The following is a 663690-nucleotide window of genomic DNA, read 5'->3' as shown; positions in this document are numbered from 1 at the left end:
TCATTTTTGACACAGACGAAAGAAAGCGCCTGCGACCGCTATCAGCGGTTTTCCATCCTGCAATCATTGGAGGATCGTCAGAGGAAGGGCGGATCATAGCGCAAAGCGCGACAGAGATCTTCCCTTTCTACACAGTTTTTATCCTTTTTATCCACAGGACATGAACGCGGAAGAAAGTTTACGCTTGTGGTAGAAAAAACCACCTGGGATCGCGCTGAATGATTCAATTTTTCGGACGAGCTCTCGTTTTTGCTTACTAACGCGCCCATTTGATCGCAATAAGATCCTGCGCGATCCTTGCGCTTTAACACAGACCCCGTATAATTCTTCCCCCGGCGTTGTCGCGTCATGCTCAATGCCCGGACTCAGCGGGCTGTAATCCGGGTTTCTGGTACCGCGACAAGCGAAGTAAATTGACTCGGGACTGTACAATTATTACAATCCCGCCTCTTTATTAAAGACACATTGAGGCGTCGGTCTGTTTTTTGGTCCGGAAACGCGTCACCCAGTGAAAATTTTCAAGTTTAGGTAGAAATCGCCATGAAACGCACTTTTCAACCGTCCGTACTGAAGCGCAACCGTTCACACGGCTTCCGTGCTCGTATGGCAACTAAAAATGGTCGTCAGGTTCTGGCACGTCGTCGTGCTAAAGGCCGCTCTCGTCTGACCGTTTCTAAGTAATAAAGCTAACCCTGGTGGGTAAGCTCGCATTTCCCAGGGAGTTACGTTTGTTAACTCCCACTCATTTCACTTTCGTCTTTCAGCAGCCACAACGGGCTGGCACGCCGCAAATTACTATTCTCGGCCGCCTCAACGCGCTGGGGTATCCCCGCATCGGTCTTACTGTCGCGAAAAAACATGTGAAACGCGCCCACGAACGCAACCGGATCAAGCGATTGACCCGCGAAAGCTTTCGTCTGCGTCAGCATGAATTACCGTCGATGGACTTTGTGGTGGTTGCGAAGAAGGGTGTTGCCGATCTCGATAACCGTATGTTGGCGGAAGCGTTGGAGAAATTATGGCGTCGTCACTGTCGCCTGGCGCGCGGTTCCTGATCGTCCTGATACGCGTTTATCAACGCGGCATCAGTCCATTACTGGGGCCACACTGTCGGTTTCATCCGACCTGCTCTCAATACGGAATTGAGGCCTTACGCAGGTTTGGCGTGATAAAAGGCAGTTGGTTGACTTTAAAACGCGTATTAAAATGCCACCCTTTGAACCCGGGTGGTGACGATCCTGTGCCGCCAAAAACCTTTGATACCAGAGAACATTAACGATGGATTCGCAACGCAATCTCTTTCTCATCGCTTTTCTGTTCGTGTCTTTCATGATCTGGCAAGCCTGGCAGACGGACCATGCTCCGAAGCCTTTGCAGACCCAGACCACGCAGAACACAAACAGTGCAGCCGGTGATGCTGCAGGCCAGGGTGTACCGGCCAGCGGCCAGGGTAAAACGATCACCGTTAAGACTGATGTCCTGTCATTAACTATCAACACCCGCGGTGGCGATGTTGACCAGGCACAACTGCTGACTTACCCAGATAAGCTGGGTTCTGATAAGCCGTTCGAGCTGCTGGAAACCACACCGTCGTTTGTTTACCAGGCGCAAAGTGGCTTAACGGGTCGTAATGGTCCGGATAATCCTAATAATGGTGCGCGTCCGCTGTATAACACCGCCCAGGACCATTTCGAACTGGCTGACGGTCAGAGCGAACTGCGTGTGCCGATGACGTTCACCGCTGAAAACGGCGTTGTCTATACCAAGACATTCGTGTTCAAGCGTGGCGACTATGCGGTTAATGTTGACTACAACATCAACAATACCAGCCAGCAACCGCTGGAGTTGTCGATGTTTGGCCAGTTAAAGCAAACCATCGATTTGCCTAAACACCGTGATACCGGCAGCAACAACTTTGCGTTGCACACCTTCCGCGGTACGGCTTACTCCACCAGCGAATCGAAATACGAAAAGATTAAGTTCGATACCATCGCGGATAACGAAAACCTCAATACCAATACCAGCAATGGTTGGGTAGCGATGTTGCAGCAGTATTTTGCCACCGCATGGGTGCCGCGCACCCAGGGCGCGAATACGCTTTACACCAGTAATCTGGGTAATGGCGTTGCCGCCATCGGCTATAAATCCGCGCCGGTAACCGTTGCGCCGGGTGCACAACAGACGCTGGATGCCACGCTGTGGGTTGGCCCGGAAATTCAGGACAAGATGGCTGCCATTGCGCCTCACCTTGACCTGACGGTTGACTACGGTTGGTTATGGTTTATCTCTCAGCCGCTGTTTAAACTGTTGAAGTTCATTCACAGCTTTATCGGTAACTGGGGCTTCTCCATCATCATCATCACGTTCATCGTGCGTGGCATCATGTACCCGCTGACCAAAGCGCAGTACACCTCGATGGCGAAAATGCGCATGCTGCAGCCGAAGATTCAGGCGATGCGTGAGCGTTTAGGTGACGATAAGCAGAAGCAGAGCCAGGAAATGATGGCGCTGTATAAAGCAGAAAAAGTGAATCCGCTGGGTGGCTGTTTGCCGTTGGTGATTCAGATGCCTATCTTCCTTGCCTTGTACTACATGCTGTCCGGCTCGGTAGAACTGCGTCATGCGCCGTTCATTTTATGGATCCACGATCTGTCAGCACAGGATCCGTACTATATTCTGCCGATTCTGATGGGCATCACCATGTTCTTCATTCAGAAGATGTCACCGACCACCGTGACCGATCCGATGCAGCAGAAGATCATGACGTATATGCCTGTGATTTTCACCGTGTTCTTCCTGTGGTTCCCGTCAGGTCTGGTGCTGTACTACATCGTCAGTAACCTGGTGACCATCCTCCAGCAGCAGCTGATTTATCGCGGGCTGGAAAAACGTGGCTTACACAGCCGCGACAAGAAGAAAGCGTAAAGCCGTCGCGGGAGGTCTCCCGCGATAAAAACGGTTATGCTCAGGCGGTCAAAGCGACCGCCTTTGTTTTTTGTAGTGAGAGAGAATTTATGAGCCATAGCGATACCATTGTTGCTCAGGCAACCCCGCCCGGACGCGGCGGCGTTGGCATTTTGCGTATTTCCGGTCCGCGAGCCGCCGAGGTTGCGCAGCAGATATTGGGTAAACTGCCCAAACCGCGTTATGCCGACTATTTATCGTTTAACGATAGTGACGGCAGCGTGCTGGATCAGGGGATCGCGCTATGGTTTCCCGGCCCCCACTCATTCACCGGGGAAGACGTACTGGAATTGCAGGGGCACGGCGGCCCGGTGATTCTGGATCTGCTGCTGAAACGGATTGTGGCGCTGCCGGGTCTGCGCATTGCCCAACCGGGTGAATTCTCTGAGCGTGCCTTTCTGAACGACAAACTCGATTTAGCGCAGGCAGAAGCCATTGCCGATCTGATTGATGCCAGCTCAGAACAGGCGGCACGATCGGCGGTCAACTCACTGCAGGGCGCATTCTCTGTCCGTATTAATCATCTGGTGGAAGCACTGACTCATCTGCGTATCTATGTTGAGGCGGCGATTGATTTCCCCGATGAGGAGATCGATTTTCTGTCTGACGGTAAAATCGAAGGGCAGTTGAATACGGTCATCAGCGATCTTGATGCTGTGCGTGCCGAAGCCAAACAGGGCAGCCTGTTGCGCGAAGGCATGAAGGTTGTCATTGCCGGTCGGCCGAATGCCGGAAAATCCAGCCTGCTGAATGCGCTTGCCGGACGTGAGGCGGCCATCGTGACCGATATCGCCGGTACAACGCGCGATGTACTGCGTGAGCACATTCATATTGACGGTATGCCGTTGCATATCATTGATACCGCCGGGTTACGTGAAGCCAGCGATGAAGTGGAGCGTATTGGTATTGAACGCGCCTGGCACGAAATCGAACAGGCCGACAGAGTGCTGTTTATGGTCGATGGCACCACCACTCACGCGACCGAGCCGGCTGAGATCTGGCCAGATTTTGTCGCACGCTTGCCGCCCCAGTTGCCGATTACCGTGGTGCGTAATAAAGCCGACATCACCGGTGAAACACTGGGCCTGACAGAAGTCGATGGTCATTCGCTTATCAGGCTTTCTGCCAGAACCAGCGAAGGCCTGGACACATTGCGCGACCATCTCAAACAGACCATGGGCTTTGCCGATAATATGGAAGGTGGCTTCCTGGCACGCCGTCGTCATCTGCAGGCACTGGAGCGTGCTGCGACGCATCTGGAACAGGGCAAATCTCAGCTCTTAGGTGCCTGGGCAGGCGAGTTGCTGGCAGAGGAGTTGCGCCTTGCGCAGCAGGCGCTCAGCGAAATTACCGGTGAATTTACCTCGGACGATTTGCTGGGACGCATTTTCTCGAGCTTCTGTATCGGCAAATGATGTACAGCACGTAACCCGTAAGCGGCATGGCAAAAACAGAACGCCGCCGCTCAGGGGATAAATCGTAATGTGTTGCTTATTCGTTATTGTGGCGTAGGTTATTATTGTTAAGGATGCTCTGCCCCGCGTTTTTTGCTGTGCATTGACGGTCAAAAAACGCGATAAGACGGGCCGCAATGCATCCAAAAACCTGAACTCACCGTATAGGTTGAATACTGGATGTCTTCCCTGGAGAGTTATAATGACTACATCGCTTGATGATAACGCGCTGAATACCCTTTTTTACCATGCCCGCACTCACAACCACTGGCAGCAAAAACCCGTGGCCCCGGCCCTGCTGGAGCAACTCTATCAGCTCGTTGCCCTGGCCCCAACTTCTGCAAACTGCTCGCCGGGACGCTTCGTTTTTGTCACCTCCGCGGAGGGGAAAGAAAAGCTGAAACCGGCGCTGGCGTCAGGCAACCTTGAGAAAACCATGAACGCCCCGGTCACCGTTATTATTGCCTGGGACAGCGAGTTTTATCAGCACCTGACGATGCTGTTTCAACATGCCGATGCGCGTAACTGGTTTACCAACACACCGGATTTGGTCAAAGAGACGGCCTTTCGTAACAGTAGCCTGCAGGCAGGATATTTTATTCTGGCAGCGCGCGCGTTGGGGCTGGATGCCGGGCCGATGTCGGGTTTTGATCCGTTAAAAGTGAACGAGGCCTTTTTTGCCGATACCACCTGGCAGGCCAATCTGTTAATTAATTTGGGTTATGGCATCCCGGATAAGCTTCATCCCCGTTTACCCCGTCTGAGCCTTGAGCAGGCGTGCCAGTTCGTCTGATATCCACGAGCGTTACGGTCGTTTCGTAGCGCCCATCCCTGACGGTTTATGCTGCCTGCCGTGCGGGTGTCAGCCTGATGCTTTTCTGAAAAGCGAAGGGTTTACGGCATGCCGAATGCGGCAGCCAGAGAAAGCGCTTATAATCCTGCTGATGATTATCTGACCATTCTCATGGAGCGACAGATGGCTGGTCATTTTGTTCGTTGGGCAGGCAACCCCGGCCAACGGCTCGTTGACATGACAATGACGCAGGACGTTATCGACAGCGTGCGACACGTGGCGGATAAACGTCGCGAGCGCTTTCTGGCGGCGCGCATTATATTGAAGCAGCTCATGCAACGCGTTTATGGCCTTCATCATCTTCCTCCGATAGTTAACTGCCATAACGGCCGCCCGGCCTTCGTGGACCCCGATCTCCCGGACTTTAATATTGCCTACGCAGGGAATACCGTTGGCGTACTGCTGGCTGAAGAGCGCAGTCAGGTTGGGCTGGAGATTGATATCGTGCGGGCGCACAGTCGTCAGACGCAGGAGCAGATGATGCAGGGCTTAAGTTCGGGAGAAATCACCTGGATTAATGCCCAGCAAGACGTGCCTGAGGCGGTGACGCAGATTTGGACGCTACGTCGCAGCGTGATGAAACTCCAGGGGGGAGATGAAACAGGACTGACGTCGCTCCAGCTGTTACCCGGCGCCGGACGCCTGCGTTCAACGCTTCATACCGATCTGCAAATTCTGTGTGATGCCGAGCCCACGCTGGTGTGGTCCTGTGCTTTATCACCTCAGGTACGGCACTTGCACTTATGGGAAATAACCGGCGACGGCCAGTGGTCTGAACTGCGTGATATCACCCTGGACAAGCCGGATGCCGGTACGCAGATGATACGTCTGACGACGCTGAATGGACGCGCGCTGGCCTTATCCTGACCGCTGAGACCAGTCGCCAGCACGCGCAAAGTCGTTTATCGCCGCTTAGTGTCCGTCGATAAACGCGATTTTAAGCACAAACAGTAATGCGACGATCACCACGCAGGGACTGATTTCACGCCAGCGCCCCGTGCCCAGCTTCATCACACAGTAAGCAATAAAGCCCAGCGCGATGCCTTCGGTGATTGAGAAGCTAAAGGGCATCATTGCTGCCGTAACGAACGCGGGGACGGCTTCCGTCAGATCGTCCCATTTCACCCGCGACAGGCTGGCCGTCATCAGTACGCCAACGTAGATCAGCGCGCCTGCTGCGGCATAAGCCGGAACCATGGCCGCCAGCGGCGACAAAAACGTCACCAGCAGGAACAGAAGACCGGTAACCACTGCCATCAGGCCGGTACGACCGCCTACGGCGACGCCAGAGGTACTTTCAATATAGGCCGTAACGGACGAGGTGCCCGCCAGTGCGCCGGTCACAGAACTTATACTGTCGACATACAGCGCCTGCTTCATCCGCGGAAAAGTACCCTTTTCATCGGCGAGTCCGGCTTTATCGGTAACACCAATGAGCGTACCGGACGAGTCAAACAGATTGACCAGCATAAAAGAGAAGATAATGCCGGCCATGCCAACATTAAATGCACCTGTAATATCGACCTGACCGACCACTGAGGTGATGGAAGGGGGCGCAGAGAATACGCCAACAAACTTAACGTCGCCCAGCATCCAGCCAATCGCCGTGGTGACGATCATCGAAATCAGCACGGCGGCGTGAATATTGCGTGACGCCAGAATAGCGATAATAAAGAAACCCAATGCGCCCAGCAGGACATGATGTGAGCTGAGATTACCCACAGTGACCAGCGTATCCGGGTTCGCCACAATGATGCCGGCGTTTTTTAGCCCCATCATCGCAATAAATAACCCAATGCCAGCGGTGATGCCGACGCGCAGGCTGAGCGGAATGTTGGCGATCATCCAGTAGCGGACGCGCAGCAGCGTCAGGATCAACAGTCCCAGCGCCCCCCAAAAGATTGCGCCCATTCCTACCTGCCATGAGTAGCCCATGGCCCCCACGACGACGAAAGCAAAAAAGGCATTGAGGCCCATCGCGGGTGCCAGCGCCACCGGCAGGTTAGCGAACAGGCCCATCAGAATGCTACCGAACGCGGCAATCAGACAGGTGGTCACAAACACCGCCTGGGTATTCATGCCTGCGACACCCAAAATCTGTGGGTTAACAAAGACGATGTAGACCATGGTCAAAAACGTGGTAATGCCTGCGATGACCTCGGTACGAACCGTTGTACCATGTTCCTGCAACTTAAATACGCGCTGAAAAAGGCCGTGTTTGTTCATGCCATTTATCCAGAAGAAAATTTCACCGGCGCGTATCCTGGCGATTTTGCCCCTGCAATACAATGATTTTTCGCAACCGATTGCCATTATCGCAATTCGACAGGGTTACGTTAAAGTGTAAGGGCACCCACATAAAAGGATTGAGTCAGATGTCAGCAGAATGCGTCTTTTTCGATTGCGATGGTACCCTGGTCGACAGTGAAGTACTGTGCACCCGCGCTTATGTCACCACGTTTGCCCGTTACGGTATTACGCTCTCCCTGCAGGAGATGTTTGAAAAGTATAAAGGGGTAAAACTGTATGACATTATCCGCGATGTCGCGGAATCGCACCGGATAACCTTACCGCTGGAGGAGGTTGAACCTGCCTACCGCAGCGAAGTGGCGCGATTATTTGATCTTGAACTGAAGCCGATCGCCGGGGCGAAGGCGCTGGTGGAGCAGATGAAGGTGCCGGTGTGTGTGGTATCCAACGGCACGGTCAAGAAGATGCAGCACTCGCTGGGCTTGACCGGCATGCTGCACTATTTTGCCGATCATCTTTACAGCGGTTACGACATTGGCCACTGGAAACCCGAGCCAGAACTCATGTTTCACGCCGCCCGGCACATGCAGGTCCCTGTTGAACGCTGTATTTTGGTGGATGACTCTGAAGCGGGCGCGCAGGCCGGTATCGCCGCCGGCATGCCGGTGTTCTATTACTGTGCCGATGCACATAACCCGGCGCTTGATCATCCACTGGTCACGGTGTTTACGGATATGGCCGCGTTGCCCGGGCTATGGCGCGCCCGGGGTTGGAATCTGACAACATAGCCCTCAGGTCACCCAGTGCCGTCTGTCTATCCGACTGAGTATCATCGCCAGGAGTAAACTGCCTGCCAGGGTGACTGTGAACACGGCAGGCAGATCCAGCCAGGGCCGCGTCATATCGTCATAGTGATTGGTGCGGATGAAATGAATAAACAGCGCGTGAAAACCGTAAATGGGCAGCGAGTAACGTGAAATCGTCGCTAAACCGGGCAAGGTTCGTTGATTAAAGGCATTTTTGAACACCAGCAGGGCGCTGATAGCCGCAATAAAAACCAGCGGTCCGCAGTAGAGATACCAGGTGTCGTTAAACGCGCCGTTGACGATTAGCGCCCGTTTGGTGCCAAGCATAATGCCGGTCACGCAGGCCAGGAAAGCCACCGCCGCGAGCGCAGTCACGCCGTGCCTGTCTGTTTCCATGGTTCCGATAGCCCGGCCTAACAGCGCGTAGAGCAGGTAGTAAATACTGTCTCCGCTCATATACAGGTTAATCGGCAACCAGTGGAATCGTCCCCATGACTGATCCATGGTATTGGGATTCGCCAGCACCACCAAAACCAACACCAGCAACGCGACGTAGCGCGGTCGTACGCTTTTTACCTGAATCAGTGGCGACAGCAGGTAAATGCCGATCAGCGCGAAGAAAAACCACAGATGGTAAAACACCGGCTTCTGCAGCATTTTTAAAATCGAGCGTCCTTCACCGATGGGCGTCAGCAGGCTGATATAGACCAGCGAGACGGCACTGTAAAACAGCAGGCACCCCACAAGCCGCCATAAATGACGTGGCTGCGCACTGCGCTCCCCAAAGAACAGGTAGCCGGAAATCATAAAAAACAGCGGCACACAGATGCGCGACGTCGAGTTGAACAGGTTGGCAACGTCCCACCAGTGACCTTTTATCGCCATCGGCCCGGCCAGATACCAGGTGGTAGTGTGGATGACGATGACCATCAGGCAGGCAATCGCCCGCAAATTATCTATCCAGTAAATCTTTTGCGACATGGTTTCCTCTGGCGCAGTGCGTCCCGGTGCAAAGCGTAGCCAGTCGCGTCGCAGTCAACAAGCGCGTTGACAGGGATTCAGAACCCTCTGTGCGCAAGATCGCATGAAAAAAGCCAAACGGCACAGGTTAATTTCGCCGTTCAGCGGCGCTTTGGTGCCGAACGGCGTCCTAAAATCTACGTTCGGGGCTGCACGGCAGGATTTCCGGCTGCACATCGCGCGGTCAAAGGGTATACTGTCGCACTCTTTTTTTATCTAGCCGAACCGCGTGCGAACTCATCATGCAAAAGTTTGATACCAAGACCTTTCAGGGCCTGATCCTGACATTGCAAGATTACTGGGCGCGCCAGGGCTGCACCATTGTTCAGCCACTGGACATGGAAGTGGGCGCTGGTACTTCACACCCAATGACCTGCCTGCGTGCACTTGGCCCGGAGCCGATTGCCGCTGCCTATGTGCAGCCGTCCCGCCGTCCTACCGACGGTCGCTACGGCGAAAACCCGAATCGCTTACAGCACTATTACCAGTTTCAGGTGATCATCAAGCCCTCGCCAGACAACATTCAGGAGCTGTACCTTGGGTCGCTGAAAGAGTTGGGTATGGATCCGACTGTGCACGATATTCGCTTTGTCGAAGACAACTGGGAAAACCCGACACTGGGCGCCTGGGGACTCGGCTGGGAAGTGTGGCTGAACGGCATGGAAGTGACGCAGTTTACCTATTTCCAGCAGGTCGGCGGCCTGGAGTGCAAACCGGTGACCGGCGAGATCACATATGGTCTCGAGCGCCTTGCCATGTACATTCAAGGCGTTGACAGCGTTTATGATCTGGTCTGGAGCGACGGTCCGCTAGGCAAAACGACCTACGGCGACGTGTTCCACCAGAACGAAGTCGAGCAGTCTACTTACAACTTCGAATACGCCGATGTGGATTTTCTCTTCACCTGTTTTGAACAGTATGAGAAAGAAGCGCAGCATTTGCTGGCGCTGGAAAAACCGCTGCCACTGCCTGCTTACGAGCGCATCCTGAAAGCCGCGCACAGCTTTAACCTGCTGGACGCGCGTAAAGCGATCTCGGTGACTGAACGTCAGCGCTACATTCTGCGTATTCGCACCCTGACCAAAGCCGTGGCTGAAGCCTATTACGCTTCTCGTGAAGCGCTGGGCTTCCCGATGTGCAATAACAAAAAGTAAGAGGCAGCCATGACTGAGAAAACGTTCCTGGTGGAAATCGGCACCGAAGAGCTGCCACCGAAAGCATTACGTAGCCTGGCGGAAGCCTTTGCGGCGCAGGTTACGGCCGAGCTGGATGCGGCCAATCTGAACCATGGCGAGGTGCTCTGGTTCGCCGCGCCGCGCCGCCTGGCGCTGAAAATCGCGAATCTGAGTGCCGCCCAACCTGACCGTGAAGTTGAAAAGCGCGGGCCTGCAGTAGCCGCAGCGTTTGATGCAGACGGCAACGCGACGAAAGCCGCAGAAGGCTGGGCGCGCGGTAATGGCATTACGGTTGATCAGGCTGAACGCCTGAGCACCGATAAAGGCGAATGGCTGGTTTATCGTGCCCAGGTTAAAGGTGAGGCCGCTCAGGCATTACTGCCGGGAATGATTGCCACGGCCCTGAGCAAACTGCCTGTGCCTAAACTGATGCGCTGGGGTAACAGCGACGTGCAGTTTGTGCGTCCGGTGCACACCGTTACCATGCTGCTCGGTGATGAACTGATCCCCGGTACGATTCTGGGCATTCAGTCAGACCGCGTTATTCGTGGTCATCGCTTTATGGGCGAAAGTGAAATCACGCTCGAGAACGCCGATCAGTATCCGGATGTGCTTGAAAAGCGCGGCCAGGTGATTGCCGACTATCAGGTCCGCAAAGCCATGATCAAAGCCGATGCGGAAGCCGCGGCACGTCGTTTAGGCGGCGTAGCCGACCTGAGTGACAGCCTGCTGGAAGAGGTAACGTCGCTGGTGGAATGGCCGGTTGTATTAACTGCCACCTTTGAGGAAAAATTCCTCAAAGTGCCTTCTGAAGCGCTGGTTTACACCATGAAGGGCGATCAGAAATACTTCCCGGTTTATGACGCCGCTGGCAACCTGCTGCCGAACTTCATTTTTGTGACCAACATTGAGTCCAGCGATCCGCAGCAGATCATTTCAGGTAATGAAAAGGTTGTTCGCCCGCGTCTGGCGGATGCCGAATTTTTCTTTAATACCGACCGCAAAAAACGCCTTGAAGATCATCTGCCACGCCTCGACACCGTGCTGTTCCAGAAAGAGCTGGGTTCGCTGCGTGACAAAACTGACCGCATTCAGGCTCTGGCAGGCTGGGTTGCGGCGCAGATGGGGGCGGATGTGAACCACGCGACGCGCGCAGGCTTGCTGTCGAAGTGTGACCTGATGACCAACATGGTGTTTGAGTTTACCGACACGCAAGGCGTGATGGGCATGCACTATGCGCGTCATGACGGCGAAGCCGAAGATGTTGCCGTGGCGCTGAACGAGCAGTATCAGCCGCGATTTGCGGGGGATGATTTGCCCTCCAGCCCGGTAGCCTGCGCTCTGGCGATCGCCGATAAGATGGACACCCTGGCCGGTATTTTCGGCATTGGTCAACATCCTAAAGGCGATAAAGATCCCTTTGCACTGCGTCGTGCCGCCCTTGGCGTACTGCGCATTATTGTAGAGAAAAATCTGCCGCTCGATCTGCAAACGCTGACGGAAGAAGCCGTACGCCTGTATGGCAGCAAGCTGAGCAATGCCAATGCGGTTAATGACGTCATCGACTTCATGCTGGGGCGCTTCCGCACCTGGTATCAGGAAGAAGGTCACAGCATTGATACATTGCAGGCGGTACTGGCACGTCGTCCGACCCGTCCGGCAGACTTTGATGCACGCATGAAGGCGGTATCACACTTCCGTACGCTGGATGAGGCTGCCGCACTGGCCGCTGCCAACAAGCGCGTCTCTAATATTCTGGCGAAATCGACCGAACCGCTGAATGACAGCGTGCAGGCGTCATTGTTGAAAGAGAACGAAGAAATCCAGCTGGCCACCTTTGTTACCGCCCTGAGCAGCAAACTGCAGCCTTACTTTGCAGAAGGTCGCTATCAGGATGCGTTAATTGAGCTGGCCCAACTGCGTGAAGCGGTAGATAACTTCTTTGACAAAGTCATGGTGAATGCAGAAGACCAGGCGGTGCGGATTAATCGTCTGACGCTGCTGTCGAAACTGCGCGAACTGTTCCTGCAGGTCGCCGATATTTCACTGCTGCAGTAACCCATGCAGAAGCGCTAAAAAAGGGACGAGAAATCGTCCCTTTTTTATTCAGTGTGTCCCGTCCTGAATAGCGTTGACACATTTTCCACTGGTTTTGAGGAGAATGTGATGAAACAGTATGTTAAACGCACTCAGCGGGATTACTCTCTGTCCTTTAAGCTGGCAGTCGTGGAGCAGGTTGAAAAAGGCGAGATGACTTACCGCCAGGCTCAGGAACGCTACGGCATCCAGGGATGTTCCACCGTGCTCATGTGGTTACGTAAATACGGTCATCTGGACTGGCAGTCATCCCGGCAGCGCACCACCCGTGGAGGAAACATGACAAAATCTCTTCCCCTCACACCTGAACAACGAATCAAAGAACTTGAGCAGCAACTGGCTGAATCCGAAGTTAAAGCGCAGTTTTTTGAAGCTGTCGTGAAGGTGATGAACACCGAATTCGGTGCCACACTCACAAAGAAGCAGTTAGCGTCCTTATCGCGAAAGCACAGACACAATCCCTGAAGCTGACTGTCGTCAGGGTCTGCCGGTATTTAAAGATAAGCCGTCAGGCCTGGTATCAGGGATGCCGGCGTGAAATGCTCAGGTCTGAAAAGGCACATCGCATTACTGAGGAAGTCAGACTTATCAGGTTACAGCAGCCCCGACTGGGTACCCGGAAACTGCAGCATATTCTTAACGAGCGGGAAGATGCCGCATTGCATATCGGGCGGGACAGTCTGTTCGCTGTGCTGCGGGAAGCCCGGTTACTGGTTCATCCGGCAAGGGCTTATCATAAAACAACGAACAGCCGTCATCATTTTTACAGGCATCCGAATCTGCTGAAAGCGGGGCCGGAGCAGACGGTTATCTCCGGTCCGGAGCAGGTATGGGTTGCCGACATCACCTGGCTTCCGGTAAGGACAGGTATGGCCTACATCAGTCTGGTAACGGACGCTTTCTCACGATGTCCCGTCCTGAATAGCGTTGAGATATTTTAGATTTTAAAAACAGTCAGTCAGGCCTGAATAGCACCGCTGCTGCGGCAGGTGATTTTATGCCGTCCGTCTTTTGAACGGGCATCCTTTTCACAACAGAGTGCAATAGCAGCGCATTTTTTCTTTCGTCAGCGTCAAGACGGCCATTTTTATCCGCAACCCGTTTCAGCACGCGTTGCGGAGATCACTGCTTGATGAATCAACCTCGCCCGGCGTTATCGGCCAGATAGCTCGCCTTAAAAGGTCCAGGTCACACCGGAAGAGAGCGTCCAGTAATACTGTTGATCCGTCATCGGACTGTCGCGAAGTGCGCCAGTGAGGAAGGTCACTTTGGGTTGCAGATAAATATGCAAAGGCGTAACAGGATGCCAGTCAAATGCCAAAGCAAGCCACGGCGTAACGCCCTGATGGTTCCAGGAAGATAATCCGCTGCGGGCAGATTCCTGTGCGTTCACACCATAGTAATAGCTTGCCTGTTGCTTATTAAGCCAGTCAACGCCGACCTGTGGATAAACATCTAGCTGCATGAAAGAGACCTGTCCCGCCCATGCGACCGTCCCCAGCACTCCCCGGCTTTCATTCAGCGTATCGGCAGACAGTTCGGTTCTGAAGGCACCCACAGGCGTTATTTTCTGGTAGCTAATGCCGCCCATCATGGTGCTGTGGCGAATACGTAACTGCCGCAGCGCCGAATCAGATGACTGACCGGGATCGAATTCGTTATCCAGATACCACCAGCGCGCTTTGAATTGCGTGGTGTCATCCTTGATGAAATACGCACCAACTTCGGTGCCATCAATGTAGACATGATTGTTGTCATAGCCCACATAAGGCAGGCCTGAATATTGGGTTTTGTACTGGTGATAAGGCGTAAAGTTCGCTTCGCCCTGTGCACCCAGGGTCAGCCCCTCAGCCCAGGCGTGCGTGATATTACCGACCAGGAGGCAACACAATGCCGTTCTGAAGAGTGATTGCATGATAGATATTTATCCGGTTTTCGTCTGCCTGAGGCGATGGACTGTCAGGTCTCACAGCCCGTAAAAGGAATGCGCGTAAATAACAACATTCAGCCTGCTTGATGTCGCCTTTTCCCCTGGTTTGCGGCCTGCGCGTGCCGTTCAGGCTCAGGAAAAGGCGATGGCAAAAGATATATCGGACTCGATGCCGCAATGCAAGATATGGCGATACTTATTGTCACGGGGTCATCGTCCGCTTATTTTCGCCATTACGGGTCATTCACGGGCTGCGGTGACTCAACATCAACCTGTTCTCAATCAGTTCTGATTTAAGCGGTCATTACCCTTTCGTTTATTGTGGGAATGTCGTGTTTTTTGTTAAGGTCCCGCTCCGCCAGATAGCCGTTAATTACCGTTACTTTGCCGTGAGTTAATCACGCCTTTTGTTATCTGTAGTAAAGCTGAATAAACGGTGTCTGGCGTAAATAGCCTGTTTTATTTCGAATGAAGAAGGGCTGAATACTATCGGGCTCACAGCATTTTTCTTGAAAGGATCACGCTGTCAGTCGCAGAGAATGAACAGGACGCGCGCGTCTGTATAGAGACTACACGCAGCCTGCCTTGTTATATCAGGACAGTTTTATGAAGAAGATTATTATTTCCACTCTTTTCCTCGCCTTACTGAGTGATGCGGTGCCAGCACTGGCGACGCAAACCCTGTCAGTAGGCTATGCGCAGAGTAAAGTGGAAGATTTTAAAAATATGCCCGGTGTAAATCTGCAATATCGCTATGAGTGGGATTCACCGGTTAGCGTGCTTGCTTCTTTCACCACACTGGAGAACAGTGAAGACAGCAACCGTTCTTTTTTCTCGCTAAATACGTCCGATCATGTCAGCGCAGAATATTATTCTTTGCTGGCGGGCCCGGCATATCGTCTGAATAACATGGTGAGTCTTTACGCGCTTGCGGGTTTTTCCCATACCGCCATGCGCCGTCATTATAACGGTTATGATAATCAGGGAATGCCTCAGCATATTGATTTTTCAGACAGCACTACTGCGTTTGCTTACGGTGCCGGCATTATCATTAATCCGGTTGATTATCTGTCTGTTACGCTAGGTTATGAAGGTTCCCGAACCCGGGTTGAAGATGAGCCGCGCGCAGTTAATGGTATTAACATCGGTGTGGGTTACCGTTTCTGATTACACCTTTAGTTCGACCGCCAGCACTGCAAACCAGCTGTGCATCGCATCATGCGCGAACTGCACCTTATGGTATTCAGAAGACAGGTAATGCAGAAAATGCGCACTGTGTAATCCTTTCGAACAGCCTGTCAGCCCTGCTACCGTCATCAGGGCTGATCATCTGCTTCGCCCATCAGGATGCGGGTGGCGCAGTACGGGCGAAACTTTCGCGCTGAAACAGATTTTCTGCCAGTTTGACTAAGGCCGGGCGTTCAACACACCAGTTTGGCACGACGCGACGAAAATTCAGATAGCCAATCATGCAGCCCGTGGCAATATCTGCCAGGTTAAGCGTGCCATTGTTAATCCATTTTCCTTCCGTCACGTAGCCTTCCAGGCTGTCCAGCCCACGCTGAATCTTCTCGCGATGGCGCAGCAAAACCTCTTCAGACTGCATATCGCCAGGCCGCAACTGCTCACGCACAATCACCAGCGCTGCATCACTGATGCCATCAGCCAGCTTCTCTAACTGACGAACCTTCAGTGACTCAAGTGGGTCACCCGGCAGCAGAGCAGGAACCTGACTGCGCTGTTCCAGGTACTCAGCAATGATGCTGGAATCAAACCAGGTCTGCTGATCCTCAGTGACCAGCGCAGGGACTTTCCCTAACGGATTGTATTGCGGAACATGGCTGTCGTCGCTGTAGGGCGAAGCATTGACGAATTCAAACATCATGCCTTTTTCCAGCATAATGATGGAGATCTTTCGTACAAAAGGGCTGGTATAGCTGCCAATCAGTTTCATTGCGTGACTCCGGTTGAGCGGGGTTTCTTCAGCAAAAAACTATTCACCGGGAAACATAAAGGGATTCAGACTGCTTCGTGCAAAGCCTTCCTGCTCCATGCGGGCATCCAGCACCAATGAGGCGAGATCGTCCGCAACGGGTTCCATTGCCGGGTTCTTCTCCTGATACAACATTTTCAGGTAGCTACCGCAATCACCACAGCTTTCAGCTTTAACCGCCGCATGTTCACTGTCCAGCGACCAGTAGTGAAGATCGCGGGATTGCTCACAGTTGGTGCATTTGCTCCGCACCACGTACCACTCACTTTCGCACAGGTTGCAATGCAGGTAACGCGCCCCTTCATGTGAGCCCATGTGCACCATGCTGGCAACCGGCATGCTGTTGCACACCGGGCAGAACTGGCGCTGGTTGCCCATCTCCCCCTGAGCTTTGCCGGGAATTAAGGCCGCCATTTGCGCCCAGTAGATCGACAGTGCAGCCCAGATAAAAGGTGCTTTGTCACTGCTGACCTGAGCATATTCGCCCGCAAAGAGCGCGCTGGCCATCGTTTCCAGCTCAGTGGCAGAGGCTTTTTCCAGGTTCTCCAGTACCGCCAGTGCCTGGCCGCTCATCTCGGGCTTGAGCTCGGCAATCAGCGAATGCAGCAGGCGGTGCCAGTGTGTGTCCCGCGGTAAGGTATGAATATCCAGTGGCGGCTTAGCTGCCTGATTGCTTTGCACCAGACGCGCGTGCAGATTCATCTGCAGGGGATGGTCGTACAGGACAATTTCCTGTGCCTGTGCTATCACCGCGGCAAAGCGTAAATAATCCCCAAGGGGATTTTTAGCAGCCAGGTCGCGCAGTCGCGCAGCACGACGGCTATATAAATTTTTCAGCCGGGGAAAAAGTAACGGCGGAATCGTCTCCGCTGGGTTTTTTTCGCTCTTCTCCAACTGATCTTGCGGGATAATGCGGATGCTCATAGAAGGCATTTTCCTGTTTTGTTGGCTGATTACGCTACTCACGACACCAGCAAGGATAGGGTTCTCGGTACTCACGCGCGCCATATTGACGTGCGCGCTCTTGCCCGTTTGCTCTTTCTGTTCTCGCAGCTTGTCACGCCAGCTGCTGACATCAAAGCAATCATATTTGTGAGTCAGGAGACCGCGGCACGGCTGGATGCCACGATCCGACCCGACAGGCTGATCATAGCAGCCCAAATCCTGTCCTTCTGTGTGAAATGCATTTTTTCCCTGACTGACTGCGCGTGAACCGGATGATTGAACATCGACTTGCATAACGGATGCCATGCCATCAGGGAGCAATTTCACGCTTTATGCTCTCGGGGTGACATGCGCTTGTTGCCGCCTTTGACCCGGTTCAGAATAGGCACTATTCAGGATAGCGGAATACTATTACCTTTTAATCCATGCGGAATTAGCCAGGATCAGAACAAAGTGAATAAAAACAAAGCGAGATGTGATGCTGGTGTAAGCGAGCTGGATGGTCTGCGTGAAACTCAGGTGTGGCAACGTGACGATTTACACCATTCCCAGGCTGACTGGTTAGCAGAAGAGGTGCCGGTGGCGCTGGTTTACAATGGCATTTCTCACGTCGTGATGATGACGACGCCCAAAGACCTGGAGGCTTTTGCCATCGGTTTTTCTCTCTCAGAGGGCATTATTGACGCCCCGACAGATATTTTTGGTATGGATGTCGTCGCGGGTTGCAGTGGTATTGAGGTGCAGATTGAGCTATCCAGCCGCCGTTTTATGGCGTTGAAGGCGCATCGGCGCGCTCTGGCAGGGCGAACGGGCTGCGGCGTTTGTGGCGTGGAGCAACTGGACCAGATTGGTAAGCCGCTTACGCCGCTGCCATTCACTCAGCGCTTCACGTTAGCGCACCTTGACCGCGCGCTGGGGCAACTGAAGCATTTTCAGCCCGTGGGGCAAAAAACGGGCTGCACTCATGCTGCCGCCTGGATACAGCCTGAAGGTGAGCTTATTCACGGCTGCGAGGATGTGGGCCGTCATGTCGCGCTCGACAAGCTGTTGGGCTATCGCAGTCAGGCCACGTGGGGCGACGGTGCTCTGCTGGTTTCCAGCCGCGCCAGCTATGAAATGGTGCAGAAATCAGCAATGTGTGGCGTTGAAATTCTGTTTGCCGTTTCCGCAGCAACCCGACTGGCCGTAGAGGTTGCAGAACGCTGTAACCTTACCCTGGTGGGGTTCAGTAAGCCGGGCCGTGCAACCATTTACAGCCATCCACAGCGGCTCATATAAATCCTGTTCTGTGCAGATGCGTTGCGCGCAGAACCAATGAGTGCGGCGACACGCGCCTGCTGATCAGCCGCCGCATCGGCCATTTTGCGGGCAGCATAAAACTTAAAATTGCGCAGTCTTTGCATGTTTTTTCAAAACCTTATGTTTAATAGGGCATTGATTACGCTTTTACCGATCATGAATTTAACTATAATGATACGACTGCTTACGCGGCACGTGCCGACATTGTCGTGCTGCTCAAACACTAAATGGAGAGGAAGAACATGAGTTATTCACTGCCATCCCTGCCTTACGCTTACGACGCACTGGAACCGCACTTTGACAAGCAGACGATGGAAATCCATCACACCAAACATCATCAGACCTATGTCAACAACGCCAATGCGGCGCTGGAAGGCACTGAATTTGCTGATCTGCCTGTTGATGAACTGATCACGAAACTGGATCAGCTGCCAGCAGACAAAAAAGGCCCGCTGCGTAATAACGCAGGTGGTCATGCTAACCACAGTCTGTTCTGGAAAGGCCTGAAAACGGGCACAACGCTTCAGGGTGAGCTGAAGGCGGCGATTGAGAAAGATTTTGGTAGCGTTGAAAAATTCCAGGAAGAGTTTGAGAAAGCGGCGGCAACCCGTTTCGGTTCTGGTTGGGCCTGGCTGGTTAAAAAAGGTGACAAACTGGCCGTGGTTTCGACCGCTAACCAGGACAACCCACTGATGGGTGAGGCTATCGCTGGCGTTTCAGGTTATCCGATCATCGGTCTGGATGTGTGGGAACACGCATACTACCTGAAGTACCAAAACAAGCGTCCAGATTACATTAAAGCATTCTGGAACGTGGTTAACTGGGACGAAGCGGCAGCCCGCTTTGCCTCCGCTAAGTAAGCGATAACCACACGAGTCTCAACCGGCAGAATCTGTTCTGCCGGTTTTTTTTCGCCTGAACGTCACGTTTTCTCTCTTCGCCGTTGGCATGATGCCACTACGATTGCCGATTGCCGATTGCCGATTGCCGATTGCCGATTGCCGGTGCAGTTTTCCGTTGCAGGCGGGCTGCCTGCAAATCGCCGCAATAGAAAAGTCCCTTGCGATAAATCAGTTAAACCATTTTTAAACGAAGCGTAAGTTGACCCCGTTAAGTTTTTAACAATTTGAGTCATTAACCTGTCGTTGATGCCGGTCGTTTTATCATCAATGCCACGATCAGACTAATAAGAACTTACACCATGTCCATTTACACTACACACGATCCGGTTGCCGATTCGTATGCCTCTTTATTTTTTCAATTAATCAGCGGAAAGTACGTACCCAATAAAATCTGGCTGAGTCGTCGTTTTCGTCTCAAATTTGCCTTAAGGACGCTGATTGCACCCATTACCACGTTGCGCTATTTACAGCAGCTCTCTGAGTTACCCAGAATTTCGCAATTAATGCGCGTACAGGGTTTATTACCCGCTAAGTTACATCGCCCTTATCTGCACGCCGGAATGCGCGTAGCAGCACGTGCGCAGGCTATTCTTGATCACTACCATTTGCTGAGTAATCTGGAAAACATGTCACTCCGTCAGATCCTGCAAAGCGGTGAAGAGAATGTTCTGGCCAGACTGTCGGGCAAAAATAACGAAGAATTCGTCATTGCCTGTAGTGCGGGCTATTACGATCGCGAGGGGGAAGTCACCTTAGTGCTGCGTTATCAGGATGAAGGCATCGCGTCTCTGACATTTACGATCTTAAATGAGGAAAACGCACGGACTTTATTAATCGGTGGTTTACAGGGGCCGCGTAAAAGCATCAGTAATGATGTTATTCGCGATGCAACCAAAGCGGCGCATGGCTTATTTCCTAAACGCTTACTGATGGAAGTCGTGTTTATTTTAGCGCAGCAATGCGGCGTCCGAAAAATAGCTGCGGTAGGAGATAAGACGCATGTTTTTCGTAGCCTGCGTTATCGCCAGAGTAAAGGGGATAAATTCCATGCCAGCTACAGTGAATTTTGGCTGACGGTTAACGGGCAAGAACGTGCAGATGGCCTCTTTATCCTGCCGCTGACGTTGCCGCGTAAAACACTGGAGGACATTGCCAGCAAGAAGCGTGCAGAGTACCGTCGTCGTTATACGCTGCTGGATTCGCTGGCAGAGCAGGTAGGAACTGCTACTGGCCAGCAAAATAGCGAACAGGCCGCCGCCTGACCCCGATATTAAAAGGCGCTTTTCGCAAATCCGGTCATGACGTCAAGACCCATTTCTCGTCCCAGCGCGGTCATTGGATGTACTACCACCAGGCCGCGCACGCTTTTCTTCAATGCGCCTAAATTTGCCTGCTCTTTTTTGGTAATCGCCCGGCTAAACGGTAGCTTTTGCAGTTTCTGCGCTTCCAGACTCAGTTTAACCTCGCGCTGACTGCGAAGACGCTCGATTTCAGTCACCAGCGTTTCTTTCTCTTTCAGTAGCGCACCCAGCTTTTCAGCATCACCGGATTCAAGCAACTGAGGTTCTTTACGATTCAGGGCGTCCAGTTGATCGCTGAGGCGTTTAATTTCGTTCTTTTCTTGCTCTTTCATGACAACAACTCGTTGAGGAAAACAGGCTAAGGATACACCAAATTTAACGTAGATTCTCGGTGGTTAGCGCGAAAAGGGGAGCCGTCAGGCTCCCGGCAGGATTTAGCTGGCTGACTTCTTAAAAGCCTGTTTCAGGCTGATGCGGGAAATCAGTTCGGTGAGTGACAGGACCATGGTGGAGCGCACCATTTGCAGATAACGCTGCTGCTGCATAGCCTGCAGTGCAGCATCCTCAGCATGTAACGCGGGCACCGGCGGCCAGGCCGCTACGCAGTGTAACTCACCAAACGGCCCCAGGATTTCATCGTCGGTAAAGCGGTAATCGCCTGCATCGTGATTGAGTTCTTCGCGCAGGGCCAGAAGTAACTCGCAGTCTTCATATTCATGCCGGCTAATAACGCCAAGACCATAAATCAGCTTGAGCCGGACAGAGAGTTCCCCTAACGGGCCATCGCCCAGCAACAGGGGCTCCACGGCGTATTTCACCGCGTAGTCATCTTTGCGGAATACTTGCAGTACCAACAAATTGACAGCTTCAGCTAACAGCTCGACGGCGGCGAACAAAAAGCTTCTCACCGAGCGTCCAGCGTTCAGGCGTTCAAGCACCCGGTTTTCAAAAGCCTGCTTCTCTTCCATTATCGCCTGCGTCAATGTAGTGCTGCTGTCGAGGGCCCGTTCATCGCCCCCGATCTGGGTCGCTAACATGGGCCTGTTATGCCATGGCGTGCCAGGCACTCACGGCCTCTTTGATAATTTCACTCTCAGGATCGAGTCCTGAAACCTGCGCCAGGGTCGCCTGTGGGCCTTTTTCTGCCAGTAGCGTAGCCAGCTCCTGCGCCTGGGGATCCTGATCGCTGCGGTAATGCATGGCAGCCGCAATCCCCTGCACCAGGTTCGCGTGTGGCAGACCGTATTCCAGCGTGCCCAGGGTCGGTTTAATCAGGCGATCGCCCGCGCTCAGCTTGCGAAGTGGCTGGCGGCCTACGCGCTCAACGTCGTCTTTCAGATACGGATTTTCAAAGCGACCAAGAATTTTTTGAATATAGGCAGCATGTTTATCCGCTTCAAAACCATAACGCCTGATGAGCACCGCGCCGCTTTCTTCCATCGCACCCTGAACGACAGCACGAATTTTACCATCGAGGATCGCATCGCGAATAGTCTGGTGACCCGCCAACTGCCCCAGGTAGGCCGTAATAGCATGACCGGTATTCAGTGTGAAAAGTTTACGTTCCACAAATGCCATCAGGTTATCTGTCAGTTCCATGCCCGGAATAGTAGGCAGCTCGCCTTTAAACTGGGTTTTATCCACAATCCATTCGCTGAAGGTTTCGACCGTGACTTCCAGCAGATCCTGGCTGCCTGCTTCAGAAGGCGGAACGATACGGTCTACCGCTGAATCCACAAAGCCGACATGTTGTTCAAGCCAGACATGATACTCAAAGGGCAGCGCTTGCAGTACATGTTGTTTTAACTGACTGGTGCCGCGCACCATGTTTTCACAGGCGATAATATTTAACGGCCGAACATTGCCGTTATCACTGCGTTTGGCCAGACCTTTTGCCACGCTGGCAGCAATGCGCTCAAGGATTTGCGGACCAACGGCAGTGGTAACGAGATCGACGTCAGCGACCAGTTCGATAATCTCGTCGCTGGTACTGTTAACGGCGCTAACGCCCTTAACCACTTCAACTTTGGCCTGTTCACCCACGACGTGGACGGGATATTCATGACGTGCATTAAGGGCATCCAGCACTGCCTGATTGACATCTGCAAAAATCAGTTCAATACCGGCATCTGCCAGGAGTTTGCCAATAAAACCGCGACCAATGTTGCCTGCTCCGAAATGTAACGCTTTCATAAAATTGACCCATATCAAATGACGATGGGGCGGGCATGTCCGCCCCAAAAAAGTGGGACGGGCACAACCGCCCCAGGGAAAATGTCGAACCGGATTATGCTACAGCGGGCTTGCCTGATAACAGATCCAGAACATCCTGTACGCTCTCAGTGTGCGCCAGTTTTTCAATGACCTGATCATCATCCAGCGCGTTCGTCAGGCTGGTGATCACCTGAATATGTTCGTTATTGCGGGCAGCAATACCAATCACCAGACGCGCCACTTCATCAGGTTCCTCGCCAAACTGTACGCCGGCAGGATACTGACAGAAAACCACGCCCGTTTTCAGTACACGATCTTTCGCTTCAACGGTACCGTGTGGCACGGCAATCGACTCGCCAAGATAAGTCGGGGTCAGCTTTTCGCGCTCCAGCATGGCATCAATGTATTCAGGTTCTACGTAGCCGCCTTTGACCAACTGCTCACCGGCGAAGCGAATCGCCTGCTCTTTATTGCTGGCACTTAGTCCCAGGAAAACGTTGCTGTGACCGAGCTTAAACAGGTTGGCATGGCTGTTATCGTAGCTGTCACCCAGCGTCTTCTGTACGGCTTCACGGTTGGCTTCACTGCGATTAGCCGCGACCAGGCGCTCTGTCAGCGTGCTGTAGAGCGCACTGTCCAGGAAGTTGTTTAAGGAAATATGCTGAGCATGGGGTGCCTGACGGATAGCCCGCTCAGTTAAATCGCGATGGGTAATCACCAAATCAACATCGCCCGGTAACGCATTAATGGCGCTGTTGGTCACCGAGATATTACTCAGCCCGGCATCATGGACTTTCTTACGCAGCACACCTGCGCCCATTGCACTCGACCCCATGCCCGCATCGCAGGCAACAATGATTTTGCGCACATGGTCCAGGTCAACGCTCATCGCATCACTGGCAACCGGGGCACCTGCCAGACTCTGTCCTTTCGACTGCGCTTTCATGTCGTGCATACGTTGCGTCGCGGCTTCGATATCGTCATCTTCTTTCACTTTGCTCGTTTTCAACAAAATGGCAGAAATAACAAAAGACACGGCAAAAGCAGCAAAGATGGCAGCAATATTGGCGAAGTAAGCGCCTTTTGGCGTCATCGCTAATACCGCTAAAATTGAACCGGGTGAAGCAGGCGAGACCAGGCCACCGTGCAGCACGGTCAAGGTGAATACGCCGGTCATACCGCCCAGGATCACCGCCAGCAGCAGACGCGGTGCCATCAGCACATAAGGGAAGTAGATTTCGTGGATACCGCCAAGGAAGTGGATAATCGCTGCACCGCCAGCAGACTGCTTAGCACTGCCCCGACCAAAGAACATATAGGCCATCAGTACGCCCATACCCGGACCTGGGTTTGCTTCGATCAGGAAGAAAATCGATTTGCCTGCTTCGCTCGCCTGCTGAATACCCAGCGGCGAGAAAATGCCGTGGTTAATCGCATTGTTGAGGAACAGGATTTTTGCGGGTTCAACAAAGATCGACGTCAATGGCAGCAGGTTGTTCTGCACCATCAGGTTAACGCCCGTGGCAAGAATGTGTGACAGGCCTTCAACCAGTGGACCAATCGCCATAAATGCCAGGATGGCTAACAACATACCGATGATACCGGCAGAGAAGTTGTTCACCAGCATTTCAAAGCCGCTTTTGATTTTACCGTCAACCATACGGTCAAAGGATTTAATCGCCCAGCCGCCAAGCGGACCCGCAATCATTGAGCCGAGGAACATTGGCATATCGGCACCGACAATCACGCCCATGGTTGTGATTGCGCCTACGACACCACCGCGATCGCCACCGACTAAACGTCCGCCGGTAAAGCCGATCAGTAATGGCAGCAGGTAGGTGATCATCGGGGCGACCAGCTTCGCCAGCGTTGCGTTAGGAATCCAGCCTGTTGGAATAAACAGCGCGGTGATAATACCCCAGGCGATAAATGCGCCAATATTAGGCATCACCATATTACTCAAAAAGCGACCAAAGCTTTGTACTTTGACCTTTACTGATGAGGACATAAGCCCACCCCTTGTTGAGACGCGCTGCAACAGGAGCGCGCGTTTGTTTTTGTTTAGCCACTACGGCGATAAACCGTCAGTATTACTGTATGCAGGCGGACTTTATCACGCGAATATGGGGCTGCGTAGTACAGGCAGTTTGATGTGATCTTAATCACGTTTATGGTGGGGTGGTAGGGGGATGTTTAGTGATACATATCACAAAAACAGGCTATTTCCGGCCTGGACTGAACAAATTTACACCGCTAACAATGGATTTTAGTGATGCTAATCACATTTATAGCCCGTGGCTTTGTTTGATAAATGAGATATAGATCACAAAGTAATTTGATGAAAAACGGCCCTGATCACACTTTGATCAGGGCCGTTTAAATAAATGATCTTTATTAAATGATGTTCAGATCAGCCAGGCAGAACAGGGGTTACCGAAGCGATGTTTATTGCACATTCCCCTGAACGGCATTTTTAGCCTGCGTCAGCGCCTGCACATTGGCAGATAAGCTGTTCATCAGGTCATTATATTGTGTTGCCTGTTCCTGAGTCGGGAACTGAACGCCACCGTTATTGAAACTGACTCGGGTGCCCTGAGCCTGTAAAAACTCACCGGTTTGCACCGCATCCTGGCTGAGTGCCTGAAGTTTGGGTAACAGCGGGATAAGCTGACTGGCGGGCTGCGAGACGACTTTATCGTAAGCGGTGTCGAAGACTTTCTTCAGATCGTCCGTTTGTTTAAGCGCGGCTTTGCTTTTATCTGCCTGCATTTTGGCGCTTTCCAGCTGCTGCGTGGCTACCGTTAATGCGCTGTTAGCCTGAGCAAGAGAGTCGCGGCGGCTCAGATAGTCTTGCGGCACGTGGATTGCTGAAAGTTCATCCACTACCGGGCGCATGCCCTGATCTACCGCTTTGTTAGCCTGCTGCGAGAAGCCATACAGAATGGCGTAATCCCCTGCGAAAGGACCAAAACTTTGTTTCTGGTTTTCGCTCAGGCTGGGCAGATGCTCGCCGCTACGCATAACGGTATTTTGCAGGAAATCGATAAACGCTTTGCGCTGGTCGCCCTCTTTGTCACCACATGCGGTGAGCTGCAATACGAGAAGCACGCCAGTCAGCAAAATGCCGCCGCGTGCCAGAATACGGGAAATTCCTGAAGCCATGATGTCAACTCCTGTCGGTAAAGCTGGCTGATGTCCGGAAAAGCAGTGGCCTAAAGAATAGAACAAACGTGAACTGCCACACAATGTGAAAGCGCTGTGTAAGGCCATTACCTGCAAGAAAGTTTGCTTGCAGCGGGTTTATAAGGCCATTTGAGACTTCAGTTACCCGAGGCCGGGAGCTGAATGAGGATAACAGCGCCATTACGCCGCGACGAAGACGGGCTGCTGTATGGACTGGCGCGCCAGCATTGACGTGGAGCACCTGCAAACTGAGCCGGAATGGGCCATAAATACATGGTCTGAATAATTAACACCAGCTTAAGTTTTAAAGCGAAGCACGTGCGCGGTGTGGTGCATTACCGTTAAATCTTCATTAACGAGTTGCCCTAAAATTGTTCACTTGCATTAAAGTGGTGCGGGCGGTGCCATGTGCTTGCGTCTGGCATGAACGGCACAAATTATCTTAGCCGCTATAATCGTAACGTCACATTGCCCTCCGAAGATAGTGTTGATCACCCATTCAGCGCGGCTCTTGCTCGCACTATCAGGCCCGGTAAGCGTTTGCTCAGTATCAGTGGGCGGGATCGAAGATGGCTGGCAGTGAACTGCCGCATTTCTTTGTATAAAAAATGAAAGCCTGGCGCATATTTTGCAATCATTATGAGTGACAGGCACGGTTTTCGGTGTGCGTTGAGGCGGAAAAGGTTAGCAAGGACAAAAAAGCGATCTGTACTTTTCATGTACCGCGTGGCAACAAAATCAATGGCTTCAACTGGTTAGGTTGTGTAACCATTTTTCAGAATTGTAAAGTTAAAAAAAATGTTTAATTTGCACTGCAAATTGTCAGGTATCTATCCATAATTAGTCTCCCGGCATTTGTTGCATTGTTTTGACATGTTTAACAGCGATGCAGGTCAGGCTGTGTCCCATAAGGGTTTTCTTACAATAAAAACAAACTCTTAAGGGATGCAGCTTGCTTAATCCGGTTTCTGAGCCTGATTTCAGGTTCTTGTACCTTCTTTCACGTGATTCATAGTGAGTTTTTAAGGAGTTCTCTATGGAATTAAAAGACCCAATGTTTGAATTGCTCAGCAGCCTTGAGCAGATTGTTTTGACACGTGATAACAGCCCTGTGGCGCTGCAAGCTCAGCGTCAACCCGCGATGCCAGAGCCGCAGCGTTTACGCGAAATGGCAGGAATGCAGGTTGACGAGTTTGCCAGGATCATGGGCGTTAGCGTTTCTTCGGTTAAAAGTTGGGAAGCACAGCGTACGCGCCCTTCCGCAACGGCACGGAAATTGATGAAATTACTTCACGCCAATCCTTACCTTGGGCGTCAGTTACTCGATTAAGTCATTAAGTATTAAAGCGTTATCCCGGCTATTGTTGAAGCCGGTCACATGAGTGACCGGCTGTTTAACACCTCTTCCCGCTAACGCTTCCCTTCAAAATAACGCTCAGGCCTGTCGGACAATCAGCTCAACTTGGGTAAAACGTTGAGAACATTGCCAAACCAGCAAACAATAACCACGACACCAAATAAAATAACAAACACAGGAATTACCTTGCCGCCCCAGACGGTGAACGTTTTGTCGGGAAAGCGTTTTCTGGCTTTCAATGCCAGCAGCGCAGGGACAATCACTGCCCATATGGTTGCGCATAATCCCGCACCACCGATGCCGTAGAGAAAGCCGTCAGGGTAGAACACATACAGGATGCTGGGAGGAAGAAAGGTCAGCAGCACCGTTTTAAAGCGTCCTGCATGGGAATTGTCAATGTTGAACAGGTCAGCCAGATAATCGAATAACCCCAGGGTCACGCCAAAGAAAGAGCTTGCTACCGCAAGGTTAGAAAAAACCAACAGGAAGAATTCTATCAGGCTACCGGGATGGGTTCCCATAAAGGATTTCACCAGCACGTCAACATTTCCGCCCGAGGCAATAATCCCCTTAAAGTTTTCACGCGGGATATTTCCCATTGTGCAATACAGCCAGAAAAGGTAAATAAGCAGCGCCAGCAATGAACCCAAAACAATACTTTTAACCAGTTTATCTTTTTTCTTTCCATAACAAATAATCAGGCTGGGAATATTTCCATGGAAACCAAATGAAGCCAGGCAGACAGGTATTGCCATAAATATATAAGGGAAGTAACGGTTGTTTTCACTGATGCCGCGCACATCCCGCAGAAGGGACATATCGACTTTAAAAAATAGTGAACCAAAGACAATCACAAAGGCTAAAATTTTAATACCTAAAAATAGCGAAGTGATTCTGCTGGCGGCCAGTGAACTTATCCATAATACACAGGCAACGAAAACCGCTGTTCCTAAACCAATCAATTCTGACTTTATATTGATACTGGAATGCATCGAAAGCGTTTCGCTGATAATTGCACCGTTAGCGGAGATATAAGCATATGTCAGTATATACAGCACAAAGGCAACGGTAATGCCGCTGATGATATTCCACGTTTTACCCAATAGATCTTTGGTTAACGTGTTGAAACTCGAACCTACGGGATAGTTTAAGTTAGCTTCCAGTAACAATAAACCGGAATGAAGCATTGAAAACCAGGCGATGATTAAGATAAATGCGCCCCAGAAGAACCAGGCACCTGCGAGATCGACAGGGAGTGCAAACATCCCACCCCCGATTACCGTTCCTGCTATAACCATTACGCCCCAGAAGGAGGAATGTTTCTGATCTGTATTGTCTTCCATGGTGTCCTCTCAATACGCTTTTTTACTTTTATCATTTTTATAATTTTTCAGGTTGACCAGCAGAGTGACGGAGCAGCTGTTGCCAGACAGCTGCTCACTGTACAGGTATGACTATTAGATCTCTTTAAGTTTTGCGGTGAAGTGGCGCAAAACTTTAGGCTCATAGGTAAACGCTAAGCCTTTTATGTTCGCTGCATTCTCTTTCACATGCTCAAACGCTTCAATAATGAAGTCCATATGCGTTTGTGTGTAGGTGGCTCGGGGAATGGTTAAACGCAGCAGTTCTGCCGGGCAGGGCAACTGTTCACCGGTTTTCGGATCACGGCCGAGTAAAAACGATCCGATCTCTACTGCCCTGATACCGGCCACTTTATACAGTTCGCAGGCAAGAGCCTGAGCGGGGAAGTGATCCGCCGGTATGTGCGGCAATAATTTTCCAGCATCGACAAAGGCGGCATGACCACCGGCTTGTTGGCAGGTCACGCCAATTGATTCAAGACCATCGACCAGATACTGAATCTGACTGATGCGATAAGCCAGCCAGTCCTGATTCATGCCGTCATACAGGCCAACCGCCAGGCGTTCCATCGCCCCACCTTCTAAGCCACCATAGGTGGGGAAGCCTTCCTGAACCACGCAAAGCGTTCTGCAATCGGTGTACACGTCAAAGAAGCTGTCGTCTTTAAATGAGAGTAAGCCGCCCATCGGTACCATGGCATCTTTTTTGGCCGACATGGCCAGCATGTCAGCATATTTATAGGTTTCTCGGGTGATCGCTTCAATTGTCCAGTTTTTATAGGGTTTTTCCCGTTGCTGGATAAAATAGGCGTTTTCAGCAAAGCGTGCTGAATCCATGACAACGGGAATGTCATATTTTTGTGCAATCTGGTACATGGCTTTTAAATTTGCCAGCGATACAGGCTGTCCACCCGCGGAATTACAGGTAATCGTGGCAACAATGTAGGGCACATTACTCGCCCCCACGTCCTGTATACCCTTTTCCAGACTTTCAAGGTCAAAGTCGCCTTTGAAGTCATGGCGAACCGCCGTATCGAAAGCTTCTTTGATATAAACATTCCTTACGGTACAACCATTTATCTGGCTGTGGCCTTGGGTGGTATCGAAAAAGTAGTTAGAAAAGGCCACCATTTTGTTTCGGTCCAGGCCTTTTTCTTGTTCGCGTTTCTTTATTAAAACCGGGATATAAATTTGTTCTGCACCGCGCCCCTGATGCGTAGGAATCGTATAGGCATAGCCAAAAATCGCTTTTACTGCTTCAGCCAGGGCGTAATAACTGCGGCTGCCACTATAGGATTCATCGCCCCGCATCATCGCAGCCTGCATATTTTGCGTTACGGCACCGGTGCCGCTATCGGTGAGCAAATCGATAAAAACGTCTTCGCTGTCCAGCAGAAATGGATTCATTCCGGCTTTGATAATTGCTGTGTCCCGGTGTTCACGCGTGGTACGTTTGACAGGCTCAATCACCCGAATGCGAAATGGCTCAGGTAAATGTCTAAAATTATTCATAATGATGTCCTTTGATGCAGACATGTCGAAGCCGTGGTTTTTTAACCAAATTAATAAAAACCAGGTCGAATGCTGTTATTACTGTATTTCAGCCGATAAAAGATTGTGACTGCATTACGTGCAACGCTGCGTTTTCAATGCCCTGATCGGCAAATAAACGGACGTCATCGACGAGGCAGTTTTTTTAATGACTGAATGATTGAAAATACACCCGATAAATCACGGCCATATCAGCCGGAACAGAAGGGTGAAGAAAGCAAGGGGACGTTAAGGCAGGTGGTTGACAATGATATTATCAATGTTAAACCATTTTGAAATTACACAGGTGCTGTTTAAGATGATCATAATATTTCAACTCTCATTAAACATAGCGCTACCCTATTATATTTATTGGGTATGTCCAGGGTTACTTTAAATTATCGTGAGTGATATCACAGTAAAATCTCTTTTCGCCATGACGATTATTTATTTATGATATTAAAAATACTGTTTTTTGACAGTTTTCCAGCCAATAAATTACATTTTTTTGGATTCTATCCTTCTTAACATTTCTGTTTTACAGAGACATACTGAGGCAGCGCGAAAGCCTCATGGTTTGCCCTTAGGCGCGAAAGCCGTACCGCGCCCGCCGGCGCGCTTTAAGCCGTATAACCGGCTCCACATTTCCAGGCTAAGGTACGCCGTTGGCATCAATGAATCAGCGCATGGCGAGGATGGCGTTAGCTTAATCCACCGTATTTGGCCGCTTGTTTAACAAACCATTTTTCAGGCACGTTATAGGGCGCATCGGCCAGCTGAGCAATACCACTTTCAATGTTGGCGGAAGCCTGGCGCCAGAGTTCTGCGTTGCCCTGCTTAAGCAATTCAATTTGCACCTTTTTTTCAATCAGATAAACGCGGGCAAAATGGGGATCGAAGCGAACAATAGAGCGCGTATTGTCAATGATGTCAGCCAGCTTGATGGTTTGTGCGTCAGGGCTGGCCTGCGCAGTATGGCGAAAATGGGCCATTTTGCGTTCTGTACGATTCCCTGCACTTTGCGGTGCGGTATTGGTCAGCATTTCAACCAGCATTGCGACATCATTACCGAAGTGATTTTCGATATCGCTAAGTGTCGTCGTCGTATCTTCCACGGTATCGTGTAGCCAGGCCGCAGCCAGCAAGACGGGATTATCCGTAATGCTTCTGACCAGTTCCACAACGGCTGCAGGATGGACGATATAAGGTTCGTCGGTGTATTTACGGCGTTGGCCCGCTGCTGCATGGGCTTGCGTGGCATAGCGTCGCGCCTGTTCTTCCAGAGAATCCTGCATGCACTACCTCGTTTTCATAAATTGCTTGCAATTAACTAGTGCGCTATTTATATTGCGTCCATGAACAGTAATAAAGATGACAAAAAAGTGAAAGCTGCGCCACTGTTGCTCGATCAGCAACTTTGCTTTGCACTGTATTCCGCCAATCTGGCGATGCATAAAGTGTATCGTAAGTTACTTACGCAGATGGATATTACCTATCCGCAATATCTGGTGATGCTGGTATTGTGGCAACAGGATTCACTTACCGTTTCTGAGATTGGTGAACGCCTCTTTCTGGATTCAGCGACATTAACGCCGCTGTTAAAACGTCTGGAAAATGCGGGCTTACTGAATCGCCAGCGCTCCCGTCAGGATGAGCGTCAGGTGGTCGTCAGCTTAACGGATACCGGACGTCTTTTGCGTCAGCAGGCTGAGAGGATTCCCGATGAAATCCAGTGTGCCTCTGATTGCAGTGAGGATGAGATGGCGGCGCTTAAACTGCAGTTGAACCAGTTACGTGACAAACTGATGGTGCCGCGCTAAATTTTTATCTGGATGTATGAAATAAGTCAGACTTCGCAGCTCGACTGCTGACCAATAAGTAGCGAGCGATTAAATAGTACAATGGAGATAAGATATGTCTTTAGAACAAGTGGTTTACCGTGCAAAAGCTAAAGCTACCGGTGGTCGTGATGGTCGTGCAACCTCATCTGACGGCGTTCTGGATGTCAAACTGGGCGTACCAAAAGAGATGGGCGGTGCAGGTGGTGAAGTCACTAACCCAGAGCAGCTTTTTGCAGCGGGCTACTCAGCTTGCTTCCTGGGCGCAATGAAGTTTGTTGCTGGCCGCGACAAAATCGCGATGCCAAAAGACGCATGGATTGAAGGCGAAGTCGGTATTGGTCCAATCCCTAATGGTTTTGGCATTGAGGCGACGCTGAATATTCACCTGCCTGAGATGGACGAAGCAGAAGCACAGAAACTGGTTGATGCTGCTCATATCGTTTGCCCATACTCAAATGCGACACGTAACAACATCGACGTAACGCTGAATATCCTCCGCTAAATGATTAAGGGCCTGAACACCGGCCCTTTTTTCTTTTCACCCACGCTGTTAATTGCCCCTTCTCCAGACTATTTTCTGGCCTAAATGGATGTCACATGCTTAACTGTGCCACTTCGCGTGATGACGTGTAAAAACGTTCAGAATATTCTTCTTTATTTAACCGGCCCGCTTAATTCGCGAACTCTGCCGAAATATGGCAGTCAGATTAACGTTTAGTTAAGCGCTTCGTTCCGGGGAAACACCATTTTTCATGAATTATATAAAATCATTAACACAGCAAAAGCTGTCGCTGTTGCTGGCTCTGTATCTCGGTATCCTGCTGAATTTGCCGATCTTTTACCGCCGTTTTGATGGCTTTCTGACGAAATCAACCGTGACAAACTGGCTGACCGCCTTTACCGAGGTCGTAGCAATTGTGTTACTGACGTTTTTCCTGATGCGACTGTTATCATTGGGCGGAAAGTGGCTGTACCGTGTTCTTGCGACCTTAATTGTATTGATTTCCGTCGCTGCCGGTTATTACATGGCCTTTTTCAATGTGGTCATTGGCTACGGCATTGTGGCATCAGTCATGACGACGGATACCGATCTGTCTAAAGAAGTCGTGGGTTATCACTTTATCCTGTGGATGGTGCTGGTCAGCGCGCTGCCGCTGTTTATGATTTGGCGTAACAACCTCAGCATGACGCTGAATGAGCAACTGCGCACGCCTGGGCAGCGACTAAAACCCGTTTTACTTTTGCTGGCCTGCGTCGCGTTGGTGTGGTTACCCATCCGTTACTTCGACAAGTTGCAAAAAACCAACGAGGAAGTGACCAATATCGACCTGCCGAGCTATGGCGGTATTGTGGCGCACTCTTATTTGCCGTCTAACTGGCTGGCCGCACTGGGTCTGTTTACCTGGACGAAGGTTGACGAGACGCTGGAAAATCACGAACTGTTGGACCCTGCGCAGAAATTTACCTACGTTGCACCGCCGGGGTTAGATGATACCTATGTGGTGTTTGTCATTGGTGAAACCACGCGCTGGGATCACATGGGCATGTTGGGCTATGAGCGCAATACCACACCTAAGCTGTCGAAAGAGAAAAACCTGGTCGCGTTTCGTGGTGAATCTTGTGATACCGCGACCAAACTGTCTTTGCGTTGTATGTTCGTGCGTGAAGGCGGCACCATGGACAACCCTGGCCGTACCCTGAAAGAGCAAAATGTTTTCGCGGTGATGAAAGAGCTGGGCTTTACCTCTGAGCTGTTCGCGATGCAAAGTGAGGTTTGGTTCTACGATAATATCAATGCGAATAACTTCTCCTTCCGCGAGCAAATTGGTTCAGAGCCACGCAATCAGGGTAAATCAGTGGATGATATGCTGCTGGTCCCGGAGTTGCAGGCATCACTCCAGCGCTATCCCAAGGGTAAACACCTGGTGGTTTTGCACACCAAAGGCTCACATTACCTTTACTCGCAACGCTATCCGCGCAGTTTTGCGCGTTATCAGCCTGAATGTATGGGCGTCGATGAAACCTGTAGCAAAGCACAGCTGATTAACGCCTACGATAATTCGGTTCTCTATGTCGACAGTATGCTGGACAGTGTGTTGGATCAGCTGCGTGATAAGAAAGCGATCGTGTTCTATGCGTCTGACCATGGTGAGTCGATCAGCGATAATATGCATCTGCATGGTACACCGCGTGAAATGGCACCGCCGGAGCAGTTCCGTGTTCCCATGATGGTGTGGGCATCGGATAAATATCTGGCTGACCCGACCAACCGCGACAACTTCGAGCGTCTGCAGGCGCAACAGCGCACGGGTAAAACCCATCGTCATGTCGAGTTGTTTGATACGATCATGGGCTGCCTGGGTTATACCTCTCCAGATGGTGGTATTAAGGCGGCCAATAACTGGTGCCAGGCACCCGCCGGGACAACCGCTAAACCGCTGTAGTGGCGTAGCGATGCAGCACGGAACGGGGAAAAATCGCTGACCGCCTGCTTTCCAGGCGATCAGGCGCGAAAGCGCAAAAAGCGGTTGACGCTTCCCAGGGGTAGCAGTAACATGCGCCCCCATCGGCGAGTAGCGCAGCTTGGTAGCGCAACTGGTTTGGGACCAGTGGGTCGGAGGTTCGAATCCTCTCTCGCCGACCACTTTTAAGAAACCTGTCTGAAAAGACAGGTTTTTTTTCGCCTGAATAAAATGAGGATGAGAACCTCCGAAGGAGGTTTGCGCCGAGCGAAGCGAGACAACGTTGCGAATGCAACGGCCCGAAGGGCGCGTCCCGCAGGGGCGCGTAATCCTCTCTCGCCGACCATATTTAAGAAACCTGTCTGAAAAGACAGGTTTTTTTTCGCCTGAATAAAATGAGGATGAGAACCTCCGAAGGCCGTTTGCGCCGGGCGAAGCGAGACAACGTTGCGAATGCAACGGCCCGAAGGGCGCGTCCCGCAGGGGCGCGTAATCCTCTCTCGCCGACCATTTTTAAGAAACCTGTCTGAAAAGACAGGTTTTTTTTCGCCTGAGCAAAATGAGGATGAGAACCTCCGAAGGCCGTTTGCGCCAGGCGAAGCGAGACAACGTTGCGAATGCAACGGCCCGATAGCATGGTTTTTGCCTGCGCGAGCAGCTAATCGGCCTGGCAAACGGCGTTCATCTCAACACAGGCAGGGTGAAAAACGCTTTTCAGGCTTTATTGCCCCGCTCTGCTATTAGAATATCTCATGCCAGATTTTTCCAAAAAACCACTAATTCCTCCTTGAAATCAATTTCACCGACAGACAGCCGTTTTTCGGCTTCATCCCGACACAGGCCTTCTCGCCTGAGGGATGTCAGCGGATCAAAGATAAGTTTTGGTTATGCCCCAAAAAGAATAATTGTTAATTTTTCACTCAAAAATGACAGCATTTTTCGCTAGATGAACGTCATAACGCACGGGTAATCGTTCAGATATCCAACATTTGGCGCTAAATGATGCACGATTTTTTTTAGCGCGAATCACTACTGTCTGCCGCCTCTCACAGCAGAATAGATGGCGAATAAACCCGTCCCGCTATGCAATGTATGGCATAACGTCAGTAAGGGTTTTTTTTATCGTTGCTTGCTATTCCTCACACTCTGTGTAAATAACTAACCGTTGTATTGACGTTCTTTGCAACTGTTGACAAATTGATGCGTCAATAACAGTGCAGATACAGATTTTTCTGATGGGTACTTATCAATCAGCATTATCAAAAGAAAACTATCTCACTCTTATCACACCCGCTGGGTGGACCGCCTGAACCGCATAAAAAAACCAGAGGTCAGGCAATGCACACAACAACACATCACAATGGAGCAAAAGCATGATCAACTCCCTGGCTAAATCCAGGATGCTGAAGGTCGGTCTGAGCCTGATAGCCATGACCATAGCCGCAAGTGTTCAAGCGAAAACCCTGGTTTATTGTTCTGAAGGTTCTCCGGAAGGGTTCAACCCGCAGCTCTTTACCTCTGGTACGACATACGATGCCAGCTCTGTGCCTATCTATAACCGTCTGGTTGAATTCAAAACCGGTACCACCGAACTGGTGCCGGGCCTGGCAGAAAAGTGGGACGTCAGCGCTGACGGCAAAACCTACACCTTCCATTTACGCAATGGCGTGAAATGGCAAACTACTAAAGATTTTAAGCCTACGCGTGAATTCAATGCTGATGACGTGGTGTTCTCTTTCGAGCGCCAGTTAGATAAAAGCAACAAGTACCACAATGTCTCTGGCGGCAGCTATGAGTACTTTGAAGGTATGGATATGCCGAAGCTGATCAGCAAAATCGAAAAAGTGGACGATCACACGGTACGCTTTGTGCTGACGCGCCCTGAAGCGCCTTTCCTGGCCGATCTGGGTATGGATTTCGCTTCCATCCTGTCCAAAGAATATGCCGACAACATGCTGAAGGCCGGTACGCCAGAGAAAGTTGACCTGAACCCTGTCGGTACCGGGCCATTTGTGCTCCAGCAGTACCAGAAAGACTCGCGTATTCTGTATAAAGCTAACCCGGATTTCTGGGGAACCAAGCCAAAAATTGATCGCCTGGTCTTCTCTATCACGCCAGATGCGTCAGTTCGCTATGCCAAGTTGCAGAAAGGCGAATGTCAGATCATGCCGTATCCAAATCCGGCCGATATCGCCAGCATGAAAAAAGACAGCAAAATTAACCTGATGGAACAGCCTGGTCTGAACGTCGGTTACCTGTCATTTAATACCGAGAAAAAACCGCTGGATAACGTGAAAGTGCGTCAGGCGCTGACCATGGCGGTTAACAAGCAAGCCATTATCGATGCGGTATATCAGGGCGCTGGCCAGCCAGCGAAAAACCTGATCCCACCAACAATGTGGGGCTATAACAAGGACGTTAAAGACTATGCTTACGATCCTGAAAAAGCCAAAGCCCTGCTGAAAGAAGCGGGTATGGCGGACGGTTTCTCTATCGATCTGTGGGCAATGCCGGTTCAGCGTCCTTACAACCCGAACGCGCGCCGTATGGCGGAGATGATTCAGTCTGACTGGGCAAAAATTGGCGTGAAAGCCAAAATCGTGACCTATGAGTGGGGCGAGTACCTGAAACGCGCCAAAGCGGGCGAACATCAAACTGTGATGATGGGCTGGACCGGTGATAACGGGGACCCAGATAACTTCTTCGCAACGCTGTTCAGCTGTGCGGCGGCCAAAGATGGTTCGAACTATTCCCGCTGGTGCTATAAGCCGTTTGAAGATTTGATTCAGCCAGCACGTGCAGAATCCGATCACAACAAACGTATTGAGTATTACAAGCAAGCTCAGGTAGTGATGCATGACCAGGCGCCTGCGCTGATCATTGCTCACTCAACCGTTTACGAGCCTGTCAGTAAGAAAGTCACTGGCTATGTCGTCGATCCATTAGGTAAACATCACTTCGATACCGTCGATATTCAGGAATAACCTTTCGGATTATTGCAGTAAGGGCCGGTTTTGCCGGCCCTCAGGCGATCTCCTCCGATCGCCTGTTATCTGCTCTTTTTTTCCGGCTATTTACTTTTACCTAAGAAGCGCTTCTTGCGTCGCGTCCGGCTTTCGTTGGATGCGGTTAATGAGCAATGTTATCTCTGGCCAGGGCCAGGGGAAAACGACTGAGAATTACGCCTATGCTGCAGTTCATACTCCGGCGTCTGGGGCTTGTCATCCCAACGTTCATCGGTATTACATTATTGACCTTCGCGTTTGTTCATATGATTCCGGGCGATCCGGTGCTTATCATGGCGGGCGAGCGCGGTATTTCCCCTGAGCGTCATGCTGAATTGATGGCGATGATGGGGCTCGATCAGCCGCTGTGGAAACAGTATCTGCACTATATCTATGGCGTGCTGCATGGTGATTTAGGCATTTCACTGAAAAGCCGCATTCCCGTCTGGACCGAATTCGTCCCGCGCTTTAAAGCCACGCTTGAGCTGGGGATGTGCGCAATGCTGTTTGCGGTATGCGTCGGGATTCCGGTCGGCGTTATGGCTGCGGTGAAACGTGGCTCGGTGTTTGATCACACCGCCGTCGGTATTTCCCTCACCGGCTACTCCATGCCGATTTTCTGGTGGGGCATCATGCTGATTATGCTGGTTTCGGTGCAGCTCAACCTTACCCCGGTTTCTGGCCGTGTTGCGGATACCGTGTTCCTGGACGACAGCCATCCACTGACCGGTTTCATGCTGATTGATACATTGATCTGGGGTGAGCCTGGCGACTTCAAAGATGCGGTCATGCACATGATTTTACCCGCTATCGTGCTGGGTACGATTCCGCTGGCGGTCATCGTGCGTATGACGCGTTCCTCCATGCTGGAAGTGCTGGGTGAAGATTATATCCGCACGGCGCGTGCGAAAGGCCTGACGCGTATGCGCGTCATTGTCATTCACGCTCTGCGTAATGCGATGTTGCCGGTTGTCACCGTGATTGGCCTGCAGGTCGGCACCTTGCTGGCAGGCGCTATCCTGACCGAAACCATCTTTTCCTGGCCGGGCCTGGGGCGCTGGTTAATCGAAGCGCTGCAACGCCGTGATTATCCGGTCGTGCAGGGCGGTGTGCTGCTGACGGCAATACTGATTATCCTGGTCAATCTGCTGGTTGATCTGCTGTATGGCGTGGTGAATCCGCGCATACGTCATAAGAAATAAGGGGGCATCATGTCTGTTGTTGATCCCGCAAGCGTAAATATTGCACCCAAGCCGATGACCCCGATTCAGGAATTCTGGCACTACTTCAAACGTAATAAAGGTGCGGTAACCGGCCTGGTTTACATCGTGTTAATGCTGTTGATCGCCATCTTTGCGGATGTACTGGCACCGCACGGCCCAGCCGAACAGTTTCGTGATGCTCTGCTGCATCCTCCTGTCTGGCAGGAAGGCGGAAACTGGAGCTACATCCTGGGCACCGACGATGTCGGCCGCGATATTTTATCGCGCCTGATGTATGGCGCGCGCCTGTCGTTACTGGTGGGCTGCATGGTGGTGGTGTTGTCGCTGATTTTTGGCGTCATTTTTGGTTTGCTGGCCGGTTATATCGGCGGGGCGGTTGATGCCACGATTATGCGCCTGGTGGATATTATGCTGGCGTTGCCAAGCCTGCTGTTAGCGCTGGTGCTGGTAGCCATTTTTGGCCCGTCGATCGTCAACGCTTCTATCGCGCTGACGTTTGTCGCGCTGCCCCACTATATCCGTCTGACGCGCGCGGCGGTGCTGGTTGAAGTCAACCGGGACTACGTGACCGCTTCTGGTGTGGCGGGGGCCGGTATGCTGCGCCAGATGTTCGTGAATATTTTACCTAACTGTCTGGCACCGCTGATCGTTCAGGCTTCGTTAGGCTTTTCCAACGCCATTCTCGACATGGCGGCGTTGGGCTTTCTCGGTATGGGTGCGCAGCCGCCAACGCCGGAGTGGGGCACCATGCTCTCCGACGTATTGCAGTATGCGCAAAGTGCCTGGTGGGTGGTGACTTTCCCTGGGTTAGTCATTCTGCTTACCGTGCTGGCATTTAACCTGATGGGCGATGGTTTGCGTGATGCACTCGACCCGAAACTCAAGCAGTAAAGAGGCACCGAGATGGCGTTATTAAATATAGACAAATTGTCGGTGCATTTCGGCGACGAGAAGGCACCGTTCCGGGCAGTCGATCGCATCAGTTATCAGGTTGAGCAGGGCCAGGTCGTGGGCATTGTCGGCGAGTCTGGCTCGGGTAAATCCGTCAGTTCTCTGGCTATCATGGGATTGATTGATTTTCCCGGCAAAGTGATGGCAGAAAAACTCGAATTCAATCAACGGGATTTGCAGCGTATTTCTGAAAAAGAGCGTCGCCAGTTAGTGGGCGCTGAAGTCGCGATGATTTTTCAGGACCCGATGACCAGCCTGAACCCGTGCTACACCGTGGGCTATCAGATTATGGAAGCCATTAAGGTGCATCAGGGCGGTAATAAAAGTACCCGCCGTCAGCGGGCAATCGACTTACTGGATCAAGTGGGCATTCCCGATCCTGCCTCGCGTCTGGATGTTTATCCTCACCAGCTCTCAGGCGGGATGAGCCAGCGCGTAATGATTGCGATGGCGATTGCCTGTCGTCCAAAGCTGCTGATTGCTGATGAACCCACCACCGCGCTGGACGTAACGATTCAGGCGCAGATCATTGAGCTGTTGCTGGATCTGCAACAGCAGGAAAACATGGCGCTGATCCTGATCACGCACGATCTGGCGCTGGTGGCAGAAGCCGCACATCACATTATTGTGATGTACGCCGGGCAGGTTGTGGAGAGCGGCAAAGCGACCGACATTTTTAAAGCACCACGTCATCCTTATACGCAGGCTCTGCTCCGGGCGTTGCCGGAATTCGCGGCGGATAAAGCGCGGCTGGCCTCCTTACCCGGTGTTGTGCCTGGAAAATACGATCGTCCGTTAGGCTGCCTGCTTAATCCACGCTGTCCTTATGCCAACGATCGTTGCCGTAAAGAAGAACCTGAACTGCGGACGATTCCGGGACGTCAGTCCAAATGTCACTATCCGCTGGACGATGCCGGGAGACCAACTTATGAGTCCTGATAATACTAAGCACGAGTATCTGCTACAGGCCATCGACCTGAAAAAACACTATCCGGTGAAGAAAGGATTGTTTGGTCAGGAGCGGCTGGTAAAAGCGCTGGATGGCGTCTCTTTTAATCTGGAACGTGGTAAAACCCTGGCAGTTGTCGGTGAGTCGGGTTGTGGCAAGTCTACGCTGGGCCGTTTACTGACCATGATAGAAACACCGACAGAAGGGCAGCTCTATTGGCACGGCCAGGATTTGTTAAAACACGATCCTCAGGCGCAGAAGCTGCGTCGGCAGAAAATTCAGATCGTGTTTCAGAATCCGTACGGCTCGCTGAATCCGCGCAAAAAAGTCAGTCAGATCCTGGAAGAACCTCTGGTGATTAATACCTCACTCAGCAAAGCGGAACGTCGCGAAAAAACGCTGGAGATGATGGCCAAAGTGGGGCTGAAAACCGAGCATTACGATCGTTATCCGCATATGTTTTCGGGTGGTCAACGTCAGCGTATTGCGATTGCCCGTGGCCTGATGCTTGAGCCAGACGTGCTGATTGCCGATGAGCCGGTTTCAGCACTGGACGTGTCGGTACGTGCACAAGTGCTTAACCTGATGATGGATCTACAGCAAGAGATGGGGCTGTCCTATGTTTTCATCTCTCATGATCTTTCCGTGGTAGAGCATATTGCCGATGAAGTGATGGTGATGTATCTGGGTCGTTGTGTTGAAAAGGGCAGCAAAGAGGCGATTTTTGCCAATCCGCGCCATCCTTACACACAAGCGCTTCTCTCTGCCACGCCGCGACTCAATCCTGACGAGCGCCGCGAACGTATCAAGCTGACCGGCGAACTGCCCAGCCCGCTCAATCCGCCTCCGGGCTGCGCATTTAACGCGCGCTGCCGGCGTCGCTTTGGCACCTGCGTTCAGCTGCAGCCTAAGCTCAAGCAGTACGGTGATCAGCAGATCGCCTGCTTCGCTGTTGATCAGGATGAAAACCAGCTGATTGAATCAGGTGAAACTGCCAGTCAGCCTTAATATACTGGCGGGCGGAATCCTTACGGGTAGAAACGGCCAGGATTCCGCCATCAAGATGCAACGCTTTCATCGTATTACCCGGCCCGATAACATTACGGGCCTTCCCCTTCTGCCCTGTCTGTAAGCGCCCCGATAATGCCTGGTGTTTTGTTCAATGCGACAGCTCATCCAGTGAAAAACACCCTGTGACGTATTCGAATGGGGTCATGCCTGGCGCGCTGCGTTAACGCAACCTTTGCGACAAGCCGAATCATTAGCCTCACTGTCCAGAATAGAGATGCAGCGGGTTGGATTAAATGGTCAAACAAACAGCGTTTTTCTCTGTGCTTTTTCAGACTTTGAGTTCCATTCATTTACGAGAGAATAACCTCTCAATTTTTTTAATTTTCTGATGGAAGAAAAAAAGTCACTGTTCCGAAAAGGCGTAAAAGGCAACGTTTTCAACATTGAACGGTTTTTATCCGGTGATAATTAGCACAGTAATACTTTACCAACCATAATTCGATAACGTAAAAGTCTCTCCAGACGGGCACAAAAAGGCCTGTAAAACCCGAAAGCGAATGAGGTTTTTTTTTACCAGTAAATACAAAAGGTTGTAACAGCAGCTATCCTGATGTTAGCGATCGCTAAGATGTTAATCATTTGTGATGATATTTAACTTAAAGTTGTCTCAACAATTTTTAGTGATATATGTGAAAAGGTACTCATTTATTGCTAAAGAATGGCTATTAGCATTAAGCTTTCTTATTGAATATGTCGGTTTTGTAATCAGAATTATCTCACTGTGTTTAAATTATTATGATATATTCCTGGAAAAATCCTCCCTCTGTTGTAGGCCATGGTCTATGAAAAATTACGACGACTTACAGCGTTTTAAGGAAAAGACAAAAACGCTCGACATCGCCTTTCAGGATATGTCAGGCCAATCGCAGGAAGCGGCGGATAAAAGTAAATGGTCTCTCATTCGTCAACTGGCGTGCGAAGAGACGCAAATGCCTTTCAGTGGTGGCCAACGCATTGATCTGCCACAGCCACAACCGATTCAGGGTGATGAATTCAGCACGACTGCTGTGGCCGCGTTATCTCCGAATGTGACCAAGCCCGCAGCGGCGTCTTCCAGCTCCATCATGAGCAGCCTGAACGGCAATGAACCTCATGTTGAAGTGGTGGTGCCCGTTTCAACCTCCTCCGCTTCATCTCTGTTCCCGGCACCCACAGCGCAATCCGTCTCTGCAGAGGTGCAGAAAACAGCAGAGGCTTCTCCCGTACAGGAGAACGCAATACCGACACCGCCTGTCACGGCGCAGCCGAATCGTGACGCGCCTGCCGAAACGGACAATGGCCGCTTTAGCGGACTGTTCCGCGCGCGCAACAGTGGATCAGAAAATTTACCGAAAGAAACGTTATTAAAACCGCTACTGGAGAAGATTGCCTTATGCCGTTAGTTTGTGTGTGCTCGCCCAAAGGTGGGGTGGGGAAAACTACGTTGGCAGCCAATCTGGCCTGGAGTCTGGCCCGCTCGGGTAGCAAAGTGTTGGCAATCGATTTTGATGTACAGAATGCATTGCGCCTCCATTTTGGCGTGCCGCTGCATGACGGGCGGGGCTTTGTTGCACGTTCTGAGGAACAGGCGGACTGGAGCCAGTCTATTCTGACCACCGGCGGGAATATTTTTGTTCTCCCCTATGGCAATGTCACTGAATCCCAGCGTGAACGGTTTGAAGAGAACCTGGCGAAAGATCCTCACTTTATCAAGCGAGGTCTCGACACCTTACTGAACTATCCGGGTCTGGTCATGGTTGCGGATTTTCCTCCGGGCCCCGGGCCAGCGCTTAAAGCAATCAAGGCATTAGCCGATATGCATTTGGTGGTGATGTTAGCCGATACCGCTTCAGTGTCGTTATTACCCCATATTGAGGAAAATCGCCTGATTGGCCAGCCGCTGAATAGTAAACATGGGCATTATTTTGTTCTGAATCAGTGTGACAATCGTCGAAATATTAATCGTGATGTGACCGCTTTTATTCAGCAACGTCTCGGCGATAATCTTTTGGGCCAGATTCATCGCGATGAAAGCGTGGGCGAAGCCAATGCATCACAGCAGTCTGTTTATGATTTTAGCCCTTCATCCGCCGCTGCCTTTGATATTGAACTGATCGCCAAACGTGTCGCCAGTACGCTGAATATCACTGTAGGTAATGGCGAAGTTCAGGCTCAGATTCACACCAGCAACTACTAAATGTAATGACCTGGCTTGCCAGGTTTAAAAAAACAGCTCTTTTCAGGGTGGGACATGAGTAAAATCGGGTTTTACCTGCTGCTGCTGGTGCTTGCACCTGTTGCCGCGGTGATCATTATCACGCCGATGGATAGCCAAAAGCAGTATATTTTTGGCTTGATCAGCATTGGTATGGTGTTTTTGTTAGGGGTAAGCAAAAGCCGTAAAATAACGGTGGTAATGGTTATTCTGTCCGCCCTGATGTCATCCCGGTATATATGGTGGCGAACGACTGAAACCCTGTATTTTAATTCGGAAATCGAAGCTATTCTTGGCATCGGCTTATATATTGCCGAGCTGTACGTCTGGCTGATTTTAATCCTGGGTTTCCTGCAAACCACATGGCCCTTAAAACGTACTATTGAACCCTTGCCGGAAGACACCAGCTTATGGCCGACGGTTGATGTCTATGTCCCGACCTATAACGAAAGCCTCGACGTCGTGCGTGATACGGTGCTGGCGGCTCAGTGCATCGACTATCCACGCGATAAAATAAAGGTTTACCTGCTTGATGACGGTAAACGCAGAGAATTTGCCGTTTTCGCTGCCGATGTCGGCGTGGGTTATATCACGCGTGACGATAACAGCCATGCTAAAGCCGGTAATCTGAATCACGCGATGAAGATCACCAAAGGTGAGCTGATCTGCGTGTTTGACTGTGACCACGTCGCGACCCGCACTTTCCTGCAGGCCACGGTTGGCCCGTTTCTGACCGATCCTAAGCTGGCTCTGTTGCAGACGCCGCACTACTTTTATTCTCCCGACCCTTTTGAGCGCAATCTGCGTGCGGCTCGCAGTATCCCGAATGAGGGATCGCTGTTTTATGGCCCGGTTCAGCAGGGCAACGACAACTGGAATGCGACTTTCTTCTGTGGTTCCTGTGCTGTGATTCGTCGTTCAGCGCTGGAAGAGATCGGTGGTTTCGCTGTAGAAACGGTCACCGAAGATGCACACACTGCGCTGAAAATGCAGCGTCTGGGCTGGGGCTCGGCGTTTCTGGCGATTCCGCTGGCTGCGGGGCTGGCCACAGAGCGCCTTGGGCTGCATGTGATTCAACGCACCCGCTGGGCACGCGGTATGACGCAGATTTTTCGCGTGGATAACCCATTGTTTGGACGAGGCTTAAAATGGCAGCAGCGGCTGTGTTACCTGAATGCCATGTTGCATTTCCAGTTCGGTCTGCCACGTGTGGCCTTCCTGACCGCACCGCTGGCCTATCTGTTGTTTAATCTGAATATCATCCATTCGTCGGCGTCGCTGATTTTCGCCTACGTTTTGCCGCATCTGATGCTGTCTCTGTACGTTAACTCACGCATGAATGGCCGTTTCCGCTACACCTTCTGGGGCGAAATTTATGAAACGGTGATGTGCTTCCATCTGGTCATCCCGACGCTTATCACGCTGCTTTCACCCAAACATGGGAAATTTAACGTGACGGATAAGGGCGGGGTGCTGGATCAGGGCTTCTTCGATTTCCATATTGTACGTCCACACGTGATTGTCGCCATTCTGCTTAGCATTGGCATTGTCGCGGGTGTTGTACGCGCCACAATGCATGACTATTTTGGCGTTGACCCCTACGTGATTGCGCTCAATGTAGGCTGGGCTGTCTTCAGCTTAATCATTTTAATGGCGGCGATTGCCGTGGCACGCGAAACCAAGCAGGTACGAAAAACGATTCGTATTGAAGTGCAGATTCCGGCCATTATCCATTACGCCAGCGGTATCTCATCCCGCACCATGACCAGCGACCTGTCGATGGGCGGTGCGAATCTGGATGCACCGGATAACCGTCATGAGCAGGATACGATTGAAGAGATCGATCTGTTACTGAAGTCAGGCACCATTACTATCCCGGCGACTAAAATCTCGGGCGATGAAGAAAGCATTCGTCTGAGCTTTGGCGCGATGCCGCTGGCTCGTCGCCGTGAGCTGGTCCGTGTGGTGCTGGCACGTGCTGATGCGTGGATCCAGCCTGAATATAAGCAAGACAACCCGTTAACCTCTCTGGGAACCATCATTCGTACGGTTTTCGAACTGTTTTGGCTGACCTGGATAGATCGTCGTGAGAAACGTAAGAGCGGCCCGGACGTTGCGGCGAAAGAGGACAGCGCAGTATGAGGATCTTGATACAGTCGATGCTGGCGGGTTCTCTGTCGGCAGTGCTGTGGGTCATGCCGGCCTCGGCTGAAACGCCTCTTTCAGAGAGCAGCGTAGTGCCGAATAACAGCGCGGCACCGAATAGCAGTGCTGCGCCGAATAACAGTGCCGCACCGAATAGCAGTGATGCGCCGATTAACAGTGCTGCGCCGAATAACAGTGCCGCACCGAATAGCAGTGATGCGCCGATTAACAGTGCCGCACCGAATAGCAGTGATGCGCCGATTAACAGTGCCGCACCGAATAGCAGTGCTGCACCGATTAACAGTGCCGTACCGAATAACAGTGCTGCACCGAACAACAGTGCCGCCCCGAACAGCAGTGCTGCGCCGAATAACAGCGCGGCACCGGGCAGCGATCCTGCTCTGACTCGCCACACTGACGGTACGACAGGTAACCCGGCGGCACCGGTTGGCAGTACGGGTTTGCCTGAGAACAGTACGGCACCCGCCAGTAGCACCGCGCCCGTTAATGAAGTGACTTCGGGCGCAACCGCCTCGGATACGCCAAAACCGAACGGCGAAGGGGCACCCGCCTCCGTAGAGACATCGTCCGACAGTAGCCGTTCGCCCGTTACCCAGGACAGCAGCGCGTTATCACATGTTCCACCGCCAGCCGGTCTCGATAATGCGGAACCGGGTCTGGAGGCCGCCGCTGGCGCCACGCCTTACAGGCCTGGCGAGGCCGTTACCGCTGTCGGCACGACATCCCTGGCCAGCAGCATGCTCAACCAACCGGTGAGCAGCACGCTGAACGTGGCACAGATGGGACAGCGCCAGGGCATTACGCTGACCGGCGGTCAGCTACAGTCAGGCATTATTTTTACGCTGCCAGGCGATGAGGTGGTGACTAACGCCCGTCTTAATCTGTCACTGCGCGTCTCTCAGGCGCTGGCTGCGCGCAATACCTCACTGCAGTTGATGTTAAACGGACAACCGCTTGGCACGCTGCCGCTGGGGTCGGGTGACAGCGATGAAAGCGATTATCAGCTGGACATTCCGGCGGCGATGATTGTGTCTAACAACAATTTGAGCTTCAAAATTAACGACGCCGATAAGCTGCTGTGTGAAAAAGACAGTGCAGAGCAGTATCAGGTAACCATTCTGCCTAAAACAATGTTGAGCCTTGAGGGCCAGCAGTTAAACATTGGTACCAGCCTGCGTAATTTCCCACGGCCATTTGTCGATCCGCAGCGTATGACCGCAGCGGAGGTGACGTTTGGCTTTACCAGCAATGTCGCGCCAGATGCGGTGACGGCGGCGGTGCTGGTGGCCTCCTGGCTGGGCATCCAGAGTGATTACCGTGGCATTAATTTCCCTGTGGTGCGCGGTAATCTGCCGGAAAAAAACGGCATTCTGTTTGGTCACCCTGGTGACAAGATTGGCACGTTAACCTTTCCTGCCAGCAGTGGCCCATCTTTGCAAATGGTCGATAACCCGGGTAATCCGGTTTATAAGCTCTTGCTGGTCAGTGGTGAGGATGAAAGTCAGCTGCGCCAGGCCGCCAATCGTCTGACCATCCAGCCTCTTACCACTGACGGCAACAGCTTGCAGGTCAAACCGCAATCCATAGCCAGCCGTACGCCTTACGATGCACCGCACTGGATCAACACGGCGCATCCGGTACGACTGAGTGAGCTGTTGCGGAAAGATCAAAGCCTTACGGCGACCGGTATCTGGCACGATGCGATGCGGGTGAATTTCCGGGCAGCACCCGACCTGTTCCTGTGGGATGGCGATTCGGTTCCGCTGTATCTGCACTACCGTTTTCCATCAGAAAACTGGATTGACGAGAAAAACTCGCTGCTTAACGTTACGTTAAACGGCACTTTCCTGCGTAATCTGACGGTCAATAAAGTGGGGTTGCTGGAGAGTGCGTGGCACCGCTTAGGCGGTGATGCGCGTCAGGAGCACTATCAAATCAACCTTGATCCCTATCTGATTTATGGCGACAACCAGCTGGCGCTCTACTTCAATATCAAGCCAAAAGCCGATGCGCCCTGCGGTGTATTGTTGAACAACAACATCAAAAGCCGTATTGAAGACGACTCATGGATTGATTTAAGCCATACGCGGCACTTCAGTATGTTGCCGAATCTCTCATACTTTGTCGGTGCCTCCTTTCCGTTTTCCCGACTTGCTGACTTTTCACAGACCACGCTGCTCCTGCCTGCGAATCCCAGTGATGCGGAGATATCAACACTATTAAATCTGTCCGCCAGAGCCGGCAATGCCACGGGCGTGGCGCTGGCACAAAACCAGGTACTCTTTGGCTTGCCAAATGGGGGCAATAATCTGGCCCGCGTTCAGCAAAGCGACTTACTGGCAGTGAGTACCACAGGCAACAGCGCGTTTAACCAGGCAATGCTGGCAAACTCACCGTATGACGCCAGCGGCAGTGCGATAGGGGTTAAAGAACCCACGACGCTCGAAAAGTTACGCAGCTGGCTGATGGGTGACTGGAATCGTCAACCGCTGGATGCCGATCGCTATTTCTCTTCGAATGAGTCCTGGCGTGGCTTTTTAAGCTATCGCTCAATGTGGAATCCGGATCGCCTGGTGGTGATGGCAGTGGCGACTAGCGATGATCAACTGCTGCGCCTGCATGATGATTTGGGCTCCGCCCGCATTAACGCCGCGGTGCGGGGTGATACCGCGATTATGACTGATGAGAACGGTATCCGGAGCTTCCGGGTAGGTCCGCAGTTCCCCAGCGGTGAAATGCCGTGGTACATGATGGTGGTGTGGTATGCCAACCAGCACTCGGTATTGATGGCGCTGACGGCGCTGTTGCTTTCCGCCGTCGTAGGGAGTGCTGCGTGGGTTATGCTGAAACGACATGCTTCGCGGCGACTACAGCCAAAACACGATCGCGATGCCGGTAAGAAGTAAGGGCCATAATAATGAATAAAAACCAAATCAGTGCCGGTATCTGTCGTGCGTTGTTACTGGGTAGCGCGCTCTCACTGTCTCTGCCGCTGCAGGCGGCGGAGAGCAGCAATCCAGCGTTACAGGCGCTCTTTGATCAGGCGGCTTACTGGCATCAAAAAGCCCATGACGATCTGGCAAAAGCGTCGCTGCAAAAAGTGTTAATGGTTGAGCCGAACAATAGCCAGGCGCTTTATCTGCTGGCGCTCTATTCACAGCAAAGCGGTGACAACGCAGGGGCGATGCAGTATCGCACGCGTCTTAGTCAGGTTTCGCCTGACGATCCGCACCTGTCTGAACTGGATAATGCCCGTCAGTTGCAAACCATTCCTCAGGCGCAGCTCTCTTTGGCTCGCCAGCAGGCAAGAAGCGGGAATATCGCGGCTGCCTTGCAGACCTGGCGTAATACGTTCAGCGGCAATGAACCGCCACCCAGTGTTGCCGCCGAATATTACCTCACCATGGCCGGTGACCGCACGCTGCTGCCGCAGGCTATTGAAGCGTTACGTGCTTTTTCAGCGCAGCATCCGCAGGATACGGGTGCCAAACTGGCGTTGGGTAAGGCGCTGACTTATCAGGACGCTACCCGGCGTGAAGGCATTGACTTGCTAAGTACGCTGGCAAGTGGCAATCAGGATGCCGATCGTTCTCTTCGGCAGGCGCTGTTGTGGCTCGGCCCGCAGACGTCGGACGCGCCGCTCTATCAGACCTGGCAGCAGCGGCACCCCCAGGATAATGCGGTAATGGACTATTACCGTAAAAACGTGGGAGGGGCAGAAAAAGGTGCAGGTTTTAGCGCGCTAAACAGCGGCGACGTGAACAGCGCGCAAAGCAATTTCGGAAAGGTGTTACAGGCCAACCCCCAGGACGCGGATGCGCTTGCCGGAATGGGATATGTGGCACAACGAGAAGGCCGTTACCAGGACGCAGCGGATTATCTGGAGCGTGCGGCGCAACTGGGCGGCGATCAAAGCGCCGATCGCCAGAAGCAGGCAGCCGATGCCCGTTTTTATGCACAGTTAGCCAGCGCCCAGCAAGCATTGAAAAATGGCGACAGTGCACAGGCACTGGCGATCAGCGAACCGCTTACGCATGCAGAAGGCGAGAAGGGCGTGGCGGCGGGCTTATTCCGCGCCGACATTTTGCGCCGCAGTAATCAACCCGACCAGGCGGAGCAGGCTTACCGCGCGATACTGAAAAACGATCCCGATAACCGCAGCGCGCGCGAAGGGTTGTTCTATGTACTGCGCCAGCAGAACCGCAGCGCTGAAGCCAATACGTTACTGGCTTCGCTGCCCGAAAGCGTCAGGCAAAGTGTGGCACCGCGAGGCAGCAGCGTTGACCCGATTCGCCAGCAGGCGAAACGTCAGGTTGCGGCAGGTAATATCAGTGCCGCTATTGCAACACTGCAGCAGGGCATTCAACGTTATCCGCAGGACGGCTGGTTGCGTCTCGACCTGGCGCGTCTTTACCGCCAGCAGGGGAATACCATGCTGGCCGCGGGCGTCATGCAGCCGGTCATGCGCAGTGGTGCCAGCATCACAGAACGCTATGCGGGTGCGATTAACGCCAGTGAAAGCGGTGCCTGGCAGCAGGCAAGTTCGCTGCTGGCGCAGATCCCTTCCAGTGCCCAAACCCGTGATATGCGGGAGCTGGCCCAACGTGTGAATTTCAATCTGCAGATGGCGACGGCCGATCAGTATCTGGCACAAGGATCGAATGCGGCGGCGGCAAACACGTTAAAAGCGCTGGCGGTGAATCCGCCAGATAACCCGGTTGATGCCGGAAACCTGGCGCAGAAGCTGGCGAAAGCGGGCGATATCACCACGGCGGTGGCCGTGGTGCGCGGTAATATGCAGCGCGGTGTTCAGGGTAATGTTGGTGATTATGCTACTCAGGTAGCCGTACTGAATCAGGCCGGCCTGGACAATGAGGCGCAGCGTTTTCTCAGCTTGCCAGAACTGCAGGCACGCAGCACACCAAAACAGCTGGCAGATATACGCGAAGGTTATCTGATTAACGATGTTGATCGGCTACGACAGCAGAAACAGTATGCCGCTGCCTACGATAAACTGGTTGGTGCACTGCAGCGCGATCCGCAAAACCGTGATTTGATGTTTGCCATGGCCCGTCTCTACCAGGACGGCAAAATGAACAAAGACGCGGGCGTGGTTTACGATTACCTGATGACGCAGGATACGCCCTCCCAGGACGCGCGCGTTGGGGCCATCAATGTCGCCCTGGCACAAAACAACGTGCAGCGTGCCAATGAACTGACCCGTGGCCTTACACAGAGCCAGACACCGCAACGTCAGTTGCTGCTGGCTCAGGTCGCCGAGGCCAATGGCGAACATACGCAAGCCATGCGTTATTTGCGCGCTGCACGCGGGCAGATTATTGGTCTGCAAGGCGCACAGGCTGGCGCAACGCCTACCATTGGTGGACTGGCGCTGGCCGACAATCCCTTTATTGACCGCAACACCTCCCCTGTTGGACACACGTCGTCCAGTTATGGCACCGTGCTGCCGTGGCAGGTTGCCCCGGCCTCGGCAGAGGGATCGCAGGATGTCGCCGTTGCCCGTGCCAACACGGTTCCTTCGCAGCAGGCACAGACGTTGCACGACATTGACACCATGATGGAGACCCTGCAGGAGAAAACCGGCACCTGGGCGCAGGGCGCGGTACAGGTCCGCGGGCGTGACGGTGAGTCAGGGCTGAGTCAATTGACGGAAGCGAAAGCACCGTTGACCTTCTCCACCGTGCCGTTTGGCGATGCGCGGTTCAACTTTACGATGACGCCGGTTTCACTCACCGCCGGAAGCGGTGCAGGCGATGCCTGGCGTCGTTTTGGTACGAATGCGTTGGAGCAGGGCAAAGTGGTGGCTGCCGGTATCGCCAAAATTGATGATGTTCCCAATGCCACGACCGATTCGCAAAGCGCATCCGGCGTCGAGCTGAATCTGGCACTCCAGGGCGATAGCTATAAAATCGATCTCGGCAGCACGCCGCTGGGCCAGGATCTCAATACGCTGGTGGGTGGTGTGCAATGGTCGCCGAAACTCACGGATTTCCTGACGCTGATTCTGACCAGTGAGCGCCGTGCGATTACCGACAGTCTGCTGTCTTATGTCGGCACGGAAGATAAATCCAGCGGTAAACGTTGGGGTAACGTCACCAAAAACGGTGGCAATGCATTACTGAGTTATGACAATGGCGATGCCGGTCTGTTTGTCGGGGCAGGGGCTTACAGCTACGTGGGGAATAACGTGGCCAGTAACAACAACCTGCAGGCTAATGCCGGTGTTTATGTCCGTCCCTTCTATGCTGACGATCGTGAACTCAAGGTGGGCATGAGTTTGTCGTGGATGAACTTCTCGAAAAACCTCAGCTACTTTAGCTATGGTCAGGGCGGCTATTTCAGTCCGCAGGATTACGCCTCGATTTCCTTCCCGATCGACTTCTCGCGCACGTTTGACGATCTTAAAGTCAATATTGGCGGTGCCGTGGGCTACCAGAGCTACAGCCAGGATAAGAGTGCGTATTTCCCGGGCGATGCGGGCCGCCAGGCACAGCTGGAAAGGCTGGCCGCCAGGGGCGATGTGAAAAGTGCCTTCTATGACGGCAACAGCAAAAACGGTGTAGGTTATAACCTGCATGCGGGCGCGGATTATAAAATTGATAAAGATGTCACGATTGGCGGGCAGCTGGGTTATGACACCTTTGGTGATTATAACGAGAGCACCGCACAGCTCTATTTCCGTTATCTGTTCGGAGAGAAGTAATGAGTGAAGCATTTGGCGGGGGAACCCACCCGCATCAGCCCGGCTGGTTTGATCTGGTCAGCGTACTGGTCGAAGGGATGATTGCCAACGCCGGTCAGGAGCAGGCAGAGGCTTTTCTGTACAGCATGGGTGAATCGCTGGCGGCGCGCTATCCTTTACCTGAATCGCGTACCGTGCAGGATCTTGAACGCGAGTTTAACCTGCAACTGGCCCGGTTTAACTGGGGATTTGTTCAGTTACAGCCGCAGGAAAATGCCGTGTTAATTAAGCATTATGCATTACCTGCAGGCGACAGCAATCAGCCAGCCGCACACTGGCAGTCGGCATTGGGTGCCATACTGGCGGGATTGTTTTCCGGCTGGTTTCAGGGGCAGGGCGGCAGCAAAGCAGTGCCGGTTGTGCTGGAACTGAACGATGGCAATACCATGCATTTTCGATATCAATAAGGTGCTCTGATGAGAGTTAAGCCAGTGTGGTCAGGTGTTCTGGTTTGTTTTATGGTGATGTTTTTCAATGCCCAGGCAATGGCAAATGGCTGGGATACGTATAAGAGCCGTTTTCTCCAGTCAGACGGACGCATTATTGATACGGCGAATAATAATGTCAGTCATACAGAAGGCCAGGGTTATGGCATGTTGCTGGCGGTAGCTTACAACGACCGTGCAACCTTCGATCGGCTCTGGACATGGACGCGTACCACCCTGCGCAATCCGCAAAACGATCTGTTTTACTGGCGCTATGTCCCCACCGCTCAGGACCCCATCGCGGATAAAAATAATGCTTCCGATGGCGATGTGTTGATTGCATGGGCATTACAACGTGCGGCGCAAAAATGGAATGTGGCCGACTACCAGCAGGCATCAGATCGTATTCAACGTGCGATAGTCAAACTTGATGTGGCGGACTTTGGTGGTTACACCGTGCTGATGCCTGGCGCGCAGGGATTCAATAAAAACAGTTATGTTGTTTTAAATCCCTCTTATTTCTTGTTTGTCGCCTGGCAGGAGTTTGGTCAGCGCAGCCATTTACAGGTCTGGAACAAGCTGATTGACGGTGGGATGACGCTGCTGGGTAAGATGCATTTTGGCAACAGCGATCTTCCACTGGATTGGGTTGCGCTGAATGCGGACGGTTCAGTGGCCCCCGCGGTCGGTTATTCGAACCGCTTTAGTTATGATGCCATCCGCGTACCGCTGAATATCTGGTGGTACGATCCACAAAGTCTGGCGCTGGGCCCTTTCCAGCGTCTCTGGCAGGGTTACGGTCGTATGAATACGCCGGCCTGGTTCGATGTCCTGGCCAATACGGCAGCACCTTACCATCTGGAAGGCGGCTTGCTGGCGGTGCGCGATCTGGTGCTCAATGAAACGGGCTACCTGAGTGACAAACTGGCGCCTGAGCAGAACTACTTTTCTGCCAGCCTGCAGCTACTGACCTGGATGGCTTATCAGGAAAAGCATTGATAACTGTCTGAATCGCAACGGCGGCATCCTTTCGTTATTCGCCACTGAAAGGATGCGGCTGTGGCAAATTTCGCTTTTGCTGTCTCCGCCTTTCTGAATCCTCTGCTTCCGCCGCCTTAAGCCACAAAAAAACGCTGCGATAGGATATACTTGACGCGCTTTTCTTGACGGATATCTACGCTCTTAGCGAGCCGGGAGTAAATTTTTGCGCGTAAGCCGATCACTTACGATAAAACAGATGGCGACGGTTTCTCTCATTGCGACGGTGACCATCAGCATTTTTATCGTTATTCAACTGTTCCATTTTGTGCAGCAGCGCAGGATTGAATACGCCCAGCAAATGGAAAATATCGCGCACACCGTGCGTCAGCCCCTGTCTGATGCCGTATTAAAAGCTGATATCCCTCAGGCCGAACGCATCCTTAACTCACTTAAACCGGCAGGCATTTTGTCGCGTGCGGATGTGGTGTTGCCCAATGCTTTTCAGGCGCTACACGCGAATTTTGAAAACGAAAAACCGGTGCCCAGGCTGGTGGCCCGCCTGTTTGAGCTGCCGGTACAAATCACGCTGCCGCTCTATTCGGTGGAGCATACGGGCTTACCCAAGCCGCTGGCTTATCTGGTGCTGCAGGCCAACTCATCGCGTGTTTATCAGTTTATCCTGAGTACGCTCTCTACGATGATTGTCACCTATCTGCTGCTGGCGCTGATCCTCTCCGTCTCCATTAGCTGGTGCATCAACCGGTTGGTTGTACATCCACTGCGGCGTATTTCACGTGAAATACAGGAATTGCCGCCCCAGTCGATTCTTACGCATAAACTGACGCTGCCGGCGGATCACCGCGACGACGAAATCGGTATGTTGATTCGCAGTTACAACCGCAATCAACATGTACTGGAGTCCATTCATGACGAGATGAGTCGGTTAACAACGCATTTTGACGTCACCGACCTGCCTAACCGGGCGCTGTTTGTGGCGTTGCTGGAACAGTTCATCGGTTATCGACGGCAGGCCTTTAGTGTCATGGTCATCCGTATTGAGACCTTACAGGAAGCGAATGGCGTACTAAGCGATGAGCAGCGCGATACGCTGATGTTGACGCTGGTCGAGAAAATTCGCAGCACCCTTGATGACCACACCGTATTAGCGCAGATCACCACCAGTGATTTTGTCTTGCTGATGAAATCGGCCAACACGCCGTTCCGCGCCCTGCGTCTGGCCCGCAATCTGATGATTCGCCTGAATCAACCTGTAAACCTGCATCAGCTACAGCTGCGGCCTAACGCCAGTATCGGTCTGGCATTAAGCGAAGAGCGCGATACGACGGGCGCCGTTGAGATGCTGGACAGAGCGACCTCGGCAATGATGTCCGCGCGCCGGCTGGGGAAAAATCAGATCCTGTTTTTTGACGCTGCATTGACCGAACGCGCGCAAAAACGGTTGACCCAGGAACACGATATTTTACAAGGCCTGCACGACGACCAGTTTGCCCTCTACCTGCAACCACAGATCGATATGAGGACCGGTAACTTAGCCGGGGCGGAAGCGCTGTTGCGGATGCGTCAGGCTGACGGGAGTTACGGTTTACCCGAGGAGTTTATTGCCAGTGCCGAAGAAATCGGGGTGATTTCTGCTATTGGGCGCTGGGTATTTGAAGAAGCCTGTCGCATTCTGGCGGGCTGGCAGCGCCATGGCATGACGGTGCCGCTAAGCATCAACATTTCAGCCGTACAGTTACGTGATGCCAGCATCGTCAGCCATTTGCAATCGCTGTTGGCGCGCCATTCTATCGCGCCAGGCTCGCTGGTGCTGGAGATGACCGAAACGGCGGAGATCGGCGATGCTGAACAGGCTATTTCCCTGCTACGGATGCTGCAAAAAACCGGTGTTGCTGTCGCGCTTGATGACTTTGGCATGGGGTATTCCAATCTCAACTACCTTCATCAGTTCAAGTCATTACCTGTTAACAAGCTGAAAATGGATCGCAGCTTTGTCGCCGCCTTACCCGAGGATGACACCATGGTTCGCATCGTTGCTGCCATCGCGGATATTATCGACCTGGATGTGATTGCCGAAGGCGTGGAAACCTGCGAGCAACGCGACTGGCTGCTTGCGCGTGGTATCACGATTGGTCAGGGCTATCTCTATTCTGAGGCCGTCCCGCTGGCGCAGTTTAACGAACAATGGATTGGCAAGCCGCCACTGCACGAATAACCCTCTGATTCCTTGATTTTGCAAGAATTTTAGTTACAAAACCCCTTGCTGAAGCGTTTCAGTTCAGAATTACGCTTGTATCATTTCCCCTGACTTTGCAGCCCTGTATTAATCACGTAAACAGAGTGTTATTTTCTGTCAACTGTCTGGTCCGGCCTGCCTTGCCAGCCAGTCACAATAAAAAATCCGACAACATTACCCTATTCGTTAGTGGATACCTGTTTATGAAACTATTTAAAAGCCTTTATTTCCAGGTTCTGGTCGCCATTGCCATTGGTGTACTCATGGGCCATTTCTATCCAGAATTAGGTACCCAAATGAAGCCGTTAGGGGATGGCTTCGTTAAATTGATCAAGATGATCATCGCACCCGTTATTTTCTGTACGGTTGTGACCGGTATCGCCGGAATGGAAAGCATGAAAGCCGTGGGCCGCACGGGTGCGGTTGCGCTGCTCTACTTTGAAATCGTCAGTACCATCGCGCTGATGATTGGTCTGATCGTGGTTAACGTCGTTCAGCCTGGTGTGGGCATGAACGTCGACCCCGCGACGCTGGATGCGAAAGCCGTGGCCATTTATGCCCAGCAGGCCGAGCAGCAGGGCATCGTTGCCTTCTTACTGGATGTGATTCCGGGCAGCGTGATTGGTGCCTTCGCCAGCGGTAATATCCTGCAAGTATTGCTGTTTGCCGTTCTGTTCGGTTTTGCGCTGCATCGTCTGGGCAACACCGGCACCTTAATTTTCAACGTGATCGAAAGCTTCTCCAAAGTTATTTTTGGCATCATCAATATGATCATGCGCCTTGCACCTATTGGGGCATTTGGTGCCATGGCCTTTACCATCGGTAAATATGGCGTCGGTTCACTGGTACAGCTTGGGCAGCTCATTATCTGCTTCTATATCACCTGTATTCTGTTTGTGGTGGTGGTACTGGGGCTGATTGCGCGCGTGTTCGGTGGCTTCAGCATCTTTAAATTCATTGCCTACATTAAAGAAGAGCTGCTGATTGTGCTGGGAACCTCCTCATCAGAATCCGCACTGCCACGTATGCTGGATAAAATGGAACGGCTGGGTTGTAAGAAGTCCGTTGTCGGATTGGTGATTCCAACCGGTTATTCCTTTAACCTGGATGGCACCTCAATCTATCTGACGATGGCGGCCGTCTTTATCGCCCAGGCAACCAATGCCCACATGGATATCTTCCATCAAATCACGCTGTTGGTCGTATTGCTGCTCTCTTCGAAAGGCGCAGCCGGGGTAACGGGCAGTGGCTTTATTGTCCTGGCGGCGACGCTTTCGGCAGTGGGACATTTACCGGTTGCAGGTCTGGCACTGATTTTAGGCATTGACCGCTTTATGTCCGAAGCACGTGCGCTGACCAATCTGGTGGGTAACGGTGTTGCAACGGTGGTCGTGGCAAAATGGGTCGATCAGTTGGATAAAAAACAGCTGGGCGACACGCTGGCGGGCAAAAATAAGGCAAAAAACCCGTCAGAATCGGCGATTTAACGCTTGAATGTGATTTAATCCTCTCAAATGCCCGCTGTCACTTGCCCTGACAGCGGGCATTTGGATAATAAACCCCACTTGTTTTTTTCAACGTTTTTCACTTCGTTGCGTGACATCCCGGTCTTCCTGTGGTCAAACCTGTTGTTAATGATCGGCAGCGCGAATCGGCAATGATCGGTCCGCTTATAAACGCGGCTAAACGTGCCAGTGATAACGATTTTTGAATTGTTTGAGTAGGGGTTCACATGCAGGGCACCAGAATTCGGCTTTTGGTTGGTGGATTAGTGCTGGCAGCGACCAGTTACGGTGTGCCAGCAGAAACGCTGCAACCTGATCCAGCCTGGCAACAGGGAAGACTGGATAACGGATTTAACTGGCAACTGTTGGCAACACCGCAACGGCCAAGCGATCGCATTGAATTGCGTATGGTGGTAAACACCGGCTCACTGGTAGAAAGTGCGCAGCAAACCGGTTTCAGCCATCTTCTGTCACGTCTGGCGATGGTGCATAACACGGCGCTGGATACTAACCAGCAGCGCGCTTTGTGGCAGCAGAGTATCGATCCACAGCGACCTTTACCGCCCGTTATTTCTTCGTATGATTACACGCAATACAACTTAAGCCTGCCTAACAACCGTCCTGAGCTATTGAAAGAAGCCTTGAACTGGCTGGCGGCCACGGCAGGGGATATGGCCATTACCAATCAGGTGGTGGACACAGCCTTGTCCGCTTCTGACCCGGTAAGAACCTGGCCGGCGGATACCCAGGATGTCTGGTGGCGCTATCGGCTGAAAGGGTCGGCATTGTTAGCGCATGACCCGGCTGAAAAACCGCGCGCGCCGGTGGACACCGCGCAGCTGAAAAGTTTTTACCAGCAGTGGTATACGCCAGATGCGATGACACTGTATGTCGTCGGTAACGTAGACAGCCGCAGCCTTTCCGAGCAGATCAACAAAGCGTTCTCACCGCTGGAAGGTAAGCGCAGCACGCCAGCGGCGATGCCTACGCTGTCGCCTTTACCGCACGATCCCGTCAATCTGGTCAGCGGGGGATTAACGCAGGACAGGTTGTCGCTTGTCTGGGATACACCATGGCAGCCCATCCGGGATTCGCAGAACTTACAGCGTTACTGGCGAGGCGATCTGGCGCGTGAAGCCCTGTTCTGGCACGTTCAGCGGGCCATGAGCAACAGGAAAGCACAAGGTGTGCAGGTCGGCTTTGACTGTCGGGTGCTGTACCAGCGCGCGCAGTGTTCCATCAATATGGACACGCGCAATGACAGTCTTGAACAGAACATGAATCTGGTCGCTCGTGAGCTGGCTGCCGTTCGCGATAACGGTTTGCCTCAGGACGAGTTTGATGCCCTGATGGCGCAAAAGCTGCTGGAACTGAATAAGCTTTTCACGACCTATGCCCGCACAGACACTGACGTATTGATCAGCCAGCGCTTACGTTCTCAGCGCAATTCAGTGGTGGATATTGCCCCAGAGCAGTATCAAAAGCTGCGTCAGGATTTCCTTGCTGGCTTAACGCGCGATCAGCTGAATCAGGAGCTGCGTCAGCAACTCAGCCAGGAATTAATGATGGTGTTGATTCAGCCGGAAGGCGAAACCGAAACCAATGTGAAAAGCCTCAAGTCGGGCTGGGATAAGCTCATGACGCCGCCCGCGACAGCGTCTGCACCGGCGACCGGCAGTGATGCCAGCCAGCCGGAGAGCAGCGCCGCAGGTGACGCAGCGCCTCCGGCTTCCTGATCCTTCAGGTTTTTGCCCTGAGCCATTCGGTCACTAACATCGGCCAACTGGCGAGGGGCAAATCCGCTACGCCACGGATACCAAAACCGTGCCCGCCCTTCTGGTAGAAATGCACTTCAACTGGCACATTGTGTTCCCGTAATGCGCTAAAAAATACCATGCTGTTGTTAACGGGGACGGCATCATCATCGGCGGCATGGATCAGCAAGGTCGGCGGTACCTGATTGTGCACCCGCGTTTCAAGAGAGTAAGCATCAATGGCTTTCTGATCGGGCCATGCTCCTAATAAGCGGGTGCGTGCACCTTCATGGGCCAGACCGTCACGCATACTGATGACCGGATAAACCAGCACCATAGCGTCCGGGCGGGGTGAAAAGTTTTCAGCACTGTCCTGAACCGGATAGAGTTTCTCGGCGAAACGCGTACCCAGACTCGCGGTAACGTGACCGCCAGCCGAAAAGCCCATCATGACGATGTACTTACCGTTCAGCCCACGCTGTGCACGTTCACGCAGTACGCGAACGGCGCGCTGTGCATCTGCCAGCGGTGCATCTGGCCCTTCATGATGTCCGTCGTAGGGCAGGCGATAGGTCATCACGGCCAGCGTATAACCCATTGAAGTAAAAAAGGTGGCGAGCGCGCTGCCTTCACGATCGATCATGATGCGTTGATAGCCGCCGCCTGGCGCGACCAGTAACGTAATCCCATTAGATTCCACAGGGTGCCAGATAGCCATTTCCGGGCAGCGCACGCCGGTTGCCACGCGATCGTAGGGTTCGTACTCTTTTGCTGTATCCACTATCTGGGGCTGAGCACGAGAATCGCTGGCACCGGGCGCATCACCATTTGGCCAGATATTAATAATTTCTGTATTCATAGCTGTGTCCTGATGCGAAAGATGTTGTCGTTGTTTTGTTCGCGGCCGTGAAAACAGCATCCTGCTGTCGCTGTTTAAAAGATGGCTTCTTTTAGCCTAATCGTCCAACTTAAAACCGCGCAAACGCCGAGATTCAGACTATACCTGGCATCAGTGATATTGCGCTAACCTGATAATTTTAAAGGAATAAAAAATAATTAAGATTAGCGGTTATTAACGGACGAGAGCGGGATGGCGCAAGAATAAAACGGGATGACTGACTTAAGCTAAATGCAGGGGGTTTCATATTGCCCTGACGGAAACGGCAGACATATTTCCCCCGTTTTTCTTTAAAGAAAGTGATGTGTTCCTGCGCGGCTCGCGTTGTGCAACTGACAAGCCCGGCGCCGCTGAGCCAGAACTGCGGTGCTATAGGCTTGCATCGATCACCAGCCTGTCCCGATCGCCAGATTGCCAGAAGGATGACCAGCCAGTCTCCCAGTCATCGCCCCCAGGATCGCGGAAGTATGTTCCCTGGCCACTTCATGAGGCTTTTAAGGTCTTCCCCCCCTGGGCGATGCGCGGCGATTACGTGGGCATCGCTTCCCGCGGGATAATTGCCCCACGAAACTGAATAACCGTGCTGGCCGTAAGATGACCGCGCAGCGCGGCATCTTTAACAGAAGCACCCACAAGACGTTGTGCCAGATAGCCCGCACTGAACGAATCGCCGGCTGCAGTAGTATCGATTATCTTATCTTTCGCCAGCGTGATTGACGGAACCTCCGTTACTGGCTGGCCTTCAACGGCAATCAGGCAGGATTCTGCTCCGCGCTTGATAACAATCTCGCTCACGCCCGCCTGGCGCGCCCGTGCAATGACATCCTCCACAGGCTGATTGCCCCATAACAGATGCTCATCATCCAACGTCAGGAAAGCAATATCCGTATTTTCAAGCATTTGTTGGTAGGCCTGGCGGGTACTGGCGTTATCTTTCCACAAGCGAGGCCGGTAATTATTGTCAAATATCACCTTGCCCCCGTTCCTGCGGCAGTTTGCAAGCAACTGCATGAGTGCTGCACGGCTCTGATCAGGCAGAATCGCAAGGCTGATACCGCTGAGATACAGATAGTCGTAATGCTCAAGCTGCTGACAAATCGCTTTTGCCTCAGGGCCATCAAGCCAGTATCGTGCCGCCGCATCGCTGCGCCAGTACCAGAACGAGCGTTCGCCTTCTTCATCGGTTTGGATCATGTACAGGCCTGGCATTTTGTTTTCAAGCCGTTGAATCAGTCCGGTATTGACGTTTTCCTGCTGCCAGCTGGCGATCATTTGTGCGCTAAAGGGATCGTTCCCCAGCGCCGTAACGTAATCCACCTTGATAGTGTGTTGATCGACCTGCCGGGCAAGGTAAACAGCGGTATTGAGCGTGTCACCGCCAAAGCCGCGTTTGATGTTGTCACCTTTCTCGGATAGCTCAATCATGCATTCACCCATAATGGCGATGTTTATGTGCGTCATGGTTTCAGGCCTGTCGTTAACGTTTGCTTCAGTCTCGCGTTTGTCAGCGTTGTCGTCAACGTTTTAAAACGCCGTTTTAATTTAATTTATGGTGATGTAAAGCGATAATTAACCCGATAAAGCGGCTTGTTTCGGCGATTGTCGCAATAAAAGAGGCGTAGACTCGTTGCTTCAACGTGGCCCGGTTTTCACTATGTTATCGAAACTTAAGCGATAATTACCGCTGAGCCGCCAGATGAAGGCGCTTACTATCAACCAGGAAAAGACCATGGTTATGGAGAATATTAGTCAATGGCTACCTTCTTCAACTGACATCAATCCCCAGCAGAAAAAACGTCTCTTCTGGCAGCAGTGTCAACGCCGCTATACCTTTCAGCCTATCTATAAAGTCTCAGGGCGACTATTGGCGGTTGAACTGCTGACGGCGGTTACACATCCGTCTGAACCGACGAAAAATCTGTCTCCTGAAGCCTATTTTTCTGCGCTGGAAATCGCGCAACGCCTTGATATTGTGCAGGAGCAGTTAGAGCTGCTCGCCCAGTGGGAATCTTTTTTTGCCTGCAATAACGTCATGGCTTCAGTGAATATTGACGGCCCTTCATTGTCATTAATACAACATCATTTGCCGATTCGTAGTCTGATTACCCGTTTACCCTGGGTGCGCTTTGAACTGACCGAGCATCATGTCTTGCCTCAGGAAGAGATGGTGGCGCAAATGCCCGAGCTGGGACCCTTGTGGCTGGATGATTTTGGCTCAGGTATGGCGAACTTCTCTGCATTAACTGAGCTTAAATACGACTACATCAAGCTGTCACGTGAACTTTTTATTCTGTTACGCGCGTCAGATGAAGGCCAGGTGTTGTTTCCCATGCTGTTGTCGTTGATCAATCGCTATTGCAACGGCGTGATCGTTGAAGGCGTCGAAACGCAACATGAGTGGGAGCAGGTTAAGTCGTCACCCGCGATGGCAGCGCAGGGATACTTTTTTTCACGCCCGGCGCCTTTTTCCGAACTGGAGCATCTGCCTGTACAACTTGATTGATCCCTTCCCGCGCGCTCTCGACTATCTTTAACGGAGACCGTGAAAGAGCAGGGAGGAAGCCTAATGTCACGCGCCGGAAAAACTGTAAGCTGGATTGGCGGGATTTTAGTCGTGCTGATCGTCGTGGTGGTAGTGGTCATTGCAACATTCGACTGGAATCGCCTGAAACCAACAATTAACCAGAAAGTGTCTGCGGAACTTAACCGACCCTTTGCCATTCGTGGTGATTTGGGAATCGCATGGCAGCGTAACCGTGAAGAACCCGGATGGCGTGCCTGGATACCCTGGCCTCATCTGCACGCCGAAGACATTATGCTGGGTAATCCCCCTGATATTCCCGATGTCACTATGGTGCATTTGCAACGTGTCGACGCCACACTTGCGCCGCTGGCATTACTGCATAAAGAGGTTTTTATCCCCTGGATAAAGCTGCAGCAGCCGGACGCACGTCTGATCCAAACCGCGGATAAGAAAAACAACTGGACCTTTACCCTCGCGAACAGCGACAGCAAAGACGACAAGGCGCCGCCATCGGCCTGGTCATTCCGTTTGGATAATATCCTGTTTGATCAGGGGAAAATCCTTTATCGCGATGCCGTTAACAAGGCGGATGTGACGCTTAACGTCAACCCACTGGGTAAGCCTGTGCCTTATTCGCAAATCGCGGGCGGTGACGACAGACAAAAAGGGGCGGGTGATTTTGTCTTTGGCTGGCAGGCAACGGGTAGCTACAACAATGAAAAACTCACGGGTGAGGGCAAGATCGGCGGCATGTTATCCCTGCGTAGCCAGACAACGCCTTTCCCGGTACAGGCAGACGTGCATAATGGCAGTACGCGCGTTCAGTTGACTGGCGGTGTGCAGGACCCACTGAATCTGGGTGGACTGGATGTGCGCCTGCGTTTTTCGGGTGATACGTTGGCGAATCTGTATGGCCTGACCGGCGTTTTATTACCTGATACGCCGCCTTATGAAACCGATGGTCGCCTTATCGCTAAATTTACGGGGAAAGAGGGCGGGGTTTTCCGTTACCAGGGGTTTAATGGTCATATTGGCGACAGCGATATCCACGGTTCCCTGACCTACAGCCAGGGCAAGCCGCGACCAAAACTGGTGGGTGAACTCCGCTCGGATCAATTACGCATGGCGGATTTAGGCCCGCTAATCGGGGTTGATTCTGGTAAGGGCAGCGAGAAAACCGAACTGGCCAAGGCGAAACGCGGTGAAAAAACCACGCAGCCTGCCGATCGTGTCCTGCCTCACGACAAGTTTGATACTAAAAACTGGAACGTCATGGATGCGGATGTGAAGTTTAGCGGCAAACGTATCGAACACAGCAATTCGCTGCCATTAAGCGATCTTTATACCCATTTACAGCTGGATAACGGTAATTTGCTGCTTGATCCGCTACGTTTCGGCATGGCTGGCGGTAACCTCAACAGTACGATTCGGCTGGAAGGCGATCGCTCGCCCATGCGGGGCCGGGCTGATATTCATGCCCGCAAACTTCGTCTGCGCCAGCTGTTTCCCAATGTGCAGGCAATGCAGAACAGCCAGGGACAACTGAACGGTGATGCCAGCTTAACCGGCACCGGTAATTCCGTTGCTGACCTGCTGGCAACCAGTAATGGTCAGTTAAAACTGCTGATGAACGACGGGCTGATCAGCCGCAATCTGATGGAAATCGCGGGATTAAACGTTGGTAATTATCTGGTCGGCAAGCTGTTTGGTGACGATGAGGTCCGTATTAACTGCGCGGCAACCGATCTTAAGCTGCAAAATGGCCTGGCCACCCCAGGACTGTTTGTGTTTGATACGGAAAATGCCGTTATCAACGTGACAGGAACTGCAAACTTTGCCAATGAACGCCTGGATCTTTCTGTTAATCCAGAGAGTAAAGGTATTCGCGTCGTGACCCTACGCTCTCCTTTGTACGTTCGCGGCACGTTCAAAAATCCGGATGCCGGCGTGAAGACCGGTCCCTTACTGGCACGCGGTGCGGCGGCGGTAGCGCTGGGTGCCGTCGTCGGGCCCGCAGCGGCGCTCCTGGCGCTGATTTCGCCCAGTGATACGGACGATAACCAGTGCAGCCGGGTACTGCAGCAAATGAAGAAGAAGTGATCAGTTACGATAGAGCACTTTTATAATGTGGTAACCAAAAGCGGTTTTCACCGGCCCAAAAGGTTGTAACAACGGGCAGGTGAACGCCGCTTTATCAAAGGCCGCGACCATTTTTCCCCGACGGAACTCTCCCAAATCTCCCCCGTTCCGGCCAGAGGGACAGAGAGAATGTTTGCGGGCAAGTTGCTGGAAGTTTTCGCCTTTTTGCAGTTTTTCCAGCAGGGCAGTCGCCTGCGCCTCGTGTTTCACCAGAATATGTAAAGCCGCGGCAGTTTTCGCCATGATGATGTCTCTGTTGTGTATAATCGTCCCCCATTATAAACCTGTCTTTTCAAATCGCAGATGCGTTAACGGCGCATATTCATTGAGTCAGTGCTGACGGGCTACCGCCCTCACTGCGGTTCGAAATCGGTCTTCTATTTCAACAGAGCGATTCCCTATGCGTTTAAACTCCAGCCAACAACGAGCCGTCGAATTTGTTACCGGTCCCTGTCTGGTTCTGGCGGGTGCAGGCTCGGGGAAAACCCGCGTGATCACCAATAAAATCGCGCATCTGATTCGTGAATGTGGCTATCAGGCTCGCCATATTGCTGCCGTCACTTTCACCAATAAAGCCTCGCGCGAAATGAAAGAGCGCGTGGCGCAAACGCTGGGACGCAAAGAGGCACGCGGCCTGATGATCTCCACGTTTCACACGCTGGGGCTGGAGATTATCAAGCGCGAATATGTGGCGCTGGGGATGAAATCCAACTTTTCCCTGTTCGACGATCAGGATCAACTGGCGTTGCTCAAAGATCTGACCAGCGAATGGCTGCAAGAGGATAAGACATTACTGCAGCAGCTGATTTCCACCATTTCTAACTGGAAAAACGATCTGGTCGATCCGCCGAAAGCGGCAGCATTAGCCCGCTCAGAGCGCGATAACCTCTTTGCCCACTGCTATGCACTTTACGATCGGCATCTTAAATCCTGTAACGTGCTGGATTTTGACGACTTAATTCTGTTACCGACGCTTCTGCTACAGCGTAATCAGGACGTCCGCGAGCGCTGGCAACAACGAATTCGTTACCTGTTGGTGGATGAGTACCAGGATACGAACACCAGTCAGTATGAACTGGTCAAGCTGCTGGTCGGTGCCCGGGCGCGTTTCACCGTCGTAGGGGATGACGATCAGTCTATTTACTCCTGGCGCGGTGCGCGCCCGCAAAATCTGGTCCTGCTTAATGAGGATTTCCCGGCGCTGGAAGTGGTTAAGCTTGAGCAAAACTACCGTTCTTCACAACGTATCCTTAAAGCGGCGAATATCCTGATCGCCAATAATCCGCATGTGTTTGAGAAACGTCTGTTTTCTGAACTGGGTCTGGGCAGTGAACTCAAGGTCCTCAGCGCGAACAGCGAAGAGCACGAAGCAGAACGGGTGACGGGCGAACTGATCGCCCATCACTTTATCAATAAAACCCAGTATAAAGATTACGCCATCCTGTACCGCGGTAACCATCAATCCCGCGTGTTTGAAAAATTCTTGATGCAGAACCGCATCCCTTACCGCATTTCCGGCGGGACCTCCTTTTTCTCGCGTCCCGAGATCAAGGACCTGCTGGCATACCTGCGAGTGCTGACGAATCCCGATGATGACAGTGCTTTTTTGCGCATTGTGAATACACCACGGCGCGAAATTGGTCCGGCAACGCTGCAAAAGCTGGGCGAGTGGGCCAATGTACGTAACAAAAGTCTGTTTAATGCCAGTTTTGATGTCGGTCTGGGACAAACGCTGACCGGGCGTGGGCTTGAACATTTACAGCGTTTTACCCATTGGCTCAATGACATTATCCAGCTCAGCGAACGTGAGCCGGTTAATGCCGTGCGTGATTTAATACGCGGCATCGATTACGAAAGCTGGCTGTTTGAAACGTCGGGCAGCCCTAAAGCTGCCGAAATGCGCATGAAAAACGTCAATACCCTGTTTCAGTGGATGACGGAAATGCTGGAAGGTAGCGATCTGGATGAGCCCATGACGCTGGCCCAGGTTGTCACGCGCTTCACGCTGCGCGACATGATGGAACGCGGTGAGAGCGACGAAGAGCTCGATCAGGTGCAGCTCATGACGCTTCACGCCTCTAAAGGGCTGGAGTTTCCCTACGTTTTCCTGGTTGGCATGGAAGAAGGGCTGCTACCGCACCAGAGCAGCATCGATGAAAATAACATTGAGGAAGAACGCCGTCTGGCGTATGTCGGCATCACCCGCGCGCAGAAAGAGCTGACGTTTACCTTATGCCGGGAGCGCCGTCAGTATGGCGAACTGGTTCGTCCCGAGCCCAGCCGCTTTTTGTTGGAACTGCCGCAGGACGATGTGATCTGGGAAACCGAGCGGAAAGTGGTGAGTGCAGAAGAGCGCATGAAAACCGGCCAGAGTCGCGTGGCCGGATTGCGTGCAATGCTGGAAAAGGCGAAAAAGAGCTAATCAGTCGCTGAGCGGATGAGGTAAGCGGGATCAGGAAAGCGTCAAAGACCAGTGGACATAGGACTGATAATGGCTTTCCTGTTCAAGCAGCTCGGCCCGCAGCGGATGGACGTCCAGCCAGCCTGCCGGTAGCGTGACATGCAAGGCTTCATCATCTGCCTGCATACGAACGGCGGGTAAGGTGTCATCACGACGGCGAGTGGAGAAGATAATGGACAGTCGCAGCAGACGACACAAACGCTCGGCCAGACGCGGTGGCAGGGCATTTTGTTGCGTCAGTAGAGCAAGGTCGATGCTGCCACTTTGATTTTGCAGTAAGCAGGCAAGCAGCTTTTTCTGCGCCGGTGTAAAACCCGGAAGGTCGAGATGGCGAACCAGATAGGCCGCGTGCTGCGGGGCCTGACGAAAATCGACACTCAGCCCGATTTCGTGAATCATACAGGCACTAAGCAGTAGCTCCCGACAGCGCTGGTCTAGCTTCCAGCTAACACTCACCTGACGAAAAAAGCTTTCCGCCAGCTGGCGTACCCGGTCGGCCTGACAGACATCAATATTGAAACGGCGCTGCACATTTTGCAGCGTACGGCTGCGAATGTCGCGATCGACAGGCAGATGCAGCATACCGTACACCAGACCTTCGCGAAGCGCGCCACCGGCCAGGGTCATGCTGTCAATGTTGAGTTCCTGGAAGATGGCAATAAGAATGGAAAGCCCACTGGGGAACACTAACGCGCGTTCCAGCGTCAGGCCTTCAATTTCAAGCTCTTCGAGTTTGCCACACTGAATAGCGCGCTGCTTTAACTGTTGCAGCTTGCTCAGGGTGATGCGCTCATCCATGCCCTGGGCCACCATGATTTCCTGGAGGGCCTGAACCGTTCCAGAAGCACCAACGCAAACCTCCCAACTCTGTTTACGCAGTTCTGCTGTAACAGGTTTTAGCATCGCTTTGGCTGCTTCTTCTGCCTGGTCAAAATTTTCTTTAGCCAGGTGGCGATCGCCAAAGAAACGCTCCAGCCAGGTGACACAGCCCATTTGCAGGCTATACAGCACATTGGCATGCGAACCATCGCCAGTGGCTAACTCTGTGCTGCCACCGCCAATGTCTACCACCAGGCGTTGATCAGAACCCCCGGTGGTATGCGCTACGCCCTGATAAATCAGACGCGCTTCTTCTTCGCCACTAATCACATTGATGGCGCAACCCAGAATCTGCTGTGCCTTATCAAGGAATTCCTGCGCATTCGCCGCGATACGCAGCGTGGCGGTTGCGACCACCCGAATCTGATCGGGGGGAATATCCTGAAGCTGTTCAGAGAAAAGCCGCAGACATTGCCAGCCGCGAGCCATGGCGTCGGCGGACAGACAATTCGATTTATCCAGGCCAGCGGCCAGGCGCACCTTGCGTTTGATTTTAGCGATGGTCTGAATACTTCCCGACACTTCGCTGACTACCAGCATGTGAAAGCTGTTAGAACCTAAATCAATGGCAGCATAGAGAGTCGATGCGCTTAGCATGGTCAACTTAACCCGAACGTTTACGGTTGTTATGACGTGGTGCACCGCGGCGGCCGGTGTTGTTGCCTCCACGACGCTGACCGTTGCCTGAACGACTACGCGTCAGACGTTTCGGTGGCGGTAATTCACTTAACAGCGCATCGCTGTTGTACTTGCTCACCGGGATACTGTGACCAATGTACTCTTCAATGCCGGGCAGATTTAACGCGTACTCTTCGCACGCCAGGCTGATAGAGTGACCGCTTGCGCCCGCACGGCCAGTACGGCCAATGCGATGAACATAGTCTTCGCGGTCGTCAGGCAGATCGTAGTTAAACACGTGGGTAACGGCGGGAATATGCAGGCCGCGTGCTGCCACATCAGTTGCCACCAGGATATCAATATCACCTTTCGTGAAGTCATCCAGGATACGTAAACGTTTCTTCTGCGCCACGTCGCCGGTCAGCAACCCGACCCGATGGCCGTCTGCAGCCAGATGGCCCCAGATGTCTTCGCAACGGTGCTTGGTGTTAGCGAAAATGATTGCCCTGTCGGGCCACTCTTCTTCCACCAGCGTCTGCAGCAAGCGCATTTTCTCTTCGTTTGACGGATAGAAAAGCTCTTCTTTGATGCGATGACCGGTTTTTTGTTCAGGCTCAACTTCAACGTATTCGGCACTGTTCATGTGCTCGAATGCCAGTTCACGCACGCGGTAAGAAAGCGTGGCAGAGAAAAGCATGCTCAGGCGTTGGGTCGCGGCAGGCATGCGGCGGAACAACCAACGAATATCTTTTATAAAGCCGAGATCGAACATGCGATCGGCTTCGTCCAGCACCATGACCTGAATGGCACCAAGGTTGACGTGATTCTGCTTGGCATAGTCAATTAAACGGCCGGTGGTGCCCACCAGAATGTCGACACCTTGTTCCAGCACTTTTAACTGTTTGTCGTAGCCATCGCCACCGTAAGCCAGACCTAATTTAAGGCCGGTCGATGCCGCCAGAGGTTCCGCATCGGCGTGAATTTGCACTGCAAGTTCACGTGTCGGTGCCAGAATTAAGGCGCGCGGTTGGTTAACCTGGCGGCCCTCTGGAGCAGGGTGAGAGAGAAGATGATGAAACGTTGACGTTAAAAACGCCATCGTTTTGCCGGTACCGGTTTGCGCCTGACCTGCGACATCACGCCCTGAAAGCGTAAATGGCAGTGCTAACGCCTGGATAGGCGTGCAGTTATAAAACCCTTTAGTATCAAGGGCTTCCACCACCAGAGGGTGCAGGGCGAAGTCGGAAAACTTCTGTTCAGTTAAGTGTGTTTTGCTCATAGTGTGGTAGAATATCAGCTTACTATCGCTTTACGAAAGCGTATCCGATGAAATAAAGTCAACCAACATTGGTTTATATTACGCCAATTCGCCAGGCACAATCTTGTGGAGTAAAACATGAGCAGCGATAAAATCGTTCATCTGACCGATGACAGTTTCGACACCGACGTGCTAAAAGCCGACGGCGTTACACTGGTAGATTTCTGGGCTGAATGGTGTGGTCCTTGTAAAATGATCGCGCCCATCCTTGATGAAGTTGCAGAAGAGTATGATGGCAAACTGACCATCGCTAAGCTGAATATTGACGATAACCCAGGTACTGCGCCGAAATACGGCATCCGCGGTATTCCTACACTGCTGCTGTTTAAAAACGGTGAAGTCGCTGCAACGAAAGTGGGCGCATTGTCCAAAGGTCAATTAAAAGAGTTCCTGAACGCCAACCTGGCGTAATCAGGCAGAACGTCCGGCAGTGGTTAAATTTTTGCCTGCTGCTGGACGTTCGCTTTCAAGCGTGCTAACTTATTTTCACTGCACTATGAACATACCTTGTAGTTAGCATTCAAAGTTTTCTCTTGTTAGACCCTGTCATACTGTACCTACCAGCGGTTTAGCAATCTAACGACTAGCTCTACTCTGACTAAGTCGACCGTCTCCTCGCTCCCAGTCATTATTCAAGACGATGATCGTTGAGAAGAGTTGAAAAAAGTCATTAACAGAACAGGCATGGATTAACTGCCATACCATTCACGACAAACATTTCGAGTATTACCCCGAGTTTAAGAACCCATCAATATGAATCTTACCGAATTAAAGAATACGCCGGTTTCTGAGCTGATTACCCTCGGCGAGAATATGGGGCTGGAAAATCAGGCTCGTATGCGCAAGCAGGACATTATTTTCTCAATCCTGAAGCAGCACGCGAAAAGCGGCGAGGACATCTTCGGTGATGGTGTGCTGGAGATATTGCAGGATGGATTTGGATTCCTCCGCTCTGGAGACAGCTCCTACCTCGCCGGTCCTGATGATATCTACGTTTCTCCCAGCCAAATTCGCCGCTTTAACCTCCGCACTGGTGACACCATCGCCGGCAAAATCCGTCCACCTAAAGAAGGTGAGCGCTACTTTGCCCTGCTGAAAGTTAACGAAGTTAACTACGACAAACCAGAAAACTCGCGTAACAAGATTCTGTTCGAAAACCTCACGCCGCTGCACGCTAACAGTCGTCTGCGTATGGAGCGGGGTAATGGCTCTACTGAAGACTTAACCGCTCGCGTACTGGATCTGGCGTCACCGATTGGTCGTGGCCAGCGTGGTTTGATTGTGGCACCGCCAAAAGCCGGTAAAACGATGCTGCTGCAGAACATCGCGCAAAGCATTGCCTACAACCATCCCGACTGCGTGCTGATGGTACTGCTGATCGATGAACGTCCGGAAGAAGTCACCGAGATGCAACGCCTGGTTAAAGGTGAAGTTATTGCTTCTACCTTCGACGAACCGGCTTCGCGTCACGTTCAGGTGGCCGAGATGGTGATCGAAAAGGCCAAGCGCCTGGTTGAACATAAAAAAGACGTCATCATTTTACTCGACTCCATCACGCGTCTGGCCCGTGCCTACAACACCGTTGTCCCGGCTTCCGGTAAAGTCTTAACCGGTGGTGTGGATGCCAACGCCCTGCATCGTCCTAAGCGTTTCTTCGGTGCGGCACGTAATGTGGAAGAGGGCGGAAGCCTGACCATCATTGCGACGGCCCTGGTGGATACGGGTTCGAAGATGGATGAAGTGATTTACGAAGAGTTTAAAGGTACCGGTAACATGGAACTGCATCTCGCGCGTAAAATTGCTGAAAAACGTGTCTTCCCGGCGATTGATTACAACCGCTCCGGTACACGTAAAGAAGAGCTGTTAACCTCTCAGGAAGAACTGCAGAAAATGTGGATCCTGCGTAAGATCATTCATCCAATGGGTGAAATCGACGCGATGGAGTTCCTGATTAACAAGTTGGCCATGACCAAAACCAACGATGAATTCTTCGACATGATGAAGCGTTCTTGATCCTTTAAGGCGTCATCCAACCATGATGGCGTTTTTTTGCTTTAAATGATCATAAAATAGCCCTGACGCCACGTTCTGACGTGGCGTTTTTCATTTCCGGGCTATAGGATTGAATCCTGGCAAGCGTAATAATAATGACGGTGGAAGTGGTGGACGTTTAACCGTTCGTGCACCTCTTCATGCCGAATTCGGAATCTGGAACAGTGATATGCGCGATCTTTAGCGTATTGTGAGTTCCAGGATGATAGCTGAGAGCGTTTAACGTGAATTTACTCACTATGAGTACTGAGCTTGGTTTAGTTTTTATCTTTTCCTTGGTGTTTCTTTTCCTTGCTCGCAAAGTGGCCGAAAAAATTGGATTGGTAGACAAGCCAAATCTTCGAAAGCGTCACCATGGCGTCATTCCACTCGTTGGCGGAATCTCTGTTTATGCAGGAATCTGTTTCGCCTTCTTCATTACAGATTATTACTTGCCGCACGCTAAGCTTTACCTGGCTTGTGCGGGGGTACTGGTATTCGTTGGTGCGCTTGACGACCGATTCGATATCAGTGTGAAAATTCGGGCGACAGTGCAAGGTATTGTGGCTTTGGTGATGATGTTTTGCGCCAAGCTCTATTTGCTGAGTCTGGGATTTATTATCGGTCCGGTCGAGTTAACAGTTGGTCCCTTTGGTTATGTCTTGACACTTTTTGCAGTCTGGGCAGCTATTAACGCTTTCAATATGGTCGACGGTATTGACGGGCTCCTGGGCGGCCTTTCAACGGTGACGTTTGCAGCAATGGGGATCATCCTTTATCTGGATGGGCAGCACAGCCTCGCAATGTGGTGCTTTGCTATGATAGCTGCCACGATGCCCTATATTTTACTGAACCTTGGTTTCCTGGGGCGGCGTTTCAAAGTGTTTATGGGCGATGCCGGCAGCACGATGATTGGTTTTACGATCATCTGGATTTTGCTGGAAACCACCCAGGGGTTGAGCCATCCCATCACACCGGTCACAGCATTATGGCTGATTGCCATTCCTCTGATGGACATGGTCGCGATTATGTACCGCCGATTGCGTAAAGGAATGAGTCCTTTCTCCGCTGATCGCCAGCATATTCATCATTTGATAATGCGCGCGGGTTTTACTCCTCGTCAGGCTTTCGTATTGATTACCGCTGCTGCTGCTTTGCTTGCAGGAATCGGTGTTTTAGGTGAATACCTTGCCTTTATTCCTGAATGGGTGATGTTGATACTGTTCCTGATAGCCTTCATGGGGTACGGCTATTGTTTGAAACATGCGTGGCGTGTCGCGAGAAAGGTCAGGCGATTTAAACGCCGCCTAAATAATTTTAGTAATACTAAGAAAAATGAACCCTGATAAGACTTAACAAAGGATGACGCTCTGATGCGCGCTAACGTTGTGGAGAACGAACTGGATATTCGCGGCCTGGGCTGTCGCTTATGGCGTGGAAAACGCTGGATAGTCGGCTGTGCGGTGCTGTTTGCATTGATAGCCTGGATAGCGACGTTACTGATGAAACAGGTCTGGAGCACCACCGCGATAACGGGGCGGCCAACGGTGAATATGCTGGGTTCCTACTATTCCCAGCAACAGTTTCTCAATAATCTGGATATGCGCAGTAACGCGCTGACGTTAAATAGCCCGTTACCTACCGTCATGGACGACGTGTATCGGGAGTTCCTGATGCAGCTCTCATCCTGGGATACCCGCCGGGAGTTCTGGCAGCAAACCGATTATTATAAAAGCCGTAAAAGCGGCAACGCCCATAACGATGCTGCCTTGCTGGACGATATGATTGATAACATCCAGTTTACGCCCGCGGATACCGCACGTAATACCTTCGACAGCGTCAAGTTAAAAGCAGAAACTGCCAGTGATGCCAACAATCTACTGCGCCAGTATATTGCCTATGCCAGTGAGCGCGCCGCGCGCCATCTTAATGCTGAGTTAAAAGGCGCGTGGCAAGCGCGTGAGGGTCAACTTAAAGCGCAGGTTAAACGTCAGGAAGATGTCGCTAATGCCGTGTTTCAACGTCGGCAACATCGCCTGGAACAGGCGCTGAAAATTGCCAGCGAACAGGGCATTAACGAAAAGCAGACGCGCGAAGTGAGTGAGAATCTTGCTGACAGCGATCTGTTTTTAATCGGCCAACCGTTATTGCAGGGACAGTTAGAAACCCTGCGCGCCACGGGGCCGAGCTTTGACATAAGTTACGATCAAAATAAAGCGATGCTGACGACACTGGATGCCGGACCCACACTAAACAACAAATTCCAGACTTACCGTTATTTGCGTACGCCGGAAGAGCCGGTTTCACGCGACAGCCCCCGCCGGGTATTTATGATGGTGATGTGGGGCGCGGTAGGTGCACTGGTTGGTGCGGGCGTGGCGCTGGCGCGTCGTCAGCGCCCGATGTCAGATACACAAGATTGAGAGAAACAGTGTGAAAGTTCTGACAGTTTTTGGCACCCGACCTGAAGCCATTAAGATGGCGCCACTCGTGCAAGCGCTGGCGCAGGACCCTGCTTTTGAATCCCGGCTGTGTGTTACCGCTCAGCACCGTGAAATGCTCGATCAGGTACTGAGCTTATTTCAGCTGCAGCCTGACTACGATCTCAATGTTATGCGACCCGAGCAGGGGTTAACGGAAATAACCTGCCGTATTTTGCAAGGGATGCACACCGTTCTACTCGACTTCAAGCCCGACATTGTGCTGGTCCATGGTGATACCACCACCACGCTCGCGGCCAGTCTGGCGGCGTTCTATCAGCAAATTCCCGTGGGTCACGTTGAAGCCGGTTTACGCACGGGCGATCTGGCATCGCCATGGCCGGAAGAAGGTAATCGTAAGCTGACAGGTCATCTGGCCCGTTTGCATTTTACGCCCACACTGCGTTCCCGACAGAACCTGCTTGATGAAAACCTGGCCGACGACAGCATTGTGGTAACCGGCAATACGGTTATTGATGCCCTGCTGTGGGTGCGTGATCGAGTACTGGACGATAACGAGATTAATGCGCAACTGACGGCACGTTATCCGTTTCTTGATGAAAGCAAAAAGCTGGTTCTGGTCACAGGTCATCGCCGTGAAAGTTTTGGTGAGGGTTTTGAACGCATCTGCAGCGCGCTGGCCCAGATTGCGCGCCAGCATCCTCATGCACAAATCGTTTATCCGGTGCATCTCAATCCCAATGTGCATGAACCTGTTAACCGCATTCTGCGCGGTATTGACAATATCGTGCTGATTGAACCGCAGGAGTATTTGCCGTTTGTCTGGTTAATGAACCGCGCCTGGCTGATCCTCACCGATTCTGGCGGTATTCAGGAAGAGGCCCCCTCGCTGGGTAAACCCGTTTTGGTGATGCGCGAAACCACCGAGCGTCCAGAAGCTGTCGACGCGGGAACGGTAAAGCTGGTGGGCACGGATACGGCAAAAATTGTTTCTGAAGTCAGTGCATTACTTAATGATGACGAGGCCTGGCAGACCATGAGCCGCGCCCATAATCCCTATGGGGATGGCAATGCCTGCGGGCGAATTTTACAAGCTTTAAAAGATAACAGAGCCAACTTATGAGTTTTGAAACCATTTCCGTTATTGGACTGGGTTACATTGGGCTGCCAACTGCAGCCGTTTTTGCCTCAAAGGGAAAGAAAGTCGTGGGCGTCGATATTAATGCTCACGCCGTTGATACCATCAACCGGGGTGCTATTCATATTGTCGAACCCGACTTAGATCTGGTGGTTCAGGCTGCGGTCGCGCGTGGTGATTTACGCGCAACGACGCAACCAGAAGCGGCAGATGCCTTTCTGATCGCCGTGCCCACGCCGTTTATGGCGGAACGTCAACCCGACTTACGTTTCGTTCGCGCTGCCGCCGCATCTGTTGCGCCGGTACTGAAAAAAGGCGATCTGGTTATTCTGGAATCGACCTCGCCAGTGGGTAGTACAGAGCAGATGGCCGACTGGCTGGCGGCAGCACGTCCTGATTTGCGTTTTCCACAGCACGGCGATGATCCGGATATTTTCATTGCCTACTGTCCCGAGCGCGTTTTGCCCGGCCAGATCATGGTGGAGTTGATCAGTAACGATCGCGTGATTGGCGGCATGACGCCGGCCTGTTCTGCCCGCGCAAGTGCGTTGTATCGTATTTTTTTACAGGGCGAATGCGTCGAGACAAATGCCCGTACCGCTGAAATGTGCAAGCTGACAGAAAACAGCTTCCGCGATGTGAACATCGCCTTTGCCAATGAGCTGTCACTGATTTGCGCTGCGCAGCAGATTAACGTCTGGGAGCTTATTGCCCTGGCGAACCGCCATCCACGCGTCAATATCCTGCAGCCAGGCCCCGGCGTCGGCGGGCACTGCATCGCCGTTGATCCCTGGTTTATTGTGGCGCAAAACCCTGACTTAGCGCGCCTGATCCGTACCGCCCGCGAAGTGAATGATGCCAAGCCGCACTGGGTACTGGATCAGGTAAAAAAGGCGCTGGCAGATTGCCTGATGCAGACCGGAAAACGTGCCAGCGATCTGACTATTGCCTGCTTCGGGCTGGCGTTTAAACCGAATATTGATGACCTGCGTGAAAGCCCGGCCATGGAAGTGGTGCATCTGATTGCCGACTGGCATCAGGGCCGTACGTGGGTCACTGAGCCGCATATTCAGCAGATCCCCGAGAGTTTAGCGACGCAGGCTACCTTGGTTTCAACGGCGCAGGCGCTGCAAGAGGCTGATATCCTGGTGATGCTGGTTGATCATCATGCGTTCCGCCGTGTTGAAGCTGCGCATATTACTCAGCAATGGGTTGTTGATACGAAAGGTGTCTGGCGCTAAAAGAAGCCTCTGGTCAACAAAGGGTCCGGTTAACTTATGTCTGTCCACGTGAAGGTTAATCCACTTGTATGGGAGAGCCAGTTCTTCGGCATCGACGCCGTAAGGCTGGAAACAGGGGGCGATCTGCCGCTTGAACGCGCACTTCAGCATCCCTGTGCGTTGTTTCAAATTAAAGTGCCTGCCGAACAAACCGAGATCATCGATGCCTTAAATCAGCATCAGTTTCATCTGGTGGAAGGTGAAGTGGATGTGTCGTTGACGATCAAGCGCACCGAACGGCAGACAGGTATTCGCATTGCACGGGAAACACAAATTGCCGCACTACGTGAAGCGGCCTCTGTGGCCTTTCGTCAAAGTCGTTTTCGCACGCCGTGGTTTGCGCCAGAAGACAGCGCGCGTTTCTATGCTCAATGGATCGAAAATGCGGTACGTGGCACCTTCGATCACCAGTGCCTGGTGGCCAGCGACGAGAGCGGCGCGCTGCAGGGCTTTGTCTCGTTGCGTGAAGTAGAAGGCGATGCGCGCATTGGCCTGCTGGCCGTGGTGCCTGAGGCGCAGGGGCAAAGTATCGGTCAGCGCCTGATGCTGGCTGCGGCTGACTGGGGCCGGGCACGCCAGCTAGAGCGCCTGCGGGTTGCGACGCAAATCAGTAATCTTACGGCGATGCGTCTTTATTTACGCAGTGGCGCGCGGCTGGAAAGCACAGCGTACTGGTTTTACAGGAGAGGTCATGATTCCCTTTAATGCGCCCCCGGTCGTGGGAAGCGAAATCGACTATATGCAGTCTGCAATGAGCAGCGGCAAGCTGTGTGGCGATGGCGGTTATACTCGCCGTTGTCAGCAGTGGATGGAGCAGCGCTTCGGTAGTGCGAAAGTATTACTCACGCCTTCCTGTACCGCATCGCTGGAAATGGCGGCACTGTTGATCGACATCCAGCCCGGTGATGAAGTCATCATGCCGAGTTACACCTTTGTTTCGACCGCCAACGCCTTTGTATTGCGTGGCGCGAAAATTGTGTTTGTGGATGTGCGTCCCGATACCATGAACATGGATGAAACCCTGATCGAAGCGGCCATTACGGATAAGACCCGTGCTATCGTGCCGGTCCACTATGCGGGCGTTGCCTGCGAAATGGACGTCATTATGGCACTGGCGGCGCAGTATAAGCTGTTTGTTGTTGAGGATGCTGCCCAGGGGGTGATGTCGCGTTACAAAGGGCGGGCATTGGGCACGATTGGCCATATCGGCTGTTTTAGCTTTCACGAAACCAAGAATTACACCGCCGGCGGCGAAGGTGGCGCGACGCTGATTAATGATGCCAGCCTGGTGGAGCGTGCGGAAATTATTCGCGAAAAAGGCACCAATCGCAGTCAGTTCTTCCGGGGGCAGGTGGATAAATATACCTGGCGCGATATGGGTTCCAGCTATCTGATGGCTGACCTACAGGCGGCTTATCTCTGGGCGCAGCTGGAGTCCTCTGAACGTATTAACCAGCAGCGTTTACGCCTGTGGCAGCGTTACTACGATGCCTTAAAGCCGCTGGCGGAAAAAGGCGAGCTCACGCTGCCGTCGATTCCGGCCGAATGCCAGCATAACGCGCATATGTTCTATATCAAACTGCGCGATCAGCAACATCGTCAGGCGTTGATCAACTGGCTTAAAGAAGCCGAAATCCTGGCCGTATTTCATTATATCCCCTTACACAGCTCACCTGCGGGCCTGCGTTTTTCCCGTTTTGCCGGTGACGACCGTTTTACCACCGCCGAGAGTGAGCGTTTATTACGTTTGCCGCTGTTTTATAACCTGTCGGATAACAATCAGAGTACCGTGATCGGTTCGTTGCTGAGCTTTTTTTCCTGATGTCATTAGCCAAAGCATCGGTATGGACCGCCTCATCAACGCTGGTAAAAATTGTGGCTGGCTTGTTGGTGGTCAAGTTACTGGCCGTCAGTTTTGGCCCGGAAGGCGTGGGCCAGGCGGGTAACTTTCGCCAGTTAATCACCGTACTGGGCGTTCTGGCCGGTGCTGGTATCTTTAACGGCGTCACCACGTATGTTGCGCAATATCAACAGCAACCTCAGCAGCTACGGGCACTCGTCGGAACCGCCTCAACAATGGTGACGGGCTTCTCCACGCTGTTGGCGCTGGTGTTTTTGCTGGCTGCTGCACCTGTCAGCACCGCGCTGTTTGGTCACGATCGCTATCAAAACGTGATACGTATTGTTGCCTTTCTCCAGTTCGGTATCGCGTGGGCAAACCTGCTGCTGGCCTTGATAAAAGGCTACCGTGATGCACGCGGTAATGCGTTGGCCCTGATTTCAGGCAGCCTGACGGGCGTGCTGGGTTACGTGCTGTGTTGGTGGCTGGGAGGCTATGCGGGCGCATTAACCGGTCTGGCGCTGGTGCCGGCACTACTGGTTTTTCCTGCGCTGGTGATAATGAAACGCCGTGTACCGCTTCCGTTACGTTGGCTGCGGCCAACATGGCAGCCGGAAATGGCGCGTCATCTGGCAAAATATACCCTCATGGCGTTGATCACCGCGGTCACACTGCCGGTGGCCTGGGTGATGATGCGAAATCAACTGGCGGCCAGTAATGGCTGGGCTCAGGTTGGTTTGTGGCAGGGCGTAACCAGTATCTCCGACGCTTATCTGCAGTTTATCACCGCAACGTTTAGCGTCTGGCTCTTACCAACGCTTGCCAGGCTAGACAACAAACAGGCTATTGCACGCGAGATCGGGCGGGCGTTACGCTTTGTGTTACCGGCCGTCGCGGTAGCCAGCCTGAGCGTCTGGATTATGCGCGATATTGCTATCAGCCTGCTGTTTTCGGCGGCGTTTCACGACATGCGCGATCTGTTTGTCTGGCAACTGTGCGGCGATGTGTTCAAAGTGGGTGCCTACGTTTTCGGCTATTTGGTCATCGCGAAAGCCTCGTTACGCTTTTACGTGCTGACCGAAATCAGCCAGTTTATTTTGCTGACGCTGTTCTCACGCTGGCTTATTCCGTTACACGGGGCAAGTGGCGCAGCGCAAGCCTATATGTTCACTTACGTTACTTATTTCGCGCTCTGCTGTGGCGCATTTATTGTTTATTGTCGAAAAAAATGACTTTACTTCATGTCCTGGGATCCAACATTCCCCATCACAATCTCACGGTATTACGTTTTTTTAATGACGTGATGAGCACCGAACTGCCTGCTGCAGCGCCGCGTCACTTTATGGTGGTGACGCAGCAGCCTGAAAGCCTGAAAGGTTTTGACGCACTGCACATTGAAACGTTTAGCAGTAAGAAAGCCCTGTCTGACGCAGTGTTACTGCGAGCGAAAAACCGCGAGCAGCGTTTCTTTTGCCATGGACAGTTTAATCCCTGGCTGTGGCTGGCATTGCTGAGTGGCAGGTTACGCCGTTCTCAGCTTTACTGGCATGTCTGGGGCGCGGACCTGTATGAAGATTCGCGTAGCCTGCGGTTTCGTCTGTTCTATTTTCTGCGTCGTATCGCGCAGGGGCGCGTTGCGCACCTGTTTGCCACCCAGGGCGACCTGCACCATTACCAGCAACGCCACAAGTCTGTACCGCATTCTTTGCTTTATTTCCCCACCAAGTTACCCGCTGCAGCGGTCACGCCCCATCCTGACAAGACTTTTACCGTGCTGCTGGGCAATTCTGGTGATGCCAGTAACCGCCATATCGAGGGGCTGAAAGCGATTAAGGCCCAGTTTGGTGAAGATGTTCGCATTGAGGTGCCGCTGGGTTATCCCCCCGGTAACGATGAGTATATCGGGCAGATTCAGCGCGCGGCTGACAGGCTTTATCCTCAGGGGCAGGTAAGGTTATTACGTGACAACCTTGCTTTTGATGACTATCTGGCGCTGTTGGGGCGTTGTCATGTAGGCTATTTTATGTTCGAACGGCAACAGGGCGTGGGAACGTTGTGTTTGTTGATTCAGGCTAATGTGCCTTTTGTCCTGACGCGTAAAAATCCGTTCTGGCGGGATGTTACCGCACAGCAACTTCCTGTCTTGTTCAGTGATGACGTGCTGACGCCGGATCTTGTTGCAGAGGCGCGTCGACAATTATCAGGATGTGATAAACAGAGCATTGCTTTTCTGGCCCCAGGCTATCTGGCAGGCTGGCGAACGGCGTTGCGCCTTTGCGAAGGAGAGCCCTCATGAGTCTTATGGCGTTTAGTGGTCTGTTGATAGTCTATGTACTGTCACTGGTGACCATTGTGACCCTGAATTTACGCGAGCTAAAGCAGGCGCGATTTAACTTTCACCTGTTTTTTACTTTATTGTTTCTGCTGACCTTTTACTTCGGTTTCCCGCTAACCTCTGTTCTGGTGTTTCGGTTTGATACGCAGGTGGTTTCGGCTGATTTTTTACTGCAGGCGCTGCTTTCCGCCACGGCGTTTTATGCTATCTACTTTGTGAGTTACAAAGTGCGCCTCAGGCCGATAGCGGCACCGCCCGCCAGGCCCTGGCTGCGGATGAACCGGGTAGAGACGCATCTGACCTGTGGCTTACTGGCGCTGGTCGCGATTTCTACGGTTACGGTGTTCTTTGCCCATAACGGATTTTTGTTGTTCCGCCTCACGGCCTATAACCAGATTTTTTCCAGCGAAGTGTCTGGCGTGGCGCTGAAGCGATTCTTCTATTTCTTCATCCCGGCGATGTTGATTCCCTATTTCTTACATCCCACACGACGTAACTGGCTGTTGTTTCTTATTGTCACGGTAAGCTTTGGCTTGCTGACGTATGCCCTGGTCGGTGGCACGCGCGCCAATATCATTATCGCCTTTGCGCTGTTTCTGTTTATTGGCATTACGCGTGGCTGGATAACATTGTGGATGTTGGCCGCGGCGGGCGTCATGGCGATTGCCGGGATGTTCTGGCTGGCGTTGCGTCGCTACAACCTGGATGTCATGGGTGATGAGGCTTTTTACACCTTCCTCTACCTGACGCGCGATACGTTTTCGCCATGGGAAAATCTGGCTCTGCTGCTGGAGAATTACCATAAAATAGATTTTCAGGGCTTAGCGCCTATGTGGCGTGATTTCTACGTATTTATCCCATCATGGCTGTGGCCCGATCGTCCCATGGCGGTCCTGAACAGCGCCAACTACTTTACCTGGGATGTGTTGAATAACCATTCCGGTTTGGCCATTTCACCCACCTTAATCGGTTCGTTACTGGTTATGGGCGGCGTCTGGGCGATTGTGCCAGGTGCCGTGGCTGTCGGGTTAATCATCAAGGCCTTTGATACCTTATATCAGCGTGGCCGCGAGGAATCGAATCGTTACACCGGTGCGATTCTGCAGAGTTTTTGTTTTGGTGCGGTGTTCAACATGATTGTGCTGGCGCGAGAAGGGCTGGATGCGTTTGGATCGCGTGTGGTGTTTTTCTGTATTATTTTTGCCGCCTGTTTGGGAATGGCGAAATTGCTTTTCTGGTTACTGGATCATGTCGGCCTGATTCGCAGCCGTAGTGAACGGGCGCTTCATAGCCCATCCTGATTAACCTCTGGTCTTTAAGGGAAGAATTAAAAAGAGATGAGCACGGTTTCCGATACGCCACGCTATGTGATTCGCGGTATTACGCTTTACGCTTTTAACAGCATGACTGCTTTTGTGGATTTCCTGATGCCGCTGTCAGGTATTCGGACAGGAACGCTGGTGGCTATCAATGCGGAAAAGGTACTGAATGCCGAGCAGGATGAGGCGCTGCGCGCTCAAATTGAGCAGGCTGAATTCAAATACCCCGACGGCATCAGCATCGTGCGCTCTGTTCGCAAGAAATATCCTCACGCCTCAGTGCAGCGCATTGCTGGCGCAGACCTGTGGGAAGCCTTGATGGAGCGCGCGGGCCGCAATGGAACGCCGGTGTTCCTGATTGGGGGCCGGCAGGCGGTACTGGATGAAACCTGCGATAAATTACGTCGTCAGTGGAATGTGAATATTGTCGGTGCTCAGGATGGCTATTTTTCGCCTGACGAACGGGACGCCCTGTTTGCCCGCGTTGCGGCGAGTGGAGCCAGGCTGGTGACGGTGGCGCTGGGTTCGCCACGGCAGGAGCGTTTAATGGCCGAGTGTCGGCATCACTGGCCCGATGCGTTATATATGGGCGTAGGCGGCACTTACGACGTGTTTACGGGGCATGTAAAGCGTGCGCCCTTAATCTGGCAGAAGCTTGGACTGGAGTGGCTCTATCGCTTGATTAAGCAACCCAGCCGCATACATAGACAGTTAAAGCTGGTGAAATATTTGCGTTATCACTGGCGTGGTGATCTCTGAGATCGCTGATTAATGCCAGGTTTTTAGCACTTGTGCTGGTGTAAATGCGTTAATTGTCGACGAAATGCACAAAGCGTAATCAAACGCGCTATTTTCTTTAAAAAGCACTAGACAGGATGGGCGCTTATCTCTAGTATGCACATCCGCAACGGCGCTACGCGCCCGTAGCTCAGCTGGATAGAGCGCTGCCCTCCGGAGGCAGAGGTCTCAGGTTCGAATCCTGTCGGGCGCGCCATTTAGTTTGTGCGTAAGAGCTTCGGTGGTTTGAGTACCGCGTTAGTAACAAAGTTTTAAATGCTGTGGGTTTGACTTGCAACATTCAGTACAGTGGTGGCTATAGCTCAGTTGGTAGAGCCCTGGATTGTGATTCCAGTTGTCGTGGGTTCGAGTCCCATTAGCCACCCCAGATTTTGCTGGGATACGCGAAGGTGGCGGAATTGGTAGACGCGCTAGCTTCAGGTGTTAGTGTCTTAACGGACGTGAGGGTTCAAGTCCCTCTCTTCGCACCAGGCAAAACAAAATAAAAAATCGGCGAGTAGCGCAGCTTGGTAGCGCAACTGGTTTGGGACCAGTGGGTCGGAGGTTCGAATCCTCTCTCGCCGACCATTTTAGAAACCTGTCTGAAAAGACAGGTTTTTTTTCGCCTGAATAAAATGAGGATGAGAACCTCCGAAGGAGGTTTGTGCCGAGCGTCAGCGAGACAACGTTGCGAAGGCAACGGCCCGAAGGGCGCGTCCCGCAGGGGCGCGTAATCCTCTCTCGCCGACCATTTTAGAAACCTGTCTGAAAAGACAGGTTTTTTTTCGTCTGTGTAAAATGAGGATGAGAACCTCCGAAGGAGGTTTGCGCCGGGCGAAGCGAGACAACGTTGCGAAGGCAACGGCCCGAAGGGCGCGTCCCGCAGGGGCGCGTAATCCTCTCTCGCCGACCATTTTAGAAACCTGTCTGAAAAGACAGGTTTTTTTTCGTCTGTGTAAAATGAGGATGAGAACCTCCGAAGGAGGTTTGTGCCGAGCGTCTGCGAGACAACGTTGCGAAGGCAACGGCCCGAAGGGCGCGTCCCGCAGGGGCGCGTAATCCTCTCTCGCCGACCATTTTAGAAACCTGTCTGAAAAGACAGGTTTTTTTTCGTCTGAATAAAATGAGGATGGGCACCTCCGAAGGCCGTTTGCGCCGGGCGAAGCGAGACAACGTTGCGAGTGCAACGGCCCAGGGGCGATTGATATCTTATTAATCAGCCCGCCCAGCCCGCTCAGCGACAGGCCTCTCAATGAATCAACCCCCGGATCATGCCATAACACAAACTGTCGCAAAACCGAGACGCTTAACGGGTTGTTTTATAAGTAATTGACAGGTCTTTACTTTGTATGTCGCTTATTTGCGACATCCCTGCCGGGTTTTGTCGTTATAACCCGACGGATATCACAAATCTCAATCAGCCTGATCATTTTTTGATTTTTAAGATTATGATTTTTAAGACAAGATAAAATAAAATCTGCAACTGGCATGAATTATGCAATAATCAGAGTGTAGATGCTCATTCCACCTCTTATGTCTGCTTAGGCTACATAAACCTGGGAATGACGCAGAGCCAATTTTGGGTACCTGTTGTCTGCCTGCCTGTATCGCGAAAGTCTTACAGGGTTATCAGACACCACGTTGAGTCGGGTACCTTTCGGTTGTCAAACCGACCTGATCTTACACCTGCTTATGGCAGGTGTTTTTTTTTGCCTGAAATAACGGATGTAAAAAAACCGGGCTAACCCGGTTTTTTTATGTGATGCGCTAAGGTGCTATCAATCAGGCATCGGGATTGTTTTTCAACGTCAGCAACAGGCCTTCACGGCGCATCTTTGCCGCGTCTTCCGGGCGACGCAGGCGATCGTAAACATCCGCCAGCCAGGCGTAGTCAAATGCGTCAGGGCGCTGAGCCAGCGCCTGCTGAAGTGATTCTGCTGCCTGCTCCCACTCGCCGTGACGCATCAGCAACTGCCCCAGGGTGCTGTGCAGTAAAGGCGTGGCACCATGTTGTTTGATTTGCTGGCGTAAGGCTTTTTCCAGTGCTTCTGGATTGCCGCTCTTGATACGAGGCATCAGCAGTACAAGGCGGTCGTCGTAATGACGCTTCAGCCCATCCAGCAAAATCTCCTGCGCGGTGTCGTGATCGTCACACTCAATCAAATGGTCAATCATCGCCACCTGCAATGCTGTCTCATGACGTGTTTTACGGCTCAGATTGCCCCACCAGCGTTTCAACCCTTCGCTGCCCTGATCGGCCATCGCCTGGTTCATCAGGCCCAGCCAGGCTTGCTGCTGTAGCAGGGTGCGCTGCTCTTCGGTTCCAACCTGTGATTTTTCCATGGCGGGAATAATGTCCAGCAGTGCGCTCCAGGCGTTGGTGCGAACATAAGCCTGCTCAGCCAGACGAAGCACTTCCGGGTGACGTGGCGCCACCTCAAGCAGGCGGTCGATACTATGGCGCGCGGCATGATCTTCATGACGAGCCAACTGAATGCGGGTTCGGGTAATCTCAACCGGAATCACGTCATTGCCTGCCAGTTCAGCCGCGCGTTCAAGATGTTGGTTGGCCCGCATCTCATCGCCACGCTGCTGTGCGGCTTCCGCCGCTAACAGATAGTTAGCCACGGGGACATCAGCATGCTCGGCGTCTTTAGACAGGAGTTTTTCAACCTGCCTGAAATCGCCTTCTGCCAGCTTAAGCAGGGCATTTTGCGTATGGCGCTGGGCACGACGGCGCTTACGACCGGTGAACCAGCCGCGGGTACGCGCCCCGGTACGGAAAAGACGGCGCAGTATCCATTCAACCGCCAGAATCACTAACAGGCTGATAATCAGGATAATGGCCAGGCCCGTTACGCTGGTTTCGACGTTCCAGTTGTCGGTCTGAATCAGCACGTAGCCCTGATGGCCCGCGATCATCGGCCCCAGTACAATGCCGGCAATCAGCAGGACAAAGAGGATAAATACCTTAAGCATGATTAGCCTCCCTGCTGGTTAGCGGCGGCAGAGGGTTGTGCCATCAGGTTACGAACGCGGGTTTGCATCAGCTTATCAAGCAACGGCTGGCTTTCCAGGCTGTCCGGCAGGTCCATATTAATGTTCTGCTGGCTTAATTCATCCAACTGAGCCAGAAACGCTTTCGTCGAGGCATCATTGGTGTCATACCATGCACGTACCCATGCAGAGACGGTTTCGAGCGATTGCTTGTAAATCTCTTCCTGATGGCGCGGCACGGCCTGAGCCGCGATCAGCAGGCGAGAGCGGATGTTCTCGCGCAGGTAAACATCCTGATTCGGTGCCAACAGCGGCTGCGCCGTATTATCGCGGCGGCGGATGGTAATAAAGTCATCCATAAAATTATGCCAGCTTTTCACCAGGTTCTGACGCCATTCACGGATGGAACTGGATAGTTCACCGCTGTCGCTGTCCATGGGCGCTTCATCGCTATCGTTATCCGCCAGACGCAGGTTATCCACACCGTTTGATAACTGGTTAAGTTTCAGAATGATGCCGTCATAATCCACCTGAGAGAGGGAGGAAAGCGTACTGATATCCTGGGTCAATGCACGACGAACGTTCATGACGCTGGGATCGTTCATGTCTGCCAGGCTGGCATCGGCACTTTTCAGCAGCGCCGCAGCGGTAGTCACATCCTGGTCGCTCCACAATTTACGACCGGCCAGCTTCACCAGGTAATCCGCCTGGGCCACTAACCAACTGCGTACGTCGTTACCTGAAATGGACGCCATCTTTTCACGCAACGTTTCCAGCTCTTTCGCCGAAGCAGCCTGCTGCGACTGGGCGGTCTCCAGCGTTTTCTCTGCGGCATTCAACTGCTGAGTGAGTTGCTGTTTGTCGCTGTTCGCCTGTTGCTGCAGCTTTGCCAGCTGGTCGCTCAGATCCTGGTTGGTTTGCGCCTGCCGTTCGGCCTGGTGTTTATCGTTCAGGTATAACCCTGCGCCAATCGCCAGTGCGATGACGATCGCGACTGCACCCAGCACCATGCCGCCGTTATGACGCTTACGCGGTGATTTTTCCTGGGTAGAAGAGGGGCGATCAACCGCTGGAGTGGTTTCTTCAACCACGGCGGAGGTGTCTTTTTGTTCCGTCATATCTGGCACATCCCATTGTTAAGTTCAACATAACGCGCGCAGCAGCGCATCGTTATCGGCACCATCGGCTACCTGAATCGTCTGCCAACCAAGATTGGCGGCCAGGGAAGCCAAACGTTCGCTGACGACAAGCAGTCGGCAGCGGAGCAGCCATTCCTCACGATCGACCTCGGGGAACAGCGAATACAGCTGATGCAACATCTCACCGCTGGTCACAACCAGCGTGTCAATATTACGATCGCGCCAGCGACGGCCTTCAATGGCACCGTCATAGTGTTTTTGGCAACGTTGATAGCACTCCGCATAGGTGACCTGTGCGCCGCGTGCTATTAGTGTTTCTGCCAGCAGCTCGCGCCCCTGGTTTCCTCGCAGGATAAGCGCGTGCTTACCCGCCATTTGCTGCAGTGTCGCCAGTTTTATTAACTCTTCACTGGTTTCGTGCGCATGAGGGTAGGTCACCTGCAAACCACTGATCGTATGAAAAGCCAAAGCGGTACTGCGACCAATTGCATAATAGTCTACGTCGGCGGGCCATGCGTTGATGGCGTGCTGTGCAAAGTGAATAACCTGCTGCGAAAGCAGGAAGACCAGGTCGCCGCGTTTCAGTGTGGCAAGGGCTGCCGGTAACTGCTGCAGATCGTTACCCGGGGCGAATTCAATCAGCGGCAGGCTCCACGCCTGTTTACCCTGAGCGTGCAGGCGTGAGGCCAGCTCAGCCGCTGCGGGTTCCGGGCGTGTCACCAGAATGGTCATACGGGAGGTTGTCCCTGGTAAACGTCGCGCAGAATTTCACGCGCGCCGCTGTTGAGCAACTCGTCTGCCAGCGAAATACCCATCTGTTCTGCCTGATCGCGTGGTCCACGGCGCTCACCGCTCACCACGACGCTACCATCAGGAGCGCCCACCAGGCCGCGAAGCCAGAGTTCGTTACCTTCAAGCACGGCAAAGCTGCCGATGGGAACCTGACAGCCGCCTTCAAGTCGGGTATTCATGGCGCGTTCGGCTTTCACACAGACCGCCGTATCGTCGTGATTCAATGCCTGTAACAATCCAATTAAGGTGCTGTCGTCTAGCCGACATTCAATCCCTACTGCGCCCTGGCCCACGGCCGGCAGAGAAACATCCGCAGGCAGCGGCTGGCGAATGCGATCGGCAAGGCCCAGACGATTCAGCCCGGCGGCGGCAAGAATAATGGCGTCATATTCGCCGGCATCAAGCTTGCTCAAGCGTGTTCCCACATTACCGCGCAGAGAGCGTATCACCAGGTCTGGACGACGAGCGCTAATCTGGCACTGACGCCGTAAGCTGGACGTACCAATAACGGCACCCTGTGGCAGCGCATCTATCGACGCGTAGTGATTGGAGACAAACGCATCGCGCGGGTCATCACGCTGGCAAATGGTGACCAGGCCCAGCCCATCCGGGAACGCCACGGGCACATCTTTCATCGAATGCACGGCCAGATCGGCCCGGTTTTCTAACATCGCCTGCTCAAGCTCTTTAACGAAGAGCCCTTTACCGCCCACTTTTGCCAGCGGTGTATCAAGAATGATGTCGCCCTTTGTCACCATGGGCACCAACTCCACGCGCAGGCCGGGATGGGCACTGAGCAAACGCTGCTGTACATATTGTGCTTGCCACATGGCAAGGGGACTTTGTCGTGTAGCAATTCTGAAAATTTTGTTTAACATGCCGTTAACCATTTAGATCGTTCATCGAATATCCTATCATCGTTGAGGGAATGCTGTCAGTTTCAACGGATTGAAAAGAACCGCCCGTAGATTAAACCTGACATATCAGGCAGTAATCTCAGGCTATGAGCAGAGTGAGCGAAAAGTAGACGAAACCGTGCTAAAATGTCGGTAGCGTAACTTTCTTTACGGTCAATCCGACGAGTGATAGATTGATCACGTTTCCAGCAATTATCTGCACGACACTCAATTAATAAGTAGCAGATAGCGGGAACAGGGTTTTTAACTCCAGGACAACCAGGCGAAACGTCTTGTACCTCTACATTGAGACACTAAAACAGAGACTGGATGCAATTAACCAGCTACGCGTTGACCGCGCTCTGGCTGCCATGGGACCCGCTTTTCAGCGCGTCTACAGTCTGCTTCCGATCTTACTACATTATCAACATCCGCTGATGCCGGGTTACCTTGAAGGTAGCGTTCCCCACGGCATCAACGTCTTCACGCCTGATGAAAACCAGCTGCAACTGCTCGCAGAGTTAACGGGCGAACAGGAACTTTCCCTGGTCGAAGCGCCGAAAGGCGAGTTGCCCATCACCGGTATCTATTCGATGGGGAGCACCTCCTCCGTCGGGCAAAACAGCGTGTCCGATCTGGATATCTGGGTTTGCCATCAATCCTGGCTGGATAACGAAGAACGCCTGAATCTGCAGCGTAAATGTGCGCTGCTGCAAAAATGGTGTGCCTCGCAAGCCATCGAAGTCAGCTTTTTCCTGATTGATGAAAACCGCTTCCGCCACAATGAAAGCGGCAATCTTGGTGGCGAAGATTGCGGTTCTACCCAGCATATTTTGCTGCTGGATGAGTTCTATCGCACGGCGGTGAGAATGGCCGGTAAACGTATTCTGTGGAATATGGTGCCTGGTGAAGAAGAGCATCATTACGATGACTATGTGATGTCGCTCTATGCGAAAGGCGTACTCACCCCGAACGAGTGGCTGGATTTGGGCGGGCTCAGCACGCTGTCAGCCGAAGAGTATTTCGGTGCCAGCCTGTGGCAGCTGTATAAAAGTATCGATTCGCCCTATAAAGCAGTGCTGAAAACGCTGTTGCTGGAAGCCTATAGCTGGGAATACCCGGACACCAAACTGCTGGCAATGGATATCAAACAGCGTTTGCACGACGGGGAGATCGTCTGCTTCGGTCTTGATCCCTACTGTATGATGCTGGAGCGCGTGACGCACTACCTCACCAGCATTGACGATCAGCCCCGCCTCGATTTGGTCCGCCGTTGCTTCTACCTGAAAGTTTGCGAAAAACTGACGACCGAGGAGCACCAGCAGCGCAGTGGCTGGCGCCGTGAGATTCTGTCGCAACTGGTTAAAGCCTGGGGATGGGATGAGGAAAAACTCGCCATTCTGGACAACCGCGCAGAATGGAAAATCGAGCGTGTGCGTGAAGCACACAATGAATTGCTGGATGCGATGATGCAAAGCTATCGCAACCTTATTCGTTTTGCCCGTCGCAACAATTTAAGCGTCAGCGCCAGCCCGCAGGATATCGGCGTGCTGACCCGTAAATTGTACGCCGCTTTTGAAGCGCTGCCCGGCAAGGTGACGCTGGTCAATCCGCAAATTTCTCCCGATCTTTCGGAACCTAACCTGACCTTTATTCATGTGCCACCCGGCCGTGCTAATCGCCCGGGTTGGTATCTGTACAACCAGTCGCCGGATATGAATTCGATCATCAGTCACCAGCCGCTGGAATATAACCGCTATCTTAACAAGCTGGTGGCCTGGGCCTGGTTCAATGGGTTACTGACCAGCAAAACGCGCCTGCACATTAAGGGCAATGAGCTATGCGATTTGGCGCGTCTGCAGGAACTGGTGGACGATGTTTCCAGCCATTTCCCGCTGCGTCTGCCTGCGCCAACGCCTAAGGCGCTTTACAGCCCGTGTGAAATTCGCCATCTGGCCATCATCGTTAACCTTGAGCACGATCCGACCTCGGCGTTTCGTAACCAGGTGGTGCACTTCGATTTCCGCAAGCTTGATGTGTTCAGCTTTGGCCAGCAGCAGCAGTGTTTGATTGGCAGTATCGATCTGCTGTATCGCAACTCATGGAATGAAGTTCGTACACTGCACTTCAGCGGCGAACAGGCGATGATTGAAGGGCTGAAAACGATTCTTGGCAAAATGCATCAGGATGCTTCACCGCCTGACACCGTGGAGGTGTTCTGTTACAGCCAGCATCTCCGTGGATTAATCCGTACCCGCGTGCAGCAGCTGGTGTCAGAATGTATTGAACTGCGTCTTTCCAGTACGCGTCAGGAACCTGGGCGCTTCAAAGCACTGCGCATGGCCGGCCAGACCTGGGGACTGTTCTTTGAACGCATGGGTGTGTCGGTTCAGAAGCTGGAAAATGCCGTTGAGTTTTATGGTGCCATCTCCAACAACAAGCTCCACGGCCTGTCGATTAAGGTTGAGTCGAATCAGACGCCACTGCCGCCTGTGGTCAATGGTTACGCCAGCGAAGGCATCATCCAGTTCTTTTTTGAGGACACCACCGACGATCGGGGTTTCAACATTTATATTCTGGATGAAAGCAACCGTGTTGAGGTGTATCACCACTGCGAAGGCAGTAAAGAAGAGCTGGTGCGTGACGTTAGCCGTTTTTACTCCTCGTCACACGATCGCTTCACTTACGGCTCAAGTTTTATCAATTTTAACCTGCCGCAGTTCTACCAGATCGTGAACACCGGCGAACGTTATCAGGTCATTCCATTCAGAAATCAGGCACTCACCGAACTCTGTGCCTCGCAGCCTGATAACGACAACAACGATTATCAGCCGCGCTATCAGGTGCATTGAGTTCTACAGGCCCGCTGTGACGCTATCTTTAGGGCTTGCCACAACGCTCACGTGATTTGCTGGCATTTCCTGTTGCTTTTCCACCTTCAACTGCGATGATAAGCATCCAGGTCACAGGATATGAAGAGCATAAAGAATGAAGAAAGTGATAAGCCTGTTAGCGATGACAATGGCACTGACAAGCCTTGCAGGCTGTGGATTGAAAGGACCGCTCTACTTCCCACCGCAGGACACGCCAAAACAAACTGCGCCGACGCCAGCATCAACGCAAAAACAGAAAACCGACGCGTCTAAAGCGGATGTGGGTGGTCTGGTGACGGGTGATTCAAGCTCACAAATGAAATAACACTTATGGCGCATCCGGCGGAGCAAAAAATGCAGTTCTCCAAAATGCACGGTCTCGGCAATGATTTTATGGTTGTGGACGCCGTGACGCAAAACGTCTTTTTTTCGCCGGAATTGATCCGCCGGCTGTCCGATCGCCATTTGGGGATTGGTTTCGATCAGTTACTGATTGTTGAACCGCCTTACGATCCCGATCTCGACTTTCACTATCGCATTTTTAACGCTGATGGCAGCGAAGTCGCGCAGTGTGGTAATGGCGCACGCTGCTTTGCCCGTTTTGTTCAGTTAAAAGGGCTAACCAATAAAAGCGATATTCGCGTGAGCACCCAGGCGGGGCGCATGGTGTTAAGCGTTACGCCAGACGATCTGGTGCGCGTGAATATGGGCGAGCCCAATTTCGAACCCCAGCAGGTGCCTTTTCGCGCCAATAAAGCCGAGAATCTTTATCTGCTGCGCGTCGCGGAGCAAACGGTGATGTTCGGTGCCGTCTCTATGGGCAATCCACACTGCGTGATCCAGGTGGAAAGCACGACCACTGCCCAGGTTGAGCTTTTAGGCCCGGTTCTGGAAAGCCATGAACGATTCCCGGAGCGCGTCAACGTTGGCTTTATGGAAATCATTAATCCGGAGCACATCCGGCTGCGCGTCTATGAGCGCGGTGCAGGCGAAACGCAGGCATGCGGCAGTGGTGCCTGCGCAGCGGTGGCCTGTGGTATCCAGCAGGGTATTTTAAGCCAGAAAGTACGCGTTGATTTGCCAGGCGGCTCGTTACATATCGCCTGGAAAGGCGTCGGACAGCCGCTCTATATGACCGGCCCGGCCACACATGTTTACGATGGGTTTATTCACTTATGAAAAATATCGAAGAGCAGGCGGAAAATGCTGTCCTGCTGGACGATCAGGCCGTCAGTGACTATCTGCGACAGCATCCTGACTTCTTTATGCGCAACGCGCGTCAGGTCGAACAGATGGCGGTGCCGCATCCGGTTCGCGGAAGCGTATCGCTGGTGGAATGGCACATGGCGCGCCAGCGCAACCACATTCAGCGGCTGGAAGAAGAGATCACGCTGCTGATGGAGCAGGCCACCGCGAACCAGCAGTTATTCGCGCGACTGCTCTCGCTGCAAAGTCACCTGGCCGCCGCCAGCTCATTGCAGGATATGCTTAATCGCCTGCACCGCTGGGCGCGCGATCTTGGCCTTGCGGGCGCTAATATCCGCCTGTTTAATGACCGGTGGCGGCTGGGCGCGCCGTCTGACTTTGTGCAGCTTGGCCTGGCGCGTCAGGCTTTCGAACCTCTTCGCATTCAGCGCTTCGGTAATGAACAGCACTATCTGGGCAGTATTAATGGCCCGGAGCTGTTGCTGTTGCTGCCGCAGGCAAAAGCCATTGGTTCAGTGGCCATGTCGTTGATGGGTGACGACGGTGAGCTTGGCATCATTATCTTCAGTAGCCGTGACAGCCTGCACTATCAGTCGGGTATGGGAACTCTACTGCTGCAACACCTTTCACAGATGATGCCTGCGTTGCTGGAACGCTGGGTGGAGCGCGCATGAGCAGCGTGTTGCAGGAAACCGTTGACGGCTTTCTGCGCCACCTGAAGGTTGAACGCCAGCTCAGCCCTCTTACCCTGAGCAGCTACGCGCGTCAGCTTGCCGCACTGGTGACGATTGCCGACGAGATGAAAATCAGCGCATGGTCACAGCTCGATCCGGCTATGGTCCGCAGCATGGCCGCCCGCAGCCGGCGCGCAGGTCTGGCCGCCAGTAGTCTGGCGCTGCGTCTGTCCGCATTGCGCAGTTTTCTTGACTGGCAGGTGAGCCAGGACATGCTGCCTGCCAATCCGGCGAAAGGGATCGCCACACCGCGCAATGGCCGCCACCTGCCAAAAAATATCGACGTTGATGATGTCAGCCAGTTGCTGGATATTGACCTTGATGATCCGCTGGCAATACGCGATCGCACCATGCTGGAAGTCATGTATGGCGGGGGATTACGTCTTTCCGAGCTGGTCAATATGGATTGTCGCCATGTCGATCTTGAGGCGGGCGAAGTCTGGGTGACAGGAAAAGGCAGCAAGGAGCGACGCGTGCCGATTGGCCGCACCGCCGTTAGCTGGATTCAGCAGTGGTTGCCGCTGCGTATCGCGTTTAATCCCGCAGATGATGCGCTGTTTCTCTCCAGTCGCGGCTCTCGTATCTCGGCGCGTAATGTGCAAAAGCGTTTTGCAGAGTGGGGGATTAAGCAGGGCCTGACCAGCCACATTCATCCCCATAAGCTGCGTCACTCTTTTGCCACCCACTTGCTGGAGTCGAGCGGCGATCTGCGTGGCGTGCAGGAATTACTGGGCCATGCGAATCTCTCGACCACACAAATTTACACCCATCTTGATTTTCAGCACCTGGCCTCGGTGTATGATGCCGCCCATCCCCGCGCCAAACGAGGAAAGAGTGAATGAAGTTTTATCGCCCTCTGCGTGACATTAAAGCAATCACTTTCGATTTAGATGACACGCTTTATGACAACTATCCTGTGATTCGCAAAACCACAGAAGCATCCCATGCGGCCCTGCAGGCTTTCCATCCGGCACTGCGTCACGTTACGCCTGAAGACGTGGCCGAATCACGTAATCAGCTATGTTTACGTGAACCCGATATCTACCATGATGTGTCTGAATGGCGTCGCCGTTCGGTAGAACATGTTATGTGTCATGCCGGTTTAACGGCAACCGAAGCCGCCAGGGGCGCGGCGCAGGTAATGGATGTGTTTCATCAGTGGCGCAGCCAGGTGGATATGCCGGCTGAAACGCATCACACGCTGAAAGCCCTGGCGAAAAAAGTGCCGCTGGTGGCCATCACCAACGGCAATGCCCAGCCTGAAAAACTCGGTCTGGCAAACTACTTCCAGTTTTCACTGCGGGCAGGACCGGATGGACGCGCCAAGCCGTGGCAGGATATGTATCAGTTGGCTGCGCAACGCCTTGATATCGGCCCAGAATATATTTTGCACGTCGGCGACGATCTCACTACCGATGTGGCTGGCGCGATTCGTTTTGGCATGCAAGCTTGCTGGATTAATCTGCGTAAGGGCAACCTGATGCACATTGATGATGCCCGCCTGCTGCCACACGTTGAAATTTCACAGTTGGCATCACTGACCTCGCTGTTATAATGGCTGTAAATTTATCCAGTCTTATGCTTCGCATTTTCTGACTTATTGGTGCTTATGGACGTTTCTGAACTGCTCGACGGTTTGAATGACAAACAGCGCGATGCCGTTGCGGCCCCGCGCAGTAACCTGCTGGTGCTGGCGGGCGCGGGCAGCGGAAAAACACGCGTTCTGGTGCACCGTATCGCCTGGCTATTGTCGGTAGAAAACTGTTCGCCGTACTCCATTATGGCGGTGACCTTTACCAACAAGGCGGCGGCAGAGATGCGCCACCGTATCGAGCAGCTCATTGGCACCAGCCAGGGCGGAATGTGGATAGGGACGTTTCATGGCCTGGCACACCGTCTGCTGCGTGCTCACCATCTTGACGCGGGTCTGCCGCAGGATTTCCAGATCCTCGACAGTGAAGACCAACTGCGGTTGCTGAAGCGCCTGATCAAAGCGATGAACCTGGATGAGAAGCAGTGGCCTGCGCGCCAGGGCATGTGGTACATCAACGGCAAGAAAGATGAAGGTTTGCGGCCAAAGCATATTGAGAGCTACGGCAATCCGGTAGAACAAACCTGGCTACGGATTTATCAGGCCTATCAGGAAGCCTGCGATCGCGCCGGGCTGGTCGACTTTGCAGAACTGCTGCTGCGGGCGCATGAGCTGTGGCTAAACAAACCCCACATCCTGAATCACTACCGCGAGCGTTTCACTAACATTCTGGTGGATGAGTTTCAGGATACCAACAATATTCAGTATGCCTGGATTCGCATGCTGGCGGGCGACAGCAGCAAAGTGATCATCGTCGGTGATGACGATCAGTCCATTTACGGCTGGCGCGGTGCGCAGGTGGAAAATATCCAGCGCTTTTTGAAGGATTTCCCCGGCGCGGATACCATTCGTCTGGAACAAAACTACCGCTCGACCAACAACATCCTGAAGTCTGCGAATGCCCTGATCGCCAACAACAGCGGTCGACTGGGTAAAGAGCTGTGGACCGACGGCAGCGATGGTGAACCCATTTCTGTCTACTGTGCCTTTAATGAGCTGGATGAATCACGCTTTGTCGTCAACCGCATCAAAGCCTGGATGGAAAACGGCAATGCGCTGGCGGATTGCGCCATCCTGTATCGTAGCAATGCCCAGTCGCGCGTGCTGGAGGAGGCCCTGTTGCAGGCCAGTATGCCGTACCGTATTTATGGCGGTATGCGCTTTTTCGAGCGTCAGGAAATCAAAGATGCGTTGGCCTATCTGCGACTGATGGCTAACCGCAACGACGACGCGGCCTTTGAGCGTGTCGTGAATACGCCAACGCGTGGTGTGGGCGACCGCACGCTGGATGTGGTACGTCAGACGGCACGCGAAAAACAGATGACCTTATGGCAGGCAACGCGTGAGCTGCTCCAGTCGCGCGCCCTTGCCGGCCGCGCGGCCTCAGCGCTGCAGCGCTTTTGTGAGCTGGTGGATTCACTGGCGAGCGAAACCGCGGAGATGCCGCTGCACGTGCAGACCGACAGAGTTATCAAGGACTCTGGCCTGTGGATCATGTACGAGCAGGAAAAGGGTGAAAAGGGCCAGGCCCGTATCGAAAACCTTGAGGAACTGGTGACGGCCACGCGCCAGTTCAGCTACCAGGATGAAGATGAAGATCTGATGCCGCTCCAGGCATTCCTGTCCCATGCGGCCCTCGAAGCCGGGGAAGGGCAGGCGGACAAATGGCAGGACGCGGTCCAACTGATGACGCTGCACTCTGCGAAAGGGCTGGAGTTCAGCCAGGTGTTTATCGTCGGCATGGAAGAGGGCATGTTCCCGAGCCAGATGGCGCTGGATGAAGGGGGTCGACTGGAAGAAGAGCGTCGCCTGGCTTACGTCGGCGTCACGCGCGCGATGATGAAGCTCACGCTGACTTACGCCGAAACCCGCCGTCTCTACGGTAAAGAAGTCTACCATCGGCCCTCGCGTTTTATTGGCGAGCTGCCCGAAGCCTGTATCGAAGAAGTGCGTTTACGCGCCAGTGTAACGCGCCCGGTCAGTCATCAACGCATGGGCACGCCGATGACCAAAAGCGACACGGGATTCTCTCTGGGGCAACGGGTTCGTCACGCCAAGTTTGGTGAAGGCACTATCGTTAATCTGGAGGGCAGCGGTGAACACAGCCGTCTGCAGGTGGCGTTTCAGGGGCAAGGGATCAAGTGGCTGGTGGCAGCCTACGCCAAACTGGAAACCGTCTAGTCGCGTGTTGACGACTTTTTCGTCTCAGCGTAACATGCGCGCACTATTATCATGAGAGGACAATGCCTTGGACACGCCCAGTCGATGCTGGCTCATTAACCTGGTTTTCAGGAATAACATCTAAGGCTATCTCATTACGCTGGTAGCCTTAGCGGTTATCAGCGACCTCCCTTTTTAATCCGTCGCACGAGTCAGCACTGATTTATCCTTTATCCGTGTTCAGGTTCGCGGGTCTGAATTCAGACCGGCCGACAGCGTTGTCCCATAAAGTCTGCAATGGGGAGTCTTGCTATGCTGAGCGCATTTAAACTTGATAACAGCCGCCTGACGCGTCTGGAACTGGAAGATGAAAGCGATAAACTGACCACGTCAGTTTGGGTTGACCTGGTCGAGCCTGAAGAAGGCGAGCGCGATCGCGTGCAATCCGAACTGGGCCAGAGCCTGGCAACGCGCCCTGAACTGGAAGACATTGAAGCCTCGGCGCGTTTCTTCGAAGATGAAGACGGCCTGCACATTCACTCCTTCTTCTTCTTTGAGGATGCCGAAGATCACGCTGGCAACTCAACCGTTGCGTTTACCATCCGTGAAGGGCGTTTATATACGCTGCGCGAACGTGAACTCCCCGCCTTTCGCCTTTACCGTATGCGCGCCCGTAACCAGACACTGATTGATGGCAACGCTTATGAGCTGCTGCTTGATCTGTTCGAGACGAAAATCGAACAGCTGGCAGACGAGATTGAAAACATCTACAGCGCTCTGGAAAAGCTCAGCCGCGTCATCATGGAAGGCCAGCAGGGTGAGGAATACGACCAGGCGTTATCACGATTAGCCGAGCTGGAAGATATCGGCTGGAAGGTGCGTTTGTGTCTGATGGATACGCAGCGTGCACTTAACTTTTTGGTCCGTAAGGCACGTTTACCAGGCAACCAACTTGAGCAGGCGCGTGAAATTCTGCGGGATATCGAGTCGCTGTTGCCACACAATGAGTCGCTGTTCCAGAAGGTAAACTTCCTGATGCAGGCAGCGATGGGCTTTATCAACATTGAGCAGAACCGCATCATCAAGATCTTCTCGGTGGTATCCGTGGTTTTCCTGCCGCCAACGCTGGTGGCATCCAGCTACGGCATGAACTTTGAATTTATGCCTGAACTGAAGTGGAGCTTTGGCTATCCTGGCGCCATTTGCCTGATGATGCTTGCAGGCCTTGCGCCTTATCTCTATTTCAAGCGTAAAAACTGGCTTTAATCATCGGCACGGGCTGTTAATTCGGCCCATTTAGCTGGCCTGTCGCCTTAATTCTGCTAATCTACCCGCTCAATTTTCATAATTGATTGATTTTTTTATGGACTCTCTTTCGTTGCGCTGGCAGTGGCTGCTGCTGTTAGTGTCATCTGTATTACTCGGTGCGATCTTCCAGTATTTTCACGTGCCTGCCGCCCTGCTGCTGGGGCCGATGATCGTTGGCGTGGTCATGGGCCTGTCAGGTGCCACACTGCGTATTAATAAGCGGTTATTCCTGCTGTCGCAGGCGGTACTGGGCTGCATGATTGCGCAGAGCCTCTCACCTTCTATCCTGACGCCGCTGTTACAGGACTGGCCTGTTGTGTTAGCGGTACTGCTGCTGACGCTGGCGGCCAGTGGCCTGTCGGGCTTTTTGCTGGTGCGTTTCAGCCCGCTTCCTGGTCCCACGGGCGCGTGGGGGTCTTCACCGGGCGGTGCCTCAGCGATGGTGGCGATGGCAGGCGAATTCGGTGCCGACGTGCGTTTGGTTGCTTTTATGCAGTATCTGCGTGTGCTGTTTGTCGCGGGCGCGGCGGCCATGGTGGCGCGTATCGGACTGGGCGACGGCGGTCATGCGGGTTCACTGATATGGTTTCCCGCGCTTAACGGCGGTTTTCTGGTAACGATGTGCCTGGTCATCTGCAGCGCCTGGCTGGGGCCATGGCTGCGTATTCCGTCCGGGGCATTACTGATACCGGCACTGATTGGCGCGACGCTGCATTCAACCGGCACGGCAGTGCTGCAGATGCCTGAATGGCTGCTTGCGCTGGCGTACGCCATGATTGGCTGGAGCGTGGGGTTACGCTTTACCCGACCGATTTTCAAACTGGCGTTAAGTACGTTGCCGCAGATGCTGTTGTCAATTTTTGGCCTGATGTTGCTGTGCGGTGGACTGGCCTGGATGTTAACCCGCGTTTTGCATATCGATCTGATGACCGCCTATCTCGCCACCAGTCCGGGTGGACTGGACACGGTGGCGATTATTGCTGCCGGAAGCCGGGTAGATATGGCATTTGTGATGGCGATGCAGACTCTGCGCTTGTTCACCATTCTTCTGACCGGCCCGGCAATGGCGCGCTTTATATCACGCTTTGCGCACACGGCTCCGCGCTGAAAATGCCACGGCATCCAGAATAAAGACCAGCAGCGCCAGCCAGATAAACCCAAAGGTCACCATTTTATCTGGCGTAACCGTTTCGCCATAAAACAGCACCGCCAGCAGGAACATCAGCGTCGGGCCAAGATACTGAAAGAAGCCCACCGTGGACAGGCGCAGTCGGGTGCAGGCAGCCGCGAAGAACATCAGCGGAATGGTGGTGACGATGCCTGCGGCGATCAGCAGCAGGTTCAGGCTCATGGGATTGGCGCTAAGGTGGCTGGTGCTGCTGTCGGCAAAGCCAAACAGGTAGAGTGCGGCCAGCGGAAACAGCCACAGCGTTTCTATCAGCATGCCGCTCTGGGCATCGACCTGAATTTTCTTTCTCATTAAGCCGTAGAACGCAAAGCTGAACGCCAGGCCTAAAGCAATCACCGGCACAGAGCCAAATTGCCACAGTTGCAAAAGCACGCCGAAGGCCGCCAGGGCCACCGCCAGCCACTGCAGACGACGAAAGCGTTCACGCAGAAAAATCATGCCAAACACAACGTTAATCAATGGGTTGATAAAATAGCCCAGGCTCGCCTCCAGCATGTGCTGGTTGTTCACCGCCCAGATAAACAGCAGCCAGTTCCCCCCCACCGTGACCGCCGTGAGTGCCAGTAGCCACACTTTTTTGGGCTGGCGCAGCACGCTCCTGACCTGTCCCCAACTGCGACTCAGTGTGATCAATAACAGCATGAACAGGGCTGACCAGATCACCCTGTGGGTCATGATTTCGGTGGCAGGAACGGCCTTGACTACTTTGAAGTAGGCGGGCGCAATGCCCCAAATGAAATACGCGCCAAGCGCAAAACCTATTCCCTGACGGGTTTGCTGGGTATCCATAACATATCCTGAAAATTCGTCCTGTACCGGAGGGCACTAAGGTGAAGTGGCGTGACAGAGGGCCGCAATATTACCGCAGTCTTCGTTATCTCTGTAGCCAGATAGGGTGATAAAACAGGGTCAGTCTTTATCCGGCTCAAGGGCGCGCTGGCGAGCAAGACAAATGGCCTGATGATTGCTGTCTGCCCACTCAATCAGTTGCTGCATGGGTTTGAGAAATGAACGGCCTAAATCCGTCAGGCTGTACTCAACCCGTGGCGGCACTTCCGGATAGAGCGTCCGCAGGATATAACCGTCCATTTCCAGCCGTTTCAGACTGCGCGACAGGACCTGGCGGGCAACATCCCCGATATGACGGTGAAGCTCATTGAACCGCAGCGTCTGTTCGGCCAGCGCCTCAAGAATCAATAAACTCCATTTATCACCTATCCGGTCAAGTACGTCACGGATGGGACAAGGTTGCTCGTAAGTAAAGGTTGCGGGTAAAGATTTTGGCATCGGTGAGTTCCTGCGCAGCGTCAATAGTCACGTTCACGTGACTGGGTCATCACAACGTGACTTCTTGTTAACCATTTTTGGCGAATGTAACATCCACAACGTGACCAGTCTATTTTTGTGACCTGGTGTGATATCAAAACCTGATGGCGAGTCCGGCTCATCTTTGGCGGCCTGTCAGGACTGACTTTCGGGCGCGTAGCGGTTAGCGCCATAACAAATGCGCAAGGAGAAGAATGATGACCACCTTTCTGAAAAACCTGTTGCTGGCGGTAGGTATCCTGACAGCGGGTGCGGTTTACGCCGCGCAACCCGGCGACAGCCGCGATCTCAAGACGGAAGAGGCTAATCGTGCATTGGTGCTCAACTTCTATGATCAATTTTTTAATCACCATAATGTCGCAGAAGCGGCCCGGGTTGTGGCGGACGATTACCGCCAGCACAATCCCGGATTGCCCAATGGTAAGGCACCGCTTGTTAACTTTTTTTCCGATTTTTTCAGGAAAAACCCGCAGTCAAAAGCGCGCATCGTACGCAGTGCAACGGATGGCGATCTGGTGTGGCTACATGTGCACTCAACCAACGGTAAAAACGATCGTGGCCGGGCCGTGACGGATATTTTCCGGGTTAAAAAAGGAAAAATTGTTGAGCACTGGGATGTGGTTCAGGAGGTGCCTGAAAAATCGGCTAATGCGAATACCCTGTTCTGATGCCCATCTGACGTAGACGTGGGATGCCAGCGCGGCAGCCCCACGTTCCTTTTCCCTGTCAGCCTGTCAGATAAGTTGCCGTGGCGGTCGCCAGGTAGTCACCCTGCTGATTGTGTAATTCAACCCGTGCGACAGAGACTTTATTCCCGGCGCGCAGCAAACGGCTGGTGGCAATAAAACGCTCGCCCCGACCGGGACGCAGATAGTCAACCCGCATATCAATCGTTCCCATACGAGACAGCCGCTGGCGCAGCACCTCCTCGCTAATACTTTCATCACGCGTCAACGCATGACTGACGCACACCATACCTGCTGCCACATCCAGTACGGCGGCGGTCACGCCACCGTGCAGGATCTGCTGAGCGGCATTGCCGACCAGCATGGTTTTGTTCGCAAAACTAATTTCAGCGTAGTCGGCGTCAAGGCGATCCAGTTCCAGGCCGAGAGCCTGATTAAACGGCATGTGATAAATAAAAATTTCACCGACCAGGCGGCGAGCTTCCTGCTGAGTCAATAGCACGGATGACATGGTGTTTAGTCCTGAATAGCTGGCAAATAAACTGTAGATGTTAACAAGTTGTTTATTCTATGCTTCGCTCGACAGGCTTTCCAGTTTAGGAAATCAGCGCTGATGTTCGCTCACATTTGTGTGTAGAATGTCCTGCTTTTTAAGACACCCATTCGCTTTTATGAATACGCAGTTTTCACCGGAGAATCCTATGCGTAAGCATCGCGCCTTGCTGGCGGCAATGTTACTTCCTGCTTTGGCGCAGGCGGACGAAGCCACGATCAAACACGTTCACGACGCACCGCAGGTGAGGGGCAGCATTATTGCCAATCTGCTGGAGCAGCACGACAATCCGTTTGTGCTTTATCCTTACGAAAATAACTATCTGCTGTACACGTACACCAGCGACATCAATAAAGAGGCGATTTCCTCTTATAACTGGGCAAAAAACGCACGCAAAGACGAAGTGAAATTCCAGCTCAGCCTGGCATTTCCGCTATGGCGCGGCATCGTGGGTGATAACTCCGTGTTAGCGGCGTCTTACACGCAGCGCTCATGGTGGCAGGTATCGAATAAAAAAGAGTCGTCACCTTTCCGGGAGACGAACTACGAGCCACAGATTTTCCTAGGCTGGGCGACAGATTACTCTCTCGCTGGCTGGACGCTGCGTGATGTTGAAGTGGGCGTTAATCATCAGTCCAATGGTCGCAGCGATCCGACTTCCCGCAGCTGGAACCGCGTTTATACCCGCCTGATGGCGCAAAACGGTAATTTCCTGGTGGAGGTCAAACCCTGGTTCCGTATTTCTGAAAGCGCCAGTACGGATGATAACCCCGATATTACGAAATACATGGGCTACTATCGTGCCAAAGTGGGTTACGCGATGGGTGACAGCATTTTCAGCGTGGAAGGCAACTATAACTGGAATAGCGGCTATGGCGGCGCTACGCTGGGCTGGAGTTACCCGATTACTACGCACGTGCGTTTCTACACTCAGCTGTTCAGCGGCTATGGCGAATCCCTTATTGACTATAACCACCGTCAGACACGTTTGGGCGTAGGTGTAACGCTTAACGATTTGTTCTAATTAACCATTAAGTCAGGAATACAGTGGCAACCTCGGCAGTTCTTAATCAGGAAGCGTTGGCTAAGCAGGTATTGCAGGATACTTTTGGCTACCAGCAGTTTCGTCCCGGTCAGCAGGCCATTATCAATGAAGCGCTGAGTGGGCGGGATTGTCTGGTGGTGATGCCAACCGGCGGCGGTAAATCACTCTGCTATCAGATCCCGGCGCTGGTGCTCGAGGGGCTGACGCTGGTGGTGTCACCATTAATCTCTCTGATGAAAGATCAGGTAGATCAACTGCTGGCGAACGGCGTGGCCGCAGCCTGTCTGAATTCGACCATGACACGCGAGCAGCAGCAGGCCGTGATGGCGGATTGCCGCAATGGGCGCGTTAAGCTGCTTTATATTGCGCCAGAACGTCTGATGATGGACAACTTCCTTGAAAGCCTGGCGCACTGGCAGCCCTGTATGCTTGCCGTGGATGAGGCGCACTGTATTTCGCAGTGGGGGCACGATTTCCGTCCGGAATATGGCGCGCTGGGTAAGATGCGCCAGCGTTTCCCCGATCTGCCGGTGATGGCCCTGACGGCGACCGCTGACGAAACGACCCGACTTGATATCGTTAACCTGCTTCATATGCAGGACCCACTGATTCAAATCAGTAGCTTTGACCGTCCGAACATTCGTTACACCCTGGTGGAAAAGTTTAAGCCGACCGATCAGTTGCTGCGCTACGTGCAGGATCAGCGGGGTAAGTGCGGCATTATCTACTGTAACAGCCGGGCAAAAGTCGAAGATACGGCAGCGCGTCTGCAAAGCCGTGGCCTGAGCGTCGGGGCATATCATGCCGGTATTGATAGCGCGCAGCGCGCCAGCGTACAGGAAGCATTCCAGCGCGACGATCTGCAAATCGTGGTGGCGACCGTGGCATTTGGGATGGGCATCAACAAGCCGAATGTGCGTTTTGTGGTGCACTTCGATATTCCGCGCAATATAGAATCTTATTATCAGGAAACAGGACGCGCCGGACGTGATGGCCTGCCTGCGGAAGCCATGATGCTCTACGATCCTGCTGATATGGCCTGGCTACGTAAATGCCTTGAAGAGAAGCAGCCCGGCCCGTTACAGGATATTGAACGTCATAAACTGAATGCGATGAATGCGTTTGCCGAAGCGCAGACCTGTCGTCGTTTGGTGCTGCTGAACTACTTTGGTGAAGGACGACAGCAACCCTGCGGAAACTGTGATATTTGCCTCGATCCACCTAAACGCTATGACGGCCTGGTGGAGGCCCAGAAGGCGCTTTCCAGTATTTATCGTGTCGGCCAGCGTTTTGGTATGGGCTACATTGTTGAAGTATTACGCGGTGCCAATAATCACCGCATCCGTGAGCAGGGACACGACAAGCTGCCCGTGTATGGGCTGGGTAAAGAAAACAGCCATGAGCATTGGGTCAGTGTTTTGCGTCAGTTAATTCATCTGGGACTGGTTACGCAAAACATTGCTATGCACTCCGCGCTGCAGCTGACGGAAGCCGCCCGACCGGTATTACGCGGTGAAGTCCCGCTGATGCTGGCGGTGCCAAGACTGATAACCGCCAGACCGAAAAGCAGCGGGTCGGCAAAAGTCTATGGTGGCAACTATGACCGCAAGCTGTTTGCTAAACTGCGCAAGCTGCGTAAAGCGATTGCGGATGAAGAGAATATTCCTCCCTATGTAGTATTCAACGATGCTACGTTGCTGGAGATGGCTGAGCAGATGCCGGTCAGTGCGTCTGAAATGTTGAGCGTGAATGGGGTAGGTCATCGCAAACTGGAACGTTTTGGTAAGCCCTTTTTGCTGATGATTAAAGAACATCTCGATGAAGAGTAAAGAGGCGTTATCATGTTGATCTTGTTCAGTACCATTGCCCTGGTCCATCTTGTTGCGCTGATGAGCCCCGGCCCCGATTTCTTTTTTGTCTCGCAAACCGCCGCCAGTCGTTCGCGCAAAGAAGCCATGTTGGGTGTTTTGGGCATTACGCTGGCCGTTATGGTCTGGGCTGGGGTGGCATTAATGGGCCTGCATCTGATTCTGCAAAAGATGGCCTGGTTACACCAAATCATCATGGTCGGAGGCGGACTTTATCTGTTATGGATGGGATGGCAGTTAATCAGCTCAGCGCGCCAGCGTCATAAGCAGCCCGTCCAGCAGGAACCTGTCGCCGAGCTGCCAAAGAAAGGCAGAAGCTTTATTAAAGGCCTGCTGACCAACTTGTCTAACCCGAAAGCGGTGATCTACTTTGGTAGCGTCTTCTCATTGTTTATCGGTAACGACATGGGCGAGCTGGAACGCTGGGGGCTGTTCGTGCTGATAAGTGTCGAGACTTTTGCGTGGTTTTCTCTGGTCGCCGCTATTTTTTCCCTGCCGTGGATGCGGGATAAATATCAACGTGCTGCCAAGTGGGTGGATGGCGTGGCGGGCGTGCTGTTCGCTGGTTTTGGCATTCACCTGATCCTGTCGCGCTGATAGCCGATTATCGGTCACTTCAGCGCTAATGCAGCCGCCGACAGGGTCACTGTCAGCGGCAGCCTCGGCCCGCTCAGGCGATACGCCTGGCGCTGGCGAGCAGTCCCCCAATCGCGATGAATAAGCCGCCGAAAATGCGGTTCATCAGCTTCATCTGCTTAGGTCCTTTAATCCATCCTGCAATGCGTGTGGCTAACGTGGCATAGCCAATCATAACCACGATATCCACCAGGACGGTTGTTACGCCCAGTACCAGATACTGCAGCATGAGTGGCTGGTGAGGCAGGATAAACTGGGGAAACAGCGCCGCCAGAAACACAATGCTTTTCGGATTGGTCAGGTTCACCATCACCGCCCGTTTGAACAGACGACGACGCGGCATGGCTTTCGACATGGCGTTAAGGTCAATGGCACCCGCAGTGCGCCACTGTTGGATGCCCAGCCAGACCAGATAACCTGCACCAGCCCACTTTAAAATCTCAAACGCCAGCAGCGACTGGGAAAAGAGCGCCCCAAGACCGATCCCCACCAGGGCGATATGCAGTGCAAGACCGACCTGCAAGCCAGAAATAGACGCGACCGCGCCACGATAACCGTGACTGATGCCGGTGCTCATGGTGTTAATGGCACCAGAGCCGGGCGAAAGGCTAAGAATTGTGGTGGTAAGAAGATAGGTCAGCCACCATTCGATGGTCATGGGTTGTACTCCCTGTCGCGTCTGAAGTGTGACACAATACGCCAGAATGATGCGCAGGGCTACGGACATCATGCGGCCGTTCAGACTCTTTTTTTTCGGCAACCAGGAGGGCGGATGAAGCAACACAGAGCAAGCTGGCTGCAACGTGAACAGGCGTTTGCCGCCTTTGCTACCGGCCCATTGCTTGATTTCTGGCACAGCCGTGAAGAGTGTGAATTTACCGGCGTTGAAAATCTGACATTACGTTATGTCCGGTTCATTTCACCGAAACACAAGCGCGTTATTTTGATCGTACCCGGGCGCATTGAGAGCTACGTTAAATACCCCGAGCTGGCTTACGATCTGTTCCACTGCGGATTTGACGTGATCGTGCTCGATCATCGGGGACAGGGACGATCGGATCGCCTGCTGGACGACTCTCATCGTGGACATGTCGTGGAGTTTTCCCACTATGTTGATGATCTCGAAACGCTTTATCTCAAAGAGATTGTAAGCCGTCATTATCAGCAGCGTTATGCGTTAGCCCATTCGATGGGCGGGGCGATTCTGGCCCTGTTTCTGGCGCGTCAGCCTGGTGCGTTCCATGCTGCGGCACTGGTCGCGCCGATGTTTGGCATTGCTTTGCCGTTACCCTCTTTTCTGGCGCATAAAATACTCGACTGGGCGGAAAAAAGGCCTGCCGTGCGCGATGGCTATGCGTTAGGCACGGGGCGCTGGCGGGCGCATCCTTTTGGCATTAATCGCCTGACACACAGCCATGAGCGTTATCGGCGCAGCCTGCGTTTTTATGCGGACGATCCGGCCATTCGTGTTGGCGGGCCCACTTATCACTGGGTTCGGGAAGGCATTTATGCCGGACGTAACATCTTCAGTCAGGTGGATAAAATGACGACCCCGCTGCTGCTGCTGCAGGCCAGCGAAGACAGCGTGGTAGATAACCGCTCACAAGATCTTTTTTGTACCGCCATGGCGGCGGCGGGTCATCCCTGTGAGGGACGCAAACCCCAGATCATTAAAGGTGCGCGCCACGAGATCCTGTTTGAAAAAGACAGCATGCGTGCTGAAGCACTCAATGCGATCGTCGATTTCTTTTTGTCGCATCATTAGTACTCCGTTTACATTACCGGCTACGGCCAACCGACACAGATACCCGAGGTTTTCATGTACCACATTGTTGTGTCCGACCTGGACGGCACACTGCTTTCCCCCGAACATCGCCTCACGCCTGATGCCCGCGAAACTTTGCAACAGCTGGTTGCACAAGGCATTCACTTTATTTTCGCCACGGGCCGCCATCATATTGATGTTGGGCAAATGCGCGACAAGCTGGGTATTCCGGCGTATATGATTACGTCAAACGGCGCGCGCGTGCACAATCCCGCAGGAGAGCTGATTTTTAGCCACAATCTGGATATGGATATTGCCCAGGATCTGTTTGGGCTGCAGTACCATCATCCGGAAGTGCTGACGCACGTTTATCGCGATGATGAGTGGTTTGTCAGCCGTTGCAGCCCGGCAGAGAAAGACTATTTTCGCGAATCCGATTTTCATTATCAGGTTTATGAACCGGGTATATTGCCGACTGACGGCATCAGCAAAGTCTTTTTCACCTGTGAAGAGCCTGAGCATCTGATTCCCATGGAGCTGGCGATTGAAGCGCGCTGGGGCGATCGCGTTAACGTCAGCTTTTCACTGCCGACCTGTCTGGAGGTGATGGCGGGCGGTGTTTCTAAAGGTCATGCACTTGAATCCGTAGCGAAACAGTTAGGCTTTACGCTGAAAGACTGTATTGCCTTTGGTGATGGTATGAACGACGTAGAAATGCTGAGTATGGCAGGCAAGGGCTGCATTATGGCTAACGCGCACCAGCGTCTGAAAGATACCCTGCCGGAGCTGGAAGTGATTGGCAGCAACGCCGAGGATGCGGTGCCGGCAACGCTAAGAAAGTTGTATTTATCGTAGCGCGCCTGCGCAGAAGGCCGGCGAACCGGCCTTCTGACGGTTACGCCAGTTTTTGTTTGTGTTTATGCTCGCTGACCATGGTGAGCAGTAACAAAATCACCGCCAGCACACAGCCCACAATCATCACCAGGAAGCCGCCATCCCAGCCAAAATAGTCCACCGTGTAACCCACAATGGCGCTGGCTGCGACCGAACCGCCCAGATAACCGAACAATCCGGTAAAACCGGCTGCCGTCCCGGCGGCTTTTTTCGGTGCGAGTTCCAGCGCATGTAGCCCTATCAGCATCACCGGACCATAGATCAAAAAGCCAATGATTATCATGCAGGCCATATCTACACCGGGATTTCCTGGCGGATTAAGCCAGTAAACCACCGTCGCGATGGTGACCAGCGTCATAAAGAACACGCCCGTCGCTCCACGGTTTCCGCGAAAGACTTTATCTGACATCCAGCCGCACAACAGCGTGCCGGGAATTCCTGCATATTCATAGAAGAAGTAAGCCCACGATGACTTATCCAGGGTGAAGTGTTTCACCTCTTTGAGATACGTCGGCGACCAGTCCAGAATGCCGTAACGCAGCAGATAAACAAACACGTTCGCCAGGGCGATATACCACAGTAATTTGTTTGGCAGGACATACTTCATGAAGATTTGTTTTGCGGTGAACTCTTCTTCATGGCTCGCGTTGTAATCCGCCGGATAATCGTCTTTATAAGCCTCAATAGGCGGCAGGCCACAGGACTGTGGTGTATCTCGCATCAGCGCAAAGGCCAGGATTGCAATGGCAATCGCGCCGAAGGCGGGCATATAAAGGGCCGCTTTCCAGTCGTTAAACCACGCCATTCCCAGCAAAAACAGCAGGGGCGGAATTCCCCCGCCGACGTTATGCGCACAGTTCCACACCGACACAATACCGCCACGTTCTTTTTGCGACCACCAGTGCACCATGGTGCGTCCGCAGGGCGGCCAGCCCATCCCCTGGAACCAGCCACAGATAAACAGCAAGACAAACATCACCATAATGCTGGAGGTCGCCCAGGGAACAAACCCCATGAACAGCATCACGACAGCGGCCAGAATCAATCCGGCAGGTAAAAAAACGCGGGGATTAGAGCGGTCCGATACCGAACCCATAATGAACTTGGAAAAGCCGTAAGCGATAGAGATGCCCGAAAGCGCAAACCCCAGATCGCCGCGCGAGAAGCCCTGTTCAACCAGATAAGGCATGGCCAGAGCAAAGTTTTTCCTGACCAGATAGTAAGCCGCATAGCCAAAGAAAATACCGATGAAGATCTGCCAACGCAGGCGGCGATAGAGGGGATCGACACGATCCTCTGCCACCTGGGGCTGGTGTGGTGCAGGTTTAAAAATACTTAACATTATGGTGGCCCTCCGGGCGCATTATGGTTTTGATTCCCCAGCAGGTTGGGTCGAAACATAAAAAATGGTGCTCGCGATGCACCATTTCGCGCAGAGAATAGACAGAGACAGTGCCGTTTACTGTGATGAATGACAAATTTGTTACAGTTTTATTACAGTAAAGCGCGAAAATGCCAGGCAGATGCGCTTTTTCACACATTTTTGGCGGCAACAGGCGTGGTGTGGGAAGGATAAAACAGGCAGAGAGAAAAGATAACGCCTGAATGCCTGGTAAGTAACCAGATGTAAACCAGATAAATCAGCTCTGATTCAGGACTTTGTTTACACTGACGCTCTGTTTATTTCGGGGTTGTTACCGTGCTTTTATTGATCGTTACTACCATTCTGTGGGCATTTTCTTTTAGCCTGATCGGTGAGTACCTTGCCGGGCAGGTCGACAGCTGGTTTTCCGTATTGATGCGCCTGGCGCTGGCCGCCATTGTCTTTCTGCCGTTCCTGCGCTGGCGTGGCTACCGGCCTTCAACGCTCTTGCTCTATATGCTGGTCGGGATGCTGCAACTGGGCATTATGTATTTACTGAGTTTTGAAGCCTATTTGTATTTGAGCGTGTCAGAATTCCTGCTGTTTACCGTGATGACGCCGCTCTATGTCACCTTGATCTACGACCTGATAAGTCGAAGGCCTCTGCGCGTCGGATACATTTTCAGTGCCTTGCTGGCCGTTGCGGGCGCGGCGATTATTCGCTACGACAAAGTCAGCGAAAACTTCTGGTTTGGTCTGCTGTTAGTGCAGTTAGCCAATATCTGCTTCGCGGCCGGGATGGTGGGCTATAAGCGTTTGCAGGAAACCCGGCCGATGCCGCAGCACACGGCGTTTTCGTGGTTTTATCTGGGCGCGGTGCTGATAGCTATTATTGCCTGGGCAGCCTGGGGCAATCCCAACAAATTACCCACGACGACGCTGCAGTGGGGAATCCTTGTATGGTTGGGCGTTGCGGCGTCGGGACTGGGTTATTTTATGTGGAACTATGGGGCAACGCAGGTCGATGCCGGCACGTTGGGCATTATGAATAACATGCACGTTCCGGCCGGATTGCTGGTTAACCTTGCGATATGGCAGCAAAAACCGCACTGGCCAAGCTTTATCGCAGGTGCCCTCGTGATTATGGCGTCGCTGTGGGTACATAAGCGCTGGGTAGTCGGTAACAGCGCGAAATAGCCGGGCTGACCTTAGCGGGAAAAAAGATCAGTGGGGGATGAGAAGGCGCGCCGGGCGCCTCGTCAGGCGAGTGATGCCTGATGCGCTAAAGGCTGAACGGCTTATGCTTACTCGTGATGACATATTTCGCGAGCGAGCGAGCGACAGGACACAGCCTCTGCGCCTCAGGCAGGAAAGCAAACGGGCACGGATGTCTGCTTTCCCGACCGGGTGAAATACCATCGAGCTGCGTTTTAAGCGGGTTTGCCTGTGGCGGGCCGATGAATCATCGTCAGCCCTTTAAGGAAATTACGCAGAATCTGGTCACCGCATTCACGGTAATTTTTATGATCCGGTTTGCGGAAGATCGCGCCAATCTCTGCCTGAGAAACCGTAAAATTGGCCTTTTTTAGCACATCAGGAATATCCGTCGTTTTTAAATCAAACGCGATGCGCAGCTTTTTCATGAAGATGTTGTTGTTCATCTTGCGCTCAATGGACGGCGCGGGCGCGTCGTCACTTTTGCCACGGCGATGAAAAATTAAACCGTTAAGGAAATATCCCATCACAACATCGGGGCAGGGACGGAATGCCGCATCCTCATCTTTCTTCAGCCAGCTGGTGATATCAGCCTGAGCAACCTCACATTCAGCCAGCGCAAAAATCGCCACCATTTTGGCATCGTTCAGATCGAGCATATAGCGCACGCTGCGCAGAATATCGTTGTTAGTCATGGTGAGATCTTCTCATGGTAAATCGACAGGCTGCGCATTATAGGGGATTTTGCCTGCTACCGTGCAGCTTTGTCACTCACGCGATAAAACCTTAGCAGGATGCGCGGCGTCCCTGACGAACGGCAGATGCTCGCAGGCATGCTGACGGGCAAAACGCATAAAGGCTTCCAGTACCGGCTGACGCTGTTCCCCGTCGCGCACGGCGGCATAAAGGCGGCTCCATAAGCCGTCACCCAGCGTTTTGGTGATCACCAGTCCCTGTTTTTCAAAGCTTTCTACCACCCAGTGCGGCAGTGCCGCAATTCCCATGCGCGCCGATACCATCTGAATCATTAACAGGGTGTTATCGACGTTCTTAAGTGCAGGGCTGATGCCAGCGGGTTGCAGAAAGTGACGCCAGATATCCAGCCGCTGGCGTTGTACCGGATAAATCATCAGGACTTCATCCGCCAGATCGTCAGGGGAAATATGTTCAACCTGTGCCAGAGGATGATCCGGTGCCAGCACCAGTCGGACTTCGAAATCGAACATCGGAGAATAGAACAAGCCTGAGCGCGGCAGGATATCCGAGGTTAATACAATATCCAGTTCCCCCTGCTGCAGGGCGGGCTGCGGATCAAAGGTCACGCCGGATTTAAAATCCATCACCACCTGGGGCCAGCTCTGGCGAAACTTATCTAATGCCGGCGTAAGCCACTGGATACAGCTGTGACACTCAATCGCCACGCGCAGGGTTGTCTGATGCGGCTCGTGGCAGGCCTGAAGTGCCTGCTGAATCTGCGGCAGTATCTGCTCTGCCAACTGCAATAAAATTTCGCCCTGCGGCGTAAAACGCAATGGCTGACTTTTACGGACAAACAGACGGAATCCCAGCCGCTGTTCCAGATCGCTGAACTGATGTGATAACGCCGACTGTGTCTGATGAAGCTGAGCCGCTGCCGCTGCCAGCGAGCCCGTATTCTGCAGAGCCTGAAGCGTCCGGAGGTGTTTGAATTCGATCATGAGAGTCCTTCACATCGAAACTGAATAATTTGCGCTTGAGGAACATACAGTACCCGCAGAATATAGCGGTGTAAACATCTGGACGGCTAAACATCTTTAGCGACCCGCTAAAGCCGAAGAATTTCTGGAGAATAGTGAATGACTATCCTGAATCATACTCTCGGTTTTCCACGTATTGGCCTGCGTCGTGAGCTGAAAAAAGCACAAGAAAGTTATTGGGCTGGCAACATCACGCAGGAAGAACTTCTGGCGGTGGGTCGCGAACTGCGCGCCCGCCACTGGCAACAACAGAAAGAGGCCGGCGTCGATGTGCTGCCGGTCGGTGATTTTGCCTGGTACGATCACGTTCTGACGACCAGCCTGATGCTGGGCAATGTGCCTGCTCGCCATCAAAACAACGATGGCTCCGTTGATCTGGATACGCTGTTCCGCCTGGGCCGTGGTCGTGCACCGACGGGTGAGCCGGCGGCAGCGGCGGAAATGACCAAATGGTTTAACACCAACTATCACTACATCGTGCCAGAATTCACTCAAGGGCAGTCGTTTTCATTAACCTGGACTCAACTGCTGGATGACGTGGACGAGGCGCTTGCGCTGGGTCATCACATCAAGCCCGTATTGTTAGGCCCGGTAACCTACCTCTGGCTGGGGAAAGTAAAAGGCGTGCCGTTTGATCGTCTGTCACTGCTGAACGACATTCTGCCCGTTTATCAGCAGATCCTGGCCGAACTGAAAAAGCGCAACATAGAGTGGGTACAGATTGATGAGCCCGCCCTGGCGCTGGAACTGCCGCAGGCATGGCGTGATGCGTTTAAACCGACTTACGCTGCATTACAGGGGCATAGCAAACTGCTGCTCACCACCTATTTTGACAGCATCGGTCAGAACCTGGATGTCATCAGGTCACTGCCCGTGCAAGGCCTGCATGTGGATCTGGTGCAGGGCAAAGATGACATTCAGCGGTTGAACCAACAACTGCCCGCAGAGTGGCTGCTGTCTGTCGGTGTCATCAATGGTCGTAACGTCTGGCGTGCCGATCTCAGCCACTGGTTTGAACGCCTGCAGCCGCTGGTGGGCTCACGCAAGCACCTGTGGATTGGTACCTCATGCTCACTGCTGCACAGCCCCATCGATCTCAGCGTAGAAACCCGTCTGGACGATGAAGTGAAAAGCTGGTTTGCCTTTGCGTTGCAAAAATGTCGTGAGCTGTCGCTACTGAGCACGGCGCTTAATCACAACGATCCCGGCTCCCTGGTGGAGTGGAGCGCGCCGGTTCAGGCGCGCGCTCACTCAAGCCGCGTTCACAATGCGGCTGTTGCGCAGCGTCTGGCAAACGTTCAGGCCAAAGATACCGCGCGCGCCAGTGCTTACCCCGAGCGGGCCAGAGCACAGCGCCAGCGTTTCAATCTGCCCGCGTGGCCGACCACTACCATCGGCTCCTTTCCACAAACCCCCGAAATTCGTGGCCTGCGTCTCGACTTCAAAAAAGGCGCAATAGATAGCGCGCATTACCGTACCGGTATTGCCGGGCACATCAAGCAGGCGATTGTTGAACAGGAGCGTCTGGGGCTGGACGTGCTGGTTCATGGCGAGGCCGAACGCAACGATATGGTGGAATACTTCGGCGAGAATCTGGATGGCTTCGTGTTTGCGCAAAATGGTTGGGTACAAAGCTACGGTTCACGTTGTGTTAAACCGCCGGTGATCATTGGTGATGTCAGCCGTCCGGAAGCCATTACCGTCGAGTGGGCGAGGTATGCTCAGTCCCTCACCGATAAGCCGGTAAAAGGCATGTTGACGGGTCCGGTAACGATTCTTTGTTGGTCATTCCCGCGTGAGGATGTGTCACGTGAAACGATCGCCAAACAGATTGCGCTGGCGCTGCGTGATGAAGTTGCCGATCTGGAAACCGCCGGTATTGGCATCATTCAGATTGATGAGCCTGCGCTGCGTGAAGGCTTACCGCTGCATCAGTCAGACTGGGCCGACTATCTGCGCTGGGCAGTAGAAGCGTTTCGGTTAAACGCCGCCGTCGCCAAAGACGACACTCAGATTCACACGCACATGTGTTATTGCGAGTTTAACGACATCATGGCATCCATTGCGGCACTGGATGCAGACGTGATTACCATCGAAACGTCGCGTTCTGATATGGATTTGCTGGATGCATTTAACGCGTTCGAATATCCAAACGAAATCGGGCCCGGTGTTTACGATATTCACTCGCCCAACGTACCCGATGTCGAGTGGATAGAAAATTTGTTACGTAAGGCGGCACAAAGTATTCCAGAAGAACGTCTGTGGGTGAATCCGGACTGCGGCCTGAAAACCCGTGGCTGGCGCGAAACCCGACAGGCACTGGCTAACATGGTTAAAGCGGCAAAAAACCTGCGGGGCGAAACCGCCTGATTTCCTGGTGTTGTGTCAATACGTTGTCAGTATGTTGGGGCGCTTGCGCGCCCCCTTTTTTTGATCACGTCGTGGGTGCAACGCCGTATTGCGTAAACCAGGCTAACATGCGCGCCCAGCCATCGGTTGCCGATTCTGCGTGATAGCTCGGACGATAGTCAGCGTTGAAAGCATGTCCGGCATCGGGATAAACAATAATCTCAGCGTTGGCATTGGCCGCATGCAATGCCTGACGCATCTGCTCGACGCTTTCCAGCGGAATGCCGTCATCCTGACCACCGTATAATCCCAGAACCGGTGCGTTCAGATCGACGGCGATATCGATAGGGTGCTTTTGCTGCTTCATGGTTTTTTCGCCAACCAGACGGCCATACCAGGCCACGGCGGCGCGCAGCTGCGGGTTGTGCGCGGCATAAAGCCAGCTGATGCGTCCGCCCCAGCAGAAGCCGGTAATCCCCATGCGGCGAATATCCCCACCGTTACGGGCAGCCCAGTTCGCTGCGTGATCGAGATCCGCCAGCACCTGACTGTCAGGCACTTTGCTGACCAGCTCTTTAAACAGCGTCGGAATGTCATGGTAGTCATTCGGATCGCCTTCACGGAAGTACAGTTCTGGCGCGACCGCCAGGTAGCCTTCCAGCGCCAGCCGACGACAGATATCGCGGATGTGTTCGTGAACGCCAAAAATTTCCTGTACCACCAGCACCACCGGCAAAGGACCGTCTGCTGACTGCGGTTTCGCATAAAAAGCCGGCAGGTTTTCGCCCTGACTCGGAATAGAGGTTTCCCCCGAATGGATGGTGGGGCTGTCGGTAATAATCGTGGTTGATGCTGTGGGCTGAACTGCCGGAGCAAACGCGCCTGCAGCTGATTTTTGTGTCATATTATCGTCGGTCTTCATCATTCTCTCCGTGCAAGCATAGGCGCAATCACGTAACTATAGCCTGGCCACCTGTGACAGGTTCCAGACAGGGAGTAACAGAGTGGTTAACCAATAAAATTACACTTCTCTTTAACATTCCCGCGATAGCTTCCACATCACCATATGTAGCAATACACAAGGCGATGGATGGATGTGTGATATTGATCACCCTATTTTTCTTAGAAAATGTAACTTTCATTTTCTTAAGTGAATTTAGTCACATATTTACCTCGCCCGGTGACGTAAAGTGGCGTGAAAATTTTCCTTAACCCGGAGTCTGATATGACACAGTCTGACGTTTTCCATCTTGGCCTGACCAAAGCTGATCTGCAGGGGGCGACGCTGGCCATTGTTCCCGGCGATCCTGAGCGCGTAAAAAAGATTGCCGGGCTGATGGAAGATGCACAGCACCTGGCTTCTCATCGTGAATTCACCACCTGGCTGGCTAAGCTGGATGGCAAGCCGGTTGTCGTGTGTTCCACAGGGATTGGCGGGCCTTCGACATCAATTGCCGTCGAGGAGCTGGCGCAGCTTGGCGTGCGTACCTTCCTGCGCGTGGGCACCACGGGGGCGATTCAGCCGCATATCAACGTCGGGGATGTTCTGGTCACAACGGCATCAGTACGCCTGGACGGGGCAAGCCTGCATTTCGCCCCCATGGAATTCCCGGCGGTGGCGGATTTCACCTGTACTACAGCATTGGTGGCGGCCGCAGAAGCCTGTGGTGCCAAAACGCATATCGGTATTACGGCCTCCTCTGACACCTTCTATCCCGGTCAGGAACGTTACGATACCTTTTCCGGTCGCGTCGTTAATCGTTTCCAGGGATCGATGCAGGAGTGGCAGCAGATGGGCGTGCTGAACTACGAGATGGAGTCGGCGACCCTGTTAACCATGTGTGCCAGCCAGGGGCTGAGAGCGGGAATGGTGGCGGGCGTGATCGTCAACCGTACGCAGAAAGAAATTCCGGATGCCGTGACGATGAAGCAGACGGAAAGCGATGCGGTGAAAATCGTGGTAGAAGCCGCGCGCCGTTTACTGTAATCCCCTGTTTTAACAGGCAGGCGAGTGATCAGGCCTGCCTGTCTCATCCCAGACAGATTGTTGCGTCACCGCTTCCAACGCCAGTAAATATATCTGGACATTCATACAGTGCGAATTTACCTTTTCCCTCATTAGTCTGACCAGCGGGGAAAATATGGATCAGCACATCATTATCAGCATCTGCCTGGCGCTTGTCGGCCTTGGTGTGGGCTGGATACTGGCGCAAATGCGCGTCGGCCATCAGTTAGCCAGCTTTTCCACGGAACGCCGCTTGCTCAACGAGGCACAGCAGCGTCAGCAACAGCAAATCGAACAGCTTCAGCAACAGGTGCAGCAGCGCGAGCAGGAGTTGAGGCAGCTTCATGGTTCATTAAGTGGGGCCAGTGAGCGCCTGCAACAGCTTGATTACTGGCGCAACGAGAGTGAACAGCTCACACGTGAACTGCGGAACCAGCTGGAAGTGAACAGCGCCCAGGAAGCGGAACTGCGTGAGGTCACGATTCGCCTGGAAGAAACCCGCTTCGCAGCGGAAGAAAAACAGCGCCTGCTGACAAACAGTGAGCAGCGGCTCAGCGCGCAGTTTGAAAACCTTGCCAACCGAATTTTTGAAAACAGTGGACGTCGGGTCGATGAACAGAATCGACAAAGCCTGAACAGCCTGATAGGGCCGCTCCGGGAACAGCTTGATGGTTTTCGTCGCCAGGTGAATGAAAGCTTTGGCGCGGAAGCCCGTGAGCGGCACACGCTGACCCATGAAATTCGTCAGTTACAGCAGTTAAATGCCCAGATGGCTCAGGAGGCGCTTAACCTCACTAAGGCGCTGAAAGGCGACAACAAAATTCAGGGCAACTGGGGCGAAGTGGTACTGAGTCGGGTACTGGAAGCCTCAGGGCTGCGTGAAGGCTATGAGTATGATATTCAGGTCAGCATGCAGAACGAACAGCAAAGTCGTATGCAGCCTGATGTGATTGTCCGCCTGCCGCAGGGAAAAGATGTGGTTATCGACGCCAAAATGACGCTGGTGGCCTACGAGCGTTATTTTAATGCCGATGATGACGTTGAGCGTGAACAGGCCATTCAGGAGCATGTCAGCGCCCTGCGTGGGCACATTCGTCTACTGGGCCGCAAAGATTATCAACAATTACCCGGTTTACGCTCGCTGGATTATGTGTTGATGTTTATTCCGGTTGAACCGGCCTTCCTGCTGGCTATCGATCGTCAGCCAGAATTAATCAGTGAAGCCCTTCAGCAGAACATCATGCTGGTCAGCCCGACTACGCTGCTGGTGGCCCTGCGGACGATTAACAATCTCTGGCGCTATGAGCATCAGAGTCGTAATGCACAGCGCATTGCAGAGCGGGCCTCCCGGCTGTATGACAAAATGCGGCTGTTTGTTGATGATATGAGCGGGATTGGTCATAGCCTTGATAAGGCGCAGAACAGCTATCGCGAGGCAATGAAAAAGCTGGCAGAAGGGCGAGGCAACCTTATCGCACAGGCGGAAGGCTTTCGCGATCTGGGCGTAGAAGTCAAACGCGCCATTAACCCGCACCTGGTCGAGCAAGCTATGCCTGAAAATGAGCACGACAGCGCGCCAGATGACGAGAACCATCCAGACGAACATCATGAGCAGGTCCGGCACCTCCGCGAATAAGCAGGTCGCCAACGTGCCTGACCTCCATGACTCTGATACACTTCGGTAAGTATTGTTTGTGGAGCAGGTAAAACCGATGGCAGATGAATCACAGCAGGAAACCACCCATTTTGGCTTTCAGACGGTCGCCAAAAGCGAGAAAGCCGACAAAGTCGCGGACGTGTTTCACTCCGTAGCGGCAAAATATGACCTGATGAACGATTTGATGTCGTTTGGCGTCCATCGAGTCTGGAAGCGTTTTACCATTGACAGCAGCGGCGTGCGCCGCGGCCAGCGTGTGCTGGACCTGGCGGGCGGGACAGGCGATTTAACCGCAAAATTCTCGCGCCTGGTGGGCGAAACCGGTCAGGTCGTTTTGGCTGACATTAACAGCTCAATGCTGAAGATGGGCCGGGAAAAGCTGCGCAATCTGGGCGTGGTAGGTAACGTCAGCTATGTGCAGGCTAACGCCGAGGCACTGCCGTTCCCTGATAACTATTTTGACTGCATCACTATCTCTTTCGGCCTGCGTAACGTGACTGAAAAAGAGAAAGCGCTGGCGTCGATGTTCCGCGTGCTGAAGCCGGGTGGACGTTTGCTGGTGCTGGAGTTCTCCAAACCGGTTATCGAACCGCTGAGCAAAGCTTACGATGCCTATTCCTTCCACGTTCTGCCACGTATCGGGCAACTGGTCGCTCAGGACGCGGAAAGCTATCGTTACCTTGCTGAATCCATTCGCATGCATCCCGATCAGGAAACCCTGAAAGCGATGATGAATGACGTAGGATTTGAAAACACCACCTATTTCAATATGACAGGTGGCATCGTGGCGCTTCATCGTGGGTTCAAATTTTAACCATTATGGCGATGACCTTAACACCCGTAATCACTGCCGGTATTGAGACGGCGTTAAACCGCATACTGTATCGTGACCGTGGCCTGAAAAGCGCACGCCAGCGCCTTGTCGGTAAGGTACTGACGTTACGTTTAACTGAGCTATCCTGGCCGCTGGTGCTGGTATTTAGCGAACAGCAGCTGGACGTGCTCAGCGACTGGCAGGACAAGAGTGACTGCACGGTCATTACACAGCTCAAATCCTTGCCAAAATTACGCGATCGCCAGCAGCTTACGACGCTGATTCGCAGCGGTGAGTTACAGGTTGAAGGTGACTTGCAGGTGGTTCAGCACTTTTCTGCGCTAATGGATCTGGCCGAGCTGGACCCCGCTGAATACCTTGCCCCCTGGGTCGGTGACATCGCCGCTCAGGGGATGAGTCAGGGTGCACAGCGTGCATTGCGCTTTTTCAAAGCAGAAACACAACGGCGTCAGGACTACCTTGGTCAGGCATTAACAGAAGAGTGGCGGGTGGCGCCTGGTGCGCTGGAGTTTGCCTGGTTCTCTGAGGAGGTTAGCGCGATGGAACGTTCGCTTGAGGCGCTTGATGCGCGTCTGGCACAGCTGGAGGCGAAATGAGTTTTGGAGAGATCCGCCGGTTATATTTTATTATTAAGGTGTTTTTGACGTACGGCCTTGATGAACTGATTCCACAGATGCGTCTGACGCTTCCACTGCGACTGTGGCGCCGCTGTATTTTCTGGATCCCCAACCAGCACAAGCAAGAACTCCTTGGCGTACGTTTACGTATGGCCATGGAGCAGTTAGGTCCGGTCTGGATCAAGTTTGGGCAGATGCTGTCAACGCGTCGTGATCTGTTTCCGCCGCTGATTGCCGATGAACTTGCGGTCCTGCAGGACCGCGTTGCCCCCTTTGATGGGGTCAAGGCTAAAGCGCAGATCGAAGCCTCAATGGGCGCACCGATTGAATCCTGGTTTGATGATTTCGAGATTATCCCACTGGCTTCGGCCTCTATCGCTCAGGTTCATACGGCAACGCTAAAATCCACAGGTAAAAAAGTCGTCATCAAGGTCATCCGTCCGGATATCCTGCCGGTCATTAAAGCGGACATGAAGCTCATTTACCGCATTGCCCGCTGGGTGCCCCGTCTGCTGCCCGATGGCCGCCGTCTGCGCCCGGTTGAGGTGGTTCGGGATTACGAGAAAACCCTGATTGATGAGTTAAACCTGTTACGCGAAGCGGCCAATGCGATTCAACTGCGACGGAACTTTGAAAACAGCCGCATGCTGTATGTGCCGGAGGTTTACTCAGACTATTGCAGTGAAACCATGATGGTGATGGAACGCATTTATGGCATTCCTATCTCTGATGTGGCAACGCTGGAGCAGCACGGCGTTAACATGAAGCTGTTAGCGGAGCGCGGCGTTCAGGTGTTCTTTACGCAGGTTTTCCGCGACAGTTTCTTCCATGCCGACATGCACCCCGGCAATATCTTTGTCAGCTACGATCATCCTGAAGACCCGCAGTATATTGGTATCGACTGCGGCATTGTCGGATCGCTCAATAAAGAAGATAAGCGCTATCTGGCAGAGAATTTTATTGCCTTCTTCAACCGTGATTACCGCAAAGTCGCGGAGCTGCATGTCGACTCGGGCTGGGTGCCAGCCGACACCAACGTTGAAGATTTCGAGTTTGCCATCCGTACCGTGTGCGAGCCTATTTTTGAGAAACCGCTAGCGGAAATCTCGTTTGGTCACGTGCTGCTGAACCTGTTTAACACAGCGCGTCGCTTTAATATGGAAGTGCAGCCCCAGTTGGTGCTGCTGCAAAAAACCTTACTGTATGTCGAAGGGATTGGTCGCCAGCTCTATCCGCAACTGGACTTATGGAAAACGGCAAAACCGTTCCTGGAGGACTGGATTAAGGATCAGATCGGTATTCCGGCGATTATCCGTGCCGTGAAAGAAAAAGCCCCTTACTGGGCAGAAAAATTGCCAGAGCTGCCAGAGCTGTTTTACGACAGTTTGCGTCAGCATAAGCAGCTACGCCTCAGCGTGGATAAACTCGCGAACGATATAAGTGTCCAACGTACACGTCAGCATCAGGCTCGTTACCTGTTTGGCGTAGGTGCGACACTGCTGATTAGCGGAACAGCGGTGCTCCTCAGCAGGCCTGTATGGGACCTGTTCCCGGCGGCATTAATGGCGGCGGGCTTTGTCAGCTGGTTAATTGGCTGGCGTAAGACAAACTGATTGTCACTTGCGCCAGAAACACGGTAATGTCGCTGATTCGGGCCCGAATAAATACGGGTTTCTGTAGGGCATTACGCCACAGCGTTTAACAAAAAAATCGAGGCTATCTCATGGGCGGTATTAGTATTTGGCAGCTGTTAATTATTGCCGTGATTGTGGTTCTTCTGTTCGGTACCAACAAATTACGTAATCTGGGTTCGGATTTAGGTTCTTCTATCCGTGGTTTTAAGAAAGCCATGGGCGATGAAGACGATAAAAAGGATCAACCGAAAGAGCAGGACGCTGATTTCCATGCCAAAACGCTGGCGGATAAACAGCCAACGTCGGCTCAAAAAGACGAAGTCAAGAACGACAAGCAGGTGTAAACCGTGTTCGATATTGGTTTTGGTGAATTGGTATTGGTATTCGTGATCGGGCTGATCGTTCTTGGCCCGCAACGGCTCCCGCTTGCGGTTAAAACGGTCATGGGCTGGATCAGAGCGATTCGCTCGCTGGCCGCCAACGTTCAAAGTGAGCTGGCGCAAGAGCTGAAGCTGCAGGAGTTGCAGGACAGCCTGAAAAAGGTGGAGGAAGCTGGTCGGGGCACGCTGTCGCCCGAGCTTAAAGAATCCATGGAAGAGCTGCGTAAAACGGCTGACTCAATGAAGCGCTCGGTAAAGCAGAGCATTGATATTGAAAGAGACGAAGACGAAGCCAATACCATTCATTCTCCACAACAGACATCGACCGCTGATACGCTGCACCCGGTTACCCCCGCGACCAGTGAGCATCAGGCGCAGGCACCTGTACAGGCACCACCGGCGACACCTGAACCTGTTGCCTCTCAACCGACTGACAGCCGTGCTGAGCCCGCGCCGGTTCAGTCGTACCCTGCACCTGTACAGTCACCGCCGACGACACCTGAACCTGTTGCTTCTCAACCGACTGCCAGCCGTGCTGAGCCCGCGCCGGTTCAGTCGTATCCTGCGCCTGGGCTCGCCAGTGCACCGGCACAGTCGCCAGCGCGTGTCGATGCACAACCTGCGGTTAAGCCCGAAAGCGCTGCGCCGTCAGCAAGTTCAGTTTCTACTCCTTCTGCAAGTGATGAACGATAATGGCCGTTGAAGATACCCAACCACTTATCAGCCATCTGATTGAGCTGCGTAAGCGTCTGTTGAACTGTATTGGTGCTGTGCTGGTCATCTTTCTGGCCCTGATCTACTTTGCTAACGACATCTACCACGCGGTGGCATCGCCTTTGATTAATCAGATGCCTGCGGGTGCCAGCATGATCGCGACTGATGTCGCGTCACCCTTTTTTACCCCGATTAAGCTGACGATGATCGTGTCGGTGTTTCTTGCCGTGCCGGTTATCCTGTATCAGGTCTGGGCCTTTGTCGCGCCAGCCCTTTATCGTCATGAACGCAAGTTGGTCATGCCGTTACTGTTCTCCAGCACCCTGCTGTTTTACGTTGGCGTGGCGTTTGCCTACTTCATCGTCTTTCCGCTGGCTTTTGGCTTCTTCGCCAAAACGGCTCCGCAGGGCGTGACCATCGCAACAGACATCACCAACTATCTCGATTTCGTGATGACATTGTTTATGGCATTTGGTGTGGCGTTTGAAGTGCCGGTTGCGATTGTGCTGCTCTGCTGGACGGGCATCACTAACCCCGACGATTTAAAAAAGAAACGCCCCTATATTTTGGTTGGTGCGTTTGTTGTTGGGATGTTGCTCACACCGCCAGATGTTTTTTCCCAAACTTTGCTCGCTATTCCGATGTACTGCCTGTTTGAAGTCGGCGTATTCTTCTCACGTTACTATGTGGGGAAAGGCCGTCAGGCAGAGGATGAGGAAGATAACGCCGACTCCTGATGTCAGATCCAGCATCCCGCACAGGCGGGAGAGTCAAGTCAAAAACCGCCGCCAGGCGGTTTTTGTTTATGGTGTTAATGATAAAGAGTGAAAAAAATATGTTTGATATCGGTGTAAACCTGACCAGCACGCAGTTCGCCTCCGATCGGAAAAAGGTGATCTCACGCGCGCGCGAAGCGGGCGTCACCGGCATGTTGATTACCGGCACCAACGCGCTTGAAAGTCAGCAGGCGCAAAAACTGGCAGAGGCCCATCAGGATTATTGCTGGTCAACTGCTGGCGTGCATCCACATCATGCCAGTGAATGGTCAGCGGAGATTGCGAGCACGTTGCGCCGCCTGGCTGAGAAAAAAGAGGTGGTGGCAATAGGTGAATGCGGACTGGATTTCAATCGTAACCTGGCCGCTCACCAGCAGCAGGAGTATGCGTTTGATGCGCAGCTGGCGCTGGCCGCTGAGCTGAATATGCCCGTGTTTCTTCACTGTCGGGAAGCGCATGCGCGTTTTGCCGCCGTGCTTGAACCCTGGTTGCCTAAACTGCCTGCCGCCGTCATTCACTGCTTTACCGGCACGCGTGAAGAGTTAGCGGCCTGCCTGGAAATGGGGCTGTCAGTAGGCATTACGGGTTGGGTATGCGATGAGCGCCGTGGTATCGCGCTGCGTGAGATGTTGCCGCTGATTCCCGCCGATCGATTATTACTGGAAACGGATGCGCCCTATCTGCTGCCACGTGATATGCGCCCCCGTCCTACATCAAGACGGAATGAACCCTGCTTTTTGCCGCATATCCTGCAGCAGGTCGCAATCTGGCGCGGCGAAGATGCCGGGACGCTGGCAAAACAGGTGGATCACAATGCGCGTAAGCTGTTTAGGCTGATCTAAGCTTTGCGGAACTGCCGGTTGTCCACGCTGCGTACGACCTGTTTGTTCAGCAGATTCAACAACAGGATTGAGCGCGCTTCGCCATCCGGCTCTGAAAAAATCGCCCGCAAGCCTTCAAACGTTCCCTCGGTGATGATCACTTCATCACCGTTTTGCGGTGTTTCGGGATCGAGCAGCGTTTGAGGTACGTCGGTTTGTAACGCATCAATAACCACGGCAGGCACGGTAGCCGGCGTCGTACCAAAGCGGACAAAATGGCTGACGCCACGCGTGCTGCTTATGGTTGTGGTATGAATGGCTTCCGGATCAAACTCAATAAACAGATAGTTTGGAAACAGCGGTTCACTGACGGTAGTTCGCTTACCACGCACGATTTTCTCCAGCGCGATCATCGGACTCAGGCAATTTACGTCTTGCCGCTCAAGATGCTCTTTCGCACGCAATAGCTGCCCACGTTTGCAATAGAGTAAATACCAGGATTCCATAACTGCTCCCAATGAATGGACGCTAAGAATAGCAAACCTCCAGCCAGAGTTATAGCGCATTGGGGGTTGGAAAGCGGCGTTGCATGGAAAATAAACTAAGATTGTTCTGAATGGTGAGTACCACCGCATAAAGTGAATAACTGTGAATTATTCGCAACCAACGGGGCAAAAATTATTGCCGCAAGCCGCCTGATTGCCGTCAGTGACAGGTAAGGGAGAGGATGCGGTGCATAAAGCTCAACACATCCCCCACAATCAGCCCTATAATGACCCATTCACTCTGGCCGGAAAGTTGAAGCCGCATGAAATATCAGGATTTAAGAGACTTTATTGCGCTGCTTGAACAGCGTGGTGAACTGAAGCGTATATCGCACGAGATCGACCCCGAACTGGAAATGACGGAAATTGCGGACCGCACCTTACGAGCAGGTGGCCCGGCACTGTTGTTTGAAAACCCAAAGGGTTACGACATGCCCGTCCTGTGCAACCTGTTCGGTACGCCAAAGCGCGTTGCCATGGGAATGGGACAGGAAGAGGTCAGTGCACTGCGTGAGGTGGGTGAACTGCTGGCATTCTTAAAAGAGCCTGAGCCGCCGAAAGGCTTCCGTGACCTGTTCAGCAAAATTCCGCAGTTTAAGCAGGTGCTGAATATGCCCACCAAAAGGTTGCGCAATGCACCCTGCCAGGAAGAGGTTTTCAGCGGCGATGACGTCGATCTGACGCGGATTCCCGTCATGAAATGCTGGCCCGGCGATGCGGCTCCGCTGATTACCTGGGGGCTCACCGTAACCCGCGGTCCGCACAAAGAGCGGCAGAACCTGGGCATCTATCGCCAGCAGGTTATTGGTAAAAACCGCCTTATCATGCGCTGGCTTTCTCATCGCGGCGGCGCCCTTGATTATCTGGAGTGGACCAAAGCCCACCCAGGCGAGCGTTTTCCGGTCTCCGTTGCGCTGGGCGCCGATCCGGCAACCATTCTTGGCGCGGTGACGCCCGTCCCGGACACCTTGTCAGAATATGCCTTTGCGGGTCTGCTGCGGGGTAACAAAACCGAAGTGGTTAAATGCATTTCCAACGATCTGGAAGTGCCTGCCAGCGCGGAAATCGTGCTGGAGGGTTATATTGAACCCGGCGATATGGCCCCAGAAGGTCCTTATGGCGACCACACCGGTTACTATAATGAAGTCGACAGCTTCCCGGTTTTTACCGTTACGCATATTACGCAGCGGCATCAGCCTATTTATCATTCAACCTACACAGGACGTCCGCCAGATGAACCTGCCGTTCTGGGCGTGGCGTTAAATGAAGTGCTGGTGCCTATTCTGGTTAAACAGTTTCCGGAAATCGTCGACTTCTATTTGCCACCGGAAGGATGCTCCTACCGTCTGGCGGTCGTCACGATTAAAAAACAGTATGCCGGTCATGCCAAGCGCGTGATGTTTGGCGTTTGGTCATTTCTTAGGCAGTTCATGTACACCAAATTTGTTATTGTGTGTGACGACGATGTTAATGCCCGGGACTGGAACGACGTTATCTGGGCAATTACTACGCGAATGGACCCGGCGCGCGATACCGTATTGGTGGAAAACACGCCAATCGATTATCTTGATTTTGCGTCACCGGTTTCAGGACTGGGTTCCAAGATGGGCCTGGATGCGACAAATAAATGGCCGGGCGAGACAGAACGAGAGTGGGGCACGCCGATTGTTAAAGATCCGGCAGTCACTGCGCGTATCGACGCTATCTGGGATGACCTCGGTATTTTTGAACAGCCATCACAGCGTTGATGGCGCGCAATAACCATAAAGACGACCCGACAGAGGGAACGCATGACAACGTTAAGCTGTAAAGTAACTTCAGTTGAAGCGATTACCGACACGGTGTATCGCGTTCGTCTGATTCCGGAGGCGTATTTTAGCTTTCGTGCAGGACAGTATCTTATGGTAGTGATGGATGAGCGTGATAAGCGCCCGTTTTCTGTAGCCTCTACGCCAATGGAAACCGAAATCATTGAGCTGCACATCGGGGCGTCGGAGCTCAACCTCTATGCGATGGCCGTGATGGACCGCATCCAGCAAGACGGGCAAATCGTTGTTGATATTCCTCACGGCGATGCATGGTTACGTGAAGAGAGTGACAAGCCCTTGATTTTAATTGCGGGTGGCACGGGCTTTTCCTATGCGCGCTCCATTTTGTTGACGGCACTTTCACAGAAGCCCGACCGTGATATTGCGATCTACTGGGGCGGCCGTGAACTGAAACACCTGTACGATATGGATGAGCTAGACGCGCTGGCTATCAAGCATCCTAATCTCAAGGTGATTCCGGTGGTGGAACAGCCTGAAGCTGGCTGGCAGGGGCGTTCAGGTACCGTATTAACGGCAGTGATGCAGGACTTTACCACCCTGAGTGAGCATGAGATCTATATCGCCGGGCGCTTTGAAATGGCTAAAATTGCCCGCGATCGCTTCTGTTCAGAGCGTGGCGCAGTCGAATCACAGATGTATGGCGATGCTTTTGCCTTTATCTGATCGCACGCAGAAAGAAAAAACCCGCCCCTGACAGGCGGGTCAATCCCATAATAACGTCCCAACGTATCAAACGCGCTCAATCACGGTGGCGATGCCCTGACCCAGGCCAATGCACATTGATGCCAGGCCAAACTGCGCATCGCGGCGTTCCATAATGTTCAGCAACGTCGTACTGATACGTGCGCCTGAGCAGCCCAGCGGATGGCCCAACGCGATAGCACCGCCATTTAAGTTGACCTTCTCATCCAGTTTGTCTGACAGGCCCAAATCCTTAATGCAGGGCAGAACCTGTGCGGCAAAGGCTTCGTTAAGCTCGAAGATGTCAATGTCGTTCACGCTCAGCCCCGCGCGCTTCAAAGCCAGCTTGCTGGCGGGTACCGGACCGTAACCCATGATCGAGGGATCGCAGCCCACCACCGCCATACTTTTAATACGGGCGCGTGGTTTCAGGCCCAGTTCCCGTGCGCGGCTTTCACTCATAATCAGCATGGCGGCTGCCCCATCCGACAGGGCTGAGGATGTGCCTGCAGTGACCGTCCCGGTCACGGGATCAAATGCAGGTCGCAGTGCCGCAAGCCCTTCCAGGCTGGTATCTTCACGGATCACTTCGTCGAAGTCGTAGCGTTTCAGCACGCCGTCGGCGTCGTGGCCGTGTATCGCAACAATTTCATTTGCGAAATCGCCGCGCTGTGTCGCCTGCCAGGCACGTTGATGGGAGCGCAAAGCGAATGCATCCTGCTGCTCGCGACTAATGTGGTGCATGCGCGCCAGCATCTCTGCGGTTAATCCCATCATCCCTGCCGCTTTCGCAACAGTGCGCCCTAAGCCGGGATGAAAATCAACGCCGTGGCTCATGGGGACATGTCCCATGTGTTCGACACCGCCGATCAGACAGGCATGAGCATCACCGACCATAATGGCGCGGGCGGCATCGTGTAACGCCTGCATTGACGAGCCACACAGGCGATTGACTGTCGTAGCCGGGACGACATGCGGGATTTCTGCCAACAGCGCGGCGTTGCGGGCAATATTGAAACCTTGCTCCAGCGTTTGCTGTACGCAGCCCCAGACAACGTCATCCAGCGTTGCTGCATTGACCGCCGGCTGGCGGTTTAGCAGCGCCCGCATAACATGCGCAGACAGGTCTTCAGCACGCACGTGGCGGAAAGCGCCGCCTTTGGAACGACCCATTGGTGTACGCACCGCGTCAATAATGACTACATTTTCCATTTTTATTCCCTCAGGCGCTTCTGAACGCGGCTTCATCAATCGGTTTGACGGCGGGATACCAGCTTTCATGGTGGCGCGCTTTTTCGGACAAAAGGGCCGGTAGCGCATACAGACCGCCCAGTGCCGTATAGCGTTTCGCCTGGTCCACGACGTTACTGTTACCCAGCGTATCGAGATAACGGAAAGCCCCTCCACGGAATGGTGGGAATCCCAGACCATATACCAGCGCCATGTCCGCCTCGGCAGGGGAGGCAATGATTTTCTCTTCAAGGCAGCGGACAACTTCATTCAGCATCGGCAGCATCATGCGGTTCATAATCTCTTCGTCACTAAATATCCGCTTCGGCTGACAGGCAGGTTCAAGCAAGGCATCTACCTCAGCATCAGGCACTTTTTTGGGCTTTCCTTTTTTGTCTTCTTCCCAACGCCAGAAGCCTTTACCGTTTTTCTGACCAAAGCGTTTTGCTTCAAACAGAATATCGATAGCATCGCGATAATCCTTTTTCATTCGCTGTGGGAAACCATCCGCCATCACGCTTTGCGCATGATGTGCTGTATCAATCCCCACCACGTCCAGCAGCCAGGAAGGCCCCATCGGCCAGCCAAACTGCTTTTCCATCACTTTATCGATCTGACGGAAATCCGCGCCGTCTCGTAGCAACATGCCGAAGGCAGCAAAATAAGGGAACAGGACACGGTTAACGAAGAAGCCCGGACAGTCATTGACCACGATGGGGGTTTTGCCCATTTTACTGGCCCATGCCACAACTTTCCCCAGGGTGGCTTCGCTGGTTTTCTCTCCGCGAACCACTTCTACCAGCGGCATACGAGGGACCGGATTAAAGAAGTGCATCCCACAAAAGTTTTCAGGACGTTGCAGCGCCTGGGCCAGCTGGCTGATGGGAATTGTAGAGGTATTCGACGCCAGGATAGCATCGGCACGCATGTGTTTCTCAGTCTCCGCTAACACACTGGCTTTGATCTGCGGGTTTTCCACCACGGCTTCAACCACAACATCGGCCTGATCAAACCCGGAATAATCCAGCGTGGGCTGGATGGTCGCAATGACGGCGGCCAGCTTATTCCCGTCTATCTTGCCTCGTTCCAGTTGTTTGTTCAGAAGCTTACTGGCTTCATTCATGCCCAGGGTAAGCGCCTGCGGATTAATATCCTTCATCTTGACCGGCACGCCTTTCCACGCCGACTGATAGCTGATGCCGCCACCCATAATACCGGCGCCCAGCACGGCTGCCTGTTTGGGCGCCCCGCTTTCACTGCTGCGTTTTTTGGCCAGGCCCTTGATGTACTGATCGTTGAGGAAAATGCCCACGAGCGCGCGGGCCACGTCAGACTGTGCCAGAGGAACAAACGCTGCCGTTTCGAGTTTTAACGCATCGTCACGGCCTAATGCGGCTGCGGCTTCAATCGTCTTAACGGCAGTGATCGGCGCGGGATAATGTTTTCCGGCCGTTTGCATGACCATGCCTTTAGCGATTGTAAAGCTCATTGCGGCCTCGACAGGGCTCAGCTTTAACGGGGCTAATTTAGGGGCGCGACGTGCCCGCCAGCTGCCATCACTGGCTGCCGCTTTAAGCATCGTCAGCGCGGCATCGCGCAGTTTATCAGGGCTGACAACCGCATCCACCAGGCCAAGCTTCAGTGCGGCTAAACCGTCAATGTCTTTACCTGCCGCAATGATTTCCAGCGCGCTGTCAGCGCCTAACAGGCGAGGTAAGCGAACACTGCCGCCAAAGCCTGGCATAATACCCAACCTGGTTTCGGGTAAGCCTAAGCGGGCGGTTGGTGTGGCAACCCGCAAATCGGTTGCTAAAACGCATTCACAGCCACCGCCCAGCGCGTAGCCATCGATCGCGGCGATGGTGGGGACCGGCAAATCTTCCAGGCGATTAAAAATGCTGTTGGCGAAGGTCAGCCATTGGCTCAGCTTTTCCGTTGGCGCATCAAAAAGCGCCAGAAATTCGGTAATGTCAGCACCCACGATAAAGGCGGGTTTGGCTGAACTTAGCAGCACGCCGCGCAGATCGGCATGTTGCTCCAGCACGGCAATCGCTTCACCGAGGCTGGCGACGGTTTGTGTATCCAGCTTATTAACGGAGCCGGGGGCATCAAACACCAGCTCGACGATGCCATCATCCAACTGGTTAAGAGTGAGGTTAGCGCCTTGGTAGAGCATGTACGTCTCCTGAAACCGCGAAAGGTGATCTGGTCATACCAGATGATCGTGAGTTTGGGAGTGATGTTAATATTTTGCAAACAAGTCTTTGTTTATTTGCTAACAAGATCACAGCTGCGCTGAACCCGGCATCCGCATTTCGGCTGTGATAAACTGCGGCTTTTCTGGATACTGGAGAGGCGGCAATGGATTCATTGAAAAGCTTGTATCACGCGCATATCACTACTTTGCAACAACGTGCTCAGCAGGTATTAGCACGTCATAAACTGGATGCAATGCTGATCCATTCTGGCGAGTTGCTCACCGTGTTTCTGGATGATCATACCTATCCGTTTAAGGTTAACCCGCAATTTAAGTCCTGGGTGCCCGTGACACAGGTACCAAACTGTTGGTTGTGGATTGATGGCGTGAACAAACCGAGATTGTGGTTTTATTCGCCCGTGGACTACTGGCACAACGTTGAACCTCTCCCGCACAGTTTCTGGACCGATGACATTGAGATTGTCGGCCTGGCAAACGCGAATGCCATTGGCGATCTCCTTCCTGCCCAGCGTGAAAACGTGGCCTATATTGGCCCGGTGCCCGAACGCGCGGCACAGCTGGGTATCAACGCGGGGAATATCAATCCAAAAGGGGTGATCGATTTCCTGCATTATCACCGCAGTATTAAAACCGACTACGAACTCAGCTGTATGCGTCAGGCGCAAAAAATTGCCGTGGCCGGGCATCGTGCAGCGAAAGAGGCCTTTTCAGCGGGTCTGAGTGAATTCGATATCAATCAGGCTTACCTGACGGCAACCGGGCATCGGGATACCGATGTGCCCTATGGCAATATCATCGCTCTGAATGAACATGCCGCCGTGCTCCACTACACCAAACTGGATCATCAACCGCCAGCTAAACGCTACAGTTTCCTGATTGATGCCGGCGCGGAATATCAAGGTTATGCCGCCGACCTGACGCGCAGTTATGCCGCACAAAGCGGAACGCTGTATGCCAAAATGGTTGAGGCGATGAACGCGGAAGAGCTGGCTTTGATTGCCACGCTGAAAGCGGGCGTGCGCTACACCGATTATCATCTGCAAATGCATCAGCGTATTGCGAAATTGCTGACGACGTTTGATTTGGTCCACGGTATAAGTGAAGAGGCATTGGTCGCCGACGATCTGACGGGCCCTTTTATGCCGCACGGTTTAGGTCATCCGCTGGGTTTGCAGGTGCATGACGTCGCCGGCTTTATGCAGGATGAAAGCGGTACGCACCTTGCTGCACCTGCGCAATATCCTTACCTACGCTGTACCCGGGTGATCCAGCCGGGAATGGTGTTAACCATTGAACCCGGCTTCTATATTATTGATTCGCTGCTGGACCCGTTGCGTGCAGGTAAATTCAGTTCGCATTTTAACTGGCAGGCACTGGATGCGCTTAAGCCTTATGGCGGTATCCGCATTGAGGACAACGTGATTATCCATGCGAACCGCGTCGAAAACATGACGCGCGACCTGCACCTTGCCTGATGGAGGCTTTTGATATTCCTGCTCAGGCGCTGAGCGTCAGTGAAGAGACGATCAAGAAGAGCCGGTTTATTACGCTGCTGGCTCACACCTGTGGCGTGGAAGCGGCGCGTGCTTTTGTCCAGCAGGTAAAGCAGGATCATCCCACTGCCCGTCATCATTGTTGGGCCTGGGTCGCGGGTGCGCCCAACGACTCACAGCAGTTGGGCTTTTCCGATGATGGTGAGCCTTCCGGTACGGCAGGTAAACCCATGCTGGCGCAGTTAATGGGTGCCGATATCGGAGAAATTACCGCAGTGGTTGTGCGTTACTACGGCGGCATCATGTTAGGCACGGGCGGCCTGGTGAAAGCGTATGGCGGCGGCGTTCAGCAAGGATTAAAACAACTGTCGCGTCAGCGGAAAGTGCCGGTAAAGCAGTTTACCCTGCAATGTGATTACGGCCAGTTGAGTGATATTGAGCGTTTGGTGCAACGCTTTGAAGGCAGCATCACAGAAAGTGAGTATCTTGAGCGTATCTTTCTGACACTGGCGCTGCCTTATGGACAAATTGATGGATTCAAGCAAAATCTGTCAGACTTCAGCCGGGGTGCGTTAACGCTTCTTCCGCTTACACCATGATGTTCTTCTCTTTGATTAAAGGAACGGCTTAATGCACTTTCGCGCCATTACCCGCATTGTCGGTCTGTTGGTGATCCTCTTCTCGGTAACGATGATTTTACCCGGCCTGGTTGCGCTGATTTATCGTGACGGTGCCGGACGAGCCTTCAGCCAGACTTTTATGATGGCGTTGGTGATCGGTTCGTTACTGTGGTGGCCGAATCGTAAGAAGAAAACGGAGTTGAAACCCCGGGAAGGCTTCCTGATTGTTGTGCTGTTCTGGACCGTGCTGGGCAGCGTCGGTGCCATGCCGTTTATCTTCGCCGAGCAGCCGCATCTTTCCGTTACGGACGCCTTTTTTGAATCCTTTTCCGGCCTGACCACCACGGGCGCGACCACGCTGGTGGGGCTGGACTCCTTGCCCAAGGCCATCTTGTTTTATCGCCAGATGTTGCAGTGGCTTGGCGGCATGGGGATCATTGTGCTGGCCGTGGCTATCCTGCCGATTCTGGGCGTCGGTGGCATGCAGTTGTATCGTGCTGAAATGCCTGGCCCGTTGAAAGACAACAAAATGCGCCCGCGCATTGCGGAAACGGCCAAGACGCTCTGGCTCATCTATGTGTTACTGACAGTCGCCTGCGCGCTGGCCCTGTGGTTTGCCGGGATGCCTGCCTTTGATGCAATTGGCCACAGTTTTTCTACTATCGCCATTGGCGGTTTTTCAACGCACGATGCCAGTATCGGCTATTTCCAGAGTGGAACGATCAACACCATTGTGGCGGTGTTCCTGCTGATCTCCGGTTGTAACTACGGCCTACACTTCTCATTACTCAGTAACCGCAGCCTGCGGGCTTACTGGCGCGATCCTGAGTTCCGTATGTTTATCGGGGTGCAACTGACGCTGGTGCTGATTTGCACCATCGTCTTGTGGCTCCACAATGTGTATGACAGTGGCTGGCAAACGCTGAACCAGGCCTTTTTCCAGGTCGTATCCATGGCAACCACTGCGGGATTCACCACAGACAGTATTGCGCGCTGGCCGCTGTTTCTACCGGTGTTGCTGTTATGTTCTGCATTTATTGGTGGCTGTGCGGGTTCTACGGGCGGCGGTTTAAAAGTGATTCGTATTCTGCTGCTGTGCAAACAGGGTAATCGTGAACTTAAGCGCCTTGTCCATCCCAATGCGGTCTACACCATTAAACTGGGCAATCGCGCACTGCCGGAACGTATCCTTGAAGCCGTATGGGGATTCTTTTCGGCATACGCGTTGGTGTTCCTGATTAGCATGCTGGCGATTATTGCCACCGGCGTTGATGATTTTTCTGCGTTTGCTGCGGTCGCCGCGACATTAAACAATCTTGGCCCGGGTCTGGGCGTGGTCGCTGATAACTTCACCTCTATGAACGATGTAGCAAAGTGGATTTTGATTTCTACTATGCTGTTTGGTCGCCTTGAGGTATTCACATTGCTGGTGTTATTCACGCCGACCTTCTGGCGAGAATAACTAATAAGGATGCAGATGATGAAAGCGTTAATTCTCTTTTCGACCCGTGATGGTCAAACGCAAAAAATAGCTTCTGCTATCGCAGATGAGATCAAGGGGCAGCAATCTTGCGATGTCATCAATATCCAGGATGCAAAGGCCATTGACTGGCAACAGTACGATCGGGTGTTGATTGGTGCTTCAATCCGCTATGGCCATTTCCAGCCAGTGGTAAGTGAATTTGTGAAGCATAATCTGGCTGCGTTGCAGCAGCGCGTAAGCGGTTTCTTCTCCGTTAACCTGACGGCGCGCAAGCCAGAGAAGCGTACGCCCGAAACGAATGGTTATACCGTCAAGTTCTTAACGCAGTCGCCCTGGCAGCCTGATTGCTGTGCTGTTTTCGCTGGTGCGCTCTATTATCCCCGCTATCGCTGGTTTGACCGGGTCATGATTCAGTTAATAATGCGCATGACCGGGGGGGAAACTGATGCGACGAAAGAAGTGGAATATACCGACTGGCAGCAGGTACAGCGTTTTGCCAGGGATTTTGCACAGTTACCAGGCAAATCGTACTGAAATAACGCGATCTGGCGAAATTTGAGACGAACAGTAATATTTTTGCAATTAACCCTTGTCAGGCCGCGCGAACGCCCTATAATGCGCCTCCATCGACACGGCACAACGGCTTACGGAATGCGGTGTCGGGAGGTTCAGGAAACTGAGCCGCCGGAGAAAAACTTCTGAAAAAGAGGTTGACTCTGAAGGAGGAAAGCGTAATATACGCCACCTCGCGACAGACGGTTAACCCGCTGTTCGCACTGCTCTTTAACAATTTATCAGACAATCTGTGTGGGCACTCGCAGGATTGATATCAGCGTCTCCGGACGTAAAAAATATCAAGTCTCACGAGTGAACACATAATGAAATTCATTATGACGTTTTACAGATGAGCACCGCTGAACTGGTTTCAGCAAATCAAACTTAAATTGAAGAGTTTGATCATGGCTCAGATTGAACGCTGGCGGCAGGCCTAACACATGCAAGTCGGACGGTAGCACAGAGAGCTTGCTCTCGGGTGACGAGTGGCGGACGGGTGAGTAATGTCTGGGGATCTGCCCGATAGAGGGGGATAACCACTGGAAACGGTGGCTAATACCGCATAACGTCGCAAGACCAAAGAGGGGGACCTTCGGGCCTCTCACTATCGGATGAACCCAGATGGGATTAGCTAGTAGGCGGGGTAACGGCCCACCTAGGCGACGATCCCTAGCTGGTCTGAGAGGATGACCAGCCACACTGGAACTGAGACACGGTCCAGACTCCTACGGGAGGCAGCAGTGGGGAATATTGCACAATGGGCGCAAGCCTGATGCAGCCATGCCGCGTGTATGAAGAAGGCCTTCGGGTTGTAAAGTACTTTCAGCGGGGAGGAAGGCATTGTGGTTAATAACCGCAGTGATTGACGTTACCCGCAGAAGAAGCACCGGCTAACTCCGTGCCAGCAGCCGCGGTAATACGGAGGGTGCAAGCGTTAATCGGAATTACTGGGCGTAAAGCGCACGCAGGCGGTCTGTTAAGTCAGATGTGAAATCCCCGGGCTTAACCTGGGAACTGCATTTGAAACTGGCAGGCTTGAGTCTCGTAGAGGGGGGTAGAATTCCAGGTGTAGCGGTGAAATGCGTAGAGATCTGGAGGAATACCGGTGGCGAAGGCGGCCCCCTGGACGAAGACTGACGCTCAGGTGCGAAAGCGTGGGGAGCAAACAGGATTAGATACCCTGGTAGTCCACGCCGTAAACGATGTCGACTTGGAGGTTGTTCCCTTGAGGAGTGGCTTCCGGAGCTAACGCGTTAAGTCGACCGCCTGGGGAGTACGGCCGCAAGGTTAAAACTCAAATGAATTGACGGGGGCCCGCACAAGCGGTGGAGCATGTGGTTTAATTCGATGCAACGCGAAGAACCTTACCTACTCTTGACATCCACGGAATTCGGCAGAGATGCCTTAGTGCCTTCGGGAACCGTGAGACAGGTGCTGCATGGCTGTCGTCAGCTCGTGTTGTGAAATGTTGGGTTAAGTCCCGCAACGAGCGCAACCCTTATCCTTTGTTGCCAGCGATTCGGTCGGGAACTCAAAGGAGACTGCCGGTGATAAACCGGAGGAAGGTGGGGATGACGTCAAGTCATCATGGCCCTTACGAGTAGGGCTACACACGTGCTACAATGGCGCATACAAAGAGAAGCGACCTCGCGAGAGCAAGCGGACCTCATAAAGTGCGTCGTAGTCCGGATCGGAGTCTGCAACTCGACTCCGTGAAGTCGGAATCGCTAGTAATCGTGGATCAGAATGCCACGGTGAATACGTTCCCGGGCCTTGTACACACCGCCCGTCACACCATGGGAGTGGGTTGCAAAAGAAGTAGGTAGCTTAACCTCCGGGAGGGCGCTTACCACTTTGTGATTCATGACTGGGGTGAAGTCGTAACAAGGTAACCGTAGGGGAACCTGCGGTTGGATCACCTCCTTACCTGAAGATACCTTCCCGCGAAGTGCTCACACAGATTGTCTGATAGAAAGTAACGAGCAGAAAAAACCTCTACAGGCTTGTAGCTCAGGTGGTTAGAGCGCACCCCTGATAAGGGTGAGGTCGGTGGTTCAAGTCCACTCAGGCCTACCAAATTCGTCTCATGCTGCGTTATGTTTCCGGCTCGCATAGTTCACTATGCTTCGCGAAAACATGCCTTGCCTGAGCACGAATTACATTTCTCATGAAGTGTACTCGGTTGAGTGGTAGTAGTGGTCTCTGCAGTAACTGTATGGGGCTATAGCTCAGCTGGGAGAGCGCCTGCCTTGCACGCAGGAGGTCAGCGGTTCGATCCCGCTTAGCTCCACCATACTGATATTACTGTATTTCTGAAAAATACTTCAGAGCGTACCGGCAACGGTGTGCTGCGAAGTATTATGCTCTTTAACAATCCGGAACAAGCTGAAAATTTGAAACGACACATGGTCGCATTCTTCCGTAATAAAGAATGATGACGTGTGTTCGAGTCTCTCAAAAGCTTACAGCTTACAAGCTAACTGTTATGCAGTAGCGCGCGAGCAGTGAAGAAAGCAAGGCGCGTCGGCGCGCAGCCAGCGGAACGTACTGAAGTACGTGAGCATGGCGAGCACCGCGCAACGACGCATTCTTTACGCGCAGCCGTTACGGTAATACAGATAAACGCCTGTGGGTTGTGAGGTTAAGCGACTAAGCGTACACGGTGGATGCCCTGGCAGTCAGAGGCGATGAAGGGCGTGCTAATCTGCGAAAAGCGCCGGTAAGGTGATATGAACCGCAACAACCGGCGATACCCGAATGGGGAAACCCAGTGTGATTCGTCACACTATCATGCAGTGAATACATAGCTGTATGAGGCGAACCGGGGGAACTGAAACATCTAAGTACCCCGAGGAAAAGAAATCAACCGAGATTCCCCCAGTAGCGGCGAGCGAACGGGGAGGAGCCCAGAACCATCATCAGCTTGTGCATCAGTGGAAGCGTCTGGAAAGTCGCAGGGTACAGGGTGATACTCCCGTACACAAAGGTGCACAGGTTGTGAGTTCGATGAGTAAGGCGGGACACGTGGTATCCTGTCTGAATATGGGGGGACCATCCTCCAAGGCTAAATACTCCTGACTGACCGATAGTGAACCAGTACCGTGAGGGAAAGGCGAAAAGAACCCCGGCGAGGGGAGTGAAACAGAACCTGAAACCGTGTACGTACAAGCAGTGGGAGCCTTCTTAACGGGGGTGACTGCGTACCTTTTGTATAATGGGTCAGCGACTTATATTCTGTAGCAAGGTTAACCGTATAGGGGAGCCGCAGGGAAACCGAGTCTTAACTGGGCGTTAAGTTGCAGGGTATAGACCCGAAACCCGGTGATCTAGCCATGGGCAGGTTGAAGGTTGGGTAACACTAACTGGAGGACCGAACCGACTAATGTTGAAAAATTAGCGGATGACCTGTGGCTGGGGGTGAAAGGCCAATCAAACCGGGAGATAGCTGGTTCTCCCCGAAAGCTATTTAGGTAGCGCCTCGTGAACTCATCTCCGGGGGTAGAGCACTGTTTCGGCTAGGGGGCCATCCCGGCTTACCAACCCGATGCAAACTGCGAATACCGGAGAATGTTATCACGGGAGACACACGGCGGGTGCTAACGTCCGTCGTGAAGAGGGAAACAACCCAGACCGCCAGCTAAGGTCCCAAAGTCATGGTTAAGTGGGAAACGATGTGGGAAGGCACAGACAGCCAGGATGTTGGCTTAGAAGCAGCCATCATTTAAAGAAAGCGTAATAGCTCACTGGTCGAGTCGGCCTGCGCGGAAGATGTAACGGGGCTAAACCATGCACCGAAGCTGCGGCAGCGACACTATGTGTTGTTGGGTAGGGGAGCGTTCTGTAAGCCGTTGAAGGTGTGCTGTGAGGCATGCTGGAGGTATCAGAAGTGCGAATGCTGACATAAGTAACGATAAACAAGGTGAAAAACCTTGTCGCCGGAAGACCAAGGGTTCCTGTTCAACGTTAATCGGAGCAGGGTGAGTCGACCCCTAAGGCGAGGCCGAAAGGCGTAGTCGATGGGAAACAGGTTAATATTCCTGTACTTGGTGTTACTGCGAAGGGGGGACGGAGAAGGCTATATCAGCCGGGCGACGGTTGTCCCGGTTTAAGCGTGTAGGTGTGTGTTCCAGGCAAATCCGGTTCACTTTACACTGAGGCGTGACGACGAGGCACTACGGTGCTGAAGTGATAAATGCCCTGCTTCCAGGAAAAGTCTCTAAGCATCAGGTAACACAAAATCGTACCCCAAACCGACACAGGTGGTCAGGTAGAGAATACCAAGGCGCTTGAGAGAACTCGGGTGAAGGAACTAGGCAAAATGGTGCCGTAACTTCGGGAGAAGGCACGCTGCCACCAGGTGAAGTCACTTGCTGACGGAGCCGAAGGCAGTCGAAGATACCAGCTGGCTGCAACTGTTTATTAAAAACACAGCACTGTGCAAACACGAAAGTGGACGTATACGGTGTGACGCCTGCCCGGTGCCGGAAGGTTAATTGATGGGGTTAAGCGCAAGCTGAAGCTCTTGATCGAAGCCCCGGTAAACGGCGGCCGTAACTATAACGGTCCTAAGGTAGCGAAATTCCTTGTCGGGTAAGTTCCGACCTGCACGAATGGCGTAATGATGGCCAGGCTGTCTCCACCCGAGACTCAGTGAAATTGAAATCGCTGTGAAGATGCAGTGTACCCGCGGCAAGACGGAAAGACCCCGTGAACCTTTACTACAGCTTGACACTGAACACTGAGCCTTGATGTGTAGGATAGGTGGGAGGCTTTGAAGCGTGGACGCCAGTCTGCGTGGAGCCATCCTTGAAATACCACCCTTTAATGTTTGGTGTTCTAACGTAGGCCCGTAATCCGGGCTGCGGACAGTGTCTGGTGGGTAGTTTGACTGGGGCGGTCTCCTCCTAAAGAGTAACGGAGGAGCACGAAGGTTGGCTAATCCTGGTCGGACATCAGGAGGTTAGTGCAATGGCATAAGCCAGCTTGACTGCGAGAGTGACGGCTCGAGCAGGTGCGAAAGCAGGTCATAGTGATCCGGTGGTTCTGAATGGAAGGGCCATCGCTCAACGGATAAAAGGTACTCCGGGGATAACAGGCTGATACCGCCCAAGAGTTCATATCGACGGCGGTGTTTGGCACCTCGATGTCGGCTCATCACATCCTGGGGCTGAAGTAGGTCCCAAGGGTACGGCTGTTCGCCGTTTAAAGTGGTACGCGAGCTGGGTTTAGAACGTCGTGAGACAGTTCGGTCCCTATCTGCCGTGGGCGCTGGAGAATTGAGGGGGGTTGCTCCTAGTACGAGAGGACCGGAGTGAACGCACCGCTGGTGTCCGGGTTGTCACGCCAGTGGCACTGCCCGGTAGCTAAGTGCGGAAAAGATAAGTGCTGAAAGCATCTAAGCACGAAACTTGCCCCGAGATGAGTTCTCCCTGACCCTTTAAGGGTCCTGAAGGGACGTTGAAGACGACGACGTTGATAGGCCGGGTGTGTAAGCGCAGCGATGCGTTGAGCTTACCGGTACTAATGACCCGTGAGGCTTAACCTTACAACGCCAGAGGCGTTTTGGTTGAGAGACGAATTAAATTTTCAGCATTGTTTACCGGAAAAGCATTTAGTTCTGTTCTGCGGACGAGAGTCCGAAGGATTTTGCGCTGAAGCAAGGCGGCGTGTAAGACGATGTGAAGGAGCATACTGAAGTATGTGACTGAGCAGCGCGCGCACAGCCAACGCAGCAGCAGCGTAAAAGACACAGGACAGAGCACAAAGAATTTGCCTGGCGGCTGTAGCGCGGTGGTCCCACCTGACCCCATGCCGAACTCAGAAGTGAAACGCCGTAGCGCCGATGGTAGTGTGGGGTCTCCCCATGCGAGAGTAGGGAACTGCCAGGCATCAAACAAGTGAAGAAGCCCTGAACGAAAGTTCAGGGCTTTTTTACGTGCGTAACCGGTGAAAAGCGGGTCTTCAAGATCGCTCCTCCTGCTTTATTGCCTTCTGCACATAGCCATTCTTATCCTCATATGTAACACAACCGCAAAATCATCCTGTATTACCCTGCTTGTACCTGCTCAATTCGCTCTGTTCCCGCTGCTATTGAGATTATTCAAGAGCAACAGCATCCCAGAAAGCCATTCACCGCACGCAATTTCCCCCGCATTATCGTTGTGATGCGGTAAACTACGGCCAGATTAACCAGTTAAGGCCGTCTCATGTCCAGTTCGAACACCTCATTAAAAGCCGACAATACGCTGGGGCTTGATGTCAGCGCAAAAACACGCATTGTCGCCGAAACGCCTGAAGCGATACTTTCAGCCTGGCAAATGAGCCAGCACAATCAGCAACCTTTTTTGGTCCTTGGGGAAGGCAGCAACGTGCTGTTCCTTGAAGACTTCGCGGGCATTGTCGTGATCAACCGTATCAAAGGGGTTGAGATCCGCGATGAGAATGAGAGCTGGAAACTGCATGTTGGGGCGGGTGAGAACTGGCATCAACTGGTGAAAACTACGCTGGAGAAAGGGATTTCTGGCCTGGAAAACCTTGCGCTCATTCCTGGAATGGTGGGATCAGCACCTATCCAGAATATTGGCGCTTATGGGGTAGAGTTAAAAGATGTATGTGAGTACGTCGACGTGCTGAATTTGCATACCGGCATCACGCAACGCCTGAGCCGGGAGGCGTGCCAGTTTGGTTACCGTGACAGTATTTTCAAACACCAGTACCAGTCAGGCTATACGATTATTGCCGTCGGTTTCTCATTAAAAAAACACTGGCAGCCCGTCCTCACCTATGGTGATTTAAAAACGCTGAATCCTGCGACGGCAAATGCCTGGGATGTCTTCCATGCGGTCTGCCATATGCGACAGAGTAAATTACCGGATCCGAAAATAACCGGTAACGTGGGCAGTTTTTTTAAAAACCCGGTGATAACAGGCCCCCAGGCCGCTGCGTTGCTGAATGAGTACCCAACGATGCCACATTACCCTCAGCCTACAGGTGATATTAAACTTGCAGCAGGCTGGCTTATCGATCAATGCCAGCTCAAAGGCTACCGGATTGGCGGTGCGGAAGTTCACCAGCAGCAGGCTTTAGTGCTAATCAATGCTGGAAATGCCACACCTGATGACATTGTCGCTCTGGCAAAAAGCGTGCGCGCACACGTAGGTGAAAAATTTAATGTCTGGCTGGAGCCAGAAGTCCGTTTCATTAAGGCACAAGGTGAATGCAACGCTGTAGAGGTAATCTCATGAAGGATCACAGCGTACCATTGAAATTAATCGATATCCTGGCAGATGGCGAATTTCACTCTGGTGAGCAGCTAGGAGAAACGCTTGGCATGAGCCGTGCGGCGATTAATAAGCATATTCAAACGCTGAAAAGTTGGGGCCTTGACGTGTATACCGTGACGGGTAAAGGCTACAGTTTCCCTGCACCGCTTCAGTTACTGAATGAACAAGAGATTCTTGCTCAGCTGTCCCAGCCTGATATTGCAGTCATACCAGTGATTGATTCAACGAATCAGTATTTACTCGAACGCATGAATTCACTGCCCTCAGGATCGGTCTGTGTTGCTGAATATCAGCAAGCAGGGCGAGGACGACGTGGGCGGCACTGGTTTTCGCCTTTTGGTGCCAACCTCTATATGTCTATGTACTGGCGTCTGGAACAGGGACCGGCTGCTGCAATGGGGCTCAGTCTGGTGATTGGTATCATTATGGCAGAGACCCTGCAGTCGCTGGGTGCCCAAGACGTACGGGTGAAATGGCCCAACGATATTTACCTTAATGACAGAAAGTTAGCAGGTATTTTAGTCGAATTAACCGGTAAAACCGGCGATGCCGCTCATATTGTCATTGGTGCCGGAATAAATCTGGCGATGAGAAATGCCGAAGCAGCCCAGATTAATCAGGGCTGGATTAATTTGCAGGAAGCTGGCGTAACCATTAATCGTAACGAGCTTGCGGCAAAACTGATCAATCGCCTGCGTGAAGCATTACCCGTATTTGAGCAGGAGGGCTTAGTCCCCTTTGTCGCGCGCTGGGCTGAACTGGATAACTTCATTAATCGCCCGGTGAAATTACTGATTGGCGAACGAGAAGTGCACGGCATCGCTCGCGGTATTGATAACCAGGGTGGTTTGCGGCTTGAACAAGACGGGATAATTAAATCGTGGGTCGGGGGAGAAATATCGCTTCGACCGCTTTGAGGAATATATAAAGCCTGCTTTTTAGCAGGCTTTATATACCGTTGACTATTTTCTGAGACGCAGCTTTTCTACCGCATGGTTCCCGCTTTTAGTCATAATCAAACTGGCCCTTTCACGTGTAGGAAGAATATTTTCCTTAAGGTTCAACCAGTTAATTTCTTTCCACAACGCGCCGGCAATGTTCACAGCCTCGTCCTCAGGCAACTGAGCATAGTGGTGAAAATAAGAGTTGGGATCGGTAAAAGCGCCCTGACGAAATTTCAGAAAACGATTCACATACCAGCGCTGTAATAGATCTTCTTCCGCATCTACGTAGATTGAAAAATCCACAAAATCAGAGACAAAAACATGATGCGGATCGTGAGGATAATCCATGCCACTCTGCAGCACATTTAATCCTTCCAGAATCAGAATGTCAGGTTGCTTAACCACCTTGTCACCATCCGGAATCACATCATAAATTAAATGGGAATAGACGGGAGCCGTGACCTGGCTGGCCCCTGACTTAAGGTCAGAAACAAATTTAACCAGCCGATGCATATCATAGGATTGAGGAAAGCCTTTTTTCTTCATTAAGCCGCGTTCTTTAAGCACAGCGTTGGGATGAAGAAAACCATCTGTCGTAATGAGCTCAACCTTACGGTGTCCGGGCCAGCGGCTCAGAAGCGCCTGTAAAACACGGGCGGTAGTACTTTTGCCAACCGCGACGCTGCCTGCAATGCTGATGATATAGGGAATTTTTTGCCCATTCGTTCCCAGAAACTGTTCCAGCACGGCCTGGCGGCGGACATTTGAACTGATATAGAAATTAAGTAAACGTGAGAGTGGCAGATAGATTTCTGCCACTTCTTCAATTGAAAGATCTTCATTGATCCCTTTCAATTGGGCGATCTCATCCTCTGACAGCGTCATGGGAACCGAGTCGCGTAATGCCGCCCACTGTTCACGTGTGAACTGTAAATAAGGCGTGGTGAGTGATGTCGTTTTATCCATAAGTATACATTTGACTGCAGATTCAAACCGATCTGTACATTTTGCCGATCACTATCCGGGTAGTGTAGAGAAATGAATTGCCGGTCACAGGGTTATTAACGAGAACAATGGGCTGGAGGGTATCACCAGTATAGCTTTTAAAAGAAGTAAAAAATAAACAGTAAACTGCTTTCGCAAGGCTCACCGCAGATTTTGATAAATCTTCAATGTAGGGGCTTGAAATCTTTAATCGTTATGCTTTTTTATCCTCGTTGAGGCATCAGCCACTTCTTAAGTAAAAATGGCAGTAACCGTCATTACGTCTGGATAGCCATATATTGAGGATATGCCGCACATTGACATCGGGTCTTGTTGACATAATTAGCACCTATGTTGATACCACAGTGCAGTAGTCGTACTCAGCATGCTGTCTGAAAGCTGCACCAGGCACATAAACCATGTGCTGCCACGTCTTCTCTGGCGATAAGACTTCCCCGCTGGAGGTGGTCCCCGCTTCCCCTGTCGCCTGTGAAGCCCTTACAGGCTATCAGAACGCTGCACCGGGCACGTACGCTATGGACTGCCACGTTTTCTCTGGCGTTAAGCGCATTGACGCTGTATATGGTCTCTGCTTCCCCTGTCGCGCTGTACACGCCCCATCAGGCTGTCAGAAAGCTGCACCAGGTACATAAACGATGTGCTGCCACGTCTTACTCTGGCGTCAAGCGCATTCCCGCTGCCTGTGGTCTCTGCTTCCCCTGTCGCGCTGTGCACCCTCATCAGGCTGTATGAAAGCGACACCAGACACATACATCATGGGCTTACAGTTTAAGCCTATCCCCGCTGGGTTGTTGTCTCAGCGGCTCCTGTCACGCCAGTTTGTCCACACAGGCTCTCTGTCAGCTGCCATGATGCGTCAGGCACATGCACAGGAGCTTTCTCTATAACGTTAAGCACATCCTCGCGACTTGTGTCTTGGCATCTCCTGTCGCGCTAAGCATGTTCACACAGGCTTATTATCTGTCACTGTAGGATTACGGGTTGTCTCCCACCTTCCTCTGTCACATCACACTTCCCCGAAGGAGCGGTCTGCATCTCTCCATCTAAGGCGGATCATCATGACAAGCAGTGATCGGTAAGGTTTTTTAGGGGTGCAGCTCGTGCTGAGGCTTGTGTGACCGTACGATTTAAATTGAAGCGCGGTTTAGTCGGTTGAAAACTGAGCAGTTAATACACTTTTTTGCTGAGTAAGCCAAAAAACGTGATGCAGCCGGACAAATAAAGGGGCAATACCCTGCAGGGCGCAAAAAGGCCAGGGCGAGAGTGAAGAGAAATTTTGACCAGTAATTGGGTGTTATTTCTGCAGATCGGGGATAAATTGCGATGCTTTGCACAAATAGTAAGCGATAGAACAAAAACAGTGATTTTTTTGTTGCATCCTTCTGCCGACCTTCCTAGAATGCGCGTCACTTGATGCCGGCTTAGCTCAGTTGGTAGAGCAACTGACTTGTAATCAGTAGGTCACCAGTTCGATTCCGGTAGCCGGCACCATCAAGTAGGTGGGATTCCCGAGCGGCCAAAGGGAGCAGACTGTAAATCTGCCGTCACAGACTTCGAAGGTTCGAATCCTTCTCCCACCACCATCTCAACCCCCGGGTTGAGAAACAGATAAACAACCTGTTTGTCTGGCAGGTGAGTCACTTCTTCTCACCCTGAATTCAGATTGGGTGTAAGCTCAGTCAAAGCCAGTCAGCTCCGCTGACAGGCGAAGAATAATAGGGGACTTCCCCTGTTATTCACAAGCTACAGAAAGAACAGGTAGCCGAGTTCCAGGATGCGGGCATCGTATAATGGCTATTACCTCAGCCTTCCAAGCTGATGATGCGGGTTCGATTCCCGCTGCCCGCTCCAGATGTGCTGATATGGCTCAGTTGGTAGAGCGCACCCTTGGTAAGGGTGAGGTCCCCAGTTCGACTCTGGGTATCAGCACCACTTCCTTTATCTCCCTCCTGATTTTTCTCTGTAACTCCTTGCAGTCAGGCAATGCCTGGTTAATGTGACTATATCTTTGATATATCCGTGTCTTAGAGGGACTAGCGATGGCTAAAGAGCAATTTCAACGTAACAAACTGCACGTAAACGTGGGAACCATCGGTCACGTTGACCACGGTAAAACCACCCTGACTGCAGCTATCACCACCGTTCTGGCTAAAACCAACGGTGGTCAGGCGCGTGCGTTCGACCAGATCGACAGCACCCCGGAAGAAAAAGCACGTGGTATCACCATCAACACTGCACACGTTGAGTATGAAACCCCGTCTCGCCACTATGCGCACGTTGACTGCCCAGGCCACGCCGACTATGTGAAAAACATGATCACCGGTGCTGCGCAGATGGACGGCGCGATCCTGGTTGTTGCTGCGACTGACGGCCCAATGCCGCAGACCCGTGAGCACATCCTGCTGGGTCGTCAGGTAGGCGTTCCTTACATCATCGTGTTCCTGAACAAGTGTGACATGGTTGATGACGAAGAGCTGCTGGAACTGGTTGAAATGGAAGTCCGTGACCTGCTGTCACAGTACGACTTCCCGGGCGACGATACTCCAATCGTTCGCGGTTCAGCTCTGAAAGCGCTGGAAGGCAACCCAGAGTGGGAAGAGAAAATCGTTGAGCTGGCTGGTCACCTGGATAACTACATCCCGGACCCGGTACGTGCAATCGATATGCCATTCCTGCTGCCAATCGAAGACGTATTCTCAATCTCTGGTCGTGGTACCGTTGTGACCGGTCGTGTAGAGCGCGGCATCGTTAAAGTCGGCGACGAAGTTGAAATCGTGGGTATCAAAGATACAGCGAAATCAACCTGTACCGGCGTTGAAATGTTCCGCAAACTGCTGGACCAGGGTCAGGCAGGCGAAAACTGTGGTGTTCTGCTGCGCGGTATCAAGCGTGAAGACATCCAGCGTGGTCAGGTACTGGCTAAGCCGGGCTCAATCAAGCCACACACCAAGTTTGAGTCAGAAGTCTACGTTCTGTCTAAAGACGAAGGTGGCCGCCATACTCCGTTCTTCAAGGGCTACCGTCCACAGTTCTACTTCCGTACCACAGACGTGACCGGTTCAGTAGAGCTGCCAGAAGGCGTTGAGATGGTCATGCCGGGCGACAACATCAAAATGGTTGTTACCCTGATTCACCCAATCGCAATGGACGAAGGTCTGCGCTTCGCAATCCGCGAAGGTGGCCGTACCGTTGGCGCGGGCGTTGTTGCCAAAGTTATCGCTTAATTACCGATAATATTTGACGCAATGCACGTGGAAAGGGCATCATTTGATGCCCTTTTTGTACGCTGTTACATAGAACCTGACTCATCAGTGATTGTGAACCATAATCATTGCTGAGACAGGCTCTGTTATGTGGCGCTGGATACCGAGTTACGCCCCAAAAGCTCATTCGGTTTGGATGCCTCGCAATGCGGGGCAGAATAGTTTCTGAATTATTGTGGCAGGTTGGTTTATGAGTGCGAATACCGAAGCTCAAGGGAGCGGGCGCGGCCTCGAAGCGCTGAAGTGGGTAGTGGTAGTCTTATTACTGCTTGCGGCGATCGTAGGTAACTACCTCTATCGCGATGTGACGCTGCCTTTGCGCGCGTTGGCTGTAGTAGTACTGATTGCGGCAGCAGGCGGCATTGCGCTTTTGACGACGAAAGGCAAAGCAACCGTGGCCTTTGCACGTGAAGCAAGAACCGAAATGCGTAAAGTTATCTGGCCAACCCGCCAGGAAACACTGCATACCACGTTAATCGTTGCCGCGGTTACTGCCGTGATGTCACTGATTTTGTGGGGGCTGGATGGTATTCTGGTCCGTCTGGTATCGTTTATCACTGGCCTGAGGTTCTGAGATGTCTGAAGCTCCAAAGAAACGCTGGTACGTCGTGCAGGCGTTTTCCGGTTTTGAAGGCCGCGTAGCACAGTCGCTGCGTGAGCACATCAAATTGCACAACATGGAAGAGCTGTTTGGCGACGTCATGGTTCCTACAGAAGAAGTTGTTGAGATCCGTGGTGGTCAACGCCGTAAAAGCGAGCGCAAATTCTTCCCCGGCTACGTATTGGTACAGATGGTAATGAATGACGCCAGCTGGCACCTGGTACGCAGCGTTCCGCGCGTTATGGGCTTTATTGGCGGTACATCCGATCGCCCGGCGCCTATTAGCGATAAAGAAGTTGATGCGATTATGAACCGCCTGCAGCAGGTGGGTGATAAGCCGCGTCCAAAAACACTGTTCGAGCCAGGCGAAATGGTACGTGTCAACGATGGTCCATTTGCCGACTTTAACGGTGTGGTAGAAGATGTGGATTATGAGAAGAGTCGTTTGACCGTTTCTGTGTCCATCTTCGGACGTGCAACACCAGTAGAACTCGACTTCGGTCAGGTAGAGAAAGGCTAACCTTTCCCGACTTACAATTTGGCTGTTGCAGCAGGCGCGAAATTTAACTATAATTTCGCGCCTTTTGTTTTTATGCGCTGGCAACAGCGTATAAATCGTTACCACGGGGAGCCTTCTACAGGCGCTATAACCCAATTGAGGAATTATCATGGCTAAGAAAGTACAAGCCTACGTCAAGCTGCAGGTTGCAGCTGGTATGGCGAACCCAAGTCCACCGGTTGGTCCAGCTCTGGGTCAGCAGGGTGTTAACATCATGGAATTCTGTAAAGCGTTTAACGCGAAGACCGAATCTCTGGAAAAAGGTCTGCCAACACCTGTTGTTATCACCGTATACAGCGACCGTTCTTTTACCTTTATTACCAAAACGCCTCCGGCTGCCGTTCTGCTGAAAAAAGCAGCAGGCATCAAGTCAGGTTCTGGTAAGCCGAATAAAGATAAAGTCGGTAAAGTGACTCGTGCTCAGGTACGTGAAATCGCAGAAACTAAAGCTGCGGACATGACGGGTTCCGACGTTGAAGCGATGACTCGCTCAATCGAAGGTACTGCTCGTTCCATGGGCCTGGTTGTAGAGGACTAAGAAATGGCAAAGCTGACCAAGCGCATGAGCGTAATTCGCGACAAAGTTGACGCGACCAAGCAGTACGATATTGCTGAAGCAATCGCTTTACTGAAAGAACTGGCTACCGCTAAGTTCGTAGAAAGCGTTGACGTTGCCGTTAACCTCGGCATCGATGCACGTAAATCTGATCAGAACGTGCGCGGCGCGACTGTTCTGCCACACGGTACTGGTCGTTCAGTACGTGTAGCTGTCTTCACCCAAGGCGCAAACGCTGAAGCTGCTAAAGCAGCTGGCGCTGAGCTGGTAGGTATGGAAGACCTGGCCGATCAGATCAAGAAAGGCGAAATGAATTTTGACGTTGTGATTGCATCTCCAGATGCAATGCGCGTTGTTGGCCAGTTAGGCCAGATTCTGGGTCCACGTGGCCTGATGCCAAACCCGAAAGTGGGTACTGTAACGCCTAACGTTGCTGAAGCGGTTAAGAACGCTAAAGCAGGTCAGGTTCGTTATCGTAACGACAAAAACGGCATCATCCACACTACCATCGGTAAAGTGGACTTCGATGCTGACAAATTGAAAGAAAACCTGGAATCTCTGCTGGTTGCGCTGAAAAAAGCCAAACCTGCTCAGGCGAAAGGCGTGTACATCAAGAAAGTTAGCATCTCTACCACCATGGGCGCGGGCGTTTCCGTTGACCAGGCTGGTCTGACTGCCGTAGCAAACTAATTGCTACTTGAAACGGGCGAAAAATTCACCTAGAATCTTACGCCCGTTGTTCTGCATTCGTGCAGACGTCGAAGTGCGTGATTCAGATTGCGGTAAGACGGTGGCTGAGTCGGCTACCCGGAGCATGGTCAACTGTGCAACGGAAGCGGATAAAGACAGTCGGCGCAATAGCAATTTGAGTGGCGGCACGCGACCCAAATTTTAGGTTGGAGCCAGGCCTTATCCTGGCCTCCGTCCAAGACCGCAGGAGCGGCACATCCTCGGATGTAATGCTTAATACCCTGCGTAGACGGTGACAGAACCAAAAGATATTTTTCTTAACTGGATTCTGCTCACCGTGTAATAGCGCTTATTTTCCTCCGGGCGAGTAAGTGAAGTGAGTTCCGGGGAAATCCTTCCCCGGTCAAATCCAGGAGCTAAAGCTAATGGCATTAAATCTTCAAGACAAACAAGCGATTGTTGCTGAAGTCAGCGAAGTAGCCAAAGGTGCGCTTTCAGCGGTTGTTGCGGATTCTCGTGGCGTTACCGTTGATAAAATGACCGAACTGCGTAAAGCAGGTCGTGAAGCTGGCGTTTACATGCGTGTTGTTCGTAACACCCTGCTGCGCCGCGTCGTTGAAGGTACTCAGTTCGAGTGCCTGAAAGACACGTTTGTTGGTCCGACCCTGATTGCATATTCTATGGAACACCCGGGCGCTGCTGCTCGTCTGTTCAAAGATTTCGCGAAAGCGAATGCAAAATTCGAGGTCAAAGCTGCAGCCTTTGAAGGTGAGCTGATCACGGCGGCCAATATTGACCGTCTGGCAACTCTGCCGACCTACGAAGAAGCACTGGCACGTCTGATGTCGACCATGAAAGAAGCCGCTGCCGGCAAACTGGTTCGCACTCTGGCTGCTGTTCGCGATGCAAAAGAAGCGGCTTAAGGCCTCTCTTTTCTTCGTACTTGCTAACGTATAAACTTTTTCTGATTCTTAGGAACAATTGTTATGTCTATTACTAAAGACCAAATTCTGGAAGCCGTTGCCGCTATGTCCGTAATGGAAGTAGTTGAGCTGGTTTCTGCTATGGAAGAAAAATTCGGCGTTTCTGCTGCTGCTGCTGTAGCTGTTGCTGCTGGCCCAGCTGAAGCTGTTGAAGAGAAAACTGAATTCGACGTCGTTCTGAAAGCTGTTGGCGCGAACAAAGTTGCAGTTATCAAAGCCGTACGTACCGCAACTGGTCTGGGCCTGAAAGAAGCCAAAGATCTGGTTGAAGCAACTGGCGTGATCAAAGAAGGCATCAGCAAAGATGACGCAGCTGCACTTGAAGCTGCTCTGAAAGAAGCTGGCGCTGAAGTTGAAGTTAAGTAAGACAACCCTCGGGTTGCAGTCTGAGTAGTTTCAGACTGATGGCTGGTGGCTTTTTGGTCACCAGCCTTTTTGCGCTCCAGGGCCTCAATGGGGTTTCACACTGTTTGTCCATTGTTGCTCTTCAATATCTTTCTCTATCGACGACTTAATATACTGCTTTCCCGTGCGGGTTCCCTGCCCACGCTGAAGCAATGAAATGATTTAAGCGTGATAGAAAGAGGTATTGCACACACTGCAAAGCAGTAGGTGAATCAAACAAAATCGTGTTGCATGAACTGTCCTGTCAGGACGGACAGCGTGGGTCGACTTGTCAGCTAGCTGAGGAACCCTATGGTTTACTCCTATACCGAGAAAAAACGTATTCGTAAGGATTTTGGTAAACGTCCACAAGTTTTGGACATACCTTATCTCCTTTCCATCCAGCTTGATTCGTTTCAGAAGTTTATCGAGCAAGATCCAGAAGGTCAGTACGGACTGGAAGCTGCATTCCGCTCTGTATTCCCTATCGCGAGCTACAGCGGCAATTCTGAGTTGCAGTATGTCAGCTATCGCTTAGGTGAACCTGTCTTTGACGTGAAAGAGTGTCAGATCCGTGGCGTGACCTACTCGGCACCGCTGCGCGTGAAACTGCGTCTGGTGATCTATGAGCGCGAAGCGCCAGAAGGCACTGTAAAAGACATTAAAGAACAAGAAGTCTACATGGGTGAAATTCCGCTCATGACTGACAACGGTACCTTTGTTATCAACGGTACTGAACGTGTTATCGTTTCTCAGCTGCATCGTAGTCCTGGCGTGTTCTTTGACAGCGATAAGGGTAAAACCCACTCATCGGGTAAAGTGCTGTATAACGCACGTATCATCCCTTACCGTGGTTCATGGCTCGACTTCGAGTTTGACCCGAAAGACAACCTCTTCGTCCGTATTGACCGTCGTCGTAAGCTGCCGGCCAGTATCATTCTGCGCGCACTGCATTACACCACTGCTCAAATCCTCGACGTCTTCTTCGAGAAAGTGGTGTACGAAATCCGTGACAACAAGCTGCAGATGGAACTGGTGCCAGAGCGCCTGCGCGGTGAAACCGCGACTTTCGATATTGAATCGAATGGCACGGTCTACGTTGAGAAAGGGCGTCGCATCACTGCGCGTCATATTCGTCAGCTGGAAAAAGACGCTATCCAACACATCGAAGTGCCTGTTGAATACATCGCGGGCAAAGTGGTTGCTAAAGACTACATCGATGAGAACACCGGTGAGCTGATCGTCGCGGCGAATATGGAACTGTCGCTGGATCTGCTGGCGAAGCTGAGCCAGTCTGGTCACAAGCGCATTGAAACGCTGTTCACCAACGATCTGGATCACGGCCCTTACATCTCCGAGACGCTGCGCGTTGACCCAACCAATGACCGCCTGAGCGCGCTGGTTGAGATCTACCGCATGATGCGTCCTGGTGAGCCGCCAACGCGTGAAGCTGCAGAGAACCTGTTTGAGAACCTGTTCTTCTCTGAAGATCGTTACGATCTTTCTGCAGTCGGCCGCATGAAGTTTAACCGTTCGTTGCTGCGTGATGAAATCGAAGGTTCAGGTATCCTGAGCAAAGAAGACATCATTGAAGTGATGAAAAAACTGATCGACATCCGTAACGGTAAAGGCGAAGTGGACGATATCGACCACCTCGGTAACCGTCGTATTCGTTCAGTCGGTGAAATGGCTGAGAACCAGTTCCGTGTCGGTCTGGTACGTGTTGAGCGTGCAGTGAAAGAGCGTCTTTCTCTGGGCGATCTCGATACGCTGATGCCACAGGACATGATCAACGCCAAGCCAATTTCGGCGGCGGTGAAAGAGTTCTTTGGTTCCAGCCAGCTGTCTCAGTTTATGGATCAGAACAACCCGTTGTCAGAGATTACGCACAAGCGTCGTATCTCTGCTCTCGGCCCGGGTGGTTTAACCCGTGAGCGTGCCGGCTTCGAAGTGCGTGACGTACACCCAACGCACTACGGTCGTGTCTGCCCAATCGAAACCCCTGAAGGTCCGAACATCGGTCTGATCAACTCCTTGTCTGTGTACGCGCAGACGAACGAGTACGGTTTCCTGGAAACGCCTTATCGTCGCGTTATTGACGGTGTGGTTTCCGATGAAATTCATTACCTTTCTGCAATCGAAGAAGGTAACTACGTTATCGCTCAGGCGAACACCAATCTGTCAGAAGAAGGTGCGTTCGTTGATGACCTGGTCACCTGCCGTAGCAAAGGCGAATCAAGTCTGTTCAGCCGCGATCAGGTTGACTACATGGACGTTTCCACCCAGCAGGTGGTTTCTGTCGGTGCGTCACTGATCCCGTTCCTGGAACACGATGACGCCAACCGCGCCCTGATGGGTGCGAACATGCAACGTCAGGCCGTTCCTACTCTGCGTGCTGATAAGCCGCTGGTAGGTACCGGTATGGAGCGTGCTGTAGCCGTTGACTCAGGTGTTACCGCGGTTGCGAAACGTGGCGGTACCGTTCAGTACGTTGATGCATCTCGTATCGTTATCAAAGTAAACGAAGACGAAATGTATCCGGGCGAAGCGGGTATCGACATCTACAACCTGACCAAATACACCCGTTCTAACCAGAACACCTGTATCAACCAGATGCCATGTGTGTCTCTGGGTGAGCCAGTTGAACGTGGTGATGTGCTGGCTGACGGCCCATCCACCGATCTCGGTGAGCTGGCGCTCGGTCAGAACATGCGCGTCGCGTTCATGCCGTGGAATGGTTACAACTTCGAAGACTCCATCTTAGTCTCCGAACGCGTGGTTCAGGAAGATCGCTTCACTACCATCCACATTCAGGAACTGGCATGTGTGTCTCGTGACACCAAGCTGGGGCCAGAAGAGATTACCGCTGATATCCCGAACGTGGGCGAAGCTGCACTCTCTAAACTGGATGAGTCCGGTATTGTTTACATCGGTGCTGAAGTGACCGGCGGTGACATTCTGGTGGGCAAAGTGACGCCGAAAGGCGAAACCCAGCTGACACCAGAAGAAAAACTGTTGCGTGCGATCTTCGGTGAAAAAGCGTCTGACGTTAAAGATTCTTCTCTGCGTGTACCTAACGGTGTTTCCGGTACGGTTATCGACGTTCAGGTCTTCACCCGCGATGGCGTGGAAAAAGACAAACGTGCGCTGGAAATCGAAGAGATGCAGCTGAAGCAGGCTAAGAAAGACCTGTCTGAAGAGCTGCAGATCCTGGAAGCGGGCCTGTTTAGCCGTATCCAGTCTGTTCTGATTTCGGGTGGCGTTGAAGCAGACAAACTGGACAAGCTGCCGCGTGAGCGTTGGCTGGAACTGGGTCTGACTGACGAAGCCAAGCAAAACCAGCTGGAACAGCTGGCCGAGCAGTACGACGAACTGAAGCATGAGTTTGAGAAAAAACTCGAAGGCAAGCGTCGTAAAATCACACAAGGCGATGATCTGGCACCTGGCGTGCTGAAAATCGTTAAGGTTTATCTGGCCGTTAAACGTCAGATCCAGCCTGGTGATAAAATGGCGGGTCGTCACGGTAACAAAGGTGTTATCTCTAAGATCAACCCAATCGAAGACATGCCTTACGATGAGAACGGTACGCCGGTCGATATCGTACTGAACCCGCTGGGCGTACCATCGCGTATGAACATCGGTCAGATCCTTGAGACTCACCTGGGGATGGCAGCGAAAGGTATCGGCGAGAAAATCAACGCGATGCTGAAGAAGCAGGAAGAAGTCGCCAAACTGCGCGAATTCATCCAGCGTGCTTACGATCTGGGCACTGATGTGCGTCAGAAAGTTGACCTGAATACCTTTACTGATGACGAAGTCCTGCGCCTGGCTGAGAACCTGAAAAAAGGTATGCCAATTGCCACGCCGGTGTTTGATGGTGCGAAAGAGAGCGAAATCAAAGAGCTGTTAGAGCTTGGCGGTCTGCCTTCTTCCGGTCAGATTACTCTGTTTGATGGCCGTACGGGCGAGCAGTTCGAACGTCAGGTAACCGTGGGTTATATGTACATGCTGAAACTCAACCACCTGGTTGATGACAAGATGCACGCACGTTCTACCGGTTCCTATAGCCTCGTTACTCAGCAGCCGCTGGGTGGTAAGGCACAGTTCGGTGGTCAGCGCTTCGGTGAGATGGAAGTATGGGCGCTGGAAGCTTATGGTGCTGCGTATACCCTCCAGGAAATGCTTACCGTTAAGTCTGATGACGTTAATGGCCGTACCAAGATGTATAAGAACATCGTGGATGGCAACCATCAGATGGAACCTGGCATGCCTGAATCGTTCAACGTACTGTTGAAAGAGATTCGTTCGCTGGGTATCAACATCGAGCTGGAAGACGAGTAACCCTCAGTAACAGGCCTGGCCTGGAAGCGCAGGGTTAACGCGCTCGCATTTGTACTGGTTATGGGGCGTTCAATTTCGGTTGGACGCCCCTGAGTCTCACTCCGACGGGAGCAAATCCGTGAAAGACTTACTTAAGTTTCTGAAAGCGCAAACTAAAACCGAAGAGTTTGATGCGATCAAAATTGCGCTGGCATCGCCAGACATGATCCGTTCCTGGTCTTTCGGTGAAGTGAAAAAGCCGGAAACCATTAACTATCGTACCTTCAAGCCAGAGCGCGATGGTCTGTTCTGTGCCCGTATCTTTGGGCCGGTAAAAGATTACGAATGCCTGTGCGGTAAGTACAAGCGTCTGAAACACCGTGGTGTGATCTGCGAGAAGTGCGGCGTTGAAGTGACCCAGACTAAAGTGCGTCGTGAGCGCATGGGCCACATTGAGCTGGCTTCACCTACCGCACACATCTGGTTCCTGAAGTCACTGCCTTCGCGTATCGGCCTGCTGCTGGATATGCCACTGCGTGACATCGAACGCGTGCTGTATTTTGAATCTTATGTCGTTATCGAAGGTGGCATGACCAACCTTGAGAAGCGTCAGATTCTGACTGAAGAGCAGTACCTGGATGCGCTGGAAGAATTCGGTGACGAATTTGACGCGAAGATGGGTGCAGAAGCGATTCAGGCACTGCTGAAAAATATGGATCTGGAGCAAGAGTGCGAACAGCTGCGCGAAGAGCTGAACGAAACGAACTCCGAGACCAAACGCAAAAAGCTGACCAAGCGTATTAAGCTGCTGGAAGCGTTCGTTCAGTCTGGTAACAAGCCAGAGTGGATGATCCTGACCGTGCTGCCAGTCCTGCCACCGGATCTGCGTCCGCTGGTACCGCTGGACGGCGGCCGCTTTGCGACATCAGATCTGAACGATCTGTATCGCCGCGTGATCAACCGTAACAACCGTCTGAAACGCCTGCTGGATCTGGCCGCGCCAGATATCATCGTGCGCAACGAAAAACGTATGCTGCAGGAAGCGGTAGATGCCCTGCTGGATAACGGTCGTCGCGGTCGTGCGATCACGGGTTCTAACAAGCGTCCTCTGAAATCTTTGGCTGACATGATCAAAGGTAAGCAGGGTCGTTTCCGTCAGAACCTGCTCGGTAAGCGTGTTGACTACTCTGGTCGTTCTGTTATCACCGTAGGTCCTTACCTGCGTCTGCATCAGTGCGGTCTGCCGAAGAAAATGGCACTGGAGCTGTTCAAACCGTTCATCTACGGCAAGTTGGAACTGCGTGGCCTGGCCACCACCATCAAAGCCGCTAAGAAGATGGTTGAGCGTGAAGAAGCTGTCGTTTGGGATATCCTGGACGAAGTGATCCGCGAACACCCGGTACTGCTGAACCGTGCACCAACCCTGCACCGTTTGGGTATCCAGGCATTTGAGCCCGTCCTGATCGAAGGTAAAGCTATCCAGCTGCACCCGCTGGTTTGTGCGGCTTATAACGCCGACTTCGATGGTGACCAGATGGCTGTTCACGTACCGCTGACGCTGGAAGCCCAGCTGGAAGCGCGTGCGCTGATGATGTCTACCAACAACATCCTGTCACCTGCGAACGGCGAGCCAATCATCGTTCCTTCACAGGACGTTGTACTGGGTCTGTATTACATGACCCGCGACTGTGTTAACGCCAAAGGCGAAGGCATGGTGCTGACCGGTCCGAAAGAAGCTGAACGCGTTTACCGCGCTGGCCTCGCTTCGCTGCACGCTCGCGTTAAAGTGCGTATCACTGAGCACGAGAAAAACGAGCAGGATGAGTGGGTTTCTAAAACCAGCATCATCGACACAACTATTGGTCGCGCCATCCTGTGGATGATCGTGCCAAAAGGTCTGCCTTTCTCCATCGTCAACCAGGCGCTGGGCAAGAAAGCGATCTCCAAGATGCTGAACACCTGTTACCGCATCCTGGGACTGAAACCAACGGTTATCTTTGCTGACCAGACCATGTACACCGGCTTTGCCTATGCGGCACGTTCAGGTGCGTCTGTGGGTATCGACGACATGGTTATCCCAGAGAAGAAAGTGGAAATCATCACCGAAGCGGAAGCAGAAGTGGCTGAAATCCAGGAACAGTTCCAGTCTGGTCTGGTGACCGCGGGTGAACGCTATAACAAAGTGATCGATATCTGGGCTGCGGCCAACGAACGCGTTGCTAAAGCGATGATGGAAAACCTCTCTACCGAACTCGTGATCAACCGCGATGGCGTGGAAGAGCGTCAGGTTTCCTTCAACAGTATCTTTATGATGGCCGACTCCGGTGCGCGTGGTTCTGCTGCACAGATTCGTCAGCTGGCCGGTATGCGTGGTCTGATGGCTAAGCCAGATGGCTCAATCATCGAGACGCCAATTACCGCGAACTTCCGCGAAGGTCTGAACGTACTCCAGTACTTCATCTCGACGCACGGTGCACGTAAAGGTCTGGCGGATACCGCACTCAAAACGGCTAACTCCGGTTATCTGACGCGTCGTCTGGTTGACGTTGCGCAGGATCTGGTTGTCACCGAAGACGACTGTGGTACGCACGAAGGCATCATGATGACGCCAGTCATCGAAGGTGGCGACGTGAAAGAGCCACTGCGTGAGCGTGTTCTGGGTCGTGTGACAGCAGAAGACGTCCTGAAGCCGGGTACTGCTGACATTCTGGTTCCACGTAACACGCTGCTTGATGAGCACTGGTGTGACGTGTTGGAACTGAACTCAGTAGACAGCGTGAAGGTACGTTCGGTTGTAGGTTGTGAAACCGATTTTGGTGTGTGTGCTCATTGCTATGGTCGCGACCTGGCACGTGGTCACATCATCAACAAAGGTGAAGCAATCGGTGTTATCGCGGCACAGTCTATCGGTGAGCCGGGTACACAGCTGACGATGCGTACGTTCCACATCGGTGGTGCGGCATCACGTGCGGCTGCTGAATCCAGCATTCAGGTGAAGAACAAAGGTACGATCAAGCTGACCAATGCCAAGTCGGTAACCAACTCGGCAGGTAAGCTGGTTATCACCTCGCGTAACGTTGAACTGAAAATGATCGACGAATTTGGCCGTACGAAAGAGAGCTATAAAGTTCCTTACGGTGCTGCCATGGCGAAAGGTGATGGTGAGCAGGTTGCAGCGGGCGAAACCGTTGCAAACTGGGACCCGCATACCATGCCGGTTATCACTGAAGTGGGCGGTTTCATTCGCTTCACGGATATGATCGACGGTCAGACCATTACCCGTCAGACTGACGACCTTACCGGTCTGTCATCGCTGGTGGTGCTGGATTCTGCCGAGCGTACCGCGGGTGGTAAAGACCTGCGTCCAGCCCTGAAAATCGTTGATGCTAACGGCAACGATGTCCTGATCCCTGGTACCGATATGCCAGCTCAGTACTTCCTGCCAGGTAAAGCGATTGTACAGTTAGAAGATGGCGTGAAGATTAGCTCGGGTGATACCCTGGCGCGTGTTCCGCAGGAATCTGGCGGTACCAAGGATATTACCGGTGGTCTGCCACGCGTTGCTGACCTGTTCGAAGCGCGTCGTCCGAAAGAGCCAGCTATTCTGGCGGAGATCAGCGGCATCATCTCCTTCGGTAAAGAGACGAAAGGCAAGCGTCGTCTGGTCATTACTCCGCTGGATGGTAGCGATCCGTACGAAGAGATGATTCCGAAATGGCGTCAGCTGAACGTGTTCGAAGGTGAACGTGTTGAGCGCGGTGACGTAGTTTCCGATGGCCCAGAGTCACCACATGACATCCTGCGCTTGCGTGGCGTGCATGCGGTTACCCGTTACATCACTAACGAAGTGCAGGAAGTTTACCGTCTGCAAGGCGTTAAGATTAACGATAAGCACATCGAAGTTATCGTTCGTCAGATGCTGCGTAAAGCGACCATCATGAGCGCGGGCAGTACCGAGTTCCTGGAAGGTGAGCAGGCTGAATTCTCTCGTATCAAGATCTCTAACCGTGAACTTGAAGCGAACGGAAAAGTTGGCGCAACCTTCATGCGTGATCTGCTGGGTATTACCAAAGCGTCACTGGCAACCGAATCGTTCATCTCTGCTGCATCGTTCCAGGAAACCACGCGTGTCCTGACCGAAGCGGCAGTGGCAGGCAAGCGCGACGAACTGCGCGGTCTGAAAGAGAACGTTATCGTGGGACGTCTGATCCCAGCCGGTACGGGTTATGCTTACCATCAGGATCGTATGCGCCGCAAAGCGGCAGGCGAAGTACCGGTAGCACCGCAGGTTACTGCGGATGAAGCCTCTGCAAGCCTGGCTGAATTGCTGAACGCTGGTCTGGGCGGTAAAAACGACGAGTAATCGTCAAACCCCCGATAAAAAACCCTGCTCAGGCAGGGTTTTTTTTATCTTAAATATCATCAGCGGATATCGTTTCGGTCTAGCCCAATGTCTTTTAATTGACAGTCACTGAGCCGGGATAAAATAGCCCGGGTTTCACGCTGACATTGCCAGCGTCTGATGCTGCCCCAGACGAGGCGTAAGAAACGAAACGGTCTTATCGTAAATGGCCTGGCCGCGCGGTTTTCTTCATATCCCATGATCCTGCCCTCAGTTGTTTATCTGAGAAACATTTTCACGCAGAGCGTATTTTCAATACAGATGCACGATAAGCAAATATTTAACATACAGATTGCGCTGCAGGCGAACTGAATGGTAGAAATAATCCCTATCTGTACTGCTTTACGGGGCGGTCAATTTTCACAGGGCATACAATGACGCGATATCAACATTTGGCCATGCTGCTGGAAAAGCGCATTGAGCAGGGGCTGTATCGGAGCGGCGAACGTTTACCTTCAGTGCGGAGTCTGAGTGCTGAGCACGGCGTCAGTATCAGCACGGTGCAGCAGGCGTATTATTTGCTGGAGCAGAAACAGTTAATCGTTCCACAGTCGCGTTCAGGCTACTTTGTTGCGCCCCATAAGGCGATGCCGCCCATCCCGGCACTGACCCGACCGGTGCAACGACCCGTAGAAATAACCCAGTGGGATGCGGTATTTGAACTCCTAAACAGCCGGCTGGAAGACGATATATTGCAGTTGGGCAGCGGCATGCCGGATTTAACACAATCCACCCTGAAACCCCTCTGGAAAGCCTTTAGCCGACAGGCTCAGAAGCAGGAAAGTCACCTGCTGAATTACGATAATCTGTATGGTGTAGCCTGCCTACGGGAGCAGATCGCCCGACTGATGATTGACAGCGGTTGCCAGCTTACCCTTGAAGACATTGTAATAACAACCGGCTGCCATGAAGCACTGTCCGTGTCCGTTCGTGCTGTCTGCCAGCCGGGCGATATCATCGCCGTGGAATCTCCATCCTTTCACGGCATTATGCAGACGCTGCGTGGTTTTGGCATTCGCGCCATTGAGATCCCCACGGATTCGGTGACGGGCATCAGTCTTGAGGCGCTGGAGCTGGCGTTTGATCAGTGGCCAATTAAAGCTGTCGTAGTGGTGCCAAACTGTAATAACCCGCTTGGCTTTATTATGCCCGAGAAGCGCAAGCGCGCCTTGCTGGCCTTAGCGCAACGTTTTGACGCCGCGATTATTGAAGACGATGTGTATGGTGAACTGGCCTGGGAGTACCCGCGACCGTCATCCATTAAATCTTTGGATGAAGATGGGCGCGTGTTGCTGTGCAGTTCATTTTCCAAAACGCTGGCACCGGGTTTACGCGTCGGTTGGGTTGCGCCGGGACGCTACCGCGATCGGGTACTGCATATGAAATATATCGGCACCGGCTCCACCGCGACCCAGCCGCAGCATGCGGTAGCAGAGTTTATTCGTCAGGGGCACTACCAGACCCATTTACGGCGGATGCGTCAGGTTTATCAGCACAACTACGAAACCTTTATTTGCTGGGTCAGGCACTATTTTCCTTGTGGGATCTGCGTTACGCGGCCTCAGGGCGGTTTTCTGATGTGGATTGAACTGCCAGAAGCCTTTGATGCGGTGCAGCTTAATAACACGCTGCGCCAGTCGGGTATTCAGATTGCCGTCGGCTCGCTGTTTTCCGCCTCGGGCAAATATCGTAACTGCCTGCGTCTGAATTACGCGCTGCCCGCCAGTGATAACATCGAACGGGCACTGGCGATAACCGGCAAGGCCGTGGAGCAGGCAATCATAGCCTGCACCCATGATAAATTGATGGAGTCAGTCCCTTATCTCTCTGAACCTGAAGTTGAGAAGCAGGGCCAGAAAGAGGAGGAGGCTGGCCCTGGTCCGGCAATCCCTGCTGGACGCCTGTGACTTTAAAGGGCATTAAAAAACCGCGCCAGCAGCAAGATGAATTGCCGTGCGCGGCTTTCCAGTTTTTATCTACCGATTGCACTGACTACGCGTATTTTTGCGCGATAACGCCAGTTAATGCGCGGTTTCAGGCTCGGCAAGCTGCAGCAGAATACGCGTGGCTTCCTGCCAGTCTTCTGCCTGGGTAATCGCGCTCACCACCGCAATGCTGCCGACGCCGGTGGCTAAGACCTCAGGTGCACGGGCAATGCTGATGCCACCGATCGCGACAGTAGAGATGCCCGCCAGCCGACCCAAATGGCGTTTAAGTTCAGCCAGCCCTTGCGGAGAAGAAGGCATCGCTTTCGTCTGCGTGGGGAAGATGTGCCCCAGTGCAATGTAAGAAGGGCGCAGCGCCAGCGCCCGATCCAGCTCCGCATCGTCATGGGTTGACAGCCCCAGTCGCAAGCCAGCATGCAAAATCTGCTGAAGATTCGCGACGTCTAAATCCTCCTGGCCCAGATGAACGCCATAAGCCTGATGTTTAATCGCCAACTGCCAGTAATCATTGATAAACAGACGTGCCTGATAGCGCTTACCTGCGGCGATAGCCCGAATAATAAAGGGTTCAACCACCTCATCGGGCTGATCCTTGATCCGAAGCTGAAGGGTTCGCACACCGGCGTCTAACAGACGTTCAATCCATTCAACGCTGTCGACAACCGGATACAGCCCTAAGCGTGGTGCGGTGGCGGGAAAGGCGTCCATTTATTCCTCCTTAAGGGCGGTTGCGGGATGATAGATCTCACCGCCGCGCTCACGGAAATTATCTGACATCTTTGCCATCCCCACTTCAATCGCCTGGGCTTCCGCTTCCTGCTTCGCGGCATAGTCGCGTACTTCCTGGGTAATTTTCATTGAGCAAAATTTGGGGCCACACATGGAACAGAAGTGCGCAACCTTGCCTGATTCCTGCGGCAGGGTTTCGTCGTGATAAGCGCGTGCCGTATGGGGGTCCAGCGCAAGATTAAACTGATCTTCCCAGCGAAACTCAAAACGCGCTTTCGACATGGCGTTGTCGCGGATCTGCGCCCCCGGATGGCCTTTTGCCAGATCGGCGGCGTGCGCGGCGATCTTGTAGGTAATCAAACCCTGTTTCACATCGTCTTTATTCGGCAGACCCAGGTGCTCTTTCGGCGTGACATAGCAGAGCATGGCGCAACCGAACCAGCCAATCATTGCCGCACCAATGCCAGAGGTAAAATGATCGTAACCCGGAGCAATATCGGTGGTCAGTGGACCCAGGGTGTAAAACGGCGCTTCATGGCAGTGTTCCAGCTGTTCAGTCATGTTGCGACGGATCATTTGCATGGGAATATGACCGGGGCCTTCAATCATGACCTGTACATCGTATTCCCAGGCGATTTTTGTCAGCTCACCTAAGGTGTGCAGTTCTGCAAACTGCGCGTCGTCATTAGCATCCTGAATTGATCCCGGACGCAGTCCGTCCCCCAGCGACAGCGAAATATCATAAGCAGCACAAATTTCACAGATGTCGCGGAAGTGCTCATAGAGAAAGCTCTCTTTGTGATGCGACAGGCACCACTTCGCCATAATGGACCCACCACGAGAGACGATGCCGGTCAGGCGTTTCGCGGTCATGGGGACATAGCGCAACAGCACGCCAGCATGGATAGTAAAATAATCCACGCCCTGTTCAGCCTGTTCCAGCAAGGTATCGCGGAAGATGTCCCAGTTCAGGTCTTCTGCTACACCGTTAACTTTCTCAAGCGCCTGATAGATCGGGACTGTACCGATCGGCACCGGGCTGTTACGCAAAATCCATTCGCGGGTTTCATGGATGTAGCGCCCTGTAGAGAGATCCATAACGGTATCCGCGCCCCAACGGGTTGACCACACCAGTTTTTCCACCTCTTCCTCAATGGAGGAGGTCACGGCGGAGTTGCCAATATTCGCATTTACCTTCACCAGAAAGTTACGCCCAATGATCATGGGTTCGGATTCAGGATGATTGATATTCGCCGGGATGATGGCGCGTCCGGCTGCCACTTCCTGACGCACAAACTCAGGTGTAATATTTTCCGGCAAATGCGCGCCAAAGCTGTGCCCCGGATGCTGTTGTAACAGCACCTCACCGCGGATGCGTTCCCGGCCCATATTTTCCCGCAGCGCGATAAATTCCATCTCCGGCGTGATAATGCCCTGGCGTGCATAGTGCAACTGGGTCACGCAGCGTCCGACTTTAGCGCGACGCGGCGTTGGCAGGTGTTCAAAACGGAGATGATCCAGCCCGTCATCGGCCAGCCGCTGCTGCGTGTAGGCTGAGCTGATTTGCATCAGATTCTCGCTGTCATTACGTTCTTCAATCCAGCGCGCGCGCAGTTTATCCAGCCCGCGATGAACATCGATGTGTGCAGCCGGATCGCCATAGGCGCCCGCCGTATCATAAATCGGTACGGGCTCATTCTCCTCATAAACAGGCGCGTCTTTACTGCCGCTGATCAGGGTAGGGCTGAGTTGAATTTCCCGCATCGGGACACGAATATCGTCGCGACTGCCGGTGAGCCAGATACGTTTTGAGTTGGGGAAGGCGCTGCCGCCCTGAAGAGAATCAATAAATTCCTGTGCCTGAGCACGTTGTTCGCGACGGGTCGTTTTAGCAGTAGACATAGCAATATTCCAGTAAGTGGGAAGGTTGCTTGTCCGGAGTTCGGAAGGAGTAACGGCACTGCTGGCACCATCCGGTGGCGTACCGTATAAATTTACTCTTGTTCCCTTCGCAGGTTCTAACCTGATCAGGTTCCGCGGATCCCGAATTAACGGTCTCAGCCCAGAGGGCACTCCGACAAGATGTGGTTTTAACGCTTTACGCGACGACGCCTGCGCTGCCTTACCTGTAAAGAACCGATAACGAGAGCAGGACGTGTAGGTAACGTTTCAACCGTAAAACACCGACTACATTAGGCATTACGTTTAAAGCCCACTCAGCATAAGGGGGCTTTTTACTAATCACAAGTCTTTTACAATCGATGAGGTTTTAGGCAGGGCGGGCAATTTCGCTGTCGTTAGCCACGGGCGGGGTAAGGTGGTTATCCCATGCCATCTGAATTAACTTGTCCTCAAGGGTAAAGCGTCCTTCAAGGGCTTCACCCACCTCTGAGAGGGCATTCTGAAAGGTGACATAGTTATCGTCATCAATCGCCTGCTGAAGATGCCCGTCATACAATTGCATCAGTTTTTCGGTGTTGGCTTCCAGCGAGGGATAAATCTGCGTGGCGGCCAGCAACGGGCTGGTGCCGTCCATTTCACCGATCAGGCGTTGGTAAAGACTAAAGTGGCCTGATGACAGGTAATCGACCAGATTATGGCAAAAGTTATCAAGCGCCTGTTCATCCAGACGAGTCAGTGCCTCTTTCTTTGGCTTAATACCGACCAAATGATAATAAGAAACCAATAGCTGGCGGCGAGCGGCCAGCCATGAATCTACCAGTTCATTACTGCCACCTACGCGTTTGGTCAGAACGTCTAACTGGTTGAGCATAGTTAACTCCGTATGAGTTATGCACCTTCATATTTCAGATTAGCGATGCGTCAATTGCGCTTGTTCTCCACGAGCCAGTCGGGGATAAATAAGCGTGCTGTCGTCTTGCAACCAGAATTATTTGGGTATAGTTGTTCATCTACACACTTAACATCGGGACTTCAGCGTGCGGGTTGACGCTAAGGATGACGAAATAAATGCAATGCGAAATTTCAAGCGTAGACGCTGGATGGTGGATTGTCAGCAGTGAACAGAAAATTTGGTTACCGCAAGGGGATCTCCCCCACGGTAATGCGCAACAGTTTGGCCTGACAGGCCATCAGGGACGCGTTATCGGCGAATGGCAGAGTGAGAAAGTCTGGCTGGTTTGCGAAGCACGTTCAGAGGATATGCTGTCGCTGCGGCAGTTGCTTAACGAAGATCCGGCGCTATTTCAGCTGGCGGGGCGCGGTGTACAACTGGCCGAGTTTTATCGCTCTCATCGCTGGTGTGGCTACTGTGGTCATGAGATGCACCCCAGCAAGCGTGAGTTTGCCTGTCTGTGCAGTCACTGTCGTGAACGTTACTATCCACAAATTGCGCCCTGCATTATCGTTGCGATTCGCCGGGGGGACGAGATCCTGCTGGCTAATCATGCGCGCCATCGTAATAACATTTACACTGTGCTGGCCGGGTTTGTTGAGGTCGGTGAAACCATTGAACAGGCTGTCGCGCGTGAGGTGATGGAAGAAAGCAATGTGCGTGTCAGGAATGTTCGCTATGTTACATCGCAACCCTGGCCCTTTCCGCAATCCCTGATGATGGCCTTTATGGCGGAATATGATGGCGGTGAGTTACAGCATGACGGTAAAGAGCTGCTGGATGCCGGATGGTTCCGCTTTGATGCGCTGCCGTTACTTCCTCCGCCCGGTACCGTTGCCCGCCGATTAATTGAAGATACCGTGGCCCTCTGCCGCGCTGAGGCGTGAGAGTGCTACACTACTCGCTTGATACCGAGAGAGTCCTGACATGAGTGAACTGAAGAACGACCGTTATTTGCGCGCCCTGTTACGCCAGCCTGTAGATGTCACCCCAGTATGGATGATGCGGCAAGCCGGGCGTTATTTGCCGGAATATAAAGCGACGCGCGCCCAGGCGGGTGATTTTATGTCGCTATGCAAGAATGCCGAACTGGCCTGCGAAGTCACCCTCCAACCCCTGCGTCGCTTCAAGCTGGATGCGGCAATCCTCTTCAGTGATATTCTCACCATTCCTGATGCCATGGGGTTAGGGCTGTACTTCGAAACGGGTGAAGGCCCGTGTTTCTCTAATCCAGTAACGTGCCGTGCCGATGTCGATCGCCTGCCCGTGCCCGATCCTGAACAGGAACTGGGTTACGTGATGAACGCGGTGCGCACCATCCGTAAAAACCTCAATGGCGAGGTGCCTTTAATTGGCTTCTCAGGTAGCCCGTGGACACTGGCGACCTACATGGTTGAAGGGGGAAGTAGCAAAGCCTTCACCAAAATTAAAAAAATGATGTACGCCGAGCCGTCCACGCTGCACGCCATGCTGGATAAGCTGGCTGACAGCGTCATTCTCTATCTCAATGCCCAGATTCGCGCCGGTGCGCAGTCGGTGATGGTATTTGACACCTGGGGCGGCGTGTTAACCGGGAACGACTATCGTGAGTTCTCGCTTTACTACATGCATAAAATTGTCGACAGCGTGCTACATGAAAACGAAGGTCGTCGCGTGCCGATCACCTTGTTTACCAAAAATGGCGGGCAGTGGCTGGAAGCGATTGCCGAGACGGGCTGTGACGCACTTGGTCTTGACTGGACGATCGATATCAGCGAGGCCCGTCGTCGCGTTGGCCACAAAGTCGCTTTGCAGGGCAACATGGACCCATCCATGCTCTACGCACCGCCCGCGCGAATTGAGCAGGAAGTCGCTACGATCCTGGACGGGTTCGGCAAGGGCGAAGGCCACGTCTTCAATCTTGGGCACGGCATCCATCAGGATGTGCCGCCAGAGCACGCAGGTGTATTTGTTGAGGCGGTGCACCGGCTCTCTCGCCCGTATCATCAGGAGTCTTAATGGATATCGCTGCACTCCGCGCGGAGCAATTACAGCGTGCCGCAGAGGTCGTGCGGCAGGATGATTTTGACGTACTGCCGCCACGCTTTATCGGTGGCGCAGACGTCGGTTTTGAGCAGGAAGGTGCAGTCACGCGTGCTGCGCTGGTCATTCTTGAATACCCGTCCCTGAAGCTGGTGGAGCATCGCATCGCGCGCATTGACACCACCATGCCTTACATTCCCGGTTTCCTTTCTTTCCGTGAGTATCCGGCTCTGTTGGCGGCATGGAACATGCTGGAGCAGAAGCCCGACCTGTTATTTGTCGATGGTCATGGTATTTCACATCCGCGCCGGCTCGGTGTGGCTTCGCATTTTGGGTTGATGGTCGATGTCCCCACTATCGGCGTCGCGAAAAAACGTCTGTGCGGGCGCTTTGAGCCGTTGGATGAAACCCCCGGCAGTCGCCAGCCGTTAGTGGACAAAGGTGAGCAAATTGGCTGGGTATGGCGCAGCAAGGCGCGCTGTAATCCGCTGTTTGTGGCCACCGGGCACCGCGTCAGTCTGGACAGCGCCCTGCAGTGGGTCGAAAAGTGTACACAGGGATACCGTTTACCGGAACCTACCCGCTGGGCGGATGCTGTGGCATCCCAACGCCCCGCATTTCTGCGCTGGCAAAGCGCGCTTTAACACTGTTTGTATGGCGCTTTTGCGTTACACTGCCGCCAGCGAAATGAATAAGAGCTCTGTGTATGTTACAAAACCCTGTGCATCTGCGTCTGACCAAGCTGGAAAGCTGGCAACATCTGACGTTTATGGCTTGCCTGTGCGAGCGCATGTATCCCAACTACGTGGCTTTTTGCCAGCAAACCGAGTTTGCCGATCCTGCCCTTTACCGCCGTATCCTGGACCTGATTTGGGAAACGCTGACGGTAAAAGACGCAAAGATCAATTTTGACAGCCAACTGGAAAAGCTTGAAGCAGCGATTCCCGATGGTGATGCGTTTGAGGTATACGGTGTGTATCCGGCAATTGATGCCTGCGTTGCATTGAGTGAAGTCCTGCACTCGCAGTTAAGCGGTGAAACGCTTGAGCATGCGATTGAAGTCAGTAAGACTTCGATCACCACCGTTGCCATTCTGGAAATGACTCACGAAGGTCGCGAAATGACCGATGAAGAGCTGCGAGAAAATCCGGCTGTCATCGACGAATGGGACCTGCAATGGGAGATTTTTCGCCTGCTCGCGGATTGTGAAGAGCGAGACCTTGAATTGATAAAAGGTCTGCGATCCGACCTGCGTGAGGCGGGAATTAGTAACATCGGTATAAAAATTCAGCAATAAGGCGAGAAAACGTGACTTCAGGCCTTAATTAGCGCGCCTGGAGGCTTCACATCAGCCCCCTGTCTGGTCTACATTTGGGGGGCTGAAAATTGTGGCTATCGGTGCGTGCAGGCTGAAGAGTGCCCGAAGCTGGCTTTTCCCTCGCACTCGTTGCTTAGCAAGCGATAAATACACTTTAAGGATAACTTATGAACAAGACTCAACTGATTGATGTGATCGCAGAAAAAGCTGACCTGTCTAAAACCCAGGCTAAGGCAGCGCTGGAATCTACTCTGGCTGCAATCACCGAGTCTCTGAAAGAGGGTGATGCTGTACAACTGGTTGGTTTTGGTACTTTTAAAGTGAACCACCGCGCTGAGCGTACCGGTCGTAACCCACAGACTGGCAAAGAAATCAAAATCGCTGCGGCAAACGTACCTGCATTCGTGTCTGGTAAAGCTCTGAAAGACGCCGTTAAGTAAGACGTCGCATTGCGGTAACGTTTTAAACAGGGGCGATTTCGCCCCTTTTGTTTAAGGGCCAGCCACCATGACTACGCTGTTCCAGCGATTATCTGCCCTGTTCCTTTCCTCACTGATTATCGGGTGCAGCTCAACCCCCGACATCCCGGCTTTCTCGGCCAGCGGTTACCTTGCCGATCGCGGCAGTGTACGTATCTGGCGCAAAAATACCGATCATCATTCGGTACATATTCGTACGCTGTACAATCCGTTCAACAGTGAAAAAAGTGAAATTACTGATTATCGCTGGCTTGGGGATGACTTAATCAGCGTAGAGCGTCAGGTCAAAGGCGATAAGCCAGACGACGTCACCTTACGCTTTGATCAAAATGGCAGCCTTAATTTCATGCAGCGCCAGCTCGCGACGCGCCGTGAGGCAGTCAGTCCAGATGCAGTGGAGCTTTACAAGTTCGATGCACAACGTATGCGCGAAGTCAGCGATGCGCTGTTAAGTGGTCGTGTGTTCTTGAAACAGGGGCACTGGTCAGGCGGAAGGGCTGTGGAAACCTGTGAGGGCCAGCAGGTGACGCCTGCTTTTGACAGTTATGCCCTGCAGACGCTAACACATTACCGCAGCAATAAGACGGGACCGTTGATGATTTCGTGGCTGGAAGCCCCTGAAGGCGTGCAGCTACTGCGTGTCAGTCAAAAAGATGAGTGTGCAGATGCGCCTGAAGAGGCAGACTTCTGAGACAGTAAAAAGGGGCACTGGGTGCCCCTTCGTTCTTTATTTACGGTCAATTGCACGATAGCCGATATCGCGTCGGCAGAAGCTGCCTTGCCAGGAAATCGGTTTAGCCAGTTCGTAAGCCCGTTTCTGTGCCGCAGCGACATCGTCGCCTAAGGCGGTGACGCACAAAACGCGTCCGCCGTTGGTCAGCACCCGATCGTCTTCAAGGCGAGTCCCAGCGTGGAAAACTTTGCCGTCGGCAACCTCTTCCAGCGGCAGACCGTGAATGTGATCGCCGTTATTGTAGTGACCGGGATAGCCGCCAGCGGCCAGCACCACACCAAGCGATGGACGCGGGTCCCATTGGGAATCCTTCTGGTCTAGCTTTCCGTCGCAGGCCGCCAGACAGAGATCCACCAGATCCGACTGCAGGCGCAGCATGATAGGCTGCGTTTCTGGATCGCCGAAGCGGCAGTTGAATTCGATCACTTTCGGCTGACCCGCCTGATCTATCATCAGCCCGGCATATAAGAAACCAGTATAAACGTTGCCTTCTGCCGCCATGCCGCGCACGGTTGGCCAGATAACCTGATCCATTACGCGCTGGTGGATCGCATCGGTTACAACCGGGGCAGGGGAATACGCGCCCATTCCCCCGGTGTTCGGTCCGGTATCGCCGTCACCCACACGTTTATGATCCTGGCTGGTGGCCATCGGCAACACGTTCTCGCCATCAACCATCACAATAAAGCTGGCTTCTTCGCCGTCCAGGAACTCTTCAATAACAATACGGTGTCCCGCGTCACCAAACGCATTGCCTGCCAGCATATCGTGCACGGCGTCTTCTGCTTCCTGCAGCGTCATTGCCACAATGACACCTTTACCGGCTGCCAGTCCGTCGGCTTTGATGACAATCGGCGCGCCCTTTTCACGAAGATAAGCCAGCGCAGGGGCGACCTCTGTAAAATTCTGGTACTCCGCACTCGGGATGTTATGACGTGCCAGGAAGTCCTTGGTAAAGGCTTTAGATCCTTCCAGTTGCGCGGCGGCCCGGGTCGGGCCAAAGATTTTTAAGCCCACCGCACGGAACGCATCAACGACACCTGACACCAGCGGCGCTTCAGGGCCAACGATGGTGAGATCGATCTGTTCACGCTGGGCGAAGGCCAGTAAGGCAGGAATATCGGTTGGTGCAATGTCGACGTTCTGCAACGCGGGTTCCAGTGCGGTGCCTGCATTGCCCGGTGCAACAAAAACGGTTTCCGCCAGCGGCGACTGTGCAGCCTTCCAGGCCAGTGCGTGTTCACGTCCGCCGTTACCAATGATTAAAATTTTCATAAAACGCTCCACAGAATTAATGGCGGAAGTGACGCATATCGGTAAAGATCATGGCAATGCCATGCTCATCGGCTGCTGCAATGACTTCATCGTCGCGAATAGAACCGCCCGGCTGAATCACACAGCTGACGCCCACGGCAGCAGCGGCATCAATGCCGTCGCGGAACGGGAAGAAAGCATCGGAAGCCATCGCGGACCCTTTCACTTCCAGACCTTCATCACCGGCTTTAATGCCTGCAATTTTGGCTGAGTAGACGCGGCTCATCTGTCCGGCACCAATGCCGATGGTCATGTTGTCTCGTGCATAGACAATCGCGTTAGACTTAACGAATTTGGCTACTTTCCAGCAGAACAGCGCGTCACGCAACTCCTGCTCTGAAGGCTGGCGCTGACTTACCACGCGTAGCTGGCTGGCATCGACCATACCGAGATCGCGATCCTGAACCAGCAAACCTCCGTTCACACGTTTGAAATCAAGGGCGGCGACCCGACCTTGCCATTTACCGCATACCAGAACGCGGACGTTCTGTTTAGCCGCCGTAATTTTCAGCGCAGCTTCCGTTGCCGCAGGGGCGATGATGACTTCAACAAACTGCCGACTGATGATGGCCTTTGCGGTAGCCTCATCCAGCTCGCGGTTAAAGGCAATAATGCCGCCGAAGGCAGAAGTGGGGTCAGTCTGATAAGCGCGCTCGTAAGCCGCCAGAATGGACTCGCCCACAGCGACACCACAAGGGTTAGCATGTTTGACAATAACGCAGGCGGGCTCAACAAACTCTTTCACGCACTCAAGCGCGGCATCGGTATCCGCGATGTTGTTATAAGACAGCGCTTTGCCCTGCACCTGCCTGGCGGTAGCGACTGATGCTTCCTGCACATCTTCTTCTATATAGAAGGCCGCGTCCTGATGGCTGTTCTCTCCATAGCGCATATCCTGCTTTTTAATGAAGTTAAGATTGAGAGTCCGCGGGAAGCGGCCTGCAGGTTGGCTGGTTTCGCCATGATAAGCCGGGACCAGGCTGCCAAAATAGTTGGCGATCATGCTGTCGTACGCGGCGGTATGTTCAAAAGCTTTAATCGCCAGATCGAAACGGGTTTCGAGCGTGAGCGAGTTCTGGTTGGCGTCCAGCTCGGCGATAATGGCCTGGTAGTCGCTGCTCTTAACCACAATCGCTACGTCTTTGTGGTTTTTGGCTGCCGAACGCACCATCGTTGGGCCGCCAATATCAATATTTTCGACAGCGTCTTCCAGTGAACAATCCGGCTTTGCGACGGTTTGGGCAAAGGGATAAAGGTTTACGACCACCATATCGATAGGGCTGATAGCGTGCTGCGCCATTACGGCATCATCTTGCCCACGACGTCCTAAAATACCGCCGTGTACTTTTGGGTGCAGTGTTTTAACGCGTCCATCCATCATTTCCGGGAAACCGGTGTAGTCAGACACTTCGGTGACGGGCAGTCCCGCCTCTGCCAGCAGGCGAGCGGTACCACCTGTGGAGAGCAGCTCAACACCGCGCTGGGAGAGTGCCTGAGCAAATTCGAGGATGCCGGCTTTATCAGAAACACTGAGCAGGGCGCGGCGTAAAGGACGAGGTTGTGGCATGGTGGTTTTATCCCTTGGCTTTGATTCGCGTAAATAAGAGCGTTACATCAAGCTTGCGTGCTCACTTCTCTATATAGAGAAGCAAAAGCGTAAAAACTTCAGGTAACGCCCCGAAAAGGGGCATCCATTGCGTTGCGGGGCATTGTAGCGAAAACGTTTGCGTGATGCTCGTCTAAATTTAACGCTTCCAGGAATGTGGATAACTTTGTGTGTAACTGCGTATAAAGTGGGGCTTTGCTGTGGAATGCAGCGAACGGTCATTTTTATTGAATTTAGCCCTTGTCAGCCTGAGAGAACTCCCTATAATGCGCCTCCATCGACACGGCACAACGGCTTACGGAATGCGGTGTTGAGAGGTTCAGGAAACTGAGCCGCCGGAGAAAAACTTCTGAAAAAGAAGTTGACTCTGAAGGAGGAAAGCGTAATATACGCCACCTCGCGACAGACGGTTAACCCGCTGTTCGCACTGCTCTTTAACAATTTATCAGACAATCTGTGTGGGCACTCGCAGGATTGATATCAGCGTCTCCGGACGCAAAAAATATCAAGTCTCACGAGTGAACACATAATGAAATTCATTATGACGTTTTACAGATGAGCACCGCTGAACTGGTTTCAGCAAATCAAACTTAAATTGAAGAGTTTGATCATGGCTCAGATTGAACGCTGGCGGCAGGCCTAACACATGCAAGTCGGACGGTAGCACAGAGAGCTTGCTCTCGGGTGACGAGTGGCGGACGGGTGAGTAATGTCTGGGGATCTGCCCGATAGAGGGGGATAACCACTGGAAACGGTGGCTAATACCGCATAACGTCGCAAGACCAAAGAGGGGGACCTTCGGGCCTCTCACTATCGGATGAACCCAGATGGGATTAGCTAGTAGGCGGGGTAACGGCCCACCTAGGCGACGATCCCTAGCTGGTCTGAGAGGATGACCAGCCACACTGGAACTGAGACACGGTCCAGACTCCTACGGGAGGCAGCAGTGGGGAATATTGCACAATGGGCGCAAGCCTGATGCAGCCATGCCGCGTGTATGAAGAAGGCCTTCGGGTTGTAAAGTACTTTCAGCGGGGAGGAAGGCATTGTGGTTAATAACCGCAGTGATTGACGTTACCCGCAGAAGAAGCACCGGCTAACTCCGTGCCAGCAGCCGCGGTAATACGGAGGGTGCAAGCGTTAATCGGAATTACTGGGCGTAAAGCGCACGCAGGCGGTCTGTTAAGTCAGATGTGAAATCCCCGGGCTTAACCTGGGAACTGCATTTGAAACTGGCAGGCTTGAGTCTCGTAGAGGGGGGTAGAATTCCAGGTGTAGCGGTGAAATGCGTAGAGATCTGGAGGAATACCGGTGGCGAAGGCGGCCCCCTGGACGAAGACTGACGCTCAGGTGCGAAAGCGTGGGGAGCAAACAGGATTAGATACCCTGGTAGTCCACGCCGTAAACGATGTCGACTTGGAGGTTGTTCCCTTGAGGAGTGGCTTCCGGAGCTAACGCGTTAAGTCGACCGCCTGGGGAGTACGGCCGCAAGGTTAAAACTCAAATGAATTGACGGGGGCCCGCACAAGCGGTGGAGCATGTGGTTTAATTCGATGCAACGCGAAGAACCTTACCTACTCTTGACATCCACGGAATTCGGCAGAGATGCCTTAGTGCCTTCGGGAACCGTGAGACAGGTGCTGCATGGCTGTCGTCAGCTCGTGTTGTGAAATGTTGGGTTAAGTCCCGCAACGAGCGCAACCCTTATCCTTTGTTGCCAGCGATTCGGTCGGGAACTCAAAGGAGACTGCCGGTGATAAACCGGAGGAAGGTGGGGATGACGTCAAGTCATCATGGCCCTTACGAGTAGGGCTACACACGTGCTACAATGGCGCATACAAAGAGAAGCGACCTCGCGAGAGCAAGCGGACCTCATAAAGTGCGTCGTAGTCCGGATCGGAGTCTGCAACTCGACTCCGTGAAGTCGGAATCGCTAGTAATCGTGGATCAGAATGCCACGGTGAATACGTTCCCGGGCCTTGTACACACCGCCCGTCACACCATGGGAGTGGGTTGCAAAAGAAGTAGGTAGCTTAACCTCCGGGAGGGCGCTTACCACTTTGTGATTCATGACTGGGGTGAAGTCGTAACAAGGTAACCGTAGGGGAACCTGCGGTTGGATCACCTCCTTACCTGAAGATACCTTCCCGCGAAGTGCTCACACAGATTGTCTGATAGAAAGATAAAGAAGCAAGACGGCTGCGAAGTCGAGACACGTCCGTGTCCCCTTCGTCTAGCGGTTAGGACTCCGCCCTTTCACGGCGGCAACAGGGGTTCGAATCCCCTAGGGGACGCCACTTGCTTGGTGACAGGTGAAAGGTGTTGCCCACATATCTTAAAGATGACTTACGAGTCGTGTTTAAGATATTGCTCTTTAACAATCCGGAACAAGCTGAAAATTTGAAACGACGCATTGTCGTGTTCCTCCGTAATAAGGAACACAGCACAACGCGTTCGGGTCTCTCAAAAGCTTACAGCTTACAAGCTAACTGTGAAGCCGTTACGGTATTACAGATAAAACGCCTGTGGGTTGTGAGGTTAAGCGACTAAGCGTACACGGTGGATGCCCTGGCAGTCAGAGGCGATGAAGGGCGTGCTAATCTGCGATAAGCGCCGGTAAGGTGATATGAACCGCAATAACCGGCGATACCCGAATGGGGAAACCCAGTGTGACTCGTCACACTATCATGCAGTGAATACATAGCTGCATGAGGCGAACCGGGGGAACTGAAACATCTAAGTACCCCGAGGAAAAGAAATCAACCGAGATTCCCCCAGTAGCGGCGAGCGAACGGGGAGGAGCCCAGAACCATCATCAGCTTGTGCATCAGTGGAAGCGTCTGGAAAGTCGCAGGGTACAGGGTGATACTCCCGTACACAAAGGTGCACAGGTTGTGAGTTCGATGAGTAAGGCGGGACACGTGGTATCCTGTCTGAATATGGGGGGACCATCCTCCAAGGCTAAATACTCCTGACTGACCGATAGTGAACCAGTACCGTGAGGGAAAGGCGAAAAGAACCCCGGCGAGGGGAGTGAAACAGAACCTGAAACCGTGTACGTACAAGCAGTGGGAGCCTTCTTAACGGGGGTGACTGCGTACCTTTTGTATAATGGGTCAGCGACTTATATTCTGTAGCAAGGTTAACCGTATAGGGGAGCCGCAGGGAAACCGAGTCTTAACTGGGCGTTAAGTTGCAGGGTATAGACCCGAAACCCGGTGATCTAGCCATGGGCAGGTTGAAGGTTGGGTAACACTAACTGGAGGACCGAACCGACTAATGTTGAAAAATTAGCGGATGACCTGTGGCTGGGGGTGAAAGGCCAATCAAACCGGGAGATAGCTGGTTCTCCCCGAAAGCTATTTAGGTAGCGCCTCGTGAACTCATCTCCGGGGGTAGAGCACTGTTTCGGCTAGGGGGCCATCCCGGCTTACCAACCCGATGCAAACTGCGAATACCGGAGAATGTTATCACGGGAGACACACGGCGGGTGCTAACGTCCGTCGTGAAGAGGGAAACAACCCAGACCGCCAGCTAAGGTCCCAAAGTCATGGTTAAGTGGGAAACGATGTGGGAAGGCACAGACAGCCAGGATGTTGGCTTAGAAGCAGCCATCATTTAAAGAAAGCGTAATAGCTCACTGGTCGAGTCGGCCTGCGCGGAAGATGTAACGGGGCTAAACCATGCACCGAAGCTGCGGCAGCGACACTATGTGTTGTTGGGTAGGGGAGCGTTCTGTAAGCCGTTGAAGGTGTGCTGTGAGGCATGCTGGAGGTATCAGAAGTGCGAATGCTGACATAAGTAACGATAAACAAGGTGAAAAACCTTGTCGCCGGAAGACCAAGGGTTCCTGTTCAACGTTAATCGGAGCAGGGTGAGTCGACCCCTAAGGCGAGGCCGAAAGGCGTAGTCGATGGGAAACAGGTTAATATTCCTGTACTTGGTGTTACTGCGAAGGGGGGACGGAGAAGGCTATATCAGCCGGGCGACGGTTGTCCCGGTTTAAGCGTGTAGGTGTGTGTTCCAGGCAAATCCGGTTCACTTTACACTGAGGCGTGACGACGAGGCACTACGGTGCTGAAGTGATAAATGCCCTGCTTCCAGGAAAAGCCTCTAAGCATCAGGTAACACAAAATCGTACCCCAAACCGACACAGGTGGTCAGGTAGAGAATACCAAGGCGCTTGAGAGAACTCGGGTGAAGGAACTAGGCAAAATGGTGCCGTAACTTCGGGAGAAGGCACGCTGCCACCAGGTGAAGTCACTTGCTGACGGAGCCGAAGGCAGTCGAAGATACCAGCTGGCTGCAACTGTTTATTAAAAACACAGCACTGTGCAAACACGAAAGTGGACGTATACGGTGTGACGCCTGCCCGGTGCCGGAAGGTTAATTGATGGGGTTAAGCGCAAGCTGAAGCTCTTGATCGAAGCCCCGGTAAACGGCGGCCGTAACTATAACGGTCCTAAGGTAGCGAAATTCCTTGTCGGGTAAGTTCCGACCTGCACGAATGGCGTAATGATGGCCAGGCTGTCTCCACCCGAGACTCAGTGAAATTGAAATCGCTGTGAAGATGCAGTGTACCCGCGGCAAGACGGAAAGACCCCGTGAACCTTTACTACAGCTTGACACTGAACACTGAGCCTTGATGTGTAGGATAGGTGGGAGGCTTTGAAGCGTGGACGCCAGTCTGCGTGGAGCCATCCTTGAAATACCACCCTTTAATGTTTGGTGTTCTAACGTAGGCCCGTTACCCGGGCTGCGGACAGTGTCTGGTGGGTAGTTTGACTGGGGCGGTCTCCTCCTAAAGAGTAACGGAGGAGCACGAAGGTTGGCTAATCCTGGTCGGACATCAGGAGGTTAGTGCAATGGCATAAGCCAGCTTGACTGCGAGAGTGACGGCTCGAGCAGGTGCGAAAGCAGGTCATAGTGATCCGGTGGTTCTGAATGGAAGGGCCATCGCTCAACGGATAAAAGGTACTCCGGGGATAACAGGCTGATACCGCCCAAGAGTTCATATCGACGGCGGTGTTTGGCACCTCGATGTCGGCTCATCACATCCTGGGGCTGAAGTAGGTCCCAAGGGTACGGCTGTTCGCCGTTTAAAGTGGTACGCGAGCTGGGTTTAGAACGTCGTGAGACAGTTCGGTCCCTATCTGCCGTGGGCGCTGGAGAATTGAGGGGGGTTGCTCCTAGTACGAGAGGACCGGAGTGAACGCACCGCTGGTGTCCGGGTTGTCACGCCAGTGGCACTGCCCGGTAGCTAAGTGCGGAAAAGATAAGTGCTGAAAGCATCTAAGCACGAAACTTGCCCCGAGATGAGTTCTCCCTGACCCTTTAAGGGTCCTGAAGGGACGTTGAAGACGACGACGTTGATAGGCCGGGTGTGTAAGCGCAGCGATGCGTTGAGCTTACCGGTACTAATGACCCGTGAGGCTTAACCTTACAACGCCAGAGGCGTTTTGGTTGAGAGACGAATTAAATTTTCAGCATTGTTTACCGGAAAAGCATTTAGTTCTGTTCTGCGGACGAGAGTCCGAAGGATTTTGCGCTGAAGCAAGGCGGCGTGTAAGACGATGTGAAGGAGCATACTGAAGTATGTGACTGAGCAGCGCGCGCACAGCCAACGCAGCAGCAGCGTAAAAGACACAGGACAGAGCACAAAGAATTTGCCTGGCGGCTGTAGCGCGGTGGTCCCACCTGACCCCATGCCGAACTCAGAAGTGAAACGCCGTAGCGCCGATGGTAGTGTGGGGTCTCCCCATGCGAGAGTAGGGAACTGCCAGGCATCAAACAAGTGAAGAAGCCCTGAACGAAAGTTCAGGGCTTTTTTACGTCCGTAACCTGCGGAAAGCGGGGCGTCAGGCCGGTTATGCTGCGCAGCCGGGACTGCGCGAGCGCCGTCCGCGTCATTCAAACCGCCGGGCCGGGATGAAACGGCGAGTGAGAAAGCCGGATGGAATGCCGCACCTGGCGTCATGTACCTGCGGCCCTGACCGAAGACGGCGAACCGCCTGATCATCCGGATACAACAAACGCCGCGAATGCCTGCCCGTACCCTCCAAATTCCCTCTGTGTTTTAGATCCAGCACAGCGCCGCCCTGCATTAACTCGCAACAGCAATAAAGGTCGTGAATGGTTGTCGACTAAACGGCAGGATGAGTAAAGGTCGCCAGCGCTATCCGGCTCAAGCCAGACAGGCTCCAGCTATATTTGCGTTTATTGGCAGATGGGGCTTTTGGAAAGACGCGCTTCAGAACCCTTTCCGATGTTGAAATCTGTGCGGCGGTATTACTGGCAGACTTAATGATAAAATACCTAAAAAAGGCCAGCTGCTTTATAAAACGGATATCCGTTATATAAAAACAGCCGGCCCTTTTGCTTTTTAAGCGCTGGCATTATTTATATAATTCAGCCGTTACATGGGCGTAATTATTCGTGTCTGCACTGATAACTTTAAAATGGTCACCTTGTTGTTTAGCCTGTCGGGCGATTTTAGAAACCGCGCCATCCAGCGTTAATGAGGTGGCAGAGACAGTTTGTGCGAAACAACCAAAAGACATCAGTGAAAAGGCTACAGCAGCCGCAGTTGACGTTACTTTATTGATTTTCATAACATTACCCCTTGATTCCGGTTGATGAAGGAGTCTGTATGGCTCCGTTAAAATCAAGTTAGCAAAATGTATGCAGTCTAAAATTAACGCCGTGTGCTCTAATTAATATCAAGCTGATAGCATTATTGTCAGAGTGTAAAAGAGAATATCAGTGAGTTAAATGTGTAGGGATTTAATACTGAAATAATAGAATTACACAGATGAGGCGTAATTTCCGCCTGACTTTTTTAGTTAATAGGGCGAATAATAAGTAATAGCCCTCCGACGCCAGGCAGATAAAGGCGTTGGCTAAAAACCTCAAAACTCTCCTGCCAGTTTTATGCAACTCACACAACGATTCTGTCTGGCCTTCAATCGTACCGGGTCAAACTGTTATCTGAATTGGATACGAGAATGCCGTTCATCATGATCCTTCCAAGGGCATAAGTATGTCTCAATGTCCGCCGCCAGTATGATCCAGGCAAAAGGCTCAGCCTGGCCCGTAAAATCACTTAGGCTGAACAGGCTTGCTCCTCTCCTACTCTTGCCTCAATCCTCAATCCTCAATCCTCAATCCTCAATCCTCAATCCTCAATCCGCTAATTCCCGATGAGCTTAATGGCCGCAGGCTGAGCCGTTCGCTACTGTTCTATTGCGACACGTGCCAGGCGTTGAGCATCAACAGGCTACCTTGCCGCAGATAAGCGCTATATAATCCATTGCATTACGCTTTGGAGACGCTTCATTGAAAACAATACTGACTCGCCTGGTCCTTGCTGGCCTGCTGACGTTGACCGCCTCAAACAGCTACGCCAGTCGTGTTGTGACCGATCAAATTGGCCGTACCGTCACGATTCCAGACCAGGTTAATCGCGTGGTCGTGCTTCAGCATCAAACGCTCAATCTCCTCGTGCAGTTAAATGCGACAGATAAAATCGTGGGAATTCTCGCTAACTGGAAACAGCAGCTCGGGGACGATTACGCAACCCTGGTGCCTGAACTGACGCATAAAGCGCTGCTAGGTGATTTGACCCACGTGGATTTGGAAAAACTGGTCGCGCTGCATCCACAGGTGGTGTTTGTTACCAACTATGCGCCGAAAGAGATGATTGACCAAATCTCTGCGCTGGGCATTCCGGTGTTGGCAATATCGTTGCGTCACGATGATGCCGGGCAGCAGGGTGAGATTAACCCCAATATGCAAAACGAAGATCAGGCGTACGATCTGGGTATCAAAGAAGGCATTACGCTGATTGGTGAGGTGGTGAACAGGCAGCAACAGGCCAGAGCATTACTTTCAGCGGCATTTGCCGGTCGAAAGATAGTGACTGACCGTCTCAAAAACAGACCTGAACAGCAGCGTGTCCGCGCTTATATGGCCAATCCCGACCTCACTACCTATGGCGCAGGGAAATATACCGGCCTGATGATGGCTCATGCAGGTGCTCTCAACGTTGCAGCCTCGACCATTCAGGGCTTCAGGCAGGTCAGTATGGAACAGGTGGTAGTATGGAACCCGCAGGTGATTTTCGTTCAGCATCGTTATCCACAGGTGGTACAGGAGATTCAGCAAAATCCGCTTTGGCGAACCATTGATGCAGTGAAACATCATCAGGTATGGCTAATGCCTGAGTATGCCAAGGCATGGGGTTATCCGATGCCGGAGGCGATAGGTTTAGGCGAACTGTGGATGGCGAAGAAGCTCTATCCTGATAAATTTCGCGACATTGATATGCAGCAGCAGGCTGATCGCTGGTATCACCGTTTTTACCGGACCTCGTACCATGAAAACGCTACACGTTCTGGCAGCAGGTAGCCTGCGTGATGTGTGGAAGGCGCTAATCGCAGCCTTTAACATCCAGTCCGGCTCAATGGCAGACACGCAGTATGGCCCTGCCGGTTTACTGCGCCAGCGTATTGAGCAGGGTGACGTGTGTGACCTGTTTGTTTCGGCCAATCTGCAGCATCCTGCCAGGTTGCTGTTGCAAGGCCTTGCACAAGATACCGGTCATTTTACAAATAATACGCTCTGCCTGACGGTGAAACGTGATTGTGTCCGAGCCGGGGACGACTGGCTGTCGCTGCTGCTGCGTAATGATTTACGGCTGGCGATCTCAACCCCACATTGTGACCCCTCCGGTGATTATGCCTGGCAGCTGTTCGACAATATTGAACAGCGCCATACCGGTTGCGGCGATTTTCTCAAGCGCAGAGCAATCGCGATGGTGGGGGGCCCGGACAGCTTGCCGGTTCCAGATGGCGAACTGGCGGCAAAGTGGTTAATCGATACAGGACGTGCTGACCTTTTTATCGGCTACGCCAGCTATGCGTCCCGCCTGAACCCTCATTCACAATGCCTTGTCCTGACTATCCCTCCCGATTACAACGTGCAGGCGAAGTATGGCTGGGCCACGCTGTCAGCTGCCGCCAAGCCGCTTGCCGCCTTCCTGCGCTCCGACGAGGCGCAACGTATTTTGCGGCAGCACGGTTTTCTTCCCCTCGGTTTTAAAATGCCTCTTTAATTTCTGTTCGCCTCAAACCCTGTGCTGAAGGGAAGGCCTCCCCGCGCCTTGAAACTTTTTCACCTGTCGATATGCAGGCTCGACATTTAGCGTTTAACTGGTTATCTTTGGCTGTCTGGATGTCTAAACGTATATATGGTTATGAGAGGTGATTAAGCCATGCCAATCAGGGTCCCCGATGAATTACCGGCAGTAAATTTTTTACGTAACGAAAACGTCTTCGTGATGACGTCGTCACGTGCCAGTGTTCAGGAGATCCGTCCGCTTAAAGTGCTGGTTCTTAATCTGATGCCGAAAAAAATTGAGACTGAAAATCAGTTTCTGCGGTTGCTCTCAAACTCTCCGTTACAGATTGATATTCAACTGCTGCGTATCGACAGCCGGGAATCGCGCAATACACCCAGCAATCATCTCAACAATTTCTACTGTAACTTTAACGATATTCAGCACGATAACTACGACGGCTTAATCGTTACAGGTGCGCCGCTCGGGCTGGTCGAATTTAACGATGTCGCGTACTGGCCGCAGATAAAACAGGTTCTGGAATGGGCTAAAAACCATGTCACCTCAACCCTGTTTGTCTGTTGGGCGGTGCAGGCGGCATTAAACATTTTATACGGCATTCCTAAACAAACCCGGCAGACTAAACTGGCAGGCGTCTTTGAACATCAGATACTGCATCCCCACTCGTTACTGACCCGGGGTTTTGATGATAATTTTCTGGCGCCTCATTCCCGTTATGCCGATTTCCCTACCCAGTTAATCACGGATTACACTGACCTCGAATTATTTGCTGAATCGGAACAAACCGGTGCCTACCTTATGGCGAGCAAAGACAAAAGGCTGGCGTTTGTGACCGGGCACCCGGAGTACGATGCACTGACGCTGGCGGGAGAGTTTCAACGCGACTATGAAGCCGGGCTGAATCCTGAAGTACCCTATAACTATTTCCCACAGGATAATCCCCAGCTTACACCGCGCGCCACCTGGCGTAGCCATGGAAACCTGCTGTTTTCAAACTGGCTGAATTATTACGTCTACCAGATTACGCCGTTTGATCTGCGCCATATGAATCCCACGCTGGAATAATTCTTTTTTAGCTACAACTGAACCGTGTTAGCCGCTGGCAGCACGGTTTTTTTTCGTCTGTAAAACGTGAGTGAAAAGTATTACCTGTTAAAAAATAAAATAAATCATTTATTAATCATGATGATAAGTTGTTTATTTATTAAAAATGGAAATAGTTTTTGATTTTAAAATTAAAATGAATATGCTCTGATCCTGTAGCTCAATAATTACCCTATATGCGGATCACCCGTTTTGATCCGCCTGAAAACAGGAGAGAGCAAACATGACAGACTCCGTTATCAACAGTGAATTACTGTTCAGCAAGCCCTTTAATGATGCTGAAAAACAGCTGCTTACCGCAGATGCCATCGCTTTCTTACAGGCGCTGGTGACGCGTTTTGCGCCACAGCGTGAGGCGCTGTTAACCGCACGTCAGGTAAGGCAGAAGCAGTATGATTCCGGCCAGCTACCGAGTTTCGATATGGAAACTGTTTCCATAAGGGATCGTGAATGGGCCATCCGCGGCATCCCGACCGATTTACAGGATCGTCGAGTGGAGATCACCGGCCCGCCCGATCGCAAAATGGTGATTAACGCCCTGAATGCCAACGTAAACGTGTTTATGGCAGATTTTGAGGACTCTCTGGCACCCACCTGGGAAAAACTGATTGATGGGCAGCAAACCCTACGCGAAGCCGTTGCCGGCACGCTGCGTTATACCAGCGATAACGGCAAAATCTATCAGCTACGAGCCGATCCTGCGGTATTGATGTGTCGGGTTCGTGGCCTGCATCTGTCTGAAAAACATGTTAGCTGGCAGGGCAATGCGATTCCCGGCGGTCTGTTTGACTTCGCACTCTACTTTTTTCATAACGTCAAAGCCTTACTGGCAAAAGGCAGTGGCCCCTATTTTTACCTGCCAAAAACCGAGAGCTGGCAGGAGGTAGCGTGGTGGCGGGACATTTTCAGCTTTGCCGAGGATCGTTTTGATCTGGCGCGCGGTACCATCAAAGCCACCGTGTTGATCGAAACGCTACCGGCTGTTTTCCAGATGGATGAGATCCTGTGGAATCTGCGGGATCATATCGTGGGACTGAACTGCGGCCGCTGGGATTATATTTTTAGCTATATCAAAACGCTGCGCGAACATGCGGATCGGGTTCTGCCCGATCGCCAGTCTGTAACCATGGCTCAGCCATTTCTGGATGCTTACTCACGATTACTGATCCGAACCTGTCATCGACGTGGCGCTTTCGCCATGGGCGGCATGTCAGCGCTCATTCCCAGCAAAGACAGCGCGCGAAATGAATGGGTACTGCAGCGCGTTACAGAAGATAAACAGCGTGAAGCCAACAACGGACATGACGGCACCTGGATTGCGCATCCCGGCCTGGCAGACACGGCGATGTCAGTGTTCAACGATGTGCTGGGTGAACGCCCCAATCAGCTCAACATTCTGCGGCAGGATGACCGCCCGATAACGGCTGAACAACTTCTGGCACCCTGTGAAGGCGATCGAACGGAAACGGGCATGCGCGCCAATATTCGGGTGGCGTTGCAGTATCTGGAAGCCTGGATTAGCGGCAATGGTTGTGTCCCCATTGATGGCCTGATGGAAGATGCCGCAACCGCAGAAATTGCCCGTACCTCTATCTGGCAATGGATACGCCACCATAAATCCCTGCAGGATGGACAGCCAGTGACGGCGGAACTGTTTCAGCAGCTACTGAATGATGAGTTGCAAACGTTACAGATGCATCTGGGTGATAAGTCTTTCAGTTCAGGTCGTTATGAGGAAGCGGCGCGCTTGATGGCGCAGATCACAACCCAGGACGAACTGGTTTCTTTTCTTACTCTGCCAGGCTACCGCCTGCTTCCCTGACTCAAGGAGCCGTTGCCATGACACGTACTCAACACATCCAGCAACTCGAAAAATACTGGCAGGACGCGCGCTGGCAGGACATTACCCGCCCCTACAGCGCAGAAGAAGTCGTTAATCTACGCGGTTCGGTTCTGCCAGCCTGCACTCTGGCAGAGCGCGGGGCGGTGAAACTCTGGTCGCTGCTCAACGGTGATGCCAGAAAAGGCTATATCAACAGTCTGGGGGCACTCACAGGCGGTCAGGCGTTGCAACAGGCAAAAGCCGGTATAGAAGCGATATACCTCTCTGGCTGGCAGGTCGCTGCCGATGCCAACGTGGCAGGGCAGATGTATCCCGATCAGTCGCTCTATCCGGTTAACTCTGTGCCTGAGGTGGTCACCCGCATTAACCAGACGTTCCAGCGCGCCGACCAGATTCAGTGGGCCAACGGTATCGAACCGGGGGACAGCCGCTTTGTCGACTATTTCCTGCCCATCGTGGCCGATGCAGAAGCCGGTTTTGGTGGCGTGCTGAATGCGTTTGAGTTGATGAAGTCAATGATCAGCGCAGGCGCGGCGGCCGTGCACTTTGAGGACCAACTGGCGGCCGTGAAGAAATGCGGCCATATGGGCGGAAAGGTGTTGGTGCCAACCCAGGAAGCCGTGCAGAAACTGGTGGCGGCGCGCCTGGCCGCCGATGTGATGGGCGTGCCCACTATTCTGCTGGCGCGCACCGATGCGGATGCCGCCGATCTGATTACCTCTGACTGTGATGAATACGATCGGCCGTTTATCCGCGGCGACCGCACGGCGGAAGGCTTTTTCCGTACCAACGCTGGTATTGAGCAGGCCATCAGCCGGGGGCTGGCTTATGCCCCTTATGCCGATGTCTTGTGGTGCGAAACCGCCACGCCAGATTTGGCAATGGCCCAGCGTTTTGCCGATGCCATCCACGCCCGCTATCCAGGCAAGCTACTGGCTTACAACTGTTCGCCCTCGTTTAACTGGAAAAAGAATCTCGATGATAAAACCATCGCAGCCTTTCAGCAGGCGCTCAGTGACATGGGTTATCGCTTCCAGTTCATTACGCTGGCCGGTATTCACAGCATGTGGTTCAACATGTTCGACCTTGCGCACGCTTACGCCCAGGGCGAAGGCATGCGTCACTATGTGGAAAAAGTACAGCAGCCGGAGTTTGCTGCCCGCGAACGGGGTTACAGCTTCTCCTCGCATCAGCAAGAGGTTGGTACCGGCTATTTCGATCGGGTGACCACTACGATTCAGGGCGGTAAGTCGTCGGTGACGGCCCTGACAGGCTCCACCGAGGAGCACCAGTTTTGAGTTGAGTCTGTGTCTTTCCCGCCCGGTATTAACGGGCGGGCTTTTTCAGGAGGGAATCATGCCGCCACGCGAATCACTGATTGCGCATACCATTCTGCAGGGGTTCGACGCGCAGTATGGCCGTTTTCTCGACATTACTGCGGGCGCACAACAGCGTTTTGAACAGGCCGAATGGCAAGCGGTACAGCAGGCGATGAAGGCGCGTATTCATCTTTATGATCATCACGTAGCTCTGGTCGCCGATCAGCTACGGGCACTGAACGGGGCGGCACACTGGGACGATACATTTTGGCTGGCGATCAAAAGCCATTATGAAACCTTGTTACCCGACTATCCGCGCTATGAAATTGCCGAGAGCTTTTTTAATTCGGTTTACTGCCGGTTGCATGGACATCACGCGCTGCAGCCGGAACGTCTGTTCATTTTCAGCTCACAGCCGGCCTCGGCACCCACGCACTCTGCGCGCCCGCTGGCGCGAACCTATCTGCCACATCAGGGCTGGCAAGTGCTGCTCGATCAGGTACTGCGCGACGTGCCGTTAACGTTGCCATGGCAGGATCGGGAGCGCGATGAAGCGTGGATTTTACGGCATTTGCATGAGCAATTTTCCGCATCACAGTTGGATAATGGCTGGCTGGACGTTTGCAGTGAACTGTTTTTTCGTAATAAAACGGCCTGGATTGTTGCCCGGCTGCATCTGCCAAACGGTATTTTCCCCTGTCTGTTACCGATTCAACGTAGCGATAAGGGCGAGCTGTGGATTGATACTTGCCTGACGGACGTGAACGATGCCAGCATCGTATTTGGCTTTGCCCGCGCCTATTTTATGGTTTACGCCCCGCTACCTGCGGCGCTGGTGGCCTGGCTCAAGCCCATATTGCCAGGGAAAACGCTGGCAGAACGTTATATGGCCATCGGTTGTCAGAAACATGGCAAGACGGAAAGCTACCGGGAATATCTGCAGGCGCTGGCGCAATCCGACGCCGCGTTTGAGATTGCACCGGGCATACGTGGCATGGTGATGCTGGTCTTCACATTACCGGGCTTTGACCGGGTATTTAAAGTCATCAAAGATCGGTTTGCCCCGCAAAAAGAGGTCACCGAAATGCAGGTGAGGGCCTGCTATCAACAGGTCAAAGAGCATGACCGTGTGGGACGCATGGCCGATACACAGGCTTTCGAACAGTTTGCGCTGCCGCTCGCGCGCATTGCGCCGGCGCTGCTGCTGGAGTTCCAACAGACGATTTCCGGGAAACTACGCATCGAAGGCGATCGCCTGATCATCAGTCATCTCTGGCTGGAGCGCCGTATGCAGCCGCTTAATCTCTATCTGGCACAGGCCAGTGAAAGCCAGCGCCAGCATGCCATTGAAGAGTACGGCAATGCGATCAAGCAGCTGGCTGCCGCCAACATTTTCCCCGGCGATATGCTGTTTAAAAACTTTGGTATCACCCGGCATGGGCGCGTCGTGTTTTATGATTATGATGAAATCCGGCCTATGCACGAACTCACTTTTCGCGATGTGCCACAGGCGCGTTATGAAGAAGATGAACTCTGTGCAGAACCCTGGTACAGCGTGGGGCCGGATGACGTTTTCCCTGAAACCTTCCGTTATGCATTATGCAGCGAGCCAGCGACAGGTGCGCTGCTACAAAAGCGGCATCCGGAAATTTTTGAGGCGGGCTGGTGGCGGGCGCAACAGCAGCGTATCGCCCAGGGACATATTGAGGATGTGATGGCCTGGCAACATGCTCAGCGTTTCAGCATCCGTTACGGCAGCGCGTTGCCGCCCGGTGTGCCTGCCGTGACAGGCGTTCAGGCGTCAGTATTTGCCAGCGGCCATGAGTCAAACAGGTAACCATCAAAGTCGAGGTCATCCACATTGGAAAACTCCAGCAGGCGCTGTTTAACATTTTCCAGATGTTGCCACATTGCCCGCTTGGCAGCGCGAGCATCTTTTTTGATGAGTGCAGCAAGAATTTGCCGGTGATCCCCTAACCATGCTTTGCGATAAAGCGTATCACCAAGGTGGCTATGCAATTGAATCCACATGGGATTATTTTCACGCCACTGCCATGACTGACGAAACAGTTCGACCAGCATGCTGTTATGCGTCGCTTCGGCGATGGCAAGATGGAAATGCATGTCACCGCTCTCTGAGTTTTCCAGCGAGCAGGACACCAGTTCGCGCTCTTCTAACAGCAGGGCCTGGCGCATCTTGATGATATCCTGGCGGGTGGCTTGAAGTGCAGCAAACTCGGCGATATTACTTTCCAGCAGCTGCCGTGCCTGGAGCTGCTCAAACGGGCCCGCATCATTGCAAAAGCCGGTGTTCACATTGTTCATGTGCAGCGGCGTTTGAGACTCAACGACATAAATACCCGCACCGCGTCTGACTTCAATCAACCCCTCTATTTCCAGCATAATTAAGGCTTCGCGCACCACGGTCCGGCTGACGTCAAGCCTCTCAGCCATTTCGCGCTCTGGCGGCAAACGCTGACCACAGCGGTAAGGGGTTTCCAGAACAAGCTGCCGAATTTTAGCAGCCACCTGCTGATAGGGCCTCTGTTGAGAGGCAGATTTCATGATGATGCTCCTGTCGGACACGCGCTACCGGCAAAAACTATACCACCTAAATCCTGCGGCAACAGGGTTCTACGCACGACAGGATAAACAGGTCAACCAGATGGGTAGGGGATTTATTCTTTGCGTAACAAGTATTTAAATAATCATTAAAAAGCGGCGCTAACAAGTGCCGCTTTTGAAACATCTTTGTGACGTGCAAGGGGAAACGGTCACTTAAGCATAAAGTCGTATTGTATGCCGGCTTTCACATCCCAGTAATAGAGTGTGTCACCCAGTGCGCTGCCAGGCCGTTTCTCTCTGGCGCGGTCAGCCGCCACATACATGTTGAGTCCTTTGAACGATCCCTCTGTGACGTTGTACATCACGCCGCCCATCAGCCCCAGCCCTTTGATCCTGGTATTGCGCTGCTTGTCTTCATAACCTCGGGTGATCACCGGCCCCAGCATCACACCGAGGTTCTGGTTAAAGAAATATTGCCCGCCAAGCTGAACCGACAGCATGTTTTCTTTATTGCGATCGATACTCAGTGAATCGGGATAACCGATGTCGGTATAAATAATGCGACCATCAATGTCATGTGTCAGTTTACCGATAGCGCCAAACAGGCGCGCATTGTCAAACGAGTAGGTTAAACGACCCGAAACCAGCGCGGTGTCATGATGGTAGCTGAGGGGTTTACTCATTCCCTCAACCTGACCGTAAAACCCCATCAACTCCCATTTCAGCGAGCGATTATCATCAAAGGTGTGGGTTTTTTCGAAAATGCTTTGGATCTGCGTTGAAACATCTGGCTGGTAAGAGGCACCAACCGAATAGCGTGAAGAGGCATCGTGCCAGGAACCGGCCAGATAAGTGCGCGCCCGACGGGGATAATAGTTGCCCGTTGCGGTGTCAATCACCCCTTCATCACGTATACCGGTAGCCGAATCAACATAGTAAAAGGCGCGCTTACGCCACATTGACCACAACGTCAGGTTTTCTGTTGCCTCAAAGCGGGCCAGCACACCTTCAGAAAGGGTCTGTATCGTGCGCGACGAATTATCGGCAATCAATGGGATGCGGTACGGCAAACTACCGTAACCATAGTCAGTCCCAAATCGGCCCAGGGTTAAGTAAAGATTATCAGCCGGTTTAAGTTTGAGTGCGCCGATAGCCACACCAAAACTGTCGTGCCCGTCCAGATAGTAGCGCGTGCTCCAGCCGTCTTTGGCGCCCAGCTTGTAAACATAGTACGCACCTGCGCTAACGCCGATAAAGTCAGCGTAGTAGCGGGTATTCACGTCAATAAGTCCGCCTTGCACCCAGGCGTAAATATCACGCCCCGTGCCAGCACTGGGCTTATCTGCCCGTCTAAAATCATTTTTTAAACGAATTCTTAAACTGTCTTCATTGTCATTAATGGCGGCGGCGTACGGCAGCGCGGGGCAAAGCAGCAACGCGATAGCCATGTAGCGAAAAAAGTGTGTTTTCATAAAGGAACCCATAGCGTATTTATTATTTTTTTCATGACATTCAGGCGAAAGCAGAGTGGGCTGCTATCCGGTTGGATAAGCCATGCGTAACGGGCAACCCACTGCAAAACAGGCCTGGCTGAATTAAGGACGCGCGTTATTCTCCTGCTGCCACACCTGCTCATAGTCATAGCCGGTCAGGGCCTTCACCACGACTTTAGTCTCGGGTGTACAGTCGGCTTTATTCCCGCCCGCCTTCAGACGATCAATTTCTTTCACCAGAACCCGATGTGTTTCGCGGGTGAGCTTAAATTTGAAGGTCATATATAAGCTGATGAGTAATAAACCGCCGGTGCCAAAGACCAGCAGGCCGGTAATCGCATTCAGAGCACTTTCAGGCTGGATTAGCTGGCCTTTAACGAAATTACTGTGTTCCAGTACGGTACCGACCGCCATAATGGCGATGGCGACGGTACTTTTACGCATCAGCGTCATGACACCGGCAAAAACACCTTCACGCCGCTGACGCGTGACCATTTCATCCACATCAGGAATAAAGCTGTAAATATTCCAGGGGATAAAATAAAGTCCCGCGCGACCAAAGCCCAACAGAACAAAGACCAGTGTGGTCAGCCACCATGAAGAAACCGCGCTATGGCCGATATACATCAAAATGAGGTAGCCCAGTACAACAAAAACACACAGATAAGAAATACGCATAGCAAGCGCGGGCCGGATATTCAGCTTGTCCAGCATAAACATAAAAAGCAGCGTTGCGGGAATGGAAACGGAGGTGGCAATCGAAAGGTAGGCGGATGCGTTTGCCGCATCCAGGTTCAGACCATAAACCACGAAATAAACAAAAACCGCAATGAAAATATCCAGTGCCGTGAATGATGAAATATAGATAATCAGGTGCTGTCTGAATATTTTTATCTTGAACGTCGTGGCCAGCTCGATGAACATATTTTTCAGGTGAGCTAAAAGCCCAATACCCGGCCCAGAATTGAGCCGCTCAAACGCTTCGGGATTCATATCTTTTGATTCCCAGGTACAGTACCAGGTGATCAGCACCACAATAAAAAACAGACCTGAAAACAGGATGCCGGTATAGGTAAAGGTCAGCGCTGAATCCTGGCCCAAATACTGGATCATAATGCCCGGTACTGAGGCGGTGAGAAACACACCCACCTGCGAAAACGTCAGACGGACTGCCGCCATCCGGGTTCGCTCACCAAAATCATTGGTCATCTCTGCCGCCAGGGTTTCCCAGGGCACCAGCACCATAGCCACCAGTAACTCGACGGCGAGATAGGTGCCAAGATAGTACCAGTAGCCCATATCACTGACCCAGACCAGCGCATAGATAAACATCATCGGGGCGCTGATCAGCAGAAAGAAGCGGCGTCGACCAAAACGTTTACCCAATCGGGTGCTGCCAAATTTATCGGTGATATAGCCCATTATTGGGCTGAGAATGGCGTCAATGATGCGGGCAATAGCAAAAATCGAGCTCGCCTCCAGCATGGAAAGTCCACAAAACGTCGTATAGAAAAACAGTAGCCATGTACCGATTAGCGCCATGGAACCGCCGCCAAAAATATCGGTAATGCCATAGCCTATTGCGGTGCCCGTCCCCACCTTCCTGCGTGGCGGTATTGTTGTTGTCATCATGGTTTTCCCTTGATTAAATCAGTGTGACAGTCATAAAACATCTTCCGGTGGTTATGCGTTCGTGAAGATGAAGAAATATTTTCTGTTTGGTTTTTAATTAGATAAATAGTTATGTTTAATCGGAGTTTTGTTTAAATGATGATCCTCCTTTGTTGTTTTTATTATTTTCTGATCTGGCTATTTTAAATAAGTAAAGCAAGCTGTGTATTAATGTTTGGTTTATTTTGGTTGACCAGTATTAAGCGCGGTAGAGATAAGAAGTCAGTTTTTTTTTATTGTTTTTCAGTCTGTTTTTATAAAAGTGGTGCGAGGGCATAGTAATCACTCTGCTCTTTTAAAAAAAAGAGGTTGATCACAAATCCCCTGGATGTCCATCAGTTAGACTTAAATTCAATTTTTGGTTGACCAATTAAATAAGTGAGGTGTTTTTTGCGACAGGCGGATGTTATTTAGTGTGTTTATTATTTGGAGTGATTGTTAAGTAGGATGGTTAATAAAATATATATAAAGTGAATTTAATGCGTAATGCAAAGAATGCATAACGATAATGCCTTTCATTTTTCCAATTTATTCAAGGAATCGATAATGCTTTATTTTACATCAGGACTGGTTAAATACTCTGCGAAGCTTGAAGCCGCAATAGATGCGGCTATTGATTATGCAATAGATATACAGCGTGTTGTTGGGTGCACGGTGATGGTGGCAAAAGCGGGCGAATTAATTTATCAGCGGGCGGCAGGGCTGGCTGACCGAGAGCAAAAGAAAAGCATGACGCCGGACGCCATTTTCCGCCTTGCCTCACTGACTAAGCCCATAGTGAGCCTGACGGCAATGCGCCTGATTGAACAAGGCGACATGCGTCTTGATGACGATATTACCCGCTGGCTTCCCGATTTTCGTCCCTGTCTGGAAGACGGTCAGCCTGCGACCATCCTGGTGCGGCACCTTCTGAGCCACACCTCCGGTTTACGCTACCGCTATTCCGCTCCGGCGGATTCTCTTTACCACACGCTGAATGTGTCTGACGGGATCGATTACCAACCGGGATTGACCCTCGAGGAGAATCTGCAGCGCCTTGCAGGCACCCGGTTACAGTTCAGGCCCGGAACCGGCTGGCGTTATTCTTTGGGCATTGATGTCCTGGGCGAAATCATGGTGCGGGCGACGGGAAAAAGCTTACCGGAGCTGGTGAGTCATCACGTAACAACCCCACTCGGGATGAAAGATACGCTGTTTAGCGTCAGGGACAGGGAGCGTTTAACCACGGTGTATACCGACGACAGTCCGGCGCCCACGGCGATGAGTGATAACCAGCGGATACCTTTCGGTGAAGGTGCCGCTATTTTCTGCCCTGATCGTATTCTTAAACCCGACGCCTGGCCCTGCGGTGGGGGTGGCATGGCAGGGACGGCACCAGACTTTATGCAATTGCTGGAAACCCTCCGGCGGCAGGGATCGCCTCTCATCTCACAAGACAGTTTTGACTATATGACGCAGGAACAGGTGGCGGCGAAATATGCGACCCAGGGGCCAGGATGGGGATTTGGCGTGGGATGGGCATTGCTGGTGGACCCTGATGCGGCCAGATCGCCTCAGTCAGCAGGTACGCTCTCGTGGAGTGGTGCTTACGGCCACACCTGGTTCGTCGATCGCAAAAACGAATTGTGCGTGGTCGCCATGACAAACACGACACCGGAAGGGGTCAATGGTCAGTTCCCCATCATGCTGCGCGATGCCGTGTATAAAGGGTTACAGGCGCGGTGACGGGAAGGCGCTGACGGCTGGCGCCTCTTTTTGAGGCGCTGGCCAGCCCGCAGGTTGGCTCGGGTACAGGCTGTTGCTGATAAAGACCGTGGTTTATAACGTATGAGGGCGGCTGCGCCAGTGTTATCGGGCGGTCAGCCGTGACTTAGCGACCACTGTAGGCCAGCGTCACCTGACGCGCTTCACGGATGACCAGCGCACCCAGTTCGGTAATGCGATTGTCAGTCATGCGGGCGATAGGGCCTGAAATCGAAAGTGCAGCGAAAGGTTCGCCATGTTCGTCATAAAGGGGGGCCGCCACACAACGCAAACCGAGGGCATGTTCTTCATCATCGAAAGAAAACCCTCGCGTGCGAATCTGGGCCAGGTTCGTTTTCAGGCTTTGTGGCGACATCAGTGTCTTTGGCGTGTAGTAATGTAAGCCTTTCTGATGCAGCAGCGCGGTGACCTGTTCGTCGCTGAGATGGGCCAGAAAAGCTTTACCGGCTCCCGATGCATGCATCGGCAGTTTACCGCCGATCGGCGCGGACATGCGCATCAGTTGCGTGCACTGCACCTGATCGATAATAACGGCCTGAAAATCGCTAAGATCCAGCACCGCCAGGTTGACTGTTTCACCGGAATGCTCCATCAGCGTGCGTAGCACCGGGTGGACCAAGGCCAGCAGATTCCGGCTCTGCAAAAAACTGCTGCCGATGACAAATGCCTGTGCGCCAATGGTCCAGTAACCCAAATCACCTTCCTGCCGCACGAAACCCTGCTGTTGCATCGTGGTCAGCAAGCGGTGGGTGGTGGAATTAGGCAGGCCCGCCTGCTGTGCCAGTTCAGTCAGGGCTACGCTGCCATGTGAATTGGCGATTAACGCCAACAGCGTTAATCCCCGGGTCAGTGACTGAACCTGACCGCCCACGGGCGCTGATGGGGCAGGGGTGCCACGGGGTTTTTTACCGCGTTTTGCGGGGACAGGCGTTGCCATATTGTCTCTCCTTTTCACATAGTGGAAACCATTTTCGTTTTAATCTCGTCAATTGCAAACGCTGACGCGCTGGTCAGACCTGATAGCGGCTTCTGCTGAAAATCTCAACTAAGGTTACTTTGAGCCATAACGACCTTATGCAAGAATGACTGGCTGGTATTTCACCAGCGGATTGACGTGGATGAGACAACAGTGAGCAATCTAACCGACGCGCTGCATCAGCAACTTGCCCAACGCATTATGCTATTAGACGGTGGCATGGGCACCATGATCCAGAGCTATAAACTGGACGAGCACGATTTTCGTGGCAGCCGTTTTGCTGACTGGCCCTGCGATCTCAAAGGCAATAACGATCTGCTGGTGTTAACGAAGCCAGAGGTGATCCGCGAGATCCATGAAGCGTATCTGGCCGCCGGTGCTGACATTGTGGAAACCAATACCTTTAACGCCACCCCCATTGCGATGGCGGACTACCAGATGGAAGCCCTGTCGGCGGAAATCAACTTCGCGGCCGCGAAGCTGGCACGCGCCAGTGCCGATGCGTGGACGGCGAAAACGCCAGATAAACCGCGCTACGTGGCAGGTGTACTCGGCCCAACTAACCGCACCTGTTCGATCTCACCTGATGTTAACGATCCTGCTTTCCGTAATGTCACCTTTAATCAGTTGGTGGACGCCTACCGTGAATCCACTCGGGCGCTGGTGGAAGGCGGTTGTCACATCATTATGATTGAAACGGTGTTCGATACGCTCAACGCCAAAGCGGCCATCTTTGCGGTCAAAACGGAAATGGAAGCCCTGGGCGTGGCGCTGCCGTTGATGATCTCCGGAACCATCACCGATGCTTCAGGCCGCACGCTTTCCGGACAAACTACCGAAGCCTTTTATAATGCGTTGCGCCACGCTGAGCCCTTATCCTTTGGCCTGAACTGCGCGCTGGGCCCGGATGAATTACGCCAGTATGTCGCCGAACTGTCGCGCATCGCGGAAGGCTATGTCACGGCTCATCCCAATGCCGGTTTGCCCAACGCCTTTGGTGAATACGATCTCGACGCAGACGTAATGGCACAGCAGATTGGCGAATGGGCCAACGCTGGCTTTCTGAATATTATTGGCGGCTGCTGCGGCACGACGCCACAGCACATCGCCGCGATGGCGGCGGCGGTAGAAGGCGTTGCGCCGCGTAAGCGTCCCACGTTGCCGGTTGCCTGCCGACTCTCGGGTCTTGAACCACTGAATATCAGCGCCGGGTCGCTGTTTGTGAACGTGGGCGAACGTACCAACGTTACCGGCTCCGCCAGGTTTAAACGCCTGATAAAAGAAGATAAATACAACGAGGCGCTGGAAGTCGCGTTACAGCAGGTTGAGAGCGGTGCCCAGATTATTGATATCAACATGGATGAGGGAATGCTGGACGCAGAAGTGGCGATGGTGCGTTTCCTCAATCTGATTGCCGGTGAACCCGATATTGCCCGCGTGCCCATTATGATCGACTCCTCAAAATGGGCGGTCATCGAAAAGGGGCTGCAGTGCATACAGGGAAAAGGCATCGTTAACTCTGTCTCAATGAAAGAGGGCGAAGCCGCATTTATCCATCATGCCCGGCTTGTCCGCCGCTACGGGGCTGCCATGGTGGTGATGGCATTTGATGAAGTGGGACAGGCCGATACCCGTGAGCGGAAGATTGAGATCTGCCGTCGCGCCTACCAGATCCTGACGCAACAGGTGGGTTTCCCGCCGGAAGACATCATTTTCGATCCCAATATTTTTGCCGTTGCGACCGGTATTGAAGAGCATAACAACTACGCGATGGATTTTATCGGGGCGTGCGAAGACATCAAGCGCGAGCTGCCTCATGCCATGATCTCGGGCGGTGTGTCTAACGTCTCGTTCTCTTTCCGGGGTAACGATCCGGTACGTGAGGCGATTCACGCGGTATTTCTCTACTACGCCATTCGTAACGGTATGGACATGGGGATCGTTAACGCCGGACAGCTAGCCATTTATGACGACCTGTCCGACGAACTGCGTGAGGCGGTTGAGGACGTGGTGCTTAACCGACGTGCCGACGGCACCGAACGGTTACTGGCGCTGGCGGAAAAATATCGCAGCAGTAAAAGTGACGGTGCGGATGAAAAACAGCAAGCCGAATGGCGTGGCTGGGACGTGGTGAAACGGCTGGAATACTCGCTGGTAAAAGGCATCACGGAATTTATTGAGCTGGACACGGAAGAAGCCCGTCAGCTGGCCGCACGTCCGATTGACGTGATTGAAGGGCCGCTGATGGCCGGTATGAATGTGGTCGGCGATCTGTTTGGTGAAGGCAAAATGTTCCTGCCGCAGGTCGTCAAATCTGCCCGCGTGATGAAGCAGGCCGTCGCCTGGCTGGAACCCTATATTCAGGCCAGTAAAGAAGCCGGGCGCAGTAACGGCAAGATTGTGCTGGCGACGGTAAAAGGTGACGTCCACGACATCGGCAAAAACATCGTTGGCGTGGTGTTACAGTGCAATAACTATGAAATTATCGATCTCGGCGTGATGGTGCCAGGCGAGAAAATCCTGAAAACCGCGCGTGAAGTGAATGCTGACATCATTGGTCTTTCTGGCTTAATTACGCCCTCGCTGGATGAAATGGTCAACATGGCGAAAGAGATGGAGCGTCAGGGCTTCACGCTGCCGTTGTTAATTGGTGGCGCAACCACCTCTAAAGCCCATACGGCGGTGAAAATCGAACAGAACTACAGTGGGCCCACCGTGTATGTGCAAAACGCTTCGCGCACGGTCGGTGTTGTGTCATCCCTGCTCTCCGACACGCTCAGGGATGACTTTGTCGCCCGTACGCGAAAAGAATATGAAACCGTGCGAATTCAACATGCGCGTAAAAAACCCCGCACACCGCCGGTGTCACTCAGCGTGGCGCGCGATAATGCCACGAAAATTGACTGGGAGAGTTATACACCACCGGTGGCGAAGCACAGGGGCGTGAGGCGCGTGGAAGCCGACATTGATGTGCTGCGCAATTACATTGACTGGACGCCGTTCTTTATGACCTGGTCGCTGGCAGGTAAATACCCGCGCATCCTTGAAGATGAGGTAGTGGGCGATGAAGCGAAACGGCTGTTTGCCGATGCCAACGCCATGCTGGATAAGCTGAGTGCAGAAAAGGCGCTGACGCCACGCGGCGTGGTGGGCATATTCCCGGCTAACCGCGTGGGCGACGATATCCATATCTTCACCGATGAGCAGCGCGATACTGTACTGAATGTCAGCCATCATCTGCGGCAGCAAACGGAAAAAACAGATTTTGCCAATTACTGCCTGGCCGATTTCGTGGCACCGAAAACCAGCGGTAAAGCAGATTACCTGGGTGCCTTTGCGGTTACGGGCGGCCTGGAGGAGGATGTGCTGGCCGAGGCTTACGATAAGCAACACGACGACTATAACAAGATTATGGTCAAAGCCATTGCTGACCGCTTAGCCGAAGCCTTCGCAGAATATCTGCACGAACAGGTGCGTAAAACGATTTGGGGGTTTGCCCCCGACGAAAACCTGAGCAATGAGGCACTGATCCGCGAGAATTATCAGGGGATTCGTCCGGCTCCGGGTTATCCCGCCTGCCCGGAACATACCGAGAAAGCGGCTATTTGGGCGCTGCTGGATGTGGAAACCCATACCGGCATGAAACTCACGGAGTCTTTTGCCATGTGGCCCGGTGCTTCGGTGTCAGGCTGGTATTTCAGTCATCCTGACAGCCGCTACTTCGCCGTGGCGCAAATTCAGCGCGATCAGGTTGAAGACTACGCGGCACGCAAAGGCATGTCCGTCAGCGAAGTGGAACGCTGGCTGGCGCCCAACCTGGGTTACGACGCAGACTAAAAAAGCAAGGCAGCCAGAAGGCTGCCTTTTTGTTAGTTAAACCGGGCGTCACGGTCCGAGGTCATATCGTACAACTGGTACTTACGTCCCAGCATCTGACCACCGTCACGTGTGAGCGGCACCCAGTTAATCTGCGCACGGCCACGGGTTGGCGTAACGGTAAACAGATCCATTGGAACAGAGATGTAGAAGCCTTTGGTAAAGTCGCCTTCACCATACTGCTGCGATGACACATTGGTTTTAGTGGCATAAACGCCCACCATTACGCCACTGTCGAAGCGTTTGGACACATCAATGGTGACGCCTTTATCCTTCGCCAGATACTGCCCGACGCTGGCTTTGACCAGGACATCCTGCATAAACCAGGGACGCCAGTAGCCCGTGAGGTTGCCGGTAGGTGCCTCGTAACGGGTGAATCTCATCATGTCATCCCAGTCACGCTGACGCACATAGTTGGCGTCCACCCCAACGGCCCAGTTGCTGTCAACCGGACGATAGAGCACTTCCCCACCTACGCCGCCATACATGGTTTCCAGATAGCCGCCATAAACCTGACCATAGAAGCCATTGCCCAGATAATCCATGTAGTTGGCTTGCAGATCGTTGACGTAAACATTGTTCTCAACGTAGTCGCGAATGTGCGTACGCACACGCGGCAGCGTTGAATCTGCAGGCGCGCCGTTGTAGTTAAACTTGTTGTAGTTATTCGCCACGTTAGCAAACAGGCTACCGCCGACCAGAAAATGATCGGTAAGCCAGTAATCGACATTGCCCATCACGCCGACCTGGTACAGATAGAAACTTTCCGGGCCGCCCACCGACTGGTTCAGTACCGGCGACAGGCTGTAACTCAGGCGCTCTTTACGAATAAACATGCCCTGCTCAGTAGGGGCCGGATCAACAGGATTTTTGCGGACCTGTTGTAACGGCTGCTCATGGCCTAACGGATAACCACCCAGTTCATTGCGCAGGCTGGCAACAGAGGTTTCCGTGGTGACCTGCGGCATATTGTAACGCGACTCCGTCACGTTAATGGTTTCAATACCGTCCGGCAGATTATTCATGATGATACGATTTGCGCGATCCACGCCTTCGCGCGTATCGCGGTATTTGGTTTGCTCGCCCGAGACGTATAACGTGCTGCCCTTGGTCTGAATTTTTGGCCCTGCCAGGCCAGCGTTAGACTTCAGTTCAGACAGCTGGCTACCGGTGACCGTGGTCTCCAGCAGTTTAGGCTGCGGATTCGGCTGGTAAGCAGGCTTCGGACTGTCGATATGATCCTGATGCATATCGTTGAAATTAGTGCGGATGGTAAAGCCGAACATAAAGGTGTTGCCGCGTTCATAGCTGGCATTGATATCTGCCCAGTCCGTCAGGCGATAGATCGCGCCCACGTTGACCTTGCTGCGTTGTGGCAGGCGTCCGGCAAAATCATCCTTGTAATCGTTACCTTCGTATTCCACCTTCAGGCGCAGCGGCTGCCACGGCGTCTGGTATTCGATCCCGCCGAACACGGCGGAAGGGCCATGGAACATCTGCGAGCCGTTGATCGATCCCGCCTGACCGACGCCAGGACGCTGACAGTAGCTGTCGCTGTAGGAACAGAAGGGGTTTTTGACGGTGCCGCTGTTGCCCAGATAGCCCCAGCCCATCCCCAACGTAAAGTCGAAGGGGCCCCAGGCTTTGGTGGCGACCAGATATTCACTGTCAAACAAACCGGTACCGCCCAGATCGCGGGTACCAAATGACACCTCCGGCAGCCAGTAACCTTCCTGCCACAGTCGCAGTTTCAGGTCGAAGGCCTTATCTTTATAGCTTTGATTGCCGCTGAAGCTTTCCACCGCACTGTAACGCCGGGTCCGCACGTCGGTATAACGCACGGTGGTTTCCAGCCAGGGGAACAGCTGTAACGAAGCAGAATAGTAGCGGTACTGGTCATTATCACGGAAATTCAGGCTGAATTCGCCCTCTTTCGCCATACGTGCGGTAGGCACCTGCATCAGGCCCACACCGCCAAAATCAGACTGCGAAGGCGTTACCGGGGCCGCATACATTTCCGCATGGGCCTGGCAGGCGCTTGCCACAGAAACAGCCAACAGGCTGAGAAGATAACGTTTTTTCATCAGTCTGGTATCCGGTGAGTCAGAACAGAAACGAGGCGGCTATTCAGGTCTTCATACGCGCCAGGCAGGCTCCATGACGAAAAGCCCGTCATAATGATGCTGCCGGGTTCGGGTTCGACGTGGCGGTGATTCCAGTAAGCCACGGGCGCTTCCTGCGTCGTACCATCCGGCGCAATCACAATCGCGATGTTGCGTTCTGCACCAGACAGGAGCGGGTGATCGCTCAGGTAATCCCGCACTGATTTACCCGGTTGCCAGCTCACAGCACCGGCCCCCGCGATGGGGCCAAACAGCAGGACGCTGGTGCTGGGCTGGGTCAGATAGAGATCGTAACGGCCTTCCAGGCGGCGGTTATCCATTGGGTGCAGGCGAATCCAGTCGGGGTCCAGTGACGTGAACTGCCGCCCGGTCACCTTGATGCTGCTTAACTGACGTATCACAGCATCAATGGCGGCGGCTTGTCCTCCGCTGCTGTCAGCACGCCAGGCACGTAGCTGCGCCAGTGTCTGCTGATACTGTTGTTGTGCTATTGCCGTCGCGCCGTATTCGGCAATGACGGCGCGACGCCAGTCTGTTTGTGCCATCAGTGCGGGCTGAGTCACCAACTGGGCCAGGTTCTCTACCTGATTGACCTGGACGCTGTTCGTATCATGGGGCGCATGCACGGTGACCTGGCCTGCGGCCTGCGCACCCAGACTGGTGAGCAGGCTCACTCCTGCCAACAATAGTGTTATTTTTTTCATGATTTTGCCGGCTTCAGAATGGTGATATCAACAGGGAAAGTATCGGCAGCCAGCATCTGTCGGGATTGCACCACCTGACCACTGCTGTTGTCGATCCAGAACGTGTTTTGCCACTCGCGGTTAAGGCTGTCGATATGCAGCTGCTCATGCCAGACGCGACAGGCAATGCGGTTTCCCGCAATATTCAGCACCTCATCGTCGCCACGCTCAAAGGTTGAGCTCAGGGTACCGCTATGAACGTTGCCCTGAACGGTCCACTGAACAATCCGCGTCCAGCGCTGGCCATTGCTAATGTGCAGGCCTTTTGCCAGCGGGTCTTGCTGGAGATTGCTGACGCTTGTCAGGTTATCAGGCAAGCCCAGGGTTTTGATCAGTCTGCCGTGTGCGGTGACCAGCATGGACTGATCGCGCGTCACCCACTTTTGCTGACCGTTTTCGTTATAACCCAACACGACAAAAATGCGTGGACCGTCATTGATTCGGGCATACAGGCTGGCATAGGGCAGATTATCAATCTGCTGAGGCGTAACGGTGACGTCATCTGGCCCTTCAATGGCCATCATCACGGTTTGTTCGAGTCCTTTTTGCGTTTGTGTACAGGCCTGCAGCAGCAGGCAAACGAGCAGCAGAGGAAGTTGGCGCACAGTGTGTCCCTGATAAATGATGCCAAAGTAAAAATAACCACACGAAAGTGTGGTTATGTTTAAAGCTCCCGTACCCTTACTCTTTCAGGCCGCCGACGCAGTGGCGTCCTGATGGCGACTCATTAACTTGCGCAAATGAATCGTGATATGCGCGTTCGCAGCCTTGCTACAGCCCGAAGGAGCAGGGTACCCATCAACGTGTGGTGCCCGTTGTGGTTGTGGTTGTTGTACCAGTATTTGCCCCGTCACCACCGCCAGAAGCGGCAACACCGAGTCCTACTAACGCGCCAAGCACGCCGATACCCACAGCGGTAGTCGTACCTGCGGACATAGTGCCCGCTTGTGCGCCCGCTGCAGCACCTGCTTCTTCCGGCGCGGCAAACGCACTGGAAGAGACGGCTACGATGAGTAATGCCAGACCGGCAATCATGCGTTTTTTCATAACAACACCTACATTGAGTGAATGAAGGATTGCTATCCGACAATTCTGCACAACAGAATGAACCGTTGCCGCAAAGTCGAAGGACAGACCCATTACGGGCGCGTCCAGTATAGGGCAACAAAATACCAGAGTTCAGTAACGTAAAAACCTGTCGAAATGCAGGGCAAAAAACGGGCTAAATTAAGTAAATTTAGCGTTAACTTATTTTAAAGCCGTGAGTTTGTCTTAAAAGGCCGAATATTTGTCTGCGAACAGGGAGAAAGCAAAGCGGTTTCTACTTATTTAGTATTGTTTGGTACGGAATAAGAATAATCGGAATTTCCTCACGCATGAATAAATTAAATAGCATTATAAAACAACAGGTAAGAATGTTCTGTGTGCTGATTTAGGTCCATTTTTAATAAGATTGTCATATTCAAACACCAGTCATCTTCAGATTTGCCTCAGCCTATTTTAAGAATTATCCAATCCGTTTGCGGGCTTTTCAGATTAAAAGCGGGTTGCACTCAGCGCCATGCAATGAAAAAGGCGACTAAATAGCCGCCTTTTTGTGCTTGTGGAAATTTAACGCCAGCTCTTGTAGCAATTAATTAAGGCATTAGTGGAGCTGTCATGACTGGTAATATTACTGTCATTTTCCAGCTCTGGCAGAATACGGTTCGCCAGCTGTTTACCCAGTTCAACGCCCCACTGGTCAAAGGTAAAGATATTCAGGATGGCACCCTGGGTGAAGATTTTATGCTCATACAGGGCAATCAGGGCACCCAGGCTAAATGGGGTGATTTCGCGTAACAAAATGGAGTTAGTCGGCCGGTTACCTTCAAAAACCTTAAACGGCACGATGTGCGCCACCGATTCCGCAGATTTGCCGGCATCGGTAAATTCTTTCTGCACCACGTCACGCGATTTACCAAAAGCCAGCGCTTCGGTCTGGGCAAAGAAGTTAGAGAGCAGTTTAGGGTGATGATCGGCAAGCGCATTGTGACTCACTGCCGGTGCGATAAAGTCGCACGGCACCAGTTTGGTTCCCTGATGAATCAACTGGTAGAACGCGTGCTGGCCGTTCGTGCCCGGTTCGCCCCAGATAATCGGGCCTGTCTGGTAGGTGACAGGCTGACCTGCACGGTCAACGTATTTACCGTTCGACTCCATATTTCCCTGCTGGAAATAGGCCGCAAAGCGATGCATATATTGGTCATACGGCAGGATGGCTTCTGTTTCAGCCCCGAAGAAGTTGTTGTACCAGATTCCGATCAACGCCAGCAGTACCGGAATATTCTGTTCTGCGGGCGTCGTTGAGAAGTGCTTGTCCATGGCGTGGGCGCCACTCAGCAACTGCTCAAAATTATCGAAGCCAATGGAGAGGATAATCGACAGGCCGATTGCTGACCACAGTGAATAGCGACCGCCAACCCAGTCCCAGAATTCGAACATGTTGTCCGTATCAATACCAAATTCACCTACCGCTTTGGCGTTGGTGGAAAGCGCTGCGAAGTGCTTGGCAACGTGCTGTTGATCGCCGGCGGTTTTCAGGAACCAGTCACGTGCGCTGTGCGCGTTAGTCATGGTTTCCTGCGTGGTAAAGGTCTTAGAGGCGACCAGGAACAGCGTGGTTTCAGGGCTGAGATCTTTCAGCGTTTCCGCGATGTGCGTGCCGTCAACGTTGGACACAAAATGCATGTTCAGGTGGTTTTTATACGGACGCAGCGCTTCAGTGACCATAAACGGGCCGAGGTCGGAGCCACCGATACCGATGTTAACGACATCCGTGATGGGCTTTCCGGTATAGCCTTTCCAGTCACCGCCGATAATGCGTTCTGAAAAGCCTTTCATTTTTTCCAGCACGGCGTTGACTTCAGGCATCACATCTTTGCCATCAACAATAATCGGCGTATTACTGCGGTTGCGCAGCGCGACGTGCAACACGGCGCGATCCTCAGTGCGGTTAATCTTCTCACCGGAGAACATGGATTTAATCGCACCACTTAAATCGGTTTCTTTTGCCAGTGCCTGAAGCTTATCGAGGGTTTCCTGGGTAATGCGGTTTTTGGAAAAATCCACCAGCATCTGGTCGTCAAAGGTGGCTGAGAATTTAGCAAAACGATCGGCATCCTGGGCAAACAGGTCGGCAATTTTCGCCGTTTTCATCTGTTCATAGTGCTCTTGCAGCGCTTTCCAGGCTGCGGTTTGGGTCGGATTGATATTTTTCATGGCAACACTCTTGTTGATATTAAGAACCGTCATTCCATCGGGGTCGCATCGTACCCGGTTAGCATTTCAGTATGACCACAGTTGCAACTGAAAGGAAAATTTTGTCTGCGCCATAATGGCACGGTAATGAAAACCGTCTGTTTCACGGTGGATAATGCCGCTAAATTTCAGTCTGATCCCATGGGAGAAGGGCTGAAAAGTATGGCGCATTGGCGGCCCGCATACTTTGTGCCGCATCAGAAAGTGGTGGCCTTGCTGAAGCCATTAAGCACTGTAGTCGCTGCGATAAGGCGAAATTTGTTATCCGGTGCGCTCTGCATGAAAAATTGTCCCACGACGGTGATTGACAGCAGGGGCAGAAATCGATAAATCTATGCGCGCTACTTGCGCACCTGTGCGCAAGCCAGAAGAGGCGCGTCGCCCAGGCAGTGTGTTGGAGGAACCGTATCCGGAGATAACACATCAGGGGGAGCGACGCCGAGGTGGTCAACACACGGTGTGTTGCCTGTCGGCTACAGGGGCTGAATCCTCTGGGTTGTCACCAGAAACGTCCACAGTCGGACGTTTTGCAAGGTGGAGCGCTTCTGGGTGACTCGTCTATTCGATCTTGTCTGCCCGTTTCTGCTCTTTCCTTGTGCTTAGGCTGAATTACTGTTTCTCATCCGTCAACGGGTGAGGGCAACGTACCCTGACACGAGGTCATACAATGTCTCTGAATCTGAATGTAGCGAAATTTGGCGGTACCAGCGTTGCCGATTTCGATGCCATGAACCGTAGCGCCGATGTGGTATTGCAGGACAGCAATACCCGGCTGGTGGTGCTCTCTGCCTCTGCGGGCATCACGAATCTGCTGGTCTCCCTTGCAGAAGGTCAGGAGACATCGCAGCGTGCGGCTCAACTTGATGACATCCGCCGCATTCAATATGCCATCATCGATCGCCTGCAACATCCTGACGTTATTCGCGACGAAATCGACCGAATGATCGACAACATCGGCATGCTGTCAGACGCGGCCGCGCTGGCCACCTCTAACGCCTTAACCGACGAACTGGTCAGCCATGGCGAACTGATGTCGACCCTACTGTTCGTCGAGATCCTGCGTGAACGCCAGGTGAATGCTGAATGGTTCGATGTTCGCAAAGTGATGCGCACGAATGACCGTTTTGGCCGTGCTGAGCCGGATGTGGCCGTTCTGGCGGAACAGGTCAGCGCGCAGTTGCAGCCGCGTATTGCGGCGTCATTGGTGGTGACTCAGGGCTTTATCGGCAGCGAAGAAAAAGGGCGCACCACTACGCTCGGTCGCGGCGGCAGTGATTACACGGCGGCCCTGCTGGGTGAGGCGTTAAAAGCGTCGCGCGTGGATATCTGGACTGACGTACCGGGCATCTATACCACTGACCCGCGCGTGGTGCCTGCGGCTAAACGTATTGATGAAATTACCTTTGAGGAAGCGGCAGAAATGGCCACCTTTGGGGCCAAAGTGCTGCATCCTGCAACTCTGCTGCCTGCCGTTCGTAGCGACATCCCGGTGTTTGTCGGCTCCAGCAAAGATCCGGCAGCGGGCGGCACGCGCGTCTGCAATGAGACAGCCAATCCCCCGCTGTTCCGTGCATTGGCCCTGCGTCGCAAGCAAACCCTGGTGACGCTGCACAGCCTGAATATGTTACACACGCCAGGCTTCCTGTCTGAAGTGTTCAATATTCTGGTGCGTCACAACGTGTCAGTGGATCTCATCACCACGTCTGAAGTCAGCGTTGCGTTAACGCTGGATACCACCGGTTCAACCTCAACGGGCGACAATCTGCTGAGCCAGGCGCTGCTGACGGAACTGTCGTCACTGTGTCGCGTCGAGGTGGAAGAAAACCTGGCGCTGGTGGCGATTATCGGCAACGAGCTGTCAAAAGCCTGCGGGGTTGGGAAAGAGGTCTTCGGCGTGCTCGAACCTTTCAACCTGCGGATGATCTGTTACGGTGCCAGCAGCTATAACCTCTGCTTCCTGGTGCCGGGCAATGATGCTGAAAGCGTGGTGCGCACGTTGCATCACAATCTGTTTGAATAAGCGCATCGCCAGGATAAGTTTGAAGCCGGACATTGTCCGGCTTTTTAATGATCAGCTGCTGAACGGCAACGCGTTCTTTCACAGTAATCCCTCACTTGCTTATAAGGATGTCTGTTCATGCTCGCCACCTTAACTCGCTTGTTCCCTCTGTGGGCCGTCCTGTTATCTGCGGCTGCCTACTACTCACCCACGACCTTTCTTGGCATCGGTCCGTGGGTGGTGTATCTGCTGATGCTGATTATGTTTGGCATGGGCGTGACGCTGAATATTGACGATTTTAAACGCGTACTGACGCGCCCGGCGCCGGTAATCGCCGGGACCTTTTTACACTATCTGGTGATGCCACTGGCGGCCTGGGCACTGGCTAAGCTGTTTCATATGCCGCCCGATCTCTCTGCAGGCATGATTCTGGTTGGCAGCGTTGCCAGCGGCACCGCCTCTAACGTGATGATTTATCTGGCTAAGGGCGATGTGGCGCTTTCCGTCACGATCTCTTCCGTGTCGGCGCTGGTAGGCGTGTTTGCCACGCCGTTACTGACGCGCCTTTATGTGGATACGCACATTCAGGTTGATGTCGCGGGGATGTTACTGAGCATCGTGAAGATCGTCGTGATCCCTATCGGGTTAGGCTTGATCATCCATCACACCATGAACAGCGTGGTACGCCGGATCGAGCCTTATCTTCCGGCCTTTTCCATGATCTGTATTCTGTTGATCATCAGCGCCGTGGTGGCGGGCAGCCAGAGCTTTATTGGATCAGTCGGGGCGATGGTGATTGCCGCGGTCATCTTGCACAATGCCATTGGTCTGCTGGGAGGTTACTGGGGCGGGAAACTGTTTGGCTTCGATGAGTCCACCTGCCGCACGCTGGCGCTGGAAGTCGGCATGCAAAACTCCGGACTGGCTGCAACGCTGGGCAAACTCTACTTTTCCCCACTGGCTGCGCTGCCGGGTGCCCTGTTCTCCGTCTGGCATAACCTGTCCGGTTCGCTGCTTGCGGGTTACTGGTCGGGCAAACCGGTCGAGAAAAAAAAGTAACGCTGTGCGGGCGAAACTGACCTCGCGGGGGCCAAACGGCCCCCGCATGTTAATCGTCGTCCCGCTCATCATCAGGCTGCTCCAGCACCGTGTAGGCTACCGCGCTAAACAGCGAGTTCAGCCGCTTCATATCACCCAGCAACCCCAGATGCAGCGAACTGGTTTCAATGCTCTGCACGTTCTGCTGATGCAGGCGGTTAACATGGGAGTGGGAATTGCGGCGTATTTTCAGGCGGAAACGGTGCTTGGCGCGGCGCAGCCGCTTCGCGCTGGTGACGTCGTGTGAGAGAAAAACCGACAGGCTTAGCCGCAGGCTATCAATCAGCTGTTCATGTAGTGCTTCCAGCTCTTTCAGTCCCTCGGGCGAAAAGGTGCGTCGCGCGGCAAGAGACTTGTCAGCCACATCGCCGCTCATGCGCTCGATGATATCGCCTGCCTGTTCCAGGTTCAGCGACATTTCAATGATTTCCCCCCAGCGGCGGGAATCCTGCTCGGATAAGTCCTCTTTGGGCATGCGCGCCAGATAAAGCTTGATGGCGGTATACAGCACATCCACGTCATCATCCAGCCGCCGTACCCTGCGTTCCGCCCGGGCTTCTCCACGCACCACTTGCAGAAACGTATCCAGCATCTGCTCCAGCACATCCCCCATGCGCAACACCTCACGCGCAGCATTGACCAGCGCCAGTGCTGGCGTATCCAGCGCGCTGCTGTCGAGATGCCGGGGCTTCAGCGTCGTCTCGCTTTCGGCATCGTCAGCGATCAGTCGGCAACACAGCCGCGCCATGGCGTCGGCAAACGGCACCATCACCACACAGCGAATCAGGTTGTAGAAGACATGAAAGAAGATCACCAGCTCTTCGTCATTTACCGGCAGCTTATCCAGCCACACTGCCAGCGGATCGACAAAGGGCAGAATAATCACGCAGCCAATCAACTTGAACAGCAGGCTGCCCATCGCCACGCGTTTACCGGCTGCGTTGGAACCACTGCCATTGATGACGGCCAGTAGACCGCTGCCAAGGTTGGCGCCAATCACCAGACACAGCGCTACCTTAAAGGCGATTACGCCGGTTGCGGTGAGCGTGGCCGTAATCAGCACCGCCGCCAGGCTTGAGTAGCTGATAATGGCAAAGACGGCCCCGAGCAGGGCGTCCAGCATCACGTCACCGGTTAAGCTGGAGAACAGTACCTGTACGCCGGATGCCTGAGTGATAGGTTTGGCGGCTTCGACAATCAGTTGCAGTGCCAGCAGGATGAGTCCCAGACCAATGCTGGTGCGGCCGAGCTGTCCGGCCCGGGTTTGCTTGCGGCTGATGAAAAAGACCACGCCGAAAAAGATAAATAGCGGTGAAAGCCAGGAGAGATCAAACGTCAGGATGCGCGCCATAATGGCCGTGCCGACATCCGCCCCCAATATCACCACCAGCGCAGGCGTCAGGCTCACCAGGTTTTGAGCAACGAATGACGTCACCAGTAGCGTGGTGGCATTGCTGCTTTGCACCAGCATGGTGACGCCAACGCCGGCAAGAAACGCCATGGGTTTCTTTTCCACGCTACGGCTGAGTACCCGGCGCAAATCGGCACCATACACGCGCATAATCCCGGAGCGGGTAATATGTGTGCCCCATACCAGAAGCGCAACGGCAGAGAGTAAGTTAAGCAGGGTTAACACGTATAGTCGCTCCTCAACCATCAGGCTTCAGGCGGTGCAGATTGCCAGCCTGATGGAAAGCGCAATCTGAGAACGTGGCTACCGGACGCTGCGCAATTTTTTTCAGTGTTTTAAGCAACCTGCGCAATGTCGACATCGTTAAATGTAGACTACTCTACTGATCTGCATGGACAAATCCAACCCGGCGCACGTCGCTCACCTTCCTGATTGTGCACGCCTGAAACAGGACTGAACGAATATCTACGGCGGAAAGACTGGCTACAGACAAGACGAGGCCGCCCGTTTTGACAGCGCTGAAGGGGAAGACGGTCGCCGTCAGTCCAGGGTGAGGTGCCGCTGCGGCTCATGATGATCCCGCGCGGCGGGAATGTGGAAATCTGTACGTTCTCTGCCCGGTCTTCAGCGCGTTAACGTCAGGACGCTGAACCCGCCAGCAAGGCGCGATGGACCGGCTTATCATGTGTGACGCCGAGCAGCGAACACAGGGTGCCGCAGAGTTCGGTTTGTTGCGGGGCCAGCCCGGCCTTTCGCGAGAAGCCTTCACCAAATACAAACAGGGGAACGGTCGTTTCTTCTGGCAACATGCCACCATGCGAACGGTCATCGTTCATGCCGTGGTCGGCGGTAACCATGACCTGATAGCCTTCCGCCAGCCAGCCTGGCATCCACTGTGACAGATAACCATCTGCCATGCGCGCCCTGTTGCGGTACGCGGTAGAAGAGAGGCCATGCTGATGACCGGCATGATCGATATTCATCGGATGAATCAGCAGGAAGTCCGGGTTGTAACGTAACCGCAGGCTTTCGGCATCTTCAAACAGGTGGGAATCGGGATAGCCGTCGTCGGAGTAAAAGTGCCCAAACTGAACAGGCAGCGTCGGGGCGTCCGTGTGACGATCGCGGGCTGGTTCGAAGGGCGTGCGGTTATACAGTTCGCTTATCCAGTGGTAAGCGGCGGCGGCGGTGGTCAGCCCGGCGTCACGCGCATAGTGAAACACACTGCGTTCGTGGCTCATGCGGTTGACATCGTTATGAATAATCCCGCTTTCCACCGGTGCGACGCCGGTCAGAATGCACTCATATAGCGGACGTGACAACGAAGGCAGCGCACAGGTCAGGCTGTAGTAATGGCCTTTGCCATGGGCACATTCTGCATGCAGGTAGCCCATAGCGTGTTGTGCCACGTGATGACTCAGGCCGTCCAGAATCACCAGAATCGTTTTCATGCTGTTCTCCTTACTGTGGCTTAGGTTGTGCGCGTCGGTACTCTTAACAGGGCACTATTGGGTTGTCTGATGCAGCGTTATTGTTTCGATCATCGTTAAATATTGTTTTTTATCAATAGCTTTTTTGATTGTAAGTACACACAAACTTTTCTGCGAAAACGGAGTGGGTTAAATGCCTTTTCCCGGCCGCATCGCGTCTTATGCGCTGGCGCTTCGGCTGATTAGCTGCCAGTCGATACAGGCAATACCGCTACATAAGGCAGTGAATGCGTAGAGCTGAACGGTGTCGGGCTAAAACCGGGTCTGGATCATTCGGTCGCCAAAACCGAGTCAATGTAGCCCTCACATGTGAAAAAGGGATGACAGGCTTTACCAACAGGTGGATTCAACCAGGTAGTCATAAAGGGATAATCGGCGTCAGGCGTAGCAACAGCCGCAGTTGGCGCGCGATGTGCGTGAAAACATCCATCCTCACCCGCGCTGTTCTTGCTTTATGATTCTGATCTTTCAGGGGTTATGGCGTTCATTAATAAGCATTCCTCATGTCACATTGGGGGGAGGAATGGCAGCGGGTGCGGTAAGCCTGACAGCTATATTGTGATTTAGGTCACACTCACGCATGATAGCGCCAATAAAACCCCATTTAATTTTTGAGGCGTGAGATGAGTGACAAAAACCCGGTAGCACAGAAGATTGCGCGCCTGATGCAGTGGGTACTGAACGCGGGACTGCTGATCCTGGCGGTGATTTTGATGGTGTTTTTGGGCAAAGAGACAGTCCATTTAGCCAATGTCCTGTTTAGCACCGGTGAGCAGGCGTCGTCCTACCTGCTGATTGACGGCATTGTGATTTATTTTCTCTACTTCGAATTTATTGCACTCATCGTGAAGTACTTCCAGTCGGGCTACCATTTCCCTTTACGCTACTTTGTGTACATCGGGATTACCGCCATCATCAGGCTGATCATCGTCGACCATAAAAATCCCATTGATACGTTATGTTATTCCGCGGCTATCCTGTTGCTGGTTATCACCCTGTGGCTGGCAAACAGTAACCGGCTTAAACGCGAGTAACGAAGCCGTCAGCATTCAGGACGGTGTTCCTCGTATCGCTCTGCGCTAAACTACCTCTCTGAAAATTTTTGGGGGAAAGTGCCATGACGCAAGACCCGCTCCGTTTATTACGTTCACTCACTTGGCTGGCGCTGGACGATGCCGCATTTACGCAACCGCTTCGTGACTGGCTGATGGAGGAGGACTCCATGACGCGACGTTTCGAACAGCATTGCCAGAAGGTCAGGGTCGAACCTGTACGCGAAGGCTTTATCGATGCTGACGAATTAGGCGACGAAGGCGCGTTATTACCTGCAGACCAGCGTTTCTGGCTGCGTGAAGTGATTCTCTACGGAGATGAGCAGCCGTGGCTGGCGGGACGCACGCTGGTGCCTGAAAGTACCCTCAACGGCCCGGAAACCATGTTACAGCAACTCGGTACGCGGCCTCTGGGACGTTACCTGTTCTCCTCATCAACGCTTACCCGCGATTTTATTGAGCCTGGCAGCGTCGAAACGCTCTGGGGACGCCGGTCCCGGCTGCGGCTGTCGGGTAAGCCGCTACTGTTAACGGAACTGTTTTTACCGGCATCGCCGGTCTATCGTGATCAAGGTTAAGGGTTTGACCTGTGCAAAACACACAAAAAATGACGAAATGGCAGGCTTACAGCCGCCTGATGCGAATCGATAAACCGATCGGCGCTTTACTGCTGTTGTGGCCAACGCTGTGGGCGCTCTGGCTGGCAAAGATGACCGTCCCACCGCTGCCGACACTGGCGGTGTTTGTCGCGGGTGTCTTTGTGATGCGCGCTGCGGGCTGTGTGATCAATGATTATGCCGACCGTAAGGTAGACGGGCACGTTGAGCGCACCAGGCACCGGCCGCTGGCAAGCGGTGCCGTGACGGCGAAAGAAGCCAAAATGCTGTTTGTGGTGTTGGGGCTGATTGCGTTTGCCCTGGTACTGAGCATGAACCTGATGACCATTATGCTCTCGGTCGTGGGCCTGGCGCTGGCCTGGGTCTATCCGTTTATGAAGCGATATACGCATCTGCCTCAGGTGGTGTTAGGCGCAGCCTTTGGCTGGGCGATCCCCATGGCGTGGGCGGCAGTTAGTGAGTCCTTACCTCTGGTCTGTTGGCTGGTATTCCTGGCAAACATTTGCTGGACGGTGGCCTACGATACGCAATATGCCATGGTTGATCGCGAGGATGACCTGAAGATAGGCGTTAAGTCCACGGCGATACTGTTTGGTCGCTACGACAAATTGATTATTGGTCTGCTGCAGCTGTCTACGTTGGTGTTGATGGCGCTGGTGGGGACGATGCTGGATCTGAACGGCGCGTTTTACTGGACGCTATTACTGGCTGGTGGGTTATTTGTTTATCAGCAAAAGCTGATTGCGCAGCGCGATCGTCAGGCCTGTTTCCGCGCCTTCCTGAATAACAACTATGTGGGACTGGTTCTGTTTCTGGGCGTGCTGATGAATACGCCGCCGTTTTCACAGCTCCTTTAACCGCCCCGACGAGAATCGCGGTCAGTTCGCGAATGTGCGTCAACGCTGCTGAGTGCCTCAGTACCAGCGTGCGAATAAAAAAGGCGACCTTCAGGGTCGCCTTTCTCGTCATCGCGAATCCGCTAATCGTGCGCTACGGCGCTTTCGATGGTCATGCGTACATCGCTGGTGACCAGGTCAGCCAGGATGTGCCAGGTCGCCAGCGTCTGCGCCACGTCGGCATCACCGCTGTCGCTGATATAACCTTCATCACGCAGCGTGAGCACCAGTGAGGAGAACACCGCTTTATCAAAGAACTCCGGCGCATTGATCCCGTGCAACACGCTCAGGCGCTGCGCCAGGGTACGGCTCTCTTTTTCCAGCGTGCCCCGGTTAATGGTGGGCTTGGCGCTAAGAATCGAGAAGGTGATGGCGTAACGCTGCAGCGTCTCACGCACACCGGCGGCCAGCAGTTGAAGCGTACGGTAACGCGCGGTGTTAAACGACAGCAGACCTGCCTCAACGGTAATCAGCCCCTGACGCGTCAGTTCCTGACATAAGTTAGTCAGTAACTGCGGCAGTTGATCATGGCTCCAGCGCAGGAACAGCTCGCTCTTCAGCATGGGATAGATCAGGCTGACCTGACGCAGCAGTTCGGCTTCGCTCAGGTTGCGATGCTGCTGCACAATCGCCGCAATCAGCGACGGCATGACCAGCATATGATGAATGTTATTACGGTAGTAGGTCATCAGTACCGCCTGCTCGCGCGGCAGAATAATGATGTCACCAATACTGTCTTTTTCACTCTCGAATTTGTTCATGCTGAGCGCATGATCCAGCAGGGCTTCGGCAGACATGTCGGGCAAGGTGGCATCCGGCGAGTAGGGCACGTTGCGCAGTAACTGGGTATAGCACTCCAGTTGCTCAACCAACTGCTCGCGGGTCAAAGAGCGCTGACGCGAAGCAAGCAGAGCGGTAACGCACAGGTTCATGGCATTCGCCGCGCCGGCTTCGTTAATACGCACCATGATGGTGGCCGCGATATCGTTCGCCGCCGGGGTCAACCAGCCGGGACGCTGTGCTTCAATGGGATCGATAGCATCGCGCCATTCAGGAACGTGCTTATTCAAATAATTTATCAGCGGTAGCGGCTCGCCAAAGTTCACGTAACCCTGACCGAGATTGCGCAGCTTACGTAAGCCGCGCACCATCTGCATGAAGCCTTCTTTCTCTTTCGTGGCACCGCGAAGCTCTTTCGCATAGGTGCCCACTTCCATGACATGTTCGTAACCGATGTATATAGGCACTAACGTGATAGGGCGCGTGCCGCCGCGTAGCATGGCCTGCAGCGTCATGGACAGCGTGCCGGTTTTCGGATCTAACAGCCGGCCGGTACGTGAACGGCCCCCTTCCACGAAGTACTCCACGGAATAGCCACGGGTAAAGAGTTCACCCAGGTATTCACGGAAGACGGTGGCATAGAGCTTGTTGCCTTTAAAGGTCCGGCGAATAAAGAAGGCACCCAGACGGCGGAAAATCGGCCCGGCAGGCCAGAAGTTCAGGTTAATACCGGCGGCGATGTGCGGCGGGACCAGCCCCTGGTGATACAGCACGTAAGACAGCAACAGGTAATCCATATGGCTGCGGTGGCAGGGCACATAAACAATTTCATGACCGTCCTGAGCCAGCTGGCGAACGCGCTCACCGCCGTTGACGTTGATGCCCTGATAAAGTCGACTCCAGAGCCAACCCATCACGCGATCCGTGACGCGAATCGCTTCGTAGGAGAAGTTGGCGGCAATCTCCTCCATCATTTCAACGGCGTTTTGCTGGGCTTTTTCATGCGAAACCTTCTTGCTGCGGGCTTCGTCTTCTACCGCTTTTTCTATCGCTTTCGATTGCAGCAGGCGATTGAACAAATCCTGACGCGCGGGCAGGCGCGGACCGACCGCTGCCAGACGCTGACGGGCAAAGTGGATACGAGCGACCCGGGCCAGTTTTTGCGCAATTGATTTATCCGTACCGTGTTCAGTCGCCATACGACGCAGGGAAACGGTTGGCGAGAAGCGCACAAAACTGTCGCGACCATGCCAGAGCACAGCAAAGAATTTTTGTACCCCATTTAACAAACGTAAATGAGGCGGATTATCTTCTCCCTGCACTTCCCGGCCGGGTGCGCGGCCGAACATGACGGAAACCGGTAACATCTGGATATCAAGCTCAGGGTTACTGCGGTGCAGATCGAGATACTCGTGGAAGATTTTTACCGACTCGACGCTGGGCACGAAATAGGGAAACACGCGTGGGCCATCGTGGATAAAGACATGACGCGGCAGCAAGGCCCCGTCAATCTCCAGCGGCGAAAGCGGATCGGGCAGCTCGTGCCTGATGCACTGCGCGCGCAAAGTCAGGAGATCGGCCTTTGAATCATAAGGCAGGACATACATAATAGGCCGGGTTGGGTCCAGCCCATGTTCGGATACGGGATCGGCCGGAATGGCCTTACTCTTTACCAGAAACGACAGGGGTAAATTCAGTAATTTATAAAAAAGTATACGCCAACCTGACATAGACAACATGAAGCCTCTTGTTAGCAAAGCGGCGCAAGCTTATCAGAAAGCGCAGCAAAAATCTGTGACAGCGACAATTGTGCGCTGCCCAATATTGACGTCAATCCTTTGAAAAGAGTTCCTTTATTATGACAAATAATGTCACCGGCCTTAACCGAATTGTGAAAGCTGCGGGCTATTCATGGCAAGGTCTTCGTGCTGCCTGGCAGCATGAAGCTGCTTTCCGTCAGGAAGCGGTTACCGCACTGGTAGCGATTATCCTGGCCTGCTGGCTGGATGTCGATAGCGTTTCGCGCATCCTGATGATTGGCTCTGTCGTACTGGTGATTATTGTTGAAGTCCTGAACAGTGCCATAGAAGCGGTGGTAGACCGCACCGGTCAGGAGCGGCATCCTCTTGCTGGACGAGCAAAAGACATGGGCTCCGCCGCCGTTTTCATCGCAATATTACTGGCCCTTTTTGTCTGGGGAACGCTGCTTTGGTCGCATTTGCGATAAGCGTTCCATCTCGCGTCAAATAACTGATTTTGGCCTGAGTTTTGGTTTCCATTTCACCAATACCTGTATATACTCACAGCGACTGTATAAACAACCAGGGGGCGGGATGAAAGCATTAACCAGCAGGCAGCAACAGGTCTACGACTTGATTCGCGACCACATTAATCAAACAGGCATGCCGCCAACGCGTGCAGAAATCGCCGCGCAGCTTGGTTTTCGTTCGCCAAATGCAGCCGAAGAACACCTGAAAGCACTGGCGCGTAAAGGCGTGATTGAAATCGTCTCTGGTGCGTCCCGCGGTATCCGTTTGTTAATGGAAGAAGAGCCATCAGACGGCCTGCCGTTGATTGGTCGCGTCGCCGCCGGTGAGCCATTACTGGCCCAGGAACACATTGAAACGCATTACAAAGTAGATCCTGACATGTTCAAGCCTGCAGCGGATTTCCTGTTGCGCGTGAGCGGAATGTCGATGAAAGATATCGGCATTATGGATGGTGATTTGCTGGCGGTTCACAAAACGCAGGAAGTGCGTAATGGTCAGGTTGTGGTTGCGCGTATTGATGATGAAGTCACGGTAAAACGCTGGAAGAAACAGGGTTCTGTGGTGCATCTCTTACCTGAAAACAACGATTTCGAGCCTATCATTGTTGACACACGTGCCCAGTCTCTCACCGTTGAAGGTCTGGCTGTCGGCATTGTCCGTAACGGTGAGTGGTTGTAAAACCCGTTAAGGTTATTGGCATGCGTCAATCTTAACGTTCTCCAGTCTGCCCTTACTTTGCCGCTGTGGGTTTATCTCTGGCCCCGGCGGTTTATCGCACGGATTCAAGAATGCGCTTTCTGACAGCTACCGATAAAAACCTGTGGCGGTTAGCGCTGCCCATGATCCTGTCAAATATCACGGTTCCTCTGCTCGGTCTGGTCGACACGGCCGTGATCGGCCATCTTGACAGCCCGGTTTATCTGGGTGGTGTGGCTGTCGGTACGACCATCACCAGCTTCATCTTCATGTTGCTGCTTTTTCTGCGTATGAGTACCACGGGCTTAACGGCTCAGGCATTGGGTGCGGGTGATAAGACCGCTCTGGCGCGAGCGCTGACTCAGCCACTGCTCATCGCGCTGGTCGCGGGCCTCTTATTTATCTTCCTTCGCTATCCCGTTACGACGTTAGCCACCCGCTTTATTGGTGGGGACCCCGCGGTATTGGAGCAGGCAGCCCTGTTTATCCATATTCGCTGGCTCAGTGCGCCCGCAACGCTGGCTAATTTAGTCATCCTGGGCTGGCTGCTGGGCGTTCAGTATGCCAGGGCACCGGTCATCTTGCTGGTGGTAGGTAACGTCATTAATATCCTGTTGGATCTCTGGCTCGTGCTGGGTTTGCACTGGGGCGTGGCGGGTGCCGCTAGCGCCACCGCGCTGGCAGAATACGCAACGTTACTGGTCGGTGCGGTGATGGTGTGGCGCGTACTAACGCTGCGGGGTATCACCTTGGAGATGCTCACTCACAGCTGGCGCGGCGACATCCACCGCCTTCTTCGCCTTAATCGCGATATTTTACTGCGCACCTTGCTGTTGCAGCTCTGCTTTGCCTCTCTTACCGTGCTCGGCGCCCGCATTGGCCCTGACGTCGTCGCGGTCAATGCCATCCTGTTAATGTTCATTACGTTCACCGCCTACGCGCTGGATGGGTTTGCCTACGCCGTAGAAGCCTTTGCCGGTGAAGCGCACGGGGCAAAAAACGGCACCCGGCTGCAGCAGGTATGGCTATCTGCCTGTCGTCAGGCGCTGGTGGTGGCGCTGTTTTTCTCACTCGTCTATGCCCTGTTTGGCTATCAGATAGTGGCATTCCTCACCTCTATCCATGCGCTGCAACAGGCCGCTGACCGCTTTTTGATCTGGCAGATTGTCATGCCGCTAATCGGCGTCTGGTGCTATCTGTTGGATGGCATGTTTATTGGTGCGACAAAGGGAAGAGAAATGCGTAACAGCATGGCGGTGGCTGCCTTGGGCTATTTCCTGACGCTCGCTACGGTGCCCCTGCTCGGCAACCATGGTTTGTGGCTGGCGATAGCGGTCTTCCTTGCCCTGCGTGGCTTATCCTTGTGGCTGGTCTGGCGTAAACACTGGCGCAATGGCACCTGGTTCACTGCCTGATCGCTGAACCGGAATTATGACGCAGGATACATATTATTTTCATTTTTTCCGGCAAACCTGAAATTACCTACTACAATTAACTTTGAATGGCGCTGTTAAGTAGCGCTTTATATCGTGATTTTGTTTAACTGCAAAATAAAACGAAACCGAAGGATGACGTGGAGGTCTGCAATGAATAAAGACGAAGCGAGTGGTAACTGGAAACAGTTCAAAGGAAAGATGAAAGAGAAATGGGGCAAGCTGACCGACGATGATATGCAAGTCATTGAAGGTAAACGCGATCAGCTGGTCGGAAAAATTCAGGAACGTTACGGCTACGCGAAAGAAGAAGCGGAGAAAGAAGTAACGGCCTGGGAAGGTTCCAACAAAGATTACCGCTGGTAATCACGCTTTCAGGGACGCTCCTACCCGGGTCGGTACGCTCATGCCGGCCACCGCACAAGGATGTGCACATTAACCCTGTAACCCCAACCCTGTAACCCCAACCCTGTAACCTCAACCCTGTTAACCCCGTTTACCGCGCTTTTTCCCTTCAGTCTGATGGTCGTGATCACAATGTTCATGATGTTCACAGGCCTCAACTTCAGCACAGTTCTCACATAAACCATGAGCTTCAATCACGCTATGGCGTAGCACAAAGTGTGCCTCCTGAGCTAAAGACGCGATGATCTGCTCTGCGCCTTGAGCCTGCTTCTCTGTCACCCCAGCACAGCGATCGCAAACCAGCATAACCGACGTATGCGCAGGCGCTTCGAAGTGATGACACATGACATAACTGTTATTCGATTCAACCCGATGAATAAAACCCTGTTCGAGCAAGAAATCCAGCGCACGATAAACGGTAGGCGGCTTAGCCTGCGGCTCGCTAACCCGCAACTGATCAAGCAGGTCATAAGCACTGATAGAGCCTGGCTGTCCGGCCATCAACCGTAGCACTTCTGCTCGCTGGGTCGTCAGGCGAACACCGCGCTGTAAACACAGCTTCTCAGCCTGGGTCATAATTTGCTCTGGCGTCATGGTTGACATGGCGTTTCTCCGCTAGACAGGTGATGTTATCTTATCACAATAATCGTTATGACGTTGAACCTTGCCGCCAGCCAGACAGCGCCCGCCTACACGCTTCTGTTTCTTCCCTTCCGTTCGCTTATCCTTTGCTGAAAGCTGGCTTCGTACCAGTCTGTTTCAGAATGTTTATAGATATTTTTTACTTTTACTTTACATCTCACTGAGTTAAGAACTAATGTTTAAATGTTCTTAATAAAGTGCTGGCCCAGACTGGATTTGCCTGAAGCATTTTCGGCGGGAACCTCACATATCGGATCGAAAAATAATCAATCCACGGAATTGCGCCACTATTTACTCTGAATTCACAGCAATAAAGCGTTAGCAATCCTCCACAATGGAGCTAACAAACTATTCAGTCGTTAATGTATTAACGGCAATATTTCAGGTGATGATAAGCAAATGGCAAAATTAACCGTTCCACGTTCCGTTCTGGTTTTTCCTGCAGTATTCAATGCCCTGGTTTTTTCATCTTCCGCACTGGCCGCCGGAACCTGGTATGATGCCCGCAACGACGCCATGGGCGGAACGGGCGTGGCGTCCTCAAACTACGGTTCGGCTGTGTTGGCTAACCCGGCGTTAATGACCAAAGCCAGGCCCGACGATAACGTCAGCATTATTATTCCCAGTGCCGGTGTGCAAATCACGGACAAAGACAAGATGGTCGATAAGATCGATACCATCACGGATACGGTAAATCGCTATCAGGATCTGTTCGGCAACGCCACAGGATTTGAGCTGTTACGCCGTATCCCGCAAATCCAGGCTGCCTCCGGCGACTTAGCCAATACGCTCAGGGATTTACGCGGTAATAAAGCCAATGCCACAGCGGGTGCGGCAATCGCCGTAACCATTCCCAATGAAACACTGCCTTTTGCCTTTATCACCAAGGCTTACGGTACGGCGCACGTTCGCGCGAATGTGAAAGAAGGTGACATCGTTATTCTGCAGGGCGTTGCTGATGGCACCTTTGCAGGTATTCCTGGCGGTGCCTTTGGCCTGGCGAACGTTCAAAACCTGCTGGGCTCCAGCGCGAATGGCCTGGCGGCGTTGAATACGGATTACGGTATTTCCGTTGCCCATGAGTTCACGATTGCCGGACAACCTGTCTCAATCGGTATTACGCCAAAACTGCAAAAAACCTGGCTGTATAATTACTCCGCCAGCGTCTATAACTACGACAAAAACGATTTGCGCGACGGTCGTTACCGCAGCACCGAAAGCGGTTTTAACATCGATGCCGGTGTGGCGACGGTCTTCGCCGAAAACTGGACGCTGGGCGTGACCGGACAAAACCTGGTTTCCCGCGATCTGCAAACGAAAGAAGTGAACGGCTATCGCGATACTTACGAAATCCGCCCATTAGTGACGGCGGGCTTAGCATGGGATAAAGGCCCCGTTACCCTGACCGGTGATGTTGATCTGACCGAAACCCACCGCTTTAAATCGCAGGAAAACAGCCAGTACGCTGGCGTAGGTGCGGAATACCGCGTGCTGGAGTGGTTGCAGTTACGTGCCGGTTACCGCGCGGACATGCGTTCTACTGATGAAAACGTGGCCACAGCCGGTTTCGGTGTGTCACCGTTCAACAACTCTGTGCATCTGGATCTGGCTGGCTCAGTGGGCCAAAACAATACCTGGGGTGCAATGGCACAGCTTGGATTTAATTTCTAATCCCTTGCCATTAACGGGCGGGCGATACCTTGTCGTCCGCCCTTATGCTATCCTTGCGCAGAATATCATCACTGTTAACTACCGGATCGACTGCGCTTCATGACCGATACTTTTTCATCCCAACGCTTTTCTGTTGCCCCCATGCTCGACTGGACCGATCGTCACTGTCGCTACTTTCATCGTCAGCTCACTGCGGACACGCTGCTGTATACCGAAATGGTAACGACGGGCGCAATCATTCACGGCAAAGGCGATTATCTGGCATACAGCGAACAGGAGCATCCGGTCGCGTTGCAACTGGGCGGAAGCGATCCCGCAGCCCTGGCACAGTGTGCGGCGCTGGCGGAACAGCGCGGCTACGATGAAGTGAACCTCAATGTGGGTTGCCCGTCAGATCGGGTACAGAATGGTCGCTTTGGTGCCTGCCTGATGGCGGAAGCCGGCCTGGTCGCAGACGGTATCAACGCGATGCGCGATGTGGTGGATATCCCGGTAACGGTTAAAACCCGTATCGGCATTGACGATCAGGACAGCTATGCTTTCCTTACCGACTTTATCGGCACCGTGGCAGAGCGCGGTGGCTGTGACACCTTTATTATCCATGCCCGTAAAGCCTGGCTTTCTGGCCTCAGCCCGAAAGAGAACCGTGAGATCCCGCCGCTGGATTATCCGCGGGTTTACCAGTTAAAGCGCGATTTCCCGCAGTTGACGATTGCGATCAACGGTGGCGTGAAAACGCTGGAAGAGGCAAAAACGCACCTTCAGCATCTGGACGGCGTGATGATGGGCCGTGAAGCCTATCAAAACCCCGGTATCCTGGCGCAGGTGGATCGTGAGTTATTTGGCCGCGATCGTCCTGCGGTCGATCCGGTCGCGGTGGTGCGGGCTATGTATCCTTATATTGAAGCGGAACTCACCAAAGGGACTTACCTTGGCCATGTTACGCGCCATATGTTGGGCCTGTTCCAGGGGATTCCTGGCGCGCGTCAGTGGCGACGTCACCTCAGTGAAAACGCCCACAAGCCCGGTGCCGATGTCCGTGTACTGGAGGCGGCGCTAGCCCTGGTCGCCGACAAAATTCCTCAGGAAGCATAATCCTGCAAAACCAGCCACCCGGCTGGTTTTTTTAACACCAACAGTTGGTTAATTTCATCAATTGTGGGTTTCGTTTTTTCTGCTATTTCTATTAAAATCAAAAAGTTAACCTTTGGCACGTTTCTTGTAATAGTCAGTGTATTGATAACGAGGAGCTCCAAAATGGATATTCTTTTTGTGTTGGGTTTTTTCCTGATGCTGTTACTGACCGGCGTGTCCCTGTTAGGCGTGATTGCTGCCCTGATCGTCGCAACGGTGGTAATGTTTGTAGGTGGCATGCTGGCACTGATTGTGAAGGTTTTGCCCTGGTTAATCCTGGCGGTGGCAGCGGTATGGCTTTATCGCCGCTTTTTTACAGACGAAGAGACGCGCCGACGCAACAGGCTTAAACGCCGCTTTAGCCGGCTGGAAAAAGACGGCTGGTACTAAATGTGTCCGGGATCACAGGGTGTGACATTGCCGGTAAGATAATGGCCGGTGGCCATACTTTTTACTTATGTTTTCTGTCAGGATAAGTCGCGTTGTTTCATAACATATTCATCGCTTCTGACCCTACATCAGTGCGAATGAAAAATAAAAAAAAGGGCTTCCTGCGGGAAGCCCTTTTTATTTCAGGGAATTAACAGGCTGGAGCCATGCGTGGCCCGGCTCTCCAGAGCCTGATGCGCTTTACTGGCCTCTTTAAGGGCAAATTTTTGCTGCTCAGGCACATCGACCTTAATCGCGCCACTGGCCAGCAATGAAAACAGCTCGGCACTGGCCGTTTCCAGTTCCTGACGATTGGTGATGTATCCGAACAGGGAAGGTCGGGTAACGAATAGCGATCCTTTCTTGTTCAAAATACTGAGATCGATATTGGTCACCGGCCCCGAAGCATTACCAAAACTCACCATCAGCCCCTGACGACGCAGACAGTCCAGCGAGGCTTCCCAGGTGGCTTTACCTACCGAGTCATAGACCACGCCAACCTTTTCGCCCCCGGTCAGTTCCATGACGCGCTGAGCAATATCGTCTTGCTGATAATTAATCGTGGCCCAGGCGCCGGCATTTTTTGCCAGCGTTGCTTTTTCGGGGGAGCCGACGGTGCCAATCAGGTGCGCACCCAGCGCTTTCGCCCACTGACAGGCAATCAACCCGACGCCACCGGCAGCCGCATGAAACAGGAAGATTTCATCTGGTTTCACCTTGTAGGTCTGACGTAGCAGATACTGAGTAGTCAGCCCTTTCAGGAAACTGGCGGCCGCCTGCTCAAAGCTAATGGCATCCGGTAACAGCATCAGGCGCTCTTCCGCCACATTATGCTGTTCACTGTAAGCACCCAGTGCCGCCTGGCAATACACCACGCGATCGCCGGGCTTAAACCGTGTCACAGCCGAGCCGACACGCGTCACCACGCCAGCGGCCTCGGTGCCCAGGCCTGACGGGAAGTGACTGGCTGGATAAAGCCCGCTGCGAATGTAGGTATCAATATAGTTGATGCCAATCGCACGATTTTCTACCTGGATTTCATGCTCAGTGGGATCGGCAAGCTCAAAATCGACCCAGCTTAAAACCTCGGGACCGCCGTGTGCGTTGAACTGAATACGCTTTGCCATTCTTACTCCTGTGATTGTTTCATCATGAGGGTGAGGCGCGCCCCTTAACTGAGGTATACTTGCGCGTCCCCACAGAAGATCGGTAATGCATTCACTATGGCAGGAAATAAACCCACCAACAAATCGAACGAAACGCAGGATCGCCAGTTGGAAGGCGTGAAAATGCCCCCGCATTCGCTGGAAGCGGAACAGTCGGTGCTGGGTGGGTTAATGCTGGATAACGAGCGCTGGGACAACGTGTCCGAACGCGTCGTGGCTAATGATTTTTTCAATCGCTCGCACCGTCTGATCTTTTCCGAGATGCAGCGCCTGCTGGAAAACAGCAAGCCGATAGACCTGATCACCCTGTCTGAATCGCTCGAAACGCGCGGCGAACTGGACATGGCAGGTGGCTTCGCTTACCTGGCAGAACTGGCAAAAAATACGCCCAGTGCTGCGAACATCGGTGCCTATGCGGATATCGTGCGCGAACGCGCGGTAGTGCGTGAAATGATCGCCGTGGCAAATCAAATTGCCGATGCCGGTTACGATCCCCAGGGACGCAGCAGTGAAGATCTGCTGGATTTTGCCGAGTCGAACGTATTCAAGATTGCTGAGGCGCGGGCGAATAAAGATGATGGTCCAAAGAATATTGAGCAGATTCTTGAAGCCACCGTTTCACGCATCGAATCGCTGTATCAGACGCCGCATGATGGTGTTACCGGGGTGGATACCGGTTACCAGGACCTGAATAAGAAAACGGCGGGTCTGCAGCGATCAGACCTGATTATTGTGGCCGCCCGTCCGTCGATGGGTAAAACCACCTTTGCCATGAACCTGTGCGAAAACGCCGCCATGCTACAGGACAAACCAGTGCTGATTTTCAGCCTGGAGATGCCCAGCGAACAGATCATGATGCGTATGCTGGCCTCGTTGTCGCGGGTCGATCAGACGCGCATTCGTACCGGTCAGCTCGACGATGAAGACTGGGCGCGCATTTCGGGAACGATGGGGATCTTGCTGGAAAAGAAGAATATGTATATCGATGATTCTTCTGGCCTGACGCCGACCGAAGTGCGTTCTCGCGCGCGGCGTATCTACCGTGAAAACGGTGGACTGAGCATGATCATGATCGACTACCTGCAGTTGATGCGCGTACCTGCCTTGTCGGATAACCGTACCCTGGAGATCGCGGAGATTTCCCGTTCGTTAAAAGCGCTGGCAAAAGAGCTGAATGTGCCCGTGGTGGCCCTGTCCCAGTTGAACCGCTCTCTGGAACAACGTGCCGATAAACGCCCGGTGAACTCGGATCTGCGTGAATCCGGCTCGATCGAGCAGGATGCTGACTTGATCATGTTTATTTATCGCGATGAGGTTTATCACGAAAACAGCGATCTTAAAGGGATTGCCGAGATCATTCTGGGCAAGCAGCGTAACGGCCCCATCGGAACCGTGCGCCTCACCTTTAACGGTCAGTGGTCACGTTTCGATAACTACGCCGGACCGCAATACGACGACGAGTAATCCTGTTATGCGCCGACATGCACGATCTGTGCATGTCGCTTACCACCGTACGAAATAGTGTTGGACAATCCCGCAGATAATCGGGTTATCTGTAGCAAAGCGACACTCCTACGCGATGGAAACAGCATGACTCATGTAGACGATTACGATCTGAAAATCCTCACTCTGTTACAATCCAATGGCCGCCTTACCAATCAGGAACTCAGTGATTTAGTGGGTCTTTCTGCGTCGCAATGCTCACGTCGTCGTATCAATCTTGAACAGGCAAACCTGATTCTTGGCTATCACGCCCGCCTGTCGCCGGACGCGGTAGGTCTTGGCATGGTCGGGTTGATCGAAGTGCGTCTTATCAACCACACCGCTGAGTATGTCGAGAGTTTTCATCAGATGGTGGCGCAGGAAGAGGCCATTGTAGATGCTTATAAAACCACCGGGGATGCCGACTACCTGCTAAAAGTGGCGGTGGCCGATTTAGCCTCACTCAGTGCGTTAATCAGCCAGTTGTTAGCCGGGCACCAAAGCGTTTCCCATGTCAAAACGTCGGTTGTGCTGGGCAGGCTTAAAGAGAATGGTCTGATGATGAGTGCTGAGCCCGCTGTGCGCCAAAAAAGCGCATAATGTGCAAATGTGGTGCGATGAATCGTCAATTTATGCGTTTTTTGTGCGCCACATAAATCGACTATGCACGATTCGCCCTGTCAGAGCCGATGACACAGGCGGACGAAGACAACCGCGTTATCCGCACACGCAGGCTGGCGTAGTTATTGCATCAGTGCGTCATTCCTTCGCACTGAGACAGTATTATGGATAACCTTGTACAACCCGTTGATATTCCCCATTCTCGCCTTGAAGACGCGCTGGCTATTCTGCTCGGCACCTTAATGGTCTCGTTTGGCGTGATCATGCTGAAGCAGGCGGGTGCCCTGACCGGCAGTACGGCAGGCATCGCATTTTTAATCAGCTACCTGTCGCCCGTCTCTTTTGGCAGTGCCTTCTTTCTGATTAACATCCCGTTTTACTGGCTGGCCGTAAAGCGTATGGGCTGGGAATTTACCCTGAAAACCTTCAGTGCCGTGGGCCTGGTGTCACTTTTTACCCACCTGCACCCGTTATTTATGCATTTTTCCACGCTGAATCCTTTTTATGCGGCATTGTTCGGTAACGTCATCATGGGCATTGGGTTTATAGTGTTGTTTCGTCACAAAGCCAGCCTGGGTGGAAGCAATATTCTGGCGCTCTGGTTACAGGACCGTTTCGGCATTCGCGCCGGTAAACTGCAAATGGCAGTGGATACCTGTGTGGTGTTGGCGTCGCTGTTTGTCGTCAGCCTGCCGATGTTGCTTGCGTCTGTCGCCGGCGCAGTGGTGCTTAATTTGATTATCGCAATGAACCATCGTCCCGGGCGTTACAGGGTTTAGTGGCCCTTTTTATTTCAAGACCAACCATGGAGATCTGCACCGTGTTCCAAAACGTTGATGCCTATGCTGGCGACCCTATTTTGTCGCTGATGGAAGCCTTTAAACAGGACCCGCGCGAGCATAAAGTGAACCTGAGTATTGGGCTTTATTACAATGAGCAAGGCATCATTCCTCAGCTACAGGCCGTTGCCGATGCTGAAGAACAGTTGCGTGCCGAGCCGCAGCAGGCTTCTCTCTATCTTCCGATGGAAGGGTTAAGCAGCTACCGCAACGCGATTGCGCCCTTGTTGTTTGGGGCCGGGCATCCGGTACTGAAAGCGGGCCATGTTGCATCCATCCAGACATTAGGCGGTTCGGGTGCGCTCAAAGTGGGTGCGGATTTCCTCAAGCGCTATTTTCCACAGTCAAACGTATGGGTCAGCGATCCGACCTGGGAAAACCATGTCGCCATTTTTAGCGGGGCAGGTTTCGAGGTTAATACCTATCCCTGGTATGACCCGGAAAGCAACGGCGTGCGGTTTGACGCTTTCCTCAGCAAGCTGAAAACATTGCCCAGCCAGAGCATCGTGCTGCTGCATCCGTGCTGTCATAACCCGACCGGTGCTGACCTGACGAATGCCCAGTGGGACGAAACCGTCGCGGTGCTGAAAGCACAGGAACTGATTCCGTTTCTCGACATCGCCTATCAGGGCTTTGGTGCTGGTATGGAAGAAGATGCTTACGCGATGCGTGCGGTTGCCGCGTCGGGCTTGCCTGCGCTGGTCAGCAATTCATTCTCAAAAATTTTCTCGCTCTATGGCGAGCGCGTCGGTGGACTTTCCATCGTGTGCGACAGCGCTGAAGAGTCCAGCCGTGTTCTGGGCCAGTTAAAAGCGACCGTGCGTCGTAACTATTCCAGCCCGCCGAATTTCGGCGCGCAGGTGGTGGCACGCGTGTTAAACGATCCTGCCTTAAAGGCGAACTGGCTGGCAGAAGTGGAAGCGATGCGCCTGCGTATTATCGACATGCGTCAGGCGCTGGTGCAGGTGATGAGTACGGCGTTGCCGGGTAAAAGCGTTGACTACCTGTTAAAGCAGCGCGGGATGTTCAGCTATACCGGCCTGAGCGCGCAGCAGGTGGATCGCCTGCGAGAAGAGTTTGGCGTTTATCTGGTTGGCAGCGGTCGTATGTGCGTGGCGGGCCTCAACAGTAAAAATGTCCATCAGGTAGCAGAAGCCTTTGCTGCGGTAATGTAATTCTCAGCCGTCGCAGGTTCTGGCCGCCAGCATTGTCTGGCGGCTTTTTTATTTTTACGGTTCGGGTTTACCTTTGCGCCACATTCTGCACACTTAAATGGTCTGACAGATTCAGGAAAAAAATGTATGTGGCATCAACAAACCTTGACCTTAAGCGCGAAATCACGCGGTTTTCATCTGGTCACTGACGAAATCGTGCAACAGCTGACAGGTTTACGTGATATCAGGATCGGACTGGTGCATTTGCTGTTGCAACACACTTCAGCCTCACTGACGCTGAATGAAAACTGCGATCCGACGGTACGACGTGATATGGAACAGCACTTTATGCGTCATGTCCCGGAAGACGCACCTTATCAACATGATTATGAAGGCCGTGACGATATGCCCGCGCACATTAAGTCGTCCAGTCTTGGCGTATCGTTGACGTTGCCTGTGCAGCGTGGCCAGCTGGTATTGGGAACCTGGCAGGGTATTTGGTTGGGTGAGCATCGCATTCACGGTGGTGCCCGACGTATCGTTGCCACCCTACAAGGGGAATGATGATGAATAACTCAGAGTTACTGACCTATTGCATGAGCAAACCTGGCGCTGAACAAAGCGTTCACAGCGACTGGAAGGCTACACAGATTAAGAGCAACGGCGTGCTGTTTGCCATGGTTCATGAAGTGAAAGGTCGACCGGCGGTGTCGTTAAAATCCACGCCTGCGCTGGCTGAACTGATGCGGGATGAGCACAGCGATGTGTTCCCCAGTGAACACCTGAATAAATCCCACTGGAACACGCTGTTTCTGGATGGCACGCTAAAAGATTCGCAAATCTACTATCTGGTGGATGCCTCTTTTCAGCAGGCTGACGCCGGACGATAAGGTCCCTCCCCCGAGGCGGGAGAGGGCGAACGGCAGCGTTATGCCGCAGATTCGTTACGCAGCGTATTGATATCAATAACAAAGCGGTATTTTACATCGCTTTTCAGCATACGTTCGTAGGCGTCGTTAATCTGATCCATAGCAATCAGCTCGATATCTGAGGTAATGCCATGCTCGCCACAGAAATCCAGCATTTCCTGGGTTTCAGCGATGCCGCCGATCAGCGAACCGGCAACACTGCGACGTTTAAAGATCAGGTTAAACACCTGCGGTGCCGGGTGATCATGCTCAGGCGCGCCCACCAGGGTCATATTGCCGTCACGCTTCAGCAGGGTGATAAAAGGGTTAAGATCGTGCTGGGCTGCGACGGTGTTCAGGATGAAGTCAAAGCTGTTGGTATGCTGGGCCATCTGGTCGGCATCTTTAGAGATTACGACTTCGTCCGCACCCAGGCGTTTGCCATCTTCGATTTTTGACGGTGAGGTGGTAAACAACACCACATGCGCGCCCATCGCATGTGCAATTTTCACGCCCATGTGACCCAGACCGCCCAGGCCGACGATACCGACTTTTTTACCCGGACCGACGTTCCAGTGACGCAGCGGTGAATAGGTAGTGATACCGGCACACAGCAGCGGTGCAACGCCTGCCAGCTCAAGGTTTTCGGGAATACGCAGCACAAAGCTTTCATCCACAACCATCGAGGTCGAGTAGCCGCCATAGGTAATAGCACCTGTTACGCGATCTTCACCGTTGTAGGTGCCGACAAAACCGTTTTCACAGTACTGCTCCAGCCCTTCCTGGCAGCTTGGACAGCTACGGCAGGAATCCACCATACAGCCGACGCCGACCAGATCGCCCACTTTGTATTTTTGCGTATCCGGGCCAACAGCGGTAACGCGACCGACAATTTCGTGCCCAGGTACCACAGGGAAAATCGTATTTTTCCACTCATTGCGCGCCTGATGTAAGTCAGAGTGACAAACGCCACAGAACAGCACTTCAAGCTGTACGTCATGAGCACGAAGCTCACGCGGTTTGAAATCAAACGGTGCCAGTTTGGATTTTGCATCCTGAGCAGCATACGCATGGGTAATGTTCATGGAGTCTCCAGTTAAGGTGTGTCGTGATTTTTGAATCAACGCCGCAGCATAAAGCGCGCAGCAAGAAGGTGACGCCAGGGGCGTACCAAAGAGGAACGGATTAAGGATAGTCAGGGGATCGAAAAGCGTATATGCCTATACGTGTCTGAATCTTGCCTGATTCTGCATTTATCCGGTTAAACAGAGCAGTTCTGAAAAAAAGCCCGCCAGAGGCGGGCATGACAATTTATTTTTTCAACAAGGGTTTGAGGAAACGCGCGGTATGGGATTTCTCGCACTCCGCCACCGTTTCCGGCGTACCCGACACCAGGATTTCACCGCCGCCGCTGCCGCCTTCTGGCCCCAGGTCGACAATCCAGTCCGCCGTTTTAATCACGTCCAGATTGTGCTCAATCACTACAATGGTGTTGCCTTGATCGCGCAGCTGATGCAGCACTTCCAGCAACTGCTGGATATCAGCAAAGTGTAACCCGGTGGTCGGCTCATCCAGAATATACAGGGTTTGACCGGTACCGCGTTTTGACAGCTCACGCGCCAGTTTCACACGCTGGGCTTCACCGCCGGAGAGTGTCGTTGCCGACTGACCCAGGCGGATATAGGACAAACCCACGTCCATCAGCGTTTGCAGCTTACGCGCCAGCGCCGGTACGGCATCAAAGAACTCGCGTGCCTCTTCGATGGTCATTTCCAGCACTTCGTGAATGCTTTTGCCTTTGTATTTAATCTCCAGCGTTTCACGGTTATAGCGTTTGCCTTTGCACTGATCGCACGGCACATAGATGTCCGGCAAAAAGTGCATCTCAACTTTCAGTACGCCATCACCCTGACAGGCTTCACAGCGTCCGCCACGGACGTTAAAGCTGAACCGGCCAGGATTGTAACCGCGTGAACGGGACTCCGGGACGCCGGCAAACAGCTCACGTACCGGCGTAAAAATACCGGTATAGGTTGCCGGGTTTGAGCGCGGCGTCCGGCCAATAGGGCTCTGATCGATATCGATAACTTTATCGAAATGCTCCAGTCCGACTACCTCACGGTAGGGGGCCGGTTCGGCAATCGTCGCGCCATTCAGGGCGCGCTGTGCAATCGGGAACAGCGTATCGTTGATGAGCGTCGACTTCCCTGAACCGGAGACACCGGTGATGCAGGTAAACAGGCCAACAGGCAGCGTTAACGTCACATCCTTAAGGTTGTTGCCCCGTGCGCCGGTGATTTTCAGCACCTTAGACGGATCGCCTTTCACCCGCGCTTTAGGCAAGGCGATTTCGCGTTTTCCGCTGAGGAACTGACCGGTCAGGGAGGCTTCTTCGGCCATGATCTGGTCGACGGTCCCTTCCGCGACAATCGATCCACCGTGTACCCCTGCGCCGGGACCGATATCAATCACGTGGTCGGCGGCACGAATCGCATCCTCATCATGCTCCACCACAATTACCGTGTTGCCCAGATCGCGCAGGTGAATCAGCGTGCCAAGCAGGCGCTCGTTATCACGCTGATGCAGGCCGATGGAAGGCTCATCCAGCACATACATGACACCGACCAGGCCAGCACCGATCTGACTGGCCAGGCGAATACGTTGTGCTTCACCGCCCGAGAGGGTTTCAGCGGAGCGCGACATCGACAGGTAATTCAGGCCAACGTTGACCAGAAAGCTCAGGCGATCGCCAATCTCTTTCAGCACTTTCTCGGCGATTTTAGCCCGCTGACCACTCAGCTTCAGGTTTTCAAAAAACGACATGGCGTGCCCAATACTCATTTCTGAGATGGTGGGCAGCGTGGTATTTTCCACGTAGACGTGGCGCGCTTCACGCCGCAGACGCGTTCCTTCACAGCTGGTGCAGGCACGATTGCTGATGAACTTCGCCAGCTCTTCACGCACCGCCGATGACTCCGTCTCTTTATAGCGGCGTTCCATATTGTTCAGCACGCCCTCGAACGGATGACGGCGCACCGAGGTATCACCACGGTCATTGATATATTTAAACTCAATGCTCTCTTTACCTGAACCATACAGGATGACGTTACGCACGTTGTCCGGCAGGCTGCTAAAGGGCGCTTCGATATCAAACTTGAGGTGCTCAGCCAGCGAGCGCAGCATCTGGAAGTAATAAAAGTTGCGGCGATCCCAGCCGCGGATTGCGCCACCGGCCAGCGACAACTCCACGTTTTGCACCACGCGATCGGGATCGAAATACTGCTGCACGCCCAGACCATCACAGGTTGGGCAGGCACCGGCAGGGTTGTTGAACGAGAACAGGCGCGGTTCCAGCTCACTCATGCTGTATCCGCAGATCGGGCAGGCAAAGTTAGCGGAGAACAGCAGTTCTTCGGCGGCATCATCGTCCATATCGGCGACAATCGCCGTACCACCAGACAGTTCCAGCGTGGTTTCGAACGACTCGGCAAGGCGCGTCGCTAAGTCATCGCGCACTTTGAAGCGATCGATAACCACTTCAATGGTGTGTTTTTTCTGCAGTTCCAGCTTAGGTGGATCGGAAAGATCGCACACCTCGCCATCGATCCTGGCGCGGATATAGCCCTGCGTAGCCAGGTTCTCCAGCGTTTTGGTATGTTCACCTTTACGATCTTTCACCACCGGTGCCAGCAGCATCAGACGACGGCCTTCAGGCTGCTCAAGAACCTGGTCAACCATCTGGCTGACCGTTTGTGCCGCCAGCGGCACGTCGTGATCCGGGCAGCGAGGTTCACCCACGCGGGCAAACAGCAGGCGCAGGTAATCGTGGATCTCAGTGATCGTTCCCACTGTAGAGCGTGGGTTATGCGAGGTGGACTTTTGCTCAATGGAGATAGCCGGCGACAAACCCTCGATATGATCGACGTCCGGTTTCTCCATCAATGAAAGAAACTGGCGCGCATAAGCAGAGAGCGACTCCACATAGCGGCGCTGACCTTCCGCATACAGCGTATCAAACGCCAGAGATGACTTACCGGACCCTGACAGGCCAGTAACCACAATGAGTTTGTCGCGAGGAATCGTCAGGTTGATGTTTTTCAAATTATGGGTGCGGGCACCACGAACTTCGATCTTATCCATTCACCTTTCCCGGATTAGCAGCACTCACCGCGCCATACGACACGGCCAGAATAAACGCATCATTATGGCACAAAAAATAGACTGAACAAATATCCAGTAGTTTTTTGCTTTTTTAAGGCGGATGATTAAAAATGGAACACCTCTCTAAACTGGGAAACCAGGCGCGGGACGTGTTAGAATTGATCGTTTAGAGTTTACGTAAAAATTCATCGGGAGACAGCAACATGGCCAGTCGTGGCGTTAACAAAGTGATTCTTGTCGGGAATCTGGGTCAGGATCCGGAAGTACGTTACATGCCAAATGGTGGCGCTGTCGCCAACATTACGCTGGCTACCTCGGAAAGCTGGCGTGATAAACAGACCGGTGAAAACAAAGAAATCACCGAATGGCACCGTGTCGTGCTGTTTGGCAAGCTGGCTGAAGTTGCCGGCGAATATCTGCGTAAAGGTTCTCAGGTCTATATTGAAGGCCAGTTGCGCACCCGTAAGTGGCAGGACCAGGGTGGCCAGGAACGTTACACCACGGAAGTGGTGGTGAACGTTGGCGGCACCATGCAAATGTTGGGTGGACGTCAGCAGGGCGGTAACGCGCCAGCAGCAGGCGGCGGTCAGGGCAGTAACAACGGTTGGGGCCAGCCTCAGCAGCCACAGCCGCAGCAGGCGAACAATAACCAGTTCAGTGGCGGCGCGCAGTCTCGTCCTCAGCAGCAGCCAGGCGCACCGGCCAGCAACAACAATGAACCACCAATGGATTTCGACGACGACATTCCGTTCTGATTAAGACATTGCGTCGTTCTTCCGTATTGCAAAAGCCCCTACAGGGGCTTTTTGTTTTTCTGCATGTGTTCTGGCGTGACGCGATTCCCTTCAGCTCAGGTCATGCAGGGCCTTATCCAGCGGCGGGGTCAAAGACAGGTCCTGAAATGCCACGCTCAGGCCAGCGCGTTCTGGTGTGCAGCACATGACACCGACGTTAACGCTGCCTGCCGGGAAAGGGCACAAACGCAGTAACGGCCAGCATTGACCATCGGTTGAATACTGCAGTCTCAGGCTGTCCCCTTTGCGCGTCAACCTGAGCCAGAATGCCCGCGCATCGCCGGGAAAGATGCCCGTGGCCCAGTCAGACTGGCCAAGCGTCAATACGCTGCCGATGGCGGGCGCACCATCATTATATTCAATGCCCGCTTTCAACCAGTGCTGCGCATCGCGCATCAGCATCAGTCCGGCCTGATCGTACAGCGTGGTAAAATCCGCACAAATTTTGACCTGGAAAGTAAAATCCTCCTGCACTTCCGTGGCAAAGATATGCCCGGAAAAACGTTCAAATCCATACCAGGTCTTATGCCAGAAATCCGTTTTTTCATCGGTGACGACCTGCAACGTGCCGTCATGATACCGCCACTGTGCAGGTTCATTGATCCAGGAAAAGGATTCGAACACGGCGCCTCCAAAATGCGTCATAAGTCATAGCCTTACCGTTAAGAGTAGTCAGAGCATAAAGTATAGGCTCAGGTGCCTTTTGGTTGGTCGCCGCTACCGCCATTCAGCCAGCAGGGTTTCGGTATTGACGACGCGCGGCACGTTACCCGGCAGACCAAACCCTGCCCACACTTCATTATGCTGACCAATTAATTGCTCCGCGCTGACGTAAGTGCGGTCGGCGGTGGTGTGCGCATCGGCTGCCACGGTGATGCGATAACCTAAACTCGCGCCCACTTTAATGGTGGTATCAACACAGTAGTCGGTGGCACAGCCACAAATCACGAAGTCGGTAACCGATAAAGTGGTCAGCAGCGACGCCAGGGGCGTTTGCCAGAAGCTGTCGCACGCGGTTTTGGTGATGTAATGCGCATTCTGGGGTTGTTCAATATCAGGTAACAGGGCAAACACATGGCTGCCTTCCGTCATGTTTCCTTCGCGATGCTGAATAAACAGGGTAATGTCAGCCTGTCTGATCAGCCGGTTGATCTGGGCGACTCGCCCTGCGCGATCGAAACGCGGCGATGCAAACACACCATTTTGCATATCAACTACCATTACTACACGCTGCATGATCGTTCCTTGTCAGGATGCCTGTTAGCAGTGTTGCGTATTCAAACGGGGATGACAATCTTTGCCTGTCGTCGTGCTTTGCGGGCAATATAAAAGACGGTGTCGCATATAAAAGGAGAGGTGACGTGGAGGGCATTCCTGCGGTTTTCCCCTGTGAAAAAGATCGCGCGCAGTTTAAGCAATCGCCTGAACTGCCCGGTGTGGAGCTTTATCAGGCACATATCTCTCGTTACGCATTTGAACCACATACGCATGAAGCGTTTGGCATTGGGACGATTGAGGCGGGCGCGCAACGTTTTCGCTATCGCGGTACGCAGTACACCGCACCGGCGCATTCGCTGGTGATGATGAATCCAGATGAGCTGCACACCGGCGAATCGGCCTGCGAAGAGGGCTGGCGTTATCAAATGATTTACATCCAGCCGCAGCTGATGGATGAACTCAGCGGTGACCGCGGCTGGTGGTTTAACGACGCGCTCAGGACGGATATCCGTCTGGCACAACCGCTATCGCAGGTTCTCTCGACGTTGTGGCACGCCGAAACGGCGCTGGCACGTTACAGTTTGTTATCAGAACTGCTGCTTCAATTGCGCCCGCTGGCGCGCATGGCCTCTCCCCGCAAAGCGGAAGCCAGGCATCGCTTCGACAAGGTGCGCGACTACCTGCGTGCGAATCTGGCTGAACCGGTCAGGCTGGAGACGCTGGCAGCCTTAGTCTCATTATCGCCCTGGCATTTTTTACGGGCTTTCCGCGATCGTTTCCACGTGACACCTCAGCAAATGTTAATGGCGTACCGACTGTATGAGGCCAAAGAGAGGCTGGCGCAGGGCGAAGCGATCGCCAGCGTGGCCGCTGCGGTGGGCTTGACCGACCAGGCGCATCTCACGCGCGCCTTTGCTAACCGTTATGGCATTACCCCAGGGCGTTATCAAAAACAGATAATCTCGCGATAGCCTGAGCGCAATTTGCTACAAGCTTTTCTTGCCTGATTTGGTCACACTGATGTTAAAACTCAGACAGGAAAAAACGATGTTGATGGGGATACTGTTTGCCCTTGCCGCGGGCATGATGTGGGGGCTGATTTTTGTCGGACCGATCCTGGTCCCGGATTACCCGGGCACCTTACAGTCGGCGGGACGTTATGTGGCCTTTGGGCTGATAGCCCTGCCGCTGGCCTGGCACGATCGTCATCGACTGCGTCAGCTTACGTCCGCTCACTGGCGGGAAGCCTTGAAGCTGTCGCTGATCGGCAACCTGTTTTATTACGCGTTTCTCGCCAATGCTATCCAGCGAACGGGCGCGCCGGTTTCCACCATGATTATTGGCACCTTACCCATCGTTATCGCCGTCACCGCTAACCTGTGTTACGGCCATCTTGAAGGACGGCTGTCCTGGCGGCGGCTGATCCCGGCATTGATGGTAACAGGAGCCGGCCTCGTCTGTGTCAATGCAGCAGAGTTGCAGTCGCAAGGCGCGTCGCTTGATGGCCGCCGTTATCTGACGGGGATTGGCCTGGCGGTGATGGCAGTCATCTGCTGGACCTGGTATCCGCTGCGTAATGCGCGCTGGTTACGAACCCATCCCCAACTTAAACCCGCCACATGGGCGACAGCCCAGGGATTAGTGACTCTGCCGCTGGCCCTGGTAATGTACGCGTTGGTGAGCGCGCAACTGGCGTGGCAACGGCCCGACTTTGCCCTGCCATTTGGCCCCCGACCGCAGGTGTTCGTCTCATTAATGTTGATCATCGGGCTGCTCTGCTCATGGGTGGGGACCTTATGCTGGAACGCGGCCAGCCAACGCCTACCCACGGTTTTAATGGGGCCGCTCATCGTGTTTGAAATTTTGTTTGGGCTGTTATGGACTTTTGTCTGGTATCAAAGCTGGCCACCGGCCTTAACTTCCGCTGGTATTACTTGTCTGATCCTGGGCGTGATAGGGGCCATGCGGATTAAACCTCAACCCCGGGTGACCGCCATCGATCCCTGATAATAATTACCGCTTGTGATTGATTATTACCAGGGGTGATATTCACGCTTTTTCAGATTATGCCTCACTCAGGATCGGCAAAATAATGCCGAAATCGACCGCTGGCACGGCGGAAATCGGCGGCCAACAGTTAAATGCCACGCACTGTTCCCGGCAAAATGCGATCTCACCCGGCCATTTACCGCCGTGCAAAGCCTTATTTTGAGCAAAAAATAGACAGTTATGTCCGGATTGCGACCACGATTAACCTTCAAAAGGCACTTATCGGGGGGCGATGTGTATCCTGGAGGCGAATTTAACGCCCGAAAACCGGGCTGCCAGGCCGTTTGGTTAAGATAATTCCTTATAAAAAACCCCCTTTTACTCCAGCTATCCCTTATTAAATCGGGATTTCACCACGCTTCGCTTTTATTTAATGTTTAACAATGGGCATCAATAGCACCCCACAAGCGGTATTTGCTGAAGAAAGTGATAAGTAGCAATAAACTATTTTTCTGGGATTATTCTGGGCTTTTTTTACCTTTTTATGCTGTTGGAAATCATTCCGCGATCGGCAAAAAATTTCTCAGGGCCAGCCTGGGCTGAAAAAAACAGCATGTTGGCCTGGATATCATTACCAGCACTGAACATAAAAGCACAGGGGATATAGGTTCTTTTAGGGATGCTAATGAAAAAAAAGAGAGACGCCAATCTCACCGAAATGAGATTGGGCGGATAAAAGTGGCGTAGATAGCGAGACTTTTGCTGTTGTGAATCAATTTTACCGCAAAAAAAGAAGCGTAACCGCCAATCCATTCATTAATTACGGACTGGGCGAAGCGCACCACCATAAATGTCCTGTTAAATGCTCTTCATCTCTTCTGGTAAGAACAAATCGCAGCGATGTGGCCATTAAAAGCCGTCATCTCACTATTAGCGGTTATCAGAACCGGCTGGGTAATGATAAACGCTACGGCTTATATCCAGTAAACGGCAGCTGCGCCGGGTTCCAACATCAAAAGTGCTCTGTAAGAAGTTGACCGCCTGACGTTTGTCATTCGTGGTGAAGAAGTTCTTCAGGACGCTTTGTAGCATTTCCTTATCCGAGTTGAGCGCATGCAGTTCGCGCGTCAGAGACTGAACTTGTTCTTCCAGTTCTTTGATTTTTCTGCCTTCTTCTGAAGATAACCCAGAGAACTTCTTCTTCCAGCTGTAGAAGGTTGCCTCAGAGATGCCAAGCTCCTCACAAATCTCTTTAACTTTAACGCCCGATTCAGAAGCTTTAATGGCATTTGTGATTTGATCTTCGCTATATCGTGACTTTCTCATAAATGCTCTTACCTTTCTTATCAATTAATGGATGAGAATTACTTTATTAACCTTTGGTACTGTATGATTTCATTGAGTGCCGTATTTAAATACGTACGTTAAATTGCGAGGGTTAAATTAAGATATTTAGAATAAATATCATCATGGGATAAATCTTATTTTATTCTGATCGGGATGCCGCGCCTTCCTGGCATGCGGTTTTTGATATAAATTCATCGCATCCCAAAGATAAAAAACGACTGTAAATTTGATATTCAACATTCCTTGACCTGTTTTATTATGGAAGGGTGGTTTTTGGAAACATTATTGATTTCACTTTGAAATCGTTTCCAATTGGCGGTATTCGGGCCAGGTATAATCAGAATTCTCCTGAATTCACTCGATAAAATAAGACCCGATTCTCATTTCCGAGCCGGACTGGCTTGATGTTTATAATTTCGCTTTGAAATTTAAGCGCTTATTACTTCGCCCCAGGGATGGGGATGCGGTAGAGGTAGAGTAATACTAAGGAATAGTTGATGAAATTGAGCGTAATGGCTAATGCCGCCTGGATGATGTCTGAAAAGATTATCTCCGTTTTTGGCGTCATTTTCGTGACGTCTTATGTGGCCAAATCCTTTGGTCCGACCCTATTTGGTCAGATGGCGTTTTCAACGTCATTATTTGCCATGGTGCAAACCATAGCCATATTTGGCACTGAAACTATTTTGTTTAAACGTGTCAGTAAAAATGCGACAAAAGCTTTACGTTTAATGCGCATTGCACGCACGTTGCGTATGGGTTTATTACTTCTTACCTCGGTGCCGGTATTAATTTGGGTTTGGTACAACATGCAGGAAAATTTCCTGGCATTTGCGCTGGCCTCATTTGTGGCGTCTGTTTTTGTCACGCAGGACACCTTTAGCGTCTACAACAACGCGCGTTTAGCTTCAAAGCTCAACGCCGTTGCGAATGCGGCTGGCATGCTGATGAGCTTTGCCCTGAGCTTTATCATTGCCTGGTTACGCCTTAACCCACTGTGGCTAACGCTGTCAGTGGTCACGGTGACGTTAGTGCCCTACGCCATCAAACGCTACGCCTTTTACCAGGCGCATCAGGATCGGCTCCCGCCGCCGGCGACGCGCACGCTGTATTTGCGTTACCTGATGTATGCCGGATTGCCGCTGGCGATTTCCAGCATCTTTATTTCTATACAGGTAAAAGCCGCGCAGATGTTTTTGGCAGGCATCGCGTCTGCACAAGAGCTGGGCTTGTTTGCCGCAGCCAATACCATCGCCGCTTCATGGATTTTTATCCCGGTCGCGCTGATTACCTCGTGCTTCAGCGAAATTTTTCGGGCGCGCGGTGATGAAGCGATCAGGCTGACGGCGCGGCTCAATGGCTACGTGATGGCCGTGTCCCTGCTGATGCTGCTTATCGTTGCGCTGTTTGGCGAACAGATCATCACGGCGTTGTATGGCCCGGCGTTCAGGCAGTCGGGCCAGCTCATCACCCTGCTGTCGATAGCAACCAGCTTTTCGGCACTGGGAACCGTCGCGTATCGCTACATGGTGAAAGAAGGGGGCTTTGATTATTTACTGAAGAAAATCATTTGTCTGGTGATCATCAGCATGCCGCTTTCCTGGTGGCTAATTCAGGACTACGGCATTACGGGAGCCGCATGGAGCGTTTTTCTTTCAGAGCTCCTGTCCCTGACCGTCATGAATTATTTTTTTAAACACGGCGTTATTCAAAAAATCCAGGTTTCCTCACTCAACTACAAAACCTACAAATGAGGTCAAATATGCTCAAGTTAAAACAAGAGCTTAGAAGAAGTTTGCAGTACTTTATCAAGAAGATGCCCTGGACTTATCAGGATCGGATTTATTACTTCCGCAAGTTCAGAAGGCTTCCTAACCTGCATGAGCCAAAGGTCTTCAATGAAAAAGTGCTGTATCGCAAGTTCATCCATGGCGATTATCAGCTGTATGCACGCCTGTCCGACAAGTTTTCGGTGCGTGAATTTATTGCTGAGAAAATCGGTAGTGCGTACCTGATTCCCTTGCTGCACGACACCACCGATCCCACCACGCTCAACAACCTGACGCGCTGGAAGGGAACGGTGATTAAACCAAACCATGCTTCAAACATGGTAGAGATCGTGCTGGAGGAACCGAGTGCCCTTCGCAAGCAGCAAATCATTCATAACTGCTACACGTGGTTAAAAACGGATTTTGCCAGCGAAGCACGCGAGATCCACTATCGCTACATCAAGCCACGCATTTTGGTGGAGCAGTACATTGGTGATGGCAAACAGGCACCGGTTGATTACAAGTTTCACATGTTCAACAAGCGTGATGGCAACTTTGAGTATGTGCTTCAGGTCATTTACAACCGCGGCCAGCCTCAGCTTTCGATGAACTTTTATGTGAACAACCTGAGCGAGGTGTTTCATAAAATTCGTGATACCGGGCTCGACGTCTCAACGGTCATGCCTTCGTTAGAGCAGGCACTGGCGTTAAGCAAAACGCTGGCCAGCGACTTCGACTATGTGCGCGTGGACTGGTATATCCATGACCAACACATTTACTTCGGCGAGCTTACGTTTACGCCAGGCGCAGGCATGGTGACGGGACTGGATAGCGGATTAGATCAGATGATGGGTGACATGTGGATTCAGGATCGTCGCGGAACGCAGAGGCCGGACGTAGAAGTGCAGGATATTGCGATTCCTGTCATGTTGAAGAAAATTTGACGTTACACAGCAATATAAAAAACCCCGCGTTGCGGGGTTTTTTATTGGTCAATCAGGGCATTTGCCAGTTAGCTGGCGCATGACTCATTACGTCAATAAAGACGTCTTTAGAGACGCTGAAAAAATGGTGTACGTTTTCCATACTCAGCGTGATGCCCATCAAGCCCGTCACAAACCAGCACGACATTCCCACGCCAACGCTGCCACAGATAAATGCCATCACGTGATGGCTATCCTGGCGAAGTCGGGTTTTTAACGTGCTGGCAAAGAACATCATTACAGCGCTCAACAATTCCCAGCGCATAACAAGAAAACTGGTGGTTAAGGTAGCCATCAATTTTGACCTCAAAATCGGAGTTTACGCCTGACTGTCTGCGAGCATCACGTCGGCGGAAAAGTCTGTCAGGTCGGGCTCTTTCGTCGGCAACAAATGTCATAATGTGATGTGGATCACACTATAGCATTCGATTTTCCAATTTTGTACAAAATTTGTCTGGTTTTTCAGCAGAAGTGGGTGGCGGGTGCAGGGGAAGGAAACCTGAGAAAAGCGGTGTGCGCCCAGCCAGGCGCACGGTGATATTCAGCTAACCGGACAGCACTCGCCCATGGTGCGCTGGGTAAAGCTGGTCATATTGTCGCTGCAGTCAAAACTCATCAGGCGCGGACGCTGAATCGTCTGGCGGCGCATAGCATGGCGATAAGCCGTGGGCGTTTGGGAAAACTGGCGGCGAAACACCCTGGAGAAGGTCTGCTGCGAGTCATAACCATATTGCATCGCAATATCGAATACCGGGCGCTGAGTTTGCCGCAGCGCTTCTGCGGCCAGAGTCAGACGGCGTTCACGAATATAACCACCCAACGTTTGTTTCGTCACGCTACGGAACATACGTTGCAGATGCCATTTCGAATAGCCTGATTTCGCGGCCACTTCATCAATTGACAGGCTCTTATCCAGGTTTTGGTCAATCCAGTGTGTCAGTGAATGAATGATCTCTTCTTGTATCATGGCCTCATCCTTCTGGTGAATTTCCCCGTGCGTTCATGCTGCCTTTGCGCGCGAGTCGCGATGAAAATCGCGCCCGTTTGCTGGCGAATGACGTCGTGAGGGAGCGTGTCGTTCTGATGGGAAAAGAGTATAATTCCTCAAGTTAACTTGAGGTAAAGTGCCAAATGAAAAAAGATCGCAATTACCCAAAACCGGTGCTGACACCGGGTGAAGTGGCGCGCCGCAGCGGCGTGGCCGTCTCTGCGCTGCATTTTTATGAAAGCAAAGGGCTCATCTTTAGCACCCGCAATAACGGAAATCAGCGACGCTACAGCCGTGATGTTCTGCGACGGGTCGCCATTATTAAAATTGCACAGCGCATTGGGATTCCGCTTGCCAGCGTCAGCGACAGCCTTGAAAACATGCCGGCGGATAAACGTATGTCGGCTCAGGACTGGGGCAATCTGACCCAGCACTGGCGCGACGAACTGGATAAGCGCATCGAAACGCTAACGCGCCTGCGTAACGATTTGGATGGTTGCATTGGCTGTGGATGTTTATCGATGCGTGACTGTCCGCTGCGCAATCCCGGCGATCGGCTGGGGCAGCAGGGTTCGGGCGCGGTACTGCTTGATCCTGAACAGGATGGTGCACTGCATAAGACAAGGTGACGTCTATACTTGCTGCATATTCACTGACAGGGAATCATGATGATCACCGTTCACCATCTTGAACAATCGCGCTCTCACCGGGTGCTGTGGATGCTGGAAGAGCTGGAAGTGCCTTACCAGGTCAAACGCTATCAGCGTGAACCCACGATGCTGGCGCCGGACGCGTTAAAAAAAGTGCATCCGTTAGGAAAGTCGCCGGTTATCACCGATGACAATCGCGTGGTGGCCGAGTCCGGGGCGATCCTTGAGTATCTGGAAGAGAAGTACGACAGCGAAAGGCGGCTGCAGATCACCGACGAAGAGGCACGGCTGCAGGCGCGTTACTGGCTACATTACGCCGAAGGTTCACTGATGCCGCTGCTGGTCATGAAGTTGGTTTTTGGCCGCCTTGGCAGCGCGCCTGTGCCGTGGTTGCTGCGTCCCATCGGTGCGGCGCTCGGCAAAGGCGTTCAGAAAGCCTGGCTGGATAAACAACTTACCTTGCATAAGCAGGTGATTGAAGATCACCTCTCGGTGCATCCGTGGTTTGCCGGTCAGCGTTTCAGCATTGCTGATGTGCAGATGAGCTTTCCGATTCTGGCGCTGAGCCAGCGCGCCGGACTGAAGGATGCCCCCGCCACACAAAAATGGTTAACGACCGTGCAACAGCGTGCGGCCTGGCAACGGGCCATTCAGCAAGGCGGTGAAATTCATCTTTCGGGCTGATCGCGCATTATCCTGTCCTATCGGATGACGCCGCCCGGCGTCATCTTCGTCTGCTTTCTCGATAATGCGGCGTAATCATCACCGCATCCTGACGCACTGAATGTTACACGATAGTATCAAGAGCATCCCCGATGTTATCGACCTGATCTTTATAGCCAGGAATCCTCACAGAGCGGTTGAAAAGCGGCGGGAAAACGCCGGATAATCGGCCCCCTTTAAACGGGGACGTACGACGCCCCGTTCTGTGCGGCTAAGTAAACGTTTGCCTTTTTGTCGGCAGCCTGTTGGCGATGACAGCTTTCAGGGAAGTCAGGGCGGTTACCGCGCGATCCAACAACAAAAATTTTTGAGGCTCAACTATGTCAATTGAATCACGCCCCGCCAGTGGAAAACTGGATGCCTGGTTCGCCATTTCGGCCCGAGGCAGTAGCGTGCGGCAGGAAATTGTCGCCGGGCTGACCACCTTTCTCGCCATGGTTTATTCGGTGATCGTGGTGCCTGGCATGCTCGGTAAAGCGGGGTTTTCACCTTCGGCGGTGTTTGTGGCTACCTGCCTGGTGGCGAGCGTTGGATCGATCATCATGGGGCTGTGGGCCAATTTACCCCTGGCCATTGGCTGTGCCATTTCACTGACGGCTTTTACGGCCTTTAGCCTCGTCCTGGGTCAACACATTAGCGTTCCGGTCGCGCTGGGGGCCGTGTTCCTGATGGGCCTGCTTTTTACCCTGATCTCCACCACCGGGATTCGCGCCTGGATCTTACGTAATCTGCCGATGGGCGTCGCCCACGGCACCGGCATTGGGATTGGCCTGTTTCTGCTGCTGATTGCGGCAGACAACGTTGGGCTGGTCGTCAGAAACCCGGCCTCAGGTTTACCCGTTGCGCTGGGCCATTTTACGTCGTTCCCCGTCATGATGTCTTTGCTGGGGCTGGCTGCGATTTTCGGCCTGGAAAAACGCCGTGTCCCGGGCGGCATTTTACTCACCGTTATTGCGATTTCTGCGCTGGGGCTGGCGTTCGATCCGTCCGTGCGCTGGCTGGGACTGTTTGCCTTGCCCAGCCTGCGTGATGCGCAGGGCGAGTCACTGTTATTCAGTCTCGACATCATGGGCGCTTTGCAGCCTGCGGTCTTGCCCAGCGTGCTGGCGTTAGTGATGACGGCGGTCTTTGATGCCACCGGTACGATCCGCGCGGTGGCGGGCCAGGCTAACCTGCTGGATAAAGACGGGCAAATCATTAACGGCGGCCGGGCGCTGACCACGGATTCCGTCAGTAGCCTGTTTGCCGGCCTTGTGGGTGCCTCACCGGCGGCCGTGTACATCGAGTCTGCCGCCGGGACGGCGGCAGGGGGCAAAACCGGCCTGACGGCCATTGTTGTTGGCCTCCTGTTTTTACTCATTCTGTTTATGTCTCCGCTGGCTTATCTGGTGCCGGCGTACGCTACCGCGCCTGCGTTGATGTACGTTGGCCTGCTGATGCTGAGTAACGTGGCAAAGATCGACTTCGGTGACTTCGTTGATGCCATGTCCGGTCTGCTCACGGCGGTGATCATCGTGCTGACCTGTAACATCGTTACCGGCATCATGATCGGTTTCGCGACCCTGGTGGTGGGCCGTCTGTTTGCGGGTGAGTGGCGCAGGCTAAACGTGGGCACGGTGGTGATCGCCGTCGCGTTAGTCGCTTTTTATGCCGGAGGCTGGGCGATCTGACTGTTCAACCGGACGTGCCGCGGCATGTCCGGAATTATCCGCTTTTTGCTCGTTGAAGCACGCGTAGCTTTTCCCGCCCTCGCCAGTTTGTTTTACACTTTTAACCTAATGTTGATTCGAAGATAACTACCGCCTAAGGAAAGCATGGAAATCTTTTTTACTATTTTGATTATGACGCTGGTGGTCTCGCTCTCCGGGGTGGCTGCCCGTATTCTGCCTTTTCAGATTCCCCTTCCTCTGGTGCAGATCGCCGTCGGTGCGCTGCTGGCCTGGCCGACCTTCGGGCTGCACGTGGATTTCGACCCGGAGCTCTTCCTCGTCTTATTCATTCCGCCGCTGTTATTTGCTGACGGCTGGAAAACACCGGTCAGCGAGTTCCTGCATTACGGGCGGGAAATTCTTGGCCTGGCGCTGGTGCTGGTGCTGATTACCGTTGTCGGTATTGGCTATCTGATTTACTGGACGGTGCCCGGGATTCCCCTGATCCCCGCTTTCGCCCTGGCGGCCGTGCTATCACCTACCGATGCCGTGGCGCTGTCAGGCATTGTCGGCGAAGGCCGTATTCCGAAGAAAATTATGGGAATACTGCAAGGCGAAGCCTTGATGAACGATGCTTCTGGCCTGGTTTCACTGAAATTTGCGGTCGCAGTGGCGATGGGCACCATGGTGTTTAGTTGGGGCGGAGCCAGCGTCGAGTTCCTGAAAGTGGCCGTGGGCGGCCTGATCGCCGGTGTCGCGGTATGCTGGCTCTACGGTAAATCGCTGCGCGTCCTGAACCGCTGGAGCGGCGGGGACGATGCTGCCACACAGATTGTCCTGCTGCTGCTGCTGCCTTTTGCCTCTTATCTGATTGCTGAACACCTGGGCGTTTCCGGGATTTTAGCCGCCGTCGCGGCCGGGATGACCATCACGCGCTCCGGCATTATCCGCCAGGCGCCGCTGACCATGCGACTGCGCGCCAACAGCGTCTGGCACATGCTGGAGTTTGTGTTTAACGGCATGGTGTTCCTGATGCTGGGCCTGCAGTTGCCCTCTATTCTGCAAAACTCGATCGACCAGGCAACAGCCGATCCCAATGTGGATATCTGGATGATTTTCGCGGACATCGTCCTGGTCTACGCGGCGTTAATGGTGGTGCGTTTCGGCTGGTTGTGGATCATGCAGCGTTTCAGCAAACGCTGGTTAAAAAAGAAACCGTTAGTGTTCTCCAGCTACTCGTTGCGTGAACTGCTGATTGCCTCTTTTGCGGGCGTACGCGGTGCCATTACCCTGGCGGGTGTGCTGTCGATTCCCCTGTTCCTGACCAACGGCCATCCTTTCCCGGCGCGTTATGAGCTGGTGTTTATCGCAACCGGCGTGATTCTGTTCTCGCTGCTGGTTGGCGTCATCGTTCTGCCGATGCTGCTGCGCGGTGTAGAGACGATCGACAAAAGCGCCCATCGGCACGAACTGCAGCATGCAAGAGCGGTGATGGCCGGCGTCGCTATCGAGAGTCTGCATAAGATGGAGGCGCGGCTTGAAAAGGAAACCGAAGAAAACATCGACCCTGAGTTACTGAAAGAGGTCAGCCTGCGGGTGATTGGTAATCTGCGGCGTCGCGCGGAAGGGAAAAACGATCTTGAGCATGCGCTGTTTGCCGAAAACCTGGAACGTCGTTTTCGTCTGAACGCGTTACGTGCCGAGCGTGCAGAGGTCTATCACCTGCGTGCGACTCAGCAGATATCAAACGAGACGATGCAAAAACTGTTGCACGATCTGGACCTGCTGGAAGCGCTGCTGATTGAGAAAGAAGAGTAATCTTCTTGTTATGCGCTCCCGTTCGCCCGATAACCTGCGCTCTGCGATTATCGGGCGACCTGGGGCGCTAGACGGAAAGACGCGGCGCATTATCAGGCCAGTGTTCCCGGCAACACGCTATCCAGGCCCGCGCGCTGCGTGACAGGTAGCTGCCTTCACGCCAGATCAGCCCCAGATGCCACTGCAGCTCGGACTCCAGCGGAAGCCACAATAACGACTGCTTATCTAACCGCTGGCAAATGGGCTCCGGCAGTATCGCCAGGCCCATCTCCGCCTGCACCATGGCCGCCAGAAAATCCCATTGCCCGCTGCGTACTGCAATCTCAGGCGTGATCCCCTGACGCTGAAACGCTTTCATCAACTGGCGGTTCAGCGAAAACTCTTCATTAAAGATCAGCAAAGGATGGGAGGCCAAATCGCTCAGGCCAAGCTGCGTGCGCTGCAGCCAGGGTGCCTGACGTGGCAGTAGCACACACAGCGGATGCTGCATAAGCGATAAGGTTTCGAGGGGCAACTCGGCATCAACGGGGAGCGCCGTCAGGGCAATATCCAGCGTGCCCGCCAGCACCGCTTCCTGAACCGTTAAGCCGCCAAACTCAGCAATACTGAGTTCCACACCCGGATAGCGACGGCGAAACGCCGAAACCGATCCGGCGATCTGCATGCCCACCATCGGGGGAATGCCCAGCCGCAGCTTGCCGGTTTTCAGCTGATTGATATCGCCTATCTCGGCCTCAAGCTGATGAAACTCTTGCAGAATAGCCAGCCCGCGCTGATAGACCGCTTGCCCGCTATCCGTCAGGTGCAGACGTCGCCCATCACGAATGAGCAGTGCGCAGTCCAGCTCCTCTTCCAGCTGGCGCACCATTTTGCTGATCGTAGGCTGTGTCACGAACAGCTTCTGTGCAGCACGGGTAAAACTTTGCTGACGTACCACTTCGGTAAAGTAACGCAACGCGCGAACGTCCATAACTATTCCTTTCTGGCATGATTTGAATAATTTTAATTCATTTTTTTCACAGTACCTCGTGATTCTATACTGAGCGCATTAACTTGATGGGAGAAAAATGATGGCACTGGCATTGCGCCGCCTGAACGTCGGCAGGCTGCAACGGCTCAGCTTACCTTTACAGCTGGTGCTGTTTATCTCGTTTTTTATCGCCAGCGAGCAACTGGTGAACTGGCTGCACCTGCCACTGCCTGCCAACATTGTCGGCATGCTGCTGATGTTGATGTTGATTGCGTTACGCATTTTACCGCTGCGCTGGGTGAAAGCCGGTGCAAGCTGGTTGCTGGCAGAGATGCTGCTGTTTTTTATCCCGGCGGTGGTGGCGGTGGTGAATTACGCTGACCTGCTGCAGATGGAAGGCTGGCGGATTTTGGTGGTGATTGCGGTCAGTACGCTACTGGTGCTGGCGGCGACGGCCCTGGTGGTCGATCGCCTGTACCGTTTTGAAGTCACGCGCGCGGCGCGTAAGCAGGGCAATAATGCATAATCTGCTCATCAGTCTGTTATGTGCCGCCGTCACGCTGGTAATTTATTACCTGAATAAACGGCTGTATCGTCGCTGGACAACGCTGTTACTGATGCCGCTGGTCATGACGCCGCTCATTCTGGTGACGCTGCTGTTGCTGACCCATATCAGCTGGCAAAACTATATTGCGGAAAGCCACTGGCTGCTCTGGTTACTCGGCCCCGCGACGTTAGCCTTTGCGGTGCCGGTCTACGAAAATCTGAATGTGATTAAACGCCACTGGTTATCGTTGAGTGCGGGCGTGTTAACCGCCACAACGGTGTCGATATGCAGTTCCGTATGGCTGGCGCGTTTACTGAATTTACCGGAAACCATTCAGCGCAGTCTCGCCGTGCGATCCATTACCACGCCTTTTGCGCTGGCGGCGGCGAAGCCTATGGGCGCGCAGCCCGATCTGGTGGCGCTGTTTGTGGTTGTGACAGGCGTATTTGGCATGGCGGTAGGGGATGTACTGTTCCTGCGCATCGCGATCAAACAGGGCGTGGCGAAAGGCGCTGGGCTGGGTGCCGCCTCGCACGGTGCCGGTACGGCACGCGCCTACCAGTTGGGGCCGCAGGAAGGCGTGGTTTCAAGCCTGGTGATGATGTTGTCTGGCGTCGTCACCGTCATACTGGCTCCGTTTATCGGGCACCTGATGTGGGCGCACTAAGGCAAGCCTGCGCCGGATACGGTTAACCCGGATAACGACTGTTCTTCGCGTAATTCACAGCGACTTGTCCTTTTTGGCACAAAATGACATCTCTTTTTACGTAAAGCTTTCCAAATTTAGTTGTCACCTCATTTCAGACTGCTACCCTTGATGCGGAATTATTTGACCCTTCATGGAGTAGAATCATGTTTAAGCAACTTGTCACTGGAAGCGCTCTGAGCTTCATTATGCTGAGCGGCGCCGCGCAGGCCATCGAAGGCAGCGTTGATGTTGGCGAGCACAGCACCAACCTTAATCTCGGTTTGGGCACGACGTCGCCGGGCCTGTTCCTGAACGGCAACTGGTTGCGTAGCGATCATGACGGCAGCACCTATGGTGCGGGTCTGGGTTACAACGTTGATGTCGGCGATCTGCGACTGGCGCCAACCGCAAAGGCGATTTTTACCCATCCTGAAGACGGGAAAGACGGATTTGCGGTGGCGCTGGGCGGTAGCGCACAGTACAGCTTCAACAGCATGTGGGGTCTGTACGGTCAGTACTATTATGCGCCGGAAGGCCTTACCGATCATCTCGACAGCTACCAGGAAGCGAGCGGTGGTGTGAGCTTCACGCCGATCTCTCTACTGAACCTGCGCGTGGGTTATCAGTATATTGAGCTGAATAACAAAGGCGGCCGTAAAGATAACGTACTCGTTGATGGTCCGTACGTAGGCGCGTCACTGCGCTTCTGATCTCGGCTTGAGAAAAAGGGCAGTGACCTTGCGGTCGCTGCCCTTTTTTATGCTCAGTCAACGCGGTTAGTGCGCTTTGCCTTTCTCAATACCGGCACCGGTCTGGGAGCGAATAAACTGCGCCCGGAAGCGTGATCGCTCTTCTGCACCCTGTTGCGAATGGTCAGTAACAGAAAACAGCCAGGTGCCCACAAAGGCGATGGTGATAGAGAACAGGGCCGGATACTCATAAGGATAAATGGGCGACGCATGTCCCAGCACCTGCACCCAGACGGTTGGGCCAAGAATCATCAGCACTACGGCGGTGATCAGCCCTAACCAGCCACCGACCATTGCGCCGCGCGTGGTCAGTTTTGACCAGTACATGGACAGCAGGATGATCGGGAAGTTACAGCTGGCCGCAATCGAGAATGCCAGCCCGACCATAAAGGCGATGTTCTGCTTTTCGAACAAAATGCCAAGGGCGATAGCCACAACCCCCAACACCAGCACCGTAATTTTTGAAACCCGCAGCTCGTCGCGCTCGCTGGCCTGTCCTTTACGGTAGACGCTGGCGTACAAATCATGAGAAACCGCCGAGGCACCCGCCAGCGTCAGACCGGCAACCACCGCCAGAATGGTGGCGAATGCCACTGCTGAAATAAAGCCCAGGAAGGTGCTGCCACCGACTGCATCCGCCAGGTGCACCGCCGCCATATTGGTACCGCCGATCAGTGCGCCGGAGGCATCTTTGAAGGCCGGATTAGCCCCTACCAGCAGAATGGCACCGAAACCGATAATAAAGGTCAGGAAGTAGAAGTAACCCATAAAACCGGTGGCCCAAAACACGCTTTTACGCGCCTCTTTGGCGTCGGCAACGGTAAAGAAGCGCATCAGGATATGCGGCAATCCCGCTGTGCCGAACATCAGTCCCAGCCCCAGCGACAGGGCGGAAATCGGATCTTTCACCAACCCGCCAGGCTGCATAATGGCTGCGCCTTTCGGATGTACCGCCATCGCCTCGGTAAACAAGGTATTGAAGCTAAACCCGGCGCTTTTCATGACCATAATGGCCATAAACGTGGCACCAAACAGCAGCAGAACGGCTTTGATGATCTGTACCCAGGTGGTCGCCAGCATGCCGCCAAACAGCACGTACATCACCATCAGAATGCCCACCAGGATAACGGCAACGTGATAATTCAGGCCAAACAGGAGCTGGATCAGCTTACCTGCACCGACCATCTGCGCAATCAGGTACAGCGCGACGACGACCAGTGAGCCGCAAGCCGACAAGGTACGAATCGGTTTTTGCTTCAGGCGATAAGAGGCGACATCGGCAAAAGTATAGCGACCCAGATTACGCAAGCGCTCGGCAATCAGGAACAGAATCATCGGCCAGCCTACCAGGAAGCCCAGCGAATAGATTAAGCCATCATAACCCGAGGTATACACCAGGGCCGAAATACCCAGAAAGGAGGCTGCGGACATGAAGTCACCCGCCATGGCCAGGCCATTCTGAAAGCCGGTGATGTTGCCGCCAGCGGTATAGTAATCGCTACGTGAGCGGGTTCGCTTCGACGCCCAGTACGTAATACTTAACGTGGCACCGACGAAAATCACAAACATGACAATCGCCTGATAATTGACGGGCTGTTTCTGCACCGCACCCGTGATGGCATCGGCAGCCAGAGCAGAAAAGGGCAGCAGCGCTGCCAGCATCCACAGCATAAGACGAATCATAGTTTCACCTCGCTGAGGATGGCTTTAGTCAGGCGATCAAACTCGCCATTTGCGCGCCAGACGTAAACGCCTGTGAGTAAAAAAGAGATGACGATCAACCCCACCCCGAGCGGGATGCCGCGCGTCACATTGGTACCGGCATACAGGGGCGTACCCAGCCAGCCAGGGGCAAAAGCAATAAGCAGAATAAAGCCGATATACAGCACCAGCATGATTATCGACAGCAGCAGGGCAAAGGACTGGCGCTTGTGTACCAATTCCTGAAAGCGAGGATTACTTTCAATTTGTTGGTAGATCCTTTCCTGTTCGGGCAGGGCATCATTCATCACATTATCTCCAGAAGCATGCAGGCGTGGACCTCACGCAAGGGCGTGAATTAGTTATATTTTTGTGACTACAGAAACACACTACGTAGGGAAGTGGTGGCGGAAAGCCTGATGCTTTCCGCCGGATGATTACGGCATGGTGATGGACTGTTTCTCTTCAAGTAATTTCTCGACGACGCCAGGATCGGCAAGCGTCGAGGTATCGCCTAAATTACTGGTATCGCCTGCGGCGATTTTGCGCAGGATACGGCGCATAATTTTGCCGGAGCGGGTTTTCGGCAGAGAGTCGGTCCAGTGCAGCACATCGGGTGTGGCAATCGGGCCAATTTCCTTGCGTACCCAGTTACGTACCTCGGTATAAAGCTCAGGTGACGGCTCCTCGCCGTGATTCAGGGTGATATAGGCGTAAATGGCCTGGCCCTTGATGCTGTGCGGGAACCCGACGACAGCCGCTTCGGCGATTTTAGGATGGGAAACCAGCGCTGACTCGATTTCGGCTGTGCCCAGGCGGTGGCCTGACACATTCAGCACATCGTCCACGCGGCCAGTAATCCAGTAATAACCGTCCTCATCCCGTCGCGCACCGTCGCCGCTGAAGTAGGCATTTTTGAAGGTAGAGAAGTAAGTTTGTTCGAAACGATCGTGGTCACCGAACAGCGTGCGGGCCTGACCAGGCCAGGAGTCTGTGATCACCAGGTTACCTTCGCAGGCACCTTCCTGAGGATGGCCTTCGTTATCCACCAGCGCGGGCTGTACGCCGAAGAAAGGCGTGGTCGCGGAACCGGCCTTGAGCAGAGTCGCGCCGGGCAGCGGGGCGATCATAAAGCCCCCGGTTTCGGTCTGCCACCAGGTATCGACTATCGGACATTTGCCGTTGCCAATCTTCTTGTGGTACCACTCCCAGGCTTCCGGGTTAATCGGCTCTCCCACCGATCCCATAATGCGCAGGCTGCTACGATCCGTTCCTTCAATCGCTCTATCGCCTTCTGCCATCAGCGCACGAATAGCCGTGGGGGCAGTATAGAGCAGGGTGACTTTATGCTTATCCACCACCTGCGCCATACGGGCCGGGGTTGGCCAGTTAGGCACGCCTTCAAACATCAGCGTCGTGGCCCCGCAGGCCAGTGGGCCATATAACAGATAACTGTGGCCAGTTACCCAGCCCACATCAGCCGTACACCAGTAAATGTCGTCCTGATGGTAGTCAAAAACAAATTTAAAGGTGGTGGCGGCGTAAACCAGATAGCCGCCGGTGGTGTGCAGCACGCCTTTAGGCTTGCCGGTTGAACCTGAGGTATACAGGATAAACAGCGGATCTTCTGCCTGCATCTCAGCCGCAGAGTGGTTAGTGCTGGCGTTCTGCATCAGCTCATGCCAGTGCTGGTCGCGGCCTTCCACCCAGCCGACATCTTTGCCGGTACGCTGAAAGACCACGACGTTTTTCACGCTGTTTACATTGGGATTTTTTAACGCATCATCCACGTTTTTCTTCAGTGGGATGGAACGGCCAGCACGCACGCCTTCATCGGCCGTCACAATTAATGCGGCACTGGAGTCGATAACACGACCGGCCACGGCTTCGGGTGAAAAGCCGCCAAAGATCACCGAATGTACGGCCCCAATTCGTGCGCAGGCCAGCATAGCGACTGCCGCTTCCGGCACCATGGGCATATAAATCGCGACGACGTCGCCTTTTTTAACGCCGAGCAGTTCCAGCACGTTGGCAAAGCGACAGACATCAGCATGAAGCTGACGAAAGGTAAGGGTTTTGCTTTCGTTGGCATCATCGCCTTCCCAGATGATGGCAGGATGATCGCCTCGGGTGGCCAGATGACGATCCAGACAGTTCGCTGCCAGATTGAGCGTGCCGTCCTCGTACCAACGAATAGAAATATTGCCTGGCGCAAAAGAGGTGTTTTTAACTTTGCTGTAAGGCTTTATCCAGTCAAGGATTTTACCTTGCTCTCCCCAGAACGTTTCTGGGTCGGTAACGGATTGTTGGTACATCGCCTGATACTGTTCGGCAGTAATCAGCGCGTTTGCTGCAATATTTTCTGGAACAGGATAGTTATGATTTTGGCTCATGGCGAATCTCCTTGAAGATGTTAATCATATGTCAATCAATGGTTAAGTGAAGCCCGACAGCCGGTTTTGTTTCTTTTTTGCGCCATAGATCACGCGTTAACCTTGCTGACATAAAAACGTCGTAAACAGAGGAAATAAACGCTAACTCCCTGCGGAGAATGGGGATTTAAGTTGCAACATTTTGTGTATGTTGCTGTTTAAAAAATCAGCAAACGAACCGCACACACATTGAGCATAGTCTGAATAGCTATGCGAAAACTTATCGAAGTATTACTTTTCATAACAGCAAGTTAGGGATTAACGTCTGCGCCAGCATTTTATGCTGACCAGATGGTGAAGTTTTAATCGAAGCCACCAAGGGTTGCATTTACTGCAGTGAAAATGGTACTTATCCGCCCCTGATAATCAGGTATCAACTCAGACCGCGTCTGAAAATGGGTATGGAAATCATCGCATTTAAATGCGGGACGCCGTCTACAAACACCCTCTAATTTACCGGGCTTTTTGCTCACTTCCCTGTGTGTATTGTCTTCTGCACCTTCGCAGTAGAGAGAAACGGGTTTTGACTGAGGAAATTACGCGTTATGAAAGGTTTTAAAATCAGCCTTGCCTGGCAGATTCTGATCGCACTTGTACTTGGCATCATCGTCGGTGCCGTGTTGCATAATCAGCCAGAAGATCGTGAATGGTTAGTCAATAATATTCTCAGCCCGGCGGGCGATATCTTTATTCATCTGATAAAGATGATTGTCGTGCCCATCGTGATTTCATCCCTGATTGTCGGCATTGCAGGTGTCGGGGATGCGAAAAAGCTGGGCCGTATTGGTTTCAAAACGATTTTGTACTTTGAAGTGATTACCACCGTTGCCATTGTTGTCGGTATTACCCTGGCCAACGTGTTTCAGCCCGGCACCGGCATTGATATGTCTACGCTGGCAACGGTGGACATCTCTAAATATGAAGCCACGACCGCCCAGGTGCAGGAAGGCACCCACAGCCTGGTGGCAACCATCCTGTCGCTGATCCCGCAGAACATCTTTGCCTCGATGGCGAAAGGTGAAATGCTGCCGATTATCTTTTTCTCGGTACTGTTTGGCCTGGGCCTTTCCGCTCTGCCGTCAGAACAGCGTGATCCGCTGGTAAACCTGTTCCGTGGCGTGTCAGAAACCATGTTCAAGGTAACGCATATGATCATGCGCTACGCGCCAGTGGGCGTGTTTGCCTTGATTGCCGTCACCATCGCTAACTTTGGTTTCGCCTCACTCTGGCCGCTCGCTAAGCTGGTGCTGCTGGTGTATGTCGCGATCCTGTTCTTCGCCTTTGTGGTGCTGGGGGCGGTGGCGCGTTTCTGTAAGCTACGCATTACGACGCTGATGCGCATTTTAAAAGATGAGCTCATCCTGTCTTACTCGACCTCCAGTTCAGAAACCGTGCTGCCGCGCATCATGGAGAAGATGGAAGCCTATGGCGCGCCCAAAGCGATAACCAGCTTTGTGGTCCCGACCGGTTATTCATTTAACCTCGATGGATCAACGCTGTACCAGAGTATCGCCGCTATTTTTATTGCCCAGCTGTACGGCATTGATCTGTCGCTGACGGACGAAATTATTCTGGTCCTGACGCTGATGGTGACCTCTAAAGGCATCGCGGGTGTGCCCGGCGTATCCTTTGTGGTGCTGTTAGCCACCCTGGGCAGCGTCGGTATCCCGCTGGAAGGGCTGGCGTTTATTGCGGGCGTGGACCGCATTATGGATATGGCCCGTACCGCGCTGAACGTGGTCGGGAACGCGCTGGCCGTGCTGGTGATTGCCCGTTGGGAAAACCAGTTCGATGTAGAACAGGCCAGGGCGTACGAATTACAATTACGGACGCAAACCGCCAGTTAATCGCGGTTTATCACACAAAGGCTCAACGGTGGTTGGGCCTTTTTTTTGCCCCTGTTTTCATTCCCGCTAACGATGAAAGAAAAAAACGTCTGCAAAGGATGAATTATTCATTCGTTGTGTTAAAAATATTCAGAATAAATTATTCCTGTGGAGGACGATCGTGAAAATCGATCTCAGTCAGATGATTACTGAAGGGCGTAATCCAGCCAGCCAGCATATTGATGAAATGAGCACCGAGGCGATGCTGCGGGTGATCAACGATGAAGATAAAAAAGTCGCCCTGGCCGTGGAGGCCATTGTGCCGGCGATTGCGCGCGCGGTGGATGTTATCTGCGCCGCATTCAGCGCGGGTGGCCGTCTGATTTACTGTGGTGCCGGGACCTCCGGGCGGCTGGGAATTCTTGATGCAAGTGAATGCCCACCAACATTCGGAACCCCGCGCGAGCAGGTTATTGGTCTGATTGCCGGGGGACATCAGGCCATTCTACAGGCGGTGGAAAACGCGGAAGACAATGTGGAACAAGGCGCTCAGGATCTAAAAGATATCCAGTTCAGCCGCGACGATGTGCTGGTTGGCATCGCCGCCAGCGGACGGACGCCCTACGTGTTAGGCGCACTGGACTATGCCCGGCAATGCGCTGCTCCCACGGTGGCGCTGACCTGCAATCCCCACAGCAAGATAGCGCAGGTCGCCGATATTGCGCTGACGCCAGTGGTGGGGCCAGAAGTGGTCACGGGTTCATCACGCATGAAGGCCGGGACCGCACAGAAGCTGGTGCTGAATATGCTCACCACAGGGGCGATGATTCGCAGCGGCAAGGTTTACGGCAATTTGATGGTCGATGTTGAGGCCACCAATCAGAAGCTGGTACAGCGTCAGGTGAACATTGTTATGCAGGCCACCGACTGCGATGAAGCCAGCGCCCGCTCGGCGCTGTCGGCCTGTGGCGGGCACTGTAAAACCGCCATTCTGATGGTGCTGGCAGGATTAACTGCCGACGAGGCGATCGCGCTGCTTGCTCAGCACAAAGGCTTTATCCGCCAGGCTTTACAGGATGCGGGAGCACGCTGATGGCAAAAATGACCGATGCACTTCTGCACGCTATCGTGCAGGCGGTTGGCGGGGCGGAAAATATCGCCGTATGCGGCAACTGCATGACCCGTTTACGACTGACGCTGAAACACAACCAGGCCGATATTGCCCGGCTGAAAAGCCTGCCTGGTGTGCTGGGCGTCATCGACAGCGATAATCAGTTACAGATAGTGCTCGGTCCCGGTAAAGCGCAGACGGCGGCAGAACGAATGCGGACAATACTGGCGCAGGCGCCGGGCGAGTCACCGGTTTTGCAGCAGGTCGCCGCGCAACAAAAACAGCAAATAAAAGCCAGACAGACCGGCGCGCTGCAGCAGTTTCTGGCGCGCTTCGCCACCATTTTTACCCCGCTCATCCCAGGGTTTATCGCCGCAGGTTTGCTGCTGGGGTTTGCCACGCTGATTGAGCAAAGTCTTCACCTCAGCACGCCTGGCGATCATCCTGCCTGGTTAATTCAGGGCGTGGCCTATATGAAAGTGTTTGGCAAAGGGCTGTTCACCTTTCTCAGCATTCTGATTGGCTACAACGCGCAAAAAGCCTTTGGCGGCACGGGCGTAAACGGGGCCATCATCGCGTCACTGTTTATTCTGGGCTACGTCCCCGATGCAAAAGTCGGCTACTACAGCGGCATGGACAGCTTTTTTGGCGTGGCGATCGATCCGCGCGGCAATATTATCGGCGTCCTGCTGGCGGCCATGTTTGGCGGCTGGCTGGAAAGACAACTGCGCAAGGTCATCCCGGACAATCTGGATATGATTCTTACGTCGCTGTTGACCTTATTGATCACCGGCGCGCTGACATACTTGCTGATCATGCCGTTAGGCGGCGAGTTGTTTAAGGGCATGTCGTGGCTGTTTATCCATCTCAATAACAATCCGTTTGGTTGCGCACTGCTGGCCGGACTGTTTTTAATTGCCGTGATGTTTGGCATCCATCAGGGCTTTATTCCGGTCTATTTTGCCCTGATGGAAACCCAGGGCTTTAATTCACTGTTCCCGATTCTGGCCATGGCTGGTGCAGGTCAGGTCGGGGCCTCGCTGGCGCTCTGGTGCAAAGCAGAAAAAGGTGCACTGCTGCGTGCCCAGATAAAAGGTGCCATCGTACCGGGCTTACTCGGCGTCGGTGAACCGCTCATATATGGTGTGACGCTGCCGCGCCTTAAACCCTTTATCACGGCCTGCGGCGGTGGGGCCATCGGCGGATTTTTCATTGGCACAGTGGCGTGGCTGGGATTGCCGGTGGGCATGAATACGGTATTTGGCCCCTCTGGGTTGGTCACGCTGCCGTTGATGACCTCCCATCAGGGTATTTTTGCCGGCATGGCGGTTTATCTGGGAGGATTGATCGTCGCCTGGATAAGCGGCTTTTTACTGACGTGGTGGTTCGGTATGCGCAATATCGATCTGAGCTGAACTCATAAGCAGTAAATGATGAAAACCGCATTGGCACGCCTGAAAGTGAATGGATTCGGCGTGCCTTTTAGCGCAAAACCCCAGTAAACCTGTTGTGTGCTAACCAGTAGCGGCAAAGTAAGCTCAGCCGACGTGATGTATCCGATCCCCTAAAAACAGAGAAAGCCGCGATAAAGCGGCTTTTTTAATGCAACAAATTTACGTGTAGCACTAAAGAGTCATTACGCAAGTGCCGAAAACATAAAAAAAGGTAATCTTTACCTTTTAACATTCACTCATTAATGCTTCTGGTGCAAGTCTGACTGGTACTAACAAGGACGCCTATGCGTAACAACCAACCTGTTTCTCAGCGTGAATATGTCTATGACGATCATGCAACGCTGATGTCTACCACCGACCTCAACAGTTATATCACCTATGCCAATGACGCTTTTATTGAGGCCAGTGGATTTTCATCTGATGAGGTAAAAGGGCAGCCGCACAATATGGTGCGCCACCCGGATATGCCGCCAGAGGCGTTTGCAGACATGTGGGCAACCTTAAAACAGGGCGAGCCCTGGACGGCGCTGGTGAAAAACAGACGTAAAAACGGTGACCATTACTGGGTACGGGCGAATGCCATTCCGGTCGTGCGTGATGGCAACGTTCAGGGATATATGTCGGTGCGCACCAAGCCTTCAGCGCAGGAAGTGAAGCAGTGTGAAGCGCTTTATCGCGATTTCCGCGAAGGACGCGCGAAAGGCCGCCAGTTTCATAAAGGGCTGATTGTCCGCAGCGGCTGGCGTCGTCTGGGGTCGATATTGAAAACGCTGCCGCTGCGCTGGCGCATCCGTACCGCCTTACTGGCTGTATTGCCGCTGTCCGTGGCCGGTGTGTGGGCAATGGGCGTCTCGCCGCTGGCGCTGAGCGGATTTGCTGGTGGGATGGCCTGCCTGCTGTTGCTGGTCAGCCTGTGGCTTGAACAGCAGATTTCCCGTCCCATTGAGCGCATGTGTAAGCAGGCGCTGCGGGTGGCAACCGGTGCCAGTCACCAGGTTGAGCAGATGGATCGCATCGACGAAGTGGGCATGACGCTCCGTGCCATTGGACAGCTGGGTTTGATGTTTCGCTGGTTAGTGGATGATGTCAGCGGCCAGGCCATTAATGTGCTGAGTGCCAGTGATGCCATTGCCCGCAGTAATAACGAACTGAGCCGGCGTACCGAACAGGCGGCAGCCAACGTGCAGCAAACGGCCGCGACCATGAACGAAATGACCGCCACGGTGAAAAGCAATACGCAGACCGCCCAGGAAGTGAATTCGCTCTCGGTTAACACCAGCGAAGCTGCCATTAAAGGCGGCGACGTAATGAAAGAAATGATGGGGATGATGGCGGAAATTGCTGACAGCTCACAGCGCATTGCCAGTATTACCAGCGTGATCGACAGCATTGCCTTTCAGACCAATATTCTGGCACTGAACGCCGCAGTCGAAGCTGCCAGAGCGGGCGAGCAGGGTAAAGGATTCGCCGTCGTCGCCGGTGAGGTGCGCAGCCTGGCGCAGCGCAGTGCAAAAGCCGCCAGCGAGATCAAAGCGCTGGTTGAAACCAGTGCCAGCCGGGTCAGTTCAGGCAATGAGCATGCGGGCGCAGCAGGCCATACCATGCAGGACATTGTGCAGCAGGTCCAGAATGTCACTTCCCTGATTGCGCAAATCAGTGCCGCGACCGCCGAACAATCCACCGCGCTGAGTGAAGTGAGCACGGCGGTGGAAGATCTGGATGATATCACCCATCAAAATGCGGCCCGTGTACAGGAAAGCGCGGAAGCCTCGGGTCGCATGACTCACCAGGCTAACCGGCTGGTGGAAGCGATAAGCGTGTTTCGCTAAGAAACGGCTGCCTGCGTGCTCACATACTCGGCACGCAGTGCACCCGGCGACCGTCCGATAATCCGTTTGAACGCGCGGCTAAAAGCGGCCAGCGAACCGTACCCCAAATCGAAGGCTACCGTTTCCAGCGCTTCGCCATGATTGACGATGCGCTTGACGGCCAGTCGCATACGTAATTCGGTCAGGTAGCGCAGCGGCGTCATACCGGTGGCATGAAGAAAGCGTTCGGCAAACACCGAGCGTGAACTTCCGGCTTCGCGCGCCAGACGTTCTACCGTCCAGTTCTCGCCTGGCGAACGGTGCATGGCCGCAATGGCCTGACTCAGGCGCGGATCGCGCATCGCCTGCACCAGCCCGCTACTTTGCCCGCAGCCATTCTCCACCCAGCCACGCACCACCAGCGCAGCGACCACATCCGCCAGACGCGAAAGGATGCCCGCATGGCCCGCATGTCGGGTGCGGGACTCACGTTCCATCGCTTCCAGCATCGGGCGAATCTCCGGATATTGCGACAGCAGCGTACTGACCAGCATGACGTCCGGCATGGTGTTGATTAAAGGCTGCATACCGCCCAGTTCAAACGCCATGCTGGCGCTGAATAACAAGACGCTGTGGTCATCTTCACAGGCATCCGCGGGCGCGGTAATGGCGCAGATGCTGTCGCAGATCGGCTTGCTTGCCAGGGAGTCAATACATTGACAGTCCGCTTCCTCACTGGAAAGCAGGCTGTGCGGTTTACCGTGTGGGATGAGCAGGGCATCGCCACTGTTGAGCGTGAAAAGTGCGCCGGATGCGCCCCGCACCAACAGCGTACCGCGGCCCACGAAATGAAACTGGGCACGTCCCGGCGAGGCGTTAAAGCGCAAGCCAAACGGGGCGCTGACGGCAATACGTTGGTAGTTAACGCCGTACAGGCGCATGCCCATTAGCAACTCACTGGTTAACTCATCGTAACGGCTCATGGCAGAATCCAGACGAATTATCAAAAATAACGGTGTAACCATCATAGATCGTCTTGCTCTTCCCCTCTATGCTCAGCACTACTTTTTTTATCCGGAGAAGCAACATGAGTCTGAACACCGACGTGGCTGATGAAGTTTCCTTATCCACGCGTCCTGCGTGGGGGGCCGTCTTTGCGATGGCGTTTGGCGTGTTTAGCCTGATCACCGCAGAGTTTTTACCGATCAGCCTGCTGACGCCGATAGCGCACAGCCTTAATGTCTCAGAAGGGCTGGCAGGGCAAACCGTTACCGTCACGGCCCTGATTGCACTCTTTACCAGCCTGACCGTAGGCAGCGTGGCAGGACGTATCGATCGCCGGGTGATGATGCTGGCATTCTCACTACTCCTCATCGTCTCGGCATTGATGGTGGCCTTTGCCGCCAATCTGACCGTCATTTTGCTGGCGCGCGTCCTGCTTGGCGTGGCAATCGGCGGTTTTTGGACGCTGTCGACCGCCATTACCATGCGGCTGGTGCCCGCCGATCAGGTGCCGCGCGCCCTCTCCATCGTCTTTAGTGGTATTTCACTGGCGACCATCATAGCGACGCCACTGGGCAGTTATCTGGGTGGGCTGGTCGGCTGGCGCGCTATCTTTCTGTTTACGGCGGGCCTGGGGGCGACTTCTCTGCTGTGGCAGTTTTTCACGCTTCCCGCCATGCCGGTGGAAGGCAACACGCGCAGCGGCGGCGTGCTGTCATTGCTACGGATTAATGTCATGCGCTGGGGAATGCTGGCGGTGATCATCATGTTTACCGCGCACTTTGCTTTTTTCACCTATCTGCGTCCGTTCCTGGAAAGCGTGGCACGCTTGAACCTTAGCCAGCTCTCTCTGGTGCTGCTGGCATTCGGCATCGCCAACTTTTTGGGCACCTATCTGGCTGGTTATCTGGTGACACGCAGTGTGTCACTGACGCTGAGCGGAATGGCCTTGCTGATGGGCATCACAGCCTCACTGTTGGTAGGGTTTGGTCATGTGGGTGGGCTGGTCGCCGTGGGCGTTGCGCTCTGGGGCCTGGCCTTTGGTTCGATGCCGACGGGCTGGTCGACATGGATTTCACGAGCGGTGCCTGACGATGCCGAATCCGGCGGCGGTTTACTGGTGGCGACCATACAGCTGGCCATTACGGTGGGCGCGGCTGCAGGAGGCTGGATGTTCGATTTGCGCGGCGCGGGCGGTGTGTTTCTTGCCAGCAGCGCGCTGATGCTGGTGGCGGCGCTCACGATATATACGCGTGTCAGGCATCACGGTTGAGTAAACCTATGGCAGCAATATATGCTGCCTTTTTATTTTATCCTGGTTTTTTAACCTTTTGTGTTTTAACCAAGCTAAACGTGCTCTTTACTTTCAGTTTTATTGAACAACTTAAGCAAAACCCTCTGCTTTTTTCTGATCAAGATTCGGCCTATTATGTTTTCACACAAGGAAGAACGCCTTAATTAAACTGAAAAAGACCGAGGAATTAATCATGAAAGCTATCAAAACTTTTGCTGCTGTTATCGCCCTTGCCGTACTTCCTGTTGCAGGCTTCGCGCAAACTGTGACCGCGACCGGTTCTACTCTGGACAGCACCGAAGCGAAAATTGCTGCGCAGGCGCAAGAAGCTGGTGCTTCCTATAAAATCACCGAAGCCAACACCAACAACGGCGTACATATGACGGCTGAACTGCTGAAATAATGCTGGAAGTTGTGTGCTGACAGGACGCCTTTGGGCGTCCTGGCGGCGTTTGTGGGTGCATATCCGTCTCCGTCTTATCCTTTCTCATCCTTGTTTCCCTGCCAGACGTTCATCTTTTTAATCACGCAATAATCATTTCAGCCTGCATCAGGCGCTTGCCTGATTTTCAAACACACTAACGCGCTTGCTGCACCGGTAACGGCGGCGACGTCATGCGGGAAACGTTTTGCTGCCAGCAGCAGCAAGGTGATAAACACGCTTACCCCGAACGGTCGCCAACGCGTGAAACGGTAAGGCTGCCGTAGCCCTGTCAGGCGCCAGGGGATGTGAGAGGACATCACCGATTTAGGTGAGGAGAGCGTGACTCAGGTCAGGGGGGAGAAAGGCGAAAACGCATCAGCATCACCCGGAAGGCCGCTAAGACGGCTCCCAGTCTGGCGATCGCTGTCAACGGAAAAGCACGGTTTGTCAGCGTCAAACCGCCGGAATGGTGCACAGGATGCTGAACGCATGATGATTCGCCTGCTGCGCTAATCCGCCGCAAGCGAAGATCTCAGGTTATGACACGTCTTCAGAGGCGTCACGCATCATCTCACCGTGCGGAACGTCATCCAGAATCTGCTCAAAGCTGCGCAGACGTTTATAGATAGACATCAGCTCAACCAATGTTGACCACGAGGTGATGAGGTACTGGAACGAGCTGCGCACCTGATCGAAAACGTTGCTGATTTGGTTTAGCAGACCCAGCGTTATGGTTCCGGCGGCGATTGAGGGAAACAACATAATCAGGCCAAAGACATTGTCTATCTGCAAATAGAACATCCTGGCGATATTGAAATACAGATAATGAAAGTAGAGTCGGAAGTAATTCAACCTGACATTGTCGAAAAGCACTTTTACCGTCGGCGGCGTGGCGCGATCGGCATGGTCTTCACCGTAAACCAGTTCTTTACGATAAGCGGCTTCTACCCGCTGATTACGAAACTCCAGGCCTGGTAACTTTAATCCGACTAATGCTAATAGTCCTGTTCCCAGTACAGACCAGACAACGGCGGCAATGACCAATGCATAAGGTATGGAACCAAGAATCGGTACGCTTTTTACATGATGCGACAGCTGAACCAGTATGGGTAAAAAGGCGATGAGCGTCATGATAGCCTGAATAAAACTGACGCCCCAGCCCTCGAGAGTACCCGCAAAGCGCATGGTATCTTCCTGCACACGCTGGGCTGCGCCTTCAATATGACGTAAGCGCTGCCAGTGATGCATATAGTAATTGTTCATGGCAGTACGCCAGCGAAATACCCAGTGGCTGATGAAGAAGGCATTAATTACGCCAATTGCCACAGCCACCATAACAATGCCTGCTACGCCCACAACTTCAGAATAGAGCTGGCTAATCGGTACTGCGCCTGGTTTTGTTAATGCCTTTTGGATCAGGTCGTAAAAGGGCTGATACCAGGCGTTAATTGCAACACCGACCTGCACCCCAAACCAGGTAACAAAAATAATCAGTGCCGAACCCCATACCGACCAGCGCTGCCAGGGATGGTTATCAACCAGCCGCCAGGCGACCGCGAAGATCGCGACCATCAGCCAGTAATAGGCATAAAACCACAATTCACTCGGTGCAATAAAACGCATCACCGTCGTGGGCAATGGCTGCTTAATTGCCGCCTGAAAAGCAGGCCAAAAATGCCCTGGTAACTCGCTGGCGAAGCCAAACCAGGCAAAAATGGCCAGCAAACTCCAAATGGCGGCCGTGCTGAAAAACAGCCCCGGTCGCGGGAAGAAAGACTTAAACATAGGTACTCCGCTGTTGTGTAATCGCTTTTATAACGTTTAAACGGCTATCTGTCTGTAGCCTGTTGTTTCTGAACATGACATCGACAAAATATATGTTAATGGAATTGTGCTTTTTTGTTTCCTTAAACTAAATGTTTATTGGTAATGGTGTTACACTTGCGCCAACTGTTACCGGTAACAGTTGGTTGTACCCGAAATCCGCAGATAAAAACCACTACAACGCACTCACTTCTCTTTTTCGTACCGCAGTTGATGCGGTGATGAGGCAATGTCATGTCAGACCAGAAAAAGGGTCATTCACGCAGGGATTTTTTGCTGAAGACCATCACCCTGGCGCCCGCAGTGGCGGTAGGCAGTAGCGCATTCGGTGCATTTTCTGCACCCGCTCAGGCGGCCGCACCCGCCGAAACCCCGTCTGCTCGCGATTATCAGCCCACCTGGTTTACCGCCGAAGAATTTGCCTTTATTAAGGCTGCGGTTGCGCGTCTGATTCCTGCCGATGAACGAGGCCCCGGCGCGCTGGAAGCTGGCGTGCCTGAGTTTATCGATCGCCAGATGAATACACCTTATGCCACCGGCGCGAACTGGTATATGCAGGGCCCGTTTAATCCCGACTTACCCAAAGAAATGGGTTATCAACTGCCGCTGGTGCCGCAACAGATTTACCGTCTTGGCCTGGCGGATGCGGACCAGTACAGCAAGCAGCAGCACGCTAAGGTGTTTGCCCAACTCGATGCCGGGCAGCAGGACGCGTTGTTACAAAACATGGAGAGCGGTAAAGCCAACTTCAGTCAGCTGCCCGCCAACGTGTTTTTTTCTTATTTACTTCAGAACACCCGCGAAGGTTTCTTTAGCGATCCCATCCACGGCGGTAATCAGGGCATGGTGGGCTGGAAGCTGATCAACTTCCCTGGCGCACGCGCCGACTTTATGGACTGGGTAGAGCGCGGTGAACGTTATCCGTTCCCGTCGGTGTCAATTCGTGGGGAGAGAAGCTGAGCATGGCGAATGCATTAAACAAAGTCGATGCCGTGATTGTGGGTTTTGGCTGGGCGGGCGCCATTATGGCTAAAGAGCTGACCGAGGCGGGCCTGAACGTGCTGGCGCTGGAGCGCGGCCCGCATCGTGACACCTATCCCGATGGTTCTTACCCACAGTCTATTGATGAACTGACCTACAACGTTCGCAAAAAGCTGTTCCAGGATCTGTCTAAAAGCACCGTTACGATTCGTCACGATGCCTCGCAGACCGCAGTACCTTATCGCCAGCTGGCGGCCTTTTTGCCCGGCACCGGAACCGGTGGCGCAGGCCTGCACTGGTCAGGTGTCCATTTCCGGGTTGATCCCGTAGAGCTGAAGCTGCGTAGCCACTATGAGGCGCGCTACGGCAAAAACTTTATTCCTGAAGGCATGACGATTCAGGACTTTGGCGTCGACTACCAGGAGCTGGAGCCGTTTTTTGATAAAGCTGAAAAAGTGTTTGGCACCTCCGGTAGTGCCTGGAGTATTCAGGGCAAGGTCGTCGGCAAAGACAAAGGCGGTAACCCGTTTGCTCCCGACCGCTCTGACAACTTTCCGCTGCCCGCGCAAAAGCGCACCTGGTCGGCTCAGCTGTTTGCACAGGCCGCCGAGTCCGTAGGTTATCACCCTTACGATCTGCCGTCGGCGAACACCTCTGGCCCCTATACCAACACGTACGGCGCTCAGATGGGGCCATGCAATTTCTGTGGCTACTGCAGCGGTTACGCCTGTTATATGTATTCCAAGGCATCGCCCAATGTGAATATTTTGCCTGCACTGCGTCAGGAGCCAAAGTTTGAGCTGCGCAACAATTCTTACGTGCTGCGCGTCAACCTTACGGAAGATAAGCAGCGCGCGACTGGCGTTACCTATGTGGACGCGCAGGGGCGCGAGCAGGTGCAACCGGCGGATCTGGTCATCCTGTCTGCTTTCCAGTTCCATAACGTCCATTTGATGCTGTTGTCCGGCATCGGCAAACCTTACAACCCGATCACCAACGAAGGCACGGTAGGGCGCAACTTCGCCTATCAGAACCTCTCGACGCTGAAAGCGCTGTTCGATAAAAACACCACCACCAATCCCTTTATTGGGGCGGGCGGGGCCGGTGTCGCCGTGGATGATTTCAATGCCGATAATTTTGATCACGGTCCACACGGGTTTGTCGGCGGGTCGCCGTTCTGGGTGAACCAGGCGGGCACTAAACCGATATCGGGTCTGCCCACGCCAACCGGCACGCCAAACTGGGGCAGTCAGTGGAAAGCCGCCGTTGCTGATACCTACACGCACCATCTTTCGATGGATGCACATGGTGCGCACCAGTCTTACCGCGCGAACTATCTGGACCTGGACCCTAATTACAAAGATGCCTACGGCCAGCCGCTGCTTCGTATGACGTTCGACTGGCAGGACAACGACATCAAGATGGCGCAGTTTATGGTGGGGAAAATGCATAAGATCGCCGAAGCCATGAACCCCAAAATGATCATTGGCGGGGCCAAAAAACCCGGCACGCATTTCGACACCACCGTGTATCAGACCACGCATATCAGCGGCGGGGCGATTATGGGCGAGTCTCCTGAGACCAGCGCGGTCAACCGCTATCTACAAAGCTGGGATGTGCCGAATGTCTTTGTGCCTGGCGCGTCGGCGTTTCCGCAGGGGCTGGGATATAACCCCACCGGTATGGTGGCGGCATTGACCTACTGGTCAGCGAAAGCGATTCGCGAACAGTACCTGAAAAACCCAGGCCCACTGGTGCAGGCATAAGGAATATGGCGATGAAAAACGGCATTTTAGCCCTGATTCTGGGCAGTATTACCTTTGTTGCCCTGGCCGATGAGCCTACTGGCGATCTGATAAAACGCGGCGAGTATCTTGCCCGCGCGGGTGACTGCGTTGCCTGCCACAGCCGTGACGGCGGCAAGCCCTTTGCGGGTGGATTGCCGATGGCGACGCCGATTGGCACTATCTACTCCACCAATATTACGCCGGATAAAGCGACCGGAATTGGTGACTACAGCTACGACGACTTTCAGAAAGCGGTGCGGCACGGCGTGGCAAAAAACGGCGATACGCTTTATCCCGCCATGCCTTATCCCTCTTATGCGGTGGTCAGCGATGAGGACATGAAGGCGCTGTATGCGTACTTCATGCACGGCGTCGCACCTGTCAGTCAGGCCAACAAAGAGAGTGATATTCCCTGGCCGTTGTCCATGCGCTGGCCGCTGGCAATCTGGCGCAGCCTGTTTGCACCGGACGTGAAGGCGTTCCAGCCAGCCGCGCAGGAGGACCCGACGCTGGCGCGTGGCCGTTATCTGGTGGAAGGTCTGGGCCACTGCGGTGCCTGCCATACGCCGCGTAGCGTCACCATGCAGGAAAAAGCATTAAATAACACCGAGGGCACCGATTATCTGGCGGGCAGCAGTGCGCCGGTTGACGGCTGGACGGCGAGCAATCTGCGCGGGGATAACCGCGATGGCCTGGGCCGCTGGAGTGAAGAGGATTTACGCCAGTTCCTGCGCTATGGCCGTAACGATCATACCGCGGCATTTGGCGGCATGGTGGACGTTGTCGATCACAGCCTGCAGCACCTGACGGAGGAAGACATCACGGCGATTGCCCGTTATCTGAAGTCGCTGGGCGCGAAAGATCCGCATCAGGTCACGTTTAGCGCGGATGACGCCGCCGCCAAAGCCCTGTGGAAGGGCGATGACAGCCAGACGGGTGCCGCGACGTATGTGGACAGCTGTGCAGCCTGCCATAAAACCGATGGCAGCGGCTACAAACGGTTTTATCCTGCGCTGCGGGGCAATCCTGTGGTGATGGCGGACGATCCCACCTCGCTGATTCACATCGTGCTGGTCGGGGGGGAATTACGTGGCGTCAACGGCGCGCCTTCGACCATTACCATGCCGGCATTTGGCTGGCGTCTGAACGATCAGCAGGTCGCGGACGTGGTGAACTTTATTCGCCGCAGCTGGGGCAATAATGCCACGGATAACGTGACGGCGAAGCAGGTGGCCGAACTGCGTGAAGACGTCAAAGATCGTCAGGGTAATGCGGACATCAAGGTGTTAGAAGGGAAGTAAGCCGCAGTGTTTCAGCCTTCCCCGCAGGGGGAAGGCTGAATGTTCAGATGTTTTCCAGCCTGATACCGCGCGTCTTCGGACCGAAAAGGCCCACCGACAGCATAACCATCAGCATACTCAGGACGATAAACACGATAACCCCATGTGTTCCCGCATACTGCAAAATCACACCGATTAAAATACTGCTGAACGCGGTCGACAACCGGCTGAATGAGTAGCAGAACCCCACCGCCCGGGCGCGGATGTGCGTGGGGAAAATCTCAGTCTGATAGGCATGATAGCTGCAGGTCAGCCAGGCATTCGAGAAGGTGATCAGGAAACCGCAAATAATCAGCAAGACCGGGTTGGTTTGCAGGGCAAACAGCGTCCCAAACACCACCGTCATCAGCGAAGAGAGAACGATTTGCCATTTGTTTTCAAGCTGGCTGGTAAAGCTGCCACAAATCAGCGATCCAATCGGATAGGCCAGCGTAATAAAAAACGCATACAGCAGGCTGTGGGTGATGGATGTCCCCTGGCCTGACAGCAGCGCCGGCAGCCAGTTACCAAAACCATAAAAACCAATCGCCTGAAAGAAGTTCATCACCACCAGCATGAGCGTGCGCTTACGATAGCGGGATGACCAAATCTCACGAAAACGACTCTTTTCCTGTCGGCTTGCCGCGCCCGTTAACGTCGTCAGCGGCAGGCCTGGGGCGATGCCGCAACGTTTTTCCATTTTTGACATCACCTGATGAGCGTCATCAAGGCGTCCCTGCTGCACCAGCCAGCGCGCGGATTCCGGCAGATTTTTGCGGACAAGCCAGATAACCAGTGAGCAGACCGCACCGGCAATCACCACCCAGCGCCAGCCTTCCAGCCCAAGAATGTTTTGCGGCACCAGCCACCATGACATTAACGCCACGGCGGGCACCGATAAAAACTGAATAAAGAACGAAAAGGCAAACGCCCGGTTACGCAAGTGAGTGGGCACCCATTCACTCAGATAGGTATCGATGGTCACCAGCTCTACGCCCAACCCAATCCCCACTAAAAAGCGGCACAGGATCACCATCTCAGCGCTGTGTTGAAAAGCCATGATCAGTGAGAACACACCGTACCAGGCCAGGGCGCAGATAAAGGTCAGCCGACGGCCAAAGCGATCGGCAAACGGCGTGAGCAGGCTGGCACCGACAAACAGCCCAAGAAAGGTAGCCGAGGCAAATGCCGCCTGATCGGTGATGCCCAGTATTCCGGCGCTGCCCGCATGGAAAATACCGGCTGCCAGCAAGCCCGTACTGATATAACCGGTTTCAAACAGATCGTAGAGTTCAAAGAAGCCTCCCAGCGCCAGGAGCGAGATAAAGCGCCATAAGCCGGCAGAGGAAGGTAGCGCATCAATGCGCTCAGCTAAGCTGGTGTTGGCGGTCGACGATGCCGGCGACGGTGCCATCCCTGTGATGAAGGCGGATGTCATGTAAGGTGAACCTCATATCAGGATGATTGCCATTCCCACTACAGGCCGTGATGTGTTTTGAAATAATTGCCCATTAGCGAGCCGTGAAGCAGCAGAATAATCAATTACCTGATTCTTGCCGACAGGAATAGTGATGAATTTTTAGCAACGCATATTGCAAGGTTGACTGGCACGGCTTTTCAGGCAGACGGCAAGACTGCAGATATCAACGGCGCACGAGCCGGTGAGGGCAAAAAGCGCAGTCAGCAGGTATCTTGACGGGCACAGCGGTAAAGGCAGACGTCAGCCGGGTCATTCAGTGCCTTACCCCGCCCGGCAACACATCTGTTTCCCGCCCTGGCATTATCACCAGAGCGGGAGCCCGTTTTACGCGCCCGACAGGCGGAAAGCAGAAACGGCGTGGGTAAGATGCTGCGCCTGCTCTTCCAGCGAGGCGGCAGCGGCAGCCGATTCCTGGACCAGCGCGGCGTTTTGCTGAGTGACGCCATCCATCTCGGTTACCGCCTTTTCAATCTGGCTGATACCGTGATGCTGCTCATCGGACGCGGTGGATATGTGGTCCATCAGTTCGTTAACCCGGCTGACCGAGGCGATAATGGCATTCATCGCTTCGCCGGTGCGGCTGACCTGATCAGACCCGACGCGTATCGTTGCGACCGATTCGGCAATAAGGCCTTCAATTTCTTTGGCGGCCACGGCGCTGCGCTGCGCGAGATTGCGTACTTCCCCGGCGACCACCGCAAACCCTCGGCCTTGCTCACCGGCGCGCGCCGCTTCGACTGCCGCGTTCAGCGCCAGGATATTGGTCTGAAAGGCAATGCTGTTAATGACGCTGGTAATGTCCTCGATCTTTTTCGAGCTTTCGTTGATTTTTGCCATGGACACGATCACCTGCTGAGAAACGTTCTCGCCGGTTTCCGCATTCTGTACCGCTTCATTGGCCAGACGGCAGGCTTCAAACACGTTGTCCGTGTTCTGTTTAACCGTTGCCCCCAACTGCTCCATACTGGCCGCCGTTTCGGTAAGCGCTGCGGCCTGCTGTTCAGTACGGGACGCCAGATCGATATTTCCGCTGGCAATTTCCTGGGAAGCACAGGACACCGCGTGGGTAGAGTGACGTACCCGGATAATGATGTCCGTCAGGGACGTCCGCATCTGCTCCATTGAACCCATCAGTTGCTGAATCTCGCTCCGTGAGCCGACATTGACCGGCACCGGATGGTCGAGCACGCCTGCCGCAATCTCGCTGCAGTGCGCTTTTGCGTTATTCAGCGGCGATAAGATATAGCGTCTGACAAAGATCAGTATCGCAATGATGATGGCAAGGAATAACAGGCCAAATACCATGAGCAGTGTGATCCCGGATGAAAAGTTGCTTTGGGCATCCGTGTTCAGTTTCTTCGCGTAAGCCTCATGCTGGGCCAGCACCTGGTCCAGGACAATTTCATACTGCCGGTCAAGGCGCACTACGTTGGCGATCTGGTTTTTAAAGCGCGTCTGATCGCGGGCTTCGGCGGCTTCAATTAAAGGCTGAATTCCCTGATTGCGGTAAGCCAAATAGGCCTGGCGATAGCGGTCGGCGTCGGCCTTTTCACCGGGAATACGCGGCGCACTCAGATAAGCCTGGAAGGCCGCATCGGCTTTTGCGGCCACGCTTTTCACGCTGTCCAGCGACGAGGTGGCCTGAGGGCCGTCACTCTCAATCTCCTTCATGTACTCCATCAGGCGTACGCGTAACGTGCGGCTGTGATTGATGGGATCGATAACCGATAGCACCACACGGATTTCTTTATTCACGGCATTCAACGATGCGTTACTGCGAGCCAGTAACCAGATGCTGACCGATATACTGATAAGGAAAAGAATCAACAGGAACGAGAGAACCAGGAGTGAAGATTTTTTTAACGACATTACACAGTCCCGAATAATGAATTAAGAACACAGTTATCGGCATTTGGGTGGTAAATATTTAGCAGGAAGGTACTGAAAGGAATAAAGAATAATGTGTATAAAACATGAGCAAAATAATGAACCAGCTGATTCAATATAATTAAGCGGCGGTCTTTCTTACCGCTTCGCTTATTTAGCGTATGACGTTATTGAATCTGAAAATTTCAGGACCAGCCATGCTGGTGCCTGAAGTAAGAAAAACGGTTTAAGCGGAACAGCTCTGGCGAAGCTCGTTATTCTGGCGAACGGTTTTTTCTTTAACTGACTATAAATAAAGGCTTTATCAGAAGTAATTAATAGTGATTATTGCGAATAAAACAATACCTAAAGGTTATTCAGGACAAACTATTCTTTTTTTCTGGCCCTGTTTTGGTTGTAAAGATATCAGCGAAACACGCTTTTATCTGCCAGGTAAATAATCCGAATGATGAAGATTTTCCTGGTTATCATCGTTATCCCCGACCTGTCGTCTACACTTATCATCTCTGTATAAGAAAGACTTTACTCACCGGTATCGAGGTAATAATGCAAGTATGTCCCTATTTGTTTCTCTATGGTCGCTGTGAAGAAGCGATGGAATTCTATTTGCAGGCAACGGGTGGACAACTGCTGCAAAAAATGACCTTTGGCGATAACCCGGAGCAGGGCGAACAGGTCGGTGATCGGTCCGCACCGCCGCTGCCACCTGAAAAGATTATGCATGCCCATCTGCGTATTGGTCAGGGCGAGCTGATGATGAGTGACGGTAATCCGTACCAGCCACCGGCCTCAGAACATGCGGGCTATGCCGTGAGTCTGGCAACGGACGATGCAGAGCAGGGTAAAGCCTGGTTTGAGAAGCTGTCTGCGGGCGGGAAAGTCACCACGCCGTGGCAGGAAACCTTCTGGTCAAACGGCTTTGCTATGTTTATTGATAAATTCAATATTCCATGGCGCATCAACGTGGTGAAATCCGACGCGTAATGCACGTCAGGAACCCTGAAAAGACGAGAGGCCTTCTTCAGGAAGGCCTCAACGTTTTTTTAGGGTCGTGCCAGCAATCAGAAGTTATAGCCAGCAACCAGGTAGTAACCCCAGCCCGTAGACTTGATTTCAGACGCGCTGTCACCAAATCCTAACTCCTGACCGGCTCCCCACTGACCGCCGTTATGGAAATAACGTGCAACGGCTGAGAAGTGCCAGTGAGCGTAACCCAGCGACAAGATATGGCTGGAGGCGATTGCGTTGCTGGTGCGAATCGGGCCCGACTTATCGCGTAAGTCTGAACCCCAGTCGAAGTTGGTAAAGCCAACATAGCCAAGATTACCGCCCCACAGGGTCGTGATCGGCACAAAGTATTTCACTTTGAAGCGATAGCCATCCCAGCTGTTTTCATTCGCCGCACCGTAGTTTTCCCACTGGTATTTGGCATAGACGTTAAGTGACAGGCCGATATCGCTGTGCGTATCGATGTCTGTGCCCAAACCCATATACCAGGTATTTTGACGGTTAGCGCTGTTACGGCCCATATCGTAGATATAGTTGTTCGCAAAATACCACTCTTTAAACGGACCAAAGGCCAGGCTGGTGCCGGTCAGTTTATCAATCGAGAAACGTGGCTCAATTTCCATGAACAGCGGGGAACCGTGGTCGAAAATGCCGTTAGCATTGCTGTTGCCCGCGCCAAAGAAGTTTGGCAGATCAACGTAGCCGTAAAAATCAAACCAGTCTTTTTTCGCGAAAGCTTCGTATTCCAGATACACATCGTTATTGAACTGTGGTCCGAAACGGGTGTGGTAGCTGCCCACCACGTTGACGCTTTGATGCCACCAGTCGGAAACGTACTGGGGATCGTTTTCTGCAGCCTGCACTGCACCGTTTAAGGAGCCTGCCAGCAGGGCGCCTGCCATTAACGTTTTAAATTTCATTATATTTTGACCACTGGTTTCTTATGCGCAAGACAATCGTTTGCGCGCTGTTTGGAAATCAATCCCAAAGGTTGGGCGGTGAAGTATCTGGGCCGCATTTTTTTAGTTAGCATAGCGTGCCTTTTACAGGGAGATAGAAAATAGCTTTTGATCACATTTGTCAAAATGTGTTGCATAACAATTCATCAATATTGTGACTTGAATCACAATATTGCTGGAGGCGAACGGAACCGGGCAACCGTTTACGTTGTCGGGTTCCGGTTCGAACGACGGGGATTAAGGAAAGGTGACGCGCACCTGAAAACCGCAGCGGTCACCTTGCGGAGTCAGGCAGTTGGACAGGGCAACGTGGATCTGATGTTTCTGCGCAACACTGCGCACAATCGACAAACCTAAACCGCTCCCCTGCGCTTTTACATCGGGTGAGCGGGCAAAACGGTCAAACGCGCGTTCGATAAAGGACTCAGGCATACCTGGGCCGTTATCAACGATATCCACCACGGTTTGCCCCGCCACCCGATGCAGCAGGACATCCACCAGGCTGCCTTCGGGCGTGTGCAACATGGCGTTGCCGATCAGGTTGTCAAACAGGCTCCGCAGCTCTGAACGTCCGGCCTGCAAATGGTAGTGCGTGGTTCCGCTAAAGCCGATATCGATACCGCGCTTATCGGCCACTACCATGAGCTGCTCAATGCTCTCTTTCAGCACATCTTCCAGCGCGATATTTTCCACGCTGGCAACGACGGACTGATCTTCCCAGCGCGACATATTCAGCAACTGGGTGACCAGGTGACGTGTACGGGTGACGCCGGATTCCAGTTGCGCAAACTGGCGGCTGGCCTCGCCAGGCTGAATGTGCTGACGCAGGTTTTCCAGCTGCAGCGTGACCGCCGTGACCGGCGTCCGCAGTTCGTGAGCAGCATCTTCCATAAACTGACGCTGTGAAGACCAGGCGGCACGTAGCTTATCCAGCAGAGAGTTATAGGCGGCGACCAGCGGCTGAATTTCGTCCGGGAGGCTTTCAGGGGAAACGCTGTGTGGGTGATGGGCGTCCTGCGCGGCAATTTCACGCGAGGCAACACGCAAATCCCGGGTGATTTTTCGCACCACCAGCCAGATCACCAGCAACGACAGCGGCATCATTAAAATCAGCGGAATAATGGCTGACAGCGCCCGTCTCACCATCATTTCTTTCATGTAGCTGAGATTGAGCATCACCTGAATGGTTTTTATCTCGCTGCCCGGCTGGCCGGCGCGGGTGTAAATGCGCCATTCGCAGTCGTGGCAACCGCCAATCTGCACATCTTTATAGCCGTTTTCAGCCTGCAGCGGCGCATGCAGTTCAGGCCAGGAGCTGGAGCGTAACTGGCCTTTGGCGTCCCATAACTGAATCACGAAGGCGCTTTTAATCTTGTGTGCGGGCGCAATAAGCGGCATCAGCGGGGGGATTTCGCGGTTCACTGACCAGGCATCGGCCAGCTTGGCTAACTGCTCATCCTTGATGACGCCAACCATCTCACCGTAGCAGCTGAAAAAGTACCAGGCCACGCCGCCAATCATCAGCAAATGAATCACCAGTAACGTACTCAGTAATTTATTACGTAACGATCGCATAAAAATTTTCATATTGCCGGTACCCGCCAACCCAGTCCGCGTACATTGCGGATCACATCATTATCCAGCTTGCGCCGCATCCCGTGGATTAAGACATCCACAGCATTACTGCTGACTTCTTCACCCCAGCCATAAATACGGTTTTCCAACTGCTCGCGTGACAGGATGGCACCGGGCCGTTCCAGCAGCGCATAGAGCAGGGCATATTCACGCGCGGTTAACTGCTCACGTTGCCCTTTGTACAGCACTTCGCGTGTCAGCATATCCAGTTGAACATCACCGCTGCCCAGCAGCGAATCGGCAGAGCCATGATGGCGGCGGGTAATTGCCCGCATTCGGGCCATCACTTCCTGCAGATCAAAAGGCTTCAGCAGATAGTCATCCGCACCGTAATCCAGTCCCTGTACCCGCTGGGCGACCGTATCACGGGCGGTAAGAATTAAAACCGGCGTGGCATCGCCGCGCGCCCGCGCGCGCCGCAGCACCTGCAAACCGTCGTCGCGGGGTAAGCCGAGATCGAGCAGTACGCAGCTGTAGCCGCCTTCGCTCCAGGCGTTTTGCGCGTAAACGCCATCGCGCACCCAGTCGACTGACCAGCCTGCCGCTTCCAGCGCCTGCTGCAGATTTGCGCCGATCATTTCATCATCTTCGACCAACAACACGCGCATGGATGACGTCCCCCGAAAAATGGCAACAGTGTAGCGCTGGATTATTAGCGCAGAATTATTGGCATGGCGAGTGCAGCAAAATGCCGTTACGCGCCCGGTCAGAGGGTGATAATGCACCCTGAAACGGACGATTTTACCGCTTTGCTAATTCTGCGCTAAGTTTTCGCTAATTAAGGGATAAATTTAGCGCGCTAAAGTGTGTTCCCTGCACATCTGCTTTAACCAGGAGAACACCATGAATCAGCGCGAGTTTATTCGTAGTTTGCTGGAATGGATAGAAAGCAATTTAGGACACGATCTGCATCTGGACGAAGTGGCGCGCCGGGCGGGCTATTCCCGTTGGCATCTGCAGCGTTTATTTCGCCAGCACACCGGCTTCTCACTGGCCGAGTATATTCGTCAGCGTCGTTTGACCGAGTCGGCCTTAACGCTGCTCAACAGTAACGAGGCGATTTTACAGGTGGCGATGAGCTATGGGTTTGATACCCAGCAGGCCTATACGCGGACGTTTAAAAACTATTTTATGGTGACGCCAGGCCAGCTGCGCCGCCAGCGCCGGGTGGAGCCCGATCGTTTATTGTTTCCCTATGCCATGGCAAGTTAGTCACTGTATGGACATTCCCATCCGCTAGCCTGTGGGAATGTCCATGCATCGCCAGGGCCCCGCACGCCTTTTCCGCCACTGACGCTGTTAGCCTTCCCGCCGTTGCTTTATTCTTACTGCCAGATGCATGGCGTCATCGCTGTGCCATAACCCGCAGCCGCCGTTCTGGCCCGTAGGAAACCGATGAATAACAGCGATAACCTGATCGCCATGATGTTGTTTGCGCGCGTGGTCGAGCTTAAAAGCTTTACGGAAGCCGCGCGCGTGCTCGGCGTATCGAAGTCCCATATCAGTCGGGAAATCGCCGGGCTGGAACAGCGGTTGGGCATTCGGCTGCTGCAGCGTACCACCCGCAGAATGACGCTGACGGAGCTGGGCCAGGCTTACTATCCGTTTTGTGTACGTATGCTGGATGAACTGCATCAGGCCGAGGATTTTGTGCAACAGGCGCACCAAAATCCCGTCGGGAATGTGCGTTTACAGGCGCCCGTCACCTTTGGCTGCCAGTGTATTGTGCCGCTGCTTAATCGCTTTCTGCGCCGTCATCTGCACATCAATGTCGATCTCAGCCTGACGGATAATAACGACGAGACGATTGGCGACGGGGTGGATGTGGCGATTGTTATTCGCGCCCATGCGCCCCGCCAGGGCAACTTTCGGCTATTAAGCGATATCCACTGGGGGCTGTATGCCGCACCGGTTTATCTGGCTCAGCATCCTGCCATCTCGCATCCCCGTCTGTTACCTCGTCATGATTTATTGATGTTTCACGGCCCGGCGCATACTGCCGCGCTGCCGTTTCGTCGCGACAAGCTGCGCCTGGCGGTGGACGTGCGTAGCCGTTTTCGGGCCAATAACAGCATGGCGCTGCTGAATGCGGCGCTGGCGGGCAACGGGATTGCTTATCTGCCCTCCTACATGGTGCAGGAGGCGCTTACCCAGGGGCAGATTGTTCAGGTTCTGCCTGAGTGGCAGATGGATCGCTTACAAAGTTATCTGCTGATGCATCAGGACATCGCGCCTGCCTCGCCCGTTAGCCTGCTGTGCGACATCCTGATCGACCAACTGGGCGGACGCTGATTGTTGCAGTACAGCAACAAACTATGCCAGTCAGCAAATATCACGCGCCGACTGTTGTTGCCTCGTCACCATTGTTAGCCTGAGTCCCTGAACTCGATGGGGATATCGCATGGAAATGACGTCTGAGGCAACTGCCTTTCGCCACTGGAAACGTAACGTATGGGTTTGCGTCTTTGGCTCTTTTACGACCCTTGTCGCCATGACCTTACTATTACCTTTTTTACCTTTGTATGTGCAACAACTGGGTGTACAGGAACCGGCGGCCATGGCGCGCTGGTCCGGCGTTGCTTATGGTGCCACTTTTCTCAGCGCGGCGTTGACCGCCCCGCTGTGGGGCAGGTTGGGCGATCGCTATGGGCGCAAGCTGATGCTGATCCGGGCGAGCCTGGGAATGGCAGTTGCGATGGCACTGATTGGTATGGTAACCACCGTATGGCAGCTGGTGGCGTTACGTTTACTGGCGGGATTACTCGGCGGCTACTCATCCGGTTCCACCATTCTGATTGCCGCGCAAACGCCTAAATCTCATACCGGATGGGCGTTGGGCATGCTGGCATCCGGCATGATGGCCGGTAACGTGATTGGCCCGTTGCTGGGGGGCGTACTGCCGCCGCTGATCGGTATTCGGGCCACGTTCTGGCTTACCGGTGCGGTCATTTTCGTGGCTTTTCTCGCCACCACGTTTTTACTTAAAGAACCGGCACCGACGCGCAAAGTAGACAGCGCCCGTTCCCAACCGGTCGTAGCCCTTGCCCCCTTTAACCGGACGGTGGTCAGGCTGATGTGGCTCACCGCCATGCTGCTGGTGTTTGCCAACATGTCGATCGAGCCGGTGATTACCTTATATATCGGTCAGTTTTTACATCAGGATCATGCCATCACGCTGATGTCGGGCCTGGTGATGGCTGCGGCGGCACTGGGCAGCATTATTTCGGCGCCTTATACCGGTAAGCTGGCTGACCGCATTGGGCACTGGCGGGTATTACGCGCGGGTCTGCTTGGCTGCGCGCTGTTACTGATCCCTCAGGCTTTTATTACCGATGCCTGGCAACTCCTGCCGCTGCGCTTCCTGATGGGGATCGCGTTAGGCGGTCTGATGCCCTGCATTACCGCTATTATCCGCCACCATGTTCCCGCCACCCAGGTGGGGCGCATGCTCGGCTATTCGACATCGGCGCAGTATATCGGGCAGGTGAGTGGTCCGCTGTTTGGTGGGATCATCGGCGGGGCATGGGGAATGCGGCCCGTGTTTCTGGCGACCTGCGTGGTGATGGGGTTATGCGCCTGGCTGAACCAGCGACAGGCAAAAGGAAAAGGGGCAGGTGGATAGCAGGCATAAAAAAAGGCGGACCGGAGTCCGCCTCTGTTCAGGGGTTAGTTACTTCTGGTCGGGCAGCGCATAGGCAATCACGTAATCGCCCAGCTTGGTACCAAATGAACCATGACCACCGGCAGCAATCACCACGTATTGCTTGCCGTTGACTTCATACGTCATCGGTGTTGCCTGACCACCGGCTGGCAGGCGCGCCTGCCACAGAAGCTCACCGGTATCAGTGCTGTAGGCACGCAGGTAGTTATCCGCGGTTGCGCCAATAAAGAACACTTTACCCGCCGTGGCGACCGGGCCGCCCAGCATTGGCATGCCCATTTTAAATGGCAGCGGCAGCGGCGAGCTGTCACGAACGGTACCAATACGTTGCTTCCAGACCACTTCGTTCGTTTTCAGGTCAACCGCCGAAACATAACCCCAGGCAGGCTGTTTACACGGCAGACCGAACGGTGACAGGAACGGATTCAGTTCAACGCCATAGGGCACGCCGTACTGCGGTTGAATACCGGTTTCAGTACCTGAACCGCCAGAAGCGCCTTCTTGTGGCTCTTCTGGATTACCCGGACCGCGTGGAATCAGCTTCGACACGAACGGCAGCGCCATTGGGTTTGCAATCGCAATCTGACGATGTGGATCAACCGAAATGCCGCCCCACTCAAACATGCCCAGGTTGCCTGGGAAAACCAGGGTGCCCTGTTCAGACGGTGGGGTGAACGGACCTTCATAGCGCAGACGCTTAAAGATCACGCGGCACACCAGCTGGTCATACATTGTCGCGCCCCACATGTCCTTGTCCGTCAGGTTTTGCTTCGGACGGAAGGTCAGTTCAGAGTAAGGCTGAGTCGCGGCTACATGGTCGCCTTTAGCGGCACCCTGGGGTACAGGGGTTTCCGGGGCGGGCACCACGGTTTTACCCGTACGGCGATCCAGAACAAAAATGTTCCCTGTTTTGGCGGGAGCATAGATAACCGGAACCGTTTTACCGTCTTTATCGGTAATGTCGGCCAGCGTCGGCTGCGAGGGCAGATCCATATCCCACAGGTCGTGGTGGACGGTCTGATACGACCAGACCAGCTTACCGGTGGTCGCGTTCAGCGCCAGCACGCTGCTGGCATAACGTTCCTGCTCTGGGGTGCGGTTGCCGCCCCAGATATCGGGCGTAGTCACACCCATTGGCAGGTAAACAATATCCAGCTTCGGATCGTAGACCGCAGGTGCCCATGAGTTAGGTGAATTCATGGTGAACGTATGCTCATCCGCCGGAATCGCATTAGGATCTTTCGCGCCCGGATCGAACACCCACAGCAGCTTACCGGTGTTCACATCAAAGCCACGGATAGCGCCTGAGGGTTCACGGGTCGAGTAGTTGTCGGTGACGGCACCGGCCATCACAATGGTGGTGTCGGTGATAACCGGCGGCGAGGTTGGCTCATACTGGCCTGGCGTAGTGACCGGCTGCTGATGCTGAAGATCCAGCTCACCGTTATTGCCAAAGGCCGGGCAGCGTTCACCGGTGTTCGCGTCCAGCGCAAACAGACGACCATCATTGACAGGCAAATAGATGCGACGTGAACACAGCGCTGGCTGAGTATTGGACGCATCCTTCGCTGCCGGGAACTCGTGATAGGACACACCACGACAGGTCACATGCTGGAAGGTAGGATTGGTTTTCAGGCCGGGATCAAACTTCCATTTTTGCTTACCGGTTGCCGCATCCAGCGCGAACAAAATCTGGTGCGGTGAGCAAAGATAAAGCGTGTCGCGAATCTTGATTGGCGTCACTTCATCGGTGATTTCACCCGGATCGCTAGGTTTTTTCAGATCGCCGGTCTGGAACTGCCAGGCCACCTGCAATTCTTTCACATTGTCATGATTGATCTGCTTGAGCGGCGAGTAGCGCGTACCTTGCTGATCGCGCGCATAAGCCGGCCAGTCAGCATCGGCAATGTTGCTCAGCGGCTGGGCCTGAGGGGCATTATCGGCCGTCGAAGGCACTGCACCATTCACCACTTGCGGGTCATTAAAGACGGCATAGGTGAGCACGGCTGCACTGGCAATCAGGGCGATGCCCATGGCACCCAACGCACCTTTACCTGGGCTATATAAGCTCCGATAGACAAAGGGCAAGACTAACCAGACACCAAAGATCACCAGGACATCGGTACGCGGTGCCAGCGCCCAGAAATCGGTACCGACTTCCCACACGCTCCACACCAGCGTTGCCAGCAGTAAAAGTGCATACACCAGCAGGGCAGCACTGTTACGCCGCCAGAGCAGAAAAGCGGTAAGCAGCATGGCTGCACCGCCAATGATGTAGTACCAGGAACCACCGATCGTGGCTAACCAGATACCACCAATTAACATGAACGCACCCGTTAGCACGGCGAACAGCACCGTTAAAAAACGGACCACGCTAAAGGATGAGGAGTTTTTCCCCATAATGTTGACCTCATTTCGTTGCCATAAAACACAAGAAAACAATCAGATAGATTGTTATCAGTCATAAAGTACAAAAGATGAAAGGTATGCTTATTTCGCTCTTCCGTGACGCTTGATGATCCATATCTGTTAAATGTTATAGCAAAACTGGTATGAGTTTTGATTTTTTTGGCTTAAAGCTCTTAACAAGAGACCTCAGGCAACACTTTAGACGGAGTTAATGGTTCTTGCCGATATGATTCAATAGTACCAGGGGATAAGAAAGGTTAAAGCGTAAAAGGAATGAGATCGCCTGATGCGCGTTGTAATTGCCAGCCACAAATGTTTAATGCCGCGAGTTGTTCTGCTGTTAACGTCGGTTCATATCCCCGCACGATTATCCTGGCACCTTTTCCACGTAGTGATTCAATAAAAAAAGGAAAGGTGAATTTCCGATAGTTGTCATTAAAGAATGTATGACTTAAGACAATTGCAGAAAAAGGAAAGGATTCCACCAAATGACAGTCTGCGCCAGGTGGTGCAAAATCAAAAAGCCAGAAACGATAAGCGTTAGTTAATTCCAGTAATTTTTCCTGATGGGTCTTCAGGTTGCGATAATTAATACCGATACGCACCCGCGCATCCTGCAAATGTAAATAACGCTCGGGGTGATAAATCCATTCTTCTAACTGTGAATCCCAAAGGGGAATAATGATTAATGCTGCTTCAGTCGCAAGGTGGTTGTGTAATGAAATAATGTTGTCATCGTTAAGTATCCATTGCGCAGGCTGCGGGTAGTCAGAATTAGGAAGATGGTAGCAAATACCGGCCACCTGACTCGTGACGTGGTGAATAGGCTCAGTAATATAGGGGTTATATAAGCTATTTTTCATTATCTCATCGAAACTATTTAACGTTTGCTGTGATTTATATTTTTTGCATAACCAGAGGAAAGTCCGGCGATTAATATACGCGATTCTCCTGGCAATACACGTTTTTTATATATTAATCAGCGCTTTTTTCTCACTCGTTATTTAAATTTATATGCACTCTAATGATAACGTTGAATGGTCTTTTCTAACGTGATTACCCGATGGAACTGTTAATTAATCACACAGGATGTTTCTGCTAAAAACCTGTAATAAACGCGACAAGATGACCAGCAGAAACGGCCATTTTTCTGCTTCATTTACCGTTTCGTTTACGGCTTTATCTTATCCTGAGTAAACTTATCAGCAGAGCTGACGGTTTTTTTAATACGCCCCCACGCCGTCATCATCATGAAAAGAAGCCGGTGTAGCGCACCTGATGCAGGGGGAACGGCGGTCATCAAGGTGGAAGGTGGTGTAAAAAGAAGGAATAAAAAAACCGGCCTGAGGCCGGTTTAAGTAAGGTGCCAGTCAGTCGAGCTATGAATAACCTGATGGTCTCGGGGGAGTGAGATATCAGGAGGGAACTAGTGCGTTCCCGTTTTTCCCAGGTTGGCGTCAAAACGTTTCCAGCTTTCGGTCAGATCAACGACGCTGCGGGTTTTACGCGCTTCATCAATCTTAATGGCCGTCAGGCCGGCTTCCAGTGCGTCAACGACGGAGACTTTTAGCGGCGTTCCCTGCTTGATGTGCTTAACGATCTCTTCTGCCATCAAGGCATCGGCACCGTAATGGCCGTCGTAGGCATTGCCGCTGTAGGCGGTTTCCACCTCTTTTTCACCGGTGCGTGCGTTGTGCACGCGAAAATAGTTACGTACAAAATCACCTTCCGCCATGCCGTCAGTGCCTATCACACAGAACCGGCGGAATTCGTCCGGTACGTTAAGGTTGGCGTGAAAAGAGAGCGTTGCGCCACTGGCATATTCAATCAGGGCGGTCTGGTAATCGACAATATCTGCATCGCTGCTAAATACCGCGTCGGTACTCGACCAGCCGCTGGGCTTAGTGTGGTAAATCTCAGACTGCTCGGTTATTGCCCCTTGCGGTGCATGCTGAGGCGTAAAGGATTTGCGTCCGCCAAAGCTGGCCACCCGAACGGGGCGCTCCTGCATTAATCCCTGGTAGAGATCGATGTCGTGACAGCATTTTTCCAGAATATAAGGACCGGCATATTTTTCGAGTCTGCGCCAGTCGCGCTGGAAGAACGCGCCATGATAAGGCTTGATATGTTCTGTCGCTTCAATCGAGGTGATTTCACCCAGGCGACGATCGTCACGTGCAGCCAGCAGGTCGTGATAGAGCGGTGAGTAACGCAGCACCAGTCCAACCAGAATACGGTCTTCACCATATTGCTGAACCAGTTTTGCCATCGCCATCGTTTGTTCTTCGTTAATCACGACAGGCTTTTCAGTAAACACAGTATAGCCTGCTGCCAGCGCCTGTGTGACATGCTCAAGATGCATAAAGTTAGGCGAGCCAACCAGCAGCAAATCAAAGCCACCGTGTTGCAGCAGCGCCTCAACGGAATCGAATGCGTTGCCGGGATCGATACCGAAACTGTGCAGATTCGGCAAACCGGCCGGTGCTGGATCGTAATACCCTACCAGCGAAAATTCGGTATCAGCTTTGTGAAACTCTTTAACAACGTGAGAAAGACGAAAGCCGAGACCAATAATGCCTACTTTCATGGTAAACCCCTGATCCTGAATTCTGACAACGGTGAGTACGCCGCTGACGGGACGTAATGATTGAAAGACTGGCTACCAACTTATTACGACGGAAAAACTAATGTCAATAACGGGTTGTGTGATTTGCGTACGTCTTTTTGTTTATTTCATTGATTTTAAATAATAAATAGTTATTGTTTTTTCCCTATATTTATTTGTTATTGCGATTTAAGTTTTTTTCACCTATCGTTCGCAGATTACAGAATCGAGATGAGTTACGGCGGGAGGAAGCGCGTGCAATCACACTATCTCCTTGGCATTGATGGCGGCGGCACGCAGTGTCGCGCCCGCTTGACCGACAGTCATGGCAACGTGCTGGCGCAGGCCGTTGGCGGCCCCGCCAACGTCTGGTCACAGTTTGATGCTGCTCTGAATTGCGTTGAACAGCTCATTGCCGCAGTGCTGTCTCAGGCGGGGCTGGCTTCACAGGCGCTGACGCAGACCTCGCTGGTGGCAGGGTTAGCGGGAGCGAATGTGGCCTCGGTTAAGGCGCGCCTGACGCAATGGCAGCCCGCCTGCGCGGCATGTCAGGTGGTCAGCGATGTCGAGATCGCCTGTGCCGGTGCGCATGCGGCGGCCCCCGGCGCGGTCTTTATTATCGGCACCGGTAGCCAGGGCGCTGCGTGGGACGGCGAGCACTTCACGCTGCTGGGTGGCTGGGGATTCGCACTGTCCGATCAAGGCTCAGGGGCAGAACTGGGGCGACGGGCGCTACGGCTGGCATTGCTGGCTCATGAAGCGATTATCGACAGCACGGACTTCACCCATAGCCTGATGGCGCAGTTTAACCATAGCCCGGAAACCATGTTGTTGTGGACGCGAGATGCCATGCCTGCCGACTGGGCGCGCGTGGTGCCTGAGATTTTTGCCGCCGCGCAGGCGGACGATCGGCATGCTATTGATTTACTGCGTCAAACGGCCAACGATATTGGCTTAATGGTGAGTCGCCTCTCCGCGATTAGCCAGGGCCGGGTGGCCCTCATGGGTGGCCTGGCGGCACCGATTCAGCCCTGGCTGGCAAGGGATATTCATGCCCGGCTGGTCGCCGCGCAATACGATGCCCTGGACGGGGCATTAATGATGGCACGGTCAAATCTGAGGACTTTATGATCGCTCCAAACGTCACCGCGCGCATTCTGAGACTGATTGTGGAACATGCGCCTGTTAGCCAGTCCGACCTGAAGGTCCGGAGCGGGCTAAGCATGTCGACCGTTTCTCAGGCGACTAATCGCCTGCTGGCGCAGGGAATCGTGCAGGAACTGGGATTGCGCCGGGTGTCGATGGGGCGGCCTAAAACCCTGCTGGGGCTCAATCCTGACCGCGCCAGCGTCATTGGTATTCAGCTTAACGCCGAACGTAACCTGATTGTGATGACAGACCTCAGCGGCAATTTGCTGGGTGAACAGCAGATGCCTTCGGGCGCGATCACGCCACGTCAGTTGGGCGATGCGCTGGCCAAATTTTTACGCGGCGTTGAAGAGAAGCATGTGGGGGCGATCGGCCTGGCCTTATCCGGTTTAGTCGATGCCGAAAACGGCTACTGTATTCGTTCCAAGGTGCTGGACTGGGAGAATGTCCCTATCGCGCAGATGCTGGAAACGCGCTTTTCCCTGCCGGTGTTTATCGAAAATGATGCCAACGCCATGGCGATGGCGACGCTGGTGTTTGGCCAGTTGGGCAACGCACAGTCGGCGGTCATCGCCACCTACGGTAAAGGCATCGGCGCAGGCATTATTCTTAACCGTCGGCTCTATCGCGGGCGGCACGGCAAAGCCGGTGAGATCGGTAACGGTCTGGTCGGTGATGGGTCGCTGCGGCTGCTTGAAGATGTGGCATCGTCCCAGGCTATCTTGCAGCGTGTCTCCCAGGATGACGCGGACGGCCCGTTAACCTTGCGGGCGCTGGATCAGCGGCCAACAGCCGAGGTGCTGACCGCCCTGGAGGAGGCCGGACGTGAACTGGGTATTTCGCTGGCCAACCTGTCGGTGGCGTACGATCCCGATGTGGTGTATCTGGCGATGGAGCCGCATATGGCTTCGCGTATTCTGCTGGACCACATCACCCAGAGTTTTCAGGCTTACCGCCTGAAGCTCACTCCCCATATGACACCGCTACAGTTTCTGACGGAATCAAACCGTATGTGGGCGCTGGGTGCGGCAGGCTTTGCCGTCAATATGCTGCTCGATCTGCTGGCGGCTCAGGCAGACGAAGAACCCGTGACCTGAAGGCGCCGAAGCGCCATCCGGTTTAACGCAGACGCTGTCCCTGCTCATCAAACAGCAGGCAGTGGTCTGCCGACAGTCCCAGCCTGACCTCCACGCCTAAATCCCGCCGTTGTGCCTCGCGCGCCTCGACAACCAACATCTGCTCAATGCCCACATCCAGATAAAGATAATTGGTATGCCCCAGCATTTCGGCAAAGGACAGCGTGCCGCTAAACTGCAGCGCTGGCGGCGTATTAGCGGCAGGCTGCATGTGCTCCGGGCGAATGCCCAGGGTTACGCGCTGGCCTTCACGGCAGGGCGCAGCAATCTTCAGCACCAGTTGCGACATCTTCAGGTCCGGCACACGTAGCTGGACTTCTCCCTGACCGGTGGCGGTGACCTCGGCATGGAGGAAATTCATCTTCGGCGAGCCAATAAAACCGGCCACAAACAGGTTGTCAGGATCGCTGTAGAGGTCTAACGGCGCGCCAACCTGTTCGATTCGCCCTTTACGCAGGACCACGATCCGATCGGCAAGCGTCATCGCCTCTGACTGGTCATGGGTAACATAAATCATGGTGTTGCCCAGCGAGGCGTGCAGGCGGGCAATCTCGATGCGCATTTGCAGACGAAGCTCGGCATCCAGGTTGGAGAGCGGCTCATCAAACAGAAAGATGCGCGGATGGCGGATAATGGCCCGACCAATCGCCACGCGCTGGCGTTGACCACCGGAAAGCGCACGCGGCAGGCGATCCAACAGTTCGGTCAGATGTAACCGCGCCGCGGTGTGTTCGATGGCCTGAGCAATCTCTGCTTTAGACTTTTTCATGACTTCAAGCGGGTAAGCCAGATTGCCACGCACCGTCATATTGGGATAAAGCGCATAAGACTGAAAGACCATGGCGATGCCGCGTTCGGTCGCGGGCTGCTGGGTCATGTCTTTGTCTTCTATCAACAATTTTCCGTCAGTGATTTCTTCCAGCCCGGCGATCATCCGCAGCAGGGTCGATTTACCGCAGCCGGATGGCCCCACGAACACCACAAATTCGCCGCTGTTTATCGTCAGATCGACGCCGTGAATCACATCGATATGGTCATAGGACTTCTTAACATTCTGCAAGCGCAGGCTGGTCATAAACTCCCTCACTCAAAGTAACTGGCCCATATAAATGGCGTTGCTGCGCAGGATGTGGCTGAATCCCATGCGTTGATAAAAAGCGCAAACCTGTTCATTTTGCAGGCTGACGCCAAGATGGACGCCTTTTACGCCGGCTTGCCGCAGCGCAGCCAGTTCATGCGCGATCATCTTGCGGCCCCAGCCGCCCTGTTGTACCGGCGGCAGCAGATTGATATGCAAATGGGCGGGCCACTGCGCCACTAACTGCGCATCGGCACGATCGGGTTGACGAATGCTGTCGAGAATTTTGCTGTCATAAGGGGCGCTGGCTGTGCGATCGCGGTATTTATCCTGAAGCTGAGGCCACCAGTGGTGCTCAAGCTGCGCTTCAAAGGCGCGGGTATCTGGCGCGGCGACGACATAGCCCATCACCTCACCCTCTACCTCCAGCACAAAAGCAAAATCCGGCGCAAAACGGGCATAGGGCACCGCAAAACGCTGCCCGGGATACTCGGGATCGGAATAGTGGTTACGGGCATCCTTACCGGCATTGGCGGTTTCCAGACAGATGCGGTAAAGCGCTGGATAGTCCGACTCGGTGGCCGGACGAATGACACCTTGATTCGCCATCGTCATCTCTCACAGGTCAGTAGTTGAACAACCTCACGGTAATGAAAGCTGACTTAGTTTTCAAGATGGAATAATTACCCTGTTATCCCAAACCGGCATCGGCGTTGGTATTAATGGCTGACCAGACCAGTCTCTGTGGGCTTCTGTGGCGGGCAGTAGCCTGCCTGTCAGGAATTGGCAGGGTAAATAAAAAGTTAAAAATGTGAGCGTCATAGGATTTTCATATTTTTTATCAGCAAGTTATTACGCCACTTTAGGCGTGGTTTATCCTGCTGTCTGGAGGTGAGCGGGCACGGATAATGCGCTAAATCCGCCTTGATTAGCCCGTGCTTATGCTGACTGCAGGCCTTCCATTGTGTTTTTTTGCGCAGGCTCACAACCTGGTAATTCACTCCGTGGGATGTTTGACTTTATTTTTTTATTAAAGTAACTATGAGTGAGAAGGTGATTTATGCGGCTACAGTCTGCAGGATTGCAGACCCTGTGAAGAAAGGATGTCCATCCTGTATTGGAGAAAGTGAGCATGATGTCTGATTCCTCAGTTCGTTCGTTCCGTTTTCGCACCTCGGTTCGTAGCCTGTTGGCGGCGGGCTTGCTGATGGGCAGCGTTGCTCATGCCGACAGCACCGTCACTCTGAATGAGTGGGATATCTACAGTTATCCTCAGCAAACGGCGGCCGTTGACGAAGGCATTAAAGCCTTTTCCCAGCAAAACCCCGGCATCGTCATCAACCGGTCCGTGCACTCCTTTGAAGACACGCGCATTCCGTTGAAGCTGGCCCTGACCGCCGGTGAAGGTCCGCAGATTGCCCAGGTGAATCAGGGCGGCGGCGATATGGGTTCGCTGGTCAAAGACAAACTGCTGTTGCCGCTGGACAGCTATGCAGCCGAATATGGCTGGACCCAAAAATTCCCGGACTCGATTCTCAAACGCAACCGCTGGTCTGACAGTGGCCAGTTTGGTAGTGGCAAGCTGTACGGTGTGGCCAGTCTTGGTGAGATGGTCGGCCTGTACTACAACAAGGCGCTGCTGGATAAAGCCGGTATTGCAGTACCGAAAACCCTGAGCGAACTGGACGCCGCGATGGCAAAACTCAAACAGCAAGGCACTGCGCCGATGATGCTGGGTTTGTTAGACGGCAATATGGGACAGCAGCTGCTCAGTACACTGTGGGAAGCACAAATTGAAAGCAGTGACCGCAAAAAACTGGATGATTTGATTTACGACGTAGGCGGCACTTTCAAAGATGAAAAACTGACGAAAGCCGCCACGATGATGAAAAGCTGGGCTGACAAAGGTTATCTGTTCCCGGGCTATCAGGGCATTGGCCATGATGATGCCGCGACGCTGTTCCAGAACGGCCAGTCTGCGTTCCTGGTCAGTGGAACCTGGTATCTGGGTCAGTTTAAAGACAACAAAGATATCCATTTTGCCGCGATGCCAGCCGGTGACGGCGTTAAACAGCCGTTAATGGTCGGCGGTACCGATTTGGCCTTCTCGATGACCAGCATGGCGAAAAGCAAAGCGCAGCAGGATGCCGCCGCCAAATTTATCAACTATATGGTGTCAGACAGCATGGCAAACCGGTGGCTGAACGTCGGTTTCCTGCCAGCCAGCACCAATAAAAACGCAAAAATTCCGGCGGATAACCCACTGTTGGGCGAAGCCTGGCAAGTGTGGCTGGCGCTCAATGCCTATGATGGCCTGGGCCACTACGTCGACTGGGCAACCCCGACCATGAACGCCGAACTGAATCAAAACGTTCAGCTGTTACTGGCGGGCCGACAGACGGCAGAGCAGATGGTTATTAACTTCGATAACAACTACCAGCGTTATATGAAAACCCTGAAACACTAAGCCGGTCGCCCGGCAGCGAACCTGCCGGGCCTGAATGTCGATCTCACTACGACGAGTACGGTTATGTTGAATCAAAGCAGTTGGCGTAATTTTCTCTATCTTCTTCCCGCAGTGCTGGTTTATGGGCTGTTTCTGCTGTTGCCGCTGCTGGCTTCACTGGGGATCAGCTTTACCGAGTGGGATGGAACCTCCCTGCCGGTTTTCGCGGGCGTCAGTAACTACCTGCGCATGTTCAGCGATCCGGTCTTCTGGATTGCCCTTGGTAATAACGCCATCCTGATGCTGTTTTATACGCTGCTGCCCATCAGCGTGGGGCTGCTGCTGTGCAGCTTTCTGTATGACACGCGTAACAATACCGAACGCAGCGTACTGCGCATCCTGTTCTTCCTGCCCTATATCATGCCGATGGCGGTTCTGGGCGTGGTCTGGCGCTGGCTGTATAACCCGGCCTTTGGCCCCATCGATCAGTTCCTGCGTGCCGTTGGATTGCCGCAGCTGGCGATGTCCTGGCTCGGTGATTTTACCTGGGCACTGCCGGCCGTCGGCATGGTCGCCACCTGGTACTTTTTTGGTTTCTGTCTGGTGCTGTTTATGGCGGGCCTGCAACGCATGGACCCGTCCCTGCTTGAAGCGGCCGATCTGGATGGTTCCTCGCGTCGTCAGAAGTTTATGCGCATTACGCTGCCGGGGCTGCGTCCTGAGTTGCGCATCGCGCTGTTGCTGACGGTGATCGCCAGTCTGAAGGCCTTCGATCTGGTGTATGTCATGACGCAGGGCGGGCCCGGCACATCCACCATGGTGACCAACATCTTTATGTACAAGCAGGGTTTTGATCTGCACTACTTCGGCTATGCCTCATCGGTTGCCGTGTTCAGTATGGTGATTGTGTTAGGGATTAACTACCTGATTCACCTGGCATTGAAGGAACGTTACTGATGAAAAGCACCCCGATCCTTTCCCGTGCGCTGCTCTGGATAGTGGCGCTGATGACCATCATGCCGTTTTTGATGGCGTTTATGACCTCGTTTAAAACCCAGATGGAGCTGTTTCAGGGCGTCTTTCATTTGCCCGCCTCACTGAATGTGAAAAACTACATCACCGCCTGGCAGCAGGGGCACTTTAACGTTTACTTCATGAACTCGGTGCTGGTGGTGTTCCCGGTGGTGCTGTGCAGTATTTTGCTGGGTATTCTGGCCGGATTTGGCTTTGCCCTACTGAAGATTCCCGGCAAAAAAGTGGTGGCGGGTATGCTGGCGCTGGGCATGGTGCTGCCGAGTGAAGCCTTTATTATTCCGCTCTATCATGAACTGCACTGGATGGGGCTGACCAATACCTATCTGGCCCTGATTCTGCCGCAAATCGCACTGTCGCTGCCGTTTACCACGTTGATGATTGCCAGCGCTTTTCAGCAGGTCCCCAAAGAGCTGGTGGAAGCCGCGGTGATGGATGGCGCGCCGCGTGTCAAAATCCTCTGGGGTATTTTAGTCCCGGCGATTTGGCCTACGATCTCGACGCTGGCGCTGCTGCTGTTTATCTGGACGTGGAACGAATTCCTGATTCCGCTGATTCTGGTTAACAAAGATGAGCTGAGAACCCTGCCCATTGGCATGATGTTTTTTCAGAACAAAAACACCATTGATATACCGGTACTGATGGCAGGCGCGATGATCGTCATTATGCCGCTTATCGTGGTCTTCCTGTTTTTCCAGCGTAAGTTTATCAGTGGCGTAACGGAAGGTGCGGTGAAGTAAACCCACCCGGTAATTCCTCTTTAACTAAGGCTGGATGATGCATCTTTCCCTTGCCGACTTTCACCCCGTAGCGGACGGTGAAACCCCGGATACGCGTGTTCTGCAACGGGCGATTGATCAGATTGCTGCGGCTGGCGGTGGGCGACTTACGCTGCCGCCTGGCCGTTATCGCAGCGGCAGTCTGCACCTTCCTTCTGATTTCGACCTGCACCTTGAAGCCGGTGCGGTCCTGATTGCCAGCCGTCATCTGGCTGACTATCAACAGTGCAAAACGCTCAGCTGTGCAGAGAAATCCCACAATGTCCTGCTGTATGCCCTGGGGCAGCGTAACCTGACGGTGAGTGGTAAAGGCCGTATTGAAGGGGACGCCGAAGCGTGGTTTGCGGTGGACCCTGACGAACAGGGCTACCGGGTGCCAAAACCCGACAGGCCGCGCATGATTGTGTTTGAAGATTGCGAGCAGGTTACGCTGAAGGACATCAGCGTTATCCATGCGCCGATGTGGACGGTGCATCTTGTCAGTTGCCGCCATGTGCACATTGACCATTTGACCATCGATAACGCCATGACGCTGCCCAACACCGACGCACTGGATATCGACAGCTGCGAGGCGGTTTTTATCAGCAACAGCTACTTCAGTGCCGCCGATGACGCGATTTGCATCAAAACCACCTTTAAGCCTGCAGGCCTGCGCCGACCGGCCCGACGGATAGCGGTCAGCAACTGTCTGCTACGCAGCGACAGTTGTGCCTTTAAGATTGGTACGGAAACCTGGGACGATATTGAAGACATCACCGTTTCAGGCTGTACCCTGTTTGATTCCAACCGCGGTATCGGCATTGTGTCACGCGATGGTGGGGCGATTCGGCGCGTGCTGTTCAGCGCTATCACGTTTAACTGTCACCATGTTGCCGCCTGCCACTGGGGCAAAGCCGATCCGCTGTTTATCTCGGTGCGCACCCGTGATCCGCTGGTGCCGCCGGGGATCGTTGAACAGGTCCAGTTTACTCATCTCAGCGGTGTGGCAGAGGGGGCGATCAACCTGCATGCGGCGCAGCCCGGCTGGATACGGGATATCACTATCAACCATTTACAGCTGCGACAGGGTGTCGCGCAGGGCGTGCAGGGACAGTACGATGTGCGTCCGCCCTGTAACCCGGATTCCCCGACGGGGATGGGGCTGGATAACGCTTACCGGCTGGATAAAACCACCGGCGACGCTTACGGTGTTGAGCGCTATCCCGGCGGCCTGCCGGGACTGTTTGCACGAGGCGTAGAGAACCTGCAACTGAACAACCTGACGATTCAGCGGCCTGAGCCGCTGCCGTCAGGCTGGCATCCGGACAGCGTTGTGCTGCTGGCAGAATAAGTTACAGCGCAGCCGCGATCGCGGCACCCAACTGCTGCGTGTCGGCGCTGCCACCGAGGTCGCGGGTTAAATGCTCACCGGCGGCCAGGGTACGCTCAATGGCATTCAGCACAGCATCACCGGCCTCTTTGTAGCCGAGATGCTCCAGCATCATGGCACCACACCAAATCTGTCCAATCGGGTTGGCGATATTTTTACCGGCGATATCGGGCGCGGAGCCGTGTACGGGTTCAAACAGGCTGGGGAATTTGCCTTCCGGATTGATATTGGCGGAAGGGGCGATGCCGATGGTGCCGGTACAGGCCGGGCCTAAATCCGACAGGATATCGCCGAACAAATTGCTGGCGACCACCACATCAAACCAGTCGGGATGCAGGACAAAATTGGCGGTAAGAATATCAATATGATACTTATCGACCCGGATGTCGGGATAATGCTCACCCATCGCCTGAACGCGGTTGTCCCAGTACGGCATGGTAATCGCGATACCGTTCGACTTGGTGGCAGACGTCAGGTGTTTTTTGGGCCGCCGCTGGGCAAGCTCGAAGGCAAACTTCAAAATACGATCGACGCCCACGCGGGTCATGACGGTTTCCTGAATGACCACTTCCCGCTCTGTGCCAGGGAACATGGTGCCGCCGACGCTGGAGTACTCACCTTCGGTGTTTTCGCGCACCACATAGAAGTCGATATCGCCCGGTTTACGGTTAGCTAACGGCGCTTTAACGCCGGGCATCAGGCGCACCGGACGCAGGTTAACGTACTGATCAAACTCACGACGGAACTGCAATAGCGATCCCCACAGCGAAACATGATCCGGCACCACATCAGGCCAGCCTACCGCGCCAAAATAGATCGCATCGAACGTTTTCAGCTCAGCAAACCAGTCATCCGGCAACATTTTGCCATGCTGCTGCCAGTAATCGGCGCTGGCATAATCAAACCACTCCCAGCGCAGCGGAATGTTGAATTTTTCGGCCGCCGCGTTCATCACGCGCACGCCTTCTGGCATCACTTCTTTGCCAATACCGTCACCGGGGATCACGGCAATACGATGGATCTTCTCTGTCACAGGGCACCTCTAAGGTTGGTAGGGTTGGCCCGCCGGGTGTCAGTATGCTGTCTTTATGCAGCTTGATTTATAGCCGGGCGTTAGCGCAGTATAACTCTCCACCTGAGGTAAACAATTGGCCTGAAAGTTAATCCCATGTTAAATCAAAGTAGAGAATCACGAACCTCAAGCGACGATTTAGCGTTTTTTCTGCGCGTGGCATCTTTGGACAGTTTAACGGCGGCGGCGCGGGAGCTGGGGCTTTCTCTGGCGGCCGTCAGCAAACGCCTGAGCCTGCTGGAACAGCGGCTCGGTGTCCAGTTGCTGCGCCGCACCACGCGCAAGCTGGAACTGACGCCGGAAGGCCGCCGTTACCTGGAAGGCGCCCGTCCGCTGCTGGAGCAACTGGTGGCGCTGGAAGACGCGGTCAGTGGTGAAACGGCCCAGCTACGCGGCACGCTGAATATCAATGCCTCTTTCGGCTTTGGTCGCCGTCATATCGCGCCCTGCGTTTCTGCCTTTGCTGCCCTGCATCCTCATCTGGCGCTTTCCCTGCAGCTGAGCAGTCAGCCGCTGAATTTTCTTGATGCCCATGTGGATATCGATATTCGCGTCGGCGAACCGCCGGATTCGCGGCTGGTCGCGCGCAAGCTGGTGCAGAACCCACGTGTACTTTGCTGCTCGCCAGCTTACGCAGCAAAACACGGGCTGCCGGACAGCATCCGGGCGCTGGCGCAGCATAACTGCATTTTGCTGAGACAGCATGACAGCGACTTCGCCCTGTGGCGCTTTGTCAGCAATGCAGAGAGCCTGAGCCAGAAAGTGCGCGGAAACCTGGTGACGAACGATGGCGAAGTGGCGATGCGCATGGCGCTGGATGGCCATGGCATTTTGCTGCGCTCGTGGTGGGATGCGAAACACAGCATCGGCGCAGGGGCGTTACTGCACGTGCTGCCGGAATGGCGCTCGCCGGACGGCGATATTTATGCGGTCTGGCAGGCGCAGCGTCAGCAACCGGCCCGCATGATGGCGTTTGTCACCTTTCTGCAGGAAAACCTGCAGCTTGATACCGCATCAACCAACCTGTGATGGTTCGCACAAATCCTCCACGTAAAGCATCATCATTAGTAAAGTATTTTGACGCTTTGTCGATAGCAATCTGAGGTGTCTGCGCCCGTTGCGCCGATCATAATTGCCCGCGTTTCCGTCCGGAGGCGCGGTTTAACCTCTGGTGGAAGCGTAGCATGGATAAAAACCGATCACGCGCGGGGGAGGGCGTTTCGCTCCAGCGTATTGCACAGCAGGCCGATCGGCTGATGGTGGTGCTGTGTTGGATATTGTTGGTGATTTCAGTCATTGTGGGCAGCCTTTATCAGGCAACTCTGCTGGCGGTCATCGTGGGGGCTGGCCTGGCCCTGGTCGCCACGCTGGTGGGATGGCTGGCAAATGGCACGCTGTTTTCACGATTATGGCTGGCCTTCACGCTCATCGGTTTCGCGGGCTTACTGATTCAGCTGGGCCAGGGGGAAACTGAATTTCACTTCTCGGTGTTTGTCTTGTTGTCAGTGCTGCTGGTTTATCGCGACAGCAGACCGCTACTGATGGCCGCCGCGACAGGTGCAGTGCATCATCTGCTGTTCAACTATCTGCAGGAAAACGATCTATTTGGCATCGTGGTCTTTCATCATCCCGGCCTGAATATGGTGTTATTTCACGGGTTGTTCGTGGTGGTACAAACCGCGATGCTGGTGGTGATTGCGCGTCAGATGGCGGCAGACATGCGTTCGGCGAGCGAGGTCGCCCAACTGGCCGCCTGGATCAACCGTGAACCGGGTTGCCTGACGCTGTCGGCGGATACGCAACAGAGTCAAACGCCGTTCGCCAAAACCTTCAGCCAGACGCTGGGCACCATGCGCGGTACGCTAAATCAGGTCAGCCACGGCGTCTCCGCACTGCTGCAGGAATCCGACAGCATGCTGTCGCGCAACGCCGCCCTGTCGCAGCGCACCGACGAGCAGGCGCAGGCGCTGGGCGTTGCCACTGCGGCAATGTCGCAAATCAGCGTCGCCGCCAGTCATACGCGGGATAAAGCGCAAACGGCCTGCGACCTGGCCCGTGAAACCTGTCAGGTTACCCGCCAGGGACAACACAATATTCAGCAGGCAATGGCCTCCATGGCGCAAATTAACGTGGAGTCGGGGCGGGTCAAAACCATCCTTGAGCTGATCGACGGCATCGCGTTCCAGACCAATATCCTGTCCCTGAATGCCTCGGTGGAAGCCGCCCGCGCCGGGCAGGAAGGCCGTGGCTTTGCCGTGGTCGCCAACGAAGTACGCACCCTGGCGCAACGGTGTGAAAATGCCGCCCGTGATATTCGCCAGCTCATGGATATGTCCAGTTCCAGTGCCGAGCAGGGCACCGTACAGGTTGATCAGGCCGCCCAGACCATGCAGGCCATTCTCGTCAGTATCGACAGCCTTTCCCGGCTTGTGAACGAGCTGTCGGAGATGAGCGTGCAGCAGAATCAGAGTATCGAACAGATTCAGCACAGCATTAACAGCATTGACGACAGCGTACATCACAACGTTAAACACGTGACGGAAACGCTTCAGGTGGCACAGCAACAGCGTCAGCAGGCCAGCGCATTACAGCAGGCTATCTCACTGTTCCGTTTTAGTTAAGCGGGGCAGGCAGAAACGCGGTCGTGGGGGCGCGCGGCTGAGGGCACAGGTGCAAACCCGGCCATTGCCGCGCAGAGTGGCGCGGGCGCGTCACTGACGTCGTATTAAGCCGCCGTAAATCAGCAGGCCAGCCAGCTTCACGGGCTGGCCTGCTGGACGACGGCTGTTTTCAGGGCAAACGGTTATTCGACGCCTTTCACCAGCAGAACACGGTAATTAGCGCCTTTCAGGCGGTGCTGTTTCGCCTCCTGATATTCTGGACTGTCATACCAGGCGTGGGCGGCGTCGGTGCTTGGGAATTCAATAATCACCATACCTTCCGCTTCAGGCCCTTCCAGGGTTTCCAGCTCGCCATAAAAGGCTAAAGGCTTGATGGGATGGTTGCCATGGGCCTTACCCGCTTTCTCAGCGTAGATGGCCATTTCATCCTGATTCAGGGTATTGTCACGAATAAATACAACGTAAGCGCTCAACGTGTTTCTCCTCAGGCTTTTTTATCTTGGGTTTGTGTATCAAAGTCCGATGCGTCATGACGCTCGCGCAGCTGATCGGCTGGCTCGCCCATCACACGGTTTACTTTGCGGCCGCGTACAACGGCCGGACGCTGGGCGATCTCTTTGGCCCAGCGCACCACATTTTTGTAGGACTGCAGGTCAAGGAACTCTGCCGCATTGTACTGGTTGTAGAGCACCATGCTGCCGTACCACGGCCAGGTCGCGATATCCGCGATAGTGTAATCATCACCTGCCAGATAACGGTTGTCAGCGAGCTGACGATCCAGCACGTCAAACTGACGCTTCGCTTCCAGCGAGAAGCGGTTGATCGCGTATTCAATCTTTTCCGGTGCGTAGTGATAGAAGTGGCCAAAGCCGCCGCCAAGGTAAGGGGCAGAGCCTTGCAGCCAGAACAGCCAGTTCAGCGTTTCGGTACGTTGAGCCGGATCTCGCGGCAGGAAATAACCATATTTTTCCGCCAGATAGAGCAGGATGTTGCCGGATTCAAATACGCGAATGGGCGGGGTAGCGGAATGATCGCACAGTGCCGGGATTTTGGAGTTGGGGTTGATCTCAACAAAACCGCTGGTGAACTGGTCACCTTCACCAATATTGATTAACCAGGCATCGTACTCTGCATCGTTCACGTTCAGCGCCAGCAACTCTTCCAGCAGAATCGTCACTTTCTGGCCGTTAGGCGTGCCAAGAGAGTAGAGCTGCAACGGATGCTTACCCACTGGCAGGGCTTTTTCATGGGTAGGGCCCGCGGTAGGACGGTTTGTGCTGGCACCATTACCTTTCGCTTCCGGGTCCCACTTCCAGACTTTAGCGGGCTGATAGTGTTGTTCAGACATGATGAGGTTCGCCTTTTTTGTGTTTGGAGTTTTCACGAGTGTAGCAGTTGCCAGCGCGCCGGTTTAACCCTGATGGCGGTGACTTTGTATCGCTTTACTACCGTGCTACAGACAGCTTTACCGCGTTTTGGCGTGCATTTTCCTGGCGCAAATCACATTCATTACGCCCGAGCGTTGCTATGCTAAAACGGTTTAGTAAACTTTTAGCTGCATCTGAGTAGGGAGAATAATATGTCAGCGCGAGTCTGGTGTCTGGGTGACGCCGTGGTGGATCTGCTTCCGGACGGGCCGGGGCATTTAATACAGTGTGCCGGTGGGGCGCCGGCGAATGTGGCGGTCGGGATTGCCCGTTTGCAGGGCAGCAGCGGCTTTATTGGCCGGGTCGGGGACGATCCTTTTGGTCACTTTATGCAACATACGCTGGCGACTGAGCAGGTTGATACCCGCTATATGACGCTCGACAGCGCCCAGCGTACCTCAACGGTGGTGGTGGCGCTGGATCATGAAGGTGAGCGGACTTTTACCTTTATGGTACGGCCCAGCGCAGATCTGTTTCTGGAAGACGGCGATCTCCCCACCTTTCAGCCGGGTGAATGGCTTCACTGCTGCTCGATTGCCCTGGCGGCGGAACCCTCGCGTTCCACCACTTTTTCTGCCATGCAGCAGATAAGTGATGCCGGCGGTTTTGTCAGCTTTGATCCCAATATTCGTCACGATCTGTGGCGTGACGACGTCCAGTTACGGGACTGTGTGAACCGGGCGTTGCAGCTGGCTGATGTGGTCAAGCTGTCTGAGGAAGAGCTGGTGTTTCTGACCCAGGATGCGCCAGGCGATGACAGTATGCAGGCGCTGGCTGAACGCTTTGCGATTCCGCTACTGATGGTTACCCAGGGCAAAGCCGGGGTAAAAGTCTGGCATCAAGGGCAGCATTATCACTATCCCACGCTGCCTGTAGTCAGCGTAGATACCACCGGCGCAGGGGATGCGTTTGTCGCCGGGCTGCTGTGGGGCCTGGCGGAAAAAGGGATGCCGGCCAATGAAGCTGAGCTGGCGGCACGGCTCAGCAGCGCCCAGCAGTGCGGCGCGCTGGCGACCACGGCGAAAGGGGCCATGACTGCGCTGCCTTATCGTCATCAAATTGAAGGATAATTAGTCGATAACACCGCGATTTATGGACGAACCGCCATCGCCCGCATCAGGTCAGCCTGCGGGCGGTGTCCCGGTCAGCGTTAACCGGTCGCGCGACGAGTACATTAACGGGCCAACCATTCCAGGTGGCTATGCAGCCTGTCGCGTCAGGTTGCGGTTAACCAAGCGGCCCTTGCCTGTGCTGAATCACTGGCCGTTGGCGATAGGCAGCGTTAAGGCCGGGATTGCCAGCGCCAGGGTTCGCCCCTTTGCCTGTTGCAGGTCGCCAGGCGCCAACGGCGCAGCGCGACCGGTTTTAACCGCTGTCAGTCTGTTTCCCCGCCCATTTTTGACCGCCCCCGCTTGTGGACGGCCCGTGCAGTCCGGTTCCGCAAGGACAGCGACACGGATCATAAACTTTATCGCCAGTCGCGCTTTGCTGTGAGGCAGTTCACTCATTCGCCCTTCCTTGCTTTACATCCCCATCCCGGCCTCGTAATGTCAGCTTAATGTGAGCGGATAACAATTTTACGCAGGAGACTGCCATGACCCTGGATACACATTCACTAGCGGCCGTACTGGCCCGACGCGACTGGGAAAACCCCGGCGTCACCGAACTGAACCGACTGGACGCCCATCCCCCATTTTACAGCTGGCGCAGCGCGGAAGCGGCGCACGAGAATGCACAATCTGCACAGCGAAAAAGCCTGAGCGGCGAATGGAAATTTGCCTTTTTTCCTGCACCCGAGGCGGTGCCGGACAGCTGGCGCACCCACGACCTGAGCGATGCGGTTACTCTCGCCGTGCCGTCAGTCTGGCAGATGCAGGGCTACGATGTGCCGGTTTATACCAATGTGACCTATCCCATTCCGGTTGATCCGCCGCGCGTTCCGGCTGAAAATCCCACAGGATGTTATTCGCTCACATTTAATGTCGATGCTGACTGGCTGCAAAGCGGGCAAACCCGAATCGTGTTTGACGGCGTGAATTCCGCCTTCTATCTCTGGTGCAACGGACGCTGGGTGGGATACGGCCAGGACAGCCGCTTGCCATCTGAGTTCGATCTGAGCGAGTTTCTGATCGGCGGTGAAAACCGACTGGCCGTTATGGTGTTGCGCTGGAGTGATGGCAGCTACCTGGAAGATCAGGATATGTGGCGCATGAGTGGCATTTTTCGCGATGTCTCCCTGCTGCATAAGCCCGCCAGCCATATCCGCGACCTGCGCATTCGTACCCACTTTAACGACGATTTCAGTCGTGCCCGGCTGGAAGCCGAGGTGCGCGTAGCCGGGGCGCTGGATGACGACTTACGGGTTAGCGTGCAGCTCTTCGCGGCTGACCAACTGACCGGCGAAGCGACCTCGCCACTGGGCAGTGCAATTATTGACGAACGCGGCGCGTGGAACGACCGGGCAACGCTGTGTATCAAGGTCGATAACCCCGCGCTGTGGAGCGCCGAAACCCCGCATCTCTATCGGGCTGTCGTGCAGTTACATCGGGCAGACGGCACGCTGATTGAGGCGGAAGCCTGCGATGTAGGATTCCGTCACGTCAGCATTGAAAACGGCCTGCTGTTGCTGAACGGTCAGCCATTGTTAATCCGCGGCACCAACCGGCATGAACACCATCCTGAACGCGGTCAGGTGATGGATCGCGACACCATGGTGCAGGACATTTTGCTGATGAAGCAAAACAACTTCAACGCGGTGCGTTGCTCCCATTATCCTAACGATCCCTTGTGGTATCGCCTGTGTGACTATTATGGCTTGTACGTAGTCGATGAAGCCAACATCGAAACCCACGGCATGGTGCCGATGAATCGCCTGAGCGACGATCCCACCTGGCTGCCTGCGATGAGCCAGCGCGTCACGCGTATGGTGCAGCGCGATCGTAATCATCCCTGCATTATTATCTGGTCACTGGGCAACGAATCGGGCCACGGCGCGAACCACGATGCGCTGTACCGCTGGCTGAAAAGCGAAGATCCGTCCCGTCCGGTACAGTACGAAGGCGGCGGCGCGAATACGGCGGCCACCGATATTATCTGTCCGATGTATGCGCGGGTCGATCAGGATCAACCTTTCCCGGCCGTGCCGAAATGGTCCATTAAAAAATGGCTGTCTATGCCGGGCGAACAGCGTCCGCTTATTCTCTGCGAATACGCCCATGCTATGGGGAACAGCCTTGGCGGCTATGCAAAATACTGGCAGGCATTTCGTCAGTATCCGCGTCTGCAGGGCGGTTTTGTCTGGGACTGGGTCGATCAGTCATTGATTAAACATGACGATAACGGCGAACCCTGGTCCGCTTACGGCGGCGATTTTGGCGATACGCCCAACGATCGTCAGTTCTGTATGAACGGACTGGTTTTTGCCGATCGTACGCCCCATCCTTCGCTTTATGAAGCCCGTCACGCACAGCAGTTTTTCCAGTTCAGACTGCTACCGGGCAGCGAACGCACGCTGGAAGTGACCAGTGAATACCTGTTCCGTCACAGCGATAATGAAATCCTGCACTGGTCGGTTGCCCAGGACGGCAATCTGCTTGCCTCCGGTGACGTCACGCTGGATATCGCCCCGCAGGGCAGCCAGCAGATCAGGCTACCTGACGTGCCGCTGCCTGCATCCGCAGGCCAGCTCTGGCTGACGGTGCGGGTGGCGCAGCCTCAGCCGACCGCCTGGTCAGAAGCCGGTCATATCAGCGCCTGGCAACAGTGGCCGCTGGACGAAATTCTGAGCATCGCCGTACCCTCTCCGGCGGCGAACGCGCCTCAACTCAGCAGCAGCGAAGCCAGCTACAGCATTGCGGTCAACAACCAGCGCTGGGAATTTTGCCGTCATCAGGGCGCACTGATGCAGTACTGGATTGACGATAAGCCGCAGTTACTGACACCGCTGCTCGACCAGTTCACCCGCGCGCCGCTGGATAACGATATCGGTGTCAGCGAAGTCACCCGCATCGATCCCAATGCCTGGGTAGAGCGCTGGAAAGCGGCGGGCCACTATCAGGCAGAGGTGATGAACCTGCAGTGCAGTGCTGAAACGCTCTCCAGTGCGGTCGTGATCACCACCGCCCATGCCTGGCAGTTCCAGGGCAAAACCCTGTTTATCAGCCGTAAAACCTACCGCATTGATGGATTTGGCGAGATGGCGGTAACGGTCAACGTGGAGGTGGCAAGCGGCACGCCTTATCCGGCCCGCATCGGTATGAGTTGTCAGCTGACCGAGATTGCCGACCGGGTGAACTGGTTAGGCCTGGGGCCGCATGAAAACTACCCGGATCGCCTCACCTCGGCCTGCTTTGATCGTTGGGATTTACCGCTGAGTGAGATGTACACCCCGTATGTCTTCCCCACCGAGAACGGGCTGCGCTGTGGCACGCGAGAACTCAGCTATGGCGCGCATCAGTGGCGCGGCAACTTCCAGTTCAACATCAGTCGCTACAGTCAGAAACAGCTGATGGAAACCAGCCATCGCCACCTGTTACAGCCTGAAGCGGGCACGTGGCTCAACCTTGATGGCTTCCATATGGGCGTCGGCGGAGATGATTCCTGGAGCCCGTCGGTATCACCAGAATTCCTGCTCAGCGCAGGACGTTATAGCTACCAGTTTATCTGGGGGCAGCAAAAATAATGCGCGGGCAGGCTCGCGCCTGCCTGATGCTTGCTTGAGGACGTCCGTTATGTACTATTTAAAAAATTCGAATTTTTGGCTGTTTGGTTTTTTCTTCTTCTTTTACTTTTTCATCATGGGTGCCTATTTCCCGTTCTTCCCTATCTGGTTGCATGATATCAACCACATCAGCAAAGGGGATACCGGCATTATTTTTGCCAGTATTTCGCTGTTTTCTCTGCTGTTTCAGCCGCTGTTTGGCCTGTTGTCCGATAAGCTTGGCCTGCGCAAACACCTGCTGTGGGTGATCACCGGCATGCTGGTGATGTTCGCCCCTTTCTTTATTTACGTTTTTGGCCCGCTGTTGCAGGTGAATATTCTCGCAGGTTCGATTGTTGGCGGTATTTACCTGGGCTTTATCTACAACGCCGGGGCACCGGCAATTGAAGCCTATATTGAGAAAGTCAGTCGCCGCAGCAACTTTGAATTTGGTCGGGCACGTATGTTTGGCTGCGTAGGTTGGGCCTTGTGCGCCTCTATCGTCGGTATCATGTTCACCATCAACAACCAGTTCGTGTTCTGGTTGGGCTCAGGCTGTGCCGTGATTCTGGCGCTGCTGCTGTTCTTCTCCCGTACCAGCACCTCGTCGTCAGCCACGGTGGCCCAGGCGGTTGGCGCGAATCAGTCAGGCTTCAGCCTGAAGCTGGCTCTGGAGCTGTTTAAGCAGCCAAAGCTGTGGTTTTTGTCGCTGTATGTGGTGGGCGTGTCCTGTACATATGATGTGTTTGACCAACAGTTTGCTAACTTCTTCACCTCTTTCTTTGCCTCCGGCGAGCAGGGCACGCGGGTATTTGGCTATGTGACCACCTTAGGCGAATTACTGAATGCCTCGATCATGTTTTTTGCCCCGTTGATCGTCAACCGTATCGGCGGCAAGAACGCCCTGTTACTGGCCGGAACCATTATGTCAGTGCGCATTATTGGTTCCTCCTTTGCCACTAGCGCCGTGGAAGTGGTGATCCTCAAAACGTTGCATATGTTTGAGATTCCCTTCCTGATTGTTGGCTGCTTTAAGTACATCACCAGTCAGTTTGAGGTGCGCTTCTCTGCCACGATTTATCTGGTGTGCTTCTGTTTCTTCAAGCAGTTAGCCATGATTTTCATGTCGGTTCTGGCAGGTAACATGTACGAAAGTATTGGCTTCCACGGTGCCTATCTGGTGCTGGGCTGTATTGCGATGGCCTTTACGTTGATCTCGGTTTTCACCCTCAGTGGGCCGGGGCCCTTGACGCTTTTACGCCGTCAGGCTGCCTGACCTCACTGTCTTAACCTGACCGGATGGGCTCGATGGCGCATCCGGTTGTCTGCTTTCTCACCGCTTTCCCGCCTTCTTTTTCTGCCGCATCGCTTCATTTTGCGAACTGTCTCACATTCATAAAATCGGTTTAGCAAATTACTTTGCCTGAAAATACATCGATGAATATCATCCGCAAACTAAACCGGTTTAGCAAAAAAAACGACATCATTACCGTTACCTTTTCTGGGATGTAAAACGATGAGAAAAAAGGCACTTGCCGTCACCGTTGGTCTGCTATTGAGTTCGGGGCCGGTTCTGGCAGCAGAACCAAGCATGAGCAGTATTGAAGCACGGCTGGCAGCACTGGAGCAGCGGTTACAGGCGGCAGAACAGCGGGCGAATGCGGCAGAAAATCGCGCGGAAGCGGCAGAAAAACAGGCTCAGCAGCTTGCCAGCGCACAGCAAAAGAGCCAGGCCACCGCGACACAGGTTGAACAGCGTACGGCGAAGCTTGAACAGAAAGCGAGTAGTGAAGAGGTTTTTGAATTTCACGGCTATGCCCGCTCTGGGTTGCTGATGAACAGTTCGGCGACGAAAACCCAGGGTGGCCCCACCGTGACGCCTGCGGGGGAAACCGGCGGGCACGTGGGACGTCTGGGTAACGAACCTGATACTTACGTAGAGCTGAATCTGGAACATAAACAAACGCTGGAAAACGGCGCGACCACCCGCTTCAAGGCGATGCTGGCCGACGGTCAGCGTACCTATAACGACTGGACGGCTTCCAGCAGCGACCTCAATCTGCGTCAGGCGTTTGTCGAACTGGGCCAGCTCCCGACCTTCACGGGGGCGTTCAAAGACACAACCGTCTGGGCAGGTAAACGCTTTGACCGGGATAATTTCGATATCCACTGGATCGACTCCGATGTGGTGTTTCTCGCCGGTACCGGGGCGGGTATTTACGACATGAAGTGGAGCGATCAGGCTCACAGTAACCTGTCGCTGTATGGACGTACGTTCGGTGATATTGAGAATAACGATAACACCGCGCAGAACTACATCCTGACCGCCAACAACTTTTACGGCCCGTTCCAGCTGATGCTGAGCGGCATGCGCGCGAAAGACAACGATGACCGACTGGATGTGAACGGCCTTAAAGTCAAAGGCGACGCCGCAAATAGCGGTGTCCATGCGCTGCTGGGGCTGCACAACGACAGCTTCTATGGCCTGCGTGAAGGGTCTGCGAAAACCGCGCTGCTCTACGGTCACGGTTTAGGCGCAGAGGTGAAAGCCATTGGGTCAGACGGGGCGCTGTTACCGGATGCCGATACCTGGCGACTGGCCAGCTACGGCATAACGCCACTGGGCGGCGACTGGCATATCGCGCCAGCGGTGCTGGCACAAAGCAGCAAGGATCGTTACGTCAAGGGCGACAGTTATCAGTGGGCCACCGCCAATATGCGTCTGATTCAGGGGATAACGGAGAACTTTGAAATGCAGTATGAAGCCACCTATCAGTATATGGATTTACGTCCAGAGGGCTTCAACCAGCGCAGTGCGGTCAGTGGTAACTTCTACAAACTGACCGTCGCGCCTACGCTGAAAGCCAGCAACGTAGGGGAATTCCTTAAGCGACCGGAAATTCGCCTCTTTGCCACCTGGATGGACTGGGACCACCGACTGGATAACTATGCGCGCGGCGATGCCTTTGGTAGCAGCGGTTTTGAAGCCGGCGGTGAATGGAACTTTGGCGTACAAATGGAAACCTGGTTCTGACGATCCGGCCCTGCGGGGCCGTTTCTGGCGGGTTGACACCATCACACGATAACACAGAGGTTTTTTATGGATTTTGTACACATCTCCCGTGCATTACTGCCGTTGCTGGGTGGCAAAGAAAATATTGCCAGCGCGGCGCACTGCGCGACCCGGCTCCGGCTGGTGCTGGTCGATGACGCCAAAGCGGACACCAGCGCAATTGGTAAGATCGACGGGGTAAAAGGCTGTTTCCGTAATGCCGGACAGCTACAGGTGATTTTTGGCACCGGGGTGGTCAACAAAGTCTACGCAGCCTTTGTCGCGGAAGCCGGTATCAGCGAATCGAGTAAATCTGAAGCGGCCGACATTGCCGCCCGCAAACTCAACCCGTTCCAGCGGATTGCCCGGTTACTGTCGAATATTTTTGTTCCGATTATTCCGGCGATTGTTGCATCCGGCCTGTTAATGGGCCTGCTGGGGATGGTCAAAACCTATGGTTGGGTTAACCCGGAAAATGCCCTGTATATCATGCTGGATATGTGCAGCTCGGCGGCATTTATTATTCTGCCGATCCTGATTGGCTTTACGGCGGCGCGTGAGTTTGGCGGTAACCCATTTTTGGGGGCCACGCTGGGCGGGATTCTGACCCATCCGGCCTTAACCAATGCCTGGGGCGTGGCGTCCGGTTTCCACACCATGAACTTCTTTGGGATTGAAGTGGCGATGATCGGCTACCAGGGCACGGTGTTTCCGGTGCTGCTGGCCGTGTGGTTTATGAGCCTGCTGGAAAAACAACTGCGGCGCATTATCCCTGACGCGCTCGACCTGATTCTGACCCCGTTCCTGACCGTCATTATTTCTGGCTTTGTGGCGTTGCTGATTATCGGTCCGGCGGGACGCGCGCTGGGTGACGGCATCTCTTTTATACTCAGCACGTTAATTGCCCATGCTGGCTGGCTGGCCGGCTTACTGTTTGGTGGGCTTTACTCAGTGATTGTGATTACCGGCGTGCACCACAGCTTCCATGCCATTGAAGCCGGACTGCTCGGTAATCCCGCTATCGGCGTCAATTTTCTGTTACCCATTTGGGCAATGGCGAACGTTGCCCAGGGTGGCGCGTGTCTGGCGGTGTGGTTTAAAACCAACGATCCTAAGATCAAAGCCATTACCTTACCTTCGGCGTTTTCGGCCTTACTGGGGATCACCGAAGCCGCCATCTTTGGTATCAATCTGCGCTTTATGAAGCCGTTTATCGCCGGATTGATCGGGGGAGCCATCGGCGGTGCCTGGGTGGTGTCCGTTAAGGTCTATATGACCGCGGTCGGGCTGACCGGCTTACCCGGTATGGCGATTGTTCAGGCCAGTTCGCTGCTGAACTACGTTATTGGTATGGTTATCGCCTTTAGTGTCGCCTTTGTGATCGCTTTCCTGCTGAAGTACAAAACGGATTCTGAATAATGGCCCTGAAAAACCTGCTGCCCGCCATGCTTAAGGCGGTAATGAAAGGCCAGCCCAACGCGCGTGAGGACAGCCACTATCCCGGCTGGCACCTGGCACCGGTGACGGGGCTGCTGAACGATCCCAATGGATTTATCCACTTCAACGGACAGTATCATCTGTTCTATCAGTGGAATGCACTGGGCTGCGAGCATAAGCACAAATGTTGGGGCCACTGGCGTTCAGCCGACTTACTGCACTGGGAACACGAGCCGGTCGCGCTGTTGCCCGATGAAGAGTATGACCGCAGTGGATGCTATTCCGGCAGCGCGGTGGACAACAACGGCGAGCTGACCCTGTGTTACACCGGTAACGTCAAATTCGAGGACGGCTCGCGCACCGCCTGGCAATGCCTGGCCGTGCAGAACAGCGAGGGCGGATTCGACAAGCTGGGGCCGGTCATTCCGCTGCCCGAAGGCTACACCGGCCATGTCCGCGATCCTAAAGTCTGGCGGCATGGTGCGCACTGGTACATGGTGCTGGGCGCGCAGGACAGGCAGTTACAGGGCAAAGTCCTGCTGCTGCGTTCCAGCGACCTGCACCACTGGGAAAACCTGGGCGAAATTGCCGGTAGCGGCCTGGGAGGACTCGGCGCGGCAGGCTATATGTGGGAATGTCCCGACCTGTTTACCCTGGGAGCCTCGACGTTTCTGATCTGCTGCCCGCAGGGCATTGCCCGGGAAGAGAAGCGCTACCTGAACACCCATCCCTGCGCATGGCTCAGCGGCACGCTCGACTATGAGCAGGCGCATTACCAGCACGGCGCCTTTAATGAACTGGATGCCGGCTTTGAATTTTATGCCCCGCAGACCACGCTGACCCAGGACGGACGCAGGCTGCTGGTGGGGTGGATGGGCGTACCGGACGGTGAAGAGATGCGCCAGCCGACCGTGGCGTTTGGCTGGATTCATCAGATGACCTGCCTGCGTGAGCTGACGGAGCGGGAAGGCCGACTGTACCAACAGCCGGTCGCGGAGCTGCAGGCGCTGCGGCTGGACGAGCAGCGCTATCACGGCAGTGCGGACTGGGCACCCGAGATAGAGGCCCGGCGTCTTGAGCTGGTGCTGACGTCTGACGGCGATATCATGCTGGACTTTGCCGATACGCTGCGGCTGAGCTGGCATCAGGATGCGCTTTGTCTGGCACGCCGCAGTCTGGAAAACGGCGAATGGCTTTATCGTCACTGGTGCGGCCGCGCACGCAAACTGCATATTCTGTGCGACCACTCCAGCGTAGAGATTTTTATCAACGACGGAGAAGGTGTGATGAGCAGCCGCTACTTCCCGCAGCATCCTGCCCGTTTACACCTGAGCGGCAGCGCAGAAGTCACTGCCTGCTACTGGTCGTTACGATCCTGCATGGTAGAATAAGCCCTTGTTTCCTTAAACGAAGCACCGACGTGAAAAAAACAAAGCGCGTTACCATTAGTGATATCGCTGCGCTGGCCGGGGTGTCAAAAGCCACGGCCAGCCTGGTGCTCAACGGGCGCGGTAAAGAGCTGCGCGTGGCAGAAGAGACGCGCGATCGCGTCATGTCCCTTGCACAACAGCACCATTATTTGCCAAGTATCCACGCCCGACTGCTGCGCGAAAACCGCAGCCATACGTTAGGGCTGGTGGTACCGGAGATCACTAACTACGGTTTCGCCGTTTTTTCTCACGCTCTGGAAAACCTCTGTCGTGAGGCCGGGCTGCAACTGCTGATCTCCTGTACCGATGAAAATGCCAGCCAGGAAACGTTGGTGGTGAACAACCTTGTCTCACGTCAGGTGGATGGGCTGATCGTCGCGTCAAGTCAGCAAAGCGACAGCGATTACCTGAAGCTGAGTGAACAACTGCCGGTGGTGCTGTTTGACCGTCATGTGAATAACAGCAGTTTGCCGCTGGTGATCACCGATTCCATTACGCCGACCGCCGAGCTGGTAGAGCGCCTGGCGCGTGCGCATCCCGATGAGGTGTATTTCCTGGGCGGTCAGCCACGACTTTCGCCGACCAAAGATCGTCTGGCCGGTTTTATGCAGGGGCTGGAGCGCGCCGGTGTGAGTCCACGTCCGGAATGGATTATTCAGGGCAACTATCATCCCAGCAGCGGCTATGAAATGTTTGCCGCCCTGTGTGCCCGTCTTGGCAGACCACCCAAAGCGCTGTTTACCGCCGCCTGTGGCCTGTTGGAAGGGGTACTGCGCTACATGAGTCAGCACCGTCTGCTGGAGAGTGATATTCACATCGCCAGTTTCGACGATCACTACCTGTATGATTCGCTGTCACTGCATATCGATACCGTGGAGCAGAACGTCCCTCGCCTGGCGCAGGAGTGTTTTTCCGTCATTACCCAGATGATTCAGGGGCAGGAACCGGCGGACAAGCAAATTATTTTGCCCGCCAGGCTGCGTTACCGGTCATCTCTGGCGCGTTAACGCCGCTTAGCGACAGGCAGCCAGGTCCGTCATCTGCTGCTTATCAGGCAGGCCAACTATCTGTTGGAGTTTTTGGTCATGATTCAGGTAGTAGATAGCGGGCGTGCCGTTGGCACCCAGCTCCTGCATCAGTGCCTGATTATGCTGAATCTGATCGAACAGCGCCCGTGGGGTGCTGTCCGGGAAGACCGGTTTGGTTTGCCCCTGCGAGCGTTCAAAATCCTGCCAGGCTTTGGCGGGATCGGCTGCCGCCAGAATGGCAGAAGCATAGCGCCCACTTTCAGGTTTAAGAATACCGACGAGCTGCGTTTTGATGCTGAGCGTGTTGTTCTGCACCCACGGCTGCACCTGCTGCCAGAACGTTCGGCAGTAGGGGCAAAACGGATCGGCAAACACCACCACCTGACAGCGGGCTGTGGTGCTGCCTTCATTGATGCCCGGCATGGCCTGAAGCCGCTTCCACATTGCACGCCCGGCGGGCAGGTAAATTTCATCGTTGATGATTTTTTCGCTGAGGTTATTGCCCTGAGCATCGTACATATAGCCCGAAATCGCATGCTGACCGTCTGGCGTCAGGTAAACGGTGACGCCGGTGCCTTGATATTTACCTAACCAGCCCTGAACCCCGCCGGGGGCCGTAAAGGGTTTGATTATTTCCACGCCCTGTTTTTCAATTTGCTGGACGGGCGCTGGCAGCGTAGCCGCCTGGGTCGTGCTGCTAAACAGCACGGCGGAGATCGCTATCCTGAAGGTTTTCATTAATCCCTGTCTTGTGTGAATTCACGTTATGTTGGTGGATGAGCGGTGGTCGAACCACGCAAAAAACAGCATACCTGCCAGCATAGCCATCATGAAGACTGCGCCTTTAAGTACACCGCCGCCGATCAGTACCAGCGCCGGGCCGGGACAGATGCCCGCCAGTCCCCAGCCGATCCCGAACAGGATAGCGCCGATGATAAGCCTTTTATCCAGTGCCCTGTTGGCGGGAAGATGGAAAGTTTCGCCCCATACCGGGCGCTTCCGGCGGGAAGCCAGCCAGAACGTCAGCCGCCCGACGATAATCGCGCCGCACATCACCAGGGCCAGAGACGGGTCCCAGGTGCGGAAAATGTCCAGAAAAGCCAGAACCTTAGCCGGATTCGCCATGCCGCTGACGAGTAAGCCCGTGCCAAATAACAGTCCACTCAGCAGAGAAAATAAAACGGCCATCGTGCCTCCTGGGTTTTACCCGTGACCCATCACGCCAACGGTCAGCATGGCGGTTAACATAAAGACCAGTGTCGCAACCAGTGAGCGCGGCGACAGCCGGGATAATCCACACACGCCGTGACCGCTGGTGCAGCCCGAACCCAGACGCGTTCCCAGCCCTACCAGTAAGCCAGCAAGCACCAGCTGCCCCCACGAGGCGTCAATCTCGATTGACGGCAGGGCGCTGAAACGTTGATACACCAGCGGCGACAGGACCAGCCCCGCGATGAAGGCCAGCCGCCAGGGCTTATCGGATGACCGGCGTTTAAGCAGACCGCCCAGAATGCCGCTGATACCGGCTATGCGGCCACAACATAGCACTAACATGCCCGCCGCCGCGCCAATCAGCAGCCCGCCCGCCAGGCTTTGCCACGGAGTAAAATGGATCAGGTCAATATGCATGACGCTCGACTCCTTATGCCCTGCTTACGTCTTAAGTGAAAAGCGGTTTAACGGGATTTTCAGATAGCGCTCGCCGTCGCTCTCCGGTTCAGGTAACCGTCCGCCGTTGATATTGACCTGCAGCGCCATCAGCATCAGTTCAGGAAGCGGGAGCGTGGCATCACGCTGCTGTCGCCGGGCAATAAACGTGTGTTGATGCTGATTCACAACCCAGGGATTGTTTTCCCGCTGCTGGCGTACCGTGCTTTCAAACTGCACGTCGCGCCCGTCAGGACGATAATCATGCCCGGTAAATAAACGGGTGTCGTCAGGTAACTGCAGGATGCGCTGCAGGCTGTCCCATAATACGGCAGCGCTGCCGCCGGGGAAATCAGCCCGTGCCGTGCCGCTGTCGGGCATAAAGAACGTGTCATGGATAAAGGCACAGTCAGCGATGTGGTAGGTTACCGACGCCAGCGTATGACCGGGAGACAAGATGACCTCGCCACGCAGGTTACCCACATAAAACACATCGCCGTCCTTGAACAAGGTGTCCCAGATTTTATCCGCTGGATTAAGGTCGGGCAGGTGATAGAGTTTTTGCCACAGCCGTTGTACCTCGGCGACCTTTTCGCCAATGCCCGTGGGCGCAGCGGTTTGCTCAGCCAGCCAGGCTGCGGCAGAGAAGTGATCGGCATGAGGATGGGTATCCAGAATCCACGCAACCTGCCAGTTTTTTTGCTGAATGAAATCGAGTAGGCGTTGAGCCTGCTGGGTGGATACCGCGCCTGAGCGGCGATCAAAGTCCAGCACCGGATCGATAATGGCACAGCGTTTGGCCTGCCCGTCAGCGATGACATATTGCAGGCTTCCGCTCTCGGGTTCATAAAAATGATGGACTTCTGCCTGCGGCGGTTTGCGTACTCTGTTGGCATACCAGGTCAGGGCTTTGTCGGCGTCGGCACCGAACTGCTGGCATTGAGCGCGGAATTCGGCCTCATCAATCAGCCCTTCGCGTAAATCGTGCAGCAAAAACAGGCTTACGGAGCGCGCGCCGCTTCGACAGTGGGCAAGGATTTTCCCACCGCGTTCCACCCGGCGATGAAAAGCATCCACATATTCCCAGCTCAGCGTGTCAAACGTGAACGGCATATAGACATAGTCCATGCCCAGTTGCTCAGCCAGCGCTTTCTCCTGTTGATGGTGAAGAAAGGGGCCGTCTTCCTCATCAGGACGATTATTCACCACGAGCTGATAGCCCAACTGATGCAACTGCCGGAAATCCTCTGCAAGCGGGGCATCGGCAAAGGCGATTTGCGCATTAAAATGGCGAATATTCATCAGGTTTTTCCGTTTTTTCAGAGATTTTTAAGCAACATGTAACTGGCCATCACCATGAGCATGGTCGAAAAGACCGCGTTAATCGCGCGCTCATTCTTCTTCAGACGGTTGGCCACCGCCACACCCAGTAAGCCGCCCAGCAGGCCGCCCGCAATCAGATAAGCGGTCATGACCAGCGACACTTTTCCGGCCAGGGCGTAGCTTGCGCTGGTTGAGATCCCCATGGCGAATACCACCATCAGCGACGTCGCTATCGCCTCCACCACGGGAAAACGAAACAACCAGACAAGCACCGGCACCACTAAAAATCCGCCACCGATGCCCATAAATCCGGCCAAGCTGCCCAGCAGCAGCACGCTTCCCCAGACGAGGATGGGGGAAATGTGTTTCTCATGTGCAGGCGCGTCGGGCGAATGACGGTGTTTCCTCAGCATCATCAGCGCCACGGTAAACATCAAAAGCGAAAACGGCAGTAACAGGTATTGCCCACTGACGATTTTCCCCAGTTCGGCGCCGAGCAGCGCGCCGCACACCGCCACGAGCGATATCGTCGTGCCCGTCGCCCATCTGACATTTCCCTTTCGGCCGTGGGCAAAAAGATTGATCAGGGCACTGATTGCCACGGCGATAGCGCTGGTGCCGATGACCCGATGTGTATCGGGGACTTTCACCAGGTACAGCAGCAGCGGCACGCACACGACCGATCCACCCCCGCCGGTCAGCGCCAGAAAAAAGCCCACGGCGATACCTGTTGCGATTAGCAGGCACATCGTGAGGGCAGAAAGATGGGTAAATTCCTGAATGACCATTTTCATTCCTGACGCTATTTTTAAGGTATTAAAGAGGGGCGACAAATAACTGTCAATCTATTATTTCTTTTTGCTATATCATATAGCTAAATATTATAAATGATTTTTTTTATAACTTTAAAGTCTATTGATTCGCTTTATCTCTGTGCCGCAATCCACTACGGTTAAACGAAAGGGAGGCCTGCATGAACGATAAAAATAATCCCCATCATCCTCATCTTGTTGTTATTGGTGGTGGATCAGCTGGAATTGGCGTCATCGCAAGTATTAAGAAACGCATTAAGAACATCAAAATAACCCTCATTGAGCCTAAAAAAGAGCACTATTATCAACCCGCCTGGACGCTGGTCGGCGCAGGATTATTTTCCGCTGAAAAAACCCGCAGACAGATGGATGCGGTTATTCCGGCAGGCGTGAACTGGATTAAGGATGCGGTAACCCAGATATCACCTGAACAGAAATATATTGAAACTGCCTCTGCCCAAAAAATAGATTATGACTACCTGATTATCGCCAGCGGTCTGGTCCTGCGCTGGGACAAAATCAGTGGTCTGAATGAAACCCTGGGCCGCAATGGCGTAACGTCAAACTATCGATACGATCTGGCGAGCTACACCTGGGAACTGGTGCAAAATCTGAAGCAGGGGAAGGCTATTTTTACCCAGCCGGGGATGCCGATAAAATGCGCGGGTGCGCCGCAGAAAGCGCTCTATCTCTCTGCCGATCGCTGGCAGCGTCAGGGTTGTCTGGCGCAGATTGATATTCAATTTTGTCTGGCGGGTCAGGTGGTCTTCGGCGTGCCCGAATTTGTCCCACCGTTAACGGCTTACCTGGAGAAATACCGGGCGCAGGTGAATTTCGGCCATGTCCTTACCGGCGTCGATGGTATGAATAAGCAGGCGATATTTACCGTCACCGATGCTGACGGCAGCACGCGTGACGTTACCCTACCGTTCGATATGCTCCATGTTGTCCCGCCTCAGGCCGCGCCTGAGTTTATCGCCGAAAGCGGTCTGGCGGATGCTGCTGGCTGGTGTGATGTCGATAAAGAGACGCTGCAGCACAGCCGCTGGCCAGATATTTTTGCTTTGGGCGATTGCTGTTCAACACCGAATGCCAAGACGGCCGCCGCCGCCCGTAAACAGATCGTGGTGGTGGCGGAAAACCTGAGACAGGTCATTGACGGAGGTGTGCCTGAAACGCGTTACGATGGCTACGGCTCCTGCCCGCTCACCGTGGAGAAAGGGAAAGTCGTGCTGGCGGAGTTTGGCTATGGCAACCGCCTGCTTCCGACTTTTCCGCTCCATTCAGCCCGACCCAGTCGCGCCGCATGGTGGTTAAAAGCCTGGTTTTTGCCGCGTTTCTATTGGGCTGGCATGTTGCGCGGAATTGAGTGGTTTGCTAAAAGTAAGCCGCTGTAGAGCAAGCCGATCAAGGGCGAATGTATAATGCGCCCTGCGACTGCTGGTCGATAATATAGGTAATCGCTGCCGGAACCACGTGAAAGGTTACTGGCAGCGTGCTGACGTCAATATGTTGCGCATTAAGGCTATTCTGACAGAGTAATAATGTGACGGTCGGTGCCTGCTTAAGGGCGTCAGAAATAATCCTGCCAATAACATCGCTAACCGCGTCGCCATTAAAGACAATGGCAATGTCGCCGTTAAAACCCGCTTCTTTAAGCAGGTTGCCTGCATTAGCAAAAGCATTGTCAATACGGTTTTTATCGGGGACGTGCAAAATTATCTTCATTCTGTGCCTCGGCGGTATTTACCGCAACGGAAAAAGACGTCGATGGCACAGGATAAAACATCAACAGGGACAGATGAATTTGACGATTGAAAGCAAATATGTCGTCGGCGATTCGCGTTAAATAAAAACAGAAACGCTTGTTGTATTATCGCGGTAATAACCGGGGGATTGCTGTATGCGTCTTTCCAACAGGAAAAGGGGCATTGCCCCTTTGTTCAGATTAATTTTTCAGATTTTCAGGGAAATTTGCGGGTAATTCACTTGCGGCACAGGCAATCACGTCTTCGTTATTTTTTCCCGCATCACGCACAAAGGTGATGGTGGCAAACTCATCAATCACTTCTATTGGATAGGTTGGGCCGGCATCGCGGTACTTCGCCATTTCTTCCAGGTGGTCGTTCTGGAAACACACGGTACGCTCAGGATTGTTGATGACCCAGCGCGGGAAGAAGATGGTGCCGTGGAACAGTTTATCGCCCAGGTTAGCAATCAGGCTGACGTTGGTGCCGGTCGGCTCAGTCCAGGAGACTTTATAGATATCTTCACCGACTCTGACAACGTAAACATGCTGATTTTTGACCCAGCGGTTGCCCACCATGCCGCTGTGAATGCGGTAATCGATGGTGTCTTCATTTTTAATATACAGCTCGTAGTTCCAGCCGTTGTCATAGGTATAAACCAGATGTTTACCGATAAAGCCGTCAAGATTGTGTTTGTCAAAGCTGCTCATAATTTGTTCTCCTCTTTGGTTGAACCCAGCTTAACCATTCACTTTATGAATTAAAAACGCTAATTTACGATGAAATTGATTCAGAAATTGGATGTGTTATGCACAAGACGACGCTGGAGCAGTGGAGTTTGCTGGACAAGGTGGTGCGCGAGGGCAGCTTTGCCAGGGCCGCGATGCTCACCAATCGCAGCCAGTCCTCCGTGAGCTATAACCTTGCCATGTTGCAGCAGCGCATTGGCATTACGCTTTTGCATACCGAAGGACGCAAGGCCGTGCTGACGCCCGCAGGGGAATTGCTGCTGGCGCAGGTGCGGCCGTTACTTAAAGCCTTCCATTCGCTGGAGGCGTTTGCAGGCTCAATACGCAGCGGCGTCAGGACAAAGCTGGAACTGGTGGTCGACAGCATCTTTCCGCGTCGTCGCCTGTTTTCCGTCCTTAAGGCGTTTCAGCAATGCCATCCTCACACCCAGATCAACCTTACCGAAGTGCTGGAAACCGACACCGACTACGCCGAGGCCGACGTGATGGTGGTGACCCAGCGCCAGGATATGGCCGGGCGGGGTGAGTGGTTAATGAACGTGGATTTCGTTGCCGTGGCTCACCGTGACCATCCGTTGCACCATCGCAGGGTGACGCTCGACGAAGAACAGCTGGCGCTGTATCCGTTGATTCGTATCGCCGACCGGGAACATTTCACCGTGCAGGATGAGAGCAGTAATGGCGACTACTGGTCGTTTTCGACTATCGAGGCGGCGGTAGAGGCGGTGATGCATCAGGTGGGCTATGGCTGGATTCCGCATGAGCGCATCGAGCAGGAACTGGCGCAGGGAACACTAAAAATATTGCCCTTACAGCATGGCGTCCGTCGCGCCACCACGCTGCATTTACTGATTAAGAAAGACATCCTGAGGCTGGACCCACAAATCGTCACTCTGCTCGATCTGCTGAAAAAGGCTACCCTGACCTGACCGGCCAGCTAAACGGGTCTGCGTTAACGAGCGTGGCCAGATTATGGCCCGTGCCGGTCTGACGGCGACACAGCAAACTGTGACAGCGGTCGAAATGGCTGGGTTTGTGGGCCAGCCTGAACACCACCGCTGCGCATAAACAGCGTCCAGAAATCCCCCAACGCGCCACTCTCGACAGGGCGTTTACTGGGCCCGTTTTTTGGCCCAGTAAGCCATAAAGTTGATCGCTTCACGATCGACGCCGCGTTCACCAATCAGGTGACGGCGTAATAACTTCACCACGGTCGACTCGGCGGCGACCCAGCCGTAAAACTCGCTGTTGCGGGCCTGAGCGCGATCCCACAGTAATTCGCCTTCTGCCTCTTCCTGTACGTCCTGCTGATGACCGCCATCAGGCACCTTAACCCGGGATTTTATCGCCTCGACCAGGCATTCGCCGTGTGAGGCAAAAGCGGGTTTGCGCGGCAACCAGGTGATGTCGGCAAATGCATAAGCCTGTAAACCGACGCAATCCTCCGCATCCGGGACTTCAAAAAACGCCTGCACTCGCGGCGGATTTTTCTGCCGGGACAGTTTTTCCAGGATGCCTTTCGCCGCGGGTAACGCGGTTTCATCGGCAATCAGTAACGCGTTGCGCAGCGCGTCCGGCGGCGTCCATTCATATCCGCCGCTGTCAGATGCATAGGCCGCATTAGGCGCAACGATCACCAGGCTGTCACCCGGCTGGGCGTTGATCGCCCAGGCTGATGCCGGGCCTTCGGTTCCGTGGCTGACAAACTCGATGGTGAGTTCCTGCTGGTCAGGATCGAGATGGCGCAGCGTATAGGTGCGCAACAGGGGACGCTGCTCTTTTGGCAGCGACAGAATGGTCTGATACCACTCACCGTTGTCAGGGAGCGTGGGCATGCTGCCATCTTCGGCAGGCAGCAAAATTTTAATTCGCTGGTCAGGCGCATCAGATTTCATCTGTGCGATGTCGGGGCCGTTAAACACCAGGCTCAGCATAGAGGGAGAAAGATGACGCTTGCGTGCCAGTTTTACGTCAAACAGGCGGTAGCTATGGACTTCAGCCATCGTCGTTCCTTTTAGTTAATAAGCCGATAAGGTGGAGCGGCGGCGTGCGCGCCAGATCAACGCTGACATCGCCATAAACAGCAGGGCAGCAGCGAAGGCGGCACCGATCAGCGCCGTTTCGCCATGCGACTGCGACACCAGTGGCACCAGCAGCGCGCATAATCCGTAGCCTAAGGTATGGCTGGTGGCTATCCAGCCTGCCCCCGCGCCGTCTGCCAGCTTGTCATTTAACAGCAGCTGATAGGCTGGCGTGCCCAGTGCAGCACCAAACGAAAGCAAGGCGCAGCCGGTATAAAACAGCCAGAGCGGCGTGCTCAGCATCATCCCCAGCCCCAGAGACATCAACAGCCCTGCGCTCAGCAACAGCGCAAGCGGCGTCAGTAACTGAGGGCGTAATACCGTGAACTGTGCGCCGAGTGAGGCGATCGCCGCCACGCTCAGAAGCCAGGCTACCTGATGGCTAATCGCGCCGGTATCACCAACAAACTGTCTTGCCAGCGCCGGGGACAGGCCCAACTGCATCAGGCTCACCGTTGCCGCCAGCAGCAGAGCGCACAGCAGATAGGGCAGACACTCGATGCGTAGCCGGGCATTGTTACGCGCCACGGCCGGTTGCGGCGCGTTACCGCGCAAAGGCAGTAACATCATCAGCGCCAGCAACGGCGCAACCACTAACAGTACCAAAGGTGCAAGGGGATGAATCACTAACATTCCGGCGGCACACAGCGGGCCAAACAGCCTGCCACAGCTCAGGCCGGAACTGATGGTGGCCAGGGCCGTCATGCGCTTACCTTCACCGGCCCGGTGCAGCGCCCATACCTGGCACGCCGGCACCATTGCCGACACCATCAGGCCATAAATGACCCGGGCAATAATTAGTATGCCTAATCCAATCGAGGGGCTAATGGACTGCGTGGAAAGAAGCGTACAGCCGATGCCCAGCAGTAAAAAACTGGCGCCATAACCGGCCAGCGACCACAGCACGACCGGTTTACTTCCCACGCGCGCGATCTGTTTTCCCCACCATGGCGAAGAGGGCAAAAACAGCATTGAGCCAAGCGTTAACAGTCCTGCCCAGACCGACAGGCTCAGACTGGTCTGCGCAACCAGCATCGGGATAGCCACCAGCAAACCATTCTGGCCGATGCCCAGCAATCCGGCGCTTATCGCTAAGGGCCAGTTAGATAAGGCTTTTTGCGGCGTCGCGGTCAGTTCAAGAGATGTCACGATGTTGCTAACCCGTATCTTTGTTGTATGTATTTGTAAAATTTATTCCGCCAATTCTAACAATTGTCGTTGATAATGAGAACTGTTATCGGCAGAATTCGCATTATCATAACGCCTGGAAATTGTTTGATAATGATTCAATCAACACACGAGGGAGCCTGGGATGTGGCAGCACAGTGCTTCCTGAATTCCCTGATCCGTGAAACCAAGGACTGGCAACTCAGCCAGGGTGAACCCGCAGAATTAGTGATTCCGTTGGACGATGAGAAGGCCCTACACTTTAAGGTGGCTTACTTTTCTCCCACGCAGCACCACCGTTTTGCTTTCCCGGCCCGACTGGTCACGCATCGCGACAGCCAGCCAGTGGCGTTCGCGACCGTTGCCAGACTGATTGTCGATAAGCTGCAAAACCAGCAACAGCTGCCCGCCGCTGGCTGTGAGGCGTTTTACCAGCGTGTTATGGAAAGTCACGCCCATACCGGTGAGGCAATCGCTGCCCGTCATGACTGGAACGGCCTACGTGAGCAAGCCCTGAACTTTGCCGAGGCCGAGCAGGCACTGCTGGTCGGGCACGCCTTCCATCCGGCACCCAAGTCACACGAACCCTTTACGCAACCGCAGGCCGAACGCTACCTGCCTGATTTTGCGCCACATTTCCCGTTACGCTGGTTCGCGGTGGATAAAGACCACCTGGCGGGCGACAGTCTGCAGCTGACTTTACAGCAGCGCCTGACGCGCTTCGCGGCTGAAAACGCGCCGCAGTTACTGCATGCGCTGACCGATCGGCAGTGGCTGTTCCCGCTCCATCCCTGGCAGGCGGACTATCTGCTCCAGCAGACCTGGTGTCAGCAACTGGTGGAGAAAGGCCTGGTGACTGACCTGGGGGAAGCCGGTGCGCCCTGGCTGCCCACCACGTCATCGCGTTCGCTGTACTGTGCGACCAGCCGGGACATGATCAAGTTTTCCCTGAGCGTGCGGCTGACTAACTCCGTCCGCACCCTGTCGGTGAAAGAGGTCAAACGCGGCATGCGGCTGGCGCGTCTGGCGCAGACCGAACGCTGGCAGGACATGCAGGCGCGTTTCCCGACGTTTCGTGTCATGCAGGAAGATGGTTGGGCCGGACTGCGCGATGCGCAGGGCAGGATCATGGAAGATAGCCTGTTCGCGCTGCGTGAAAACCTGATTGTCGACAGGCCGCAGAGCCAGACCAACGTGCTGGTTTCCCTGACGCAGTCCGCGCCGGACGGCGGCGACTCACTGCTGTCTGCGGCGGTGAAACGCCTGAGCCAGCGTCTGAACATCAGCGAAAAACAGGCCGCCCATGCCTGGGTCGACGCCTACTGTCAGCAGGTGCTGAAACCGCTGTTCACTGCGGAAGCTGATTACGGTCTGGTGCTGTTAGCCCATCAGCAAAATATCCTGGTGGAGATGGCGCAGGATCTGCCGGTTGGCCTGATCTATCGCGACTGCCAGGGCAGCGCCTTTATGCCACATGCCGCAGGCTGGCTGGACGTGATTGGCGAAGTGCAGGCGGAAAACGTCTTTAGCCGCGAACAGCTGCTGCGCTATTTCCCCTACTACCTGTTAGTGAACTCCACCTTTGCCGTGACGGCCGCACTGGGTGCGGCAGGTATGGACAGCGAAGCCCATCTGATGGCACGGGTACGTGACGCGTTAAGCGCGCTACGAAACGAGGTGACGCACACGGACTGTCTTGACTACGTGCTGACAAGCCCGCACTGGAACGTCAAAGGCAATTTCTTCTGCTACCTGCACGATCACAATGAAAACACCATCGTCGATCCCTCGGTGATCTACTTTGACTTCATCAACCCACTGCTGTCTCAGGAGCGCTAAATGTCTCAGGCAAAGATTGTTCATAGTGGCCACGGCCTGCGCTGCGAAAAGTCAGGCAACACGCTGAATCTCGGCTGGGGACAGGACAACAGTGCGGTGCTGCATTTTTCCGGTCCGCTTGCCGAAGGCTGGCTGCGTGACGCGCTGGACCAGATGTTTATCGCGGCCCCGCAGCTTTCCGCCGTGGTGCTGCCCTACGCAGAATGGCGCGAAGAGCCACAGGCGCTGGCGCTGTTTGACGCACTAAAGAGCGATATCGTGCATCGCGATATGTTCTGGCAACTGCCGCTGTGGCTGTCTGCCCCGCGTCAGCAGGCCTCCGGGGAGATGGTGTTTGATGCCGAGCGTGAGATCTATTTTCCCCAGCGCCCGCCGCGCCCCAACGGCGAAGTTTATCGCCGTTACGATCCGCGCGTGCGCCGTACGCTGAGTTTTCGCGTAGCCGATCCTGCCCGGGACGCAGAGGCGTTCACCCGCTGGATGAACGATCCGCGCGTAGATTACTTCTGGGAGCTGAGCGGATCGCTGGCGGTGCAGACCGCCTACCTTGAACGCCAGCTGACCAGCAGTTATGCCTTTCCGCTGATTGGCTGCTTTGATGATGAGCCTTTTAGCTACTTTGAAATCTACTGGGCGGCAGAAGACCGCATCGGACGGCACTACAGCTGGCAGCCGTACGATCGCGGTTTGCATCTGCTGGTGGGTGAGCCGCAGTGGCGCGGCCCGCACTTTGTGCAGAGTTGGCTGCGCGGCATCAGTCACTATCTGCTGCTGGACAACCCACAAACCCAGCGCCTGGTGCTGGAACCCCGTGCCGATAATCAGCGCCTGTTCCGCCATCTGGCACCGGCGGGCTACAGCACCGTGAAAGAGTTTGATTTTCCGCACAAGCGCTCCCGGCTGGTCATGACCCAGCGCGCGCGTTTCTTCGGCGAGGTGGGCCTGTGATGAATCTGCACGCATGGGACGCCGTTAACCGTCAACTGGTCGCGAAAATGCTGGCTGAGCTGGAGTACGAGCAGGTCTTTCAGGCGCAGCCTCAGGGCGAGAACCGTTACTGCATCAGCCTGCCGGGAGCCGAGTGGCACTTCACCGCCGAACGGGGCATCTGGGGCTGGTTGTGGATCGATGCGCAGAGCCTGCGCTGTGCGGAGGAGCCGATACTGGCTCAGACGCTGCTGTATCAGCTGAAGCCGGTGCTGTCGATGAGCGATGCAACGGTGGCGGAACATATGCAGGATCTCTATGCCACATTGCGCGGCGATCTTCAGCTTATGCAGGCACGTCAGGGCCTGGATGCGAACGCGCTCATTGATATGGATGCCGACCGCCTGCAGTGCCTGCTAAGCGGTCATCCTAAGTTTGCCTTCAATAAAGGCCGTCGGGGATGGGGACAAGAGGCGCTGGAGCGCTATGCACCCGAATACCTGAATACCTTCCGCCTGCACTGGCTGGCGGTGAAGCGTGACCATATGGTCTGGCGCTGCGACAGCGCGCTGGATCTCCAGCAGTTGCTACATGCCGCGATGGACAGCGGTGAATATGCGCGTTTCACTCAGGCCTGGCAGGACCAGGGGCTGGACGACAGCTGGCTGCCGTTACCGGTTCATCCCTGGCAGTGGCAGCAAAAAATTGCCCTCGATTTTGTGGCGGATCTGGCGACAGGCAAGATGGTCTCGCTGGGAGAATTTGGCGATCGCTGGCTGGCGCAGCAGTCACTGCGCACGCTGACCAACGCCAGTCGTCAGGGCGGGCTGGATATTAAACTGCCGCTCACCATTTACAACACCTCCTGCTATCGCGGTATTCCGGGCAAATACATCGCCGCAGGCCCGCTGGCATCCCGCTGGCTACAAAACGTCTTTGCCACGGACACGACGCTGCAGCAAAGCGGGGCGGTGATCCTGGGTGAACCTGCCGCCGGTTATGTTTCCCATCAGGCTTACGGCGCGTTGGCCGAAGCACCGTATCGCTACCAGGAAATGCTGGGCGTGATCTGGCGCGAAAACCCCTCACGCTGGCTGCACCCGGACGAAACGCCAATCCTGATGGCAACGCTGATGGAGTGCGATGAGAACCATCAGCCGCTCATCGGGGCTTACATTGCCCGCTCTGGCCTGAGCGCAGAAGCCTGGTTACGCCAGATGTTTCGCGTCTCTGTGGTGCCGCTTTATCACCTGTTGTGCCGTTATGGCGTAGCGCTGATCGCACACGGGCAAAATATTACGCTGGCGATGAAGGACGGTGTGCCTCAGCGCGTGTTGCTGAAAGATTTTCAGGGCGATATGCGGCTGGTGAAGGACGATTTTCCAGAGATGGATTCTCTGCCTCAGGACGTCCGCGATGTGACGGCACGCCTGAGCGCTGACTATTTGATTCATGACTTGCAGACCGGCCATTTTGTCACGGTCCTGCGGTTTATTTCGCCGTTAATGGCGCGCCTTGGCGTACCAGAACGACGCTTTTACCAACTGCTTGCCGCAGTGTTGAGCGACTATATGCAGGACCATCCGCAACTGTCGGCGCGTTTTGCGCTTTTCTCACTCTTCAAGCCACAAATCATTCGTGTAGTGCTGAATCCGGTAAAACTCACCTGGCCCGATCAGGACGGCGGAAGCCGTATGTTGCCCAATTACCTGGAAAATCTGCAAAACCCGCTGTGGCTGGTCACCAAGGACTGAATCATGACAAACACTGTTGATTTTATTGGCGTTGGCATTGGCCCGTTCAACCTGAGTATCGCGGCGCTGGCTCACGAGGCACAAGGGTTCACCAGCCAGTTTTTAGACAGTCGCCCCGATTTTGCCTGGCACCCCGGCATGCTGGTCCCGGACTGCCATATGCAGACCTCGTTCTTAAAAGATCTGGTGTCGGCGGTCGCGCCCACCAGCCCATTCAGCTTTGTGAACTACCTGGTCAAGCGTAAAAAGTTTTACCGCTTTATGACCACCGAATTGCGCACCGTTTCAAGGGATGAGTTTTCCGACTATCTGCGCTGGGCCGCCGAAGGCATGGATAATCTGCGCTTTAATCAGACGGTAGAACGCATCGATTTTGACGACGCGAATAAACGTTTTGTGATTCACAGCAACGGCGGCGAAAGCTATGCCCGCAACATCTGCCTGGGCATTGGCAAGCAGCCCTACCTGCCGCCCTGCGTGAACCGCATCAGCGCCACCTGCTTCCATGCCAGCGAAATGAGCCTGCGCAAGCCCGACCTGCGCGGCAAGCGTGTGGCGGTAATCGGCGGCGGTCAGAGCGGTGCCGATCTGTTCCTCAACGCCTTCCGGGGCGAGTGGGGCGAACCGGCTGAGGTCAGCTGGGTATCACGCCGCAACAATTTCAATGCCCTGGATGAAGCCGCTTTCGCCAACGAATACTTCACCCCAGAGTACGTTTCCAGCTTTGTCGGCCTGAACGAGCCTGCCCGGCAGAAAATGCTGGCTGAACAAAAGATGACCTCGGATGGCATTACGGCTGAGTCTCTGCTGACGATTTATCGCGAGCTGTATCACCGCTTTGAAGTGCAGCGACTGCCGCGCAATGCCCATTTGCTGCCGAGCCGTTCGGTGATTGAACTCAACAGCCATCATCAGGGCTGGCAGCTCCAGTTACAGCATCAGCTCGACCAGGGTTACGACCTGATCGACTGTGATGTCGTGATTTTTGCCACCGGCTATCGCCCGGCGCTGCCGGAACTGCTCTCTCCGCTGATGAGCCGCCTGACCATGAAAGACGAGTGCACGTTCAGCGTGCGTGAGGACTTCACGCTTGAGTGGAACGGGCCAAAAGACAATAACATCTTTGCGGTGAACGCCAGTATGCAGACTCACGGTATTGCTGAACCACAGCTCAGCCTGATGGCCTGGCGCTCCGCCCGTATTCTGAATCGCGCACTGGGACGTGATTTGTTCGATCTCAGCACGCCGCCCGCTCTGATCCAGTGGCGCAGCGTCAGCCGGGAAAAACCGCAGCATGGCGCTGCTTCCACCAAAAACTATACCGAGTCCTTGGGGTAAGTCTTAACCTCGCACGCAGGAACGATGATGAAAGCTAAAAACAAGAATATCTGGCTGCTCAATCCGCTGCTGTTAGCCATGATGGCACCGGCGGTTGCACAGCAAACCAGCGAAAATGAAATGGTCGTTTCGGCCAGTCGTACGCACCGTACGGTGGCTGACATGGCCCAAACCACCTGGGTAATTGAGGGGGCCGAACTGGAGCAGCAAGTCCAGGGCGGCAAAGAGTTTAAAGATGCGCTGGCGCAGCTGGTGCCGGGTCTGGACGTCAGTAGCCAGGGCCGAACCAACTACGGCATGAACATGCGTGGCCGCGCGATTGTGGTGCTGGTGGACGGCGTTCGCCTCAACTCTTCACGCACAGACAGTCGCCAGCTGGATTCGATCGATCCCTTCAACATCGATCACATTGAGGTGATCTCGGGGTCGACTTCCCTGTACGGCGGTGGCAGTACCGGTGGCCTGATCAACATCGTGACCAAGAAAGGCCAGCCGGGCACGCAGTTTGAGTTTGAAACCGGCACCAAAACCGGCTTTAACAGCAGTAAAGATCACGACGAACGCGTGGCGGGCGCTATCTCTGGCGGTAATGACCGCGCCTCAGGACGGCTGTCTGTCGCTTATCAGAAGTTTGGTGGCTGGTATGACGGCAACGGCGATTCGGTTCTGCTGGATAATACCCAGACGGGACTGCAATATTCCGACCGTCTGGATGTGATGGGCACCGGGACGCTGGAAATTGATGACCACCAGCAACTGCAACTGGTAACGCAATACTACAAGAGCCAGGGTGACGATGATTATGGTCTGAATCTGGGCAGAAACTTTTCGGCAGTAACCGGTAACGGTAACGCCTACACCAGTAAAGGGCTGGACTCGGACCGTATTCCCGGCACCGAGCGCCACCTTGTCAGCCTGCAGTACTCCAATACCGATTTCCTCGGTCAGGAGCTGGTGGGGCAGGTTTATTACCGGGACGAGTCACTGACGTTTTATCCGTTCCCAACCGTTTCTGGCGGACGCGTGACCAGTTTCTCCTCCTCAGAGCAGAACACCGATCAATATGGTGGCAAGCTGGCGATAACCAGTAAGCCCGTCGATGGGCTGGCGTTGACCTACGGTGTGGACGCCGATCATGAGCGTTTCAACGCTAACCAGATGTTCTTTGATTTGGGCCAGTCGGCAGCCTCGGGCGGGCTGAACAATCAGAGCATCTACACGACCGGTCGCTATCCGGGTTATGACATTACCAACCTGGCGACCTTCCTGCAGTCCAGCTACGACATTAATGATACCTTCACGCTGAGTGGCGGCGTGCGCTATCAGTACACCGAAAACAAGGTGGATGACTTTGTCGGTTATGCGCAGCAGCAGGCGATTGCCAACGGCACTGCCCGCTCAGCCGATGCGATCCCGGGTGGCTCAACCGATTACGATAATTTCCTGTATAACGCCGGTATCCTGATGCATATCACGGAGCGGCAGCAGGCCTGGTTTAACTTCTCGCAAGGCGTTGAACTGCCGGACCCGGGTAAATATTACGGACGCGGCACCTATGGTCGGGCGGTTAACGGCAATCTTCCGCTGATCAACAGCGTCAACGTGGATGCCAGCAAATTGCAGGGCATCAAAGTCGATTCGTGGGAGCTGGGCTGGCGCTATACCGGTGACAATCTGCGCACGCAGCTCAGCGCCTATTATTCGCTCTCAGACAAGAGTGTTCAGCAGAATCAGGATCTGACCATCAGCGTCGTTGACGATAAGCGTCGGATTTATGGTGTTGAAGGTGCCGTGGATTACTTTATCCCGGATACCAACTGGAGCACCGGTGCGAACTTCAATGTGCTGAAGACCGAGTCGAAAGTGGATGGCAGCTGGCAAAAATATGACGTGAAAGTCGCCAGTCCGTCGAAAGCAACCGCCTATGTTGGCTGGTCGCCCGATCCCTGGAGCCTGAAAGTCCAGAGCACCACCTCGTTTAATCTGAGCGATGATGCGGGCTATAACATTAACGGCTACACCACCGTTGATTTGATTGGCAGCTATGAGTTGCCCGTCGGCAAGCTGAGCTTTAGCGTTGAGAACCTGCTGGATCGCGACTACACCACGGTGTGGGGACAGCGCGCACCGCTGTTTTACAGCCCTACCTATGGTTCACCGTCTCAGTACCAGTACAAAGGCCGCGGTCGCACCTTTGGTCTGAACTACTCCGTGCTGTTCTGATTCCTGCTTCTGTGCCCGGCACCATCCGGGCCTGTTTTTTACATTCTTTCCCCTTTATCACAACAGGTTGCGACACAATAAAGTTAGCTACCTAATGAATTGTGTAATATTTCATCGTCAGATGCCGATAGTAGAAACATCCTCTACACAATGTTTCCTCTACATCAGGTGAATAAAGCTATGACCATTACCCAGAGACTGTTTCTGACCTTCTCGTTGCTTGCTGCCTCACTGGCTGCCTTAGCCGTGGTCGCTATCCTGGTCGTGACCGGCTTTCAGTCACGCTTTGACTATGTTCAGCAAAATACCATTCCGTCGATTATCGACCTGAACAAGCTGGTGGACAGCAGTAACGCCCTGACGGTTATGCTCTACCGCCACCAGAGTGCCACCGATCCCCGTAAGCAGGCACAGTTCGAAAAAGATATTGACTCGACGATCAACGACTTAAAGAAACTTAACCAGTATTACCTGGAACACGATATCTCCAGTACTGAAGATAAGTCGTTAACTGAACAGGCCTTTGGCACGATTAAAATCATCGAAACCAGACTGCCGGCGTTTTTAGCCGGTTCCCGTGCACAAAACGATGCCGTTTCTCTCGGCGCTATTCAGAGCGACAGCGGGGTTGGACAGGGAATACGCGATCTGCTGAAGGGATACCAGAAGCAGCTGGCGCTGAATGTGGCTATCGGTGAGGTGTACAGTAAGGAAAACGGCAAGGTGTATCAGAAAACCCTGTGGGGCATGTCAGGGGGATCGATAGCGATTATCCTGCTGCTCGGCGCGTTTTCGGTTAAGACGATTTTCAGCATCCGTCGTCAGCTTAACGCCATTCGCGCCACCATGGAACACGCCAGTGAGCGGCTTGATCTGACGCTGCGCGCAGACGATGCACGTGGTGACGAGATTGGCTTAACCGCCAGGGCTTACAACCTCCTGGTGAACAATGTGGCGCAGTCGCTGTCATCGGTTGAGCAGGCGTCCCACTCGGTCAGTTCTGCCTCGTCCCAGATTTCAGCCGGTAACGACGATCTCTCTTCCCGCACGGAACAGCAGGCGGCGTCGCTGGAGGAAACGGCGGCCAGCATGTCTGAACTGAGTGAAACCGTACGCCAGACCGCCGAAAACACCCGACTCGCCAGCCAGCTATCCAAAAACGCGCGTGAAATCTCGGAGGACAGCTCAGGCAAAGTCAAAACGATGCTGGGCACCATGACCGATATCAGAAGCAGCTCGGCGAAAATCAACGACATCATTGCATTGATTGAAGGTGTGGCCTTCCAGACGAATATTCTGGCGCTGAATGCGGCGGTTGAAGCGGCCCGGGCGGGTGAGCAGGGGCGCGGTTTTGCCGTAGTAGCCGGTGAGGTGCGTAATCTGGCACAGCGTTCATCTTCTTCTGCCCGTGAGATCAAAGCGTTAATCGAGTCATCGATGCGCTACGTAGCAACCGGTGCCGCGCAGGCTGAAGAAGTCGGACAGAATATGGATCGGATGAACGATGCCGTGCGCCAGGTCAACGATCTGGTGGATGAAATTGCGGTAGCGGCCCAGGAGCAGTCGCAGGGCATTGGTCAGGTGCATGAAGCCGTCAACCAGATGGACAGCGTGACCCAGCAAAACGCCGCACTGGTGGAACAGGCTTCTGCCGCCGCGCGTTCGTTAACCGAACAATCCACTTCGCTGCAACAGCTGGTGGCTGCCTTTACTATCCATTCTGCCCAGGTTGTGATGGATAAGCGTCCACCTGTCGCCGTGACGGCTGCGCCCGTGCTTAAGCGCCCACAGCTTGCGGCAGCCGGTGCCGGTGCGCAGGAAGACAACTGGCAGAGCTTCTGATAGCGAAAAAAACAGTGGCCCGTTAAAAGGCCACTGTTTGCCACAGGCTATGAACTTTTGTGCAGCGTCAGCGGCGTCGATAACCAGCGTGCGACGTGCTTACCTGCCTTAATGGCGGGCTTTTCAATCCAGAAAAACATCACTGACGCCAGCGCCACGCTGATGCTGATGGACAACACAAAGATCATAAAATTATCCGTCCAGGCTTTATCGGCCAGGCTGTTCATCAGCAATATCATGAGCGGGTAATGGATGAGATAGAGCGAATAAGAGATATCACCAAAGAAGATCAGCGCACGGTTATGACCCCTTTCGCTACGGTAACCCAGCATCACCGTGATGCTCATGATCGCCGCGGCCAGCCAGAAACCCCCGTGCAGGCCAAACGGCTGCGGCCCAATCATCAGCGCCGTCGCGAATGCCAGCACCAGCCCGACCTGCAGTATTCTGCGCCCCTGAGGCGTCAGCTCAGGCAGCTTCTGCTTCACGATTAACTCCGCCAGCATCATGCCTAAGATAAACTCCATGCAGATGGTATTGCTGATGAGTTTGATCCACGCCTGCCACCAGTGCGTCACCGCCATATGGGGCGATACCTGGGATGAAAAAGCAAAACTGCCGTTGTAATACAGCTGAAAACCCACGCTGGAGGCGAGAAAAATCAGCGCGCACAAATAGCTACGATAGCGGTAGTTGATGCACATCGCGACGGTGAACACGGCGTAAAACAGGATTTCATAGGACAGCGTCCAGGGCGGACCCAATGCGCTAAACCCAAAGGTCGGGCCGGGACTGCTGTAATCCTGCAGACAGAAATAGAGCGCACAGGACATGTCCTGAAGTGAACGATCGTGATAAACCACCACGAACGAGAGCAGCCAGACCACGAAGAATACCGGCCAGATGCGGAAAAAGCGTTTCACCATGAACGAGGTCGGGGCTTCGTTAAACTGGTGGGTAATAAAGGTCATGATGAAGCCGCTGATAATAAAGAACACGTCCACGCCCAGCGCGCCGGGAATGTGTCGGGTCCAGTGGCCTTCTAACAGCGATGAGTTGTGTGCCAGCACCACGAGTAACGCAGCGAGACCGCGCAGATACTGGATTGAGACGATTTTCATGAGCGTTACAGGCCTGTCGGTTTACTCAATAACGGCGATCGCCTAAGCGAGCCGATTAGGGTTAAGCGTAGGCCGTATTGTAAAAACGACTTAACGATTATCAACCCTCATTTCCAGACGGGATAAAATAATTCACGCGGGTTTCGGTTATTTTGCGGAAGATGTGGCTGATATCGCAGTAGTTTGGCGCACAGGATAAAATGTGCGCCGCAGGGATTTCAGAGGGTTCTTAACTAAAGGTTATGTCTGGCGCCCCGGTCTTGCGCTCAAAAGGGCTGGCGTCGCCGGGCCTGTTCACAGAAGGCGCGTCTGAATATCTCTATCGTCCACATCCAGAGAATATGTCCGAGGGTTTCCGACGCGATTTCCGCGAGCGGCAGGTGCCATAACGCCGGTGCCCAGCCGTTCATCGGCAGTATTACGCCGTGAAACGCCAGCGTGATGACGATGGCGAAAGCGACACCCTGGCCCAGGGTGATCGCCGGGACGATCTCCGCGAGTGCGCAGTAGAGCAGAGCAAAGAAAATCGAGAACAGGTGGTGTACACCGGCAATGCCCCAGTTCACCACGTGATCGGAATAGTGATACACCAGGCTGCTGACGTTGATCCCCATATCATGCAGCATCTCAGCAGGCGGAATCGCCCTGTCAGGCGTTCTGGGTGGAAAGGGATTTTCGGTTCCCCATTTTACAAAACTGGCGACATTGCCGCCGCAAAACCCCGCCCACAGCGCCAGACCATAATGCCGGTCGGCAGGGGATGTCAGATGAAACAACCTGTTCATAGTCAACCGCTCCTGCTGAGTGTGATAAAAAAACGTGAATTACTGACCGTAATAGGCATTCGCCCCATGCTTTCGGAGAAAGTGCTTGTCCAGCAGGGGCTGCTGCATGTGCGTGATACCGGGCGTCAGCTGGCGGGAGAAAATGCCCATATAGGCGATCTCTTCCAGCACCACCGCGTTGTGTACCGCGTTGTCGGCGTCTTTCCCCCAGGCGAATGGCCCGTGAGCGTTAACCAACACGGCGGGGATCGCGACCGGACTGATACCACGCGTGCGGAAGGCTTCGATGATCACTTCACCGGTATTGTGTTCGTAATCGTGGGCGATTTCGGCCTCCGTCATCAGTCGGGTGCAGGGAATCGCGCCGTAGAAATAGTCAGCATGGGTGGTGCCCCAGGCGGGCAGATCCTGACCGGCCTGTGCCCAGATGGTGGCGTGGCGCGAATGGGTGTGCACAATGCCACCAATATCGTCAAAGGCCCGGTAGAGCGCCAGGTGCGTCGCGGTATCCGATGAGGGCTTTTTGCTGCCCTCCACCACCCGTCCGCTCTCCAGTTCCACCACGACGATGTCGTCCACTGTCATACCGTCATAGTCCACGCCGGACGGCTTGATCGCTACCAGGCCCTGGGCGCGATCGACAGCGCTAACGTTGCCCCAGGTAAAGGTCACCAGTTGATGGCGCGGCAGCGCCAGGTTGGCGGCCAGCACCTGCTCTTTCATTGCGGCTATGCTCATACTAAACCTCCTTCCTGCATTTTCTGTTCAATCCAGCGCCGGGCCTGGACGATTTCGGCAACCGGTTCTTCGGCTTTTTCTGTCCACATTTCAATCAGGAACGAGCCGCGATAATTCAGTGCTTTGAGCGTGCGGAACACGCCGACAAAGTCGACGCAGCCTTGACCAAAGGGCACGTCACGAAACTGTCCTGGTGAGCTTGCGGTCACGGGTTGAGTATCTTTCAAATGAATGGCGGCGATGCGGTCAATGCCCAGGGTCAGCTCGGCGGTCACATCGTTGCCCCAGGCGCTGAGATTGCCCACATCCGGATACACGGAAAACCACGGTGAAGCCTGCTGCTGCTCCCAGACTTTCCACTTGCTGATGGCGTTCATAAACTCGGTGTCCATGATCTCAACCGCCAGCATCACCTGGGCCGCGGCGGCGCGCTGCACCGCGCGTGACAGCCCTTCGGCAAAGCGCGCCACGGTGCTTTCATCGTGGGGTTCGTAATACACGTCGTAACCCGCCAGCTGAATCGTGCGGATACCGACGTCCTTTGCCAGCTGGATAGCCCGATCGATCAGATCGTCCGCGCGCTGGCGGATCGCCGGATCGTGACTGCCAAAGGGAAAGCGGCGGTGTCCCGACAGGCACATGGAGGGAATGGTGACGCCGGTTTCAATCGTGGCATTCACCAGCGACAGCCGCTGCTCTTTGCTCCAGTTCAGGCGCGCCAGCCGCGCGTCGGTTTCGTCCACCGACATTTCCACAAAATCAAAACCACAGGCTTTTGCCAGCGCCAGGCGTTCAGGCCAGGTGAGGTTCGCGGGCAGGGCTTTCTCGTAAATACCTAACGGATGCTGGTGTTTCATACGGTTCCCCAAATGCTGGCAATGGCCTGATGGAATTCTGCGGCGCGCTGGATGCCGCTGGCGGGATCGCTGAGGGCGCGTCCGGCGATAAACGCCTTAACGTCAACCTCTTTAAATTGTGAAAGATCCTGAGGCGTAATCCCGCCGGTGATGGAGAGGGCGAAACCCAAATCGGATAAGGCTTTCATGGTATCCAGGTCGTGCTGATTCCACTGCTGACCGCTGGCCTGCGCATCCCGGCCACGGTGATAAATGGCCTGTTTTAGCCCCAGTTGCCGCCATTTTCGCGCATCATCCAGCGTCCAGTTGCCAAACAGTTCAATCTGAATATCGCCCTGGTGCTGCTGTGCCACCTCCAGCGCGCTGGCAAAGGTCGCCAGCGGGGCGGCACAGATGACCGTCATCCAGCTTGCGCCCGCCGTAAAGGCCATGTCTGCAAGCGTGCCGCCGGCATCCGCCACTTTATAGTCAGCCACCAGGGTTTTCTCCGGGTGCTGCTGGCGCAGACGGCGCACGGCTTCGACCCCGCAGCTCAGGCACAGCAGCGTACCAGCCTCAATGATATCCACATGTGGGTGCAGCTGTTGTGCGGTACTCAGCGCCGCCTCCAGCTCGGTATGATCCAGCGCCAGCTGGAGTAAGGGCAGGCTCATAAGGTGGCTCCTTGTGCATCACTCAGGACGCGGATCAGATGCTGATAACGCTGATACTTCTGCTGATAACGGGCATGTCTTGTGCTGTCTGGCTGCCAGGTCACGATATCCGGCGCTAAGGCCTGCTGCGCCTGTTGCAGCGAGGCGTAAGCGCCCGTCCCGGTTAGCGCGACCAGGGCCGCACCCAGACAGCCGCTTTCGCTGATCTGCGGCACTTCTACCGTCAGGCCGCTGGCATCGGCAAACATCTGCATCCAGGGGGCGGATCGCGTGGGACCGCCGCTCAGACGCAGGGCGGTAACCTGAGGAAAGCGTTGCAGAATGCGGTTCAGATGCGTCAGGTGGGAAAACACCACACCTTCGTAGATGGCCTGCACCAGATGGGCGCGGGTGTGACCCGCCTGCAGGCCAAAGAAGCTGCCGTGCAGATCGGCCCCGGCGTTGGTGCCGTACAAAAAAGGCAGAAACAGCAGCGCGTTGCTGGCGGGTTCCAGCGCGGTAACCCACTGGTTTAGCTGGTCGTAATCGCTGATGCCCCACTGTTCACAGAACCATTCCAGGTTGGCCGCCGAGGTCGGGCTGGCTTCATGGATCAGGTACTGGCCCTCAATGGCATAGCGGCCATAAACGTAGGGATAGTCTGTTTCATCACGGATGCAGTCGGTAATGCCGCTGGTTACCGACCAGGTGCCCATCACCGCGTTCAGGCGCGTTGCGTCATTCAGCCCCGCACACAGGGCAGTGGACATCACGTCAAACAGACCGCCGACCACGGGCGTACCGGGCAGCAAACCGCATGCGGCGGCAGCCTGCGAGGTGACATAGCCGGCAATCTGCGTTGACCCAATAATCGGAGGCAGCGCGGGAACGATTTCGCTGATATCCAGCATCTCAGCCAACGCCGGCGACCAGTCGGCGGCCTGCATGTCGTACAGATTGGATTCCGAGATATTGGTTTCTTCACAGGCTAGCTCACCGGTCAGACAGAAACGCAGATAGTCGTGGGCCATCAGCACGCTACCAATCGCGGCATAGCGCTGCGGCTGATGCTGCTTTAGCCAGCGCAGGAGTGAAACCGGATGGCCGGTCCACAGCGTCTGTCGCGTGAGCGGGTAGAGCTGCTGCGGCAGGCCTTCGCGCTGCCACTGCTGGACGAGGCTCAGGGCGCGACGATCGGAGGATAAGATGCCATTCCCCAGCGGATTGCGATCTTTATCCAGCAGAAACAGCCCTTTACCCTGAGCAGAGATGCCTAATCCAGCAACGTCGGCGGCATCCTGACCGCTACTGGTCAGGACCTCGCGAATCACCGCTGCCGCTTGCTGCCAGAGCAGCGTCATATCGCGTTCAGCATAACCCGGCTCTGGCACCAGTATCGGCAGGTTTTGCCGTGCAACGGCCAGCTCGCGGCCCTGCATATCGTACAGCCCGGCTTTAATAAAGGTGCCGCCACAGTCCAGTCCCAGCCAGCGTTTCATACCGCCTCCCGTTTCACAGAATCACAGCGGGCAGGCAGCGTCATGGCCAGCAGCGCCGCCAGCGCCAGCGAAATGGCAAGGCTGTAAACCCCGGCATCTTTGCTGTAGAACGCAATCAGCATGCCGACCATATAAGGCCCGCAGAAGCCGCCAAGGTTGCCCAGCGCGTTGATCAGGCCGCGCGCTCCGCCCGCGACCTCGGCATTGAACAGACGCGGCGGAATACTCCAGAACACGCCCGCCGCAGACTGAATAAAGACGCCACAGCCCACCAGCGCCGCGTAGGACCACCAGATGTGTGCTTTAAGCAATACCGACAGCGCCATGCACAGCGCAAAGCCGGCCAGTGGCAGCGCGACAAACAGCTTGCGCCGGCCGGTTGCATCCGACAGAACAGAGAACAGAAACATGCCGAAGATCGCCCCGACATAGGGCAGGATGGCCAGCATACCGACCTGTTCGACGTTGCCGTGGGTCAGCTCTTTCAGAATGGTGGGCAACCACAGGGTGTAACCGTAAATGCCGGTCTGATAGAAAAAATTGACCAGAATCAGCCGCCACATCACGGGCTCGCGCATGACCCGCAGCAGAGAGGCATTACGCACGTTCTGCCCTTTGATCATCAGCTGCTCGTTGTGCAGGGTGGTGATCAGATACTGCTTTTCAGCCGGAGAAATCCACGTCGCTTCCTGCGGCCGGTTGCTGATGGTAAAATGCCACAGGGCCATGACCACCAGCGATAATGCGCCTTCCACGTAAAACAGCATGCGCCAGTCCCAGGCGGTAATGATCCAGCCGGAGAGCGGGGCGGTAATGATCCCGGCGATCGGCACAAACATGATCACAATGGCATTGGCGCGACCGCGCTCGGCATCCGGGAACCAGTTGCCGATCATCGTCAGCACCACCGGCAACATACCGCCTTCGGCGATCCCTAACGCGAAGCGCAGCGCCAGCAGTTGATACTGACTGGTTGCCATACCGGTCAGCATCGAGATGATCGCCCAGGCCAGCAGTGACCAGCCGATAAAGCGTTTGCCATTGCCATACACGGCCAGCTTGCCGCCCGGCACCTGTAAAAAAAGATAACCAATAAAGAAAATGCCGCCCGCCAGTCCAGCCATCGACGCGCTGATGCCCAGTTCGGCGTCCATGCCGCCCGGCATGGCAAAGGCAATATTGACCCGATCCATATAAGAAATGATGCAGGTGATCAGGATGGGTGGAATGATCCTTAGCCAGCGCAGGGCGGGGATCTTCTCACGATTAACGGCGGTCGATGTCAGACTCATGGCATTCCTCCTTGCCTAAACCAGATCGCGGGTGGGGATCTTGACCACCACTTTGCGAATCGGTCCGGGCTTGCCCACCGCGCAATTTGGGCGGTGAATATCCTGCGGGAAAAACACGGCGAAGGTGCCTGGCAGCATGCGCACCAGGGTTTCTTCCGGCACGTGCTGGTAAAAGATGATGTCGCGCTCGCTGTCGTAAGGCTGATGCACCGTTAAATCCACGGGCTGCGTGGCGACGCCGATGACTTCTTCACCTGCCACCAGATACTGCACATCAATATGCAGGCGATGCGCTTCCGGGTAGTTCTCTTCAGGCGCGGCGGTGTGCAGATCCAGTACCTGCATGGTCCAGCCCGTTTCGCTGTCCTGATAACGTCCCGCAGCCATAATGGTCAGGTCGTGGCGGGCGAGACAGGCGATCGCTTTGGCAATCGCCGGGGGATAGTGACGCGGGTCGGTATTCGCAATATGTCCGGTGATCATGGTTTCCCCCTTACAGCGCCTGAATACGCGCCCAGATGCGATCGTCCACTGGAATACCAAGACGCTGGTTTTCAGCCCGCAACGGCGGAAACTTATCGCCGGGCAGGCGAATGGCCTGCTCGCTGTCGGCGCGTTCAGCGTTGATAATCGATGCCCGGATACGGTCGAGCTTGTGCTGACGGGTTTCACCATCAATGAGCCGGTCGACATCAATCGCGATAAAGACCTGCGAGATGCCGAATTCATCGCCGTTGTCATGTGTCACTTCGGTGACGGAGGCACCGTTGGAGAGCAGGGTGGCCAGCATGTCCAGCACGACCGACAGCGCGGAGCCTTTCCAGTAACCCATAGGTAAGATGCGGCGGTTTTGCTCAAGGGTGGCCGGATCGCGGGTGTAATTGCCTTCATCATCAAATCCGCCATCGACCGGCAGGCTTTTACCGGCCAGACGGTTCACTTCCAGCATGCCGTAGGAGAACATCGACATCGACATATCCACCATGGTGATCGGCTCGCCCGGCACGGCGATGATCAGCGGGTTAGTCCCGATCGCCCCGCTTTTCGCGCCCCAGGGCGGCATCACGGCAATAGAGTTCGTCCAGCAAATGCCCACAAAGCCCTTTTCCGCCGCCTGCCAGCCGTAACTGCCGCCGCGCATCCAGTGATTGGCATTACGCAGCGCCACCAGCCCAATCCCGTGGTCGGATGCCACGGCCATGGCGCGTTCCATCATACTGTGCGCGGTGATGTTGCCGATGGCACGCTGGGCATCCCATTGCTCGATCGCGCCCAGCGACAGGACTTTTTGCGGCTCGGCGTCGGGAACGATATGGCCCGCGTCCAGTTGCTGAATAAAACGTGGGAAGCGGTTTACGCCGTGGGAATACACGCCGTTGAGGCTGGTTTCGGTAAACATATGCGCACAGGCTTCGGCTTTATCCTGGGGCACGTTACGACTCGTGAGTACGCGGAGAAACTCCTCATACAACTGCTGATAGCTGATTCTCATACGACTGATACTCCCAGCGTTGCCGCTTGTTTCATAATGTGGAATGTCATTTCAACTAAATGCTATGGGGAAAAGACAGGGCAGTCAAAGAAATGACTGAAAAATTAATCATTAAAAATCATGTAGTTATATTTATTGCTGGCTTTTGTGATCTCAGGCTTATTTGCCAGATTTTGCCCACAGAGGGGCCGGTCAGCCACAGACGCGCTGACCTGACAGGTCCTTCTTGCCGTTCTGCCTGCGCAGCCGGTTTAGCGCAACGTTACCCGGTAGAGCGAGGTGTTGGCTGTGATATAAAGTTCATGATTATCCGGTCCACCAAGCGTGCAGTTGGATACCGTCTCAGGGATCGGGATTTTGCCTTTACGCGCCCCCTGAGCGTCAAAAATAATCACGCCGTCCGCGCAGCTACAGTAAATGTCCCCGTTGGCATCGACACAAAAGCCGTCGGGAAAGCCCGGCGTGACATCGGCAAAAAATTTCCCCGGCGACAGTTCCCGTCCTTCAACCTGGTAAACCCGGAGCTGATGGCGTCCCAGCGTCGGGAAGTCCACCACCGACATATCGGCCACATAAAGCAGGCTTTCATCGGGTGAGAATGCCAGCCCGTTAGGGCGCTGCAGATCGCTGGCCGCAATACTGAGCTGCCCGCTGACGGGATCAAAACAGTAGAGATAGCAGCCGATGACCTGGCTGGGGGCCAGATAGCCTTCGTGATCGTTAACGATCCCGTAAGGCGGATCGGTAAACCAGATGGTGCCGTCAGAACGGATCGCCAGATCGTTGGGCGAGTTAAAGCGTTTGCCCTCGACTTTGTCGATCAACACGTTGACCGTGCCGTCTGATTCGGTCCGGCTGATAGCCCGGCGGCCATGTTCGCAACTGACGACGCGTCCCTGACTGTCCCGGGCATTGCCGTTGGCATAGTTAGCATGATGACGCCAGATGCTGAGCTCACCGTTGCGCTGCCAGCAGTACATGCGGTTGCCTTTCACATCGCTGAACACCACCGCATCGAGCTGCGGCAGCCATACCGGGCCTTCGGCCCAGATGGCAGGGGAACACAGTTTTTCTACCTGCATGCTGCTGGCCTCCGTTACTTCACGCCCCAGATGGTTTTGTAATGCGCCTGATAACCGTTTTCGGGATCGTAATTGTTCTGCGGCCCGCCATCCCGGCTAATGTTTTCCTGGGTAATTAAGTGCGCGGGCGTCACATAGCCCGAAGGCGGTTGACCGGCGAACGCGCGGTTAAACTCATCCAGCAACTGCCAGCCGTGCAGTTTTAACGGTTCAGCCACGGTGGCGACCTGGCTTTCCCCATTGCGAATGCGCTGGAAGGCCGAGATGGACCCATCACCTGCGGAGATGTTGTAAGGCGCGTTTTTACCGCCTTTGCCTGCGGTTTTCAGCGCCGGTGCCATAAAGTCGAAATAGAGATCGTTGATCGCCAGCGAATACTGCCAACGGTCGCCGTACTTCTGTAACAGGCTGAAGGTCAGCGACGGCATACGATTAGAGGTATCGGCCAGTGGCGTATCAATAAAGTCGATGACCTTACACTCGCTGCATTTTTCAATTTCCTGCTTCATCGCATTGGCCTTATCCAGCGCGATTTTATACAGCGAGTCGGTAAAGATAATGACCTGAGCTTTGCCGCCCGATTTCACCACGGCGTACTGTGCCGCCAGGCGGGCCACCTCGTTTGAGTCCGAGGTAATATTATCCGTAATGCCGTACTGCTTAATCGGCCCCGGGGCGGGTTCCGCATGCCACGCCATCAGCACAATCTTTTGCTGCACGGCTTTTTTGAGCGGCATTTTGGCGACGTTGGGGTTCCAGCCGCCAATAATGATGCCGTCAGGCCGTTGGGCGATAGCCTGATTCAGGGCAGCGAGCTGATCTTTCACCGATCCCGCGCCGTCCAGCGTATCCAGCTTCCATCCGGCGACTTTCGCCGCCTCGCTCAGCCCCTGTTGCACGCCCTGTACGCCGCCGTTTTTCATATCAGAGGCAATAAAAATCAGTTTCTTATTCGCCTGGAGCTTAGGACCTGTGGTGGGGCCGTCCCAGGTGGTGGCGCTGGACGTGGCTTTGGCGACGGCCGCGGTGGCTTGTTCCAGATAGCTGTCTGCATGTGCGGGCAGAGAAGCTACCAGCATGGCAACGAGAGAAAGACCAAATACCGGATTTTTCATAATGAGTTCCCTGGTGTGATGGTTTTTTGCTGTGGGTCAGGTGTGGTCGCTGGCGTGCCCTGACTGCGCACGACGGCTTTTTGGTTCAACATACGGCGACGCTGGGCGTAACCGGCAAGCGTAATCGACAGCAGCAGCGTGGCGCCGTTAAACAAAGGCTCAACCCAGAAGGCCCCGCCAAATTGCTGGATACCGGCGATACCGATAGCCAGAATGGCAATCCCCACCACGGTGCCCCAGACGTTAACCCGTCCCGGACGAATGGTGGTGCTGCCCAGAAAGGCGCCCACTAAGGCAGGCAGCAGGTAATCCATGCCGACGCTGGCCTGGCCGACGCCCTGTTCGGCGGCGATCAGCACGCCGCTAAAGCCGGTAATGACGCTGGAGGCAATAAAGGAGCCAATTACGTATTTATTAACGGCAATCCCGTTGAGTCGGGCCGCTACGGGATTACCGCCCACGGCATACATGCATCTGCCCAACGGCGTATGCTCGGTGACCAGCCATAACACCAGCGCCAGGCCCAGCACATAAAATGCGCCAATCGGGATGCCAACAATTTCCGTGCTGTGCAGGGCACTGAAGGCGTCCGGCAAGTCGCCCACAATTTGTCGTCCGCCGGAGTGCCACAGCGCAATGGCATACAGCACCGTGCCGGAGCCGAGCGTGGCGACAAAGCTGTCAATGTCTGCCAGCGCCACCAGAATACCGTTTAGCAGGCCATACAGCGCTGACAATACCAGCACCGTCAGCACCGCCATCTGCCAGGAAAAACCGTATTCCACCTGCAGCGTAATGGCCAGAATGTGCCACAGTACGATGCCAAAGCCGACGTTCAGGTCGATTTTGCCAACGATCATCGGCAACGTGGCCGCCAGCGCCAGCAGTGCAATTTTTGCCTTACTGGACAGAATCGCCTGCACGGTTAACATCGAGGCAAAAGTGGGGGACAGGACTGAAAACATTAACGCTAACAGCACGCACAACAGCAGTAACCCGTAGCGGGTGAGGATCTGCATCGACCACGGCGCAAAGCCATGCTGGGCAAGGCTGACCCGTTGTTCGAGTGCGGTAGATTTCACCGAGGTTTTAGACATATCGTTTCTCCTGACTGCCTGTTCAGACGGTAGCTAATGGGGCAGCAGAACTGGCTGAGGCCAGCTCCAGTAAACCTGCAAAGGTAACCTGTTCATTTCTCAGTTCACCGACCACCTGGCCCCGGTTAAACACCAGAGCGCGGTTGCAGATATGAGCAATTTCTTCAAGGTCATTGGAAATCACCAGCACCGCCACGCCTTCAGCGAGGGCTTTATTGAGCAGGTGATAAATCTCTTCACGTGCGCCGACGTCCACACCGGCAGTGGGATCTTCAAGAATCAGCAGCGGCGCATTCAGGTGCATCCAGCGTGCCATCACCACTTTCTGTTGGTTGCCGCCGGACAGGGCGCTGATATCCAGGTTCACGTCTTTGGGACGCACATCGAACAGCTGGACTTTCCACCAACTGGCTCCGACCTCAGCGCGGCGACCGTAATGGGACATCAGCCGATGACCGCTGGCGCAAGGATTAATAAACAGGTTCTCGCGCACGCTCATCGACATCACCAGGCTTTCGCCGGTGCGATCGCCCGCCACAAACGAGATGCCTGCGGCCATCGCCTCACGCGGGGAGCGCGGGTGGCAGGGTTGGTCGCGGAAGATAACCTCCCCGCTGGTGGACTGCTTCAGACCAAACAGCATCCGACCAATCTCTTCCTGACCGGCTCCGCGCAGGCCTGCCAGCGCCAGCATCTCGCCGGGTTGCAGGCTGAAAGAGACCGGGCCGACTTCATCGATGCACAGCTTGTCCAGCGACAGCACAGGCGGACGCGCTTCGGGCAGGGCAAGGCGCTGATTGCTTTCCAGCGCCTCGCCCACAATCATTTCGACCAGATCGTGAAGCTGGTAATCTGCCGTTACGCCCTCTGCCACCCGTTTACCGTCACGCATCACGCAAATACGGTCGGCAATCTCAATCACCTCATCCAGGCGATGTGTCACATAAATCATGCCGACGTTGCGGCTTTTCAGGCGTTCGATTACGCCAAACAGATGACGCACGTCATTGGCGGGCAGCGAGGCGGTCGGCTCATCCAGCACCAGCACTTCGGCGTTGACCGCCACGGCACGGGCAATGGCCAGCAGCGATTTCTCGGTGCGCGACAGTTCAAAGACGCGGGCATCGGGGTCCAGCTGAATGCCCACTTCTTCCAGGGCCAAACGCGCTCGCTCACGCACCGCCCGCCAGTTAACCAGACCAAAACGGCGGCTGAATCCCATGACCAGCGCCATATTTTCGGCCACGGTCATCCACTCAATCAGTCCCAGGTCCTGATGAATAAACGCAATGGGTTGGGTGGTGGCGGTTTTTAACGCGGCGGCGGATGCCGTGACGTTGCCCTGAAAGGTAATTTGCCCTTCATCACTGGTGTACACGCCAGCCAGCACTTTGATCAGCGTGGATTTACCTGCGCCGTTTTCCCCCAATAGCGCCACGACTTCGCCGGGGAAAACGTCCAGGCTCACATCGTTAACCGCAGCGTTACCGCCGAAGCGTTTAGTGATATGGCTGAGTGTAAGAACCGGTTTATCCGGATGAGGTTGCATTCCTGCCTCCCGTGACGCCTGGTGAGTATCAGCAGCAAGAGCGGCGACCGCTCGTTGCTAATTTCAATATGTGAAATACTATTCCAAAAAATAGTATTCCTGCCGCCGGGGAAAAGCAAAGAAGCAGGGCGGATATTTATTCATAAGAAACAGTAAGTTAAAATATTGTTTTGAATTTGTGATGAACAACGCACTTCTGCCAGGACGGAACAGACCTGTCCGGCCACACTAAAAAAGCGAAAGATTCCCAGCCGCTATACCATGAGTTAACATCATGCGTTAGCGCGTTCAGGAAGTGAGAAACGGAGAGGATCGGTGGATGGCGGTGAAAGTGGATAAAGCAAAGGAAACGAAGGGCGATAAGCCATTAGGGACACAGAGCCTGTTTCGTGGCCTGCAGTTAATTGAGTTATTGAGTAATTATCCCAACGGTTGCCCGCTGGCCCATCTTGCTGAACTGTCTGGAATGAACAAAAGCACCGTACACCGCCTGCTACAGGGATTGCACAGCAGTGGTTACGTGACGCAGGCACCTTCGCCTGGTAGCTATCGCTTAACCACCAAGTTTATTTCGGTCGGGCAGAAGGCGCTGTCGTCGCTCAATATTATTCACGTCGCCGGGCCACATCTGGAAAAACTGAATCTGGACGTGGGCGAAACCGTGAACTTCTCCAGCCGTGAAGATGACCACGTAGTCCTGATCAACAAGTTAGAACCCACGACCGGCATGATGCGTACCCGTGCCTATATCGGTCAGCATATGCCGCTTTACTGTTCGGCCATGGGAAAAATCTTTCTGGCCTGGGGCAGCGAAGAGTACCTGCTGCAATACTGGCAAAATCATCAGGACAGCATTGAGCAACTGACGAAAAATACCATTACCACGCTGCCTGAGATGCAGCGGGAACTTAACGATATTCTTCAGCAGCGCACCGCGATGGATCGTGAAGAAAATGAACTGGGCGTCACCTGTATTGCCGCGCCGGTGTTTGATATCCAGCAGCGTGTCCCTTATGCGGTATCGGTCTCGCTGCCGACGGCGAAGCTGCAACAGATTGGTGCGAAAAACCTGATGGCGAAGGTGGTTGCCACGGCGCAGGCCATTTCAGAGGAGCTGGGTTGCACCGCCTGAGGACGGCCTTTTCAGGCTGTCGCCAGCCGCAGGTTGTCACCACGGCGTTATGCTTCGTTTTCGGGCAGCGAGCCGTCCCCGGCACCGAGCGCGCGTTGCATCAGCACCGTATCCAGCCAGCGGCCGTGCTTGAACCCCACTGACGTCAACGTACCGATCACGCTGAAACCGGCGGCGCGGTGCAGGGCGATGGAGGCTGCGTTGGCGCTGTCACCCACATTCCCCACCATCTGGCGAAAACCGCGCGTTTCAGCCCAGTCGATAGCATGGGCCAGCAGGCGTTTACCGATGCCTTTTCCCTGAAATGCCGGATCGATATACAGAGAGTCTTCAAGGGTAAACCGGTAGGCATAACGGGGCCGGTAAAAGCCCAGATAGCAGTAACCACAAACCTGTCCTTCACTCACCGCGACGAACCAGGGCAGCCCGGCGGCGCGAAGTTTTTCCAGTCGGCTGGCTATCTCTGCCTCGTCGGGCGGAACGATTTCAAAGCTGCCTGTACCCTGTAAGACGTGGTAGGCGTAAATCTGGTGTATTGCCGGAACATGGCTGTCTTCTGCCAGTATGATTTTTATTTCCCTGTTTCCCTGTCTGTTGCGTCGCAAAAGCGCAGCGGCAGCAGAATAGACATGGCCGCACGCCGCGATCACTAACCGAATCTCTCCCCGGCTTGCTGCACGCAAGCGGTGGGCGCGTCACGCTGCGCACCTCCCCCGGACCCATGGCTCGGTGTGGCAGTGAATATCAAGAAGAATACGCAGGTCAGGCTGACAAATTCCAGCGTCTGTAGGCATCATCAATGGCCTTTTGGCCCTGCAAAAAGCATTTTGGCAGATCGAGGCCCGAGTACAGTGTCTGGTAGCGCCTGCGGTTTGCGGGGGTAATCAACGCGATGTGCTTTATCATTGCCCCTTTCACGCTATCCACCCCGCCCTCAAGCCCGCCCTGGCGGGGGGAACTGGCGTAGCAACGTCTGAAATAACGCAGCAAACTGACGAGCGTGGATACATCAAGAAGAATGTAGCCGGTTGCCCGCGCCAGCCTTGCGTTAAGACATTTGGTGTAGTTGCCGTCCATCACCCAGCAATCCTGATGGATGGCCTGATCATGTAAATGCAAAAACTCAGCCTCATCTCTTGGCTGCCAGTCGGTATGGGGCAGGTGATAAAGTTGATCAAGATGAATGGCAGGCAGGGCGGTTTTACGTGCGAGCGCGCTCGCAAGCGTTGATTTCCCGCTGTTAGACGGCCCCATAATACAGATGCGCGGCCCCAGATTCTCAAGCGTTATTAATGCGCTCATGGCGGCGACCTTCTTTCTGCTGGCCCTGCGGCGGGCGGCTGTGGCGGATTGCACACCGCCAGGCGCGCGGGGCAAAATTCAGGAAGATTATACTGACCCTTCTTTTTCAATCACCAGCACTCTTGCTTCACCCTGCGGATGGGCTACGTGCTCGGTTCCTGTGCTGGCATAAAAAATATCGCCCGTTTCTAAGCGGATTTTCTTTGTTTCTCCCGCTTCCCGATAATGCATGTCTACGCAGCCATCCATGACGGCAAACACTTCCTGACCATCATTGATATGCCATTTATAAGGCTTATCCGTCCAGTGAAGCCGCACGGTGGTGCCCTCAAAATTGGCAATGTCGACGGCACCCCAGGCCTTTTCGGCGGTGAAAGTTTTGCTGATAAACGTTTTCATCTGTTCCCTGCTGGTCTGAACGCATGTGAGGCGAGTTATAGCGCATCAGCCAGGGCGTGACTTGCAAAAAATTGCGGCTATTACGGGCTGGTGTGGTGGGGAAGGCCGAAACGCCCGCACGGGCGAATCTCAGCAAACGCGGCATGCATGAGGTTCATAGCAGGGCTCGCCTGTCGCCGAATGCAGTAAAACATGCCTGTCGGCTGACGTGAATGAGCCGACAGGCATGAGGCGCAAATCAGAAGTTCACGTTAGCGCTGATGCCGCCGACAAAGGCATCTTTCACCTCACTGACGGCGCCCGGCGCAACCACATATTGCAGGTTGGGACGCAGCTGCAACCATTTGGTCAACTGGGCGTTATAGTAAATTTCATAGTTGTACTCCGCACCCTCCTGAACCGGCAGGTAGGTGGGACTGTTGAAGTCGGTCTGACCGCTGGCGTCATTCTGTTGACGCAGCGCACGGGAATAGGCGCTGTTAACATGAATGCGCGCCGCACCGACACCTATTTCATCCCGCGGACGCGCATCAAACGGCCCTTTCCAGGTGAAGCTAATGGACTGGTAGTTATCGGTTTTAGCGGTTTTGTGATCGTTCATGACCGCCTGAACGCTGACGCCCAGGCCGCGGCTGGCATCGCCACCCTGTGCAGTAAGCTGCTGCTGTAACAGCACATAGCCGCCATAAGCATGATCCTTGCTCTGGTAAGCGCCATCTTGCCAGCTACCGTAGTTATCGCCATTCGCGGACGAATAGTAGTAGCCGATGCGATAATTACCCGGCAGATTCTCTGGCCCGAAAGTCGGTTTCCAGCCCAGTTCGACCGGCACCAGATTGCCTTCTGAGTTGTTGGTATCAAGGCGGAAACCGTCGCCGCGATCGTAGTTAGCGCGGTTCTGATTGTAGAAACCGACCTGGAAAAATACCTCAGGGGTAAAGTTAACTTTTACCCGTCCGCCCCACTGGGATACCGGCCAGTTAAACCAGCGATCGCCGCGCCAGTTACCGGCCTGACCGCTGCCGAATGCCAGGTTCTGAAACTTGCTGTCAAAGTTATCGAAGTCTTCCCCGACGGTAACCCGGCCGGCTTTAACATTGACTGTGTTATCGAACAGGCCTTTGCTTAACCAGAACTGCGTCAGTCGCCAGGTCTGACCGCGGCCGTAAACTTCCTGCGTGGAGGAGAGCATCCCGGTGCGGCGATCGGCAACCTGATCGGAGATGTTACGGCCATTACGATCGGTGATGGTCACCTGGAACTGCGTATCCTGCCAGTCGAGGAGCTTTTGCAGATCGAAATTGGCACCGAATGCCCACTGATCGCTGTAACGCATCGACGTATTGGTATCGGCTCCGCCGCCAAGATTCGCCGCGCTTTCCATGGTGTAGTTAACGTCGAATTTGATGCCGTCTTGTTCCAGTTGTGTCCGCGAGCCGTTCCAGTCACCGAACATATAGGGGGAATCATAGCTAAAGGCATCGGCGGCCAGCGCGGAGGCGCTCAGCATCGCAAACATCAGGCTGCCCGCGGCCAGACGAGGCATAAACTGCACTGCTTTTTGAGTATTCATGATCGTTATTCTTGTGTGAATGACAGTAATTGACCGGGCAGAGGATAGTGCTGGTGAAATGTCAGTTTTTGCAAATCCGTGCGTATATAACCTCAAAACAATAAACGATTAACGCAATTGTGACAGGTCTCTCTGAACGAATATGTTTTTAACAGAAAAGGCATTTAATGCGAGGAAGCATAAAAAAAGGGATGCCGTAGCATCCCCTTTGACTCAGGCCTTGCTGGCGCGGGAAAGCTCTTCGATTTCTTGCTTACTTAGCATCAGTTCCGTGGCCTTGACCAGTTCATCGAGCTGTTGCAGTGAGGTGGCGCTGACAATCGGTGCCGTAATGCCTGGACGCGCAATCAGCCAGGCCAGAGCGACCTGCGTGGCTGAAGCATCATGTGAGGCGGCCACGTCTTCTAACGCCTCAACGATGCGCAGGCCGCGTTCATTCAGGTATTTATCTACAATTCCCTGACCGCGCTGACTCTTGGCGGCATCCTGCGGTTTCTTGTATTTACCGCTCAGAAAGCCGCTGGCGAGGGCGTAGTAGTTGATGACGCCAAGATGATTGTCGCGGGCGACCTGCTCCAGCTCACTTTCATAGCCTTCACGATCATAAAGGTTGTATTCCGGTTGCAGGGTTTCATAGCGCGCCAGCCCCTGCTGTTTGCTGATGTCCAGCGCCTCCTGTAACCGCGTTGCGCTGTAATTGGAGGCACCGATGGCCCGCACTTTGCCGGCTTTAATCAGCGCATCGAAGGCATTAAGCGTATCGGCCAGTGGGGTGGAGTCGTCGTCACGGTGTGCCTGGTACAGATCGATCACATCCGTTTGCAGGCGGCGCAGTGAATCCTCCACAGCCTGATGGATATAGTCAGGTTTCAGCCCCTTTTTCTCCGGTGACATTTCGATACCGACTTTGGTTGCCAGGACGATCTTGTCGCGCTTACCGCTTTTTTTCAGCCACTTGCCGATAATGGTTTCTGACTCACCGCCTTGATTGCCGGGCGCCCAGCGCGAATACACGTCTGCGGTATCGATAAAGAACAGACCTTTTTCTACCAGCGCGTCGAGCAGGGAAAACGAGGTTTTCTCGTCAACCGTCCAGCCAAAGACGTTGCCGCCAAAAGTCAGAAGCGGCACGTTAATACCACTGTTGCCGAGCTGGCGGGTTTTAAGCTGCGTCATAGCATTCTCCTTGGTTAAACGAATCAGGTATGCCTTTCAGCTTAGCAAAGGAAAATCCCCGTTATTTAATTCTGGTTATCAACCTGTGCGGCAGGCTAATGCAATGCGCGCGTGAGGCAGTTGATGACACCGCCTTTTTTGCCTGTTTCAGGCAGAGATGATGACGTGTATTCCTGTCACTTTTTTCTTGATGGAACTGAAGACAGGTAACGCGATGACGACCGGTTGGGTGGGCCGCATTGTTATCAGACGGGATCTCAGGCTCATGGCTTTTTTACAGTCTGAAACGCATCTTAACCTCAATGCAAACAATCCCGGCAGACGGCAAGGTGGGTTAAGGCTATAAAAAGTGAGGGCAGGACAACCGTGCCCTTAATGTGATGCATTGGGCATCTGGAGGCGTCGTCGTGCTGCGTAAAACTGCTTTCATGTCGTCAAACCGACGTGGGTTTCTAAAAAACAGCGCCGCGCTCATGCTGGGTGCCGCGCTGCCGCTACCTGTTTTGGCGTCTTCTGCGCCTTTTCCCGCCTTAAAAACCGTTGCCGCCCGCCGTCATCTGCTGTTTGGCTTTGCCGTCAGGCCCGACAGTCTGCAATCCGATGCGCGCTATCGGCAGTTTGTCGCGAGTCAGGCGAGCATTATCGTCCCGGAAAACGCACTAAAATGGATTGCCGTCCATCCCGCGCGCGATCGCTACGATTTCACCGGCCCTGATGCTATCGCCGCCTTTGCCCGCGAGCAGGGGATATTGCTTCGCGGGCACACGTTCTGCTGGCATCGCGCCCTTCCTGGCTGGGTTCAGGATATTGCCGATCCGACCGAACTGGAAAAGGTGCTGAGGCAGCATATTTCCACCGTTGCGGGCCGCTATCGTGGGCAGATACAAAGTTGGGACGTGGCTAACGAAATCATCAATCCCTCCGATGGACAACCCGGCGGATGGCGCAACAGTTTCTGGTATCAGCGGCTTGGTACGCGTTATATGGATATTGCCTGCGAGGCGCTGCATCAGGCCGATCCCCATGCGGTAATCTGCTACAACGATTACGGGCTTGAAAGCGACGATGCCAATGGGCAGCGAAAACGGGCGGCGGTACTGGCGATGCTGCGCGACTTACAGTCCAGACATATTCCGATTGGCGCGCTCGGCATCCAGTCTCATCTCAAAGCCGGTCCCCATCCCGCTTTTGGGCCGGGGCTGGCGGCATTTATTCGCGACGTGAAATCGCTTGGCCTGAAGGTGTACATCACCGAACTGGACGTGGATGACAGCAGCGTGCCGATGGAGCGCCGACCGATGGCGGTTGCCGGTCTGTATAAACGCTATCTTTCGCTGGTTCTGGAGGCGGGCGTTGCCGCTATTTTAACCTGGGGCGTTTGGGACACGCCGCACCGCACGGCTGCGACACCGAAGGCGGGGGACGCGCTGGCGACCGGGCCACTGCTGTTTGGTAAAGACGGCAGCATTAAAGAGGCCAGTTGGGCGGCGCTTCATGTGCTGCGCGAATCACTTCAACACGAGTGACGCGCGTGCGGCTATCCACTGGCGATAACGCAGCGGCGTCATCTCCATCATCTTATGAGAGGCTTAACCGCAGAGCGGAACCTTGCTCTGCGGTTAAGCAATCAGAAGGACTGCCAGTTTTCTGCTGACAGGCCAGCGCTAGTGCTCTCCGCTAAAGGCTTCTTCAGCGATGGCTTACGCAGCACATTCTGACCTGCGGCCGGGGTTCTGCCTGTGTTAAACACCGCTACCGACTGGCGTAACTGCGTTGCCTGATCCTCTAGCGAGGCAGCGGCACTGGCCGACTCTTCAACCAGCGCGGCGTTTTGCTGCGTGACGCCATCCATTTCAGACACCGCTTTACTCACCTGCTCAATGCCGCGCGTTTGCTCGGCCGAGGCGGAGGCAATCTCTGCCATGAGCTGCGTAACGCTGTTAACGGAATTCACAATACTGCCCATCACATCGCCTGCTTCTGAGGCGTGCGTCGAACCACTGTTTACGCGCTGCGTGGACTGGTCAATCAGCGTGCGTATTTCCTGGGCCGCACTGGCGCTGCGACCGGCCAGAGAACGCACTTCACCGGCCACCACAGCAAAACCTCGTCCCTGTTCGCCGGCACGCGCGGCTTCCACTGCGGCGTTAAGCGCCAGGATATTGGTCTGGAAGGCGATGCTGTCAATAATGCCAATAATACTGGCGATCTGTTTTGAGCTTTCACTTATCTGTTCAATGTTGGCAATCACCTTCGCGACGATTTGCCCACCCTGCGAGGCCATTACGGAGGCATCTTTCGCCATGGTGGTTGCCTGCTGAGCATTTTCCGCGTTCAGTTTTACCGTTGAGGTGAGCTGCTCCATGCTGGCTGCGGTTTCCTCAAGGGCTGCCGCCTGTTGTTCGGTACGCGAGGAGAGATCGGTACTGCCGGCAGAAACTTCTGCCGCGCCGGTAAAAATGGACTGCGTGGCATCATCCACAGAGCGGATGGTGACAACCAGCGCACTGCGCATCTCTTCAAGCTGGCGAAGCAGTCTGCCGGTTTCATTTTGACTCTCACAGGCGATTTCCTGGGTCAGGTCACCGGCAGAGATAGCACGCATGTAATCAGTGGCCATGCTCAGCGGTTTCAGCAGCAGGGTTCTCAGACCGCCCCAAACAGTGGCAACGGTGACAAGGGCAATGATCGCGATAATCAGCAACGTCCACAGCATATTGCTGTAGTTGCTATCGTTTTCAGCGGCGATCTGCTTCATTAACTGGTAGTTGGCACTGCGCCATGTCTGATAAGCCTTATCCAGATTATCCTGAGCTTCCTGCGCATCAAGATTCCCGTAACCCTGATAATTATTATTTTTCAGAAAGTCTACTGAGGCGAGCATTGTCTCGTGCATCTTGGTGTAAGCCGCCTCAACATTTTTTGTCACCTCAGCATGCTGACCCGGTAATGCGGGTGCAGTCTTATAAGCCTGGAAATACTCATCAGCTTTATCGGCGGACTGCTTCGCCACCTCCAGCAGTTTGGCAATAGACGCCAGTGATGCGGGATCTTTCTGGTTTTTAAGAAAGCGGATCGCCACGCGACTGATCGTCACGCGCGTCTTGATCAGCGTCTGCACGCTGTCGCTGAGTTGTTGTTGTTGCAGCGTAAGTTGTTCCGTGTGCGAAAAATTGCGACCAGCCTGGCTGACAGAGGAATAGAAAAGAAAGCCCGTAATGGTCAATAGCGCACTAAATAGAAATAACACGGCAACAATACCCGTCGTGATTTTAAGGTTTTTAAGCATTGCAGTAATCCCGGTAAAAGGTGATACAGGTTTATCGGTATTAAAATGATTAGCTTAATAGTGACGCGGTAAATAATGTGATCTATGACAGTAACTAAGAAATAAAAGCGGCTTTTCTGAAAAGAGAAGATGTTCGCGAGCCCTTGGGGGACATCGCCTCAATGATAAAAGGCAGCGTGGCTAAAATGTACCATCAGATACATTATTGTGATCTGACAATAATAAAAAGGTCCACGGGTTGTGCCCATGCGTCGTTATTTTGCACAACAGATGCCTGTATTTTCACGTGAATATAATAACGCTTTGAAATAATAAGAATGAAAACGTGATGGTCGGCGCTTTTCTCTCACTGGCGTTATTCGTGCAAGCGATGCAGAGGTTAGCGGATGTCAGACTTTATGGCGCAGTGGAGGGCGAAAAATATTCTGCAAGGCTGCCGCGAGGGCGAATGCAGTTTATGACAGGCATTAAAAAACCCGCACAAGGCGGGTTTTTTTCACAACGACTTAACTGCTCAGGCTGTTGCCATCATCGCTATCGTAAGCGGTCGTGAGGGCGTCAGTTGTTACAGTGCAACAACATTGCCAGCTGAAGGACCTTTAGGGCCGTTCTCGATTGAGAACTCCACTTTCTGGCCTTCATCTAAAGTTTTAAAATCGCTGCTCTGGATAGCAGAGAAATGTACGAATACATCTTTGCTTCCGTCCTGAGGAGAAATAAAGCCGAAGCCTTTATCAGCGTTAAACCATTTTACTAAACCAGTCATTTTAGTCGACATAGAGGTGTCCTTTTCATTTTTGAGCCACACAAGGTGACGAAGATGGCCTGTTTTGCAGATTTTACTTATTGGGCACTTAGGAGGAGGCTCATGAAGAAGGGCATCTGGGAATGACGCTTGAACTGAGGACTGCTTTACTAAAACTGCTTTCATAAGGTCTGTATTCCAAACCGATGTCGCTACACTATAGCGGTTGAACTTATTAAGCAAGGTTTAATTTTATTTAAGTCATAAAGGCCAGACAGCCGGTTCGAAACCCCGGACAGCTGTTTATCCCGGCCGCCGCCGGTCTGGGGTTTTCGCCTTGCGGTAAGTCGTTACAACCCTTTCTGCGTTTCCTTGCGTTTCTCCCCATCCAGATCAAGAAACAAGAATAGTTATCATTTGTATAATTTGCGTTCTGTTGTTACTGGATCGAATAAGGCTATGCAAATAAAACCACGCACGACCTATCGTATTGGGGGATACCAACATTCCATTCATCCCGCCTGGCGGCAAAAGCTGCTAACCATGGGAATGCTGCCCGGCACGTTGATTGAGGTGGTTCGCGTAGCGCCGTTGGGCGATCCGGTGCAAATCCGTACGCGCCGCGTCAACCTTGCGGTAAGGCAGCGGGATCTGGCTGCCGTGATGCTTGAAGAAATAGACTGATGAAAACCTTGACCCTTGGCCTGATTGGTAATCCCAATACGGGCAAAACCACCTTGTTTAACCAGCTTACCGGCGCGCGGCAGCGAGTAGGGAACTGGGCTGGCGTCACTGTCGAACGTAAAGAAGGGCAGTTTTTTACGGCAACGGCGGATGTGCGGCTGGTTGATCTGCCCGGCACCCGTTCGCTCACCACGCTGTCGGCGGATGGCTCTATTGATGAGAGCATTGCCTGTCGCTACCTGTTCGACGATCGTGCCGACCTGATTGTGAATGTGGTCGACAGCTCGAACCTGGAGAGCCATCTTTTCCTGACGTTTCAACTGCTGGAGCTGGGTGTTCCCTGCATTGTGGCGCTGAATATGCAGGATATTGCGGCCAGCAGACATATCCACATCGATGTCGCCGCGCTCTCAGCCCGGCTGGGCTGCCCGGTCGTTACGCTGACGTCCACGCGTGCCGAAGGACTCGCTCATCTCAAAGCCGCCATTGATGGCTGGCACAAAGCGATAGCGCCACTGCCGGTGGTTTATCCGCCCGCTATTGAGGCAGCGATTTTACGTCTGCGCGCCATGATGCCTGATGATATCCATGTGCAAAAACAGCGCTGGCTGGCGTTACAGCTGCTGGAAGGCGATATCAACAGCCGCCAGGTTTGTCCCGCAGTCGTGCCACATTTGGCCGAGATTGCCCAGGAAGCCGGTGGTGATCCAGCAATGGTCATCGCCGATTGCCGTTATCAGGCTATCAGCGCCCTCTGTGCCGCCGTCAGTAATATTCAGCAGTCAATGCCCGGCGCACTGACCGAAAGGCTGGACAACATCGTGCTCAACCGATGGTCAGGTGTGCCGGTTTTCCTGGGCGTGATGTACCTGATGTTCGTACTGTCGATTAATATCGGTGCCGCACTACAACCGATATTTGACGGCGGCTCGGTGGCGCTGTTTATCCATGGAACGCAATGGCTCGGCTATACCTTTCATTTTCCCGACTGGCTGACCGTGTTTCTGGCGCAGGGAATCGGTGCTGGCATCAATACGGTGCTGCCGATTCTGCCTCAGATAGGGCTGATGTATCTGTTCCTGTCGTTTCTGGAGGACTCCGGTTATATGGCGCGTGCGGCGTTTGTTATCGATCGCCTGATGCAGTCGCTGGGCTTACCCGGTAAATCCTTTGTTCCCTTAATCGTCGGCTTTGGCTGCAATGTCCCCTCTGTGATGGGCGCCCGCACCCTGGATACACCCCGTGAGCGCTTACTCACCGTGCTGATTGCGCCCTTTATGTCCTGCGGCGCTCGCCTGGCGATTTTCGCCGTGTTCGCGGCGACGTTCTTTGGGGCTTACAGCGCCAGCCTGGTCTTTTCCCTGTATGTACTGGGCATTGTTGTTGCCATTGTCACCGGGCTCATCCTGAAAAACACGCTGCTACGCGGCGAGGCTTCTCCGTTTATTATGGAGCTGCCCGTCTACCACCGGCCTCATCTGAAAAGCCTGCTGATCCAGACCTGGCAGCGGCTGAAAATGTTTATCATACGGGCCGGGCGGGTCATTATTCTGGTCAGCATGGTTATCGGGCTGCTGAGCAGCTTTTCGTTTAACGGCTCGACGGTGGACAATATCAACGCGTCTGCGTTGGCTTCTGCCAGCAAGATCGTGACGCCTGCGCTGCGGCCAATCGGTGTCACCCCGGACAACTGGCAGGCTACCGTGGGGCTGGTCACCGGCATTATGGCAAAGGAAGTGGTGGTCGGAACCCTGAACAGTCTCTATGTCGGTGAAGATGTGCAAAGCGGTGACTTCGACCCGCAGCACTTTGATCTGCTGGGCGAACTGGGTGATGCGCTGACCGCAACCGGCGACAGCCTGAAAGCGGCATTTAGCCTCACCGCGCTGGCAAACCCCATTGAAGCCAGCAAAGGAGACAGCGAGATCAGCGCCAGCCAGATGGGCGTGATGAGTGCGAAGTTTGGCAATGGCTTTGCCGCTTACAGCTACCTCATCTTTGTGCTGCTCTATGTCCCTTGCGTGTCGGTTATGGGTGCGATTGCCCGCGAGGCAGGAAGAAACTGGATGCTCTTTTCGTTTTTCTGGGGCTTAAACGTGGCGTATTCCGTTGCCACGCTGTTTTATCAGAGCGTCAGTTTCCACCATCATCCGGGGTTGAGTTCGCTTTGTCTTATCAGCGTGGTGATGGTGAACAGCGTGGTGTTTGTTCTGCTGCGACGGTTTAGCGGGCGCGTAAAGACGGTGCCTTTTACTGGCACGACAACGGCGCGGGGATGTGGCGGCTGCCACACCTGCACCGGGCAACGGCATCGCCGCTAGATTCTTTATATTTGATACCGCCGGATGCCTTGAACCCGCATCGCTGGCGGTTGACCTTATTGACAGGATGACGCGAGGCGATGCGCGCGGGCAAACGCCGGGCGAATATCGCTGTGAACTAAAAACACGCTGAGCGCTTACCGGCCAGCAAAGCCAGGTGGTGTCGGCAATCAGCCTGTATTCACCACAGAGGTAAAATCCGCATTGTTCCCTGGCGTGGTTTTGGGCACCCAGGGCACTGAGCCAGATGCGCGTGGCGAGAAAAATGCTTTCATCATTGTGCGGCTTATGCAGAAAAGCGTATTCCTTATATCAATATCAGGAATCGTTAACACGGAAAGATATCCATAAACTTCGACGCAATAAACTTAAACGTAAATTAAACACAATGGCTTCTTCTGGTTTATATATTTCTTTTTAGTAGACTTTGCGTGTTTTTAGGTAAAGGTATTTTGCAGCCATGAAATCCTTATTATAAGGATATTCTTATTAATGGGCCTGCACTGCGGCATTCCCGCCTTGTGATGATGATAAATACTGCCTGGCGTTCGCGTTTCAACGCTGTTTGCAGAGCCTGCTTATTGCGAAAGCGATCCGCATCTGAGTAGAGTATTCCCCCCTGTTTTCTGTTTATTTTTAAAGGCCATTTTAGCGGCGATGTAAATTACAGAATACTCTTAGTTTATCTGTTAATTTATTGTTTTTATTTAATTTTTACTCGCGATAAAACAGGGTAAACATTTTGATACAAAAATTGACGATGTGCATACATACGACTGATTTAGAGTAGCGAAAAATTTGTACAAATAAAAATTTTTGGGACTAACTGGCACTCTCTTTTGTATTTCACTTTAATAAATATGTCACACCAGAGGTTATATGAATAACGATCAACAAGTCCCTTTAGTGTCATTTATTGTGCCTGTTTATAACGGTGCGGCATTTATTGAACGTTGTGTTGAGAGTATTCTTAAGCAGCCTCAGGCTGAGCGCTGCCAGGTGATTCTGGTGAATGATGGGTCCAGCGATAATTCACTTGAGCTGATGAATAAATACCAGAATTATCCTGGGGTATTGATTATCAATAAGCCCAATGGCGGTGTTTCTTCGGCGCGTAACTGCGGACTGGACGCCGCACGCGGTACATTTATTTCTTTCGTTGACGCTGACGACTTCCTGCCTCCTGCGGTTCTTGATACCTGGCTTACGCTTATGAAGGATGATGTGGTTCTGGCTGTAGGCGAATCACGTACCTTTTCTCATGACGGAAAGCCGCTTTCTGAGGTAACAGAAGCCGATTCTCAGCGCAGTATGTCTGCCGATAAGGCGATAAGTGAACTGTTGTATCACACGCCGAAGCACGGTATCTGTGACAAATTTTTCCGCCGGGAAATCGTGCAACAGCAGCAATTGCACTTTCGTGAAGATATCTTTAACTTTGAAGACCTGCTGTTTGTGATCGGCTATCTGTCCGCCGCGAACCCCGGGCAGGTGGTGTTTAGTCGCCGTGTGGTTTACCACTATGTCGAGTCCAGAAATTCCGCCACACGTTCCGAGCTTAAAGAAAAACACTTTACCTATGTACGTGCTTTTGCCGGGATAAAAATGTTGCTGCTGCGGCCACAGGAACGCTTTTACTACTTTTTATTCCTCAAAGTGACCGCTTCGCATATCTACAAGGCGTTGCACAGTGAGGAGTTCAGCGCTGCGTTTGTTAAACAGTACATCGATCTCTATCGTCAGAACTATCGTGCTTATTGCGCTGCCGGCATCATTCCAAATGCATGGAGCCTGTATTTCACCTTCTTCTTTCTGTCGCCGCGGCTGGTATCCGGGTTGCGCCACGTCGCACAGAATGTGTTGAGGGGCCGGTCGTGAAACAGAAGCTGCAAAACTCGTTGTGGATGATCATTGAGAAACTGGTTGCAGTCTTTGGGCTGATGTTCGTCACGTCCTTCGTGGCGAAATACGTGGGGCCTGTCACCTTTGGCGTCATCGCGATTTCAATGCTGATCTTTCAGTTTATCCAGTCGGTTGCCATGATGGGCTGCGATGTGATTTTGCTGAAGCGTATCGCCCAGAATCACCGCTCGGGCATCCGGCTTATGGTGCCTGCAGTCATATTAGTCTTTGCCATTTACTGTGTGCTGTCGGCGATAGGCATCATCGTGATGCGCGAGGAGATGAATGCGCAGGCCTTTATCTTTATCTGTGCTGCTGCCTTAGCTTGCCTGTTTTCAGCTATCGATCTGATTAACATTTATAACGAGGCGGTTTTAAATGCGAAGCTGAACGTGATCGCTAACCTGACCGGGCTGCTCATCAGTTTAGGCATTCGCTATGGGATTTCTTATTACCAGCTAGCTCCAGAGTTGCTGGCGATTCCCATTGTGCTGGCCACCTTTATTCCTTTCCTGATTAAGATCTGCGTGTTTGGCTGGTATCACCGACGATCTCAGGTGCGGCCGCCGCTTCCTAAGCTGAGCCATATCCGGCGTTACAGCCGCTATATTCTTCAGGCCGGACGGTCACTGGTGCTGTCGGTGATTGCGATTACCATCTATACCCGACTCAACCAGCTCAGCGTCTCATGGTTTTTAGGCCTCAAAGAGGCGGGCATTTTTTCGGTGGCGATGACGCTGTCGGTTGCCTGGGTATTTTTACCCAATGCGCTGTTGGCGTCTTTCTATCCGGCCCTGTTTGCCGAGCGCGATCCTGAGGTGGCTGTGATACGCGCTCAGAAACTGCAGTTACTGGTCATTGCCGTATCCTTAGGAGTTATCCTTGGCATCGCACTGGTGGGGCCCTGGTTTATTGAGCATTTCTACGGTGCCGCTTACACCGAAGCGATAGCCCCGATGGTGTTGTTGAGTATCGGTGCCATGTTTGGTGTGTTAAGCAGCGTGATGGATCGCTTTATCATCAAATACAACGGCTACCGTTATCTGATCAAAAAAACGTTCTGCGTATTGGCGGTTTGCCTGGTAACGACGGTGACATTGGTGCCCATGTTCGGCATCACTGGCGGGGCAATAAGCGTGGTGATCACGGAGTTTATGGCTTTTACCGTCCTTAATTACTTTTTCCGCGGTCAGCCAATGATGAAGATTCATAAAATCTTCATCCAGCCGGGGAAATTATGGTTTCTGATTAACCGCACCCTGTTTTCTGGCCGGTAAGTTAAGTTTTTATGAAAGGTATTATTATTTTTGAGAAATAATACCTTTCATCATATTGAAATATATTCATTGAGATTTACTTTCCCCGTCGATTATCTATAGGCTTCAGATAAATATTATTTTTTATAATCCTGCAAACCTGCGGGAGGCGGACGCATGCCTTTATTATTTAAATCATTATTTTATCTACAGTATTTAATTAAGGATAATGACTGATCTTCGTTGCCGGAATTATACCTGTTTACAGTCAGTTTAATTTAGCGCTTTTATACTGTGATCGTGGATTTATAAATAATTAAAAAGCTCATTTTCTCCGGGGTGAAAAGGAATGAAGGCGACTTTATAACGCCGATTTTCCTCTGCCTGATGATGCCATGATGTATGTTGGTTACGAGGTTTTGAAATGAATGATAAATATTTATTCAGTATAATAATACCGGTTTATAATGCCGAGAAGACGATTATGCGTACCCTGCAGAGCCTTCTCCTTCAGACATTTAAAAATTATGAAATTATTGCAGTTAATGATGGCAGTAAAGATAACTGCGCTGCGATCCTTGATGAGTTCAAACAGTACAATAATTTTAAAGTAATCACACAGAATAATGCAGGCGTCAGCGTCGCGCGTAATAGCGGACTGGAAGCGGCATCGGGCGACTATGTCATTTTTATTGATGCCGATGACTGGGTTGACGATGATTTTCTTGCCATATTTCATCAGCATCTTTCCTCCGGCATTCCACAACCTCTTGATTTGATGGTAGGGAACCTCAAGTGCGATCGCGTGGGCGATCTGTCGACCTACGGCTATTTTGATCAGCAGGGTATTCCCGACGTTCTGGGTGAAATCGAGTTGAGTGATAATATTGGTTATCTTCATAACAAGTGTTACAGAAGAAAAATTATCGATGATTGTGGTATTCGCTTCACGAAAGGCATTTCGATGAGTGAAGATCTCCTGTTTAATCTTAACTATTTCTACTATATCGATAACCTGTTTGTTTTTGACAGTGCCTCCTATCACTATGATGATGTAGAGAACTCGCTTTCAAAGAAACGCGTACTTTATGAAGAGCTGCTGGACCGTAAACGCTACCTTACCGACCTCTATGAAAGGCTGCTGGTGAAGTATAAAAACGGCGATATGACCCGTTTTTCTACAGGAGTAACCAAACGCAAGCTGACGCTGGATATGCAAATCGTGACCGCAATGTACTACACCACGCTGAATATTAATGAGGTTCGTAATAGCATCAAACGTATCAAAGAGAAGCGTTATCCTGAGAATGTCCTGGGGCTGTTAAACAGGAGCGAGAAAGTGAAATATCATGTGATGAACGTGAATGCCAGAGCGGCCTATCTGGTGCTGTATATGCTTTTCAGATTGCGCTTCTTCTGAGGTTTTCACAGACTGAGCCTGGCAGCGTTGACTCACATTTCCGCTTAACGTTTTGACGGGAACCACAGGTATCTGATGAGGGCAGGGATACCTGATGTCGTTTAACCCCGCAGCCTTAATCCCGAACACGTTATGTCCCCGTGCTGCCCGCTGCAGTTTCAGTCGTTGTTATGCCGGTATGCCTGAAAGTCACGCCCCACGTCGCGGCCCGCATTGCGCCAAACAGGGGCGCTTCACTCTTACGGTTAGCCCGTGCTGATTATGCTCGTTACACAAAGCGTTCTTCATGTCAGAGTAACCATAACTCACCAGCCGGGCCCCTTTTTAGCGGGTTAAACGTCAAATATTCCATACCCGGTATATAAAGGGTGACCTGCTGAGTCCTGCTCGTAATTCCCTGCTTACCGACGCTTTTTCGAAATTGTGGAAAATTTTAGAACCGCGACATCTTAGTTGCCATCCATTTAGGCTCAAACGTAAAGGTGATCTGTAGGGAAAGAACAGAAGTCGATATCATTTTGATGATCTTAACTATTTGTATTTTATGATAGTAAATTGCATTGTATCGCCGCACGTTAATTGCCGTACCGCTCTTTTGTTATCGACACAAAGCTTCTACATAGTAAAAGCGTGGGACTTCTGAATTCGTAGTCACAGTTTACAGGGCGAAAATACCCGTAGCTAACGCTGTAGCCATGCCTGTTCGTGTGGTCATCACAGAATAAAAGACGGCCGACAGTGCCTGATATTTAAATGAAATTAAATATCGATTTTGCGATGAGTTCAGAAATAAAAAACCAAGAAATGGAGATTGTCTGGCTTTACTGCGATGTGTTTTATTTATTTTAATGCTTAAAATTAATTTCTAAGATGATAAGTTTATGTCAGTTTTATGTAAATAAATGTTGTTTACATATTTTTAACTCCATGTTAATAAATAGAGTCGAGTTTGGATAAACTTCATGGAGAAGCAGAATGAAAGCTATTTTAGTTGCTGTAACAATGATGTTGTTGCTTGCAGGATGTAGTTCTATGGGGGGCGAAGATAAATTTAGCCGAAGTTATGTAAGCTCACATATCATTCCTAATAAAACTACTGAGGCTGAGGTGCAGGCTCTGTATGGAACGCCAGATAATCAATTTTCTTCATCGAGTGGCGGTTATAGTTGGAGCTTCAATAAAGGTGGTAATCTGAGTACGGCATCCAGTGTCATGGGATATGTTCCAGGCGCAAGTGCGATTTCAGGCGCACTTGGAATGGCCACCTCTGCCAGTAACGCCTCCGATACGATGACAAGAGCATCCGGCAAAATGACTGGCGATACCAGCCATCATGGTTCGAATCTTGAGATTAACTTTAATAAAAACAAAGTAGTAACATCCTGGTATTTGTAATTTTTAAATGAGGTGGTGCATATATATTTGCACCACCTGATGCTTTTTATTTGCATAATCAATACATCATGGTGACTTCGTAAATATTAATTCTGTGGTGGTTATTGTTTTCAACGATATGAAAGAAGGGTGATATTCAATCCTGTTTGGCGACAGATAATTTTTAAATCTATATGGTTGTTTTATCTCCCCTGTCTATGTGATGTTCAGATGGCTATTTCCCGTTATATTCCTGTGATTTTTCATGTTTGTCGTCTCCGGTCTTGAGATGTCCTTGCATCGGGATATACACGAAGCCTGGTGATGGTCACGCCGGTGGAAACCCTCACCCGCTGGGTACAGGCCGCGTGACACAGGCTGTTTGTAGACAGTGGATTCAGTCACTGGCTGGCCTCTTCCAGGGAAACGAGTCGAAAAGGAAGCGGCCTCATTCCTGCTGTAAACGGTTTTGGCGCAAACCTATTAACCTTTGGGAGAGTATCTGCAGGCCACACGCTCTGGGTGACGCTGATTTTCTTTATTCGCGTGATGATCCTGTTTCTCAGTATGCCGCTATTCGGCCTGGTGATTATCACCGGCATGGTTGAGGGGCTGGTCAGGCGCGATCTGCGTCGCTACGGGGCGGGTTACGAATCGAGTTTTGTCTGTCACCACGCCAAACGCTTTATCAAACCGGCGCAGTACGGACCCTGCATGCTGTATCAGGCCTGGCTAACAGCAGTCTGGTCAAATCTGTTTTTGCTGCTCTCTGCGCTGCTGCAGGCTTTTTTTTTATGGCTCAAAAGGGGATTTGTAAGCGTAATATGCAAACCGTGTTTACAGAATCCGGGTTTTAAACACGAGACAAGAGAACTAGTATAAAGCGAAATAATGTTGAAACACCTTAACAGGAGATTTGACTACCAGAGGCTGCAGTGGAAAACACGTTGAGATCTCACTTAATGAAGGTTTTCGACTAAGTTTTTCATAAAATAAATCAGCCTTGTCAGTTCTTATCTCCCCATTTCTACGCAAAAACTGTCCCCAAAGGGGCATGTTCCGGTACTTACCGGTAACAGGCTTCGAAGAAGCTATATATTGCGGAGGAAAAAGTCTCTGGTATGCACTTATATTGTATAACCATGAAAGCCCGCAAACATTTTCAATTTCAGGATGGGATGTCAGTACAAACCGAAACAGTTCCCGCAATTCTGTATATCTCATTTCCCGCTGGCTATAGCTCAATGGTGACTCTTTTTCACCTTCTCGATTTTCGAAATGCATCCTTGCAGTGTTTCCGGACTCATATCCGCATGAAAAACAACCCGAAATAGCTATTACATCTGGTGGCTGCACTTCGGCTCTCGACTTCCAGACTTCATAGGTATATATCGCATTACTAACTGGGGTGCTTTTTAGGCCACCAACGTATTCTAACCACTCCGGGTTATTGGTATCGAAATCCCGTCCAAATCCCAGCCGGATATAAATATTTGTATAATCCATGATTGCAGCACCCAGCGACACGTCTGTGACAGAAGTTACATAAGCAGCAAATTCAAGCTGAATTTTGAAAAAATCCCGTGTGATCAGCATTTAACTGACGACCTCATTTTCTGTCCATTAGCGATTAGATGGAGCTAAAGTTAATTATTGCATGTACATATTACAAGATTATCAAGAATTTAAACTCACTCGCCAAGGCAACAGATCCTTAACACGGTTCCAGCACTGCTCAAAATGTTGGGTATATGTTCTGACACCCAGCTCGTTCAGGAGCGAAGCATCAGAATGTCTTGCTTCTCGCAGTATTAATGTCATTCATTTATCCCAGACTTAACTTTATAGGTCATCGTATCGTTTAGGGGAAAAGCCAGCGTCCGGCTTCAGCCGACTCAATCAGCATTCTGACGGTAAGAGCGGCAGGTTCATGATGGTCGGTACGCATGAATTTAGGCAGTATGGCATTAGGCAGGAAGCGTATGCCCTCGTTAGGAAAGTATTTCCTGAACTCAAAATGGGTCATGTCGACGCCAAACTTCTCTGCGTACTCTTCAATAAAATCAGCGGCCTCTTCAGGCAGCACCATCTGATTCCCTGTACTCAGTGAGACATCATCTGCCATTTCCCAGAAGTATTTTTTAAGCAGGTTTCTGACCTGAACTGAAGTTTCCATGAGCTTAATCCTTTTCACCCGTTATCAGTCGGTAGCGATGTATGACGTTATTCGTAATGATGTAGATGTCACGGGCAGTAATAACGGCACCTACCCAAGGTACCCAGCGACCAACGTAAGCGCCAACGCTCGTCGTGTAGGCCCATCTCCCCCGAATCATGCTACCGATAGTCAGCGTCCTGCGCTTTTTCGCAAATCGTTTTCTGATTAGTTTGCGCATTGATATTGAGAGAGGGCTGGTACCAGTCGTGGACGTCTTCGCATCCAGTTTTCCTGAGACAGGAATAAATGGCAGGCTGGCAAGCATTGAGGCCACGGCGAGAAGATCCGTGATGTTGCTGAAGGTTTTAGTGAACTCGTCAAGAATAAGCCACATCAGCAACTCTTCTTTATCCACACTCATACCATCAAAGTAATACTTCCCGCCCAGCTGTTCGGTCGTGTCCATGCGACATCAGCTCCACCTGTAAGTGCATTGTGTAGTTAATCATCGCCCAGCCGACGCGCTTTTCGCCAGAAACAATCTGCTTTTATTTTCAGAAATTCATCAAGATTTTACTGCTGCCAGGCGTGCGCGGTTGCGTCATTCTCACCCTGATCTGTTACCTGTGAGAGCCGTACATGTGCCGTTGACCTCCTTTCATTACGATGCCTAACAATGCATGTCTCATTATGTCGTTCTCTCTTACAGCGATCCCCATTAATGCATTTCTGGAATTTAGTACGAGTTTACCTACCCCGAACCTGCTTGTTGCTCCTGGCGATCGGGGCATTGCTCATCAGTGCTATCACCGCTCGCCTGCTCCGTGCACCCTTTCGTAGAAATCTCGACAATCACTCCAAACCTGGAAATCAAAACCTTACCATCACCTAAATCGAGTTTACTCACCCACTGAGGCGCAGCTTTAAAAGCCCCAAAACGCAAAAACCCCCGCCGAAGCGAGGGTTTCAAATTTGTGGTGCCCGAACCCGGAATCGAACCAGGGACACGGGGATTTTCAATCCCCTGCTCTACCGACTGAGCTATTCGGGCAACGGGGCGCATTAAACCGTAAAGGCCGCAGGCCGTCAACGGCTTTGATCAAAAAACCACGTAAAACGTGACTGATTGCCTGAATTTCAGTCAAAGACGCAAAAACTCAGGCCAGCGCGCCGTTTTTACGGCAGAGAGCGATGCTCAATACGTCTTCCGCCAGGCGTTTAGCCACATCAACGTCCTGCACATTACGTTTAACCAGCAGTTTGCTCAGGCAGCCTTCGAGGATCAGCTCCATCTGATCGGCAACCATACTGGGATTATCCAGGCCAAGCGAGGTTAAGATGCTATGCGTAAATTGCCATGAGGCGCGCTTCTGCTTTTCTGCCAGCTGATGGATGGGCTGGTCAGGCTGAGGATAAAAACTGCAGGCGGCGATAAACAGGCAGCCTGGAAAGCGGCCCTTGCTGACCTGCTCGTTTAATCCTTCATAGCGAGCCATCAGCTTCTGGTCCGGGCGCAGGGCGTCATTCTGCAAAATGTCATGACGCCACTGTGCAATCTGCTGGGCGTGAAACTGCAATGCATCGTAGAGCAGCGCGTCACGATCGGGCCAGAATTGCTCAAGCTGCGTCAGGCTGAGCTGCATATCATCGGCCAGGATTTTCAGCGATGACGTGGCCGCCAGACCATTTTGCTCAAGTACGTTTAATGCATGGTCGAGTATCTGTTCACGTTGCAAATCGTTTTCCTCTGGTATTCAGGCCTGTTTTGATCAACAGACTGGGTCCTGGTTCCAGTTTTGTTTACTCGCGCAATTTCTGCAAATGCGCACGAAAATCATCTGCCTTCAGGAAGCCGGTGATACGCGATCCCGGAATCTCTTTTCCTTGCGCATCAAAGAACAGAATCGTGGGTAACCCTAGCACGTTCAGGTGCTGCAACAGCGCATTATCGGTGGTTGTGTTCGCCGTGACGTTAGCCTGCAACAGCTGCACATTGTTCAGACTGTCACGAACCGCGCTGTCGCTAAAGGTGTATTTCTCAAACTCTTTACAGGCCACGCACCAGTCCGCATAGAGATCCACCATGGTGATGCGCCCCTGTGCTTGCTGCAGGGCCTGGTCTAGCTGTTCTACGGTTTGAACAGACTGAAAGGGAAGGTGTGCGATGTTTTGCTGCGGTGCGCCGCTGCCGAAAGCCCAGTCCTGCAACGGGCGGGCGCTGATCAGCGCGGCGGCCAGCATAATAATTTGTACCACGTGCCATTTACCGCCGCTGGCGCGTAAGCTGGCACTAAATGCCCACGCAAAGAACGCCACGCCCAGCAGGCTCCACAAACGCATGCCCCACAGATCGCCGAGTATCCGCTCCAACAGGAAGATCGGCAGCGCGAGAATGACAAAGCCAAACCCTTCTTTGATGGTCTGCATCCAGGGGCCGCTTTTGGGGAGGAAGCGATTACCAAACAGCGTCACGGCGATCAGCGGTAATCCCATACCGACAGCATACAGCCACAGGGTGCCAGCGCCGGCCAGTAGATTACCGCTCTGGGCGATATACAGCAGAATGGCGCTGAGTGGCGCGGTGGTGCAGGGCGAACAGATTAAGCCTGCCAGCGCGCCCATCAGGAAAACGCCCGGCAGTGAGCCGCCCTGCTGACGGTTGCTCCACAGTGTCAGGCGGGTTTGTACGCTGGCGGGGAGCTGAAGCGAGAAAAGGCCAAACATCGACAGGGCTAACAGAATAAACAGCACCGATAAGCTGATAAGCACATAAGGATGCTGTAAGGCCGCCTGAAAACGCAGGCCAGCCGCCGCCACGATCACACCCAGCACGGTATAAGTGAGCGCCATCCCCTGCACATAGACCATGGCCAGTGCAAACAGCCTGCCCAGCGAATAGTGACGCTTACCGCCAAGGATGATGCCAGAGATCAGTGGATACATCGGCAATACGCACGGCGTAAAGGCAACGCCGATACCAATCAGAAGCGCCCACAGGGGTGAAAAGGGCAAAGGACTACTGGTGCTTACAGACTTAACGGCTGGCGCACTGGCGGTGGCAGCTACCGGCGAAAGGGGAATGCTGCGGGTTTCGGGTGGATAACAGAAGCCTGCGGCGGCACAGCCTTGATAAGTCACGCTGAGGGTCGCCCCTTGCGCCGCCTGCTGCAGCATGACGGGCACGCTCAGATCCTGGGGATAAATCTCGCTTTTGCCAAAAAATTCGTCTTCATGCGGCTGGCCCGCGGGCAGGGCTAAGGGCGCAATGCGGGCATCATGGGGGACGACCTTGATTTGCTGGCGATAAAGGTAATAGCCGTCTTTGACTTTCCAGTGCAGATTAAGCTGCGAGTCGTGCTGATCGAAATCAAAGGCAAAAGCCTGATCAACGGGCAGAAAGCGGCTGGTGGTATTTGGGGCAAACAGGTCAGCCTGCGCCTGCAGGCAGATAAACAGCGCCAGAACCAGGGTGATTAAGCGAGAGATGCGTGCAGCCATGACAAGTATTCACTGTCTCCATGTTGAACCGGCAGTACCAGCAGCTCTGGTACATCGTAAGGATGCGCGTGCTTGAGCAGGTCGATCAGGGCCTGCTGATGCGCAGTGTCGCATTTGAGTAACATCTGAACTTCGCTGGTCTGCTCCAGTTGGCCCTGCCAGATGTAACAGGAGGTCGCTCCGGGTAAGAGGGTGACGCAGGCGGCTAACCTGGCCTGAAGCGCCTGGGTTGCCAACTGTTGCGCACAGGCCTGATCCGGGGCAGTACAGAGGATGACTACGGCGTTCATCATGAGGAATCTCCTGGAAATAACGCCGATAGTAGCACGTTCACCGCGCCGCTGTGATTACAGCAATAGTCCACCAAAGATAAAGCCACACATGACGGACAAGGTGATAGCCAGCACGCCCGGAATAATAAAGGCATGATTGAACACAAACTTACCGATTCGGGTCGAACCGGTATCATCCATCTCGACAGCGGCCAACAGCGTGGGATAGGTGGGTAAGACAAACAGCGCAGAAACGGCGGCAAAAGAGGCGATAGCCGTCAGCGGTGTCACGCCAAGCGCTAACGCGGCGGGCAGCAGGGCCTTTGCGGTGGCCGCCTGCGAATAGAGCAGCATGGAAGAGAAGAACAGCACCAGCGCCAGCATCCATGGGTAGGTTTTTAGCGTGTCGCCCGCCAGCATTTGAATGTCTGTCAGATGGGCTTTCACAAAGGTATCGCCCAGCCAGGCCACGCCCATCACACAGATACAGGCACTCATGCCGGACTTGAAGGTGCTGGCGCTGAGGATAGCACCGGTATCAATTTTGCAGGTCAGACTGATCAGCGTAGCAATGGTGAGCATAAACACGACGATCGCCTCATTGCGCGGCAGCGGCGGGTTAGCGATCAGGTGGACGCTTTCGCTGGTGACTGTGGCGTAAATCACCACGGCGGCAATACCGACCAGAAAGAGCAGGACCGATTTTTTGGCCCCGGGCTTCGCCTGGTAAACCGTGGCACCGCGCAGCGTCACTTCGCCTTTAGCCAGTCGCGCCTGATAGACCTCATCATCTTTCAGCTCTTTACCCAGGAAGTTGGTCACCAGGGCGGCAAGAAACAGCCCAACCATGGTGGCCGGAATGGCAATCGCCAGCAGCATGATATAGCTCACCCCACGCGGTTCCAGCAGCGTGGCAAAGAACACCACTGCAGCGGAAATGGGGGAGGCGGTAATCGCGACCTGAGAGGCGACAACCGCAATTGATAAAGGCCGGGAAGGGCGGACGCCTTGTTCCTTCGCCACTTCGGCAATGACGGGTAAGGTGGAGAATGCAGTGTGACCGGTGCCAGCCAGCAGAGTCATCATATAGGTCACCAGTGGCGCAAGAAAAGTGACATAACGGGGATGACGGCGCAGTAACCGCTCGGCAAGGCTGACCAGATAATCCATCCCGCCCGCCACCTGCATGGCTGCAATCGCGGCGATGACGGCCATGATAATTTCGATCACATCAAAGGGGATAACCCCCGGCTTCATACCAAAACCCAGCGTCAGGATCAGCACGCCCATGCCGCCGGCAAACCCAATGCCGATACCGCCAAGGCGCGCGCCCAGCCAAATCGCCAGCAAGACGATAAACAGCTCAATCAAGAACATGTGCCACTCCCGAAATTGTGATGAGTCGACGAGCAAACTCATCCTTTTAACAAACAAAAAGGCACATCGTTTTGATTACGATGTGCCTTTTACATCAGTAAGTGCAATTAAGCCTTATTGTTCGTTTTCATCGGTATAACGTTTGGCTTTGTAAACCGGATACATCAGGTTCTGCACGGAGAAAATATCGTCCAGCTCGCTTTCGGTAAGCAAGCCGCGCTCCAGAACCACCTCGCGCACGCTTTTACCGGTTTCGGCGCAAATTTTGCCGACGATGTCGCCATTATGGTGACCAATGTACGGGTTCAGGTAGGTGACAATACCAATGGAGTTAAACACGTAGGCTTCACAGACCGCTTTGTTGGCCGTGATGCCGTTGATGCATTTTTCCAGCAGGTTGTAACAGGCGTTGGTCAGGATGCTGACCGATTCAAACAGCGCCTGGCCAATCACCGGCTCCATCACGTTAAGCTGCAGCTGGCCGGCTTCGGAGGCCATCGTGACCGTTGTATCGTTGCCGATCACCTTAAAGCACACCTGGTTCACCACCTCAGGCACGACCGGATTCACTTTGGCAGGCATGATAGAGGAACCGGCCTGCAGCTCCGGGAGGTTGATTTCATTGAGTCCGGCGCGCGGGCCAGAAGAGAGCAGGCGCAGGTCATTACAGATTTTAGAGAGTTTCACCGCCAGGCGCTTCAGGGACGAGTGCACCATAACGTAGGCACCGCAGTCGGAGGTGGCCTCTATCAGATCTTCCGCTGGCACCACCGCCAGGTTACTGACCTCGGCCAGTTTCTGCACGGCTAACTGTTGGTAGCCATCTGGCGTATTCAGGCGTGTACCGATGGCGGTCGCCCCCAGGTTAACCTCCAGAAGCAGTTCGCCGGTACGCAAAATGCTCTTGGTCTCTTCATTTAGCAGCACGCTAAATGCGTGGAATTCCTGGCCGAGCGTCATAGGAACGGCATCCTGTAACTGCGTTCGGCCCATTTTTAAGATGGTCTGGAATTCGTCAGCTTTACGCTGGAAGCCCTCGGCTAACTGACTGATGCCGTCGAGCAATTTCAACAGGGAGCTGTAAACCGCGATGCGAAAGCCGGTCGGGTAAGCATCATTGGTAGACTGACATTTATTAACGTGATCGTTTGGATTCAGGTACTGGTATTCGCCTTTCTGATGCCCCATCAGCTCCAGGCCAATATTCGCCAGCACCTCATTGGTATTCATATTCACCGAGGTGCCCGCACCGCCCTGATACACATCGACCGGGAACTGGTCCATGCAGCGACCTTTGTCCAGCACTTCATCGCAGGCCTGAATAATGATGTTGGCGATATCCCGCGGCAGGGTTTGTAGCTCTTTGTTAGCCATTGCCGCCGCTTTTTTCACCATCACCATGCCGCGAACAAACTCAGGAATATCGCTGATTTTGCTGTTGCTGATGTAAAAGTTCTCAATCGCACGCAAAGTATGAACGCCATAATAAGCATCCGCCGGAACTTCGCGCATGCCTAACAGGTCTTCTTCGATACGAATGTTGTTCGCCATGATAACCTTCTTGTTGTCACTGCTAACCATCGCAGATGATGTGTTTGTTTTGTGGGGAAGCGCCAGAACCGCTATTTTATCCGTATTCAGGCGGGGGAGCACGATCCTATTCTGACCCAGCCCAAAAGCGCGAACAGAGATCACCTTACTGGCATCGTTACGTTAACAATATGTGAAATCGCTCACAAATTTAACCCTGAAGCAAAAATTTGCCTGATGTGGTTGAAATGGGCGGCCTTAATGACCATCTCTGTATCTTGTCATCATGAATTTACACGCTGCCGGGCGATCAACCGGGCAGCCTGACTCACAGGAGAATCCGGTGCGCTGGTTACCGTTAGTGATCTTTTTCGTACTGGCCTGGATTGAGATCTCGCTTTTCATTCAGGTTGCACACGTCCTCGGCGTGCTGCTCACTATGCTGCTGGTGGTTTTCACCTCATGCATTGGCGTGTCTTTGGTTAAAAACCAGGGCATGAAAAACTTTATGCTGATGCAGGAGAAGCTGGCGCGTAACGAAAGCCCGGCGCAGGAAATGGTGAAAAGCGTTTCGCTGATCATTGCCGGTTTCCTGCTGCTGCTGCCCGGTTTCTTTACCGACCTGCTGGGCTTGCTGCTGTTACTGCCGCCGGTGCAGAAACACCTGACGTTAAAATTGATGCCGCATCTGCGCGTCTGGCGTGGACCCGGCGCAGGCCCGGACAGTGGTTACACGATGGACGGCGAGTTCGAACGCAAAGACAGCGATCGTCTTGAACATCATGATGATCCTAAAGATCGTTAATCTCTGCCTCTCAGGCGCGACCTCAGGTCGCGCTTTTTGTTTGTCTTTTAGCCAGTTCGCCTGGTTTGTCTAAAAAGTCGCCAGTTGTGCCATCAGACTAAAAAAATTTGTGGGTTGCCCCCTTGAAAGTGTCAGGTCGCGGCCCTATCTCTCTGGTCACGAGGCCGGAAGCCACACAGCCCGGTATTCAACCCAAAAATGAATGATTGGACTTCTCAAAGGAGAGCTATCAAATGAAAATTCGTCCATTACACGATCGTGTCATCGTGAAGCGTAAAGAAGTTGAAGCTAAGTCAGCGGGTGGCATTGTGCTGACCGGTTCTGCAGCAGGCAAATCCACTCGTGGTGAAGTTCTGGCTGTGGGCAAAGGCCGTATCCTTGAAAGTGGCGAAGTGAAGCCGCTGGACGTACAAGTTGGTGACGTAGTGATCTTCAGCGAAGGCTACGGTGCCAAAACTGAAAAAATCGACAACGAAGAAGTCCTGATCATCTCTGAAAGCGACATTCTGGCGATTGTTGAAGCGTAAGTTTTACGCGTAATTCACTGAACGAAACGAATTTAAGGGAAATTTGAAATGGCAGCTAAAGACGTAAAATTCGGTAATGACGCACGCGTAAAAATGTTGCGTGGCGTGAACGTACTGGCAGATGCAGTAAAAGTTACCCTGGGCCCGAAAGGCCGTAACGTGGTTCTGGATAAATCTTTTGGTGCACCGACCATCACTAAAGATGGTGTCTCTGTTGCGCGTGAAATCGAGCTGGAAGACAAGTTCGAAAACATGGGCGCACAGATGGTGAAAGAAGTGGCCTCTAAAGCGAACGACGCTGCGGGCGACGGTACCACCACTGCAACCGTTCTGGCGCAGTCCATCATCACCGAAGGCCTGAAAGCCGTTGCGGCGGGCATGAACCCGATGGATCTGAAGCGCGGTATCGACCAGGCGGTTATCGCTGCGGTTGAAGAACTGAAAAAACTGTCTGTGCCTTGCTCAGACTCTAAAGCCATTGCTCAGGTTGGTACCATCTCTGCGAACTCCGATGAAACCGTGGGTACACTGATTGCTCAGGCAATGGAAAAAGTGGGCAAAGAAGGCGTTATCACCGTTGAAGAAGGCACCGGTCTGCAGGACGAGCTGGACGTGGTTGAAGGTATGCAGTTCGATCGCGGCTACCTGTCTCCTTACTTCATCAACAAGCCAGAGACGGGCGCAATTGAGCTGGAATCACCGTTCATCCTGCTGGCTGACAAGAAAATTTCTAACATCCGTGAAATGCTGCCAGTGCTGGAAGCCGTTGCGAAAGCCGGCAAACCTCTGCTGATCATCGCGGAAGACGTCGAAGGCGAAGCGCTGGCGACCCTGGTGGTTAACACCATGCGCGGTATCGTGAAAGTGGCTGCGGTTAAAGCGCCTGGCTTCGGCGACCGTCGTAAAGCCATGCTGCAGGATATCGCTATCCTGACCGGTGGTACCGTTATCTCTGAAGAGATCGGTATGGAACTGGAGAAAGCAGCCCTGGAAGATCTGGGTCAGGCGAAGCGTGTGGTGATCAACAAAGACACCACCACCATCATTGATGGCGTAGGTGAAGAGGCTACTATTCAGGGCCGCGTAACCCAGATTCGTCAGCAGATCGAAGAAGCCACGTCTGACTACGACAAAGAAAAACTGCAGGAGCGCGTCGCGAAACTGGCAGGCGGTGTTGCCGTACTGAAAGTGGGCGCAGCAACTGAAGTTGAAATGAAAGAGAAAAAAGCCCGCGTTGAAGATGCCCTGCACGCAACCCGTGCTGCGGTAGAAGAAGGTGTGGTTGCGGGTGGTGGTGTGGCGCTGGTTCGCGTTGCAGCCCTGCTGACCGAGCTGCGTGGTCAGAACGAAGACCAGAACGTGGGTATCAAAGTTGCGCTGCGCGCAATGGAGTCACCACTGCGTCAAATCGTATCTAACGCCGGCGAAGAGCCTTCTGTTGTAGCAAACAACGTGAAAGCAGGCGACGGTAACTACGGTTATAACGCGCAGACTGAAGAATACGGCAACATGATCGACTTCGGTATTCTGGACCCAACCAAAGTGACTCGCTCTGCTCTGCAGTACGCGGCGTCGGTTGCTGGCCTGATGATCACCACCGAATGTATGGTCACTGACCTGCCGAAAGGCGATGCACCAGACTTAGGTGCAGGCGCTGGCGGTATGGGTGGCATGGGCGGTATGGGCGGCATGATGTAATTGCCCTGACGCTTGCGTCATAAGAACCCCCGATCGGAAACGGTCGGGGGTTTTTCTTTTGCTGAGGAAAAGGTATAAGTAGTGGCGCAACGGTGACGTTGGCACGGATTAGGGCAATGAATGTTCAGAAAAAATGCGTGTTTTTCTGCTACGCTGCCATCCGACACTGATGATAATAAATGGGGATTATAATGCGTATTAACCTCTTGCTCGGTCTTACGGCTGGTGCGTTATTGCTTACAGGCTGCAGCAGCTCTACCGACCTGACTTCTGCTGGTCAGCGCGTCACCTTTACCGACCAGCAACCTGGCAAACAATGTCAGCTTCTGGGTAGCCTGACCGGCTCGCAAAGTAACTGGTTAAGCGGAGCCGGTGGTGAAACCAGCGCACTGCGTGGTGCAGCTAACGACCTGCGTAACCGTGCAGCAGAGATGGGCGGCAATGTCATTTATGGTGCGACCAGCCCGACACAAAATCTGCTGTCAGCCTTTGCGCCACTCGACAGCAAAATGACTGGCCAGGTTTATAAGTGCCCTAACTGATTGTCCGCTGAAATAAGCAGAGTTTTTGAGACGACCGGCCTGCGAGCCGGTCGTTTTTTTATGGCTGATGTGTTGTCGCCGTATTCACGGCCTGTGAGCGCCGGACGCGTGGTCTGTCCGGGCGGCCATGAGCATGGGTGATTGACCGCCCAGGCGACTGCGTTTTTATTCCTGACGAAGCTGTAAATCCAGCGGCGTTTTGCTCGGCTCGCCGCCGATTTCTCGTGCCAGCTTAGGCACCAGATAACCGGAGACTAAGGGCAACAGGCCGCGCATCAGCGCGCGGGCTTCCTCATCGGAAACATAGAAATGCGCCGCGCCCTGCACCTTGTCCAGCACATGCAGGTAGTAGGGCAGAATGCCGGCATTGAACAGCGCATTGCTCAGCGCCGCCAGGGTTTGCGCCTCATCATTCACGCCGCGCAGCAGCACGCTCTGATTAAGCAGCGTAACGCCAGCACGTTTCAGGCGCAGCATGGCATCGCAGAGTGCCTCATCAATCTCACGGGCGTGGTTGATATGGGTTACCATCAATACCTGAAGCCGCGTCTCAGCCAGCATCTGACACAGCGTTGCCGTGATGCGATCCGGGATCACCACCGGCAGTCGGCTGTGAATACGTAGCCGTTTCAGATGCGGGATAGCGGCCAGCGCGTCAATGAGCCAGGCCAGCTCATGATCTTTTGCCATTAAGGGATCGCCGCCGGAAAAGATAATCTCATCCAGTTCCGGATGAGCGGCAATATAATCCAGCGCGGCCTGCCAGTTACGCTTGTTGCCCTGATTATCCTGGTAAGGAAAATGACGGCGAAAGCAGTAACGGCAGTTCACGGCGCAGCCGCCTTTGACCAACAGCAAGGCACGATTGTTATATTTGTGCAGTAATCCCGGCACCACGCTATTTTGTTCATCGAGTGGATCGGTGCTATAACCTGGCGCGTCGATAAACTCCTGACGGCTGGTCAGTACCTGTAGCAGGAGCGGGTCCCGTGCATCGCCTTTTTTCATCCGCTGGATAAAGGCGCGCGGCACGCGCAGCGCAAAAAGTCGGCGTGCGTCACTGCCAGCAGCCAGATCCGGATGATGGTCGAGCGCTAAAAGTTGCAGTAATTCATGAGGATCAGTGACAACATCAGCAAGTTGCTGCAACCAATCTTCTCTGGAAGGGGAATTTAGGGTTACAATGTGTGCCATTTTTTTGGCTATTACCAGTTAATATCTACAGAGGGCCTTTATGGCGACTTATCTTAGCAACGATTTCCGTCCCGGTCTTAAAATCATGTTCGAAGGCGAACCTTATGCCATCGAATCAAGCGAGTTCGTTAAGCCGGGTAAAGGTCAGGCGTTTGCACGTGTAAAAATGCGTCGTCTGCTGACCGGTTCACGCGTTGAAAAAACCTTCAAATCAACGGATTCTGCCGAAGGCGCAGACGTGAAGGATATGACGCTGCAGTATTCTTACAACGACGGTGATTTCTACTACTTCATGCACCCTGAAAGCTTTGAGCAGTATCAGGTTGAAGCAAAAGTGCTGGACGAAGTACAGAAGTGGTTGCAGGACAACGCGGAGTGTATCGTAACCTTATGGAACGATAAACCGATTGCGGTTCAGCCACCAAACTTTGTTGAGGCAGAAGTCATTGAAACCGACCCAGGCCTGAAAGGTGATACCGCAGGTACAGGCGGCAAGCCAGCGACACTGTCAACGGGTGCAGTCATTAAAGTGCCATTGTTCGTGCAGATTGGTGAGGTGGTGAAAGTTGACACCCGCTCTGGCGAATACGTGTCACGCGTAAAATAAACATGAAAGGCGCATTCTCTGATGCGCCTTTTTCTTGAGTGAGTTCACCATGAAAAAACGGGCAAAACTTATCGCGTTGGCGTTGCTTGTCACTTCTGGACTAAGCGCCTGTAACACCTTCCACGGTTTTGGCGAAGATGTTTCTCACTTGGGCGGCGCTATCTCTCGCGCGGCTAAATAACTTATCCACGTTTCCTTTTTCCGCAGCTCAGGCTCGCGGCGTTGCGTAATCAGTCTATGCTTTAAAAGCTGTACTTATAATGCAATCAAAAAGGATATGGATATGTTAAAGAAAAGTATTGTTGCGATTTTCTCTGTGATGATGTTCTCTGCACTGCTTTCTGGCTGCAACACCACGCGCGGCGTTGGCGAAGACGTTGAAGCGGGCGGCCACGCGATTCAGCGCAGTGCGCAGTAAATGAAAAAACCGGTACGAACCTTTTCGTACCGGCTTTCTTTTATCCCTGCTTAACCCAAATCAGCTCATCAACCGGGAAACCGGCCTGGCGTGCCTGCTGCACCAGCTTTTGTTTCACGCCGTCATCCAACTGCGGCGTCCGTGAAAGAATCCACAGGTAGTGGCGGTTAGGGCCGCATACCAGCGCATATCGGTAGTCGGAATCCAGCGCTATCACGTTGTAGCCACCGTAAAATGGACCAAAGAACGAGACCTTCAGCGCCGCACGCTGCTTGTCGCCAGTAAAGTAAGCTTTGCCTACGCTTTCCTGCCAACGCTGTTTTTTGACGTTATAGCCGCGATTAACAACTTTCAGACCGCCATCCTCACGCGGGCTGTAATTTGCCGTGACCTGTTCCAGGCCGCGTTCAAAGCCATGATCCAGCCGGGCGATCTCGTACCACTGACCGAGGTAACGCTGGCTGTCGAAGTTTTCAATGACGGTAACGTTTTTCGGCGGGGTAGTTGAGCAGGCAACAGACAGAAATGCACTTACGCTGGCGACCAATGTTTTCCATGGAGACATAAAAAGATTCCTTTGTGATTTAGCCTGTTAATTATAGAACCCCCGCCGTTTCCTGGACAGGTTTGCGCCACGATTGTTTGCCACCCACATTGCGAGTAGACTTCCCTCCCTTATTTGTATCTGGAGTCATCACCATGAGTGAAACGGCAAGCTGGCAACCTGGCGCTTCCATTGCCAATTTAATTAAACGCGCAGCCATCATTGCTGAAGTACGTCGTTTCTTCGCCGATCGTGGCGTACTGGAAGTCGACACGCCAGCGATGAGTCAGGCCACAATCACTGACATCCATCTGGTGCCCTTCCAGACGCGCTTTGTCGGGCCTGGCATGTCCGAAGGCCGCGACCTCTGGCTGATGACCAGCCCGGAATACCACATGAAACGCCTGCTGGCTGCCGGAAGTGGCCCCATCTATCAAATGGGCCGCAGTTTCCGCAATGAAGAGGCCGGCCGGTATCACAACCCTGAGTTCACCATGCTGGAGTGGTATCGCCCCCACTATGATATGTACCGGTTGATGAATGAAGTTGATGATCTGCTGCAGCAGGTACTGGAGTGTGACAGCGCAGAGTCGCTCTCTTATCAGCAGGCCTTTATTCGCCATCTTGAGCTGGACCCGCTTTCCGCTGACAAAGCGCAGCTGCGCGAAGCGGCGGAAAAACTGGGTGAGGGCGAGCTGGCGAGCCGGGAAGACGATCGCGATACCTTGCTGATGCTGCTGTTTATGCTGGGCGTTGAACCCAAAATTGGCCAGGACAAGCCGTGCTTTATCTATCACTTTCCGGCCAGCCAGGCGGCATTAGCGGAGATCAGCACCGAAGACCATCGGGTGGCTGAACGCTTTGAGGTTTACTACAAAGGTATTGAGCTGGCGAATGGTTTCCGTGAACTCACCGACAGCCGTGAACAGCGTCAGCGCTTTGAACAGGATAACCGTCGGCGTGCGGCGCGCGGTCTGCCGCAACATCCCATTGATACCTACCTGCTGGCCGCGCTGGAACACGGTATGCCGGCCAGTTCTGGCGTCGCTCTGGGTGTGGATCGTTTGATCATGCTGGCACTGAACGCAGAATCGCTGTCTGAGGTGATCGCGTTTCCGGTGGACCGCTGCTAAGTCTTGCCGCCCCAGCCCTGAAAACCGGCGCAGCTGAAAAGCCGCGCCGCGCAGGCAGAACATCTGGAGGGCCAGGATTGCCCTTCACCGCATTGCGCCGGGCGCCGGCTTACCTGACCTACTGACTGTTATCGGGAAACTCCAGAATCGTTACCGGTAGCGTCAGCTTCTTGTCATTGCGCAGCACCTGGACATCAACTACCGATCCGGGGCGAATTTCAGCAACCTGGTCCATGGTTTCCTGTGCCGATATAGCCGGTTTACCGTCTACGCTCAGCAGCACATCATTTGCCTGAATACCGGCTTTCTCAGCAGGCCCGCCGGGGGTAACCACGCTGACGATAATGCCCTGAACCCGATCAAGACTGTTGCCCTGACCGTGTAACGGCGGCACCTCTCGGGCGGTGATCCCGATATAGCCGCGTATCACCCGACCATCGCGGATCAGCTTATCCATGATTTTGGACGCCAGCGGCGTGGGAATAGCAAAACCGATCCCCTCTGGCGTTTCGCCATCGCTGCTTTTATCGAACGTCAGGGTGTTAATGCCCATGAGTTCGCCCAGTGAGTTGATCAGCGCACCGCCTGAATTCCCCTGATTGATGGAGGCATCGGTTTGCAGGAAGTTCTGGCGGCCTGAAGAGCTAAGCCCCACACGGCCTGTCGCACTGATAATGCCTTGGGTAACCGTTTGTCCCAGGTTGTAGGGGTTGCCGATAGCCATCACCACATCGCCAATATGCGCGACGCGTTTGGGATTAATGGGGATAACCGGCAGATTAGAGGCGGTAATTTTCAACACGGCCAAATCGGTCATGGCATCTGAACCGACCAGAGTGGCTTCAAAAAAACGGCCATCCTGCAGGGCGACGATAATCTGATCGGCATTGTTGATGACGTGCTTGTTGGTCAGGATGTAGCCCTTGGTATTCATAATCACGCCCGAACCCAGCGTGGTGATACCGCGGTTGTTGTTCCCATGTGCGCTGCGGTTGTAAACGTTCACAACGGCAGGCACGGCACGCCTCACCCCTTGATTGAAGCCAAAGGGCGTTTCGTCGTTACTGTCATTTTGACTATACAGGGCAGCACTGCCCAAACGCAGTGCGGGCAGCGCCACGAGCAAGATGCCCGCAACAATCAGTCCCAACACCACTGAACGCAAGAGTTTAAGAAACATGGTGTTAAATCACGTCAGGGGAGAACGCTGGGGAGAATAACATGAGAGCGGCGGACACACACGCGCTTGTGTCCGCCGTAATGCGTGGTTTATCTCAATAACAGATAGATACTTTCTTCACCGCGTACCACATTCAGTGCCATCACCGGTGGTTTGGCTTCCAGCACCTTGCGCATTTCGGCAATGTTCTGAACCCGCGTGCGGTTGACACCAATGATAACGTCATCTTTTTGCAGACCAACCTGCTCGGCAGGCGTCCCTTTTTCGATGGCATCAATTTTCACGCCTTTATCGCCGGTCTTGGTCTGACCGTCGCTCAGCGTTGCGCCTTGCAGTGCCGGAGAAAGCAGCTGTGCGCTGGCTGTCGTCTGGGCACTTTGTTCAAGGGTGACATCGACGCTCACCGGTTTCCCTTCACGCAACAGGCCAAGCTTAACTTTCTCGCCCGGTGCCGTTGTGCCGATTTTCACCCGCAGTTCTGCGAAGCTGGTGATCGGTTTGTCGTTGACCGAAACGATGATATCGCCTGACTTGATACCGGCTTTTTGAGCAGCAGACTGCGGCAGCACTTCAGAGACGAATGCGCCACGCTGAGCGTCCACGTTAAACGCCTTGGCGATATCTGCGGTCATCTCAGTGCCTTTAATCCCCAACTGACCCCGTTTCACTTCGCCGTACTTAATCAGCTGCTGTGCCAGGTTCATTGCCATATCGCTGGGAATAGCAAAGCCAATGCCGATATTGCCGCCGCTGGAGGCCAGAATGGCGGTATTAATGCCGATCAGCTCGCCGTTCAGGTTAACCAGTGCGCCACCCGAGTTACCCCGGTTAATGGCGGCGTCGGTCTGAATAAAGTTTTCCAACCCTTCGAGATTCAGGCCACTGCGGCCCAGCGCTGAGATAATCCCTGAGGTTGCCGTCTGACCCAGGCCAAAGGGATTACCAATGGCAACGGCAAAGTCGCCGACTTTGAGTTGATCAGAATCGGCCACTTTTATCTGTGTCAGGTTTTTCGCGCCCTGAATCTGAATCAGGGCAATATCGGTCTGCTCATCGTGACCAATGAGTTTGGCATCATATTCACTGCCGTCGCCGAGCTGAACGTTGATTTTGTCAGCACCATTGACCACGTGATTGTTGGTCAGAACGTAGCCCTTGGCGGCATCGATGATGACACCGGAACCCAGTCCCTCAAAGGGTTGAGGCTGGCCTGGCCCGCCGCCAGGCAACTGGCCGAAGAAGCGTTTCAGCGGCTCGGGGATATCCTGAGCCTGGGCCTGGGAATCAGACTGCGTGCCTTCAACATGCACACTGACCACCGCAGGTAACACTTTTTCCAGCATTGGGGCCAGGCTCGGCAGGGGCTGGCTCTGAATCTGTGCGGGCAGCGTCGCCATCGCGCCGGGCGCAGCGGCAAGACTCATTCCAATACTCAAGGCTAATGCGCTTAACAGTCGTGCTTGTTTTTTCATTGCTACAACGCTCTCGCTGCAAAAAGTGGGGGGAATAAATCAATGAGACAGCCGTTTGTGGCCGGGGTTCGCAAAAACAGCGGGCACAGCGTGGCTGTGCCCGATAAGCTTAGTCGCGGACGGCGCGTTCACCACGCAGTAAACCGGAGGCACCTTCAGAATAATCACGCGGCATCTGCACCGGTGCCTGATCGTTATCGGCTTCTGCTTCGGTCAGTTGCCATGCAAAGGGATTTTTATCCCCAGGCATATTGGGCAGCAGATCGTTGGAACCTTTCGCCATATGCTGATAGAGCTGACGATAATCGCGCGCCATGTTATCCAGCAGCTCTGCGCTTTGCGCAAAGTGATTGGTCAGCTCCTGGCGATAATCTGCCAGCTCGGCCTTGGTCTTATCCAGTTCATACTGCATGCTGCGCTGCTCACGCAGCTTCCGGTTGCCAAAACGCATTGCCACTGCGCCGACAATAATACCTACCACTAAACCAATTAGCCCGTATTCCCAGGTCATAATGACTCCCGTGTTATTTCCGTTGTTCCGTAGGGCGTTGCACCACTTAATATTAATCACTATACCCGTTAATCTTATGGATGTGGAACTCTGGAGCGCCATGCCTTAGTGTAGAGCGGCCTTTTTTTCGACAAACGACGTTTGAATAAGACAAAATTCAGGGACACTGAGAGAACCATGCAAACCTCATCTCCGCTTGCCCGCTACGAGCAGGCGCTATCACAGGGCGATTTCAAGCCCGACGATGTACAACGTGAAGCGATTACCCGCTTAGATGCTATCCAGCAAGGGCTGATCGCGCGTCAGCATAACACCGAACCCGCCTCATCAGGGTTGTTAGGTCGTCTGTCGAAGCTGGTACGAAAAGAGACGTCACACGCCAAAGCGCCCGTTCGTGGCTTGTATATGTGGGGCGGCGTTGGCCGCGGGAAAACCTGGGTAATGGATCTGTTTTTTCAGTCTATTCCTGGTGACCGCAAACTGCGTTTGCACTTCCACCGCTTCATGCTGCGTGTGCATGAAGAACTAACAGAACTGCAGGGGCACAGCGATCCGTTACTCATCATCGCCGACCGCTTCAAGGCTGAAACCGATATTCTCTGTTTTGACGAGTTTTTTGTTTCTGACATCACTGACGCCATGCTGCTGGGTACGCTGATGGAAGCGCTGTTTGCGCGCGGCATCAGTCTGGTCGCAACCTCGAACATCCCGCCTGATAACCTGTATAAAAACGGCTTGCAGCGCGCACGCTTCCTGCCTGCCATTGAGCAGATTAAGCAACACTGTGAGGTGATGAACGTCGATGCGGGTATTGATTACCGTCTGCGTACGCTGACGTCAGCACATTTATGGAAGTTCCCCCTGGCACCTGACACGTACGCTGAGATGGATCGCCTGTTTCAGGCGCTGTCAGGCGAAAAACGCGGTGAAGCGCCGGTGCTGGAAATCAACCATCGTAAAATGGCAACGATGGGCGTAGCGGAAGGGGTGATTGCCATTGATTTCAAAACGCTGTGCGGAGAAGGGCGCAGCCAGCATGATTACATTGAGCTGTCGCGCCGCTTTCACAGCGTCCTGCTGTTTGATGTGCCGGTGATGATCTACAAAACGGAAGATCAGGCGCGGCGTTTTCTGGCGCTGGTCGACGAGTTCTATGAGCGCCATGTCAAACTGGTCGTGGCGGCAGAAACCTCGCTGTTTGAAATTTATCAGGGCTCGCGCCTGAAATTTGAATATCAGCGCTGTTTGTCGCGTCTGCAGGAAATGCAGAGCGAGGAGTACCTGCGGCTGGCGCATTTACCCTGAGATTACGCGTAATAAATGAAAATAGGGTTCGATTTTTGTAATCGACTTCTCTATAATCTTGCGACCCCACGTTACAGCACAGGATTTTTTTCCCAAATCCTCTGCGTTCCGGTAACGCTATCCGAAGGGGTGGCTTGCTGGTCAAAATGGTCGTGTGAGCCTCATTCGTTTACTTAAGCGTTTGGGATTTCACCAACGTGTAACTTAATTTGGGTAAGCTTTTCGATGAAAACTTTTACAGCTAAACCAGAAACCGTCCAACGTGACTGGTATGTTGTTGACGCAACTGGCAAAACCTTGGGTCGCCTGGCGACTGAACTGGCGCGCCGTCTGCGTGGTAAACATAAAGCGGAATACACTCCGCACGTTGATACTGGTGATTACATCATCGTTCTGAACGCTGAAAAAGTTGCTGTCACCGGCAACAAGCGTACTGACAAGATCTACTATCACCACACCGGCCACATCGGTGGTATCAAACAGGCGACCTTTGAAGAGATGATTGCTCGCCGTCCTGAGCGTGTGATTGAGATCGCGGTTAAAGGCATGCTGCCGAAGGGCCCGCTGGGTCGTGCTATGTATCGTAAACTGAAAGTTTACGCAGGCAACGAGCACACCCATGCGGCACAGCAACCGCAAGTTCTTGACATTTAATCGGGATTAAAGGCAATGGCTGAAACTCAAAACTACGGCACTGGTCGCCGCAAAAGCTCTACCGCTCGCGTATTTATTAAGCCGGGTAGCGGTAACATCGTTATTAACCAACGTTCTCTGGAACAGTACTTCGGTCGCGAAACTGCCCGCATGGTAGTTCGTCAGCCGCTTGAGCTGCTGGACCTGGTTGGTAAATTCGATCTGTTCGTCACCGTTAAAGGTGGCGGTATCTCTGGTCAGGCAGGTGCGATCCGTCATGGTATCACCCGCGCTCTGATGGAGTATGATGAGTCACTGCGTGGCGAACTGCGTAAAGCAGGCTTCGTTACCCGTGATGCTCGTCAGGTTGAACGTAAGAAAGTCGGTCTGCGTAAAGCACGTCGTCGTCCTCAGTTCTCCAAACGTTAATTGTTGCTGCTTCGGCAGACACAGTTGGCAAAAAACCCGCTTCGGCGGGTTTTTTATTTTATGCATCAGGTCGCCCTGTCGCATAAAACCACAATACTGTTCGCATTTTGCCCGCAAAAATGCATTCCCCCACCCACAAGCTGCCTAAAATCTGGTAAACTCTGTGTCACTTTGCGCCCGCAAGCTGGCGCGTTATGCGCCTGGCATTTGTCGGGGGTGGTTAGCGCGAATTGCGAGCGAGTTCTATGAGCAGGTGAGTCGCCGTGTGGTTGGCTATTCGCAGTAACTTTTTGTGAACAAACTGGGAGGTTTTCATGGCTGTCGCTGCCAACAAACGTTCGGTAATGACGCTGTTTTCTGGTCCTACTGACATTTTTAGCCATCAGGTACGTATTGTGCTTGCCGAGAAAGGTGTCAGCGTAGAGATCGAGCAGGTCGAAATGGATAACCTGCCGCAGGATCTGATTGACCTCAATCCGTACCGCACCGTGCCGACGCTGGTAGATCGCGAACTGACGCTGTACGAATCACGCATCATCATGGAATATCTGGATGAGCGTTTTCCACACCCACCGTTGATGCCTGTTTACCCCGTCGCGCGTGGCGAAAGCCGTTTGATGATGCACCGTATCGAACAAGACTGGTACAGCCTGATGAGAAAGGTTGAGAACAGCAGTGGTCAGGAAGCTGAAGCGGCGCGTAAGCAGCTGCGTGAAGAGTTACTGGCGATTGCCCCTCTGTTTGGACGGACGCCATTCTTTATGAGCGACGAGTTCAGCCTGGTTGACTGCTATCTGGCACCGCTGCTGTGGCGTTTACCGTCAATGGGTATCGATCTGCTCGGTTCAGGCTCCAAAGAGCTGAAAGGCTATATGAACCGCGTATTTGAGCGTGACTCCTTCCTTGCTTCACTGACTGAAGCTGAACGTGAAATGCGCCTGCAAGCCCGGGGCTGATTTATGGAAATGTCACAACTCACAGCCCGTCGGCCTTATTTACTGCGTGCTTTCTATGACTGGTTACTGGATAACCAGCTCACACCGCATTTGGTCGTCGACATCAATCTGCCTGGTGTTCAGGTGCCACTGGAATATGCACGTGATGGTCAGATTGTATTGAACATTGCGCCGCGTGCCGTCGGTAATCTTGACCTGGGTAACGATGAGGTTTCGTTTAACGCACGTTTTGGTGGCGTTCCGCGTCAGGTAAACGTCCCGATGGCGGCTATACTCGCTATCTACGCGCGTGAAAACGGTGCAGGCACGATGTTTGAACCTGAACCGGCCTATGAAGGCGGGACGCAGGAATTCCCAGAGAATCAGGAAGAAACGGTGATGTCAGTCATTGACGGTGACCGCCCTGATGATGCCAGCGATGATGATCATTCACCCGATGACGATCCGCCGCCACGTGGTGGCCGTCCCGCACTGCGTGTGGTGAAATAACACAGCATGCCCGTCACCTCGACGGGTATTTTTTTGCCTGCCAGATAGCGCGTTTTTGCCTGCCAGAGAGCAGGCATAAAAAAATCCGGGAACACAGGTTACCCGGATTTTTGCTTTCTGCGGCAGGGATTAATAAACGTCGCGCAGGTAGCGTTTCTCTTTCTTCAGCTGATCGATGTAGTCGGCCGCTCGCTCGCTGGACAGCCCGCCAAACTGGCGCACGATTTCATACAGCGCGCTATCGACATCTTTCGCCATGCGTGATGCATCGCCACAGACGTAGAAGTAGCCCCCTTCCTGTAGCCAGGCATAGAGCTCTGCGCCCTGTTCCAGCATCCGGTTCTGCACGTAGATTTTCTTGTCCTGATCGCGCGAGAAGGCCAGATCAAGACGCGTGAGCAAACCGCTCTCCTGCCAGGCTGTGAGCTCTTCGCGATAAATGAAGTCGTGCTCCTGATGCTGATCGCCAAAGAACAGCCAGTTTTTGCCCTGGGCACCTGTCACCTGACGCTCCTGCAAAAACGCACGGAACGGCGCGATGCCCGTACCCGGTCCCACCATAATCAGCGGGGCATTGCCGTTGGCGGGCACACGGAAGGCTTTGTTAGGCGAAATAAAGATCGCGGGCTTTTCACCACGGCGCACGCGCTCTGCCAGGTAGGTTGAGCACACACCGCTACGGTTACGGCCACCGCTGTGATAGCGCACAGAGGCAATGGTCAGGTGCACCTGATTAGGATGCGCTTTTGAGCTGGATGAAATGGAGTAGGCACGGTGCTGCAACGGGCGCAGCAGGGCAACAAACTCTGTCACGCTCAGGCTACGCGTTAGCTCAAGCTGCAGCAGATCCAGCGTATCTTTGCCCCACAGCCAGACGCCCAGGGCATCTTTATCATCATGCTGAAGGACATGGCGCAGCTCCTGGTTGGTGGTATTTTGTCCTACCCACTCAATCAGCTTGCGTGATGGCTCAGAAATTTCAAACTGGTAGGTCAGCAGGTCGCCCAGACTTCGGTCGAAACCCGGCACCGGCGTCTGATAATCGGCGTTTAACTGCGTAAGCAGCAGGTTAACCAGCGACGGTTCGTTGACCGGAATCACGCCAAGCGCGTCACCGGCTTCATACTTGAGACCGCTGTCGCTAAGATCAAACTCGAAGTGGCGAATGTCCTTGGCTGACTGTTCGCTCGACAGGCGCTTGTTGGTGATCAGGGCAGCCGCATAGGGGTTGGATTTGTTGCTGCCAGGAATGACTGGCGCTTCCGGGGCGCTCTCCAGCACCGTGCCGCTGCTGCCTGCGCTGCTGGCAAACTGTGGCATCGTGCTGTTCAGCCATTCATTCGACGGCTCTTCGTAATCAATATCGCAGTCGATACGGTCGACAACGCGTTTTGCACCAAGCTGTTCCAGACGCATATCCAGGAACTTACCTGCCTGGCAGAATCCGTCATAACCGGTATCGCCAATGGCCAGCACGGCGAAGTGCATCTGCTCCAGGCGCGGCGCAGTGCTGGCTGAAATCGCGTCCCAAAACAGCTGGGCGTTGTCGGGCATTTCACCTTCGCCATAGGTTGAGGTGACAATCAGCACGTGGCGCATGGTGGCGAACACGTCGAGATCTACATCGCCTAATGCCTGAACGACGGGCACCAGACCTTTGGCTCGGGCTGATTTCGCCGCTGACTGGGCCAGCGCCTCAGCATTGCCGGTCTGAGAACCATAAAGGATGTGCAGTTGGGTGGTGGCGGCAGCACTGCTGCCCGCCGCTGGCTGCTGTTTATCTTCCAGCACCAACAAACGGGAGTGCAGGCCAGCCAGAAAGCCCGCCAGCCAGTATTTCTGGTCACCATTAAAAGGTGCATCTTCAGGAATATATGGAATTTTCATGGATACCTTTACTCAATCCCGCTCTTGACCGTCATACGTCGCCGTGTCGATGGCAGTCGGTTCCTGCGCGCTCAGCAGCTTGCTGCTGAGCGGATAAGGTTGCCGCTGCGCCCGGTACGACGAATAAATCCGGGTAATCATGATTAAACACAGTTCTGTTCACTGACTCTGCTGTCAGGCCAGTTTACCCACCGCTGCTGCAATTTCAGGTAACGCCGCACGTGCAAACAACTCTTCAAAATCAGGCAGGCGACCGAGGATTTCACGGTTGCAGGCATCCTGATACATGATCCAGCCATAGGTGGCCAGGCTGTCCATCGAGCGGATGTTACGTTGTGTCAGTGCCGCTTTATAATCGGACATGCGTTTTGAACCGATCAGGCTGGCCAACTCGCTGTCACTGTAGTTTTCAATCGCTGCTCGCGCATGGCGTTGCAGTTTACTGATCAGAGAAAAGTCTTCTGTCATCAGCAAATTGCGGACGGCTTTCTCCACGGCAGGGGCCTCAACTGAGGTGCCTTTCGGTAACTTACCTAATGCCAGCTGCTGCGCAAAGCTCAGTACGGTGTAGTTGTTGAGCAAAACAAACATTTCCTGCGTATCGGTCGCTCCGTAGGCCGGCACCGCACCGTCAGCAATGGTTTTGCCTTCACGCCAGGCGGCTTTGAATTTGGCTACCTGATGGGCAGCCAGCGCCGTCGACAGTTCTTCCAGCAAATCCTTACGGGATTTCGCCTTCAGAATTTCACCGCCGTCCTGATAAAGCAGCAGAGAACGTGGCATCACGTAAACAAAGTGCTGACACTCGGTTTCCCAGTGTTCCAGCAGCCAGGCGGCACGCGGAGACTGCGTGGCCGCTAGGTGCCAGTTCAGCATGGTCCAGACCGCCTGCTTATGGATCTGCGCCAGCTCATCCTGGTCAGCAATGGAGCCAAACAGGACCGAATCGCCTGCCGCATGGTTGGCCAGTGAGCCATAGGGATCGTACTGGTAAGCAAAACCGCCGCTCATGCCGTTACCGAAGCCTTTACCAAAAGTGCCCAGGTTTAACACTGCGCCGTTGGTCATATATTCGCAGCAGAAGTCACCAACGCCTTCCACCACGGCAGTCGCACCGGAGTTACGTACCGCGAAGCGGTCGCCCGCCTGGCCCTGAACGAACAGACGGCCGCCGGTTGCGCCAAACAGGGCGAAGTTACCGATCAGAACGTTGCCATCGCTGTCCTGTGCGCCGCCACCGGGTGATAACACCACCAGTTCGCCGCCGCACTGGCCTTTACCGACGCCATCGTTACAGGTGCCACGATGTTTCATCAGCATACCGTCATTGCAGAATGCACCAAAGGACTGACCTGCTGAGCCTGTTGTGGTGATGTTTACCGTTTCAGGTGCCAGGTAGCGACGACCGCGATCGTCCTGCAGCACGGCCGGCATCGCCTGGATCTGTGCCGCCGTCAGGGTGTGATTCAGCATGCGCTCAATATCGATAGCTAACTGACCGCCCACGCTTTTATTGCGGTTGTTAAGCACGACCTCGTGGCCCAACTGCAGCGTTGTTTTGCCCTGTTCCACCAGCTGCTGGCTGAGCTCTTCAACCCAGATGTCATCCAGCTCAAAATCTTTTTCCAGGTAAACCGGCTTGTCGATTTTCAGTTCTGGCACCACGGTGAGCATTGCGCGCAGATCCAGCTTGCCTACTTCCAGCGGGTGATCCATCAGGTGGAGCAGATCGGCGCGACCACGCGCTTCACGCAGGGAGCGCAGGCCCATCCGCGCCAGAATTTCACGCACTTCGTGTGCGACGTTCAGGAAGTACTGTGCGAGCTGACGTGGATCGCCATCAAACGCTTCGGCGTTCGTGGTTAACCCTGCCGGGCATTTGACGTTACAGTTTTTCGCCATCACGCATTTCAGCATCATCAGCGCGGTGGTACCAAACTCAAAGCTGTCGCCGCCCAGCAGCGCGGATTTCACTACATCGCTGCCGGTTTGCTGTGCGCCGGAGCAGCGCAGCAGCACTTTGTCGCGCAGACCGTTTGCACACAGCGCCTGATGGACTTCGGCGATGCCGATTTCCGCTACGCGCCCGGTATATTTCAGGCTGGTCACCGAGGCCGCGCCTGTGCCGCCGGTGTTACCGGCAACATTAATCACGTCAGCACCGGCTTTTGCCACGCCGACGGCAATGGTGCCAATTCCCTCGGAGGACACCAGCTTCACAATGACGCGTACGCGGGCCGCTTTACAGTCGTGAATCAGCTGCGCCAGATCTTCAATTGAGTAAGTATCGTGGTGCGGCGGGGGAGAAACCAGCTCAACGCCCGGCGTGCCGCCACGCGCTGCTGCGATCTCCACGGTCACTTTGGCCGCTGGAAGCTGGCCGCCTTCGCCGGGCTTCGCACCCTGGCCGATTTTGATCTCCAGCTCTTCCAGCATCGGATCGGCAAGGTAAGCCGCCCAGACACCGAAGCGGCCAGAGGCCAGCTGTTTGATGCGTGAGGCACGAATGGTGCCGTGACGCGAGTAGTGTTCGCCGCCTTCACCGCAGTTGCTCATGCCGCCAACCATATTGGTGCCGTGCGCGACCGCTTCATGCGCCGGAGCCACCAGCGCGCCGTGGCTCATTGCGCCAGAGGCGAATGTGCGGGTGATTTCGCATGCGGGTTGAATATCGCTCAGCGGCAGCGACGGCAGCGCGGTAAAGATACGTGACAGATAGTCTGCCGCTTTGCCGCTGGCGGTCACTTTCAGGCCACCGGCGACCACCTCAGCCGTTTCAATTTCGTCATTAAAGCGGGCTTTCAGCGCACGAGACAGGTTAAGCAGGCGCTCGCTCTCCGGCTTCAGCCCGACAATCGCATCGGTCAGACGCAACATAAAGGCGTTCTGGCTGCCTTCAATGGCATCACATACCAGACCGCGCGTGGCAAAGCCGTTGTTGGTCAGCGAGTAGCGACCCAGCTTACGCCGGAATTCGGCTTCACTGTCGATGTGGGTCAGGTCCGCCGGGAAGGCCAAAATATCGCGCAGTGCAGCGGGACGGCGCTTACGCTCTTCATACATCAGGCTGGAGAACTGACGATAATCGGCCGTAATGGCAAAATTATTCATCACGTCATCCGGGATGCGCTCAAAGCTGCTGTCTTTGAATGTCTCTGGCTTGATGCCAAAGGCATTGTCCAGACGGGCCAGCGTCATCAGCCGAATAAAGTTATCCTCTTCACGCACTTTGTCCGCGAAGCGAATCGGTTCTTCAGTCATATCAATAAAGGTGCGAACGGCAATGGTGCCGTAAGAGTGGCCTGCGCCTTCTGCACGCTCTTTAAACAGCCCCAGCAGTGGCACTTCGGATTCGCCCTGAATTTTCAGCGCGCTTTGATGCCAGTCCACCGCCATCTGCGCGATAGTGGCAAAGCCTGCGCCGCCGACGGGCGTTTTGATATTGGGGTAATACTTTCTCAGGACCGGATCGTCCGTATTCAGGAAGTTAGGCTCAAAGAATTCCCCGCTACTGTAGCTCTCTACGGTACACAGGCCGACTTTGCCCATGGTTTTCATCAGAGCTTTTTCAGCGGCTTTGGCGTAGCGTTTAAAGGCTTTATTGCCTTCCTCGCCTTCACCAAATTTTTCCTCAGCGCGCATTTGCACACCAAGCGGATAAACGGCCGATGCGCCAAAGCCCAGCGTGGCAGCAATATGATGGGAAGAGATAATCTGCCCACTCTCTACCACCAGTGAAACGTCAAGACGTAAGCCTTCCTGCACCAGACGCTGGTTAACCGCAGAGATAACCAACAGCATTGGCAGGGCCGCTTGCGTGGAGGAGATATGGCGATCGGTCAGTACCGCGATGCCGCCCTGTGAACGGGCAAAATCCACCACCTGCTGGGCCAGATCGTCAATCGCTTTTTCCAGCGCACTGGCGTTGGCCGTGCGGCTGAGCAGGTCTTTGCCGATTACCGGTTCGTACAGCATGTCAAAGCGGGCATAAGGCGCGACGTTCTGTTCACGCAGCTGTAGCATGTCCAGATGGGTCAGAATCGGCGTAGGCACGATGATCTGGCGGCCTTTACTGCGTCCCAGATGCGGTTTCGCCCCCAGGGCTACGCGCAGCGTCATGCCGTCCGCTTCACGAATGGAGTCCAGCGGCGGGTTAGTCACCTGGGCAAAGCGCTGTGAGAAATAGTGCGCCATGCCGCCTTCATGATCGGACAGGCCGTTGATGGCGTTGCCGTAACCCATCGCCGAGATTTTCTCTGCGCCGGTGTTCAGCATGGGGTCCATCATGAACTTGAAGCTTTCCTGGTTGTAGTAGTAAGCCACGAAGCGCTGATAGGTTTTCAGATCGCCGCGATAGCGCAGGGGAGAGCCCTGTTGTTCCGCGGGAATGACCGGCAACTCTTGCAAATCGACACGCGATTTGCTGACCAATGCGGCATAGTCTTTTTCTGCAGCCAGTTTTTCCAGCGCTTCATGCGTGGTGTAACTGCGCTTTTCGCGATGATCAAAATAGAGCATCCCGCCAGCTTCGATACGACCGCGGCGCAGCACGCTTTCAGGTGGAAACGCGATCTGGCCCGCTTCAGACATGGCGCCAATATACTCTGCCGTTTCAACCGAACGCAGTGGACGCAGCCCCAGGCGATCAAGACGTGCACCAATCACTTCGCCGTTACCAAAGATGAGCGCGGCAGGGCCATCGTTTTTCTCTTCGTACAGCGAAAAATACTCCAGCATGTCGCGGACGGCAGGGGAGAGCGCGGTATCGTTTTCCCAGGCCGGGGGCATCATGGAAACCACGGCGGTGATCAGATCCAGATCGTCTTCCATCAACCGGCTGTGAATACTCTGGTCCAGGCGCGAACTGTCAGACTGACCTTTTGGCCGTACAATCGTTTTGCCACGGGCAGAGGCCAGCGCGGATTCGGCGATACGGTTTTTACGGTCGGTATTCAGCTCACCGTTATGGGCCATCAACCGGAAAGGTTGCGCCATGGTGGTGTGCGGATCGGTATTGGTTGAGAAGCGAGTGTGGAAAAACAGTCCGCGTACCTGATGATCGGGATCGGTCAGATCCTTGAAGTAAGGAATCACTTCATTCGAGTTCAGGCGGGCTTTAAAGACTTGTGTGCGGGATGACAGCGACAGCGGATATAACCCGCCGAACTCGCTTTGGGTAAAGGCCTGCGCCTCAATGGTCAACAGTGCGCGATAGATCTGTTTTTCAAAATCACTTTGGTCACTGATGTCCTGAGGTGCGGCAAAAATCCACTGCACAATAGGAAGCTGAAACTGCACGGCAGCCGGACGTGTCACACTGTTATCCAGCGGCATTTCACGTTTCATGATAACCGGCAGGTTAAAACGGCTTAACGTCTCTTCTACCAAACGTTCGGCATTGGCGCGCAGTTCAACGTCTTTAGGAACGAAAAAGTTACCGACGCCAAAGCGACCGGCTTCCAGCGCCTGACCGGTAATTTTACGGAAGAAATGCAGTGAAAGATCGACGTTAACGCCTGCGCCATCGCCAACGCCCTCAGCAGACATGCCACCGCGGTGCGGCACCGTGCAGAGCGCGCTATGCGCCATACGCAGAATTTCATGGGTCTGCTCGCCGTCCTTACGGGTAATGAAACCTACACCACAGCTGTCACTTCCTGCTGCTGGGTTATATAAGCCATAGGAATCAGGTTTTTTACTGGACATTGAGGGTCTCCTTAAACTGCTCTAGACATTACCTGCATTGTTTCAGGCACTGAGTTCAACTACACAATCTTCCCAGCGCAAATTCTTTCATTTCCGCGCCTGACAGCCTGCGCGGTTGGGTTTTGCGCACTTTTCAGCGTCAGGAGGAGATGCCCCTTGATGCGTAGTGCGTGTTTTTTCCGTTCTCGAAAGGAGATGACTCAAACCATGTGGACGTCATGTTGCATAGATATGCCGTGACGCGTGCCCATCATGAAAGCTTTCAGCGGAATTCCAACTTATCGGGAAAGCGAATCGAGGTCAAATAGCGAGTCTGACACAGTTTAATCTCGCTTTTATGTCGTTAACCGAATGAAATTATTATGTTTTTATGTCTGAAATGTGTCAGTTTTTCACTAAGGTGCAGGGGATGAAATGTGAACTGTATCACTGTGCTGTAGGCGTGAAATCACTTAAGTATGCTGGAGACGAGGTGCTAAACAGCATCAAATGCTGCTGCAGGCAGTGGAAGCGCAGGATGTATCTGTTTTTCTTATAGCAGCAAATTTGAATGAATAAGGGCGGCATGATTAGCAAAATTAATTACGGTAGGTTGCTTAAAACTACGATTTATATGAATGAGTATGCATAAAAAGCAGGAAATCGCGGCAAAGGGACGTTGCCAGGCGAAAAAAGACGAGCAGATAAGGCGCGCCTTTTTGACAGGCGGCCGTACAGATTCATTGAGTTAGCACAATTAGTCAAGGGTTTTAGCGGTAAGGTCATGAACGTCGGCGAAGCAACCGCCTTTTGCACCATTAAAGTGCGTTAGCGCTGCGATCTCACCGGATGCATTGCGACGACCACGACGTAAATACGCTATCATGTGCCTGTTCTCATCCAGGGAGTGTTTATGAAACAGATTCGCCTGCTGGCGCAATATTATGTTGATTTGATGGTTAAGCTTGGCCTGGTACGTTTCTCGCTGTTACTGGCGTCGGCGCTGGTCGTGCTGGCCATGATTGTTCAGATGGCCGTAACCATGGTGCTGCGTGGTCATGTTGAAAGTATCGATATGGTCCGATCGGTCTTTTTTGGTCTGCTCATCACCCCTTGGGCGGTCTACTTTCTTTCTGTCGTCGTGGATCAACTGGAAGAGTCACGCCAGCGCCTGGCACGGCTGGTGGATAAGCTGGAAGAGATGCGTACGCGCGATCTTGAACTGAACCAGCAGATGAAAGAGACCATTTCCCAGCTCAATCAGGAAATCACCGACCGTAAAAAAGCCGAAGAGGCACGTGAGCAGGTGATGGCGAAGCTGCGCGAAGAGGTCGCTCGTCGCGAACAGGCGCAAATCGAACTGGAGCAACAGTCCTCCTTTCTGCGCTCTTTCCTGGATGCGTCACCGGACCTGGTCTTTTATCGCAACATCGACAAACAGTTCTCAGGCTGTAACCGCGCCATGGAACTGTTAACCGGCAAAAGCGAAAAACAGCTGATTGGGCTTACGCCACGCGACATCTATGACAATGACACGGCCACCAAAGTCCTTGAAACCGATGAAAAGGTCTTCCGGCATAACGTGTCACTCACCTATGAACAGTGGTTGCAGTATCCCGATGGGCGTAAAGCCTGTTTTGAGATCCGTAAAGTACCTTATTACGATCGGGTAGGTAAGCGGAGTGGGCTGATGGGCTTCGGACGCGATATAACCGAGCGTAAACGCTACCAGGACGCGTTGGAGAGCGCCAGCAGGGAGAAGACCACCTTTATCTCAACGATCAGCCACGAGCTTCGTACGCCGCTTAACGGCATTGTCGGCCTGAGTCGTATTTTGCTGGATACCGATCTGAATCAGGAGCAGCTCAAGTACCTTAAAACCATTCACGTCTCTGCGATTACCCTGGGCAATATTTTCAATGACGTGATTGAAGTCGATAAGATCGAACGTCGTAAGGTCCAGCTGGATAACCAGCCGGTCGATTTCACCAGTTTCCTTGCCGATCTGGAAAACCTCTCAGGCTTACTGGCCCAGCCGAAAGGGCTGAAGTTTGTGATGGCACCGCAGTTACCGCTGCCGCATAAAATCTCTACCGATGGCACGCGCCTGCGACAGATTCTGTGGAACCTGATTGGCAACGCCGTGAAATTCACCCAGCAGGGAGAGATTGTCGTGCGTGTGGCCTACGAGCAGGATGAAACGCTGCGCTTTGAGGTACAGGATTCCGGGCAGGGGATTCGTCAGGAAGAGCAGGATAAAATTTTTGCTATGTACTATCAGGTCACCGACCAGCATGGCGGCAAGCCGGCGACCGGAACCGGCATCGGTCTGGCGGTTTCACGCCGTCTGGCGCAGGCCATGGGCGGGGATATCAGCGTAAGCAGCGCACCGGGGCAGGGCTCCTGCTTTACGGTGGTGATAAAAGCTCCGCGCATCGCAGAGGAAGTGGAAGATGAGGGCGTGGACGACACGCTGCCGCTGCCGGCCTTACATGTGCTGCTGGTGGAAGATATCGAGCTGAATGTGATTGTGGCCCGCTCGGTGCTGGAAAAACTTGGGTGCAGCGTAGAGGTGGCCATGACCGGGAAGGCGGCGCTGGAGATGTTCGATCCGCTGGAGTTCGATCTGGTGCTGTTAGATATCCAACTGCCGGACATGACCGGAATGGACGTTTCACGCGCCCTGCGCCAGCAACATCCTGATGCAAACCTGCCACCGTTAGTCGCCTTAACGGCCAACGTGCTGAAAGATAAAAAAGAGTATTTTGATGCGGGCATGGACGATGTGCTCAGTAAACCGCTTGCCGTACCGGCGTTAACGGCCATTATCAAAAAGTTTTGGGACTTTCAGCCTGAAAGTGATGGCCTGCCCGTTACGGCGGCGAGCGCCAGTCAATCCGATGCATTACTGGATATCCCGATGCTTGAGCAATACCTTGAGCTGGTGGGGCCGAATCTGATCACGCAAAGTCTGACCATGTTTGAACAGATGATGCCGGGTTACTTGGATGTACTGGATTCTAATCTGATGGCGCGCGACCAAAAAGGCATTGCTGAAGAGGGGCACAAGATCAAAGGCGCAGCGGGATCGGTGGGTCTGCAGCACCTTCAGCAGGTGGCAAAGCAAATTCAAAGCCCTGAGTTACCGGCCTGGTGGGACAATGTGGGCGAATGGGTTGAAGAGCTTAAGCGTGAATGGCGACACGATGTGCAAGTACTGCGCGAGTGGGTGGCTGAAAAACAGCGGTAGTACAAAAAAATGACCCCAGCCGAGGCCGGGGTGCGCTAATACTGCGCCAACACCAGGGAAAAAGACGCTGCTGCTATGCTTAATGTTTTCAATGCAACAGCGGGGTATTGGTTAACACTTGCAACACCTTAGCAAATTCAAATTACCTTGTGACAAGATTCATTAAAATTTGTGATGTTGAACCGCGTTTAAATACAGGAAACATTAATTCGACAACATAGTCAAGCAAGGAATCAATTAAACAGTCACATTGGTTATTTTTTAATCAAAACTTCTGTTTTTTGTACGGGCTTAACCCAAATTTGTTAACAAAACCTGTGTTGCGCGCTGTAACCAAAATTTTTCATCGCTGTTCTGGATTAAAATAGATATAAACTTATGATAATAAAGAATAATGAAGAAATTCGTTCCCGCGGACCCAAAACGTTTCGGAAAACCTGATCTTCCCGCACCATTAAAAGGTTTTACCGATAGAAAACGCTTTATAGTTCGGCGAAAACATAGGGTTAAAACACCGTCTTGTAACAATTAAAACACGAAACATGACGACTGAAAGAACATTTTGTCTCCAGCTAATGGAAACAGTTTGCTGCTCCAACAGAATTATACATAAGTTATATGAAACATTGAGGCGAGGTATTGTCACAAAATGGTATCATCTTTCTGAAAAAGTAGAGCGCACGACAGAGAGGATGGAACCGATTCCTTCTCTGCGGAAGTAATTGAACTCATTCAAACTATTGTTGCATTCTCAATGCATTTTCATTCTCTTGTTATAAACATTGCACATTGTCACCCCGTCTTTTTCGGTAAAGATTTTTATTGCGGGTGGTGATTACGCCTGAAATTAATTAACACAAAAAAAATTTGAGACGATCGTATGAGTAAGCATAAAGGGAATCTGTGGCGGCGTATTAAGCCGCTGGTGATGCGCATTGTATTGATTTGGGTGGGACTGTGGCTGGCGGGCATTTTACTCTTTTCGTTTGCACCGGTGCCATTTTCTGCGGTGATGGCGGAGCGCCAGATAGGTGCCTGGTTTAGGGGCGATTTTGGCTACGTATCCCATTCCGACTGGGTAGGCCGAGAGGAAATCTCGCCCTGGATGAAACTGGCCGTTATTGCTTCAGAAGATCAAAACTTCCCCAACCATTGGGGCTTTGACGTGGCAGCCATCCAGTCCGTTCTGGACGACAGTGACAGCCGGATGCGCGGTGCATCAACCCTGTCGCAGCAAACGGCAAAAAACCTGTTTTTATGGGATGGACGTAGTTGGATTCGTAAAGGGCTGGAAGCGGGATTAACCGTTGGGCTGGAAACGGTGTGGACCAAACGCCGGATCTTAACGGTCTACCTGAATATCGCGGAGTTTGGCAAAGGCACTTTTGGGGTAGAGGCTGCGTCACGCCGCTTCTTTAATAAGCCCGCCAGCCGTTTAACCATGTCAGAAGCGGCATTGCTGGCTGCGGTCTTACCCAATCCACTGCGCTTTCGCGCAGACGCGCCGTCAGGCTATGTTCGTCAACGCCAGCAGTGGATTTTGCGTCAGATGCGTCAGTTGGGTGGAGAAGGCTTTCTGCAGCGCAATCATCTGAACTGACGTTAGTCTTCGTCGAATCCGGCTTCAAACAGCTCAATGACAGCGGCCAGCGCTTCGGTTTCCTGCGGGCCGCTGGCCTCTATCTCAATATGACCGCCTTTGGCGGAGTCCAGCATCAGTAACGCAATAACGCTGCTGGCTTCCGCCTCGGTACCGGTCTCATTGCGTAACAGCACTTCTGCATCGAAACTCTGTACCAGTTCAAACAGCTTCATGGCGGGGCGCGCGTGCATGCCCAGCTTATTTCTGATTTCAACAGTTTGCTTAACGGTCATGATTTACGTTTTTCCAGCGTGCGATGACGAGACTGTACATTTTTACCGCGTGAGCGAAAATAGTCAGCCAGCTGCTCTGCGATATAAACCGAACGGTGCTTACCGCCGGTACAACCGATCGCCACGGTGAGGTAGCTGCGGTTATTGGTCTCCAGCATGGGAAGCCAGAGTTCCAGATAGCTACGCGTCTGATAAATGAAGTTATGGACTTCGGTGTGACGATCGAGGAACGCGGCGACAGGCCGATCCAGGCCCGTCATCGGACGTAGCTTGGGGTCCCAGTGTGGGTTAGGCAAAAAGCGCACGTCAAAGACGTAATCGGCATCGATGGGAATACCATGTTTGAAGCCAAACGACTCAAACACCATCGTCAGCTCACGCTCGCGTTTACCCAGCAAGCGGGTACGCAGCATTTCAGCCAGCTCATGTACCGACATTTCTGAGGTATCAATAATCAGATCGGCACGCGAACGCAGAGGCTCAAGCAGGTCACTTTCTTCATCAATCGCGCTTTCCAGCGACAGATTCTTGCTGGATAACGGATGCAGGCGGCGCGTATCACTGTAACGACGGATCAGCGTGTTGCGATCGGCATCAAGAAACAGCAGCTGCGGTGAAAATGCCGAAGGCAGATTGTTGAGCGCTGTTTCAAAAATCTCAGGAGATTCAGGCATATTACGCACATCAATACTGACCGCCGCAGAGATATTGCGCTCGACCAGTGACTCTGCTAACTGTGGCAACAGTACCACTGGCAGGTTATCAACGCAGTAAAAACCCATGTCTTCCAGCGCGCGGAGCGCCACTGACTTTCCTGAGCCTGACCGACCGCTGACGATCATCAGCACCATGACCTTCTCTCCCGTTTTAAATCCGGTTCAAACCGGTAAATCACGCGCTTTATTGCTCTGTTGGTTCTTCGGTAATAATCGCATACAGCTCTTCATCGCTCTGCGCGGCACGCAGGCGGCGGCAAACCGTTTTATCCGCCAGCCGTTTTGCCACTAACGACAGCGTATGTAGATGGGTTTTACACTGGTCAGCCGGAACCAGCAGCGCAAAAAGGAGATCGACGGGCTGGTTATCCACGGCATCGAAAGCAATGGGTTGCTCCAGGCTGATAAAAACGCCTACGGCCCGTAAGGTATCCTCCTCCAGCTTGCCATGCGGAATGGCAATACCGTTACCGATACCGGTGCTCCCCATACGCTCACGCGTAAGAATCGCTTCAAACAACGTTTGATGCGGCAGGTTGAGCTGCTTAGCGGCCAGTTCGCTGATAATCTCAAGCGCCCGTTTTTTGCTTTGGCAGTGTACGCTACTGCGGGTGCAGTCTGGCGAAAGCACTGTGCTCAATTCCAGTGTTAAATCATTGTTCATTATCGTTTCACTTGCGAGTTCACATAGCCATCGAATCAATACGCAGACATCACGTAGCGACTGAATGGCGCTAGCATAGATGACAAAACGGGGCGGTTAATCCGCCCCATCCTTTCAGCTCTGCGCGCCGGGCGCGCCTGCCAGCGTGAAGGTTAGTGTTTTTTTAGCTTGTCTTTATATTTGGTCAGTTGACGGGCCAACTTGTCAATCAATCCGTCAATCGCCGCATACATATCTTCCGCTTCAGAGGTCGCGTGCAGCTCGCCACCATTGACGTGCAGGGTCGCATCGGCGATTTGCGTCACCTTTTCCACTTTCAGGACAACATACACCTGATTGATATGATCAAAGTAATGTTCCAGTTTGGCAAATTTTGTCGTCAGGAATGCCCGCAAGGGGTCGGTGATTTCAACGTTTTGCCCGGTAAGGTTCAGCTGCATAGGTCTTCCTTCTCATTTCTGTCAAACCAGTTGTTTACGCTGATTTGAAGGCGGTATGGACAAAGACTCGCGATATTTAGCGACGGTTCGACGTGCCACTATTATCCCTTGATCAGATAACATGGAGGTCAGTTTACTGTCACTCAAGGGCTTGGCGGGGTTTTCCGCCGAGATTAATTTTTTCACCAACGCACGAATAGCGGTAGATGACGCTTCTCCGCCACCTTCAGTATTAACATGGCTGGAGAAAAAATACTTCAGTTCAAAAATGCCACGCGGGCTGTGAAGGTATTTTTGCGTGGTAACGCGGGAAATGGTCGATTCATGCATATCCACAGCCTGGGCAATATCGGCCAGCACCATGGGACGCATAAATTCCTCTCCCTGCTCAAAAAAGGCCTGCTGCTGCTCAACGATACAGCGGGAGACTTTTAATAATGTCTCGTTGCGGCTTTCAAGGCTTTTAATCAGCCAGCGGGCTTCCTGCAAGTTGCTGCGGATAAACTGACTGTCGCTGTCGTTACGTCCTGCACCGCCCATGGCGGCGTACTGCTGGTTAATCTTCAGTCGCGGGAGACTGTCGGTGTTGAGCTCAACCGTCCAGCGCGTCGCGACTTTGCGTACCAGCACATCAGGAATAACGTATTCCGGTTCGCCGGTGTTAATCGACTGCCCCGGACGTGGATCGAGCGACTGAATCAGCAGCATCGCCTCTTTCAGCACGTCTTCTTTCAGACGCGTCACGCGCATCAGGCTGCGGAAGTCATGATTAGCAAGAAGATCAAGATGGCTGCTGACGATCAACCGTGCTTCCGCCAGCATAGGCGTTTCGGGCGCATATTGCGACAGCTGCACCAGCAGGCAGTCACGTAAATCGCGCGCGCCAACGCCGACCGGATCAAAACGCTGAATGCGCTTCAACACGGCTTCAACCTCATCCATTTCCAGCTCATCGTTACCGATGCTGTCAAGAATGTCTTCAAGCGAAACGGTAAGGTAACCCGTGTCATCGATGGCATCGACGATGGATGTGGCAATGGCACGATCGTTATCGCTAAAAGGCGTTAACTCCACCTGCCACATCAGGTAGTCCTGAAGAGACTGCGTGGTTTCACCCTGGTAAATCGGCAGTTCATCATCCTGATAATCGGTACCGGTTCCTGAGGGCGTGCCTGCGGTGTAAATCTCATCCCAGGTCGCGTCAAGCGGCAACTCTTCGGGCATATCCTTCTGTTCCAGCGCTTCACGGGTGTCCAGTCCCGCTTCGCCTTCCTGATACTCTTTTGCGTCTATTTCTTCGTGCTGTTCGGTTTGCTCAAGCAGGGGATTACTTTCCAACGCCAGCTGTAACTCTTGCTGAAGTTCAAGCGTAGAAAGCTGCAGCAGACGAATCGCCTGCTGCAGCTGTGGGGTCATTGCCAGTTGTTGGCTGAGCCTGAGTTGCAAACCTTGCTTCATAGACAGGATGGATATTCCCGGGTAAACATCAGTATTAACGACACCTTATCAGAGTCTGAACTCTTCACCCAAATAAACCCGTTTAACTTGCTCATCTGCAAGGACTTCGCTCGGCGTACCGTGTGCAATCAGGTTGCCCTGACTGACGATATAAGCGCGTTCACACACCGCCAGCGTTTCACGCACGTTATGGTCAGTAATCAGCACGCCAAGGCCACTGTCACGCAGGTGTTCAATGATCTTTTTAATGTCGATAACGGAAATGGGATCAACCCCGGCAAACGGCTCATCCAGCAGGATAAATTTCGGATTAGCCGCCAGCGCACGCGCGATCTCAACACGACGGCGTTCACCGCCCGACAGCGATTGCCCCATATTGTCGCGCAGATGCGCAATATGAAACTCTTCCATTAGCTCGTTAGCCCGGTCCTGTCGCTGCTCTTCGGTTAAGTCGTCGCGGATTTGCAGCACCGCCATCAGGTTGTCGTACACGCTCAGGCGACGGAAGATAGAGGCTTCCTGCGGCAGATAGCCGATGCCGCGACGTGCACGCGCATGGAGCGGCAGAATACTGATGTCTTCGTCATCGATGATGATGCGTCCCGCATCACGCGGAACAATGCCTACCACCATGTAAAAGGTGGTGGTTTTACCGGCGCCGTTGGGGCCCAGCAGACCGACGATTTCACCGGATTTTACCTGCAGACTCACGTCTTCAACCACGCGACGGCCTTTATATGCCTTCGCCAGGTTTTCTGCGATTAATGTGGCCATAGTGATCAGTTACTCTTTTTTTCGCTGTTGGTTGACGCGGGCTTATCCTGCAACTGCGAAGGCACCAGCACGGTCGTCACGCGATTGCTCTGGCCCTGGCTGTAAGCCTGCATTTTTTGCTCTTTGACCAGATAGGTGATGCGGTCGCCTTTGATGTTGCTGTCCAGCTGTTGAATATACGCATTGCCGGTCAGCTCAACAAAGTCATTGGCCAGCTCATAATGCAGCTTGGACGCGTGCCCCTGAACCGGTTTGCCATTGTCCTGCATCTGGTAAAAGGTCGCAGGGTTACCGTAAGCATCAACAATAGTTTTCTTACTGTCGCCGCCCGGACGCGTCACCACGACTTTATCAGCGGTAATTTTGATCGAGCCCTGAGTGACAATGACGTTACCGGTGAAGGTCGCCACGTTGCCTTGCAGATCCAGAGCCTGGTTTGCAGAGTCGATATTGACGGGTTTGTCCGAGTCACCGGTCAGCGCCAGAGCAGGCAAGCTGGTTGCAAGCAGCAGGCTGGCCAGTAAAAACTTAATGCTGTTTTTGTTCATTTTGAATTTCATAAGAAGTTTTGACCTTTTCGATTAACTCGGCGTTCTTTGTCCGTAAATTACCGCGCATTCTCATACCGGTAGAGTTAAAACTGCGACCATATAACGTCACCTGATCGTCAGACGCGACGTCCTGAGTGACAAGATTGACCTGAGCATTGTCCGTTTTAATGCGCTCAAGCTCAGAATCCGGAGCCAGAGCATTCAACTCGACATGGCCATAAAGATACAGCATACGGTCTTTGGTAAGCTTTGCTTTATCTGCGCGTATCGTCCAGGTAGGCATTTTATTTTCGTCATAGGTGGTCATGACGGGATTATCGAACCAGCTTATTCCGCTGTCTTCAAAATAGGTCACTTTGTCCGATATCAGTTTATAAGCCAGGCCGCCCTGCGGGTTATAAACCACAGAGTGCGAATTGGCACTGGTGTAGGTTGGCGTTTGATTATTATTCGCTACCGGCGCGCTGCTGTCGCTATCCCGGTTAGTGAAATTCCAGCCAATAAGCACCAGCGCAATCAAGGCCAGACCTAACGTTATCCAACGCCTGCTTTTACTCATACTGATTGCCCTTTGGCATCCTCGAATTTATTTTGCGCCATTAAGATGAGGTCGCACAGTTCCCGAACCGCACCGCGCCCACCGGCTATCCGCGTGACGTAACGCGCGCGCGCCAGCAGTAGCGGATGTGCATCCGCGACTGCCACGCTCAACCCAACTTTTGCCATCACTGGCCAGTCAATCAGATCGTCGCCAATATAGGCCACCTGATCGTCAGAGAGCGACAGTGTATCCAGAAGTTCGCCGTAGGCCAAAAGCTTATCGGATTGCCCCTGATAAAGGTGGCGAATGCCGAGCGTTTTGCAGCGATCTTCCAGCAGTTTGGCCGTGCGGCCGGTAATAATAGCCACTTCGACGTCCGAGGTCAGCAGGCAACGCACGCCATAACCGTCGCGCACGTTAAAGGTTTTAAACTCTTCACCGCTGTTCCCCATGTAAATCAGGCCATCCGACATGACGCCATCGACGTCGCAAATCAGCAGGCGAATTTTACTGGCGCGCGCTATGACATCGCTACTGACCGGGCCGTAACACGTTTCTAAAGTGGCATTTTCCGACTGCATTGTTTCTTCCTGTTTATACGACGCCAGCGCGCAGCATGTCATGCATATGTACCACACCCAGCAAACGGTCGTCATCGGCCACCAGCAGCGAGGTAATGTTTTTGGTTTGCATCAAATTCAGTGCATCCACCGCCAGTACATTGGGCCGTACGCGGATCCCGCCACGGGTCATCACTTCAGCGATGGTGGCGTTTTGAAAATCAATGCCCATATCGAAGATGCGGCGCAGGTCACCATCGGTAAAGATGCCTTCTATCTTCATCAGATCATCCACAATCACCGTCAGGCCGAGATTCTTACGGGTGATTTCCAGCAGGGCATCCCGCAGTGATGCATCGCGTGTGACGTGAGGTAATTCATCCCCGCTGTGCATAATATCGCTAACGTGTAGCAGCAGCTTACGGCCCAGTGCACCACCCGGATGGGACAGCGCAAAGTCCTCTGGCGTGAAGCCACGCGCCTCCAGCAGGGAAACGGCCAGGGCATCGCCCATCACTAAGGTTGCCGTCGTGCTGGTGGTCGGTGCCAGGCCCAGCGGGCAGGCTTCCTGTGGCACTTTGACACACAGGTGAATATCCGCAGCACGGGCCATCGCGCTTTCAGGGCGGCTTGTCATACAGATTAACTTTATTTTCTGGCGTTTCATCACCGGAATCAACGCCAGAATCTCACTGGATTCACCACTGTTAGAAATCGCGATGACAATGTCGTCTTTACCGACCATGCCAAGGTCGCCGTGGCTGGCTTCCGCGGGATGCACAAAGAACGCCGGCGTGCCGGTGCTGGCAAAGGTTGCCGCCATTTTTTTACCGATATGGCCCGATTTGCCCATGCCCATGACCACGACTTTTCCCCGACAGGCATAAATCAGTCTGCAGGCGTCCGTGAATGCCTCGTTGATATATTGATCAAGCTGTTCAAGGCCCTCGCGCTCGATGCGCAATACCGTTTTACCGGCTTTCTGGAAATCAAAATCTACCGTTGGTTGCTGATATGACATGGTGAATCTGTCCTTTTTAGCCGTCTATAAACGCAGGCTGTAGCCACAGCAGCGTTACCCAGACGAAGAAACCACAGAGTAAAAGCGTGCCTGCCGTACGGCCAACCCGGCGGCGACGCAGCAAACAAAGCATGGCGAACAGCACGCTTACACCAAGCATTATCCAGTAATCGCGTGCAAAAGCGTGATAGTCTACGCTGCCGGGATGAATCAGTGCCGGCAGACCCAAAACGATGGCCAGATTATAAATGTTGGCGCCAATCAGGTTGCCGATAGCAATATCATCTTCACCTTTCAGCGCGCCTGCGATAACCGTTGCCAGCTCCGGCAAACTGGTACCTACGGCGATAAGCGTCAGCCCCATCACCAGCTCGCTGACGCCAAAGTAATCGGCAAATACGGTCGCGTTATCGATCACCATGTGCGTCGACATGGGCAGAATAATCAGCGCCACGGCCAGCCAGAGAAAAGCGACGGTATTTCCGCTCTCTTCACGCGGCAGTTCAGCTAATTGTTCACGCGTTAACGTATCGTTATTATCCTTTTCTGCTTTCCGCGCGATGCGGATCGTCACTATCAGATAAATCGCGGCAATAGCGATCAGTGCAATACCGTCCAGACGACTAAGATAGTTATCGAATAACATGATGCCGCTCAGTAATGAGACCAACACCATCAGCGGCAGTTCACGACGTATTAAATTGGAATGGATGCTCAGGGGATGCAACAACGCTGCACCGCCGAGAATCAAAAGAATATTGGTGATGTTCGAGCCAAGCGCGGTGCCCACCGCCAGATCCATCTGTCCCAACTGCGCAGCAGAGAAGGAGAGAATGATCTCCGGGAGTGAGGTGCCGATACTGACGACGGTCATGCCGATGATCAACGGCGGGATGCCAAAGGATCGACAAAGTATTGCAGCACTAAACACCAGACGATCGGCACCATAAGCCAGTAAAAGCAGACCGATAATCAGCAGTGCGGTAGCGACGAACATGAAAAATCCTTGCTTAAAACCCCTGTTGGCTTGCCTTCAGGTTCTTTGTGACAAAACAGGCGCTGATTTTGACCGTCTGATCGACAAAAGTAAATTTTATGACCGTTTTCGCCAAATCTTTGCATTAAGTTTCTGTAAAGCTATCGTGCGTTTAACCTTAACAGGCTACCATCGTACCCTATTGTTTACGCCCGATCCGTAATAGAGGTGATAATGATCCAACAAAAAACGAACCTGGTTGAGGTTCGTGGCGTGAGTTTTTCACGTGGCGATCGCAAAATTTTCGACGATATTTCGCTGACGGTACCAAAAGGTAAAGTGACGGCGATTATGGGACCGTCGGGGATCGGGAAAACGACGTTGCTACGCTTAATTGGCGGGCAACTGCAGCCTGACAGTGGTGAGATCTGGTTTCGGGATGAGAACATTCCGACATTGTCGCGCACAAAGTTGTACGAAGCGCGTAAAAAGATGAGCATGCTGTTTCAGTCAGGTGCGCTGTTTACCGACCTGACAGTGTACGAAAATGTGGCCTGGCCGCTACGCGAACATACCCGGTTACCCGCACCGATCTTACACAGCACCGTGCTGATGAAGCTCGAAGCGGTGGGGCTGCGTGGCGCAGCACAGCTAAAACCGGCGGAGCTGTCTGGCGGAATGGCGCGACGTGTCGCGCTGGCACGCGCGATTGCGCTTGAGCCAGAGCTGATCATGTTTGATGAGCCGTTTGTCGGGCAGGACCCTATTACCATGGGGGTGCTGGTTAAGCTGATTGATGAACTGAATCATGCGCTGGGCCTCACCTGTATTGTGGTATCACATGATGTGCCTGAAGTATTAAGTATTGCCGATTACGCTTACATCGTGGCGGGACAAAAAATTATTGCACAGGGTACGACGCCAGACTTGCGTGCTGACAACGATCCCCGCGTGCGTCAGTTTATCGATGGCATCGCGGATGGACCCGTCCCGTTTCGTTTTCCGGCGGGTGACTATTTGGCCGACTTAACCGGTTCAGGGAGAATCTAAGCTGATGTTGTTAAAAGCACTGGCGTCGTTGGGACGCCGGGGAATAGGAACCTGTGCCAGCTTTGGGCGCGCCGGTTTAATGCTTTTTCATGCGCTGGTGGGTAAGCCTGCGTTCCGCAAACATTTTCCGCTGCTGATCAAACAGCTTTACAGCATCGGCGTACTGTCTCTGGTGATCATTGTGGTCTCCGGCCTGTTTATTGGCATGGTGCTGGGGTTGCAGGGCTATCTGGTGTTAACCACCTATGGCGCAGAAACCAGTCTGGGCATGTTGGTGGCGCTGTCGCTGCTGCGTGAACTGGGGCCGGTTGTGACGGCGCTGCTGTTTGCGGGACGGGCAGGATCGGCATTAACGGCAGAGATTGGACTGATGAAAGCGACCGAACAGCTTTCCAGTATGGAAATGATGGCGGTCGATCCGCTGCGCCGTGTCGTCTCGCCACGCTTTTGGGCGGGCTTTATCAGTATGCCGCTGCTGGCGTTAATTTTTACCGCCGTAGGGATTACCGGCGGTGCGCTGGTTGGCGTGAGCTGGAAAGGCATTGATCCCGGCTTCTTCTGGTCGGCCATGCAAAACGCCGTCGATTTTCGTAGCGACGTAGTCAACTGCATTATTAAAAGCGCTGTGTTTGCCGTTACTGTCACCTGGATTGCGTTGTTTAATGGTTATGATGCGATCCCGACCTCTGAAGGTATTAGCCGCGCCACGACGCGCACCGTGGTGCATGCATCACTGGCGGTGCTCGGATTAGATTTTGTGCTGACAGCACTGATGTTTGGGAATTGATGCGATGCAAAGCAAAAAAAGCGAAATTTGGGTTGGCGTGTTTATGATCATGGCACTGATTGCCGTGCTGTTTCTCTGCCTGCGCGTGGCAGATCTCAAATCTCTGGGGACGGAACCAACCTGGAAACTGTATGCCACCTTCGATAATATCGGCGGCCTGAAAGCCAGTTCGCCGGTGAAAATCGGTGGTGTGGTGATTGGCCGTGTAACGGATATTGATCTTGAACCTAAAACGTTACTGCCGCGCGTTACGATGGCGATCAGTGACAAATACGCCAACCAGATCCCGGATACCAGCTCGCTGGCGATCCGTACTCAGGGTTTACTGGGCGAGCAATTCCTGTCGTTAAATATCGGCTTTGACGATCCCGAACTGGGGTCGTCAATGTTGAACGATGGCGGCACGATACGTGATACCAAGTCGGCGATGGTGCTGGAGGATTTGATTGGCCAGTTCCTGTATAAAAGCGGCGACAACAAAGGCAACAAGCAAACCAGTGACAGTAAGGATGCGCAGGGCGGCGACGTGGCCGCACCGGCAGCAGCAGCTCAACCTTAAATAGAGGGATAACATGATGTTTAAACGTTTTCTGATGATTGCCATGCTGGTGGTCGCGCCCCTGGCTGCGACTGCGGCCGATCAAAGTAATCCTTATAAACTGATGAATGAAGCGGCAAACAAGACGTTTACCCGCCTGAAGAATGAGCAGCCGAAAATCAAGCAGGACCCTAACTATCTGCGTGAGATCGTCCGTCAGGAGCTGCTGCCTTATGTGCAAATCAAGTATGCCGGCGCGTTAGTGCTGGGCCGTTTCTACCGAGATGCCACACCGGCGCAGCGTGAAGCCTACTTTAAGGCGTTTGGTGACTATCTGGCGCAGGCTTATGGCCAGGCGCTGGCGCTTTATCACGGCCAGACTTATCAGATTGAACCTGAGAAGCCGATTGGCAATACGAATATCCTCGCTATCCGCGTAACCATTATCGATCCTCAGGGCCGTCCGCCTGTGCGTCTGGATTTCCAGTGGCGTAAAAACAGCCAGACCGGCAACTGGCAGGCTTTTGATATGATCGCGGAAGGCGTGAGCATGATCACCACCAAACAGAATGAGTGGGGCGATCTGTTACGTACGAAAGGCATTGATGCGCTGACTGCCCAGTTGGAATCTTCAGCGAAACAGCCTATCACCCTGGATCAAAACAAATAATGCAGGCATCACTGCACTGGTCCCGCGAGGCAAATACGCTGCGGCTGGAAGGCGAGCTGGACCATGACACGCTGCTGAGCCTGTGGGAGCAGCGTGAAACGCTGGTTAAGGCGGTCGAATTGATCGATGTCTCCGCCCTGGAAAGGGTGGATTCATCGGGGCTTGCGTTGCTGGTGCATCTGCGGGAGATTGCCTCGCAACAGGGAGGCACGCTGCGCTTTGTTGGCATTGGCGACAAACTGCAGTCATTGATCACCCTTTACAACCTGCAACAAATTATTGTTTCTGCGGATTAAAGCGCCTGAATTCGCCTTTCGCGCAAAAGCCCCGGTCCTGTACAGGGGCTTTTGCGTATTTAAGAATCAGGCACTTTCCTCTACTATGTCAGCCTTATTATTATTAAGTGAAGTTAAGAGCGATGGAAAACAGTGAGATTCAGGCCGTGCTGATGGCAGCGCTGCCCTTAGAAGAAGTTCATGTCATCAGCAATGATGGCAGCCATTTTCAGGTGATCGCCGTGGGCGAGTTGTTTGGTGAGTTAAGCCGCGTTAAGAAGCAGCAGGCTGTGTATGCGCCGCTGATGGAATTTATTGCGGACAACCGCATTCACGCGGTCTCCATCAAAACTTACACGCCTGCTGAGTGGGCACGTGACCGTAAACTTAACGGTTTTTGATTCCCTCCGGGGCCGCTCGATCTGAGCGTGACCGTTTACTAGCCAGTTAATTGAGAACCGTGTTAATGGATAAATTTCGTGTACAAGGCCCCACCCGCTTAAGTGGTGAAGTGACCATTTCCGGCGCGAAGAACGCCGCTCTGCCCATTCTGTTTGCTGCTTTACTGGCTGAAGAGCCGGTCGAGATCACGAATGTGCCAAAGCTGCGTGATATCGACACGACCATGAAGCTGTTGACACAGCTGGGTGCCAAAGTTGAGCGCAACGGTTCTGTACACGTCGATGCCAGCGGCGTAGACGTTTTTTGCGCGCCTTATGAACTGGTAAGAACCATGCGCGCTTCAATCTGGGCGCTGGGTCCGCTGGTGGCGCGTTTTGGTCAGGGCGAAGTGTCACTGCCTGGCGGCTGCGCCATCGGCGCGCGTCCGGTTGACCTGCACATTACGGGCCTGGAGCAGTTAGGTGCAGAGATTAAGCTGGAAGAAGGTTATGTCAAAGCCTCAGTCAATGGCCGCCTGAAAGGCGCGCTGATCGTGATGGATAAAGTCAGCGTGGGCGCGACCGTTACCATCATGAGCGCAGCGACGCTGGCGACCGGCACCACCGTGATTGAGAATGCGGCACGTGAACCTGAAATTGTGGATACGGCTAACTTCCTGAACACGCTGGGTGCAAAAATCAGTGGCGCAGGTACCGATAAAATTACCATCGAGGGCGTTGAGCGCCTGGGTGGCGGCGTTTATCGCGTGCTGCCAGACCGTATTGAAACCGGCACCTTCCTGGTCGCGGCAGCGATTTCCGGTGGCAAGGTTATGTGTCGTAACGCCCAGCCCGATACGCTGGATGCGGTACTCGCTAAGCTGCGCGATGCCGGTGCAGACATTGAAACCGGTGAAGACTGGATCAGCCTGGATATGCACGGCAAACGCCCTAAAGCGGTCAACGTGCGTACGGCTCCCCATCCGGGTTTCCCGACCGATATGCAGGCACAGTTTACGTTGCTGAATCTGGTGGCCGAAGGGACGGGACTTATCACCGAAACCATTTTCGAAAACCGCTTTATGCACATTCCTGAGCTGATTCGTATGGGCGGGCACGCAGAAATTGAGAGCAATACCGCAATCTGTCATGGTGTGGAAACCTTATCAGGGGCACAAGTCATGGCTACGGATCTTCGCGCCTCAGCCAGCCTGGTGCTGGCAGGTTGTATTGCGGAAGGCACTACGCTGGTCGATCGCATTTACCACATTGACCGCGGCTATGAGCACATTGAAGATAAGCTGAAAGCGATGGGCGCGAATATCGAGCGCATCAGCGGCGAATAAGAATAAGTTCGCTGCTTCACGCGGATAAAACCAGCCTTGAAACACGGCTGGTTTTTTTTCATCCTCAGATCGCGTTACGTTAGTTATTGGCTTCGTTATCTGTCGATCGCACACGTTTTTTGCGATCCAGCAAACAATGGGTTTCAGGATCGTAATAACGGCTTGGCCATATCTCGGACGGATGGACATTGATCGCATCGGCAATCAGCCATTCGCCTTTAGGCCAGGGGCGCGAAAGCGCGTTGGCCAGGGTTGATGAGCTTAGTCCTGACTGACGTGAAAGCGCCGCAAGTGTGGTACCGCGTTTACGAAGCGCGGCAATAATATCGGCAGGATGCCAGTCCTCGGTCCTGTTCTGCATAACCTTTTTCTCCTTGTCCTTGTCAGTAAGTCACACGCGAGTGGTGATAACTTATTTAAATACTATCTGGAAATTTATGGGTTTTTATATCAGAGAATTTCCATAAGATTCCAGTAATATTTAGGCAAGCAGACAGAACTGAGCGGCCTGACGCAAAAGGCGCGTAACTCATGCAAGGGCGGAGAAAGGGGGAGAACAACGGAGCCAGGGCGGCTCCGTCAGGGATCAGAAATCGCGTTGTACCGACATGTGCGCCAGTGACTCCAGGGCCGAGCGCCACGGCGTTTCTGGCAGAATCTGCAAGGCTTCAATGGCTTTATCGGCCTCCTGTTCAGCACGCTTACGCGTCCATTCCAGTGAGCCACACTGATTCATGGCTTCCAGAACCGGTGCCAGTAAATGGCGGCCATTACCCTGTTCAATAGCATCACGGATCATTTTCGACTGCTCAGGCGATCCATTGTTCATCGCATGAAGCAGGGGCAGGGTGGGTTTACCTTCGCTGAGATCGTCGCCGGTATTTTTCCCCAGGGTTTCCCCGTCCGCGCTGTAATCCAGTAAATCATCAATTAACTGGAAAGCTGTTCCCAGATAGCGCCCATAATCCTGCAGCGCCTTTTCCTGCGCCGGCGTTGCCTCCGCTAAAATTGCCGATGCCTGAGAGGCCGCTTCAAATAAGCGCGCGGTTTTACTGTAGATCACCCGCATATAGCTCTCTTCCGTGATGTCAGGATCGTTGACGTTCATCAGCTGGAGCACTTCACCTTCAGCGATGACGTTCACCGCTTCAGACATCAGCGCCAGGATGCGCAGCGAACCCATGCTGGTCATCATCTGAAAGGCGCGAGTATAGATAAAATCACCAACCAGCACGCTGGCTGCATTGCCAAATGCAGCGTTCGCGGTGGCCTTACCACGGCGCATATCGGATTCATCCACGACATCGTCATGCAGAAGCGTGGCGGTGTGGATAAATTCGATCAGCGCCGCATTGGTGACGTGTAGATCGCCCTGATAGCCCATGGCGCGCGCTGACAGCACGGCAATCATGGGACGGATGCGTTTACCGCCACCACTGATGATGTAATAGCCCAGCTGGTTGATGAGCGAGACATCTGAATTCAGCTGGTCGAGTATGGTCTGGTTAACGGCAGCCATGTCCTGTGCGGTTAATTCGTTAATCTGTTCTAAGTTCATTCGTCTTTTCAGCTATGACTCGTTTCTCTGCCATGGTAAGCGGTTTTACCCAGCCAGCGTTCAGTAATCTGTTACTGATTGTACTTGAATTTTCAGGTTGAGAAACGTTTGCATTGAGCCTGTGTTTTTTTTCTGCAAGAGTGTGCAAAGTGCTCTTGTCTTCTGTTGGAGTTTTGCGTAGAATTCGCGCCCTATTGTGAATATTTAGCGCGCCGCCTGATGAACTGAAAGGCAAGCGCAGAAGCGGAGTTTTATATGTACGCGGTTTTCCAAAGTGGTGGTAAACAACACCGAGTAAGCGAAGGTCAGACCGTTCGCCTGGAAAAGCTGGACATCGCAACCGGTGAAACCATCGAGTTTGACCAGGTTCTGATGATTGCAAATGGCGAAGACGTGAAAATCGGCGCGCCACTGGTTTCAGGCGGTGTGATCAAGGCAGAAGTTGTTGCTCATGGTCGTGGCGAGAAAATTAAGATTGTTAAGTTTCGTCGTCGTAAGCACTACCGTAAGCAAGCAGGCCATCGCCAGTGGTTCACTGATGTGAAAATCACTGGTATCACGGCGTAAGAGGAGATCTGACAAATGGCACATAAAAAGGCTGGTGGTTCGACTCGAAATGGTCGTGACTCCAATGCAAAACGTCTGGGTGTAAAACGTTTCGGTGGCGAATCTGTCCTGGCAGGTAGCATCATCGTTCGTCAGCGCGGAACCAAATTCCACGCGGGTAACAATGTAGGCTGTGGTCGTGACCACACTCTGTTTGCTACTACAGACGGCAAAGTAAAATTCGAAGTTAAAGGTCCGAACAACCGTAAATATATCAGCATCGTTGCTGAGTAAGGTTGTCGTGACGCAGACGTTTTACGTCTGAACGCACGAATTGAAGGCCCCGCAACTCTTGCGGGGCTTTTTACATTCTGCGACCCATTGCCCGACAGGCGACATCGCCTGAAAGATTGCTGTACACTTTATGTACACGCTGGCGTAAGCCAGTTTTGATTTATCCGCCGCTGGTCACGCAGAAGACCCTGGCGGACCCGTCTGCAGCGTATTGCAGGCGATTGTGTGACGGAGAAAGAAAATGAAGTTTGTTGATGAAGCGACAATTTTGGTCGTCGCAGGTGATGGCGGTAATGGTTGTGTCAGTTTCCGCCGCGAAAAATATATCCCGAGGGGCGGCCCGGACGGTGGTGATGGTGGTGATGGCGGCGACGTATTTTTGGTTGCTGACGAAAACCTCAACACGCTGATCGATTATCGTTTCGAAAAATCTTTCCGCGCTGAGCGTGGGCAGAATGGTCAGAGTCGTGACTGTACCGGTAAGCGTGGTAAAGATATCACCGTTAAAGTACCGGTAGGCACCCGCGTTATCGACCAGGGAACTGGCGAAACACTGGGCGATATGACGCGTCACCAGCAGACGTTGATGGTAGCCAAAGGTGGCTGGCATGGCCTGGGAAATACCCGTTTTAAATCCTCGGTTAACCGCAGTCCGCGTCAAAAAACTATGGGCACGCCCGGTGAGAAACGCGATCTGCAGCTGGAGCTGATGCTGCTGGCTGATGTGGGCATGTTGGGTTTACCTAATGCCGGTAAATCGACCTTTATTCGTGCCGTTTCTGCGGCCAAGCCAAAAGTGGCGGACTATCCCTTTACCACCCTGGTGCCAAGCCTTGGCGTCGTGCGTATGGATAGCGAGCAGAGCTTTGTTATCGCAGATATCCCCGGCCTGATTGAAGGCGCGGCCGAAGGCGCAGGTTTAGGCATTCGCTTCCTGAAGCACCTCGAACGCTGCCGCGTCCTGCTGCACCTGATCGATATTGCTCCCATCGACGAGAGCGATCCGGTTGAAAACGCCCGTATTATTCTGGGTGAGCTGGAAAAATACAGCGATAAGCTGTTTAACAAACCGCGCTGGCTGGTGTTTAACAAAGTCGATCTGATCGACGACGAAGAAGCCCAGGCACGCGCAAAAGCCATTGCCGAGGCGCTGGGCTGGGAAGATAAATACTATCTTATCTCTGCCGCCAGCCGTCAGGGCGTCACTGACCTGTGCTGGGATGTGATGAGCTTTATCAACGCCAACCCGAAAGAAGCTGACGTTGAAGAAAAACAGCCGGAGAAAGTGGAGTTCATGTGGGATGATTACCACAAAGAAGCCATTGAAACGGCAACGGTTGAAGAAGACGAAGAGTGGGATGATGACTGGGATGAGGATGACGACGAAGGCGTCGAAATCATCTACCAGCGCTAAACCTCTTATAACTGCCCCCTTTCCGCCGGAACGGGGGCAGATTTATTTCATCACTCCGCCAGCACCGCCCGCGTAAACCTTGCGCTACAGCCTAATCTATCCTGTTTGTTATGAATCCCAATCTGCCACGGCGGACTGCGTTTACCCACATGCAAATGACGCGCAGCCGGCCGCCTGAAACGGCGCGCTGATGGCTGGTATTCACTTCCCACGCCCGCCACGCGGCTGCTCCTCTGCTGCCAGATAACCTGCCACAGAAGCCCGGGTTGCGGCTAACCTCATCGAGGCTCCGCCATGCAGTTGGTCAACGGGTTGCCGTGTCCGGCAGCGAAAAAAGCCTGTCTTTACTCACTTATTAACTTAAACAAGATTAATGATTTTTCGGCGCGCGTCTGGCGCGGATTGGCGACTGGACGAGTGTTACTTCCGTGAAGATAAAACAGAGTGAAGGGATAATGCGACCACAGCGCCACCTGGAGATAGCAGGGCTACCAATAGCCCGAACGCGTCGGGATGCACCAGGCATGTACGCGTAAACACCCAGTGTCAATCGACAATAAAAAACGCAGCGGATGAATTACCCGCTGCGTTTTATCAGTATGAATCAGTAATTCTTATTAATATCGCGATAAAGTCGGCTTTCAAAACGCACCAGTGGAATACGGCGCGTGCGCTGATCTTCAGGCGGAACCGCGTATCCCGACAGGAACTGCACGAACGCCACACGCGCCCCGCTGGAGGTGGTGATAAAGCCTGCAAGGTTGTAAACACCTTGCAGCGAACCGGTTTTTGCCGACACTTTGCCATCCAGTCCTGCTTCATGCAGGCCGCCACGGTACTGCAGCGTGCCATCGTGTCCGGCCAGCGGCAGCATCGAAATATAGTCCAGTTTGCTGTCGTTCTGTGCAATATATTGCAGGACCTGCATCATGGTGGCGGGGGAGATCAGATCGTGGCGTGACAGGCCCGAACCATCCACCTGGATGCTGTTACCTAAATCAATATTGGCCTTTTCACGCAGGACGCGACGAACCGCGTCTGATCCCGCACGGAAGGTGCCGGGCACGTTGAAGTAATGGTGGCCGATAGTACGAAAAACCGTGTCGGCAATCATATTATCGGACTTCTTCAACATGGTGTGCAGCAGCGTATGCAGCGGGGCCGACTGCGTAGAAGCCAGCACCGTACCCGGCTCGGTCACCTGCGTCTGGCGCAACAGATGGCCGCTGTAATCAATACCAGCAGAACGCAATTCAGCTTTCAGGATCTCGCCTGCCCAGGCTGCGCCATCCTGAACCGCAAAGGCCAAAGGAAGCGGATCGCTGCGCTGACGCATACAGCCGGTTAAGGTGTAGCGGTTCAACTCTCCCGGCACGACGTCCAGCTCGCAGTATTGCCCTTCGCCACTGTTGCGCCCAATCGTGCGTACCTGGCTCAGCATGTGCGCTGGGTAATAGGACGCAATGCGGATAAAGGCATTTTCGCCTGCCTTCTCAGCACTGTAGAGCGAAACCGAGAAGCAGTTTTTATCCACAATGGCTGCGGCAGGCGGTGCACTAAAGCACTGGGTCATGTCGTTCCACGGCCAGCCCGGTGCGGCGTCATGGCTGGCAAACACCGAGGTATCAATGACCAGATTACCTTTGATGTGCGTGATGCCTTGTTTTTTTAACGCCGCGACCATATTACGCAGATCCTGGCGGCCCAGCGTCGGGTCGCCAGCAAACCGGGCAACTAAATCACCATTAAGCGTGCCATCGACCAGCGCGCCTTTGGTTTCAAAGGTCGTTTGAAAACGGTAATCACCGCCCAGTTCCAGTAAAGCCGCCAGGGCGGTAATCACTTTCATGGTACTGGCGGGAAGTGCCATCTGTTTCCCGTGGTAATCAATAATTGGCGTTGATGCGCCCACTTTTTGCACCAGCAAAGCCAGATTGGCACCATCTGGCAGATACTGCATGTATTCATCAACTGGCGCTGCTTGTGCCTGCAGCATAAAAGCACAGGTTAATCCGGTAACAAGTCGTGAAAATCGCATAATCTCGCGGTAACTGACAGGTGAAGGCGACAATACTACGTCCCAGGACGGTGGAAAGTAAACGATGACCCGCAGGGAACTCTGGGTTAAAATACGTATCAAATTGCAAAACCTTTTCTGGCCTGGAACACTTTCCGGGTCAGTATTCTTTTATTTGCAAAACGAGGTCTTGCGCCGCAGAACGCTTTTTTCTGCAGTCACCGGTCAGGATGCACCGTGAAACAGGAATGATGACGAGGAGCTAAAATGAACCAGATTCCGATGACGTTAAGAGGCGCTGAAAGGCTGCGCGAAGAGCTGCATGAGCTGAAAACGGTGAAGCGCCCGCGCATTATTGCCTCCATCGCGGAGGCCCGCGAGCACGGCGATTTGAAAGAGAACGCCGAATACCATGCTGCGCGTGAAGAACAGGGGTTCTGTGAGGGACGCATTCAGGAGATTGAAGCCAAACTCTCCAATGCACAGGTGATTGATGTGACTCAGATGCCGAAAACCGGCCGCGTGATTTTTGGCGCAACGGTCAGCATCCTGAATGTGGACACCGATGAAGCCTTTACTTATCGCATCGTGGGTGATGATGAGGCAGACTTTAAACAAAATCTGATTTCTGTTAACTCGCCGATGGCACGTGGTCTGGTGGGTAAAGAAGCCGATGACGTTGTGATTATCAAAACGCCAGGCGGTGATGTTGAGTACGAAATCCTGAAGGTGGAATACATCTGACAGGGTGCAACTGTCTGAAAAGGGTTGCCGTACAATGTAAAGAAAGGAAAAAGGCCGCGCTGCGGCCTTTTATCCCATGTAAGAGCATGGCACTTTCTTTGCCCACTTAACGTGGCAGAGAAATCTTGCTCTCTTTAGCGGGGCGATACAGCACCAGCATTTTGCCAATAACCTGAACGTTGCTGGCACGGGTCTCACGTACAATGGCTTCAACGATCAACTGCCTGGTTTCACGTTCTTCAGCGGCAATTTTCACCTTGATCAATTCGTGATGTTCCAGCGCTTGTTCAATCTCAGCCAGTACACCTTCGGTCAGGCCATTGCCTCCGAGCATGACAACTGGCTTGAGCGGATGGGCGAGGCCTTTGAGGTGCTGTTTTTGTTTGGTACTTAGATTCATCGTATTATTTACTTACTCGGGGATTGAAAACGGTTCATTCTACCGCCATCTCGGGTATATCGCCAAATCGACGCAGCCTATCGCGTGCAGATTTATCGCTACGATGACGATTTAGTTGGAAATTTTATGACCGGTAAAAAGCGTTCAGCCAGCTCCAGCCGCTGGCTACAGGAACACTTTAGCGATAAATACGTGCTCCAGGCACAGAAAAAAGGGTTGCGTTCGCGCGCCTGGTTTAAACTTGATGAAATACAGCAGGGTGACAAGCTTTTCAAACCCGGTATGACCGTGGTAGATCTGGGTGCTGCACCCGGTGGCTGGTCACAATATGTGGTACAGCAAATAGGGACCAAAGGCCGCGTTATTGCTTGTGATATTCTGCCGATGGACCCTATTGTTGGTGTCGATTTCCTTCAAGGTGATTTTCGTGAAGAATCGGTGATCAAAGCGTTACTTGAACGTGTGGGCGATCAAAAAGTCCAGGTCGTCATGTCTGATATGGCACCGAATATGAGTGGTACACCTGCCGTAGATATTCCCCGGTCGATGTATTTGGTGGAGCTGGCGTTGGAGATGTGTCGTGACATTTTGGCTCCCGGCGGTAGTTTTGTAGTGAAAGTGTTCCAGGGAGATGGCTTTGATGAATACCTGCGGGAAATTCGCTCCCTGTTTACGAAAGTGAAAATACGTAAGCCTGACGCTTCACGTTCACGTTCACGTGAAGTTTATATTGTGGCGACTGGGCTTAAACTGTAACCAACGTAATGGATAACCCGGCATTCCTGCTGCGATTCCATGTGCGAAGGATCTATAGTACCCTACGCTATCTGTTAACACCGTTGTAATATGAGGTTAATCCCTTGAGTGACATGGCGAAAAACCTGATTCTCTGGCTAGTCATCGCGGTCGTGCTGATGTCGGTCTTCCAGAGCTTTGGGCCCAGCGAGTCGAATGGCCGTAGGGTTGATTATTCAACCTTCCTGTCGGAAGTGAACCAGGATCAGGTCCGCGAGGCACGTATTAACGGGCGTGAAATTAACGTTATCAAAAAAGACAGCAATAAATACACCACTTACATTCCTGTCAATGACCCCAAGTTACTCGATAACCTGTTGACCAAGAACGTGAAAGTGGTTGGTGAACCACCGGAAGAACCCAGTCTGCTGGCGTCTATCTTCATCTCATGGTTCCCAATGTTACTGCTGATTGGTGTATGGATTTTCTTCATGCGTCAAATGCAGGGCGGCGGTGGCAAAGGCGCAATGTCCTTTGGTAAAAGCAAAGCCCGCATGCTGACGGAAGATCAGATTAAAACCACTTTTGCTGACGTTGCAGGCTGTGACGAAGCGAAAGAGGAAGTCAGCGAGCTGGTTGAATACCTGCGTGAGCCGAGCCGTTTCCAGAAGCTGGGTGGTAAAATCCCTAAAGGCGTGCTGATGGTTGGCCCGCCGGGTACCGGTAAAACCTTGCTGGCGAAAGCCATTGCGGGTGAAGCGAAAGTGCCCTTCTTTACCATTTCGGGCTCTGACTTTGTTGAAATGTTCGTCGGTGTGGGTGCATCTCGTGTGCGCGACATGTTTGAACAAGCGAAGAAAGCGGCACCCTGCATTATCTTTATCGATGAAATCGATGCTGTCGGTCGTCAGCGTGGCGCCGGTTTAGGTGGCGGTCACGATGAACGTGAGCAGACCCTGAACCAGATGCTGGTTGAGATGGATGGTTTTGAAGGTAACGAAGGCATCATTGTTATTGCCGCAACCAACCGTCCAGACGTTCTCGACCCTGCGCTGCTGCGTCCGGGCCGCTTTGACCGTCAGGTTGTGGTTGGCTTGCCAGACGTTCGTGGTCGTGAGCAGATTTTGAAAGTGCACATGCGCCGTGTGCCGTTAGCAACTGATATCGACGCGGCAATCATCGCTCGCGGTACGCCGGGCTTCTCAGGTGCCGATCTGGCTAACCTGGTAAACGAAGCGGCGCTGTTCGCTGCGCGCAGCAATAAACGTGTAGTGTCGATGGTTGAGTTTGAAAAAGCCAAAGACAAGATCATGATGGGTGCAGAGCGTCGTTCCATGGTGATGACGGAAGCGCAGAAAGAGTCCACGGCTTATCACGAAGCCGGTCACGCCATTATTGGTCGCCTGGTGCCGGAACACGATCCGGTGCACAAAGTGACGATTATCCCGCGTGGTCGTGCATTAGGTGTGACCTTCTTCCTGCCTGAAGGCGACGCAATTAGCGCCAGCCGTCAGAAACTGGAAAGCCAGATTTCAACGCTGTATGGCGGTCGTCTGGCTGAAGAGATTATCTACGGTGTAGAGCATGTCTCAACGGGCGCATCGAACGACATCAAAGTGGCGACCAATCTGGCACGTAACATGGTGACCCAGTGGGGCTTCTCTGAAAAACTGGGTCCATTGCTGTACGCAGAAGAAGAGGGTGAGGTTTTCCTTGGTCGCTCCGTGGCGAAAGCCAAGCATATGTCCGATGAAACCGCCCGTATTATCGACCAGGAAGTGAAACATCTGATCGATACTAACTATCAGCGTGCGCGTCATATCCTGGGTGAAAATCTGGACATCCTTCATGCGATGAAAGACGCGCTGATGAAGTATGAAACCATTGATGCACCGCAGATCGACGACCTGATGGCACGCCGGGAAGTGCGTCCGCCAGCGGGCTGGGAAGATCCCGGCAGCAGCAATTCTGACAGTAATGGCACGCCAAAGGCACCGCGTCCGGTCGATGAACCGCGTACGCCAAACCCAGGCAATACCATGTCAGAACAGTTAGACAAATAAGACGCCACGTCTTTTAATAAAACCCCGGCTGGTCCGGGGTTTTTTACATCTATACATTGCGCCACAAGGAGTTTTTCACCATGAAATTGTTCGCCCGTGATTCCCATCTCGATTTGTCATTTCCACATGTGATGGGCATTCTGAATGTCACGCCGGACTCTTTTTCCGATGGTGGTAAACATAACGCGCTGGTCGACGCGCTCACGCATACCAATGAAATGGTCAATGCCGGCGCAACCATTATTGACGTCGGTGGCGAATCCACGCGTCCCGGCGCGGATGAGGTCAGTGTTGACGAGGAGCTTGAGCGGGTGATCCCGGTGGTCGAAGCGATCGCTCAACGTTTTGAAGTGTGGATTTCGGTCGACACGTCTAAGGCTGAGGTCATCACGGAAGCCGCCAGAGTGGGCGCTCACATTATCAATGATGTTCGCTCTTTATCCGAGCCGGGGGCGCTGGCCGCCGCTGCCGCGACAGGCTTGCCTGTGTGCCTGATGCACATGAAGGGCGAGCCACGAACCATGCAGCAGGCACCGGCTTATCAGAATATCGTCAACGACGTGGATGCGTTCTTCGTCGAGCAACTGGCCCGCTGCGAGGCGGCCGGAATAAAAAAAGAGAATCTGCTGCTCGACCCGGGCTTCGGATTCGGTAAGAATCTCAGCCACAATTATGAGCTGTTGGCCCGCCTCAGCGATTTCCACCATTTTGGTCGGCCATTGCTGGTTGGTATGTCGCGTAAGTCGATGATTGGTCAACTGCTGAACGTGGGGCCAGGTCAGCGTCTGACCGGCAGCCTGGCCTGTGCAGTTATTGCCGCCATGCAGGGGGCACACATTATTCGCGTTCACGATGTGAAAGAAACGGTCGAAGCGATGCGCGTGGTCGAAGCGACACAAAGAGCTAAAGGATGACAGAGCATGAGTAATCGTAAATATTTTGGTACAGATGGGATTCGCGGCAAAGTGGGTGAGTCACCTATCACCCCTGATTTTGTTCTGAAACTTGGCTGGGCCGCAGGGAAAGTTCTGGCACGCCACGGTTCGAAAAAAATTATTATAGGTAAAGACACGCGTATTTCTGGCTATATGCTGGAATCTGCGCTGGAAGCTGGCCTGGCTGCGGCAGGCTTATCTGCTGCGTTTACCGGCCCGATGCCGACGCCTGCCATTGCCTATCTGACCCGAACGTTCCGTGCCGAAGCCGGTATCGTGATTTCAGCGTCCCATAATCCGTTTGATGATAACGGCATTAAGTTCTTCTCTGCCGAAGGCACCAAGTTGCCTGACGATGTGGAAGAAGCGATTGAGCTGGAAATGGAAAAGCCGCTGACCTGTGTTGAATCAGCCCTGCTGGGCCGCGCCAGTCGTATCGTGGATGCCGCCGGACGTTACATTGAATTTTGTAAAGGCACCTTCCCCAGCGAGCTCAGTCTGAATGGCCTGAAAATTGTGGTGGACTGCGCTAACGGCGCAACCTATCACATCGCACCTAACGTACTGCGTGAACTTGGCGCAACGGTGATTGCGATCGGTGTGCAGCCTGACGGCATGAACATCAATAAAGCGTGTGGCGCAACCGATCTGAAAATGCTGCAACAGCGTGTACTGGCTGAGAAAGCAGACATTGGTCTGGCTTACGATGGTGACGGCGATCGCATTATGATGGTTGACCATCTCGGCGAGAAAGTAGATGGCGATCAGATTCTGTATATCATTGCCCGCGAAGGTCTGCGCCAGGGGCAGTTGCGCGGCGGTGTCGTGGGAACGCTGATGAGCAACATGGGGCTGGAACTGGCCCTGAAGCAGCTGGGCATTCCCTTTGTGCGTGCCAAAGTGGGCGACCGCTATGTGCTCGAAAAACTCCAGGAAAAAGGCTGGCGGCTGGGCGCTGAAAACTCAGGCCACGTGATTCTGCTGGATAAAATCGCCACCGGCGACGGCATTGTGGCAAGTTTGCAAGTGCTCACTGCTATGGTACGTAATCATATGAGCCTGCATGACCTGTGCACCGGAATGAAGATGCTGCCTCAGGTACTGGTCAATGTGCGCTTTGCCGGTGAGCACGATCCCCTGGAAAGCGATGCCGTAAAAGCGGTAGCGCAGGACGTAGAAAAAGCGCTGGCTGGAAAAGGGCGCGTGCTGCTGCGTAAATCCGGTACCGAACCCTTAATCCGCGTGATGGTCGAAGGTGAGGATGCCGCCCAGGTGACGGCACTGGCTAACCAGATTGCCGATGCGGTCAAAGCCGTCTGACGCGCGTGACAGGCAGGCGCAGCAGCCTGTTCCTGCCTGTAAAATCATCGCACTGGCGCTTTTTTCTGCAATCAGCCTGTGACAGCTAAATTGCACTTGCAGAGGTATGCGCCATTGGTTAGTATTCACACCCGCTTCTGATGGGTGATGAACACACTCCCCGTCATATTGGTTGAAGCTTTAACTGTGCGGATTACGCGCAAGGAAACAGGTTGATTATGTACGAAGCTCTGTTAGTTGTTTTCCTTATTGTAGCAATTGGCCTTGTGGGTCTTATTATGCTGCAGCAAGGCAAAGGCGCTGATATGGGAGCATCATTTGGTGCAGGCGCGTCTGGCACGCTGTTTGGTTCAAACGGGTCGGGTAACTTTATGACTCGCATGACTGCAGTTCTGGCTACGCTGTTTTTCGTGATCAGCTTGATTCTGGGTAATCTGAACAGCAATAAGATCTCCAAAGGAAGCGAGTGGGAAAACCTCACTGCGCCAGCTCAGTCTCAACAGCAGACTCAGCCAGCTAAACCGGCTACGCCGGGCAATGATATCCCGCACTAATAGCAGTAAAATAGCGTCAAACTAAAGCGGCAGAACAGCGTCGCAGTCAGTGCAGTACCGAGGTGGTGAAATTGGTAGACACGCTACCTTGAGGTGGTAGTGCTCGAAAGGGCTTACGGGTTCAAGTCCCGTCCTCGGTACCAAATCTTAGTATTACTTGCATTTTATGCATGTTCGGCGTAATATTCGCCACGTTTTCGGACGCGGGGTGGAGCAGCCTGGTAGCTCGTCGGGCTCATAACCCGAAGGTCGTCGGTTCAAATCCGGCCCCCGCAACCACTTTCCCTTAGAGTTCTTTTTCAAATATACTGTGTGCATCGACGGGCGCATAAGCAGCGAATTTTGAAAAAAATTCTTTTGGATGGGCGTCCGGGCCGCAATGCGGCATACAGGGTCCAGTGATAAAAAGCCCCGAATATTCGGGGTTTTTTGTTATTAGCGAATCGTAATACTGGGCTATAGGCCCTTTTTTTATGTCTTGGGGGTGGGCTTGTCCACATTAGAGCAAAAATTGACAGAGTTGGTATCTGCTCCGGTAGAAGCGCTCGGCTACGAACTGGTCGGAATTGAATTCGTTCGTGGTCGCACATCAACCCTGCGCATCTATATTGATAGTGAAGATGGCATCAATGTTGACGATTGCGCGGACGTCAGCCACCAGGTGAGTGCGGTGATGGATGTGGAAGATCCCATCACGGTGCCTTACCACCTTGAAGTGTCCTCACCGGGGCTCGATCGTCCTCTGTTCACTGCAGAACATTATGCACGCTTTACCGGCGATGAGGTGAGCCTGGTGCTGCGTATGGCCGTTCAAAACCGCCGTAAATGGCAGGGAATCATCAAGTCTGTTGAGGGTGAGATGATAACGGTAAACGTTGAGGGTAACGACGAGGTGTTCGCGCTGAGTAATATTCAGAAAGCGAACCTGGTCCCCCACTTTTAAAAGTCCGGATTGAGGCCAACCAGGATGAACAAAGAGATCTTAGCTGTTGTAGAAGCCGTTTCTAACGAAAAAGCCCTGCCGCGTGAGAAAATCTTCGAAGCGCTGGAGAGCGCGCTGGCGACTGCGACCAAGAAAAAGTACGAGCAGGAAATTGACGTACGCGTCAGCATCGACCGTAAAAGCGGCGACTTCGATACCTTCCGCCGTTGGGAGATCGTCGATCAGGTTACGCAGCCAACGCGCGAGATCACGCTGGATGCGGCTCGCTACGAAGACGAGTCTCTCAATCTGGGCGAATACGTAGAAGACCAGATTGAATCCGTTACGTTTGACCGTATCACGACCCAGACGGCGAAGCAGGTTATCGTACAAAAAGTACGTGAAGCCGAGCGTGCAATGGTGGTGGATCAGTTCCGCGAGCAGGAAGGCGAAATCATCACCGGTGTGGTGAAGAAAGTGAACCGTGACAACATCTCGCTGGATCTGGGCAACAATGCTGAAGCCGTGATCCTGCGTGAAGACATGCTGCCACGCGAAAACTTTCGCCCAGGCGACCGTATTCGCGGTGTACTGTATGCAGTACGTCCTGAAGCCCGTGGCGCGCAGCTGTTTGTGACGCGTTCTAAACCTGAAATGCTGATCGAACTGTTCCGCATTGAGGTGCCAGAAATTGGCGAAGAAGTGCTTGAAATTAAAGCCGCGGCCCGCGATCCGGGTTCACGTGCAAAAATTGCAGTAAAAACCAACGATAAACGTATCGATCCGGTCGGTGCCTGCGTCGGCATGCGCGGTGCGCGTGTTCAGGCTGTGTCCAGTGAACTGGGCGGCGAGCGTATCGATATCGTGCTGTGGGACGATAACCCAGCACAGTTTGTTATTAACGCCATGGCCCCGGCTGATGTGGCGTCAATCGTGGTTGATGAAGATAACCACACGATGGATATCGCTGTTGAGGCTGGCAATCTGGCCCAGGCGATCGGCCGTAATGGCCAAAACGTGCGTCTGGCTTCACAGCTGAGTGGCTGGGAGCTGAACGTGATGACCGTCGATGATCTGCAGGCTAAGCATCAGGCTGAAGCCCATGCAGCAATCGATATGTTCACGAAGCATCTCGACATCGACGAAGAGTTCGCCACCATTCTGGTGGAAGAGGGCTTCTCAACGTTGGAAGAAATGGCCTATGTGCCTATCAACGAGCTGTTGGAAATTGACGGCCTCGACGAAGAGACCATTGAAGCCCTACGTGAACGAGCAAAAAATGCGTTAACCACCCTGGCACTGGCAAAAGAAGAGAGCCTTGGTAATCAGGAACCCGCTGAAGACCTCTTGAATCTTGAGGGTCTGGATCGTGCACTGGCTTTCCGCCTGGCATCCAAAGGCGTTTGCACGCTGGAAGATCTCGCAGAGCAAGGTGTTGACGATCTGACGGATATTGAAGGGCTGACTGATGAGCAAGCTGGCGCGCTGATTATGGCCGCACGCAATATCTGCTGGTTCGGCGATGACGCGTAATAACAGGAAGGAACAGCATGACAGATGTAACCGTAAAATCGCTGGCAGCAGAAATTCAGACCTCGGTCGATCGCCTGGTACAGCAGTTTGCTGATGCGGGGATCCCAAAGTCTGAAAATGATGCGGTGACCCAGCACGAGAAAGAAACCTTACTGTCTCACCTGAAGCATGGTCAGGCCGGTTCAGGCAAACTGACATTGCAGCGCAAAACGCGTAGCACCTTGAATATTCCTGGCACCGGGGGTAAAAGTAAGTCGGTGCAAATCGAAGTCCGCAAAAAGCGTACGTACGTAAAAGGCGATGCAGAGTCTGAGCAAGCTCAGGCAGAAGCAGAAGCCGAGGCGCAGCGTGAAGCGGAAGAGCAGGCGCAACGCGAGGCCGCTGAACAAGCGCGTCGTGAAGCGGAACAGAAAGCGCAACGTGAAGCCGAAGAGAAAGCCAAGCGCGAAGCCGCTGAAAAGGCTAAGCGTGCAGCAGCGGAAAATGAGAAAGTGACTAATCAACCTACCGACGAAGTGACCAAGGCCGCGCAGTCCGATAAAGCACGTCGTGAAGCCGAAGCCGCCGAACTGAAGCGTAAAGCGGAAGAAGAAGCGCGCCGTAAGCTGGAAGAGGCTGCCCGCCTCGCTGCGGAAGAAGCCCGCCGTTTAGCCGTAGAAAAAGCGGCTGAATGGGAAAAGCCTGAAGAAGAGGACAAGGGCGACTATCACGTCACCACCTCTACGCATGCCCGCCAGGCCGAAGACGAGAACGATCGTCAGGTGGAAGCCGGCCGTGCCCGCACGCGCAGTGCAAAAGCCGCGCGTCCGGTTAAAAAAGGCAACAAACATTCAGAAGCCAAAACTGACCGTGAAGAAGCGCGTGCGCAGGTTCGCGGCGGTAAAGGCGGCAAGCATCGCAAACCAAGCGCACTGCAGCAGGGCTTTAACAAGCCAGCGCAGGCGGTTAACCGTGATGTCATCATTGGCGAAACCATCACCGTTGCCGAACTGGCTAACAAAATGGCCGTCAAAGGTTCACTGGTCATCAAAGCGATGATGAAGATGGGCGCTATGGCGACCATCAATCAGGTTATCGACCAGGAAACCGCCCAGCTGGTTGCCGAAGAAATGGGCCACAAAGTGACCCTTCGTCGTGAAAACGAGCTGGAAGAAGCGGTAATGGACGATCGTGATACCGATGCCGCACAGGAATCTCGTGCGCCGGTCGTGACCATCATGGGCCACGTTGACCACGGTAAAACCTCGCTGCTGGATTATATCCGCTCCACCAAAATCGCCTCTGGCGAAGCGGGCGGTATCACGCAGCACATCGGTGCCTATCACGTCGAAACTGATAACGGCATGGTGACCTTCCTGGATACGCCGGGCCACGCCGCGTTTACCGCAATGCGTGCTCGTGGTGCGCAGGCAACGGATATCGTTATCCTGGTCGTGGCTGCGGACGATGGCGTTATGCCACAGACCGTTGAAGCTATCCAGCACGCCAAAGCGGCGAAAGTGCCGGTGGTGGTTGCAGTCAACAAGTGCGATAAGCCAGAAGCCGATCCAGATCGTGTTAAAAACGAGCTGACTCAGTACGGGATCATCCCGGAAGAGTGGGGCGGCGAAAACATGTTCGTTAACGTCTCTGCGAAAGCCGGTACCGGTATTGACGATCTGTTGAACGCTATCCTGCTGCAGGCAGAAGTACTTGAGCTGACCGCTATCCGTGAAGGTATGGCGAGCGGTGTGGTCATTGAATCGTTCCTCGACAAAGGTCGTGGTCCGGTTGCTACCGTGCTGGTACGCGAAGGTACGTTGAACAAAGGCGACATCGTTCTGTGCGGCTTCGAATACGGCCGTGTCCGTGCGATGCGTGACGAACTGGGTCGTGAAGTAATGGAAGCGGGTCCGTCTATCCCGGTTGAGATCCTTGGCCTGTCAGGTGTACCGGCAGCGGGTGATGAAGCGACCGTGGTTCGTGACGAGAAGAAAGCACGTGAAGTGGCTTTGTATCGTCAGGGCAAATTCCGTGAAGTTAAGCTGGCTCGTCAGCAGAAATCTAAGCTGGAAAACATGTTTGCGAACATGACCGAAGGCGAAGTATCCGAACTGAACATCGTGCTCAAAGCGGACGTTCAGGGTTCTGTGGAAGCGATCTCCGACTCCCTGCTGAAACTCTCCACCGACGAAGTGAAGGTGAAGATTGTGGGTTCAGGCGTAGGTGGAATCACCGAAACCGACGCCACGCTGGCAGCAGCATCCAACGCCATCCTGCTGGGCTTCAACGTCCGTGCTGACGCCTCTGCGCGCCGCGTAGTTGATGCGGAAAGCCTGGATCTGCGTTACTACTCCGTCATCTATAACCTGATTGACGAAGTGAAAGCGGCGATGAGCGGTATGCTGGCACCAGAGTACAAACAGCAGATCATCGGTCTGGCTGAAGTGCGCGACGTGTTCAAATCACCGAAATTTGGTGCCGTGGCAGGTTGTATGGTGACGGAAGGTAACATCAAACGTCACAACCCAATCCGTGTACTGCGCGATAACGTGGTGATTTACGAAGGCGAACTGGAATCACTGCGTCGCTTTAAAGATGACGTCAACGAAGTGCGTAACGGCATGGAGTGTGGTATCGGCGTGAAGAACTATAATGACGTTCGTGTCGGCGATATGATCGAAGTCTTCGAAGTGATTGAAGTTAAACGCACCATCGCTTAAGTCCTGGCGTTGATGATGCAATTTGGGAGGCCGCTGGCCTCCCGAATTATTTGGGAGAAATAAAAAATGGCGAAAGAATTTGGCCGTCCGCAGCGTGTCTCGCAAGAGCTGCAAAAAGAGGTTGCCATGATCCTGCAGCGTGAGATTAAAGATCCACGTCTTGGCATGATGGTCACCGTTTCTGGCGTTGAGGTATCACGTGACCTCGCATACGCCAAAGTGTTTGTCACCTTCCTCAATGATAAAGATGAAGAAGCCGTACAAAATGGCCTGAAAGCGTTAAAAGAAGCCTCGGGTTATATCCGCACGCTGTTGGGTAAAGCCATGCGCCTGCGTATCGTGCCGGAGCTGACCTTCTTCTACGACAACTCGCTGGTTGAAGGCATGCGCATGTCAAACCTCGTCACCAACGTGGTGAAAAAAGACGTTGAGCGTCGTGGTCCTGAGTCCACGGACGATAACGAGGAGGCGTAATGAGTCGTCCTCGTCGTCGCGGTCGCGACGTCCATGGCGTGTTATTGCTGGATAAGCCACAAGGGATGTCATCCAATGATGTCCTGCAAAAGGTAAAGCGTATTTTTAACGCTAACCGTGCAGGACATACCGGGGCGCTTGATCCGCTGGCAACCGGCATGTTGCCTATCTGCCTGGGCGAAGCCACCAAGTTTTCTCAGTATCTGCTGGACTCCGATAAGCGTTATCGCGTGATTGCCCGTCTGGGTGAGCGCACCGATACCTCGGATGCTGACGGTAACTTGGTGCAAACCCGTCCGGTGGACTTTACCCAGGCTGCGCTGGACACGGCGCTGGAGGGTTTTCGCGGTGATATCATGCAGGTGCCTTCGATGTTTTCTGCATTGAAACATCAGGGCAGAAAACTGTATGAATACGCGCGCGAAGGCATCACCATTGAACGTGAGCCGCGTCCGATTACCGTTTATGACCTGCAGTTTATTCGCTGGCAGGGCAATGAGCTGGAACTGGAAATCCACTGTTCCAAAGGCACCTACATCCGTACCATTATTGACGATTTGGGCGAGAAGCTGGGCTGCGGTGCGCACGTCATCATGCTGCGCCGTATGCAGGTGGCACGCTATCCGTTTGAGAGAATGGTGACGCTGGAACAGTTGCAGGCGCTCCAGCACAACGCTAACGAGACGGGTGAGGATCTGGCGCAGCATCTTGATCCGCTGCTTTTGCCAATGGACAGCCCCGCGTCAGATTTCCCGGCGGTAAACGTGTCCTCTGATGTGGCCGCATACTTTAAACAGGGCCAACCGGTTCACGCCAGTCAGGCACCGGCTCAGGGCCTCGTGCGCGTCACCGAAGGTGAAGAGGGCAAATTTATCGGCATGGCAGAAATTGCCGAGGATGGCCGCATTGCTCCCCGACGTTTAGTGGTTGAGTATCAGAATTAAGTTGTGCGCTTTCCGCGTTGGGCATTTGCGTTGCCCTGAAGCGAAGAGTAGAATGGCGCGGCTTTAAAGCGGGATGCTGAATTAGAGATCGGCGCCCATACATTCATTTAACTGGAGTTTATTATGTCTCTAAGCGTAGAAGCTAAAGCAGAGATCGTTGCTAAATATGGTCGTGGTGCTAACGACAGCGGTTCAACCGAAGTTCAGGTTGCCCTGTTGACCGCGCAGATCAGCCATCTGCAGGGTCACTTCTCTGAGCACAAGAAAGACCACCACAGCCGCCGCGGTCTGCTGCGTATGGTATCTCAGCGTCGTAAGCTGCTGGACTACCTGAAGCGTAAAGACGTTGCACGCTACAGCAGCCTGATCGAAAGTCTCGGTCTGCGTCGCTAGTCTTAAAATCGGGTCGTCAGGGATGCCACTCACGTGTGCTAAAAACCCGACTGGCGATCAGATTTGTGCGAGTTTCATGAAAAGGGGGCCTTTATGGCCCCTTTTTTCGAGCAATGCGCAGCAATCCTGAGCAAACTCATGTATTGTTGTTGGGTGTGATCTTTGTTTGCAGAGGTTCGCGCGGCTAATGAGAGGCTTTTACCGCAGGGGCGGTTAAGGGTTGTCATTAGTCGCGAGGATGCAACGAGGATCGGTAATCAATGGCAGGCTCAATATAGCACTGCCCCGATGTTAAGGACTTTGATTTTGCTTAATCCGATCGTACGCAAATTCCAATATGGTCAACATACCGTCACGCTGGAAACCGGCATGATGGCTCGCCAGGCGACTGCCGCTGTTATGGTGAGCATGGACGATACCGCAGTATTTGTCACCGTGGTTGGTCAGAAAAAAGCCAAACCAGGCCAGGACTTTTTCCCACTGACCGTGAACTATCAGGAGCGTACTTACGCTGCTGGTCGTATCCCAGGCAGCTTCTTCCGTCGTGAAGGTCGTCCAAGCGAAGGCGAAACCCTGATTTCACGTCTGATCGACCGTCCTGTGCGTCCACTGTTCCCGGAAGGTTTCGTTAACGAAGTGCAGGTTATCGCCACGGTTGTGTCGGTAAACCCACAGGTTCACCCAGACATCGTTGCCATGATCGGTGCCTCTGCAGCGCTGGCGCTGTCAGGCCTTCCGTTCAACGGCCCAATCGGTGCAGCGCGCGTTGGTTATATCAATGACCAGTACGTACTGAACCCAACCGCGGATGAGCTGAAAACCTCACGCCTGGATCTGGTCGTTGCCGGTACGCAGAATGCCGTTCTGATGGTGGAATCTGAAGCAGAAATCCTGTCTGAAGAACAAATGTTGGGCGCAGTGGTGTTCGGCCACGATCAACAGCAGATTGTGATTGAAAACATCAATTCACTGGTCGCCGAAGCGGGCAAGCCGCGTTGGGACTGGCAGCCAGAGCAGGCGAATACTGCACTGATTTCACGCGTTGCGGCGCTTGCCGAAACACGTATCAGCGATGCGTACCGTATCACTGACAAGCAAGAACGTTATGCTCAGGTTGGCGTCATTAAAGACGAAACCATTGCTGCGTTGCTGGCGGAAGATGAATCACTGGATGCGGCCGAAATCGGCGACATCGTTCACAGCCTGGAAAAGACGGTTGTCCGTACCCGCATTCTGAACGGCGAGCCACGTATCGATGGTCGTGAGAAAGACATGATCCGTGGTCTGGACGTGCGCACCGGCGTGCTGCCGCGTACTCACGGTTCAGCCCTGTTCACCCGTGGTGAAACGCAGGCGCTGGTTACTGCTACCCTGGGTACGACCCGCGATGCGCAGAACCTGGATGAGCTGATGGGCGAACGTACCGACAGCTTCCTGTTCCACTACAACTTCCCTCCGTACTCTGTCGGTGAGACCGGTATGGTAGGTTCGCCTAAGCGTCGTGAAATTGGTCACGGTCGTCTGGCGAAACGCGGCGTGCTGGCTGTGATGCCAAAAGCCGAAGATTTCCCGTATACCGTTCGCGTGGTTTCTGAAATCACCGAATCTAACGGTTCTTCTTCTATGGCCTCGGTCTGTGGTGCCTCTCTGGCGCTGATGGATGCAGGTGTGCCAATCAAGGCATCTGTTGCGGGTATCGCGATGGGCCTGGTAAAAGAAGACGACAAGTTTGTTGTCCTGTCCGACATCCTGGGTGACGAAGACCACCTGGGCGATATGGACTTTAAAGTCGCCGGTAGCCGTGAAGGTATCACCGCGCTGCAGATGGACATTAAAATCGAAGGCATCACCCGCGAAATCATGCAGGTTGCGCTGAACCAGGCCAAAGGTGCACGTCTGCACATTCTGGGCGTCATGGAGCAGGCTATCAGCACCCCGCGTCAGGAAATTTCTGAGTTCGCGCCACGTATTTACACCATCAAGATCAGCTCAGACAAGATCAAAGATGTGATTGGTAAAGGCGGTTCCGTGATCCGTGCGCTGACCGAAGAAACCGGTACAACCATCGAAATCGAAGATGACGGTACCGTGAAAATCGCAGCGACCGACGGTCTGAAAGCGAAAGAAGCTATTCGCCGTATCGAAGAAATCACCGCAGAAATCGAAGTGGGCCGTGTCTATAGCGGTAAAGTCACCCGCATCGTAGACTTCGGTGCCTTCGTCGCTATCGGCGGCGGTAAAGAAGGTCTGGTGCATATTTCTCAAATCGCAGACAAGCGTGTTGAGAAAGTGACTGACTATCTGCAGATGGGTCAGGAAGTGCCGGTTAAGGTGATGGAAGTTGATCGCCAGGGCCGTGTGCGTCTGAGCATCAAAGAAGCGACAGAAACCAAGCCTGAAGCTGTTGCAGCTGAGAGCACACCTGACGCTGAATAAGTCTTTCCTGATTTGCCTCTCCTTGCCTGGCAGGGAGAGGCTTTTGTGTCATCGCGAGGGCGGGAATCCTTGTGCACAGCAGGCGGATAACAGGATGGTTGTCCCAATGTTTGTATTCGGGAGTGGGAAATGAAGCCTTTTTTGCGCTGGTGTTTTGTTGCGACAGCTTTGACGCTGGCAGGATGCAGCAACTCCAATTGGCGTAAGAACGAAGTTCTTGCAGTACCTTTACAGCCCACACTGCAACAGGAAGTGATTCTGGCTCGCATGGAACAAATTCTTGCCAGTCGAGCCCTTACCGATGATGAACGCGCACAGCTGTTATATGAGCGCGGAGTGTTGTATGATAGTTTGGGTCTTAGGGCATTAGCGCGGAACGATTTTTCGCAAGCGCTGTCTATAAGACCAGATATGCCAGAGGTGTTTAACTATCTTGGTATATACTTAACGCAGGCGGGCAACTTTGATGCCGCCTATGAAGCGTTTGATTCTGTACTTGAGCTTGATCCAACTTACAACTATGCGCATTTAAATCGTGGTATCGCCCTCTATTACGGTGGTCGATACAAGTTAGCGCAAGATGATCTGCTGGCGTTTTATCAAGACGATCCTAACGATCCTTTCCGCAGCTTGTGGCTCTACCTTGTCGAAAGCAAGATGGATGCAGACAAAGCGAAAGTGGCGCTCAAGCAGCGTTACGACAAAGCGGTCAAGGACCAATGGGGATGGAATATTGTTGAGTTCTACCTTGGCGACATCAGCGAAGCAACACTGATGGAACGTCTCAAGGCGGACGCAACGGATAACACCTCGCTCGCTGAACATCTCAGTGAAACCAACTTCTATTTAGGTAAGTATTACCTAAGTCTGGGGGAGAAGGACAACGCAGAAGCGTTGTTCAAACTGGCGGTCGCCAACAACGTTAATAACTTTGTTGAACACCGATACGCATTGTTGGAACTGGCGCAACTCGGCCAGGCACAAGACGATTTATCAGAATCTGACCAGCAATAGCTGACGAACTTTTTTGCCTGTAAAACCTGTCAAGTCATCATCTTCAGGGATGAAGGCTTTTCTGTTCGTCAAAACTTCTAATTTGAGCCGGTTCACACTTTTTGATGAAAATGACTGAAAGTTTTCACGACGAGTTATGTAGACTGGCCGCCGCAATCAACGAGGCACGTGTACTACATGACTGATATTCAAACCACTTTTGCTGACCTTGGCCTGAACGCCGAACTCCTTGAATCACTGAATGGCATGGGCTATGTAAAGCCATCCCCAATCCAGGCTGAGTGTATTCCTCACCTGCTGGCGGGCCGTGACGTGTTAGGTATGGCGCAGACCGGGAGTGGTAAAACCGCAGCGTTCTCGCTGCCGCTGTTACATAACATCGACCCAACTGTTAAAGCACCGCAAATTTTGGTGCTGGCACCGACCCGCGAACTGGCGGTGCAGGTTGCTGAAGCTGTTACCGAATTCTCTAAACATATGCGCGGTCTGAACGTGGTTGCCCTTTACGGCGGCCAGCGTTATGACGTGCAGCTGCGCGCACTGCGCCAGGGACCACAGGTTGTCGTGGGTACGCCAGGCCGCCTGCTGGACCACCTGAAACGTGGCACCTTAGATTTGTCTAACCTGCGTGGTCTGGTTCTGGACGAAGCAGATGAAATGTTACGCATGGGCTTCATCGAAGACGTTGAAACTATCATGGCGCAGATCCCAGAAGGTCATCAGACCGCACTGTTCTCTGCCACTATGCCAGAAGCGATTCGTCGTATTACCAAGCGTTTCATGAAAGATCCGCAGGAAGTTCGCATCCAGTCAAGCCTGACAACGCGCCCGGATATCAGCCAGAGCTACTGGACTGCCCACGGCCGTAAAACTGATGCGCTGGTTCGCTTCCTTGAAGCAGAAGACTTTGATGCGGCGATCATTTTCGTGCGTACTAAAAATGCAACGCTGGAAGTCGCTGAAGCGCTGGAGCGTAGCGGTTACAACAGTGCGGCACTGAATGGCGATATGAACCAGGCACTGCGTGAGCAGACGCTGGAGCGCCTGAAAGATGGTCGTCTGGATATCCTGATTGCTACCGACGTTGCGGCCCGTGGCCTGGACGTTGAGCGTATCAGCCTGGTTGTTAACTACGATATTCCGATGGACTCAGAATCATACGTTCACCGTATCGGCCGTACCGGTCGTGCAGGTCGTGCCGGTCGCGCACTGCTCTTCGTAGAGAACCGCGAGCGTCGTCTGCTGCGTAATATCGAACGCACCATGAAGCTGACTATTCCAGAAGTTGAGCTGCCAAATGCAGAACTGCTGGGTCAGCGTCGTCTGGCTAAGTTTGCTGCGAAAGTTCAACAGCAACTGGAAAGCAGCGATCTGGAGCAGTACCGTGCGCTGCTGGCTAAGATGCAGCCTGAAGAAGAGCTGGATATCGAAACCCTGGCTGCGGCTCTGCTGAAAATGGCACAGGGTGAGCGTCCGCTGATCGTTCCTGCTGATGCACCACGTCCAGCGCGTCGTGAATTCCGTGAGCGTGACGATCGTCGTGAGAGCCGTGATTCACGTGAAGCACGTGGCCCACGCGAAAACCGTGAGGGCGGCGACCGTCCACGTCGCGAGCGTCGTGACGTTGGCGATATGCAGCTGTACCGTATTGAAGTGGGCCGTGATGATGGTGTTGAAGTTCGTCATATCGTGGGCGCTATTGCTAACGAAGGCGATATCAGCAGCCGTTACATCGGTAACATCAAACTGTTCGGTACGCACTCTACCATCGAGCTGCCGAAAGGCATGCCTGGCGATGTGCTGCAGCACTTTACCCGTACACGTATTCTGAACAAGCCGATGAATATGCAGTTACTGGGTGATGCTCAGCCGCATGAAGGTGGCCGTGGCGAACGTCGTCCGGGTGCCGGTGCTGGCGAGCGTCGTGGCGGTGCTGCGCGTCCTGAAGGTCAGGGCCCGCGTCGCTTCTCTTCTGAGCGCCGTGAAGGCGGTCGTGATGGTGCACGCCCTTTCAATCGTGAAGGCGGTCGTGGTCCACGTCGTGAAGACAGTGCTGCTGCACCACGTCGTCGTGACGCGTAAGCGAGCTTATTCGGTGTAATAAAAAGGGAAGCCTACGGGCTTCCCTTTTTTTGTCTTGTCGTTGACCCATCACAGGATCACCGCCGCTGGCTACAGGTTGCTGGCAGCTTCCATGGCCAGCTTAAACGAATGCAGGCGCGCTTCGGTGTCGTAAATTTGCCCGTTAACCATCACCTCATTTGCCTGAGTTTCACGCAGCAGTGAAGCCAGACCATGCCGTACCTTATCCACATCGCCAACCAGAGACATGCTCAGCGCCTGCTGCACGCCATACTGTTCTGACGGCGACCACAGGCTGTCCATATTCTGTACCGGTGCAGGCAGCGGACCCGGTTTACCACGACGCAGGTTGATAAATTGCTGCTGCATGGAGGTAAACAGAAAACGCGCTTCACTTTCGGTGTCAGCGGCAACAATGTTTATGCACACCGTGGCGTACGGCTCGGCAAGGCGCGCGGAAGGCTTGAAGTTCTCACGATAGACGTGCAGGGCCTGGAACAGCTGGTCCGGCGCAAAGTGTGAGGCAAAGGCAAACGGCAGTCCCATTTTGGCCGAGAGTTGAGCGCTATAAAGGCTGGAACCTAACAGCCACACCGGAATTTTCATTCCTAAGCCGGGAACCGGCTGCACCGGCGGCTGCGCGCCCGCTTCAGCATCAAACCAGTCGATCAGCTCGGCAACATCGTCCGGGAAGGTATCGGCATGAATGCCCGACAGATGACGACGCAGTGCCAGCATCGTGCGCTGGTCCGAACCCGGTGCACGGCCTAATCCCAGATCGATACGATCGGGATACAGCGAAGCCAGGGTACCAAACTGCTCTGCAATCATCAGCGGTGAGTGATTAGGCAACATAATGCCACCAGAACCCAGACGCAGCGTGGTGGTGTTGGCGGCCAGATAGCCAATCAGCACGGCGGTGGCCGCACTGGCAATGCCAGTCATATTGTGGTGCTCGGCGAGCCAGTAACGTTCAAACCCCAGTTTTTCTGCCTGACGCGCCAACGCGAGTGAATTATGGAAAGCATCACGTGGCGTCGCGCCCTGCGGAACAGGGGCAAGATCCAGAACGGAAAGGCGAACGTTTTTTTTATCAGACATGGGTACTCCAGAGTGTATAGCGCAGGTGTCAGACCCTGCACCATCAAGTATTGCGTAACATCCGCCATATTAAAACTTTTTACACTCTCAGTATGTTGCCTGTATGTGCCTTTCAGTCGGTGGTCAGTAAAACCATCCCCGCCAGCTTGCGCCAGTAGCCGTTACAATCCCGATTTTTCTCCAGATCCAGCGGGGCCTGGCCTTCCTCGTTTTGGCGAAACCGGTCAATAAGACTTAAGGTTTGCGTGTCCTGAGGCGACAGCCGCACGATATCCACCCAGTTGCGCATGCCAACCAGATCGTTCCCCAGGTTATAGCAGTAACCGCTCATGGTCTGGATACCGTTTAAGACGAAGACCTGCTGTTGCTCCTGCGACAGGACCTTGCGTCCGTTAGGGTAATGAATGCAGCAGGTTTCGCAGTCATCTTTGGCGCGATTCTCCGAGCGAGCCGTAAAGCAGCGAGCCGACAGCGCCAGCGGCAGATGGCCATAGCCCAGCACTTCCACCTCGAACTGCTGGCGTATGCCTTTGGTTTCGCACTGCTGTAGCAGTTGCACCAGCCAGTCGCGTGGCATTTCAACCGGCAAACACCAGCGCGTCATTCCCTCTTTCACCAGAAGCTGCAGCGTATCAGCGTTATACACATTCAGCGTGGGGCCAGCGACAAAGGGCAGCTTGCGTTCGGCTGCCATGTTGACGGTGCCAACGTCGTTGGCCTCAATAATAAACTCGCCATTTTCAACATAGCGCTGCAGCTCTTTGAGCTCAGAAGGAGATTGCAGCAAAGCCAGGGTGCTGATAACCACCTGCTTACCACTGGCTGACAGCTCACGCGCCAGGCTCATCCAGGCAGCAAAGGGTGTCGCACGCCGCTTGCTGCAGACCGTTTCCCCAAGATAGATGATATCGGCGCTGCTGCTGGCGGCGAGTTGATAAAAGTGTTCCAGCGTGGCGGTTGGCCAGTACCACAGCACTGGCCCAAGGGCGTATTTCATGGTTTTTCCTTACTGCCAGTCACGATGATAAGCGCCTAACGTGGTTTGCGAGCCCTCAGACAGCGCGCCCAGCGTCTGCATCCACTGCTGCGCCACCTCAAAGTTATCCGGCTCGGCTTTACAACGATCGATCGCCTGACGCCAGACGCGGGCCACATCGGAAACATAGGCAGGGCTGCGCTGGCGCCCCTCGATTTTCACCGAGGCAATGCCTGCCCGTAGCAACTCTGGCAACAGTTCAAGCGTATTCAGACTGGTGGGTTCTTCCAGCACATGGTAGCGCTGGTCGTCGACCTGGTAGCGGCCTTTGCACAGCGTGGGATAGCCCGCGCTTTCCTCCGCGTCATAGCGATCGATCAGCACCTCATTGAGACGTGCCTCCATGCCGGCTGGCGTCTGTTGCCAGCGCACAAACTTCGCGGGTGAGCAGGCACCTTTACTGTTCGGGGATTCACCCGTTAGCCAGGAGGAGAGATAGCAGCGGCCCTCCGCCATGATACACAGGCTGCCAAAGGCAAAGACCTCCAGCGGAACAGGAGTACTGCGCGCCAGCTGTTTTACCTGATGAATCGACAGAACGCGCGGCAGCACCACACGGTGCAAATGAAAATGGCGATGGTAAAAACGAATGGCTTCAAGGTTAGTGGCGGAAGCCTGTACTGACAGATGGCGTTCAACATGTGGATAGCGTGCGGTGGCATATTCCAGCGTCGCCATATCGGCCAGAATCAGCGCGTCCGCGCCGCTGTCAGCCGCCACGTCAATGGCCCGCTGCCAGCGATGCATGCCATCGGGATGTGCAAAGGTATTGATCGCCACGTGCAGCTTACGACGATGCTGATGGAGATAATGTGCCGCCTCAAGCAGCTTCTTATCAGTAAAGTTTAACCCGGCAAAGTGACGCGCATTGGTGTCATCTTTCAGCCCGACATAAACCGCATCGGCACCATTCTCAACGGCGGTTCGTATTGCAGGCAGATTCCCGGCCGGACACAGCAACTCCATACTCAATCCTCTCGACATGCAGATGGAGCACGAGTCTAGTCATGGCGCTTCGGGGAAATGTTGATTTGGGGCAGTGAAACCGTCATTGATGAGATAGCCTGGCATTTTTTTAATCCTTCAGCGGCGGGTTTTATTGATCTCACCAGCGGCGAGAACCGCTGTCTGTGGCAATATAGCTAAAATTTTTTTGACGGGAGTGCAAAGCGTGTTCCAGCGGTTATCTGCCAGTTTAGTGAAAAATGGCCCTAAAATCCTCAGCTTACCTGTAACATTCGCCCCGTTCACGTTGAAGCAGCGGCTCTTGCAACAACTCTTAAACTGGCAATTTCGTCATGTTTTAGCCGAAGGTGAGTTAGACTTCCTTCAGGGACGCTTTTTGGGTATTGAGATTAGCGATGTTAATCTCACGTGGATCACCACGCTGGAAGGCGGTCGACTGAGGGTGTTGCAGAATGCCGAAGCAGATGTCTGGTTCCGGGGCAACGCCAATGATTTGTTGCTGGTAGCAGCACGCAAAGCGGATCCAGATATGCTTTTCTTTCAGCGACGACTGCTGATTGAAGGGGATACGGAACTGGGACTGGAGGTTAAGAACGTAATGGATGCAATTGAACTCGACACCATGCCCAAGGGGTTACGTACCGCCATTCAGCAGATGGCTGCAATCGTGGAGACAACAATGCAACAGGACGCGAAAGCCGCACAGGCACGCGCGGGTGGCTCATGTTAATACGCACAGAAATTGGCGTGGATGCCGCCGGTATCGATGCATTACTGCGACGTTGCTTTCCCACTTCAGCTGAAGCTGAGCTCACTCAGGCCCTGCGCGAAGACGGCCTGTTAACGTTGGGCGTGGTCGCGACTGACGATGAAGGTCAGGTGCTGGGTTATGCCGCGTTTAGCCCGGTCACCATGCAGGGCGAAGATCGCAATTGGGTCGGGCTGGCCCCGCTGGCCGTGGATGAAAGCCTGCGTGGACAGGGCATTGCGAAACAACTGGTTTATGAAGGCCTGGATACGCTGAATGAGTTTGGCTACAGTGCGGTTGTGGTGCTGGGCGACCCCGCACTGTATCACCATCTGGGCTTCGAATCTGCGGCCCGGCACGGTTTGCACTGCCGCTGGCCGGGCAGCGAAGCGGCCTTCCAGGTTTATCGTCTGGCGGACAACGCGTTTGACGGCGCTGAAGGACGTATTGAGTATTCCGCGCCCTTTAATCAGCTGAGCTAAGCCACGCTTCAAGGCGAGTGGGTTGCTCGGCAACCAGCTGCAGTTTTCGTTGACGGGTCAGTTGCTTAACCTGATATTCCAGCACGGAAGCCTGCGCGCGGTCACCCGCTGCGCAGGCATAAACCAGCGTTAACGGGCCTTTACCGCGCAAGGCTCGGGCACCGCGACCCTGCTCATGCTGCCCAAGGCGGCGCGTGACGTCAGTCGTGATGCCGGTATACAGGCTGCCTGCGGCCGTTTGTATCAGGTAAAGTTGCCAGTGCTGACTCATAATCTGTCCCAGAAATGCCTGCCCGGCAGTGTATCGTGCTTCCTTGCGGTGCGCTATCCATCGCCCTTACCGGAGTTGATTGTGTCTGATCTTTCCCATCTTGTTCGTTACCTGAAAAAGCAGCATGTGCTTTCATTATGCTGCTGTGCCGACAACGATTTGTGGTGTGCAAACTGCTACTACGTGTTTGATGAGTCACGCATGGCATTCTGGCTGATGACCGAGCCAGATACACGTCACGGCCTGCTGGCGATAAAACACCACAGCGTAGCGGGCACCATCAATGGACAACCGAAGACGGTATTGCTGATAAAGGGCGTGCAGTATCGTGGTCAGATCAGGCAGCTCAGCGACGAAGAAGCAACGGAAGCGCGCACCGCCTATCAACGGCGTTTTCCGGTTTCGCGCAAGGTCGCCGCGCCCTTATGGGAAATTACGCTGGATGAGCTGAAAATGACGGACAATGCATTGGGATTTGGTAAAAAAATTGTCTGGCAACGTGGGGCGTAAATAAAGCGCCCCCTTCCTGGCGGAAAAGGGCGTAAGGCCGTTACAGCGCCTGCAGAATACGCAGGGATTCACGGTTAAACGCGGGCAGGTCCGCAGGCGTGCGGCTGGTGACCAGTTTGTCACTGTCAACCACCACTTCCTCGTCGCGGAAGTCGGCACCGGCATTGATCAGGTCAATGGCAATGGCTTTTACGCTGGTCATTTTACGACCGCGCACACCATTCGCACTAATCAACAGTTGTGGCCCGTGGCAAATAGCAAAAATGGGTTTGCCGCTGGCCACAAATTCTTTGGTAAAGGCAACAAAGCGATCGTCACCGCGCAATGCATCCGGTGAGTGTCCGCCTGGCAACAGCAGGGCATCAAATTCTGCCGGACTCACTTCGTCGATACTGCGATCGATAGTGACTTCAGCCTCACCCTGTTTGCCTTTCACGGTTTTGCCCGCTTGCTCCTCAATCGTTACCACTTCATAGCCTGCGCGTTTGTAGATCTCGGCTGGCGAGGTAAACTCAGAGTCTTCAAATTCATCGGTGATCAGAACCGCAATTTTGGTGCTCATCTTTACCCTCCTTTAGGCATGTTAGGCGCATACTGCGCTATCCTGATTACCTGTTAAGTCTGGTTGTCGATTCTGAGAACGCAAGCCAGGCGGCTCACATTGGCCAGATTTTGCACGGCTGGCGGCGAAACAGGGAATATTCCGAGATGAATCGTATATTACTGACGGGCGCAACCGGGTTAGTGGGATCGCACCTGCTGCGTTTACTGATCAATGACCCGCGCGTTGATGAAATTATTGCGCCGACTCGCCGTGCGCTGCCGGCAATGGATAAGGTGATCAATCCGGTTGAAGCCGATCTAACCGATGTCCTGCGCCCGCTGGACACACCCTTGACGACGGTATTTTGCTGCCTGGGCACGACCCGCAAACAGGCGGGCAGTAAACAGGCATTTATTCACGTAGATTACACGCTGGTGGTGGATACTGCGTTGAACGGTTTACGTCTGGGCGCCAGACAGATGCTGGTGGTCAGCGCGCACGGCGCAAATCGTCATTCCCCTTTTTTATACAATCGCGTTAAGGGTGAGATGGAAAATGCGTTGCGCCATCAGGACTGGCCGCACCTGACGGTGGTCCGGCCTTCACTGTTGCTGGGTGAGCGAAAAGATAAACGCCGTGGGGAAAGCCTGATGGGCCCGCTGTTCGCCTGCCTGCCAGGCAACTGGCGCGCCGTCTCGGCCCAGGATGTAGCGCGCTGCCTGCATCACCAGGCGTTTGCTGAGGAAAAATCCGGGTTCACGCTGATCGCGTCGGGTGATATCCCGCGTGCGTCAGCGTAAGTACCAGATTTGCTGATTGCGGCTGCCACGCCACAGAAGCGTGGCATCTTTCTCTGCCGCTTCAAACCGCCCGTCAATCATGACGTCTATCCAGGGCAGGATTGCCCGCTGCGCCGGGCTGAGCGTCTGCATCTCATAGCCGGTCCACAACCAGATGTCTTTGCCGGCGCACTCCTGTTTAACCCGTTTCACCAGGCGACGGATATGCGGCACATTGTGGGGATGCAGCGGATCGCCGCCGCTCAGCGATAAACCCTGACGCGGGATGCGCGTATCTTTCAAGTCAGCCAGTAGCTGCTCTTCCATCGCCAGTGTAAAAGGCACGCCAGAATCCAGCCGCCAGGTGCTCTGATTGTAACAGCCACGGCACTGGTGCTCGCAGCCCGAAACAAACAGCGTACAGCGTGTGCCGGGACCGTTAACAATATCGACATCGTAGTAGCGATGGATGCGCATCATCCCAGCTGTCCGCTATCAAGGTGTTTCACCCGACGCTGAACCTCCTGCTGTTTACCGGCGTTGAACGGACGGGCATCCGGGCTTCCCAGGTAACCACACACGCGCCGCGTAACCGAAACCCGCGCAGGATCATGATTGCCACAGTTGGGACAGGTAAAGCCACGGCTGGTGCAGGTAAACTCACCGTTAAAACCGCAGTCGTAGCACTCGTCAATGGGCGTATTAGTGCCGTAGTAAGGCACCCGGTCGTAGCTGTAATCCCAAACGTCTTCCAGCGCTTTCAGGTTGTGCTGCACATTGGGATATTCGCCGTAACAGATAAACCCGCCGTTAGCCAACGAAGGATAGGGCGCTTCAAAATCGATCTTATCGTAAGGATTCACCTTCTTCTCGACGTCCAGATGAAAGCTGTTGGTGTAGTAACCTTTATCGGTAACGCCGTTTACCACCCCGAACTGTGCGGCATCCAGACGGCAGAAACGGTCACACAGGTTTTCACTGGGCGTGCTGTAAAGGCTGAAGCCATAGCCGGTTTCGTCTTTCCAGGCGTCGGTCGCGGCGCGCATCCGTGCCACGATGGCAACGCCTTTGGCACGCAGTGTCGCATCATCGAAAGGATGCTGTTTTGCGCCACTCAGGGCGTTCAGGGTTTCATGCAAACCGATGTAGCCCAGCGACAGCGAGGCGCGACCGTTACGAAAAATCGGGCCAATCTCATCATCGGCATTGAGCCGGACGCCGCAGGCCCCTTCCATATAGAGGATCGGCGCAACGCGGGCTTTGGTTTTTTCCAGCCGGGCGACGCGCGTCATGAGTGCCCGCTTTGCCAGCGCCAGCCGCTCATCCAGCAACGCCCAGAAACGGGTTTCGTCGCCAGCGGCTTCCAGTGCAATGCGCGGTAAATTCAGGCTGATGACACCGATGTTGTTGCGGCCTTCATGAATCTGCTTGCCATTTTCTTCATAAACGCCCAGGAAGCTGCGGCAGCCCATCGGGGTTTTAAAGGAGCCGGTGACCTTAACGACCTGATCGTAATTAAGAATATCGGGATACATGCGCTTGCTGGCACAGGTCAGCGCCAGTTGCTTGATATCATAGTTAATATCGTCCGCACGGCGGTTAATGCCTTCACGAATCGTAAACACCAGTTTAGGAAACACAGCGGTTTTGTGGTTTTTACCCAGCCCAGCCAGGCGGTTACGCAGAATGGCGGTCTGAACCAGCCGTGCTGCCCAACTGGTGCCCAGGCCAAAACCAAAGGTTACAAACGGCGTTTGGCCATTTGCCGTATGTAACGTGTTTACTTCGTATTCCAGCGACTGAAAGGCGTCATAGCACTCTTTTTCAGTGCGCTCGCGGGCATAGGCTTCCGCCTGAGGAATGTGCCAGCTCTGAGCCACGGCAAGGTGCTTAGCGAAGCTCTTTTCCACATAGGGTGCCAACACTTCATCAATGCGATTCAGGGTGGTACCGCCATAAATATGGCTGGCGACCTGAGCAATAATCTGCGCCGTAACGGCCGTTGCGGTGGCAATGGATTTCGGCGGCTCGATCTCGGCATTCCCCATTTTAAAGCCGTTGGTCAGCATGCCTTGCAGATCGATCAGCATGCAGTTAAACATGGGAAAGAAGGGCGAATAGTCGAGATCGTGATAGTGGATCTCGCCGCGCTCATGCGCCTGCACGACATCTCGCGGCAGGATCTGCTGCTGGGCGTAGTGTTTTGCCACGATCCCGGCCAGCAGATCGCGCTGCGTCGGGATCACTTTGCTGTCTTTATTGGCATTTTCATGCAGCAGGGCGGCGTTGGTCTGATCCACCAGACCGCGAATGGCGTGATGCAGCTGGCTGCGGCGTTCGCGCTCTACGTCGCGATCGTGACGATACTCAATATAGGCGCGTGCCAGCTGAGGATAAGGCCCCGCCATCAACGTTTCTTCCACCGCATACTGGATATCACCAATATCCACTTCCTCGCGATCGGCCAGTTGGGTACTGACCCGATCGGCTACTGTGTCGCACCAGGGTGCATCTTCCACATTTGCTGCCCGTGCCGCGGCCGCCACCGCTGCAGCGATACGCTGTGCGTCAAAGCCTACGCGGCATCCGTCGCGCTTCACCACCACCGTTGCCATTTTCTCTCCATTAACTACATATAGGTGTGTTTTTGGATTCTAGGCTCAACATGTAGTAATTGCAGCGAATTAATTGGCTTGTTTTTGACCTGAAGCAAAGAAGCCGTGAACAAGGAGATAAAACCAGCGCCGGAAAAAAAACGGCCCAGGATCGCCTTTCTCTGCGCGCTAATTTGCTTACGCCACAAAATGGCTTAACTCTGTTTATCGTTCTTTTTTGCCATTGACTCGCAGGGAACCGTGCCAGTGTCGTCACGCCGAAAGATGCTGTGCATTGACCTTTTCGTCGCCGCCTTGCGGCAACACCAATGCCCTGACTGAGTCCACAGAACGCAACGGCTGAAAGAGGGTGACGGGAAAAGCACTCTGAGCACGGGGGTGGCGCGCTCCATGTGGGTTGAATGCCGCGCTGAGCGCGCGGCATGGTAAAGGTGAAATCAGGATGAGGTAATCGGGCCACCAACCGAATGGCGACGTACCAGCGTAGGGCTGAACATATTGGTCACTTCGGGCAGCGGCTGTTGATGCGCGAGAGCCAGGGCCAGTTCGGCGGCCTGCTGGGCCATCGTGACAATCGGGTAACGCACGGTGGTTAAACGCGGGCGAACGTAGCGGGAAACCAGCACGTCATCAAAGCCGATCAGTGACATCTCTTCCGGCACCTGCACGCCGTTATCACTCAGCACCGCCAGCGCACCGGCTGCCATGGAGTCGTTGTAGCAGGCCACGGCGGTGAAGTTTTTACCCCGTCCCAACAGTTCGGTCATGGCCTGTTCACCGCCGACTTCGTCCGGTTCGCCCCAGGCGACCAGCCTGTCATTGCAGGGCAGACCATGCTCCTGCAGCGCATCGTAATAACCCTGCAGGCGATCTTCGGCATCGGAAATGGTGTGGGTGGAGCAGATAAAGGCAATATTCTGGTGGCCCAGTTGAATCAGATGGCGCGTGGCGAGCCAGGCACCGTAGCGGTCATCGAGCGCGATACAGCGCTTTTCAAACCCTTTCAGCAGCCGGTTCAGCAACACCATGCCCGGCATTTGCTTCATCAACACTTCCAGCTCGCTGTCGGGGATTTTCTTGGCGTGAACCACCAGCGCAGCGCAGCGATGCCGCATCAGTTGTTCAATCGCCTGGCGCTCTTTTTGCTCATTATGGTAACCGTTACCAATCAGCAAAAAGTTGCCCGTCTGGCCTGCCACCTCATCAACGGCTTTAACCATCGCGCCGAAAAAAGGATCGGAAACATCGCCAACCACCAGCCCCAGGGTTTCGGTTGACTGCTGGGCCAGCGCCCGTGCATTGGCGTTTGGATGATACTGCAGCGATTCCATGGCCTGACTGACAGCCTGACGTGAACTGTCGCTGGCTTTAGGTGAATTATTGATCACGCGGGAAACCGTGGCGACAGAAACACCCGCCAACCGGGCAACATCCTTAATGGTAGCCATGCGTTTACCTGATTTTGGGGAAACGTTTACACATCGCACCAGTGTTACGGAAAAGCGGGCGCACATCAAGACAACAGAATGCCAGCGCTGTCGCAAACAGGGTAAAATCAGACGGTTGGTGATGCCTTCTGCCAGGGGCCTGGCCCATGCTATGCTGCTTATCCCAACACCTGCCAAAGCGATGACCATGAAAATAAAAGTGCCACATCTGGCGCACTGGGGCGCCTTCACTGCGGTAAGCGAAAATGACCGTCTTATCGGCTGTGAACCTTTTTTTGCTGACGCCGATCCCTCGCCGATGCTCAACACCATTCCTGAACTGGTTTATTCAGACAAGCGCATTCGCCAGCCGATGGTGCGTCGCTCATGGCTGAAATCCCGCGAAAACAGCGACCGCACATTGCGCGGACGCGAAGATTTTGTTGCCGTTGACTGGGATACCGCACTGGATCTGGTGGCAGAGGAAAATCGCCGCATTCGCGAACGCTACGGTGCGTCGGGCATTTTTAACGGCTCTTACGGCTGGTCATCGGCAGGACGGGTTAATCATGCGCGTACGCTGGTGCGCCGCTTTTATTTTCAGGGCGGCGGCGGGGTCGATCAGCAAGGCAACTACAGCTGGGGCGCCGCGCAGTTTTTCCTGCCCTACGTGATGGGCACCTACATGCCGCTGACCGGGCGCGTCACCGACTGGCCGCAGGTGGTGGAACATGCGGAAGTGTTTGTCGCCTTTGGTGGGCTGGCGCTGAAAAACGCGCAAATCGCATCCGGCGGCGCAGGCCAGCACAGCCTGAAACCGGCGCTGGAGCAGCTGGCGGCGAAAGGCACGCCGGTGATTAACATCAGCCCGATGCGCGATGACTGTCCTGCGTTCGTCAATGCAGAGTGGATTCCGATCCGGCCCAATACCGATGTGGCGTTGATGCTGGCCCTGGGCTATGAAATTTATCAGCGTGGCGCGACCGACGAGGCGTTTCTTTCCCGTCACTGCACTGGCTGGCCGCAACTGCGTGCCTACCTGCTGGGTGAAAGCGACGGCATCGCCAAAACTGCCGGCTGGGCGAGTAAGATCACCGATATCCCGGCGGATCGCATTGTGCAACTGGCCCAGCAGCTGATCGGCAAACGCAGTTTTATCACCTGCTCCTATTCCGTCCAGCGCGCCCACCGTGGCGAACAGCCTTACTGGATGATGATCGCGCTCTCTTCCATGCTCGGGCAGCCGGGCTTGCCGGGCGCGGGCTTCTCGTTTGGGCACGGCTCAATGAACAGCGTAGGCAATCCGCGTCAGGAAGGCCCCGCGCCGATGATGAGTACCGGGCCGAATCCATCGGGTCTGTCCATTCCGGTGGCGCGCATCAGCGACATGCTGCTTAACCCCGGCCAGCCTTACGGTTTCCAGGGCGACACTCTGCACTATCCGGACATTCATATGGTGCACTGGGCGGGCGGTAATCCGTTCCATCATCATCAACAGCTTAACCGGCTGGTGGAAGGCTGGCAGAAGCCCGATACCGTGGTGGTTCAGGATATTGTCTGGACGGCTGCTGCACAGATGGCCGATATCGTACTGCCCGCGACCACCACGCTGGAGCGCAATGATATCGGCGGTTCATCGCGTGACCGTTTTGTGCTGGCGATGCATCAGGCGATTAAGCCGCAGCATCAGGCGCGCAATGACTTTGATATTTTTGCCGATCTGGCGGAGCGCTTAGGCTATCGCGATACCTTCACCGAAGGGCGCAACGAGATGCAGTGGATAGAACATCTCTACCAGCAATGTGCGGTGGCGCACGGCCGTCGTGGCATTCCTTTCCCTGAGTTCGCTGAGTTCTGGCAGCGTGGCTTTGTGGAGATTCCCGAAGGCGGCAAGCCCTACATCTTTATGGAAGATTTCCGCGGCGATCCCGAGGCCAACCCAATTCAGACCGCGAGCGGTAAAATTGAGCTGTTCTGTCAGACCATCGCGGATTACCAGCTGGAAGATATGGCCGGGCATCCGGAATGGCGTGAGCCTCAGGAATGGCTGGGCGCGGCAGCCAGCCGTGATTATCCGCTTCACATGATCTCCATCCAGCCATCAGACCGGCTACACAGCCAGTTAGACGCGACGGCCAGCGTTCAGGGCAACAAAACCGCCGGGCATGAAACCCTGTATATGCATCCGGCGGATGCGGCGGCGCGTGATATCGAGGACGGCGATGCGATCGAGGTCAGTAATGCGCGCGGTAAAATACTGGCTGGCGTGCGGTTAACGGAAGGGCTGAAGCAGGGCGTGGTGATCATTGCCACCGGCGCGTGGTTTGATCCCGGCTTTGGCAAAGCGTGGCAGCCCTTTGACCGTGCAGGTAACCCGAACGTGTTAACCCTGGATATCGGCACATCATCCCTGACGCAGGGGCCCAATGCCATGAGTTGCCTGGTTGACATTAAAAAACATGCCGTTTGCACAAAAGCGTAAGGATCTCATGGCTGGTTACATTTTGCAGGCATCTGTTGCGTTTCAGTCGTGGCAAAAAAGCCGCACCGCTTGCTACAGTCAGGGTCCCAGAGGTATTGATGGGTGAACATCAATTGATTTTTTCTTGATTACACCGACCTGCGTAGATACGCAGGTTTTTTTTGCCCTGAACAAAATGAACGATAACGAACTGATACACAGTTTTCCTGTGTTTTTGCCAGCGCTTTGATTATAACTGCTGGATTGACCTCTTTTTTTTAAGCGCAGCGGATTGCCATGCCCCGGATTAAAAAATTACTGGGTAAAGACCAGATAAAAGCCCCGTTTAACCCTTTCCGTTTTCGTCTGATCTGCCTCGGCGTATTTACCTGCCTGGCGGTTCTGCTGGCGCGCGTGGCCGATTTGCAGTTTCTTAACCAGCCGATGCTTGAGCATGAGGCCGATCAGCGCTCGCTGCGCACCGTCACCTTGCCCACCAGCCGCGGCACGTTGCTGGATCGCAATGGCGAAGCGCTGGCGCTCAGCGTGCCGTCGCGGGACGTGATCGCCGACCCGCAGCGCGTGCTGGAGAGCAATCCTGATTTTACCAGCGCCAAATGGGCCTATCTGGCGGCGGCGTTGAGTATGCGACCCGAAGAGGTGGCGGCGCAAATCACCGCGAACCCAAAACGTCGTTTCCTCTACCTTGGTCGCAAAGTCGAGCTGGGGATCGCCAAAGACATCAAAGATCTGAAGCTTAAGGGCATCAGTGAAGTTTACGATGACAGCCGTTTTTATCCGATGAGTGAAGCCTCCGCACCGCTGATAGGGATTGTCGGGGCCGATAACACGGGCCTGAACGGGCTGGAAAAAGGCTTCGATAAAGTCCTGCAGGGCCAGCCGGGTAAAGAAGTCTATCGCCAGGATGCGGCGGGCAATATCATCTCGATGATCAGCTATCAGCCGCCCACGCAGCCGCCCACGGTCCAGCTCAGCATCGATAAATTCAGCCAGTACACGCTGTACAGTAAGCTGCGCGATGGCGTGCTGTTAAACAAGGCCGATTCGGGCGCGGCGGTGTTGGTCAAAATTGATACCGGCGAGATTCTGGCAATGGCCTCTTATCCGTCGTTCAATCCCAACAACTATCAGGGGGCAACCCCGGCGCAGATGCGCAATACCGCCATTAACGACAGCTACGAGCCGGGTTCGACGGTAAAACCGCTGGTAGTGATGGAAGGGCTGGAGCGCCACCTGGTGCGGCCGGATTCTGTGCTGGATACCACGCCTTATCGGGTTAACGGCCACCTGATTCGCGACGTCGGCCACTGGCCGCGCCTGACCATGACCGGTATCTTGCAAAAATCGAGCGACATCGGCGTGTCGCATATTGCCCTGGCGATGCCGGCAGAGGCGCTGGTAAACACCTTCTATGCGTTTGGTCTCGGCAAACCGACCGGGTTAGGCTTAACCGGTGAAAGCGTGGGCTACTTCCCGTTGCACCGCACGCGCTGGGCGGATATCGAACGCGCGACCTTCTCCTTTGGCTATGGTTTGCGCGTTACGCCGCTGCAAATTGCCCGGGAATACGCCACGCTGGGCTCCTATGGCGTTTATCGTCCGCTGTCGATCACCAAAGTCACGCCGCCGGTGCTGGGCAAGCAGGTCGCGAACCCGGAAACGGTGAAGGAAGTCGTGCACATGCTGGAAAGTGACGTCTTACCGGGCGGGACCGGCGTTAAGGCGGCAGTGCCGGGCTACCGTCTGGCCACCAAAACCGGTACGGCGGAAAAAATGGGCACCAGCGGGAAGTATGACGGTGGCTATGTCAACTACACCGCCGGGATTGCCCCGGCCAGTCATCCCGAGGTGGCGCTGGTGGTCATGATTAACCATCCGACCGCAGGCGATCACTTCGGCGGCTCCGTTGCTGCGCCGGTGTTCGGTAACATCATGGGGCCGGTGCTCAAGCACATGAATATTGCCCCGGATGCTATCTACAGCAAGCCTGTGGATAGTGGTTCAGATAAATCTTAACCAAATCAAACTGTAAGCGAGGTGTGGATGTTTTTACACCTCGTTTCATTTCGCCGAATTCATTTTCCTTTTTCATCTGTCCCTGTCCCTCACAGAGTGAGAGGATGGAAATCCCAGAGGTATTGATGGGTGTGAAAACGGGCACTGCTCCGGCAAGGCCAATCGTTATTACACCAACCCACGCAGATGCGTGGGTTTTTTTTGCCTGAAGCACAGGCCTGCCTTCGTCTCCGGCATGGTCAGCCATCGTATCCACGCGGCCTTTCTCTGCGCGCTCGCCTTGCTGACAGCAGACTGGTAAGGTTTCTTAACGCAAACCTTACGGTTTGGCGATGGAAAGTCGTAACACAAGTAGCTGATAATCTTTGCTGATGCCGTTTCGATGAATCCTCCTCCTGATGAGGATTCCCTTTTTCCTCAATATCTGAAGAGATCGATGACTACTTACGTCTCCCGTTCCCGTGGTTCCCGCTGGCTGAAATGGCTGCTTCTGCTCATTGTGCTGCTCATTGTCGCCGGCGTGGCCTGGCGTCTGCTGGGCCATAGAGGCGCAGGGGGCAATATGCCCGCCGGTGGTCATGCGCGCCACGCGGGCCCCGGTATGCTGAAGGGCGGTACGACGCTGGTGCACAGCGGCACCGCCAGCACGGCCGATGTGCCGGTCTATCTCAACGCGCCCGGCACGGTTATTCCTAACGCCAGCGTGACGGTCACCAGCCGGGTGGACGGTCAACTGGAAAAGGTTTACTTCACCGAAGGGCAGAAAGTTGAAGCGGGCCAGCTGCTGGCGCAGATCGATCCCCGCAGCTACGAGGCAACGCTGAACCAGTATCAGGGCGAGCTCAGCGAAAACGCGGCATTGCTGAAAAGCGCCGAACTGACGCTGGCGCGCTACCGCAAGCTGGCGGCTCAGGACTCCCTGTCCCGACAGGATTTGGATACGCAAATCGCGACCGTGGGGCAGTATCGTGGTGCGGTTGCCGCCGATCAGGCCCAGATCGCCAGCGCCAGGCTTAACATCGGCTACGCGCGCATCACCGCGCCCGTCAGCGGTCGGGTAGGGCTACGTCAGGTCGATCCGGGCAATATGATTCAGAGCAGCTCAACCACCGGGCTGGTAACCATTACCCAGATGCAGCCTGCCGCCGTCACTTTCAGCGTGCCACAAAGCCATATCCCGACGCTGGTGAAAGCCCTTCATCACGATCAGACGCTGCCCGCCACCGCCTTCGATCAGGATAACCAGCATGTGCTGAGTCAGGGACAGGTGAAATTTATCAGTAATGAGATCGACACGGCGACCGGCACCATTGCACTGAAAGCGATGTTTGCTAACGACGACGAGGCGCTGTACGCCAACCAGTTTGTGAACGTTCGCCTGCAAACCAGCGTGCTGAAAAACGCCACCATCATTCCGGCGCAGGCGTTGCAGCTGAGCAGCGACGGCAGCTTTGTCTTTATCATCAATAAAGACAACACTGTCACCCGGCAGCCGGTCACCGCAGGCCCGGCGTATGGCGAAGCGTGGCAGGCTGTTCTGCAGGGCGTGAAGCCCGGCGACCGCCTGGTTACAGAAGGGATCGATCGCCTGACCAACGGCAGTAAAGTCGCGGTCGCAGACAGCACTCAACCGACCGCACCTGCCGAGGCCCAATGAATCCGTCACGCCTCTTTATCCTGCGACCGGTCGCTACCATCCTGCTGATGGCCGGCGTGCTGATCGCCGGTATTTTTGCCTACCGGTTTCTCTCCACCTCGGCGCTGCCGCAGGTCGATTACCCGACCATCCAGGTGACAACGCTCTATCCCGGCGCGAGTCCGGATGTCATGGCCTCGACGGTGACCTCGCCGCTGGAGCGCCAGCTGGGGCAGATGTCGGGACTCAGCCAGATGACCTCGACCAGCTCCAGCGGATCGTCCATCATCACGCTGAAGTTCAGCCTGGATCTGTCGCTGGACGTGGCCGAACAGGAGGTGCAGGCCGCCATTAACGCAGCCAGTAATCTGCTACCGACCGATCTGCCGAATCCGCCCACCTATAAGAAAGTCAATCCGGCCGACAGCGCGGTGATCACCTTAGCCGCCAGCTCGAACACGCTGCCACTGACGCAGGTTCAGGATCTGGTGAATACGCGCGTGGCACTGAAGCTGTCGCAAATTTCCGGTGTGGGCATGGTGACGCTTGCGGGCGGCCATCAACCGGCGATTCGCGTACAGATGAACCCTCAGGCGCTGGCGGCCCATGGCCTGACGCTGGCAGACGTGAATACGTTAATCAGCAACAGCAATGTCAAAGGTTCCAAAGGCGGATTTGACGGTCGCTATCACTCGGTGACGATCGATGCCAATGACCAGTTGCGCACCGCTGCCGAATACGGCAACCTGATCCTGACCTACCAGAACGGGGCGGCGCTGAGGCTGAAGGATATCGCGCATATAGAACAGGGGCCGGAGAACAGCTTTCAGTCTGCCTGGGCCAACGGCAGCCCGGCTATCGTGATCGGCTTGCAGCGTCAGCCCGGGGCCAACGTTATCCAGGTGGTCGACAGCATCAAGGCGCAGTTGCCGACGCTGCAGGCCGCGCTGCCTGACGGCGTGAAAATGACGGTCCTGTCTGATCGTACCCAGACCATTCGTGCTTCCATCAGCGACGTGCAGTTTGAGCTAATGCTCTCGATTGCGCTGGTGGTGATGGTGACGTTTCTGTTCCTGCGCAACGTGGCAGCGACGCTGATTCCCAGCGTGGCGGTGCCGCTCTCGCTGGTGGGAACCTTTGGCGTCATGTATCTCGCGGGTTTCAGCCTCAATAACCTGTCGCTGATGGCGCTGACCATTGCCACCGGCTTTGTTATCGATGACGCGATTGTGGTGGTCGAGAACATTTCCCGACGGCTGGAAGCGGGCGAGCCACCGATGGAAGCGGCGTTAAAAGGATCGCAGCAGATTGGCTTTACCATTATCTCGCTGACCTTTTCCCTGATTGCGGTGCTGATTCCGCTGCTGTTTATGGGCGATGTCGTAGGACGCCTGTTTCGCGAGTTTGCCATCACGCTGGCGGTGTCCATTCTGGTCTCGATGCTGGTCTCGCTGACCTTAACGCCAATGCTGTGTGCCTACCTGCTGCGCCATATTCCGCCAGAGAAACAGTCCCGCTTTGCGCGCAAAGGTGGCGAGATTTTCGATCGGCTCATTCGCGGCTATGATCGCCTGCTGACCCTGGTGCTGGATCATCAGAAACTGACGCTGCTGGTGGCGCTGGCGACCTTTGCCCTGACCGCGCTGCTGTATATGATTGTCCCGAAGGGCTTTTTTCCGATCCAGGATACCGGGTTGATTCAGGGCGTAACGGTGGCTTCTCAGGACGTTTCCTTTACGGAGATGGCGAAGCGTCAGCAGGCGCTGTCTGCGGTGATCATGCAGAACCCGGCGGTCGAGAGCGTCTCTTCGACAATTGGTATTGATGGCAATAACACCAGCCTGAACAGTGGTCGGTTACAGATCAACCTGAAGCCCTTTGGTCAGCGCGATGACAAAGCCGGTGCGATCATCAAACAGCTCCAGCAGGCAGCAACAGGCGTGGTCGGCATTCAGCTCTACCTGCAACCGGCACAGGATCTGACCGTCAACGATCAGGTCACGCCGAGCCAGTATCAGTTCACCCTTGATGATGCCAACAGCGAAGACCTGGTGACCTGGTCGCCGAAACTGGTGGCGGCCTTGCAGAAACGGCCAGAGTTCAACGGCGTGGTCAGCAACCTGCAGGATCAGGGCCGGGTCGCTTATGTCGAACTGAACCGGGACAAAGCCGCGCGCGTTGGTGTCACCGCCGCGGACGTGGATACCGCGCTCTACAGCGCGTTTGGGCAGCGTCTGGTCTCGACGATCTTTACCCAGTCGAATCAGTATCGCGTGGTGCTGGAAGTCGCACCGCAGTACCAGCAAAGCCCGGCCTCATTTGATGATGTGTTTCTGAAACCCTCTGCCAGCACGAGCAGCAGCGCATCAGGCAGTACGTCCACCAGCACCAGCAGCACGGAGACCACGTCAACTTCGACCGCCAGCAGTCCCACGGCAACAACGACCAGCAGCAGCGGCATGGTCAAACTCACCTCCATCGCCACGATCCACCAGCGGACCGGTTCGCTGATGCATATGCGGCTGAATCAGTTCCCGGCGGTGATGATCTCCTTCAACCTGAGTGACGGCTATTCGCTGGAAGATGCGCAGAACGCCATTAGCGAGGTGACTGCACAGCTGCATCTGCCGTCGGCAGTGACGCTGCGTTATCAAGGGGAAACCTCGGCGTTTCAGAGTGCCACCAGTAACACGTTGTGGCTGATCCTGGCGGCGCTGCTCACGATGTATGTGGTGCTGGGCATTCTGTACGAAAGTTTTATTCATCCGGTGACCATTCTCTCGACGCTGCCCTCGGCGGCGGTCGGCGCGCTGTTAACCCTGCTGCTGGCCAATACGGCGTTCAGCCTGATTGCGCTGATTGGGGTCATTCTGCTGATCGGTATCGTCAAGAAGAACGCCATTATGATGATCGACTTTGCGCTGGAGGCCGAAAATAAGCAGCATCTTTCGCCCCGGGACGCGATTCACCAGGCCTGTTTGTTGCGTTTCCGGCCCATCCTGATGACCACCATGGCGGCGCTGCTGGGCGCGCTGCCGCTGATGCTGGCCTCCGGATCGGGCGCAGAACTGCGCCAACCGTTGGGGCTGGTGATTGTCGGCGGATTGATCGTCAGTCAGGTGCTGACCCTGTTTTCTACCCCGGTCATCTATCTGTGGTTTGACGGCATCGCCCAGCGCGGCAATGCCTGGGTGAAACGCCGACAGCAACAGGCGCGGAGCGGGCAATGAACCTGACCCGGCTGTTTATCTTCCGCCCGGTCACCACGCTGTTGCTGACGATGGCGATCCTGCTGCTCGGCGTGCTGGGCTACCGCCTGTTGCCGGTGGCCCCGCTGCCGCAGGTGGATTTCCCCACCATTATGGTTAACGCCAGCCTGGCCGGTGCCAGCCCGGAAACGATGGCGGCAACCGTTGCCACCCCGCTGGAACGGTCGCTGGGACAGATTGCCGGTATTACCGAGATGACCTCGAACAGTTCACAGGGCACCAGCACCATCATTTTGCAGTTTGAACTTAATCGCGATATCAACGGCGCGGCGCGTGACGTACAGGCGGCGATCAACGCCGCACGCAGCCTGCTGCCGAGCGCGATGGCATCGCTGCCGACCTACCACAAAGCCAACCCGTCGGATGCGCCGATTGTGATGCTGGCGCTGACCTCCGCCACCCGCACGCCGGGGGAACTCTACGATCTGGCCGAAAGCAAAATCGAACAGGCGATGGGGCAGGTCAAAGGCGTGGGTGATGTGTCGCTGATGGGGAGCGCACTGCCCGCGGTGCGCATCGATCTGCAGCCGCGTAAACTCATCCATGCGGGTATTTCGCTTGATACGGTGCGCAGCGCAGTGGCCAACAGCACCAGTAATCTGCCTAAAGGCTCGCTACAGGGCAGCAACCAGTCGTGGATGGTGGACGGCAATGGACAGCTGGACAAGGCAGCCAGCTACCGCAACCTGATTATCAGCAACAAAGACGGCAATGTCGTGCGCCTGGGCGACGTCGCCAGCGTGTACGATTCAGTGGAGGACCGCTATCAGGCGGGCTTCCTCAATGCTCAACCGGCGGTCATGGTGGGCATCAAGCGCCAGGCGGGCGCCAATATGCTGGACACCATTGACGCCATCAAAGCCCAACTGCCAGCCCTGGAAAAAGATCTGCCTGCCGATACCCAGCTTAAGGTGGTGGTGGACCGTTCACCGGGCGTGCGCGCCTCGCTTTACGATACCGAAGAAACGCTGCTGATTGCCGTGCTGTTGGTTATTGCGGTTGTGTTTGTCTTTTTACGCAACCTGCAGGCCGTCATGATTCCGGCCCTGGCGTTGCCGGTCTCGCTGATCGGAACCTGTGCGGTGATGTACCTGCTGGGCTACAGCCTGGATAACCTCTCCCTGATGGCGCTCATCATCTCGACCGGCTTTGTGGTCGATGACGCCATCGTGGTGCTGGAAAACATCACCCGCCATATTGAAGCCGGACATCGCCCGCTGCGAGCGGCACTGCGCGGTGCGCGCGAGGTCAGCTTTACCGTACTGTCGATGACGGTATCGCTGATCGCCGTGTTTATTCCCATCCTGCTGATGGGCAGCCTGCTGGGTCGGCTGTTTCGGGAGTTTGCCATCACCTTGACCGTGTCTCTGCTGATTTCGATGTTTGTTTCGCTGAGCCTGACGCCAATGCTCTGCGCACGGCTGCTGAAGCCGAAACCCAGCGTATATAAGCGCCCACATCCGTTCTATCAGTTGATTGAAAATCAGTTAAACCATGCACTTGCGGCTTACTCACGTGGCCTGAACTGGGTGATGCGCCATCAGAAACTGACCCTGTTCAGCCTGCTGCTTACCGTGCTGCTTAATCTGTTTCTTTATACAGTGGTGCAAAAAGGCTTCTTCCCGGAACAGGATACCGGCCTGCTGATGGGAGCCTTACGGGCGGATCAGAATATTTCGTTTCAGGCGATGAAGCCCAAGATGCTGCAGTTCACCAACATTATTCGGTCCGATCCGGCGGTTGAAAGCGTGATGTCGTCCATGGGCAGCGGGATGTTTGGCTCGCGCAACAACGCCGACTTTTTTGTCCGGCTAAAAGATTTTGATCAGCGTGATGCCACGGCCAGCGAAGTGGCCAACCGGTTAAGTCAGAAAACCAGTAAGATCCCTGGTGCGCAGCTGTTTCTGATGGCGGCGCAGGACCTGCACATCGGCGGACGCAGCGCCAATGCCAGCTACCAGTACAGCCTGCAGGCGGACGACCTTGCGCTGCTGCGCGAATGGACGCCCAAAGTCCAGGCGGCGCTGGCGGCGATTCCGCAGCTCAACAGCGTCGATTCCGACGCGCAAACCGGCGGTCAGGAAGTGATGCTGACTATCGACCGCGACCGGGCGACCCAACTGGGCGTGAATGTGAAGATGCTGGACACCATGCTGAATAACGCCTTCAGCCAGCGCCAGATTGCCACGCTGTACCACACGCTGAATCAGTATCATGTGGTGATGTCGCTGCAGGACAGCGATACCCGCGATCCGGCGATTCTGCAGCAGCTTTACGTGATTAACGATAACGGCGATCGCATTCCGCTGTCGGCCTTTGTCAGCTTCGCGGGCGGCAATGCCCCGCTGACGGTGACACATCAGGGACAGTCTGCTACCAGCACCATCGCCTTTAACCTGAATGACGGCGTGTCGCTGGAGCAGGCGGAGGCGCTGATCAAGCAGGCGATGGCCCGGCTTGGCTTGCCCTCAACGATTCAGGCGGGCTATGCCGGGACGGCGGCCGAGTTTAACCAGTTAACCGCCACAATGCCGTGGCTGATTGTGGCGGCACTGGTGGCGGTCTATATCGTCCTCGGCGTGCTGTATGAGAGCTACATTCACCCGCTGACCATTCTGTCGACCTTGCCCTCGGCGGGCGTCGGCGCGCTGCTGTTACTGTTACTGACGAACACCCAGCTCACGATAATCGCGCTTATCGGCATTATCCTGTTGATTGGTATCGTGAAAAAGAACGCGATTATGATGATCGACTTTGCCATCGATGCCGAGCGGCGGCTGGGCATGTCGCCACAGCAGGCGATTACCCAGGCCTGCCTGATGCGCTTCCGTCCCATAATGATGACCACGCTGGCCGCCTTCTTCGGGGCGCTGCCGCTGGCGTTGGGCAGCGGCGGCGATGCCGACCTACGCAGCCCGCTCGGCATTGCCATCGCAGGGGGATTAGCGCTGAGCCAGCTGCTGACGCTGTTTACCACGCCGGTCATTTATCTGTGGCTCGATCGCCTGAGCCGTGCCACTCAACGTCAATGGCGTCGTCTGCGCCATGCGGAATCCTGAATCATGAAATCACTTATTCCCGCCGTGCTGGTGGTGCTGTTGAGCGGTTGTACTGTCGGCCCTGATTATCAACGCCCGACGATGGCTATGCCGGTTCACTACAAAGAAGCGAAAGGCTGGCAGCAGGCCACGCCGCAGGACGACCAGCACAAAGGCGCATGGTGGACGGTGTATCAGGATGCCACGCTAAGCAGCCTGCTCAGCCAGGTCAGCATCTCTAATCAGAATGTGGCGGAATATGCGGCGCAGTATCGTCAGGCGCAGGCGCTGGCGGCACAGTCTCGTGCAGCGCTGTTTCCCACCTTAGGCTATGACGCCAGCACGACGCGGAGCGGCAGCCACGGCGCTACCGACAGTACGCGCACCACCAGCAGCAGCCATCAGGCGGCACTGAATGCCAGCTGGGAGCTGGATTTATGGGGCAAACTGCGTCGAACGCGGGAAGAAAATCAGGCCAGCGCGCAGGCCAGCGCCGCCGAGCTGGCCAATATTACCCTGAGCGCCCAGGCCGAGTTGGCGGAGGACTACTTCCAGTTGCGCATCATGGACGAAAAAATTGCGCTGTATCAGCAGAGCATTGCCGCTTATCAACGCTATCTGAGGGTGATACAGAACCAGTATCAGGCGGGGACAGAATCGCGCGCCACGGTGGCTCAGGCGCAGCAACAGTTGGAGAGCGCCAGCGCCTCGGCGCAGGATTATCAGTGGCAGCGCGCTCAAATGGAACATGCTATCGCCCTGCTGGTGGGCAAAGCGCCTGCGGATTTCAGCCTGCCTGTGGCAACGCTGATGGCGACGCTGCCCGCGGTTCCCGGCGGCTTACCGTCCGAACTGCTACAGCGTCGCCCGGATATCGCCTACGCCGAGCGTAAAATGGCGGCATCCAATGCGGCGATCGGTGTGGCGGTTGCGGGTTATTACCCCGATCTCACCCTCAGCGCCAGCGGCGGCGTGAGTGCCTCTGCGCTGCATAACCTGTTCGCCTTACCTAACCGCGTCTGGTCGTTGGGGCCAGAGCTAAGCGGCACACTGCTGGACTTCGGCGCGACCTCGGCCAGCGTTGAGCAGGCCCGCGCCGCCTATGATGCCAGCGTAGCGAACTATCGGCAGACGGTGCTGACGGCGATGCAGGACGTTGAAGACCGGCTGGTGGAGCTGAATACCCTGCAGGGCGAAATCGCCGCGCAGCAGCGCGCCACCGCCGCCGCGCAGACCTCGGCCCAGGTCACGCGTAATCAGTATGAGGCCGGGATGATTGACTATCTGGATGTGGCGACAACGGAAAACAGCAGCCTGAGCGCACAACAAAGTTTACTGACGCTAAAAAGCACCCAGTGGGTGAGCAGCGTGGCACTTATCGCAGCGCTGGGCGGCGGCTGGCATACCGCACCCTGAAGGCGGACATCGCGCTGAATTCTGCCAATAATCAGTTGTCGATTCCGCCTAAATCCTGCATCGTGAGTGGCTGTTTTTCATGATGCTAAGGAGCCGGCATGTTATTCACTTTTTTCCGCCTGGTATTTCGCCTGCTGTGGCGGGTGGAATTACGGGGCGATACCGCTGAACTGCATAAGCAGAAAGTGCTGATTACGCCCAATCACACCTCGTTTCTGGATGGGGCGCTGCTGGCGCTGTTTCTGCCCATCAAACCGGTTTTTGCGATCTATTCGTCGATCAGCGATCACTGGTTTTTACGTCTGATCAAACCCTATGCGGATTTCGTCCCGCTTGACCCCATGAAGCCGATGGCGCTGAAGCAGCTGGTGCGGCTCATCGACAGCGGTCGCCCGGTGGTGATTTTCCCCGAGGGCCGCATTACCGTCACCGGATCGCTGATGAAGATCTACAGCGGGGCAGGCTTTGTGGCGGCAAAATCTGGTGCAACCGTGGTGCCGATGCGCATTGAAGGCGCAGAATTTACCCCCTTTGGTCGCCTGGCGGGCGTCTTTAAGCGCCGTTTGTTCCCCCGCATTACCCTGAACATTTTACCCGGCACCCATATTCCAATGCCTGAGGCGAAGCGCGCCCGTGATCGCCGCGTGCTGGCCGGTGAGCACCTGCACCATATTATGATGGAAGCGCGCATGGCCGTGCGCCCGCGGGAAACCCTGTTCGAGGCCTTTCTCAATGCCCGCCAGCGCTACGGCGCCTTTAAACGCTGCATTGAAGACGTAAATTTCAAACCCGACAGCTACACAGGCTTACTGAAAAAAGCCCTGGGCGTTGGCCGTATTCTGGAACGTTACAGCCAGCCCAAAGAATATGTCGGACTGCTGCTGCCCAACGCGACGGTCACGGCGGCGGCAATCCTGGGCGCGTCCCTGCGCGGGCGCGTGCCCGCGATGCTGAATTACACCGCAGGCGTCAGCGGCATGCGCGCGGCGCTCACCGCCTCCCAGGTGAAAACGGTGTTTACATCCCGCCAGTTTCTGGACAAAGGTAACCTGTGGCACCTGCCGCAGGGCCTGACAGAGGTGCAGTGGATCTACCTGGAAGATCTGAAAGAGACCGTGACGCTCAAGGACAAGCTCTGGATACTGGCGCACCTGATTGTGCCGCGCCAGGCCCAGGTGGCGCAGCAGCCTGAAGAGGCGGCGATGGTGCTGTTTACCTCAGGATCGGAAGGCCATCCCAAAGGTGTGGTGCACTCCCACAAAAGCCTGCTGGCCAACGTTGAGCAGATCCGTACCGTGGCGGACTTTACGCCGCGCGACCGCTTTATGTCGGCCTTGCCGCTGTTTCATGCTTTCGGCCTGACCGTGGGGCTGTTCACACCGCTGATGACCGGCGCCCAGGTGTTTCTTTATCCAAGCCCGCTGCACTACCGGATTGTGCCGGAGCTGGTTTACGACCGTAACTGCACTGTGCTGTTTGGCACCTCTACGTTTCTGGGCAACTATGCCCGCTTTGCTCAGCCCTATGACTTTGCGCGCCTGCGCTACGTGGTGGCCGGGGCGGAGAAGCTGCAGGAGAACACGCGCCAGCTGTATATGGACAAGTACGGTATCCGCATTCTGGAAGGTTATGGCGTGACCGAATGCGCACCGGTGGTGGCGATCAACGTACCAATGGCCGCCAAAGCGCATACCGTTGGCCGCATCCTGCCCGGGATGGATTCTCGTCTGATGTCGGTGCCGGGCATTGAAAACGGCGGTCGCCTGCAACTGCGTGGCCCCAATATCATGAAGGGCTATCTGCGGGTCGAAAACCCCGGCGTGCTGGAAACCCCGGCGGCCGATAACGGCGAAGGGCAGATGGAAGCAGGCTGGTACGATACCGGCGATATCGTCAGCTTCGATGATGGCGGCTTCTGCCAGATTCAGGGGCGCGCCAAACGCTTTGCGAAAATAGCTGGCGAGATGGTGTCGCTGGAGGTGGTGGAGCAAATCGCCCTGAAAGCCTCACCGGATAAACAGCATGCTGCCTCGCTACGCCCTGACGGTAATCGTGGTGAAGCATTAGTGCTGTTTACTACCGACAGCGCACTGGCGCGTGACGGCCTGCAAAAAGCCGCCCGCGAGCTGGGAGCCGCCGATCTGGCCGTGCCGCGCGATATCCGCGTCGTAAAAACGTTGCCCTTACTCGGCAGTGGTAAACCTGACTATGTCACCCTGAAAAAAATGGCGGAAGAGGAACAGGCATGATGGTAGAACGTGATGCGCCGTTATTGTCGCGCGGCATGATAGCGGTAATGGTGGCGCAGTTTTTCTCGGCGTTTGGCGATAATGCCCTGCTTTTTGCTACTCTGGCGCTGTTGAAAAACCAGTTCTACCCCGACTGGAGCCAACCGGTCCTGCAGATGCTGTTTGTCGCGACCTATATCCTGCTGGCCCCCTTTGTGGGGCAGATGGCTGACAGTTTTGCCAAAGGCCGGGTGATGATGTTTGCCAACAGCCTGAAGCTGCTGGGCGCGATGATCATCTGCTTTGGTTTTAATCCTTTCCTGGGTTACACCCTGGTGGGGATCGGCGCGGCGGCGTATTCGCCCGCCAAATACGGCATCCTCGTGGAAATTGCCCATGACGAGAAGCTGGTTAAAGCCAACGGACTGATGGAAGCCTCGACCATTGCGGCCATACTGCTGGGTTCTGTGGCGGGCGGCATTCTGGCGGACTGGAATCTGGTTGCCGCGCTGGCGGTCTGCGCCCTGACCTATGCCGTGGCGGTCACTGCAAACCTGTTTATTCCCAAACTGCAGGCTGCACGTCCCGGCCAGAGCTGGAACTTTGCCGCGATGCTGCGCAGTTTTAGCCGCGCGACGCGCGTGCTGTGGAATAACCCCGAAACGCGCTTTTCCCTGCTCGGCACCAGCATGTTCTGGGGCGCTGGCGTCACGCTGCGTTTTCTGCTGGTGCTGTGGGTGCCGGTGGCGCTGGGTATCCAGGATAACAAAACCCCAACCACGCTGAATGCCATGGTGGCGATAGGGATCGTGGTCGGCGCGGCGCTGGCGGCCAGGCTGGTGACGCTGGAAACCGTGCGCCGCTGTATGCCTGCCGGTGTGCTGATTGGGGTGATGGTAGTGATTTTCTCGCTGCAACATACCATGCTGAATGCTTACCTGCTGCTGCTGGTGATTGGCGTACTGGGCGGTTTCTTTGTGGTGCCGCTTAACGCGCTGTTGCAGGAGCGAGGCAAACAGAGCGTCGGCGCTGGCAATGCGATTGCGGTGCAGAACCTGGTTGAAAACACCGCCATGTTGGTGATGCTTGGGCTGTATACCTTAGCCATTCGGACCGGTGCGCCTGCGGTGGCGACCGGCATCGGCTTCGGCGCGCTGTTTGCGCTGGCGATTACCGTACTGTGGCTGTGGCGTCCGTCCTCCCGCTCCTGATGTAACAACGGCAGGGCGCGCTGGCCCTGCCGTTATCTCCCTCTCTTCTTCTTCCTCTTCCTGACGCTGTCGCCAGTGAAACGGTGTCTCTTTTTTAGCGACGTTTTATATTTACTATTCAAAATAATATAGTTTATTTGGTTATTGTTTTTGCTGTTATTTTATTTTAATTACCATAACTTTTTGCAATGAATAATTAATTTAAACTTGAAATCGAATTCAAGGTTAAAAAATTTGAAATAAATATTTATTTATTATTGCCGATTAATTTCTGGCTTCCTTTGAGAATTCACTCGGGGAAAGAAAGGAGCTTGGTTTAATGAATATGACGCAAAGACTCTCTCTGGCTTTTTCACTTCTGGCAGGTTCGTTAATTATTCTAGGGATCGTAACCATTTCACTTCTCTCAGGTTTTCAGGCGAGATTTGAATATGTGCAGGTAAACACGATTGATTCGCTCAAAGTGCTGAATCGGTTGGTAGATGAAAGTAATCGCCTCTCTGTGGCGTTATATCGACATCAGACTGAAGATGAGAGCGGTAAACTGGCCAGCCTTGAAACGGTGATTCAAAAACGCATCGAGGATATTTCGACATTAACGAAATATTATTTCGATAATGATATTACCAATGACGAAGATCGGGCGATGACGGATAAGTCACTCCGGCTGATCGATGCCGTTAAACAAAGTCTGCCAGCGTTTCTCACAGCCTCCCGGTCGCATCAGAATGCACTCAGCCTGGCGTTGTTAAGTGATGGTGAAGGCATTGGCGGCGCTATCAGCCAGCTCAAAAGTAGTTATCGCAATCAGTTCGAGTTCAACAGCAAAATTGGTGAAGCGTTACGTCTGCAAAACCAACATATTTATCAGTTGACCAAATGGGGCATGGTGGCCGGTATCGCACTGGCGATTATCGGCCTGGGCATGTTGACGATTTTAACCATCATGCGCGTCCGTCACAGCCTGAACGCCATTGGCGAGCTGATGGAGCGTGCCAGCACCCATCTTGATCTTTCCCTGAAGGCCGATGACAGCCGACGTGATGAAGTTGGCATCATGGCGCGGTCTTATAATCGTCTGATGGAAAGCATCTCCGCCGCCTTGCATGCGGTCAGCAGCGCTTCACAGTCGGTCAGCAGTGCGTCGGGCCAGATTGCGGCGGGCAATGAGGACCTGTCTGCCCGCACCGAAGAGCAGGCTGCCTCGCTGGAGCAAACCGCGGCCAGCATGACCCAAATCAGCGAAACCGTCAGGCAGACCGCAGACAACACGCGCCAGGCAAGTCACCTTGCAGAAAACACGCGCAACCTCTCCGACACCAGTTCAGCCGCGCTCAATACGATGCTGGAGACAATGCAGGCGATTCGTGACAGCTCGGGTAAGGTGGGGGAGATTATTACCCTGATTGAAGGCATTGCGTTTCAGACCAATATTCTGGCGCTGAACGCGGCGGTCGAAGCGGCCCGCGCAGGGGAACATGGGCGCGGCTTTGCGGTTGTGGCGGGCGAAGTGCGCAATCTGTCGCAGCGGTCCACCACCGCCGCCCGTGAAATCAAAGCGCTGATTCAGACGTCCAATGGGTTGATCGCATCGGGAACGTCCCAGGCGGATAACGTGAATAACAATATGGAGACGATGCGCAGTGCAGTCAGTCAGGTCACCGATCTGGTTAACGAAATCGCCGCCGCGGCCACCGAGCAGAGTCAGGGGATTTCTCAGGTGCATCAGGCGGTTAATCAGATGGACGATGTGACTCAACAGAATGCGGCCCTGGTCGAAGAAGCCTCGGCCGCGTCGCTCTCTTTACAGGAGCAGGCCGATACGCTTGCTGCGCTGGTGCGGAAATTCACGCTCGCAGGTCCGCAGGCGGCGGTAGCTACGCCTCAGCGTAAATCTGCAGCGGTTGCGGCACCCAGACCGGTGCTGGCCCTGGCGACAGGCGGGCAGGATAACTGGGAACGTTTTTAAGAGAACAGGTCTGAAAGCACCGTGAACGGTCGGCGGTGAGAAGGGCAAGTCCTTCGTTTTACGCCAGCCCGGAAGTCGCGTGCGCACCCGGTGCGCACGCTTTTTTATCAACGACGCAGCGCGATCGCTTCAATCTCAATCTTCACGTCTTTTGGCAGACGGGCCACTTCCACGCAGGAACGCGCCGGGAAGGGCGCATTATGCTCGGTAAAAAAGGCTTCGTAGGTGGCGTTTACGGTCGCAAAGTCATTCAGATCTTTCACGAAGACCGTGGTCTTCACGATATCGGCAACCTTCAGGCCCGCCGCTTCCACGATCGCCTTCACGTTTTCCAGCGACTGACGCGCCTGTGCTGAGACGTCTTCGGCGACGTCGCCCGTGGCCGGGTTCACCGGAATCTGACCCGAGGTGATGATCATGCTGCCGAGATCAACGCCCTGCACGTATGGGCCGATAGCCGCTGGGGCTTTTTCCGTACTGATTTCACGAGACATCATTTCTCCTTAGATAAAGGCCGTGGCAGCAAAGGCGCTGCCCGCCATAAAACGCGGTTCATTATAAGCGCGGCAGGGCCGATTAAAAGTGACCCAATACCACATGACGGGCGAACTCTTTCTCACAGTATTTACATTTCAGGTGCACCTCATCGGCGCGATGCTTCACGGCAAAGCTGGAGCACACCGGTTCGCTGCGGCTGATGCAGTTGCTGTTCGGACAGGTCAGCACCCGGTCTATCCGGTCCGGCAACGTGGGCGCGATCTTGGCGACCACTTCATAATCATCAATGCGGTTGACGGTGGCGTGCGGCGCATAAAACGCCAACTGATTGATCTGATCTTCCGTAAGGTAAGTGTTTTCGATCTTAATCAGATCTTTGCGGCCCATCTCACCGGATGGCAGGTTCAGGCCGATGGTGATGCGCTGGTCGGTTTCGGTCAGACGAAACAGCGACAGGAGCTTAAAGCCCACCTGCGCAGGGATATGATCGATAACCGTGCCATTTTTGATGGCTTCGACCTGCAGTTTGTTATCCTGGCTCATACTGTCACTCCTTACAGGGCGGTGTCGCGGTTTAAGACCAGTGCCAGCAAAGCCTGGCGTGCGTAGATGCCGTTACCGGCCTGCTGGAAGTACCAGGCGTACGGCGTGCTGTCCACGTCGGTAGTGATTTCATCAATGCGCGGCAGCGGATGCAGCACCTTCATGTTATCGCGGGCACCGTTCAGGTCTGCCGCGCGTAAAATAAACTGCGCTTTGACGTTGGCATATTCGGATGGATCGAGCCGCTCTTTCTGCACCCGCGTCATGTAGAGAATATCCAGCTCTGGCATCACCTCTTCGAAACTGTCGTGGCGTGACCAGGCAATATTCTGCTCATCCAGCATATCCGTAATATAGGCCGGCATCGCCAGCGCATCCGGGGCGATAAAGAAGAAGCGGTTGCCGTCAAACTTGGCCAGCGCCTGGGTCAGTGAGTGCACGGTGCGACCATATTTCAGATCACCGACCATCGCCACGTTCAGGTTGCTGAGTCGGCCCTGGGTTTCATGGATGGTAAACAGGTCCAGCAGGGTTTGCGTAGGATGCTGGTTTGCCCCGTCTCCGGCATTCAGAATCGGAATGCCATTGGAAAACTCCGTAGCCAGTCGCGCAGCGCCCTCCTGCGGGTGACGCATTACAATGGCATCCACGTAAGTGCTGATCACGGAAATGGTATCGGCCAGGGTTTCCCCTTTTTTGCCCAACGAGGTATTGCTGCCGTCGGCAAAGCCCACTGCGGACGCGCCCAGGCGATGTATCGCGGTTTCAAATGACAGTCGGGTGCGGGTCGAGGCTTCGAAGAAGCAACTGGCTATCACGTTATGCTTCAGCAGTTCCGGCTGAGGGTGGTTTTTTAGCTGCGCAGCGGTGTGCAGCACCAGCTCCAGCTCGTCGCGGCTGAGATCGTTAATTGAAATGATATGCTTGCGATATAGCGGGTTAGCCATAGCTCTCTCCTCTGCGCGGCCGGATAACGGACAAAAAAAAGCCCCTTATACAGGGGCTTTTTTAAGATCGGTTCGATGACGGAAAGAAACAGCGGTGCCGCCTGCATTGAGGCGAGGTAGCGCGTCACATTGTCCACGATGCTGTTGCATGTTTCCTCCGGCAAATTGTGGCGCATTATACGCCATCAGGAATGCGCATCAAGGAAAAATCGCGCAGCAGGTAAACGTTTGCGGTTGCCCGATCAGCGCTGTCCCAGGGTGGCTATCATTACCGCTTTAATGGTGTGCATACGGTTTTCCGCCTGGTCAAAGACGATGCTGTGTGCCGATTCGAAGACGTCATTGCTGACTTCCATTCCATCCTGCAGGCCATACTGTTCCGCCATCTGACGACCCAGCGTGGTCTGATCGTCATGGAATGCCGGTAAGCAGTGCAGGAATTTCACCTGCGGGTTGCCGGTCAGCGCCAGCATTGCACTGTTCACCTGGTAGTTGCGCAGCAGGGCAATGCGTTCTTCCCACACTGCTTTCGCTTCACCCATGGAAACCCAGACATCTGTATAGATGAAATCGGCACCTTTAACGCCTTCGGCGATATCGTCTGTCAGCGTGATTTTGCCGCCGGTCTTCTCTGCAACCTGACGGCATTGTGCCACCAGTCCGGCTTCCGGCCAGCAGCTTTGTGGCGCGACCATACGCAGATCTAAGCCAACCTGCGCGGCGGCTTCCAGCATGCTGTTGCCCATGTTGTTGCGCGCATCACCCACGTACACCAGCGTCATCTCGCTGAGCGGCTTGCCTGGCAGGTGTTCCTGCATGGTCAGCAGATCGGCCAGCAGCTGCGTTGGGTGGAACTCGGTGGTCAGGCCGTTCCAGACCGGTACACCGGCATGTTCAGCCAGGGTTTCGACCAGCGCCTGGCCGTAGCCACGGTACTGAATGCCGTCATACATGCGGCCCAGCACGCGCGCGGTATCTTTCATCGACTCTTTATGGCCAATCTGGCTACCGTTTGGGCCGAGGTAAGTCACGTTTGCACCCTGATCGTATGCGGCAACTTCGAAAGAGCATCGGGTACGGGTCGAGTCTTTTTCGAAGATGAGCGCGATGTTTTTGCCTTTCAGGTATTGGGTTTCACTGGCGGTTTTTTTTGCGCGTTTTAATTCGGCGGACAGGCTCAGCAAATAGTCAATTTCCGCCGGGGTAAAATCCAGCAGCCTGAGGAAATGACGTTGATACAACTGACTCATACAGCACTCCGGTACGGGTTTCATAATGAATTAAAATTCAATCTAACCGTATGAATATGCATTTTCAACCCTGGCGAGAATAATCTTTTATGTTTTGTGTAGTGGCGCGACAGGCAGTATGGGAAAATAATCACTTATTGCCGAACTCAGAGAGGATATCGCCATGGCATTTGAAGCATTGTTGGAAGAGCAGCGTGAAGAGACGCGGCTGATCATCGAAGAACTGTTAGAGGATGGCAGCGATCCCGATGCGCTCTATACCATTGAGCACCATCTCTCCTGTAACAACTTCGACTCACTCGAAAAAGCGGCGGTGGATGCCTTTAAACTGGGCTATGAAGTCACCGAGCCAGAAGAGCTGGAGCTGGAAGACGGCACGACCGTGATGTGCGTGGACATTCTCAGCGAAGGCGCGCTGAAAGCGGAAATCATCGATGCCCAGGTAGAGCAACTGGTAAACCTGGTGGCGAAATACAACGTTGACTACGACGGCTGGGGCACCTATTTCGAAGATCCGAATGCCCCGGATGACGATGAAGACGACGGCGAGGCTATCGACGAAGACGACAACGGCATTCGTCATTAATTAACGCCGGGCGGAGCCTGCTCCGCCTTTTCTGTTCCCCTGTGTTGTCTGACCGTCATGAATTACGCACCCTTACTTGAACCCATACATCAGTTTTTACGCTGCCGCACACCTCAGGCCTGGATTGATGAGGCGCGCAAACCAGAAAACCTGACTCTGCTGCTCACCGATCATCTGGTGTGCGAACTCAAAGCGGCCCAGACCGCGGTGTGGCTGATCCGCAAATACGTTGCTGACAAGCCCAGCGGTGACCAGATTCTGGCCTGGCTGAAGCCTTACGAGAATTTTATCTTTCGTGAGGACGGCGACAGCGATTTTATCAATGCGCATAAAACGCTGACCAAAGCCATTATCGTGCGCAACGAACTGCCGTGGGCTGACGATCTGGTTGAGAAGATGGTGCTGCTGATCAAAGAAGAGCTGCACCACTTTTATCAGGTGTGGGAAATTATGCAGTCGCGTGGGCTGGTTTATCAGAAAATCACCTCAAGCCGTTATGCGAAAGGTCTGCTGCGTGAAGTGACCACCCACGAACCCGATACGCTGGTGGATAAGCTGATTTGCGGTGCCTATATTGAGGCGCGCTCCTGCGAGCGTTTCGCCAGCCTGGCACCTTACCTGGACAGCGAATTAGAGAAGTTCTATATCTCGTTGTTGCGCTCAGAAGCCCGTCATTATCAGGACTATCTGACGCTGGCGGCGCAGATTTCGCCAAAAGATATTACGGCGCGCGTGCGGGCGATTGGTGAGGCAGAGGCGAAGCTCATTGCTGAGCCGGACACGGAACTGCGCTTTCACAGCGGTGTGCCGGCGTTCTGATGAGAGTAAACGGTCTCTATCTATGACCGTTTACTGTTTGTAAATGTAATCAGATAGAATTTATTTATAATAAAAAGATAAATATTAAGTGTTAGTTTAATGCGAATGCGTTACCTCAGATAAATATAATTTGCGTCACTCATCACAGAATGTTTTTTCTGCTCTGATTTTTATTTGCGGAATAAGTATATTGCCCTTGCCGAATTAGGGTTGTTATTTTTCAAGCAAAACCTGATTCATAATTCTTCTCTGCCAGAGAGGATTATGAATCGGGTTTTTTTTCGTCGGGTATAACCCGGAAACAGAATTAGCGACTTTCTTTGAGGCCACTTTTCCTGAAAAGCGTTTAATGGAAGGATTCATAAAATGAGGAGAAAGACCTGTATTTCGCTATTTATCTTGCCCTTTTTGCAGCCACCTGTTGCATGGGCTGAGTCTTCGCAAGCGTTAGCGCTCTCTGACTCCGCTTTCCTGCGCGATTCTCAGTTCAATCTCAGGCTGCGTAATCACTGGAAGTATCTCAAGGAAAATGAAGCACAGCCTGTCACTGTTCATAATGCCTGGGGACAGGCGGCCAGTCTGAATTTTCGTTCCGGCTATCTGTGGGACTGGCTGGGATTTGATGCAACCTATACCCGAGCGATCAGGCTGGCAGCCAGCGACAACTTTGCTACGCGCGGCCTGCTTTACGACAGCGGCGGTAATCAGCGAAAAGCTGATGCGCATGGCTTTAGCAAGTTTGGTCAGCGCTATCTGAAAGTGAAGCTGGGCGACGGGCACGCAGGATTGGAAGGGAAAGCGGGCTGGCAGGCATTAAAAAATACCGGCGTGCTGACCACCACTGACCGCTTATCACGCAATAGTTACTTAGGCTATAGCGGCATGCTGAGCGGACAGAAGGTGCGGCTGGATTTGGCTTACGTGACGAAAACGATCCGACACGACTCGCCAGACAGTCTTGCCCTACAAACGCAGGACAAACGGAAAATTGCTGCGATCTATACGGGCGGCCTGAGCTATAACGGTGAACGCGGACGGTTCACTTATGCATTTGGCGAAGCGGACGCCTACCAGCGTCGCCATGTTATCGAAGCGAGTTACTCCCTTTCTCCGCACTGGCGTTTGTCCTCTCAAGTTTATGGCAGTCAGGGGCTGGAAAATTATAAAAGGATGTCCGCCAGCACAAGATCGTTCGATGATAACGCGTGGCATTATGTTGGTGAAGCTGAATGGATTAACACTGGATGGACACATAAATTCGCTGCCGCCTGGAGCGCCGCGCCCAAACATAATGCGGTGGGATATTATGCGCGCCCGCTGACCAAAAATACCCGTGGTCGTTTTAACTCGCTGACTTCTGCCGGAAAAGATTACACCCGCGATAAAGAACTTGCGCTGGTGTCGCAGACGATGTTTGAAATCTCAAAAGGCGTGTTTAGTGGCATTCAGATTAATTATGGACAGTTTACTTATCGTCATCAGCGTATACGTTCGGGGGAATTTGCGCTCATCAATCGTTTCACTGAACCTCATCCCGCCCTGAAGAATTTATCGATTTTTACATTGTTCGGCTATGGCTGGTCCTACAAAAATAATAAAGAAACACCCGTTTTTAATGCGCAAGGAAGGTATATGCGTTCTCCCAACCTGTCTGCGGAGATTGCGGTTGAGTATAAATTAAACCTGTTTAAATAAGGAAAATACGATGAAAAGAATAGTTAAAGCATTGCTGGTTTTTATGATGGTGGGGACTCTCGCAGGCGAAGCCATCGCCGCCGATGTGACCCTGTTTGTTACGCGGCATGGCAAAACAATGTTTAACACGGTGCAGCGCGCACAGGGCTGGTCCGATACGCCGCTAACCGCTTCTGGGGCGGCGGTAGCGGAGCAGTTAGGGCGAGGACTTCAGCCTCTTACTTTCATCGCAGCCTGGTCCAGTGATGCTGGCAGGGCCAGAGAAACCGCGCAACGTGCTATGAAGTCATGGAAGCGGATTCCCACGCTTAATGAACATAAAGGATTGCGCGAAGTCTGTTTTGGACTTTATGAAGGTGATCTGGATAAGAATATGATTACTGCTGCGGCGCTTCAGGCGGGCTATACCTCTGATGCGGCGATGATGAACGCATTCAGCGCAGGTAAGATTCACATTGACGGGATTATTGATGCTATTCATCGGGCCGAAGCGTCGGGTACAGCCTCACTGCCGGGCATCAACTCCACCGGACAGGCTGAAAGCTATCAGCAGGTGGCAAAACGCATGCTCGAAAGCATGACAGAAATTGCACAGCAGGCTCAGCAGCAGGGCGGTGGTAATGTGCTGGTCGTCAGCCATGGCATGGCGATTACCGCGCTATTGCAAGCCCTTGGCGATACGTCGTTAAAGCAGTCGCTCGAAAATGCGAGCGTTACACGGCTGCGCTACACAGATAGCGGAGAGTTCGTTATTGAATCCGTTAACGACATGCGCTACGTCGAGCGCGGCTTATAGTGCCTTTAGCATTCGCACTTCGCAGTCGACATGGCCGGTGCAGCCCATCGCGCTGTCGATATGCTCAAAGCCCAGTGACTCATAGAGTTTAATCGCCCGTGTCAGGCTGGCGGTGGTTTCGAGATAGCAGCGGCGAAAGCCGTGGCGGCGTGCATGATCCATCGCCCGCAGCGCCAGCTCGCGCGCCAGACCCTGACCGCGCACCGTCGGCAGAAAATACATCTTCTGCAGTTCACAAATGTCAGGTGCGCTGCAGGCGAGAGGCGCAACACCGCCGCCGCCAGCCACCTTGCCCTGATATTCAATAATCCAGTAGGCGCTCTGTTCGGCACTGTACAACTCAAACAGGTGGTCAAGCTGGGGATCGGATACGGTATAGCCCTTGTCTGCCGTAAGGCCGAACTCGGCCGATACGTCGCGAATCACCTGGGCGATGTGCGGATTGTCGGCCGCCGTAATCGGCCGCACCAGGAGGTCAAAACGCGGGTTGGCACTGGTCGTCATCATCTCTTCCGGATTTGTACGAGGTCAAAAAAAAGCCGGGCAAGCCCGGCTTTATGAATAAGCTGTCAGCTACGATGCTTACAATGCCGCAATGACCGCCTGCTGTTCAATCAGTTTTGCTTTTGACTGTTCCATCTCAGCAACGCGCTCGCGCTCTTTGGCGACGACCGCTTCTGGTGCGCGCGAGACAAAGCCTTCGTTCGCCAGCTTGGTCTGGATTTTTTCGATTTCCACATCCAGCTTCAGCAGCTCTTTGGCCAGGCGCTCCAGCTCGGCGGTTTTATCCACCAGATCCGCCATCGGGATCAGCAGCTCTGCGCCTTCGACGATTTTGGTCACCGAAACCGGACCTTTCTCGCCCGCAGGCAGAATGGTCAGGCTTTCCAGCCGCGCCAGGCGTGACAGGAAGTTACGGTTCGCCTCAACGCGGCGCTGGGCAGCAGGGGAGCAGTCACGCAGCAGCACATCCAGCAGCTTGCTGGGCGCGATGTTCATCTCTGCACGAATGTTACGGACGGCGATGATTGCCTGCTTCATCCACTCGATATCGGCCTTAGCTTCAGCATCTTCTTTCGCCGCGTCGTACTGCGGGAACGGCTGCAGCATGATGGTGTCATCGCTGATGTTTTTCAGGCCCTTCACGCGCTGCCAGATGGTTTCCGTGATAAACGGAATAATCGGGTGCGCCAGGCGCAGCAGCGCTTCCAGCACATGGACCAGCGTATGGCGAGTGCCACGCAGTTCTGCTTCGCTGCCGCTGTTCATCACCGGCTTGGTCAGCTCCAGATACCAGTCACAGAACTGGTTCCAGGTGAAGTCATACAGGATGTTCGCCGCAATATCGAAACGATAGCTGTCCAGCGCCTCACGGTAGGCTTTTACCGTATGGTTGAATTCCGTCAGAATCCAACGATCCGCCAGCGACAGCGTCATGTCGCCGCCGTTCTGACCGCAGTCCTGGTCTTCGGTATTCATCAGCACAAAACGGCTGGCATTCCACAGCTTGTTACAGAAGTTGCGATAACCTTCCAGGCGCTTCATGTCCCAGTTGATATCACGCCCGGTCGAGGCCAGCGCCGCCAGCGTAAAGCGCAGGGCATCTGTACCCGATGGCTCGATGCCGTTCGGGAACTGCTTCTCGGTGCGCTTGCGGATTTTTTCCGCCAGCTGAGGCTGCATCATGTTACCGGTGCGTTTTTCCAGCAGTTCTTCCAGTGAAATACCGTCAACCATATCCAGCGGGTCAATCACGTTGCCCTTGGATTTCGACATTTTCTGGCCTTCTTCGTCGCGGATCAAACCGGTCATATACACGGTTTTAAACGGCACCTGCGGCTTGCCGTTTTCATCTTTGATGAAGTGCATGGTCAGCATGATCATGCGGGCAATCCAGAAGAAGATGATGTCGAAGCCACTCACCAGCACGCTGGTCGGGTGGAAGGTGCGCAGGGCTTCGGTGTTTTCCGGCCAGCCCAGCGTTGAGAAAGTCCACAGGCCCGATGAGAACCAGGTGTCCAGCACGTCATCGTCCTGACGCAGCGCGACATCGGCTGCCAGGTTGTTTTCGCTGCGCACCTCGTCTTCTGTGCGGCCCACATAGACGTTGCCGTTATTGTCGTACCAGGCCGGAATACGGTGGCCCCACCACAGCTGACGGGAAATACACCAGTCCTGAATATCACGCATCCAGGAGAAGTACATGTTCTCGTACTGCTTCGGCACGAACTGAATGTCGCCGTTCTCAACGGCTTCCACCGCCACTTTGGCCAGCGGTGCCGTGCGCACGTACCACTGATCGGTCAGCATCGGCTCGATAACAACGCCACCACGGTCACCGTAAGGCACGGTTAAATCGTGAGGTTTGATCTCTTCCAGCAGACTAAGCGCGTCTACCGCCGCCACGATGGCTTTACGTGCGGCAAAGCGCTCCATGTTCTGGAACGCGGCAGGAATCGCGTCGCTGTAAGCGGTGCTGGCTTCGCCGTTGGTATCGTAAACCTGCGCGCTGTCGCGGATATCGCCGTCGAAGGTCAGGATGTTGATCATCGGCAGCTTATGACGACGGCCCACTTCGTAGTCATTGAAGTCGTGCGCCGGGGTGATTTTCACACAGCCGGTGCCTTTTTCCATGTCCGCGTGCTCGTCACCGACGATCGGGATCAGACGATCAACCAGCGGCAGCATCACAAACTTGCCGATCAGATCTTTATAACGTGGATCTTCCGGGTTAACGGCCACGCCGGTATCGCCCAGCAGGGTTTCCGGACGGGTGGTCGCAACGACCAGATAATCTTTACCGTCGGCGGTTTTCACGCCCTCTGCCAGCGGATAGCGGATATGCCACATAGAGCCTTTGCTCTCGCGGTTTTCCACTTCCAGGTCAGAGATGGCGGTACGCAGTTTCGGGTCCCAGTTCACCAGGCGCTTGCCACGGTAAATCAGGTTCTCTTTATACAGGCGCACAAAGACTTCTTTCACCGCATTGGACAGACCGTCGTCCATGGTGAAACGCTCGCGCTCCCAGTCAACCGAGTTGCCCAGACGGCGCATCTGACGGGTAATCGTTCCGCCAGATTCGGCTTTCCACTGCCAGATTTTGTCGATGAACGCATCACGACCGTAATCCTGACGGGTTTTGCCTTCTTCTGCCGCGATCTTGCGCTCAACCACCATTTGGGTGGCGATGCCTGCGTGGTCAGTACCAGCCTGCCACAGGGTATTTTTGCCCTGCATGCGCTGGTAGCGAATCATGGTGTCCATGATCGTTTGCTGGAAGGCGTGACCCATGTGCAAGCTACCGGTGACGTTCGGCGGCGGGATCATGATGCAAAAGCTTTCCTGGCTGGTGTCGCCATTCGGTTTGAAGTAGCCCTGCTTTTCCCAATGCTCGTAAAGCGGCTGCTCAATATCTTGCGGGTTATATGTCTTATCCATTTCTGCTATGTCGTTTGCGGCTGTGGCGGCGTTGCCGTATTCAATTGGAAGCCAACGCTGCGATAGGCTTTATAGCGATCGCGCGCCAGCTGTTTGAGAGCGTCTTCGTAAGGAACGAAGTCTATCACTTCATGGAAAGCAGTAGCAAAATCTGCGAACTGCGGCAGCAGGCTAATCAGCAGGTCGCGTGGCGAATTCCCCCGACGCTGCGGCCATGCCAGCTCTACCGGTGCGCCGTAGCGCGGACCTTCCCCGGCGAGATTGTGGGGCACAAAGGCGTTGGCGGGGCGCTGCCACAGCGCCTCATCAAGGCGAATGGCTTGCTGCTCATCTTCACAGGCGATGAGCACCCGCTTACCGGCCCGCCAGCGTGTTTCCGCCAGATCGCACACCAGCGCTTCAACGGCGGTTAAGCCCTCGCTGGATGCATCGGTTTCCAACACGTAGAAGGTTGCGTTTTTCATCGAATTGCCTGTTTAACGAAAAGAAGGGCGGAGTAAACTCCGCCCCGATGGGGTCGGTTATCCGTACGATTAATCGTCGCCGTTCAGACCGGCACGATTTAACAGGAACTGAGACAGCATCGGTACAGGACGACCGGTGGCACCTTTGGCCTTACCTGACCGCCAGGCGGTACCGGCGATGTCCAGATGTGCCCAGTTATATTTGCGCGCAAAACGGGCCAGGAAGCAAGCTGCGGTAATGGCACCACCCGGACGGCCCCCAATGTTCGCCATATCGGCAAAATTGGATTCCAGCTGTTCCTGATACTCATCGGCCATCGGTAAACGCCAGGCGCGATCGCCGGACTGCTCGGAGGCACCAATCAGCTCATGCGCCAGCGGGTTGTGGTTCGACAGCAGTCCGCTGACGTGATGACCCAGCGCAATAACGCAGGCACCGGTCAGGGTTGCTACATCGATGACGACTTCCGGATCGAAGCGTTCCACGTAGGTCAGCGCATCGCACAGCACCAGGCGGCCTTCAGCATCGGTGTTTAACACTTCAACCGTTTGGCCTGACATGGTGGTCAGCACGTCGCCCGGCCGCATGGATTTACCGTCCGGCATGTTTTCACAGCCCACCAGCACGCCCACCACGTTCAGCGGCAGATTCAGCTCGGCGACCATGCGCATCACGCCATAAACCGAGGCCGCGCCGCACATGTCGTACTTCATCTCATCCATGCTGTCCGCAGGCTTGATGGAGATACCGCCGGAGTCAAACGTCAGCCCTTTGCCGACCAGCACAATCGGACGCGCATCGGTATCCGGGTTGCCTTTGTACTCAATCACCGACATCAGGGATTCATTATGCGATCCGGCACCCACGGCGAGATAGGCGTTCATGCCCAGCTCTTTCATCTGCTGCTCGCCAATCACGCGCGTCGTGATGTTTTTGCTGTAGGCATCAGCCAGCTGACGTGCCTGAGAAGCCAGGTAAGCCGGATTGCAAATATTGGGCGGCATATTGCCAAGATCTTTGGCTGCTTTCACCCCGGCGGCGACCGCCAGCCCGTGTTGAATCGCACGTTCACCGCTGGTTAACTCACGGCGCGTGGGCACGTTAAACACCAGCTTACGCAGTGGACGACGCGGCTCCGCTTTGTTGCTCTTCAACTGGTCGAAGTTATACAGCGCCTCTTTCGAGGTCTCGACGGCCTGGCGCACTTTCCAGTAGGTATTGCGCCCTTTGACGTGCAGTTCGGTCAGGAAGCACACGGCTTCCATCGAGCCGGTGTCATTCAGCGTATTGATGGTTTTCTGAATCACCTGCTTGTACTGGCGCTCATCAAGCTCACGCTCTTTACCGCAGCCAATCAGCAAAATACGCTCTGACAGGATATTCGGCACATGATGCAGCAGCAGCGTCTGACCCACTTTGCCTTCCAGTTCACCGCGGCGCAGCAGGGCGCTGATATAGCCGTCGCTGATTTTATCCAGTTGCTCGGCAATCGGTGACAGACGACGCGGTTCGAAAACACCAACTACAATGCATGCACTGCGCTGTTTTTCCGGACTACCGCTTTTTACACTGAACTCCATGCACTCTCCTGAATCTTAAAGACAACGGCCGCGGCTGCCGCTAGAATGTAGCGCGTTCGTGACCCATTTATTAAGCTAAGCAACATGACAGCGTGCTGCTGGAGGTCATAATGAATCAGGGTGACAAGATGTTGTTTTTTCATCACCCAAACGCGATTACCATACATTTCTAGCGTCGACGACGGCCATTTATGAAGAAAAATGGCTAATAAGCGTTGAAATTAGCGATTTTCCTGCAAAAAGACAAGTTTTCACAGGCGTATTAAGCGTGATCATTATTAGATATCTGGTTCGGGAAACGCTCAAAAGCCAGCTGGCTATCCTGTTTATCCTGTTGTTGATCTTCTTCTGTCAGAAGTTGGTAAGGATTTTAGGGGCCGCGGTGGATGGCGAAGTGCCGACAAACCTTGTTCTGACGCTGTTAGGACTTGGCGTGCCTGAAATGGCGCAACTTATTTTACCCCTAAGCCTGTTTCTGGCGATTTTGATGACGCTCGGGCGGCTGTATACGGAAAGTGAAATTACCGTAATGCACGCCTGCGGCCTGAGCAAGGCGGTGCTGGTCAAGGCGGCGATGGTGCTGATGCTGTTCACCTCGGTGGTGGCAGCGGTGAACGTCATCTGGCTGGGCCCGTGGTCGTCGCGCTATCAGGAACAGGTTACACAAAATGCCAAGGCCAATCCTGGTACTGCGGCACTGGCTGCGGGACAGTTCCAGACGTCCAGCGATGGCAGCGCCGTGCTGTTCCTTGAGAACGTTAAGGGCAATCAGTTTGGTCACGTCTTCCTGGCGCAGCTACGGCCGAAAGGCAATGCCCGACCTTCTGTGGTGCTGGCGGACAGCGGGCACATGGAACAAAAGAAAGACGGTTCACAGGTTGTGACCCTGGACAAAGGGACGCGCTTTGAGGGAACGGCGCTGCTGCGCGATTTCCGTATCACCGATTTCACCAACTACCAGGCCTACGTGGGCTATAAGCAGGCAATACTCGATCCTAACGATGTGGATCAGGCCACCTTCGGCACGCTGTTAGCCAACAAAACGCCAGAGTTTAAAGCCGAGCTCAACTGGCGCCTCACGTTGGTCTTTTCCGTGCTGGTGATGGCGTTGATGGTGGTGCCGCTCAGCGTGGTCAACCCGCGTCAGGGCCGCGTGCTCTCAATGTTGCCTGCGATGCTGCTGTATCTGATTTTCTTCCTGCTGCAGAGTTCGTTGCGCTCAAGCGGTGCCAAAGGCCGCCTTGATCCGGCCATCTGGATGTGGGTGGTGAATCTCAGTTATCTGACGCTGGCGATCTTGCTTAACCTGTGGGATACCGTGCCAATGCGTCGAATTCGTGCGCGCTTTACACGCGGAGGATCGGTCTGATGTTTCGCGTTCTCGATCGCTATATCGGTAAAACGATATTTAATACCATCCTGATGACGCTGTTTATGCTGGTTTCGCTGTCCGGCATTATCAAATTTGTCGATCAGCTGCGTAAAACCGGACAGGGTGCGTACAGCGCTCTGGATGCGGGCTATTACACCTTGCTGAGCGTGCCGAAAGATATTGAAATCTTCTTTCCGATGGCGGCCTTACTGGGGGCGCTGTTAGGTCTGGGTACGCTGGCGCAGCGGAGTGAACTGGTCGTCATGCAGGCAGCGGGCTTTACCCGTATGCAGGTCGCCCTGTCGGTCATGAAGACGGCAATTCCGCTGGTGCTGCTGACCATGGCTATCGGTGAGTTTGTTGCCCCACAGGGCGAGCAGATGGCGCGTAACTTCCGCGCTCAGCAGCTCTACGGTGGTGCGCTGGTGTCAACCCAGAGCGGCCTGTGGGCCAAAGATGGCAACAACTTTATCTATATTGAGCGCGTGAAAGGCGACAATGAAATCGACGGCGTCAGCATTTACAGCTTCAATGATGATCGCCGTTTACAGAGCGTCCGCTATGCTGCGACGGCCAAATGGGATAAAGACAAGAAGCTGTGGGTTCTGTCCCAGGTGGATGAGTCGAATCTGACCGATCCGAAGCAAATTACCGGCTCACAGAGTCTGGGCGGGGAATGGAAAACGAATCTGACGCCAGACAAACTGGGCGTGGTGGCGCTGGACCCGGATGCGCTGTCGATTACCGGCCTCTATGATTACAGTAAATACCTGAAGCAAAGTGGGCAGGAAGCTGGCCGTTATCAGCTCAACATGTGGAGCAAAATCTTCCAGCCGCTGTCCGTGGCGGTCATGATGCTGATGGCGCTGTCGTTTATCTTTGGTCCGCTGCGAAGCGTTTCGATGGGCGTCCGCGTGGTCACCGGTATCAGCTTCGGCTTTCTGTTTTACGTGCTGGATCAGATTTTTGGTCCACTCAGCCTGGTCTACGGCCTGCCGCCCATTTTTGGCGCGATCCTGCCAAGCTTTGCCTTCTTTGCCATCAGTCTGTTTATGCTGATAAAACGGCGCTAAACGCTGAATATCAGAAAGGCCGCGCGATGCGGCCTTTTTTATGGGCGGGCAGACAATAAAACGTTATTTCAGGCTAAGAATGTCTGTCACAGACATAAGGTGCGATGCCCTGTCGCCCTGAACCTGTTTTAGCGACGGGAAGTGCCTGCCAGCGCGGCCTTCAGTTGAGCGCGTGTCATGCGTACGCAATATACTGGCGTCCCGCGTTCGAAACGCCAGCCTTCAGCTAACGGCCCCACATCGACCGGATCGAAGCCAAACGTGTCGTATAACGTAGCGACACGCTTTTTAGCCTGCTCATCATCCCCTGCCAACGGCAGTGCACGTCGGTTCGCATCGCCTGCAGGCAGCCCCTGAACCTCCAGGTCGGTCATCTGAATGGCATTAAACGCTTTTACGACGGTCGCGTCAGGGAACTGCTGGGCCAGTCTTCCGCTAGTGGTTAGCGTACCGTTATCCAGTTCTGCAATCTGTCCATCGCGCTCGGGATAGTAGTTTACCGCATCAATTATTAGCTTATTTTTTAGTCGTGATGATGGAAGCTGTGCCACAGCGTTAAGTGGCACGGCAATCACCACTATGTCGCTAAAGTCCGCCGCTTCCTCTACGGTGCCAGCTTCGCAGCCAATCATAGGTTTCAGGCTAAATAGCGTCTGCGGTCCGCGAGAGTTACTTAACATCACCTGATGGCCTGCCTGGGTTGCCAGTCTGGCGATCGCTCGTCCAACAAACCCTGCACCAATAATGCCGATTTTCATTATGTCGTCCTCCAGTATTGTCGATAGCACTCACGTTAATTAAAAATATTTGGTTGATAAATACGCAGTTAAGAGCAAGATAAACAACAAAAAGGAGGGAATGATGGACAGGCTTACCAGCATGAATGTTTTTGTCAAAGCCGCAGAGACCGGCTCCTTTGCTGCGGCAGCCGAGCAGCTTCGACTCTCACCTCAAATGGTGGCAAAACATATCGCCAGCCTGGAAACGCGACTGGGCACGGTGCTGCTGAACCGCACGACGCGGCGGCAAAGTCTGACGGATGTTGGCCGTAATTATTACGAACGCTGCAAGGTTGTTCTGGCAGAGGCGGAAGAGGCCGACGCGATTGCCATGGAGATGAAAAGCACACCTTCAGGCACACTAAAGGTGAGCGCGCCCCTGACTTTCGGGGCGTTCACTCTGGCACCTTTTATTACCCGTTATCTGGCACGCTATACGGAAATTCAGGTTGACCTGGAACTTAGCGACCGCTTAGTTGAGCCGTTCGAAGAAGGGTACGAAGTAGTGATTCGTATTGGTGAATTAACGGACAGTTCATTAGTTGCATATCCGCTTAAGCCTTATCGGTTGATTGCCTGCGCTTCGCCCACCTATCTGGCACGAATGGGCATGCCCGCAACGCCCGCAGACCTGATGGATCACGTGTGTTTGGTGTATGGCATCTGGTCACCGTCCATGCCTTGTCGTTGGCATTTTCAACGCGCTGGCAGGGTTGAGGAAGTAAAACCACAGGGTCGCTTCCGTTCTAATGACTGGAAGGCGCTGTTGCACGCAGCACTGGAAGGACATGGTGTGACGCTCGGCCCGGCCGATGTGCTGAATGAAGAGATCGAAAAAGGCCGACTTATACAGATTTTGCCTGAATACGATGGACCTGCGCGGCCAATGAATATGTTAATCCCCGCAGGTCGACGTCAGACGGTGAAAATTCGCAGTTTTGTTGATGCCATTAATCAGACATTTGGTCTGCACCGCAGCACAACGGACTGATTCCCGAGGCTATTTTTGGCACGCCAGCAGCGCCTCCACATCTCCCGACACAATCTGCTCAAGGTGCGCAGTAATCCATGCCGGTGATTGGTCCCACCACGCCAGCGACTCCAGTTGGACCACGACCTCTGGCACAAAGCGGGCGCGGACGGGCTTCGCGGGATTACCGCCGACGACCGTGTAGGCTGGCACGTCCGAGGTGACGACGGAACGGGAAGCGATAATCGCGCCGTTACCTACCTTAACGCCGGGCATGATCAGCGCCTCATAGCCTATCCACACATCGTTACCGATCACCGTGTCGCCTTTGTAGGGCAGATCGCCTTCGCCCGGCATCACCTTTTCCCAGCCGTTGCCAAAGATCTGAAACGGGTACGTCGAGATGCCGGACACTTTGTGATTGGCCCCGTTCATTATGAATTGCGCACCTTTGGCAATGGCGCAAAACTTGCCAATAATCAGCTTGTCGCCAATGAAGGGGTAATGGTAAAGCACGTTACGCTCGAAGTTTTCCGCGTCCAGCGGATCGTCATAATAGGTGTAATCACCCACGATGATATTGGGATTGCGAAGGGTGTTCTTGATAAAACACACTTGTGGAAAGCCTGGCAATGGATGAGGATTTGCGGGGGTGGGTCCGTTCATAAAGGCTCCTTTTAGCTGACCTCAGGGTAGCGCTAGCGCGCGACGTTAAGGTGATGCGCTCACGTCTGCGGCGGCGACTTCATCAGCATAACACCCTTTCAGAAGAGTACCTGGTGGTCAGCTTATCCCGTCACAAATCAACGCACCATACAGCGTCTTCGCCTCGGCTAACCGGCTCAGCAGGCAATATTCATCGGTCTGATGCGCCATCGACGGCTCGCCAGGGCCCAGAATTATGCAGGGCGGATTGCCCAGCGCGGGCAACAGCAGAGAAGCATCGGTAAAGTAGGGCACAATCCGCGGCACCAGCGGTGCATCATGCAGTGGCTGGCATCGTTGATAAACCGCCTGAATCCATGCCTGATCGCCTTCACTCAGCACGGCAGGCAGATCCACCAGCGTGGAAACCGTCACACTTTCACCCAGTAAGGTGGTGAGCTGCTGGCGAATGGTGGCGTGCTCAAGATTGGGGGCGCTACGAATATCCACGTCGAACTGCGTGCGGTCAGGCACGGAGTTGATGTTGAGGCCGCCAGAGATGCGCCCGACGTTGATCGTCGGCTGCTTCATTAGTGGATGCGGCGCGCCGGGTGAGAAATGTTGAATTTTACCCAGCGCATCAGCCGCCAGGTAAATGGCATTAATGCCCAGCTCCGGCATCGCGCCGTGGGCGGTTTTCCCCCGGGTTTCACAGCGCAGCCACAGTGCGCCTTTGTGGCCGATAACCGGATAATTCGCGGTAGGTTCGCCCACGATAAGCGCCCCGACCTCGGGCAGCGTGACGTTTTCGATGAGCGCCCGCGCGCCGTCGCAGCCGGTTTCTTCACCGCCGGTGATCAGCAGGACAACGCCCGTACCCTGCCGAATCGCCTGCTGGTGCGTAACGCAGGCCACAGCAAAGGCGGCGACGGCCGCCTTCATATCGCTCGATCCCCGACCGTAGAGCCGATCGCCCGCGATCTCACCAAAAGCATCGTGTTGCCAGTCGGCATTGCCAAGCGGCACCGTATCCAGATGTCCGGTAAACGCCAGTGCAGGTCCGTCTTGCTCGCCGGACATCCGGGCTATCAGGTTACGGCGGCCTTCACCAAAAGTGGACAGCGTGACCTCAAAGCCGTTTTCACCCAGCCAGTCGGCAAAAAACTGCATACAGGCGGCTTCGTTACCCGGCGGATTGATGGTATCAAAGCGAATCAGCTGTAACGCCAGATCCGCCGTGCGGCTGAGGGCCATCAGTGGCGTACCGTTAACCAGTCGAGGCAGTTGATCCACAGCTGGCGATAGCCCTGCCACTGGGAAAACTCCTGCGGCAGCCAGTGGGCCGACATATCGCTGGTCCACACCAGTGAGCGGCCCTGCTGATATTCGCGCACCGCCAGCAGTGGATGATCTGTGCCGGCGACGGTGGCCAGCAGCTTGCCTTCGGGATGCATTTCCACCTCGTTATAGCCAAGCAGCCACGGCCACTCGCCCGGCAAATCGGCAAACACCGCGTGGGATTCCGTCACGCAGGGATAGCAGCCTTCGGGCGTTTCAATCCGGTCGTCCCAGGCCAGGCAGCGCACCGGCAGCACTTTCTCGACCGCCGTATTGCGATAGCGCGCGCCGCCATTGATGCCCTGAAAACTGAAGTAACCGCCAATCATCATCAGGGCACCGCCCGCCGCCACATAATCGTGGATCAGCGTCAGGCGATTCGCCGTGCGTTGGCTCTTCAGCCAGGTATCCGGGTGCAGGAGCAACGTGTTTGCACCGATATCCGACAGAATGATGGCGTCCCACTGTTGCAGCCCCGCCAGGGTCAGCGGAAACGCCGTCGCCGCTGCATGGGCGGGCATATAGGTGATGGCATAATCACTGTCTGCCAGCGCCGCCATAAAGTCGGTCGCGCCGTTGTGCCAGGTGGCAGTCGCAAACTGATCGAAGCCTTTAACGTGTACGGATGTGCTGGTCCAGGATTCGCCGACCAGTAAAATGTTCTTCTGCATTACGCTTCTCCCTTACCCACCAAATACGCGCTGTGGGTTAGCAATCATTAAGGTTTCAAGTTGTTCGCCGCTGACGCCGTGGCGTTTCAGGCGCGGAACAAAATGTTTAAGGATGTAGCCATAGCCGTGGCCGCCGTAGCGGGTGAGCATGGTTTTCAGGAATACGTCCTGGGACAGCAAAATCTGCTCGATAAAGCCGTCATCAATCAGTTCGCGGATAGCGCGGGCGTTCTCTTCGTCGGACGGTGACTGAGCGGACTCATCGGCGTAGTAATAGCTCATGCCGATCATGTCGTATTCCAGAAACGCGCCGCGCTGGGCCAGTTCACGCTGATAGCGCTTGTCGGCAAAGCTGGGGTTCATATGGCACAGCACCACATGACGCAGATCGGCTCCTTCGTGTTCCAGGATATCCAGCACCTTGTGGCCCAGCCGTTCCCAGCCGGGCAGGTGAACTTCAATCGGCACCCGGGTTGCTGCACTGGCGCGGCCTGCTGCCCGCAGGGATTTCTCCTCGCTGGGGGTAAAGCGGCTGGACACGCCGATCTCGCCGATCAACCCGGCGAGTACGTCGGGTTTGTCTTCCCGGCCACCAAGGTCGTAAATCAGCTTGTCAGCCAGCTCCTCGATGCTGAGGGTTTTCACCCACTCCGGGTGCGAAGGTTCCAGGTACAGGCCGGTACTCATGATGATATTCAACCCGGTCAGACGCGCGATGCGCTGCAGGGCTTTCGGGTCGCGTCCGATGCCGATATTGGTCGGATCGACCACCGTTTCACCGCCGAGCGCACGGAATTTCATCAGCTCCTCAATCGCCAAATCCACATCAAACAGCTGACAGTTGTCGCGGCTGATTAACGGGTTGAGTGAGAGCTCGCCCAGGTTTTCCATGCTCACCGGCATGTCAGCCAGGTGGCGATCGCCACAGCAGCAGGGCGGCACCCACTTGCCGGACGCATCCAGCAGAATGTGTTCATGCATCAGCGTGACGCCCATCTCGCTGAGCGGCAGCGGCCCCAGTACCGTCATGACATAACCGCTGTGGATACCAAGCGGCAGAGGGTCCGGATGCCGAAAAATGGAGTGTTTCATCGGCTATCCTTTCGCCGCAGCGCGGGTCGGGTTAAGAATCCGGGTGTTCAGCCAGATCGCCAGCAGAATGATGGTGCCGGTGGCGATCTGGGTATAGAACGGCGAGATATGAGACAGGATCAGGCCATTCTGAATAATGGCGATCGACAGCGCGCCCAGCAGCGTACCAATCACGGTGCCGAAGCCGCCGAACAGGCTGGTACTGCCCAGCACCACGGCCGCAATCACCTGTAACTCGAACCCTTCGCCCTGGTTAGACGAACCGCTGCCCAGACGTGCGGTAATAATCATGCCCGCCAGCGCGGCGGCCATCCCGCTGATGATATACACCTTCATGGTCACGGCTTTGGTGTTAATCCCACTGCGGCGCGCGCCTTCGGCATTTGCCCCAATCGCCGTGACATAACGACCAAAACGCATATGGTTCAGCACGATATGGCCGACAATCAGCACCACAATGCCAATCAGCGCGGGCATCGGCACGCCCAGCACCTTAGCGCGGCCCATCAAGGCAAACAGGCTGTCGGCAGGGATAGGAATGGAGTAACCCTGGGTAATCAGCAGCGCCACGCCGCGCACCACGGCTAAGGTCGCCAGCGTGACGATAAAGGCGGGAATGCCTTCATAGGCGATAAAGAACCCGTTGATGGCACCGACCAGCGCGCCCAGCAGCAGGCCACCCAGCAACACGACCGGCCAGGGCAGTCCCCAGCTATTCAGTGCGATAGCCGACAGTGCACCGACCAGCGCCAGCGTCGATCCCACGGAAAGATCGATCCCGCCGGTGGTGATCACCAGCGTCATGGCCGTGGCCACGATCAGCAAAGGCGCACTCTGGCGAATAATATTGAGCCAGTTGGCACTGCTGAGAAAGTTGCCGGTGATCAGGGAAAACACCACGCAACAGAACACAAAAAACAGCGCGATGCTGACCACGCCAGAGTGGTTGTGCAGCAGGCGACGCGGCAACGAGTGTTGGGCCATACGGGAACCGCTCAGATTCATGATAGTCATCCTGTTACCTCGCTCAGTGCGTCGCCGCAGAGCGGGCGACAAATTTTTCGCCCACGATCAGATTGACGATCTCGCTCAGGTCGGTGTCCGCCACCCGGCGATCTGCCACGTTCGTGCCTTCGTACATCACCATGATCCGGTCGCAGACCAGGAACAGATCCTGTAAGCGATGGGTAATCAGGATCACGCTGACGCCGCGCGCCGACACCCGACGAATCAGTTCCAGCACCGCTTCGACTTCGGCCACGGCCAGCGCCGCAGTGGGTTCATCCATGATCAAGACTTTGGGATCAAAGGCGGCCGCGCGGGCGATGGCGATAGCCTGGCGTTGTCCGCCAGACAGATTGCGCACCAGCAAACGCGTGTCGGGAATGGAGATGCCCAGACCTTTCAGCATTTCCCGCGCATCGGTATGCATTTTTTCCTGATCGAGAAAGGGGATGCCGAGGATCGATTTCATCGGCTCGCGTCCCATAAACAGGTTGCCTGCCACATCGACCGTGTCGCACAGCGACAGATCCTGATAAACCATTTCGATATGGCAACGGCGTGAATCCGCAGGATTACTGAAATGCTGCGGTTCTCCATCAATACGAATCGTGCCGCTGGTGGGCACCACCGCGCCAGACAGCACCTTGGTCAGCGTGGACTTGCCCGCGCCGTTATCGCCCACCAGGCCCAGCACTTCGCCAGGCGCCAGCTGTAAATTGACGCCGCGCAGGGAACGTATCGCGCCGTAGGTTTTGGTGATTTTCACCATCTCTACCCGTGCCGGGGCAGTATGTAATTGCTGCATTCGATAACTCCCATCATCACTCACGGGAAAAGCTGAACGGAGGTAAAAAAGCGTTATCCTGCACGGTTTACGCCCTTGTAAACCGGTTTACCTGCCAGATAAAGCCTTTATGCATAACCTCTGAACAACCGCTGTAACGATATTTGCTTGCCAGATACGCTATTGCAGCATCCGTGCCAGCCTGCAACACAGGCATTACACACGCGGTTTAACCATTTGTTTTTAAACACATTTAAATGTTAATTTCTGGTAAACCGGTTTACTAACTATAACGCTGAGAAATTAAAAAGCTCGTTATTTGCGCTAAAATTGTGCGCTTTTGCGCCATTTTGGGACGCAGTTAGCAAATTTGTATGGAATCACGCGCCACCCATTCCACCGCAAGACGGGTTTCGGCGGGGATATCGGCTTCGTCATTCAGGATGCGCAGCATGATGTTAACCGCGGTCTGGCCCAGTTCCCGGGCGGGCTGGCGAATGGTGGAAATGCGGGGTTGGGTAAAATCTGCATAGGTGGCGTCGTCGAATCCCACCAGCGACAGCGCCTCGGGAGCCCGCAGCCCGCGCGCGCGCAGGCCATCCAGCAAGCCCAGCACCAGATAATCACTGGCGGCAAACACGGCGGTCGGGCGGTGCGTCCGGCTGAACAGATGCTGAAGCGCCTGTTCTCCAAAGGTGCGCTGGTATTCGCCGTACATCACCCACTCGGGGGGAACGTCCAGGCCTGCCTGCTTCATGGCGGTGCAGAAACCCTGATAGCGTTCGCGCACGCTCATCAGTTCATCCGGCCCGCCCACAAACGCGATGTGACGATGACCGGCAGCGATCAGTTTTTCGGTGGCAATACGACCGCCCTGCACGTTATCGGCAAAGACTTTTGGCACCAGGCTGCCGGGAATATCTTCATCCAGCAGCACGATGCGCTGATGGCGGTTAATTTCCTTACGCAGCAGGCCGTTATCCGGGTGGTTGGTGGTAAACAGCAGGCCATCCACCTGGCAGGTATCCAGCCAGCGAATAAACTGGCTTTCTTTGCCGGGATGGTTACGGGTGATACACAGCACCAGGCTGTAGCCGTGGGCCGAGGCGGCTTCTTCGGCGGCATCGGCCAGTTCGGCAAAGAAGGGGTTGGTAATATCGGGCAAGACCAGCCCTAAGGTTTCGCTGCCGCCCTTGCTCAGACGGCGCGCCAGGCTGTTGCCGCGATAATCCAGTTGGCGAATGGCGGCTTCGATACGGTCGATGGTGTCCTGCGGCAGCATAATGCTTTGATTCATATAGCGGGATACGGTCGCTTTCGACAGCCCGGCCAGCGTCGCTACATCGGATAACAGCACCCGTTTTTTACTCATATCCACAGCCATGTTGCCCAGAATCGGCTATCTGTAACACAGTTACGCGCAACGGATACAGTATTTTTGAGCCAGACCCGGCGATAAAATAATCGCTTGACAAAATCTGAGCGGAAGAGAATGGTAGAGTCAGTTTACCGCATTACCCGGGAGTCACTCCCAAACCGGCTTAACCCGTTTCAGGTGTTCACCATAATGGACAGTGAACAGAAATGACGTTATTCAGGTTCAGGCTGAATAAGCCATTCCTACGATATTTGCCCGCCAACAATAATCCCTCTGCATTTCGATGCGGAGATCGACTGGTTATCGCGTATTCCCGACGAGGAATTTTATGATGATGTCATTTAACACCAGAAAATTGCGTTCTGTTGCGCTGGCAACGGGCTTACTGGCAGCGGGTTCTGTTTTTTCTTTGGCTCACGCAGCACCGACTTATGCGCTGGTACAGATTAACCAGCAGGCCCTGTTTTTTAATCAGATGAATAAGGGCGCACAGGAGGCGGCAAAAGCCAGCGGTAAAGAAGTAGTGATTTTTAACGCCAACGATAATCCCGTATCGCAAAACGACGCCATTGAAAATTATATTCAGCAGGGCGTAAAGGGCATTATGGTGGACGCGATTGATGTGAACGGCATCATGCCTGCCATTAAAGAAGCGGCTGCCGCAAAAATTCCGGTGATTGCGATTGATGCGGTATTACCGGCTGGTCCACAGGCGGCACAGGTGGGCGTGGATAATCTGGAAGGCGGTAAGATTATCGGTAAATATTTTGTCGACTATGTGGCAAAAAATATGGGCGGCAAAGCACGGCTGGGGATTGTGGGGGCACTGAATTCTGCGGTCCAAAACCAGCGTCAAAAAGGCTTTGAAGACACCATCAAGAGCAATCCTGGCATCACCGTTGCCGATGTGGTTGACGGTCAGAACGTGCAGGATAACGCGATGACGGCGGCTGAGAACCTGATCACCGGGAACCCGGACTTAACGGCCATTTATGCCACCGGCGAACCGGCCTTACTGGGGGCGATTGCGGCCGTGGAGAACCAGGGACGCCAGAAAGACATCAAGGTGTTCGGCTGGGATCTGACCTCAAAGGCTATCACCGGCATTGATAACGGTTACGTCACGGCGGTGTTGCAGCAGGACCCGAAAAAAATGGGGGAAGAAGCCGTGAAGGCGCTGAACCAGATTACCGCAGGCAAAAGCGTACCCAAAACCATACTGGTACCGGCCACGGTCGTGACCAAAGCTAACGTCGACAGCTACCGCGCGATGTTTAAGTAACCGATGCCTCGCCGCCTGCACGCAGCAGCGCGGCGAGTTCGTTGACGGAGGGGAAGGCGCTTAGCGTGCCACGGCGACTCACCGTTATGGCGGCGGCCTGGCTGGCATGAGTAAGTGCTAACTTATCTGTCTGAACCTGACGGATGAGCGCCGACGCCAGCATCACCGCAAGAAAGGTATCGCCTGCGCCGGTGGTATCCAGCGCCTGAACGTGCTGGGCCGGGCAAAACGTACGCTGGGTGCCCTGAATCAGCCAGGCACCGGCGCTACCGTGAGTAACCACTAACGTTTTTACCGCTTCAGGCTGCAACTGCCGGGCTTCGTGCTGATTCACCACGGCAATATCCACCAGCGGCCAGCAGGCACTAAATCCGGCATGGACTGGCGAAGGATTAAATACGGTGATCAGGCCACGCGATTTCGCCAGCCGGAACAGCGCATGGGTTTTCTCTGGCGAGAAATTGCCCTGTTGTAGCAGCATATCGCCCGGACGAGCCGCCGCCAGATGGCTGACGATCGTGTCGAGGCTCAGCGCCTCGGCGGCCCCGGTACTGGTAATAATGGCGTTGTCACCGTCCGCGCTGTTTAAAATAAGCGAGGTATCGCTAAAGGGGTGAACAGGTTCAGCCGGCAGCAAATAAAGCGGCTCCTGCGTGAGCTGCTGGCGAATCCATATTCCATTACTGTCTTGTCCCGTTGCGGCAATTAAATGGGTTTCAATGCCGCAGCGGGATAACAGAATGGCCTGATTCGCGCCTTTGCCGCCGATATCCTGCGACATTTTATTTCCATGAATGGATGCGCCCTTTAGCGGAATATCGGCAATGGACCAGGTTTCATCGACAGTGATATTTCCGGCCACATACACACGCATAGTGTTTCCCTGAACAGGATGAAGAAAAGATGGTTGCTATATCAGCAGGAAAAAATGATGCAATACAAGCGATATTTTCCCGCCCAAAAGCGGTGATTGGCGTTATTCACTGTGACCCGTTTCCCGGTGCGCCACAATATCGGGGGAAACCGGTCAAGGCGATAATTGAGCGCGCCCTGCGCGATGCGGAAAATTATATTTGCGGCGGCGTTCATGGCCTGATCATTGAAAACCACGGCGATATTCCGTTTTCAAAACCCGAGGATATTGGCCCGGAAACGTCCGCCCTGATGGCGGTCATCACGGAAAAAGTGCGTGAACGTTTCGGTGTGCCATTGGGGATTAACGTATTAGCCAATGCGGCACTGCCGGCCTTTGCCACCGCGCTGGCGGGTGGAGCCGATTTTATCCGCGTTAATCAGTGGGCCAACGCCTACATCGCCAACGAAGGCTTTATAGAAGGCGCTGCCGCCAAAGCCCTGCGCTATCGCAGCCAACTGCGCGCCGAGCATATCCGGGTGTTTGCCGACAGCCATGTCAAACACGGCAGCCATGCAATTGTGGCCGACCGCTCTATCCAGGAGCTGACGCGCGATGTCGACTTCTTTGACGCGGACGCGGTGATCGCCACCGGACAGCGCACCGGCGACAGCGCCACCCTGGACGAGATCGACGACATTCGTGCCGCCACCGCCTTGCCGCTGCTGGTGGGCTCGGGCGTGACGCCAGCCAATGTCTGCCAGATTCTGGGCCGCACCCAGGGCGTGATTGTCGCCAGCGCGCTCAAGGTGGATGGCGTGTGGTGGAACGATGTGGATCTGGAAAGGGTGAAACACTTTATGGCCGTGGCACAGGCGGCGCTGGATAAGGCGTAGTGGCCGTTTAGCGCAACAAAAAACCCCGCTGGTGAGGCGAGGTTTTTTGTTTACATCAGCACGGTTAAGTGCGGTGCACACCATGCAGTATCAACGTTTTGAAATATACGAACAAATCCGCTATAGCGCAAGTGGGTGAGGTTTTATTGTTCGTTCTTCCTTAGCCGTTATGCGGCAGCGCTCGTAATAACGGGTCTTAACGCTTTGTCTATAAAGTTATTTTGTTATGGTTTTCCACGTTGATAGTGATGTGCTCTGAGGCCGCACCGGGTTGTGAAAGCGGCATTCCATGACAGACAAGTCCTGGCTGAAACGGGTGGTGCCGTCAGTGCCTTAACCTCTTGGGGCACATCATGCAGTATCAACCTGATCAGCCTGTCACAGGCAGCGGAAAGGTACGCAGGCTGAAAGTGCTCCTGACCACAGGAGTCAGCGTATGAGATGGATAGAAATCGCACGCGTATTTCTGAAGCTCATGGTTGCGCTACTGCAACTGCTTGAAATTATCGTGAAGACCTTCAGGTAAATCACGTTCAGGCCGCACCTAAGGGAGGTGATATTCACCTCCCTTTAACAATGCGGTTGAAAAGAGGAACAGCGCCGTTGTAACTCAGGCCAGCCAGCCTTTTACCACCGGCAGTACCGCCGGAATCTGCGACAGCAGGTAGAGAATCAGGCCGATGGTGCCACCCACCAGCGTCCCGTTGATGCGGATAAACTGCAGGTCTTTACCGATGTTGAGTTCGATCTGCCGGGACATATCACGGGCATCCCAGCTTTTCACGGTGTCGCTGATATGGCGCGTCAGAAAGCCAGCAAACTCAGGCGCGACGCTGCGGGCGGCGTCTTCCAGATGCTGATTCATGGAGCTGCGCAGCCCTTCATCGGCGGCCAGGGTTTCACCCAGCCACAGCGCCGCCAGACGGACTTTGTCCTGCACTTTTGAATCGTCGCTGCTCAGATCGGCTTTCAGCCAGTTACGCAGATCGCCCCAGAGTTCACCGATATAGCGGTTGAGCGTAGGATCGTCTTTTAACCAGCCTTTGATCACCTCTGCGCGCTCGGCCATCTCGGGATCGTTTTTCAGTTTCTCAATCAAACGATCCACCGCACGGTTAAAACCCAGACGCAGCTCATGGCCCTGATCCAGCGCCACATCGTCCAGCAGGGAATCCACCGCATTGGCCACCAGCTCTGCGCTGTGCTCACCCAGCCATTCGGTCGGCAGCATTTTGGCTTTGATAGGATGTTCACGCTTCAACCAGCGCACCAGCTGGCTGGCGATAAACTCCCGGGTGCTGGGTTTATGCAGCAGACGCAGCAGCTGATCCACCGCCGCATCCAGCAGTTCCTGATGACGGTTGTTTTTCGTCAGGCTTTCCAGCATCAGCGCGCCGCTCTGACTGAGATCGACTTTATCGATCGCCTTGTGCACTGCCCGGCGGATAAAGTGCTGAATCCGGGCGTCATCTGTCAGATCAAGAAAGCCACGCATCACCTGTAACAGATGGCGGCCGATCCGATCCGCATTGCCGGGGGCGCTCAGCCACGAAGCTAACATCTGAGAAGGATCGTGACGGCGGATCAGGTTCAGCAGCGAATCGGTATCCAGAAACTTTTCCTGCACGAAGCGACCAAGATTTTCCCCGATACGATCTTTATTCCGCGGGATGATCGCCGTATGACGGGCGATAAAGGGTACCGGCACGCGCCGAAACAGCGCGACCACCGCAAACCAGTCGGCCAGCGCACCGACCATCGCGGCTTCGGCAATGGCTTTGATGCCGCTAACGTAAAAGTTGGGCGGCAGAAACAGGGTGACCACAAAGGTGGCGGCGGCCAGCAGCAGCAGCGACAGCGCCAGACGTTTCGTCCGTTTTAGTTCGAGTTGTTTATCCATATCCTGATCTTAGCAGCTTGCCTGATAAGTAAGTGAAAAATGCCCGACTGCGCCCGTGCGCCACAGGTCAGAATGGTACTGAATCCTACCCTGTTATTCGGCGAACGCTCCCCGAATCGGACTGTTCCTAAAACTAATCACCGTGAAAATTACCACTCTGATAAACAGTTACGCCAGGGTACATTTCGGGTGCAGTCTCAATACGTTGACGCATCTTATCCATGGAACCAGACCAGGAGAATCACGTGAAAGCAATCGCAACGGCAACCGCAAGTCTGTTGATGTTAATGAGTGGCGTGACCGCGCAGGCGGAAGGGCTCACCACCTCGGCGGATGGTAAAAACCTGACCGTCAGCTTCGGCCAGCCCACCATCAAGCAGGTGCTGCACTACCGTAAAATGTACGACAAAAAACCCTTCCCCGATGCCGAGATTTATTACTACGACAACGGCACCTATAAAATCATCTCGCAGGGCGAAAACCACTACGGCGTTTACGTGATGCAGGGTAAGTTCGATGATGAGACCTTCACCGTGCGCTTTATCTCGCTGCCGTCCACTGACTGGGGCAATAAAACCGCCTTCCACCAGTTAACCTTTGTGCGCGGCGACAAGCAGAACGTGTTTATCCAGAACGCGATTGTGGATACCGGCGAGGCGATCGCCCAGCAGAACGGCACTTACACGCAGGAAAAGAACACCGTGACCAATCCGGTGTCCACCAGCTGGAAACACAAGTAATCGCATGGTGGCGGCCTGGCTGCCACCGACTTTTACCGATGGCGACCGCCTGAGAAGGGCACCGCACAGGGCGCGGCCAGCGTCAGTAACAGGCGCTGGACCATGCTTACCCAGGCGCACAACGAATGCCGCTGGCAGGGTTGCCGACAGACTGGTCCAAAGCGCGCAGATATTTAAAGCCCGCCGCCGTCAGCTCTGAGAATGGGCAAGGCGTCAGGCAGAATTGCCCGCCGCCCTCAGATTGACGTCTGCTCCTTTACTGCTGAACCCCGACTTCTGCACCTCTACTTATCCACCTCTTCAAAATTCAGCAGCGTGACGCCAATACCCTGTTGCGCGTGCGTCACGTTTTTGCGCAGTGCCACCTGCACCTTGCCCTGCAACATCACCACGTAAGGCGAGTTTTGCTGTAACTGCTGTTGCAGGGACACATAATCGGCCCGACGCTGCGCGGCATCGCTTTCTCCGGCGGCTTTGCGGGTCAGGGCGCTCAGTTCGGGAATATCCCAGCCCACGCGCCAGGCCAGGGTTTTGCTGCCGTTGGGTACGTTATAGGCGAAGGTGCTGGCGTTGGTGTTCGGATCGATGTAGTCCGCGCCCCAGTAGGTAAAGATGGATTCGAAGTTGCGGCTGCGCATTTTGCTCCACAGCTCCGATTCCGCCACCGGCTGGATATCCAGATTCACATCGGCTTTGGCAAAGCTCGACTGCAGCGCCTGGGCGATATCGATATAAGGCGGCTGATTCACCACCGACAGCGCGATATGCGCGCCGGGCTTAATGCCGCCTTTGGCTAAGATCGCTTTGGCTTTTTCGACATCGTAGTGGAACGGTGTGGTCTCCAGCGCGCCGTCAAAACCCTGCGGCAGGAAGCTCTGGTGCACGCGGTATTGCCCTTTCAGCAACTGATTCGCCAGGCTGTCGTAGTCCACCAGCCAGCGCGCTGCCTGCCATAAGGCCGGATTGCCCAGCGCAGGCTGCTGCGGGCTTTTGGTATTAAAACCCAGGTAGTAGATCAGACTGGAGGGAAAGGCGGCGATGTGCACGTTGGGATCGCTTTTCAGCGAGGCAAGCTGATCCGGCCCCAACTGGTAAGCCGCATCCACATCGCCCTGCTGGATCAACAGCCGACGGGTGCCCGGATCGGCCACGCCTTTCAGCAGCACCCGTTTCAGGTGCGATTTCTGCGTGCTGTTGGGGTTTGCCTCCAGCACCAGCGCCTGCAGGGGCACAAACTGTTTGATCGCATAGGCCGCGCTGCCCGCCGAGTGGGTTTTCAGCCAGCCATTGCCGAAGTCGTTGTTGGCGGCATGCGACTGCGCCAGCTTGCTGTCAACGATGGAGGAGACGGACGCGGTCAGCAGGTGCAGGGCCAGATCCTGACCGATCTCTGCCGGCCAGCGCAGCTCCACCTGATGGTCGTTGATGACGGTGAACTGCTGGTCGATATTCTCCGGCGTCCAGCCAAATTCCCCTAGGATAAACGAGGGCGCTTTGTTCAGCTTCACCGCGCGGGTTAAGGAGAACACCACATCCTGCGCCGTTAACGGATTACCGCTGGTAAAACGCGCCTGCGGGTTCAGGTCAAACACCAGGCTGTGCGGCGTTTTACCCGGCTGCCAGCGCAGCGCCGCCAGTGGGGACAGTTTTTGCGGGTCCTGATTGTCCGGCTGCAGTAAGGTCTGATAGATATTGCGCAGGCTGCCGGTGCTGACGGTTTCAAAGCTTTCCGCCGGATCGAAACTGATAATGCCGTCCAGCGGCACGGCGACCACGAAGGTATCTTTCGGCGTCGCCGCGTGGGCGGCAGAGGAGAGAGCAAGGGCGGTAAGCAGGAGCAGCGGTTTGCGCATAGCGGTTATCCTTAATGATTGATAACCCTACTTTAACCCGCGCCAGAGCAGGTCAAAATGCCGGTTTGTTCTGAGCTATGCCAGTTTCGTCTTAGCCGATTTGTCTTAGGTGATAAGCCGCCCAACAGCGGGCGGCTCTGGCCGTCAGTGGAAGGTGTGAATGACTTCCAGCACGCCGTTGATGATGAACTGCACGCCCATGCACACCAGCAGAAAGCCCATCAGGCGCGAGATCGCCTCAATGCCGCCTTTGCCCACCAGGCGCATGATCGCCCCCGAACTGCGCAGGGAAATCCATAAAATCACGCTCACCACCAGGAAGGTCAGCACCGGTGCCACGTTGAGTACCCAGGCGGGAAAATCTACCCCGCTACGCACCGTGGAGGCCGATGAGATGATCATCGCGATCGTCCCCGGTCCGGCGGTGCTGGGCATCGCCAGCGGCACAAAGGCGATGTTCACCGGTTCCTGCGCGGTTTCCAGCTCATCGTGCTTGTGTTTGGCTTCAACCGAGTGGCCCACCGGCTTCGCCGGAAACAGCATGCGAAAACCAATAAAGGCCACGATCAGCCCACCCGCGATGCGCAGCCCCGGAATGGAGATGCCGAAGGTGTGCAACACCGCGCTGCCCGCGTACCAGGCCACCATCATGATGGCGAACACATAAATGCTCGCCTGCAGCGCCTGACGGTTGCGCTCCTGAAAACTCATCTCACCGGCCAGGCCCAAAAACAGCGCCACGGTGGTAAGCGGGTTGGCGAGCGGCAGTATCACCACTAAGCCCAACCCGATCGCTTTGATTAACTCCAGCATACCTTAACCCGCTTAATGTTTCGGACGTTCCAGCGCTTCCAGCAGTTCCGGGAAGAAGTCTTGCAGGATCTCCGGCGTCATCAGCTCCGGGTACTGCATCAGGTGCTCGCGGATACGTTCATTCACATCCGGGATCAGGCGCTGTGCAGCATCGCTGGCGCTGATCTTGTGCTTTTTCATGCTGCGAAGCAGGTCGGCGGGCAGGTTGTCTTCGTCTTCGCTGTCTTCCACCATCTCCAACGCATCCAACTCGTCGAACATCTCCATCAGGGCTTCGGTCTGCGGCGTGCGGGATTCATATTCGCGCGGATGTTCCTGCTCCAGATAACGCAGCATGGCGCGCATCGGCGTGCCGTCGGGCGAAGAGGGCGGTTCGGTTGCGAACCAGGTCAGCATTTGGTGGCTGGTAATCTGGTGGACGTGATAGCCCTGATCCACCAGTTCGTCGGCCAGCAGTTCGGCGCTTTCGTTTTCGATCAAACAGATATGCGTGCGGTTAGGATCGTACTCTTCGAGCCACTGGTAGATCTCTTCGATCACGCCGTCGTCGTACTCGAACTTTTTATTGACGAAGCTTCCTTCTGACGCATTAACGCAGGCTGTGATCAGGTCTGGATCGAAGTAAATGGCGATGTTGATACCTTTCATGCGTGCTGTCCTGTTCAAATCAAAACATCACTATAACGCTCAACGCATTAAGAAGGGAAACTTATGGCTAAAGGTGTTGGGATTCAGGGTGATGCATGCGGTAAACAGGGCGGGAATGCGCGGGGAGAATGCCGTGCGGGAAGAGGCGATTGACCTGCCAGCACGTGGCTGGCAGGTGGCGGTCAGGAGATAAAGTTTTTACCCTGTTTCAGCACCACGTCACAGGCTTTGGTTTTCAGCTTCTCGCCCATCGGGGAGTTGCTGAGGCTTTGCAGGTTTAGCTGTTGGCCATTGCCGGTGTTCAGCAGTCCGGCCACGCCCTGGGTGTAATCCGGTTTCTGCTGCTGTGCGGCGGTGGTATCCAGGCCAAGCTTGCTCAGCACCTGGTCCTTCACCGACTGCACGTTGTTTTTCACCACGTTGTGCTCCACGCAGTACTGCATGACGCCGGCGGCGTTGGTCATGCTGTTGGCGCTCATGGCTTTGTCGTTGCTGTTCAGCAGGCTGGTAATGGAGGACATCGACAGCCCGCCGTTCTGCTGACCGGATGCACCGTTATTTTGCTGGCTAAGCTGGTTGGCGGCACTGCTGAGTTGATCCTGCCAGCTTGCGGCTGACGCATTGCCCGCCAGCAGCAGGGCTGCCATGGCGCAGAGGATATGGCGCTTTTTCATTTCGACCTCGGTTTGGTTTTATGCTTCATGCTGTTAAGAGGCGGTGCGGATGAGAAAGTTCCGACGGTATGATGAGGGGAAGGCGGTTTGGGAGGATTCTGGCAGCCCGGAAGGGCGGGTTTGCCGGGTTCCGTGTGTTTTTTCGCCGCTTAGCGCACAACACAGCGGAATTGGGTTGCGTGCTGGGCACGTAACGGTATAATCCCCAACGTTTTCCGCATCCTCTTCAGTGCCGAAGTGGCGAAATCGGTAGACGCAGTTGATTCAAAATCAACCATCGAAAGATGTGCCGGTTCGAGTCCGGCCTTCGGCACCAGTATCCTTTCCATCCCCGTCCGGGGAAGTCCAAAAAACCTTTAAAATCAATATTCGGACTTATTATTTCATCCTGCGTCGTCCGAGCGCATCCGTTGCAATCCAGACATCTGCGGGGGCATAATTGGGGGCATCTCCACTTCGATAAGAAATGTGCCCCCAAAATGAAGCTAAATGCCCGCCAGGTCGACACTGCAAAGCCTAAAGAAAAAAACTATAAAATGGCTGATGGTGGCGGTTTGTACCTTGAGGTCACGGCCAAAGGAGCAAAGTACTGGCGTATGAAGTACCGACGTCCAGCCGATAAAAAAGAGGACCGGCTTGCCTTTGGCGTCTGGCCTACAGTGACGCTTGCTGAGGCACGAGCTAAACGTGATGAAGCTAAAAAGATGTTAAGGCAGGGGATTGACCCCAAAGCTGAGCAGAAAGAAGCCCAGGCTGAGAACGCCGGGGCTTATAATTTCGAAACGATCGCCCGTGAATGGCATGCTAGTAACAAGCGCTGGAGTGATGACCATCGTTCACGGATCCTGCGCTATCTTGAACTGTATATTTTCCCTCATATCGGTTTGGCAGATATTCGTAAACTAAAAACCAGCCAGCTCTTAGCTCCTATTAAGGCCGTCGATGCCAGTGGTAAGCACGACGTCGCTCAGCGTCTTCAGCAGCGTGTTACGGCGATAATGCGCTATGCCGTGCAGAACGATTACATTGAATCGAATCCAGCTGTTGATATGGCCGGAGCACTTTCTACGGTCAAGGCTCGCCATTACCCCGCATTACCCTTCAGCCGTTTCCCTGAATTTCTTGAACGCCTAGGCACATACCGTGGGCGTATCATGACCCGTATTGCTGTAGAGCTTTCATTACTGACTTTCGTCCGTTCCAGTGAGCTGCGTTTTGCCCGTTGGGATGAGTTCGATTTCAAAAGAGCTTTATGGAGAATTCCTGCTCAGCGTAAAGAGATTGAAGGAGTTCGCTACTCCCATCGTGGCATGAAGATGAAAGAGGAGCATCTCGTACCGCTAAGTCGTCAGGTTTTAGCCCTGCTGGAAAAGTTGAAGCAGTTAAGCGGTGACAACGAGAGGCTCTTTCCTGGCGATCACGATCCGAAAAAAGTCATGAGCGAAAACACGGTTAACAATGCTCTGCGCGCTATGGGGTATGACACAAAAACCGAAGTTTGCGGGCATGGCTTCAGGACAATGGCGCGAGGTGCGCTGGGTGAGTCGGGGTTATGGAGTGATGATGCGATAGAGCGGCAGTTGAGCCACTCCGAGCGTAACAATGTTCGTGCCGCCTACATTCATACATCAGAGCACTTAGAAGAGCGGTTGCTTATGGTTCAGTGGTGGGCTGACTTTTTAGATGCCAATAAAACCAAATTCATAATGCCTTATGATTTTGCAAAGGCCATTTAGTTTTTGATTTTTATGCAATTTATTTTGATTTTTTTTTTGAATAAGATTAATCTTGAATACCAGGTGGTAAAATGATAATGATTAGAAAAATTTATTAATTTTTAGCTTTTGAACTGGCGAAATTATGGAAATTTCAAGAAATAAAGTCTGGGAAAGTAAGGAATGGGAGTCTCATGTTAATGATTTGTTGAGAAATAGATATGGCGAAGATAATTATATCCCTATTCCTGACATGCACAACGGTGATGCAGGTATTGAAGGTTATTGCACTATAGGGAACGCATTTCAGTCTTATTGTCCAGATGAAGCCTGCCCTACAGATAAGCTCTATGAAAAGCAAAGAGATAAAATGACTACCGACATTGCAAAATTCATAGAAGATAAGAACGGGTATTTAAGGAAGATTTTACAAAATACAAAAATCAGACGATGGGTGCTAGTTGTTCCAAGGCACATCTCTAAGCATCTCGTTGTTCACGCTGCTAATAAAGAAAGCGAAGTTATAGCCGCACGGTTACCATATGTAGATAATCAAGACTTTAAAGTCTTAATATGGGATCGTGAAACATTAAAAAATGAAGAGAGCGACTTAATAAATCGCGGGATGAGAATTTTGAAGATTGACATACCTGAAGTGTCTTCAGAAGAAATTCAGTTGTTGAAAGAAAGTGATAGCGAATATGTTAATAATATTTCTCGTAAGCTTAGAAAGCTAAAAGATAGTGACACATTAGTTACTAACGCTTCAAATCAGCTGCTTAATAATATTGTTAGTTATAAAAATACCATGACGGATTTAAAAGAAAATTATCCTTCACTACATGAGGAAATTACTAAGGGTATTTTTAATCGAGAGCAAGTGACCTGCTCCCTGTTAATTCATACAGAACGCTGTTAGCAAGGTCTGCAGATCGCTCATACGGGACACTCATAATCACATCTCCTAACCCGATGGAGATTGAACATGACAACATCCCCCCTGGAACAAAAGCCGCATTATCGGCCAGAAACAGCCTCTTCAGATCTCTCATATCTGGGGAATTCTTATCCGTCTTGAGCTGAAAGGAAAAGTTCGTGATCTGGCTCTTTTTAACATGGCTCTGGACCAGGTAAGAAATGAAGAGTGTTCAGTGCATATAGTGGAGGGGATCAGCTATTTTCCGAAGAAAGACTTCCGCGCCGGCTGATTTTACCGCCTTTTCTCCCGGCTTCAACAGCACGCTTCGGGTCATTTTTGAAATTCCCACCACTGTTTTGCCCCCCCTTCCTGCCGGCTTCAGCTGCTCTGGTACTGTCAGCAGCAAAATTACCTGCTCCGCCTCGATTGTCAGCCATGTTTATCACCTTATCTCGCTTCATTATTTATATGAAATAATTTTAAAATGCTAAATTCAATGTTTTAATTTTTAACTTTGGTATTTAACGACGCATAGTCAAATAATAACATCATTTACTATAAGTTATTGTTTTTACATTATGGTTAATTCAAGGGGTAAAGCGCTTCGCTTAAAATAAGGTAGGGGTTATAACCTTATAAATACACTGAAATTAAAATTTTTTCCGATTTTTCATTGAGGATTTATTTGAAAAGAAATTGAATGTAATTTCTTTTTCTAATAGCACTTTGAGATTAATCTTACTAAATTCAATCCGAAAAATAAAAGGAAATACTCAATATTTAAGGGTTGCAATTAAATTTATTATGTGGATTATTTTCAATTTTAGGGGGTGAAATCAGCAGGGTAGGCTTTATGTCGGATTAAATATGCATCTTCAGTAAAGCACTTTTAAGGCTAATTAATGAAACGATTATATTCATTACACTCATTACTTTAAGATGTATAGTATGAGTGTAGTGAGTGACTCTACCGAACTGCAGGGGAGCTGCTTATTCAGCACGTAAATCAGACTCCGGCATATTCCCGCAAGCACACATATCAAAGATATTTCTTAACCTCGCAGTCAGATAGCCAGTACGCCACCACCCAGCAGAGCGGTTCAATAGGTGTGTTGCATGCATTGATTGAGCTCACTGCCAGAAGCGGACGTTGATAATTTCATATTAAGTTGAATTAGCGGGCCGCAGGTCATGCTCTTCTGGCATATGACAGCATGAGCTCGCTCAGTGCTGCCGTGAAATATTGTCAATTTATGATACTAGGGGATGTGGCCTGCTCAACGTTGATTATTACTCTGTGGTTTGCGTAGGCCTGACTACTATTTCGTTCACATCCACATTATCCGGCTGCTCAATAATGTAACTTCCCGCGCGACCAGTATCGTCTGGTTGCAGTGCAATGGCACGGTAGCTTTTCATCACTTCAGCAGCGGTCGGATCGGTGATGTTGTCGGCTGGTTCACTCTTGACAACCCCAGGATGTACACAGTTTACCCGAAGCTGGCTGTTTTACTGACGTAAGCCATCGGAAATAGCACGTACTGCAAACTTCGTAGCGCAATACACTGCTGTGGTTGGTGAAACCGTCAGGGCACTGACAGAGGCAATGTTAATGATATGTCCCTGTGGCGCTCCAGCATCGACGGTAATACCACGGCAACACTATTTTTTTCATGGATGAATAGCAAAGCTTGTTCTCAAAAATGCTGTATAGCATCTATTCCATGAGAAGAAAAAAACCATCTGATCTACAAAAAAGTCAAGGGCCTTCGGGTTATCCAACCTTTGCGGTGCCATAAAAACCAGAAAGTAAGGTTCGTTATCTGGTTATTGAAGCTGATGATGCATTAAAGATATCTGAGTCTAATGTGATTTAAGTTTGGCAGGGCTGCAGCAGCAAACCTGCGCCAAAAGCGGATTCCCAGGTATTAAACCTGATTAATCAATAAGTAGTTGGATCAGATAGTGTGTCAAAACAGAAAAACTCTCTCTTCATTACAAAATGTAATGATTTATTTTTCTTATCAGAATATGCTGCAGTACTGAAATAAGTCAGAAAGGAAGCGATGCTCAAATGAAAATTGTTGGTATTGATAAGGTTCAAAGTATTGGGTTTCCAGGCATTACCTCGAGATTTCTTGAACTTGATAGCGAGCCTAAAGATGAATGGAAACAATACTTTATAAATGTTTGCAATCAAAATAAATCTTCCCGGAAGCGTCCTATCAGGATTGTAGACAACTGGGTTGTAGTGGAATGCGAACTCAGTGAACTTCAAACCCAGATATATGAGATTAACGCTTTGCTTAAGCGGGCTGACGAAGCATATTCTGCATGGCAGAAGCAAATAGCCTCTGAAATCACTGAAAGAGAGCGCAAAGAAGAAGAACGCAAGAAAAATGCCGAGGAAGTGTTCAACAGTCTTAACTTCGATTGAATAGTTATCCTTATAAAAAATATAAGAAAATATATTGCTTCTTCTGAAAATGCAGCATGCTATGCCCATTCACAAATTTAATGCGCGAAATATTTTAGCGGAGTAAGCCTTTTATCTTTATGTAATTTAAAAGATATCCTTCAGTTCTTAAAGAAGTCTCACCCCTGATTGTTTAGAGCGTAGATACTCTCGGAAGCTCTTAAAAACAAGGCATAAATAACCGTCGCGAGCACTTTTTCTTTGACTGTCAGTAAAAAACTGAGGTTTTAAGCAATAATATTTTTCAGAAAAATTATGAAAATGACGCCTTTTTCCTGGAGAAAAATTAAATAATCCTCCCAATTTATCTAACTGCTCACTTGCAGGCAGGTAACAACGAAACAAATCGATTGGAAATTAATCAACTGTGATAGTATGAGTTTCATTCCTCTAGAGGGTAACACCATGTCTCTTCTCGATTACGCAAGGAAGTTCATGAGTGCTCCGTCCACGGTAGTCTGTCCTGCCTGCGGTTTAAGTTCCTCCCAGCCTGCCTCAAAAATTCGCCTGAAACAGGCTATGCTTTGTCCGGGATGTAAATCTCTCTTTGTCTCTCTACCTTAGCACCTGACTTTCAGATCCGCCGATCTTCCCTGTTATGCCGTAAAGACCTCGACCCGCAGCTGATAAATCCCTGATGCCTTACGCCCATCCTGAGAGAACGTTTCTGAACTGATTTCTCAACTGCTCCTGCGCGTTAATGTCGCATGAGAGCAAGACCATGAAAATAAATCCTGGGGCATGGTTTCGCCGCGCCCGTATCATGACAAAAGCGCCTGGGCGCGCATCGTTTTCTTTCAATGACCCTATGGGGGAAAACACCCCGCGCCCTGAGCTCTTCTCAACGCCTCAGCTTGAGCGTTATGGACAAAAGCTGGCGCATACGCATAAATTGTCACCGGACAAGATGCCGTACTACCTGCTCAAACGATTAAGTGATAACGAAGCCGTTATTACACAAAACTGTTACACGCTTAACGCCGGTAAAAAAACCAGCATTATGCCCGCTGGGGAGTGGTTGCTGGACAACTACTACCTGATTGAGGAGCAAATTCGCAACGTCCGCCAGCACTTGCCGACCAGCTTTGGCAAAGGTCTTCCTTCACTCGCGTCTTCGCACCCTTGTCCGCGTATCTATGATATTGCTACCGAGGCGGTTGCGCATGGTGACGGGCGCTGGGACACCGCCAGTCTGACCAGCTACATCGGCGCCTACCAACAGGTCACGCCGCTGACGTTAGGGGAAGTCTGGGCGTTGCCCGGTATGTTGCGTCTGGCGCTGATTGAAAATCTGCGTCGGGTCAGTATTGAGGTGGTTCAGGCTCAGCAGGAACGCAGCCTTGCTGACAGCTGGATAACGCGGATGACTGAATGCGCCGAACATGCGCCAGCTGACCTCATTCTGGTAATCGCCGACATGGCGCGTTCCCGGCCGCCACTGAGCAGTGCCTTTGTCGCAGAAATGGTTCGTCGTCTGCACGGGCAGGGGAATGCGCTGGCATTACCCCTGGGCTGGGTAGAACAACGCCTTGCCGAGCAAGGCCTCACAACCGAGTTGCTGATCCATCGCTTCAACCAACAGCTTGCGGCCAGTCAACTTTCCGTCAGCAACAGTATTGCCGGGTTACGCCTGCTCAATGAAACCAACTGGGCTGATTTCGCCGAGAATATTAGTGTGGTTGAGCAGACGTTACGTCGCGATCCGGCGGGCATATATTCCTGTATGCATTTTGATACCCGCGATCATTATCGCCATGTGATTGAGATTCTGGCCCGGGAAAGTCAGCTCAGTGAGCCCGACGTGGCAAGCCGCATACTGGCGTTGTCAGCAACAACCCAACCGGGCATGCCCTCTCATCACATTGGATATTATCTGATGGGAGAAGGGCGGCGTCAGTTAGATCACCATTTGTCAGTGGCGAGCTCTGGCCTCAAACGCTTACGGCACAGTCTCAACAGATATCCTCTGTTATCCTGGCTTGGGAGCATGAGCCTGTTAACCACGGCGGCCACAGCCGCAATATTGTATGACACAGCGAGTCTGGGCATGGCCTGGTGGTTGTTACTGCTGGCTTTACCTTTGATTGTGGCGTTGAGTCAGCTGGTCAGCGATATACTCAGTGAAGCGACGACCCGCTTTCGGACTCCCCGACCGCTGCCACGAATGGACTTTTCTGACGGGATTCCGGTGACATCCTCCACGCTGGTGGCGATCCCCTGCATGCTGACGAGTCACGCAGGCTTCAGCACACTTCTAACAAGCCTTGAAGTGTGCTGGCTTGGCAACCAGGATGATAACCTCTGTTTCGCGCTTCTTACCGATTTTGCTGACGCTGCGACTGAAAGTACGGATGAACAACGCGCACTGTTCAGTCAGGCGATGTCAGAAATGCACCGGCTTAACCTGCGCTATCCTTGCCGCCTTCAGCGCTTTTATTTGCTCCACCGCTCGCCTGAATGGAATGCATCGCAGGGGATCTGGATGGGTTATGAACGCAAACGGGGCAAGCTGGCGTTGCTGAACAGTTGGTTACGTCATCCAGACACGCAATTTTCCAGCGTTGCGGGCATGCCCGCGAACCGCTTACCCGGACAGATTAAGTATGTCATCACGCTGGACAGTGACACGCTCCTGCCACGTGATACCGCGCATAAGCTGGTCGCAACGATGGCGCATCCGTTGAACAAGCCGGAATACGATCCGCGATGTCAGCGGGTCGTCAAAGGATACGGTATTTTACAACCGGGGCTGGCAGAAGAGATGCCGCGTAACGGTCAGGGGCGCTATGCCGCGATGCGCAGCAGCGTACCGGGTAATAACCCTTATTCCATGATGTCTTCAGATATATATCAGGATCTGTTTGAAGAAGGCTCGTTCGTCGGCAAGGGAATTTACGACGTGGATATTTTTGTCCAGGCCACGGCCAACACCTGCCCGGAAAATCTGGTGCTCAGTCACGATCTTCTGGAAGGATGCTATGCCCGCGCCGGGCTGCTGAGTGAGGTCTTACTCTACGAGCAGTACCCGAACAACTATCTGTCCGACGTCGCACGCCGTACGCGCTGGATCCGTGGCGACTGGCAACTGCTTAACTGGCTTAAGCTGCGGGTCCGAAAAGCAGATGGGACGCGGGATAAAAACCCATTGTCGGCGCTCTCTCGCTGGAAGCTGTTTGATAACCTGCGCCGCAGCCTGGTCGCCCCCGCATTACTGGTGCTGCAGTTCAGCGCGCTGCTGTGGGTGCCGAATCCGGGATACTGGCTGGGCGTTCTGGCCCTGGTCTGGCTGCTGCCTGCTGCGCTCTGTATCCTTATCGATCTTGCCAACAAGCCGCATCGTCGTACTCTGAGGCAACATCTTGTGTTGGTTACGGCGGGGGTACTGAAGCGACTTTCCCGGATCGGACTCAATTTTATTTTATTGCCCCATGAGGCGGGCTATTCGCTGTATGCGATCGCCGTGACGCTCTGGCGCCTTGGCATCAGCCAGCGCAACCTGACGCAATGGTCCAGCCACAGTCCGGACAGCCTTCAGCCCCAACTTTCTGCCTTTCGTTTTTATCGGGTAATGTGGCTGAATGTGGCTTGTGGTGCGGCACTCACGCTCCTGACGCTGTTACTGGCGCCACAATGGCTGACCATAGCCCTGATCATCAGCCTGTCATGGTGCCTGGCACCGCTATTATTGAGTGGACTGAGCCGCCCGCCAGCGCGTAAGGCGTTTCTGCCTGACCCGCAACAGAAACGACTTCTGCGTCAGACCAGCAGAGAAATCTGGGCGTTTTTCGAGACCTTCGCGACGGCACAGGAAAACTGGCTTCCCCCTGACAATTATCAGGAGATCCCTGAGCCAAAAATCGCGCATCGCACGTCACCCACCAATATCGGACTGTCCTTGCTGGCGAACCTCACGGCCTGGGATTTCGGTTATCTCTCTGGCGGGGACCTCCTGCAGCGCATCACGCAGACGCTCGACGCGCTGGATAAGATGGAGCACTACCGGGGACATTTGTATAACTGGTATGACACCCGCACGCTTGCGCCACTCAGCCCGCGTTATGTTTCCAGCGTTGACAGCGGCAACATGGCCGGCCACTTACTGACTTTGCGCGAAGGGCTGTCAGCCATGCGTCATCAGCCCGTTGTCAACGGCGTACGCCTACTGGAGGGGCTGAATGATACTCTGCATGTGCTGGAAAAATACTGGGGCCATAACGCGCCAGCCAGCCTGGGCGTGCTGCGCACGCAGTGCCTTAATGCTGCATCGTTACCTTCAGGGCAGTTGTTAAGCGAACTCGAAAAAATGCAAGTGCACGGCAACGAACTGGCCCGGCTGTCTCAGGAGGAAAGCCGCGTGGTGGTGCGCTGGACGGCGCATCTGGTCAGTCAACTGCAGCAGCTCTGTGATGAATGGACGACGCTGCTTGGCTGGCTACCGGTGACATATCATGCACAGGCCCTGCCTACGCTGAGTGAGCTGGCTGGTGGAATCACCCTTGAGGCTGTTATCGCGCCGACAGCCGTTATGACCCAGGCCCGGCGGCGACTGGCGATTATCAGCGAACTTGAACAACGTCTCTCTGACCATGCGCGAATGGATTTTACGTTTCTGTATAACACGGCGACCAGCATGCTGAGTGTGGGCTACAACTGCGATACCAACACTCTGGATAAAAGCCACTACGATCTTTTGCCTTCAGAAATCCGCCTGACCAGTTTTGTCGCTATTGCGACGAATCAGCTGCCGCTTAAAAGCTGGTATGCACTTGGCCGACTGTTTACCACCATCGATCGTGAAACTGCCCTGATGTCCTGGAGCGGTTCAATGTTTGAATATCTGATGCCGAATCTGGTGATGCCAATCTGGCACGGCAGTCTGCTGGATGAGATGAGCAAATCTGCGGTAATCAGGCAGATAAACTGGGGCAAAGAGCGTGGCGTGCCGTGGGGCGTCTCTGAGTCCGGCTACCATGCGTTTGATGTTCAACATAATTATCAGTATCAGGCATTTGGCGTACCCGGCCTTGGTCTCCGGCGCGGACTTGCCGATGATATGGTGGTAGCCCCTTATGCCACGCTGCTTGCGCTGTTGGTTTCACCGCAAAAGGCCTGCGAAAATCTGCTCAGGCTGCAGGAAAACGGCGCGCGCGGCGAATATGGTTTTTATGAAGCGCTGGACTATACGCCATCGCGGCTGGCAACCGGGCAGCTTTTTTTGGTTGTTCAATCCTGGATGGCGCACCATCAGGGCATGGCTTTCCAGGCGCTGGGGCATCTGCTGCTTGATGCACCTATGGCCGGGCGATTCATGTCGAGTCCCGCGTTCAGATCGGCCAGCCTGCTGTTACAGGAGCGCGTACCTGATGAGGTCGAACTCTACAGCCCGCGTCGTCATTTTGAATCCCATGAGGGAAGAGTTAAGCCTGTGCGCTATGAACCACGAATCTTCACGCATCCGGATACGCCGACCCCCGAAATACAATTATTGTCCAACGGGCATTACCATCTGATGATAACGCCAGGCGGTGGGGGATACAGTCGCTGGAACAACATCGCATTGTCACGCTGGCGCAGCGACAGCACCCGTGATAACTGGGGAACGTTCTGCTATATCCGGGATCCGCTCACTGACGAGGTGTGGAGCAATACCTGTCACCCTCTGGGGGCCAGTGCGGACATCAGCGATGAAATCATCTTTACCGATGCGGGGGCCGAGTTCAGGCGCGTGCTCGGCTCGCTCAGCGTAAAAACCCGGGTTGTGGTCTCACCGGAAGATGACATCGAACTGCGTCGTGTCACCCTGATGCATCGAGGCCGAAGCCCACGGACACTCGAGCTGACGACCTATGCTGAAGTGGTGCTTGCCTCGGACATCAGTGACCAGGCGCACCCGGCGTTCAGCAACCTGTTTATTCAGACTGAAGCCGATCCCAGGCATGATGCCATTTTGTGCCACCGGCGTGCACGCTCGCCGGATGAACAGAGCCCTTACCTGTTTCATATGATGGTGGTGCATGGCGATTGTTCAGAGAACGTTTCATTCGACACCGACAGATCGGGATTCATCGGCCGGGGAAAAAGCCCGGCCAATGCCCAGGCGGTCTGCATGAATGGACCGCTCAGCAACACGTCCGGCGCCGTGCTGGATCCGATACTGTCGATACGCCACGCGATTACGCTCCAGCCCGGACAGCCGGTTACCATTGATATCGTTTTTGGCGTCAGCGAAAACCGTCAGCAAAGCCTCGCGCTGATGGAAAAATACCGCGATCATCCTATCGCCGATCGCGTGTTTGAACTGGCCTGGTCCCACAGTCTGGTTGTGTTACGGCAGATGAATGCCAGCGAAGATGACGCAACTTTGTTCAACCGCCTCGCCAGCGCGGTACTTTATCCCTGTCAGGAACTGCGCGGTGACGAACAGGCCATCAGCCGAAACCGACGTGGTCAGTCGGGCCTGTGGGGTTGGGGGATCTCAGGTGATTTGCCGATTGTGCTGATCAGCCTGACCAGCGAGGAAAAAATTGCTTCTGTCACCACGCTGATTCAGGCACATCGCTACTGGCGACTGAAAGGGCTGGAGGTGGATCTGGTGATTCTTAATAACAGTCCTGGTGGCTACCAGCAGGCGCTGCAGACGCAGATTATGGATTTAATCTATGCCGGTTCTGAAGCCAGCCTGTTAGATAAACCCGGGGGGATTTTTGTCCGTAACGGTGAGCATTTGTCTGCCGAAGACAAGCAGTTGCTGATGAGCGTGGCCTGTCTGAGTCTGGACGATCGCGCTGACGGCATCAATGAACAACTTAACCAGCGTATTCACGCGACAAAAAAACGCGTCAGGCCTTTTGTGCCCTCGGTGACGTCAGAGAGCAATCATCACGCCGACTGGATACCGGAAACTCACCTGTTGCGCCATTTCAACGGATACGGTGGCTTTTCTCAGGATGGTCGCGAGTATCAGATCCTGCTGAGAGAAAACCAACCGACGCCAGCGCCCTGGTCAAACGTGCTGGCAAACGATAACTTTGGCAGCGTGATTTCTGAAGCAGGCCAGGCCTACAGCTGGTTCGAAAATGCGCACGAATACCGCTTAACGCCGTGGGAAAACGATCCGGTGAGTGATCGCAGCGGGGAGGCATTCTATCTGCGTGATGAAGAAAGCGGCGCATGCTGGTCACCCATGACCCTGCCCGTGCGCGGTCAGGGCGATTATCTTACCCGCCACGGTTTTGGTTACAGCGTGTTCGCCCACCGTGAAAATGGGCTGGACAGCGAACTGACAGTCCTGGTGGACGAACAGGCGCCGGTTAAGCTTGCAATACTGAAGCTCAGCAACCATTCGGGCCGTACACGCAAATTGTCTGTCACCGGCTACGTTGAATGGACACTTGGGGCAACGCGCAACCACTCTGCTGCGCATATCATCACGCATTCGCCCGGCCTCGCGGGGGGGAGTGCGGTCATGGCCAATAACTTTTACGGTACTAATGGCGGGGAACGCACCGCCTTTTTCGCCGTTAACGATCCTCAGAGTACGGTCACGGGCGACCGCCGCGAGTTTATCGGGCGTAATGGCTCACTGCGCGCCCCGGCCGCCATGACGCTTCGCAGACTCTCGGGTAAAACGGGAGCCGGGCTTGATCCCTGTGCCGCGCTACAGTCGACAGCCTCCCTTATTGACGGTGACCAGAAAACCTATGTTTTTGTCCTCGGCGTGGCCGATAACCCGGCACAGGCACAGGAAACGCTTGCCCGTTTTCTGCATGAGGATAACGCGCGTCAGGCGCTGAATCAGGTTCACCATTTCTGGCACAACGTGCTCGATAAGGTCGTTGTGCAGACGCCCGACAGCAGCGTTGATTTGCTGGTAAACGGCTGGCTGCTGTACCAGACATTAGCCTGCCGCATCATGGCGCGCAGCGGCTACTATCAGTCCGGTGGGGCATTTGGTTTCCGCGATCAGTTGCAGGATACGCTGGCGCTGAGCCACGTTGCACCAGAGCGACTGCGCAGCCAGATCCTTCTGTGTGCCTCACGGCAGTTTATTGAGGGGGATGTGCAACACTGGTGGCATCCTCCGCAGGGTAATGGCGTGCGAACGCGCTGTTCGGATGACTACCTGTGGCTTCCGCTTGCGGTTTGTCACTATGTGGATACAACGGGAGATACTGGCGTGCTGGCGCAGCAGATTCCCTATCTTGAAGGGCGTCCGCTCAAGCCCGGCGAAGAATCTGTTTATGATACGCCGGTTATCAGCCACCTCGAAGAGACGTTGTGGCAGCACTGCGTAAAAGCGATTGAGCGGGGGCTAAACTTCGGCCAGCACGGCCTGCCGCTAATGGGTGCAGGTGACTGGAATGACGGGATGAATCTGGTCGGTATTGAAGGCAAAGGTGAAAGCGTCTGGCTCGGCTTTTTCCTCTACGATATTTTGCAACGCTTTGCGGCGCTGGCTGAACAGCGCCAGGATGAACGCGTGGCAGCATTGTGCTATTCAGAAGCGCTGAGCCTGCAAAAAAATCTCGAATCTTACGCCTGGGATGGTGCGTGGTATCTTCGCGGCTACTTTGACGATGGTACGCCGCTGGGGACAAGAGCATCGCAGGCGTGCTGGATCGATGCGATTGCACAAAGCTGGTCCGTTTTGTCCGGCGCAGCTGATCCTGTGCGCAGTGCGCAGGCTATGCAGTCACTCGACAGCTATCTGGTGGATAACGATGCTGGATTGATCAAGTTGCTAACGCCACCGTTTGATGGTCATGGTCCTAATCCCGGTTACATACAGGGTTATCTTCCGGGTGTGAGGGAAAACGGCGGGCAGTACACGCATGGCGCCATCTGGGCGGTCATGGCGTTTGCCCGGATGGGACAAAAAGCGCGAGCGTGGCAACTATGGTCAATGATCAATCCGGTAAACCACACGCTGCAGACTGAAGGCGTTAACATCTACAAGGCGGAACCCTATGTGATGAGTGCAGATGTGTACAGCGTTGCACCTCATACCGGCCGAGCCGGGTGGAGCTGGTACACCGGTTCCGCAGGCTGGGCCTACCGTCTGGTGACTGAAGAGTTACTCGGAATAAAACGGCACGGAGAGACGCTGGTTATTCGCACTCACTTACCTAGTGACTGGCCTTCGATCAGCCTGACCTATCAACACGGGGGCAGTCAGTATTACATTAGGATTTTTCGTCACGACGGTGAACCTCGAGTGACTATGGATGGCACGCTCCTGCCGGATGACAGCATTCCTTTGCGGGATGATGGACAAAATCACAGGGTCGATATTTTTCAGCGCTGACCGTCCGCTCTGTGCCAGAAGCGAACCTTGTATCTTTGAACACTGCGATAACTTTTTGAGAATTTTGCAAACGCATTAAAAAGACAATTATCAGAGTGGCCTTTTAACTGTTCTTATTCAGATTACGGTAGCCTCCTGGCGTTCTCCCAGTGTAACGTTTGAATGCCAGAGAAAAAGAGGGAACAGATTTATATCCGATTAATCTTTCTATCTAATTAATACTTAAGTAATTTTTCCTTGTTTAAGCGCATGCCACCTCCATTCGGCATGACGTCAGATAATTCCCGGGCGTTGAACCGGTAAGCTGGTGAAACCGACTGGCCAACGCACTGAGGGACATAGCCGATTTTGCAGAAAGACTTGCCAGCGTCCAGTCTGCAGATGGAGAAGAATGTATCAGTGACAGTGCGGCCCCTATTTTCCTGTCACCGAGCGCATTCAGCTAGGATGCCGGCCCTCAACTTCATCAGGAGCAACGGCATGACAGACTTTAAAGACAGCGGCGAAAATAAACGCGCTCAGCCCCAGAACCTTGAGCAGTTTCTCTGCTTTGCGCTGTACTCGGCTTCGCTGGCCATGACAAAGCTTTACCAGCCGCATCTGAAACCGCTGGGGCTGACCTATCCGCAATATCTGACACTACTGGCACTTTGGGAAAAAGACGGTGTGACGGTGTCCGAGGTAGGGCAGCGCGTGCACCTGGAATCCGGTACGCTCAGCCACCTGCTTAAGCGACTTGAACAGGCCGGTTTCATCAGCCGCACGCGCGACACCGACCATGATGAAAGAAGGGTCATCATCCGTCTGACCGAAGCAGGCCGTGAACTGGAAAGCCGGGCAGCTGGAGTGCCGGCAGCGATGATTTGTGAAATGGGTATTCCCTTTGAGACGCTGGCCAGCCTGCGCGACGGGGTAAAGCAGGTTCAGGAAAAAATCATTCAGGCTCTGGCTTCTCAGTAAAGCCAAAAAGCCTGATGCACTGTCACTGCATCAGGATGTTTAAAGAGTCGTTTTTTTGCATATGCGTCCACCTGACGCGGTGAATTTCAAGGGGTACTTGCCAGGATTGACTTGAAACAGCCGTCTCGCTTTGATAGCAATGTCCTAAAGAAGAGATTTTAAAAATTTAGTCTTCATTTTTAGAGGGAAGATAATGAAAAACGTTGTACTCAACATGCTGGCAAAGATATCTCACATCGATGCCGGCATGAAGCAGTTAACGGCCCGTGTTGAGGCTCAGTCTCTGCTTATAAGTGCGCTTGTTCTGGCTGTGAGTAAAGAGGGGGGTGTAACTGAAATGATCGAAAGCGCGAACAAGGCGATCAACACTGTCATAGACTCTGCTGAATGCGATGACCTGCTGAAGTCTGACGCCGCGCTCCTGCTGAGCGAACTTCAGAGTCTGCTTACCATTTCCAAGGCTGTCGACGAGGCGGATGAAGAAATTAATCATGAAGGTATTGCAGAACTCAAAGGATTATCTAAATCCGTTGATTGAGCATACTTATTCGCTGTTCAGATTGCTGCTATCGCAATTGTTAAGCTGCTGTCAGCAAGCTGGGAATAAATGAGAATCGCATTTCACCGTATAAATCCTTTTTAAAGGATTTATACGGGAAGGTACCTGTCCAAATCAGTCATAGTGGCTTCAGGGACAAGATGCTTAGAACCCGCTCGCAGGATGACAGGTGTTACATCAGAAATGTGTCCAGCCGTCATCCGTTGTTTCAGGTTTATTAATGACAGCCGCCGGAAGGCGTGCCGGAGCGGCAGGGGACACAACTGCAGGTCCGCTCTGACCGCCCAAGCTGAATACCGATACGGCCTGACCTGCCCCCAGGATTAGATACAAAGCTCAGTTAGTAATGTCGGATCCTTCACTCTCAGAATTACCCTTTCTCCAGCTCGCTGCAAATTCAGACGGCGTCTGATAATTCAGCGTGGAGTGCGGGCGACATTCGTTATAATCCTGACGCCATTCGCTGATGGTTTTCCTGGCATGATTGACGTCGCTGAACCAGTGTTCATTCAGGCATTCATCGCGAAAGCGTCCGTTAAAACTCTCAATAAATCCGTTCTGCGTCGGCTTGCCGGGCTGGATAAGTCGCAGCTCCACTCCATGCTCAAAGGCCCACTGATCGAGCGCGCGGCAGGTAAACTCCGGGCCCTGATCGGTTCTTATCGTAGCCGGATAGCCGCGAAACAGCGCAATGCTGTCCAGAATACGCGTGACCTGCACGCCTGAAATCCCGAAGGCAACAGTGACCGTCAGGCATTCCTTTGTGAAGTCATCGACGCAGGTAAGGCACTTGATCCTGCGACCAGTAGCCAGCGCATCCATGACGAAATCCATCGACCAGGTCATGTTGGGCGCCGCCGGGCGGAGCAGCGGCAGACGTTCTGTTGCAAGCCCTTTACGACGACGTCTGCGTTTAACGCCCAGCCCGTTCAGATGATAAAGGCGGTACACGCGCTTGTGATTAACCAGAAGCCCTTCACGGCGCAGTAACTGCCATATGCGGCGGTAGCCAAAACGCCTGCGCTCCAGTGCCAGTTCAGTAATGCGCCCTGATAAATGGGCATCAGCCGCCGGACGCTGAGCGTCATAGCGGCAGGTCGACAGGGACAAACCTGTGAGTCTGCAGGCACGACGTTGCGACAGACCGGTCGCATCACACATCAACACCACGACTTCGCGCTTCTGGTCTGTCGTCAGTACTTTCGCCCAAGAGCCACCTGAAGCGCCTCCTTATCCAGCATGGCCTCGGCGAGCAGCTTCTTGAGTCTGGCGTTCTCTTCCTCAAGCGACTTCAGGCGCTTAACCTCAGGCACCTCCATGCCGCCATACTTCTTACGCCAGGTATAAAACGTGGCGTCGGAAATGGCGTGCTTACGGCAGAGTTCACGGGCAGAAACTCCGGCTTCAGCCTCGCGGAGAATACTGATGATCTGTTCGTCGGAAAAACGCTTCTTCATGGGGATGTCCTCATGTGGCTTATGAAGACATTACTAACATCGCGGTGTATTAATCAACGGGGAGCAGGTCAGACATGTGAAATAGAATTAATACAAAATCCCCTGTGACGTTAAGCCGCACGTACAATGCCCACTCTTGCATTGCCAGAAAATGCCGTTCTGCCTCAGCAGGTAGGCAGGCGGAGCAGCTTCAGGCATTCTTTAAGCGCTGCTTCGATCCACTGATGTTTGCTAAACATCCTTGAAGAATAAGATGGGACAGAATGTAATCGCGCCAGAATGGGCAGGAATGCATCTTTTACTTCTTTCTTCTTGACCGGAGAATCAGTTCTAAAACAGCTGCAATTATGATTGTCAACACGCTGCATAAAAACCAATAATCAGGGACAGCAAAGTAGTAAAAGAAGAAGAGAAACAGAACAGCTAAACATATTCCTAAATAGGTAGCTGTATCTTTAAATAATGTTGCAATGGCCTTTTTCATTTCTTTATCTTGTTGCGTTTTGTTATTGTTAGGAATAAATAGATTAGCGATGAAATTATAAGGGATATAATTAGTAGAAGTATGAATAATGAATCAAAAGACTGTTGGAATCCTAAAAATGAAAGATTTCCTAAAAGTGATATAAATGAGTCGGCATCTCCGAACCTGAAGGTTATCTCAAAAGTTACTGAGGCGATTAAAACAAATAAAACAATAAATAAAAGTGTTTTGATGATATTTTTCTTCAAAAGTTATCACCTCATGATATTATAGATTGCTTGTTTTATTTGGGTTCAGGATACTCGTTAGTTTGCATATCATCAATAATAAAATTCTGAACTATGTCTGAAAAAGATGCAGCAACAGCAGTTGATAAAGCTGTAAACGGGGTTGGTAAGAACGTATTCTGTGTAAATCTATATGCTACGTATCTCATTTTGATCAGAAAACCATCACGGGAAAAGGACGATAATCATGAAGGGTAAAATTTTGTTGGCTTCAGTATCTCTTTTAACCGGATGCCCTGGGCCGGGTGACAGGATGACTGAGCGGGAATCAACGACTGCGATGATCAAAGATAACCAGGTTTGTGTCGTGTCGCCGCTGAAATCAGGAGAACGGATTACCGCTATTCAAATCAACGGCGATAAAAACGATACGCTTCATAAAATCTTTGATGATAAACCTGTTTATGTTGCTAAAGGAGAATGTCTGCCTCTGTTCGGATTTACCTTTACACCGGGTGAACGCTATTCAGTTGCTTATGACGTCATCGATACGAAATCACAATCGCACCTGGTAACAGCTGAATTTTCCACTCAAACTGAAAAAGGCGTCATTAAAATCCTATAACACAATGGTTTAATTATGAAAAACATTAATGTACATGTTCTGGACAGCCTGGTTGCAGTCTATTTTGGGCAAGATTATGATTTGTTTGGAAGTGGTGAGAGCGTTGATGCGCAAATAGACGCATGGATTGCAGATACACCGCCCGCTACACGACATGGCTTGATAGAGGATATTGATCAATTTATCCAGGAATGTGAAAACCTCGAAAAGGATTTTGAAAGCCGTTATGGCAATGAATTTTCGGCCCAATTATGGGATACCACGCCAGCCAATTTCCTGAGCTTATTAAGAGAAAAAGTATATGATTCACTGTCTTGACGGGAACGCCAGGCAATGCTTATCCGGTGCCCATACGATTCTCATTGTTACGTGAGCAAACTTTATTAGTTTTTATATGAATTTTTCCTGGAATAACAAAAAATTATCGTTTAAGTAAAAGGGAAAGAGATTAACTATTCCAGTTAACAGCACTATCACGGCAGGGGGCAGGCTATGTTTTTCAAAAGCTTAATCTTAATGTTTGTGGAGGAAACTATTTTAATAACCTTATATTCATCTTTGATTTTAAACTCCCCCCAGTTACTGAGAGAAAACCTTCCTGTACCAATCTAAATAATGCCTGATTTCCGGCTGTATTTACTCTTTAAAAATTAGTGCCGTTGAAATGCCCCCAGTATTCGATACAACCATCAGTTCGTCATATCAATTTTGTTACTGCCAGATTTCCCGTTTTAACACTGTGTTGGATACTCTGATTGCATCTGATAATTCAGCGTTGAATGTGGGTGATACTTACAATACCAGGCAGGGAATACAAACCAACCTGGTGATAAGTGAGGAATGTGAGGAAGACTGGCTATGCTGTGTGACGATGAGCGAGTCAATCGCTCGGACCGACTAATACGACGTTACTGACCTGTAGAACTCAATGGACGTCCAATCGCCACGCCGCCTATAGTGGCAGCATATTGCACGCAGCAACACCAGGGCATTCTGGCGGCGGTTGAACGATCAACTCATAACTCTCAATTAATCATTAGAACGCCTGACTTTCGTCTGAGAGGATATGACGGAAAAATTATGAGTGCCTTTACTGATGATCTTATAAACATCATCGTCCTGACCATACCGGCTCCCTTTTTTCCAAGAAAGCATTCACACCTTCAACAAGGTCCTTGCTCTCTAGTCGCAATTTTTCTGCAGGATATTGCGCTTGAAAAGCATCTTGTATGTTTTTATCTGCGCTGTCATAGGCAATATTTTTGATTGCTCGTGTAGCAGCAGGTGAACAACGCAATATATCTTCAACTAAATCATTGACGACTTGAGATAATTTTTCCTTGCAAACAACGCGATTGACAATACCGAAGTCAGCTGCTTGTTGAGCATCAATTTTTCTTCCGGTGAGAAGCATCTCCATAGCTAACTTATAAGGCATTTGTCTGGTAAGGCGAAAAATCCCTCCGGCCCCTTGGATTAAACCGAGTTTAGCTTCAGGCAATGCAAAAATCGATTCTTCACTGGCGACAATTAAATCACAGGCAAGTGCCAGTTCAAATCCTCCACCAAAAGCATAGCCATCTACCATGGCAATTATCGGTTTATAAATGTCTGTCCGTTCAGTCAATCGCGGCCAGCCCGCCCGTCCTTTGCTACCCAAACTAGAAAATGGCTCGTCAGTGTCATAACGTGCCTTCAGTTCTTTAAGGTCCTGGCCAACAGAGAAGGACTTGCCGCCAGCCCCTGACAGCACAGCAAGCCATAAATCATCGTCATGGTTAAAATCATCCCATACTTGCCGCAACTGTTGGTGCATTTCAAGATTCATCGCGTTGAGAACTTCAGGGCGGTTGAGTGTGATGTAAGCGACATGCCCTCTTTTTTCATATAAAACTACTGGGTCAACTCTGCTTTTCCCTGTCATTTTTACCTCGTGATGTTGTTATTAACAGCACCAACCGGGCAGCCATGGCCATCCGATTGGTGCTCATAACCTTAACTAATTATGGCACTGGGTGTCTTATGGGAAAATTTTCCGGTTTTTTCTTTCACATCCAGGGCATACATTCTAATGACCTGTTCTCTACAAAATGCTTGCATATAGGTGCGAAATTCACTTAACGGTTCTTTAGCTAACACCAACATGCGTTTATTGGCTGGTACCGCCGGAGCCGTCATCAGCGAGATTGCTTCATCCAGGACCTGATCAAGCTCCTCCGAAGGAACCACCCGATCAAAAATGAATCCAGCATCAGCATCGTTGGCCATAACCTTACGTCCATGCAAGATCACCTGTTTGGCGAAACGTTCACTTGTGGCGGTGGTAAGTCGAAGGTTAGATACACCAGGAATAATACCCTCTTTAGCCGCCGGCAGTGAGACATAGCATCCTTGCTCACCAATCACGTAATCGCAGGCCAGCACCATTTGCATACCTCCTCCGATAGCAAAGGTATCCACGACAGCAATCCATGGTTTAGTAATTCTGGCATTTGACTCATTAGGTGAATTCGTCACACCATGGACCAATTTATTAATACAGCCCATTTCCCTTCCAATTAAAAAATCCGGGTAAGAAATGCCAGAATTATGAAGTTTTTTCAAATTGATACCGGAGCAGAAAACTCTGCGACCAGCATATTTAGGATGATTGACAACCCCGCCACGTAGTACGCCAGTTTTAATTTGTCTGGAGAGGTACACGATGTCTATCGCCGTTTCCAAGTCACGGACAAGATCACCGTCTTCTGCATGCAGCGTATCTCCGTCGATGAAATCTATAACCGCAGCTTCACCTTTCTTTCGTATCTCCAATGCAGTCAGGCGGAGATATCCAATCCGATTAAAATCATCGACCAGGGGCAAAGAAGAAGCTTTTGGTTGCAACATGGTATTTAATAAATACATGCCAGCCTGACTGTCTTGTAACAACTGTGCTAAGAAAAGCGAGAAACAGTAGTCCACAGCAACTTGTTCCGGCGTGCCTGCCGTTAGCGTTCCTACCAGTAACGATGCGGTCAAGTGATAAAGCACCTCAACCCGTTTAGGACGACAGTACTCTTCTGTCCAAAACTGGTACAGCTCAAGAGTATGATGTTTAAAGAAATACGAAACTTCGTCGTTAGCCGCACATTGGGCAATAATTACATCGTCTCTGAGGTCCGCATTGCTAATGCTTTGTAGTATATTTCTTAACGCCACCACCCGCGGCTGTAACGTATTGGGTAATCCATTCATAGTCTGTCCTTAATCGAATCCACATTAAATGCCACGCTGCAGATAAGTTATCCTCGACGCAATGTACGATCGCTGGCCGAAAGAGACAGCCCAATAGTGTCTTCATGTGAGGTATGGCTAGCCTCCAACATCAGTTTGCGGCGTACCCGTATGTCATTAAAAGCATGTGGATTCATACCAGCGACGAAATCTTCGGCAAGCGCTTTTGGCTGTGTACTCGTTCGGTCAAGGAGTCCGCATGCCAATGCCTCTTCGGCGCAAAGCGTATTCCCTAACACAAGCAGTGAACGCACCCAATTAGCAGTCATTTGGTTGGTGAGGCGATGAATCAGCATGCCGGGTAAGGTGATGTCTTTTCCGTTCAAAGCGAAAGTACTGGTGGGTGTCCCTAAACGGAGATCGGCGATAGCAATAAGAGATAGCGCCGCAAGCCCACTCTGGCCATTACAAATGGCGATAATTAGGGCGTTCAGATTTTCAACGCGGCGTAACACTTTTTCCCATTTGTGTAATACATCCACATTTTCCACGCTGGAGCAGAGTCCTTTCGTCGAATCGGCATCAAAGTTGAATAACACCATATTAATTGTAGTATTGCTCTCAACCTCAGCGCACAGCTGGTTAATCTCTTCAATGAGCACACCAGAAATAGCCGAAGACCCAGAAATATTAACAGTTAAATTTTCCATAAATCACCTCAATAATGTTAGATTAGCTTTACCACTGAACCAAGGCCGTCTCAATCGCCGCCCCAGGTCCCATAGTCATAAATACACCGATATCACCGGCAGATGTTATTTTTTCATTTTGGAGTCTTTCCAGGGAGAACAGGAAAGAACCACTGGACAAGTTTCCGAAATCATTTAATACACTACGCGTGTGACGCAGATCGTTTTTAGTCAGGCCTAGATTAATGCAGATCGAATCCAGAACCTTTTTTCCGCCGGAGTGAACTATCCAGTGATCTATTTCGCTGATAGCGAGTTGCCTGTCTGACAGCAATTTATTCACTACTTTTTCAACTTTAGAACCAACGACATAAGGCACATCTTTCGATAGATAGAAACTATTCCGATGTTGTTCATCATTCCAGTCAAATTTCATCATTCCTATAGCAGACGGCTCAGTCAGGCTGCATTTTGCAAGTATTTTTATTGATCCAGAGGGCATAGATGTTTCAGCATTTTCACTGATAACCGCTACTGCGCTAGCACCATCGCCGAATAAACTATTAACCACTGCTGTGGATGTTGTACCATCCTCAATATAGGCTGCAGAACAGATTTCTGTACAAACTACCACCGCCAATTTTCCAGGATTAGCAATTGACCAATTTTTAGCTGCATCTAAGCCATTTAGGCCTGCAGAACATCCCATGCCGACGATATCTATACGATTGCAAAAATCTGAAAGTTCTAATGATTCGCAAAAACGTGCACTTAACGTTGGTACCAGAAATCCGGTCGAGGTAACACAACAAATACATTCAATATCTTCAATGCGCCTGTCAATTTTTTCTAAACACTTGTGGATTGCATTAGCACCAAGTTTTAGTGAATACTCCTCATGACGAGCCAATAGTTCAGCATGAGTTTCCGATTTGGCTGAATTTTCCGGAAAGTGGCCTATAGAGAGGTGTCTTTTACTGATGCCATTATTAAGAAATATAGAGCGAATGCGTCTATCCATAATATTAAGGTTGTCACAAACCTCGCTCTGGGAGTAAAAAAACTCCGGGACATCATGTGCACAGGATAGAATATAGGAATCTACACTATTATTATTAACTATGTCTTTCATTGAAATATCACCATCGTCATACTTTGAATTCTCCATTAAACCCTGTAATGCAAGTTAAAAAACGTGTGCCCATATCAATGGAACACTTAAAATTTAATGTGCAAACTTTTTTAATTTAACAATCTATCTTTCAAAAATTGGCAGATTCTTTTAGTGCCTTCTGCGATCGCTGAGGGAGAGTAATAGCTGAAAGCAAGGCGCATGCCATATATCCTTTGCTTGTTTCCACGTACGTAATAGTTCACAGGCAAAAATGTTACTTGATAAATTTCAGCACATGTAATTAGTGCCGTGATATCGATATGTTGTGGCAAGCGAATATAAACGAAGAAGCCACCGGCCGGGGTTATCCAGGATACCGACGTTGTGTTTAACTCTTGTTCCAAAACATGCAACATCGCATCACGGCGTTTGCGGTATTCATCGCGGATTGGGCGAACCCACTTTTCCAGAGAGTATTGATGCTCTATTAAGAAACCTGCCACTACATGTTGACTCAAAGCACTGCTGCTCAAGCTGGTGTGATCTTTAATATGAAGTAGATTATCAAAAGTGGTACGGCTATGTGAGCTTATAACAAGGTAACCCAGGCGCAGTGATGGACATAATGTTTTTGAAAATGAACCGATGTAATAAACTAATCCTTTATCATCTAGTGTCTTAATAGACTTAGGTTTGATTTCATTGTAATAAAAGCAGGAGTATGTACTATCCTCAATTATTTTAATGCCCCAATGATGACAAACGGAAAGCAGAGATGCTTTCTCATCATTTGACAGATGATAAGTCATTGGATTATTAAAGTCTGGGTTTATATAAATAATCTTTATCTTCTTACCCTGTTCTTGAAATTCCTTTATTAATCCATGTAGTAATTCAAAATTAAATTTGCCATCAGAATCCCTGACATCATCAACGGAAACTTTTATGCAGGGCTTATCAAGGACAGCTACGCAGTCGGTAAAACCAAAGTAGCTAGGTTCAATGATAAGAACATGTTCTTCGTGCTGACGTAACTCATGCAACAAAACTAAATTGTATGCTTCCTGACAGCCATTAGTGATAATAATGTCTTTCTCAGTAGCACTGATACTTTCGTCATTTTTCAGCCATTTGGCTACGTGTGTATTAATCACTCCCTGACTTGGTCCGTAGGTGTAAATATGTTCTAAAATATTCTCATCATCATATTTTAGTTCATTACGTAAAAAATTTTTGTAAACTGACAAATAATGCTCAAGGTCAAGTCTGGCATAAATTTCAGGGTTGGGTCTCCCCAGTGAAAAAGAGTAAGCCTCAGGATATTTCCGGCTAAGTGCACTCACTACAGACAAAATACTCTCTTGGGTTTGCATCAAAAATACATCCATTAGTAAAAAAATGATTGGAATAAACTTTCCACATCATTAAAAATTTTGACACTACAGATAATAAAAACTCTATTGTCTCTCAATTATTTGATAGATTATATCCTGCCGCTGCCAATTCAAAATCTGGTTAAAATCCTTTACCACTTGTTCTTTTTCTTTATGCAATAAATAAACAAACCCTGGCAACCCCTTTGTATCCATCGTCTTTTTAACGTAATTTTTAAAATCCGGTAATCCAAAGAAATTTGAAAAAGAGCTAAGTTTCTCAATCTCATCCTTTCCTGGCATTTCCACTAAGACACCATTTTTTTTGAATAATAGAGAAATTTCAGATACGTATGAATCCATTTTGTACAACTTCCCTACGTATTCATTTATAAATTTTTGAGGTGCAAGATACATATCCGCACACAAGCTGGCCTGAGTGTAGCCAAGGCATGCATTAAATGTCGGTTCATTAATTGAAGCCCCCATTAAACGAGCATTACACTCGATAAGCACAGGCCCATTAGAGGTTAAAATAACTTCATTGTGCGCAGCCCCATAGGCGACACCCAGAGCAGATAAGGTCTCAAAAGTATAATCAATCAGTGAATGTGCATGCTCTTCCTGTGCATCAATCAGGTGCATTCCTTCAAAATTATAAGCACCTTCACGCACACGGCTACGAACTTGCTCCCAAATATCCGTCACATAATGTTGTCCGTTCCAACTTAATGTGTTAACAAAGTATTGGGTTCCCTCAATAAGCTCTTGAATTAATAGCTCTTCATTAACATACCCAAGTAGATTTTCTTTGCCCAGAAGTTTTTCTGCTGCACGTTTCACTTCCTTCTTATCTTCGCATAAGATAACCCCATCGCTGGCCCCGCTGTTTAAGGGTTTAACGATCACAGGGTAACCCTGCTGTTCGGCCCAGTCGATTAGCTCAGATATTGAAGAAGATTTACCCTGCTTGATTGAACGAATATTTTTCTCAGCTAGTTTTTGATGAGTGATATACTTATTTCTACGCCAGTTCGTCGTTTCGGAACTATTTGCTGATTTGATTTTCATGTATGATGCCAGCATATCGGCTAAGGCAATGCCACTATCTGATCCCGCTATAACGTAATCAATATTATAAGGCCGCAGTCGCTCAATAACAGACTCTAATGAACCTGAGTAATTTATTGTTTTGATAAACCCTTCAGTCCGGGTTTTTCGCGAGAAGTCTTGCCAGATATGTATTACATCACAATCACGAGCCATAAATGCATCAGCTAATTCATTACCTGTTGATAAGGCATCAACAATAACAATAGTACTCTTCATCACTCTTTCCTGTCCGAAGTGTTATAATTTCAAGTTAAATCTTCAAGAGATATAACATTATAAAAGTCACATGCCATTTATAAGCCAGGTGATTGCATCATTAGCAATAGCAATAGCAATAGCAATAGCAATAGCAGCGCTTCATTACTTTTTTTATCTTTCATTTTAATAATGCTAAGCTTCTTTGACTTTAAGTAGTAATAATAATGCCAGACACGAAAGTGCCATGGCAGAATAATAGACCTCTTGATGTCCCCAATGCTGGCTAATTAACCCTTGCAGCAATCCAGCAATAACCGCGCCGGTTGCAATACTATTCGTATAAAGTGTGCTGGCGGTACCTGGATTATTGGGCATTAAATCTTGTAAGTAAAGCATGCCCAACGCACCAACAATTCCGATAAATATGGCATTAAGTATTTGAATTGCTATTAATGCCACCTGTGAACTTACACTGGCCATTCCTAAGTAAAACAACGCAGCACACATTGCTGCTAATATCATCATTGGTCTTTTTCCAAATTTTCTAATCACAGGAGAGCAGAACAACATGATCAGAATCTCCAGCCCTGCGGCTCCACCTAATAGCCACCCCGCAAATTCGCTGCTCATGCCGGGTATTTCACTAATATAGACAGGCATGTCAATTAGATACATCGTATCTCCGGCCCACAACATAGCTATGGCAATGAATAATAGCCATGCTTCGATTGAATAAGCGGCTACGGGTTTAGATGAAGAATTATCTTTGCCGGGTGCTTTATGCTGATTTTTATCAATTGGTAATGATGAAAAAACAACGGCTATACCAAGAGAAAAAAGAAATGCGACGAGTAGGTATAAGCTAATAAAACCTGAATGATTGATAATAAAGAAGGCTAAAGGAGGAGCTATAACCCAAGAGATGGAAATCTGAGCACGCATTCTTGTTGTGAATTTGATAACGTCAAAGTTCGCCCCTTCGGAATACTGACGTGCTAATGCGAACAATTGTGGCATGGCCGTTGTAGCCAATGCTGACATCACCACGCCTAATGAGATCAGAATGATATAATCCCGGTTAAATGCGAAAAGCAATGCATTAACAACAGCGATGGAGCAACAAATTAGTATCAAACTACGGCGGTTTCCCCTAGTGTCTGACTTACGGGCAAGAGTCTGGCTGATTCCTATCCCAGCCAGAGCGTTAATTGTATAAAATAATCCCACCATAAATGGAGTTGCGCCTGTTTCACGCGTAAGGAAAAGGCTCACTACAGGCATTTGTAATGCACCAGCCATGCCCAAAACCAAAGCCACTACCATGAATGAAAATCTAACGTACTGATTAACAATCCCTTTTTCCTCACCCAACTCCATTAAATTATCCCTGCGTCTAAAATGGTAAATAGTACTTAACATTAGCAATAACATACGAAACATTTGCGTATCAATAATAACATTAGGTTATCTTATCTGTTTGGTTAATAATTAATCTTTTTGATTGATTTTAATCTGTTTTGCGCGGATTTAATGGTCAGCTCTTCTGTGATAAGCACATGACAGTATTAGCAGTATCCTTATCGCCAACATTTGATCAGCATAGGGAGAAGCATTTTCTGGCGAGCATTCATAATGAATTTTTCATGTTAGAAGCAAGGGGCTTTAAATCTGTGCTCTGAACCTTCCGCTACTTTGATGGTGGCCTGAATTAATTGACGACTACGCTAATGAGTAAAAATTAATGTAATAAAAAATGCTTTTAAGGTTTTATATCTCAAGGGAATCGGTGTTGTTCGCAACAACATGAAAGAAGTGCGGAGGGAAAGAATGCGTCGTAAAATGGCACTTCCAGGGATGTATTACTGGTTTTATTAAAAGGTCCGTAACAAAGGACCATGGGATTACAAACAAGCCGATCCTTATTGGGCAGAGTTTGGTAATTTTAATTTTGGTGCTACTGGTTATGCTGCGGGTATTCCTGAAGAAATCCTTCTCATGGGAGCTGGTTGGGCACAAAGCCGGGCAGGAACGTCAAGAGCTGAATGGGGTAAATGGTACAAAGACACGCCTTACGGAGAGGATCCCAACGATCAATTTTGGATAAGCGAGGGCGTAAAATATGCCATTGAAAACGGCTATTGCATTCTTTGCCTTAAATTCCGCTGAGAATGATCACTCCAAAGATAAACTCATCTCTTCCCAACAGCTTAACGAGCATACATGGCTTTATGTCACGGGTGGTGGAGCAACCGTTGCAGACAGCTATCGGTATTATTTAGCCGGTAAAATCCAGAGTGATATCAGTGCGAATCTGGCGAAACAGGTTCCGTTTCTGGTCGCGACAGGCAGTTCGGCTGCTGTAAGCGTAGAGGGCGATACCATCAGTATCCAATACAGCGGTCGCGTGTATTCATTCAGTAATTCTGTTGTGTATGAATATCAGGGGAAAACGTTCAGGCCGCATCTCGATTTTCAGGCCACTTACTGACCCGTTCTGTTTCCCTTGAGGCTGTCTTCAGGTGTGCCAGAAAAAGTCTGGCACGTTACAGGGCACAAGTTATTCGCCAGACATGCACAAGCCGTTATTGACGGGCGCGCTCAATTATCTGGCTACCCAAATCCACTCGCCCCCACTTCCGCAGGGGCAAGCCCATCAACCCTTACCAGTCAGTCAACCCAATCGCCTTCATCACCCGTTTTCTCATATGCACAGGCAGTGACGCCAGTTCCTCAATCGATCTCACCCGCGTCCCGTTGATCACGTCCCTGGGCTTAAAGCTGATAATGATCCGCCCCCAGGTCACTTTCACATCCAGTTGCACCCCAATGGGAAAACCCGCTGTTTTCAACCAGCAGCCTTTAAGCGTAATCGCCGGAATGCGGCGGTAATCTGGAGTGCGGGTCACATAACCCACGGTCGCATAGCGCTGGGTGTAGTTTGTCTCTTTAGCTTCGTGGTGGCCTGAAATACAATCGCTGGCAGTCATGATTACTATTCTCCTTTAATAGTGATTGTGATCAGCGATGCGGATGTGTTGCCCCACATTCGTATCGCGCTAAATTACCTGATGATTTAATCAGGGAGGCGGAAACGCATCGAGTGTGAAAAGAGAAAACTGCGAAAAGGCACGCAGAAAGATCTCGCTGATTTCAGAGAAGTTCATCGATTTTCGACCTGTATCCAGCTTCCCTCTTCGCCATCTCACAGGCATATGAAAATCCAGGTAGTTCAAGGCAGTTTCATGCGTGGTTGAGGTAGGGCAGGCTGTTAAAACACGCGATTTGAGCCGGTGTCAGGGAAGGGGGCGTTTTCTGTCGCGTAACCAGAACCTACACATTTCCCTGTCATAAAGACGCGTCATTGAAGGATGTGTGCTGCGTTTACAGAAATAGCTGTCTGTGAAGCTGGCACATATAAGCCAGGTTGTAGGGTGGCTGGCTGAACACGATCTCATCCACTGTTATCGCAGTGATCTCTCTTTCAGTCTTTTCAAGCACATCGGTCTCTTCGATATTGAGCTTGTTTTTTAATACAGCGCTACCCGGATAGCAGTAATGGTCATTAGCGGCATCATACTTATCCATAAGCATTACCTCCTGTATTTTTTCAGGACACTTTCCAGCGATGGTTTTTCATTTGAAATATCAATGTCGATACCTTCCAGCTTTGAGCTACCTTTGAATTTTTTTAATTTCGTTTGCTCGTAATGCGCGTAAGGATCAAAAACGCCTGAACAAAAAACAAAAATGAATGAATCAACTTTCTGCTTCAGTTCCGTCCAGCTTTTGGCTTTGACATTGATTGTCAGAATGTCCGACACTTCTTGTTTTGATTGCTTAAAGTCTTCTTTATTACAGGCAGACTCTAATGCCTCTTTGTTTGAAGAGACAATGTTCTTAAGCTTTTTAATTTTAATGAAGAAGGAATCCCAGCCATTAACCTCAAGCTTATTATTCAGTTCTTGTTCAAAGCTGTTCTTAAGCTCGAAGTAAGAGCCAAATTTTCTGAGATCATCTGTTGTCGATGCTTTCAATACTTCGCTTACTTTCATATCGATTAACACCTTCATCACCAATAGGCGGCCTATTATACAATTAGAGCGAGAAGGATGCGCAGAGATTTTGTGAGGCATGGCCCGATACCTGCGCAGCAGAGCATCCACAGGCCCAGCTAACGTAAAGTTTGGCACACGCTCCTCAGCATAAGCCAGTTAACCAGCCTGTCCTGTGTTCAGACATGGCTGCCAGCCACAGGTTTACTGAAAATAAACGCCGTGCCTCAACGTAACGCTTGCAGCCTGTCCACCCTGAGCGGATCACCCAGGTCCGCGCAGAACCAAGGCCCTGAGACAGGGAGGGTTTTGCTCGTGAACACAGCCCTGAGCGTTAACGCCTCATCTCCTTCACGCGACCAGCGCTTTTCTCAGGCTTTTCGTTCTGTGCGACATGCCCAGTGCGCCCCTCACTCACCCAAAACCCACTCCATCCCCACCCACATCAAAAAATTTTAAAAAAAATTATTTTTTACGATCCATTCAGCCTGTTTTTTTCTCAGAAAAATCCCGCGAAGATAAAAATAAAATCGGTGTCAGAAAGGGAAATAAAGTCTGACTTCGGAATAAGGCAGTATCTTATATAAGAAAGATCTGATGGCCTTAATAACATAATAACTCTTTTTAATTAACATGCGGCGTTTTAAGTGTATTGCCTAATTAAAAAACCGCCACTAGAATGCGCCGTGTCCGATAATGACGTTCTGTAACATGTTTATGTAAGACGATCATTACGGTATGCCAGGGTGGCAATTCCCTCGATCACCCTGGCATGGCATAGCATGAAATATGCCATCTGATATCATGCTCATATTACTTAATCGTAATAATAAAATAAGGAAATCACAGATGAAAAAAATCAATATGTCTGAAGCAAGCGCAGTTGTCGGTGGAACAACAACGTGTGTAAACAGCTTTGAGCTGAACCTGGTGGGCGACGCCACGGTATGTAACGCAGTAAAAACCTGTACCGATAAAAATGGTGTGGTGACGAAAACTTTCACCCCAGCCGCTATCATCAACTGCGGAAACGCAGGCTAAGATATCGCTCTTTATCACTAAATAAGAGTAAATTTCAGTAATATTTATTCTTAAAGGCGTTGTGTATTATATACAACGCCTTCCTGATAAATACTGAATGTGCCTTATTGTTGTATTCAGGATCGAAGCCCGCCATGAAAAACAGAATTTCTTACGTGCTGGCCTATACCGTCTTTGTTGCGGTTATTTCAGCAGTGATTACCACCGCCTGGTTCCATATCTTCGTGTTAAATCAAACCAGCAGTGCAGAGCAGCAGGTGCTGACCTCGCTTTCTAGTGAAAAACTGGATAAAAGCCCGATTGCCGACGGCGACGATATTATCGAGATCTTCTCTTACGGCTGCCATTATTGTGAGATCAACGAAAAGAACGTAGACGAGCTGGAAAAACGGATGCCGCCAGGTAAAAAGCTGGTGCGTTTACACCTCAGCCTGGACAGTCAGGCCGGGCTGGCGCGCTATGCCCCGGTGTTCGCCACGCTGGAAGTCATGGGGATTGAAGAAGCCCATCGCCAGAGCGCCTATGATGCGGTGATGAAAGACAAGATTGATTTAAGCGATGCGACTCAGCGTGACGCGTGGCTGGAAAAAAATAAGATTAACGTCGCGGAATATCACAAAGTCAGTCAGTCCGCCGACGTGAAAGCGCGTCTGGATTATATGACGCGCGTTTCGCAGTATTACGATATCAACGCCACGCCGACCTTTATTGTCGCGAAAAAATGGATGGCGATTCAGGATCGTGATTTCCCGGCCTTCTCTGACAAACTGCTCTCTATTTTAGAAACAGGTAAGGCACCGGAGTAATAATGAAATTTTATGCCCTGTGGTGCGCGCTGTTCTGGCGGAACCTCACCGCCAGATGTCAGTGGCTGGCGTATAAGTTCCAGCTGGCTGGCTACAGGGCGCATTGTTTATTATTTCGGTGTTTTCATTACCGTATTATTTTTGCGTTTGCCCACGTCAGGCGTTTTTTAAAATTAATCCCGCGTGATGTGAAATGGCGCGCAGCGGTGGCGGAAGCTAACCGTCAGTGTCTGCTGCAGGATAATAAAAAATTTGATTATATCTGGCTGACCCAGCGGCGAAAGTTGCTGATTGAGGCAGTGACCTACGGGCAGAATCGCCGGTTGTTGCGCGAGCTGGCGGCCTGTTCGGCACAGCTTAACGATGTGGTGGAGCCGCTCCAGCGCGCAGGGCAGCCGGTGCTTCTGGCGCCGCTGCACATGGTCTCGGACGTTCTGACTACGATGGTGGGCGCGGCGGCCTATCCGGGGAAAGCCACGGTGATCACCTCCCGCAGTGCGGATGCGCATTCCGAAGCCGAGCGGCGGCTGGGTGGGTTAGATCTCACCTATTGTTCGATTCATGAAGATAATAAAAATATTGCCGGAAACTTAATGACCTCGGTGATGGCGGCGGCGGAGAATAAACGCAATATTATTTTATTCCCCGACATTACGCCGGACTTCACCCAGTTTGCCAGTAAAGACAAAGCCCAGAAATTACCTTGTCGCTTATTTGATCGTCCGGCCAGTTTACACAGCGGAATTATCCGGTTGGCCAGAATGATGTCCGCGCAGGTGGTGTTTTATCATCTTTATTTTGATAACGGATTAAAAATAAAGGTGCACGATCCGTTAGCAGCCAGAAAACTCAAGGATGATATGCCGCGCATTATCGAGCAAAGCATTCGGGATTATTCGACTGACTGGATGCTGTGGCATTCCCACTCACTGTTTTTTATTAATGACTAAACAGCCATCACAAGAGAAAAGAACAGGGCGTTTTAGGGGTTAAATTATGGAAAATAGTATTCCAAAAATCGTTTATCAGGCGGAAACCAATGAATGTGCGTTGGCCTGTATTGCTATGCTGGCGGAAACCCAGGGAATGGATGTGCCGCTGGACGTGCTGCGCGAACAGTATCCGGCGTCGGCCCACGGCACCGCACTGTCAACCCTGTGCGCCATCCTGTCCGACCTGGGGATTCCGGCGTATCCGGTGGCTTTCGACCTGGATGAGCTGGCAGAACTGCCGTTACCGGCCATTTTGCACTACGGCGCCAGCCATTATGTCCTGCTGGCCTACCGTCAGGGCAGCTATGTGTGCGTGATGAACCCGGCGATTGGCGAGCAACTGTTACCCATCGCCGCTCTGCGATCCGAAATCAGCGGCTATGCGCTGGTGCTGGATAAAGACGCCATCGGCGAAAAGCCCGCCGTGGCAGCCCACAAGCGCACGCGGCGCTTCCGCGCGCTGGACTGCATGAGCCTGAAACAGACGGCAGGGATTCCGGGCATTTACCGCCTGATGCTGCTGGCGTTTCTGGTGTCGCTGACCCTGTTTATCATGCCGGTGATGGTCAGTTCGGCCATCAACAATGTCTTCTCCTCCGGCGGTGAACGCGATTTCCCGTACTTCTACTACCTGCTGGCGTTTGTGGTATCAACCCTGCTGGCCTTTGTCGTGCGCAGCGTCACCGAACGTTTTATCAAACGGTTTGTGGTGATGCAAAGCGTCAGAGGGTTCGCCAGCCTGCTGACCAATACGCTCGCGTACTTTGAAAAACGCAGTCCGGGTGAGATCTACAGTCGCTTCGCCAACTGGCAGATAGCGGCGGCCCAGAAAATCGAGCTGGATAACAGTCTGCGCACAGACTGGATCGTGGGCGTGATTGCGCTGGCGGTGATGTGTTACATCAGCCCGCTGCTTGCCACCATCTCCGCCGTGGGCGTGACCTTAATGGGCCTGGTCAGCGTCTGGGCGATTTTTCGCGATCGCTATTACACCCAGCAGGTGCAGGTGAAAAGCGCGGAGCAAAATGACTTCCTGCTGGAATCGATCCAGGGTTTCGCCACGCTGAAATCGGCGGGCCTGAGCGCCCAGCGTCAGACGGCGTTTGCTGGCTTTGCCGCGTCCCTGTTTGACGTCAGGCAGAAGCAGAAGGTGTACGAACAGGTCAAGAGCAGCCTGTATCAGCTGATTGGCAGCCTGGAGATGGTGTTTTTCATGCTGCTGGCCTTACCGCTGCTGAAAGACAACCACATCTCGCTGGGGGAGTTCTTCGCCTACAGCTTTGTGCGCCAGATTTTTACCGCCTACATCACCCAGATTTTCTTCTCGGTGTTGCAGAAGAACCAGCTGCACGTCATTGATACGCGCGCTGCCGATCTGTTTCCGCAGGCAGAAAAAGACGAGGGCGCCGGGGCGCTCGTACCGCCCGTCCATTTTACCCAGCGGCTCAATTACCGTGCGCTGCAGTTTGCCTACGAGCCGGGCAAGCCGGTGCTCAGCAACGTGTCTCTGGCGTTATGCCGGGGGGAAACACTGGCGATTGTCGGCGAGTCCGGGGCCGGTAAAAGTACGCTGCTGAAAGTGATCACCGGGCTTATCGCGCCCCAGTCCGGCGAAATCCTGGTGGATGGCGAGCCGGTAAGCGCCCGTCAGGCGCAGAAGCTGTTCTTCCTGCAAAGCCAGGGGGACATCCTGTTCAACACCAGCGTCCTGCAAAATATCACGCTGTTCGATCGTCATCACGATGCGCAAAAACAGCTGCGCATTGATGCGTCCCTGCGGGGGCTGAAGCTCACCGGGGTGATTGACAGCCTGCCGGGAAAACAAAACGCGCTGATCCGCGAAAGCCATCCCGCCCTGTCGCTGGGGCAGCGTCAGCGGCTGATGCTGGCGCGTGCCATGTACAGCGACTGTCCGGTGATGGTGCTGGACGAACCCACCGCCAACCTTGACGAACAGACCGCGCTGCAGGTGATGCAAACCCTGATCGACCACTGCCGCGAATACGGCAAAACGCTGATCGCCGTGACGCACAGTGAAACGGCGCTGCCGCTGTTTGACCGCATCTGCGTGCTGAGAAATGAACAGATGCAAGAAGTTCAGGACGCGGCGGAGACAGGCAGGCTGCCTCAGGGGGAACCGGCGTGAGTGCCGTCATAAAAAACCGTCCCGTGCTGAGCGCAACGTTCTCTAAACCCGTTTATCTGCTGGTCGCGCTGCTGCTTATTCTGCTGGCGGGCGGCGCATGGGTGCTGCACAGCATGTTGTCTGACCGCGTTGTGCCGCAGGTCTCGCAGATTATCGATCGCGGTGATATTGAAAAAACCGTGCTGGCCACCGGCATTCTTAAACCCTCTGTGCAGGTGAACGTGGGCGCACAGGTCAACGGCCAGTTAAAAAAGCTCTATGTGCGTGCCGGCGATCGGGTCACCAAAGGGCAGTTGCTGGCGGAAATAGATCCAACACTGCAACAGAGCGAACTGCGAAAATCCGAGGCCGAGCTGGACAGTGCGATGGCGCAGAAACAGGCATCGTTATTCACCTTAACCCAGTACCAGCAGGAGCTGAAACGCCAGCGGCAGATGGATCGTGAAGGATCAGGCACTAAAAGCAACCTGGAGCAGGCGCAGGCCAGAGTGGATACCCAGAAGGCACAGGTCAAAGTGAATGAAGCGCAGATCGTGCAGGCGCAGATGGCGCTGGAAACGGCGAAAGCCAATCTGGGCTATACGCGCATTCTGGCACCGATGGACGGTCAGGTGCTGGGGATCGTCACCAAAGAGGGCCAGACCGTTGTCTCCTCGCAAACCGCGCCGACGATCCTGGTGCTGGCGAACGTGGACACCATGACGGTGCAAACCCGTATTTCAGAAACCGACATCCTGAAAGTCCATCCTGGCCAGCCGCTGTCGTTCTACGTGGTCGCGGACCCGCATCATCGCTATCACAGCGTGATGGGCGCGTTGCAGGACGCGCCTGACGAGGCCTTACAGGATAACAGCCTGCGCGGTCAGCCTCAGCAGTCTTCCGCCGTGTATTACAACGGCGTGTTTAGCGTGCCGAATCCCGACCACCGGCTGCGCACTTCCATGACGGCACAGGTCTTTATCGTCACCGAACAAGCCAAAAACGCATTACGCCTGCCGGTGATGGCGCTGGGTCAGCCGCAGGGTGATGGCCGCTACGCTGTGCAGGTCGTGAAAGGGGAGACAACCGAACAGCGGCTGGTGCGCGTGGGGATCAACGACCGGCAGTTTATTGAAGTGAAAGAGGGCCTGCGTGAAGGCGAACGTGTGGTCACGCAAAACACCGCAGGGGCCGCCAATGGCTAGCGCGCCGGTGATTGAACTCTCTCATATCTCCCGTCGTTTTGGGACGGGCAACGCTGCGGTGACGGTGCTGAAGGACATTTCCCTGCGTGTGCACGCTGGCGAAATGCTGGCGATTGTCGGCGCATCCGGCTCCGGTAAGTCCACGTTGATGAATATTCTGGGGTGCCTGGATAAACCCTCGGAAGGCGAGATGCGCATTATGAATGTGTCCACTCAGGTCGCCACGAGTGACGAGCTGGCACAACTGCGCAGTCAGTATCTGGGGTTTATTTTTCAGCGCTATCACCTGATGCCTTATCTGACCGCCATCGAGAACGTCACGATCCCGGCGCTGTATACCGACATGCCTGTTTCGGCGCGTCAGTCGCGTGCCGAATATCTGCTGGAGCGCCTGGGGCTGGGGCAGCGCATGCACTACCGGCCAGCGCAGCTTTCCGGTGGTCAGCAGCAGCGCGTCAGTATCGCGCGCGCCCTGATGAACGGCGCGCCGGTGATTCTGGCGGATGAACCCACCGGCGCACTCGACAGCGCCAGCGGGCAGGCGCTGATGGGCATTCTGCATGGTCTGCACCAGGCCGGTCATACGCTCATTATCGTGACGCACGACCGCAGCATCGCCGCGCAGTGTCAGCGCATTGTGGAAATCCACGACGGCCAGATCGTCGCCGACCATGCCAACCCGGCGAGCCAACAGGACCAGCCGCAGGGATTACCCACGGTTGCCGCGACCGGACGCACCACCGTCTGGCAAAGCATCAAAGAAGCGGTGCGCATGGCGTGGCGTTCGCTGCTGGGGCATCGCATCCGCGCGTTTCTTTCCATGCTCGGCATCATTATCGGCATCGCCTCTGTGGTGTCCTCGATGGCGGTGGGCGAGGGCGCGCGGCAAAACATTCTGAGCCAGATAAGCCAGTTGGGCACCAGTACCATCGAAATCCAGCCCGGTCTGGGCTGGGATCAGCCGCGCCCGGATTTTGAGCGGTCGCTGACGCTGGAAGACGTGGCGCTGCTGGGCAAACAGCCCTTTACCGACAGCCTGTCGCCGGTGGTGAGCAAAACCGTGCGGGCGATCCGTGGGGGGAAACAGGTGCTGGTATCGCTGCTGGGCGTGAGCAACGGTTTCTTCCGCGTGCAGGGCCTGCATTTTGTTGCCGGCAACCGTTTTACGCCCCGTGACCTCGACGATCGTGAGCCGGTGATCATCATCGATCCCAACGTGCGCAGCACGCTGTTTGCCGACGGGCAGGAACCGCTGGGCGAGATTATCCAGCTTGGCGGGGTGCCGTTCCGGGTCATTGGCGTGGCGGACAAACACGGGCCGAAGTCTGTCGGTGAGCAGCCGGGTGCCTGGATACCTTATACCTCGCTGCTTGAACGCATGTCGGGTGATACGCCGCTGCAGTCCATTACCCTGCGCATTGCTGACGGTTATCCGATTGAAACGGCGCAGCAGCAGATTGAGCAACGGCTGGACTCGGCGCATGGCAAACGCGATTTCTTCACCCTGACCAACGATCAACTGACGAAGACGATCCGCAAAACCTCCGAATCCATGACGCTGCTGATCACGGCGATCGCCGGGATCTCGCTGCTGGTGGGCGGCGTGGGCGTGATGAACATCATGCTGGTATCCGTGACGGAGCGCACCCATGAAATCGGCATTCGTCTCTCTGTCGGAGCGCGTCCGGTGGACATCATGCGCCAGTTCCTGATTGAAGCGATGGTGATTTGTACGCTTGGCGGCCTGACAGGCATTGTCGGATCGGGCATCGCGGGGCTGATTTTTTCTCAGGTTACCCAGGAGTTCCGCATGATTTTCACCTGGCCGCCCATCCTTCTGGCCTGTGGGTTTTCCGCGCTGATCGGGCTGGGCTTTGGCTTTTTCCCGGCGCGTAACGCCGCCCGGCTGCACCCGACCGAGGCGCTGGCACGCGAATGAACAGGCTGACGCGATTCTCCACGGCGCTGATGGCGCTGATGCTGACCGGCTGCGGCCAGGCACTGAAAAGCGACTATCAGCGGCCCCTGCTCTCGGTGCCTGACGCCTGGCGCGTACAGGATACCGGCGAAGGCGTGGCGACATTCACCCCGCACTGGTGGGACAACTTTGGCGATCCGCAGCTGTCGCGGCTTATCGTCGCCGCGCTGCAAAGTAATCACGATTTAGCCCTGGCGGGCATCAAGCTTAAGCAGGCACGGCTGGCGGCGGGCCTGTCCGATCTCACGTTGACGCCTGATTTTTCGGTCAACGCCAGCGCCAGTAACAGTAAGAATTTACGGCGTGATACGGCGTCCGTGGAAAATTACAGCAACACGCTGACGGCGGCGTATGAACTGGATCTGTGGGGAAAACTGGCGCGCACGCGTGAGCAGTCGGACTGGCAGGCCAAAGCCTCAGAACAGGATTTGCGAGCCACCGCCCTGACGTTGATCGGCACGGTGTCCCAGCTCTACTGGCAGATAGCCAGTCTGAATCAGCAAATCGGGAACCTGCAGCGCAGTCTGGACATTGCCCGGGATACGCTGCTGCGGGTGACGTCGCGCTGGAAAGCCGGGGATCTCGGCCAGCTTGATTATCTGCAGGCGCAACAAACGGTGCTGAACCGGGAAAACAGCCTGCACGATCTCAGTCAGCAGCGCGAGGAAAGCCGTAACGCCCTTGCGATTTTACTGAGCCGTCCGCCGGGGCAATATCCGGCAGAGCGCCGTTCGCTGGACAGCGAACAGTCTGTGCCGGTGGCGCAGCGCCTGCCGCTGGAGACGATAGCCAAACGGCCGGATGTGCGGGCCGCCGAGCTGAACCTGCGCGCGGCGCTGGCGGGTTCGGACGTGGCACGGCTGAATTTTTATCCCACGCTGACGCTCAATGCCTCCCTGAATGCCGGGGCGTCGGTGTTCCGGCAGTGGTTCAGCAATCCCGCCAGAACGCTCGGATCGGCGCTCGATCTGCCCTTTATCCAGTGGAATAAGGTGCGACTGACGATTGCACAGTCCGATCTGGAGGTGCAAAGCGCGGCCATTCAGTTCCAGAAAACTGCCTACAGCGCGTTGCAGGACATCGACAACGCGATGTCACAGCGCCTGACCTGGCAGCAGGAAAAACAGCGGCAGCGGGATAACCTCGCACTGAGCCAGCAAAGGCTGACGCTGGTGGAAAGCCAGTATCGTCACGGTGCCGTGGCCTATCAAACGCTGCTGGATGCGCAGAATACGCTGCTGGACAGCGAAAACGCGCTGCTGAACACGCAATACAACTACCTCTATTCCACGATGAAGCTCTGGCTGGCGCTGGGCGGCGGGGAAGACGACACAGTGAATCACTAAGGATGAATCATGCAAATGGACAGTTTACAGGCGGCGAACGCGCCACGTCGGGTGGTGGTCACCGGTTATGGTGCGGTCACGCCATTGGGGATGAATGCCGCTGAAAGCTGGGCGGCCATCATGGACTACAAACCCGGCTATCGCTATTGCGACAAGTCTGCCGCAGGGATCAAATCCCGTTTTTACGGGCTGATCGATGAAGAACCTTCACTCAACGGCGTTCCTGCCGCGATCCGCCGCCGCCTGCCGCGTTTCGCGCGGCTTACCCTGGCCGCCGCGCGGGAAGCCATGCAGATGGCCTTTGGTGATGAAAAGCCCGGGCAGCACTACGATCTGCGCGATTGCGGCGTCATCATGGGCACCGGCTGGGCGGGGCAGGACGAAACCCAGTTGCATTATGAGGACTTCCTGCGCACCGGCGTAGGATCGCCGTTTGGCTGTTTCTTCTCCATGCCCAACGCCGCCACGGCGGCCGTCAGTCTGTTGTGGGCGCTTCGGGGATACCAGAACACGCCGGTGGCCGCCTGTGCGACCGGCACCATCGCCGTGGGCGATGCCTTTGAGCTGATCCGCCAGGGGCGCGCCAACATGATGCTGGCAGGCGCAGGCGAGTCGCTGCGCTCGGATTCGGCGGTATGGAATATTGATGTGCTGGGCGCGCTGGCCAGTGAGCAAACGGCGTTAACCCGCGCCTGCTGCCCGTTTAGCCAGCATCGCAACGGCTTTGTCCTGAGCGAAGGGGCGGCGGTGCTGTGCCTGGAAGCGCGGGAATCCGCCATAGCGCGCGGTGCGACAATACTGGGCGAAATTCTCGGCTACGGCAATTACTCGGACGCCTTCGATTTTACCGCACCGGCTGACGACAAAATTGCCCGGGTTCAGACCATTCGCGGCGCGCTGAACCAGGCCGGTATTGACGCCAGTGCACTGGATTACATCAATGCGCACGGCACCTCGACGCCGCTTAACGATCTCAACGAAACCGAGGCGCTCAAAATGGCGCTGGGTGAGGCGGCGGCTTATGCCACGCCCTGTTCCAGTACCAAATCCTATAGCGGTCATCTGATCGCGGCCGCAGGCAGCTTTGAATCCATTATCTGCCTGCAGGCCTTACAGCATCAGATTATCCCCGCCACCTGCCATCTCGATGCGCCCGATCCGCAGTGCGATCTGGACTATGTGCCCAATAAGCACCGTCCGGCGGCGTTGAACACAACGCTCAACCTGAGTTTTGGCTTCGGCGGCGCGAACGCGGCGCTGGTTATCGGTCGGGGGGAATAAAGCATGTCGGTGCGTTATACGCTGCGTGACGCGGAGCGCTGGGCCGCGTTTTCCGGAGACCGCAATCCGATTCATTTTGATGCCGCCGAGGCGAGACGTCTCGGCCTGGACGGATTATGCGTCCACGGTATGCGCGCGCTGCTGGATGTGAAGGCCGGACTCAGCCAGGCGCTGGAAAAACACACATTGTGGTCGGACGGTCTGCTGTTCACCAGCCGGCTGCGCGATCCCGTGCTGTGTGCCATTCCCTATCAGCTGGCGTTAAACGAAACGCACACCGGTGACCGGGTACAGATCAGCGGCAACCTGGTTAACAGCTATACCCTGCAGAGCAGCATCAGCAGCAAGCTGACCGAGGCGAAACCGCTGGCGTTATCGCCGGTCAGCCAGGCGAAGACCCTGCGTGGGGCGGCGCTGGCGGCACTGTATCGCCAGTTTCAGGCGGTGGAAAATCTCCCTGTCCCGTTATGGAGCTTTTTCGATGCGGTGCTGTTTCGTCAACTGGTGAACGCCCCGGAAACGCTCGACACCGTACACCGTCTTCTGCCCGATCATCACGCGACCTGCCTGGGGGACATATTCAGCCGGGTACAGGTGGTGCAGACCCATCATCAGACCCATTTTTCGCCGTGGCTGCTCCAGACGGCGGGAAACGCGCTGCAATGTGAACCCTTGCATTATGCCATCCAGCCGACGCTGGTCATGGGCGAAAAAGCGGCCGGTCTGGTGTTAGTGACGGGCATTCAGGCATGGCGCATCAATGAGCCGCTGATGACCGTCACAGTGACGTTGAAAACCGGGCCGCTGGCTGAATAACAACACCTCTGAACACTAACTAAAAATTCGACCTGAACATAAGTAAATCATTGAACTAAAGGAATAAAAAATGGCTCAATTTGATGAAGTTTACACCAAGGTATGCGAGATGCTGTGTGATGCAAAAGATCTGGAGATGACCAGTCTCCGGCCGGACATGCCGCTGTATCTGCTGAAACTCGACAGTCTGGATTATGTGGAACTGATGGTGCTGGCGAAGCGAGAGTTTGGCGTCACGATTGAGGCCGAAATGTTCGCCAGTAACGTCAACATGACGCTGAGCGAGTTGTGCGAGTACCTCAGCGAAAAAAGCCAGTAAGCCATGCGTAATCAATGGATCTTAGTCACCGGTGGAAGCCGTGGGATTGGCCGTGCGACGGTATTGCGGCTGGCAAAACAGTGGAATGTGGTGTTCACCTGGTGCAAGGATGAAAGCGCAGCGCGCGAGGTGGAGCTTGCCTGTAAGGCGTTGCCCGGCAGGGTGGAAGGTTATCAATGTGACGGCGGGGATGAGCAGGCGGTGACCCGGCTGGCGACCGATCTGCTGGCGCGCTACGGCGCGCCCTATGCGTTGGTCCACAATGCCGGCATTACCCTTGATGCCCTGCACATTCATCAAACCCCGGCGAACTGGCGTAAGGTGATGGACACCAACCTGAATACTCTTTTCTACTGGAATCATCATCTGCTCGAACCCATGATGATGCAGGGGACAGGCTCGGTGGTGCTGATGTCGTCGGTGACCGGCGTGAAAGGCAACAGCGGGCAAAGCGCCTATGCGGCAAGCAAAGCCGCGATGATTGGGCTGGCGCGCACCTTAGCGGTGGAACTAGGTCGCTTTGGGGTGCGGGTCAACAGTCTGTTGCCTGGCTATATTGACACCCAGATTATGGCCACCATCCCCAACGCCAAACGGGCGGAACTGCGAAAAACTATTCCGCTGAAACGCTTTGGCAAAGTGGATGAAGTGGCGGGTGCCGTCGCCTGGCTGGTCAGTGACGACAGCACCTATATGACCGGTCAAACCCTCATTCTGGATGGCGGTCTTTCTGCCTGATCCCCGGCCTGCTCTCTGCTCTGCTTAAACAGGACGTGACCCGTCCTGTTTTTTTTACTGACGACCACCTGTCAGGCGCGTTCTGCCTCTTTCCTGCTGGCTATCCTTAACCTGTCCCTTCTGCGGCTGATTGCACTCAACGGCACTCAATGCGGCGGGCAAAAGGGGCCTTTCGCCGGGTCAGTCAGCCTTGTCTAAAAAACGTTGCACGGCTCTTATCGAATCCGGCGCGGGATCTGAGATAAATCCTTGTAAATACGTGCGCCTAAATTAAGTCATCCCGGCCAGAAAAGCACAGAAAGGGTGGGCATAAGCCGTTAGTCAGGCGTTTTAGGTCGTGCGGTAACGGCGTTGATGTTAAATAAAACCATTAATCCATAGATTAAATGCTGTGCGAAATTTAAAATGTTAATGTAATTAAATCCCTCGGTTATATCCTCACAGTTTCACGGGGATTAATCCCGCCGTTTTTTTCATTGCCTTCTGTTTGATGTATTGTCTGTTAAGACGTATATTAAAAATACATCCGTAAGTTATTCACGTGTTACGTAAAGGAGGTTTTATAAACAGCCGGGAAAACTGATCGCTATTATTGTACAAAACATCCTTCGCACGCGCTGTATTAAAGCGCGCGTATTGACCCTGTCAGAAAAGCATTTCTGAGTGAATGCCACCGAACGGAATGTTTATCTGAGACCACATGAATATGAAGAGACACTATGAAAAATCGTAAATACCTGACGCCGTCTGAAGTCGAGAAGCTGCTTGAAGCGACCCTGCACGGCAAGCACCCAGAGCGGGATTACTGCCTGATCTGGATGTGTTTCATCCACGGCTGTAGAGTCAGTGAAATCAGCAGCTGGCGACTGTCCGATATCGATATAGAGGGGAATAATATTTATATTCATCGATTAAAAAACGGCTTTTCTACCGTTCATCCGCTTTACCGACGTGAACGTAAATCATTATCGCTGTGGATGAATAAAAGAAATCATTATCGTGGTGCGGAAACAGACTGGTTATTTCTTTCTAACCGAGGCACAAAATTATCCCGGCAACGCATTTACTGGTTAATCCGAAATTATAGTCAGGCGGCAAATCTGACAATTAATGCGCATCCTCATATGTTAAGACATGGCTGTGGTTTTGCGCTGGCTGACCGGGGAATAGATACCCGTTTGATTCAGGATTATTTAGGTCATCGTAATATACAGAACACCGTTATCTATACGGCAAGTAACGCGCAGCGATTCAAAGAAGTGTGGTAAATAAGCTGTAACGAGTTATTACAATGGAGTCATTTTGAACTAAATTGGAGCTTACTTTAGTGAGCTGTTATATTCCTGTCAATACTGTTTGTATTATCGAGTAACATTTTATTTTAATTATTTAAATTTCAAAGTGTTATGTGAAGATTTTCTGTTTAATTACCTCCCTGCACCCCTCGGTTTTTTCTTATCTCTGTGTCACCCCTTTATATTCCGCATTACGTTAGCTTAAAAAATACTATATCTATATCTTTTTAAATCGTTGTTTTTAAGTGTTTTATCCTGAGTTATTCCTGTTTTAAGGTGTAAAAAACCAAAGGAGTCACTTTAGTTCAAAATGAATCGTTTGTCTTTCGGGTAAAACCGTTCGGCGGTTTATTAATTTGAGACGGAGTCTCATGAACTAAATAAAGGAATGACAGATGGTTTTGTCATAACGAATTCGATCGCCGCGTTAAAGGCATATCGATTTTAATTGTTTACAGGATAATTCTCGTGAAAAAAACGCTTATTGCTATTGCTCTGATGGCGACTTCCGCTATTTCTTCTTCTGCTTTCGCTTCTGATGGCGCCGTGAACTTCACCGGAACCATTACCGATGCAGCCTGTACGATTGACACCGCGTCTCAGAACCAGGACGTGTTCCTGGGCAACATCGCACGTACCGCTTTCGCGGGTGCTGGTTCTCTGGCTGCGCCGAAGAAATTCACTCTGGTCCTGACTAACTGCCCTGACACCGTAACGGGTGCAACCGTGCGTTTTGACGGTACCCAGGTTTCTGGCGACAACAGCATTCTGGCCCTGACCGCTGGCGACAGCACAGCAACAGGTGTGGGTGTGCAGATTTCTGACAGCCAGAACCGGGTCGTCCCGCTGTATGAAGACTCTTCGGTTTACCCTCTGGTCAGCACCGGTCCTAACAACCTGGACTTCAGTGCGCGCTACATCTCCGTGGCGGATTCCGTCACCGTGGGTGATGCAAACGCGGTAACCCAGTTCACCGTCGTTTATCAGTAATTTCGCGTTCGTAGTAGCAGATCAGAGGCCGCTGTTGCCTCTGATCTTTTTGAATGTTTCAGGGCAGGTAGGGACACCATGAAGAATTGGCGCAAAACAGCGTTGGCAGTGGTATTAACGACTTTTTGCACGATCGCGCAGGCTGGCGTCGTCGTCGGCGGCACGCGTCTGATCTATGACGGTGCAAACAAAGAGTCATCCATCAATATCAGTAATCCCGACAAAAACGTGTACTTGATCCAGTCATGGGTGGACAGCGGGGATACCGCGCCGGGCGCACAGGCGAATAAAGCCCCGTTTATCGTGACGCCGCCGTTATTCCGTCTGGACGGGAATCAGCAAAACATTTTGCGCGTGGTACGGGCGGGTGGCGATCTGCCAGAGAACAAAGAGTCGCTGTTCTGGCTCAATATCAAATCCATTCCTTCTGTAGAGAAGCGGCAAAACACCCTGCAAATTGCGGTGAAAACGCGTATCAAACTGATTTTCCGTCCGGCTGGTCTGAAAAGCACGCTGGAAGAGGCGGCCAAAACGCTGACCTGGAAACGAGTGGGTAACCAGCTTCAGGTGACGAATCCCTCTCCGCATTACATCACCTTTTTCAACGTCAGGATCAACGGCACTGACGTCAAAAATGCCACCCTGGTCGCCCCTGAGTCCGATGCCATGTTCGATTTGCCGGCCAGCGTCGCCGGCGGATCGCTGACCTGGCAGTTTATCAATGACTATGGCGGTACCAGCAAGGTTCTGACGGGCAGTCTCTGATCTCGTCGTCGGGGGGCGCATTACGCCTGTCGCCTATAAGGAAGTGATGCACGCAGGCGCCAAACTGCGTGATGAGTTGGAACAAACACAATGAAAAAAATAACAAATATTCCTGCGTCAGCCGGTTTCAAACTGTCCTGCCTTGCACAGCTCGTGGCCTGTCAGGTTGCGCTGTTCATCGGCGGAACGGGCGTGGTCAGTGCAGCGGAATACTTCAACCCGGCCTTATTAGAAATCGATAACCCTGTTCAGGGAAAAGCGGATTTATCCATTTTCGAAGACGGCGAATTGCAGCCACCCGGCACCTATCGTGTGGATATTTATCTTAATGGTTCCGAGGTCGATACACAGGATGTCACCTTTACCCTTGCAACGGATGCGTCCGGTAAGCAACGCCTTCAGCCCTGTCTGAGTGGCGAGCAGTTGCGGGAGATGGGCGTAAGAATTGGCATGTTCCCGGATATTCAGGCCACCGATGCCTGCGCCAATTTTACCGAGGCAATAGCGCAATCCTCCGCAATATTCCGTTTTGATCAGCAGCGGCTGGAACTGAGCATTCCGCAGGCGGCGTTAAATTCGCAAGCGCGCGGTTATGTCTCGCCAGCGCTGTGGGACCCGGGCATTCCGGCATTGCTGCTCAATTACAGCTTCAGCGGTGCCAACACCGAAGCGCGGGAAAATGATGCCCGAAACACGAATACCTATTATCTGAACCTGCGTTCCGGCGCAAACCTTGGTGCCTGGCGTCTGCGCAACTATTCAACGTGGAACCGGGACAGCAAAGGTCAAGACAGCTGGAACTCCATCAATACTTACCTGCAACGCGATATCCAGATACTGCGGAGTCAGCTGACGCTGGGCGACAGTAACTCGCCAACGGAAGTGTTTGATACCGTGCCTTTCCGTGGCATTCAACTCGCGTCTGACGACGATATGTTACCAGACAGCAAGAAGGGCTATTCGCCTGTCGTACGCGGCATCGCGCAGAGTAATGCCCAGGTCACCATCCGCCAGAACGGCTATGTGATCTATCAGAGCTATGTTCCTGCCGGGCCGTTTGCCATTTCTGACCTTTATCCAACGGCGGGCAGTGGCGATCTGAATGTGACCATCAAAGAAGCGGACGGCACCGAACGCACCCTGATCGTTCCTTTTGCTTCCGTACCGGTTCTTCAGCGTGAAGGGCACCTGAAATACAGCTTCACCAGCGGTCAGTACCGGTCGTACAACGATGAGGTCGAAAAAACGCCCTTTACGCAGGGCACCGCCATCTATGGTTTGCCGCATGGCGCGACCGTCTACGGCGGGCTGCAGGCTGCGAGTAAATACCAGTCGCTGGCCCTCGGTCTGGGGCAAAATATGGGGCGCATCGGGGCACTCTCTGCTGACGTGACCCAGGCGTGGAGCCGCCAGGAGAATGCCGCGAAAGAAAACGGGCAGTCCTATCGCCTGCGCTACGGTAAGAGCTTCGTTGAAACCGGAACCAACTTCAGCCTTGCCAGTTACCGTTATTCGACGGCGGGATTTTATACCCTGCAGGAAGCGCTCGAAAGTTACGGCAGAGGCAATGACGATAACCGCGATCACAAGAAGAGCCGTGCCGAACTCACGCTCAGCCAGAACTTATGGCAGCAGGGGGGCGCACTCTCGCTGAGCCTGGTGAAAGAAGCCTACTGGAATAACAACCGCTCCAGTGAATCGGCCAGCATCGGCTACAACAACACCTGGAAAGGGATCTCATACGGTGTGAACTACAGCTATAACCGCAACGGCATGGACGGCAATGGCAACCGCACCTATTACACCGACCAGATTATCGCCCTGAACCTCAGTGTGCCATTGAGCAAATGGCTGCCGGGAAGTTATGCCACCTATAACCTGAACAGCAGCAAAAATGGCAATACCTCGCATAACGTGGGCCTCAGCGGGACGGCGTTACGTGACGACAACCTGAATTACAGCCTCAGTCAGGGTTACACCACTCAGGGGCAAGGCGCGAACGGTTACGCCAGTGCCGACTATAAAGGCACTTACGGCGAAATGAACGCCGGTTACGGCTATGACCACAGCCAGCGCCGCATGGATTATGGCCTGCAGGGCGGCATTGTGGTCCATGAAAATGGGGTCACGCTTTCACAGCCCCTGAGCGAAACGCTGGTGTTGGTGAAAGCCCCGGGCGCGAACGATGTGAGCATCGCCAGCAATACCGGGGTAAGAACCGACTGGCGCGGTTATGCCGTCGTACCTTACGCCACCGCCTATCGCCGTAACCAGATTTCGCTTGATACCGCGACCTTGCCGGACAACGTGGATATGACGCTGACCAGTGCGTCGGTCATCCCCACGCGGGGGGCCGTGGTGCGTGCAGACTTCAAGCCAAACGTGGGCCAACGCGTGCTGATGACGCTCACCCGCGCTAACGGCGAGCCGGTGCCGTTTGGCGCAACCGCGGGCATTGATGATGACAAAAAGAGCACTGGCAGCATTGTCGGCGACGGTGGGCAGGTTTATCTGTCGGGCATGCCGGATAGCGGAACGCTGACGGTGAAATGGGGGACTGCGGCGGCACAGACCTGCCGGGTGAGTTATCGCCTGAATGAACAGTCGGCCACCTCGGGGATTCAACTTATTAATGGAGCCTGCCGGTAAGGCGGAACAGGGATATGAACGAACGCATGCAGACCTTTATTCTGGACACGACCTCACACCGCAATTCGTTGCGCCGTTCTTACGGGGGCAAACGCGCAGCCTGGCTTTGCCTGGCGCTGGCGGGCGGCATGTTAAGTGCCCAGGCGCAGGCAAGTGATTGCGCCCCGACAGACGGGACAAAATCGTACAACTTCAATATGTCTTACCTGCTGGCGGACCCGTCACAGAACACCACGGGCAGGGTGATTAACAATGCCTATCAGTGGAATCTCAGCGGGAACTACAACGTGACCTGCTCATGTACCGGCAGCTATACCGGGGCCTACGTCACGGCAAAAGTGCCGGATACCGGGCTGGTCTACAGCGACGGTAATCTCAACTATTACAGCATCAATGAATATCTGGCGGTGGCCAGCGAGGTTTACATCGCCGGCGGTTATGGTGCAAACAGGGCAACACCGTTCACCAGCGTCAGCAACCTGAACAGCGCCACCAACTGCGGCAGGTATCCTTACGCCACCGGCTCACGCGGTTCGATCTCACTGTATTTTCAGCGGCCCTTTGTCGGCGAACAAACCATTCCTCTGACGAAGGTGGTTGATGTTTATCTCGCTTCAGATCCGACAACGCAGTCTGGCGTACCGGTTTCAACCGTCTGGATGAGCGGCACGGTAACCGTGCCGCAATCCTGCGAGATCAATGGCGGGGGCGTGATCACCGTTCCTTTCGGCGACATCATGTCAGGGGATATCGCCACCAAAGGGGAAATGGCGAAAAACTTTACGCCGAAGAACGTCAATTTCAACGTCGCCTGCACCAATATTTCCGAGGGCGTGAAGGTCAGCCTCTCTTTCCAGGGAACGCCAGATGCAAACGATCCGACGCTGCTGTCCACCACCAACCGCGACGTAGGCGTCAGGATTCAGGATACCGCTGGCACAACCATCGTGCCGCTGAGTGGACGCTTGCCGCTGAGGATGGATTACGCCTCGCAGGTCGGCACCTCGGGGATTAACTTATTTCCCGTTAACAGCACAGGTCAGGCACCTGAGACCGGGGATTTTTCGGCGACAGCGACGATTCGCGCCGAAATAGAGTAATTCCGTGATGCAACGCGTAAGGGAAACGAAAATGGTTAAGGAAGCAGCGTTCAGTTTGAGCAACAAAGCAAAAACGCCGGCGTTGATACTGTGGCTGACGGCCGTCATGTTGGCCTCGCCGGTGAGGGCGAATACCCAGCTTAATATTACTGGCAACATCAAAGCCTCGCCTTGTCACATTGACCTGCCAGCCAGCGGATTGAATGTGGATTTAGGCCAGAACATTTTAGCGACATCCCTGGCTGAGGCGGGCGCGTCAACCGACTGGCGACCCTTTTCGATTGTCCTGAGCGAATGCCCGGCATCGACGCGGGAGGCGACGATGACGCTGAACGGCGTGGCGGATGAGGTCGAAAGCACGATGTACGCGAATACAGGCACCGCCTCTCAGGTACAAATCGAGGTGCAAAGCCGTGACGGTGTGCCGCTCGGCAACGCCACGCAAAGGGTACAGCGCGTGGATAACGCCGGTCGTGGCACCACCTTCGAGATGCAGGCGCGCGCCTACAGTGCGCAGGGCAATGCCACGCCAGGAACCATTGTTGGAACCATGCAGGTCACCTTTACTTATCAGTAGTTGAAAGGGCACGAACAGAGAGAGGAAAACCCACACAGCACGTCCATCTTCTGGTCGAGAGGAGGCTGCCGTCAGGGCGCGTTACGAAGAAAACAAGGAGGTAAGATGAACGTCGTCACTCATTTAACACCAGACCCTACTCCATCAGGCACGTCGCCTGCCGGATCAGGGGTACTGATTATGGATGCCTGCCCGGCGACCGCGCTGGGCATAAAGCAGATCCTGGTCGGGTCATGCGGAATAACCGATGCCATCAGCTATGTGCAAAGCCTGGCGGGCATCTCATCGCGCGTGGCCAGCGCGCCGCCAGCGCTACTGATTATGGATATCTGCGGCGAAAAAGAGCGCATGCTGGATGGACTGCGCCTCTTGGGGCAACTGCATGAAACCTGCCCGGCCCTGAAGATCATTATCTGCACGGATTTCAGCGACTACCGGATACTTGAGATGCTTGTCTCCTCGAAAGCGCACGGCATTTTGTTAAAACACGAACCGGCACTCGCGCTGGCGCAGGGTGTCACCCGATGTCTCGCTGGCGAGCGGCAGTGGCTAAGCCCCAAAGTGCAGCAGTTGCTGGCAAAGACCACCCCGAAAAATACCGCGCTGACGGCCAGAGAGCTGGATGTTCTCGCTTACCTGTTTTCCGGCCTGAGCGTTTCCCGGGTGGCGCAGGCGCTTCATCGCGATATCCGAACCATCAGTACCCATAAGCGCAATGCCATGGTGAAGCTGGGTTTTCACAATGACAGTGAACTCTTTGCGCAGGGCACCTGGATGGCGCAAATCGGTCCCGCTACCGGACTTTAAGCGTTCCCTCTGGATGTGTTTCTTAATGGATAAACGGCCGGCAGCCCCGGCCTGCAAGGAGCAACCGCCTGATGAATCAGACCTGCACATCGCCCCGCACCGTGGCGCTAATGGACAGCCATCCTTTAACGCTCGCTGGCCTCTCGACGCTCATTGAGTCTGTCGATACAGACTGTGACATCATCATTCGGGAACCGAGCCTGGGCAAAATGTTCGATGCCCTGATGTACCAGTCCGTGGATATCCTTATCACCGACTTGCAGAGCGCGGAGGAGACGCTCCAGGAAGGCATTGATCTCTTACTGCGCCTGAACGCGCAATTCCCCGACATGAATATCGTGGTGTATACCTCATGCCATGACAGTAACGGACTGCGGACCTTACTGAATCACTACAATATCAGCGTGATCGCACGCGGGGAATCCCTGGTCAATACACAGGAATTCTTCAAACAGGCGTTTGAGCAGAAGCGTGTACTCAGCCCCAAAATCTGCTGTGACCTTGCGCGAATCAATGAAACCCATCACTGCACGCCGTCGAAATTAACGCGCAGCGAACGTGATGTTTTAAGGCACCTTTTTAATGGCATGGATTTGCAACAGATTGCGCGGATGAAGCAGTTAAGTATCAAGACGATTAGCGCCCATAAATGCAATGCGATGCGAAAACTCGATGTCAGGACCGACGCAGAGTTGTTTCTACAGTTAAATACTATGTTTAATCAAGGATTCGATTTCTCATGATCCAACACGCGCATTTGAGCAGCCTGTGTCAATGTGTTCGTAATAAGGCACCGATTATCGTCCTTTCTGATAATTACTGGTTGTATTTCGGTGTCTCACAACTGTACCCGCATTCGAAGGTTATCCACGTCAGGTTTCTTGATGAAGCGCTTTATCGCAAGTTATGGGGTAATGCTGATTCAGTCATATTAATTATTGATAACGATATCTTTATTCAGGGTGAGTGGTTATCGATGCTGGGGATGTTTGAGGTCTGTACGTTCCTGAAAATCATCTGGCTAAAAGGGGATAAAACCGGCGCATTTATTCCCGTCGATCATGCCAAAAGTTTTCTGGTCGAGAAGAAAAAAGCCCTTTTCGAATTTGAGCGTGATTTGAATGACATTTTTTGCGGTCAGGAATTACGGATCGCGAAAAGTCCATGCACAAGTTTAACCAAAAAAGAGCGCTATATGATTAAATACCTGGCCGCCGACCAGGATATTCAGACCATCTCTGAGCGTGCCTGCTTATCCCTGAAGTCAGTCTACCATGTCCGATCAACACTGATGAGCAAGCTTGGCTTCGACAATGCGTATTTCTTTCAGCTTATCCTTTTCAAAAATATCGACATACTCTTTCCCTTTTTTACCAACAGAACGCACGCATTTCATGTCCAGCAGCGTCAGTGAGCCATGAGGCAGGTTGAACCTGTTGAGCCAGAAAAACAGGGTGCTTATTATTCCATGAGGTGACAACCGCACAGAATGGATAAGCGTTTTTCTACTAAAAAGGGAACGCTGAATGTCAGGCTGTCATTTAGCGACTGATCATTTTCCTCATCCTGTGGAACATCAGGTTTAAGATAAATACCAGCATAGATAAATGTATCTGATTGAATGCAGGGCTCAACGAATGCGCCCTTGCACAAGCAAAATGTTCTGGACAAAGTACCCTAGATTAAGTTGCTGTTTTCATGGGTTTTATTTGTCTTAAAATAATGCCGGTTTGATATGAATTATAAATAATCCTAAAAGCGGACGTTATGTTTTAATTTATTATTTTCAGTCTGTTATTGTTAACGTTGTTGGGGTAAATCATTCTTTTATTTTGTCTGTTTTATCATTTTTGCAGTTTAATATTCTGGTTGCTCCGTTTTTTATGGGGTTAAGTTCTTTAATATTCATATTTACGACAACTCCGCTGATTAAATATTACGTTTTTATAAAAACACACTTCCAAATATATTCATCTGTGTGATTTAATCTTTGGCCCATAAGCTTATGACAATACCCGAATTCGGATTCGCTACATCACAACCGATGATGCTTGTATGAATTTACATTGAAATAATTAACGGATGTAACAATTTGCTATGTGTTTTTTATGCGTTTATATCACCTTAAATAGGTAGGTGGATTGAAGGGAAGAAGGCTGTAATTATGTTGGTTATATTCTTATCTACAGTTTTTGTTTGAAATCTTATGGAAGAGTAAAAATAAAAAATGAAAAGAAGAAAATACCTGACGGTGAACGAGGTCGAAAGGTTGATCTCTGCCGTGGGCACCTCAAAAAACAGTGAAAGAAACCAATGCATGTTGCTGATGTGCTTTATACACGGACTCAGAGTCAGTGAGTTGTCGCAACTGAAACTGAGAGATGTGGAGATTTCCAATAAAATCATCTATATATCGAGGTTGAAGAATGGATTTTCAGTCCAGCATCCTTTGCAGCATCGCGAACTGTTAGCGTTAGAGGCCTGGATGCAGAAGCGTTCAAGCTATTTGGGTTCGGATTCTGAATATCTGTTTTTATCGCGACACGGTAAAAAAGTATCCAGGCAGCAGTTATACCGTATTTTCAAGGTGGCCGGTAAAGCCGCAAATATCAACATTGATGTGCATCCGCATATGTTCAGGCATGCATGCGGCTATGCCCTGGCGGATAAGGGATGTGATACGCGACTGATACAGGATTATTTAGGCCACAGGAATATTCAAAACACCGTCATTTACACGGCATCGAATGCTGCCCGTTTTAAATCTGTCGTGTTTTAGCCTGCGGGGGAATGTCTCTTTTAACGACCAGACCTGCGATGAGGAAAAAGACTCACGCCACCTGAGAGGTGGCGTGAGTCCTGATCGCTGGCGTGTTATTGCACCAGCAAAACCTGTCGGCAAGATGCTCCTGTGTCGGCTGGCAGGGGCGAAGTTATCGTGGCTGGTGTCTTCACTCTCCTTTACGCGAAAGTGATGGAGAGAACCTGAGTGCACTGGACTCCAGCGGAGAACGCCAACCCTTTCCTTGCCCCAACGATTTCTTTGCTGCTAAAGGTGAATTAAAGAAAATCTCCCTTGATACACCTTTGCTTAAACGTCTTGGGATGAACATGGCGGATTACTATTACGACGCAGAGTTTCTCTATCAAAAGCGTAAGGAAGACATTCTTAATACAATCTCGCTGGGCCAAATTATTCAGGTCAGATCGACCGGAACGATGATCGGCAATCGCCGCGTCTGGCAGGTTCGTTACCTTACCGGGGCATCCCGGACAGAAAAAACAGTCAGCATTCTGCATAACTACTCAGTATTTAATCAGGATTTCGCCGGTTTTCTTTCAGCCGTTCGGGCAGCCAATCCTGAAGCAGAAGTTGAAAAAATGACACGCTTGCGCCTGTAAACGTTGGAGGCTGCTATTTTCCAGTGAAAACCAAACGAGCCGCACGGGCTGCCTTGGGCGATATTTTTTGTGAGTATTACGGCTGTACGGAGACGGGAGTGAATGTTCTGTCAGATCCTGCTGACATGCTGGACTGCCCTGCGAGCGTGGGACGTCCTTATGACGGTAACCAGGTAAGGATTCTTGATGGCAACAATAACCCGCTCAATGCAGGAGAAAAAGGAAGAGTGGCTATCTCCAGTTATATGCTCATGGATGAGTACCATGACGGAAGTAAACCGTTCATGGTGCTTGAGGGGGAGCGCTACTTTCTGATGGCTGATTACGGCTATCTGGATGATAGCGGCAGGCTGTTTCTTATGAACCGTAACGGTGAAATCCATAGTCAACATGATGTTTACCGCATTGAGGAAAAAATTCGCGCGCTGTCATGTATTAGAGATGTAGCCCTGATCACGATCCAGCTTGAAGGTGTGAATCACATCAAGTGTATTTTCAGCACTGACCAGAATAATAAAGAGAAATTTATCCGCCTGTTTGAAAAAATCCATGAGGAGGCCGTCAAAACGGGAGTCATTAATTTTTCAGCCCACTGTGTTGACGACATCCCTTACAGCCCCAGCGGAAAAGTTCGGTTCAGTGAAATCATACGTATTCTTGATGCGGCATAAACAACCACTATCAGAATTTCTGATACCAGAATAAAAACTCGCGAATAGTTAATACATCGCAAATATGAAAATATAAAAACACTTCCTGCCTAATTTATTCTTAATACATGATGAAGGTGAATAAATGAATGTTTATATTAAAGGGCTGCTCTGCTGCTTCTTAGCCACGGTTTCATGGGGCGCGATGTTTCCTGTTATGACACAAGCGCTAACCAGAATCGATCCGTTTAATTTCACCACGCTCCGTTATGGCATCGCAGGTATTGCTTTCGCGCTCATGCTGATTTTTCGGGAAGGGCGTTCTGCTTTCAGGCTGAAGGGCGAAAAATGGGGACTGGCCTGGCTGTATGGAACGTTGGGATTTGCTGGATTTGGTTTTCTGGTGTTTTTGGGCCAGCATCTTGCAGGGCCAACTGGCGCACTGACCGCATCTATTATGATGGCAACGATGCCAATGTTGGGGCTACTTACTATCTGGGCACTGAAAAAGGTACGTCCACAAGCAAGTACCTTTGGATTTATTCTGCTGTCTTTTAGCGGCGTTGTGCTGGTCATCACCAACGGTAATGTGTCAGCAGTCCTGGACTCCCCAATGAGCGTAACGGCGAATCTGTTACTGATTGGTGGGGCACTCTGCTGGGTTTTGTATACCATCGGTGGAAGCTATTTTCCGGGCTGGAGTCCGCTGCGTTATACCACGCTAACGACGCTGCTGGGCATGACAAGCGTCATCAGCATTGATGTGCTGCTAATGGCTACAGGTAAGATTGCTGTGCCAGATACCGCTGCAATCATCTTTGTGATTCCGCACCTGCTTTACATGGCACTCGTCGCTGGTCTGATGGCTGTTTTGTGCTGGAACATAGGTAACCGGATTATCACCCCTACTAACGGCGTACTCTTTATGGATGTTGTTCCCGTCACCGCCTTTCTTGTGTCAGCACTGAACGGCGTGTTGCCAACGAATATGCAGATGATTGGTGCAGCAATCACCGCCACTGCATTGGTGCTCAACAACCTTAACCAGCGCAAAATGGCACGGCAGGCCGTAAACAACACCATCATGAAAACGTCTGTCGCCCGCCGCTGAGGCTCTTTATGCTCCTCTCCCAGCAAGAGGGGAGCTTTAAGGCCTCACGTTGTTACATGCCAAATATCTCTTACCGTCTCGATCAGCGCAGCCACCACGGGGGAGGTTTCTTTTTCACGGTCCCAGACAAAACAAAGCTGACTCACCGTTTTTTCGCCGGGCCAGATATACAACTCACCACTATCCTGAAGCGTAAGCGCAATATCCTCCCGCATAAGGGTGATACCGACTTCCATACCGACCAACTCAGCGAGCGTTTTTTCCTGATCAGCGATAATAGCAGGCCTTATCTCTATGCCGTGCCTTTGGAGAAAATCCCTGGCTATTGAACTGAAAGAACATTTTTCAGGCGTGGCAATCCATGGAAATTCTCGCAGATCATCCCAGCCAGCCGTCTCAAGTTGTGTTTTCCAGGCGCGGGGGCCAACAATACATAGCGTAATGGGTGAAACCACAATCATGCCTAATCGCTCTTCATGCACGTTGCCAATGATGAAACCCGCGTCCAGTTCACCGGCGAGCAAACTATCAATGATAAGGCCGGAGATATTCTGGCGGATTGTCAGACTGACGTTTTGATGCCGCTGACGCAGTTGGGTCAGAACCTGTGGCAGATTAAGGATCACTGGAACTGAAATCGTTCCGAGCGCACAAGTACCAATCGCATTAAGCGAGCGGGCCTTATTGACAAATTTACTGGCGGCCTCAAGCGCGAGGCGGGCTTCATCCCGCATGATTAAACCAGGTGCGGTTAGCGCCATACCTCGAGGGGTGCGCGTGAACAGTCGAACATTAAATTCTGTTTCGAGTGATTTTATATGGGCGCTTACCGCGGGCTGGCTGAGAAAAAGTAGACTGGCTGCTCTTGTAAGGCTTGCTGTTTCTGCGACGGTCACAAAGGTTCTGAGTTGGTTTAAATCCATTACGCTTCCCGCCTGTTGTCGTTAGATGATGCGTCAGTGTCTGTGACTGACTTAATTTACATTAGAAATTGTTACTTTACGTTAAAATACGAACGGCTATGCATCACTTTCCTGATGATGAAGTGATGGTCTGCTACCCTTTTTGTTCGGCAATAAAATGAACAACGTGCCAGGATTGAACCTGGTGGTGAAAAAGACTTTTTTTTGGGATTAGTAAGAAACAGTTGTCTGGTTTTTCTGTGAAAAATAAATGTAATCCATAGCGTAAAATTGCCAGCGGAAATCTGGGTATTGAAAATGGCAGGGAAAAATTCGTTATTACTTATCGTCTAAAAACTTCTCGTGAATGCCACTCCACGAATTTATCTGATGGATAATGCTGACTGACCTGCGGCAATTTAATCGGTTTACCTGAAAAGTCCCAGAACAGGCGGTCGACAATGCCACCGCCGTTTACGCCCGCGGAAACTACAACGCGCATATTCTCATCCAGCCCAATCGATCCTTTATCAAAGGCTTTATGATGAATGGCGCAGAGTGCCAGCCCGTTAACGACTTCGCAGGGGCCGCCGTACTGTTTCCATTTAATATGCGCGGCTTCTACCGCCACCAGCGCATTATCGTGGCGCATATTGAAGCCACATACCGCACACTGATAGTGATAAGCGCGCAGCACCTGCTGCCGGAAGTGAGGATCGCGCTGTTTCCGCATCTCACTGATGCCAAAACCCAGTTCATCCGCCAGCGCTTCCTGAATGCTTTCGGGAAAATGCGCTTCAAGGATTTGCTGTGCCAGGCTATCGATTAGCCTGCTGTCACTTTTAACCCGTTCATAATGCTCAGCATCAAAGCCACCGGCGACCTGATACCGTTTCAGTTCCCCAGCCGGAGGTTGCTTACTTCCTGTCGATGAGCAGTGCTCTGCATTAACCAGCTCCCAAAAACCGTCACCCTGTAAGCGCCAGAAGGGCATATCAGGACGATACTGACGGCGTTGCGGGCCATAACGTTCTAACAGTGCATGAAGCACAGGCTGAACTTCAGATGCGTAGTCAAAAAACCGGCCATGGCCATGGCGATATTGAGACAGCGCATAGAGCACGAGTAGTGGTTTATGGGGCGCGCGTTGTTCGCCTTTACGCCAGACGGTGATTTGAGAAAGTAATTTTTGCAGGTTGTTGGCTGATGTCATGACGCAGTTTGATAAGGAAATAATTGCGATAATGCTCGCAAATTATCGCTTGATCAATCGATTAGCGACGGGGAAATACAGGGAAAGAAGGCGATGCTAAATAGCGAAACGAAAACCGGCTCCAAGAATCCTCTTCCACCCACATCAACAGGTTATGACAGATGAGGCTGTGCGAAGCCGAATAAAAGCCCCTTAACAGGGCTTCGTTTATCCCAGCGAAATCAAAAAACCACCGCCACCAACCCATAAACCCCCGTACAGATCAGATCACAACGCCGTGCCCGATTGAGGTTTTTCTCTGCGGTTTACGAAGCCAAAATCAGCGTAGACAGGCTAAATATCATCACGCCGGTCAGTGCGCAGGCTGCCATCAGAACATCGCACTGCCACTGCGCTGCGGGTCAGTCCATTCAGGGGAGGGAGCCTTTACCGCTGACCATGCCGTCAGCGGGTTGCAGAATAACGGTGATCACTGCCGAGCGCGAATACGCCTGTAATCGGCAGTGTTTTTACATTCAGACTTTGAATGTCTCTACGGCGAGACGCAGCGTCTGAGCCTGTTCAGAAAGCGACTGTGAGGCGGCTGAAGACTCTTCAACCAACGCAGAGTTGTTCTGCGTTACACCATCCATCTGGCTTACCGCCACGCTCACCTGAGAGATCCCCTGCATCTGCTGATTAAGGTGTGCTATTTTATGCCGTGAGTCTCTCATTCCATGCATCAGTAAACTGAATATTGCCATCAACAATCCGCCAGGTGATTTTTTCATACTGCAAACTGATACTTTCAACGTGGTTCATTTTATCATTACCCGCTAAGCGGACATTAGGCACGCCGCAGTTGACGCCAGTCACTTTTACATTTTCCATAAGGACTGTGTAATAACAAACTTCTTGTCCTGCATCGTTTATGTGATAGAACTTAATTTCTGCGCTTTTTAACGTTTGACCAGTAGCCGCAGCCTTATAAAAGTAAGGTGTAGAACTATCAACATCTTTTTCAATCATCATGGATGAATGCTGACGCGTACCAGTAATTTTCCCGTTAGTGCTATCGACAGGGAGGTTAACGCCATGACCCAGTCCGATGATCTCTATGCTCCCTTCCCGATCCTGAACGTCAACCGATCCTTTAATATCTGCGCCGCCGTCGTCTTTAAGCCACATATAGGGAGGAATTGGCATACTATTTTCTCCTTGTTTTTCTGATTAACATCATTGTTATTAAATAAAAAGCAATACTGATCGTTACGACAGTGAAAAAGTCTATGTAGAAATATGCATCGTAGATTGATTCTGCATTAACATCACCCGTTAAAAATAGGGCTAACTGACTGACAAATTTATGGTCTGCATAGTTCTCGGGATGACCGAGTGAGCGAGCAACAGCGAACGTTATAATCAAAAAAAAGAGGATCTTAACCGCGTTACGGGCAAGCGCTGTAACCATTCGTTACCACCTCAATCCAGCCACGAGCCATGAGATCCCGCATGCAAGGCACCTGAACAGGATCTGTTTTGAGGAGTGCATCTCTTATGCGCGAGTAGTCCGAATTATGTGGAATGGTTAAACATCCCTCTGAGACTTGCCCCGGATGCAGTCTGAATAATCCGCGGTAAACGCCTTCTGTCCATGTTCCGTCATCAATACTCAGGTCATCTTTGTACAAAGCAAACCACTCGTCGCGTCCAAAGGCCGTCCCATGGTAAAATTTATTCCATGTATCCTGAATTTGCGTCTTTATTTTAGAAAATACGCCACCAGAGCCACGTTCTACAATCCAGTATTTACCCAGTGGTAACGGACCATTACTTTTAATGGCTCCACATGCACCGTGATTACGGTAGATACCATTGCCTGAAAAGGCCATGAAAACACCCACCCCATATAAATTAAAAGGCGCATAATCTGCACCATCAAGCGTCAACTTTCCCTGTAATGCCATGATATACCATTCCCTGATGAGGTTTGTGGCTTATCATATAAATGAAAAAATAAGTCATCAACTTTAGCCTTACGATTTTGAATTTATATTCAATTAATGTGGTGTGCATTTTATTTTTCGATTTGCTTTGTTAAGGACTGTCTTTACTGATGAGTTTTATGTGATTTTTATTTTAAATGGATTGGTTTTGTGTTTCTTGGTTTTCATTAATGAATAGTGTGAGTTGTATATCAGGTCAGTGGTTTATAAGAATTGTTTCAGTAAATCATATAATGAGGAGTGAAAACTATTTTTTCAGTAACAAGAGTGTAAATTGAAATTCACTGGCCTTCTGTAAAGGGCGGGTTAATAAGCCAACGGCGATCTTCTTATACAATAAACCGGTGATGGATGAAGGATAGCGCGGATTACGTTTCCGCGAATATAACGAAGGCCTCTGAATGACGTTACCCCACCGCCACCAATGCATAAACCCCCGCACAGATCAGATCACAACGCCGTGCCCGATTGAGGTCTTTCTCTGCGGTTTACGAAGCCAAAATCAGCGCGTACAGGCTACATATCATCACGCCGGTCAGTGCACAGGTTGCCACCACAACATCGCACTGCCACTGCGCTGCGGATCAGTCCATTCAGGGCAGGGAGCCGTTACCGCTGACCATGCCGTCAGCGGGTTGCAGAATAACGGTGATCACTGCCGATCGCGAATACGTCTGTAATCGGCAGTGTTTTTACATTCAGACTTTGAATGTCTCTACGGCGAGACGCAGCGTCTGAGCCTGTTCAGAAAGCGACTGTGAGGCGGCTGAAGACTCTTCAACCAACGCAGAGTTGTTCTGCGTTACACCATCCATCTGGCTTACCGCCACGCTCACCTGAGAGATCCCCTGCATCTGCTCAGCGGACGACAGGGCGATGGTATCCATTGATGTGGCCAGCTCGTCAACCAGATCGATCACTTTAAGAATATTTTGGCCTGTTTCATTCGCCACCGTGACGCCAGATTCCACCTGACTCACTGCCTGCTCAATGAGTGATTTAATGTCTTTTGCCGCCGTGGCACTTCGCTGTGCCAACGTCCTGACTTCCGCTGCCACCACGGCAAATCCACGTCCGCTTTCACCCGCGCGTGCCGCTTCTACTGCCGCGTTAAGCGCCAGAATATTCGTCTGAAATGCAATACTTTCGATGACAGAGGTAATGTCTCTGACCTTAGACGCGCTTTGTGAAATTTCGCCCATGGTGCCTGACATACGGCGGACATCGTTTTCACCATTTTTTACGTGTAAAGCCGTATCCCTCGCGGCGTTGGCCGTCTGTCTGGCCATGGCGCTGTTACTCTGCACGGTGGCCGTCAGCTGTTCCATACTTGCCGCTGTCTGCTGGAGTGCAGCGGCCTGCTCTTCAGTGCGGGAAGCCAGTTCGTTGTTACCCTGTGAGATTTCGTTTGCTGAAAGCGCAACGGAAGCAGAGCCAGACTTAATGTCGGATACCACCCCGCGGAGTCGCGACTGCATACTGGACAAAGAGGCCATCAGGCTCCGGGTGTCATTTTTGCGTAGCTGAACGGCTGAGGTCAAATCCCCCTGAGAAATCGCATAGGCAAGGCGCTGTGCGGTCACAGGCTCACCACCCAGTTCACTCATCAGCTTGCGAATCAAATAGATGCCCGTGGACAGGCCAAAAATGACCGCGACAGCTAACAGTACCAGTAAGATCACGTAAGCCTGTTCCGTCGTTTTACGGTTGGCACTGACGGCGTCATCAGATCGCTGCGTGAGCACCTGACCCATGGCCGTCAGTCCGTCAATCAGGGGATTCTGCGCGGGTCTGACGGTATCCAGAAGAAACTTCACTGTTGCGGCGTTATTTTTGCCCAGCGCCAGTGGAACCGTATTACTGAATGATTCCAGTGCATCTTTTTCACTGCTTTTTATCGCTTCAAACGCTTTTATTTCTTCATTGTTGCCCGACTGGTCAATCATCTGCCCCAGTTGAGTGCTGCTGTCGACAAAGCGGGTCTTTAATTTTCCGAGCCGCGCAGATTGCTCCGCGATGCCTTTTTCATCGGTAAATAACGACAGATTCCTTACTGTAATGGCCATGTCGCGCTGGATAAGCGTCAGGTCTGTGATCAGTTTTGTTTTTTTCATATCTCCCTGAACGATGGATTCAAGGGCATTTTTGGACTGATACAAAGAATGAATGGCAACGACTATGCACAGGGAAAAGAAGACGATTAACGTACCAAAACCCGAGCCGAGCCGTGTTGAGATTTTCATAAATCTTTCCTGAAGAAGGGTGGGGGAGACGACGATCTTTCGGCGCAGACTCGGCAATCTTTATCCCGGCCGTGATAATTAAAATGTAAGCAATCACGACATAAACTTTTACAGGAAAAACCCCTCTCGCGGGTCTGTTAATATTTCTTATTTATAGGTTTATTTATGGCTCGGCCGCGGCAGAAAATGGCAGATTGCGAGTGGAAACCGCGTCGCGCCGGCATCTTGCTGAGCATTCTTTGGGGACAGGCCCAGCGCCGGTCATGAGGTGAGCCAGTTGCGGTAAGGGCTGTCAGGACATAAGCCATGGGTGGCAATGAAACTATGCGGTCAGCGGGCATCGCGTTAATAGTTGCGATAACCTGCTGGCAGAACGCGTTTTCCAACGGCTGAACCGCGAGCGGTGCTCAATCAGAGATCGTCATCTTTTCTGCGGTTTAGGATGAGTGCAGCCTGCGTCATGTCAGCTTCAAGTCGTATCATCAGGTTGTTATCTGCGAAGCTGACGCGCCAGGCAGATCGAATAACCGCCTGTGACAGGGACTTTTTTTAACCCAGCGAAACCAAAAACCCCACCGCCACCAATGCATAAAACCCCGCACAGACCAGATCAAAACCGCGCCGTGCGCGGTTGAGGTACTTCTCTGCCGTACGTGAGGCGAAAATCAGCGCATACAGGCTAAATATCATCACCCCGGTCAGTGCGCAGGTGGCGACCAGAACATAGCTCTGCCACTGTGGCGCGTTGCGCGTCAGTCCTACACTGGTCACGGTGAACCAGGTTAACGCGGCTTTGGGATTGGTCAGGTGCAATCCCAGCCCTTGCAGGTAATAGCCGCGTAAACGCGCGTGGGCCTGGGCAGGACGGGCCGAAAGTTCACCGGGTCGTAAGGCACTGCGCAGCGCTTTTGAGGCCAGCCAGAGCAGATAAGCCGCGCCGAGCAGTTTTAACCAGATGATAAAACCGTGGGAAGAAACCAAAATCGCGGACACGCCAAAGGCGGTTAACAAGCCCCAGCACAGGGAGCCGGATATGACGCCGGTGGCCAGCACCAGACCGGCTGTACGGCCATAGTTCATCGCCGCATTCGCAATGGACAGGTTTCCCGGTCCGGGCGAGGCGGTGCCAATGGTGTAAATCAGTAACGCCGCAAAAAATGAAGACATATCCCACATCCATTCGTCCGACCCGTAACCGTAAGAATGTATTAACATAATTCTGTGAAAAAACACATTACAGCCTGTGTGAGATGGGCTTTTGACGCCAGGCTCAAGCATTAGGTTAATGCATCAGCGTCAGACGCCGGCGGATATCATCCCGCGCTTCCTTATCGGACTCTCACGCCGCCAGCGCTTCTCTTGGATGAGAAAAAAGAGGCATGCCCCGCAGCGCACCTCCACGTCATATCACGCCACAACACTACGGCGATACGGCTAATCCTGCATCCGACGTTCCGGCATCCTTTGGCGCTTTGATCAAGATCCACAGCGCCGCCGCGCCAATCAAATCAAACACCGCCAGCGCAATGAAGAACGGGCCAAAGCCAATTATGCTGACGAACGCGCCGATAAACAGGTTAAAGATCAACTGACCCGACCAGGCACAGGCACCTGCCATCCCCACGGCGGTCGCCACCTCATCCTTTCTGAACAGATCCGCACCCAGCGTCGCGGCCACGGTAGAGAGCAACTGATGCGAGAAACCCCCAATGCTGATCAGCAACACGGCGATATAGGGGTTGTCAACAATGCTGACCAGGCCGATGGTGGTCATCAGCACCGCCCCGAGAGTAAAGGTAATGCGGCGAGAATTAATCAGGCCAATGCCATGGTCGTTCAGAAACTTCGCCACGAACCCGCTGGCAAGGCAGCCCAGATCGGCCATCAGGAAGGGCAGCCAGACGAACATAGCAATCTCCTTCAGGCTGAAGTTCAGGGTTTCCACAAAGAAAATCGGTACCCAGAAGTTGATGGTTCCCCATGCCGGATCGGCCAGAAACCGCGAGATGCCAATGCCCCAGAAATTACGCTGTTTCAGTATGCGTAATGCAGAGGTCTTTTCATTCTTCCCGGTGTGAAGGTGTTTTTCCTGACCGCTTTCAATGTAGGCGCGCTCTTCCGCCGACAGCCGTTTGGCCTCTTTAGGATCGTGATAAAAGATAAACCAGACAAAGGCCGCTACGATAGCCAGGCCGCCGGCAACGACAAATGCAAACTGCCAGCTGTGGAACATAATGCACCAGGCAATCAGCGGCGGGGCCAGCATCGCCCCAAAGGAGGTGCCCATGTTAAATACCCCGGTGGCAATGCCTCGCTCCCTGGCGGGAAACCAGGTGGCCGCGGTTTTCACCCCGGCCGGAATCGCCGAGGCTTCACTAAAGCCCATAATGGCGCGCATACACGCCAGCCCCTGCCAGGAACCGATCAGAGAGTGAGCTAAGGTGGCCAGCCCCCAGACGATGGCGCAGAGAAAGAAGCCCAGCTTCAGGCCGATAGTATCAATTAACCATCCCATCACCGGCTGGCCGACGGTATAAGCCAGCTGAAAGGCGCTCACCACCCAGGAATACTGCTCCTTGGTCATGTCCAGTTCTTTCATCATCGTCGGCGCGGCCACGCCCAACGCCGTGCGGTCGAGGTAATTAATGATCGTAATAAAGCACACCAGTAATATCATGTGCCATCTGTAATAGCGGATTGTTTTCATGATTGTTCCTTTATTGTTACCTTTTCCTCATGCTTTCGCTAAACAGGTAACATGATTGCTTAAATTAGATGTAGGTTAATTAATAGAGTGTTAGTTAATCTCATGATTGCATCTTGTTATTATTGGGTAAGCGATTTTGCAATAAACGCATAATCGAGTGGTGTGATTACGCGCATTGTTTAATATCGTGAAAATAACTTTCGGTAAATAATGTGATCGGCGTAACCGACATGGCTACAGCGACTAAATAGCGAGATGCGAGTTTGGCATCATGTTAACGCTAAGCTGTTCAGCCATAACGCCATGACGAAAGCCTTTTACTGGCGGGCAGAAGGGAAGGTTCCTTACAGGTTGATGGGCTGTTTACATTTTTTTATTTCGCCGGGGTTTAGGCGTTACGTTAATTATCACGATGGGTTTTAAGTCTGATGGTTAATAAAGCCGTCTGTAGTTGTTAACGCGAATAAGGCCGGGGCGTTATATACACATTCAAATGTTATTCTCTTTTGGTAACTTAACCTGCCAGCGCAGGTGTTTTTATGCTTTGCAGAAAATAAAAATTAAGGGCAACGTTCAGCGTTGGTGAACATAATAACCTGCAGGAAGGCGCTTCAACGTTATAAGAGGAATCTTAAAAGGTAGTCGTTTGATGTTGAACAGGGTTTCAGTATTATTTTCAGCTTGTGCCACCTCTAAAGGAAGTGAGATGCAAATCTGTACGATGGACTACGATCGTCTCTCGCCAGACGGAAAAAGGGTTAAGCTTGACTGCTATGGCATCGGTTCATTTGATGTTTTGTCAGGCATCGACCGCTATATCAATAACCCTGACTGTTCAGATATCGAAAAGGCCGCGATCCCGCCGGGCACATACTGGATAGTCGATCGTCCGAAAGGGAGCGTGCTAAACCAACTGCGTGCAGAAGTGATTGATGCTTATCATTTGTACAAAAATCATCATTCCGAATGGTTTGGTTTATACAACACAGAAACCATGAGTGATCATGTTTACGTCAATGGCACACGGCGGGGCAGCTTTCGTCTCCATCCTTTGAACAGCGACGGCACCGGTGTTTCATGGGGCTGCGTAACGCTGTACAGCTCATCGGAGTTTCAAACCCTCAGAAATGCGTTGCTGCGGATACCCAAGATAAAAGTGCCGGGCGGGAAAGACCTGATGGCTTATGGCCGCCTTGATGTGCGCGGCATTCCAGATTTTAGTCAGTGTGGTGTGAGATGAAAATTGCGGTATTCATTATTGTGTTGCTGGCGGCTTTTGTGCTGATCCCGGATAGCTGGATCAACACGTTATTTATGAGCCATATCACCATCGAAGGCGATGGCGAAGAGGCGATGAACAGTTATTCGTTTACGTTCATCGTGGTTAAGTTCGTACTGTCGCTCGTGCTGGCTGTCCTGGCCTCGTGGGGATACCGAAAGCTAAAACGTTAGCCCGCCGCACATGCCTGGCGGGACGCACTTACAGAGGCTTACCGCGGCCAGGCGTTTCCTGAACAGGATGATCTCCATTCAACGCGCGTTTGCGGGTATTTCCCGCCGTTACCGCCCGAAGACAGTTTGTGGCGAATCACACCTGCCGCTTTTCAGCCCTCACACTGCCCGTCTTGATAATGTCGTAGCGGCTTACTCGTTGACTTCCGTTTGCTTCCGTTTTTCCCCGGGTGCTGAGATCTGCATCACTTTCATGCCGCGTGCGCTCCCTTACGCTTAACGGCCAGGCTGGAGGGGCGGAAATGTTTCTGGAAGAACGACGCAATCAGATTTTGCAATGGCTGGACGAACATGAACGCGTCACCGTTAACGGGCTGGCGAGTCAGTGGCGTGTCACGCGGAAAACCAGGCGCAGACAGGGCAAGGTCTGCATTCCGGGTGCATGCCATGTGGACAGCGTCGCCAGGATGGCGCGATTTCCTAAAAGTGGTGAATCGCCGATGGCGCACAGCAGCACCTCTGGGCCAGGCGGCAAGGGGGCCAGGCAGGCGATGGCCGCCAGCCGCGCCGGATCGCGCGTTCATTTGGTTGCCAAAGTCGGCACCGAAGGGTTCAGCCAGTTCGCGTTTGATCACCTTTCGTCATCAGACATTCACTCTTTCCGTTTATACCAGACCGATACCGAACCCACGGGCAGCGCCATCCTCGATGTCTCGCAGGAAAACGGCGAGAACATGATTGCTGCCTGTTCCGGGGCCAGTAAAACCCTGACGGATGCCGGGATTGCCGGGCTAACCCACGCATTCACCGAAGCGGATGTCCTGCTGCTGCCCGATGATCCGCATTTTTACGCTATTCCCGCTTTTCCGGCGCTCAGTGTGGACACCACCGGCGGGGGGGGATGCCTTTACGGCGCGCAGGCCGCCACCTGGGTATCGGCCTTTGCGTCCCAGGCCGTCGCGCGGGAAGGCGCAAGCACTATGCCCAAACGGCATCGGGCTGTCACCCGACTTAATCAACGATAACCCGACGTAACGCAACCGCCGCGCGCTGGCGCTGGCAGGAGAAACCATGAAAAAGATTGAAGGTATTGTCCCGGTCATGCTGACCCCGTTCACCCCGGATGATCAGATCGATTATCCCGGCCTGTCACGCCTGATCGACTGGTATCTGGCGCAGGGCGTGGACGCGCTGTTTGCGGTGTGCCAGTCGAGTGAAATGCAGTTTCTCAGCCTGGAGGAGCGCGTTGCGCTGGCGCGTTTTGTGGTGGAGAAAGTGCAGGGCCGCGTGCCGGTGATTGCCTCCGGCCACATCAGCGATGGGTTAACTGAACAGACTCAGGAGCTGCAGGCGATGGCCGGAACGGGCATTGATGCCCTGGTGCTGGTCACCAATCACCTTGATCCGCAGCATCAGGGAAGTGAGACGTTTTATGCTCACCTCAATCATCTCCTGGCGGCGCTACCGACCGATCTTCCGTTAGGACTCTACGAGTGCCCGGCACCGTATCGTCGCCTGCTCAGCGATGAAGAGTTCAGCTTCTGCGCCAACAGCAATCGCTTTGTGGTGCTGAAAGACGTGAGCTGCGATCTGCCCACGGTACAGCGTCGCGTCAGGCTGGCCGAAGGCACGCCATTGGCGGTAATCAACGCCAACGCGGCCATTGCGTGGCCCGCTATCCAGGCCGGTTCGCGCGGTTTCAGCGGCGTGTTCACTAACTTTCATCCAAACCTGTATGTCTGGCTTTATCACCAGAGCGCACAGCAGCCTGAAAAAGCCCATGAGCTGTCGCTGTTCCTGTCGCTGAGCGCCGTCACCGAAACCCTGGGCTATCCCAAAAACGCCAAAATTTATCATCAGCGCCTGGGCACCTTTACCAGCGAGCACTGCCGCGTCAACCGGGACAACGTGCTGGAGAAATGCTGGGGACTGAGCGTATTGCTTGACCAGATTCGCGAGGGCAGTGCGCTGTGGCAGTCACGCCTTTCATAAAAATCGCTTTACGCTGCTTATGCATCGGTTTACCACAGGGGAAAACACCATGATTGTATGCGATCAACTTGACTGGGCGCGCGAGCGCCATGCGTTTCATCCCATCGTTGACCAGGCGATTCGCTGGATTGCGGCCAACGATTTCAGCCAGATGGAAACGGGAAAATACGATTTGCTGCCTGACAACCAAATGTTCTGCCTGCTGCAGGAAATGGAGACCGAGCCTGCCAGCGCCCGCCGGGCCGAATCCCATTTTCGCTATGTCGATATCCAGTACCTGCTGGCCGGACGTGAAACGATCGGCGTGACGCGTGCCCAGCCGCAGCATGTGATAGCGGAAGACCGTCGGATTGAAAACGATGTCGTGTTTTATCAGGACATCACGGATGAATACAGCATCGCGCTGACGCCAGGGCAGTTTGCGCTGTTCTTTCCCCACGATATTCATCGCCCTGGCTGCGCGTCTCCGCTGGCCCAGCCTGTCCGCAAGGCGGTGATTAAAATTCATCTCGATCTGTTTGCCGTGCAGGCGTTGCCATGAAGCCTTCTGCACCGATGTCAGAGACGACGGTAAGCGAGCAGGGCACGCTGAAAGGGGGACTGCGCTGGGGCATCGTTACGCTGTTACTGCTGGCGGCGATAGTGAATTACCTGGACCGCGCCAACCTCAGCATTGCCAACACCACCATTGCGGCGGAATTTGGCTTTTCCCAGACCGAAATGGGCTTACTGTTGTCGGCGTTTCTCTGGCCCTATGCACTGGCGAACCTGCCTGCGGGCTGGCTGGTGGACAAACTCGGCCCCAAAAAGATGTTCTCCTGGGCGCTGGGGCTGTGGTCGGGTTTTACCGTGCTGACGGCGTTTGCCAACAGCTACAGCTATTTCTATGGTCTGCGTATGCTGCTGGGCGTGTCTGAATCCCCGTTCTTTACCTCGGGGATAAAAATCACCCACCGCTGGTTTGGTGACAGTGAACGCGGGTTGCCCACCGCGATTATCAATACGGGTTCACAAATTGCCAACGCCATTGCGCCGCCCATCCTCACCGTGCTGTTACTGACGTTGGGCTGGCGCGGCATGTTCGTTGCGATCGGTGTGATGGGGCTTCCCCTGCTGCTGGCGTGGTGGAAATTCTATCGCGATCCCGATGCCCGTGAGGATGCGCTGCTGCATGCCGGACAATACAGCGCGGCCACACCGCAAGAGAAAACCGCGGTTCGCTGGCGGTCGCTGTTCCGACACAGCACCACCTGGTTTATGGTGATCGGCAATTTCTCTATTATGTTCACGATTTGGGTTTATCTGACCTGGCTGCCGGGCTATCTGGAAAAATCGCTGGGCTTCAGCCTGAAAGCCACGGGCTGGATTGCCTCTATTCCGTTTCTGGCCGGTATTCTGGGCGTGCTGGTTGGCGGCATGCTCTCGGACAATCTGGTGCGTCGGGGCGTCAAAGCCATCACCGCGCGCAAAGTCCCTGTCGTTTCAGGGGCTGCTCTGGCCGCCTGCTTCGTGGCACCGATTCCGTTCGTCGACAGTACGCCGCTGGCAATTAGTTTGCTGTCCCTCGGCTACTTTTTCTCGCAAATGCCGCAGGGCGCGCTCTGGACGCTGGCCAGCGATATTGCGCCGAAGTCACAGGTTGCCTCGCTGGGGGCGATTCAGAACTTTGGCGGCTTCCTGGGGGCGGCGATGGCGCCCATCGTGACCGGCATTATTCTGGATACCACGGGGAAATTCACCAATGTGTTTCTGCTCGGTGCCGCGCTGCTGATGCTGGGCGCGCTGAGCTATGGCCTGTTTGTGCGTAAGCCGCTGCAGGCAAGCTAACAAGCCCAACCCTGGCGGCCAGCCAGGGTTGCACCAGGTGGCAGCCCACGCTGACGGTTATCGCTGACAGAGTTTACCTACTGTTAACGAGGGCTGACGTGAGATGTACCAGTACGAAACCGTTTAACGCGGTAATCGGCAGAGCAGGGTGCAGATAACGCCGGTTCAGGATGATCGGCGCATCGATTGCCCTTAAAGAAAATGATTCATCCAGACGGGGGCGTTTTCTCCGTCTGTCATCGTTTTTTCTATTCGGGTTAACCTCTTTGCCCGGCGCGTAATTATCGTTTTTCCTCTTTCCGTCAATAAATCGGTTTAATTAAATTCTGTTGAACTAAAAGAGAAAATATAACAACATTGCGGCCGTTTATCATGGCATCAGGCGGTGCACTGCAGGTGGGCGGCCTGAGTCTGGCGGTGTGCACGCCGAAGCCGTTTGCGTTGACGGTTGCAGCGATACAAATACAGGGGAACTGAGCGGTCGCTTTGGCAAAGACGGCGAGCAGTGATCACGCTCTACTCAACGCCAGGTCATCTGACAGGGTTTTGACTTAACGAGAGGGGCGGTGCCTGTGAAAAATAAGCCGCGTTGCCTTAAGCAGAAGCAAGGCGTCAAAGGGCATATTCCGTCTGTTGCCAGAACGCTATAACGCACTGTTGTGTTTTGAAGGCGCGTCAGTCCACTTTGGCAAGGTAACGATCAAGTGTGTCGATCACGCCTTGCTGCTCTTCTGGAATAAGACAAAAGCGAATTTGCCATTCGTGTTGGTCATCAACACTCACAAACAACGAAAGGCCGTCGTGATAAGGCACATAATTGTATCCGAGAAAACGCCATTGCTCGCCTGTGGGGTGGGTGACGCCGTCATAATCCGTAAAAGGGCGGGATACGATGTACCGTTCTCCTTGTTTTAGATGACGATAATTGGGTTTTAAACCATGCGCGGTCCAGTGTCCCTGTTCATAAGGTCCCGTCATCCGCCTGTCTCCTTTTGCCGTTTGAGCGTCAGTAGCCTGGCTGGCGTTATTCATCCTGAATCAATATCGCCAGCCTGTTAATAATGGCGTCGAGCGTCCCATCCGATGCGGATGTATGGAGCAATCCCTCAATATAGCGATCGCCGCGAGTATAAACGGTCACCAGACTCAGGCACTCAGCGACAGACGCGTGCGAAATCCTTTCTTTTTCTCTCAGCGACATATTGTGGGTTATCCACTGGTTCCAGCCAAAACCCGTCAGCATAAGTTGATTTTTTTCGGCGGATAGCGGCATGTTGTTTTCAATATCGTCCTGGCAGTCAGCGATGAAGCGTTTTAGTACGGTATTGTCTTGTCTGATAACCAGGAGATTAGCCCGTTGCACGATGTCATCGTGCCAGGCCAGCCGTGAAAGCCAGGATTTTGGCAGGGCATGGTAACCGTAATACGCACCCGCAAGCTGACCATAAATAGCGGCGACACTGTCCGCGTCATCGCCAAGATTTGCCGCCAGTAACGCCCCTTCCTCAAATGTCTCGCTGTGCCAGAAACACCAGAGAGCGGCTTCCAGTGAGTGAATCACATAGCCAGAACTGCTGATTTCATCACGGGATTTAAGACGGTAGCGACCTTGAATAATGGCTAAGGAGTCCGGATGCAGTGTTTTTATCCATGCGTACTGCGCAGAATGAAACGCGTTGAATAGCCTTGCTTTGGTCGGCGTGTTATCGCTGTTGAGCAGCATGTGGATCAGGCCCGTGATGTACTGGCAGGCCTCAATACATCGCTGTTCTGCATGAGTGGTGGCACTGGCCAGTTTCGTCGCTTCAAAGACCGCAGTGAGAGGGGCGTGATGCATGAATAATGCCACAGGCGCGGTGCGCATCAGGCTGCCGTTGCCCGCACTTCTGGGGTCGGTGCTGCCCGCCAGCGCAATGCCTTCCGCGCTGAATTTTTTTAACGCGAGGGCGACGGTCGTGCCAATATCGAAACAGGTTCCGGTGCAGGAGTTATAACCATAATCGCGCCAGTTGATATAGCGTCGCATTTGATCGGCAGGTACATTTTCGGCCCGTTCGATCAGGCTGTCAGCCAGACACAGCATCATAGACGTGTCATCCGTCCATTGACCGGGTTCAAGCATAAAGGGGCCACCGCCAACCAGGTCGGTTACCACCGGTTTTGCCGGTCTGGGCTGAAATTCAAGGGTGGTACCTAACGCATCGCCCAGCGCCAACCCAACTAATGCGCCTATAGCCCGATTGATTTTATCAGCATTCATCCCTTTGTCCTGATTTACCTCAGCGTCAGCCAGACAGGGCGGCACGCTTCGCGGCTTTTCAAACACGATTTGGCACATTAACGCGAGTTGAAAGCAATGTCGATCAAAGGCTATTGGCGGGCAGGGGGGAGGAAAGCAGGACGGGAAAGGCAGGCGTGGATTTCATTGCCACGCCGAAGCCTGACCTTTAGCGGGGCGGCCCACTGGCAACCCCAACTGAACCGCTAGTGACTTTGCTTACTGTCTTCTTCTTTATGCTTTTTCGCCAGGTAATGCCCCGCCGCGCAGCCCGCCATGGCACCGGCAACCGCATGATGTTTAAGATGGCCCGCCACGCCGCCCACCAGCGCGCCTTTCAGGCAGCCTTCGGCCTGTGCCTGAGAGGCGACCGACATCAAAAGGCCCAGGGTGACCAGCAGAAAGGGAAGTTTACGCATCGATACTCAGTCCTTATAAAGGGGAAGGTGTTAATGCTGCGACGATAACCCTAATGCGAGGCTGGCGGGTGAGAAAATGCGAGTCGTTGCACGATGGTTGCAGAAAAAAGGGCGGGTTTTGCATGCCAGAGCGTGGCGGAATTTTTTGAACCGCATCACACCCTGCATTTTTTGCGAATCCATTTTCTCTCTTCCGGGACAGAAAGATGTAATAACTACCTCGCCATACACAAAACGGAACCCACGATGAAAAAAAACTTAGCCTGTTTTGCATTCCTGGCAGGAAGCCTGCTGACGGGATATGTCCCAGTACTGATTGCCGCACCTATACCGCAAACCCCGGATACAAGTATCCCGGTGAGCCGCTACATTACGGCGCTCAATCCGGATCACTCCATTACCTTCCGTCTCTTTGCGCCTGCCGCGAAGCAGGTTGCCGTGGTGACCGGCGCCACGCCGCTGAGCCAGCAATCGCATGACATGAAAAAGGACAGTGCCGGCATCTGGTCGTGGACCAGCGCGCCGATGAAGCCCAACTTGTATGAATACTATTTCGACGTAGACGGTTTCCGCACGCCGGATACCGGCAGCCGTTTCCCTAAACCGCAGCGCCAGGTGAACACCAGTATGATTCTGGTGCCGGGCAGTATTCTGGATGAGCGCAACGTGCCGCACGGCGATGTGCTGACCCTGACCTATCATTCCACCGCCCTGAAGTCGGAACGTCAGGTGTTTGTCTGGGCGCCGCCGGGTTACAAGGCCGATGATAAACCGCTGCCGGTGCTCTACTTCTATCACGGTTTTGGCGATACCGGGCTGTCCGCCATTTCGCAACTGCGCCTGCCGCAGATCATGGACAACCTGCTGGCAGAGGGCAAAATCAAGCCGATGCTGGTGGTGGTGCCCGATACCGAAACCGACATCGTGCAGGCTATTCCTGAAAACTTCCCGCCTGCGGATCGTCGCAAAGACTTTTATCCCCTCAATGCCGCTGCTGCGGATAAAGAGTTAATGCAGGACATTATCCCGCTGGTGGAAAAACGCTTTACCGTGAGTCGCAAACCGGCTGACCGGGCGATTGCCGGGCTGTCCCAGGGCGGCTATCAGGCGCTGGTGTCAGGCATGACGCACCTGAGCGACTTTGGCTGGCTGGCCAGTTTTAGCGGCGTGACCACCAGTACCGTGCCTAATGAGGTCGTGACGCGTCAGCTGAGCCAGCCGCAGACCGTGAATAAACAGCTGAAAAACTTTACGCTGGTGGTGGGCGATAAAGATATCGTGACAGGCAAAGACATTGCCGGACTCAAAACCGAGCTTGAAAAGCAGGGCGTAACCTTCCATTACACCCAGTATCCGGGCTTAGGGCATGAGATGGATGTCTGGCGACCGGCGTATGTGGAGTTTGTGCAGCAGCTGTTTAAACCCCAGTCGCACTAATCCCGGCTTCAACGCGGACCGCGCACAGGATGAGCAGGACATCCTGTGCGCATTCTCCCCAACGCGGCGGGAACGCTGCGGTTTCGTTGGCGGCGGATGGCGTCATGTCAGTCACGGGGTAAGCGCTTACGCATCACCCGCTGCCCAAACGCATCACTGCCTTCTGCGACCCAACCATTTGCCTGATAAAACCCTTCCGCGTTCGAGCCGGGATCGGTGGTCAGTACGATGGCCTCCGCGCCCTGATCGATAAACCACTGTGTGATAGTGTTCAACAATTGTGTCCCGATGCCCTGTTTTTGATATTCAGGTTTAACAAACAGCCCGCCAATAAGCGGTTCGGGCGCATTGATCCCTAATCCGTAACCGGCATACTCACCGTCCACCTGGCAAATCCAGCTGCCGCCCTGACGAATATCGTCGAGCGCTTGTTCGCGCTGTAAATAGTGGATTTGATGCGCGTGCAGGCGATTTTCCGTTACGGAAAAGCGTATTTCATATATTTCTTTAAGATGATGAGGTTCAAGTTTAGAAAATGAGAGGCGCATGGCAGCTCTGAATGAAAATGACGATGTCAGGTGGTCAAACAGTATCGCCTGAATAACGGCGTTTCAAGGCGTAAAACGTCATGGGGTGTCTCTTTTCTACAAATACCGTTTTTAATCTTGTTTTGTCATTTCGCTGGCATCCTGGCGTCATCGGCCTGCCAGTTTCATCTGTTTTACGCTGGACTTAATGCGGCGATGACCGGCGGCCTGAGCCGTATTACCCCTTTCCCTTGTACTCTGAAAGGAATTAATAAAGGTATCCTGGCTGAGCCTGCATAACCTGACCCCAATACGATCCAGACGTAACTGGAGTTTTTCAGTTTTCGAGTCTTCATTAAATAACAAGGGTTTAACGATCGATTTTTAAAGTTTGATAGGTTTAATCATAGACCAATCCGTTAAAATTCATTTGATTGATAGCTGGCGACGATCAATAATCGATCTACTTTAATGCCGTTAATCAGAGCATGGGAATGGAAATCCAGAATCTTGATAATAACAACCGTGCCTGGCGGTTCATTGCTGAGCCTATTGTAAACCTGAAATCTGAACGTATTGCCGTTGAAGTCTTAACCCGATTTGCCGCACCAGGGACGCCTTTTTTCCATATAAATAACATGCATAAAGAACAGAAAATAAGTCTCTTAAGAGACCAGTTGTTCTTGATTGATAAAAAAAGACATTTCTTTGAAAGTCACCAGTTGCTGTGTTCTGTAAATGTCGATGTAGAGATGGCTTTTGCGCTGCTGGAAGAACGGGATATTTACGAACTCGCCACAGCGCATTCTTTTCTGCGCATTGAAGTATCAGAAGACTTCCCCAATCTGGCGGAGGGGCTGAATAATCCCTTACTGCGAAAGTTATATAATCATTACACCTTATGGCTGGATGATTTTGGCAGTGCCTCTTCCCATTTCCCCTGTTTGCAAAAGGGATTATATGAGGCCGTTAAAATCGATAAGTTTTTTTTCTGGAAGCACCATAACAGCCCGCTCTGGAAAGATACCCTGATGCAAATTAAAGACTATTGTCAGTTTATTATTGTAGAAGGCGTTGAACAGGAAACTTACTTTCAGTTTGCTAAACCCTATGCCGCGGCATTCCAGGGGTACCTGTTTGACGCCATCAATTTTGAGGCATTGGGCTGAACAGCGCGTTTAGCCGTTAACCAGAAACGGCCGCTTCAGCCACATCCAGCGCAATCCCACGCTTCACTACCCGGGCCGCCCGCACGCTGATAGCCTCTCTCGATGCATCCCGGCCCTGCCAAAGTAGGGTGACGTTCCCTCTCTGTCCTCACCCCTTTTTACCGACTTTTCATACCGCTTTCCTGCCCCCCGCTTTGCTGACGCAATATTGCAGCCGCCAACCGGAGGCCAACAGGCTATTCCATTAACGTGTTCAGCTAAATAAAAGGGAAGGGCGGGTAAAAACAGAAAGGATAAATTCGAGCGAACCTTACCGAATGATCCTCTTTTTTTATTACGGGTTTAATTAATTAAAACGAAGTTTATGCGAGAAGTCTCGCAGCGATTTGTTTAATTACACAGGAAGTATGATAATTATTGCGCACTATTATGTTTTTTTGCATATAGCCTGATGAATGTCTGTGTGGATAATGGCTGAATATCAAGACATTCAAAGGATGCTCATGCAATGGACAATAAAAATATCGTTTTTCTTGATTACGCTACCTTTCCCGGGAGTGTGAAGTTAAAAACGATTCATGGCGCGCATAATTTAATCTTGCACGCACGAACCTCACCGGAGCAATGCGCTGAACGCATTGCAAAGGCGGATGTGGTCATTACTAATAAAGTCAAGTTAACGTCAGAGCTGATCGCTCAGGCACCGGATCTTAAATTTATTGCGGTGGCTGCCACAGGTTTTGATGCGATTGATATCGACGCCTGCAAAGCCAGAAATATCCCCGTCGCGAATATTCGGGATTATGCGGTGGATACCGTACCTGAGCACACCTTTGCCTTGCTGTTCGCCCTGCGCCGCAGCATTACGGCCTATCATCAGGCCGTGCAGAAAGGACGCTGGCAGCAGGCAGGCCAGTTCTGTTTTTTCGACTACAGCATTAAAAATCTGGCCGGTTCGACACTGGGCATTATTGGCGATGGCGTACTCGGTAAGCGAGTGGCTGAAATAGCGAAAAGTCTGGGAATGAAGGTGCTTTTTGCTGCGTATAAAGGGGTCAGTAATATGGGGCCGCTTTATACCGATTTTGACGAAGTGTTGAAAACCAGCGACGTCTTATCACTTCATTGTCCGTTATTACCCTCAACGGAAAATATGATTACCGAAAATGAGTTTGCACTCATGAAGCCAGAGGTCCTGCTTATTAATACGGCACGCGGTGGCATCGTCAATGAAGAGGATTTATATCGTGCATTAATGACGCGGCGTATTGCCGGGGCCGCTTTTGATGTGGCAAAACATGAGCCGCCAGATAATGACGCGCCGATCATGAAACTCACGCAACTTCCGAATTTTATCTTAACGCCACATATTTCATGGGCCAGCCAGGAAGCGATTCAGTTATTAGCCGACAAACTCATCGACAATATTAATGCCTGGCTGAGTGGCAAACCAATAAATATCGTTAACCCGTAGTACATAAAACACCAGGAGAATAATTATGTTTTTGGGAAAAGAAATCCGCTTAAAACGACTGCTAAATAAAAAATCAGGACGTCTGCTGGCCATCACCATGGACCATCCTATTACACGCGGGGTTTTACCCGGCATTGGCCCGATAAACGAGGTCATGGGCAAGGTTGTCGCCGGTAAACCCGATGCCATTACGATGCACAAAGGCATCATTGAAAAATCCTTTGCGCCTTATGCCGATTCCGATGTCTCCATCATCATGAAAGCCACCAGTTACTCCATTCCTTATCACGAGGCGTTTGATACGCCCGTTGCGGATGTAGACGAAGCGATTCGCTTTGGGGCAGACGCCATCTCGGTGGGTTGCATTCTGGGTGGGCCGGAACAGGCGAAGCAACTGACCTTTCTGGGGCAGATCACCAAAGCAGCAGGCTCGGCAGGGCTGCCGGTTGTCGCACACATCTATCCCAAAGGGCCAATGGTAGACAACCCCTTCGATGCCAAAAATCTGGCCTACTGCGTCCGCGCCGGTGCTGAACTGGGGGTGGATATCATTAAAACCCTGTGGTCCGGTTCTGCTGACACCTTTAAAGAGGTCGTGGCGTGCTGTCCGGCAATGGTGGCGTTGGCCGGTGGGGACATGGGTAAAGATCTGGTGAGCTTTTTGACCAACACCCGGAAAGCACTGGATATCGGCGTGGGCGGTGTCACCTATGGCCGCTTTGTCTGGCAGCACGACAACCCCACCGCCGTCGTTCGCGCACTGGACGCCATGATTAATGACGATTGCAGCGTAGACGAGGCGATCGCGGTTTACAAACAAGCCGGCGGCAACTAAGTCCGCGACAGCATAAATGAGGAAATCAGTATGAAAGCAGCAGTGCTATTCGAGGCCAATAAACTTGAAGTGATTCACGTTGATGCACCTAAAGCGGCGCAAGGTGAGTTGGTCATGCGTGTTAAATCAGCGGCTATCTGCGGTACAGACAGCCGCATCATAACCGGCAGAAAAACAAAAGGGGTACGTTTTCCTTCGGTTATCGGTCATGAGTTTGCCGGTGAAGTGGTTGATGTCGGGCAGGATGTCACTCACTTTGCGCTCTCGGATCGCATTGCTGTTGATCCTGTTATTCCTTGCCGTTCCTGTCTGTATTGTCGCAGTGGAAAAGAAAACGTCTGTCAGCACCGTCAGGCTATAGGTTACGAGTTTGATGGGGCTTTCGCTGAGTACGTCAAAATACCGGCCATTGCCCTTGAGGCCGGCAATGTTTTCAAACTACCCGACACCGTCTCTTATGATGCCGCCGCGCTGGCAGAGCCTTTAGCCTGCTGTATTAACGGGCAGAAAAACGTGGGTATCCATCTGGGTGATGTGGTGGTCATTATGGGCGCAGGCCCAATAGGGCTGATGCACGTCGCGCTGGCGAAGCTGTCAGGCGCATCGAAAATCATCGTCAGCGATCTCAATGAAAAAAGACGTCAGGTCGCCCTGCAATGCGGGGCCACCCAGGCCGTTGACGCCAGTCAGCAGGACCTGAAGGCCATTGTACTGTCTGAGACGGCCGGGCTGGGGGCAGATGTGGTGATCATGGCTATCGGCATTCCCGCGCTGGTTAATCCGTCGCTGGCATTACTGAGAAAAGGCGGTCGAGCCAATCTGTTTGCCGGTTTCTCAAAAGATGATACGGCCGATATTGATGTCAATCTGATCCACTACAACGAACTGGTGATTACCGGTGCCAGTGCGCTCAGCCGCGAAGGCTATGAAAAGGCCCTTGCGCTTATTTCATCGGGGCAAATAAACGTCGAAGCCTTAATTACGCACCGTTTTAGCTTATCGGAAATAAACGAAGCGCTCCGCCATGCGCAAAATGGCGATGCGGTGAAGATCATTATTCATAACGATTAACGTCAGCCAATGGAGGTCATAGCGATGGAAAAAGCCTTTCTTGGTATTGATGCGGGAAGCAGTGGCGTTAAAGTTTGCGCTTTTAATTTTCACGGAGAGTTGCTGGCTAAGGCCGCACGTGATGTCACCATTATATCGAAAACCGCCTTGAGCCATGAAATAGCCGTTGAGGAATACGGGTTACAGGTTGAAGACGCGATTAGAGAGGTAACGGCGCAAGTAAAGCATATTGTCTCGATTGGCTTCTCCGTCGCTTGTCCAACACTAGTCTTGCTGGATAAACAAGGTAAGCCCGTATGTAACGCGATCACTTATCTGGATGGGCGTTCAGAGGCGTTTATTAACCAAACGCTGGGAGACAAGAAAGAGTATGTCCGTTCATTAACGCATAACAGCCCCGGACCGTCTGCCTGTTGGGTGGGGACGCTGGGCTGGTTGCAGAAAGAGCAGCCGGAGTTAATGAAAAAAGTCCACAACGTCGTGCTGTTAAACGGCTATCTTGCGCTGCAACTCGGTGCGAAGAAAACGGGTATCGATCCCACGCAGGCGGCCTATTCTGGCGCGGTGGTGTTGTCTTCTGCACCAAAATGGTCGAGCGATCTTCTCAGGTTTTGGAAGTTTGACCATAACATCCTGCCGCCAATCTACCAGTGCACGTCAGTCGTGGGGCATATCACTGCAGCCGTCAGTCACAGAACCGGCTTAATGGAAGGCGTGCCTGTTATTCTTGGTTCTGCTGATACCGCGGCGGCGGCCTTTTCTGTAGGGCTTATCGATGGCGGGACGGCCTTTGAGTCGACCGGCACCTCGGGCGTCATCACGTTTTGCCTTGAAACGCCGAACTTCGACAGCCGTTTCATGAATCGTTACCACGTTGTGCCTAATCAGTGGCTGGCCCATGGCGCAATGTCCACCACCGGCGGCACCTTTGGCTGGCTCAATCAGGCCTTGTGGCCAGAAATGCAGGATATCGGCGAACTGGAAAAACTGGCTGCGATGTCTGCGCCTGGCGCTAACGGGTTGATTTATCTTCCTTACCTGGCGGGCGAGCGCAGCCCTTTATGGGACACGCGGGCTTCTGGCGCCTGGGTGGGGTTAAGACTGTCGCACAAACGAAACGATTTAATCCGCGCAGCAATGGAGGGAACCGCTTATGGCATGAAACAGATCCTGGAAATCGCTTATGAAAAGTGGGGCGTCAGGCTTGATGAAATTTTAAGTGTAGGGGGCGGTTCTCGTAATGCGTTATGGACGCAGATAAAGGCAGATATCCTCCATATTGAATATAACCTTGCCCAAACCAGTGATGCAGCAGCATTTGGTGCGGCAATGACAGGCGCAACCGGGGCCGGCTTTTTTTGCGGCATTAACGATCCCGACTTGCCGATATTAAAAACGGAAGAAGCCAGTTTTAAACCCAGTAATGATAAAAAACTGATCGACCTTTATCACAACCATTACCGTATTTACGATTCACTTTACCCGATACTTAAATCAACCATGCATTCATTAGCGAGCAATAAAAACACACTGTAATTTTTTTAAAAATAATAACCAAACAGGAATCGTTATTTATAACGTCTCTTTATTTTTTCTTTTGCAAAAGGGAAAATTATGAAAACCTCTTCTCTGTCACAGGTAAAACCCGCCACGAATTTTCGCTGGGTGGTGCTGGCATTAATCTTTGCTGTTTATGCCGTGAATTATGCAGATCGTTCAAATATAGGTTCGGTATTACCCTTTATTACTGAAGAATTTAATATGACCAATTTCGAAGCAGGTCAAATTGCGAGTATGTTCTTCCTGGGTTATGCCATTTGCCAGATTCCCGCCGGTTTCCTGCTGGCTAAACGCGGTGTGCGTGGGATTGTCACGCTTTCCATCCTCGGTTTCTCGGCCTTTACCTGGTTAATCGGTACAGCGTCTTCGGCGCTTTCTATCAAATGGTTACGGCTCGGTCTGGGGGTTACCGAATCCCCAACGCCGGTCGGGTTAACATCAACCATTAACAACTGGTTTCCACCAAAAGAAAAGGCGACTGCAACAGGGATCTACATCGCATCCACCATGTTTGCGCCTATCCTTGTACCGCCTTTAGTGGTGTGGATCTCTTTAACCTTTGGCTGGCGTTGGGTGTTTTTCCTGTTTGCCATTCCCGGGCTATTACTGGCCGTCATATGGTATTTCCTGGTCAAATCCAGGCCGGAAGAGAGTAAATTTGTTTCTCCCAGTGAGCTGAAATATATCCGTGCGTCTGAAACAGAGTCCGGTGATGAGGTCACTATTGAGAATATTGTGCAACATAGCCGGTTTGCAACGCTGGATAAAATCATCAGGGTAAGGGAAATCAAGCCGCTTGATTCCGCCGCCAGGATTTTCCGGTCGCGCAATGTCTGGGGAAACACCATCGCCTATTTTATGATGGTCAGTATCATGTACGGTATTTTGACCTGGATTCCCTCTTATCTGGTGAATGAGAAAGGCTTCTCATTTGTCAAAATGGGCTTCGTCGCGGCCATGCCGTTCATCGGCGGATTTATTGGCTCTATTTTTGGTGGCTGGATCTCTGACAACATTTTTGGCCGACGTCGTAAGCCCACGATGATTTTCACTGCACTGGCGACCATTCTTATGATGGTGGTGATGATTCACGTGCCGCAGAGTACCGCTATGGTCGCGGGAGCCTTGTTTATGGTGGGGCTGTTACTCAACATTGGCTGGCCTTCATTTACCGCTTATCCAATGGGCGTTGTAGACCGGAAAAACTATCCTATCGCCATTTCACTGGTGAACAGCGGCGGTAATCTGGGCGGCTTTGTATCACCTATGGCAGCGGGTTATTTACTGGATAAAACCGGGCAATTTAGTTCAGTGTTTACGTATTTCGGTATCTGCGCGGTGATTGGTCTGGTGTTGCTGCTGATTATTGATGAGCCGAAGTAAGACTCACCGCCTGATAATGAGAGGCACAGTGACGTCTTTGCACGTCAGCAAAGCAGAACATAACGTTGTGTCAGTCTCTGGCGCGCTGACCGGTTTACCGAATAGCCGGTGTGCGGTATGACAAGGCGGTTATGATGGCGCCGACGGTGTACGGACGCTGGCAAACCGCTTAATTCAGAAAGGCAGCATCGGGCACCGATCGGACACGCGCTGGTCGGTGCGCTTTTCATTTTGCCATTGATAAAAAGCAGCGCGGAGATTTTACCCTTTTCTGGCGCATCTGCGCCGGTGGTCGCCCGGGCAGGGAAAGCGTCTGTGCTGCCACGCACCGCCCTCATTTAATGACTACAAGAACAGCCCCTCTTGTGATTTACGGCAATCGCGCGGGCTGCAACCGAACCAGCGGCGGAAGGCGCGCGAAAAGGCGCTCACTTCAGAGTAACCCAGCAGCAGCGCCATCTCGGAAACAGAAAGATGATGCTGTTTCAGATAATGGGTAGCCATCTCTTTGCGAACGCTGTCGACCAGTGCTGAAAAGCAGGTGCGCTCATCGCGCAAGCGCCGCTGCAACGACCAGGCGGATAAGCCCTGTTTTTCCGCAATGATTTCTAACGACGGCTCTCCGTTCAGCAACTGAAGGTGGATGTCGGTTCGGGTCTGATTCACGGTGTCCTGACGGACGACGGGCGGGCTAAGCCGGCGGATGGCATCCTGCATGACCAGTAGCAGCATAGGATCATGATCCGGCATTTTTCGGTTCAGATCCGCTTTCGCGATGATCATCGAGTTAAAGGGTTGATCGAAGTAAACCGGTGCATCAAACACTTTGCAGTGTTCATGCCAGTGCTCCGGACGCGGATGCTCAAAATGCACTTCGCGCGGTGCCCAGTGGCGACCGGCGGCATGGCGGATCAGGTTGAGGAACATGCCCAGTGTCAGCTCGGCGTCCTGTCGGCGCATCAGGATCACACCATGGCGTACCTGATAGTCCAGTTGCCAGCAGTCGCTGCGTTCTGTCAGCCGGATGCAGGTGTTGTGTTGGTGAAAGGGAAAAGCATTCACCACATTATGCAGGGCCTGTTCCAGCGTGGCGGAACACAATCCGATATAGCCAATCAGCCCCAGGGACTGTGGCCGGAACTGGTGACCGTACTGCAGACCAAAGTTGTCCACGCCAGCCTGGCTTGCGGCTTCCTCCAGCACCCGGCAGTAGCTGACCAAATCCAGACTCAGCGTGGGGCAGGCGAGCGTATCGGGATCGATCCCGCTGATCCCGAAAATGCGATCGACATCGCCGCCCTGTGCATTGATAAATTCGCCTAAGCCCGTTGCGGCGGCGGATAACACACCGCGATGGCCACTGCCTGCACCGGAGATGGCCGTTAAAGCGGCTTCTGGAACTCTGATGGTCATCTTGTTTTCCGCAAAAAGTGAACGTCTTGTTATTCTGCAAAAAACATACCAGCTGGAATATCCGTGATAACAACCGCTTACCCGGTGCGCTTTTATTTTTGCACCGCAATCAGGCACTGCGGCGGTGCGTTAAACGCCAATCGGCAGCGCAGCGCCCTCAAGATACCGATGACACAGCCGCACGGTGTGGCTGGCCCATTGGTGACCCAGGCTGCGCGCCATCTCGGTTTCACGGTGGGAAGCCACCCAGGCGGTAAGCTGGATGCGCCGCTGGATCAGCATGGCCGGGATCATCGCCAGTTCCTGATCGCTGATATGCGCGACCTGTTCATATCCCTTTAACCAGTTTTCTACCCACTGCGGCGCGCTCGGATGATGTTCAACAAAACTGATCGCGGCGGCAAGGTCGTGTAAGTACCAGCCCATGCCGCAATCATCAAAATCGATCACCCGGGTTTCACCTTTATCTACCAGCAGGTTTGTCAGACGCAGGTCGGCATGAATCAGCCCATAGCGCGCGGGTGACTGGCCAAAGTCCATCATCTGGCGGCGCACATGTTCCAGTGTTTCTTCCACTACCGCGTGCTCGGCGGCGGGTAAGCCTGCTACGTCACGCCAGTCTCCCCAATGGCCGGACGGAGAAACCATCGTATGGTGATCCCAGATAATGCGGCGAAATCCCTGCGGCTTTTGCCATTGCCGACTGTGCTGGTGCAGACGGGCAGTGATGGCACCTAACTGGCGAAACGCTGCCGGATCGACGCTGTCGGTCAGCATATCGCCCTCTATCCAGTGGAACAGCACCGCATAGCGTTCGCCACCGTCGGGCAGCGGCAGGATCTGAATGCGTTCACCTTGCCGATCTTCTACAGCGACGGGCACCATAATGTCTGCCGCCTGAAGTGCGTCCAGCCAGAGCAGCTCACTTTCAATATCCTGCTTCGCGTGATAATCGCCGCGGTGAATCCGTAACGCATAGCGGCCCTGTGGCGTGCTGACAGAAAGCGTGGCGTTTTCTGAGCGGCACAGCAGCCTGACCTCTGCCTGCGAACAGGCGGGATAGTTTATTAATGCCCGGTGGGCAAGCTGAAGGATGGTGTCGTTACTCAGCGTGTCATACTGTTTAATGCTCATGTCCGGCTCCCAGGTTTCTGCGTGTGGAGTCAGCATGGCGCTGAACCCTGTCTGCACGCTTGACCTGAAAGCAGAGGAAAATTGACTTTGGCAGGCACCTGGCGGCCTGGCCTGGGGCAAGTTGACCTTAAATCACGGCGTTCTGTTTTCTGCGGTCAAGTTTTTCCCTCCTCACTGTGTCCATCATCTACCCGACAGCTTTTGTGCAGCCTATTTTCCATTAACACAGACGGGGAACGCAGTGATGAAAGAGAAACTGAAACCCACCCTGGGCACCCTGCGACTCTGGGGCATCGCCGTGGGGCTGGTGATATCGGGTGAGTATTTCGGCTGGAGCTACGGCTGGGGCGCAGCAGGCACCCTGGGCTTTCTGGTTACGACATTTTTTGTTGCCGTCATGTATACCTGCTTTATCTTCAGCTTTACTGAACTGACAACGGCCATTCCTCAGGCAGGTGGCCCGTTTGCCTACAGCCGCCGGGCGTTCGGTGACACCGGCGGGCTGATTGCCGGTATCGCTACGCTGATCGAGTTTGTGTTTGCGCCTCCTGCTATTGCGATGGCGATCGGTGCCTATCTCAATGTGCAGTTTCCGGAGATCAATCCAAAGCTTATCGCCGTGTGCGCCTATCTGGTGTTTATGGGGCTGAATATCGTCGGCGTCAGCATCGCTGCCACCTTTGAGTTACTGGTCACGCTGCTTGCCGTGATTGAGCTGCTGGTCTTTATGGGCGTTGTGGCACCCGGCTTTAGTCTGGCGAATTTTGTCGCCCACGGCTGGGCAGGACAAGAAACCTTCTCAGGGGCTTCTGTGTCCGGCATGTTTGCCGCGATTCCCTTTGCCATTTGGTTCTTTCTGGCGATTGAAGGCGTTGCGATGGCGGCAGAAGAGGCAAAAGACCCGCGCCGCACTATTCCTCGCGCCTATATCAGCGGCATTTTAACGCTGGTGGTTTTAGCGATTGGCGTGATGGTGTTTGCGGGCGGTGCAGGCGACTGGCGTACTTTATCGGGCATCAACGATCCGCTGCCGCAGGCGATGAAAATGCTGGTCGGTAATGATTCACGCTGGATGCACATGCTGGTCTGGATTGGCTTATTCGGTCTGATTGCCAGTTTTCACGGCATCATCATGGGCTATTCGCGCCAGTTCTTTGCGCTGGCCCGTGAAGGCTATCTGCCGCCCGCTCTGGCGAAGCTGTCACGGTTTAACACACCGCACCGTGCGATTCTGGCCGGTGGCGTGGTAGGGATTCTGGCCATTTTTTCTGACGGTATCAGCTTTCAGGGGATGAGCCTGACCGCTGCCATGATCACCATGTCGGTGTTTGGTGCGATTGTGATGTACATCATGAGCATGCTGAGCCTGTTTAAGTTGCGTCGCACGGCCCCTGGGCTGGAACGCAGCTACCGCGCGCCGGGTTATCCGGTTATCCCCGCGATCGCCCTGTGCGGCTCGCTGATCTGCCTGGCGGCGATGTTGTGGTTTAACCCAGAGATTGGCGCGCTGTTCCTGGCCTTTATGGTCGTGGGTTACCTCTATTTTCTGACCACCCACTCCCGGCGCGGCACGATCGCGCAAACCTCTGTCGCGGCGGAGATCGACTAACGCAGACAGGCGCTGCCGCGCACTGATGTGCGCCAGCGTCTGCATTGAACCTGAGGAGCAATGATGACGGTACGTTCAACCATTATGGATACCAACAGCTTTCGTGCAGAGAACGCGGAAGCGCTGGCCCCGGCGATTCGCCAGTTAACCGATAAACGCAGTAAGGTGCTGGGTGAGTCGTATCGGCTGTTTTATCGTAATCCTGTGCATCTGGTGCGGGGACAGGGTCAGTATCTCTGGGACCAGGCGGGTAACCAGTACCTGGATATGTATAACAACGTCGCCAGCATCGGCCACTGCCATCCGGCGGTTGTGGAGGCCGTGCATCAGCAGATGATGCGGCTGAATACGCACACGCGCTATCTGCATGAGTCTATCCTGGAATATAGCGAACGAATTCTGGCAACGATGCCAGCGGCCATCGATCGGGCTATGTACATGTGTACGGGTTCCGAGGCGAACGATCTGGCAATACGCATGGCGCACGCCTGGAGCGGCGGCACGGGCATTATCGTTTCGAAAGAGGCCTATCACGGTACCAGTGCGCTGACGTCCGGCGTATCACCGGCACTGGGCAGCGGTCAGCCGCTGTCATCGCATACCCGACTGGTGGCATCGCCCGATTTTTATCGCATTCAGCCCGCCGATCAGGGGGCCTGGTTTGCCCACGAAATTCAGAAACAGATCGATGATATGGCCGCGCACGGTATCAAGTTTGCGGGGTTCCTGGCCGATTCGATTTTCTCTTCTGACGGGGTATTACCCGGCGAGCCTGGCTTTTTAAAGCAGGCGATTGAAGTGGTTCATCAAAACGGCGGGATTTTTATTGCCGATGAGGTTCAACCCGGTTTTGCCCGCACGGGGGAAGCATTCTGGGGATTTGCGCGCCACGGTGTGGTGCCTGATGTGGTAACGACCGGCAAGCCGATGGGTAACGGTATTCCCGTATCCGGTTTGATGGCGAAAGCGCCGGTTATGGCGGCCTTCAGTGATTCGCTGCCGTATTTCAATACGTTTGGCGGCAATCCGGTTTCGATGGCGGCGGCGCATGCGGTGATGGATGTGATTGAGCAGGAGGCACTTCAGGCACACAGCCTGAAAACCGGGCAAGCCTTGTTATCGGCCTTGCAGTCGCTTCAGGATAGTTATGCCTGCATAGGCGACGTGCGCGGCGCAGGCCTGTTTATCGGCTTTGAGCTGGTCACGGACAGAGAAACTAAGCAGCCAGACAAAAGGCTGGCGCTCGATCTGGTTGAGGCGCTGCGCGAGGAATGTGTGCTGACGTCTGTCGCCGGGCCTTACGGCAACGTGCTGAAGATCAGACCGCCGCTCTGTTTCCAGACGGGCGATATCGACTGGGTGGTCAGTGCGATGGATCGCTGCCTGAGAAAACTGCAGGGATAAACCGTCGCCGGGCACAGGATAACAATGTTATTAACTGCCCGGCGTATGGCCCGGCTGGCGGTGATTGATGCACGAAGAAAGCCCGACGCATGCCGGGCTCAGTCAGGTCAGCAAAACGGAATATTGTGTGTTAAATATTGAGGCTTTCAGTCTTATTTTAATTTAACTTAAAGGATTTATGATGAGGTTAATTTAACAGGTGTGTATCTTGTTACGGGTTGAATATTATAATTTTTTGTACTCAGCGTTTGCTAAGGTTTTTTAATCAGGCCCTGGGAAAAGGCCTGAGATCGTTTAATCTGATTAATGTAAACTTCCTGCTTACGACGCGTGCTTGCATTCTGATTCAATTTGCTTGCGCCAGGCACGGTTGTGCAAGCAGTAAGCAATCATGCGATAAAAAATCATGCTGTTAAGACATCTTAAACTCAATGCAATTAAAATGGTTCCAATGATTGAGGCTACCAAATGAGTGGTTTTTATCTCTGCACCGAGTAACATGCCAAATGTGGTATATATAAAAAATAGCACGACTAACACGGTAGTGCTAAAGGCTAAGTAAACATAGCTTTTAAGTGCCCAGTAATGCCCTCTTGCTATCAGAATCATTAAAGGGTTTATGATGATGCAATATATAAAATCTGTGATTATTGTTCCTGTCAAAAAAGCATGTTCTGACCAGTTCATCCAATTTGAAATGCCATGCCAGAGAGAGATTTGAGGAAGAGAAAAACTTATCAATGTCAGCATGACACTTGCTATCAGTGGAAGACCCATAGTATGCCATCCAATCGGCACGTCCATCTCATCTGTCATATCTTCTTTAACTTCTTCTAACTTATTAATATCACCATTTTTTATTTTATTATCAATGGTAAGGCTGACGTTTAATGTCTTTTTTAACTGGCGTAGCATTTTTTATACCTGTAAAGAGAAGTGCTTCGACATTAAGAGTATATTGCTTAAAATTAATCGATTGTAGCATTTAAACAGCCATTATCATTCCCTGTACTAAAGGCATTTTTTTACTTAAAGATTATGGTTTATAAAAAAATAAAGTTGCTTTTTTTATAACTTTGTCTTTAAATTTATAATAAAAACTAATGGGCGATTTTTTATTTTTTGAGATTGCTTGTGCTTTTCCTCTGAATTTCAAGCTGTTTTCGCCATATGCGATTGTGCAAATAGAAGGCATTACTTTTATAAAACATTAGGCTATTTATGCATTTAAATGCAATAAGCATAAAGATAACGCCCAGGCAGGATGATAGAAAAGTTAAAGTCGAGGTGTTTTCACCAAACATGAGCGCCCATAGTGAATGACCAAGATATAAGAGTGCGACTGCGCTGGTGAAATACATAAGAGAGATATAAACTTTAAGCGCCGTGTAATTACCTCTCGCTATCAATGATAAAGATGGAAACATAATTAGACAATAAGGTAGTCCCGTGAGAATAATTCCTCCTAGTAAAGCATAATCAGGCCACCCCATAAAGGAAAATACAGCCTCCCAAATTAACGCCTGAGGCATTGCAAAACTAAGCAGAGTAAGAATGAAACTCACCACTAAAGGTAAACCCATAGTATGAAAACCTATGGGCTTTTCCATTAATTCTTTCATATCGTCTTTAATGTGTTCGAGCTCATCAAGATCGTTTGTTACCATTCTTTTAGTTGTACTTTTGCTAAGTTCTAAATTTTTTTTCAGTTGTATCAGCATAATATACACAATTAATTTGTAGAAAAAGATTGAATCATCCCAATCAAATATTTCCCAGATTGGGAAATAATCTGGGGGTTTTTTATTGTGCCGGTAAGGGCACTGCCAACGAATGCTGAAGAGTTGACGAATGCTGAAGAAAGTTCCCGTTGCAAAGATTTTTGCAATGCTTCTGCAGGGTAACGCTTAGGATATATACCCGCTTTCATTACAGCTTTTATGCCTGCATTAGAGATGCCGGGATTTTGCGAGCGTATTATTTCCTCAGTAATGCGCCGGCGTTCAGACCTGCTTAGTGATTTAAGCCAGTTAATTAAATTTCCTGAAGACGTGGTTGCTTTCATTAACTTATAAGTTTCTATGGTACTTTTTAATCCTGCACCCGCTCCGGCAAGAGAAATAATATCAAGTGCAGTAATCGTTGCCGTATACCATTCCTGAGAGTCAAACCATGTCAACGTTTCTTCTTTATCATTTGCAATTAAAAAAAGCCTTGCTGCGCCTACGAAGCATTGCAAGCCAGTGGCTACTCCGCCTGCTGTAATAACACCGGCAACAATACCAGATGCGCCTGCCGTGATGGGCACCGCTGCCGCTGCTCCTAATGCTAAGACAACTGTAGCAACGGCCGCACCGCATGAAAATGCCGTCGACGTAATTTCAGTTGCAAGCGAGGGCTTACTTAACGTATCTGTTAAGGTCTTCGCCGCCGTTTGCGGAATGACGGTTGGGACCTTAGTAATCACCACATGACTCACACTACTTCGGTTTGGCGAAGCGTAGCGGCGAGAAGGGCGAACAAGCCATTGTTCGCGGCCATCGGAATAGATGATGCCCACCTGACTAAAATCGCGCGTGCAATCCAGACGATTGGCCAGGGCGGTGAAATCAATGTCATCTGCGGACACCAGGCCCATCCGTCGGCCAAGGCCGTAATCCGGAAGGTTATTTGAATAGGATTCTGATAAGGCCATTAGCTCACTCCTTGCTGATGATGACCGGGTTATGAAGCGTCAAGGGTAAAGCGCAGCGGAAACGAATTAATTAGGAATAGTCTTAATGATCCATTAGAGCCATCAATGTGTCGATGTCGCCATCCATGCCAGCCATCCCTCTGTAAGAAGTTTGTGGCTTATCAAGTGATTAACCCTGCTTTACATTTCATGACAATGCAACCTTTTCATGCCGCGACTTATGCGCTGTCAGCCAGGTTATATCCGTTTTATCAACAAAACGTGTAGCACCAAAGCGACATAATTTGTTGCTTTAATGTGGCGGAAAGGTTTAAAACTATCGTGCAGGAATTAATCAAATGCTTGAGTTTTTTTAACCTCTCCTTTTACATTTATTTGGGATAAATAAAATCATGAAAAACAGGGTACTTGTTGCTTTTGCTCTCCTTGCGCTGAGTGGCTGTAGCACGATGTCTTCTAATGACGCCATTCCTCCCCTTCAGACCGAGACAGCAAAAATGCTGGGTCTGAGTTCTTCTGATGAGCTGACCGTAACCAACGTGTCCGCGACAAAACCAGATACGCTGGGATCTCAAATGCTGTCTTATCGTGCAACCACAGATAAAGGCCGTATTTTTGACTGTCAGTCTCAGATGATCCCCGGCATTCTGGGCCAGGAACCGGTCGTCACCGTGCCAAAATGTACGCCAGTTAAAGTACATAACTAAAAACCGTTTCCCTGCCTGTATTTCGGGCAGGGAATCTCCGTTTACCGGTTCGCCTTTCGCAATAAATCAAAGAAACACCCATTCCGTGGTTTCCTGTCTTGAACGCGCGTTTCTTTCAACGGTTGTACCCATTTTAGTGGCACGAACCCGATCTGAATATTTACATTGCAATCGCTCAGCATCAGCGCGTGAGATGTTTTCCCCTTCCCGAGCCGTCTTGCTGCCGCAAAGCACAGACGTTGCGTGAGTGACCAGGCATCCGTTTTGAGATCAACCGTATTGATCCTGATTCAGCGCCTCCGTTAGGCCACCTGCACGAAATCATCATCTTGTTTAACTTTTCTAATGCTTTTATGTCACTCTCTTCCTGATTGTCATCTCACAAGCAGGGCGCTCACCTGCCAGAAACTTATGTGACAGGGGATGATAAATTCGCCATCGCCGTTAGTAGCGCCGTCGCGTGTTTTATTTATAGCAATAAATCTACTCTATGCTTCAGTAGGCATTGGATGTTTGAAGGCGTCCTGACGATATTGCCGGGCCGGTTTTTGATGGGAAACTAATGCATTTGGGGATGAGCGATCAGATCGGGGTTTTGCCTTCATAAAAAATTAACAAAAACCCCGTCATCAGGTGAGCATACGTTTAATAATCCTGCCTGATAATCCCTCACCTGAAATAATTCAGTCGCTCCCGTGATGAAAAGAAGAGAGGGTTCATGAACTTCCGATTCACCATGCTGGCGGCCAACAGACGGTTATTGCCTAACGTCTGGGATGCCGTGGCTTTTCCCCTGATTATCTGCCTGATTGCGATGGTGGCGGTGGGCTTTCATCAAACGCTGATGCCGATAGACAGTTTAAAAACGCAGGCGATCTCGCTCGATCCTTCTAATCTGCCAGAATATGCCATGCGCACCACCTTGCGCATGCTGGTGGCGATGCTGGCTTCACTGGTCTTCAGCCTGATTTACGGCACGCTGGCCGCCAAAAGCCGTCGCGCTGAAAAAGTGTTGGTGCCCATTCTGGATATCCTGCAGTCCGTGCCGGTGCTGGGCTACATCTCCTTTACTGTCACCTTCTTTATTGCGCTCTTTCCGGGGCAGGTGCTGGGCGTTGAGCTGGCGGCCATCTTTGCCCTGTTCACCAGTCAGGCCTGGAATATGACCTTTAGCTTTTATCAGTCGCTACGCACGGTGCCAGCCGACCTGGTTGAAGTGTCGCGCGGCTTCCATCTGACCGGATGGCAGCGTTTCTGGAAGCTGGATGCGCCTTTTGCCGTGCCAGGGCTGGTCTGGAACATGATGATGTCGATGTCAGGCGGCTGGTTCTTTATTGTCGCCTCTGAAGCGATCACTGTGGGCAATAACACCTTTACCTTGCCCGGCGTGGGTGGCTACCTGGCGCAGGCTATTCTGCATAAAGACATTCACGCGGTGGGCTGGGTATTACTGACCATGGTGATTGTGATTCTGGCTTATGATCAGCTGCTGTTCAGGCCGCTGGTCGCCTGGGCGGATAAATTCCGTATGGAAAACACGCGTTCAGGCAATGCACCCACATCATGGGTGCGTGACCTGATGCGCAGGACGCGTCTGATTCACCAAATCTTTACGCCATTACGGCTGCTGCTGTCAGCGCTGGCGCGTATCTCGTGGCGCTGGCCAGCAAGGGGACCGGTACGTGCTGAGAGCCGTACGCAACGCGCCTCGCGGTTGGGTGATATTGTCTGGGGTGCCTTTGTGATCTTACTGACCCTGTATGTGGTTTACCGGGTCATCACTTATGTTCAACTCGGCGTCACGCTCGATGAGGTGAAACACGTCTTTACGCTGGGGCTGATTACCTTATTACGTGTAACGATACTGATCCTGATTTCGTCGCTGGTATGGGTGCCGCTGGGCGTCATGATCGGCCTGCGGCCTGCCCTGGCGGGGAAAATCCAGCCGGTCGCCCAGTTCCTCGCGGCCTTCCCGGCAAACCTGATGTTTCCCGTATTCGTGATTATGATTGTGCATTTCCATCTTAATCCGGACATCTGGCTGTCACCGCTCATCGTGCTGGGCACCCAGTGGTACATTCTGTTCAACGTCGTGGCGGGGACCACGGCGTTTCCCAACGACTATAAAGAGGCCGCAGCGAACTTTCACATCCGCGGCTGGCAATGGTGGCGTCAGGTGATGTTACCCGGCATTTTTCCTTACTACATTACAGGGGCGATTACCGCCTCCGGAGGCGCGTGGAATGCCAGCATCGTGTCTGAATTTGTGCAGTGGGGAAATACTCAGGTCACGGCGCACGGTTTAGGTGCTTATATTGCACAAACAACCGCCGCCGGCGACTTTCCCAAAATCATTCTGGGGATCGCGGTGATGTCGCTGTTTGTCACCCTGTTCAACCGTCTGCTGTGGCGACCACTGTACGTGTACGCCGAATCAAAATTCCGTGCTAATTAAGGGACACCTGATGTTAAACAACCCATCCACACTGAACGCAGACGTGTCGAACAGAAAACCAGAAGGGCGCAAAGCGGTCCTGTCGGTAAAAGGCATTAAGCACGGTTACGATAAAACGCATGGCGAAGTGCTGATCCTCGATGACGTCAATCTCACCCTGCAGGAAGGGGAGATTGTCGCTCTGCTGGGCCGCTCCGGTTCAGGAAAATCGACACTGCTGCGCATCATTTCTGGCCTGATTACGCCGGGTTCCGGTTCAGTCGAGTATCTGGGCAAGCCGCTCAACGGGCCCGCCAAAGGCGTCGCAATGGTGTTTCAGACCTTTGCGCTGTTTCCCTGGTTGACGGTGCTGCAAAACGTGGAAGCTGGCCTTGAGGCGCTGGGCGTGGAAAAAGCGGAACGCAGGAAACGCGCGCTGGCGGCCATCGACCTGATCGGTCTGGACGGTTTTGAAAACGCCTATCCGCGCGAGCTGTCCGGCGGGATGCGCCAGCGTGTCGGCTTTGCGCGCGCGCTGGTGGTCGATCCCACCCTGTTATTGATGGATGAGCCTTTCTCCGCGCTGGACGTATTAACCGCCGAAACGTTACGTACCGATTTACTCGATTTGTGGAACGAAGGCCAGATGCCGATGAAGTCGGTGCTTATCGTCACCCACAACATCGAAGAAGCTGTTTTTATGTGCGACCGTATTCTGGTGCTGTCGTCTAACCCCGGACGTGTGGTCGCGGAAATCAAGGTTCCTTTTGGTCATCCCCGCAATCGCCTGGACCCTGCGTTCCGTCGTCTGGTCGATGATGTGTACACCCAGATGACGGCCAGACCAACCAGCGATAACGTGAAAAAGAGCCTCAGGCTGGGCACACGTCTGCCTCACGTATCGACTAACCTGATGGCCGGCCTGATTGAAACCCTGGCGGCCGCACCTTATCACGGTCGTGCAGACATGCCAGATGTGGCCCGTTCGCTGCATCTGGAGGTGGATGAGCTGTTCCCGATAGCCGAGGTACTGCAGTCGCTGGGCTTTGCCGACGTGCGGGAAGGGGACATTTTTCTGACACCGCCCGCCCGGGTTTTTGCCGAGTCGGATACGCAGCAGCGCAAAATCATGTTTGCCGATCATCTGCTGCGTTATGTACCGCTGGCGGCCTTGATTAAAACCGTACTGGATGAGCGCCCGGGCCATCGTGCGCCGCGCGTGCGCTTTGAGCAGGAGCTGGAAGACTCGCTGGCTGACAGCGCCGCCAAAGAGACCCTGGACAGCGTGATCAACTGGGGCCGCTATGCGGAGATCTTCTCTTATAATGATCAGACCGAATTCTTCAGTCTGGAAGACGTTGAGTTCTGATCCCGTTCGTTCAGTGAAACGTGGCTATTCACGGTTTACACCATCCCGATTTTCAGCGCGGGATGGTGCCTGAAAGATTCTCAAGGTTAATATCCTTCCTGAAGGATGAATAAACGCATTTTAAACTGATCTTATCGCGCAGACATAAATAGTTTATCACTGAATTTAATAATCATAATTAATTACCTGCACGCTAAAAACCAGTCTTTTAACTGGTTGATTGGTATGTTCTTTCTGTCATTGTTTTTCAATTAAATAATTATTGATCAGCATTTAATTCCATTAATACTTATTTTTCCTCTTCCTGCCAATTAAGTGTTGGTAATATATTATTTATTAATATTTTGTGATTTATTTAATATTTGTGAGTTAGGTCGATATTTAAATGATTATAATTAGGTCCTTTTTTAACTACAGGAGTAAGACTATTTTGATGCCCTAATGAAATGAAGGTTTAGACATGAAAGATGACAAGATTTTAATATTGCGTACCTGTGCTAATAATATGGCCGATCACGGCGGAATCATCTGGCCCTTGAGTGGTATCGTGGAGTGTAAATACTGGAAGCCTGTTAAAGGCTTTGAGAACGGGCTGACGGGACTGGCCTGGGGAAAAGGATCGGATTCCCCGTTAAGCCTGCATGCCGATGCCCGGTGGGTTGTCGCTGAAGTCCCTGTCGATGAATGTATCGCGATAGAAACCCATGGCTGGGTTAAATTTCCCCGTGCTGAGGTTCTTCACGTCGGAACGAAAACCAGTGCAATGCAATTTATCCTGCACCATCACGCTGATTATATTGCCAGTACGGAAACGCAGGCCGGATCGGTTATTCCTGATGTCGCTTCAGAAATAAAGGCAGGGGAGCGATCGCTGCCCGTAGTCGATGACATTGATGCAACCATCGAATCAGGCAGCACTCAGCCGACGCAAACAATTGAAATCGGAACCTATGGCAGTACGCTCAGCGGCACGCATCAGAGTCAGCTGATCGCCGGGTATGGCAGTACCGAGACGGCGGGCGATAACAGCACATTAATTGCCGGTTATGGCAGCACCGGTACGGCGGGGGCAGACAGCGCATTAGTCGCAGGCTACGGCAGCACCCAGACCGCCGGGGAAGAGAGTAGTCAGATGGCGGGTTACGGCAGTACGCAGACCGGCCTGAAAGGCAGCGATCTCACCGCCGGTTACGGCAGCACCGGCACGGCGGGGGACGACAGCTCGCTGATCGCCGGTTACGGCAGTACCCAGACGGCAGGGGAAGACAGCTCGCTGACGGCGGGTTACGGCAGCACCCAGACCGCGCAGAAGGGCAGCGATCTCACCGCCGGTTACGGCAGTACCGGTACGGCGGGGTCCGACAGTTCATTGATTGCGGGCTACGGAAGTACCCAGACGGCCGGGGAAGAGAGCAGCCAGACGGCGGGTTACGGCAGCACGCAGACCGCGCAGAAGGGCAGCGATCTCACCGCCGGTTACGGCAGCACCGGTACGGCGGGGGATGACAGCTCATTGATCGCCGGTTACGGCAGTACCCAGACGGCGGGCGAAGACAGCTCGCTGACGGCGGGTTACGGCAGTACGCAGACCGCGCAGAAGGGCAGCGATCTCACCGCCGGTTACGGCAGTACCGGTACGGCGGGGTCCGACAGCTCATTAATCGCGGGCTATGGCAGTACCCAGACGGCCGGGGAAGAGAGCAGCCAGACGGCGGGTTACGGCAGTACGCAGACCGCGCAGAAGGGCAGCGATCTCACCGCCGGTTATGGCAGTACCTCGACTGCCGGTTATGAAAGTTCATTGATCGCGGGCTATGGCAGTACCCAGACTGCGGGTTACAGCAGCACGCTGACGGCGGGTTACGGCAGTACGCAGACCGCGCAGAAAGAAAGCGATCTCATCACCGGTTATGGCAGTACGTCTACAGCCGGGTCCGACAGCTCATTAATCGCGGGCTATGGCAGTACCCAGACCGCCAGCTACAACAGTGTGTTGACGGCGGGCTACGGCAGTACCCAGACGGCACGAGAAGGCAGCGACCTTACCGCCGGTTATGGCAGTACCGGCACGGCGGGGTCAGACAGTTCAATCATTGCGGGCTACGGCAGCACCCAGACAGCCAGCTATAACAGCAGCCTGACGGCGGGATACGGCAGTACGCAGACGGCGCGTGAGCAGAGTGTGCTGACGACGGGCTACGGCAGCACCTCTACGGCAGGTGCCGACAGCTCGCTGATTGCAGGTTATGGCAGCACCCAGACCGCCGGGTACAACAGTATCCTGACAGCCGGTTACGGCAGTACCCAGACGGCGCGAGAAGGCAGCGACCTTACCGCCGGTTATGGCAGTACCGGCACGGCGGGGTCAGACAGTTCAATCATTGCAGGCTACGGCAGTACTCAGACAGCCAGCTATAACAGCAGCCTGACAGCGGGGTACGGCAGTACGCAGACGGCGCGTGAGCAGAGTGTGCTGACGACGGGCTACGGCAGTACTTCTACGGCAGGTGCCGACAGCTCGCTGATTGCAGGCTATGGCAGCACCCAGACCGCCGGGTACAACAGTATCCTGACAGCCGGTTACGGCAGTACCCAGACGGCGCAGGAGGGCAGCGATCTCACCGCCGGTTACGGCAGCACCTCAACCGCCGGGTCCGACAGCTCGCTGATTGCGGGATACGGCAGTACCCAGACCGCCAGCTACAACAGTGTGTTGACGGCGGGCTATGGCAGTACCCAGACGGCGCGAGAAGGCAGTGACCTCACCGCGGGTTATGGCAGTACCGGCACGGCGGGTGCCGACAGTTCAATCATTGCAGGCTACGGCAGCACCCAGACCGCCAGCTATCACAGCAGCCTGACGGCGGGCTATGGCAGTACCCAGACGGCGCGCGAGCAGAGTGTGCTGACGACGGGCTACGGCAGTACCTCAACCGCCGGGGCCGACAGCTCATTAATTGCGGGCTATGGCAGCACCCAGACCGCCGGGTACAACAGCATTCTGACAGCCGGTTACGGCAGTACCCAGACGGCGCAGGAGCGCAGCGATCTGACGACCGGCTACGGCAGCACCTCAACCGCCGGTGCCGACAGCTCATTAATCGCGGGCTACGGCAGCACCCAGACTGCCGGGTACAACAGCATCCTGACCGCCGGTTACGGCAGCACCCAGACGGCGCAGGAGCAGAGCGATCTCACGACCGGCTACGGCAGCACTTCGACGGCGGGTTACGACAGTTCGCTGATTGCGGGCTACGGCAGCACCCAGACCGCGGGCTATCACAGCATTCTGACAGCCGGTTACGGCAGTACCCAGACGGCGCAGGAGCGCAGCGATCTGACGACCGGCTACGGCAGCACCTCAACCGCCGGGGCCGACAGCTCGCTGATTGCGGGCTACGGCAGCACCCAGACTGCCGGGTACAACAGCATCCTGACCGCCGGTTACGGCAGTACCCAGACGGCGCAGGAGCAGAGCGATCTCACGACCGGCTACGGCAGCACCTCGACGGCGGGTTACGACAGCTCGTTAATCGCGGGCTACGGCAGCACCCAGACCGCGGGCTATCACAGCATTCTGACCGCCGGGTACGGCAGCACCCAGACGGCGCAGGAGCGCAGCGATCTGACGACCGGCTACGGCAGCACCTCGACGGCGGGTTACGACAGCTCGCTGATTGCGGGCTACGGCAGCACCCAGACCGCGGGCTACAACAGCATTCTGACGGCGGGCTACGGCAGTACCCAGACGGCGCAGGAGAATAGCGATCTCACGACCGGCTACGGCAGTACCTCGACGGCAGGCTATGAGAGTTCGCTGATTGCCGGTTATGGCAGCACCCAGACAGCCAGTTTTAAAAGTACGCTGATGGCCGGTTACGGGAGTTCGCAGACTGCCCGGGAAGAGAGTTCGTTGACTGCCGGATATGGTAGTACCTCGATGGCCGGTTATGACAGCTCATTGATTGCCGGTTACGGCAGCACCCAGACTGCCGGTTATCAAAGCACGCTGACAGCCGGTTATGGCAGCACGCAAACGGCAGAACACAGCAGCACGCTGACGGCAGGTTACGGCAGTACCTCAACGGCGGGCGCAGACAGCTCCCTGATTGCAGGCTACGGCAGTACGCTGACCAGCGGTATTCGTAGCTTCCTGACGGCGGGCTATGGCAGTACGTTAATCAGCGGGCTTCGCAGCGTACTTACCGCCGGTTACGGAAGCAGCCTGATTTCCGGCAGACGCAGTAGCTTAACGGCGGGATATGGCAGTAATCAGATCGCCAGCCATCGAAGCTCGTTGATTGCTGGCCCGGAAAGTACACAGATCACGGGCAACCGCAGCATGCTGATTGCCGGAAAAGGCAGCTCACAAACGGCGGGTTATCGCAGCACATTAATCTCCGGGGCAGACAGTGTGCAAATGGCTGGAGAGCGCGGCAAGCTGATCGCGGGTGCAGACAGCACCCAAACCGCCGGGGATCGCAGCAAGCTTCTGGCAGGCAACAACAGTTATCTCACCGCAGGCGATCGCAGCAAACTGACCGCAGGCAATGAATGCATACTCATGGCGGGAGATCGAAGCAAGTTGACGGCGGGCATCAACAGCATTCTTACCGCGGGCTGCCGCAGCAAACTGATAGGGAGCAATGGCTCTACGCTGACGGCCGGGGAGAATTCAACCCTGATTTTTCGCTGCTGGGATGGAAAGCGTTACACCAGTGTGGTTGCCAAAACCGGAAAGGGGGGAATAGAAGCGGATATGCCTTACCAGATGGATGAAGACAATAATATCGTGAATAAACCCGAAGAATAATCGTCTTAGCCTGGAGGGATTATTGTGGTGCATAGGGGAAAAGCATGTCAGCGTATTTTACCCAGCACGCAGAATAACCTGAAAAAACAGAGCATCGTTATCCGGCCTGTTATTTATCTTTTTCTGAACACGATAAACCTTCATTGGCCGGCCTGTTTCGGTGGTGCCTGACCCGGCCATTAACAGGAGTGATAAGCAAAAGGCTCAATGCTGAGCCTCTGCAAAAACACATGATTATTCAGGGACGCCAGACGGTGCCGTCCGGGGTGCGGGCCATCGTCCAGCCAGGATTGCCGCCCTCACAGGGGAATTTCGCCGCCAGCGCCTCATTAATATCTATACCCAAACCTGGCTTATCATTAACATAAGCATAGCCCTGCTCAACCTCAGGGCAGCCCGGAAATACCTCACGCAGCGCATCATTCATTGGCGTGTATTCCTGAATGCCGAAGTTGGGTGAGCTCAGATCCAGATGCATATTGGCGCAAACCCCAACCGGTGAAATATCGCCGGGGCTGTGCCAGGCGGTGCGAACCCCATTTAATTCACTGTAAATGGCGATTTTTTTCGCCGGTGTGATACCGCCAATCGAGCTAATGTGGCAGCGGATGTAATCAATCAGTTTATTGTCGATCAACGGCTTCCACTCATTCACATTGACGAACAGCTCGCCCATTGAAATCGGCGTGGAAGATTGCTGGCGCAACATTTTCAGCCACTCGGTATTCTCGGGTGCCACCGGATCTTCAAGGAAGAAAAGCTGATAAGGCTCCAGCGCTTTGGCCATATGAATCGCGTTAATTGGGGTAATACGTTCATGAGCATCATGGAGTAGCTCCACGCTGAAACCCAGCTTATTGCGCAGATGATCAAACAGGCGCGGAATGCTTTTCGCGTAGGCTTCTGGATCAAAATAGATCCCCGGCGCTTTGTTACGTGGCGAGCGCTTGGGTTGAATATTTTTCGCTTTCACCATGCGGGTGGCAATCAGCCTCAGGTCGTCGGTACCTGCACCGCCATACATGCCCATCTGGCAGCGAATATACTGATAACCTTCCTCCATTTTGGCGCGTGCGCTGTCCTCCACTTCGGCTTCATCTGCGCCATCAGTGTGCACATAGAGCGCGATACCGTCGCGACATTTCCCGCCCAGCAGCTCATAAACCGGCAGGCCGGCCTGCTTACCTTTGATATCCCATAGCGCCATATCAATGCCGGAAAGGGCGTTATTCATTACCGGACCGTTACGCCAGTAGCCACTCACGGCGGCGGACTGCCAGATATCTTCGATCCTGGCGGGATCTTTACCAATCAGAAACGGGGCAAGGTACTCGTCAATGGCACTTTGCACGGCATAGATGCGTTGCGTGAAGGTGGCGCAGCCCAAACCATATAACCCTGGCTCATTGGTTTCGATTTTAACCACTACCAGATCGATTCCGCCCGGCGCAGTCAAAATTGTTTTCACGTTGGTGATAAACAGATTACTCACAATAGCTCCTTAATTTTCAGAACATTAGCTGCCACCGTACTCATCGCTGCTGCTCACGGCTCAAAGGTATGTTGTCATACAACATGTTCTTTCTACCACAAAGCTTGCCGATTTCATTTTTGTCCTGCCGTTTTTGTGACAGCGATCGACTGAATCACCTTTCTGTAAATAATCTGTGTTTATATTAATATTATACAATGACTTAGATGGGTTTTTTGTTAAGGCTTTGTGATGCGCGCCTCATAAATACGCATTGTGTATTGATTTAATCTGCTCGTAAATTCACCTTAATAAGATAGTTGTCATACATATTTAAAGGTGAAACATGACTGCAATGTTCGACCTGACCGGTAAAACGGCCTTAATAACCGGTTCCTCCCGGGGGCTGGGTTTTGCCTACGCGGAAGCGCTGGCCGCTGCCGGCGCGCAGGTTATTTTGAACGGTACGCGAGAGGCCGTTCTGACTGACGCCGTGGCACAGCTCGCCGATAAAGGCTTTGGCGTAACCGGAATGGTATTTGATGTCACGAGTGAAAGTGCCATAGAAGAGGCGTTTTCCCGTCTGGACGAGCAGGGGATCGCGGTCGATATCTTAATTAATAACGCCGGGATTCAGTACCGCAAACCCATGCTGGAGCTGGAACTGGAAAACTGGCAAAAGGTGATTGATACCAACCTGACCAGCGCCTTTCTGGTGTCTCGCGCGGCGGCAAAACGCATGATCGCCCGTAATCGTGGCGGAAAAATCATTAATGTCGGCTCGCTGACCAGCCAGGCGGCTCGACCAACCGTCGCACCTTATACCGCCGCCAAGGGCGGCATTAAGATGCTGACCTGCTCAATGGCAGCCGAATGGGCGCAGTTTAATATCCAGACCAATGCGATTGGGCCGGGCTACATCTTAACGGATATGAACAGTGCGCTGGTCAATGATGTCCAGTTCGACAGTTGGGTGAAAAGTAGCAACCCTTCGCAGCGTTGGGGACGACCCGAAGAAGTGGCCGGTACGGCCGTTTTTCTTTCATCGCCTGCCTCAGATTATATCAATGGTCAGATTATTTACGTGGATGGCGGCTGGCTGGCTGTGCTGTAAGCCTCATTGACCCGAGAAGAGGAAAAAGATGTGCATAGCGTAATAACTCATGCCTGTGTGGCAAAGGGCAAAAAAGAGATAGTGGTTGAACAGCGCGAGCTGAAATATTCGGATGATGATGTCGTTGTGAAAGTGGAATGCGGCGGTATCTGCGGCTCTGATATTCACTATTACCACGAAGGGCGCGCTGGATTATCGGTGATCACACAACCGCTGGTGATTGGTCATGAATTTGTAGGGCGCATTTTTCATGCCCCGGCCGCTTCGTCGCTACAGCCGGGGCAAAAAGTCGCGATTAATCCCTCTCAGCCTTGTGGGCGGTGTGAGTATTGTCGGGCAGGTAAGCAGAATGCCTGTGCCACCATGCGGTTTATGGGGAGCGCCCAGTTTACCCCGCACGTGAACGGTGGATTTGCACAGTATGTCGTGGTGCCTGCGCAACAGTGCGTGGCTTACGATGAGCAGGTTCCGTCCAGCGTCATGGCCGTTGCCGAGCCTACTGCGGTAGTGATCCATGCGCTCAATGTGGCAGGCAGCATCGTGGGTAAAAAGGTGCTGGTGATGGGCGCGGGCCCCATAGGCGCATTAGCGATTGCGGCGGCAAGAGCTTCCGGCGCGGCAGAGATTGTGGCGTTTGATCTGAGCGAGCGTTGCCGCCGAATTGCGGTGGAAATGGGGGCTGACGCGGCGGTGGATGCAAGCGATCAGGCCGCCGTTGCCCGCTATGGTGAAAACCGGGGATATTTTGACGTCACGCTGGAAGCCAGCGGCGCAGAAGCGGCGATTGAATCCAGTATTCTGGTGACGCGACCAGGCGGCGTTGTGGTTCAAATAGGCATGGGAAAAAGTCCACTTAATTTTCCTGTGGCACAGATGCTGGTAAAAGAAATAAGTTGGAAAGGCTCCTTCCGCTTTATTGATGAATTTGACGTTGCGGTTAAATGGCTGGAAAAAGGCATTATCGATCCGCGTCCAATTCTCTCCGGTCATTATGACTATCACGATATTGAGGCAGCATTAAATGCGGCCAGTGATAAAACGCAACATTCAAAAGTATTAGTTCAGTTTTCATAAAAGACACTAAAACAAGTCGTCATGACTGTGGCTAAAAAACAGCAGTAATTATCGCGGGTGAAAATAAGCTCACGCTCGCGTGAGCGGCGCTCGCCTGTCATTTAATGGTCTGTTAACGCATCGTCGACCTCAGGGTGAAAGCATGAGTCATTCAAATACCAACACCACCAAACGTAATACGTCTGATCTTGTCAGGGCCTCCGTGTCAGGATGGCTGGGTACAACGTTAGAGTTTATGGATTTCCAGCTCTATTCTCTTGGTGCGGCATTAGTTTTTCATGAAGTGTTTTTTCCCGAACAGTCCGGTGCAATGGCGCTGATTCTGGCAATGGGAACCTACGGTGCCGGTTATATTGCACGAATCGTCGGGGCCGTTTTTTTTGGTAAAATGGGCGACCGCGTTGGCCGTAAAAAAGTCCTGTTTATTACTATCGCCTTAATGGGCGTGAGTACCACCTTAATTGGCGTATTACCGACCTATCAGCAGGTGGGCATTTTAGCGCCCTTACTGCTGGTCGCACTGCGTATTATTCAGGGTTTAGGCGCCGGTGCAGAAATATCAGGTGCCAGCACGATGCTGGCTGAATATGCACCTAAAGGTAAAAAGGGCATTATCGCCTCGCTGGTTGCGATGGGAACCAACTGCGGTACCTTGAGTGCAACGGCAATCTGGGCGGCCATGTTTTTCTTCTTCACCAATGACGACGTGATTGCCTGGGCATGGCGCATTCCTTTCCTGGCCAGTTTCGTGGTGATGGGCTTTGCTATCTGGCTGCGCTTTAACCTGAAAGAAAGCCCGGTGTTTGAAAATGTCGCCCAATCCGCCACCGTTAAGCCCCACGAACAGCCAAGCCAGTCCGTTTTCCCGTTAATGAAGGGCAAAGCCTTCTGGATTGCTACCGGGTTGCGATTTGGTCAGGCGGGTAACTCAGGCATCATTCAGACCTTTCTGGCGGGTTATATGGTCCAGACGCTGTTGTTCAACAAGGCGGTTCCCACTGATGCCATCATGGTGAGTTCGGTCATTGGTTTTCTGTCCATTCCCCTTATCGGCTGGCTGTCAGACCGGATAGGGCGTCGAATTCCCTACCGCATACTGACGCTGGGCTCGATTATTCTGGCTTACCCGATGATTTCGCTGATCGTCGATAAAGCGCAGTCCGTCAGTACCATCATGGTTTGCCTGATCGTGATCCACAACATCGCCGTATTAGGCCAGGCTGCGATTGAAGGGATCACCATGGCGGAGATGTTTGGTTCCAGAAACCGTTTTGCTCAGATGGCTATCTCGAAGGAAATCGGAGGGCTGTTTGCCACCGGATTAGGGCCGCTGCTGGCTGGCATTTTCTGCCAGCTCACGGGCTCATGGTATCCGATTGCGGTCATGTTGATCTGCTATTCCTGTATTGGTCTGGTGGCATCACTGGTTATGCCTGAGGTGGCCGATCGGGATCTTACCGTGGAGGCTGATGCGTCAGGCGGCGTACCTGCGGGTCGTCAGCACATTGCCCCCACGCTCCGGGCAGGAAGCGGCGAGTGATGTCTGGGGCTGGGTGTTAGCGCAGGACTTTGTTGTAACGCATGAGATAGAATGGCGTCATGTAGGACATCATATGAGACAGTGTTGTGAGCATAAAATCCATTCAGAAACAGAACGTCGTTAACGAAGTGTTCGAGCAAATTAAGGCCAGGCTACTGGACGGTAGCTGGTCTGCAGGCACGCGTTTGCCTTCTGAAGCGGAGCTGACGCACTCTTTTAATGTAAGCCGCGTCAGTATCAGGAGTGCGGTCCAACGCCTGCGCGATCTCGGCATTGTGATTACGCGTCAGGGCAGCGGCAGCTATGTGTGTGAAGACTTTTCGCCGCACATGCTCAACAATAACGCCAGACCGTTAATGCATCTGAGCCGGGAAGCGTTTAACGACATGATGGTCTTTCGCCAGACCGTTGAGTTTAAATGTGTTGAGCTGGCCGTGGAACACGCGACGGAAGAGGATATCGGCCTGTTGGAGCACGCGCTCAATAATATGCTCATCAACAAAGGCGATTATAAGAAGTACTCGGAAGCGGATTACGACTTTCATCTGGCGATTATCCGTGCCTCTCATAACAGTGTGTTTTACAACGTGATGAAGTCCATTAAAGATATTTATTACTATTATCTTGAGGAGCTGAATCGCTCACTGGGCATCACGCTTGAAAGCGTTGAAGCACATATCAAAGTGTTTATGGCGATTAAAAACCGTGACGCCTCCTCGGCGGTACAAGTGCTTAACGAGGCGATGAAACATAACGTGGTCGCGATAGAGATGATTAAAAAAGAGGAAGGTCATTAGGACGCACGTTTTTGTGCGGCTAAGGCTATCTCGCTGTCCGTCGGGTGAGGACAGGAAAACAAGATTCACCGGCTGCTTTGTGCTTTTATCTTGTGCTCTGCCTGTCCGTTTATCACCGGCCACGCCACGGTCATTGCGTGACGCGTTCAGGGATGAAGGCGTGCCGATCAGGATGGCAAGGTGTTATTCAGCACGGATCAGCAGAATAAAAAAGGGAGCCAACAGGCTCCCTCGTCGATCAATGCAGACAGCACTGCTTGTATTTTTTACCGCTGCCACAGGGGCAGGGATCGTTCCTGCCCGGCTGTTTTTCCGCCGTTATCGGCTGCTGTATCTGTGGAATGGCTTCTGGCTGTGAGATCCAGTAATCATGAAGCGCCAGCGCGGCAGGGCAAATCGCATCAATGCTGCTTTCCATTTCTTCTGGCGTGAGTGCATCCACCTTTTCCAGGTTCTCTTCGAGACCATGTAAGGCGATAGCGTCCAGTGACGTCTGAAGCGCCGCGGGAAGCGCAGACCAGTCCGTTAATGCCACGCCACGCATGTAGCCGTAGCACCACTCTTCAACCACGGTAAATTCCAGCCCTTCCATTTCGCGTACGCCAAACAGCGGTTCAAACTGTTCCGGAAACTCAGATAAGCGGTCAGCAATGTCATTCATATGCTGAAAGCTGAGTTCCATAAAGCGCGTCATTTCACGCTCATTACTCCATTTAGGAATATGTTTTTCGCCGCCCCAGAGCGCAATTAACCACCGGCTGGGTTCTACCATTGTTGGGCCTGAAAGCACGGCGGTAAGCAGGCCGTCCAGTTCGGAGACGTCAAGAATCGACGCTTCACTGCCGTATTTTTCCAGCATATCTTCGAGCCATTGCAGCTCTTTTTCGCTTAACGGGCCTTCTTTCATGGGTATCTCCGGGCGTATCTGGTGCAGCAGAAAATTTACTGCGTGTAAAAACGCGCAGTGTACACGCTTATTGCGCTAATGGCAGCGTCGTCAGATTGCCCTGAGCGGCAACAGACTCGGCAGAGGCATTACCTCACCCGCTATGTTACTCTCCGCGACCTGCAACGCGCTTTGCTGCACGATCGGGGTTATCTGGCGCTAGCCTGCTTCGTTTCTCTGACGGAGGTTTGTATCAGGCGACAACCTGTTGCCTGAAAAGCATCATCAGAGGCATAAAGATTCGGCTACGTCGTGCCGATATAAGCACCGCGGTATACGCCGGCATGATGCTGATATGAACGTTCGTCAGTGCCTGATAACAACAATAAGATGGGCGCGAGTGAGTGACCAGAAAAGAGTATAAAACCCGGAGGTTATCCGGCCTGTTGAGCGGATGCAGCCGTCTGTTTAAGCGCAGCACTATGCTGATAATCTGTACGCTGTTGTTAGCCGCCTGCGGAACGCTGTCGCAAACCTCTGCGCCGACAGGCGACAGGCTTTATCTGACGCACAGCGACTTCCATGACAACCTGGACGATCTGGTGCGCCATTATATGCAGCGCAAACAGGTGTCCGGCATCAGCATCGCCATTATCCACCATCACAATCCGACCCTGTTTTACAGCGCTGGCGTCACCGATGACGTACATCGCTATCCGATTACGCCTGATACCTTATTTGCGCTCGGCTCACTAAGTAAAGGCGTGACCGCAGAAGTCATTATCGAACAGGTTAACGAAGGCCAACTGCACTGGAGTGACACACTGGCCGATTTACTGCCCTCTGACGTCAGGTTAAGTCAGGATGCACGCCATATCACGTTGTTACAGTTGGTGACCCATACGTCCGGTCTGCCGCGTCAGGATATGGATTTGCCGATGTTTATGCAGTTTATTGGCTATCTGCGTAGCGGTCAGAATTTTTATGGCAACCTGGATAGTGATGCGGTGCTGGAATACCTGGCCGATTTTTCTGCCCCGCGTCAGCGGGTGCCGCAATACTCTAACCTTGGCTATGCGCTGCTGGGCTATATTTTGCGAGAACGGTGCCACAATGATATTGAAACGCTGGCCCACCAACGAATTTTCCGACCCCTGGGAATGAATAACACCGGCTTTGTGCCTGAACGGTTAAGCGGTTTTGCCATGCGCGCGTTAGGTCATGCTGGCGATCAGCCAAAGTTTATCCCGCGCGGTGACCTTACCCCGGACTGGCGTTTCCATCGTAATATGGTCGCGGCTGGCAGCCTTTACAGTAGCGCACGGGACCTGAGCGTCTATCTGCGCGCACATCTCAACGCCGTCGCCGATCCTGCGCTCAACCGGGCTTTTGCAGAGGTCAATAAAGGCGTGTATCAGCAGGGCTCGCAAACGCAGAACATCGCCTGGGTAACAGACAGGCTGGCAGGAAGAAATGTGACTTATCAGGTCGGTTATATTGGTGGTTATTCTGCCTTTATTGGCTTTGACAGGCAGGCTGGCAATGCCATCGTGGTCCTGCAAAACGCGTTTAACTGGAGTAACTATCTTGGTATCACATTGCTGCTTAACCTGGCAGAGAAAGACAGGTAAGGTATAGGTTGGGTCCGGAATGAGTCGTGATTCCTTACACTTACCTTTATGAGTGACGGAACCGCAACCCTGTTTAGATTGTCTTCAGAGTAGTCTACTGTTATTAAAATCAATTCAATGTGGAAATTATTATGCGCAGGACTCAAATTGCTTTTATTTCAGCTGGTTTACTGTTCGGCTCGCTGAGCCTGATTCCCGCGGCCCAGGCTGCGGGTGAAACCACCGATAACGTGCCACCGCCACCGCAGGTTCAGCCAGCCGATCCCGCTGCTCAGCCTGGCGATAACAACGCGCAACCTGGTGCGGGCACCGCCCAGCCTGGCAACGCACCTGCCCAGCCGCAGGCACCGATGAGTTCTGACTCCAATGACGGTATTACCCCAACAACGCCTTCGCAGTCAGCTGGCAATCCGGGTAAGCCGAATTACGATCTCAGCACCATTATCATCGATTATAAAGAGCACAAAATCGGTGATACCGTGCCAGACAAGTATCGGAGCAAGACTTACACCATCACTGAGTGGCAGAAACGCAACTTGCCTGCGCCTCAGCCAGATACGCACTGGGCTTATATCAATGCCAATTACATCCTGATCACCAACGACACCGGTAAGATCGTTATGGGTAAATCTGGCGATATCTTCTTCCGCGGATAATCCTGCGGCGTTATGTCAGCAGGAATCGCTTCAACGGCCTCATTAAGAGGCCGTTTTCTTTTTTCTGTCTGTTTTTTATCTGTGGTGACTTCTCAACCTTTCTGCAACATGGCAACGTATTTTTACTAACCGCACAGAAGGAGGCCAAATGTCACAGCACGTCAATCAGTATGGTCAACCGGTAGGGCAATCGCTGCCTGACTGGCAGCCACGTCCTTTACCTCAGCGTGAGGTGTTTCAGGGGCAGGTTTGCCGTCTGGAACCTTTTAGTGTCGCGGCGCATGCGAATGCGCTCTGGCAGGCCTGGTCGTTAGCCGAAGATGGCCGTGACTGGACCTACCTTTCTGAGGGACCGTTTAATGATGAAGCCGCCTGGTTAGCCCATGCCAGTACAATGGAGGAGAGCCGGGACCCGTTGCATTTCAGCGTCATTGATGTTGAAACCGGTCAGGCCGTCGGTACGTTGTCGCTGATGCGTATCGATGCGGCAAATGGGGCGATGGAAGTAGGATATGTCACCTTTTCCCGCTTGCTAAAGCAGACAAGAATGGCGACCGAAGCGCATTTTCTGTTGATGCGTTACGCCTTTGAGCAACTTGGCTACCGGCGCTATGAGTGGAAATGTGACAGTTGCAATCTGCCCTCACGCCGGGCCGCGCTTCGTTTAGGGTTTCGTTATGAAGGTGAATTTCGTCAGGCGCGGGTTTATAAAGGTCGCACGCGCAATACCTGTTGGTTTTCTGTCATCGACAGTGAATGGCCACACGTCAAAAACGGCCTGACGCGCTGGCTGGCAGAAGCTAACTTTACTCCCGATGGACAGCAGCGTGAAAAGCTGGAAACCTTACGCGGCTAAGGCCTGAGTCGCGGGAAACGTTCAGACAAGCATATATTTCATGGTCGCCATGAGCAGCGTGGTGGTCATGACCATCATCAGGCGCTTGACCCAGCACATATCGTTTTTTAGATTGCCTACGTCCGTTTTGAGTTCAGCGACGTCCGTTTTGAGCTCAGCCACGTCTGTCTTAAGTTCAGCGACGTCCGTCTTGAGCTCAGCCACGTCTGTCTTGAGCTCAGCCACGTCTGTCTTAAGTTCAGCGACGTCTGTCTTGAGTTCAGCCACGTCCTTTTTGAGCTCAGCCACGTCTGTCTTGAGTATAGCAACGTCTGTCTTGAGCTCAGCAACATCCGTCTTGAGTTCAGCCACGTCCTTCTTAAGTTCAGCAACGTCTGTCTTTAGCTCAGCAACGTCTGTCTTGAGTTCATCCACATCTGTCTTGAGTTTAGCAACGTCTGTCTTGAGCTCAGCCACGTCCGTCTTAAGTTCAGCCACGTCTGTCTTAAGTTCAGCAACATCCGTCTTGAGTTCAGCGACGTCGGTTTTGAGTTCAACAATATCCGCCCTGAATACATCGTTATCCGTCTGAAGGACTTCTACACCTTTCGCAACATCGCCTGTTTCGGTTCTGAGGTCGGACTCCGCTTTCTTCAACTGCGTGCTTAACATCATAATATGCTGATTTTGAAACTGAAAAGCCCGCATGACATCGGCTCGCGAAAGGGCATTGTCCTGCTGTAGTTCAGAAAAAATAGCCACCATCGCTTCTGCCTGGCGATCGTTGATGCCTGCTCGTTGTAAACGTTTAAATGCTTTGTGTGTATTCATCATTGCGAGTGTCATTCATGCGTTTTCCCGTTTCATCACACCATGAGCACATCATGTCAGGAGAAGCGGTGTAGTCACAGAAGGGAAAGACTATATTGCGTATTAAATCTTAATATATCAATTAGTTAAACGAGTAGTTTGCATCATTTTGCGGGGCGGTACGCAAAAAATGCGTCATCAGTCTGCCTCTCTTACACAGCCTGTTTAATTGGCTGTGTAAGAGGCTGGCGCTCACTGCTGTGGTTAACGGCGGAGGTGGAGAAGCATCAGGGAACGGGCACAACCTTTAACTCGACCAGACCGATGCCAAGTTTGCGCGGGTCCTGACCGGGGATGTTGTTAAGATTGCTGAGCTGCGGTTCCGGCGGAATAAGGGTTAACCGAGAGCTGCCGTGGGCATTATCAAAACGCAGCGTCTGGGTTGACGTCTGCTCACCCAGCGTTAACCGCTGCTGCGTATCACCCACGCGAACGGTTGTTGGCCTGTGCGCATTCGGACCATAGGCGCGAGCGGTTATCACCAGATCGAATTTAGCGGGCAAGGGGTTAACGAACTCAATCGTCACCGCCGGGGCGAGGTTGGCATTTGACCAGCGTCCCCAGGACTCTGGACGGGAAATGCCGCTGAACTGCTTCACGCTTTCCGGTGCGCCGGGAAGCGCGAACAGAAAGCTGTCGGCGTGATAACGAATCGCATTGTCTTCGAGGCGAAGCTGCGCCACAGCATGCTGATAACTGGCATCGTTCAGTCTATCTGCCGGGAACTGCACCTTGCCTTTCCACTGGGGTTTATCGATGCGCGTGACGGAAGGATGCCCCGCGAGCTGGCCCATCGCCAGGCACCAGTCGCCCGACAGAGCAAGCGCCGGTTGCCAGATACGCGCAATTTTAAAACAGCGATCGACCCAGACAAACTTTTCTGCCGCCGCAAAGTCGGCCAACTGGTAGCGTAAAGGCGCTGAATATTCGCCTTCCGGCAGTGGCTCCACATGCTTATCCGTGACGCGCAACAGGATGGGTAACGTAAAGCTGGTGCCGGAAAAGCTGAACATATTGTTGGTCTGGTCAAGGGTAACGCTGTCGATCATTTTGGGGAAATTCCACAGCTGAATGATATTGGCTTTCCAGCTCAGCACTTTGGTTTTCATATCCTCAAACTGGCTCGATAGCGACACCGCTGACAGGCTGCTGCGTCCCAAACCTATCGCATTATCGCCGCCCAGGATATCCAGCAGCGTCGCGCCGTTATCCAGCGTACTACGCTTCATATCAATCACCTCTGCCTGTGGCTGGTCACCGCGAATCACCATAAAGAGATCGTGACGGGGATGCGTGATCAGGAACGGATGCGCCGTGTTATTCATGGCCAGATGATCCGACGCCACCACAATCACGGTGTGCTTAAACCAGGGTGACGCTTTAATGCGGGCGATTAATCGGGCGATATGTTCCTGCGAGCAGGACACCGCACTGAACGACTGATTTGGCTTGCCCGCATAGCTGTAACTTTTGCGCTGGCAACTCCGGGAAATAAATCCATCGGGATGATGGGTATCCACCGTGAGCGTAAACAGGGCAAAACGTGTCTGCTGACGTGAAAGTGCCTCATAGGTTTCAAACACCTCATCCAGCACGGTATCGTCGTAATAACCCCAGTTATTTCGATAAGCCGGATCGTTGACCTTGTCTTTGAGCTCCTGCGATCCATACATGTGTGCGGGGTCAAAACCGTGAGAGCGCAAAAAGACATCTTTACCCGCAAAGCGCAGGTCCGCGCCCTGGATAAACCAGTTTTCATAACCGGAGTTTTTTAAAATATCCCCCAGGCAAACGTTTTGTGGATAGAAGCTGGAAAGGGAGGCGGAAGCGTTGCCGTCGAAAGGGGCAAAAAGAGGAATACCGCACATTGATGCCACCATGCCCGCAATCGTGTAATCGGTTCCGGGAAGTTGCTCAGTCTGGCTGAAATCGATGCTTTGCTCTTTCTCCCGGCTCAGCTCGGGGGCCAGCCCGGGAAAGGCAATCTGGTCGAAGTAGGTCCGCTCCAGGCTTTCAGCGTAAATATAAACGACGTTTAGCGCAGGCTGTTCAATGCGTTTTTTGGGCACCTTATAAAGGGTGCCAAAGTCAGAGTTTTCGCGCAGTGAGTGCGAGGTAATGAGTGAGCTGACCTGCTGAAAAGCCGGCGTTGTTTGTATCGCGCCGGCGGCACAGGCGAAAGCCAGCAGGCTCCAGCCAAAATGAAAGGGCCGCTCGCGGCGGCGCAGCAGCCATGATAAGGCGCAAAACAGCAAAAACAGGACGGTGATAAGACCAAGAGCAGGCACGACGTATTTACTCAGGCCGGCACCGGTCAGGCTGTTAGTTAAGGTATAAACCACGGCGTCGGTAATGCCATCGCCGGTAAAATAATTGCTGGCAAACAGCGTGGCATTGAGCACCACAAACAGCATCAGTAAGAATAATGTGAGGTAAAACCAGATTCTGTTTCGGCCTGCTTTACAGGAATAAACAGCAATCGCGGTCAGAAAAAGTATAACTGACACGAATTCGGACAACGTCAAATCCTCTTATGAAATGAACATGTCTCTTCTCAAAGGGGACATTTTCATGGATTTTTGGCTCAATCTATAGTGGCTGTCATCTGGCTGCAACCTCTCTGCGCGGATTTGGTAGCGGATTCACATTGCAGGCAAGCAGGCTGTCCCGAAGAGCTGGCGAGCCTGGCGATTTCGGATGAAACTGGCCAGGCTCTGGACGGATCAGGCGCGTTGTTCCAGTGGGGCAGAGAGCCTGGCCGGTGAGGACAGGCTGCTGTGCAGGGCTTCCCCGACCAGGCTGGCCCGATTGTAAAACCGGAGCCGCAGGTTGAAATCGAGGTGCGCGCGATCGCTGTCGCTCAGCCTGATGACCGGTGGTGGCGTAAGCGGGCGCTGCTGGAATAAGACGCAACGCACACATGCCGTGCTGTTGCCGGCGTGCACGCTTTGGTAATACCCGGCGCTGGCTTCCGCTTTACGTAGCAGCGTATTCACACGGCGATGCTCATCCATTGCTAACTGATGGGCCAGCGCCAGCAGTTCTTCACCCGGCTGACGTAAATTTTGTCGTACAGCAGGGAAGTCACTGCGCTTCATCAGCTCCAGCAGGTAGTTTTGTCTTCCGACATATTTTACCGGCGCCAGCTGTTTCAACCATTCCCGGATAAAGGGATTTTGGGCGGGAGCCGCAATAAAACCGGTTTCAATCACCGGCCTGAGCGGATTATCGGTGCACTGCTGACGATAATAACCGACCACATCCATCGGGCGGTCACTTTGCGCCTGATGGACCCAGGTGAGAGCGTCAAACAGCAGAGTATTACAATCGATGCTGATGCCGCCGTAGCGTAACAACAGCTCCAGCCGGATGATGTCGCTTTTCAGGTCCTGCGTGAGATCGGAAGAAACGAACTGCAGATCCGGCAGCCATTGTCCCAGACTCTGAGGCGTGAGCAGATGGATTTCATGATCCGGATTATTGCGGCGAATGTTACTGACGTTAAGCGCCACGGAGGCAGGCACGCGGTCGCCGGGCCAGTACATCCACACTTGTTTGGCAATGGCAGGCAGCGCCTTTGGCACGGACATCAGCACCACGTCCTGTTCCAGTGCCGGATCGTATTCGGGCGCACTCACGGCACGATGTTGTCTCATCGTCCATAGCATGCGACTGGTGAAAGCAAGTTTTTCCCATTGACGCCAGAGGTGATGCAAGGAACGGCGGTGTGAATTCATGTTTCACCTGTTATTTTGATTATTGTGTTTTCGCCAGTCGGCAAATAAAGGGTTAGCTGCTAACCCGTATATAAACTGAGATCAACACAGACATCACACTGTGCTGCACGGTTTTTATTGTCTTTTCCTGGTGGTACTACGGTGGCGGGCCGCGAGGGGTGACACGCACGGACGTGAGCGGCCGCGACCTCTTTATTTAATAGAACATAATTCAACAATCCGCTATTCCTGATAAGAACTTTAGGATAAAACGGAAATAAGCGTCAGCCTGACATAAAAATAAATATTTATTCACGCTAATGTTTTATTCCGCTATGGCAAAATCGACGGAGAACATCGTCCTTAATTTTTTTGTCATAAAACGGATAAACAGTGGACGGATAAGAAACAGAATGCTGAATCGAGATGAAAACAACCATTCAGCACAGTTAACCAATTTGCCGATGCGCACAGCCTGACAGTCATTGTCTACGCTTTAGCTATACAGATAAAAAGGAGATGACATGCCGTTTGAATCTCGAGGATTACTGGCGATTGACAGACAAACCAGACGTGCGCTGTTTCTTGATCCCGATACCTTTGCGGTGAGTCAGGCCGTGGAGGTTGTTCCCACGCGCCTGCACGAGCTGCTGATGCTGGCTCCGTGGGAGAAAGCTTTTCTTCCCCTGTACGGCGACGATATGGGCGGAGAATTGCCGCATCCGGGCCATAAAGTGGCGGTGATTGATTTACGGCAGCGGGCGATCAACGCGTATATCGACCTGTCGCCGTCAAAAGCGCCGCACAGTGGTCAGTTGGGGCGCGACGGCAAAGTGTACCTTTGTTGTGAAAATCCTACGGCGGTGGTGGTGATCGATCCGCAAACGCATCGTGTTGAAAAGACCATTCCTGTTCCGCTTGATAATACTCACCGCCTGACGCTTTCTCCCAGCGGGCGCAAACTGTTTACCGACAATGAGCAGGACGCCACCATAACCGTGGTGGACTTATGTGAGGCGGAAGGACGGGTAATTGATACCATCCTGATGCCCGGCCCGGTTTCGGGTCTTACTGCATCCCCCAAACATCCTTATCTCATCGCCAGCGCAGCCGATGTGCCGCTGCTTTACGTGGTCGATCGTCAAAGCCATCGCATCCGCCAACGGCTGGCGCTTCCCGGCCATCAGCAGCCCTGCCAGAAGGTTCGCTTTAGCCCGGATGGTGACTATTTGATGGCAATCGGGCATCAGGAGCCGATCGTGACGCTTTTTGATGAGTTGCTGAATCCTGTGGGGCAGGTAGCCCTGACTCGTCAGCCGCTGGATGGCTGTTTCAGCCCGGATAAGAAACGGTTACTGATTACCCATGCTGATAACCAGACACTGAGTGTCATTGACCTGGCGCAGAAGACGGTCATAGCGACCACTGATGTGGGCGCGGGCTATGAAACGCTGAGTTACTTTCAAATCGGCTAGATAAAAGGGCGATGGTAAATGGCCGAGCTCCAGTGTCGGCTGCTGGCGTGTTTCTCTGCCTGCCAGCCGCGTTTGCGCAGTTCGCGGGCAATCATTTTGTTCATAATGCCGTGGCCCAGCAGCAGAACGGTGCCCTGCTGCGACAGGACGATCAACCTGTCTGCGGCACGTGAGGCGCGGGCGCGCGCATGCTGTAGCGACTCGGTTTCACCCGCATAGCCACAAAACCACATGGCGCGCAGGATGGCCTGCCAGACAAAGGTCGGCAACTGGAGGCGGTCCGCCCGCAGTAAAGGAATGCCGACTTCACTGAACAGCGCATCAACGTGATGAGGGCGCAGTCCCAGGCGCTCCAGCGAAGAGTGGGCGCGAGGTAAAGGACTGCAGACGACAACCGCCGCTTTGCTGGCGATGTTGATGCTGCGATCCGGCGGCCCGTCGCTGACCAGCGAAAGATCATAGGCTTCGCACCAGTCCGCCAGCCCCTGTGCGCTTAAGCGTCGGGCAAAAGGGTGGTCAGGTTTACCGTGCCGCATCAGGATAATGGTCATAATGGTTTAACGGCTTTCTCCAGTTTACGCGCCAGTCAGGTATAGCTGAGGTTGGATTCTGTGGCAATCGTTGTGTCTGTTGTCATCTGCCAGTCATACCGATGTGCGACAACAGCAGGCGATGAAAGATTCTGACAGCCAGTTTGGCTTAATGTTAAAAGAAAAGTGAACCTGGTACCTGTTTATGCTGTTTTTCTGTGCGTCAGGTCGTGATTAACCAACTGATTTTGCGTTGAAAACGGTATATTAGCGAAACTTGATACTAAAGAAAATCTAACAAATTTTCCGAATAGCTATTGATTTATCTACGCGCGTAGATACACTAGCTTCCAGTGATTGCTCTCGGTGCTCGATGCACGGTAGGCCGATCGAGGAACAAGTTACATTCGCCAGATTTATACGACCGCTGAAATATACAGCGGCGAAGCTCGCGATACTGCGGATTCCAACACCAGGGAATCTTTAACTTTCCTTTCATCATGGTTAGCCAACTGAATATCGCCACCGGGGCGTTCTGCTTGTAGTCAGGGAACCGTCTCTCGGAATGGCATTTATCGAATTGCATATTTTCAAGGGACAGCGTTTATGACGGCACAGCATTCCGTTACGCAGCAGGCATCACAGCCTTCTACCTCCGCCGCAGATGAGCGGTTTAACACCTCAGCCGGCCGCAAAGACTTCTGGCGCGCGACGGTTTCTTGCTGGTTAGGAACGGCAATGGAGTATGCGGATTTCGCACTCTATGGCCTGGCCGCTGGCATTATCTTTGGTGACGTTTTCTTTCCTGAACAAACGCCGACTATGGCGCTGCTGGCCAGTTTTGCGACCTGGTCAGTTGGCTTTATTGCCCGCCCCATTGGTGCCTTATTTTTTGGCTGGCTCGGCGATCGTAAAGGCCGCAAAGTCGTCATGGTGACCACCATTATTCTGATGGGGGCGTCCACAACCTTGATCGGCTTGATTCCCAGCTATGCTTCCATTGGTATCTGGGCGCCTGCCTGTCTGGTTTTGCTACGCTTCAGTCAGGGGTTTGGCGCAGGCGCAGAACTCTCCGGCGGTACTGTTATGCTGGGGGAATATGCCCCGGTTAAGCGTCGTGGTCTGGTGTCTTCGGTGATTGCACTCGGCTCTAACAGCGGTACGCTGCTGGCTTCGCTGGTGTGGTTGCTGGTGGTGCAGATGGACAAACAAAGCCTGCTGGAATGGGGATGGCGTATTCCGTTCCTGAGCAGCGCCGTGATCGCCCTGGTGGCGCTGTGGATTCGCCGTAACCTGCGTGAAACTCCCGTGTTCGAGCGCAAGAAAGCGCAATGGGCTGTTGAGCGCGCTGAGGTTATCGCCGCACAGCAGCCAGGCGTGGATACACGGCCTTTCTTTCAGCGTACCCGCGCGTTCTGGACTATGGTCGGCTTGCGTATTGGCGAAAACGGCCCCTCTTATCTGGCGCAGGGTTTTATCGTCGGGTATGTCGCTAAGGTCTTGATGGTCGATAAATCCGTGCCCACGACGGCGGTGTTTATTGCCTCACTGCTCGGCTTCCTGATTATTCCGCTGGCCGGCTGGCTGTCAGATCGCTTTGGTCGCCGGATCGTTTATCGGGTATTTTGCCTGCTACTGATGATCTATGCCTGGCCTGCCTTTACGCTGCTGGACACCCGAGAGCCGGCGATTGTGATCCCGGTTATCGTGGTGGGCATGGCGCTGGCTTCACTGGGCATCTTTGGCGTACAGGCGGCCTGGGGCGTAGAGCTGTTCGGGGTGAATCACCGTTATACCAAGATGGCCGTCGCGAAAGAGCTGGGCTCAATTATTTCTGGCGGCACCGCACCCCTGGTGGCGGCAGCGATGCTTTCGTACACCGGGCACTGGTGGTCTATCGCGATCTATTTCTCAGTGATGGCTTCCATTGGTTTCCTGACCACCTTTGTGGCACCGGAAACGCGCGGGCGCGATCTGAATCTGCCAGAGGACGCCATCTGAAAAAAATGATGTTACACAGCAGGCGGCAATAGATGAGGAGGGCGAAGTGGCGAAACAGATAAAAACCACTGTGACGCGCAGCGACGTTGCAAAAGCCGCCGGGACATCGGTCGCGGTAGTGAGCTACGTCATTAATAACGGGCCGCGCCCTGTGGCGGACGCAACCCGACAGCGCGTGCTGGCCGCGATTGAACAGACCGGCTATCGTCCCAATGCCGCCGCCCGTGCCCTGGCGTCAGGCAACACCAAAACCTTTGGTCTGGTGGTGCCGAACATCAGTAACCCCTTTGTCGCGTCCATGGCGCATATGTTGCTGCAGGAGTCGCTGAATCACGGTCACGTGATGTTGCTTGGCGATGCAGGCGACGATCGCAAGCGGGAACTGGAGCTGATTCAGGGGCTGCTGAACCGCCAGGTTGACGGCCTGTTTTATAACAGCGTCGATCGCCATCCTTTCATCGATATCATCAAAGCCAGCGGGACACCGCTGGTAATGCTCGATCGGGTTGAAGCCCAGCCGGGCGTCAGCATGCTGCGGGTTGATGAGCGACAAGCGGCTTTTCAGGTGTGCTCACATTTACTGAGCCATGGTTATCAGCAGGTCGGCATGATTAGCGGACCGCTGGATATGCTTAATGCTCAGGATCGTATTCAGGGCTGGCGTGACGCGATGCAGGCACACGATCTGCCGGTTGATGAGTCACGGATTTTCCCTGCGACTTATACCCGTGAGGGCGGTTATCAGGCCGCGCTACGCATGATCCATCACCAACAGGTTCCCCGCGCGCTGTTTGCCAGCAATGAAGGCCAGGCTATTGGCTGTATCCGTGCTTTTAGTCAGCATGGCATTCGCGTGCCGGAGGACGTGGCGCTGGTCTGTTTTAACGGCACAGAACAGTCTGCCTACCATGTCCCGGCCTTAACGACGGTGCGCCAGCCGGTAAAAGATATGGCCCGCTGCGCTATCCATATGTTGAAAGAGTGGAATGGCGAGGCGCGCATCGAAGCGTTTCCGCACCATCTTGAAATTGGTGAATCTTGTGGCTGTCGGCCATCAGGCCAGAGTTTATAAACCAAATAATGAAAAGACTGATTATTGATTGTGATCCGGGGAATGGGATTGCCGGGGCGAATACGGATGACGGCCTGGCACTTTCTCTGGCATTAGCCTCACCAGGGCTGTCGTTAGAGTTAATCACCACCGTTGCAGGGAATACACCGAGCGAAGTGGGTGCTCGCGTCGCCAAAGATTTGGTCGCGCGGTTGGGATCGGCGATTCCTGTGGTGCAGGGTGCCCGTCAGGCATTGCATGAAGATCCTGCTCCCTGGCGTGAGGTGCTGGACAAACGGGTTGAACAGCTTGGCCTGATGTCATTATGGCAGGACGTACCTCAGCCTGCGGCGCTACAGGCGGATGCAATGGATGCCGCGCAGGCGATGGGGCAACTCATCTGTGATAACCCCGGCGAGTTTACCCTGATTGCGATTGGTCCCCTGACCAATGTGGCGTTGGCGATGCAGCGTTTTCCCGCCATGGCGGAATCCGTGGCAGAGATCGTGATTATGGGCGGTGTTTTTGCCCTGGAAGATTACATCAAAGACACTAATTTTGGCATCGATCCTGACGCTGCACATCAGGTATTGCACAGTGGTGCAGCCATTACTCTGGTGCCGATGGATGTCACCACGCAAACCCTGCTGACGCAGGACGATCTGACACGCATCACCCGTCGGGATCATCCGCTGCCGCGCTTTGTGCATGATACCTTGCAGCCCTGGATCGCATATTCGATGCAGACTCGCCACCTGGCCGGATGCTGGATTCATGATGCGCTGGTTGTCGCCTGGCTGCTTAACCAGCGCGTGGCATGGGGAACGGATTACCGCGTCGACATTGAGCTTCGTCCGGGCGCCACGCGCGGTAAAACCTGGCGCTACCGTCAGCCTCTGCGGCTGGACGTTGGGATTCCACCTGACAGCGGCGCGCGGGTGCACGTTCTGCACAGCGTTGACAATGCGCTCCTGCTGTTAATCATTGAGCACGCCTTTAACCAACTCCCCGGCTAACCCACAGGCGATACGTCGCCTGTCCTCTTTCTGTTCCTGTTCTCTCCCTCGTCAGACATGCTTTCTTACAGCCTGATCCACTGCCTGACAATTGCGCGGTACGCTCTCCCCATAAACATGATGTATACATTTGATTAACAATCACATCACTCTCCGACAGCGACCAGGAACGTTATGGACGATGCGCCAGAGTGTCTCAGAGAGGAGACTTCTATGCTTGACTGGACATCGACCCAGCGCAATGTGGCTTTCGCCTGTTTTGCCAGTTGGACGCTGGACGCTTTCGATTTTTTTATTCTGGTGTTTGTACTGAGTAATCTGGCTCAGTACTTCCATAATTCCGTCACCGATGTGTCTGTCGCCATTATGCTGACGCTGGCGGTACGCCCAATTGGCGCGCTGCTGTTTGGGCGGATGGCGGAGAAATATGGTCGCAAGCCCATTTTGATGCTGAATATTGTCTTTTTCTCCCTGTTCGAACTGCTGTCCGCCTGGTCACCCACCTTCGGCGCGTTTCTGGCGTTTCGCATTTTCTATGGTATTGCCATGGGGGGGATTTGGGGCGTGGCGTCATCGCTGGCGATGGAAACCATTCCCGACCGTTCTCGCGGCCTGATGTCGGGCCTTTTCCAGGCGGGTTATCCCTGTGGTTATCTGCTGGCGTCTGTCGTCTTTGGCTTATTCTTTAATGCGGTGGGCTGGCGCGGCATGTTTCTCATCGGTGCCATTCCCATTCTGCTGTTACCTTTTATCTATTTCAAAGTGCCTGAATCGCCCGTCTGGCTGGCGGCGCGTGAGCGCAAAGAGAGCAGTGCGTTGATGCCGATACTGCGTCAGCACTGGAAAATATGCATCTACATGGTGCTGTTGATGGCCTGTTTTAACTTCTTCAGCCACGGCACGCAGGACCTTTATCCGACCTTCCTGAAAGTACAGCACCAGTTTGATGCCCACACCGTGAGTATCATCGCGATCAGCTATAACATCGCAGCCATGCTGGGCGGCATCTTCTTTGGCACGCTGTCAGAACGCATTGGTCGCAAAAAAGCCATTATTATTGCGGCGTTGCTGACGCTGCCGGTGCTGCCGCTGTGGGCATTCTCCACTGGCTCCTGGACCATCGGGCTTGGCGCGTTTTTGATGCAGTTTATGGTACAGGGCGCATGGGGCGTGATACCGACTTACCTGAACGAACTGGTGCCGGGGAATGCAAGAGCGGTATTGCCCGGCTTTGTATATCAGTTGGGCAATCTTATTGCATCAGTCAACGCCACGCTGCAGTCGCGTATTGCTGAAGCCCACGGCGGCAATTATGGGCTTGGCATGGCGATTGTGGCGGGAACCGTGGCGGTGCTGATTTGCGTGTTTGTCGCCTTTGGTCGCGAAACGCGTGGAATAAAAATTTCCGGCGTTACGGCAAAGCAGCCGCATTAATGCGTTTCACAGACGTCCACCCATTTTGCCGCAGTGAGTTCAGCCATCAGTTGCGGCGAAATGCGTACGGCACTGTGAACCGCGCCTGCTGCGGGCAAGACTTCATCAAAGCTTTTTAACGAGATATCACAATAAACGGTCACCGGGTTTTCCAGGCCAAAGGGACAAACCCCGCCCACGGGATGCCCGGTCCAGTTAATCACTTCGTCCACACTTAACATCCGCGCTTTGGCACCCAGAACCGCTTTTAGTTTGCGGTTATCTAACCGCGCATCGCCACGGGTTACCACCAGAATCACCTCATTCTTCACCTTAAGTGACAGGGTTTTGGCAATTTGTCCCGGTGTTACACCGTGAACGCGAGCCGCCATTTCTACCGTTGCCGTACTGTAGGGCATCTCAATGATGTCGATTTCCGGCGCACGCTCGGCAAAAAACTGGCGTACAGACTCCAGGCTCATTTTTATCTCCATGCTAATTGAAGGCGTAAAAATTGCCACAAGCCTGCAAAGGTGTAAACGAGATAGCGAAATAATAGGTAACAGAATGCATAGCGGCGATGAAAGCCAGAAGAACGCAGGGGAAAAAACAGGGTGAGGGGAAAAGGCGGGTGCGTTTTTTTTCAGCGTATTATCGGGAGCGGACGCCGGATAACATCGCTATCCGGCGCGCGTTTTATATGACTTCAGTTGCCGTGGTGCTGGCGATGCCGGGAAGATCTTCCCAGGCCAGAATGGTATTTCGTCCCTGATTTTTCGCCACGTATAATGCACGGTCCGCATTCGCTACCGCCTGGTCAAATTCATTATCGTAAATGGGCGCAATACCGGCACTAATGGTGACGTGGGTAGAAACACGTTCATTAAACAAATGCGGTATTTCCAGGTTCACCACATATTGGCGGATGCGTTCAGCCAGCTTCATGGCGATGGAGGCGTTAACATTGGTCATTAATACTAAAAACTCCTCACCGCCGTAGCGTGTTACCACATCGCGTGAGCGTACGGCATCACGAATGGCAACGGAAACCCGAGCCAGCGCCTGGTCACCCATGGCATGACCATAATTATCGTTGTAAGCCTTAAAATGGTCGATATCCAGCAGCAAGACATAATGACTGCCGGCATGATTATCCAGAATGTTATCAAGGCGATTCTTTAGCCCGCGCCGGTTATATAAGCCGGTTAAAGGATCGAGCATACTGAGATCGCTAAACGACTCTTTTTCTTCATACAGTTGATACATTAAGCGCAGCGTAAAATCTTCCGAGCGGCGGCGCATCAAATGCTGCAGGGAAAAGCCAATCAACGGCAGGGCAATAGTCAATAAAATCAATGGCAAATGCTGTCCATGGTCCAGCAACAGCACGGTTAGCATTGACGGCGTAATGTGCAGGCAGAACGCCACTAAATAATCACTGAGTGCAATGGCGCTGATAAAGAAAACGCACAGCAAACTGACAATCAAAAAAAATCCATCATTAAATAAAACAGAATGATAGCGATCCTGAATATGCCATGCCCACAACCCTCCTAAGATGAGCGCAACGGGATTTAGCAGGGGTAATTTTAGTTTAGTTTTTATTAAACAGGTGCTCAGCATCGTCATGCTAAAGAACGCCACTATCATCACCGGTAACGTGGCCTGTGATTCACTGTTTTCCGCCAAAGGGAGCAGACAAAATAGCGAAACGGATGCGTTTAAAAACAAAAAGAGCATCAGCGACAGGCGGTATTTGCTGTGTTTCAATTCATCATAAGATTCTATTTTCATTATTCATACTCGTGACAGCCCTGAAATAACAAAGCAAAAACCGGCGCATGATTTCGGCCGGTCGACAGACGTTATATTGATGTTATAAAGAATGTAGTCGGTCGCAATTTAGCATTTTCTTGTTTAACTGTCATCTTCCTGCCTGCCTGTAAAAAAACAAGCTGAAAGTTGAGAATGATTATCATATGCTAATGGGAATGGTTATCATATCAACCACTGGCAGAACGGTTCACTGACGGGCAAGGGGGGAAGGCGATGGGCGGTTTAAAACTGGATAGTGCATGGGGAAGCATGCTGGCATGTGCAGCAATACCGGCAATAACATTCTGGCAGCCCAGCTTTGAGCAGTGGCGGGGCGTGATGCTGCTCGCATTGCTGCTGACATTGTTCATGCTGTTTAATCAGCGCATGCGGCACTATGTCTTGCTGCCTTCCTGTCTGGCGCTGGCAGGCGGACTCGCGGCGATAGGCGTAAAATTTACCGGTCTGTAGTTGGGATTTTAAAACGATGATGCAGGGGGGAGAAACAAGGTGGAAACAGCGGTGGAGAGGACAACGTTGGTGCGAAGAGAGGGACTTGAACCCTCACGTCCGTTAAGACACTAACACCTGAAGCTAGCACGTCTACCAATTCCGCCACCTTCGCATCGCGTTGTCTTTTCATATCACCGCAATGGTGCGAAGAGAGGGACTTGAACCCTCACGTCCGTTAAGACACTAACACCTGAAGCTAGCGCGTCTACCAATTCCGCCACCTTCGCGCAGTGCTCGCGATATGAAATTTGTGATTTTGGTGCGAAGAGAGGGACTTGAACCCTCACGTCCGTTAGGACACTAACACCTGAAGCTAGCGCGTCTACCAATTCCGCCACCTTCGCATACCCGCAACACGTTACCGTATTACAACCACGGAGGCGCATTTTAGAGATTTTACTCAATGCGTCAACACATATTTCGCCAGACGGAAACGATCGCTGCAAAAAGCAACGTTTTCAGCCTGGCGAGAGGCAAAAAGGGCGAAAAAGGCAGAAAAAAGGGATTAACGGGTTTTGGCACCGCGTCCGTAAACCGCACGATAAACTTTGAAGCGGCCGGTTTGCGCCAGCACTTCATGATTGCCAAAGGCTTCATCCAGCACCTGGGGATAAGGCAGGAAGGCGTTAGCGACAATGCGCAATTCACCTCCGCTGTTCAGGTGCTTAACGGCGCCACGGATCAGGGTTTGTGCGGCATCCAGGCTGGTCTGTGTGCCTTCATGGAACGGCGGGTTGGAGATAATCATGTCAAAACGCCCGGTGACGTCGGAAAAAACGTTACTGGCAAACACGTCACCTTCCAGACCATTGGCAGCCAGCGTGGCTTTACTCGCTTCGATGGCGGCGGCATGAACATCACACAACCACAAACGCACTTTGGGTGAACGGGCCGGTAATGAGGCGGCCAGCACGCCAGCACCGCAGCCGATATCCAACACTTTGCCTTTGGTATGCGGCGTGAATGTCGAAAGCAGTAAGGCGCTGCCGGCATCCAGGCCATCGCGACTGAAAACGCCGGGTAAGGTATGCACCGTCAGGCCATCCAACTGATAGCTGTTACCAAAGGCCATGGCATCAAAGGCAGGTTGCTTATCCAGGCGGCCATGGTAAAGACCACAGCGGCGTGCGCTGTCGATTTTCTCCAGGGTAGCCCACGTCTCCAGCATGCCTTCCGCACTGCGTACGCCGCTGCGGTTTTCACCGACAACAAAGATATCGCAGCCAACCGGCAGCAACGACAACAGGTTTTGTAACTGAAACTGCACTTCCGGTTTATTCTTGGTCCAGAAGTACACCAGCGTATCGCAGCCCTGAACATCTTCTGCCTGAGCGACCAGTCCATAACGCGCCTGTTCCCCCATGCGGCGGCTCAGGTTTTGCCAGTGATGATATTGCTGAGTGTGCACGCGTGAAGAGGCTGTCTCCAGCTGTGCGGGCAGGTCATCCTGCAGATCGCCAGCAAATAAAACGTGGCGGGCGGTAAATTCATCACTGTGGCGCAGAATGACTTCGCTGGCCGGGGTAAAAGCAGACATGTAGGGCTCCTGTAAGATCTGAGCGGAGATTATAGTGGTTTGTTGGCGCATGTTCGATGGGTTTGCTAGCATAGCGTCGCATTCAGCGAGCAGAGCAGGTATATCATGACGTCCAGGCGCGACTGGCTTTTACAGCAAATGGGGATTACGCAGTATCAACTGCGCCGCCCGCGCGTGCTCCAGGGCGAGATCGCCGTAAGGCTTTTACCCGATACGCAGCTGATTATCGTGGCGGAGAATCCACCAGGTTTGCAGGAGCCTTTCCTGCGCGATGTCCTGCACACGCTCAGTCTGAAACCGACTCAGGTGATGACCGTCACGCCCGACCAGCTGCAAATGCTACCAGAAACCCTGAGCTGTGCGGGCTGGTTACTGGGCGTGGAAAGCGAACAACCCTTTAATGGCGTGGCGTTATCCAGCGCTTCTTTTAATGAACTTCTCAGCAGCGGTGCCGCCCGGCGCGCGCTCTGGCAACAAATGTGTGATCATGACAGCCATTTCTTTCCTCACGCCTGACGCTATTCCCGACGCTTTTGCTATCGAATGCCGTAGCCACGCCTTTCCCTGGCGCGAAGAGACCTTTGCCAGTAACCAGGGCGAACGTTTCCTGAACCTACGGTTAGATGTCGATAACCAGATGGCCGCCTTCGCCATCACCCAGGTGGTGCTGGACGAAGCCTCGCTGTTTAATATTGCGGTCGACCCAGCGTATCAACGGCGTGGCTTCGGTCGGGCGCTGCTGGAGCATGTAATCGAGCAACTGATTGCACGCGATGTGATGACGTTGTGGCTGGAAGTCCGTGCCTCAAACGCCCCTGCGATTGCGCTGTATGAACAGCTGGATTTCAATCAGGTCAGCCGCCGTCCCAACTATTATCCCACCGCCGGTGGCCGTGAAGATGCACTGATCATGGCGCTGACGCTGTAGTCGTTTCTGAGGAGTTTTGATGTTAGATCACTGGGATTGCATTCTGTTTGATGCGGATGACACACTGTTCCACTTTGACGCTTATGCTGGCTTACAACGGCTGTTTGCCGGGTACGATGTGCCGTTTACCGACCAGGATTACCTCGATTACCAGGCGGTAAATAAGCCGTTATGGGTCGATTATCAGAATGGTCAGTTATCGGCGCAGGAGCTGCAAACCCGCCGCTTTGTGAGCTGGGGGCAAAAGCTCAGCGTGGCGCCTGACATCCTGAATAACGGTTTTCTGTCGGCGATGGCTGAAATCTGTATGCCGCTTGAGGGCGCAGTCAGCCTGATGAAGCTGCTACACGGCCGGGTCAACATGGGCATCATCACCAATGGCTTTACCGCGCTTCAGCAGCGTCGCCTGGAACGCACCGGTTTTCTCGACTACTTTTCCGCTTTGGTGGTTTCAGAAGAGGTGGGCGTGCCTAAGCCCGATGCCAGAATCTTTGATTATGCGCTCACGCAGATGGGAAATCCCCAGCGCAATCGGGTATTGATGGTCGGCGATACGCCAGAATCCGATATCCTGGGCGGTATGAATGCGGGACTGAAAACCTGTTGGATCGATCACGGTACGCGCCCACTGCCGGAACCGATTAAACCTGACTGGCGGGTAAACTCATTAACAGAGCTGGAAGCCCTGTTAAAAGCCTGAATGTCACCCGTCACACCCAGCGAATGTCGTCTGCGAAAGGCCCGTAATACGGGCCTTTCGTTTATATTCACGCGCTGCAGGAATCGGTTCACGGCGCAGGGCGTGATGCCCGCCGGGCGTTGACACAGTCGGCTGTGCGACGCGCGCTATCAGGCAGATGGCTTAGCCGCGTCGTCCTTTTTCTCGTCCTCTTCATCATCCTCTTTCACGGGCGTACTGGCCGTGAGCAGGAACGGGGACTGCTGCCAGCGCGTGCGGCGATCGCGCAGCAAGGTACGGCTCAGGATAATGCCAATCGCCAGCGCCAGTAGCATCATCAGGCGCAGAATATTGGTGGTGTTATCCACCTGGCGGGATTCAGTGACCAACACGTGGGTATCCAGGGTGATACGCAGAAAGCCCGTCGGGCCGCTGCCGCCGCTCAGGGGTTGAACGATCTGATGATTGAAGTAGCTTCCCGCCCGTTTGCCATCCAGCGCCAGCCGATCGCGCACATTGATGTTTTCACCGCTGTGCGCCACCAGGCTGCCGTCACCGGCATAGACTGAGGCATCAAGAATACGGCTATTCGCGGTCATCTGATTAAGAATGGCCTCAATCTGACCACGATTATCTTCGCTGTTATCCATGAGCGGTTTCAGGCTGAATGCCACCTGGCGGGTAAGCGTTTGTGCCAGCTCCTCGGCCTGTTCAGAACGGGCCATTTGATGCCCAAGGCTAAACCAGGATGCGCCTTGCATAAGCACCACCAACAGCGCCAGCGAAATCAAAACGATCACCGTGCGATGTAGGCGAAATTTCAGTGCGGTTTTAGCCATTAATTATCCGAGTCACGTCACAACAGAAAGCCTGGATATTATGTTGCCAGAAGCAGCGCAGACAAGGTAGCCTCTTGCGTGGTTTTGTTGTTCCTACAGGAGCCCTGATGTCAAATCATCTTACCTGGTGCGATCTGCCTGCTGATGTCTCTCTCTGGCCGGGGTTGCCCCTTTCATTAAGCGGTGACGAAGTCATGCCGCTGGACTACCGCGCGGGTCGTACCGGCTGGTTACTCTATGGCCGTGGTCTGGATAAACAGCGTCTGACCGACTACCAGCACCGGCTGGGAGCGGCGATGGTTATCGTCAGCGCCTGGAACGTGGACGACTACCAGGTGATTCGCCTGGCGGGTTCCCTGACGCCGTTTGCCAGCAAACTGGCACACGAACTGACGCTGGATGTCGCCCCGCTGGGGAAAATCCCGCATCTGAAAACGCCTGGCCTGCTGGTCATGGACATGGATTCCACCGCGATTCAAATCGAATGTATCGACGAGATTGCCAGGCTGGCCGGCTGCGGCGAGCAGGTGGCTGAAGTCACCGAACGGGCGATGCGCGGCGAGCTGGATTTTACCGCCAGCCTGCGTCAGCGCGTGGCGGCGCTTAAAGATGCCGATGCCAATATTCTGAAGCAGGTGCGCGATGCACTGCCGTTAATGCCAGGCTTAACCACGCTGACTAAAAAATTGCAGGCGCTGGGCTGGCAGGTGGCGATTGCCTCCGGCGGGTTTACCTATTTTGCGGAGTTCCTGCGCGATAAGCTGCACCTGTCGGCTGTTGCGGCTAACGAACTGGAAATCCGTGACGGCAAACTCACCGGTGAAGTGCTGGGCCAGATCGTGGACGCGCAGTACAAAGCCGAGACGTTAAAAAAGCTGGCAAAGCGGTTCGACATTGCGCCAGAACAAACCGTCGCCGTGGGTGACGGGGCGAATGATTTGCCGATGATTAAAGCCTCTGCGCTGGGCATTGCTTACCATGCCAAACCAAAGGTCAATGAGCAAACGGCCGTCACGATTCGTCATGCCGATTTGATGGGGGTGTTTTGCATCCTGACCGGCAGCCTGATTCACGAAGAGCGTTAACTGAGGAGTTGATTTGGCCAAAGCGGCAAAACGCGCATTTGTTTGTAACGAGTGCGGCGCAGATTATCCGCGTTGGCAGGGGCAATGTAGCGCCTGTCACGCCTGGAACACCATCACCGAGGTGCGGATTGCCGCCTCGCCAGCGGCTGCGCGTAATGAGCGGCTCAGCGGCTATGCGGGCCATGCCGGAACCAGCCGGGTGCAAAAGCTGTCGGAAATCAGTCTGGAAGCCTTGCCCCGTTTCTCAACCAGCTTCAAAGAATTTGACCGCGTACTGGGCGGCGGCGTGGTGCCGGGCAGCGCTATTCTGATTGGCGGTAACCCCGGAGCCGGTAAATCCACCCTGTTGCTGCAGGTCATGTGCCGCTTAGCGCAGAGTATGAAAACCCTGTACGTCACCGGTGAAGAGTCATTACAGCAGGTGGCGATGCGCGCCCATCGTCTGGGGTTGCCCACTGACAATCTGAATATGCTGTCGGAAACCAGCATTGAGCAGATCTGCCTGATCGCTGAGCAGGAAGAGCCGCAAATCATGGTCATCGACTCCATCCAGGTGATGCACATGGCGGATATCCAGTCTTCACCCGGCAGTGTGGCACAGGTACGCGAAACCGCTGCTTATCTGACGCGTTTTGCGAAAACCCGCGGCGTGGCGATTATCATGGTGGGCCATGTGACCAAAGATGGTTCGCTGGCCGGGCCGAAGGTGCTTGAGCACTGTATCGACTGTTCGGTACTGCTGGATGGCGATGCCGATTCCCGTTTTCGTACCCTGCGCAGCCACAAGAACCGCTTTGGCGCGGTGAATGAACTGGGTGTTTTTGCCATGACAGAGCAGGGCATGCGTGAGGTGAGTAATCCCTCCGCCATTTTCCTGTCGCGCGGCGAAGAAGTCACCTCTGGCAGTTCGGTCATGGTGTTGTGGGAAGGCACGCGTCCTTTGCTGGTCGAGATTCAGGCGCTGGTGGATCATTCGATGATGGGCAATCCACGCCGGGTTGCCGTCGGGCTTGAGCAGAACCGCCTGGCGATTCTGCTGGCGGTATTGCACCGCCATGGCGGATTGCAAATGGCGGATCAGGATGTGTTCGTTAACGTGGTCGGCGGCGTGAAAGTCACGGAAACCAGTGCCGACCTGGCGCTGATGCTGTCGATGGTCTCCAGCCTGCGCGATCGTCCATTGCCCCAGGATTTGGTTATTTTTGGCGAAGTCGGACTGGCGGGGGAGATTCGCCCGGTGCCCAGCGGTCAGGAACGTATTTCAGAAGCGGCCAAACATGGCTTCAAGCGGGCGATCGTCCCTGCGGGTAACGCACCGAAAAAGCCGATTGAAGGAATGCGCGTCTATAGCGCGAAAAAGCTGGCGGATGCCTTGGCTATTCTTGATGATCTCTAAGCTTTTCCGTATGCCCTTTTGTCGTTATACAAAAGGGCAGGTGAGGGACAAACGTCCTCACGTCTTTGATCATTTCTTGCAGGAGGCACCACATGTCGGCGTTTGATTATTTAAAAACGGCCATTCGCCAGCAGGGCCACACGCTACAACAGGTGGCCGATGCCAGTGGCATGACCAAAGGATATTTAAGCCAACTGCTTAACGCGAAAATTAAAAGCCCCAGCGCCCAAAAGCTGGAAGCCTTGCACCGCTTTCTCGGCCTGGAATTTCCCCGCCGGGATAAAAAAATCGGCGTGATATTTGGTAAGTTTTATCCGCTGCACACTGGCCATATTTATCTGATTCAGCGCGCCTGTAGCCAGGTGGATGAGCTGCATATCATCATGGGCTATGACGAACCGCGCGATCGTGACCTGTTTGAAAACAGCGCCATGTCGCAACAGCCCACGGTCAGCGATCGCCTGCGTTGGTTACTGCAAACCTTCAAATATCAGAAAAACATTCGTATCCATGCTTTCGATGAAGAGGGGATTGAACCCTATCCGCATGGCTGGGATGTGTGGAGCGCGGGGGTGAAAACCTTCCTGGATGAGCAGGGGATTGCGGCTGACTGTATCTATACCAGTGAAGCGCCGGACGCCGAGATGTATCAGCAACATCTGGGCATTCAGACGGTGCTGATCGATCCGAACCGATCCTTTATGAATATCAGCGGCACGCAGATTCGTCAGGACCCCTTCCGTTTTTGGGATTACATCCCCACTGAAGTGAAACCGTTTTTTGTGCGTACCGTGGCCATTCTGGGCGGCGAGTCGAGCGGCAAATCCATGCTGGTGAACAAGCTCGCGAACATCTTCAACACCTCCAGCGCATGGGAATATGGGCGGGATTACGTCTTTTCTCACCTGGGCGGCGATGAGATGGCGCTGCAATATTCTGACTACGATAAAATCGCGCTCGGTCATGCGCAGTACATTGATTTTGCGGTGAAATATGCCAATAAAGTGGCGTTTATCGATACCGATTTCGTCACCACGCAGGCCTTTTGTAAAAAGTATGAAGGGCGCGAGCATCCGTTTGTTCAGGCGATGATTGATGAATACCGTTTCGACCTGGTGATTCTGCTGGAGAATAACGTGCCCTGGGTGGCCGATGGCTTGCGCAGCCTGGGCAGCTCTGTGGATCGCCGTGAGTTCCAGACCATGTTGATATCCATGCTGCGTGAAAACAACATCGACTTCGTCCATGTGCAGGAAGAAGATTATGACACGCGCTTCCTGCGCTGTATTGAGCTGGTGAAAGGTATGCTGGGCGAGCAAAGCGCGCTCTGAGACAATCTGTTTACCGACATAAAGGGCCGGAGGATAGCCGTATCTCTGACCCTTTCTCCTTGTTTTATCTTTATAATAATGGCGATTTTTCCGGCCTGTTGCTGGGAAATAAGGCCTTTCACATCGTCGTGCGCAACCGAATATCGTCCGTAACAAAGTCAAACAAAAAAATTTTTTTTGAATTCTGCGGCAACATTATTACGTATTTAAATACTGATGTTATTTCATTTCTTCTGTGTGTTTATGTTAAATGTAAGTTCAATATTTTTAACTGGTTTATATTAAGGGAATATTCATAAGATATAAATAATGATATACCCGGATGTAACGACATGAAAAAGATAAGTATTGGTAGTGATGCGGTATTTTATCCTGGGAAAAGGGAAATAATCAGTCATAATCAGACGTTGAAGTTGCATTCTTCTGCCTCTTATTGTTTTGAATTACTGATCGCACGTCAGGGTGAAATTGTCGATCATGAGTCCTTTTACCAGTATGCCTGGCGTAGATTTGGCATGGAGGTCAGTGCGAATGCCTTATATCAAAGTATTTCTTTGGTCAGAAAAGCGCTACTGGCATCTGGTATTCGGCAGGATGTGATCAGAACCATTCCGCGCCGCGGCTTTATGCTGTCAAATGCCATTCTGATTGAAGAATCGACAAGCGTGCCTGTAGCGGCTATTCCGGATAATACGCCATTATCAGCAGAGGGACTGGAAACCGTATCTACAGAAGACGCTGGCACGCCAGATTTAAGCCAGGCCAGTGGGCAGGACGTTCCCCAACATATTCCTGAGCCTGCTCTTCAGGTCGATGAGAATATGTCAGAAAAGCCGGTTACCGATGCGCTGCATAATGCATCCGGGGCAGCTTATAATACCGGCTATCCAGAGTCTGCCGCGTTAGCCGTCGGAGAGTTGCCTGCTCAACAGGCCATCTACACACGCAACCTGCTTATGGTTGTGCTGACGGTTATGACGATTGTGATGTGTGGTATGGCCATTGTGACCTTTTCCCTTTACCGGAAGGAGATGGATTTCGTAAAGCGGTTTGATATGAATGGATGCGAAATATACGGTAATGAAAAAGCAGATAACAGTTTAGTGGCCCGCATCGCTATTGATATTCATTCGGGATGCACGGAAAGAAGGAAGATTTATATCACCGCCTTTACCAACGGTGAACGAATCTCCGTATTGCAATGTAAAAACGCAATTTCACTATTCGGTTCGCCTGACTGTGTGTCGTATTATTATATAAGGAGAAAGTGGTGAAGTTGACGTTTTGGATGGCTGTGCTGACGATGGCCGTAGCCGGTGTTGTGATGCTTTTTTTTCGCCAGGATTATATTCATTGCATTGCAAACATCAATTACATAAGAAGCGGTGAAAGATTTTCACTGATCGTTTCTCACGATATGCGCAACGGGCACGGCGTTTTATCCTTAGCGGGACGATTGACCGGCGATAATCAAAAAGTCATCAGCCTGAGTAAAATTATCCGGTTTAATTATCATCGTGATGGCGATCTTTATCTCGCGCAGTCGACATTGATTGAGCCATCCCCGGATAATCAAATGAGTATTGAGCAACAAGAAAAATGGCTTCCGGCGTTTTTTATCACCGTGGGGGCGACATTCCCTTTCGTCATTAAACGGACGGGCATCGATACATGGGTATTTTATTCTGGTCCTGTTCCGCTCTTCATTTGTGAAAAATAAAACGACCAAAAAATAGCCGATAAGCCGTGCAGAGCATAAACGTTGGACCTGTAGTTATCTTATGAAATGTATCTTTTCTGTAACGCAGGGATAACTTTATGCTTTTGATTTTAATAAAATTATATCTTCTTAAGGTCTTGTTCACATAAGGTCAGAACACTTCACATACAGCTTCGCTATTTCGCCCCTTATGATTCACCTGCCAATGAGCATGTTATCAACCTAAATAATAAGAGGGAATCAATGAAAGCCAGGTCTTTATCACGCTGTATGTATATTGCTTTGTGCGGTGTAAGTTTACTTTCTTTTAACACCTTTGCCGCATCGCAAAATACGATTCGCTTTCAGGGTGAAGTCAACGCGCAAACCTGTAACGTTAATATAAACGATGCAACCGGTAGCCCGATTATTCTGCTGCCTACGGTATCGACAGCCTCGTTGAACGCGGCGAAATCCACCGCCGGTAAAACACCCTTTACGATCAATTTAACGGGCTGTGTTGCGCCGGCGGCGGGTACAACCCAGGCAATTAATATCAATCTGGCGGGAAATAATATTTCCTCCACGGGGGATTTATTAAATACCGGCACAGCGACGAACGTCGCACTGCGTTTGCTGGATAGTAGTGACAAAACGATCAATCTGTCAGGTGGCACGGCGACCGTAAACGGCATGTCGCTGGCCAGTGGTAGCACCAGTGCATCACAAAATTTTTCAGTCGAATATTACAGCGACTCTGGAAGCGCTGGAGCGGGTACGGTTTTGAGTAGCGTTCAATATTCTGTTAGCTATCCATAACTATCAGGCCCCCTTTAGCCGAGGGGGCAGGAGAAACCTGTGTTCAAGTCTCTTGTTATTCTGTTTCTGGCTTTATCCGCTCCCCTTTGTCAGGCAAGCGTCGTGCTGAATGGCACCCGGATAATTATTGATGGTGCGAAAAATGAAAAAACCATTCAGTTTACCAATGCGGGCGATCAGCCTGCGCTTATTCAAATTCAGGCGATTAATCCTGACGCGGCGTCCACACTGCCCTTTGTGGCGCTGCCGCAAATTTTCCGCATAGCGCCAGCCGCCGGTCAAACGGTGAAAGTCAAAGTCACCGAGAATAATTTACCGCAGGACAGAGAGTCGCTGTTCTACATGGACTATACAGAAATCCCCTCTGTGAAAAAGGGCGATGAAGATAAAAATAAACTCTATCTGATTATCAAGAACAGGGTAAAAGTCATCGTTCGTCCCAGGCAACTCGATTTCTCTGTGGATAACGTCAGGCAGGCGCTTTCTTATCGTATTCAGGGGCGAGATATTCTCTTCAAAAATGCCTCTCCTTTTTACGCCAATATTCGCTCGTTTTCACTGATTAAGGGAAATAAGACGATTGCCTGGGACGATGCCGTAACGCTCGCGCCGTTTAGTGAAAGCAAGGTCACGCTGCACAGTTCGTCATCCCTGGTGGGATACACCCTTACCGCCCTCCTGATCAACGATTTTGGTGCTGACGAAAAAATAAACCTGAACGAAAAATAGCTGAAATGAATAAAGCCTCCTTATTCTTATTGTTCGCGTTCAGTCTGATCCCTGCCAGGGAAAGTCAGGCAACTGATGCGCAGGATGACTATACGTTTGATCCTTCATTAGTGCGCGAAATGATGCCGGGACAGGTTGCGATGCCGGATGATGCGCAGGATGCCTGGTTTCAGCCGGGTCGTTATGATGTGGAACTTTACCTCAATGGTAAGTTTCAACAATCCACAACCTTGCAGATCGTGCGGGCAGGCGGACCGCTCTCCGTGTGTCTTCCGTCGCCGTTTTATCACGCGTTTGGTGTCAAAGCGCATTATTTGTCTGCCCTGAAGGCGACAGGCTGCGTCCGGCCAGACGCGCTTTTACCCGGCGCCGCCGTTAACGTCAATACCGCCAGCTTACGCGTCGACGTATCCATCCCCCAGGCGATGCTGGTTCAGCGGCCTGTGGGCTATATCGCGCCGGAAAACCTGACGGCTGGCTCGACCATGGCGTTCGTGAATTACAACCTTAACCAGTTCTATTCAGATTACAAAAATGCGCAGCGTTTTGAATCCACCTATCTGGGCATCAACAGTGGTATGAACGTGGGAATGTGGCGTTTTCGTCAGCAGGGAAACCTGACCCATGATGAATGGGGTAATCGCTGGCAAAGTGCCAGAGCCTGGGTGCAGCGGGCGTTGCCTTCGTTGCAAAGTGAGGTTGGGCTGGGGGAGCTTTTTAGTCAGGGCGACTTGTTTAATGCCGTCAGTTTCAACGGCGTGAGTCTGGACTCGGACGACCGTATGCTGCCCGATTCTGTTCGGGGGTACGCCCCGGTCGTGCGTGGCGTAGCAAACAGCAATGCACGCGTGACCGTCTGGCAGGGCAAACAGCGGATCTACCAAACCACCGTGCCGCCGGGGCCGTTTATCATCAACGATCTCAGCCCGGTCAGCTATGGCGGCGATCTCAAGGTTGAGGTTCAGGAGTCTGACGGCAGCCTCCATCAGTTTAGCGTGCCCTATGCGGTGTTACCGCAGTCGCTGCGTCCAGGCCGAACCGACTACAACTTTGCGGCCGGTAAAGTCAGGGATTATAGCCAATACAATACCTTTACAGAGTTAACCGTTAAGCATGGCCTGACAAACGCCATTACCCTTAACGGTGGCGCGCGTCTGGGTGAGCACTATCATGCGGTGCTGGCCGGTGGCGTTTGGGCGTCCGATTTCGGTGCCGTTGGCTTCAACAGCGCCTACTCTGAAGCCGACCTGAACGGCGGCGAGACGACCGAGGGATGGCGCTACGAACTCAGCTACAGTCGTACCTTCCAGCCTACCCAGACCACGCTGACGTTTGCCGGCTATCAGTATTCCACCCAGGGCTATCGGGATCTCAATGATGTTATTGCATTAAATAATGCAGAAACGCCGGGCCGCAACAATATCAGTAGCGAATATATGCAGCGTAATCGCCTGCAGATGACGGTTAACCAGACGCTGGGTGAGTGGGGAAATATCTATATTTCCGGCTCGAAGCAAAATTACTACGACGGTCGTTCACGCAATACGCAGTTTCAGATTGGCTATGGCACCGTGCTGCCAAAAAATATCGCGCTGAATATTTCCCTGTCCCGCCAGTATTCGCGCAGAGCTTACTCAAACGATCCGCGTATGGCCGTGATGTCGCAACATTCAGACGACACTTTTTATAAAGATACCCAGTTTCAGGTCAGCATCTCGGTTCCGTTAGGTTCAGAAGCCACGTCGCCTTATTTAGCGCTGGGGGGAACCCGTGGAAGCCAAAATGGCAGTAACTATAACGCCTCACTCAGCGGAATAAGCGGCGAGAGTGGCACCAGCTACAGCCTGAATATCAATCGTGATCAGCAACAGCGCGATACAACGTTAAGTGGCAGTCTGGGCAAAAAACTCTCAGAAGCCAGTCTGACCGGTACGGCATCCACATCCTCACGGTTTAAGCAGATGTCCGTCAATGCGATGGGCGCGGCGGTGATCCACAGCGGTGGTGTAACGCTGGGCAATTATCTGGGTGACACCTTTGCCCTGGTCGAAGCGAAAGGGGCCAGGAATGCTCGCATTTTGAATAGCCAGGGCACCGAAATCGATCGCTTTGGTTATGCCCTGGTGCCATCGCTCAACCCTTATCACTACAACAGTATTTCGTTGGGGGCCAGCGGCAGCGATAGCCATGTCGAGATTCAGGACAGTGAAAAAATCGTCGCGCCTTATGCCGGTGCGATGGTGAAGGTGACGTTCAGGACCTTACGCGGTTATCCGGTCATGTTAAAGACCCGCACCAATCGCGAGACGACGGTGCCGGTGGGGGCGGATCTGCTCGACGATGCAGGCAACCGGGTGGGGACGTTTGGTCAGGGCGGCAATGCCTGGTTACGCGTCGCGAAAACCCAGGGACAGCTGAAAGCCGTATGGGGAGAGGACGCGAAAGCATCCTGTTTGATTAACTACCACATCCCAAAACCTAAACCCGATGCGGTGATTACCTACGCGGATGCTGTATGTCGTTTTTAAAATGTAAGGTGTTAACGATGAAGTACGTTTTAGCTGTGATGGCATGCTTTCTTTTGGCGGCATGGCTACCCGCTCATGCCACCTGCACGCGGGTGAATCCGGTCGATCAGGGATGTGATGCCTGCGGAGCGTCCCTGAATTTCGGCAATATCGGCTTGATGAATCTACGTTATCAGCCCGCAGGCACCGTGCTGGCCCGCTCGGTATTTCGTGTGGTACCGGCCATCAACAATGCCAATCCGGATCGCGTGTTATATCAATGCGATCTGGCAGATAAAGACCAGCTGTTTGAAGTCTTCGCCACCAATGGCGACAGTAACGTTGGCGGAGCCTGGGACATGGGCGGCGGTTATTTTCAGACTTATTTTCCCTTCACCGCGTTAAAGCTGATTCATGTGCGAAGCGGTAAGCCTTTTACCCGTATCTGGCAAAAAGTGCCGCTGACGCAGTATGACATTCAGGGGAATAAAATCCTGATCCGCGGGCGGGATTTCAGTCCCATCAGCGCCGAATTGATCCGTACCTCTGAAAACAATCGCACGCCGGGTTATTCGTCGTGGGGATGCCCGGCGGCGGCGGCGGACAATTATACCGGCTCGTACAACTGCAATCAGCCGAACGGCTATGTGGTGTTTATGGGGCCGGGGATGGATGTGCCCGAAGCGGGCCAGGACAGCTGGAATCATTTTGAAACCTGGGGGTCCGGACGCTATATGGCTTTCGGTATGAATACCGCGCCGGTGGCCACCCTGACGCAAAACCTCACCCAGGGCTGCCGGGTTGAAAATTACACCGCGAACGTGATTTTCCCCAGTATCAGTATTAATGCCCTCAATGAAGGGCAAACCGCGACGGCCCCGCTCAGCATTACGCTGGCCTGCGCGGCGGGGACAGATAAGATTTCCGGGATAAACTCAGGCCAACTGTCACTGGGATTTCAACCCAGCTACGCCGCGTGGTTGCAGGCACAGCAGTTAGGTCTGACGTCTGGAAGTGGGATTTCCAGCTACCTGGTGTCCGATCACTATGACAGTTTGCCTTCACTGGCGAAAGGCGTGGGGATTCAGCTGAAAACCTCCGGGGGAAGTGCGGTATCGTTTCTGAGCTGGAGCAGTTTTAGCAGCAATGTAGGATGGCGGCCGGTGCTGGAGGACGCGCAGGTTATTAGCAGCGGTCAGCCGAGTGACGAAACGCTGTATCAGCGTAATTTCACAGCCAGTCTTGCAAAGCTTCCTGGACAAACGGTCACGGCGGGCAGTGTTGATGCGACGGCCTCGATCCTCATTCGGCTGCAATAATATGAAAAAGATCCTGCTGCTCGTCATGTGCATCATTACTCACTCCCAGGCCGCGGTTATTCCGCAGCAAAGCCGAATCATCTTTCATCCCGGCGAGGTGCAAGTCCCGCTGTTGTTGGTCAACAGCGGTGAATCTCCTGTCCTGATCCAGACCTGGGTCGACGGCGGCTCACCGGAAACATCGCCCGGCAGTAAAGCCTTTCCTTTTGTCGCGCTCCCCGGGGTTTTTACGCTGAACAAGGATGAAAAAAAACAGATCGCGGTTTTGCGCACCGAGCTGGCCGCACAGCTTCCCACCGATCGGGAATCCCTTTACTGGCTCAATCTTTACGAAATCAGTTCAGTGAAAAAAAGCAGTCTGCGTGCGGGCAACGATAAGATCAGTGTGGCGCTGAACACCCAGCTTAAAGTGATTAATCGCCCGTTTACGGATTCGATGCCTTTTGCGGCACGCGTTAAGGCGGTTACGTTTCAGATCAGGAAAACACAAGGGCAGTTTTTTATTCAGGCCAGCAATCAGAGCCGTTACTTTTTTACCCCAGGGAAGATGACGGCGACGGCGGGCGGAAAAAATTATCCTGTTTACCTGGACGGGGATAAAACGCTGGCACCTTTCGCCAGTAAACGTTATCCCCTGCCTGGTGACTCGCCGCTTTTAGCGACAGGCAACGCTGTGCTTAACTTCACCGCGCTGGACGACCAAGGGAATCCCCAGGCGTTCACGGCCAACCTGAACCTGGCTTCTGGCTCACCGTGAACCCGCCGCGCGCGGGTGGTCGCATTGGCTGCCACCCGTCTGCGTCATCAGTAAACCATGACGACCTTGCCGCGCATATGGCCTTCCAGCACGCGCTGGTGGGCAGCCTCAAGCGTTTCCACACTCAGGCCGTGAAGCGTTTCGTTCAGCGTGCTTTGCAGCTTGCCGTCGTCCAGCAGGTCGGCGACGGCATTCAGGATTTCCCCCTGCTGCGCCATGTCCGGCGTGTTGTACATGCTGCGTGTGTACATAAACTCAAAGTGCAGCGCGGCGCTTTTTAGCTTCAGTTGATCCATCGACAGCGGATGTTCGTTCTCAACAATGGTGCAGATGTGGCCCTGAGGAGCAATAAGCTGGCTCATGGTGTCCCAGTGACCATCGGTATCGTTGAGACAAAAAATATAATCAACCTGCTTAATGCCGTGCTTTTCCAGCTCAGCAGCCATGTCTTTGTAGTTGATCACCAGATCGGCTCCACGATCGCGGCACCACTGGGCGGAATCGTCCCGTGACGCGGTGGCGATCACTTTGGCTTTACTGCGCATTTTCGCCAGAGGAATCGCCAGTGAACCCACGCCGCCTGCACCGCCCACGATCAACAGCGTTTGATCCTCACGCGCCGCAGCCATATCCAGCCGTTCAAACAGGCCTTCCCATGCGGTCAGCGCCGTCAACGGGATAGCCGCAGAAGCAGCCCAGTCGAGTTTTTTCGGTTTATGACCGGTGATACGTGAATCGACCAACTGCTCCGTGCTGTTACTGCCCGGACGAGTAATATCGCCCGCATAGTACACTTCATCGCCCGGCTTAAAGCCGCTGACTTTACTGCCGGTTTCCAGCACGACGCCGCTGGCATCCCAGCCGAGAATACGTGGTACCTGCAAACCATTTTTGATCGCCCCTTTGTGAACTTTGGTATCGACCGGATTGACCGAGGCGGCTTTCACCTGAACGCGCAGGTCATACTCGCCTGGCGTGAGGGTTTCCGGGAAAATTTCAACGAAGTTTTTTGGGTTTTCTGGATCAACAGCAATTGCGCGAACAGACATAATTTCTCTCCTGTAGTGTTCTCTAAAGTGTAGAACCCCGAGGCGATGCTGATAAGATGGACAATAGTTATTACAGTGTTCGTCTGAGGTGAACAATGGCGTTTCGTCAGTGGCAGGATATGGCGCTGTTTGCGTTAGTGGCGGAGTGCGGCAGTTTTACCGCCGCAGCAGAACGGGCAGGCTTACCGAAATCCAGCGTCAGCCAGCGGATTAGCCAGCTTGAACAGCGGCTGGGCATCCGGTTGTTAAACCGCACCACGCGCCAGCTCAACCTGACCTTTGCAGGGGAACGCTATCTGCTGCACTGTCAGGAGATGATGCAGGCCAGCGAGCGCGCCGAACAGGCCATTGCCAGTCTACGGGAAAATCCCAGCGGTCGCCTGCGCATCACCAGTCCGGCGGGCATTGGCGCAACCTTGCTGGCCCGCTGCAACGCTGCGTTTTTACGCCATTATCCTGACGTCACGCTGGATATCTCTGTCTCGGATGATATTCGCGATCTGGTGCAGGACGGCTTTGATCTGGCCTTACGTACTGGTCAGCCGCAGGAGTCGTCCCTGATTGGTCGCCGCGTGGGCTACTGCCAGCGCTCGCTGGTGGCCGCACAAGCTTATCTGGACCAGCATCCGCCGATTACCCATCCCCAACAGTTGGCCGCGCATCGCTGTATTGCGCACCGGGCCTGGAACGAGTGGGTGCTGAAACGCGACGATCAATATCATCGTTGGCTGCTTCCGCCTGCGCACCTTACCGATAATTTACTCTATGCCCGCGAGTCGGCGTTGGGATGTGCCGGCATCACACTGCTACCCCGCTTTTTAACGGACGGCGACAGGGGCGATGCGCGTCTGGTAACGGTGCTGCCGGAATGGGAAATGGAGGGGAATGAACTGTGGCTGGTGTATCCCAGTCGTAAACTGAACTCGCCTGCGCTGATGAAATATATTGAATTTGCTTTGCAGTCGCCGGTGTTCCGCGAATTTTACCGCTGAAGAAAAGAGAAGGGCGGCATCGCTGCCGCCCCACAATTACTTAGTAATACGTTTGTACTTGATACGTTTCGGCTCCAGCGCATCTGCGCCCAGCGTGCGTTTCTTGTACTCTTCGTATTCGGTAAAGTTACCTTCGAAGAATTCGATCTTGCCCTCATCCTGATAATCCAGAATGTGGGTCGCGATACGGTCAAGGAACCAACGGTCATGCGAGATCACCATGGCGCAGCCAGGGAACTCAAGCAGGGCGTTTTCCAGCGCGCGCAGGGTTTCAATGTCCAGGTCGTTGGTGGGCTCATCGAGCAGCAGCATGTTGCCGCCCACCTGCAGCAGTTTTGCCAGATGCAGACGACCACGCTCACCACCGGACAACTCGCCCACGCGTTTGCCCTGATCCACGCCTTTAAAGTTAAAGCGTCCTACATAGGCGCGGCTTGGCATTTCGGTGTTGCCGATACGCATAATGTCCTGACCGCCAGAGACTTCTTCCCATACGGTTTTGGCATTATCCATGCTGTCGCGGAACTGATCGACAGAGGCCAGCTTCACGGTTTCACCCAGCACAATCTCGCCGGAATCCGGTTGTTCCTGACCGGACATCATGCGGAACAGAGTCGACTTACCGGCGCCGTTCGGGCCGATGATGCCGACGATGGCCCCTTTCGGTACAGAGAACGACAGGCCGTCGATCAGTACGCGATCGCCGTAAGATTTACGCAGGTTGCTGACTTCCAGCACCTTGTCACCCAGACGGGCACCCGGCGGAATAAACAGTTCGTTGGTTTCGTTACGTTTCTGGTAGTCGGTGTTGTTCAGTTCTTCAAAGCGAGCCAGACGGGCTTTACCTTTAGACTGCTGGCCTTTTGGCCCTTTGCGCACCCACTCCAGCTCTTTCTCGATAGATTTGCGACGTGCGGCTTCGGAAGAGGCTTCCTGCGCCAGACGGGCATCTTTCTGCTCCAGCCATGAGGAGTAGTTCCCTTCCCACGGAATGCCTTCGCCGCGGTCCAGCTCCAGAATCCAGCCTGCAACGTTATCAAGGAAGTAACGGTCGTGGGTAATCGCCACCACGGTGCCTTCGAAGTCGTGCAGGAAACGCTCCAGCCAGGCGACAGATTCTGCATCCAGGTGGTTCGTCGGTTCGTCCAGCAGCAGCATGTCTGGTTTTTCCAGCAACAGGCGGCACAGGGCGACACGGCGGCGTTCACCACCGGACAGGTTCGCAATTTTTGCGTCCCAGTCTGGCAGTCGCAGGGCGTCGGCGGCGCGTTCCAACTGGGTGTTCAGATTATGGCCGTCATGCGCCTGAATGATCTCTTCCAGCCGTCCCTGCTCGGCAGCCAGCTTATCGAAATCTGCATCTTCTTCGGCGTATAAGGCATACACCTCGTCGAGACGTTTCAGCGCCCCGACCACTTCGGCCAGCGCTTCTTCCACGGACTCGCGCACGGTGTGCTCAAGGTTAAGCTGCGGTTCCTGCGGCAGATAGCCGATTTTAAGACCGGGCTGCGGGCGGGCTTCCCCTTCGATATCTTTATCGATACCGGCCATGATGCGCAGCAGCGTAGATTTACCCGCACCGTTCAGGCCGAGCACGCCAATTTTTGCGCCGGGGAAAAAGCTAAGGGAGATGTTCTTCAGAATATGTCGCTTTGGCGGAACTACTTTGCCGACGCGATGCATGCTATAGACGAATTGAGCCACGTTGTATTGAGCCTCTGGGTCTGTTTGTCGTTTGGATGATGTCGAAGTTTAGCCTTTTTCGCTGCCTATTCACAGCCGATGCGCCGGGATAATTCCGTGCCGGGGCGCAGTTTGGCATAACTGTTTGATTTGTGTCCGCTGTCCGAGCGGGCGGCAAAAGGCCGCTTCCGGTGACGTGCGTATCATGACGAGCATATATAGCGCAGGTGACATGAATCCACCTGAGCGTAGCAGCAGGTCATTGCCAGCGCGCGACAAAACGACGTCAGGGAAGGCGGACGGGAATATGCTGTTGCGTTAACCACTGACTCAGTGCCGGTTCAGGCGCGCTGTCGCTGACCAGTAAATCAAAGCGGGACAGCTCGCCAATGCGCGCAGGCAGGACTTTGCCATATTTGCTGCTGTCGGCGACCAGAATACGCTGGCGGGCGCGCAACATGGCATGGTGCTTCATCGGCAGTTCGTTGAGGTTATAGCAGGTCGCTCCCTGATCTTTATCCACGCCCGCCGCAGAGATAAACGCCAGGGTGGGACAGAGGTCATCCAGAATGGAATGCCCGCCCACGGGCGTGAACAGGGCATTGTCGGCATGAAATTCACCGCCACTCAGGATCACATTGCAGGCCGGTTTCTCTTTTAGCGCCAGAAAGGTATTCATGGCACAGCAGATAGCGGTAAAGGGCAGGGCATCCGGAATCGCATCCACGACATAGGGCAGGGTGGTACCGCAGTCAAAAAACACCGTGTCGTTTTCACTAATCAGGCTGGCAGCAGCCTGAGCGAGTCGCTGCTTTCTGGCTGCATTTTGTCCGTGTTGGTCGGAGATGAAATAGTGCCCGGGATGGTTGCGCGGATCGCTGACGATATAACCGCCCAGCAATACCACGCTTGAGGTCGGTTCACTTAAGTCCCGACGCACGGTCATTTCCGATACGTCCAGCAGCTGTGCCGCATCTTTCAGATGTAATTTATCGGTGCGCTTAAGTGCCAGAGCCAGTTTACGAATGCGTTCGTCGCGGCGGGTTTCCATTGTCATCTCTAAACCTGTATTCCTTGAAGAAGACGTCATACGTCCTGGCCTGTCACATCGCTGGCGCGCCGTTAACCTTACCTGCAACCGCCGCGTTTTTACTCAGCCCATAACAAATTTCAAAAAATTTAAGGCGTTGCAGGCTTTTCAGGCAAGATTTTTATCTTACCCGCAATGCCTTCACCCCGCAAACCCGGGCTGTGGCCACTGAATGCCCGCCTTCGCGCTACAGGTGTTTGTTATAATATTAACATTAAACCCGGGCGAATTCCGGCTTTATCGATCAGTTATGTCACAATATATGTGAAATTTATCACATAATTAACCTCTGTGAATTGTTAGTGTTATTTTTATAACATTTTAGCGGTCTTTTACCGGGGGAAGAATGGACATTGCGGTTATCGGTTCAAACATGGTGGATTTAATCACCTATACCAACAGTTTTCCCAAGCCAGGGGAAACGCTGGAAGCGCCCGATTTTGCAATGGGTTGTGGCGGTAAAGGGGCCAATCAGGCCGTGGCGGCAGCAAAGCTGGGTGGCAAGGTAATGATGGTCAGCAAAGTGGGCGACGACCTGTTTGCGCCCACCACGTTAGCCAATCTGCAACAGCAGGGCGTGGATACACGTTTCGTCACCACCGAGGCCGGTGTCTCCAGCGGTGTGGCCCCCATTTTTGTTGATGACCAATCGCAAAACCGCATCTTGATTATTAAAGGCGCGAATCAACATCTTAAGCCTGCGGACATCGATGCTGCGGCTGAGGCGCTGAAGGGCTGCCGGTTAATCATTCTGCAGCTGGAAATTCCGCTGGAAACCGTTTACTACGCGATCGATTTTGCCCGCCAAAATGCTATCCGCGTCATCCTCAATCCTGCCCCCGCCCTGGCTGAGCTGGATATCGCGTATGCCTGCCAGTGTGACTTTTTTATGCCCAATGAAACAGAGCTGGAAATCCTGACTGGAATGCCGGTGGGGACGGAGGATGAAGTGAGGCGGGCAGGCGCGTCCTTACTAAAACGTGGCCTAAAGAATCTGATCGTGACTCTGGGCAGCCGCGGATCGCTGTGGATGACCGGCGATGACTGTCATCAGGTTGACCCTGTGCCGGTTAAAGCACTGGATACCAGCGGTGCCGGTGATGCGTTTATTGGCTGTTTTGCCTACGAACTGGTGAAAACCGGTGATATCCCTGCCGCCATGGCGAAAGCCTCTGCCTACGCGGCCTGTAGCGTCACGGCACGCGGTACGCAGCGTTCTTATCCTGACTCAACCGCTTTTCAGCGCTTTCTCGACCTTCAATGAGGTACGGCCATGCACCAGAACATTGTTCAGCAAGATGACGGTTATCTAAATAAGACCCCGCTGTTCCAGTTTATTCTGCTTTCCTGTCTGTTCCCGTTGTGGGGCTGTGCGGCAAGCCTGAATGACATTCTGATTACGCAATTTAAAAGTGTGTTCGCCCTGAGCGATTTTGCCAGTGCTCTGGTGCAGAGCGCCTTTTACGGCGGCTATTTTTTGATTGCGATTCCGGCCTCGCTGGTGATCCGCAAAACCAGTTACAAGCTGGCGATTTTAACCGGACTGGCGCTGTATATCGTCGGCTGTATGCTGTTTTACCCCGCCTCGCACATGGCAACCTATACCATGTTTCTGGCAGCGATTTTTGCTATTGCCATTGGGTTAAGCTTCCTGGAAACGGCGGCGAATACCTACAGCTCAATGATTGGTCATCGCCAACATGCCACGCTGCGTCTTAATATCAGCCAGACCTTCTATCCGCTAGGTGCTCTGATGGGCATTGTGTTGGGGAAATATCTGGTATTTCAGGATGGGGAAAGCCTGCAAACACAGATGGCAAACATGACGGCGGAGCAGGCCCACGCGTTCCGCTTATCGATGCTGGAACACACTCTGGAGCCGTATAAATATCTGGTGATGGTACTGGTGGTCGTCATGCTGCTGTTTATGTTCACCCGTTATCCGCGCTGCAAGCCGCAAAGTAACGAAAAAACGTTGCCGACGCTGGGCGAAACCTTCCGCTATCTGGCAAAAAATCGCCATTTTAAACGCGGTATTCTGGCGCAATTTCTGTACGTCGGCATGCAGGTTGCAGTGTGGTCCTTTACCATTCGTCTGGCCCTGACGCTGGGGGCGACCAATGAGCGTGAAGCGTCCAGCTTTATGATTTACAGCTTTATCTGTTTCTTTATTGGCAAGTTTGTCGCCAACATTTTGATGACACGTTTCCGGCCAGAGAAAGTCCTTATCGTCTTTTCTGTTTTAGGCATGATAACGCTGGCCTACGTCATGCTGGTGCCCAATTTCACCGCTGTTTATGCCGCCGTGTTTGTTAGCGTGCTGTTTGGTCCCTGCTGGGCCACGATCTATGCCGGTACGCTCGCAACGGTAGACAGTAAATACACCGAAGTCGCCGGCGCGTTTATTGTGATGTCTATCGTCGGGGCGGCATTTGTGCCCGCCTTGCAGGGCTTTGTTTCCGACCATCTGGGATCGATGCAGCTGGCATTTGGCGTGTCGCTGCTGTGTTTTGCCTGGGTTGGCTTCTATTTTTGGGGCGAACTGCGCCACAAAAAGCAGCCGCGTCATCGCGCAAACCTGGCGGAGGAGGGACTATGAAAACCCGTTTACCGCTGCACCGTGAACAGTTTTCCGCCACGCCCACGTTGCTGCTGGAGAGCGAGGATTTCAGGGTCGAGCTGTTTCGCTATCCTGCGGGCATTGAGGCCATTCGTATTCAAAACCGGCGGGGCACGGTGATTGTGTTGCCCTTTCTGGGCCAGATGGTATGGGATGTGAATTTTGACGGCCGTTCGCTGACCATGGGGCACCGGTTTAAACAGCCGCTGCCGGGCGACACTATCATCGATACGTACGGCTGTTTTGCCTTTCATTCTGGTCTGCTGGCGAATGGCTGCCCTGGCGCGGAAGACTCGCATCCGCTTCACGGCGAAATGGCCTGCGCACGCATGGATTCCGCATGGATAGTGCTGGAGGATGAGCGTCTTTCTGTCGAAGGCGAAACCGAATACATCAAGGGGTTTGGTCACCATTATCTGGCGGCACCGGCGGTACGGCTAAGGGCCGATCAGGCGCGGCTGATGCTGGAGATGACCGTGACAAATCTGGCTGGCGCACCGATGCCGTTGCAATACATGTGTCACATCAACAGCGCGTGGGTTGAGCAAGGGCAGTTTAAGCAGACGATTCCTGACGAGGCGTTTCAGTTGCGCCGTTCTGTTCCGGCACATGTGCGGCCCACTCCTCAGTGGACCGCCTTTACCGACTCCCTGGCCCGCGATCCCACCGCGTTCCGGCAGTTGGATCAACCTGCAATGTACGATCCGGAGATTGTCTTCTTCGCCGATCATCTGGCGCAATACGGTGAGAACGTTCAGTTTGAACTCCATTCCCCGGCCGGTTATGCCCTAATGACCCGCTTTTCCACCGCGCAGTTTCCGCATGCGACGCGCTGGATACTGCATAATGCGGATCAGCAGGTTGCTGCCTACGTACTGCCCGCCACCTGCCGTCCAGAAGGCTTTGCAGCGGCACAACGCGCCGGTACGCTGATGGCGTTGATGCCCGGTGAGCACCGTCATTTCCAGGTTGAAACCGGCGTGCTGTAAATCGCCCAGGCCGACGCGTTATGTGACGAAACGTCAGGTGCTTTTGACGCTTCTGCTGCCACGACAGCGTCGGCGTGAGTCTCTTCTGCATCAGAACGCGTGGGGCAGGCAGGATGATCATCCATGTGGCGAAAGCCCGTGGATAGCGCGTCTTATACCCATCTGCCTGTTCACGTCTTCTACCTGCTCGCCTGTAAGCCATTTAAGCCACCGCAGCCTGTTCTGGCTGGACACACAGCAGATCGCTATCGCCGTTTTATCGTTGAGCATCCCGCTGTTAACCCTGCGTCGGCCTGGTGGAAAACGCGATCCACCTGGCGTTCTAAGGCGGCAGGAAAGTGCGATTCTGCCTAATGCAACCAACATCCCTTATCTTCCTCAGGTCAATTTATGTGACAAAGATCACATAAATTGACATTAGTCATCCTTATGAGAAAACTCGCCATTCCAAATATTGAATGATAATGATTATTATTTATATTGTTATTGTCATTAACAATTGCTCATTTAATACAAATAAACCACATAAAATGTAGTTTTTTAGCTTTTTTGTGAACATAAATTCTCAAAAATTTTGACCTCATGGGTGAGCCGTCTCGGCTAAAGGTTACTGAATCTGAATTGACTCGCGTGGTCTGGCGCAGGCTGCTGCCCTTTTTAAACGGTGGCTGGGCGGCTTACGCCTTTAATAAAGGAACGGGATATGGTGGTACGTAAGCAAAACCCGTCGGTGCCTCACCGACAGCTGTCTGATGCGGTCCTTACTGCTCAGGACTTTATTTTCAATGATGCGCAAATTTCGGCCTGGCATCAGCAAACGCAGGAGGCGCTGACGCTGATCACCCACACCGTTCAGCGCGTTGAGAAACCCTTCAGCGGTATCCTGCCTCACGAGCTGGCGCCGGCTTTTAGCGCCGTCGATCTTGACCAGCCGCTGGGAAATAATGAGGCTGCGCTGGAAGAGTTAGGGTCACTGTATCTGCGTGATGCCGTCTGGTTCCATCACCCCAAATACGTGGCGCACCTTAACTGCCCGGTGGTACTGCCATCGTTGCTGGCGGAGCAAATCATGGCCGCGGTCAACAGCTCCGTGGATACCTGGGATCAGAGCGCGGGCGGAACGCTGATTGAACAGAAGGTTATTGACTGGACGCTGAGCCGCATCGGTCTGCCGGCGAGCGCAGACGGCATCTTTACCAGCGGTGGGACGCAGTCAAACCTGATGGCGATGCTGCTGGCACGCGACAGCTGGTGCGCCGCACATCATCCGGGCCATCTGATCAAACATCAGGGCCTGCCGGCCGATGCCGCCAAATGGCGCGTCCTGACCTCCAGACTGAGCCACTTCAGCATTCAGAAATCGATGGCCATTCTCGGCCTGGGCTACGATGCGGTCATTCCGGTGGATTACGACGACGATTACCGCATGGACAGCGTGCAGCTTGCGCACGAGATTGCGCGTTGCCACGAGCAGGGCCTGATCCCGATTGCCGTCGTCGCCACCAGCGGCACCACCGATTTCGGCAGCATCGATCCGCTGGAAACCATCGCGACACTGTGTCAGCAGCACGGCATCTGGATGCACGTCGACGCGGCGTACGGTTGCGGTCTGTTGGTTTCGGAAGCGCATCGCCAGCGCCTCAACGGCATTGAAAAAGCCGACTCGGTGACGGTGGATTATCACAAGTCGTTCTTCCAGACCGTGAGTTGCGGCGCGTTCTTCGTGCGCGATAAACAGCACCTCAGCCACGTGACGCACCATGCTGATTACCTTAATCCGCTCAGCGCTCAGCAGGAAGGGACGCCAAACCTGGTGAATAAAAGTATTCAGACCACGCGCCGGTTTGACGCGCTGAAAATGTGGCTGACCTTGCGCATCATGGGGCCGGCGAAGCTGGGTGAGGCGTTTGACAGCCTTATTACGCTAACCCAGGCAACCCATCAGTTGCTGAAAGCCCATCCGGTGATTGAGGTCCTGCACGCGCCTGAACTGACCACCCAAATCTTCCGCTTCGTGCCGCGCCCCGGCATGAATCCGGTACAGCTGGACGCCATCAATGCCGGTATCCGCAAGGCCCTGTTCCGTTCCGGTAATGCGGTGATTGCCGGTACCAAAGTGGATGGCCGCCAGTACCTGAAATTTACGCTGCTTAATCCCACCACCTCGCTAGCTGACATGGAAGATGTGATTGCCTTGATCGCCCATTACGGTCGCGAACAGGCACGTGACATGACATTACAGGTGGCTAACCAGTGAGAACGGTGCGATGAACAACAGAATTTATGACTTTATCGGTATTGGTATTGGGCCTTTTAATCTCAGCCTGGCCTGTCTGAGCGAGCCGGTTGAGGGGCTGAACGGCCTCTTTCTGGATCAAAATCCGGGGTTCGACTGGCATACCGGCATGATGCTGGAAAGTGCGCACCTGCAAACGCCGTTTATGGCCGATCTGGTGACGCTGGCCGATCCCACCAATCCTTACAGCCTGCTGAATTACATGAAACAGAAGGGGAAAATTTATTCGTTCTATATCCGCGAAGACTTTTTCCTGATGCGTAAAGAGTACAACCAGTACTGTCAGTGGGCGTGCTCACAGCTGAGTAATTTGCGCTGGAATACGCGGGTAGATTACGTGAGCTACGACGATGCCCAGCAGTGCTACCGTATTCGCGCGGTAGATACGCTCAGCGGGCAACAGCAGGAGTGGCTGACGCGCAAACTGGTACTGGGCACCGGGCCTGCCGCGTGGCTGCCGGAGTGCAGCCGATCGCATCAGTCGCGCTTTACCCATTCCAGCCAGTATCTGGCGGACAAGGCGGAGCTGCAGAAAAAGAGCACCATCACCGTGCTGGGAAGCGGTCAGAGTGCCGCAGAGATCTATTACGACCTGCTGACGGACATCGATCGGTTTGGCTACCAGCTTAACTGGATAACCCGCGCACCGCGCTTCTATCCCCTGGAATACACCAAGCTGACGCTGGAGATGACCTCGCCAGAATGGGTCGACTACTTCCACGCGCTGCCGGGGGAAAAACGTGATGCGCTGAACGCGCGCCACAAAAACCTCTACAAAGGCATCAACAGCACCTTAATCAATGACATCTACGACCTGATGTACGTCAAGCAACTGGATGGCGCGCTGAACGTTAACCTGTTCACCCATTCGGAGCTCACCGGCATGCGCTGGTTGCCGAGCGGGGAGTTTGAACTCGCCCTGCATCAGCAGGAGCAGGATTGTACGTATACGCGCCGCACCCAGGGGCTGGTGATGGCAACGGGTTATCAGTATCGCCCGCCGATGTTTATCGAAGGCATCAGCCAGCGTCTGCGCTGGGACGAGAAGGGCCGTTACGACGTCCAGCGCAACTACAGTATTGACCAGCATAACCAGATCTTCGTGCAGAACGCAGAGCTGCATACGCACGGCTTTGTCACGCCGGATCTCGGCATGGCCTGCTATCGCAACTCGGTGCTCCTGCGTGAACTCACCGGGCGGGAAATTTATCCCGTCGAGCGGCAGATCGCCTTCCAGACCTTCCCGGCCCAATCGGAACATTGATATGTCACAGTCAACGCTTTTCACTGCGGCCCGACCTGCGGGCCAGTTTACCCTCCGTGCCATGCAGCCCGACGACGTGATGCTTATTCACCGCTGGGTCACGCGCGACTACGCCCGTTTCTGGGGCATGCAGGATCACTCGCCTGAACAGGTCGCCGAATTCTATCAACAGCTGACGGCAAAAGATCCCCATGCGGCCTTAATCGGCTGTTGCGATGGCGAACCGGCGTTTCTGATCGAATGCTATCGCGCCAGCGAGGATGAGGTCGGCAGGCATTATCCTGCACAGCCAGACGACTACGGCATGCATATTCTGATCGCGCCCGCCGTTAACCCGGTCAGCCAGTTTAGCTGGCAGGTGTTCAGTACGGTCATGGACTACCTGTTCAGCCGCCCCGAGGTCAACCGCGTGGTGGTCGAGCCGGACGTGCGCAATGACAAAATCCATCGCCTGAATAAACGTGCCGGTTTTCGCTATCAGCACCAGATTGATATGGAACATAAAACCGCCTGGCTGGCCTTCTGCCAGCGCGAAGATTATCAACAGGCTCTACTGCAGGATTCACTGATGAATAACACCACACCGCTGTTGAACGGTTCACACCTTACCGGCAATGACTGGCTGCAAGCCAACCGTTTACTGATTCGCAAAGCGATTGCCGAATTCGCGCACGAAAAATTGATCACGCCTGTCGACATGGGCGCTGGCCGTTATCAACTGGCCGTACCGGGGGGCGAGTCGGCATACGTTTTTTCCGCACAACGCCGGGCGCTTGACCACTGGGAAATCGATCTGGCGTCGCTGGAAAAACAGGAAAACGGCCGCCGTTTACCCTTGGATGCGCTGCAGTTTATTGAGGAGTTTAATGCGCAAATCGGCATTTCTCAGGCGCTGCTGGCGACCTATATGGAGGAGATCAGCAGCACCTTGTGCAGCAGCGTGTTTAAACTGCAGAAGAACAATCCAGACAGCCAGGCGCTGGTAAAGGCGGACTTTCAGACCGTCGAATCCGCGATGACGGAAGGCCATCCCTGCTTTGTCGCCAATAACGGCCGTATCGGTTTTGATGCGCGCGATTATCTGGCTTATGCCCCCGAAGCCGCCACGCCGGTAAATCTGATCTGGGTGGCTGTGCATCGCCGTAATGCCCACTTCTCCAGCATCAGCGAGCTGAGCTATGAGCGCCTGCTGCAGGAAGAGTTAGGACAGTCTGTGCTTGACCAGTTCGCCGCTCAGCTGGCGAGCCAGGGTGTCGTCACGGACGACTATATCCTGATGCCGGTCCATCCCTGGCAGTGGCAGAATAAACTGTTGACGGTGTTTGCCGCGGATATTGCCAGCCAGGACATTATTTATCTGGGGATCGGGGACGATGGCTATCAGGCGCAGCAGTCGATTCGCACCTTTTTCAACCGCAGTCAGCCGGGTAAACGCTATGTGAAAACGGCGCTGTCGGTGCTGAACATGGGCTTTATGCGCGGCCTTTCTCCTTACTATATGGCGACCACGCCCGCGATTAATGAATGGCTGGAAAGGCTGGTGGCAAAGGATGACTGGCTCCGGCGCTGTGATTTCCGCATCCTGCGCGAAGTGGCCGCTGTGGGCTATCACAACCGACACTACGAACGCGCCATTCAAGGCGACTCCGCTTACAAGAAAATGTTTGCGGCCCTGTGGCGCGATAATCCGGTCACTGATCTGCAGCCCAACCAGCGTTTAATGACCATGGCCGCGTTGCTGCATGTCGATCACCATCAGCAGCCGTTACTGCCCGCGCTGATCGCTGATTCCGGCCTGCCTGCGGAACAGTGGATTGGTCGTTACCTGAACTGTTACCTCAGCCCGCTGCTGCACTGCTTCTATCAACACGATCTGGTGTTTATGCCTCATGGCGAAAACCTGATCCTGCTGCTGGAAAACAATGTGCCGGTCAGCGCCTATATGAAGGACATTGGGGAGGAGATCGCGGTGATGAATCCGGATGCCGTTCTGCCTGAAAAGGTGCAGCGACTGGCGGTGGACGTGCCTGAGCACCTTAAACTGCTGTCGATCTTTACCGACGTCTTCGACTGCATCTTCCGCTTTATCAGCGCGATTTTGCATCAGTCGAATACGCTGTCGGAAAGCCAGTTCTGGCAGTTGGTGGCGCAGTGCGTGAAGGACTATCAGCAGGCGCATCCGCAGCTTGCCAGCAAGTTCGCCCGTTACGACATGTTTGCGCCCGAATTTACCCGCTCCTGCCTGAATCGCCTGCAGCTGGCGAATAACCAGCAGATGATTAACCTGTCCGATCCCGCAGAAAACCTCAAGTTTGCCGGCACGCTGGTTAACCCTATTGCCACGTGGCGCTAACTCGTTAGCGGTGTCAGCACGTCGGACAGTATCAGCGCGGTCGCTCAGGCGGCCGCGTTTTTTTATCTTGTTTTGGAAAGTATTCACGATGGCTCTTTTTCAACCTGTCTCGCGCCTCACGCGTCGACATTTACTGTTTCCCTTATCGCTGGTGTTATTTGAATTTGCCACCTATCTGGCGCACGACATGATTCAGCCGGGCATGTTGCGGGTGACGCAGGCGTTTCATGTCGGCCCGGAGTGGGTGTCCACGTCACTGACCGCTTACCTGATGGGCGGCATGGTGTTGCAGTGGCTGTTGGGGCCGCTGTCGGACAAGCTGGGACGCCGCCCGGTCTTGCTGGCGGGCGTCGCGTTTTTCATGCTGACCTGTCTGGCGACCCACTGGGTACAGAGCATGGGGCAGTTTATCTTGCTGCGCTTTCTTCAGGGCATCAGCCTGTGTTTCATCGGCGCGGTCGGTTATGCCGCTATTCAGGAAGCGTTTGACGACGCACTCAGCGTAAAGATGATGGCACTGATGGCTAACGTGGCCCTGCTGGCACCGCTGGCCGGGCCGCTGGCGGGCACGGCGTTTCTTGCCGTCGCAGACTGGCGCACGCTGTTTCTGTTTTTTGCTGCGCTGTCTGCCCTGGCGCTGACGGGGTTGTGGTTGTCGATGCCGGAAACGGCGGGCGACAGAAACACCTCTGTGTCGCTGACGTCGCTGGCAGCGGGCTATTACGCGTTGTTAAAAGAGCGGCAGGTGATAAGCGGTTCGCTGGCCATTGGCCTGGTCACCATTCCCTGTCTGGGCTGGGTCGCCCTTTCTCCGGTGATCCTGATTCACGATCTGGGGCTGAGCCGAATGGAATATGCGCTGCTCCAGTTGCCGGTCTTTGTGGCGATGATTGCCGGAAATCTGACGCTGGGTCGGCTTGCCAGCCGTCTGCCGGTTGAGCAGCCGCTGCGGCTGGGTGCCTGGCCGATTATTACCGGTCTGGCGATAGCCGCTGTCGGCACGCTTATGGATGCGGGCAGCTATGTATGGCTGACGGCGGGCCTGAGCCTTTACGGCTTCGGCACCGGAATGGTGAATGCCGGGCTGTACCGACTGACGCTCTTTTCCAGTCGGGCAGGGAAGGGCAGCGTGGCGGCGATGTTGGGCATGATCAGTATGGTGGTGTTTGCGCTGGGCATTGAGGCGGTCAAAGTGGCGTATTTCAGTGGCGGGATGGCCTGGTTCAGCCTGCTGAATCTGCTGTGCGGCTTGCTGTGGTTGGGACTGGTGCGGTCGTTTCTGCGCGAAAATCTGCGACGACATCGCGTCGTCGCAGTATAGGGTGAGACAGGCGGCAGGGTTTGCCGCCTGTTCGGTAGCGATCAGAAATCGTAGCCGACAGTGGCAACGACGGTCCGTTCTGCGCCCCAGTAGCAGAAACCGGTGCCGTAGCAGGCGGACACATAGTCGCGGTCGGTCAGGTTATTGGCGTTAACCTGCACAAAAGCCCCTTTCAGGCTGCTGTTCCAGGCGCCTAAATCGGCACGTACCGAGGCATCAAACAGCGTGGCAGACGGCAGACGGGTAGTATTTTCATTGTCTGCCCACTGCCGACCAATGTAACGCACGCCTGCACCGATGCTGATCCCGGCGTCGAACTGGTATTTCGCCCACGCGGAAGCCATCGAATCAGGCGTGACGTAAGGCGTATGACCGTTATTACCGTCGATGGAATCTTTAAAGCGCACGTGGTTGAGCGTAAAGCTCGCCAGCGTGCTCAGTCGCGGGGTTAACTGATTATGTGCTTCCAGCTCAAGCCCCTGCGAGTGCACTTTCCCGGCCGGTTCATAATAGGACCCTACCACCACACGATTGCCGACGTCATTTTGGGTCAGATCGTAGATCGCCGCCGAGTAGAGATCGGACGTGCCCACCGGCTGGTATTTAATGCCGGTCTCGTACTGTTCCGAGGTCGTGGGTTTCAGCAGATTGCCATCCTGTCCGGAAAGGGACTGCGGCGTAATGGCCTGGCTGTAGCTGACGTACGGAGAGATACCGTTATCGAATGCATACAGCAGCGCCGCGCGACCGCTCACGTGATCGTCCTGACGACGATACTGCGTATCGCTGCTGTACTGTCTGTTTTCAGAGACGATCCGATCGTAGCGGCCGGAAAGATCCAGATGCCACTTGTCCCATTTCATCTCATCCTGCAGGTACATACCGGTTTGATAGTAGCGGCGCTGCGAGTTCTGGAACACGTAAGCCGGATTCGGTCCCACGGCCTGGCCTGTCAGCGCATTGAGCTGGCTGGCTAAACCACTGGCATCGCGCAAATCGTTGGTGTACTGATGATATTCCGCGCCCAGCACCACCTTATGATCCACCGGGCCCGTATCAAAATCGGCTTCCAGTTGATTATCGATCGCGTACGCCTGCAGTGAGGAACGTGAACCGGAGTAGTAGCGGTTGAGCAGTTCAGACTGAGGGGAATCCCAGCCAGCCTGATAAACCTGATCCAAATCCACATTGGAATGGGAGTAGCTGGCGTTGGAACGGAAGGCCCAGGTTTCGTTAAAGCGGTGAGCGAACTCCGCGCTGTAAATTTGCTCACGACGTTTGAACTGATCCAGCGTGCTGTCGCCGTCATAAAAACCGGTACTGAGCTTACGTCCGTTATGCTCGGTGATGCTGCCGTCACCCGGCACGGCGCTGTGGTAGCCACCGGAAGGATCTTTTTGCAGATAGGCGCGTAACAGCAGTGAGGTATCCTCATCCGGCTGCCACAGCAGCGAGGGTGAAATCGCATATTTTTCTTCGCGGGTATGATCGTACTGCGTATCACTGTTGCGCGTGATGCCGGTCAGACGAAAAGCCCACTGATCGTTAATCGCATTGGTGTAATCAAATGCGGCGCTGTTGGTGTTGTGAGTGCCGGTGGACAGGCGGAAGTGACCAGCGGGGGCATACTGTGGACGCTTAGACGTCTCCATGACTAAGCCACCCGGTACGGTTTGCCCGTACAGGGCGGAAGAAGGCCCTTTGATCACATCAATGCGTTCGAGGAACCAGGGATCAACCTGCAGCACGTTGTAGCTGCCGGGATCGCTCATCAGGCGCAGGCCGTCGAGGAAAATATTATCCACATCGCCGCCGTGGAAACCGCGCAGCGACATCGTATCGTAGCGGGTGGCCGCGCCGGCGAAGTTCGTAAAGGCGCCCGCGGTATAGTTCAGCGCCTGATTCACATCCATTGCGCCCTGATCGTCCATCTGCTGGCGCGTCACCACCGACACCGACTGACCGGTGGTGATCAGCGGGCGATCGGTCTTGGTCGCGCCTTTGCTGACGGTCGCCGTATAGCCTTCTGTTGGGGTTGTCGACGTTTCTTCAGGCTTTGCCGTCACCACCAGCGTGTTGGCGGCAAACGTGACTGCCGGTGTGGCAATGGCGATGGAACACAGCAACGCTAACCGTTTCGGGCCGAAAGGCATTCTCATTGTTTATCCCTTACAAAAGGTAAATACCCTGCTCCTGTCAGAGGAAAGGAGCGTAAATTTTGATTACGATCAGATAATGCGCATTGAATGCAAATGAGAATTATTGCCTTTACTGTTAATGATTACAAGACGTGTTCACCGTTATGGCTGAAGAAATTGCAGGCAGAAGGAAAACGGCGTGGATGGCGGGTGGGCTCAGGTCGATTTCAGCGGGGGGAAATGGCGGCTCGTGCGGCACTCGCCAGGTAAACAAGATGGGCAGGTCAGCAAGCATTTCTGACCTGCTACGTGGCTGTTATCTCAGATCGCGACCAGGCTCCGCACGTTATCCGTTTCCATATCGTCACCCCGACCGCGCTGAATAATTTCGCCGCGTGACATGACCAGGTAGCTGTCGGCTAACTCAGCGGCAAAATCATAGAATTGTTCGACCAGCAGAATCGCCATATCGCCGCGTTGCGCCAACTGACGGATCACCATGCCAATCTCTTTGATCACCGATGGCTGTATCCCTTCGGTGGGCTCGTCGAGGATCAGCAACTGCGGACGGCTTGCCAGCGCGCGTCCAATCGCCAGCTGTTGCTGTTGTCCCCCCGACAGGTCGCCGCCACGACGTGACTTCATGTCGAACAGCACGGGGAAAAGCTGATAAATCTCATCAGGAACCTGTTTCGCCCTGGCAGCGGGAAAGCGTGACAGCCCCATCAGCAGATTCTCCTCGACCGTCAGACGCGGAAAAATTTCGCGTCCCTGTGGGACGTAAGCGATGCCGGACTGCACGCGCTGATGAGGCTTTCGCGCGCCAATCGACTTGTCCTGCCAGCGTACCTCACCCGATTTGGCCGGAATCAACCCCATCAGGCATTTCAGCAGGGTGGTTTTTCCCACGCCGTTGCGGCCCAGCAGGCAGGTGATCTCACCGGTCTTAACCTCAAAGGACAGGCCACGTAGAATATGGCTGCCGCCGTAATATTGATGCAGTTCCGATACCTGTAACATTTAGCGCCCCAAATAAACGTCGATGACCTGCTCATTGGCCTGAACGTCGCGCAGCGACCCTTCCGCCAGCACCTTACCTTGATGCAAAACCGTCACGTGGTCGGCAATGGTTTCCACAAAGCCCATATCGTGCTCAACCACCATCAGTGAGTGTTTCCCTGCCAGACCACGGAACAGCTCGGCGGTATAGTCGGTTTCCGCATCGGTCATGCCCGCGGCGGGCTCATCCAGCAGAAGCAGGTGCGGTTCCTGTACCAGTAGCATGCCGATCTCCAGAAACTGTTTTTGCCCGTGTGACAACAAGCCCGCCTGGCGCTGGCGCGAATCGGTGAGCCGCAGCAGGAGCAGGACCTCGTCAATGCGATCCCGCTGTTCGCTGTTAAGCCGTGCACGCAGGCTGGCCCAGACAGTTTTGCTGGTTTTCAGGGCAAGTTCCAGATTTTCAAACACCGTCAGGGCTTCAAACACCGTGGGCTTCTGAAACTTGCGTCCGATACCACAGCGGGCAATTTCCACAGGTGACTGTGCCGTGAGATCGTGATCCTGATCGTAAATGACCCGGCCTTTATCTGGCCGTGTTTTGCCAGTAATCACGTCCATCAGCGTGGTTTTCCCTGCCCCGTTGGGGCCAATCACGCAGCGCAGTTCACCAACGCCGATCGCTAAGGAAAGATCGGTCAGCGCGCGAAAGCCATCAAAGGAGACGGTGACCTGTTCCAGTTGCAACACCGGATCGCGCTGAACACGATGGCGATCCGAAGGAAACGATTGGGTAAACGGGTGCTCAGTCATGTTTTCTCCGACGCAGCAGGCCAATCACACCACGCGGCAGAAACAGCGTGACCAGGATAAACATCATTCCCAGGAAGAACAGCCAGTATTCTGGAAAGGCGACGGTGAAAACGCTTTTCGCGCCGTTAACAATCGCGGCGCCAAGCAGTGGGCCAATTAAGGTGCCACGCCCGCCCAGTGCGACCCAGATGGCGGCTTCGATGGAGTTGGTCGGGGACATTTCACCGGGGTTGATAATGCCGACCTGCGGCACATAGAGCGCGCCCGCCACACCGCACAACACGGCGGACAGCGTCCAGACAAACAGCTTAAAGCCGCGGGGATCGTAACCGCAGAACATCAGACGGTTTTCCGCGTCGCGAACCGCAGTCAGCACCCGACCAAATTTACTGCGAGCCAGGGCAAAACCCAGGCCCAAACTGACCAACAGCAGCATAACGGTGGCGATAAACAGCCCGATGCGCGTGCCGGTGGCGGTGACGTTAAAGCCGAGCAGGGTGGTGAAACCGGTAAAGCCGTTGTTGCCCCCAAAGCCGGTCTCGTTGCGGAAAAACAGCAGCATACCGGCATAGGTCAGCGCCTGGGTCATGATCGAGAAATAAACCCCTTTGATTTTCGAACGGAAGGCGAAAAAACCAAACACCAGCGCCAGCAGGCCGGGCACCAGCACAATCAGGCACAGCGCCCAGGCAAAATGCTGGGTGCCCGCCCAAAACCACGGCAGGCGATCCCAGGAGAGAAAAGCCATAAAGGCCGGTACGCCGTCGCCCGCCGCCTGACGCATCAGGTACATGCCCATCGCATAACCGCCCAGCGCAAAAAACAGACCGTGCCCCAGAGAGAGTAAACCGGCATAGCCCCAGACCAGATCCAGCGCCACCGCGATGACGGCATAGCACAGGATTTTCCCCACCAGCGTTAAGGTATAGGTCGATATCGCCAACGGATGGGCGGCAGGCAGCAGCGCCAGAAACGGCATCATCAGTAGCATCAGCGTAACCAGTGCGCCAATACACAGCGTCAGGCGCGGGGCCTGGCGAGTCAGACGTAAGGTGATCGGTTGCGTCATTAGTCAGTCACCCTTCCTTTCACCGCAAACAGCCCCTGCGGACGTTTTTGAATAAACAGCACGATCATGACCAGAATCAGGATCTTCCCCAGCACCGCGCCGATTTGCGGCTCCAGCACTTTATTGAGAATGCCCAGCCCCAGCGCCGCCACGACGGTTCCGGCCAGTTGACCGACCCCGCCGAGCACCACCACCAGGAAGGAGTCAATAATGTAGCCCTGACCGAGTTCCGGGCCGACATTACCCAACTGGGACAGGGCCACGCCGCCCAGCCCGGCAATGCCGGAGCCCAGGCCAAAAGCCAGCATGTCCACGCGTCCCGTCGGTACGCCGCAGCAGTCGGCCATGGCCCGATTTTGTGTTACCGCGCGCACGTTCATTCCCAGGCGCGTGCGGTTCAGCAGCAGCCAGGTCAGCATCAGCACAAACACCACGAACAGAATGACCGCGATGCGGTTCCAGGGCAGGACCAGGTTAGGCAGCACTTGCAAACCGCCAGACAGCCAGGTGGGGTTAGCGACCTCGAGGTTCTGCGCGCCAAACAGCATTCGCACCAGCTGAATCAGCATCAGGCTGATGCCCCAGGTGGCGAGCAGCGTTTCCAGCGGGCGGCCATAAAGATGGCGGATAATGGTGCGTTCCAGCGCCATACCGATAGCGGCGGTCATCAAAAAGGCCACCGGCAGCGCCAGCAGCGGATACCAGTCGATGTAGTGCGGCGCGAACTGCTGAAACAGGTTTTGCACCATCCAGGTGGCGTAGGCACCCAGCATCAACATTTCCCCGTGCGCCATATTGATCACCCCCAGCAGACCGTAGGTGATTGCCAGACCCAGCGCGGCAAGCAGCAGTATCGAACCCAGCGATAAGCCGCTAAACGCCTGACCCAGCAGATCGCCCCACATCAGGCGACTTTTGATCTGTTTCAGGCTGTCTGCCGCCGCTTCACGGACGGTTTCATCGGGTTCCGCTGTGGGCTGCGTCAGCCGTTGCAGGCTGGCCTGGGTATTGGGATCGCTGGACTCGCCCAACAGTTTTACCGCCCGCAGCCGAACCATGGGCTGAGAGCTGGTCAGTTGCAGGTTGGCTGCTGCCATTGCCAGCGCGGCGTGCACTTGCGCATCCTTTTCGACGCTCAGGCGCTGCGTAATCAGCGGAAGCAGATCGCTGGCCGCATCATTTTGTAACTGCTGAGCCGCGCTCAGGCGCACGCTGGCATCATTGCTCACCAGTTGATGTGCGGCGAGGGCACTGGCAACCAGCACGCGCAGCCGGTTGTTCATAAACAGTTTTTTCACTTCACCCGTCGGCTGCAGGGCGGCATCCAGCGGCAGCAACCTGCTATCGGTTTTACTGAAGGGATGGCGATCCTGATCCGTGACCACGGTTTCGGCTTTCAGCGCCTGAAGCAGCGGTAGGCGACTGGCATCCGGCGCAGCCGCCCACTGTTGCAGCAATGCCGCCTGCTGGGTTCGGCTGGCCGCAGCGAAGTCGGCTGCCGGTCCGGCGCTGGCAAACAGCGGCAGGAGCAGCAAAAAACTAAAGAAACACAGGCGAAGCGTCATGAGTGAGCCTCATTGAATAAGCGAGCATGGAAAGTCCTTTTTGCCGCCCTTATTCCGGGACAAGGGCGGCACCTGTTTTACTGGGATGTTTTCACAGGGTGGTCGGGTTTTTTGTCATTACCGGGGATATACGGGCTCCAGGGTTGGGCGCGTACCGGTTTGTCGGTCTGCCAGACCACGTTGAACTGACCGTTCTCTTCCACTTCGCCAATCATCACGGGTTTATGCAGATGGTGGTTGGTCTGGTCCATCGTCAGGGTAAAGCCATCCGGCGCTTTAAAGGTCTGACCGGCCATGGCGGCACGCACCTTATCCACATCGGTGGTGCCCGCTTTTTCTACCGCCTGCGCCCACATGTGAATGCCAACGTAGGTGGCTTCCATCGGATCGTTGGTGACAACGCTGTTGGCGTTGGGCAGGTTATGGGCTTTGGCATAAGCACGATAATCGGCGACGAATTTGGCGTTGGTGGGGTTATCCAGCGACTCAAAGTAGTTCCATGCGGCGAGCTGACCGACTAAAGGTTTAGTATCAATCCCCCGGAGTTCTTCTTCGCCCACAGAGAACGCCACTACCGGAATATCGGTGGCTTTG

At 53.4% G+C, this 663690-nt stretch carries 555 protein-coding genes, 19 tRNA genes, 6 rRNA genes, 5 other RNA genes, 4 pseudogenes and 2 riboswitches (1 of these 591 cut by a window edge); of the genes and pseudogenes, 362 read left to right on the top strand and 227 right to left on the bottom strand.

The window, feature by feature from the left end:
* Window positions 1–540 precede the first annotated feature (540 nt).
* The 7 genes from rpmH (at window position 541) to QNH99_RS21330 (ending at window position 6138) form a co-directional block, all read left to right on the top strand.
* Window positions 541–681: a 50S ribosomal protein L34 gene (gene rpmH, locus QNH99_RS21360; protein ID WP_003849659.1), complete on the top strand. Its 141-nt coding sequence runs from the start codon at window positions 541–543 to the stop codon at window positions 679–681.
* 14 nt (window positions 682–695) lie between these two features.
* Window positions 696–1055, top strand: a complete 360-nt coding sequence (gene rnpA / locus QNH99_RS21355; protein WP_013023999.1) for a ribonuclease P protein component — start codon at window positions 696–698, stop codon at window positions 1053–1055.
* The gene (yidD, locus tag QNH99_RS21350) at window positions 1019–1276 is read left to right on the top strand and encodes a membrane protein insertion efficiency factor YidD (protein ID WP_006121380.1); all 258 of its coding nucleotides are present in this window, start codon (window positions 1019–1021) and stop codon (window positions 1274–1276) included. The genes rnpA and yidD overlap by 37 nt, the downstream gene beginning before the upstream one ends.
* Before the next feature lie 2 nt (window positions 1277–1278).
* Window positions 1279–2925 carry a membrane protein insertase YidC gene (yidC, locus tag QNH99_RS21345; protein ID WP_063877831.1) on the top strand — a complete coding sequence of 549 codons (1647 nt, stop codon included), beginning with the start codon at window positions 1279–1281 and terminating at the stop codon, window positions 2923–2925.
* A gap of 89 nt (window positions 2926–3014) precedes the next feature.
* Complete coding sequence (gene mnmE, locus QNH99_RS21340; protein WP_096012580.1) at window positions 3015–4379, top strand: tRNA uridine-5-carboxymethylaminomethyl(34) synthesis GTPase MnmE; 1365 nt, start codon at window positions 3015–3017, stop codon at window positions 4377–4379.
* 241 nt (window positions 4380–4620) lie between these two features.
* On the top strand, window positions 4621–5211 hold the full coding sequence (locus QNH99_RS21335; protein WP_109717927.1) for a malonic semialdehyde reductase: 591 nt from the start codon (window positions 4621–4623) through the stop codon (window positions 5209–5211).
* Window positions 5212–5394: 183 nt separating this feature from the next.
* Window positions 5395–6138, top strand: a complete 744-nt coding sequence (locus QNH99_RS21330) for a 4'-phosphopantetheinyl transferase family protein (protein ID WP_109717961.1) — start codon at window positions 5395–5397, stop codon at window positions 6136–6138.
* 45 nt (window positions 6139–6183) lie between these two features.
* Here the strand turns inward: QNH99_RS21330 and QNH99_RS21325 are convergent, their stop codons facing one another.
* Window positions 6184–7497, bottom strand: a complete 1314-nt coding sequence (locus QNH99_RS21325; RefSeq protein ID WP_145394564.1) for an NCS2 family permease — start codon at window positions 7495–7497, stop codon at window positions 6184–6186.
* 149 nt (window positions 7498–7646) lie between these two features.
* On the opposite strand from QNH99_RS21325, the gene yieH reads away from it, so the two are divergent.
* Window positions 7647–8309: a 6-phosphogluconate phosphatase gene (yieH, locus tag QNH99_RS21320; RefSeq protein WP_241568119.1), complete on the top strand. Its 663-nt coding sequence runs from the start codon at window positions 7647–7649 to the stop codon at window positions 8307–8309.
* Window positions 8310–8312: 3 nt separating this feature from the next.
* On the opposite strand, the gene QNH99_RS21315 is transcribed toward yieH, so the two are convergent.
* Window positions 8313–9308, bottom strand: a complete 996-nt coding sequence (locus tag QNH99_RS21315) for an acyltransferase (RefSeq protein WP_410517168.1) — start codon at window positions 9306–9308, stop codon at window positions 8313–8315.
* A gap of 281 nt (window positions 9309–9589) precedes the next feature.
* Between QNH99_RS21315 and glyQ the strand changes: the two genes are divergently transcribed.
* The 3 genes and pseudogenes from glyQ to QNH99_RS21300 form a co-directional block, all read left to right on the top strand.
* Window positions 9590–10501: a glycine--tRNA ligase subunit alpha gene (gene glyQ / locus QNH99_RS21310; protein WP_031375581.1), complete on the top strand. Its 912-nt coding sequence runs from the start codon at window positions 9590–9592 to the stop codon at window positions 10499–10501.
* 9 nt (window positions 10502–10510) lie between these two features.
* Window positions 10511–12580 (top strand): glycine--tRNA ligase subunit beta, encoded by a 2070-nt coding sequence (gene glyS / locus QNH99_RS21305; protein ID WP_063877837.1) that lies wholly within the window; start codon window positions 10511–10513, stop codon window positions 12578–12580.
* Window positions 12581–12688: 108 nt separating this feature from the next.
* Window positions 12689–13527: pseudogene (locus QNH99_RS21300) on the top strand (IS3 family transposase); the annotation flags it as partial.
* Between the two features lie 266 nt (window positions 13528–13793).
* On the opposite strand, the gene QNH99_RS21295 reads toward QNH99_RS21300, so the two are convergent.
* Window positions 13794–14534, bottom strand: a complete 741-nt coding sequence (locus tag QNH99_RS21295) for a MipA/OmpV family protein (RefSeq protein ID WP_063877838.1) — start codon at window positions 14532–14534, stop codon at window positions 13794–13796.
* Between the two features lie 621 nt (window positions 14535–15155).
* On the opposite strand from QNH99_RS21295, the gene QNH99_RS21290 reads away from it, so the two are divergent.
* Window positions 15156–15716 (top strand): Ail/Lom family outer membrane beta-barrel protein, encoded by a 561-nt coding sequence (locus QNH99_RS21290; RefSeq protein ID WP_410517167.1) that lies wholly within the window; start codon window positions 15156–15158, stop codon window positions 15714–15716.
* Between the two features lie 175 nt (window positions 15717–15891).
* Here the strand turns inward: QNH99_RS21290 and QNH99_RS21285 are convergent, their stop codons facing one another.
* Window positions 15892–16503 (bottom strand): glutathione S-transferase, encoded by a 612-nt coding sequence (locus QNH99_RS21285; RefSeq protein WP_172898141.1) that lies wholly within the window; start codon window positions 16501–16503, stop codon window positions 15892–15894.
* A 39-nt stretch (window positions 16504–16542) separates the two neighbouring features.
* Complete coding sequence (gene fdhE / locus QNH99_RS21280) at window positions 16543–17466, bottom strand: formate dehydrogenase accessory protein FdhE (RefSeq protein ID WP_410517697.1); 924 nt, start codon at window positions 17464–17466, stop codon at window positions 16543–16545.
* A 474-nt stretch (window positions 17467–17940) separates the two neighbouring features.
* On the opposite strand from fdhE, the gene fdhD reads away from it, so the two are divergent.
* The 3 genes from fdhD (at window position 17941) to QNH99_RS21265 (ending at window position 20950) form a co-directional block, all read left to right on the top strand.
* Window positions 17941–18765: a formate dehydrogenase accessory sulfurtransferase FdhD gene (gene fdhD / locus QNH99_RS21275; protein WP_410517166.1), complete on the top strand. Its 825-nt coding sequence runs from the start codon at window positions 17941–17943 to the stop codon at window positions 18763–18765.
* A 263-nt stretch (window positions 18766–19028) separates the two neighbouring features.
* The gene (sodA, locus tag QNH99_RS21270) at window positions 19029–19646 is read left to right on the top strand and encodes a superoxide dismutase [Mn] (RefSeq protein ID WP_006121393.1); all 618 of its coding nucleotides are present in this window, start codon (window positions 19029–19031) and stop codon (window positions 19644–19646) included.
* 341 nt (window positions 19647–19987) lie between these two features.
* Window positions 19988–20950 (top strand): VirK/YbjX family protein, encoded by a 963-nt coding sequence (locus tag QNH99_RS21265; protein ID WP_410517165.1) that lies wholly within the window; start codon window positions 19988–19990, stop codon window positions 20948–20950.
* Between the two features lie 8 nt (window positions 20951–20958).
* Here the strand turns inward: QNH99_RS21265 and QNH99_RS21260 are convergent, their stop codons facing one another.
* The 5 genes from QNH99_RS21260 to QNH99_RS21240 form a co-directional block, all read right to left on the bottom strand.
* A complete protein-coding gene (locus tag QNH99_RS21260) occupies window positions 20959–21321 on the bottom strand; it encodes a YibL family ribosome-associated protein (RefSeq protein WP_063877845.1) in 363 nt (120 codons plus the stop codon).
* 102 nt (window positions 21322–21423) lie between these two features.
* A complete protein-coding gene (locus QNH99_RS21255) occupies window positions 21424–22026 on the bottom strand; it encodes an MltR family transcriptional regulator (protein ID WP_074180985.1) in 603 nt (200 codons plus the stop codon).
* Between the two features lie 7 nt (window positions 22027–22033).
* A complete protein-coding gene (gene mtlD / locus QNH99_RS21250) occupies window positions 22034–23182 on the bottom strand; it encodes a mannitol-1-phosphate 5-dehydrogenase (RefSeq protein ID WP_109717918.1) in 1149 nt (382 codons plus the stop codon).
* A gap of 94 nt (window positions 23183–23276) precedes the next feature.
* Window positions 23277–25211 carry a PTS mannitol transporter subunit IICBA gene (locus QNH99_RS21245; RefSeq protein ID WP_063877848.1) on the bottom strand — a complete coding sequence of 645 codons (1935 nt, stop codon included), beginning with the start codon at window positions 25209–25211 and terminating at the stop codon, window positions 23277–23279.
* 437 nt (window positions 25212–25648) lie between these two features.
* Complete coding sequence (locus QNH99_RS21240) at window positions 25649–26365, bottom strand: DUF3053 domain-containing protein (protein WP_063877849.1); 717 nt, start codon at window positions 26363–26365, stop codon at window positions 25649–25651.
* A gap of 1057 nt (window positions 26366–27422) precedes the next feature.
* On the opposite strand from QNH99_RS21240, the gene QNH99_RS21235 reads away from it, so the two are divergent.
* Window positions 27423–27716 (top strand): HTH-type transcriptional regulator, encoded by a 294-nt coding sequence (locus tag QNH99_RS21235; RefSeq protein ID WP_063877850.1) that lies wholly within the window; start codon window positions 27423–27425, stop codon window positions 27714–27716.
* A gap of 122 nt (window positions 27717–27838) precedes the next feature.
* Here the strand turns inward: QNH99_RS21235 and tnaB are convergent, their stop codons facing one another.
* From tnaB to QNH99_RS21215, 4 genes are all read right to left on the bottom strand, one after another.
* A complete protein-coding gene (gene tnaB, locus QNH99_RS21230) occupies window positions 27839–29086 on the bottom strand; it encodes a low affinity tryptophan permease TnaB (protein ID WP_063877851.1) in 1248 nt (415 codons plus the stop codon).
* A gap of 114 nt (window positions 29087–29200) precedes the next feature.
* Window positions 29201–30616 carry a tryptophanase gene (gene tnaA, locus QNH99_RS21225; RefSeq protein ID WP_410517164.1) on the bottom strand — a complete coding sequence of 472 codons (1416 nt, stop codon included), beginning with the start codon at window positions 30614–30616 and terminating at the stop codon, window positions 29201–29203.
* A gap of 267 nt (window positions 30617–30883) precedes the next feature.
* The gene (tnaC, locus tag QNH99_RS21220) at window positions 30884–30961 is read right to left on the bottom strand and encodes a tryptophanase leader peptide (RefSeq protein WP_074181043.1); all 78 of its coding nucleotides are present in this window, start codon (window positions 30959–30961) and stop codon (window positions 30884–30886) included.
* A gap of 374 nt (window positions 30962–31335) precedes the next feature.
* Window positions 31336–31929 carry an HD domain-containing protein gene (locus QNH99_RS21215; RefSeq protein WP_096012914.1) on the bottom strand — a complete coding sequence of 198 codons (594 nt, stop codon included), beginning with the start codon at window positions 31927–31929 and terminating at the stop codon, window positions 31336–31338.
* A 60-nt stretch (window positions 31930–31989) separates the two neighbouring features.
* Between QNH99_RS21215 and QNH99_RS21210 the strand changes: the two genes are divergently transcribed.
* The 21 genes from QNH99_RS21210 (at window position 31990) to QNH99_RS21110 (ending at window position 60160) form a co-directional block, all read left to right on the top strand.
* Window positions 31990–32454, top strand: a complete 465-nt coding sequence (locus tag QNH99_RS21210; RefSeq protein WP_063877854.1) for a MarR family winged helix-turn-helix transcriptional regulator — start codon at window positions 31990–31992, stop codon at window positions 32452–32454.
* Between the two features lie 94 nt (window positions 32455–32548).
* On the top strand, window positions 32549–32977 hold the full coding sequence (locus QNH99_RS21205; RefSeq protein WP_028725402.1) for an organic hydroperoxide resistance protein: 429 nt from the start codon (window positions 32549–32551) through the stop codon (window positions 32975–32977).
* 250 nt (window positions 32978–33227) lie between these two features.
* The gene (eptB, locus tag QNH99_RS21200) at window positions 33228–34919 is read left to right on the top strand and encodes a kdo(2)-lipid A phosphoethanolamine 7''-transferase (protein WP_063877855.1); all 1692 of its coding nucleotides are present in this window, start codon (window positions 33228–33230) and stop codon (window positions 34917–34919) included.
* A gap of 123 nt (window positions 34920–35042) precedes the next feature.
* A tRNA-Pro gene (locus QNH99_RS21195) sits at window positions 35043–35119 on the top strand.
* A gap of 34 nt (window positions 35120–35153) precedes the next feature.
* Window positions 35154–35283: non-coding RNA, RtT sRNA (locus tag QNH99_RS21190), on the top strand.
* Between the two features lie 34 nt (window positions 35284–35317).
* Window positions 35318–35447, top strand: a non-coding RNA gene (locus QNH99_RS21185) — RtT sRNA.
* Between the two features lie 863 nt (window positions 35448–36310).
* Complete coding sequence (gene dppA, locus QNH99_RS21180) at window positions 36311–37921, top strand: dipeptide ABC transporter periplasmic-binding protein DppA (protein ID WP_063877856.1); 1611 nt, start codon at window positions 36311–36313, stop codon at window positions 37919–37921.
* A 203-nt stretch (window positions 37922–38124) separates the two neighbouring features.
* Complete coding sequence (gene dppB / locus QNH99_RS21175; protein WP_063877857.1) at window positions 38125–39144, top strand: dipeptide ABC transporter permease DppB; 1020 nt, start codon at window positions 38125–38127, stop codon at window positions 39142–39144.
* A 9-nt stretch (window positions 39145–39153) separates the two neighbouring features.
* The gene (gene dppC / locus QNH99_RS21170; RefSeq protein WP_063877858.1) at window positions 39154–40056 is read left to right on the top strand and encodes a dipeptide ABC transporter permease DppC; all 903 of its coding nucleotides are present in this window, start codon (window positions 39154–39156) and stop codon (window positions 40054–40056) included.
* 12 nt (window positions 40057–40068) lie between these two features.
* Entirely contained in the window at window positions 40069–41055 is a 987-nt protein-coding gene (dppD, locus tag QNH99_RS21165; protein ID WP_063877859.1) for a dipeptide ABC transporter ATP-binding protein, read from the top strand.
* Entirely contained in the window at window positions 41045–42073 is a 1029-nt protein-coding gene (dppF, locus tag QNH99_RS21160; RefSeq protein WP_096012917.1) for a dipeptide ABC transporter ATP-binding subunit DppF, read from the top strand. Before dppD ends, dppF begins: the two co-directional genes overlap by 11 nt.
* Window positions 42074–42918: 845 nt before the next feature.
* Window positions 42919–43518, top strand: coding sequence for a cellulose biosynthesis protein BcsO (gene bcsO / locus QNH99_RS21155; protein ID WP_410517696.1), 600 nt, complete (start codon window positions 42919–42921; stop codon window positions 43516–43518).
* Window positions 43509–44312 (top strand): cellulose biosynthesis protein BcsQ, encoded by an 804-nt coding sequence (gene bcsQ / locus QNH99_RS21150; protein WP_063877863.1) that lies wholly within the window; start codon window positions 43509–43511, stop codon window positions 44310–44312. The genes bcsO and bcsQ overlap by 10 nt, the downstream gene beginning before the upstream one ends.
* Before the next feature lie 54 nt (window positions 44313–44366).
* Entirely contained in the window at window positions 44367–46472 is a 2106-nt protein-coding gene (gene bcsA, locus QNH99_RS21145) for a UDP-forming cellulose synthase catalytic subunit (RefSeq protein WP_410517163.1), read from the top strand.
* Window positions 46469–49402 carry a cellulose biosynthesis cyclic di-GMP-binding regulatory protein BcsB gene (gene bcsB / locus QNH99_RS21140; protein WP_410517162.1) on the top strand — a complete coding sequence of 978 codons (2934 nt, stop codon included), beginning with the start codon at window positions 46469–46471 and terminating at the stop codon, window positions 49400–49402. The genes bcsA and bcsB overlap by 4 nt, the downstream gene beginning before the upstream one ends.
* Window positions 49403–49413: 11 nt before the next feature.
* Entirely contained in the window at window positions 49414–53220 is a 3807-nt protein-coding gene (locus QNH99_RS21135) for a cellulose biosynthesis protein BcsC (RefSeq protein ID WP_410517161.1), read from the top strand.
* The gene (bcsD, locus tag QNH99_RS21130) at window positions 53220–53666 is read left to right on the top strand and encodes a cellulose biosynthesis protein BcsD (RefSeq protein WP_063877868.1); all 447 of its coding nucleotides are present in this window, start codon (window positions 53220–53222) and stop codon (window positions 53664–53666) included. The genes QNH99_RS21135 and bcsD overlap by 1 nt, the downstream gene beginning before the upstream one ends.
* Window positions 53667–53675: 9 nt before the next feature.
* Window positions 53676–54683: a glycosyl hydrolase family 8 gene (locus tag QNH99_RS21125; protein ID WP_063877870.1), complete on the top strand. Its 1008-nt coding sequence runs from the start codon at window positions 53676–53678 to the stop codon at window positions 54681–54683.
* Between the two features lie 205 nt (window positions 54684–54888).
* The gene (gene hmsP, locus QNH99_RS21120; protein ID WP_109717906.1) at window positions 54889–56898 is read left to right on the top strand and encodes a biofilm formation regulator HmsP; all 2010 of its coding nucleotides are present in this window, start codon (window positions 54889–54891) and stop codon (window positions 56896–56898) included.
* 218 nt (window positions 56899–57116) lie between these two features.
* The gene (locus QNH99_RS21115) at window positions 57117–58406 is read left to right on the top strand and encodes a dicarboxylate/amino acid:cation symporter (RefSeq protein WP_172823917.1); all 1290 of its coding nucleotides are present in this window, start codon (window positions 57117–57119) and stop codon (window positions 58404–58406) included.
* Between the two features lie 245 nt (window positions 58407–58651).
* Window positions 58652–60160, top strand: a complete 1509-nt coding sequence (locus tag QNH99_RS21110) for a M16 family metallopeptidase (protein WP_410517160.1) — start codon at window positions 58652–58654, stop codon at window positions 60158–60160.
* Between the two features lie 4 nt (window positions 60161–60164).
* Here QNH99_RS21110 and QNH99_RS21105 read toward each other — a convergent pair whose 3' ends face one another.
* A complete protein-coding gene (locus QNH99_RS21105; RefSeq protein WP_063877876.1) occupies window positions 60165–61037 on the bottom strand; it encodes an alpha/beta hydrolase in 873 nt (290 codons plus the stop codon).
* 567 nt (window positions 61038–61604) lie between these two features.
* The gene (locus QNH99_RS21100; RefSeq protein ID WP_283350578.1) at window positions 61605–62537 is read right to left on the bottom strand and encodes a sugar kinase; all 933 of its coding nucleotides are present in this window, start codon (window positions 62535–62537) and stop codon (window positions 61605–61607) included.
* Between the two features lie 268 nt (window positions 62538–62805).
* Between QNH99_RS21100 and pdeH the strand changes: the two genes are divergently transcribed.
* The gene (gene pdeH / locus QNH99_RS21095; protein ID WP_063877878.1) at window positions 62806–63579 is read left to right on the top strand and encodes a cyclic-guanylate-specific phosphodiesterase; all 774 of its coding nucleotides are present in this window, start codon (window positions 62806–62808) and stop codon (window positions 63577–63579) included.
* 63 nt (window positions 63580–63642) lie between these two features.
* Window positions 63643–65700 carry an AsmA family protein gene (locus tag QNH99_RS21090; protein WP_410517159.1) on the top strand — a complete coding sequence of 686 codons (2058 nt, stop codon included), beginning with the start codon at window positions 63643–63645 and terminating at the stop codon, window positions 65698–65700.
* Here QNH99_RS21090 and ppiC read toward each other — a convergent pair whose 3' ends face one another.
* On the bottom strand, window positions 65701–65982 hold the full coding sequence (gene ppiC, locus QNH99_RS21085) for a peptidylprolyl isomerase PpiC (protein WP_063877880.1): 282 nt from the start codon (window positions 65980–65982) through the stop codon (window positions 65701–65703).
* A 157-nt stretch (window positions 65983–66139) separates the two neighbouring features.
* Here ppiC and rep point away from each other — a divergent pair, with 157 nt between their 5' ends.
* On the top strand, window positions 66140–68161 hold the full coding sequence (gene rep, locus QNH99_RS21080) for a DNA helicase Rep (protein WP_063877881.1): 2022 nt from the start codon (window positions 66140–66142) through the stop codon (window positions 68159–68161).
* Window positions 68162–68191: 30 nt separating this feature from the next.
* Here the strand turns inward: rep and gppA are convergent, their stop codons facing one another.
* Both gppA and rhlB read right to left on the bottom strand, forming a co-directional pair.
* Window positions 68192–69676 (bottom strand): guanosine-5'-triphosphate,3'-diphosphate diphosphatase, encoded by a 1485-nt coding sequence (gppA, locus tag QNH99_RS21075; RefSeq protein ID WP_063877882.1) that lies wholly within the window; start codon window positions 69674–69676, stop codon window positions 68192–68194.
* Between the two features lie 7 nt (window positions 69677–69683).
* Window positions 69684–70976 (bottom strand): ATP-dependent RNA helicase RhlB, encoded by a 1293-nt coding sequence (rhlB, locus tag QNH99_RS21070; protein WP_063877883.1) that lies wholly within the window; start codon window positions 70974–70976, stop codon window positions 69684–69686.
* Window positions 70977–71093: 117 nt separating this feature from the next.
* Here rhlB and trxA point away from each other — a divergent pair, with 117 nt between their 5' ends.
* The 19 genes from trxA (at window position 71094) to QNH99_RS20975 (ending at window position 85252) form a co-directional block, all read left to right on the top strand.
* Complete coding sequence (gene trxA, locus QNH99_RS21065) at window positions 71094–71426, top strand: thioredoxin TrxA (RefSeq protein WP_003851963.1); 333 nt, start codon at window positions 71094–71096, stop codon at window positions 71424–71426.
* A gap of 342 nt (window positions 71427–71768) precedes the next feature.
* Complete coding sequence (gene rho, locus QNH99_RS21060) at window positions 71769–73028, top strand: transcription termination factor Rho (RefSeq protein WP_063877884.1); 1260 nt, start codon at window positions 71769–71771, stop codon at window positions 73026–73028.
* 278 nt (window positions 73029–73306) lie between these two features.
* Window positions 73307–74392: a UDP-N-acetylglucosamine--undecaprenyl-phosphate N-acetylglucosaminephosphotransferase gene (wecA, locus tag QNH99_RS21055; RefSeq protein WP_063881071.1), complete on the top strand. Its 1086-nt coding sequence runs from the start codon at window positions 73307–73309 to the stop codon at window positions 74390–74392.
* Window positions 74393–74419: 27 nt separating this feature from the next.
* Window positions 74420–75469, top strand: a complete 1050-nt coding sequence (gene wzzE, locus QNH99_RS21050; RefSeq protein ID WP_063877885.1) for an ECA polysaccharide chain length modulation protein — start codon at window positions 74420–74422, stop codon at window positions 75467–75469.
* Window positions 75470–75479: 10 nt separating this feature from the next.
* Window positions 75480–76610, top strand: coding sequence for a non-hydrolyzing UDP-N-acetylglucosamine 2-epimerase (gene wecB / locus QNH99_RS21045; protein ID WP_096012928.1), 1131 nt, complete (start codon window positions 75480–75482; stop codon window positions 76608–76610).
* The gene (wecC, locus tag QNH99_RS21040) at window positions 76607–77866 is read left to right on the top strand and encodes a UDP-N-acetyl-D-mannosamine dehydrogenase (RefSeq protein WP_256852999.1); all 1260 of its coding nucleotides are present in this window, start codon (window positions 76607–76609) and stop codon (window positions 77864–77866) included. Before wecB ends, wecC begins: the two co-directional genes overlap by 4 nt.
* A 36-nt stretch (window positions 77867–77902) precedes the next feature.
* Window positions 77903–78610, top strand: coding sequence for a dTDP-4-amino-4,6-dideoxy-D-galactose acyltransferase (rffC, locus tag QNH99_RS21035; protein WP_410515864.1), 708 nt, complete (start codon window positions 77903–77905; stop codon window positions 78608–78610).
* Window positions 78597–79727, top strand: a complete 1131-nt coding sequence (rffA, locus tag QNH99_RS21030) for a dTDP-4-amino-4,6-dideoxygalactose transaminase (RefSeq protein WP_283350587.1) — start codon at window positions 78597–78599, stop codon at window positions 79725–79727. Before rffC ends, rffA begins: the two co-directional genes overlap by 14 nt.
* Complete coding sequence (gene wzxE / locus QNH99_RS21025) at window positions 79727–80977, top strand: lipid III flippase WzxE (RefSeq protein ID WP_410515863.1); 1251 nt, start codon at window positions 79727–79729, stop codon at window positions 80975–80977. Before rffA ends, wzxE begins: the two co-directional genes overlap by 1 nt.
* Window positions 80974–82041 carry a TDP-N-acetylfucosamine:lipid II N-acetylfucosaminyltransferase gene (locus tag QNH99_RS21020; RefSeq protein WP_410517158.1) on the top strand — a complete coding sequence of 356 codons (1068 nt, stop codon included), beginning with the start codon at window positions 80974–80976 and terminating at the stop codon, window positions 82039–82041. The genes wzxE and QNH99_RS21020 overlap by 4 nt, the downstream gene beginning before the upstream one ends.
* Window positions 82038–83381, top strand: a complete 1344-nt coding sequence (gene wzyE, locus QNH99_RS21015) for an ECA oligosaccharide polymerase (RefSeq protein WP_063877892.1) — start codon at window positions 82038–82040, stop codon at window positions 83379–83381. Before QNH99_RS21020 ends, wzyE begins: the two co-directional genes overlap by 4 nt.
* A gap of 36 nt (window positions 83382–83417) precedes the next feature.
* Complete coding sequence (gene wecG / locus QNH99_RS21010) at window positions 83418–84158, top strand: lipopolysaccharide N-acetylmannosaminouronosyltransferase (protein WP_241568142.1); 741 nt, start codon at window positions 83418–83420, stop codon at window positions 84156–84158.
* Between the two features lie 158 nt (window positions 84159–84316).
* A tRNA-Arg gene (locus tag QNH99_RS21005) sits at window positions 84317–84393 on the top strand.
* 95 nt (window positions 84394–84488) lie between these two features.
* Window positions 84489–84564, top strand: a tRNA-His gene (locus QNH99_RS21000).
* 16 nt (window positions 84565–84580) lie between these two features.
* Window positions 84581–84667, top strand: a tRNA-Leu gene (locus QNH99_RS20995).
* 20 nt (window positions 84668–84687) lie between these two features.
* Window positions 84688–84764, top strand: a tRNA-Pro gene (locus QNH99_RS20990).
* A 32-nt stretch (window positions 84765–84796) separates the two neighbouring features.
* A non-coding RNA gene (locus tag QNH99_RS20985) (RtT sRNA) lies at window positions 84797–84927 on the top strand.
* Window positions 84928–84960: 33 nt separating this feature from the next.
* Window positions 84961–85089: non-coding RNA, RtT sRNA (locus tag QNH99_RS20980), on the top strand.
* 33 nt (window positions 85090–85122) lie between these two features.
* A non-coding RNA gene (locus QNH99_RS20975) (RtT sRNA) lies at window positions 85123–85252 on the top strand.
* A 706-nt stretch (window positions 85253–85958) separates the two neighbouring features.
* On the opposite strand, the gene hemY is transcribed toward QNH99_RS20975, so the two are convergent.
* Genes hemY through hemC form a run of 4 tightly spaced genes read right to left on the bottom strand, consistent with a single transcriptional unit; the run spans window position 85959 to window position 89982 of the window.
* Complete coding sequence (hemY, locus tag QNH99_RS20970; protein WP_410517157.1) at window positions 85959–87155, bottom strand: protoheme IX biogenesis protein HemY; 1197 nt, start codon at window positions 87153–87155, stop codon at window positions 85959–85961.
* Window positions 87156–87157: 2 nt separating this feature from the next.
* Window positions 87158–88291, bottom strand: coding sequence for a uroporphyrinogen-III C-methyltransferase (gene hemX, locus QNH99_RS20965; protein WP_096012935.1), 1134 nt, complete (start codon window positions 88289–88291; stop codon window positions 87158–87160).
* A 24-nt stretch (window positions 88292–88315) separates the two neighbouring features.
* Window positions 88316–89044, bottom strand: coding sequence for a uroporphyrinogen-III synthase (gene hemD, locus QNH99_RS20960; RefSeq protein ID WP_410517156.1), 729 nt, complete (start codon window positions 89042–89044; stop codon window positions 88316–88318).
* Entirely contained in the window at window positions 89041–89982 is a 942-nt protein-coding gene (hemC, locus tag QNH99_RS20955; RefSeq protein WP_410517155.1) for a hydroxymethylbilane synthase, read from the bottom strand. The genes hemD and hemC overlap by 4 nt, the downstream gene beginning before the upstream one ends.
* Window positions 89983–90293: 311 nt before the next feature.
* Between hemC and QNH99_RS20950 the strand changes: the two genes are divergently transcribed.
* The 10 genes from QNH99_RS20950 to QNH99_RS20905 all read left to right on the top strand — a co-directional run bounded on the left by QNH99_RS20950 (window position 90294) and on the right by QNH99_RS20905 (window position 100980).
* The gene (locus QNH99_RS20950; RefSeq protein ID WP_410517154.1) at window positions 90294–92852 is read left to right on the top strand and encodes a class I adenylate cyclase; all 2559 of its coding nucleotides are present in this window, start codon (window positions 90294–90296) and stop codon (window positions 92850–92852) included.
* 136 nt (window positions 92853–92988) lie between these two features.
* Window positions 92989–93198 carry an LPS translocon maturation chaperone LptM gene (lptM, locus tag QNH99_RS20945; protein ID WP_063877898.1) on the top strand — a complete coding sequence of 70 codons (210 nt, stop codon included), beginning with the start codon at window positions 92989–92991 and terminating at the stop codon, window positions 93196–93198.
* Window positions 93199–93227: 29 nt separating this feature from the next.
* Window positions 93228–94052: a diaminopimelate epimerase gene (gene dapF / locus QNH99_RS20940; protein ID WP_063881073.1), complete on the top strand. Its 825-nt coding sequence runs from the start codon at window positions 93228–93230 to the stop codon at window positions 94050–94052.
* Window positions 94049–94753, top strand: coding sequence for a DUF484 domain-containing protein (locus QNH99_RS20935; protein ID WP_063877899.1), 705 nt, complete (start codon window positions 94049–94051; stop codon window positions 94751–94753). Before dapF ends, QNH99_RS20935 begins: the two co-directional genes overlap by 4 nt.
* The gene (xerC, locus tag QNH99_RS20930; RefSeq protein WP_063877900.1) at window positions 94750–95655 is read left to right on the top strand and encodes a tyrosine recombinase XerC; all 906 of its coding nucleotides are present in this window, start codon (window positions 94750–94752) and stop codon (window positions 95653–95655) included. The genes QNH99_RS20935 and xerC overlap by 4 nt, the downstream gene beginning before the upstream one ends.
* Window positions 95652–96368 carry a 5-amino-6-(5-phospho-D-ribitylamino)uracil phosphatase YigB gene (yigB, locus tag QNH99_RS20925; protein WP_410517153.1) on the top strand — a complete coding sequence of 239 codons (717 nt, stop codon included), beginning with the start codon at window positions 95652–95654 and terminating at the stop codon, window positions 96366–96368. Before xerC ends, yigB begins: the two co-directional genes overlap by 4 nt.
* 54 nt (window positions 96369–96422) lie before the next feature.
* Window positions 96423–98585 (top strand): DNA helicase II, encoded by a 2163-nt coding sequence (gene uvrD, locus QNH99_RS20920; RefSeq protein ID WP_063877902.1) that lies wholly within the window; start codon window positions 96423–96425, stop codon window positions 98583–98585.
* 67 nt (window positions 98586–98652) lie between these two features.
* A complete protein-coding gene (gene ysgD / locus QNH99_RS20915; RefSeq protein ID WP_349887138.1) occupies window positions 98653–98709 on the top strand; it encodes a YsgD/CorL family protein in 57 nt (18 codons plus the stop codon).
* A 167-nt stretch (window positions 98710–98876) separates the two neighbouring features.
* On the top strand, window positions 98877–99830 hold the full coding sequence (gene corA, locus QNH99_RS20910; RefSeq protein ID WP_014606985.1) for a magnesium/cobalt transporter CorA: 954 nt from the start codon (window positions 98877–98879) through the stop codon (window positions 99828–99830).
* A 97-nt stretch (window positions 99831–99927) separates the two neighbouring features.
* Entirely contained in the window at window positions 99928–100980 is a 1053-nt protein-coding gene (locus tag QNH99_RS20905) for an AbrB family transcriptional regulator (RefSeq protein ID WP_283379447.1), read from the top strand.
* Here QNH99_RS20905 and rarD read toward each other — a convergent pair.
* On the bottom strand, window positions 100951–101850 hold the full coding sequence (gene rarD / locus QNH99_RS20900) for an EamA family transporter RarD (protein WP_410517152.1): 900 nt from the start codon (window positions 101848–101850) through the stop codon (window positions 100951–100953). The genes QNH99_RS20905 and rarD overlap by 30 nt on opposite strands.
* Before the next feature lie 120 nt (window positions 101851–101970).
* On the bottom strand, window positions 101971–102348 hold the full coding sequence (locus QNH99_RS20895) for a winged helix-turn-helix transcriptional regulator (RefSeq protein WP_063877905.1): 378 nt from the start codon (window positions 102346–102348) through the stop codon (window positions 101971–101973).
* Between the two features lie 233 nt (window positions 102349–102581).
* On the opposite strand from QNH99_RS20895, the gene QNH99_RS20890 reads away from it, so the two are divergent.
* Window positions 102582–103055, top strand: a complete 474-nt coding sequence (locus QNH99_RS20890) for a nuclear transport factor 2 family protein (RefSeq protein WP_145394590.1) — start codon at window positions 102582–102584, stop codon at window positions 103053–103055.
* A gap of 58 nt (window positions 103056–103113) precedes the next feature.
* On the opposite strand, the gene QNH99_RS20885 is transcribed toward QNH99_RS20890, so the two are convergent.
* Entirely contained in the window at window positions 103114–103584 is a 471-nt protein-coding gene (locus QNH99_RS20885; RefSeq protein WP_241568145.1) for a thioesterase family protein, read from the bottom strand.
* A gap of 190 nt (window positions 103585–103774) precedes the next feature.
* Between QNH99_RS20885 and pldA the strand changes: the two genes are divergently transcribed.
* The 3 genes from pldA to rhtC are packed head-to-tail and all read left to right on the top strand — an operon-like array spanning window position 103775 to window position 107136.
* Window positions 103775–104650 carry a phospholipase A gene (gene pldA, locus QNH99_RS20880; protein WP_109717892.1) on the top strand — a complete coding sequence of 292 codons (876 nt, stop codon included), beginning with the start codon at window positions 103775–103777 and terminating at the stop codon, window positions 104648–104650.
* Between the two features lie 23 nt (window positions 104651–104673).
* Complete coding sequence (gene recQ / locus QNH99_RS20875) at window positions 104674–106500, top strand: ATP-dependent DNA helicase RecQ (RefSeq protein ID WP_063877909.1); 1827 nt, start codon at window positions 104674–104676, stop codon at window positions 106498–106500.
* A 12-nt stretch (window positions 106501–106512) separates the two neighbouring features.
* Window positions 106513–107136, top strand: coding sequence for a threonine export protein RhtC (gene rhtC, locus QNH99_RS20870; RefSeq protein ID WP_096012943.1), 624 nt, complete (start codon window positions 106513–106515; stop codon window positions 107134–107136).
* A 73-nt stretch (window positions 107137–107209) separates the two neighbouring features.
* Here rhtC and rhtB read toward each other — a convergent pair whose 3' ends face one another.
* Window positions 107210–107833 (bottom strand): homoserine/homoserine lactone efflux protein, encoded by a 624-nt coding sequence (gene rhtB, locus QNH99_RS20865; protein ID WP_063877911.1) that lies wholly within the window; start codon window positions 107831–107833, stop codon window positions 107210–107212.
* Between the two features lie 114 nt (window positions 107834–107947).
* On the opposite strand from rhtB, the gene pldB reads away from it, so the two are divergent.
* Together pldB and yigL are read left to right on the top strand one after the other, a co-directional pair.
* Window positions 107948–108940, top strand: coding sequence for a lysophospholipase L2 (pldB, locus tag QNH99_RS20860; RefSeq protein ID WP_410517151.1), 993 nt, complete (start codon window positions 107948–107950; stop codon window positions 108938–108940).
* A 54-nt stretch (window positions 108941–108994) separates the two neighbouring features.
* The gene (gene yigL / locus QNH99_RS20855) at window positions 108995–109795 is read left to right on the top strand and encodes a sugar/pyridoxal phosphate phosphatase YigL (RefSeq protein WP_063877913.1); all 801 of its coding nucleotides are present in this window, start codon (window positions 108995–108997) and stop codon (window positions 109793–109795) included.
* A gap of 40 nt (window positions 109796–109835) precedes the next feature.
* Here yigL and glpT read toward each other — a convergent pair whose 3' ends face one another.
* A complete protein-coding gene (gene glpT, locus QNH99_RS20850) occupies window positions 109836–111176 on the bottom strand; it encodes a glycerol-3-phosphate transporter (protein ID WP_241568148.1) in 1341 nt (446 codons plus the stop codon).
* Window positions 111177–111533: 357 nt separating this feature from the next.
* Here glpT and QNH99_RS20845 point away from each other — a divergent pair, with 357 nt between their 5' ends.
* Complete coding sequence (locus tag QNH99_RS20845) at window positions 111534–112394, top strand: carboxylate/amino acid/amine transporter (protein WP_063877915.1); 861 nt, start codon at window positions 111534–111536, stop codon at window positions 112392–112394.
* Between the two features lie 233 nt (window positions 112395–112627).
* On the opposite strand, the gene QNH99_RS20840 is transcribed toward QNH99_RS20845, so the two are convergent.
* Window positions 112628–113107: a DUF1456 family protein gene (locus tag QNH99_RS20840; RefSeq protein WP_109717889.1), complete on the bottom strand. Its 480-nt coding sequence runs from the start codon at window positions 113105–113107 to the stop codon at window positions 112628–112630.
* A 72-nt stretch (window positions 113108–113179) separates the two neighbouring features.
* Window positions 113180–114109, bottom strand: a complete 930-nt coding sequence (gene metR / locus QNH99_RS20835) for an HTH-type transcriptional regulator MetR (protein WP_063877918.1) — start codon at window positions 114107–114109, stop codon at window positions 113180–113182.
* 138 nt (window positions 114110–114247) lie between these two features.
* Between metR and metE the strand changes: the two genes are divergently transcribed.
* Window positions 114248–116518 (top strand): 5-methyltetrahydropteroyltriglutamate--homocysteine S-methyltransferase, encoded by a 2271-nt coding sequence (gene metE, locus QNH99_RS20830; RefSeq protein WP_410517150.1) that lies wholly within the window; start codon window positions 114248–114250, stop codon window positions 116516–116518.
* A 64-nt stretch (window positions 116519–116582) separates the two neighbouring features.
* Here the strand turns inward: metE and QNH99_RS20825 are convergent, their stop codons facing one another.
* The gene (locus QNH99_RS20825) at window positions 116583–117419 is read right to left on the bottom strand and encodes a dienelactone hydrolase family protein (RefSeq protein WP_109717887.1); all 837 of its coding nucleotides are present in this window, start codon (window positions 117417–117419) and stop codon (window positions 116583–116585) included.
* 303 nt (window positions 117420–117722) lie between these two features.
* On the opposite strand from QNH99_RS20825, the gene udp reads away from it, so the two are divergent.
* The 9 genes from udp to tatD all read left to right on the top strand — a co-directional run bounded on the left by udp (window position 117723) and on the right by tatD (window position 125957).
* The gene (gene udp / locus QNH99_RS20820) at window positions 117723–118484 is read left to right on the top strand and encodes a uridine phosphorylase (RefSeq protein ID WP_063877921.1); all 762 of its coding nucleotides are present in this window, start codon (window positions 117723–117725) and stop codon (window positions 118482–118484) included.
* Between the two features lie 154 nt (window positions 118485–118638).
* Complete coding sequence (rmuC, locus tag QNH99_RS20815; RefSeq protein ID WP_063877922.1) at window positions 118639–120138, top strand: DNA recombination protein RmuC; 1500 nt, start codon at window positions 118639–118641, stop codon at window positions 120136–120138.
* A gap of 76 nt (window positions 120139–120214) precedes the next feature.
* A complete protein-coding gene (gene ubiE, locus QNH99_RS20810; RefSeq protein ID WP_063877923.1) occupies window positions 120215–120973 on the top strand; it encodes a bifunctional demethylmenaquinone methyltransferase/2-methoxy-6-polyprenyl-1,4-benzoquinol methylase UbiE in 759 nt (252 codons plus the stop codon).
* Window positions 120974–120984: 11 nt separating this feature from the next.
* Window positions 120985–121590: a ubiquinone biosynthesis protein UbiJ gene (locus QNH99_RS20805; protein WP_063881074.1), complete on the top strand. Its 606-nt coding sequence runs from the start codon at window positions 120985–120987 to the stop codon at window positions 121588–121590.
* Window positions 121587–123224, top strand: coding sequence for a ubiquinone biosynthesis regulatory protein kinase UbiB (gene ubiB / locus QNH99_RS20800; RefSeq protein ID WP_410517149.1), 1638 nt, complete (start codon window positions 121587–121589; stop codon window positions 123222–123224). The genes QNH99_RS20805 and ubiB overlap by 4 nt, the downstream gene beginning before the upstream one ends.
* 110 nt (window positions 123225–123334) lie before the next feature.
* Complete coding sequence (gene tatA, locus QNH99_RS20795) at window positions 123335–123589, top strand: twin-arginine translocase TatA/TatE family subunit (protein WP_063877925.1); 255 nt, start codon at window positions 123335–123337, stop codon at window positions 123587–123589.
* 3 nt (window positions 123590–123592) lie between these two features.
* On the top strand, window positions 123593–124318 hold the full coding sequence (gene tatB / locus QNH99_RS20790) for a Sec-independent protein translocase protein TatB (RefSeq protein WP_410517148.1): 726 nt from the start codon (window positions 123593–123595) through the stop codon (window positions 124316–124318).
* The gene (tatC, locus tag QNH99_RS20785; protein WP_063877927.1) at window positions 124318–125076 is read left to right on the top strand and encodes a Sec-independent protein translocase subunit TatC; all 759 of its coding nucleotides are present in this window, start codon (window positions 124318–124320) and stop codon (window positions 125074–125076) included. The genes tatB and tatC overlap by 1 nt, the downstream gene beginning before the upstream one ends.
* Before the next feature lie 98 nt (window positions 125077–125174).
* Window positions 125175–125957 (top strand): 3'-5' ssDNA/RNA exonuclease TatD, encoded by a 783-nt coding sequence (gene tatD / locus QNH99_RS20780; RefSeq protein WP_063881075.1) that lies wholly within the window; start codon window positions 125175–125177, stop codon window positions 125955–125957.
* Here the strand turns inward: tatD and rfaH are convergent.
* Window positions 125954–126442, bottom strand: a complete 489-nt coding sequence (gene rfaH, locus QNH99_RS20775; RefSeq protein ID WP_063877928.1) for a transcription/translation regulatory transformer protein RfaH — start codon at window positions 126440–126442, stop codon at window positions 125954–125956. The genes tatD and rfaH overlap by 4 nt on opposite strands.
* Window positions 126443–126744: 302 nt before the next feature.
* Here rfaH and ubiD point away from each other — a divergent pair, with 302 nt between their 5' ends.
* Both ubiD and fre read left to right on the top strand, forming a co-directional pair.
* A complete protein-coding gene (gene ubiD / locus QNH99_RS20770; RefSeq protein WP_096012949.1) occupies window positions 126745–128229 on the top strand; it encodes a 4-hydroxy-3-polyprenylbenzoate decarboxylase in 1485 nt (494 codons plus the stop codon).
* 42 nt (window positions 128230–128271) lie between these two features.
* Window positions 128272–128973: an NAD(P)H-flavin reductase gene (fre, locus tag QNH99_RS20765; RefSeq protein WP_410517147.1), complete on the top strand. Its 702-nt coding sequence runs from the start codon at window positions 128272–128274 to the stop codon at window positions 128971–128973.
* Window positions 128974–129039: 66 nt separating this feature from the next.
* Here the strand turns inward: fre and fadA are convergent, their stop codons facing one another.
* Together fadA and fadB are read right to left on the bottom strand one after the other, a co-directional pair.
* On the bottom strand, window positions 129040–130203 hold the full coding sequence (fadA, locus tag QNH99_RS20760) for an acetyl-CoA C-acyltransferase FadA (RefSeq protein ID WP_109717884.1): 1164 nt from the start codon (window positions 130201–130203) through the stop codon (window positions 129040–129042).
* 10 nt (window positions 130204–130213) lie between these two features.
* On the bottom strand, window positions 130214–132397 hold the full coding sequence (fadB, locus tag QNH99_RS20755; protein ID WP_096012950.1) for a fatty acid oxidation complex subunit alpha FadB: 2184 nt from the start codon (window positions 132395–132397) through the stop codon (window positions 130214–130216).
* A gap of 185 nt (window positions 132398–132582) precedes the next feature.
* Here fadB and pepQ point away from each other — a divergent pair, with 185 nt between their 5' ends.
* From pepQ to birA, 11 genes are all read left to right on the top strand, one after another.
* Window positions 132583–133914, top strand: a complete 1332-nt coding sequence (pepQ, locus tag QNH99_RS20750) for a Xaa-Pro dipeptidase (RefSeq protein WP_109717882.1) — start codon at window positions 132583–132585, stop codon at window positions 133912–133914.
* A complete protein-coding gene (locus QNH99_RS20745) occupies window positions 133914–134531 on the top strand; it encodes an IMPACT family protein (RefSeq protein WP_410517146.1) in 618 nt (205 codons plus the stop codon). Before pepQ ends, QNH99_RS20745 begins: the two co-directional genes overlap by 1 nt.
* 31 nt (window positions 134532–134562) lie before the next feature.
* Complete coding sequence (trkH, locus tag QNH99_RS20740) at window positions 134563–136014, top strand: Trk system potassium transporter TrkH (protein ID WP_063877935.1); 1452 nt, start codon at window positions 134563–134565, stop codon at window positions 136012–136014.
* A gap of 18 nt (window positions 136015–136032) precedes the next feature.
* Window positions 136033–136569, top strand: a complete 537-nt coding sequence (hemG, locus tag QNH99_RS20735; protein WP_063877936.1) for a menaquinone-dependent protoporphyrinogen IX dehydrogenase — start codon at window positions 136033–136035, stop codon at window positions 136567–136569.
* A 407-nt stretch (window positions 136570–136976) separates the two neighbouring features.
* Window positions 136977–138516, top strand: a 16S ribosomal RNA gene (locus tag QNH99_RS20730).
* Window positions 138517–138589: 73 nt separating this feature from the next.
* Window positions 138590–138666: transfer RNA gene (locus tag QNH99_RS20725), tRNA-Ile, on the top strand.
* Between the two features lie 141 nt (window positions 138667–138807).
* Window positions 138808–138883: transfer RNA gene (locus QNH99_RS20720), tRNA-Ala, on the top strand.
* A gap of 346 nt (window positions 138884–139229) precedes the next feature.
* Window positions 139230–142135 (top strand): 23S ribosomal RNA (locus tag QNH99_RS20715).
* A 227-nt stretch (window positions 142136–142362) separates the two neighbouring features.
* Window positions 142363–142478: ribosomal RNA gene (gene rrf, locus QNH99_RS20710) — 5S ribosomal RNA — on the top strand.
* Together the 16S, 23S and 5S rRNA genes with 2 tRNA genes alongside form the textbook arrangement of a ribosomal RNA operon.
* A gap of 318 nt (window positions 142479–142796) precedes the next feature.
* Window positions 142797–143834: a UDP-N-acetylmuramate dehydrogenase gene (murB, locus tag QNH99_RS20705; RefSeq protein WP_109718363.1), complete on the top strand. Its 1038-nt coding sequence runs from the start codon at window positions 142797–142799 to the stop codon at window positions 143832–143834.
* Window positions 143831–144790: a bifunctional biotin--[acetyl-CoA-carboxylase] ligase/biotin operon repressor BirA gene (gene birA, locus QNH99_RS20700; RefSeq protein ID WP_096011184.1), complete on the top strand. Its 960-nt coding sequence runs from the start codon at window positions 143831–143833 to the stop codon at window positions 144788–144790. The genes murB and birA overlap by 4 nt, the downstream gene beginning before the upstream one ends.
* A 45-nt stretch (window positions 144791–144835) precedes the next feature.
* On the opposite strand, the gene coaA is transcribed toward birA, so the two are convergent.
* Entirely contained in the window at window positions 144836–145783 is a 948-nt protein-coding gene (gene coaA / locus QNH99_RS20695) for a type I pantothenate kinase (protein ID WP_063877939.1), read from the bottom strand.
* A gap of 1454 nt (window positions 145784–147237) precedes the next feature.
* Between coaA and QNH99_RS20690 the strand changes: the two genes are divergently transcribed.
* From QNH99_RS20690 to rpoC, 13 genes are all read left to right on the top strand, one after another.
* Window positions 147238–147313 (top strand) — tRNA-Thr (locus QNH99_RS20690).
* 7 nt (window positions 147314–147320) lie between these two features.
* A tRNA-Tyr gene (locus QNH99_RS20685) sits at window positions 147321–147405 on the top strand.
* 193 nt (window positions 147406–147598) lie between these two features.
* Window positions 147599–147673, top strand: a tRNA-Gly gene (locus tag QNH99_RS20680).
* Window positions 147674–147678: 5 nt separating this feature from the next.
* Window positions 147679–147754 (top strand) — tRNA-Thr (locus QNH99_RS20675).
* A 107-nt stretch (window positions 147755–147861) separates the two neighbouring features.
* Window positions 147862–149046 carry an elongation factor Tu gene (gene tuf / locus QNH99_RS20670; protein ID WP_013027471.1) on the top strand — a complete coding sequence of 395 codons (1185 nt, stop codon included), beginning with the start codon at window positions 147862–147864 and terminating at the stop codon, window positions 149044–149046.
* A gap of 229 nt (window positions 149047–149275) precedes the next feature.
* Window positions 149276–149659 carry a preprotein translocase subunit SecE gene (secE, locus tag QNH99_RS20665; RefSeq protein WP_014606967.1) on the top strand — a complete coding sequence of 128 codons (384 nt, stop codon included), beginning with the start codon at window positions 149276–149278 and terminating at the stop codon, window positions 149657–149659.
* Between the two features lies 1 nt (window position 149660).
* Entirely contained in the window at window positions 149661–150206 is a 546-nt protein-coding gene (nusG, locus tag QNH99_RS20660) for a transcription termination/antitermination protein NusG (protein ID WP_003848088.1), read from the top strand.
* Between the two features lie 148 nt (window positions 150207–150354).
* Window positions 150355–150783 (top strand): 50S ribosomal protein L11, encoded by a 429-nt coding sequence (rplK, locus tag QNH99_RS20655; protein ID WP_006121495.1) that lies wholly within the window; start codon window positions 150355–150357, stop codon window positions 150781–150783.
* A gap of 3 nt (window positions 150784–150786) precedes the next feature.
* On the top strand, window positions 150787–151491 hold the full coding sequence (rplA, locus tag QNH99_RS20650) for a 50S ribosomal protein L1 (protein WP_063877940.1): 705 nt from the start codon (window positions 150787–150789) through the stop codon (window positions 151489–151491).
* A gap of 425 nt (window positions 151492–151916) precedes the next feature.
* Entirely contained in the window at window positions 151917–152414 is a 498-nt protein-coding gene (gene rplJ, locus QNH99_RS20645; protein ID WP_003848098.1) for a 50S ribosomal protein L10, read from the top strand.
* A 63-nt stretch (window positions 152415–152477) separates the two neighbouring features.
* Window positions 152478–152840, top strand: coding sequence for a 50S ribosomal protein L7/L12 (rplL, locus tag QNH99_RS20640; protein WP_009092660.1), 363 nt, complete (start codon window positions 152478–152480; stop codon window positions 152838–152840).
* A 330-nt stretch (window positions 152841–153170) separates the two neighbouring features.
* Window positions 153171–157199: a DNA-directed RNA polymerase subunit beta gene (rpoB, locus tag QNH99_RS20635; protein ID WP_063877941.1), complete on the top strand. Its 4029-nt coding sequence runs from the start codon at window positions 153171–153173 to the stop codon at window positions 157197–157199.
* Between the two features lie 118 nt (window positions 157200–157317).
* A complete protein-coding gene (rpoC, locus tag QNH99_RS20630) occupies window positions 157318–161541 on the top strand; it encodes a DNA-directed RNA polymerase subunit beta' (RefSeq protein ID WP_063877942.1) in 4224 nt (1407 codons plus the stop codon).
* Between the two features lie 59 nt (window positions 161542–161600).
* Here the strand turns inward: rpoC and QNH99_RS20625 are convergent, their stop codons facing one another.
* Window positions 161601–161780, bottom strand: a complete 180-nt coding sequence (locus tag QNH99_RS20625) for a DUF1127 domain-containing protein (protein WP_096011318.1) — start codon at window positions 161778–161780, stop codon at window positions 161601–161603.
* Window positions 161781–161954: 174 nt separating this feature from the next.
* Between QNH99_RS20625 and QNH99_RS20620 the strand changes: the two genes are divergently transcribed.
* On the top strand, window positions 161955–163487 hold the full coding sequence (locus QNH99_RS20620) for a PLP-dependent aminotransferase family protein (RefSeq protein WP_410517145.1): 1533 nt from the start codon (window positions 161955–161957) through the stop codon (window positions 163485–163487).
* A 114-nt stretch (window positions 163488–163601) separates the two neighbouring features.
* Here the strand turns inward: QNH99_RS20620 and thiE are convergent, their stop codons facing one another.
* The 3 genes from thiE to QNH99_RS20605 all read right to left on the bottom strand — a co-directional run bounded on the left by thiE (window position 163602) and on the right by QNH99_RS20605 (window position 167028).
* Window positions 163602–164234, bottom strand: a complete 633-nt coding sequence (gene thiE / locus QNH99_RS20615) for a thiamine phosphate synthase (protein ID WP_145395241.1) — start codon at window positions 164232–164234, stop codon at window positions 163602–163604.
* Complete coding sequence (thiC, locus tag QNH99_RS20610; protein WP_410517144.1) at window positions 164235–166157, bottom strand: phosphomethylpyrimidine synthase ThiC; 1923 nt, start codon at window positions 166155–166157, stop codon at window positions 164235–164237.
* An 85-nt stretch (window positions 166158–166242) separates the two neighbouring features.
* A riboswitch (TPP riboswitch) is annotated at window positions 166243–166342 on the bottom strand.
* A gap of 182 nt (window positions 166343–166524) precedes the next feature.
* Window positions 166525–167028, bottom strand: coding sequence for an Rsd/AlgQ family anti-sigma factor (locus QNH99_RS20605; protein WP_063877947.1), 504 nt, complete (start codon window positions 167026–167028; stop codon window positions 166525–166527).
* 197 nt (window positions 167029–167225) lie between these two features.
* Between QNH99_RS20605 and nudC the strand changes: the two genes are divergently transcribed.
* The 6 genes from nudC (at window position 167226) to QNH99_RS20575 (ending at window position 171619) form a co-directional block, all read left to right on the top strand.
* The gene (nudC, locus tag QNH99_RS20600; protein WP_063877948.1) at window positions 167226–167996 is read left to right on the top strand and encodes an NAD(+) diphosphatase; all 771 of its coding nucleotides are present in this window, start codon (window positions 167226–167228) and stop codon (window positions 167994–167996) included.
* A 40-nt stretch (window positions 167997–168036) separates the two neighbouring features.
* Window positions 168037–169107 (top strand): uroporphyrinogen decarboxylase, encoded by a 1071-nt coding sequence (gene hemE, locus QNH99_RS20595; RefSeq protein ID WP_256853780.1) that lies wholly within the window; start codon window positions 168037–168039, stop codon window positions 169105–169107.
* Complete coding sequence (gene nfi / locus QNH99_RS20590; RefSeq protein WP_096011313.1) at window positions 169107–169775, top strand: deoxyribonuclease V; 669 nt, start codon at window positions 169107–169109, stop codon at window positions 169773–169775. The genes hemE and nfi overlap by 1 nt, the downstream gene beginning before the upstream one ends.
* A gap of 62 nt (window positions 169776–169837) precedes the next feature.
* Window positions 169838–170428, top strand: coding sequence for a YjaG family protein (locus QNH99_RS20585; protein ID WP_063877951.1), 591 nt, complete (start codon window positions 169838–169840; stop codon window positions 170426–170428).
* 188 nt (window positions 170429–170616) lie between these two features.
* On the top strand, window positions 170617–170889 hold the full coding sequence (gene hupA, locus QNH99_RS20580; protein ID WP_006121511.1) for a nucleoid-associated protein HU-alpha: 273 nt from the start codon (window positions 170617–170619) through the stop codon (window positions 170887–170889).
* A 67-nt stretch (window positions 170890–170956) separates the two neighbouring features.
* Entirely contained in the window at window positions 170957–171619 is a 663-nt protein-coding gene (locus QNH99_RS20575) for a DUF1481 domain-containing protein (protein ID WP_063877952.1), read from the top strand.
* A gap of 36 nt (window positions 171620–171655) precedes the next feature.
* Here the strand turns inward: QNH99_RS20575 and purD are convergent, their stop codons facing one another.
* Together purD and purH are read right to left on the bottom strand one after the other, a co-directional pair.
* On the bottom strand, window positions 171656–172936 hold the full coding sequence (gene purD / locus QNH99_RS20570) for a phosphoribosylamine--glycine ligase (protein ID WP_410515847.1): 1281 nt from the start codon (window positions 172934–172936) through the stop codon (window positions 171656–171658).
* A 16-nt stretch (window positions 172937–172952) separates the two neighbouring features.
* Window positions 172953–174542 carry a bifunctional phosphoribosylaminoimidazolecarboxamide formyltransferase/IMP cyclohydrolase gene (purH, locus tag QNH99_RS20565; protein WP_109718360.1) on the bottom strand — a complete coding sequence of 530 codons (1590 nt, stop codon included), beginning with the start codon at window positions 174540–174542 and terminating at the stop codon, window positions 172953–172955.
* 631 nt (window positions 174543–175173) lie between these two features.
* Here purH and QNH99_RS20560 point away from each other — a divergent pair.
* From QNH99_RS20560 to rrf (QNH99_RS20545), 4 genes are all read left to right on the top strand, one after another.
* A 16S ribosomal RNA gene (locus QNH99_RS20560) occupies window positions 175174–176713 on the top strand.
* A 90-nt stretch (window positions 176714–176803) separates the two neighbouring features.
* Window positions 176804–176878: transfer RNA gene (locus tag QNH99_RS20555), tRNA-Glu, on the top strand.
* 239 nt (window positions 176879–177117) lie between these two features.
* Window positions 177118–180023, top strand: a 23S ribosomal RNA gene (locus QNH99_RS20550).
* Window positions 180024–180250: 227 nt separating this feature from the next.
* A 5S ribosomal RNA gene (gene rrf, locus QNH99_RS20545) occupies window positions 180251–180366 on the top strand.
* A 610-nt stretch (window positions 180367–180976) separates the two neighbouring features.
* Here the strand turns inward: rrf (QNH99_RS20545) and QNH99_RS20540 are convergent.
* Window positions 180977–181192 carry a DUF1471 domain-containing protein gene (locus QNH99_RS20540; protein WP_096010483.1) on the bottom strand — a complete coding sequence of 72 codons (216 nt, stop codon included), beginning with the start codon at window positions 181190–181192 and terminating at the stop codon, window positions 180977–180979.
* A gap of 724 nt (window positions 181193–181916) precedes the next feature.
* Between QNH99_RS20540 and QNH99_RS20535 the strand changes: the two genes are divergently transcribed.
* From QNH99_RS20535 to aceK, 6 genes are all read left to right on the top strand, one after another.
* Window positions 181917–182987: an ABC transporter substrate-binding protein gene (locus QNH99_RS20535; RefSeq protein ID WP_410517143.1), complete on the top strand. Its 1071-nt coding sequence runs from the start codon at window positions 181917–181919 to the stop codon at window positions 182985–182987.
* Window positions 182956–183693, top strand: a complete 738-nt coding sequence (locus tag QNH99_RS20530) for a substrate-binding domain-containing protein (protein WP_410517142.1) — start codon at window positions 182956–182958, stop codon at window positions 183691–183693. The genes QNH99_RS20535 and QNH99_RS20530 overlap by 32 nt, the downstream gene beginning before the upstream one ends.
* 159 nt (window positions 183694–183852) lie before the next feature.
* Window positions 183853–184782 (top strand): homoserine O-succinyltransferase MetA, encoded by a 930-nt coding sequence (gene metA, locus QNH99_RS20525; protein ID WP_410517141.1) that lies wholly within the window; start codon window positions 183853–183855, stop codon window positions 184780–184782.
* 262 nt (window positions 184783–185044) lie between these two features.
* Window positions 185045–186643 (top strand): malate synthase A, encoded by a 1599-nt coding sequence (aceB, locus tag QNH99_RS20520; protein WP_410517140.1) that lies wholly within the window; start codon window positions 185045–185047, stop codon window positions 186641–186643.
* 17 nt (window positions 186644–186660) lie between these two features.
* Window positions 186661–187962: an isocitrate lyase gene (gene aceA, locus QNH99_RS20515; RefSeq protein ID WP_410515841.1), complete on the top strand. Its 1302-nt coding sequence runs from the start codon at window positions 186661–186663 to the stop codon at window positions 187960–187962.
* 58 nt (window positions 187963–188020) lie between these two features.
* Complete coding sequence (aceK, locus tag QNH99_RS20510; protein WP_410517139.1) at window positions 188021–189820, top strand: bifunctional isocitrate dehydrogenase kinase/phosphatase; 1800 nt, start codon at window positions 188021–188023, stop codon at window positions 189818–189820.
* Here the strand turns inward: aceK and uxuR are convergent.
* The 3 genes from uxuR to QNH99_RS20495 form a co-directional block, all read right to left on the bottom strand.
* Window positions 189778–190548: a Uxu operon transcriptional regulator gene (gene uxuR / locus QNH99_RS20505; RefSeq protein ID WP_145394198.1), complete on the bottom strand. Its 771-nt coding sequence runs from the start codon at window positions 190546–190548 to the stop codon at window positions 189778–189780. The genes aceK and uxuR overlap by 43 nt on opposite strands.
* 209 nt (window positions 190549–190757) lie before the next feature.
* Entirely contained in the window at window positions 190758–192020 is a 1263-nt protein-coding gene (gene uidC, locus QNH99_RS20500) for a glucuronide uptake porin UidC (RefSeq protein ID WP_283378777.1), read from the bottom strand.
* A gap of 123 nt (window positions 192021–192143) precedes the next feature.
* Window positions 192144–193673, bottom strand: coding sequence for an MFS transporter (locus tag QNH99_RS20495; protein WP_096010478.1), 1530 nt, complete (start codon window positions 193671–193673; stop codon window positions 192144–192146).
* 585 nt (window positions 193674–194258) lie between these two features.
* Between QNH99_RS20495 and QNH99_RS20490 the strand changes: the two genes are divergently transcribed.
* Window positions 194259–195437 carry a serine hydrolase domain-containing protein gene (locus tag QNH99_RS20490; RefSeq protein ID WP_063877966.1) on the top strand — a complete coding sequence of 393 codons (1179 nt, stop codon included), beginning with the start codon at window positions 194259–194261 and terminating at the stop codon, window positions 195435–195437.
* A gap of 145 nt (window positions 195438–195582) precedes the next feature.
* Here the strand turns inward: QNH99_RS20490 and iclR are convergent, their stop codons facing one another.
* A complete protein-coding gene (gene iclR, locus QNH99_RS20485; protein ID WP_410517138.1) occupies window positions 195583–196413 on the bottom strand; it encodes a glyoxylate bypass operon transcriptional repressor IclR in 831 nt (276 codons plus the stop codon).
* A gap of 192 nt (window positions 196414–196605) precedes the next feature.
* Between iclR and metH the strand changes: the two genes are divergently transcribed.
* Window positions 196606–200289, top strand: coding sequence for a methionine synthase (metH, locus tag QNH99_RS20480; protein WP_410517137.1), 3684 nt, complete (start codon window positions 196606–196608; stop codon window positions 200287–200289).
* Between the two features lie 32 nt (window positions 200290–200321).
* Here the strand turns inward: metH and QNH99_RS20475 are convergent, their stop codons facing one another.
* From QNH99_RS20475 to pgi, 5 genes are all read right to left on the bottom strand, one after another.
* A complete protein-coding gene (locus tag QNH99_RS20475) occupies window positions 200322–202412 on the bottom strand; it encodes a YjbH domain-containing protein (protein WP_410517136.1) in 2091 nt (696 codons plus the stop codon).
* Window positions 202412–203155: a capsule biosynthesis GfcC family protein gene (locus QNH99_RS20470; RefSeq protein ID WP_410517135.1), complete on the bottom strand. Its 744-nt coding sequence runs from the start codon at window positions 203153–203155 to the stop codon at window positions 202412–202414. Before QNH99_RS20470 ends, QNH99_RS20475 begins: the two co-directional genes overlap by 1 nt.
* Window positions 203152–203799, bottom strand: a complete 648-nt coding sequence (locus QNH99_RS20465; protein ID WP_063877971.1) for a YjbF family lipoprotein — start codon at window positions 203797–203799, stop codon at window positions 203152–203154. The genes QNH99_RS20470 and QNH99_RS20465 overlap by 4 nt, the downstream gene beginning before the upstream one ends.
* A gap of 193 nt (window positions 203800–203992) precedes the next feature.
* A complete protein-coding gene (gene yjbE, locus QNH99_RS20460) occupies window positions 203993–204241 on the bottom strand; it encodes an exopolysaccharide production protein YjbE (protein WP_063881076.1) in 249 nt (82 codons plus the stop codon).
* A gap of 564 nt (window positions 204242–204805) precedes the next feature.
* A complete protein-coding gene (gene pgi, locus QNH99_RS20455; RefSeq protein WP_283349845.1) occupies window positions 204806–206452 on the bottom strand; it encodes a glucose-6-phosphate isomerase in 1647 nt (548 codons plus the stop codon).
* A 399-nt stretch (window positions 206453–206851) separates the two neighbouring features.
* A riboswitch (Lysine riboswitch) is annotated at window positions 206852–207044 on the top strand.
* Between the two features lie 114 nt (window positions 207045–207158).
* Between pgi and lysC the strand changes: the two genes are divergently transcribed.
* A complete protein-coding gene (gene lysC / locus QNH99_RS20450) occupies window positions 207159–208511 on the top strand; it encodes a lysine-sensitive aspartokinase 3 (RefSeq protein ID WP_063877974.1) in 1353 nt (450 codons plus the stop codon).
* Between the two features lie 117 nt (window positions 208512–208628).
* Window positions 208629–209549 carry a ketopantoate/pantoate/pantothenate transporter PanS gene (gene panS, locus QNH99_RS20445; RefSeq protein WP_218994664.1) on the top strand — a complete coding sequence of 307 codons (921 nt, stop codon included), beginning with the start codon at window positions 208629–208631 and terminating at the stop codon, window positions 209547–209549.
* A gap of 49 nt (window positions 209550–209598) precedes the next feature.
* Here the strand turns inward: panS and QNH99_RS20440 are convergent, their stop codons facing one another.
* Window positions 209599–211224: a Na/Pi cotransporter family protein gene (locus QNH99_RS20440; RefSeq protein ID WP_063877976.1), complete on the bottom strand. Its 1626-nt coding sequence runs from the start codon at window positions 211222–211224 to the stop codon at window positions 209599–209601.
* Window positions 211225–211637: 413 nt separating this feature from the next.
* A complete protein-coding gene (locus QNH99_RS20435; protein WP_410517134.1) occupies window positions 211638–212450 on the bottom strand; it encodes an alkaline phosphatase family protein in 813 nt (270 codons plus the stop codon).
* 662 nt (window positions 212451–213112) lie between these two features.
* Here QNH99_RS20435 and psiE point away from each other — a divergent pair.
* From psiE to ubiA, 3 genes are all read left to right on the top strand, one after another.
* On the top strand, window positions 213113–213523 hold the full coding sequence (gene psiE, locus QNH99_RS20430; protein WP_410517133.1) for a phosphate-starvation-inducible protein PsiE: 411 nt from the start codon (window positions 213113–213115) through the stop codon (window positions 213521–213523).
* A gap of 83 nt (window positions 213524–213606) precedes the next feature.
* Complete coding sequence (gene ubiC / locus QNH99_RS20425; protein ID WP_063877979.1) at window positions 213607–214119, top strand: chorismate lyase; 513 nt, start codon at window positions 213607–213609, stop codon at window positions 214117–214119.
* Between the two features lie 11 nt (window positions 214120–214130).
* Window positions 214131–215015 carry a 4-hydroxybenzoate octaprenyltransferase gene (ubiA, locus tag QNH99_RS20420; protein ID WP_410517132.1) on the top strand — a complete coding sequence of 295 codons (885 nt, stop codon included), beginning with the start codon at window positions 214131–214133 and terminating at the stop codon, window positions 215013–215015.
* A 122-nt stretch (window positions 215016–215137) separates the two neighbouring features.
* On the opposite strand, the gene plsB is transcribed toward ubiA, so the two are convergent.
* Complete coding sequence (gene plsB, locus QNH99_RS20415; RefSeq protein ID WP_063877981.1) at window positions 215138–217564, bottom strand: glycerol-3-phosphate 1-O-acyltransferase PlsB; 2427 nt, start codon at window positions 217562–217564, stop codon at window positions 215138–215140.
* Window positions 217565–217692: 128 nt separating this feature from the next.
* Here plsB and QNH99_RS20410 point away from each other — a divergent pair, with 128 nt between their 5' ends.
* From QNH99_RS20410 to QNH99_RS20395, 4 genes are all read left to right on the top strand, one after another.
* The gene (locus QNH99_RS20410) at window positions 217693–218061 is read left to right on the top strand and encodes a diacylglycerol kinase (RefSeq protein WP_063877982.1); all 369 of its coding nucleotides are present in this window, start codon (window positions 217693–217695) and stop codon (window positions 218059–218061) included.
* Window positions 218062–218167: 106 nt separating this feature from the next.
* Window positions 218168–218782 carry a transcriptional repressor LexA gene (gene lexA / locus QNH99_RS20405; RefSeq protein WP_063877983.1) on the top strand — a complete coding sequence of 205 codons (615 nt, stop codon included), beginning with the start codon at window positions 218168–218170 and terminating at the stop codon, window positions 218780–218782.
* A gap of 110 nt (window positions 218783–218892) precedes the next feature.
* A complete protein-coding gene (gene dinF, locus QNH99_RS20400) occupies window positions 218893–220215 on the top strand; it encodes an MATE family efflux transporter DinF (protein WP_063877984.1) in 1323 nt (440 codons plus the stop codon).
* 171 nt (window positions 220216–220386) lie between these two features.
* Window positions 220387–220599, top strand: coding sequence for a CsbD family protein (locus tag QNH99_RS20395; RefSeq protein WP_014606944.1), 213 nt, complete (start codon window positions 220387–220389; stop codon window positions 220597–220599).
* 120 nt (window positions 220600–220719) lie between these two features.
* Here the strand turns inward: QNH99_RS20395 and zur are convergent, their stop codons facing one another.
* The gene (gene zur, locus QNH99_RS20390) at window positions 220720–221241 is read right to left on the bottom strand and encodes a zinc uptake transcriptional repressor Zur (RefSeq protein WP_063877985.1); all 522 of its coding nucleotides are present in this window, start codon (window positions 221239–221241) and stop codon (window positions 220720–220722) included.
* A 438-nt stretch (window positions 221242–221679) separates the two neighbouring features.
* Between zur and traF the strand changes: the two genes are divergently transcribed.
* The 3 genes from traF to pspG all read left to right on the top strand — a co-directional run bounded on the left by traF (window position 221680) and on the right by pspG (window position 224475).
* On the top strand, window positions 221680–222951 hold the full coding sequence (traF, locus tag QNH99_RS20385) for a conjugal transfer protein TraF (protein ID WP_063877986.1): 1272 nt from the start codon (window positions 221680–221682) through the stop codon (window positions 222949–222951).
* Window positions 222952–223050: 99 nt separating this feature from the next.
* Window positions 223051–224046: a tRNA dihydrouridine(20/20a) synthase DusA gene (gene dusA / locus QNH99_RS20380; protein ID WP_109716776.1), complete on the top strand. Its 996-nt coding sequence runs from the start codon at window positions 223051–223053 to the stop codon at window positions 224044–224046.
* 162 nt (window positions 224047–224208) lie between these two features.
* Window positions 224209–224475 carry an envelope stress response protein PspG gene (gene pspG / locus QNH99_RS20375; protein WP_063877988.1) on the top strand — a complete coding sequence of 89 codons (267 nt, stop codon included), beginning with the start codon at window positions 224209–224211 and terminating at the stop codon, window positions 224473–224475.
* 182 nt (window positions 224476–224657) lie between these two features.
* Here the strand turns inward: pspG and QNH99_RS20370 are convergent, their stop codons facing one another.
* On the bottom strand, window positions 224658–225641 hold the full coding sequence (locus QNH99_RS20370; RefSeq protein WP_063877989.1) for a quinone oxidoreductase: 984 nt from the start codon (window positions 225639–225641) through the stop codon (window positions 224658–224660).
* Window positions 225642–225737: 96 nt separating this feature from the next.
* Here QNH99_RS20370 and dnaB point away from each other — a divergent pair, with 96 nt between their 5' ends.
* The 6 genes from dnaB (at window position 225738) to QNH99_RS20340 (ending at window position 230666) form a co-directional block, all read left to right on the top strand.
* Entirely contained in the window at window positions 225738–227144 is a 1407-nt protein-coding gene (gene dnaB / locus QNH99_RS20365) for a replicative DNA helicase (RefSeq protein WP_063877990.1), read from the top strand.
* A 126-nt stretch (window positions 227145–227270) separates the two neighbouring features.
* Complete coding sequence (locus tag QNH99_RS20360) at window positions 227271–227762, top strand: Lrp/AsnC family transcriptional regulator (RefSeq protein ID WP_063877991.1); 492 nt, start codon at window positions 227271–227273, stop codon at window positions 227760–227762.
* Window positions 227763–227947: 185 nt separating this feature from the next.
* Complete coding sequence (locus QNH99_RS20355; RefSeq protein ID WP_410517131.1) at window positions 227948–228562, top strand: YitT family protein; 615 nt, start codon at window positions 227948–227950, stop codon at window positions 228560–228562.
* 41 nt (window positions 228563–228603) lie between these two features.
* Complete coding sequence (locus tag QNH99_RS20350; RefSeq protein ID WP_283378769.1) at window positions 228604–229797, top strand: amino acid aminotransferase; 1194 nt, start codon at window positions 228604–228606, stop codon at window positions 229795–229797.
* 126 nt (window positions 229798–229923) lie between these two features.
* Window positions 229924–230340, top strand: coding sequence for a secondary thiamine-phosphate synthase enzyme YjbQ (locus QNH99_RS20345; protein WP_063877994.1), 417 nt, complete (start codon window positions 229924–229926; stop codon window positions 230338–230340).
* Between the two features lie 2 nt (window positions 230341–230342).
* Complete coding sequence (locus QNH99_RS20340; protein WP_063877995.1) at window positions 230343–230666, top strand: MmcQ/YjbR family DNA-binding protein; 324 nt, start codon at window positions 230343–230345, stop codon at window positions 230664–230666.
* 38 nt (window positions 230667–230704) lie between these two features.
* Here the strand turns inward: QNH99_RS20340 and QNH99_RS20335 are convergent, their stop codons facing one another.
* Together QNH99_RS20335 and uvrA are read right to left on the bottom strand one after the other, a co-directional pair.
* Window positions 230705–231769 (bottom strand): NAD(P)-dependent alcohol dehydrogenase, encoded by a 1065-nt coding sequence (locus QNH99_RS20335; RefSeq protein ID WP_063877996.1) that lies wholly within the window; start codon window positions 231767–231769, stop codon window positions 230705–230707.
* Between the two features lie 226 nt (window positions 231770–231995).
* Window positions 231996–234824 (bottom strand): excinuclease ABC subunit UvrA, encoded by a 2829-nt coding sequence (gene uvrA / locus QNH99_RS20330; protein WP_063877997.1) that lies wholly within the window; start codon window positions 234822–234824, stop codon window positions 231996–231998.
* Window positions 234825–235048: 224 nt separating this feature from the next.
* Between uvrA and ssb1 the strand changes: the two genes are divergently transcribed.
* Complete coding sequence (gene ssb1 / locus QNH99_RS20325) at window positions 235049–235600, top strand: single-stranded DNA-binding protein SSB1 (RefSeq protein ID WP_063877998.1); 552 nt, start codon at window positions 235049–235051, stop codon at window positions 235598–235600.
* 90 nt (window positions 235601–235690) lie between these two features.
* On the opposite strand, the gene QNH99_RS20320 is transcribed toward ssb1, so the two are convergent.
* The gene (locus QNH99_RS20320; RefSeq protein ID WP_145394213.1) at window positions 235691–236284 is read right to left on the bottom strand and encodes a DUF1349 domain-containing protein; all 594 of its coding nucleotides are present in this window, start codon (window positions 236282–236284) and stop codon (window positions 235691–235693) included.
* A gap of 72 nt (window positions 236285–236356) precedes the next feature.
* Entirely contained in the window at window positions 236357–236875 is a 519-nt protein-coding gene (locus QNH99_RS20315; protein ID WP_410517130.1) for an isochorismatase family protein, read from the bottom strand.
* A 125-nt stretch (window positions 236876–237000) separates the two neighbouring features.
* On the opposite strand from QNH99_RS20315, the gene QNH99_RS20310 reads away from it, so the two are divergent.
* Window positions 237001–237828 (top strand): AraC family transcriptional regulator, encoded by an 828-nt coding sequence (locus QNH99_RS20310; RefSeq protein WP_283355335.1) that lies wholly within the window; start codon window positions 237001–237003, stop codon window positions 237826–237828.
* A gap of 76 nt (window positions 237829–237904) precedes the next feature.
* On the top strand, window positions 237905–238864 hold the full coding sequence (locus tag QNH99_RS20305; RefSeq protein WP_410517129.1) for a DMT family transporter: 960 nt from the start codon (window positions 237905–237907) through the stop codon (window positions 238862–238864).
* 912 nt (window positions 238865–239776) lie between these two features.
* On the opposite strand, the gene QNH99_RS20300 is transcribed toward QNH99_RS20305, so the two are convergent.
* A complete protein-coding gene (locus QNH99_RS20300) occupies window positions 239777–240172 on the bottom strand; it encodes a transposase (RefSeq protein WP_063878003.1) in 396 nt (131 codons plus the stop codon).
* Between the two features lie 518 nt (window positions 240173–240690).
* On the opposite strand from QNH99_RS20300, the gene QNH99_RS20295 reads away from it, so the two are divergent.
* Window positions 240691–241947, top strand: a complete 1257-nt coding sequence (locus QNH99_RS20295) for an oligosaccharide flippase family protein (protein ID WP_096010464.1) — start codon at window positions 240691–240693, stop codon at window positions 241945–241947.
* Window positions 241948–241955: 8 nt separating this feature from the next.
* The gene (locus QNH99_RS20290) at window positions 241956–242906 is read left to right on the top strand and encodes an ATP-grasp fold amidoligase family protein (RefSeq protein ID WP_096010463.1); all 951 of its coding nucleotides are present in this window, start codon (window positions 241956–241958) and stop codon (window positions 242904–242906) included.
* Window positions 242907–242958: 52 nt separating this feature from the next.
* Here QNH99_RS20290 and QNH99_RS20285 read toward each other — a convergent pair whose 3' ends face one another.
* The gene (locus tag QNH99_RS20285; RefSeq protein ID WP_063878006.1) at window positions 242959–243240 is read right to left on the bottom strand and encodes a YjcB family protein; all 282 of its coding nucleotides are present in this window, start codon (window positions 243238–243240) and stop codon (window positions 242959–242961) included.
* A 246-nt stretch (window positions 243241–243486) separates the two neighbouring features.
* On the bottom strand, window positions 243487–243912 hold the full coding sequence (gene soxS, locus QNH99_RS20280) for a superoxide response transcriptional regulator SoxS (RefSeq protein WP_063878007.1): 426 nt from the start codon (window positions 243910–243912) through the stop codon (window positions 243487–243489).
* Between the two features lie 164 nt (window positions 243913–244076).
* Between soxS and soxR the strand changes: the two genes are divergently transcribed.
* The 4 genes from soxR (at window position 244077) to QNH99_RS20260 (ending at window position 248773) form a co-directional block, all read left to right on the top strand.
* Window positions 244077–244562: a redox-sensitive transcriptional activator SoxR gene (gene soxR / locus QNH99_RS20275; protein WP_063878008.1), complete on the top strand. Its 486-nt coding sequence runs from the start codon at window positions 244077–244079 to the stop codon at window positions 244560–244562.
* Window positions 244563–244601: 39 nt separating this feature from the next.
* The gene (locus QNH99_RS20270; RefSeq protein ID WP_410517695.1) at window positions 244602–245267 is read left to right on the top strand and encodes a glutathione S-transferase family protein; all 666 of its coding nucleotides are present in this window, start codon (window positions 244602–244604) and stop codon (window positions 245265–245267) included.
* Between the two features lie 359 nt (window positions 245268–245626).
* Window positions 245627–246976: an NCS2 family permease gene (locus QNH99_RS20265; RefSeq protein ID WP_410517128.1), complete on the top strand. Its 1350-nt coding sequence runs from the start codon at window positions 245627–245629 to the stop codon at window positions 246974–246976.
* A 144-nt stretch (window positions 246977–247120) separates the two neighbouring features.
* Entirely contained in the window at window positions 247121–248773 is a 1653-nt protein-coding gene (locus QNH99_RS20260; RefSeq protein ID WP_063878011.1) for a Na+/H+ antiporter, read from the top strand.
* 67 nt (window positions 248774–248840) lie between these two features.
* Here the strand turns inward: QNH99_RS20260 and QNH99_RS20255 are convergent, their stop codons facing one another.
* Entirely contained in the window at window positions 248841–249743 is a 903-nt protein-coding gene (locus tag QNH99_RS20255) for a LysR family transcriptional regulator (protein WP_096010461.1), read from the bottom strand.
* Window positions 249744–249843: 100 nt separating this feature from the next.
* Between QNH99_RS20255 and QNH99_RS20250 the strand changes: the two genes are divergently transcribed.
* The 3 genes from QNH99_RS20250 to QNH99_RS20240 all read left to right on the top strand — a co-directional run bounded on the left by QNH99_RS20250 (window position 249844) and on the right by QNH99_RS20240 (window position 251688).
* Entirely contained in the window at window positions 249844–250269 is a 426-nt protein-coding gene (locus QNH99_RS20250) for a CidA/LrgA family protein (RefSeq protein ID WP_410517694.1), read from the top strand.
* Window positions 250262–250957, top strand: coding sequence for an LrgB family protein (locus tag QNH99_RS20245; protein WP_283355332.1), 696 nt, complete (start codon window positions 250262–250264; stop codon window positions 250955–250957). Before QNH99_RS20250 ends, QNH99_RS20245 begins: the two co-directional genes overlap by 8 nt.
* Before the next feature lie 185 nt (window positions 250958–251142).
* Window positions 251143–251688: a YfaZ family outer membrane protein gene (locus tag QNH99_RS20240; RefSeq protein WP_063878015.1), complete on the top strand. Its 546-nt coding sequence runs from the start codon at window positions 251143–251145 to the stop codon at window positions 251686–251688.
* Window positions 251689–251754: 66 nt separating this feature from the next.
* Here the strand turns inward: QNH99_RS20240 and actP are convergent, their stop codons facing one another.
* The 3 genes from actP to acs form a co-directional block, all read right to left on the bottom strand.
* Window positions 251755–253410: a cation/acetate symporter ActP gene (gene actP / locus QNH99_RS20235; protein ID WP_096010460.1), complete on the bottom strand. Its 1656-nt coding sequence runs from the start codon at window positions 253408–253410 to the stop codon at window positions 251755–251757.
* A complete protein-coding gene (locus QNH99_RS20230; RefSeq protein ID WP_063878016.1) occupies window positions 253407–253736 on the bottom strand; it encodes a DUF485 domain-containing protein in 330 nt (109 codons plus the stop codon). The genes actP and QNH99_RS20230 overlap by 4 nt, the downstream gene beginning before the upstream one ends.
* A 129-nt stretch (window positions 253737–253865) precedes the next feature.
* Entirely contained in the window at window positions 253866–255821 is a 1956-nt protein-coding gene (gene acs / locus QNH99_RS20225; RefSeq protein WP_241567343.1) for an acetate--CoA ligase, read from the bottom strand.
* Window positions 255822–256405: 584 nt separating this feature from the next.
* On the opposite strand from acs, the gene gltP reads away from it, so the two are divergent.
* The 4 genes from gltP to QNH99_RS20205 all read left to right on the top strand — a co-directional run bounded on the left by gltP (window position 256406) and on the right by QNH99_RS20205 (window position 262080).
* On the top strand, window positions 256406–257707 hold the full coding sequence (gltP, locus tag QNH99_RS20220; protein ID WP_063878018.1) for a glutamate/aspartate:proton symporter GltP: 1302 nt from the start codon (window positions 256406–256408) through the stop codon (window positions 257705–257707).
* Window positions 257708–257867: 160 nt separating this feature from the next.
* Window positions 257868–258779, top strand: a complete 912-nt coding sequence (gene murQ, locus QNH99_RS20215; protein WP_410517127.1) for an N-acetylmuramic acid 6-phosphate etherase — start codon at window positions 257868–257870, stop codon at window positions 258777–258779.
* Window positions 258779–260212, top strand: a complete 1434-nt coding sequence (gene murP, locus QNH99_RS20210) for a PTS N-acetylmuramic acid transporter subunit IIBC (protein WP_410517126.1) — start codon at window positions 258779–258781, stop codon at window positions 260210–260212. Before murQ ends, murP begins: the two co-directional genes overlap by 1 nt.
* 323 nt (window positions 260213–260535) lie before the next feature.
* Window positions 260536–262080: a methyl-accepting chemotaxis protein gene (locus tag QNH99_RS20205; protein ID WP_241567345.1), complete on the top strand. Its 1545-nt coding sequence runs from the start codon at window positions 260536–260538 to the stop codon at window positions 262078–262080.
* Here QNH99_RS20205 and QNH99_RS20200 read toward each other — a convergent pair.
* On the bottom strand, window positions 262077–263042 hold the full coding sequence (locus QNH99_RS20200) for an AraC family transcriptional regulator (protein WP_063878021.1): 966 nt from the start codon (window positions 263040–263042) through the stop codon (window positions 262077–262079). The two genes, QNH99_RS20205 and QNH99_RS20200, sit on opposite strands and share 4 nt — an antisense overlap.
* Before the next feature lie 104 nt (window positions 263043–263146).
* Here QNH99_RS20200 and QNH99_RS20195 point away from each other — a divergent pair, with 104 nt between their 5' ends.
* On the top strand, window positions 263147–264334 hold the full coding sequence (locus tag QNH99_RS20195) for an MFS transporter (RefSeq protein ID WP_283349836.1): 1188 nt from the start codon (window positions 263147–263149) through the stop codon (window positions 264332–264334).
* A gap of 214 nt (window positions 264335–264548) precedes the next feature.
* On the top strand, window positions 264549–264758 hold the full coding sequence (locus QNH99_RS20190; RefSeq protein ID WP_096011394.1) for a DUF1471 domain-containing protein: 210 nt from the start codon (window positions 264549–264551) through the stop codon (window positions 264756–264758).
* A 558-nt stretch (window positions 264759–265316) separates the two neighbouring features.
* Here the strand turns inward: QNH99_RS20190 and sbmA are convergent.
* A complete protein-coding gene (sbmA, locus tag QNH99_RS20185; protein ID WP_410517125.1) occupies window positions 265317–266564 on the bottom strand; it encodes a peptide antibiotic transporter SbmA in 1248 nt (415 codons plus the stop codon).
* 273 nt (window positions 266565–266837) lie between these two features.
* Here sbmA and QNH99_RS20180 point away from each other — a divergent pair, with 273 nt between their 5' ends.
* Genes QNH99_RS20180 through QNH99_RS20170 form a run of 3 tightly spaced genes read left to right on the top strand, consistent with a single transcriptional unit; the run spans window position 266838 to window position 270672 of the window.
* The gene (locus QNH99_RS20180) at window positions 266838–267563 is read left to right on the top strand and encodes a gluconate 2-dehydrogenase subunit 3 family protein (protein WP_096011396.1); all 726 of its coding nucleotides are present in this window, start codon (window positions 266838–266840) and stop codon (window positions 267561–267563) included.
* A 2-nt stretch (window positions 267564–267565) separates the two neighbouring features.
* A complete protein-coding gene (locus QNH99_RS20175; RefSeq protein WP_063878026.1) occupies window positions 267566–269350 on the top strand; it encodes a GMC family oxidoreductase in 1785 nt (594 codons plus the stop codon).
* 11 nt (window positions 269351–269361) lie between these two features.
* Complete coding sequence (locus QNH99_RS20170) at window positions 269362–270672, top strand: c-type cytochrome (protein ID WP_410517124.1); 1311 nt, start codon at window positions 269362–269364, stop codon at window positions 270670–270672.
* 43 nt (window positions 270673–270715) lie between these two features.
* Here QNH99_RS20170 and QNH99_RS20165 read toward each other — a convergent pair whose 3' ends face one another.
* Complete coding sequence (locus QNH99_RS20165; protein ID WP_172897555.1) at window positions 270716–272128, bottom strand: MFS transporter; 1413 nt, start codon at window positions 272126–272128, stop codon at window positions 270716–270718.
* 366 nt (window positions 272129–272494) lie between these two features.
* The gene (locus tag QNH99_RS20160; RefSeq protein WP_410517123.1) at window positions 272495–274039 is read right to left on the bottom strand and encodes a methyl-accepting chemotaxis protein; all 1545 of its coding nucleotides are present in this window, start codon (window positions 274037–274039) and stop codon (window positions 272495–272497) included.
* Between the two features lie 564 nt (window positions 274040–274603).
* Between QNH99_RS20160 and yjdN the strand changes: the two genes are divergently transcribed.
* Window positions 274604–275041, top strand: a complete 438-nt coding sequence (yjdN, locus tag QNH99_RS20155; RefSeq protein ID WP_063878030.1) for a VOC family metalloprotein YjdN — start codon at window positions 274604–274606, stop codon at window positions 275039–275041.
* 77 nt (window positions 275042–275118) lie between these two features.
* On the opposite strand, the gene QNH99_RS20150 is transcribed toward yjdN, so the two are convergent.
* The 3 genes from QNH99_RS20150 to QNH99_RS20140 all read right to left on the bottom strand — a co-directional run bounded on the left by QNH99_RS20150 (window position 275119) and on the right by QNH99_RS20140 (window position 278267).
* Complete coding sequence (locus QNH99_RS20150; protein ID WP_063878031.1) at window positions 275119–275985, bottom strand: nucleoside-specific channel-forming protein Tsx; 867 nt, start codon at window positions 275983–275985, stop codon at window positions 275119–275121.
* A 276-nt stretch (window positions 275986–276261) separates the two neighbouring features.
* Window positions 276262–277611, bottom strand: a complete 1350-nt coding sequence (locus QNH99_RS20145) for a sensor histidine kinase (protein ID WP_410517122.1) — start codon at window positions 277609–277611, stop codon at window positions 276262–276264.
* Complete coding sequence (locus QNH99_RS20140) at window positions 277608–278267, bottom strand: response regulator (protein ID WP_063878033.1); 660 nt, start codon at window positions 278265–278267, stop codon at window positions 277608–277610. The genes QNH99_RS20145 and QNH99_RS20140 overlap by 4 nt, the downstream gene beginning before the upstream one ends.
* A gap of 235 nt (window positions 278268–278502) precedes the next feature.
* Here QNH99_RS20140 and QNH99_RS20135 point away from each other — a divergent pair, with 235 nt between their 5' ends.
* The 3 genes from QNH99_RS20135 to QNH99_RS20125 all read left to right on the top strand — a co-directional run bounded on the left by QNH99_RS20135 (window position 278503) and on the right by QNH99_RS20125 (window position 281281).
* A complete protein-coding gene (locus QNH99_RS20135; RefSeq protein WP_014606915.1) occupies window positions 278503–278871 on the top strand; it encodes a helix-turn-helix domain-containing protein in 369 nt (122 codons plus the stop codon).
* 183 nt (window positions 278872–279054) lie between these two features.
* Window positions 279055–279951, top strand: coding sequence for a LysR family transcriptional regulator (locus QNH99_RS20130; RefSeq protein ID WP_063878034.1), 897 nt, complete (start codon window positions 279055–279057; stop codon window positions 279949–279951).
* Window positions 279952–280060: 109 nt separating this feature from the next.
* Entirely contained in the window at window positions 280061–281281 is a 1221-nt protein-coding gene (locus tag QNH99_RS20125; RefSeq protein WP_410517121.1) for an MFS transporter, read from the top strand.
* Window positions 281282–281329: 48 nt separating this feature from the next.
* Here the strand turns inward: QNH99_RS20125 and QNH99_RS20120 are convergent, their stop codons facing one another.
* The 3 genes from QNH99_RS20120 to QNH99_RS20110 all read right to left on the bottom strand — a co-directional run bounded on the left by QNH99_RS20120 (window position 281330) and on the right by QNH99_RS20110 (window position 286316).
* Window positions 281330–283720 (bottom strand): glucose/quinate/shikimate family membrane-bound PQQ-dependent dehydrogenase, encoded by a 2391-nt coding sequence (locus QNH99_RS20120; protein ID WP_410517120.1) that lies wholly within the window; start codon window positions 283718–283720, stop codon window positions 281330–281332.
* 266 nt (window positions 283721–283986) lie between these two features.
* The gene (locus QNH99_RS20115) at window positions 283987–284592 is read right to left on the bottom strand and encodes a hypothetical protein (RefSeq protein WP_145394223.1); all 606 of its coding nucleotides are present in this window, start codon (window positions 284590–284592) and stop codon (window positions 283987–283989) included.
* Between the two features lie 563 nt (window positions 284593–285155).
* Window positions 285156–286316, bottom strand: a complete 1161-nt coding sequence (locus tag QNH99_RS20110; protein WP_063878038.1) for a Gfo/Idh/MocA family protein — start codon at window positions 286314–286316, stop codon at window positions 285156–285158.
* Window positions 286317–286589: 273 nt separating this feature from the next.
* On the opposite strand from QNH99_RS20110, the gene QNH99_RS20105 reads away from it, so the two are divergent.
* Window positions 286590–287465: a BadF/BadG/BcrA/BcrD ATPase family protein gene (locus QNH99_RS20105; RefSeq protein WP_063878039.1), complete on the top strand. Its 876-nt coding sequence runs from the start codon at window positions 286590–286592 to the stop codon at window positions 287463–287465.
* Window positions 287462–288580: an ROK family transcriptional regulator gene (locus QNH99_RS20100; RefSeq protein ID WP_096011404.1), complete on the top strand. Its 1119-nt coding sequence runs from the start codon at window positions 287462–287464 to the stop codon at window positions 288578–288580. The genes QNH99_RS20105 and QNH99_RS20100 overlap by 4 nt, the downstream gene beginning before the upstream one ends.
* Window positions 288581–288602: 22 nt before the next feature.
* Here QNH99_RS20100 and QNH99_RS20095 read toward each other — a convergent pair whose 3' ends face one another.
* On the bottom strand, window positions 288603–289694 hold the full coding sequence (locus tag QNH99_RS20095) for an ABC transporter ATP-binding protein (protein WP_172897552.1): 1092 nt from the start codon (window positions 289692–289694) through the stop codon (window positions 288603–288605).
* 12 nt (window positions 289695–289706) lie between these two features.
* On the bottom strand, window positions 289707–290306 hold the full coding sequence (locus tag QNH99_RS20090; protein ID WP_096011405.1) for a GNAT family N-acetyltransferase: 600 nt from the start codon (window positions 290304–290306) through the stop codon (window positions 289707–289709).
* A gap of 526 nt (window positions 290307–290832) precedes the next feature.
* Between QNH99_RS20090 and QNH99_RS20085 the strand changes: the two genes are divergently transcribed.
* From QNH99_RS20085 to QNH99_RS20070, 4 genes are all read left to right on the top strand, one after another.
* Window positions 290833–292164, top strand: a complete 1332-nt coding sequence (locus tag QNH99_RS20085) for an extracellular solute-binding protein (protein ID WP_096011534.1) — start codon at window positions 290833–290835, stop codon at window positions 292162–292164.
* Window positions 292165–292227: 63 nt separating this feature from the next.
* Window positions 292228–293100 carry a carbohydrate ABC transporter permease gene (locus tag QNH99_RS20080; protein WP_109716749.1) on the top strand — a complete coding sequence of 291 codons (873 nt, stop codon included), beginning with the start codon at window positions 292228–292230 and terminating at the stop codon, window positions 293098–293100.
* Window positions 293100–293915: a carbohydrate ABC transporter permease gene (locus QNH99_RS20075; RefSeq protein WP_410517119.1), complete on the top strand. Its 816-nt coding sequence runs from the start codon at window positions 293100–293102 to the stop codon at window positions 293913–293915. Before QNH99_RS20080 ends, QNH99_RS20075 begins: the two co-directional genes overlap by 1 nt.
* Before the next feature lie 37 nt (window positions 293916–293952).
* Window positions 293953–295284, top strand: a complete 1332-nt coding sequence (locus QNH99_RS20070; protein ID WP_410517693.1) for a glycoside hydrolase family 28 protein — start codon at window positions 293953–293955, stop codon at window positions 295282–295284.
* Window position 295285: 1 nt separating this feature from the next.
* Here the strand turns inward: QNH99_RS20070 and QNH99_RS20065 are convergent, their stop codons facing one another.
* Window positions 295286–296356, bottom strand: a complete 1071-nt coding sequence (locus tag QNH99_RS20065) for a tartrate dehydrogenase (protein ID WP_063878046.1) — start codon at window positions 296354–296356, stop codon at window positions 295286–295288.
* Window positions 296357–296491: 135 nt separating this feature from the next.
* Here QNH99_RS20065 and QNH99_RS20060 point away from each other — a divergent pair, with 135 nt between their 5' ends.
* Window positions 296492–297424: a LysR family transcriptional regulator gene (locus QNH99_RS20060; protein ID WP_109716747.1), complete on the top strand. Its 933-nt coding sequence runs from the start codon at window positions 296492–296494 to the stop codon at window positions 297422–297424.
* 155 nt (window positions 297425–297579) lie between these two features.
* A complete protein-coding gene (locus tag QNH99_RS20055) occupies window positions 297580–299016 on the top strand; it encodes a methyl-accepting chemotaxis protein (protein WP_145394226.1) in 1437 nt (478 codons plus the stop codon).
* A 182-nt stretch (window positions 299017–299198) separates the two neighbouring features.
* On the opposite strand, the gene QNH99_RS20050 is transcribed toward QNH99_RS20055, so the two are convergent.
* Together QNH99_RS20050 and yghU are read right to left on the bottom strand one after the other, a co-directional pair.
* Entirely contained in the window at window positions 299199–299489 is a 291-nt protein-coding gene (locus tag QNH99_RS20050; RefSeq protein WP_109716745.1) for a DUF1330 domain-containing protein, read from the bottom strand.
* Between the two features lie 11 nt (window positions 299490–299500).
* Window positions 299501–300364, bottom strand: coding sequence for a glutathione-dependent disulfide-bond oxidoreductase (gene yghU / locus QNH99_RS20045; RefSeq protein ID WP_063878050.1), 864 nt, complete (start codon window positions 300362–300364; stop codon window positions 299501–299503).
* Window positions 300365–300595: 231 nt separating this feature from the next.
* Between yghU and QNH99_RS20040 the strand changes: the two genes are divergently transcribed.
* Window positions 300596–301513, top strand: coding sequence for an aminoimidazole riboside kinase (locus tag QNH99_RS20040; protein ID WP_063878051.1), 918 nt, complete (start codon window positions 300596–300598; stop codon window positions 301511–301513).
* Window positions 301514–301699: 186 nt separating this feature from the next.
* Here the strand turns inward: QNH99_RS20040 and QNH99_RS20035 are convergent, their stop codons facing one another.
* On the bottom strand, window positions 301700–301951 hold the full coding sequence (locus tag QNH99_RS20035; protein WP_283355323.1) for a hypothetical protein: 252 nt from the start codon (window positions 301949–301951) through the stop codon (window positions 301700–301702).
* Window positions 301952–302037: 86 nt separating this feature from the next.
* Between QNH99_RS20035 and QNH99_RS20030 the strand changes: the two genes are divergently transcribed.
* The 6 genes from QNH99_RS20030 (at window position 302038) to QNH99_RS20005 (ending at window position 312068) form a co-directional block, all read left to right on the top strand.
* Window positions 302038–305124 (top strand): beta-galactosidase, encoded by a 3087-nt coding sequence (locus QNH99_RS20030; RefSeq protein WP_410517118.1) that lies wholly within the window; start codon window positions 302038–302040, stop codon window positions 305122–305124.
* Between the two features lie 49 nt (window positions 305125–305173).
* Complete coding sequence (locus tag QNH99_RS20025; RefSeq protein WP_096011411.1) at window positions 305174–306418, top strand: MFS transporter; 1245 nt, start codon at window positions 305174–305176, stop codon at window positions 306416–306418.
* A gap of 240 nt (window positions 306419–306658) precedes the next feature.
* A complete protein-coding gene (locus QNH99_RS20020; RefSeq protein ID WP_410517117.1) occupies window positions 306659–308176 on the top strand; it encodes a carbohydrate porin in 1518 nt (505 codons plus the stop codon).
* Window positions 308177–308242: 66 nt separating this feature from the next.
* On the top strand, window positions 308243–309613 hold the full coding sequence (locus tag QNH99_RS20015; RefSeq protein ID WP_063878055.1) for a sucrose-specific PTS transporter subunit IIBC: 1371 nt from the start codon (window positions 308243–308245) through the stop codon (window positions 309611–309613).
* A complete protein-coding gene (locus QNH99_RS20010; RefSeq protein WP_256852048.1) occupies window positions 309613–311022 on the top strand; it encodes a sucrose-6-phosphate hydrolase in 1410 nt (469 codons plus the stop codon). The genes QNH99_RS20015 and QNH99_RS20010 overlap by 1 nt, the downstream gene beginning before the upstream one ends.
* A gap of 29 nt (window positions 311023–311051) precedes the next feature.
* Window positions 311052–312068 (top strand): substrate-binding domain-containing protein, encoded by a 1017-nt coding sequence (locus QNH99_RS20005; protein ID WP_063878057.1) that lies wholly within the window; start codon window positions 311052–311054, stop codon window positions 312066–312068.
* A gap of 6 nt (window positions 312069–312074) precedes the next feature.
* Here the strand turns inward: QNH99_RS20005 and dsbG are convergent, their stop codons facing one another.
* From dsbG to QNH99_RS19980, 5 genes are read right to left on the bottom strand one after another with little or no spacing between them, the layout of a single operon-like run.
* Window positions 312075–312827: a thiol:disulfide interchange protein DsbG gene (dsbG, locus tag QNH99_RS20000; protein ID WP_063878058.1), complete on the bottom strand. Its 753-nt coding sequence runs from the start codon at window positions 312825–312827 to the stop codon at window positions 312075–312077.
* Window positions 312828–312848: 21 nt separating this feature from the next.
* The gene (locus QNH99_RS19995; RefSeq protein ID WP_218994683.1) at window positions 312849–313277 is read right to left on the bottom strand and encodes a DUF6691 family protein; all 429 of its coding nucleotides are present in this window, start codon (window positions 313275–313277) and stop codon (window positions 312849–312851) included.
* A 15-nt stretch (window positions 313278–313292) separates the two neighbouring features.
* On the bottom strand, window positions 313293–313718 hold the full coding sequence (locus QNH99_RS19990) for a YeeE/YedE family protein (RefSeq protein WP_218994684.1): 426 nt from the start codon (window positions 313716–313718) through the stop codon (window positions 313293–313295).
* A 24-nt stretch (window positions 313719–313742) separates the two neighbouring features.
* Entirely contained in the window at window positions 313743–315038 is a 1296-nt protein-coding gene (gene blh / locus QNH99_RS19985) for a bifunctional sulfur transferase/dioxygenase Blh (protein ID WP_410517116.1), read from the bottom strand.
* Window positions 315039–315055: 17 nt separating this feature from the next.
* On the bottom strand, window positions 315056–315847 hold the full coding sequence (locus tag QNH99_RS19980) for a sulfite exporter TauE/SafE family protein (RefSeq protein ID WP_410517115.1): 792 nt from the start codon (window positions 315845–315847) through the stop codon (window positions 315056–315058).
* 185 nt (window positions 315848–316032) lie between these two features.
* Here QNH99_RS19980 and QNH99_RS19975 point away from each other — a divergent pair, with 185 nt between their 5' ends.
* Entirely contained in the window at window positions 316033–317268 is a 1236-nt protein-coding gene (locus QNH99_RS19975; protein WP_172897544.1) for an NAD(P)/FAD-dependent oxidoreductase, read from the top strand.
* Window positions 317269–317278: 10 nt separating this feature from the next.
* On the opposite strand, the gene QNH99_RS19970 is transcribed toward QNH99_RS19975, so the two are convergent.
* Window positions 317279–317599 carry a DsrE family protein gene (locus QNH99_RS19970; RefSeq protein ID WP_172897543.1) on the bottom strand — a complete coding sequence of 107 codons (321 nt, stop codon included), beginning with the start codon at window positions 317597–317599 and terminating at the stop codon, window positions 317279–317281.
* A 220-nt stretch (window positions 317600–317819) separates the two neighbouring features.
* Window positions 317820–318329 carry a phenolic acid decarboxylase gene (locus QNH99_RS19965; protein WP_410517114.1) on the bottom strand — a complete coding sequence of 170 codons (510 nt, stop codon included), beginning with the start codon at window positions 318327–318329 and terminating at the stop codon, window positions 317820–317822.
* 98 nt (window positions 318330–318427) lie between these two features.
* On the opposite strand from QNH99_RS19965, the gene QNH99_RS19960 reads away from it, so the two are divergent.
* Window positions 318428–319297, top strand: coding sequence for a LysR family transcriptional regulator (locus QNH99_RS19960; protein WP_410517113.1), 870 nt, complete (start codon window positions 318428–318430; stop codon window positions 319295–319297).
* A 183-nt stretch (window positions 319298–319480) separates the two neighbouring features.
* Here the strand turns inward: QNH99_RS19960 and QNH99_RS19955 are convergent, their stop codons facing one another.
* Both QNH99_RS19955 and QNH99_RS19950 read right to left on the bottom strand, forming a co-directional pair.
* Window positions 319481–320371, bottom strand: a complete 891-nt coding sequence (locus QNH99_RS19955; protein WP_410517112.1) for a siderophore-interacting protein — start codon at window positions 320369–320371, stop codon at window positions 319481–319483.
* Window positions 320372–320386: 15 nt separating this feature from the next.
* A complete protein-coding gene (locus QNH99_RS19950; protein WP_283349816.1) occupies window positions 320387–321598 on the bottom strand; it encodes an MFS transporter in 1212 nt (403 codons plus the stop codon).
* Window positions 321599–321730: 132 nt separating this feature from the next.
* On the opposite strand from QNH99_RS19950, the gene iucA reads away from it, so the two are divergent.
* The 6 genes from iucA (at window position 321731) to QNH99_RS19920 (ending at window position 331539) form a co-directional block, all read left to right on the top strand.
* Window positions 321731–323455 (top strand): aerobactin synthase IucA, encoded by a 1725-nt coding sequence (iucA, locus tag QNH99_RS19945; RefSeq protein WP_410517111.1) that lies wholly within the window; start codon window positions 321731–321733, stop codon window positions 323453–323455.
* The gene (gene iucB / locus QNH99_RS19940) at window positions 323456–324403 is read left to right on the top strand and encodes a N(6)-hydroxylysine O-acetyltransferase (RefSeq protein WP_410517110.1); all 948 of its coding nucleotides are present in this window, start codon (window positions 323456–323458) and stop codon (window positions 324401–324403) included. It begins immediately after the preceding gene.
* Entirely contained in the window at window positions 324403–326136 is a 1734-nt protein-coding gene (gene iucC, locus QNH99_RS19935) for an aerobactin synthase IucC (RefSeq protein ID WP_096011424.1), read from the top strand. The genes iucB and iucC overlap by 1 nt, the downstream gene beginning before the upstream one ends.
* 3 nt (window positions 326137–326139) lie before the next feature.
* Entirely contained in the window at window positions 326140–327474 is a 1335-nt protein-coding gene (iucD, locus tag QNH99_RS19930; protein ID WP_096011425.1) for an NADPH-dependent L-lysine N(6)-monooxygenase, read from the top strand.
* A 27-nt stretch (window positions 327475–327501) separates the two neighbouring features.
* The gene (iutA, locus tag QNH99_RS19925) at window positions 327502–329697 is read left to right on the top strand and encodes a ferric aerobactin receptor IutA (protein ID WP_109716729.1); all 2196 of its coding nucleotides are present in this window, start codon (window positions 327502–327504) and stop codon (window positions 329695–329697) included.
* Between the two features lie 180 nt (window positions 329698–329877).
* Window positions 329878–331539 (top strand): methyl-accepting chemotaxis protein, encoded by a 1662-nt coding sequence (locus tag QNH99_RS19920; protein WP_410517109.1) that lies wholly within the window; start codon window positions 329878–329880, stop codon window positions 331537–331539.
* Between the two features lie 47 nt (window positions 331540–331586).
* Here QNH99_RS19920 and QNH99_RS19915 read toward each other — a convergent pair whose 3' ends face one another.
* From QNH99_RS19915 to QNH99_RS19855, 13 genes are all read right to left on the bottom strand, one after another.
* Window positions 331587–332660: an acyltransferase family protein gene (locus QNH99_RS19915; RefSeq protein ID WP_172897534.1), complete on the bottom strand. Its 1074-nt coding sequence runs from the start codon at window positions 332658–332660 to the stop codon at window positions 331587–331589.
* A gap of 266 nt (window positions 332661–332926) precedes the next feature.
* Entirely contained in the window at window positions 332927–333445 is a 519-nt protein-coding gene (locus QNH99_RS19910; RefSeq protein WP_410517108.1) for a YagU family protein, read from the bottom strand.
* A 39-nt stretch (window positions 333446–333484) separates the two neighbouring features.
* A complete protein-coding gene (gene araD, locus QNH99_RS19905; protein WP_109716726.1) occupies window positions 333485–334183 on the bottom strand; it encodes an L-ribulose-5-phosphate 4-epimerase in 699 nt (232 codons plus the stop codon).
* Entirely contained in the window at window positions 334180–335040 is an 861-nt protein-coding gene (locus QNH99_RS19900; RefSeq protein WP_063878078.1) for an L-ribulose-5-phosphate 3-epimerase, read from the bottom strand. The genes araD and QNH99_RS19900 overlap by 4 nt, the downstream gene beginning before the upstream one ends.
* Window positions 335037–335693 carry a 3-keto-L-gulonate-6-phosphate decarboxylase UlaD gene (gene ulaD / locus QNH99_RS19895; protein ID WP_109716725.1) on the bottom strand — a complete coding sequence of 219 codons (657 nt, stop codon included), beginning with the start codon at window positions 335691–335693 and terminating at the stop codon, window positions 335037–335039. Before ulaD ends, QNH99_RS19900 begins: the two co-directional genes overlap by 4 nt.
* Complete coding sequence (locus QNH99_RS19890) at window positions 335690–337171, bottom strand: FGGY-family carbohydrate kinase (RefSeq protein WP_410517107.1); 1482 nt, start codon at window positions 337169–337171, stop codon at window positions 335690–335692. The genes ulaD and QNH99_RS19890 overlap by 4 nt, the downstream gene beginning before the upstream one ends.
* On the bottom strand, window positions 337168–338463 hold the full coding sequence (locus tag QNH99_RS19885; protein ID WP_410517106.1) for an MFS transporter: 1296 nt from the start codon (window positions 338461–338463) through the stop codon (window positions 337168–337170). The genes QNH99_RS19890 and QNH99_RS19885 overlap by 4 nt, the downstream gene beginning before the upstream one ends.
* Window positions 338464–338478: 15 nt before the next feature.
* A complete protein-coding gene (locus QNH99_RS19880; protein WP_410517105.1) occupies window positions 338479–338946 on the bottom strand; it encodes a YhcH/YjgK/YiaL family protein in 468 nt (155 codons plus the stop codon).
* Between the two features lie 10 nt (window positions 338947–338956).
* The gene (yiaK, locus tag QNH99_RS19875; protein WP_063878083.1) at window positions 338957–339955 is read right to left on the bottom strand and encodes a 3-dehydro-L-gulonate 2-dehydrogenase; all 999 of its coding nucleotides are present in this window, start codon (window positions 339953–339955) and stop codon (window positions 338957–338959) included.
* Window positions 339956–340206: 251 nt separating this feature from the next.
* On the bottom strand, window positions 340207–341037 hold the full coding sequence (locus tag QNH99_RS19870; RefSeq protein WP_063878084.1) for an SMP-30/gluconolactonase/LRE family protein: 831 nt from the start codon (window positions 341035–341037) through the stop codon (window positions 340207–340209).
* Between the two features lie 14 nt (window positions 341038–341051).
* On the bottom strand, window positions 341052–342152 hold the full coding sequence (locus QNH99_RS19865) for a substrate-binding domain-containing protein (RefSeq protein ID WP_063878085.1): 1101 nt from the start codon (window positions 342150–342152) through the stop codon (window positions 341052–341054).
* Window positions 342149–343249: an ABC transporter permease gene (locus QNH99_RS19860; protein WP_063878086.1), complete on the bottom strand. Its 1101-nt coding sequence runs from the start codon at window positions 343247–343249 to the stop codon at window positions 342149–342151. Before QNH99_RS19860 ends, QNH99_RS19865 begins: the two co-directional genes overlap by 4 nt.
* Before the next feature lie 22 nt (window positions 343250–343271).
* On the bottom strand, window positions 343272–344798 hold the full coding sequence (locus QNH99_RS19855; RefSeq protein ID WP_109716723.1) for a sugar ABC transporter ATP-binding protein: 1527 nt from the start codon (window positions 344796–344798) through the stop codon (window positions 343272–343274).
* 319 nt (window positions 344799–345117) lie between these two features.
* On the opposite strand from QNH99_RS19855, the gene QNH99_RS19850 reads away from it, so the two are divergent.
* Window positions 345118–345930 (top strand): IclR family transcriptional regulator, encoded by an 813-nt coding sequence (locus tag QNH99_RS19850; protein WP_063878088.1) that lies wholly within the window; start codon window positions 345118–345120, stop codon window positions 345928–345930.
* A gap of 47 nt (window positions 345931–345977) precedes the next feature.
* Here QNH99_RS19850 and QNH99_RS19845 read toward each other — a convergent pair whose 3' ends face one another.
* From QNH99_RS19845 to QNH99_RS19825, 5 genes are all read right to left on the bottom strand, one after another.
* Complete coding sequence (locus tag QNH99_RS19845; RefSeq protein ID WP_109716722.1) at window positions 345978–346505, bottom strand: GNAT family N-acetyltransferase; 528 nt, start codon at window positions 346503–346505, stop codon at window positions 345978–345980.
* Window positions 346506–346692: 187 nt separating this feature from the next.
* Complete coding sequence (locus QNH99_RS19840; RefSeq protein WP_241567379.1) at window positions 346693–347232, bottom strand: AAA family ATPase; 540 nt, start codon at window positions 347230–347232, stop codon at window positions 346693–346695.
* An 87-nt stretch (window positions 347233–347319) separates the two neighbouring features.
* Window positions 347320–347631, bottom strand: a complete 312-nt coding sequence (locus tag QNH99_RS19835) for a cupin domain-containing protein (RefSeq protein ID WP_096011436.1) — start codon at window positions 347629–347631, stop codon at window positions 347320–347322.
* A gap of 238 nt (window positions 347632–347869) precedes the next feature.
* The gene (locus tag QNH99_RS19830) at window positions 347870–349204 is read right to left on the bottom strand and encodes a carbohydrate porin (RefSeq protein ID WP_218994701.1); all 1335 of its coding nucleotides are present in this window, start codon (window positions 349202–349204) and stop codon (window positions 347870–347872) included.
* A 213-nt stretch (window positions 349205–349417) separates the two neighbouring features.
* Window positions 349418–350380 carry an aldo/keto reductase gene (locus QNH99_RS19825; protein WP_241567380.1) on the bottom strand — a complete coding sequence of 321 codons (963 nt, stop codon included), beginning with the start codon at window positions 350378–350380 and terminating at the stop codon, window positions 349418–349420.
* A gap of 407 nt (window positions 350381–350787) precedes the next feature.
* On the opposite strand from QNH99_RS19825, the gene QNH99_RS19820 reads away from it, so the two are divergent.
* Window positions 350788–351906 carry an endo-1,4-beta-xylanase gene (locus QNH99_RS19820; RefSeq protein ID WP_283355305.1) on the top strand — a complete coding sequence of 373 codons (1119 nt, stop codon included), beginning with the start codon at window positions 350788–350790 and terminating at the stop codon, window positions 351904–351906.
* 101 nt (window positions 351907–352007) lie between these two features.
* Here QNH99_RS19820 and QNH99_RS19815 read toward each other — a convergent pair whose 3' ends face one another.
* Both QNH99_RS19815 and cspA read right to left on the bottom strand, forming a co-directional pair.
* Entirely contained in the window at window positions 352008–353669 is a 1662-nt protein-coding gene (locus QNH99_RS19815) for a methyl-accepting chemotaxis protein (RefSeq protein WP_283355304.1), read from the bottom strand.
* Between the two features lie 565 nt (window positions 353670–354234).
* Entirely contained in the window at window positions 354235–354447 is a 213-nt protein-coding gene (gene cspA / locus QNH99_RS19810; RefSeq protein WP_014606872.1) for a transcription antiterminator/RNA stability regulator CspE, read from the bottom strand.
* A 426-nt stretch (window positions 354448–354873) separates the two neighbouring features.
* Here cspA and feoA point away from each other — a divergent pair, with 426 nt between their 5' ends.
* The 7 genes from feoA to QNH99_RS19775 all read left to right on the top strand — a co-directional run bounded on the left by feoA (window position 354874) and on the right by QNH99_RS19775 (window position 364253).
* Window positions 354874–355098: a ferrous iron transporter A gene (feoA, locus tag QNH99_RS19805; protein WP_063878097.1), complete on the top strand. Its 225-nt coding sequence runs from the start codon at window positions 354874–354876 to the stop codon at window positions 355096–355098.
* Window positions 355098–357419: a Fe(2+) transporter permease subunit FeoB gene (gene feoB / locus QNH99_RS19800; protein ID WP_410517104.1), complete on the top strand. Its 2322-nt coding sequence runs from the start codon at window positions 355098–355100 to the stop codon at window positions 357417–357419. The genes feoA and feoB overlap by 1 nt, the downstream gene beginning before the upstream one ends.
* 879 nt (window positions 357420–358298) lie before the next feature.
* Window positions 358299–359297, top strand: a complete 999-nt coding sequence (locus QNH99_RS19795) for a glycosyltransferase family 2 protein (protein ID WP_109716716.1) — start codon at window positions 358299–358301, stop codon at window positions 359295–359297.
* Window positions 359294–360598: an oligosaccharide flippase family protein gene (locus tag QNH99_RS19790; RefSeq protein ID WP_410517103.1), complete on the top strand. Its 1305-nt coding sequence runs from the start codon at window positions 359294–359296 to the stop codon at window positions 360596–360598. The genes QNH99_RS19795 and QNH99_RS19790 overlap by 4 nt, the downstream gene beginning before the upstream one ends.
* Before the next feature lie 403 nt (window positions 360599–361001).
* Entirely contained in the window at window positions 361002–361997 is a 996-nt protein-coding gene (locus QNH99_RS19785; protein WP_410517102.1) for a glycosyltransferase, read from the top strand.
* A gap of 975 nt (window positions 361998–362972) precedes the next feature.
* On the top strand, window positions 362973–363392 hold the full coding sequence (locus tag QNH99_RS19780) for a hypothetical protein (protein ID WP_096011449.1): 420 nt from the start codon (window positions 362973–362975) through the stop codon (window positions 363390–363392).
* A 357-nt stretch (window positions 363393–363749) separates the two neighbouring features.
* On the top strand, window positions 363750–364253 hold the full coding sequence (locus QNH99_RS19775) for a DUF4400 domain-containing protein (protein ID WP_410517692.1): 504 nt from the start codon (window positions 363750–363752) through the stop codon (window positions 364251–364253).
* Here QNH99_RS19775 and QNH99_RS19770 read toward each other — a convergent pair.
* The 9 genes from QNH99_RS19770 to aspA form a co-directional block, all read right to left on the bottom strand.
* Window positions 364245–364967 (bottom strand): hypothetical protein, encoded by a 723-nt coding sequence (locus tag QNH99_RS19770; protein ID WP_096011450.1) that lies wholly within the window; start codon window positions 364965–364967, stop codon window positions 364245–364247. The genes QNH99_RS19775 and QNH99_RS19770 overlap by 9 nt on opposite strands.
* A gap of 265 nt (window positions 364968–365232) precedes the next feature.
* Window positions 365233–365547: a DUF1493 family protein gene (locus QNH99_RS19765; RefSeq protein ID WP_063878109.1), complete on the bottom strand. Its 315-nt coding sequence runs from the start codon at window positions 365545–365547 to the stop codon at window positions 365233–365235.
* 4 nt (window positions 365548–365551) lie between these two features.
* A complete protein-coding gene (locus QNH99_RS19760; protein ID WP_096011451.1) occupies window positions 365552–365995 on the bottom strand; it encodes an STM2901 family protein in 444 nt (147 codons plus the stop codon).
* A 509-nt stretch (window positions 365996–366504) separates the two neighbouring features.
* Window positions 366505–366580: transfer RNA gene (locus tag QNH99_RS19755), tRNA-Phe, on the bottom strand.
* A 106-nt stretch (window positions 366581–366686) separates the two neighbouring features.
* A complete protein-coding gene (gene dicD / locus QNH99_RS19750) occupies window positions 366687–367265 on the bottom strand; it encodes a division control transcriptional repressor DicD (RefSeq protein WP_063878111.1) in 579 nt (192 codons plus the stop codon).
* Window positions 367266–367329: 64 nt separating this feature from the next.
* The gene (locus QNH99_RS19745) at window positions 367330–369027 is read right to left on the bottom strand and encodes a protein-disulfide reductase DsbD (RefSeq protein ID WP_410517101.1); all 1698 of its coding nucleotides are present in this window, start codon (window positions 369025–369027) and stop codon (window positions 367330–367332) included.
* On the bottom strand, window positions 369003–369317 hold the full coding sequence (gene cutA / locus QNH99_RS19740; RefSeq protein ID WP_172897589.1) for a divalent cation tolerance protein CutA: 315 nt from the start codon (window positions 369315–369317) through the stop codon (window positions 369003–369005). Before cutA ends, QNH99_RS19745 begins: the two co-directional genes overlap by 25 nt.
* A gap of 57 nt (window positions 369318–369374) precedes the next feature.
* Window positions 369375–370676, bottom strand: coding sequence for an anaerobic C4-dicarboxylate transporter (locus tag QNH99_RS19735; RefSeq protein WP_410517100.1), 1302 nt, complete (start codon window positions 370674–370676; stop codon window positions 369375–369377).
* Window positions 370677–370790: 114 nt separating this feature from the next.
* Window positions 370791–372227, bottom strand: a complete 1437-nt coding sequence (gene aspA, locus QNH99_RS19730) for an aspartate ammonia-lyase (protein WP_063881083.1) — start codon at window positions 372225–372227, stop codon at window positions 370791–370793.
* A 322-nt stretch (window positions 372228–372549) separates the two neighbouring features.
* On the opposite strand from aspA, the gene QNH99_RS19725 reads away from it, so the two are divergent.
* The 4 genes from QNH99_RS19725 to QNH99_RS19710 all read left to right on the top strand — a co-directional run bounded on the left by QNH99_RS19725 (window position 372550) and on the right by QNH99_RS19710 (window position 375778).
* Window positions 372550–373011 (top strand): FxsA family protein, encoded by a 462-nt coding sequence (locus QNH99_RS19725; protein WP_096011453.1) that lies wholly within the window; start codon window positions 372550–372552, stop codon window positions 373009–373011.
* A 233-nt stretch (window positions 373012–373244) separates the two neighbouring features.
* Window positions 373245–373538: a co-chaperone GroES gene (locus tag QNH99_RS19720; RefSeq protein ID WP_014606761.1), complete on the top strand. Its 294-nt coding sequence runs from the start codon at window positions 373245–373247 to the stop codon at window positions 373536–373538.
* A gap of 48 nt (window positions 373539–373586) precedes the next feature.
* Window positions 373587–375236 carry a chaperonin GroEL gene (gene groL / locus QNH99_RS19715; protein WP_063878115.1) on the top strand — a complete coding sequence of 550 codons (1650 nt, stop codon included), beginning with the start codon at window positions 373587–373589 and terminating at the stop codon, window positions 375234–375236.
* 191 nt (window positions 375237–375427) lie between these two features.
* On the top strand, window positions 375428–375778 hold the full coding sequence (locus QNH99_RS19710) for a DUF4156 domain-containing protein (RefSeq protein WP_063878116.1): 351 nt from the start codon (window positions 375428–375430) through the stop codon (window positions 375776–375778).
* Between the two features lie 165 nt (window positions 375779–375943).
* Here the strand turns inward: QNH99_RS19710 and epmB are convergent, their stop codons facing one another.
* On the bottom strand, window positions 375944–376972 hold the full coding sequence (gene epmB / locus QNH99_RS19705; protein ID WP_063878117.1) for an EF-P beta-lysylation protein EpmB: 1029 nt from the start codon (window positions 376970–376972) through the stop codon (window positions 375944–375946).
* A gap of 40 nt (window positions 376973–377012) precedes the next feature.
* Between epmB and efp the strand changes: the two genes are divergently transcribed.
* The 3 genes from efp to QNH99_RS19690 all read left to right on the top strand — a co-directional run bounded on the left by efp (window position 377013) and on the right by QNH99_RS19690 (window position 377997).
* Window positions 377013–377579: an elongation factor P gene (efp, locus tag QNH99_RS19700; RefSeq protein ID WP_013024304.1), complete on the top strand. Its 567-nt coding sequence runs from the start codon at window positions 377013–377015 to the stop codon at window positions 377577–377579.
* 49 nt (window positions 377580–377628) lie between these two features.
* Window positions 377629–377760 (top strand): entericidin A/B family lipoprotein, encoded by a 132-nt coding sequence (locus tag QNH99_RS19695; RefSeq protein ID WP_074180990.1) that lies wholly within the window; start codon window positions 377629–377631, stop codon window positions 377758–377760.
* 102 nt (window positions 377761–377862) lie between these two features.
* Window positions 377863–377997: an entericidin A/B family lipoprotein gene (locus tag QNH99_RS19690; RefSeq protein WP_014606758.1), complete on the top strand. Its 135-nt coding sequence runs from the start codon at window positions 377863–377865 to the stop codon at window positions 377995–377997.
* Between the two features lie 40 nt (window positions 377998–378037).
* Here QNH99_RS19690 and QNH99_RS19685 read toward each other — a convergent pair whose 3' ends face one another.
* Window positions 378038–378562 carry a lipocalin family protein gene (locus QNH99_RS19685; RefSeq protein ID WP_096011454.1) on the bottom strand — a complete coding sequence of 175 codons (525 nt, stop codon included), beginning with the start codon at window positions 378560–378562 and terminating at the stop codon, window positions 378038–378040.
* Window positions 378563–378696: 134 nt separating this feature from the next.
* Here QNH99_RS19685 and epmA point away from each other — a divergent pair, with 134 nt between their 5' ends.
* Window positions 378697–379674, top strand: coding sequence for an elongation factor P--(R)-beta-lysine ligase (gene epmA / locus QNH99_RS19680; RefSeq protein ID WP_063878119.1), 978 nt, complete (start codon window positions 378697–378699; stop codon window positions 379672–379674).
* A 118-nt stretch (window positions 379675–379792) separates the two neighbouring features.
* Here the strand turns inward: epmA and degS are convergent, their stop codons facing one another.
* From degS to zapG, 3 genes are all read right to left on the bottom strand, one after another.
* Window positions 379793–380854, bottom strand: a complete 1062-nt coding sequence (gene degS, locus QNH99_RS19675) for an outer membrane-stress sensor serine endopeptidase DegS (RefSeq protein WP_096011456.1) — start codon at window positions 380852–380854, stop codon at window positions 379793–379795.
* 89 nt (window positions 380855–380943) lie between these two features.
* Window positions 380944–382326, bottom strand: a complete 1383-nt coding sequence (gene degQ / locus QNH99_RS19670) for a serine endoprotease DegQ (protein ID WP_096011457.1) — start codon at window positions 382324–382326, stop codon at window positions 380944–380946.
* A 109-nt stretch (window positions 382327–382435) separates the two neighbouring features.
* Entirely contained in the window at window positions 382436–382837 is a 402-nt protein-coding gene (zapG, locus tag QNH99_RS19665) for a Z-ring associated protein ZapG (RefSeq protein WP_063878122.1), read from the bottom strand.
* A 177-nt stretch (window positions 382838–383014) separates the two neighbouring features.
* On the opposite strand from zapG, the gene zapE reads away from it, so the two are divergent.
* From zapE to sspB, 5 genes are all read left to right on the top strand, one after another.
* Window positions 383015–384142, top strand: coding sequence for a cell division protein ZapE (zapE, locus tag QNH99_RS19660; RefSeq protein ID WP_063878123.1), 1128 nt, complete (start codon window positions 383015–383017; stop codon window positions 384140–384142).
* Window positions 384143–384367: 225 nt separating this feature from the next.
* Entirely contained in the window at window positions 384368–384796 is a 429-nt protein-coding gene (gene rplM / locus QNH99_RS19655; protein WP_063878124.1) for a 50S ribosomal protein L13, read from the top strand.
* A gap of 15 nt (window positions 384797–384811) precedes the next feature.
* On the top strand, window positions 384812–385204 hold the full coding sequence (rpsI, locus tag QNH99_RS19650; RefSeq protein WP_063878125.1) for a 30S ribosomal protein S9: 393 nt from the start codon (window positions 384812–384814) through the stop codon (window positions 385202–385204).
* 314 nt (window positions 385205–385518) lie between these two features.
* Window positions 385519–386160, top strand: coding sequence for a stringent starvation protein SspA (gene sspA / locus QNH99_RS19645; RefSeq protein ID WP_013024313.1), 642 nt, complete (start codon window positions 385519–385521; stop codon window positions 386158–386160).
* A 3-nt stretch (window positions 386161–386163) separates the two neighbouring features.
* The gene (gene sspB, locus QNH99_RS19640) at window positions 386164–386649 is read left to right on the top strand and encodes a ClpXP protease specificity-enhancing factor (RefSeq protein WP_063878126.1); all 486 of its coding nucleotides are present in this window, start codon (window positions 386164–386166) and stop codon (window positions 386647–386649) included.
* A 129-nt stretch (window positions 386650–386778) separates the two neighbouring features.
* On the opposite strand, the gene QNH99_RS19635 is transcribed toward sspB, so the two are convergent.
* The 3 genes from QNH99_RS19635 to QNH99_RS19625 all read right to left on the bottom strand — a co-directional run bounded on the left by QNH99_RS19635 (window position 386779) and on the right by QNH99_RS19625 (window position 395107).
* A complete protein-coding gene (locus tag QNH99_RS19635) occupies window positions 386779–388536 on the bottom strand; it encodes a sulfite reductase subunit alpha (RefSeq protein WP_063878127.1) in 1758 nt (585 codons plus the stop codon).
* Between the two features lie 174 nt (window positions 388537–388710).
* Window positions 388711–394242 carry a glutamate synthase-related protein gene (locus QNH99_RS19630; protein WP_410517099.1) on the bottom strand — a complete coding sequence of 1844 codons (5532 nt, stop codon included), beginning with the start codon at window positions 394240–394242 and terminating at the stop codon, window positions 388711–388713.
* 736 nt (window positions 394243–394978) lie between these two features.
* Window positions 394979–395107 carry a hypothetical protein gene (locus tag QNH99_RS19625; protein ID WP_283355295.1) on the bottom strand — a complete coding sequence of 43 codons (129 nt, stop codon included), beginning with the start codon at window positions 395105–395107 and terminating at the stop codon, window positions 394979–394981.
* Between the two features lie 27 nt (window positions 395108–395134).
* Between QNH99_RS19625 and arcB the strand changes: the two are divergent.
* Together arcB and mtgA are read left to right on the top strand one after the other, a co-directional pair.
* A pseudogene (gene arcB, locus QNH99_RS19620) lies at window positions 395135–397554 on the top strand (aerobic respiration two-component sensor histidine kinase ArcB).
* Between the two features lie 797 nt (window positions 397555–398351).
* Window positions 398352–399071 (top strand): monofunctional biosynthetic peptidoglycan transglycosylase, encoded by a 720-nt coding sequence (gene mtgA, locus QNH99_RS19615; RefSeq protein WP_109716702.1) that lies wholly within the window; start codon window positions 398352–398354, stop codon window positions 399069–399071.
* A 2-nt stretch (window positions 399072–399073) separates the two neighbouring features.
* Here the strand turns inward: mtgA and npr are convergent, their stop codons facing one another.
* The 11 genes from npr to QNH99_RS19560 all read right to left on the bottom strand — a co-directional run bounded on the left by npr (window position 399074) and on the right by QNH99_RS19560 (window position 407068).
* On the bottom strand, window positions 399074–399346 hold the full coding sequence (gene npr, locus QNH99_RS19610) for a PTS phosphocarrier protein NPr (protein WP_063878131.1): 273 nt from the start codon (window positions 399344–399346) through the stop codon (window positions 399074–399076).
* Window positions 399343–400197, bottom strand: a complete 855-nt coding sequence (rapZ, locus tag QNH99_RS19605) for an RNase adapter RapZ (RefSeq protein WP_063878132.1) — start codon at window positions 400195–400197, stop codon at window positions 399343–399345. Before rapZ ends, npr begins: the two co-directional genes overlap by 4 nt.
* A 49-nt stretch (window positions 400198–400246) precedes the next feature.
* Window positions 400247–400726, bottom strand: a complete 480-nt coding sequence (gene ptsN / locus QNH99_RS19600; RefSeq protein ID WP_063878133.1) for a PTS IIA-like nitrogen regulatory protein PtsN — start codon at window positions 400724–400726, stop codon at window positions 400247–400249.
* Between the two features lie 152 nt (window positions 400727–400878).
* On the bottom strand, window positions 400879–401166 hold the full coding sequence (gene hpf / locus QNH99_RS19595; RefSeq protein WP_063878134.1) for a ribosome hibernation promoting factor: 288 nt from the start codon (window positions 401164–401166) through the stop codon (window positions 400879–400881).
* Window positions 401167–401187: 21 nt separating this feature from the next.
* Entirely contained in the window at window positions 401188–402624 is a 1437-nt protein-coding gene (rpoN, locus tag QNH99_RS19590; RefSeq protein ID WP_096011459.1) for an RNA polymerase factor sigma-54, read from the bottom strand.
* A 48-nt stretch (window positions 402625–402672) separates the two neighbouring features.
* A complete protein-coding gene (gene lptB / locus QNH99_RS19585) occupies window positions 402673–403398 on the bottom strand; it encodes an LPS export ABC transporter ATP-binding protein (RefSeq protein WP_063878136.1) in 726 nt (241 codons plus the stop codon).
* 5 nt (window positions 403399–403403) lie between these two features.
* On the bottom strand, window positions 403404–403958 hold the full coding sequence (lptA, locus tag QNH99_RS19580; protein WP_109716701.1) for a lipopolysaccharide ABC transporter substrate-binding protein LptA: 555 nt from the start codon (window positions 403956–403958) through the stop codon (window positions 403404–403406).
* Window positions 403927–404508: an LPS export ABC transporter periplasmic protein LptC gene (gene lptC, locus QNH99_RS19575; RefSeq protein ID WP_063878138.1), complete on the bottom strand. Its 582-nt coding sequence runs from the start codon at window positions 404506–404508 to the stop codon at window positions 403927–403929. Before lptC ends, lptA begins: the two co-directional genes overlap by 32 nt.
* On the bottom strand, window positions 404505–405071 hold the full coding sequence (kdsC, locus tag QNH99_RS19570; RefSeq protein WP_410517098.1) for a 3-deoxy-manno-octulosonate-8-phosphatase KdsC: 567 nt from the start codon (window positions 405069–405071) through the stop codon (window positions 404505–404507). The genes lptC and kdsC overlap by 4 nt, the downstream gene beginning before the upstream one ends.
* Window positions 405072–405084: 13 nt before the next feature.
* Complete coding sequence (gene kdsD, locus QNH99_RS19565; RefSeq protein ID WP_063878140.1) at window positions 405085–406071, bottom strand: arabinose-5-phosphate isomerase KdsD; 987 nt, start codon at window positions 406069–406071, stop codon at window positions 405085–405087.
* A gap of 16 nt (window positions 406072–406087) precedes the next feature.
* The gene (locus QNH99_RS19560) at window positions 406088–407068 is read right to left on the bottom strand and encodes a calcium/sodium antiporter (RefSeq protein WP_063878141.1); all 981 of its coding nucleotides are present in this window, start codon (window positions 407066–407068) and stop codon (window positions 406088–406090) included.
* A 213-nt stretch (window positions 407069–407281) separates the two neighbouring features.
* Here QNH99_RS19560 and mlaF point away from each other — a divergent pair, with 213 nt between their 5' ends.
* The 7 genes from mlaF (at window position 407282) to murA (ending at window position 412093) form a co-directional block, all read left to right on the top strand.
* Window positions 407282–408097: a phospholipid ABC transporter ATP-binding protein MlaF gene (mlaF, locus tag QNH99_RS19555; protein ID WP_063878143.1), complete on the top strand. Its 816-nt coding sequence runs from the start codon at window positions 407282–407284 to the stop codon at window positions 408095–408097.
* Window positions 408098–408101: 4 nt separating this feature from the next.
* Window positions 408102–408884, top strand: a complete 783-nt coding sequence (mlaE, locus tag QNH99_RS19550; RefSeq protein ID WP_013024331.1) for a lipid asymmetry maintenance ABC transporter permease subunit MlaE — start codon at window positions 408102–408104, stop codon at window positions 408882–408884.
* Between the two features lie 4 nt (window positions 408885–408888).
* On the top strand, window positions 408889–409443 hold the full coding sequence (gene mlaD / locus QNH99_RS19545; RefSeq protein ID WP_063881084.1) for an outer membrane lipid asymmetry maintenance protein MlaD: 555 nt from the start codon (window positions 408889–408891) through the stop codon (window positions 409441–409443).
* Between the two features lie 16 nt (window positions 409444–409459).
* On the top strand, window positions 409460–410092 hold the full coding sequence (gene mlaC / locus QNH99_RS19540; protein WP_063878144.1) for a phospholipid-binding protein MlaC: 633 nt from the start codon (window positions 409460–409462) through the stop codon (window positions 410090–410092).
* Complete coding sequence (mlaB, locus tag QNH99_RS19535; protein ID WP_063878145.1) at window positions 410092–410388, top strand: lipid asymmetry maintenance protein MlaB; 297 nt, start codon at window positions 410092–410094, stop codon at window positions 410386–410388. Before mlaC ends, mlaB begins: the two co-directional genes overlap by 1 nt.
* A gap of 122 nt (window positions 410389–410510) precedes the next feature.
* Window positions 410511–410768, top strand: a complete 258-nt coding sequence (gene ibaG / locus QNH99_RS19530) for a BolA family iron metabolism protein IbaG (protein ID WP_063878146.1) — start codon at window positions 410511–410513, stop codon at window positions 410766–410768.
* A gap of 65 nt (window positions 410769–410833) precedes the next feature.
* Window positions 410834–412093 carry a UDP-N-acetylglucosamine 1-carboxyvinyltransferase gene (gene murA / locus QNH99_RS19525; RefSeq protein WP_109716699.1) on the top strand — a complete coding sequence of 420 codons (1260 nt, stop codon included), beginning with the start codon at window positions 410834–410836 and terminating at the stop codon, window positions 412091–412093.
* A gap of 79 nt (window positions 412094–412172) precedes the next feature.
* On the opposite strand, the gene QNH99_RS19520 is transcribed toward murA, so the two are convergent.
* Window positions 412173–412454 carry a helix-turn-helix domain-containing protein gene (locus QNH99_RS19520; protein ID WP_063878148.1) on the bottom strand — a complete coding sequence of 94 codons (282 nt, stop codon included), beginning with the start codon at window positions 412452–412454 and terminating at the stop codon, window positions 412173–412175.
* Between the two features lie 225 nt (window positions 412455–412679).
* Window positions 412680–413651, bottom strand: a complete 972-nt coding sequence (gene ispB / locus QNH99_RS19515; RefSeq protein WP_063878149.1) for an octaprenyl diphosphate synthase — start codon at window positions 413649–413651, stop codon at window positions 412680–412682.
* A 255-nt stretch (window positions 413652–413906) separates the two neighbouring features.
* Here ispB and rplU point away from each other — a divergent pair, with 255 nt between their 5' ends.
* The 3 genes from rplU (at window position 413907) to cgtA (ending at window position 415905) form a co-directional block, all read left to right on the top strand.
* A complete protein-coding gene (gene rplU, locus QNH99_RS19510) occupies window positions 413907–414218 on the top strand; it encodes a 50S ribosomal protein L21 (RefSeq protein ID WP_013024339.1) in 312 nt (103 codons plus the stop codon).
* Between the two features lie 15 nt (window positions 414219–414233).
* Window positions 414234–414491 carry a 50S ribosomal protein L27 gene (rpmA, locus tag QNH99_RS19505; protein ID WP_063878150.1) on the top strand — a complete coding sequence of 86 codons (258 nt, stop codon included), beginning with the start codon at window positions 414234–414236 and terminating at the stop codon, window positions 414489–414491.
* A gap of 241 nt (window positions 414492–414732) precedes the next feature.
* Window positions 414733–415905 carry an Obg family GTPase CgtA gene (cgtA, locus tag QNH99_RS19500; RefSeq protein WP_063878151.1) on the top strand — a complete coding sequence of 391 codons (1173 nt, stop codon included), beginning with the start codon at window positions 414733–414735 and terminating at the stop codon, window positions 415903–415905.
* 604 nt (window positions 415906–416509) lie between these two features.
* Here cgtA and dacB read toward each other — a convergent pair.
* Window positions 416510–417943 carry a serine-type D-Ala-D-Ala carboxypeptidase gene (gene dacB, locus QNH99_RS19495; RefSeq protein ID WP_096011536.1) on the bottom strand — a complete coding sequence of 478 codons (1434 nt, stop codon included), beginning with the start codon at window positions 417941–417943 and terminating at the stop codon, window positions 416510–416512.
* Between the two features lie 246 nt (window positions 417944–418189).
* Here dacB and greA point away from each other — a divergent pair, with 246 nt between their 5' ends.
* Window positions 418190–418666, top strand: a complete 477-nt coding sequence (gene greA, locus QNH99_RS19490) for a transcription elongation factor GreA (RefSeq protein WP_063878152.1) — start codon at window positions 418190–418192, stop codon at window positions 418664–418666.
* 106 nt (window positions 418667–418772) lie between these two features.
* On the opposite strand, the gene yhbY is transcribed toward greA, so the two are convergent.
* Entirely contained in the window at window positions 418773–419066 is a 294-nt protein-coding gene (gene yhbY, locus QNH99_RS19485) for a ribosome assembly RNA-binding protein YhbY (RefSeq protein ID WP_063878153.1), read from the bottom strand.
* A 126-nt stretch (window positions 419067–419192) separates the two neighbouring features.
* Between yhbY and rlmE the strand changes: the two genes are divergently transcribed.
* The 17 genes from rlmE (at window position 419193) to QNH99_RS19400 (ending at window position 437173) form a co-directional block, all read left to right on the top strand.
* Window positions 419193–419822: a 23S rRNA (uridine(2552)-2'-O)-methyltransferase RlmE gene (rlmE, locus tag QNH99_RS19480; protein WP_063881086.1), complete on the top strand. Its 630-nt coding sequence runs from the start codon at window positions 419193–419195 to the stop codon at window positions 419820–419822.
* 113 nt (window positions 419823–419935) lie between these two features.
* The gene (gene ftsH, locus QNH99_RS19475) at window positions 419936–421864 is read left to right on the top strand and encodes an ATP-dependent zinc metalloprotease FtsH (RefSeq protein WP_063878154.1); all 1929 of its coding nucleotides are present in this window, start codon (window positions 419936–419938) and stop codon (window positions 421862–421864) included.
* Window positions 421865–421944: 80 nt separating this feature from the next.
* Entirely contained in the window at window positions 421945–422778 is an 834-nt protein-coding gene (gene folP / locus QNH99_RS19470) for a dihydropteroate synthase (protein WP_063878155.1), read from the top strand.
* Between the two features lie 6 nt (window positions 422779–422784).
* Entirely contained in the window at window positions 422785–424119 is a 1335-nt protein-coding gene (gene glmM / locus QNH99_RS19465) for a phosphoglucosamine mutase (protein WP_063878156.1), read from the top strand.
* A 218-nt stretch (window positions 424120–424337) separates the two neighbouring features.
* Window positions 424338–424673 (top strand): preprotein translocase subunit SecG, encoded by a 336-nt coding sequence (gene secG / locus QNH99_RS19460; protein WP_063878157.1) that lies wholly within the window; start codon window positions 424338–424340, stop codon window positions 424671–424673.
* A 56-nt stretch (window positions 424674–424729) separates the two neighbouring features.
* Window positions 424730–424816: transfer RNA gene (locus QNH99_RS19455), tRNA-Leu, on the top strand.
* A 59-nt stretch (window positions 424817–424875) separates the two neighbouring features.
* Window positions 424876–424952, top strand: a tRNA-Met gene (locus QNH99_RS19450).
* Window positions 424953–425163: 211 nt separating this feature from the next.
* Complete coding sequence (gene rimP, locus QNH99_RS19445; RefSeq protein WP_006121761.1) at window positions 425164–425616, top strand: ribosome maturation factor RimP; 453 nt, start codon at window positions 425164–425166, stop codon at window positions 425614–425616.
* A gap of 24 nt (window positions 425617–425640) precedes the next feature.
* A complete protein-coding gene (gene nusA, locus QNH99_RS19440; RefSeq protein WP_063878158.1) occupies window positions 425641–427128 on the top strand; it encodes a transcription termination factor NusA in 1488 nt (495 codons plus the stop codon).
* Between the two features lie 17 nt (window positions 427129–427145).
* Window positions 427146–429830 carry a translation initiation factor IF-2 gene (infB, locus tag QNH99_RS19435; protein ID WP_096011463.1) on the top strand — a complete coding sequence of 895 codons (2685 nt, stop codon included), beginning with the start codon at window positions 427146–427148 and terminating at the stop codon, window positions 429828–429830.
* A gap of 66 nt (window positions 429831–429896) precedes the next feature.
* Window positions 429897–430304 (top strand): 30S ribosome-binding factor RbfA, encoded by a 408-nt coding sequence (rbfA, locus tag QNH99_RS19430; RefSeq protein ID WP_063878160.1) that lies wholly within the window; start codon window positions 429897–429899, stop codon window positions 430302–430304.
* Window positions 430304–431248 (top strand): tRNA pseudouridine(55) synthase TruB, encoded by a 945-nt coding sequence (gene truB / locus QNH99_RS19425; RefSeq protein ID WP_410517097.1) that lies wholly within the window; start codon window positions 430304–430306, stop codon window positions 431246–431248. Before rbfA ends, truB begins: the two co-directional genes overlap by 1 nt.
* Window positions 431249–431371: 123 nt before the next feature.
* Entirely contained in the window at window positions 431372–431641 is a 270-nt protein-coding gene (gene rpsO / locus QNH99_RS19420) for a 30S ribosomal protein S15 (protein ID WP_006121766.1), read from the top strand.
* 306 nt (window positions 431642–431947) lie between these two features.
* Window positions 431948–434077, top strand: a complete 2130-nt coding sequence (pnp, locus tag QNH99_RS19415; RefSeq protein ID WP_096011465.1) for a polyribonucleotide nucleotidyltransferase — start codon at window positions 431948–431950, stop codon at window positions 434075–434077.
* Window positions 434078–434206: 129 nt separating this feature from the next.
* Window positions 434207–435091 (top strand): lipoprotein NlpI, encoded by an 885-nt coding sequence (gene nlpI / locus QNH99_RS19410; RefSeq protein WP_063878163.1) that lies wholly within the window; start codon window positions 434207–434209, stop codon window positions 435089–435091.
* A gap of 104 nt (window positions 435092–435195) precedes the next feature.
* Complete coding sequence (gene yrbN / locus QNH99_RS19405) at window positions 435196–435276, top strand: protein YrbN (protein WP_100208641.1); 81 nt, start codon at window positions 435196–435198, stop codon at window positions 435274–435276.
* Window positions 435269–437173 (top strand): DEAD/DEAH family ATP-dependent RNA helicase, encoded by a 1905-nt coding sequence (locus tag QNH99_RS19400; protein ID WP_410517096.1) that lies wholly within the window; start codon window positions 435269–435271, stop codon window positions 437171–437173. Before yrbN ends, QNH99_RS19400 begins: the two co-directional genes overlap by 8 nt.
* Window positions 437174–437263: 90 nt before the next feature.
* Here the strand turns inward: QNH99_RS19400 and QNH99_RS19395 are convergent, their stop codons facing one another.
* The 3 genes from QNH99_RS19395 to QNH99_RS19385 form a co-directional block, all read right to left on the bottom strand.
* Window positions 437264–438274 carry a luciferase-like monooxygenase gene (locus QNH99_RS19395; RefSeq protein ID WP_410517095.1) on the bottom strand — a complete coding sequence of 337 codons (1011 nt, stop codon included), beginning with the start codon at window positions 438272–438274 and terminating at the stop codon, window positions 437264–437266.
* A gap of 112 nt (window positions 438275–438386) precedes the next feature.
* Window positions 438387–439271 (bottom strand): U32 family peptidase, encoded by an 885-nt coding sequence (locus tag QNH99_RS19390; RefSeq protein WP_063878166.1) that lies wholly within the window; start codon window positions 439269–439271, stop codon window positions 438387–438389.
* 9 nt (window positions 439272–439280) lie between these two features.
* Window positions 439281–440276, bottom strand: a complete 996-nt coding sequence (locus QNH99_RS19385) for a ubiquinone anaerobic biosynthesis protein UbiU (protein ID WP_109716694.1) — start codon at window positions 440274–440276, stop codon at window positions 439281–439283.
* Window positions 440277–440481: 205 nt separating this feature from the next.
* Between QNH99_RS19385 and QNH99_RS19380 the strand changes: the two genes are divergently transcribed.
* On the top strand, window positions 440482–441006 hold the full coding sequence (locus QNH99_RS19380) for a ubiquinone anaerobic biosynthesis accessory factor UbiT (RefSeq protein WP_063878168.1): 525 nt from the start codon (window positions 440482–440484) through the stop codon (window positions 441004–441006).
* Window positions 441000–441506, top strand: coding sequence for a GNAT family N-acetyltransferase (locus tag QNH99_RS19375; RefSeq protein WP_283349787.1), 507 nt, complete (start codon window positions 441000–441002; stop codon window positions 441504–441506). Before QNH99_RS19380 ends, QNH99_RS19375 begins: the two co-directional genes overlap by 7 nt.
* On the opposite strand, the gene QNH99_RS19370 is transcribed toward QNH99_RS19375, so the two are convergent.
* The gene (locus QNH99_RS19370; RefSeq protein ID WP_063878170.1) at window positions 441490–441777 is read right to left on the bottom strand and encodes a GIY-YIG nuclease family protein; all 288 of its coding nucleotides are present in this window, start codon (window positions 441775–441777) and stop codon (window positions 441490–441492) included. The two genes, QNH99_RS19375 and QNH99_RS19370, sit on opposite strands and share 17 nt — an antisense overlap.
* 81 nt (window positions 441778–441858) lie before the next feature.
* Here QNH99_RS19370 and QNH99_RS19365 point away from each other — a divergent pair, with 81 nt between their 5' ends.
* A complete protein-coding gene (locus QNH99_RS19365) occupies window positions 441859–442287 on the top strand; it encodes a YhbP family protein (protein WP_283355289.1) in 429 nt (142 codons plus the stop codon).
* 40 nt (window positions 442288–442327) lie between these two features.
* Here QNH99_RS19365 and QNH99_RS19360 read toward each other — a convergent pair whose 3' ends face one another.
* Window positions 442328–442849 carry a type 1 glutamine amidotransferase domain-containing protein gene (locus tag QNH99_RS19360; RefSeq protein ID WP_063878171.1) on the bottom strand — a complete coding sequence of 174 codons (522 nt, stop codon included), beginning with the start codon at window positions 442847–442849 and terminating at the stop codon, window positions 442328–442330.
* Between the two features lie 146 nt (window positions 442850–442995).
* On the opposite strand from QNH99_RS19360, the gene QNH99_RS19355 reads away from it, so the two are divergent.
* Window positions 442996–443631 (top strand): NAD-dependent epimerase/dehydratase family protein, encoded by a 636-nt coding sequence (locus QNH99_RS19355; RefSeq protein WP_410517094.1) that lies wholly within the window; start codon window positions 442996–442998, stop codon window positions 443629–443631.
* Here the strand turns inward: QNH99_RS19355 and nrdG are convergent.
* The 3 genes from nrdG to galR all read right to left on the bottom strand — a co-directional run bounded on the left by nrdG (window position 443623) and on the right by galR (window position 447673).
* The gene (gene nrdG, locus QNH99_RS19350) at window positions 443623–444090 is read right to left on the bottom strand and encodes an anaerobic ribonucleoside-triphosphate reductase-activating protein (protein WP_109716689.1); all 468 of its coding nucleotides are present in this window, start codon (window positions 444088–444090) and stop codon (window positions 443623–443625) included. The genes QNH99_RS19355 and nrdG overlap by 9 nt on opposite strands.
* Window positions 444087–446225, bottom strand: coding sequence for an anaerobic ribonucleoside-triphosphate reductase (gene nrdD / locus QNH99_RS19345; RefSeq protein ID WP_109716688.1), 2139 nt, complete (start codon window positions 446223–446225; stop codon window positions 444087–444089). The genes nrdG and nrdD overlap by 4 nt, the downstream gene beginning before the upstream one ends.
* Before the next feature lie 437 nt (window positions 446226–446662).
* On the bottom strand, window positions 446663–447673 hold the full coding sequence (gene galR / locus QNH99_RS19340; protein ID WP_063878175.1) for an HTH-type transcriptional regulator GalR: 1011 nt from the start codon (window positions 447671–447673) through the stop codon (window positions 446663–446665).
* A 187-nt stretch (window positions 447674–447860) separates the two neighbouring features.
* Here galR and QNH99_RS19335 point away from each other — a divergent pair, with 187 nt between their 5' ends.
* From QNH99_RS19335 to QNH99_RS19295, 9 genes are all read left to right on the top strand, one after another.
* Window positions 447861–450134, top strand: a complete 2274-nt coding sequence (locus QNH99_RS19335; RefSeq protein WP_109716803.1) for a molybdopterin guanine dinucleotide-containing S/N-oxide reductase — start codon at window positions 447861–447863, stop codon at window positions 450132–450134.
* Window positions 450135–450410: 276 nt separating this feature from the next.
* A complete protein-coding gene (locus QNH99_RS19330) occupies window positions 450411–452150 on the top strand; it encodes a penicillin-binding transpeptidase domain-containing protein (RefSeq protein ID WP_063878176.1) in 1740 nt (579 codons plus the stop codon).
* A gap of 436 nt (window positions 452151–452586) precedes the next feature.
* On the top strand, window positions 452587–453807 hold the full coding sequence (locus QNH99_RS19325) for an MdtA/MuxA family multidrug efflux RND transporter periplasmic adaptor subunit (RefSeq protein WP_063878177.1): 1221 nt from the start codon (window positions 452587–452589) through the stop codon (window positions 453805–453807).
* Window positions 453804–457016, top strand: coding sequence for an efflux RND transporter permease subunit (locus QNH99_RS19320; RefSeq protein WP_410517093.1), 3213 nt, complete (start codon window positions 453804–453806; stop codon window positions 457014–457016). Before QNH99_RS19325 ends, QNH99_RS19320 begins: the two co-directional genes overlap by 4 nt.
* Complete coding sequence (locus QNH99_RS19315) at window positions 457013–460114, top strand: efflux RND transporter permease subunit (RefSeq protein ID WP_410517092.1); 3102 nt, start codon at window positions 457013–457015, stop codon at window positions 460112–460114. Before QNH99_RS19320 ends, QNH99_RS19315 begins: the two co-directional genes overlap by 4 nt.
* Before the next feature lie 3 nt (window positions 460115–460117).
* Window positions 460118–461509, top strand: coding sequence for an efflux transporter outer membrane subunit (locus tag QNH99_RS19310; RefSeq protein ID WP_410517091.1), 1392 nt, complete (start codon window positions 460118–460120; stop codon window positions 461507–461509).
* Between the two features lie 98 nt (window positions 461510–461607).
* The gene (gene aas / locus QNH99_RS19305) at window positions 461608–463758 is read left to right on the top strand and encodes a bifunctional acyl-ACP--phospholipid O-acyltransferase/long-chain-fatty-acid--ACP ligase (protein ID WP_063878181.1); all 2151 of its coding nucleotides are present in this window, start codon (window positions 461608–461610) and stop codon (window positions 463756–463758) included.
* Complete coding sequence (lplT, locus tag QNH99_RS19300; protein ID WP_410517090.1) at window positions 463755–464948, top strand: lysophospholipid transporter LplT; 1194 nt, start codon at window positions 463755–463757, stop codon at window positions 464946–464948. The genes aas and lplT overlap by 4 nt, the downstream gene beginning before the upstream one ends.
* Before the next feature lie 319 nt (window positions 464949–465267).
* Entirely contained in the window at window positions 465268–466917 is a 1650-nt protein-coding gene (locus QNH99_RS19295) for a methyl-accepting chemotaxis protein (RefSeq protein WP_410517089.1), read from the top strand.
* 107 nt (window positions 466918–467024) lie between these two features.
* Here QNH99_RS19295 and ridA read toward each other — a convergent pair whose 3' ends face one another.
* The 4 genes from ridA to argF all read right to left on the bottom strand — a co-directional run bounded on the left by ridA (window position 467025) and on the right by argF (window position 470155).
* Window positions 467025–467411 (bottom strand): 2-iminobutanoate/2-iminopropanoate deaminase, encoded by a 387-nt coding sequence (gene ridA, locus QNH99_RS19290; protein ID WP_014606727.1) that lies wholly within the window; start codon window positions 467409–467411, stop codon window positions 467025–467027.
* 82 nt (window positions 467412–467493) lie between these two features.
* The gene (pyrI, locus tag QNH99_RS19285) at window positions 467494–467958 is read right to left on the bottom strand and encodes an aspartate carbamoyltransferase regulatory subunit (RefSeq protein WP_063878184.1); all 465 of its coding nucleotides are present in this window, start codon (window positions 467956–467958) and stop codon (window positions 467494–467496) included.
* A gap of 11 nt (window positions 467959–467969) precedes the next feature.
* Window positions 467970–468905 carry an aspartate carbamoyltransferase gene (gene pyrB / locus QNH99_RS19280; protein WP_063878185.1) on the bottom strand — a complete coding sequence of 312 codons (936 nt, stop codon included), beginning with the start codon at window positions 468903–468905 and terminating at the stop codon, window positions 467970–467972.
* Between the two features lie 242 nt (window positions 468906–469147).
* Entirely contained in the window at window positions 469148–470155 is a 1008-nt protein-coding gene (gene argF / locus QNH99_RS19275) for an ornithine carbamoyltransferase (protein WP_410517088.1), read from the bottom strand.
* A 163-nt stretch (window positions 470156–470318) separates the two neighbouring features.
* On the opposite strand from argF, the gene rraB reads away from it, so the two are divergent.
* The 4 genes from rraB (at window position 470319) to QNH99_RS19255 (ending at window position 474051) form a co-directional block, all read left to right on the top strand.
* Window positions 470319–470741: a ribonuclease E inhibitor RraB gene (rraB, locus tag QNH99_RS19270; RefSeq protein WP_063878187.1), complete on the top strand. Its 423-nt coding sequence runs from the start codon at window positions 470319–470321 to the stop codon at window positions 470739–470741.
* 57 nt (window positions 470742–470798) lie between these two features.
* Entirely contained in the window at window positions 470799–471560 is a 762-nt protein-coding gene (gene miaE / locus QNH99_RS19265; RefSeq protein ID WP_410517087.1) for a tRNA isopentenyl-2-thiomethyl-A-37 hydroxylase MiaE, read from the top strand.
* 366 nt (window positions 471561–471926) lie between these two features.
* Entirely contained in the window at window positions 471927–473255 is a 1329-nt protein-coding gene (locus tag QNH99_RS19260) for a hypothetical protein (RefSeq protein ID WP_063878189.1), read from the top strand.
* Window positions 473256–473265: 10 nt separating this feature from the next.
* Complete coding sequence (locus tag QNH99_RS19255) at window positions 473266–474051, top strand: histidine phosphatase family protein (protein WP_063878190.1); 786 nt, start codon at window positions 473266–473268, stop codon at window positions 474049–474051.
* Here the strand turns inward: QNH99_RS19255 and QNH99_RS19250 are convergent.
* From QNH99_RS19250 to pepA, 4 genes are all read right to left on the bottom strand, one after another.
* A complete protein-coding gene (locus tag QNH99_RS19250) occupies window positions 474046–474555 on the bottom strand; it encodes a GNAT family N-acetyltransferase (RefSeq protein WP_096011481.1) in 510 nt (169 codons plus the stop codon). The genes QNH99_RS19255 and QNH99_RS19250 overlap by 6 nt on opposite strands.
* Before the next feature lie 78 nt (window positions 474556–474633).
* Window positions 474634–477489, bottom strand: a complete 2856-nt coding sequence (locus QNH99_RS19245) for a valine--tRNA ligase (RefSeq protein WP_410517086.1) — start codon at window positions 477487–477489, stop codon at window positions 474634–474636.
* A gap of 5 nt (window positions 477490–477494) precedes the next feature.
* Window positions 477495–477953, bottom strand: coding sequence for a DNA polymerase III subunit chi (locus QNH99_RS19240; RefSeq protein ID WP_063878193.1), 459 nt, complete (start codon window positions 477951–477953; stop codon window positions 477495–477497).
* Between the two features lie 69 nt (window positions 477954–478022).
* Window positions 478023–479534 (bottom strand): leucyl aminopeptidase, encoded by a 1512-nt coding sequence (gene pepA, locus QNH99_RS19235; protein WP_013024392.1) that lies wholly within the window; start codon window positions 479532–479534, stop codon window positions 478023–478025.
* Between the two features lie 268 nt (window positions 479535–479802).
* Between pepA and lptF the strand changes: the two genes are divergently transcribed.
* Together lptF and lptG are read left to right on the top strand one after the other, a co-directional pair.
* Window positions 479803–480903, top strand: a complete 1101-nt coding sequence (gene lptF, locus QNH99_RS19230; protein ID WP_063878194.1) for an LPS export ABC transporter permease LptF — start codon at window positions 479803–479805, stop codon at window positions 480901–480903.
* Window positions 480903–481979 carry an LPS export ABC transporter permease LptG gene (lptG, locus tag QNH99_RS19225; RefSeq protein WP_063878195.1) on the top strand — a complete coding sequence of 359 codons (1077 nt, stop codon included), beginning with the start codon at window positions 480903–480905 and terminating at the stop codon, window positions 481977–481979. Before lptF ends, lptG begins: the two co-directional genes overlap by 1 nt.
* A gap of 128 nt (window positions 481980–482107) precedes the next feature.
* Here lptG and QNH99_RS19220 read toward each other — a convergent pair whose 3' ends face one another.
* Window positions 482108–482737: an NADPH-dependent F420 reductase gene (locus QNH99_RS19220; protein ID WP_410517085.1), complete on the bottom strand. Its 630-nt coding sequence runs from the start codon at window positions 482735–482737 to the stop codon at window positions 482108–482110.
* Window positions 482738–482840: 103 nt separating this feature from the next.
* Here QNH99_RS19220 and QNH99_RS19215 point away from each other — a divergent pair, with 103 nt between their 5' ends.
* Window positions 482841–483749: a LysR family transcriptional regulator gene (locus QNH99_RS19215; RefSeq protein ID WP_410517691.1), complete on the top strand. Its 909-nt coding sequence runs from the start codon at window positions 482841–482843 to the stop codon at window positions 483747–483749.
* A gap of 9 nt (window positions 483750–483758) precedes the next feature.
* Here the strand turns inward: QNH99_RS19215 and QNH99_RS19210 are convergent, their stop codons facing one another.
* The 7 genes from QNH99_RS19210 to QNH99_RS19180 form a co-directional block, all read right to left on the bottom strand.
* Window positions 483759–484394, bottom strand: a complete 636-nt coding sequence (locus QNH99_RS19210; protein ID WP_410517084.1) for a Vat family streptogramin A O-acetyltransferase — start codon at window positions 484392–484394, stop codon at window positions 483759–483761.
* A gap of 117 nt (window positions 484395–484511) precedes the next feature.
* The gene (locus QNH99_RS19205; protein WP_410517690.1) at window positions 484512–485627 is read right to left on the bottom strand and encodes a M20 family metallopeptidase; all 1116 of its coding nucleotides are present in this window, start codon (window positions 485625–485627) and stop codon (window positions 484512–484514) included.
* Window positions 485627–486382, bottom strand: coding sequence for a glutamine amidotransferase (locus QNH99_RS19200; protein WP_283355276.1), 756 nt, complete (start codon window positions 486380–486382; stop codon window positions 485627–485629). The genes QNH99_RS19205 and QNH99_RS19200 overlap by 1 nt, the downstream gene beginning before the upstream one ends.
* Before the next feature lie 12 nt (window positions 486383–486394).
* Window positions 486395–487474: a phosphotriesterase family protein gene (locus QNH99_RS19195; RefSeq protein ID WP_410517083.1), complete on the bottom strand. Its 1080-nt coding sequence runs from the start codon at window positions 487472–487474 to the stop codon at window positions 486395–486397.
* Window positions 487475–487477: 3 nt separating this feature from the next.
* Window positions 487478–488479, bottom strand: a complete 1002-nt coding sequence (locus QNH99_RS19190) for an ABC transporter permease (protein WP_162287594.1) — start codon at window positions 488477–488479, stop codon at window positions 487478–487480.
* Window positions 488480–488501: 22 nt separating this feature from the next.
* Window positions 488502–489248 (bottom strand): ATP-binding cassette domain-containing protein, encoded by a 747-nt coding sequence (locus QNH99_RS19185; RefSeq protein ID WP_410517689.1) that lies wholly within the window; start codon window positions 489246–489248, stop codon window positions 488502–488504.
* 376 nt (window positions 489249–489624) lie between these two features.
* Window positions 489625–490647, bottom strand: a complete 1023-nt coding sequence (locus QNH99_RS19180) for a LacI family DNA-binding transcriptional regulator (RefSeq protein ID WP_410517082.1) — start codon at window positions 490645–490647, stop codon at window positions 489625–489627.
* Between the two features lie 325 nt (window positions 490648–490972).
* Between QNH99_RS19180 and QNH99_RS19175 the strand changes: the two genes are divergently transcribed.
* Window positions 490973–491923: a substrate-binding domain-containing protein gene (locus tag QNH99_RS19175; protein WP_063878204.1), complete on the top strand. Its 951-nt coding sequence runs from the start codon at window positions 490973–490975 to the stop codon at window positions 491921–491923.
* Here QNH99_RS19175 and QNH99_RS19170 read toward each other — a convergent pair.
* Window positions 491916–492797 (bottom strand): ribokinase, encoded by an 882-nt coding sequence (locus tag QNH99_RS19170; RefSeq protein WP_410517081.1) that lies wholly within the window; start codon window positions 492795–492797, stop codon window positions 491916–491918. The two genes, QNH99_RS19175 and QNH99_RS19170, sit on opposite strands and share 8 nt — an antisense overlap.
* Window positions 492798–492826: 29 nt before the next feature.
* Between QNH99_RS19170 and QNH99_RS19165 the strand changes: the two genes are divergently transcribed.
* Window positions 492827–493672: a BtpA/SgcQ family protein gene (locus tag QNH99_RS19165; protein WP_063878206.1), complete on the top strand. Its 846-nt coding sequence runs from the start codon at window positions 492827–492829 to the stop codon at window positions 493670–493672.
* A gap of 610 nt (window positions 493673–494282) precedes the next feature.
* On the opposite strand, the gene QNH99_RS19160 is transcribed toward QNH99_RS19165, so the two are convergent.
* Window positions 494283–495572, bottom strand: a complete 1290-nt coding sequence (locus QNH99_RS19160; protein ID WP_096011490.1) for a DUF445 domain-containing protein — start codon at window positions 495570–495572, stop codon at window positions 494283–494285.
* A 245-nt stretch (window positions 495573–495817) separates the two neighbouring features.
* Here QNH99_RS19160 and QNH99_RS19155 point away from each other — a divergent pair, with 245 nt between their 5' ends.
* Window positions 495818–496312 (top strand): hypothetical protein, encoded by a 495-nt coding sequence (locus QNH99_RS19155; protein WP_096011491.1) that lies wholly within the window; start codon window positions 495818–495820, stop codon window positions 496310–496312.
* 284 nt (window positions 496313–496596) lie between these two features.
* Here the strand turns inward: QNH99_RS19155 and QNH99_RS19150 are convergent, their stop codons facing one another.
* The 4 genes from QNH99_RS19150 to QNH99_RS19135 form a co-directional block, all read right to left on the bottom strand.
* Entirely contained in the window at window positions 496597–498165 is a 1569-nt protein-coding gene (locus tag QNH99_RS19150) for an ABC transporter substrate-binding protein (RefSeq protein ID WP_410517080.1), read from the bottom strand.
* 144 nt (window positions 498166–498309) lie between these two features.
* Window positions 498310–498978, bottom strand: a complete 669-nt coding sequence (locus tag QNH99_RS19145; protein ID WP_063878210.1) for a MarC family NAAT transporter — start codon at window positions 498976–498978, stop codon at window positions 498310–498312.
* 12 nt (window positions 498979–498990) lie between these two features.
* Window positions 498991–499626, bottom strand: a complete 636-nt coding sequence (locus QNH99_RS19140) for a hypothetical protein (protein ID WP_410517079.1) — start codon at window positions 499624–499626, stop codon at window positions 498991–498993.
* Between the two features lie 182 nt (window positions 499627–499808).
* The gene (locus tag QNH99_RS19135; protein ID WP_410517078.1) at window positions 499809–500300 is read right to left on the bottom strand and encodes a DUF2501 domain-containing protein; all 492 of its coding nucleotides are present in this window, start codon (window positions 500298–500300) and stop codon (window positions 499809–499811) included.
* A 231-nt stretch (window positions 500301–500531) separates the two neighbouring features.
* Between QNH99_RS19135 and QNH99_RS19130 the strand changes: the two genes are divergently transcribed.
* The 3 genes from QNH99_RS19130 (at window position 500532) to QNH99_RS19120 (ending at window position 502934) form a co-directional block, all read left to right on the top strand.
* Window positions 500532–500616, top strand: a tRNA-Leu gene (locus tag QNH99_RS19130).
* A 163-nt stretch (window positions 500617–500779) separates the two neighbouring features.
* Window positions 500780–502036, top strand: a complete 1257-nt coding sequence (locus QNH99_RS19125; RefSeq protein WP_410517077.1) for a tyrosine-type recombinase/integrase — start codon at window positions 500780–500782, stop codon at window positions 502034–502036.
* A 124-nt stretch (window positions 502037–502160) separates the two neighbouring features.
* On the top strand, window positions 502161–502934 hold the full coding sequence (locus tag QNH99_RS19120; RefSeq protein ID WP_410517076.1) for a hypothetical protein: 774 nt from the start codon (window positions 502161–502163) through the stop codon (window positions 502932–502934).
* A gap of 251 nt (window positions 502935–503185) precedes the next feature.
* On the opposite strand, the gene QNH99_RS19115 is transcribed toward QNH99_RS19120, so the two are convergent.
* Together QNH99_RS19115 and QNH99_RS19110 are read right to left on the bottom strand one after the other, a co-directional pair.
* The gene (locus QNH99_RS19115) at window positions 503186–503371 is read right to left on the bottom strand and encodes a general stress protein (RefSeq protein ID WP_410517075.1); all 186 of its coding nucleotides are present in this window, start codon (window positions 503369–503371) and stop codon (window positions 503186–503188) included.
* Window positions 503372–504224: 853 nt separating this feature from the next.
* Window positions 504225–504595: pseudogene (locus tag QNH99_RS19110) on the bottom strand (SDR family oxidoreductase); the annotation flags it as partial.
* A 413-nt stretch (window positions 504596–505008) separates the two neighbouring features.
* Between QNH99_RS19110 and QNH99_RS19105 the strand changes: the two are divergent.
* The 3 genes from QNH99_RS19105 to QNH99_RS19095 all read left to right on the top strand — a co-directional run bounded on the left by QNH99_RS19105 (window position 505009) and on the right by QNH99_RS19095 (window position 514714).
* Window positions 505009–505371: a hypothetical protein gene (locus tag QNH99_RS19105; RefSeq protein ID WP_410517074.1), complete on the top strand. Its 363-nt coding sequence runs from the start codon at window positions 505009–505011 to the stop codon at window positions 505369–505371.
* A 414-nt stretch (window positions 505372–505785) separates the two neighbouring features.
* Entirely contained in the window at window positions 505786–505974 is a 189-nt protein-coding gene (locus tag QNH99_RS19100; protein ID WP_410517073.1) for a YnfU family zinc-binding protein, read from the top strand.
* 157 nt (window positions 505975–506131) lie between these two features.
* On the top strand, window positions 506132–514714 hold the full coding sequence (locus QNH99_RS19095; RefSeq protein ID WP_410517072.1) for a GH36-type glycosyl hydrolase domain-containing protein: 8583 nt from the start codon (window positions 506132–506134) through the stop codon (window positions 514712–514714).
* 241 nt (window positions 514715–514955) lie between these two features.
* On the opposite strand, the gene QNH99_RS19090 is transcribed toward QNH99_RS19095, so the two are convergent.
* The gene (locus tag QNH99_RS19090) at window positions 514956–515111 is read right to left on the bottom strand and encodes an AraC family transcriptional regulator (RefSeq protein WP_410517688.1); all 156 of its coding nucleotides are present in this window, start codon (window positions 515109–515111) and stop codon (window positions 514956–514958) included.
* An 83-nt stretch (window positions 515112–515194) separates the two neighbouring features.
* On the opposite strand from QNH99_RS19090, the gene QNH99_RS19085 reads away from it, so the two are divergent.
* The gene (locus tag QNH99_RS19085) at window positions 515195–515674 is read left to right on the top strand and encodes a MarR family winged helix-turn-helix transcriptional regulator (protein ID WP_410517071.1); all 480 of its coding nucleotides are present in this window, start codon (window positions 515195–515197) and stop codon (window positions 515672–515674) included.
* Window positions 515675–515867: 193 nt separating this feature from the next.
* Window positions 515868–516212, top strand: a complete 345-nt coding sequence (gene iraP / locus QNH99_RS19080) for an anti-adapter protein IraP (RefSeq protein WP_410517070.1) — start codon at window positions 515868–515870, stop codon at window positions 516210–516212.
* Between the two features lie 357 nt (window positions 516213–516569).
* On the opposite strand, the gene QNH99_RS19075 is transcribed toward iraP, so the two are convergent.
* Window positions 516570–517690, bottom strand: a protein-coding gene (locus QNH99_RS19075) for an IS3 family transposase (RefSeq protein WP_088581779.1) whose coding sequence is annotated in 2 segments (ribosomal slippage) — window positions 516570–517432 and window positions 517432–517690 — 1122 coding nt in all. Because the reading frame shifts where the segments join, the coding sequence is not laid out codon by codon here.
* A 958-nt stretch (window positions 517691–518648) separates the two neighbouring features.
* On the opposite strand from QNH99_RS19075, the gene QNH99_RS19070 reads away from it, so the two are divergent.
* Both QNH99_RS19070 and QNH99_RS19065 read left to right on the top strand, forming a co-directional pair.
* Window positions 518649–519026: a putative T6SS immunity periplasmic lipoprotein gene (locus QNH99_RS19070; RefSeq protein ID WP_283349751.1), complete on the top strand. Its 378-nt coding sequence runs from the start codon at window positions 518649–518651 to the stop codon at window positions 519024–519026.
* A gap of 15 nt (window positions 519027–519041) precedes the next feature.
* Window positions 519042–519344: a contact-dependent growth inhibition system immunity protein gene (locus QNH99_RS19065; protein ID WP_283355265.1), complete on the top strand. Its 303-nt coding sequence runs from the start codon at window positions 519042–519044 to the stop codon at window positions 519342–519344.
* A gap of 793 nt (window positions 519345–520137) precedes the next feature.
* Here QNH99_RS19065 and dpgD read toward each other — a convergent pair.
* From dpgD to QNH99_RS19030, 7 genes are all read right to left on the bottom strand, one after another.
* Window positions 520138–520950, bottom strand: coding sequence for an enoyl-CoA-hydratase DpgD (gene dpgD / locus QNH99_RS19060; RefSeq protein ID WP_410517069.1), 813 nt, complete (start codon window positions 520948–520950; stop codon window positions 520138–520140).
* A 71-nt stretch (window positions 520951–521021) separates the two neighbouring features.
* Complete coding sequence (locus QNH99_RS19055) at window positions 521022–522263, bottom strand: enoyl-CoA hydratase/isomerase family protein (protein ID WP_283355263.1); 1242 nt, start codon at window positions 522261–522263, stop codon at window positions 521022–521024.
* A gap of 47 nt (window positions 522264–522310) precedes the next feature.
* Window positions 522311–522952: an enoyl-CoA hydratase-related protein gene (locus tag QNH99_RS19050; RefSeq protein ID WP_283355262.1), complete on the bottom strand. Its 642-nt coding sequence runs from the start codon at window positions 522950–522952 to the stop codon at window positions 522311–522313.
* A 28-nt stretch (window positions 522953–522980) separates the two neighbouring features.
* Entirely contained in the window at window positions 522981–524099 is a 1119-nt protein-coding gene (gene dpgA, locus QNH99_RS19045) for a 3,5-dihydroxyphenylacetyl-CoA synthase DpgA (RefSeq protein WP_410517068.1), read from the bottom strand.
* Window positions 524100–524173: 74 nt separating this feature from the next.
* The gene (locus QNH99_RS19040) at window positions 524174–525418 is read right to left on the bottom strand and encodes a PLP-dependent aminotransferase family protein (protein WP_410517067.1); all 1245 of its coding nucleotides are present in this window, start codon (window positions 525416–525418) and stop codon (window positions 524174–524176) included.
* Window positions 525419–525502: 84 nt separating this feature from the next.
* Window positions 525503–526747 carry an ATP-grasp domain-containing protein gene (locus tag QNH99_RS19035; RefSeq protein ID WP_410517066.1) on the bottom strand — a complete coding sequence of 415 codons (1245 nt, stop codon included), beginning with the start codon at window positions 526745–526747 and terminating at the stop codon, window positions 525503–525505.
* 174 nt (window positions 526748–526921) lie between these two features.
* Window positions 526922–528106: a sugar efflux transporter gene (locus tag QNH99_RS19030; RefSeq protein WP_410517065.1), complete on the bottom strand. Its 1185-nt coding sequence runs from the start codon at window positions 528104–528106 to the stop codon at window positions 526922–526924.
* A 597-nt stretch (window positions 528107–528703) separates the two neighbouring features.
* On the opposite strand from QNH99_RS19030, the gene QNH99_RS19025 reads away from it, so the two are divergent.
* Both QNH99_RS19025 and QNH99_RS19020 read left to right on the top strand, forming a co-directional pair.
* Window positions 528704–528895: a hypothetical protein gene (locus QNH99_RS19025; RefSeq protein WP_410517687.1), complete on the top strand. Its 192-nt coding sequence runs from the start codon at window positions 528704–528706 to the stop codon at window positions 528893–528895.
* Window positions 528849–529217 (top strand): hypothetical protein, encoded by a 369-nt coding sequence (locus tag QNH99_RS19020; RefSeq protein ID WP_410517064.1) that lies wholly within the window; start codon window positions 528849–528851, stop codon window positions 529215–529217. Before QNH99_RS19025 ends, QNH99_RS19020 begins: the two co-directional genes overlap by 47 nt.
* 172 nt (window positions 529218–529389) lie before the next feature.
* On the opposite strand, the gene QNH99_RS19015 is transcribed toward QNH99_RS19020, so the two are convergent.
* The 3 genes from QNH99_RS19015 to QNH99_RS19005 all read right to left on the bottom strand — a co-directional run bounded on the left by QNH99_RS19015 (window position 529390) and on the right by QNH99_RS19005 (window position 530919).
* Window positions 529390–529716 (bottom strand): SymE family type I addiction module toxin, encoded by a 327-nt coding sequence (locus QNH99_RS19015; RefSeq protein WP_096011497.1) that lies wholly within the window; start codon window positions 529714–529716, stop codon window positions 529390–529392.
* A gap of 394 nt (window positions 529717–530110) precedes the next feature.
* A complete protein-coding gene (locus tag QNH99_RS19010) occupies window positions 530111–530314 on the bottom strand; it encodes a hypothetical protein (RefSeq protein ID WP_410517063.1) in 204 nt (67 codons plus the stop codon).
* Window positions 530315–530319: 5 nt separating this feature from the next.
* On the bottom strand, window positions 530320–530919 hold the full coding sequence (locus QNH99_RS19005; protein WP_410517062.1) for a YhfG family protein: 600 nt from the start codon (window positions 530917–530919) through the stop codon (window positions 530320–530322).
* Between the two features lie 711 nt (window positions 530920–531630).
* On the opposite strand from QNH99_RS19005, the gene QNH99_RS19000 reads away from it, so the two are divergent.
* The 24 genes from QNH99_RS19000 to QNH99_RS18885 all read left to right on the top strand — a co-directional run bounded on the left by QNH99_RS19000 (window position 531631) and on the right by QNH99_RS18885 (window position 556774).
* A complete protein-coding gene (locus tag QNH99_RS19000) occupies window positions 531631–531822 on the top strand; it encodes a DUF4762 family protein (protein ID WP_063878238.1) in 192 nt (63 codons plus the stop codon).
* 134 nt (window positions 531823–531956) lie between these two features.
* A complete protein-coding gene (locus QNH99_RS18995) occupies window positions 531957–532628 on the top strand; it encodes a DsbA family protein (protein WP_410517061.1) in 672 nt (223 codons plus the stop codon).
* A 2-nt stretch (window positions 532629–532630) separates the two neighbouring features.
* Window positions 532631–533578: an ABC transporter gene (locus QNH99_RS18990; protein ID WP_410517060.1), complete on the top strand. Its 948-nt coding sequence runs from the start codon at window positions 532631–532633 to the stop codon at window positions 533576–533578.
* A gap of 46 nt (window positions 533579–533624) precedes the next feature.
* Window positions 533625–535766 (top strand): peptidase domain-containing ABC transporter, encoded by a 2142-nt coding sequence (locus QNH99_RS18985; RefSeq protein WP_410517059.1) that lies wholly within the window; start codon window positions 533625–533627, stop codon window positions 535764–535766.
* Window positions 535763–536950 carry an efflux RND transporter periplasmic adaptor subunit gene (locus QNH99_RS18980; RefSeq protein WP_410517058.1) on the top strand — a complete coding sequence of 396 codons (1188 nt, stop codon included), beginning with the start codon at window positions 535763–535765 and terminating at the stop codon, window positions 536948–536950. Before QNH99_RS18985 ends, QNH99_RS18980 begins: the two co-directional genes overlap by 4 nt.
* Window positions 536943–538889 carry an ABC transporter permease gene (locus tag QNH99_RS18975; protein WP_410517057.1) on the top strand — a complete coding sequence of 649 codons (1947 nt, stop codon included), beginning with the start codon at window positions 536943–536945 and terminating at the stop codon, window positions 538887–538889. Before QNH99_RS18980 ends, QNH99_RS18975 begins: the two co-directional genes overlap by 8 nt.
* Window positions 538886–540274 (top strand): efflux transporter outer membrane subunit, encoded by a 1389-nt coding sequence (locus tag QNH99_RS18970; RefSeq protein WP_410517056.1) that lies wholly within the window; start codon window positions 538886–538888, stop codon window positions 540272–540274. Before QNH99_RS18975 ends, QNH99_RS18970 begins: the two co-directional genes overlap by 4 nt.
* 15 nt (window positions 540275–540289) lie before the next feature.
* Window positions 540290–541555: a beta-ketoacyl-[acyl-carrier-protein] synthase family protein gene (locus tag QNH99_RS18965; protein WP_063881093.1), complete on the top strand. Its 1266-nt coding sequence runs from the start codon at window positions 540290–540292 to the stop codon at window positions 541553–541555.
* Window positions 541556–541558: 3 nt separating this feature from the next.
* Window positions 541559–542371 carry a MaoC/PaaZ C-terminal domain-containing protein gene (locus tag QNH99_RS18960; RefSeq protein ID WP_410515749.1) on the top strand — a complete coding sequence of 271 codons (813 nt, stop codon included), beginning with the start codon at window positions 541559–541561 and terminating at the stop codon, window positions 542369–542371.
* 70 nt (window positions 542372–542441) lie between these two features.
* On the top strand, window positions 542442–542690 hold the full coding sequence (locus QNH99_RS18955; RefSeq protein WP_063878245.1) for an acyl carrier protein: 249 nt from the start codon (window positions 542442–542444) through the stop codon (window positions 542688–542690).
* Window positions 542691–542693: 3 nt separating this feature from the next.
* On the top strand, window positions 542694–543428 hold the full coding sequence (locus QNH99_RS18950; protein ID WP_063878246.1) for an SDR family NAD(P)-dependent oxidoreductase: 735 nt from the start codon (window positions 542694–542696) through the stop codon (window positions 543426–543428).
* Window positions 543429–544147: 719 nt separating this feature from the next.
* Window positions 544148–544696: a tyrosine-type DNA invertase gene (locus tag QNH99_RS18945; protein WP_063878247.1), complete on the top strand. Its 549-nt coding sequence runs from the start codon at window positions 544148–544150 to the stop codon at window positions 544694–544696.
* A gap of 495 nt (window positions 544697–545191) precedes the next feature.
* Window positions 545192–545713 (top strand): fimbrial protein, encoded by a 522-nt coding sequence (locus QNH99_RS18940; RefSeq protein WP_063878248.1) that lies wholly within the window; start codon window positions 545192–545194, stop codon window positions 545711–545713.
* Between the two features lie 78 nt (window positions 545714–545791).
* Window positions 545792–546478, top strand: coding sequence for a fimbrial biogenesis chaperone (locus QNH99_RS18935; protein ID WP_063878249.1), 687 nt, complete (start codon window positions 545792–545794; stop codon window positions 546476–546478).
* Window positions 546479–546568: 90 nt separating this feature from the next.
* Window positions 546569–549127, top strand: a complete 2559-nt coding sequence (locus QNH99_RS18930) for a fimbria/pilus outer membrane usher protein (RefSeq protein WP_410517055.1) — start codon at window positions 546569–546571, stop codon at window positions 549125–549127.
* Between the two features lie 14 nt (window positions 549128–549141).
* Window positions 549142–550227 carry a fimbrial protein gene (locus QNH99_RS18925; protein ID WP_241567435.1) on the top strand — a complete coding sequence of 362 codons (1086 nt, stop codon included), beginning with the start codon at window positions 549142–549144 and terminating at the stop codon, window positions 550225–550227.
* 31 nt (window positions 550228–550258) lie between these two features.
* Window positions 550259–550804: a fimbrial protein gene (locus QNH99_RS18920; protein WP_172823886.1), complete on the top strand. Its 546-nt coding sequence runs from the start codon at window positions 550259–550261 to the stop codon at window positions 550802–550804.
* A gap of 105 nt (window positions 550805–550909) precedes the next feature.
* Window positions 550910–551611, top strand: coding sequence for a response regulator transcription factor (locus QNH99_RS18915; protein WP_241567437.1), 702 nt, complete (start codon window positions 550910–550912; stop codon window positions 551609–551611).
* A gap of 71 nt (window positions 551612–551682) precedes the next feature.
* Entirely contained in the window at window positions 551683–552354 is a 672-nt protein-coding gene (locus QNH99_RS18910; protein WP_410517054.1) for a LuxR C-terminal-related transcriptional regulator, read from the top strand.
* Window positions 552351–553025, top strand: coding sequence for a LuxR C-terminal-related transcriptional regulator (locus tag QNH99_RS18905; protein ID WP_063878252.1), 675 nt, complete (start codon window positions 552351–552353; stop codon window positions 553023–553025). Before QNH99_RS18910 ends, QNH99_RS18905 begins: the two co-directional genes overlap by 4 nt.
* 813 nt (window positions 553026–553838) lie before the next feature.
* Window positions 553839–554390 (top strand): tyrosine-type DNA invertase, encoded by a 552-nt coding sequence (locus QNH99_RS18900; protein WP_063878253.1) that lies wholly within the window; start codon window positions 553839–553841, stop codon window positions 554388–554390.
* 98 nt (window positions 554391–554488) lie between these two features.
* Window positions 554489–555013: a hypothetical protein gene (locus QNH99_RS18895; protein ID WP_410517053.1), complete on the top strand. Its 525-nt coding sequence runs from the start codon at window positions 554489–554491 to the stop codon at window positions 555011–555013.
* A gap of 23 nt (window positions 555014–555036) precedes the next feature.
* Window positions 555037–555684: an AMP-binding protein gene (locus QNH99_RS18890; RefSeq protein ID WP_410517052.1), complete on the top strand. Its 648-nt coding sequence runs from the start codon at window positions 555037–555039 to the stop codon at window positions 555682–555684.
* Between the two features lie 124 nt (window positions 555685–555808).
* Window positions 555809–556774, top strand: a complete 966-nt coding sequence (locus QNH99_RS18885) for a DMT family transporter (protein WP_410517051.1) — start codon at window positions 555809–555811, stop codon at window positions 556772–556774.
* 44 nt (window positions 556775–556818) lie between these two features.
* Here the strand turns inward: QNH99_RS18885 and QNH99_RS18880 are convergent, their stop codons facing one another.
* From QNH99_RS18880 to QNH99_RS18845, 8 genes and pseudogenes are all read right to left on the bottom strand, one after another.
* On the bottom strand, window positions 556819–557697 hold the full coding sequence (locus QNH99_RS18880) for a LysR family transcriptional regulator (protein WP_109716643.1): 879 nt from the start codon (window positions 557695–557697) through the stop codon (window positions 556819–556821).
* A gap of 322 nt (window positions 557698–558019) precedes the next feature.
* A complete protein-coding gene (locus tag QNH99_RS18875) occupies window positions 558020–558889 on the bottom strand; it encodes a phosphorothioated DNA-binding restriction endonuclease (RefSeq protein WP_145393509.1) in 870 nt (289 codons plus the stop codon).
* 515 nt (window positions 558890–559404) lie between these two features.
* Window positions 559405–559566, bottom strand: a pseudogene (locus QNH99_RS18870) (chemotaxis protein); the annotation flags it as partial.
* A gap of 16 nt (window positions 559567–559582) precedes the next feature.
* Window positions 559583–560074, bottom strand: coding sequence for an Hcp family type VI secretion system effector (locus tag QNH99_RS18865; protein ID WP_109716642.1), 492 nt, complete (start codon window positions 560072–560074; stop codon window positions 559583–559585).
* A gap of 242 nt (window positions 560075–560316) precedes the next feature.
* Window positions 560317–560835, bottom strand: coding sequence for a DUF2778 domain-containing protein (locus tag QNH99_RS18860; RefSeq protein WP_410517050.1), 519 nt, complete (start codon window positions 560833–560835; stop codon window positions 560317–560319).
* A 737-nt stretch (window positions 560836–561572) separates the two neighbouring features.
* Window positions 561573–563117: a methyl-accepting chemotaxis protein gene (locus QNH99_RS18855; protein WP_063878263.1), complete on the bottom strand. Its 1545-nt coding sequence runs from the start codon at window positions 563115–563117 to the stop codon at window positions 561573–561575.
* A 549-nt stretch (window positions 563118–563666) separates the two neighbouring features.
* Complete coding sequence (locus tag QNH99_RS18850; protein ID WP_109716798.1) at window positions 563667–564293, bottom strand: LysE family translocator; 627 nt, start codon at window positions 564291–564293, stop codon at window positions 563667–563669.
* A 244-nt stretch (window positions 564294–564537) separates the two neighbouring features.
* Window positions 564538–565824 carry an MFS transporter gene (locus tag QNH99_RS18845; RefSeq protein WP_410517049.1) on the bottom strand — a complete coding sequence of 429 codons (1287 nt, stop codon included), beginning with the start codon at window positions 565822–565824 and terminating at the stop codon, window positions 564538–564540.
* Between the two features lie 706 nt (window positions 565825–566530).
* On the opposite strand from QNH99_RS18845, the gene QNH99_RS18840 reads away from it, so the two are divergent.
* From QNH99_RS18840 to QNH99_RS18815, 6 genes are all read left to right on the top strand, one after another.
* Complete coding sequence (locus QNH99_RS18840; RefSeq protein WP_145393665.1) at window positions 566531–567064, top strand: DUF2778 domain-containing protein; 534 nt, start codon at window positions 566531–566533, stop codon at window positions 567062–567064.
* Window positions 567061–567276, top strand: a complete 216-nt coding sequence (locus tag QNH99_RS18835; protein ID WP_063878265.1) for a hypothetical protein — start codon at window positions 567061–567063, stop codon at window positions 567274–567276. Before QNH99_RS18840 ends, QNH99_RS18835 begins: the two co-directional genes overlap by 4 nt.
* A gap of 302 nt (window positions 567277–567578) precedes the next feature.
* The gene (locus QNH99_RS18830; RefSeq protein ID WP_410517048.1) at window positions 567579–568301 is read left to right on the top strand and encodes a PfkB family carbohydrate kinase; all 723 of its coding nucleotides are present in this window, start codon (window positions 567579–567581) and stop codon (window positions 568299–568301) included.
* A gap of 46 nt (window positions 568302–568347) precedes the next feature.
* Window positions 568348–569268 carry a dihydrodipicolinate synthase family protein gene (locus QNH99_RS18825; RefSeq protein ID WP_410517047.1) on the top strand — a complete coding sequence of 307 codons (921 nt, stop codon included), beginning with the start codon at window positions 568348–568350 and terminating at the stop codon, window positions 569266–569268.
* 49 nt (window positions 569269–569317) lie between these two features.
* Window positions 569318–569809 (top strand): YhcH/YjgK/YiaL family protein, encoded by a 492-nt coding sequence (locus QNH99_RS18820; protein ID WP_096011517.1) that lies wholly within the window; start codon window positions 569318–569320, stop codon window positions 569807–569809.
* Between the two features lie 14 nt (window positions 569810–569823).
* Window positions 569824–571095 (top strand): MFS transporter, encoded by a 1272-nt coding sequence (locus QNH99_RS18815; RefSeq protein WP_410517686.1) that lies wholly within the window; start codon window positions 569824–569826, stop codon window positions 571093–571095.
* A 675-nt stretch (window positions 571096–571770) separates the two neighbouring features.
* On the opposite strand, the gene QNH99_RS18810 is transcribed toward QNH99_RS18815, so the two are convergent.
* The 3 genes from QNH99_RS18810 to QNH99_RS18800 all read right to left on the bottom strand — a co-directional run bounded on the left by QNH99_RS18810 (window position 571771) and on the right by QNH99_RS18800 (window position 573792).
* Entirely contained in the window at window positions 571771–572073 is a 303-nt protein-coding gene (locus tag QNH99_RS18810; RefSeq protein WP_241567453.1) for a DUF3601 domain-containing protein, read from the bottom strand.
* Window positions 572074–572119: 46 nt separating this feature from the next.
* Window positions 572120–573355, bottom strand: coding sequence for an ADP-ribosylglycohydrolase family protein (locus QNH99_RS18805; RefSeq protein ID WP_410517046.1), 1236 nt, complete (start codon window positions 573353–573355; stop codon window positions 572120–572122).
* A 224-nt stretch (window positions 573356–573579) separates the two neighbouring features.
* Window positions 573580–573792, bottom strand: coding sequence for a hypothetical protein (locus QNH99_RS18800; protein ID WP_063878268.1), 213 nt, complete (start codon window positions 573790–573792; stop codon window positions 573580–573582).
* Between the two features lie 246 nt (window positions 573793–574038).
* On the opposite strand from QNH99_RS18800, the gene QNH99_RS18795 reads away from it, so the two are divergent.
* Complete coding sequence (locus QNH99_RS18795; RefSeq protein WP_145393553.1) at window positions 574039–575229, top strand: alpha/beta hydrolase-fold protein; 1191 nt, start codon at window positions 574039–574041, stop codon at window positions 575227–575229.
* A gap of 107 nt (window positions 575230–575336) precedes the next feature.
* Here the strand turns inward: QNH99_RS18795 and QNH99_RS18790 are convergent, their stop codons facing one another.
* Window positions 575337–575777, bottom strand: a complete 441-nt coding sequence (locus QNH99_RS18790; protein ID WP_410517045.1) for a GNAT family N-acetyltransferase — start codon at window positions 575775–575777, stop codon at window positions 575337–575339.
* Window positions 575778–576250: 473 nt separating this feature from the next.
* On the opposite strand from QNH99_RS18790, the gene QNH99_RS18785 reads away from it, so the two are divergent.
* From QNH99_RS18785 to QNH99_RS18760, 6 genes are all read left to right on the top strand, one after another.
* The gene (locus tag QNH99_RS18785; protein ID WP_244915418.1) at window positions 576251–576925 is read left to right on the top strand and encodes an EAL domain-containing protein; all 675 of its coding nucleotides are present in this window, start codon (window positions 576251–576253) and stop codon (window positions 576923–576925) included.
* Window positions 576926–577433: 508 nt separating this feature from the next.
* Window positions 577434–578399: a D-2-hydroxyacid dehydrogenase gene (locus QNH99_RS18780; RefSeq protein ID WP_410517044.1), complete on the top strand. Its 966-nt coding sequence runs from the start codon at window positions 577434–577436 to the stop codon at window positions 578397–578399.
* 25 nt (window positions 578400–578424) lie between these two features.
* A complete protein-coding gene (locus QNH99_RS18775) occupies window positions 578425–579234 on the top strand; it encodes a class I fructose-bisphosphate aldolase (RefSeq protein WP_096011523.1) in 810 nt (269 codons plus the stop codon).
* Window positions 579235–579264: 30 nt separating this feature from the next.
* Window positions 579265–580305 carry a zinc-dependent dehydrogenase gene (locus tag QNH99_RS18770; RefSeq protein ID WP_217268292.1) on the top strand — a complete coding sequence of 347 codons (1041 nt, stop codon included), beginning with the start codon at window positions 579265–579267 and terminating at the stop codon, window positions 580303–580305.
* A 24-nt stretch (window positions 580306–580329) separates the two neighbouring features.
* Window positions 580330–581841 (top strand): xylulokinase, encoded by a 1512-nt coding sequence (locus QNH99_RS18765; RefSeq protein WP_244915416.1) that lies wholly within the window; start codon window positions 580330–580332, stop codon window positions 581839–581841.
* A gap of 78 nt (window positions 581842–581919) precedes the next feature.
* On the top strand, window positions 581920–583248 hold the full coding sequence (locus QNH99_RS18760; RefSeq protein ID WP_096011526.1) for an MFS transporter: 1329 nt from the start codon (window positions 581920–581922) through the stop codon (window positions 583246–583248).
* 345 nt (window positions 583249–583593) lie between these two features.
* Here QNH99_RS18760 and QNH99_RS18755 read toward each other — a convergent pair whose 3' ends face one another.
* Together QNH99_RS18755 and QNH99_RS18750 are read right to left on the bottom strand one after the other, a co-directional pair.
* Entirely contained in the window at window positions 583594–584661 is a 1068-nt protein-coding gene (locus QNH99_RS18755; RefSeq protein ID WP_063878278.1) for an AraC-like transcriptional regulator QhpR, read from the bottom strand.
* A gap of 129 nt (window positions 584662–584790) precedes the next feature.
* On the bottom strand, window positions 584791–585795 hold the full coding sequence (locus tag QNH99_RS18750; RefSeq protein WP_218995026.1) for a phosphotransferase enzyme family protein: 1005 nt from the start codon (window positions 585793–585795) through the stop codon (window positions 584791–584793).
* Between the two features lie 244 nt (window positions 585796–586039).
* On the opposite strand from QNH99_RS18750, the gene eat reads away from it, so the two are divergent.
* Together eat and QNH99_RS18740 are read left to right on the top strand one after the other, a co-directional pair.
* A complete protein-coding gene (gene eat / locus QNH99_RS18745; RefSeq protein WP_063878279.1) occupies window positions 586040–587404 on the top strand; it encodes an ethanolamine permease in 1365 nt (454 codons plus the stop codon).
* Between the two features lie 63 nt (window positions 587405–587467).
* A complete protein-coding gene (locus tag QNH99_RS18740; protein ID WP_096011528.1) occupies window positions 587468–588808 on the top strand; it encodes an aspartate aminotransferase family protein in 1341 nt (446 codons plus the stop codon).
* Between the two features lie 321 nt (window positions 588809–589129).
* On the opposite strand, the gene QNH99_RS18735 is transcribed toward QNH99_RS18740, so the two are convergent.
* The 3 genes from QNH99_RS18735 to QNH99_RS18725 all read right to left on the bottom strand — a co-directional run bounded on the left by QNH99_RS18735 (window position 589130) and on the right by QNH99_RS18725 (window position 591503).
* The gene (locus QNH99_RS18735) at window positions 589130–589723 is read right to left on the bottom strand and encodes a hypothetical protein (protein ID WP_410517043.1); all 594 of its coding nucleotides are present in this window, start codon (window positions 589721–589723) and stop codon (window positions 589130–589132) included.
* A gap of 200 nt (window positions 589724–589923) precedes the next feature.
* A complete protein-coding gene (locus QNH99_RS18730; protein WP_096011530.1) occupies window positions 589924–590529 on the bottom strand; it encodes a hypothetical protein in 606 nt (201 codons plus the stop codon).
* A gap of 11 nt (window positions 590530–590540) precedes the next feature.
* Entirely contained in the window at window positions 590541–591503 is a 963-nt protein-coding gene (locus tag QNH99_RS18725) for a hypothetical protein (protein ID WP_410517042.1), read from the bottom strand.
* Between the two features lie 392 nt (window positions 591504–591895).
* Between QNH99_RS18725 and QNH99_RS18720 the strand changes: the two genes are divergently transcribed.
* From QNH99_RS18720 to QNH99_RS18705, 4 genes are all read left to right on the top strand, one after another.
* Window positions 591896–592210: a hypothetical protein gene (locus QNH99_RS18720; RefSeq protein ID WP_063878283.1), complete on the top strand. Its 315-nt coding sequence runs from the start codon at window positions 591896–591898 to the stop codon at window positions 592208–592210.
* Window positions 592211–592928: 718 nt separating this feature from the next.
* Window positions 592929–594665: an ABC transporter permease gene (locus QNH99_RS18715; protein ID WP_145393557.1), complete on the top strand. Its 1737-nt coding sequence runs from the start codon at window positions 592929–592931 to the stop codon at window positions 594663–594665.
* 10 nt (window positions 594666–594675) lie between these two features.
* The gene (locus tag QNH99_RS18710; RefSeq protein WP_063878285.1) at window positions 594676–596013 is read left to right on the top strand and encodes an AAA-associated domain-containing protein; all 1338 of its coding nucleotides are present in this window, start codon (window positions 594676–594678) and stop codon (window positions 596011–596013) included.
* Between the two features lie 460 nt (window positions 596014–596473).
* The gene (locus tag QNH99_RS18705) at window positions 596474–600826 is read left to right on the top strand and encodes a beta strand repeat-containing protein (RefSeq protein ID WP_410517041.1); all 4353 of its coding nucleotides are present in this window, start codon (window positions 596474–596476) and stop codon (window positions 600824–600826) included.
* 238 nt (window positions 600827–601064) lie between these two features.
* On the opposite strand, the gene QNH99_RS18700 is transcribed toward QNH99_RS18705, so the two are convergent.
* Window positions 601065–602318, bottom strand: coding sequence for an enolase C-terminal domain-like protein (locus QNH99_RS18700; protein WP_063878287.1), 1254 nt, complete (start codon window positions 602316–602318; stop codon window positions 601065–601067).
* Between the two features lie 325 nt (window positions 602319–602643).
* On the opposite strand from QNH99_RS18700, the gene QNH99_RS18695 reads away from it, so the two are divergent.
* From QNH99_RS18695 to QNH99_RS18680, 4 genes are all read left to right on the top strand, one after another.
* On the top strand, window positions 602644–603411 hold the full coding sequence (locus tag QNH99_RS18695; protein ID WP_410517040.1) for an SDR family oxidoreductase: 768 nt from the start codon (window positions 602644–602646) through the stop codon (window positions 603409–603411).
* Window positions 603412–603441: 30 nt separating this feature from the next.
* Window positions 603442–604485 carry an L-idonate 5-dehydrogenase gene (gene idnD, locus QNH99_RS18690; protein ID WP_145393558.1) on the top strand — a complete coding sequence of 348 codons (1044 nt, stop codon included), beginning with the start codon at window positions 603442–603444 and terminating at the stop codon, window positions 604483–604485.
* A gap of 142 nt (window positions 604486–604627) precedes the next feature.
* Window positions 604628–606025, top strand: a complete 1398-nt coding sequence (locus QNH99_RS18685) for an MFS transporter (protein ID WP_096011362.1) — start codon at window positions 604628–604630, stop codon at window positions 606023–606025.
* Window positions 606026–606111: 86 nt separating this feature from the next.
* Window positions 606112–606822, top strand: a complete 711-nt coding sequence (locus tag QNH99_RS18680) for a FadR/GntR family transcriptional regulator (protein WP_063878291.1) — start codon at window positions 606112–606114, stop codon at window positions 606820–606822.
* 238 nt (window positions 606823–607060) lie between these two features.
* On the opposite strand, the gene QNH99_RS18675 is transcribed toward QNH99_RS18680, so the two are convergent.
* Complete coding sequence (locus QNH99_RS18675; RefSeq protein ID WP_145393560.1) at window positions 607061–607729, bottom strand: YecA family protein; 669 nt, start codon at window positions 607727–607729, stop codon at window positions 607061–607063.
* Window positions 607730–608196: 467 nt separating this feature from the next.
* On the opposite strand from QNH99_RS18675, the gene QNH99_RS18670 reads away from it, so the two are divergent.
* The 3 genes from QNH99_RS18670 to QNH99_RS18660 all read left to right on the top strand — a co-directional run bounded on the left by QNH99_RS18670 (window position 608197) and on the right by QNH99_RS18660 (window position 610851).
* Window positions 608197–609339 carry a serine hydrolase domain-containing protein gene (locus QNH99_RS18670; protein WP_410517685.1) on the top strand — a complete coding sequence of 381 codons (1143 nt, stop codon included), beginning with the start codon at window positions 608197–608199 and terminating at the stop codon, window positions 609337–609339.
* Between the two features lie 131 nt (window positions 609340–609470).
* Window positions 609471–609995, top strand: a complete 525-nt coding sequence (locus QNH99_RS18665) for an RcnB family protein (protein ID WP_096011365.1) — start codon at window positions 609471–609473, stop codon at window positions 609993–609995.
* 148 nt (window positions 609996–610143) lie between these two features.
* Window positions 610144–610851 (top strand): GNAT family N-acetyltransferase, encoded by a 708-nt coding sequence (locus QNH99_RS18660; protein ID WP_172897593.1) that lies wholly within the window; start codon window positions 610144–610146, stop codon window positions 610849–610851.
* Window positions 610852–610872: 21 nt separating this feature from the next.
* On the opposite strand, the gene QNH99_RS18655 is transcribed toward QNH99_RS18660, so the two are convergent.
* The 3 genes from QNH99_RS18655 to QNH99_RS18645 all read right to left on the bottom strand — a co-directional run bounded on the left by QNH99_RS18655 (window position 610873) and on the right by QNH99_RS18645 (window position 615437).
* A complete protein-coding gene (locus QNH99_RS18655; protein WP_410517039.1) occupies window positions 610873–611676 on the bottom strand; it encodes a hypothetical protein in 804 nt (267 codons plus the stop codon).
* 251 nt (window positions 611677–611927) lie between these two features.
* A complete protein-coding gene (gene opgB, locus QNH99_RS18650; protein ID WP_410517038.1) occupies window positions 611928–614219 on the bottom strand; it encodes a phosphatidylglycerol--membrane-oligosaccharide glycerophosphotransferase in 2292 nt (763 codons plus the stop codon).
* A gap of 204 nt (window positions 614220–614423) precedes the next feature.
* The gene (locus QNH99_RS18645; protein ID WP_410517037.1) at window positions 614424–615437 is read right to left on the bottom strand and encodes a glycosyltransferase family 32 protein; all 1014 of its coding nucleotides are present in this window, start codon (window positions 615435–615437) and stop codon (window positions 614424–614426) included.
* A 503-nt stretch (window positions 615438–615940) separates the two neighbouring features.
* Between QNH99_RS18645 and QNH99_RS18640 the strand changes: the two genes are divergently transcribed.
* Window positions 615941–616891: a WD40 repeat domain-containing protein gene (locus tag QNH99_RS18640; protein ID WP_283378392.1), complete on the top strand. Its 951-nt coding sequence runs from the start codon at window positions 615941–615943 to the stop codon at window positions 616889–616891.
* On the opposite strand, the gene QNH99_RS18635 is transcribed toward QNH99_RS18640, so the two are convergent.
* Window positions 616888–617442, bottom strand: coding sequence for a histidine phosphatase family protein (locus QNH99_RS18635; RefSeq protein WP_096011369.1), 555 nt, complete (start codon window positions 617440–617442; stop codon window positions 616888–616890). The genes QNH99_RS18640 and QNH99_RS18635 overlap by 4 nt on opposite strands.
* A gap of 585 nt (window positions 617443–618027) precedes the next feature.
* Between QNH99_RS18635 and QNH99_RS18630 the strand changes: the two genes are divergently transcribed.
* The 4 genes from QNH99_RS18630 to QNH99_RS18615 all read left to right on the top strand — a co-directional run bounded on the left by QNH99_RS18630 (window position 618028) and on the right by QNH99_RS18615 (window position 622923).
* The gene (locus tag QNH99_RS18630; RefSeq protein ID WP_063878299.1) at window positions 618028–619422 is read left to right on the top strand and encodes an MFS transporter; all 1395 of its coding nucleotides are present in this window, start codon (window positions 618028–618030) and stop codon (window positions 619420–619422) included.
* 46 nt (window positions 619423–619468) lie between these two features.
* The gene (locus QNH99_RS18625) at window positions 619469–620494 is read left to right on the top strand and encodes a LacI family DNA-binding transcriptional regulator (RefSeq protein WP_410517036.1); all 1026 of its coding nucleotides are present in this window, start codon (window positions 619469–619471) and stop codon (window positions 620492–620494) included.
* Between the two features lie 8 nt (window positions 620495–620502).
* Window positions 620503–621489: a nucleoside hydrolase gene (locus tag QNH99_RS18620; protein ID WP_410517035.1), complete on the top strand. Its 987-nt coding sequence runs from the start codon at window positions 620503–620505 to the stop codon at window positions 621487–621489.
* 213 nt (window positions 621490–621702) lie between these two features.
* A complete protein-coding gene (locus tag QNH99_RS18615; protein ID WP_063878302.1) occupies window positions 621703–622923 on the top strand; it encodes an MFS transporter in 1221 nt (406 codons plus the stop codon).
* Here QNH99_RS18615 and QNH99_RS18610 read toward each other — a convergent pair.
* Both QNH99_RS18610 and QNH99_RS18605 read right to left on the bottom strand, forming a co-directional pair.
* Complete coding sequence (locus QNH99_RS18610) at window positions 622920–623384, bottom strand: YbaK/EbsC family protein (protein ID WP_063878303.1); 465 nt, start codon at window positions 623382–623384, stop codon at window positions 622920–622922. The genes QNH99_RS18615 and QNH99_RS18610 overlap by 4 nt on opposite strands.
* A gap of 214 nt (window positions 623385–623598) precedes the next feature.
* Window positions 623599–624696: a GGDEF domain-containing protein gene (locus QNH99_RS18605; RefSeq protein ID WP_109716598.1), complete on the bottom strand. Its 1098-nt coding sequence runs from the start codon at window positions 624694–624696 to the stop codon at window positions 623599–623601.
* 255 nt (window positions 624697–624951) lie between these two features.
* On the opposite strand from QNH99_RS18605, the gene QNH99_RS18600 reads away from it, so the two are divergent.
* On the top strand, window positions 624952–625188 hold the full coding sequence (locus QNH99_RS18600) for a DUF1435 family protein (RefSeq protein WP_063878305.1): 237 nt from the start codon (window positions 624952–624954) through the stop codon (window positions 625186–625188).
* Between the two features lie 67 nt (window positions 625189–625255).
* On the opposite strand, the gene QNH99_RS18595 is transcribed toward QNH99_RS18600, so the two are convergent.
* From QNH99_RS18595 to rsmC, 4 genes are all read right to left on the bottom strand, one after another.
* Window positions 625256–625342, bottom strand: a tRNA-Leu gene (locus QNH99_RS18595).
* A gap of 28 nt (window positions 625343–625370) precedes the next feature.
* Window positions 625371–625457: transfer RNA gene (locus tag QNH99_RS18590), tRNA-Leu, on the bottom strand.
* A 30-nt stretch (window positions 625458–625487) separates the two neighbouring features.
* Window positions 625488–625574: transfer RNA gene (locus QNH99_RS18585), tRNA-Leu, on the bottom strand.
* Window positions 625575–625735: 161 nt separating this feature from the next.
* Complete coding sequence (gene rsmC / locus QNH99_RS18580; RefSeq protein ID WP_410517034.1) at window positions 625736–626767, bottom strand: 16S rRNA (guanine(1207)-N(2))-methyltransferase RsmC; 1032 nt, start codon at window positions 626765–626767, stop codon at window positions 625736–625738.
* Window positions 626768–626872: 105 nt separating this feature from the next.
* Between rsmC and QNH99_RS18575 the strand changes: the two genes are divergently transcribed.
* From QNH99_RS18575 to yjjG, 3 genes are read left to right on the top strand one after another with little or no spacing between them, the layout of a single operon-like run.
* Window positions 626873–627283, top strand: coding sequence for a DNA polymerase III subunit psi (locus tag QNH99_RS18575; protein ID WP_063878307.1), 411 nt, complete (start codon window positions 626873–626875; stop codon window positions 627281–627283).
* Window positions 627255–627695 (top strand): ribosomal protein S18-alanine N-acetyltransferase, encoded by a 441-nt coding sequence (gene rimI, locus QNH99_RS18570; RefSeq protein ID WP_063878308.1) that lies wholly within the window; start codon window positions 627255–627257, stop codon window positions 627693–627695. The genes QNH99_RS18575 and rimI overlap by 29 nt, the downstream gene beginning before the upstream one ends.
* A gap of 19 nt (window positions 627696–627714) precedes the next feature.
* On the top strand, window positions 627715–628395 hold the full coding sequence (gene yjjG, locus QNH99_RS18565) for a pyrimidine 5'-nucleotidase (protein WP_256853090.1): 681 nt from the start codon (window positions 627715–627717) through the stop codon (window positions 628393–628395).
* A gap of 149 nt (window positions 628396–628544) precedes the next feature.
* On the opposite strand, the gene QNH99_RS18560 is transcribed toward yjjG, so the two are convergent.
* A complete protein-coding gene (locus QNH99_RS18560; protein WP_063878310.1) occupies window positions 628545–629213 on the bottom strand; it encodes a YtjB family periplasmic protein in 669 nt (222 codons plus the stop codon).
* A 107-nt stretch (window positions 629214–629320) separates the two neighbouring features.
* Here QNH99_RS18560 and serB point away from each other — a divergent pair, with 107 nt between their 5' ends.
* The 10 genes from serB (at window position 629321) to QNH99_RS18510 (ending at window position 640855) form a co-directional block, all read left to right on the top strand.
* A complete protein-coding gene (serB, locus tag QNH99_RS18555) occupies window positions 629321–630298 on the top strand; it encodes a phosphoserine phosphatase (RefSeq protein WP_063878311.1) in 978 nt (325 codons plus the stop codon).
* A gap of 13 nt (window positions 630299–630311) precedes the next feature.
* Window positions 630312–631694, top strand: coding sequence for a DNA repair protein RadA (gene radA / locus QNH99_RS18550; protein WP_063878312.1), 1383 nt, complete (start codon window positions 630312–630314; stop codon window positions 631692–631694).
* A gap of 92 nt (window positions 631695–631786) precedes the next feature.
* A complete protein-coding gene (gene nadR / locus QNH99_RS18545) occupies window positions 631787–633025 on the top strand; it encodes a multifunctional transcriptional regulator/nicotinamide-nucleotide adenylyltransferase/ribosylnicotinamide kinase NadR (protein WP_063878313.1) in 1239 nt (412 codons plus the stop codon).
* 332 nt (window positions 633026–633357) lie between these two features.
* Complete coding sequence (locus QNH99_RS18540; protein ID WP_145393571.1) at window positions 633358–634299, top strand: winged helix-turn-helix domain-containing protein; 942 nt, start codon at window positions 633358–633360, stop codon at window positions 634297–634299.
* Window positions 634296–634745: a hypothetical protein gene (locus tag QNH99_RS18535; RefSeq protein ID WP_109716592.1), complete on the top strand. Its 450-nt coding sequence runs from the start codon at window positions 634296–634298 to the stop codon at window positions 634743–634745. Before QNH99_RS18540 ends, QNH99_RS18535 begins: the two co-directional genes overlap by 4 nt.
* 243 nt (window positions 634746–634988) lie before the next feature.
* Window positions 634989–635543, top strand: a complete 555-nt coding sequence (locus QNH99_RS18530) for a fimbrial protein (protein ID WP_109716591.1) — start codon at window positions 634989–634991, stop codon at window positions 635541–635543.
* 39 nt (window positions 635544–635582) lie between these two features.
* A complete protein-coding gene (locus QNH99_RS18525) occupies window positions 635583–636272 on the top strand; it encodes a fimbrial biogenesis chaperone (RefSeq protein ID WP_109716590.1) in 690 nt (229 codons plus the stop codon).
* 5 nt (window positions 636273–636277) lie between these two features.
* On the top strand, window positions 636278–638800 hold the full coding sequence (locus QNH99_RS18520; RefSeq protein WP_109716589.1) for a fimbria/pilus outer membrane usher protein: 2523 nt from the start codon (window positions 636278–636280) through the stop codon (window positions 638798–638800).
* 17 nt (window positions 638801–638817) lie between these two features.
* Window positions 638818–640098 (top strand): fimbrial protein, encoded by a 1281-nt coding sequence (locus QNH99_RS18515; RefSeq protein ID WP_109716588.1) that lies wholly within the window; start codon window positions 638818–638820, stop codon window positions 640096–640098.
* Window position 640099: 1 nt separating this feature from the next.
* Complete coding sequence (locus tag QNH99_RS18510) at window positions 640100–640855, top strand: molecular chaperone (protein WP_410517033.1); 756 nt, start codon at window positions 640100–640102, stop codon at window positions 640853–640855.
* A gap of 47 nt (window positions 640856–640902) precedes the next feature.
* On the opposite strand, the gene QNH99_RS18505 is transcribed toward QNH99_RS18510, so the two are convergent.
* The gene (locus QNH99_RS18505; RefSeq protein ID WP_096011377.1) at window positions 640903–641904 is read right to left on the bottom strand and encodes a zinc-binding alcohol dehydrogenase family protein; all 1002 of its coding nucleotides are present in this window, start codon (window positions 641902–641904) and stop codon (window positions 640903–640905) included.
* Window positions 641905–641999: 95 nt separating this feature from the next.
* Between QNH99_RS18505 and QNH99_RS18500 the strand changes: the two genes are divergently transcribed.
* Complete coding sequence (locus QNH99_RS18500; RefSeq protein WP_063878321.1) at window positions 642000–642896, top strand: LysR family transcriptional regulator; 897 nt, start codon at window positions 642000–642002, stop codon at window positions 642894–642896.
* 36 nt (window positions 642897–642932) lie between these two features.
* Here QNH99_RS18500 and ettA read toward each other — a convergent pair whose 3' ends face one another.
* Both ettA and deoR read right to left on the bottom strand, forming a co-directional pair.
* Window positions 642933–644600, bottom strand: a complete 1668-nt coding sequence (gene ettA / locus QNH99_RS18495; protein WP_063878322.1) for an energy-dependent translational throttle protein EttA — start codon at window positions 644598–644600, stop codon at window positions 642933–642935.
* Window positions 644601–644865: 265 nt separating this feature from the next.
* Window positions 644866–645630: a DNA-binding transcriptional repressor DeoR gene (gene deoR, locus QNH99_RS18490; protein WP_241567507.1), complete on the bottom strand. Its 765-nt coding sequence runs from the start codon at window positions 645628–645630 to the stop codon at window positions 644866–644868.
* A 385-nt stretch (window positions 645631–646015) separates the two neighbouring features.
* On the opposite strand from deoR, the gene rbsK reads away from it, so the two are divergent.
* The 8 genes from rbsK to QNH99_RS18450 all read left to right on the top strand — a co-directional run bounded on the left by rbsK (window position 646016) and on the right by QNH99_RS18450 (window position 656512).
* Window positions 646016–646933 carry a ribokinase gene (rbsK, locus tag QNH99_RS18485; RefSeq protein WP_256853084.1) on the top strand — a complete coding sequence of 306 codons (918 nt, stop codon included), beginning with the start codon at window positions 646016–646018 and terminating at the stop codon, window positions 646931–646933.
* A gap of 9 nt (window positions 646934–646942) precedes the next feature.
* Window positions 646943–648268, top strand: a complete 1326-nt coding sequence (gene fucP / locus QNH99_RS18480; RefSeq protein WP_172898112.1) for an L-fucose:H+ symporter permease — start codon at window positions 646943–646945, stop codon at window positions 648266–648268.
* Window positions 648265–649278: an aldose 1-epimerase family protein gene (locus QNH99_RS18475; RefSeq protein ID WP_241567477.1), complete on the top strand. Its 1014-nt coding sequence runs from the start codon at window positions 648265–648267 to the stop codon at window positions 649276–649278. The genes fucP and QNH99_RS18475 overlap by 4 nt, the downstream gene beginning before the upstream one ends.
* Window positions 649279–649401: 123 nt before the next feature.
* Window positions 649402–649632 (top strand): hypothetical protein, encoded by a 231-nt coding sequence (locus QNH99_RS18470; RefSeq protein ID WP_145393581.1) that lies wholly within the window; start codon window positions 649402–649404, stop codon window positions 649630–649632.
* Window positions 649633–649981: 349 nt separating this feature from the next.
* A complete protein-coding gene (locus QNH99_RS18465; protein ID WP_109716581.1) occupies window positions 649982–651535 on the top strand; it encodes a pyridoxal phosphate-dependent decarboxylase family protein in 1554 nt (517 codons plus the stop codon).
* Between the two features lie 10 nt (window positions 651536–651545).
* On the top strand, window positions 651546–652838 hold the full coding sequence (locus QNH99_RS18460) for a lysine N(6)-hydroxylase/L-ornithine N(5)-oxygenase family protein (protein WP_410517032.1): 1293 nt from the start codon (window positions 651546–651548) through the stop codon (window positions 652836–652838).
* A gap of 1 nt (window position 652839) precedes the next feature.
* The gene (locus QNH99_RS18455; RefSeq protein ID WP_410517031.1) at window positions 652840–655191 is read left to right on the top strand and encodes a GNAT family N-acetyltransferase; all 2352 of its coding nucleotides are present in this window, start codon (window positions 652840–652842) and stop codon (window positions 655189–655191) included.
* An 88-nt stretch (window positions 655192–655279) separates the two neighbouring features.
* The gene (locus QNH99_RS18450; RefSeq protein WP_410517030.1) at window positions 655280–656512 is read left to right on the top strand and encodes an MFS transporter; all 1233 of its coding nucleotides are present in this window, start codon (window positions 655280–655282) and stop codon (window positions 656510–656512) included.
* 41 nt (window positions 656513–656553) lie between these two features.
* Here QNH99_RS18450 and QNH99_RS18445 read toward each other — a convergent pair whose 3' ends face one another.
* The 6 genes from QNH99_RS18445 to urtA all read right to left on the bottom strand — a co-directional run.
* On the bottom strand, window positions 656554–658671 hold the full coding sequence (locus tag QNH99_RS18445; RefSeq protein ID WP_410517029.1) for a TonB-dependent siderophore receptor: 2118 nt from the start codon (window positions 658669–658671) through the stop codon (window positions 656554–656556).
* 300 nt (window positions 658672–658971) lie between these two features.
* On the bottom strand, window positions 658972–659670 hold the full coding sequence (gene urtE, locus QNH99_RS18440; RefSeq protein ID WP_410517028.1) for an urea ABC transporter ATP-binding subunit UrtE: 699 nt from the start codon (window positions 659668–659670) through the stop codon (window positions 658972–658974).
* Entirely contained in the window at window positions 659671–660462 is a 792-nt protein-coding gene (gene urtD / locus QNH99_RS18435; protein ID WP_410517027.1) for an urea ABC transporter ATP-binding protein UrtD, read from the bottom strand.
* Entirely contained in the window at window positions 660455–661531 is a 1077-nt protein-coding gene (gene urtC / locus QNH99_RS18430) for an urea ABC transporter permease subunit UrtC (protein WP_410517026.1), read from the bottom strand. The genes urtD and urtC overlap by 8 nt, the downstream gene beginning before the upstream one ends.
* On the bottom strand, window positions 661531–663096 hold the full coding sequence (gene urtB / locus QNH99_RS18425) for an urea ABC transporter permease subunit UrtB (RefSeq protein WP_218994931.1): 1566 nt from the start codon (window positions 663094–663096) through the stop codon (window positions 661531–661533). The genes urtC and urtB overlap by 1 nt, the downstream gene beginning before the upstream one ends.
* Before the next feature lie 77 nt (window positions 663097–663173).
* Window positions 663174–663690, bottom strand: partial view of an urea ABC transporter substrate-binding protein gene (urtA, locus tag QNH99_RS18420; RefSeq protein ID WP_410517025.1) — the end only. It continues 752 nt past the right edge of the window; 517 of the gene's 1269 nt are visible here — the last part of the coding sequence; the start codon falls outside the window, past its right edge — the gene reads right to left on this strand; its stop codon occupies window positions 663174–663176.

The organism is Pantoea allii, assembly GCF_046529425.1.
In the GTDB taxonomy this organism is placed as follows: Bacteria; Pseudomonadota; Gammaproteobacteria; order Enterobacterales; family Enterobacteriaceae; genus Pantoea; species Pantoea allii.
This window is presented reverse-complemented; position numbering and strand designations above follow the sequence as displayed.

Excerpts from the sequence above, each read along its gene's own strand:
- rpmH (WP_003849659.1), top strand. The coding sequence starts at position 541 with ATGAAACGCACTTTTCAACCGTCCGTACTGAAGCGCAACCGTTCACAC.
- yidD (WP_006121380.1), top strand. The coding sequence starts at position 1,019 with ATGGCGTCGTCACTGTCGCCTGGCGCGCGGTTCCTGATCGTCCTGATA.
- yidC (WP_063877831.1), top strand. The coding sequence starts at position 1,279 with ATGGATTCGCAACGCAATCTCTTTCTCATCGCTTTTCTGTTCGTGTCT.
- mnmE (WP_096012580.1), top strand. The coding sequence starts at position 3,015 with ATGAGCCATAGCGATACCATTGTTGCTCAGGCAACCCCGCCCGGACGC.
- QNH99_RS21335 (WP_109717927.1), top strand. The coding sequence starts at position 4,621 with ATGACTACATCGCTTGATGATAACGCGCTGAATACCCTTTTTTACCAT.
- QNH99_RS21330 (WP_109717961.1), top strand. The coding sequence starts at position 5,395 with ATGGCTGGTCATTTTGTTCGTTGGGCAGGCAACCCCGGCCAACGGCTC.
- QNH99_RS21325 (WP_145394564.1), bottom strand. The coding sequence starts at position 7,497 with ATGAACAAACACGGCCTTTTTCAGCGCGTATTTAAGTTGCAGGAACAT.
- yieH (WP_241568119.1), top strand. The coding sequence starts at position 7,647 with ATGTCAGCAGAATGCGTCTTTTTCGATTGCGATGGTACCCTGGTCGAC.
- QNH99_RS21315 (WP_410517168.1), bottom strand. The coding sequence starts at position 9,308 with ATGTCGCAAAAGATTTACTGGATAGATAATTTGCGGGCGATTGCCTGC.
- glyQ (WP_031375581.1), top strand. The coding sequence starts at position 9,590 with ATGCAAAAGTTTGATACCAAGACCTTTCAGGGCCTGATCCTGACATTG.
- glyS (WP_063877837.1), top strand. The coding sequence starts at position 10,511 with ATGACTGAGAAAACGTTCCTGGTGGAAATCGGCACCGAAGAGCTGCCA.
- QNH99_RS21295 (WP_063877838.1), bottom strand. The coding sequence starts at position 14,534 with ATGCAATCACTCTTCAGAACGGCATTGTGTTGCCTCCTGGTCGGTAAT.
- QNH99_RS21290 (WP_410517167.1), top strand. The coding sequence starts at position 15,156 with ATGAAGAAGATTATTATTTCCACTCTTTTCCTCGCCTTACTGAGTGAT.
- QNH99_RS21285 (WP_172898141.1), bottom strand. The coding sequence starts at position 16,503 with ATGAAACTGATTGGCAGCTATACCAGCCCTTTTGTACGAAAGATCTCC.
- fdhE (WP_410517697.1), bottom strand. The coding sequence starts at position 17,466 with ATGAGCATCCGCATTATCCCGCAAGATCAGTTGGAGAAGAGCGAAAAA.
- sodA (WP_006121393.1), top strand. The coding sequence starts at position 19,029 with ATGAGTTATTCACTGCCATCCCTGCCTTACGCTTACGACGCACTGGAA.
- QNH99_RS21265 (WP_410517165.1), top strand. The coding sequence starts at position 19,988 with ATGTCCATTTACACTACACACGATCCGGTTGCCGATTCGTATGCCTCT.
- QNH99_RS21260 (WP_063877845.1), bottom strand. The coding sequence starts at position 21,321 with ATGAAAGAGCAAGAAAAGAACGAAATTAAACGCCTCAGCGATCAACTG.
- QNH99_RS21255 (WP_074180985.1), bottom strand. The coding sequence starts at position 22,026 with ATGTTAGCGACCCAGATCGGGGGCGATGAACGGGCCCTCGACAGCAGC.
- mtlD (WP_109717918.1), bottom strand. The coding sequence starts at position 23,182 with ATGAAAGCGTTACATTTCGGAGCAGGCAACATTGGTCGCGGTTTTATT.
- QNH99_RS21245 (WP_063877848.1), bottom strand. The coding sequence starts at position 25,211 with ATGTCCTCATCAGTAAAGGTCAAAGTACAAAGCTTTGGTCGCTTTTTG.
- QNH99_RS21240 (WP_063877849.1), bottom strand. The coding sequence starts at position 26,365 with ATGGCTTCAGGAATTTCCCGTATTCTGGCACGCGGCGGCATTTTGCTG.
- QNH99_RS21235 (WP_063877850.1), top strand. The coding sequence starts at position 27,423 with ATGGAATTAAAAGACCCAATGTTTGAATTGCTCAGCAGCCTTGAGCAG.
- tnaB (WP_063877851.1), bottom strand. The coding sequence starts at position 29,086 with ATGGAAGACAATACAGATCAGAAACATTCCTCCTTCTGGGGCGTAATG.
- tnaA (WP_410517164.1), bottom strand. The coding sequence starts at position 30,616 with ATGAATAATTTTAGACATTTACCTGAGCCATTTCGCATTCGGGTGATT.
- tnaC (WP_074181043.1), bottom strand. The coding sequence starts at position 30,961 with ATGATCATCTTAAACAGCACCTGTGTAATTTCAAAATGGTTTAACATT.
- QNH99_RS21215 (WP_096012914.1), bottom strand. The coding sequence starts at position 31,929 with ATGCAGGATTCTCTGGAAGAACAGGCGCGACGCTATGCCACGCAAGCC.
- QNH99_RS21210 (WP_063877854.1), top strand. The coding sequence starts at position 31,990 with ATGAACAGTAATAAAGATGACAAAAAAGTGAAAGCTGCGCCACTGTTG.
- QNH99_RS21205 (WP_028725402.1), top strand. The coding sequence starts at position 32,549 with ATGTCTTTAGAACAAGTGGTTTACCGTGCAAAAGCTAAAGCTACCGGT.
- eptB (WP_063877855.1), top strand. The coding sequence starts at position 33,228 with ATGAATTATATAAAATCATTAACACAGCAAAAGCTGTCGCTGTTGCTG.
- dppA (WP_063877856.1), top strand. The coding sequence starts at position 36,311 with ATGATCAACTCCCTGGCTAAATCCAGGATGCTGAAGGTCGGTCTGAGC.
- dppB (WP_063877857.1), top strand. The coding sequence starts at position 38,125 with ATGCTGCAGTTCATACTCCGGCGTCTGGGGCTTGTCATCCCAACGTTC.
- dppC (WP_063877858.1), top strand. The coding sequence starts at position 39,154 with ATGTCTGTTGTTGATCCCGCAAGCGTAAATATTGCACCCAAGCCGATG.
- dppD (WP_063877859.1), top strand. The coding sequence starts at position 40,069 with ATGGCGTTATTAAATATAGACAAATTGTCGGTGCATTTCGGCGACGAG.
- dppF (WP_096012917.1), top strand. The coding sequence starts at position 41,045 with ATGAGTCCTGATAATACTAAGCACGAGTATCTGCTACAGGCCATCGAC.
- bcsO (WP_410517696.1), top strand. The coding sequence starts at position 42,919 with ATGAAAAATTACGACGACTTACAGCGTTTTAAGGAAAAGACAAAAACG.
- bcsQ (WP_063877863.1), top strand. The coding sequence starts at position 43,509 with ATGCCGTTAGTTTGTGTGTGCTCGCCCAAAGGTGGGGTGGGGAAAACT.
- bcsA (WP_410517163.1), top strand. The coding sequence starts at position 44,367 with ATGAGTAAAATCGGGTTTTACCTGCTGCTGCTGGTGCTTGCACCTGTT.
- bcsB (WP_410517162.1), top strand. The coding sequence starts at position 46,469 with ATGAGGATCTTGATACAGTCGATGCTGGCGGGTTCTCTGTCGGCAGTG.
- QNH99_RS21135 (WP_410517161.1), top strand. The coding sequence starts at position 49,414 with ATGAATAAAAACCAAATCAGTGCCGGTATCTGTCGTGCGTTGTTACTG.
- bcsD (WP_063877868.1), top strand. The coding sequence starts at position 53,220 with ATGAGTGAAGCATTTGGCGGGGGAACCCACCCGCATCAGCCCGGCTGG.
- QNH99_RS21125 (WP_063877870.1), top strand. The coding sequence starts at position 53,676 with ATGAGAGTTAAGCCAGTGTGGTCAGGTGTTCTGGTTTGTTTTATGGTG.
- QNH99_RS21110 (WP_410517160.1), top strand. The coding sequence starts at position 58,652 with ATGCAGGGCACCAGAATTCGGCTTTTGGTTGGTGGATTAGTGCTGGCA.
- QNH99_RS21105 (WP_063877876.1), bottom strand. The coding sequence starts at position 61,037 with ATGAATACAGAAATTATTAATATCTGGCCAAATGGTGATGCGCCCGGT.
- QNH99_RS21100 (WP_283350578.1), bottom strand. The coding sequence starts at position 62,537 with ATGACGCACATAAACATCGCCATTATGGGTGAATGCATGATTGAGCTA.
- pdeH (WP_063877878.1), top strand. The coding sequence starts at position 62,806 with ATGGTTATGGAGAATATTAGTCAATGGCTACCTTCTTCAACTGACATC.
- QNH99_RS21090 (WP_410517159.1), top strand. The coding sequence starts at position 63,643 with ATGTCACGCGCCGGAAAAACTGTAAGCTGGATTGGCGGGATTTTAGTC.
- ppiC (WP_063877880.1), bottom strand. The coding sequence starts at position 65,982 with ATGGCGAAAACTGCCGCGGCTTTACATATTCTGGTGAAACACGAGGCG.
- rep (WP_063877881.1), top strand. The coding sequence starts at position 66,140 with ATGCGTTTAAACTCCAGCCAACAACGAGCCGTCGAATTTGTTACCGGT.
- gppA (WP_063877882.1), bottom strand. The coding sequence starts at position 69,676 with ATGCTAAGCGCATCGACTCTCTATGCTGCCATTGATTTAGGTTCTAAC.
- rhlB (WP_063877883.1), bottom strand. The coding sequence starts at position 70,976 with ATGAGCAAAACACACTTAACTGAACAGAAGTTTTCCGACTTCGCCCTG.
- trxA (WP_003851963.1), top strand. The coding sequence starts at position 71,094 with ATGAGCAGCGATAAAATCGTTCATCTGACCGATGACAGTTTCGACACC.
- rho (WP_063877884.1), top strand. The coding sequence starts at position 71,769 with ATGAATCTTACCGAATTAAAGAATACGCCGGTTTCTGAGCTGATTACC.
- wecA (WP_063881071.1), top strand. The coding sequence starts at position 73,307 with ATGAGTACTGAGCTTGGTTTAGTTTTTATCTTTTCCTTGGTGTTTCTT.
- wzzE (WP_063877885.1), top strand. The coding sequence starts at position 74,420 with ATGCGCGCTAACGTTGTGGAGAACGAACTGGATATTCGCGGCCTGGGC.
- wecC (WP_256852999.1), top strand. The coding sequence starts at position 76,607 with ATGAGTTTTGAAACCATTTCCGTTATTGGACTGGGTTACATTGGGCTG.
- rffC (WP_410515864.1), top strand. The coding sequence starts at position 77,903 with ATGTCTGTCCACGTGAAGGTTAATCCACTTGTATGGGAGAGCCAGTTC.
- rffA (WP_283350587.1), top strand. The coding sequence starts at position 78,597 with ATGATTCCCTTTAATGCGCCCCCGGTCGTGGGAAGCGAAATCGACTAT.
- wzxE (WP_410515863.1), top strand. The coding sequence starts at position 79,727 with ATGTCATTAGCCAAAGCATCGGTATGGACCGCCTCATCAACGCTGGTA.
- QNH99_RS21020 (WP_410517158.1), top strand. The coding sequence starts at position 80,974 with ATGACTTTACTTCATGTCCTGGGATCCAACATTCCCCATCACAATCTC.
- wzyE (WP_063877892.1), top strand. The coding sequence starts at position 82,038 with ATGAGTCTTATGGCGTTTAGTGGTCTGTTGATAGTCTATGTACTGTCA.
- wecG (WP_241568142.1), top strand. The coding sequence starts at position 83,418 with ATGAGCACGGTTTCCGATACGCCACGCTATGTGATTCGCGGTATTACG.
- hemY (WP_410517157.1), bottom strand. The coding sequence starts at position 87,155 with ATGCTTAAGGTATTTATCCTCTTTGTCCTGCTGATTGCCGGCATTGTA.
- hemX (WP_096012935.1), bottom strand. The coding sequence starts at position 88,291 with ATGACGGAACAAAAAGACACCTCCGCCGTGGTTGAAGAAACCACTCCA.
- hemD (WP_410517156.1), bottom strand. The coding sequence starts at position 89,044 with ATGACCATTCTGGTGACACGCCCGGAACCCGCAGCGGCTGAGCTGGCC.
- hemC (WP_410517155.1), bottom strand. The coding sequence starts at position 89,982 with ATGTTAAACAAAATTTTCAGAATTGCTACACGACAAAGTCCCCTTGCC.
- lptM (WP_063877898.1), top strand. The coding sequence starts at position 92,989 with ATGAAGAAAGTGATAAGCCTGTTAGCGATGACAATGGCACTGACAAGC.
- dapF (WP_063881073.1), top strand. The coding sequence starts at position 93,228 with ATGCAGTTCTCCAAAATGCACGGTCTCGGCAATGATTTTATGGTTGTG.
- QNH99_RS20935 (WP_063877899.1), top strand. The coding sequence starts at position 94,049 with ATGAAAAATATCGAAGAGCAGGCGGAAAATGCTGTCCTGCTGGACGAT.
- xerC (WP_063877900.1), top strand. The coding sequence starts at position 94,750 with ATGAGCAGCGTGTTGCAGGAAACCGTTGACGGCTTTCTGCGCCACCTG.
- yigB (WP_410517153.1), top strand. The coding sequence starts at position 95,652 with ATGAAGTTTTATCGCCCTCTGCGTGACATTAAAGCAATCACTTTCGAT.
- uvrD (WP_063877902.1), top strand. The coding sequence starts at position 96,423 with ATGGACGTTTCTGAACTGCTCGACGGTTTGAATGACAAACAGCGCGAT.
- corA (WP_014606985.1), top strand. The coding sequence starts at position 98,877 with ATGCTGAGCGCATTTAAACTTGATAACAGCCGCCTGACGCGTCTGGAA.
- QNH99_RS20905 (WP_283379447.1), top strand. The coding sequence starts at position 99,928 with ATGGACTCTCTTTCGTTGCGCTGGCAGTGGCTGCTGCTGTTAGTGTCA.
- rarD (WP_410517152.1), bottom strand. The coding sequence starts at position 101,850 with ATGGATACCCAGCAAACCCGTCAGGGAATAGGTTTTGCGCTTGGCGCG.
- QNH99_RS20895 (WP_063877905.1), bottom strand. The coding sequence starts at position 102,348 with ATGCCAAAATCTTTACCCGCAACCTTTACTTACGAGCAACCTTGTCCC.
- QNH99_RS20890 (WP_145394590.1), top strand. The coding sequence starts at position 102,582 with ATGATGACCACCTTTCTGAAAAACCTGTTGCTGGCGGTAGGTATCCTG.
- QNH99_RS20885 (WP_241568145.1), bottom strand. The coding sequence starts at position 103,584 with ATGTCATCCGTGCTATTGACTCAGCAGGAAGCTCGCCGCCTGGTCGGT.
- pldA (WP_109717892.1), top strand. The coding sequence starts at position 103,775 with ATGCGTAAGCATCGCGCCTTGCTGGCGGCAATGTTACTTCCTGCTTTG.
- rhtC (WP_096012943.1), top strand. The coding sequence starts at position 106,513 with ATGTTGATCTTGTTCAGTACCATTGCCCTGGTCCATCTTGTTGCGCTG.
- rhtB (WP_063877911.1), bottom strand. The coding sequence starts at position 107,833 with ATGACCATCGAATGGTGGCTGACCTATCTTCTTACCACCACAATTCTT.
- pldB (WP_410517151.1), top strand. The coding sequence starts at position 107,948 with ATGAAGCAACACAGAGCAAGCTGGCTGCAACGTGAACAGGCGTTTGCC.
- yigL (WP_063877913.1), top strand. The coding sequence starts at position 108,995 with ATGTACCACATTGTTGTGTCCGACCTGGACGGCACACTGCTTTCCCCC.
- glpT (WP_241568148.1), bottom strand. The coding sequence starts at position 111,176 with ATGTTAAGTATTTTTAAACCTGCACCACACCAGCCCCAGGTGGCAGAG.
- QNH99_RS20840 (WP_109717889.1), bottom strand. The coding sequence starts at position 113,107 with ATGACTAACAACGATATTCTGCGCAGCGTGCGCTATATGCTCGATCTG.
- metR (WP_063877918.1), bottom strand. The coding sequence starts at position 114,109 with ATGATCGAATTCAAACACCTCCGGACGCTTCAGGCTCTGCAGAATACG.
- metE (WP_410517150.1), top strand. The coding sequence starts at position 114,248 with ATGACTATCCTGAATCATACTCTCGGTTTTCCACGTATTGGCCTGCGT.
- QNH99_RS20825 (WP_109717887.1), bottom strand. The coding sequence starts at position 117,419 with ATGAAGACCGACGATAATATGACACAAAAATCAGCTGCAGGCGCGTTT.
- udp (WP_063877921.1), top strand. The coding sequence starts at position 117,723 with ATGACACAGTCTGACGTTTTCCATCTTGGCCTGACCAAAGCTGATCTG.
- rmuC (WP_063877922.1), top strand. The coding sequence starts at position 118,639 with ATGGATCAGCACATCATTATCAGCATCTGCCTGGCGCTTGTCGGCCTT.
- ubiE (WP_063877923.1), top strand. The coding sequence starts at position 120,215 with ATGGCAGATGAATCACAGCAGGAAACCACCCATTTTGGCTTTCAGACG.
- QNH99_RS20805 (WP_063881074.1), top strand. The coding sequence starts at position 120,985 with ATGACCTTAACACCCGTAATCACTGCCGGTATTGAGACGGCGTTAAAC.
- ubiB (WP_410517149.1), top strand. The coding sequence starts at position 121,587 with ATGAGTTTTGGAGAGATCCGCCGGTTATATTTTATTATTAAGGTGTTT.
- tatA (WP_063877925.1), top strand. The coding sequence starts at position 123,335 with ATGGGCGGTATTAGTATTTGGCAGCTGTTAATTATTGCCGTGATTGTG.
- tatC (WP_063877927.1), top strand. The coding sequence starts at position 124,318 with ATGGCCGTTGAAGATACCCAACCACTTATCAGCCATCTGATTGAGCTG.
- tatD (WP_063881075.1), top strand. The coding sequence starts at position 125,175 with ATGTTTGATATCGGTGTAAACCTGACCAGCACGCAGTTCGCCTCCGAT.
- rfaH (WP_063877928.1), bottom strand. The coding sequence starts at position 126,442 with ATGGAATCCTGGTATTTACTCTATTGCAAACGTGGGCAGCTATTGCGT.
- ubiD (WP_096012949.1), top strand. The coding sequence starts at position 126,745 with ATGAAATATCAGGATTTAAGAGACTTTATTGCGCTGCTTGAACAGCGT.
- fre (WP_410517147.1), top strand. The coding sequence starts at position 128,272 with ATGACAACGTTAAGCTGTAAAGTAACTTCAGTTGAAGCGATTACCGAC.
- fadA (WP_109717884.1), bottom strand. The coding sequence starts at position 130,203 with ATGGAAAATGTAGTCATTATTGACGCGGTGCGTACACCAATGGGTCGT.
- fadB (WP_096012950.1), bottom strand. The coding sequence starts at position 132,397 with ATGCTCTACCAAGGCGCTAACCTCACTCTTAACCAGTTGGATGATGGC.
- pepQ (WP_109717882.1), top strand. The coding sequence starts at position 132,583 with ATGGATTCATTGAAAAGCTTGTATCACGCGCATATCACTACTTTGCAA.
- QNH99_RS20745 (WP_410517146.1), top strand. The coding sequence starts at position 133,914 with ATGGAGGCTTTTGATATTCCTGCTCAGGCGCTGAGCGTCAGTGAAGAG.
- trkH (WP_063877935.1), top strand. The coding sequence starts at position 134,563 with ATGCACTTTCGCGCCATTACCCGCATTGTCGGTCTGTTGGTGATCCTC.
- hemG (WP_063877936.1), top strand. The coding sequence starts at position 136,033 with ATGAAAGCGTTAATTCTCTTTTCGACCCGTGATGGTCAAACGCAAAAA.
- murB (WP_109718363.1), top strand. The coding sequence starts at position 142,797 with ATGTCCAGTTCGAACACCTCATTAAAAGCCGACAATACGCTGGGGCTT.
- birA (WP_096011184.1), top strand. The coding sequence starts at position 143,831 with ATGAAGGATCACAGCGTACCATTGAAATTAATCGATATCCTGGCAGAT.
- coaA (WP_063877939.1), bottom strand. The coding sequence starts at position 145,783 with ATGGATAAAACGACATCACTCACCACGCCTTATTTACAGTTCACACGT.
- tuf (WP_013027471.1), top strand. The coding sequence starts at position 147,862 with ATGGCTAAAGAGCAATTTCAACGTAACAAACTGCACGTAAACGTGGGA.
- secE (WP_014606967.1), top strand. The coding sequence starts at position 149,276 with ATGAGTGCGAATACCGAAGCTCAAGGGAGCGGGCGCGGCCTCGAAGCG.
- nusG (WP_003848088.1), top strand. The coding sequence starts at position 149,661 with ATGTCTGAAGCTCCAAAGAAACGCTGGTACGTCGTGCAGGCGTTTTCC.
- rplK (WP_006121495.1), top strand. The coding sequence starts at position 150,355 with ATGGCTAAGAAAGTACAAGCCTACGTCAAGCTGCAGGTTGCAGCTGGT.
- rplA (WP_063877940.1), top strand. The coding sequence starts at position 150,787 with ATGGCAAAGCTGACCAAGCGCATGAGCGTAATTCGCGACAAAGTTGAC.
- rplJ (WP_003848098.1), top strand. The coding sequence starts at position 151,917 with ATGGCATTAAATCTTCAAGACAAACAAGCGATTGTTGCTGAAGTCAGC.
- rplL (WP_009092660.1), top strand. The coding sequence starts at position 152,478 with ATGTCTATTACTAAAGACCAAATTCTGGAAGCCGTTGCCGCTATGTCC.
- rpoB (WP_063877941.1), top strand. The coding sequence starts at position 153,171 with ATGGTTTACTCCTATACCGAGAAAAAACGTATTCGTAAGGATTTTGGT.
- QNH99_RS20625 (WP_096011318.1), bottom strand. The coding sequence starts at position 161,780 with ATGGGATATGAAGAAAACCGCGCGGCCAGGCCATTTACGATAAGACCG.
- QNH99_RS20620 (WP_410517145.1), top strand. The coding sequence starts at position 161,955 with ATGACGCGATATCAACATTTGGCCATGCTGCTGGAAAAGCGCATTGAG.
- thiE (WP_145395241.1), bottom strand. The coding sequence starts at position 164,234 with ATGGACGCCTTTCCCGCCACCGCACCACGCTTAGGGCTGTATCCGGTT.
- thiC (WP_410517144.1), bottom strand. The coding sequence starts at position 166,157 with ATGTCTACTGCTAAAACGACCCGTCGCGAACAACGTGCTCAGGCACAG.
- QNH99_RS20605 (WP_063877947.1), bottom strand. The coding sequence starts at position 167,028 with ATGCTCAACCAGTTAGACGTTCTGACCAAACGCGTAGGTGGCAGTAAT.
- nudC (WP_063877948.1), top strand. The coding sequence starts at position 167,226 with ATGCAATGCGAAATTTCAAGCGTAGACGCTGGATGGTGGATTGTCAGC.
- hemE (WP_256853780.1), top strand. The coding sequence starts at position 168,037 with ATGAGTGAACTGAAGAACGACCGTTATTTGCGCGCCCTGTTACGCCAG.
- nfi (WP_096011313.1), top strand. The coding sequence starts at position 169,107 with ATGGATATCGCTGCACTCCGCGCGGAGCAATTACAGCGTGCCGCAGAG.
- QNH99_RS20585 (WP_063877951.1), top strand. The coding sequence starts at position 169,838 with ATGTTACAAAACCCTGTGCATCTGCGTCTGACCAAGCTGGAAAGCTGG.
- hupA (WP_006121511.1), top strand. The coding sequence starts at position 170,617 with ATGAACAAGACTCAACTGATTGATGTGATCGCAGAAAAAGCTGACCTG.
- QNH99_RS20575 (WP_063877952.1), top strand. The coding sequence starts at position 170,957 with ATGACTACGCTGTTCCAGCGATTATCTGCCCTGTTCCTTTCCTCACTG.
- purD (WP_410515847.1), bottom strand. The coding sequence starts at position 172,936 with ATGAAAATTTTAATCATTGGTAACGGCGGACGTGAACACGCACTGGCC.
- purH (WP_109718360.1), bottom strand. The coding sequence starts at position 174,542 with ATGCCACAACCTCGTCCTTTACGCCGCGCCCTGCTCAGTGTTTCTGAT.
- QNH99_RS20540 (WP_096010483.1), bottom strand. The coding sequence starts at position 181,192 with ATGAAAATCAATAAAGTAACGTCAACTGCGGCTGCTGTAGCCTTTTCA.
- QNH99_RS20530 (WP_410517142.1), top strand. The coding sequence starts at position 182,956 with ATGAAAACGCTACACGTTCTGGCAGCAGGTAGCCTGCGTGATGTGTGG.
- metA (WP_410517141.1), top strand. The coding sequence starts at position 183,853 with ATGCCAATCAGGGTCCCCGATGAATTACCGGCAGTAAATTTTTTACGT.
- aceB (WP_410517140.1), top strand. The coding sequence starts at position 185,045 with ATGACAGACTCCGTTATCAACAGTGAATTACTGTTCAGCAAGCCCTTT.
- aceA (WP_410515841.1), top strand. The coding sequence starts at position 186,661 with ATGACACGTACTCAACACATCCAGCAACTCGAAAAATACTGGCAGGAC.
- aceK (WP_410517139.1), top strand. The coding sequence starts at position 188,021 with ATGCCGCCACGCGAATCACTGATTGCGCATACCATTCTGCAGGGGTTC.
- uxuR (WP_145394198.1), bottom strand. The coding sequence starts at position 190,548 with ATGAAATCTGCCTCTCAACAGAGGCCCTATCAGCAGGTGGCTGCTAAA.
- uidC (WP_283378777.1), bottom strand. The coding sequence starts at position 192,020 with ATGAAAACACACTTTTTTCGCTACATGGCTATCGCGTTGCTGCTTTGC.
- QNH99_RS20495 (WP_096010478.1), bottom strand. The coding sequence starts at position 193,673 with ATGATGACAACAACAATACCGCCACGCAGGAAGGTGGGGACGGGCACC.
- QNH99_RS20490 (WP_063877966.1), top strand. The coding sequence starts at position 194,259 with ATGCTTTATTTTACATCAGGACTGGTTAAATACTCTGCGAAGCTTGAA.
- iclR (WP_410517138.1), bottom strand. The coding sequence starts at position 196,413 with ATGGCAACGCCTGTCCCCGCAAAACGCGGTAAAAAACCCCGTGGCACC.
- QNH99_RS20475 (WP_410517136.1), bottom strand. The coding sequence starts at position 202,412 with ATGAAAAAACGTTATCTTCTCAGCCTGTTGGCTGTTTCTGTGGCAAGC.
- QNH99_RS20470 (WP_410517135.1), bottom strand. The coding sequence starts at position 203,155 with ATGAAAAAAATAACACTATTGTTGGCAGGAGTGAGCCTGCTCACCAGT.
- yjbE (WP_063881076.1), bottom strand. The coding sequence starts at position 204,241 with ATGAAAAAACGCATGATTGCCGGTCTGGCATTACTCATCGTAGCCGTC.
- pgi (WP_283349845.1), bottom strand. The coding sequence starts at position 206,452 with ATGAAAAATATCAATCCGACCCAAACCGCAGCCTGGAAAGCGCTGCAA.
- lysC (WP_063877974.1), top strand. The coding sequence starts at position 207,159 with ATGTCTCTGAATCTGAATGTAGCGAAATTTGGCGGTACCAGCGTTGCC.
- panS (WP_218994664.1), top strand. The coding sequence starts at position 208,629 with ATGCTCGCCACCTTAACTCGCTTGTTCCCTCTGTGGGCCGTCCTGTTA.
- QNH99_RS20435 (WP_410517134.1), bottom strand. The coding sequence starts at position 212,450 with ATGAAAACGATTCTGGTGATTCTGGACGGCCTGAGTCATCACGTGGCA.
- psiE (WP_410517133.1), top strand. The coding sequence starts at position 213,113 with ATGAGTGACAAAAACCCGGTAGCACAGAAGATTGCGCGCCTGATGCAG.
- ubiC (WP_063877979.1), top strand. The coding sequence starts at position 213,607 with ATGACGCAAGACCCGCTCCGTTTATTACGTTCACTCACTTGGCTGGCG.
- plsB (WP_063877981.1), bottom strand. The coding sequence starts at position 217,564 with ATGTCAGGTTGGCGTATACTTTTTTATAAATTACTGAATTTACCCCTG.
- QNH99_RS20410 (WP_063877982.1), top strand. The coding sequence starts at position 217,693 with ATGACAAATAATGTCACCGGCCTTAACCGAATTGTGAAAGCTGCGGGC.
- lexA (WP_063877983.1), top strand. The coding sequence starts at position 218,168 with ATGAAAGCATTAACCAGCAGGCAGCAACAGGTCTACGACTTGATTCGC.
- dinF (WP_063877984.1), top strand. The coding sequence starts at position 218,893 with ATGCGCTTTCTGACAGCTACCGATAAAAACCTGTGGCGGTTAGCGCTG.
- QNH99_RS20395 (WP_014606944.1), top strand. The coding sequence starts at position 220,387 with ATGAATAAAGACGAAGCGAGTGGTAACTGGAAACAGTTCAAAGGAAAG.
- zur (WP_063877985.1), bottom strand. The coding sequence starts at position 221,241 with ATGTCAACCATGACGCCAGAGCAAATTATGACCCAGGCTGAGAAGCTG.
- traF (WP_063877986.1), top strand. The coding sequence starts at position 221,680 with ATGGCAAAATTAACCGTTCCACGTTCCGTTCTGGTTTTTCCTGCAGTA.
- dusA (WP_109716776.1), top strand. The coding sequence starts at position 223,051 with ATGACCGATACTTTTTCATCCCAACGCTTTTCTGTTGCCCCCATGCTC.
- pspG (WP_063877988.1), top strand. The coding sequence starts at position 224,209 with ATGGATATTCTTTTTGTGTTGGGTTTTTTCCTGATGCTGTTACTGACC.
- QNH99_RS20370 (WP_063877989.1), bottom strand. The coding sequence starts at position 225,641 with ATGGCAAAGCGTATTCAGTTCAACGCACACGGCGGTCCCGAGGTTTTA.
- dnaB (WP_063877990.1), top strand. The coding sequence starts at position 225,738 with ATGGCAGGAAATAAACCCACCAACAAATCGAACGAAACGCAGGATCGC.
- QNH99_RS20360 (WP_063877991.1), top strand. The coding sequence starts at position 227,271 with ATGACTCATGTAGACGATTACGATCTGAAAATCCTCACTCTGTTACAA.
- QNH99_RS20355 (WP_410517131.1), top strand. The coding sequence starts at position 227,948 with ATGGATAACCTTGTACAACCCGTTGATATTCCCCATTCTCGCCTTGAA.
- QNH99_RS20345 (WP_063877994.1), top strand. The coding sequence starts at position 229,924 with ATGTGGCATCAACAAACCTTGACCTTAAGCGCGAAATCACGCGGTTTT.
- QNH99_RS20340 (WP_063877995.1), top strand. The coding sequence starts at position 230,343 with ATGAATAACTCAGAGTTACTGACCTATTGCATGAGCAAACCTGGCGCT.
- QNH99_RS20335 (WP_063877996.1), bottom strand. The coding sequence starts at position 231,769 with ATGAACATTACCCATGCGTATGCTGCTCAGGATGCAAAATCCAAACTG.
- uvrA (WP_063877997.1), bottom strand. The coding sequence starts at position 234,824 with ATGGATAAGATCGAAGTTCGTGGTGCCCGCACCCATAATTTGAAAAAC.
- ssb1 (WP_063877998.1), top strand. The coding sequence starts at position 235,049 with ATGGCCAGTCGTGGCGTTAACAAAGTGATTCTTGTCGGGAATCTGGGT.
- QNH99_RS20320 (WP_145394213.1), bottom strand. The coding sequence starts at position 236,284 with ATGACGCATTTTGGAGGCGCCGTGTTCGAATCCTTTTCCTGGATCAAT.
- QNH99_RS20315 (WP_410517130.1), bottom strand. The coding sequence starts at position 236,875 with ATGCAGCGTGTAGTAATGGTAGTTGATATGCAAAATGGTGTGTTTGCA.
- QNH99_RS20305 (WP_410517129.1), top strand. The coding sequence starts at position 237,905 with ATGTTGATGGGGATACTGTTTGCCCTTGCCGCGGGCATGATGTGGGGG.
- QNH99_RS20300 (WP_063878003.1), bottom strand. The coding sequence starts at position 240,172 with ATGAGAAAGTCACGATATAGCGAAGATCAAATCACAAATGCCATTAAA.
- QNH99_RS20295 (WP_096010464.1), top strand. The coding sequence starts at position 240,691 with ATGAAATTGAGCGTAATGGCTAATGCCGCCTGGATGATGTCTGAAAAG.
- QNH99_RS20290 (WP_096010463.1), top strand. The coding sequence starts at position 241,956 with ATGCTCAAGTTAAAACAAGAGCTTAGAAGAAGTTTGCAGTACTTTATC.
- QNH99_RS20285 (WP_063878006.1), bottom strand. The coding sequence starts at position 243,240 with ATGGCTACCTTAACCACCAGTTTTCTTGTTATGCGCTGGGAATTGTTG.
- soxS (WP_063878007.1), bottom strand. The coding sequence starts at position 243,912 with ATGATACAAGAAGAGATCATTCATTCACTGACACACTGGATTGACCAA.
- soxR (WP_063878008.1), top strand. The coding sequence starts at position 244,077 with ATGAAAAAAGATCGCAATTACCCAAAACCGGTGCTGACACCGGGTGAA.
- QNH99_RS20270 (WP_410517695.1), top strand. The coding sequence starts at position 244,602 with ATGATCACCGTTCACCATCTTGAACAATCGCGCTCTCACCGGGTGCTG.
- QNH99_RS20265 (WP_410517128.1), top strand. The coding sequence starts at position 245,627 with ATGTCAATTGAATCACGCCCCGCCAGTGGAAAACTGGATGCCTGGTTC.
- QNH99_RS20260 (WP_063878011.1), top strand. The coding sequence starts at position 247,121 with ATGGAAATCTTTTTTACTATTTTGATTATGACGCTGGTGGTCTCGCTC.
- QNH99_RS20255 (WP_096010461.1), bottom strand. The coding sequence starts at position 249,743 with ATGGACGTTCGCGCGTTGCGTTACTTTACCGAAGTGGTACGTCAGCAA.
- QNH99_RS20250 (WP_410517694.1), top strand. The coding sequence starts at position 249,844 with ATGGCACTGGCATTGCGCCGCCTGAACGTCGGCAGGCTGCAACGGCTC.
- QNH99_RS20245 (WP_283355332.1), top strand. The coding sequence starts at position 250,262 with ATGCATAATCTGCTCATCAGTCTGTTATGTGCCGCCGTCACGCTGGTA.
- QNH99_RS20240 (WP_063878015.1), top strand. The coding sequence starts at position 251,143 with ATGTTTAAGCAACTTGTCACTGGAAGCGCTCTGAGCTTCATTATGCTG.
- actP (WP_096010460.1), bottom strand. The coding sequence starts at position 253,410 with ATGATTCGTCTTATGCTGTGGATGCTGGCAGCGCTGCTGCCCTTTTCT.
- QNH99_RS20230 (WP_063878016.1), bottom strand. The coding sequence starts at position 253,736 with ATGAATGATGCCCTGCCCGAACAGGAAAGGATCTACCAACAAATTGAA.
- acs (WP_241567343.1), bottom strand. The coding sequence starts at position 255,821 with ATGAGCCAAAATCATAACTATCCTGTTCCAGAAAATATTGCAGCAAAC.
- gltP (WP_063878018.1), top strand. The coding sequence starts at position 256,406 with ATGAAAGGTTTTAAAATCAGCCTTGCCTGGCAGATTCTGATCGCACTT.
- murP (WP_410517126.1), top strand. The coding sequence starts at position 258,779 with ATGGCAAAAATGACCGATGCACTTCTGCACGCTATCGTGCAGGCGGTT.
- QNH99_RS20205 (WP_241567345.1), top strand. The coding sequence starts at position 260,536 with ATGCGTAACAACCAACCTGTTTCTCAGCGTGAATATGTCTATGACGAT.
- QNH99_RS20200 (WP_063878021.1), bottom strand. The coding sequence starts at position 263,042 with ATGAGCCGTTACGATGAGTTAACCAGTGAGTTGCTAATGGGCATGCGC.
- QNH99_RS20195 (WP_283349836.1), top strand. The coding sequence starts at position 263,147 with ATGAGTCTGAACACCGACGTGGCTGATGAAGTTTCCTTATCCACGCGT.
- QNH99_RS20190 (WP_096011394.1), top strand. The coding sequence starts at position 264,549 with ATGAAAGCTATCAAAACTTTTGCTGCTGTTATCGCCCTTGCCGTACTT.
- sbmA (WP_410517125.1), bottom strand. The coding sequence starts at position 266,564 with ATGTTTAAGTCTTTCTTCCCGCGACCGGGGCTGTTTTTCAGCACGGCC.
- QNH99_RS20180 (WP_096011396.1), top strand. The coding sequence starts at position 266,838 with ATGTCAGACCAGAAAAAGGGTCATTCACGCAGGGATTTTTTGCTGAAG.
- QNH99_RS20175 (WP_063878026.1), top strand. The coding sequence starts at position 267,566 with ATGGCGAATGCATTAAACAAAGTCGATGCCGTGATTGTGGGTTTTGGC.
- QNH99_RS20170 (WP_410517124.1), top strand. The coding sequence starts at position 269,362 with ATGAAAAACGGCATTTTAGCCCTGATTCTGGGCAGTATTACCTTTGTT.
- QNH99_RS20165 (WP_172897555.1), bottom strand. The coding sequence starts at position 272,128 with ATGACATCCGCCTTCATCACAGGGATGGCACCGTCGCCGGCATCGTCG.
- QNH99_RS20160 (WP_410517123.1), bottom strand. The coding sequence starts at position 274,039 with ATGTCGTTAAAAAAATCTTCACTCCTGGTTCTCTCGTTCCTGTTGATT.
- yjdN (WP_063878030.1), top strand. The coding sequence starts at position 274,604 with ATGCAAGTATGTCCCTATTTGTTTCTCTATGGTCGCTGTGAAGAAGCG.
- QNH99_RS20150 (WP_063878031.1), bottom strand. The coding sequence starts at position 275,985 with ATGAAATTTAAAACGTTAATGGCAGGCGCCCTGCTGGCAGGCTCCTTA.
- QNH99_RS20145 (WP_410517122.1), bottom strand. The coding sequence starts at position 277,611 with ATGAAAATTTTTATGCGATCGTTACGTAATAAATTACTGAGTACGTTA.
- QNH99_RS20140 (WP_063878033.1), bottom strand. The coding sequence starts at position 278,267 with ATGCGCGTGTTGTTGGTCGAAGATGATGAAATGATCGGCGCAAATCTG.
- QNH99_RS20135 (WP_014606915.1), top strand. The coding sequence starts at position 278,503 with ATGAATCAGCGCGAGTTTATTCGTAGTTTGCTGGAATGGATAGAAAGC.
- QNH99_RS20130 (WP_063878034.1), top strand. The coding sequence starts at position 279,055 with ATGAATAACAGCGATAACCTGATCGCCATGATGTTGTTTGCGCGCGTG.
- QNH99_RS20125 (WP_410517121.1), top strand. The coding sequence starts at position 280,061 with ATGGAAATGACGTCTGAGGCAACTGCCTTTCGCCACTGGAAACGTAAC.
- QNH99_RS20120 (WP_410517120.1), bottom strand. The coding sequence starts at position 283,720 with ATGGGGAAAAACTCCTCATCCTTTAGCGTGGTCCGTTTTTTAACGGTG.
- QNH99_RS20115 (WP_145394223.1), bottom strand. The coding sequence starts at position 284,592 with ATGAAAAATAGCTTATATAACCCCTATATTACTGAGCCTATTCACCAC.
- QNH99_RS20110 (WP_063878038.1), bottom strand. The coding sequence starts at position 286,316 with ATGAAAGTAGGCATTATTGGTCTCGGCTTTCGTCTTTCTCACGTTGTT.
- QNH99_RS20100 (WP_096011404.1), top strand. The coding sequence starts at position 287,462 with ATGATCGCTCCAAACGTCACCGCGCGCATTCTGAGACTGATTGTGGAA.
- QNH99_RS20095 (WP_172897552.1), bottom strand. The coding sequence starts at position 289,694 with ATGACCAGCCTGCGCTTGCAGAATGTTAAGAAGTCCTATGACCATATC.
- QNH99_RS20090 (WP_096011405.1), bottom strand. The coding sequence starts at position 290,306 with ATGGCGAATCAAGGTGTCATTCGTCCGGCCACCGAGTCGGACTATCCA.
- QNH99_RS20085 (WP_096011534.1), top strand. The coding sequence starts at position 290,833 with ATGTCTGATTCCTCAGTTCGTTCGTTCCGTTTTCGCACCTCGGTTCGT.
- QNH99_RS20080 (WP_109716749.1), top strand. The coding sequence starts at position 292,228 with ATGTTGAATCAAAGCAGTTGGCGTAATTTTCTCTATCTTCTTCCCGCA.
- QNH99_RS20075 (WP_410517119.1), top strand. The coding sequence starts at position 293,100 with ATGAAAAGCACCCCGATCCTTTCCCGTGCGCTGCTCTGGATAGTGGCG.
- QNH99_RS20070 (WP_410517693.1), top strand. The coding sequence starts at position 293,953 with ATGCATCTTTCCCTTGCCGACTTTCACCCCGTAGCGGACGGTGAAACC.
- QNH99_RS20060 (WP_109716747.1), top strand. The coding sequence starts at position 296,492 with ATGTTAAATCAAAGTAGAGAATCACGAACCTCAAGCGACGATTTAGCG.
- QNH99_RS20055 (WP_145394226.1), top strand. The coding sequence starts at position 297,580 with ATGGATAAAAACCGATCACGCGCGGGGGAGGGCGTTTCGCTCCAGCGT.
- yghU (WP_063878050.1), bottom strand. The coding sequence starts at position 300,364 with ATGTCTGAACAACACTATCAGCCCGCTAAAGTCTGGAAGTGGGACCCG.
- QNH99_RS20040 (WP_063878051.1), top strand. The coding sequence starts at position 300,596 with ATGTCAGCGCGAGTCTGGTGTCTGGGTGACGCCGTGGTGGATCTGCTT.
- QNH99_RS20035 (WP_283355323.1), bottom strand. The coding sequence starts at position 301,951 with ATGAGTGAACTGCCTCACAGCAAAGCGCGACTGGCGATAAAGTTTATG.
- QNH99_RS20030 (WP_410517118.1), top strand. The coding sequence starts at position 302,038 with ATGACCCTGGATACACATTCACTAGCGGCCGTACTGGCCCGACGCGAC.
- QNH99_RS20025 (WP_096011411.1), top strand. The coding sequence starts at position 305,174 with ATGTACTATTTAAAAAATTCGAATTTTTGGCTGTTTGGTTTTTTCTTC.
- QNH99_RS20020 (WP_410517117.1), top strand. The coding sequence starts at position 306,659 with ATGAGAAAAAAGGCACTTGCCGTCACCGTTGGTCTGCTATTGAGTTCG.
- QNH99_RS20015 (WP_063878055.1), top strand. The coding sequence starts at position 308,243 with ATGGATTTTGTACACATCTCCCGTGCATTACTGCCGTTGCTGGGTGGC.
- QNH99_RS20010 (WP_256852048.1), top strand. The coding sequence starts at position 309,613 with ATGGCCCTGAAAAACCTGCTGCCCGCCATGCTTAAGGCGGTAATGAAA.
- dsbG (WP_063878058.1), bottom strand. The coding sequence starts at position 312,827 with ATGAAAACCTTCAGGATAGCGATCTCCGCCGTGCTGTTTAGCAGCACG.
- QNH99_RS19995 (WP_218994683.1), bottom strand. The coding sequence starts at position 313,277 with ATGGCCGTTTTATTTTCTCTGCTGAGTGGACTGTTATTTGGCACGGGC.
- QNH99_RS19990 (WP_218994684.1), bottom strand. The coding sequence starts at position 313,718 with ATGCATATTGACCTGATCCATTTTACTCCGTGGCAAAGCCTGGCGGGC.
- blh (WP_410517116.1), bottom strand. The coding sequence starts at position 315,038 with ATGAATATTCGCCATTTTAATGCGCAAATCGCCTTTGCCGATGCCCCG.
- QNH99_RS19980 (WP_410517115.1), bottom strand. The coding sequence starts at position 315,847 with ATGGTCATTCAGGAATTTACCCATCTTTCTGCCCTCACGATGTGCCTG.
- QNH99_RS19975 (WP_172897544.1), top strand. The coding sequence starts at position 316,033 with ATGAACGATAAAAATAATCCCCATCATCCTCATCTTGTTGTTATTGGT.
- QNH99_RS19970 (WP_172897543.1), bottom strand. The coding sequence starts at position 317,599 with ATGAAGATAATTTTGCACGTCCCCGATAAAAACCGTATTGACAATGCT.
- QNH99_RS19965 (WP_410517114.1), bottom strand. The coding sequence starts at position 318,329 with ATGAGCAGCTTTGACAAACACAATCTTGACGGCTTTATCGGTAAACAT.
- QNH99_RS19960 (WP_410517113.1), top strand. The coding sequence starts at position 318,428 with ATGCACAAGACGACGCTGGAGCAGTGGAGTTTGCTGGACAAGGTGGTG.
- QNH99_RS19955 (WP_410517112.1), bottom strand. The coding sequence starts at position 320,371 with ATGGCTGAAGTCCATAGCTACCGCCTGTTTGACGTAAAACTGGCACGC.
- iucA (WP_410517111.1), top strand. The coding sequence starts at position 321,731 with ATGATTCAATCAACACACGAGGGAGCCTGGGATGTGGCAGCACAGTGC.
- iucB (WP_410517110.1), top strand. The coding sequence starts at position 323,456 with ATGTCTCAGGCAAAGATTGTTCATAGTGGCCACGGCCTGCGCTGCGAA.
- iucC (WP_096011424.1), top strand. The coding sequence starts at position 324,403 with ATGAATCTGCACGCATGGGACGCCGTTAACCGTCAACTGGTCGCGAAA.
- iucD (WP_096011425.1), top strand. The coding sequence starts at position 326,140 with ATGACAAACACTGTTGATTTTATTGGCGTTGGCATTGGCCCGTTCAAC.
- iutA (WP_109716729.1), top strand. The coding sequence starts at position 327,502 with ATGAAAGCTAAAAACAAGAATATCTGGCTGCTCAATCCGCTGCTGTTA.
- QNH99_RS19920 (WP_410517109.1), top strand. The coding sequence starts at position 329,878 with ATGACCATTACCCAGAGACTGTTTCTGACCTTCTCGTTGCTTGCTGCC.
- QNH99_RS19915 (WP_172897534.1), bottom strand. The coding sequence starts at position 332,660 with ATGAAAATCGTCTCAATCCAGTATCTGCGCGGTCTCGCTGCGTTACTC.
- QNH99_RS19910 (WP_410517108.1), bottom strand. The coding sequence starts at position 333,445 with ATGAACAGGTTGTTTCATCTGACATCCCCTGCCGACCGGCATTATGGT.
- araD (WP_109716726.1), bottom strand. The coding sequence starts at position 334,183 with ATGAGCATAGCCGCAATGAAAGAGCAGGTGCTGGCCGCCAACCTGGCG.
- QNH99_RS19900 (WP_063878078.1), bottom strand. The coding sequence starts at position 335,040 with ATGAAACACCAGCATCCGTTAGGTATTTACGAGAAAGCCCTGCCCGCG.
- ulaD (WP_109716725.1), bottom strand. The coding sequence starts at position 335,693 with ATGAGCCTGCCCTTACTCCAGCTGGCGCTGGATCATACCGAGCTGGAG.
- QNH99_RS19890 (WP_410517107.1), bottom strand. The coding sequence starts at position 337,171 with ATGAAACGCTGGCTGGGACTGGACTGTGGCGGCACCTTTATTAAAGCC.
- QNH99_RS19885 (WP_410517106.1), bottom strand. The coding sequence starts at position 338,463 with ATGAGTCTGACATCGACCGCCGTTAATCGTGAGAAGATCCCCGCCCTG.
- QNH99_RS19880 (WP_410517105.1), bottom strand. The coding sequence starts at position 338,946 with ATGATCACCGGACATATTGCGAATACCGACCCGCGTCACTATCCCCCG.
- yiaK (WP_063878083.1), bottom strand. The coding sequence starts at position 339,955 with ATGAGAATCAGCTATCAGCAGTTGTATGAGGAGTTTCTCCGCGTACTC.
- QNH99_RS19870 (WP_063878084.1), bottom strand. The coding sequence starts at position 341,037 with ATGCAGGTAGAAAAACTGTGTTCCCCTGCCATCTGGGCCGAAGGCCCG.
- QNH99_RS19865 (WP_063878085.1), bottom strand. The coding sequence starts at position 342,152 with ATGAAAAATCCGGTATTTGGTCTTTCTCTCGTTGCCATGCTGGTAGCT.
- QNH99_RS19860 (WP_063878086.1), bottom strand. The coding sequence starts at position 343,249 with ATGTCTAAAACCTCGGTGAAATCTACCGCACTCGAACAACGGGTCAGC.
- QNH99_RS19855 (WP_109716723.1), bottom strand. The coding sequence starts at position 344,798 with ATGCAACCTCATCCGGATAAACCGGTTCTTACACTCAGCCATATCACT.
- QNH99_RS19850 (WP_063878088.1), top strand. The coding sequence starts at position 345,118 with ATGGCGGTGAAAGTGGATAAAGCAAAGGAAACGAAGGGCGATAAGCCA.
- QNH99_RS19840 (WP_241567379.1), bottom strand. The coding sequence starts at position 347,232 with ATGAGCGCATTAATAACGCTTGAGAATCTGGGGCCGCGCATCTGTATT.
- QNH99_RS19835 (WP_096011436.1), bottom strand. The coding sequence starts at position 347,631 with ATGAAAACGTTTATCAGCAAAACTTTCACCGCCGAAAAGGCCTGGGGT.
- QNH99_RS19830 (WP_218994701.1), bottom strand. The coding sequence starts at position 349,204 with ATGAATACTCAAAAAGCAGTGCAGTTTATGCCTCGTCTGGCCGCGGGC.
- QNH99_RS19825 (WP_241567380.1), bottom strand. The coding sequence starts at position 350,380 with ATGACGCAGCTTAAAACCCGCCAGCTCGGCAACAGTGGTATTAACGTG.
- QNH99_RS19815 (WP_283355304.1), bottom strand. The coding sequence starts at position 353,669 with ATGCTTAAAAACCTTAAAATCACGACGGGTATTGTTGCCGTGTTATTT.
- cspA (WP_014606872.1), bottom strand. The coding sequence starts at position 354,447 with ATGTCGACTAAAATGACTGGTTTAGTAAAATGGTTTAACGCTGATAAA.
- feoA (WP_063878097.1), top strand. The coding sequence starts at position 354,874 with ATGCAAATAAAACCACGCACGACCTATCGTATTGGGGGATACCAACAT.
- feoB (WP_410517104.1), top strand. The coding sequence starts at position 355,098 with ATGAAAACCTTGACCCTTGGCCTGATTGGTAATCCCAATACGGGCAAA.
- QNH99_RS19795 (WP_109716716.1), top strand. The coding sequence starts at position 358,299 with ATGAATAACGATCAACAAGTCCCTTTAGTGTCATTTATTGTGCCTGTT.
- QNH99_RS19785 (WP_410517102.1), top strand. The coding sequence starts at position 361,002 with ATGAATGATAAATATTTATTCAGTATAATAATACCGGTTTATAATGCC.
- QNH99_RS19780 (WP_096011449.1), top strand. The coding sequence starts at position 362,973 with ATGAAAGCTATTTTAGTTGCTGTAACAATGATGTTGTTGCTTGCAGGA.
- QNH99_RS19770 (WP_096011450.1), bottom strand. The coding sequence starts at position 364,967 with ATGCTGATCACACGGGATTTTTTCAAAATTCAGCTTGAATTTGCTGCT.
- QNH99_RS19765 (WP_063878109.1), bottom strand. The coding sequence starts at position 365,547 with ATGGAAACTTCAGTTCAGGTCAGAAACCTGCTTAAAAAATACTTCTGG.
- QNH99_RS19760 (WP_096011451.1), bottom strand. The coding sequence starts at position 365,995 with ATGGACACGACCGAACAGCTGGGCGGGAAGTATTACTTTGATGGTATG.
- QNH99_RS19745 (WP_410517101.1), bottom strand. The coding sequence starts at position 369,027 with ATGGCTGCACGCATCTCTCGCTTAATCACCCTGGTTCTGGCGCTGTTT.
- cutA (WP_172897589.1), bottom strand. The coding sequence starts at position 369,317 with ATGAACGCCGTAGTCATCCTCTGTACTGCCCCGGATCAGGCCTGTGCG.
- QNH99_RS19735 (WP_410517100.1), bottom strand. The coding sequence starts at position 370,676 with ATGTTCTTGATTGAGCTGTTTATCGTCTTGCTGGCGATTTGGCTGGGC.
- aspA (WP_063881083.1), bottom strand. The coding sequence starts at position 372,227 with ATGGCGAACAACATTCGTATCGAAGAAGACCTGTTAGGCATGCGCGAA.
- QNH99_RS19720 (WP_014606761.1), top strand. The coding sequence starts at position 373,245 with ATGAAAATTCGTCCATTACACGATCGTGTCATCGTGAAGCGTAAAGAA.
- groL (WP_063878115.1), top strand. The coding sequence starts at position 373,587 with ATGGCAGCTAAAGACGTAAAATTCGGTAATGACGCACGCGTAAAAATG.
- QNH99_RS19710 (WP_063878116.1), top strand. The coding sequence starts at position 375,428 with ATGCGTATTAACCTCTTGCTCGGTCTTACGGCTGGTGCGTTATTGCTT.
- epmB (WP_063878117.1), bottom strand. The coding sequence starts at position 376,972 with ATGGCACACATTGTAACCCTAAATTCCCCTTCCAGAGAAGATTGGTTG.
- efp (WP_013024304.1), top strand. The coding sequence starts at position 377,013 with ATGGCGACTTATCTTAGCAACGATTTCCGTCCCGGTCTTAAAATCATG.
- QNH99_RS19695 (WP_074180990.1), top strand. The coding sequence starts at position 377,629 with ATGAAAAAACGGGCAAAACTTATCGCGTTGGCGTTGCTTGTCACTTCT.
- QNH99_RS19690 (WP_014606758.1), top strand. The coding sequence starts at position 377,863 with ATGTTAAAGAAAAGTATTGTTGCGATTTTCTCTGTGATGATGTTCTCT.
- QNH99_RS19685 (WP_096011454.1), bottom strand. The coding sequence starts at position 378,562 with ATGTCTCCATGGAAAACATTGGTCGCCAGCGTAAGTGCATTTCTGTCT.
- epmA (WP_063878119.1), top strand. The coding sequence starts at position 378,697 with ATGAGTGAAACGGCAAGCTGGCAACCTGGCGCTTCCATTGCCAATTTA.
- degS (WP_096011456.1), bottom strand. The coding sequence starts at position 380,854 with ATGTTTCTTAAACTCTTGCGTTCAGTGGTGTTGGGACTGATTGTTGCG.
- degQ (WP_096011457.1), bottom strand. The coding sequence starts at position 382,326 with ATGAAAAAACAAGCACGACTGTTAAGCGCATTAGCCTTGAGTATTGGA.
- zapG (WP_063878122.1), bottom strand. The coding sequence starts at position 382,837 with ATGACCTGGGAATACGGGCTAATTGGTTTAGTGGTAGGTATTATTGTC.
- zapE (WP_063878123.1), top strand. The coding sequence starts at position 383,015 with ATGCAAACCTCATCTCCGCTTGCCCGCTACGAGCAGGCGCTATCACAG.
- rplM (WP_063878124.1), top strand. The coding sequence starts at position 384,368 with ATGAAAACTTTTACAGCTAAACCAGAAACCGTCCAACGTGACTGGTAT.
- rpsI (WP_063878125.1), top strand. The coding sequence starts at position 384,812 with ATGGCTGAAACTCAAAACTACGGCACTGGTCGCCGCAAAAGCTCTACC.
- sspA (WP_013024313.1), top strand. The coding sequence starts at position 385,519 with ATGGCTGTCGCTGCCAACAAACGTTCGGTAATGACGCTGTTTTCTGGT.
- sspB (WP_063878126.1), top strand. The coding sequence starts at position 386,164 with ATGGAAATGTCACAACTCACAGCCCGTCGGCCTTATTTACTGCGTGCT.
- QNH99_RS19635 (WP_063878127.1), bottom strand. The coding sequence starts at position 388,536 with ATGAAAATTCCATATATTCCTGAAGATGCACCTTTTAATGGTGACCAG.
- QNH99_RS19630 (WP_410517099.1), bottom strand. The coding sequence starts at position 394,242 with ATGTCCAGTAAAAAACCTGATTCCTATGGCTTATATAACCCAGCAGCA.
- QNH99_RS19625 (WP_283355295.1), bottom strand. The coding sequence starts at position 395,107 with ATGATAGCGTATTTACGTCGTGGTCGTCGCAATGCATCCGGTGAGATC.
- mtgA (WP_109716702.1), top strand. The coding sequence starts at position 398,352 with ATGAGTAAGCATAAAGGGAATCTGTGGCGGCGTATTAAGCCGCTGGTG.
- npr (WP_063878131.1), bottom strand. The coding sequence starts at position 399,346 with ATGACCGTTAAGCAAACTGTTGAAATCAGAAATAAGCTGGGCATGCAC.
- rapZ (WP_063878132.1), bottom strand. The coding sequence starts at position 400,197 with ATGGTGCTGATGATCGTCAGCGGTCGGTCAGGCTCAGGAAAGTCAGTG.
- ptsN (WP_063878133.1), bottom strand. The coding sequence starts at position 400,726 with ATGAACAATGATTTAACACTGGAATTGAGCACAGTGCTTTCGCCAGAC.
- hpf (WP_063878134.1), bottom strand. The coding sequence starts at position 401,166 with ATGCAGCTGAACCTTACCGGGCAAAACGTTGAAATCACCGACCCCTTG.
- rpoN (WP_096011459.1), bottom strand. The coding sequence starts at position 402,624 with ATGAAGCAAGGTTTGCAACTCAGGCTCAGCCAACAACTGGCAATGACC.
- lptB (WP_063878136.1), bottom strand. The coding sequence starts at position 403,398 with ATGGCCACATTAATCGCAGAAAACCTGGCGAAGGCATATAAAGGCCGT.
- lptA (WP_109716701.1), bottom strand. The coding sequence starts at position 403,958 with ATGAAATTCAAAATGAACAAAAACAGCATTAAGTTTTTACTGGCCAGC.
- lptC (WP_063878138.1), bottom strand. The coding sequence starts at position 404,508 with ATGAGTAAAAGCAGGCGTTGGATAACGTTAGGTCTGGCCTTGATTGCG.
- kdsC (WP_410517098.1), bottom strand. The coding sequence starts at position 405,071 with ATGCAGTCGGAAAATGCCACTTTAGAAACGTGTTACGGCCCGGTCAGT.
- kdsD (WP_063878140.1), bottom strand. The coding sequence starts at position 406,071 with ATGTCATATCAGCAACCAACGGTAGATTTTGATTTCCAGAAAGCCGGT.
- QNH99_RS19560 (WP_063878141.1), bottom strand. The coding sequence starts at position 407,068 with ATGTTCGTCGCTACCGCACTGCTGATTATCGGTCTGCTTTTACTGGCT.
- mlaF (WP_063878143.1), top strand. The coding sequence starts at position 407,282 with ATGATCCAACAAAAAACGAACCTGGTTGAGGTTCGTGGCGTGAGTTTT.
- mlaE (WP_013024331.1), top strand. The coding sequence starts at position 408,102 with ATGTTGTTAAAAGCACTGGCGTCGTTGGGACGCCGGGGAATAGGAACC.
- mlaD (WP_063881084.1), top strand. The coding sequence starts at position 408,889 with ATGCAAAGCAAAAAAAGCGAAATTTGGGTTGGCGTGTTTATGATCATG.
- mlaC (WP_063878144.1), top strand. The coding sequence starts at position 409,460 with ATGTTTAAACGTTTTCTGATGATTGCCATGCTGGTGGTCGCGCCCCTG.
- mlaB (WP_063878145.1), top strand. The coding sequence starts at position 410,092 with ATGCAGGCATCACTGCACTGGTCCCGCGAGGCAAATACGCTGCGGCTG.
- ibaG (WP_063878146.1), top strand. The coding sequence starts at position 410,511 with ATGGAAAACAGTGAGATTCAGGCCGTGCTGATGGCAGCGCTGCCCTTA.
- murA (WP_109716699.1), top strand. The coding sequence starts at position 410,834 with ATGGATAAATTTCGTGTACAAGGCCCCACCCGCTTAAGTGGTGAAGTG.
- QNH99_RS19520 (WP_063878148.1), bottom strand. The coding sequence starts at position 412,454 with ATGCAGAACAGGACCGAGGACTGGCATCCTGCCGATATTATTGCCGCG.
- ispB (WP_063878149.1), bottom strand. The coding sequence starts at position 413,651 with ATGAACTTAGAACAGATTAACGAATTAACCGCACAGGACATGGCTGCC.
- rplU (WP_013024339.1), top strand. The coding sequence starts at position 413,907 with ATGTACGCGGTTTTCCAAAGTGGTGGTAAACAACACCGAGTAAGCGAA.
- rpmA (WP_063878150.1), top strand. The coding sequence starts at position 414,234 with ATGGCACATAAAAAGGCTGGTGGTTCGACTCGAAATGGTCGTGACTCC.
- cgtA (WP_063878151.1), top strand. The coding sequence starts at position 414,733 with ATGAAGTTTGTTGATGAAGCGACAATTTTGGTCGTCGCAGGTGATGGC.
- dacB (WP_096011536.1), bottom strand. The coding sequence starts at position 417,943 with ATGCGATTTTCACGACTTGTTACCGGATTAACCTGTGCTTTTATGCTG.
- greA (WP_063878152.1), top strand. The coding sequence starts at position 418,190 with ATGAACCAGATTCCGATGACGTTAAGAGGCGCTGAAAGGCTGCGCGAA.
- yhbY (WP_063878153.1), bottom strand. The coding sequence starts at position 419,066 with ATGAATCTAAGTACCAAACAAAAACAGCACCTCAAAGGCCTCGCCCAT.
- rlmE (WP_063881086.1), top strand. The coding sequence starts at position 419,193 with ATGACCGGTAAAAAGCGTTCAGCCAGCTCCAGCCGCTGGCTACAGGAA.
- ftsH (WP_063878154.1), top strand. The coding sequence starts at position 419,936 with ATGGCGAAAAACCTGATTCTCTGGCTAGTCATCGCGGTCGTGCTGATG.
- folP (WP_063878155.1), top strand. The coding sequence starts at position 421,945 with ATGAAATTGTTCGCCCGTGATTCCCATCTCGATTTGTCATTTCCACAT.
- glmM (WP_063878156.1), top strand. The coding sequence starts at position 422,785 with ATGAGTAATCGTAAATATTTTGGTACAGATGGGATTCGCGGCAAAGTG.
- secG (WP_063878157.1), top strand. The coding sequence starts at position 424,338 with ATGTACGAAGCTCTGTTAGTTGTTTTCCTTATTGTAGCAATTGGCCTT.
- nusA (WP_063878158.1), top strand. The coding sequence starts at position 425,641 with ATGAACAAAGAGATCTTAGCTGTTGTAGAAGCCGTTTCTAACGAAAAA.
- infB (WP_096011463.1), top strand. The coding sequence starts at position 427,146 with ATGACAGATGTAACCGTAAAATCGCTGGCAGCAGAAATTCAGACCTCG.
- rbfA (WP_063878160.1), top strand. The coding sequence starts at position 429,897 with ATGGCGAAAGAATTTGGCCGTCCGCAGCGTGTCTCGCAAGAGCTGCAA.
- truB (WP_410517097.1), top strand. The coding sequence starts at position 430,304 with ATGAGTCGTCCTCGTCGTCGCGGTCGCGACGTCCATGGCGTGTTATTG.
- rpsO (WP_006121766.1), top strand. The coding sequence starts at position 431,372 with ATGTCTCTAAGCGTAGAAGCTAAAGCAGAGATCGTTGCTAAATATGGT.
- nlpI (WP_063878163.1), top strand. The coding sequence starts at position 434,207 with ATGAAGCCTTTTTTGCGCTGGTGTTTTGTTGCGACAGCTTTGACGCTG.
- yrbN (WP_100208641.1), top strand. The coding sequence starts at position 435,196 with ATGAAAATGACTGAAAGTTTTCACGACGAGTTATGTAGACTGGCCGCC.
- QNH99_RS19400 (WP_410517096.1), top strand. The coding sequence starts at position 435,269 with ATGACTGATATTCAAACCACTTTTGCTGACCTTGGCCTGAACGCCGAA.
- QNH99_RS19395 (WP_410517095.1), bottom strand. The coding sequence starts at position 438,274 with ATGTCTGATAAAAAAAACGTTCGCCTTTCCGTTCTGGATCTTGCCCCT.
- QNH99_RS19390 (WP_063878166.1), bottom strand. The coding sequence starts at position 439,271 with ATGAAATACGCCCTTGGGCCAGTGCTGTGGTACTGGCCAACCGCCACG.
- QNH99_RS19385 (WP_109716694.1), bottom strand. The coding sequence starts at position 440,276 with ATGGAGTTGCTGTGTCCGGCCGGGAATCTGCCTGCAATACGAACCGCC.
- QNH99_RS19375 (WP_283349787.1), top strand. The coding sequence starts at position 441,000 with ATGTTAATACGCACAGAAATTGGCGTGGATGCCGCCGGTATCGATGCA.
- QNH99_RS19370 (WP_063878170.1), bottom strand. The coding sequence starts at position 441,777 with ATGAGTCAGCACTGGCAACTTTACCTGATACAAACGGCCGCAGGCAGC.
- QNH99_RS19360 (WP_063878171.1), bottom strand. The coding sequence starts at position 442,849 with ATGAGCACCAAAATTGCGGTTCTGATCACCGATGAATTTGAAGACTCT.
- QNH99_RS19355 (WP_410517094.1), top strand. The coding sequence starts at position 442,996 with ATGAATCGTATATTACTGACGGGCGCAACCGGGTTAGTGGGATCGCAC.
- nrdG (WP_109716689.1), bottom strand. The coding sequence starts at position 444,090 with ATGATGCGCATCCATCGCTACTACGATGTCGATATTGTTAACGGTCCC.
- nrdD (WP_109716688.1), bottom strand. The coding sequence starts at position 446,225 with ATGGCAACGGTGGTGGTGAAGCGCGACGGATGCCGCGTAGGCTTTGAC.
- galR (WP_063878175.1), bottom strand. The coding sequence starts at position 447,673 with ATGGCTACCATTAAGGATGTTGCCCGGTTGGCGGGTGTTTCTGTCGCC.
- QNH99_RS19335 (WP_109716803.1), top strand. The coding sequence starts at position 447,861 with ATGAAAATAAAAGTGCCACATCTGGCGCACTGGGGCGCCTTCACTGCG.
- QNH99_RS19330 (WP_063878176.1), top strand. The coding sequence starts at position 450,411 with ATGCCCCGGATTAAAAAATTACTGGGTAAAGACCAGATAAAAGCCCCG.
- QNH99_RS19325 (WP_063878177.1), top strand. The coding sequence starts at position 452,587 with ATGACTACTTACGTCTCCCGTTCCCGTGGTTCCCGCTGGCTGAAATGG.
- QNH99_RS19320 (WP_410517093.1), top strand. The coding sequence starts at position 453,804 with ATGAATCCGTCACGCCTCTTTATCCTGCGACCGGTCGCTACCATCCTG.
- QNH99_RS19315 (WP_410517092.1), top strand. The coding sequence starts at position 457,013 with ATGAACCTGACCCGGCTGTTTATCTTCCGCCCGGTCACCACGCTGTTG.
- QNH99_RS19310 (WP_410517091.1), top strand. The coding sequence starts at position 460,118 with ATGAAATCACTTATTCCCGCCGTGCTGGTGGTGCTGTTGAGCGGTTGT.
- aas (WP_063878181.1), top strand. The coding sequence starts at position 461,608 with ATGTTATTCACTTTTTTCCGCCTGGTATTTCGCCTGCTGTGGCGGGTG.
- lplT (WP_410517090.1), top strand. The coding sequence starts at position 463,755 with ATGATGGTAGAACGTGATGCGCCGTTATTGTCGCGCGGCATGATAGCG.
- QNH99_RS19295 (WP_410517089.1), top strand. The coding sequence starts at position 465,268 with ATGAATATGACGCAAAGACTCTCTCTGGCTTTTTCACTTCTGGCAGGT.
- ridA (WP_014606727.1), bottom strand. The coding sequence starts at position 467,411 with ATGTCTCGTGAAATCAGTACGGAAAAAGCCCCAGCGGCTATCGGCCCA.
- pyrI (WP_063878184.1), bottom strand. The coding sequence starts at position 467,958 with ATGAGCCAGGATAACAAACTGCAGGTCGAAGCCATCAAAAATGGCACG.
- pyrB (WP_063878185.1), bottom strand. The coding sequence starts at position 468,905 with ATGGCTAACCCGCTATATCGCAAGCATATCATTTCAATTAACGATCTC.
- argF (WP_410517088.1), bottom strand. The coding sequence starts at position 470,155 with ATGAGTCAGTTGTATCAACGTCATTTCCTCAGGCTGCTGGATTTTACC.
- rraB (WP_063878187.1), top strand. The coding sequence starts at position 470,319 with ATGGCATTTGAAGCATTGTTGGAAGAGCAGCGTGAAGAGACGCGGCTG.
- miaE (WP_410517087.1), top strand. The coding sequence starts at position 470,799 with ATGAATTACGCACCCTTACTTGAACCCATACATCAGTTTTTACGCTGC.
- QNH99_RS19260 (WP_063878189.1), top strand. The coding sequence starts at position 471,927 with ATGAGGAGAAAGACCTGTATTTCGCTATTTATCTTGCCCTTTTTGCAG.
- QNH99_RS19255 (WP_063878190.1), top strand. The coding sequence starts at position 473,266 with ATGAAAAGAATAGTTAAAGCATTGCTGGTTTTTATGATGGTGGGGACT.
- QNH99_RS19250 (WP_096011481.1), bottom strand. The coding sequence starts at position 474,555 with ATGACGACCAGTGCCAACCCGCGTTTTGACCTCCTGGTGCGGCCGATT.
- QNH99_RS19245 (WP_410517086.1), bottom strand. The coding sequence starts at position 477,489 with ATGGATAAGACATATAACCCGCAAGATATTGAGCAGCCGCTTTACGAG.
- QNH99_RS19240 (WP_063878193.1), bottom strand. The coding sequence starts at position 477,953 with ATGAAAAACGCAACCTTCTACGTGTTGGAAACCGATGCATCCAGCGAG.
- pepA (WP_013024392.1), bottom strand. The coding sequence starts at position 479,534 with ATGGAGTTCAGTGTAAAAAGCGGTAGTCCGGAAAAACAGCGCAGTGCA.
- lptG (WP_063878195.1), top strand. The coding sequence starts at position 480,903 with ATGTTTCGCGTTCTCGATCGCTATATCGGTAAAACGATATTTAATACC.
- QNH99_RS19220 (WP_410517085.1), bottom strand. The coding sequence starts at position 482,737 with ATGAAAATCGGCATTATTGGTGCAGGGTTTGTTGGACGAGCGATCGCC.
- QNH99_RS19215 (WP_410517691.1), top strand. The coding sequence starts at position 482,841 with ATGGACAGGCTTACCAGCATGAATGTTTTTGTCAAAGCCGCAGAGACC.
- QNH99_RS19210 (WP_410517084.1), bottom strand. The coding sequence starts at position 484,394 with ATGAACGGACCCACCCCCGCAAATCCTCATCCATTGCCAGGCTTTCCA.
- QNH99_RS19205 (WP_410517690.1), bottom strand. The coding sequence starts at position 485,627 with ATGGCCCTCAGCCGCACGGCGGATCTGGCGTTACAGCTGATTCGCTTT.
- QNH99_RS19200 (WP_283355276.1), bottom strand. The coding sequence starts at position 486,382 with ATGCAGAAGAACATTTTACTGGTCGGCGAATCCTGGACCAGCACATCC.
- QNH99_RS19195 (WP_410517083.1), bottom strand. The coding sequence starts at position 487,474 with ATGAAACACTCCATTTTTCGGCATCCGGACCCTCTGCCGCTTGGTATC.
- QNH99_RS19190 (WP_162287594.1), bottom strand. The coding sequence starts at position 488,479 with ATGAATCTGAGCGGTTCCCGTATGGCCCAACACTCGTTGCCGCGTCGC.
- QNH99_RS19185 (WP_410517689.1), bottom strand. The coding sequence starts at position 489,248 with ATGGTGAAAATCACCAAAACCTACGGCGCGATACGTTCCCTGCGCGGC.
- QNH99_RS19180 (WP_410517082.1), bottom strand. The coding sequence starts at position 490,647 with ATGGCTGTGGATATGAGTAAAAAACGGGTGCTGTTATCCGATGTAGCG.
- QNH99_RS19175 (WP_063878204.1), top strand. The coding sequence starts at position 490,973 with ATGATGTCATTTAACACCAGAAAATTGCGTTCTGTTGCGCTGGCAACG.
- QNH99_RS19170 (WP_410517081.1), bottom strand. The coding sequence starts at position 492,797 with ATGCGTGTGTATGTGGCCGGAAATATCACTGTCGATGAAACCTGGTCC.
- QNH99_RS19165 (WP_063878206.1), top strand. The coding sequence starts at position 492,827 with ATGGTTGCTATATCAGCAGGAAAAAATGATGCAATACAAGCGATATTT.
- QNH99_RS19160 (WP_096011490.1), bottom strand. The coding sequence starts at position 495,572 with ATGGATAAACAACTCGAACTAAAACGGACGAAACGTCTGGCGCTGTCG.
- QNH99_RS19150 (WP_410517080.1), bottom strand. The coding sequence starts at position 498,165 with ATGCGCAAACCGCTGCTCCTGCTTACCGCCCTTGCTCTCTCCTCTGCC.
- QNH99_RS19145 (WP_063878210.1), bottom strand. The coding sequence starts at position 498,978 with ATGCTGGAGTTAATCAAAGCGATCGGGTTGGGCTTAGTGGTGATACTG.
- QNH99_RS19140 (WP_410517079.1), bottom strand. The coding sequence starts at position 499,626 with ATGAAAGGTATCAACATCGCCATTTACTTCGATCCAGACCTGATCACA.
- QNH99_RS19135 (WP_410517078.1), bottom strand. The coding sequence starts at position 500,300 with ATGAAAAAGCGCCATATCCTCTGCGCCATGGCAGCCCTGCTGCTGGCG.
- QNH99_RS19125 (WP_410517077.1), top strand. The coding sequence starts at position 500,780 with ATGAAGCTAAATGCCCGCCAGGTCGACACTGCAAAGCCTAAAGAAAAA.
- QNH99_RS19120 (WP_410517076.1), top strand. The coding sequence starts at position 502,161 with ATGGAAATTTCAAGAAATAAAGTCTGGGAAAGTAAGGAATGGGAGTCT.
- QNH99_RS19115 (WP_410517075.1), bottom strand. The coding sequence starts at position 503,371 with ATGGCTGACAATCGAGGCGGAGCAGGTAATTTTGCTGCTGACAGTACC.
- QNH99_RS19105 (WP_410517074.1), top strand. The coding sequence starts at position 505,009 with ATGAAAATTGTTGGTATTGATAAGGTTCAAAGTATTGGGTTTCCAGGC.
- QNH99_RS19100 (WP_410517073.1), top strand. The coding sequence starts at position 505,786 with ATGAGTTTCATTCCTCTAGAGGGTAACACCATGTCTCTTCTCGATTAC.
- QNH99_RS19095 (WP_410517072.1), top strand. The coding sequence starts at position 506,132 with ATGAAAATAAATCCTGGGGCATGGTTTCGCCGCGCCCGTATCATGACA.
- QNH99_RS19085 (WP_410517071.1), top strand. The coding sequence starts at position 515,195 with ATGACAGACTTTAAAGACAGCGGCGAAAATAAACGCGCTCAGCCCCAG.
- iraP (WP_410517070.1), top strand. The coding sequence starts at position 515,868 with ATGAAAAACGTTGTACTCAACATGCTGGCAAAGATATCTCACATCGAT.
- QNH99_RS19070 (WP_283349751.1), top strand. The coding sequence starts at position 518,649 with ATGAAGGGTAAAATTTTGTTGGCTTCAGTATCTCTTTTAACCGGATGC.
- QNH99_RS19065 (WP_283355265.1), top strand. The coding sequence starts at position 519,042 with ATGAAAAACATTAATGTACATGTTCTGGACAGCCTGGTTGCAGTCTAT.
- dpgD (WP_410517069.1), bottom strand. The coding sequence starts at position 520,950 with ATGACAGGGAAAAGCAGAGTTGACCCAGTAGTTTTATATGAAAAAAGA.
- QNH99_RS19055 (WP_283355263.1), bottom strand. The coding sequence starts at position 522,263 with ATGAATGGATTACCCAATACGTTACAGCCGCGGGTGGTGGCGTTAAGA.
- QNH99_RS19050 (WP_283355262.1), bottom strand. The coding sequence starts at position 522,952 with ATGGAAAATTTAACTGTTAATATTTCTGGGTCTTCGGCTATTTCTGGT.
- dpgA (WP_410517068.1), bottom strand. The coding sequence starts at position 524,099 with ATGGAGAATTCAAAGTATGACGATGGTGATATTTCAATGAAAGACATA.
- QNH99_RS19040 (WP_410517067.1), bottom strand. The coding sequence starts at position 525,418 with ATGCAAACCCAAGAGAGTATTTTGTCTGTAGTGAGTGCACTTAGCCGG.
- QNH99_RS19035 (WP_410517066.1), bottom strand. The coding sequence starts at position 526,747 with ATGAAGAGTACTATTGTTATTGTTGATGCCTTATCAACAGGTAATGAA.
- QNH99_RS19030 (WP_410517065.1), bottom strand. The coding sequence starts at position 528,106 with ATGGAGTTGGGTGAGGAAAAAGGGATTGTTAATCAGTACGTTAGATTT.
- QNH99_RS19020 (WP_410517064.1), top strand. The coding sequence starts at position 528,849 with ATGCCATTGAAAACGGCTATTGCATTCTTTGCCTTAAATTCCGCTGAG.
- QNH99_RS19015 (WP_096011497.1), bottom strand. The coding sequence starts at position 529,716 with ATGACTGCCAGCGATTGTATTTCAGGCCACCACGAAGCTAAAGAGACA.
- QNH99_RS19010 (WP_410517063.1), bottom strand. The coding sequence starts at position 530,314 with ATGGATAAGTATGATGCCGCTAATGACCATTACTGCTATCCGGGTAGC.
- QNH99_RS19000 (WP_063878238.1), top strand. The coding sequence starts at position 531,631 with ATGAAAAAAATCAATATGTCTGAAGCAAGCGCAGTTGTCGGTGGAACA.
- QNH99_RS18995 (WP_410517061.1), top strand. The coding sequence starts at position 531,957 with ATGAAAAACAGAATTTCTTACGTGCTGGCCTATACCGTCTTTGTTGCG.
- QNH99_RS18990 (WP_410517060.1), top strand. The coding sequence starts at position 532,631 with ATGAAATTTTATGCCCTGTGGTGCGCGCTGTTCTGGCGGAACCTCACC.
- QNH99_RS18985 (WP_410517059.1), top strand. The coding sequence starts at position 533,625 with ATGGAAAATAGTATTCCAAAAATCGTTTATCAGGCGGAAACCAATGAA.
- QNH99_RS18975 (WP_410517057.1), top strand. The coding sequence starts at position 536,943 with ATGGCTAGCGCGCCGGTGATTGAACTCTCTCATATCTCCCGTCGTTTT.
- QNH99_RS18970 (WP_410517056.1), top strand. The coding sequence starts at position 538,886 with ATGAACAGGCTGACGCGATTCTCCACGGCGCTGATGGCGCTGATGCTG.
- QNH99_RS18965 (WP_063881093.1), top strand. The coding sequence starts at position 540,290 with ATGGACAGTTTACAGGCGGCGAACGCGCCACGTCGGGTGGTGGTCACC.
- QNH99_RS18960 (WP_410515749.1), top strand. The coding sequence starts at position 541,559 with ATGTCGGTGCGTTATACGCTGCGTGACGCGGAGCGCTGGGCCGCGTTT.
- QNH99_RS18955 (WP_063878245.1), top strand. The coding sequence starts at position 542,442 with ATGGCTCAATTTGATGAAGTTTACACCAAGGTATGCGAGATGCTGTGT.
- QNH99_RS18950 (WP_063878246.1), top strand. The coding sequence starts at position 542,694 with ATGCGTAATCAATGGATCTTAGTCACCGGTGGAAGCCGTGGGATTGGC.
- QNH99_RS18945 (WP_063878247.1), top strand. The coding sequence starts at position 544,148 with ATGAAAAATCGTAAATACCTGACGCCGTCTGAAGTCGAGAAGCTGCTT.
- QNH99_RS18935 (WP_063878249.1), top strand. The coding sequence starts at position 545,792 with ATGAAGAATTGGCGCAAAACAGCGTTGGCAGTGGTATTAACGACTTTT.
- QNH99_RS18930 (WP_410517055.1), top strand. The coding sequence starts at position 546,569 with ATGAAAAAAATAACAAATATTCCTGCGTCAGCCGGTTTCAAACTGTCC.
- QNH99_RS18925 (WP_241567435.1), top strand. The coding sequence starts at position 549,142 with ATGAACGAACGCATGCAGACCTTTATTCTGGACACGACCTCACACCGC.
- QNH99_RS18920 (WP_172823886.1), top strand. The coding sequence starts at position 550,259 with ATGGTTAAGGAAGCAGCGTTCAGTTTGAGCAACAAAGCAAAAACGCCG.
- QNH99_RS18915 (WP_241567437.1), top strand. The coding sequence starts at position 550,910 with ATGAACGTCGTCACTCATTTAACACCAGACCCTACTCCATCAGGCACG.
- QNH99_RS18910 (WP_410517054.1), top strand. The coding sequence starts at position 551,683 with ATGAATCAGACCTGCACATCGCCCCGCACCGTGGCGCTAATGGACAGC.
- QNH99_RS18905 (WP_063878252.1), top strand. The coding sequence starts at position 552,351 with ATGATCCAACACGCGCATTTGAGCAGCCTGTGTCAATGTGTTCGTAAT.
- QNH99_RS18900 (WP_063878253.1), top strand. The coding sequence starts at position 553,839 with ATGAAAAGAAGAAAATACCTGACGGTGAACGAGGTCGAAAGGTTGATC.
- QNH99_RS18885 (WP_410517051.1), top strand. The coding sequence starts at position 555,809 with ATGAATGTTTATATTAAAGGGCTGCTCTGCTGCTTCTTAGCCACGGTT.
- QNH99_RS18880 (WP_109716643.1), bottom strand. The coding sequence starts at position 557,697 with ATGGATTTAAACCAACTCAGAACCTTTGTGACCGTCGCAGAAACAGCA.
- QNH99_RS18875 (WP_145393509.1), bottom strand. The coding sequence starts at position 558,889 with ATGACATCAGCCAACAACCTGCAAAAATTACTTTCTCAAATCACCGTC.
- QNH99_RS18865 (WP_109716642.1), bottom strand. The coding sequence starts at position 560,074 with ATGCCAATTCCTCCCTATATGTGGCTTAAAGACGACGGCGGCGCAGAT.
- QNH99_RS18860 (WP_410517050.1), bottom strand. The coding sequence starts at position 560,835 with ATGGCATTACAGGGAAAGTTGACGCTTGATGGTGCAGATTATGCGCCT.
- QNH99_RS18855 (WP_063878263.1), bottom strand. The coding sequence starts at position 563,117 with ATGAAAATCTCAACACGGCTCGGCTCGGGTTTTGGTACGTTAATCGTC.
- QNH99_RS18850 (WP_109716798.1), bottom strand. The coding sequence starts at position 564,293 with ATGTGGGATATGTCTTCATTTTTTGCGGCGTTACTGATTTACACCATT.
- QNH99_RS18845 (WP_410517049.1), bottom strand. The coding sequence starts at position 565,824 with ATGAAAACAATCCGCTATTACAGATGGCACATGATATTACTGGTGTGC.
- QNH99_RS18840 (WP_145393665.1), top strand. The coding sequence starts at position 566,531 with ATGCAAATCTGTACGATGGACTACGATCGTCTCTCGCCAGACGGAAAA.
- QNH99_RS18835 (WP_063878265.1), top strand. The coding sequence starts at position 567,061 with ATGAAAATTGCGGTATTCATTATTGTGTTGCTGGCGGCTTTTGTGCTG.
- QNH99_RS18830 (WP_410517048.1), top strand. The coding sequence starts at position 567,579 with ATGTTTCTGGAAGAACGACGCAATCAGATTTTGCAATGGCTGGACGAA.
- QNH99_RS18825 (WP_410517047.1), top strand. The coding sequence starts at position 568,348 with ATGAAAAAGATTGAAGGTATTGTCCCGGTCATGCTGACCCCGTTCACC.
- QNH99_RS18820 (WP_096011517.1), top strand. The coding sequence starts at position 569,318 with ATGATTGTATGCGATCAACTTGACTGGGCGCGCGAGCGCCATGCGTTT.
- QNH99_RS18815 (WP_410517686.1), top strand. The coding sequence starts at position 569,824 with ATGTCAGAGACGACGGTAAGCGAGCAGGGCACGCTGAAAGGGGGACTG.
- QNH99_RS18810 (WP_241567453.1), bottom strand. The coding sequence starts at position 572,073 with ATGACGGGACCTTATGAACAGGGACACTGGACCGCGCATGGTTTAAAA.
- QNH99_RS18805 (WP_410517046.1), bottom strand. The coding sequence starts at position 573,355 with ATGAATGCTGATAAAATCAATCGGGCTATAGGCGCATTAGTTGGGTTG.
- QNH99_RS18800 (WP_063878268.1), bottom strand. The coding sequence starts at position 573,792 with ATGCGTAAACTTCCCTTTCTGCTGGTCACCCTGGGCCTTTTGATGTCG.
- QNH99_RS18795 (WP_145393553.1), top strand. The coding sequence starts at position 574,039 with ATGAAAAAAAACTTAGCCTGTTTTGCATTCCTGGCAGGAAGCCTGCTG.
- QNH99_RS18790 (WP_410517045.1), bottom strand. The coding sequence starts at position 575,777 with ATGCGCCTCTCATTTTCTAAACTTGAACCTCATCATCTTAAAGAAATA.
- QNH99_RS18785 (WP_244915418.1), top strand. The coding sequence starts at position 576,251 with ATGGAAATCCAGAATCTTGATAATAACAACCGTGCCTGGCGGTTCATT.
- QNH99_RS18780 (WP_410517044.1), top strand. The coding sequence starts at position 577,434 with ATGGACAATAAAAATATCGTTTTTCTTGATTACGCTACCTTTCCCGGG.
- QNH99_RS18775 (WP_096011523.1), top strand. The coding sequence starts at position 578,425 with ATGTTTTTGGGAAAAGAAATCCGCTTAAAACGACTGCTAAATAAAAAA.
- QNH99_RS18770 (WP_217268292.1), top strand. The coding sequence starts at position 579,265 with ATGAAAGCAGCAGTGCTATTCGAGGCCAATAAACTTGAAGTGATTCAC.
- QNH99_RS18765 (WP_244915416.1), top strand. The coding sequence starts at position 580,330 with ATGGAAAAAGCCTTTCTTGGTATTGATGCGGGAAGCAGTGGCGTTAAA.
- QNH99_RS18760 (WP_096011526.1), top strand. The coding sequence starts at position 581,920 with ATGAAAACCTCTTCTCTGTCACAGGTAAAACCCGCCACGAATTTTCGC.
- QNH99_RS18755 (WP_063878278.1), bottom strand. The coding sequence starts at position 584,661 with ATGACCATCAGAGTTCCAGAAGCCGCTTTAACGGCCATCTCCGGTGCA.
- QNH99_RS18750 (WP_218995026.1), bottom strand. The coding sequence starts at position 585,795 with ATGAGCATTAAACAGTATGACACGCTGAGTAACGACACCATCCTTCAG.
- eat (WP_063878279.1), top strand. The coding sequence starts at position 586,040 with ATGAAAGAGAAACTGAAACCCACCCTGGGCACCCTGCGACTCTGGGGC.
- QNH99_RS18740 (WP_096011528.1), top strand. The coding sequence starts at position 587,468 with ATGACGGTACGTTCAACCATTATGGATACCAACAGCTTTCGTGCAGAG.
- QNH99_RS18735 (WP_410517043.1), bottom strand. The coding sequence starts at position 589,723 with ATGCTACGCCAGTTAAAAAAGACATTAAACGTCAGCCTTACCATTGAT.
- QNH99_RS18730 (WP_096011530.1), bottom strand. The coding sequence starts at position 590,529 with ATGCTGATACAACTGAAAAAAAATTTAGAACTTAGCAAAAGTACAACT.
- QNH99_RS18725 (WP_410517042.1), bottom strand. The coding sequence starts at position 591,503 with ATGGCCTTATCAGAATCCTATTCAAATAACCTTCCGGATTACGGCCTT.
- QNH99_RS18720 (WP_063878283.1), top strand. The coding sequence starts at position 591,896 with ATGAAAAACAGGGTACTTGTTGCTTTTGCTCTCCTTGCGCTGAGTGGC.
- QNH99_RS18715 (WP_145393557.1), top strand. The coding sequence starts at position 592,929 with ATGAACTTCCGATTCACCATGCTGGCGGCCAACAGACGGTTATTGCCT.
- QNH99_RS18710 (WP_063878285.1), top strand. The coding sequence starts at position 594,676 with ATGTTAAACAACCCATCCACACTGAACGCAGACGTGTCGAACAGAAAA.
- QNH99_RS18705 (WP_410517041.1), top strand. The coding sequence starts at position 596,474 with ATGAAAGATGACAAGATTTTAATATTGCGTACCTGTGCTAATAATATG.
- QNH99_RS18695 (WP_410517040.1), top strand. The coding sequence starts at position 602,644 with ATGACTGCAATGTTCGACCTGACCGGTAAAACGGCCTTAATAACCGGT.
- QNH99_RS18685 (WP_096011362.1), top strand. The coding sequence starts at position 604,628 with ATGAGTCATTCAAATACCAACACCACCAAACGTAATACGTCTGATCTT.
- QNH99_RS18675 (WP_145393560.1), bottom strand. The coding sequence starts at position 607,729 with ATGAAAGAAGGCCCGTTAAGCGAAAAAGAGCTGCAATGGCTCGAAGAT.
- QNH99_RS18665 (WP_096011365.1), top strand. The coding sequence starts at position 609,471 with ATGCGCAGGACTCAAATTGCTTTTATTTCAGCTGGTTTACTGTTCGGC.
- QNH99_RS18660 (WP_172897593.1), top strand. The coding sequence starts at position 610,144 with ATGTCACAGCACGTCAATCAGTATGGTCAACCGGTAGGGCAATCGCTG.
- QNH99_RS18655 (WP_410517039.1), bottom strand. The coding sequence starts at position 611,676 with ATGACACTCGCAATGATGAATACACACAAAGCATTTAAACGTTTACAA.
- QNH99_RS18645 (WP_410517037.1), bottom strand. The coding sequence starts at position 615,437 with ATGAATTCACACCGCCGTTCCTTGCATCACCTCTGGCGTCAATGGGAA.
- QNH99_RS18640 (WP_283378392.1), top strand. The coding sequence starts at position 615,941 with ATGCCGTTTGAATCTCGAGGATTACTGGCGATTGACAGACAAACCAGA.
- QNH99_RS18635 (WP_096011369.1), bottom strand. The coding sequence starts at position 617,442 with ATGACCATTATCCTGATGCGGCACGGTAAACCTGACCACCCTTTTGCC.
- QNH99_RS18630 (WP_063878299.1), top strand. The coding sequence starts at position 618,028 with ATGACGGCACAGCATTCCGTTACGCAGCAGGCATCACAGCCTTCTACC.
- QNH99_RS18620 (WP_410517035.1), top strand. The coding sequence starts at position 620,503 with ATGAAAAGACTGATTATTGATTGTGATCCGGGGAATGGGATTGCCGGG.
- QNH99_RS18615 (WP_063878302.1), top strand. The coding sequence starts at position 621,703 with ATGCTTGACTGGACATCGACCCAGCGCAATGTGGCTTTCGCCTGTTTT.
- QNH99_RS18610 (WP_063878303.1), bottom strand. The coding sequence starts at position 623,384 with ATGAGCCTGGAGTCTGTACGCCAGTTTTTTGCCGAGCGTGCGCCGGAA.
- QNH99_RS18605 (WP_109716598.1), bottom strand. The coding sequence starts at position 624,696 with ATGAAAATAGAATCTTATGATGAATTGAAACACAGCAAATACCGCCTG.
- QNH99_RS18600 (WP_063878305.1), top strand. The coding sequence starts at position 624,952 with ATGGGCGGTTTAAAACTGGATAGTGCATGGGGAAGCATGCTGGCATGT.
- rsmC (WP_410517034.1), bottom strand. The coding sequence starts at position 626,767 with ATGTCTGCTTTTACCCCGGCCAGCGAAGTCATTCTGCGCCACAGTGAT.
- QNH99_RS18575 (WP_063878307.1), top strand. The coding sequence starts at position 626,873 with ATGACGTCCAGGCGCGACTGGCTTTTACAGCAAATGGGGATTACGCAG.
- rimI (WP_063878308.1), top strand. The coding sequence starts at position 627,255 with ATGACAGCCATTTCTTTCCTCACGCCTGACGCTATTCCCGACGCTTTT.
- yjjG (WP_256853090.1), top strand. The coding sequence starts at position 627,715 with ATGTTAGATCACTGGGATTGCATTCTGTTTGATGCGGATGACACACTG.
- QNH99_RS18560 (WP_063878310.1), bottom strand. The coding sequence starts at position 629,213 with ATGGCTAAAACCGCACTGAAATTTCGCCTACATCGCACGGTGATCGTT.
- serB (WP_063878311.1), top strand. The coding sequence starts at position 629,321 with ATGTCAAATCATCTTACCTGGTGCGATCTGCCTGCTGATGTCTCTCTC.
- nadR (WP_063878313.1), top strand. The coding sequence starts at position 631,787 with ATGTCGGCGTTTGATTATTTAAAAACGGCCATTCGCCAGCAGGGCCAC.
- QNH99_RS18540 (WP_145393571.1), top strand. The coding sequence starts at position 633,358 with ATGAAAAAGATAAGTATTGGTAGTGATGCGGTATTTTATCCTGGGAAA.
- QNH99_RS18530 (WP_109716591.1), top strand. The coding sequence starts at position 634,989 with ATGAAAGCCAGGTCTTTATCACGCTGTATGTATATTGCTTTGTGCGGT.
- QNH99_RS18520 (WP_109716589.1), top strand. The coding sequence starts at position 636,278 with ATGAATAAAGCCTCCTTATTCTTATTGTTCGCGTTCAGTCTGATCCCT.
- QNH99_RS18515 (WP_109716588.1), top strand. The coding sequence starts at position 638,818 with ATGAAGTACGTTTTAGCTGTGATGGCATGCTTTCTTTTGGCGGCATGG.
- QNH99_RS18510 (WP_410517033.1), top strand. The coding sequence starts at position 640,100 with ATGAAAAAGATCCTGCTGCTCGTCATGTGCATCATTACTCACTCCCAG.
- QNH99_RS18505 (WP_096011377.1), bottom strand. The coding sequence starts at position 641,904 with ATGTCTGTTCGCGCAATTGCTGTTGATCCAGAAAACCCAAAAAACTTC.
- QNH99_RS18500 (WP_063878321.1), top strand. The coding sequence starts at position 642,000 with ATGGCGTTTCGTCAGTGGCAGGATATGGCGCTGTTTGCGTTAGTGGCG.
- deoR (WP_241567507.1), bottom strand. The coding sequence starts at position 645,630 with ATGGAAACCCGCCGCGACGAACGCATTCGTAAACTGGCTCTGGCACTT.
- rbsK (WP_256853084.1), top strand. The coding sequence starts at position 646,016 with ATGGACATTGCGGTTATCGGTTCAAACATGGTGGATTTAATCACCTAT.
- fucP (WP_172898112.1), top strand. The coding sequence starts at position 646,943 with ATGCACCAGAACATTGTTCAGCAAGATGACGGTTATCTAAATAAGACC.
- QNH99_RS18475 (WP_241567477.1), top strand. The coding sequence starts at position 648,265 with ATGAAAACCCGTTTACCGCTGCACCGTGAACAGTTTTCCGCCACGCCC.
- QNH99_RS18470 (WP_145393581.1), top strand. The coding sequence starts at position 649,402 with ATGTGGCGAAAGCCCGTGGATAGCGCGTCTTATACCCATCTGCCTGTT.
- QNH99_RS18465 (WP_109716581.1), top strand. The coding sequence starts at position 649,982 with ATGGTGGTACGTAAGCAAAACCCGTCGGTGCCTCACCGACAGCTGTCT.
- QNH99_RS18460 (WP_410517032.1), top strand. The coding sequence starts at position 651,546 with ATGAACAACAGAATTTATGACTTTATCGGTATTGGTATTGGGCCTTTT.
- QNH99_RS18455 (WP_410517031.1), top strand. The coding sequence starts at position 652,840 with ATGTCACAGTCAACGCTTTTCACTGCGGCCCGACCTGCGGGCCAGTTT.
- QNH99_RS18450 (WP_410517030.1), top strand. The coding sequence starts at position 655,280 with ATGGCTCTTTTTCAACCTGTCTCGCGCCTCACGCGTCGACATTTACTG.
- QNH99_RS18445 (WP_410517029.1), bottom strand. The coding sequence starts at position 658,671 with ATGAGAATGCCTTTCGGCCCGAAACGGTTAGCGTTGCTGTGTTCCATC.
- urtE (WP_410517028.1), bottom strand. The coding sequence starts at position 659,670 with ATGTTACAGGTATCGGAACTGCATCAATATTACGGCGGCAGCCATATT.
- urtD (WP_410517027.1), bottom strand. The coding sequence starts at position 660,462 with ATGACTGAGCACCCGTTTACCCAATCGTTTCCTTCGGATCGCCATCGT.
- urtC (WP_410517026.1), bottom strand. The coding sequence starts at position 661,531 with ATGACGCAACCGATCACCTTACGTCTGACTCGCCAGGCCCCGCGCCTG.
- urtB (WP_218994931.1), bottom strand. The coding sequence starts at position 663,096 with ATGACGCTTCGCCTGTGTTTCTTTAGTTTTTTGCTGCTCCTGCCGCTG.